This window comes from Empedobacter sp. EJD.6dd, from assembly GCF_057369435.1.
In genome coordinates, this window is sequence record NZ_CM170667.1 from 57,672 (window position 1) to 980,417 (window position 922,746).

Genomic DNA, 922,746 nt, shown 5'->3' on the forward strand with positions numbered 1-922,746 from the left:
ATTTTAACCAAAGTTTCAATAATTGTTTTTGTTGATTTGTATTTATCATTTGGAACATAAGAAAACGAATCGCCCATTGTAATACAACTTTCCCAAGGAATATGCAGAGGTTTTTCGGGAATTGCTTGTTCGGGTGTTACATAGTTTTCCCAATTTGCTGCAACAGTACGATCTACGACAATTATACCAGGTTGATTTTTACGAACCATTTTACCAATTTTATCCATGTCAATATCTTGTTCAGTTTGGATATTTTTTTGCCATTCAATACGAGGGTCTATTGTTGAAAAAGGTCTTACCCAACCACCATCTAACCAAAGGATATCAACTTTTCCGTAATTGGAAGTGATTTCATTTAATTGATTGTAAGTATATTTTTTGAAATTTTCCCATCTGTCAGGATGTTTTTTGGGATCATAATTTACATTTCGATCTTTTGGAGGAAAATAATCCCACCAATAATCATTAGAATGCCAATCAGGCTTTGAAAAATAAGCGCCAATTTTGAATCCATTTTGACGAAATGTAGAAAACATTTCCTTTGTTATATCTGCTTTTGGATTTTTAGAAAAAGGTGTATTAGGAGAAGTTATTTTATAATCAGATTCTTTTGTGTCAAACATTGCAAAACCGTCATGATGTTTGGTTGTAAACACGACATATTTCATTCCTGCTTTTTTTGCTGCTTCAGCAAATTTCTTTGGATCAAATTGTGTAGGATTAAATGAGGTTTGCAATGCTTCATAGTTTTTAACATAGTCATTGTATGTTTTTCCATATTCAGGATTTCGTTGTGTCCAACTTTCATCTTCAGGACAAATACTCCAACTTTCTACAACTCCCCATTGGCTGTAAGTTCCCCAATGCATAAATAAACCAAATTTTAAATCTTGCCATTCTTCAAGATTTTTTTGAACTAATGGATCTGTTGGTTTTATATATCCTTCTGAAACGTTATGTGCTTGTCCAAATAGTAAAGAGGATATTATGAGAGTAGAAACAAGAAAATATTTTTTTTTCATGTGTTAATTGTTTACTCTAAAATAGTTATATTTTTTTATCTTCATAAAAATTATACTTATGAAAAAACTAATCTTTACATTTTTGCTCGGTTCAATTTCGTTATTTGCTCAAGAAAAATTACTTGTGAATTATGAATTTACAAACGAGTTTGATTTGAGTAATCAAACTGATAAAGAAATGATTCAAATGTATAAAGATGCTGCAAATAGAAAAGTTGAATTTCAGCTGATTCTTGATAAGAATGAATCTGTTTTTAAAGGGATAGAAAAAATAAACAATAGTCAAGAAGAACAAAAAAGCTCAATTTCTTTTGCGAAACTAGGTGATATATATTACAAAGATTTAAAAAACAACGAATCATTAAAATATACCGATTTTAACGGAAGAAAATTTATCATGAAAGATACCATTTCAACTCTTCCTTGGACTTTAACAAGAGAAACATCAAAAATATTGGGTTACGAAGTAAAAAAAGCTACAGTTGTTATAAAAAGTAGGACATATGATGCTTGGTATGCTCCAAGTTTAAATTTCAAGAATGGACCTGCTGAATATGGTGGTTTACCTGGATTAATTTTAAAACTTGTTATTACCACAGATTCGAAAAAATTACCAAGGAAAGATATTTATCAAGTAACTAGTGTCGTTTCAAATAATAAATTAAAGATAGATAAACCTACAAAAGGTGAAATTATAACACAAGCAGAATTTAAGAAAATTGCAGATCAAATGCTTCAAGATTTGATAAAATCAAGTGAAAAAATGGATAAGAAAATAGACTAATAAAAACCGGACTTCTACTTAGAAGTCGACACTATCCCATCAAGTGTGTAAGTAGAAAAGTTAGGGCTTAGATTTTATAATCTGAGCCTATTTTCAAAAATAAGCATAAATTGGTTTAAAACAATTCCCCAATTATGGATTGGCATAGTCCATTTTTTAGTGGACTCTTTGAGTGCCAGATAAACAGACTTTAAGACAGCATCATCGGTAGGAAATGTAGTGTATTTTCTAATTTTTCCGTTTAGATTTTCAATTAAATTAGTGGTGTAAATGATTTTACGGATTTCTAGCGGAAATTCAAAAAATACAGTGAGCTCATCCCAGTTATTTCTCCAGGATTGAATGGCGTATAAATATTTACTTTCCCATTTTGTTGCAAAATCATCCAAAGCAGCTTTTGCGGCGTCTTTGTTGGGTGCTGTATAAATGTGCTTCATATCGGCAGAAAACTCCTTTCTGTCTTTCCAAACCACATATTTGCACGCATTTCTAATCTGATGAACTACACAAATTTGAGTTTGAGATTCTGGAAAAACAGAGCGAATGGTCTGGGTAAATCCATTCAAATTATCGGTTGCTGTAATGAGAATATCTTCAACACCACGAGCTTTTAAATCGGTCAAAACACTCATCCAAAAACTGGAACTCTCATTCTTTCCAAGCCACATGCCTAACACTTCTTTTCTTCCCTCTCGGTTTAAACCAACGGCTAAATAAATGGTTTTATTGATGACTTTTGAATTTTCTCGAACTTTAAAAACAATTCCATCCATCCAAACAATCAAGTATAAGTCGTCTAATGGTCGGTTTTGCCAAGCAACAACTTCACTAGCAACAGCGTTAGTAATTCGTGATATTGTTGATGTTGAAATATCAAAATCGTACATCTCGCGAATCTGTTCTTCGATGTCCGAAACACTCATTCCTTTGGCATAAAATGAAATAATAATATTTTCTAAACCATCGATAATATTGTGTCTTTTGGGAACTAAAGCAGGTTCAAAACTGCCTTTTCTATCACGAGGAACCTTAATTTCTGATTCACCAAAAGCGGATTTTATTTTCTTGGAGTCATGTCCGTTTCGATAATTTCCATCTTTGCTTCTGGCATGTTTTTCATTGTCTAGATGACTATCTAGTTCAGCATCCAACATATGTTCAACTGCTTTCTTGTGCAGCTCCTTGAAGAAAGATGTTAAATCCTCTCCATTCTTAAAGGACTTGTATCCTTACTGTTTAATAAATCTTCTTTGTCGATCATAACTATGTAACGTTTAAAAATAATAAAAAGTTATCTCCGAAAAATTATTTGAGCTGTAAGGCTCATAATTTTTCAGAATAACTTTTCTTCTTACACAGTTTGTGTGATACTACCTAGAAGTCCGGTTTTTTATTTTTCTCTTTCGATAACATATTTCACCATTGTTTCCAATGAATTTCGAAATTCACTTTCGGGAAATTCGTATAGTATATCTAAAGCCTCTTGGCTATATTGTTTCATCATTTTTTGCGTGTACTCAATTCCGCCATGATCTTTCACATACTGAATAATTTCTCGTACACGTTTTTTGTCATTGTTGTAACGTTTTACGGAATTGATCAACCATTTTTTATCCTTTTCAGATGCTGTGTTGATCGAATAAATCAAAGGTAACGTCATTTTTTGTTCCTTAATATCTATTCCAACGGGTTTTCCAATTGCGTTAGAAGTCGTATAATCAAATAAATCATCTTTAATCTGAAAGGCAATTCCAACCAATTCTCCGAAACGATGCATTTTCTTAGCAACTTCTTCCGAGCAACCAACAGAACGAGCTCCAGCTTCACAACAAGCTGCGATAAGTGTCGCTGTTTTCATTCGAATAATTTCGAAGTAGACATCTTCTGTAATATCAAGTTTACGTGCTTTTTCGATTTGTAATAATTCACCTTCCGAAATTTCTTGTATTGCTACGGAAACAACTTCAAGCAAATCAAAATCTTTGTTTTTTGTTGAAATAATTAAAGTCTTTGACAAAAAATAATCACCTACTAAAACAGCAACTTTATTCTTCCAAATTGCATTAAGCGAGAAAAATCCGCGACGCAAAGTACTATCATCTACAACGTCATCGTGTACCAAAGTAGCGGTATGAATAAGCTCGATAAAAGAAGCTGCACGATACGTACGCTCTTGTACTTCTCCGTTTAATTTTGCAGTCAAAAAAACAAACATCGGACGCATTTGTTTTCCTTTTCTACGAACAATATAATTTGAAATACGGTCTAAAAGTGAAACGTTACTCTTCATCGATTCGAAGAATTTCTTTTCAAATAATTTCATTTCCTCCGCAATTGGAGCTTTAATCTTATCTACCGTGTTACTCAAAATTTAATGTTTTAATTCGTAAAATTATTGATGCAATGTACTATTTGCTTAGCGTAAAATCCTTTAAAATTAAATTCTTCGCCACTAATGCAAATTTTATTATCTTTTGGGTTAACAGAAATTCCTTCCAATTGTCCCAATTGTGTCGTAAATCCCAAAGGTAAACTTATTTTTTTAACTTGAGAAGTGAAGAATAACTGATTGTTATCCTGTGGTAAATCAAACCAATTGATAAATGCTAATGCCTCTTTTGTGTAACCTAAAAGATAAATCCCTTTGGTCGGACTAGTTACATCAGCATCAATATAAGCCGCTGTAACAGCGTAATTGGTTTTAAAAATTTCTAATTTTTTGGCTGCGTGTTTTTTTGAAGAATCAATTGGAACAACATAATGTGTCGTTTCCATATTTGACCATTCTTTTGTAAAAATATGCAACTGATTATCATAAATAAAAAAAGCTTCAGCATCCCAATTCGTTGTCAAATTTTTGAACTGAAAATTATCTTGTTCTGGATAATAAAATTCTATTTTCTGAGCTTTAAATTGTTGATTAGATTGAGAATAATCGATTTCTTTTTTATCGATAAAATAAATAGCTAAGTCTTTTCTTTTGCCCATATTATTTCCGAAATCAGCAAAATAAATTCGATTATCGTCCGAAGAAATTTCTTCCCAATCAGTATTAGCCACATTTGTAATAAAAATTGTATTGAGGATTTTACCCGTTTCTAAGTCAAAACGATACAATTCTGGTTTGTTTCCAGAATCATTTAAACCCCAAAAAGAAGCCATATTTTTATCTTCTTTTTCATATTCTAAAGCTGATATTTCGTTCAAAGTTGATGGTAAGTCGTAACTTTTCATCTGATAATCATCGATAGAAATTGTATCGATATTTTCTACTATTTGAGCGAAAGAAGTTTTAGATAGAATCAAAAATAAAAATATGGCTAAATATTTCATTTGATTATTTTTTTAGGCATTTCCAGTTTTATTGGCTAATTGTCCGCAAGCTGCATCAATATCTTTTCCACGACTACGACGAACATTTACCACAATATTATTACTTTCTAATGCTTTTATATAATTATCAATTGCTTGTTCCGATGCTTGTTTGTACATTCCATCCTCCTCAATTGCATTATACTCGATAATATTAATTTTTGAAGGAACTTTTTTACAGAATTTCACCAATGCATCAATGTCTTCTTTTTTATCATTAACACCACCCCAAACAATATATTCGAACGTAATTCGTAAACCTGTTTTTTCGTACCAATATTGTAAACTATCCATTAAATCTGTTAACGGAAATTTCACAGTAAAAGGCATAATTACATTACGAACTTCTTCACGAGCCGAATGTAATGATACAGCAAGATTTACACGTAAATCTTCATCAGCCAACTTTTCAATCATTTTCGGAATACCCGAAGTAGAAACTGTTATTCTTCTTGGAGCCATTCCCAAACCTTCTGGCAACGTAATTTTTTTGATAGCAGAAATAACTTCGTTATAATTTAACAAAGGTTCTCCCATTCCCATAAAAACAATATTACTTAAAGGACGATTAAAGAAACGTTTACTCTCATCATCAATAATCACAACTTGATCAACGATTTCGGCAGCCGTTAAATTTCGCATACGTTTTAATTGAGCCGTCGCACAAAATGTACAATCTAAACTACAACCAACTTGAGATGATACACAAGCGGTTGTGCGTGTATCTGTAGGAATTAAAACAGATTCTACTATGTTACCATCATGAAGCTTTACAGCATTCTTGATGGTTCCGTCGTTAGATTTTTGTAGAAGATCTACTTCAACTGGTTGAATTTGGAAAGCTTCTCCTAATTGCTCACGTAGCGCCTTAGAAATATTCGTCATGTCATCAAATTGATGCGCATTCTTTTTCCATAACCATTCGTACACTTGTTTTGCGCGGAATGATTTTTCTCCAATCTCTTTGAAATAATCTTCAATCTCAGCTTGTGAAAGCTTTCGTATGTCTTTTTTTGTTGTATTCAAACTGATCTTATAGGATTAACATTGCATCTCCGTAAGAGTAGAATTTGTATCCTTCTTTTACAGCTTCGTTGTACGCTTTCATTGTTAAATCGTGTCCAGCAAACGCAGAAATCATCATAATTAATGTAGATTTTGGCGTGTGGAAGTTTGTAATCATACAATTTGCAATTGAGAAATCGTAAGGTGGGTGAATAAATTTATTCGTCCATCCATCAAAAGCGTTTAAGTGACCATCAGCAGAAACTGAAGATTCGATAGAACGCATAGAAGTTGTACCAATAGCACAAACTTTTTTCTTTTCGTCAATTGCTCTATTTACTAAATCTGCTGTAGCTTGAGGAATAATTACTTGCTCAGATTCCATTTTGTGTTTAGATAAATCTTCAACTTCAACAGCCTGAAAAGTTCCTAAACCTATATGTAATGTTAATTCAGCAAAATCAACACCTTTAATTTCTAAACGCTTTAATAAATGTTTAGAGAAATGTAAACCAGCTGTAGGCGCAGCAACTGCTCCTTCGTGTTTTGCATAAATTGTTTGGTAACGTTCTGCATCTTCTGGCTCAACGTCACGTAAAATATATTTTGGAAGTGGGGTTTCTCCTAATTCTTTCAATTTTGCACGGAACTCTTCATAAGAACCATCAAATAAGAAACGTAAAGTACGTCCACGAGAAGTTGTGTTGTCTACAACCTCAGCAACTAATGTATCATCATTATCAAAAAATAATTTATTTCCGATACGAATTTTACGTGCAGGATCTACCAAAACATCCCATAAACGAGTTTCTGCATCTAATTCTCTTAATAAGAAAACTTCGATTTGAGCTCCAGTTTTTTCTTTATTACCCATTAAACGAGCAGGAAAAACTTTCGTGTTGTTGCGAATCATCACATCTCCTTCATCAAAATATTCGATAAGATCTTTAAATTGTCTATGTTCAATTTCTCCGGTGTCACGGTGAACAACCATTAAGCGAGCTTCGTCTCTGTTTTCAGAAGGGCGATCTGCCAAAAGTTCTTCAGGTAAAGTAAAGTCGAAATCGGAGGTTTTCATTTTCATAATTGTACAATTTTTTGCAAATATACGACCTCAGCTACCCCTTTGTCAAGTGAATTGAGGTATTTTATGAAATTGATAACGTTTAAATGTTTATTTTTGACAGCTAACCTGCTTTATTAAGCAGATTATATAACTTAGTTTAAATTGATAAATGAAAACGAAACTACTTATTTTGTCAATGGTTTTTACACTTTTTAGTTGTAGCAAATCTGAACAGAAAATTGAAGAATTTACTGAAATAGAAAAAATTGATTCTGTTGCAGCAAAAGAGTCACCTGAAACTGAAATTCCAAAAGAATTGGTAAAAGCTCCAGATTTTTCATTAACTGATATTAATGGAAAACGATTTGATTTAGCTGATTTTAAAGGAAAATATGTTTACATTGACATTTGGGCAACTTGGTGTGGACCTTGTAAAGTACAAATTCCGTTTATGAAAGAGTTGGAAAAGCAATTTCGTGATGCGCCAATTCATTTTGTAAGCATTTCTTTGGATAAGGAAGAAGATAAACCGATTTGGGAAAAAATGGTTAGAGAAAATCAGATGTCTGGTGTGCAATTGTTTGCTGGACGAGAAAACAATTTTGGTTTCGATTATCAAATACAATACATTCCGACGTTTATTATTTTAGATAAAGAAGGAAATATTATGATTGATCGTGCGCCAGCACCAATGGATTATCAAACAAGAGAGATTAATCAACAATTAGTTGATATTTTCAAGATGATGAAATAAAAAAAAGCTTCCATTTGGAAGCTTTTTTGGTTTATTGAACTTATTATGCTCTAATTTTTGTTTTCAAATTAATTCGTTGACCAATTTTAGGTTGTTCACCTGGCTCCATACGATTTAGTTTATATAGGTTGTTTACTTTTACACCAAAACGTTGTGAGATAGTATACATATCATCACCTTCCTGTACTTTGTATGAATAATCAGAACCTTTTGTTTTCTTTTTACCGAAAAATACAATTTGTCCATCTTTCAATTTTGAACCCATCTGAATTTCATTGAAATTTGCAATATCCGAAGGAACCTTATTGTATGTTTTAGAAATTGTAGCAATTGTTTCTCCAGCTTGTGCAACAATGTAAGGAATATTATTTTTGTGATTTTTAATTCGAGTTGTAGGATTTTGAGGACGAGTTTCATAAACAACAGTTTTGTTATTTACAATAGGTTCATTTTTCTCTATAACATTATTATTTGGTTGATAAGAAGCTAAAGTTATCTCTTCCTTGATTGATTTTGGTTCATTTTTCTTCTTCGCTTTCGAAGAATTATTAGCCATCATCATATCATCTTGATTATTATACAAGGTGTATAATTTAGCGTAAACTTCTTCAGTAGAAATTTTATCAAATTGATCTAAATTATATTTTTCGATTCTAGAGATTAATTTAGATGCATATTTAGGATCTGTTGCATATCCAGATTTCTTTAGCCCATGTGCCCAAGCATTATAATCAGTCGGATCTAAAACAAATAATGCTTTGTAATAAGGTCTTAACGCTAAAAATTTGGAGTGATCTCTGTAACTTTCTTCTACAGAACTATAAGAGCGGAAACATTCACCTTTTGCATCATCATCATGATAAATTCTCGGTTTATCTAACGACCATTCTTCTGGTCCTTTGCATTTTATTCCAAAATGATTATTGGCTTGATCGGCTAATTTACTTTGTCCGCCACCAGTTTCTAATAAACCTTGTGCTAAAGTAATACTTGCCGGAACTTTGTAAAGTTGCATTTCTTCAACAGCTAAAATAGCATGTTTTCGAATGTAAGTTATGTCTCTACTTTCTTGTGCTTGCGTCGAAATTGTCAACACTAAACTAAAAACGTACAACAATTTTTTCATTCTATAATATTTTTGTTCTTCTTCTTTAAAAGTTTGTTCATTCCTTCAATTCCCTGTAATCCACCAGTATGAACAATGAGAATTTTAGAATTGTCACTAAAATAATGATTTTTAATTAATTGAAAAATACCAAAAACCATTTTTCCAGTATAAATAGGATCCAATTGAATATGATTAATTCGCTTGAAATCATTTACAAAAGTAATTAATTCATCCGAAACTTTTCCATATCCGCCAAAATGATACTCATTAAAAATAGTAAAATTCGATTTATTTGTCAATTTTTCTACTTCATTTTGGATAAAATCTCCCTTTAAACTCGGAAAACCTAAAATTTTTTGGTGAGGTTTTGAGCTTTCAATCAATCCAGCAATTGTTCCGCAAGTTCCGATTGCCGAAGCAATAAAATCATATTCGAAACAATCATCGTACAAAATCTCTTCGCAACCTTTTATCGCAAAATCATTTGTGCCTCCTTCTGGAATAACGTAAGTATTTGGGTATTTAGTGTTTAAATGGTTGATAAATTCTAAATCATCTTTTTTTCGATAATCTTCTCTCGAAATAAAATGTAATTGCATTCCACATTTTTGAGCAAAACGTAACGTAGGATTTTCATCTATTTTATCCTTTAATTCTTCTCCTCGAATAATGCCGATAGTTTCGAAATGATGTAGTTGACCAGCTGCCGCCGTTGCTGCAATATGATTGGAAAAAGCACCGCCAAATGTTAGTAATTTTTTGAAACCAAGTCTTTCAGCTTCTATGAAATTATATTTCAGCTTTCGGTATTTATTTCCAGAGATTTCGGGATGAGTTAAATCTTCTCTCAAAATAGAAAGTTGAATATTCTGAGATGTTAAATGTGTAATATCAATCTGTTGAATTTGAGCTTTATATTCGTTCCAAATCATTTACAAATATTTTAGGAAACTATAAAATTTTCGTTCTTTTAAGTAATTCAAATTGTGTTCGTTGGCATAAGCTTCACGCTCAAAACTAATATTGCAATATGCTTTGTGTTGATCGCGATATTGGATTAATCGAATTGCATACTCAATCAAATAAAAAGGATAGAAAAAAATGATCAAAAGTTCGAGTTGCTGAATGATATGAATGGTTTCGTGATTGATTAAAACTTCATCATTTTTCAGTTTTTTATCTCTCAAAAAAATGAAAGGAAAAATGGTAATTCCAATAAAATTCTTTCGGAATAAATGACTCAAAACAACTACAAACATGATTTAGGTAATTCGATTTTGTTGCAAAATTAATCAATCTGAGAAGATATTGATTTAAAAAGCATTAAAAATCGTAAATTTAGAGGAAGTTTCACAAATAATTATCATACCAAAATTAATGATAGTTTATAGATAAAAGTTGTAATTTCACAGCATTAGAAATGAAAAAGTTTGAAGAAGGAGATTATTATTTATCTCCAGAAGGTTTCAGAATATTTACTGAACAATATCTAAAAAGAAGAGGATATTGTTGCAAAAGTGGATGTAAACATTGTCCGTATGGATACGACAAAAAAACAGATAAAATAAAGAATAAGAAATAATTATATGAAAATAACATCAACAGTTTTGGCTTTGTTAATAGGGAGTTGTGCTTTTGCGCAAATGAAATTTCCTGCGGTAAGTTCTCATGCTGAAATTGAGCAAAAAGTAGGTTTGACAGAATTTGAAGTTGAATATAATCGACCAAATGTAAACGGAAGAAAAGTGTTTGGAAAATTGGTTCCGAATGGAGAAGTTTGGCGAACTGGAGCGAATGAAAATACGGTCATCAAATTTGATAAACCAATCAAAGTGAATGGACAAGAGTTGGCTGCTGGCGAATATGCGTTGTATAGCATTCCGAACAAAGAGGAGTGGGAGGTAATTTTTTATAAAGACACGAAAAACTGGGGGAATCCGAAAGAGTGGAAAGAATCGAATATCGCATTGAAAGTGAAAGCTCCGTCGACAAAATCGATGAATAATAAGACAGAAACGTTTGAGATTCGTTTTACAAATGTGACGCAAAAATCAGCTAATTTGGTTTTAGCTTGGGATAACACAACGGTTGTTTTGGATATTGAAACGAATACAATTAACGAAGTTTTAAAAATGATTGGAGATCAATTGAATGAAAATTCTTCTGCAAGAGATTTTTACAATTCAGCAAACTTCTATTATTCGAATAAATTGGATCGAAATCAAGCGTTGAAATGGGTTAATACAGCTTTAGAAAAAGATGCAAATGCGCCAGATTATTACAAAGAATTGAAAGTTAATTTGGAAAAAAATAAATATTAATTAAAAATCCCTTCAAAAATTTTTGAAGGGATTTTTTTATTGAGTAATATTCTTCTTTAAGATAATTTGTAGGTAAGAAAACATCAACGCAGTTGACCAGCCTACCATCATAATTCCGTTTATAGCTTCTAATCCAGCCATAATTTTCCATTCGCTATCAATCACAACATCACCGTAACCAACGGTTGTAAAAGTGATTAATGAAAAATAGATTGCTTCTTGAAAACTATATAAATTGTCAATATTTGGATTGAAATAAAAAGTAGCCGCCCAAATTGTACATTGTGCACCGTGCAATAAAGTCAAGAAAGATACTGAAATTGCCATTTGCCAAAGCACTTCACTAAACGTTAATCGTTGTTTTTTGAGATTAAATTTATGTAGATATTTTAGCGAATAAACCGTAACAGTTGATTGTAAAATAACATTTACACAAATAATCAATACGCCAAAACATATAATTAGAAACATATTTTTATCAATTATAGATGAGTACAAAAATGTAAAGAATAAAATTTATAAAACACTTTTTGAAGCGAAAAATTTCGTAAATTTAATAAAGAAGGAAAATCTAGATATCCTAAATATTTGATAAAATCTGGATTAATAAAGCTTTATTACTAATTTTGTAACGCTAAAAATACATATTTCAACAAATGAAAATTAATTTTAAATATATTTTGATGTGTTTCGGAGTAGCTACAATTGGCTTGACTTCGTGTGCTTCAAATAAAAGTTCGAAAAAAATAGTTTATAAAAAAGTGGAATCTAAACAGCCTACAAAACCTGTAGAATCTATACAAACAACTATTCCTACTACACCAAAAACTGAAATTCCGAACAAGAAAGATGAGGTTTTTACGGTGAAATTACCAGAAGTAAATCGTGAATTCCGCGCGGCTTGGGTGGCTTCTGTTGCAAATATTAACTGGCCTTCTAAAAAAGATTTAACGACAACGCAACAAAAAGATGAAGCGATAAAGTTGTTGGACATGTTAGAGGCAAACAATTTTAATGCAGTTATTTTTCAGGTTCGTCCAGCAGCAGATGCTTTGTACAAAAGTAATTTCGAACCTTGGTCTTACTTCTTAACTGGAGAAGAAGGAAAAGCGCCTTCTCCATATTATGACCCATTAGAGTTTTGGGTGGAAGAAGCGCACAAACGTGGAATTGAGTTGCATGTTTGGTTAAATCCTTACAGAGCGCATCACAGTAGTGGAGGACCGGTGACAAGTGAGTCGATGGTGAAAAGATCGCCAAGTAATGTGGTGAGATTGAAGAACGGTATGTGTTGGTTTGATCCTGCTGACAAAAAAACGCAAGATCATGTTTCGGAAGTTGTTCGCGATATCGTTTCACGTTATGATATTGATGGTGTTCATTTTGATGATTATTTCTATCCATACGCTTCTTATAATGGAGGTGCAGATTTTCCAGATAATACGACTTGGAACGTTTATAAAAACAATGGGGGGAATTTATCAAGAGCAGATTGGCGTCGTCAAAATGTGAATACAATTATCGAAAGAATTTACAAAGAAATCAAAGCAGAAAAACCTTTTGTGAAATTTGGAATTAGTCCTTTTGGAATTTGGAAACCAGGTTATCCTTCTGGAATTACAGGTTCTTCACAATATGATGAATTGTATGCAGACGCAAAATTATGGTTGAACAAAGGTTGGGTTGATTATTTTTCGCCTCAATTATATTGGCCAATTAATTCGACAGGACAAAGTTTTCCTAAATTATTAGAATGGTGGAAATCAGAAAATACACATAATCGTCATCTTTGGCCAGGTTTGAATACGGTTGAGGTAAAAGTTTCGGATAGAACAACTGAGATTACGAATCAGGTAAAAATGGCTGGAGAAATCTTACAAAATAATGTAGGTGTTATTCATTGGAGTATTGCTGGTTTAACAAAAAACCCTTCGATGTTGAGCTATTTAAAAGAAGGTCCATATAAAGCAAAAGCTTTGGTGCCAACTATGAACTGGATTAAGGCAGATCGTTTGGCAAAACCAAGTTTGTCTGTAAATGCAAAAACATCAGAAGTTGTAATGAATTGGAACGATTACAAAATGACATCTAATGTTTCGAAATGGATTTTATATATACGTTACAACAACGATTGGGAAACATCTATTTTAGATCGTACGAAAACAAACCAAACGATTCTGAAACATAAAGACGGAAAAAGTTTAACAGCAGTTGCATTAAAAGCTGTTGATCGTTTAGGAAACGAAAGCGATTACGTTGCTGAAAGAATAAATTAAGAGTAAATATCTTTTAAAATATAAATCCTCAACAAAAGCTGAGGATTTTTTTATTTTCGTTTTTTCAAGATATAATAAAGTGCATCATCATCATTTTCTTTTGATGTGTACGCAAACTGAAATTCATATCCATTTTCTGACATAAAATTTAGTGCATCAATCATCGAATTAAATTTGATTGTATTTCCTTTTTCATCTTTAATTTTTAGACCGTTTTTAAATGAAATTGATTTTGTTTCTTGTCCGAAATCTAATCTTATATTCATTTTTGTACTCAAACCTCGTCCAGTTCCAATAATCTGAACATAATCAACATTTATATCTTTAATCGGAACATCATTTACAGTTTGTGCAAACGAAAAACTTCCGAAAAGTAATCCCAAAGTAAGTGCTATTTTTTTCATAGTTATTTAAATTTTGATAAAGATATTTATTTTCAAATAAAACAAAAAAACCGATTCATTTTCGAATCGGTTTTTGGTATAAATTATTGTTTTTGATTTATTTTTCTAAACCCCAATCAACTGCAAAAACGGCTTGTAGAGCTGCGGTTTCTGTACGGAAACGTTGATGTCCAAGACTAATTCCTGTAAAATTATGTTCTTCAGCAAAAAGAATTTCATCTCTCGAAAAATCTCCTTCAGGTCCAATCATAATCAATATTTTCTGCGGATTATTTTCTAAAACTGTTCGCAAAGGTGTACGCTCAATATCTGCTTCGCAATGCGCAATACATTTCGTAAAACCTTCAAAATCCTGTTTGATAAATTCATTGAATTTTGTCAAATCATTTATTTTTGGTAAATACGCTTTCAACGATTGCTTTGTAGCAGATTGAACTATTTTTTCGATTCGCTCGATTTTAATATTTTTTCGTTCCGAATGAAAAGTTTGCAAAAAAGTAATTTCGTCAATACCAATTTCAGTTGCTTTTTCTAAGAAAAATTCCAAACGTTCCATTGTTTTAGTTGGCGCAATCGCAACATGTAAATAATAGTTTTTTTGCTCGAAATTTGTTTTTAAATCAACAACTTTTCCTTCAACAGCCTTTTTAGAAATTTCTGTAATTTCTACTTCAGCCAAATTTCCTTTTCCATCTGTTACATGAACCAAATCGCCTTCTTTTCCGCGTAAAACTTTTGCAAAATGATGACTTTCTTCTTCGTTCAGAATGGCTGTATCGTGATGAATTTCTCCAAAAAATAATTTCATTAAATATGGTATTTCGCTACAGATTTCGCTGTGTTTTCTGTAAATATTTCTTGATCAAATTTTAAACTTCCAACCATTGCAATCATTGCAGCATTGTCAGTTGTATAAGCGAATTTAGGAATAAAAGTTTTCCAACCAAATTCTGTTTCTCCGTCTTTTAGTCGTTGACGAATTTCAGAATTTGCCGAAACTCCACCTGCAATTGCAATTTGTTTAATTCCAGTTTCGTCTGATGCTTTTTTTACTTTTTCCATCAAAATATTTACGATAGAACGTTGAATAGAAGCACATAAATCGTCCATATTTTCTTCGATAAAATTAGGATTAGCTTTGACTTCTTTCTGAATAAAATATAAAATTGAAGTTTTGAAACCACTAAAACTAAAGTTTAAACCTTCTATTTTTGGTTTAGCAAATTGGAATTTTGTTGGATCTCCAATTTTAGATTTTTTGTCGATAATTGGACCTGCAGGATAAGGTAAATTTAAAATTTTACCTGCTTTATCAAAAGCTTCACCAGCGGCATCATCTATCGTTTCGCCTAAAATTTCCATCTCAAAATAATTATTGATTTTCACTATTTGAGTATGTCCTCCAGAAACTGTTAAACATAAAAATGGAAAAGTAGGTTTTTCATCATTGGCATCTTCAATAAAATTTGCCAAAATATGCGCTTGCATATGATTCACTTCAATCAACGGAATATCCAATGATTGACTAAAAGATTTTGCAAAACTTCCGCCAACCAAAAGCGAACCCATTAATCCTGGACCGCGCGTATAAGCAATTGCTTTAAGTTCTTCTTTGTTAATATTTGCCTGTTTTAAGGCTTGATCTACGACGGGAACAATATTTTGTTGATGTGCTCTCGAAGCTAATTCTGGTACTACGCCACCATATATTTCGTGAATTTTTTGGCTTGCCACAACGTTAGAAATAATTTTATTTCCGTCAATAATTGCTGCGCCTGTATCATCACAAGAAGATTCTATGGCTAAAATGTAGTTTTTATCGCTCATAATTCCTTGTAGAATAAAATTTATAACTTATTTTTACCCTGCAAATATCGTAAATTTAAACCATTGAAAATAGTCAGACGAATAGGAAGATTTTTATTGTCGTTGATTATACTTGTTTTAACGCTTGTTTTAACAGTAGCAATCGCAATACAAATCCCTGCTGTACAGACAAAAATAGCCCATTTTGCGTTAGAAAAATTAAATAAATCGTTGAATACACAAATGTATGTAGATTCGGTTGATATTGATTTTTTTGGACGTATATATTTCCATGGCGTGAAGATAAAAGATGATCATAAATATGATTTTATGAAATCGAAAACCTTGGAAACGACAATTGATCTTTGGTCACTTTTACCAGGAATCAAAAAAGATCATATCAATTTGAGTGAGGTGAAATTGATTCAGCCCGAAATTCGTGTGATTACTTACAAAGGAGATTCAGTTTCAAATTTTATCAAATTTGTCAATGGTTTTAGTTCTGATAAACCAAAAGATCCAAAAAAGATTTTCAAATTAGATGGAGATTTTATTTTAGAGGACGGAAAAGTTTCAATTGTTAATCAAAATTCTGGAAATGTTTGGTTGGATTCGAAACAACTAAATATGACGGTGAAAAAGTTTCGATTAGTTGATTCTGATATTACAGCCGATTTAGAAAATTTTTGTTTTGTTGCTACTCGCAATAAGGAAACATATAACGTACAAAATTTTACAGGAAAAGTTCATTATTCTAAAAAAGAAATTCGTGTTGGTAATTTAAATCTACGAACGGATACTTCTGTTTTGAACGGGAATTTATTATTGAGTTACGATCAGCCTTCAGACATGTCTGATTTTAATAATAAAGTTCGTTGGGATGTTTTCTTTGATAGAGGATCTAAAATTAATTTTAAAGAAATTCGCTATTTCACCGATTTATTTGACAAAAATTCTTCTGTTGATGTTTATGGAAAAGTGAATGGAACGTTGAATAATTTAACATTTACAGATTTTGAACTGAAAGGAGAAGATAATTATGTTGGTGCTTCTCGTTTACAATTGCAAGATGTGACACATGGTTCTTCGTTGAGGTTTTCTACGAGAAATGCTAAGATTAACACATCATATCAGAGAATAACAAAATTACTTCCGACTTCTATTTCAAAGAAAATTCCAAATCTGTTGACGCGTTTCGGAAATATAAATTATAGAGGAGATATTTCATTGAATCCTAATCAAATTGATGCGAATGGTTATGCTGTTTCTGGATTGGGTGATGCAGATATAAAAGCACAAATTAGGAATTACAAAGATGTAAAATCGTTAATTTATAAGGGAACTTTAGATGCGAAAAATCTTAATCTTCGTCAGTTAACAAATGCGAAAGATTTGGGTTATGTAAGTGGAAAATTTAGATTTGATGGAAAAGGAACTGATCTAAAAAATATCAATTTAAATTTAGATGGAAATCTTCGATACATTGATTTAATTGGGAAAAGATATCAAAATATTACGGTAGATGGCTTGGTCAAAAATTATCAGTTTAATGGTCTGTTTGACATCAAAGATCCTAATCTGAATGCGCAATTGAATGGAAAAATAAATTTTAGTGGAAAACCATATGATTTTGATTTCACTTCGAATATTCGTCAAGTTAATTTAGATTTTCTTGGTTTAACGAAAAATTTAGGTGTAGTCGTTCGTGGTGATGTTACGGGTAATTTTCAGTTAACGAATATTAACGATTTACGAGGAAATATTGATGTCAAAAATCTTTATTTCCGTTCTAAAAAAGATACGCTAGAATTGGCTCATGTCATCTTAAATTCTGAAATTAATGGTTCGCATAAAATTATGACATTAGATGTGCCAGATTATATGAAAGCCACTGTTGATGGACGATTTAATATTACAGAAGTTGCAAATGTGATTAATAATTCGCTTGTTAACTTGGTTCCTTCTTTCCGACATAAAAAAGTTTCACCTAATCAAGCATTTTCTTTTGATGTTTATGTGCAAGAAAATTTATTAAAATATATTGATCCATCGATTTCTATCGAGCCAGATACACATGTTAAAGGTTATATTGATGGAACAAAAAATCAATTGGAAGCGACATTGGATACACCAGGTATTAAATATGCAGGAATTCAATTGTTTCAGTCGAATGTCAATCTAAATACAATTGCAGAACTACCAACACTGAATGCGAAAATTGATAGTATGAAAGTGAGTGGAGTGACGATTAATGCGATTAATGTTAATTCGATTCCGAAAAATGATACCATGATCGTGAAAACAGATTTTAATATTGGTCGAAAAAATCCAATTTTATTTAATCTGAATCTTTTCCATACAGTTCAAAATAAGAATGATTTAATTTTTGGATTTTCGCCTTCAACGATTCAAATTGATTCGACACAATGGACAATTAATCATTTAAATGATGCAAACTCTAACCGTGTTATTTTTAATCGAATTAATAAATCTTTAAAAGTTGAAGATTTATCATTAGAATCTGAACAACAATATTTAAAAGTTAGTGGATTGTTTAATAATAATGTAGATTATAATTTTAATGCTGATTTTAAAGATCTGCATCTCGAAAAAATTATACCTAAAACATTGTTGAATAATCTAAAAATTGTCGGTATAGCAAATGGAAATGTAAATATTGTCCGAACGAAAGAAAAGTTAGAACCAACTCTTGAAGCTAAGATTGATCAATTAGGATTAAATGATTTTGAACTCGGAAATTTGACGCTGAAAGGTGGATACAATGTTGCGGATAAACAATTTAATTTTGAAACAAGTTTACAAAAAGAACAAATTCAATCATTGGTTGCATATGGGAATATTATCAATAAACCTACAGGTCCAGAGTTGGATGTGGATGCTAATTTTGATGAATTTCATATTGATTTCTTAGAAGGATTTTTGAAATCTGTTTTCTCAAATATGCGTGGAACGCTGTCAGGAGATTTAAAAATTACAGGTCCAGTTGATTTGCCTAATCTAAATGGAAATATGATGGCGAAAGATCTTGGTCTGAAAGTTAATTTCTTGGGAACGGATTATTTGTTTGAAGGTGAAAATCAATTGTTTGTTTCTAAACAAGGTGCAGGACAGGGTGTTATCATGTTAAACGATATTGAGTTTAAGGATATTTCTTACAATACAAAAGGTAAAGTAGATGGAGCGATTCTATTTAGAAACTTGAGTAAATGGGGTCTCAACTTAGAGTTTGATACGGATAATTTATTGGTAATGAATACAACTATAAAAGACAATGAGTTGTTTTATGGAAAAATATTCGCCAAAGGAAATGTGTCTATGTTTGGAGCAGTAGAAGAGTTGGAGATTGCCGGTGATGCAACTGTTGTAGGTAATTCGGAACTGACGATTAATACTGGAAGTACAACGATTGAATCTGAAAATAATTTGGTTCGTTTTGTTCCAAATCAACATTTAGATGATAAAACGAAGAATAATCAAGTAAATGCACCAAAAGGAATGTCGATTGATGTTAATATTAACGCCTATCCAAATGCAATGGTGAATTTGATTTTTGATGCTGCAACAAACGATAAAGCAACAGCACGAGGTACTGCAGAAAATCTTCGATTCTTGATGAACAAAGCTGGGCTTAGTTTAACAGGTGTTTATAATATAGAAAGTGGTACATACGAGTTTAGGCAATTTCCTCTGATTCCAAAAGATTTTAAAATTAAAAAAGGATCTTCGGTACAGTTTGCAGGAAACCCACTTGATGCGACTTTAAATATTACAGCGGAATATCAACGTTCAGTTTCCAATGTAGGCGATTATTTAGGTGTAGGATATTCTCAAATCTATGATGCAATTCTTTCCATTGATATTTCCGAAACACTTAAAAAACCTATTATAGATTTTGGTTTAACAATTCCAAATGCTGGATCAGATATCAATTCGCAGTTGCAATCAAAGTTCCGTTCTAATACAGAAGAACAAATGCTTCAGTTTAGTTATATTTTATTGACAGGTAAGTTTGGTGATGCTTCTGCTGTACAATCTGGAGTTACAAGTACTGCTGCTGATATTGGTTTATCGACAATAGCTGGAATGTTATCTTCTATTGCTAATAATGTCGATATACAAATGGAATATGTAGGTGGAAGTGCACAATCGGAAACAAATGATAAAATTAGAACTTCAGTTTCTTATCGTGTCAATAACCGACTTAGTTTACGAGGGTCATACGGAATTGCAGTAACAAATAACCGAAATGTACAAGAGAATTTTGATGGGAATTTTGATATTTCTTATGATATTTCAAGATTAAATAATGGTTCACTTATACTAAAAGCATTTACAAAACCAACAACTTTTGGTTTGTTACCAGGTATGGAAAATAATTTGAACCAAAGTTTTGGTGTCGGAATTCAATACAACAAAAGTTTTGATACGTTCAGAGGTTTTATAGGTCTAGACGAAAGTAAAAAGAAAGCTAAAGTTAAAGCTAAAGCAAAAAATGTAGAAAAGAGACAAGAAAAGTTTGATTCGATTATACTACCGAAACAAATTAAAATAGAGAGCAAAAAAATAGATTCTACTTCTCAAACTACTAAAGATACAGTAAAAGTTACGTATCAAAAACCTGCGCAACCTAAAGTGCAACAAAAACGACGGGGATTAGTCAAAATTAAATAAAAAAAAATGAGTTTATTGTGGTTAGACAATAAACTCGCGCAAACAAACAAAAGTGATTAGTTCTTTCTTTTCTGAACTATTATTATAACAAAAGTAAAATATTAAATAAATCATTAAAAAATATTTTGAAGTTTGTTTGTTTTATTTATAATTTTGCTAAAAATTAATTCGATTTTTTATTAAAATAATAATAATAGTCAAAAATTAGGAAAATGAATTACATAATTGATGATGTTGATAAGAAAATTTTGATGTATTTGATTGACAATACAAGAATGCCATTTACAGAAATTGCAAAAAAAATGAATGTTTCTGCTGGTACTATTCATGTGCGTGTCAAGAAATTAGAGGAGGCTGGAATCATCAAAGGAACTACACTAATTACAGATTATGATAAAATGGGTTATCAGTTTGTGGCATATGTAGGTTTATTACTTACAAAAACAAACAAAACTCAAAAAGTGATAGATGAATTATACAAAATTCCTAACGTAACAGTTGTTCACGTTGTTTCTGGGAAATATAATATTTTCTGTAAGATACGTGCGAAAGACACTTCAGATGCGAAAGACGTTATCTACAAAATTGATTTAATCGATGATGTTTTAAGAACAGAATCTATGATTTCTTTAGAAGAATCTTTCAATGATAAAAACAGATTGATGCATTCAATCTTTCATTAAGAAAAGTTCAATTTTTTAAATCATCCCACAAAATGACAGACGAAGAAAAAGAAAAATATTTTCAGGTCGCTCTATGTTCAAGTCTCGTGCTTTTCGGGTTTGATGGAGAAGATCTAAAAATATTGGTTTATAAAAAACTGAACGATCCTTTCAAAGGAGCTTTGGTTTTACCAGGAAAATATATAGCGCCAACTGTTAGTAATGATCAAGCTATTCACGAATTATTGATTGAAAAAATAGCTTACGATGAGCATCAAACTTATATCGAGCAATTAAAAGCATTTACTAAAGTATTTCGTAATCCTTTAGGTCGCGTTGTAAATGTTGCGTATTATGCACTGGTAAAATTAACGCCTCAAATAGAAGAGAAAGTAAAAACACAAGGAGGAGAGTGGTATGCTTACGATCGTGTTCCAGACTTAGCTTTCGATCATAATGAGATTGTTAAATATGCAAAAGAACGTGTGAAACGTCGTGTAAAACGTCGTCCAGTAGGATTTAATCTTTTAGGTGATGAGTTTACAATTGCACAATTACAAAGTTTATATGAGAAAGCGTTGAATAGAGAATTAGATAAGCGTAACTTTAGAAAGAAAATCTTTAACTCTAACTTAATTATCGAAACAGGTAATACAACTGATCCTAAACAACATCGTAAAGTATCAAAATTGTATCGTTTTGATGAAGAGAAATACGAAAAATTGAGTTTGAAAGGATATGATTTCTTATTTTAAAACAAAGCTATGACAGATCAAAAAATAGAACCAAATCAAGAACGTGATGATATTTTTGACACTAAAGTCTTAATGTCTGATAATACAAAAACCAAAGATTTAGAGCACAAAGGAAATAAAAAATCTTTTCTTTTTAAGTCTATGATATTTATAATGGTTTTTTTGATTTTGAGTATTCTTTATCGTGGTTATCAGTTATTGGTTACAAATGATTATTTGTTTCGCCAAATGTTAAATGAAGATGCACCAGAAATGCCAAAATGGTATCCAATCGCAACAATTGTTTTAGGCATTATTGCATTAATTGGAATATTCTTAGTAAACACATATAAAAGAATTGGTGTGTACATGGTTGTTATTTCTCTATTTGTTTCGGCAGCTATGCAGCCAGAATTTATGGCAGATGGAACACTATTTACAATGTTTGCCTTATTTGTGTTTATAGGTTATGGTTTAGCTATCATCTATCCATATTGGAACAAATTCAAGTAATAAAACTCAATAAAGTATAAAAAAGAGGTTGCAATTAATTGCAACCTCTTTTTTAATGTCAAATTATTTTGAATTAATATCATTCAATATGAATATTTTAAAGTCTATAATTGATTAAGTTGGTAAAAATTGTTATAAAATAAAACGAATATGTGAATTTAACGGCTATATTTGTCTTGTGTGGAAAAATGTAAATTAAAGGTACAAAATGGATTGTATTTCAGTATTTGATATGCTCAAAATTGGCGTTGGCCCTTCAAGTTCTCATACTTTAGGTCCTTGGCGCGCAGCAGAAGCTTTTTTGAAAGAATTAGAAGCTGCTTCAATTTTTAATAAAGTTACTCGTGTTCGTGTAGATTTGTATGGTTCTTTGTCATTAACAGGAAAAGGACATGCAACAGATTATGCGGTTATGTTAGGATTAAGCGGAGCAAATCCAGAGTATATTCCAGTAGATGATATCTCATCGATAATCAATACGATAAATAGTGACAAACAATTAAATTTGGGAAATAAATTTTTAATTGAATTTAACCCTACGACTGATATTGTTTTCAATAGAGAGTTTTTACCTTTTCATGCAAATGGAATGACGTTTACAGCTTTCTATGAGAATGAAGAATTAACTTCAACATTTTATTCAATTGGAGGAGGTTTCATTACAAAAGAAAATGATGACTCAATTAATACAGATGTAACATGTGCATTTCCCTATTTATTTAATACTTCGACAGAGCTTTTAGCATTTTGCGAGAAAGAAAATAAATCGATTTCAGAAATCATGTTCGAAAATGAAAAAACAATTCGAACAGAAGACGAAATTCATCATGAATTAATGCGTGTTTGGAATACAATGTTAGAATGTATGTATATAGGTTGTCATACAGAAGGTACATTACCAGGAGGATTAAACGTAAAACGTCGTGCCTATGATATGCACAAAAATTTGGTTGGAACAACTCCATATTCTAATCCTCAGGAATGGATTACATCTATCCGAAAAACAAAAGTATATTTTCGTCAAATTCTAAAATGGGTAAGCTGTTTTGCACTTGCAGTAAATGAAGTCAACGCTTCGTTAGGTAGAGTAGTAACAGCACCTACAAACGGAAGTGCAGGAGTAATTCCTGCGGTACTTATGTACTATTTAGTGATAGAAAATCATAAAGCTGGGCAAAAAGAAATTGAACAATTTTTAACTACTGCAGGAGTTATTGGCTCTATTTTCAAAAAAGGAGCGACTATATCTGCAGCGATGGGAGGTTGTCAAGCAGAAATTGGAGTATCTTCAGCAATGGCTGCAGCAGCTTTATGTGAATTAATGGGAGGAACACCAGCTCAAGTAACTATCGCAGCTGAAATTGCAATGGAACATCATTTAGGTTTAACGTGCGATCCAATTGGCGGATTAGTTCAAATACCATGTATCGAACGTAATACAATGGGAGCAATAAAAGCTATAAACGCTGCAGAATTGGCATTAGATACTGATCCTCTAAATGTAAAAGTTCCTTTAGATAAGGTAGTAAATACAATGTGGGAAACTGCTAAAGATATGAATAATAAATACAAAGAAACCTCTGAAGGAGGTTTGGCAGTTGCAGTGAATATTGCGGATTGTTAGTAATGTATTTATAGTCAATGAAATAAATATTTGTGTGTGATTTGTAAGGATTGTGAAAGTGTGTTGTGTGTTTCAAAAATAATCCTTACATTTGCACAGCCTTTTAGAAATAAGGTACGGATGTTAAAGAATATTCATTTAGGGATTTTTTAGGCTGCTCAGCCATTTAATTTTATTCTTTCATATCTGTTGGTTAAATAATTTAAAATAAAACCGGTGATATGAAACATAAATGAATTTCATTATCTCGGTGTCGTATCTAACATGATTACATTCAAAGAATTAGGACTTCAAGAAGATATCCTAACTGCAATTGAGAAAATGGGATTCGTTACCCCATCTCCAATCCAAGAAAAAGCTATTCCTCAAATCCTTTCATCAGATCAAGATGTTATTGCATTGGCGCAAACTGGAACAGGAAAAACGGCTGCATTCGGGCTTCCGATCTTAAATCAATTATCTACAGATTCAAAATCAGTTCAAGCAATTATTTTATGCCCAACTCGTGAGTTGTGTTTACAAATTGCAAAAGAATTAGAATCTTTTGCAGCAGATACACGTGGAGTACGTGTACAAGCGGTTTACGGTGGTGCTGACATCGTAAAACAAATAAGAGGTTTAAAAGATAATCCACAAATCGTTGTAGGAACACCAGGTCGTACAATGGATTTAATTAAACGTGGAGCGTTAAAAATCAATGATATTACATGGACAGTTTTAGACGAGGCTGATGAGATGTTGAACATGGGATTCCGTGACGAAATCGATTCTATCTTAGAAACTACTCCAGAAGAAAAACAAACTTTATTATTCTCAGCTACAATGCCTTCAGAGGTTCGTCGTATTGCTTCAGAATACATGCACAATCCAGTAGAGATTGCTGTAAGTAAAGTAAATACTGCATCTAAAAATATCGAGCATCACGTTTATTTAGTACGTTCATCAGATCGTTACTTAGCTTTAAAACGTTTAGCCGATTATTATCCAAATATTTATGGTATCGTTTTCTGTAGAACACGTCGCGAAGCGAAAGATGTTGCAGACAAATTGATGCAAGATGGTTATAATGCAGATGCATTACACGGAGATTTATCACAATCACAACGTGATCACGTGATGGAAAAATTCCGTAACCAAAATATTCAAATCCTTGTAGCTACAGACGTTGCTGCTCGTGGAATTGATGTTAATGAGTTGACTCACGTAATCAACTTTAATTTACCAGATGATCCAGAAGTTTATGTTCACCGTTCAGGACGTACAGGTCGTGCAGGTAACAAAGGTATATCTATCATCATTTCAGGTGGACGTGAAGCGCGTAAAATTAGAGATTTAGAAAAATTAATTGCTTCTAAAATCGAGCCTAAAAATGTTCCAACTGGAGCTGAAATCTGTGAAAAACGTTTAATTTCTTTAATCGATAAAATTGAAAATATCGAAGTTGATGAAGAATTAATCGAACCATACATGGAAACTGTAAACGAAAAATTAGCTAATATTGATCGTGATACATTATTGAAACGTTTCTTAACAGTTGAATTTAATTCGTTCTTAGAATATTACAAGAATACAAAAGATATTACTTCTGAAGGAGACCGTGGAGATAGAGCAGATCGTACATCTAACCGTCGTGGAGGTCGTGATTTCTCAAGATTCTTTATTAATATTGGTCAAAAACACAATTTACGTGTTCCAAATTTAATTGGTTTAATTAACGAACAAACTCGTAACCGTAACATCGAAATCGGAAAAATTGAAATTTTACGTAATTTCTCTTTCTTCGAAGTAGACACACAATTCGAGTCATTAGTTTTAGAATCTTTCAAAGATGCACAACGTGATGGTGTAGATTTAGATGTACAAATATCTAAACCAGAACCAGGACGTGGTGGAGAACGTCGCGGAGGAGATAGACGTGGAGGAGATTCTCGTGGACGTGGATTTAGTAGTCGTCGTGATAATGATCGCGAAAGAAGTGGTGGTTACCGTGGTGGAGACCGTGATAAAGGAGGAGATCGTGGTGGTTACCGCGGAGGAGACCGTGATCGTGATAGCCGTGATAGTAGAGGAGGAGATCGTGGTGGTTACCGCGGAGGAGACCGTAACAGAACAGGTAATTCAAGAAGAGGTAGAGATTAATATATTCTCAAAAAATAATATTAAAAAGGATGATTTTTTAAAATCATCCTTTTTTTGTGTTTAAAAATTTGTGCTTGAATTGATAAATTTTTTATATTTATTCAAAACCACAAATAAATGACAGTAAAAGAATTGTTTAATTCTATTCGAACTTCAATCGAAGAAGAAAACTTTGAGCAGTTAAAAGAGATTAAAATTTTTAAGCCAGAAAAATTTAATTGGGTTAGAGATATTTTTGAAACATACAATGTAGCTCAATTAGGAAAACAAAAAGCATTGATTTGGAAATACAATAATCAACGTGAAGATTATACTTTTCAAGATTTATCAAACAAATACAATCAGTTTTTAAACTTTTTACGAAATAAAGGAATTGTTCAAGGAGATAAAATGTTTTCTCAAGTTCCATTATTACCAATTACATGGATAGGATATTTAGCGGCGATTAAAGGTGGTTTAATTATTATTCCAGCAGCCACAACTTTAGAAGCTCGTGATTTAATTTTCCGATTCGAATCTTCTTTTCCAGAAGTTGCTTTAGCAGATCAAGCGAATGCATCTAAAATAGATGAGGCTGAATCTAAATTTGATAATAAAATTACCGTAAAATTAATTACAGAAGGAGAAAGGGAAGGGTGGATTAATATCAATGAATTATGGAACGAATTTACCGAAGCAGCAGCAGCAGATACAAAAGCTGATGAGGATTTATTTTATTTCTTTACATCTGGGACTACAGGGATGCCAAAAGTTGTGGTGCATACGCATTATACTTATCCGCTAGGAGGATTTACAACTTCTTCATGGGTTGGAATGAAACAAGGTGATTTACATTATAATATATCGCAACCAGGTTGGGCAAAATTTTTCTGGAGTAGTTTTTTTGCTCCTTGGAATATGGGGGCAACGATTTTAGGTTATCATGCAGATAAGTTTGTGTCAAAAGAGCAACTACAAACGATTCAAGATTTAGGAGTAACAACTTTTTGCGCACCACCAACAGCTTTACGCGTTTTGATTTTAGAAGATTTGAAAAGTTATCAGTTTAAACTTCGTCAATGTGTTGCAGCTGGAGAACCACTTAATCCAGAAATTATCGATGTATGGAAAGAAGGTACTGGAATTACTATTCGAGATGGTTATGGTCAGACAGAATCTACTGCAATGATTGCAAATTTACCGAATGAAAAAATAAAATATGGCTCGATGGGTAAACCAGCATTTTTATATGATATTGTAATTGCAGATGACGATGGTAATATTGTACAAGATTGCGAAGAGGGAAATATTTGCGTTGTACATAATGAGGAATCTATCAACGGAATTTTTAAAACATATCTTATTCAAAAAGATAAAATGTCAAAAGTTTTCAAACATAGTTTATATTATACAGGAGATAAAGCGTATAAAGATGAAGATGGTTATGTTTGGTTTGTAGGACGTGATGACGATGTTATAAAAGCATCAGATTTTAGAGTTGGACCTTTTGAGGTTGAAAGTGCTCTTTTAGAGCATGAAGCAATTATGGAAGCCGCTGTTGTTGCAAGTCCACATGCCTTACGTAGTAATGCAGTAAAAGCTTTTGTGATTTTAGCTCCTGGATATGAAGCATCAGAAGAATTAGCTAAAGATATTTTCAAATATACTGAAGAACATTTGGCGCGATATAAAATTCCGAGAATTGTACAGTTTGTAGAATCTTTACCAAAAACAATTTCTGGAAAAATACGCCGTGTCGAATTACGCAATCAAGAAGCGAAAGATAAACAAGATAAAATTAAAATTCTGAACGAATATTTTCATGAGAAATATTAGTCATGTTTAAAATTTTGACTAGTCCTTAAAAATAAATATAGATTTGCAGGACTAGTCAAAATCTCTAAAAAGCCTTAATCGCTGTTCTTTTTCCGTGATAGAAAAGTATTTTCCAGTGTTCGGTTTTTGCATCAACTTCCCAACGCAAACGATCTTCCATTGCTTTTACACCATCAATATCGTTTTTGAAAGCGGCATGATATTTAAGATAATTCAATTGAGGTAGATTGTCAGCTCCATAAAATACAATTTCATCATTTTCTTTGATCCAAAAAACTTGTTGAAAAGGAACATGACCGCCAGTTACATCGAATTTAATATTATCCGTTATATTTCCACTATTATCATTCATCCAAATAATATTTTTGAAAGATTTTAGTTTTTCTAAACGTTCGTAATTATAAGAATTATTGGTTTGAGAAATAGCGTATTCATATTCACGTTGTTGAATATAAATTTTAGCATTTGGAAAATTGCATACAAATTGTTCGCCGATCCAACTTCCAATTCCGTTGATATGATCTTTGTGTAAGTGCGAAATTAAAACTTTTGTAATTTGATTTGGTGTAATATTTTGTTCGCGTAATTTTCTAAGAATAATAGGTTCACAATCGATTTCTTCTCCAAAACCAGTATCAATCAAAATATTTTCATTTTCGATTTGTACCAAAAAAGGTCTAACATTAAGGTAATATCCATTCTCAGGTTTTCCCTCAATTATATCTTGACTTTTAAAGTGAAATTCCTTTTTCTCATCAACATGATAAACTCCTTCAAATAATGGAATAACATTCATTTTCTTTCAAACTTTATACAAAGGTATTTCTTTAAATGTTTTCAACAAAAAAAGGCTTCCAAAATAGGAAGCCTTAAAAATTATTGTGATTCAATTCTTATTTTACAATTGTCATTTCATCAACGATGTGTTTTGCTCCAGCAAATTTATCAACAACCCATAAAACATAACGAATATCAACAGAAATCGTACGTTGTAATTTAGGATCGAAGATTACGTCACCAGCCATTGCTTCGATGTTTCCGTCGAATGCAATACCGATTAATTCACCTTTACCATTCATTACTGGAGAACCAGAGTTACCTCCTGTAATATCATTGTTTGATAAGAAATTTACGTGTAAGTATCCATCTTTATCTCCATATTGTCCATAATCTTTTGCTTTCGCTAAATCTAATAAACGTTGTGGATTTTCGAATTCTTCGTCACCTGCAATGTGTTTTGCAACAGTACCTTCTAATGTTGTAAAGTAGTTAGAAGCAACATCTGGTTGACGTTTTGGATTAGTACTTTTTGGTAAATTTTGGATAGATCCGTATGTTAAACGTAACGTAGAGTTGGCATCTGGATATAAAATATTTCCAATTTTAGACTCACGTAATCCTTTTACTAATAAACGGAAGTTTTTAGAATAAGAATCATTCAATTTAGCTTGCTCATCAGTTTGCTTAGAAGCTCTTTCTACTAAAGCGTTTGATAAAACATATAAAGGATCTTTTTTCAATACTTCTACATCTGGAGAGATTAAGAAATTCTCTACTTGTTTTTGATCTGCGAAGAAACTTCTTTCAACAGCATCATTTACATAAGCTGTAAAGTTCTTGTTATTTTGCTTCGCTAAATCAGCAACATAAGGTGCTAAACCAGCTTCGTTCGCTTTAGAAGCATAAAGATTTAATTGAGCAGCCAATAAATCTTTTTCTAAAGGTAAGTACATTTTTTCGTAGTATGCGTTGATCGCATTCTGAATTTTAGGACGCATTTCGTCACGTTTTGCATCATTCGCTGCAGCATAGTTTTCTAACGCTTTACCGATAGAATAAGGTGCACTTGCTAAAGTAGAATAACGTAATAAAATATTGATGTAATTGTTATGACGCGCATCTAAATTTGTTTTAGCATAATAGTTATTCAAGTTAGAAACAACATCACCATATTCAGCTTTGTTTGCTCCTTTTTGAGCCCATTTATTGAATTTTTCTTCTTCTTTTGTTTTCTTCGCAACAGTTCCATGAAGTTTTAAAGCTTCAATCATTCCATCACGATTTTTCCAATAGTTCGCAACTCCAGCATATTTAGAAGCATAATCAATGTTTACTTTTTGATTTTTCTCCATATACTTTTTCATCTGATCCATTGTTACTTTAGAAGCTTCAACCCATGCAGGATAAGCGTACTCTACATTTTGAGCAACACCTTGCGCAGGCATCCAACGATTTGTACGACCTGGATAACCTAAAATCATAGCGAAATCATTTGGTTGGTAACCTTTTAAAGAAACTGGTAAATGATGTTTTGGTTGTAATGGAACATTGCTTGTAGAATAAGCAGCAGGATTTCCATCTTTGTCACCATAAACACGGAACATAGAGAAATCTCCTGTATGACGTGGCCATTCCCAGTTGTCAGTATCCCCACCGTATTTACCGATAGAACTTGGAGGAGTTCCTACTAAACGAACATCTTCGTAATCTTGGTAAACGAAGTAGTAATATTCATTTCCTTGGAAAAAAGAACGTACAGAAACTACATATTTTCCGTTTTCGCTGTTTTCTTTTTCAATTTTAGCAATCTCTTGGTTAATCGCTTTTTCACGATCTAACTCAGACATTTTATCATTTACAACACCTAAAATACGTTTAGAAACATCATCCATACGAACAAAGAAACGTACTTTTAAGCTTTTTGGTTTTAACTCTGCAGCTTTATCTTTCGCCCAAAAACCATCTTTTAAGTAATCATGTTCAGGAGCAGATAATTCAGCTATCGCACCATAACCACAGTGGTGATTTGTCAAAACTAAACCTTGACCAGAAACCATTTCAGCAGTACATCCACCACCAAATTGTACAATAGCATCTTTTAAAGAGTTATTGTTGATACTATAAATTTCTTCAGAAGTTAATTGTAAACCTTGTTTTTGCATATCACGGTGATTCAGACGTTCTATGAACATCAAGAACCACATTCCTTCGTCAGCTTTCACTTTAAAAGGAAAAAGCATAACCACTAAAAGTGTGGATAATAAAATTCTTTTCATTATTGTTTGTCTTCAATTTTACGAAATGCTAAAATAATTGATTATCTGAAGTTCTCCTAATCTTTAAGTATTTAATGGAGATTTATTGTGGCTTTTTGAATAAATTGTTTCAATAATTAGTTATTACAGAACGAAAAATATTTTTTTAGATTGAATAAGTTTAATGAAAGTAAGTGAATTAGAATTTGATAGATAAAAAAAAAGACCACTCGTTAGAGCAGTCTTTTATAATTTATTAAAATGATAATTTTATATATTTTTTGAATTTGCACAGCTATAATCAACTGGTCCATCGTTTGGAATATCTTTCAAAATATCTAATAAATAATCCCAGAACTTTTGAACTGAAGCAATTTCTACTTTTTCGTCAGGTGAGTGAGCGCCAGTAATATTAGGTCCGAAAGAAATCATATCCAAACCAGGATAATTTGTTCCGATAATACCACACTCTAATCCAGCATGACAAGCAACTACTTTTGGTTCTTCTCCGAATTTTGAAACATAAATACCTTTCATCAATTCTAAAATTTCTGAATGTGTATTCGCTTTCCAACCTGGATAAGAACCTGAAAATTTAACTTCAAATCCTCCTAATTCGAAACCAGCTTTTAAAGTTTCAGCTAATGCTTCTTTACCAGATTCTATTGAAGAACGAGTTAAACATAATACACGAATATTTCCTTCAATTACCTCTACACGAGCTACATTATTAGATGTTTCAACTAAACCATCAACATCAGGACTCATTCTGTAAACTCCGTTAAAGGCAGTCATTATTGTTTGAATAATCACCTTAGAATCTTCAACAGACATTACAGAAGTAGCTTCAGTAGGCTCTAAAGTAATGACCATTTTAGGTTCTTTTGTTTCATATTCTTCGATGATTTCAGCTCTTAACGTTTCGTAAGCAGCTTTGAAAGCATCAACTTTATCTGTAGGAATTACAATTTTAGCCCAAGATTCGCGAGGAATAGCATTACGCAAACTTCCGCCTTCCATGTGCGCAATTTGTAAACCAAATTCAGTTCCAGCATTTAAAAGACGAGCAATTAATTTGTTCGAATTTCCTAATCCTTCGTGAATTTGAATTCCAGAATGTCCTCCATTCAAACCTTTTAAAGTTAAAATAAAAGTAGATCCGTTTATAGTTTCAGCAGTATATGATTTAGTAGCTGTAACATCAATACCACCAGCACAACCAATGTCTAATTCGTCATCTTCTTCTGTATCCAAATTCAAAAGAATTTTTCCTGATAAGAATCCAGCTTTCAATCCTAAAGCACCTGTCATTCCAGTTTCTTCATCAATCGTAAAAAAAGCTTCGATTGCTGGATGAGGAATATCTTTCGATTCTAAAATAGACATAATTGTCGCAACTCCAATCCCATTGTCTGCTCCTAAAGTTGTTCCATTTGCAGTAACAAACTTCCCTTCTTCAATGTACATTTCAATTCCTTGTGTGTCGAAATCGAATTCTACATCATTATTTTTTTGACAAACCATATCCAAGTGCGATTGCATCACAACTGTTTTACGGTCTTCCATTCCTGGATAAGCAGCTTTTTTGATTAAAACATTTCCTACTTCATCAGTTTCGACAGGTAAACCTAAATCTTCACCAAATTTGATGATGAACTGACGTACTTTTTCTTCTTTTTTAGAAGGTCTTGGAACTGAATTTAATGCTGAAAAGTTTTTCCAGATTGCTTTTGGTTCCAAATTAAGAATATCGTTATTCATTGTTTGTTTTTTATTGTTCTTCAAAGTTACGGAATTGAATGGAAATTGTTAAAAGAAAGGAATTTTAATTTTTATTGATTCGTCAACCAACCTTTTGAGTTTTTCCTGAATCATATAATTAAGAAAAAAACAATAATGCATGTGATTGAATCTTAAAAAATCTTATTTTTAAATAACGCTATACTATTATGAAGAAATTGACACTATTTGCTATTCTTACTTTACTCAGTTCTATTTTACTGAATGTTTTTGTATTTAAGAAAATACCTGAAAAGGATTTTCAGCAAATGATTGCAGAAACGAAGCAATATAAACATCAAATCAATTCGATTGAAATGACTGAACAAAATAATCAAGATTTAGAATTTTTGAAAACAGTATTAAAAGATAATCGTATTGTTTTTTTGGGCGAAAGTGCACATCAAGATGGACAGACTTTTAAAGCCAAAGCTCGTTTGATAAAGTATTTGCACCAAAATTTGGATTACAATGTTGTTTTGTATGAGGCTGGACAATATGATATGTGGATAAGCAACCAAGAAATGGAAAAAGGAGCTTTAGGTATCGGAAAAGATTCTATAGCTGGACTTGGTATGTTCAATTTTTGGTGGGATAATAAAGAAACTCAACCTCTAAATAACTATTATTTACAATCGAAGAAAACAAATAATCCAATTACATTGGGAGGTTTTGATATGCAATATTCTGGTACTTTGCTAGCACGTTTTAATTCAACTAATAAATTAAGCAGAGAAAAATTATTAAAAATTTTTTTAGATAAAAACTCTATCAATATTAATAGGTATCCAATGTTAAAAAGAGAATACAATTTTCTTGGACTTTTTAAAATTAAAAATGTATTTGAAGAGAGTTTTAATAAAAATGAAAGACAAATTTTTTTCAATGAATTAGACTATATTTCAAAACGTATTTCAAAACTTCCAAGAACTGATGAAACAAGGATTTATTCACGTTATCTGAAAGACATTAAAAATGATATTCAGAAAAATTTGATGTATAAATCTGGAACAATGAAGAGTATGCAGTTCAGAGATTCTTTGATGGCAGAGAATTTAATTTATCAATTAGATTCTCTTTATCCCAATCAGAAAGTAATTATTTGGTCGGCGAATGTACATGCTTACAAAAAATATTATCCTAATAATTTTAAACCATTGGGACAATATATCAAAGAAAAATACAAGAATCAGTCGTATGCAATTGGTTTTACTTCGTATGGGGTTTATAATCCTCTGAAACAAATAATTAATGCACCGAATAAATATGCGGTAGAGAATGCATTTCATCAACTTAATCAACCTTATTTCTTTTTAGATTTTCATGAAGTTCCGAATCAATCTGTTCTAAAATCTGAGTATTATTCAGTTATAGATCAAGGAATAAATTTCAAAGCAAAATGGAGTGATTTTGTAGATGGAATTTTTTACATCGATGTTAATCAAGTACCAACATCACTAAAAGAAGAGAAATAATGAAAAGTATAGAAATAAAAGATTTGAACTTTAGTTTCGGATCAAAACAAATATTAAATCAAGTTAATCTTAATGTTCCGAGAGGAAGTATTTATGGTTATTTGGGACGAAATGGCGCAGGGAAATCGACAACGATTAAGTTACTTTTAGGATTATTGAATTCGAATGAAGATTCTATTTTCTTGAATGAGTTGAGTATCAAAAAACATCCAATTGAGATTCATGCTTTATCAGGAAATTTGATTGAAGCGCCTTGTTTTTACACAAAATTGACCGTTTACGAAAATCTAAAATACTTAGATGTAATTTATCAAAAAGGCGAGGAGCGAATAAGTGAAGTGTTAGATTTGGTTGATTTATTGTACGCGGCGCATTATAAAACATCTGATTTATCGATGGGAATGAAACAACGATTGGGAATTGCAATTGCGATTTTTCACGATCCAGAAATTTTGATTTTAGATGAACCTCTTAATGGATTGGATGCACAAGGAATTTATGAAATGAGCGAATTGTTTTTGAGGTTGAATGCAGCAGGTAAAACGATTTTTTTATCAAGTCATATTTTGATTGAATTAGAACGAGTTGCAACGCATATTGGAATTATAGAAAATGGAAAGATGATTTTTGAAGGTAAAAAAGAAGAATTGCTCGGAAATGTTGTGCGTAAAGTTGCCATAAAAATTAATAATGCAGAGAAAGCAAAATTACTTTTCGGAAATGGAATAATTGAAGATAACGTCATTCATTTGGAAATTGAAAACGATGATGATTTTCATCAAAAAATTCAACAATTAATTCAAAATAACATTGAAATTTATGATCTTCAGTCTGAAACAGCTAATCTTGAACAAATTTTTATTAACCTAATTCAACACTAAAATGACAAATACATTTTATAAAGCATTTGCTTCCGAACGATATAAATTATCGAAAAACAAAGAAATTTTTGGTGTTTTATTTTTACCTACTTTAGTCGTTTTAGTCGTTTTTTTTATTTAATTTATAAAGCTCCTTTAGAAGAAATAGGGGAGAATCCATGGTACAGTTTTTTAGGACGCTATGTTTTTATGTTTTTCTACATGCTATTTCCAGTTTTAATTGCTGTATTTGTACATTCATGTTGTGATGTAGAGTATAAGAACAATAATTACAAATTACTATTTACTCTGCCCATTTCACATGTTAAAATTTATTTAGCCAAAGCTTTATTTATTTTAATTATTGTAAGTTTTTCAGTTGTTGGAGCTTATGTATTTTTTCTATTAAGTGGATATTTATTACAATTTATAGCACCAAATTATGGTTTTCAAGATTTTGATTTTAGAGAAGTAACTTTTTACACTTTTTTCAAATTATGGATTGGATGTTTAGCTGTATCTATGATTCAATTTGCTTTAAGTTTATTCTTCAGAAGTTTTATTTACCCAGTAGGTTTTTCTTTATTTGCAACTGTTTTTTGTTCTGTGATTAGTAGTAAAAAGTTTGCAGATTTTATTCCTTATTCAAGTTCTCCAAAATCATTAAACAATTTAATGTTTCAAATTACAACTTTAGAAAGGTTAGATTATATCAACCTTATATACATTGTTCTGTTTTTAGGATTGAGTTATTTTGTATTTATTAGAAAGAAAAATTTATAATAAAAAATCCTGTCAAAATTTTGACGGGATTTTTTAAAGTTAGATGCTTAATTATCTTGTTGAAGGCATTGGCGATTCTTTGTCTACAACTGGTCTGTTTTCAGCATTTGCTAAAATCCAAATTGTATTAAAAGCCAACTTCGTTCTACGTGTCAATAAATCATATTCGATTTTATCTGGCGTATCACCTGGTTTGTGGTAATCATCGTGTACACCATTAAAGAAGAAAACAGACGGTATGTTATGTTTTGCAAAATTGTAATGATCAGAACGATAATAGAAACGGTTTGGATCGTCTGGTGTATTGTAACGCATATCCAAATTAATTCCCAAACCATCGTTTGCTGCTAAAACTGCTTTGTGTAAATCTGAAGATAACATTTCCGAACCAATTACATACACAAAATCTCTTGTTTGCTCGTTGTGTTCATAATCAACACGACCTATCATATCGATGTTAACATTTGCAATTGTATTTGCTAAAGGAAAAATTGGATGATCTGAATAATATTTAGAACCTAATAAGCCTTTTTCTTCTCCAGATACATGTAACAATAAAACTGAACGTTTTGGACGAATTCCTTTTTTCTCTGCTTCGCGAAAAATACGCCCAATTTCCATTACAGCAACTGTTCCAGAACCGTCGTCATCAGCACCAGGGTATAATTTACCATCTTTAATCCCATCATGATCATAATGCGCAGAAATCACAACAATTTCTTCTGGCTTCTCAGATCCTTCAATGAATCCCATTACATTACGCATTTGTCCTTTTACTCGACTAAAAGTAGCAGCAGGAATAATTTGGAAATAATTATTATTAGGTCCATTAATGCCTAATTCTTTGTAATAATTAGAGATATAATTACCCGCTTTTATTTCACCTTCGGTACCAGCATTTCTACCTTCCATATCAGGTGCAGCAATGATGTATAACTGCTTTTTCAATTCTGCTTCAGAAATTTTATCTGTATATTTTACAAGACTTTTTTGGTATTTCTCTTGGGAAATTGGTTTTGTAGAATCACAACTTACTAACGTGGCCGCTATCGCAATTGCAAATAAAAATTGTTTCATGTTAATTTTTTGAATTAAATTTAAAATTAATCTAACAAAGCAGAATAAAAAAGAAATTTGAATAAAAAACCAATATTTATACGGATTCTATCCGATTTTGGAATTGACTTTTTTATATTTGCCCGTTTTTAAATAAATTATGTCACAATTATTCAGGAAGAAATCGGTTGATCAGATATTATCCGATGCAGAAAAAAATCCAAACTCATTACAAAAATCTTTAGGAGTTACAGATTTAATAAGTTTAGGAATTGCTGCTATTGTGGGAGCAGGTATTTTTAGTACAATTGGTTTAGCTGCTTATAATGGAGGACCTGCGATTTCATTACTTTTTGTTTTTGTAGCTTTTGCTTGTGTTTTTACTGCATTGTCTTATGCACAATTTGCAAGTACAGTTCCTGTTTCTGGTTCTGCATATACCTATAGCTATGTTGCATTTGGTGAATTGTTTGCGTGGATAATAGGTTGGGCTTTAATTCTTGAGTATGCTGTTTCTAATATGGTTGTAGCTATTTCATGGTCCCAGTATTTTGTTTCCATGTGTGAGGGATTTGGTATTCATATTCCGAAATGGTTGACAATGGCACCTCAATACGCAACAGAAGCTTATCAAAATTCATTGGAAGTAGGTGTAGATAAATTAACAGGTATAGAAAAAAATGCGTTAGAAGCTTTTAATACAGCGCCTAATATTGGAGGTGTACCAATTATTTTTGATTTACCTGCAGGTATTATTACAGTTTTGGTTACCATTTTAGTTTATATTGGTATTAAAGAATCTAAACGAGCGAGTAACATTATGGTAATGATTAAAATAGGAATTATTTTAGCTGTTATCATTGGAGGAGCTTTCTTTGTAAAACCAGAAAATTGGATGCCTTTTGCGCCTAATGGTTTAGGAGGTGTAATGGGAGGTGTTGCTGCTGTATTCTTTGCATTTATTGGGTTTGATTCTATCTCGACAACTGCAGAAGAATGTAAAAACCCTCAGCGTGATTTACCACGTGCTATGATAGCTTGTTTAATCATATGTGCCATTCTGTATGTTGCTATAACATTAGTTTTAACAGGTATGGTAAAATATACAGATTTAAATGTAAAAGATCCTTTATCATATGTTTTTCAATATGTAGGATTTGATCATATGGCTGGTATTATTTCTGTTACGTCAGTTATTGCCATTACAAGTGCTTTATTGGTATTTCAATTAGCTCAACCTCGTATTTGGATGACAATGTCTCGTGATGGATTGTTATCAGAAAAATTTGCTAAAATTCATCCCAAATATAAAACACCATCTTTCGCAACAATAGTTACTGGTTTTGTTGTAGCAGTTCCAGCATTATTTATTAAGATGGATTTCTTTGTAGACTTAACTTCTGTAGGGACATTCTTTGCATTTATTGTAGTTTGTGGAGGAGTTTTGTATATGGATAAAACAGGATTGTCAGAAAAAGCAAAGTTTAAAGTACCTTATATCAACGGAAAATACATTGTAGGTTTAGGATTTATTGTAGGGTTAGTTTTATCGTATTTCTACGGAAATGAATCTTTACAAGAATGGAAAAACCTTGGAGCAAATGTTTTGATACATAAATCATTGGTGATCGTATTTTGGTTGGTTTGGTTTGTAATTAGTATACTTAGTTACAAGCATAATTTTTCATTATTTCCAGTCATCGGAATATTGATTAATTTATACTTAATGAGCGAATTAGGAGCAAGCAATTGGATTATCTTCATAATTTGGTTAATCATTGGTTTAGCGATTTACTTTACGTATGGCTATAAACACAGTAAGTTGAGAAAACAAAATTCATAATAGTTTTAAAAGCGATTCAATTTTGAATCGCTTTTTTACTTATTTTTATTCAAGTATGAAGGCATTTTTAATCAACTTAATTAAAACATTTTTTTTTACATTAAGCTCTTTTATATTCTATTTGGTTTTCCATTTTGGATTAATGAATTTTTTTTTCTTTCTTCCAACAAAGAATAAGAAGTTATTACAACTTATGAATTTATTCGAATTTAAAATAGAAAATCATACAAGTTTTGAAGATTATTTATTCGTTTTACAAAAAGAATTTAAAATTATTGAGTTTGTTTTAATCGTATTTATATTGCTAGTTCTTTATCAATTAATATTTAAAATAATAATCAAATGGCGAATAAGTATTTTTAAGAAAAGTGTAAAATATTATATAATTTCTTATATAGTTATCTTAATTATTTCTACCATTTTTAATTTTTATACTGATCTAAAATATATTAGAAAAGACAATTTGAATATTAAAGATTTTTATAATAATGAACATGTTTTATATTATATTAATTATGATATTTTTTCTTATTCAATTGGTTTTACTTTACTCTTATCTATTTTAACGGCTTCTATATCTTTATTTTTTTATCCATCTAAGAAATTTTGATATTGAATTTATTCATTCAAAATCTTGGATAAACTTCTTTATTTCACCTCAAAACTTTACCTTTGCTCAATAAATTTGACGACAAATGTTTAGAACTCATACTTGTGGTGAATTAACACAAGCCAACATTAATGAAAAAGTTACGTTAAGCGGTTGGGTATCAACTCTACGTGATAAAGGTTTTATGATGTGGATCGATTTACGTGACCGTTATGGAATCACACAAATCATCTTAGACGAAGAACGTTCTTCGAAAGAATTATTTGAAACTGCTCGTCATTTAGGACGTGAGTTCGTAATTCAAGTTACAGGTACTGTAATCGAAAGAGCTTCAAAAAATCCAAACATTCCAACAGGAGATATCGAAATCTTAGCAGAAAATATTTCAATTTTAAATGAATCTGCATTGCCTCCATTCACAATTGATGATAATACAGATGGGGGAGAAGATATTCGTATGAAATATCGTTATTTAGATATTCGTCGTAATCCAGTCAAAAATAAATTAATTTTCCGTTCTAAAGTTGCGCAAGAAGTTCGTAAATATTTAGATGCACAAGATTTCGTAGAAGTTGAAACACCAGTTTTAATTAAGTCTACACCAGAAGGAGCACGTGATTTTGTAGTTCCATCTCGTATGAATCCAGGAGAATTTTATGCTTTACCACAATCACCACAAACATTCAAACAATTGTTAATGGTAGGAGGTTTAGATAAATACTTCCAGATTGTAAAATGTTTCCGTGACGAAGATTTACGTGCAGATCGTCAACCAGAATTTACACAAATTGACTGTGAAATGTCGTTTGTTGAACAAGAAGATATTATGAATGTTTTCGAAGGATTAGCAAAACATTTATTACATACTTTCAAAGGTTTAGAATTTGGAGATTTTCCTCGTATGACATTTGCTGATGCAATGCGTCGTTACGGAAATGATAAACCAGATATCCGTTTCGGAATGGAATTCGGAGAAATTACTGATTTAGCTAAAGGTCATGATTTCAAAATCTTTGATGAACAAGAATTAATCGTTGGTATTGCAGCAGAAGGATGTAATTCTTATACACGTAAAGAAATTGATAAATTAATCGAATGGGTTCAACGTCCACAAATTGGTGCTACTGGTTTAGTTTGGGTTCGTTGTAACGAAGATGGTACGTATAAATCTTCTGTAGATAAATTCTATTCGCAAGATGATTTGGCTGCTTGGGCAGAACGTATGAATGCAAAAGCCGGTGATTTATTATTGGTAATGTCTGGTAACACGAATAAAGTTCGAGCACAATTATCTGCTTTACGTATGGAAATTGCAGAACGTTTAGGCTTACGTAATCCTGAAGTTTTCGCTCCGTTATGGGTTGTAGATTTTCCATTGTTAGAATGGGACGAAGAATCTGAACGTTACCACGCAATGCATCATCCATTTACTTCTCCAAAACCAGAAGATATGGCGTTAATCGATACTAACCCAGGTGAAGTTCGTGCAAATGCTTACGACTTAGTTTTAAATGGAAACGAAATTGGAGGAGGATCTATTCGTATTTTCGATAAAAATATTCAAGCAAGAATGTTCGAGTTATTAGGATTTACTCCAGAGCAAGCAGAAGCTCAATTTGGTTTCTTAATGAATGCATTCAAATATGGTGCGCCACCTCATGGAGGTTTAGCATTCGGATTTGACCGTTTTGTATCTATTTTAGATGGTTCAGAAACAATTCGTGATTATATCGCATTCCCTAAAAATAATTCGGGTCGCGATGTAATGATTGATGCGCCATCAACAATTGATCAAACACAAATGGATGAATTATTTATTGCTTCTACAACAGAGAAATAAGAGAAAAAATAAGAACATAAAAAAGGTCTGAAATATTTATATTTCAGACCTTTTTTATTGAAAATTCAAAACAATTTAGTTCATATTAATGATAAAATCTTCATTTAAGATTGTTGATTTAATAACCTTTATAGACTTTGAAAAAGATAATATATTATCGATTGTAGATTGTCTTGGTTCAATATTCTCGGAGTAGAATTCTATCATTTTTAAAACTTATTTATTCTAAAAACGCTAAATAGATAAGTTTATTTTTTAATCAACTGTTAAAATAATGTTATTATTATCGATCACCTTTCTAAGGTTAATAATAGCATAACGCATTCTTCCTAAAGCAGTATTGATACTTACATCTGTTTCTTCAGCGATTTCTTTAAAACTCAATTCTTTAAAGATTCGTAATTCTAAAACTTCTCTCTGATCTTCTGGTAATTGTGTAACCAAGTTTCTTAAATCATGTTCAATCTGAGATTTTATAATTTTTGTTTCAGAGCATTCATCACAAATACCAATAAAATCAAAAATATTATATTCTTCGTTGTATCCAACAGTTTCACTAACGGTCGGCATTCTTTTGTTTGATCGAAAATAGTCAATAGTTAAATTGTGAGCAATACGCATAACCCAAGGTAAAAATTTACCTTCTTCGTTATATCGTCCCCCTTTTAGGGTAAGGATTACCTTGATGAAAGTGTCCTGAAATATATCTTCAGTTACATCCTTATCTAAGACTTTAGAGTATATAAAACTATAGATTCTTCCTTTGTATTTCTCTATCAATGTTTCTAAAGCATTTTCATTACCTCTCAAATAATCTTGGATTAGTAAAGAGTCATCTTCATAGTTCATAGTAGCAATTGTTAATTATAAAGTAGAGTTAAATCTATAGGCTGTTATTTTTTTGTTTATCCAAATATAGTTAAACAAATATTTGCTACAAGTTTTTTAACATAATTATTCATAATTTTTTTTAAATTTTTCTTAAAAAAATAAATAATTGTTAATTTTTGCTATTATGTATAATAATGTATTGGCTTTATTGTAGATTTAATAAAGCTATAAAAAAGAGATAAGTATAAATTAGTTTAGATGAATAGTGCTCTTAGAACTTAATTTTTTAGTTTTAACATTTGATAAGGTTTTCGAGAAAGCTAATATCTTATCAATTGTTGATTTTTTTGGACCTATAGATTGTAATTGTTTTTTCATATTAATCTTTTTTATATAAAATCAAATATTAGTCCATAGTATATTAATAAAATATAAAAAAATAAAAGTCTTCTCAATTTGAGAAGACTTTTGTAAAATAAACTAAGTTTTTAATCTTAAATTTTTGCAATGTGTTGTACTAAATCAACCACTTTGTTAGAGTAACCAATTTCGTTGTCGTACCAAGCAACTAACTTAACGAAAGTAGGGTTTAACATGATACCAGCTTCTGCATCAAAAATAGATGTTCTTGTATCACCTACGAAATCTTGAGAAACAACAGCATCTTCTGTGTATCCTACGATTCCTTTTAAATCTCCTTCAGCAGCTTCGCGCATTACTTTTTTGATTTCATCGTAATTTGTTTCTGTTGCTAATTTAACTGTTAAATCAACTACTGAAACATCAACTGTAGGTACACGGAAAGACATTCCTGTTAATTTTCCGTTCAATTCTGGAATTACCTTTCCTACTGCTTTTGCAGCTCCTGTTGAAGATGGAATAATGTTTACCATTGCACTTCTACCACCTCTCCAATCTTTTGCAGATGGTCCGTCAACTGTTTTTTGAGTTGCAGTTGTAGCGTGAACTGTAGTCATTAAAGCTTCAACAATTCCGAATTTTTCGTGAATTACTTTTGCTAATGGAGCTAAACAGTTTGTTGTACAAGAGGCATTAGAAACAATAGTGTCTTCTGCTGTAACAGATTCGTGATTAACCCCCATTACGAACATTGGCGTATCATCTTTAGAAGGACCTGTTAATACAACTTTTTTCGCTCCCGCTTCAATGTGTTTTCCAGCTGTTTCTTTTGTTAAGAATAAACCTGTAGCTTCAACTACGATGTCAGCACCAACTTCGTCCCATTTTAAGTTTGAAGGGTCTCTTTCTGCTGTAACTCTAATTGTTTGTCCATTAACAATTAAGTTCCCATTTTCTACTCTAACTTCTCCGTTAAATTTACCATGAACTGAGTCATACTTTAACATGTAAGCTAAATAATCAACATCTACTAAATCGTTAATACCTACGATTTCAATATCCTCTCTTTCAATAGCAACCCCAAATACAAGGCTACCAATTCTTCCGAATCCGTTGATTCCAATTTTAATTTTTGACATAGTATATATAATTTCCCTTTATATTTTAAATTTGACTAGATTGCTAAAATATTAGCAACTTTGATTAATTCCATATCGATTTCGTTATGTTTTTTAATTGCTTCATCGATAGGTGTGAAGACAACTTTATTTGAGCGGATACCAGCCATTAAGTTGGTTTGACCTTCTAATAAACCTTCTACAGCGGCTATTCCTAAACGACTTGCTAAAACACGATCATGACATGATGGAGATCCTCCACGTTGAATATGCCCTAAAACAGTTACGCGGATATCATATTCTGGATGACGATTTTGAACTTGTTTTGCTAATTCGAAAACTCCACCTAATTTTTCACCTTCTGCAACGACAACAATACTCGATTTTTTTCCAGATTTTTCTGAACGCTCTAATGAAGAACATAATTCTTCAACACTATCACGTTGTTCTGGGATTAAAATATCTTGCGCTCCTGAAGCAATTCCACTGTTTAAAGCAATAAAACCTGCATCACGACCCATAACTTCAACAAAAAATACACGATCATGTGAAGTTGCAGTATCTCTTAATTTATCAATTGCATCTATTACAGTATTTAAAGCAGTATCGTATCCTATTGTAAAATCTGTCCCGAAAATATCGTTATCAATTGTTCCTGGAATTCCTATGAAAGGAACACCAAATTCTTTGTGAAAAATGTTTGCACCTGTAAAAGAACCATCTCCACCAATTATAACTAAAGCATCGATGTTATTTTGTTTAAGATGATTGTAAGCTTTTTGACGACCTTCAGCAGTTTTGAACTCTAAAGAACGTGCAGTTTTAAGAATTGTACCACCTTGATTAATAATGTTTTTTACTGAACGAGGTCCAAGCTCAATCATATCATTGTTTATCAAACCTTCGTAACCTTGACGGATACCTACAGACTTGATATCGTAGTACTTACATGCTCTTACTACGGCACGTAAGGCCGCATTCATTCCTGGCGCATCACCTCCAGAGGTTAATACACCAATTCTTTTTATATTGTTTCCCACGTTTTTTCCCTTTATTAAAATCAAATATAATAAAAAAACAGAATATTATTATAAAAGGTAGTATTAAAGATAGATTAATCTTCGTTTACAGGTTTTAAAACACCATCTGCAAAATCTCGTTGAAGAATCACAGCAATGTATAAATCTTCTCTTGTTCGTTTTGGATCATAGGTTTGCTTCAAGTCAATATCAAATGCGCCACTTGCTGCTTGGTAAAGAAATGCATTTAATCCACCACGTAATTCTTTAATAATATCGTATGTAGTTTTATCAGTTTCTTTGTAAATTAATTTGGTTAAAATTTGTCCACGAGAACTTGACATATTTTTTAATTGATTCTCAAATTGGTCAGCCAAATCTTTTTGTCGGGATTTTATAAAACGCTTTTTCTCACGTTTTTTATCCATTGTCTGAATGGTGTCTGAAACATAATTATATTCTCTTACTGTAGTTCGTACATATGGCCAAACATCACGAACACGTTTTCTTAACCATAAATAATATTTTTTTTCTAAATCTGTTTTTAGTTGAACTGAATAAAATTTTGATTCATTCAAATGAATTGTATCAAAAGGGCTAAAAGATAATTCATCAAGATTTAATGAATCATTTTTTATTTCTTGAGAAGGATTTTTTCCACCTAAATCTAATCCAAAAATTTGAGCATTTAGATTAGAAAATCCAAATATTGAGAGCATTAAAGTTAACTGATAGATAAAATATTTCATACTAGAATTAGTTCAAAAATTGTTCCTAAAATTAGTACATTTGTTAGATAAATAAACTAAAATGAGTACAAATAATTTGTTTGATCAACAATCGTTGGATTTTTTGACGAAATATTTAAATACAGCTTCACCAACTGGTTTTGAAAGTGAAGGACAGAAAGTTTGGATGGATTATATTAAACCTTATGTAGATGAAGTAAGAACAGATAATTACGGATCTGCTTATGGAGTTATCAATCCTGAAGCGAAATATAAAGTGGTAATTGAAGCCCATGCGGATGAAATTTCTTGGTTCGTAAATTATATTTCTGATGATGGATTGATTTATGTGATTCGAAACGGAGGATCAGATCATATGATTGCGCCTTCTAAAGTTGTAAATATTCATACAAAGAAAGGAATTATAAAAGGAGTTTTTGGTTGGCCGGCTATTCATTTACGTCAAGCAGGAAAAGATGAAGCACCAACGCCAGATAAAATTTGGATTGATACAGGTTGTACTTCAAAAGAAGAAGTTTTAGAACTAGGAATTCATGTTGGTTGTGTAATTACTTATCCTGATGAGTTTTTTACATTGAATGATCGTTATTTCGTTTGTCGCGCAATTGATAATAGAATGGGAGGGTTCATGATTGCTGAGGTTGCCCGCAAATTAGCTGAAAATAAAGACCAATTGGATTTTGGATTGTATGTTGTAAACGCAGTTCAGGAAGAGGTTGGATTACGTGGGGCAGAAATGATTACACAAACAATCAAACCAAATGTCGCTATTATTACAGATGTAACGCATGATACAACTACACCTATGATTACAAAGTCGAAAGAAGGAGAACAGAAATGTGGAGACGGTCCAGTTGTGTATTATGCGCCTGCTGTACAAAACAATGTACGTGAGTTAATAATTGACGCTGCTGAGAAAAATAATATTCCTTTCCAAAGAGCTGCAAGTTCTCGTGTAACAGGTACAGATACTGATGCTTTTGCTTATAGTAATGGCGGTGTTCCGTCTGCTTTAATTTCGTTGCCATTACGTTACATGCATACGACAGTTGAAATGGTTCATCAGTCTGATGTAAAAAATGTAATTGAATTGATTTATGAATCAGTAAAAACAATTAAAAACGAACAAAGTTTTAAATATCATAGTATTTAAGAATTGATTTGACTAGTCCTAAAATAGCTTGACAGTTATTAAATAAAATTTATATCCGAAGGAATTTATTTTCTTCGGATTTTTTGTATCATATTTTATGTTGTTTCCATTTTAAACCTTAAATAAGGTTTAAGTTTATGATAAAATTAATTACTAAAAACTTTTTTCTTGAACAAAAAGAAGATAAGATTATCGAAAATATCCTCACAACTTTATCACTGCGAAAGACAAATGTGGGATAGATTTATTGTATGCTTTTGTAGTTTGATGACTGATGAGCATTATAATTTTTTGATTTGAATCTTACATTATACTTCCGAAAAATTAATCAACAATCTTTAAGTTCGTTGAAAGCGGTTTTTTTCATTATAATTGAAAACGAATATTTTCACGAGAAATATTAGTCATGTTTAAAATAATAGCACAAAAAAATGCCTTACATTTCTGTAAGGCATTTTTATAAATATTTTTTTATAGTTTTTCTTCTATATATTCCTGTATTTTACTCGTAATAATAGGTACTGCTATCATAATCAATCCCGAAATAACAATTTTTGTTATTCCTTTCATTGGATATTTTTTGGAAGCTCTATCTCCAGCCCAATTTAATGCACTTTCAACTTTAGAAGAAGTGAAACTTGTATCAGATTTTAAACTGGTTACAAGATTAACTGCTTTGTTGACAAATGAATTTTCGTGCTTGTTTTCGGCAACTTTCATTTGTAATTTTAGTTTTCGTTTTGCCATTCGCAAATCGTCTAAATTTTTTATCGCAGATATTTGTTCCTTATTCTTCATCCTCGTCTTCGTCATCATCATGGTTAGACATTGCTTCCATAGCGTTTTCTACGGCAATATTTGTCAAGAAAAGTTTTAATTTCTTTCTAAATAGAATAGAAAATACCATCATTAAGAAATAAATTCCAGTTACAGCAAGAAAACCTAATCCTGTATCATTAAAATAACCTCCTAAAATAAATCCTAATGCTAAACTTCCTAATAGTAATAGAAATAAAGAAAATACGGCAATTATTAATACATAAATACCACTCGCTAACATATTACTCAGCGAATCTACGAGATCATATTTAGCTAAAGTTATTCTATTATTAATATAAACTTTTAGTTCATTAAACATAAAAATTGATTTAGTTCAGACAAATTTAATTATAATTTCTTAGGATTATTGCAAAAACGAGATTAAACTCCTACGTTTTCTTGAAATTCGTCTTTTAAATCTTCTTTTGTTTGGTTAGCTTTAGATTTTAAATCTTTTCCAGCTTCTTTAGCTTTAGAAACAAATTCATCTTTTTGCTCAGCTAATTTTGCTTTAACTTCTTCTAATTTAGCTTCTAATTCTTTTTTAGTTTTTTTCGCTTTATCAGAAAAATCATTTGCGTATTTGTCTAACTCTTTTTTGTATTTGTCAGCTTCTTTTCTTAATTTTTTACGCGTGTCTTTTCCTGATTCTGGTGCATATAATAAACCTACTACTGCTCCTATTGCTGTTCCGATTGCTAAACCTGCCAATAATTTAGTTGCATTATTTAATTTACTCATAATAAAGTTTTTTTTGAGATTAAACGTTTTTTATATTTACACTTTAAAATTACAAAAACAATACCAAAGAATTAAATTCAAAATTAAAAAATTACAATAAATGTTAATATTATCTGAAAAATCACAAAATATGCCAGCTTCTCCTATCAGAAAGTTGGTGCCATACGCTGATGCAGCAAAACAAAGAGGAACTAAAGTTTATTATCTAAATATTGGTCAACCGGATATTGAATCTCCAAAAGCTGTTTTAGAAGGATTGAAAAATTTTCCATCTAACATTATTTCTTATACACATTCAGAAGGAACATTAGAATATCGTCAAGCATTGGCAGATTATTTCACAAATCGTGGAATAGATTTAACTCCTGAGAATTTTATTGCTACTTTAGGAGGATCTGAAGCGTTATTATTTATTTTTGGAATTATTGCTAATCCTGGGGATGAAATTATTATTCCAGAACCTTTTTATGCAAATTATAACGGATTTACTTGTGAAAATGATGTAAATATTGTTCCAGTTCCATCTACGATCGAAAATAATTTTGCTTTACCAGCTGTTGAAGAATTTGCAAAAAAAATTACGGATAAAACACGTGCAATTTTAATTTGTAATCCAGGAAATCCGACTGGTTATGTATATTCGAAAGAAGAATTAAATCAATTGAAAGATTTAGTTTTAGAACATGATATTTATTTGATTGCAGATGAAGTCTATGCAGAATATTTATACACAGAAGAAGAATTTACATCAGTTTTAAGTTTCCCAGAATTAAAAGATAATGCAATTGTAATTGATTCTGAATCGAAACGTTTTTCTTTATGTGGTGCTCGTTCTGGAGCATTAATTACACGTAATAAGAAGTTCTTAAAAGCCGCTATGTTATATGCGCAAGCTCGTTTAAGTCCAGTTGAAATTTCTCAGTACATTGCAACATTAGCACATAGAAATGTAGGAACTTATTTTGAAGATTGTCGTACAGAATATTTAAAACGTCGCAATACTTTGGTAGAAGGTTTACAACAAATTCCAGGTGTTGTTTGTCCAAATCCAAAAGGAGCATTTTACTGTATGATTCAATTACCCGTTGATAGTGCAGAGAAATTTGCAATTTGGTTATTAGAATCTTTTTCATCAAATGGAGAAACTGTGATGTTAGCACCAGGAGCAGGATTTTATTCAACTCCAAATTCAGGAATACAAGAAGTTCGTTTGGCGTATGTATTGAAAGAAGAAGATTTAGTTCGTTCTGTCGAAATCTTAAAAGAAGCTTTAGAGCAATATCCTGGAACAACACGATAATTTAGAAATACGAAATTCGTTGAGTTTCTTATCTAAATAATAAATTCTGTCAGTTTGAGCCTGTCGAAAACAAATTAAAGCTTCTTCGACAAGCTCAGAATGACAACAATAATTAGAAATAAAAATTTGAAAATGGATATCATCGAAAATTATTCATTAAAATTATATAACACATTCGGAATAGAAGCGAAAGCAAAGTATTTTGCTGATGTAGCAACTATTCAAGATTTACGAAAAGTATTGGTTTTTCGTCGTCAAAAAGATTTGCCTATTTTATTTATAGGAGGAGGAAGTAATATGCTTTTTGTAGACGATTTTCCTGGAATTGTGTTAAAACTGAATTTGAAAGGAATCGAAATTATCAACGAAGATGACGATTTTGTGTACGTAAAAGCGCAAGGAAGCGAAAATTGGCACAATTTCGTTGAATGGACGTTGCAAAATGATTTCGGAGGATTAGAAAATCTTTCGTTGATTCCTGGAAATGTAGGAACTGCACCGATGCAAAATATTGGAGCGTATGGCGTAGAAGTAAAAGATTATATTGAAGAAGTTCAAACATTAGTTTTAGAAACGGGTGATGAGCGAACTTTTACAAATGAAGAGTGTCAGTTTGGTTATAGAGAATCTGTTTTTAAAAATGAATTGAGAGGTCAATTTGTATTAGTTGCAGTTACGTTTAAGTTGACAAAGAATAATCATAAGCTTCATGTTGATTATGGTGCAATAAAATCTGAATTGGAAAAGGAACAAATTTTTGATCCAACGATTCAAGAGATTAGTGCTGCTGTGATCAAAATTCGTCAAAGTAAATTACCAGATCCTTCGCAAATAGGAAATTCGGGAAGTTTCTTTAAAAATCCTGTGATTTCTAACGAAGAATTTGTTGAGATCGAAAAACTTCATCCAGAAATTTCTCATTTCAAAACTGATTCAGGTGTAAAATTAGCTGCTGGTTGGTTAATAGAACACGCTGGTTGGAAAGGAAAACGTTTTGGTGATGCGGGTGTTCACGATAAACAAGCATTGGTCTTGGTGAATTACGGAAATGCTACCGGACGCGAAATATATGATTTATCTGAACGAATTATAGAAGATGTGAAAACCAAATATGGTGTAACATTAGTCAGAGAAGTAAATATTATTCAATAATTTAAATCCCGCTTTTAGCGGGATTTTTTTGATATATTTAGTAAAACTAAATCTATGAATAAATTTATAATATTTATTTTAGGGTTCATTTTATTTGGTTGTAATAAAGAAGAGTGTGTTTATGATGATTATTTTATAAATAATCAAATAGAGGAGAAGCCTATACTTCTTATTGTTTCTGCAAATAATTCATGTGATAAATTGTATTTAAAAGGTAATTTTTATTTTAAAGTGAAAAACTACAATGTAAATAATAAAATATCTATACAAGATAGCTTTTATTCATATTCTTCTCAAAATAATCAACTCATTTTTGATTTTAGTGATAAGAAAAGAAATGGTTCATTAATATTGGATGATTCAACAAAGGTTCAACTTAAATTTTTTATGGATATTGAATTTAAAAATGAAAAATTTAGATTGTTTAAGATAGATGATGTGGGAAATTATTATGAACTTAATTTATCTATTGTTTTCGTTGTGAATTATAATAATGGAATTGTTGGTAGTTTTATAACAGGAAAAGAAAATAATAAATGGTTGGTAATTAGATACAAAGGTTTTGTTCCAAATAAAGATTATTTCTATTCAATATTTCAAAAAGCGCAGTTATTATAAATCTTGATAATTAACTCGGTCTTTTTATTCTTCTTTATTAATTTTTAATTTAGAAATACCAAGAATTAAGATAATTCCAAAAGATATATATAAAAGTTTTTCAAGAATATTTGTTACTATATTTAGTTCATAAAATGAAATACCAAGGTAGTTTTTTATAGATAATCTTATTATTGATAATAGTAATATAGAAATGGTAATGAAAATTAGATTATTACTAAAACTTATTTTTTTTCCGTGAGCAACAATAGAAATAATTAATAATAAAATATCGAATACGAAGTGAAGGACTATAATTACTTTAGTATATAAAATTAAAAAATCTGGATCCATATTTATTTATAATTTCTAATAATCTCTACAATTTTATCCAAACCATCCGTTAAAGCAGCTGGACCAGGTTGTAAAATCAATTCAGATTTTATTTCGTATAAATGGTTATTCTGAACCGCTTTTACGCTTTCGAAACCAAGACGTTGTTTTACTTTTTCAGGCTTAAACATTTTACCACACCACGAACCAATAATAATTTCAGGATTTCGTTCTATTACCTGTTCATCCAACAAAATACGGTCTTTAGCTAAAGCTTTATTTTTAAGTTCAGGAAAAGCTAATTTTCCACCTGCGATTTCAATCAAATCATTTACCCAAGCGCTTCCAGAAATAATAGGTTCGTCCCATTCTTCAAAAAAAACTGTTGGATGATAGGGAAGAAGTGAAGCTTGTTGTTTTATGGTTTCAATTCTTTTTTCATAAGATTCAACTAATTCCAATCCTTTATCTTGACAACCAATTAAAGAAGTAAATTGAATAATCATATTTAAAATTTCTTCAACTGTTCTGTGATTAAAGATAAACACATTTACTCCTCTTTTGATTAATTCTGCTGCAATATCAGCCTGTAAATCAGAATAACCAATAACCAAATCAGGTTTTAAATCAATGATTTCTTCAAATTTTGCATCCAAAAAAGTCGAAACTTTTGGTTTCTCTTTTCTTGCTTGCGGAGGACGATACGTAAAGCCACTAATACCTACTAAACGATGTTGTTCGTTGATATTATACAAAATCTCGGTTCCTTCTTCGGTTAAACAAACAATGCGTTGTGGATATCGATTTGAAGACATTTTTTAGTGATATTAAATTGAAATATAAAGCATAAAAATAAGAAATTCATACCAGTATTGCATGATATGAATTTCTTTTAAAATTATTAGGAATAAAATTTTAGTTCACTAAAACACCAAATTCTGATCCAGCAGCATAATCTTGTCCATTTTGGGAACTTAAAGCTGTAAAACGAATGTATCTTCCGCGAATTGGTTTGTCAAATAAAATTGTTTGTAGTTTAGTGTTTTTTTCGAAAGAACCTTCCTTAATCGTATTGCTCCAGTTTTTACCATCTAAACTAATTTGAATTTTATAGTCTTTGATATTTCCATTGACACCATCTTGGCGAGGTAAGTACGTAAATCCTTTCATCATTTTAAATTCTCCTGCATCAAAATCAACCCAATGCGGATATTGAGCAACTGTTACAGAGTACATGGTGTGCCAAATAGAGTTTAGATTTCCATCAACCAGATTTGCAGCATCTCCTTCGCCAGTTTCTTGACTTGACGCAAAAACAACTTGTAATGGAATTGTTTCTATTTTTGTAAATTTAGACGAAACTTTGATATTTGGATTATTCCTATCCCAAGCAAGTATAGTGTTAGTGTCTCTTAATTTGAAAGGTTCTGTATACTTCGTTTCTTTATGATTTCCGATTTTATAATACAAATCTGCGTTTTGATTTTGGCTCATAATTGTAACTTCTCCAACTTTATTGCGCGTAATTACAAGTGGTGAATCTCCAGCTCCTTTTACTTTTGTTTGAGTAGAATAGTTACTATTTTGAATTGGGCGAATAATAAACCCAAAAATTGTCGCATTTGGTTTTACACGATCTTGTTCCAATGGCGGTCCTTGTCCACAACTGTTTCCTCCTAAACCTGTAACACCCGCATCTAAATGCATGTATGTTCCATTACTTTTTGGTAATTTATGTGGATGAGAAGCTAAAGTTAATTCTAATTCGCTCCAAGGTAAAACAGAAGTCGACATTAAATCTTTACTTACAAAAACAACTCCATTTCCAGAAGCATCAGTTAAAGAACTCCATCGTACATCTTCGTTGTTACTCATACTTTGTGGATTTGGCCAATTTACAAATTGATCTTTCACTGTACTTTTATGTAACTCGATATTTTGAGCTGTTTTACGATCGGCGTAATTATTAATTGGACCACGTCCATAATAATTATAGTTACTTAAATTTTCTGGCAATTTTAGTTCATAGCCTAAACGTGCTAATGCAACAGATTCATCATTTGAAGTAATACTTGATGATAATTCGATAGAACCATCTGCATAAATTGTCCAAACTTGATTTGAAGTGAATTTGAAGTCATTTTCACCCAAAGTTTGATCTTTATGTTCTTCTAGTTTAAATTTTCCAGATGTACCTCCTAATAATGTAGCACTATTTGGAGCTTGAGATTCTACAACGTAAGATAAAACAATAACTCCGTCTTTTCTTGCGTACGCAGTAGATGATAATACATGATGTTTTAGATTGTGTAAACCTTTTTGAAACCATTGTTGATAAGCCCAGTTATCATTATCCATTGGCGCTCTAAATGCATCTAATTTTGGACCTTCACCATCTTTGATAATCGTTTGATTATTGTAATTTAAACTATAAATAGTTCCGGTTTGGTTATCAAATTTTACAGAAAAACCTTTACCAGAAATCGTTTTGAATTTTTCAGTATCTGTAACTTTAACCTTTTCTGATTGTTGAACTTCTTCAATTGTAGGAATTTGTTCTGCGGCTTTCACAAAAATTTGTTCTTCCATTTGAACATAATCTTTTTTCGCCCACAATTGATCTTGATTTAGCTTGAATTGAATTTTTACAAAATATTCAGATGTAGGTTTTAATTTTGATTGATTAATTGGTAGGCGAACGATTTGTTTTTCTCTTGGTCCAATGATTTTTTTAGGTCCAATAAAAGCTGTACTTCTTTCAATTTCAATTCCGTCTTCATATAAAGCCCATTCTGGTGTAAAATCTTCCAAAGAAATAAAATAGTTTTTATTGAATATCTCAATTTCACCATTTAGAATATTTATTGGTTTTACTCCAACATTTTGGTACACTTTTTTTACTTCCCAATATGCAGGTTTTTCTTTTCTATCAGCGAAAATTAATCCATTATTTACAAAAGTTCCATCATTAGGTTTGTCACCAAAATCACCACCATAAGCAAGAAATTTTTCTCCAGTTTCTTTATCATAGTAATACATTGCTTGGTCTACCCAATCCCAAATTGCACCACCCATAAAGAAGTTAGTCGATTCCATAGCTTCCCAATAGTCAATCAAATTTCCTGAAGCATTTCCCATTGAATGTGCATATTCGGAAATATGGAAAGGATATTTTAAATTATAATTTCCTTGTACAGCATTACGAACCCAGCTAATAGAAGGATATTGATTAGATCCCATATCTACAATTGCATTGTTACGCTCATATTGTACTGGACGAGAAGTGTCTACTTTTTTGATCGCATTGTAAGCTTCAACAAAATTATTCCCAGGTCCAGCTTCATTTCCTAAAGACCAAATGACAATAGAAGGATGATTTATTGTCGCATGAACCATTTCTAAATTTCGTGCAACGTGTGCATCTTTCCATTCTTTAGGATGAGATAAAGAAGCTTCCCCGTAATAATATTGATGACTTTCTAAATTAGCTTCATCCTCTAAATAAATACCATATTTGTCACATAAATAATACCAATACGGATCATCTGGATAATGTGAATTACGAACATGATTGATATTCGCACGCTTCATTAGCTGTATTTCCTCTTCCATTTGTTGACGAGTCACAACTTTACCTTTTTCAGGATTTGTTTCGTGACGGTTAACACCTTTCAGCTTCACTGTTTTTCCATTTACATAGAAATAACGTCCAGCTAATCCAAATTCATCATCTTCGGACTTAGTATCCTTAATTTCAACTTTTCTAAACCCAACATTTGTCGAAATAGTTTCGATTGTTTTGTTTTTAGCATCTTTTAATTCTCCAACTAATGTATAACGATATGGACGCTCGGCAGACCAAAGATTTGCATTTTTCAGTTTTAGCGTTTGCTTGTAAATAGAAGAAGAATTAGGATCGATTGTTACAGCATCTGAATTGAAAATATATTCTGTTGTAGCTACTTTTTCGGTTTCGTCACTATATAATTTATTTTGATAAAGTGTGTAAGCAATTTTATAACCTTTTGCAGCTTTTTTAGTTAAATTTTGGATATCAGCCGAAATATTTAGTTCACCATCTTTGTAGTTATTTGTAACTTCAGGAATTGCAACAATATCTCTAATTTGAACTTTTGGTTTTGAAGTTAACGAAACTGTACGGAAAATTCCTGGTAGTCGAAACATATCTTGCGCTTCTAAAAATGAAGCATCCGAATTTCTGTAGACTTCGACAGCAACAGAATTTTCTCCTTTTTTATTAAGAAATGGTGTGATATTAAATGATGCTAAATTTCGAGAGTTTTTGGAGAAACCAACATATTTTCCATTAATCCATAAATAGAAAAATGAATCTACACCATCAAAATTGATGAAAATCTCTCGTCCATCCCAATTTTTAGGAACATCAAAAGAACGTTTATACGAACCAACTTCGTTTCGGTAAATATAAGTTGTCCAATCTTTGTTAGGCTCTCTCATTACACCACCTCTCCAATCATCAACTTTTACAGCGTGTTGAAAAATAACTTTTTGATTGACATAAATTGGAACACCATATTTTAAATCTCCATTTTTCTGGATTCCGAAAATATTCCAACTCATTGGAACAGGAACATCGTCCCAAGTAGAGGTGTCAAAATTGTTTTCGTAAAAATTTTTAGGTCTTTCGTCAGGTGTTTTTACCCAATTAAATTTCCAAGTACCGTTTAAATTCATCCAATATGGACTATTTTCTGGTAAAAGCTTTACAGCTTGATTTTGATTTTCGAAAGAGAAGAAATAACTCTTAGGTAATTCTTTATTAAAGGATAAATTCATTGGAGATTCCCATTCGTTACCGTCTGGAGAATCTTTAGATCCATAATTGAAACCACCTAAACTGTGAGTAAATGGATTTTCGATTGTGGAGTTTTGAGCAAAGCTCGCCTGTACAAGAAGTGCAGTTGCAAAAACTTTGCTGTACTTTGTAATAAGATTCATTTTTCAATAAGCTTTTAATTCACATGTTCTAACAAAGATAGATGTTGTTTTTTAAAAGCTGTCACATAAAAAAGACTTGTTTTAGGGCTATTTTAAAAAGATATTTATATATTATTAAACGTTTTAAATTACTTTCTATCGTGATGAAAGTTGAACAATTAAACATTTTTAGAGCTGTTTAATTAACCATTCTTCAATAATTTTAAAGGATTCTTCATATTGTTCAATCCAAGGAAAATGGCCAGATTTATCAATTATATATAAATCTGAATTTGGTAAAGCATGATGTAGTTTTTCTACCTTTTTAGGAGAATTATTAGTGTCATATTTACCATTGATAATTAAGATTGGAACTTTTATTTGATTGAATTTAGGTTGATAAGGAATGTAATTTTTTATATTATGTTCAGTTGAGTAAGAATTCACTTGATTTGAAACTTCTCTTCGTTTACCTATTTTTATTATAGAATCATAAATAGGTTTTACTTTTTGAAAAGAACTTTCATCATAACACCACCATTTAAGAGGAGCATAAGTCAAATCTCTACCCAAAGAATCTGTTTTAGTTTGAAATTTTAACATATAATCCCAATCATTCACAACTTGTTGAAACCATTTTTCTGTATTCTTTCGTTTCATTTCAAAAACTTTTCTATCCTCAATAATTTCTTCGTAACTATCTATGTATCCAGTTCCAGAAAGAATCAATCCATTTACATGTCTAGGATAATCTACAGCATATTGCAATGCTAAAGCACTTTGATCTGAATGCCCAAATAACCAAACCTTATCAGAGTTTAATTTTTTTCTTAAATCATTAATTTCTTGAATTAGAAATTTATCTTGATATTCATCATATGTAGGAGGAGTGTCAGATTTTCCTATTCCACGTGCATTATAATAGACAACAGTAAAATATTTTTCTAATGGTTGAAGTGAGCCTTCATATGCTATTTTACCAGAAGTAGGATGCCCTACAATTAAAAGAGGTCCTTTTCCTTTTATTGTATATTCTAAATGATACTTTCCAATTTTATTTAAATATGTGCCTTGTTCGATTTTTGAATGATTTGAACATGAAAATAAGAAAAATATAATATAAGCAAAGCTTCTCATGAAACTAAGATAAGTAAAAAAAACTTTCTAAATGAAAGGTTTATATATTACAAGAAAATCATAGCTTGAACGGTAATCATATCATCCATATTTTTTGGTTGATCAAAAGATTTTTGATATTCTACAGAAATTTTAGCATTTTGTCCGTCCACATACCAATTTCCACCAAGTTTTAATTCATTTGCAGGTTTTATTAATCCTTTAAAATCACGATAAGAATACGCAACATAAGGCTGAATTCTATTGCGGAATTGACCTTCACCTTCTTTTATATTTTTAGGTAAAAGATAACCTACATGACCAGAAAATTGGTTTCCATTACCTACAACATTTCCTTGTAAATAATTATCACCCATTTTCGAATTTTGGTATTTTAGATACGCAGTAATTGATGAAGACTGACCAATAGGTGCATCATAAAAAGCGTCAACAGCGATGTGTGTTACATTTTTTCCAACTAGTTGATCATTTTCTTTCTTAACAATAGCTTTATTCTGATTAAAGAATCCAGCTCCAATGTTAAATACTTTTTTTGTGCCTAAATACGTTCCAACTCGTGGAGGTAACATATTCGATTCTTGATCCAAAAATTGATAATCAAAATATCCAGAAATAGCATATTTTCCTTCTTGTAGAATAGCTTTACCTAAATATTTTTCTTCTCCATTTTCTAGCTTAGTGTTTGAGTTTCCGACTAATGTATTTGTAATAGCATCGCTTAATTGTAATCGATAATTTAATTTTCCTAATCGTCCTTTTGCAAAAATACCTAAATGACTTCCAAATTGGTCAGATAGACCTAGAGTAGAAGCATCGGCACGATTATTATCTAATGTTAACATATTAATCGTACCTTGTCCATTACCACGAGAAATTCCACCAATATTAGCTAATCCCGCACCAATATGTAAATTGTCTGTAACTTTGTATTGACCATACATTTCATGTAAGAAAAGAGAAACATCAGAACTTTTTCCCATTGGAGAAAGGTTATTATCATAAATTCCGTTTGCACCAAAATGGGTTACAATCATAAAGCGATCATTAACTTGAGAATATGCCATTATACGTGCTCTTTTTACTGAAAAACCATCATTTTGATGCTTTCCTTCATAATCTTGAAACCAAGTTTGTCCCCAAAACATAAAACGTATATATTTATTTCCTTCAGGATTTAATTTTATAACCATTCCGCCATCATATTCAGAAGCGAATTGTGCATTAGTAGTAGAAAGGCCAATTGTAGCCAAAATACTGGCAGCGAATAATATTTTTTTCATCTTATTTGAAGTATTATGATAGAATTAGAAAAAGTAAAAAAGAGACTTTATAGTTCAATTTTTTATACATTTAAATGTGCTGCAAGTTAAAAATAGTTAAATTGATATAATTATTAAAATTTATCAATTGTTGTCATAAAAAGTAACTTTACAACAAGTCTTTATATTAAAATTGAACAAAATATGGTTAAATTATTTTAACATGATTTTAAGGTTTTGGCATAATTTGTGTCCTTTAACTCGTAAAATCAACAAATTATGAAAAAAGTATTTTTAACATTAGTGCTTGGAGTATTTGCAACTTCAGCATTTTCACAAGAAATTAAAACTCCTCAAACTTCTGCTAATGTTGGATCAACACCGATTAAACAAGGAAATTGGTTAGTAGGAGGATCAATTGGTTCTTTAGGATACTCTTTTGAAGGAGAAAACTTTAATATTAACTTAAATCCACAAGCAGGATATTTTGTTTCTGATGGAATTGCAGTTGGTCTTACAACAGGATTTGGTTTACAAACTGTTAAAGGAGGTGATAATATTTACCAATATAAATTAATGCCATTTGCGTGTTATTATTTTCCAGAAGGAGCAAGTTCTACAGGACGATTCTTTGGACAAGGTGAGGTTGGTATAACAGGAGCTAAAAGTGGTGGAGTTTCAGATACATCATTTGGTTTTGGGATAAATGCAGGTTATGCACACTTTGTATCGAGAAATGTAGCGTTAGAAGGAATGGTTGGATATAATTATTCAAAATCTAATTTAGCAAACGCACAAGCACAAAATGGTTTAGGGATAGCTGTAGGTTTCCAAATTTATTTGGGGCATAATTAATGAAAATAGAATAAATAAAAAAGCAGGTTAAATTTTTAATTAACCTGCTTTTTTATTTATTCTATTTTCAAACCTAAATGTTGTACTAATCCAATCAAATTCTCTTTTGAAAAAATGGCTCCTTTCAATTGATTTTCATTAGGATTAATCCTAAAATTATAAGATGTTTTAGGGCGGGACAATTAATATAAAAAGAGCCGCTTTTATAAGCGGCTCTTTTTTGGTTATTTTTTAATGATTAATTTTTGAGAATGGCTAATTTTTTCGCCATCTATTTTAATCACATAAACTCCATTTGCTAGGTTTGATACATGAATAGATTTTTGATGAGCAGGATTGTAATTTAAATCTTTTACCAAAATGCCTGTCATGTTATAAATTTTAATATTGTAATTTCCTTTTAAAGTTTTAGCATTAATAAAAATTTCATCTTTTGCAGGATTAGGAGAAACAATTAGTTGTTTATCCTTGTTGATTTCTGTTGTAGTAAGTTCACATTCTTTTGGGACGTTAAAATTTTCAACTTGATCATGAAGATCTGGATTAGATTCTCCAGTATTATTATACCAAGCACCATTCAACCCACCAGGAGAAGCATTAATTCCTAAACCTCTTTTTGCAAAAGAATTCCAAATTAAACATTTATTTTCTCCACCTGTTTGTACTTCATCAGCGGCTAAAATAGCATCACGTCCATCTATAAAAGAAGGGTTACATTTTTGTAATTTCATTCCATCCATTACAAGTTGTAAAGCTCTTGCTGTTCCACTATTTTTATCTGCAGTAATATCGTTATTGTAACCATATTTTTCTACATAATTCCATGTTAAATCCCATAACATTGTAGCCCATACAAAACCTATACTATGAACATCTGGAGCTGTACCAATTGTTACTCCAAACATACTTGCAGGAACTTCCATTCCGTTTGTTTTACCATACGTAAAATTGTTAATATTAAAATCAGGAGAATATTTTGCTGGTCGAATACCTAAACCTGTTGTTTCTTGATTAACTGCATAAGAACCAATACCTCGAGGTATAGTTTTATTATCTGTAGGTTTTAAAGTAAGCATTAAGGCTAAATAATCTGACCAACCTTCGCCCATTTGTTCATTAGATTCAGTGTACATTAAACAACTACCATCTCCTAAGCCTGTTAAACGATTTGAAATTCCATGTGTATATTCATGTGCAATAATACCATTATCTAAGCTGCCATCAGGTTGAGCTACTGAAGAAAAGTCTTTACTAAGTGTTACATTGATATTTGAATAAGTGTTTAAAGCAGTTACTAATTCTTCACCTCCTTTATGATCAATAAGAACTGAATAATATGCTGGAGCTTCTGGATCAAGCGCTCCAGAACCAAAACTGCCGATAGTTTGTGAATCTGTCGCATTGTAATAAATAATTGCTTTTGCACCAGTATTAATAGCATTGATATATTTTTCTTGAAAAGTACAGTCACCTCTTTTTATTAGTGCAATTTTATCTTTTAAATTCTCAGCATTTGTTATCTCAGAGCATCCATTTTCTGGTAATGCAACAGCAATATCTCCAGTAATACCTTCTTTTGGAAAGTCTAAAATATCTGCTGGATAAGCAGTGTTAGTAGAAAAATTTTCAATTTGTTGAGGAGAATTTACTTCAATTCCACTTACAAATTTGGGCGACCATAAATACATTTGCATTTTACTAGGATTACCATCACTACCTACTTGGAAATTTGCGTTATTGTAACCTCCACCATCTCTAGCCTCTGCAATAACAAAATCGTTTTCTTCACCACCCTTGTTGTTATTATTGAATTGAAAATTTCTTGCAGTTTCTGTAAAACCAAATTGATAAGCAATGTCGTGTAAGACATTATTCATATAAAATAGATTGGTAATAGATGCATCTCGATACGTTGAAACTGGAGAATTTATGTCAAACGAAAAATCAAAGTTTTTATCAGTTCCACCATGAGCAAGTTGACTAAGATCCATTAGATTATCTTTCCCTTCTTCGTCTGAATAAGCAACAACATTATTTCCTACAGTGTATTCTTTAAGATCTTCAAAATCAGGATTTTTTGTGTCATTCCATCCAAAAGGGGCAAAAGAATCATTAAAAGGTTCGTTTACAATACTTCTATTTCCAAAAGTTGGAGCTTCAACAGGCAGTTTAAAAACATTATATTTTGCACCAACATAAGTTCGACTGTTTATTGATTTATTTAAAGGAAAAGCAACAGTTTTTTTTGCATTTTCTGAATCATAATCTTGTGAAAGAAATAAATCTTGTTTATGGAAATGATCAAAAATAGTTGTGTTTAATTGAAATAAAATTTCAGAATTATTAGCATCTACAATTGCTAACCAACTATTAGAGGTGCCTTTTTCATTGAATGTAATTTTATAGGCTAATCTGGCTTCATTTTCCTTTTGAAAATAAACTAAGTCAGTTTTGATATTTTCAGATGGATTATTTTTTAATAAGTTTCTCGGGGTAGTTTCTCTATTTGATTTGTAAGACGAACTGTCTTTTAATTTTATAGAATTTGCAAAAACTGTAAAAGCATTAATTTCGCTAATGCTTGGTTTAGCTTTAGCAATTTTATTAACATTAATTGTATTACTAAATCCATTAGCAACATAATTTATCTTATTTTTTTTAATAAAGAAAGTTGCTGATTTACTAAATAGAGGAATACCATCAATTTCTTGTTGCACGACAACAACATCACCTTTTAATGATTCTGAAGTATCTACATTCGAAATTTTAAATTCCTTTAATTGGAAAGGTGTTTTTGATAAACTGTTTTCATTTCTAAAATATGCAGAGATGTTTTCTTCATGAGTCTGTGCGTGTACAAATGCAAAAGATAGAAGTGTTGGAAACAGGAGTAAAGCTTTAAATTGATTTTTTTTCATATTATTTTATAGTTAATTATATTTTTCTAATTTAATAAAATAGATGAAATCTTATGTAAGTATTTCAGAATTGATTGATATTTAAATAATTATTCTAAAAAAACAAGTTTTAAAGAAAATCATTTTATAAAAGAAAAATTAATAAAATAATTAACTATCGTTCGTTAGTTTTTTAATAAAGTAAATAAAATAAAAGAGTGAACTTATTATTTTATTTAGCATTATGTTTTTCTAATAATTGTTTTATTATGAGGAATTATATATTTTTTTTGATAAAAAAAAATGAAAGAAAATTACTTTATTGATTATAAACAGATTTTAAAATAAGAAAAGCGCTCAAATAGAGCGCTTTTTATTTATTTCCCTTTTTTTCGGGCTTTTGCTTTTTGCTTTTGTTGGCCACGATTTTTAGGTTTTGATTTTGGTGGTTTACGTTTTGTAGGACCTCCTAAATTCACCTTTTTATTTTTATCTTTTTTCTCGTGAAATGCTGCACCTCGTTCTTCAACTTTTACAGTCGTAAGTGCTTTCATTTTTACAACATCTTTTTCAAACTCACGTTTTACAGGATTTATTTTTACTTCATCTTCTGGGAATGGAAGTTCTTCTATCTTTTTATTCATCAACGCTTCGATTTCATCTAAACGTTCAACTTCTTTTTCTGAAAAGTAAGAAATCGCTTCACCTTTTTTATCTGCACGACCCGTACGTCCAATTCTGTGAATGTATTGTTCGGGAACTTCAGGTATTTCGAAATTGATGACGTGTGTAACATCCGGAATATCCAAACCACGCGCCATGATATCAGTTGTGATTATTCCACGGTATTCATCTCGAGAAAAGGCTTCCATCGTTCTTAAACGATAATTTTGAGATTTATTTGAATGAATTACACCAAATTCATCTGGATAAATTTCGTCTAAATGATTAAAAATTAAATCAGCATGTTTTTTATTGTTTGCAAAAATTAATACTTTTTCAAACTTCGCTTTATCTTCTAATTGATACGTAACTAAATTTAATTTTGTATTAAAATTTTCTACTGGAATTGCTGTTTGCGAAATTTTTTCTAATGGTGTTCCAGAGCGAGCTAATGAAATTTCGATTGGATTTTTAAAATATTCGTGCAACATGTCATCTACTTGATCAGTCATTGTTGCAGAAAATAGAATATTTTGACGTTTGTCGCTCATCATTGTAAATAAATGAATCAATTGTGGACGAAAACCTAAACTTAACATTTCGTCAAATTCGTCAACTACTAATTTTTTCATTTCTTTGAATGATAAAACATTATCAATCGCCAAATCCAATATACGTCCAGGAGTTCCGACCAAAATATCAAGTCCTTCGTACACCAATAATTTTTGAGTGTTAATGTTTACACCACCATAAATTCCAAGAATACGAACATTAATAAATTCTGTTAATTGTTCTAAAATATCTGTAACTTGAACAACTAATTCGCGTGTCGGAACCAGAATAACAATTTTTGGTTGATTCGTTTTAGAATATTGATAAGTATTTAACAAAGGCAATAAATAAGCCATTGTTTTACCTGTTCCAGTTTGAGCAATTCCCATTATGTCTCGCCCAGAAAGAATCGGTCTGAACGATTTTTCTTGAATTGGAGTAGGGTTTGTGATATTCAACTTTTCTAAAGCTGAATTCAATTGTTTTGTTAATTCGAAATCCGCGAATGTAGCTTTCATTTTGCAAAGATAAGTTTTCTTGACGAATTCTTAAAAACTCAAGAAGCAATCCGTTCAAATTCGTTGAAACTTCGTACTTTTGCATTTCGATTAAGTAAAAAGGAATAAAATGAGTTTAAAGCAATACATCACACAAAATGTTTTAGAAGCAATTCAAAACGTTTATCAAATTAACCCTGAATCTGTTGAAATTCAGTTCACAAGGAAAGAGTTTGAAGGTGATTATACATTGGTTGTTTTCCCATTAATCAGAACTTTGAAAGGTAAACCAGAAGAAATCGGTACTAAAATCGGTGAAAATTTGGTCGAAAATAATAAAATTACAGCATTCAATGTTGTAAAAGGTTTCTTGAATATGAGTTTAAATTCAGCAGAATTTTTAGAAAACTTTGCTCAAAATGCTCAAAATTCAACTTTCGGAATTACAAAAGTTGATGAGAATTCAAGAACTGTAATGGTAGAATATTCTTCACCAAATACGAACAAACCACTGCATTTAGGACATGTTCGTAATAATTTGTTAGGTTTTTCTGTTTCTCAAATTATAGAAGCAGCAGGAAATAATGTAATCAAAACACAAATTATCAACGATCGTGGAATTCACATTTGTAAATCGATGATTGCTTGGGAAAAATTTGGAAATGGTGAAACGCCAGAATCTACAAATATGAAAGGAGACCATTTGGTTGGAAAATATTATGTAGAATTTGATAAACATTACCGAGAAGAAATCAAGGAATTGATTGCCCAAGGAAAATCGGAAGATGAAGCAAAGAAAGAAGCTCCAATCTTCTTAGAAGCACAAGAAATGTTACGTCAATGGGAAGCACATGAACCAAAAGTAATTGAGCTTTGGCAAAAAATGAATGGATGGGTATACGATGGTTTTGCGAAAACATACAAACGTCTTGGTGTTGCTTTTGACGAATATTTATACGAATCAAATACGTATATTTTAGGAAAAGATATTGTTGAAGAAGGTTTAAATAAAGGTGTTTTCTTTAAAAAAGAAGACGGTTCTGTTTGGATTGATTTAACAGCAGAAGGTTTGGACGAAAAATTAGTTTTACGTTCAGATGGAACATCAGTTTATATTACACAAGATTTAGGAACGGCTGTAGAGCGTTTCAAAAATAATCCAACGTTAGAAGAATTAACGTATGTTGTGGGTAATGAGCAAGATTATCACTTTAAAGTTTTATTCTTAATTCTTAAAAAATTAGGTTTCTCTTGGGCAGATGCTTTACATCATTTATCATATGGAATGGTAGATTTACCAAACGGTAAAATGAAATCTCGTGAAGGTACTGTTGTTGACGCAGACGAATTGATGGTTGATGTGTATGAAACAGCTAAAGAAATTTCTGAAGAGTTAGGTAAATTAGATGGTTTATCGGAAGATGAAAAAGCTGAATTATACGAAACGATTGCAATGGGCGCTTTAAAATATTATATATTAAAAGTAGATCCGAAGAAACGTATTTTATTTGATCCAAAAGAATCTGTAGATTTTAATGGTAATACAGGACCATTTATTCAATATACTTTTGCGCGTATTCAGTCTTTATTGAGAAAAGAATCTCCAAAAGAGTTTAATGTAAATGCAATTGAATTGAATGATGCAGAAAAAGAAATTATTCGTGCATTATATGATTTTGAAGATACAATTAATAAAGCAGCTTCAGAAATGAGCCCAGCATTAATAGCAAATTATGTGTACGAATTGGTGAAATTATTTAACTCATTCTACCAAAATAATCCAATCTTGAAAAATGATGATGAAAATGTGAAAAATTTCCGTTTATATCTTTCTCAATGGGTTGCCAATACAATTCAAAATTCATTACGTTTATTAGGAATAGGAGTTCCAGAAAGAATGTAATTAATTATAAAAATAACAAAAAGCCTCGTTTTATGCGAGGCTTTTTTTAACTTTACACAATGAAAATAGGAGATTTACTAAAACAAAAAGATCCAAACGATAAATTTAATTTGAAACGTTTTCATGATGCACAAAGTTTTGTGTATGATGAAATTTTGATGGAAGTACATGCAGGTAAAAAACATTCGAATTGGATGGTTTTTATGTTTCCACAAGTAGATGGTTTGGGATCGAGTGATTCTTCGAAAGAATTTGCAATTTCTTCTAAAGAGGAGGCAAGAGCGTTTGTAAAAGATGAAGAGCTTTGGGAGAATTATCTGGAAGTTTTATCAGTGCTGTTAATGCGTCACAAAGGAACAATGCCACAATTGATTTTTGGAAAAAATGACGCAATGAAACTGAAATCAAGTTTAACGTTGTTTAATTTTATTGTTCCGAAAGAAAAAATTATAAAAGATGTTTTGAAATTTTTCTATGCAGATCAAACGGATAAAAAAACATTGAGTATTTTGAAACAAATGAATAAATAGAATAAAAAAATCTCGCAATTGCGAGATTTTTTTATTTAACACATTATTATTTAACAACAATTTTTGTTGAAGAATTTCCTTCGTTTGATTGAATATTTACAATGTAATTTCCGCTTTTTAAATCGAAACTTGTACTTTGAGAAGCATTGAATGATTTGATTAGATTTCCAGAAAAGTTGTAGACATTTATTTTTGCATTTTTACTTTTTAAATCAGAAATATAAACTTTACCATTTGAACTGAAAACTTTTGCTACATTTTTAGTTGAAAGCTCTTTTGTTCCTAGAGTTGTAGTTGTTCCTAATTTTCCGTCATAAACTTCAACTTTATAAATATTTAATGCTTGATCACCACCTAAATAAATAGTTCCTTCACCACCTTTATATTCAATGTAATCGGTTGTGATATTATCACTTCCATTGACATCAATTTTACTAATTACTTCTTTTCCATCAGTAATATATAAAGTTCTTGTGCCAGAAGAACTTCCAGATTTAAACCAAACTTTAATTTTAACTGGTTCTGTAACAGAGAAAAATAAATATCTTTTTGTAGGAACTAAAAATGAAGTTTCTGTAGATTCGTAACTTCCTCCATTCAGTTTTAGTCGTTTACTTCCTTTCCAAGTGTCTGGAAATGTTGCGTTATTACTTTCAACAACACCCATGTTGGTAACACTTGGACCAGCAAAAAGACCTAGATTATCAATCACTTTAGTTTCTGAATAACCTGTTGGTTCGTTGTTCCAAGTACTAAAGTCCCAAGATTTTGTAAGTGTTTGTGCATTTGCACTCAATGTCATTATCGTTAAAGATAATGCAGAAAAAAGTAATGATTTTTTCATAAAATAAGCATTTAATTATAATTAATATTAATGTAATCGTTTGCATAAAATTATATTAATTATTTGGAAAAACAAATAAATTATTATTTTTTAGTGTAAAAATGACGCTATTGAATAAAATAGTGTAAAAAAATATTAAAATATTGATTGGATATGAGATATAAACGATTTATTTTATATTTATTTAGCTGAAAATTTATTAATATTGTAAAGGTTACAATAAAAAAAGATCGTTTTATGATTTTTTGTAATCGATTACAATAATAATATAACACTATTTATGAGAAAAGTTTTACTAAGTGCATTTGGCATGTTTAGCATGATTAATTTATCAGCTCAAAAAGCAAATGTTACAGAATCAGTAGGTTGGTTAGAATCAGCTTACGTTAAATGGAATCCGCCAGCTGAGAATGTGGACAGTTATAATGTTTATTATAGCGGAAATGGAATCAATAATAAAAAGATTGATACACAATTAATCAGGAGCTATGGTAATTATTTTAGAGCAGATATTTTAGGTTTAAGTCCTGGAGAGTATACTTTTAAAATAGTTTCTGTAGTAAATGGAGCTGAAAAAGAAAATGTAGAAACAACTAAAGTTACTGTATTAGCGCATGATAGAAATGGATTTGCTCATAGTAATAATAGAGTGCCAGGTGCTTATAATTTAGATGGAACATTAAAAAAAGATGCTGTTGTTTTGTACGTATCAGAAGATAATAAGAATTCTATTAGTCTTAATGTTACAGGCGAAAATAGCAATCCGTGTGTAGGTTTACAGAATATTTTAGATGGTTTCAAAAAAGGAAAAGATACTCGTCCTTTGGTTGTGAGGTTGATCGGAAATGTTACTGATTTCTCTTATATGTTGAACGGAGATCTTGTCATAGAAAACAATAATAATAGCGGTAGTTATATAACATTTGAAGGTGTTGGTGTTGATGCAATAGCAAATGGTTGGGGTGTAAGAGTCAAAAATGCTTCGAATGTTGAAATTCGTAATCTAGGATTTATGTTGACTAATGCGGCAGAAGGTGATAACATTAGCTTGCAACAATCAAATGATTATATATGGGTTCATAATAATGATTTATTTTATGGTTTTCCTGGAAAAGATGCCGACCAGGAGAAGGGGGATGGCGCTTTAGATGCTAAAAAATCGGGTTACATTACTTTTTCATATAACCATTTTTGGGATAATGGAAAATCAAGTTTACTTGGTTTGAGTGAGGCAAATACAGTTGGAGCTTATGCGACTTATCATCACAATTGGTTTGATCATTCAGATTCTAGACATCCACGTGTAAGAACATATACTACCCATGTTTATAATAATTATTATGATGGAATCTCAAAATATGGAGTTGGTTCTACGATGGGGTCTTCAATTTTTGTTGAAGGAAATTATTTTAGAAATGCAAAATATCCAATGCTGATTTCTAAACAAGGAAGTGATATAGCGTCAAATTCGACGGGGACTTTTTCGAATGAAGATGGCGGTGTGATAAAAGCTTACAACAATTATATAGAAGGAGCAAATTCATTTTTAGCTTATCATCCATCAACAAACCCAACACAATTTGATGCTTATGTAGCTTCTGTAAGAGGAGAAGTTTTAGATGCAACAGTTAAAGCATTAAAGGGTGGTGCTATTTATAATAATTTTGATACAAATTCTACTTTTTATGTGAAAAATTTGATTGTAGATGAGCCAACTATTGCAAAACAGAAAGCGATGAAGTACGCAGGTAGAGTAGAAGGAGGTGATATAAAATTTACTTTTGATAATTCTGTAGATGATAAATCGTATGGTGTAAATCAGGCATTGATGAGTTTATTGAGAAATTATAAATCGTCTCTTGTGTATGTACAAGGTATAGAATCAACTCCAGTAAGTACACATACATTGCAAATACCTACAAATAATGATCAAACTGTTTTACCAAATACAGCTATTGAAACGATGAATTTTGTTTGGGGAGGAACTGCAACAGATGTAGAAGTTACAGGTTTACCTGCGAATGGAATAGAATTTACGAAAAATGTTTCAACAAAAACTTTATCAATATTTGGAACACCAACTGCAGATATGAGCTTTACAGTAAGAACAATTGGAACAGGAACATCAATTTCTGCAACTGGTACTATTTCTATTGAAACTGATGAAACAAGTGCAAGTATAGAAACTCATAATTTTACGACTAATGGAATAACGAGTAGTTTTTATATTTTTTCTGGAGCAGCAAATATTAATTCTACAGATGGAAATGCAACTTATGATGAGTTGACGTTTACAAAACGCCTTAAAATAGAATCTGCAACTATGATTAGTTATACAACTAAAAAAGTATCAACTTTAACATTAGTTTTTGATCCAAGTTTTAATGGTAAAATAAAATTTAATGCGGTGAATTATACAGCTAAAGATGGTATTGTTATTATTGAAAATGTTCCTATTGGAGAAAATAAAATAACAAAAGGGGACACAACAAATTTATACTATATTAAAACGGAATTCGAAAAAGAGAACTTAGCGACAACGGGTGCTAATGTGAAAGATGTCTCTTTAGCTATTTATCCGAATCCAGTTATAGATAAGTTGATTATTAGTTCATCTAAAGATCAAAAAATTATCAAAATAAGTGTTTTAAATGCTTTAGGTCAGGTTGTTAAACAGATCGATAATGAATCTGTAATAGATATGAGTAGATTAAAAGTTGGTGTTTATTTAATTCAGATCGAAACGAATATAGGAGTAGAAATTAAAAAAGTAATTAAAAAGTAAGAATTAACTCAATAAAAAAATCTCGCAATTGCGAGATTTTTTTATTCTATATAGTTTTAAGAAATTATTTTTTTATAATTTTCTTTGTAACATCTTTTCCATCAATTGTTGTTTTCAACACATAAGTACCTTTTGGTAAAGCTGAAACATTGATTTGTTTTTGATCAGAGTCAAGAACTTTTTGTCCTGCCATATTATATAAAACAGAAGATGAAACTTGACCTTTTGTTTCGATATTGATAACATCTGTTGTAGGATTAGGGAATACATCAAATTTAACAGAATTTGCTACCTCAGAAGTTCCTAATTTTGGTAAAGATATAAGGAATGATACAGCTCCGTTATCTGTTCTACCTAAACCGACAATCTTTGTTCCGTCTTTTGACATTCCTAACGGTAAAGCAAATGTAATTCCTAAATCATCAAAACCTAATGATTTAACATATTCATTTAATTCAACACGTCCTGTTTTTTCTGTCCAAATAAATCCTTCTCCCATAGTTGCAGGTCCAGGCCAAGGTCTGTAAAATCCAACAATAACACTTCCGTCTTTATTAATTGCTGTAGCAGCACCATTAAAATAGAATCCTTGTTTTGGATGCTCTATTTTTTGAACTCCTGTTTCTTTACTATAACGCATGGCAATATCTTCACCATCAGATCCGATCATCCATTTTCCATCACCAGAAACTCCTGCAAATTCTAAAACTTCATAACCTTCTTGGTCAAGTACTTGATGTCTAACACCATCTTCCCAGTATACACCCCAACGATCCCAATCAGTATCATGCCAACCAACTACTATTTTACCATCATCACTGATTCCGTTTGCACGTGAATAATAGTCACCGTCCGTTTTTAATGCTACCATTCCTGTTTCTTCAGTCCAAACGACACCATTAAAACTTCCTTCTGGAGTTGCAGCTAAACCAGCAATATACTTACCATCAGCACTCATTCCCCATACAGAACTTGTTTCACTGTCCATACTTGCTCCTAAACCACCTAAATATTTCCAAGAATTAGAATTGATATCATATATTGACATTTGGTTAATTCCAGTAGCTGGATTTGCTACCATTACAGCAATTTTTTTACCATCAGCTGTAACGAGAGGGTGTCCTCCGTTTGTTGTGTCAGCTGCTAATTCTCCTAAAAGTTGAATTCCTTTTTCAGGAGTCCAATAATAATTATTTTCTACAGTATTTAATGTAACAACTTTCCCATCTTCAGAAACACTATATGCTGTTTCACCTGCTCCAACTACATAAACTTGTGCACTAGCATAACTTGAACCTGCAAATAAAACTGATAAGAACGCAATGCTTTTAAGTTTTGAGTAAATTTTTTTCATAATAAATTTTGTGTTAATTAATTTCTTTTATAAAATTAGAGTAAATAGTTTTAGAAGTTATTGATTTAAATTTAACTGTATTGTTTTCTTAAATATTAAAATTTAAATGATTTATAATTAATTAATTATATAAATTAATGATCAATTGATTTTAAGGAAATTCATTGAATTAATTTATATAATTTTATAAGTGTAATTGGTTGTTTTAAATAAAAATGCCGAAAAGTTTATTTTCGGCATTAATAATATTGTTTATAAACAATTATTTTTTGATAATTTTTTTTGTGTTTTCAGTTCCGTCAATAATCGTTTTTAAAACATAAGTACCTTTTGGTAAAGAAGAAATGTTTAGTTGCTTTTGATTAGAATGAAGAACTATTTGTCCAGTCATATTGTATAAAACTGATGAAGAAAGATTTCCTTTTGTTTCAATGTTTATTACATCACTAGTTGGATTTGGATATACTGAATATTCAACTTTATTTACTTCTGTAGTTCCTAATTTTGGAAGTGAAATCATGAAAGAAATAGCCTGTTCAGTTGTTCTACCAATTCCTACAATTTTAGACCCATCTTTTGATATGGCAAAAGGTAGCGAAAAAGTGATCCCTAAATTATCATAACCTAAACTTTTTACATAATCATCAAGACTAATCTTTCCTGTTTTTTCTGTCCAAATAAAACCATCTCCCATCATTGCTGCTCCGGGATAAGGTCTATAAAATCCAACAATCATACTTCCGTCATAATTTGTTGCAGTTGCTGCGCCTACATAAAAAGGATCTGCATTTGGGTCTTCTATTAATTGAACTCCAGTCTCTTCACTCCATTTCATGGCGTATTCGAATTGAGATCCAAGTAACCACTTTCCATCACCAGAAACGGAACTAATTTCAAAAACGGGATCTCCGTTTTTATCTTTTATTAAATGTTGAACACCATCTTTCCAATACGCTCCCCATCTTCTTCCATTTTTATCATCTTGCCATCCAGCTATAATAGACCCATCTTCACTTATAGTATTTGCTCTTGAAGCAGCATTTGTAGTCGTTGAACCTAAATCAATTAAACCTGTTTCTTTTGTCCATTTTACAGCATGTCCATATCCATTTGCAGAAGATGCTAAACCAACAATAATAGATCCGTTTCCATTCATTCCCCAAACAGAACTTGTATCATTGTCAATTACTTTACCAAGTCCTCCTAAATAATTCCACTCTTTTTTATCTAGATTATAAGTGGCGATTTGGTTAATTCCAGTTAATGGATCCATAACATTTGTAGAAATCATTTTCCCATCAGCGGTAACTGACGAATTTCCTCCATTATATGTGCCAGGAACAATTTCTCCAAGAGGTTGTACACCTCCGTCTTTCGTCCAATAGTAATTATTATCTAGACCAAAGAGAACAACAACATTACCATCATCAGATACGCTTGTTGCATATTCGCCATTTCCTATAACGTAAACTTGAGCATTTGTTTGTGTACTTGTTAACATCAGAGTAGCGTAGGCAACTCCAATTAATTTTAAGTAAATTTTCTTCATTTTATTATGTGTTAATTAATTACTTAAAATTAATTTTAATTTAATTAGCTATTAGTTTATCATATTTTATTGTATTTCATTCTTTTATTTTAAAGTTTAAAGTGTTGTTTGTTAATGTTTTAATTTTGTTTGTTGGTTTTTGTTTTTTAATGAAAATTCTTTGTTTTAATGTTTGTAAAATTTATTAAATAATGAATTTTAGCAAAAATGTAAGACCAACTAAGTGACTATAAATTGTTTAAATTCGAGTGATTTTATGTTTAATTAATTAGTTTAAACGTGTTTTGTCGTCGATTCTAAACATATTTCACCGTAAACACATTATTGGTTTACTTTTTGTGTAATTCCACGAAATAAAATTAGGGAATAAAGAAAAGGAATACTATTTTTGGAATATGCAGCTTTCTACAAAACAAAAGTTTTTTCAATACATCAAAAAAACAGTAAATTTTTTCCAGAATTTATTGAATCTCTTAAAACTTGTTTTAACAGAGAGACAATTTTTATATTTATCGTGTATATTAGTTGCGATATCATCTGCATTTGCGGTAATTGTTCTTAAAACATTTGCGCATAGCGTTTTTCAATTTACGCTCTACATTAATAATCTAGTTAAACTTCCTTATATTAATAGTATACTTCCTGTGATAGGAATTTTGTTAACTGTTTTTGTAATTCAAAAATTTTTAGATGGTTCAATAGAAAAGGGAACTTCTCAGATTATGATTGCGGTTGCAAAAAAATCTGGAATAATGCCTAGAAAACAAATGTATGCTCAGATTATTACAAGTTCCTTAACTGTTGGTATGGGAGGTTCTGCAGGTTTAGAATCTCCAATTACTATCACTGGAGCAGCTTTTGGATCAAACTATGCTCAATATTATAGATTTAAATATAAAGAACGTACACTTTTATTAGCTTGTGGTGTTGCAGCTGGAATTGCGGCGGCATTTAACGCGCCAATTGCGGGTGTTTTATTTGCTATAGAAATTGTTTTGGCAGATATGAGCGTAACTGCTTTCATTCCATTGTTGTTATCATCTGCAACAGGAGCTTTGATTGCAAACTTAACCTTGAAAAGTAATATGCTATTATCGTTTCGATATGCGTTGGGATTTGATTATCATAATGTAATTTTTTATGTAATATTGGGTGTTTTGGCTGGATTTGTTTCGGTTTATCATGCGAGATTATTTCGAAAAGTAGAACATACTATTAGTAATTATTCGGACAATGTGTATTGGCGTGCAATGGTAGGTGCTGGAAGTTTAGCAATTTTAATTTTCTTTTTTCCAACACTATTTGGTGAAGGATATGAAAGTATTAAATATTTAGCAAATGATGAAGCAGGATTTATTTTGAATAATTCACTTTTAGAAAATTTCAAAACAAATCAGTGGATAGTTTTAGCATTTGTGTTGGTTACTGTTTTGATTAAGTCTATTGCAACAGGTTTAACATTGGGAAGTGGAGGTAATGGAGGTAATTTTGCTCCATCATTATTTGTAGGTTCTTATCTTGGCTTTGTTGTAGCTAAATTTTTTAATTTGATTGGTTTCAAAGACGTGCCAGTAGGTAATTTTACGGTTGTTGGAATGGCTGCGGTTTTAAGTGGTTTATTTCATGCACCCTTAACGGCTATTTTCTTGATTGCAGAAATTACAGGTGGTTATGGCTTGATGATTCCATTAATGATTGTTTCGTCGATAAGTTTTGCGATTTCTAAGCGTTACGATAAATACTCGATGGATATCTATGCAATTGCCGAAAAAGGAATCGTATTTACTTCTGATAAAGACCGTAATCTTTTCAATAAAATTGATTTATTTTCCATTTACATTAAGAATATCAAAACATTGACAGTTTATGATTCTATAGAGGATATTAAAACAATTTTTTCTACGACTACGCAAGATTTTATTCCAGTTCTTAATGAGGATCAATCGATTCATGGAATTATTGTTTTAGATAATATTCGTTCTTTTATTTTTAATAAAGATTTAGAGAATAAAAGCTATTTAGAATGCATTACAGAAGCTACATCAACTTCTATTTTTACGAATGCGGCGAATGTAATGAAGATGATGGAAACTAAAAAAATAGACTATATTTTGCTAACGAAAAAAGGAAAATTTGAAGGATATGTTACCGAAAGTTTATTATTGGAAAATTATCGTTCGAATTTGAATAAACTTCGAATAGAATAAGTTTTAATCAACTTCTTTGCTAAAATTATCGTTGAAAATCAAATCATAATTTTCGTATTTCTTTTTTAGTCGTTGTTTAGCTTTTTTAACAGAGTCGTTTGTTATTCCTATTAATTGAGCTATTTCTGAATTGCTTAAACCTAATTTTAAAAGGTAAATAATTCTCAAATTTGATTCAGTTAAATCAGAAAAATTATTGTTTAAATAATCAACAAAATCTCGTTGTTCATTTTCAAAAACATGTTTGAAATTGTTCCAATTTTCATCTGTCATCAAATGCGAATTTAATAAATTAGAAAATGCAAGTTGTTGTTCTATTTTAGAGAGATTAGAACTTGAAAGGTTATTAATTTCAGTATTTAACGTTTCAATTTGCTCGTTTTTTTCTTCTAAGTATATTTTATAAGATTCTAAAGTTTTATTGGCCTTATTTAAACGATTTTCTGAGTTTAATTTATCATTTTGAAGTTTAAGAACTTTGTTATCATAAATAGAATTCTGAATCTTTACTTTTCGTTTGAAAGTAAGAAAAATAAACAAAATAATGATTAATAAAAGTGATGCGATTAGAATCAGCGCGTTTTTTAACAACGTTGCTTTTTCATTTTTCACTTTTTCAGTTTCGTACTTATAATTAAAATTCTCTTTCTGAATATCCCAATTGATTTGATTAATCACATTTTCACCATCAGCATTTTTTAATGCTTTTTCCAATTCACTTAATCTTCGTCTTGCTTCAAGTTCTTCCGTTATGTTTTGTTTTTTTATAGAAATTTCCAACAAAAGAGTATAAACTTCTTTTTCGTAACTGTTTAGATATACTTTTTCTTCAGCATATTTTTTTGCTTCTTTCAAAGTTTTTTCAGCTTCATCAATTCTGTTTAATTGAAGATATAATTCACCAAGTTTGATGTTAGCATACATCAAATTTCTATAATTATTTAGTTCTCTAGAAATTTCGATGTCTTTTCCTAAATTTTCAATCGCAAGGTCATATTTTTTATCATGAATATTTATAACAGCAATATCTCCCAAAGCTTTGGCATAACGTATTTTGTCGTTATTTTTAAGTCCAAATTCTTTCGTTAAATTAAAGTATTTTTTTGCTTCAATAAAATCATTTTTTTCAAGTTTAATATGACCTATTGCATTAAGAATTGTTCCATATTCAGTGTCATTCTTATTGGTATATTTTAGAGCAGATAATATATATTTTTCACTTTTATCCAATTCTTTTACATTCATAAAGAAAAAACCATTTTTTTTAAAAATATCACTTTTTTGAAAAAGTTGCTTTTCGTGCGTATGATCAAGAAGTTTTGAAGCCTTCATAAAATAAGGATAAGCTTTTTGATATTGACTGAAAGTATAATAGTAATAACCAAATTGTGTATTAACCCAAATTTGCATATCAATTAAATCTAATTCTTTTGCAGTTTTTTCTGCAGATTCAAAAAGAGATTGACTTTTAGAATTAATCTTATCAAGTTTTTCTGCGTATATATTTGCTAAATAAACTTGATAAATAATATTCAGATTTTTTGAAATATAAACACTTGTTTTTGAGTTTAATAGTTTGAAATTTTGTTTAAGTTGAATAGAGTCTTTTACATCTTTATTTTGATTAATCACATATTCTAACATAACTAAATCTTCACTTTTTCGACTAGCCGAAAATGAAGAAAAAAACAATGTATTACATAGTATAAGAGTAAAAAAAATAAAGAATTTGTACATGTATTTTTCTTTTTTTCAAAGATATATGGAATAATTAAATTATTTAAAGGAAATAACTTTAATTAAAAAACATTTTAATATATTGATTTTTAATTAATTGAGATTTGTCCACCACAATGTCCACCCTTGAAAATTGATTTTTATTTGTGATAATTCTACTTTTGAATAAGTAATTACAATGATTACTAACACCAAAACTATTAACTAAAAAGATTACACTCTCAACTACTTAAACCTATTACAAAATTATTCCAATTTTTTTTCCTCTTTAAGTCTCCTTTTAGAGGAATTTTTTTTGAATTATTTTCTTCGTAATTTAGTCTTAGAATTTTTAAAATGGAAAGATTAAAGAAAATAAACTACTCAGTGTTGGATTTGGCTTATGTGAGAGAAGGGGAGACATTAAATCAAACATTTAAAAATACATTAGAAAATGCAAAATTTGTTGATGAATTAGGTTATAGCCGCTATTGGTTATCAGAACATCATAATATGCAAAATGTTGCAAGTGCAGCAACTTCTCTATTGATTGGTCATGTAGCAAATGGAACATCAAAAATAAAAGTAGGTTCCGGAGGTATTATGCTACCCAATCACACTGCATTGTCAATTGCAGAGCAATTTGGAACTTTAGAAGCACTTTATCCGAATAGAATTGATTTAGGTTTGGGGCGTGCGCCAGGAACAGATCAACTAACTGCTTCTATTTTGCGTCGTGGTGATAATTTTATGAATTATGATTTTGAAGCTGAAATTAAAAATCTGCAACAATATTTTAGTACAGAAAATAAAGAAAGTAAAGTTCGAGCAATTCCAGGTGAAGGAGCAAATGTTCCACTTTATATATTAGGTTCTAGTACTGATTCTGCATTTTTAGCAGCAAAATTGGGATTACCTTATGCGTTTGCTGGTCATTTTGCGCCACAACAGTTTTATAATGCTGTTGAGATTTATCGTTCGCAATTTCAACCTTCAGAGTATTTGAAAGAACCTTATACTATTGCCTGTGTTAATGTAATTGCTGCTAATACAGATGAGGAAGCGCATTATTTGTCAATGTCTATGTATCAAGGTTTTTTGAATATTATTACAGATAAACGTCAGCCAATTGTTCCTCCAGAAAAAACACAATTAGAATTAGCTTCTCCTGAGCAAAAATATATGCTAAAAGGGATGACAGCACTTTCTTTTATTGGGTGTAAAGGTGCATTGTCTAAAAGTTTTGATGAATTTATTTTTGAGTCAAAAGTGGACGAAATTATGGTTTCGACGAATGTTTATGACCAAAAAGCGAAAAGAAAGTCTTATCAAATTATAAGTGAATTGTTTCGCTAAATGAAAACTAAAAAATCATTATCAAAGGTTGACTATTATATGATGTTTATTGATCAGTTTAAAGATCAGTTTACACTTATTCTGATATTTAATCTTATGGTATTTTTTGTGGCAAATCATTGGAGTTACCTTGTTCCAGAGGTTTATCTATATGTCAGTCATAAAGATTTTTTTAACTTATTTAGAGAGCAATTTGTTCCATCAGCTTTTTTCGAAGTCTTAGCATATACATATTTAGGTTCATTATTTATTCATTTAGGAACATATAAATTGAATAAAAACTGGATTTTTCGTCTAAATGCTTTACTACTAATAGTGGTAACTACTTATTTTTGGACAATACCTTCAAAACTTAGTCTTGTAATGGTGATAGAAAAAATGCATTCTTATTTTATTTTAGCTATTGTAGGTCAATTTGCTTTGTATTTGATTGTCGGAATCGATTTTTTTCACTTGATCAAAAATAAAAGAAAACAGCCCAAAATCAATCATTCTTAATTATATTTGCCAAAACTTAATTTTTACAAAAATCAAACTATGTACTCATTTGATAAATTTCACGAATTAATTGCCGAAACAATCGATAAAAATCCATTTTCTAAAAATCCAGAAGAGTTATACGAACCAATGGATTATATTTTGAATATTGGAGGTAAAAGAATTCGTCCGATTTTGACTTTATTGGGAACAGATTTATTTGGTGGAGAAGTTGAAAAAGCATTGAAACCTTCGTTAGCAATTGAGTTTTTTCATAATTTTTCATTGATGCACGACGATATTATGGATAATGCGTCTTTAAGAAGAAGTAAACCAACGGTACATGAAAAATTTGGATTAAATACCGCAATTCTTTCTGGTGATGCAATGTTGGTAAAAGCATATCAATATTTAGAAGATTTAGAACCAGAATTATTTAAAAGTTCTACAAAATTATTTTCTAAAACTGCTTTAGAGGTTTGTGAAGGTCAACAATTGGATGTGAATTATGAGACGAAATTGAATGTTTCGTATGAAGATTATATTCGAATGATTTCTCTTAAAACAAGTGTTTTACTTGGTTGTGCTTTAAAATTAGGTGCAATGATAGGAAATGCATCGGAAGAAGATGCAGAGAAATTGTACCAATATGGGTTGAATTTAGGAATCGCATATCAATTAAAGGATGATTATTTAGATGTTTTCGGAAGTCTTGAACATTTAGGTAAAAAGCATGCTGGTGATATTTTCGAAAATAAGAAAACGATTCTTTATATTTCTGCTTTAGAAGCGGCAAACGAAGAAGAAAAAGAAGAATTATTATATTGGTATAGCTCTAATACGGATAATATCGATAAAGTGTATGCGGTAGAAAAATTATTCAGAAAACTGAATGTTAATCGTAAATTATCTACGTTGATTAGAGAGTATACGAATAAAGCACATACTTACTTGGATCAAATTAACGTTCCTGAAGAACGTAAAAAACATTTGAGAGAATTAAGCGAAGTTTTAATTGATCGTCAAGGATAAAAAATGCAATTTCGAACGACTTTTCAAATTCAAGCTTCTGATTTTAAGCTCTATCATCAACATAAAATATTGACGATAGGATCTTGCTTTTCAGATGAAATTGGAAAACGTTTGACCGATTTAAAATTTGATGGATTAATTAATCCTTTTGGAGTAATTTTTAATTCAGTTTCCATTCAAAAATTAATCGAAAGAAGCATTCATAAAAAATATTTTACAACAGCAGATGTACATCAAAATGGAGAAGAGTTTTTCTGTTTCGATGTACATTCGTCGTTTAATGCACTTACAAAAGAGGAAGTTTTAGATGAATTAAATTCAACATTAGAGCAAGTTTATGAATTTATTTATACTTGTGATGTTGTGATGATAACTTTGGGAACATCGTGGATTTACGAATGGAAAAATACCAATCAAATTGTAGCGAATTGCCATAAAGTTGAGGCTAAACAATTTGAAAAAAGATTATTAACGAAAGAAGAAAATCTAAAATATTTGGAATTAATTGTTTCAGATTTTAAGAAAATTAATCCAAAGATAAAAGTGATTACGACTGTTAGTCCTGTCCGTCATACAAAAGATGGAATGGTAGAAAATAATGTAAGTAAAGCGAGATTGTTGGATGCTTTATATCAATTAAATATTCAAGACAATCATGTTGAATATTTTCCATCATATGAATTGGTTTTGGATGATTTAAGAGATTATCGTTTTTTTAAAGAAGATATGATTCATCCTTCTAAACAGGCTGTTGATTACATTTGGGAAAGGTTTTCAGAAACTTATTTCGAGCAATCAACCCAAACAATTATTCAAAAAATAAACAAAGTTATTTCAGCGATTAATCATCGTCCTTTTAATGAAAAATCAGAAAGTCATCAACGATTTATAGAAAAAACAATCATGTTGATGAACGAATTAGAAAAAGGAAATCAACTTGATTTTTCGAATGAAAAAGAATTTTTAAGATCAAAAATAAAACATGTTAATTGATACACATACACATCTATATTCGGAGCAATTTGAAAATGATATAGATGAAGTAATTGCGCGAGCAAAAAAAAATGGAGTAGAGCGATTTTATTTACCTGCGATTGACAAAAGTTACACGGACAAAATGTTGACATTAGAAGCTCAATACCAAGATTCGATGTTTGCGATGATGGGATTACATCCGTGTTCGGTTCATCCAGATACAATAGAAGAGGAGATGGCGCATGTTCGCGAATGGATTGATAAACGACCTTTCAAAGCGATTGGTGAAATTGGAATTGATTTATATTGGGAAAAAGAATTTCTGAAAACGCAACAAGATGTATTTAAAACGCAAATTGAATGGGCAAAAGAAAAGAATTTACCAATTGTGATTCATTGTCGTGATGCGTTCAACGAAGTTTTTGAAGTACTAGAAGAAGTAAAAGACGAAAAATTATTCGGAATTTTTCATTGCTTTTCGGGAACAAAAGAAGATGCTCAACGTGCGATTGATTTTAATTTGAAATTAGGAATTGGAGGAGTTGTAACCTTCAAAAATGGCAAGATTGATCAATTTTTAGGTGATTTCGATATTAAACATATTGTTCTCGAAACAGATTCGCCTTATTTAGCACCAGTTCCATATCGTGGAAAACGCAATGAGAGTAGTTATTTAAAACATGTTTGCGAGAAGTTGGTCGATATTTATCATAAAACACCAGCTGAAATTGCATCAATTACAACAAAAAATGCGTTAGACATTTTCGAACGTTAGGAAAAATCAGAATAGAAAAATTATATTTGCAAAAGAAAACCTTTGACAAGATGAAATACAAAAGAATATTACTTAAATTAAGTGGTGAAGCATTAATGGGAGATTTACAATATGGTATCGATCCAAATATGCTGAAACAATATGCTCAACAAATTAGAGAAGTAGCAGAGCTTGGTTGCGAAGTGGCAATCGTAATCGGAGGAGGTAATATTTTTAGAGGTGTTCAGGGTGTAGCTTCTGGTATGGATCGTGTACAAGGAGATTATATGGGAATGTTAGCAACAGTTATCAATAGTATGGCGTTGCAAGGAGCATTAGAAGACGCTGGAGTAAATACTCGTTTACAAACGGCTATTCGTATGGAACAAATCGCAGAACCATTTATCAAAAGAAGAGCAACGCGTCATTTAGAGAAAGGTCGTGTCGTGATTTTTGGTGCTGGAACAGGAAACCCTTATTTTACAACAGATACAGCAGCAGTTTTAAGAGCGATTGAAACACAAGCTGATGTTATTTTGAAAGGAACTCGTGTTGACGGAATTTACACTGCAGACCCAGAAAAAGATCCTACAGCAGAAAAATTCGAAACAATTTCTTATCAAGAAGTTTACGATAAAAACTTAAAAGTAATGGATATGACAGCTTTTACTTTGAGTGAAGAGAATAATTTGCCTATTATTGTATTTGATATGAATACGGATGGTAACTTGAAAAAATTAATTTTAGGAGATAACGTAGGTACTCTAGTAACAAATAAATAAATCCCGAAATGGAAGAATTAGATATTATTTTAGAAACGGCTAAGGAACAAATGCAAGGTACTGTAAGTCACTTAGAGGTAGCATTTGACAAATTAAGAGCAGGTAAAGCAACTCCTGCAATGTTAAGTTCAGTTCGTGTTGATTACTACGGAAGTTTATCTCCGTTAACTCAAATTGCAAATGTAAATACACCAGATGCAATGACATTGAGTATTCAACCGTACGAAAGAAATTTAATTGGTGAAATCGAAAAAGCAATTATCAATGCTAATTTAGGTTTTGCACCTTCTAACAATGGAGATTCTATTATTATTAGTATTCCTCCAGTAACGGAAGAGCGTCGTAAAGAGTTAGTTAAGATGGCAAAAGCAGAAATGGAAAATGCAAAAGTATCACTTCGTAATGCTCGTCAAGATGCTAACAAAGCGCTTAAAAATGTAAAAGAAGCTTCTGAAGACATGGTAAAAGATTACGAAACACGTGTACAAGGATTAACAGACAAATTTTCTAAGAAATTAGAAGAAGCTTTATCGAAAAAAGAAGCTGAAATCATGAAAGTCTAATCTTTCAAGAAAAAAAAATATTTTAAGGCAGCGTTTCGCTGCTTTTTTTATTTATTTGCATAATCAATTTCAAAAAATGAAGAACTATATATTCCTGCTAAATTTCTGTATTTCAATCGCCACATTTGCTCAAATTAAAGTGAGAGTATTCGATGCTCAAGATGAATTTCGATTAACAGGAGCCAACATTTACAGTGATACTAAACAATTTCTTGGCCAAACAGATGATTTAGGAGAATTGGATATAAATGATTCTGTTCATTTTATAGATGTGATAAAGAATGGCTACTTCACAGAAAGTATTCAAACCGATGGAAAGAAATTGGTCGAAATTATGATGAAACCTTCTTTCATTAGTTTAGATGAGGTTTCGTTCACAACGAATGATTCTGTAGGTCGTAATATCATTATTAAGGCGATTCGCAATCAATCCAAAAACACAATCAGAAACGGAGGAAATATTTTTTTAAAATCATACACAAAATTTTGGAGTACAGTTAATAATGACTCGATTCCGTTTATCATTCAACCTCAAAATCACAAAGATTCTATCAACAATCAATGGAAAAAATTGTTAGATAATAGTCACTTATTTTTAGGTGAACGAGCGATGGACCATAAAGTTTCGAAAAGATTGGGATTGAAAAATATTGTACAATCTTCTCGTATTTCGGGTATGCGCTCTCCGTTGTACGAATATTTGGCAATGCAACCAATAGCATTTAATTTTGATCAAGATAAAATCAATTTTTTCTTCAAAGGAATTATAAATCCAATAAGTAGAGAAGGTCTTTCTCATTATCGTTATGGTTTCAAAGAAGATATTTTTATTGATGGTCGAAAAACGGCTGTTATTAGTTTTTTTCCATCAATAAAAACAGAGAAACGTCAAATAAAAGGAACACTTTGGATTGATGATAAAACATTTGCTTTAATCAAATTCGAAGGAGAAAATACAAGCGCAAATTATGTTGCAGAATTAGAAGCAGACTGGAAATTGAACAATGGAACTTGGATTCCGAATCAACAGAAATACCGTATGGAGGCTGGAAATTTCAAGATTACAGAGAAATTAGCTGGTGATGATTTTATTGATAAAAAAGAAAAAATTTGGATTAATCTTGAAACAACTTTTAAAGATATTCAAAATCCTGCGCATTTCAAACGCAACGAATTTTTAGGTTACGAAGACGAAATTTCTTTTCAGAATATGGGCGAAAAGAAATGGGATAATGTGATGGAAGATTATCGAGACGCTTCTTTGTCTAATAAAGAGCGAAACACATACACAACAATAGATAGCATTAGCGATAAATTTAAGTTAGAGCGTCAAATGAAATTGATGCGAATCATCAATTCGGGCGGAAAATTATCGTTAGGAAAAGTTGACCTTGATTTGACAAAAATCTTAGCGTTTAACGATTACGAAGGATTTCGATTAGGAGCAGCTTTTAATACAAATGAAAATTGGAGCGATAAATATTCGTTGAATGCATATTCAGCTTACGGTTTCAAAGATCAAACCTTTAAATATGGTTTTGGTGGAGATTATTATGTAAATAAGCCTTATTCAGGTAGAATTTTCGCAAAATATTCACAAGATGTTTCAGCTTCTGGAAAAACACCAATTTTATTACAATCGAATTATACTCGCTTAATTAGTGGAGCATTTAGCAATATTTATAACCACGAATATTTTTCATATAAACGTTATTCTTTTGGTTATGAACAAGATATTTTCAAGAATGTAACCTTCAATATTTCGGTGAATTACGAAAAACAACAAGCAGAATTTGATTATTCATTCCTGAACAATAATGGTTGGTACGATTTGTATAACACGCAATTAGCGATTCGTTTTGCGCCCAAAGATAAATTTATTAGAACTCCTTACGGAAAAGTGACAGTAAATAGCGGTAAATCTGTTTTTTATGCGACACTTACGAAGTATTGGGATATCTTCAATTCTGATTACGATCCACTTCGTATAAATATATCTTATTTTGATGTTTTTGATACGAGGATAGGTAAAACAAATTTCAATGCAAATGCGGGTTGGGTTGAAGGAAAAATGCCATTGATGAACTTGTTCGAAGGACAAGGAAATGCAAAACGAAATGATTTTGCAAACTTTGGAGTAGGAGGTTTAACAAATTTCGAAACAATGCGTCCTGGAGAATTTTATTCGGATCGATTTGTATCATTTCAGTTGAAACATATTTTTGCTGGCGTTAAAGTTGGAAACAAAATTATTTTCCCTCAATTTGTTTACCGAGGAGTTTTAGGTGATATGAAAGATAAAGCAGATCATCAAAATTTAGATTTCAAAACATTGAATAATTATTACCATGAAACAGGAGTTGAAGTAAATAATTTAATTTTCAAAACATTTGGTTTAGGAGCTTTCTATCGTTTAGGAGCTTATTCAGAAGAAAAACTCCAAGATAATTTCTATTTAAAATTAACAGTTAATTTGAATTTCTTGTAGGATAAGTGATTAGAAAAACGAATTATAATAATTTTAAGTGTATGGATATTTTAAAGAGAATGAATAAAATTATTTTGATAATAACTCTAATTTTTTCTTCTAATATATTATTATCACAATCTATTCTTGAGATTGTAACTCAAAATGAAAATTTTATAGTTTCAGCTGAAAAAATTAAAATTGGAAATTATGTGAATAGAGTTTACTTTGATGATATTTCAGGTATTATTGATGAAAATACATTTAAAGAATTTAAAGATGAAATAATTAGTAATGAATTTAAGTTTGAAAAAAAATGGAGTATAAGTGATTTTAAATCAAAAGTATATTTATTATCTGAAAATCAAAAAATTGATATAGATAGTATTAAATATATTATTAAAAAAAGAAATTTGAATACTTCATTTCTTAAACAGGTAAAGAAATTTAATAGAGGAGATGTTTTTTATAAAAATTTTCCTTTATCTCTATCAGATATAATATATAATAAACTGAATAATAAAGCATTAATTGTATTGATTAGAGGGAATAATGGAGGTGAAATAAAATATTTTGAATTAATTAATAGAAAATGGACTTTTATTTCTAATATTAATAATTGGGCTTATTAGAAAAAAGATTCTTCATAATATTATGTAGTTAGAATATTTTCACTTCAAAAAATAAACTAAAATCAAAAATCCTTTACATTTTCATTGAAATTGTAAAGGATTTTTAGGTTGGTTAAAAAATATTCGCAAAAATTATGCCTATAATTTTTATAACTTTAAATAATAACTAAATTTGTAAGGATAAATTAAAAAATTATGCAATCGTACGGAATTAAAGCCTTATTAGAAAAAGGCAAGGATTTGTTGCTACAGGAAGTAGTTGTAAATGGATGGGTAAGATCGTTCAGAAGTAATCGTTTCATCGCGTTGAATGACGGTTCTACAATTAATAATATTCAAGTAGTAGTAGATTTCGAAAATTTTGACGAGTCAATTATAAAACAAATTTCTACAGCAGCCTCTTTGCAAGTAAAAGGTGAGGTGGTAGAAAGTGAAGGAGCAGGTCAAGAGATTGAAATCATTGCGAAAGAAATCAAAATTTTAGGAACAGCACCTTCTGATGATTTAAAAGGAACTATTTTACAACCAAAACAACACAGTTTAGAAATTTTGCGTGAGCAAGCACATTTACGTTTCAGAACAAATGTATTTGCAGCAACTATGCGTGTTCGTAATGCGTTAATGTTCGGAATTCACAAATATTTCAACGAAAGTGGTTTCGTTTACATCAATACACCTATTATTACAGGTTCTGATGCAGAAGGAGCAGGAGAGATGTTTCATATCACAAACTTGGATATGGAAAACTTACCTAAAAACAAAGAAGGAAAAGTAGATTATTCACAAGATTTCTTTGGTAAAGCGACTAATTTAACGGTTTCTGGACAATTAGAAGGAGAAACTGCAGCAATGGGATTAGGTAAAATTTATACTTTTGGACCTACTTTCCGTGCAGAAAATTCAAATACTTCTCGTCACTTAGCTGAATTCTGGATGATCGAGCCTGAAGTTGCTTTTTTCCGTCTAGATCAGAATATGGATTTAGCAGAAGACTTCATGAAATCTGTCATCACTTATGCAATGGAAACTTGTAAAGATGATTTGAAATTCTTGGCAGAGCGTTTTGATAAAGAACAAAAACAAAAACCAGAAGCAGAGCGTTCTGAGTTAGGTTTAATCGAACGTTTAGAATATGTTTTAAACAATAAATTTATTCGTTTAAGCTATACAGAAGCAATTGATATTTTAAAAGATTCTAAACCAAATAAAAAAGGTAAATTTAAATATCCAATCGAAGGTTGGGGAGCAGATTTACAATCTGAACATGAGCGTTATTTAGTTGAAAAACACTTCAAAACGCCAGTTATTTTATTCGATTATCCAGCAGAAATCAAAGCATTCTATATGCGTATGAACGATGATGGAAAAACTGTTCGTGCAATGGACGTTTTATTCCCAGGAATTGGAGAAATTATCGGAGGTTCTGAGCGTGAAGAGCGTTTAGAAGTTTTAGACGAAAAAATGGAAAAATTCGGAATTGATAAAGAAGAATTATGGTGGTACCGCGACACAAGACGTTTCGGTTCTGTACCACATTCAGGTTTCGGTTTAGGTTTAGAGCGATTGGTTTTATTTGTAACAGGAATGGGTAACATTCGTGATGTAATTCCTTTCCCAAGAACACCGAATAATGCTGAATTTTAATTAAAAATATTTTTACGGATTTATGCTTAAATATTGTAACTTTAAGCTAAATCCGTTTTTTATATAAGCCAAAACCCAAAATATGTTAAAGCAGGAATTAAATTTAAAATTACAACAAAAACTATCGCCACAACAAATCCAATTAATGAAGTTGGTTCAACTTCCTACGGTTGCTTTTGAACAACGCGTAAAGGAAGAGTTGGAAGAAAACCCTGCTTTGGATGATCAGTCTTCTGAATATGATGATGACTATGGAGGAGAGCAGGAAGAATGGGATAATCAGAATGATGACTATGGCGATGAGCAAGTTATTGATACAAGTGATATCAATATTGATGATTATTTGAGCGATGACGATATTCCAAATTATAAAACGTATACTAATAATTATAGTGATGATGATGAAGATAAGTCTGTTCCTTATGCACAAGGAGAGAGTTTTATCGAGTTTTTGACATCACAATTGTATACATATCGATTAACGTCGGAACAGTTTCAAATTGCTGAATTTATTTTAGGAAATATTGACGATGATGGTTATATGCGTCGTGATGTAAAATCTTTGGTAGATGATTTAGCATTTTCACAAAATATTTATACTTCGCCAGAAGAAGTTGAAAATTTATTGTTGAATTATATTCAACGAATGGATCCAGTTGGAGTTGGAGCACGCGATTTACAAGAATGTTTATTAATTCAGTTAGAGAATAAAACACAAACTGAAGCAGTAGAATTGGCGGAAAAATTAATTTCAGAATCTTTCGATGCATTTACTAAAAAGCATTATTCAAAATTGATGGCGAAATATGATGCAGATGATGATGAATTACGCGATGCAATTGCTGAAATAGAACGTTTGAATCCAAAACCAGGAAAATCATTTTCAAGTAGTAGCAAAATTGTAGAGCAAATCACGCCAGATTTCACGATCAATATCAACGATGGAGATTTAGAATTATCATTGAATGGACGTAATGTTCCCGAATTGAAAATATCGAGTGCGTTTGCCGAAATGTTAGATACGTATAAGAAAACCGAGAATAAATCAAATCAACAGAAAGAAGCTGTTATGTTTGTAAAACAGAAACTAGATTCTGCAAAATGGTTTATTGATGCGGTTCAGCAACGTCGTAATACACTTTTGTATACGATGGAAGCGATAATGAAATTTCAGAAAGAGTATTTCTTAACTGGTGATGAAACGAAAATCAAACCAATGATTTTGAAAGATATTTCGGACCGAATCGGAATGGATATTTCGACAGTTTCTCGTGTGGCAAATTCTAAATATGTTACAACACCTTACGGAACATTTTTAATCAAAGATTTGTTTTCAGAATCGTTAACAAATGATGATGGAGAAGAAGTTTCTACACGTGAAATTAAGCGTATTTTACAAGATGTCATTGCGGATGAAGATAAGCGTAAACCTTTAACAGACGAAAAATTAACCGAGATTTTGAAAGAAAAAGGTTATCCAATCGCACGTCGTACAATTGCAAAATACCGCGAACAATTAAATATTCCGGTTGCGAGATTGAGAAAAGAGATTTAAAATATACAATTACAAAAAAAAGAGCTTTTTATAAAGCTCTTTTTTTATTTTTACCCCAAGTTGTCATCCATTCAAAATAATCTTCTTTATAAAGATTATCGTTTAATTGATTGATTATTCTTCCTTGTTTTTCTTTGTTTAAATCATCATCAATCACAGAAAAATTTAAGAAAATTTCTTTTCCAGTTAATTTTGAAAAGAAATTAGTTTCTTTTAGTTCTTGTAAAACTTTGACACAAATTTCATTTAATTGATTCTGAAATTGATAAAACCAATCTTCGTCATCGTCATGTTCATCTGCAATAGTTTTACAAATTTGATTAATTTCATTAAAAGAATCTTTCGCTCCTAAATAATCAAACTTCCATTCAGAAGGTTCGTATTTGTAATAATGAAAGTCATCTTCATCAGAAACAAGCTCCAAATGATCTGTAGAATTTGCAGAAGGATGAATAGCTATTTCTGAATCATTGTTGCATAAAGCAAATGCATATAGGTCTTGAGTTGGATTTTCGTTATAAATTTCTAAAAAGGCTTGTTTGGTTGATTGAGCTAATTTATTCTTAAATTCATTAAAATCCATTCATTTATATTTTTTAAAAACGTTTATTATATTTTTTTGAAATGTAGTAAAATTCTTTAAATATTAAAAGATTGTTAATTTATTTTTTTGCGTCAATCTTATATTATTTTAGCATAATGTGTAACTTTTTTAAAATCGAAGCGTCAATATAGAAAAGAAACATAATATGTCAAAACCACTTATTCCATTTTTTATTTGTGCCACAACAACACTTTTTGCGCAACAAGAATACAAAGGAAAATTACAATATACAAATCATACAGCTGTTGCTTTAGTCGATATTATTGTTTTGAGAGATGAACAACTTGTTGATGAAATTTCTACTGATGAAAATGGATTTTTTACAATTGATTTGATAAGTGGAACTTATACATTTAGAATTGAAGATGGTGGAGTTCTGATTCATTCGCAAGAAATTAACTTTGATCAAAACCAAGATATGGGAATTATCATTATTCCTAAAAATGAAAACATTGCTTTAAAAGAAACAGTTGTTACAAGTCAAAAAAGATTGGTTGAAAAGAAAGTAGATCGAATTGTTTTTAATGCAGATTTAGCAGAAGGTGCAAAAGGAGGTGACGCGCTTGATTTGTTGAAATTAGCACCTCGTGTAAAAGTAGATAACGATGTAGTTTCTATTATAGGAAAAAGTAATTTACGTGTGATGGTGGATGATAGAATGTTAGAAATGTCTGGAGATCAATTAATGAATTATCTAAAAACACTTCGAGCAGATGATATCGAAAAGATAGAAATAATTACAAATCCGCCAGCTAAATACCAAGCAATAGGAAATAGTGGAATTCTGAATATTGTTCTGAAATCAGGGAAAAAGGATTCGTGGAATGGTTCGTTAGCATCTTCTCTTCAACATTATAATAAACCTTATTGGAACAATAGTGCTAGTTTTAATTACCGAAAAAATAAATGGACACTTGTTACAAATGCTTATTTTGGTTTTGGAGAATTTGATGGATTAGGACGATCTGATATTTATTTTACAAAGACAAATGAAGTTTGGTCTGAAATTGAACGAAACAAAGGAAAAAACAAAAATGCGGGAGGAAAAGTTGGTTTAGATTATCAAGTATCAGATAAATTAACAACAGGTTTTACGGTTGATATATATACAGGGAATCGTGATAATCGTGGAGAAACAAAAACTCCGATACATACACTTGATACTAACGAGCTAAAAAGTTATATTATGAACGACAGAAAAGGATCTGGAGGTGATACAAAATATAATACGTTGAATTATCATGTCATTTATAAAATGGATACGATTGGTAAAAAACTAACGTTTGATTTTGATTGGGTTAACTTTACGAACAAAACAACAAGTAGTTCTTCTAATCGATTTTTTAATGCACAAGATGTAGAAAACACCTCAGATTTTCAGGCAAATAAAAGTTTATCCGATCAACAAGCAAATAATTATAGTTTGAATATTGATATGGAGTATCCAATTAATAAATGGAAACTAAATTATGGTGGACGTTATAGTTGGACAAAAAACGATAGTGATAATTTGTTTTATTCTACCACATCTGGTTCTCCGATTTTTGATCCAAATCAAAGTAATGGATTCTATTATAATGAAAACATTTTGGCTTTTTATGCTTCTGTAGAAAAAGATATCACCGAAAAATGGTCTGCTAAAATTGGTTTACGTTACGAAAACACAGATGCTAAAGGTTTTTCTCCGCAAGCCAATCAGCACGATAAATATAAATATGATGGATTATTCCCAACAGCGTATTTAATGTATAAGGCTTCAGATAATCATTCTATTAGTGTAAATGTTGGTCGTAGAATAGAACGTCCTTTTATGGGGCAATTAAATCCATTTAAAACAATCTATTCTCCTTATTCTTTTGCGCAAGGAAATCCAAATCTGAAACCTTCTTATTCATATAATTATGAATTGGAATATGCTTATAAAGATTTAGCTGTTACAACCTTATATTATCGTAATTCTACAGATGAAATTAATCAAATTGCGATTGTAAATCCAGAAGAAAATACGCAGAATTGGATTCCTTATAACTATGGAAATTCTGAGAGTTTTGGTTTAAGTGAGAACCTGAATTTTAAACTTTTTAAATGGTGGAAAGTGAATGGTGCGGTTGATTTATTTTACAAGAAAACAAAAGGAATTATTCCAGAATATAATTATACACTTGATGGATTTAATGGTGAGTTTAGAGTAACAAATAATTTGGAATTGAATAAATCAAAAACATTGTTGTTTAACCACACGACTAATTATACGATGAAAGGAATGGATGCTATGGCAAGAAGTCGTTCAATGTGGAGCACAGCTTTAGGTTTACGCGCATTATTTTTAGATAAGAAATTAGAGTTTTCTTTTAATGTTAGCAATGTTTTCAAAGATAGAGCTTGGCAAGATCAGAGTTATAGTAATGACACTAAATTTGTTTATACAGGGCAATCTACTCGCTATTACAGAGTAGGTGTAAGGTATAATTTTGGTAAATCGTTTAATATCGAACAATCAAAAAGTAGTTCTGAGAAAGGAAGGTTGTGAAATTTCAAAAATCAAACCCAATATCGAGTGAAGATATTGGGTTTTATTTTTTATTTTGAGTTGATGATTTTCTTATTTCTTTTCCATTTTATAGAACAATAAAATAACAAAACTAATCGCAAACGAAACGCCCATTGCAAGTGCAGAAGCTTTCATTCCGCCAGAATATTCAATTAATAATCCATAAATAACTAAACCTAAAAACAAAGCGAACTTCTCAAATACATCATAAAAACTAAAATAGGTTGTTGTATCTTCTGTTTCAGGTAATAATTTGGCATATGTAGAACGTGATAAAGCTTGTAAACCTCCCATTACCAAACCAACCATTGCAGCCATAATATAGAATTGTGTTTTGACATTTGGATCATTTTTATTGATTAAATAACCAATGATACATGTTATAACCCAAATAAAAATACCGATAAGTAATGTCTTTTTATTTCCGATTTTTCCAGAAAGAAATGAGAAAAACCATGCGCCTAAAACAGCTTCAATTTGAATTAATAAAATTGTCATAATCAATTCCGAAGATTCCATTCCAATTTCTGAACTACCAAACATTGCAGCCATCAAAAAAATGGTTTGCATTGCTAAGCTATAAAAGAAAAATCCAGCTAAAAATACACGTATGTTTTTGTATTGGTTAAGATCTTTGAATGTGTTTTTTAGATTTCTAAAACTTGATTTGATGATATCTTTTGGAATCTCGCGATCAAATTTATGATTAGGTAATTTACTCAAAGCTATCTGTCCAAATCCTAGCCACCAAATACCTGTTAATAAGAAACTTATTCGTGTAAACATACCTTGTTTTTCTTCTGGTGCAAATTGTATCATCGCCAAACAAATTGTCAATAAAATAACAGAGCCAATGTAACCAAACATATAACCTTGAGCCGAAATTTTGTCCATTTTTTCATCAGATACAATTTCTGGTAAATAAGCATTGTAGAAAACTAAACTTCCCCAAAAACCTATACTAGCAGTAATATTGAGTAGCAAAGCCAACCAAACTAAATCGCTAGATGTAAAGAAAAACATTCCGATACAAGAAAAAGATCCTAAGTAGCAAAAAAAGCGAAGAAACTTGATTTTATTTCCGATTAAATCTGCAATTGATGATAAAACTGGAGATAAAACGATGACAAAAAAGAAAGCAATTGCCAACGAAAAATTAAATGCAGATTCTGGTAAAAGTCCTAAAAATTTAATAGGGTTATTATTTACATCATACGTCATTGCAGTATAATAAACAGGGAAAATAGCAGAGGCAATTACTAAGGAATGAACAGAGTTTGCCCAATCGTAAGAAATCCAAGCTCGTGTCAGTTTGGGATTATCTTTTGTATTCATAAATTTTTATAGTATTGTTGGTTAAACTTAAGAATAATTTATTAAAAATAATGTTTCGAAAAAATTAATTGTTTAATCTTCTATTCTTTCAGTTCAAATTTGGTTAATTTATTGTCTTTGTAACAATAGAATTCATAACTATCTTCTCCAATTTTGAATACTTTTTCAAGGTGAATTTTATCGTAATTAACAGAAATTTCATTGTATTTTTTAAATAGTTTTTCAGGTAATTCATTCGGTTGAATTGGTCGCTCAATTTCAAACTCTCCATCCAAAGAATATTCCAATACAAAATCACTATTTCGCCATTTTAATGTAGTTTCATTTTCATCACCTTTACTTGATGTTGTAAGGTGAACTTTATCTTGTTGAATTATTTTTTGAGAACTTGTATAAAAAAGGGTAACTCCAGAGATAACCATCGCAGCGTAACCTATTTTTCTGAATGTGAAATCATTTAAATAAGGAAGAATATATTTTATAGTATACGAAGAAATAATAGATGCTACGGCGATTACGATTCCAAAAATAAGTGCATTTTTTGAGTATAAACCTAAAATGATGTAAATAATTAATTTGATGAAATGCAAGATAATTTCATTGGCAGCACGCGTAGCAATAATTTCTTCTTTTGTTAATCCATATTTTAAATAAAATCGATTAAATAATAATCCAATTGCACCTGTAATTCCAGAAACAAATCCTGCTAAAAAACCAACTATTGCTAAGACATATTTTGGCGAAGGTTTTTCTTCTTCGTCTTGTTCTTTTTTGTTTAAGAAAAGTTGTGGAACATTTGATATTAATAAAATAGCTACTATAATTTGCAAATAAATTGGGTTGATAAATTTAATTAAATAGGCTCCAATTAATACTGCTGGAATTGAAAATGGAACAAACCAGAAAAATATTTTCCAATGAACAAATTTTCTAAATGCAGTAATACGAGAAGCTGAACTTGTAAAAGTTCCTATTGTTAGAGAAAATGGAACAACAGAAGTAGGAATGACAAGATTGAGAATTGGTATTAAGATTAAACTCGCGCCACCACCGCAAATTGCACTGATCCAAAAAGCTATAATAGCTCCAATTAATAAGATAAAAATGTTAAAAACCATCTGTTATTATTTATTTACGAAGTAAATGTACAGCGGTCTGTGATATTAATTTTTAAAAAAAAATGAAATTAAGCGAATCTTAAGTTTTATAAAATCAATTGATAAAAATGGTTTTCTGGATAAAGAGTTTGGGAAATATGTTTGAAACCGTTTTTCTCCAAAACTTTACTAGACGCTACGTTTTGTTTATTTACCCAAGCTTCAATTATGATAAATTTCTTGGTTTTTAATTCATTCAAAATAATTTTTACAACTTCTGAAGCATAACCTTTATTCCAAAATTTTTCATCAATAGAATAACCAATAATTGCTTTGTTTTTTATTGGTTGATACATTATTGTACCAATTAATGTTTCAGATGATTTTTCAATAATGCCAAATCGAAATTCATAACCATTCAATTTCTGTTCTTTCGCTTTTTCAAGCATTTTATATGAATCATCCAATGTTTTCATCGGAGGGTTTTCTCTATATTTCATGGCTTCAGCATTCGAATATATTTCGAAAAGTCGTTTAGCATCTGAGTCTAAAAGATCTCTGATATAAAATAATTCGCTTTGCATAGATTGATTTTTAAAACGTAAAAAGCTAAACAATTTGTTTAGCTTTTTACGTTATTTATTAAATAATGTATTTCCACTTCCTTGTGGTGGAGTAACTCCTTTAGTATTTGTTCTCTCCTTTATTGGTGGAAGTGAAGGTGAAATGATCTCTTCTTCAATTTCTTTTGTTTTATTAAGAGTTGGAGAATTGTTATTTGTATTATTATTTGGGATATCAGGAATAGTTGTTTTTTTCGGATTTCTCAATTTATCCAACAATTTTTTTGCCTGTTTAGCTTCTTCTGTTCCATCATACGCAGTTGCAACAACTTCTAATGCTTGCTCAAATTCTTCCTGACTTGCAGTTTGCTTTAGTGCATAAGCATTTAACAAAACAAATTTTGCGATAATAATCTCCGTAGGGAATTTAACAATCGCTTCCTGAACTTTTTTCTTTACATCTTCATATTTTTCTTCCTTATATAAGTCATATGCAACTTTATAAGCTTCTACAGCTTCTTTCGTTTCAGCAGTGATGTATTCAACCTCTGGATTCAAAATATAACCTGCATAAATGGTATTTGGGTAATTTGTAAGAATTTCTTCTTTGTATTGATTTTCTAATTTTTGATCACGATTTTTATAAATACGATACAATTGATACGTTGCTTTCAGCTTTACATCTTCCGATTTTGGAGGAGTAGCAACTAACGCTTTCAATTCTTTTCCAGCCAATTCGCTGTTATTAAAAGTGTCAAAATAACCAATTCCTAAAGCTAATTGCGTTGTATCGCGTTCCACTTTCAAATCATCTAATTTCTTAGGTGTTGTTGGAATTTGCTCTAAATAATAATCAATTTCAAAACGTCTTGGATTTCCAGCAGAAACTTGTCCAGTTAATTCAGCTTGTTTATCTTCGATAACTGTACTAATTGCGTTAGAATTTCTCCAATTATCTTTTAACGAAATTCCACCCCAAACTCGCTGAAATTCTTGTTGTCCAGATGATTTTAAACCTTGATTATAAAAGTAAAATTTACCTTTGTCTACATTATTAAAACTTGAAGTAAAACTTGCTGTTTTGGTTTCTAACTGAAATGTTTCCATTTCTTTTCGCTCTTCTTCTGCTTGTTTTTCTTCTTTTTTCTTTAGTTTATCAATGTAATCTGTAAAGAATTTAGTTTGTTCTTCTCTTGGAAGTTTAGCAATTTTAAGAATTGAATCATTTTTCTGAACCAAATAATGTTTTTCCATTAATTTTTTCAAAACATCATTACGTTTCTGAATTCGAGTTTGATCTTCCTTTAAATTATAAGTTGTTTGAGCCGAATCGTAATAAGCCGAAGCATAGACATAGTCGTTTTGCTTGAATTTGATGTCTCCATAGTTTTCAAAAGCACGACCACGAATATATGGGTCAGACATTGGTTCTTTCAAACTCAATTTTGCATATTCTACAGCATCGTCCATTTTATCTGCACGAAATGCCATTTCAGAAATTCCGTAATACAATTCGTTTTTCTTCGAAGTGTAAATACCTTTCTTCGAAATATCAAGTAAATTCTGTTTATAATTTGCGTAGTTATTGATTTTTGGATCATAATTAGCTGCAATTGCCAATTGCGATTTAATTTCCATATCAAATCCAGGACTCATTTTATATACCTGCGTAAAAGCTTCTCCCGCTTCTTGTTGTTTTCCAAGTCGCGAAAAAACTTGTCCCATTGTATAAAATAAACGGATACGTTCTTCTTTATTTGACGAATAATATTCTGCTTTTTGCAAAGGATCTAAGGCTTCTTCGTACTTTTTTTGATCGATTAAAAATTGCGCATATGTACGAGCAATCATTGTTTTTAGTTCTTTACTTTTGTACGGATCACTTTCGTATAACTTCTGTAAATTTTCTGCACCATCAAAATAGTTTCCACCTTTTATTTCAGCAACTGTTTTATAAATATTTGCTTCTTGTGCGTATTTAGAATCTTTGAAATTTTTGACAACATAATTTAAAGCATCAAGTGCTTCAAAATACTTTTGCTGATAAAAAAGAGATTTACCAATCAATAAATAAGCGCGTCCCATCAAAGGATTATTTTCTTTTCCTTTGATCAACATTGAATGTTTTTCGATGGCTTTAGAAGCTTTTGCTTCAACAGCTGCAAATCCGATAGGTTTTTCTACTTTATCTTGATTATTGCGATTTCCACCTCCAATTCCAAAATTAGGTGTATTAAATCCTCCTAAATTAGCAGAATCCGAAACAGAAAAATATTCTATTCCAACAGGTAAAATCTTCGAGTAATTTTCTACATAATTTGTTTGCAGTTCTGTGTTCTTTTTATCTAACTCATCTTCAGCATTAAATACTCCATTAAACCACGACGTCATCTTATGATATTGTCGGTTTTTGAAACTATTTTTTTGCGTAGAACAGCCGATTAAAAAACTTGCGGCAAATATACTCAGTACAATCTTTTTCATGATAGCGAATAAAAACAAATCTACAATAAAACGTTCGATTAGAAAAAATCTTGTATCCTTCGGAAATTTAAGATAATTTTATATGGAATACCTATAATTTAGAAGTTTGGTTTGATGGAATGATTATAAAATGATTCCTAACGATTTAGCTTTAATACGATTACTTATTTCACTAAGAAAAATCATTGCAATTGTTGTTAAATTATTAAGAATATTCATTTAAATTCGACGAATAATAATGTTTTAAAGGAACAGCATGAAAGCTTTTTTAGCGAAAATTTTTGCAAAATACATTGTCAATAAAGAACAAAAGTGGATAGATCGTCCATTAGAAACACAAGACAAAATTCTAAAAGAATTAATTGTTGCTGCAAAAAATACAACGTTCGGACAAGATCATCATTTTGATGCAATAAATACGTACGAAGATTTTAAAGCTAATGTTCCTATAAACGATTATGAAGGTTTAAAACATTATTTTGATGAGGTAAAAGAAGGGAAACCTGACGTTCTTTGGCCTGGTAAACCACTTTATTTAGCTAAAACTTCTGGAACAACTTCTGGTGCAAAATATATTCCGTTAACAAAAGAATCTGTACCAACACATATCAATTCGGCAAGAAATGCTTTATTGTATTACATTAACGAAACGCAGAACTCAAAATTTGTCGATGGAAAAATGATTTTTTTACAAGGAAGTCCAATTCTTGAAGAAGAAAATGGATTGAAAGTTGGTCGACTTTCTGGGATTAGCGCTCATTTTGTTCCAAATTATTTACAAAAAAATCGTTTACCTTCTTATGAAACAAATGTTATAGAAGATTGGGAAACAAAAGTAGATAGAGTAGTGGATGAAACCGTGAAAGCTGATATGACATTGATTTCTGGTATTCCGCCTTGGTTGATTATGTATTTTGAACGATTGATTAAAGTTTCAGGAAAAGATAATGTGCAGTCTATTTTTAATAATTTAGAACTAATGGTAACAGGAGGTGTAAATTATGAGCCTTATCGCGAAAAAGTAAATCAATTGATTGGTAGAAAAATTGATTGTATTCAGACTTATCCAGCTTCGGAAGGATTTATTGGCTATCAAAATACGCAAAAAAGTGATGATTTATTACTTTTATTAAACAATGGTATTTTTTACGAATTTATTCCAGTTGATGAGTTTTTTGATGAAAAACCAACGCGTATTTCTTTAAAAGATGTAGAAATTGGAAAAGATTATGTGCTTATTCTTAATACAAATGCAGGTTTGTGGGGATATAACATTGGCGATACCGTTCGTTTTACGTCAATCAAACCATATAAAATTGTCGTTTCAGGACGAATTAAACATTATACATCAGCTTTTGGTGAGCATGTAATTGGTCATGAGGTGGAACAAGCCTTACAAAAAACGTTAGAAAAATATCCAGCAAGTGTAAATGAGTTTACAGTAGCTCCGCAAGTTAATCCAACAGAAGGTTTGCCTTATCATGAATGGTTGATAGAATTTGATCATCAACCACTAAATATCAAAGGATTTAATCGTGAATTAGATAAACAAATGTGTATTCAAAATACTTATTATAATGATTTGATTACTGGAAATATTTTGCGTCCACTTGTTATTTCAGAAGTAGAAAATAATGGATTTCAGACTTATATGAAATCGATTGGTAAGTTAGGAGGACAAAATAAAGTACCACGTTTGTCGAATAATCGCGATATTGCAGATGAATTTCATCGACTTAACTTAATTCAGAAAAATTGAATACACACACAACAACAGATAAAATGATTTACAAAACCGTAAAAAGTTCATTGGTAACTTTTTCGCAATTAATGCTTCCATCGCATTCCAATTTCAGTGGAAAAATTCATGGTGGATTCATTCTTTCTTTACTCGATCAAATTGCTTTTGCCTGTGCTTCAAAATACTCAGGAAAGTATTGTGTAACAGCATCTGTGGATAGAGTAGATTTTTTAACACCAGTAGAAGTAGGTGAGTTATTGACACTAAAAGCGTCGGTGAATTATGTTGGGCGTACTTCTATTGTCGTAGGAATTCGCGTAGAAAGTCAAAACATACAAACTGGCGAAATTAAACATTGTAATTCGTCTTATTTTACAATGATTTGTAAAGAAGAAAATGGTGAAAAGGCAGAAGCTCCTAAATTAATTTTGAAAAACTTGAACGAAGTTCGTCGTTTTTATAAAGCGTTACATCGTATAGAAGAGCACCAAAAAGCCAAAGAGCAAGTCAAAAATTCTATTGATTATAAATCGAAAGAATTGATTGATCATTTGTTGGACAATCACTATGTAAAAATAGAAATCGAATAAAATATAATTTTAAAACTCAATTCAAAAAAGAATTGAGTTTTTTCATTCTTATAACCTGTATAGAATGAACTTTTTGACTTTTGTCCCTTATTTGTCCACCGCATAAATTTTAATATGGTATTTATATTCGATTAATTTGTTAATATTTCAATTATCAATTTATTAGGCATTGTATTTGTAATATTAATTCTCATCATCTAAACAAATTACAACTTAAAAATACTTGAATGAAAAATTTGATTAAATTATTTTTAGTAACTATTTTTTTTGCATCATCTGTAACCACGTTTGCTAACCCAACCAGCGTTAGTAATAATCAGTTAATACATACAAACTTTGTCAATAAAGAAGCTAATAAAGCATCAAATCCAATTAATCTTTACGGTGCAGTATTATTTTTAGGAGCTGCAGTATGTGCTTATCGTTTTCGTAAGAAAATTATTTAAAAATCTATTTTGTTAATCAAAACTTCCTAAAGAAATCAATTTATTTACCTTTGCTGAATGAAATATTTAATTTTATTCGCAATCATTTTAATCTTTTTTTTGATTTATAAAAGATTAAGTTCAAAAAGGGACGAATTGAAAAAAGTTGAGTTAAAAGAACAAAAGTGTATTTTATAGAAATTAAAAAATCAATTCAAAAGAAAGAGAATAAAAAGGAAATAAATTTGCCTTATCATTTTTTGATTCCTTCTATCACAAAAAGAGATAATACAATTGAATTGTTGATTTCTATTGAAAATTATACAGATAAAACAACACGAATAGATTTAAAAGAAGCAGTTTATTTTTCTAATGAGTTACAACAAGCATTCAAGGCAGATGTAACTTTTTATGGAGAATTGAGTATGGGAACAAATGATATTTTATTGAAAAATACTATTTTACCAGATTCTCATGTGATTCGAAATATCTACTTTTTTGACCACGATCTTTTGATTTTTGATGAAATGGATTATGTCGAAATTGTATTAAAAATCAATCAAGAAGTTTACACTTTAAGAAAATATCTTTACGAATCAAACTTAGATTCGATTAAATTCATACAAAAATCATAGTACACGAATTAGATACTATGCTTATTTTTGCAATCAAGAATTAGTTTATATGAAACATTTACAATTGATGTTAGGAAGTGTAATGCTTTTTGGTTTGACAGCTTGTCAAACACCAAAAGTAGCTATACAAGAGCAACAAAAACCAACTTCATCTCATAGTTTACAAGTTGATGGAAAAATATATGCAGCTTTCTTTCAACAAAGAGCAGCAGAATATCAAGCATTAAGTCAACAAGCTTATAACGTTGCTAAAATGCGTTTGGATGAAGCAATTGCAAAAAAAGGAAATAAACCATTGGCTATTGTAACAGATATCGACGAAACCTTTTTGGACAATTCTTACTATGCAGTAGAGATGGCGAAGCAAGGCAAAATTTGGACACAAGATAGTTGGGCAAATTGGACTTCGAAAGGTGTAGCTACACCATTAGCAGGTTCTTTAGACTTTTTTCAATATGCAGCAAGTAAAGGAGTTCAGATTTTTTATATCACAAATCGATACGAAGTAGAACGTCCTGGTACATTGGCTAATTTACAGAAATATAATTATCCTTTGCAAAGTCCTCAAAACTTGATTTTAAGAAGTAAAGAAAGTAGTAAAGAGGCACGTCGTCAAAATATTGCAAAAGATTATGATATTGTTTTATTATTAGGAGATAGTTTAACAGATTTTTCTAGCTTATTTGATAATCACAAGTCTGAGAAAGAAAGAGGTGCAGCAGTTGAAACTTTAAAATCGGAATTTGGAAAACGATTTATTGTTTTACCAAATGTTGGATATGGAGATTGGGAATCAGCAATTTTTGATTATAAATATGATTTGACCCAAGAGCAAAGAGACTCGATCATATACGATGCGGCAAAGGAAATGCCAAGTAAATAATATATAACCTCTCAATTTTGAGAGGTTTTTTTATTGAGACACTATCCCATCAAGTGTGTAAGTAGAAAAGTTAGGGCTTAGATTTTATAATCTGAGCCTATTTTCAAAAATAAGCATAAATTGGTTTAAAACAATTCCCCAATTATGGATTGGCATAGTCCATTTTTTAGTGGACTCTTTGAGTGCCAGATAAACAGACTTTAAGACAGCATCATCGGTAGGAAATGACATTTTATTTTTAGTGTATTTTCTAATTTTTCCGTTTAGATTTTCAATTAAATTAGTGGTGTAAATGATTTTACGGATTTCTAGCGGAAATTCAAAAAATACAGTGAGCTCATCCCAGTTATTTCTCCAGGATTGAATGGCGTATAAATATTTACTTTCCCATTTTGTTGCAAAATCATCCAAAGCAGCTTTTGCGGCGTCTTTGTTGGGTGCTGTATAAATGTGCTTCATATCGGCAGAAAACTCCTTTCTGTCTTTCCAAACCACATATTTGCACGCATTTCTAATCTGATGAACTACACAAATTTGAGTTTGAGATTCTGGAAAAACAGAGCGAATGGTCTGGGTAAATCCATTCAAATTATCGGTTGCTGTAATGAGAATATCTTCAACACCACGAGCTTTTAAATCGGTCAAAACACTCATCCAAAAACTGGAACTCTCATTCTTTCCAAGCCACATGCCTAACACTTCTTTTCTTCCCTCTCGGTTTAAACTAACGGCTAAATAAATGGTTTTATTGATGACTTTTGAATTTTCTCGAACTTTAAAAACAATTCCATCCATCCAAACAATCAAGTATAAGTCGTCTAATGGTCGGTTTTGCCAAGCAACAACTTCACTAGCAACAGCGTTAGTAATTCGTGATATTGTTGATGTTGAAATATCAAAATCGTACATCTCGCGAATCTGTTCTTCGATGTCCGAAACACTCATTCCTTTGGCATAAAATGAAATAATAATATTTTCTAAACCATCGATAATATTGTGTCTTTTGGGAACTAAAGCAGGTTCAAAACTGCCTTTTCTATCACGAGGAACCTTAATTTCTGATTCACCAAAAGCGGATTTTATTTTCTTGGAGTCATGTCCGTTTCGATAATTTCCATCTTTGCTTCTGGCATGTTTTTCATTGTCTAGATGACTATCTAGTTCAGCATCCAACATATGTTCAACTGCTTTCTTGTGCAGCTCCTTGAAGAAAGATGTTAAATCCTCTCCATTCTTAAAGGACTTGTAAAAATCCTTACTGTTTAATAAATCTTCTTTGTCGATCATAACTATGTAACGTTTAAAAATAATAAAAAGTTATCTCCGAAAAATTATTTGAGCTGTAAGGCTCATAATTTTTCAGAATAACTTTTCTTCTTACACAGTTTGTGTGATACTACCTTTATTGAGTTATCACAAAGAATTTCTATTGTCAATACCTAATGTTGTGTAAATTATTTTCAAATGATATTTTACTGTATTTTCTGAAATATACAAATTTGATGCAATCTCTTTATTTGTAAGACCTTTTTTTACGAAATTGATAATATCTAGTTGTCTTTCAGAAAAGTTATATGCAGATAAATTAACTTTCTTTTGTGTATGAGTATTATTGATTAAATCGGATAATTTGATACGCATTCGTTCATTTTCATTTTCAACTAACTTTCTTTTTTCTTTGTTAATTTTATAATATTTGAAAAGAACTAAAAGTAAAATTATAAGAATGCTTGATATGATAGCTAAAAATAATTTAATATTTTTTTGATTTCTAACTTCAAGATCATTTCTTTCATTGATTATTTCTTTTTCGAGGTTTTGTAATCTTCCACTTTGGTTTATTGCATCATAATCTGTTGCAAGATCATTTACAATTAGTCTTGTTTTATATGCTTTTTCCCAATTTTCATTCTGCGCATAATACCATGTAAGAGATTCATACATATTTAAGATATATAACTTTGTGTTGTATTTTTTTGCATAGTATAAACCACTTTCAAAAGCTTCTAATGCTTTTTCATTATTTTTTATATCAGTATATAAATGTAAAAGTTTACGGTATATATTGGGTAAATCTTTGGGCGATTTTTGCTTTAAGATTTGTACAGCTTCGTTATATTCTTTTTCTGCTTGTAAATAATTTTTATTGTTGATATTTATTGTTCCTAAAACAGATATATAAAAAGCATAAGTTTCAGCATTTAAATATTTTAAATCTGATTTATCTACTTGTTGAAGTAATTTATTCACATTCTCATATTTTAGAGAATCAAATTGAATAAAAATACGTTCAATTAAAATTCTAATTTCAACTTCTTTTTTATGATTAGGGTCTTTTAAACCGAATTTTTCTGCAATGTTTAAATTTTCTTCAGCTTCCGGATAGTTTAATAGTGTTTTATAGGTAATATATTTAAGCAAGTATGTTTGGTACAAATCATAGTTGGTAACATTTTTAGAATGTATAATACTATCCAATTTTAGAATAGACTTATCATAAGCTCCAATTTGATTAAATTCTTCAATTTCTTTCTTTAGAATTTCGGAATTTACTGTATTTCCAAACCCTACCTGGGTTAATAAAATTAGAAGTATTAGAAAAAAATTCTTTCGTAACATATTATTTTTTTAATGATAATCAATAAAATAGATTGACTACCTGTAGGTAGTATTTCAAAAACTACCCTTTAACTATACTTGCAAAAATAGGAATTTTATAAGGGAAAATTAACATTTGCAAAGAATTTAATTCAGACATAAATCATAAGCTAATTAGATAAATGTAACAAAATATGAAAAGTATTTTAACTCCCTTATTAATGTTGTTGTGCAACTTAATTTTTGCCCAAAATTTGGATTACAAAAATTTAAAAGAATTTATAGGTAATCGTGTAAATGAATTAGAAGAACATTATTCTATTAAAGCTTCTTCTACAGAAGATAATTTTGGAAATCTAAAAGTAATTTATACTGCTGTAAATATAAATCCTTATATGCTTAATATGGAAGTAGAAACAGAAGGAAAGAATATAAAGCGAATTATTGTGAAAAATTTAGAAAATAAGACTCATTTTTTCAAAAATATAGCACAAGAAATAGAACAGGCTACTCCAGTCAAGAAAAATTACAAAACCTATTATATTTCATTGGTTAAGAATTCTACAAAAAAGAAAATTTATCAAGATTCAATTGAACAATTGATCGAAGTTTTAAAGAATCCAAAAACCGATTTAACTCAAAATTACGGTCTTTTAGAATCGAATGCTCTTAATACTACTATAACTATTGATAATGCGGAAAGCATTTTGACAATTAACTAAATCAAAAGTATATACAATTAAAGGAAATTAACAATGAGAAACATTTTTATTTTAGGATTAGGTTTGATGGCTTCATTAGCTTTTGGACAAGTAGATAAAATCTACAAACATTCAGGTGAAATTATTGAGGGACAAATAAAACGTGTAGGTGAATTTACAGTTGAATTTACATATGACGGAGAAGATGCAATTCAATCTTTGAGTAGATATTCTGTAAATAAAGTTTTTTATGGAAAAAGTACACGTATTGAAGATGTTTCTGATAAAATTGAAATTACTGATGACAAAGATTGGCCAAAAGTAATCATCTTAGAAGATAAATCTTTGGTCGCAGGATTAAAAAAAGGTGATGATTTGAAGTCTAAAACAGGTATGATCAATTTTAGAACTGGAAATGGAAAAGATGAACGTGCAGAGAAAGTTTTAAAACAACAAGCAGCAGATGTAAGATGTCCATTTATTTTATTATTATCTGATAAAATGGCTGGAAAATCAGCGAAAAAAACAGGTAGCTGTTACAAATACCAATAAACGGGTTACTTACTAAACTATATAATGTACTATTAATTATTTGATGAATAAGCCGTAATGTGTATTGCGGCTTATTTTTATTCGTTAAAATAAAAAGAAAAATAGTGTTAACTAAAAAGAGAAAAAGAACAACAAGTTTTGGTTCAAAAAAAATAAATTATTTAGATGTTATCATTGTAGTAATACTTATCATTGTTACAATTTCATTAATCATCAATTATTTAAACTAATTAATTACTCAATACTACTTTACCTTTTCTTTTATCCATTTTGCAACTGGCTTCTCGAAATATTCAAACGTTAAAGCGCTTAAAATTAAAGCTACAATAAAATAAATGCCAATTTTAGCGAAATCATTTATTGCAGGTAAATACTGATTTCCATATTTTATGACAATCATGTGAATCATGTAAAAGGCAAAACTAATTTCACCTAAATAAACCAAAGTTTTATGTTGAAGAATTTTCGAAAAGAAACCTTTTTGTAATGCAAAAATCAAAACAATTGCAACCATAGGAATCCAATAATAAATTCCGTAACGGAAAGCTCTTGCAACATCATTATGAAAGTAAAAGAAGAGGGTTAAAACTATAATTGCGACAAGTTCGATGATTGTACCTTTAGAAAAACTAATGTTAGAATCTTTTACTTTTTTGTAAATCTGACAAGTAATTATTCCTAAAATAAAATCTAAACTTCGTACAATTGGATTAATGTAGAAAATTGCTTTTTCTAATTTCATATTTGTTCTAAAATAAGGTTCAGCAAAGATAATAAGCGGAATTGCTAACAATAAAATGTATTTTAGCTTTGGAAATTTATGTAACCAAACTACGTAAAAAGGAAACATGAGATAGAAAAATAATTCGGTCGAAATACTCCATGAAACATTATTAATAGAAAAATAAAAATCTTTTATCGGAAAATAAGATTGCAGTAAGAATAAGTTTGCACCTGCAATATCCCAATGAAAATATCCTTGCCAAACATTTAGTATAACAAAAGGGAGCATTACCGCAAATGTTAAAACATGTAAAGGATAAATTCGAGCAACTCGAGCAATGTAAAACTTCTTTTTATCGAAATTTGGATTGTCGATGATTTTCTTTTCGTAATTAAGTGCCAAAACAAATCCACTTAAAATAAAGAAAAAGCCAACACCAAGATAGCCTTCGAAAAACACATTGTTTTTAAGATAATTGTACCATGCTAAATCTGTTTTTACAAACGTTAAATGACTTAAAAAAACAACAAAAGCAAAGAAAAAACGTAATGAAGTTAAGCTATTTAGCATTAGTCAATAATTTTGATTTCCATTTGATAATATTCATCGAACATGTGAATAAATTCGTCTAATTTACTTTCTCGCACAGAAATTGTAAACATACATTTATCCGAAAAATGTTTGTCTTTTATTTCGCCTTCCATTCTATCAACATTTCGTTCCACAATTCCTTGTTGATCGTAATTAAAAACCATTTTTACACGTTTAGAAACAAAACGTTCTACAATTTTAGCTTCTTCTAACACAACTTGCGCCGCATACTTGTATGCTTTTACTAAACCAGGAATCCCTAATTTTGTTCCACCAAAATAACGTATCGAAACAATCAAAATATTCGTTATTTCTGCAGAAAGTATTTGATTGTAAATTGGTAAACCTGCCGAACCACTTGGTTCTCCGTCATCATTAGCTCGATGATTTTTTTTATCAATTCCCAAAATATAGGCATAACAATGATGATTAGCGTCGGGATGAATTTCATACAAATTATCTAAATATAGCTTGATATCATCTTCATTTTCTACCGGATAAGCATAGTTGATAAACTTGCTGCCCAATTCTTTGAAAATTACATCCTCTACAGGTTTTTCTATTGTACGATAATTGTCCGTCATGTTGTATTGAAAAGTTCTGCAAAGATAGTTTAAATAGTATTTTTAAGGAAAAAAGGTTTTATATTTATGAGAGATGAAAAGGAATATACTATTAAAATTGAAAAAATTTATTTCAGGGTTTTTAATTCTTGGTTTGATTTATTATGTTTTCCAATTTCATTCTCAAAAAGAAAAAGATTTGATTACAACTCAAATTTTGAATGATGTGAATATCAAAATAACTAATCTTTCAGAATTTGAAGATAATATTGAGTTTGATTCTGAATATTTGAAATCATTTTCGTTATTCGATAAACCTTCAGTTTTTTGTCAATTGTTAATTTCAGAATTAAAACAACAAGTTGGTTATAGAGGAAGAAATAATTTGAAAATTCTTAATCAAAATAATGTACAATCAATGTTTGATTTATCTATTTCTGAACCAATTATTTCTGGTAATTCAGAATTAGTAATTATTAAAATTACTACTATTTGTAAATCTCTTTGTGGCGAAAGTATTGTGTATGTTTTTGAAAAGAAAGACGGAAAATGGAGAGTGAAAAGTCAACATTTAATTTGGATAAGTTAATCTTTAAAATAAAAAAGAACCCTATTTCTAAGGTTCTTGTATATCTAATCTATTTTCGAAAATATTTAATTCATCATTCAGAAAGCGATGTTTTTCAGTTCGTGTTCCTTTTAATCTCGGAGCTAAAATTCCTTCGTTCCAAATAGTGTCAGAACTCAATATACGCGCTTCGTCCCACAAATTATCGTCAATGAAATGCTGAATGGTATCACTTCCACCTTCAATAATCAGAGACTGAATATTATTTTCGTACAAATAGTTCATCACTTGTGGTACGATTTTTTGTGTAAAATCTAATTGTACAAGCTCTAAATTTTCTTGAGATAAGGTTTCAATAGAATTGAAAATTACCGTAGGTTGTTTTTGATCAAATAAATGGAAACTTCTCGGAATAGCTAAGTTTTTGTCTATCGCAATTCTCAAAGGGTCATTCCCATACCATAATCTCGAATTTAATTGTGGATTATCGATCAACGATGTGTTTTTTCCAACCAAAATAGCTTGTTCCTCTGTTCGCCATTTATGCACCAATTGTTTGGTATATTGATTAGTAATCCATAATTGTATATCGTCTCGTCCCATGTATCCATCCTCTGTTTGTGCCCATTTTAAGACAATGTATGGACGCTTTTTTTGATGGAAGGTGATAAAACGTTTATTTAGATCAATACATTCTTTCTCTAAAATACCCAAGGTAACATCTACACCATTTTTTAACAAACGCAAATAACCTTGACCATTTACCTTTGCAAAAGGATCTAATGTTCCTATAACAACCTTTGGGATTTCTTTTTCAATGATTAAATCAGCACAAGGAGGCGTTTTTCCATGATGCGAACAAGGTTCTAAAGTAACATATAAGGTACTTTCTTTTAATAATTCTGGATTTTTAACAGAGTTGATAGCATTTACTTCTGCATGTGGACCACCATATTCGGAAGTAAATCCTTCACCAATAATTTTATTGTTATGTACGATAATAGAACCAACAAACGGATTAGGATATGTTGTTCCTAACCCGTTTGTTGCAATTTGTATACAACGAGCCATATAATGCTCATCGATAGATTGTTGTGTCATGTTTAAAAATTATGCATTAAAATCAATATTGAATAATGTTTTCAATTTGATTTCTGCTTCAGTTAATTTTTTACGTTTTTCGTCAATTTGCTTGTAAACATCTTTCAATAAAGGATTGTTTTCATTGGCATTTGAGAAGAAATGTACATTATTATCCAATTGATTAATTTCTTTTTCTAATTCCTCAATTGTTTTACGTGTTTTTCTAATCTCATCATCCAATAAATTACCGTTATTTCCAGATTTCACTTTATTGACAAAAGATTGTAGCTTATAATCATTCAATTCATTTTTAGAAAGATTTAAAGCTTCTAATTTCTTTTGATAAACATCTGCAAACTCTTGGTTAATTGATGTCTTATCTGCAGGAACTTTACCTAAATTTGTCCAATTATGCTGAATTTCTTCTAATTGTTTCAACGCTTCTTCTTTGTTTTCAGAAATCGTTTGGTTTTTGAAATCATCTAAGAAAGCTTGTTTATTGGTAAAGTTATCTTCAAATTTTTGATTCGCTTGTTCGTGACGTTTTTTGTAACGATCAAAAAATTGATTACAAGTATCTTTGAACTCTTTCCAAATTTTATCAGAATTTTTTCTTGGTACATGACCAATTTTTTTCCAATCATTTTGGATTTTTTTAATGACTTGTACTGAAGCATTCCAATCTGTGCTATCCGTATGTTGCTTGGCAATTTCAAGTAAAGCTAATTTCTTTTCAAGATTAATCTGTTGTTCAGATTTTAAATCTTTGTAGAAATCATTTTTGATATGATTAAATTCTCTTGTAACTTCTTTAAAAGCTTCCCAAGTTGCGGAGTTTTTTTCTTTTGGCACACGACCTAAAGAAATAAAATTCTCACGTAAAGTATTGACTTCTTTTATTGCTTTTTGCCAATCACTGTGTGATTTACTTGTTGAAGTTGAAGCAATTTCTTTAATACGAGCAATAATTTGAGATTTCTTTTCTAAATTATCTTTTTGCTCTTGTTTTATTTTTTCATTCAATTCACCTTTACGATCATGAATTTTATTTGTCAATTCTTTGAATTTTTGCCACGTTGGTTCGCGCAAATCTTCTTGCACAGGAACTGCTTCTTCTTTCCATAAACGGTGAAGATATTGTAGCTCATTCAATGCTTTTTGTACATTATTTTCTAAGACTAATTCTTCTGCACGTTTAATGATAGAATAACGAACTTCAAGATTATGTGAATAATCCAAAGTTTGCAATTCTTTGTTCATATCTAAATAGGTGTAGAAATTATCTAAATGAAAAAAGTAATTTTTGAATACGTTTTCGGCATTTTTACTCGGAATTCTTCCAGCATTGTGCCAACGCGTTTTTAGTTCACGAAATTTCTTGAACATTGAAGCTGAAGAATCGTTTTGTTCTTGATACAAAGCTTTTAATTGATCAATAATTTCTAAACGTTCTTTCAAATTATCAGATTCCTTTTTTTCGTTTTCTTTATGAAAAACTGCCAATTGATTTTTGAAATCGTTGTAAACGGCATTAAATTTAGCTTTGTATGATGTTTCGTATCTAAAATCTAATTCATCTCCACCTTCATTCAAGAAAGCTTCTTTTTTAGTCGCTTCATCTTCATCTAATTTGTTTTTGAATGCATCACGAATTTGATTAAAATGTTCACGAATATCTTGAACATCATATTTGCTCAAGAGATTTTTGGCTTCGTTTATTAAGACATCAAAGCTAAAAGTTTCGTAATCTTTGAACGATATATCGCTTACTTTTTCTTGATTTGCTAACTCTTCGGTTTTGTATGTTTCCGTGTTAGAGTTGTTTGTAGGTGCAGATTTAGGTAATTGTTCTCCGTCTGCATTTTGCAGGTTATCCAATTCAGTATTCATAAGAAAATAAGTTTTGTTTCTCAAATCTAATAAAATTTGAGGACAATATCAAGTCTATTATGAACGATTATTCCAAATTTCCCAAGCTTTTTCGGCTTGTAAAACCAACATTTCATGTCCATTTTTTATTTTAGAACCATTATGTTGTCCATTTTCTAAAAATTTTGTCAATGGTGGATTGTAAATTAAGTCGTACAATAAATAATTTTCGTTAATATATTGATAGGGTAGAAGCGGTGCATTTTCTACATTTGGAAATGTACCTACAGGTGAGCAATTTACAATAATTTGATGTTGAGAAATTATTTCTTCATTTAAATCATCGTACGTTAATTGATCTGCTAATCTGGTTCTCGAAACAATTTTATACTCAATTTGTAATAAATCAAGAATATAATAAACCGCTTTTGCAGCTCCTCCATTTCCTAAAACTAATGCTTTTTTGTGATGAGGTTCTAAAAGAGGTTCTAACGAATGATGAAAACCATAACAATCTGTATTATGACCGATTCGTTTTCCATCTTTTATTAAAACGGTATTCACTGCACCAATTGCTTTTGCTTCTGGCGATAATTCATCCAAAAATGGAATAATTTCTTGTTTATAAGGAATTGTAACGTTAAATCCTACTAAACCTTCGGTTTTGAATACGTTCTCTACTTCATCGATATGCTGTAAATCAAAAACATTGTAGACAGCGTCTACAATGTTTTCGTTTTTAAATTTTTCAGCAAAATAAGATTTCGAAAATGAATAAGAAATATTTCTTCCGATTAATCCAAATTGTCTCATTCTTCTGTTTTATTTTTATTGAATTGAGCCTTCACGATTCGGATTATTAATGGCATATTTGCCAATAAAATGATTCCGAAAATGAATTTTTCTAAATTATTTTTTACAATGTCAAATTGACCTAATGTGTGACCAAGTAGCGAAATAACACCTACCCAAAGTACCGCTCCTATAAAACTGTACGTAATAAATGTACGATAATTAAGATTGGTAACACCACAAATAAATGGAATAATGGTACGAACAACAGGCATAAAACGAGCAATAATAATTGCTTTTTTACCATTTTCGTTAAAAAATTCTGTTGCTTTTTCGATATGTTTCTTTTTAAGGAACCATGAGTCTTTTCGACCTAAAATCCATCCGCCAAATTTGCGTCCAACATAATAATTTACGTTATCACCAAGAATTGCTGCAACCATCAATAATGGAATAATATATTCGATATGCAAATGGTTTTGTTCATCGCTTGCGGCAATCATTCCAATTGAAAAGATTAGCGCATCTCCAGGTAAAAAAGGCATCAAGAATGACATGATGATTAAGCCTGTTTCGGCAAAAATAATCAAGAATAAAATGACATATATCCAATAACCGTAATTATTGATAATGTCCATTAATACCTTATCTGGACGTTGAACAAAATTGGTGATAAACTCAATAATAGATTGCATTTTCTATTTTTTTATGCTCTAATAATATCTGCTCCAATCGCACGTAAACGTACATCGATATCTTCGTAACCGCGATCAATTTGATCGATGTTATGAATAACTGTTTTTCCTTTCGCAGAAAGTGCAGCAATCAATAAAGACATACCGGCACGAATATCTGGTGAAGTTAGTTCGGCACCTTTAAGAGGTGTTTCATGATTAAGACCAATTACAGTTGCGCGGTGTGGATCACATAAAATGATTTGCGCTCCCATGTCGATTAATTTATCTACGAAGAATAAACGAGATTCGAACATTTTTTGGTGAATCAATACACTTCCTTTTGCTTGAGTTGCAATTACCAAAATGATTGATAATAAGTCTGGTGTAAATCCTGGCCAAGGCGCATCCGAAATGGTTAAGATAGAACCATCAATAAAACGCTCGATTTCATAATGATCTTGAGCAGGAATATAAATATCGTCATCACGACGCTCAAGTTTGATTCCTAATTTTCTGAACACATCTGGAATAACACCTAAATTTTCCCACGAAACATTTTTAATGGTTAATTCAGATTTTGTCATTGCAGCTAAACCAATCCAAGATCCAATTTCTATCATATCTGGTAAACATGTGTGCTCAGTTCCTCCTAATTTTTCAACCCCTTCAATCGTTAAAAGATTAGAAGAAATTCCAGAAATTTTAGCACCCATTCTGTTCAACATTTTACATAATTGTTGAATATAAGGCTCACAAGCGGCATTGTATATTGTAGTAGTTCCTTTTGCAAGAACAGCAGCCATAATAATATTTGCAGTTCCTGTTACAGAAGCTTCTTCTAATAACATATAATTTCCTTGCAATCCGTTTTCGTCGACTTCTACACCGTAGAAATCTTCGTCAGGATTGAAACGATATTTTGCTCCTAACGAAAAGAAACCTTCGAAGTGTGTATCTAAACGACGGCGTCCAATTTTATCTCCACCTGGTTTTGGCATAAAAGCTTCTCCGAAACGAGCTAAAAGTGGTCCCATTAACATGATTGATCCACGTAATGCAGCACCATCTTTACGAAATTGTTTTCCTTTTAAATAATCTAATCGTAATTCGTCGGCTTGGAAAGTGAAATCTCCTTTTCCATTCTTTTGTGTTTTTACGCCTAAATCTCCTAAAATTTCAATCAAACGATTGACATCACGGATATCTGGAATATTTTTAACACGAACTTGTTCATTGGTTAATAAGACCGCACATAAAATTTGTAGTACTTCATTTTTAGCACCTTGTGGAGTAATTTCTCCTTTCAAAGGTTTCCCTCCCTTTATTTGAAATGTAGCCATTTAGTTGTATTAAATAGTTTTGATTTAACCTTTATTGTTTCGAACGTTTTGGTTTCGATTATTGTTATTTTGATTTTGATTATTTCGGTTATTGTTGTTAGAACGATTATTCGAATTTTGGTTATTGTTTCGATTATTGTTCTGATGATTGCGATTGTTATTTTGGTGGCTTCTGTTATTTTGATTATTGTTTGAATAATTGGTATTGTTATTATTCAAACGTTCTGGAGAAACCAAATGATCATCTACTTTTCTCAAATCAATTTTACCATCAGATAATTCGTACAAATGATTAAAAATAACTTGATCATCAACTGTGTCTTTGTTCCATAACAAATAACATTTTTTCATGTGATTGGCAATTGCAAAGTATAAACCTTCACGTTTTTCGCCTTTTTCCCATGTAACAGCAACATCTATCATTTTTCGGATGTTGTTTCCGTAATATCTGTACTTATAGATACTTTGAGGATAAGCCACTTTATTTGGTTTACTGTTTACAGTATCTTTTTTTGTTGGAATTGGATAAGGAGATTTTACATCCAAATCAAATTCTGCCATGATAAAAAGCTGATCCCAAAGTTTGTGTTGAAAATCTGGTACATCGCGCAAGTGAGGGTTTAATTCTCCCATTACTTCGATAATAATCTCAGCAAATCCATTACGTTCTGTTTCGTCAGTTATTGTTTTACAATGATTTACCATTTCTTGAATATGACGACCATATTCTGGAATAATCAATTGCGTACGAAGTGTATTATATTCCATTAAATTTTCTAATGTATTGGTTACAAATTTACAAAAATCTATCCGATTATTCGAGTAGAAATAGGATATTGATTGCTAATTTTTTATTAAATTATTATTCTTTTAAAACGGCTAAAATCAGAAGAAGATAAACCGTTGATTTTTTCTTTAATCAATTTTCCTTTAATAAAGTTTAGTATTTGTGTTGCAAAGGAAAATTAGGTAAAAACCTTTTTGATTGTCAACAAATATAGTATTTTCTTTTTATACAAAGAGATTTCGATTTTCTAGCTAAATAATTTTTAAGAATAATTGTGTTTATTTATTATAGATTTTACGAATTCAATATTTCAAGAATTAACAACTTATTATAAAGTTCGTTTTAATAATTATTAATAAAGATTTTTTTCTTTTCAAGTGTTTCACAATGAAATTTTTATTTGTGTTCTTCAAAGTAAAAACAGTTAATCATATCATAAAATTAATCATTTATCAAAAATGATTAATTTTTTAAATAAATGAATACTAATTGATTAACACTTATTTCCATTTAAAATGTCTTAAAAACGTCATTTCTTTTGTCACGTTTTTGAACATTTATACTCTATTTTGAATAATCCTTTAGGTAAAATCTTGTAGTACCTTTACACCCGAAATGAAAGCGATTAGTTACATAGCGGCTGTACTTCTTTTATTTGTTCTGTTATTTAATGTAAACAAAACAAATCATAATCGTACGTCTAAAAATGTCGAAAATCTAACTTCAAAGTTTCAGGATTCAGAGAAAGTGATATTTAGTACAATCATAGAAGAGTCTAAAACGAATGATTCTTTAATTGACGAATATATCAATGCAGATTTTAAATTTAATTTTAATCAACAAATTTCTGTCAAAATTTTCTCTAATTTATTCTCTACTTCAACAAATGAAATATGCCTGTTAAGGCATTATGTCTACGGATTACCATTTATATAGAAAAACTTCAACTTTTCTTATTTATACGACATTTCTAAACTTTTTCTTGTTTAGGAAAAGATAGTTTATACAAAAAAATAAAAAATTATGCACGAATTAAGTATTGTCCAAGACATATTTGATACGTTGAACGAGCACTATGATTCTAAGATAGAAGATATAGAAAAAGTTCAAATTACAGCTGGACTTTTGTCAAATGTTCAACCAGTTTTAATTCAAAATGCATTTGATGCATTTATAGCTGAAAATAAAAATTATAACGAAATCGAATTAGAGGTTTTGGTCAATGAAATTGTTGCGTACTGCGAAAAGTGCCAAAAGAATTTCGAAGTCAAATATCACAAATTCGTTTGCGAAGATTGTTCAACACCGTCCAGTACAATTGTCAAAGGAAATGAGCTTTTCATTTCGCAAGTTATCTTTAAAAATAAATAATCATTTAAACATATTTCAATTATGTCAACAAATACACAAAATCCAAAAAGTCTTGGGAATAGAGTAGGATCTGTTCAATGCGACAACACAACTTTACATTTATTAAAAGCGAACGATTATGTTGCAAATGCAATTCGCGAGCGTTTAAAAGATGTTTGTATTATTAATGTTTGTTCTTCTCCAGGATCTGGAAAAACAACATTGTTGCAAGAGATTGGAAAACGCTTAGGAAAAGAATTGAATATTTCTGTTTTAGTTGGAGATCCAGAAACTGAGCGTGATGCAGTTCGTATGCGCGAGGTAGGAATCAATGCATTGCAAATTGTAACTGGTGGTATGTGTCACATCGAAGCGCAAATGATTTTACAAGCGTTAGATCATATTAATTTAGATGGAACAGATTTATTATTCATCGAAAATGTAGGGAATCTTCTATGTCCATCTGCTTTTGATTTAGGTGAAGATTATCGTGTTACACTTATTGCTACAACAGAAGGTGATGATAAACCAAAAAAATATCCACGTATGTTCTTAACAAGTGAGTTGATGTTGGTTTCAAAATCAGATTTATTGCCATATGTACCTTTTTCTATCGAGGCTGTTACGAAAGATGCAAGAGAGGTTAATCCAAACTTAGAAGTACAAACAATTAGTACGTTGAATGGAGAAGGAATTGACGAATGGTGTCAATGGTTGAAAGAGAAAGTTCAGTTGAAAAAAGAAGCTGCACAACAAAAATAATACATCGAAGAAATGGAAAATCAGTTAGTAATTATAGATGATGTTCAGTCAAAATCTGAACAAGTAGAAAATGTTTCGGATCAATTAGCTATTGAATGGTTTGAGATACGAAAACAAAAAATTACGAGAAAAACAACGGCTGGTTTAACATTAGAACTTCGATTACAAACTAAAAATGAGTGGCAAAACGGTGATAGATTATTTCATGAAAACAAATTAATAGCTTCAGTATATGTCAAACCTTGTTTGTGTATTCAGTTTTCTGCATTATCTAAATCCGATGCCGCTGATTTTTGTTATTTCGTAGGGAATCGTCATTTACCTATTTATTGGAAAAATGATGGCGAAAATCAACTTCTACTTCCTTATGATGGACGAATGTTTGAGCAACTTTCTGCTCGATATCAAGACAAAATACAACTTGTCGAAGAACAATTAACCAGTGAATTTTTATTAAAAAATTTGGTAAAAAAATAAACTATGAATTGTAAAATATTTTATCGTATAACACTTCTTTTATCTCTTTTTACAGTCATTCAAAGCTGTCATTCTACTTCAGAAAACAAAGAGCAACATGCAGAAATAAAAGCTGAAGATAGTCGAGGAAAAATAGTTTCGTTACCAGAAGAAGCGAAACGAGTTATTGTACTTTTTGAACCTTCTTTGGATGAAATTTATATGCTACATGCAGAAGATAAAGTTGTTGGAATTCCACAACAAGTTTTTCAGAATGAAGGTAAGTACGAATTCTATGCAAAATTAGATGAGCGAATCAAAAATAAAACAATTGCTACGCCAACTTTTGGAGGTGGATCAAGTAATATGGAAACAATTGTTGGTTTACAGCCTGATTTAGCTATTGTTTACGAACAAAATATCGAAACAATTCAACAATTAGAAGAATTAAATATTCCTGTTTTTACAGTTTCAAGTTTAAGTCAAGATAAGATTTACAAAGAGCTGCTTGGAATGGGAATTTTATTAGGAAAAAAACAACGTGCAGAAGAAATCGTTTCTTATGTGAAAGCTGAAGCTGAAAAGTTAAAAACTCCTGTAAACGAAAAACCTAAAAAAGTGTATTATGCTTGGTCGAAAGGGCGTATTTTTTCAACATCAGGAAAAGGAACTTTGTTAGATTTAGCAATTAAATTATCGGGTGCAGAAAATGCTTGTCCGTTAGAAATGGAATCGCCTAATGTTGGTGCAGAATCTATTTACAAATGGAATCCCGATTTGATTGTTTTATGGAATTCAAGCCTCGATGAGGTTTATCAATTAGAAGAATTGGCAGCTTTACCAGCGGTAAAGTCAAAACAAGTTTTCGCGATGAATCCCGCTTTTTATTACGATCCGCATACGGTTAAGTTTTTATTGTTTTCTAAACAACTTCGCAATTGGTGTTATCCTTCTGCTTATTCGTTTGAACAATTAAATAAGGAGGTACAAAATGATATGATACAATTGTATCAAAAACAAGATTTATACAAGTAAAATGCGTGCTAAATTGAAATCTTACGGTCTACTATTGATTTTACCACTAACAGTTGTAATACTTTCTATGACAATGGGAGCAACTAATTTTGTTGGGTTTTCAGAGTTGGTTCGTTATAGTTTAACAGCAATTAGTAAGTTATTTTCAGGAGATAGTAATTTGCCTCAATCAAGTATCGAAACAATTTTGTGGCAAGTTCGTTTACCTCGTATTGTATTAACATTTATTGTAGGAGCAGCTTTGGCTTCTTCTGGAAATGTTTTGCAAGCTATTTTTAGAAATCCAATTGTAGATCCCTTTACATTAGGTATTTCTTCTGGTTCGGCTGTTGGTGCAGCTTTAGCAATGGTTGTACCCGTTTTATCTATCAATTTATCTGCATTTGTTTTTGGGGTTTGTGCTGTTTTATTAACGTATTTAATCTCTAAAACAAGCGTTAAAAGTTCGTTGATCAGTATGGTTTTATCAGGAATGATCATCTCAGGTGTTTTCACAGCTTTTCTAACATTGTTACAATACATCAGCGATCCGTATAAATTGCAGGCAATAGTGCAATGGACAATGGGAAATTTACATACCGCTTCTTGGGATAAAGTTGAAATGGCATTTTATCCAATTTTTATCGGCTTAGTAATTATCATTCTGTTACGTTGGAAATTGAATTTACTGTCTTTGGGTGACGAAGAAGCACTTGCAGTTGGTGTGAAACCTGGACTTTTGAAAGTGATTTTGATTGGTGTTGCAACTTTAATTACAGCCGCTTGTGTTGCTGCAGTTGGTGTTATTAGCTTGTTTGGATTAATTGTTCCACATATTAGCCGAATGTTTTTTGGACCCAATAACGAAAAAACAGTTTGGGCAAATATTAGTATTGGAGGGACACTTCTTTTAGTGATAGATGATTTTTCGAGAACGGTGATGCCTTTCGAAATACCAGTAGGTGTTTTTACAATGTTAATTGGCGCGCCAATTTTTATTTATTTGATGAGAAAAAATGCAGCAAATTGGAACTAATGAAAGCAATTGTTAACATACAAAATTTGTCGTTTACGTATGGAAAAGACAAAATTCTGAACGATGTAAATGTCAATTTTTCTGAAGCAAAATTATCTGTCGTAATGGGTAAAAATGGAAGCGGAAAATCGACGTTGTTTAATATCATCGCAGGTTTGGAGAAGAAATACGACGGAAATGTTTTCATTGGAAATGAAGAACGCAAAAAGATAAAAGTTGGAGCGTCTTTGCTTCGTTTAGGTTTTATGACTCAATTTCATCAAACAACTTTTCCATTCAAGGTTTTTGATGTTGTGATGACTGGTCGCGCTTCTTTTTCAAGATTTTCTCCAAAGAATGAAGATTTCAAAATTGTCGAAGAAATGTTAACGAAGTTTAATTTGTGGCATTTAAAAGACAAAGCGTACACTTCTCTTTCTGGTGGCGAAAGACAATTGGTGTTGTTGTGTCGTGTTTTGGTACAAAATCCTGATGTTTTGATGTTAGACGAACCAACTAATCACTTGGATTTACATTATCAAGTATTGGTTTTGGAAACGTTGCAAGAACTTGTTAAACAAGGAAAAACAGTGCTGTGTGTAATGCACGATCCTAATTTAGCATTTATGTATGGCGATCAATTTTATATGATGAAAAATCATCAGTTGGTTGATTTAGAAAGTTATAATCAAGAAGAAATTAAAAATATTCTGCAAGAAACCTATCAGTTGCCTTTGTTGAGTTTAACACATCAAGGAAAGCAATTGTTTGTACCACAATTAAAATAAAAACTACAATGAAAAATATAATTATTACACCTGTTGAAATTCATCATGTTGAGGAGATATTACCTTATGTAATCGAGTTTAGACGAGAATTATTCCCAACATTGGATCCAAGAATTGTTCCGAAAGATTTATTGCATTTTGTTTCAAATTACATCGAAAACGAAACTGGAATTTTTCTTCAGGCGCGTGATGAAAACAATAAAATTATTGGTGTTATTGGTATGATGCCTTTCGATTATCGTTTTCCTCATCTTTCTGTTGGAAAAGAAAAAACAGTGGAGGTTGCTCGTTTGTTTGTGGAGCCCGATTATCGCAGATTTGGATTAGGAACAAAATTATTTCAGGAATTAGAAAAGCAAGCTTATCACAAGAATATTCATCGTCTTTATTTACATACTCACCCAAGTTTGACAGGTGCTTATGAATTCTGGTTGAGACAAGGTTTTGATTTAATGCTTTTCTGTAACGAATCTAACTTCCCTACATATCACATGCAAAAAGAGATCGGAAATCTTGAATTAAAAAATAATATTTCTCAAAATGAAAAAGTCTTTCATGTATAAAATTATAACAGTAAGCTTTTTGATATTTCTTGGAATTACCGGAAATGCACAGCAAGTAAAAATAATTTTCGGTAAAGTTCTTAATCAGGAAGATCAACCAATTTCGAATGCTATTGTTTCAATCGAAAATGAATCATATACAATAGAAACAACTGAAAATGGAGAATTTAAGTTTGATAAAGAATATCCACTTCCATTAACAATTTCGATTATGGCTGATGGATTAAATTCGACAGATTTTGTTATTACAAAACAAAATTGGAACGAACAAACTGGTCTTAAAATCTATTTATCAAAAGAATCGACTCAATTAGGAGAAGTATTAATTAGTTCAGATAAAAAGAATTCATATTATCAACATACACTAAATTTTGATGGTAAATTGAATGGGAATTTAAAAGATTTACCACAAACAATTAGTATTGCCAATCGCCAATTGATGGACGATAAACAAGCGTTTAAAGTTTCGGATATGGTACATGATTTATCAGGAGTTAATCAGGCATCTTCTTACGATGATTATACATTGAGAGGTTTCAGTAGTGGCTATGGAAACGGCTTGCGTTTGGTAAATGGTTTACGTTCTGGTTTTGGATATGGTACAAGTTATTTTAATTCGCCATTAACGATTAATTTGGAACGAATTGAGGTTTTGAAAGGTTCGGGAGGAACTTTATTTGGTGATATTGCGCCAGGAGGAACAATCAATTTAGTTACCAAGAAACCACTTGAAGATTTTAAAGGAGCTGTCAGTTTTTCATCAGGGAGTTTTGAAACGTTGCGTACAACATTAGATATTGGTGGACCATTAAGTACTAATTTATTTTATAGATTGAATGCGGGCTATCAAACAAGTAAAACGTTTAGAAAAAATAATAATCAACAAATTATTTCTGTTGCACCATCTTTTACTTTCAAACCTCGCAAAGGAACACAAATTGATGTGGATTTGACGTATGATAATTTTGATGGTTATTTGGATCGCGGAATGGGTATAAAACAAACAGATTTATATGCCATTAATCGTTCTTTTACATTGTCTCAACCGTCAGATTTTTTCAAAACAGAAACATTTGCATTTCGAACAAAATTGACACAAACTATTTTAGATAATTTATCATTAACTTTAAATTATTCGAAATCTATTTATAAAGAAAAATTAAATGAGCACAGAACCTTAAATAGTTTTGCTGATGCGCCTTACAATACAATTGTAAACATGCGTTTCCTTTCTCGTGAAGCAACTGATTATACAGATAATGCTGTTGCTTTTTTGAATTATAAATTGCAAAAAGGACAAGTAAAACAAAATATTATTTTTGGAGTTGATTACGCACAATACAAACCTGATGCAGATAATCAGCAAAAAGAAGCGAGAAGTAAAGAAGTAAACGGAGAAATTGTTCCATTGACATTTGATTTGAACAATCCGATTTACGAAACAAAAGATTTATCTTCTTACAAATGGTTAAAACAAGCGTCTTTCCCATTCTTAAGTTCTTACAAAACAACAGGTGTTTATGTACAAGATCAAGTGAAATTTAACCGATTAGAAATGTTATTTGGTTTACGTTACGAGCATTATACATCAGAAAGTGCAGATCCAAAAACGCCTTATTCAGCGACTCAAAATACTTGGTTACCTCGTGTTGGATTAACGTATAAAGTGACACCTACGATTAACTACTTCGCAAATTATTCGCAAGGTTATGTGCCAATTGCAGCAGACTATGTAGCGAATTATAAAAACTATGGTGCGGATAAACCATTTAAATCAGAAAAAAGTTTTCAAGTTGAGACAGGTTTTAAAACAGAATTCTTCAAGAAAAAATTACAGCTTGATTTAGCGCTTTATCAAATAGAACGAAATGATATGATGGTTCCGATAGGACAATTGAGTGATGTAGGTTTCCCTGTTTACCGTCAATCGGGTAAAGTTTCTTCGAAAGGAGTTGAACTTGATTTACGTGGTCAATTGCATCGTAATCTACAAATGAGTTTGAATTATACGTACACAGATACAGAAGTTAAATCGTCTTCTGTAGCATCGGAAGTAGGTATGCCTTTGGCAAATGCACCGAAAAATATGGCGAATGTATGGTTAAAATATTCAGTTTTACATGATACGTTCAAAGGTTTAGGATTTGGGCTTGGCGCTTCTTATGTAAGTGAAAGACGTATGGAAAATTCTGTAGGAAAAGATGCACAAGGAAATGCGAAGTGGGGATTTTTACCAGATTATACAGTTGTAAATGCGGCGATTTACTATGATTTGAATCCGTTAAAAATTGCTGTTCAGTTTAATAATATTTTCGATAAATATTATTTCCAAGGCGGAATTGATTACACACGTGTTTTCCCAGGTTCACCAAGTAATATGATGGCGACATTAAGCTATTCATTCTAATATTAAAAATAACAAAACAAGATAAATGATTTCAATTTCACGCAAAATAAGTATAGTTGCTGCTTTTTTATTTACACTTACAAATAGCTTTGGGCAGCTGAGTCCTCCAGGTTTAGGAAAAGCTAAAACGGCTTCTTGGGCAGCTTTCGGAGTGCAACACAAATTAGATTCTACAGGGAATAAATATGGAGTTGCATATGTTGGAATGGGGCGTAAAAGTTCGCCAGATAATTATAATCCAGTTGATAAACCAGCTATTTGGGTATTAAATTATGAGGTTTACAATAAATTCAAACCAAATCAACAATATAGTTATGCGGTAAGTTATCGTCGTCAAAATGAATTTGATTCTGAAGCGCCTTATCACAAAGAAGGAATAGAGCAGGAATTTAGAGTTTATGGGCGTTATGCTTATACAGTAAACTTTGGAAAGTTTAAATGGAAGAATACGATTAGACAGGAATTTAGAAAATTCTTTGATGCAGATTTCAATAAAGTTGATGAAAATTTTCAATTAAGAACTCGAGTTAAGTCACAATTAACGTATCCACTTTCAGAAAAGAACAAGCAATCTTTAGCATTAAGTGCTGAAGGATTATTTGCGACAAGTTATATGAACGATGTTGACAAACATTGGACAAAGTATGCGTACAAAGAAACACGTTTGGGGCTTTATTATATGTTCCAAATTCCAAATTCTCCATTAACGATGGATATTGGTTATGTTAACAATTTGATTAGAAACTATTCAGAAGCAAAATCGGGTGTGCATTATGTTGCAGTTGATTTGGTTTGGAAACTTCCGTAGGAATTAAATAATTGATTATTATTAAAATAAGAGTTTTTTTAACAATAATTAAACGTCTGAAAAACAGTTAAATAAAGATGTTTGTGTGAAAGTTGAATCTTGTTGAAAAAGATTTTAGAATAGTACAAAAAAAGTAAATTGTCACGTTTTTGAATATTTATCGGATTATTTAAGTAATAAAGGTCTAGACTAAAAATTCTAAATTTACATCAGAAATGAAAAAGGTATTTTCTATATTATTTATAACATTATTTATTACTGCGGTAATAAGTATATCGAAGATTTCTCATTCGAGAAATTATATCGATGTTAATAGAGAACACCCAGAACAAATAGATTGTGGAACTAAACTTAATGTTCAGTTTGATAACTTCAATTTATTATCAGCTGATGAAAGTAAAAACGAATTAGAAGCTTTTACGTTTGACTATGATTTATTTGTTACGTTTTTGACGACTTATTTTCATCAAAAACTATCGCAAACATCTTTACAAATTGTACCCATACAAATTGGTAATTACTTACCAAAGTACATCTTATTTCATTCCTTGCAGATAGATTATTAATCTTTTCTACTACAATTTATATCTAAAATCTGAAACGCTTTTTTATTAAAAGCGGCAATAATTATTGTTTGTAATTATAACAAAAAATGAACATCCATTTAGGTTTGGATGGACTAAACATATATCTAATTTTTAAAAAATAAAAAAATGCATTTAACACCGCGCGAGTTAGAGAAGCTAATGCTACACACTGTTGGTGAGCTTGCTTTAAAAAGAAAGGCTAGAGGAGTAAAATTAAATTACCCAGAATCTATTGCACTTATCAGCCATTTCATTTTGGAAGGTGCAAGAGATGGAAAACGAGTTGCAGAATTGATGCAAGAAGGTGCGAACATCTTAACTGTGGATGACGTAATGCCAGGAGTTGCAGAAATGATACACGATGTACAAGTAGAAGCTACTTTTCCTGACGGAACAAAATTGGTAACAGTTCACAATCCTATTCGTTAATCCCTAAAAAAAAGAAAAATGATACCAGGAGAAATTTTTGTAAAAGAAGGAACAATCGTTTGTAACGAAGGTAGAAATACAGTAAAAATTAATGTAATTAATACAGGTGATAGACCAATTCAAGTTGGGTCACATTTCCACTTTTTCGAAGTAAATAAAGCGATGCTTTTTGATCGTGAGATTGCTTTCGGGAAAAGATTAAACATTATTTCAAGTACAGCTATTCGTTTTGAGCCAGGAGAAGAAAAAGAAGTTGAATTAGTAGAAATCGCTGGAGATAAAAAAATGTACGGATTCAGCAATCTTGTTCAAGGTTCTGTTGACTCGGAAGAGCAAAAACAAAAAGCATTAGAAAATATGAAATCTCAAAATTTTAAAAGTCTTTAAAAATGAGTTTACAAGTAGATAGAAAACAATACGCAAATATTTTAGGACCTACAACGGGAGATAAAGTTCGTTTAGGAGATACAAATCTTATCATCGAAATCGAAGACGATTTTGGGCATTATGGTGATGAGTCAATTTTTGGAGGAGGAAAAACTGTACGTGATGGTATGGGACAAAACTCTACAAAATTACGTGCTGAAGGTGTATTAGACCTTTGTATAACACGTGCAATTATTATTGACCACTGGGGAATTGTAAAAGCAGATATCGGGATCAAAGATGGTAAAATTGTAGGAATTGGTAAAGCTGGTAACCCAGATACAATGGACGACGTTACTGAAGGAATGATTATCGGTGCTTCTACAGAAGTACACAATGGTGCTGGAATGATTGTAACTGCGGGTGGTATCGATACGCACATTCACTACATTTCTCCACAACAAATTAATACTTCTTTATTCAGTGGTATTACAACAATGATTGGTGGTGGTACAGGTCCTAACGATGGTTCTAATGCAACAACAGTTACACCAGGTAAATTTAATATTCAAAAAATGATGGAAGCGACTGAGTCTTTTCCAATGAACTTTGGATTTTTTGGTAAAGGAAACTGCGCAACAGTTGAGCCAATTGAAGAACAAATTGAAGCTGGAGCTTTAGGAGTAAAAATTCATGAAGACTGGGGAGCAACTCCATCTACAATTGACGCTGCTTTAAGAGTTGCTGATAAATATGATGTACAAGTTGCTATTCACACAGATACATTAAATGAAGGTGGTTTCTTAGAAGATACAATGGAGGCGATCAACGGTCGTGTAATCCATACTTTCCATACAGAAGGAGCTGGTGGAGGTCACGCGCCAGATATTATCAAATCTGCAATGTATCCAAATGTATTGCCAGCTTCTACAAACCCAACACGTCCATATACAGTGAACACAATTGATGAGCACTTGGATATGTTAATGGTTTGTCACCACTTAAGTAAAAATATCCCAGAAGATGTAGCATTTGCTGATTCTCGTATTCGTCCAGAAACTATTGCTGCAGAAGACATTTTACATGATATGGGAGTTTTCAGTATCATGAGTTCAGATTCACAAGCAATGGGACGTCCAGGTGAGGTAATTTCAAGAACTTGGCAAACGGCAAGTAAAATGAAAGATCAACGTGGAGAAATCGCAGAAGACAAAGGTCATGACAACGATAACTTCCGTGCAAAACGTTATATTTCTAAATATACAATCAACCCTGCAATTGCTCATGGTATTTCTGAATATGTAGGGTCTGTTGAAGTTGGTAAAATTGCCGATTTAGTAATCTGGAAACCTGCAATGTTTGGTGTTAAACCAGAAATGATCTTAAAAGGAGGATTTATCGCAGGTAGTAAAATGGGTGATCCAAACGGATCTATTCCAACTCCGCAACCAGTTATTTACAGAAATATGTTTGGTTCTTTTGGTAAGGCTGTTCAAAAAACAAATATCACATTTGTTTCTCAAGCTTCTATCGATAATGGAACAATTGCAAATTACAACTTAAACAGAATTTTCTTACCTGTTAAAAACTGTAGAAATATTGGTAAAAAAGATTTGATTCACAACGATAAAACACCACAAATCGATGTGAATGCAGAAAACTATAAAGTATACGTAGACGGTGAATATATTACGTGCGAACCATCGGAAACTGTTCCGTTAGCACAATTATACCACTTGTTCTAAATCTTAGTTATAAAAAGGGCTCGGAATAATTCTGAGCCTTTTCAAAAAGAATTTAATGAAATATTAATTCAGGTTTTTAAAGTAAAAAATGATAAACTTTAATAAAATAGTTTTTTCCATCTCAGTAGTCGGAATGTCGATGTTATCAGGAAGTATGAACGCACAAATATTGGGTGGAACAAGACTAAAAAGTGATGAAGACGGACCAAAAGGACAATTTATGGTATACGGTTCATTGGATTATTCTAAAATAACAACTCCTACAAACAGTAGCAGTACAGTTTCTAGTGCACCAATTGGATTGGGATATTTTATCAACAATAATGATCTTATTGGGGTAAATTATGCGTATACGCAAAATGTTGTCGACCATAATGTTGTAAACAAATTAAATGAAGCTGGAATATGGTATAGTCCGTCATTATCGCTTGGTAAATACTTCTTGTTAATTGCACAGTTTGACGCACATTATGTGTGGGGACAACAACTTGCAACAGCTTCTACATCAATGGAAGATTTTAACGGATTTCGTTTACGCGCTTACCCAATGATTGGTGTAGTTGTAGGCGGAGGTTGGGGATTGAAATTCAAATTTGCAGAACTTTCAATGTTACAAACCAAAGCAAAAGAAGGATGGACAAAAAGCCATGTGGCAGGAATCAGCGGTTCTACGTTTGGAGTAGGAATTTCTAAGAATTTTGATTTTAGCAAAAAATCAAAACAAGATGATAATTAACGAAAGAATTGGAAATATCGCTCAAAATCCGACAATAAAGTCGATTGATTATGTTGATTTCGATTGGTACGAAACGTCCAAAAGAATTCAACGTAAGAGAACAAGAGCAGGAAAAGATGTTGCCATTAAGTTTCTGAAAGATAAACAACGATTGCATGATGGTGATATCCTTTTTATGGATGATGAAAGTGCAATTGTTGTTAATGTCTTAGAAACAAAAACAATTGTTCTTTCTCCTCAATCTATGCTCGAAACGAGTGCAATTTGCCATGAAATAGGGAATAAACATATGCCACTTTATAGTCAAAATGATTTATTGCTTATGCCTTTCGAATTAACGATTTTCCGTTGGTTAGAATCGGCAGGTTATCAACCAGAAATTCAAGAACTAAAACTCCTGCATTTACTAAATGCAAATGTAGATCATCATCGCGATAATAAAGTAGGAGGTTCATTGTCTACAAAAGATCTGAAAATAAAATTATCTAAATAAGATAAATAATGAAACAAGAATTTTTAGCAAGTTTATTACATATATCTGATCCTACTTTACCGATTGGTGCTTATACACACTCAAACGGATTAGAAACATATATTCAGAATGGAATTGTCAATAACAAGCAAACAGCACAAGAGTTTGTAGAAAATATGATGAAATATAATCTGAAATATAATGATGGTGCTTTTGTAAAATTAGCTTACGAAGCTACTCAAAATTCGGATTTGAATGAAATTCTGAAATTAGACGAAGAGTGTTCTGCTCTTAAAGCGCCAAAAGAAATTAGACAAGCAAGTCAGAAATTAGGTTTGCGACTTATCAAAATTTTTAAGCGTCGTGTAGCGTCTGAATTTGTAGAAGAATATGAGCGCAGAATAAAACAAAATGAAGCGTATTCTAATTATGCAATAGTTTTCGGAATTTACACAAGTTTATTGCAAATTCCACTATACGAAGCATTATTTGCTTTTTATTACACTTCGGCTTCAGGTATTGTTACAAATGCAGTAAAATTGGTTCCTTTGGGGCAATTGGACGGACAAGATTTAATGTTCGATTTGTACGAAACAATAGCTCAAACAGCACAAGAAACAATAGAATTAGATAGAGAATATGTTGGGTTGTGTAACACATCTTTTGATATTAGATGTATGCAACACGAACGTTTATACTCTCGTCTATACATGTCATAAATTTTAAACACAATATAAAATGGAAAATAGAAAATACGTTAAAGTTGGTGTTTGTGGACCTGTAGGTTCTGGAAAAACAGCTTTATTAGAAAAATTAAGTCGAAAAATGTTTGGTGACTACAATTTAGGAGTTATCACAAACGATATTTTTTGCTCAGAAGATGCCAAATTCATGGCAAAAAACAGTCTTTTACCAGAAGAAAGAATTATTGGTGTAGAAACAGGAGGTTGCCCTCACACAGCGATTCGTGAAGATGCAAGTATGAACTTGGAAGCTGTTGATGAGTTAGCAGATCGTTTTCCAGATATCGAATTAATTTTAATAGAAAGTGGAGGAGATAATTTAGCTGCAACATATAGCCCAGATTTAGCTGACGTTACAATTTTTATTATTGATGTAGCAGAAGGGGAAAAAATCCCTAGAAAAGGTGGACCTGGTATCCAACGTTCAGATTTATTAATCATCAATAAAATAGATTTAGCTCCACACGTAGGTGCAAGTTTAGAAGTGATGGAAAGTGATACAAAACGCATGAGAAATGGAGCGCCTTTCGTTTTCACAAACTTAAAAACAGAAGAAGGTTTAGATGGCGTTATTGGTTGGATTAAAAAATATGCACTTTTAGAAGAAATCGAAGAACCAAATCTTTTAAGATAAGATGGAATGTAGATTAGATATTGTTGCAGGATACAAGGAAGGAAAATCTTACGTCAAAAATTTGTATGTAGGTAAACCCTTCCGTGTAGTATCCGTTGGACAACGAAAAACAGATAATAAACTTTATCAAATGACGATGACTTCTTCACCAGGGATTTTGAATGGTGACGAATATATTCTGAATATTGATGTAGAAGACAATGCAGCACTTCAGTTGCAATCACAATCGTACCAACGATTGTTTAACATGGATGACGAAGCAACACAAAAGTTAACGATTAATATACACGATAATGCATCGTTTGCGTATGTTCCACATCCAGTAGTTCCGCACGAAAACTCTAATTTTAAAAGTAGCGCTGCAATTACAATTGGTGATAATAGTCAAATTGTAATTAGTGAGATTATTACGTGTGGACGTAAACATTCGGGAGAAGTTTTTAAATTAAAACGTTTTCAGAATTTGACAGAAATCTATCATCAAAATAAATTAGTTGTAAAAGATAATGTCTTAATTCAACCCGATTTAATTCCAATCAGTAGCATTGGTATTTTAGAAAATTACACACATCAAGGAAGTTTTATTTTCTTTAGTACAAAACCAGAAACAGACAAAGTAGCGTTAGTAGAAACGTTATTAGAAACATCAAAAAAACATACAAATGTAGAAATTGGTATTTCAGTTTTAGACGGAAACGGTTTCGTAATAAGAGCTTTAAGTCAAGGAGGAGAGGCAATGTACAATTACTTTTTGGCTACCCAAGATTTACTTTGGGAATTATAGAATAAATTAAAAAAACATGGACAAAATTTTAACGAAAGTTCCATTCGTAGATCAAGTTCTAAAAGGTTTAGGACAAATTATGTTACAAGAAAACAGTATCACAGGTTTATTGTTTTTAATAGGTATTTTTTTAGGAAGTATAGAAGGGGGAATTGGTGCATTAGTATCTACTGCGATTGGTACAATTACAGCAATCTTACTAAAATACAACAAAAAAGAAATCAATGCTGGTCTATACGGATTTAGTGCAGCCTTAGTAGGTGTAGCTTTAACAATAATGTTCGACTCTACTTTTCTTTTATGGATATTGTTGGTAGTAGCTTCTGCTTTAGCAGCAATTATTCAGCATTTTTTTATCAAAAGAAATATTCCAGTTTTTACTTTACCATTTATTTTGATCACATGGATTTTAGTTTTCGGAATTCATCATTTTACAACAATAGGACCTGCTAGTGTAAGCGATGCACAACCATTAGTAGAAGCCAATGATTTTTTTACATCTACAAACGGTTTCGGAGAAGTAATATTTCAAGGTGGTCCATTGTCTGGTATCATCTTTTTTATTGCTGTTTTTATTGGTTCGCCAGCTGCAGCTTTGTATGGTTTGGCAGCTTCAATCTTTAGTGCAGAAATTTCAAATTTATTTGGAGAACCAGTAGATCAAATTCATATGGGATTATTTGGTTTCAATGCTGTTTTAACAGCTATTGTATTTGCTGGAACAAAAAAAATAGATGGTTTTTGGGTTTTATTAGGTGTTTTTATTACAGTTTTGATTGATGTTTTAATTGTTAAAACCAATATTTTGAGTGAATTTGGAGGTGTACTCACTTTTCCATTTGTACTTGGAACTTGGGTTACTCTTTGGTTGAAGAATATTGGAAATAAGATTTTCATTAAAGAAAATAGCAACTAAAAACTTAATCAAATAATTTGGCATAAAATTCGGAGAATAACATAATAATAAGAACGATACAATGGAAATTTTATCAAATTCACAATACAAAGAACTTTTTCTTAATAATCTTACAGATCAAATTTTAGGAAACAATGCGGATATCCAGTTGTATCGATTAGAATATTATTTGAAAGGCATAAAAATGCCTGTTATTCCGTATAGAACATCGTTCAATTTTATCATTTTTGTAACCAAAGGAAGCATTAAACAATATTTAGAAAATCGTGAATATTGTGCAAAAGAGAACGAAATTATTTTTATAAAACAAGGAACAATTACAGCAACAGTCGAAATGTCTGACGATGCCGAAGGTTTCTTTTTAGCATATGAAAATCATATTTTATCAGAGTTAGAATTACCTAAATATAAATCGAGTATTTACTTAATGTCGCCGTTTCTTACGTTAGATAGCTTAACATTTAGTACGATTAATCAATTACTGATTTTAATGGAACAAGAGATTTTTATCAATAATTTTGGTTTAAATGATATTGTTATCGCTTTGTTACACGTTATTTTGTTAAAATTACTCAATCACGAGTATAATGAAATACCAAATTCTACTACACGTCCAATGGAGCTAACGCTACAGTTTAAAGATTTGTTGTTTAAACATCATATCGAAGAAAAAAGGGTTACTTTTTATGCTGATAAGTTATTTGTGACAGAAAATTATTTGAATAAATGTGTAAAAGATGTTACTCAGAAAAAACCAAAACAATGGATAAATGAAACTGATATTAATTATAGTAAAGCATTATTACATTCTAGTAAAAGAATAGCAGAAATCGCTTTTGAACTTAATTTTCAGACAGCATCACATTTTACGCAACTATTTAAAAAAGTTTCAGGAATGACGCCAAAAGAATACCGCGAAAAAATTTGGGATAAATCTATTTAATAAATAGAAAAGTAAATAAACAAGAATAACCTTCGATTAATTATAATGAAGGTTATTTTTTTTTATAATTAAGACAATTCTTGTTGCTCTAATTTTTCAATCAATAAAGCTTTTGCATTTGTAAGAGCATAATCTTTTGCTTCTGCAAACGAAATGTTATATTTACGCTCAAGCGACTGAATATCTTTTGGTAAGTCACTTAAAATTTTTTCATAATAATTATCCAACATTTCTGAAGTTGGCATTTTGAAATCAATTTTTAACTGAAATCTTCTTAATAAAGCTACATCTATAATATGAGGATGATTTGTAGCAGCAATTAATAAAGAATTTTGAGGCAAATAATCAATCAATTGAATGACTGTATTCACTAAACGACGCATTTCGCCAACATCTTTGTCGTCATTTCCACGTGCTTTTCCAATTTGATCAAATTCATCAAGAAAAAGAATAGCTTTTTCGCGCGCAGCTTTATCAAAAAGCATTCTAATATTTTGTGATGTTTCACCAATTCTTGACGAAACAATATTACTTAAATTCAGAATCAATATTGGTTTTCCGATTTCATTTGCAATAGCTTTTGCTGTTGTTGTTTTTCCACAACCAGAAAAACCATGCAATAAAACTTTGTTATTAACAGGCAAATTATATTTGCTTAATTCCTCAATATATCTATGTTCCTTGATTAATTGTTTTACTTGCGCAATGTTTTGCTCATCTAAAAAAACATCATTCAAAGAAATTTCTTCCTTATCATCAACAATCAAATCGTAAATATTCATGTCAGGTAATTTAAGGTTCAAAATTAAACTATTTTAATCCGAAAGTCGATTTTTAGCACAAAAAAAGCTTCAGAATTCTGAAGCTAAAATTTTATACCATCATATGAGAACTAATTGCAATTCTGTTCCAAGCGTTGATTGTTGTAATTGCAATAATTATAATTGCAATATAATTTTCAGAAAAATGACTCAAAGCTTTTTGGTATGTTTCTTCAGACAAACCATGTTGACTAATATGGGTAATCTCTTCTGTCATCGCTAAAATCACGCGTTCTTCTTTTGTAAAAAGAGTTGTTTCTCGCCAAGCATTCAATAAAAAAATACGTTGATCTGTTTCTCCAAGTTTCATTGCATCTTTTGTATGCATATTGATGCAAAAGGCGCATCCATTGATTTGCGAGGCTCTTATTTTAATTAGTTCTAAATGTATTTTTTCTAATTCAGAATTCGCTAAAAAATTCTCTAAACCATACATCGCTTCATAAGCTTTTGGTTCAAGTTTTTGAATGTTTAATCGTGTATTCATTTTTTTAATTTTTAACAAAGTTCGATGATTGTTCATGCAAAAAAGTTAAACTAGTTTAAGAAAACTCTTTCTTTCTAATTTCACTCAAATATTCGGGTGTGAAACCCAAATAAGAAGCCAATAAATATTGCGGAACACGTTGTAAAAACTCAGGGAAATTTTTCTTGAAATGAAGATAAAATTGCTCTTTTGAGAATTGTTTTAGATATTTGGAACGCATTTGCGCAGCTGCATTTGCTTTTTGATAAATTCGCTTGAAATACAAATTAAACATAGGAAATTTTTTACATAAAATATCTTCATTCGTTTTACTCATTTTCAGTATAGTCGAGTTTTCAACTGCTTGAATTGAAAATTCAGAATTTTGTTGATTGATATAGGAAAACAAATCTGTCATCCACCAATTTTCTATTGCAAAATCTATGGTTTGTTCTACGCCTTTTTCATTAATAAAGAATAATCGAATACAACCAGAAGCAATAAAATAATTGTACTTACAAACTGAATTCGCTTGATGAATAACTTCTTTTTTCTTCACATGGAATTCTTCAAAATATTTGATCGATTCAGAAAACTCTACGTCTGAAATTGAAGTATAATTTTGTATATGTTTCTTTAAATTTTCAAAAGAATTATTCATTTTAGAATTTTATTAAATGCTTCTTAAAATTATTGATTTGTTTTTGAATTGGCTTAATTTAAATTAATAGATTCTATATGAAAAAGAAAAATGGAGTGTAATTTGCTTGAAATGAATTATTGACAGAAGATTAAAAAAATCTGCAAAAAATTGTCATTATTTTTTACTTTTACGAACCAAAAAAATAACAATAATATGGCTTCAGGAATATTTGCAGTATTGGATGATATTGCAGCTTTAATGGATGATGTAGCGGTAACAACTAAAGTTGCAGCGAGTAAAACGGCAGGGATTTTAGGTGATGATTTGGCTGTTAATGCTGAAAAAGCAACAGGTTTTCTATCATCAAGAGAAATTCCAGTTTTATGGGCAATTACTAAAGGTTCGTTTATCAATAAACTAATTATTGTTCCAATTGTTTTGATGCTGAATCATTATCTGCCAGAAGCAATTAAATATATTTTGATTTTAGGTGGTTTTTATTTGGCTTTTGAAGGTGTTGAGAAAATTATCGAATTTATTTTTCATCGTTCAAAGAAAGGAACAGAAGTTATTCAAGAAGATAAAGTAGAAGACAAAAAGGAAGTTTCAGAAAAATCGAAAGTAAAATCTGCGATTATTACCGATTTTATTCTTTCTATTGAAATTGTAATTATTGCTTTAAGTACAGTTTTAGAGCAACCGATGATGACACAAATATTAACAGTTTCTTTGATTGCGATTTTAGCAACCATAGGTGTTTACGGAATTGTAGCGTTAATTGTTCGTATGGATGATGCAGGATTTAAATTAATCAAAGCTTCTCATGATAAAGGAGTCGTGTCTAAATTTGGTCACTTTTTGGTTGATGCTTTACCATATGTTATCAAAATTTTAGGTTTTGTTGGAACAGTTGCTTTGTTATTAGTTTCGGGTCAAATTTTTGTTCACAATATTGATTATATTCATCATATAATTCCAACAGCCATTCCAGCAATGATTAGCGAAGCTTTAGTAGCTTTGGTAGCAGGTTTATTAGTTGTATTGATTGTAACGATTTTTAAGAAGGTTTTTAGCTTAGGAAAAGCGCATTAGAATACAGAAAAACATAATTTCAGAAAATAGGATTGATAACATTATCAATCCTATTTTTTTGTTTATAGATTTTAATTCATGATTATTTTCATTAATTTAATTTAGAATAAATAAAAATAAAATATAAAAATCGATTACATTTGCTTTTATTAATCATTAGACTAATTCTAAATAGTAAAAATAAAAACAAATGAAGAGGTGCTTTTTCTTATTAAGCTTACTAACTACAATCACTCTAAAAGCCCAAGAGAATGATTCGATAACGAATCATTCAACTATCAATTTAGAACAAACAGTTATTTCTGGGCAATACAATACGCAATCCGTAAAAAAATCTATATACGAAGTAAAAGTAATTTCTCAGGAAATGATCGAAAGACAAGCAGGAAATACACTTGCAGATGTTTTAAATCAAACACTTAATATGAACATTTTTCCGAGTTCTTCTACAGGGAAATCTAGTGTTAAAATGTTTGGTTTAGATGCTCAATATTTTAAGATTTTAGTAGATAATATTCCATTAATTAACGACGAAGGTTTAGGCAGTAATACTGATTTAACTCAAATTAATTTGGACGATATTCAACAAATAGAAATTGTAGAAGGAGCTATGGGAGTGGAATATGGTGCAAATTCTATCGCTGGAGTAATAAATATTATTACGAAAAAGGGAGGAAAGAATAAATTCGATATTTCGGCTACTTTACAAGAAGAAACGATTGGAGATGAGTACAATTGGAAAAATAAAGGTAGACATATACAATCCTTGAAAATCGGGCATAAATTTTCAGACAAAATCTACGCTAATTTAAGTTTTTCACGCAATGATTTTCAAGGATTTTTTGATCAAAAACAAGGTAAGAATTATGCAAGCAATAATGGTTTAAGAGGTTACGAATGGTTGCCAAAGGAACAAAACGCTGCTAAAGCATTTATTCAATACAAAAAAGATAATTATCGTTTGTTCTATAAGTTTGAATACTTTAATGAAGAAACTAAATATTATGATCCCAATCCTATATTTATAGAAAATGGACCAACAGCTACAAAAGATTATTTTGGAAAAGATAAAGTTTACACAACAGATCGTATATACAATCATTTAAATGCTTCTGGTAGATTTAGAAAAGCGATAAATTATGATGTTTCATTTTCGTATCAAGAACAAAAAAGAAAATTGAAGTCATACAATTATGAAATTCTTGAAGGTAAAGAACATGATGTAAACAAGTTTGAATATGAAAGTCGAAAAGTATATTATTCGAAAGGAATGTTCAGTAATTTTATTAATAAAAATGATTATTTCGATTTTCAATTCGGTTATGAAATCGATCAAACAAAAGGTTTTGCGTCAACTTCTGCTGGAGAATTTTTTCAAAATCCGATAGAAAGAAAATTAGGAACTTATGATTTTTTTGCTTCTTCTGAAATCAATTTATCAGATAAATTTTCGTTTCGCCCAGGTACTCGTATTATGCTTTCGGAGCAATTTGACACGCAATATGTAATGAGTTTGAGTGCAAAATATATGTTTGGAAAACAATGGGAATTGCGTGCAATTGTAGGTACTTCACCACGTTTGCCAAATTATGATGAAATGTATTCGTATTTCGTAGATGTTAATCATAATGTACAAGGAAATGAAAATCTAAATCCAGAGAAAGGTGTTTCTGCTTTTTTACACCTAAAAAAGAACTGGAAAATAGAACCTCATACAGCAATTGAACAAAAGGTTTCGTTGTGGAAAATAAATTTGAAAGATAAAATTGATCTAATTGTTGTTGAAGAATCTCCACTAAAATATCAATATCGAAATATCGATTCGTATGATGTGCAAGGATTAACTTATTTGAATCAGTTTAAATCGAATCAATTTTCAGGAGGTATTGGTTTTACATTAACAGGAATTAAGCAAGATATCGATGAAGCAGAAGCTATTAATACAGTAAAAAATAAGTACTTCTACTCAACACAGGTTAATGCCAATGTTTCGTATACGTTGCCAAAATGGAACACTATTTTTTCAGTTTTCTATAAATACAATGGTGCGCAAGAACAATTTGTCCTAAAAAATAATCCGTCAAATACTTCTGAGCAAATTTTAGTTAAAGGAAAACAAGATGCTTTTCATTGGATGGATGCTTCTATAAAACAAAGTTTCTTTAATAAAAAACTTGATTTAACAATTGGTGCTCGAAATCTGTTTGATGTAAAATATTTAAACAGTACTTCTGGTAATGATGGGGCACATAGTCAGGGTTCTACAAGCGTGTTGTATGGTTATGGACGTTCGTATTTCGCAAAATTAACCTTCAACTTAGGAATTAATTAAATTAAAAAAACATGAAAAAAATATTTATTTATACCTTATTATTAAGCTTTTCTTTTTTATGGTCATGTAACGAAGAAAGTAATCCAATAGGACAAGATTTTGTTGTTGCTTTTGAGAAACAAAGCATCGATTTTAGTAAAATTGATCACGAAGAAACAATTAAACTAATTTATTCTAAAGTTGCTGAACAAGATGGTGAAGTGCACATTAAAATTACTGAGGATAAGGCAACTTACAACGTAGATTATTCAACTTCTATTTCGGCTACAAATAACGAAATTATAGTTCCAATTAAAAAAGGAGAAACGTCTACAAATTTTACGTTCAAAAATTTAATTTATCCTTTCGATCGATCTGATAAATCAATTCAGTTTGAAATCACTAAAATTGATTATCCAACAGCTATTATCCAAGGATATACTTCAACAAAAATCTCTTTTGAAAATTCGATTGGTGGAACAATAGATGTAGAAATTGGCGGACCAAATCAGCAATTTCAGGTTTATGTAGATTTAAGTAAAGAAACACAAACTAAGGTGAAAAGGGATTCTTGGGATTTAGGTTTTTATAATGGAACTTATTTCCGAGTTGAATTGAACTCTTCTATTTATATGGCAGCAAAAGCATTAGATGAAACCGATTTATCTAAAGTGAGTAAAGCTTCAGTTGGTAAATTAATTAACGAGGTTGCTGTTGGTACATTTACAGATACAAACAAAGATTATATTGATCATCCTGCAGGAGATATTTTGCAAACGGCCATTCCAGAAATTAAAGAAACAGATAATCCAGTTTATTTATTGAATTTAGGTTATGAAGTAGGTACAATGACTCCAGCCGTTGGTTCTGCAGCCGTTGCCGGAAATTCTCGTGGTTGGAAAAAAGTGAAATTTATCAAAAAAGACGAACAATATCTTATGCAATATGCAGATTTGGATGATACGACATTCACAGAAAAAGTGATTTCAAAAAACTCAACGCATAATTTTATTCATTTCAGTTTTGCTACAAATGAAATCGTAAATGTAGAACCACCGAAGTTAGATTGGGATTTAAATTTTACAGTTTTCACCAATCTAATTGCAGGAAATGGATCGTATGGATATTCTGATTATGTGGTTAATAATATAAAAGCTGGTGCAAAAGCTTATCGTGTAGATGTAACAAATGAAATTACTTATGATAATTTTAACGAATCTATGATAGATGAATCAAAATTTATGAATGATCAACGTGCAATTGGTGATTCTTGGCGTCAAGTAACAGCTCCTCAAAAATTATTTGCAGATCGATTTTATATCATCAAAGATGCAGAAAACAATTACTATAAAATAAAAATGTTAGCCTTTCTTAGTACTTCTGGTGTAAGAGGTTATCCAAAATTCGAATATAAACTTATTAAATAACATACTCATTATTAGTGGTTAGAATTTGTCAATCCGAGTCATACGGGTCAGAGTGTAATTTCTCGGATTGACTGTTCTAATTCTAGATTAACAATTAAAAAATTATTAAATCATGAAAAACAAATTTACACTTTTAGCATCAATCATTCTAACATCTGTTGCAATAAATGCTCAAACCATAAAAGGCGAAGTTACTATGGGTGCTGGTTATGCAAACGATGTCTATTACGGATTGGCAAATCAGACAACTCAAGTAGAAAATAGAACTGATTGGGATATTTCTTTTTTTAGAAAATCGAATATGTCTACCGGAATTAGAGTAAACGATGGCGCAGGGATTGAAGTTTACGAAGCGTCGAATGATGTCTCAAAATGGAATAGTATTGATGTAGCTAATTTATCTACCTGGACAGCATTGTATAATTCGGACAAAGATTGGCAAGAAGGTGCTTTTAATAATGGTTCTGCTACTTATGGTTGGGGAGAATATAGTATTGCAAATCATTATGTAAATGGATCTATTATTTTTGTATTGAAATATGCCACAGGAGAATATGCGAAATTGAAGATAGATAATTTTGCAGCTCCTTTAGGTGAATATAATTTTACCTATTCTAAATTGGTAAATGGAACGTGGTCTGCGGATACAAAAGTTACTTTAGCTCACAAAACAAATCCAAACAACTTGTTTAATTACTATAGCTTATTAACTGATAAAGCTGTGAATCCAGAGCCTGAACAAAGTAAATGGGATCTAAAATTTACAAAATACATAACGCCTCTTACAACAAATGATGGTGATGTTGTGATGTATTCTGTGACAGGAGTTTTACAAAGTGATGTAATAAAAGTTGCCAAAACAGAATCTGGAAATCCTACTGATGATACAGCGTACAAAACAGATATTAATGCTATTGGATATGATTGGAAATCGTTGTCTGGTTGGTCATATGTTGTAAAACCGACGAATCATTTCATCAAAAGCACGTCTACGAATCAAATCTATAAATTAGTTTTTAAAACATTTGAAGGAACTTCAACAGGAAAATTAACATTTGATTACGAAAACGTAACAGACAATTTAGGAACAACAGAATTATCAAAAACAAAATTTGAGATTTATACAACATCTCAACTAAAAACAATTGGTTTGGTGTATAATTCGCAAGAAGCAAAATCGTCTCCACTTAACATTCAAATTTATGCGATGAATGGACAATTGGTTCACCAAGAAACGTATCAACCAACATCGTCATTCACAAATAAAACAATTCAATTAAGTAAACTTTCGGCAGGAATTTATATTGTAAAAGTACAATCAGCTGAAAAAGTTGAAACGAAAAAAATAGTTTTAAAATAAGGTTTTGAGTACTTTATTTTGTCTTTTGTGGTAGGTCGTCTGTAAAGGCGGCCTTTTTTATTGTTATTGTTTTTTTTATCCTTTTTTATCATTTAAAAATTAGAAAACATCAAATAGCTTTATATTTAATTTACTTTAGCAAATTTTTATTTAAAACAAGCCTGTTTGTCCTTTCCTATTATAATAGGAGAATTAAAACAACCCTGTTTGTCCTTTCCTATTATAATAGGAGAATTAAAACAACCCTGTTTGTCCTTTCCTACTATAATAGGAGAATTAAAACAAGCCTGTTTGTCCTTTCCTACTATAATAGGAGAATTAAAACAATCTTGTTTGTTCTTTCCTACTATAATATTTAGATAATACAGTGTTACTTTGTTGATTATTAATAAGTTTTGAAAATTATTAAAATTCAATTAACTTTATTGGTAATGAATATAAAGTAAATTACCAATCTAAAAAAACTACACTTATGAAAATTAATTTAGGACAACTTAGTACAAAAAACCTTGCGACTTTAGCCGAGCGATTAATCAACTCGTCTAAATCTGGGAAATATGTTATTATAGAGAATCATCCTCTCTTATTATCCTTAGAAAATTCTTATGCGAATTATGATGCTGTTTACACAAAATCTACGTTTAGTGGAAAAGGCAAAGATGTTGCGCAGTTAGATAAAGAAAGAGATTTTCTTTTTAGTAGCCTGAAAATTTATTTGTCAAGTCATAGAAAAGTAGTCTCCCTGCCACACTATGAAGAATCAGCAAAATTGTATGAAATTTTCAGAAAATATGGTTTAAATTTAGATAGATTGAGTTATTCGGAAGAAACAGCTCAATTAAAAAAATTGATTGAAGAGTTAGACAAAGAAGTTAATCAGAATTATATGTCTAATCTTAATTTATCTACTGCATATGATGAGTTGAAAGCGAAGCAAGAAGAGTTTGAACTTACTTTTGCACTACAAGCAGAAGCAAATGCAGATCTCAGAAAATTATCAAGTGCATCATCTTCTCGCAAAGAATTAGAAATTAAGTTGAGGGCTTATATTAATCTGATTACTGCAATGAAAAATGTACCCGATTGGTCTAATCTGTATCTCGATTTGAATGAAATTGTAAAAGCTGCAAAAAACAGTTAATAAATGATAGAATGACATAGAAATGAAAAAAAAACTCCTTATTATTTTTATTAATAAGGAGTTTGATATAAACTAAATGTACTGTTAATTAGCTTAATTCAACTCAGCAACAATTTCGCGCCAAGTATCTAATTCAGGAATACCAGGTTTTCTTTTTCCAAAGAATTGAACGATAATTTCTCCCTTGTCGTTAAAAACTTCTATCGCCGTTACAATACCATCTTCAGTAGGTTTTCTAACAACCCAAGTAGATGCTATTTTTGTCATATCCAAATGCATATTAAAATCTGGATCTAAGATATTGAACCAGTTTTCTTGCCACATGGTACGTTTTATTTCGCCAGTATGAATTTGTATATTTCCTTTATTTCCAGTGAAAACCATAATTGGCGTTTGTGTTTCGGCAGATTTTTCTAAAAACTGAACGATTCCTTCGTTAGAAATTTGTTTTGCATGATAATCTGAAGGAGCCAAACGTAATGCTTGTGTTCTTGTAACTCCAAATTTACGTAACATCATAAAGAAGTTGTGTGTGTCTTTTAGATCAACCCAAGCTTGTTGAAAACCTTCGATATCAATTTCGTTATCAGGTTTTTCAATTACATTATTATCGATGACTTCTGTTGCAGGAATTGTTGTTTGGTCTTCGTTTTTGTATTTCTCAACCAAAGTGTCAAATGTTTCTGCATTACTTTGTGGAACCAAATATATTTTATGAATTGCTTCTCCATCTTTACCAAAAAACTGCAAACTTTTGCGATCTCCATGTTCAGATTTTTCGATAACTGCGAAAGCTGTTTTCCAATGATTTAAGAAAATACGCATATCAATATCTTCTCCAACAAAAAGTTGTGCATGAGGCGAAGAAAAATCTGGATTTAGATAAATTCCTTTACGTTCGTGTACACATTCGTTGTTACGTGTAAGTGCCATTACTTTTCCAAGTGATTCTATTTTTTGTAAAATAGCAGCAAATTCAGGTTTTAATTTTGTGACATTGTCGCCCAATTGTGTTGCTAAAAGCTCCATTTCGCTAACTCCTAACTCTTTTGCAGCGTTACGAATTCTAATTTTTGGTTGATTTGTTTTCAAATCATTCCATTGTTGTTTTAAATCTGTAAGTGTGTTCATTGTAATTGTTTTTTTACCGAATAATATAAGTGGCTTTTGGTCGATTGGATTTTTACAAATTGTACAAGGAAATCTGTAAATTTTGGAAATAATTTCTGGTCGGAAAACCTTTTCTGGACTGTCTTGATAAACAATTTTTCCTTTGTTCATCAGAATCACTTCATCAGCAAATTGAGAAGCCAGATTAAGATCGTGCATAACCAAAATCACTAAATTTCCTTTTTCTTTAAAATCATTTAGAATTTCTAATAAATTAAATTGATGAGAAATATCTAGATTATTCAGTGGTTCGTCTAATAATAGTAGTTTTTGATTGACTTCATTCTCCAGTTGTGTAAATACACGCGCCAAATGAACACGTTGTTTTTCGCCACCAGAAAGATGAATGTAATCCCTGTCTTTTAAATGATTGATATCGGTTTTGGTCATCCAATAATCAACCGCATTGATGTCTTTTTGTTGAGGTGAATTTTGGAAATATGGATAACGTCCCATCAAAACAACTTCCTTCACTGTAAGCGGAATATCAGTTGGTTGATGTTGAGAAAATTTGGCTTTATGTTGAGGTAAATCTTCTTTTTTCCAATTTTTTAGAGCAATGTCTTTTAGTCGAATTAGATTCGCATTTGGTTCAATTTCATTTGCAATATAGCTTAGTAAAGACGATTTTCCAGCGCCATTTGGTCCAACGATTGCAATCATTTTTCCAGCTTCTGCATCAAACGATATTGTATCTAAAATCTTGAATGATTTGTATTGATAATTGATATTTTCTACCGCTAACATTACAATGATTTTTTATAATTCATTAAAATTGAAATAAATACTGGCGCTCCCATTAATGATGTTAAAATACCGATTGGTATTTCGGATGGAGCAACCAAAGTTCGGCTAATTGTATCTGCTACGATAACTAATATTGCGCCTAAAAAAGCAGATAACGGAAGAATAATAACATAATTCGATTTGAAGACTAAACGCAAAATATACGGAACGATTAATCCAACAAATCCTATTGTTCCTGTAAACGAAACAATTGTCCCAACTAATAAAGCAGAAAAAACGATGATTTGTCTTTTTGTTTTCTCTACGTTAATTCCCAAATGTTCAGCATCTTTTTCGCCTAACATCATCGCGTTTAATATTTTTCCTTTTCCTATTAAAAAGTAGAAACTGATACTAATAACAATTCCTAAAATTAAGATTTTGTTCCAGTTAGCACTTGCAATACTACCTAATGTCCAAAATGTCAGATTGCGTAATTCTTCTTCTGTAGATAGATACGTTAATAGCCCTGTTGCAGAACCACAAAGTGCAGAAATTGCAACACCAGCTAATAGTAATATAGTGATATTTGTTTTTTGATGATGTGAAGAAATTTTATACACAAAAACAGTGGAACACATGGCGCCAACAAATGCCATCAAACTAAGTAATGAATAATGAATGATTTCTGGAACAAAATCTTTGATATAACTTCCTAAAACAATTGTAATTGCAGCAAACAAAATACTTCCTGATGTAATCCCAATCAAATCTGGAGAAGCCAACGGATTTTTAAAAATTCCTTGTAGGCAAGTACCTGCTACAGCTAATCCGGCACCAACCAATATAGACATAATAATACGAGGAAATCTTAAGTCGAAAAGCACATAATAATCGCTGTCATTGATTGCACTTCTATTGGTAAATGCTTTATTAATAATAGATAGGATAGATTCATTAAATTGATAAACACCTAAAAATAATGCAAAAATTGCGATTCCTAAGATGCTTATACTTAACAATGAAAGATGTATTCTGATTTGCGGATACATATTATTTTAGACTTTTTTATTTTTGAAGTAATTGATTTAATTCTGCTGCTGCTTGACCAATTCGTGGTCCAAATCCAGAAACCAACTGACCATCCATTGCAATAATTTTTTTGTTTTTTCCAGCATTTGTAGAAGAAATACCTTCTAATTTTAGAACACCATCAACACCGCCAATACTTTCTAATCCTTTGTCAAACATCAAAATATAATCTGGATTTGCTTTTACAACAGCCTCTGGCGTTAATGGTTTAAAATCTTCAAATTCTGTAATGGCATTTTGTCCTCCAGCAATTCCAATAATTTTTTCCATTGGTGTATTTGTTCCTGCAACCATCAAATTTCCCGCTCCACGCGCGTAGATGAATAATACTTTCGGTTGAGTAGTTAAAGGTTTTATTGCTTTTAAATCTGTATCAATTTTAGTATTAATAGCATCAAAATCTTGTTTATTTAGAGAAGTTGCAACCGTTTTTACTAACTCTTTTGTTCCTTCAATCGAATACTCTTGTTTGATAATCTCGGTTTGTATACCAGCATTTTTCAATTGTGCAATTTGTTCTGGATTCAAGTCTTTGTCCGTTGCATATACTTTGGTTGGTTTTAATGCTAATAAAGCTTCAATTGATAACGAGCGAACATGTCCTAAATCTTTTGCCTTTTCTTTTACAGAAGTAGGGTAGGTACTTGTTACATCTACACCAACCAGATTATTTTGTTCACCTAAATCTGCTAAAACTTCAGTAATTGCTCCGTTTAATGAAACGATTTTTTCATTCGAAACTGTTACTTCGCTTTCTACTTGATTTGTTGAGTCATTGTTTGTTTCTTTATTTGTACAACTTGCTAATAAAGCTAGGATTGCAGTCGAAATAAATATTTTTCTCATCTTATTTGTATTAAGTCTAAATTAAAATACAAATATTAGGAAAAACATTTGATTGAACAATTTTTATTTAGAATAATTTAAAATAAAAATTCAAAATAGATATTTAAAATTATAAGAGTTGATGCCTATTCTAATATTATAGAGGTATTTATAGTGATTTGTTAATAAGATAATTTTATTTTTTTATTGTATCTTAGAAGAATAAAACAAACATACTATTTATGAAAATAAAGGCATTAATCGCACTTTTTTTTCTCTCTACCTCATTTACACTTGCTCAAACTGAACAAATTTTAATTGAAAATGTTAGGATTTTAGATCATCAATCTAAATCGTTAACAACTCCAATGAATGTTTTGATTTCAGATCATAAAATTCAAAAAATAAGCTCGTCTAAAATTGCTACGAAAGAAAGCGAATTAGTAAAGATTAATGGATCTGGTAAAACATTGATGCCAGGTTTAATTGATGTTCATGTTCACATGGTTTTTGGTTCTCTCACAATGGCTCAAATGATGTCGCCTGATATGTCAGAAGAAATGTTGATGAATAAAATAGGTGAAGCTTCTCACAAAATGTTGATGCGTGGTTTTACTAGCGTTCGTGATGCAGGAGGTCCAATCTTTCCATTGAAATTAGCAATTGATAAAGGAAAAGTTAATGGACCGCGTATCTGGCCTTCGGGAGCAACAATTAGTCAAACTGCTGGACATGGAGATTTTAGAACACCTGAAGAACGTTCGCGTCGTTTTTTTGGTAAACCATCTCGTGCAGAGCTTTTAGGAGCAACTTTTATAGCAGATGGACGCGATGAAGTTTTAACAGCAACAAGAGAAAATTTACGTTTTGGAGCAAGTCAAATCAAGCTAATGGCAGGAGGAGGAACTTCATCAGCATATGATCCTATTGATGTTACGCAATATACGTTTGATGAAATGAAAGCTGCTGTTGATGCTGCTGAAGATTGGGGAACTTATGTGATGGTGCATGCATACACGGCAAGAGCTGTACAGAGAGCTGTAGAAGCTGGTGTTAAATCTATCGAGCATGGACAAATGTTAGATGAAGAAATATTGAATTTACTTGCTAAAAAAGGAGTTTGGTTGAGTTTACAAAACTTAATGGATAACAACGATAATATGGATGCTCAACGCAAAGAAAAACGTAAACCAGTTTTAGAAGGGCAAGATAAGGTTTGGCCATTAGCAAAAAAGCTAGGTGTTAAATTGGCTTGGGGGACAGACTTTCTTTTTGAACCTGAATTAAATGAAGAACAAAATAGTTATATTTTACGATTACAGAAATGGTTTACAAATGCTGAAATTTTAAAAATGATTACACAAGATAATGGAGAGTTATTGCAACTTTCTGGTTTAAGAAGCCCCTATCCAGGAAAAATTGGCGTGGTCGAAGAGCAAGCTTTGGCTGATTTGTTATTGGTTGATGGAAATCCGTTGCAAGATTTATCACTTATTTCTAACCCAGATAAAAATTTCTTAGTTATCATAAAAGATGGTCAGATTTATAAGAATATAATTAAAACGAAAAAGTAGAATTTACATTGAATAAACTAAAAATAGGTTGACTTTTCAACCTATTTTTAATAGAATTAATATTCTTCTACAAATTTTGGTTGTGTTGCTTTATTTCCAAAGAAAGTCAATATGAAAACGCACAATAATAAAAAGTATAATGAGTAACTCCATGTTGAATCGATAGCATATAATTTTCCAAAAATAGGAGGACCAAATGCAGCAATTAAATAGCCAATAGATTGTGCCATTCCTGATATTTTAATCGTTCCTGTCATTGTTTTGGTTCTCAATGAAAAGAATAAAATTGATAAACTAAATGCAAAACCTCCTGCAATTCCTATAAGTATAGCACTTAGAAAACTAAATTGAGCTTTAAAAATAATTAATATCAGAAGTCCGATACAATACAAAGCAGAAGTAATGTAAATCATAATCGTAGGATTTTTCATTCTTGATGCTAAAATTGGGCTAAAAAGCATTGCAGGTAACATCGCTAATTGCAAAACAGAAAATACCCAACCTGCATTTGTCTTTGTCATTCCAAAATCAATTAATAACGTTGGTAATAAAGCGACTAAACAATAGTAAATTAAAGACTGTAATCCCATAAATACACTAATATTCCAAGCTTGTTTTGAACGAAAAATATTAAATGAAGTTTGTTTAGATTGAACTGTATTATGTTCTGTTTTTGATTTATTTCTTAATGCATCAATAGTTGTGATAATAAGTGCTAAAACACCACCAATAATCCAAATTCCTAACGAACCTTTCCAACCTGAATTCGTCCAATTTCCAATTGTAATACTTAAACCAGAAGCCAATGCAGCAATTAAACTCATCGCAACAGAAAAAACTCCTGTCATAATTCCGATTTTATCTGGGAAAATATTTTTAATATATGCTGGTGTTAAGACATTTCCTATACAAATTCCCAAACCTAATAAGAATGAACCAATGTACAATGTTGTAATGTTACCATAAATTCTGATTAATAATCCAATGATTAAAATGATTAATGAATAAATCAATCCATGACGAATATTCATCTTGGCAACAGCTTTACTAACTAAAATAGAACATGCTGCAAAAACGATTAGTGGAATAGAGGTAAGCAAACTTGCTTGAAAGTTATCTATTATCAGAACCGATTTTATTTCATCTAAAATTGGACTAACTGCAGTAATAGGCGCGCGCAAATTGGCAGAAACTAAAATGACGACAGCAATTGCAATTCAAATACTTTTAGAATGATGTTGATTTTTCTCCATTGATTGAATATTTCTTTTTCAATTACAAAATTAAGCATGTCGTTTTTATTAATTTTGCCATAAGTTATATCTAAAACGACAAAAAAAATAGATCATGAAACAGTTAGTTGGTGAATATTCAAATAGTATGACGACCAATACATATGTTTGGTACGAAAAAAATTGGCAACATGATGAAGATCTTCATTCGCATGATTATTTTCAATTAAATTTTGTTGAAGAAGGTTATCAATATTTTCATATCGAACAAAAGATTTATTTGGTTCCACAAAATCATGTGATTTGGATTCCTGCAAATAAAATGCATCGCACAACTTCTGACGCAAAAACGGTTAATCCGATGTTAATTTTATTTAAGAAAGTTCTTGATGATGCTTTTTTTGATTCGATTCATGTTTTTGTAGCACCTCCAATACTCAAAGAAATGATGAGATATGCTTCGAAATGGAATAAATTTTTGATAGAAGAGAAGGAGCAAAGTACTTTTTTAGAAGCTTTGTTGTGTAGTTTACCATATTTTTTCAATCATCATAATAATTTAGAATTACCAGTTCTTGTTGATACGAGATTAATTCCTGTAAGTGAATACATTCATTTGAATTATATGAATGATTTTAATCTAAATGATTTAACAGAAAAAGCGAATATGTCTACAAGAAATTTACAACGTATTTTTAAACATGAAACAGGAATTACACTTCAAAAATATATGCAACTTATTCGAATTTTGAAAAGTATAGAATTAATTGATGCCAATAATTTTACGTTGAGTGAGATTGCTTATCAAGTAGGTTATAAAAGTCTATCTGCCTTTACATCTTCTTATTTTTTGGTAACTAAAATGAAACCAAAACTAAAAAAGGCTTTATTGTAAAATCAATAAAGCCTTTTTTAACTGTGTAAATTTATTCTCCCAAAAGTACACCCGAAATATTCCAGTAGCTAAAACTACCACCTTCTGGCTTTCCTTGAGGAATTTTAACTTGTATATTATGTTTTCCTGCTTTTAAATTTCCTAAATCTACAAAGTAAGGATTGGTAATTGTACCCGGACACCAATTAGAACGACTATAATCTGAAGAAGACAAACCATTGTCAAAATTGCCAGAAGCAGGATTGTAAGCACGATATGCACCACAATCTTGTCGCCACGGAACAATATTAAAAATCTTTTGACCATCAAGGAAAATACTATTTTCTTTTGGAACAAATTCGTCTCCATTTTCCCAACCTCCATGTCCAGTTGTTGTGAAACGCAATTTTGCATTGTTGTAATCTTCTTTCAATGTAAATTCTACTGTAAATCCATTTGGATTATCAAAAAGTGAAGGATATTCTTGACCTGCCATTTCCATAACATTTGTTGTATTAAAAATTGGTAGGACTTTTTTTGTTGGTATAGTAGAAGAATTGGATGGATGAATTGTCATATTTGCAGAAATAGTATGACCATCTTGATCATAATTACCAATAAAGAAACCAATTAAAATTTCTTGATTAGAAAGTAAACTTTGAAATTCTGTAATTTCTTGACGGTATTTGGCTTCTGTTTGCCATGTTTGATTTTTCAGTTGAATATGATTGAATTTATTAATTCCAAATGGCGTGAAAAAACGCATGAATTCAATTGTTGGGGAATAATTTTCTGTTAGAAAATAACCTTGATATTTTTTACCATTCGTGCCAGAGAAAACTGGTAATTGATTAATTCCTTTTTGTAAAGCATCCATAAAAGTAATTTTAGAATCACGTGGAATCAAAAATACAGAACCAGTTCTATCATAAGCATCTCCATTAGATTGTTGCGTAACATTTAAGAAAACTTGACTTCCTTCTTTTATTTGAGGCATTTTAATTTTTCGAACCACAACAGTTCCATTTGCAAAACGATAAATTGAATCATTTGAAGAAAAATTGTTACTAAAATTAATTTGTTGATCAGTTAAAAGAGGAATATTTACAAATTTACTTTTCCAAATAATGTCTTTATATGTCAATAAATCGACTGGTTTTTGAAGTAATTCTTTGGTTATAAATTCGCTTGGAATAGGCTCTTTTTGTCTTTCGATTTTAGAAGCGCGAATTGTCATATTGTTGTTACGTGTAAATTCTAACACAAATCCCAAATTCATTCCAACCATTGTTGGAGCTGCATTAATGTCCATATTGTCGACAAACCAAACATCGATGGTATTCGAATTAATTGATGTAGTTGCTTTTTTACAACGCAAACCTAAAATTCGTTTTGTTTCTTTCGAAATTGTAAAAACAGATTTATTAAACGAAACAGAATCATTAGAAATGATAGAATGAATAGAGTCAAACTGTGTTACTAACGAAATAATTGATGGTTTTGTTTTTGTGTAATAAAAAGTTTCGTCAGGATATTTTGTAGTGTTATTAAAGCTTTGTTGCTTCCCGATAATAGTTTCTTTTGTATTTGCTAATACTTGTATTGGATTACTTTCTTCGACTTTCTTTCCGTTCGAAAATCGTTCATAGGTAATTTTGTATGTTTCTTGTGCATTCAAAACAATAGCTTGAATACAGAAAATAATAAGAAGAATTGATTTCAATTTCATGTGTGATAAAATAAAAAAGGTTTACAAACGAATTGTAAACCTATAAAATTATCTAATAGTATGAAAAATATTCTTACACAAATGCATTAATTCCTGTCACATCTGCGCCTGTAATCAATAAATGAACATCATGTGTTCCTTCATATGTAATAACAGATTCTAAATTCGCAGCATGTCGCATCATAGGGAAATCACCAACAATTCCCATTGCACCAATAATTTGACGAGATTCTCTTGCGATATCTAAAGCCATTTTTACATTATTGCGTTTTGCCATAGAAATTTGTTCTGGCGTTGCTTTATTTTCATTTTTCAATGTACCTAATCGCCAACATAATAACTGTGCTTTTGTAATTTCTGTTATAAATTCGGCTAATTTTTTTTGTTGCAATTGAAAAGAAGCAATTGGTTTCCCGAATTGAGTTCTTTCTAATGAATATTTTAAAGCTGAATCATAACAATCAATAGCAGCGCCAATTACGCCCCAAGAAATTCCATATCTAGCCGAGTTTAAGCACGATAATGGTCCACGTAAACTATTTACTTCTGGTAAAATTTGGCTTTCATCTATTTTTACATTTTCAAAGACTAATTCACCTGTTTTAGATGCTCTTAATGACCATTTGTTAAACGTTTCAGGAGTAGTAAAACCTTGCATTCCGCGCTCTACAATTACACCTCTTATCTTTCCTTCTTCATCTCTTGCCCAAACAACAGCAATATCACAAATTGGTGAATTTGTAATCCACATTTTTGCTCCGTTTAATAGATAATGATCTCCATTTTTTGTTAAACGAGTTTCCATTCCGCCTGGATTAGACCCGTGATTAGGTTCTGTTAATCCAAAACTACCGATGAATTCTCCCGAAGCTAATTTTGGTAAATACTTGCGTTTTTGTTCTTCAGATCCAAATGTAAAAATTGGATACATAACCAAAGAAGATTGCACAGATGCAGCAGAACGAACAGCAGAATCGCCACGTTCTAACTCTTGCATGATTAATCCATAAGACATTTGGTCCAAACCAGCACCTCCATATTCTTCTGGGATATATGGACCTAATGCGCCAATTGCACCTAATTTTTTCATTAAATCAGGAATGTCTTTGTGATGTTGTGCAGCATCATCTATAACAGGTTTTATTTCGTTGTCCACAAAATCTCGAACAGATTGACGAATTAATTTATGTTCTTCGGTTAATAGATCATCAATCTTAAAATAATCTGTAGTTGAATTCATTTTATGCGGTTTTATTTTATTAAATCTAAAGATTATTCAGTAAATTAAAAATTATTCTGAATAAAATTTATTAAAAATTTTAATTTATGAAACTTTTGACTAATTTAGGTAAAAGTTAAAACCACAAAATAACACAAAAAAATGATAGAAAACGAATTAAAAGAATTGGGTATTTCTTCCGAAAATCTCGGAACATCGACGGGAAGTACTTGGTTTGGAAAAGGTGAAGAGCTTTCTTCTTACTCGCCAGTAGACGGAAAATTAATTGGAAAAGTAAAATCATCAACAAAAGATGATTATGAAGAAGTCATCACTAAAGCTCAAGTAGCTTTCAAAGAATGGCGAATGATTCCTGCTCCAAAAAGAGGGGAAATAGTTCGTCAGTTTGGAGATAAACTTCGTGAGAAAAAAGCTTCTTTGGGAAAATTGGTTTCGTATGAAATGGGAAAATCCTATCAAGAAGGTTTAGGGGAAGTACAGGAAATGATTGATATCTGTGATTTTGCAGTTGGATTATCACGTCAATTATATGGTTCGACTATTCATTCAGAACGACCTTTGCATCGTATGTACGATCAATATCACCCGCTTGGTGTTGTTGGTGTTATTTCAGCTTTTAATTTTCCTGTAGCTGTTTGGGCTTGGAATACATGTTTGGCTATGGTTTGTGGTGACGTTGTCGTTTGGAAACCGAGCGAGAAAACACCTTTGTGTGCAGTAGCATGTCAACATATTTTAGCAGAAGTTTTAAAAATAAATGATATTTCTGAAGGAGTTTCTTCTTTGGTTATGGGAGATAAATCGATAGGTGAGTTGATTGCTCAAGATCGTCATGTAGCATTGGTTTCTGCAACAGGTTCTACACGAATGGGAATTGAAGTGAACAAAGTGGTTGCAGCTCGTTTGGGTAAAACAATTTTAGAATTAGGTGGAAACAATGCGATTATTGTTTCGCCAGATGCTGATCTTAAGATTATGCTAACTTCGGCTGTTTTTGGAGCTGTTGGTACGGCAGGACAACGTTGTACAACGACAAGACGTCTTATTGTTCACGAGTCGATTTATGATAAAGTAAAAGAGTCGTTAGTAAATGCTTATACACAAATAAAAATAGGAAATCCATTGGATACGGCAAATCATGTTGGTCCATTAATCGATCAACAGGCTGTTGAAATGTACGCAAATGCTTTAGAAAAGATTAATCAAGAAGGAGGAAAAATAATAGTTGAAGGAGGAGTTTTAGAAGGAAATGGCTTTGAAAGTGGTTGTTATGTGAAACCTGTTATTGCAGAGGTTGAAAATCATTTTGAAATAGTTCAACACGAAACTTTTGCTCCGATTTTATATTTAATCAAATATTCAGGAGATGTATTGAATGCAATAGAAATTCAGAATAATGTGGCGCAAGGTTTATCGTCTTCGATCATGACAAATAATCTACGTGAAGCTGAATTATTTTTAAGTCAACAAGGTTCTGATTGTGGTATTGCAAATGTAAACATTGGTACTTCTGGTGCTGAAATTGGTGGAGCTTTCGGAGGCGAAAAAGAAACTGGTGGTGGACGAGAATCTGGTTCAGATGCTTGGAAGGCATATATGCGACGACAAACGAATACAATTAATTATTCGACAGAAGTGCCTTTAGCGCAAGGAATTAAGTTTGACTTTTAAATTTAAAAACTATGAGTACAGTACACGAAAGATTAGCAAAACATATATTGGCAGACGGATATCCAATCGTTATGGATATGGACAAATCGCATGGTTCTTATGTAGTCGATGAAAATGGAGTAGAATATTTAGATTTATTTTCGATGTTTGCTTCGACAGCTATTGGTTATAATCACCCACATTTGATGGCTAAAATTGATTTTTTAGGAAGAAATGCAGTGAATAAACCTGCAATGTCAGACATATATACAAAAGATTACGCTGATTTAATTGATACGTTTGAGCGTGTAGCAATGCCAAAAGAATTACAGTATTTATTTTTTATATCTGGAGGAACTTTGGCGGTTGAAAATGCATTAAAAACAGCTTTTGATTGGAAAACAAGACTTAACTTTTCGAAAGGAATAGAGAAGGAGGCAGGTGAAGTAATTCATTTCAAGCAAGCATTTCATGGACGTTCTGGTTATACATTATCGTTAACGAATACAAAAGATCCACGTAAATATGAATATTTTCCGAAGTTTGATTGGCCAAGAATTGATAATCCAAAACGTATCTACCCAGTTACAGAAGAAAATCTTTGTAAAGTTGTTGAGTCAGAAAATAGAGCGGTAGAGCAAATAGAATCAGTTTTAGAACAACGAAAAAATAAAATTGCTTGTATTATCATAGAGCCGATTCAAGGTGAAGGAGGAGATAATTATTTTAGGAAAGAGTTTTTTCAGAAATTAAGAGAAATCTGTGATAGAGAAGAGATTTTATTGATTTTTGATGAGGTGCAAACAGGTATGGGAATGACAGGTAAAATGTGGGCTTTTCAACATTACGATGTTATTCCTGATGTTATTTCGTTTGGTAAGAAAACACAAGTTTGTGGAATTTTAGCAAATAAAGAAAAGTTGGATCAAATTCCGAACAATGTTTTTAAGGAATCAAGTCGTATCAATTCAACTTTTGGAGGGAATTATATTGATATGTTGCGTTTCAAATTAATTTTAGAAGTTATCGAACAAGAAAAATTAGTAGAAAATGCGGCGGAGAAAGGAAAATATATTTTATCTAAACTGAATGAGATTGCAAAAGAAACGAAGAAAATTCATTCTGTTCGAGGATTAGGATTATTCATAGCATTTGATTTTTCATCAGATTCGGATCGGTCAACATTCATTAAAACTTGTTTCGAAAATCATATGATTATTCTGCCATGTGGAGAAAACTCGGTACGAATGCGACCACATCTCAATATTTCACAAGAAGATACTGATAAAGCGATAGAAATTATTAAATTAGCATTAAAATAACCTAAAAGAGCAACCAAAGTGAGGTTGCTTTTTTAATTTTATATTTGATAAAACTAAAATATGATAGAGTCTTTTTTCTTCGATTTTGATGGAACATTACAAGGTTTTGAAAATCATTCTTTAAGTGATTCAGCAATCGAAGCATTGAAATTATTAAAACAAAAAAACAAAAAAATATATATCGCAACAGGAAGAAGTTTGAAAGATATGCCCGAAACTATTTTTGAACATGGTTTTGATGGATATATTAATAATAATGGAGGAATGTGCTCGGATAGAGATAGAAAAACATTTTTTACCGAATATATTAATCCAAAGGATATTGAAGCTTTGTTAAAATATGACGAAGAAAATCCAACTGTTTTTTCGTTTATGACTTCTGATTCTTTTTCGATAAATCGTGTGAACGATAAGATAATTAAATCATTTAGTCATTTTGATTTGTCTGTTCCAGATGTTGTTGATCCAAGAAATTTACCATTTGATAATGTGATGCAAATGAATCTTTTTGTGGATGAAAAAACAGAAAAAAATATTTTAGAAAACGTGATGAAAAATAGTGTAAGCACGCGTTGGATAGAGTACTTTGCAGATGTAAATCCAAAAGGCATTAATAAAATGAAAGGTATAGAACGAATGGCAAATCGTCATCTGTTGGATTTGTCTAAAACAATGGCTTTTGGTGATGGAGGAAATGATATCACTATGTTGCAAGGTAGTAAAATTGGAGTCGCAATGGGAAATGCGAACGAAAATGTAAAAGAAATCGCCGATTTTGTAACAACTTCTGTTGATGAAGATGGTATCTGGAATGCTTTAAAACATTTCGAAATTATCTAAGTTTTACTAATCAAATCTATAAAAATCCAACTTCGGTTGGATTTTTTATATTTCACAATGTTGTGTTAATTACATATTCTACTATTGTAGAGTTTTAAAATAAAAATTATTTTAGATTATTATTAATTAACAAACTAAAAAAAAATGAAATATTTATTGGTTATTATAAGTTTTTTTTCAATTATTGCTAATGCTCAAGAAGGATTAGAGGTTGAATATGAGGAAGTTTCTATTCCGAGATTAATTGGGAAAGATGGAAAAGAAGAAAAGTTAGAAGATGCATTTATCGCAGCGCTTTCTGTTCCGAAGAATTATGTATTACAGATAGAAAATGGACGAAGTGTTTTTTCTAAAATTGAGAGAATTAATAACTCTCAAGGAAATGCGACTGTTACACTACTAGGAATTATTAGTTATAATTTTGAATTAGATTTCACTCAAAATCAATTAAAACAAGAATGGATGATAGAGAATAAGAAATATCTTGTTACTGATACCATTTCTACACATTACAAATATGAATTGACGCCAGATAAATCTACCTATTTAGGTTTTGATGTTAAACAAGCAGTTGTTAAGTATGATGAGAATAACAAAATGGTTATTTGGTATGCACCGAGTTTACCTAAACGTTTTGGTCCAAAAGAATTTATCAATTTACCAGGTTTAGTATTAAAAGTAGAATCTGTTCAGAACGGAAAAATTGATCCATCTTATTCTTTAAAAGCAACTTCTGTTGTAATGAAAAATAATATTGATTTTAAGAAATTATTCAAAGCGAAAGAAATTACAAAAACGCAATTCGAACAATTGAAAATAGATTACGATAAACATAACTCGAACATACATCAAGGTGTAGATAAAAAATAAGAAAAGGATTTCAAATCGAAATCCTTTTCTTATTTTTTATTAATTGATAAGCTTATTTATCAATAGATCCCATAACACGTTGCATAAAAGTATTTGCAGCAGTACGCTCGTCCATACCTTCATCCATCATTTGTTTCATTTCCATTGCTCCGCAAATGTTAGAAATCATTTCACCAATTACTTCTTGTTCTGGCTCTTTTACAGCAGGAGAATCAGCATAAACTTCCAAAACTTCTAAAGCTGTTTCCATTGCTTCAATAGAAACATTTTTTGCTAAATTTTTAAATACCGGCAGCTTCATTGATCAATTCTTTTACAGCATCAATTTTAGATGCAGTTACTTGTCCTACATTAACTCCTCCTTTGAAAACTGCGAAAGTTGGTAAATTTGGAACTTCAGCTAATTTTCTTGATTCTACTAATTTCTCAGCATCAACATATAAGAATTCTGCTTGACCTTCGTATTCAGCCGCTAATTTTTTGAATTTTGGTTTTACCAAACGGCAGTTTCCACACCATCCAGCACCATATTGTACAATTACTATATTGTTATCAGCAACTACTTGTGCTAAGTTATCTTGTTCTAATTCTGCAAACATTTTTTTAATTTTTAAAGTGTTAAAAATTGGATATAAAAAAGGCTGTCTAAGGTATTAACTTAGTGATTTTATATTGAAAATAAATCAGTTAAAAATCTTCTGTCAAAATTTTAGACAGCCTCTTCGTGAATTTTGAAATTCTAAGATTTCAAATTATTTTTAGTGAGAAGCTAAATAAGAAGCAACACCATCTTTAGTAGCGTTCATTGCATCTTTTCCTTCTTCCCAGTTAGCTGGACAAACTTCACCGTATTTTTCTACATGTAAAATAGCGTCTAATAAACGTACATACTCATCAATGTTACGTCCTAATGGTAAATCGTTGATTGTTTCGTGACGAACAACACCGTTTTTGTCGATGATGAAAGTACCACGGTAAGCAACTGGAGCTCCTTCAAATTTTAAAGAATCATTTTCTTCATTGTAAACATACTCACCAGCTAAAACTCCGTAATCCATAGCGATAGTTTTTGCTAAGTCAGCAACGATTGGGTAAGTAACACCTTCGATACCTCCGTTATCTTTAGCAGTGTTTAACCATGCTAAGTGTGTTTCTTCTGAATCACAAGAAGCAGCAATTACAACAGCATCTCTTTTTTCGAATTCAGCTAATTTAGCTTGGAATGCATGTAATTCTGTCGGACATACGAATGTAAAATCTTTTGGGTAGAAGAATAAAACGATGTTTTTTTCTCCGATTGGCATTGAAAAGTTTTCTACGATTTCGTCTCCATCAATTACTGCTGGCGCTGTGAATAAAGGCGCTTTTTTTCCTACTAATGACATAATTTTAATTTTTTATATTTTGTTTTTTACTTCTCGATTTGATAAAACTTGTAATAGTTTTTATCTCTTTTACTGATGCAAATTTAGACTGATATTTTAAACTGTCCATATATTTTCAATTTCAAATATAGATTAAACTATAAATTATATTTATGATATATGATTAATAATAATTATTGAGTTAATATTTTATTGAAATTCAATACAACAAGCCTTTTTATCTTATCTCTACGCTAATTTACGAAGATTATTTACCTTAAAGAATGATATTGCTTATGTTGATGATTCTTTAAAATGAATTAAATTTTATTTCTATATTAGTAGAATAATAAACACTATAAAATGCTAAAATATTTATTTTTAATACTTCCAATAATTGGATTTGCCCAAGATGCTATTCGAGTAGAATACGAAGTGAAACAAGAATTTGATAGAAGTTCGTATAAGAAAATATCAGTAAAAACCGAAGAAATGCTTGTCAATTCTGAGAATAAACGATATTATTTTGAGTTATTTGTAAATGCTACAAATTCTAATTTTGAAAAAATAGAACGTATCAATAATGAGCAAAATCGAGGAAGTTCTTTTGGATTATCGAGTGATATAGGTTCTAATATCTATAAAAATTTTAATACAAAAGAATTGTATGAAAATAGTGAAATGAAACCCAAATTATTTATCAAAGATTCCATCCAAACTTTCCCTTGGATATTGAGTAAAGAAGAGTCAACTATCTTAGGTTATAATGTAAGAAAAGCAACCTATACTAATCCAAAACAAACAGTAGAAGCATGGTATTCAACAGATTTACCTTTTCGTGATGGTCCTTCTCGTTTTAATGGATTACCAGGTCTTATTTTACAAGTAAAATTTGCGTCTTCATTTTCGAATGTTACTATAAGTGCAATAGATATAAAACCTTACATAGGGAAGATCGAATTACCAAATAAATCGAAAAAAGTTACAAAGGAAGAATATGATAAGGAGATTGAGAAATCGATGGGGAAATCTAGAGGAATAATAAATCAAGGCGTAGAGAAAGATTAAGATATTAAAGCGAAAAAGGTTAGTGAATTCACTAACCTTTTTCGTTTTATATTTTTTTACTTTTTCCTTCAATATATGTATTGAAATTTTTTCCATCCATCGAAATTTCAAAAACTGTATTTATTTCTTTGTTTTCGAGTAATTGATAAGTTAATTTAAATGTTGGCATTTTTGCAATAGTTTCACTTAAAAAAGTGATTGTTTTTTCAGAATACGAAATAGAGTAATTGATAATATGTCCTTCATTATCAAAATAAATCGCTTTCGATAATTTTTTATTTTCATCCAAATAAACGATCATTAAATCCTTATGTATTGTTTTGTTTTTCAAGTCTTTTGAAGGATATTCAGAATGACTTTTTCTTACAATTACATTTTGATCTAATTGATATTCGAATGAAAAAACACCTTTTCCTTCTCCAGGTTTCCCGTTACCAATTCCTTCCCAACTTCCAATTAACCAATCCCAGTTATTATTCGTTTGTGCGAATGCAAAATTAGTAATGTTTAGGAATAAAATTATGGCAATTAATTTTTTATAAATCATTAATATATTGTGTATTATTTATATTGCATAAAGCAAACTTCTATTATTTCATCTGCAAAATTACAGTTGCTAATTTCTACTGGAACCGTATTAACACCTGGTTGAACAGTATAAACACTCGAATTTTTTGTGTAAATTTTTGAAGCATTTTTAAACTTAAACTCAAAAATACCTTTTTCATTCATCATTCCACGATTGTTAATCGTAACGGTGTACTTACAATTATTCAACGTTTTGTTCCAGCTTGTCACATCAATTGTAAAGGAGCATGAGTAATGTTTATTGTCATCTTCCTGCCATAAGCAAGACTGAAAACTCAATAATAAAAAGAATACACTAAATTTTATAAACTTCATTGACATTAATTTGGGTTGTAAATAAGCCGTAATTTACAAAAACTGTATCTTTTTTAAACTTATCTATTGTTCCAACACTCGATGATCCATGAATTTTTACACGATCACCAACTTTCAATGCATCAATTTTCTTCTTTGTTTCAGCTTTTTCTTTCTGCTCAATCACTTGTTTTTGTTGAGAAATTGTCTCCGAGTTTTCTTTTAATTCACGCTTAACTTCTTTCTCTACAATTTTTTCAATTTTCTTTAATTGTTGAACTTCTTTCGTTTTTTTCGAATTTTCCATTTCAATTAATTTCAGAAAATTAGAAATCATTTGTTTTTTATTCTTCGTTTTTAAATAAGAATCAGCCATATCCGAAATACGCTCACCTAATTTCAAACGCTTTTGTTCGCGATCATATAATTGTTGAAAATCGTATAATTTTTGTTGAATTTTTTCATTCGTTTGTTCTAATTTTTCATTGTGCTCAATATTGGTTTCACGTAATTCTTCAACATGATCTTTTGTTTTCTGAATTTCGAATTTCTCTTGTTGAAGTTTCAAAATGGTTTTATCCAAACTCACTTTTTCACTTTCTACTTTTTTCTTTGCACGATTGATTAAACGGAACGGAATTTTATTTTTCTCGGCAACTTCAAACGTAAACGAACTACCAGCTTGACCTATTTCTAAACGATAAAGAGGTTCTAAAGTTTTTTTATCAAATAACATGCACGCATTTATGGCTTCTGGTAAGCTTTCTGCACTCAATTTGATATTGGTGTAATGCGTTGTAAAAACACCAAACGAATTTCTTTCATAAAACTCTTCGAAGAAAACTTCTGCCAAAGCACCACCTAATTCAGGATCAGAACCAGTACCAAATTCATCGACTAACAACAATGTTTTATCATCCGCATTTTTTAAGAAATAAGACATTTGTTTTAGACGATAACTATAAGTTGATAAATGATTTTCAATTGATTGATTGTCTCCAATATCGGTGTAAATTTGATCAAAGAAACCAAATTGACTTTCTTCTTTTACAGGAACTAAAATTCCACTCTGAATCATCAATTGCAATAAACCAATTGTTTTCAAAGTGATAGATTTTCCTCCAGCATTTGGACCAGAAATAATTATAATGCGACAATCTTCGTTAATTTCTAAACTTTGTGGAATCGTTTTTTGTACTTTTCTTTTATTGTTTAAAAATAAAACAGGATGGTATGCATCGACTAATTTTATAATTCGACTTTCAGAAATTTCGGGTAAAATTCCATTAATTAAATAAGCATAATTTGCTTTAGCTTGTGTAAAATCAATATATTCTAAAAACGTTTGATATTCTTCAAGATTTGGTTTATACTCGGCAATTTGAGCTGTTAAATCCAATAAAATCTGAATAATCAAATGTTTTTCTTCTTCTTTTAATTCTTCCCATTCACGACGTGGATTTTGAACACTTTCTGGCTCAATAAATGTAATTGAACCTGTTTTAGAAGTTCCTAAAAACTGCCCTTTTACACGTTTTCTTAATGCTGATTTTACTGCTAAAACGCGTCGGTTTCCAATAACAGATTCACGTATATCATCCAAATAATCTGAATGATAGCTCATCGATTTATTAAATAATTCGGTAATTCGACCATTCAAATGACGAAGTCTATCACGAACAATTTTTAATTCTGGACTTGCATCATCTTTTATTTCTCCAAACTTATTAAAAACTTGATCGATTAGTTTTACGATATTTTTTTCGTAGTTAATCGTTGCTGCTTTATCAAATAAAACTGGTGTATATTCTTGAAAAAGAGTTAGATATTTCAAGATTTCTTTTACTTGAAGTGCATTTGCCTTAATTTTAAAAAATTCTTCGGCAGGCAAATAATAATTTTCGATTTCTAATCGGCTTAGATTTTCATCTAAAATATAGTATTCCGAAAAAGGAAATCGATTTCCAGTTTCAAAAGTTTTTAAATATTCATTAGTTGTTTGAAGATCTTGTACCAAATTTTGGTGATCTTCGTAAGGTTTTAGTTGAAAAATAAATTGTTCAATCTTTTCTGTATAAGCAAATTCTGCGATTTCTTTTTGAATCGCATTAAATTCTAAATCTTTTAAAGTTTGTTCTGATATTTGCATTGATACAAATTTACGGATAATTTTGTTTTCATAAAAAAACAGTAAATGGATATAAAATTAGGGTCTACATGGAAAGATGTTTTAAAAGATGAATTTAATAAAGATTATTTTATACAACTGATTGATTTTGTTGAAAAAGAATATCAAACAAAAACAATTTATCCTCCAAAAGAGCAGATTTTTTCTGCTTTTAATTATACATCTTTAGAAAACTTAAAAGTGGTAATTTTAGGTCAAGATCCCTATCATGGAGAAGGACAAGCAAATGGTTTATCGTTTTCTGTTGCAGATGGAATAAAATTGCCTCCAAGTTTACGTAATATTTATAAAGAATTGAATGATGATTTGGGATTTGAAATTTCTACTTTGGGTAATTTAGAATCTTGGGCAAAACAAGGCGTATTACTCTTAAATGCTACTTTAACTGTTGAAGCTTCTAAAGCAGGTTCTCATCAAAAGAAAGGTTGGGAAGAGTTTACAGATGCTGTGATACAGCAAGTTTCAGATAAAAAGGAAAATGTAGTTTTTATATTATGGGGAGCTTATGCACAAAAAAAAGGGGCAAAAATTGACCGCGAAAAACATTTAGTTATCGAAACTGCTCACCCTTCTCCTTTAGGTGCTTATAGAGGTTTTTGGGAAAGTAAGCCTTTTTCTAAAACAAATAAATATTTAGAGAATAGAAATTTAGTACCTATAAATTGGGAAATAGAAAAGTAGATTACATTGTCATAATTTTTTGTAAATAAGAGTTAAACATTTGTGGAGTATTGACGTTTATATATGGAATTTTTTCTGTTATTTTTTCTATTAATGGCTCATAACTAGCAACGAAAATAGTCGAATTTGGATACTTTTCTTTTATAATAATCAAATAATTAGTCAATAGTGAAACATCATAATCATCATTTATATATATTATGACATGTGAAATTATAAGGTTTTCTAAAAATTCTGATATTGATCGTAAACTTTGATTTTCTCCCAAATAAATACCTTTTTCATTGTTCATTTTTAGATAGAGATAAGCATAGAGTAATTCCAAATCATGCATTTCTCCCTGAGGTAAAAATAATAACCATTTTCGATCATTTTTTTCGGTATAATATATTGATTTTATTAAGTAAAAAAGGTGCTTTCGAATGAGGTTTTTTGAAAAGGAAATGGAAGATTCTTGAATTGAATAATTAGTTAAAATTTGAGACATTTTACTTAGAAATGGAAAAACAATTTCGTTACAACAAATTCCAATACCCAATTTTTTGAAACATATTGTTAAGATAGTATCAAACGATTTCGCATCATAAGAGAAACAAGAACAAATCAATAATTTAAGTAAGGGATGATAATTTTTGTTTTTTTGCAAAAAGTTTTGAATCTCAAATTCGCAAATAACTTGTAATTCTGGTATAGATTTTAAACTTAAATTTTCGACAGAATTTTTTTTATTTGATTCGTTTAGAAAAGAGATTATTATTAATTTTTTAAAATTTTCATGGGTAAATAGAGTGTTTTTGTCAATTTTATCTTCTGTAAAAAACTTATACTTTTTATTCCATAAAATAATCATCTGTTCACTTAATTCAGAAAATTCGGAAAGATTTTTTAAAGTGTAAGTATTCATATTGACGTATTTGAGAGTGATAATAAAGTTAATTAATTTTTATCAAATTTTCACATTAAATTTTGTTTTTTTATTAATTTTTTAGATTCAAAAGTTACAAAATGATAATTTAAAGGCTAAATTTTGGTCTAAAATTATAGTATCTTAGCAAGAGTCATAAAAAAACAAAATCACAAATAAATGTCACAAATTACTCAAGAAGAAAAGAAAGAAAAGTTTGTACACCCTATACAAGAAGCCTATCTTCCTAAAAACAAAGTTCGAATTGTAACAGCAGCAGCTTTGTTTGATGGGCACGATGCGGCTATCAATATTATGCGTCGTATTATCCAATCTACAGGCTGCGAGGTTATTCACTTAGGACATGATAAATCGGTAGAAGATGTTGTAAATACAGCCATTCAAGAAGATGCGAATGCCATTGCAATGACATCATATCAAGGAGGCCACAACGAATATTTTAAATATATGTACGATTTGCTTCAAGAAAAAGGAGCAGGTGATATCCGCATTGTTGGAGGTGGAGGAGGAGTAATTCTTCCGTCAGAAATTAAAGAATTGATGGATTACGGAATTACACGTTTATATTCTCCTGATGATGGACGCGAATTAGGTTTGCAAGGTATGATAAACGATATGGTTGAGAAAGCTGATTTTCCTACAGGAGCTTTAGAATTACCTGAAGGAAAAGATGTCTACCAATCATTAGAAGATAAAGATATCACAACGATTGCGCGTTTAATATCGTTGGCAGAAAATCGTGAAGAAGACTTTTTAAAAGCGTTTGATTACGATAAAGTAGCGGATAAATCTGCGCCCGTTTTAGGAATTACAGGAACAGGTGGAGCAGGAAAATCGTCTATGGTGGACGAATTAGTGCGTCGTTTTTTAATTGATTTTCCAGAAAAATCTATCGCATTAGTTTCTGTAGATCCATCAAAAAAGAAAACAGGAGGCGCTTTGTTAGGAGATCGTATTCGTATGAATTCGATTAACAATCCTCGTGTGTATATGCGTTCGTTGGCAACTCGTCAATCAAATTTAGCATTGTCAAAATATGTGGAAGAAGCAATCCAGGTTTTGAAAGCTGCGAAATATGATTTGATTATTTTAGAAACTTCTGGAATTGGACAATCGGATACTGAAATTTTAGATCATTCAGACGCTTCATTGTACATTATGACGCCAGAATTTGGTGCTGCAACACAATTAGAGAAAATCGATATGTTAGATTTTGCTGACATTGTTGCGATTAACAAATTTGATAAACGTGGTGCTTTAGATGCGTTACGCGATGTGAAAAAACAATACCAACGCAATCATAATCTTTGGGATGTAAACCCAGACGAAATGCCTGTTTTTGGAACAATTGCATCTCAATTCAACGATCCAGGAACCAATCAATTGTATAAATCTATTATTGATAAAGTAGTCGAAAAAACGGGAGCTGATTTGAAATCGACTTTTGAAATTACAAAAGAGATGTCAGAAAAAATCTTTGTAATTCCGCCTTCTCGTACGCGTTATTTATCTGAAATAGCAGAAAATAATAGAGGTTACGATTCTAAAGTTGTAGCTCAGAAAGAGGTAGCACAAAAATTATATGGTTTCTTCAAAACAATCGAAACACTTTCTGGTAAAACTCCAGCAATTACACATCACGGAATTGAGATTTCTGGAACTGAAAATGCAGATTTAGTAAAAGTACTTTTGGCAGAGTTTGATAAATTAAAGATGAATTTAGATCCTTTTAATTGGGAAGTAATTACGACTTGGGATGAAAAGGTAAATAAATATAAAAATCCGGTTTATACGTTTAAAGTTCGTGATAAAGAGATTAAGATTAAAACTCATTCTGAATCTTTATCGCATTTACAAATTCCTAAAGTTGCATTACCAAAGTACGAAGCTTGGGGCGATATTTTACGTTGGGTTTTACAAGAAAACGTTCCAGGAGAATTTCCGTTTACATCGGGATTATATCCATTCAAACGTGAAGGAGAAGATCCAACGCGTATGTTTGCAGGTGAAGGAGGTCCAGAAAGAACCAATCGTCGTTTTCATTATGTATCGAAAGGAATGTCAGCAAAACGTTTGTCTACGGCTTTTGACTCGGTAACTTTGTACGGAAATGATCCAGGTCATCGTCCAGATATTTATGGAAAAATTGGGAATGCAGGAGTTTCGATTTGTTGTTTAGATGATGCAAAGAAATTGTATTCTGGTTTCGATTTATCTCACGCAATGACATCAGTTTCGATGACTATTAATGGTCCGGCACCTATGTTGTTAGGTTTCTTTATGAATGCCGCAATTGATCAAAATTGTGAAAAATACATCAAAGAAAATGGTTTAGAAGCTGAAACTGAAGCGAAAATTAAAGCTATTTACGAAGATAAAGGTTTAGAAAGACCTCGTTACAATGGCGATTTACCAGAAGGAAATGATGGTTTAGGATTGATGCTTTTAGGTGTTACAGGAGATCAGGTTTTACCTGAGGATGTGTATGCTGAAATCAAGAAAAATACGTTAGCACAAGTTCGTGGAACAGTTCAAGCAGATATTTTAAAAGAAGATCAAGCACAAAATACATGTATTTTTTCTACTGAATTTGCGTTGCGTTTAATGGGTGATGTGCAAGAATATTTCATCAATCAAAATGTTCGTAATTTTTATTCTGTTTCTATTTCGGGTTACCATATTGCAGAGGCAGGAGCGAATCCTATTACACAATTGGCGTTTACATTGGCAAACGGATTTACATATGTGGAATATTATTTGTCTCGCGGAATGGATATCAATGCGTTTGGACCAAACTTATCGTTTTTCTTCTCGAATGGTATCGATCCAGAATATTCAGTAATTGGTCGTGTAGCTCGTAAAATTTGGGCAAAAGCCTTGAAAAATAAATATGGAGCAAATGAGCGCGCACAAATGTTGAAATACCATATTCAAACATCGGGTCGTTCGTTACACGCACAAGAAATTGATTTCAACGATATTCGTACAACGTTGCAAGCGTTATATGCAATTTACGATAACTGTAACTCGTTGCATACGAATGCGTATGATGAAGCGATTACAACGCCTACGGAAGAGTCTGTGCGTAGAGCTATGGCTATTCAGTTGATTATCAACAAAGAATTAGGTTTAGCGAAAAATGAAAATCCAATTCAAGGTTCGTTCATTATTGAGGAATTAACAGATTTAGTTGAAGAAGCTGTTTTACAAGAATTTGATCGTATTACAGAGCGTGGTGGCGTTTTAGGAGCAATGGAAACCATGTATCAACGTTCTAAAATTCAGGAGGAATCATTGTATTACGAAACGTTGAAACATAATGGATCTTTCCCAATTATTGGTGTAAATACGTTCTTAAGTTCTAAAGGTTCGTCAACAGTTGTTCCTGCAGAAGTTATTCGTGCAACAGAGGAAGAAAAACAATTCCAAATTAAAACGAAAGAAAATTTACATGCAGCAAAAGGAGAAGAAGAAAAAGTATTACTTGAAAAAGTGCAAGAAATTGCAATTCAGAATGGTAATATTTTCGAAGCTTTGATGGATGTAACAAAAGTATGTTCACTTGGACAAATCACTGATGCGTTGTTTAACGTGGGTGGTCAGTACCGTAGAAATATGTAATTATTATAAGTCAAAAAGTCCCAAAAATTTACTTTTTGGGACTTTTTTAATTTAGAAAACATTATTTATTCTTTTATTTTTTTTCCAGTATAATCATAACTTCCATCTGCTAAACTAAACTCTCTTTTTCCGAAATTACTCGAACTCGAATAATTTGAATTAATAAATTTTGTAAGTTTTTCATTCTTTAAATTAATTAATCCCAAAGTTGATTCAATATAAACTGGTGCAATTCCATAAGAAAAAGGACCTCCAATTTTACTGTATTGAAATGGAATTATTGTTTTATTTGTTTTATCTACAAATCCCCATTTATTGTTTTTTTGAACAGCAAACAAATAATCTTTTGGTAAAAGATCTACCATGTCATTAAATGGTTTTGCATCATCATATTCAAAAGGAACAATTACTTTTCCATTTTGGTCTAAAAAGCCGTATTTATTATTCTTTTTAGCTATAAAATAGCCTTTATCTGCATATTGAATTTCATCTATATTTTTAACTTCAATGATGGTAGGAGATAATTCATTGATAATATAATAGTTATTGTTAGATTTTAATAATGCTAAATTGAAATCCTTATCAAACTCATATTTATCGACAGTCATTATTTTTTTATTGTTCTTATCAATTAATTCGAACTTAGATTCGTCATCTTCTTTTACAATCGCATAATTAGTTGATAAAACATCTAAACTATAATATTTTAAAGGAAGCATTTCCAATGTTTTTTTATCTAAAAAATAATATTGATCTAAACTTTCGAAGAAATTTTCGTTAAGTGAGTAATAAACTTTCGGTATTTTTTTTAGCAATTTAAAATTCAAATCATAAATCAATGTATTATTTGCGTCATTGTTTATAAAATAATTTTGTTGTTGACTATTAAAAAGTGTTATTGGTATTTTTTTCTCATACATTCCATCTTTATAATACATAATCAGCTGTTTTATTGGAGCACCAAAAGTATAGGTAAAATATTTTTCATTTGATGAATTATCAAAAGTTTGTGAAACTTCATCGCTTAATATTTTAATTTCTTTGATGTACTTTTCCATAAACTTAGCATGTTCTATTTTTACATCTGCTTTACTACGACTAATAATATTGTCTAATTTTTCAATAAATTTTGCGATAGTTTTACTAAGAATATCTGGATGGATAGATGTTGTAGAGGAACTATTATTCGAAATTCGTTTATTAGTTGTTGTTATTCCTTGTATGTCTTCAATGTCTAAATTGATTGCATTAGTTTTTAGAATAATTGATATGTCTGAGATTCTTAGAACTTCGAAGTTAAAATTATTAATAGTTGATTTTTGGTTTTCTTTTACAATGATATTAATACTATCTATATTTTTTATTGCAGAGAAAACGAGTTCAGCATCTATTTTAGTGATGGATTTTTTAGGTCTTAAATCAGTAGAAAAATTTGAATTTATATTAATATTTTTCTGAATGATTTCTGTTGTTCCATCGTGATAATAGATTTTTTTTGGAAAGATTTGTGGAGAATTATCTAAAGAACGGTAAATATTTGGGTCTTTTCTTAATCTTATATTTAATAATCCTTCATTATCTATATAATTTACAAAACTTAAATTTACATCACTATTTTCTTTAGCATTTAGGTCAAAATCTTGTTGATTGAATTTATATTTTATCGAATTAGCCGTAATAGGTTTTCTATCTTTTTCATCATTTTTAAAAAAATAATTTAGATATTTATTGAATGTTTCAACATCATTTTCTAATAATTTAATAAAAGATTGATTGGTTTTTACAGTGTGATATCTTTCAATTTCAACTTGGGCAAACGTAAAATTAAAAGTTAGGATTAACAGTAGATTGATTACTTTTTTCATCGGATTATTTTTAGATCGTTAGTATTTTGGTCAATATAAAAATAGAAGGAAAAATCTTTGGAGAAATTTTTTCCTATTGCTTTTAAACAAGAAGTTTTATCTAAAGCTTCTAAATAAGCTAATTTTCCATCTGTGCTAATATGTAATTTTGTTTCTTGTGCTACAGTTGTTTTAAAAGTAGAATTAATAATATTTTCTAATTCGTTGTAAAAATCAAATGATTTTGTTTTACTTATGTTATAATTGTAAGTGTAATTTTCTAATGTTGAATCATATAATAATTTCGAAAGTTTATTGATATCTTTTTCTAAAATAATTTGTCCAAAATCTTGATAAAATTTTAAAATTTTTTGCTCAAGATCTTTTTCTTTGCGCAAATCTTTCCCATTCGACCAACCTTTCACTTCATAATCAACTTGTGGAATAAAGGTATATTCAGCTTCTATATTTTTCATTCCATATTTGTAAGTTCCTGTATAAGAACTGTATCGTATATCACCCTCTTTTATCGTGTCTGTAACGTATTCTTTATTATTGAAAGCAATTTGTTCATCAATTTTTTTATCGTTTGCTGTAGCTTTTTCAAGACTAATTGTTATAAAAGATTCTTTAATAATATTTTTTCGAGGATTATCATTTTCGTCTACACCAGGTTCTATGATAAATTTTAAATGAATTGGTGTTTTACTATTTAAAATAAATTGATTAAGATAAATATTATCTTCATTTATAAATCTATATTGACCAATTTTCGAATATAATGGTAAACCATTGAGATAAATTTTAGGAGAAACTTGAAAATAATCCAAGTTTAAAAAATAGTTTTTTCCCATTAGATTATTCTTAATTTCAGAAGAAATTTTAGCTATAGGATTTGTTGATACTTCTTTAAATATAATTCTCAAAGTTGAGGTTGTATTTTCTTTTAAATTGGCATTTTCGTCAACATCTGCAGTGAATTCTATTTTTTGATCGATAAGATTGATTGAATAGATTTTATAACTGTAAGAATCCGAAATAATTATATCATTTGGAAATGTTTTTTGTAAATAATCAGCAACTTTTATCGTCGAACCTTTTGATTCTTTTTTGATCGCAAATTGAAGTGAATTCTCGTAGAGAACAATATTTTCTACAGGTATTTTATTCCAAAATCCTTTTTCATACGTTTTATAATCTCCATATGCAAAATCAGATTTATTATCTGTGTTGTTAAAGTATGATTTGACTTGTTCTAAATTTTTTAGTTGACCAAAATCAATTGTGTTTTGAGCAAAAGTATTAGATACCATAAAAATGACAGCTAATATAGATTGAATAAGTTTGGATGATTTAATTTGATTCATTTAGGTAGGATTAGATTGATTAAATAGTATTTTAGTAAGATCGAAAAAAAACTTCATTTTGTGCTTTTTAGGTAGTATATTGATTATTAAATATATAAAATAATTGTAATATTTAGCATAGTTTTTTTAGAGTTGAGAATTTATAAGTATGAATGCGAAGATTCCTTCTTAATCAAGAATATACATTTTTCTATTTTTTAAACTTATACCAATTCTATTTCCAAACCAATTAATGCTTGTTTTTCCTTCATAGATTAAACCTTCAACGAAAACTACTTTTGGATCTTTTAATACTACAAATTGATTTGCAATAGATGTTATAGTTCCTCTATAAAATTTAGTTTTTACATTTTCATCAAATTCACTTTTCTTTTCGCTTTTTTCTAAAGTTGCTTGGTCTATATGTAATGTTTTGATGAGTTTATTACTCAACCAAAACGAATTATTTCCTGCGCCAGAATCCAACAAAACCTGAATTTTATACTGATCATTTAGTGTAATGTAAGTAAAAATATCAGTACTTTTATCTGCGTATGTTGATAATTGAATATCAAAAGATTTAGCGTTTATATCCTTCGAAAAATTAGTTAATTCGATTTCATTTTTAGTATAATCAATAATAAAATCTGTATCTCCAAACATTTGAAGAGATATTAATCCATCTATTTCTTTTATATCTATGTTGTACGTAGAATATGGGATTTTTTTAAAGCTTTTTCCAGCAAAAACTACTTCATTATTTTCAAATAAAGGAGCATCAATTCTTTCACCAGTTGCTCTGTATGCAGTAAGAAAATTGTAAGATTCTTTTTGTTTTAAATCGTTGACAAAATTTTCAAAAAATAAATTGATTCCGCCACCAGTATCAAAAATAAAGTTTCCTTCTTTTCCGTCAATAGTTGCTTTTGTAATGATATGTCCAGAAGGTAATACCTGAATTGGAATTTTTTGTGCAAGTAGTTGCGGAACTAAAATGATAGAAAGTAATGAGATAATTTTTTTCATAAAAATGTAATTTCTAATGAGTTTTTAAGTTACAAAAAAATGAAGAAGTTTTTTTATTAATTAGAAAAAATAAAGAGCGAAATATACGCTCTTTATTTTACAACCTAACCTAATAACCCTTATATATTAATTATGGATATATGTATAAATTAATTCGAAATTTTAAAAATTACGAATCACTCATAAGAGTGGTAAAATTAGATGTTCTATCTGTTATATAAATTGATGTAGATCAATAAATAAGGATTTATAGTTTTTTAGTAAAATTAAATGTTTTACCATTTTGAATTAATTTCATTGTTGATCCATTTTTACCAAATTCAATTTTAATTTTTGCTGGAGGAAATTCAAAATTTGTTGATGATATTGCAGTTAATGGAAATGCAGATTGTCCAGTTGCTTGTCCCATAAAAGTATCATTTTCAATAAAAAACTTGATTGAGATCGGAATTTCATTCGAAGAATATTCATTTGAGTATTTTTCTAAAATATTTGTAGAAATGTCAACAGAAATTAACTTTTTAGGTAACTCAATTTTTTTATTGTGTGTTGCATTATACAAATTCTTTTTAAGAAAATCTCCCGATATTTCGTTTACATTTTGAGTAATTGCATAACAGTAAGTTGTATTTTCAAAGCAAAATGTATACGAACTAAACCCATCAATTCCTCCATTATGTCCAATTCCTATCAATTCGTTTATTTTGTCATTAAACAATCCATATCCAAATTGATTATTAATTGTTGTCATCTGTTTTACTAAACTTGATTTTACAATTTCTCCTTTTAATAGGGAATAATAAAATTTATTTAAATCTGTAGGATTAGAAACCATAACTCCAGCTCCAAGTGGAACTGTCATAGAAGATTCTGGCAATAAATTGTATTTGTTGTTATAATAATTATAAGATTTTGCTTCATTTTTATCTGCTAAAATTTTTCCTCCAATTTTAGTGTTTTCTAATTTTAATGGCTTAATAATGTTTGTTTCAACTAAATTTTGATACGTTTTTTTAGAAACATCTTCGAGAATGAAACCTAATAAAATGTAATTCGAATTTGAGTATTCTTCTTTTGATCCAGATTCAAAATTAGACTCTAATGCATAGATTTTTGATAATAATTGTTCTTTTGTTTGATCTTGTAAATACCATTCAGAAAAATATTTGGAATTTGTAAGATTAAAAATTCCAGATTGATGTTGTAATAAATGTCGAATACTTATTTTATCTGCATTTTTAACTTTTGGATAAAAGTTAGAAAGTTTTGTTTCAAGAGTTAATTTACCATTTTCAATCATTTTCATGATTAAAGTTGCCGTAAATGTTTTTGTAATAGAGCCAATTCTGAATTTAGTTTTTTTATTGTTAGTTAAATTATTTTCATAATCTCTATTTCCAAAAGAATTAGAATAGGTTTCTTTTCCATTTTCAAAAATAGAAACGCTCCCAGCGCCAATCTTTTGTTCGTTCAGCGAGATAAACAAACTATCTAAGCCTTGTTTATTAAGGTTTTGTGCTAATGAATAAACCGAAGCTAGACATGCAAAAGTGATTAAAAATTTTCTCATAGTTTTTGTGGTATTATTAGTGCTAAAATTGTTGTAGAAAGAATTAAAAGAAAGACAACAGCAACGAATCCTACTATTTGTTTAATGTTTTTCATATTCGTAACTGTTTTAAAACCGATAAAAAGATAATAAAACATGACCACCATAAAAAAGATCGCGATAAATGCTACAATTAGTATAACTGTCATGATAGAAGCGTCTTGTAAAACAGTTAAATTGTTTGACAAAACTCCTTCTGTAACTTTATTTATTTTGTTATTAATAAATGGGATAAAATCTGTGATAAATACAACGTAATAAGCAATTCTTGAAATTAGAACTACATTTACAATATCGATGATACGCGTTTTTGGATTGATAAATTTCCCATATAGAAAGAATAAAAGTATTGCTATTACTACATTTCGCGTGTTTTGGTATAAAATATCTACAAATGAAAATTCGATATTCACTTTTTTGATACTCAAAAAATCCGGAAAATAAGAATCAGCCAAATTACAGATATACGAAAATAAAATATGTGCTATTAATCCAATAATCAATAATAATTTATCGTCAAAATAAGCAAACGGATTAAGAATTTTTTTGAGCATTTTTTAATGTATTTATTGTGTTAATTAATTCATCTGGTTGATCACAACTTATCAAATATTTTACATTTTCTAATTCTATGGCAATCAATTTTGATCGATCTTTTATATTACATCTGTAATTATCCATCGAAATTCCAATCAATCCATAAACGCCTCGTGCGCCAACAATCATCAAATTATTTTGAGACTTTCGCGAGATTGATTTTATTTCATGTATAGGAATAGTAGTTGTTTTTATTTTAGAAATAATATAAATATTATTCAAATCAACTTTAATTTTATTTAATGAAAATAAATAGCAACCAATAATTATAGGAAGTACAATTGCCCAATATAAATAAAGAGTCGGATTTAAAAATCCTTCATAATATGAGACAGAAAGTCCAACTAATAGTAGAAATGTTATCAATAAAATAGTCGTTATTTTAAAAAATGGTGACATCGAAACAGAAAATTCTTTATTCATCTGATATTGTATTTATTTTATTTATTAAATCGTCAACTTTATTACGCATCGTTGGATAACTTACATCCATTTGTTTCGCCATATATTTTAGACTTCCAGAATTTAAAAAGAATTGCATGATAAAGTTTTGTTCTTCAGTAGATAGCTTCAAGAATAATGGTAATTCGTAATTTCCGACGACTTGTGTTTCGCAATTGTTACATACCAATTTTTCTACAGCTAATTCTTCTGAACAGCTTGGACATATAACAGGTAATTTTTTTGACATGATAAATAAAATTAAAATTAACTTTAATAAAATTAATTATGTATTTAATAAAATCAAAATTTAAAATCATATTTTTACAACTTTAATTTTATTGATACATTTGCAGCCTAACATTTTAGGAGAATGAATTTTAAGAAATTAGCTCTTGCTGCATTGGCGATTGGGACTACAGCTTATATTGTTAATCATAACAAAAAAGATATTAAATATAAACCAGCTCAAAATTTTGATTTAGGTGGATTTTTAGGGCGTTGGTACGAAATTGCTCGATTAGATAATAAAGTGCAAAAAGGTCAAACAAACGTAACACATCGTTTTAATTTGAATGAAGAAAGTGGTTCATTGGAAATTATTGTGCGTGGATATGCGGCGAAGAAAAAAGGGTGGAGTAAAATTGAAGGAATTGCAACTCAAGATATTGAAAATGTAGGATTGTTTTCGACAACTTTTTTACCAATTTTTGCAAAAAAAATATATGTAATTGATTTTGATAAAGAGTATAACAATGCATTAGTAGCAAGTGAAGATTATAAGAAATTATGGATTTTATCGCGTAAGAAAGAAATTTCTGACAAGGTAAAAGATCGATTTTTAGATTCGGCTAAGAAAGTAGGTTTTGATCCAAGTAAATTGATTTGGCCTTCTCAAGTTCCAATTTCGAAATAATTTAGTTTTAAGACATAAAAAAAACCTCGCGATGCGAGGTTTTTTTATGAAATTATTTTAGGTTTTTCTTTTCCCAATCAATCGGAAAATCACAACTTTGATATTCTTTTCCAATTTTAATATAAGCATCGCCAACCTGACGTTTTACCCAATCCATTAACATTGTACGCTCTTTATCTTGAACAGCAAATTTTTGGATTCTATAGTAATCGTCTTCATAGTTGATTTTGTGTGCTGGATAGAATTTATTAATTTTTAAAATTCTTAATGCTTTTCTATTTTCAAAATCATCTTCAAAAACTTGAGAAATATCTCCTTCGTTTAGTGTTGCGATTGCTGTAAACATTGGTAGAGGTAATGCCATTTTTTCGAAACGATCGTCCCCAGAATTTTGATTCATGATATTTCCTGAGTTAAATTTTGTGTATTTATCATCAGAAAATCTTAAAGCTGCATCTTTGAAAGTCATTTTACCATCATTAATTAATACTCGAATTGAGTCTAATTTGTTGTTAGCTGCTTTGATTTCTTCTTCTGTAGGTTTCAATGTAATCAAGATATGACGTAAGTCTAATTCTTGTCCACGACGTTTTTCTAACTTGATAATATGGTATCCAAAATCGGTTTTGAATGGATCAGAAACCTCTCCTTCTTGTAAGTTAAATGCAACTGCATCAAATTCTTTTACCATTTTACCACGAGATACTTTTTTGTATTCACCTCCGTTACTTGCAGAACCTGGATCTTCTGAATATAAAATTGCTTTCGTTGCAAAAGAAGCACCTTCTTCGATTTCTTTTTTAATCTCTTTTAATTGATTGACAATTTTTTGTTGATTTTCTTCTGAAACCTGTGGATACATTACAATATGGCTAATAGAAACCTCGTCTTTTACATCTGGTAATTCACCTTTATGTTTTTCGAAAAATAAACGAACTTCTTCTGGTGTTGCATCAGCACCTTTTACAACCATAGTTCTTTTTTCGCGAGCATAAATATTATCTTCTACAATATATTTTGTTTCGTTTTTCATTTCCGCCATTGTACGGAATCCGAAATAGTCTAAGATTTGTTTTTCTCCACCAGCTTGTGCTACCCATCCTTCGATTTGGTTGTTTAATTGTCGAGTTACCTCGTCTTGTGTCACTTTAATTAAAGTATCTTGTTTTGCACGGTCTACCAAAATTTTATCTAACATAATGTCGTTTAAGAAATCACATTTGTCATTAACTTCCATTCCTTGTTGTTTTGACATTAAGTAATCACGATCAACATCAGACTCTAATACAATCTGATCTCCGACAACAGCAGCAATACCATCTACTTTAGCAAGACGTTTTGGTGTTGGTTTTGCTGTTTGTGCAAAAGTATTTACCGTAAACAATGTTGCAATTAACAACATCATACTCGATTTAAATTTCATATACTTTAATTTCTATTTTAATATTCTAAGCTTGATAAAATACTTATCAATGAGCAAATTTAACTTTTTTTGTTAAAGTCTAACATATTTTAATTTCCTTTAACAAAAGAATTGATTTTTTAGTTTATTGTTAAGACTAAATTAATCCAAATGTTCGAAGCGAAACATTCCACGCAGATTCAAAATCAAAAAGGTTTAAACCATGCTTTTCTTTGTGTTCATTTGCAAAACTAATTAGTTTTTCGGTAGGCATATTTCCTACCATATCACTTTTCGACATTGGACATCCGCCCAGACCTTTTATAGCGCCATCAAAACGACGACAACCATTATCATAAGCAGCTTTTACTTTTGTATGCCAATCTGTATAAACCGTATGAAAATGTGCTCCAAATTCAATTTCCGGGTAATGAGGAATCAAATTTTGAAATAAATCTACAATCGTTTTTTCATCAGCTACGCCAATTGTATCTGATAAATTGATTGAAGAAATTCCAATATCAGCCATTTTATTCGACCATTCTTTTACTATTTCTTCATTCCACGTTTCGCCATAAGGATTACCAAATGCCATGGAAAGGTAAATTAACATATGTTTACCATTATCATTCGCAATTTGATTGATTTCTTTTACTATTTCAAAAGCTTCTTCACGGCTTTTGTTGGTATTATATTGCTGAAAATTTTCTGAAATAGAAAAAGGAAATCCAATAATATCTACTTTTTCGTGTTCTGCAGCTTTCATTGCACCACTTTTATTAGCAACTACAACAGATAATTTCGACTTCGAATTTGTTTTATCAATATTATCTAAAACTTCTTTGGTGTCAGCCATTTGCGGAATTGCTTTTGGTGAAACAAAGCTTCCACAATCTATTGCTTCAAAACCAACAGTCAATAATCGATTTAAGTAATCGATTTTAGCGTCGGTCGGTATAAAATCTTTGCGTCCTTGCATCGCATCACGTGGACATTCAATAATTTTAAAAGTTAGCTCACTCATTTTTTTGGTTTATTTGCGCCTTAAAGGTAGATAATTTACTAATTTTGACAAAAATTAAAACGCAATGCAAACAGAATGGAGAGAAAAGTTGGTAACACGCTTTTTGAAATACGTTAAAACTTATACTGAAAGTGAGGCTTTCTTAGATAAATTTCCAAGTACAGATTGTCAATGGGATTTAGCAAATTATTTAGTTGAAGAATTAAAACAAATCGGTTTAGAAGATGTTTCAATTGACGAAAACGGATATGTTTTTGGTTATGTTCCATCTACTGTAGATCATGAAGTACCTACAATTGGTTTTGTTTCACATATGGATACATCACCAGATTTTTCTGGGGAAAATGTTCAGCCTCAGATTTGGGAAAATTATGACGGTGGTGATATTAAATTGAACGAATCAATGATTTTATCACCAAACGAATTTCCTGAATTATTACAATATAAAGGTCAAACAATTATTACAACTGATGGTACAACATTATTAGGTGCTGATGATAAAGCGGGTGTAGCTGAAATTGTAACAGCAGCAGAATATTTGATCGCGCATCCAGAAATTAAACACGGACGTATTGCGATTGGATTTACACCTGACGAAGAAGTTGGTCGTGGTGCAGATTTCTTTAATGTAGAGAAGTTTGGTGCAGAATGGGGATACACAATGGATGGTTCTGAAATTGGTGAGTTAGAGTACGAAAACTTTAATGCGGCTTCTGGAATTGTTACAATTAAAGGAAAATCTGTTCACCCAGGTTATGCAAAAGATAAAATGATCAATGCTTCTAATATCGCAATGGAATTTGCAGCGCAATTACCAAACGATGAAGTTCCTGAATTAACGGATGATCGCGAAGGATTTTTCCATTTAGCTAAGATTACTGGAAATGTTTCTGAAGCAAAAATGGTGTACATTATCCGTGATCACGATATGGAACAATATGAAGCACGTAAAGAATTATTCTTACAAATTGCAGCTGATATTCAAGAACGTTTTGATCACGAGGTGATTACAGCAGAAGTTTCAGATCAATATTTTAATATGATCGAGAAAGTAAAAGAAAAATTCCAATCTGTAGAAATTGCAGAACAAGCTTTAAAAGATTGTGGTGTAACGCCAAACATCAAACCAATTCGTGGAGGTACAGATGGTGCACGTTTATCTTTTATGGGATTACCTTGTCCTAATATTTTTGCTGGTGGTCATAATTTTCATGGACCTTATGAATATGTTCCAGTAGAATCAATGGAAAAAGCAACAGAAATTATTGTTCGTATTGCAGAATTAACTGCGGAAGGAGCAAAATAATAGTTACAATATAGCTTTAAAATAAAAAGTTTTCTATTTTGGTTTGAAATTTGTGTTAATTTTCAAAGTCTAAAATAGAAAACTTTTTTTATGAAAAATATTGTTTTGTGCGCTGTTGCATTATTTGGTTCATCATTTGCTTTTGCGCAAGAGGAAATTAATGTTGGAGATTTTAATATTTTAAAGGTTTATGATAAAATTCCTGTAGAATTAATTTCTTCGAATAAAAATCTTGTAGAGGTTGATGGTGTAAATGCTAGTGATGTGCAAGTTGAAAATAATAAAGGAGAACTGAAAATTAAAATGACAGGAACTAAGTTAATGCAAGGAGGAGAGGTAACGGTTAAGATTTATTATAAATCGTTGTACGAGATTCAAGCAAGTCAGGGTTCCCGTATTTATTCGGACGATGTATTAAAATCTCAATCATTAAATTTAACTTCAAATGAAGGTTCTTCAATCAAACTACCTGTTAATACAAGTAAATTAGAAGTTAAAATAAATTCTGGTGCAGAAGTTATTCTAACAGGAAATGCAGAATTTCAGACTGTTGTAGCAAATTCTGGTGGAAAATATTATTCGAAAACCTTGAAAGCAGAGAACTCTACACTTACGACTAATGCAGGTGGATTCATAGAAACAACTTCTACGAAATCTGTTGATGCAAAAACGAGAGCAGGTGGAGTAATTGATATTTATGGTGACCCTAAACAAAAAAATCAGAAAAAACTTGCTGGGGGAAAAATTAATTTTAAATAGTCTTAATGATTTATTAAAATAAAGTTTTACAAAGGTTTAGCATTGCTAAACCTTTTTTTATTAAAATATTTATAATTAATTAATTTATAATAAAATTATTATATATATTTGCTACACAAACCCTAAACTTACTATGAAAAAGATTTCTACCTTCTTTTTTGTACTTTTTCTTTTAGTGTGTACAAATACGTATGCACACGTAGGTAATGGAATAGATTCTCTGAATCTAAAAACAGATACTGTTCTTACAATTGTTAATAAAACTAAACTTTATATTGTACCTGGGACTACCATAAAACTTGATAAGCAAACTGAAAAACAAGTTGAAATTGTAAAAGTAAAGGTTTCACCAAAAAAAGAGAATTTAAAAAATAATTCGTCGATAGAATTAGCAAAGTTTAAAATACCTAAAAAGACTGAAAAATTAGAACAACATCTTAAGGAACTTAGTAAAAAGCCCTTGGTTGTAAAAAATACATATACTGCAAAATCTACTACGCTTTCAAAAGGAGACTCGTCTGATTATCCTATTATATCACAGAGTTCTAATCATCATGATTTGAAAAGTATTTGGATAAATCAAAAAGAAAAAATTGGCTTTTTCTACATAGTCAATAAAAACATACGTTTATAAACTACAGCTGAAAATATATTGAATAAAGCAATCAATAAGTCTTTATTCTCTCGCCCTCCACCAGCTATTGCTTAATTTTTTATAATTAAGTAAACAACTTACTTATTACAACTATTTATTTTATAACTCGAGGATGTCATTTTTATAAATGATCTATTTCTCGTAGAATATTATTTTTTAATCAATAGAATTATATGAAAAAAACTTTACTTAGCCTAGCTTTTATAAGCTTAGCGTATTATTCTCATGCACAAGTGGGAGTAGGAACAAACGATCCAAAAACTACATTAGACGTTGTAGGTAAACCTGCAGATACAACGACTCCTGATGGTGTAACAGCACCACGAGTTACGTATGCACAATTAAGTGCAAAAGATGCTATTTATGGTGCTGATCAAACAGGAACTATAGTTTATGTTACTGCTCCAATAGCCTCAGGAACACCTGCAGGTAAAACAGTTAATGTAACCAAAATTGGTTATTATTATTTTGATGGGGCATTTTGGCAAAAATTTACACCAGATGCAGCTGTACAAGACCTACGTTTTGTAGGTGACAAGAATCACGTTACACAAGATGCTGGTGTAGGCTCTAATGGTACTTCTTTGGGTACAGGTAGTAATAATATAGCTATTGGTGATTATTCACAAGCTTCAAAAGTATCTGGTAATTTTAATATAGGTGTTGGTTCGTATAGTTTAGCGTCTAATACAACAGGTAATAATAACGTTGCCATAGGTTCGGATGCTCTTATGTCTAGTACAACTACTATTGGTAATGTAGCTATAGGTTACAAAGCATTAACCAATACTACAACAGGTAATAGAAACGTAGCTATAGGTAGTGATGCACTTAGTAGTAATATTACTTCAAATGAAAATACTGCTATAGGTTCTGGCGCTCTTTTAGCTTATGATGAAGCAATAGTTTCTGGAGGAAATACAAGTTTGGGAAATGGTTCTGGTATGGCCCTTACAACTGGTTCACAAAATACAATTGTAGGTAATAGAGCATTACATTTACTTGTAACAGGTGCTGATAATACAGCTATCGGTTCTGATGCTTTAACAAATTCTACAGTTTCAAATGGGAATACTGCAATAGGTAGATTAGCTAGTCTGAATTTAAAAGGAAATAACAATACTTCTTTGGGTTTACAAGCACTGAACAACTCTTATGCATCAAATTCAGGTAACACTGCAATTGGGTATTCTTCAGGTCAAGCTAATAGTAGTGTAACAGGTCTTACGGCTACAAATGTTACTTTTTTAGGATCAGGTTCACAGATTGATGGTAGCCTAACAACAGGCACAATATCTAATGCTACAGCTGTAGGTTCTGGTTCAGTAGTTAGCACAAGTAACACTGTTATTTTAGGACGTGCAACAGCTACTGGTAACACAGATAATGTTGGTATTGGTGTTACGGCACCTACAAATGCATTACACGTAAAAGCTGCTTCAAATCCAGTAAAATTAGAAGGTTTAGTTACAGATAACACAGCTCCTAATTTAGTTGTAGCTGACGGTACAGGTGTTTTAAATGTAAATCGTCAGCAAAAAGTGGACATCTAAGACCTAAAATTTAAGCTAGTGTTTTAAAAAGCATTAACTTTAATTATGGCAAATTCAAAAAAGAAAACTCCTGAAAAATTTGTAAAAGATATTCGTCAAAACACAAGACGAATATTTACAGCGGAACAAAAGATTTTAATTGTGATGGAAGCCTTACGTGCTGAGATTTCAATAGCTGAACTTTGCCGCAAATATGCTATTTCACAATCTCAATTTTATAAGTGGAATAAAGAATTTTTAGAAGCTGGTAAAAAACGATTGTCTGGAGATATTACACGAGAAGCAACAAGTGATGATGTAAGTGATTTACGCAAAGAGAATCAGCTTTTAAAAGAGATTGTAGCTGATTTAGTTGTTCGCTATGATATCGTAAAAAAAACCTTGGATTCGTTGGATTAAAGACAAAATTCAAGAAATATATGCGATTATCAGCAAGTGAAAAACACGAAATCATACAGATTGTAACTCGATCAGAAATTGGGGTTAAACGAACTTTAGAGGAGTTTGGAATTGCCCGAAGCACCTTCTATAAATGGTATTCAAATTATTTAGAAAATGGTTTTGAAGATTTAGAATCTAAACGCCATTCAATTCATCGAAAATGGAATAGTATTCCTGAATCTCAGAAAGATTTAATTGTAGAATTAGCTCTAGATTATCCAGAGTTATCTGCTAGAGAACTGGCTTTCAAAATGACTGATGAATTAGGAATTTATATTTCAGAATCGAGTGTTTATCGAATATTGAAGCAACGAGATTTAATTTCTGCTCCCAATCATATTTTAATTGTAGCAGCGAATGAATTTAAAGATAAAACAAATTTTGTTCATCAAATGTGGCAAACCGATTTTACTTATTTTAAAATTATTGGATGGGGATGGTATTATTTGAGCACAATTTTAGACGATTACAGTCGATATATTATTCATTGGGAATTGTGTAGCTCCATGAAAGCTGAAGATGTGAAAAGAACTGTAAAAACAGCAATTGAAAAAGCGAAATTAAAGACGAAACAGAAACCAAAATTATTATCGGATAATGGACCTTGTTATGTGTCAAGTGAATTAAAAGATTACTTGAAAAATACGCAAAAAATGAAGCATGTAAGAGGAAAACCACTACATCCACAAACACAAGGAAAAATCGAAAGGTATCATAGAACAATGAAAAATGTAGTGAAATTAGATCATTATTATCATCCTGATGAGCTGAAAGAAGCTCTAAATAAGTTTGTAGAAAATTATAACAATTCTAGGTATCATGAGGCTTTGAACAACCTTACACCTTCGGATGTTTATTTTGGTAGAGCAGATAAAATTTTGGAACAAAGAGCAATTATTAAACAACAAACAATTGCAAAAAGAAGGCAGTTGTATTTTCAAGAAAAAATAATAAATTTATAAACCAAACACTCTCTTAATTTTTAGAAAGAGGTGTCTAAATTATTTTGACAACGTACATACCAATCAACCCAATTTGGCAGCGCCAGATATCGATTGGGTAGAATTTGTTCGCGATTTTGAGAGTAGAAAAAACATGGAAACCATCTTAGCACGCATCAACAATGTATTAGACAAAGTATACAATGCTAAAATATTGCACGATTTTGATAATTATCAAGTTGCTTTAGAAGATTATTCTTATACAACCTACAAAGCAGGTAGCTCGGCAACAGGGTATGAAACAAAACATACCGATATCAAACAATTTTTTGTTAACAGAGGAAATCCTCCAGTAAATAAAATAGTACAAACAGAATAATAAAATCTGATTAACACCAAAAATAGTAGCCCTTGGGCTACTATTTTTGTTTATAAAGATTATTTAACACGTTTTTTACTAAGCTAGCTTGGTTCTTTTGTAAGCTGGCTTGGTTCGGGACGTAGCCAGCTACGTCTTTGACGAGGAATTTCACGTTCGTAACGTGTCCGACATGGTTCTTAACGTAGCTGACCACGTCTTAGACGTAGTCAGCTTGGTTCAGAACGTATCAGACTACGTCCTGAACGTATAGAACGAATAAAAAAGGAAGTTTTTATTATTTGCGGTACGCTAATATTTTATCAATTCGATTACCATCTTTGTCTACAATTTCTAACGTCAAATCGTCTACATCTACTTTGTCGCCAACATTGGGTATGGTTTCGTATTTATCCAAAAAGATTCCTGCAACAGTTACATATCTATTTTCGATATCTTCGTCAATATCAATTTCAAAGAATTTCTCGAACTCGTAAATAGAGAATTGCCCATCTATCAACCATGTACCGTCTTCTCGTTCTACAATTTCGTAATCTTCGTCTTGGTTTTCTGGTGTATCGCCAACCAATTCATCCAAAATATCATTTATGGTTACAATACCCGCAGTAGTTCCATATTCGTCTAAAATAATGGCGAAATGTGCTTGCGAATTTTGTAACATTTCTAATAATGGATAACTAAACAAATTTTCGTTAACGAAAATCGGTTTATGAATAAACTTTTTTAGGCTAAAATCTTCTTTACTTACGCCAAACATATCTTTTAACTTCAAAATCCCGACGATTTCATCCAAATTATTGTTTTTCGTAACGGGATATGCAGAGTATTTGTTTTTCTTGACTTTGGCACGAGCTTTTTCATAATCATCAGAAATGTCTAATGAAGCAATTTCTGAACGATGTGTTGCTAAGGTATTTACACGACGATCTCCAAGCTCGAAAACACGTTCTAGAATTTCGTGTTCTTTTTCCTGAATTTCGCCACCTTCTGTACTTTCCTTAATAATATTTTTTATTTCTTCTTCTGTTACCACTTCGCTACCATCATCTTTGATTCCGAAAAGTTTCAAGAAAAAATCATTTGTAGCTGTTAACAACCAAACGAAAGGTGAAGTGATAACCGATAGCCATTTCATTGGTTTAGATACAATTGTAGAAACAGCTTCTGGGAATTTCATTCCTAAGCGTTTAGGTAATAATTCTCCAAAAACGATTGAAAAGTAGGTGATGATAACCACCATAATAATAGGAGAAAGTGTTTTTGCATACGGAGCTAAAAAGGGAATGGTTGTTAAAAAATTAGTTAAATCTGTTGTTAATTTATCACCAGAGAAAACTCCTAACAAGATACCAATTAAGGTAATTCCGATTTGAACTGTAGAAAGAAATTTATTTGGATTATCTGCTAGTTCTAGCGCGGTTTTAGCACCAGAACTTCCTTTCTTCATTTGATTTTCTAACTTGAATTTTCTTGACGAAACAAGAGCCATTTCTGACATCGAGAAAATTCCGTTCAATAAAATCAATACAATTAGTATAACAATCTCCACTTTTATTTTATAATTTTGATAAAAATAAACCAAAATCTAATACCGATCATAATGTCTCAATTTAATATTATGAAATTTTCTTATTTAATTTTACTTGCATTTATGCTTAATGCAGGATGTGCCTTTGGAAATAGTGATCAAACTCCTTCTGAAACGGATACGATATCTTCAACTTTTACAACAGCCGATTTGATTGGGAAAGGAAATCCTACAATGGTTGGAAAAGAATATAAACTGTTACCTGAAGTTGCAAAACAGTTTGAGTTGATGAAAGCAGATGCACAAAAGGCTGGTTTTACAATTAAAGTAATTTCGAGTTATAGAAATTATACGTATCAAAATGGAATTTGGGAGCGTAAATACAAAGCTAATCAAGCAAAAAAACTTAATGCAAAACAAAATATCGAAAAGATAATCGAATATTCTACTATTCCTGGTACCTCTCGTCATCATTGGGGAACAGATTTAGATATTATAGATGGAACACGAGGAGTTCCTGCAGATCCGTTAAATGAAAAGCATTTTAATGAAGGAGGATCGATGTATAAATTTAAACTTTGGTTAGATGAAAATGCCTCGAAATATGGTTTTTACTTGGTTTATACCAATCAACCAACGCGAAAAGGATTTAAATACGAACCTTGGCATTTTACATACAAAGCAATTTCTGAACCGATGTTGCAAGCTTATAAAAAGCTTGATATTAAGAAGGTATTACAAGAAAATAAACTTTTAGGAAGCGAAAATTTTACGGATGATTTTATCGAAAAGTATAAAAATGAAAACATACTTGATATAAATCCTGTTATAAAATAGTTAAAGCTCCTTTTGGAGCTTTTTTTGTGGTATCTTTAGATAAATTTAGAAATAGTTATTTTTTCGATGAGGTTAGTATTTTTCATAACGATTTTTTTGAGCATGAATCTGGTGATTTTTGCAAAGGGAACGGTTGTGAAAGATTTTGATGGAGATGGTAAATTTGATAAAGTTTCGATTAATTTCGAAACGAAGAAAATCGAATTTATTTTATCAGGTTCAGATTATGAAAAACAAAGTAGTTTAGCGTTTAGTAATTTAGATCGAAATGCGACGGTTGAAGAAACCAAGAAAGGTTTTAAGCTAACCAATACAATTAGAGATGTTGTTTTTACGTCTTTTTTTAGATACAATCGACAGACGAAGAAAATAGAATTGTCTGCTATAAAACGTGCAATTGTTTCGGATGATTTTACTAAAGAAAATGGTGAATCATCTTATTCAACTTCAACAAAAGAATTCGTCGCAAAATGGAATAGTGTAGATAAATCATCGAATAGAGTGATTGCTTTACCTATACTGAAAACTAAAATTGATATTGAGCCAATTAGTTTGGATAAATTCAATGATGTTTTTCTAAATAAATTTAGTCAACAAAGTCTAGCTTTTTATAAAACTGAAATTTCAAAACAGAAATAGTTATTGGGTCAAATCAATTGTTCTGAACGTTAGGTTGATTCGTGGAGAATTTACTTTTTTGGTAGGAGGTAAGCGATGTAACCAATAATCTTGTGTTTCGTCTTTCATCACTAATAAACTACCGCTTGCAAGAGTTAATGAAACAACTTCTTTTGTTTCTTTGTGTTTAAACCCAAATTTTCTTTCAGCACCAAAACTTAGTGAAGCAATTGCACCATGACGTTTTAATTGTTTTTCTCCATCACTATGCCAAGCCATACCTTCAGAGCCATCGTGGTATAAATTGACCAAGCACGAATTATAAGTTTCATTTGTTTTTTGTTCAACTAAATTTTTCAATTTCAGTAATGTTTCATTCCAATGTAAAGCAGTTTTGGTTATTTTGGAATAGGTATATGCAAATGGAAAATCACCATACCATGCAATTTTACGTTTGGTTTCAATTAATTTTCCAAAAATTATAGCTTGATCAGGTTTCCATTCAATTTCATCAAGTAGAACAGTATAATAATTATAGGCTTCTTCATCACTCATAATTTGACCAAAATAATTTACAGTACCATCCTGTGGCAATAAATTTTCTGTTCCGGTAAATAAGTCATTAAATAAATCCATGATGTAAAATGATGATTTAAAATTATTTCCAAATATAATTTGGAAAATAAAAAAAAAACAATAATTTTATTAAAGTTAAGGTTTAGTTAAATATGGAAAAAATTAATGTTAAACACCCATTTTTTATTTATGTAATAAGTTTTGGTTTAGTTGGTGTCGCTGGGTTTACGAAAGTGTTGAATTTTGAATCAGCAGATTATTTGATAAATACTACATTTTCAATATCTGTTATTTGTTTAATTTATGCATTAGTTCGTCTAAAAAAGTCAAGAAAAAATTATACTGATTTAGCTGATTAAAACATAAAATTAAAAAAAGCAACGATTATTTCGTTGCTTTTTCATTTAAATACTGTTCAAATTTTAATCCTTTTATATTATAAGGATCAAAACCTTTGTATAAATCGTTTAATAATTGCATGACTTGAAAATAAGTAAACAATGCAGAATATGAAGCCTGCTCTTGGTAAACAGGGATTTCGACTAAAAATAAAAATCGATCATACTTCGAAATCTGAACAGTATTCCCATCTTGATTAATCAAACCAATATAACTTCCGTCATAATCTGGTAGGTTATGAAAAATCTCAACAGCTTGTGATAAACTACCTTCCAAAGGTAATTCAGTTTCGACTTGTAAGTCGTCAGCGTAATTTTCAAAGAATATTTTCACAGTGCAAAAATAAGAAATTTTAATCTATTTTTAGGAATTCCTTTTTTTTCGCTCTAGAATGATTAAATTAGCATTCAAATTATGGAAAAAATGAGTTACGACATTATAGTTATTGGAAGTGGTCCTGGTGGATACGTAGCAGCAATTAGAGCAGCACAATTAGGTAAAAAAGTAGCAATCGTAGAAAAAGCAGAATTAGGTGGTATTTGCCTTAACTGGGGATGTATTCCTACAAAAGCTTTATTAAAATCTGCACAAGTTTTTAAATATTTAAATCATGCAGAAGATTTTGGAATCAATTTACCTTCAGATATTTCATTCGAATTCGGGAATGTAGTTTCTCGTAGTAGAGGAGTTGCAGACCGTATGAGTAAAGGAGTTCAATTCTTAATGAAGAAGAACAAAATTGAAGTGATCCAAGGTGAAGCGAAAGTTTTACCAGGTAAAAAAGTAAAAGTTACAGCGGCAGATGGTTCTGTAAGTGAATTATCTTCAGAAAATATAATTATTGCAACTGGAGCACGTTCTCGTGATTTACCAGCTTTACCTCAAGATGGTAAAAAAGTAATTGGTTACCGTGGTGCATTAGCAATGGAAAAACAACCGAAATCTATGATTGTTGTTGGTTCTGGTGCGATTGGGGTAGAGTTCGCTCATTTCTACAATACATTAGGAACAGAAGTTACAATTGTAGAATATTTACCAAGAATTGTTCCTGTTGAAGACGAAGATATTTCAAAACAATTACAATTATCTTTAAAAAAATCTGGAATCAAAATCTTAACGAATGCAGAAGTTACAGGAGTTGATACTTCAGGAGATATAGTAAAAGCTACAGTTAAAACAGCAAAAGGAGAAGAAGTTCTTGAAGCTGAAGTAGTTTTATCTGCTGCAGGTGTTGTTCCAAATACAGAAAACATTGGTTTAGAAGAAGTAGGTATTGCAACAGAAAGAGGAAAAATTGTAATTAACGATTTTTGTGAAACTTCTGTAAAAGGATACTACGCAATTGGTGATGTTGTAAAAGGAGCAGATTTAGCACACTTAGCATCAGCTCAAGGAATTTTATGTGTTGAACATATTGCAGGTGAAAAAGTAGAACCTATTGATTATGGAAATATCCCAGGTTGTACATATTGTTCACCAGAAATTGCATCTGTTGGTTTAACAGAAGCAAAAGCTATCGAAGCTGGTTACGAAGTAAAAGTTGGTAAATTCCCATTCTCTGCAAACGGAAAAGCTGTTGCAAATGGAGCTGCTGATGGTTTTGTAAAAGTAGTTTTTGATGCAAAATATGGTGAATGGTTAGGTTGTCACATGATCGGAGATGGTGTTACGGAAATGATTGCTGAGGCAGTTGTTGCTCGTAAATTAGAAACGACAGCACACGAAATTATGAAATCTGTTCATGCTCATCCAACAATGGCAGAAGCTATTATGGAAGCGGTAGAAGATGCATATGGACATGCAATTCATATCTAAAAAATAAAATTAGAATTTATAGTAGAAGCAGCCTTTTGGCTGCTTTTTTTTATTTTATCAAATCGTTAATTTTTTACCTACTGTGTATTGATTTAGTTTTTTAACTATCTTTACATAAATAAATTAAAAATAAATACAATATGAAAAAATTCTATTCTTTAGTAGCAGTTGCTGCTTTATCAACATTATCTTTTGCGCAAGGTTCTGAGTCATTCGAGACTCAATCAGTATTAACTTCGTCATATTTAGATGGATCTTTTGATGGTGAAACAACAGGAGTTAAAGTAAGTTTTGTACACTCTAGAAACGAAGGTTTAGGAACAGCTGATGATAGCTCTATACAATCAAAAGGTATAATGTTAAGAAGAGCTGATGAGCCTAGTTCTGTTGAGTTCTCAATTCCAAATGGAGTAGGAGACTTTACTTTTTCTTACAGAAAAGCTTTTACAGGTGGAGTTCCAAGAACTATTGCTGTTTATGTTGATGGTGTTCAGGTAAATGCTATGACTCCTTTTGGAGAAGGATCTGGAACTCAAACTACAGTTTACACTTCAACAACAACTATTAACAAAGAAGGAGCTGTAAAAGTTAAAGTTTCATTTGCAGGAGGAACAACTGTAGGAAATAAACAATTTACAGTAGATAATGTAGTTTGGACTAAATCATCTTTAGGATTAAATGATTTAGAGGCATCTAAAGCTGTTTTTAATACAGTATGGGGAGCAGACGCATTATTTTCAACTAAAGACAAAACTACTGTAGAAGTTTACAACATGAACGGACAGTTAGTGAAATCTTTCGAGGTTAAAGGTGTTCAAAATGTAAACGTTTCTTCTTTAGCTAAAGGAACTTACGTTGTTAAAACAACTTCTAACGGGAAAACAACTTCTCAAAAAGTAGTAAAAAAATAAGGAATAATTATTCTTAATCTAACAAAAAAGCGATTCAGTAATCTGAATCGCTTTTATTTATTCTTCTAATTTCTGAATCTTAAAACCTGCATCGGTAACGGCTTCAACAACTTCTTCTTCATCTTCGGTTGTTACCACAGTCAGTACTTTTCTATCATCAGAAGTATCAACATTCCAATTGTCCTCTCCAACAGCTTCATCCAAAAATGGTTTTACAGATTTGATACAGCTGTCACAATTTATATTTGTCTTGAATTTTAATTGGCTCATAACTTTACAATTTAGACTCAAATTTATAAAGATTTCATAAGATTAAAAAAACGTTTAAGTAATATTTGATTTCGAAATTTAAATAAAAATCAATGAAACGTAATTTAGATGTTGTGGTAATTTCGGATGTGCATTTGGGAACTTTCGGTTGCAAGGCGCAAGAGTTGTTGGCTTATCTACAATCAATTAATCCAAAGAAAATTATTCTCAATGGTGATATTGTTGATATTTGGAATTTCAAGAAAAGTTATTTTCCTGAAACTCATCTTCAAATTATTAGTTATTTGCTAAACTTGTCTGAAAAAGGTATTCCAATCGTTTATATTACTGGAAATCATGATGAGTTATTGCGTAAGTTTACGACTATGCGTTTTGGGAATATACTATTGACGGATAAATTTATGTTGAAACAAGACGATAAAGTCGCGTGGATTTTTCATGGAGATGTGTTTGATGCATCAATTCAACATTCTAAATGGATTGCAAAATTAGGCGGTTGGGGGTATGATAAATTGATTCAACTAAATTACTTTATCAATAAATGTTTAGAGTTTTTTGGAAGAGAACGCTATTCTTTATCTCAAAAGATTAAAAATTCGGTTAAAAAAGCGGTTAAACATATCAATGATTTCGAACAAACTGCTGCTGAATTAGCGATAGAAAATCAGTATGATTATGTGATTTGCGGTCATATTCATCAACCACAATTGCGAAAAGTAAAAACTGATAAAGGAACTTGTGTGTACATGAATTCGGGTGATTGGATCGAGAATTTATCCGCTTTAGAATGCATTGATGGAAATTGGTCGGTGTTTTATTTTGAAGAACACAAACATACTTTAATGCAAAACTTAGAAGAAATCGAGTTTAATTATTCGTTAGATGAGTTGATTGTTTCTATTCTCAATAAAAAGTAAATGAAAATTTTATATGCTTTGCAAGGAACGGGAAATGGACATTTGGCGCGAGCACAAAAGATGTTGCCTATTCTTGAAGAATATGGAAAATTAGATATTTTTATGAGTGGTAATAATTCGCAATTACAACTCGAAAATTATCAATTTAAACATCACAAAGGTTTATCATTATTTTATAATCAGATGGGGAAAGTTTCATATAAACGAATTTTGAAGGAGAATAGTTTTAAATCTTTTTGGAATGAAGTGAATCATTTTCCAATTGAAAAATATGATTTAATTATAAATGATTTTGAGCCTATAACAGCGCATTCGGCTCGAAAGAAGAAGAAAACTATTGTAGGATTAAGTCATCAAGCATCACTTTTATTTGATGAAACGCCAAAAGTGAAGAACAAAACAGGCGAAACGATTATAAAATATTATGCACCAACTTCTAAATATTATGGTTTTCATTTTGAAGAATACAATGATTCGATTTTTTCACCCATTATTAGAGATAAAATAAGAGTACTAAATCCAAAACAAGGCGATTATTATTTGGTGTATTTGCCAAGTTTTCATCCAATAGAAATTATTGAAAAGTTATCGTTTATCAAAGATTCAAAATGGAAAGTTTTTTCTCCCTTTATCAAAGAATATTCGAAACAATTTAATGTAGAGATTTATCCAATTGATGAACGTCTTTTTACCAAAACTTTAGAAAATTGCAAAGGAGTTTTGTGTGGTGCTGGTTTCGAATTGCCTGCCGAAAGTATTTATCTTAAAAAGAAGCTTTTTGTGATTCCGATCAAAGGTCAATACGAACAATTGTGTAACTGCGAGGCTTTAAAAATGATTGGCGTTGATTATTCATATGATTTGAATGTCCAACAATTGCAACGTTGGGTGGATTCGAATAAAATTATTGAGAAAGATTTCCCAGATCAAGCCGAAGAAATCATTCAAAAAGTAATTTTTGAAGCGTCTCATTAATTATTTTTCCAGAATGCTGGCGTAAATAAAACTAAGATTGTATAAAGCTCTAATCGACCTAAAACCATTAAAAAACAACATAATAATTTTGCACTATCCGTTAAAGAATTCATTGAGGTACCCGGACCAAATTCGCCAATTCCCGGACCTACGTTTCCTAAAGTGGAAGCAGTTAATGTTAAAGAAGCCAAAATATCTTGGAAACTCATTGTTATACCATAATTTAAAAGAGCAAATAAAATAGAGCTTACAATCCAAGTAAACATAAACATAACAAAGAATGCCATGACGTGGAAAACGATGGACTGATTTAATGAACGATTATTATAACGTACAGGAATAATCGCATTTGGATGTAAAATTCGTTTAAATTCAATCCAACTATTTTTTAATAAAATGACGTGTCGAATAACTGTAATTCCTCCGGAAGTTGACCCTGCTGAACCTCCAATAAAGAATAAAGAGAAGAAAATAAGTGTGGTTACAGTTAGCCAACTTGTGTAATCTTCCATTGCTAAGGCCGTTGTAGAGGCAATAGAAACAACATGAAACAATGAACTTCTGAATGAATGTTCAAAATTAAACCAAGAATAAGTTTCGACGGAATAATTCGGGTAAATATTGAAAAATAACACAACGAATACAATAAATGTTACCACGGCAAGTAAACCTACCCACCAACGGAATTCCTCATTTTTCCATACTTTTTTGAATTGTCCTTTAATCAATAAATAAATCAAAGCGAAATTTGTTCCTCCTAAAAACATCATCACAATCAATACATATTGAATAAAAATGTTGTTATTCCAATACATTAAACCTTCGTTTTTAGTCGAGAAACCTGCTGTTGCAATCACGCTCATAGAATGGTTTGCTGCATCAAATAAATTCATTCCTCCAAAGTAAAGTAACAAGGCAAAAAATGCTGTTAATCCTAAATAAACTAACCATAAATTTTTAGCTGTTTCAGTAATTCGAGGATGGATTTTATCAGTGTAAATTCCAGGTGCTTCTGCCATAAAAAGCTGTCGTCCACCAATTCCAAGGAACGGTAAAATGGCGATTGTCAAAACGATGATTCCCATTCCGCCAATCCAATTGGTTGTACTTCGCCAAAACAATATACTTTTTGGGAGACTTTCTACATCATCATAAATAGATGTTCCGGTCGCTGTATAGCCCGAAACAGTTTCGTAAACAATGTTGACAAAACTAAAATTTTCATTGATGATATGATCGTATGGTAGTAAAATTAAAGAGGTTACATAAGGTAAACAGCCAGAGAGTATCAGGAAAAGCCATCCAACACAAACCACGATATAACCTTCACGTTTATTAATATGTTTTCTTCGATCTCGCGTAAAATACATCATTGCAGCTCCAGATAATCCTACTAAACTACCAGAAAGTAAAAATGGGTAGAGTAGATGATCATTAAAATAAACGCTAACACATGTTGCAATAAACATGAAAAGCGCATTTAATAATAGTAAAACACCCGAAAGATTCAGGATTACTTTGATGTTAAGCGATTTCATTATTTAAAATATTTAGTCACTTTCGGAATTAAATTCGCTTGGCTAAAAACAACAACATGATCTTTTGGTTCGATAATGAAATCCTTTGTTGGAATAAATCCATCATTTCCACGAACTATTCCGGCAATAATTGCACCTTCTTTGAAAGGGAAATCGGATACATGTTTATTTGCTATTTCAGAGTTTTCGTGAATTCTAAATTCTAAAACTTCCGCATCCAAATCTGAAATTCCAGTAACATCCATCACAGAACCTTGACGAATATAACGGAAAATACTATCAGCTGTTAAAAGTTTTTTATTGATAAAAGCGTTAATTCCAACTTCTTGACTAAGATGAATATAATCGATATTTTCGACTAAAGCAATCGTTTTTTTAACACCTTTAGATTTTGCCAAAAGACACGACATAATATTGGTTTCTGAACTTCCTGTTACGGCAATAAATGCATCAGAATCAGAGATACCTTCTTCTAACAACAATTCTCCATCTCGACCATCTCCATTGATAATCAAAATGTTATTTAAATCATCTGCTAAATCAAATGCTTTATTTCGGTTGATTTCCAGTAGTTTAACATTGTGTTTGTTGTCTTTTAAAAGTTTGGAAACTTTTACGCCGATACTTCCTCCTCCCAAAACAATTACATTTTTGAAATACTCTTGTTTTTTTCCAAGGATTTTATAGATTTCTAAAATTCCAGCTTTTTTAACAATAAAATAAACGTGATCGTCAATTTTAAATTCTGTTTCAGCTTCTGGAATAATAGTTTGATATTCGCCACGTTCGTTGCTTCGAATAATTGCAATTGGCATCAAAAGATTGTCTTCACCACCTTTTGTTGTCAAATACATGTCTTTATATTTTTTGTCCAAAATCTTACAATCCTTATCCAAAACAGTTCCAACCATAAATAATTGTCCGTTTGCAAATGGATGCATCGCATTGAAAGCAGATTGTTGAACAAGAGAATAAATTTCGTCAGCAGCTAATTTTTCTGGACTAATTAACGCATCAATTCCCATTCTTTGCACCCAAATTTGATTTTCTTTGTACAAAAATTCGGGATTAGAAATGCGTGCCAATGTACGTTTTGCTCCTAAATCTTTGGCAATTGAAGCACTTGTAAGATTGGTATTTTGAAGATGAGTAACAGATATGAAAATATCAGTATCATCAATTCCAACTTCTCTTAAAGCTTTGAAAGATGTGATGTCGCCACGATATGCCATTACATCTAAAGAATTTTCGATCATCAACAATTTATCTTTGTCCATGTCCATGATGACAATGTCATTCATTTCATTGGAAAGTAATTTAGCTAAGTGAAAACCAACTTCTCCAGCGCCTCCGATTAATATTTTCATGAAAGAAATTTAGTATAAAACTATTTTGACGTTTCTTTTTGTCCCATTAACATTAGAAACGATTTTAAGAATTCGTCTAAATCACCGTTCATCACAGCATCCACATTACCTGTTTCTGTTCCTGTTCTAACGTCTTTTACCAATTTATATGGATGCATGACATAATTACGAATTTGAGAACCCCATTCGATTTTCATCTTATTTGCCTCAATTTCGTTACGTGCAGCCATTTTCTTCTCTAATTCTATTTTGTATAATTCAGATTTTAACATCTCCATTGCACGTTCGCGATTGGCTAATTGAGAACGTTCAACTTGACAAACCACTACAATTCCTGTTGGTTTGTGTGTTAACTGAACTTTAGTTTCTACTTTATTTACATTTTGCCCTCCAGCACCACCAGAACGAGACGTTTGTAATTCGATATCAGCAGGATTAATTTCAATTTCGATTGTGTCATCTACAATTGGCGAAACATAAACCGAAACGAAACTCGTATGACGCTTTGCATTACTATCAAAAGGTGAAATACGCACTAAACGATGAACACCGTTTTCTCCTTTTAGATAACCAAAAGCAAACTCTCCATCAACTTCTAATGTTACAGTTTTTACACCAGCAACATCACCCGCTTGGTAGTTTAATTCTTTTACTTTATACCCATGTTTTTCAGCCCACATCAAATACATACGCATCAACATCGATGCCCAATCACATGATTCAGTTCCACCAGCTCCGGCTGTAATTTGCAGAATTGCTCCAAGATTATCACCTTCTTCTGAAAGCATATTTTTGAACTCAACATCTTCTAAAAGTTTAGCAACAACGTTATATTGTTCCATTACTTCTTCATCTGTAACTTCACCTTCGCGGTTAAACTCTACTAAAACTTCAACATCATTTACAGCATTTGCAATTGTTTGATATTCTTCGATCCATTTCTTTTTTCCGCGTAAAACTTTCATAAATGCTTCAGCTTCTTTCGGATTGTTCCAAAATTCAGGAGAAGCAGCATGTTCTTCTTCATTCTGAACTTCAATTTCTTTTTGCTCGATTTCCAAATATTCGTGCAAATCCTGTGTACGTTTTTGGATGTCTTTTAGTAATTCGTTATTAAACATAATTGCAAATGTATAAAAATAGGAGATTTTAACGTTAGGATATTAAGCATTAATCACTTTGTCATCTTTTCCGTTCCATGATAGAATTTTATAGGTAAAACCTTCTTCAGTTTTGATTTCTTGATCTTTCAAAACTAAAAAAGTATCATCCCAATCTTCATCTTCGTAACTCACAACCCAAAACAATTCATTGTAGATTAAACCTTCCAAAATATAGATTAACTCTTCAACAGAATCTACTTCGTACGTAGTAAAAGGATAAGAAGTCTTGATCCAAATCTTATCATCTTCTGAAGTCTGAATATATAAATCTCCCAAAGTAGATTTGTACTCGTTTTCGATATGAAATTCTAATAATTCTGTTTCTTTTTTGTTAAGTTCAGCTAAATCTGGTAAAGCTTCTATTATTTGATTATATATAGTGGTTGAAAAATCGTTCATCTCTCTAAAAAATTAGCTTGCAAAAATAAGCGATATTATCTAATTCTGACACGATATTTGTTTTCTATGAATCGAAAGAAGTTAAATAGCTTATATTCAAACTCATATCCGTAATCGACAGTAGGATCCAAATCTATACTAACAGCATATAAATCTGGATTGTAAACCATTGGTTGCATGTGACGTTGATTCCAAATCATTACGTATTGCCGATTTTTTTGTTCATAATATTCCTTTGAATAATACTCTTTTGGTAAAGCAACTGTTTTTAAATAAACATCATATTGTGGATCAAATACAACAATGTCATAATCGCCATCTTCGTTTGGTTCAAATTTTAATGAGTTTCCATCTTTATTTGGAACTGTATTTTGAGATGATTGGGTTGTAGAACAAGCAAAAAATAAAAGCGGAAGGCTTATTAATAGGATTAGCTTTTTCATAATTTTTAATTTGATTAAATTTACTAAAAAATAACGATATGTATACGATTTTGCATAATTCTCGCTGCGGTAAAAGTAGAGAAGCTATAAAAGTTTTAGAGGAATCTGGAAAAGAATATGAAGTGAGAGAATATTTAAAACAAACCTTATCTAAAGAAGAATTGAAAGAAGTTTTATCTAAATTAAATTTGAAACCTATGGATATTGTTAGGACAAATGAAGAAGAATGGAAAATAAATTTCAAAAACAAAGAAATGTCTGATGAAGATATATTGGATGCAATGGTTGAATATCCTAAATTGATTCAGCGTCCAATTGTAACAGATGAAAAAAGTGGAGTAGTAGGACGTCCAAAAGAATTGGTCGAAAATTTTATTAAATAATTTGGTTTAATAATTGTTAGTATTTCTAAAAACTAAACATAAAAACTATGAAAATTTTAGATGCATTAACAAAAAATCAAACCGAGAAAGGAACAAAAATAGGATTATTAACAACTGCTGCGACTACAGGTGTGACTGTTGCTAAATTCTTAGGAAAACGTTCTATTTATGGAATAATTGGTGGTATTGCTGTGACATTAGCTGCTGACTATATTCGTAAAAAATATGAAAAGAAAATAGAAACTGATCATTCAGAAAATACTTTGGAACAATAAAAAAAAATCGCCTTTAATTTATAAGGGCGATTTTTTTTATAACCTTACATGATGATTTTTGTAAAAAATTTATAATCTTTTATTTGAAGTTATAAAATAGTTGAAAATCATCAATTTACGACAATTTATTTTTTAAAATATTGGTTTAATCTTTGATTATAAAAGAGATAAATGTATATTTTTTTATTTCATTTATAATAATCGTATCAAAAAACCAATAATGTTGTTAAAATTCACATCAAAAGGAATTTACTGTATTCCTGGTAAATTTTACATTGACCCATGGAAACCTGTAGATTTAGCTATTATTACACATGGTCATGCTGATCATGCGCGTGTTGGTATGAAGAAATATTTGTGCCATCATTTTACAAAACCTATTCTTTATTCTCGATTAGGAAAGGATATTGTTTGTCAAGGCGTTGAATATGGTGAGGTTATTACAATAAATGGGGTAAAAGTATCTCTTTTTCCTGCTGGTCATATTATTGGTTCTGCTCAAATTAGGATGGAATATAAAGGTTATGTTTCTGTTGTTTCTGGGGATTATAAAGTTCAAAATGATGGCTTGTCAACACCCTTCGAAGTTGTAAAATGTAACGAATTTGTTTCTGAAAGTACATTTGGTTTGCCTATTTATAATTGGCTTTCTGTTAAAGAACTAGAAAATCAAATGAAAAATTGGGTTTTAAAAAATATCAACAATAAAAAAACGTCAGTTTTTATTGGTTATTCATTAGGCAAATCTCAACGAATAATGAAAGCTTTAGAGGAATTTGGTGAATTGAATGTACATTATTCAATTTCTAAATTAAATGAAGCTTATGAGAGTGTTGGTGTGAAATTACCAGCTTATAAAACAATAGATTTAAGAGAAAATAAGGAAAAGTTGAATGGTAAAATTATTATCTTACCTCCAGCATTGGTTGATAATCCAATCATGAAGAAAATTCCAAATCTCGCATATGCCATCTGTTCTGGTTGGATGCAGATTCGTGGTGCAAGACGTTGGAGAAGTGCTGATGCAGGTTTTGCTATTAGTGACCACGCAGATTGGCAAGGTTTAATTTCTGCAATAAAGGCTACAGAAGCAGAGAAGGTTCATATTACACATGGTCAAACTGCTGTTTTTGCAAAGTATTTGAATGAAATAGGAATTGTCGCAGATGAGGTGAAAACTGCTTATGGAGATGATGATGAATTGATTCAAAATGAAGTTTCATGAGAGATTTTGCTAGTTTGATAAATGCATTAGATAGCACAAATAAAACGTCTTTAAAGCAAGAAGCAATTAGTGATTTTTTGAGTATAGCTTCTTCTCAAGACAAATTGTGGTTTTTGGCTTTATTTACAGGTAAAAAACCAAAAAGAAATGTCAATTCTACTTTGTTAAAAAAATGGGTAATGGAAAAAGCTCAAATTTCTGAATGGTTATTTATCGAATGTTATTCCGCTGTAGGTGATTTAGGTGAAACAATTTCTTTGCTATTACCAAAACCAGAACATCATTTAGAACTTTCCTTATCACAATGGATGGAAAAAATAATAGAACTAAAAGATTTAACAGAAATTGATAAAAAATCATTTGTCATCAATGCATGGAATAATCTTGATTATATGGAACGTTTTATTTTTAATAAATTACTAGGAGGAAGTTTCAGGATTGGGGTTTCTTCTAAAACTCTTGTCAATACCTTGGCTAAATATTATCAATTAGAACCTAGTGCAATTGCTCACAGTATAATTGGAGAATGGAACCCATTAGAAGTAGATTTTGAATCACTCATAAAAGGAAAATATATTAATACGAATTTATCTAAACCATATCCATTCTGTCTCGCATATGGATTAGAAAAAGATTTAGAAAATTTAGGCTCTGTAAATGACTGGCAAGTAGAATATAAATGGGATGGTATAAGAGGACAAATAATAAAAAGAAATAACGAAATTTTTATTTGGTCGCGAGGAGAAGAATTAATAACCAATCAATTTCCTGAAATAATTGAAGAGATAGTAAAATGGGATGGAGATTTTGTTTTAGATGGAGAAATTTTAGCTTTTAAAAATAATAAAGTACTTAATTTTAATGAACTTCAAAAAAGATTGAATCGAAAATCGTTATCCAAAAAATTAATGGAAGAAATTCCCGCTGTTTTATTTGTTTATGATTTATTAGAATTTGATCAAGTTGATTATCGTGAAAAATCATTACAAATAAGAAGACAAAAATTAGAAGAAATAGTCACTAATAATTCTTCAGGAATAGTTTTTTTGTCACAAAAAATTAAGTTTGAAGAATGGAAGCAATTAGATGATATTCGACAAAATGCACGAGAAATAAACAGTGAAGGTTTAATGCTCAAATCAAATCAATCAATTTATCACACCGGTCGTAAAAAAGGTGATTGGTGGAAGTGGAAAATTGATCCGTTTACAATAGATGCTGTACTTATTTATGCACAAAAGGGTAGTGGTAGACGAAGTGGTTATTATACAGATTACACTTTTGCAGTGAAAAAAGAAGGTAAATTAGTTACCATTGCAAAGGCATATTCTGGTCTTACAGATAAAGAAATTCAAGAAGTTAGTAAATTTATTTCAAAAAATGTGATCGAAAAATTCGGTCCTGTTCGAACTGTAAAACCCGAATTAGTTTTCGAATTAGCATTTGAAGGGATAGGTTTTAGTAAGCGACATAAATCTGGTGTAGCACTACGATTTCCGAGAATACTACGTTGGCGAAGAGATAAAGTAGTGGATGAAATAGATGACATTGAAGAGATAAAAAAACTTATAATGTGATGCAAAAGTTTGAAGATTCTCAAGGTTTTAGAATTATACAAAAATGGTTAAATGAAAAGGAAATAAAACCATTTTCGTTTCAAAAGACAACATGGTATCGCTATACTAACGGATATTCTGGCATGGTTGTCGCACCAACCGGTTTTGGAAAAACATATTCTGTTTTTATTGCTGTACTAATTGATTTTCTTAATCATACATCTCAATACAAATCAGGTTTAAAATTAATTTGGATAACACCACTCAAATCTTTGGCAAAAGATTTAGCTCTTGCAATGCAAGAAGCGATTGATGAAATAGGTCTTGATTGGACAGTAGATGTAAGAAATGGAGATACAGATTCTAAAAAGAAGCAACAACAAAGCAAATTAATGCCAGATGTGCTCCTCGTTACACCTGAAAGTCTACATCTTTTGATGGCACAAAAAAATAACCAACAATTCTTTAAACATTTAAAATGTATTGCTGTTGATGAATGGCACGAACTATTGAGTACCAAACGTGGTGTAATGGTAGAATTAGCCTTAGCTGTTTTGAAATATAGATATCCTAAATTACAAATTTGGGGAATTTCAGCTACCATTGGTAATTTAGAACAAGCAATAAATGTATTAATTCCAAACGAGAAAAAAAGAACGAAAATCATAGCGAAAGAGCAAAAGAATATCGAAATTTTAGCTGTATATCCACCAGAAGTAGAAATTTTACCTTGGGCAGGGCATTTTGGAGGGAAATTAGCAGATGAAGTTGTCAAAATTATTTTAAACTCTCAATCCACTATTATTTTTACCAACACCAGAAACCAATCTGAAATGTGGTATCAGCTATTGTTAAATACTTATCCAGATTTTGCTGGTCAAATAGCGTTACACCATAGTTCTATAGATGCATCAATTAGGTCTTGGGTAGAAGATAATTTGAATTCAGGAGCTCTAAAAGCAGTTGTTTCTACTTCTTCTTTAGATTTAGGAGTAGATTTTAAACCTGTAGATACTGTAATACAAATTGGCTCTAGTAAAGGAATTGCTCGATTTATGCAACGCGCAGGACGAAGTGGACATTCTCCTTTCGAAACTTCAAAAATTTATTTTGTACCAACACATTCATTAGAATTGATTGAAGTTTCAGCATTAAAAGAAGCTGTAAGAAAAAAGGTTATAGAGGCAAGAGAACCATTGGTACTTACGTATGATGTTTTAGTACAATTTCTTGTCACATTAGCTTTAGGTGGAGGTTTTTATGCAGATGATTTATTTGTCGTTATACAATCTACTTATGTTTTTTCAGAGTTAAATGAGGAAGATTGGAAATGGTGTATTTACTTTATTACACAAGGAGGTAAAATTGGAAATAATTACGAGGAATTTCATAAAGTTATCAAGGAAAATGATGGTAAATTAATTGTAGAAAAAATAAGAATAGCAATGCTTCATCGAATGAATATAGGTGTAATTGTAAGTGATTCTATGCTTAAAGTTAAATTTATTTCTGGAGGATATATTGGAATGGTTGAAGAATATTTTATCTCTAAATTAAGAAAAGGAGATAAATTTATACTGGCTGGGCGAGTATTAGAATACCTGATGATAAAAGAAATGACAGTCTATGTAAAATCATCTAAAGGTAAGGCGATTGCACCTAGTTGGTTAGGAGGTAGATTACCATTGTCATCTAATTTGAGTTTCTTTTTGCGAAAAAAATTAGCTAAATCATTATCTCCAAATTCTAAAGAAAAAGAATTAAATTTTTTACATCCTTTGTTAGTGGCTCAAAACGAAAATTCACATATACCTCAAGAAAATGAATTTTTAGTTGAACAAATTAAAACAAGAGAGGGATATCATTTGTTTTTTTATCCTTTCGAAGGCCGTTTAATCCATGAAGTTATGGCTGCGTTATTAGCATTTAGAATTTCCAAATTATATGCTATAAGCTTTTCTATGGCTATGAATGATTATGGATTTGAATTGTTTTCAGACAAAGAAATTATATTATCTGAATTAGAATTACACAAGATTTTATCTAAAGAAAACCTTATGCAGGATGTGATAAGCAGTGTAAACGCAACCGAAATGGCAAAAAGAAAATTTAGAGATATAGCTGTTATTGCTGGAATGGTTGTACAAAAAATTCCTGGACGACAATTGAATAATAAATCTTTGCAAGCTTCATCAGGAATCATTTTTTCAGTTTTAGAAGAGTATGATTCAAGTAATTTATTATTAAAACAAGCTTATACAGAGGTTTTTAATCAACAATTAGAAGAGCCACGATTAAGAGCTGCTTTTGATAGAATTCATAGAAGTAACATTATTTATATTCACTCAGATCATTTTACACCACTAAGTTTTCCTATAAAAGTTGATAGTTTAAGACAATCTCTCTCAAGCGAAGATTTAGCAACTAGAATAAGAAAAATGCAAGAGGCAAATCTGAAAAAGAGCACGAAAAATAAAAGATGAATTTAATAGAAAAATCAATTATTGTTAACGATCAGAAATTAATTTTAACTAATGAACGAGTTGTTTTTTGGGAAAAAGAAAATGCATTAATTTTATCGGATTTGCATGTAGGAAAAACGGCTCACTTCCGAAACAATGGCATTGCGATTCCTGTTGATGTTTTGCAACAAGATTTACTAAGATTATCTTCTATTATTAATCATTATTCTCCTAAAAAAATTATTATTGTTGGAGATTTAGTTCATGCTAGTAGAAATTCTGATTTAGATTATTTTCGCGATTTCTTAAAACAATTCTCGACAATTAAAATTCTATTAATCAAAGGAAATCATGATCGTGTTTCAACTAATTTTTTAAAAGAAATTGGTGTGTCAGAGTTTCATTCTTTTATTGAAATAGATCCATTTTTATTTAGTCATGAATCTTTACAATCTCATCAACAATTTACTATTTCTGGACATATACATCCTGGCATTAAGCTTAAAACATCTATACACACCTACCTTAAATTTCCGTGTTATATTTTGACTAATTCTCAATTGATTTTACCAGCTTTTAGTTTATTTACAGGGCTAGATACAAAAAATCATCCTGATAATTCGGTTTATTACTTTTTTAATGAAGAAGGAATTTATACTTTTTAACCAATAATTTAATACTATTCAGAATAGAAATTATTACTTATTATCAAGGCTTTATTGTACATGTTAATTTTTAAATAATCCTATTTTGTTATTCGATCAAAACCAAAAGTTTTTAAACGATCATCATTTTTATTAAGAATAATATTTTTTAAAACCTGAGCTGCAACCATAGAAAATGTAATTCCATTCCCTCCATAGCCTAAAGCAAATAGAGTACGATCTCCTTTTTTCCATGCTCCCATATAAGGTAAACCATCATCAGTCGAACTAAATGTTCCGCACCAAGCCATCTCAGTTTTAAATTCAATAGTAGGATATAGATTTTTGAATTTTCGTTCTAAAATTTTGACCTTAGTACGAAGTAGTTCATCTCTTTTTTCAGGATTTTGAAAATCTTCATCTTCACCACCAACAATCAAACGGTTATCTTTTGTAGTTCTCATGTATAGATATGGTTCTGCAGTTTCCCAAATTAAACTACGGTTTGGCCAAATCATTTTTTCATCAATTGGAGCAGAACAAATAGCATAGGTAGATAACAAATTCATCACTTTTTTAGGAAGGAATTGCCCTGCTTCAAATCCAGTTGCAACAATTACATATTTACACGAAACAGTATGACCATGCTGTGTGATGAGTTTGCAACCTTTTTTAGTTTCTTGTATTTTTTCAACTTTTGTATGCGTGTAAATTTTTAGATTGTGTTTTTGTTGATGATATTTCAGTAAATTAATCGCTCCTTTATATGCATCCATTTGAGCTGAGGTATCATTTTGTAATGCAGCAATTCCGTCTATGTTTTGATATTCTTTTAATTGTTGTGCATGCAAATATTTTACAGGTAAGCCAACTTCTGTTCTTATTTCAAACTCTTTATCTAATAACTCAACACCAGCTTTATTACTTGCCAATAAGACTGTTGGAACTCTTGTAAAATCAGCATCAATATTTGTTTTCTTAAAAATAGTTTCAATATCTGTAATTGATTGTAAGCAATTAAAATAAGCGTCGATAGCAATTTTTTTGGGAACTTTATGAATTAATTTACACAAAGGTGTATCAATTTCATATTGTAATTGTGCTGTACTTGCGGCAGAACTTCCAGTAGAAATAGTTCGTTTATCAATTAATGCACATTCTATTCCTGCTTCGCATAATTCATGAGCTACTAATGCACCTGTAATACCAGAACCGATTATAGCAACATCAATTTTAAAATCATTTCGAAGAGGATTGTATAAGTCAAAAAATTCATTTTTAACAATCCAATAAGGTAATCCAGAATGTAAATCCATGTTTATTGCGTTAAGTGGTTTAGATAAGATAAACCTTAAAAATCAAGCCAAAAATAGTAAATCTCTCTTGTTGGGTGAAATAATTTTGAAAATGTTAAACATTTAAAAATGTGATAATTGGCTTGATGCTTGTGATGAATTAGAAGTTAATCTATTAGTTAGATTATAAAATCACTTAAAAATAGAATTATGACTAAATTAAAACGAAAAAATTATAAACTGAATTATATCGATTATGGTGATAAACTTGCTCAACCCGTTATTTTGATTCATGGTTGGCCACTTAGTTTACAATCGTGGGAATATCAAATTCCAAAAATTGTAGAAGCTGGTTTTCGTTGTATAGCTTATGACCGAAAAGGTTTTGGAAAATCGTGTGCAACATGGGATCGTTATGATTATGATGCATTGGCAGAAGATCTACACGCGTTGATTGATGATTTGCAGTTGAAAAATGTAGTGTTAGTAGGTTTTTCGATGGGTGGAGGAGAAGTAGTTCGCTATATTGCGAATTACGGAAACAAAAATATTTCAAAAATTGCTTTAATTAGTTCAATTATTCCTCTAGTAAAACAAACTGATGATAATGAGCATGGCGTTCCGCAAAAGGATTTAGATCACATTATTCATCAACTTGAAACAAATCGATTGGAATTTTTAGAAGGTTTTCATAAAGGCTTTTACAATCATGGTTTGTTAAAAAAATCTGTAAGCAAAGAGCAATTAGATTTTGATTTTTCTGTTTCTTCTCATGCTTCACCTATTGCAACTCTAAAAGCTGCACGCTCTTGGATAGATACAGATTTTAGAACTGAATGTAAAATGATTGATGTGCCAACATTAATTATTCATGGAAAAGATGATCAGACTGTACCAATAAAAACTGCAGGAGATCAAGCTTCAAAATTGATTACGAATTCGACTTATATTGTTTATGAAGATGCTTCGCATGGTTTGAATATTACTCATAAAGAGCAGTTGAATATGGATTTGGTAGAATTTCTGTTGAATATAGAACTCCAAAAAGATTAGAATATGAAAAATTCGAGTAAAAAGATAATCTCCGGAATAGCAATTGCTGGTTTAGGAGGAGTTTGCTATGCGTGGTTAAATTTTAGAAAAGTAAAAATACCAACTTATGTAACCGTTGTAGAAAATTTTGATGCACAACAATATATGGGAAAATGGTATGAAATAGCACGTTTCGACTTTAAGTTTGAAAAGAATTTGAATCAAGTTACGGCAACTTATTTTCTGAATAAAAAAGGAGTGATTGAAGTCCATAACCGTGGATTTGATGACAAAGAGAATAAATGGAAAGAAGCACATGGAAAAGCAACTTTTAATGGAGAAGAGGGAAAAGGTGCGCTGAAAGTTTCATTTTTTGGACCATTTTATTCAGGATATAATATTGTGATGATGGATCCGGTTTATGAAACAGCTTTAGTTTTTGGAGAAAGTCATGATTATATGTGGATTTTATCTCGAAAGAAAACAATCTCAGAAGAGGTAAAACAGAAGTATCTCAACTATGCAGAAGAAAAAGGTTATGATATTTCCCAATTAACGTGGACAAAGCAAGATGAGTAGTTATTTTGAATAGTAGAATTCCCTAAATTAAATTTTACATCGAGAGAATTCTACTATAATTAATTTATTTTTCTAATAAAGCTATCTAAATCAGTTTCTTTAGTAAGTCCCAATTTTTGTTTTAAACGGTATTTGGTAACACTCACAGTTTTGGGATCTACATTCAAAACAGATGCTATTTGAGTGTTATCCATATTCATATAAATATAAGCTGCATATTTTATATCAAGATTTGTAAGCTTTAAAGTTGCTATTTCGTTCAAATTTTTGAAAAAAGAAGGGTGTATTTCTTTTAATATTTCTTGAATATTATTCAAATCTTTTTCAATAAGTTGTTTGTTTTTTAAATAATTATTTAGATTAAAATCTTTATTATTTTTGATGTTGTTTTTTAAATCATCTAAAAAAATACTTTTTTGTTCCAATTGAATAGACGTGGCTAAAACTTGTTTTTGATACTGCTCTTGTTTCAATTCAGAAAGTTCTTTTTCCATTCTCATCTTTTCTTTTTCTGTTTCAAGAAATTGAGTTCTTTGTTTATTCATTTTTTGACGGTAGTTAAACATAAGTATTAAAGCTATAATACTTAAAATGGATAAACCAACATACCAAGAATAGGTTGTTTTCTGTTGTTTCTGTATCTTCAGTATAGCTTTTTTCTCATCGTTATGTATAATGTTTGATGCTTTATAAATGTTTAAGTTATGCTTTTTTTCGCTCATTTTTTTATCCATATTTTTCTGAAAATAAAATGCAGAGCTGTCAATTTTTCCTAATTTGGAATAAGCCATTCCTAATAATTCATCGGAAGTATAATAAGTGGTTTCGTTGGAATTATTTCTTAAAATTTTAATAGCTTCTCTATTTTCCCCTTTTTTTATAAAATACAATCCTTTTACACCATTTAATGCTTCTTTAACTTTAATCAACAATGTTTGATATGGAATAGACTTGTAATTATTTTCTGCAAATTGAATATATTTATCTGCAGAATCTACTTTATTATTTATTAAAAATATTTCTGCAATATTAATATTACTTGCTATTTTATTTGCACTATCTGAAGAATTGAGCGCTTTTTTATAATAAAATAGTGCTGAATCATATTTTTCTTGTTGAAAATTGATATTTCCAATATTGATAATGGCTCTATCTATAAGCATTTCTGCTTTTGGTTTATTATCTATTCCATTTGCATGATTAATAGCTATTTTAAACCTTTTTTCTGCTTCATCATAGGAGTATGCATTATACAATATAAACCCTTTTAACATATTAATATAAGCCATTGATTCTGAATAATCTTTCGCGTTTTCTTCTGCTAAAAATAAATATTCACTTCCTAATGGTGCATTTCCTAATTCATAGTAACAGTTAGCAATTGAAAAATATGCTTTTGTTAAAACTTTATTATTATTTACTTGTTGAGATTTATTAATAACCTTTTTATATATAATAAGAGATTCTTCTATTTTACCATTTTCAAAAAGTTTATTTGCGTGATTATTTAAACTATCAATTTGATTATTAATAATTATTTCTGATTCTTTATCTTTTTTACACTGAAAAAGCGAAATGATAAATAGAAAAAACAGCATTTTTTTTATCATAGGTATAAAACTTAATAGGTAGGTATTGGTATGAGATTAATACAAATATAGTAATAAGTTAATTTTTAAAAAGACTTTCATTTAAAACTTGTTAAAATATAAGTTGCTGGTTTTTAAGTTGTTAAATTGTGGTGTATAGATTTTGTATAGACGATTTTTTTGTTTGTATAGATTTTGAAAGCCCAAAAGTAGGTATGAAAATGAATCAATTTTAGAATTTTGGTCAAGTAATTAATACATAAAAAATTTAACGAATAAAATTATTAACCAATTCTAAAAACTAAATTTATGATTAAAAGAACATTTACAATCGCATTTACATTAGTATCTATTTACTCGTTTTCACAAGTAGGTATTAATACTCAAAATCCACAAGGATTATTTAATATAGACGGTAAGTCAACTTCTGAAACAACAAACCCAGTATCCGGTATTCCTACTGCTAAACAACTAACAGATGATTTTATTGTAACTAATAATGGAGCTACAGGTATAGGTACTTTACCAAATGTATATGCTATGCTTGATATTGCATCTGATAATAAAGGATTACTTGTTCCTAGAGTTGAATTGACTTCTAACACTATGGATTTGAATGCTGATGGAGATAATAATGTGTCAAATCAGCCTCAAGGATTATTAGTTTATAATAGCGGTACTATTTTACCAAAAGGATACTATTTCTGGAATGGGATCGAATGGAGAAATATTGAAGATTCAACATCTGTAAAAGGTAAAGCAACTGTTAATTGTGTTGCATCTACAATAGATCCATCTCAATCTATTGATGGAGCTACACCAAAACCAATTATTTCTGGAAGTATTATAAAAGTACCTTATTCTGGTGGTAACGGAGGAAAATTTGTTGGTGTTTCATTAACATCTATTGGTAATTCTAATATTACAGCAACAATTGCAGATGGAAAACTAGAATATGGTTCTGGTTATCTTGTTTTTGCTGTTCAAGGTATACCTAATGCTTCACAGTCTTCACCAGTAGGAATCTCATTTGATTTGACTCCTTTTTTTAATGCAAATACAGATATAACTGGTTGTAAAGATGTAACAGTAGGTACTCAAGTGAATGCAGATTATAAAGTTGTAGCTGTAATGGATTATATGAAGTTTGTAACAGATCCAGATTCAGGTGTAAAAGGTTTTACGGTTGATGCCACTTCACCAGATGGATTATACACTATAAAAGTATTTTTAAGACATTCTTTACAAACTGCTTCAGCTACGGCAACTAATAATACAAACAGAGCTGATAGTGGTTCAGAGAATAATGTTCTATTAAGAAATAATTCATCAACCTCAAAAACATTAATGTGGAATTATTCAACTTTTTATGGAGGGCAAATTACTGATGCTGGAGGAAATTTAATTGTTCCATCTCAAATGCCAGGAGGTGGATCTGGAAATACATGGAGCAATTTATCTACTAACAATACTGGTGCATGGGGAAATCCAGGCATTTATAATGCAAGTAGTAATGGACCAGAATATAGATATTATTCATGGATCGACACATCTTCTACTACTAAGGTAGCCTATATTGCAACTGTAATGGCAGGAATGGACCCATCAGCAAATAATAGAGATATATTAAAACAAAAAGTATTTATTAGAATTGAACAAATTACAGGTCAATAAAATCGCAGTAATGAATTATAAAGATATTCATATTGGTGAAATGTTAAAGATGTTGGTTGCAGAACGAGAAATTGATCTTCCTCGTATCTGTAACTTCTTATACTGTACAGAAGTTGATATACTTAATATGTACTCATCAAAAAGTATTGATTCTGAATTTCTTTTGAGATGGAGTAAATTGTTAGAGTACGATTTTTTTCGAATTTATTCTCAACATCTCATTTTATTTTCACCAATAAGTGTAGAGAATAAAAAAGAAAATAAAACGACGTCTTTGCCTCAATTTCGAAAGAATATTTACACAAAAGAGATGATTGATTTTATTTTAGAAAAGCTCGTTAAAGGTGAAATGACCAATAAAGAAATTATAAAAGAATATAACATACCAAAAACTACTTTATACAAATGGATCAGCAAATACAAAAAATAATTCCTAATTATCAACGAATTTTTCAAGATATTTTGAATGAAAAGTTTCCAGAAAAGAAAGAAATTCTTCAAAAAATAATTGGACAAAAGAGCTTTACTTCTTTTGATATTATCAAGATTAATCAAATGATTTTTGGAAAACCAAATTTTGATCAGTTTTCAGCAAATCAAAAACATCGGTCGTATAGCAAAACTGATATCTTACAAATATTAGATTTTCAACAAAAATATAAGTTAACGAATTCAAAAGTTGCCGAACATTTTAATGTAAGTCGTAATTCTATTACGAAATGGAAGAAAATTTATTTGTAAAACTCATAACTAAACTAAAATATCTCCTTCATTCAAAATGTGCTTTAAATGAAGGAGATATATTGTTTTATTCCGCTAAAGGATTGATTTTATCTGCAACAGGAAATTCTTGACCTGTTTGACCAATTGTTTTATTTAAATCAAATTTAGCAGCATCAGACATATTAGCTCCACCAGCTAATTTAGCTTTATCTAGCAAGTCTAAAGCTAATTTTTCTTCTTCACGTTGTTCGGTTACTAACCATTGTAAAAAATTCCAAGTTGCCCAATCTTCTTCATCCATACTCATTTTTACAATTTTGTAAATAGATTCTGTGTTTTCAATTTCTTGTTTCAAAACAGCTTCAAAACATTGTAAAACATTTTTTGGTTCGGGACCTGGTTTTTGAATAGCTTCTATTTTTACACTACCACCTCGTTCTTGTATATATTCTATAATTTTTGCCATATGCACACGTTCTTCTTGTGAATGTTTCATCATAAAATTTTTAATACCATCTAATTGGTTTTCATCTGCCCAACAAGCAAGCATCAAGTAAATTTGAGCAGAAAAAGCTTCAAGCGTAATTTGTTTATTTAAAGCGTTTTGTAATGTTTTTGAAATTCTAGTTGTATTCATTTTTGTGATTATTTAGTTATGATATTTTAGATTGGAATTTTCAGACCAAACCAATCATAGAAATGTTAATACTTTCTAAAATATTGATATTTAGAGTAAATTTAAATAATTCTAGTTTATTGAAGAGATCATTTTAGTTGATTTTCAAGCACATGTAAATAATAATGGTATTAGGGTCTACTTTTGCTGACCATTTACAATTCTTGAATATAATAGGATTTATATTTTCGTTTTCAACATCACACAATGATTAGTATTAAAATAAAGATCTTTTTCTTTACTTTTTCTAAAGTACAATTATCTTCAACCTTAAAGAACAATATATAATTTAAAAATTTCTTTACTAAAAATATGACTTCAATCATAAATATAAGCATTAGATGAAGCTATTTTCGTTCATGTTAATTCATACATTATGAAAAAGATGAAAAAATATCTAACAAAAACTTATGATGAAATTCCAAAACAAAGGGGAGGTGGCTTTCATGATACAGAAAGTAATAGGTATTTTAATGATAATGGATTAATTGATGATTGTTACCAAATACTAAGATGTAGATTTCTTTCTATAAATAATTGGAAACATTTCTGTGGTGAATCTTCTGCTGATTTTAGATTGTTTGATCAAAGTGGAGCGCATGTTGATCGTTTACCAATTGTTGGAGATTACATACGAATTGATATTCCAGGACCTGGAACTTTTGGTGAAAATGGATTTGATTGGGTAAAAATAGTATCAATTTGCGAGCAAAAATCTATTGATTACAATCAAGCAAGTTTGTCTTTTATTTGTTCCCCTTCTAGTTCTCCAAATAAAAAAAATAGGAAATTAATTGCTCATTTTTATAGTAAAAAGTCGACCTCAACTTTTCGAATAAGCAAAGATAATAATTCTATTAAGGTTGCAGTATATGGTAGAAATGAACATCCTAATTTAAGTCATACAAATTTTATCAATTTTTTTAGAAACTTTATTATTGCTTTAGGAGGACTGTTTGGAATAGCTAAATTAGAATGGAAATGTTTATGTGATGGCTTAATTAACTTCTAAATTAAAACTGAAATGAGAAATACATTTGTGTTAATAGCAATCATTCTAATAATTTTCTGGGGATTAATATACTTTGGATTAGGTATTAGCTATCATGGAATTGTACATTTTCTATTATTTATGGCTTTTATTTCGTTAGTATTACGACTCCTTATTGGTAAAAATCAAGGTTAAATTAATTACTTTTACATATCACACTTATTAATGTTTTATTCTTTTCTAATACCTGCAAAGTATTGCGGGTATTTTTTTATTATATTGATTTTAAGATTTATAAATGTTTTTAAACGGATATGATTTGAATCATAATATCACAATCTTTATGTGAATAATTTAGCATAGAAAGAAATCTAATTAGTATTTCAATAAAAGTTAAATCCAATTTGCTACATGAATAATACTAGTCTATTTATGTAGTAAATTACAAAACTACAATTATGAAAAGGAGTAATTCAAACAATCACAATTCGCACAACAATTCAAGCAATGCAAAATCAACATTAGAAGAAATCTATCAGCTGGGTTATGATCATGGTTTTAATGATGCTTCGCAAGATGAAGACTATGATGATGATTTTTCTGATTATGAAGAAGATTATGATGATTTTGCAAATGGTTATCAAGAAGATAATTATGATGATGACGATTATGACGACGATTATGATGACGATGATTATGATGACGACGATTACCAAGACAATAGAAGAAATAACAGAAGAAATATGCCAGAAAGAGATAGTATGGGTCGATTTGTTTCTTCTAATAATCGTTCTTCTGGTCGTGGAAATCGTTCTTCTTCCTCACAATCTAATAACCGAAGATCATCTTCTAATTCCTCTTCTCGTAATAGTTCTTCTAGAAGCGGAAACAGCAGAAGTTCGGGTAGTGGATCAGGAACTTCAAAAAGAGGTTTTGCATCTATGAGTAAAGCGGAACGTACACGTATAGCTCGTATGGGAGGTAAAGCATCTCATGGAGGAGGACGTTCTTCTAATCAACGCGGGCGTTCTTCAAATTCAAGCCGTTCAGGTTTTGGAGGTAGAAGAAATGGTTAATTGTTTTAAATTGCCTCTTTTAGGAGGGGCAATTTTTATTAAAAAAAATAAATAATTATGGCAAAGAAAGAGTCTCATCAATTTGATTCAATGGATAAATCAACCGATAATAGCGATGATAAAATGAAAAAGTCGGCATTACATAAATTCTTTATTTCAGCACTTCAAGATATATATTATGCGGAGCATGCATTAGTAGACGGATTAGAGAAAATGCAAAATTCGGCTACTACAGAAGAACTGCAAGATGCTTTTGAAGATCATCAATTACAAACTAAAAAACATATCAGCCGATTAGAAAAGATATTTGGTTTGTTGGATGAAAAGGTTGAAAAAAAGGAATGTGAAGCGATTAAAGGATTAATAAAAGAGGCAGATGAAATTATTAAATCCACAAAAGAAGGTACAATGACACGAGACGCAGCTCTAATCATTGCAGCTCAAAAGATAGAGCATTATGAAATTGCTACTTATGGTGGTTTAGTTCAATTGGCAATTACAATGGAGCATCATAAAGTAGCTGAGTTGCTCGAAAAGACATTGATTGAAGAAGAAGAAACGGATGATAACCTAACCGATATTGCTGAAACTTCAATAAATTTTGAAGCTGAAGAAGAAAATTAGTTCTGTGATTAGATCTCTTATTAATATTTATTATGAATAAATGAAAAATAAGAGATCTTTTATATGAAAAGCATTAAACCGATAAAGTTTAACATATTGATTCATCGTATGGTATGTTTATTGAAAACTTTGCATATGTTATTTTCTCTCAACTCCTCTTAAAAAATTACAAACCACAAAAAATTAACACTATGCTAATTAATGAAAAATTATTGTACAAATTTGGAGCGGAAAGAGTCGCTTATAAAAATGGAGAAAATATTTTTAATGAAGGCAGTCATCCATGTTTTTATTATCAAATCATAGTAGGAAAAGTAAAACTTAATCATTTTAATGACGAGGGAAAAGAATCTATTCAAAATATCCTTTTACCAGGTAATAGTGTAGGTGAATGTTTTTTGTTTTTGGAGAATGTATATCCGATGAATGCAGAAGCATTAGAAGATACAGTTCTATTGAAACTTAATAAAAGCTTTTTTTTAGATTTATTAAGTTCAAATCCCTACTTGTATAAAGAATTAAATCGATGCATGTCAGAAAAATTATATCATAAATATCTGATGATGCAGAACAATTCCATTAATAGTCCGATTAATAGATTAAAGGGATTATTGGATTACCTAAAAAATGATACGGTAGAAATAAAAGCGCCGTTTTCTTTTAAAATTGAACTTACACGTCAACAATTAGCAGGTTTAACAGGAATGTGTGTAGAAACTGTAATTCGAACAGTTAAATTAATGGAATCTCAGAATATGTTAAGGTTACAAAAAGGAAAAATACTCTATTAAGAAGAATTATTTAACATCCTAAAAAAACAACCATTATGTTTCCACAATTTAAAGAATTTTTTTTATCTAGCCTACATATCTTCGCTTATATAGCAATGCTTATAGGAGGGTGGATATTTTTATTTTTTTGGCTCAAAAAAAGAAAAAAGAAAAGAAATAACAGAAAATAACTTGATTATTTTATTAGCCGATTATGATTTATAAAATTATAATCGGCTAATTTTTTATTAATTATATACTTTCGAACACTTCACTTATATTTCGAATTAATTCTTGTTCTTTTTGGACTTTATAATAAGAAAATTTTGAGTAAAAACGAATTAACATATTTTTTGTAAAAAGAGTTCCTTCATCTGAAATATTGTTTTGATTAATAAATTCAAGTGCACCTATTTTATATTCTGCGATTAGTTGATTAAGAAATTTTTTTTTATGGAAACAATTTGTCATTTGACTAATTTTATCAATAGATTGAATGATAAATGGAGGATCAATTAATAAATGTGCTGTTGTTGATCCGAATATAAATTCATGAATTAAACTTAAAAATTCGTGTTCAGTCTGAGTTGTTTCTAGTTTTAGTATATGCATATCTTTTTTTAACCATTTATTATTTCTCCTCCATTTGGATGTAGAATTTGACCACTAATAAATTGTGAATCATCACAAGCTAAAAATAAAAATGAAGGGGCTATTTCATTAGGCATTCCTGCTCTTTTCATTGGTGAATCAGTACCAAAATTAGCTACTTTCTCAGGATCAAAGGAAGAAACGATAAGAGGCGTCCAAACTGGACCTGGAGCAACAGCATTTACTCGAATTCCTCTCGCCATTAAATTGGATGATAAACTTCTAGTAAATGAAACAATAGCTCCTTTTGTAGCAGCATAATCAATTAATTTAGGACTTCCTCTATATGCAGTAACAGATGTGGTATTTATAATAGAACCACCTTTTTTCATATGCAATAAAGCGTATTTTGTAATCCAGAAATAAGAAAAAACATTATTTTGAAATGTTTTGCTTAATTGCTCACTCGATATTTTTTCTAAAGATTCACTTTCCCAATGTAATGCTGCATTATTTACTAAGATATCTATTTGCTTAAAATTATCGATTGTTTTTTCTACAGCAATTAGACAATTTGTTTCATTCGATAAATCTCCTTTTATGAGTAAACACTCCCGATTATAATTTTCAACTTCTTTTTTTGTAGCCAACGCATCTATTTCTTCATTAAGATAAGCGATTGCAATATGAGCACCTTCTTTTGCAAAAAGTAGAGCTATAGCCTTACCTATACCACTATCTCCACCTGTTATCAAAGCAATTTTCCCAAATAATTTTCCTTTTTTAGAATATGCAATAGGCTCTGTTTGAGGAACAGGTCTCATTTTTTCTTCAACACCAGGTCTACTTTGATGTTGTTTTTCATTCTTCATTTTTTTCATATAGATTATTTAAAATAAAAAAATTAATAGACGATTATTATTGAAATGATCGATTTTTATTTGTAGATAAAGTGTGTATTAAGTTGAATTTTTGTATTAATTTTTCACTCATGCATTTGCATAGAATTGAATACAAATGCGGATGTTTTTCTAAAAGAGCGAAAAATTTACTTTTTTCTAATTGAATAATCTGACAATCTTCTATTGCTTGAATTGTAATTGAATAAGAATTATTGGTAAATAAAAAAGCTTCTCCTAAACTTTGTCCTTTTACAAGCATAGATTTTAAAACAATTTTTTCTTGAAAAAAGTTATTTCTAATTGCTTTCCCATCTAAAATTTGAAAATAAAATTTTGCATATTTTCCTTTTTTCACAATTGTATCACCTTGTTTATACGTTTCTTTCTCACCTCCAAAATCAAACAATAATTTGTCGCTAATTAACATAATAAGTCGTTTTTAATAGTTAGTTAAAGTTAACAAGAGCATACAGCTCTATTTATGAGTGTAATCATAATGAAGAATGCTTTTTTTAGTTTTATTGATATGAAAATCAATTTGATATACATCTATTTTATTGAAGTACAATATGATCGTAATCATAATCTTTGCATTTTTCACTATCTAATTTTGAAAATATAATGACGAAGTCGATTGTCATTGTGTTTTGTCTAATCACAAAAAGATATTTTATGAGAACTATTGCAACACTAGTACTCTTATTTGCTCTGACAACTATAAGTTGTAGAAAAAAAACAAATGAGATGGTACCAAATCATTCAGATTCAATTATCATACACGATAGTATACTATCAGGTGAGTTCCCGGTGACTCCTGACTCAGCTGATACTATTCTTCTGGTTGATAGTACATCTTATGATGTGGATTCAATTAAAAGAAGTCGATAAAACATCTATTTGTGTAAGGAGAATTTCTATTAACGTAGGAATTTTCCTTTTTAATACTTAGATAAATAATCGTTTGATTTCACTAATTATTTAATTTATTAATTATGGAGGGAGGTTCGTTACTACAAGAAAATGGAGTTCAAATTACAATATTTTTAGTATTTGCCATTATTTTCTCAGGATTGCTTATTATTATTTTTAGACTTTTAGGAGTTTATACTATAATGTTAAAACGTAAACATGCGAAGGAAATTAATAAAGAATTCGAGAATCTGACAGAAGAAGAACTTTTTAAAATTAAAGAGCGGGAAATTGAGTTAAATGATGAAGTTTCAGAAAACAATCTTTCTACTACATATAAAGTTTCCGATGAAAAAGGAATTGTAATAAATGTAAATGTAGTTGAAGAACTAAGAATTTTTCCAACTAAAAAACGAACATCTTCTTTTCAAAAATATATTTCCGAAGATTTATCCAAACTTATTTTATATTTTTTAGGTACTGCAACTTTATGGTTAATTATAGGAACAACATTTGGACTTTATTTAGGAATAAAATTTGTTGTACCAGACATTGATCACGTAAGTTGGTTAAGCTTTGGGAGACTTAGACCATCCCATACAAATTCTGTTTTTTGGGGTTGGGCATCTTTAGCAATGTTAGGTTTAGCCTATTATGTTATAGCTAGAGTTAGTAATAAAGAAAATTATAATCTACAATTAGGTTATGTATCTCTTATACTCGTTAATTTGGCTGTATTAATAGGTACAGTATTTCTACTTGCTGGTATTAACAATGGAGGTGGTGAATACAGAGAGTATATTTGGCCAGTAATGGGGATGTTTGCTCTAGGAGTAGTATTTTCACTTTATAATTTTTTCAAACCAATAACAAAGCGTAAAACGAAAGAAATCTATATTTCAAATTGGTATATTGTATCAGGTACAATGTTTATTGTTGTTGTACTAATCGTTTGTTATTTGCCATTTTGGCAAAATGGTATGGGAGAAACTATAATGCAAGGTTATTATATGCATCAGGCGATAGGAATGTGGTTTATGATGATTAATCTAGGGTTAATGTATTATTTTCTTCCACAACAACTTAATAAACCAATTTATTCTTACAGTTTAGGTATTTTAGCCTTTTGGACTCATACATTATTTTATACATTAATAGGTACGCATCATTTTATTTTTAGTGCAATTCCATGGAGTATACAAACAACTGCAATTGTAGCGAGTGCAGGAATGTTAATACCTGTTGCAGCAGGTACTGCAAATTTTTTATTGACATTTAATGGAGCATGGTATCAATTAAAAACGAGTTATACTTTACCATTTTATTTTATGTCAATCATATTTTATTTTACGGGTTCTTTTCAAGGAACAGTAGAAGCATTCAGGTTTACCAATTTATTATGGCATTTTACAGATTTTACTGTTGCGCATTCTCATTTAACAATGTATGGTATTATCACCTTTATGCTATGGGGATTTTGTTATACGTTAGTTCCTAGGCTCACAGGAAAAGAACCTCCTAAGTTATTAGTGGGTATTCATTTTTGGTTAGCTTTAATAGGCTTATTATTTTATGTCATCGCACTTATGATTGGAGGAACAGGAACAGGTCAATTGTGGATGGATAAAAAACCTTTTATACAAGGAGTAATTAATATGGCACCTTATTGGTTATGGCGTGCTATTGGAGGAACTATGATGTGGATTTCACATTTTATTTTTGCTTATAATTTTTATAAAATGCTCAAAAAGAATGAAAAGGTTATCATACCCATATCACCTTCTGATATTTTAGCTGCTAAAAAACAGCATAGTGAAAAAGAGTATAATCCATAAATCATTTAGTATGTCATTTTTTAACAATCATAAAACTTTATTTGGCGCTGCGCTTGGATTATTTCTATTTCTAACACTATATATTGCTATTATTCCAGCTTTAGAAAATCAAAAGATTAATCAACCCTTACCAAGACAACTTAAAGAACTAACACAAGAAGAACAAGCGGGTAAAATGATTTATATCGCAAATGGATGTGTCGCTTGTCATACACAGCAAGTGAGAAATGTAGAAATGGATAATGTATTTGGAAAACGACCAAGTATTCCTGCTGATTACGCAATTAACAAAAGATTAGATCTTTGGAGAAATACTGCAAATTTAATGGGAACAGAGCGTACAGGTCCAGATCTAACCAATGTCGGAGAAAGGCAACCCAGTGTAGATTGGCATTTAATACATTTATATCAACCTCGAGCAGCAGTTGCTCAATCTATAATGCCAGCTTATCCTTATCTTTTTATTGAACGTGATTTTTTACATAAAGATGATATAGAAGTTAAAGTCCCAGAAAAGTATGTAAAAAGAAATAAAAAGATCGTTGCTACAAAAGAAGCCTTACAGTTAGTTGCCTATTTAAAATCCTTGAAACAAACAGATTTTACTGACGAAAGTTTAGTTCCTGATTTCCTATACAAGAAAAAAATTGTAAATACAGGTAAAAACAACGATTCATCAAATTTACCAAATGGAGAAGAATTATATACAGCTAATTGTGCAACCTGTCATCAAGCAAATGGAGAAGGAGTTCCAGGAGCATTTCCACCTCTAAAGAATAGTCCAGTAGTAACAGGAGGAGCTTTAGAATTATATGTAACAATAATTATGAAAGGTTATGATCCACGTCCTGAATATGCAACTATGCCTGCAGTGGGAGAGAATGCAGGTTTTACAGCCGAAGATGTAGCGGCTATAATAAATCACGAACGCTCAAGTTGGGGAAATAATGCAAAAAAAATAACAGTTGAAGAAGTGCAAGTCATTTTGGATAAAATAAAATAATATGGATAAAAGAGCTAAAATTAGTCTGAGTGTGGTTGCTATACTCTTTTCAACTGCATTATTTGCATGTGATGCTTGTCAATTACAACAGCCCAAAGTAACAAAAGGGTTTACCCACGGAACAGGACCTCAAAGTGATTGGGATTGGTTTATTGTGGTAATTGTGATTATAATAACAATATGGACTTTTTTACTTTCTCTGAAGTATTTATTAAAACCTGGAGAAAAACAAGATTACCATATAAAGTATTCATTTTATTCAGATAAATTAAATAATTATGACGAAAGATAGAAGTAAAGTTTTTTTGTTTTTGGATGATGAAATACAACCAATTGCAGAATTGGAAGCACCAACTGTTTTTGATTTAGATACTAAAAAAATGGTTGACGGAGAACATATATTAAAAATTATTAGTCAATCACCTTCAGGATCAGAAGGAATTAAGAAAATAAGATTTACAGTAAAAAATGGTCCTTCAATACAAGTTGAAGGATTAAAGAATAACGCAAAACTAAATGGAACAGTCTCACTTATGATTAATGCTTACGATAAAGGTGATCAAAAAAGTTTTTTAATTAATGGTAGCGAAACACCTAAAACTATTCCTTATTGGATATGGATACTTATACTTTTGTTTATCGGATGGGCTATATATTATGAGATTACAAGTTATGCTGTTTAAAAAAACAATATAAATCAATAGTTTAATTTAAACAGATATAAAATATATTTATTTAAATAGTTTATTGTTATTATAAAGCTGCTTTTTTTATCATTTTAAGAAAAAATGGCACTCTAATTGATTTATTTCACAATAAATTTATAAATAAAATAAATAACAATAAAGCTCTAGGTTTTGTGTTGATTTTATTTTTTCTTATTACGTTCTATTCGTCAATTCTAATTCATTAATTAATATCAGCATATGAAAAAATCAAAAAAATCAAAAAAATCAAAAAAATCAGAACAAATGAGTCAATTTACAATTGATAATTCGAATCAAAAATTGACAACTAATGATGGTGTCTCTATCTATGATAATAATAACACCTTAAAAGTTGGAGATAGAGGACCTTCCTTACAACAAGACCATATATACTTTGATAAATTGGGGCATTTCGATCGAGAAAGAATACCTGAACGAGTTGTACATGCTCGAGGTAGTGGAGCTCACGGAATATTAGAAATACATGAGGATATAAGTGAATATACATGTGCAAAATTTCTTCAAAAAGGTAAAACGACTCCACTATTTATTCGTTTTTCAACCGTTGCAGGATTTAAAGGATCTACAGATTTAGCTAGGGATGTTAGAGGATTTTCTGTAAAATTTTATACAGAAGATGGTAATTATGATTTAGTTGGAAATAACATTCCTGTATTTTTTATTCAAGATGCTATGAATTTCCCTGATTTAATACATGCTGTTAAGCCAGAGCCAGATAAAGAAATTCCCCAAGCTGCTTCAGCGCACGATACTTTTTGGGATTTTATTTCATTAATGCCAGAATCTGCACATATGATAATGTGGGCGATGTCTGACCGAGCAATTCCTCGAAGCCTTAGAATGATGGAGGGGTTTGGTGTACATACATTTAAATTGATTAATGAGAAAGGTAAAGCAACTTTTGTTAAATTCCATTGGAAACCTAAATTAGGAGTGCATTCTGTTGCCTGGAATGAAGCTCAAAAAATATCAGGATTTAATTCTGACTTTCATCGTCAAGATTTATGGGAAGCTATTGATGAAGGAAATTTTCCGCAATGGGATTTAGGTGTTCAGCTAATTCCTGAAGAAGATGAATTAAAATATTCTTTTGACATCTTGGATGCTACGAAATTGGTTCCAGAAGAATTAGTTCCTGTAAAAATCATTGGAACGATGACCCTTAACCGCAATCCTGACAATTTTTTTGCTGAAACTGAACAAGTAGCTTTTGATCCAGGTAGAATCATTCCCGGTATTGATTTATCTGATGATCCTTTATTGCAAGGTCGTATTTTTTCGTATATGGATACACAGAATTATAGATTAGGTGGAGGAAACTTCCATGAAATTCCTATTAATAGATCATTAAACCAAAAGCATAATAATCAAAAAGATGGAACAGGGAGAATTGATATACTGAAAGGAGGAGTTAGTTATTTTCCGAATAGTAAAGCTTCTGGTTGTCCTTATCATGCAATGTTAAAGGGAGAGGAAGGTTTTCAATCTCATGAACAAAAGGTAGAAGGGAAGAAAGTAAGGGCTAGATCTGATTCTTTTGCTGATCATTTCTCGCAAGCAACTTTGTTTTTTAATTCTCAATCGGAGCCAGAAAAGCAACATATTGTAGATGCTTTTAGTTTTGAGCTGAGTAAGGTTTCTGATCCAAAAATTAGAGAAAGACAAATCGCGATACTTTATCAAATTGATAAAACTTTAGCTCAAAAAGTAGGAGATAATCTTGGTATAATACCTCCAAAAGAATTGGATGAGTTGACATTAAGTTTTGTAAGGCAGAATCACCCTAATTATCCCTTGAAGCCTAAAAAACAAGAACTAAAATCTTCAGATGCGCTTAGTATGAAGGTAAAAGAAGGTGAAGGAAATATTAAAACCAGAAAAGTTGCCTTTTTAGTGGATAATGGTGTTTCTAAAAAAAGTGTAGATCAATTAAAAAAAGTATTAGAACAAGAAGGAGCTGAAGCGGTATTAATTTCATCTAAAGTGGGCGAATTAACCTATGAAGAAGGAAGTAAAGAAAAGATTTGGCATAGCTACCGTACAGATCCATCTGTTTGTTATGACGCCGTTTATACACCATCAGGTAAATCAATAGAATCTTTAAAATTGAATCCAGATTATTATGAATTTATTAATGATTCTTACAGACATTGTAAAATCTTATTATTTGCAAAAGGAACTGGTTCTTTAATGAATAATTCATTTGTAAGACCTGATAGAGGAGTAGTTTTAGAAGATGAAAATGAGGATTGGATTGCAGATTTTATTGAGGCAATGAAATTACATCGTATTTGGGATCGTGAAGAAGAAAGGAAGGTTCCTTCATAATAAAATGTTTAACGTGATATAAATATAAAATTTAGACGAATGATATTACAACTTAGTCCTACAATACTTGTTGATACCCCTATTGGTAGAGGTCATACTATTTTTATAATTGATTATGGTATGCATCAAAATTCGTGTTGGGTTGTAACGATGGAAAAAAATGGCATTGTAAAACATTTTGATAGCAATGACATTATAGTTTGTACAAATTTTACTTTTCATATCAATGAGGAGAAAAATTGTTTTAATCACAATTCAGAAATAAAAAAATAAAAATATGGGAAATGCACAATCACCAAAAGAAAATTTACAAGGAAACATTGCAATTGAAAAAATAAAATCAATTGCCGAAACCGCTAGAACTTGTTTTTTTAGTACTAACATTGGAGAAAATTCAACTAGTCGACCAATGGCTTTACAAGAAGTAGATGAAAGTGGTAATCTTTGGTTCTTAAGTAGTATACATTCTTTAAAAAATGAAGAAATAGAAAAAAATCCTCATGTGGAATTATATTTTATAAATAATTCAAAATATGAATATATTTTTCTAAAAGGAAAAGCATCAATCGTTCAAGATAAAGCTATGATTGAAAAATACTGGACAAATTTTGCGAATGCATGGTTTGATGGTAAAGACGATCCAAATGTAAGTCTTATCAAAGTTTCTCCTTATGATGGTTATTATTATGAAACAAAAGATAACAAACTTATTGCAATGTCTAAAATGATTTTTGCAGCTGTTACTGGTACTACAATGGAAGATGGTGGTATTGAAGGTGAATTGAATGTATAAATTAATTAATCTACGGAAAATACATTTGGGTACTTAATTATTGATTTTTTTGAAATAAATAATGCTTCTATTAGAAACGAAATCATTATAAATATTTACAAGAATTAAAATCAAGAGTATTGATTAATAATCAAAGCTTAAACGAAACTATACTGCGTTTTTAGGGAGTAACATAGTTTTAAATTTGATATACTATTATACTAATTTTTTTAAAATTACAGCAAATATGGAACATAGAGAAGAAACATCGTTAATAACAAAAACAATAGTAATAACTGGGGCATCTAGTGGTGTTGGTTTAGCAACAGCAGAACTATTTGCTAAAAAAGGATTTAATATTGTATTAGTAGCAAGAGGTATCGAAGGTTTGGAAAAAGCTGCTAACGATTGTATTGCTTTAGGAGGTAATGTTGTTTATAAATCTACAGATATGTCATTGTCTAAAGAAGTAGAGGATTTAGTTCGTTATAGTCTTAGTCAATTTGGTAGAATTGATATATGGGTGAATAATGCAGGTGTTATGGCAAGTGGAAAATTTGAGGAAATTCCTATGGACATAAACGAACAAGTAATCAAAACCAATTTAATGGGGTATATGCATGGAGCGTACTACGTTTTACCCGTTTTTAAAGAACAAAATCAAGGCATTTTAATTAATAATGTTTCCATTGGAGGATATATGCCAGCTCCATTTAGTTCGGTATATTCGGCAACTAAAACAGGAATAAAAGGGTTGATGAGTGGTTTACAAAGTGAGTATAGTGTGTATCCCGAAATTCATATTTGCAACGTTTATCCACAAGTTCAACAATCTACAGGAAATATGCATTCCGCTAAATTCTCAGGTTTAGATTTTAAAATACCTCCGTTTGCAGCCGATCCTAAAGATACCGCAAAGGTGATATATAATTTAATAGACAAACCTAAAAATGATACCTTTCCAGATGCAAGTTCATACTTAATAAAGTTTATTCATGGTATATTCCCGCAAACATTTACCAATTTAGCAACTGCAGTAATGAGACTAATGATGAAATTTAGTAATGGTAAGGATAACGAAGGCAATATTTTATATGCATCTTCAGATCCGCATCAGATTTATGGAGAAACGAGTATTCCTGTTCCTTCAAAATCTACTCAAAGAATAGTCTCTTTAGGTATATTAATAGGTTTAGGATTGTATACAACCACAAGGATTAGAAGAAAATACAAATAGGATTATAAAACACTTTATAGCAACAAATTATTAACTAAAATATATTCATATGAAACCAGAACATTTAAATTCAGATTCAATTCAAAGCTTATTGAATGAATTATATAATCGAGCTTTTGAAAAAGGTTACGAGAAAGGAAAAAAAGAGTTCTCAGAAAATTGTGAGACAGATCCTCGTGAAGGTGTTATTATAAGTGAAGGAGGTGATATAGAGAAAACTGCTGAAATACAGATGTCTAATCTAGAAAAATTAGAGGTAGTAGAATATATAAAAAACAAATTGTTTGATATATTAAATGATTAGAATGAAGCATTTTAATTAAAATATTTCAATTCAATTCCATCAAAAGAAGCAAAAACCATTGAAGGAAAACTATCTAAATGAAAACTATTTCCTTTGTTGTCTATGCCAATAGCTCCTGCATATCCATTAAACTCTTTAAGTTCTTCAAAACTTTTAGTAAATGCAGCTTCAATGCTCATACCATCCGAGACTCTTGTTACAATTTTAGCAGCCATTGCGCCACTTACAATATCTTCACCAACGCCAGTCATACTAACACCGCAAGATTGATTGGCGTAATTTCCAGCAACAGTAGCAGAATCTGATACACGCCCTGGTATTTCAAAACCTTTTCCTCCAGTTGATGTAGCCACAGCAATATTATTATCGCCATCTAAACAAACACATCCAACTGTACTTGTTTTCGAAGAAATTATTTTTTCTTCGAATTCTTTTTTACGTTGTTCAGTTTCAGGATTAAAATACTCGAATCCATGCTTACGTGCAAATTCTATTGCTCCGCTACCAGCCAAAATACGATCATCGTAAGTCATTAGTTTCTCTGCAACTAAAATTGGATGTTCAACATTTTCTATATTAATAACACCAGACATTTTAAGAGTATTCCCATTCATTAAAGCGGCACTTAATCTTATTTTTCCATCCGATTGAATTTGAGAACCTAATCCTGCATTAAATAAAGGGTCGTCTTCTAATAAACTTACTGTATATACAACAGTTTCAACTGCTGTGTGTGTTGTTAAATAGTCGTACCCTTTTTGAACTATTTTAATTAAAGCATTTTGTTTTTGAAATTTAGTTTCAGGATCGGTTAATGATTCTGAAAAAAAACCACCGTGAATAATTAGTTTCATTTTATTGATTATTATATTGAGAATCTTTGATTATTATTTTATTTTGATCAAAATGAAAAACATCATTTCGTGTCATCACATGAGAAATAATATGGCTGATTGAAATTGGATATCCAATTTCGATTTGAGAAAGACTAGTATCTAAAATTTCTCGCCCATCAACCAAAATAACTGAACCAGAGCCTATTGCTGTCATTTTATTGTTGTTGTCGCTTATAATTAGCCCAGTATCTTCACTTAAACCAATTCCAATCTTCATGGGATTTCCTGTAACAGCCTGAAAAAGGCGTCCAATTCTTCCTCTTTGAATAAAATGAGTGTCAACGATAATAGAATCTATTAATCCAAGACCACTGTTCATCTCAACAGCTCCTTTTAGTAATGCATCAGAACTTGCTCCTTGATAGATCATACTAGATGAAGCGGCTGCTGCTCCTGCTGAAGTACCTGCATAAATAAACTCTTCATGATAATATTTTTGCAACAGTTTTTGTTGAAAAGGTGTACCTCCAATAGTTGAAGTAAGTCTCAATTGATCTCCTCCACTAAATAATACAACATCAGCTTCATCTAATCGTTTTAACGATTCTGGTGAAAGCGCATCTAAACGTGTATTTATATCCAAATGTTCAACATTGTGTGCATCCAAAAGACTGAAAGCTTTGATATAGGCTTCAGCAGCAGTTTTAGGAGATTGAGAAGCGGTGGTTACAATTTCAATTCTAGAATTTTCTTTGTGTTTTGCTTCCTCAAGAATCTTTTTTAGAATACCATTTTGATAAAAGAAATCATTGAGAATTTCCTCACGTGGTAAATGCGTTGGTAAGGAATCAGCAGTATTTATGCCACCTCCAACAATTATTAATTTTCCTTTAATACTCATCATTATTGATTTTATAACTTCAATTTAATTAATATTAACTGGACAAGAGGAGAATAAACCTTAAAATAATGGTAAAATAGTGTTAATAAGGGAAAGAGGTCTAGTTCTTGTAATCATTTACTAAATTTTTTAACACTTACCACATATGAAAATAGAAAATATATCGATTTTAAAAGGACCAAATTTTTGGAGTATCAAGAGAGAAAAACTAATTCAAATGCGATTGAATTTAGGTCGCTTAGAACAATTTCCAACGAACAAAATTGAAGGATTTGCTGAACGAATAGAAAAAAGGTTACCATCTATGTTTTCGCATCGTTGTTCTGAAGGGGTAGCTGGTGGTTTTTTTACTCGTGTAAAAGAAGGAACTTGGATGGGACATGTAATTGAGCATATCGCATTAGAAATACAAACCCTAGCAGGTATGAATACAGGCTTTGGCAGAACTCGCGAAACAAATACGCCAGGTACTTATAATGTTGTATTTGCTTATCAAGATGAGCAGGTAGGGGTTTATGCAGCGAAAGCAGCTGTTAGAATTGCAGAAGCATTAATATCTAATTCGTCTTATTCCATTTTAGATGATATTAAAAATATGACTAAAATATGGAATTCAAATAAACTCGGTCCTTCTACACAAAGTATAATTAATGAAGCAGAAAATCGAAAAATACCATGGACACGATTAAATAATCATTCTTATATCCAATTGGGATATGGTAAAAATCAAGCTAGATTAGAGGCGACAATTACAGATAAAACCAACTATCTGGCTGTTGAGATTGCATGTGATAAATTTCGAACCAAACAATTATTAAAGGATGCATTTATTCCTATCGCTGAAGGTGGTATAGGCGAAAATGAAGAAGATTTAAAAAAAATAATAGATAAAATAAGCTATCCAATTGTTATTAAACCATATAATTGTAATCACGGAAGAGGAGTAACCACCAATATAAATGAATATGAAACTGCTGAAAAAGCATTCCAGAATGCACGAGAATTTAGTCAAAAAATAATCGTAGAAAAATTTGTAAAAGGGTATGATTTTAGAATATTAGTTATCAATAAAAAAGTAGTTGCTGCGGCTAAACGAATACCTGCTCATATAATTGGAGATGGAAAACTTACGATAAAAGAATTAATTCAAATTGAAAATGAAAACCCAAAAAGGGGGGAAGGTCATGAACAAGTTTTAACAAAAATTAGCATTGACCATCATACAATTTCATTATTAAAATCAAAAAACTACGATCTACAATCTATACCCAAACGTGCTGAAATAATTTATTTAAAAGCTACAGCAAATCTCAGTACAGGAGGAACATCTATTGATGCAACTGAAGACCTTCATCCTGATAATATTATCATAGCAGAGAAAATTGCTAAAGTCATCAATTTGGATATATGTGGTATTGATATCATAGCATCCAATTTATCCGAATCTTTGTATAAATCTGGTGGAGTGGTAATAGAAGTAAATGCAGCTCCAGGATTTAGAATGCATATAGAACCAACAAAAGGAATTTCGCGCAATGTAGCTTCTCCCGTTTTAGATATGCTATTCCCTTTTCAAAAATTACCAACTATTCCAATAATAGCAATTACAGGTACCAATGGTAAAACAACCACCACTCGTTTAATTGCACATATATTTAAAAATACTGAAAAAAATGTAGGTTATACAACATCCGACGGTATTTATATCAACAATCAGCTAATGGAGAAAGGGGATACAACAGGTCCTATTAGTGCAAAAAAAATATTGAATGATCCAACAATAGATATTGCTGTTTTAGAAACAGCAAGAGGTGGAATTCTGAGAGAAGGACTTGGGTTTAGTGCTTGCGATATTGGTATAATAACCAATATTACAGAAGATCATTTGGGATTAAAAGATATCGATTCTTTAGAGCAATTAGCTAGAGTAAAATCTGTTGTTGTTGAAAGTGTGAAAAAAGACGGTTGGGCAATTTTAAATATTGAAGATTATTATTCAATGGAAATTTCAAAGAAATTAGCATGTCAAATAGCATATTTTTCATTGGATGAAAAAAGTAAAGAAGTTCAAAAACTTATAAAAAAAGGAAATATAGTCGCATTGTATACACAAGAAAATATTGTAATACAGACAAAAAAAGAACGAATAGTTGTTGCGAATATTTGCGATATACCGTTAACAATGGATGGAAAAGCTATTTTCATGATTCAAAATGTTCTAGCTGCTGTATTAGCAGCATATATATCAGGTTTGCATGTTCCCCAGATTACGAAAGCGTTGAATACTTTTTTCCCAAGTCCAGATTTAACACCTGGTAGAATGAATATTTTTCAGTTCAAAGAATTTAAAATATTAATCGATTTCGCACATAACCCTGCGGGATACACAGCTATAAAAGAATATTTGTCTAAAGTGGAAGCAAATAAAAAAATTGGAATTATTTCAGGTGTAGGAGATAGAAGAGACGAAGACATACAAAAGTGTGGAAAAATAGCAGCTGAGATGTTTGATTATATTATTATTCGACAAGAACGACACTTAAGAGGTCGAACAGAAAAAGAAATTATACAATTGCTTGTAAAAGGTATTCATGAAGTTCAAGAGGATTTTCCTTATGAAATAATTCCGAACGAAATTGAAGCGATAGAACATACAATAAACAAAGCAGAAAAAGATGATTTTATAGTCGCACTTAGCGATGCTGTTTCCAATGCTATAGAAGTAGTGCAATTTCATATGAACAAAAATTCCTAAACAATTTAAACTATAAAAAGTAAATGTTTAATTAAAATCAAAATTTATGAGAAATCTAATTTCAATTATTGCTGTAGTATTACTTATTTTGTGGGCTATAGGTTATTTCGGATTCGGCCAAGCAGTAGGTCAATTTATTCACATATTACTTGTGCTTGCTATCATAGCTTTATTGTACAGATTAATTACAGGGCGAAAACCTTAGTGTTAAAAATAATCTGAAAGAATTTTGATATATTCTTTCAGATTATTTTTTAATTTAATGATTGCTAAAAAATTGACATTTAGATTAGGTTTAACTAAATCTAATCTTTCATTTTCCTTTAAAACTTTTTCCTCAAGCACTTCAAGGAATGTTTTTTTGGCACTTTGGTTCTCCTAAAATCTACTATAGAATCAATTGAAATGATTGAAGATGAATTTCCAACGTGTTTGATGTAATTCGTACAATTTAATTAAATGCCCCAAAAAGTGTATAACTTTTTAGGGGCATTTTTATGGATAATAAATTGTACAAAGTATTATTTTCTTTTATCAGAATACAATATTATTTTAGCGTAATTTAAAATTAAGTCATCTTATCATGGATAAATTATCATTATAAGAGATTCTATCTTTCGTCATACCAGGATTTATTGTAATTAAACTAGTAGATATCTTTAGATTTTTATTATTTGGAAGTAATAACCTATTTTCTTCAGATAATATTGGAGATAGTTTAATTCTTTTTTGTGCATCATTAGTAATAGGAGTAATCATTCATGTGTTGACAACACAAGTAATTTTAAAAATGCCATTTCTAAAAAAGCTTGTTTACACTTCTGTTAAGGATGCAGAATTAGGAGAGTATTCTAAACTTATTATTCCTCATTTAAATGAAGAGTATGCAAAATTGAGAAAACATGATTCTAATGAAAATACAAGCAATCAACCGACTGATTATTTGTTTGATTTTGCTTACTATTATTTAGAAGTAAATGATAAAATAACTCAAGTCAAAAATTTTCAAAGTTTGTATTTTATGTTTAGAAACTTTTTTACAATAGGCTTGATTTTAGTTCCAATTTTATTGTTTACGATATTCTATAGTTATTGCAATGAATTGAATCAAACCCAAAATCTTGGATTATCACTTTTAATAGTTTTTATTGGTCTACTTGTCAATATTTATGTAACAAGATGGCTAATGTACGTTGTCAAAATAAATGGGACACCTCTTTCTAAAAATTAAGAGAGGATTTGGTTTATAAATTTATTATTTTTTCTTGAAAATAAAATTGCCTTCTTTTGGCAATCGTTTGCCGTTTAATAATTGCTCTTTGTTCTAAAATTTTATCTGCTCTACCAAAATATACATCTGAAGGTGTAAGGTTGTTCAAAGCCTCATGATACCTACAATTGTTATAATTTTCTACAAACTTATTTAGAGCTTCTTTCAGCTCATCAGGATGATAATAATGATTTAATTTCACTACATTTTTCATCGTTCTGTGGTACCTTTCGATTTTCCCTTGCGTTTGAGGATGCAGAGGCTTTCCTCTAACATGTTTCATTTTTTGAGTATTTTTCAAGTAATCTTTTAACTCACTTGATACATAACAAGGTCCATTATCAGATAATAATTTTGGTTTCTGTTTCGTTTTTAATTTCGCTTTTTCAATAGCTGTTTTTACAGTTCTTTTCACATCTTCAGCTTTCATTGAACTGCATAATTCCCAATGAATAATATATCGGCTGTAATCGTCTAAAATCGTGCTCAAATAATACCATCCCCATCCAATAATTTTAAAATAAGTAAAATCTGTTTGCCACATTTGATGAACAAAATTCGTTTTATCTTTAAATTCATTCGCTGCTGAAATCAGAATGTGATTGGGCGCTGGAATTAAATCTCGTTGCTTCAATATCCGATAAACACTCGATTCCGATATATAAATCCCTAATTCATCGGTCATTTTAAAAGCCAGTTCTCTAGCAGATAATTCAGGATAATCCAAAGCTAGTTCAACAATCAAATCCTTCTGAGATTCAGGAATACTATTCCATTTACGATAGGTTGAATGACGTTTTGATTCTAAACCTTCAAATCCATTTTCTAGATAATTTGAATACCATTTATAAAAGGTGCTTCGTGCAATCCCAAATTCCTTAAAAGTTCGTTTAACTCCAATTTCAGAGCGAGTTACAATCTGAATAATTTCGTGTTTTTCATTTGCTGATAATCGCATATATTTCTTGAATTTTGTTTTTAATCCAACGAGTTCAAGGTTTTTTTTTACGATATCATAGCGAACAACTAAATCCGCTACAATCTCTTTTAAACGCAGATTTTCTTTGCGTAAATCACAGACATAATCACTTGTTGCTTCTCGTGCAATATCTCCAGATAATCGCTTTTTACCTGCTTCTAAAAATTCTTTATTCCACTTATAAAATTGAGATTGTGAAATAGCATATTTGCGACAAAGTTCAGCTACTGAAATCTCAGCACGTAAGGCTTCCATCACAATTAAAATCTTTTGTTCCGCTGTAAATATTCGTCTTGTGTTTTGACGAATATCTTTTACAAATTTTTCAGAAGTTTTCTTTTTTGAATTTGCCATAATTAAAATTAATGCTTTTAAAAACACTATCTTAAATTTTAGGTCTTAAATGTCCACTTTTTGCTGACGATTTACATAATATTGAACTAAACCTTCGATTCCGTTCAACAGGCTTTACTTCACTACTTTTTATTTGTGTTTAGTGATTTCAATACGTCTCATGCCCTACAAGCAAGACAAAGGCTTAGTTATTATATGATGTAGATTTATTAAGAGTTACATTTTTTTTTCTATCCCAAGCTAAATACTTTAATACTTTAATTTTTAAAATAGAATTTTCTATTTGTTTAAATCTACTTTTATCAGTTTTAGCGATTTTAACTATAGTATATTTTCTTTTGTCAATGGTTTCTGAATTTATAAAATCTAAATATTCATTTACACAATCATTATCAATCATAATAATTCCACCACCATACTTATGTCTATCTTCACCATTTTTTTTAACTCCAGAAATCCAATATTCTTCACCAGTTTCTATGTCAAAATGATTTCCACTGATACCTGCTGTTTTGAGTTTCTTAAGAGCTTTGTTGTCAAAATAAACTGTTTGTCTGGATTTTGAAAATTCTGCGTAACCAATCCAAGCTAAGCCACTATGACCTTCAGATTTATTTTCAATGTACATTATTTTTGGCTTCATACTTTCGAGATTCATTTTAGCAACTATGAAAATTACATCATTGTTTTTTTACGATAATACTATATCTATTTTTCGTAATACTATCCCAAACATACAACAACCATTTCACAATAAATTACGGTTTCACGTAAAAACAAAAAACCTCCTTAAAATCGTTTTTAAAGAGGTTGTTATTTATACTATTTTATGTTCTTGAATCTAAAATAGGAGTTGTGCAACAGTTACTTATTTTAGCAGAAGGTTTATAGTATCTCTCCTAGATCAATTTTAAATTCGTAATTTCGTTTAGACAATATTTTTGAATTTAAATTTTCAAGCGAATAAAAAAATGATTTCTAATGAGATCGTTTTTTTATATTAAAATAGTTTTTTTGTAAATAAAGTATTTATAAAGAATCCTGTACCTTGCCAATCACTACTAGATCCTGATTCAGTACCAATTAAATCAACTCGAGCAACAGTTAGTGTTAATCGGGTCTTTCCGTCAACTTCTGAAAAACCACCAAATGAAACAGTAAAAACATCAGGAAAGCTCGTTGTATTTCCTGCTGTCAAAATTGGGTGTAAATTCGTAAGATCAAAAGGAGCACCTTGATATTCATAAACGATCGTCATTCTACTCGGTCTAATATATGTATTTGCACTTAAAACCCTGGAAGTAGAACTTGATGAAATAACCCACCAAATATCGGTTCCAGTTCCAGAGTCATAAGCTGTTGAGTTATGATTTGAAATATTTGCAGAAAAATGAGGTATTTTTAAAGTTGTACCATAAATACTTACATTTGGTGCGTAAGGTTGGGCAATATACGATAAGTCCCATGTAGCAGAAGTAGAGGCTGTATTTGTATTATTTACAACTTCTACATAGCAACCAGGTTCTATAATAAAGCTTGTAACAGGTACGCTTGTTGCTCTTATCAGATTTGATCCTGATGCCTTAACAGTAACTCGTTTGGTAGTAGCGTTTTTAATTCTGTAAATACGCCCGTTAAAACTACTTGTTCCTGCTCCTATAACAGGTAAAGTGATTGTGGCATCATTTCCACCATTATATGTTACATAATAGTCATTAATTCCTAAAGTTGTATTAGTCGTAATTTCTTTAAAAGCAGTTTGTAGAGATCCTCTTACATCTAAAGAGCTATTTGGAGAATTTGTTCCAATTCCTACCTGCGCAAATAAAGATATACTAAATAATAAAGATAAAAATGAAATTTGTTTTTTTATAAAATATTGATTGAGTTAAAGATACGAAATTATGAATATTTGTATCTATAAAACAAAATGTTTATGTTAAATTTTAAAAAATGTATTTAAAATTATATCATTTTCGTAAACAAATATTTTTCTAGTCCTTAATTATAATTTAGTAAAACCATTCATTATATAAAATAAATCAGAGATTTTATATTCAACAAAGTCTTCTAATTGCCATTTAAATATAGAACCTTTTTCAAAACCTCCAATTTCTTTAATTAATTTTTAATACGTATAACTATTATATGTATGAACCCATATATTAGAAATATTAAAATCTAAATACATTGATTAATTTTCTTGTATTATTATAATTTCTAATTAAAGTTTTTTTATAAAAAACGAGAGGCTTATAAAGCTCATTTCAATAAGAATCTTTATAAGTTTTTAACCATTTAGATATCGTATTTCTACTTAAATTAAAATAGTTAGCTACTTCTTTTATGTTTAATTTTTTATTTTTTTTATATTTTAAAATAAAAAAAATTTCTTCTTCTGAATAACTTCTAAATTTATTATTTTTACTACTTGATTTATTTCCAAAAATTAATTTGTTTAAAGTAAGAATATCAAAAATAGTTAGATTTTTTTTTGATAAAATTTTAGTACATAATTCTTTTTTTTCAGGAAATAGGTCATTTAAAATATCTTCAAAAATTAAATTATAATTCGGTCTATTCATAGTTAAATTAATTACTATATTTTTTTATCCATTTGTATAGAGTAGTCTTAGGTATGTTATATCTTTTTATAATTTCATAGGGGGTCATTTCTTTTGAAGTTATTTTAGAAAGTATATAATCAATAATTTCCTGAGTATATACATTCTTTTTAAAATTTGGTAAGGAAGTTTTTATAGTATTTTGCAACTTGTTTTTATTATCTTTGGAAGAATGAAGTATTAAATGTTGTGTATAAATTCTGAAGAAATCGTAATCTAAAATTTTTGAAAATTTAAGGATTAAACTACTTTCTAATGAATCTTTTTTATAAATTTCTAATAATTCTGTTTCAGTTATTTTTAAAAAATTGCATAATTTTTTAGTGTCGCAATCTAACTCTTTGATTCTTTGTTCAATTATACTACCTAAATGTATTTTATAGAATAAACTCATTTTATTGTATTAATGATTATACAAAATGTAGTATTGAGAGGTACAATTTAACTATAAAATTTAACTAAAAAAAGATTTTAACTATTTGAGAAAAGAAATAGAGTTGAGTCTAACAAAATATAATTATAACCCGTTGTGCATTTTGATTAATAAATAATAAAGTTGTTCATTTGATTGAAAATCAGTAAATTGTTTTAAGTGCAAAACATTTACAATGAACAACTTACTTGCAAATTACGAAAGAATATTGGAAGTTCTTCGAAAAATATCAACTGATACACTTTTAATTTACCAACGTAGAAGACCTAAACTTTTTGACTTAGAGCTCATAAGTCTTGTCTTAACCGCTGAATTTATGGGTATTGATAGTGAAAATCATTTATTTCGAAATCTTCCTAAAGCGCTAAGTTGTAAAATTGAACGTAGTATTTATAATCGTAGAAAACGAAGATTATCAGAGCAAATTAATAGTATTCGTCTCAAACTAGCGAAAGAATTTAATGAATTTGAAACTTGTTTCATCGTTGATAGTATGCCGTTGGAAGTATGTAAAATAGCAAGAATTAATCGCTCGAAAATTTGTAAGGAACATCAGTATAGTACGCCAAATAGAGGTTTTTGTGCTTCTCAGCAAATGTCCTTTTATGGATATAAACTTCATGCTATTTGTTCTTTAAATGGTGTTTTCCAGAGTATTGACATCAGTCCCGCATCTGTTCATGACATTCATTTTTTGAAAGATGTTAAAACTCAAATGTATGATTGTTTGCTACTTGGAGACAAAGGGTATTTGTCACAAACAATTCAAATTGACTTATTTAATGAAGCTAATATTCGATTAGAAACACCGAAAAGATCCAATCAAAAAGAGTATAAACCTCAGTTTTATCCATTCAAAAAGTATCGAAAAAGAATTGAAACTTTATTTTCTCAACTATGTGATCAGTTTATGATTAGACGAAATTATGCAAAGACTTTTGAAGGGTTTAAAACCAGAATTCTAGCTAAAATTACTGCTCTTACTGTGGTTCAGTACATTAATAAAACATATTTTAATCGAAATATTAATAATCTAAAAACTCAAATTATTTAAAATGCACAACGAGTTATTTTAATAATAACTTAGATAAGTGAAGAATCGATAGAGAAAATATTTCCAAAACACTTAAATAACCTATATTATTGTTAATTCAATTAAATACTTAAGGTGAAACTCTAAATAAAATGATTAATAAAATCAGTTAATTCTTCTAGTATATTATGGATTATTTTTTAGAAAGGTTTTAGGCAAATTAGATATGATTCCATTCTCTATAGATTGGTTAATGAAAAATTTCTTTTTATAATAAATGTTAAAAATTAAAGTAATTATTTTAAAATCAGTATCTTTAACTTAATTAACTAATTAATATGATTATGAGACGAGTTTTATTTCTATTTCTCGATCATTTCTCATCTACTTATGTCTTATTGTTTTGTTTTGTTTCAATTTATACTTTTGCCAATAATTTTGAAATAAAGGAGAATAATGATTCTATTCCATCAATTTCAAAAGTTTTAGTCACAATAAAAGAAAATACTACTTTTTACATTTCTAAAAATACAATTATATCTAATTTTGAAATAAAGAATTCTATTATTCACGAAAAAAAAATAAAACAAAGAAAATCAAAAGAAAAAATCAAAAGAAAAAGTTCAAGTAATTCGAAGCTTAAAAAAAACAGAAATAATCATTATAAATTATCTAAAATTAAAAATAGAAAATTATTCTATTTGCCCTATAAAGAATCAACATTTTTCAATAATAGCGAATCAATCCTTTTAGGACTTTATCCTGTAAATTCTTTTGATATAGTTATTTTTTATTCGAATTATAAAAATAAGAAAAACGAATTTAAGGTTATATTTAAACTCTCAACTTATAATTATTTTTATTGTGATTATTCTATTTGTTTATCTCATTTAGAAATACGTTCACCTTCATTGTTTTTTTAATTAATTAATATTTCTACTGCCAATCAAAGATCTATTAATTAAAAACTACTATAAACATGAAAAATATTATACAGAATTTTTTTCTATTTTTTATAACTATACTATCTAATTTGACATTTGCCCAACTTAATTGTAATGTGGAAACTAAAATTGTAGCTCCAAATTTTTCACCATCTATTGTTTCGCAAAGAACGGGCTTAACTGGAATAGTAGTAGGTTCTATCACCAATGCAAGTAATGTTATAAATAGTAATACAGATGATTACGCTTCAATTAATATAACTTTAGCAGCAGCAGGTACAGCTACTCTATCTGTGGCAAGTGATCAGCAATTTGATGCAGGACATTTAGCAGGATTTGAGATTTCAAATACAAATTTGTTGAATGTTAATCTATTGGGAGGAATTTCAATCAGAACTTATTTAAAAGGTATAGAACAAGAAACATCCACTGCAAATAATTTGTTATTAAATTTAGATGCTTTAGGTAGTACGTCCAGAGGTGTTATTGGTTTCATTACAACAAAGGCATTTGATGAAGTTCAATTTAGAGTATCAACTTTATTGGATGTTAACTTATTAGGTAGTACACAAATCTATAATATGATAGTGAAAAAAATATGTGTAGGACCTGCTCCAGCTTGTAATGTAGATACTAGAATTGTGGCTCCTGCATATCCGGCAGTTGTTCAACAAGTTCGTACAGGAACAGGAGGAGTATCTGTTGCTTCAGTAAGTAATTCAAATAATGTTGTGAATAGTGACATAAATGATTATGCTTCAATTAACGTAACAGCTTCTTTAGCAGGTACAGCAACTTTATCTGTAGCGACAAGTGGTCAACAATTTAATGCAGGGCATTTTGCGGGATTTGAAATCTCGAATGCAAATTTGTTAAATATTAATCTATTAGGAGGGATTTCAATCAGAACTTATTTGAATGGAGTAGAGCAAGAAACATCAAATTCAAATAATTTATTATTAAATGTAGGTGTCTTAGGTAGTGCACCTCGCAGTGTTGTAGGCTTTATTACAACAAAACCATTTGATGAAGTCCAATTTAGAATGTCAACGTTATTGAGTGTTGATCTGTTGGGTGAGACAAGAATTTATAATATGATTGTCAAACAATTCTGTGAGGGACCTGCATTTGTATGTAATACGAATACATTAATAGGGAAGAATCAGTATCCGGTTAGTATTGGTAATAATACAGGGGTTACAGGTATTGCAACAGTCGGTAATATCGTAGATATTGATCATATTTTGGATAACGATCCTTTAACGTATGCCAGTATTAATATTCCAGTTGGAGCACTTAGTACAGCTACAATAGCTATACACAAACAATTGACACCCTTTAATGCAGGAACGTATGTTTCTTTTGATGTAGAATTTACAAGTCTGATTAATGTAGCTGTTTTGCCTAAGTTCAAAATTCGTTTATTAAGAAATGGAGCTCAGGTAGGGATTGAAGAAGGAAGTAATTTCCTTTTAGGAGCAAATGTGGCGACAAACATTCGGAAAACACTAGGATTCAAAGCAACTGCCATATTTGATGAAATACAATTAATTTATGAACAACCAGTGGGAATTTCATTAGGAACGGTTAAGATATACGATTTATATATCATGAATCCATGTCAAAATCCAATTGATTGTAGTATTAATAACTCAATTGAAAATACACCCACTCGTCCTGTAGTCATAAATCAATTCAAAACAGGACCAGAAGGACTCGCTTGTGTTTTATGTGGAGTGGATAATGCGCAAAACTTAATTACTCCATCAGCTACAGATTATGCCACGTTAAACATGAATGTTGGAGCTGGAGGAACAGTAGGAATAAGTGTACTGGATCTAACGAATAGGTATCCGAGTGGTACCTACGTAGGATTTACGATAGAAGATGTGCCTTATCTTCTTCAGGCAGATGTTTTAGAAGGCTTTTTTGTTAAAACATATTTAAACGGAGTTTTACAAGAGGTAGCGAATGATGCAAGTTTACTGGATCTATCAATCATATTATCAATTGGAACAGGAAAGAGAAATTATGGATTTCGTGCGACTAAGCCATTTGATGAGGTCAAATTTGAGGTCTTTTCTTTAATAAGCGCTTTTAATAATATCAAAGTCTACAATCTCAAAATTGACGCAAGTAATCCTACAGCAAATGACGGGAATCTAATTTGTCAAAATAATGTATGTGTTAAACAAGGTGACTTTTCAACTGCAGGTATACCATCCACAGGTGTAGGAATATCGTCTTTAGCTTCTCCAAGACCAACGTGGCCTGGCGATGTACCAAATGCGTTTATTGTATTAGAATCTAAGGATAAAGGTCTTGTTATCTCGAGAGTATCTAATCCAGCGAATGTATTGCAACCACAGGAGGGGATGTTAATTTATGACACTAGTGCAAGTTGTATTAAATTGTATAATGGAGCGACTTGGAAATGTATTTCAAAATCTTGTAATGAATAACCGTTTTAATTATGAAAAATCTTGTTTATATAATTTTAGTTTTAGGTGGTTTTTCTCAAGCGCAAATAGCGATAGGAAAAACAACCGTTGTAGGATCAAACACTTTGTTAGATTTTGATCAAAGTCCTACAAATTCAAAAGGCATTATTTTACCTGCAGTAACTAATGCTACAACTGTTGCACTAACCAACGGAACATTTGTCTATGATATTAATACAAAAAAAGTACGCATGGTTGAAAATAATGCATGGAGAGACCTAAGTGATACAGGAAATACATCAAATCTTATTTCCAATACATCCAATGATGTAGGGAATGGGGTTGTTTTGGGTGCTGAAGTTTCAGCAACAAAAGGTATTTTAGTATTAGAAGCTACGAATAAAGCGATGATATTGCCAAAAATAGCGAATCCTCATTTAACAGTTAAAAGACCGTACGCGGGAATGATGTGTTATGATACAGTGAGCAAAACACTCGCTGTTTTTGACGGTGCAAATTGGAACTATTGGAAGTGAATTAAGTAGCTTTTAAATTTACATGTTTTTATAACCCAATGCTATTTTAATAGTCATTGGGTTTTATAAATAATACTTATTCAATATATTTTTTATAAGTAAATCGGAATTGTTTTTAAGTTGAAGTGGTATTAAAACAAAATCTCCCAAAATATATATTGGGAGATTTTTTATAAATAGGTTATTATATTATGATTGAACGCAAAAAATAACAGCTCAATTAAAATGTATTTTTTTATTTTCTTTCTTCGACAATCCTTCGACCTTTGTTCGACTGTTGTTCGAGAAAACACCCTTTTTCTCGAACCATTGTCGAAGGATACTCGAACAAACCCCGAATAAACTGGCTATATTGTCCTTCAAAAAGAATAGATGATAAAATAAGAAGTATGCCTTGTTGTGTAAAACAAGAACCTCCTTAAAACGGTTGCTGAGCTTGTCGAAGTATTAAAGAGGTTGTATATTTTATTTGAAAGATTGAGTGTGTAATATTTACCTATGTTAGTCGTAGTGTTTTAAATAGAGATATATACAGAAAGCATTATTCCTTTGTGAAGTTCAGTTAAATATGAGGTATTAATTTCAGAAATATTAATCATTTCACTTGGTGAATAATTTACCATCATAATTTAGCTGTTATAATCCCAAAATTCATGCAGTGAGTTGTTTAAATATAAATTTAAAGCAAACTTTAAATCATCATTCTTAGTTATTTCGAGAATTTCATTTGTTAAGTCAGGTTTAAAAGACCAAATCCAACATAAAATTTCATCTTCCGAAGGGGAGTTATTGTCTGGGATAAATTCAATAAAACCATCATTAACTCCAATTGTATTTACAACAATACAGTTTACAACAGATAATCTTTCATCGAAATTTTTAAAGTCAACTATTTCTTCAAAAGGGATTTCGTTCGGATAATTTTCGATTAATTCTTTAAGCGTCTTGTTTTTCATAATGCCGTAAATCTTTATCTTTAAACGAAGTAAAATATAGTATAGTTAAAACCATCTATATTTTTTTATACCATTCCAAACATACAATAACTATTTAACAACAAATTACGGTTTCACGTAAATAAGATTGTAACGCTCTATGTAGCTTTGTTGTATCAAGAAAATTAATTGTGATGGGAATATTTGATTTTTTAAAGAAGAAAGAATTTGATAAAATTTCTGAACTCGAAAAAAAGATTATTAGTTTAGAAAATAGTAATTCTGAATTGAACTCTAATCTAACTAGATATAACGGAATAGTAGATGTAGAATTCTATATAAAAACAGAAAAAGAAAAATTTGACGCATTAGATATAGAAGTTAATAATCAACTTGTTTCGAAAAAGAATGATTTAGATGAATTAAATAATAAATACCTCAATTCGCTAGATGTCTATAAAGATTTAAAATCTAAGATTTCTATTTATGAAAACCAATTAGATTTAGCTGAATTTGGATTATACGAACCTTTGTTCGATTTCGAAAAATCAGACCAATATAGGTACGAACAATCATCTATTAGAGATCGACAAAAACATTTAATTACCGTTGATAAAGCTTGTGTATGTGACACAACTTGGACTATAGATGGGAGCGAAGCCAAAGGAAGAGCTGCTACAAATAAGTATATAAAATTTCTATTAAGAGTATTTAATGGGGAATGTGACGCGTTATTAGGTAAAGTAAAATGGAATAATATCAATCAAATAAAAGAAAGAATTAAAAAATCATTTACTGCTTTAAATAAATTAGGAGAGGGACAGCATGTGAGAATAACGAATGATTATTTAGAGTTAAAATTGAAAGAGATTATCCTCGAATATGAGTTTCAATTAAAAAAACAACAAGAAAAAGAAGAAGCTAAGGCAATTCAAGATGAGCTAAGGGAAGAAGAAAAAGCAAAAAGAGAATTTGAGAAAGCTCAAAAAGAAGCAGAAAAAGAAGAAGCCTATTTTCAAAAAGCTTTAGAAAAAGTAAGAAAGGAGCAAGGGACTAATAATTCCGAAGAATTAAAATTACAAATAGAGCAACTCGAAAAAGAATTAGAAGAGGCAAGGTTAAAAAAGGAAAGAGCTTTATCTATGACTCAGCAAACCAAGAGAGGACATGTGTATATTATTTCGAATATTGGTTCTTTTGGAGAGAATGTATTTAAAATAGGAATGACAAGAAGGTTAGAACCTTTGGATAGAGTACGAGAATTAGGAGATGCCTCAGTTCCATTTCGATTTGATGTTCATGCCATGATTTATAGTGATGAAGCCAGAACCTTAGAATGTGAATTGCATAAAGCTTTTGCAGATAGAGCTGTCAATTTATTTAACTATAGAAGAGAGTTTTTTAATGTAACTCTTTAAGAAATTAAAGAAAAGATAGTAGAGTTAGGCTTTGAAGCTGAATTTATAACAGATGCAGAAGCTATGGAATATAGAGAATCATTACTACTAAAAGAACAATCAACTATAGAATCAATTGAAATGATTGAAGAAGAATTCCCAACGAGTTTAATGTAATTCGTACAATTTAATCAAACTCACCAATTATGATAAATATCTAAAAAATTATAGGATAAGAGCTTTTTAAGCATTTTTGATATAAATCTTAGTTTTATTCATTCTTGATGCGGCCAAAATATTATAACAATATTGTTATAGAGATAAATATTTAAAAACACTAAACTTTATAAGTAATTATTAGATAGTTTTATATGTAGAACTTTTGTAAAAAATCAAAGGTTTTACGGTTTTACGTTTTTTTCATTTATACGCTTTCGTTAACTTTAAAACTTTAAACTAAATTAGCCAATGTCTTTCAACGAAGATTCTCGAGTTAAAATACCTGCTATTCTGCATTTTATGCGATTAGGCTATCAATATATTTCTTTAAAAAATCAAAATAGGATAGAAGAAAATAATATCTTTCCTTCTATTTTTTTACCGAAAATTGCCCAGTTAAATAATATTTCAGAAGGTGAAGCACAAAGACTTTTAGATGAAATTAATTTAGAATTGGATTTTGAGGATCTTGGAAAAAAATTCTACGAACGTCTAATATCAACTTCGGGTATAAAATTAATTGATTTTGAAAATTTTTCAAACAATGATTTTCACATTACAACCGAATTAACCTGTAAATCTGGAGATGAAGAATATCGTCCAGATATTACAATTCTTGTGAATGGAATTCCATTAGCATTTGTCGAAGTAAAAAAGCCACACAATAAAGATGGCGTTATTGCTGAGCGCAGACGCATCAATGAAAGATTTGCCAATAAACATTTTCGACGTTTTACGAATATCACTCAATTGATGGTGTTCTCGAATAATATGAATTACGAGGACGGAATTGTTGAGCCTATTTTTGGAGCTTATTATGCAACTTCTACGTATTCTAATATTTTATTTAATTATTTTAGAGAAGATTTAGACTATCCCGTAAAAGAAAGATTGTCAGAAGTTACCGATGCTAAAGAGTTGGAAATTTTGAGAGATAATAATTTGGTTGTTATTAAACATAACCCTGATTTTATCACTAATAAGAATGAAAATAGTCCTACCAATAGAATTCTAACTTCCCTTTTTAGTAAAGAAAGATTGCAGTTTATTTTGCAATTTGCGATTGCTTATGTTGAGGAAGAAGATAACGGTAAAACGGTTCAGCAAAAGCATATTATGCGTTATCCACAAATTTTTGCAACTCAGGCAATTGCTGCAAAGATTGATTCTGGACAGAATAAAGGTATCATTTGGCATACACAGGGTTCAGGTAAAACGGCTTTGGCTTTTTATAATGTAAAACATTTGACGCATTATTTTGCTAAGAAGCAGATTATACCTAAATTTTATTTTATTGTTGACCGTCTTGATCTTTTGATTCAGGCTTCAACAGAATTTTCCAATCGTGGTTTAAAAGTAAATCAGGTCAATTCTAAAGCAGATTTTATTCAAGATTTACAAATTGTTGGTGCCATTCATAACGATAGTGGTAAACCCGAAATTACAGTTGTTAATATCCAGAAGTTTTCTGAAGATGCCACAGTTAAAAAGGATTTAAACTATGACATTAATGTTCAAAGGATTTATTTTTTAGATGAAGCCCATCGTTCCTATAATCCGAAAGGAAATTATTTGGCAAATCTTATTAATTCTGATAAAAATGCAATCAAAATTGCGCTTACAGGAACACCTTTATTGAAGGAAGTTGCAAAAGAGTATGATTCTAAACTTCTTTTTGGGAACTATATTCATAAGTATTACTACAATATGTCTATTGCTGATGGATATACATTAAGGCTGATAAGAGAACAAATTGAAGGTAATTTTAAAATGCAAATGCAAAATGTAATTGATGAAATTAAAATTTTGCGAGGAGATATTTCAGCAAAAGACATTTATAAAAATACCAAGTTTGCAGCGCCTTTATTAGATTATATTTGTGATGATTTAATCAAATTTCGCATAGATCAGCAAGATGCTACTTTGGGAGGAATGGTGGTTTGTGATTCCGCAGATCAGGCAAAAGAATTGTTTCGATTGTTTCAAGAAAAATATGGAGAACAAGAAACAGATGCAAGTTTGTTGATGGTTGCCGAACCAAAAGAAAAATACGGTTTGAAAGAAGAACCCAAACTCACAGCTTCTTTAATTTTGCACGATGAAAATGATAAAAAAGTTCGAAAAGAGCTTATAAAAGCATATAAAAAAGGACACGTCGATATTCTGTTTGTTTACAATATGTTATTGACGGGTTTTGATGCAAAGCGTTTGAAGAAATTGTATCTGGCAAGAGTTATTCAAGATCATAATTTATTACAGACACTCACAAGAGTTAATCGTCCCTACAAAAAGTACCAATACGGTTATGTTGTTGATTTTGCCGATATTTCTAAGGCGTTTGATCGTACCAATAAACTCTATTTTGACGAATTGCAAGAACAGTTGGGAGATGAAATGGAAATGTATTCTCATCTCTTCAAATCTGAAGAAGAGATTAGACAAGAAATTGAGGAAATAAAAGATACATTATTTCACTATGATACTCAAAATAAAGAAATATTTTCTCAGCAAATTGCTGAATTACACGACAAGCAAGAACTTCTAAAACTTGTAAAAGCATTACGAACTGCAAAAGAATTAAAAAACTTAATTGCGTTGAATGGCTATGATGCTTTAAAAGGTTTAACAGATTTTGAACTTCTCAATCGTTTATTAATCGAAACTCAAAATCGATTAGACAATCTCAATCTTGTAGAAAGCATCGGAAACGAAGAAGCGAGCCGTAACCTTTTAAATGAAGCCTTAGAGGATATCATTTTCCAGTTCGTGAAAGTCGATGAAAGTGAATTGGTGCTTGCTGATGAATTTAAAGATATTCTACGAAAAGCAAGAGAATCTTTACAAAACAATTTTGACCCATTAGATCCTGAATTTGTAAGCTTAAAAGCCGAATTAGAGCGAATATTCAAGAAAAAAAATCTTAGCGAGGTTACCCAAGAAGATATGGTAGAAAATATGCATCTCCTTCAAAAAATCTATGATCAAGCTAAGGAATTGAACCGTAAAAATGCTTTACTAAGAGCGAAATATGATAACGATGACAAGTATGCAAGAATACACAAACGTTTATCGGAAAAAGGAACTTTAAATACAAAAGAATTGCAACTTCACCGAGCATTGATGCAGGTAAAATCACAAGTTGATGAAATTATCAGCAATCAGGAAGAAATGGTAAAAAATGAAGCATACTTCAAAAAATACCTTCTAAAATTGGTTGTTGATGAATTCAAAAAGAAAGAAAATATTAATATTGATTTTCCAACAACAGAAAAAATAAATCAACTAATTTCGCAAGAATATTTACAACAATATCAGTACAGATAATGACTCAAGATATAAACTTTATAACCAAAACAAAATCTTTAATAGATAATCTCAAAAGCGTTTGTGCCAATTATGGGCTTGGAAACGACGGAAATGAATTCAAGATTATTACGCAAATATTTCTCTACAAATTTCTTAATGATAAATTTCGTTACGCAGTAAAAGAAGAGCAACCTAAATTGGTAGAAGTTGAAAATTTTTCAAATGCACTTCGTGAAATGAGTGATGATGAGTATCAATTTTTACTCGCAAGTTTAGATCCGAATATTCCAAGATTAAAGCCAGAACACTTGATTTCACATTTGTTCGCCATTCAAAATGATAGTGATTTTGGAAAAACATTTGACGATACTTTGAGACAAATATCTATCGAAAATGCGGATGTTTTTTCGGTAAAATCATTTAGTGGTGCAAAAGATACTTTGTTTGATGAGCTTACTCAGTTTATTTCGGATGCTTCTCAGCGAGATGCCTTTGCAAAGGCATTGATTAATAAATTATTTGAATTCTCATTTGAAGAAATGTTTGTTCAGAAATACGATTTCTTTGCAACCATTTTTGAATATTTGATTAAAGATTACAATACAGACAGCGGTGGGAAATACGCAGAATATTACACACCACACGCTGTTGCCCGAATTATGGCGCAAATCTTGGTTCCAAACGAAGCAAAAGGTGTGAAATGTTACGACCCTAGTGCAGGTTCGGGGACTTTATTAATGAGTTTAGCCCATCAAATTGGTGAAAAGAATTGCACTATTTATTCAGAAGATATTTCACAGAAATCGAGCAACATGTTACGATTAAATTTGGTTTTGAATAGTCTTACACATTCAATTCCGAATATTATTAAGACCAACACTATTGCACAGCCTTTTTATTTAGATACGAAATTTGATTTCATCGTTTCTAATCCACCTTTTAAATTAGATTTTTCTGATTTTAGAGATGATTTGGAGAAAGATGCCTTTAAACAGAGATTCTTTGCTGGAATTCCAAATGTTCCGAAAAGTAAAAAAGAATCGATGTCGATTTATCTCTTGTTCATTCAGCATATTATGCACAGTTTAAGCGAAAAAGGACAGGCTGCTGTTGTTGTTCCAACAGGTTTTATTACTGCTCAAAGTGGGATTGAAAAGAAAATTCGTGAAGGATTAATCAGTAATGGTTGGCTTCGTGGTGTGGTAAGTATGCCAAGTAATATTTTTGCAAGTACAGGAACCAATGTTTCGGTTTTGTTTTTTGATAAAAGAGCAGACAGTGAACATATTATTTTGATGGATGCGTCTAAATTGGGGCAAACCGTAAAAGAAGGTAAAAACCAACGTACAGTTTTAACGCCTGAGGAAGAAGCTAAAATTGTAGAAACTTTTAATCAAAAACAAGTTGTTGAAGACTTGTCTGTTGTCGTAACAAAAGAACAAATTGCAGAAAAGAATTATTCTTTTTCTGCGGGACAATATTTTGAAGTGAAAATAGAATATGTAGACATTACACCAGAAGAATTTGCAGCAAAAATGCAAGATTTTGAAAGCAATTTAAAAAGTCTTTTTGCTGAAGGAAATGCTTTGGACATAAAAATTCAGGAACATCTTAAAAGTTTGAGGTATGAGTGATTATATAAAATTAGGAGAATTAATAAAATCAATATCCAAAACTCATAAGTTTGATAAAGAGAATCTTGTTTTCTTGAATACCTCAGATGTTTTAGAGGGTAAAATATTAGTTAATAAATATATGCCTGTTTCTGAAATGAAAGGACAGGCAAAAAAGACAATTAAAAACGGAGACATATTATACAGTGAAATAAGACCTAAAAACAGGAGGTACGCTTATGTGAGAAATATTGATAATGTAGGTGATTACGTGGTTTCTACAAAACTGATGGTTTTAAGAAATAATTCTGAACGATTGAATACAGATTATTTATATCATTTTCTAACTTCTGAAGAAGCTGTGAATTATTTACAAAATAGGGCAGAAAACAGAATTGGTTCATTCCCTCAAATTACATTTGAAATATTGAAATCACTGAATATTTGGTTGCCAAATATTTCCACGCAACAAAAAATCGCTACAGTACTTTCTGCATTAGACGATAAAATAGAGCTCAATAGTAAGATAAATGATAATTTATCTTACTATTTTATTCAACTTTTACCTGCCCGTTCATCAGCATAGGTAAAAGCCAATCCCGAAGTGTGCTAAGTTGTTGGTTTTGTATTGTTCTATTTTTTATTGCTTTATCAAAATTTTGAACTTTGTATTCAAAATTTTGAAGAATATTTTTCCGCGGATAAACTAATTCTAAATTATACAGTTCGTCTTTTGTCAACGATCCAAAAGTAGTTCCTACAGAATTTAAATAGTCAAACTTCTTCTTAAAATAGTTCATTTGATAAATTAAAAATGTTCCAAAATTATCTTTACTATTTATAGCTGATAGACCTCGTCCAATACAGCAATTAGATAAAGCTAAATTCATGGTTCCAATTGGAGCCCTTACACTTAGTAGAATATCATCTTCATAAGCGAATCTTGTTGGTAGAGTTGTATAAACTCTGTTTTCAGGAAAACGCCAACCGAAATCAGTTGAACCTTGAAAAAATATTATTCCTTCTTTATTTTCGTTGTAAGATTCACCTGAAGGAGATTGCCCCATCGTAATATTAGCAATTTCACATAAACTCTTCACTTCCCAACCCTCAGGAATTTCCCTTTTCAAAACATCATTCCAAATCATCTTGCCACCACTTGATTTATAGGGTTTTCCGTTTTCATCTGGAAAATCAAACTGCACAAACCAATAGTCGTACAGCAATTTTGCCATACGCTCTAAATTATCATTTATTTGATTGTTTAAATCAATTTTATTGTCAATATCGCTTAGGATATTGGCAATTTTTTTTTGAATATTTATTTCTGGAAGAACTATTTTTAAATTATAGTAACTATCAAAGGTCATACTTGGAACTCCAGTTCCTGTATTTAGAATTTTTAAATCTAATATTTTAAGGTAGTTATATAGAAAATAAGGTTCAACAAGTTGGTCATTAATTTCTGTATAATACAATGTATCAACCGTCCAAAATGGTACTTTTGAAAATTGAATATTGTGTAAACTTCCTTTTCTTGGGAGCAAAATACTTGGTTTATCATAGAGATATTGATTCCCAAAACGCATTAAGCCTCCACTTCCAAAAATTGGAATATCACCTTTCAAAATGTTTTTGTGATCTTTTCCATTTCTAATGGTTAACAACTGCCTTAAATTGTATATCTTCATTTCTAACTAATAAATTTTCGGTGAGCAATTTTCACATTCGCCTGATTGACCATAGCATAATGTAATGTTGTATCAATTTTAACATGTCCCAAGAGTTTCTGAACCTGTTCAATAGGCATTCCTTTATCGATCGCCATAGTTGCCAAAGTTCTTCTGAATTTATGAGGATGAACTTTATTAATTTTCGTTTTTTGTCCCAGTTTTCGCAAAAAACTTTCAACTCCACCAATTGAAAGTCGTTGATTAGGCTTTGATAAAGAAACAAATAAAGCCTCGTTGTCATCGTTTCTGGTTTGAAGATATTCTTTGAGGTGAATCTTAGTTCTTGCATCAAAATAGACTTCACGCTGTTTATTTCCTTTACCTGTAACGATACAAGAACGCTCGTGGAAATCAATGTCCTTTCTATTTATTTTTACAAGTTCGCCGACTCTTATTCCCGTTGAGATTAGCATTTCAATAAGTGTTAAATCTCTTACATATTTGCAATTATCTCTAAGTATTTCTATGTCTTCATCACTTAGTACCTCCTTTATAATTCTAGAGGTTTTTACTTTATGAATCCTTCTTACAGGACTTTTTAAAATGTAATCCTCATCTTCTAACCAAGAAAAAAAACTTGAAAAAATTCTACGAATGTTATCTATGGTAACCTTACTAGAGTTTTTTATTTCTTGATATTCTGAAAGATAGGATCTTAAATCATTCGTAGATATTTCTGTGACTTTCTTTTTTAGTTTTTGGAAAAGAGTGTCTATGGTACAGAAGTAATATTTTAACGATTTTTCAGAACAGCCTTCCACTTTTTTTGAAGAAATAAATAAGTTTAAAATGCTTGTATTATCTGTTTTTAATTCATTTTCAGTTTTATTCTTTTGAGTAACCTCCACAGAATGAAAAGATTGATTTATCACCTTTTCAAGCATCATTAACTGTTGAAAGTTTAAAACTGTTTGCATGGCATTCATTATTTCTTGCTTTACTAATTCCTTCATTGTTCTTATTTTTTTCTAAAATTTTGAAGTGGCAAAGGAATGAAAAACAAAAATAGCCATACTACTACAATAAATGATAATTTAGAGCGTATGGCAAAATTGCTGTACGACTATTGGTTTGTGCAGTTTGATTTTCCAGATGAAAACGGAAAACCCTATAAATCAAGTGGTGGCAAGATGATTTGGAATGATGTTTTGAAAAGGGAAATTCCTGAGGGTTGGGAAGTGAAGAGTTTATGTGAAATTGCTAATATTACGATGGGGCAATCTCCTTCAGGTGAATCTTACAACGAAAATAAAGAAGGAATAATATTTTTTCAAGGTTCAACTGATTTCGGTTGGCGTTTTCCTGAAAACAGAGTTTATACAACTCTACCAACAAGATTCGCTTATGAAGATGATATTCTACTAAGTGTAAGGGCTCCAATTGGAACCATGAATTTAGCTTTATCTAATTGCTGTATTGGACGAGGTCTATCAGCTATAAATAGTAAAGATAATTTTGGAACATTTTTAATTTATCAAATGAACTATTTTAAGAAGAAGTTTGACTATTTAAATTCTGTAGGAACTACTTTTGGATCGTTGACAAAAGACGAACTGTATAATTTAGAATTAGTTTATCCGCGGAAAAATATTCTTCAAAATTTTGAATACAAAGTTCAAAATTTTGATAAAGCAATAAAAAATAGAACAATACAAAACCAACAACTTAGCACACTTCGGGATTGGCTTTTACCTATGCTGATGAACGGGCAGGTAAAAGTTGAATAAAATAGTAAGATAAATTATCATTTATTTGATTGTTTAAATCAATTTTATTATCGCTTAGGATATTGGTAATTTTAGGTTTTATACTTTTCCAATAAGAGCTATTTTTAGATTATTGTATCTATGCTCTTTAAATAATGTTTTTTTACATAAAATAGAGTTTAGCTTCGTGTAATTAACTCAAATATACACAGCTCTTTAATGAAAAACTACGGTTTCACGTAAAAATAAAAAACCTCACTAAAAAAAAACTTAGCGAGGTTATATATTTTATTATTTTTTGTCTTCAATATTATTGCAATACATCTCATTCATTCGGGCAAGACGAAAGCTTAGTTATTAGCTGATGTTTTTTTTCATATCTAAGTACAAATCATTTGACGCTTTAAAACCTGATGTTCCATAGTTATCACTATTTATAGTACCATCCATAGTTGATAAATTGGTTAATCTATTGAAGAAGAAATCATATGTCAAAGTTTGTTTTGATAATCCTTCAATAAACAAGTCTTTAAAAAGTTTGATGATTGCGTTATACCCAGTTGTCTTACTTAAAAGAGAGTTATCATTTAACCAATCTTTTTCTAGAACAACACTAAGTGCTTTAAAGTAGTTAAATAATATTTTATAAACAGAGTTAAAGTCTTTATTCTTATAAAAGTTCCAAAATATATATTTTTTAGTGTCGTAAATAAAAGTTTCAAAGGATGGAAATTTGTTTTGTGTTTTAGTAAGTTCATTTTTAATTAGATAGTAGTCATTATCCGGAAATGTTAATGCATTCAATGGTTTTACAAATGCAGATAGAGATAATATACCTTTATTTGAATTTCTCAATAATTTAATGCTATTAAACCAAGGTGATCCTGAATCATAATTAAATGATTGAGCTACTTCAATCATCATTTTAATTGGTGTATAAACTTTACTCTCTAATTCTAAATTAAGATTATGAGATGGATCTACTTTAGTTTGCTGAGAATTAATTGTTGTAAATATTTCAGCTTGCTCATTTGATTCTAGTCCTACATAAATAGAAATAATTAATTTAAAGTTTTCTATTTTATTATCCCTAAACCCTTCAACTCTATGTTGTCCATCTATAATACTGAAAGTGTTTTCATCAATTAATAATTCTATGGAATTATCAGTCTTCGATAAGATATATTTACTTTCTGTGTTTAAAATAATAGAATTGGGAAAAGTAGCTTTATCAGTAGATAAATATTTTTTTATTTGCCTAACCTTTTCCTCTCTAAGTTCTCGTTGTATTCCAATTACTTCATCATTTTCTTCAATTCTTCTTCTATCAACAACAGACATTTGAAGTAATAATTGTGGATCAATAGAGCTAACATATATTTCACCAATTTTTTGGTGAACTTTAATTGATTGTAAAGTTATTATATTACTCATATTGATACATTTTGTCCGTCTACAGTTGTTGAATTACTTTTTCTACTCTGTTTTGCTTTAAGTTCACTTAGAGCTTGAACTTCGTCATATTTTGATATTAAAAGCAATATTATTGAGAATGCTAATGTTAAATAAGCTCCCCATTCGTAGACACTTAAATCGATAAAAGAGTTATTTAATTCTACTTGTACTAAACTTAGAACATATAAAGCTACAGACGTTAAAATACAAATTATACTACCAACAAATGTAAACTCTCTTTTTTTTTCATTAAGATAAAATAGGTGCAGTAAGGATGTAATGATACAACTATTTGTTGCTATAATAATTGATATTACTGAAATATCAATTGAGAAATTGGCTTTTCTCATTGCCCATAAAATCAATATATTTAGAAGTGGAATTATGTATGAGATTACTAACCATATTAGTGATTTCTTCAAGACCTTTCAAATGTTTTTTAAAAACAATAATATTCTTTCTTTATTAGTTATTTCCATTTAAGACTAGTAGTTAATAAAATATCAGCTAACATATTATTTTACGAAGTAAAATATAGTCAAGTTTAGTAAAAAACATACCTATATTTTTATTTCGCCAAATAACAAATATATAAAATAATCTAATTTATAACCATTATTGTGCAAAAAGAAATAACCTCTATAAAAATGCTTTTATAGAGGTTACTATTTATACTATTTTGTGTTTTTATACCTAAGGAGTTGTGCAACAGTTATCCATATTAGAGGCTGTGCTAAATTTCATTTAATTCTTTTCTCATCAATTCGATAATTTCGTCAGTAATGTTTTTAATGATCATTCCTGCAATTTCAATATCTCGTTGATTATCCTGCATTTTTATTTGATTATTTGACAACATTAATGGAAGTAATTCATTCATCGATTTGTTAGCTGCTTCCATTGATTTATCATATGCTAAGGTTAATAAATCTAACTTTTTTAAGATTTCATCGCTGGCAATTATCCTAATCGTATTTGTTTCTTGTTTGATTCTGATCAAGTCTTGGTTAGAATCAAACATTAACTTTTGTATTTTTTTAGAAAAAACTGAAATAGCATTAGTTTCATCTTTTTTCTTATTTAAAGAAATTGCTTTTAAATAATTACGATTAAATTCATCTAAAATAGGAAGAAAATTTTCTTGTGTTTTAAAGTTGTTTTCATTTGAAAATTCGTCTAAAAGCTTGAAAAATTTAATATATTGCTCTTTTTTACTTTCATATTGATATCGTCTTTTCGATATATCTAATTGATGCTCTTTTTTCAGTTCTTCCAGTTCTTTACTAAATTTCGATTTTATTTTTTCTGTTTGTTCAACTAGCTTTTTATTTTCCGAAATCTGAGCTTTTAATTTCCCTTTTTCAGTAAAATAGCTTTTAAGAGCAATTATAAATAAACCTAAAATTGACAGAAAAGTAATTGAAAATATTTCATAATTATTAATTATAAAATCCTGTATTAAATCCATAAAGATGATTTCATTAAAAAGGTTTGTTTTCTTTGCACGAATTTTAATAGCATTACCGCTTACATTGTTTTTTACGAAACTAAAACTATAGTAGTTTCGTAAAAAACTCTTAACATTTGCATTTCTTATAAAGAATAAATATATAAACAAAATTAATTTATATACCTTATTGTTTAAATAATATTGGATAACAAAAAAAGCTTCTTATTAGAGTTTTTATTCATTATTATATTTATTAAAATCAAAATCGAAATCTAACAGAATTTTTGGATGAACATTCAAAGCTTTAGATATTCGGATTAAATTACGTATAGTTAAGTTCGTTTTTCCTTTTTCATACTTATTAATATCGCTTGAATCAATTCCGCTTAAATATTCTAAATCATCTAAAGTTTGATTATTTTTTTCTCTAAGATATGAAATTTGCTTTCCTATTTCAATTAAAAATTCATCTGTTATATCCATTTCTTCAGTATTTCAAAGCAAATTGAGATTATTATTAAAAATTTCTTTAGGGATATATCCCTATAATTAAAAAATATTGTTATATTTGTATAAGCGAATTGATAATTAGACTTTTAATAGTCATAATTAAAACGATGTAATCTCGAACCGAAACGACCAATTTTCTATCGAGAGTATCGTGAAATCGCTCCATGTCTCTAAAGTTTTGTACTTTCGCATACGGCATGGGCGGTTTTCACATATGCTTTAGGTAGAAGCTTAAATTTATTTAAGCAGGGTTTGGTCGCCCTCGGTACTAAAGTGTGGAGCCGCCTTGCTTTTTTTTGCAAGTATATCTTCATACTCGAGAAACATCGTTCCATAAAACCCAAAACACATGAGAACGAAACAATTTCCATTCATCCGTAAAAAACCGCCCGACAAAGTCTGTTTGTTTTAACCATTCTTTTAAAGAACAATCTTCCGTTTTTATAACATTTGACGGAACAGCAAAGGGGTGTCCTTTCTTTACACGCTCTCTATCAGAGCCTCGCTAATGAGACTTTGACAGTAACTGTTATACTTTTATTTTTCGCACCTTAAAAGTAAACCCTTTATTGCCATTTTCCAAATTTATTGGGCTCTGCTACCTTTTTGTTTGTTGTATTATGTAAAAAGTAGAATGTATTATGTATTTAAGATTAAGATCAAGAATGAGATTCTTCGACGGGCTCAGAATGACAAAACTCATTGTAGAAAGTGAATGTGAATATTGAAAAAGGATGAAAAAAATCCGACGATTTAGAATCGAAATGTAATTCAACTCTAAATTATTGGAATAAAAAAGTTGAAGTGTCTGAACGAAGTGAGTTATCAACTTTATGGAAATAATTTATTTCGTTGAATCATTGAGAGACTACTGTCGGCATCTTTTTTTGTTTCGTTTTTTGGATGGGCAAAAAATGAAAAGAAGATTTCTCGAAATGACAGAATATTAGAGAAACAACATGTTAAAAAGTGTTAAAATCCTGTATCGGTGTATATCCAAAATGACACTTTTCTGTATCGGTTGTGTATCGGCGCTATATCCATTCTGTATCCATTGTATATGCGTTCCGTATGGTTTGTTCGTGGTTCGTGTATCGATGTTGAGTTGTAAAATGTATTAAGTAAAATGTACAATGTAGTATGTATTTGAAAAAGGATTAGAAAAACGTCATATGATTTGGAGGCGATTGTCAAAAAGTTGAGGGGCATGGTTAAAATGTTTTACTGTTTGCGTAGCAAATGATTTAAAATATTGAATGGCTGAAACTTATTTTGACCGTCGAAAATCAAAGACTTGATGTTTTGTAATCACATACTCTGTTAGCACAGACTTTGCATTAAGGTAAAAGTTAGAAGAAAAAAATGAAAATAAAGAAAAGACATTTCGATACTATTTTCTTTTTCTATGAAACGAAAATCACTCAATGTGACAGCAAGAAAGAAAAACACGTAAAACGTTAAGCGTATAACGTAAAACTTAATAAAAAACCCCTTTCCCAAAAACAAAGTTGGCGCGATGTACTGGAAAAGGAGTGGCTTTTAAAACTAATGTTGAATTAAAAAACTTATGTAAAATTATGAAAGAGTAAACAGATTCACACTCTATCCCCCGAAGACACCCTAAGAAGAAAGTAAATGATCTTCATAAAGTGATTAGTGTTAATTTTTAGTTTTCATTTATTAATGTAATTTTTAAAACTGTCGGAGGGGGAATTTCTTTTTAAGAGGCATATAAAAAGGCACGCGCGCGCGAAAATAGATTCTGCACTTCGAGTGCCTCAGTGCCCGTATTAAAAGTGATAATGAATTTGAATATTGAAAAGGATGAAAAAATGTCATATGATTTGGAGGCGAGTGTCAAAAAGTTGAAGAGAATGGTTAAAATGTTTTACTGTTTGCGTAGCAAATGATTTAAAACATTGAATGGCTGAAACTTATTTTGACCGTCGAAAATCAAAGACAAGAGTTTTTTGATTACTTTTTTGCTCTCAAAAAAGTGATAGAAAGATTCTGCACTTCGATGCTTCGACAGGCTCAGCAACCGAAACTCAGTGCCCGTATTAAAGTGAATTTGAGTATTAATAAGAATAATACGTAAAACGTTAAGCGTATCACGTAAACCGTAAAAACAAAACCCCTTTTCCCCAAAACAAAGTTGGCGCGATGTACAGGAAAAGGAGTGGCTTTTAAAACTAATGTTGAATTAAAAAACTTATGTAAAATTATGAAAAAATTTTACTTCAAACTCAGTAGGCAGTCATTTACTGTATTATTGGGATTGTTTTGTGCTACACCCCTATTTGCACAAACAGGAAAAACCGTTACTGGAACGGTGAAAGATCAAAACCATTTGCTTTCTGGCGTGATAGTAACAGAAGAAGGTACACAAAATAGTGTACAAACTGATGAAAATGGACAATACTCGTTGATTCTAGAACAAGAGAATGCAAAGCTTATTTTTGAGCAATTGGACTTTCCTATTCGAGAAGAAGAGGTTAAAAATCGTTCTGTGATTGATGTTTTTTTAACTTCTAATACAGAAGGTGTAAAATTAGATGAGGTTATTGTAAATGCAGGATATTACGCCGTAAAAGACAAAGAACGAACGGGGTCTATAGCACGTGTTACCGCAAAGGAAATTGAAAATCAACCTGTGAATAATGTGCTTTCTGCCATACAAGGACGGATGTCCGGAGTAAGCATTGTTCAAAATACGGGTGTTGCAGGAGGAGGTTATGACATTCAGATTCGTGGTAAAAACAGTTTGCGTCGAGAAGGAAACGAACCACTTTATATCGTGGATGGAATAGCCCTTGTGACGTCTAATTCCTCTAATCTTTCAGGAACAATTTTACCTTATGCTTCTATAAATCCACTCAACACCATCAATCCCAATACTATTGAAAGTATCGAAGTTCTGAAAGATGCAGATGCAACCGCTATTTATGGTTCTCGTGGTGCTAATGGTGTGATTTTAATAACCACGAAAACAGGTAAAAATAGAAAAACTGAACTTTCCTTTACTTCGAGTTATAGTATCAGTAAAGTTGCAAGTAAAATGAAGCTAATGAATACAGCTCAATACTTAAACATGCGAAAGTTGGGATTTGAGAACAGTGGAATTACAACTTATCCTGCTAATGCTTATGATGTAAATGGAAGATGGGATGAAACTCGTGAAACAGATTGGCAAAAAGAATTAATTGGAGGATTAGCAATTGGATCAAATCATGAAATCGGATTAAGTGGTGGAAACGAGCAAACAGCTTATGTTTTGAGTACAAAACATCAAGAACAAACGACTGTTTTTCCAACTGATAATGGGATTAAATCCAATTACTTTAGTGCAAATATCAACCACAAAAGTAAAGACCGAAAATTAACATTTCTTGTCAATACATCCTATAATCTCCAATCGAATACATTGCCTACAACAGATTTAACCACTAAAGCATTGCGTTTAGCACCAAATGCTCCAAAACTATACAATGAAGATGGAAGTTTAAATTGGGAAGGAGGTGCATGGTCAAACCCTGTTGCTGCATTAAACTCAATATACAGAAACGACACAAAGAATTTATTACTGAATGCCAATTTGAGTTATCAAATTTTTAATGATTTCTCTATCAAATTAAATGCTGGATTAAATGATTTAAGTTTTATAGAAACTTCTATTCGTCCTCATACACTTTATAACCCTGCCAATGGTATAACAAGTGCGAATTCTACTTCCTCTAAAGGTACGAATCAATCATTTTCTTATCTACTAGAGCCTCAAATTAATTGGAACAAGCAATTGAATAAATTTACAGTTGATGCTTTAATCGGCGCAAGCTTCCAAAAAGCAACAAGTGATCAATTTAGAGTAACAGGAACGGGCTTTTCTTCTGATGAATTGATTTACAATTTAAGTGCAGCAAAGACACAAACCATCAATCAAAATTCTAAAGTTGAGTACGCATATACGTCAATGTTTACTCGATTTAATTTCAAATACAATGATAAATATATCCTTAATTTGACCGCTCGTCGAGATGGTTCAAGTCGTTTTGGAACCAACAACAGATTTGCAAATTTTGGAGCAATTGGAGCCGCTTGGCTTTTTTCAAAAGAAAACTTTCTCAACGATTCATCTTGGTTGAGTTTTGGAAAATTAAGAGGAAGTTTTGGAATGACTGGAAGCGATCAAATTGGCGATTATCAATATTTAGACACCTATACGATTGGTAGTACAAAATACGATGAAATTGTTGGTATGGCTCCGTCTCGTTTGTACAACCCAAATTTCAGTTGGGAGAAAACTCAAAAAATAGAAGCAGCTTTAGAACTTGGCTTTTTGCGAGATCGACTGAATCTTTCGATGGCGTATTATCAAAATAAATCAGGGAATCAATTGGTTGGAATACCATTGCCAGGAACAACAGGTTTTTCATCCATTCAATCAAATTTGAATGCAGTGATACAAAATACAGGTTGGGAAATTGAATTGGATATTCATCCCATCAAAAAGCAGCATTTCAAATGGTCAAGTAGCATAAATTTAAGTATTCCAAAAAATAAATTGGTGTCTTTTCCTAATCTTGAAGGTTCTACTTATGCCAATACGTATATGATTGGAAAATCCACCAACATTCAAAAACTTTATCATTATGAAGGAATTGATCCTGCGACAGGTTTGTATCAATTTAAAGATTATAACGGTGATGGAGTTATTTCTCCAATTGATGACCAGCAAAGCATCAAAGAAGTTGGTATGAAGTATTACGGAGGTTGGAACAATTCTATTCGATACAAAAATATTGAATTTTCCTTTTTATTTCAATTTGTAAAACAAACCCAATTCAATTACGATGCGAATTATTTAGCACCAGGTTCATTGAATAATCAACCGATTGAAATGTTGAATTCTTGGTCATCAGCTAATCCAAATGCCGCTTATATGTTTTACTATACCACTGGAAAAGCAGATTGGAATAAACTAAGTGGGTTGATTAGTCAAAGTGATAAAGCTGTTTCAGATGCCTCTTACATTCGATTGAAAAACATTACCATTAGCTATCAACTTCCATCAGACAAAACTTTTTGGAAAAATGCGATGATTTATTTCCAAGGACAAAATCTTTTGACCATTACAAATTATTTCGGATTAGACCCCGAGTTTGTGCTTACAGGTTTTCTACCACCACTCAAAACCTATTCTTTTGGATTACAACTTAAATTTTAAACACATGAAAAAATATACTTTATTATTCGCTGGCTGTTTGCAAATCTTATGTTTTAGTTGCGAAGAGTTAATAGATGTTGATTTACCTACTACACAAATCAATACACCTATGGTTTATACAGATGCTGCAACAGCAAAAGCTGCATTGGCAAGTTTATACAGTGCTACACGAGACGATTCTTTTGTGAATGGAGGAATGTATGGAATTGGTTTTATGACAGGAGTTTATACGGATGAACTTACAAGTTATTTGAGTGATAGTCATAATTTAAATGCTTTTTATGACAATCAAATTCTAGCCACTAATTCTGCTGTTTCAAAATTATGGGACAGTTCATATAAAACAATTTATGGCATTAATCTTTTCATTGAAAACATGCGTAAAAGTACTTCAATCAGTAAAGAAGATAAAAATACGATGATTGGTGAAGCGCTGTTTCTTCGAGCGTTACACTATTATTATTTGACAGTTGTATTTGGTGATATTCCGTACACAACGACAACAGATTATACCATCAATAAAACATTAAACAAGACGCCAGTTTCTCAAATTTTCGTACTAAATCAAACAGATTTAGTAGAAGCTTCTATCTTATTAAAAGAAACTTATCGTAATCAAGAACGGATTTATCCGAACCTATATGCTGCTAAGCTTTTATTGGCTCGTCAATATGCTGAATTAGAACAATGGAATAATGTTCAAAAAGAATTGAATTCGATTCTGAATTCATCCAATTATGGATTACGAAATGAACCGAAAGAAGTTTTTAACAAAAGCTACAAAGGTGTCATCTGGCAATTAAAACCTGATACTGCATTAAAATCAACTTTTGAAGCTGATTTATACAATTCAACAAGTTTTCCACCTTCCTCAGCTTCGATATCGAATCAAATCATTCAAAAATTTGAAACGACAGATCTAAGAAAAACACAATGGATCAAGACTATTTCCAATACAACATCGATTTACTCTTTACCTGCTAAATACAAAAACAAGAATGGTGAGAATAGTACAGAATACAGTAATGTTATGCGCATTGAAGAAGCTTATTTTCTTATGGCAGAAGCTCAGATAAACAATGGGAATATAAATGCAGGAATTGAACTTATCAATCAAATACGTGAACGTTCGGGCTTAAGTAAAATCAATAAAAATCGAACCAAAGAAGAAGCAATTAATTGGTTATTGGAAGAGAAAGAAAAAGAGTTTTTCTCAGAATTTGGTCATCGATTTATTGATTTAAAACGAAATAATCGATTAAATCAATTGCAATCAATTAAACCAAATTGGAAATCGTTTCATAACGTTTTGCCATTACCTCAGAAAGAACTATTACTTAATCCAAATCTTAATCCACAAAATGAAGGCTATTAATTTAATATCCATTGTAACCTTACTTTTATTTAGCCCTTTTTCTTTAAAAGGGCAGAATATAATTGATGAAGGTATTTTCAAACCTTTCGTTCAAGATTTTACACCTTATGATAGTTGGGTGATTTACAGTAAATTTTATCGAAATAATCCAAATCAAACCGTTTTATACCATCAGCCATCGCATAAAATTATTTCATCTCTTTCACAAAATGCACGTTTCTTTAATCAAGATGAAATTGTTCAATTCAAAAAAGATTCCTTATCGATTAAAACGATCAATTTAGAAGATCTTTTTTCTATTTCTGATGTCATTAAATATGAATTGTGGTTAAATAAAACTGAAATCATTGCACAAACTAAGCAAAATGAAGTCCTTTTTATTGACAATCATAAAAAAATATGGAACCAATTTTCAAATGTAGTCAACTACGAGGTAGATAAACATTCAGAAAAAATACTTGTTATAACCAGTGAAAAGAATGACGATGTAACTACTTTTAACTTGTTTTATGTTGATGGATCTTCAAAACAAACAATTAAAATAGGTTCTTTTACTACTCAACCTCAGGTGTTGAATTGGGGAAATAACAACTATCGTTTTCTAATTCGTGTGGATAATAAGCTGTATTGGTATAAAAGTCCAACATCAACTCCAATTATCACGATTTTACCACTTCAAGTTGGTCAAACTTTACAACTAATCAAGACTTTTATTAGTCATGATGATGAATTGGCCTATTTTATCTATTACACATTCGATGAAACAAAACAAAAAAAGAAAGGTGAACTTGAAATCTGGAAAAGCAATGATTTACATTTGGAAGAGAAGAACATAAAAGCACCTCAATTAGAAAAATTTCAAGTCTATTGGGAATTAGAGAAAAATGAACTAACATCATGGAAAGATGATCATTTTCCAACGCTTTTATTTTTCAATCACTCAAAATATTTCTTGAATTTTAATCCATTTACTTATAAAGATTACATCAAAAATAATACAGATCTAATACTTTATTTATTTGATCGTCATACAAAAACTCGAAAACAAATTACCAATAGGATTGAATATCCTAATGAAAATTTGAGTTATAGTGAAGATGGTCATTCTATCTTATTTAAAGAGCTTAACCAAAAATTTTGGAAGATTTATGATGTTGAGAAACAACAATATTTTATCATTTCTCATCAATTAACACAACCACCAATTTGGTCAAAAGAAAAGAGTAAATTTTACTTTTTTGATTCCAATCATTTTTATAGTTATAATTTAAAAACAAATGAGGTTACGTTAATTCAGTCCTTCAAAAGTCAAATGCCGCTTCGTTTTCAAGTCTTAAACCAAAAAACGTATTCTGATCAAGTACAACATAATGGTGATTTTGTAAATCTCAGAATGTTTGTACCAGATGATGTCGTTTATATTGAAGTAAAAGATACTAAGGATAATTCAACAACAATTTATTCTTACAACTCAATAACTTTAGTTTTTCAAAAATTAGTTCATTCTCTTGACAGGTTGAGTCAATATAAGATTAATTCTCAAACATCTTCTATTTATTATAGAAAAGAGAATTTTAATTTACCTTATCAGTTAGTTTATTCCAATGGTAAAAGCGAACAAATCATCGATCAAAATATAAAGAAAGAAGAGGAATTAAAAAATCACCGTTCACAAGTTATCTACTACAAAGGCTATAATGGTGAAAATCTGAAAGGGGTTTTGTTGTATCCGATTAATCACAACCCATCCAAGAAATATCCATTAATTGTTGATATTTATGAAAAAAAATCTAGTGTTGCTACGATCTTTTATGAAGAAACGTATGAAAATCCAATTGGTGTAAACCCACTTTTGTTTAATTTAAATAATTACTTTTATTTTCTAGCTGATCTAGATTTCAAAAAAGGAAATCCAGGAAAAAGCGGGTTGAAAATCGTTCTTCGAGCAGTAAAAAAACTGAAAGAAATTCCACAAGTAGATCTACAAAATAGTGGATTAATCGGTCATTCATTCGGGGGATACCAAACAAGTTTTTATCTTACCCAAACAAAATTTTTCAAAGCAGGAGTCGCTGGAGCTGGAATCCATGATTTAACAATGGAATACTACAGCTACAATTACAATTTTAGTCAACCAGGTTATTGGCGTTTTGAATCACCACAATTTAATATAGGTAAACCCCATGCGGATGTTCCAAAATTATATCAAAAAAATTCGCCTATATTATATGCTAATCAAATGAAAGCACCTTTGCTTTTATGGACTGGAAAAGAAGATTACAATGTTTTTTGGCATCAATCAATTCAAATGGCAAATGCGCTTAGAAGATATAAAAAAGAACATGAATTATTATTGTATCCGAATGAAGGACATAGTTTTATTCTACAGAGTAATCAAGTAGATTTAACAAAAAGAATAATCGATTGGTTTAATACTTATTTGAAGAAAAATAAAGAAACAGAATAAAACAAGAAAGGTATGCCTTTAGAGGCATACCCATTTTTATTTAATTACTAATACGATACAAGGGTGTTACACAAGATGTTTCAGATAATTCGTTTAACTGATGAGAAACATTGTCCTCATCTGTCCACGTACACAATTGACCTGGAACATCACTACATTCAGCCTTAGGAATACATTCTACTGTTTCTTCGTCAAAGTAGTATCCCATTTTATTGGCTGCGTTTTCTTTCTTCGCTTGATTTGTAGCGAAAGCCGCACCAGTCCCCATTAATACAATGACAGCTGGTAAAATAATTTGTTTTAAATTTTTCATTTTAATGTGAATTTTAGTTTTGCCTACTTTTTTACAGGTTTTCGGCTTTTCCTGTTTTAAACTGATCGGTTATAGCCGGCTTTAGTTTATAAACAATCAATTCATTTCCAATTAGTACATAAAAATGAGAATCAGTCACTAAAAAATCAGAAAGTTTGTTTTCTTCGCGATGTTGTACAGTAAAACTTCCGATATAATGCCTGCGATCTGTTCGGTATACATCAATAACATCCACTTGTTTCCACTGTTTTTGGGATTCAAATTTTCCCATAAGTTTAGAGATATTAAACAAGAGATGTCGATGTGCAACCATTTTTTTATTCACTAATAATGGTGGAGCGCTCATTTTATTTTTTCCATCCGATAGATGGCTAACTTCAATTTTTGCTTGACGAGTAGTATCAATCGTATTTAATTTGTGTTTGATGTGTAAATCTTGATCCATTACAATAAATTGATTGCGGTAGTAATAAGTATAAACCAACTCATTTGTATATGAATCAGAAACCAACAATCCATCTGTATCAAAAACACCATCAATTTGTTTTTCGAGTATAGTTGAAATCAATTCTATTTTTGGCTGTTTGTTTAAATTCAGCTTTCCTAAAATCTGCGTATTCGTTGTGCTACTTTGAGTACGAATAGCAAATTTGGTAGAATCAATCACAACCAATTGATTGAAAAAAGCATCATTTAAACTGATGGTTTCTGCATGTAAATTGGTTAATTTTCCTTTGTAAATAACAGGAACTGTTCCGTCGTACAAATAAAAGCTACCATTTTTGACACGCATCATAATGGATTTAAAAGGATGATCTTTATAGTCCAAATCAATCTTTTTGGAAATGATTTGATCTGTATTGGTATCAACACTCGTTAAAACAAGTGGAGCAGTATAATTACCTAAATACAGCGTATTATTTTCATAACCTGCAAAATAGTAAGAATTAGCGCCTAAATCAATCGCTTTTTCTTCGATAATTGGATGTTGTAAATACCTTCTTGTAAAATTATTTTCTTGTTTGATAATGTGTTCAGATGTAAGAAATAGCATAATGACACTTCCAACTGAAACAATCGAAATACTAAAGAAAGTAACGAATAGTTTCCGATTATTTTTTTGAAATATTACTCTTCTACCCAAGTAAATGGCAATTAGAGCTAATCCAACAAAAACGATATTGAAAATCAAATGTTCTGTCCATCCAAGTTTTTCTAGAATTCCGCCACAAGAACAAGGAACAAAATCACTGTAATTAATAATCAGGTAGATATAAACTGTAAACGCGAGCATCAAACCATAAGAAGCATACAACCCAATTTGTTGTGTTCGCTTGATACAAAGTAATAATACAATTACAATTTCTACAATAATTACGGCGTAAGAAATAAATCCTGCGTATGCACTTAATAATGGTGATTGTGCCAATTGAATTTGAAAATTTTCAAAATCCATCAGTTTACTCACTGCAGCATAAATAAACAAAATAATAAATAGGTAGCAGATGAGCGTTTGTATAAACGGTGCAATTTTTCTCATCTTTTAGTAGTTTTAATTCTTAAAAAATAAATTTCTAACATCTAACATTAGTTTTCATCATCAGCCCGATTCATGTATGGATCTTTATCACGAGGAGGATCGTTTTTATAAGATACACTATCCTTAATATTATCTTTAGAAGAAGTAATTGTAATACGTTCTGAATGATTCGGGGTTTCAGTTAGAATATTTTCATCTTCTATACAGCTATTGAATACAAAACACCCAAGTACAATTAAATAAAAAGATTTCATAGTTTCTCATTTTTAAAGTTTGTACCGAAATTAGGTTCAGCGCAAAAAATAGGAGGTATGGTAACACGTCAAAAATCCAAAATGTATGTTTAATTTATAAATTCATACACTACAGTTTTTAAGAAAACAGAAATAACTGTCAAGCTGATTTCATTTCAGCTTCTTATTACCGTCAGTCTGTGTTACGTTTGCAAAACGTTGTATTATATACTTTAAGAACACTAAATTGAATGCGATTCTGCACTTCGAGTGCCTCAGTACCCGTTGTTAAAAGTGAATTTGAATATTGAAAAAGGAACTAAAAGTCCGACGATTTAGAATCGAAATGCAATTCAATTCTAAATTATTGGAATAAAAAAAGTTGAGGTGTCTGAACGAAGTGAGTTATCAACTCTATGGAAATAATTTATTTAGTTGAATCATTGAGAGTCTACTGTCGGCATCTTTTTTTGTTTCGTTTTTTTAGATGAGTAAAAAAATGAAAGTAAGAAATAAGTGTTACCTGAGCCACACCGTGGCTCCTCCTTTTAATTTCAAATGTTGTTAAAAAGAGAATTTTGAATATTGAAAAATGAATTAAAACTCCGACGATTTAGAATCAAAATGTAATTCAACTCGAATTATTGGAATAAAAAAGTTGGAGTGTTTGAGCGAAGCGAGTTGCCAACTTTATGGAAATAATTTAGCAAGTTGAATCATTGAGAGTCTACTGTCGGCATCTTTTTTTGTTTCGTTTTTTTAGATGAGTAAAAAAATGAAAGTAAGAAATAAGTATTACCTGAGCCACACCGTGGCTCCTCCTTTTAATTTCAAATGTTGTTAAAAAGAGAATTTTGAATATTGAAAAAGGAACTAAAAGTCCGACGATTTAGAATCGAAATGTAATTCAACTCGAAATTATTGAAATAAAAAAGTTGGAGTGTTTGAGCGAAGCGAGTTGCCAACTTTATGGAAATAATTTAGCAAGTGAATCATTGAGAGTCTACTGTCGGCATCTTTTTTTGTTTCGTTTTTTTAGATGAGTAAAAAAATGAAAGTAAGAAATAAGTGTTACCTGAGCCACACCGTGGCTCCTCCTCTTAATCTCAAATGTTGTTAAAATTGAATTAGAATATTGAAAAAGAACTAAGAAACCGGCATTAAAACTCTCACGTTAAGAAAATGTTTTGAATGTAACGTTAAAAAGGTTTTAGCCCGTAGCGTTTTTAAAATCTTTAGTGAAATGATAACATTTTTAGTAGAGAGGTTTACAGCCAAGTCTTGCTTGTGACGAGTCTGCCGAAGTATTGATAAGTTAGAATTATACATATAAAATTACATTGTTTTTTAATAAGCTCGGATATTATTTTTAATATATAGTATAATAATATTCTTTATTTGTTTTAAAATAGTATATTTGTAAACTAAATATTGTATATGAATTTCCAATTAATCAAAGATGTAGTTGATTTAATAGAAGAGTTTGAAAAAGAAAATACGTGTAATGCTAATGCTTCTATTGATGATTTTAAAAAGTGGATTATTTTAAATAATCATCTAGAAAGTTCTTGTGATGTTCCTCATTGGATCGGAAAAGAGAAAATGAGATCGCCTGAAAGTGTTATAAGTACATTACTTGTTCATATGAATAGGTATGCGAAAAGTTATTCAAAATCTGCTATTATAGGATCGGATTTTTCATCTCAAGAAGATTTTATTTACTTAATCAATTTAAAGGCATTTGGGGAGATGACAAAAATGGATTTGATAAAGAAAAATGTGCATGAAAAACCAGTAGGGATGCAAATTATAAATCGACTAATTGCTAAAGGTTGGGTAGATCAAGCTTCATCTGAGCTGGATAAAAGAAGTAAAGTTATTCAAGTTAGTTCAGTAGGTTTAGAAGTTCTTGAAGAACAAATGGATAAAATTAGGCTTGCGACACAAATTGTAGCAGGTAATTTAACTTATGTTGAAAAAATGGAATTAATAAATCTACTTCATAAACTCGAAGAATTTCATCAAGCAATCTATGAAAAGAATTTTGAAACAGAATCTCTATTAAAAGAGGCTTACAAACATATTAATTAAATACAACTAGTATGAAAAAGAGTATATTTTTCTTTCTACTTATCTGTTGTTCGTTGTTTTGTTTTTCGCAAACGAAAACGTATCAATTGTCCAGCCATATTTTAGATAACTCTACAGGAGAACCTGCACCATCTGTTTCAGTTACATTAGAGAAAATGAATGTGGACAATTCGTGGACTAAGGTAAGTACACAAATAACAGATAAAGATGGTAGAATAGGGAATTTTTTACCTTATGGTCAGAATAATGACGGTGTTTATAAACTCGTATTTCATATTCAATCTTATTTTGATAGTAAAAAATTGCAAACATTTTATCCTTTTATCGAGATTGTTTTTCGTATTAAAGGGAATAAGCATTTTCATGTACCATTGACTGTATCTCCTTATGGTTATTCTACATATAAAGGAAGTTAAAAACGAGATATGAAAAAAAGAATAGCCATTATTGGATCTGGATTTTCTGGTTTATCAGCTGCTGCTTATACAGCAAAAGAAGGACATGAAGTACATGTATTTGAAAAACATAATCAGCCAGGCGGAAGAGCAAGACAATTAAAAACAGAAGAAGGTTATGTATTTGATATGGGACCTAGTTGGTATTGGATGCCAGATGTTATACAAGATTTCTTTGAGGATTTTGGTTATGCCACTTCTTCTTTTTTTGAATTGATATCGTTAAATCCTCAATTTGAGATGATTTTTTCTAACGAAAAATTAGATGTACCTGAAAATTTTGAAGCACTAAAAGAAACCTTCGAAAAAATAGAGAAAGGAGCTAGTTTTCAATTAGAAAACTTTATGAAATCTGCCAAATTTAAATATGAAGTAGGAATGAAGGATTTTGTACATAAACCTTGTACTAATTGGACTGAATTTGTATCTATTAAAATTGCTAAAAATGCTTTGAAATTGGATTTACTTTCTAATTTCAGAGCATATGTTGCACGATATTTTAAAGATAAGAAATTGAGAGCTTTGATGGAGTTCCCAGTTATATTTTTGGGCGCATCTCCTGAAAAGATTCCTGCATTGTATAGTTTGATGAATTATGGCGGTTATGTATTAGGTACTTATTATCCTAAAGGAGGTTTTTATCAGCTGGTATTAGCAATGAAAAAAGTAGCAGAAGAACAAGGGGCGCACTTTCATTTTAATTGTAATGTTGATAAAATAAATGTAAAAGATAAAAGTGTAAGTTCACTTGTAATAAATGGTGAAATCTATGAATTTGATGAAGTGATTGCTTCTTCTGATTATCATCATACAGAAACACTTTTGAACGCAGAATATAGAAATTATACGGCTGACTATTGGGAAGAAAGAACATTTGCTCCATCTAGTCTGATTTTTTATCTTGGTTTTAATGAAACTATTCCGCATTTAAAACATCATACACTATTCTTTGAGCATGAATTAGATCTACATATAGATAGCATATACGAAAAGAAAAGATGGCCTGAAAAACCTTTGTTTTATGCTTGTTGTCCATCAAAAACTGATCATTCTGTTGCACCAGAAGGGAAAGAAAATTTGTTTTTGCTAATGCCGATTGCAACAGGAATAGATGACAATGAATTTGTGCGTCAGAAGTATTTAATGGAAATGCTTTCACGATTAGAAAAGCATACAGGTGTTGTAGATTTGCAATCTAAAATTGACTTTAAAAGAAGTTATTGTGTCAAAGATTTTGTGTCCGATTATAATGCTTATGGTGGTAATGCTTATGGATTGGCTAATACACTTAATCAAACAGCAGTACTAAAACCTAAAATAAGAAATAAAAAGCTAAAGAATTTATTTTATACTGGTCAGTTAACTGTTCCTGGACCAGGAGTTCCTCCCTCTATTATATCTGGTAAAATAGTGGCCAATGAGATCAACAAAATAAAAAATTAAATCCGTATGAAACAATTATTTGATGAGCTTTCTTATTCGGTGAGTAAGATGACAACTCAAAAATATAGCACAAGTTTTTCTTTGGGTATTCTTGCCTTAAAACCTTCTATTCGATCGGCTATTTATGCGATTTATGGTTATGTAAGGTTGGCAGATGAAATCGTAGATAGTTTTCATGGATATAACAAAGAGAAACTTTTAAAAAGATTGAGAAAAGAAACTTTGCATGCATTAAATGAGAGGATATCGCTTAACCCCATCTTACAATCATTTCAAGAGACTGTAAATAATTATAAGATTGATAAAGAGCTTATCGATCAGTTTTTGAGTAGTATGGAAATGGACTTGCAACAAATAGAATATGACTCGGACTTATACAAAACCTATATTTTAGGTTCTGCTGAGGTAGTAGGACTCATGTGTTTACAGGTTTTTACAGATGGTAATAAAGATAAGTATGCAGAATTAAAACCTTATGCGATGAAATTGGGCTCTGCTTTTCAGAAAATTAATTTTCTTCGAGATTTAAAAGAGGATTATCATATTTTGGGAAGAACTTATTTTCCGAATGTGGATATAAGTGGTTTTGATAATAAGATAAAATACGCAATTGAAAAAGAAATAGAAGAAGAATTTGATGAAGCGTTGATTGGGATTAAAAAACTTCCAGCTTCTTCAATTTTTGGTGTTTATCTAGCATATAAATACTATCTTTCTTTGTTTAAGAAGATCAAAAAAAAATCATCCAAAGAAATTTTAAATGGAAGAATTAGAATAGCTAATTCTGAAAAAGTTTTTGTTGCGTTTAAAAGTTACATAAGATATAAAGCTGCTTGGTTATGATTAAAATGTTAGGGTTTCTCATGGTGGGATTTATAGGTTTTATAAATCAAACTGAGGTAGTTCTAGAAGAGCTAAGGGCTAATTATGCTAAGTTATCTAATGACAAAGAATTATGTGCAAATGTAATAGTTGAATTGGACCATATAAAAAATATATCTGCTATTTATTTGGGGTATTTAGGTGGTGCTCAAACAATTAATTCCAAGCACGTGTCTAATCCTTTAAATAAACTTAAAACATTTAATAAAGGTAAAAAGAATATAGAGGAGGCTATACGTATAGAACCTGAAAATTTAGAATTGCGATTCATTCGGCTATCGATACAAAAAAACGCACCCTCATTTTTGAACTACTATTCAAAGGTTGAAGAAGATACGCAAATCTTATCGGAAAACAGGCATAAAATATCGTCTATAAATTTGCGTAGAAATATTGAAAAAATTTTAAACGAATAAGTGATGAAGTACCGTTTGTATAGAGAACAACAGCTGTATTGTGATATTGATACAGCTTGGCGATTTTTTTCTTCTCCAATGAATCTTTCGGAAATTACACCAAAAGATATGGCTTTTACAGTTTTGTCAGAAGATCAGGATCAGCCAATTTTTGAAGGTATGCTCATCAATTATAGTGTGTCACCACTATTGGGTATTCCTTTGAAATGGCAGACAAAGATTATTCAAGTAGATCTGCAGCAAAGCTTTACAGATTTTCAACAAAAAGGACCATATAAATATTGGAAACATTTTCATGAATTTATTCCCAATGAAAAGGGGATTTTAATGAAAGATACAGTAGAATACGAGCTTCCTTTTGGAGTTTTTGGAAATGTTGTTCATTCTCTTTTGGTGAAAAAAAAATTGAATAAAATATTTGATTATCGTCATCAAGTCTTAAAGCAATTATTTAATAAGTAGGTGTATGAATTTATTTTTGGTGTTGCTAGTATTTGTGTTTATGGAGCCTGTTACATGGTTTATTCATAAATATGTGATGCATGGATTTTTATGGTTTCTCCACAAAGATCATCATGACCATAGCCATAAAGGATCAGTTGAAAAAAACGATTATTTTTTTGTGATATTTGCGATTCCGACTATTGCTTTGATGTATTTTGGTTCGCTCAATAGTTATAATTACTTATTTTTTGTTGGGGTAGGAATTATGCTATATGGTATGGCTTATTTTTTTGTGCATGATGTTTTTATTCATCAACGACTGAAATGTTTTACTCGAGTAAAAAACCCTTATTTTATGGCTCTACGAAGGGCTCATAAACAACATCATAAACACCTTAGTAAAGAAAATGGAGAATGTTTTGGATTTCTTTATGTTCCTTTCAAATATTTTAAAATGTATTTTAATTCTACTCAAAAATGATGTCTTATACTTATATTTTGATTTTATTTTTTACAATAATTATTTGTTTCTTATCATCCTTTGATTCTCGTATTCTTTTTCACCGTCATTTTGGAGCCTTTTTTAAGGCAGCACTTGTTGTAGCTGTTCCATTTATTGCATGGGATATTTGGTTTACATCTAAAGGAGTGTGGTGGTTTAATACAGATTATACACTTGGTTTTTTTATAGGAGGTCTACCTTTAGAAGAATGGTTGTTTTTTATTTGTATACCATTTTCGTGCATATTTACCTATTTCTGCTTTGATAAATTTTTTAAATTAGATTGGCTTTCCTGTTTTAATAACCTGATTGTTTTTTTTAGTGTGATTGTTTGTTCAATCGTCGCTTTACTTTATTATGATAGAATTTATACCCTATTAACAGCTGTTATAACATTGGTTGTTTTACTGTACTTACACTTTGTTCGTTGTGTAGATTGGATAGGAAAAGCTTCGTTTGTTTTCACTATTCTTATGCTTGGTTTCTTTCCTGTAAATGGTATTCTAACAGGTACAGGATTAGAGTCGCCAATTGTAAATTATAATCCTGATGATTTTTTGGGAATCAGAATGGGAACTATACCAATAGAAGATGCTGTGTATGGATATACGCAATTTCTTTTAGTTCTCTATTTTTTTAAACAATTTAAATCAAAATCTCATGAAAATGAAAAATAAAATACTATTGAAAACAGCTTGTATAGGATTGTTAATATTTTCCAATTCATGTTCCTCTATTCCTAAAAAGGCAGAAGCTGTTCGAAATTTTGAAGTTGATCGATATTTAGGTACTTGGTTTGAAATCGCTCGTTTAGATTTTCGTTTCGAGAAAAACTTGGATAATGTCTCCGCTAACTACACTTTTGATAAAAAAGGAAATCTGGTGGTTTCAAATAGCGGATTTAATAAGGATAAACAAGTATGGAAGCAAGCTATAGGTAAAGCAAAATTTAGAGACGGTAAGCAAATAGGAAAGCTAAAAGTAAGCTTCTTTGGACCTTTCTATGCTGGATATAACGTAATTGCTTTGGATGAAAACTATCAATATGCATTGGTTATAGGTAAAAATCTAAATTACTTATGGATTTTGTCTCGGACGAAAGATATTCCAGATAATATTAAAACAAACTTTCTTGCATTAGCTTCAGAAATTGGTTATGATATATCCAATTTGATTTGGGTAGAACATAATCGAAATGATAATCCATTTTTAAATGAAAAATAAAATTTCCATTTTTTGGTTTCGAAGAGATCTTCGTTTAGAAGATAATGTTGGGCTGTACCACGCTCTTTCATCTGGAATTCCTGTGTTACCTATTTTTATTTTTGATGAAGATATTCTACGACAACTGGATGACAAGAAAGATAGGAGGGTGGATTATATTCATCAAGCGCTTCAAAATATTAATGATCAATTAAAATCCTTTGGGACAAGTCTCCATGTATATTATGGTGATCCTTTCAAAATTTTTCAGCAACTTTCTACAGAGTTTGCTATTCATTCTATATTTTGTAATCGTGATTATGAACCTTTGACAATTAAAAGAGATACTTCGATTTACAATTATTTTAAGTTATATAACATTTCGTTTAAAGCATTTAAAGATCAGGTAATTTTTGACAAGAAAGATATTTTAAAGAAAGATAGTTCTCCTTATACAGTATATACGCCGTATGCAAAAAAATGGAAACAAATTTTGAAAACAGAAGATTATAAATGTTATAAGCCTGATTACAGTAAATTTTTGAAAACAGAATTCAAAACGATTCTTTCACTGAAAGAAATTGGTTTTTTAAAAACATCAATTTTATTCAAACAGCCAAAGCTAGATAAGGAAATTATTCAAAATTACCATAAATATAGGGATCATCCTGCTTTACAATGTACGACCCAATTAGGTATAGCTCTTAGATTTGGAACGATTAGTGTACGAAAATGTGTTGCGTTAGCGATAGAGCTAAATGAAACATGGCTCAATGAATTAATTTGGAGAGAATTTTTTATGCAAATACTCTACCATTTTCCATATGTTGTTCACCAACCTTTTAAAGCTAAATACAATGAAATAAAATGGAGAAATAATGAACAAGAATTTAAGCTGTGGTGCGATGGAAAAACAGGTTATCCTATTGTAGATGCAGGAATGAGAGAACTTAATCAAACTGGTTTTATGCATAATAGAGTAAGAATGATAACTGCAAGTTTTTTATGCAAACATCTACTCATCGATTGGCGGTGGGGCGAGGCTTATTTTGCGTCAAAACTAAACGATTATGATTTGTCTGCAAACAACGGAAATTGGCAATGGGTCGCTGGATCAGGTTGTGATGCAGCTCCTTATTTCAGAGTCTTTAATCCAACACTTCAGACAGAAAAATTTGATAAAGAATATCTTTACATCAAAAAGTGGGTCTCAGAATTTGAAACTGATGATTATCCTTCTCCTATAGTTGCTCATAATTTTGCTCGAAACAGAGTTTTAAGCATTTTTAACGAAGCATTTAAGAAGTAAAATGAAAGAATAATAATGATTTAAAATATTAAACGATTATAATATATTTTTCCACATTTTCTGCTTCTGAAGAATTAATTTCAAAACTTCACTAGAAGGTATCTACATCCATACTGAAATTTCAAGCTGGATTCAATTATGCACCTTATTGTCTTTAGTAAAAGTGAGGTTTGTAAAAACTTTCTATCAAAGATTTAGATTAAAAAAAATTAGTAACCATAAAAGTAAATAAATTGAGTAAAAAAGGAATATTATTAGTTAATTTAGGATCACCTAAATCTACATCCGTAAATGACGTAAAAGAGTATCTTGGAGAGTTTTTAATGGATGAAAGAGTTATTGACTATAATTGGATTTTAAGAACACTTTTAGTAAAAGGAATTATATTAAACACAAGACCTTCAAAATCCGCACAAGCTTATGAGAAAATTTGGACAGATGCGGGATCTCCTTTAATAGTCATTACTGAAAAAATAAAAAATAAATTACAAAATATTGTTGATATTCCTGTTGAAATAGGAATGAGATATGCTGAGCCTAGTATAGAAAATGGAATTTCTAAACTAGTTGAGAAAGGTGTAGATAAAATTGTATTATTTCCATTGTATCCTCAATATGCTATGAGTACAACAGAATCTGTAGTTGTAAAAACAGAAAAAGTAAGAAAAGAGAAATTTCCATCTATTAAAATAAATTATGTGGAACCATTTTATAATAAAGATATATATATAGATTGTCTTGTTGAAAGTATAAAAGACAAGTTTTCGAATGATTTTGATGGGCTGTTATTTTCTTACCACGGTATCCCAGAAAGACATATTTATAAAACAGATCCTACAAGGACTTGTAATTTAAGTGACTGTTGTGATAGAGAATTTAATCCAAGTCATCAATTCTGTTATCGTCATCAATGTTTTGAGACAACAAAAAAAGTTATAGAAAAATTAAATTTATCTCGCGAAAAAACAATTGTTTCATTTCAATCTAGACTAGGAAAAGATAAATGGATTGAGCCATATACAGATTCTACTTTAAAAGTTTTACCATCAAAAGGAATAAAAAAATTGGCAGTTGTTTGCCCTGCATTTGTATCTGATTGTTTGGAAACTCTAGAGGAAATAGCAATGGAAGGAAAAGAAATATTTATTGATAATGGGGGAGAAGCTTATGAGTATATTTCATGTCTAAATGATAATGATTCATGGATACATGTAATCAAATCTTTATGTGAAGAAAAAATAGATGATTTTTATTTATTATAATCTTAAACATTTAACAATTATAGATTAAATTCAAATATTCTACATAGACTTTTAATTGTTATAAGTGATTCTATAATGTAGGGTTATTATTGTGGGTACGTCCTGTAATCTTCCCCAAAAAAAAGCTACGATTACAGTTGTAGAATTTTCTCTCTTTATACTTGGTATCCGTGCTATAAAAAAATAGAAAATAAGTTCATTGAAATAAAATAGTATCATGTCAACAAAATACAAAGCAACCGATAGTAGCAGTGTATATTTTATAACCATAACAACAGTAGAATTGTATAGATAAAGTCACGGATTGCAAATCCGCGACATCGGGATAAATTAATAAAATATGGTAAAACGAGCAATGGAAACCAACGTTATAAATGTAAAAATTGTCAAAAAACAAGAGTTGAAATTTATAGTTACAATGCTTATCTCACAACAATAAATTACAATATTGTTCAGCTGACAAAAGAAGGTTTGGGTATAAGAAGTACAGCTCGTTATTTAAAAATCTCAACAACCATGGTGTACAAAAAGTATTCATATTTTAACGAAATATTAGTAATATCCGATAAAAGAATCAGTCTTATTTATTACAATTTAATATTATTGGTTAAATAATTCTTGATTTGTTTTGCTCTTTAATGATATAAATAATTTGTTTTTGAATCCAAACAGGTACATATTTCAATTGCTTTTAAATAACCTGTTCGTCTATGTCAAAGTACAGAATTTAATATTTGTATGAAGTAAATAAATTAAAATAAAAATTTAAAATCAAGTCCCTTATTTGGTTTAATTACTTTTTCAAATTTTTCAATTTCTTCATTCAGTTGAGAAGAGTATTCTTTTTTCATAAAATCTCTGAAAATAGATATGTCATCTTTTTCTCTAGTTTCAATTAAAGCCTCGATATAATCTACTTTAGATTCTGAATTAACGATTGCTAGAGGGAGGTTGTAATATTGTTGATGTAAATCGTCAGCAAAAAGTGGACATCTAAGACCTAAAATTTAAGCTAGTGTTTTAAAAAGCATTAACTTTAATTATGGCAAATTCAAAAAAGAAAACTCCTGAAAAATTTGTAAAAGATATTCGTCAAAACACAAGACGAATATTTACAGCGGAACAAAAGATTTTAATTGTAATGGAAGCCTTACGTGCTGAGATTTCAATAGCTGAACTTTGCCGCAAATATGCTATTTCACAATCTCAATTTTATAAGTGGAATAAAGAATTTTTAGAAGCTGGTAAAAAACGATTGTCTGGAGATATTACACGAGAAGCAACAAGTGGATGTAAGTGATTTACGCAAAGAGAATCAGCGTTTAAAAGAGATTGTAGCTGATTTAGTTGTTCGCTATGATATCGTAAAAAAAACCTTGGATTCGTTGGATTAAAGACAAAATTCAAGAAATATATGCGATTATCAGCAAGTGAAAAACACGAAATCATACAGATTGTAACTCGATCAGAAATTGGGGTTAAACGAACTTTAGAGGAGTTTGGAATTGCCCGAAGCACCTTCTATAAATGGTATTCAAATTATTTAGAAAATGGTTTTGAAGGTTTAGAATCTAAACGCCATTCAATTCATCGAAAATGGAATAGTATTCCTGAATCTCAGAAAGATTTAATTGTAGAATTAGCTCTAGATTATCCAGAGTTATCTGCTAGAGAACTGGCTTTCAAAATGACTGATGAATTAGGAATTTATATTTCAGAATCGAGTGTTTATCGAATATTGAAGCAACGAGATTTAATTTCTGCTCCCAATCATATTTTAATTGTAGCAGCGAATGAATTTAAAGATAAAACAAATTTTGTTCATCAAATGTGGCAAACCGATTTTACTTATTTTAAAATTATTGGATGGGGATGGTATTATTTGAGCACAATTTTAGACGATTACAGTCGATATATTATTCATTGGGAATTGTGTAGCTCCATGAAAGCTGAAGATGTGAAAAGAACTGTAAAAACAGCAATTGAAAAAGCGAAATTAAAGACGAAACAGAAACCAAAATTATTATCGGATAATAGACCTTGTTATGTGTCAAGTGAATTAAAAGATTACTTGAAAAATACGCAAAAAATGAAGCATGTAAGAGGAAAACCACTACATCCACAAACACAAGGAAAAATCGAAAGGTATCATAGAACAATGAAAAATGTAGTGAAATTAGATCATTATTATCATCCTGATGAGCTGAAAGAAGCTCTAAATAAGTTTGTAGAAAATTATAACAATTCTAGGTATCATGAGGCTTTGAACAACCTTACACCTTCGGATGTTTATTTTGGTAGAGCAGATAAAATTTTGGAACAAAGAGCAATTATTAAACAACAAACAATTGCAAAAAGAAGGCAGTTGTATTTTCAAGAAAAAATAATAAATTTATAAACCAAACACTCTCTTAATTTTTAGAAAGAGGTGTCTAAATTATTTTGACAACGTACAATCAAAACGCCTTATACTTTAAAAATCAAGCGTTCGACCTATAAAAGTAGAGCCGTTTTAAGTGTTGACCAAATCGCTCTACTCTACAGCAATTGCATCAGCTTAGAAGAAACGATGATTTTAAACCTGTGTTATGGTTGTGGTTTAAGACGAACAGAAGTTGAAAGGCTGTGTGTAGAAGATATTCATTTAACTGAAAAACGCTTATATGTTCGAAGTGGAAAAGGAAAGAAAAGACGTGTTATTCCGCTTACAAAAAAGCTTGTAGAGGATTTTAAACTTTACCAGGATAAAACAAAAAAAAGACGAAATGATGAACCAATTTTACTGCTCAATTCAAACGGAAAACCAATGAGCGGAAACAAAATTTATACAGTTTTTTGTGGTGTTTTAACTCGCTGTGGATTAGATAAACAGGGATTTAGCTTACATAATTTACGTCATAGTATTGCATCTCATTTACTTGAAAATGAAATGACCGTGGAAATGGTTCGGGATTTTTTAGGACATGATTTACTGCGTACCACACAGATTTACACGAAAATTAAACCGTATGACTTTAGAAGATTATCTTGAAAAACAGCTCAATAAAAGTACCGTTAGCAATTATTTATATGAAATCAATCGGTTCAAAAAATACGCTCCTAATCACGAAAAATGCCACTATCCACAGTTGATGCACTACGTCGGGATTTTACGGAATCGTTATCAACCTAAAACCATTAAACGTGTGGTCTACGCCCTTCAAAAATACTATGATTATCTGATTGAAATAGACGTTAGAAAAGACAATCCTGCTCACTTTATCAAGCTTCGGGATGCCAAACCAACAGCCGTACAATTACAGGATTTATGGACGGATAAAGAACTGAAAACCTTACTTGAACCACGAAAAGAACGTTACCCTATTTTAGCCAAACGCAATCAAATTATACTGAGTTTATTCGTTCATCAAGCCGTTTTGGTCAAGGAAATCACCCAAATTCTACTCGAAGATATCGACCTCGAAAAAGCAGAAATCTACATCCGTGAAACAGGCATAACCAACAGCAGAACCTTACCCTTAAAAGCAGAACAAATCCTTTTATTTTATCAGTATTTACAGGAAGATAGACCCGAATTAGAGCGTACAAAACAGCCGTACTTTATCCTCAATAAATTAGGAAGTCCAACTACTTCAGACGATATTAATTACCTTTTATCGACTTATCAAAAACAATATGAAAAACGATTAACTTCGGTTAAAATCAGACAAAGTGTGATTACCAATTTACTCAGTCAAGGACATAATCTTAGGGCGGTTCAACTATTTTGTGGACATAAATTTTTAGACACCACAGAGAAATACAAACAATCTGGAATCAAAGCCTTACAAGATGCTATCGACAAGCATCATCCTTTACAATAGTCTTTTTTCTTTCAATTGAAAAAAACTACAACAAAACAAGTCATTTTTCGGATTATTTTGGCTATTTACGAAGTGCAAACATAAAATAAATTATAGGCTGACAATGCCTATAATGAACGGTATTTTATGTTAAATAGCTTACCTTGTTTTTTGCTGGCGTAAATGAACGGGGAGCGCGGAGTGAATGTCTTTTTGTATCAAAAAGCAGGACAGCAAAAAAGAAGGGAAAAATAAAAACCGAAAAATGGCTTGGCTTATCCTTTAAAAAATCTTTTTTTTCAATTGAAATTTATTATATTTGAATGATAATGAGGCGTTCATTAAAACAGATGTAGAGCTGAAAATTTGAAGTGTATAGGGATGTAGGAATACAAATACAACGGTAAAGAACTACAAGAGGATCTAAGCTTAAACTTATACGACTACGGCGCAAGAAACTACGACCCTGCAATTGGACGTTGGATGAATATAGATCCTTTAGCGGAAAGTTTTTATGATGATTCTCCTTTTACTTACGCTCTTAATAACCCTGTTTACTTTATAGACCCTACAGGAATGTCTTCGGAACCTAACGATGTAGAAGAAACCGATTGTAGTGTAAAAGGTTCTTGTGTTCAACTTGCTGAAGTTGTAGTTACTGCAAAAAGTAATAGAAGTGATTTTTTTGGATATAACTTCGGTAGTACCAATCTTCGAAATAATTCTAATGCTCTACATAGAGCTATTTATACTACTCCTGCTACTAAAGATATTGATAATAGTATTAATGAAGTTGTAAAAATGGCTAACCCTGCTTTTGCAGCAGTTCTCATAGCAGATGATCTAAGTAAAGGCAAAGAAGTTGAAAAAGAAGAATATTTAGCTGTTATTCCAGCTTTTAGAATTTTTAAAGTAACTAAATACGGTACTATTATTCAAAAAACTATACCTGTTGTTCAAAAAAGTTTAACAAAAGCTGGTAACATTATTGGAAAAGGAGGATACACTGCAGCTGGAAGAGCTTTAATGAAACATAGTTCTAGAATAGATAGTAAATTTCCTAAAGCTATAGGTAGTAGGGAGGCTATTAATTCTCAAGGAGAAGCTGTTTTACAAGGTATTATTTCTCATCCTAATGTTGAAAAAGTAATAAGACATCATGCTAAATTTGGAGAGATAATGGAGCTAAGAGTTCCTGGAGGTCAGGGAGTAAGATTTACATCTGATGCAAAGAAACTTATAGGATTTTTAGAGTAATGGAAAAATTTAAAATAGAAATAACAAGTGTTCCTGATAGAGAAGAACTTGTAGCAGAGATTTGGTATAATGAATTTTTAATTTGTGAAATAAATCAAGAAAGTGAATTCTTAGAGATAGAATTTTATATTGATAATAAAATATCATTTAATTTATATAATTTTCTATCTATTTTAGAGCAAGCAAAAAAAAAATTAGTAGGTGATTAACATAAATAATGATTTAGAATATGGCAATATAACAACACATTATTGGTCGTGTTCCAAATGTGTTGTTATCTCACAACATATTAATTCACAATAAAGCAAAAGGCAAACATTTGTTTGCCTTTTGTTATTTTATAAAGTTGCTACATTTTTATTCAAGAAATCCTTAAATTTTTTAGTGGTTAGCATTTTTATTTTCTTATTTTTATAGAGAAGTTCTTTGAGGGCGGAGCGTTAAAAAATGTTTTGTAAAGATTTTTAGCGATCGAGCCAGATTGTTACGAGAGATATAAGATTAATTATGTCTACAATTACACCGATCATTTTGATTCATGAGTGAAAAGCTTTGATAAAGTTTTTCATGAAATGACCCGAGCGAAGCGAGTGTACGTTTAAGCTACCAAAAAGAAGCAAATGGTTCGTTAAAAGTATTAGAAGAAAACAACTATTATCCATTTGGGTTAAAACACCAAGGATATAACAATACAAATCTTGCAAATGCTAACTATAAGTACAAATACAATGGCAAAGAACTACAAGAGGAACTAAGCCTAAATCTTTACGACTACGGTGCCAGAAACTACGACCCTGCCATTGGACGTTGGTTTAACATTGACCCGTTGGCAGAGAAATCAAGACGTTTTTCTCCCTACACTTATGCTCTTAATAATCCTGTCTACTTCATCGATCCTGATGGGATGATGGCGGAACCGCCAACAGGATGGGCAAGCGATTGGGAAGATGAAACAGGTAAATATGTTTATAATGAACAAAATGAACTACATAGTCGTTATGTAGATGGAGAATTTCAAGGATTTTACGATGCTGGACAAATAGAATTAGAAACTGCCGTCGTAACAGCGAAAGGTGAAGGCTCTACAGATTCTGGATTAAAAATAGATGAAAAGAATTATAATTCAGCTTATAGTCCATACAATCCTGATGCTGTCAGTTTTTCTTTTAATTTTGGTGTAAATGCTATATTTTTTCCAACGAATGTCAACTTACAATTAGCTATAACAGGAGGTGATTTTTCTATTTTAGCTGGAGGTGATTCTGGTGTTGGTGTTAGTTTTGATAAAATAGGTTTTGGTCCTTCCGCTTCTATGAATTTTCATGATAATTATGGCGGAAATAAAGATGTTTTAGACGGTTTAACTGGTTCTGATGTTACAACTTCTGGAAGTTTAATACTTGGTGGTAGTTATAGTACATCTGTAAAAACAGATTCTAAGGGCGTTCCTATTTTAAAGAACGGACAACCTGTAGAAGCTACAAGTGGTGTCAGAAGTTATGGTGTAAATTTAGGTACAAGTGTAGGTGGAGGAAGATCAATTACAAAATCATATGAAATATTCAGATTATCAAAATAAACTATTTAGAGTTTACATCTTATTTAATTTTCTATTATTATTTTCTTGTTCTAATAAAGCTGATTGTGCTTTCTCAGCTAAATTAAACGCTGATAGTGAATGTACAATAATAGTAAGTAAATTACCTTCTACTGTATTTTTTGATGCTAAAGGTATCGATCCAATTACCAAAAAGGAGTGTAAATGTTCAGAAGGAGATAGATGGTGGACACAATATAAAGAAGAAATAGAAATAGGAGACACTATTATCAAACGAAAAGGAGAACTAACGTTCAATATCCACAAAAAAGATACGATTATTTCCCATGAATGGGAATGTGAAGGTAAAACTTATAATTCGGACGGAACTATAAAAGAAGTTCTTAAAAAACAATAGTACAAAAGGCAAACCAACGTTTGCCTTTTGTTATTTTATAAAATTTTCTCAAATTATATCGTTTAACGCAAAAAATAATACATCTAAATAAAGTTGTGTTTTTACTTATCTTCTTCGACAATTCTTCGACCGTTGTTCGACTGTTGTTCGACAAAACAACCTTTTTCTCGAACCATTGTCGAAGGACACTCGAACAAACCCCGAATAAATTGGCTATTTTGTTATTATAAAATATAGACGACAAAATAAGAATTACACCTTATTGTGCAAAACAAAAAAACTCGCTTAAAAACACTTAGCGAGGTTTATATTTTATTGTTTTTTGTTAAGTGATTTCAATACATATTATGCCCTTCTGGTAAGACGAAAACTTAGTTATTAGTGGGAATCTTTTTTATATTTCAGTTATAATTCGTCCGCTATATGTTGAATCAGAATTAAAAAATAAATCTGGTGTTCTTATTTCTATGTTATTAAATTTAAATACGAAATGAATTTTATAAAAATTTACTATAGGTTTTTTATTTTGAATTTGAATTCTAAGAGGTGATTTAGGATAAACAAAAACAGGATTTTTAAGTTCAATAAATTTTTTATCAGGTTTCTCTAAAATAGTTGATAAATCGAAATTAATTAAGATCTTTTTAGTTGGTAATAGTATACCATTTGGTTTGGGTGGAAATCCAGCTCGAGCAACCGCAAGTGCTTCACAGACGCATTCAATTTCATTTAATAAAATTGTATTGTCTGAATTATTAATAAAACTAAAGTCAAAAGTAGGTAATTGGTTTCTTCCTTTTATATTTTCAAATTTAAATAATCTTTCGTTTACTTTAGATTTTCGATAAACTGATTTGTTTAAAACTTCGATTCTAGCAATTTCAATAGAATTATTTCTGTATGAATAATACTTATTTACAATATTATGAAAAAGAAATATCTCACTACTAATTTTAGTCCAACTCCACATTTCAATAGTACAACCTATGTTATTAAATAATAAAGATGTATTCAGATAGTCTTGAATTAAAGTATCATTTTCAATAGTAGTTGCTATAATGATTTTTTTAGGTTTAAACCCATTTAATAAAATATTATTTATATCATTAATTATTTCATTAAGAAAGTTGATTTTTGTTCCTCGTTTATTTAGGTTTAATGTTCTTAGTTTACATTGAATAAATATATTAAGCTCATTTGAAATAACATCTATTCCCTTTTGACTTTGTCCTTTTCTACCATAGAGATTAAAACTTGTAGAATTATATAAACTATTGGCTAAATCACACACTAAATTTTCAAATACTTCAGGACTTTTGGGAATAGGAAGTTCATATATCATTATATTTCTGTTTGTTTTAAGATTGCCACTAACATTTTTTACGAAGTAAAACATAACATAATTCCATAAGAAAAGCAGCTATATCTACATTTCGTAAAATGCAACCTTAAATATACAAACAAAACTACATTGTATACCTTATTGTGTAAAATAAAAAACCTCTCTAAAAATGCTTCTAAAGAGGTTACTATTTATACTATTTTGTGTTTTTTATAGTTTTTACTACTTCGCATTTTAAATAAGCACAAAAAAAGCAGTAATCATATAAAATACTGCTTGTGTAGTTTAAAACAAACTTAGATAACTCCATAAGAATTAAAAGCTAACTTCGGTGAGCCTGTCCTGAGTTTATCGAAGGGTTCAACAGGCTTTACTTTACTACTTTTATTTGTTATTTGTATTCAGTAATTTCAATACTCTCATGCCCTCAGGGCAAGATAATAGCTTAGTTATTAGGTGAAATACAATTTTATTTTGGTAAATTGTTAAGTTCAATATTTAAATCATTTAATTGATTACTAATAATTTAGATATGATTTTTTTCGTTTACAATCGAATTATTCATGTCTTTCTTTAAAGTATAAATGATTATTTCTGTGACCATTATTTAAATTTTTGTTCGTGTTCTATTAACCATTTTTTACGTTCTAAGCCACCACCGTAACCTGTCAATTTACCATCTTTACCAATCACACGGTGACATGGAATAATAATTGAAATCCGATTATATCCATTGGCAGAAGCAACTGCTCTAATGGATTTTGGATTTTGAATATTTTCAGCTTGTTGTTGGTAGGTTGAAGTAGTTCCGTATTCAATTTTTTGTAAATAATTCCATACCAAATTTTGAAATTCTGTTCCTGGCGTTTCAAGTTTTACGGTAAATACTTTTCTTTTTCCTTCAAAATATTCAGTGATTTCTTTTGTAGCTTGTTTTGTGTGCTCATTTTCTCCTGCTATGATTGTTGCATTTAGATTTTTTTGTAAGTCCTTAAATTCAGTTTCTAACATTCTTCGGTCAACAAATTCGAGTAAACAAACACCATTTTCAGTTGCACAAACAAACATAGGACCTAAAGGTGTAGTAAACCGACTGATTAAAATTATATTATCAAAAATCGTTTTTGTTGGAGAATTCCCCAATATTTTTTTGAAAGTATATCCAAATCCACTTAAAGATTCGTAACCAGAATCAAAAGCTGTTTCTGTGGTGTTTTTTCCATTTTTTAATTCTTGAAAAGCGACATTAATTCGATACATTCTCTGATAAGTGTGAAAAGTCATTCCATAATTTTTATTAAACCATCTTCGTATGATTTCTGGACTTATGTCCATCTGACGAAGTTGATAGTCTTTGATTTTTGATTTCGGATTTTCTTTTACCAATCGAATTGCAGTTTGTACATCTTTTGGGGCTTCATTAGTATTTTCTGTTGGTTTACAGACTTTACAAGGTCTATATCCATTGTCTAAGGCATCTTTAAATTCAGTGAAAAATTCAACATTTTCTTTTTTAGGTTTTCTTGCTCTGCAAGTAGCAATACAAAATACGGAAGTCGTTTTTACTCCGACAAAAAATATTCCTACAAAGTTTTGCTTTCTTTCAATCAAAGCTTTGTAATAATCGTCAATTTTTTTTGTTTCTGTAATGCGCATTAAAAAATTGATTGAAAGGATTTTTGACTTAGTATTTCTTCATTTTTAATTTTGAAATAATTATACATATTATCAAAAATAAAATTTCCCATACTTATTCTTTTTACACCAATCTCATTTAATTTGTCAAAATCTGGTAGATTTGGCATACACATTACATTGATTGGTAATTGTGTACAATTTACAATTTCAGAAATTTCAGAAATCTGTTCAATACAAGGTACAAAAATTCCATCAGCTCCTGCAATTTCATATAATTCAATTCTTCTTTTTGTTTCAGCTATTTTATTAGGTATATTTAATAAAAAAGTATCTATTCTTACATTGATAAAAATATTGTTGTTTAATTTCTTCAGTTGTTGTTTAATCTCAGAAATTATTTTAGAAAAATCTTCAGCTTTTTGTAGAGATCTTGTTTTATTAACAAAACTATCTTCAATATTGATTCCGACTACGCCCATATCTGAAAGATTTACAATATGATTTACAATTTCATCAGGATTTCTGTTATAACCTGATTCTAAGTCCACTGAAAATGGGATTTTGGTATTTGAAATAATTCTTTTTACAATATATTCTAATTCAAGAAAACTGATTTCTTCGCCATCTTGGTAGCCAAGCATAGATGCAATTGCAGAACTTGATGTGCCGATTGCTTTAAAATTTAATTCTTCAGCAATTTTGGCACTTTGTACATCCCAAACATTTGCAATTAATAATGGTTTGTCCTGATTGTGTAAGTTCTTAAAGTTCATATTTTATAATTTTATTCAAAGTACCGAAGATGAAATTATGTACACAACCGAAAATTGGACGAGTATTTTTTATGCTTTCACATAACATCGTAATTTACGAAGTAAATAATATAAAAGTTTCATAAAAAAATAACTATATATACATTTCGTATAGAAACCAAATATACAAATAAACCTACATTGTTCACTTTATTGCGTAAAACTAAAAAACTCGCTTAAAAACTTAGCGAGGTTGTATATTCTTTTCTTTGAAAGATAATTACCAATACTTTATATTATTTAATAGTTTGATATTTTTTTTCAGCTTTAAAAATTCTGTATTCCAAATTCCAATCTTTTGGAATAAAATATGGGATAGGAAAAGCATAATGATAATCTTCTAAACTTCTGTAATAACTATATATTTTCTTTTTTACTTTAGTTTTATCTTTATTACAATCTCCATTGTAGCCTTGTACTATTTCTACGCCTTTAATATCAAAAATATAGTAAGGAAATCTTGAATTTGAAATACCATAACCTTTTTCAATTTGATTTTTATTAAAACTAAATTTAGAATTTGCACATTCTACTACTTCAGATATTATACTGAATGTGATTTCAACTTTATAATCTTCAGGGTTTTCAACTTTAGGTAAAATAAAATCAACTCTTTTAAAATCAACTTTAGGTTGTGGATAATTTGGAGTATTTTGAGAATAAAGACTTAAAGATAAAGTCGTTAAACATAAAAATAATATTTTTTTAATCATAATGAGATTATTTATTTTATGTAAAACCCAAATATACAAACAAAACTACATTGCATACCTTATTGTGTAAAACAAAAAACCTCACTAAAAACACTTAGAGAGGTTATATAAATTATTGTTATTATTATACCATAATTTTGTTCTCCGGGCAAGATAATAGCTTAGTTATTATGTATAGTACTATTTACGCGCTTACTGGCGTATTGATTATGAAGTTACTTATATCTTTAATGGAATTAATATAGTATGTATAATAGGATAGACTTGTGCCTCTTTTTATAGAAAGTAAATGTTGATGAGGTTCGATAAATAATCTGTTATTTAATATATTAACTATATATTTCTGCTTTGCCGCAGTACTTTCATGAGCAATATAATCTCGAATAACTTTCATTTGATTAATAATATTTGAATAATTGGGGTCTGTTTTAATTATATCAAATGGATTGTTTGTAAAAAAGCAATCAGAAATATTTTTAATAACCTCAAAATGATTTACAAACGATCTATTTTCTTTTTTTATAACTTTATTTAAGTGTTCTAAATCATCAAAAGTTAATCTTCTTGGTGGACAATATCCATGAATACTTGAATTTCCTATAGCATAATTCTCAAATGAATCTGAAAGAAATTTTTCAAATTTTATAAATATTTTAAAAAAAGCTAGTTCATATAAGGAACTATCAATTGTTAAAGCTGATGAGAATACAGCGTTCCACTTATCAATTTCATCAATTAAATCTTGGTTATTCATTCTAATCCATTAAAAATTCTGAAAGTATTCTTACTCTAGTTATTCTTTCATCTTTACTCGTAGTTCTTGTACGATGATATTTTTCAAATTCTAAAATATTATGTGGTGCATTTTCAGAATCATATTCAGCATTTAAAAATTCTGATTCAAACAGCGAAAGTTTACTTATGAATGAATTAATATTAGTATCAAAATTATGATTATCAAATTTTGGATTTCTAGGAATTGAAACATCTAGATTACCAAACAATTGATGGTTAAGCGTTACAAATAAAGTCCAAAAATAATTTTTACGATAAAATATTTTTGAATTAAATAACTGGTTATAAAAAATACTTTCAATGATGAAGAAAATGCGATTTAATTTTTCCTCAATTAAATCTTGATTAAGAAATTCTTTGTCATATTTTTTATAAGCCGATTCAGTTTTTGTATTACTGTCAGTGACAATACCATCAATTAAATTAATAACTAACGAATTCATAAAGTCTACATCTGCCATTCTACTTAAGTCCTTATCCTTGAAAATTTTCTTATCAATAAAAATATTTTTAAAGTCAGATGATTTTCTTAGAATGAAAACTTTAAATTCACCCCAATATTGAGCGTTTCTTAACTCTTGTTTATTTAATGCTATATTGTTTGTATTTAATCTAGCAAACATTTCATATATTTTAGAGTCGTCTTTAAGTTTTACAATCTCGAAACTTATGTTATAGTTTAAAAAATTTTCCTTTTCAGCATCTGGAAGTTCAGTATATGTTAAGTTGGCAAATTCTTTATTATGTGATTTTTGGATTTTAAACTGATTATCGAAATATTCTAAAATTGCAGTAATACGTTGTTGACCGTCAATTACTTCTCTAAAAGTCTTTCTAGTTGCTATGTCGATTTGTTGTCTAATGAAAATTTGAGGAATAGGATAGCCTCTTAATATTGTATCTATTAAATAAGATTTTGCATTTAGATTCCAAACTTTATTTCTCTGATATTTTGGTGATAATATTAATTCGCCATTATCTTTCCATGAAAGAATATCGTTAATTGAAAATGACTTAGTATCTTTTACTTCACTCATAAATTTGAGGGGTTATTTGTATTATACATAACATTTTTTTACGAATACTATAGATTTAGTTTCGTTTAAATAACAAATATACAAACAAAACTAATTTATAACCATTGTTGTATATATAAATAATTGAATAAAAAAAGCTTCATCTGAAGCCTTTTTATTTATTTAAATTAATTATTATAATATTTATTAAAGTCTTCAAAAAAATCTGACAAGCTAATTTTTTCATACTTTAAAATTAAAGCTATAGTAGATAATGGAATATTGTACCCATCTCCTTTAGATATTTTACTAATTGTTGAAGATGTTACTCCGACTGCTTTTGCGTATTTATTTTGGCTATTATTATTGCTTATATTATTAAAATTGGATAAAAAGCGAATCGTGATATATTCACATAATTTTTTATTGAGGTTACTTTTATAATCGTTTTTTTCCATTTTGTTTAAAAAAAAGTGTTCGCTATAGCGAATAGTTAAAAATTATTATTATATTTGTATAAGCGAATTGATAATTAGACTTTTAATAGTCATAATTAAACGATGTAATCTCGACTCAAAACGACCAATTTTCTATCGAGAGTATCGTGAAATCGCCCCATGTCTCAAAAGTTTTGTACTTTCGCATATGGCATGGGCGGTTCTCACATATGCTTTAGGTAGAAGCTTAAATTTATTTAAGTAGGGTTTGGTCGCCCTTGAGTCTAAAGTGTGAAGCCGCCTTGCTTTTTTTCAAGTATTTCTTCATACTCGAGAAACATCGTTCCATAAAACCCAAAACACATGAGAACGAAACAATTTCCATTCATCCGTAAAAAACCACCAGACAAAGTCTGTTTGTTTTTTCCATTCTTTTAAAGAACAACACTCCGTATTTATAACATTTTTAAAACACGGATCGTAAAGCAAAGGGCTATCCTTTCTTTACACGCTCTCTATCAGAGCCTCGGTAAGGAGACTTTGAAAGCATTCGTTTTATCTTTTTTATTCGCACAATAAAAGTAGAACGTTTAATATCATTTTCCAAATTTATTGGGCTCTGCTACCTGTTATTTAGATGTGAGACGTGAGATTTTAGTATTGAGATTTGTAAAAAAGTATCATAATTTGAATATTGAAAAAGGATGGAGAAACCGGCATTAAAACTCTCACGTTAAGAAAATGTTTGAGTGCAACGTTAAAAAGGTTTTAGCCCGTAGGGTTTGTGAAATCTTTAGAGAAGTGAAAACATTTTTAGTAGAGAGGTTTACGGCCTTGACTTTTTGGTTACTTTTTAGTCAAGTAAAAAGTGACATTAATGAAAAGGAATACCTGAGTCACATCGTGACTCCTCCTCTTAATCTCAAATGTTTCTTTGGATGCTCAAAAAATGAAAGGAAGAGATTCTGCACTTCGAGTGCCTCAGTGCCCGTGTTATAAGTGAATTTGAATATAATAAGAATAAAAACGTAAAACGTTAAGCGTATCACATAAACCGTAAAAACAAAAACCCCTTTCCCAAAAACAAAGTTGGCGCGATGTACAGGAAAAGGAGTGGCTTTTAAAACTAATGTTGAATTTTAAAAAACTTATGTAAAATTATGAAAGAGTAAACAGATTCACACTCTATCCCCCGAAGACAACACAAAGAGTATAAATGATCTTCATAAAATGTATTAGTGTTAATTTTTTTCATTTATTAATGTAATTTTTAAAACCTGTCGGAGGGGGAATTTTTAAGGAGGTATAAACAGGCACGCGCGCGCGCGAAATAGATTCTGCACTTCGAGTGCCTCAGTGCCCGTATTAAAAGTGATAACGAATTTGATTATTGAAAAAGGATGAAAAAATCGGCATTAAAACTCTCACGTTAAGAAAATGGATGAATGGAGCGTTAAAAAGGTTTTAGCCCGTAGGGTTTGTAAAATCTTTAGTGAAGTGAGAACATTTTTAGTAGAGAGGTTTACGGCCAAGTCTTTTTTCGTTAGTTTTTTTGACGAAAAAAAGTGACATTAAAGAAAAGGACATTTCGATACTATTTTCTTTTTCTATGAAACGAAAAATAACTCAATGTGACAACAAGAAAGAATAACACGTAAAACGTTAAGCGTAAAACTTATAACGTAAAAACAAAACCCCTTTCCCCAAAACAAAGTTGGCGCGATGTACAGGAAAAGGAGTGGCTTTTAAAACTAATGTTGAATTAAAAAACTTATGTAAAATTATGAAAAAATTTTACTTTAAACTCAGTAGGCAGTCATTTGCTGTGTTATTGGGATTGTTTTGTGCAACACCATTGTTGGCACAAACAGGAAAAACCGTGACTGGAACGGTAAAAGAACTTCAAGTCCCGTTAGTGGGCGTAATGGTAAAAGAGGAGGGAACCAATAATTCTACTTTTACCGATGACAATGGACAGTATTCGTTGACTTTACAACAGGATGGTGCTAAACTAATTTTTGAGCAATTGGATTTCCCTATTCGAGAAGAAGAGGTGTTGAATAGAAGCGTGATTAATGTACGTTTAACGAAAGAGGAGGAGGGAATTCAGCTGAAAGATGTGGTAATAAATGCAGGGTACTACTCCGTAAAAGACAAAGAACGAACGGGTTCTATTGCACGTGTAACGGCTAAGTAAATAGAAAATCAGCCCGTGAATAATGTGCTTTCTGCCATACAAGGACGGATGGCAGGTGTGAGTATAGTACAAAATTCGGGTGTTGCAGGTGGTGGGTTTGATATCCAAATTAGGGGACGAAATAGTTTGAGAACTTATGGTAATAGCGGAATTGATGGAAGTCTACCATTGTATATAATTGATGGAATTCCTTACGACAATAGACGTAGTATGAGTGATAATTCTATGTCTGCAAACATTTTACCTGGAAATAGTATAAGTCCTTTGAATGCAATAAATCCGAATGATATTTTAAGTATAGAGGTTTTAAAAGATGCAGACGCTACTGCTATTTATGGTTCTAGAGGTGCAAACGGCGTAATTTTAATTACCACAAAACGTGGAGCGAGCGGAAAAGTAAAATTTACATTTAATACATTCTCTTCTTTAAGTAAAGTTAATCGTTTTGCTAAATTAATGAATACCTCACAATTTAATTATGTGAGAGAAACAGATTCACACTCTATCCCCCGAAGACAACTCAAAGAGTATAAATGATCTTCATAAAATGATTAGTGTTAATTTTTAGTTTTCATTTATTAATGTATTTTTTAAAACTGTCGGAGGGGGATTTTTCTAGGAGGCATAAACAGATAAGCGCGAAAAATAGAGATGAAATTCTAAATTGAATTTACGATAATAAGAAGATAATTAGAAGTTCATTATTTTATTACGTTCATTTTTGTCTTGACACAAAAACGAACCAAAAAAGTCAAGTCTGTGCTTACAAGTCGGTCAATAACGGCTACTCGCTAAATGCTTTAAATCATTCGCATATGAAATGCGAACAGTAAATCATTTTTAACGCTCTTTACGCCCAATTGACACTCGACTTTTCAGCAATGACGGTTTTGAAATTTGTTGTTAAAAGTGGATTTGCGTATTGAAAAAAGAATTAAATATCCGACGATTTAGAATCGAAATGCAATTCAACTCTAAATTATTGGAATAAAAAAGTTGGAGTGTGTGAGTGGAGCGAGTTGCCAACTTTATGGAAATAATTTATTTAGTTGAATCATTGAGAGACTACTGTCGGCATCTTTTTTTTGTTTCGTTTTTTTGGATGAGCTTCCCCGAAGGGCATATGAATACCGACAATAAAAATAGATAAGTAATGAATAAAAAAATGAAAGGAAGATATTCTGCACTTCGAGTGCCTCAGTGCCCGTATTAAAAGTGATAATGTATTTGAGTATTGAAAAAGAATGAAGAAAACGTCATATGATTTGGAGGCGAGTGTCAAAAAGTTGAAGTAAATGGTTAAAATGTTTTACTGTTTGCGTAGCAAATGATTTAAAATATTGAATGGCTGAAACTTATTTTGACCGTCGAAAATCAAAGACAAGAGTTTTTTGATTACTTTTTTGCTCTTTTCCCCGAAGGGCATATGAATACCGGTAATTAAAATAGATAAGCTATGAATAAAAAATTGATATAAAGTACTTTACGTTCATTTTTGTCTTGACACAAAACGAACCAAAAAAGTCAAGACGGCGATTTTCGACGTTCAATTACCATCTCACGCACTAAAAAGATTAAATGATTCGCATACGCTCACTAATCTTTTTTACGCTTGTTTCAATGGATTGAAACTCGTCTGCAAATCGTATGTCGACTCTAAAATTCGTTGGTAAAAAATGAATTAGAATATTAATAAGAATAATGACGTAAAACCTTAAGTGTAAAACGTATAACGTAAAAAATAAAAAACCTCCTTTCCCCAAAACAAAGTTGGCGCGATGTACAGGAAAAGGAGTGGCTTTTAAAACAAATGTTGAATTAAAAAACTTATGTAAAATTATGAAAAAATTTTACTTCAAACTCAGTAGGCAGTCATTTGCTGTATTATTGGGATTGTTTTGTGCAACACCATTGTTAGCACAAACAGGTAAAACCGTGACTGGAACGGTAAAAGAACTTCAAGTCCCGCTAGTGGGCGTAATGGTAAAAGAGGAGGGTACCGATAATTCCACTTTTACCGATGATAATGGACAGTATTCGTTGACTTTACAACAGGATAATGCTAAACTAATTTTTGAGCAATTGGATTTCCCTATTCGAGAAGAAGAGGTATTGAATAGAAGCGTGATCAATGTAAGTTTTACAAAAGAGGAGGAGGGAATTCAGCTGAAAGATGTGGTAATAAATGCAGGGTACTATTCCGTAAAAGACAAAGAACGAACGGGGTCAATTGCACGTGTAACGGCTAAAGAAATTGAGAATCAACCTGTGAATAATGTACTTTCTGCTATACAAGGACGGATGGCTGGCGTGAGTATCGTACAAAACTCTGGAAATGCAGGTGGAGGTTATGACATTCAGATACGTGGACGAAATAGTCTAAGACGAGAGGGAAACGAACCACTTTATATTGTAGATGGTGTACCAATAGCATCATCTATTAATAGCTCTTTAAGTGGAACTATACTGTCTGGAGCAAGTATTAATCCTTTGAATACAATTAGTACAAGTGATATTGAAAGTGTAGAAGTCTTAAAAGATGCCGATGCAACAGCTATTTATGGTTCGCGAGGTGCAAACGGCGTAATATTAATTACAACAAAAAAAACATCTAAAGGAGGAATTAGAGCACATGTAGAATCTTCTATGTCAATAGGTAAATTGATTAATAAATTGGAGATGATGAATAGTGCTCAATATTTAGAAATGAGATATAAAGCATTTGCAAATGATGGCATTTCTATATATCCCACTAATGCGTATGATATAAATGGAACATGGGATCAAACACGTAATACGGACTGGCAAAAAGAGTTAATAGGTGGTAATGCTTTTACAAATCAAAATACATTAGGTATCTCTGGCGGAAACGATAATACATCTTTTATGCTTCAAACCAATCATAGAGAAGAAACAAGTGTATATCCAGGTAATTTTCGATATAAAAAATCTACAGTATTATTAAATATTAATCACCAATCAACTAATCGTAAATTTCAACTTATAGGACAAACTTTATATGGAGTGTATTACAATAATTTACCATTAAATGATTTGGCCAGAACAGCATATACGCTTTCTCCAAATGCTCCAAAATTATACAATGATGATGGAAGCCTAAATTGGGAAAATGGAACATTTACAAATCCATTAGCAAATCTAAATGCCGAATATTTATCGAAAATAGAATCCTTAAACTCTTCCATTCAAATGACTGTTAATTTATTAGGTAATTTGGATTTTGTGAATCAATTCGGATTTAATAAATCGATAAATAATGAAAAAAAAATACAACCTAATACGATTTATAACCCAAATTCAACATCTGGATCTAGTAGTAAATATTCCTCACTTTACTTAAGTAACTATGATTTAGAATCCTATGTTATTGAACCTCAGTTAAGATATAAAGCTGAGTTAAAAACAATTAAAATGGACGGATTAGTAGGAATGAGTTATCAGAATCAAAATGGAGAAACATTGGACATGAATGGGAATGATTTCTTATCCAATGATGTACTGAAAAATATTTCTGCCGCCAATGTCCAAAAAATATCCAATCATAGTATAACTGAATACAAATATTTGGCTTATTTCGGACGTTTTAATATTAATTATTCAGATAAACTTTTTCTAAATATAACTGGTCGTCGTGACGGATCAAGTCGATTTGGACCCAATAACAGGTTTGCTAATTTTGGTGCAGTTGGTGCAGCTTGGATTTTTTCGAAAGAAAATTTTATAAAAAATATCAATTGGATTAATTTCGGTAAAATCAGAACAAGTTATGGTACTACTGGTAGTGATAATATTGGCAACTATCAGTTCTTAGATACGTATACTTTGCGTAATGCGGTTTATAATGGAAGCTTAGGACTTGCTCCAACCAGATTATATAACCCTGATTTTAGTTGGGAAAAAACAACAAAATTTGAGACAGCTTTAGATGTATCATTTCTAAACAATAAACTAAACTTCTCCTTGTCTTGGTATACTAATTTGTCTAAGAATCAATTGGTGGGCATACCTCTTCCTTATACAACAGGATTTAATACAATTCAAGATAATTTGAATGCTAAGGTTAGAAATAGCGGTCTAGAAATAGAATTGAACTCTAATTTGATTCACAAAAATAAATTCAAATGGTCTACAAACTTTAATATAACATTTCCAAAAAACAAACTAATCGAATTTCCAGATTTAGAAAGTTCAACCTATGCCAATAGTTATATTATAGGATCGTCTACCTATATCAAGAAAGTATATACCTACACAGGAATAGATCAAAATACAGGTTTATTTACTTTTAAAGATTATAATTCAGATGGAGCCATATCTTCAATAGGGGATAAAAAGGGGATTGTTGATTTGCAACCAAAATTTTATGGTGGATTAAATAATACCATAACATATAAGAATCTGTCTTTAAGCTTCTTATTTCAGTTTTATAAGGGGTTGAATTATAATTTTATTAGTAACAGTGGTTTATATGGACATAATTTAAATTTACCTGTAGAGTTCTTAGATAGTTGGTCTACCGATAATCGAACAGCAAAATATCAAGCCTATACAAGTGGAAACCGCTCAGAGGCTTTGAGTGCATTTGGTTTTTATAAAGAAAGTGACCAAGCTATTACTGATGCATCTTACATAAGACTTAAAAATATAACAGTCAATTATCAACTTTCTCTAAGTAATAAGTTACAACTTAATATATATGCTACGGGAACCAATCTTTTTACATATACTAATTATTTTGGTTATGATCCTGAATTTTTAAATATAGGATTTCTACCTCCTTTAAAATCAATTTCTATTGGAACCAAATTAACTTTTTAAATCTATTTGTTATGAAAAATTTAAATATCATTTTATATATTTTTTTACTCAATCCTATTTTAAATAGCTGTGAAAATTTATTGGAGGTTGATCTTCCAAACAATCAATTAACAAGTGCAGTAGTATACAATAGCGATGAAACAGCCCAAGCTGCATTATTAAATATTTATGGTAATCTTAGAGATAATGGTTTGTTCTCTGGTCAAATGAAAGGAGGAACAATAGTTTTAGGGCTTTATGCTGATGAATTGAATAATGTATCGACAGATTTCAATTTGCAACAAATAAATTCATTGACACATAATTCTCGAAATACCTCTTTTTCTTACTTATGGAGTAAAAGCTATGAACAATTATACATGATTAATTTTTTTATAGAGAATATTCAACTAAGTCAAACGATTTCTACAAAAAATAAAGAACAATTCTTGGGAGAAGCTTATACTTTACGTGCTTTAATATACCTCAATTTAAATCAGCTTTTTAATGAAATTCCTTATGTAAAATCTTCCGATTATAAAGTGAACAAACTAATTAAAAAAAATAATCAATCTCAAATTAATGATTTTATTGAAAGTGATTTAAAATTAGGAGAATCTTATTTTGATAAGTTACCTGTATTAAAAGATAAATCGAGAATAAATAGATATAGTAACTATATGGTGTTCTCAAAATATTATTTGCTAAATAAACAATGGGATAAAGCATTGTTGTATTCTAGTAAGATTATTAATTCAGGTGATTTCAAACTAAATCTAAATTTAGATTCAGAATTTAATATTGCTAGTAGTAGTTGTCTATGGAGTTTGGATGCATCAACAATTAATGGAAATACTTTTATAGCACAAGTTTTTATACCATCATCGTATCCATCAACAACAGTTATCTTAAATAACGAGTTTGTGAATGAGTTTGAAAACAACGATTTAAGAAAAACAAAATGGATGAATACTGTAACAAATGGTACGATAACACAGTATTACCCCTATAAATATAAACAAAGGTCAACTACAACCAATAGGATAGAATCGTTAATAATATTCAGATTATCTGAAGTTTTTTTAATAAGATCTGAAGCTTATTTTAATTTAAATAGAACAGAGGAAAGTCTGAATGATTTGAACTTGATAAGAACACGTGCAGGTTTAGTTTCTATTAAAAATGACGAGGACATTTATTTATCTATTTTAAAAGAGCGAAAATTTGAACTGTTTGCTGAGTTTGGAACCAGATTATTAGACCTGAAAAGAACAGATAAATTAGGATTACTCCAAAATATAAAACCTAATTATAAGAAACATCACGCTTTTTTTCCTATTCCTGAAAATGAAATTTTATTGAATCCTAATCTAAATCCTCAAAATGATGGTTATTAAAAACATATTAATAGTATTATTATTAGTACCTGTAATGACATTTTCTCAAAATTTAGAACAATACAAATATTTCCTCCATCACACTGACAATAAGGGTGATAATCTGTTTTATTATAGAAAGAATGTTACTGCGAATCAATTCGATTTGTGTATATCTAATTCTAAAAAGAATAAATGTTTTGATAATATAAATAAGGATAAAACAATTATATTAGAAAACGAATCTTTCATTATTGATATAAATGGAACTTATATATATTACGAAAATTTTGATAGCGATGGAGTAGAACTAGTGGGATATCAAGAATTGTATTTGTTTAAGAAAAGATTAATAGGCAAGCTAAAAGATAATAATGAATATGTAATAATGGACTATAAATTAAATATCCTCACTAATCTAATAGCAGAAAATGCGATTATAAAACCAGCAATATTTAATGGTCTATATTTTACCGAAAAACATCCTAACAACAAGTTAATAGACTTAAAATACTATAATTTAGAAAAAAAACAAATCGATAGTATTACATCTTATGATTCAATGGCTACGATGAAGGATATCAATGGATTTTTAACAATTTCTACAAACACTAATCATTTAATTATAAATTTAATAAATAGAAATAGAGTAATACAAATGGATGATTTTTCTAAAAGTATTAAATACATTAATTCAATCAGTGATTCAGTTTTAGTAATAAAAACCAATAATAAAGTAGAAAATACTCAAAATATAAAACCAGATTATGAACTATGGGATTCGAGTGAAAAACTACTTTATACGGATTTATCTAAAAAAGAAACATTAACGAATACTTCAGAATCAACCTTTGTTTTTAATAGCGTTAAGAATAAACTTGTGGAAATTCCAAATTTTGACCATGTTAATTCAATGTATGCCAAGAATCAACATTATTTTTTAGGATTAGATAAGGATAAATGGTTTACGTATTCTAAATACTATAAAGAAGCGGATATCTATATCTATGATTTTATAAGAAATGAAAAAGAATTGATTATTGAAAAATTCGAATTATTACCTAACTCTATTGTTTTATCTCCATACAGCAGGAAATTTCTATATTTTAAAGATAAAGATTGGTATTGTTACGATGTAGATCAAAGGAAATCGTTTAACCTTACTCAAGGTAATCTTGTATTTGAAGAAGAGGATAAATACAGAAACGATCAAAGTTTAATTAAGCCTTACTGGTTATCAGATAAAATGAGCGTTTTGATTATTCATCGAAATAAAGCGTTTATTATTGACTTAAATAAAAATAAGATTCTTTATAAATTCGATAAAGATGATTATAATAAAATAGCACTAGAAGATCGATTTTACAATGCTGATAGAATGATTGATATAGATAAAAATGTGTATTTAGTCGGTTATAGAGATGTAGGATCAACAATCTTTAAATTACAAAATTATAGTTTAATAAATGTGCTTGATAGTGAGATGAAAAATTATAATTTATTACCTTATTCAAAAGGATTCTATAATATAGTCGAAGACAATTTGATATACCCTTCTATTCAAAAATATACGTTGAAGAGTAAAAATATAAAGGTAATTTATAAAAATGAAGAAAATAATTATGAATTAAAAAAGCCATTATTCGTTTCATTTAAAGATTCATCAGGGGTAACTTTTAAAGGAATTTTATATTTCCCAAAAAATTATAACCCAGAAAAGATATATCCGACCGTATTTCATATATATGATAAACAATCGTATTTATACAATAATTTTCTATATCATAATTATGGAGATGATAACGGGCTTAATTTATTACATCTATTAAATAATGGGTATATGGTGTTTTTGCCAGATCTTCATTTTATTGACGGTATCCCTGCAATATCGGCTGTAAACTCATTGAATAAATACATAGATTATTTTAAAGAAAATTTAAAATCTGTTGATTCTAATAAATTAGGAATTATAGGTATATCATTTGGCGGTTATTTGACTAATTTTATTGTCGGTAATGATTCAAATTTTAAAGCAGCGGTTTCAGGATCAGGAATTAGTAATTTAATATCATTTTATAATTCTATAAATAATTCGTTTAATATGCCTCGATTTTCGATGTTAGAGGATAATCAAATACGAATGAAATCATCTTTTTATGATGATAAAATGAGGTATTTTAATCAAAGTCCAATTCATTTTTCTGATAAAGTAAATACACCTTTGTTATTATGGGCGGGGAAAAATGATAATCATGTAGATTGGAATAATTCGTTGGAAATGTTTTTATCTTTAAAAAGATTAGATAAACCAGCTAAATTAATATTATTTACAGATGAAAATCACGTTATTAAAAAGGAGAAAAATAAACGAGTATTAAGGGATATGGCTTTAGAATGGTTCAATTCTTATTTAAAATAAAAAGGAAGGGGAGTATTCCCCTTCCATCAATATCTAATGATTTTTATATAAAATAATAGGACAACTTGTGTCATTCACATTATTTTTTCCAAATAATTCTTCTGACATTGAAGTTGTACATATCGTACCAACATCAGTTGTACAGTCTTGATTCTCTGTTACTAGTACACAATTCTGATTATTATCAATTCGATATATAGGATCGCCTGGATCCCATCCAACTTTCTTCGCTTTGTTTGTGGCAAAAGCAGCACCAGTTCCCATTAATACAATGACAGCTGGTAAAATGATTTGTTTAAAATTTTTCATTTTAATGTGTTTTTTATTTACCTACTCTTTTTAAAATAGATTTTCGGTTTACTCTATTTTGAATTGTTTAGTTACAGTAGGCGCCATTCTATAACCAACCAATTCATTACCTATTAATGCATAAAAATGAGTATCGGTTACCAGAAAATTTGATATCTTTTTATTTTGTCGATGATGGACATAAAAGCTACCAATATAATGGTTTCGATCAGTTTGATACATATCAATAACTGATGCTTGCTTCCATAATTGTTGGGATTCATATTTTCCCATTAAGTTTGATTCGTTAAACAAGATGTTTTGATACGTATTCATATTTTTATTCACTAATAGAGGAGGCGCACTCATTTTTTTTGTTCCATCTTTTAATGTAGTTAATTTGATATGTACTTTTTGTATGGTATCTATAGTACTTAATCGATGCTGTATTTCTAAGTTTTCATTCATTACAATAAATTGGTTACGGTAGTAGTAATTGTATATGATCTTTTTATTGATTGGATCATGGTTGAGTTGACCATCTATATCAAATACACCATCAATTTGTTTTTCAAGAATATTGTTTTTTAATTTAACTTCATCTGTGTCTAAATGAATTAAACCTAAAACTTGATAATTCAATTTATTACTGTGTGTTCTCATTGCAAAATGATTGTTTCCTAATGGAATAAGTTGAGAAAAGTAAGCTGTGCCTAAACTAATTAATTTAGCATGGTAATTAGGTAAACGTCCTTTAAATATAACTGGGACACTACCATCATAAATATAAAATTCGTCTTGAAATACTTTAAGACTAATAGATCTGAAATTAAAATCTAATTGATCTAATTTTATAGCTTGCATATCAATTTTAGTAAGATCCCTATCAATACTCGTAATGATTAAATGAGATGTGTGATTTCCTAAATATAGCGTATTGTTTTCAAAACCTGCAAAATAGTAAGAATTAGCACCTAAATCAATCGCTTTTTCTTCGATAATTGGATGCTGTAAATACCTTCTGGTAAAATTATTTTCTTGTTTGATGATGTGTTCAGATGTAAGAAATAGAATAATGACACTTCCAATTGAAACAATCGAAATAGCAAAGAAAGTAACGAATAGTTTTCGTTTAATTTTTTGATAAATTGCTGATTCCTCCAAGTAAATAGCAATTACAGCTAATCCAACAAAAATAATATTGAAAATCAAATGCTCTGTCCAGCCAAGCTTTTCTAAAATTCCACCACAAGAACATGGGACAAAATCACTGTAATTAATAATCAGATAGATATAAACTGTAAACGCGAGCATCAAACCATAAGAAGCATACAACCCAATTTGTTGTGTTCGCTTGATACAAAGCAATAATACAATTACAATTTCTACAATAATTACGGCGTAAGAAATAAATCCTGCGTATGCACTTAGTAATGGTGATTGTGCCAATTGAATTTGAAAATTCTCAAAATCCATCAGTTTACTCACTGCTGCGTAAATAAACAAAATAATAAATAGGTAGCAGATGAATGTTTGTATAAACGGTGCAATTTTTCTCATCTTTTAGAAGTTTTAATTCATAAAAAATAGCTTTTTAACATCTAACATTTAATATCAGTTTTCATCTTCATCAATAGTTCTCGTATAGGGATCTTTATCACGAGGTGGGTCGTTTTTAAAAGGGATGCTATCCTTAATACTATCTTTAGAAGAAGTAATAGTAATACGTTCTGAACGAATCGGGGTTTCAATAAGAATATTTTCATCTTCTATACAGCTATTGAATACAAAACACCCAAGTACGATTAAATAAATAGATTTCATAGTTTATTATTTTTAAAGTTTGTATCGAAATTAGGTTTAGCATAATAAATAGGAGGTATGTCAATGCGTCAAAAACATAAAATGCATGTCTAATTTATAAATTCATACACTTCAAGTTTTTAAGAAAACAGAAAAAACTGTCAAGCTGAATTCATTTCAGTTTCTCATATCGTCAGTCAGAGTGGCGTTCTCAAAACGCTGTATCGAAGACTTAGACGATGATAACGAATGACAAAACCATTGTTAAAAGTGAATTTGAATATAGAAAAAGAATAAAGAACTGGCATTAAAACTCTCACGTTAAGAAAATGTTTGAATGGAGCGTTAAAAAGGTTTTAGCCCGTAGGGTTTTTAAAATCTTTAGAGAAATGACAATATTTTTAGTAGAGAGGTTTACGGCCTTGACTTTTTGGTTACTTTTTAGTCTGTTCCCCGAAGGGCATATGAATACCGACAATAAAAATAGATAAGTAGTGAATAAAAAAATGAAAGTAAGAAATAAGTATTACCTGAGCCACACCGTGACTCCTCCTTTTAATTTCAAATGTTTTTGTGTCAAGACTTTCTCGTAGGGCATATGAATTCATTTAAAAACAATAATAACTCATGAATAAAAATGAAAATAAGATTCTTCGTCAAACCCAGAATGAATCTAAATAAATCGTCAAGCTGAATTCATTTCAGCTTCTTATTATCGTCAGTCAAAGTGGCGTTTACAAAACGTTGTATCGAAGACTTAGACGATAATAATGAATGACAAAATCCATTGTTAAAAGTGAATTTGAATATTGAAAAATGAATTAAAAATCCGACGATTTAGAATCAAAATGTAATTCAACTCGAAATTATTGAAATAAAAAAGTTGGAGTGTTTGAGCGAAGCGAGTTGCCAACTTTATGGAAATAATATAGCAAGTTGAATCATTGAGAATCTACTGTCGGCATCTTTTTTTGTTTCGTTTTTTTAGATGAGTTTCCCCGAAGGGCAAATGAATACCGACAATAAAAATAGATAAGTAATGAATAAAAAAATGAAAGTAAGAAATAAGTATTACCTGAGCCACACCGTGACTCCTCCTCTTAATCTCAAATGTTTTTTTGGATGCTCTTACCCGAAGGGCATATGAATACAAATAATAAAAATAGAAAAGTAATGAATAAAAAATGAAAGTAAGAAATAAGTATTACCTGAGCCACACAGTGGCTCCTCCTTTTAATTTCAAATGTTTTTGTGTCAAAACTTCCCCGAAGGGCATATGAATTCAATATTCATAAAATAATATAGTTCATGAATAAAAAAATTAAAAAAGAAGAGATTCTTCGACAACCCCAGAATCACAAAATCCATCACGAAAGAGAACGAAGAAATTAATAAGAAAAAACAAACAAACCTTATTTCAAAATTTTAATTTTGCTTACCACATTACCACATTACCACATTACCACATTACCACATTACCACATTACCACATTACCACATTACCACATTACCACATTACCACATTACCACATTACCACATTACCACATTACCACATTACCACATACTCCCAACATCAAGGCAAGATGAAGGCAAGATGAAGGCAACATAGTGGCAGTAGAGTGGCAATAAAGTTGAGGTAATAAAAAAGAGAAGTTTTACTTCTCTTCTTTATTCATCATTTAAGTTTCTTTGAAGTAATCGATTAGACTTATATACTCAAAGACACTCAAAACTAAAGAAATTCATAGAACAATAAAGATTACAACAGGTATATTTTATAAAAAGAATGTATAATTTATAAATTATACACTTTTAAACGATTAAGTACTTAATAAACGATTTAATATTTAAAATAAAGTATTTTAGTAGTAATCAATAGATCTATATCATGAAAAGAGTTGTAATTTACACATGCATACTCTTACTACTACCATTTATATCAAAGGGTCATCAAATTGATTCTTTAGCCTCAAAAGATAATACTTATTTAATCGAAAGATTGGATGCATTAATACAAGAAAAAAATCATCCAAATGCGATGCTATATGTGCAAGCGTATATAAGAAATGCTAAAAAAGAAAAGGATAAGCTAAATTTGTTTTACGCCTATAAAGAAGGAATCTTTTTTTCAAAGGAATTAAATATTCAATTAGAATATGCAGATAGTGCAATAATTATTGCACGAAAATTAAAAAACAAAGAATTAGTTGCATCAGCTTTATTATCAAAAGGATTAGCCTATTACAAAGCAAAATATTATAGAGACGCGTTGCAAAATTACTTAAATGCTGATCAGGAGTTAAAATATTCAAAAGACCAGTATTTATTACATAAAGTAACGTTTAACATGGCGATGATAAAAATAAAATTACATCAATATAACCAAGCAGAAGAATTGTTACTTAAATGTAAAACCTTTTTTAAAACAAAACCAGAGAACAAAGATTACCAAGCCTATTTATTAAATACAATATATCAATTAGCATGTCTCCATCAAGAAGTTGGTAACAAAGCAAAAGCGAAAGAATTTAATCAATTAGGATTAAATAAAAGCAAAATTGAAAACAACGAATTTTTCTACAGATACTTTACAATAAATAAAGCAATTGATGAGTTTTTAAATGATCAATTTGAGACGGCTATTCATATATTATCGACTAAAGAAGATATTTTAATAAAAACGAATGATTTTAATACACTAACCAAAATCTATTACTACAAAGCAAAGGGATTTGATAAATTGAATAATCAACAACATAAAATATTATATTTTAACAAAATAGATAGTATTTTCAATGAATTCAACTTCTTAGATATTAAATACAGATCGATATACGAAAACATTTTAGATGAGGCATTAGCAGCTTCTGATACGAGTAGGCAGCTATATATAGTCAATCAATTACTAAAAATGGATGAGTTAAATTATAAGTTAGATGCAGAAATGATACAAGTTGTGTACAAAGAATACGACACAGTGCAATTACTTAAATTAAAGGAAAAAATATTGAATAAGTCTCAAAAATTATATTACGTATTAGCTACGTCCTTTACTGGAATTATAGTATTGATCGTAGGAATTGTAAAAACGAGAAATAAAAATAAATATTTAATCGAAAAATACAATCTGTTTATTGAAGAATCTACTCAATCAAGTTATAAAGAACGGAAACCATCGATTAAAAATGAAGATGAATTGAACAAAGAGGCATTTGAAAGTTTATTGTTAAAATTTGAAGAATTTGAACAAAATAAAGAATTTTTAAACCCTAATATAACAGTGGTAAGTTTAGCAAAATCTTTTTCAACGAATACCACTTATTTATCAAAATGTGTAAATCAGTACAAAGGAATTAATTTTTCATCGTACATCAATCGGTTGAGAATAAAATTTATTACTGATTTATTGCAAGAACAGCCACAATACCTTAATTATAGTGTAGGGGCATTAGGAGAAATAGTAGGTTATATGAATCCAAGACAATTTTCAAATGTATTTTACAGTGAAACAGGTTTACGACCTTTAGATTTTATAAAAATTCAAAAACAAAAAAATAACGAGAGTATATAATGGTTTATTAATGTAATTTATTGACATACAGGTGCTAAAAAAGACTTAGCTATTGCTTTAAACATATTGCTGTTGCAACTTTACAAAACCATTGCGCAATGGAGATCAATGTTTAATTTAAAATTTAAAAAAATGGCAAAGCAAAAAGGCTTTTTAAAACTTAGAGGTTCAATCGGAGATTTAAACTTCTACAAATCAAAAGATGGTTATATGGTGAGAGAAAAAAGTTCTATAGACCGTAATACCATAATGAGTGATCCGCGTTTTCAGCGTACCAGAGAAAATATGCAAGAATTTAAGAATGCAGGTACTGCTGGAAAAACATTACGAAACGCATTCAATGCGATCATAAAAAATGCAAAAGACAGCAGATTATCCAGTCGTCTCACAAAAGTAATGCATGGTATCCTAAAAGAAGATACTACAAATGCTCGTGGACAAAGAAATGTACACAAAGGAAATCAATTATTGATGAAAGGATTTGATTTTAATGCAGGGGCATCATGGTTAAAAACAGTCTTAATTCCGGTACAAGTAGAAATAGAGCGTATTTCTGGTGAAACAAAATTTACATTAGAAGCATACAAACCCTTAGATGTGATAATAGCACCACAAGGAGCAACCAATTATCGTTTTGTAGCAGCTTCTACAGAAATTGATTTTGAGAAAAACGAATACATTACAAAAACATCGTATACAAACTATTACCCATACGATGAAGTAGAGGTGAACGATGTAGAATTGTTAAACAATCTTTCTCCAAATTCAGAGCATACAATCGCTTTAGCAATTGGAATCGAATTCTATCAAGAGGTGAATACCGTTTTGTATCCATTGAAAAATGGAAGTTTTAATGCGGCACATTTAATCGAAATCAATTTACCATGACGACAATTGTAGTAAAACGAACGTATTATCCAAATGGTACAAATGGTAGCTTATTCCTCAACGATAAGTTTATTTGTTATACTATCGAGTTACCATGGAAAGAGAACGAACCACGCAATTCATGTATTCCAGAAGGATATTATGCAATCCAAAAGAGAAGCTCACCAAAATTTGGTCAACATTTTCTGATTGCAAATGTACCCAATCGTTCATTGATCTTAATTCATCCTGCCAATAATGCAAAAACAGAATTGAAGGGATGTATTGCTCCTGTAACAAAATTAACAGGTGAAGGGAGAGGAGAGTTATCAAGAAAAGCATTTACAAAACTTAAAGCTTTAGTAAATGATAAACTTGATCGTAATCAAAAAGTAAATGTAAAGATTAAAAATAAAGAATATGACAATTCTTAATCGTTTTACAGCACCTACACCTAAATTGTTCCAACGACTACGAAATGTTGGATTAACCTTAGCTGCAATTGGAGGTGTATTAATAGCTGCACCTATTGCATTACCAACAACAATTATAACAATAGGTGGTTACCTAACAGTTGCTGGTGGTGTTTTATCAGCAGTGAGTCAATTAACAGTAAACGACAAAAACTATAGTAATGATGATGAATAATAGTAATACATCGCTAATTGTTGGGACAATAGGAGGAACTGTGACAAGTTTGGTAGCGACCATTCAATGGGAACAACTTGTTTATACGATTTGTATGGGAATAGTTGGTGCAATTTGCAGTTATGGAACATCATATTTATTGCATAAGAAAAACAACCCCTTCGACGAAGATTAAGTGTATGATTAGAAATAAGATTTGGTAATCTTAATTTATTAATGTAAATTTTAACAACATTCATTTAAGTTTCATTGAGGTAATACTAATTATTACAGAAATGAAAAATAACGAATTACAAAGAATGGTGATTTATCCAAAAGATGTATCAATTATTACGGGAAAGGGGTATAGGCAAAGTCTACGCTTACTCAATAGAGCCAAGCAGTTAATCGGAAAAGAAAAAAGTGACTTCCTTACATTTGACGAATTTTTGATTGCTTTTAAGATGAAATCGTAAAACCAAAAAATGAAAAAGGTTCTCAATTAAAAATTGAAAACCTTTTTCTATATTATATAATTTCTAATAAGTATTATTTGCCAATGCAAAACTTGCCAAATATCGTCCCAAGAATATCTTGGTCAACATCTATTTCTCCTGTAATATGACCTAAATAAGTTAATGCTTCACGAATGTCCATGGCTAATAAATCGCCAGGAAGTCCCATGTCCATACCTTGTTTTATTTTTCCGATTTGTGAAAGTGTATTTTGCAGTGCTTCTAAGTGACGCGAATTGGTTACAATCGTGTCATCTTGATTGCTTCCTTTTAATTTGATTTGATGGATCAAATTTTCTTTTAAAGCCTCGATATTGTAGTGGTCTTTTGCCGAAATTTCTAAATGTACAACATCTTTAAACTCCTGTTTGATAGCATCAGAAATGGATGATTCGTTATTGTTTACATCTATTTTATTCGCTACATTAAACAAAATTTTACCACGTCGTTGCAAATCATCTAATTGATTGGCAATTTGGTTATCTGCTGTAATATTCGCATCATACAAATAAATGATAATTGTTGCATGGTCAATTTTTTCAAATGTTTTTTCTATTCCAATACGTTCGATACTGTCACCAGCTTCACGAATCCCTGCGGTATCAATGAAACGAAATCCAACACCGTCAATATAAATAGTTTCCTCGATTGTATCTCGTGTTGTTCCTTCAATGTCCGAAACAATGGCACGTTCTTCGTTTAATAAAGCATTCAACAAAGTAGATTTACCTGCATTGGGTGCTCCGACAATAGCAACAGGAACTCCATTTTTAATCACATTTCCAAATGCAAAAGAATCAGCTAAACGTTTAAGAATCGATTGTAATTGGTTTAATAAATTATAAAATTGCGATCGATCTGCAAATTCGACGTCTTCTTCAGAAAAATCCAACTCCAATTCCATCAAAGCAGCAAAGTTGATCATCTGTTCTCTCAAATCTTTGATTTGATTCGAGAAACCACCACGCATTTGTTTGATGGCAATTTCGTGTGATGCTTTCGAGTCCGAAGCAATCAAATCGGCCACAGCTTCTGCTTGTGTTAAATCCATTTTGCCATTCCAAAAAGCGCGGAATGTATATTCTCCTGGATTGGCATTACGAATGCCAATTTTATTTAATAGTTCTAATACTTTTTGTTGGATATAAATTGAGCCATGTGTCGAAATTTCGACAACATCTTCACCTGTATAAGAATGCGGATTTTTGAAAATAGAAAATAGCGCTTCATCAACAATGGTATCGCCGTCCATCACATAACCCAAATGTATAGTATGAGAAGAAGCTTCATTCAAAGATTTAGTAGCATTAAATTTTGATTGATAAATCTGAGCAACTTTAGAAATTGCTTCTGGTCCAGAAATACGAATAACCGCTATAGCGCCCATTCCATTGGCTGTTGCCAATGCACAAATTGTATCGTTGTTTAGCATATTGCAAATTTACAATTTTATTGGGAGAGATGAAATTATTTGACAAATCTTAATGAAAAGTTAAAATATGATTTTTCAATCATTTTAAATAAGTGTTAACGTTATAAAAAAACAATATATTAGAGTGTTTTTAATGGTGTTAACATTTATTTATGTTAATATTTTCTTATGATATTTCTTTCAAATGATTAAATTTGAATGCCCTTACCTTATGAAAATTCAATTAGAAATAATTGAATTTTTGGAACTAATATTTACAATTATTACTTAATCAATAAATGATTTAGTGAAAATATCTTATAAAATCAGCAGTAATAACTATTACTGCTGATTTTTTTTATTTCGAATTGTAGCTCGCTCTCACTGTGATCTGAGCAGTTTTTTGACGAGATGTAGTATTAAGCGAACCACCAGCTGAGTATTCCTCATTATCATTTTTACCTGTAATCTGAAAGATTCCCAAATCAGCTTGTTTTAATTTTCCTAAGCTCGAACCAGATTTTGTGGCAATATTCTCTGCACGTTGTTTAGCATTTTCAGATGCTTGCGCAATCAATTCAAGTTTTAAATCTTCTAATTTCGAATAATAATAATTCGGATTAGAAGAACTCAATTCAATTCCTTGGCTTATTAGTGTTGAAATTTCTCGTGATGCTTTTTCAATTTTATCCAATTCTTTTGATTCTATCGTCGCATCTTGCGAAAGATTATAACCTGTAAATTGATTAATTGAATTTCCGTTTGCATCTGTTCCGTATTGAAAATCTTTAGAAATGTTAACGGCTTCAAAAACAATCTCATTTGGCTTTATTCCTTGTGAAATAAGAAAGTTTTTTACGACTGTTTGATCTTCTTTTAATTGATCAGAAGCCACTCTCAAATCAAAATCTTTGCGACTAAATGTTGCACGCCATTTAACTAAATCAGCATTAAAATCCTTCAAGGCATTTCCTGTCACATTAATCGATTCGTTGCTACGGAATTTATATTTGTAAGCGTTTCCTAAAATACAAGCTGCAGCAATCAGTCCGACAGCTAAAACAGAAGCAACAATAACTGAAAATTTATTCATAGTAAATTGGTTTTCAGTAAATATACGAAAAATGAAAAAATAATGATTCACTAAAAATAGTGAGCTTTAAGCCAATAATATAGGAAAATCTTGGTCAATAATAAAGATCACTAAATTTCCTTCAGAATATTCAATTGTAATGATATCATCGGTTGCTTTATTTCGTGTTCCGACGCGAGAAAGTAAGTTCAAATCTTCTTTATTCAGTGGATACTCCAAGCCTTTTGTGATAATGTTTTTGCATTCAGGAAAGGGGAGAAGTGAGATTGTTTTTCCAAAATAGCCTTCTAATTTAGTTTCTTTTTCGGCAAAAAAGTATTGACTATAATTGTCAAAAAATAAAATATTTATTTTGTCTTTGAAACGGAAAGCTGCGTTTAGATTTCCTAAAAAATGATCTTGTTGACGACCGCTTGCTCCAAAAACATCAACATTTTTGAAACCCTTATCCAAAATTAGTTGCAATGCTTTTGCAAAATCTGTATCATTTTGATCAGGAGTAGAAATAATTTCTATTTCTTTTGGGAATTGATTTAATTCGAACGAATCAAAATCGCCCGAAATAACATCGGGAGTTATGTTTATTTTTTGTAAATAACGAAATGCTCCATCTGTACAAAAAATCATGTCATAATTCGCTGTATCAGGTAGAATTGTTGGCACTTCACCATTTAAAAATAAGAGTGCTTTGTTATTCACCTGGAATCCATTTAATTTCTTCGTGATTATTGTCTGTTGCAATTTTGCGACCTAAAACAAATAAATAATCAGAAAGTCGATTCAAGTATTTTTGTAATTCTGGACGGATTTCTTCTACTTCAGCTAAACCAACAGTTAAGCGCTCTGCACGACGACAAATGCAACGCGCAACATGTGCATGAGAAGCTGCTTGATCTCCTCCAGGAAGAATAAAATGTGTCAATTGTTCCAATTGTCCTTCCAAATCATCAATCCAATCTTCTAATTGTACAATATCTTCTTCAGAAACTGTTTTCGGAATACGAGGTTTACCATTTGCTAAATACAATTTATCAATTGGAGTTGCCAATTCAGCTCCAAGGTTGAATAAATCTTTTTGAATGATAATAATTTCTTCTTCTAATGCAGGATCAATTTCATACGAACGAATTAATCCTAAATAAGAATTTAATTCATCAACTGTTCCATAAGAATCAATCTTTAAACTATTTTTAGAGACACGAGTTCCTCCATATAAACCTGTTGTTCCTTTGTCTCCTGTTTTTGTATATACTTTCATTTGATTTCAACTAATATTTACCGAAGATAAGAAATTCTTAAACATTTTTTGGTAAAAGAGGCTTAGTAAAAAAGTGATATCCGATAGCTACGATAACTAAAATAACTGTGGTGATTATCCAAAGTGTATTAAATCCATAATCGGTAGCAATGTGAGTTCCTAAAAATGGCGAAACAATAAACGCGATTGCAACAGACATTCCGTTTAGTCCCATATAAGCACCTCTGTTGTTTTTTTGCGAACGAAAGGCTGTTACGGTTGACATTAATGGCAATACAAGCATTTCTCCGATGGACATTAATCCAATTGCTAAATATAACATTCCCAATGTATGACTAAATGTAAAAATGAAATAACTAATAGCAGTGATAAATGATCCAAATACTAAAAGTTGTGTAACGGAGAATCGTTTTTCAGTGTAATGAATCAATAACATTTCGAAAACAACAATCAAAATTCCACTGAATCCCATTAACAATCCAATTTCTGTTTGTGTTAAATGCACGACATCTTTGTAGAAAAGAGGAAGTGTATTTAAGATTTGGAAAAATGCAATAGAAAATAAGACACAGAAAAGATTGAAGATTAAAAAAGGTGTATCTGTATAAGCATTTCGTTCTTTTTCTTCGACAATTTTTTCAGTTACTTCTGTATTAGCAGCATTTCGTTCTTTTCGACCTTTAAAAAAAGCCACAAATACAATTCCTGCAATCAAAGCAGCACCAGCATTACAATAGAATAATAAATCGTACGAATAATTGGATAAAAATCCACCCATTGATGGTCCAATTGAAAAACCTAAGTTAACCGCCATTCTGTTTAAAGAAAATGCACGTGTTATGTTTTCTTTTTTAGCATAACGTGTGATTGCTACAGAGTTTGCAGGTCGAAACATTTCGCTCACAATACTTAAGATTAACATAATTGCAGCAAAAGAGCCTACAGTATTGAAATAAGGTAAAACCAAAAACATTGGAGCACTCAAAAATAAACTGATGGCTTGCACTTTAAAGTTTCCAATTTTGTCGGTAATCCAACCTCCAAGCCAAGAACCGATAACAGAACCAACTCCAAAACAGCTTAAAACAATTCCTGAATTTTCTAATGTAAATCCTAATTCGGAAATCATATAAATTCCTAAAAATGGTAAAACCATCGAACCCATACGATTCAATAACATAACGATTGCTAACATCCAAGATTCTTGGGAAAGTCCGCTATATGCGTCAATGTATATTTTTAGAATTTTTTTCATTTCCTTCTTTTTCTTTAAACGTTACAAAGTTAAGTTCTTTTTTTGCAAAAAATCGTTTATTTATCAAGGTTTCTGATATTCTTTGATTACTTTTGAAACCACTAAAAAACAAATCATATCATTATGCTGTTTTATAACTTCATTCTTAAGGTTTTAATTGTCATAAATGGCTTGGGAGCTGCATCTGGACTGGTTGTAGATAAATACAATGTTTACACTATCTCTGATGACGATGCACACTTGTATGTCTACAATAAAAAAAATAAAGAGGTTGAAAAAATAGATTTAAATCCTGAAGTAAAATCAAAAAATATCAACAAAAAAGATAAACCAGATTTCGAGGCTATTACGAAATATGATGACCATCTTTATATTTTAGGTTCAGGCTCAAAGGAAAATCGTTTTGATTTGATCTCATATAATATCAAAACTAAAAAAGTAGAAAATAATAACTACAATCATCTATTTGATGAATTTCTAAGTGTTTCTAACTTATCTAAAAAAGATTTTAACATCGAAGGTATCATCACTGATGGTCATTGTACTTATTTTTTTAATAGAGGAAATGGACCTGCAGCTGTGAACGGAATTTATAGAGTAGGAGGGAAAATTAATGATTTGAAAAATAAACAAATCGAGTTTTTTCCTATTGTTTTACCAAAATTAAATAATGAAACAACAACTTTTTCGGATGCTATTTTAGTAGATGGAAAAGTATTATTTACAGCAACGGTAGAATCTAAAAGTACAACTCAGTTTAATGGAGAAATAAAAGGATCTATTATCGGAGAGTTAGATTTGAATACAATGGAGGTTATGCGTTGGCAAAAAATATCTGACCACAAGAAAATCGAAGGTTTAGCGTTGTATAGAGAATCTCGAAAAAATTATACTTTATATTTGTGTGAAGATAATGATGATGACTCTAAACAAGCTTCAATTTATATTTACAAATACCAAAAGGAAATCTGATTTTAAGAATAAAGAATTTCGAAATACGGACATCGATTTTCGATTTATTCTTAAAAAATTGTGAAAGTATTTTCAAGACTATTATATTTGTCCGTCAAAATTTATTTATCAATTAAACATTATGCGAGGAAGATGGCTCATTGCAGCATTTGCAATTATTTTAAGTCTCTTGTGTATCAGACAACTAAGTTATACTTGGTACACAACTAAAGTGGAGCATGAGGCGGCTCGTTTAGCGAGTAAGCCAGAAGACGAACCAAGAATTTTAGATAGCTTGGCTCAGCATCCTCTTGATTTAGGAATTATTAAGTACGATTATGCGTATGCCAAAAACAATGAAATCAATTTAGGATTAGATTTGAAAGGTGGTATCAACGTAATTTTACAAGTTTCTGAAAGAGATTTAATCGAGAATTTATCTGCGAAAACTCAAAATCCAATGTTGGCAACAGCCTTGGACGCAACAGATAAAGCTCAAAAAACAAACGGTAACGTACCTTATGTAGAATTATTTTTTCAAGAATTTGATAAAATAAAAGGAGGAACAAAATATGCAGCTGCAGATTTGTTTGGAAACAAAAACAATGCAGATAAAATTGCATATAATGCGACTGACGATCAGGTAAAAGATGTTATTCGTAAAGATATCGAAGCTAAAGTTGCAACAGCTTATGATGTAATTAGCTCTCGTATTAATCAATTTGGTGTTGTTGAGCCAGTAATTCAACGTTTAGGTGATAAAGGTGATGGACGTATCTTGGTCGAATTACCAGGTGTTTCTGACACAGATCGTGTAAAAAAATTATTACAATCTACAGCAAAATTAGAATTTTGGCAAGTTGTTCGCCAAGATCCTACAGTTTTACAATATTTCTCTAGTGTTAACACAGAAAAATACAATGTAAAAAACGAGAAAGGGCAACCAATCAAAACTTTAGCAGAAGTTATGCAACCAGCAGGTTCTAACGCAAGTTTTGTAGTAGATGTTAAAGATACAGCTGTTGTAAACCGCGTGTTACAAGACAAAGGTTTTGTACCTGGATTACCAGCAAATATTAGAGGATACAAATATTCTTGGGCGAATAAGCCAATGGATTTAGGAAGACAAGCAAATGATAAATCTGCTCCTAAATTATTAGAATTTTATGTTTTAAAAGGTAAAAATGGAACGCAAGAACCATTAATCGAAGGTGATAAAGTAGTTTCTGCTTCTGCAGAGCGTAATGCAGGTTCTATTACAAATGAACCAGTAGTTTCTATGCAAATGAATCCTGCTGGAGCACAAGAATGGGCACGTATTACAGATGAATTAAAACCATCTGCAGTAGATCGTAATGGTCAAGGTGTTGCAATTGTGTTAGATAACATGGTTTATTCTGCACCAAACATCAAAAACCAAATTACAGGAGGTAACTCTCAAATTTCTGGAAACTTTACATTAGAAGAAGCGAAAGATTTAGGTAATATATTACAAGCAGGATCTTTACCAGCTTCATCTAAAATTGTTTCTGCCGAAGTTGTTGGTCCATCATTAGGACAAGAAGCTATTAATAGTTCATTAATCGCTTTTGGTTGTGCATTTGCATTGGTATTAATCTGGATGTTATTCTACTACAGTCGTGCAGGTATCTATGCGAACGTTGCTTTAATCATTAACTTATTATTCTTATTAGGATTCTTAGTTTCATTAAAAGCGACATTATCTTTACCAGGTATCGCCGGGATTATATTGACGTTGGTAACAGGTATGGACGCCAATATCTTAATTTACGAACGTGTAAAAGAAGAATTAAGAAAAGGAAAATCATTGCGTCAAGCAGTAGATTTTGCTTACTCTTGGAAAGGTGCTTTCTCTGCAATTATCGATGCGAACTCAACATCATTTATCACAGCATTAATTTTATTCTTCTTTGGTAAAGGACCTGTTGTAGGTTTCGCAACAACGTTTATGATTGGTATTTTTACTTCTACATTTACAGCGATTTTTATTACTCGTTATTTCGTAGAAGGACGTTTAGCAAAAGGAAAAACTGTTCCTTTCTACACAAGTTTTACAGCGCATTGGTTACAGAATATCAAAGTTGACTTATTAAAAACAAGAAAAGTATCTTATGCTATTTCGATTGTTTTAACTGTTGTTGCATTGATTTCTATCTTCACAAAAGGATTCGATATGGGTATCGAGTTCCAAGGTGGACGTACATACACAGTTCGTTTTGATAAACATGTAGATCCTCAGCAAATTGCCGATGATTTAGGAGATGTATTTGTTCTAGATGGAGAAAAAATGATTCCTCAAGTAAAAACTTACGGAGGTCAAAATCAAGTGAAAATTACAACAGCTTACAAAGCTGATGAAGATGGAACAAATGTAGATGACGAAATTAAAGACAAATTATATACAGGTCTTAAATCTTATTTGCCAACAAAAATGTCTGAGAAAGATTTTTCTGAAGACAATGCAACGATTGGTTTAATGTCTTCTGCAAAAGTAGGTCCTACAATTGCTGATGATACTACAAGAGCTTCTTATATAGCCGTTTCTTTAGCATTGGTAGCAATTTTCTTCTACTTAATCATCATGTTTAAACGTTGGCAATTCTCATTATCAACTATCATCGCATTAGCGCATGACGTGATTATCGTATTAGGAGTTTTCTCTTTATTAAAAGGAATTATGCCTTTCAACATGGAGATTGACCAAGCTTTTATTGCAGCGATTTTGACTGTAATTGGTTATTCGATGAATGACTCGATTATTATCTTGGATCGTATTCGTGAGAACTTAACAGTTGAGAAAAACCATAACTTGTACGATATTATTAATATTTCTACATCAGAAACATTATCGCGTACAATTAATACGTCTTTGTCAACCTTCTTAATTGTATTGATCATCTTTGCATTTGGTGGAGAATCAATCAAAGGATTTATGTTTGCGAAATTGATCGGTATCGTAATTGGTACATTCTCATCTATTTTCGTTGCATCTCCTTTATTGTATGACTTTACTAAGAAAGGTCAAATGAATAAATAAGATTCAAATTTTAAATAAATTTTAAGAAAGCCATCAAAGAAATTTGATGGCTTTTTTTCTTTTACTCGATTTAGATTTTATACATTTGTTTTGTGAATAGTTTAGTAATATACCCAGCGTTTTTAGACTTCCAGGAAGTCGTGATTATTATGGTGGTTGCCGTTGTAATTTTTGGACCAGATAAAATTCCAGAAATTGCTCGTGGTTTGGGAACTGCTGTACGTAAGTTGAAGGAAGCTTCTGAAGATATCAAACAAGAAATTATGAATCCAGTTCAGGAGATAGATCCAACGAAAGAGATTCAGAATTCGATTAAAGATTTGAACCCAATGAATGAAGTGAAAGATTCTTTCCAAAAGATTAATCCTATGGAAGATTTTCAGAAATCATTTGATGAGGTTCGTAATCCGGTAGATGAAATTCATTCTGCTATTCATCAAGATAACACTGTAGAAGCTGCTTTAAAAGATACAGATGCACCTACGATGAAACCTTTAGATTTAGCTCAAGATTTAGATATTCCTGAAACAACAGAACCAATAATAAATGATAATGTTCTAGAAACTGTAGAACCAATTGTAGAAGAACCAACGATAGTGGAAGAGCCAAAATCTGTTGATGAAGCGTTAGGTTTAGGAGGATCAGTAAGTAGATAATGATACAAGATTTTTTTGATTGGGATGTACAAATATTTTTGTATTTCAATAATTTAGGGATAGAAAGTTGGGATTGGTTTTGGTTGTTGGTAACCAATAAAAAAACATGGATTCCGCTTTATGCAATTTTTCTAATTTTGTTGTACATTAAGCTAGGTTGGAAAAAAACTTTATTGGCAGGGGTTTGTGTAGCGTTAATGATTACGTGTGCAGATCAATTTACCAATATACTAAAAAATCATTTTCATCGTTTTCGCCCTTGTTACACAGAATCTATTCAAGGTTTATTTCGCCCAATAGATTGTGAGGGTAGAGGTAAATATGGTTTTACATCCGCACATGCTTCTAATCATATGGCGATTGCAATTTTTATGGGAATTGTATTAAGACGTTATTACAAATGGTTACTTTATGTCTTAATTGTATGGGCATTAATGGTTGCTTACAGTAGAGTATACGTTGGTGTACATTTCACGGGAGATGTTTTTTTCGGAACATTAATAGGTGTATTTTTCTCTATACTATTCCTAAAAGTTTATTATTACTTAGAGAAAAAATATTTGATAAAGAGTTAAAATTAAATAGAATATATATTAAAAAAGTCTATAACAATTTGTTATAGACTTTTTTAATGAATATAGCTATTTATATTTCGAATAATAATTTTATTGTTTTCTTCTTTTGTTTTTTCAAGAACAAGAGTTAGAATTTCATTAAATAATTGTGTTTCATTTTTAGAAGGTGTATATATATCTGAAATTGTAATTAAATCTAAGTTATGGTAGAAAATATTAATTTCAGAATTCATTCCGTCAATTCCAATATTAGCTTTTCGGTTTATTTGTTTTTCTGAAAATTTATTTAATATAGAAATTATTCTATTTTTTTCATCTTTAGTAATTTTAGAAGTGAAAGGAATTAATTTAGGAAAAGGGTTTTCACTTTTATTTTTTTCTCCAACTTCTAAAAAGGGTTCTTGAATAATAATTAATGAATTATTATAAAACGAAATTGTTTGGTTTTTGAAATCAATTAGTATTTCACCGTTTTGATGAAAAGTTGGAGAAAACTCAACTTTTAATAGATTATATTTTTCAGTAACCTCTTCATTTTTCTCATTACAAGAAATACTGAAAATCAATAAACTAAAAATCAACAATAAATTATACTTCATAACTTGTTATAATTATGTAAAACAGAAATGCAGTTAATTAATATTCTAGTCCAATTTCTTTGATTTTTTCTTATTTTTTTTAGCTTTCTTTTTTGCCAAAAAAGAATTCAAATCATCGTCAATCTCTGTCGAATCTTCATCTCCTAAAAGATATCCCCAAGGTTTTAATTCGGTTACATTATCAAAAACAATTTTCATCAAAGCAAGTATTGGAATAGAAAGTAACATACCCATAATTCCCCAGGTCATTTCTCCTATGACTAATCCTATAATTACAATCAACGAGTTGATTTTAACCTTAGAACCAACAATTTTAGGCATCACAACATTTCCATCAATCGCATGAATTGCAATAAAGGCAATTAAGACGAAGAATAGTTTTGAAGTGGACATTGTTGCAAAAGTGATAATAAGTGTTACAATCAGTGAAATAATGATTCCTACATACGGAACAACGTTAAGAACACCCGTTAAAATAGCCAATACAAATTTATATTTAAGCCCAAGAATAGAAAAAGCAATAAAGGCTAAAATAGAAACAACGAGCATTTGTAAAAATAAACCAATCAAATATTGTTTTACCATTCTTTGTATTGAAGTGATTACATTATAAACCTGATCATGTGTGTTCGAATTAAAAGCATAATAAAGAAATTTTACCAAATGACGACGGTAAATTAGTAAGAAAACAATGTATAAAAAAGTGAACAAAACTGTAACAGCCATTGAGGAAACAATAGAAATAACTTTTTCTATGACAACTGTACTTGTCTCGATTGTAGTTTTAACATTCTTTGTCAAATATTCCATTTGCGCGTGCGAATTAATACCAAATGTATGATGAATCCACTTTTGTAAATCAATAAAAGCTTCTATGATTTGTTTTTGAAAAGTTGGCCATTCATTTGCTATTTCTGCCATTTGAATAGCAATTAAATAAAAAATACCTAAGATAAAAGCTGCAAATAATAACGTAGTGATAATACTTGATATAGCGCGTGGAATACGTAAATATCGTTCGAAAAACGAGCATACTGGTGCTAATAAGATCGAAATTAAGAAGCCTAATATTAATGGAACTAAAATTCCTTTACCTATTATTGAAATAAATGATAAACAAATGATTGACAATAATGTGCAGGTTAATTTTAAATAAAAAGGCCATTTTCTAATGACTTCCATAACTTTAAGTGTTTTATTTTGACAATTATTGAATTAAGTTTTATAAATATAGTTTTATTTCTTAAGATTTTATTTGATTATTACGTTTATTTTAATAAAAAAACCACGTTATAAAAACGTGGTTTTCAAAAATATAATCAAGAAAATTATTTTTTCTTTGTTTTGTTGCTTTCGTCAACAATTGTCATTTCATTAATCAAACGTTGCGCATTCGCATATTTGTCAACTACCCACAAAATGTAACGAGCATCAACCATAATATTACGACAAATCTCTGGATCGTAATTAAGATCAGACATCGTTCCTTCCCAAACACGGTCAAAATTCAATCCGATTAATTCTCCTTTTGCGTTTAAAGCTGGAGAACCAGAGTTACCACCAGTTGTATGGTTTGTTGCGATAAAGTTTACAGGTAATTTCCCTTGCTTATCAGCATATTTACCATAATCCTTTTTATCATATAAATTTACCATTTGTTTTGGTAAATCATACTCATAATCTCCTGGAATATATTTTTCCATAACACCTTCCATGTGCGTTACAGGCTCATAATAAACCGCATCGCGTGGTTGGTAACCATCAACTTTTCCGTAGGTTACACGTAATGTAGAATTCGCATCTGGGAAGATTTTTTTATCTGTAAATACATCCATTTGCGCTTTCATATACGTACGCATCAACTTGTTGATTTTATCTTGATTTGCTAAATAAGTAGGCGTTACTTTTGTTTGATTTGCATCTAAAACTAAACGAATTTGAGCAATTAAAGCATCTTCTTTTAATGCTTTGATAAATTCAGCATCGTTTTCAGCTAACGCTTTGATATTTCCTAAAACAGATTGTCCGTTAATTTTTTTCGTTCCATTAATCACCGAATTTCCTAAAGCCGTTTTGATAGTTGCTGCAGTTGTATTTGGTAATAAATTTTGTGGAACAACTTTGAAATAGTTATCCGCTAAATCAGATGAAATAGTTTTGTCTAATTCTGGATTATAATCTTTGTGCATAGACGCAACTGTATTCAAAGCTTTTGCTTTTGTTTCAGCGTAATTTTTTTGCCCCACAGCATTCAAAATATTATTTAATGTCAAAGCCATTCTAAACGTTTCTGAGTTAGAGAAGAACGTTTCAGAATACATTGTATATGCTAAATTGTAATCTTGATTTACTTTGTTTACATCATTTAATTCAGAAATAATAGAAGCATATTGCGTTTTTAATTTTGGATTTTTCGCAATACGATTCATGAAATCTTGCTCGTGTTGTTGACGTTTTTCAACAGCTTTAGAGCGATTAAGTCCTAAAACTTCACCAATCCATTTTTTGTGCGCATTCGAAATACGTGCTTGTTTAGATGCATAAGCGATACGAGTAGCATTGTCTTCGCGCATTTTTTTATCGATATGTGACAACGCAATTGTACGTACATTGATACGCGCAGGATTGATAATGTCTTTAATTTGCTCGATAGAAGAAGCAGGTAAATATTCGTCCGTTGTTCCTGGGAAACCATAAACAAATGTGAAATCGTTTTCACTGATTCCCGAAATATTAATCGGTAAGTAATGTTTTGGTTTGTAAGGAACATTCTCTGGCGAATAATCTGCAGGTTTGTTGTTTTTGTCAGCATAAATTCTAAATATAGAAAAATCTCCTGTATGACGTGGCCAAACCCAGTTATCTGTATCGTTTCCGTATTTTCCAATAGCAGAAGGAGGAGCTCCAACTAAACGAACATCTTTGTACGTTTCTGTTGTAAATTGGTAATATTTATTTCCTTTGTAAAAAGGTTTGATAAACACAGATTGATAAGATTCTGTTTTACTTTTCGAATTAAAATCTTCGATGTTTTTTTTGATGATTTTGTTACGTTCTTCTTCTGTCATGTTATCAGTAACACCTGTTAGAATTGTAGTAGTAACATCTTTTATATCAACAATAAAAGTAGCTGTTAAACCATCGTTTGGTAATTCGTCTTTCAACTCCTTAGCCCAAAAACCATCTGTTAAATAATCATTTTCTAAAGATGAATGCGCTTGGATTTCTCCATAACCACAGTGATGATTAGTTAATAATAAACCATTTGGAGAAATAACTTCAGAAGTACAACCGCCACCAAAGTGAGCAACTGCATTATTGATACTTTTATCTCCTGTACTAAAAATGTCTTTTGATGAGATTTTCAATCCCATGTCTTTCATTTCCTTTTCATTCAATTCTGTCGGAATCCACATTCCACCACCTTGTTGTGCAAAAGCATTGAAACTTGCAAACAAAGCCATTAAAATAGATCCTTTAACGAATAATTTCTTCATTTTTATTTGATTATTTTTTTCAATCGATTTCTTAGAATTCCAAAGATAAAGATTTTTATTCAATCGTTATAGAATTACTCAAAACCATTGTTTTTAGTGAGATTATAAAAAATAATTTCGATTATTTTTACAATCAAAATTTAGCTAAATGAAAAGAATATTAGTAGTTGGTTTAATGGTTTTAGGATTGCAATCATGTACAATAAAAGAAGAATATGTCATAAAAGAGGATGGAAAAATTGATTATAGTTATTCTTTAAATGGCAACGACCTAAAATCATTTATTCAGGATGAGTCAGGTTATAATACTCTTTTGGACGAAAAAAAAGAAGTTGTCGAAGAGTTGAAAAAAGGTTTAACAATAGAAACTCTATTCAAAATAATGACAGATAACGAAGATTTTTTGAAAGATAAAAGAAGTAATGCAATCAATTATTTTGAGGAAAATAAGTTAGCATTCGAGAAGTTTAAACACCACAAAGTGTTTGTAGATTTTAATGAGTTAACTTATTCATCAGTATTAATCTCGAAACCAACTTCGATAAATAAGGAAAGTAAAGAATTGAATGATTTTTTGTTTAATTTATTTATCGCGATTGATAATCCGTTTAACACGAATTATTTAAATAATCAGAAAAATATAAACACGAATAGTGTTGAAATTGTATTCAATAAAAATGAATATGAAAAATTAATTAAAAGTCTAACAAGTAAATTTGATAGGAGAATGGAGGATAATATGATGTTCAATAAGATGTTTAATTATCAATTGATCATTCATGCACCAAATAAAATAGTAAGTAGTACAAATGAAGAAGCTAACTTTTCTTTGGATCAAAAAACGATCAAATTAAATTTTACATTTAACGATATTATTTCTGGTAAGAATAAATCAGCTAAAATTACTTATTAAGTGCTTAGTTTCGTAAATTTGACATTCGAAACACATTGTGAAATGAAACAAATTGTCGAGTTCCAAGATTTAGGAATGAACAGAGATTACCAAGAAATTTGGGATTATCAAGAAAGTCTTTTAGCAGAAAATATAGCCGTAAAACAATATAATAGAGCACAAGAAAAGGAGGGAAATACTAATTTTAGAAATACAAAAAATCATTTACTTTTTGTAGAACATCCGCATGTTTATACACTTGGAAAAAGTGGTCATTTAGAGAATATGTTAGCTTCGAGTGATAAGCTAAATGAAATTCAGGCAACATTTGTTAAAACAAATCGTGGTGGCGATATTACGTATCATGGTCCACAGCAGTTGGTTGGATATCCAATTATGGATTTAGATAATTTCAAACCAGATATTCATTTGTATATGCGAAATTTAGAGGAAGTAATCATCAAAACAATTGGTGAATATGGCCTGAAAGGTGTTCGTTCGCAAGGTGAAACTGGTGTTTGGTTAGATGTTGGTCGTCCTTTTGCTCGTAAGATTTGTGCAATGGGTGTTAAGGCTTCTCGTTGGGTAACGATGCATGGTTTTGCGTTAAATGTGAATACAGATTTGCGTTATTTTGAATATATTGTTCCTTGTGGAATTCAAGATAAGGCGGTCGCATCATTAGAAAGAGAGTTAGGATATCAAGTGGATATGGCTGAAGTAAAAGCGTTTACAAAGAAACATTTTTCCGAAGTTTTTGATGTCGAAATTAAATAAGATAATTCAAAAATATCATTTATTTTTAAGGACCGTTTTTAACGGTCTTTTTTATTGCATAATGAGAAGCTTATACATTCTATTTTTACTTGTCTCTATATATTCCAAATCTCAATCGTTTGCGCCGATAATCACGAATTATTCAAAGAGCGAATATTTGGGAGAATCGCCTATTTGGGATATCACAGAAAATCAAAAACAAGGAAAAATTTATTTTGCGAACAACCGAAATATATTAGAGTATGATGGTAATTTTTGGGAAAAATATTCGCCCAATAGTTTAACAATTATTCGTTCTGTTGTTTCTATTAATAATGTGGTGTACTCTGGTGCTTTTAATAATTTTGGTTATTGGAAAACAATAGAAGGAAAAAAAACATATATTTCTATTTCAGATCAATTCAAAAGTTTTGAGGGATTAGAGCAAGAAGAAATCTGGAAAATATTTTATCACAATCATTCTATCTATTTTCAATCGTTTAATTATCTTTTTCAGTTTGATGGTAAATCTGTTAAACGATATAAATTACCTGCACTTTCTTCATACGTTTATTTAGTTAATGGAAAAATGTTAGTGGCAACAATTTCTAAAGGTATTTTTGAGTTTAAGAATGGTCATTTCGAACCGTTTTTTGAAATTAAAAAAGGCAAATCAATTGTTATTCATGGAATAGAAAATTATAGAGACGATTATTTGGTTGGTACATTGACAGAAGGGATTTTTATGTACAATAAAGCGTCAGGATTACGAGAATTTAATGTTGAATTCAATAAAATGCTAAAGAATTATTTGGTCTTAAAAATGATTCGATTAGATCATCAATTGATTATTGGAACGTCAAATAATGGAATTTATGTTTATGATTTAATCAAAAATACATACAAAAATTATAATCAAAATTCTGGTTTAATAAGTAATACCATTCAAAATATAAAAATAGATTCAAAAGGAAACGCTTGGCTTGGAACGGATAAAGGAATCTCGAAAATTGAATTAAAAAATCAAACACAACTTTTATATGATTACAACGGGCATTTGGGAAATGTTTTTTCGTTTGATTTTTATCAAGATAATATTTTGTTGGGAACCAATCATGGATTTTATACTTACTCTAAAACGACTAATCACACAAATTCTGTTATAGAAAAAGGGTTGATTTGGAATGTTTCGAATATAGATAATACGATATATGTATCAGATAGTTGGGGAACATATATTTATAATGGACGTTTGAACCAAATTTCTTCTACAAATGGAGGTTTTAAATTGGTAAAGCAAGGAAATAAGCTTTATCAGTCTTCTTTTACAGGTATTAACGAGTATCTACTTGGAGCTGATAATGTATCAACAAAAGTTTCTAATCTTACAATTCCAATTATTGATTTTATTATCGTAGAAAACAAAATTCTTGGAACAGGGAAAAATGGAGGTTTATATGTTTTTGATATTCAAAAACAAACAGCAAAAGAGATATTTTATCAGCATAAAAAATTAGTAAATCCACAAATTATTGTAGGAGATAAAAAGATTTTTGTGTTGATTGATGATCAAAAGTTAATGCGATATGATGTCAATAAAAATTTATTTTCAGAAGAAGTTTTAGATTCTAAGTTAAAGAATATCAATAGAATTCGTTATTTGTCAGAAAATAGATATTTGGTAGAAGCAGACAATATTTTGTATTATTCTAAAATAGAACAAAATAAATTGATCCATTATTTGATTCCAAAAAAATTGTACGATGGTAAATTAGTTGATGATAATTTGACTGCCAAAATGAATGATCAATTTCTATACATCAATCTTGAAAATGGTTTAGTGAAATATGATTTGAAATCAATTCGTCGTGAGTTGCCAAAAGTTAAAATAAAGGCAAAAATCAATCAAACTGTTCTTGATGATCAACCAAATATTGAATATTCGAATAATTATATTGATTTTTATGTTTCGATTTTGAATGATGATTTTGCAAATTATCAATTGTTTTATCAATTAAATGATTCTAAAATTTTACCACTTAATCAACCAATTATCAATTATAAACAATTAGAAAGTGGTTCGTATCAATTGTCAATTTATGCGTTAAAAGATGGGAATTTTGTTGAGTTAAATCATTTTGATTTTCGTATCAAGAAAATTTGGTATTTATCGAATTTGATGGTATTGTTTTATATTTTATCGATTGTTGGATTTATTTTGGCAATTTACAAATACAATCGTATGAAGTTGAAACAGAGTTTTAGAATCAAGCAAAAACAATTTGAGTATGAATTGAATTTGATGGAAATGAAACATCAACAAGAGTTAAAAGAGCTTAGTCATAACAAGGAAAAGCAATTGTTAGAATCTTCGTTACAATCTAAATCTACGGAACTGGCAGGGCAAGCTTTGAAATTAGCTAATCAGCGTGCAATGATAACAGAAGTTAATCAATTGTTTTCGCAATTAGATGTTAATGAAGAAAATAAAAAATTGAAGAAAAAATTTGAAAAAACATTTTCTGAATATAGTTATAACAGAAACGAATGGCAAAATTTTGAATTAAATATTCAGGAAATTCATCAAGATTTCATCAAAAAAATAACCATTCAATTTCCTAATTTATCTGCAAAAGATATTAAGCTTTGTGTTTTTCTTAGAATGAATTTATCTACGAAAGAAATTGCACCTTTGATGCATTTAAATTACCGCTCGGTTGAGTTGCAACGTTATAGATTGCGTAAAAAAATGCAAATTCCTTCGGATATTAACTTGAATAAGTTTATGATTAATTTTTAGCTTAAATAATTAAAAAATCTTCGCGATAAGGGCTGAAACTATCAATCAAAACACCTTCTTCCAAACATATTACACCATGTTCTACATTTGGTTGTGCAAAAAATCCATCTCCTTTATGAAGTATTTTTGTATTTTGATCAATTGTTACACGAAAAACACCTTCTGCAACATAAGTTATTTGCGAATGAAAATGCTGATGTAAAACACCAATAGCATCTTTTTCAAATTTTACAATAACCATCATAATTTGAGAATTATAACCGACAAATTGACGTTTAACACCATTTCCTAAATCTTCCCAATTGGTATTTCCATCAAAAAATAAATCTTTTTTGTAATTCATTTTAGTTCGTTTTTACAAATTTTTCGAAACCAATGTTTAATTTAATCAACTCTTTCCAAGCAAGTTTAGAAACTTCTTCTGCACCAAGTTTAGAAAGATGCGTATCATCATTTTTACCTTTCGGATAATATTCAACTTCATTTGGTGAAAAGTGTAAATGCAATTTTTTAGAATTTTCTGGACCATATTTTAGTTCCAATTTTTCTGTTAAATATTGCATATCAACAAAAGGAACTTGCAAGTCTTTTGCAACATTTCTCACAATTAATGGATACAAACCATGCGTATCGACTAAAACACCTTTTTCATTAAAATTTCTACGAACAATAGAAGTCATTAAAATCGGAATTGCACCTTTTGCTCTAGCCTCGTTTACATATCGTTCTAAATTTGCTCTGTATTGAGTTGTAGGATTTGTATATCGAACAGAATCCTCTATTTTTTGATCATTATGTCCAAATTGAATAATCACAAAATCACCTTTTTTTACTTGTTTAATCACTTTATCCCATCTTCCTTCAGTTCTAAAACTTTTTGAACTTCTTCCATTTGTCGCATGATTCTGAATTTCAAGATTCGAATTAACTAAATTTGGTAAAAGTTGTCCCCAACCATGTTCAGGATTTTTTGTCGGATTTTCTTTATTTGCCATCGTCGAATCTCCAACTAAAAAAAGAGTTGGTTTTTGCGCAAATAATAGGCTAAAGATTAAGCTGAAAATAAATGATAAATATGTTTTTTTCATGTGATTAATGTTTTGGATTCCAACCATCAAATATATTTTCGATCGTGTATTTTTTTATTTCTTTTTCGGTTAATTGATGCGACCAATTTGCTCTTTTTTGAGGATTATTTCCTAAACCTTTACTTTTATATTCGGCATAATAAGCTGTTTTCTCTTTATCAGGAAACATTGCATCACCCTTCCATTCGTTCCAACCAATAGGAAGAATATGTTGACCCATCGTTGTATTGATAAAAACGGTTTTAGCAAAAGGGCGCCAAGGTCTTCCTAAATAAACTTTGGTAATATTTTTTTCTGCAATAAGATGACAATCGAAAAATACATAACCAAATTCACGCTCTTGATGCGTTGCGGCAGCTGTGATAAACGAATTCGCTAAACTTTTTACCGTGCAATGTTCAAATACTGCAATTGCTTCACCGAAAATAAAATCTGTTGTCCCCTCTATGTAACAATTTTGATAATATTGACGGCTTCTATTTGTCGCTGTGTACAACGTATCTTGACAGCCCAATAAACGTATATTCTTTGCAATAAATTTATCACCTTCTACATGCAATGCAACCGCTTGTCCTTGATTACAACTTTCGTTTTGTATGGTTAGATTTTCTAGTTTGATATTATCTGCTTCGACTAAAAAAGTGTAGGAATTAAAAGTTGTCATTTTTTGATTCGTCACAAGATCTATTTTCCCAGAATAATCATTATTTGTAACGATAGTTTTCGTTGAATCTTCTCCTTTGATTGTTATTTTGTGTTTCCATGACGGAATTCTTACTTTTTCATTATAAACTCCATTCTTTACAAGTATTAATGCTTCATCAGGTCCTAAATCTCTCAATGAATTAATCGCTTCTTGTATGGTTGCGAAATCAGCTTGCGAATCTTTAGAAACTGTAATTGTTTTGTACTGAGCATTCGCTTTAATCATTACAATATATAAGCAAAAAAATAAAATCAATTTGATTACTTTCATTGGTTAAATCGTTTCGTTAAAAAATCAATAATATATTTTTTTGTCGTTTCAAACCAAGGATGCATTAGCCAAAAAGAATGTGGTGAATTTTCTATTTCGTACGCTTCGTTAAGAATATTGTAGTTGGTTAATTTTTTCATCATATCATCTCTTCCAGCTCTAAATCTTGGTTGCGAACTATTGATAAATAGAGCAGGAGGTGTTTTAGTTTGAACAAATTCTAATGGTGAAGCGTCTTTCCACACTTGTAAATTATCATCTTTCCAAGCGTTTAAAAAATAAGCTGCATATTGACCTTCTTCCGCTTCGGGATGTACAAAAGAAACAATTCCGTCAATATTGATAATTGCAGCAATTTTATTCGATTTTACACCATAAAGTGTTGCTAATTGAGCACCAGCCGAAGCACCAAGAACAACAATCTTTTTTTGATTGAGGTTATATTTCTTTCTATTTTTTATCAAATAATTAACTGCAGCATCTATATCTTCAATCGGAGCAGGGTATTTTGCAACATCACTTAATCTATAATTAATTGCCATTGTAACAAAACCAGCAGAAGCAAGTTCCTGAGCCATTGGTTTTTGATTTTCTTTACTGCCCGAAATCCAACCACCACCATGAATTAAAATAATAGCAACCGAAGGTTTTTGCTGAGTTTTGGGTTGAAAAATATCTGCTTTTAATTGATGTTTTTCTTGATAAATAATATTCTCAAAAGAGTTGATATCCTTTATATTTCTAATAGAAATAGGTGTGATAAATGGATAATTTTTCTTTAGTTTTTCGTAAGTCGTTTCTATTGTATAAGGCGAAGCCTTCGGTCTCTCAATTTGACCGAAGGCTATCACCGTATGAATCATAAAAACAAACAAAATCTTTTTAATTGATAACTGCATTCTTTTTGACTTCTTTAGAAGTTGAAATGTATTTTTTATCAAATGCTTTTGGTAATTTAATCTTTTCAGATTCATTCCCAAGTATCTTTATTTCTGGAGTTGCTGATGTATTTTTGAATTCTGTTGAACTTAAATCTACATTTTTACTGTTGTAAATTGTTACAGCTTTTCCGTCTTTGTAATTAAATTTTACATTTTTTAATTGAATTCCATCTGCATCGATAATGCTTAACGCTTTCTTAGTATCAAAAGTTGAATTTTCAACCACAATATTTTTAATATTCATTTCAGCAAGTCCCATGATAAACAACGCTTCGTGAGAACTTACGACATTAATATTTTTGAAAAATATATTTCTGATAGTTGGAGTTTCTTCTGTTACAGGAACTTTCTTATCATTTCTTTTTTCATCATCTGCATTTTGATCATCTTCTACAATTGGAGAATTTCCTTCATAAAACATATTAAAACCAATTGCTTGTGCAGGAATGTTAATCATATCAATATTAGAGATATAAATATTTTCGATTAAACCACCGCGTCCACGAGTTGTTTTGAATCTTAAACCAATATCAGTTCCAATAAACGTAGCACCAGAAACATGAACATTACGAACACCACCAGACATTTCACTACCAATTACGAAACCACCATGTGCATGATAAACCGTATTATTTTTGATGATCACATTTTCTGTTGGTATTCCACGATCACGTCCATCTTTGTCTTTTCCAGATTTGATACAAATTGCATCGTCACCAACATCAAATGTATTGTTGTAAATCAAAACATTTTTACAAGATTCTAAATCTAATCCATCACCATTTTGAGAATACCAAGGGTTTCTAACATTCAAATTGCGAATAATTATATTAGAACTCATTAAAGGATGAATGTTCCATGCAGGAGAATTTTGAAATGTAGGTCCGTCTAAAAGTACACGATCCGAATTAACAATACTCACCATTACTGGACGTAAGAAATCTCTAACTTTGATTAAATCTTCTTTACTAATCTTATCAGGAACATTAAAATTAGAACTACTTATGTATCCCAATTTAGAACCTTCGCTTGGAAACCATATTTTTTTATCATCAGATAAAACACCACCAGATGCAACTAATGTTTTCCATTGAGAATCGGTCATTTTACCTTTCTTTACAAAACGCCAAGCATCACCATTTCCATCAATAGTTCCTTTACCTGTAATGGCAATATTTTGTGCATTTTTAGCAGATATAGGAGAAACAGTGCGTGTTGTATTAAGCCCTTCGAAGCTTGTTTCTACCAAAGGATAATCGTTAAAATCTTTACTAAAAATTAATAAAGCACCATCTTCTAAATGTAAATTGATGTTACTTTTAATTTCGATAGGACCACTTAACCAAATACCTCTTGGAATTACAACTTTTCCTCCGCCTTTAGCACTTGTTTCGTTAATTGCTTTGTTAATTGCTTCGGTATTTTTAAAAAGCCCGTCTGCTTTTGCACCATATTGAGTGATGGATACCGTACGATTTGGAAAAGATGTTTCCTGCACTCTTGGCATATTAAACTCAATGTTTTTATAGATGTTTTCGTCTACTTGAGCAGAAGCATGAGTAGAACAAACAATCGACACTGCAACGGCAAGTATTTTGATGTATTTTTTCATTAGTAAATGTTTTTGTTTTGGATAATATTTTTAAATTCTTTGAAAACTAGAGCAGCGACAGCTTTAGCACCAGCTATTTGAAAATGTGTATTGTCTTTTTGACCATCTGGATAAGCATCGTACAAATTTGCGCCGAAATTCATGAAATAAGTAGAAGTCACATAATCTTGACCTTTTTTAGAAAAGAAATTCATTGATATTTGATTCAAATCTAAAAAAGCTACATTTTTTTCTTTTGCAATTTCTTCTGCGACAAATGGATATTCGCCATGTACATTTTCTAACTTTCCATTTTTCCAAGGATAATTTCGAGCAACTGGACTAAGAATAATTGGAATTGCACCTTTTTCTCTCGTTTGATCCACATATAATCTCAAAAACTCTTTGTAACCTTCTAAATTTACAAATCGTTCTGGTTTATCTTCTGCGGCATCATTATGTCCGAATTGTATTAAAACATAATCACCTTTTTTCAATTGTGTATAAACTTCTCGCCATCTACCTTCCTGAAAAAAAGTACGTGTACTTCTTCCACCTTTTGCTTTATCGTGGATGATAATATTTTTATTCGCTAAATGTTTGACATTTTGAACACTATCTTTTACGAAAAATGGTTGAAATTCTTGTCCCCAACCAGCAATTGGGTATCTATTTTTCATGTAGCTTTTTCCTGGATTATAATCTCCAGTGTAATCTGCAACTGTCGAATCTCCAATTAAGAAAATTGTTAATGATTTCCCTTTTTGAGCGTAACTAAATGAACAAAATAGAAAGAAAAATGTTGAATATAAAAAAGAGTTTAATTTCATTTTTTATCGTTTTTATCAATTCTAAACCATTCAAAATCTGCATAACCACCACGTTTTGCTTCTTGAGAACTTATGCTGTATAAACCAACTTTAGCTCCAATCCATTTTCCTGGTTTTGCCTGAAAAGTATCTCCAATTGGTGTAAATTTCTTACCATTTTCACTGTAACTAAACTGACAAATTCCGTTTGGTTCGCTAATATTTACTTTCAGATATACTTCATTTGTTGATAGTTTTATCTCAGATAAAATTTTCTCTGCATTGTTTTTTTCTGCTTTTTCCGCTCGAATCAATTGTAAATAATAACCATCTTTTTTATTTGTTATAACCAGCGATTGATAATCTGTTCCCATAATCAACAATCCAGCAGTTTTGCCTTCTGTTGCATCTTCTTGAACTAATTTAACTTTAGTAGAAGCTGTAAAATTAGGTGCAGGAAATTTTTGGGTTAACAAGTTAGGAACCGCCCAAAGGTTATTTGAATTTTCAGGAACTTTTACAGAAAATAATCTTAAAAAATTTTGATTAGCTAATTTGCTGTACCAAACAATATTAGGATTAGCACTCCATTGCCATTGCAAACCAATATCATTTCCATCAAATTCGTCTGTTTCGGGTGGAGTTGTAATTTCAGTTTTATTAGAAATTAATGGTTTTTTGTACGTTAAAACAGGTTCTCCAATTCCATTTTTATCTTGGTCAACACCTATAAAAGGCCAATCATTTATCCATTTCATTGGTTGAAGGTGAACGATTCTTCCATAAGTATCAGCATCCTGAAAATGATAAAACCAATCCTCTCCATTTTTTGTATCAACCCAAGCACCTTGATGAGGTCCATTGATTTTAGATTTTCCTTCCTCTAAAACAATTTTTTCTTCATAAGGACCATAGATATTTTTTGAACGTAAAACCAATTGCCAACCAGTAGCAACGCCACCAGCAGGAGCAAAAATGTAATAATATCCGTTTCGTTTGTAGAATTTTGGACCTTCGACTGTTGGATGATTTTCGTGTCCATCAAAAATATGTTTTCCTTTATCCAAAACTTTTGTTCCTTCGGCATTCATACGTTTGATGGTTAAAAGACTTTTTACACCAGAACGGCTACCAGCCCATCCATGAACGATATATGCATTTCCATCTTCGTCCCAAAAAGGACAAGCATCAATTAAACCTTTTCCTTCTTCAACTAAAACAGGATCTTCCCATTTTCCGAAAGGATTTTTAGTTTTCACCATATAGATTCCAAAATCTGGATCGCCCCAATAAATATAATATTCGTTGTTATGAAATCGGATACTTGGTGCCCAAACACCATCGCCTCTTTTTGGAGTACTGAAATGTTTGATAGGAAAAACATCGGGTAGGGCATAGTTTACTAATTTCCAATTTACCATATCTTTTGAATGTAAGATTGGTAATCCTGGTGCTTCATTAAAACTTGAAGCGGTCATAAAAAAATCATCACCTACACGAATAGCATCTGGATCAGAATAATCTGCATATAGAACAGGATTTTTGTACATCCCATTTCCAAGATCTGAAACCCAAACGTTTGATTTCTGCGCATGTATTGGCAATAAATTTAATCCTAATAATGATAGGAGAATTAATTTTGATTTCATGGCAATTAACGATTTAACTCTAATGAAGCTAATATAAATGGACCTGTTCCTTTCGGATCATTTGCTCTAATTGGTTCGTTGATATAATATTCGTACGAACCATCTCGGTAAGGTGTTCCACCTAATCCTGCAACAGAACAACATTTTTCTAAACTAACAATACCTTTTTCATCAATGGTAATAAACTCTTTTAGCATGCCCTCATATCCTTTTTTAGCAGTTGACATGTATTTTTTTGGCAGATAACCTTTGTTGGTCCCTTTTGCTAATGTATAAACAAACATTGCAGTTCCTGTAGATTCTAAGTAATTTCCAGCTCTGTTTCCTTGATCTAAAACTTGATACCAAGTTCCCGATGAATGCTGAACTTTTACAATAGCTTCTGCATATTGATTAAGGTATTTAATTAACTTTTGATGACCTGGATGTTCTTTTGGTAAATAATCTAAAACATCAACTATCGCCATTCCATACCAACCCATTGCACGCGACCAAAAGTGTGGAGACAAACCAGTTGTACTATTTGCCCATTTTTGTTCTTTACTTTCGTCCCAACCATGATAATATAATCCAGTTTTTGGATCGCGGTTATACTTTTCGATTAAATCGAATTGAAGTACAATTTTATCAAATGATTTGGTTTGCTTTTCTCCAGATTCGAATGTTTTTGCATATCGAGCATGATAAGGTTCGGCCATATATACACCATCTAACCACATTTGATGCGGATAAATTTGTTTGTGCCAATATCCACCCTCTGAAGTTGTTGGTTGCTCTGCTAATTGTTTATCCAAGGTTTGCATTGCAATCTTGAATCGTTTTTCGTTTGTTTTTTCATATAAATCGAAAATAGCATCCCCAGATTTAATCATATCAAGGTTATAATTTTCGAATTTATACGTTTGAATTTTACCATTTTCATCAATCATGCGATTGGCATAATCGTAGATATAATCATAAACAACTTTATTATTTGTTTGTTCATAAACTTTGTACATGGCATCTAAAACCAATCCGTTCGTGTAGCTCCATCTTGGCTTTTTCTGAAAATCTAACAAAGTAGGATCTGGAAAACGAATAGTTTCTGAAATAGCCATTCTTTCTGACCATTTTAGTTTTGGATTTACTAAAAGTTCTGAACTTGTTTTTTTCTGACTTGAACATGAAATTCCAGAAAATAAAGTTATAGCACTTAGCGTAATTGTAATTAGTGGTTTCATGTTATTTATAAATGATTGTTTTTTTGTAATTGAATTAATTTAGAATTTAAATCATTGTAAAATTCTGTTTCATTAGTTATTCCATTTGGTTCTTGTTCCCAAGCTGCCAAAATGTAATATGTCATTGCTTTTGTTGTAGGTTTGAAAACGACTAAATGATCATCTTTTCCATCAATAATATTTTCAACTTCCGATGTTTTATAGAAAATTGCCATTCCAAGTAAATCTGTTTTAGTTGCTAAGGTTTGTGCACCATAAGTTGCGATATATCCCCAAGATCCGTCAGTACTTTTCTTTTGTTGTAATGGAATTTCTTTAAATTTTACAATTCCAGTTGTTAAACCATTTGTAAGAGTAGAAGTTTTTAATTCGAATTTAGAAAAACGATCATATGGATAAATCGTAACATTTGCGATAAGATCCGTTGAATGATTCGTTGTTTTCCATTGTTTATAATCGACTTGAAAACCAGATGATTTTTTGGTATTATAAATTTTAGCAGTTGTTTTTTCTACATTTTCAAAATGTTCGACTTTATTATCTACAAGACGCCCAAAACCTCCAATTCCTAATGATTTACCAGCCTTTAAAATATCTAATCCCCATGGTTGCATATTGTGATAAGAATCGAAACCATCTTGTCCAACTTCTTGTAAAACTTGATTTTTAACTGTTTTTCCGAAGATATCTACAGCATTTCTCCAATCTAAATATAAACGAAATCCTACATTTTGATTTTCCCAACCAGGACCTTCGTAGCGAATGTAAAAAGTATGATCCGTATGATTTGGATGAAGTGTATGTTCTTGTACATTTCTAAAAGTTCCGCCTTCATATTCTTTATGTCCTCTTTTTCCATCAACCCATTTACCACCTTCTTTCACAGAAATTTCGGCATATGTTAAGCCTTCTTGATTTTGAACTGAATGGTTTTGTTTGGAGCAAGAAAATACTGCGAATGCGGCAAATACGATAGAATACGTTAAATTTTTCATTGTTTTATGCGTTTTTTGTTTATAAAATCCAATCTCCTAATACATTATTTCTTGATAATGAAGCTGCTTCTTGATTGGTTAATTGATGACTCCAAGTAACTCTTTTACTTAGATTAATACCAGTCGATTTATACTCGACATAGCGAGCGGTAGATTCGTTAGAAACTTTTCCCCAATTATGCCAACCTTCTGTTTTGATCGATTGGTCCATTTGACAATTAATAAAAGCTGTATGAGCAAATGGGCGCCAAGGTCTTCCTAAATAATGGGAATCTTGATTGTTACCTGTTATTTTACAATTCTCGAAAATAAAACCGTATTTCTGATCTTCTGTCGTTGATGCTGCTGTAATGTATCCTTTCCCTTTATTATTAAGCTGACAGTTCTCGAAATAGGCAGTTGCTGCCCCAAAAATATAATCGACAGTTCCTTCGATATAACAATTGTAAAAATATTGTCTACTTCCACTTTTCACTAAGTACAAAGTGTCTTGATTTCCTAAGAAACGACAATTCACAAACTTCACTTTATCTGCATCTACACGAACAGCTACTGCTTGTCCAACTTCACCAGCAGAGTTTTCGAATGTGATATTTTCTGCAGAAAAATTTTCTCCAAAAATAAAAAACGAAGCAGAACCAGATGTACCAATTTCTTGCCCAATATTATTTAGTTTCGAAGCATAATCATCGTAAGTGATAATCGTTTTGTTTTGATCTTCTCCAATAAAATTAATCATTGTCTTAGACGGAGGTAATGTCAATTTTTCTTTGTAAATACCATTTTTAATCAAAACTTTAACTGGAACTCGACTAAAGTCGGGTAGAGCTCCAATTAATTCTTGAATGGTTTTGAATTGTCCAGTACCATCTTTTGCAACAATAAAATCAAAATCTTTGACCTTGTTGTTCGCAGAATTTATTTTTTCAGAAACCAAAGATTCGGCATAGATTTCTAAGTTAGTGTATTGACTTGATAGATTATATCCATTTGCATCATTCACTCCTACTTTTAAATTGTTTCTTTTTTCCCATTCGTCATCCATACCATCTTGATCGATATCAGTAGGAACATTATATGTTTTAAGAGTAGGAAAACCTCCAACTTGTGCTTGACTATCAATTATTCCAGTAGTGTTTTTTGGATAACCATTTGTAAGATATCCAATTAATCTATTATCTACTTCATCGCGTTTTAAACTTGCACCAACATGTGCCTGAACCATTTTAAAAGCGTTTTCAGCAGTATGTGTGATAACTTCATTTTTACCAAATTCTAAATCAGATTTAGCTTGTAAAGGATTATCTGTTTGTACACCGCCATTCCAGTTATTTGCAGAAATATCAGTGTAACCTTCTACATAATTTCCGTTGACATAAAACTTGCCATAGGGAACAGAAGGATTAACAATTCTATTTTTATGTTTTGAAGCAGGTCCAGATTTGAAATAATTATTGATCAAATTATATTTTCCGTTTTCTCCTCCATAAATAGAATTTGCACCCCAGTTAAAAATTACATTGTTTCTAAAATCAACCATTTCATCTTCTGGATTAGCAGTAGATTCGGAACCGCTAAAACGTGGATTTCGACTATTGTTACTCATGATTAGATTATGGTGGAACGTAGCAGGTTCACCGCCCCAAATTCCACCGTAACCATGAGCTCCTTTTGAATGGACAGAATTATTTAGAGCTTCTGAAATAATAGACCATTGAATTGATAAATTTTTGACACGATAAAAAGATAAATTTTCGTCTGTCGACCAACTTATAGAACAATGATCTATGATTATATTTTTTGAATTACGACCACCTAAAGCATCACCTTCAACTTTTGCCAAATCACCTAATCGAAATCTCATATAACGAATAATAACGTTATCTGATTTGATGGTAACAGGATAATTAGAAACTGTAATTCCATCGCCAGGAGCAGTTTGTCCAAGAATAGAAATATTTCCGTTATTGATATCCAAAGGAGATTGTAAAACAATAGTACCAGATACTGCGAAAACAATTGTTCTGCTTAGTTTTTTCTGAATACCATATCTTAAACTACCTTTTCCATTATCGTTTAAGTTTGTGACAATATATACTTCTCCACCACGTCCACCAGAAGCATACCTGCCATAGCCTTCGGCTGAAGGAAAAGCAGGTACATTCTGTGCAAATAAACATGAGTGAATTAGAAATAAAACTGTGATTGTGATGTGTGATTTCATTCCTTATTTTTTATTTAGTACCACCATCTTGGATCTCCAATTGCACCACCTGTTGAAGAGGCTGTTCTAAGAGGAGAATTAGCTGGTAATGTAAAATCAATTGTTGTGTTTGTCCAATTTAATGGATTTTCTTGATTATTAGAATTTGTAACACCAGTTGTTGGAAAGACAAGTTTTTGTAAATCTGAAGGTTTTCCATTTGTTAAATTATAAAAATTATTAAATGTAAACACAGCTGTACTTGATGTTGCTAAACGAAGTAATAAATTGTTTGATAAACTACCTCCAACTCGTGGCGAATTTGCGATGATATTGTTCGTGAAATTCACTTTGATTGGTACATTATTGTTGTCTAATAAAGGATAAACAGAACTTTGTCCAAAACTATTTATTGTACAATTGTTTACATTAATAGTTGCGTTAGCTGATGGAGAAGTTATACTTTCTCTGTATCGAATAAATAAATCTCCAACTTCAGTAAAAGTCGAATTTTCTACATTTACTTGGTTGAAAACTAACTTGTCTAAATGTAAGAATCCGTAAGATGAAGCTGGGAAATTTCTAAAGAATGAATGCTTAATTTCGAATTTATCCATTGTATATCCACTATTAGGACCTCTATTGGCTCTAAAAGCAGCTGTACTAACACCATATACAACACAGTTCTCGATCAATACACTTTCGAAATCAGCTTTAGCTCCGTTACTATTACTACTTGTTAAATTAACTAAATAAGCAGCATTATTAGGTGTTCCATTAAGTTCTAAATTTCTTAAAACTAATCCAGCTCCAGAATCGTTTAGTGTAAATTCTTTAAACGCAACTTTAGTATCTGAAGGGTTAGAAGTTGTTCCAACTAATGAAACTTTTTTACCATTTAGAATAATTAATTTGTCACCAGTGTCATAATTTCCAGGATTAAGACCAATAATATCGCCATTTTTAGCATTGTTTACTAAAGCAATTAAATCGTCACCAGGATTTGCAATTACCGCATAATCTGAAGAAGCTTTTGTTGTAAAAGATCTGAAACCAACACTTGTATTTCCTTTGTAAATATCTACGTTGTATTTTGTACTAGGATTTAATCCTTTTACAGTTTTTATTCCAGAAGCAGCTTCAGCAGCTGTTATTTCGCTTGTTACTACACCTTCTGTTCCGCCATCTACTTGCGATGCAGGCACAAAAACTAATTTTGTAACACCGCTTGTAATATCCCATGATAATGTAATTTCTTTTTCTAATACATTAGGATCGTAGATAGCGTGTAATATTTGTATTCCCGTAATTTTAATACTTTTACTTGTTGACCAATAAGATTCTGGTCGATCATTAAATGCATTTGCTTTTACACGAACAAACAAATTTTTTCGAACAGGAACTTCTTGATCTGTAATTATAACTCCGGCACTATCTGTTACTTTAGAAAGTAAGATCTCTTTTGGGTTAGTAAACAAAGAATCGCTAGAAACTTCTGTTGTATATTTTATTGCATCACCCTCTGTGTATAATGATGCTTTCCAAGTCACTTTAGAATGCGTTTCTCCATTTTCTGCATTTAAAGAGAAAGGAGTAAACATTCTCATTGGATCTGTAGATTCTGATTGCATATCATCATCTGTACAGGCTGTAATTACGGCTCCTGCACAAAGCAAAGTTCCGATAAAGTATAATTTATGAATCGTTGTTTTCATTGTTTTAGAATTTAGTATCCGTAATCTTGCTTTAAGTTGTAATTTGTATTGATGATATCTTGATAGATAGGTAACAATTCTGAATGATTTGGTTTGTAATATTGCATCCAACCTTTTCTTTCGTCATTAATCATAGTACTTACCATTGCTGATTGCCAGTTAATTCTTGTATAACCAGTAGGAGTAGAGGCAACAGAAGGAGTATAGAAAATTGCACCTTTGTCTGTTCCTACAAAATAAGTATCTAAGTTAAGAACTGTTTTTTGTGCATTTTGAGATGGATCATAGCTACCAATTTTGTAATAAATGTATTTTGGTACATTCGCGTATTCTCCTGTTCCGTCTAATAAACGTTGTAGTTTTCCTCTTGTTTCTGTTACGGCTTCGCCTAAAAGATTCCATCTAATCAAATCGTATTTACGGATAGATTCACCTCCGAATTCTAACAAACGCTCGTGAACAATTTCTTTAAAGAATGCTTGATATCCACCAACATTAATCGCTGGCATTTCGCTTGGATTTTGACTAAATGCTCTTGCTCTTACTTCCCTTAATGCTTCGATAGCACTTGCAGTTGGACCTGCATTTAATTCGTTTTCAGCTTCTGCATACATTAATAATACATCTGCAAAACGCATAACTGGCCAATTGATACCAAGATTTTGAGAAGGACCTGTAATTTTAGTCCAAGATTTTCTGAATTTTCCGTCAGATAATGCGTCAATTTTAACTACTTGTGATAAATCATCAGCATTAATTTCGAAAACATTTATCGTCACATCACGACGTTGATCATAACGATTAAACTCATAAAAATAAGTTGGTAAAGCGTTGATACCTCCACCACCGTTCCATTTAGAAGCTGTGTTGTGACGTAGACCATTGTAATAACCTAATTTACTATCAGTACGTGCATTTCCACCGAAAGCACCAACTTGGAAAATCATTTCGTTTGTATTATCCATACGACCTTCGTGTATAGCACGGAAAACATCTTCGTAATTAGGATTGATGTTATGGCTACCACGTTGTTGCATAATATCAAAAGTTTCGTCTCTTGCTATTTGATAGTATTTTGTTGCATTTTCGCCTTTTTTCATTTCTACTGGACTTCTTCTTAAAGAATAACCAGCCCTAGCTAAAGCGATTCTTGCTCTAAGTCCTTTTACAAATGCTTTTGTGATACGAGTAGTTGGATCACCAGATTCTGCGCGCCAAGGAATAACTTTAGAAGCAGTTTCTAAGTCAGCTAATAAAACTTCGTAAACTTCATCACGATCAGTTTTTGGAAGAAAAATATGTTCGTACTGAGAAGATGGTTTATCTTGAAAAGGAACATCTCCAAAGTTTCTGATTAATTCGTAATAGTATTGTGCACGTAAAGTCAAAGCTTCTCCGTAAAATCTATCCATTAATTTTTTATCACTATCGCTTCCTGTTTTATAAACAGTAGAATTTGGTATATTAAAAATTAAAAGATTGGCACGTTCTATACCTGTGTACAATTGTCGAAAGGGTTTGTCTAATTCAGGATTCGTAGCACATGCAGCGTACATACTAATTCCACGTCTATCATTACAACTATAATCACCAGAAGTTTTAAAATCATCTGCTGCTTGTCCATAAATAGAAGAAATACGGTTTCCGTATCCGTTATCACCAGCTAATTGGTTATAAACAGCAATTACTGCTGAATAAGTATAATCTGTATCGTTATAAACTTCTACTTCTGATATGTTAGATGGGCTACTTACATCTAAAAATTCTTCACACGAATAGGATGTTAATAAGACTAAACTTACACCTAATATTTTTATGTATTTTTTTGTTTTCATTTGAGTAATGGTTTTAAGGATTAAAAAGAAACATTGATACCTGCTAAGAAAAATCTACTTCTTGGATATGCCGCATAATCTACACCTGGTGTAAGTGGGCTTGTTCTTCTTGTATTTGCTTCCGGATCATATCCAGAATAACCTGTAATTGTAAATAAATTATTCGTAGTTGCGTAGACTCTAAATTTGCTAATGAATTTTGTTTTAGCTAACATAGATTCTGGTAATGAATAACCAATTGTTAGGTTGCTTAATTTTAAGTAAGAACCGTCTTCTATCGCATAAGAATGTAAGATGTAATTCCCAGTTGATGGCGACCAAAAAGTAGCATTTGCGTTAAGTGCTGATAATTGTTCTGGATCATAAACACGGTTTCCGTTGTCATCAAAATTACGCCAAGCACCAGCAACTTCTTTCAACATATTGTTGTCTTTGTACTGATAATGCGTTGTAAACTCCATTCTATTGGCATTATATACTTTATTTCCAACAGAAAATGTAAAGAATAAGCTCAAATCAATATTCTTATATTGAAATTGTTGATTAAATCCTCCGTAAAATTTAGCTTGAGAATTACCTAAAACAGTTTTGTCTTTGTCATCGATAATACCATCGTTATTTAAATCTTTTAATTTTAAATCCCCAGGTTTTGGACCTTTAGCTCCTAAAGCAGCTGCAGACCCATTTGGAACACCATCTTTTAAAGTGTATTGTCTTGTTGAAGGATTGTAATTAAAATCTTCTACTTTATACCATCCGTCATAAACATATCCATAGAATTGACCAATAGGCTTTCCGATTTCAACTTTAAAATCTTGAATACTATTTACCCAACCTGAAGATTGATAATAATATTGTAAACCTTCTCCAGTAACATCTTTTCCTAAAGATTTGATGATATTTTCGTTATGAGAAATATTGAAGTTTACATTCCATTTAAAATCACCTTTCTTCACGATATCAGCACCTAAAGTAAACTCAATACCTTTATTTTCTGTTTCTCCAGAATTTTGATATTGGTATTCATATCCTCCTGTTTGAGGCACTTTAGCTAATAATAATAAATCTTTTGTGTTGGTAATATAGGCATCAATAGATCCGTAAATTCTTTTGTTAAATAAACTATAATCTAAACCAATATTTTTAGAGATTGTTCTTTCCCATTTTGTATTTTCATTTGATAAACGCTCATTTGGCGCTAAACCAGGAACAACCGCATTATCAAAAGAATAACCCCAGTTACTAGAACTATTAAAGAATGTACTGTATAATAAAGGCTCGATTCGATTGTTTCCTGATGTACCATAACTTAAACGTAATTTTAATTCATTCACCCAAGAAGAATTTTTCAAGAAATTTTCTCTACTCATATTCCAAGCGAAAGAAGCTGATGGAAAATATCCCCATCTATTACCTGGAGCAAAAACACTAGAACCATCAGCACGTAGTGTTAATGTTAACATATATTTTTTATCGAAAGCATAGTTTGCTTGTCCAAAAAATGAAGCTAAACGATCAGGAGCAGTTATAACAGTTGTGTATGGGTCTTGTACCATTCCTGTAGGAGGAACTGCACTTTGTGTATTTCCAAAAGCTTGTTCTGCGGTAATGTTTTTAGGTAACCATTTGATATATGCTCTATCAGAACTACCGTCTGTTTTTACAATTTCTTGTCCAATCATTACATTCAATTTATGTAAAGCGCCAAGTTTTGGTGTATAGTTTAAAGTGTTGGAATTAGAAATTCTTTGACTTTTATAACCACGCATATCTACAACTGGTAAGTTAGCATTTGAACGAGCAACATTTGTAATATTTCCATAGAAATAGTTGTCTTGACGATCATTTTGTACATAACCAAAAACAGATTTAAATGTCAGCCCTTTTACAATTTCCCACTGAAAATATCCATTCATAAATAGATTTTGTCTTTCGTCTTCTCTAACTTCATTGTTAGCAAGTAAGACAGGGCTTGTAAGGTTTGTTTGAGCAAAGTAATCTGGATCAAAAAAGTCTACAAATGATTCGTTTCCAGCTCCAACAAAAGGCTGATAACGAACTGTATTTCTTAATTTGTTGTTACTTTGAGATCCTGTATTAGACGTTCCACTTCCTTCTACAACATCTTTGCTGTATCTAAAGTTAATACCTACTTTTACTTTGTCACTAACTTTATGATTCATTTTAAAATTAGCCAAATGTCTTTTGTAGCCAGAATTAATCATAATTCCATCTTCATTTAGGTAATTTAAATTTAAACTGTAATCGGTTGATTTATTACCGCCTACAACAGAAATATTATGATTTTGAGAAAAGGCCTTTCGACCAAAAACTTCGTCTTGCCAATCTTTGGCTTCCATGCTTTTGTAGATATCTAAATCTTTAAATTCACCATATCTATTTCTGAAAGCATTTGCTGATTGCTCATCGCCGCCTAAGTTATATAATTCGTATTGATTTCTTACGAATTCGTAAGGTGACATGACATCAAGTTTATTTTGAATTTCTCTGAATCCTGTATAATTTGAATAGGTGATTTGTGTAGGAAGATTGAAACCACTTTTTGTTGTAATTAAAATAACTCCATTTGCTCCACGAGCACCATATATAGCAGTAGAAGCAGCATCTTTTAAGACATCTATACTTGCAATTTCTTGTGGAGATAAAATAGATAATGCATTTTCTACTTGTATTCCATCTACAATATATAAGGGACTATTATCTTGTGTAATCGATGTACCTCCACGAACTCTAATACTTACCTCAGAGCCAGGAGCGCCTTCAGAAACACCTACTTGTACACCTGCTAAACGACCTTGAATTGCTTCAGCAGCAGAATTAACTGCCATATCTTTTATTTGATCAGAATTGATACTCGATACAGCACCTGTCAACTCCTCTCGACTAACAGTGCTATATCCAATTACAACAACTTCATTCAAATTCTGACGTTCCGTTGCAACTTGGTCTCTTAATGTAATGTCAATATTACCTTTTTTGTTTACCGGAATAGTTTGTATTTCGTAACCATCATAAGTAATGGTTAATGTAGAATTATCAGGAACAACGATTTCATAAAAACCATTTTCATCCGTAATTGTTTCATAAGTAGTTCCATCTACATAAATATCTACTCCAGTAAGCGGAGAATTATCAATAGATGATTTAACTGTTCCAGAGACTTTTATTTCCTCTTGCGCAAAACTCGCAATTGGTAGAAGCAAAAGCGTGAATAATTTAATTTTTGATATCCTCATGTGTGTGGTTTTGTATTTCTATAGTATATGTTAGTCAATAATCTTTTTACTAGCTTATTTTTTTATTAATTAATGTAATCGATTGCAATATTAAACATATAGGTGTACAGAGGACACTAAATTAAAACTATTTTTTAAAAATAAAAATATTATTTAATAAAAAAACAATAAATATTAAAAAACATGTAAACATCTGTTAATTAGTTTTATAAATGATTACTTCTTGCTCAAAACTTTGGATTTATAATTTAACTAATCTAATGAAAATATAATTATTTAGCATAATTGTAAATAATGTGATTGAAGGAACTTTATTTGTAATCGATTACTGAGTGTTTAAATATTGTATAGGATACAATATATAATTATAAAAAAATATGTTCCTTTATTAAGGAACATATTTTATAAATGAGAAGAAATTTAATAGTAATTAACTATAAGTATGCAGGGTTTTGTTTAAAATTTGGATTTTGATTTAGATCTAAAGCATTTTGTGGGATTGGTCTCAAGATTTTTAATTCACCATTGTTACCATTAAAATTTGATTGTTTTATCAAAAAGTTATGTTTAGAAGCTCTTTCTACTAATTTTCCTGTTCGTTTCAAATCAAACCAGCGATTATATTCACCTAACATTTCTCTTGCTCTTTCATCAAGAATAAAGTCGATGTTAAATTGACCAGCATTAATAGGAGTAACACCAGCTCTTCTTCTAACTTCATTTAGACGTTGTAATCCTGTTGTAGAATTTCCAAGATTTAAATATGCTTCAGCTGATATTAAATAGGTGTCTGCTAATCTTGATAAGATAATATCTCTTGTGTTCGTAAATTTTCCGAAAGGAGCAGATGGATCATCAAATTTCTTTACAGGAATAGTTTGGTAATCAGCGCTTGGATTATGTTCTGCTCCATATGTCCCGTAATTATGATATTCAACTCCTGGATGATTCGCTAAATAAGTCGCTTTATAAGCTGCATTATTTGCAAACCATTTTGGTTCATAATAATGTTTAACAGTTAAAGAATTATGGTCGCTTACATCGAAGTAATCAAAATAGCGTTCATATACTTCGCTCATAAAAGTTGCTTGGTATCTGCTGTCATCTTGTGTATACAAATCCATTGCGAATTGAGTAGGGCATAAGCTATATGTACGATAAGGAGCTTTTCCTGCTACTTCCGAACCACCATGGTATGGACCGAAATAACTGCTTTGTGCATGACCTAAGTTAAAAGGATCAGTACTTGCAGATGCAGCACTATATTGAACAGAAAAAATTGTTTCGTTATTGATTTCATTTCCAGGCTTCCATAATTGTTCAAAGGATAATGAAAGTGCTTGACCTCCAATTGCTGCGTCTGCATATTGTGCTGCTAAAGTAAAATCATCTGTTGAACCAAATTTTTCGTACCCACGAGTTAGATGTACTTGAGCTAGTAAATGTTGTACAGCTTTCTTATTGACATGTCCAGTATAAGCTGTATTTCCAACTAGTTTTAATGCATCTTCTAATTCTTTAATTATAAATTGATACACTTCTTGTGTAGATGTGCGTTCAAAATTTAATTGAGGTGTATTGATGTATTCTGTAACTAGACTTACATCTCCATAAGTTTGAACCAGTAGAAAGAAAGAATTTGCTCTCAGGTATTTTAATTCACCAATTTGTTTTGGAAGATTAGATGAATTTGCTGTTTTATCTGAATAATACAATGCCATATTTGCAGTTTGTATAGCTGTATAACATGATTTGTATAGTTGATCTACGCCCTCAGATGAGCCGTTTAGATCTGTATATTGACTTAATCCAGGTGGTTCTGCCGTACGACCTCTTGCATATAAATCTGTACCAGCAACGAAAAGCCAAGGTTCTTTTCCATAGATATTTTTTAGTTGTGCATAATTAGCATTCACTAAAGAAGTGAAACCATCAGCGGTTGTATAATATTGTTCTGCAGATACATTTGAAAGATTTTCTTCTTCTAAAAAATCACTACACGAATATGATATACTTAAGGCGAATAATAATATAGCTATTTTTTTCATTTTCAAATAATTTTAAAATTTAACGTTTAATCCTAATTGATAAGTTACAGAACTTACTCTTCCAACACCAAAGTTCGCTGTAGCCCATTCTGGATCGTAACCATCATATTTTGTAAAAACAAATGGATTGATAACATTCGCATATATTCTCAAAGAGTTGAATAATCCTATTTTTGATAAAGTGTTTTTATCAAAAGTGTATCCTAATGCAATGTTTTTCACTTTTACAAATGATGCATCTCTGTAATAACCAACTTTGTTGTTTCTCCAATATGTTCCTTCATTGTAAGGTTGCGGAGCTGTGTTTGAAAATTGAGAAGGTAAACCTGCTTGATTTGTTGGTACAAACCAATCCATATCAATTTTTGATCGTCCTCTATCATAGACGTTTGTGAAATTTTCGTGAAAAGGAGAATAGGCTAAAACACCTTGATTTGTAATTAATGAAGCTGATAAATCAAATTGACCTACTTTTAGTGTTGTAAAAATACTTCCAGACCAATCTGGATCAGAAGATCCTAAAATAACACGATCATCAGTTGTTATTTTTCCATCTCCATTTATGTCTTTTACTCTAGCTTGACCAACAGTTTGTCCATATTTTTTAGCTTCAGCTTCTTGATCTGGTTGCCAAACTCCGTCAAAAACATAATTATAATATGAATTAATTGATTCGCCTATAAATAAGTTGTTTCCGATATCATCGACTTCGTTTTGCCCATAAATTGATTTGATTTTGTTGACGTTTTTAGAGAAAGTAAACGTAGTTTCCCAACTTACCTTATTTGTTTGAATGATTTTAGCTGTTAAAGCAGCTTCAATACCTTTGTTGCTTACAGATCCAATATTTCCGTTAATGTACGTCCAACCAGTTTCGTAAGGTAATTGTTGTCTCATTAAGAGATCATCTGACAATTTATCATAGACATCAATAGATCCTGTAATACGATTTTTAATAAAACCAAAGTCTAATCCAATGTTAAACTCTCTAGTTTTTTCCCATGTTAAATATGGATTAGCAATTTTCCCTGGTAACCAGCCATTAGCAACTGTTCCATTGTAGTCGTAAAAATATTGTTCCGTCAAAAGATTGGTCGTAGAATATGGTTCGATAATATTATTTCCCGTATACCCCCAACTTGCACGTAGCTTTAATTCAGTAACAACTTTACTTGATTTTAAGAATTCTTCGTTATTAATTTTCCACGCAACAGCTGCAGAAGGAAAACTATCCCATTGATTTCCTTTAGAAAGTAAAGAAGAACCATCCCAACGCACAGAAACTGTAAATAAATATTTGTCTAATAAGGAATAGTTTGCTCGTAAAGCGTAAGAAGCAAGTGATTGTTTGATGTAATTAGAACCAACATTGTATGAATCTTGTGTTCCAGAACCAATGTTATGATAACCAGTATCAAAAGGAATATTTCTAGAGCTAAGTAAAGTAGATTCGTATCTGCTTTGGTAAATACTTTGTAAAGCTAAAATATTGAATTGATGAATGTTGTTAATCTTGAAATTAGCATTAACTTGATTGTCCCATGTATAATTAAATCGTTCTGATTTATTGATTTGCGCTGAAGATAAATTGTTGTTGCTTGCTCCTACAGATGTCAAAGCACCCCAAGATTCACCTTTACGTCTTGTATCATAATTAGCAGAATAGGTTGTTTTAAGTGATAACCAGTCTAATGCACGATATTCAAAAAAGAAATTTCCAATTCCATTCCATCTACGTGTTTCATTTATTGTATTTCTAATTTCTAATAAAGGATTGTATGTAGATGTTTTATCGATAATAAAAACTCCTTGTTGATTTGTTAATTTACCAGGTAATGGAGCGAGTTCAGAGCTTTCATATTGATACGGGTTAAGGAAAGGATTTAATCGAAAAGCCTCTTGCATTGCAATATCAGATCCATCTTGTTGTTCAGTTAATGCGACATTAAGATTAATTCCGACAGAGAATTTGTCATTAATTTTATGATCTGCACCAAGATTGACTGAGTATTTGTCTAACGCCTCATTTTGCAAATTTCCTTTTTCCTTTTGAGCACCAAGACCAATGTTGTAACCAATTCCATTCTCTGATCTACCAGATAGATTAACAAAATTATTTTGAGTTATACCTGTTCTTAGAACGGCATCAAACCAATCAAACGTTTCGTTTGCATTCACGCGTCTTAATAGTTCAGTATTTCGAGTTCCTACAACTGCAGTGTAAAGTGTTTCCGGAGAAACTTGTCCAGTAATTTTATCTTTTCCAGCTGTTGCAAGGTATGCAGATTGATGATAATACCACCACTTCTCACCATCCATCATTTTAGGTAGACGTGCAACATCTTTTACACCATAATAAGTATCATAAGAAATCGTAAATTTTCCTTTGGCAGAACTACCATTTTTAGTTGTAACAATAACAACTCCATTAGAACCCCTTGATCCGTAAATGGCTGTAGAAGAAGCGTCTTTTAGAATGTCAATTCGGGCAATATCTTGTGGATTTAAAAAATCAATATCTGATGTAGAAACGCCATCTACTACAAAAAGCGGTTTGGCATCTGTATTCATCGAGTTGTTACCTCTAATTACAATATTGTATCCATCACCAATTCGACCTGTAGAAGTAGAAATTTGCACACCAGGTACATTTCCTTGCATTGCTTCCATAGGGTTTGTCATGCTTCTTTCTGTTAGTTTAGAAGCGTCAATAACACCAACGGATCCAGTTAAATCAGATTTTCTTGCTTTTCCATAACCAATAATAACGACCTCGTCGAGTGATTTGTTTTCATTTTCAATATCATTGGGAGATAATGCAATATTAAAATCTTGTGTTGTTTTTATTGGAATTTCAATGGTGTTGAAACCATCATAATTAATAGTAAGAATTGCATCCTCAGGAACTTCTATTTCGTAAAAACCATTTTCATCTGTGGTTGTTTCATACGATGTTCCATCTACATAAATTTCTACACCAACTAATGGTGTTCCGTTTTCGGTTGATTTAATAATCCCAGAAACTGTTTTATTATCCTGAGCAAAAGCAGCAATTGGTAGGAGTAATAAGGAAAGCAACGATATTTTAGACTTCTTCATAAAGTGTTTTTTTGTGTTTTGATTTAAAAAAAGTGTTAATTCATGTATAAAATGTATTATTAATAAATAGTGTTATCGATTGCATTATAGTAAATAATGAACTGTTTTTATTGATATAATGAAACTTTTACACAATATATAATGTAATCGATTGCTTTAAATTTTAATTTATAGTGTATTGTAGACACTAAAATATAATTAATTTTTATTCTTTTCAATTTTTATTTAAAAAAATCTTAAAAAAAATACATTTAACTTTGAATATGGAAGTAAGAATACTATTTAAGCCATTGTTTGTGCAGTTTTATTTTATTTTTATGGAGATCAAATTTATAGTTGAGAATTTTAACAAGAAATAAAGTATATTTGTAATCGATTACAGATACTATAAGATATGATAATATTTTAAATTAGTTGTTGTAACAAGTACATTATTAAAATACTATATTAAGAATTAGTATATATTTACCTGATAATTTTTTATAACGAATTAAACTTTACCTATTTATATGAAAAAAAGTGCTACGATATATGATATTTCTGAGCAATTAAATATTAGTGCAGCAACGGTTTCTCGAGCTTTAAATAATCATCCAAAGATTAGTCAAAAGACGAAAGAGTTGGTGATGAAGACTGCTAAAGAGTTAAATTATAAGCAAAATACTTTGGCTCAAGCTTTAAAAAGTGGAAAAACTCATAACATTGGAATTATTGTACCATATATCAATACTACTTTCTTTTCGTCTGTGATTAGAGGGATAGAGGAAGAGCTGTCTCCTCATGGTTATCATGTTATTATTTGCCAAAGTCACGAAGATGTTGATTTAGAAAAAAAACAACTTAATACGCTTTTAAATGCTCAAGTAGATGGGATTTTTATGTCAGTTTCTAAAACAACAGAAGATACATCGCACATAGAAGTTGCAAAAGAATCTAATACACCTGTTATTTTCTTTGACCGTAAAAAAGATATTTCTGGTATAAGCACCGTAACAATTGATGATTATAAAGGAGGGTATTTAGCTACAGAACATTTGATAAAACAAGGTTGTCGAAAAATTTGTCATTTATCTGGAGATTTACGATTAGAAATTTATCAAAATCGTTACAATGGATATATTGATGCATTGAAAGATCATAAATTACCATTTAAAAAAGATTACGTTATTCCAATTAAAAGTTCGACCGAAGATGGAGTAGAAGCAGTAAAGAAACTTTGGGAATTGAATTCACCACCAGATGGAATTTTTTCTGCCAGTGATTATGCCGCTTTGGGTGCATGTCAACAATTGAAGAAAAAAAATATTAGTATTCCAGAAGATGTTTCGATAATAGGTTTTAGTAATGAACCGTTTACGCAATTTATGGAATTACCAATAAGTAGTGTTGATCAGACTCCAGATGTAATGGGAAAAATTTCCGCCCAAGTATTCTTAGAATATATGAACGAAAATTTTTCAGGGATAAGCATAGAAAAAAAGGTTGTTTTAAATCCTCAAATTCTTATTCGAAAATCATCGAAACGAAAATAAGTTATAAAGAAACACCTCTTTTCCAAGGGATAAAATCGTTTTGATTTAGAATCTGGGCTTTAACTTTGATTTCACCACTTGCAACTTTTATAATATAATCTAAAAGTTCGTCAGCGGTTTCTTCAATTGTTTTATCGCCCGTAATTATTTCTCCAGTATTGAAATCAATAATATCTGGCATTTTCTCTTGTAAAGCTGTGTTCGAAGATATTTTTACAACAGGAGCAACCGGGTTTCCTGTAGGAGTACCAAGTCCTGTTGTAAACAAAACCATATTAGATCCAGTTCCAACTAAAGCAGTTGTACATTCTACATCGTTTCCAGGAGTACAAAGTAAATTTAAACCAGGTCTTTGAATATATTCTGTATAATCTAAAACATCTTGAATAGGAGAGGAACCTCCTTTTTTAGCTGCACCAGCAGATTTCATAGCATCTGTAATCAATCCGTCTTTTATATTTCCTGGAGAAGGATTCATGTCAAATCCAGATCCCGCAGCAACAACAGAAGCTTCAAAATCTTGCATCAGTTGTAAGAATCTTTCAGCATCTTCTTCATTTACACAACGGTTAATCAATTCTTGTTCTACACCACATAATTCAGGGAATTCTGATAAAATTGTTGATCCACCTAAAGCAGCCATTATATCTGATAAATAGCCTAATGTTGGGTTTGCAGAAATTCCAGAAAAACCATCAGAACCACCACATTCTAATCCTAAAACAAGCTTAGATAATGGAGCAGGTTGACGCTGAATTTCGTTAGCTTTTTTAATAGCTTCGTAAGAATCTTTAATAATTCCATTCAGCATATTATCAACTGTACCCGATTTTTGTTGCTCGTAAACTATGATAGGTTTTTGATTGTTCGGATTGATTTTATGTAAAGCTTTTTTAAAAATATCAACTTGTAAGTTTTGACAACCAAGACTTAAAACTGTTGCTCCAGCTACATTTGGATTGTTGACATATCCTGCTAATAATCTTCCTAATGCTTCAGCATCTTGTCGAATTCCACCACAACCACCTTGATGTGTGACAAATTTGACATCTATGTTTTTGAAAACTTTTGTATCCTGTTCAGTCGTTTCTTCTTGTTCTTCTTCTGTATTTTGAATAAGAGAACGTAATAACAATTGATGTTTAGAAGGCTGTTCGAAAAGTAATTCTTTTTCGAAAATATCTTTTAGAATTTCTACATTTCTATTTTCGCAAAATACCAAAGGAAAAAATAACCAAATATTTTCGGTTCCAACTTGACCATCTTCACGATGATAGCCCATAAAAGTCTTCTCTTTCCATTTGTCTACATTAGGAGCAGTCCATTCTGTTGTAGAAGTTTTTTTATCAACTTTAGCGCTTTGATGTTTTACATTTTCTGTCGTGATAACTTCACCTTTTTTGATATCGCAAACTGCTTTACCAACCGTAATACCGTACATTGTAATGGTGTCACCAGAAACAAAATCTACAGCAGCAAATTTGTGTTTAGCATTGGTGTCCTTTACAATTTTATACTCTAAATCCTCAACAAATATTGTTTCATCTGCTTTTAAATCAACTAATGCAACAATCACATTATCTGTAGGATTTACTTTAATCGCTTTTTTCTGCATTTCTATTAATTTGTTTGATTCATATAAAGATCGTATGATTTTTCGATTCCATATTCATCGATTAATTGAAGAATATTTCCAATTTCTGATGATAATTGATCAATTTTCGTTAAATCTTGATCCCAAAATTCAACATTATTTAATGCTAATTCGCTTATTTGCTGATAATCAGTTTGAGCCCAAATAGTTTTAAATGTATCTAAAATTGTTTTATCATCGTTTAATGGTAATTTTTCATTGTTCCATTCACCTTTATAAAAACGAATTAAACAAGCCAAAGAAAATGTAATACCTTTTGGTAATTGGTTAAACTTTTCGACATAATCAATTAAACTTGGTAAAACACGTACCTTAAATTTTGATATAGAATTTAACGCAATACTTGATAGATAATGCTTGATAAAAGGATTTCTGAAACGATCAAAAACATCTTCTGTATAAGTAACAAGCTGTTCTTTTGGTAAATCTAAGATTGGAATAATTTCATTGTAAAGAATATTCTTAATGAAAGCTCCTGACACTGTGTTATCGATTGCATTTTTTACAGTATCTATTCCTAACATAATAGAAAAAGGAACCATCGCTGTGTGAGCACCATTTAAAATACGAACTTTAGAAGTGCGATAAGGTTGAATATCTTTGACAATTAAAATTTGTTCATTCGCTTCTTTAAAAGGAATTTTTTCTTCTAGTTTTTCATCACCTTCGATTGCCCAAAAAAGAAAAGATTCTGAAACGACAATTAACTCATCTTCATAATCTAATTGATCTGTATATGTAGATAAATCATCTTTAGGGAATCCTGGTACAATTCTATCTACCAATGTATTATGAAAATTATTTGATGTAATTATCCAAGTGATAAAATCATCTTCTAAATTCCATAATTTAGCATAATCTAAAATATGCTTTTTTAATGTTGTAGCATTATTCTCAATCAGTTCGCATGGAATAATGGTTAAACCTTTTGCAGGACTTCCATTATAATACAAATACCTCTCGTACAAAAAGGCAGTCAATTTTGCTGGAAAATTTTCGTGAGGAGCATTTTCTAAACTATTTTCTTTTTCATCGAAAACAATTCCTGATTCTGTTGTATTCGAAAAAACAAACTGCAATTCATCCTCTTTTGCTAATTTTAGAAAAGCTTGATAATCTTCATACGGATTTATTGATTTTTGTATTGAAGAAATTACTTGATGATTGTCAATAATTTCTCCTTTTTTAATTCCTCTTAGGAATAACGTATACAGATTGTTTTGATCTTCGAATGTATGAAATGAACTTCCAGAAGGCGTAACTTTTATGTTTGCGATTCCTGCATTAAAATTGGCATCTTTATTCAGTTTATCGATTACATAGTCTGTAAAAGCGCGCATAAAATTTCCACCTCCAAATTGAATAATTTTTATAGGAAGTTCATTTTCTGTATTATATAGTTTTTTATTTAATTTTGTTTTCAAGTTATTAATTTTGAGTAAATTATTTTATGACTTTATACTTTGGTACTAATAATTTCATGACAATCCAAGCTGTTAGATAAGCAACTCCACAAACAGTGAAAATAATCATATAACCTTTGTTAATTCCGTCTACAATGACAGCTCCAGATTTTTCTAAATTAATTAATAAATCATCAGGTAATCTTTCATTAAGATATTGAGGATACTTTTCTAATAAAGGAGTTCCGTCAATAGTTGTCCAGTTGATATGAGAATAATCAAACAAAACACCAGAGGTTTTATTGATGATAAATGAACCTATTCCACCTGCCATTCCTCCAATACCAACGATTGTTGCAATTGCACTTTTAGGAAACATATCTCCAACGGTTGAGAAAATATTTGCTGACCATGCTTGATGAGCCGCTCCTGCAATACCAATGATAATAACAGGAATCCAAAAAGATGTTGCACCTAAAGGTTGTGCTAGCAGAGCTAATAAAGGGAAAAAAGCAAAGATTAGCATAGAACGCATTCTTCCTGAATAAGGATTCATATTTTTTTTGTCTACAAAATATTTCGGTAACCAACCTCCGATGATCGATAATAATGTAATTATGTAAAGTAAAAATAGCGGTAAAGCACTTTGTGTACTATCCATTCCATAAACAGAGCTTAAATATGCAGGTGTCCAGAATAGATAGAACCACCAAACACCATCAGTCATAAATTTACCGAAGATGAAAGCCCATGTTTGTTTGTATTTGAAACATTCTGAAAAAGAAAGTTTACGAACTTCTGTTGTTTCTGTAGAATCTTCTTCTACATCTTGTTGAATATAATTTAATTCGAGTTGATTTACTTTTGGATGTTTATTTGGTTCATAGTATAAATACATCCAGAATCCCATCCAGATAAATCCTAATGCACCAATGATAATGAAGGCCATTTCCCATCCCATAGATTTTGCAATGAAAGGAATAGTAAGCGGTGCAGCTAAAGCACCAACTGTTGCTCCTGCATTGAAAATACTAGTAGCGAGTGCTCTGTCTTTTTTAGGAAAATATTCTGCTGTAGCTTTAATCGCTCCTGGAAAGTTACCTGCTTCTCCAATTGCTAAAATTAAGCGAGCAAAGATGAATAAACTTACACTTGTTGAGATGATTAAAGATGTATCGCTTACTTTTTCTAAAATTTCTTTTGCTCCTGCAAATCCAATTAACCAATTATCAGTAATAAGTCCAGCAGTTGCAATTCCACAAAAAGCATGTAAACAAGCTCCGATAGACCAAATTGCGATGGCATATAGAAAGCCTTTTTTTGTACCCATTCGATCAATAAATCGACCTGCAAATAACATACTTACAGCATAAAATATCGAAAAAAGAGCAGTGATATTTCCGTAATCATTATTGTTCCAATGAAATTCTGGAACTAAATAATCTTTCCACGTTAATGATAAAACCTGGCGATCTAAGTAATTTATGGTTGTGGCAACAAATAATAAACTGCAAATAGTCCATCTAAAACTAGTTGGTTTAATGGAAGTTTCGTTTTTCATTTAGTGTGTTTTTGTTTTGTTATTTTGACTTGTATTTTAGATTCATTTTGGACTTAATTCTTTGAAAATTTCTATTGATTGACGAACAGTTTTTTCTATTTCTTGATAATCAAATTGATTGTTTTCATTTTTTGTAAATAATTGAGATCCCATTCCTACGCAATATGCTCCAGCTTTTATCCAAGTTGTAATACTTTCTTTTGTAGGCACAACACCGCCACTTGGCATAATATTAGTCCAAGGCATTGGTCCATTTACAGCTTTTATAAAATCTGGTCCGCCAACTTGGCCTGCAGGAAATATTTTTACGATTTCTGCTCCTAATTCTTCTGCGTATGAGATTTCAGAAACAGAACCACATCCAGGCATCCATGAAACTTTTCTTCGGTTACAAACTTTTGCTACTTCTGGATTGAGAGTAGGAGCAACAATAAAATTAGCTCCCAATTGAAGATATAATGACGCTGTAGGAGCTTCTAGAATTGAACCAATTCCTAAAATTAATTCTGGTAATTCTGTACGAGCATATTTGTTTAATTCTGCAAATACTTCGTGCGCAAAATCGCCTCTGTTTGTAAACTCGAACAATCTTGCACCACCATCATAACACGCTTTGACTATTTTTTTACAAACCTCAATATCTTCATGGTAAAAAACAGGAACAATTCCAGTTTCTTTTGCTTTTAAAGCGACTTCTATTCTTGTAAATCTTGCCATTTTTATCGTTTAATTCGTCCTCCTAAATTTCCATTTACAACTTCTAAGATATCCTCAACAGATGCTAAGTTTGTATCTCCTAAAATTGTATGTTTTATCGCACATGCAGCATTCGCAAAGTTTAAAGCAAATTGATCATTATGATTAATCAAGCCATAAATTAAACCAGCAGCAAAAGCATCTCCAGTTCCGATTCTATCAACAACATGATTGATTTGAATTTCTTCTGTTTCAAAATACTCGTTATTTACCCAAGCTCTTCCTTGTGTCGCTTGTGAACTCGCATTATGACCAATTCTAATTTTATCGAATACTTTATGTATAGAAGGGATTTCTTGTATTAATGTTTTAGATGCTTCTATGAAATCATTTTTATCTGAAGAAAAATCTGTTCCTAAAATTTCATTGATTTCATTTACTCCACCAATAAAAATGGTAGAGAAACCAATTAATTCTTTTAAAACATCTTGCCCTTTTTTGCCATAATTCCACAAATTACTTCTGTAAGCAGGATCTGTAGTTATTTCAATTCCTTTTGAATAAGCAATTTGTAATCCTTCTTTTAATGTTTGGTAAGCAGTTTCGGATATTCCAGGAGTAATTCCTGTCCAATGAAAATAAGTGCAATTTTCTAATGCTTTTTCCCAATCAATTTCATTTGGTTGTATCATAGAAAAAGAACCATTTAGTCGATTGTAAGCAATTCTACTTGGTCTAACATCAGAACCAACTTCTAAAAAATATAAACCTAAAGGATGTTCATTTTTTTGAATAAATGATACGTCAATACCTAAACTTCTCATGTATGAAATAGCTGCCTCACCAACGAAATCGTTTGAAACATTAGAGATATGCTGAGTATCGCATCCAAAAGTTGCTAAAGAAGCAGCAACATTCATTTCTGTACCTCCAAAAAAGAATTCGACTTCTTTACTTTGTTGTAAAGTTTTATGGTTTGCAGGAGAAATTCTCATCATAACTTCTCCGAATGTCAATATTTTATTGCTCATAAATATTTTTAAAAATCAAAATATTCTTTTGCGTTATGGTAACAGATATCAGAAATTGTTTTTCCAACTAATTCTATATCATTTGGTAACTCGCCATTTGCCATTTCTTCTCCGAATAAATTACAAATAACTCGTCTGAAGTATTCGTGTCTTGGGAAAGATAAGAAACTTCTCGAGTCTGTCAACATTCCAATAAAGCAACTTATTAACCCCATATTTGATAAAGCATTTAGTTGTTTGATGATACCATCTTTTTGATCCAAAAACCACCAACTTGATCCAAATTGAACTTTTCCCTTGATGCTTCCATCATTGAAATTTCCAATCATCGTTGCAAATATTTCATTATCAGCCGGATTTAAGTTGTATATAATCGTTTTAGTTAACTTATCATTTCCATCTAACTTGTTTAAGAATTTTGAAAGATTAGCAGCTTGTTTAAAATCTCCAATAGAATCCCAACCAGTATCAGGTCCTAAAACTCGATGCATTCTTGCATTATTATTCCTTAAAGCTCCTAAGTGATATTGTTGAATCCAACCAAATTGATGATACGTTTCACCTAAGAATAGGAGTAAAGCTGTTTTAAATTGCTCAATTTCTTTTGCATTTAATTGTTTTTCATTTCTTTTTGCTTCAAATATTGAATTGATTTCATTAGCTGTAAACTCTTCATAAGAAATGTTGTTTAAACCATGATCACATAGTTTGCAACCGATTGCATTAAACGCTTCAATTCGATTGTACAATGCATCTTTTAGTTCTTGAAAAGAATTAATTTCAAAACCAACAACTTCTGCAAGTTTATTTATATATGAATTATAATCTTCGTTTTCTATTAAAATAGCTTTATCAGGACGAAATGCAGTACTTACTTTTACAGCAAAATCACTTTTTTGTAATGCAATATGGTGTTCTAAAGTATCAGTTGGATCTTCTGTTGTACAAACGGTTTCTACATTTACTAAATTCAATAAACCTTGACAAGATTTATCTGCTTGTTGTAATTGATTAGAAGTATTATCGAAAATTTCTTTCGCATTATTTTCATTTAACAATTCATTTATTCCGAAATATCTTTTCAATTCTAAATGAGTCCAATGATACAAAGGATTTCGAAGTGTATGCGGAACAGTTTTCGCCCATGCTTCAAACTTTTCTAAGTCAGAGGCATCTCCAGTAATGTATTTTTCATTGATACCTAATGTTCGCATTGCGCGCCATTTGTAATGATCTCCAGCTATCCAAACTTTCGATATATTTTCGAAAACACGATTTTCTGCAATATCTTTTGGAGATAAATGATTGTGGTAATCTATGATTGGAAGTTTTTCTGCATAGTTGAAGTACAACTCTTCTGCGTATTTGTTCTGTAATAAAAAAGTATCTGTAATAAAAGATTTCATATAAGTTTGTGATTTTATTCGTTTGCAGGTTTACCAATAGTTGCTAAAATTCCACCATCAACGTAGATAATTTGCCCATTAACAAAATTACTAGCTTCAGATGCTAAGAAAACTGCTGTACCAGCCAAATCTTCAGGATTTCCCCATCGACCAGTTGGTGTTCTATTGATAATAAATTCGTTAAATGGATTACCATCTACACGAATCGGTTCTGTTTGAGAAGTAGCAAAATAACCAGGACCAATTCCATTTACTTGTATATTGTGTTTTGCCCATTCAGTTGCTAAATTTCGTGTCAACATTTTAAGACCTCCTTTTGCAGAAGCATAAGCCGATACGTTATCTCGTCCTAATTCGCTCATCATCGAACATATGTTGATAATTTTACCAGCTTTACGCTTTATCATACCTTTGGCAACTAATTGTGACATAATGAAAGGTCCAACTAAATCGACATCGATTACTTTGCGGAAATCTTCAACATCCATATCCAAAGCAAGTACACGTTTGATAATTCCTGCATTGTTGACAAGAACATCAATTTGTCCATGATTATTTTCAATAAGTTCAACTTGCTCTTTCGCTTTTTGCTGATCTGTTACATCAAATATATAGCCTGTAGCCGTATATCCTTTGTCGTTATAATATTGTAAAGCTTCTTCTAATTTCGAAGGTGTTGTACTTGTAATAATTAACTCAGCACCAGCTTGTGCTAAACCTTCTGCCATTGCTAACCCAAGTCCATGTGTAGCACCAGTTATTAATGCTTTTTTTCCAGATAGATCAAATAAATTCATAGTTGTTTTATCTTAATTCATCTGTATTAACTCCATCCATATCACTATAATCCATATTTTCTCCGGCCATTCCCCAAATAAAAGTATAATTTGAAGTTCCTACACCCGAATGAATAGACCATTCAGGAGAAATAACAGCTTGATGATTTTTTAAGAAAATATGACGTGTTTCATTTGGTTGCCCCATGAAGTGACTAATTGTTTGTCCTTCTTCTAAATCGAAATAGAAATAAGCTTCCATTCTTCTTTCATGCGTATGTGCAGGCATTGTATTCCATACACTACCAGGATGTAATTCGGTCATACCCATTTGTAATTGACAAGTTTCTAAAACACTATTGACAATTAATTTATTGATTGTTCTTTTATTAGCGTATTTAGAATCACCAAGTTCAACTATTTCAGCTTCATTTTTAGTTATTTTTTTGGTAGGAAATGTTTGATGAGCAGGAGCAGAGTTGATATAGAACAAAGGTTGCTCATTATCTATTTTATCGAAAACGATTTCTTTATTTCCTTTACCAATATATAAAGCTTCTTTGTTATTTAATTCATATGTAGTTCCGTCAACAACAACTTTTCCTTTTCCACCTACATTAATAATTCCTAATTCTCTTCTTGCTAAGAAATAATCTGCCTTTAAATCATTAGTTGGCTCTAGTTTTAAAGCTTGATTAACAGGATAAATTCCGCCAACTATTAAACGATCATACATAGAGTATACAAGTTTTATTTGATCAGCTAAAAATAAATCAGGGATTAAAAAATGTTCTCTTAATTCATCCGTCGTATATTTTTTTACGTCCTTTGGATGATGCGCATACCTAAATTCAGAATTTATCATATTGTAAAATTAATTTAATATAAAATGTAATCGATTACATTTTGTGTTTAAAAAAATACATCTGATTGATGTTTTGTAAAAGTATTAAAAGTTTTTTAATAACGTATATAAAACACCATAAAAATTTATTTTGTTTTAAAGCGAGTTGTTTATTTTATTTAATAACTTGTAATATAGATTTTTAAACTTTAGTTTATTGTTTTGTCTTTTTAAAAAATAGTTTTGAAAATGAATCTCAACCTATACTATTATTAATTTTTTAGTTAATGATGTACAAATAACGATAAAATTCTAATTTGATACGTAATAGTAGAGTGGAAGCAACTTTAAAGTTATTGGATATGAATTATTTTAGAGTTCTATAAGTTGTGTAATTAAATTTAAGTAAGATTTTGCCTAAATCTTACTGATTTCTTTATTAGTGTTACTATAACGTTATAGATTATATAAGGAAATGCAAATTTTGTTTATATTTTATAATAAAATGCTTCTAAAATATTTTATAATTTCGGAATTAATTATACATCATAACTACATCATTATAAAAATTTAACATAGCTAATTTCTTTATATTGAATACTTAATATTTTTGTTAATCGGAATATAAATGTACTAAATTTAATCTTTGTTAATCAAGTGTTAAAACATTCTATTTTTGGATTAACCATTTATTAAAATAGAATGAAAAAATATTTTTTTCCATTATTTATTCTCGGGTCTTTCTGTGTAAATGCCCAAGTTACTAACGATTCTATACAGTATCAAGATCCTTTCGAAAGCGATTCTATTATACTAGATCAAGCGGTTGTGGTTGGATACGGTTCTGTAAAAAAATCAGATTTAACATCTGCTGTTTCCTCTGCAAATGCAAAAGATATTACCCAAATTGCAAGTACTACAGCAATGCAGTCTTTACAAGGAAAGCTTGCAGGTGTAAATATTATTAATACTGATACTCCAGGTGGAACGCCAACTGTATTAGTTCGTGGTATGGGTACAGCTTTGGGAGGTAAAGCTCCTTTGTATGTTGTTGATGGATTAATTGTTCCAAATATTAACAATATTAATCCAAATGACATTGAAAAAATTGATGTTTTAAAAGATGCAGCATCTTCTGCTATATATGGAGTTCGAGGTGCAAACGGTGTAGTGGTTGTAACAACTAAACGTGGTAAAACAGGGAAAATTAGAGTTAATTATGATTCATATTTCGGCGTAAGAAATACAATGAATATGGTTGAAATGGCAGATGCTAATCAATATATAACATACTTTAATGAACAAAGAAAAGCTACAGGTGGATCTTTAATTTCTACAAATCAACGTTATAATACGAATTGGTTTGATGAAATGTTAACGACTGGACAACTGATAAGCAATAATGTTTCTTTGGCTGGAGCTGGGGAGAATATTAATTATATGTTCAGTATCAACAATTTCGAAGAGAAAGGGATTTTAGAAGGTAATAATTTTAAAAGAACAACTGTACGTAGTAATAACGATTACAAATTGTTTGATGGAGTCTTAAAAATTAAACAAAATGTTAGTGCTACTTTTTCAAGAGAAGTTCCTAAACCATACGGAGCATTTGATGTTGCTTATCGTCAATCACCTCTTGTTCCAGTTAGATATGATAACGGAAGATGGGGATTACCTATTTTTAATACAACTACAGGAGAAGTAACATATGTTGCAAAACCAGGGGAGGTGACAAGTAATTTGAACTCTCATGGTAATCCAATGTCTACTTTATTCTATGATAATCAAAAAGCTAATTCTACTACGCTTCAAGGAAATATTGAAGCTGAACTAAAATTAGCAAAAGGTTTAACTGTAACTTCTCGTGCTGGAGGAACAAAATATTGGTATAAATACAGAGAATTTAATCCAATTAAAGAAAGATGGATTGCAGGTAATCCAATTAGAACTGCTGCAGAATTTGAAGGATTAAAAGCTAAAAATCCAGCGAGTTCTACATATATGAATAACTCTTTAAATCTAAATAATGTAGAAACTTTTAGATGGTCATGGGAAAATTTTGTGACATTTGATCGTAAATTTGGAGAACATTCTTTTAATGTTGTTGCAGGAGTTTCTGCTGAAAAAATGGGTATTGGTCAATATTCAGATATCACAGTATATGATGTTCCTGATAAAGAACAATATTGGTCAGCTCATCATGCTTCTGGACAATACAAAGCTGCAATGGATCAGAATAATTACACCCCAATTGCTTATGCTTCTTATTTTGCACGTTTACAATATAATTTTGCCAACAAATATTATGTTTCTGGTATTATTAGAAGAGATGGGTCAAGTCAATTTAAGCAAAATGAAAAATTTTGGGGAACTTTCCCTTCAGTTTCTGCCGCGTGGAATATTTCTAATGAAGAATTCTTAAAAGATAGTAATGTAATTTCTTTCTTAAAACTTCGTGGAGGTTGGGGACGTCTAGGTAATGCAGATGTGCCATATAACTACACAACAATTTCTACATCGACTGGTAGTGATAATGCGAATTATGTTTTTGGACCAGGTCAAGATTTAATTTATGGAGCGTATATCGGTTCACCTGCTTATGATATTTCTTGGGAAATTGTAGATGAATGGAGTGCTGGTTTAGATTTCGAGTTATTGAAAGGTAAATTATCTGGAAGTTTAGATTACTACAACAAAACAACGAAAAATGCCATATTAAATATTAAACAAATAGGATCATCACCTTACGAAAAAGATTTTTATGACCATGCTGCTGAAGTTGTAAATCAAGGTTTTGAAATTGCGTTGAACTATCGTAATGAAACAGCTGGAGGATTTAGATATTCGATAGGAGGAAATTTTAATTACAACGAAAACGAAGTTAAATCTGTGAAACCAGGATATTCAGGTATGACAGGAGGTTCTTTAGGAAATGGACAAATTGCAAAACGTTTAGAAGCTGGTCAGCCTCTTGGATCTTTTTGGTTGTACGAAGTAGAAGGTGTATGGCAAACACAAGATGAGATTAACAATGGTGCTCATTTATCTAGTGCTCGTCCAGGACATTTACGTTATAAAGACCAAAATGGAGATGGAGTTATTGATGATCGTGATAAAAAATTCATGGGATCATATATTCCAAAATATAACTACGGAATTAATGTTAGTTTAGAATATAAAAACTTCGATTTAACGATTAGTGGTTATGGAGCTGGTGGTAATAAGATTTACAATGGTATCAAAAACACACGTTTAGGAGGAGAAAATATAACTGTTGATATGTTCAATGATCGTTGGACAGGAGCTGGTAGTACAAATTCTCATCCAGGAGCTGAACGTGACCAAATTGCTTCTTCTTATTATTTAGAGAAAGGTAATTACTTCAAATTAAGTAACATGACAATAGGATATAATTTTAGAGATAAAATTGATTTTATCAGAAACCTAAGATTATATGTAAGTGCACAAAACGTATTTATGATTACGAAGTACTCAGGATTTACACCAGAATTAACTTTAGATAATGTAAAAGGAAAACGTTACGACGGAAGTCCTTATGGAACAACAGGTATGGATTTCTCTGCATATCCAAATGTTAGAACATTTTTAGTTGGATTAAACGTAGAATTCTAATCTAGAAAATTTTAAAAAAATGAAAAAAAATATATTTAAAATAGTAACATTAGCTTCTATTCTTTCAATTGGAACATTAAGTTCTTGTACAAGTGATTTTTTGAATGTTGATTCTCAAGAAAATATAGCGATAGATGATCAAGCATCACAATCTCCAGAAAAATATGTGAATGGTATTTACGGAATGTTTACAGATTGGGATTATGCATTCTCTTGGTTAGGAGTTACTGAAATGATTTCTGATAACGCAGATAAAGGAAGTTCCTCTACAGATAATGGTGGAGATAAACGTGATTTGGATGAATTATTACACAGTTCTACAACAGGTTCTATCGAAGCAATGTGGAAACGTTTTTATAAAACAATTGGTAGAGCGTCATATTCTATAAAATATACGACTGAATCATCAATCACAGATGCAGAAAAAAATAGATTAATTGGAGAAGCTAAATTTTTAAGAGCTGTTTCTTACTTCTATTTAGTACGTATGTTTGGAGATACTGTTATTCAAGAATTAGATGTTCCAGCAAGTTATTCAGTTCGTAAACCAAAAGCAGAAGTCTATACATATATTGAGGCTGATTTACTAGATGCAATTCAAAAATTACCTTTCAAAACAGAATATGCAGCAAAAGACTTAGGTCGTGCTACAAAAGGTGCAGCTCAGTCATTATTGGCTAAAGTATATTTATATCAAGGAAAAAATCAACAAGCGTATGATATGGCAACAACTGTTGTTAATTCTGGTATTTATGATTTAGAAAGTGATTATGCAACTACTTGGCGTGTTGTTTCAGAAAATGGAAAAGAATCCGTTTTCGAAATTCAAGCTCGTGGTGATGCTGTTGCTCATGGTGTTCAACAATATTCAGAAACTCAAGGTGCTCGTGGTACTGGAGGCTGGGGCTGGGGATTCAATGTTCCATCTCAAAATTTATTAGATGCTTTTAATGCGGAAGGTGATGCTATTCGTCGCGATGCTACAATCATTTTTAGAGGTGAAACTTTATATGATGGTCGTTTAGTTCCAACTTCGGTAGAAAATCCGATGTACAATGAAAAAGCATATTCTAGTGCAAATTTAAATGCAGCTGATGGTGATAAAAATATTCGTGTGATTCGTTTCTCAGAAGTTTTATTGATTCAAGCAGAAGCAGCGAACGAAATTGGACAAGACGCTCTTACTCCACTTAATCGTGTTAGAACACGTGTAAAGTTAGCTCCAGTAGCAAGCATGTCTAAAGATCAATTACGTTTAAAAATCTGGAATGAAAGACGTTTAGAGTTAGCATTTGAGCACGATCGTTGGTTTGATTTAGTTCGTACAGGTCAAGCTAAAGAGATGATGGCTAAAAATGGAAAAACTTTCGTTACAGGAAAACACGAATTATTCCCAATTCCAAATGGACAAATTATTCAAACTCCAACAATGACTCAAAACCCAGGTTGGTAATGATTAAATTAAATAAAACAATAGTTACTTGCGCTCTTTTATGTGGCGCAAGTACTTTTGCTCAAACAAAACAAGAAAATAAGCTTTTAGATAAAGTTCAAAAACAAACCATTCAATACTTTTGGGATTTTGCTGAACCTCATTCTAAATTAGCTCGAGAACGCTTTCATCCTGATGGTTTTTATCCAGAAAATGATTCAAACATCATTACAACAGGAGGAACAGGATTTGGATTAATGAGTTTAATTGTTGGTATTGATCGCGAATTTATACCAAGAAAAGAAGCAACTGAACGAATTTTAACAGGATTGAAATTTTTACAAAAAGCAGATCGTTTTCATGGTGCTTGGCCACATTGGTTGAATGGCGAAACAGGAAAAGTAAAAGCTTTTAGTACTTACGATAACGGAGGTGATTTGGTAGAAACTGCATTTCTTGCTCAGGGTTTAATTTGTTTGAAAGAGTATTTCAAAGATTCTAAAAATGAGAAAGAAATAGAGGTTGCTAAATTGGCAGATCAACTTTGGAAAGAAATCGATTTCAATTTTTATACACGTGGCGAAAATGTATTGTATTGGCATTGGTCACCAAACTATGAATGGAAAATCAATTTCCCTTTAAAAGGATTTGACGAAACAATGATTACTTATGTTATTGCGGCGGCTTCACCAAATCATTCTATCAATTCAGAAGTGTATTACAATGGTTGGACTAGAAATGGAGAAATAAAATCGAATGATTCTGCTTATGGAGTTCCATTAATTGTAAAACATAACGGAGTTGATAAAAATGTAGGACCTTTGTTTTGGGCACAATATTCTTTTATAGGACTTAATCCAAATAATTTGGTTGATGCAATCGGTGTTGATTATGGTAAAGTAGTGAAAAATCAAGCAAAGATTCATTATTTATACAATCAACAAAAAACGGAGAGTTTCAATAAGTACGGAAAAAACATGTGGGGATTAACGGCAAGTTATACGTTCAATCCTGATGGAACCGAAGGTTATACTGCACATTCTCCAGTAAATGACAATAATGTAATTACAACTACAGCAGCATTATCATCTTTTCCTTATACACCGAAAGAATCAATGGATTTCTTAAAGTTTATTTACGAAAAACAAAACAAAAGCTTAATCGGAATTGCAGGACCTTATGATGCGGTTGATGTAAAAAATGATCGAGTGATTACAAAATATTTGGCGATAGATCAAGGAACAATTTCACCAATGATAGAGAATTATCGCTCTGGATTATTGTGGAAATTGTTTATGCAAAATGAAGATGTACAAAGAGGTTTAGATAAATTGAAATTCAAAACAACAGCCTCGAATTAAAATCAAAAAAATGAAAAAACTAATTTATTCAATTGCTTTCTTAGGATTAGCATTCAATGCCTATGCGCAAAAAATAAAATTTGATAAATCGAAATCGAAATCAGAGTTTATTGATTACGTAATGGGTCAAATGACGATTGATGACAAAGTAGGGCAGATGGTACAATATACCTATGATGGAGGTGATGTTACAGGATCTGCAATTGATAAAAATTATATCAAATACACAAAGCAAGGTATGATGGGGTCGGTGTTTAATGCAACGACAACAGATATTACCAAAAAATTACAAAAAATTGCTGTTGAAGAAACACGTCTTGGAATTCCATTAATTTTTGGATACGATGTAATTCACGGTTACGAAACTATTTTTCCAATTCCATTAGGAGAAGCTTCTTCTTGGGATTTAAAAGCAATTGAAAAATCTGCTCGTATTGCTGCTGAAGAAACTGCTGCTGGTGGAGTTCATTGGACATTTGCTCCTATGGTTGATATCGGTTTTGATCCTCGTTGGGGACGTGTTTCTGAAGGAGCTGGAGAAGATACTTTCTTGGGAAGTAAAATTGCAATTGCTCGTGTAAATGGTTTTCAAGGAAAAAATTTATATGATTTGAATACCGTTCTTGCGTGTACAAAACACTTTGCTGGTTATGCATTAGCACAAGCCGGTCGTGATTATGGTTCGGTAGAAATTTCTGATCGTTTTTTAAGAGATTATATTTTACCTCCTTTCAAAGCAACTGTTGATGCTGGTTCAGGATCTTTTATGACGTCTTTTAACGAAATCGGAGGTGTACCTTCTACAGCTAGTAAATATTTGTACGATCAAATTTTACGTAAAGAATGGAATTACAAAGGTTTTGTTGTGACAGATTATACAGCTATTCAGGAATTAGTTCCTCATGGTGTTGCTAAAGATTTGGAAGAAGCGACATTAAAATCTGTTGAAGCTGGTATCGAAATGGATATGATGAGTGGTGCTTTTCTTAATCATTTACCAAAATTGGTCAAAGAAGGAAAAGTAAAACAAGATGTGATTGATACAGCTGTTCGTAGAATTTTAGAAGCTAAATATGATTTAGGTCTTTTCGAAGATCCATACCGCTATTCAAATGCAAAACGTGAAAAAGAAACGGTAATGAAACAAGAATTCTTAAACGAATCTCGTGATGTTGCGCGTAAATCAATGATTTTGTTGAAGAATGACAAACAAATTTTACCACTTAAAGAATCTCAAAAAGTTGCAGTAATTGGACCATTAGTAAAAGATGAGAAAAATATCATCGGAAACTGGGCTGCACGTGGAGATCGTTACGGAAAAGCGTGGTCTGTTTGGGAAGGTTTGAATGATGTTTTAGGTAAAAACGCAAAAATTACTTACGCACAAGGAACTGAAATCAATACTACTAAAACAGATGGTTTTCAAGAAGCGATTAATATTGCTAAAAACTCTGATGTAATTGTTGCAGTTATGGGAGAGAACGAAAACCAAACAGGTGAAGCTGCTTCTCAAACAAATATTGATTTACCAGGAAATCAAAAAGAATTATTAAAAGAATTGAAAAAATTAGGTAAACCAATCGTTTTAGTTTTAATGGCTGGTCGTCCGATGACAATTTCTTGGGAAAATGATAATATGGATGCTATTTTATACGCTTGGTATCCAGGTACAATGGGAGGTTTAGCAATTACAGATGTATTGTACGGAAAATATAATCCCTCGGCAAAAACACCAATGACATTCCCTCGTTCAGTTGGTCAAATTCCAATTCATTACAATCAAAAAAATACGGGTCGTCCATATTTAGGAGCGAGCGATGCAGAGCAAAAATATAAATCTCGTTACACAGATTCTCCAAATTCACCTTTGTTTCCTTTTGGTTATGGTTTAAGCTATACTACGTTTGATTATAGTAATTTAAAAGTGAACAAATCAACGATGAAGAATGGAAAAGATGAAATCAAAGTGACTGTAAATGTAAAAAACACAGGAAACTATGATGGAGAAGAAGTAGTGCAATTATATGTTCGTGATTTAGTAGGAAGTGTTACACGTCCAGTTCGCGAGTTAAAAGGTTTTGATAAAGTGATGATCAAAAAAGGAGAAACAAAAACAATTACGTTTACATTAACTCCAGAAGATTTGAAATTCCACGACATCAATATGAATTATGTTGCTGAAGCTGGTGATTTCGACATTTTTGTAGGTGGAAATTCAGATGCGACACTTAAAACAAGCTTCACATTAGTTGATTAAATTCCTCATATATAGTTAGAAATTTAATTTTATTTCTCAACCAAGTAAGTGCGAAAGTATTTACTTGGATTTTTTACAAAATTCACACATGAAAAAATATATTAGTTTAAGTTTAGTTTTGATTATGACATTGGTAGGTTTTGCACAACAAAATCTATCAGTCATGTCATACAATATTCGATTAGCGTCTGTAGATGATGGTGCAAATCATTGGAATCTTCGCAAACAAAAGTTAGTTGATTTAATTAAGTATTACGATGCAGATTTTATCGGAGTACAAGAAGCACAAGTGCCTCAGTTAGATTTTATCAAACAAAATAATTCGAGTTTAGATTTTATTGGATCTCCTCGAAATGAGGATAAAAACTCAGAGTATTCTGCTATTTTCTACAAAAAAGATCAATATAAAGTTTTAGAACAACATACATTTTGGTTATCAGAAACACCAGAAAAAATGTCAAAAGGTTGGGATGCATCTTATTATAGAATTATCACTTACGGATTGTTTCAAGATAAAAAAACGAAAAAAACATTTTGGATAATCAATACACATTTTGATAACGATGGAAAAATTGCTCGTCAAAAATCGTTAGAAATGATTGATAATTTAATTCAAAAATTAACAGAAAAGAAAAACGTTCCTGCATTTTTTATGGGAGATTTTAATATGAATCAAAACGATGAATCTGTTAAATACATTCAAAATAAATATTTAGACACTCGTCTAAATGCGCAAATGGTTTATGGACCAGATTTTACGTGGACAGATTTCAAATTTCATGAAAAGGGAACAGAAATTTTAGATTACATTTTTTACAAAAAGAATGCGAAAGTAACGTGTAAAAGTTTCAATACAATCGATGATTTCTACGATTTCAAATATCCATCAGATCATTTACCAATTTTAGCCAAATTTATAATTCAATAATTATGACAAAATCACATTTAAAATATCCTGTTATTGCAGCTTTACTGTTAAATCATTTTGCAGTGAATGCGCAAGACTTTAAACTTTCGAATAAGAAAATCGAGATTTATACAACTGCTAAAAATACGAATCAACGTATCGCAAAATCTACAGATAAGTTAGCTGTAAAAAAGTTTCCACAACCAAAAGAAACAGATATTGCAATTTTTATTGATCCAAAACGTAAATTCCAAAAATTTGAAGGAATTGGAGGAGCAATTACAGACGCTTCGGCAGAAGTTTTAGCAAAATTACCAAAGAAATCGCAACAAGAAATTATCAAAGCATATTATAACGAAAAAGATGGAATTGGTTATTCTTTGATTAGAACAAATATCAATTCTTGTGATTTTTCGAGCGATAGTTACACCTATGTAAAAGATAACGACAAAGATTTGAAAACTTTTGACATTGCACATGATCTGAATTATAAAGTTCCGATGATTAAAATGGCGAAAGCAGAAATGAAAGATAATTATCGTTTATATGCAAGTCCTTGGAGTCCCCCTGCGTGGATGAAAACTAACAATAGTATGTTGAAAGGAGGTTCGTTGAAACCAGAATATTACCAAACTTGGGCAAATTATTTTGTGAAATTTGTCGAGAATTATGAGAAAATTGGTTTACCTGTTTGGGGAGTTTCTATTCAGAATGAACCAATGGCGACACAAACATGGGAATCTTGTATTTATACGGCAGATGAAGAACGTGATTTCTTGAAAAATAATTTAGGTCCAACATTTCACCAAAAAGGTTTAAAAGACAAAAAAATTATAGTTTGGGATCATAACCGAGATTTAATTTATCAACGTGCTTCGACAATTTTGAATGATCTAGAAGCTGCGAAATATGTTTGGGGAGTAGGTTTTCACTGGTATGAAACATGGAACGGAAGTTCAAATTTATTCAATAATGTAGCATTAACTCACGAAGCTTTTCCAAATGTAAATTTAATTTTTACAGAAGGTTGTAAAGAACAATTTGATTACAATCAAATGGGCAATTGGGCTTTGGGTGAAAAATATGGTTACAATATGATTAACGATTTTAATTCTGGGACAGTTGCTTGGACAGATTGGAATGTTTTGTTGGATGAAAAAGGTGGACCAAATCACGTAGGAAATTTCTGTTTTGCACCAATACATGGAGACACTAGAAATGGACAAGTTACGTATACAAATTCGTTTTACTACATTGGTCAATTTTCAAAATTTATTCGTCCAGGTGCGCAAAGAATTGCGGCATCGTCTAATCGTTCAGATTTAATGACAACTTCTTTTGTAAACAAAGACGGAAAAGTTGTGGTGGTTGTAATGAATCAAACAGATAAACCTTACCAATATAATTTATGGATAGAAGGAGAAGCTGTAGAAATCAATTCGCAAGAACATTCAATTAGTACAATCATTATTTCGTAAAAAAATAGAATAATTAAAGGGAAAATTATTTATAGTAAATTGCTTGACAAATTGACAACGTAAGAAGTTAAAGTCAAGCAATTTTTGTTTAAAAAAGAAGTTAGAAATGAAATATTTAGTTGCCTTATTTTTAATGATAAGTTATACATATGCGCAGAAAACGGTAGTATATGATAAAAAAAATAATTTAGCGTTTGATATATATTATCCGAAAAATTATAAAGAAAATCAGTCGTATAATGTATTTGCTTGGGTGCACGGAGGTGGATTTTCGGGAGGAACAAGAGCAGATAAAGAAGAAATTGAACGAATGAAAGATGCGCAAGAAAGAGGTTTTGTAGCTGTTTCTATTTCATATAGATTATTAGCAAACTCTTCGGCTGGTTTTGGGTGTGATTTACCAAAGCAAGAAAAGTTGATGATTTTTAAAGAAGCCTCTTTTGATGTTTTAACTGCGTTGAACTATATTCAAACTAATTCGAAAGAACTAAAATTTTCTATTAATAAATTAATTTTAGGAGGAAGTAGTGCAGGAGCTGAGACGATTTTAAATGCATATTATCTAAGAGATTTATGGTACGGAAATCAATTCAATCATATTAAAATTGATGGTTTAGTAAGTTATGCAGGAGCTGTTGTAGATGAACGTTATGTTACAAAATCGAATGTTTTACCAACTGTTTATGTACATGGTTTAAGCGACGATGTTGTACCAGCATATAATGCTACTCACAGAAGTTGCTTGGATAATCAACCAGGTTTTTTTCCATTAAATGGTTCTGCAACTTTAGAAGATTTGAATAGAAAATACAGTCAAGCATCATTAGCCATTTTCTCTAATTCGGGAAAACATGAATGGTCTGGATTAAGAAAACAATATTTAGATGATGTTTTCAATTTTATTAATCAATCAATAATTGGAAATAAAAAGGTAAATAATCGAATGATAATTGATTAGAATTACGAATTTTATTTTTCGTGATCTTTTTGAATAATTTTGAAATACCTTTTGGTAATTTAAAATATAAATAACATATATTTATAGGCTGGTTGCGGTAGCAACTAGAGCCAATATTAAAATTTTTTTATAACAAAACACATGAGTCAATCACAAAAAACAAATTGGGGTCAATTTATTCCATTGGTTACAGTATTCTTCTTTTGGGGATTTGTAGCTGCAAGTAACGAAATATTAATACCTGTTTTCAAAAAATCTTTTGATTTATCACAAGCCGAAAGTCAATTAGTAGCAGTAGCATATTATATTGCTTATACAGTAGGTGCTTTAATTTATATGGGCGCTTCTTTATTAGCAAAAAAAGATTTAATTAATAAATTTGGATACAAAAATTCATTAGCTTTTGGATTATTGTTATCTGCAATAGGAACGTTATTTTTTATTCCTGCAGCTAATACAGGATCTTTTCCATTGATGTTAACAGGTTTATTTACTGTTGGTTTAGGGTTTTCTTTACAACAAACAGTAGCAAATCCGTTAGCAATTGCTTTAGGTAGTGCTAGTACAGGTTCTCAGCGATTAACATTAGCTGGAGGAATTAATAATTTAGGAACAACAATTGGTCCTTTAATTGTTGCTTATGCAATTTTTGGTGCTGATGGAGGCGGAGAAACGAGTTTAAGTATAGAAGCAGTAAAGATTCCTTATTTATGCTTAGGATTAGCGTTTTTAGCAGTAGCAATTTTTCTTAAGTTTTCATCATTACCTTCTCATCCTGAAGAGCAAGAAGATTCTGCAATTTCTGTTTCAAAATCAGATCGTTCTTCAGCATTAAAGTATCCACAATTATTTTTAGGAATGATTGCCATTTTCTTATATGTAGGTGTAGAAGTTTCTACGGTAAGTAATTTACCAGCATATATGCACAATGAGTTAGGATTTGATATTAAGGGAGTAACACCATATGTGTCGTTATACTGGGCAAGTATGATGATTGGACGTTGGGGTGGTGCTGCAGAAGCATTTGGATTAGATAAAACGAAAACAATGATTTTGAAATTCGTAGCACCTTATCTTGCATTTGGAGTATTCTTATTTGTTAATTTCATTGCGGGGCATGATTTACAACCTTTTTATTTATATGCAGTTATCATTTTTGTTATGATTTTAGCTTCATTATGGACTGAAGGTAATCCTGCTAAAATGTTATTAACTTTTTCAATTATTGGAATCATTGCTTTAATCATTGGAATGAATACAACAGGATTAGTATCTATTTACGCAATAACAAGTGTTGGTCTTTTTTGTAGTACTTTATGGCCTTGTATTTTTGCTTTAGCTATTAATGGTTTAGGAAAAAACACTTCACAAGGAAGTAACTTCTTAATTATGATGATTATGGGAGGAGGATTAGTTAGTGTTTTTCAAGGATATATTGCAGATTTAACAACTGTACATTCAAGTTATATTGTTTGTATTTTATGTTTTGTTTATTTAGTATTTTATGCAATAGCAACACCAAAAATTTTACAAAAACAAGGAATCAATCTGAATGATGTTAAATCAGAAGGAGGACATTAATTATAATAATATATTAGGTATCAAAAAAATCCACTCATTTGAGTGGATTTTTTTGTTGAAATATAAATACTACTGCTTAATAATTTTCTTCGTGTATTTTGAAGATTCATTATGAAGAGAAATGATGTAAACTCCTTTTGGTAAAGTTTTTAATTTCAAATTTACAGATCTATTTAATTCATCAAGACTTCCAGTTGTCGAAATTAAAGTTTGCCCAGAAATATCAATCACATTTAAATTGTAATTTCCTTTGGCATTTTGAATACTAATTTTGATGCTCGAATCATTTTTAATTGGATTTGGAACAATATTAAATTCAGTATTATTCATCAGTTCATTCGTTGATAAATTTGTTGGATAAACTAAAATTTTTGCTCCATCAAAACCTACAGCATATACTTTTGCTGCATCAGTTGGGTAATCAACATATGTATTTTTAAGCTTTAGATCTCCAGTTCCTAAAACCGAAACTGATAACAATTCATCTTTTGCATTATATGTTTCATATGCAACTGCATTTGGCCATTTAGCTATTTCTACCAACAAGAACGAACCATTTGCATTTGAAACCAAAGACGAACCTTCTCCTGTTTTTCCAGAAAGTTTCAATTTATCTTTGTAGATATTTACATTAAATGAATTTAAATAATGTATAACAGGCGAAACTGGTTTTGGATAATTTTTAGATTTGATGTAACTCTTAGTATCATCAATCATTTCTTGCGTTATTGTGATGTTACTTACTCCATAATCATCAATATCTGTATTTACAGGTGTGAAGAAACCAATATTTGTAAAGAAATCAGTCAAATCTTCTTGTACTGCATCAGCCAAATCTTTCGCAAAATTCATATTATTTTGACCAGAAGTTAATTTAGATGAATCTCTATTTCTTGCTTTTTCTGCCGTATAAGCAAACCAATGTGCGTAATCAACACCATTTACAGATGTTACCGTTGTATTCGTTAACTCATCAGACATATCTTGGTCAAACTCTAATAAAGCCGCTCCTTTAGAAGCTCCAGCCAATTGATAATACAGACTTAATTGCCAGAAAGGAATTAATTTTCTGAAAGGCATATCTCCTAATCCGTTAAAATCATTATAGCTTTTTTTATTAATTAACGTATGTTTTAAAAATTCACCATATCTGTTTCCTACTATTTTGGGATAGTTATTAGAATCTCCAATTTCTGCCTCTAATCTCAAATAATTGACATTTCCGTTTTGTTTTATCAAATTGTAAACTGCCCAAGCTGAATAAATATTATTCGTAACTTCTGTTGTTCCTACCCATTTTAAATCTGGGCGAACTTGGTTTACATGGCCTAGTTCATGCGCAATTCCCCAAACATCCATAGCTGTTGGTGAAGCTGAGTTTGCTGCTCCCCAAGTTAAATCTAAATGAGCTCCAGTTCCTCCTGCAAACCAACCTCCTTTGCTCTCTGTGTAAACCAATTGTTTGGTTTCAAAATTTTTGTTGTATTTAAAGAATCCCATCAATTCCCTTTCAGATTTGGTAATCATATCATATTTATCAATTAAGGCTTGTGGAGACTTCGGATTGTATAAATTGACTGGAATTTTATCAATAATTAAATGAGTATAATGTCCCATAATATCAACTTTAGAGTATACCCCATTATTTACAATTTCTTTCCATTTTTCTGCTGTTGTTTGGTAAGTATTATATACTCCATTTACAATTCCCGAAACAACATTCAATTTTATTTTAGGCAGATTCTTTTCATCAGAATAATAAGAAACATAACCTAAACCATCGTTTTTCATCTCAATAGAATTCAATCCATTTAACAAAGGATAACTAATATCAGTAACATTGGCTTCATTAGCAGAATCTCTTACTCTCAAATAAACTGTTTGTCCCACTGGAATGCCACTTGCAAAAACAACTGCTGTTTTATTTGCTGAAAAAACAATTCCTGTAGGATTTTCGTATGCATTATAATTCCCAACTTTGAATTCTTTGTTAATTGATGCAATTGTTTTGTATGATTTGTGCTCGTTTAAACGATCTTCTTTTTTATACTTGTTATCTAACAAACATTGAGCTAATGATTTTACAAAAGGTGAAGTTGTAATTCCATCTATTGTTTGTTGATTTACACCTGTGTTTAGTTCAGAAAATAATTCGTCTTTAAAGATTGAAGAATAAGCTTTTGGATCAAACTTATTTGGATTATTTTTATAAAATTCTAATTCAGCAATACTCGCAAAATTTCCTTTACCATCTAAAATCTCTAACTTAATATTAAGCGGTTTAATTTGTGAATTAAAAGCTACTTTTCTTACATCTCCACTTTGAGCAAAATCTTGACTACTTAATTCTACATAAGTTGGATTTGAGGCAGTATTATAACTAATTTTTACTTTACCTAATAAACCATTAACTCCACCATCATTCCTTGGATAATAAATCAGATAATCTAAAGGTGTTGTACCATCAAAATTATAAACCAACGAAATAGGAAAAGCTGTAGAACTTGTATTATAATTAGAATGATACAAAGTTTGATAATCTCCATCAAATGATTTATCGATATTCTCTTCTGTTTGGAAATTTGACGCAGAAGAACCAGCAGCAATAGGAGCTATTTTTATATCCTTATAATTAGAAAATTCATCTGTAGCTATAACACATTCAGATTTTATTGGTTCTAATTCATTTGACGAATAAAACTCTACTTCAGCAGCACTAGAAAAGTTTCCTAAAGCGGTATTCACTTTTATTCGAATAATTGCTGGATCAATAATTTCTTTGTCAAAATCAAACTTTTTTGATGTATTATCTCCAGCCCATGCTAACGGTGTTGTAGTAGCTGTTTTAAAAACGGTTGGAGCATCTTTCGTCGAATATAAAATTTCTACATTTGTCCAAATTCCGTTTGTACCAGATTGTCGAGGAAAGTAAATTAAAGATTTTATACTTTTTACTTGATTAGAAAAAGTAAAATCTAATTGATCTGGAATTCCTACTTGATTCCATTTAGAATGATACATGGTTGTTAGAATTCCATCTGCACTAAAAGCTGCCTCATTTCCTTGTTGAGCTTCCTGTTTAGAGATCACACTAGCTACTGGCATCTTATAATCTTGCGCAAAAGAATGCATACTAAACATCGCCATGCTTAGTAAAAAATAATTTTTCTTCATAAATAATTATGTATTAATTCATATTGTAAGTAAAACAAGTTAATCAATACCTTTTATTTATAAAAGCTTAAAAATCAATTTAAAAAACATTTAACCATATGATAAAAAATAAAGAATCTCTTTCTAATAAATTAATTTTAAGAAAGAGATTCTCGGTATTAAAGACATAATAAATGAAAAGTTTTTACTCCTGTTTAATAATTTTATTATTAGTTCCTTCTATTATTTGTGGTAATTTTCCATTTTTAGAAAGCGCTTTTTTATAATATAATCTATTTCCTTCTCCTGCAACTTCAGCAGAAGTTAAGCCATTTACTGTAATTGTATTATTGGTACCCATAATTTCTACCTTTGTACAATCTCCTTTCAATTTGATAATATGACCACTTCCACCAACTTCAACTTTTTGACCTTTACAATCAAGAGTTTGTCTTTGATTATTACCATCAATTTCAATTTGAGCAAAAGATAAATGACCAATAAACAATAAAATTGCTGTTACAAATAATTTATTCATTTTCATATATATATATTTAAGGTTGTCTTTTATCTAGCAACAATCGTGCATAATCACGCAATAAAATCTAACTTTACAAAAATTTAACAGAATGACTTTAGCTGAGTTAAAGCAACTTTTTATTTTCGAATTAGATTCTATTTATGATCATGATGAAGCAGAAAGGATTTTTTTAATTTATTTAGAAGACAAATTTGATTTACAATTTAATCCTTCGAATTTTATTGATTTTACTTCAGAAATTTCGAATGATATTGCACAATTAAAAAAAGGAATTCCTATTCAGCATATTACTGGAAAAGCTTTTTTCTATGATAATTTCTTTTTTGTAAATGAAAATACCTTAATTCCTCGTCCAGAAACAGAAGAATTAGTTGAGTTAATTAGAAATGATTATTCACAAAATAAAGATTTATCAATCATTGATTTAGGTACTGGAAGTGGTTGCATTCCTATTTCATTGGCAAAATTATTTCCGAATGCAAAAGTTGCAGCTTTAGATATTTCAGAAAATGCACTAAAAATTGCGAAACTAAATGCCAAAACATTGGAAATAAATATTGATTTTTATCAAAAAAATTTATTAGAGGACATTTATCTAGATCAAAAGTTTGATATTATTATTTCAAATCCACCCTATATTCGGAATTTAGAAAAAGAGGAAATGCATCAAAATGTTTTAAATTTTGAACCACATTTGGCATTATTTGTAGAAAATGATGATGCACTTATTTTTTATGAACGAGTAATTAAATTCTCTAAGAATCATTTGTCTAAAAATGGTACTGTTTATTGTGAAATTAATCAATATTTAGGCCCAGAAACCAAACAATTGTTTGAAAAAACATATCAATATGTTTCCATTTTCAAAGATATTTCAGGAAATTATCGTATGTTAAAAGCAACTAATTTACAATATTAAAAGTCATTTTTTCGTTTATGTATCATGTATTACAATTTTAAGATTAAGTTTTCTATATTATAAAATTTGGTATCAAAATTGTTAGCTTTGATTTTAGTATTAAAACAATTAAATAAACAACTATGAAAAAATTATTTGTATTAGTGGCAGTTGCTTCTTTATCATTTGCTACTTCTTGTAAACAAGAATCATCAAAAACGACTGAAACTAATGTAACAGTAGATTCTTTAGCAAACGACTCAACAGCTGTTGTTACTGAAACTACAACAACTACAACAACAGTTTCTGAAACTGAAGCTAAAACAAAATTAGATGAAGCTAAAAAAGCATTAGATGAAGCAAAAGCGAAAGGAGACAAAGCAGCAGAAGCTACCGCACAAAAAGCGTACGATGATGCAAACAAAGCATGGGAAGATGCTAAATCAGCAGTAAACAATGCAGCACAAGATGTAAAAGACGGTGTAAATAATGCTGTAAACAAAGTTGATGAAAAAGCTTCTCAAGCTAAGGAAGATATCAACTCTGCAGCTAAAGATGCGAAAGCAGATATCAATGCTGCAGCTAAAGATGTAAAAGCTGAAGCAAAAGAAGCTGGAGAAAAAGCAAAAGAAGGTTACAACAACACGTTAGATAAATTAAAAGCAAAATAATTTAAAAAATATTATTGCTAACTTAGCCTTGAGATTTCTCAAGGCTATTTTTTTATGTTAAATTTTAGAGAAGCATCTAAAGCAGATGCTGCATCAATCTCAGAATTGATGATGTTAGCAATGGATAAAATTGTGTACGATTTTATTGGAAAAACAGATTATGATGAAGGAGTTTTATTCTTGAAAAAATTAATCGAACAAGAAAATAATCAGTATAGTTATCAAAATACAATTGTTGTTGAATATGTTAATCAATTTGCAGGAACTACGACTTTTTATGATGGATCAAAATTAGATGAACTCAGAAAACCTGTTTTAGAATTATTGAAAAAAGATTATAATCAAGAGATTCATCCACAAGACGAGACGCAAACTGGGGAAATTTATATAGATACAATTGCTGTTTCAGAAAAATTTAGAGGAAAAGGAATTGGATCTAAAATTTTAGATTATTTGATTGAGGAAATTGGTCAAAAACAAAATAAAACGTTAGGCTTGTTGGTTGATTTTACGAATCCTAATGCGAAAAAATTATACGAAAGAAAAGGTTTTGAAGTTGTAGGAGAAAAAATGTTGATGAATGAAAATCATGAACATATGCAATATAAACCTTTTAAATAGACAAAAAAAGAGCTTGATTAAAGCTCTTTTTTTATTTCATAACACCTAATTGCGTTAATATTTTTTCTTCGTAAGGATCAATCGTAAACTGTTCAAACTTTACAAACTCTTTTCCATCTTTCAAATAACCCAATTGATAATTTTGTCGAATAACTGGTTGATTTTCGAAACTTTCTAAAATAGGTAATTCAGAAACAGCTTCTAAAACCTTTTCATTTGTTGTAGAAATTAATCCAAAATGCATCAAATGATTATCTTTTGATAAAAAATAAGGAAAATAAGCCAATATATCTGGTCGGTCTATTTTTAATGATGTTTCTTCGCCAAAAGTGGCAAAATTTTGATCGACAGGAGTTAAATATTCGTACTGAAAATCAATGATCAACTGATTATTATTATCAATTATTCCCCATTTTCCGTTCTTTTCAACTCCAGCTAAACCAGCTCTAAAATCTGTACATCCATCGTAATCAAACGGAATTGTAGCTTGATTTAATAAATCAATAAATCCCCATTTTCCATCTTTTTTTACAGCACAAACATTTTCAATAAAATCGCTTGTTAACTCATATTCAAAGGGAATTAAAATTTGGTTTGATTTTGTTATAAAACCCCATTTATCATTCTTTTGAGCACTATATGCATTAACTGTTGTTAGAACAAGTTTTTGATAATCGAATGGAATAATTACATTTCCTTCTTTGTCTATTAAACCAAATTGATTTTCAATAGATATTGGTGCCAAATTATTACGATCAAACACTGTTAACTCTTCAAAAGTTGTAGTGTCCTTATGAACGAAATCATCAAATTGATCAGTATCTTTTGGATATATTTTAGTCATATTTATATAATTCTTGGCAAAATTAAAAAATCAAAAATGAATAGATTACATATTCTTTTTAAAATATCCGATTTTAAGTGTTTTTTGTAAATTTAATTCTTATTTTTGTGTGAAAGCTTAAAGTATAACCTATGAATATTTTTACTAAATTATTTTTTAGTGCAACCATTATGTCGAGTAGCTTTGTTGTTGCTCAACAAGATAGCATTAACATCACGAATCTTCCGACCACAATAAACAAAGATTATTCTTTTGATGGTATTTGGAAAATTTCAAATGATGGAACAACTTCAAATTATAAAATTTCTGGAGGAAAATTAACGAATTATTCAAATAAAACAAGTCAAACTTTATTTCTTGATTTATATTTTGTTCCTTCTAAATCTTCTGTTGATTTGTATGATTTACCTAACAAAATTACTACAAATGCACAATTGGGTCAGTTGGAAGGAAATGGAACAAGTTTCAATAATGTGATTGTAACATTTAAAGCTTCTGATATACAAACGTTGGCACAAGGAGATTATACGCCAATTTTATTGTTAAAAGAAAGAGAATCTAATAGCATCTTAAATTATAAAGTTTTAAGTAATAAAATTTCATTAGAATCAAATAATATTCTGATTGATAAAGTAGTAGAAAATGTTAGTTTGCCTCAAGTAACATCTCAAAATACATTAGCTTCTACAAAAAATATTGATGCAACATTAGCCGATATTTACACTCCGGTAGAGAGTTCGTTGGATATAGAAAATGCAAATAAAAAAGTAAAATTAGCTGGAGTTTGGAAATTAGAAATTGATTTTAATACGTTAATGGTTACAGTTGATGGAATTAATAATTCAATTCAAAATTTAAATTCAAAACCTACAAATAAGCTAAAATTATTGGTTTATTTCTCAAAACAAAATATTACTGATGTTAAAGAAATAGATGGTTTCGAATTAATGAATTTTGATGTTTTCCCTGTTTCAGGAAATACAAAAATGGAGAAATTAACTTTTACCTCTAATATTACAAAGTTAGTTCCTGCAGGAGAATATTATCCCATTTTAGTATTAACAGAGAAAAATGCTGAAGGAAATTATATTATCAAATCTACTTTAGGTTTAGGAGAAAAATATATTTGGAAATAATTTCTAAATCATATATAATATTAAAAGCGAAATCTTATGGATTTCGCTTTTTTGTTTGGTATAAAATATAAATCAATTCTACATATTTACTATAACTTATCGTTCCCTCTTGGTTATTTGCTTTTAAAAATTGATTATTAAGTTCCGAAAAAGTATCACTTGTTTTTCCTTCATACTTCTTATAATAGTTCATTTCAGCCTTACGATCAAGTTTAATTTTAGGATGCATATTCTCTAATTCCATTTTAACAAAATACGGGTCTGATTTATAAATTGCACCTAAAAGTGTGTAAATACTTTTGTAATAAACAGAATAATTAATTTCAGGATTAGTAGATTTTGAACCCAAATAATACGCTAAAAAATTAGCTTCACTTTCTGATGCAAATCCCATTTGATGCCCATATTCATGAAAAAGCGTGGCGGGTTGTTTTAGATTTGTATTGTATCGATTTAAGTTTGCTTCAATAGTAAAAGGATTATAATAACCCAAAATTCCCATGTAGTTTTGCATTTTCGAAATCAACGATAATTTGAAATGAGGATTTTCTAAAAGACGATAATTTTTCAACCATTTTAATTCTTTTATAGATGATTGAAGTTTATAAAATTCTTTGTTATAATCGTTCAATTCCGATTTAAATTGAATAGTTGTAGTCGAATCGGAATGTTCAATCACATTTCTTGCTGTTAATGCTTTGTCTAATTCGGTGCAATAAATTTCTTTGAGAATTTTTGGCTGAATTACAATTTCCTTCTGATCAAAAGTTAATGTTTCCTTTTTATACATCACGCCCCAAGCAAACATGTAAATGAAATAAATACAATTAATGAAAACTAATAAATGGAAAAGTTTTAACGAAATTAGATTCTTTGAATTGATAAAACTTTGAATCAATTTGAAACCTAAAATTAGACCTATAATTCCGATTAATAAATAAAATACTTCTCCAAAAGGAAATTCAACTGAATTTGTAATTTTTGCAATACAAGCAGAAACAGGAAATGTAATATGATTGATGATAAAATCATTCACACTTTCGATTGAGAAAAGAATTGAAAAAAATACAATTTGAAGAACAAAAATTATAAACGCAATAATGGTTTTATTCGACTTCTTTTGCATATTGATTGGCAATGTAACTGACATAAATTAACTGAAAAGTATGGTAAAGCATAATTGGAATTAAATAAATTCCGATATCTCCCGTGAAAATGACAGCAGCAATTACCGAGCCATGAACCAAAGATTTTTTTGTTGCACAAAATTGAATCGTAATATCATCTTCTCTATTAAAATTCATTTTCAAAGCAATCCATTTGGATAAATTGAAAAAGATAAAAAACAGCGCAATTACAACAATAGAAACAATTATAAGTGGAAATAAACCCAATTTATGGAATAATCCATCCAAAAATGTATGACTGAAACTATTGTAAACGATTAAAACAATGGTCAATTTATCTAAATTTGAAAATTGTTTTTTGTATTTATTATAAAAGAATCCTAGATAAGGTTGTAATAAAGCACCAACGAAAACGGGTAAAATAATTTTTAATACCAAATCTAAAAAAGTTCCTACTAAATCAAAATTACCATCATTTTTTGATAAAAATAAACTCATCCAAAGAGGAGTAATCACAATCCCTATTAAGCCTGAAATACTTGCATTAAAAATTGCACTTGGTATATTTCCTTTTGCAATAGAAACCATTACAACCGATGATGAAACTGTACTTGGTAAAGTAGCAAGATAAAAAGTTGCCACATAAAGCGTAAAATAATCTGGATAATTATTTATAATTGGATAAAAACAGAGAACAAGTAGTGGGAAAAAAATAAATGTAAAAGACTGAATTAACAAATGCATTTTCCAATTAGATAAATCCTTAAAAACTTCTTTCCAATTTAATTTCAAACCATAAAAGAAAAATACTAAAATAACACCTATGTCTATTATCGTATTGAGGCTAATGTTTTTAAATGACCACAAACTAATGTTTGGAAACAAGTAGGCAATTAAAATGGCTATAAATAAAAAAAGAATAAATGGATCTGGTAGTTTATTTAAAATTCTCAAAATCAATAAAATTTAAGCAAAAATAACAAATAAGATTGAAAGCAATTTATAATTATATAATACTTTGAATGTGAGTCTTTATATTGAATTCAAATAAATTACGATATTTTTAAAAAACATATGTATTTTATATTATATTTGTTTTAATAAACCTAAAATCTAACAAATGAACAATTGCCTACAATGCAATCAAACACTTTTTGGTCGCAAAGACAAGAAGTTTTGTAACGACTTTTGTCGTAATTCTTACAACAATAATCTTAACCGAGATAAAGTTGAGATTGTTCGAAACATTAATAATAGATTAAGAAAAAACAACCGTATTTTAAAAACTCTAATTGAAGAAGGTACGCGTTCTGTCGATAAAAACGAACTTAGTCTAAGGAACTTTGATTTTAGATACATTACGAATATAGATGAATCTAAAAATGGTACAATTTTTTATGTGTACGATGTTGGTTATCAAAAATTAAACGAAGAAAATTATTTATTATTTCAGGAATAAATTTTTATTTTTTTATTGAAAAAAGCGTGTTAACTAGTTAACGCGCTTTTATATTTTAAAAAAGTTTTAAAAAAGCATATTTCTTTTCAGTTTTGTCAGTGCAATAACTTTCTAAAATACCTTAACTTTGCGCCACGATGAAAAAAGATATCAATCAACTAGATCCAAAGGAATTTATCCTCATAAAAGGTGCAAAACTGCATAATCTGAAGAATATTGATTTAGCGATACCAAAGAATAAATTGGTTGTCATTACTGGAATGTCTGGTTCTGGTAAATCTACGTTAGCTTTTGATACGTTGTATGCAGAAGGTCAGCGTCGCTACGTCGAAAGTTTGTCGTCTTATGCGCGTCAGTTTTTAGGAAAATTAGATAAACCTCAAGTTGATTATATCAAAGGAATTGCTCCTGCGATTGCGATTCAGCAAAAAGTAAATTCAACAAATCCACGTTCTACAGTTGGTACGACAACAGAAATCTATGATTATTTGAAGTTGTTGTATGCACGTATCGGAAAAACATATTCGCCGATTACAGGTGAATTGGTTCAGAAAGATTCGGTAACTGATGTGGTGGATTATTTGAAAACTTTTGAAACGGAAACAAAATTTATTCTTCAAATTAAATTGGTTGTTCCAGAAGAGCGTACGTTTTCGGAACATTTAAATATTCTTCAACAACAAGGATTTACACGTATGAGTGTAGATGGAAATCAAGTAAAGATTGAAGATTTAATTTCGTTTAATTTCGAACCTCAATCCGAAAATGACGTTCATTTAGTCATCGATCGTATTGCTTTACCTACAGAAGACGAAGAGTCTTTTTATCATCGTTTAGCAGATTCTATTGAAACCGCATTTTTCGAAGGTAAAGGTGATATTTCAGTTGTAAATGCAGATAATAATGCAACAAAGTATTTTTCAAATAAATTTGAATCAGATGGATTGATTTTCAATGAACCAACTACTCATTTTTTTAGTTTCAATAATCCTTATGGAGCTTGTCCTACTTGCGAAGGTTATGGAAAAGTAATTGGAATAGAAGAGAATCTTGTTGTTCCAAATAAATCGTTGTCAATTTACGAAGATGCAGTTGTAGCTTGGAAAGGAGAGAAGATGAGTGAATGGAAAAATCATTTTATTAAGCTTTCTCAGAAAGTAGATTTTCCAATTCATAAACCATATTTCGAATTATCCGAAGATCAAAGAGATTATTTGTGGCGAGGAGATTCTGATTGGGAAGGATTGGATGGTTTCTTCAAAATGGTAGAAGAAAATACCTACAAAATTCAATATCGTGTAATGTTATCTCGTTACAGAGGAAAAACAACTTGTCCGACTTGTAAAGGAAAGCGTTTGCGTAAAGAAACAAATTTCGTAAAAATTGCTGATAAATCAATCAGTGATTTAGTTGATTTACCATTAAATGAATTGAATAACTTTTTTACAAGTATCAAATTTAATGAGTACGACGAACAAATTGCTGGTCGAATTATTTATGAAATAAAATCTCGTTTAACATTTTTATTAGATGTTGGTTTAGAATATTTATCACTTAATCGTGCTTCGAATACATTATCTGGAGGAGAATCGCAACGTATCAATTTAGCAACTTCGTTAGGAAGTAGTTTGGTTGGTTCGATGTATGTTTTAGATGAGCCTTCGATTGGTTTACATTCACGTGATACGGAAAAATTCATTACCATTTTACATCGTTTACGCGATTTAGGAAATACTGTAATTGTTGTAGAGCATGACGAAGATATCATGAAAGCTGCAGATTATATTATTGATATTGGTCCAGAAGCCGGAACAAATGGAGGAGAAGTAGTTTTTGAAGGTACGTATGATGAATTGATAAAAGCAGATACATTAACTTCAAAATATTTGAACGGAAAATTAGAAATTGAAGTTCCTAAAAAACGTTTAAAATCGCCTAATTATTTAAAAGTTATTGGAGCAAGAGAAAATAATTTAAAGAATATTGATGTTAAATTTCCATTGAACGAATTAACTGTGATTACAGGAGTTTCTGGTTCAGGAAAATCAACGTTAATGAAAGATATTTTAGCACCAGCTGTTCAACGTCATTTCGAAATTTTCGGAAATAAAATTGGAGATTTTGATGAACTTGTTGGTGATCTAAAGCAATTAGAAGGAATCGAATTAATTGATCAAAATCCAATTGGTAAATCTTCGCGTTCAAATCCTGTGACCTATGTAAAAGCTTACGATGATATTCGAAATTTATTTGCTTCTCAGAAAGCGAGTAAAGTAATGGGATTTCAACCAAAGCATTTTTCGTTTAACGTAGATGGTGGTCGTTGTGACGCTTGTAAAGGCGAGGGAACAATTACGATCGAAATGCAGTTTATGGCGGATGTTGAGTTGGTTTGTGAAGATTGTCATGGAGAACGTTTCAAGAAAGAAATTTTAGAAGTTAAGTTTGAAGGTAAATCAATCTCTGATATTTTGAATTTAACAATTGATGAAGCTATTGACTTTTTTGCAGCACATCAACAAAATAAAATTGTAGAGAAATTAAAACCTTTACAAGATGTTGGTTTAGGTTATGTGAAGTTAGGTCAGTCGTCGAACACGCTTTCTGGTGGAGAAGCGCAGCGTGTTAAATTGGCATTTTTCTTGACAAAAGGAGAAACGACAAACAAAACCTTATTTATATTTGATGAACCATCTACTGGTTTACATTTTCATGATATTCAGAAATTAATTAAAGCCTTAAGAGCATTGATTGATTTGGGACATTCGGTTTTTGTGATCGAACACAATATGGATATCATAAAAGTGGCAGATTGGGTGATTGATCTTGGTCCTGAAGGAGGAAAAAAAGGAGGTTTCTTGGTAGCAGAAGGAACGCCAGAAGATATTATAAAAAATAAAGAATCTTATACAGCACAATTCTTGAAAGAGAAATCATAGTTTAAAAAACTAAATAAAACCGAGTGTATCTCGGTTTTTATTTTGCCGTACACTTTGCATAATGATAAACAGGAAAATTACAAGAATTCGCAATAAAACATAATTCATTTGCTTTTTTATGTAATGAATTAGCTAAATCAATTTGTGTAGGATCATCAATTACAACTTCTGGAAACAGATTAACGTGTACAATTTTTCCACTTCCATCAGGATTTACTTGCAAAGTAGCTTCTGAATTATCAGTATAAGAAATTACATCAATTTTATGTTGAGCACAACAATATAAATACGACATCATGTGGCATGAAGTTAAACTACTTAATAACAAATCTTCTGGATTATATAGATTAGGATTTCCCTTAAAAGCTTTTGCAGCCGAAACGTCCAATTCGGGTTTTCCATCGATCAAAATATGATGACTTTTACTATAAAATTTACTAGTACGATCGGGAGAAGGTTCTTTCTTAATCCAATTTAATGCAACTTTAAATAGATGTTTCAAGCTTTAATTTTTTATCAAAAATAAACTATAAAAAAAACACAACCAAGAATCCTTTGTTGTGCTTTTATTAATAATGAATTATATTTAAAATAATAATTTATTTTGCTTGCTTATCAATTTCATTTTGAATGATTTTCCAATCATATAATTGAAAAGTTTTTCCATTGCTCATTGCGACAAAAAATCCTTTTTGAAATTTAGTTCCGAAATTAAAATTTACAGCATCAGCTCCATCACATTCTATTGTAGAAACTGGAATTTTAGCAATTAATTTGTGTTCATTCGGATTTGTAGGCTCTCCTTGTCTTTTATAAACATTAAAATAATTTGCTTGTTGATCAGAAATCAAGATGTAACCATCTTTAGCTGAGGTTTTGTAAATCGCAATACCTTCGTGATCTCGTTTAAAATCATTTTGTCCAAAAAAAGCTATTTCTTCGTTTCCTTTTTTAGGATCAGCATAATATTTTCTAATTCCTGCTGTTTCATCTGCATAATAAATATACCCTAATTCTTCATCAACTGCGATTGCTTCAATTTCTTTTTTGCCAGAATAATTACCAAATTTTCGAACCAATGTAGTTGTAATTTGACCATTCTTTTCTTCAAGAAGATATTGATGGATATATTCGCCACTTGGCCCTTCTTTTCTTCCTACAATTGCATAGATTTTATTGTCTTTACTTTTGTATAATGCAATTCCCATTGGATCTCGTTGAGCTTCGTTTTCAAATACATCAATTCCTCCATTGTCTATTAATTGGAAATCTGGTAAAGAAACAATTCTGATTTTGTTACTTGCTCTTTCTGTCGTAACAGCAATATCTATTTCTTTTCCTTCAAAACTAAATCCGTAAGCGACATCTACATTATTTGGACGATTGAGTGGAGTAATTTTATGAATAATTTCACCATTAAGATTATAAGCATATAATCCTCCTGTATCTTCTTGTTTATCTGTTCCGATAATCATAGATTTTTCTGGATTTTTTTTATCAATCCAAATCGCAGGATCATCAGTGTCATTTGGTGTTTGTTGAGTTGTAACAGTTGGCTTTAATGCATTTTTTGGGATGGATGCTAATTTGGAAGATTCACACGAAAATATACTTCCAATTACTGATAAAGTGATGATTATTTTTTTCATACTATTTTATTTTAGAAATCAAATTTTAACCCCATTGTAAAACGTGGTTGATAATACTCAAGTTGTTTAGTTTGGTTTGATACGCCTTGGTAGTAACGTAATGGTTGATTGGTTAAATTATTTGCTTCTGCAAAAATTCGTAGGTTATTCGAAAATTTATAAGAAGCGTTTGCATCTATAAATAGTTGTTTGTCGTAATAACTATCTTCGAAAGCATTTCCTCCAATTTCGTCTAAATAAGCTGCCGTATAATTAAGAGAAACTCTTGCTGTAAATTTTTTATTCTCAAAAGATAATGATCCATTAAACATATGTGGAGCTGTTTTTGGTAAATCAAGATCTTCTCTCACATCACCGTCTTCATTTGTTATTCCTTTGGCTTTAGAATCGGTGTATGTATAATTTAAATACACACCAAGATGTTTGAAAAATTCTCCTGGAATAAAATCTAATTGACGCTGAAAAGCTATTTCGAAGCCATAAACGTTTACATGATCTCCGTTGCGCGCTTGAGTCATTTTCCAGTTTTCTCCGGCTGGAATAGGATTAGCAATATCAGGAAATAATGCATCGAAATTACTGCTTGTAAATGTATTGTTTTTATATGTGTATATAAAATCATTTAACTTTTTATAAAAGAATCCTCCCGAAACAATTCCAATATTTTCAAAATAATTTTCTAACATTAAGTCGTAATTCATTGCATAAGTAGCTTTTAAATCAGGATTTCCTGCGTATAATTCTGAATCTTCTTTTAAAACGCTTACGTATGGAGCTAAACTATAATAATTGGGACGAGCCAAACTCGTTGTAAATGCAGCTCTAAGAATAAAATCATTTGTGAATTTATGTTTCAAAGAAATACTTGGAAGTATGTTTGTATAATCATTTTTATGATTAATTTCTCCGATTAAATCTTCTTCATCTTGAACATAATTACCCGTATATTCGATAGACGTATTTTCTACTCGAACTCCAAGTATTACAGAAGTCATCGTAGATAAATCTTGATCCCAACGAATATATCCAGCCGAAATATTTTCTTTTGCTTTATAATTTGACGCTAAAAATTCAGACGGTTCTAAATTAGCATTAAATAATGATGGATTAGAAAGTGCTAAATTTCCTAAATTTTGATTCGAGTAAAAATAGCCAGCTTGATATTTTGAACCTGGGTTAAATTTTGAACTGCTCCAATCTACAGGATTTTGAGTATTTAAATTCCCCAAACCATCTATACTTTCGTATGAATAATAAATATTGTTTCGTTCTTTATTCTTTAAACGTAAACGCCCACCAAATCGTAAACGCCCTTTTTGGTTATCGATTACACTAAAAGGAACACGGAAATTTAATTTTGCTCCAAATTCTTTTTCACTTGTATAATCATGTTGTTCAGACAAAGTTCCGACTTTGTATTTAGATAAATCTTCTGTAGATGTTGTAGAAACTAATGGATAGTTTGGATCGGATAAATCTTCTGTAAAACTAACGTTTTTTGTTCTAAAATCGATATAACGTTCATTTGGTCTATCTTCGCTTGCTTTAGAAAAAGTTACCGCCCAATCCATATCAATTTTTGGAGATAACAAATGTTCTCCTTTTAAAGAAATATTATAAACTCTTTGATCTTCTAATCGTGCATTTTTATTACGATTATTATTAATACCTCCTTTTGTTTCTCTTCTTATACTTCCTTTGTAATTGTTTGTTTTTTCGTCGTATTCTAAGTCCTTATAAGTAACTCTATATCTATTTTCTCTATCATCTCGCCAGTTATAAATTGCAGATAAATCTATTCTATTGTTTTCATTGAATTGATAATCAGAAGACAAAGAAATACTTCTTCTTACACGTTGAATATCATATTTTCGAATCTGGAATTCTGATAAATAAGTTTTATCTCCATCTTTTTCCCAAACAGTCTCAATATTATCTGAACCAAAATTCTGAACTTGGTAACTTGCAGAAGCAACAACCCCTAACTTTTTATCAAAAAATCTATTTCCATATAAAAAAGCAGAATTGTATAAACCTTTTTCACGAATTGGGGCATAACCTCCAGAAGCTGTAATAGAAATTCGTTCTTTATTTGGAACAGCACGTGTAATCAAATTCACAGCTCCACCAATTGCATCAGCATCCATGTCTGGTGTCAAAGTTTTGTTTACTTCAATTGTAGAAATCATTTCCGAAGGAATCAAATCCATTTGTACGTTACGGTTATCACCCTCTGCAGAAGGAATACGATCTCCGTTTAACATAACAGAATTTAATTCAGGTGAAAGACCTCTAATAATTATATTACGTGCTTCTCCTTGATCATTTTGCATCGTAATACCTGAAACACGTTTTAAAGCTTCTCCAATATTAGAATCTGGAAAACGACCAACTTGATCAGAAGAAATAATATTTGTAATATTTCCATTGTTTTTCTGTTGATTTAATGCTTTTGCTTGACCTTTCAAAAAATCACCGATTATGACAACTTCATTTAATTCTCTACTTCCAGCATCTAAAGAGAAATTGATTACTGCAGTTTTATTTTCTGAAACTTCTATTTGTTTAGATATAGTTTCATAACCTAAATAATCAATATAAACAATGTATGTACCCGGATTTAGGTTTAGGAATTGATAATTTCCATTTTGATCAGAAATTGTGTATTTGTTTGTGTTTTCAATTCGTAGCGTAGCTCCTGGTAGAGAAAATTGATCAGTAGCATCAATAATTTTTCCAGAAATCACACCATTTTGAGCCAAAACCATAGGTCCTAACACAAATAATGTGAGTTTTAATAAATGTTTCATGGTTCAATAATTTCAACAAATGTACATTTGCAATATATCCTAATTGTTAAATCATCATTATGAAATATTTAACATTTCAGAAATAGTTTTTTAATGATTGATCTAAATTATTCAATCTTTTATTTTAGAAAAATAGTATGTAATTCGACATATAATCTACTTTTTTACTAATTATAGCTGGTTTCAAATGGTTACTTTTGTATCGATTATAATTAAACAAAATGTCTTTTTCTAGCTTTATCAATACCAATCAAAAACTTAATATAAAAAATGAAATTTTAGCAGGGTTAACTGTTGCGATGACAATGATTCCTGAGTCGCTTTCGTTTGCAATTTTAGCAGGTTTATCTCCATTAATCGGATTGTATGGAGCATTTATAATGGGAATTGTAACGGCAATTTTTGGTGGTCGACCAGCTATGGTTTCGGGTGGAGCAGGAGCTACAGTTATTACGTTGATTGCATTAAATGCTACTTATGGTGAACAATACATCTTTGCTGCAGTTTTATTAGCAGGAATTTTTCAAATATTAGTTGGCGTTTTTAAGCTTGGTCGATTTGTTCGTTTAATTCCTCAACCTGTGATGTATGGTTTTTTGAATGGATTAGCTATCGTGATATTTATGTCGCAAATAGAACAATTCAAATCAACTTCTGCAGGAATTTCGGGTTGGCTAACTGGATCTTCACTTTATACAATGCTAGCATTAACATTAATTACAGTTTTAGTTGTTTACTTTTTTCCAAAAATCACAAAAGTAATTCCTGCATCTTTAGTAGCGATTCTGGTTACTTTTTTATTGGTGATAGGTTTTCATATTGATACAAAAACGGTTGGTGATATCGCAAGTATAAAAGGTGAGTTACCAAGTTTTCATATTCCACATGTTCCATTTACTTTAGAAACGTTGAAGATTATTTTACCGTATTCGATTATTATGGGATCGGTAGGTTTGATAGAAACTTTGTTAACGTTGACTTTGGTTGATGAGGTTACAGAAAGTAAAGGTTCTTCTAATAAAGAATGTATGGCACAAGGCGCTGCAAATATTACAAATGGTTTTTTTGGAGGTATGGGAGGATGTGCAATGATTGCACAAACTTTTGTAAATCTAGATGCTGGTTCGCGTTCTCGAATAGGTCCTGCAATTGGAGCAATAACAATCTTAATTATTATTTTAGTTGGAGCACCAATTATCGAGGAAATTCCAATGGCAGCTTTAGTTGGTGTAATGATGATGGTTGCAATTTCTACATTCAAATGGGGATTTTTTAAATTAATTACCAAAATGCCAAAATCAGATATTATTGTTAGTTTATTAGTTGCTGCAATTACAATTGTTTTACACAATCTTGCTTTAGCGGTTTTTGTAGGAGTTATTGTTTCGGCTTTGGTTTTTGCTTGGGATAATGCTAAACGTATTAGAGCAAGGAAATCTATAGACGAAAAAGGTAGAAAAGTTTACGAAATTTATGGTCCTCTTTTCTTTGGATCGACATCAACATTTTTAGAAAAATTTGAAATAAATTCGGATCCAAATGAAATTGTTATCGACATGAAGGAGAGTAGAGTAGTCGATATGAGTGCTATTGAAGCTTTACATACGATAACGGCTAAATATACACAACAAAATAAAAACGTAATTTTACACCACTTAAGTAAGGATTCTATCCGATTATTAGACCAAGCAAAAGGTGTTATAGAAGTCAACATTGAAGAAGATCCTACTTATAATGTAATGCCAAAATAAAATAAAAAAACAGCTTTATAAAGCTGTTTTTTTTATAAATATCGTTCGTTGATCACATTCATGTGATGAATAGCATGTCCAGCCATCACGTAACCTATTTTTTCGACAGAAAATTCTCGATCACCAACTTTACCTATTTTATTTAATGTAAAATCGTCAAAAGATTCGAATTGAAAATAAGTTGCTTTCATCAAATTAGTCCATTCCTTGATCAGTTCCTCAGGTTTACGTTTATCTGCACTAGAAACAGATACATAGGCATTTTCGTCAAAAAAATGAAGTGTTTGTGAATCTTCTCTTGCAATATGTTGTGCTCGAAATGAGAAAATACGTTCGCAATCAATACAATGTTGTATAACTTCTTTTATCGTCCATTTTCCATCAGCATAAGCATAATCCCATTTATCTAATTCAGTTACAATTGTCAATGTTTTTTTGATATCAGCAATACGGGTTTGTAAGGCATCTACAACCTCAATTCCGTCATAGATATTAATATAATTGTCATGATTTATTGTAGTCATTTTCTTGCAATTTTTTTACAATTTAAGCATTATTCAATCGATTTATTTTAAGTATTTGTTAAAATTGTATTTGTTTTTTTTCGAAATTAATTCCGATTTTGATAAAAAAATAGGATTCTTTTAGATATTCAAAATCTAGCTTTTGATTAATTTCTTTTCCAAGAAATCGTTGGTAAGTTTGATTTGGAAACTAATTATAAAAACATAGAACATAAGCAAATGATTTCTAACTTATCATATTCAAGTGGAGCGTCAAAATATCCTCTTTTAGGAGAAACAATCGGAGAAAATTTACGAAATACTGTTGCAAAATATCCTCAACAAGAAGCTTTGGTTTGTGTTGATCAAAATTATAGAGCTACATATACAGAGTTTTATTCTCAAACAGAACAAATTGCAAAATCACTTATTGCAATTGGTTTAAAAAAAGGAGATCGAGTAGGAATTTGGGCTCCAAATCGTGCGGAATGGACATTGTTGCAATATGCAAGTGCTCGTGTAGGAATGATTTTAGTGAATCTAAATCCTGCTTATAGAGAAAATGAACTTGAATTTGTATTAAATCAAGCTGAAATCTCTGCAGTTTTTGCTTCGTTAAGTTTTAAAACGAGCGAATATAAAGTAATGTTGAATAATGTTAATCACAATACACCAACTGTTGAACATATCATTATTTTCGAAGAAAATTGGGAAGATTTCTTAATTAAAGGAGAAACGATTTCTACTTCTGATATTCATCAAATAGAACAATCCGTTCAGTTTGATGATGCTGTTAATATTCAATATACATCTGGTACAACAGGATTTCCAAAAGGAGTTACATTAACGCATCATAATTTATTGAATAATGGTTTTTTTATCGGTATTCGATTAAATTATACACATCGAGATCGCGTTTGTATTCCTGTGCCTTTTTATCATTGTTTCGGAATGGTAATTGGGAATATGGCATGTACATCGCATGGCGCATGTATGGTAATTCCTTCGGATAGTTTTAGTCCGGCAAAAACATTAAATGCGGTAGAAACAGAAAAATGTACGTCACTTTATGGTGTTCCAACTATGTTTATTGCAGAGTTAGAATTACCCAATTTTGATCGATTCGATTTATCATCTTTAAGAACTGGTGTAATGGCTGGTTCACCTTGCCCAATAGAAATTATGAAGAAGGTACAAGCCAAAATGAATATGAAAGAAGTTTCAATTTGCTACGGAATGACAGAAACTTCACCTGTTTCAACACAAACAATTATTGGAACGCCTTTAGAAAAACAAGTTTCTACTGTAGGGACTGTTCAAGATCATTTAGAAATTAAAATTATCGATCCACAAACTGGTGAAATTTTACCACGTGGAATTGCTGGAGAATTCTGTACGAGAGGTTATTCGGTTATGCAAAAATATTGGAATAATCCTGAGGCTACAGCTCAAGTTATTGATGAAAATAATTGGTTGCATACAGGAGATTTAGCAACAATGGATGTAGATGGATACATTAATATTACTGGTAGAATAAAAGATATTATTATTCGAGGAGGTGAAAACATTTCACCAAAAGAAATAGAAGATTTTTTATACGAACATGAAGCTGTTTCTGATATTCAAATAATTGGCGTTCCAAGTATAAAATATGGTGAAGAAGTAATGGCTTGGGTAAAAATAAAAGAAGGTATTACAATTACAGAAGATGAGTTGAAAGAGTATTGCTTATCAATCGCACATTTTAAACGTCCAAAATACTGGAAGTTTGTAACTGAATTTCCGATGACAATTTCAGGAAAAATAAGAAAAATTGAAATGCGAGAAGTTTCAATTAAAGAATTAGGCTTAGAAAATGCACAAAAAGTCAAAACATCCTAAAAAAAGCATTAAAAAGGAATAAAAGTAGACTCAAAAATAATAATTTCAATTATCTTTGAGTCTATTTAATTTAGTATAAAATAAACGATATTAACGATGTCAAATATCTTATTAATTGAAGATGAACAGGCTATTCGTAATGTTTTGAAGAGCATTTTAATGGATGAAAATCCTAAATGGAATGTTGACGAAGCTGAAAACGGAGCTGTTGGGCTTGAAAAAATAAAAGAAAAAGAATACGACTTAATTATAAGTGATATAAAAATGCCTTTGAAAGACGGAATGGAAGTTCTGTCTGAAGCGATGGAATACAATCCCGATTTGACAATGGTTATGATTACAGGTCATGGCGATGTAGATTTGGCTGTAGATGCAATCAAAAAAGGAGCGTATGATTTTATATCAAAACCACCAGATTTAAATAAATTATTGACAACTGTTCGTAATGCATTAGACAGAAAATCTTTGATATCTACGAATAAAGAATTAAAGAAAGAAAATAAAGCTTTAAAGAAAAAAGTTGCAAAAAAATATGAAATGGTGGGTGATGCTCCTGCAATAGCAGAAGTAAAACAAATTATAGATAAAGTAGCTGCAACTGACGCTCGTGTTCTTATTCTTGGTCCAAATGGAACAGGTAAAGAATTGGTTGCACATCATTTACATGAAAAAAGCGAACGAAATACGAAACCTTTAGTTGAAGTAAACTGCGCTGCAATTCCTGCAGAGTTGATAGAAAGTGAGTTGTTTGGACATGTTAAAGGTTCGTTTACAGGAGCTGTTAAAGATAAACAAGGTAAGTTTGAATTAGCTAATGAAGGTACAATTTTCTTAGACGAAATTGGTGATATGAGTCTTTCTGCACAAGCAAAAGTTTTGCGAGCATTGCAGGAAGGAAAAGTTTCCCCAGTAGGATCTGAAAAAGAAATTAATGTAAATGTTCGTGTAATTGCAGCAACAAACAAAGATTTGCGTAAAGAGATTGAAGAAGGTCGTTTTCGTGAAGATTTATACCATCGTTTAGCGGTAATTATTATTAATGTTCCAGCACTTAATGACAGAAAAGATGATATCCCTGCTTTGGTAGAACATTTTGTTGCGGATACATCTAGTCAGAAATCATTTGATAAATCTGCATATGATGCATTAAAAGAATTGGATTGGACAGGGAATATTCGAGAATTAAGAAATGTTGTAGAACGTCTATTGATTTTGGGAGAAGATCCAATTTCGAGAAATGATGTTGAACAATTTGTAAAAAAATAGTCTATTCTCATGAAAAGGATTGGCTTTTTGCTATTAATCTGTAGTCTTATTCTATTTTCTTGTAAAAAAGAAAAAGTAGAAATGGATAAAAGTTCTGATGGATTATCTCATGAAGATGTATTATCATTAGAAAAAAATTCTGTTTTTACGAACGAAACCCTTGTTTATAAAGGTGTTTTTGAAGGAAAATATGATGGAGAAAAAATAGTATTAAAATTGGCTGAAAATCAATTTTCTGTAGAATATAAAGGTCAATCGTATGTAGGAGAATTATTCAAAAAAGATGATGGATCTTTGATGGAAATTGCTCCAAAAAAGAAGAAATTACCTTTTCAGTTTTTACGTTGGTCAGACAATTCAGAAATTATGATTCTGAACGAAGATGGAATGGCAGACGATAAAGGCGAAAATTATTTAACCAGAATTTCAGATAAATGAAAATAAAATACTCATGGATTTTTAGCCTTTTAGCGATTTCATTTTTAGTGAGTTGTAATTCTAATTCAGGCAATAAAAATGAAGAGTTAGGAAACCGTTTTTTCGAAAATTATTCTTCTCGTACCGATTATAAAAAGATGTTATCCTTTTATAATGATAGTTTAATTTACGAAAATGTAGCTCAGTATTCAGGATCATCTACTGTTGAACCACGCTATCTATTAAATGAAATTATTCGTTGGAATGATAAAACGATGCAATATGACAACAATAAGTTAATGCAAGTAAAAGAATTGTTTACAAACGATTCGATGATTATTGCGAATGGAGAATTTTCAGCATATACATATAACGGAATGAAATTTCCTTCGATGAAATTTACAACTTATTTGTATTTGGATAAAAATTCGAAAATTAAAAAACAAGTAGATTGGTTTAATTATCCAATCGAAGATATTATTGAGTTGTATCAATTACAACAAAGTCAACAAAAAATAAAATTAGATCAATAATAATAGATAAATCCAGTTAATTCATTTAACTGGATTTTTTAAAGTTTATAATTTATGATTCGATTAGCTGAAAATCACGATATTCCACAATTAAAAGAAATGATGGTGAAACTATTATCTCATCATGAAGAATTTAATCAATTATATCAACTTGATTTTATACACCAAAACGAAATAAGCCAATTTTTTGAGGATATATTAAATCAAGAAAATATAAACGTTTTCGTTGCAGAAATAGAATCTAATTTAGCAGGATATATAATTTGCTCGAAACATATTCGACCAAATTATTTTAAAATAAAATCAAAAGGGCGAATAGATTCTTTATATGTAAATCCTGCTTATCGTAACCAAAATTTAGCATCTAAATTATTAAAGGAAGCAATAAATTTCTTGAAAGAACAACCTTATATTGAACTTGAATTTACAGTAGAAAACCTATCAGCTAAAGGATTTTGGTTAAAAAAAGGATTCGAGATTCTTAATCAACAATGTGTTTTGAAACAAAAGTTTCTATGAGAAAAAAGCCATGAAACAAACCATCAAAGCAGTTATTCCTGTATAAAAAAGACCTAAAATAACGACATATCCTAATTTTTTATGCAACGAGGAAAAAAATCCAGGTAAATGTTGATTTTTGTGCTTGTTCTTTGATTTGAAAATAGTGTAAGCCCAAATGAAATATGTTAGCACTGCGCCAATTATATGCGACCATAATGTATTATGAAAAAATGTAGTTTCTAAATATGGGCTTTCTTTTACTAAACTTCCTGAACCTCCCGAAAAACGTATCGTTAGTTCTAATAAAATAACTCCAGTCACACAAGCATAAAATAAATTTTTCTGAATTTTTATATGTTGTTTATAATTTCCTTGTTTTGCTAGTTTTACTGCATATAATGCAATAAATGGAGCTAAAATTGATAAGATTAACATGCCATAAACAACAATTTCACTAATTGACATAATGTATAATTTTTGTTCAAATGTAGAAGTATGTCTTGTTGGGTACAATTTTTTTAGACGAATGCTAAAATTTTCACGACGAAAGTTAAACTAACAATAAATCCTTTTTCGTTACTTCGTTAAAAATTTATAGATGAAACAATTTTTTAAAAATCATCCAATTATTTACCATCTTTCTTCTTGGTTTATAATGGCTTTTGTTTTTTTTATAATTTTTCCTTTTACCTATCGTGTTGCTCTACCGAAAGAACACTATATCTATCATGCTATATTGTTGCTGTTTCTAATATTATTTTATTATCTCAATACACGTTTATTATTACCAAAAATAGAATGGAAGAAAAATGGATTTCTTTATGTTTTTACACTAACGATCTTAACTTTTTTTCTATTATTTTTGATGAATCAAATCGAGGAAATTCTTCAACTTAATCTAAAGATTCACCGATTATTACATCCTAATCAAATCAATAATAATAAACAGAATACGTTTTTTATTTCAATATATATATCAATCTTTTGTATCATTGTTTTTGGAGTTGGAACAACTTTACATCTTATAAAAAGTTGGAGAAAGGAAGAAAAAAAGAAACTTATTTTGAATGAACAGAAAACAAAAGCAGAATTGCAAATGTTAAAAGCTCAGATAAATCCTCATTTCTTTTTTAATACGTTAAATACAATTTATTCCTTAACATACTTTGATGTAGAAAAATCTCGTTTTGCGCTTCAAAAAATGGCAAAAATGATGCGTTTTGTACTAAATGAAGAACAAAATGAAAAAGTGCTATTGAATGATGAGGTTGTTTTTATTGAAAATTACATAGAATTAATGCGATTTAGAATTCCAGAAAATGTAAATTTAGTTGTAAACATTCATGTCAAAAAAACGGAGTTATTAATTGCTCCAATGCTTTTATTGACATTTATAGAAAATGCCTTTCAACATGGAATATCTACTTCTAAAGACTGTGAAATTAATTTAAAATTAAAACTTCAAAATTGTATTTTAATCTTGGAAACTAAAAATGAAATCTTTGAAAATAAAAAATTAAATCGTTCTAAGAATGTTGGGGTTTTAAATACGTTAAGACGGTTAGAAATCGTATATCCTTCTCGCTATCAATACGAAGCTTTAGTGAATGAAAAAATATATGAATGTAATTTAAAAATTAATTTGGAATGAGTTTAACTTGTATTGCAGTTGATGATGAGCCTTTAGCTTTGAAATTAATAGAAAATTTCATTCAACTTTCTTCTGATTTAGATTTATTAAAATGCTTTAACTCGGCTCAACTCGCACTACAATTTTTAGAAGAGAATAAAGTAGATAGTATTTTTTTGGATATTGAAATGCCTGAATTAAATGGTGTTGAATTTTCTAAACAATTATCAAAATATAATCCTAATATTTCTATAGTATTTGTTTCAGCTTACAGTAAATATGCAATAGAAGGTTTTAAAGTTTCAGCAACTGATTTTCTGCTAAAACCTTATAGTTTTGAAGATTTTCAATTATCGATAGAAAAAGTAAAACAAAAAAAATACTTGAAAATTTAATTCAACAAAATGATTTTATTTTTATTAAAATAGATGCTAAACAAGTCAAAATTAATCTTTCTTCTATTTTATATATCGAAAGTATGAAAGATTATCTGAAAATTTATACGGATGAAAAATCAACACCGTTTATTCCTTTGATGACTTTGAAAAAGATGAGAGAAATTTTACCTAAAAATTTTATTCAAATCAATCGTTCACAATTAATTAATTTCAATAAAGTAAATTCGTTTGGTAAAAATCAATTAATTATAAGAAAGAAAACGTTTAATTTATCAGAAAAATATAAATCTAATTTCGAAATGTATATTAAATAATAAAGCTCCAAAATAGGAGCTTTCAATTTATTGTTCTGAATTAAAATATACTTTATAATAAAACATTTTCTTTTCTTCATCAAAACCGCGTTCCAAATATTCTTCGGCTGCGTCAGGATTTGTCAAATCTAATTTGATGTTAATTTTTGTATCTAATTTTATTTCACTTTTAATTTTCTTAGATTCTTTCATCAAAGTAGGAACAGAAACCTCAAAAGATTCAACAAATTCTACACGGTTATTTTCGCTGTAATCTTTCTTATATTCTTTGAATTCGTCAATAATTTCAAATGGTTTAAGAACTTCTTCTTCAAAAATTTCGTTGGTTACAACTTCATTCGAATTTAGAACATTAATAGAGTTCGAAATAAATTCTGCTTGTTGTTTTTTATCCGTTTTGTCTAACAAGAAATCATTAGAAAAGTCATTAATCAATTCCATATATTTTTTAGTATGGTAATTGTTGTCTTTTATTAGATCAATTTCTAAGAAATTTTTCTTCCAATATTCCGATTCCACATTTTTATCATCGATAGAATAAACTCGGAAACCTTCGTCACGATAAGCATCAAGAATAAGACAAGCTTTGTCAATTCCTTCTAACTTATAACCCTTCCAAATGTTATAATCTAATCCTTTTGATTCGTCAAAACGCAAGAATTTCTTCTTGTTTTCTAATTTATAAATTCCAATTCCACGGCAAGGAATTCCATCAAACATCATATTTTCGAAAAGTGTGATAAAAACTTCACCACTTTTAATTTGCGGATGCAATGACTTTTCATATAAATGACTTAATACTTCTTGCGAAAAATCAATAAAATCAATCTCTTCATCAAACATTTGTTTGCATTGATTATACAAAACATTAAATTCTAATTTATCTGTATAATGTGTAAAGCGATTAATTTCGAGTGTTTTTTTGAATGGACTTAGTAAAAAAGGAACTAATTGTTCTTCTTTCGATTCGTCATATTCAAGTGTTTTATCGGCAAAAATATTGGCTTCTTCACGTACTTTATGTCCTACTTTTTGTAAACTGATAAAGGCGATATAAGCATTTTTAACGTCAATCATTGTTTTAATTTCTTATAAAACAAAAGTAATGAATTCAAAAATCAATACAAACCTTGTCAGGAATAAAATATTTAACAAAATTGTCAAACAAAATTGTAAAATTAAAATCTTGATTATGAATTTGTTATAAATTATTTTGATAATAATCGATTTTTTTTGAGATAAAATTTATAATTATGGCACGGAAATAGTATTAGGATAGGTATCTTAATTTATAAAAGGTTAGATGATGAAAAAAATTAGATTTACACTTTTAGGAGTAGCTTTTACAGCCATGTTAGCTGTTGGTGTAAATGCTCAAGATAGAGGTCAAAGAGGTGGTGAGAGAGGTTCTTCTTCAAGAGAAGTATCAAGAAGTCAAGGAAATGGACGCTCTGAGGTGGCTAGAAATGAGAATAGAACTAGTCGTATAGAAGGAAATAGAACAGAGAGAATAGATCGAGGAAATAATAATAACGATTCATGGAAAAATACAAGTTCTAGAACAAATCGTGTTGAGAGTACGAGAATAGATAGAAATAATACTGCCGTTATTGGAAGTAGACCAAGTTCTAATAGAGATAGTAATAATAGTAGAAATAACAGAGAGAATAGTCAAGGAAACCAAGGCAATCGATCTGAGAGTTTAAGAAACAGAGATTTTTATAATAATCCTGTTCGTATTAATTCAAGTTCTAGTAATTATAGAGGAAATCGTCCGGTATCAAATGTTAATGTAAAAAATTATCATAAATATAATTACAACAATTATAATTTCTACGGAAACAATGGTATTTATTATCGCCCTTATAATAGTGGTTATGTAAGATATATGCCATATGTAGGATTTAGAATTAATATTTTACCAGTCGGTTATGTGACAATTAATATTGGTAATCGTAATCCATATTATTTCTACGAAGGAGTTTATTATAGCCCAAATAGAAATTATTATGAAGTGGTTCAAGCCCCAATCGGTGCTATTGTATACGCTTTACCAGCGGGTTATGAAAGAGTAGATTATGATGGAGAATACTTGTATGAATTTGGAGGAGTATTGTACCAAAAAATTTATAACAGAGGATCAAGAGCTTATCAAGTTGTAGGTTATTTAGATTAGTATAGGTTTTAGTAGTTAATGTAAAAGCCCAAACATGTTTATGTTTGGGCTTTTCTATTGTAGCGAAGAGCAGAATCGAACTGCCGACCTCAGGGTTATGAATCCTGCGCTCTAACCATCTGAGCTACCTCGCCGAATTTTAATTTTTGCAAAGGTAAAATTTTTTAGATTTTATAACAAAACTTATTTTGATTTTCTTTGGTAGATACAATTCATTTTATATCTTGCGACTTCAATAAAATAGAATTATGCCAAAAAAGAAATATCAAGTAGAATTTTCAATTAAGTCTTCACCGTCTTTGCTATATAACTATATTTCAAACCCTTCTGGTTTATCGGAATGGTTTGCAGATAACGTAAATTCTCGTGGAGAAAAATATACTTTTATTTGGGATGGACACGAAGAATCTGCGTTTTTGATGAAATCGAAGCAAGATAGTTATGTTCGTTTTCAATGGGAGTATGATGAAGACACAAAATATTTCTTCGAATTGACAATTGTAGAGGACGATTTAACAAATGATGTTTCATTAGTTATCACAGATTTTGCTGATGAAGATGAAGTAGAAGAATCAAAACAATTGTGGGAAAGTCAAATTGAAGATCTTAAAAAAATCTTAGGATCTGTTTAAAATCTATTATTTTGAAAATTAACTTAGGTGGCGTTATTGTAGATCAAGCAAATGCAGAAGTAAGTACTCAGAACAGAGCTTTTCGAAATGGTGACGCTGTAAAAGAAATTTTACGATTTGTAAATGGTGAAATAGTTGATTGGGAAGATCATTATTTCAATTTAATGGCTTCTATGCGTATTTACCGCATGAATATTCCATTAGATTTTACACCAGAATTTTTTCAAGAACAAATCAATTTATTAGCAGAAGCAAATCAAACTAAATCAGGGAAAGTAGAATTTTTTGCTTTCAGAAATGAGGAAGAAGATTATTTAAAAGCATCAATCAATTATTTGATTTCAATCGAAAACAGTAATCAAGATTGGGAGTTTTTGGAAAACGAAAACGAGATTGATGTTTACAAAGATTATGCGATTAATACAGCTTTTTATTCACTTGTGAATACCTATCGTCCAGAAGAAAATATAGCAGAAATTTATCGTTTAGAAAATGATTATGCTGATATTATTCTTTTAAATGCGAACAAAAAAATGGCACGTTCTTTACGAGGAAATATTTTTGTGGTAAATGGAGAAACGATTCGTACACCGAAGAAAGAGGAAGGTGTAATAACAAGTGTTTTAAGAAATAACTTTATTACAAAGATTAATAAATCTGAAGAATTTAAAGTAGAAGAATCAGAGATTTTTCCTTTCGAAATTCAGAAAGCAGAAGAAGTTTTTGTTTTGATAGATGGAGTTGGAATTTTACCAATTACCAAAAATCGCAAAAAAGAATACACTTCAGATAAAACAAAATCGATTTTTAAGTATTTGTAAATCTTTAATCGATTAATTCATAGAAGGATCAGCGGGGGTGTTCAACCAAATTAAGTTATCACCTCCAAGCTGTTTCATCAAGTTTTTCCATAAATCAGCATCCCAAGGCTCAAAAATATCAAAATTTAAATCAGTTACAGTCCAAGAATTATTTTTTAGTTCGTTTGTAATTTGTTTCGGTGCCCAACCACAGTATCCAATGAAAAATTTTATTTCATGATCTGTTATTAAATTTTGATTGACTGCATCACGAACATCTTCATATACACCAGACCAATACAATTTGTCTGAAATTTTTTCACTATTTCTTATCAAATCAGGTCGCTTATGAATGTAGTAAATATTTTCTTTATCAACTGGACCACCTTCAAAAACGATTGAGCCCGATTCTATTTCAGAAACAAAAATACTAATTGGTATATGAGAAGAATGATTAATAATAAAGCCAATACTTCCAGATTCTAAGTGTTCTGTAATTAAAATAACACTTCGCTGAAAAATATCGTTACTTAATGTCGGTTTAGCGACCAAAATAGCTCCTTTTTTTATACTTTTGATAGACATTTTGTTTCGGTTTTATTGCGTAAAATCTTAACGAAATATAAGATTAGCTGTTTAAAAATATAAAATAATCATTAATGAAACAAGATTTAAGTTATAAAAGAAAAGTTTACGAAAAACAGTCGATGAATTTTGATTCGTTAAGAGAAAATCCTATCGAACAATTTAGAGATTGGTTTTTGCTAGCAGAAGAATCTGATGGAGTAGATGAAGCGAATGCAATGTCTGTTGCAACTGTTGGTGAAGATGGTTTTCCAAGAACTCGAGTTGTTTTATTGAAAAGATATACAGACGAAGGTTTTATTTTTTACACCAATTACAACAGTCAAAAAGGAAAGGCTTTATTAGAAAATCCGAAAGTGTGTTTATCTTTTTTCTGGCCTTTTTTAGAAAGACAGATTATAATAAAAGGTGTTGCTGAGAAAACTTCGGATAATAATTCTGATGGTTATTTCGAAACGCGTCCACGTAGTAGTCAATTAGGCGCTTGGATTTCTGCTCAAAGTTCTGTGATTGATGAGCATCAAGATTTAGCTGCAGAAGAATTGGAGTTAGAAAAAAAATACGAAGGAAAGGAAATTCCTCGACCAGCACATTGGGGAGGTTTTTTAATTCGACCAACTGAAATTGAGTTTTGGCAAGGACGCCCAAGTCGATTACATGATAGGGTTCGTTATGTGTTGCAAGAAGATTTTGATTGGAAAAAAGAGCGTTTAGCTCCTTAAAATATAACAAAAGCCTCTAATTAAGAGGCTTTTGTTTATATGAATTGTATAGTTAATTATTTAGAAAACTCTTCTGCAGTTTTACGAATAATCGCTAAACATTCGTGCAATTGTTCTTCGTTCATCACAAGAGGAGGAGCGAAACGAATGATGTTTCCGTGTGTAGGTTTGGCTAATAATCCGTTATCTTTCATCGCTACACAGAAATTCCATGCAGTTTCAGATTCTGGAGTATCGTTAATTAAAATTGCATTTAATAAACCTTTTCCACGAACCGATTTGAATAAAGGGAATTCTTCTGCCATTTTAGTGATTTCAGCTCTAAAAATTTGACCTAATTTTTCAGAATTATCAGCTAACTTTTCGTCTAGAACAACTTTTAAAGCCTCCATAGCTACTGCTGCAGCTAACGGATTTCCTCCATAAGTAGAACCATGTTGTCCTGGTTTGATTACATTCATCACTTCGTCATTTGCTAAAACTGCAGATACTGGATAAGCTCCTCCTGAAACAGCTTTACCTAAAATCAAGACATCAGCATTAATATTTTCGTGATCGATAGCTAACATTTTACCTGTACGCGCAATTCCTGTTTGAATTTCGTCAGCAATAAATAAAACATTGTGTTGTTTACATAACTCTTCACAAGCTTTTAAATATCCATCAGAAGGTACATTAACACCAGCTTCTCCTTGAATAGGCTCTACCAAGAATCCACAAATTTTATCAGCTTTTTTCTCTAATAATTGTTTCAATGCATCAACATCGTTGTATTCTACGGCTTCGAATCCACTTGTATATGGATTGAAATTTTTTCGTGCATCTTCATCATTCGAAAAAGAAATAATAGTTGTTGTACGTCCATGGAAATTGTCTTTACAAACAACAATAATTGCTTCACCAGCAGCAATTCCTTTCTTTTCATAACCCCATTTACGAGCTATTTTTAAAGCAGTTTCTACCGCTTCAGCTCCCGTATTCATTGGTAATACTTTTTCGAAACCAAATAATTCTGTGATAAATTTTTCGTATTCTCCTAATTCAGCATTGTAAAAAGCACGAGAAGTTAACGTTAATTTTTCTGCTTGCTCTTTTAATCGATTAATAATACGAGGATGACAATGTCCTTGATTTACAGCTGAATAAGCAGATAAAAAATCGAAATATTTTTTTCCATCAACATCCCAAACGTAAACGCCTTCACCTTTTTCCAATACAACTGGAAGCGGATGATAGTTGTGCGCTCCGTATTTTTCTTCTAATGCAATTAATTCTGATGATTTTTCCATGAATTGATTTGTTTTTGCTTGTTTGTAATCTATATTATTATAAAAAAACCGACATATAATGGTCGGCTCTATTTAATTTTCTAAATTTTTTTCAATTAATTGAATGTCTTTTCCAAAGAATTTTTTTGCAACTTTCGTTATATTATCTGTATGTACAGAAATATAAAATGTATAGGTTGCATTTACCTCTTTGCATGCCAATTTACCTTCTTTTGCTAATTGATAAATCACTTGATTTACGACAATTAAAGGAGAATTTACAATGTCAACTTTTCCTTCTAGTATATGATTGATTTCTTTTTCAAGATGTGTGTAATGTGTACAACCTAATATTAAAGAATCAATTCCCTCTAATTTTTTGTTTAGCAAATAAGTTTCTAAAACAGCTTTTGAAATAATTGAATTTGAAAAACCTTCTTCTATTACAGGGACTAGTAGAGGAGTTGACATTTCGACAACATTAATATGTTTATTACGACGACGAATTGCCTTTTTGTAAGCGGCAGAATTTACTGTAGCTTTCGTAGCAATAACACCAATTTTTTCTCTTAATTCGAAAGAAACTTTTTCCGCAACAGGTGAAATAACATCGATAATAGGAATATCTTTTCCAGCAGCTTCCCTAATTTCTTTCAATGAATTAGCTGTTGCAGAATTACATGCAACTAAAATCGCTTTACAATTATTTTGTATTAAAAAATTCGTAATGTCTACCGAAAATCGTGTAATCGCTTCTTTTGATTTTTCTCCGTAAGGTAAATTTTGAGTGTCACCAAAATAGATTAAACTTTCGTTTGGAAGCAGACGTTTTATTTCTTTTGCAAACGTCAAACCACCAACACCAGAGTCGAAAACACCAATTGGTCTGTTATCATTCATATCGCAAATTTAACAAATTAATCGATGTAAAATAACCTTGAAGCAATTCCATCTGCGAAAAATTTTGATTCTGGTTTCAAAATGATTTTATTTTCTTGTTGTTCAACAAGATTTTCATTTAGTAATTGATTAAGTTCATGATGAAATAAATCAATTAATGGTTGTGAAAATTCTGAATTAATTCGTTGTAAATCTATTCCATAAATTGTTCTTAATCCAATCATTATCATTTCATTAAATTGTTCTACTTCATTTAAAACTTCAATCTCTTGTGGTAGATTGTTTTGTCGAATGTTTTGTATGTATTTAGAATTATTAGCAATATTCCAAGCGCGCGATTTCCCGTTATATGAATGTGCAGATGGTCCAATTCCTAAATAATGAATTCCTTTCCAATAATTTGAATTGTGAAGCGAAAAGTAATTCTCTTTTCCAAAATTAGATATTTCGTATTGTATAAAGTTATTTGAAGTTAATGTATCAACTAACAATTGAAATTGTTCATTTTGACGATCTTCATCAACAGGTTTTGTGATTCCTTTTTTAATTTGATGATCCAAAATGGTTTTTTCTTCGACTGTCAACGCATAAGAAGAAATATGTGGAATATTTAAATTAATTGCTTTTCGTAAATTTTGCATCCACATTTCGTTTGTCGTTGTTGAGGATCCATAAATCAAATCAATGGTAATGTTTTCGAAACCAAAATCTTGTACCATTTTTATCGAATTTTCTGCTTCTTGTGCATTATGTGCTCGATTCATTAATTTCAAATCTTCTTCAAAAAAAGATTGTACACCAATAGAAAAACGGTTGATTGGCGTTGATTTTAAGAAATTAAGTTTTTCTTTGTTCAAATCATCTGGATTAGCTTCGAGCGTAATTTCTTTTAAATTTTGGGTAGAATAATTTTTATAAATTGTTTCGAAAATGCTTTCTAATTCTATTTCTGATAGAATAGAAGGAGTTCCTCCTCCAAAATAAATCGTTTCTAACGGTTGAGTTATTTCATTTTTTCTTATTTCAAGTTCTTTATTAATTGCCTCAACTAATATAGATTTATTCTGAAGATTTGTTGAAAAATGAAAGTCGCAATAACTACATTTCTGCTTACAAAAGGGGATATGAATATAGATTCCTGCCAAAATTTTTAATTATAGTAACAAAATTAGGCTGAATATATAATCTAAAAAAATGCATTTTTAAAAAACTGAAAAAAAATATTTAAAATTAGTATTGGTTTTGTAAATAAAACTTTTATCTTTATCAACGAAAATATAATACTATGAATAAAGGAACTGTAAAATTCTTTAATGAAGAAAAAGGATACGGATTTATTAAAGATGACGAATCAGGAAAAGAGTACTTCGTACACGTTTCTGGTTTGGCAGACAAAGTAGCTCAAAATGATAAAGTGTCATTTGACTTAGAACAAGGAAAAAAAGGTGTCAACGCCGTTAATGTGAAAGTAATCTAATTAATATATTATCTCAACATATTTCTTGTAAAGCGACCGGATTGGTCGCTTTTTTTATTTCAATTCATCACTATTTTCATAAAATTCTGCGTCATTAAGCAAAGTATTTACAAAATGATAAAGTCTTCCCAATTGAAATTTAGCCAATTGATGTCCGTATAAACTTGCTAAATATGTTCCTAAGCCAAGTAATAAAGCTATTGGAATACTCCAAATCCATACACTTTTTCCTTGAACTATATATTCGGATATAGCATAACATCCCAATGTCAAAATGATTGCGCAGCTTAAACCATATAAAAAAGCAAAAAATGTCCAAATACTCGGTTTTGGACCAATTATTCCTCTTACAACCAAATACTCTGGATGATCTTCATCTTCTTCTATTCGAATTTGTAATTGAGGATGCCAATATTTGTCTTTATCTTTCCGAACACGAATCATAGCAACTTCTTCGTTTGCATATCCACCATATTCTTGTGAATTTTCTTGTAAATGTTTTTTGATTAATTCGATAAATTCTGGCTTCGAAAGATGGGTATATACTTTAAAACGTGGTCGGCTTAAAAGCGATTTAATTGGAACTTTTTGGCTCATATTCTATTACTTTCTTTAAATTTACAACAAATGTTTAGATTATGACAAAAATCATTTCTGATACTTACGAGAAAATTTACGCAATCGTTCGTGAAATTCCAGAAGGAAGAGTCTCTACCTATGGTTTGATAGCCAAATATATCGGAGAAAAATTTTCTGCTCGTGTAGTTGGTTATGCTATGAAACACGCACATAATCGAGAAGATGTACCTGCTCATCGTGTTGTAAATAGGAATGGTCAATTGACAGGAAAGCATCATTTTAATCCTTCTACTTTAATGCAACAACTGTTAGAAAACGAAGGAATAGTAATTATAGATGATAAAGTAGTTAATTTTAAAGAAATTGTTTGGGATCCGAACGAATCTCATTAAAATCTGTAACGAAATCTACTTTCTTCTTACTAATTTTACAAATCAAATGATATAGAAAATGGAATTTTTATTGCAAGCCGAAGGTTTAACAAGAAAATATAAAGATAAAGTTGCTCTTAATAATTTTAGTATCAACATTCCACAGGGATCTATTTATGGACTTTTGGGACCAAATGGTGCAGGAAAAACAACTTTTATTCGTATTGTAAACCAAATTACTGCTCCTGATAGTGGTACAATTTTACTAAATGGAGAACCTTTGACAAAAAAATCAATTGGACAAGTTGGTTATATGCCAGAGGAGCGTGGTTTATACAAAAATATGAAAGTTGGTGAACAAGCACTTTATTTTGCTAAACTAAAAGGACTTTCTTCTGCTGAGGCAAAAAAACGAACTGAATATTGGTTTGAGAAACTTGGAATGATGTCTTGGTGGAACAAAAAATTGAGTGAGTTATCGAAAGGAATGGGGCAAAAAGTTCAGTTTGTTATTACTGTTATTCACAATCCATCTTTGCTAATTTTTGATGAGCCATTTAGTGGTTTTGATCCTGTAAACGCTCAGATTATTGCAAATGAAATTCTTGAATTGAGAGATCAAGGAACGACGATTATTTTTTCGACACATCGTATGGAATCTGTAGAAGAAATGTGTGATCATGTAGCTTTAATTAATCAATCAAATAAAGTATTGGACGGAACGATAGAAGAAGTTCGTAATCAATTCAAAACAGGGAAATTTGCAATTCAATTAGATGAAATCCATTCTGATTATCTTCAAAATTTAGCAAATGAATTTGATATTTCTGATATCAGAAATATCAATCAGCGAACAGAGTTTAATCTTTTGTACAATAAAGAAACTCCGACAAATGAAATTTTGCAAAAATTAATGCAAATTGGTCAGGTACATCAATTTCAAGAAATTATTCCTTCGATGAACGATGTGTTTTTAGAAGCTGTTAAACAAAGTTCAAATCCTAATTTTTAAGCTAATTATTCATGAAAAATATATTTTTAGTTGCACAACGTGAATTTTTTTCACAAGTTAAAAACAAAGCCTTCATTATTATGACCTTTCTTTCTCCTTTGTTGATTGTTGGAGCAGGAGCGGTGATTTTTTTCTTGAGTTCTGCAAATAATTCAGAAGTAAAAAATATTGCGATTGTTGATGAAAGTTCAGAGTTTGTAACTTCATTTAAATCATCGAAACAAATGATGTTCAGTATTTATACACCTCAAGAATTAAAAGCGATAAAAGATACGTTGAAAGGGAGTGAATACTTGAATGCGATACTTCATATCCCAAAAAATTCGGATGGAAATTATCAGAATATAGAAAAAAATACAGAATTAATTACCAACGGAAATCTTGGAATTACTGACCGTGAAAAACTTTCGAGAACAATAAGTGATAAAATTGAAAAAGAAAAACAAGCAAAATTAGGTATTGATAAAAATGCTTTAGAAGCTTCAAAATCTCGCGTAAACTTAAATGTTTTCAACGTAACAGATGGAAAAGAAGACAAAGGAATGGAGCTGAAAATAGGATTAGCAATGTTTTTAACGTATATCATATTTATGTTTGTGATGATATATGGTGTAAAAGTTATGCGTTCTGTTGTTGAAGAAAAAAATAATAGAGTAGTTGAAATTATTATTTCTTCAGTAAAACCCTTCGAATTGATGATGGGAAAAATCCTTGGAACAACAATGGTTGCCGTAACTCAATTTGCAATTTGGATTGGTATGACTATGACGCTATTACTTGCTTTTCCAGCGATTGCAGCTTCTAGAATGGATATGTCGCAACAAATGATGAATCAGGCTCAATTAGCAGAATCTAATCCTGATATGATGCAAAAAGTAACTGAAATTAGTGAAGTTTTGTTGACCTTTAATTATCCATTAATCATCTTTGTATTTATAGCTTATTTCATTTTAGGATATTTATTTTATAGTTCTGTTTTCGCTGCAATTGGTTCTGCAGTAGATAATGATACAGACACGCAACAATTTACATATTTTCCGTTAGTGCCAATGATGATTGGTCTTTATGGAAGTATGACTACGTTCGAAAATCCAGATGGTCCAGTTGCTTTTTGGTTATCGATGATTCCATTGACTTCGCCTATCTCAATGATTACAAGAATTCCATTCGATGTTCCAATTTGGCAATTAGCATTATCTCTATTCTTATTGTTAATTAGTACAATATTTATGGTTTATATGGCTGGAAAAATTTATCGAATTGGGATTTTAATTTATGGTAAAAAACCTACTGTAAAGGAAATGATAAAATGGATTAATTATAAGAATTAAGAATAAAACCGAAGTAGAATGCTTCGGTTTTTTCTTTTTCACTTACTTTTGATATAAAATACGACAAGATGATAAATTCAAATGATAGATTATTAGTGATTAGTACAAGTACGATTCACGGTTATAGTTTTTTAGAATATATAAAAGATGAAATTAAAGAATTTATAAATTCAGATGAAATTGTTTTTGTGCCTTATGCTAGACCTTCTGGAATTAACTATGATGATTATACACAAAATGTAAAAGAAGCTTTAGAAACTGTTGGGATTTCTGTAAAAGGATTGCATACTTTTGAGAATAAAAAAGAAGCAATTTTACAAGCTAAAGCAATTTTTATTGGTGGAGGAAATACATTTTTATTGCTTAAAACCTTGTATGAACTTGGTTTGGTAGGGGAGTTGAGAAAAGCAGTTCATAATGGAACGCCATACATTGGTACAAGTGCAGGAAGTAATTTAACTGGTTTGACGATTGGGACAACGAATGATATGCCTATTGTATATCCACCTAGTTTTGATGCGTTACAATTTTTGCCATTTAATATAAACCCTCATTATTTAGATCCAGATCCAAATTCTACGCATAAAGGAGAAACGAGAGAAACACGTATCAATGAATTTCATAAGTTTAATCATCAAGTTGTTGTTGGTTTGCGAGAAGGAAGTTGGCTGAGAGTAGAGAAAGGAATAGTGGAACTTAAAGGTAAATTATCTGCCCGAATTTTTAGACAAAATGAATCTCCAATTGAAATTGAACCAGGAATTTTGAAAGAAGAAATCTATACAATATAAAATAAATCCTCAACTTAATAGTTGAGGATTTATTTTATATATAAAGTAGCATTAAATTTATTTCAATTTCTTAGCGATATACATTTTTTCTGCTAATTGTACAGCTTTGTATGCATCAACAACACCTCCTGTAAGAGAAATGTCAGCTAAAGCAGGATTTTTATTTACAGATTCTAACAAAATTTGTTTGATATCTGTAGCAGTTAATTTTGGATAATGAGCCCAAACTAACGCTGCAACACCAGCTACAACTGGAGAAGCCATAGAAGTCCCACTTTCGTTTTTATATTCTCCTTCTTTATTTGGTACGGTAGAATAGATATCATTTCCTGGTGCAAAAACATCTACAGATTTTTTACCAAAATTCGAGAAACTCGCTTTTAAGTTGTTATTATCTATTGTATTTGCTCCAACAGTAATGACATTCTTAGCTACTTCAGTTCCTTTTTCATCATATACAGTAGGAAAGTGGATTTCATCATCAATATTTACATTTTCGTTTCCAGCTGCTTTAATCAATAAAAGACCTTTTTTCTCTGCATATTTAAATGCATCCCAAACAATTTGTTTATCTGGAGAATAAGCTTTTCCAAAAGACATATTCAAGATCTTAGCACCATTATCAGCTGCATAGCGAATAGCATTTGCAACGTCTTTATCGCGTTCGTCTCCATTTGGAACTGTACGAACTGACATAATTTTTACATAACCATTTCCTGCAATACCATCTATTCCGATTCCATTTCCTGCTTTTGCAGCAATAATTCCTGAAACGTGAGTACCATGTGTAGAATCAGGACCATCAACATCATTGTTTCCGTAGATACGTTCAGATTTATCTGCATAATTATCTCCAACAATTGGACGAGGATCTAATTCTGTATTCAAGTTGATTTCTACTTGTTCTTTGTAGTATTTTGCACCTTCAGAAATTTCACTTCCAACTTCTGTTAAGAAATCTTTCATCGATTTTCCTTCCCAAGCTTCTTTTGGAACCATTCCGAAAATAATCATTCCTTGTTGTGCTTCTTTAGATTTTGGTTGAAAAGACATCATGTTTTTTTCATTCAATTCTTTTTCTCCCCATTCTTTAATTAAAGCAGGAAATGCAACTTTAAAAACATCGTCCATTTGTACATATTGAGCTGCATTTTGCTTGGCTTCGGCTAATTTATTCTCAAACTCAAGTTTTATTTTTTGATATTCTTCAAATTCTTTTGGGAATTTCGTTTTGTTAGAAGCTGCATCTTTACTTTTCTCAAATAAATCGCGGTATTTTACAAAAAGACGTGTTAATTCTAATGTGTCTCCATCAACATTTTTACCATCCTTTCCACCGATAAAATTCCAACCATGTACATCATCTATATAACCATTTTTATCATCATCTTTTCCGTTTCCAGCTATTTCTTTCGCATTTGTCCAAATATTATCTTTTAAATCTGGATGCGTAATTTCAACTCCAGAGTCTAAAACTCCTACAATTAATTGAGATGGCTTACGTTTTTTTGATTCTAAATATTGAAGTGCTTTTTGAGTATTTACTCCATATACACCACTTTCTTCAAGAGAAGCATGTTGCCAAAATTTTTGATCAACCTTTGGTAATGGCAATGTAGTTGTTTCTTGTGCGAATGATGCTATGCCAAAAAACATGGCAACAGATATACTTAATAAGAATTTTTTCATAATTAATTTTATATATATATGTCGAGTAAAGTTCAAAATTGTTACTCGTTGAGTTTTGTTACAACTAAAATACAAAAAAGGCTCCAAAACTTGGAGCCTTCATATAATGTTATGTTAAAATTATTTCAATTTACGTTGTTTGTAAATTTCTTCAGCTTTTTGTACAGCTTTATAAGAATCTACAACACCACCTGCAACAGAAATATCTTTTAATTGATCGTTTTTATTTACTGTTTCCATTAAGATATTACGAATGTCTTCTGCAGTTAATTTTGGATAATGTGACCAAACTAATGCAGCAACACCAGCAACAGCAGGGGAAGCCATAGAAGTACCATTTAAGAAACGATATTGATCAACACCTGGATAAGTTGCATAGATTTCTTGTCCTGGTCCAAAAACATCAACAGATTTTTTTCCGTAATTAGAGAAACGAGCTTTTAAAGCTTTCGGATCTTTTGTAGAAGCACCAACAGTTAAAACAGATTTAGAAACAACATTTCCATTTCTGAAATTTGTTGGATAATGTACATGAACATCAATATCTTCGTTGCTATTTCCTGCCGCTTTTACGATTAAAACACCTTTATCAGAAGCGTATTTGAAAGCGTCCCAAACTAAATCAGCATCTGGAGAATAAGGTTTCCCGAAAGACATGTTTAAGATTTTAGCTCCATTATCAACTGCATAATAAATTGCATTTGCAACATCTTTATCACGTTCGTCTCCATTTGGAACCGTACGAACAGAAAGAATTTTTACATTATTTCCACCAACTGTTCCTTCAGAACCAATATTATTTCCTCTTACAGCACCGATGATTCCTGCAACGTGAGTTCCGTGTGAAGACTCAGGTCCATTAGAATCTCCGTTTCCGTAAAAACGTTCTTTTTTATCATTTGGATTGTCAACGTCTTTGCGATCTACTAAATCTAAATTTAAGTGAGAAGATAAAGCGTCTCCTTTAGCAGCGCGACGAGCAGAACCTAAATATGTATTGGCAACTTCTTTCATTGTTTTACCAACCCATTGTTCTTCTTTTAACTCTCCAAAAATCCATAATGCTTCTAAGATTTGAGAATCTGTTGATTGATAATTAGCTAAAATATCTTTAGACAATTTCGTATCACCAAATTCTAAAACCATTTTATTTACACCACCTTCAACTGCATTCAATTTAGATTGTGCAACTTGTTGGTTGTACTTTGCTTTTCCTACAGCGCTTAAATATTCTTTTTCAATTTTTTGAAATTCTGCATATTCAGTAGGATTTTTTGCAATTGCTGCTTGATTTTTTTTCTGATCGTAAGTAGCGTATTTATTTGATAGAGCTTTGTAAAGACGCGTTACCTCAGTTGTATCATCATTGTAATTGATTCCTTTAGCAGTTCCTAAAAAAGACCAACCATGAACGTCATCAATGTAACCATTTTTGTCATCATCAATTCCGTTACCTGGAATTTCTTTTGGATTTGACCACATGTTTGCTTTCAAATCTTCGTGAAAATTCTCAACACCGCTGTCTAAAACTCCTACAACAATTGTATTCGCTTTTCTTTTGTTATCTTTTAAGAATTGTAATGCTTGATCTGTATTTACACCATAAACACCAGTTTGTTCAACACCAGCATGGTACCATTTTTCTTTTGATACTTCTGTTGTTTGTGCTTGAGCAAACCCTAATGTAAAGGCAAATCCTAAAGCAATAAATAATTTTCTCATGTTGTTATTTTATTAAGTTTTTTAAATATACTACGGCGCTTGGCCCTTCACTAAAAAGTAAATCTAAGATACTCAAACCTTCTATAAACTCAAATTTATCATCAAAAACTTGTGCATATTCAGGTAAATTGTATTGTGGTGCCTTTTTAGCCGAAAATTGATTTCTGAAATCATATTCAGGAGTTAGATCTTGATAAGTTTCAGTTTTATTGATTTCTAAATCTAAGTTCAATTTTCTGTTAATGAAATCAATTGTTTTTAGATTAAAATCTAAAAGAAATTTTTCTTTTTGTTCCAATATTGGAATAATTTCATCTTCGTAATATTCGAAATACGGAGAACTTTGATAAGCTGATTTCAACGATTTGATGTGTTCTTTCTGCCAATCATATTCATAAGAAGGTTGTAAATCTTTGAATAGGCGAGTTCCATCGTGTAAAATTGGAATATTTAACATCAACTTACCATTTGCACCTAAAATATACATGCGATTACGGTAAGTTTGTTTTTGAAAATTTTCTTGAACTTCGATATCCAAAGTTTGGCTTTTTACCATTTCTGCATAGTAATCAATCGGTCCAAAATAAAAAGCTGCAAACGTATTTTTCATTCGTGTGTATTATTTTTCTGTATATAAACTGTGCATTACAATTTCTTATAATGCACAGTTATTGAGTTATTTATTATCGATTAACAAATCTTGTTTTTTAAAATTTGTTCTAAAATGATCTTAATATTTATTCTTCTTTTTCTCTTTACGAGCTTTTACAATATCATATCCAATCCAACCAACTAAAGCAATTAAAACATAAATTCCGTACGAAGTTTTTTCTGGATTATCATTATTGATTGATGTAAAGAAACGATTCCAAATAAATTTCTTAGGAGCAGCAGGTTCAAACATTCCGTTCATATTTGCCCAAATCATAATTGGTCGTCCAATAATGTGATCTTCTCCAACATAACCAAAGAAACGTGCATCTAATGATTGATTTCTGTTATCACCAACCATAAAATAGTAGTTTTGTTTGATTTCGTATTTGTTCGTTTTTTGATCATTAATAAATACATCAAATTTACCGTTTGCAGAATCAACTCTTAAAGTGTTGTTCTCGTAACGACGAATAATATTGATGTATTGCGCTAAAGTTTCTTTGTTAACGTCTACAACATCACCTCTTTTTGGGATGTATAAAGGTCCATATTGATCAGGATTCCAGTTTTTGTTAACAGGGAAAATTGTATTTGTACTATCTATTTTTCCATTTACAATATGTTCAGTTTTTTCTCCAACTGGTTGTAAAATAGGCTCAACAGAAACTACATTTGCGTTAGATTTCATTGCGGCAACATGTGCATCTGTTAATGCGGCAAACTGATAAATAAATGTTCCATCAGCTTGTTTCGCAGCGTTGTAATCTGTACTAATGATACCGAAATTATCATACAACAATTTATCACTGAATGGAGTTTTTACAACAACCATATAAGCATGTTGAACTTGAGCATCTTTTTTCGGGATGAATTTTTTATCATTAACATATAAAACACCATTACGAATCTGAACCGTTTCTCCTGGTAAGCCAACCAAACGTTTTACATACGCATCTTTACGATCAATAGCATTATAGATAGAATCTGTAGGGTAGTTGAAAACGACAATATCGTTCGATTTTAAATCTCTCCAACCTGGAATACGCATATAAGGTAAACGCGCTTTGTCAATAAAACCATCTCGGTAAATAAATTCTGAAAAAGGAATTCCGATTGGCGTCATAGGAACACGTGCTCCGTGACTTACTTTTTCAACAAATAAAGCATCACCAATTTTGATTGTATTCTCCATAGATCCTGTAGGAACAATCATTGGTTGAATAAACCAGTTGTGAACTAATGTCGCTAATACAAGCGCAAAAATTAAGGAAGAAACAAATGTAGGTTTACGTTTTTCTGGTCCTAAATATTTTGGATTATCAGAATAATTTACCGCAAAAATGTATAAACCTAGCGTCAAAACCATAATGACTTTGTCTTTGGTTTCGATTTTTCCGTAAGAATCTCCTAAATCAACAAACAATACTAACCAAAAAATAGGACCAACAATTGGCAAATAAAATAGAATAATCCACCATTTAGGACGATGAATAATTTCTAAACCTTTCCAGATATTTAGAAAAGGAATATAAGCTTGAATTGCTTGTTTTCCTGCATTTTTATATAATTTCCAAGTTGCAGCTCCAAAGATTATATTGGCAGTAATAAAACCAATTAACCAGTAAATTAGTACATGCATAAGTTTTTGATATTTAGTATTTTAATTTAGTTCAGTTCAAGTACATCTTTCATTGTAAAAACACCTTGTTTATTCCAAATCCATTCTGCAGCAATTACAGCGCCTAAGGCAAAACCTTTGCGAGAATGTGCTGTATGAGAAATTTCGATAGTGTCTACATCCGAAGTATATTGTACGATATGAGTTCCAGGAACATCTTCAATTCTTTTTGCTACAACAGGAATAATATCTGTTGCTTTTTCGTCCATAGACCAAGAATTATAACTTGAATGATCGATAATTCCTTCCGCAATTGTAATCGCTGTTCCAGAAGGTGCATCAAGTTTTTGTGTGTGATGAATTTCTTCCAAATTAATTTGATATTCGTTACGATATTTGTTCATCATTCGAGCTAAAATAGAATTCAATTCGAAGAATAAATTAACACCCAAACTAAAGTTAGAAGCGTATAAAAAAGCCGTATTGTTTGCAATAGCTAATTGATTAATTTCTTTTTGTTGATCTAACCATCCTGTTGTACCACATATTGTTGCGACTTTGTTCTCAAGTAATACTTTAAGGTTGTCGAAAGCGAATTCTGGTCTTGAAAACTCTATTGCAACTTCAACATCTTTTAATTCTTCTGGAAGAGGAGTACGTGATATTTTAAGTACAACATCGTGACCACGCTGAACTAAAATTTCTTCAATGGCTTTTCCCATTTTTCCGTATCCTATTAATGCAATTTTCATCTGTAATTTCTAAAATTTTAAGTTAAATGCCAATCCTAAAACTGGCTCTAATGTCATTTCGTCTTGAATGATTGTTGGTTTGAATGACATTTCAGCGTCATTACGAACTGTAAATAAATGCGCATCTACAGTAGCATCAACTACATTTAATAAATAAGCTAAAGCTGTCAAAGCAACGCTATAATCACGTTTTCGTTTGTAATCATCTTGAATAACTGCCAATTGCTCTGGAGATAAAATTCCAGAAAATTCGTTTGGAGTTCCTTCTCTTACCGCAATATATGCTTTTCGGTATTTTTTGTATAAATTATTGTAATAAATTGTAAAACCAGTTCCTGTTCCAACCAAACCTAAAGCGATTGGAGCTTTCCACCATTTCTTGTTATACAATTGTCCAGCACCAGGTAATATAGCCGAATATAAAGATGCTTTAATTGGACTTTTTTCCATCAAAACTTCTTTACTTATACTCATCGTATCTTTTACAATGACATTATTTTCTACAACCACTAAAGAATCAGTTTTAATTTGACCAAAAGAGAACGTTGCAGTAGCTGTTAATCCAAGTAAGAATGCTTTAATTTTCATTTAAGAATTTTCTTAATCGTTCAAACTCATCATCAGAAGTAAAATTTAAAATAATTTTACCTTTTCCATTATTCGCTCGTTTTATTTCTACTTTCGTTCTCAGAGAATTTGAAATAGAACTTAAGGCTTCTTTGTATTGAGAAGGTAATTCATCGATTGCTTTTTTCTCTGGCTTTCCTTCTTTTATAGATTTGATTAAACGCTCTGTATCACGAACTGATAAATTGTTTTTGACAATTTTTTCGTAAATATCAAATTGTACATCTGTATCATCAATTGCCATTAAAGCACGTCCATGTCCCATAGAAATCATTCCATCACGAATTCCAGTTTGGATGATTGGATCTAATTTTAATAAACGTAAATAATTTGTAATAGACGTTCTATCTTTTCCAACACGTTTACTTAATTCTTCTTGTGTTAACTTTATTTCATCAATTAATTGTTGGTAAGAAAGTGCAATTTCGATGGCGTCTAAATCTTGACGCTGAATGTTTTCGACCAATGCCATTTCTAGCATTTCTTGATCGTTTGCTAAACGAACATAAGCCGGAATTGTTTTTTTACCAGCCAATTGCGAAGCGCGAAAACGTCTTTCACCAGAAATTAATTCATATTCACCAGTTGGTTTTTTACGAATTGTAATTGGTTGAATAACGCCTAATGTTTGAATAGACGAAACCAATTCCTCTAAAGCTTTTTTATCGAAATTAGTTCGTGGTTGCCAAGGATTCGCGGTGATTTTTTCTAAATCTATTTCCAAAATGTTTCCAACCAATTTTTTAGCACCTTCATCTTGTGCTGTTTTTACAGTTGGTTCATCTTTTAATAGAGCAGATAATCCACGTCCCAAGCGATTATTTTTATTTGGCTTTGCCATTTTATTTAAACTGTATCGTTGTTGTTAATTAAAAATTCACGCGCTAAATTTAAGTAATTTTCTGCACCTTTACTTGCTGCGTCGTACTGAATAATTGTTTCGCCAAAACTTGGTGCTTCTGACAAACGTACATTTCGAGTAATAATTGTTTTGAAAACCATTTGCGGAAAATGATTGTTCACTTCGTCTAACACCTGATTAGAAAGGCGTAAACGAGAATCATACATCGTTAACAATAAACCTTCGATATCCAGTTCTTTGTTGTGATGTTGCTGAATTCCTTTTATTGTGTTTAATAATTTTCCTAAACCTTCTAATGCAAAATATTCGCACTGAATAGGAATAATGACAGAATCAGCAGCTGTAAGCGCATTTAGAGTAATCAATCCTAAAGAAGGAGCACAATCTATAATAATATAATCATATTGATCTTTGATTTCCGACAACGCAGTTTTTAACATGTATTCGCGGTTCTCGTAATCTACAATCTCAATTTCGGCAGCAACTAAATCTAAATGAGCAGGCATCAAGTCTAAGTTTGGCGATTCTGATTGTAAAATAGCTTTGCTTGCAAGTACTTCATTTTCCAACACTTCATAGGTTCCTGCTTCGATTTCATCCAAATCAAAACCTAAACCAGATGTTGCATTTGCTTGCGGATCTGCGTCAATTAATAAAACTTTTTTTTCTAAAACACCTAATGAAGCGGCAAGATTTAACGATGTTGTCGTTTTTCCTACGCCACCTTTTTGGTTCGCAATAGCAATAATTTTACCCATAATTTACGTTCAAAACGATTTCAAAAATACAATATTTAACCTTGCTAAACCTTAAAGAAAAAATAAATTTTTGAACAATTGTTGATTAATTTGAAGATTTAAAATTATTGTTCAATATTCTTTTTTGAGAAAGATGTAGATAATTGAAAATAATTTGCTCATTTGTTATAGGTTTCAATTTGTTTTATAATTTTTTGTGCTTGTTCAATATCAACTTTATAAGTTTCGTTTAAAGTATTTGTAGTTTGTTTGAATAAATCTAATTTAGTTCTAAAAGATGGATTACCTAATGTATTCGTTTTGAAATCATTTGCGCCAAGAATTTCTATTATTTCTATTTTATATTTATTAGATTCTTTTTCAATTTCAGTAGTTATGGACATATTCGTTTGATAATAAGACAAAATATCCTTTCTTAATTGACGATTTTCAATATTGCTAATTTTTCCACTTGATTTGAATCCTTCATAATTTGCTTCAATGTTTTTTCTTGTAGACAAAGATGCTTTTAATTCAATAGTTGGAATTAGTTTAGCTTGTTCCTTAGTTATATTTAATAATGTATTTAAACTTGCGTAAGTTTTTTCAGCAATAATTTTTTCTTCATTAATATTTTTTACATCTTGTTCTAAGTCTATTTTTAGATCAGCTAAAAAAGCTTTTGTTTCCTTTTGCTCTTTATTGTACTCATTTTTATTTGTAAGCCAAATAGAAACATAAACTGAAAAAACTATCACAATAATTTCAATCAAAATTCTTTTAAATTTTGATACATAAGTAGTTGTTTTTTTTGTAGATGTTTTATTTTCTGTATTCAAGGTTTCTTTTATTAGTTTATAGATTTATTAATCGATTGGAATTAAAATACAATATACAAAAATCTAATAATCATCAAAATTTTAATATTATTTTATCTTTTTAACAGAATTAAAAAACTTATATTTGCGACAATTATTTTTATAATTTTTTTAATTAAAAAAGTTAATGAGTTTTAACCTTTTATTCGAAAGCGTTGAAAATAGAAATAATCTCAACGCATTACTTTTAATGAATAGAAAAGAGTCTAAGAATTATTCTTTCCCTTTATTACTTCGCAATGTTTATTATGCGATACGTCTGTAATACCCTAAATTTTTTTTCGCAAAAAATTTTAGAATTATTAAACACACGTAACATTTATAAAGCATAATGAAAACTAAATACATAGATTTAATCACGCAATCATTTGACTTTCCGCAAGATGAATTTGAATTGGATGGAGAGTACTTAAAATTTAATGGAATTGACCTGAAAGCTTTGGTCGAAGAACATGGAACACCATTAAAATTTACTTATTTGCCTAAAATTTCGCAAAACATTCAGAAAGCGAAAGGTTGGTTCGAAAAAGCGCGTGAAGAGTTAAACTATGAAGGAACTTACAATTATTGTTATTGTACAAAAAGTTCTCACTTTCGTCACATTTTAGGCGAAGCATTAAAAAACGATATTCATATCGAGACATCTTCAGCATTTGACATTAATATTGTCGAAAATTTGATTGAAGAAGGATTGATTAATGATGATCAATATGTTGTTTGTAACGGTTTCAAACGTGAGGAATATGTAGAAAATATTGCTCGTTTGGTAAACAACGGACATCGTAAAACGATTACAGTAATTGATAATTACGAAGAAGTTGATTTGTTTTCGGAGGCAATTGAAGGGGATTTCGAAATCGGAATTCGTATTGCGTCGGAAGAAGAGCCAAAATTTGAGTTTTATACCTCTCGTTTAGGAATTGGTTATAAGGATATTGTTCCTTTTTATCAGACAATGGTAAAACCAAATGAACGCATTAAACTTAAAATGCTTCATTTCTTTATCAATACAGGAATTAAAGACAATTCATATTATTGGAATGAGTTGACAAAATGTTTGAGAGTTTATGTGAACCTTAAAAAAGTTTGTCCAGAATTAGATAGTTTGAATATTGGTGGTGGATTCCCAATCAAAAATTCGTTGAATTTCGAATATGATTACGAATACATGGCGAAAGAAATCTTGTTACAAATTAAAATGATTTGTGATGAAGAAGGAATTCCTGTTCCAAATATTTTCACAGAATTTGGATCGTTTACAGTTGGAGAAAGTGGAGGAGTAGTCTACAAAATTCTTTATCAAAAGAAACAAAATGATAAAGAATATTGGGATATGATTGATTCTTCTTTTATGACGACTTTACCAGACGCTTGGGCAATCTCAAAACGATTTGTAATGTTGCCAATTAACCGTTGGTACGATAAATACGAACGCGTTTTACTAGGAGGTTTAACATGTGATTCTGACGATTATTACAACTCGGAACAACATGTAAATGCGATTTATCTTCCGAAATATGATCAGGCAAAACCATTGTACATAGGTTTCTTTAATACAGGAGCATATCAAGATAATATTAGTGGATTTGGTGGGATTAATCACTGTTTGATTCCTCAACCAAAATATATTTTGATTGACGAAAATTACGAAGCAAAAGTATATTCAGAAGAACAAACGCATCAAGATGTGTTGAATACATTAGGATATAAATAATTAGAATTTTTAATAAAATAAAAACAAATAAAATGAGTAAAGGACCAATCAGTCAGTTTATAGAACATAACTATAGACACTTTAATGCAGCTGCTTTAGTTGACGCTGCAAAAGGATATGAGCAACACTTGTTAGAGGGTGGTAAAATGTTAATTTCTTTGGGTGGAGCAATGTCTACTGCTGAATTAGGAATTTCATTAGCGGAAATGATTCGCCAAGATAAAGTGCACATCATTTCTTGTACAGGAGCAAATTTAGAAGAAGACGTAATGAATTTAGTTGCGCATTCTCACTATAAAAGAATTCCAAACTACCGTGATTTAACACCAGAACAAGAGCGTGAATTATTAGATTCTCATTTCAATCGTGTTACAGATACTTGTATTCCAGAAGAGGAAGCTTTTCGTCGTTTACAAGAGCACTTAGAAAATGTTTGGCACGCAGCAGAAGAAAAAGGTGAGCGTTATTTACCACACGAATTCTTATACCAAGTTGTTAATTCTGGAGTTTTGGAGCAATACTATGAAATTGATCCTAAAGATTCTTGGATTGTTGCTGCAGCTGAGAAAAATTTACCTATCGTTTGTCCAGGTTGGGAAGACTCTACAACAGGAAACATTTTTGCGTCTAATGTAATCAAAGGTAATTTGAAAGCGTCTACAGTAAAATCTGGAATTGAATACATGATTTATTTAACAGAATGGTATCGTGCTAATTCTGATGGTAAAGGTGTAGGTTTCTTCCAAATCGCTGGTGGTATCTCTGGAGATTTCCCTATTTGTGTTGTTCCAATGATGTACCAAGATTTAGAGTGGACAGATGTTCCTTTCTGGGCATATTTCTGTCAGATTTCTGATTCTACAACATCTTATGGTTCTTATTCTGGAGCAGTTCCAAACGAAAAAATTACTTGGGGTAAATTAGATGTTGATACACCAAAATATATGATTGAATCTGATGCTACAATTGTTGCACCATTGATTTTTAATTATATTTTAGGAAACTAAAATAGAATATATTAAGCATAAAAAAACCACTTCATTAGAAGTGGTTTTTTGCTTTATATATGTAGATGATTAATCTTTCATAGCTTCACCAGCTTTACGGTGTGTAAATTTACCGTAAATGTGTCTTCTTGCAAAACGACTTGGTGAATCAGAATTTACCATTTTAATGTACGTATTTTTAGGAACACCGAAATACTCGTAATTATTTCCATCTAAATGTTCAACTTTCAAAATTTGTTCATCCATATAGAAATCATGAATGTTAGATTTTGTTGTTGTAGCTGTATATTCTTCTTTATTTTTTTCGTGCGTTTCAGGGTTTACACTTACCAAAAAATGATACGCTTCGATCACAACTTTACTTTTTTCTTCAGCTTCTATTTTACCAGCTTCGTCGTTTACAAATTTATCAGGATGCGCATCTTTCATCGTATTTCTGTAAATTGTTTTCAATTCTTTTAGAGTAACATTTTTATCAACTCCAAGTAATTTTCTGTGTTCTACAACGCTTTTCATAATTTTTAACCCTTTTTTCGGTTTGCAAAAGTACGGATTATTAATAACGAAATACGTTTAATAAGGATAAGTTTCGTTAATATTATGATAAATAATATTCTTTTTGTTGAGAATTTGATATTCAATTCCAATACTATCTTTATTTACAGAAATCAATTTAGCTTCTTGAATAGGTTCGTTTTCGTATTCATATCGTTTTGGATCATCAGAATTAATCTTTAAAGTTTTTGAGACTATTTCATTATAATTTGTTATTGCTAAATTGTTTACCTTTTCTAAAATGATGAATTTTGATTCATTTTTATTGATGAAAATACTTTTATTAGCTAAAACTCTTTTAGTTACAACGATTTTGTAATCAGAATTAAGTTTTATTGTTTGAAAAGTATCCAAATTAAATAAAAAACTAAGGATTGCAATAAACGGAATTGCCATTGGTAAAATACTCAATCCAATTAAGGCAAAAAGCAAAAATCCATAAATTTTAATATAGATTATTTTCCAAAATTTAATAAGGATGTAAAAGGTGAAAATAATCCAGGTCCATGCAAGGATTTGGTAGGTATATTCTCCTTTTAAATTCAAACCCATAAGATTTATGCTTAATAAAAATAAGATGAGAGCAACAGAATAAATGATATAGGTTTTGAGTGATTTAGGCATTTTGGTTATGATTTATTTTTTCGAATATACATTATTTATATGATTTAATCATTTTGTGTAAAATGAATTTTCTCGAATATTTTTGTAATTTTAAGCAAGCTAACAACAAATAAAAAAAAATGAATCTGAAAGACGTCCCTGAATTGAAAATTGCAATTCTAGATTTGCCTACTAAAGAAAAAGATAAGCTTCTTTTACGTCTTATAAATAAGGATGAAACTTTGGTAGAACATTTACATTTTCAGTTATTAGAAGATGAAAATTACTTACAAGAACGGGTAAAATTAATTTACGAAAAGATTGATTTACAGTTTAAAAAGTCTCATCACTTAATTAATCAAATTAATATTACGCGAAGCCATAGACAATTGTTATTGACTTTAAAAACGTTAAGTGGAATTGTTAATTATCATGTTCAAATCACGAAAGATAAAGTATCAGAATTTGAATTAAGAAAATATATTTTGCAAGAATCTTTTTCTCGTTATCCTTATTTATTTAATAAATATACAACAGGAGATAATGCAGAAAAGTTGTACAAATACCAAATGGGTCGATTAAAATTGATTCAATTACTTTTTGATAAATTTCACGAAGATCTAAAATATGATTACGAAGCTGAAATTTATCAATTAAATGATTTATTGAAGGAAACACAATTGAAAGATTATATTCTTCAAACTTAAACATAAAAGAGAAAATCGTTTTGATTTTCTCTTTTATATTTTTTAAAATATTGCTTCTGCTACTTTTTTGGTATTTGTAGAATTACTCATCGTGTAAAAATGTAAACCTGGCACTCCAAATTCAACTAATTCTTTACATTGATTAATACTCCATTCAAGACCAATTTCTTTAACCGCTTCTTTATCTTTTGCTTTTAGCACTTCCATAGCTAGAGATTCTGGTAAATCAATATAAAAATTTTGAGGAATTTTTGTCAATTGATTAAAAGTTGTTAATGGTTTAATACCCGGAATTATCGGAATATTAATATCCATTTCACGGCATTTTTTTACAAAATCAAAATATTTCTGATTATCAAAAAACATTTGTGTCACAATATAATCAGCGCCTAATTCAACTTTCTTTTTCAAATAATGTAAATCCATTGCAAGATTTGGCGATTCGAAATGCTTTTCTGGATACCCAGCAATCCCTATGCAAAAATCCATTTGATGAGATTCTTGTAAATCGTCATCCAAATAATTTCCAGTATTTAAAGAAGTAACTTGTTTTATTAATTCAGATGCGTAAGCGTGTCCACCAACTTCTGGAACAAATGTTTTCTCAGATTTGATAGGATCTCCACGTAAAACTAAAAGATTATCAATTCCTAAGAAATTCAAATCAATCAAAGCATCCTCTGTGTCTTCTTTTGTAAATCCACCACAAATCAAATGCGGAATAGCATCTATTTTATAATGATTTTGTATCGCTGCACAAATAGCAACAGTTCCTGGGCGTTTGCGAACTTGATAACGCTTCAGTAAGCCATTCTCTTTTTGCTTGTAAATGTATTCCTGACGATGATAAGTAACATCAATAAAAGCTGGATTTAATTCCACCAAAGGATCCAGGGTTTTGAACGTTGCATTAACATCTTGACCTTTTAATGGAGGTAAAATTTCTACAGAAAACAACGGTTTTCCATTTGCACGTTCTATATGTTCGGTAACTTTCATTCTTTTTTTATCGTTTAACGAAGTTCGAATCTCGAATTTCGATTATATGTTTTCTTTACTTGGGCGTTCCCTTCGGGCGGGCTTTTCGTTTCAATCTTTGCTTATCAGCAAAGGATTTTCACTTCAATCCCTAACGCAATTTTTCGAAGTCAGAAGTTCGAAACTCGTGATTAGTTGTCATTCTGAGTTTATAGAAGAATCTGACTATTTTCTAATTAAGCTAAATTTGGGCTTAACCAACGTTCTGCTTTTTCAACATCAATATTTTTACGTTGTGCAAAATCTTCAACCTGATCCATTTTAATTTTTCCAACTCCAAAATATTTTGCTTCAGGATTACCAAAATAATAACCAGAAACAGACGAAACTGGATACATCGCTAACGAACTTGTTAATTCGATACCAGCGTTTTTCTCAACATCCAAAATTTTGAAAATCGTTTCTTTCTCTAAATGATCGGGGCAAGCTGGATAACCTGGAGCAGGACGAATTCCTTTGTATTTTTCAGAAATCAATTCATCATTTGATAGCGTTTCATCTTTTGCATAACCCCAAACTTCCGTTCTTACGTATTTGTGTAGATATTCTGCATAAGCTTCTGCTAAACGATCGGCAATTGCCTTAACCATAATAGAATTGTAATCGTCTAAATTCTTTTCGTAAGCTTTTGCAACTTCTTCAATCTCTTGACCAGCAGTTACGGCAAATGCACCAATATAATCTTGAATTGCAGAATCTTTTGAAGCGATAAAATCAGCAATCGAAATATTTGGTTGATTTTTAGATTTTTTTGCTTGTTGACGAAGTGTATAAAATTCTTCAATTTTATTATTATTCTCGTCAAACAATTCTATGGTATCATCGTTTATTGTGTTTGCTTTAAATAAGCCAAAAACAGCTTTTGGTTTCGCTAAATTCTCGTTGATTATTTTATATAACATTGCTAAAGCATCAACATATAATTCTTTTGCATTTGTTCCGACAATTTCATCTTCTAAAATCGCAGGGAATTTTCCGTGTAAATCCCAAGTTTTGAAAAATGGCGTCCAATCGATAAAATCTTTTAAATCAGCTGCATTCACTTGATGTGTAAAAACACCCAATTGATTTGGTTTGAAAGGTTTGTTTTCTTCGAAATTAAGTTGCAATTTATTAGCGCGAGCATCTTCAATTGTTAGGTATTCTTTTGCTACAGCTCTGTTTAAGAATCCTTCACGAATTTTTGTGTAATCTGTAATTGTTTCTGTAAACAGATCAGCTTGTTGTGAACCAATTAGTTTTTGACAAATAGTTACCGAACGTGAAGCGTCTAAGACATGAATTGCTTTATCATATTCTGGCGCAATCTTAACCGCAGTATGTGCTTTAGACGTTGTAGCGCCTCCAATCATTAAAGGAATGTCAAGATTAAGACGTTTCATTTCTTTAGCAACGTGTACCATTTCATCTAAAGAAGGTGTAATTAACCCAGAAAGTCCAATGACATCTACATTGTTTTTTTTGGCTTCTTCTAAAATTGTTTCGGATGAAACCATAACACCTAAATCAATTATTTCGAAACCATTACAACTCAAAACAACCGAAACGATATTTTTGCCAATATCATGAACGTCACCTTTTACAGTTGCCATCAATATTTTTGAAGGTTCTTTATCTGTTTTATTTTTTAGCTTTTCTTCTTCTAGATAAGGTGTTAAATAAGCTACGGCTTTTTTCATTACTCGTGCAGATTTTACAACTTGTGGCAAGAACATTTTTCCACTTCCAAATAAATCTCCAACGACATTCATTCCGTCCATCAAAGGTCCTTCGATTACTCGTAATGGCGATTGAATTTTATCTAAAGCTTCGGCAGTATCTTCATCTATAAATTCAGTAATTCCTTTAACCAAGGCAATTTCTATACGTTTTTCTAAAGGTAATTCGCGCCAAGCATCATCTTTTTTCTTTTCTTTGGTAATTCCTTTTAGATTTTCTGCAAAATCAATTAGTCGCTCTGTTGCATCGTCACGTCTATCTAATAAAACATCTTCAACGTGCTCTAATAAATCTTTTGGAATATCATCGTAAATCTCAATCATTTCTGGATTGACGATTCCCATGTCCATTCCGTGTTTGATTGCATGATATAAAAACGCTGTATGCATCGCTTCTCGAACTGCATTATTCCCACGGAACGAAAACGAAACATTCGAAACTCCACCCGAAACTAAAGCATGAGGAAGATTTTCTTTTATCCATTTTGTCGCTTCGAAGAAGTCGATTGCATTGCGTCGATGCTCATCCATTCCTGTTGCAACAGGGAAGATGTTAACGTCGAAAATTATATCTCTTGGATTAAATTTTACTTGATTAACCAAAATGTCATACGAGCGTTTTACGATTTCTATACGACGTTCGTAATTATCAGCTTGACCTTTTTCATCAAATGCCATAACAACAGTTGCAGCACCATAACGTTTGATTTTTTTAGCATGTTCGATAAATAATTCTTCTCCTTCTTTTAAAGAAATAGAGTTGACAATTGCTTTACCTTGAACATTTTTAAGACCAGCTTCGATGATTTCCCATTTCGAAGAGTCAATCATGATTGGTACTTTCGAAATATCAGGTTCAGAAGCAATTAATCGTAAATATTTTACCATAGAAGCAACGCCGTCAAGCATTCCTTCGTCCATGTTGATGTCGATAATTTGTGCACCACCATCTACTTGATCGCGGGCAACTTGCAAAGCTTCCTCAAATTTTTCTTCTTTGATTAATCGCAAGAATTTTTTAGAACCTGTAACATTTGTACGTTCACCAACGTTTACAAAGTTTGAATTTTCGCGTACAATTAATGGTTCTAATCCAGAAAGTTGAATTTTTACGCCTGACATGCTACATTAATTTTTCGTGGTTCATATTCTTTTGCTAAATCTGCCATCAATTTTATGTGATCTGGTGTTGTTCCGCAACAACCTCCTAAGATGTTAACTAATTTTTTATCTAAGAAAGGACGAATAAAATCGCGCATCATTTCTGGTGTTTCATCGTAACCACCAAAAGCATTTGGTAAACCAGCATTCGGATAGGCACTAACATAAAATGGCGCTTTTTCTGCCATTACTTCTAAATATGGAATCAAATCTGTTGCACCTAAAGCACAATTTAATCCTACTGAAACTAAATCGATATGCTCTAAAGAAATCAAGAAAGCTTCGGTAGTTTGACCTGAAAGTGTACGTCCAGATTTATCTGTAATTGTACCAGAAGCCATCAAAGGAACATTAATTCCTGTATCTATAATAGCATCTTGAATTCCAAAAAATGCTGCTTTTGCATTCAATGTGTCAAATATAGTTTCGACCAATAGAATATCTGCTCCAGCTTCTAACATTGTTTTCGCTTGACGATAATATACATTTGCTAATGTGTCAAAATCGACGTCACGATAACTTGGGTCATTAACTTGAGGAGAAATGGAAGCTGTCTTATTTGTTGGTCCTAATGAACCTACAACAAAACGAGGTTTTTCTGGTGTTGAAAATTCTTCACAAGCTTCTTTCGCTAAGCGAACAGCTTCTATATTTAATTCATCAACTAAATCAACCATATCATAATCAATCATCGAAATAATATTCGCATTGAATGTATTGGTTTCAATCAAATCTGCACCTGCAGCTAAATATTCGCGATGTATATCTTTTATGATTTGTGGTTGTGTTAAAACCAATAAGTCATTATTTCCTTTTAAAGAAGTGTGAAAATCTTTGAATCGTTCTCCGCGATAATCTTCCTCCTGTAAATTGTGCTTTTGAATCATTGTCCCCATTGCACCATCTAAAATCACAATACGCTCTTTTAGTATATCGTTTAATGTCATTTTCTATATTTTAAAAACCTTATGGGAAGAATTGTGAGGTAATTCCTTATCTTTCTCAATTAGAGTAGGATGTAGCACCCAACTTTACTTTGGGTTGCCAAGATATCTACGGGCCTAATCCCTCCATCTTTCTTCATAAGGTATCTGCAAAATTATTTAAAGTATTGAGAATAAAAAAATCAACAATGAAAAAAAAGAAGATTGAATTTGCTTAATAGAAATAATTTTTGTTTGAAATTATTTAAATTCCAAAATAGGTCTTTTTTGAATATTTGTTATGAAAATAATTCTTTAAATATAGATTTTTTTAGAAAAAATATTTTAATCAGTACTTTAAATTATCTGTTTTTAGAATTTTATTAATGAAAATGACTTTTAATGAAAAAAAGTTAAGATTTGTTTTTTCTTTTAAATCGATTTTATAGAAAAATATTTTCACATATCATATTTCATAGAAATAAATTCTAAAAACAAATATGAAAATTCATTGTTTTAGAAAATAGTAAAGAGTTGAAATAAAATTTATTTGGAAATATAGAATTCTTTCCCATAAATTTGCTGTCAGAAATAGTTCATTAAATATTACATTTTATCAAGAAAAGTGGAGGGAAATGGCCCAAAGAAACTTTAGCAACCTGATTAAATAATCAAGGTGCTAATTCCATCCTGTAAGGGAAGATAAATAAAGACGAAAAACCAATCATTCAATAATATTCTTTATTAAAATGGTTCAATTGTTTTTATTTACAATTGAACCATTTTTTTTTCTTCACTTTTTTCTGATAAAATCAATAAACAAAGAAATACATAAATGAAAAAAATAAATATCGGATTATTCGGATTTGGCGTTGTAGGAGAGGGGATTTATAAAGTTTTAGAAGAAAAACCACAATTAAATGCCGCTATTAAGAAAATTGTTATAAAAGATGCTACAAAACAAAGAAATGCACCAGCAAAATTATTTTCAACAAATGCTGATGATATTTTAAATGATGACGAAATAAATGTAGTCGTAGAATTAATTTCTGATTCAGATGCTGCACATGATATTATCAAAAAAGCATTTAACAAAGGAAAACATGTAGTAAGTGCTAATAAAAAATTGATTGCCGAGCATCACAAAGAATTACTTGATTTACAGGATAAAAATAATGTTTCGTTCTTATACGAGGCGTCTGTTTGTGGCTCTGTTCCGATTATAAGAAATTTAGAAGAATATTTTGATAATGATTTATTGAATTATGTTTCTGGTATTGTAAATGGTACGACAAATTACATTTTGACAAAAATGGCAAATGAAAATGAATCGTATCAAGATGCATTGAAAGCTGCGCAAGAAAGTGGTTTTGCAGAAGCTGATCCTACTGCTGATGTTGAAGGATTTGATGCAACAAGTAAATTAGCGATCATTACGTTGCATGCTTTTGGTAAAAAGATTGAAGTAGGGAATGTTATCCGAAAAGGAATTACATCTTTACAGGTAGAAGATTTTAAATACGCGAAAGAAAAAAACTATACGATAAAATTGATTGCTAATTCAAAAATCAATCATCAAACTGGAGAAATAACATCTACAATTTTACCAACTTTTGTTGATTTGAAAAAAACAATTGCGCTTGTAAACAATGAATATAATGGTGTTTTGATTGGAAGTTCGCTTTCCGATGAACAATTTTTATATGGAAAAGGAGCAGGACGTTTTCCTACATCTTCGGCTGTTTTGAGTGATATTTCAGCTTTGAAATATGATTATAAATATTCGATTCGTAAATATGAAAATCAAGAAGAAGGAGTTTTTAATCAAACAGGGAAAAAACGAATTTATATTGGATTTGAAAATCAAAACGATGATGTTTCTGAATTTTTTGATGAAATAGAAGAACGTTATCAAAGTAAAAATTACAATCATATTGTTGGTGTGATTGATATAGAAAAGCTCAAACAAAAAGAGATTATTGAAAACTCAACACTTTCGATTATAGCTTTTGAGTAAAATTTGTGATTATAAAGCCTCAAGAATTTTTTTTTTGAGGCTTTATTTATTTTATATCATCAAAATAAGTTTTCAATAAAATATGGATATTTTTAGCTTTTATTAAACCAGAATAAGTCATTTTTATTTCTAAATCTTTTGAGATTAATACCCAAAAAGGATAACTAATTTGTTCATTTTTATCAATAAATTCTTCTAAAAATGAATGAATTTTTCCGTTCGATTTATATTCTTTCTTTAGAAAAATAATAGGCTCTTTTGCTTCTGCATTTAATTCAATAAAATAAATTTTATTATTTAAAATCTGAAGTAATTCAACATCTTTTTCTATTTGTTTCTTTTGTATCATACAGTAACTACACCAATTTGTAGAAAAAAAGAGTAGAATTGGTTTAGGGTTCTCATCAAAAATTGTATTAAATTTTTCTAATACAATTTGAGCATGAAGATTTGATGTAATTAATAGTAAAATTAAATATTTCATGACTTTAAATTAAACCGAATACCTATAAAACCTCGAGTTCCTTGCATAGGTGTATAACTATAATCATTTGGCTCAAAAATTACATCATTTCTCCCTTTTGGTGGTGTAACACCATTTCCAGGTTCTCCAAACGGATCCCACCAACGCGCGATGACATCGCCTTTTGGTAAAACATTAAAAATATTTTTGATTCCACCATAGATTTCAATATTGTTTTTAAATGATTTACTTAATTGAATATTTGCAATAAAAGTTGGTTTAGAATATTCTGGACGATAGTCATTTTCAACGTGAGGTAACCTCATTTTATCATTATAATTAGTTGTGAAATCAAGCACAAACTTATTTCTGAATGTATAAGTTGCTAAGAAATTTCCAGACCATTTTGGAGCATGATATTGCACTTCTTTTACATTCTCCTCTTTTTTATAAACATCTATATAGGTAGTGCCAATTAGAATTTTTAAAGGAAAATCAAAAGTAGCATCAATGTTTAAAGAAATTCCTTTTGAAATAGCATGACCATTTAAATTATCATAAATAATTTTAGTTTCATCAGTATCTGTATCGGCAATAATTTTATTTGTAAAATAGGAGTAGAAAGTAGTTAAATCAAAATTAAAAGCTCCGAAACTAGTAGGTATTTTATAAACATAATTGATATTTACATTAAAAGATTTTTCGGGTTTTAATTCGTTTTCGAATACAACTTGTCTTGCTCCAGTTAATGCTCTGTGATCTTCTGTAAATACATTTACTACACGATATCCTGTTCCTAAACTTGCTCTAAAAATATGATATGTAGAAGGTGAAAATTTGTACGCAATTCTTGGTGAATGAATACTTTTATGTGTTTGATCGTAATCAAATCGATAACCGATTAAAAGTTTATTTGCGGAATTCAATGTCCATTCGTCTTGTATAAAAATTCCAGGAATCGGTGTGTTCATTGGATTGTTCTTGATAAGATTATTATCCACATCATATTCACCAGTACCTCGTGTATTGTCATCGTAATAGGTGTATTTAAAAGATGAACCTAATAAAATACTATGTTTACCAATTATTTTATCCCAATATGTTTGAGCAAAAAATACTTGTTGTTTTCCTTGATATGATTCGGGTCCATAAAATGAATTTTGTTGATGAAAATTATAAGAAAATTGTGTCATAATTTTTTCTTTTAGCGGTAATTGATACATTCCAATTGCTTCAAATCGATTTGTCATAATACTTTCTCCGTACATTTTGTCACTTCCTCTATGCAGTTTTCGTTCCCAATCCATTTCACCTCCCCAGCGATCTTCGTATAAATAACGAAGAGCTACAGAAGCAGTTCTACTCTCTTTTCGTTCAAAATCAAATTTATTAAAAAGTGAAATTCGGTCTTGAAGTGTAACATCGGTAAAACCATCGTTGTTAGTGTCTTTTTTATTTCCATATTTGAAATAATTAAAACCAAATAAAGCATTTGTTTTTTCGTTTAATTTGTATTTGTAACCACCATCTATATTGGTTTCTAACCATGATGTAGTGAAAAAATCTATTGATAATTTAGGTGCTGATTTAGGAGATTTTGTAATCACATTGATTATTCCACCCATTGCTTCTGTTCCATAAAGAGAAGATGCTGGACCTTTTACAACCTCGATTCGATCTACTAAAGAATTTGGAATTCCGCTCAATCCATAAACAGTTGATAAAGATGAAACAATGGGCATTCCGTCAATCAAAATCATAGTATAAGGACCTTCCATTCCGTTTATATGTATATCTCCAGTGTTGCAAACATTACAATTTAGTTGAGGTTGAACGCCATTTATTAATTGTACAGCATCGAAAAGTGAAGGTGAAGGATTTTTTTGAAAGAATTTTGCCGAATAAATTTCTATAGGAACTGGACTTTCAGATTTTCTGACGGCTTTCATTGTTCCTGTGACAACTATTTCATCTAAATTTTCGGTTGAATCCTTTCTGATTATACTGTCGTTTTTAATAAATTGAGCAGAAGAAAAGATAGATAATAGAGTGAGAGTTGTGCTTAAGATTATTTTCATAAGGATTAAATATTATTCAAATTAAAAAGTTAGACAAATCTAACAAAAATATTATTAAAAGTGAATTTAAAATATTTGTTTAATTTTCAACTATATTTGTTCTATGAATTCATTAGTCGAAGAGAATTACCTTAAAGCCTTATTTCATTTGTCAGGAAACGGCAATGGAGAAGTGAATGTGAAAGATTTGAGTAAGCATTTGGAAATAAAAATGCCTACTGTAAATAGTATGATGAAAAAATTAGCCGAAAAAGAATTGGTTATTTATGAATCATATAAACCACTTAGGTTGTCTGATAAAGGAATTTTGAAAGCTTCTTTAATTGTGAGAAAACATCGATTAACAGAGATGTTTTTGGTAGATAAAATGGGATTTGGATGGGAAGAAGTTCATGAAATAGCAGAGCAAATAGAGCATATTCAGAGTTCTTCTTTTTTTGATAAAATGGATGAATTATTAAATTATCCCAAATTAGATCCGCATGGTTCTCCTATTCCCGATAAAAATGGTAATGTTGAACAAATTAATTATAAAAAATTAGCTGAATTTAAACAAGGAGATTTAGTTGAGATTTGTGCTGTAACAGGTTCTTCAGATGAATTTCTTAAGTATTTAAATTCAAAGAATATTCAATTAAATGATAATATTAAAGTGCTTTCTGTAGAAGATTTTGATGGAACAATGACTGTTGAATTTCTTGATACAAAAGAAATTGAAACATTTAGTAATCATGTAACATCAAGATTGTTAGGTAAATAATGATTGTTCAATTAGTATTATCAACGTTATTAATCTTATTTTTTTTAGGATTTGGTTTTATTTTTCAACGATTATTTCCGAAAATAAATTCTTCAATTGCTTTCGTAATCTTAAACGGAATGATTGGAGTAGGGTTGATGAGTTTTTTGATTGCTTTTTTTCTACCTTAAAATTTGATTTATGAAATTACCTTGATTTCAATTTCAATTTTGTCGCTGATCTATCATCGTAGCGAATTAAAAAAATCACTTATAAAATTAAGGAATATTTCTACTTATTTTTATTTATTTCTCGTTTGTGGTTTATTAGTTTCTTCAACTTATCCATATATTTTAGATCATTTTGGCTATTATATTCCAACTATAAAATGGTTAGATTTTGCGGGTTTTGTAAAAGGACTTTCTAATTTTGAATGGGTTTTGGCTCAAAATAGTTTTTGGCACATTTTACAAGCTTCAGTCAACGAAAGTTTGGATATTTATTACCGACTGAATTTATGCTTATTCATTGTTTTTAATTTATATATTTTTGAATTTAAATATTATAAATTTCTTTTTTTTAATGTTTTATTCTTATTTTTCTTAAATACACCTTCACCAGACCTTCCAGTTTTTGTATTCTCAATCCTTTTGATTAATGAGTATTTACAAGAAAAAAATAAAGCTTCAGATTATCTATTTTATGCAACAATTCTATTTGTGATAAAACCAATTAGTATTGTTCTTCTTTTGTTTTTTGGAATAGAATATCTTGTTAAAAAAGAGTGCAAACATTTATTAAATGACAAAAATATTTATTTGATACTATTTGTAGCATTGTTATTTTGTAGTAAAGGAATAATAGTTTCTGCAAACCCATTATTTCCTATAAGTTTTACAGCTATAGAGAATCTTTCGTGGTCTTCACCTGAAAAAATGTATGAAATTTCAAATTTGAATGGAAAATTTATACCGCTTAAAGATTCTTTTACATTTGAAGAGGTTTCGAAAATGAATAGCGCAGAATATTTTAAAGCGATTTTATTTCAAAATTCAACAAGAACATACATTATTCTATTTATTTTTGGTTTAACATTTCTAACAACAATTATAAGTTTTTTTACGAAAAATTACTTTTTACTATTATTGGTTATTTGCTGTTGTATAAAACTAATAATAATGTTACTTATTTCTCCTCAATTCAGATTTTTACTAGATGTTTTAATCATAGATGGGCTTATATTTTTAATGTTATTTAATTTTAAAATTATTAATAAATATTCAAGAACTATTAGTTGTATTTGTGTATTGTTTTTTACAATTCTTTTAACGTTTCCTATGATGAATTTCAAATATTTTAGTAATATAAAATCATTTAGTTATTTGAAAAATATTACAATTAATGAGCTAATTTTTCCAGGTGATTATGGAGAACTTAAAGTAAAAAGTAAGAGCTTGGGTAATTTAATTTATAATTATCCAATAAATTATCCATTAATCTATTCTGCTCAGCCTCCATCTATTAGTAATTCAAGTTTGAATAGTTATTTATTACACAATGGTTATCCTCAACAAATAGATGCTAAAAATGTTAAAAAAGGATTTTATTTTGTTGAAATGAGTGAGAAAGAAAGAAAAAAGATATTTGATTTTTTAATTTCAGAACAAAAAAAACAAGCTAAATAGCTTGTTTTTTTATATTATTCTGCTTTTCCTTTTATTCTGAATATTTTTCGAGAGGATACAGGATCATTAGAAGTGACCGTAACAGATTTATTAAAATCTCCTGCTACAGTTCCACTTGAATATTTTATTGTAATATCAGCAGATTCTCCTGGAGCAATTGGATTTTTTGGGTAATCAGGAGCTGTACACCCACATGAACCAACTACACTTTTTAGAATCAAAGGTTTATCACCTGTATTTTTAACTTTCATTTTAGAAGTAACATCTGTATTCAATTTTATACTTCCAAATTGAATTTCTTCTTTTTCTAAACTAAGTGTTTGTGCAAATAAACTTGTAGCGCCTAATGCAAAAGCACCGATAAACATTAATTTTTTCATGACGATAATTAATTTATAATCAAAGTTAATTAAATATTACAAAAAGTCTGCCTTTTTTTTGTATTTTAGATACAAATTTAAATTTTACTAATATGAAAAGAATTTTTATATCAATATTTCTTTTATTCATAACTTCAGTTGATGCGCAAATGTCATCTACAGCTACTGTTAATGAATATAATTTGCAAACTATTGTTGCAGAAGTTAAGCAACAGAAATATAGTGAAGGAGTAACAAATAAAGACGAATATTTTGATGTGAATTTTTTACCAGCAAAGGTAGATGGTTTTAAAGAGAAGGAAAATTTTAGATATAATGCTTTATTAGATGATTTAGAATTTTTGAGAGATAGTTATTTATTTAAGATGAATAAATTTTCTAATCAAATTATAAGATTTGATAATGGGAAAATTCTTAAATATGTTAATTATATTGAAGGAAATACTTTAGAATCAAGGTATTTACAAGTGTTAACTCCAATTGAAGGCAAAATTGTTCTTTATAAAAATTTATCAATTGATGGAGTTGATGGGTTAGGTGCAAGCGGTTTAAATGCTTCTAATAAAAAAAATTATTTTAAACAAGATAAATTGCAAATTGGCTTTAATGATAAATTATATAATGTACCAAATTCCTCTAAAAAGTTCAATGAATTTACAGATAAGAATGTAGCTGAGATTGTAAGTACTAATAAACTTAATCTAAAAAAAGAACAAGATTTAATAAAGCTTATTGAATTACTGAATAAATAAACAAATTTTATATTATTTAAGAAATGTTGGGCAGATTGTGTAAATTTGCCCAAATTTGTTTTTAAGTCATAAATAAATAATGGAAATCGCATCAAAATATACGCCTACAGAGGTTGAAGGAAAATGGTATGAGTACTGGATGGAGAAAAAATATTTCAAATCTACTCCAGATGAAAGAAAAGCTTACACAATTGTAATACCACCACCAAACGTCACAGGAGTCTTGCACATGGGGCATATGTTGAACAATACAATTCAAGATGTATTGATTCGTCGTGCACGTATGCGCGGATATAACGCTTGTTGGGTACCCGGAACTGACCATGCTTCAATTGCTACTGAGGCGAAAGTTGTTGCGAAATTAAAAGAAGAAGGTGTTTCAAAATTTGATATTGGTCGTGAAGAGTTCCTTAATCATGCTTGGGATTGGACACATAAACATGGTGGAATCATCTTAGATCAGTTAAAGAAATTAGGAGCTTCTTGTGATTGGGATCGTACAAAGTTTACAATGGATCCAGATTTATCAGAATCTGTTCAGCGTGTGTTTGTTGATTTATATAACAAAGGATTAATTTATCGAGGTTACCGTATGGTTAACTGGGATCCAGAAGCAAAAACAAATATTTCTGACGAAGAAGTTATCTACAAGGAGAAAAATGGAAAGTTATTCTATTTAAAATATAAAGTTGTTGATTCTGATAAATATATCGTAGTTGCAACAACTCGTCCCGAAACTATTTTTGGAGATACTGCTGTTTGTATAAACCCGAATGATGAGCGTTATGAATGGTTAAAAGGACAAAAAGTTATTGTTCCTATCGTTGGTCGTGAGGTTAATATTATCGAAGACGAATATGTAGATTTAGAATTCGGTACAGGATGTCTTAAAGTGACTCCTGCTCATGATACAAATGATTATGAATTAGGTAAAAAACATAATTTAGAATTCATTGATATCTTTACAGATGACGCGAAGTTAAATGATTATGGAATGCAATACGCAGGAATGGATCGTTTTAAAGTTCGTAAAGAAATTGAAAAAGAATTAGAAGAAAAAGGTTTACTTGAAAAAGTAGAAGATTATAAAAATAATGTAGGAACTTCTGAAAGAACTGGAGTTGTGATTGAACCAAAAATTTCAAATCAATGGTTCTTGAAAATGACAGATTTAGCTAAACCTGCATTAGATAATGTAATGAATGATACAATTAAATTTCATCCAGCGAAATTTAAAAATACATATCGCAATTGGATGGAAAATGTAACAGATTGGAACATTTCTCGTCAATTATGGTGGGGACACCAAATTCCTGCATTCTTTTACGGAGATGGAAACGAAGATTTTGTTGTTGCGATGACAAAAGAAGAAGCTTTACCATTAGCGCAAGAAAAAACAGGAAATACAGCATTAACAATCGATAATTTACGTCAAGATGAAGATGCATTAGATACTTGGTTTTCTTCTTGGTTATGGCCAATTTCAGTTTTTAATGGAATCAACGAGCCAGAAAACGAAGAAATCAATTATTATTATCCAACACAAGATTTAGTAACTGGTCCAGATATTATTTTCTTTTGGGTAGCACGTATGATTGTTGCTGGATATGAGTATCGTGATCAATTACCTTTCGAAAATGTATATTTCACAGGTATCGTTCGTGATAAACAAGGACGTAAAATGTCGAAATCTTTAGGGAATTCGCCAGATCCAATCGAATTAATGAATGAATACGGAGCTGATGCAACACGTATGGGAATGTTGTTGACAGCACCTGCCGGGAACGATTTACCATTTGATGTTGAGTTATGTTTACAAGGACGTAATTTCGCAAATAAAATTTGGAATGCTTTCCGTTTGATTAAAGGTTGGGAAGTAAAAGAAGATTTAGATCAAACTTCTGCTCAAGCAAAATCTGTAGAATGGTTTGAGAATAAATTTCAACAAACATTAGCTGATATCGAACACAATTACGATCAATATCGTTTGTCTGATTCTTTGATGGCGATTTATAAATTAATTTGGGACGATTTCTGTTCTTGGTATTTAGAAGCAATTAAACCAACATTTGGTGAGCCAATTGATGCTAAAACATTTAATGCTACGATTTCTTATTTAGAAAATGTATTGAAAGTTTTACATCCATTTATGCCTTTCTTAACAGAAGAAATTTGGCAATTATTAGCTGATAGAACTGAAGATGAAGCTTTAATTATTTCTGAATATCCAGAAGTTACTTCTTTTGATGAAACAATTATCAAAAATTTTGAAAACACAAAAGAAGCTACAACAGCAATTCGTGGTTTACGTTCAGAAAAAGGAATGTCTCCAAAAGAAGCTTTAGAAGTTTTTGCTGACGCGCAAGCTGCTAATGAAATTTATGTAGATGTATTCTCTAAATTAGGAAATGTTTCTAATTTTAATACAGGAGATAAACCAGAAAAAGGTTTCGGTTTCCGTGTTGGAACGTTAGAGTTTATGATTCCAATGTCAGAAAATATTGATATAGAGTCTGAGCGAGAAAAATTACAAAAAGAATTAGAATACAATCAAGGTTTCTTAAATTCGGTTCGTAAAAAATTATCAAACGAAAAATTTGTTGCTGGAGCTCCAGAACAAGTTATTAATGCTGAGCGTAAAAAAGAGGCTGATGCATTATCTAAAATTGCTCAAATTGAAGAGCAGTTACAAGCTTTATAATTTTAATATAATATTTAGGATATAAAAAAACCACTTCATTTGAAGTGGTTTTTTATTGAAATCTTCTCAATTCAGTGGTGTTGAAATTAGTTAATTAATATAAAAAAATATAATACATTTATATATAATAAGTTATATCTGTTTATCTTTGTAATTACTTCAATTAAAAAATATAGTCATTTTAATTCAAAATGAAACTATTTTCACAAAATTTCACAAATCATTTTACAATTTTTGAATCTTCAATTGAAAATGCTTTATTATGGACGTTTAAAAACTAGATTATTCGAATGATTAATATTACTTCAATAGGTTTCTACGACTATATTCTTTACATTTGCGAACCTTTTTATAAAAATTAATGCAATATTTAGAACTACTTTTAATCGGTATTTTTACAGCTTTTATTGGATCGTCCATTCCAGGATTGTTGAATATGACAGTGGTAAAAATTGGTAAACAAGAAGGAACTAAAAGTGCATATACGTTTATGTCGGGGACAGCTATTACAATAGCAATTCAAGTTTTTTTAGCTATTTTTCTTGCAAAATTTATTGATTTTAATGAAGAAGTTACTAAGATTTTTAGAGAAGTTGGTTTAGCAGTTTTTGTAATTATTACCATTTACTTTCTATTTTTTGCAAAAAAACAAGATCAAAAAAAGAAAAATAAAAAACTAAAACAACAAGGTAATGTAAACCAAAAAAATAAGTTTATATATGGTTTGTTGTTATCTGCTATCAATGTTTTTCCAATCCCATTTTATGTTTTTTTAAGCGCAACTTTGGTTTCTTATAATGTTAATGTTTTTGGACAGCCAAATAGCTCTATTTTTGCATTAGGAGTTGTAGTTGGATCTATGATAATTTTTGGTTTGTATTTAAAAATTTTTAATTCAAAATCAGAAGAAAATTCATTTATTCTAAAAAATATCAATTATGTAATTGGAGGTGTTACAAGTGTTATTTCTCTTTTAACCATTTATCAAATTTTTCAGTAGAAATCAATTCAAATTTGGTTTTGGATGTGCATATTTTACCAAATATTCCATTACTTCATCACATTCTTTTCCTTCTAAAATATAACTTAAAATATCTTCGGTTAATTCATCAATAATTTGCGGATTAAATTCAAATTTCTTTGCTAAATCCACACAAAGAGCTTTTTCATTTTTGTGAATTTTTAAATCAACAACCATCAATAGAACTGTATCATATAAAAGTGTTAATCTATCTGTGAAAGTCTTTGGAAGAGCAAAATCTAATGTTGTATTTTCATTCAGTATATAACTAACTTCTTTGGCAGAAAGTTGATGGTATTTTGCAATGTCAGAAATAAGTTGAATCTCTTTTTCATTTAAATTTCCATCACTTTTTCCAATTATGAATAGATTTTTAATGTGATTTAATTTATCAATTAACGTAAGATTGTTTTTCATTTTTTGGTCTTATATCTAATATTAAAAAATCAATAAAATTTAGTAAATTAACATTTCTAAAATTCTAAGTGTGTCTGATTTTAAAACGACAATTGATACGATTTATGATAAACAAGTTAGGAATAAATTATTTATCCGAAATCTTACTGTTTTCCAGCGTAAAGAATATTTAAAAAAATTAGAAGAATCCATTCTTTTTCATCGAAATGATATTGAAGAATCCTTATTTTTGGATTTAAGAAAATCGAAGATTGAATCAGATTCAACTGAAATATTTCCTGTTTTGTCAGAAATTAGGTTGTTTAGAAAGAAATTAAATGGTTGGACTAAGACAAAATCTGTTTCCAATAATTTGTTGTTTTTTGGTTCAAAAGCTCAAATTCAGCCCGAAGCTTTAGGAAATTGTTTGATTATTTCACCTTGGAATTATCCTTTTCAATTGTGCTTGGTACATTTGGTGGCTTGTGTTTCAGCGGGTAATACTGCAATTTTGAAACCTTCAGAATTCTGTCCGAATGTTTCCAAACTTCTACATAAAATAATTTCAGAAGTTTTTGAAGAAAATCATGTTGCTATAATTAATGGTAAAGTTGATGAAACGAGTTATTTATTGTCAAAAAAATTTGATCATATTCATTTTACAGGATCTCCAAAAGTTGGTAAAATTGTGATGGAAGCAGGAGCGAAGCATCTTTCTTCTGTGACATTGGAGTTGGGAGGAAAGTCGCCTTTTATTATTGATGGAACAATTCCAATGCAAGAAGTTATTGAAAAAGCAGTTTGGGGAAAATTGATAAATTTTGGTCAAACTTGTATTGCTCCCGATTATATTTTGATAAAAGAAGAGTTGAAAAATCAATTTGTAGATAACTTTGTAAAACACGTAGAAATTGTTTTTGGAAAAGATCCGTCACAATCAAAAGATTTGGCAAGAATTGTAAATCTTCAAAATTATAATCGTTTAAAAAATTTGATTGAAGACGCATTAGATAAAGGAGCAAAAAGTCCGTATGGAAACAAATATATCGAAGATGAATTGTATATTAAACCAACTTTATTAACTGATATTCCAATTGATGCTAAGATTTCGGAAGAAGAAATTTTTGGACCAATATTTCCAATTTATACCTTTAAAGAAGTTGATGAAGTAACTAAGCATATTAACTTGAAAGAAAAACCTTTAACGTTGTATATTTTTTCTAATGATTCTATTTTTATTGATAAAATAAAAAAACAAACTTCTTCTGGATCAGTCGTGATTAATGAAACGCTGGTTCATATTTTACATCCAAATTTACCTTTTGGAGGTGTTAATCATTCAGGAATTGGAACGTCTACTGGTTTTGAGGGTTTTAAAGATTTTTCTCACTTGAAACCAATTTTGAAAGTGAATCGTTTTTTATCGCCTTCAAAATTTCTAAATTATCCCTATAATTCTACAACTCAAAAGGTAATTGATTTTTTGATAAAATATTTTTAAAATCATTTCAATCGATTTAATTTTATATTTGTTTTATACAACAATCAACGTTATTTTTGTAATTAAATCTTATAGAATTGTTATCAAAAAAGACAAAATACGGACTAAAAGCGATGGCTCATTTAGCCAGACAAGAAAGTAATAAGCCAGTTTTAATCGGACAAATTTCTGAAACAGAAGTTATTCCTAAAAAATTTTTGGAAGCTATTTTATTGGATTTAAAAAAATTGGGTTTCGTAAATTCTAAACAAGGAAAAGGTGGAGGATATTATTTAGCACGCGAACCAAAAGACATCAGTTTAGCATCTTTGATTCGTGTTTTAGAAGGTCCAATTGCGTTATTACCTTGTGTAAGTAAAAATTACTACGAAAAATGTGATGATTGCCCAAATGAAGGCGTTTGCACATTGAATAAAGTGATGGTTGAATTGAGAGATTCGACGTTAGAAATCCTTGAAAATAAATCTTTAGAAAGTTTAAAATAAATTATAGCCTGAGTCTTTCAGGCTTTTTTATTGGTAAATTTTATAAGAACTAAGATAAAAAGTATAACTCTTTTTAGAGAATTCTTCCTAATTTCGGACATTTGTATTTCATGAAAAATAAATCTATTCAACAAGAGTTTAAAGAACTTTTAGAATCTCATTCTTTTACTTCGCATCGTTATCTATTAGCGATAAGTGGAGGAGTTGATAGTATGATTTTGTTAGATTTATTTCGTCAAACTTCTGCTAATTTTCAAGTGGCGCATTGTAATTTTCAATTGCGTGGAGAAGATGCAAATGGAGATGAGGAATTTGTGAGAGAATATTGCGGAAAATTTAATATTCCGTTTCATTCGGTTCGTTTTGATGTTGCTGCTTATCAAAAAACGGGAAATTATTCGGTCGAAATGGCGTGCCGAAATTTGCGTTATGATTGGTTTGAGCAAGTTCAAATTCAAAATCGATTAGATGTTTTGGTTACTGCTCATCATTTAGATGATAATATCGAGACTTTTTTAATTAATCTTTCTCGTGGAACTGGTCTAAAAGGCTTGGTTGGAATGCAGATAGATAACGGAAAAATTTTTCGTCCACTTTTGAATTTTACCAAAAATGATTTGTTGCAATATGCAGAATCTAATGAAATAAATTGGCGAGAAGATTATACAAATGCAACAGATGAATATACAAGAAATAAAATTCGTCACCATATTACACCAATTTTAAAAGAGCTTCATCCGCAGTTTGATGAGAATTTCCTGTCAAGTTTAAATCATATCAACGATAATTATCAAATTATACAAAAGAGAGTAGAAGAGATTAGAACTAATTTATTTTCAGGGAGTAATCCGATTGAAATTAAGATTGATGAATTAAAAAAACTTCAACCTTTAGAGACTTTTTTACATTATTTGTTCGAAAAATATGGTTTTTCATCGAGTAAAGAACTCTTGAAATTTTTGGATGCTGAAACAGGAAGTGAAATAAAATCAGCAACTTATCGATTGATCAAAAATCGTGAAGAGTTGCTATTACATAAAATAGAAGAAGAAAATGAAGACGAAATAACGATTTTTGATGAGTTAATTGAAATCAATTCGTTAAATTTGAAGTTCGTGAAATCGATAAATCCACACGAAAATGCTACTGAAATAGTAGACTTTACATCAATTTTGTTCCCGCTTAAACTTAGAAAAGTGAAAGAGGGTGATTTCTTTTATCCAATTGGAATGAAAGGTCAAAAAAAATTGTTGAGTAAGTTTATGAAAGATTTGAAACTTTCTAAATTAGAAAAAGAGAAGGTAAGGTTGCTTTGTGACCAAAAAGATCAAATTATTTGGGTGGTAAATTATCGTTTGGATGAACGTTTCAAAACAACAGAAACAAGTAAAAACTTTTTAAACATTACAGTATGTTAAAGAAACTTTGGATACTTTTTTTGTTTCCAATTTTAGTCAACGCACAATTATTTAGTCCTGCAAAATGGTCGAGTTCGGTGAAGGAGGTTGGACAAAATGAGTTTGAAATCGAGTTAACAGGAAAAATTGATAAAGGTTGGCATCTTTATTCATCAAAACATCCTGATGGGGGAATAGGAATTCCGGCAAGCGCAGCATTTAAATCAGCTGCAAATGCAAAATTAGTTGGTGGAGTACGAGAAGTAGGAAAACGTATTGACAAATACAGCCAAATTTTTGAACAAGATGAAAAATACTTTGAAAATCAAGTAAAATTTGTTCAGAAAGTAAAGGTTTCAGGTGATAAACCAGTTAATGTTACGTATACGATCGAGTTTCAGATGTGTGATGCAGAACGTTGTTTGCCTCCAGATGAAACAAGTGGAACGATAAAATTAACACCAACTGCAAAAGTTGAAGAAGCAAAAACGGAAGAAGTTGTTGCGGAAACAAAAGATACAGTTGCAGTAACTGAAATTGTGCAAGACTCTGTAAAAGAAGATTCGGCAGCAGTTGTGACAACAACACAAGATAGCATCAAGAAAGTTGATGATTCGTTATTAGCAGATAATGAAAAAAGTGATAATGGCTTAATCACAATCTTTTCTTTAGGATTTTTAGGTGGTTTAGCTGCATTGTTAATGCCTTGTATTTTCCCAATGATTCCTTTAACGGTAAGTATGTTTACGAAACAAAGTAAATCGAAAGGAGAAGGAATTGGTAAAGCATTTATTTATGGTTTATCTATTATTGTAATTTACGTTGCTTTGGGATTATTAGCGACTGTAGTTTTTGGACCATCAGTCTTAAATGAAATGTCGACAAATCCGTGGGTTAATTTAGCTTTCTTTATCGTATTTATCATTTTTGCGGTTTCTTTCTTCGGAGCTTTCGAATTGACATTACCAAGTAAATGGGTAAATGCTGCAGATAAAGGTGCAGATAAAGGCGGATTAATTGGAATCTTCTTTATGGCATTCACATTAGCATTAGTGTCATTTTCTTGTACAGGACCAATTATTGGATCATTATTAGTACAAGCAACACAAGGAGGTAACTATTATTCTTTAATTGTGGGAATGTTTGGATTCTCTTTAGCATTAGCAATTCCATTTACATTATTCGCAATGTTTCCGGGATGGTTAAATTCGATGCCAAAATCTGGTGGATGGTTAAATACAATCAAAGTTTCTTTAGGATTCATTGAATTAGCTTTTGCTTTAAAATTCTTATCAAATGCAGATTTAGTTTGGCAAATGAATTGGTTACCAAGAGAAATTTTCTTAGCATTTTGGATAGCAATTTTCATCTTCTTAGGATTATATTTATTAGGTAAATTTAGATTAGAATTAGACTCTCCAACCCAAACGATTGGTGTTCCAAGAATGTTATTTGCATTAATTTCGATTACATTTTCTGTTTACATGATTCCAGGATTATGGGGAGGACCATTAAAATTACTTAGTGGATTAACGCCACCAATGACGTATTCTGAAGCGCCACGTGGTTTCCACGAAGGTGTAGGAGGTGGACAAGCAACAGCTAAATTTGATGATCCAAATATGGTTGCTGGTCCTCATGGAATTCCTGCTTTCAAAGATTTTGATCAAGCTGCAGCTTATGCAACGAAAGTTGGAAAACCAATGTTATTAGATTTTACAGGACATGCTTGTGCTAATTGTCGTAAAGTTGAAGAACGTGTTTGGAGCGATGAGCGTGTAAAGAAAATATTAGCTGAAGATGTTGTTTTAGTTTCTTTATATGTAGATGAAGCAAAAGAATTACCGGAAGATCAAAAAGTATTTTCTAAAGCGTTAGGGCGTAACTTGAAAACAGTTGGTAATAAATGGACTTCTTTCGAGATTGAACATTTTAATGCAAACGCTCAACCTTATTATATTTTGGTTGACAAAGATTTGAATCGTTTTTCAAAACCATTAGAAGCAGAACTTGATGTAGAAGTATACTTGAAATGGTTACAAGACGGTATTGAAAAATATAAAGCGAAGTAATTAATTACTATATTTTAAAAACAAAAAATCCACTCTTTTGAGTGGATTTTTTGTTTTTTTATATCTTAATTTTAAATAAAAAAAATCCCTCAATTTCTTGAAGGATTATAAATATTATTTGATCGATAAATCAATTACAACCATTCGTCATCATCTTCTGAATCTTCTAATTCAGCATCAATGAATTGAATGTAAAATGCAACAATTTCTCCTTTATCATTGTATCCAAAGTAAGCAGGGTAGATTCCTTCTCCAAAACCAGCCTGAAAAATTGGTGATTTATATTCTGTAGCTGGAATTGTCCAGTTAATCCAATCTCCTTCTTCTGATTGATATTTAGGATTATTTTTAGCGTTTTCTACGAATAAAGCATTGAAATAATCATCATATAAATTGACATCATTTTTACTTTCAAAATCATCAATAAATTTTACAAAAGAATCCTTTGCTTCTGCATCAACAATAGTAGCCAAACCACTTTCGATAGAAAAACCAAAATATTCACCTTCTTGTAATTCTTCAATCAATTCGATTCCTTTCATTGCTTCTTCGTAACGAACTGGCTTTTCGTTTGTAAAAGCAACTTTTACACAACCAATCAAGTTCTCAACTTCACCATCGTCTTCAAATTTTACGATACTTGCAGTGACAGGAAAGTTACCTTTTGGTGTTTCAAGGAAATAAGGATCTTTGTCCATAGATAAATATTCTCCCAAAGGATCATTCACAAAGATTTTCCCTGAAGGCAAAGAAACTTCTCCCATTTCAATTTGGTCGATTTCTACACCACCAATTTCTTTATCGGTAAAATATTTTTCTAAATCATTAGGAGCTAAAGTAAATTCTCTTTTAGATTCCCAAGTTTTTAACCATTCTGCTGTTGGTTGCATAAATTATTATTTTAAAGTGGTACAAAATTACATTAAATAATGATAGCAGTATGTTAGTGATTGATTAAATTATTTTAATTTCTTTTTCAATTCGTTTTTATCTATGTCATATTCTAAGTGCATAATTGAAATTAAATCATTTTCAGAAAGTAGATTGTTTTTGTAATAATTGATTAAAAAAGATTCTATTTTGGAAAAATCATTTAACGAATTTTGTTTAAAATAAGCTTCGATAAATTGGTTGTCTTTTGTCTTTAACGTAATTAAATTACTGATTCCATGCGAGCCTTGTGGATTTTCAAATTCACCAAATTCTTTTACTGCTTTTCCTTTATAATCATCATTGTCAATTACAATAGAAAATAAATTAGTAATCGGATAAAATTGATCTTTGATAGAAATTCCATCATTAGAAAATGTAAGTTTTCCATCAAAATTACCTTTCAATTCTGTTGTAGGTCTTTTAAAATAACCATTCCAATACGCAACAGCAGTTGCTAAAAGTCCAATAAAAATATAATAATAGGTCTGATTTTTAAAAACGTTTAATTCTAAAAACACAAAACTTATGACTGTAACAGCCAAAAAAGATAAAATAACCTTTACAATTTGCTTGTTACTTTTTTTAGGTTTTTTGGGTACAAAAATTTCAAAACTATACTTATCCATGAGCAATTTCTTTTCGAACTCTACTTAAACTTTCGGGAGTAATTCCTAAATATGAAGCAATCATCCATTGTGGTATACGAGAGAGTTGGTTAGGATAAAGTCGCATAAATTCTAAATAACGTGTTTTTGCTGATGCGCCAAGAAGTAAATTGATACGATCTTGTAAACTACGAACATGATTTTGAATCATTTTATTTTGTGCAGCCAAATAATTTGAATTTAAACTAATAATTAAATCATTCAATTTTTCGTTTAATAAAATGACAGTAGAATCTTCGATTGCCTGAATGTAAAACTTTGATTGTTGTTTACAAAAAGCACTATTACGATCACTTACAATCCAATTTTCTGTACCAAACTGTAGTACATGTTCTTTCCCATTGTCATCAATTGTGTATGATCGAATTACGCCAGATTCTACAAAAAAATAATCTTCGGAATATTCTCCTGGTTCTAAAATAAATTCATTTTTCTTATAATGTTTTACAACCAAAGCATTTTCTATTTTAGCCCATTGTTCTTCGGTCAAATCAATGATTGATGATAAATGTTTTTTATAATTTTCCATACATATAGCAGTATTCTACAAATTTAATAGAAATTAATTAATAAAAAATGTATCAAAAATTGTTACATTTAAAATTATAGTTTTATATTTGTACCATTAAATCATAAAAATGAATAATCTAAGATTTGCTACAGCAATCCATATTTTAGTTTTGGCTGAAAAATTTCAAGGACAATTAATTACTTCTGATTTTATTGCAGGAAGTATTAATGTAAATCCTGTTGTAGTGCGTCGTGAAATTAAGTTTTTGAAAGATGCAGGATTTATTGATTCGAAGAAAGGAAAAGAAGGAGGTGTTTTTCTGATTAAAAATCCGTCTGATATTTTACTTGGTGATGTATATAAAATTGTTAATCAAGAAAATGTTTTTGGAAGAATGAATCAAACGAATCCTGAATGTCCAGTTGGAAAACAGATGAATCAAAATCTTGAAATTTTATTTAATAATGCTGAATCTGATTTAATTAAAACGTTAAATCATAAAACTTTGAAAGAATTTTCTGCTGAATTTCAGTAAAAATTTTTATCTTTAAATGTAACAAAATTAATTACAATATATAAATCAAATAAATTATAAAAATGAAAGTAGCAGTTATTGGAGCCTCAGGTTTTGTAGGTTCGCACATTGTAGAAGAATTAGTAAATAGAAATCAATCTATCAAAGCGTTTGCACGTAATTTAGATGCTATTCCAGATAGTAAAAATGTAGCAAAAGTTGTTGTAGATGTAAATGATGTACAAACTTTAGCAACAGATTTGAAAGGAGCAGATGTTGTGGTAAGTGCATTTAATGCTGGTTGGGCAAATCCTAATATTTATGAGGATTATTTAAAAGGAGCAAAAGCAATAGAAGAAGCAACAAAATTAGCAGGTGTAAAACGATTGATTGTGATTGGTGGTGCAGGAAGTTTATATGTAAATGATCAAAAAGAATTGCAAATTGTGGATGCCCCAGGTTTTCCAGAAGAAATAAAACAAGGAGCTTTAGCAGCAAGAGATTATTACACTATATTGAAACAAGATAATGAGTTAGATTGGACAATGTTTTCTCCAGCTCCAGAAATGCATCAAGGGACTTCGGGAGAACGTAAGGGAACTTATAGATTAGGAAAAGATGTGCCAGTTTTTGATGCTGAAGGTCGTAGTATTTTGTCTGTAGAAGATGTAGCAGTTGTAATTGCGGATGAAATTGAGAAAGCAAATCATGTAAAAGAAAGATTTACAGCAGCTTATTAATTTTAAAATAAAATTTAAATAAAATTATTTTTTTAGGACAAAATTGTTGTTTTGGTATGATTTGTGAAAAATACAAATCAAATACAAGAATAATGAAGTTGTCAATAGCTATAGGATGTTTAATCTTAAGTTTGGGTTTCGTTCTCTCGGGCTCTTTTTTAAATCTTGACATATTTTTTAACCAACTACTTGGAATTGTTTTTCTGTTCTGTAGTTTAATTATGGGATATTTAGGATTTAATTTTTTGTTTGACTATTTAAATCATTCAAGATTAGTTAATAAAGGTTTAAAAGTAAAAGCACATATTATAGAAATAAAAAGAACTTTATTAGGGGAGAAACACATACCAGATTATATTGTAGAAGTTTTTTATACACATCCCAACACAGATAAAGTTTATTACACAGAATTTGAATATTTTGGAGATGTAAATTCAAATGAAATTTTAAAGAAAGGAAAAGAAGTGGATATTTTAATTGATCCACAAAATCCTGAAAATGTTTATTTCAAAAACGCCATATAAAAGGAACTAATTTATTAGTTCCTTTTATAGTTTTAGTAAATCTATGAAACAAAGAAAGCGCTTCGATTTCGAAGCGCTTTCCCTATTTAAAACTAATCTATTATTTAATGTATGTTTTATTTCCGTTTTCGTTGATGTAGTATTTTCCACCTCTTGGTCCAACATACACTTTTTTACCATTATAAGTTCCACCAGAAGTAGTTTTCGCAACAGTTGTTTGCTTTTTAGTTGTAGGAGTTGTTGCTTTTACTTCTTTTTTAGTCGAAACAACTTTTTTATCTGTTGTTGCTTTTGGCGTTTTTTCAACTTTATTAGAAGTAGCTACTTTTGTCTCTTTTTTTGGTTCAGCAATTTTTTTATCTGTAGAGGCTTTAGAAGCTGTATCCGCTTTTTTAGATTTACTAGTTGTTTTTACCGTTTCTGATTTAGTTACTTTTGATGGAGTTTTAGTTTGAGCAAATGCTACAGAAGATCCAGTAAGTGCAAATAAGCTAAGCGCGATAACTGTTTTTTTAATTAAGTTCATAGTGATTTTGTTTTGAATTGTTATTTATACTCAGTTAAAATTTATATTCAATATTAACCAAATTTTCAACCAAAACATTCTAAATAAACTTAAGGTTTACTTAAGATAAACTTATTTTAAATGATCTAATAACATTTCTGCAGTAGCTGGATTTGTAGCTAATGGAATATTGTGTACATCGCACAGTCTCAATAACATATTAACATCTGGTTCGTGTGGATGTTTTCCCATAGGATCTCTAAAAAAGAAAACCATATCTGTTTTGCCTTCTACAACACGAGCAGCAATTTGCGCATCACCACCTAGAGGACCAGATAGATAGCGTGTAACTTTCAATCCTGTTTGCTCTGCATATTTTCCAGTCGTTCCAGTCGCTATAAATGTGATGTTATTTTTGTTTAAGGCTTCTCTATGTTTCATCAAAAAATTTACCATTTCGGCTTTTTTTCCATCATGAGCGATTAATGCTATTTCCATATATTTTTTCTATTTAATCTAAAATCTTACTTTTGTACAAATTTAGTAGAACAATCTTAAATATCGATTTGTTTTAAAAATTATAAATAGTAATACGACTATGAAATTTAATTTATTAACAGTAAAAGAAATTGTAAAATTAACAGATGATGCAGTTCAGATCACGTTTGATGTTCCTGAAGAAATGCACAACGATTACGATTTTTTACCTGGACAATATATCACGCTAAACATAAATGGAGAACGAAGAGATTATTCTTTATGTGTTTCTCCAAATGATGAAAAATGGAGCATTGGTGTAAAATCTCAACCAAATGGTAAAGTTTCGACTTATCTTTTCAATGATTTAAAAGTTGGAGATCAAATAGGAGTTTCAACGCCAAGTGGACGTTTTACGATTCCTACAAAACCAAATGAAAAACGTACGTTATTAGCTTTTACTGCAGGTAGTGGAATCACGCCAATTATGAGTATGTTGGAGTTTACCTTGCAAACAGAAGAATGGGTAAATTTTCATATTTTTTATGTAAATAGAGATGAAAATTCGATTATGTTCAAAGAACGTTTGACAGAATTGAAGCAAAAATATCCAAACAACGTCTTTATTCATCATTTTTATACGAGACAAGATCAGGAGAATTTCATTTACAATGGAAGAATTGATGAAAAGAAGTTTGATTTAATTTTAAATCAAATTATTGATATCAATGAAGTCGATGAAGCGATGATTTGCGGTCCTGAGGAAATGATCTTAACATTAGCAAAGAAAATAAACGAAGCGGGTATTATCGAAAAACATATCCATTTTGAAATGTTTAATCCAACAATTAAAACAGAAAATATTTTCACAAAACATGATGATGGACCACAAACCGTTCATGTTTCTGTAACGCTTGATGGTGAAACATCTGAAGTAACTTGGGATAGAGGAAAGAATTTGATTGACACCATGTTAGATGCAGGTATAGATGCGCCATATTCTTGTAAAGGAGGTGTTTGTTCTTCGTGTATGTGTAAGGTTACGGAAGGTGAAGTGCATATTGGTGACAATTATGTCTTAACAGATTCTGATTATGAAGAAGGTATGACATTAGCATGTATTTCTCGACCTAAATCAGCTACTTTAGCAATTGATTTTGATGATGTTTAAATACAAAATAATATAACTAAAAATGGCGAGGATATCCTCGCCATTTTTAGTTGTTATAATCAACTAATCTTCTTCATCAAACATCTCCTTGAACGAAATAAATTCTCTTCCGGGAAGTATTAGATTTAAAGCTACACCAATGATTGAAGCCAAAGCCATTCCTTCTAAAGAAAATAAATCGCCAATATGAATTGCTGCACCTCCAATTCCAATAATTAAGATAACTGAAGAAATGATTAAATTTCTTTTAATTTTGAAATCAACTTTATTTTCAATTAACATTCTTAATCCACTTGAAGCGATAATTCCAAATAATAAAATTGAAACGCCTCCCATAACAGGTGTTGGAATTGTACTTAATAATGCAGAAATTTTTCCACAGAACCCAAATAAAATTGCAAAACAGGCTGCACCAATAAATACATAAATACTAAATGCTCTTGTAATAGCTAAAACACCAATGTTTTCGCCATAAGTTGTATTTGGAGGTCCTCCTAAACAAGCAGCTATCATTGTTGCGATTCCATCTCCTAGCATAGATTTATCCAATCCAGGATCTTCTATCAAATCTTTATTTACCACTTTACTCAAAACCAATTGATGACCAATATGCTCTGCGATAGGAACTATTGCTACCGGTATCATTAAGAAAATTACATACCAAGAAAGTGTTGGTGTATAATCGACAAATGGAATTGTAAAATCTGGAATCATAAACCATTTTGCTTGTAAAACAGGTTGTAAATCAACTACACCCAATGCAATAGCAAAAAGATATCCACCAATAATACCAACTAAAACTGGAATAACGCTTAAGAAACCTTTACTAAAAATAGCTGTAATTATTGTGATAATTAACGTTACAAATCCAATTGTCACGTAAGTTAAATTGTATTCTCCTGTAGGATTATTCGTTACCATTTTGATTGCCGTTGAAGCTAATCCCAAACCAATTACCATAATAACTGGTCCAACTACAATAGGAGGTAAAAGTTTCATCAACCATTTTGTACCAGCAGTTGCAATAAACAAAGCAACTAAAGAATAGGTAACTCCGACTAAAAAACTACCAACTAAGAAACTTCCTGTTGCAATCCCGCTTTCAGGATTTGCTTCTAAAGCTTTCATCGCAATAATTGGATTGATAAAAGCAAACGAAGAACCCAAGTACGAAGGAACTTTTCCTCTTGTAATTAAGATAAAAACTAAAGTTCCGATTCCGCTCGAAATTAAAGCGATTGCTGGTGACATTCCCGTTAATGCTGGTACCAAAACAGTTGCACCAAACATTGCAAAAAGATGCTGAATACTTAGTAATATTCCTTGTCCCAGCTTTGGTTTTTCTTCGATTGCTAAGACAATTTTTTGGTCATTTTGTTGACTCATTTTTAAAAGAAATTGAAAATTGTTTTGTTTGAATACAAAAGTAAGTTAAATCGATAAATAAGTCGAGAAATCATATAACGATTTAGTCAAATTTTATAAGTGGAATAAAATTAGATTATCCGAAATTTGTTAAACAAAATCAATGAATTATGGAAACAAAAGAATTAAAATTCAAAACAAATATAAACTGTAGCGGATGTATAAGTAAAGTAAAACCTTTTTTGGATGGTTTAGAAGGTTTGGATTCTTGGGAAGTTGATACTGAAAATCCTGATAAAATTTTATCAGTGAAAATTTCTCAAACAACTGACGAAGAAATCATTGATACAATCGAAGAAGTAGGTTTTGAGGCTGAACTTCTTAAATAATTAATTTTTTAGATAAAATGACTTATTTTTTGTGATAATTTAAGTCAAATTAATCCCAAATTACTCTTGAGTTGGTTTGGGATTTTTTATTCTATTTTTTCTAAATTGTAAAAAGAAAAGTATGCCCATTCCAATTTGAAGGATAAATAATAAGATGATCCATGTATTCATTTTAGCAGCAAAATCTGATAATTGATTGTAAAGTAAATCTTCTTTTTCGATAGCATTTTCAGCAATTGATTTTAGTTGAAAAATATCGTTCGATTTTTCAACCAACATAATTTGTTCACTTTTGTAACTTGCATTTTTATTTGGAATAACTTCAATTTGATTCGCGCTTACAAAAAACATAAAAATACTAATAGATGTAGATAAAAATAACAGAAAATAATTGATGTATTTCATGGTTAGAAAATGTTTCGTAAAGGTACATTAACTTTTCTTAGCTTGCTGTATATGCGCTAAATGATGATTGCAATGCCAAGCATAAATCGCAAGATTTGTTTTTAAATCAATCAATTGATTTGTTTCTGGATGACGAAATTTTTTATCCCAATCGCTTTCAACAAAAGAATTTAACAAAACAGCCCAACGATGATGCAGCGCAATTAGCAAATTGATAGAAATGTTAACATCAAGATTTTTAGAATCTTCTAATTCCGCCCAAATATTTTCCTCGTAAGGTTTTATTATAGGAATATCTTCGGTTAAAGCCAGTTTAAAACGAATAAAACTATTCATATGGCTATCTGCACAATGATGCACAACTTGTCTGATAGTCCAACCTTCAGGACGATATTGTTGTTCTAATTCAGTTCCTGAAAGAGAGGTAATTTCATTCTGAATTTTTTGTGGAAATTCACGAATTGTTGAAATCCATTGTTCAATAGATTCCTTACTAAATGATGTTGGAATTTCAAATTTTCCAATCGGATATTTTAAATTTTCTAGTGTTTTCATTTTGTTCTTAAATTTAATAAATTTTACAACTATAATGATAAAAATTATTCTATTTTGTTAGAATGTGTCATTAACTTTGCAGCTTCAAAAAATTAATTGTGCTAAGCAAACGCATCATAAAATTTATTACGATTCTGATTATTTTTGTTATTCAGTTTCTGTTTTTATTGTCGATAATGAACGAAAGAATAGAACATTACCTTGTTCCTTACATTATTATTGCAATTTGTTTGCTTTTGGTAGTGGTTTATCGCAAATTTCCGCTGCATCATCACGAATACTCTTTTGATCGTAAAACGTTGGTTTTATGGATTCCTATTGCTGCAATAATCACATATTTGATCAATAATAAGTTAGGTTTAGGTGGTGTTTTTTCTGCAGGAATTATAGGAACTTTGGGCTCGTTTTTAACTAAAATTAATCCAAGATCTGATTATTTAAAACAAATTGCAGGACCAATTTATTGTGGTGCTTTCATTGGAATGACTTCCCTTGATTTTAAATATGTCTATTGGATGATTATTACGGCAGGTGTTTTTACAGCCTTGTTGTTTTTTGCTACAAAATCGTTATTTGTTGGCGTTGGAGGGAAATTAGGAACATTAGCTTTTATTGGTGTTTTGTTGAGTATGTTATTGTTTAAATTAATTATCGGCTAATGATTTTTCAATTTTTTATTTTGATGATATGCTCTATTGTTGCTTCTTTAGTCGCATACGAATTGAACATCCGATTTAAACAAGGACCAGTTCGTGCATCAGCAATGATAGCAATGATAGTAGGAGGTTTTTTCTACTTTTTCCCAACCATTTTACCCGAATTTTATACCAAAAATATTCCTTTGTATGTCATAGGAGGAACATTCATTGGTATGGTTTCTTCTACGATCAATATTAGTTACTTTTCATTGATTTTTTCGCCCATGTTATTTGCTATTTTACTTCATTACACAAGCAAAGTGTTTAATGGTTATGGAGGAGCTTTGGGAACAACAGCTTGTATTTCTTTAATGTGTACAATGGCTTTTCCAATTATTACTAAAAACAAAAAGGTGACGTATGGTTATCGATTAATTCGAATTATTTTTAAGAAAAGAAAACGCAATAAAATAATTAAACAAAAAGTTTAATCAAAACAATTGAAGATTATCTCTCCCAATGTTTTACTCTTCCAATAATTAATTTATATTATTTCTGTTTTTCCTAGCAATTCTAAATCGGTTGTGTCTACTTTTTTATTTAATTCTTTCGGATTTAAAAGAATTAAACTTGAATTTACGTTTGATTTTAATTGAGTTATTAACTCTAAAGGAAAGTCAATGAATTTCAAATCAAAACATCTATTTTTTTCAACACAGGCAAAAAATAAATAGGTCGAATTGACGATTAGGAAGAACTCTTGTTTTGTTTTTTCATGAAGAATTCTAATTTTATAAAAATTAGATGAATCGCTCGCATTCAAAATAATTTCAGTTTTTAAATAAGGATATTTAATTGCTTTCAGAATTTCTTTCAAATCATCAATAGTATAATTTGGTGTAGCGTCAAAACCAGTTATTCCTTTTTGTAATTTCATAAGTTGATCGTGTTAAAGTAAATTAAAATTACAGCTTATTTCATATTGAGTTGGTTGTTAGACTTTAGGAAATTGTTAAATTTAAAATAATTTTAATTGATTTATTCTATCGATTAATCGAATTGGTATTTACTTTTTCTATTTTATGAAAGGTCTATTTTTGAAAAAAATAAATTATGACTAAAAAAGGAAATCACTACAAAATTACATTAGAACAAACCGAATTATTAGATAAAGAGGCTGTATTACAAGCACCCATTGTATTGGATTTTATGAATCATGATGAGATTTTTAAGATTATAGAATTAATGAAAACAAAAAATCCTTTTGATAACGAAAATCAGGCTGTGGAGTTTGCAATTGGTTTAAAACTTTTTTTAGAAGTCGTGATGAAGAATAAAAATAATCCATTATTTGAAGAGTTAATTCCTGCTATTAAGACATTTATGCCTAAATTGAAATCAACTTTAAAATAAATTAAAATGAATTGGCAAAACGAACTTACTGAATTATTTGAAGCGAACTATCCGATTATTCAAGCGCCAATGTTTGGAGTTACAACTTCAGAAATGGTGGCTGCAGCTAATAATAGTGGCTGTTTAGGTTCGTTACCAATTGCAGATTTGGATGCAGAAAATTCATTGAAACGAATTTATGATACAAAAAAATTGACGAATAAATCTTTTGCTATCAATATTTTTGTGAATAATGTACCAGAAATTACAACTGAATAAAAATTTCAATATAACGATGTAAAAAATCGACTAATAGAAATCGCAAACCAACATAATTTTGAAGTTAATTTTCCTGAAATTGAAATGATCAAACCGAAAGGTTATCAGGAACAAATTGAAGCTATTATTCAAGAGAAATGTAAAATTTTAAGTTTTACATTTGGAAATTTGGACCTAAATTCTATAGAAAAATTAAAAGAAAATAATGTAACGTTAATAGGAACTTGTACAACAATAGAAGAAGCTATACTGTTAGAAAATTCGGATATTGATGTAATTTGTGTTCAAGGAATCGAAGCAGGAGGACATAGAGGAACTTTTGATCCGAAAAAATTACCACAAATTGGAGGTTTTTCATTGTTATCTCAAGTTAAAGATATGATTAAAAAACCGTTGATTTATGCAGGTGGCATATATGATGCAAAAACTCTTTTAGCTGCAAAACAATTGGGTGCAGATGCTTTTCAGATAGGAAGTTTGTTTTTATGTTCTAAAGAAAGTGCATTAAAATCGTTTGAAAAAGAACGATTAAAAAATGTAAAAGAAAATGAAATTGTTTTAACGAAAAGTTTTTCTGGTAGATATGCAAGAGGTATTGAAAATGAATTTATTCGTTTATTCGAAAATAGTAAATTTATATTGCCTTATCCTTATCAAAATAAGTTGACAAATTCGTTGAGAAATGCTGCAAAATTGAACAAAAATGTCGAATTTACCAATCTATGGCTGGGGCAGTCATTCAAACATTTTGAAGAAGATTCGACATCAAATCTTCTTCAAAAATTAATTTATTCAGTCGAAAATTACTGAAAGTTATTTCATTGATTTTTCAATTCTTCGGTCAGGAATTAGCCAAATTAGAGCTATAATTGCGTACACAGCTATCCCAATTTCTGGTTTTATAAATGCAAATGCAATTCCAACAAGATAACCAATACTCGAACCAATTTCTTTGATATTTTGGCTAACCGATTTTCCAATAATTGATTCTTTTCCTTCTTGTTTTACAGCTATTTTTTCTATAATCATAAATGCAACACTACTCATAAATAATACAAATCCATAGAAAATTACAGGAAAAGTAGAGTGGTAGTTTTCACCCATCCAACCAGTAGAAATCGGTAACAACGAAAGCCAGAAAAGTAAGTGTAAATTACTCCAAAGAATTCCACCATTTACTTTCGTAATTGCTTGAAATAGATGATGATGGTTGTTCCAGTAAATTCCTACATAAATAAAACTAAATAAATAGTTTAAAAATTTTGGTAAATAAGGTTTTAAGCTCATTAAATCATCTCCAATAGGAACTTTTAAATCCAAAACCATAATGGTAATAATAATAGCAAGTACACCATCACTAAATGCTTCTAATCTGTTGGTTGTCATTTGTGTTAATTGTTTTAAATAATTCTAAATCCTACAAATTTATTAATAATTATCATGTTATTATTCTTAAATGAAATTATACAAATAAGAAGTTGTTTTATTAATGTTGTAATTCTGAAATTATCTCTTATATTTAATTTATAATTTAAATGGTTTCTCATCAAAGGAAATAAGTTATGAATACTTTTATTGCAATTTTAAGAGGGATAAATGTAAGTGGTAAAAAGATCATCAAAATGGATGTTTTGACTGAGCTTTTAGAACAATTATCATTCGAAAATGTTACAACTTACGTACAAAGTGGAAATGCTGTTTTTTCTTCTAATTTAACAGATATCAAAGAACTGGCAGACTTGATTCACGATAAAATTGTAGAATCATTAGATTTTGAAGTTCCCGTTTTGATTTTGACAATTGAGAAATTAAAAAAAATTATTGAGAATAATCCATTTTTAAAAGATTCTGCTATCGAAAAAGAATTTCTACATTATACTTTTTTAGCAAATCAACCAACAGAAGTTAATGCTGAAAAAGTTGAAGATTCGAAAGCAGTAGATGAACAATATTTTATTACAGAAGATGTGGTGTATTTATATTGTCCAAATGGTTATGGAAAAACAAAATTGACGAATAATTTCTTCGAAAGTGTTCTAAATGTAAGTGCAACTACAAGAAATCACAATACAACTACTTCGTTGTTGCAACTTGCTTTAATGAGAGAGAATTAGGTTTTAGTAATATAAAAAAACGTCATTAACTTAAAAAATTAATGACGTTTTTATATAGTAAGAATGGAATTTATTCTGCTATTAATTTCTCTAATAAAGCATTAATTTCTTTATCATTCCAATCTCTAGTTTTTGTTTCTTTCAATACAACTTCACCTTTTTTGTTTAAGATATATGTTGTAGGAAATACTTTTGGCAGCATATTGATCGAAATAGGACTATTTGGCTCATAAACTGGCATTGTATAATTATTTTTCTGTAAAAAAGCATTAAAAACTGTTGGTTTATCTTGAATTGCAACCAATACAAATTTTACTTTTTGACCTTTTGCTTCATATAATTTCTGAATAGTCGGCATTTCTGCAACACAAGGAGGACACCAGCTTCCCCAAAAATTAATAAAAACAACTTCTCCACTTTTTTTGAAATCAACCAAGTTTGTATTAACAGCTCCGTTATGTCCAATTAAATCAATATCATAATCGCTATCCGATAATTCTACATCAGCACCTGCAATATGGCTATTATCTTCTATTTTATTTTTTAAAAAAGTTCCAATTGGTGTAAACATTATAGCAACTAAAGCGATTACAACAACTATGGCAAAAATAATTTGTTTATTTCCTTTCATGTTTTCTTTTAATAAAATCTTAGACAAAGATGCGAACAAATAACAAGTTGAACAAATTGAAAAACCTGATTAATTAGCTATATTTTCATCAATCAAATCTAAGATTTCATTTATGATATCTTCCCCTTTATTATCGTTGTAATAACGTTGTAAATCTTCGTGAAAATCTTCAGAAGAATATATATCAGGATTATTTTTGAAACGAGCTAACATCTCCATTCCTTCTTGTGGACGAGGACCGAAACGAAAAGCTTCTTCATTCTCCTCATTTACACCTATAATAATCGGGATAGATAAAGCACCGTTTGTTTTATATTTTTCCATTAATTCCATATTCTCATCACGTAGAATGTAATGAGTTGATACATTTAAGGCATTTGCTAATTTTTCTACAACTGGTAAAATTTGAGAAGCATCTCCACACCAACCTTCTGTAATAATTAATAATTTTAAATTATTTGGAGTAGATTTAATACGTGTTTCTTGAGCAGGATTAAATTTAAATGTTTTGAAAATTCTGTTCATACGTTGCAATCCTAACGCATAATATTGTACATATTCTTTTGGATCATCATTTTCAATTTCATTTTCTAAATCGTCTTCAACTCGTATAATATAATCTTCGTAAGCTAAACCTTTATTAATGTATTCTGTTAAATTCATTTGTTTCTAATTTTTTACAAATATAAAGCAATTCTGCGAGCTTATTTTGTAACAATCATGACATTGTTTGTCGTTAAAATTTGGTAAATTGCGACTTTCGAAAGTAGAGAAATGTACCAAAATCCATTAAAAAAAACGATAGAATATTTAAAAGGCGCTGGACCTGAGCGTGCTAAAACACTGCAAAGTGAATTCAGAATTTTTAGATATGAAGATTTGATACAACATTTTCCTTTTCGTTATGTTGATAAATCAAAATTTTATAAAATTTCAGAAATTTCTTCCACTGCTGCTGAAATACAATTGAAAGGTAAAATAGTTCAGTTAGAAGAAATTAATCAAGGTAAAATAAAGCGTTTAGTTGGAAAGTTTCAAGACGGAACTGGTACTTTAGAGTTGGTTTGGTTTAAAGTTTCTTCGTGGCAAAAAGAGAAATTAAAGAATGATCTTTTCAAAGAAGTTGTTATTTATGGAAAACCCAATCTGTTTAATAACAATTTTAGTATCACACATCCCGAAATAGAATTAGTAGAAGACGCGAAGAATATTCCGCTTGGTTTATTTCCTGTTTATCCTAGTACAGAAAAACTAACGAAAAAAGGAATTACAAATCGTGTACTTCAGAAAATGATGATGAATCTTTTTGCTGAAAATATTGATATTCCAGAAAACTTACCGCAAAATGTTATTGAACATTATAAATTAGTTGGTAGAAGTGAAGCGTTGAAAGCTATTCATTTTCCAAAAGATTTGACCGAATTAAATGCTGCCGTTCGTCGTTTAAAATTTGAAGAATTTTTCTTTCTGAACTTAGCTAACCTTTCTCAAAAAGCAGTTAATAAACAAAAAAATAGAAGTAATCCTTTTCCAGAAATTGGTCATTATTTCAATACATTTTACAACGAATATTTACCTTTTGAGTTGACAAATGCGCAAAAACGTGTGATCAAAGAAATTCGATTAGATCTTCGTCAACCAGCTCAAATGAATCGCTTATTGCAAGGAGATGTAGGTTCGGGTAAAACAATGGTTGCATTCTTAACGATGTTGATTGCAGTTGATAATGGTTTTCAAGCTGCTTTGATTGCGCCAACCGAAATTCTTGCTCTACAACATTACGAAAGTATTACAGAATTACTAAATGGTTTGGATGTTTCTGTTGAACTACTAACAGGATCAGTAACGAAGAAAAAGCGTCAACCAATTTTAGAAAATCTTGAAAATGGGAAGCTTAAAATCATCATAGGAACGCATGCTTTGTTAGAAGATAATGTAGTTTTTCAAAACTTGGGATTAGCAATTATTGATGAACAACATCGTTTTGGTGTGGCGCAACGTGCAAAGTTTTGGCGAAAAGCGAAACTTCCTCCTCATATTTTAGTTATGACAGCAACGCCGATTCCGCGAACATTATCGATGACAATGTATGGTGATTTAGATGTTTCTGTAATCGATGAATTACCAAAAGGGAGAAAACCTATTAAAACACTTCATAAAACAGATGCACATCGTTTGAGTGTTTTCAAATTTATGAAAGATGAAATTGCGAAAGGTCGTCAAATTTATGTTGTTTATCCTTTGATTGAGGAATCTGCAAAATTAGAATTGAAAGATTTGATGGATGGTTATGAGAGTATTTCGCGCGCTTTTCCGTTACCTGAATATGGAATAAGTATTGTGCATGGACGTCAAAAACCAGCAGATAAAGAGTTTGAAATGAATCGTTTCAAAATTAATGAAACTCAAATTTTGGTTGCAACAACTGTAATAGAAGTTGGAGTAAATGTGCCAAATGCTTCTGTGATGATTATCGAAAATTCAGAACGTTTTGGACTTTCTCAATTGCATCAGCTTCGTGGAAGGGTTGGGCGAGGAGCAGAGCAATCATATTGTATTTTGATGACAGGAGGGAAATTAAACGAAGTTTCGAAACGTCGTATTCAAACAATGTGTCAAACAAATGATGGCTTTCAAGTTGCTGAGGTAGATTTAGAGTTACGTGGACCAGGAGATATGATGGGAACGCAACAAAGTGGTGTGTTAAATCTTAAAATTGCGGATTTATCGAAAGATAAAGAAGTTTTATATGCAGCAAGAAAATGTGTCGAAATAATTTTGGCGCAGGATGCGACATTGTCTTCTTCAATCTATCAAAATACAAAACAATATTTTATCGATAATCACAAAGATAAAGTAGGTTGGAGTCAAATTTCTTAAAATTTAACATAAAAAAAAGAATCGATTTTAATTTTGGTATAATATGTGATTATTTAAAAATGAATATTAAACAATGCATATTATATAGAAACTTTTAATTTTATCAGTTGTGTTAAATTTAATTAACATTAAAATATTTATTTAACATAAAATTAGCGTCAACCAAAAAAATACAGATTATGATGTACACAAATTTAGAACTTATAAAAACTCCTCAAGGAGTAGAGGTTGAAGGAAACTCATTATGGAAGTTTAATCAACATTTGAATGTAATGATATTGCTCGCTAATGAATCGATAAAAATTAAGCCTTCTGTTTCGTTCCAACGATTTAGAAAAAACTAAATTATATTATATAAACCGCTGATACAGCGGTTTTTTTAATGTCTTTTTTTTAACAAAAATTTCTTTATAGTATTAATTTATTGATGTATTGTAAAATAATATATTACGGTTTTGAGCTTTTTAATTTATTGAAACTTAATTATTATAAAAATTAATTATATCTAATAGATTTTATAGATTTGATTTATAATTTGTCTAATTATAGTTTTGCGCTGTCTTAAAAGGATAACAAAATTAATAATTATGATAAAAAGAAGTTTAGTACTTAGTTTGGCTTTCTTGTCAACTATAGGATTTGCGCAACAATTAACTACAAATACAGGTTCTCCAGTAGGAGATAATCAAAATTCGAAAACGATAGGAAACAATGGACAAGTTTTATTGGAAGATGTTCATTTGATTGAAAAATTAGCAGCTTTTGATCGTGAACGTATTCCAGAACGTGTTGTACACGCTCGTGGTGCTGGTGCTTTTGGTGAATTTGTTGCAACTGCAGATTTTTCTGATGTTACAATGGCAAATTTCTTATCAGAAGCTGGTAAAAAAACTCCATTGTTTGTTCGTATTTCTACAGTAACACATCAACAAGGTTCTCCAGAAACTTACCGTGATCCTCGTGGATTTGCTGTGAAATTTTATACAGAACAAGGTAATTATGACTTGGTAGGAAATAATTTACCTGTTTTCTTTATTCGTGATGCGATTAAATTTCCTGATATGGTTCACGCTTTCAAACCATCTCCAGTAACAAACGGAGTTTCAGATGCAAATCGTGTTTTTGATTTTTTCTCAAATTTACCAGAATCAACTCACATGTTAACTTGGTTATTCTCTGATTATGGAATTCCAGCTAACTATAGACAAATGGAAGCGAATGGTGTACACGCTTACAAATGGGTAAATGATAAAGGAGAAGTAACTTATGTAAAATACAAATGGGTTCCACAACAAGAGGTTAAGAATTTATCACAAGAAGAAGCAGATAAAATTCAAGCTACAGCAATAGAACATGCAACTTTAGATTTACGTAATGAAATCGATAAAGGTAATTTTCCTAAATGGGATTTATATGTTCAGATGTTGAAAAAAGAAGATTTTGAACAATTAGATTTTAATCCAGTTGACGTAACAAAAATTTGGCCAGAATCTGTTGCAAAATTAATCAAAGTAGGAACAATGACATTGAATGAAAATCCTACAAATTATTTTCAACAAGTAGAACAAGCAGCTTTTTCTCCTGCAACGTTAGTTCCGGGAATAGAGCCTTCTGAAGATAAATTATTACAAGGTCGTTTATTTTCTTATGGTGATACTCAGCGTCATCGTTTAACTGGTAATTTTCAACAAATACCTGTAAATGCTCCAAAAAATAACGTAAAAACATACAATCAAGATGGTTATATGTCAACACGTGTACAAGAAGGAGATGTAAATTATCAACCATCTACAAATGTTCCAGAGGTTGTAGATAATGCAAAATTCAAATATTCTAAATCTGTTTTTAATGCTCCAACTTCAACAACACAACATGTTATTGATAAAGAGAACAATTTTAAACAAGCTGGTGAATTGTACAAATCTTTTTCTAAAAAAGATCAAGATAATTTAATTAAAAATTTATCTGATAATTTAAATTCAGTTAAGAATAAAGTAATTGTTCATAAAATGATTGCATTCTTTTACCAAGCAAATACAGAATACGGAACACGCTTGATGAAAGCTACAAATACATCAATGAATGATGTAAAACAATATTTACCAAAATAATATTTATTGGATTGGAGCTGATTGATTTTGGCTCCATGACTTTCTTTAATCAAATATCAAATCAACATGAAAAAGTTAATATATGCATTTAGTTTCTTTTTAGCATTTCAATATGTAAATGCACAAGATTTATTTTCAGCTGCAAGAGCTAATAATGTAAAAGAAATTGAACAATTAATTTCTGAAGGAAAAGATGTTAATACAAAAAACGAAAGAGGTTTTACTCCCCTTATTTTAGCTGTTTATATTCAAAACAAAGAAACTGTTCAATTTTTATTAGAGAACGGAGCAAATCCTAATGCGCAAGATAATTCTGGAAATACAGCTCTTATGGGAGCAGCTTTTAAAGGATATTCAGAATTGATTTCGTTATTAATTCAGTTCAAAGCTGATGTTAATCAAACAAATAATAGTGGTGCAACTGCTTTAATTTTTGCTGTAACATTTGGACAAAACGAAATTGCTCAAAAATTGATTGATGCAGGAACTGATTTAATTATAAAAGATAATTCGGGTAAAACAGCTAAAGATCACGCAATTTTGCAAGAAAATAAAACAATGATTGATATTTTATCACGATAACAATAGTTAATGAATTACATCCAATAATGATCTTGTTGGATGTTTTTTATTTAGCGATAAAAACTGGAATATCTACTCGATGTCGAAGTTTATTAATTGTTTCTCCAAAAATAAAGTCCATAAAACCTCGATGTCCATGTGAGCCAACAATTATTAAATCTGCTTTGTGCTTTTTGCAGATTTCTGAAATAGTATTGACACGATTATTATAACCCAATTCTATTTTAGTTTCATGAAAAAGAGGGCGAAGGATTTCAGCATATTGTTCCAATCGTTTCAAATCAGACTGAGCTTCTACATCATTTGTATGTTCTCCTGTATATTTCACAGAAGCACTTTCTACAACATGGACCAAAATTAGAGTAGAAGTAGAAGTTGCTAATTGTGTCGCATAATTAATTACTTTTTTATCTGTTTTCGAAAAATCCAAAGCAACAACAATATGGTTAAAATGTTGTTTTGAAATTTCTTCTAACGTAAATTTTTCAAAAGGTTCATGAATTTCTTTTTGACTAATTTCATTCTTTTTCAAGAAAATCGGAATGAAAAAAGTTAATAATAAAAGAATTAATAATCCAACTTCTAAACCAATAAGAAATATATTGAGCGAATACGAATCATTTTCAATCATCCATTTTTTGAATTCCTCATAAACCAATTGAGCATTCAAAAAAGAAATGATAAATGCAATTGACCATGCAAAAAATTTGGTTGTTGTATTGATTGCAAAATTTCCCATTTTTCCTTTGTCACTAACAAAATGAATCAACGGAATTACCGCAAATGCTAACTGCATACTCAAAATAACTTGACTAAAAATCAACAAAGAACCAACTTCTTTTTCTCCAAAAATTAGAATGACAATTACAGCGGGAACTACTGCTAAAAGACGTGTTAAAATTCGTCTCAAAACTGGGTTTATGCGTAGATGTAAGTAACCTTCCATTACTATTTGTCCTGCTAAAGTTCCTGTAATAGTTGAACTCTGTCCTGCTAAAATAAGCGCGACTGCAAATAATTTAGGTGCTAAATCCGTTCCTAAAGTTGTTCCTAAAAGGTTATAAGCATCACTAAGTTCGGCGACTTCATGAAAACCATTTTTATGAAAAACGGATGCAGCTAAAATCAAAATTGCAGCATTAACAAAAAAAGCTAAATTGAGAGCAATAGCACTATCCCAAAAGTTATATTTTAGCGCTTTTTTAATCGAAAAATCATCCCTTTTAATTTGTCTTGTTTGAACGAGGGCAGAATGTAAATATAGATTATGAGGCATAACGGTGGCGCCTATAATTCCAATGCTAATATATAATGCAGCACTATTTGGGATAGATGGAATAAATCCTTTTGCAACTTCACCAAAATCGGGTTTAGCTAAAAACATTTCAGTTAAGAAACAAAGACCTATCATTGTAATTAATCCAACAATAAATAACTCCATTTTTCTCATCCCTAATTTTTGAAGGTAAAGAAGTAGAAAAGTATCTAAAAAGCTGATTAATACTCCATAAATCATATCAACTCCGAAAAGTAAATTCAAGCCAATTGCCATTCCAAGAATTTCAGCCAAATCACATGCTGCAATAGCAATTTCAGCTAAAATATATAAGACGAGATTCATTCCTTTTGGATAGGTTTCGCGGTTACATTGTGCCAAATCTTTACGTCTTACAATTCCTAATCTCGTGCATAAGCTTTGAAGTAGCAATGCCATAATGTTACTCATCAATAAAACCCAAATTAAGGTATAGCCAAATTGGCTTCCTCCAGCTAAATCTGTCGCCCAATTTCCTGGGTCCATATATCCAACACTGATTAAATATGCTGGACCAAAAAAGCTTAAAATTTTTCTGAATTTCCCTTTTTTGATTTGTACACTTTCATGTACGTCTTCCAATGATTTTGATTGAGATTGATTTGACATTAGTGAGTTTTCTATCTCAAATTTACTGCAAAACCACTAATTCTAATTATTTTTTTTCGAACAGAGAATATAATTTATCTTTTTAGAAAATATCGTATATTTATTTTTTCAAAGAAAGCAGATGAACAAAGGATTGAATAGCTTTTTAACTATTACCAAAAATTACTAAAAAATGACGCCTCACGTTATTACAAACGAACAATTAGAAAAAGAGAACATCGAGATAACAAGACGTTATAAAGAGATGCTTCAAAACACATATGTTACCTTGTCCGACGACGATAAAAAGTTGGTTCGTAAGGCTTTTGATTTGGCTGTTGATGCACACAAAGATCAACGAAGAAAAACAGGCGAACCATATATTTATCATCCAATTGCTGTTGCTAAAATAGTTGCAGATGAGATAGGACTTGGAGCAACTTCTATTGCTGCAGCTTTGATGCATGATGTAGTAGAAGATACAGAATATACATTAGAAGATATTGAGAAGCTTTTTGGTAAAAAGATTGCAAAAATTATTGACGGATTAACAAAAATTGCCGTTTTAAATAAACAAGATGTTTCGATTCAATCAGAGAATTATAAGAAGCTTTTACTGACTTTGTCTGAAGATGTGCGTGTAATTTTAATTAAAATTGCGGATCGACTTCACAATATGCGTACCCTAGAAAGTATGCGCGAAGACAAACAGTTAAAAATCGCTTCAGAAACCATTTTTATTTATGCGCCTTTAGCTCATAGAATGGGATTGTATAATATTAAATCTGAATTAGAAGATTTAAGTTTAAAATACACAAAACCAGATGCATATTTTAATATAGAACATAAATTAACTGAAACAGAAGCAGAAAGAAAAAAATATATTGATGATTTTTGTAAAGTAATTTCAGAAAAGCTTGAAGCAGAAGGATTAGAATTTGAAATAAAAGGACGTTCGAAATCAATTAATTCAATTTATAGAAAAACAGTAAATCAAGGAATTCCTTTCGAAGAAGTATTCGATTTATTTGCAATTCGAGTTATTTATCGTTCAGATAAAAAGAATGAAAAGTTTTTAGCTTGGAAAATTTATTCGTTGGTAACGGATTTATTTATTCCAAATCCGAAGCGTATGCGCGATTGGATTTCTCAACCAAAAACTACTGGTTACGAGTCACTTCATGTAACAGTTATGGGGCCGCAAGCGCGTTGGGTGGAAGTACAAATTCGTTCCGAAAGAATGGACGAAGTTGCTGAAATGGGTATTGCTGCGCATTATAAATACAAAGAAAATGTTTCTGACGATGAAACGAAAGTTGATGAATGGATTCATCAAGTTCGTGAAATGTTGGAGCAAGAAGATACAAAAGATGCGATTGAATTTATGGATAATTTCAAATTCAATTTGTATTCAAAAGAAATCTATGTATTTACTCCCAAAGGAGATTTACATTCGTTACCCAAAGGAGCAAGTTCATTAGATTTTGCATACTCAATTCATACCAATGTTGGAGATCATTGTTTAGGTGCTAAAGTAAATGGAAAATTGTATCCATTGTCTCATCAATTGCAAAGTGGCGATCAGGTTGAAATTATTACATCAACACAACAAAAACCTAAATTAGAGTGGTTAGAATATGTTGTAACAAGTAAAGCAAGAAGTAAAATTAAAGCTTCTTTAAATTCAGATAAACGTAAAGTTGCAGATGAAGGAAAAGAAATTATTCAACGTAAATTAAGACATTTAAAGGTTGATTTTAGTGAAAATACGATCAATCAGTTACAGCAATACTTTAAGTTAAGTTCGAGCCAAGATGTGTTTTATAATGTTGCGATGGGAATTATTGACAACAATGATTTACGTAAATTTGCAGAACGAAATACAGGATTTACAGGTTTAATTAATCGTTTCAGAAAATCAACTTTCAATACAACTAAAAAAGAAGATATTTTCGTTGATAAAACAAAATTAGATAGTCTTGTTTTTGGTAATGATGAAGAGCGTTTAGATTATGAATTAGCGAGCTGTTGTAATCCAATTGCAGGAGATAAGGTGTATGGATTTATTACCGTTTCAAAAGGAATTAAAGTGCATAAAGTGGACTGTCCTAATTCGGTTTCGCTACAAGCAAATTATGCATATCGTATAATAAAAGCGAAATGGATTGATTCTTCTCAACAAGAATTTAAGGCGTTAATAGAGCTTCAAGGTTTAGATCGTGCAGGAATGGTGAGTGATATTACATTGGTTATTTCTAAAAATAATTCTTTGAACATGCATAGTATTAATTTGTCTGAAGATGCAGGTATTTTTGATGGAAAAATCACAGTTTCTGTAAAAAATAAAGCCGAATTAGAAAAAATTATGATGGAGTTAAAGAATATAGAAGGAATACAATCTGTAAAAAGGACTTATAAAAATTAATTTTATTCAAAATATTCATTAACTTTATTAAAATTAACGATTTATGAAAAAAATACTTTTAGCATTTGCATTTCTACCAATGTTGAGTTTTGCTCAAGAAAGTTCAGCAAATATTAAAAATATTAATAAACTTCATCGGAGTTCACAATCAATTACAGCATATGAAAATAGCAGACCAGCTTTTTTTATAGAGGGAAAACAAGTTAGTGAATCATTTTTTTCTAAAACTGATACAGCTTTAATTGATAAAATTGTTATCGTCAAAACAGACAAAAATTATCCTAATGGAAAAATTGATTTATTTTTGAAAAAAATTAAAGAATAATAACTAATTCATAATAAATTAACAAAAAGCTTCAGAACATCTGAAGCTTTTTTAGTTTTTAAAAATCTCTTAAACAAAGAAGTGCTTATAATTTGTTGTTTAAAATCTACATTATTAAAGGTTTAAATACATGTAAATAAATGTATTTGGTCTTATTTTTGTTAGCTTTTTTGACAAGAATTAACAAATCATTGATTTAATTTATTGTTAAATATTTGAAAAAGAATAGTTAGTTCTGTGTAAACCGAACTAACTTTTTTATATTTGCACGGTTTTACAGATTAAACACATTATGAATATAGAAAATCATGCATGTAATATGGACCTTTTTTGCAGTTTTAGTGCATTTTTGGAGAAGACATACAAGTTTCCTCCTTTGACTGCGAAATTGCAAGCATATATGGTGTTAGAATCTAATGAAGATGGTTTTACTTTTGAAGAACTTCTTGAAGTTTTTAATGTAAGTAAAAGTTCTTTATCAAATTCAATCAACTATCTACTATCCATGAAACATATCGAATACATTAATAAAATAAATTCTCGTAAACGATATTTTAGATTAAATTTTAATTATTTAACCGAAAAATTAGACTTTTTGTTTGAAATGATATCTCAAGATATAGTTTTCACAAATCGTATAAAAGAGCATAAAATGGCTAATAATACGCTTGCAAAAAATGCAGAAAATAGAGTAGTAGATATCTATTTAGATCATTTGAATCAAACAAAAGTATTATTAGATGAAACTATACGAAAAATCAATAAAATTCAACTAGAAAATAAGTAAAAGTAATATGAAAAACGTTAACGTTATAATGGTTGGTGCTTTGGCAGTAGCTTTGAGTTCTTGTGGTAAGAAAGACAATGCTTCTGCACAACAAGCACAAGGTCCAACACCATATCCGGTAGTTGATGTACCTACGAAAGTTGTGACTAGTTATGATGAATATCCTACAAATATTCAGGGTATTGTAAATAATGATGTTCGTGCTAAAATTCAAGGCTACATTACAGAAGTTTATGTAGATGAGGGACAGTATGTACAAGCTGGTCAACCTCTATTTAAATTAGAAACAAATGTATTGACTCAAAATGCAGATGCTTTAAAATCTGGAGTAGGAGCTGCTCAAGCTAATGTAAAAGCTGCTCAAGCTAATGTTAGTGCTTCTCAAGCTGCAGTAAATGCTGCGCAGGTAGAGGTTAACAAACTAACTCCGTTGGTTCAGAAAAACATTATTAGTAATGTTCAATTAGAAACAGCAAAAGCAAATTTGGCAAAAGCACAAGCTGGATATAATCAAGCGCAAGCTGCTTTAGGTCAGGCAAAAGCAGGAGTTACTCAAGCGCAAGCAACATATAAAGGAGCACAAGCAAATGTAGATTATTCTGTAGTTAGAGCACCTATTAGTGGAGTTGTTGGGGCGATTAATTCACGTCAAGGTACTTTAGTGGGACCTACAGATCAAACTCCAATTACAACAGTTTCTAACACGAGTAAAGTTTATGCTTATTTCTCTATGAATGAGAAAGAGTATTTAGATTTTATTTCTAAGTCTGAAGGAACAACTTTAAAAGATAAATTAAATAAAATTCCAGCAGTTGATTTAGTATTAGCGAATGGAGAAATTTATCCTGAAAAAGGACGAATTCAAACAGTAACAGGACAAATTAATCCAACAACAGGAACTATTGATTTCCGTGTTTCTTTTAACAATGAAGCTAGAATTTTAGCAAATGGTAATTCTGGGCGTATACGTGTTCCAAAGACATTTGTTGATGTTTTAGTAGTGCCAGAAGCTGCAACTTTCGAGCAACAAGGATTAACGTATGTATATAAAGTAACAAAAGATACTGCATATGCTACTCCAATTACTGTTGTAGAAAGAGCTAATAATATGGCTGTTGTAAAAGAAGGAGTGAAGAAAGGAGATAAAGTTGTTGCACAAGGGGTAGGTAAATTGAGAGATAAAACTGCAGTAAAACCAATGCCAGCAAACTTTGATACAATCGTAAATTCTACAAAAACAGTATTCTAACAGCTAAAAATTATGTTAAAAACCTTTATTGAAAGACCCGTACTTTCTACGGTTATTTCTATTATCATACTTATATTGGGTATTCTGGGGCTTACAGCGCTACCAGTTACTCAATATCCAGACATTGCACCCGCTACTGTGAAAATTTCTGCTTCATATCCTGGAGCGAATGCAAAAACAGTAATGGAGTCTGTTATTATTCCTATCGAGGAACAGGTAAATGGGGTTGAAGGAATGGATTATATTCAATCTACAGCTTCTAATAATGGATCTGCATCTATTGATGTAATTTTCAAACCTGGAGTTGATGGGGATATTGCACAGGTAAACGTGCAAAACCGTGTAGCGCGTGCTACACCGTTATTGCCATCTGAGGTAACTCGTTCTGGAGTTGTTACACAAAAACAACAGACATCTGCCTTAATGTTCGCATCATTTAGTTCTACAAATCCTAAATACGACGAAACATTTATTCAGAATTATTTGAATATTAATATTATTCCAGCATTAAAACGTGTAAGTGGTGTAGGAGACGCAACTGTTTTTGGAGCGATGACTTACTCGATGCGTATTTGGTTAGATCCTTCTCGTATGGCGAGTTATGGTTTAATACCTTCAGAAGTTTCTTCAGCATTATCTCAAGAATCTCTTGAGGCAGCAGCAGGTTCTTTAGGAGAAAACTCTGGACAGTCTTTCCAATACACAATTACATATTCTGGACGTTATAAAACAGAAGATCAATATCGTAATATCGTAATTAAATCTCTTCCAAATGGTGAGGTTTTACGTTTAAAAGATGTTGCTAAAGTTGAATTTGGTGCGCAATCTTATGCAGGTCGTTCTACAATGAATGGTGATCCTTCTGCTGTATTTGCTGTTTATCAAACACCAGGTTCGAATGCACAAGAAATTATTGTTAACTTAAGAGAAGAGCTTAAAAAAGCAGAATCTCAATTACCAGAAGGTGTTTCATACACAATTTTGATGGATACAAATACTTTCTTAGATGCATCTATCGAGAAAGTTGTTCATACAATGATTGAGGCATTCATTTTGGTATTTATTGTAGTGTATATTTTCTTACAAGATTTCCGTTCTACATTAGTTCCGTTAATTGCTGTTCCTGTTTCTATTATTGGTACATTCTTCTTCCTTAATTTGGCAGGATTCTCGTTAAACTTATTGACGTTATTTGCATTAGTTCTCGCCATTGGTATTGTGGTGGATGATGCCATTGTGGTGGTGGAAGCCGTGCATGCCCGTATGGAATCGCATCACGAATCTCCGATGGATGCTACAAAAAATGCCATGGACGAAATTTCTGGAGCAATTGTTTCGATTACATTAGTAATGTGTGCGGTATTTGTACCTGTTACATTTATCTCTGGTCCAACTGGGGTCTTCTATAAACAATTTGGTATTACGTTAATCGTTGCAATTTTAATTTCAGCTGTTAATGCCTTAACATTATCTCCAGCATTATGTGCGTTATTCTTAAAACCACATCAAGAAGGTGAACAAAAACGTAATTTTGTTCAACGTTTCTTTGATGCATTCAATGCTGCATTTGATCGTATGACTCATAAATACGGAAACTCATTCAAGTTTTTAGTAAAACATAAATGGATTTCTTTCTTATTAATTATTGTTAGTGGCTTAGGAATTTGGAGTATTGGTAAAGTAATGCCAACAGGTTTTGTACCAGCAGAGGATAATGGATTCATTATTGGTAATATCGAATTACCTGCAGGTGCTTCTATGGACCGTGTGTATGAAGTTGAAAAACAATTTCAGGATAAAATTAAAAATATTCCAGGAATTGATAAAGCAACAATTATCTCAGGTAACTCTATCATTTCGGGAGCAGGTTCTAACTATGGTATGATGTTTATTAAGTTAAAATCTTTCGAAGAGCGTACAACACCAGAATTATCAATTCAAGCAATTACAGGACAATTATTTAAAACTGCTGCACAAATTAGTGACGCGCAAATGATTTTCTTCCAACCACCAGCAATTCCAGGTTTTGGTATGTCCTCTGGTTTCGAATTAAAATTATTAGATAAAACAGGTGGAGAGATTAATGATTTTGATAAAGTAGCAAAGGAATATATTGGTGCATTAATGCAACGTCCAGAAATTCAATATGCACAAACATCATTAAATACAAATTTCCCTCAATACGAAATTGATGTAAACATTGAAAGAGCAAAACAATCAGGAGTATCTGTAAGTTCTATCTTCTCAACTTTACAAGGTTACATTGGAGGTTTATATGCAGCAGATTTTACACGTTTTGGTAAACAATATCGTGTTTATATTCAAGCATCTCCAGATGATCGTATCAATGAAATGAGCTTAAATAAAATGTTTGTTAAAACATCTACAGGAGAAATGACACCAGTTTCACAATTTGTGACATTAAATCGTGTATATGGGCCAAACTCTATTAACCGTTACAATTTATTTACATCTGCTAACATTACAGGAGCTGTAAATCCAGGGTTCTCTACAGGTGATGCTATTTCGGCAATTAATCAAGTAACAGAACAAACGTTATCAAGTTCTTACGGAACAGACTTTACAGGTTTAACACGTGAGGAAATTAACTCAGGTTCTCAAACAGCAATGATTTTTGCTTTATGTATCGTATTCGTATACTTTATCTTATCTGCACAATATGAGTCGTATGTTTTACCATTAGCTGTACTATTATCAGTACCTGGAGGGGTTATGGGAGCTTACTTATCTCAATGGTTGGCAGGTTTAGAAAATAATATTTATTTCCAAATTGCCTTAGTTATGCTGGTTGGTTTACTAGCGAAGAATGCGATTCTGATTGTTGAATTTGCGTTACAAAGACGAGCACATGGAATGACAATTGTTGCAGCTGCGATAGATGGTGCAAAAGCACGTTTACGTCCAATTTTGATGACATCTTTTGCCTTTATTCTTGGTTTAATGCCATTAGTTTTCGCAACAGGAGTTTCTTCTGCAGGTAACCGTTCGGTAGCAACAGGAGCTGCATTTGGTTTATTAATTGGAACAATTTTAGGATTATTTATTATTCCGATATTATTTATTGTATTCCAAACTTTACAAGAAAAAATCAAACCAATGAAATTTGATCGTCCACAAGAAGAAATTGAACATAATAATTCAATCTAATTATGAAAAAGTACAAAATATTTAATATTACTTTAATCGCAGCTGGATTGTTTGCTGTTCAATCTTGTTTCGTAGCAAAAGACTATAAACGTCCAGAAGCTGTTGTAAATGAAGCAAACTTTAGAACAGATGTTATTGCAAAGGACAGTGTAAGTGTTGCAACTGTTTCTTGGAAACAAATTTTTACAGATACTCAATTACAAGCTTTGATTAATCAAGGTTTACAAAATAATTTAGATATACGTTCAGCACTGCAAAATATTGCAGTTGCTGAGGCGTATGCTAAACAAGGAAAAGCGGGTTATTTACCTACTTTATCTGTTGGTCCAAAATATACTTTTACAGAAAGTTCTGTAAATACACAGTTTGGTGCTGCCATTGCTAATCAGGGTGGTAATAGAGCATCAAACCAATTTGAACTTTCTGGAAACTTGAGTTGGGAAGCAGATATTTGGGGAAAAATTAGAAGTAACCAACGAGCATCTGCTGCAACTTATTTGCAAACTATAGAAGCACACAAAGCTGTAAAAACTCAAATTGTAGCCTCTATTGCTAATGCTTATTACAATTTATTAGCGTTAGACGAACAAAAGAGAATTTTAGATAAAACCTTAATTAACCGCGAACAAAGTTTAGAAACAACAAAAGCTTTAAAAGAGGCTGGTAGTGTTACTGAGGTAGCTGTTAATCAAACAGAAGCTCAATTATTCAGCGTTAAATCAATGTTAGTTGATGTTGAAAACGGAATAAAATTAAACGAGAATGTAATGAGTGTTCTTTTAGGAACAAATCCTCAATCTATTAATCGTACAAATTTAGCTTCTCAACAAGTTGATCAAAAATTATCTGTTGGTGTTCCTGCACAATTGTTAGAGAACCGTCCTGATATCAAAGCTGCTGAATATGGTTTGATGAACGCTTTTGAAAATGTAAATGTTGCGAATGCAAGTTTTTATCCTTCTTTAACGATTTCAGCAACTGGAGGAGTGCAAGGAATTGATATCGATAAACTTTTTAGTGCACAATCAATATTTGCTACAGTTATTGGGAATTTAACACAACCGTTGTTACAACAACGTAAAATTCGTACGCAAAAAGAAGTTGCTTTAGCAAATCAAGAAAATGCATTGATTAATTATAAAAGCAAAATCTTAACAGCAAGTAAAGAGGTTTCTGATGCGTTGTATACATATGACGCTGCTGTTAAAAAAGCTGAATATAAACAAAAAGAATATCAATTATATAATCAAGCAATTACGTATTCTGAAGAATTGTTAAACTATGGTATGGCAAATTATTTAGAAGTAATTACTGCAAGAGACAATGGTTTAAATGCAGAATTGAATGTAGTTGATGCTAAGTTATCGTCTTTATCTTCTATGGTCGAGTTATATCGAGCTGTAGGAGGTGGATGGCAATAAACTTATCTATCTAATCTAATTAAACCACTCAAATTTGAGTGGTTTTTTTTTGCTATAATTTAAATATTTTAATTAAATTTATAAACAACCATTCCAATAAGCTACCTATGCAAGAGATGTTTGATTCTTTAATGCAAGAAAAAGTTGAATTCATAACTCTTTTAGGATTAATGTTATTCTCAACATTTGTCGCTTTTTTTCATTATATTATTTTAACGGGTATTTATAATTTAAAACTCAAGAAAACTTTTTTTCTCGTTTACCCAATTCTTCTATTTTTTGTGTATTTTATCTATCCTCCATTCATATATATTGTTTTTATTTTTCTCTTTATATCAACTTTTGTTATGGCATTTTTTGGAATGATTGTAGTTACTCCAATTATAAAAGCAAAGGAAAGATCCGAATTTAGATCCAAACAAAATGAAATTTCAAGGAAGAAAAATTCTCAACCAATAACCGAAAATACAAAAAAAGAAAATTGGGCTTGGAATGCTTTTAAAAGTATTTTGAGTACGTTATTTGTCATTTTTTGCTTCTTGAATTTTGGAATTTTAGGAGTTATTCTTAGCATGGTTTTAATTGGATTTTTTTCGAATAAAATTATAGGGAAAGCTAATCCAATGAAATTGCAACAAGATTTGCCTACTTCTAAAATAAATAGTGTAGCAATGGGATTGGCAGAAATTAAAGGAAAAATAAAATATGATGAAACAATTATTAGTCGTCTAAAAAGTAGGAAATGTGCAGGTTATATTTATTGGATTGATGAAATAGATCATGATAAAGATGGAAAAGAGACATTATCTCGTATTTACTACGATTCGCTCATAAAACCTTTTTATTTAGAAGATGAAACAGGGAAAATAAAAGTTATACCCGAAAAACTTGAAGTTAATAATTTCGACACAAAATCTTATCGTTCAAATGGAAAGCAATATTCAGAATATATTATTCAAGAAGATGAGAAAGAATATATGATGATTGGACGTATTGAATTACAGGGGAATGAACCCGTTATGGCTTATGATACAAACAAAAAAGTCTTCTCAATTTTTCCTTCATTACAAATTGAATTATATGATTATAAGGAAAAGGTTTTAAAGTTTCTAAGACCTTATTTCATTGCTTTCCTATTATGGACATCTTTTATTTTATCATCAAATGTTCGTCTTACATCAAACGGATTATCAGTTATTCCGCATCCTTATCTCAAGCAATTTTTTATGATATTCAAAAAAAATAAAACGGAAAATTCAGAAACTATAAATTTAGATACAGTAATCATTAAAAATAAATAATCTTATGGAAAATTTTTTAGCATTATTAATAATCGTTGTTCTTCTTTTTGTCTTTATAGGAAGTATCATTTCGATTTACAATCGATTAGTTTTTCTTAAAAATAATACGGATAAATCTTATGCAAATATTGATGTTTTGCTGAAACAACGTGTGGATGAAATTCCAAATTTAGTTGAAGTTGTAAAACAAAATGCAAATTATGAGCAAACTACATTAGATAAATTAACAAAATTGCGTACAGATTTTTTAAATGCAACTTCAACAGATGAAAAAGTAAATTTGTCAAATGAAATGAATAAAACATTGAAATCTATTTTTGCGATAAGTGAAAACTATCCAACTTTACAAGCAAATCAGGCTTTTTTAACTTTACAAAATAGAGTTTCTCAAATAGAGGATGCAATTTCAGATCGAAGAGAATTTTTTAATGATTCGGTTTCTTTATACAATACAGGAATTCAGTCTTTTCCGAATGTTATTTTTTCTAAAATGTTAGGTTATAACGAACGAAAATTTTTACAGATTTCTGAAGAAGAAACAAAATATGAAGGCGTAAAATTTTAGTTTATGTTATATAATATTTTGCATTACATAGATCAAGAAAAAGGAGTTATTGTTATGATATCAGCCTTTGGAATTATCTCTTTAGCAATAGTGATTTATTTTCTTGATGAAACTTTAAAAGAATTTGGACTTAAATATGTGTCCGAATTTTTAGGTAAATTATTTGCACTTCCTATTGGAGTTACTTGGATTGGAGGATTTGTAATTTCAATACTAGGAATTTCTTCAGGTATCAGTTCTCTCAAAATTTTATTGATAGAAGTAGGACTTTTCTTAATTGTATTGATGTTTAGTGCTATTAATTTTGATCAAATGTCTATTTTTTTAACTGATGGAACTTCACCTTTTAAAGATAAAATAAAAGAAAAATTAAAGGAGAAGTCCCAAAAACAAAGTTGATTATTCTGCCTTTAGAATCGAATCAAAAAACTCCTGAGAATCATTGTCAAAAGTTGGTTTTTGTAATAATAATTGTGATATTTTTACAATTTTATCAAAATCAGTTTGTTGAAAATATTCGCCAAAATGTTCGTTACAAAAATCACCAATATTACCTAAAACAACACTAACTTCTCCTTCGCTCAATTCTCCTTTTTGCTTCCAACGTTCGCGAAACAAACTTGCTGCTAAATAAGAAGAAATATCAATCAAATCATCTATTGAGATATCAGATCCGTTACGCAATTTAGCCATAATCATGGTATCCATATCGCGATAAATAACTTCTCGTATTGTCAATTCTTTATTTTCCATTTTATATATTCTAGCGCAAAATTAAATATTAAAATTTGGATCTACTTGGAATTTCATTAATTCTTTTGTTTTAGGATGTGTAAATTCTAAAGTTTCTGCATGAAGATGCAAACGATTTGCTTTTTTTCCATATAAATCATCACCAATAATTGGAGCATTTAGTCCCAAATTATGTGAAGCGTGCATGCGCAATTGATGAGTACGACCGGTAATTGGGTAGAAATAAATCAACGTTTTATTGTCTTTTCGTTTGATGACTTCGTACTTCGTTTGTGCTGCTTTTCCATGTTCATAACATACCATTTGTCGTGGTCTATCATCCAAATCTACACGAAGTGGTAAATCTATAAATCCAGAATCGTTTTCAATATTTCCATCTAAAAGTGCGATATATCGTTTTGACACCTTTCGCTTGATGAATTGTTGTTGTAGGTGTTTATGACTTTCTTTATTTAAAGCTAAAACCAAAATACCAGAAGTAGACATATCCAAACGATGAACGATTATTGGTCCAGTTGCTGAAGGAAATTGTTGTTGAATTCTCAAATAAACAGAATCTTTAATCTCAATTCCTGGAACAGAAAGAAATTCTTCAGGTTTATTGATAACAACTAAATCTTCGTCTTGAAACAAAATTTCTAATTCTTCAACGTTAGTATTTTGTTTCAATAATAAATTATCATTCAGTTCAATTCCTTCTAACATATGCCCTAAAATTGGTTCACATTTTCCTGTGCAAGCAGGATAATATTGCCCATGTTTTCTTACTTCAGATTTTGGTGAATCTCCCCACCAAAATTCAGCCATGCAAATTGGTTGTAAATCATTTTGAAAAGCATATTGCAGTAATTTCGGAGCTGCACATTCACCAGCTGCAGCAGGTGGTTGTTGAAACGCAGTTGTCGAGAATATTTCCAATAAACCTTTTTCTTGCTTAAACTTATTCAAGAATTGATATTGATTAAATAATTGATTCTGAAGTGAATTGGATTTAAATTTTCGTTCTTCTTTTAATGAATTGATTTCAAATTCATAAGTCTCAATTTCGGTTAAATATTGATTTCGTTCAATTTCGAGTTGCTCATTTAAAACTCTAAATTCATATTTATCACGTAAACTTTGTTTGATTAAATCATCTTCAAAAAGTTGAATTTCATCTTGAGATAAAGTCGAAGAAATGTTCGCACGTTGGGCTTTTCTATCTTTTTTATTTGATTTTAAAAGTAGTTTTCCTTGATCAATTTTTTCCTTATAATATAATTCAAAATCTAGAAAATCGTTTTTCAATTTTAAGTATTTTTTGTCCGCTTCTAAGCTTTCTAAAATTCGATTAATTTGATTCAAACGTTCTTCTTGTTCTAAGAAAAAACCGTTTTTATTCAACATATCAAAAACAGGCGGAACAAAAAGTTTATGTTGATTAGTATTGGCTAATTTTCCGGAAACACCAGCAAGATATCCTATTTCATTTTTATTGTTTCGAACAACTAGAACACCAAACATTTTGCCAATTGGAGTAGTAGAATCATCATTTGAAATTCCAAAATTATGTTCGAAATCGGTTTGATTTTCTAAATATTCTTGCACTTCCTGACAAGCTAATTTTGCAATTTCAGTAGGTTCATAATAAAAAGGATAATCAAACTTAACTGGAAGTTCGTAGTTGGAAATTGGGCTTTTAAAATATTGAAAGTAATAGGACATTTTATTTTTTGAAATCAGTACAAAGGTAAACGATAAGCAGTGATTTTTGAAATGATTATTTTATATCATAAAAAAATACAAAATCATGTTCAATGTTTAATAACAAATAATTTTTTTTAGTTGTTAATGAATTTTTATGAATTTCTTAAATAATAAAATTTAAAACACTGATAATAAAATAGATTAATAATTAGTTGTAATGTTTTTATACCTTCCATTTAACAGTTGTAATCTTTTTTTAAATATGTTTTTTTCTAAAATTTGCTCATCAAACTAAAAAAATCTAAACTATGAAAAAGTGTATACTGTGTATTGTAGTATTATTTTCTTTTCTTAATAATGTTAATAGTCAAGTAGGAATCAATACGGCAAATCCTCAAGGTATTTTTCATGTTGATGGAAGTAATGATAATAATAAATCTGGAACTCCAACTTCGGCTCAACAATTAAATGATGTTATTGTAACAGCTAATGGAAGTTTAGGAATAGGAACAACTACACCTACACGAAAATTAGAAATTGTATCGCCTACTTCTCCAGCTCTTCGTATACAAGATGGAAATCAAAATGTAAATTATGTATTGATGTCTGATGCAAATGGATATGGAACTTGGAAAGCTTTATCAAATGCTTTGCCTGTTGCTTTTCCATCTACGGGTTATAACGGTCCTATAATAGGAGGAAATAATAATCAATGGACAAATATAGAAATGAATTTACCACCAGGTAAATGGTTGGTATTAACAAATATTGTTTTAAATTCTACCACAGATCCTGCTAATGGAAAAGGAGCATGGGTGAGATTGTACTGGAGCGAATTAAAAACGGGTCCGTCAGGTGGTTTTTATGGTGGTTTTAACTCAGGTACTTTTATGTCTCCATTTGGAAATGCAATTGGAACAACCTTAATTGATAATACAAGTACTACTACAAAAAAATATTATTTATTGATTGGAGGGGTAGATATAGTTAATGGTTATACAGGAAATTGGAATAATCTTGGTAGCTCACAATGGACAGAAAATTCTATTATAGCTTATCCAGCAAACTAATAAAATCTCAAAAATGAAGAAAAATTTAGTTTATATATTTCTGATATTATTAATAGTTAATAATGTAGAAGCTCAGGTTGGGGTAAATACTAGTAATCCTCAAGGAAGTTTTCATGTTGATGGAAGTAAAGATAATCTATCAAATATTTCTAATCAAAAGAAATTATCTAATGATTTAATTATTGAAAAAAATACCTCTAATATTGGCTTGGGTAATTTACCAGAGAATAATGCAAAAGTTTCAATAGGTGTAGATGTAACTGTAAATTCAGAAATTGGTAAAGGCTTTCGTTTATTAGATGGTACCCAAGGTAATGGTAACGTTTTAAGTATTTTAAATAATCAGGGAGATATTGTATGGAAGAATAGAATTTCGACTGTAATAGGAAAGCTTGGAGTAGGTTATGCTGGAAGAGTGGATGCTAATGTTGCTTATACAGAAAGTTATATTGATCTACCTCCAGGTAAATGGTTAATACGATCGTCCATTATCTTGAGAGTTTCTGGTAATAATGGTACTTACAATGATGGTTTATTTGCACAATTAGCTTGGGCTGATAAAAATTCGGATGGTTCGTATGTTTCATCAATTGATGCTGAAAGTGGAAATCTTTTTGGAGGTGCATATTTAGGGGTTTATAGTTTAGCATTTGGTCAAACTATTATTAACAATACTTCATCAACGACTAAAACTTATTATTTAATTGCAAAAAAGCCTAAGATATGGGGAACTTTGTTATTGGATAAAAACTGGGTTAATTTGGGAGCTAGCACATGGGGAGAAAATGCTGTTATAGCATTTGCAGCTAACTAAAATTAATAACTATCATAAAAACCTATTTTAAATAAAAAGAGCTTGATTTTTCAAGCTCTTTTTATTAATCATTAATTGTATCTTTTTGTATAACTTTGGTTGTATTTGGGACTTTTCCATATAAAAAGTCGAGGTATATTTTGCTATAAGAATTAAAGAGTTGTAATAATCTAAAGTAATTTACATCGTTCAATTCAATTTTTGTTTCTGTATTTGCTAGTGCATTATCAATAAAATCTCTTATCTTGAATTTTGGTATTTTTAAATCGTTTGTAAAATAATCTTCACCAAAATAATTCTTAATTTTTGTTATCTTGTCGTATCTATCCTCATAATCTATCAACGCTTTTCGCTGTTTTGCTTTTCCAGAAAAAACATCATATAAACGTCCAATATCTAATCTTGTTAACGTAATATCGCCACTTAATAAACCAGCTTTTAAAGAAGAAGTATCTTTTATAGGTTTGATATCGGGGTTTATTCCAAGATTTTTATATAATTTAGTAACAACATCTTGTTTTTTTCCATTTTTAACATCCTTCTCAAGAATACCAGTTAATTTTTGACCTATAAATGCTGTATTTAATTGTATAGTTTGTACTGCTAAATGTACTACAATTGTTTGTTTATTAAACAAATTTGGTTTTAAAATAATTAAACGATTTTCATACCAATCAGATTTTATTTTTAACGTATCATTTATTTTTGCTTGAATAAGAAACGTTCCAGTAAAATTGGAAATTGTTGTATGGTTTGTACGTAAATTTGTAACATAAACGCCTTCTGCAGTATCATCAGAATCATCGATAATAATATTTCCTTGTACCCATTTTTCTTGTGCAAAAATGAAGTGAGAAAACAACAACATTAGAATGGTAAATAGTGATTTCAATTGTTTGTTATTAATACTTTTAATTAGTTGCACGAATATAAGTCTTAAAAAATTAGTACAGATTTTGTTAACGTTTATTGGCTTAACTTTAAAAATCTGTTAAGAATTATTAATTTTTACTTTGATTTAGTTCTTTTAGATAATCTTTTGCATAAGATTCTAAATCAATCATTATGGTGCCAAATTGACGACTTAAAACCTTATCTTGTAAAGGATAGCGCGCATTAACATAATATAAAAATTCTTCTATTTTATATTCTGGAATTTGCAATTGATTGGTATAAAAATCTGTTGGATAATAATGTTTAACCTCTTGTATAAGAGATAATTTAGTTTCGTAATTTCTAACTCGGCGTTGATCTCTGTAAAATCCGTTCATATGACCAATTAATCGAACAGGATTTAATACATCCATTGGTTTAAATTTTGCAATATCTCTTTTAGGTTCTAAATCACGTAAACGTTGATCAAGTCCCATTTTATCATACAAATCTGTCTTGCTATCTTTGTGATATTTTGGTTGTAGAGGACCTTTTCCAATAGTTGCACCACCTAATTCTATAGTTTCTATGTCTAAATGGGCTTGTAAAAATCCTTTGTTGTAAATATTTTGATTAACAACAATTTTTCTTGGAATTAAAAAATCTGCTTCAAACAAAATAGTGTCACCAACACTTGCCTGAATAGAATAATACCCAGAAGAGCTGGTATATGTTTTACTTTCTGATTTTAGATTCTCGATTCGAGCTCCAGAAACCGAAGATACATATTCGTTTCCTTCATCTACCATAACAGATCCTGTAATCAGTTTGCTTTGCGCAAAGCTAATAAATGGAATTCCTATAAATAGATATGTTAACCAATAACGCATATTAGATTTAACCTTTATTTTTTGTTTCATTTTTGACCAACGATAATTTCGAATAAATCTTTCTTGTTCGTGATCAACCATTTTTTTTGTTCCGTTAGCTTTTGCTTCAAAAAAACCTTTTAAATAGTACATTATATAAGAAGGTTTCTTTTTACGTAAAGCTAATTTTGTGCCAGCAATTAATGTAATCCAAAAACCATATCCTAATGCATAATATGCTGCTCCTTGTTTATAAAGCGCAGATTTATTGTAGCTAGCTCCAGTTGGTTTTAAATGTTTTATGTGCAAGGATTCGTCTGTAATTACTTTCCATCCGTAATATTTACATAAAAGTTCATCAACAGTATCCCAACCCATATGTGGACGTAATCCTCCAATTTTTTCGTAACATTTTTTTCGATATGCTTTAAAAGCACCACGAATATGATCTTTATCGGTTAGATTTTCTAAAATCCATTTTCCATCTTTCTCAATATACGCAAAACCTCCAACCATTGCAACTTCTTCGTCTTGATTAAAATGATGAAGAATAGTCTCGAAATAGTTAGCCGGAATATCCAAATCTGCATCTAACTTAACAATAATATCGTAATTAGTGTCAATTATTTCATAACCTTTTAAGAAAGCTTGTATTACTTTACTTCCTGGTTGGTGCTCACTTTTGGACACTATATTTATTAATTTTATAAAAGGATACTTTGTAGCAAATCCTTCTACTAGCTGTTGTGTTTTATCGGTTGAATGATCATTTACAACAATTACTTCATGAGGTAAAACTGTTTGATTAACGATAGATTCTAATGTAATAGTAATAAAATCTTCTTCGTTATGTGCAGGTATAACAATAGAGTATTTAGTAGATAAAGTCTTTTTTTCGTTCTGCGTAAACAGCATAATATCTTGGTGTAATTCTTCTTAATAAGGGTCTTATCCCCAGTTTATTTGATGGATGCGTCCATTTATGACGATGAATAACGATCCATCCAGCTTTTTCCATTAACATATCAAATTGCCAATCTTCAAATTCATGGAAATGTACATCCCTCGGATCATTTTGATTACGATAAGCAGGTGAAAACCACAAACGCATCGGGATAGAAGCTAACAACTTATCACCCGGTAGGTTTCGTAACACTTCCATTGGATTAACCAAATGTTCTAAAATTTCTAAAGCCGTTACAAAGTTAGCATCATAATTTTGCAAATCCTTATAATAATAGTCTAAATCGTCGCCATTTGTATTTTTTACATCAAAACCATTTTCAATCATTACTTCTGAAAAGGGATTTTTAATACCTAAGTCTAATATTTTATCTGTAGGTTTAGCAAACTGTTTCAGTAAAGCTAATGTTTCGTTGTATCTTTTTTGAGGATAAACTTTATACATTCTGTTAGTTGTTTTCGGATGATAAATTTAATCATCTATTTTAATATTGTTCGTTTCTATTTTAAAAAATTTTATTGCAAATTTGCCAAATGAAAACGATCGGATATTATCGATTAAGGAATAAAAATAAAATAGAAGGATTTGCAAAAGAAATTGATGGAGTAACTTATTTTAAAGCTTACAATGAGTTTTCTTGGCACGAAACTTCTTTATCGTTTGATACTATTGATATTGGAATAAATGTTTTAGATAAACGTAATAGACGATTATTTACCAATGATATTGTTTTGTATAAAGTATCTTCTAAACCTTTCTTGAGAACAGGATTTGTTGCATACGAACCAAATCGTAGAGAATTTGGTATTGTAGATCAAGAAAGCTTTCATTTTACACCTTTTTATATTGATGATTTATGTTTATTTGATACAGATAAATTAGAAATTATTTCGCACTTATTTACACGTAAAGAAAAAACTAAATAGAATAATTCGGATAGATTTTTGATTGCTTAACTTAAAATCTATTAACATGAAGAAAATTATTTTCCCAATTATAGTTGGTTCAGCAATTTTGTTTTCAGTTCAACTTATGAGTTGTAAAGATAGAACGGAAACAACTCAAGTATCTTCAAATTCAGAAATAGAGTCCAACAAAAAAATTGTACTCGATTTTTATCAACAAATGTTTGGTGACAAAGATTTATCCGCAGTTGATAAATATATAGCTCCAGAATATATTCAACATAATCCAAATGTAGCAGATGGTTCTGCTGCATTTAAAAAAGCAGCAGAAGGTTGGTTTAAAGGAGCTTCTAAAACTAAAATTGACGTTCAGCATATCGCAGCCGAAGGTGATTTAGTTTTCTTACATATAAAAAATACGAATCCAGATGGTTCATTAAAATCTACAATTGATATTTTTAGATTAAAGAATGGTAAAATTGTTGAACATTGGGACGTACATCAAGATGTTCCAAAAGAATCTGCAAATGAACATCCAATGTTTTAATTAATATTTTTAAGGCATTATAATTGATATAAAATATTATAACCACTTAAAAAGCATTTATTATGGGAAATCTTGTAACTACAATTGCTGTTATCCTACTTATATTATGGGCAATTGGATATTTTGGCTTTGGAGAAGCTGTAGGAAGTTTTATCCATATTCTGTTGGTTTTGGCTGTTATTGCAATTTTGTATCGCTTAATTACAGGTCGTAAACCTTAAAATATCTCCCGAGAGGGAGATATTTTATTTTATCATTTATTGATAATTGATTGAAATATATCTTTTTATGATAAATGTTTGCTTATTTTTTAGATTAACTAACTTCACTTAATTTTACAAAAAAATTAGTTTGTCTTTCCTTTTACAAGTTCATTTATCCAGCAAATCTATTTATTTTATAGCATTGATTGTAAGCTTAATTGCTATAATCGCATTAATCATTTTGAGTATTTTAATTAATAATGAAACTCAAAAAAGTAATGATGATTTTGTAATAAAAGGTTTTCAACGAAAATATGAGGCGGTAGAATTTGAATTCAAAAATATAGAAGAATATCAGGAAGTTCTAAAAAAGGTAGTAAAAAAGAGCAAGGGAAATAATGTTGCTGATCATTTTTCTGTTTTAAATGAATTAAACTCCAACCGAAAATTAATTCGTCATGATTGGTTCGCAATGTATGAACCTCACCTAAATAAATTGACCGACCATCAAATTTTAGCCAAAACGGTTAATCAACCAAAATTTAAAGAATACAAATCTATTTTTAAGGCAAAAAATCAAAAGATTGATAATTTTTTATTGAATTATAAAGATACTTTGTATTGGGTAAATTATGATTCGATTAAATTGTCTGATGGTAAAAATATGTATTATGGCTCTACAATAAATTTGTATGATTTATACAATTTCTTCACAACGGTAGATGCAACCTCTTCTAATTATATGTATGTTTTCAATAAAGACGGAATATGTATCACACATCCAAACGAAAAGTTTATTGGCAAAAACATTTTTGATTTTACAGATATCAAACCAAATGATACCATAACAAGTACGATACAATCTAATTTTCCTCAAGATATATATACGTTAAACGATGCAACATCAGAGTTTATAAAAGATACTGACATCAAACGATTTATAAAACCCTTGCATACCAAAAATTTTGATGGTTATATTGTTGTGAATCATTTACGCTATATAATTGATGAAAAGGTTGAACGTACTAAGTTTTATGTTGGATTTATATTTCTAGGAACCGTTTTTTTAATCATTATAATCTTTTTACTGTTCAATAAAATAACGTCTAAAACTTATCGTGAAAAAGCTGCGGTTATCGAAGAAAAAAACAGGTTGTTAATTGAAAATGAAAAAATTAATAATGCGAATACATTAACACAATTACAACAATTAAAGAATCAGATTAATCCACATTTTTTATTCAATTCGTTAAATTCTCTGTATATGCTAATTGGTTTGAACAAAGAAAATGCGCAAAAATTTACGATGAATCTTTCTAAAATTTACCGATATCTTATTGTTCCGCCGAAAGAGAATGTTGTACTTGTAAAAAAGGAATTAGATTTTATTGCACAATATATGGATTTGCATAAAAGTCGATTTTCGGAAGAATTGATTTTTGATTTACAGATTGAAGATCCTAAAAGTGTAGATAAAAATTTACCATATTTAGCATTACAGATTGTTGTAGAAAATGCAATAAAACATAATATCGCTACAATAGATCAACCTTTAACGATTAACATTAATGTAAAATCAGATTTGATTATTGTTAAAAATACTTTTCAGAAAAAAAGTAAAACTTTAGATAACGAAAAATTTGGTTTGAAATATTTACAAAAAATCTATCATTTTTATCAAGTTGACAATTTTTTGACTAAAGTAGAAAACGATGAATTTATTTGTTTTTTGCCTTATATCGAACCAAAATAACCATTCACTCCAAAAAAACAACCACTCACTCCAAAAAACTATTATTATAAAAAAACTGCGATTAAGTTTATGCCATAATTAATGATAATTTAACGTTTGAATGAGTCAGATTAAGGAAAGAAAGAATTATAAATTAGCGCTATATCTAAGTTTGGCAATGTCTTCGGCTGTTGTTTATGGTCAGAAAAAAGAGGATAAAAAAGCTGAAAAAGATAAAACAGAGAAAAAGGATTCAACTGTAACGAAAGTTAAAAAAATCGATGAATTAATCAAGAAAGGAACTTACAAGAAAGGTTTATTCAATACGATTCAAGTTAAGACGGATATTTATTTCGAGATTCCAGATAGTTTATTTGGACGCCAATTTTTGGTCGTGAATAAATTGTCTCAAGTTCCGATGGAAGTGAACGAAGCGGGCTTGAATAAAGGAATGAACTACGAAAATAAAGTGATTTCTTTTTATCATGATAAAGTTGCTAAAAAAGTGTGGGTTAAAACTTTAGTTCCACAAGTTTCTTCACCTAAAAATGATGCGATTACAGCTTCTGTAAAAGATAATTTTTCAGAATCGATTATAGAGGTTTTTGACATAGAAGCACAAAATAACGACTCGACAGCAGTTGCGATTAAAGTAAACAAAATTTTTGATGGAAATCAAAAAAGTTTTAACGACGTATTATCAAACGTAGGTTTAGGAGGTTCGGTTAAAGCAAATCTATCATATGTAGAAAATGTAAAAACGTTTCCAGAAAACATTGTAGTTAAGTCTCAGTTAACAACAAGTGTAAATGAAGGAGGGGTAGATTTGGCCGTAACCTTGGGTGTTACAAGCAATATTGTTTTGCTTTCGACAACTCCTATGCAACCTAGGTTAGCAGATAACCGTGTGGGATATTTCACAGAAAAACATTGGTTTTTTAATGATGCTCAACACAAAATGGAAGATCAACGTTTTATTACAAAATGGCGTTTAGAACCAAAAGATGAGGACAAAGAAAAATACTTGAAAGGAGAATTAGTTGAACCTAAGAAACCAATCATTTATTACATCGATCCTTCGACACCAAAACAATGGCGTCAAAAAATTATTGCTGGTGTACACGATTGGCAAGTTGCTTTTGAGAAAGCAGGTTTCAAAAATGCAATCATCGCAAAAGAACCAACTGCTGATGACAAAGATTTTGATATAGATGATGTGCGTTATTCAGTAATTACGTATGCGGCTTCTCCAAAATCAAATGCAATGGGACCTTCTGTTGTTGATCCTCGTAGTGGAGAAATTTTAGAAGCTGATATTATTTGGTGGCACAATGTAATGACTTCTTTGCATGATTGGATGCGTATTCAAACTGGTCCAATTGATCCAAAAGCAAGAGGAAATAAATTTAGTGACGAACACATGGGAGAAGCAATTCGTTTTGTGTCTTCTCATGAAGTAGGACATACATTTGGTCTGAAACATAACATGGGTTCTTCATTTTCTTACCCAGTAGAATCTTTACGCTCGAAAGAGTTTACAGATAAAATGGGTGGAACAGCACCATCTATTATGGATTATGCGCGATACAATTATGTAGCACAACCAGAAGACGGCGTTACTGCAATTACACCAAAAATAGGATTGTATGATAAATATGCGATCGAGTGGGGGTATCGTTGGTTTCCAGATCAAGAAATAGAAAAAGTATCTCTTCGTAAAATGATTGAAAAACATGAAGACGATCCAATGTATTTTTATGGTGAACAACAAAGCTATTTAAGTACAATAGATCCACGTTCTCAATCAGAAGATTTAGGTGATGATGCTGTTTTGGCAAGTGAATATGGAATGAAAAATCTTAAACGTGTTTCAGAAAATATTTTGAAATGGACGTATGAAGATGGAAAAAGCTATATCAATACAGGTAAATTATATTACCAAACAATAGGGCAGTGGGATTTATATTCAAACCATGTTTTAGCAAATGTTGGTGGAATTTACCTAAACAATACCTATTTCGGAATTGATAAAAAAGCGTACGAACCAGTTCCTGCGGATATTCAACGTAAAGCTGTTAATTATCTAAATGAAAACGTGATTAACTTACCAAAATGGTTATTCTTCAATGATATTTTAGATAAAACATATGCAATTAAAAATTCTCCAATGGGACCTTACGAGCAAACGCCGTATACATTAGCAAGAGAAATGCAATATGGATTGATTTATAATTTATTTACAGATGATCGTTTATTACGTCTTTTAGAAAATGAATTGAATCACCAAGAATTAAAATCAAACGAAAAAATATATACAGTTGAAAACTTATTTGATCAAGTAAGAAGTGCAGCTTTTGATAAAAAATCAAGCTTAACAATTCTTGAACGAATGACTCAAAAAAATTATGTTGATGCATTGATTGTTTCAACAAACAAATTATTTGAGAAAACAACTGTAGCAGGACTTACAATTGACCAAAATTTACAACTACCAACTATCTGTAATTATTTAGACGAAGAAAAAATGGCGCGTAACATTAACTATTCTTCTATGAAAAGAGTGTCAGAAGTGACAACCTATAAAAGAGCAGAATTACAACGCGTGTTAGCTTTGTTAAACAAGAAAAAGAATAATGGAGATGCGTCTACAAAAGCGCATTATGCTGATTTAATCATTCGTATTAAAGAAGCTTTAAAGTAAGATATAGAAATGAAAAAGACACTCATTCTTTTGCCTCTTTTTGCGGCAAGTATTGCGTTTTCTCAAGAAAAGAGAGTGATTACAGGATCGGTTCAAGATGAAAAATCGTTGGTTGGAATTGCTGGTGCATCTGTTAAAATTGAAGCTCAATCAATTTCGACAAAAACAGATCAAAAAGGAATTATAGAAAGTGTAACGGTCGGTACTGTTACAGATGAAGATGGTTTCTTTTCATTAGAAGTTCCTGCAGATACAAAATCTGTATTAATTAGTTATTTAGGTTATGATTCTAAATTAATTGAACTTTCTACAGATTTAACGACATATCATGTAAGCTTAAAATCTACTTCAGGTCAAGCTCTATCAGGAGATAATGATCTAAAAGAAGTTGTCGTAACGGGTTATCAAAAAATTGAAAAACGTAAGTTAACATCAGCAGTATCTACTGTAAAAATGGATGATATTCAACAAGCTGGTGTAGCAAGTGTTGATCAATTATTAAGTGGACAAATTGCTGGTGTAGCTGTAGCAACTGAAACAGGTTCTCCAGGTTCTCCAAGTAAAATTAGAATTCGTGGAACAGCTTCTCTTTCTGGTCCTCAAGATCCGTTATGGGTGATTGATGGTTTGCCATTAGAAGGAAATGATGTTCCAAATTTTAGTGATAAAGATAATATTGATCAATTACAAAACTTTTCTATCGCTGGATTAAATCCAAACGATATCGAAGATATTACAATTCTTAAAGATGCTGCTGCAACAGCTATTTATGGTGCAAGAGCTGCAAATGGTGTAATTTCGATCACTACAAAACGTGGGAAAAAAGGTGCTATGACGGTTAATTTTTCTGCGAATACATTTGTAACAGCTCGTCCAGATTTTGGTCGATTAAATTTACTAAATGCTTCTCAAAAAGTTGATCTTGAATTAATGCTTGCTGGTCGCGATGATTTAACGTATCGTACGGATAAAGGTGAAGTAATGCGTATTTTACAAAAGAATGGTCAACTTGGTGCTTTGCGCAATGGTGGTTTCAGTTCTTTAGATCTTACAACCCAAAATCAGATTAACTCTTTACGAAATAACACAACAGATTGGGGAAAATTATTGTACCGCAATGCAATTAATACGCAATATGGTTTAAGTATTTCTGGAGGAAATGATCGTTCTGATTATTATTTCTCTTTAGGATATTATGATGAGCAAGGAACTACTATTGGTACAGGTTTTGAGCGTTATAATCTTACTTTAAAAAATAATTATAAACTTAACGATAAATTAGATGTAGGGATTTCTATTTTTGCAACTTTAAGTGATAAAAAATCTTTTGTAACCGATGCAGATGCGTCTATCAATCCGATTAATTATTCACGAAATGCGAATCCATATTTATCTCCATATAATGCAGATGGTTCTTATCGTTATGATCAAGATATTGATGGATATGATGATCGTTCTGTTCCATTCAATTTTATCGAAGAAAGAGAAAATACAAATTATATATTAAGAAACCGTTCGTTAAAAGGTATTATTGATCTTAATTATCAATTAGCAAAAGGGTTAAAATTAACATCTCAATTTGGAATTCAATACGATAGCAACAAAACAGAAAAATACGCTGAACAAGAAACTTATTTTACTCGTAAAATGAGAGAAGGTACGCGTTACTATAAATCGGGACAATACTTGTATTTTTTACCTGACGGTGGAGTGAAACAAAATTGGGATAACGAATTTTTTCAATATAACTGGAAATTACAAGGAACATATAGTACAACGATTAATAATCGTCACGAAATTGACTTGATGGCTGGTACAGAAATTCGTCACACACAAAACGACACGACTTTAACACGTGCTTTTGGTTACAATAAAACGACGAAAACAGGTACTGCAATTGTGTTCCCAAATTCAAGTTCTGCATCTGATAAACGTTATGAAACGTACAGAGAAATGCCTACGGATGAAAATGCGTATGTTTCTACATTTGCAACAGCTTCGTATACATTAGATAGAAAATATACCGTTTTTGGTAGTGTTCGTTACGATGGTACAAATTTATTCGGTGTAAATAAAAAATATAAATACTTACCAATTTGGGCAGTTTCTGCGTCTTGGTTAGTTTCAAAAGAATCGTTTATGGAGAATGTCGATTTTATTTCGAATCTTCGTTTACGTGCTTCTTATGGTTTACAAGGAAATATTGATCGTAATACTTCACCTTTCTTTATTGGTGAGTATAACGATGCTACAATTTTACCTGGTAATAAAGAAGATATTATCAACGCGATTAATTTACCGAATGATTTGTTACGTTGGGAAAAAACAACCAATACAAATGTTGGGTTAGATTTAGGTCTTTTCAAAAATCGTATCAACCTTGCTGTTGATGTTTACAATCGTAAAGGAACAGATATGATTAGTATGCGCGAAACGCCATTAGAAACAGGTTTTGAATATACAATGGTGAACTGGGGTGAATTGACAAACAAAGGTTTTGAGATTGCTTTAACAACGCGCAACATTGATAAGAAAAACTTTAAATGGTCTACAACTATTAATTTTGCGCACAATAAGAGTAAAGTTCTTAAAGAGCAACAACGCGAAAATAGTTTACTTCCATCTCGTGAAGGTTTACCTATAAATGCAATTTTTGCTTTAAAAACAGCTGGATTTGACGAATATGGAAATCCAATGTTCTGGAAAGGTGATGAAAAAGTTTCTGCAAAAGATTTCTTTGCTTTATATGACTTATACGAAGATTTTTTACCAGGAGAAATTGTGGATTCTAAATTAACAAGCGAAGAAAAACGTAAATTATTTACTTATATCGGAGATCGCGATCCTAAATTTACTGGAGGTATTATCAATAATTTTAAGATTCATAATTTTGATTTAACGATTTCTGCAGCTTTCAATTTAAAACAAACTGTGATGAGGTCACCTTCTTATCGTGGAATGGAATTGGATCCGGGTCGTAATTATACACAAGATATTTTTGAGGCAGGTTCTACACTTCCAGGAATTACAAGTCCAATTGTTGGTGATAATGATAGCTGGATGGCGAATAAATGGTTTGCAGGAAACAACGCAAACGCTTATAATTTACTAGATATTTGGGCAAAAGAAATTAGCTATATGCGAATCAGTAGTATTCGTGTTGGTTATACTTTACCAAACAAATATGCTGAGGTTATAGGTTTCAAAAGTGCTCGTTTCAGTTTAGAAGGTCGTAATTTATTTGTGTTTAGTAATGGTTACAAAGGTTATTTTGATCCAGAAACTTACGGAAATATTTATGCGCAACCAATTGCAAAATCTGTAACAGTAGGAGTTAATGTTTCTTTCTAAATTTTAAAATCAAATGAAAAAAATATTTTTATTATTAAGCATAGTTGCAGTTAGCTTTACAGCAGTTAGTTGCGACAACTATTTGGATATCGAACCAGATGGGAAAGTAATTCCAAAAACGATAGAAGATTATCGTATGGTTTTAACGAATGCCTATTCAAAATATCCAACACACAAATCGTTGACAGCTTTACGCACCGATGAGGTTACATTGAACGAATATTCAAATGACTTTATTTCCTATCGTGAAATTGTACAATGGAAGGATACAAATCCAGATCAAATTTCAATTCAATTTCCTTGGGTTAGCTTTTATACAGTGATTTTTTATGCAAATCAAATCATTAATGAAGGACCAAAAACGATGGAAGATTCAACTGAAAAAGATCAATTATTAGCAGAAGCTTATGCCTTACGTGCATACGCTTATTTTGATTTGGTTAATTTATATGGAAAACCATACAATGCAGCTACAGCAGCTACAGATAAAGGAGTTCCTTTAAATCTGAAAGTTGATTTAGAAGCAACGCTTAAGCCATCATCAGTTCAAGAAGTTTACAATCATATTCAGTCTGATTTAGATCAAGCATCTAAGTTGATGAAAATGGATTCGCAATTAGCCGGATTAAACTATAGATTTTCGAATGTAGCTTTAAATGCCTTAGAAGCAAGAATTGCTTTGTATAAAAATGAATGGCAAAAAGCAATTGATTTTTCTGATTCAACATTAAAAATGAAAGGTGAATTGGTGAATTTGAACACAACAAAACAAGTTCCTAATCATTACACTTCTGCAGAATCTATTTTGGCTTTAGACAATACGTTGAATAATGCAATTCAGTATATGGCGTATGTTTCACCAGAATTGTTAAGCAGTTATGATACTCAAAATGATTTACGTTTCTCACTTTATTTTGAGAAAAGTGGATCAAAATATAAAATTATCAAAGGTGGAAATTCAGAATTCAAAACGTCTTTTCGTGTAGCTGAATTATATTTTATCAAAGCTGAATCATACTTGAAATTAAATAATTTAGATCAAGCAAAAGCAACATTGTTTTCAGTTTTACAAAATCGTTATACAGCAACTGGTTTTGCAAAATTACAAACTGAAATTTCTGCGATGAATTCAACTGAACTGATGAAGTTTATTTTAGATGAACGTTTCAGAGAATTTGCCTTAGAAGGTCAACGTTGGTACGATTTACGCCGTGTAGATCAAAAGCAAATTATACATCATATTTCTGATAAAGAATATATTTTACAGCAAAATGATGTTCGTTATACAATAGAAATACCACAAGCAGCTAAGCTCAATAATCCTCATTTATAACATTTTTAGACCGTCTTTATTCATCATTTAGACGGTTTTTTTATACTTTTGTATTCATGAAAATTGCAATTGTAGAAGACGAATTATTGGCTGTTACTTATCTAAAGAATTTGTTAGAAGAACAGGCTATTGTTGATGTTTCTTCGATTACAATTTTACGTTCTACTAAGCAAGCTACAGCTTTTTTTAAAGAAAATTCGGTTGATTTAATCTTTATGGATATTCATTTAGGTGATGGAAAAAGTTTCGAGATTTTTCAGGAAGTTGAGATTCTAACGCCAATTATTTTTATCACGGCTTATGATGAATATGCAATGAAAGTTTTCAAGCATTTCACGATTGATTATATTCTGAAACCCTTTGAAGTAGAGGAATTACATGTTGCTTTGCAAAAATTCAAAACCATTTGTACAAGTTTTGATATCGCGCCAACATTACAATCCATAACAGTTTTAGAAAATTCTCCATCTGATATTATGCGTCGATTTTTGGTTACTAATGGAAACAAATTACGTTCGGTAGAGGAACATGAAATCGCTTATTTTTTTGCTTCAGGTAAACATCTTTTTATGAAAACAAAAGATGAACAAACCTATATTTATGATGATACAATAAAGGATATTATAAATAAATTAGACGAAACTATTTTCTTTAAAATTAATCGAAAATTTATTGTTCATATTGATTCAATTGCAGAAATTATCAAACATTCAAGTCAAAAAATAGAAATTCATCTTCAACCAAAATCAGAAACTGAACAAGCTGTTTTTATTAGTAAAACTCAGATTAATAGTTGGATGGATTGGATGAATAGATGAAAAAAAATCTCCCAAAACAAGGAGATTTTTTTTATTCTAAATATTTTCTAACATCAAAATAATTTCACTTTCGATGCGTTGCATTATTTCAGATGAAATCTCAATTTGATGTTTAACATTTTCTATTGTATTGTAGGTTAATTCTCCCGTTTTCAAATTCAAATTATATTCAATTTGTCCTTCCCAAGAATTGCTCGATTCATAAAACGAAACCATTTCGAAAGGTAATCTTGGCAAAAGTTCACCAAAATGTTCTTCTAATTTGATTCTATTTTCTTGATTAATACTTAGTTTTTCCATGATTTAATAATCATTGCGTTAGCAGAGGTTTCATAGAAAATGATTGCCAAAAGTTGTAAAAACTCAGCATGATTTAATTTTCCAGCAACAACTTCATCCAAATTCATTTCATAATATTCTTCAATAGTTTTTGAAATCAATCCTTTAAAATTATCCAATGGTATATTTTGATCTTTCAACTCTTTCATCAAATAATTATCCGAAGCAAGAAAATTAGGACGTGTTGTAAAAATAGGAGATTTTCTGATGTTCAAGGCATTGTGTAATGTTTGCGAAATCAAAACGCCACGATCTAATTCTTCAAATACCCAACCTTTACGTATTCTTCTCGGATTATTTTCATAAAAAATATGATTGTGAAAAGCATGAATATGTTTTGCAATATCTGTATTGGTGTGTAAATAAAGAAATTGTAAAATAGAACTAAACAAATGATTCGAATTCAAATTTGCTGGATAATAAGTAAACAACAAAGGATAATGAAATAGAGTAGTGTACAAAGGCGAAAAACTATCAATAATGTTTAAGTTTAATAAGTTAATTCCTTCAAAATCTACTTTTTGATTCGTTTGATAATAAGTAATTCCAGCTAAATAAATATCCTCATAACTCAATTCAAATTGATTAAGATAAGCACCAATTTGTTTAAAAAAAGAAGTGTTTAAATTGTGATTTGTAATTAATTTATATTCTTTTCCTTCGAACTCTTCAATGAAATCTAATTTAAACTCAGACTTTAAATTGTCGTTTATAACCTTTTCAAAATCAAATGATTTATTTCTAATTTTATTAACGTAAATCTCGTTATAGGTATAAATAATTTGTTTAATTGGTGTTGTGTCTAAAGCTTCAAATGGATTAATATCAGCACTCGGCGTAGCATATAAGGTAGACAAACGACGAAACTCTTGCTGAATTTTTTCTTCTTCTACAAACATGTTCATCAATTGATTGGTATTTGCAGCGATTATACTTTCTCCTAAAAAAAATAAAATACCAGCTTTTAAATCTTCATCAAAACCACATCTTTCAAGGGTTTGGTCAAAGTAAGTTTTGAATGGACTTTCAGGATTTTGGCTCATATAGAATGCGTTTATTTTAACTTTTAAAAAGTAAAAGTATTGAATTTTTGAGGATTTAAAATGAAAAAACCTCTGTAAAACAGAGGTTTTAGAAATTTATTTTAAGAAATAATGTTAACTCGTTAAAATTCAACTGTTGAAGGATTCAATCCTGAGAAACCATCCGCAGGCATATCGTCAATAGCTTTTACATCTTCAGTACTCAAATTAAAATCAGTTGAATTGATATTTGCTTCAATATTTTTCTCTGATGAAGAGCGAGGAAGTGGCAAAATTTCTTTCGCTAAACAATAATTAATGCAGATTTGTCCTACAGAAACATTGTATTTATTTGCCAAAGAAACAATTAATTCATTTTCTAAAATACGTCCAGAACCAAGTGGACTCCAAGCTTGCACCAATAAATCGTTTTGTTTACAGAAATTGACTAATTCTGGCTGAGAATGGCCAGGATGAAATTCAACTTGATTGACCATAGGTTTAATTTCAGCTGTTTGAAACAAAGCTTTTAAGTGATTGATGTTAAAATTACTTACACCAATAGCTTTTGCTTTACCAGATTTATAAATTTCTTCGAAAGCACGCCAAGTAGAAGCATTTAATGCTGCCCACGTATCTGGAAATTGTGTTTCATTTGCAGGCCAATGAATCAAATATAAATCTAAATAATCTGTTTGTAAATCTGCCAAAGTTTGCTCGAATGCAGCTAATGCTTTTTCATAGCCACGTTCAGAATTCCAACATTTAGATGTGATAAATAATTTACTTCGATCTACGTTTTGAGATTTCAAAACTTCTCCAATTTCTTTTTCATTTTTATAAATTGCAGCTGTGTCGATATGTGTATACCCCTTTGCTAAAGCTATTTTAAGAGGTTCTGTTACTTTCTCTCCTTCCAATAACCATGTTCCAAATCCAATTGCAGGAATTTCTATTCCATTTGATATTTTAAAATTTTTCATCTGTTTACTTTTCTCAAATTTATCTCAATTCTATCAATTTCAATAATTAGATAACGTTAATTCTTATGTTAAAACTCATTTATAGAAATCTTAATTTTAATTGTTTGTTTCTAAAATAGTTCTATATTTATTCTCATAAAAATGATAGGAAAAAAATAAATTAGAATGACACAATTTACAGGTACGATTGAGGATTTTATGAATACGCATGAAGAGTTTATTAATGCATTGATTCTAAAAAAAATTAATCAACAAGTTGTATTAAATGAAGAAGAAGTTGAAGATATCCAGCAAAATGAATTTATTCAACAAAAGTTAGAAGATTTAAAAGAACATTTGACAGATTTATTTGAAAATGAATTTGGAGATTGGGAAATCACAATGGATTTAGACTCTTTTGAGCAAGAATTTGATAAACATTTCCAAATTTCGAAGCAAGAATTGGAGGATAATGTGCTGTTGAAGTAGGAGATGGAGCAAAAAAAGATTTTATATGTGGATTTTTCAACTTTAAGAAAATCATATAATGAAGTTAAACAGTTTTTAGAAAGGACAACTAATGAAAAAGTTGAAAATGTTGATGTTCTGATTGAGAAAGATTTATTTTTATCTGGATTAGATAATGAATCGCTATTGATAGAGTTTATAGAAAAATATGATATTGATTTTTCTAAATTTGATTATTCAAAACATTTTTTATCATAAGGAGAATTAGCGAATGGATTCCGAGCTGTCTTCAATATGGTTTTTCTTCCCTTATATTTTCTGTTTTGGTTAGTCAAAGAGTTTACTTTTGATTTGATTGACTTCAATAAATATTTGATTAAGATTGTGAAATTATTTTCAACTAATCAAAGAGAAACTCTTGATATGAGTTTTGGAGATTTACTAACTTCTTACATCAATAAAGAATATATGTTGAGAAACTCTGTAAAATTTATTTTGAAATAATCTTCTCCTACATTTTCATAAAATCTTCTTCTAACAAATCCTCTAAAGGACTTTGAGTTAACGATTGTGGTAAATTTCGAAAAGCAAAATTTCGGACATTCATTAAAAATTTGTTTTCAATTTGAGCAACTTTTCCAGCTAATCGAGAAGTGTCGATGATATAATGTGTACGTTTTAAACGACGTAAATTATAGTGCTCAAAAGCCAGCAAAATATCTGCGTCTTTTTTGATTAATTCATCATACAAAACACAAACATCTTCCACAGCCATACACGCACCTTGTCCCATATTTGGTGTTGTGGCATGTGCTGCATCACCAATTAATAAAACACGATTAAACGCATAATTGTTAATTGGTTTGATATCCATGATAGGAGTGGAGATTACATTTTTAGCGTCCGTTTTTTGTAACGTATTACGAATTTGTCCTGAATAATCTTTAAACTGATTTTTGATATCATTTAACGTGTAATTGTAAACTTCAGAATTTAAAGGTGTGTTTACGCATGCATACCAATAGATTTGATTATTGATAAGCGGAGTTAAACCAAAACGACCATTTGGTCCCCATGTTTCGATACTTTTCTTTGAATTATAACTTTTATCTTCTACAATAGCGCGCCAACAAATATAACCTGCATAACGAGGTGTAGATTGTTTTAATAATTGTTGACGAATTGTAGAATTTATTCCATCAGCTCCTATTAAATAATCACCTTCTGTAGAAGTTCCATCTTCAAAATGAAGCACAACTTTTTCAAAACTTTGTTCAAATAATTTAACTTTTTTTGACGTTTTAATTTTATTCGAATCAATTTTAGAAACTAAAAAATGATGTAAATCTGCCCGATGAATAGCAAAATTTTCGGTGTTGTAGTTTTTTCTTAATCGTTCTGTATCTGCTTTTAGAATTGTTTTTTCTTTCCAATCTTGAATTTCAAAATCTTCTAACATATGTCCTAATGGAGAAACTTCTTCTGCTAAACCAAGAATTTCAAACGCTTTCATGGCATTTGAAGCTAAACCAAAACCAGCCCCAATTCCACGAACTTCTGATGAAGCCTCGAAAATTTCGTAGTCATAATTTAAATCTTGTAAAACTTTAGCCAAAGTTAATCCTGCAATTCCTGCACCAGCGATTAAGAATTTTTTACTCATTGATCAAAATAAAGTTCAAAATTAATCATTCTACCATAAACCAAAAAGAAAAGCGAATCAATTTGATTCGCTTTTCAAAAGTTATTTAGTCGAAAACTATTGTTCGTTAAAATATTTGAAGAAATATGGAATAGTTTCGATTCCTTTATAGAAATTGAATAAACCATAATGCTCATTAGGTGAGTGGATAACGTCAGAGTTTAATCCGAATCCCATTAACACAGATTTTGTTCCTAATTCTTCTTCAAATAATGCTACAATTGGAATAGAACCACCAGCTCTTTCAGCTAAAGCTTCCTTCTCAAAAGTTTCAGCTAATGCTTTTTTAGCAGCAACAAAACCAGGATGATTTGTAGGTAAAATATAAGGTTTACCTCCATGATGTGGTTTTACTTTAACTTCTACAGAAGATGGCGCTAAAGTTGGGAAATAATCTGCAAATTGTTTTGTTACAACTTCTGGATCTTGTCCTGGAACTAAACGCATTGAGATTTTTGCATACGCATGAGAAGGAATTACAGTTTTTGCACCTTCACCAATATATCCACCCCAAATTCCATTTACATCTAAAGTAGGACGAATAGAAGCTCTTTCGATTGTAGAAAAACCTTCTTCACCTTGAATATCAGCAATACCTATCGATTTTTTGTACTCTTCTACGTCAAATGGAATTTTAGCTAAATCAGCTCTTTCGTCTTCTGTTAACTCAAGAATTGGTTCGTAAAAACCAGGAATAGTAATGTGTCCTTTTTCGTTGATTAATTTTCCAATCATTGTTGCTAAAACATTAATCGGATTAGGAACAGCACCACCATAAACACCAGAGTGCATATCACGATTTGCTCCTTTAACTTCAACTTCAACATAAGATAATCCACGTAAACCAACAGAAATAGATGGTTGCTCGTTTGAAATCATAGAAGTGTCAGAAATTAAAATCACATCATTTTTTAATTTCTCTTTATTGTTTTTAACGAAATTTACTAATGAAGGAGAACCAACTTCTTCTTCACCTTCGATCATAAATTTAACGTTACAAGGTAATTCGTTTGATTTGTTTAAAGCCTCAAAAGCTTTAACGTGCATAAACATTTGACCTTTATCATCTGCAGAACCACGAGCAAAAATTGCTCCATCAGGATGAATTTCTGTTTTCTTGATTACAGGCTCGTATGGTCCAGATTCCCATAATTCTAATGGATCAGCTGGTTGTACATCGTAGTGACCGTAAACTAAAACTGTAGGTTTTGAAGCATCAATGATTTTTTCTCCGTAAACAACAGGAAATCCTTCTGTTTCGCATACTTCTACATTGTCAGCACCTGCTTCTTTTAAATATTTTGCAACCATTTCAGCTGCATCATTTACGTCTTGTGTGTAGGCTGGATCAGCACTAACTGAAGGAATTTTAAGTAATTCGATTAATTCATCAAGAAAACGTTGTTTATTTTCTTGTATAAATTGTTGTGTATTGTTCATTTTTGTTTGTCTATGAATAATAGGTAAATTTAAAAATAAAATCTTGATTAGACTTTCTTTTTCTAAAAAATATAATTCTAAAACCTTTGTATCTTTGCAAAAAAATAGAGAATGATTTTATATAATACAACATTTATTGTTGAACAGGAAGTACATGACGATTGGTTTGAATGGATGAAAGCCGAACATATAAATGACTATTTGAAATCGAATTGTTTTATTGGAGCTCGATTAGGAAAAATTACTTCGCATATAGAGCCTGGAGCAACTTCTTATTCGTTGCAATTGTTTGTAAATGATGAATTGACTTTGGATCAATTTAAAAACAATTTTCTAACTGAAATTCAACAAAAAAGTTTACAAAAATTTGCTACAAAAGTAATCAGCTTTGTGAGCGAAATGGAACATATTGGAGATTATAATTAAAAAAAACTCGAGAATTTTCTCGAGTTTTTTTTAATTAATTTTTTTGAAAAATTACTTCAATATTCAATTCAATCCATTGTTTGGAATTAAAATCAAAATATGACTTTGTAATAGTTGTAGAAAGACGATTATTGTCTGAAATTTTTAAATTATTAATTGAAACATTTTTCTTATTTAAATCATTACCAATATAATTTTCTTCTACATATTTATTATCTTTTATAACGATTTCTTTATTTGAGATAGCAGTTGAAGTTCCAAAACCATATTTTACAAAATCTGCATAACCTTCAGGTGAACTTCGATAATCTAGGTTTATTATAGTTAATGGAAAATTAAAGTATATAGTATTTACTTTCGGTCTAACTTCTAAAAATCTCTCTTGTTTATCAAAAATATTAATTTCATCCATCAAATTAGTTGATGTTTTTTTATCATTGTTTAAATCAACTGGGATATTAGCTTTATAGGACACAATATTATAAGTGTCAACTACATTTTCTTCCGAAAAACCATCATCATCTTTGCATCCGAAATTGATGAAAATTAGACTTGAAGCAAGTAATAGTTTATAATTATTCATAAGTAATAGATTTTAGTAAATATAGAATATATATTGGTCAATTATTTTTTTAAATTTTAAAATAATTATTGAATTCAAATATTTCCAAAAAAAAATAGGAATCGTTTAAAATAAATTTTGACTTTTTTATTCTATTTCATTTCGATTTATTGATAAATAGTTATAAGTTTATATTAAACACAAAATATGATTATTTACTCTACGAAAAGAATTATTTGCGCATTTTTAGTTTTTGCTTCAACCAGTTTATTTGGACAATATGTCGGAATAATTCCTCAACCTAATGAAGTTCATCTTAAAAAAGATAGTTTAAAATTATCGAAAACAATTAATGTAGATTTTTCTAATCTTGATCAATCATCAAAAATTTATTTCGAAAATTACCTTAAAAATCGACTTCAAACTACTGTTATCTCAACTTCCAAAAAGAAATTTCAATTAATTTTTCAGACAATTCAATCGCCTTCAGAAGAAAATTATGAATTAGAGGTTAATAAAAAAGCGGTCATTATAAAATCTGGTTCCCAAAAAGGCTTTTTTCTTGGACTAAATAGTTTAATTCAGTTATTAGAATTTCATCAAAAAGAAACTTATTTTCAATTGCCGCAATTATCTATTATTGATCAGCCACAATTTGTATGGAGAGGATTTATGTTAGATGAAGCACGACATTTTTTTGGTTCAGAAAAAGTAAAGCAATTGTTGGATTGGATGGCTTTTTATAAACTGAATAAATTTCATTGGCATTTGACCGATGAACAAGGTTGGCGAATTGAGATTAAACAGTATCCTAATTTAACTAAAATAGGCGGAATTGGTAATTTTTTAGATCCAACTGCAGATGCTCGGTATTATACTCAAAACGAAATTAAAGAAATTGTGGCTTATGCTGCGGCAAGAAAAATTGAAGTTATTCCAGAAATTGATATGCCTGGACATGCAACGGCTGCCAATAGAGCTTATCCACAGTTTTCGGGAGGAGGAACAAAATAACATCCCGATTTTACATTTCATCCTGCAAAAGAAGAAACCTATCAATTTTTATCAACTATTCTTAAAGAAGTTTCATCTTTATTTCCGAGTAAAATTATACATTTAGGTGGCGACGAAGTAGCTTTTGGAAGTGAAGCTTGGTACAATGATTCTAAAATAAAAGCACTTAAAGAGCAATATAATTTTAGTTCAAATAAAGATGTTGAACGATATTTTATGAGGAGAATGGCTGATTCTATTTACAATTTAGGTTCTAATTTAGCTGTTTGGGATGAAATGGTTGATGCTAATTTACCAACTGATAAAACGATACAATATTGGTGGAGACACGATAAAAAAGAACAACTAGAGTTAAGTTTAAAAAATGGTTATCCAACAATAATTTGTCCTCGAATTCCTTTTTATTTTGATTTTGTTCAGGATGAAACACATAAATATGGACGTAAATGGGGAGCGGATTTTAATCCGATAGATAAATTATATCATTACGACTTTTCGTTTGCTTTTTCTTTAGAACAATATAAAGGGCAAATTTTAGGTGTTCAAGCAAATCTTTGGACTGAAAGAGTTAATAATGAAAATCGTTTAGATTTTATGATTTTTCCAAGATTAGCTGCTTTGTCTGAAACTGCTTGGACAAATAGCAAACAAAAAAATTACAACCATTTTTTAGAAGTTTTGAAAAAGCATACAACGATTTATAAATCACAAAATATTTATTTTTATGATTTATTTGAAAATACTCATCCAGAACCAAAAGTAGAAAACACCAAGAAAAAATATATTGATAATCCCAATTAATACTTATGTTAAACAAAATCTTACTTTCAACCTTCGTTGGGTTAAGTACCTTTCCTGTTTCTGCACAATGGAATGGACCTAAGAAGAAACCGACTGAACAAAAAGAAATAAAATACGGATCATTAACTCCAAAACATCGTACAGATGCTTCAATGGAAGCTTTTCGTAATTATGGATTAGGACAATTTATACATTGGGGAATTTATGCAATTCCAGGAAATGAATGGGAGGGTGTAAGCGCAAAAAAAGGTGCTGCAGCTTCTGAATGGATTAGAGCATGGAGTGGAGAAACAGCTCCAAAAGATTGGATAAATATTTATGATAATTTGTATAAACAATTTAATCCAACCTCTTTTAATGCAAAATCTTGGGCAAAACAAGCAAAAGATATGGGGGCAAAATACATGATTTTCACAACAAAACATCATGATGGTTTTGCACTTTGGCCAACAAAATATTCTGATTACAATATTACTAAAACGCCATATAAAAAGGATATTGTAAAAGAAGTGGTTGATGCTTATAAGGAAGCTGGTATTGATGTTTATTTGTATTTTTCTGTTTTAGAATGGAACAATCCAAACTATATGTACAAAGCTCCTCAAACAGCAGAAGAGAAGAAAAAATTTGATAAATTTCTGCAATATACTCGTAATCAATTGATCGAATTGTTAGATAATTATCCGCAAATAAAAGGATTTTGGTTTGATGGAACTTGGGATCAAGCTTGGATACAATCATATGACTTCACTTATAATCTTGAGAAAGAATTAAGAGAAAAACATCCTGGATTAATAATTGGGTCAAGATTTAGAAATGACGAGTTTGGATCAAGACATTTCGATTCAAACGGAAATTTATTAGGTGATTATGAGCAAGGTTGGGAAAGGAAGCTACCTGCAAAATATGAATGGCTTGATGGAAATGATTGGGATGCTGTCATGACAATTCCTCCAAATGGTTGGGGATATATGAAAGATTGGAGCGGAATTTATACGAAAACAAGTGATGATTTAATTGAATTATTAATGAAATCAGTTTCGATGAATGGGAATTTCGTTTTAAATTTTGGTCCTGATGGTTTAGGGAAAATGCATTCAGAGGAAGATAAGATTGCGAAAGAAATAGGTGAGTGGATGAAACTAAATTCAGAAGCTGTATATGGTGTGCGTCATGCAAATTTAGAAGAATCTAAATATGGTTATTTTACACGAAAACAAGATTATTTGTATTTAACAGTTTTCAATCGACCAATTAATGATATTATCAGAATTCCGATAGATAAAAAAGCGATTGAAATTCCTATTTCAGCTTCAATTATTGGAAACCTAAAGGAGTTGGAAATTAAACATTCTGATATTGGATATGATTTAGATAAAAATACCTATTATGATCTATTGCTTCCTAAAAGTTATAAATCAACAAAACCTTTTGTGATCAAGATGAAAATGGGTAAATCTTCTGATAAAACAGAAAAATTGATGGATGCAAAAATGTAATCGTATAAATATAGAGAATAAAAAATGCAGTAGTTTTCTACTGCATTTTTTATTTGTTTTTATCCTTCGAAACTTCTTACTGCATCTAAAGTTTTATTAATTTCAGCATCTTTAATTGCATCAGAAATAAACCAAGTTTCGTATCCAGAAGGAGCAATGTAAACTTCATTCGTTAACAAATGATGGAAAAATTTGTTGAATCTTTCATGATTACATTTCGTCACATCTGTAAAGTTTTTTATTTCTGTTTGTTCTGTAAAGAAAACAGACATCATTGAACCTAAACGATTGATATGATTTGGAATTCCTTTTTCTGCAAAGATTTTAGAAATTTCAACGTCTAATGTTTCTGTTGCGTTATCAATACGATTGAATAATTCTCTATCGTTATTAATGATATTCAACGTTGTGATACCAGCACGCATCGCAATTGGATTTCCTGATAATGTTCCCGCTTGATAAACTGGACCAAGAGGAGCAAGATGATTCATAATTTCGCGACGAGCAGCAAAAGCTCCTACAGGAAAACCACCACCAATTACTTTACCAAATGTTACGATATCAGCATTAATGTTTAAACGTTCTTGAGAACCACCCATCGCTTGACGGAAACCTGTCATTACTTCATCAAAAATTAATAAAGCTTCGTTTTCATCACAAATTTGTCTTAATCCTTCTAAGAAACCTTTTTCTGGAACAATACATCCCATGTTTCCTGCGATTGGTTCAACAATAATTGCCGCAATTTCGTCTTTATTTTGTTCGAATAAAGCTTTTACATCTTCCAAATTATTGTATTCTGCCAACAATGTATCTTTTGCAGTTCCTTGCGTTACACCCGGAGAATTTGGATTTCCGAAAGTTGCAGCACCAGAACCAGCTTTTATCAAAAATGAATCTGAATGTCCGTGGTAACAACCTTCAAATTTTACAATTTTATCACGATTTGTATAACCTCTTGCCAAACGAATTGCAGACATACAAGCTTCTGTACCAGAATTCACCATACGAACCATATCGATGTTTGGTACAACAGAAGTAATTAATTTTGCAATTTCAGTTTCCAATTCAGTTGGTGTACCAAAAGAAAAACCATTTTTCATTTGCTCAACTGTCGCATTCAAAACTCGTGGATCTGTGTGTCCAATAATCATCGGTCCCCAAGAATTGATGTAATCTACGTAAGCACGTCCATCTTCATCATAAATATAAGCACCTTCGGCTTTTTTGATAAAAATTGGCGTTCCTCCAACAGATTTAAATGCTCGAACAGGAGAATTTACACCTCCTGGAATATATTCTTGCGCATCTTTAAATAATGCGCTACTTCTTTGATACAACATAATATTTTACAAAATAGTTGCACAAATTTACTGAATCTTAAATGAATTAAGAAGTGATTTTGATTAGATTGTCAGTTTATGTGTGGATTTATTTTCTAAATAATCAATTAACGTTTTAATCAATTGATTTTCTTTCAAAATCGTTTGATTTCCAATCAAAAATAATTGTTCTTTTGCACGTGTTAACGCCACATTTAGTTTTCGATCAACATTTCCTTGATCATTCATATTCACCAATGCATTCAATTGCGAATGATAAGTCACCGCAAAACTATACAAAATTATATCGCGCTGACTTCCTTGATAACGTTCCACAGTATCCACAGTAATTTGTTCGTGATTTAGAATATTTGCTAATTCTAATTTCTGTTTTATTAATGCAATTTGATTACGAAATGGCGCAATAATTCCAATTGTTTTCTTTGGATCAAATGGTTTTTGATTGATTTCGTATAAATGAATAATTTCTTGCACAAATTTCACAATCAAATCGGCTTCTTGCACATTAGTCGAAGGCAAAAAAGGATTTTCGTCAACATTGATAAATGCGAAACGATTATTAATTATAAATTGATGTAAATTATTTGATTCATCATGATGTTCGAATTGTAAATCTGCGCGTTGACGATTTAAACTTTGCTTAACCTCATCATTCAAATTTGGAATATCGTAAGCAACATTTAATTTTCCATCATAAAAATAATTGTTTGGAAAATCTGCAATTTCGGCGTGCATTCTTCCTTGATAGGTTAATTGATCAAACGCATTTTCGTGATTGTTTCTTTCACAAAATTCGTACAAACGTTCAAAAATGGAATTTTTACGATTGATTAAACCTATGTTTTCTAATAATTCGTTATTCGTCTTTGCTAATTCGGGATTTTGTAAAACAATTGCTGGTAATTGTTTATGATCACCAATCATAATAAAACGCTCTGCTTTTGGTAAAATTCCAACAATTTGAGGTTCTAAAATTTGTGAAGCTTCATCAATAATAATTGTATCAAATTTCTTTAGTTTCAGAATATCTGTTTTACTCGAAATTGAAGCAACTGTAGAAACGAAAATACGTTGCTTTCGAACAATATCTTGAATTGTTTTTCTTGAAAATTTTTCACCTTTTTGTTCTAAATCTGCATCTTTTTGCTCGATAATTTTATTCAATAAATTTGAATGGAATTCAGGCGAAGTAGATAATTCGTTTCCAATTCGAATAAATTTTTGTTTAATTTGATCAGAAATTGCCGAATTTATTGATTCACATAATTCATCAACAGCACGATTGGTATACGCCAAAAGCAAAATATTGCATTCTTGCTTTTCGTAAATTTCTTTCACCAATTCTTTGATAATGATTGATGTTTTGCCTGTTCCTGGAGGTCCATTTAATAAGAAATAATCTTTTGCAGAAAGTGCTTTTTTCAGAATTCTTTTTTGTTCATCCGAAAGATTAGGATTATTGTAAGGATAATCCATATTGTTTCTTGGAACAGATTGCGTCAAAATCAGTTCTTTTTTGGCTTTAGAAGAATGAATTAATCCATACAAATTTCTATACATCGAAACGAAAGAAGAATCCATAAAATCTCGTTCTAAAGCCCATTTCCCTAAAGAATCAAACGAATCAAAAAAGTGCGTATTTGGTTGCTGATATCGGAAACGTAATACAATAAATTCACGTGAAATACTTTTGATAGTACATTTAAAAACCTGATTCGTTAAAACAGAATCTTTCGATTCATTTCTTGGATAAAGAATGCAAATATCACCTTCGCGAATGGAAATAAAATCGTTCGCAGGATTGGTTCTTTTTAATTTGATTTCGCGTTTTGGATCAGAAATATAATTTTCTACAATTTCTAAATCATAAATAATCTCGAAATTATTGTTTTTTTCTTCGAAAGAATTCAACCATAAACTCGCCAAACCGTTATTAGAAGTCGATTGTCCTAAGCCAAGTTTTGCCATGTATTGCTCCTTTGCAATAAAGTTGGTGAACGAATAGAAATACGCTTTTTCTAATGGCGAACTATTTTTTATTGGATAGAGAAATTTATCCAATTGTTCTTCTAATAACTCTTTGAAACGAGGATTAATTTTTCGTTTGATGAAATTAGCAGGTTTAATTGAATAGACAATTGATTCAATATCTGTTAACGTATGATTTGCTAATCGATTTTCGTTGATGATGATTCGATTTCGTAAATCAAAAATACGTTGAACACGTGCTAAACTTGGAACATCAAAACGTAAATTTCCTTGATAAACTTTAGAATAAAAGATAAATCCTTCGGTATTTTTTGTAACGTCCTTAAATTCTAAATCATACAAAACACCAATAATTTGATAATACAAAAATAACTGCGTTACATGATTTGGTTTTACACTTTTTCCATCGTCCGGAAAAGGAGCACCTCCAGATTTAAGTTCTATAATTTTATTTTTTGCTTCTGGATTGATGTCCAACAAATCCAAACGACCTTGAATACCATATTGTTCACACAGAAATGAAGGTTCTATTAAAGCTCGATCTAATGAAATATCATAAATAGGAAAATCTTCGGTCAATACTTTTTGAATACGATCAAAATGACCTTTTGCTTCTAAATAGTATTCTTTCAAATCTTGTGGATTCGTCAAATCATTGCACGCCGTATATTCTAAAGGATAATTTTTGAAATCGTTTTTGAAAATTTCATTAAAATCAGTGTTTTCAATATTTTCTGTCGAAAAATGATCAACAACTGAATTGGCAAAATTTCCTAATCGAATGTGTTTACTGTTTGGTGCTTCTTCAAATTTTTTCTGGACATAATGAAATTCTGATGTTCCATAATCCTGAAAACATTCTGCAATAGCAGAAATATCAACCAAATAATCAGGTTCGAGAATGATAAAACGCGGATGATAAATTCCTTCTTCATCAATTGTTGAATTGACTAAATTTAATTGCGCTCCAATCCAAAAATCTTCAACAGAAGTGAAGTTTTCATTTACACCATCTTCATCTATTTGAACTGTTATATTCTCTTCAGTTTCATTATCTTCATGATCACAAATCAAACAATCTCGCTTAATTTCTATAATCTGAACACGTAATTTTTTGATTCGATTTCGTGTCAGAATTTTGTTGGTATAAAATTCTTTTTCAGGAAAATAATACATTATTTCCGCAGGAATCATTATTTCATATATCGCAGAAATAAACTCTGCAACATATTTGTAATGAGTGAAATATTCGTGTTCTGTTGGCTCGTATTTCTCGCTCAAAATTCGTTGAGCTGTTTTACGGAACGAATGAATTTTAGTTGAAACTTGGTATTGATTACAGATAAACGAAAGTTTCGAGAAAAAGTTAGAAAACTGTAAAGCTTCATTTTTAGTTAATTCGAATGCAATGTTTTCAACCAAACGTTTTAAATCTAAATATTTAGAATTGATTGGTTTATTGGCAAGTTGAATATTTAAAACTTCATTTAGCAGTTGATTTCCTATTTCTTCTCGATTCACGGCGATTAATTTGGAGTAAAATTAATCAATTTTTTGAAGAAGTTTTTTGAATATTAATTCATCACTTGGCGACATTGTTTTTTTATGATTTACTGCAAAGTCAATGTATTTTTTTCCTCTTTTTTCGTTGCCTAATTTTGTTACAGCAATACCAAATGCTAATGAGTTAAGTAAATTTGTATTATGAATGATTGTTTTTGAAACTCTATTGTTTAACAAACTACAAACTTCTTCCCATTGTTCATTAAAAATTAAACAAACTACTCGTGTTGAGATAAAATTGACAGATTTAGTTAATTTATTTACTTCTTTTGAATATAAATCAGCCAATTCGTAGTTGTCATTTAAACAATAATAATACGAAATATTATTATTTACATATTGTTTGTAATGTATGTTTTCTTCCAAATTATTAAGTAAATAATCTATCTTGGGTTGACAATCTTTTGATGTATTATTACGGATATCTAAATAAAAATCTATAAAATGAGAATGAAAATCATTAGGCTTTTGCTCTAAAATTATATCGTTTATTTCTCTTAAATTTTCGTGTTTCTCATTGTATATTAAATAATCACGTTGTTCTTCAATTTCTGTAATTTGTGTTTTTTCGTCTTTATTTGTTATAAGCTTGATTATATTCAACATATCATTATTACCCGAAATCCCATTGTAACTATATTTAAAAGGAATAAATGTTATTAGAAATAAAATTACATTTGGAAACATAATTAGATAACCAATGATTCCGTTTTGAATAAAAATATTGAATCCAATTAAAATCATAATTCCATTAAAAATAAAACCTGCAGAAAAGATTAATAATCTTTTATATTTATTGAGATATGGATAATCTAAACTTATGTGTACTAAACCAGAATTGATATGATTATAAATTTTTAATTTGAAATTGGATATAACTTTTTCGTAAACAATTAAATCAAGAATATTTCCAAATTCTATCCCTAAAATTTTAGCGCCACATAATTTAGCAGCTAATAAATGAGAAATTTCGTGTCCAATGATGGAAATTCTGAATATTACAAAACCGAAAATAAAATAGTAAAACAATTTTACTATCTGAAAGTATTCTGGATTAATAAAATATAGAAATAAGAATGGTATAGAAATAAAGAAAAGCTTTTTAGGTACAATGGCAAAGAATATGTTGTAGATGTTATAGAACATAAAAGTTTATTTTAGATTTTAATATAGTTTTTAAATTAATGTTTAATCCCACGTTTTCCAATCTTCGCTCGTAAAAAACCATTTTTTCACCTTGTTTATTTTTTGCTAAATCAACTACCATAACCGCATGCCCATAAGGATTACCTTGTTGCAATAAAATATCTCCAATTTTAACCTCATCAAATTCTATCGTTTTTAATTGATTTTTTAGCGAGGCAGTATTGGCGTAACTGAAAACATATTCTAAATAATTCCAATACGTTTCTTTCGAAAAATCGCCTTTTGCATAATCTATATAATTACGAGGTTTTCCATCAGACAAAAAATTGAATGATATTTCATTATAACGTTTTTGTTGATATAAAAAATCTGCTCTCAATCTCATTGTAGCATCCGCGCATTGGTGTAAATCTTTGTTTCCGATTGGTAAATCAATTACAGCATTGTAAACATTTTTATTAGGTTTTTCTTTTCCATCATAATACTTAACTAGTGTTCCATGATCTTTTAATTGAAGTTGCTGCAAGAAATAACCGAAATCATTTTTATGATAAACTTCTCTTTGATAATCTTTAGGCACGGCATATCTATACAAAATAGTTTGTCCCTTCTCAATGATATAATTCTCAGCAAGAGTAGTTTGTGAATTTGTTTGAGATTTATTATCTAATGGAGTTGTTTTTTCATCTTTACAATTGAGAATGAAAAAAGGCAGTAATAATAAAATATATTTTTTCAATTTATTTAATTCTTAAATGTGAAACAATAACAACAAATCCATCAGGATCTAGAAATGAAATTCCATTTTCGTTCCAATACGGATTTTTAGCTTTGATAGGTTTTATTTCATTTAGTTTTAATCGTTCCAAAATATCATCATATTCTTCTTGTTTTTCTGGATAAAAAACCAAACAATCGTCTTCATCAAATTTGTGATTTACATTTTCGTTTGTAGTTGTAAATTCTAAATGCCAATTAGAATCTGTTTTTCCAATAAAAACACCATCATATCCATTATGATTTTGAAACTCTCCAAGGATCTTAAAATTCAAAATATTAGTATAAAAAGTTTCTATTTCTTTAATTCGATTGGTATGTCGAGCGACTCTAAATTGCATAAAAATCCCTATTATTATTGACTGAAAATTAGTATATTTTATTGAATTTTATGGAAATAATATTATAAATATTGAATTATAAACTAAATTAGTAAATGCTAAAACTTAATTCAATTTACTTTCTTACTATTATTGTTCTTGTTGATTAATACACAAAATTTTTGGATTCATGAAACTGGAATTTTCGCGATTATTTTTTATTTAATAGAACTTATTTTATTCATAGGTTTAATTATTTCAACAATAATAAAGTTGTATAAATATTTTGATGAGGATGAGAGAAATTTTAAGAAAGGAATACCTGTTTTTGTTGGTATTATTGTTTTGACTTTAATTTTTCTATATCCATCAGGATTAATAACTGATAAAACAATTTATGGAAAAGATAAATTAACTGCATATAGTATAGGTGTAGCTAGTTGCAGTACAAGCTTCAATTTTAAATCAGATAATATTTATATTGAGAGCTCGGTTTGTTTGGGTTTTACTCGAACAGTTGGTAAATATTATCTAAAAAATGACACAATTTATTTTGATACAATTCAGAATACACAATATAAATTTGGAACAATTAATAGAAAAGATTCGATATTAGGGCTTTATTTATTAGAATCTCCAGGAAATAATTTTGATACAATAAAGGTTGATTCTACTTTTATAAATAGAAAAATAGAAAATTCACAAAGTCATAGTTTTATTATCTCAGAAATAAATAATCTTAAATAAAAAAATCCGTCAATTTTGACGGATTTTTTTATGTTTAATAAACTTCTTCTTTTTTGAAGAAAACTGTGTCATTTCCTTTTCTAAATTTCAGTTCAGAATAGCGAATCGTGTAATCATCAGACATTCCGTAAGTTTCTAAAATAAAATTGTCTTTGAAACGATAATTTCTATTTGTTTTATTTCTTGCATTAGCACCTAATTCTTCTTTCAAGCTCAGTAAATTTGGAGAAATTTTGAAGCGAGGATAAGTTTCTATTCGTTTTATAATTGTATTGACATCGGCAGAATCCATTATCAAAACTGTTTCTTGTTTCATGTTTTTAATTCCAGAAATATCTGTCGATACGATTTTAGGATTTCCTTTAAAACCAATTCCAGCTTGATGTAAATCTGATATTAAATTTTCTTGCGAATACATTTGACTTCTGTAGCCATATTTTACCATTGGAATAACAATAATTAAAAATATTGCAAGCGAAATTATCATTGCAGCCTTGTTGTAGCCTGCCATTCGTAATCCATAATAAATAAATGGAATCAAAATCAATAATACGATTCCGAATATGATGACAGCAATTAATCCTGATTCCATTAGCCGTTAATCATATTTAAAAATTCATCTTCCGTCAAAACAACAACAGTTCCTATTTCCTCAGCTTTTTTCAATTTGCTTCCAGCTTTATCTCCAGCAACCAAGAAATTTAAATTTTTAGAAACAGCCGAAATATTTTTCCCACCATGATCTTCAACTATTTTTTGCGCATCAGTTCGATTAAATTTGGTTAAAGTTCCTGTAAACAAAAACGTTTTTCCTTCTAACGAATCTGACAAAGGTTTTGCTTCTTCACCAATTTCGAAATTTAAACCATAATCGCGTAAACGTTGAATCAAAACTTGATGTTGTTCTTCTTTAAAATAATCTTTTATTGATATTGCAATTTTTTCTCCTACATCAGTTACAGAAACCAATTCTTCCATTGTAGCATTCATCAAACGATCAATAGTTTGAAAATGTTTGACCAATTTTTTAGCAACAGTTTCACCAACATGACGAATTCCAATTGCATATAAAACTTTTTCAAAAGGTTGTTCTTTCGATTTTTCAACAGAATTGATAATGTTTTGAGCAGATTTTTCAGCCATTCTTTCTAATGGTAAAATATCTTCTTTTTTTAATGTATAAAAATCTGCAATATTATTTAATAGATTAGCTTTATGTAACAAAACTGCTGTTTCACCACCAATACTTTCAATATCCATTGCTTTTCTCGAAACAAAATGCTCTAATTTTCCGATGATTTGTGGCTCGCAACCATTTTCGTTTGGACAATAATGTTGTGCTTCACCTTCGTTACGAATAAGTTCTGTTCCACAAGAAGGACAATTTTTAATAAATTCAATTTCTTCTGTTCCTGGTTGACGAACATCTGTATTAACCCCCACAATTTTAGGAATAATTTCACCACCTTTTTCTACATAAACCATATCACCAATACGTATATCCAACTTTTTGATAATATCTTCGTTATGTACAGAAGCACGTTTTACAATAGTTCCAGCCAAAGAAACAGGCGAAAGATTAGCTACAGGCGTAATTGCTCCCGTGCGACCAACTTGATAATCGATACTTAATAATTCGGTTTCTGCCGCTTCGGCTTTAAATTTATATGCCATTGCCCAACGAGGAGATTTCGCTGTAAAACCTAATTCATCTTGTTGCGAAAATGAATTAACTTTTATAACAATTCCATCTGTTTCGTAAGGTAAATTTTTACGTTCAACATCCCAATAATCTACAAAGGCTAAAACTTCTTCTAAAGAAGTACATAATTTAGAAGTATTTGGAAGTTTAAATCCTAATTCATTTGCTGCGTGCAACATTTCCCATTGCGTCGTATAAGGTAAATTATTGCCTATAAAATAATACGGAAAACATTGTAAACCACGTTTTGCTACTTCGGTATTATCTTGTAATTTCAAAGAACCAGAAGCAGTATTTCTTGGATTTGCATACAATTCTAGCCCATTATTGGTACGTTCTTCATTAATCGATGCAAATTTATCCAAGGGGATTGTAATTTCACCACGCATATAAAATCGTTCAGGATAATTTCCTTTTAATTTTAATGGAACTGATTGTATTGTACGAATATTGTTTGTGATTTCATCTCCTTGTGTTCCGTCTCCACGTGTAACAGCTTGCGTTAATTCTCCATTTTCATATAAAATAGAAATTGAAGCACCGTCATATTTTAACTCGCAAACAAATTCTACTTTTTCGCCTAATGTTTTCTCAATTCGTTTTTCCCAATCTTGCAAATCTTCTACTGAATATGAATTATCTAACGAATACATTCTAAATTCGTGCGTAATTGTCGGGAAGTTTTTTGTGATCATTCCACCAACGCGTTGAGTAGGAGAGTTGACATCAAAAAAGATTGGATTCTCGTCTTCTAATCGTTTCAATTCTTTTAATTTCAAATCAAATTCGAAATCTGAAATTGTTGGATTGTCTAATACGTAATAATTATAATTATGTTGAGTAAGCTCTTCTCGTAAAGCTAAAATCTTATCTTGAATTTCCATTCTAATCTTGTTACTGAACAAAGATAATCACTTGTATTTATTCGAACAATTTTTAAAATAATTCGGATTGATTTATATTTAGGAATATTTATTGCAAGGTTTATTGAAAAAATAATCAACTATGAACAATTTATTAGAGGTTTTAGACACAAAATCAAAAGGATTCGAAAATACAGTTTCTATCATTACTACTGGAGCAGCAGCAGGAATTGCTATTTCGAAAGCTATTAATAAGAACGAAAAAATTGGAGCTGTTGTTGGCGTTGGAGTAGGGCTGTTGGTTTATGCGATGTTTAGTCCAGAAAACAAATTGAAAAAAGAAAATAAAAAATTAGAAAAACAAATTGAAAAAATTGAATCCAAATTTGAAAAATAATCTGTTTTTATACCTAAGTATTTTGACCTTTTTGGTGAGTTTAGCCTTGCCTGTGCATTGGGATTTAGATATTTTTTCTAATTATTTTAATACCAACAATCAAGAATATTTTGGTTATGTTTATGCGTATCTTGGTTGGATGACATTTCCTTATCTTGATTTTTTTTGTTGGATAGCTAATTTTACCTTGTTATTTTCTTGGATATTTTATCGTAAAAGAGTGAGTTTATATTTAAGTTTGCTATCAACAATTTTGATGTCATTTTATGGATTAAATCATATTACTCGTTTAGATATTCTAGAAATTCATGAATATGATTTACCACTTTTTGGCTATTGGATTTGGTTTCTTTCTTCCATTTTCATGCTAATTTATCATTATAAACAATATAAATTAAGAAGTCAAACTTTATAAGGTTTGACTTTTTCGTTTTACGAATATGATAATTTACTCTCGGAGCAATTTAGATACATTGTAATTATTAAGTTTTTAAATTTAATTTTACTTAAAATTGGTACATATTTTTAATAATAATGATAATTTCAATGTGTGAAAAACCTGTTTTATACCCATTTTCAGGTCCTTTTTTAAGTAAATTGAGGATTTGATAATTGATTTACGAAAACTATTAAATAATTCGTAATTTTTAGTAAAATAATTTATTGATAAAAAATAGAATTAACTCTATAAAATAAGTAGATATAAATTTGTTTTGTATGTTCAATTTAATATATTTGTGCATTGAATCTCTATAATAACCATAGAGATTGTATTTTGAAATGAATCAACTAAAAAATATATTAGATCAGGTTTTAAATGAATCAACTTTAGACAAAAAACTTAAGTTTTTAAATGATTATGTAGATCAAAAAATTGTTTTTTCAACAAGTTTCGGTTTTGAAGACCAAGTAATAGCACATGCTATTTTTAGTCAGAATTTAGATAACATTGAAGTTTTTACACTTGATACAGGTCGAGTTTTTCAAGAAACCTATAACACTTGGAATAAGACAGAGCTAAAATATAAAAAGAAAATAAAACCATATTATCCTCCAACAGCAGAACTAGAGTCTTTGGTTGGAGAAAATGGAATAAATCCTTTTTATGATTCTGTCGATTTAAGAAAAAAATGTTGTCATATAAGAAAGGTAATTCCTCTAAATCGTGCCTTAAAAAATGTAGATATTTGGATAACTGGTCTTCGGGCGGAGCAATCTAATAATCGACATGAAATGAAGGAAATAGAATTTGATACAGAAAGACAACTTTTTAAATTTAATCCATTGATTGAATTTACCACAGATGATTGTTTTGAATATCTTAAAAAAAATAGAGTACCCTACAATCCGCTTCATGACAAGGGTTATATAAGCATTGGTTGTTCACCATGTACGCGTGCGATAAGTGAAGGAGAAGATTTTCGTGCAGGTCGCTGGTGGTGGGAAGATAATAGTAAAAGAGAATGTGGTCTACATGCAAAGTAGGTTTCATGTGTTAATTTAATTTCAAGACTCAACCTTTATCTTTAGGTTGAGTTTTTTGTTTATTTTTACCTACAATTTTTAATATGGAAATAGAACAAATCCTTAATCAAATCTCAATACTTTCACCAACGTCTTTACAAAAAATGATTGATAAAACACAGTTAATCGAATTGTCTAAAAGCAATATTGTATTGAGTGCTGATAAAATTGAAAGAAAGGTTTATTTTATTAAAAAAGGAATTGTTCGTGCTTTTACAATAGACGATGGAAAAGAAATAACATTTTGGTTTGGAAAAGAAGGTGATTTAATTTTATCAATGAAAAGCTATGTTGAAAATAAATTGGGTTACGAAACAATTGAAACAATTGAAGATTGTGAACTTTTCGAAATTAATATGACGGATTTACAAGATTTATATTCAACAAATTTAGAAATCGCGAATTGGGGTAGAAAATTAGCTGAAATTGAACTTATTAAAACCGAAGAACGTTTTATATCCAGACAATTAGGAACGGCTATTGATCGTTACAAGAAATTATTAGAAGAAACTCCAAGTCTAATAAACCGTGTTCAATTAGGTTATATTGCTTCATATTTAGGAATTTCTCAAGTAACTTTAAGTCGAATTCGCGCCGAAATTTAAATCAATTATTTTTTAACATTTGTAAAAAAATACTCTCTTTTTCTGATTCATCTTTGCATAAAATATAAACGATATGAATTGGATATTATTGATTTTAGGTGGATTATTTGAAATCGGATTTACTTCATCTTTAGGAAAAGCTAAAGAAACATCAGGAACAGAAATGTATATTTGGTATAGCGCATTTGCTGTTTGTTTAGTAGCTAGTATGGTCTTATTGATTAAAGCAACACAAACATTACCTTTGGGAACAGCTTATGCAGTTTGGACTGGAATTGGTGCTGTTGGTACAGTTTTAATTGGAATTTTAGTATTCAAAGAGCCAGCAAACTTTTGGAGAGTTTTCTTTATTTTTACATTAATCAGCTCTATTGTTGGATTAAAATTTGTTTCAAATTAATGATAGCTATTAATATTATAAAAGTAGAGTTAAAAGATGTATTAAAACTACAAGAAATTGCAACGATTACTTTTAAAGAAACATTTTCTTCATCTAACTCACAAGAAGATATGCGAAATTATTTAGCAAAAAGTTTTTCACAGAATCAGTTAATGAAAGAATTAGAAAGTGAAAATTCTTTGTTCTATTTTGCAAAAATTGAACACAAAATTGTAGGTTATTTGAAGTTAAATTTTGCTCAGGGACAGACAGAAATAAATGATATGAATTCGTTAGAAATTGAACGGATTTATGTTTTAAATTCTTTTAAAGGAAATAAAATTGGTCAAACACTTTTCGAAAAAACTGTTTTTATTGCGAAAGAAATGAATTTTACATCTATTTGGTTGGGAGTTTGGGAGAAAAATACATCAGCTATCAATTTCTACTTAAAAAATGGTTTTGAAAAATTTGATCAACATATTTTTAAACTAGGAAATGATGAACAAATAGACTGGATGATGAAACTAAAATTGTGACAAATTGTCTTAATTTTACAGAGTTTTCTCAATAAAGTAAAGTGGTATTGTTTTTGACTTGTATCACGTAAATTAAAATTATGAATAATAGAGACTATACTTTCGAAGAAATACCAGATAGCTCACATAACGAGCAAGATTTTTATGCAAAATTTAGAGAAAGATTAGATGATGTACAAAAGTTTCCAGCTGATTACTTATTCAAATTTATTTATCCTTCGAGTGAGGAAACAATGAAAAAAATAAAAGATGTCTTTGCTGGTACAAATGCTCAATATGAGTATAAAGCATCAAAAAATAGAAAATATACTTCAATTTCTATTAATCTTTATATAATTGATGCTGATACAGTAATCAATTATTATAAAGAAGTTGCAAAAATAGAAGGCGTAATTATGTTATAGTAAAAGGTTGCAAATTGCAACCTTTTATATTTTTAGAAAAGAGTAGGGGAGTTATAAAAGTTTCGTAAAATCTTTCGTTTCCAATAATTCTTTAAAAAAGGTAGTATCACACAAACTGTGTAAGAAGAAAAGTTATTCTGAAAAATTATGAGCCTTACAGCTCAAATAATTTTTCGGAGATAACTTTTTATTATTTTTAAACGTTACATAGTTATGATCGACAAAGAAGATTTATTAAACAGTAAGGATTTTTACAAGTCCTTTAAGAATGGAGAGGATTTAACATCCTTCTTCAAGGAGCTGCACAAGAAAGCAGTTGAACATATATTGGATGCTGAACTAGATAGTCATCTAGACAATGAAAAACATGCCAGAAGTAAAGATGGAAATTATCGAAACGGACATGACTCCAAGAAAATAAAATCCGCTTTTGGTGAATCAGAAATTAAGGTTCCTCGTGATAGACAAGGTAGTTTTGAACCTGCTTTAGTTCCCAAAAGACACAATATTATCGATGGTTTAGAAAATATTATTATTTCATTTTATGCCAAAGGAATGAGTGTTTCGGACATCGAAGAACAGATCAAAGAAATGTACGATTTTGATATTTCAACATCAACAATATCACGAATTACTAACGCTGTTGCTAGTGAAGTTGTTGCTTGGCAAAACCGACCGTTAGACGATTTATACTTGATTGTTTGGATGGATGGAATTGTTTTTAAAGTTCGAGAAAATTCAAAAGTCATCAATAAAACCATTTATTTAGCCGTTGGTTTAAACCGAGAGGGAAGAAAAGAAGTGTTAGGCATGTGGCTTGGAAAGAATGAGAGTTCCAGTTTTTGGATGAGTGTTTTGACCGATTTAAAAGCTCGTGGTGTTGAAGATATTCTCATTACAGCAACCGATAATTTGAACGGATTTACCCAGACTATTCGCTCTGTTTTTCCAGAATCGCAAACTCAAATTTGTGTAGTTCATCAGATTAGAAACGCTTGCAAATATGTGGTTTGGAAAGACAGAAAAGAGTTTTCTGCCGATATGAAACACATTTATACAGCACCCAACAAAGACGCCGCAAAAGCTGCTTTGGACGATTTTGCAACAAAATGGGAAAGTAAATATTTGTACGCCATTCAATCCTGGAGAAATAATTGGGATGAATTAACCGTATTTTTTGAATTTCCGCTAGAAATCCGTAAAATCATTTACACCACTAATTTAATTGAAAATCTAAACGGAAAAATTAGAAAATACACTAAAAATAAAATGTCATTTCCTACCGATGATGCTGTCTTAAAGTCTGTTTATCTGGCACTCAAAGAGTCCACTAAAAAATGGACTATGCCAATCCATAATTGGGGAATTGTTTTAAACCAATTTATGCTTATTTTTGAAAATAGGCTCAGATTATAAAATCTAAGCCCTAACTTTTCTACTTACACACTTGATGGGATAGTGTCTTAAAAAAGTTATTCGTAAATTCAGTTACTTTATGATGTACTTTATTTCCACTCGAAATACGATGAACACCTAGTTCACTGATTGTTTTATAAGAACTTAGTTTTGGAGTGACAAAAATATTAAGTGGTAAACCAACCTCATTTATTACTTTTTCTATATCAGATTTCTCTTCAATCAGTGGGACAAAAATTCCATCAGCACCAGCTTCTTTATATAATTTTCCTCTTTTTACCGTTTCATTTAATACCGCATTTACTTTTGTAGTATATGTATCAATTCGGGCATTGATAAAAATATCTTTATTTTTTGATTTTAAATATTCTTTGATTGATTTTATCTTTTTCTCTAAAATATTATCGTCAGATAATTTTCGTTTTTCATCATCTGTATTCCTATCTTCTAAATTAATTCCGACAACTCCAACATCTTCTAAAATTTCATCAAGCCATTTTATTAGATCATTTACAAATGATTGTAAGTATTTACAAGTGTTTGAAAACGTTTGTAAATAAATAAAATATTTATAAACAGGTATTTAAATAAAATAATTACATAAAGACTTCTAATTAAAATAGATATTTTACTTTAATAAATATAATTGAGCACAAACTTTAGCATCAGATAATGCTTCGTGATGATTAAGTTGAAGATTAAATTTTTGAGCACAATCTGATAATTTTGTTGGAACTATACCTTTTTGTTTAAAGATTCGATAAGTACATTCCCAACGATCAGATAAATTAAGTTGAGCGTAATTTAAATCGTAAAATTCCATGGTGTTTTTTAAAACTGAACGATCAAAAGCTTCATTATGTGCAACAACAATTTGGTTTTGTAAACGATGTTTTATTTCAAAATAAACATCATCAAAGGTAGGAGCATCAATTGTATCTTCTGGACGAATACCATGCACTAAAATGTTGTGATAATTGTATTGATTATGAGGTGGTTGAATAAGTGTATAATATTCATCTGTAATCACATTATCAGTTACAGTTACAGTTACAGTTACAATTCCGACTGCACAAGCAGAATTTCTATAGTTGTTAGCGGTTTCGAAATCAATGGCAACAAAATTTTGCATACGTTATAATTTAGTAGTGATAAAATTGATTATATTTTCTTGCTCTAATGGTGAAAACCAATTGACTTTTTCATCCTTTTTAAACCAAGTCATTTGACGCTTTGCAAAACGTCTTGTGTTCTTTTTGATTTCTTCTATAGCAAAATCTAATGTAGTTTTTTCTTCAAAAAAATCAAATAATTCTCGATAACCAACAGTTTGTAAAGCATTTAATTCTTTCAAAGGAAATAATGATTTAGCTTCATTTAATAAACCATCGTTCATCATAATATCAACTCTTCGGTTTATGCGGTCATACATTTCTTCACGAGGAAGTTCTAAACCAATTTTTATTATGTTAAATGGACGTTTGCTTAAATCTTGATTTCTGAAATGAGAGAAAGGAAAACTTGAAGATCTGTATATTTCTAAAGCTCGTATTACCCGTTGTTTATTAAAAATATCAACTTCTTCATAATAAATAGGATCGACTATTTGTAATTCTTCTTGCAATTTTTCGATTCCAAATTCTAAAAATTCTTGATTTAAATTTTCACGAATTGCAGGATCTACATCAGGAAATTCATCAAAACCAACTGAAATTGCTTTTTCATACAAACCAGATCCGCCAACCATTACACAAATATTATTTGTTTTGAAATAATTATCTAAAAAACTCAATCCATCACGTTCGAAATCACCAACCGAATATTTTTCATGAATAGAAATATTTTGAATAAAATGATGTTGTATTTGTGCTAATTCTTCATCAGAAGGAACCGCTGTTCCAATTTTCATTTCTTTGAAAAATTGTCTACTGTCACAAGAAATAATTTCGGATTGAAAATATTTTGCCACTTCTATTGCTAAACTCGTTTTACCAATTGCAGTTGGTCCAACAATAGAAATTAAGGTTTTATTATTTTGAATTTTTTGCATATTTTATGAAATCGCGTGCAAGATACTTCGATATTTTATGAAAAGAAAAAGCTTCTATTAGAAAATAGAAGCTTTGTAAATTATATGGCTAAATGATTAGTCGTTGAAATGGTATAAGAAAACAACATCCGCTGTATAAGCAGGTTTTGGATTATCTTTAATTTCTAAATTAGCTTCAATCACTACTTTTGCAATTCCTCTTAAGTTTGTAATTGATTTCAATTTTGCTGTTAATCTCACTTCACTATCAACTAAAACAGCTTGTCCGAATCTTAAACTTTCAATTCCGTAATTAATTAACATCTTGATATTACGAACTTCTGCAATTTGATCCCATAAATGAGGAATTAAAGAAAGCGTTAAATATCCATGTGCAATTGTTTTTTTGAATGGTCCTTCGTTAGCCGCTTTTTCTGGATCTGTGTGAATCCATTGATGATCTATTGTAGCATCAGCAAAACGATTAATTTGTTCTTGATTTATTGTATGCCAATCTGATTTTCCGATTTCTTTTCCTTCAAAAGCTTTGTACTCATCGAAATTATTGATAATTACCATTATTCGGGTGTTTTAGTTTTTAGTATTGTTATTGCTCAAATCTAATAAATAATCGGCAGATAATAAACTTTATTTATACTTAATCTGACAGTTTGAGGGAATGATAAATAAAAAAATCCGACTGAGTAACTCAATCGGATTTTGGATACGTATTTAATTTATTGTTAATCAATAATTTTTGCATCTTCAATATCGGCATAGGCATTTTGGCTATCTTTCCATGCAAGATATTTTAGAACTTCTTTATTAAAATATTTCATTCCAAAAAGTAAAATACCAAAGTCATCAATCAAACCAAATGGTCCGAAAAGCGCTTCAGGAATGATATCAATTGGCGAAATAATGTACAAAGTTGCTACAAATCCAAGAAACAAGTTCATATTGTCAGGTTTATAACTTCCATTTTTGTAATCACCTAACATTTTGAAAAATGCTTTTACTTTTTCTAAAAAAGATTTGTCTTTTTGAGCTGCCATTGCAGCTGCTCCCGCGACTTTAAAGAATTTTGATTTTTTCATTTCACAAAATATATTTTTAAAACGTATTAGGTATTACAAAGTACATGCCAAAACAATTTAATTGCTTATCTGTCACCTGAAAACTTTTTGTTATAAGATTATTTTTTCTTCTTCTGTTTTATAATTTTAGCATTCAATATTCTATCAAGGTTTGGATATCTTTCTCTCATCAATTTTGTACTGTTAAAAATTTCCTCATCATTCATAGTTTGTCCTGCATAACCATCGTATAAACTTTCTACGACATTCATTCCATTGACAACTTTTCCAAAACTTGGAAAACCTACCACATCATTTGAATTGATAGTATCCAAACGATGATTATCTTTAAGATTAATAAATAAATCCAGGTCTCTTGTATTTTTTCCAGCGCGTGCGAAACTCAAAGCGCCTTTAAAATTTCCTGCCACAACAGGTTCATCTTCTACGATAAACTTTTTCCATTGATTAGAAACAATTGTATCTGTATTACCAAATTGTGCAACGAAATTAGGAACAACGCGATAAAAAGTTCCATCTTTGAAAAAATTGTATTTAACTAATTGATAAAAGCGATCAACAGCTTTTGGCGATAATTTTCGTTCAACTTCGATATCTATATTCCCTTTTGTTGTCTCAAATCGAGCGACAAAATTCTCTGGAGCTTGTTTAGTTGTCCATTTTTTATGAAAAACAGTTTTAGAGGACGAACAAGCTGAAAGAGTGATAAGCGTGCAGAATGCTAAAGTAATTTTTTTCATGTATTAATTTTGTGATTTAAACTTAAACAAAAAACGACACTTAGGTATAAGTGTCGTTTCATTATTTTTGTAATTCTTGCTCAATTTTAAAAAACCATTCCGTTTTTTGATTATAAACTTCCGCTTCCGCAAGCATATAGTGCGCTTCTTTAGTCTCTTCGTATTTTACACGATCCATTGTTTCAGGATTGAAAGGTGGTAATGGTTCTACTTCTGCACTAAATGTTTTGGTATGACCTTTATATGTAAATGTTTTGGTGATAATTTCTTTTTCCATCGTCTTTTAATCTTTGGTAAAAATACAAATTTTGTAAAGGAGAATTCGCTTTCGGAATAATTTAATTTATTAATCATAATTTTTCACTTTATATGAATGATTAAAATAATTCTAATGAACATTATTAATTGAAATGATTTAGGCAATATTTTGTAATTTTGAACCATATTAGAATTTGAAATTAAAATGGATTTACACGACCAATTAAAAAATTTATTTCCTGACCATGTGTCAGAACCAGAAGAAAATCAAGAGGTTGAAAATGAATTGTGGATGCAAGATGATCCATTAATTTGTAAATACGAAAAACGTAAAGGAAAACCAACAACTGTCATCGAAGGATATACTGGCGCTGATGAAGATTTTAAGCAATTAGCAAAAGAAATCAAGGTATTTTTGGGTGTAGGAGGAAGCTTTAAAGATGATTCTATTATTATTCAAGGAGATTATCGTGATAAAATTATGACTTTCTTGAAAGATAAAGGATTTAAAGTGAAAAGAGTAGGTGGTTAATAATTTATTTACCATTTTTACAGATAAAGATTGTATATTGTTCCCTTATTTTTAATTATAAAATCATGAGTAAAGCAGCATCAGAATTAGTTTTAAATGCAGACGGAAGCATTTACCATTGTAATATAAAGCCTGAACATTTAGCAGACACAATTATAACTGTAGGTGATCCTAATCGTGTAGAAAAAGTTTCGAAACACTTTGATACGATAGAACATACAGCTTCTAAAAGAGAAATTGTAACACATACAGGAACGCTAAACGGAAAACGTTTAACAGTCATTTCTACGGGAATGGGAACAGATAATATTGACATTGTTTTCTCTGAATTGGATGCTTTGGCAAATATTGATTTAGAAACTGGAGAAATAAAAAAAGATTTCAGAAAATTATCATTTATTCGTTTAGGAACTTCTGGAGCTTTGCAGGCAGATATTCCTGTTGATAGTTATGTACTTAGTTCTCACGGATTAGGTTTAGACGGACTTTTACACTATTATGTTGAAAGCGAAGCTGTGATGAATAAAGAGATTGAAGATGCTTTTATTAAACATGTGGATTGGTCAGCAAATAAATCTCGTCCATATTTCGTAGAAGCTTCTAAAAGTTTATTGGATAAATTAGTTTCTGAACAAACAATTCAAGGAATAACAGCAACGGCATGTGGTTTTTATGGACCCCAAGGGCGCCATTTGAGATTGCAACCAAATCCAGCTGATATCAACGAACGATTAACTTCTTTCAACTATGATGGATTAAGAATTTCTAACTTCGAGATGGAAACTTCTGCAATCTACGGTTTAGCAGCAATGATGGGACACGAAGCATTATCAGTAAATGCAATTGTTGCAAACAGAATTTTAGGAGAATTTAGTGCAGATTCTTACAAAATAGTTGATGCAATGATTGAATATTCTTTGGATAAATTAACAAAGTAATATCATTTAAATTATAAAAGTAAAAAGCTCGAGAATTTTCTCGAGCTTTTTACTTTTATGATAAAATGTATTTAATTCAAATTCATTAATTCTTTTGCTTGATTAATTGCTGCATCTGTTAATTCTGAACCAGAAATCATTTGTGCAATTTCTTCTAAGCGTTGTTGTTGTGTAAGTTCAATAACATTTGTTTTTGTGGTTTCTTCAATCACTTCTTTGTAAACTTTTAACTGATAATTCCCTTTCGAAGCGACTTGTGGTAAATGCGTAATCACTAAAAGTTGCATATTCTCTGCCATAGATTGCATCACTTTTCCAGTTTCGTTTGCTACTTTTCCAGAAATTCCTGTATCAATTTCATCTAAAATTAATGTAGGTAAATGTTGATGCGTTGCCAATAATTTTTTGATGGCTAACATCAATCTTGAACGTTCTCCACCAGAAACTGATTTTTCGAACACACGAGGTTCCATTCCTTTGTTAGCCGAAAATAAAAATAATACTTCATCTTTTCCAGTTAGCGTAAAATCTGAGGTTTCGTTTAATTGAATTGTCAATTGCGAGTTTTCCATTCCCAATTGAGATAAAGTGTTTAGTATATTTTTTCGAATAATTTCAATCGAAGAAATTCTATTTTTTCGGATTTTTACCGATTTTTTGTCAAGTTTTTCTGAAATAGAATTTAATTCTTTAGTTAAGTGAATAATTAAATCACTTAAATTGTCAAAACCAGAAGTTTGACTTTCTAATTCTTCACGTTTAGTAATTAATTCTGAGACCGTTGTTACATTATGTTTTCTTAATAATTTATGAATCAAATCGTAACGATCTGTGATTTCTTGTAAACGTTCAGGATTAATTTCGGTAGATTCTATCAAATGACTCATTTCACCAGAAATATCTTGTAATTCAATTTTAGAAGATATTAATCTATCATAAATAGAATTATACTGCGCATTATAATCTGAAATTTTATTCAATTTATTACTCGCTTCATTCAATTGGGAGATAATTCCCATTTCTGGATGCTCAAGGAATTGATAAGTTTCATTCAATGTAGAAATAATTTCTTCTACATTTGATAACGATTTTATCTCGATTTCTAATTCTTCAAGTTCATCATTTTTAAGAGAAGCATTGTTTAATTCCTCCCATAAATGCAACTTATACTCTAAATCTTGTGATTGATTTTCGAGTGAGTTTTGTGCGTCTTTTATTTTTTTCTTAGTTGAAATGTATTGATTAAAATCCTTTTTGTAATCTTTTAAAAGCTCTTTGTTTTCTCCGTAAATATCTAACATCGATAATTGAAAATCAGCTTCAAAAATTTTTGGTGTATTAAACTGAGAATGAATATCAATTAATAATTCGGATAATTCTTGTAAAATAGAGACTTTTACAGGTGTGTCATTGATAAAAGCACGGGATTTTCCAGAAGGTAATAATTCTCTTCGAAGAATAGATTCGTCTTCATAATCTAAATCATATTCTTCAAAAAAGTCATTCAATTCTAGGTCTTTGATATAAAAAACTGCCTCGATAATACATTTTTCTTCAGCATTTTTCAATGCTTTCAAATCAGCACGTTCACCCAAAACTAACTTCAAAGCTCCTAAAAGAATAGATTTACCAGCTCCAGTTTCACCTGTTATAGTAGTCATTCCTTGATGAAAATCAATTTCTAATTGATCGATAATTGCAAAATTATTAACGCGAAGTGTTCTTAACATTTACTTTTTCATTTTATTCCAATATGTATCGTTGTACTTTGGAGCGATAGAATTTAAAATTTCTTTTAACTTTTCAATATTCACTGATGAAGTCTGTCCTCCAGTAAATATCTGACTAATTTCGCTATTTTTTGCTGTTAAGAAAAGTTCTAATGGATAAAATTGAGAAAAATTTCCTCTTTGATAAAATTCTAATTGCAACAATGTATTTCCAATTGCATTTTTACCTCTTAATTCATTTTCTGCCATAATATCCAAACCATTTCTGTGGTATTGATAATTGATATTACGCAGTGTTGAATTATCTGATTTTAGAATATTGTTAATTAAAGAAGTACGAGATTTTAAACCATCCATTTCACTCCAACCAGTAAAATTATTATTTGCTTGTGCAAAATCTGAAATCTTCTTAGCTGTTTTAAAATATTCAGTTCCGCCTTCTTTTGTAAAGGTGTCTGCATCATAGCCTAAAACTAAATAAACGTAATATGTAATAACATCTGTTAAGTTTTTTCCACTAAATTTTCGATCATTGAAGATTAATTCTTCAAATTCCTGGTACTGAAACGTAAAATTATCATCCGATAAATTAAGAACAGGTGTATAATAAGTTGAATTGAACACTGGTCGACGAGATTGTACTAAAATAGAACCTTTTAGTCGATTTCCTTCTCGTTCTTTTATGTTAATTACGAAACTAGCTTCAATTCTTTCGTATGTTTTTAAACGATCATTTGTCCATTTGGTTGAATTAATAAACGTTGTCAATGATTTTTCTAAGGTTTGGTACATTTGTGTATTTGAACCTTGAACCATTGAATAATCAACTTTTACATCAGCAATCAGATTCTGAGAAAGAGCTGATACCGCTAAACATGTCGAAAAGAAAATTGAGGCTAATTTCTTCATTATATTGTTATAATTTATTTAAAATAACATTCAAGATATCTTCTGCAACTTCTGCTTTTGACTTCGCTTCAAATTGTTGCATCGATAAATCTTTGTCAATAATTGTAATTTTATTTGTATTCTTCTGAAAACCAGCTTCTTTGTCTTGCATCGAATTTAGAACAATAAAATCAAGATTCTTTTTGGCTAATTTTTTCTTTGCATACTCTTCTTCATTGTTTGTTTCTAATGCAAAACCAACCAATAATTGATGTGTTTTGATTTCCCCTAACGATTTTAGAATATCAGGATTTTTCACCAATTCGATGATTAAATTATCATCGTTTTCTTTCTTAATTTTTTGTTCAGCCATTTCTTTTGGACGATAATCTGCAACAGCAGCAGACATTACAACTACATCAGCGTCAGCAAAATTATCGTGCATTGCATCGTACATATTACGAGCAGAAACAACATCAATTCGTTCGATAGGATAACCTACAACAGATTCGTGACTTGGCCCGCTAACCAAAGTAACTTTCGCTCCTAAGTTGGCAGCAGCTTTTGCAATCTCAAATCCCATTTTTCCTGAAGAATAATTACCTATAAAACGAACAGGATCTATGTTTTCGTATGTAGGACCAGCAGAAACAACTACTTTTTTTCCAAAGAGTGGAAGAGTAGTTTCTATTGAACTTTCTAAAAACGAGATAATGTTTTCAGGCTCAGCCATTCTACCTTCACCAACTAATCCACTTGCTAATTCGCCAGCTTCTGCAGGAATACAAATATTTCCGTAAGACTCTAATTTCGAAATATTTTCTAAAGTTGAAGGATGTTTGTACATATCCAGATCCATTGCAGGTGCAAAATAAACTGGACATTTTGCAGAAAGATAAGTAGCTAAAACTAAATTATCACAAGTTCCGTCTGCCATATGAGAAAGTGTATTCGCTGTACAAGGTGCAATAATCATATAATCAGCCCAAAGTGCATATTCAACATGATTATTCCAATCGCCTTTATCGCCGAAGAATTCCCATTCAACTGGATTTTTAGAAAGTGTTGAAAGTGTAAGAGGAGTTACAAAATTATGTGCTTCAGGAGTCATGATAACTTTTACTTCTGCACCTTTTTTGATAAGTCCTCTAACAAGAAAAGCGGCTTTGTAGGCCGCTATTCCGGCAGAAACTGCCAAAAGAATTTTTTTACTATGTAAAACAGACATTATTTATCCTCATTTGGATTTCTGTAATATACGTCGTTGTCTAACCATTCCTTAACCGCAATAGAAGTCGGTTTTGGTAATCTTTCGTAGAATTTTGAAACTTCGATTTGCTCTCTATTTTCAAAAACTTCTTCTAAAGAATCTGTGTGTGCAGCAAATTCATCCAATTTCTGAATTAATTCAGTTTTCATTTCTTGGTTGATTTGTTCTGCTCTTTTACCCATAATTACAATCGATTCGTATAAGTTTCCTGTTTTCTCATCGATTTTATTACGATCATAAGTTTGTGTTGTTGGTGCTGCACCGATATCCTTGAAATTCATAATGAAAGAATTTTATATATTTTACTATTATTTATTATTTTGCTCTTTGTTTAATTCAGCTTGTTCAGCTTCAAACTTTTTTCTTGACTCATCTAAGGTTGCCAACTGTTTTTTAGTTTCAACTAAATCTTTGTCAACTTTTTCCATTAACTTATCAGCCTCTGACTTAAATTTAGTTTGAGGATAATATCTAGTTAATAAAAGATATTGCGTTCTAGCATCTTGCAAACGTAAATCTTTGTTCTCTAAGCGAGAAAAATTTAACGCTAATTCTGCTTTAGAACGTAATGAATACATCATTGCTTCTTCACGAAATTTAGAATCTGGGTATTCATCAATCATATTATCAAATGATACACCAGCAGCTTTATATTTCATAGTTTTAAAATAAACTTTTGAAATTTCGAAAGATTTTAATTCTAATTTCTGTCTAAGCTCTGTAATATAATTGTTTGCATCTGCTACCTGATCAGATTCTGGATACGCATTGATAAATCCTTGCAATTCGCTGATTGCTGTATAGGTACTTGTTTGGTCCAAATCATATTTTGGTGAATCTTTGTAATAAGAAAACGCTGATTTGAATAAAGCTTCTTCAGCACGACTATCCATTGGATATGCACCTGCAAAACTTTTAAACTGATGTCCTGCCAAACGGAAACTTTTCTCATTAAAATTTCCTTGTGCCATATTGTAAGCAATATCAGCCGCTTTTTCTGTCCCTACAAAAGATGTTGATATTTTTTCATATAACTCGTTTGCTAAGTCATATTTACCATCTTGATATAACTGAGTAGCTAATGTAAAGATCTCATCTTTATCTGTACTTTTCATCGCTTTGTTGTAGGTCTTGTTACAAGACACTAAAGTAGCGCCAATTAAAACTAGTAAGCTTAGTTTTTTAAACATTCTGCAAATTTAATAAAATTTGAGGACTAAAGTATAAAAAATTATTTTCTTATCCTCTTAATAAAATCTCAAAGTTTTGATTTATTCCGCTGTTGCGTCTACATTTAATGTAACTATATCACGATCAAACAGATATAAACCACCTTTATCAGAACCGATCATTTCTAACTTATCTAATATATTTCTTGCTAATTTTTCTTCTTCAATTTGCTCAGAAACATACCATTGTAAGAAATTGTGTGTTGCATAATCTCTTTGTTCTAATGTAAGTCCAACAATTTCGTTAATAGACTCAGAAACAAAACATTCATGCTTTAAAATAGCTGTAAAAATATCTTTTAAAGTCGAAAAATCTTGTTTTGGCTCCTCAATTTGTGGAACAAATGCTTTTCCGCCTCTTTCGTTAATAAATTTAATTAATTTTAACATATGCATGCGTTCTTCGTCAGCATGTGAGTATAAAAAGTTTGCTGTACCTTCTAAACCTTTCACTTCTGCCCATGAAGCCATTGCTAAATATAATTGAGAAGAATCTCCTTCTAGTTTTATTTGTTTGTTAAGCGCGTCTAATATTGTATCTTTTATCATAGCTTTATTTTTATTAGATGTTAGATAATAATTGGTTAATTTTTGTTGTCAAGTTTGCAGATGCAGGAACTAAAGGTAATCTTGTAAAAGGTTTACAAACACCTTTGTTGTCTAATACAGCTTTTATTCCACATGGATTTCCTTCTTCGAAAATTGCACGTGTAATTTCGACAACTTTGTAATGAGCATCATAAGAAGCGTCTACTTCTTTGTTTAAAGCTTTTCGAATCATATCTGTAAATAATACTGGAACACCTTGTCCAATTACAGAAATAACTCCAGATCCTCCAGCTAACGTCATTGGTAAAGCAAATTCGTCATCACCAGAAATGATATGAAAGTCTTCGCGCGTATTTTTACGAATAATATCAGTTGATTGTAAAAAGTCTGGAGAAGCTTCTTTGATTGCAACAATATTTTCGAATTCATTAGCTAAACGAATAGTTGTATCTACAGCAATATTAGATCCAGTTCTACCAGGGACGTTATACAAAATAATTTTAGCATCTGTACTTTCTGCTATTGCTTTATAATGCTGATAAATACCTTCTTGATTTGGCTTATTGTAATATGGAGATACTGTTAATATAGCAATATAATCACTTAAATCTGTTTCTTGGTATTCTTTAATTACTTCAGCCGTGTTGTTTCCTCCAATTCCCAATACCATCGGAACACGATTAGCATTTGCCTTTTTTATTGTTTCAATTACTTGTTTCTTTTCATCTTTTGTAAGTGTTGCAGCTTCCGCTGTAGTTCCTAAAATAACTAAATACTCAACACCACCATCGATACTGTAGTTAACTAATTTTTCTAAAGCAGCATAATCTACCGTACCATCTTGTTGAAAAGGCGTAACCAAAGCAACTCCTGTCCCAATTAATTGTTTCATCTTTTATAAATGTTATTAAATCTATTACTAAGTAAAATTCGGAATTATATCTTGAATAAGCAAACGATAGTATTAATCTATAATTGGTCTTAGATAAAATTCAAAATCTTTCAAAAATAACGATTAATTTAAAGGAATAAAATTAAATTAAGCCAATATTTTATGATTTTACTTATAAAAAAAGCCACTCAAAACGAGTGGCTCATATTATTTTCTAACTTTAGATTAGTTAAATGTATATTTAAATCCTAAAGAAAAACGACCAGCTTCGAAGTTTGATTCGTTAGTTAAATTCCACCAAGGTTTCCAATCGAAATGGAAAGCTAAAGGAGCAGACGGAATTTTATATTCTAAACCTGCTTGCGGACGAATCGCAACATAAGTCTTATCTTCATATTTCCCTCCATCAACAAAAGTTAATTGAGGTCCAACTCCTACATACCATCCTAATCCGTTAGTACCAGAAAATGGTTTATTATATGTATAATCAGCACCTAAAACAGTAGCATGATCTCCAAACATTACTTGTATGTTACCAGCATTTTTACCATCAAACGAGTGTTTAAATTGTGGACCAACAAGCGTTTCTCCATCTCCTAAATCTACAACAACACCTAAAGCATTTTTATAGTTTTGAGCATTTACTTGAGAAATTCCTAATGCCATTACAGCAACTAATAATACTTTTTTCATTTTATAAATTTTTCAGTTCTAATTTTGTTATGCCAAGAATTTTACAAAAAGCATGCAAATGTTACGCTAATGTTAATTTTTAACATTTGAATAATTAATTAAATTCTACTATTAAGTTAATAACCAGAGGTATAAATAATTAATTTAAAATGATTCTAAAGTTTATTCTTTTCAATTCATGTGTTCAAAAAAGTTAATTTTGTACAAACAAAACTAGAATGATTAAGACGGTAATTTTTGACATGGATGGTGTAATTGTAGATACAGAACCAGTACATAAATTTGCGTATTTCGAACATTATAAAGAGCTAAATATTAAAGTTAATGAAGAATTATTTGCAACATTTACAGGACAATCTACGAAAAATGTATATCAAATTCTAAAAGAAAAATTTGATTTAAAAGAAGATGTAAATAATTTAGTTTTAAGAAAGCGTGCTATTTTTAATGAAGCTTTTGATACAAAACCTGATTTGTATTTAATAGATGGTGTGGAGAATTTAATAAAAGATTTATATGCGAATGGAATTGAATTGATTTTGGCATCTTCGGCTTCAAAAAGTACAATTGATCGTGTATTTAATCGATTTCATTTAAATCAATATTTTACACATAAAATTTCGGGAGAAAATTTTCCAAAATCAAAACCTGATCCTGCGATTTTTCTTCATACAGCTGATTTAGCTAAATCTGAACATACTGAATGTCTTGTTATCGAAGACAGTACAAATGGAGTAGAGGCAGCTTTTCGCGCAAATCTTTATTGTTTAGGATACAAAAGTGTAAATTCTAAGAAGCAAAATTTAGAAAAAGCAAATTCTATTTGTGATGATTTCAATACAATTAATGCAACTGATATTATTAAATTAAAATAAGCGTTACAATTTGTAACGCTTATTATATTATAAAACTTTTATTTCGAAGACTTTTTCATCATTCAAAAAACCTTCTAATAGATCTTTTGAATTAATTTTTGAAACACCAGCTGGAGTTCCAGTAAAAATTAAATCTCCTTTTTTTAATGTAAAATATTTAGAACATTCAGCGATTAATGTGTTGATATGGAAAATCATATCTTTTGAATTTCCTGTTTGTACATTTCCACCATTTCGATCTAATTTGAAATTTAAATTTTCTAAATCAAAATTTTCTTTAGGAAAGAAATCCGAAGCAAAGGCTGAACCATCAAAAGCTTTCGCAATTTCCCAAGGAAAACGCTTCTCTTTCAATTCTTGTTGCACATCGCGCGCTGTAAAATCAATACCTAAACCAATCTCAGAAAAATAACGATCTGCAAATTGCGGTTGAATCATTTTTCCAACACGGTCTATTTTAATCACAATTTCTGTTTCGAAATGAACTTCTTTTGTAAAAGTTGGAATCACAAATGGAAAACCTTTTCTCAAAATTGCAGAATCAGGTTTCATAAAAAACATAGGAGATTCTGGAATTGGATTATTTAATTCCTTTGCATGTTCAACGTAATTACGTCCTACACAAATAATTTTCATTGCTTAAAAACCGTTTTGTAATTTGATTCGTGTAAAAACTTTCTTCGTGTATAAAGGGAAATCAGCATTCTGAATCCATGAATAATAACCTGGATCTTTTGCAAAAACATCTGTTACAATTTGCCCTTTGTATTTACCAAAAGAAATAATTTCTTGATCTTTATCGTTGTATAAAATAAAACCAGCTAAATCAGCCGTTTTACGTTGAGAAGAAAATTCACTCAAAAATTTGTTGTCATTTTCAAGTTCGTCATATTTCTCTATTTGCGCCATCAAAACTTCGTAAGTTGCAATTGTATCAGCTTCTGCAGAATGCGCATCAATTAGATCTTTATCACAATAATATTTATAAGCTGCACTTAAATTACGAGGTTCCATTTTATGATAAATCACTTGCACATCAATTGGACGATGTTTAGCTAAATCGAAATCAAATCCATTACGTAATAATTCTTCAGCTAAAAGTGGAATATCAAAACGATTAGAATTATAACCAGCTAAATCAGAATCTTTGATTATTTCCATAATTGCAGGAGCAATTTCTTTAAAAGAAGGTGCATCAGCAACATCTTCGTCAGAAATTCCATGTATCAATGTTGTTTCTGGCGGAATTGGAATTCCTGGATTAACTTTCCATGTTTTAACTTCTTTTGTTCCGTCCGTAAAAGCTTTTACAATAGAGATTTCAACGATTCGGTCTTTCGAAACATTTGTTCCTGTTGTTTCTAAATCAAAGAAACAGATATTTTTAGTTAATTTCATTTTATAATTTCTTTTCTGAAAATGATTGAGAAGATGATATACAATAAGATGATAAGTGGAATTGCTGCAACTTGCAACCAAGCCACTAAACCAATTGTAATGATTAAGAAAATGTATTTATAATAATTTTCTGCCCAACCCAATCCTTTAAATTTTAAGGCAAATAATGGTAAATCAATAATTAATAGAATACTAAAGACAATAGAAACAGCGATTAATAAATAGGTATCAATTTCTGGATTGATGATTTGTCCTTTGTTGTAATAGATTGAAAATAATGAAAAAATAAATAAAGTATTAGATGGAGTTGCTAATCCTTTGAAATAGCTTGCTTGATCTTCATCTAAATTAAATTTCGCTAAACGCAAAGCAGAAAACGCCGGAACTAAAAACGCAAATAATGAAATAGCAGAAATTTTTAAGTTCTCATTTTCATAAATAAAATCAGTTGAAAGATGATTGAAAATTGAAAATAACATCAATCCCGGAACAACTCCAAACGAAATACAATCTGCCAAAGAATCTAATTCTTTTCCGATAGGACTACCAATATTCATTAAGCGAGCAACCATTCCATCTAAGAAATCGGCAACTAAAGAAATCAGCATCAAAACCATGACAATTGTAACCGTGGTAGTTGTGATTTGAGCATTACTCGAAATCATAAAAATAGCTGATAATACACCACACGAAAGGTTAAGTAGTGTTAGAAAATTTGGAATTGTAAATAATTTCATAATGAATTTTTCAAGACAAAAATACAAACAAATATTAATCTGAATCCTTTTTGAACACAATAAAACCACTAATTTTGAGTTTTTATATTCGTAATTCATCAATTTTGAAAAAAACATTCCTTTTATTATCTATTCTTGCAAGTCAATTTGCTTTTTCTCAAACTGCACGTAAATATTCAAACGAGTTTTTGAATATAGGTGTAGACGCACGCTCATTCGCAATGGGAAATGCAGTTGTAGCAAATATTGGAAATGCAAATGCAAGTTATTGGAATCCGGCTGGATTAACGGAAATCACGTACGATTGGGAAGCTTCTGCAATGCACGCAGAATATTTTCAGTCAATTGCAAAATTTGATTATGCAGCAGTTGCTATTCCGTTGAGAGAAAGTAATTCTACAATAGCTTTTTCGTTGATGCGTTTTGGTGTTGATGATATTTTGAACACGACAGAATTAATTGATAATCAAGGAAATATAAATTACGATAAAATCTCTAAATTTTCTACAGCAGATTACGCTTTGACGATGTCTTATGCAGGAAATGTCTTCAATAATAAAGACATTCAGTTTGGTGCAAATGCCAAAATAGTTTACCGCCATATCGGGAAATTTGCGCAAGGATTTGGTTTCGGATTAGATCTTGGTTTACAATATCGTACCGATAATAAAATGTATTTTGGTTTGATGGCGCGTGACATTACAACTACTTTTAATGCGTGGAGTATTAACAAAGAAAAAGTAAAAGAAATTTCTATTGATGAACCAAGTAATGAAGGCGAGCCTACAATTTTGAATGATTTACCAGGTGAAAATATCGAGTTAACAATGCCAAAATTACAATTTGGAGTTGGAAAACGATTTGATTTTAATGATCGTTGGTCGCTGTTAGGAGAAGTTGACATGAATTTTGAATTTCAACAAACAAATGCTGCAATTTCTGGAAAAGGCTTTTCAATTTCGCCACAGGCTGGTGTAGAATTAGCTTTTGATGATATGGTTTTTGTTCGAGGTGGATTGAATAATTTGCAAAAAATTGAACAATTTGACGGCAAACAAAAAACTCAAATTCAACCAAATGTTGGAGTAGGATTTAAGTACAAAGGAATTTCGATTGATTATGCTTTGACAAATTTTGGTGATAGTGGAATAGGATTGTATTCTAATATCTTCTCTGTTCGTTTCGAAATGGATAAATGGAGATAAAAAAAATATCAAAATTGAAATATTAGGCATATTGTAAAATAAAAGGTTTAAATTTATTTGAACATTTAATATTTTATAATTTACACTAAATGAAGTTAAGATACGCTTTACTTACAGCCATTTTTCCGTTTTACTTATTTGGTCAAGAAATATATCCAATTCCAAAACAATTAATAAACCAAAATCAAAAAATAAGATTTGAAGGTGTAAAATCAAAACAAATTCAGTTTTCCGATTTTCAGTCAAACAAAGGATTGAAAATTAAATATAAAAAAAATCATTTGATTCTTCAAGAAGGATATAAATTGATTATTTCTCCAAAAACAATTCAAATAGAATACTCTTCAGAACGCGGAAAATTCTACGCAGAAAAAACGCTTTATCAATTATTAGAGCAAGCAAAAGTTGAGAAACAAATTCCTTTAGTTACGATTTCTGATCAACCAGATATAAAATACAGAGGAGTTGTAGAAGGTTTTTATGGTCAACCTTGGTCTCATGAAGATCGAATTTCTCAGTTGAAATTTTATGGAGACAATAAACTAAATACATATATCTACGGACCTAAAGACGATCCTTATCATTCATCACCAAACTGGCGAGAAAATTATCCGACAGATGAAGCAAATAAATTAAAGGAATTGGTTGATTTTGCAACAAAAAATCATGTTGATTTTTATTGGGCGATTCATCCTGGTCAAGATATAAAATGGAATAATCAAGATCGAGATGCTGTTTTACATAAATTCGAGAAAATGTATCAATTAGGCATTCGTCATTTTGCAGTTTTTTTTGATGATATTTCTGGGATTGGAACTGATGCAAATAGACAAGCTGAATTATTAAATTATTTGCAAAAAGAATTTGTCGATAAAAAAGATGATATTGGTGCTTTAATCATGTGTCCAACAGAATACAATAAGGGATGGTCTAATCCAAAAGAAGGGACGTATTTGGATATTTTAGGAGATAAATTAGATCCAAAAATTCATATTATGTGGACAGGAAATACTGTAATTCACGATATTACAAATGAAGGTCAAAAATGGGTAAATAAACGTATTAAACGTCCATCTTTTGTTTGGTGGAATTTTCCTGTTAACGATTATGTTCGAAATCATTTATTATTAGGTTCAGCTTATGGTTTAGATAAAAATAATAAAGATGAAATGTCTGGTTTTGTTTCTAACCCAATGGATAAACCAGAGGTGTCGAAAGTTGCAATTTTTTCTGTAGCAAATTACAGTTGGAATTTAAAAGCTTATGATGATAAAGAGTCTTGGAATGTTGCAATTAATCGTTTGTTTCCAGAAATAAAAGATGAATACAAAATCTTTTCGTCTCATAATGCAGATCCTGGTCCTAGTTATCATCAATACAGAAGGGAAGAATCTGCAAATATCAAATCAATTTTAGAGAATAAATTAATCGAATTAGACAAAGAAAATATAACTCCTTTTTCGCTACAAGATTATACACAATTAAAAACTGAGTTTTTAAAATTTTCTCCAGTTTCAAATCAAATATTAAAAAATGCAAAGAATCAAAGTTTATTGAAGGAAATAAAACCTTGGGTTCAATTTTTTGGAGTTGAAGGTGAGGCTGCATTAAAACTTTTAGACGTTTATCAAGCAGAATCTCTTGATAAAATGTATCAAGAATTTTTAGCGTTTCAGATGTTGAAAAATAAAATGATCGAAATTGACTCGAAAGAAAATCGTGGACACAGCCAACCAGGAATTGTAACTGCAAGTAGATATGTATTACCTTGGATAGAAAAATCAACAATTTTAATACAACAAAAATTAAAGTCTGCAGGTTATAAAATTCAAGAATCGTTGAATCAACCAAAAGGTAAAGTTTTTACAACTATTGAACAGCTACAAACTTTGCCAATCGTAAATGATGTAGAAACAGGAAATAGACCTTTGCAGGTCTTACGATTAACAAAAACGTTAGAGTATATTCCGATGAAACCGAATGATTACATAGGAATAGAAATTACATCGACTAATACTTTGAAAGAGTTTAAATTTAGAGCAGAAGATAAAATTGAAGAATTAGAAATTCAATATAGTCAAGATGGAAAAAATTGGTCAAAACCAAAAACAAAAGAAACAAAATATATTCGTGTTTTGAATACTTCAAATAAAACCATTTATTTAAAATATAATCAATTTGATTTGATTTTTGAATAAACAAAAAAGACTGCAATTTGCAGTCTTTTTTATATAATGTATTTATAATCTTGATTTTATTGTACTGTTTGCATCGTCAATTTGTCTTGTTTTTTTCAATTTTTGGTTTCCGAATTTATAAGATAAACTAATAGAAAACTCTCTATTATATTGTTTTTGCCAAACATTATTGAAATTTCCATTTTCTTGTTTTCCGTTAATTGTTGTGATATTGGTATTGAATAAATCATACGCTTCAAACATCAAAGTCCAGTTATTCCAAATTTTCTTAATATTTACATCAAAACTATGTTGTTTACCAAGTTTTCCAAGTTCAATTTCAAATGGTGATAAATACCAATAATTAACTCCTAAAAACCAATCTTTTTTAGAGGAAAGTCTTATTGTATTATCTAATTTAAAATAAATATTTGAGGATTGACGATCCACAACATAAGTTGAAAGTTTTTCTTCAAAACCTGGTTTTGGAATATATGTAGGATCACTGTTTATCGTTCCTCGATACGTTTGATACATATAAACAAACATATAATTTGTTGACCAAATTCCATCAAAAAAACTTTTATTCATTCCAACTGATAAATTTAACGACTTTTTGTTTCCATAATTCATTCTAATGTAGCGCAAAAAGTCTGTGATTTCGCCAGTTTCAAGATTTTTGATTGTCCCTTGTAAAGGTAATTGGCTTGTTGCATCGTCAATATACTCGAATTCTGCATTGACAAAATATGTGCTTTTGTATAAATAATTCAACTCTTGTTTATAATATTTTGAACTCATCATAAACGGGTTATTTTGAATATAGTTTGTTTGTGTAATATAAATACGAGAAGGATTTAATTCCCAAAAAGCTGGTCTACGAACTCGACTTGAAAAAGAATAACTTAAATTGTGATTCTGATTAATCGAATAGTTTAAAGATAAATAAGGTAAAATATTGTTGTAATTATTTTTGAAGGAATTATTCTTATCAAGTATATCTCCAACTGTTTTAGTGATTTCTAATCGCGTACCAATTTTCCCAGAAAACTTTTCAGAAACTTGTTTTTCAAATGTTAAATATAATCCAGCAATATTTTCTTTGTATAAAAAATGATTACTCAATGTTTCATCTGTTATAAAATTGTCGTTGATAAGATTCTGTTGTTTTGTATCATTATCTGTTTTTGTAAACGTATAATTACCTCCAAATAACCATGTGTTTTCATTCTTTGTTTTTAATGTATAATCTGCATTAGCGCTAAAATTGTTAATAATTTGAGGTACATTTTGTCTGAAAATTTCGATGTTTTCATTGTCTGAAGGAATTGTCGTATTTGTACTTCTCATTTCTCGTTTATAATTAAGAAAAGAAGCGTTTGTCACCAATTTACTTCCCAAACTATCTATTCTTACTTCATGATTTAGGTTAAATGAATGATTTCTTGTTTGGGCATTTTCAAGGTTAATGGTTTGGTTTTTAAATTCGTGATTGTAATAATTATCTAGTTTAAATTTAGAACCAAAGCTTTTATTATATCTAAAATTATATGTTAAACCAATATTTTGATTTTTAGCCAATTCATAATCAAAACCAATGTTTCCACCAATATTTGTATTTGGATCATCTACAATTCCTCTCGATTCATTGATAAAATGTTCATTTCCATTCGATAAAATATTCTTTTCACGCGATTTATTTTTACCTGTATAAATTCCCGAATTAATTGCTAATTTATCTTTTCTATAATTTAAGCCGGTATTCAATCTTTGACTATTAAAAAAAGATTGTTGATCTACAATTCTGACATTTCCATTAAAACCATTTGTGGTTGTCGTTTTCATTACAATATTAATAATTCCTGTATTTGCCTCTACAGAAAATTCACTTCCAGGAGTTGTTATAACTTCTATTTTCTGAATATTCTCAGAAGGTGTGTTCTTCAACATTTCTATAACAGCTTCGTTATCCATGTTAGATTTTCGGCCATTGATGTAAATCATAACGTCTGATTTATTTAGGATTTTAAGATTTTTGCCATCTGTCGAAGAAACCAAAGGAGTTTGCTTAAGAAGATTAAAAGCATCATTCCCTTTTGCTACAGGAGAATTTGAAACATCAAATACAAAACGATCTGCTTTTTTCTGAAAAACTTTTTTAGCAATAACTACTTCTTTCAAGTCAATATTTGGCATATTAACTTTGAATGACTTTTTTACGTCATTATTGATTTCAATTTTTTCTTTATAAATTGTATCAAAATTCACTAAAATAGCGAAATCAAAGTTTCCATTTTCTACATTTTCAAATAGAAAATTTCCTTGCTCATCTGTTACATTAGAAATTTCTGTTTTATCATTAAGCAAAACAATTTCTGCTAACGAAATAGGATTATTATCTTTTTCATTTAATACTTTACCCGAGAATTTTGTTTGTGCCATAACGGAGCAACTCAGACATATCGCAGATATATAAATTAGATGTTTCATAGTGTTAATTTTATTATAGACGTTACTTTCAGTGAATAGTTACACATTTTTATTAATATTCTAAAAATTCTTAGTAGTATAACTTCTACAAATCTATATTAAAAATACTACTATGCAAAACAAAGTACTAAAAAAAACAATTATATGTTTCCATTTTATATTGATTATCAATAGAATATTTGTAAATTTTGTTTTAAAAAATATTATAAAAAAATCATCATCATTTCATTTTTATGTCTAAAAGTGAAATGATGATGATTTGACTAAATAATTATAAGTGTTAATTAAAAATTATTTTTCTATTGGTAAATTTTCGTCAGCACCCCATTCAGACCAAGATCCATCGTAAACTTTTACATTTTCGTAACCAGCAATTGTAGAAGCTAAAGCTAAAATAGAAGCTGTGATTCCAGAACCGCACGAAAAAATATTTTCTTTAGAAGAATCGGTTAATTTTTCAAAAATAAATTGTAATTCTTTTTTTGATTTAAACTTTTCATTATCTAAGACATTTTCAAAGAATAAATTTTTAGAATTAGGAATATGACCACTTCTTAAACCTTGTCTTGGTTCTGGAGAAACACCATTGAAACGCCCTTCTGATCGAGCATCTATAATGATTTTTGAATCATCGTTTATTGCATTTAACATAACTTTTGTATCTGCAAACCAATCTTCTTGAAAATGAGCAATAAAGTCACCTTTTTTAGTAGGTTGTAAATATTCAGAAACAAGTTCAAAATTATTTTTCTTCCAATCAGGTAAACCACCATTTAATACATATACTTCATTGTGTCCCATTGTTTTAAACATCCACCAAACGCGCGGACTTGAATAAACACCCCAACGATCATAACAAACTATAATAGAATCTTGATTGATTCCTAATTCTCTTGCTTGATTTGTAAAAGTCGTTTCATCAACTAAAGTGTGGGGTAGATCAATAGAATGATCTGAAAATTTACCTTCTAAATCAAAAAAACGAGAAGTTGGAATTAATTGCAATTCGTCGTCTTTTAATGATTGATCAACTTTATCAATTGTACAATCTAAAATAATTAGATTATTTAGATTAATATTTTCGTTTAATTCTTGAGCTGTTATAAGTGGAGTTTCAAATTTCATGACATCATATTATTGTATAAAAATAAAAAAACGCAACCATATTTGATTGCGTTTTGAGAAATATCTTTTTGTAAGATTATTTTTGATTTGTTACTTCAGAAACTGGTTCACCAATATTTCCATTTGGCTCTTCAATATGTAATAAAGCTGCTAAAGTAGGAGCGATGTCAGTCATATAAACTCGGTTATTATTTTTACCATGTTTTATTCCCCATCCCATTAATACGAATGGAATATGTGCATCGTAAGAACCCCATGTTCCGTGAGTTGTACCACCAGCATTTTGTTTTCCACCATACCATTGTGGTTCTAAAATATAAGTAATTGCACCACTACGTTTACGATTAAAACCATTAATCATACGTTCTTTAATGATTGCAGGAATTGAAGCTTCACCAATTTTATCCATATCAGCAACGAAAGAAACTCCGTCTACTTTTTGCATAAATTTTACAATTTCATCTTTAATATCTTCTTCATCTAATTTATTTTGTTCGATGATTTGATAGTTTAAATGAACTTGATAATTTGATAATGAACGAACAATTTCGTTTGATTTAAATTTTTCTTGCAATTTAGCATTCAAAGCTTTTTTAACTTCTCCTGTAGGAAAATATCCAGCATTACCTTTTTTATCTTGGAAATATTTTGGATTATGAGCTCCACCATGATCCGCTGTCAAGAAAACTAAATATTGCCCTTTTCCTACTTTTTGATCTAAGTGATTGAATAATTGTTCTAAATCTTTATCTAAGCGTAAATATGTATCTTCAGCTTCGATTGTATTTGGAGAAAATTGATGTCCAACATAATCTGTAGAAGAAAAACTAACTGCCAAGAAATCTGTAACACCATTCGCATTTTGACCTAATTTTTCGTTATCAATAATTTCGATAGCGATATCTTTTGTCAACGAATTTCCGAAAGGCGTAGAGCGAATTAATCCTAAACCATTTGATTTTTTTAAAGCTTTCAAATCATAAGGAAATTGCATTTTATCTAATCCTTTGTAATTTTCACGGTATGGATTACCATCTTTTTCACTCTGTACATACGTATCAATTGGATAAAGCGTAGTCCATTTATCTAAGTATTTGTCCGCAACTTTTCTATCGTTGAATTTTTGTAACCATTTTGGTAACTCGTTCATATAGAATGTACTCGAAACCCAATTACCAGATTCTCCATCAAACCAAAAAGCAGCATCAGCAAAATGTCCAGCAGGTAAAATTCCTCCACGATCTTTTAAAGAAACTCCATATACTTTTGAGCGAAAATTAGTTGCTAATTTTAATTGATCTGTAACCGTAGAAGTCAACAAGTTTTTTGGAGACATTTTACCAGCTTTAGACGAAGTTCCAACTCCATTTACAGCATCATCTTGCGTACAATACATTTCTTGTCCAGTTGATTGAATGATAAAATCATTTCCAGCAATACCATGAATAGCAGGAACAGAACCTGTGTATATCGTACTATGACCAATAGCTGTATAAGTAGGAATGTAAGGAATATAAGTATTTTCGTTGCTAAATCCTTCATTTAACATACGTTTGAAACCACCTTCAGAATAACGATCTTGGTAACGATATAAATAATCCCAACGCATTTGATCAACAACAACACCTACAACTAATTTAGGACGGCTTACATCTTGTTGCGCATATATAGACAATCCTGCAAAAAGCCCTAAAACACTTAAAAAAGTTTTATTAAATTTCATTTTAAAAATTTTACAACAACAAATGTAACAATTAAATTTTGGGCAAAATTTAAATTATAATTAAATAATTAGTAAATTAAACAAAATCATAAAAAATAAAAATATGAGTGCAAAGCCTGTAGAAATAGTTGAGATTTTTGATGTTTCCATTGATAAAGTATGGAATGCATTAACAACAAAATCTGCTTTTGACAAATGGTATTTTGATATTGAAAAATTTAATCTAGAAGTTGGTTTCGAGTTCGAATTTTATGGCGGGTCTTATTTACATCATTGTAAAATAGTAGAAATAAATCCTATCAATAAGTTAGCATATACTTGGAAATATCCTGTTTATGAAGGAAATTCTGTTGTATCATTTACTTTAGAGGAATTGACAGATGAGATTGTCCCACAAACAAAGTTGACCTTAATTCATGAAGGAATAGAAACTTTTCCTCCTGAAGATATGAATTTTTCAAGAGAAAGTTTTGAAGCTGGTTGGTCAGAAATTATCCGAATTAGTTTAAAAAATTATTTAGAAGGAAATACTGACGAAGATTCGAAAGTTGAATAAACAAAAAAAGAGACTTCGTCAAGTCTCTTTTAATTTTTTTAACAGCTTATTATTTTTTGAATAATACTGTGATTCCTTCTTGATTTGGTAAAATCGGACGAGGATCTTCTGCTGTAACTATTCCTGCTTTTTCTTTTCTTAAATTCGCAACCCAAAATGGAATCCAAGAGATAGCCATCGTTGCAAAGAAGATGATACCCCAGAATCCGCATAAAGCGATTGTTAAGAATAATAAGAAACCTAAAAATTGAATCATGATTTTATTTTTATGTGATACAAACTTAGTAAATAAAATTAACAGAAATACTAACATTAATCACTTTTCTTTCATCAAACGATTTCTTAAATTTGTGAGATAAGTAAACAATTATATAAATAATAAAAATACAAAATGGAATACAGAATTGAGAAAGACACCATGGGGGAAGTAAAAGTTCCTGCAGACAAATATTGGGGTGCTCAAACAGAACGTTCAAGAAATAACTTTAAAATTGGTCCAGCTGCTTCAATGCCAAAAGAAATCATTGAAGGTTTTGCTTATCTTAAGAAAGCTGCTGCTTATGCAAATGCAGAATTAGGTGTATTACCAGTAGAAAAAAGAGATGCTATTGCAGTTGTTTGTGATGAAATTTTAGCTGGAAAATTAGACGATCAGTTTCCATTAGTAATTTGGCAAACAGGTTCTGGAACACAATCTAATATGAATGTGAACGAAGTTGTTGCTAACCGTGCGCAAGTATTGGCAGGTGGAAAAATTGGAGAAGGAGAACCAGTTTTGAAAGCGAATGATGACGTTAACAAATCTCAATCTTCTAACGATACTTATCCAACAGGAATGCACATTGCAGCTTATAAAGCTGTAGTTGAAGTTACAATTCCAGGTGTTGAACAATTACGCGATACGTTAGCTAAAAAAGCTGAAGAATTTAAAAGCGTTGTGAAAATTGGTCGTACACACTTAATGGATGCAACTCCATTAACATTAGGACAAGAAATTTCTGGATATGTAGCACAATTAAATCATGGTTTAAAAGCATTAAGAAATACGTTAGAGCATTTATCTGAATTAGCTTTAGGAGGAACTGCTGTAGGAACAGGTCTTAATACACCAGAAGGATACGATGTAGTTGTAGCTAAATATATTGCTGAATTTACAGGTCATCCATTTGTTACTGCTGAAAATAAATTTGAAGCGTTAGCTGCTCACGATGCTATCGTTGAAACTCACGGAGCGTTGAAACAATTAGCCGTTTCATTAAACAAAATTGCAAATGATGTTCGTATGTTAGCTTCAGGTCCTCGTTCAGGTATTGGTGAAATTATTATTCCAGAAAATGAACCAGGATCTTCTATCATGCCAGGTAAAGTAAATCCTACGCAATGTGAAGCATTAACTATGGTTGCTGCTCAAGTAATGGGTAATGATGTTGCAATTACAATTGGTGGTACACAAGGACATTATGAATTAAATGTTTTCAAACCATTAATGGCTGCTAACTTCTTACAATCAGCACGTTTATTAGGAGATGCTTGTGTTTCTTTCGACGAACATTGTGCCCAAGGTATTGAACCAAATTACGCTCGTATCAAAGAGTTAGTAGATAATTCGCTAATGTTAGTAACTGCACTTAATACTAAAATTGGTTACTATAAAGCTGCTGAAATTGCACAAACAGCGCATAAAAATAACTCAACGTTAAAAGAAACTGCTATTGCATTAGGATATGTAACTGCTGAACAATTTGACGAATGGGTAAAACCAGAAGATATGGTTGGTTCTTTAAAATAAGACATAACAAATCGTTATAGTTAAGAGGTTACTTTTGTAGCCTCTTTTTTTTGTTATAAAAATAATTGAGAAAAAATTCCTTTTATAAAAGGAAAAATTGTACCTTTAGTAAAAGTTTAGAATTATGGCAACAGTTAAACTAAAAAGTTACAAGCAAATCATTGATGAAATCCCAGAAGTAAGAGATTTCGCTAATGTTTATTTTTATGTAAATAGATATGATATTGATCAAAAATACATCAAATATCTAGACGAATTATCTGGTTTGAAAGATGATATTATTTCGAATTGGTTAAATATTACTACACGTACGTATAGAAATTATAAAACAAAAGATATTTCATTAAAGGATAATACCAAAGAACATGTTGTTTTATTAATCTCTTTATACAAGCATGGTTTAGAGGTTTTTAGTACAAAAGATGATTTTGAGAATTGGTTAACAACTCCAAATGTTTTACTAGATAAAAAAGCACCAATGGATTTTTTAGATACAGTATCTGGTTTAAAATTTATCGATAATCGTTTAACAGCTATAGAATACGGAGAAAACGTTTAAGATGTTGGTTTACAATATTCGTAAGGCTAAATATGCAAAATCATTACAAGCTTCTGGAGTTGCCAACAGATGGAATAAAAATGATGAGTTTATAATATATACGGGTAGTACGCGCGCATTATCAACCTTAGAATTGGTAGTTCATCGAAGTTCTATTAATATTGATAATTCGTACAAATTATTAGTGATTGAAATTGATTGCACAGAAGATGAAATTTACAATGTAAAGGATTCTAAATTACCGAAAAATTGGCAATCTGTTGAATCTTATCCGAAGTTACAAGAAATTGGCTCTGCTTGGTATCAAGATTTTAAATATTTGGTCATGAAAGTTCCTTCGTCAATCATTCCGAAAGAATACAATTATTTAATTAATACCAAACATCCTAATTTTTCTTCGAAAGTTAAAATCAAAGAATTAGAAGATTATAATTGGGATGATCGTTTATTATAAAGCATAAAAAAATCGACTAAATATTTAGTCGATTTTTTTGTATATATGGAGATTTATATCTTTTTATATTTCAATAACAAACTGTTTGTTACAACACTTACACTACTCAAAGCCATTGCCGCTCCAGCTATCATAGGATCTAATAAAAACCCGTTGATTGGATAAAGAACACCTGCAGCAATTGGAATACCGATTACATTATAAATAAATGCCCAGAACAAATTTTGATGAATAGTTTTTACTGTTTGTATTGAAAGATTTATAGCATGATCAATTTTTGTTAAATCTCCACCGATCAATGTTACTTCTGCAACATCAATTGCAATATCAGATCCATTTCCCATTGCAATCGAAACATCTGCTTGAGCCAAAGCTGCACTATCATTAATTCCATCACCAACCATCGCAACAATTTTACCTTTATGTTGTAAATCTTTGATGATATTCATTTTATCATTTGGTAAAGCATTCGCTACAACCTGATCAATCCCAACTTGTTTTGCAATTGCATTGGCAGAGAATTCATTATCACCAGTAACCATCCAAACTTCTATTCCTTTATCATGGAATGCTTTTATTGCTTCAATAGATGTTGCTTTAAATTCATCTGAAATTCCAATCAAACCTAAAACTTTTTCATTATTACCAAAGAAAGAAGTTGTATAATTTTTAGTTGAAAAATCTTGAATTTTTTGTTTTACATTTTCATCAATCTGAATATTCAATTCGTTTATCCAACTCGTTTTCCCTACGTAATATTCATTGTTAGAAATAGTTGCTTTTAATCCTTTTCCAGAAATATCTTCAACTTTTAAATCAAGTAAAACATCTTGTTTACCAATGTGTTCTGTAATAGCTTTTGCCAATGGATGTTGAGAATTACTTTCGATTGTATAAAGTACATTTTTAGCAGAATCATCAAACCAAATCAATTCTTGTACTTTAGGTTTACCTTCGGTAATAGTTCCTGTTTTATCTAAAATAATGGTATCAATTTTCTTAGACAATTCTAAACTTTCGGCATTTTTAATCAAAATTCCTTGTTCAGCACCTTTTCCCATACCAACCATAATTGCAGTAGGCGTTGCTAAACCAAGTGCACAAGGACACGCGATTACAAGAACCGTTATCATTGATAAAAGTGCCATTGTAAAGGCATTTTCTTGACCTAAAACTAACCATGTAATAAAAGTTAGAACTGCAATAATAATCACAATCGGAACAAAAATTCCTGCGATTTTATCCACCAATTGTTGTACAGGAGCTTTACTACCTTGGGCATTTTTTACGGATTGAATAATTTGAGCTAAAAGCGTATCATTTCCAACTTTTAATGCTTTATATTGAATAGGAGAATTTTGGTTTAATGTTCCTGAAAAAACAGTCGCATCAATTCCTTTTTCGACAGGGATAGGTTCACCAGTTAAGAAACTTTCATCGATAAAAGATTCACCTGAAACAATAATTCCATCAACTGCAATTTTATCTCCAGGTTTAGCTAAAATAAAGTCTCCAATTTGTACATCTTCAATTTTCACTTCAACTTGATTTCCATCTTTTAAAACAGAAACCGTATTTGGTTGTAAACCAATTAATTTTTTAATTGCTTCTGATGTATTTCCTTTCGCGCGCTCTTCCATCAATTTTCCAATCAAAATGAAAACGATGATTAATCCTGCAGCTTCAAAATATGGATGTGCATGTAAACCTTTGCTGTGCCAATATTCTGGAAATAATGTATTGAAAACACTAAATAAATAAGCGACACCAGTACTTAAAGCCACTAAAGTATCCATATTTGCCGATTTATTTTTCAATTGTTTCCAAGCTCCAATAAAAAATTGTTGACCGAAAATGAATAGAATAGGAGTGGAAAGTGCCCACATGATATAGTTACCATAAGGCATATTCATAAAAAACATTCCTATAATAAATAATGGAACACCAAAAATAAGTGCCCAAATCACTTTATTTTTTAATGAATTATATTTTTCTTCGTGAAGTTGCTCAATTTCTTCATCTTGATTTTTTGATTCATCAATCACTAAGTCGTAACCAAGCTCAACCAATGCATGTTTAAGATTTTCTGGAGAAGTCAGAGAAGGAATATATTCTATTTTTCCCATACCATTTCCATAATTCACCTCTGCATTTACAACTCCAGGTTGACGTTTAAGATTAGCTTGAGAACTACTCGCACACGAAGCACATGTCATATTGAGAACAGGATATGCTTTTTCGACAGAATCAATCTTGAAATTGTTTTGTTTTAAGATTTCGTAAACTTTCCCAGATACTTTAGGCATTTTTTTTGCCGTAAGTGAAATCGTTTTATTGTTTAAATCAATAAGAAAACTATCTAAATTTTCAACTTCTGAGATTAATTGATTTAATTCAGAAACTTGATTTTCAGAATTTAAATTGAGTATAGGTATATTAAGTGTTTGTGCATTCATAACTGTCATTTTATAATACAAATTTCCGAAGATATTGGCGAGAAAGTCTTATATAATTTTAGAATTATCTTATATGATTAATCTACCATTTCTCTTTCAACAAACCTTCTAATTGATCTATTTCTTCTTGATACATCGTTTTTTTACGTGTTCCGAAATAAAGCGTATTCTCAACTGGATTTTGACCTTCCCAAACTATTTTGATTTTGTTATTAGATAAAGCATCCGAACAAAGAAAATCAGGAACAATTGAAAAACCTATGTTATCACTTAAACAACGAATAATCGAACTGATATTTGGAACGATATAATTCGGACTAAAATCGGGATGTTCGCCAAAGTTTTTCGTCCAAAAATCTCGTAAATGATTCATGTCAGCAGCAGTACTGTACCACAATTGTTGTTTCAGTAAATTTGATACTTCTGCTATTTTTCCATTTTTCAGTAATCCTTCAAGTTCTGAAGTATCTGTTTTACTTCCAGCAATCAACACAATTCGTTCTTTCGAAAACGGTTCGTACGAAATATTTTGTTGTGTTCCTTTTTGAGGCGTAATAATTAAATCTAACAAACCATTGTCTAAATCATGTTGCATTTGCGGATATTCGCCAAATTTAATAATCAAATTAAAAGGCAATTCTGCAATATGTTCTTCTAATGTATACTGAAAAGTCTCAAAACACATACCCACACTAATGGTTACGCGCTCATCTTGTGCACGTTTATGGAAATGTTGTTCGCCATTTTCAAGCTTTTTCAGTGGATCAATGATATAATTGTAAAATATTTTTCCTTTTTCGGTCGGAACCATTTTACGTGCCGAGCGATCAAATAATTTCGAACCCGTATAAGCTTCCAACGAGTTTAAGTGCAAACTAACACCAGGCTGCGAAATAAATAATTCTTGTGCCGCTGCCGATAAAGTTCCCGTTTCGTAAATCGCTTTAAATGTGCGCAACCATTCTAAATTCCAATGCATAATTTCTTGTTTTAAATTTAATCATAAGGTAAATCGTCTGGATTTATATCGATATAATCAGGATTTGGAAGTACCGATAATCGATAAGCTGCAATAGAAGTTAAACCCTCCAAATGTGCTTTTACCACACGATGCATACCATCCATTAACTTACCTTCTGGGCAAATAATTATAGGATAAGATAAATCAGCTTCATTAACTAATTTTATATGTTCGGTAATTGATCGACAGGTAGGCGAATCACCTTCATCGCTGTACCAATAAGTTTCGTTAAACTCATTGATGTCATTTAAAGCAATTACTTCTGGTTGAAGTCCTTGCGTTAACAAAATCAATCGATCGACATCCCAAGCACAAAGCTGTTGATTTATCTGACGAAAATGATATTGCTTTCTCATTCTATTATAATTATGATACAAATATACAATTTAAATTATTTTTATAATTAATAATAATGATAGAAATTTGCAGTATCAATAATTAAAATTATAGAAATGAATATATTTATTATCAACGGAGCTCAAAAATTCGCACATTCAGGCGGAGCTTTCAATAAAACATTAAATAACTGGACGACAGAATTTTTACAAGAAAAAGGTTTCGAAATTCGATCAACAAATATTAACGATGAATTTGATGCTTTTGAAGAAGTCGAAAATTTTAAATGGGCAGATTTGATTATTTACCATTTTCCGGTTTGGTGGTTTCAAGTTCCAAATCGTATGAAATTTTATATCGACGAAGTTTTTACGGCTGGTCATGAAAATGGAATCTATAAAAATGATGGTCGTTCACGCAAAAATCCCGAAATAAATTACGGAACTGGTGGTTTGATGTATGGCAAAAAATACATGGTTAACACGACTTGGAATGCGCCCGAAACGGCTTTTACGTTAGAAGGTGAGTTCTTCGATCAAAAATCGGTTGATGACAGTGTTTTATTCGGTTTTCATAAAATGAATCAGTTTGCAGCTTTGGAAAGAATCAATGGATTTCACTTTCATGATTTAGAAAAAAATGCGACAGAAGAGCGTGTAAATGCGTACGAAAAAGCTTATAAAGAGCATTTAGAAGATGTTTTCACTAATTTAAAAAAGTAACAAATGCAGATTTATATTACAGCAATTATCAAGTCGAAACCAGAATATAGAGCAGAAGTTCAGGCGGTTTTGCAAAATATGGTGCAAGAAACAAAAAAGGAAAAAGCGTGTTTATTATATGATTTGCACCAAGGTTTAACAGACGAAAACACCTTTGTTTTCTATGAAATTTGGGAAAATCAAGCAGGTTTAGATCTTCATAATCAACAAAGTTATATTCAAGAATTTGGGAAAATCGTTTCTGAAAAATTGCAAGAAACACCACAAATTTATTTAACAAAAAAACTATAAAAATGGAATACAGAAAATTAGGAAATACAGAGTTAGAATTATCAGCAATCACTTACGGAGCCTTCGCTATCGGTGGAAATATGTGGGGCGGAAACGAGCAAAAAGATAGTATTGCATCGGTGCAAGCTTCTATCGAAAACGGCGTAACAACGTTGGATACAGCGCCATTTTATGGTTTTGGATTGAGCGAAAAAATGATTGGTGAATCCATAAAAGGTTACGATAGATCGAAAATTCAATTGTTAACGAAATTCGGTTTGGTTTGGGACGGAAGTAACAACGGAAAAGGAGAATTTTTCTTTGATGCAGAAGAGAATGGAAAAGCAATTCCGGTGTACAAATATGCTTCAAAAGCAAATGTAATTAAGGAAGTAGAGGAGAGTTTGACGCGTTTGCAGACTGATTATATCGATTTATTGCAAATTCACTGGCCAGATGCTACAACGCCAATTTCGGAAACAATGGAAGCGTTAGAAATATTGATTCAACAAGGAAAAATTCGTGCTGCTGGTGTAAGTAATTATAGTGTGGATCAAGTAGAAAAGGCTCGTAAAACGCTAAATATTGCGAGTAATCAAGTTGGATATAGTAGAATCTTGCTATTGAGCAAGATTTGGTGCCATTTGCCGAACAAAACGATTTAGGAATTATTGTGTACAGTCCGATGGAAAGAGGTTTGTTGACAGGGAAATATTTTGCTGAAGGAAAATTGAAAGAAAACGATCATCGAAATGGTTATTTCCAACAATTTGATTTGGATAAAGTGAAAAATTTCTTGAATGCAATTACACCAATCGCTACAGAAAAAAGAGCTACACTTTCGCAATTGGTTTTACGTTGGACAAGTTTACAACCTGCTATTTCGGTTGTTTTAGCCGGATCGAGAAATGCTGAACAAGCGATTGCAAACGCAAAAGCAATGGATATTAAAATTTCTGCAGATGAAATGAATTTTATCAATACAGAATTAGCTAAGCTGTAATCTTAAATATAGAGCATAAAAAAACGTCACCTTACAGTGACGTTTTTTTTATATTATTCAATCATTATTTTGGTAATTGCGGTGGACGCATTTTATATTGATTTTGTTTTAAACTCATTAAAAAAGCTTCAAGCGCATCTAGTTCAGAAGTTGTTAGATTTAGTTTTTTTACCAAATCTGTTGTTTTCGGAAATAATGAATCATTTTTCTGTTTTTCATTTGGTTGGAAATGAAACATTCCGGCATTATACATATTCAAAACTCCACGAATTGTTGGAAAAAGTCCATTGTGCATATAAGGTGCATTTTGTGGAACTTCTCGTAATGAAGGTGTTTTGAATTCACCAACATTTTTAGCCAATTTAGTTGTATTGTATAAACCTAAATCTTCGTATTCACGTCCATAATAAGTCAAACCTATATTGTGGAATTTATTATCTGAAAAATAACCAGAATTGTGGCAATTAATACATCTTGCCTTTGTACGAAAAAGATGTAAACCTTCAATTTCTTGATCCGTTAATTCATCCGATTTTCCTGCAATAAATTTATCAAATCTATTTTTCGGAGATAAAATTGTACGCTCAAACGTCGCAATTGCTTTGGTAATACGATCATTTGAAACTTTGTCATCACCAAAAGCTGCTTTAAATAATTCTTTATAACCTGCGATTTGAGCAATTCGTTTTGTAGCAAAATCAATGTGATGATTCATTTCTTTTTTATCACGAATCGGAAATTCTGCTTGTTCTTCTAAAGTCTTAGCGCGTCCGTCCCAAAACATCATTTTTGAATAGGCTACATTCATCAAACTTGGTGAATTACGCGCTCCTAATTGACGATCTTCTCCATAAGGAACTCGACGACCATCTCCCCAATTTAACTCTGGATCGTGGCAATTTGCACATGAAATTTGATTAGAATTTGATAAACGAGGATCAAAAAACAATGTTTTTCCTAATTCTGCTTTTTCTTTTGTATAAGGATTATCTTTGGGAAAAGGAACTTCTCCTAAACTTCCAATATCCTCAAAACCATCATTCAAAACACTTTCGTCTACAGTTGGAGTTGGCCATTTTGATTGATCTCCGCTACTATACAATGCACGTAAATCTGTAATTGTGTATCCTTTATCGATAACAGTATTACTTTTGAATGCGTAAAATAGAGTAGTAGCCCCAATTGCAAATAAAGGAAGCATTTTTTTCATAATCATTCTAGTAATTTAATTGAATTCCGAAATTTACTAAATAGGTATTATCTGTATTAATTTCGGTAAAATTGCTTTTATTTGTTGCAAATATACTTTTTAACTGCGTATATAGCTCGATTGTCTTGTTGTTTTTTACAGGTAAAATATATCGAATTGATGTAGAAGCATCGAAATGATCAGTTGTGTTATACGCATAATCATAAGCTGCAACATTATTGTAAAATGTATCTTCGTTAATTCCTGTCATTTTTGTATAATCAAAATAAGAATCTAATAAAGCGTAGTAATTAAACGATAATCCTACATTTATTTTCGAATTATTATTCAACATCAAATCTTTGTTTCCGTAAACACCAACATCCAACGATTTAATTTTCATTGTATAAACTGCCAATGCATCGTAATATTTATTTTGATTGTAACTTGATTTCAAACCAATAAAATAATTCATTTTCGAAGCTTCACGATTCGCTAAATTGATATCAAAATTTACATTTTGTAATCGATTTTGATAATTCATTCCGCCAATTGAAACATCGTAATTTTCTCCATCTTTTCTCGAAAAATCTAATTGTGCATTCATTGTCTTGTTATCAAATTTTTTCATGAAATTCGCATAGGCAATATGCTCGTTGATATCCCAAACGTAGATAAAAAACTTATCTTCTTTCGTTTTACTATCATACATACGCTGTTGATTTTCTTGGTAATTATAACCTAAAATCAAACTCGTATTATTAGAACTAAATTGATATCCACCTCCAATTTTTGAAATAATATTTCGTGTAAAATATTGATAAAGTGATTTTTCATTATCAATTTTATTTCTTAATGGATTGTTGATTACACGTCCGTAACCCGCCATATAACGCAAATAGGTTTCTGGAGACCCTTCTACATCAAGATTTCTACCTTTATAAGTAATACTATAATCTTTGTCTTTTCGACCATAAGCACCTAACACAAAAATCTGATGTCCATCTAAAATTTGATAACCAACTTGCATTTCTCCAATCAATTGATTGTTTTTAATTTCTGGACGAGGATCTAATTTGCGCGCCATTTTGTTAACATTTAACTCAGCTTTAGCCGCTAACGTTAAATTTCCAAAATTTTTAGATACTCCACCTCGAATTAAATATTGCTGATTATCCCAATCTGCTGCACGTGGTACGTAAAAATACTGTGGCGAAAGAACTTGTTGATCATCTGTACGTTCGTCAGAAAGATTCCATCCAAGATTTTTTTCCGTATATTTTTCGAGATTTATCGTTCCAAAGATTTTATATCCATTTCCTGTTGTGTACAAACCTTCACTCATAAAACCATAACGAGTTGTTTCTTCAGCCGTTTGTTTTCTAGCAAATTGATTGTTTTTATGATTGAAATAAATTCCAGTATGTGTATAATCCTTTATTGGAAAAGAATATGTTGCAACTGGTAATTGCCAATTTAAATCTTTGACTGTTTGTTCAGCCTCGTTAGAAGTTACTTTTATCGAATCATTTTCTTGTGCAAAAACTTGACTTGCAAAAAGGATACAAGCAAAAGAAGCAATTTTAATGAATTTATTATCGTATGTTGTTAAATTAATTGATTTCATGTTCTAAATTTCTATTGCGCAAAAATTTTCGGTTCCGCCTTGATATTAACAAAATCATTTGTAGAATTATTGGTATCCTTCAAAATAATACGCCCATTAATTATTTTTTGAGTTTTACGAATAATAGAAGTAGAAGAGTAGGAACCAGCTGTTAAATAAGCATATCCGGCATCTTGTTTATTTTGTAATTTTTTTGGCACCAATTTACTTCCCATATCTTGAGTCGTTTCTACACTATCCAAAATCTTTTCATTTGGTAATTGTAAATATTCTAATGCTGTTTTATTATTTGGATTTTTTACTTTTCCATAACCTTTTATTTCTTCATCTGTTGCTCTAAATAAAATATAAGCTTGACGACCTAAATTATCTAAAACAAGGTCTTTATTTGCAGCCCACCATACGATTTCCATATCTGGAACAGCAGGATTTTGAATATCATATGAATATTGAGAACCTAAATATTCGGTCATATTTACCTCGAAATCAGCATTTGATAAATCAACTGTTAATTCTGGTTTTAGGATTTCTATTAATTTACCATTCGAATCATAGTAATTTCCTTTATGATTGATAGCTGTTTGTGCGATTGTAATACTTTGACCTGGTTGAACAGGATAAGTAGTTCCATTTCCAGGAACACGAATTGCATTGGCAACATAAACAAAATCTGTATTTGCTTTAGCACCTTCTTTATTTCCTTCTGCTTTCGACCAATCTAATTGTCCATTTGGTTGCGAATAAGGTTGATTTTCAACTGTGTTAGCACCAAATAATTGTCCAAAAATTAATCCATCTGCGTAAATAACCTCATTCGAATTGTTATAAATTTCAATAAATTGATCTCTAAACATTGCACCTTCTTTGATATGTGAACCACCGTAATAGATTTGTTTTAAAATTAATCCACCAATAGTTTTAGCAGAATTTAATTCTATTTCTAATGAAACATTAGACGAATTTACAGTAACATTTTGTGCAGAACCATTAAACTCAATATTATCTTCGGTATCAGCTGGATATCCAAACATATCTTCGAATTGAGCTGGAGTAATTGAAAAACTTACATTTGCGGTATAAATACCTGGCGTTAATTGCGGAAAAACTGCAACACCATTTTCATTTGTATTTGATTCGAAAGTACCACCTGTTTGGGTATTTTTTAGCGTTACTTTTGCATTAACTGGTAATTTAGTCGCATCAAAATCAGCATCAAATTTCACTTTTGTTGTAAAATTAATTGTTTGAACTGCATTTGCCCCAAAGTCATCATCAGAACAAGAATTAAACAATAAAGTTGCTACAAGAGGAGTGAGAAGTATAAGTTTTTTTAACATAATAATGTTTTTGAAATTGTTTAGTATTAGAAAGTATACTCAATTTTACCTCCCAATGAAAATTTTGCGATATTTGAGACAATACGTTCTCCAGAATCATTAATATATGTAGGCTTCAAACCTAATACATTTGTTGTATAAACAGAAACTTTAAATCCGTTTAAGAAATCTTTCGAGATACGTAAGTGGAAATTATGCAATGATTTTTGCAATTCTCCTAATGTTTTTTGAGGCGCATTAATTAAATGTCCATATAAATCTGTATTCCCTTGATCTTCGACTGGAATGGCATGATAATTTGAATTTTCATCCAAATAACCAATTGGGTTTCTATTGTTGAATTTATCGTGGTTTTGAATAAAAATATGTTCTGTACGAAGTGATAAAATCAACCCAACTTTTTTTAGATGATAATTAAAATTAGTTCCAAACATTAATTGTTCATCGTTAGAATTGGGATTATAATAAACGCCATATTTTTCTTTCGCTAAAACATTTTTTGAAGCTGCAAATGTATAAACAGGTTTATTATTCGTTGTTTTTGTGTAAGAACCGTTTACCGAAATATCTAAATTCAACGGACGAATGCGGTTAAAATTCATAAACATTTCAATTCCTTTATCTTTAGATTCTAAATTATTTTCTAATGTAGAATAACTAATTTGGTAAGCTTCTTTCCCAATTACAGAATAGGTTGGAGTAGAAGTAGAGGTGTCTACACTGATTTTAGAACCTTCTAAAGTTGTGATATGATCGACATTAGAAATACCATCTTTCAAATGATTATAATATCCTGTTACGTTTAATGTTCCGAATGGTAAATTAACATCTACACCAATTTCTGAATTATAAGATTTACTTGGTTTAAGATTTAGATTATTTCCTTCTAAAAGAAATGTTTCGATCCAACCATATTGTTTATTATTGATATAATAAATTCCTTCACCTAACATACGATCATAAATACGATCACCTGTAAATAATTGATTAAGAGAAGGAGCTTTAGAAGCAATTCCATATCCACCACGAACTCTAAAAGTTTTATTAAAAGCATAAGAAGTATTAATACGTGGCTGATATGAATTATAACCATATTGGTTGTCGTATCTAAAACCTAAATCTAATTTGAAAACATTATCGTTATTCCCATATTTTACAATACGATCTTCTGCATAAACAGATAATTGCCATTGTGTTTTGGTATTTTTGAAATTATAATCTCGATAACCTAAACCACCTTTTGCACCACTTAACGAATAATAATTTGGTGTAGTATTTTCGTCTGTATATGTTCCGCGACCTTTATTAGCACTTGAACGAGAAGATAAACCTAAAGAAAAAGTATGATTCCATTTGTTTTTAGATTCATAGTTTTTAACACCTTCTACATTTAAGTAAGTTGACATTGGTATGCCTTCTACATTTTTGACTAATGTATATTGATTAGGTAAAAATATTGCTTCTGAAATTCCATTTTCGTTTGCAGTAGTAACAGCTGCAGTTGCAACATTTACCCAACGTTCTTCTTTCGAATTTTGTTTTTCATAGTTAATATTTACATCAACATTTAATGCATCAATCCAATCTTTTTTTAAGTTCCATTTCATATTATTTGATAATCGAATAGAGAACTTATCATTTTTTATTTTAGGATCAGAAATATCATCTGGATCATATTTTATTTTATCATTGTTAATAGAGAAATTACTTTCTAACGTATTAACCAATGTATTTGCTTTATTTGACGATTTCCAAGCGGCATTTGTCGATATACGATTATATGATTTCAAATTGTCACGAACATCTGCATTAGAAGACAAATAGTTTCCTGACAAGCTAAAAAAGTTTTTATCGTTTATCTTGAAACCTTTGGACATGTTATATTCCGTTGTCGCATCTAACATAGAAACTGAAGCGCGTAGGGGAGTTTGTCCAACTTTAGAATTGATAATAATTAATCCAGAAGTTAAATCACCATATTTTGCTGGTGCAATTCCTTGAATAATCTTTACTTCATCGATATTTGCAGTTGTAATTTGACGCAAATCAACTCCATAACTTGGATTATTAAAATCGTTGAATCCTCCACCAGAAAGCGATGTAAATGATTGCATATTTTCATTATTCGAAATTGGAATATCATTGACAACAATGGATGTCCCAAAAGCTTTGTTTTGAAAATAATCTTTGCGATCGTTGTTTGTATTAGAAGATGAACTTCCTGATAATCCTAAATTATTAGCAGAAATTGCCGTTCTGAACACTACATTTTTGAATTCATTATTATTGAAATCTGTTGTTACTTGTCCTGGTAATTGTTGTAAAACTTCGTTCAACGAAAAAGCTTGCACATTTTCTATGGCTTCTTTACCAAGTGTAATTTCAGAGTATTCTTTCTTCTTTTTTGGGAAGATATCAACTTGTTCTAATCGTAATGTTTGATTATATAAAACAATAGAAACATTATTCTCAGAAGAATCGATAATAACTTCTTGCGTTTCCTTTCCTTTTTGAGAGAAGGATAAATTAGTATTCTCATTTGTTAATTCGATCGTAAAAAAACCTTCAGAATTTGTTTGTGTCCATCTTTTACTTTGTGGATCTTGTACCTGAACATTTGATAAATTTTTACCATTTTCATCTTTTACAGTTCCTGATACTATTCGTTGAGCATTTACAAAACCAATTGTTCCTAATAGAGAGAGCGCTAATAAACCTTTTTTCATTTCTAAGAAATTCGACTACAAATTTATTTTAAATTAATCTAAATAGCAATAGAACAAAAATCATGTTTTGATAAAAATGATTAATATTGATTTAATATGGTTAATTTTAATCATAAAAGTTTAGTAATGAGTAAAGAATATTTAATTCCAATTTCTGTAAAAGGAATCGTTATAATAAATGGTAAATATTTGTTGGTGAAGAACAATAGAAACGAATGGGAATTACCTGGAGGAAGATTAGAACAAAATGAATTAGCAGAAGAAACTGTTGTAAGAGAAATTAAAGAAGAATTAAATATAGACTGCAACATTAATAAAATCGTAAATACATGGATATATAAAATAGCAGAAAATAAAACTGTATTTATCGTAACTTATTTAATGCAAGAATTAATTGATCCAAACCAAAAAATAATTATAAGCGATGAGCATAATGATTATGGTTTATTTGAATTTGAAGAATTGCAAAATTTAAAAATTCCTTCTGGATATATAAATTCTCTAAAACTAAGTAAATAACTATGAATAGAGCTTAATAAAATATCTTACTTAACATAATAAAGATTATTAATAATAATATTTCATAGAAATAATATTATTATAATATATATTATGTTAAATTGAATAATATCGTCTACCTATTTATTAAGGATTCTCTATAATTTCTGGAGAAACTGGTTTTCTATAAGAATTTATTTGATGAACAAACTTTGAAGGTTTTAGTTGAGGAATATATTTTAGGACAATATAATTTGCAAACATTAATAAAGATGAATATTCTATATCGTTATAGATTGTTTCGTAATTAGAATTAACATATTCATTATTCAAAACTATGATATGTCCATAATAACTATTTTTTGTTGTGTCAGTAACAAAAATATTTTTTGATAATTTATTTTGTAAGCTTTTATACAATTCAATGTCTTTCCTATCTAATTTAAATTGATAAGAACCGCCATACTCTGTTTCTGAATAGTTATCATATTTGTTAACCTCTACGTTTACTTTTACATTGTTGTTCTGGTCAATCTCTAATTCATAAGGCATTGTAAAACTATTTTTAGAAGTTCGATAATAATGATATTCAGCACTAACAATAAGATTCTCTAGTTTGACTTCATTTTTATCTTTTATCAATTTATAAGGCTTAACATTATTTTTTATTTGATACGTTTTTCTTTCTGTAGAAGATACATCGCCAGCTACAATAGAATCTGTAAACGTGTAATATGCTGGAATTTCTTTCTCTTTTGTTTTTTCATTATAATTGAAATTTATTTCATACGTATATTGTCCATCATTTAATTTCCAAAATATCTCTCCTTTTTTGTCTTTAGAATAAAACGTCTTTATGTTATCTTTCTTTTCACTTCCATTCTTACAGCTAATAATTGAAAGAATTACGAAAGATATAATTACTGAGAAAAATCTATTTAACATAATATATTCGATTAAAAATAAAAAAAACCTCTAATATTTAGAGGTTTTAATATACTATAAATTATTTGTAATGTAATTACATTTTTGGCATTCCTGGGAACCCTCCTGCTGGCATATTTTTAGACATTGTTTCCATCATCTTTTTACCATTAGAAGAATTCATAAATTTCATCATTTTTCCCATTTCAGAGAATTGTTTCAATAATTGATTTACTTCTTGTAATGAAGTTCCAGAACCAGCTGCAATTCTTTTCTTACGAGAATTATCAATAATCGTTGGGTTTTGACGCTCTTTTTTCGTCATAGAATGAATAATCGCTTCAACACCTTTAAAAGCATTATCGTCGATTTCTACATCCTTTAATGCTTTTCCAGCACCAGGAATCATTCCAACTAAATCTTTCATATTACCCATACGTTTGATTTGTTGAATTTGTTTTAAGAAATCATCAAAATCAAAACTATTTTTAGCAATTTTCTTTTGTAAACGCTTAGCTTCTTCTTCGTCAAATTGTTCTTGCGCGCGTTCAACTAACGAAACAACGTCACCCATTCCCAAAATACGATCTGCCATACGTTCTGGATAGAAAACGTCTAAGGCTTCCATTTTTTCTCCAGTAGAGATGAATTTGATAGGCTTATCAACAACTGTTCTAATTGTTAAAGCAGCTCCACCACGTGTATCACCATCTAATTTTGTTAAAACAACACCGTTATAATCTAACACTTCATTGAAAGCTTTTGCTGTATTTACAGCATCTTGCCCCGTCATAGAATCTACAACGAATAAAGTTTCAGTAGGATTTACAGTTTGATGTACACGACGAATTTCGTCCATCATTTGTTCATCAATAGCTAAACGACCTGCTGTATCGACAATAATTACATTGTTTCCGTTTTGTTTTGCTAGTGCGATTGCGGCTTGCGCAATTTCTACAGGATTTTTATTTTCTAAATCAGCATAAACATCAACACCAATTTGCTCTCCTAAAACTTGAAGCTGATTAATCGCCGCAGGACGATAAACGTCACCAGCAACTAATAATACTTTTTTATTTTTTTTCGTTTTAAGGAAGTTAGCTAATTTACCAGAAAAAGTTGTTTTACCAGAACCTTGTAAACCAGCAATTAAAATTATCGTTGGATTATCTTCTATTTTAAGTTCTGTTACCTCTCCTCCCATTAATTTTGCTAATTCGTCATGAACGATCTTAACCATTAATTGTCCAGGATTAAGAGACGTAATTACGTTTTCTCCTAACGCTTTTTCTTTTACAGTATTTGTAAAATCTTTTGCAACTTTATAACTAACATCGGCATCAACAAGTGCTCTACGCACCTCTTTTACAGTTTCTGCAACGTTAATTTCTGTGATTTGTCCTTTCCCTTTTAAGGTATGTAATGCTTTATCTAATTTATCCTGAAGATTTTGAAACATTTTGAGTCAATTTTAGGACACAAATATAAAAAATTTATACCGAATAATGTAAAATAACACAATACGCCTTTGTATTAAAAAAAAATAATTAAATTGCGACTTCAAAATTTGGTTGAATGAAAAAAGATTTAGTACTATTTTTATTCTTTGTTACTGGGGTGGTTTTCAGTCAAACAAAGAATAATCAAACCTATTATTTCTTTTCTATTGCATATGGACAAGATAATGAGGTTTATGTAACGGATGTATATGAAGCGAATATCGATAATAAAGATGTTTATGGGAAATTAGCTGATCGATATACTAAATTTCAAAATTTCTTATTGAAAAATGGAACGATTAATTCTTTAAAAGAATTGCAAACTGGTTACGAAAAAAATTACCAGAAAAAAGAACAAGCTTTAGCTGAGCAAAAATATCTGCTTTCTACATTAGAAAAACAGAAGTTTACAGCAAAAATGATAAGCTATACACTTTAAGAAAAACAAAAACCACTTCAATTTGAAGTGGTTTTTGTTTATATATTAGCTTTTATATTATTCATTTAATAATCTTGCAGCTTCTTTTGCAAAATAAGTAGAAATTAGGTCTGCTCCTGCTCTTTTAAAACATGTCAATGTTTCTAACATAATTTTATCATGGTCAATCCATCCTTTTTCAGCAGCAGCTTTTATCATTGCATATTCACCTGAAACTTGATATACAGACACTGGAACTTGTAGGTTGTCTTTTACTAATTTTACGATATCCAAATAAGCCATTCCTGGTTTTACCATCAAAATATCTGCTCCTTCCTCAACATCTGCAATTGCTTCGCGTAATGCTTCTTGTGAATTATGAAAATCCATTTGATATGTTTTTTTATCTTGAGGAATATCTACATTATCTACCGGAGCTGAATCTAAGGCTGTACGGAAAGGTCCATAGAAAGATGAAGCATATTTTGCTGCATATGTCATAATTCCAACATTATTGAAACCATTTTCTTCTAAAGCCATTCGCATTGCTCCAATTCGACCATCCATCATATCTGAAGGCGCTACAAAATCGGCACCAGCTTCGGCATGTGATAAAGTCATTTTTACTAATGCTTCAACTGTTTCGTCATTCACAATTTCTCCATTTCTTATGATCCCGTCATGCCCATAAATAGAAAAAGGATCTAAAGCAACATCAGGCATTACAATCATTTCCGGAACTACGTCTTTAATTGCTTTAATTGTATTTTGCATCAATCCATTTGGATTCCAAGCTTCTTTTCCCGTATTATCTTTTAAGTTATCGCTAACTTTACAATATATATTAACAGATTTTATTCCTAAATCCCAAATTTCTTTTACCTCTTTTACTGTATTATCAATTGAATGACGATAGATACCAGGCATAGCTTCTATTTCTTCTTTTACGCCCTCACCTTCAGCCACAAAAATTGGTAAAATAAAATCGTTTGGAGATAAATGATTTTCACGAATCATACTACGAATAGATTCGTTTTTACGAAGTCTTCTATGTCTGTTATATATAAACATTTTGATAAAATTTTAGCACAAATTTAAAGGTTTATATTCGATTTCGTCCAATGAATAATATCAATTATATTTATTAAATTTAAAAGAAAATCAATCATTTGAATAATCAATTAAAATATTTATCATTCATTATATTATTTGGATTAATTTCTTGCAATAAAAGCAATTATAAAACGATTCAATTTAGAAGTTTTTCAATTGAAATTCCGAAAGAATGGAAAAAAGTTAAATTAGAAGGAATTGATACTGAAGTTGGTGGAATTATCACATCAAATAATGATACTTTAATTTACGATTATGGAAGACTTGCTAGTAGAGATTATGATTTTAATGCAGAAATTTCTGATAGTATTTTTACAACTATTTTAAAAAATAACGCTAAATTAGAATTAGAGAAAATATCTGATTTGTATATCAATAAACTACGCAAAACGAATATTGATTCTATTGTACAATCAAAATATCAAATTTCTACTATTGTTATTGATCATCAAAAAGCAAAACTTATACAGTCAAAACCTCATAAATTAATCGCAGTTTATATTGATACAATCAAAAACTCTACTTCTAAATTTAATTTTATTGGTTATAATTTAGATAAGAAATCACAAGAAGAATTTATAAATTCTGTTAAAAAAATCAAATTCAAAAAATAACTTTAAACTTGCGCAAACGTAGTTAAACAAATATCTTTGCATAATGCGAATAGATATTATCACTGTTTTACCCGAATTATTAGTTAGCCCATTTTCTGCCTCGATTATGAAACGCGCGCAAGACAAAGGTTTAGCTGAAATTCATGTTCATGATTTGAGAGAATTTGGAAAAGGTCGTTACAGACATGTTGACGATTATCCGTATGGAGGAACTTCTGGAATGGTTATTATGTGTGAACCTTTGGATAAAATGATTTCGAAATTGAAAGATGAACGTGAATATGATGAAATTATCTATTTAACACCTGATGGAGAAACATTGAATCAAAATATTGCGAATGATTTATCCTTAAAAGGAAACTTGATGATGATTTGTGGACATTACAAAGGAATTGATCAACGAATTCGTGATATGTATGTGACGCGAGAAATTTCGATTGGTGATTACGTACTTTCTGGAGGAGAATTTGGTGCGATTATTTTAGCCGATTCTATTATTCGTTTATTACCTGGTGTAATTGGCGACGAAACCTCTGCCCTTTCTGATTCATTCCAAGATGATTTATTAGCACCACCAATTTATACGCGTCCTGCAGATTATAAAGGTTACAAAGTTCCGGAAGTTTTGTTATCAGGAAATTTTCCTAAAATAGAGGAATGGCTATATGACAAAGCAATTGAACGTACGAAAGAACGTCGCCCAGATTTGTTAGAAAAAAGATCAAAATAAATAGAAAAGCTTCAGAAATTTCTGAAGCTTTTTTTATGTTATAATTACTTTATTTTTTGAAGATTTTTTCAATCTATACATACTATAAATAATGATTGCTAATACAAACGAAAAAACAAAATAGCGAATTGCTAAACCATTTTGGGTGGTTACTTTTCCTGTATTTGAAATAATAAAACTTGTAAGTGATGTAATAATGTAAGTCATTCCACCCATTAAACCTCCGGCAACTCCAGCATTTTTGGGAAAAGCCATCATATTTGTCGTGAAAAATGAAGTAAATAAAATTCCCGAACAAATGTGAATAAAAAACGCAAAGAATAATAAAATAAACAAATTTTGAATAAAAAATCCAGCAACAATTAATAATGAAATCAATATCAGTTGTACAACAATTGGTAAACCAATATTTTCTTTAAAATCAAGGTGCATTCTTTTTTTACCTACAAAACCTCCTATCATCCATGAAAATCCTAAAATTAAGGTTGAATATCCAATAACAACTGAATTAAAATGATAGGTATTTTCAATTAAAAATGGTCCTACAATATTAAAAATCATTACAATAGAATAAGCAACGGCTTGTATCATAATTCCTAAAATAAATGATTGATTTTGAAGCATCATTTTATAGGTATCAATCATACTTTTCAGATTCAATTTGGTTTTTTGAACAATACTTTCCCCACTAAAAACCAATTCAAAAATTAAAATAACAGTAGCATAAATCGCTAAAAAGTAAAAATTTGCATGCCAATTAAATAGTTTTTCTAAATAACCGCCTAAAAATGGTGCTAATATTGGTCCACATGACCAGACAATGGTAAAATAACCTAAATAATGTTTGGCTTTTTCGGGTGTATGAATATCAATAAAAAGCGCTCTAGTTGCAATTACAATAACTGCTACAGAAATTCCTTGTATAACACGCAATAAACAAATCAACCAAATATTATCTGTCATAGCAATTCCTAAACTTGTAAGTAAAACAATAACTAAGGCCATAATTTTAGGATAGTATCGACCAATAGCATCTAAAATACTTCCAACAAACAATTGAGATAAACCATAGCTTAATAAAAAGCAAGTTAATGTTAATTGTATACTGCTTTCGGGTACGGCTAATGATTTGGACATAGCAGGAAAAGACGGTAAATAAATATCAGTTACAAATCCAGAAATTGGAATCGAAAAAAAACCGAGTATACTTACAATTTTCTTTCTTTTTTCAGATGCTTCTCTCAACATAAATCATTTTTTAACCAAGCAAAATTAAAATGAATATGAAAATAATGAATTAAAAAAGACAAATAAAAAATTACGAAAATCAAATATTTCATTTTCCTTGTTTAAATTTCAAAGGAGAAGTTTGTGCATGTTTTTTGAAAAAATTATTAAAATGAGCTGGTTCTTCAAAACCTAACGTATAGCCTACTTCAGCAATATCCCAATCGGTGTATAATAACAAGCTTTTGGCTTCTTCAACAATTTTTTGTTTAATAATTTGTGTAGTAGTTTGATTCGTAACCGATTTCACAGAAGAATTAAGATGATTCACATGAATGTTTAATCGCGTAGCAAAATCAGCAGGTGTTTTCAAAACAAGTGGATGCGCAGGAGAATCTAACGGAAATTGTGTATTTAACAATTCATCAAATTTCTTGTACAAACGTACATTCGAAGGTAATTCAACAGCTTGAATTTCATCTTGATTTATTTCTAAAACATGATGAAAAATAGCAGCTAAATGATTACGAATACTATGGTAACGCAATGGATAATTTGATTGATTAAGACGATACATTTGCTCAAAATATCCCAAAATAACGGGTAATTGTTGAGCTGGTATTTCAATAAAAGGAGAACTCCAGTCCTTAAATAAAGAACTTTTTTTAAATACTTCGAACTCTTTGTTCTCCGAAAAAAACTGCTGATTAAATAAGCAGAAATACCCTTCTTGTAAACTCGATTTACACTCCCATGTATAGGAAACATGAGGAGAAGGCAAAAATAAAACAGGTTTAGAAATGTAGGTTTCAGTATTGCCATATTTGAAAATACCTTCGCCAATTAACAAACTAATTTTATAATAATCTCTGCGGCTATAAGGACTTCTAAAACTACAATATTTTCTCAAAGAAATATTAAAGTGCGCTTTATCATCCTCAAAACGAGAAGAATTCATTAATTCGGCTTGTTCCGAACTAATTTTATTATAATAATCTGCAATAGTTTCTAATTTTTCACTCATAATCAATTCTTACAAAAATCAAATAAACAACTTTTCAACCTAATTTTATGTTAACAAATGTATAATGATTCGTATTGCATAGTTTTATTCATCATATTGTTTTAAATTTAAGACAACTTAATCATTTTTTAACTATAAAATTATGCCTTGGAATCCAGAAATATATAATCAGTTCAAAACGATTCGTTATCAACCTTTTTATGATTTATCAGATTTAATTTCACCAAATAACTTGCAAAATTGTGTGGATATAGGGTTGCGGAACTGGTGAACAAACTGCTATTTTAGCCCATAAATTTGAACATGCGCATTTTTTGGGAATTGATTCTTCAGCTGAAATGCTTAAAAAATCTTCAGAATTTGACTTACCGAATTTGAGATTTGAACAACAAACGATTGAAGAATTTGCAAATTCGGATTCAAAATGGGATTTAATTTTTAGTAATGCGGCTTTACAATGGGCAGATAATCATCTTAAATTATTTCCAAAATTAATCTCAAAACTAGATAAAAACGGACAATTTGCAGTGCAAATGCCATGTCAGAAAGATAATGTGCTTAATGTAATATTAAGTGATTTGGCTCGAGAAAAGCCGTTTGCAGATTTCTTGAATAATTTTCATCGCGATTCGCCTTTGTTATCAATTGATGATTATGCAAAAATGATGTTTGATGAAGGTTTAAAAGATTTAAATATTAGCATGAAAATCTATCCGATTTATGGAAATGATGAAACAGAGTTTTACAATTTTATTTCGGGATCGGCTTTAATTCCATACATGGAACGTTTAACTACAGAACAACAAGAATTATTAATGTCCGAATTTAAAGCAAGAATAAAAGCTTATTACAAAAAATTTCCAACAATTTATTCGTTTAAAAGAATGTTGCTTTATGGGAAGAAAAGATAAAAAAGAGAATCAAATGATTCTCTTTTTTTTATGAAATAAATAATGTTAATCTAAATCGTTTAAAACTGATTTCAATATTTCGCAACCTTTTATAATATCTTCATCCGAAATATTAATTGGCGGTGTAATACGTAAATTCTCGATACTATACATCAAAAAGAAAAGAATTAAACCACGATTCATACATTCTTGCTGAACTTTTAATGCATATTCTGGTGAAGATAATTCTGGAGCTAACATCAAACCTTTTCCATGAATTTTCTTAATTTTTGGATGTTGAAGATTCTCTCTGAATAATTGTTCTTTACGATCAATATCATCCATTAATTTTTCGTCTTCTAAAACATTCAACAATTCTAAAGCAGCAGCAGCAATAACAGGATTTCCTCCAAAAGTTGTAATATGACCCAATTGTGGATTTTGTTTCAACGAACTCATAATTTCATTCGAAGTCATAAACGCACCAACGGGTAAACCACTTGCCATACCTTTTCCCATAGCCACAATATCTGGTACAACACCAAAATGCTCGAAACCAAACAATTTTCCAGTACGACCAAAACCTGGTTGAATTTCATCCATAATTAATAAAGCACCAACTTCTTCACAACGTTTTTTTAATTTAACAAAAAAATCATTTTCAGGAAGTCTAAACCCCGATGCTCCGCGGATACTCTCAACAATTACACCTGCAGTTTTTTTTGTGATCTTTTGCAAATCATCTTCATTATTAAAATCGATGAAATATACTTCTGGAAGTAAAGGACGAAATGCAGCTTTTTTTCGTTCATCACCAGAGACACTCAACGATCCATGTGTATTACCATGATAGGCGTTTCGGAAAGAAACCAATTGACGACGCCCAGTAAAACGTTTCGCTAATTTTAATGAAGCTTCGATTGCCTCTGTACCCGAATTTACCAAATAAACTTGATCTAAACCTTCTGGTGTAGCATCAACCAAATGTTTACATAGTTCAACAGGTTTTTCTTGCGCATATTCACCATAGACTGCGACATGCATATATTTGTTAACTTGATCTATAATTGCTTGATTAATTCGAGGATGGCTATGACCAAGTGTATTGACTGAAACGCCAGCTACAAAATCAAGATAGGCTCTTCCATCCTTTCCATAGATATAAGAGCCTTTTGCGTAATCTACTTCAAAACCAGACGCAAAATTTGTTGTTTGACCCTGGTATTGAAAAAATTCTTCTTTTAATGTTCCCATTTTATTTTAATAATAAAAGTACAGCTGCACCGCCCATTGCATAAGCTGCAACAGTTAAAGCATCTGATTTACCTTTTGAAAATTTTCTTATTTTGAATGTAGAAATATCATTTTTGTGAAATTTCAATTCTTTTTCTGTTCCTTTTACAACAGCATATAATGTATCAGCTTTCCATTGCTTTGCTTCTATTGTATATTCCTTACCTTGTGAATCTACTTTATAAAATTGATCCGGTTTGATAACATCTGTAATTTTTATTGTAGAAGGATCTATCACAACTTTATCTTTCGTTTCAGAATTTCTTGCTTTCAATTCAGCAATAGCATCTTTATCAACTGAATTTGCTGAACTAATTGCATTCTGATTTGGATTTTGACGTTCTCTTCTCATTTCAGAAATATCAGTTCTTGCTCGACTTCTTTCTTTTAGATTAGCTGGTTGGCTATTGTTTTTAGCCATTTCCGTTGCATATTCTTCAGGATCAAAAGCTTTGTAAGTATAGCAACTTGATAATAAGAAGATAGATAATATGATAGATGTAGTTTTCATTTATAGTTTTAGAAATTAAACGATTAATTTATGAAAAGATTATTTCGATTCGATAAAAATGTCTCGCCATTTGTTTAAACGTTCAGAAATTCGCCATTTAAAATCGGGTAAATAACGCATTTCTTCAGGGAATTTAGATAAAGGATACATTTTTCCGTCCGATTTTATTCTACATGCAACCAATTCCACATCTTTTCCTACAACATCTACTTCTATAATTCCACAATATGAAATATTAACTCCATAGCGTTCTTTTACTTTTGTTTTTTGATCCGTATCATCCATATAAGTCAATGCTACAGCATTTTCTTCTACATTAATAAAGTCAATTTTATCATCTTGAAAAAGAACCGTTAAATATTTTCCTTTGATTTGATGATATTCATTTTCTACAAGCGAATCTACTTTTGCAATAACAAATGCATTATTGAAAACCTTCATAGAATCTATTTTCTCTGTTTTCGCATTTGTATACGCTTCGATAAAATCTCCAGTCACTTGATTATCTCCAGAAAATAAAATTGGATCTTTGTAAAATTGCATCAAACCTTTTGTTTGATTATAAATCAGAGAATCAGCTTTCCCATTCGCATTCGATTTATAAAAACGTGCTTTGTGAAATGCTTTCACAAAAGAGGTAGAATCAATATCATGACGTTTTACAGCCAATAATGTATCTGCACTAATATAAAGAGAATCCTTTTCGAAAGCTTTTACAGCGTACGCATTTTTTGTTACAAAAGCAGAATCTAAATGCTTGAAAACTTCTCCATAATCACCTTTCAGAAATCTTTTTTCTAGTGGATCATCTAAAAATACATCTCCTTCTCCTTTTCCAAAACCTGTTTTATCATTAAAATAAAGCTTTTTTGCTGTTAAGGTTTTATTCTGATAATAAACTTTAGAGTTTCCTCTCAACCAAGCTTCACCAGTTTTTTTATTAAAATCTCCATCAGAAGTTATGATATATTGTGTTGGATCGTTTCGACGAGTAATTTTAGAATAATCACGGAATGTTGTAATTCCCGTAATATCATTCGTTGTCATTTTTCTCGAATAAATCGTATAATCTTTATTTGTAATAAAAACTTCTGAACCAAATGTTGCCGATTTATCTTTTACATTGTACACAACATTTTTTCCTTCAACCAACGTTCCGTCAGAACCAATTGTTTTGTAATTGTCATTTACAATGATATTTCCTGTTAAACGTTCGTAGATCATTTTTTCGGAACTGATTTGTTGTGTAGGCGTTTTCACTTCTACTTTTCCAATTCCAGTTGCAATTTCAGTTGTACGATTATAATCCATATAATCAGCAGTTATGCGAGAACTTGGATCTGTCAACACCACATCTTTAAAAGCCTTTGCAATTGTAGTATTTCCATCGTACTCCATTTTATGAGCCGTAATCGTTTTGTCTTTACTTACCAAACGAGCATTCGACCACACAACAGCTAAGTTCTTATCACGATATAAAACCGCACTATCAGCAGAAATTACATCACCTTTATATTCTATGACAACATTTCCAGACAAAAATTCATTTCCTTCAAAAAGCTTTGGATTTCTTTCAGTTAAATCAGCATGTTTTAGAACAACTTTTTCTTTTTTAGGTTTTTGTTGTGCAAAAACACTTAACGTCATAAAACATGAAAGTAAAAAAGCAACTTTCAAACCTGTTTTATTTCTATTTATATAATTAATTAACAATTACTTATTTTTTTATTTGATCTATATTTCACTTTTAATAAGTGTTAGCCAAAATTAGTATTATTTTTTTAGTCCTAAAAATAATTTATTCATATAAAACACGCTTGATTACTTAAACTTTTCATAAATTTTATTGCTAAAAAATTGAAATAAAAAAGACCTTACAAATATTATGTTAGGTCTTATAAATTTATTTTAAAAAAAAGTCTATTTATTTTTTCTTGTACCATAAAAATACAACGAATGATTTTCAATTTTGATATCAAAAACTTCTTCAATCGTTTGCTTAATTGTCTGAATTCTTGGGTCACAAAACTCTAATACCTCTCCTGTATCAGACAAGATAATATGGTCGTGATTTTTATCAAAATACGATTTTTCGTAATGCGCTTGTTGATCACCAAATTGATGTTTACGTACCAATTTTGCATCCATCAACAATTCGATCGTGTTATATAATGTAGCACGGCTTACGCGATATTTCTTATTTTTCATTTTGATATACAACATGTCAATATCAAAATGATCATCTGTAAAATAAATTTCCTCTAAAATAGCATAACGCTCAGGTGTTTTACGATGTCCATGTTCTTCCAAGAAATTCGTAAACACTTGCTTTACTACTTCGTAATTACTTGATTTTACTGATTCGTCTGTCATATAAAAAATTTGTGTAAATATAGGGATTATTTCTATACGAAAGAAACGATAAATTCTACAATTAGTATGAATTTTCTATCTATTCATAACATTATTCTATAATCCCATAAATTAATCAATAATGCTAAAACAAATGTAATATAATCTTTTGAAAATTATTTTATCCTTTACACGACAAAGGTTAACTTTGCACACGATGGAAGAAAATTATTTAGATAAACTAAACGAACCACAGCGATTAGCTGTAGAAGCAACCGAAGGTCCTGTAATGGTAATTGCGGGTGCGGGTTCTGGGAAAACAAGAGTTTTAACCTATCGAATTGCTCATTTATTAAATAAAGGTGTAGATGCGTTTAATATTTTGTCGTTAACCTTTACCAATAAGGCTGCACGTGAAATGAAAGAACGTATTGGGCTAGTTGTTGGTGAATCTAATGCAAAATCACTTTGGATGGGAACCTTCCACTCTGTTTTTGCTCGAATACTTCGTGTAGAAGCACCTTTATTGGGGTATCCATCTGATTTCACAATTTACGATCAACAAGATGCTGTTTCGGTAATGACGAAAATTATCAACGAAATGCATTTAGATAAAGATATTTACAAACCAAAGCAAGTTTTGGGGCGTATTTCTCAGTACAAAAATAACTTAATTACGGTAAGAGCATATCATAACAATCAAGCTTTAATTGAAGCAGATAACGAAGCTATGAAACCTAGAATGGGTGATATTTATAGAGCTTATGTTGATCGTTGTTTCAAATCTGGTGCAATGGATTTTGACGATTTATTGTTGCGTACCAACGAAATTTTGACACGTTTCCCTGAAGTTTTAGCAAAATATCAAGAACGTTTTAAATATATAATGGTGGATGAGTACCAAGATACCAATCACTCTCAGTATTTAATTGTAAAAGCATTGGCTTCTCGTTACGAAAACCTTTGTGTTGTTGGTGATGATGCACAATCTATTTATGCTTTCCGTGGTGCGAATATTCGAAATATCTTATCGTTCAAATCGGATTATCCAGATGCAAAATTGTATCCGCTTGAACAAAATTATCGTTCTACACAAATGATTGTTGAAGCTGCGAATCAAATTATCAAGCAAAATCAAGATCAATTAGAGAAAAACGTTTGGACAGCTAATGAAACTGGAGAAAAAATTGCCATTTATCGCGGTCTTTCTGATGCTGATGAAGCACGATTTATTGCTACTCAGATTTGGGAAAGACAAATAAATGAACATCTTCAACCAAAAGATTTTGCTATTTTATATCGCACCAATGCGCAATCTCGTGCATTAGAAGAAGCCTTACGAAAAAGAGGAATTCAATACCGTGTTTATGGAGGAACTTCTTTCTATCAGCGAAAAGAGATTAAAGATATGGTTGGCTATATGCGACTATTGATTAATCAGAATGATGAAGAAGCATTGTTGCGCACGATTAATTATCCTGCAAGAGGAATTGGTCAAACAACTATTTCTAAACTTTTGGTTGCAGCAGATCAACATCAATTGAGTTTATTCTCTTTGATTGAAAATATAGCTATGTATGCGCCAACAATTGGTATAAATGCAGGAACAGCAAACAAACTGAATGATTTTGTGTTGATGATTAAGCGTTTCCAAGTGATGTTAAAATCGCATGACGTGTACGAAGTAACGATGGAAATGGCGAAAACGACACAACTATTAAATGCTTTAAAAGAAGATTCTACACCAGAAGGTGTATCACGCTTAGAAAACGTTCAAGAGTTGTTAAACTCTATTCAAGGATATGTTGAAGAACAGCAACAATTAGATGAAGGAGACGCTTCTTTGGGTGGATTTTTAGAAAATATTGCTTTAGCAACTGATGCTGATAACGAAGAAGATGACGACAATAAAGTTAACTTGATGACTGTTCACTTGGCAAAAGGTTTGGAATTTCCTGTTGTTTTTATTGCAGGCTTAGAAGAAAATCTTTTTCCATCTATGATGAGCGTAAATACTCGCGCTGAGTTAGAAGAAGAGCGTCGTTTGTTTTATGTAGCATTAACTCGTGCAGAAAAAGTAGCGTATATGACGTATTCTGTCTCACGTTTTCGTTGGGGTAAAATCATCGATTGTGAACCTTCTCGTTTCTTAGAAGAAATAGATGATAGTTTCCTAGAATGGAAGAATCTAAATATTTCTGCAAGAACAAGTAATAATAGCGGATTATCTTCAGATATTTTTGGAGATGAACCAACTCCACAACAGTATCAACAAAGAGAAAAATCTGTTGCTCGACAAAATCCTCGTGCACGTGTAGAGCCATCTCAACCAAAAGCTAATTTCAAACCTGTAAACCAAACCAAAAGCAGTGGTTCTTCACCTGCTAATGCACAAGGTTTACAAATTGGACAAGTTGTTGTTCATGATCGATTTGGAAGAGGTGTTGTAAAAGATTTACAAGGAGAACCTTCGGATATGAAAGCAATTATTCATTTTGACAACGCTGGTGAAAAGAAATTACTCTTAAATTTTGCAAAACTTAAAGTGATTCGATAAAATCAAATCTATATAAAAGACTACAAATAAATTGTAGTCTTTTTTTATTGATATTAAATATTTTAAATAATTTATATTAAACTAAAACTTTACATAAATTACATTTAAAATATAGAATAAAATTAATCTTATGATATATTTTTTCGAATAAATAAACAGATTAGAACTTATTATTAAGAATTTTTTAGCATTTTAGCACCACAATTAAACACAAGAACAAAATTATTTATTAAATGGATGATATCATCAACGTCATAAGTAGCTACGTTTGGTCGTATGCACTTATTGGACTTTGCGCATTAACTGGAATATATTTTTCAATACGCACTGGATTCTTACAAATAGTTTACATTAAAGACATGGTTCGACTATTATTTAGTGGTGAAAAATCAGATAAGGGAATTACTCCTTTTCAAGCATTTTCACTAGCAATTTCTGGTCGTGTTGGAACAGGAAATATTGTAGGTGTTGCTACAGCAATTGCTATGGGTGGACCTGGAGCTGTTTTTTGGATGTGGTTTATTGCTTTTCTAGGAAGTGCTTCTGCTTTTATAGAATCTGCATTAGGACAAGTATACAAGCAAGAAATAGACGGAGAATACAGAGGTGGTCCTTCATATTACATCGAAAAAGGATTAGGAATAAAATGGTACGCAGTTTTATTCGCTATTATTACAATAATGAGTTGTGGCTTATTATTACCAGGAGTACAATCTAATAGTATTTCATCTGCACTAAACAATGCTTTTGATATTCCTATATATGATTTTATGGGAATACCTATTAATATTGTTGGTTTCGTTATTATCGGATTATTGGCATTGATTATTTTTGGTGGAGTTAAACGTTTAGGACAAGCATCAGAGTTCATTGTACCGTTTATGGCAGGAGCTTACATCTTAATGGCTCTTATTATTATTGGAATGAATTTCCACCAAATTCCATCGGTTCTAAGATTAATTTTTTCTTCTGCATTTAACCAAGAATCATTATACAGCGGAGTATTTGGTGCCGCAATTGCTTGGGGAATAAAAAGAGGAATATATTCGAACGAAGCTGGTCAAGGAACTGCACCTCATGCAGCAGCCGCTGCCGAAGTTAATCATCCAGCACAACAAGGTTTAGTGCAAGCTTTTTCTGTTTATATTGATACGTTGTTTGTGTGTACAGCAACTGCTTTTATGATTTTATTTACAGGAAAATACAATGTAAATCATCCTGAAAAAGCTGGTAGTTTCATAACACAAAATCTTCCTGGTGTAGATTATACAGGTTTTACACAAGCTGCAGTATCAAGTCACTTTCCTTCATTTGGAAATAGTTTTGTTGCCATTGCATTATTTTTCTTTGCTTTTACAACAATTATGGCTTATTACTATTATGCGGAAACAAACATTACATATATTTTCAAGAAAGGAAACAGAAAAGTTTATGTTTGGATTTTGAGAGTCTGTTTCTTATGCGCTACATATTATGGAACAATAAAAACTGCAGAAACAGCTTGGGCGATTGGTGATATTGGTGTAGGTTTAATGGCTTGGGTAAATATTATTGCTATTTTGTTATTAAGTGGAGTTGGTCTTAAAGTTTGGAAAGATTATAAAGATAAACGTAAAAAAGGAATTAAAAATCCTGATTTTAATCCTTTAGAAATAGGTATTAAAAATGCTACTTTCTGGGAAAATAAAAATAAAACTAAATAGAATACAAAAAGCCACTTTAAATAAAGTGGCTTTTTGTATATTAAAATTTAATCTTATTGAGCTTGTGTAAACTCTAAGTTAACTAATAATTTCACTTTATCAGACACTACTAAACCTCCAGCTTCAGTTACTTGGCTCCACCCTAATCCAAAATCTTTACGGTTAATTTCTCCTGAAAATTCAAACCCTGCGCGTGTAAAACCATATGGATCTGTAATTACACCTCCAAAATCAGCATTTAAAGTAATTGGTTTCTTTTCACCACGAATTTCTAACGTTCCTTCAATTTTTCCATTTTGGATTCCTGAGGTACTTTCAAATTTCATTTCTGGAAACTGTTCTGCGGCAAAAAAATCATCAGATTTTAAGTGATTATCACGATCAGAATTTTTTGTATTGATTGTACCTACATGAGCTGCAAAATCAAATTTTGCATTTAAAAAATTATTATCATCGGATTCTACAGACGCTTCAAAGTTATCAAAACTCCCTGTTACCGTAGATATCACCATATGTTTTACTTTAAATTGTACTTCTGAGTGAGAAGGATCTAAATTCCATTTTGTTGCCATAATGTTTGTTTTTATTGTTATTTAAATTGTTTGATTTTATCCTATTTTGAATGATAACATTCCTAATGAACCATAAATTAATTTGTCATTAAAAATTGTTACTTCTTCGTTTTTTCCTTGTAATGCTAATGTGTATACAGAAGGCAAATAATGTTCCATTGATGGAACTGCTAAATTAAAAGCACTTCCTTTTTGTACAAAATTGAACAATTCATCGTGTCGACCAGTTTCAACAATATTTTTAAATGAATCATTTACTTCGTAAGCCCAGTCATAACCTGTGTTTGGTTCATTCCAATTTAATGCTCTCAAATTGTGAACAACATTACCACTACCTACAATTAATACACCTTTATTACGAAAAGCATCTAATTCTTTTGCCAACTCGTAATGTTCTTTTGGTGTTTTAAAAACATCCAAACTCAACTCTATCATCGGAATATCAGCATTTGGATACAAAAATTTAATTACACTCCAAGAACCGTGATCAAAACCCCACATTTGATCCAAATCAACTGTTGAAGTTTTAATTAAATTTTTGACCTCGTTTGCTAATTCTGGACTTCCTGGAGCCGGATATTGAACATCGAATAATGCTTGAGGAAAACCATAAAAATCGTGAATCGTTTTTGGCTTTTGCAAAGCTGTAACTTTAGTACCTTTCGTTTCCCAGTGAGCAGAAATACATATTATTGCATTTGCTTTAGGAATCGTTTTACCAATATTTCTCCAGCCTTCAACAAAAATATTTTCTTCGATGGCATTCATCGGAGAGCCATGTCCTAAAAATAAAACTGGCATTTTTTCTGTTGTAGAAAAACTTGAAGTTATTGATTTTAAAGTATTGTAATCCACGATTTTTATAGTGTTATTTTAATTTATTATTTAGCTTTTAGTGCGGCAAACTCTAAGTTAGATGTTAATGTTACAACATCACCTACGATTGCTTCTGGGAAATTCCCTCCAATATTAAAGTCACTTCTTTTTACATCACCTTTTACTGTAAATCCGTACGTTTTAACCCCATTATTGTTGATACTTCCGTTGTAAACTAATTTTAATGTAACTGGTTTAGTAATTCCATTTAATGTTAAATCACCAACCATTTTTAATTGATTTCCTTTAACACGTGTAATTCCTTTTGATGAAAATTCTAATTTTGAACTTTTTGCTACATTAAAGAAATCAGCAGATTTTAAATGATTATCACGTGCTTCAATTCCTGTGTTGATTGAGTTGATATCAGCTACTACATGAAATTTAGCATCGCTTAAATCCTCTTTTGTAAAGTTTAAATGAACATCAAAATTATTGAATTGTCCTTCAACGTCAGAAATTGTCATGTGAGATACAGAAAATCCTAATTTTGAGTGTGCTTTATCATTTGTATAGTTTTGAGCAAATGCAGACATTGATGCTGCTGATAACATTAACGTGAATAATAATTTTTTCATTTTGTTTAATTTTAAATCTTTTATTATTTATTGATGATGCAAAGTTATAAGCTTGAGAAGCGACAAGCATTGATGTAAATCAATAAATGAAATTAATTTTGTTACAATTAAAATCTATGAATAAAATGTATCAATTAATATTCCAAAAAAAAAGTGTATACAATTTATTCATATGAAAAAAGCACTTCGTTTGAAGTGCTTATCATATTATTTTACTGGACTAAAATACCAGTAAGTTGAAGTTTTTTTATTCTCAACTTCCAAATATTCTGGAGTTGCTTGAGGAAGTAAATGTAATTCCTCTGATTTTTTTAAATCTGTCAATATTTGACGTAGAGGGTAACCTTTTTTTCTATCGTGAGGAAAATACCCTTTCTCAATTAAAAAAGGCATCATGTCTTTTGTCTTAACACGTTCAAGATTATTTTCTACTAAATAAGCCTGAATATCTTCACTCATTTTTTTGACCACTTCACGGTCTACTTTAATATAATCGTTTTTTTTCATATAATTTTACCAATTACCATTCATATGTGTCAAAATCATAGGACCTTCAGAAGTCACTAAAACAGTATGTTCGTGTTGCGCAAAAACACCTGGAGCATTTCCTATCATTGTCCATCCATCAGCTTGTTCAATTGCTTCATACGAATTTTCTGAAATAAAAGTTTCTAAAGCAATTACCGAATTTTTGCGGAAACGGCGTTTATCATCTGGATCTCTAAAATTCAATAAATCTAACGGTTCTTCGTGTAACGAACGTCCTACCCCATGTCCTGTCAAATTTTCGATCACATGATAATGATGTTTTTTTGCTTCTTTCTCAATAATTCCACCAATATCAGCTATTTTAACTCCAGATTTTACAGCAGCTATTGCTTTTTGAAGTGCAGAAATCGACGCATCTACAATTTTTTGATACCCATTTACATCCTCACCAACTACAATAGAACCTCCATTATCTGCCCAAAAACCTCCTAATTCTCCAGAAACATCAATATTTATAACATCTCCTTCTTTTAAGATTTTATCAGCTCTCGGAATTCCGTGACAAATTTCTTCATTTACACTTAAGCACGTATAACCAGGAAACTTATAAGTCTCGAAAGGTGCTGATTTACACCCAAATTTACTCATAATAGTTGCTCCAAAATCGTCTAATTCCTTTGTTGACATTCCAGGTTTTACATAATCTTTCATCTCTTTAAGAGTAACGGCTACAGCTTCGCTGACTTTTTTCATTCCGATTAACTCTTCTTCTGTCTCTATAATCATTGCTTAAATTCTATTGATTTCGAAGTCTGAAATCATTTGCAAATTTACGAGTATTTCTTGCTATTATTCGTTTATTTTAATAGAAATTCGTAATAATCATTAAATACTTTAACTCTAGCATGTATTATTTATTTGCAAATAAAAACCTCTATCAAAATTGATAGAGGTTTTTTTATTTTACTTAATCAGCATCGTAGATTAAAACTCGTTTTGCTAATTTATTTGGTCCATTCAAAAACTCGATATGTTGAGGATGTTTTTGATACGTTTCAAACTGTTCCATTGTTTCGAAAGCTGCAAACAACGAAAACGAATAAGAAGCATCAATCACGTCTCTTTGTATATTTGCTGGCGTACCAACATGAAAAAAAGCTGAAGGAGCAATTGGTTCTAAATCTTTCAAAGCTTGATGAAATATCTTCACTTCTTCTTCTGTGGCATCATCTTTTAACCAAAACAATACATGGTGTGCTAACATAAAAATCTATTTTTAGTATGCAATTTGCATTTTTACTTTCTTATTTTTTATTTTTTGACCATTTAATTTTTTCAAAATATCTGGTACTTTTTTACGATTAATCGCTACATAAGAAGTCGTATCTTTTACTTCGATAATTCCGACATCGTTCTTTTCTAATTCTCCTTTCTTGAATAAGAATCCAACAATATCTACTTTATTGATTTTGTCTTTTTTTCCTGCAGAGATATAAATCGTTTGATAAGGTGTTCTTTCTGGAATTTTATATGTACCACCTAAATTTTCGACAGCTAAATTTTCGTTTACAAACGGAAAATGCTCTTCATTACTGATAATTAAATACACAAAACCTTTCGCATTCATACGAGCTGTACGTCCATTTCGATGAATAAACGCCGCTTCTTTTGCTGGTAATTGATAATGAATAATAGAATCAACTTCAGGAATATCTAAACCACGTGCAGCTAAATCTGTCGTAATTAATACACGAACAGAATCATTACGGAATTTTAGTAAAGCTCGCTCGCGCTCGTCTTGTTCCATTCCTCCATGAAAACTTTCGCGTGCAATTCCTTTTTCATGCAATAAATTGCTAATTCTATCTACGGCATCGCGGTGATTACAGAAAATTAACATTCTTTTATTACCAATTTTACAAATCAAATTAAATAAGGTATCCAATTTTTCTTCTGAAATTGTATTCACCAATTTCATATGTAAATCTGGTTTTACTTCGATTTGTTTTAAATAACTTACGATTTTTTCATCATTCAAACCAACAAATTCTGGAATGTTTTCCATTTCTGTTGCAGAAGTTAATATGCGTTGTTGTAAACCTGAAAGTTGTTCAACAATAAAACTCATATCTTCCTGAAAACCTAGTTCTAAAGCTTTATCAAACTCATCTAAAACTAAAGTTTGAACAGTTGACGGATCAAAATTTTCGTTACGTAAATGATATGCAATTCTTCCCGGAGTACCAATTAAAACTGCTGGAGCTTCAAGTAATGTATTTTGCTCAATTTTTGTATTGTGTCCACCATAACAGCATGTTACTTTATAATCAGATTTCATTGATTTGAAAACTGTTTCGATTTGTAAAGCTAACTCACGCGCAGGAACTAAAATTAAGGTTTGTACACCTTTTGCTTCAGGCTTTAAATCTCTTAAAACTGGAAATAAAAAAGCCAATGTTTTTCCAGAACCTGTTGGTGATAATAGAATTAAATCTCGTTGATTTTCGGACATTTTGAATGCTGAGCGTTGCATCGCATTCATATCTTTAATGCCTAAATTTTTATAAAGTAAATCGATTTGCATTTTGCAAAATTAACGTATTCTTTCGAATTAATCATTTTTTGAAGTTGTAGAAATCTTATAATCTTCCATAAATTCATCGAAAAGATTCATAATTTCGAAATGATTTTTATCTAACGTATTTGCATCAAATGAAACCACAGCTCCATACATTTTGTGCCAAAACATCATTCGTGTTTGTAGAAATTTTTGAGTTTCGTTTTTGATAAAGATGTCAGCATCAATTACTTTTATATTTATCATGCGTTGTCGAGGTAATTTCAATTCTTCAATTTCTAAAATTTTTCTCCATTCAATATAGTTTAAATGATTTGAAGGTTTGTAAACGATTCCTTTTTTATCAATTAGTAAAACCAATTGTTTTTTCATCAACTTCTTGATCGAAATTATGATTAATAGTAGACTTGGAACAAATAAAATTCCACTTATAATTTTTGCAGTTTGTGGAGAATTAACTTGATTGGCATTTAGAAATAAATAAATTGAACAAGCAAAAAATAAAAGACTACCGAATAATAATCCCCAATTACTTGTTTGTTTTGTGTAAACTTTAACTGAATTCAACTGATTTTGTTTTTACAAAAATATAGAATTAAAAAAGAGCTTTCGGAATAAAAGCTCTTTTCTATAGAATTAATTAAAAATTTCTTGAAATTCTTTCTGATATTTATTAAGAATCATTTTTCGTTTTAACTTTAAAGTTGGCGTTAATTCTCCTCCTTCTATTGTAAATTCATGTGCTAAAATAGCAGGTTTTTTAATTTGCTCCCAATTTCCAAAAAACTGATTAGCTTTTCTAACTTCTTGGTTAATTAATTTATGAACTTCTTGAGATGCAATAAATTCTTCTCGAGAAAGGTTTACTATTTCTGGTGCGTTTTCTTTTGCCCACTCTTTTAGGTTGACATAATTAGGTACTATAAACGCTGAAGCAAACTTTTGTCCATCACCAATAACCATTGCCTGTTCTATAAAATTAGACTCTACAAGTTTTGTTTCGATAGGTTGAGGAACAACGTATTTACCACCAGAAACTTTAAACATTTCTTTTTTGCGGTCAATAATTTTAAGAAAGTGTCCTTCTCCCTCTTCCCAAACTCCAATATCACCTGTATGCATCCAACCATCTATAATTACTTCATCTGTCGCTTTTTGATTTTTATAATAGCCCATCATTACATTTGGACCTTGAACCAATATTTCTCCGTCTTCTGCTAGTTTAACCTTTACATCTTTTATAGGAGAACCTACTGTTCCGATTCGAACTCCTAATTTGTGCGGATTATTAACTGTGATCAATGGTGATGTTTCTGTCATTCCGTAACCTTCGAAAAAAGGTAATCCAGCAGCCATAAAAATACGTGCAATTTTTCCTTGCAACGAAGCGCTACCTGAAATTATATATTTAAAATTACCTCCTAAAGCTTCGTAAAATTTATTTAAAACCAACTTACGTGCTAAAGCAAGTTTTACGTTATAAAACAATGTTCGTTTATTTGAATCAGGTTCATATTCTGATGCAATCTCTATCGCCCAATAAAAAACTTTACGTTTTTTACCTGTTAACGAACTACCTGTTTTTAGAATTTTTTCGTAAACTTTTTCCATAATACGAGGAACGGCTGTCATAATATCTGGCTTAACCTCGTTTATATTATCACCTATTTTTTCAAATCCTTCCGCAAAATAAACCGTAACTCCAATGTATAAATACGTATAAATTACAGTTCTTTCGTACGTATGACACGGAGGCAAAAAAGTTAAACCTCGAGCACCTTGTTCTAAATCTACAATTTCTTTTGCTGCAATAAAATTGGAAACTAAATTACTATGAGACAACATCACTCCTTTAGGTTTTCCTGTTGTTCCTGATGTATAAATTAACGTGGCTAAATCGGTACTACGAACTGTAGAACTAAGATTATTGACATATTCGTCTGTAATATTTTTACCGATCTCTTTTAATTCTGCCCAATTTCTTGAATCTGGAAATTCATTAATCGCAAAAACATATTCCAAACTATAAATCGTTCCAAACATTTTGTTTATACGATCGTACAAATTTTTAGTACTTACTATGCATAATCGTATTTCTGCATCATTAAAGATAAATTGATATTCAAAATCTGTAATATTTGGATAAATAGCAACTACAACCGCACCAATTTGCTGAATAGCAAAGTCAATCATATGCCATTCATAACGACTTTCACATACAAGTCCTACTCGATCTCCTGGTTTTACTCCGAGAGCCAACAAACCTTTCGAAATTTCTCTCGTTTGAGCTATAAATTCGGCTGGTTTAGTAAATTGCCATTCACCATCAACTTTTGTTGAGAACATATTATGATCTGGATATAGTTCTTGTTGACGATAGGCTAAGTCAAAAATTCTTGTAGGATTATTCATCGTTATCAAACTTTGTAAAAAAGAGTGCAAATTTGGTGCAAAATTTTCTAAAATCAGATTTATTTAAACAAAAAAGCAAGATTCAATTAAAAATCTTGCTTGATTATCTTCTAAAAAATTGATTGATTTAAAGATAAATATTATCAATTTCTTTTTTATATTTTTCTGAAATTACTTTTCGTTTCATTTTAAGCGTTGGTGTTAATTCTCCAGCTTCTATTGTGAATTCATAAGGTAATAAATGAAACTTTTTGATCTTTTCCCAATTTCCAAAATTAACGTTTAATTTATTGACTTCATTTCCAATTAATTCATATATTTTTGGATGAGTTAAAAATTCTTGTCGAGGCAGATTTATTAAAGAAATCTCATTTAATTTTGCCCATTCTAAGCATTTTTCATACGAAGGAATAACCAATGCTGAAGGAAATTTACGTCCTTCTCCAACAACCATTAATTGTTCTATATAATTAGATTCTGATAATATTTTTTCAATTTGTTGTGGGACAACATATTTTCCTCCAGATGTCTTGAACATTTCTTTTTTACGATCAATAATTTTTAAGAATTTATGATCAACCCATTCTCCAATATCACCTGTATACAACCAACCATCTTTTAAAACTTCTGCAGTTGCTTCTGGGTTTTTATAATATCCTTGCATGATATTTTTTCCTTTTGCAAGAATTTCTCCATCTTCGGCTAATTTAATTTCAATGTCAATCAAAGGTAAACCAACTGTACCAATCTTCATTCCACGTTTAATACAGTTTACTGATAAACAAGGTCCAGCTTCTGTTAAGCCATAACCTTCGTAAATTGGAATTCCAGCAGCTAAATATAATTTTAATAATCTTGTTTGTAATGTTGCACTTCCAGATGCGATTCCTTTTACATTACCTCCAAGCGCTGCTTTCCATTTAGAAAAGATTATTTTTCGAGCAATTATTAATTGAAATTTATACCATGTAGAAAGTCTAGATTCATCTAAATCATATTTTTCTCCTAATGAAATTGCCCAAAAGAAAAGTTTACGACTAATACCGCTTAATTCTTCTCCTTTTGACATAATTCTATCATACACTTTTTCTAATACACGAGGAACAGCAGAAAAAATATGAGGTTGAACTTCTTTCATGTCCTGTCCTATTGTATCCATTGATTGCGCATAATAAATAGATAACCCCATTTTTATATATACATACTGAAATACACGCTCATATGCATGACACGCTGGTAAAAAAGATAATGATTTCTCATAGGCTTCAACAGGAAATGAATATTCAGAGCTATTTACATCTGCCAATAAATTATCATGTGAAAGCATTACACCTTTCGGATTTCCTGTTGTTCCAGAAGTGTAAATTAAGGTGGCTAGATCTGACGATTTTACGTTGTCCATTTTTGTTTGTAAAACATCATGAGAAATAGAAATTCCCTTCGAAACTAGCTCAATCCAATTTGGTGTATGCGGATAAGTATTAAATGTATAAACTTGTTCAAGATTTGGAATACGATCTTTTATTCCTAACAAACGTTGGTACAAGAAATCATTGCTTACAAAACACAGTTTGATTTCAGCATCATTCAAAATAAATTCGTAATCGTTGTCTGAAATATTTGGATAAATTGCTACAACTACTGCGCCAATTTGTTGAATTGCAAAATCTACTAAATTCCATTCCAACCGATTTTCACTTATCAAAGCAACTTTATCATTTGGCTGAACACCATTTGCAATAAGACCTTTTGAAATATTATTTACTCGATTGATAAAATCTTTTGTTGAAATTCCCTTCCATTCATCATTTTCTTTGTAATTAAAAATCGAAATATTAGGTGTATTTTTTTCTTGAAATCGAGGTAAATCGAATACTCTTTGTGGTTGTTTCATTTTCTTGAAATAAGAGTACAAATTTCGACTATTTCTCGGTTTCAGAAAAGAAAAACGTCTTTCTTTAATAAAAATTTAGAATTTATAGTGAATGAAAATAATAGAATGCGTTGTAAATTAGACAAAAATTAAACTCAAATGGAACTTGATCATTATAGAGATGAAGATGATTTCAAACTATTTTGTTTGGAATGTGTGGAAGATATTGAGGAGCAAAAGGATTCACAATTATTAGATTTTTTAGAACATATAGCGCGAGAATTTCAAATTACAAATGTTTATAAAACCACCGATAGTTTTGAAGGTTTCGAAGAAAGCTTGATGAATTTACTCTATCATGATAAATACTTTAGAGATTATAAAATAATTTATTTAGTATTTGAAGGACAAGGAAATCAAATTCAAATTGATGATTATTATTATAGTTTAGAAGAAGTAGCTGAGATTTTTCAAGGAAAACTAACTGATAAAATTGTTCATTTTGCGAACACAATGAATTTGGATTTAGAAGACGAAAGTTTTCAGTATTTTATCGACGTAACGGGCGCAAAAGCTTTATCGGGTTATGTAAATCCATCACCAATTTTGAGTACAATTTTAGATCAATATTATTTTTGTTTGGCAAAAGAAATTGATGACGAAGAAGAACTTGTTCATGCTTTGTTTGATAAACATTCTACTTTAGCCATGAAATTAGGATTTAGATTATATCATTAAACTAATAACTCTCCTTTTTGGAGAGTTATTTTTTAAGATTTTATTACATTGAATGAGCTTTATTTCCTTCAAAATGAATCATCCAAGGTGTTCCAAATTGATCGATGAAAGAAGCAAATAATTCAGCAAAAAACTGTTCTGCTAGTGGCATTTCCATAATTTTTGCGTTTACAGACAATCGATTATACAATGTTCTTGCTTCTTCTGCATTATCAGTATCCAACATAACATAAGAATTATTTCCTTGCACATATTTTTGTCCGAATTCTTCTACAATATCAGAACCCATAAGCATAGTTGATTCATTAATAAACAATGCTGTGTGCATTACTCTATCCTTAGCACTTTCTGGAATTTGAAAATCAGGACTTGGAGGCATATCACCCATTTTATGCATTCCTATATTTTGTGTTTCAAAAACTGTTTCGTAGAATTTAAAAGCTTCCTCGCAGTTTCCATTAAAATTTAAATAAGCGTGTACTTTAGCCATAATTTATTTTTTTGTGATTGTGATTTTAAACTAAGGGTTGACCATTTTCATCAGTTGTTAGAACTTCGGTCATATAATTAAGAAATGGTCGTAATATCAGTATCGATTTTGCTACTTTTTCAGGAAAATCATTTGCTAAAACATCTTCATCTGTAAATTTTTTAATGAATAGATACTGCTTTTTACGAAGTAGAGCAATGCGCTCATGATCTTTCGAAAAACCTTTTGGTGCAGATTTCACTTCTTCTCCTTGCATTTCTCCAAACTCTTTCATAATTGTTTTAGATTGAAGAATCTTTTCTAACTCATCTGAAACTTCAATGTCTTTTCTGATTCGAAGCAAATCATCTCGTTCAGGTCCCCAAAATCCAACTCCAATAAAATTGTGATTAGGTTGAATATGAAAATAATATCCTCCTCTATTATATGGCTTTTTACGTCCTGTTTGAGCAGAAAAATGAGTTTTATAAGGTGTTTTATCATTAGAAAAACGAACATCTCTATAAATTCTAAAAATTTTAAGCGGTTCTAATTCTTCTTTTTTACTTAATTCTTGGTAAATCGCATTGAAAATTAAATCTGCTTCAGCTTTCGCTGTCTCAAACTCCACTTTGTGTTCTGTAAACCATTCGCGATTATTATTTTTTTCTAATTTATTTAGAAATTTATTGATTTGTGACATCTATTATTTTTTTCGAGTATGTAGAATTTTTTCATAAGTTTCTATCCATTGTTGTGGAGTAATTTTTGTTGCTAATTCACCGATTAAATCATAAGGAATATCTTCTATTTTTTTGAATCGAATACAACTTTTTCCCATATCTAATTTTGTTTTTGCATGTTTTGGATATTCTTCTACAAACCAATTCAATAAATTATCGTCGGAATAAATTCCCATGTGATATAATGCAATAAAATTCTTTTGAGAAGCTAAATTGATAAAAGGCAAAGGTGTTCTAGGATCACAATGATAGCCATTTGGATACATAGAATGTGGTACAACAAACCCTATGTGTCCATAACTGATTTGTTCTTCAAAACCTTTAGGTAAATTAGATGTTAAAGTTTTGTATATATTCTTAACTGTTTCTTTTCTTTCAGAAGGAATACTTTCAAAATATTCATCTATCGTTGAGACTTCGTATTGCATTATTTTCGGTATTTATCGTTTAATCCTTTTCCTTCTAAAATCAATGGTTTTATTTTTTCTATTCGAGATAATTTTGTTTTTTCTTGTTTTGCTTCTTCAATGTATTCGATGTATTCTTTTTGTTTACCAGGAGTTAAAGTTTTAAATGAAGTAAATAGTTCATCATCCTGATTTAAAACATCTTTCAATAATCCATCTACCTCTTTAGGCTCTGTTTTTTGTGGCTTTAATTCTTTCCCATCTTTCACCAATTGAATTGCTTCTAAAACATATTCTCTTACTTTTGTAACGTCAATTTCTTCTGCTGAATTAAATCGCCATTGTCGCAAAGCTTTCGTTTTTTCTTCATTTGCATTGACTAAAACTTGATACTTATCTTTCAAGAAAACGCCATTATGAAACCATAGCGCAAAGTGATTTTTGAAACCACTAAAAGCCAAAACATTTTTCTTATTATATGTATAAATATCTCCTCCCCATTTAAATTCTTTTACCAGTTCTGTTTCATTGACAACTTGTTGAATTCGTTCATTTGCCTCTGCCCAATTTCCGTTGTATTTTGTCCATTCACCAGACTTTTGATCTTTCATTAAATCAACTTTATACAATACAATTTCTTGAATTAATTTCTTTGGTAAAAACTTATCTAAAGGAATTTGTATAGCTCCTTTTGATGTTTTATATTCAACCAAATCCTTTTTAAAATGTACAATGGCTTCAGCTCCTGGATATAATCCCAAATGATTTTTATACATCGCGAAATGAATCAAATTACCATTCAATCGAAATGTAGGCATTTTATAATTTATCGTTTCTTTTGCTTGAGGCACTGTTTGATGAATAATTTCTCTTACATTCTCTAAAATGACTTGTTTATCTTTTTCAAATTGAGCGATATATTCGTCAATTGTCGTATAATTATTCGTCATAAATTATTTTGTTCATTAATGCTCACAAATCTCTTTCAAGTTTCGTAAAGCATTCAACCACATTTGTCTCATTTGCGTTTCAGAATAGATATTTTCGTCAACATCTACAGAGCAAATTAGTCTTGTATGACCTTCTACATTCTCAAACTTATAAGATTCTTCATTATTTTTCCAAGAGTCAATTTCTGGACCTTCAAAAATTTCCTGTCCATTTTCTTTTAACATTCCAATGTGTCGCATTTTGATAGATTCACCCAATTTATTCTCTTCTATCTTAGCAATCATTCCTGCTGTTCCTTCCTCTGTTTTATAGGTAAAATAAACATTTGAACCTTCGGACCAATCTCCTTTATAATCTGAATCTTCGCTGAAAGGTTTTGTCCAAATTTTATACGAATCTGGTGCTAACATTACTTTGTGCACATGTTTTGGCTGTGCATAAATAATTTCTGTAAATGATACTTTTTTCATAAATATTTAGGTATTTGCTAATCCAAAAACTGCTCCGGATGGATCTTCTACAATTGCAAATTGTAAATTACCTTCCTTATTTTTTATTTCATGAATAGATTTGCCTCCCATTTCTAAAGCTTTTGTTAAGCTTTCAGCAACATTTTCTACACTTATATACATTATCCATTGTGAAGGTATTCCTTTGTTCACACCACGTTTTGTACAAACGCCTCCTGTAGCATTTTCGGGCGAAGACATCATCGCATAATCATGGTAATTTTCTTCTCCATCTTTCATCTCTAAATTGTGCACTTCCCAACCGATTACTTCTTTGTAAAAGTCTTTTAAATCAGTTGAATTTTCTACTGTTAAATCAGCCCAAACGATCTGACCAAGTTTTGATTGATTATCTTCCATTTCTATAAATTACTTCGATTCTACATAATGTTTGAAATTATTCAAAATTGCTTGCCAACCCTTTTGTTGCATATCTAAAGGATTTTGACTTTCTGGGTCGAATTTCTCAATAATTTTAGTTAAATTATTCTCTTCATGAAAGTTAATTTCTACTTTTCGTCCATCAGCAATGTAATAGCGAATGAATTTATTTGGGATGATTTCATCATATTTTGCTTCAAATTCAAACTGAAAACTCCCATCTTTAGCAGCCATTGTACTTTTTAATTTGCCACCAACTTGCAAATCATTTTCTGCTTTCGGACAATGCCAATCATCAGAAGCTTGATTCCATTTTACAATATCTTCAGGCGAATTAAAAGCTTGCCAAACTTTATCTATAGGTGCATTTATAATAGCCTCAATTATAATCATTCGTATAGTTTTTATGTTGATAATATTTATAGTTTCATAAAATCAAAAGCGCCTTTGCGCAAATTGATTCCGTATTCAAGATACGCTTTTAAACAAGCTAAAAAATTTGCCCAACCTTCTGTTTGTCCCATCAATTGCTTAATACCAGCTTCATCATCATTCATTTCATGTTCGATTACTTTAACAATTGTTGAATCATTTTCACTTTTTTCAATAAAAATTTCGACTAACATGTCATCTACACCACCACTCCAATCGAAAGATATATATTCGTCTAACTTCAAATCACCTCCCATTACAGGAAAAATATCATCAAATTCAGGAAATTTCCATTCCACAATTTTACCCGTTTCGATAGCTCCAGTTGAAGAAGCAATGAAATATTGATTCATTTTATTTGGATTAACAATCGCGTCGTAAACTTCGTGATGAGGTTTTTGAATTTGAATTGAAGCTTTAGCAGTTAATTTCATGTAGTTTTGATTTAGGTTAACTAATTTAATCAAAAAAAACGTTCAAATTTCCTCTTTCATAAAAAATAATCGAAACTTTATTGATTATAAAATCATTTATAGAAAAAATTTCATTTTATGTCAAAAAAAATCTAAAGTTCTTTACTTTTATAGTATTGTAAAATTGATAAAACACGTGAAAAAATTTACTCAAAAAGCAATAGTTCTTACACTTATTTTAATGAGTGGTTTTAGCTATGCACAAGATGCAAAAGCTGATTCTATTTATGTAAGAGAACATTACATTAAAACAGAACAAATGATTCCGATGCGAGATGGAACAAAATTATTTACTGCTATTTACACACCAAAAGATCAATCGAAAAAATACCCTGTATTACTTAATCGTACACCATATACAGTGGCTCCTTATGGTGCAGAGTATAAAAAAACGCTTGGAAATTTTCCTGCAGAAATGCGCGAAGGTTTCATTTTTGTCTACCAAGATGTACGAGGAAAATGGATGAGCGAAGGTGAGTTTGAAGATGTACGACCAATTAATACATCCAAAAATAAAAAAGCAATTGACGAAAGTACAGATACTTTTGATACGTTAGAATGGTTGTCTAAAAACATGAAAAATTACAATCAAAAAGCGGGAATGTATGGGATTTCTTATCCGGGTTTTTATTCTACAATGAGTTTGGTTAATTCTCATCCAACACTAAAAGCCATTTCGCCACAAGCTCCGGTTACGAATTGGTATTTAGGCGACGATTTTCATCACAATGGCGTATTATTTTTAAATGATTCGTTCAAGTTTATGTCATCTTTTGGGGTAAAACGTCCGCAACCAATTACGCCAGATAAAGGTCCAAAATCGTTTGAATATCCCATCAAAGATAATTATCGTTTTTACTTAGAAGGTGGTTCTGTAAAGGAATTAAAAGATAAATATTTCCAAGATAATATTAAGTTTTATAATGATTTGTTTGCTCATCCAGATTATGATCAATTTTGGCAAGATAGAAATCCTTTACCACATCTTACCAATGTAAAACCAGCTGTTATGACCGTTGGTGGTTTCTTTGATGCAGAAGATGTATATGGTGCTTTTGAAACCTACAAAGCAATTGAAAAACAAAATCCTAATGCTACAAATATTTTAGTTGCGGGACCTTGGTTTCATGGTGGTTGGGTTCGCTCTAAAGCAGATACTTTTGGAGATATGCAATTTGATTCACCTACAGGAGAATATTATCAACAAAATATAGAATTACCATTCTTTAATTATTATCTAAAAGATAAAGGAAATTTCAAACCAAGAGAAGCTCAGATTTTTATAACAGGTTCTAACCAGTGGAAACAATTTGATACTTGGCCACCAAAGAATGTGACAACTCAGAAAATGTATTTGCAAGCCAACGGAAAAATATCCTTTCAGCAACCAAATAGTACTTCTTTTGATGAATATGTTGCAGATCCTAATCATCCTGTTCCTTATCAAGGTGGAGTTTTAGAAACTCGTCCACGAGAATATATGGTAGATGATCAACGATTTGCTTCTACACGTCCAGACGTAATGGTTTATCAAACAGATATTTTAACAGAAGACATGACGATTACAGGTCCAATTATCAATCATTTATTTGTTTCTTCAACGGGAACAGATGCTGATTATGTTGTAAAATTAATTGATGTATTTCCTGAAGATACACCAAAATATAACGGAAAATTGATGGCTGGTTATCAGAATTTGATTCGTGCCGAAATAATGCGAGGAAAATACCGCAATAGTTTCGAAAAACCGGAAGCTATGGTTCCAAATCAGAAAACAAATGTAACGTATTCGATGCCTGATATTGGACATACATTCAAGAAAGGACATCGAATTATGATTCAAGTTCAAAATACTTGGTTTCCTTTAGCCGATCGTAATCCGCAACAATTTATGAATGTTTATGAAGCTACTGCAAAAGATTTCTTGAAACAAACACAACGAATTTATCACGATTCTTATATCGAAATTCCTGTTTTGAAATAACAAAAAAATCCAACAAATAGTTGTTGGATTTTTTTATTGTATTGAAAATATATTACTCTAAAACAACAGAAACAAGTTCGATATCAAAACTAAACGAAATACTAACAGGACAAGTTGCTTCTGCTTCTTTTACTATTTTCTGAAACTCTTCATTTGTAATTGAAGGAATTTTTGCTGTTAAACTTAATTCTGATCGTACAATTTTTCCATTTTCGAAAACAATTTTACAATCTGTTTCTAATTTATCTGCTGTATAACCAGCTTTCCCAAGAAGAGCAGAAGTATTCATCGTAAAACAACCTGCATGTGCTGCTGCCAAGAGTTCTTCTGGATTTGTCCCTACACCTTCTTCAAAACGACTTTTGAAAGAATATTGTGTCTTATCTAATACTGTACTTTGTGTGGTTAATGTACCTGATCCTTCCATTACAGAACCATTCCAAACTGCTTTTGCACCTCTTTTCATTTTAATATTTTTTTTAGATTGACTTAAAGTTACATGATATCAATTCATTAAACGAATATTGCTACCATTTTAAGAATAATTTTAACGTAATATGTACTACAAAATCAAACAAAAAATGTTCAGATAAAAATTATCTGAACATTTACTTAAAAAAAACTACTAACCAACCTTTACTATGAAATGTATTAGGTTATTCAAATTTATATATTAAATTAATATTGATACAACTGAAAATCAATTTCTAATCTAATTTTAATTTTAAAAATTACTTACAACGTAATTTTCCCAATTTTACCTTTATTTCCAACCAAAATAACATGTTTTTTATCTGGAGAAACAGAACAAGCATTGTAACTATCTTTTGTTAAATTCGTCCAATTATGTCCTCCATCTGTTGAATAATCAACACCAGAATAACCACAAACTAAGACTTTATCTTTTGAAATAATTGTTACACCAGATTTGTAACCAGTCGGATATTTCCAAGAATCTTGAAATGTAATTTTTCCATTTATTATTTTAAATTTATAGAAATTATAACTTGAATCTTCGTGTTTTGTAAAATCTCCTCCAACTAAATAACCGACATTATTAACTGCATCATACGCCATTCCATTTATTCCTGAAGTCGTACTTTTTGTTTTATCTAAAGCATACATTTGTCCACCTTTTGGTGTATAATAATATAAATTCGATAATTCTCCTCCAGTTACAATCATTGTTTGCTTTGCATCTACATATAAATTACTTCCACTTGATGCAAAAAAAGCTTCTTTCGGATTTTTTAATCGTAAAGGTTGACCATGAAATGATTTTGCAACTTCCCATTTTGTTGGATCTGTAATTGTAGAGGTTAATACAAAAGGTTTATCTGGAGACATAGGATCGCCTAAAACAGTAATTTTTTTAGAAGTTTTATCCACATAAATTGCATCTAAAAAGATTCCTTTTTCATTGTTTTCATATACTTTATTCCACGATTTTCCTCCATCTTTCGTTTGTAAAATATAAGCAGGTGTGTCTATTCCCAAAGCCAAATAATTATCATTACTTAAAACTTCTACATCTCTAAAATCTCTATTTTCAACTACTTTTGGATTAATCCAACTAAACGTTTTTCCTCCGTCAATTGTTTTCCCAATTGTATTTTTAGAACCCGAAACAACAAAAGTTTTTGCATCCTGAAAAGCTAAACCTCTGTAACTAACATCTGATTTTTCTTCATTAATGATTTGATACGTTTGTGCAATTGAGAAGCTTGAAAGTAACAAGAGAATATATTTCATGTATTATAATTTTTTGATTAAAGATTTTATATAAAACTATTTTATCTAAACGAATCAACCAAATATTTTTTAAGTTTGTGTTTTAGCAAAATATAAATGAAACGATATACATTTTCAACATTACTTTTAAGCCTTACCTTAACGTGTTTTAATCCGATCAATCATCAAGCTTATGGACAAAAAACAGCTATAAATAGTTCAAAAAGTTTACAAATTAATGAAAAGACTTTAACAGCTATTCTCGAAAAAAATAAAATGTATTACAAACAAGGAAAGGTAGCCGACTATATTCCTGAACTTGGAAAAATGCAAGCTGACAAAATTGCCTTTTCTGTGGTTGATGAAAATGGAAAAGTGATTAATGTTGGCGATGTAAATCAAAAATTTACGATTCAAAGTATTTCTAAAATAATCGCTTTGATGATTGCAGTTTCTGAAAAAAGTGAAGAAAATGTATTCTCTAAAATGGGTTACTTCGGAACAGATAAGCCTTTTAATCATTTTGCGAATCTCGAAACAACTGGAAAACCATTAAACCCAATGATGAATGCAGGTGCGATTTTAACCACTTCTATGATTGACGGTGAAGGAGAAATTCCTTTTCAAAAGATTCTTAAAATGGTTCGTTATATCACCAAAAATAATTCGATTGATTACAGTGAATCTGTTTACAATTCTGAAAAAGAAACAGGACATCGAAACCGTGGAATGTTTTATTTGATGAAAAACAACGGATTGATTGAAGGTGATGAAGAGAAATTGAACAATTATTTCAAACAATGCTCCATCGAAATAACAGCAGAAGATTTAGCGAAAATTGGTTATTTCTTTGCACATCAATGTACACGTTTTGATGGTGATACTACTTACAAAAACGCTGAAATTTCACAATTAATTCAATCACAAATGTTAACCGCTGGTATGTACGAGTTTAGTGGTCAATATTCAAGAACTGTTGGTTTACCAAGTAAATCTGGTGTTGGTGGAGGAATTACAGTTTCTGTTCCAAACAAAATTGGAATTGGCGTTTTTAGTCCTGCATTAGATGAACACGGAAATTCTTCTGCTGGTTATCATATGATTTTAGATTTAGTGAAGCAATATAATTTAAGTTTATTTCAATAATTTCTTATGTTCGATTTTAGATTAAAAGTTTTTGATACAGTTGCTAAACGATTGAATTTCACGAAAGCAGCAAACGAATTAAATATAACGCAACCAGCTGTTACAAAACATATTAAAGAAATCGAATTAAATTTAAACATTAAGTTATTTGAACGAAATGGAACAAAAATAAAATTGACCAAAGCTGGTGAAATTCTATTAAAATATACAGAGGAAATTTTCTCAGTTTATCAAAAAATGGAATTTGAAATTGGTCAATTACAAGAGAAACAAAAAGGTACATTACGTTTGGGCGCGAGTACAACAATTGCACAATACGTTTTACCTCCTATTTTAGCTGAATTTCGCAAAAGATTTCCTGAAATTCAGCTAAGTTTAGTGATTCAAAATTCTGAAAAAATTGAAGAATTATTATCAAATAATAAAATTGATGTTGGTTTAATTGAAGCACAAATTAAAAATCGAACATTTCATTACTTTCCATTTATCAAAGATGAAATTGTATTAGTTTCGCGTCAAAATCATCCTATTTCATCAAAAAATAGTATAAAAATGGATGATTTAAAGGATTTATCATTTGTTTTACGCGAACCTGGTTCTGGAACTTTAGAAACGATAGATTTAGCTTTGAAGGCGAAGAATATCAAATTAAACGAGTTAAATATAGAAATACAATTGGGAAGCACAGAAAGTATTAAATCTTATTTGCTGCATTCTGATGCTTTAGCTTTTTTATCAATTCAATCAATTCTACAAGATCTAAAAAACAATACGTTAACTGTTATAGATATAAGAAACCTAGATATAGAAAGAGATTTCAACTTTATCATTCCAGAAGGAGAACAATCGAAATTGGTTAATTTATTTATTGAATTTTGCAAACGTTATAACTTAAAGTAATAATAGATTACTTTTTATCATTTCTTTTTGAATAATAAGTACCAGAAATTTGTACCATAAAATTATTCAAATCATGAAAATTATAAATTCTGAAAAAGGCTTATTCCAACAGTTTACCATACAAAAAAGTATATTTTTACTTTGTGCTTTTCTATGTTTAATGCCTTTTATAAGTTCTCCTATTGCATTGGTTTTAGGATTTATTGTTGCTCAAATTTTTGGAAATCCCTACGAAATTCAATCTCGAAAAGTTTCAAGTAATTTATTGAAAGTTGCTGTTGTAGGTCTTGGTTTTGGAATGAATATCTTTGCAGCTATAAAAGCCGGAAAAGAAGGAATTATTTTCACAGTTATTAGTATTTCAACATTGATGGTTTTGGGATTCTTATTTACCAAACTTTTTAAAATTGAAAAAGCTACAGGTTACTTAATTTCTGCTGGAACAGCTATTTGTGGTGGAAGTGCAATTGCTGCAATAGCACCGATTACCAAAGCAAAACCTAATCAAATTTCCGTAGCATTAGCAGTTGTTTTCACTTTAAATTCTGTTGCATTATTAATTTTTCCTCCACTTGGCCATTTATTCAATTTATCACAACACGAATTCGGTTTATGGTGCGCAATCGCCATTCACGACACAAGCTCTGTCGTTGGAGCAGCAAGCAAATATGGAGAGGAAGCATTACAAGTCGCTACAACAGTAAAATTAGCACGCGCACTTTGGATAATTCCATTATCATTTTTAACACTATTATTCTTTAAAAATACTACCTCTAAAATAAATATTCCGTGGTTTATAGGATTATTTTTAATTGCAATTTGCGTTAATACATATGTTCCTTTTGTACACCAATTTAGTCCTTTTATTATTGCTTTATCTAAAGCTGCATTAACGTTAACATTATTCTTAATTGGTACAAGTTTATCATTCAAAATGATGAAGAATATAGGTTATAAACCACTATTAATGGCGGTAATACTATGGGTAATAATTGGTGTTGGTAGTTTATTAATGATTATGAATTTAGGCTAAAAGCGTTTCAATTTCTTAATTTCTACTTATCTTTAGATCAAGAATTAATTACAATGAATCATATACAATTAAAAAATATTGCACTCGGAATTGGATTATCAATTTCGAGTTTTGTTTCTGCACAAACGTATACCTTAAAATTCAAAACGAATTACGGAAAATTTGATGTGATGCTATACGATTTCACTCCAAAACATAGAGATTTGATTTTAAGTGAAATAAATAAAGGAACCTACACAAAAGCTCAATTTAACCGAGTTGTAAAAGATTTTGTAATTCAAGGTGGTGAATTAGACGACACTATTTTAGCAAGAGAAGCTGAGCATCCAGAGCAAAAGCCAATTCGTTTAGCTCCAGAATTTAATCCTAAGGCTTTTCATAAAATGGGTGCATTAGGTGCTGGTAGAGACGGAAATAAAGAAAAAGCTTCCTACTATAATCAGATTTATTTTGTGGTTGGAAAGAAAATTACAGTAAAGGAATTGGATGATTTAGAAATTAAAAAAGGTATTAAATACACTGAAGAGCAACGCGCTGAATATCTTAAAAATGGTGGTCAACCTCGTTTAGATCATGATTTTACAGTTTTTGGAGAAATTACAAAAGGATTGAATAAAGTAATGAAAATAAGCGAAGTTGAAACTCAGAACGAATTACCATTAAAGCCAGTTATATTTTCTATTAAAGTGAAGAAGAAAAAAACACCTTCTAAATATAACAAGACAAGTGTTTCATTGGGTGGTACAGCAATTGGTTTTTAATTCCTCTATACATCAATAATTGTCTATTTTTGTACCTTAATTTTTTGAATTATGCAACCATCAATTTTATTAACGACTTTAAACGCAAAATACATTCATCTCAATTTAGCGATTCGTATTCTTTACGATTTGAACCATCATCATGGAAATATTTATTGGAAAGAATTTACGATTAAATCTGACTTTGATGATGTTGCAGAAAAATGCGCAAAATATGATGTTGTTTGTTTTAGTTGTTACATTTGGAATATAACGCAAACACTAGAGGTTTGTAAACGTATCAAGCAAGTTTCACCTGAAACTAAAATTTTATTGGGCGGACCAGAAGTGAGCTACGAATATGATGATGTAATTGCAAATGATTATATCGATTATATTATTGTAGGTGAAGGAGAAATACCTTTCGAAGAATTTGTTTCTAATTATCCAACAATAGAAAACGTACCAAATTTAGTTTATAAAAAAGAAAGCGAAGTTATTTTCAATGCACAAAATATTCAATTTGATATTAATCGATTAGAAGGTCGAAATCCTTATCAATACGATAATCCTGCGGATTTGGAAAAGAAGGTTTGTTACATCGAAACTTCTCGTGGATGTCCATATAAATGCGAGTTTTGTTTAGCTAGTTTAGACAATAAAATGCGTTATTTGCCAATGGAAACTATCAAAGAGAATTTGTTGTATTTGATGAAACATGGAAAAACGATTAAATTTTTGGACAGAACATTTAATATAAAACGTGATTTTACGATCGAATTATTTCAATTTATTTTGGATAATTATCGTGAAGGAAATGTTTTTCAATTTGAGATCACAGCCGACATTGTTCATCCAGATATCATAAAATTCATCAACGAAAAAGTTCCAAAAAATCTTTTCCGTTTCGAAATTGGTATTCAAACTGTTAATCAACAAAGTAACCGAGAAGTTTCGCGTAAGCAGAACTTTGAGAAAACATCCAATGTTATCAATCAATTAAAAGATCGAATTGAGATGCATTTAGATTTAATTGTTGGTTTGCCTTTAGAATATATTGATGATTTGAAATTTAGTTTCGAAGAAACATTCAAACTTTATCCACCTGAATTACAATTAGGATTTTTGAAGTTTTTGAAAGGTACGCCAGTTCGACAAAAATATGAGAATTATGGTTACCAATTTGATCCGCTTCCGCCCTATCAAATCATAAAAAGTAATTTTTTAAGTGAGCAAGATTTAGAAAATATTACGGCTTTAGAAAATGCTTTAGAAATTTACTGGAACAAACCGAGAACGCCAGAAGCATTAAAATATATCGCTCAAAAATATTCTATTTTCGACTTTTTAATGGGATTAGGTCAGTATTTTGAGCAACATCATTTATTTCACAAACATACATTGAATGATGTTTTTCAGACGATTTATGACTTTGCTAAAACGTTTTCTAACGATAAAATTATATTAGAATTAATCGCGATTGATTATTATATTTTCCATAAATCGAAACCAAAAGATTTATTTGAAATGGAACAAAAAATTGAAGACGATTTGAGAGAAATTGCTTCTCATCCGAAAAGTAAATTTGTTTCGATTCCGATTTCATTTAATTACCAAAATTGGAAAGAAAACTATCAAATTGAAGAAACTGAAGAAAATTGGTTGATTGAATTTGTAGGAACTTCACATAATATTATTCACTGCGAAGTTTTTGAATAAATAATAATAGTCCTTAATTATATAATTGAGGACTATTTATTTACAGTAATATTTTTTGATTTAAAATTTAAAAAGATAATTGGAAACGTAATTATTCCTATTAAAATAAAAATAATGTTATCAGTATTCATTTCTATTTTCTGTGATGTGAAATATATAAATACAAGAAATTCTAAAATTAGAAAAATTGAATTGAAAAAATATTTATAAAATAAATTCAATTTAAGCGAATAATATATTGGAATTGAAAATAATAAAAAACTTATAACTGGAAAAAATAATAAAATCCAAACGTAAAAAAATACATTTTCAAAACTTTTTAATTCATCAATTCTAAAAAAAGAATAATTTTGATTAATTATAGATATAATTAAATAAAACAGAAAATATTTTAATAGAAAATAAACACCAATTCTTTTGAATATTTTCATAAAGCATTCTTTATAATATTCCCATTAATTCTACTTCAAAAATCATGGTAGAATAAGGTCCTAATTCTTTTGATATTTCTCTGTCTTTGTAACCAATTTCTGGTTTTACAACAAATCTAAATTTACTTCCAACTGGCATTAATTGTACACCTTCAGCCCAGCCTTTGATCACATTTTCCAACGGAAAAGCAGCAGGTTTCTTACGTTGTACTGAACTATCAAAAACTTCTCCATTGATATTTGTTCCATGATAGTGACACAAAACTGTGTCTGATATAATTGGTTTTAGTCCTTCTCCTAATGTAATTACTTCGTATAATAATCCACTTTCGGTTTCAGTAACACCTTCTTTCAATTTGTACTCTTCGCGAAAAGCTAAACCTTCTGTTTTGTTCTTTTCAGCTAATTCTTGTTTGCGTTTTAATAATAATTCAGCTACTCCCATACCGCAAAGTTAAAAGGAATATTTTTAATATCAGTATATTAATCTTTTCTACAATTTGGTTTACTTTTATCAAAATAATCCAACTATATGAATAAAAAACTTTTATCATTTCTACTTACTATTTTTACAATACCTAACTTTGGACAAACTTTGGTAAAAGAAATTCCATTTCGTCTAACCAAATACAACAATATTCTTGTACCTGTAATCATAAATAAGCAAGACACTATAGAACTTATGCTACATACGGGAACAGATTACATCAATATTATCGAAGATTCATATAGAAAAATGAAATCTATTGTGGTTTCTGATACGATAAATGATGTCACTTCTTGGGCAGGATATTCAGATATGAAAATGAGTAAAAACAATTTGATTAGAATTGGGGGCCAAGAATTTAATCAAATTCCTATTTTTATTGATAAACAATCTGGACATGAAAGTGATGGAAAAATTGGATTGAAATTCTTCGAAGACAAGTATTTTGAGATCAATTTTGATCATAACAAAATATATATTTATGATGAAGCACCTACAAAACTTAAAATATATACTAAATTATCTTCTCGATATTCCGAACAAACATTATATATAAAAGCTTTTCCATTTATTGACAATAATCCGGTTGAAACAGAATTTATGATTCATACTGGTTTTTCTGGAGCGTTGATAATTTCGGATGATTTTGCAAAAGAAAATCGATTATTAGAAAAATTCACAATTACCGGAGAATCAAAATTGAGTGATGCAGCAGGAAATGTTATACTTTCAAAAAAAACTGTGCTTCCAATATTTGAAGTTGCAAAATCTACGTTTAAAAATGTACCCATGTCATTTTTTGATAGTACCATAAAAATTCAACACAAAAATATTATGGGGGGAGATATAATCAAACGTTTCAATATGATTCTCAAACCTGAAAAAAACATTTTATATGTCAGAAAAAGCAAACATTTTAATTCTGACTATTTTAAAATGTAATAAAATCCACTTCAAAATGAAGTGGATTTCTTATATAAACTATACTTGTATTTTATTTTGCTTTAAATTGATTTATCGCATTAATAGTAAACTCAGATAATACTAATTCTCCTGAAATTTTAGCACGCTCTATTAATAATTCGTCCCAATTTTCAGTTCCTTCCCAAGAAACACGTTTTAAATGTTTCATCGCTTCTGGATTTGAATTGGCTAATTTTTTTGCTAAAATATTAATACCTTCATCCATTTCTACTGCATTCGCATAAACTTCAGCGTATAATCCTTTTTCTTTTGCCCATTCAGCTGATTGAAATTCGGTTGCGTTAATCGCCATTTGTGTAAAAGCAGAAGTTCCTACTTTACGCTCCACAGCTGGTCCAACAACAAAAGGTCCTATACCAACTGCTAATTCAGAAAGTTTAACCGAAGCAAACTCTGTTGCAAACGTGTAATCTGCAGCTGAAGCAATACCAACTCCTCCACCAACAGCTTTACCTTGAATACGAGCTAAAACAAATTTTGGAACTTTACGAATTGCGTTAATCACGTGAGCAAATCCAGAGAAAAATTCTAAACCAGTTTCACGATCTTTAATCGAAATTAATTCGTCGAAAGATGCTCCTGCACAAAAAGTTCTGTCACCTGCACTTTTTAAAACAATGACTTTTACTTCGTCATCGTTTCCTAATTTTTCGATTTCAACAGCTAAATTTCTTAATTGAGAACCTGGCATTGAATTGCTTTGCGGATGAAAAAATTCAATTGTACCAATTCCGTTTTGTATATCTGATTTTACGTAAGCTTCCATTTTTAATTTGAAATTTTTTTAAATGTGGTAATGAGCAAATTTAACTAATAAATTATTCATTATATATTTAATTGTTTGAATCAAAACAATTAATCATTTGAGTTGCTTCTACAAGCTCAGCATGACAAATATTTCACGTAATTTTTCAATTTAAAAATGATTCTAAAATAAACTTAAAAATCATCTTCACATTAACAAATTACCACATTCTAACATTATATTAATCTTGATTTAATTTTTTAACCATTGTTAAGATTGTTGCAACGCCAACTGTTTCTCCAGTTTCGTCGTAAATATCAACTAACCAACGTACAATTCCTTTTGCAATATCATTTTCGTCTTTCTTTTCTTGAGAGATTTTTTCTTTACACGTAAAACGAACTCCGATTGTTGACCCTGGATAAACTGGCTTAACGAAACGACATTCATCTAAACCATAGTTTAATAAAACTGGTCCTTTTTTCGCTAATACAAATAATCCTGCAGCTTTAGATAATAAATAATATCCGTGAGCAACATTACGTTCGAAAATTGTTCCGTCTAGCGACGTTGCGTCAACGTGTGCATAAAAATTATCACCAGATAAAGCAGCAAAAGCATTAATATCTGATTGTTGAATGGTATGTTTCGCTGTTATTAATGTATCTCCTACTTGAATTTCTTCAAAATGTTTTGCGAAAGGATGTTTATCTTCTTCAATATAATCTGCACCGTATTGATATTGTTGTGTAACAGCAGTTAATTTATTTGGAGAACCTTGGATTGCTGTACGTTGCATGTAATGAAATACACCACGTTTTCCTCCCATTTCTTCTCCTCCACCTGCGCGTCCTGGTCCACCATGAACTAATAAAGGAAGTGGTGATCCATGACCTGTAGATTCTTTAATACATTCTGCATCTAAAATTACAATACGTCCGTGTAATGATCCTGCATTTAAAACAAATTCTGTAGCAATATCATTATCAGCAGTTACAATAGAACAAACTAATGAACCTTTCCCCATACGAACTAATTCTACCGCTTCTGCAGTTCCGTTGTAAGGAATAATTGTAGAAACTGGTCCAAAAGCTTCGATGTTATGTACATCAGTTTTATTGAATGGATCGTTGTTTAAAAATAAGATTGGAGAAATAAATGAACCTTTGTTTTTATCAGCACCTTTCACTTCAAAATTATCTAAGTTTCCAAAAATAATTTCTTGCGACTTTGCTAATTCTTCAACTTTTTCGCGTACTTCTTTCACTTGAGCTTCTCCTGCTAAAGCACCCATACGAACGCCTTCTACGTTCGGATCCCCGATTGTAGTTGTAGCTAATCGTTGTCCTAAAGCAATTTGAACATCTTCTACCAAATGCGCTGGAACTAATGCACGACGAACTGCAGTACATTTCTGACCTGCTTTAGTTGTCATTTCACGAGTTACTTCTTTGATAAAAATATCAAATTCTGGCGAACCAACTTGAACATCTTCTCCTAAAACACAAGCGTTTAAAGAATCTGCTTCTAAATTAAACGGAACACCTTCTGAAGTGATTCTTGCATGCGCTTTTAACATTTGTCCTGTTGAAGCAGAACCTGTAAATGTAACTACATCTTCGGATTCAACGTAATCTAAAATTCCGTTAGCAGAACCTGTAATTAATTGTAAAACTCCTTCTGGTAAAATACCAGATTCGATAATTGCACGAACTACAGTTTCTGTTAAGAATGATGTAATTGTAGCAGGTTTTACAATGGCAGGAACTCCCGCTAAAAAGTTAACTGCAATTTTTTCTAACATTCCCCAAACAGGAAAGTTGAATGCATTGATATGAATTGCAACGCCTCGTTTTGGTGTTAATATATGTGTTCCTAAAAATGTTCCGTTCTTAGAAAGTTTATGTGTTTCTCCTTCTACATAAAAAGGTTGATCTCCAAATTGACGACGTAAAGAAGCATTCGCAAATAAATTTCCGATTCCACCTTCAATATCAACCCAAGAATCTGCACGTGTTGCTCCAGTCGCCCAAGAAACAGTGTAGAATTCTTCTTTTCTTTCCATTAAGTACATTGCTAATTTCTTTAGCATTAACCCTCTTTCTTGAAAAGTCATTTTGCGTAATTTTGGTCCACCAACAGTACGCGCATAATCCATCATCGCACCGAAGTCTAATCCAGCTGATGATGCAGTAGCGATTTCGTCACCCGTAATCGCATTATATAACATTTGCCCTTCAGACGAACCTTTTGTCCATTGTCCTAAAGCATAATTTTCTAATTGATTAGCCATTATTATTTGTGTTTTTTATTTATTAGTTATGGGTATTGAGTTATAAGTAATGAGTTAAATTTAAAATTTTGATGAAATACTGAAACGAGTTCAGTACGACTTAGAACTTAATAATTATTACTCAAAACTTACTTGGTTTCGTTCCACGTTTTATAATTCGAAGCCATCGAATCATAATAATAATCTGGTACTTCTGTTAAAGCTTCGCAAGGTTTTAAACTCTCATGACAATCACTCGGTAATTGCATATATTGTTGTGTCCCTTGATCTTTCCATTCAATCATTTGATCAGAAACTTGTTTTACTATTTTAGCAGGATTACCAACGACAACACTTCTTGTAGGAATATGTGTATCAGCTTTTACAAAAGCTAAAGCTCCAACAATACATTCATCTTCTACAATTACATTATCCATCACTACAGCATTCATTCCAACCATACAATTTCTTCCAATTGTAGCACCATGAATAATTGCACCATGACCGATATGCGCTTTTTCCTTTAAATGAACTGTTGTTCCTGGAAACATATGAATAGTACAATTTTCTTGAACATTACAATTATCTTCAATAATAATTTGTCCCCAATCACCTCTTAAAGCACAACCTGGACCAATGTAGACATCTTTACCAATAATTACATTTCCAGTAACTACTGCTTGCGGATGTACAAATGCGGTTGGATGTACAACTGGTTTATATCCTTTAAATTCGTAAATCATAATTTATAGATTTGAGATAATAGTAGTGAAAAATTAGACAATGTTGTCATGTTGAACTTGTTTCAACATCGCATTTAATTAATGTAATTCTGAAATGAATTCAGAATGACAAAAAAGAAAGTCAAATATCTAATTTCTCAATACTAAAATCTATTTTATGCTCTTTCAATAATTACTGCATAACCTTGCCCTAAACCAATACACATTGTAACTAATGCATAACGTTTTCCTGTTGCTTGTAATTCGTAAGCCGCAGAGTTTAAGATACGAGATCCTGACATTCCTAATGGATGACCTAAAGCAATCGCACCTCCATTTGGATTAATACGAGAATCATTATCATCTAATCCTAAAGCGCGTGTACATGCTAATGCTTGTGCAGCAAATGCTTCGTTTAATTCGATTAGATCAATATCATTCATCGTTAAACCAGCTTTTCCTAAAGCAATTTTTGTTGCATTCACTGGTCCAATTCCCATAATACGAGGTTCTACTCCAGCAACTCCAGAACTTACAATACGAGCCATTGGTGTTAATCCAAAATCTTTAATCGCTTGTTCTGAAGCTAAAATATTAGCTGCAGCTCCATCATTCAAACCAGATGCATTTCCTGCAGTAACAGTTCCATCAGCTTTAAATGCAGGACGTAATTTTGATAAAATTTCTAAAGTTGTATCGTTTTTAGGAAATTCATCTGTATCAAAAATAATTGGATTTCCTTTTCGTTGAGGAATTTCTACCGCAACAATTTCTTTTGCTAAACGACCATTTGCTTGAGCGACAGCCGTTTTTTGTTGCGACCAAACAGCGAATAAATCTTGATCTTCACGAGAAATATTATCACGCTCAGCTAAATTTTCAGCTGTATTTCCCATTCTATCAACACCCCACATTTCTTTCATTTTTGGATTGATAAAACGCCAACCGAAAGTAGAATCATAAATCTTAGCATCACCTCCAAATGGAGAAGCAGATTTTGAAACCACCAAAGGTGCACGCGTCATCGACTCAACACCACCAGAAATCATTAATTGAGCATCACCAACTTGAATTGCACGTGAGGCAGCAATTGCAGCCGATAATCCAGAAGCACATAAACGATTTACTGTTTCTCCTGGAACTGTGTAAGGTAAACCAGATAATAAAGCGGACATACGAGCTATATTACGGTTATCCTCTCCTGCTTGATTTGCATTTCCTAAGATCACATCATAGAAAGCAGCAGGATCAATTGATGAATTTCTTTTTAATAATTCAGCAATAACTAAAGCTCCCATATCATCTGGACGAACTGCAGACAATCCTCCTTTTAATTTTCCGATTGGAGTTCTAACTCCATCAATAATATATGTTTGGTTCATTGTTTATATAGTTTTGAGTGTTGAGTTTTAAGTTTTGAGTTATTTCTCAGAACTCAAAACCCATAACTTATAACTTAATTTATTCTTCAATTAAAGGTTTACCTGTTCTAAAGCAAGTACCTTTAAATAAAGCAATTAACTCATCGTTTTGGTTAGTCACTTTGATATCGTAAATACCAGTTCGTTTAGTAGAAGAAACTTCTTGAGATTCTATTGTAAAAATATCTCCTTCTCGTCCAGCTTTCGTAAATGAAATATGAACATCTAAAGCAACAGAAATATTATTATACATATTACATGAAAATGCAAATGCAGAATCTGCCATCGAAAATGTAATTCCTCCATGTACAGTTCCAACTCCATTCATCATTTCTGGACGAATTTTGGCTTGTAATTTTGCATAACCTTCTTTTACTTCAATTACTTCTAAACCTAACCATTCGCTAAATTTATCGTGGTCAAGCATTCTATTTAATAACTTTTGTGATTCCATTTTTTTGATAAATTTTAGTAAAATGTTTTGTTATCTTTTACCATATTGCGAATAATTGGAGTCAAACGATAACGATCTTCGTGATAGTAATTATACAAATCATCTAAATCATTTTTAACGTTTTCTATTCCATATTCATCTGCCCATTTCAATAAACCTTTTGGATAATTAACTCCTTTCGTCATAGCAGTATCTAAATCTTCGCGACTTGCGATGTTTAAGAATAAAGCATCCGCAGCTTCGTTGATTAACATGACTAAAACACGTTTATAGATTTTTTCTAATAAAGCTTGATCTTGAGATGGTGATTTTTTCTCAGCACCTTCTGCATAATTGTAAAATCCTCTTCCTGATTTACGTCCGTAAAATCCTGCTTCGAATAAACGTTTTTGAGAAAAAGATGGTTTAAATCTTGGATCATAAAAGAACGACTCAAAAACAGATTCTGTTACACGATAATTAACATCATGACCAATAAAATCCATTAACTCAAATGGTCCCATACGAAAACCACCTAAAGAAGTCATTGCAAAATCTATTGTTTCGGCATCAGCAACACCTTCTTCTAAAATACGGATCGATTCGCTATAAAATGGACGAGCAACACGATTAACAATAAAACCTGGTGTATCTTTTGTGATAACAGGTAATTTACCAACAGATTGAATTAATTCTTTTACTTCTTCTGCTAAACCTTCTCTTGTTTGTACTGCTAGAATAATTTCTACTAATGCCATTAATGGTGCAGGATTAAAAAAGTGAATTCCAATAACACGTTCTGGTTTTGTACAAGCTGATGCGATTGATGCGATTGATAAAGAAGAAGTGTTTGAAGCAAGAATACAATTTTCTGAAACAATTTCTTCTACTTGTTTGAAAACAGATTTTTTAATATCTAAATTTTCAATAATTGCTTCAATCATTAAATCAATTGATGTAAAAGCATCTAAACTTAATGTATATTCAATATTTGCTTGAATTTCTTGTGCTTTTTCTGCAGTATATTTTTCCTTCGCAACTAATTTCTCAAAAGTCTTTGCTAAATTTTGTTTTGAACGATCTAAAGCTTCTTGATTTGTGTCATATAAAACAACTGGATGTCCTGATTGAGCAAAAACTTGCGCAATTCCAGATCCCATTGCTCCACCACCAATAATTCCTATTTTTTTCATTTCTTACTGTCCTTTGAAAACTGGATTTCTTTTCTCTAAAAATGCATCAACTCCTTCTTTATAATCTGAAGTGTTTCCTGATTTAGCTTGAAAAATTCCTTCTTGCGTTAATTGTTCTTCTATTGAATTTTGAAAAGATTGATTCAATAACTTCTTCGTATAAGCCAATCCTTTCGTAGGTAAATTTGCTAATTTATCAGCCAATTTTGCAACGTTTGCATCAAATTCATCATCTGCAAAATAATCGTAAATCATTCCGATTTCTTTTGCTTGAGACGCAGGAACTTTATCTGCTAACATCATTAATGCTGATGCTCTTTGAAATCCAATTAAACGAGGTAAAAAATATGTTCCTCCACAATCTGGGATTAAACCAATTTTAGAAAATGCTTGAATAAAGTTTACAGATTCTTTAGCCACAACAATATCACATGCTAATGCCAAGTTAGCTCCTGCTCCTGCAGCAACTCCATTAACAGCAGCAATAACTGGTTTTTCCATATTTCTAATTTTTAGAATTAATGGATTGTAGTTTTCTGTTACAATTTTATTGAAATCGATTTCCTCTTCTTCTAAAACTTCGCCTAAATCTTGACCAGCGCAGAATGCTTTTCCTGAAGCTGTTAAAACAACTGCACGTACAGAAACATCTTGTGCTGCAACATCCAAATGATGTTGAAGAGATTTAATCATTTCCTGATTAAAACTATTAAATACTGAAGGACGATTCAACGTAATCGTAGCAATTCCTCCCTCTTGTGTGTATAGGATTGATGTTGAATTTTCCATAATTTTTTAGTGATGACATTTAAAATAATCAAAAGGTTCGTGGCAACTATTACATTGATACATAGCTTTGCAGGCCGTTGAACCGAATTGACTGATAAGACGCGTATCGTGTGAACCACATTGTGGACATTCGATATTTTCTTCTTCCGAAAAAAGTGCATCTGTAGAAGAGCTTTTAACTGGAGGCGCAATTCCGTACGCTTTCATTTTTTGTTTCCCTTCTTCAGTCATCCAATCAGTTGTCCAAGGTGGACTTAACTGATTGATGACATTAATATTTTTAAATCCTTTTTCAATTAATTTTAAACGGATAGAAAGTGTAAAAGCACTTACAGCAGGACAACCTGAATAAGTTGGCGTAATTGTGATATTAACAGATTCTTGATCGATTAATTCTATTTTACGAACAACTCCAAGGTCGATAACACTAATCACAGGTATTTCTGGATCAGCGACTTCTTCCATAAACTGCCAAACTTCTTTTTCTGTTACCATTGAGAATTAGGATATGTTCTTTGTAGATATTGTAAATCAGATAATATAAATCCTAAATGTTCTGTATGAACACCTTCTTTTCCACCTTTTTGAGCAAAAGCATTTTCTACATCCGCAACAATTGTTGCTTCTTCTAAAACTTCATTAACCTTAGCCAACCAAGCAGCTTTAAATTCATTCGGATCAGAAATTAATCCTTCAGCTATTAATGCTTTTTGATAATCAGATAAAATAAATGCTTCTTTTACATAAGGTAAAATATCGTTTACAGCTTGCTGAATTTTATCGTGAGATTCTTGTGTTCCATCTCCTAAACGAATCATCCATTCAGACGACCATTTTAAGTGATATTTTACCTCTTTAAGCGATTTTTCAGCAATAGCTTGTAATTTAAGATCTTTTACTTTCAAGAATTGTTCTAACAATAACGCGTGGTAAGAATCGTAGAAAAACTGACGTGCAACTGTGTTACCAAAATGACCGTTTGGAAGCTCTACCATTAATAAGTTTTTATATTCACGTTCTTCGCGTAACATTGCTAATGTATCTTCTGTTGCTCCATTTCCAATCATTTCTGCAGCATAATCATAATAATTAGAAGTTTGACCTAATAAATCTAATGCCATATTAGACATTGCGATGTCTTGTTCTAAAATTGGACCATGTCCACATAATTCGCATAAACGTTGCGCCAAAATTAGATTTGTATCTGCTAAATGCAAGATAAAATCGATGTAATTTTGATTGTTTTGATAAACTGTGCTTGTCATAAATTACATATTTTTGATTTCTTCTGGAACATCGTAAAAAGTTGGATGACGATAAACTTTATCTTCAGCAGGATCAAAAAATTGTTCTGCTTCATCAGGATTTGATGCATGAATATTTACAGATTCTACAACCCAAATACTTACACCTTCTAAACGACGCGTATAAACATCACGTGCATTTTCTAATGCCATTGTAGCATCTGCAGCATGTAAGCTTCCTACGTGTTTGTGATCTAATCCTTGTTTACTTCTAATAAATACTTCCCATAAAGGCCAATCTCTATTTTCCATCTTTTTATGCGTTTTTGCGTTGTTCGTTTTCTAATTGTCTTTGTTTTCTTTTCTCGTGGTATGCCGTTGCAGCATCTCTTACCCACGCTCCGTTTTCGTGAGCAGCACGACGAGCATCTAAACGTTCTTTATTACATTTCCCGTTTCCTTTCACCACATTCCAGAATTCTTCCCAATCGATTTCTCCGAATTCGTAGTGACCTGTTTCTTCATTAAATTTAAGATCTGGATCTGGAATTGTTAATCCTAAATATTCGGCTTGAGGAATCGAAATATCCACGAAACGTTGACGTAATTCGTCATTCGAGAAACGTTTGATTCTCCATTTCATTGATAATTCTGAATTAGATGATTCTTCATCTTTTGGTCCAAACATCATTAATGTTGGCCACCACCAACGATTCATTGCATCTTGCAACATCGCTTTTTGTTCTGGTGTTCCTTTTGATAAAACCACTAATGCTTCGTAACCTTGTCTTTGGTGGAAAGATTCTTCCTTACAAACACGAACCATTGCACGAGCATAAGGTCCATAAGAAGTTCTACATAATGGAACTTGATTCAAAATGGCTGCTCCATCTACCAACCAACCAATCATTCCGATATCTGCCCAAGTAAGTGTTGGATAGTTGAAGATTGACGAATATTTTGCTTTACCTGAATGTAAATCGTTTAATGTTTGAATACGTGTAACGCCTAATGTTTCGGCAGCACAGTATAAATATAATCCATGACCAGCTTCGTCTTGAACTTTCGCTAATAAGATTTTCTTTCTATTTAACGAAGGCGCTCTTGTTATCCAGTTTGCTTCTGGTAACATCCCAACAATTTCTGAGTGAGCATGTTGAGAGATTTGTCTGATTAATGTTTTGCGGTATGCGTCTGGCATCCAATCTTTTGGTTCGATACGAACTTCGTTTTCAATCTTTTGATCAAAGACTTCTTGAAAATCAATTTCTTTTGCACTCATTTTAAAAAGTTTTTAAAGTTGATTATTTGGCATCAAAATCTACCACGACTTCAGCAGAACGAGGATGCGCTTGACACGCTAATACAAAACCTCTTTCTAATTCATCTGGCTCAAGTGAGTAGTTGATGTCCATTTCTACTTCACCCTTTTCCACTTTACACTTACAAGTCGCACAAACACCACCTTTACAAGCGTAAGGTAAATCGGCACCGTTTTGCAAAGCCGCATCTAAGATTGTGTCGCCGTTGTAACCCAAATCAATTTGTAAAGCAGTTGCATCTAATTTGATGGTTACTTTACTCATTGTATCATCCGATTGTTTTACGGCTTTTTGACGTTCAACCTTTTTCGCTTCTGCAGATGCACTATAGAATAATTCGAAATGCAAATGTTTTGCATCCACTCCAGCTTCTACAAAAGCATCGCGACCGCTTAAGATCATTTCTTCGGGACCACAAAGGAAAACTTCGCTTACATCTTCTGGATTGATGATATGTTGTAAAAAATATTCAATTTTTTCTTTATCAATTCGTCCACTCAAAATCTCCGCATCAGCCGTTTCGCGACTCAAAATATTGTACACACTAAAACGTTGCATGTATTTATTTTTTAATGCTTCAATTTCTTCTTTGAAAATGATCGACCCTTTGTTTCTATTCCCGTACAATAGCACAAATTGGCTATTTGGTTCAGTTTTCAGAACTGTTTTGATGATTGAAAGTACTGGTGTAATTCCAGATCCCGCTACAATTCCTACATATAATTTTTTATTCTCTTCGTGTAATTCTGTAAAGAAATTTCCTTGTGGAGTCATCACATCAAGAATGTCACCAACTTTTACTTGGTCATTCATAAATGTTGAAAAAATACCATCTTCAATTTTCTTTACTGCAACTCTCAATTCATTGTCCAAAGGACTTGAACAAATTGAATAAGACCGTCTGATTTCTTCGTTATTATGAAGATTCTTGAACGTTAAATATTGACCATGTTTATACTTAAATTCTTGATTTAAATCTTCTGGCACTTCAAAAGTAACAGACACACAATTTGGTGTTTCTTTTTTTACTTTTTTAACGCGTAGTTTATGAAAATTTATTGCCATATTATTTTTGAAATCCGTTAATTAATAATGTCATCAAGTCGTTTTCTAATTGTACTGGCGATATATCTCGCCCTGGTTTGTACCATAATTCTATCCAACGTAATGATGATAATAAAGTAAACAAAGCTACTGATACATTAAGATTTTTGAATTCGCCTGATGCTATTCCAGCTTTGATTAAATTTGCAATTCTTTTTTCGTACCCTTTTCTGATTGTTTTGTATAACTCTTTTTTGGTATCCGATAAATTTTTCCAATCGTTGTTGGCAACAGAAACTTCATTTGGTTCATCAATAATCATTCGAACGTGAAGTTGAATCAAATCTCTTAATTTCTGAACATTTGATTCATTTGTGTCTTCAATCGAACTAATATGCGAAACATATTGATTGGCAACTTTGAAACAAATTTCTTCTAAAATTTCATCTTTCGAACGAATATGATTGTACAAACTTGCGGCTTCCATTCCAACTTTTTCAGCCAATTCGCGCATCGACGTTGCTGAATAACCTTTTTGTTTAAAGATTAATGCAGCTTCTTGTATAATCAGTTCTCTTTTACTCTGTTTAGGCATATAGTTTTTATAAATGTCTATTATCGATAATTCGGTTTAATTTCCCTCCTTCGCTTTTTGGAAGTTCATTTGCTTGAAATAATTTGACATTCATTCCTAATCCAATGTTATCTCTTATTTTTTTGTGAATATTAGAGATTAATTTACAACATTCAAGATTAGTTTCCTCATTCAAATCCTCGCAAGCTATACCTTTTGTCGCAAAATACTCAGGATTTATTTCAAATCCAACTTCTACAACATCCATATTTTTAGGTTTCGTTAAAACCACTTGATAATTAGGTGATAATTGAGGAAATTCTGGAATAAAATCAGCAATTTGCGTATGGAAAAAATTAACTCCTCGAATAATCATCATATCATCTGCACGACCAATAATAGGCCCCATTTTAATATGCGTTCTTTTCTTAGAATGCTCATACGTCAATGTTGTAATATCTCCTGTCCAATAACGTACCAAAGGCAAAGCCTCTTTTGTAAGCGTTGTAATAACCAAAACACCTGGCTGTCCGTAAGGAACTGGCTCACCTGTTTTTTCGTCTACGATTTCTGGAAAGAAATGATCTTCCCAAATATAAGAACCTGTTCCTTGCTCTTCGAAATCTTCGTTTGAAACACCTGGACCAATAATTTCACTTAATCCATAAATATTAGAAGCTTTGATATTTAAACTTGTTTCTACTTCTTGACGTAAAGCTTCTGACCAAGGTTCTGAACCTAAGATAGCAAACTTCAAATTGAAATTATCTAATGAATCACCTCTTTTCTTAATTTCTTCGGCAACTGTTAATGCGTAAGATGGTGTTGCACAAATTGCATCTGCCTGAAAATCTTTTAACAACATGATTTGTTTTTCGGTGTTACCTCCAGAAATCGGCACAACTGTCATTCCTAATTTTTCAGCTCCATAATGCAATCCTAAACCACCTGTAAATAAACCATAACCATATGCATTTTGTAATGTCATGCCTGGTTCACAACCTGATGCAGCTAAAGATCTTGCCACCACTTCCGAAAACAATTCGATATCATTCTTTGTATACCCTACTACAGTTGGCTTTCCTGTAGTTCCACTTGAACAATGCAAACGTATAACATTTGACTTAGGCTCTGCAAATAATCCAAAAGGATAGTTTTCTCTTAAATGGTTTTTTTTAGTAAATGGTAATTTATGTAAATCTTCAACGCCTTTAACATCTTCTGGCTTTATACCAGCTTTATCAAAAGCTTCTTTATAAAAAGGTACTTTATCGTACACTTTTTTTAACATAGTTTGAAGTCTCTCGTTCTGAAGAACACGCAATTTTTCAATTGGCATTTGTTCTATCTCAGGATTAAATATCATAATTTTTGCAGATTTTGATTTTTGATAATAACAAATTTAATCAAAAAAAATAAAAAAACTAACGTTTGTTAGTTTTTTTAGTGTAAAAAATACAATTGTTTATAAATTATCTGTTTTTAATAATTTAAAACATTATTTATCAGTACACTTAACTTTTCTGCATTGGGTAACATTTCTGCTTCTAAAACTGAATTTAAAGGTATTGCTGGCATATCTTCTGCACCTAAAACACGTATTGGCGCATCTAAATATTCAAAACATTCTTCATTAATTAAGCCTGCAATACTCTGTGCAAAAGAACTTCGCTTCGCTTCTTCTGTCAAAACAATACAACGGTTGTGTTTTTTTACACTATTAAAAATTGCTTCTTCATCTAACGGAACTAATGTTCGTAAATCTATTATTTCTACTTGATTAGGAAAATCCTTCGCTGCTTGTTTTGCCCAATATACTCCCATTCCATAGGTAATAATCGAAACAGAATTATGATTTTGAGAAGATTCTACAATTAAAACTTCTCGCGCTTTTCCAAAGGGTAATACATAATCTTCATCTGGCTCAACAGTAGCTGCATCTTCAGTTCCTTTTATTTTACTCCAATACAAGCCTTTGTGTTCTAACATCACAACCGGATTCGGATCATAATATGCAGCTTTCATCAAACCTTTAAGATCAGCACCCGTAGAAGGATAAGCGATTTTGATTCCTTTTATATTTGTCAAAACACTTTCTACCGAACTTGAATGATAAGGTCCTCCACTTCCATAAGCGCCAATTGGCACACGTAAAACCATAGAAACAGGCCATTTACCATTCGATAAATAATTAGAACGCGCTACTTCTGTAAATAACTGATTAAGGCCAGGCCAGATATAATCTGCAAATTGAACTTCCACAATCGGCTTTAAACCTACAGCAGACATTCCAACTGTTGATCCTATGATAAAAGCTTCTTGAATTGGTGTATTAAATACACGATTTTTTCCATATTGTTTTGCTAAAGTTGCAGCTTCACGAAAAACACCTCCCAAACGTAAACCAACATCTTGTCCATATAATAAAGATTCTGGATGTTTTGCCATCAATTCGCGAATTGCAAAAAGAGCAGAATCTACCATCACTGTTTTTTCTTTACCTTCTGGTGAACGATTTCCTTTCTCTTCAGTAATCGGAGTTGGCGCAAAAACGTGTGTATATAAATCTTCAGGACGAGGATCTTCTGCTTTTAAAGCTTCTTGATATTCAGTCTGAACTTGTTCTTTAATATTATTTTCAATTTCAATTAACTCTTCTTTCTCGAAACCTTCATTTAATAACGTATTTCTTAATTTATCGTAAGGATCTCTCTCTTGGGCTTCTTGTAAATCATCTCGGTACCATTCTTTACGAACTCCAGATGTATGATGATTTAACAAAGGAACTTTGGCATGAACTAAAATTGGACGACGTTCTGTACGAATAATTTCAATTGCTCGTTGAATCGTTTCATACGAAGCAGAAAAATCAGTTCCATCTACTACAAAAACCTCTAAACCATTGAAACCTTTCGCATAATGCGCAATATCTTGTGCACGAATTTCGTCTGCCGAAGCAGAGATATCCCATTCGTTATCTTGAACTAAATATAAAATTGGCAATTGTTTTAAAGCAGCCATTTGAAAAGCCTCTGCCACTTCACCTTCTGTACAAGATGCATCACCTAAGGAACAAACAGCAATTGGTTTCACCTCTTCTTTACAAAGCCCTTCTAATTCTTTGTACTGCATTCCCATTGCAATTCCAGTTGTCGGAATCGCTTGCATTCCTGTCGCACTACTTTGATGTGGAATTTTCGGCATATTATCACGACGCAAACTTGGATGCGAATAATAAGTTCTACCTCCAGAAAACACATCATCTCGTTTCGCTAATAATTGCAACATCAATTCGTAAGGTGTAATTCCGATTGATAACAACATTGCATCATCGCGGTAATAAGCACTCAAATAATCTTGAGGCAATAATTGTAATCCTGTCGCAATTTGTATCGCTTCGTGTCCACGAGAAGTTGCGTGAACATATTTACTTGTTACAGCTTTATTTTCTTCGTATAATTCAGTTAACGCTTTTGCCGTAACCAATAATTCGTATGCTTTTTTTAATAAAGTTGTTGTTGATATAGTGGTTTCCATTCTGATTAAATTTGTGTATTAACATCCCAATTCTCCATATAATCTGAAATTCGTTTCAAGAAAACGCCTCCCAGAGATCCGTCTATCACACGATGATCAAACGAAAGTGACAAATACATAAATTGTCTCGCTACAATAATATCACCAAATTCTGTTTCCAAAACCGCAGGTTTTTTCTTGATAACACCAGTTGCTAAAATCGCTACTTCGGGTTGATTGATAATTGGCGTTCCCATCAAATTTCCAAACGTTCCAACATTACTAATCGTAAATGTTCCACCTCTTACATCATCTGGCGAAAGTTTATTCGTACGTGCCTTCTCAACAATAGAATTTACATTTTTTGCTAATCCTTCTAAATTCAATTCATTGGCTTGATGAATCACAGGGACAATCAAATTATTATTTGGTAAAGCTGTAGCAATTCCAATGTTTATTTCATTGTGTTTGATTATTTTAGTCTCAGTTTCATCAACTGATACATTAATCATTGGAAAATCTTTTATTGCGCGTACAACACAATCAACTATCAACGGCGTAAACGTTAATTTTTGCTTGTATTTTGCTTCAAAAGCTGCTTTATTTTCTTCACGCCATTTTACAAAATTCGTCACATCAGGTTCTACATAAGCAGTCACATGAGGCGAAGTTTGTTTACTTTTTTTCATGTGTTTCAAAATCAGTTGACGCATTTTATCCATCTCAATAATTTCATCTTTAGCACCAAAAGAAGAACTTGATATTATATTATTTTGACTTAAAGTATTACTTGAACTATTTTCTGTAAGAGGTTTATTTTTAATGTAATTTAAAACATCATTTTTAGAAATTCTACCATCTCTACCCGAACCTTTTATTTGAGAAACATCAGTAGATTTCAAGTTTTCCTTCTTTATAATACTTTTTACCAAAGGCGATAAAAATTGATTTGAATTGTTAGAATTAACCGATTGTGAAGTTGAAATAGATTGAATTGTTTTTTCTTCAATTCTTTCATTTTTTTCGATTGAATGTTGTTGATCTTCTGAAGGTTCTATAATTGCAAAAACTTCACCGATTTTAATCTCATCTCCTTCATTAAATCTAAACTCAATAATTTTCCCAGCTTTAGTCGAAGGTACATCTGAATCTACCTTATCCGTTGAAACTTCAGCGATCACTTCATCTTCTTGAATGAAATCGCCAACTTTTTTAGTAAAACGAACAAGCTGTACAGATTCTACACTTTCGCCTAATTTAGGAATCGTAAGTTCTATATTCTTCATTTTATTTGTTTGCAGTTTGATGCGTTGAAGATAATGATTTTTTATAAAAACTAATGAATGTTAGTTAAAATAATCATTAGTTTTATGTAAATTAATTAAACAATGGAAGATATTTTTGTTGGGATATGGTTTATTTTTGTATTAACAATGACCTTTTTACCTATAATGAGTTTAATACATATTATTACACATCAATTTAAAAGCTTAAAAACAAAACTTTTATGGATTTTTGTAGTAGTATTAATTCCCTACATAGGTCCTATTATATACTATTTCAAAGGTCAAAATATGATTATAAATAATTAAAACCTCATCACCAAACCAACTCCAGCTTGATTATTTTGATAAACAGGAAAAACCATAGTTGCCACTTTTGATTCCTTATTTTTCGGAGTAAACCAATTGTTAATCGTAGGAAATAACCAATACGCCAATTCCGTCGATAGAATACCAATTCCCGCTCCAGCAACAACATCACCAACCCAATGGCGATTATTGATAACACGATAAACACCCGTAAAAGCAGCCAAAGGATATCCAGCCAAACTCAACCAAAAATTAGAATCTTGATATTCTCGAAACATAAATTGTGCTGTTGAAAACGCATTCGCCGTATGTCCAGAAGGAAATGAAAGATGGTTTGTTCCATCTGGTCTTTCCTCTTTTACAGTATGTTTTAACCCCATTACCAAGCCTGTATTAATAATTTGAGAAGTTGCGAAGATAATTGTTCGATCTTTGAAATTATGCTTTCCTTTTACGCCAGCTAAATTTAATCCATAAACAGCTGCTGCAGGTAAATATTGTGTATAATTATCAAATCGATTTCCTTTGGTTTTATCTTCTAAAATTTCATTTTGAGTTGATTTATTTAAATTATCTAAAGCAGGAATTGCCAAACTCAGACTCCCGTATGTAATTAAAGTTGCTGGTACAATTAGCTTTTTTGCATTAAAATGATAAACTTTATCATCTAAATTTATAGATTCTTTAGAAATTGAATCAAATTGAATTGTATCTTTTTCACTTTTTTGAATTGTATCTTGTGCTTCAGCATTTATTGCTAATAACGAAAAGAAAACACATGTTAATCCTATTGTTTTTAATTTGAATTGGCTCATTTAATTCTATATTTTACAGAACAAATGTATTTGAAACCTCAACATCTAAAACTTAAGATTTGATTAAGAAAAAAGCCATTAGAAATAATCCAATGGCTTTTAAAAAATATCTATTTATAAATTTCCTCTACGTTCTTGCTCTCTTTCTAAAGCTTCAAATAATGCTTTAAAATTTCCTGCTCCAAACGATTGAGCTCCATGGCGCTCGATAATTTCGTAGAACAATGTTGGTCTGTCTTCAACTGGTTTTGTAAAGATCTGTAATAAATAACCTTCTTCGTCACAATCTACTAAAATCCCTAAATTTTGAAGTTTTTTAATATCTTCATCAATTTCACCAACACGATCTGGAATCATATCGTAATATGCTTCTGGTGGTGCAGATAAAAATTCAACTCCACGAGCTTTTAATTCAGTTACAGTTTTAATAATATCCTTTGTCGCAACTGCAATATGCTGTACACCTTCGCCTTCATAAAAATCTAAATATTCTTCGACTTGAGATTTTCTTTGACCTTCTGCGGGCTCATTAATAGGAAATTTTGAATAACCATTTCCGTTACTCATTACTTTCGACATTAATGCTGAATATTCTGTATTAATTTGTTTATCATCAAACGATAATATATTTACAAATCCCATGACATCTTGGTACCATTGTACGCAATCGTTCATACGATTCCAACCTACATTTCCAACACAATGATCGACATACAACAAACCACAATCTGTTGGTTGATAAGTCGATTCAGATTTCACATAACCTGGCATAAATGGTCCATTGTAATTTTTACGTTCGATAAACATATGCACTGTTTCACCATACGTATAAATTCCAGACATTTTTACTTCACCAAATTCATCTGTAATTGTCGTTGGTTCCATATAAGGTTTCCCTCCACGTTTTGTTGTTTGTTCAAAAGCATCATACGCATCATCAACCCAAAGCGCTAAAATTTTAACTCCATCTCCGTGCTTCATTGCATGTTGACAAATTGGAGAATCTGATTTTAAACCTGATGTCAAAACTAAACGAACTTTCCCTTGTTGTAAAACGTAAGAAGCTCTATCTCTTACACCTGTCTCCGGTCCTGCATACGCTACTTCCTGAAAACCGAAAGCTGTTTTATAGTAATGTGCAGATTGTTTTGCATTTCCAACATAAAACTCGATATAATCTGTTCCATTAATTGGAAGAAAGTCTTGTGCTAATGCAATTTTTTCTGCAAATGTTTGTGTACTCATTTTTATTGTGTTTTTATTTTATTGTAAAATTGTATTACGTAAAAAGTATTATGATGATGAGATTCTGAAACGATTTCAGAATGACAATTTCGTTTAGTCAAGCTGAATTTATTTTCAGCTTCGCATCTTCTCTATTTATCTTTATTTTTTTGATTCTTCGACAGGCTCAGAATGATAAATCGCGCAACTCATAACTCATAACTCATAACTCATAACTCATAACTCATAACTCTCTTAGTAAAGCCAAGATTTATAATAATCCGGATCTTCAATTTCTAACGCTTGTTCTGTTAACATTAATGGTCTGAATGGATCAATCATTACAGCCAGTTCATGTGTTTCTTTTGCTCCAATCGATTTTTCAACTGTACCTGGATGCGGTCCATGCGGAATTCCTGCTGGATGCAACGTAATTTGACCTTTCTCAACCGATTTTCTCGACATAAAATCTCCATCCACATAATATAAAATCTCATCAGAATCTACATTACTATGATTATACGGAGCTGGAATCGCATTTGGATGATAATCAAACAAACGTGGAACGAAACTACAAATCACAAAACCTGCACCTTCAAAAGTTTGATGAACAGGCGGTGGTTGATGAATACGTCCTGTAATTGGCTCGAAATTATGAATAGAAAAAGCCCACGGATAATGATAACCATCCCATCCAACAAAATCAAACGGATGAGTTCCGTAAACATAAGGATAGATTAATCCTTCTTTTTTAATCATAATCTTGAAATCACCATGTTCATCGTTAGTTTCGAGATTTTGAGGACGTTTAATATCTCGCTCGCAAAAAGGAGAATGTTCCATTAATTGACCAAAATGATTGCGGTAACGACGAGGCGTTTCAACTGGACTAAATGATTCTGTAATAAACAATCGGTTATTCTCATCATTGAAATGAAGTTGATAAATAATTCCACGTGGAATCACCAAATAATCTCCATATTCAAATTCAATTTGACCATAACCTGTTTTCAAAACTCCAGAACCTTCGTGAATAAATATCACTTCATCTGCCATCGAGTTTTTGTAGAAATAATCGGTCATCGATTCTTGTGGTGCTGCCAACGAAATATGCAAATCGTTATTAACCAACACAGGAACACGAGATTCTAAATAATCTTTGGTAGGTTTTACTTTAAAACCTTTTAAAGAGGTATGTTTTAAATGTTTTGCGCGGGCAATTTTTGGCTCTACCGAATAAGGTTCGCTAATCGCTTTTACCAAAGTTGGTGGATAACAGTGGTAAACATTGGAATACGTACTCGAAAATCCATGCGTAGAAACTAATTCTTCTGCATATAATTCTCCATTTGGTTTTCGGAATACCGTATGTCGCTTTTGTGGGAATTCTCCCAAATGATGATAAAGTGGCATATCGTATTTTGTTTGTTATTTTGATGAAAAGGTAGATAGATGACGAAATTCGTCAACAAATAATCTGCAATATTCTAGTGTGAATATTGAGCAAATACAATTTTGGAAAGTAAAGCAGAAGTTTGCTTATTCATTCCAACAAATAAAGGTTTAATATTTTCTTTAATTGTTTGCATTTCTTTTCTGTGGTTATCTCAAAGATAGAAACATTTTTTGATTGTACCAAATACAAACTCACTATTTTCAGTGATTGCAACGATTTCAAAACCAAATTATGTTTGTAAATAAAATATACAACGTTATGAAAAAGAATTTATTTGCAATTTTAGCTATCTCTGCCTTAGTTTTCACATCTTGTAAAGATGATAAAAAAGATCCTCAAACTGATACTGAAAATGTTGAAGTAAAAAATGACAGTCAATCTACAGAAAATAATGAATCTGGAGAAGCTACATCAACTTCTAATTTATTAGCAGATGTTAATTTATTGAACAAAGCAGAAAAGGAATTGAAAGAATTACCAAAATTTAAAGGAAAAAATATTAAAATATTTCAACAGGTTTATTTTTATGGTGATGGAAGAATTAAATTAGCAATTCAAGATCCTGAAAAACCAGAAAATGTGGATGATTATTTATTTCAAAATGGAAAATGGCAAGAGCCGCAACCTGTTCAAATTTCTGGAGGAGGAAGTATGGATGATAATGTTTTTCCTTTGAGTGATATTAAATTTGAAACAGTTGCTAACATCAACAAACAAGTTGCAGAAAAAACGAAAGATGTTGAAGGAGCTCAACCATTAAGTGCTTTATATTATGCGATGAATCCTGCAACTGGTGAATTGAGATGGATGGCAAATGTACAAGGTACAAGAGGAAATTACACAGGAATGTTTAATACAGACGGTTCTTTAAAATCATTTGATAAAAACTAAATAAATCCAAAAGTCCTTGATCAATTTAAGGACTTTTTCTTTTCTATTTATTTAATAAAACTGATAAATAATAGTACAATAACTGTTAATATTAAGATTTAAAATTAATAGTTTTGCCCTATGAAACTATGGGCTACAAAAATTTTGATTTTTTTGTATATAACGACTTCTACACAATTATGTCAGTTATATAAGTTGCCCGTATTTGTTTCTCATTTTATTGAACATGATAATGGCGGAGATTTTTTTCATGAAATGAAAGTTTTTTTAGTTCATCATTACGGAGGTCACGAAGTGGATGAAGATTGGGAAACTGATCAGAAATTACCTTTCATGAAAGTTGAATTTGTACACATAGATTTCTTTTTCTCTCCTATTATTCTCTTTGATATTTTACAATTAGATAAAGAAATTCCTACAACATCAATAAAGTATTTCGATGAGAACTTTTTGCATTCTCATTATTTAAATTCTATTTGGCAACCTCCAAAAAACGCGTAAAACATTAGATTTAGGTAAATTGATTCTTTTCAATTTATCAAACTTCAGCTATATACAGTTTGTATTTAGCACATTTTTAATCTATACAATTTTACGATGTTAAATAAAATTATTGATTTTTCAATCAAGAATAAATTTATCGTGGGTTTGTTTACGTTTGCTTTGTTGATATTTGGTATCTACGATGCAACTAAATTACCCATTGATGCACAACCTGATATCACATCCAATCAGGTTCAAATTATAACTGTAGCGCCTTCTTTTAGTGCCGAAGATATTGAGCGCTTAGTTACTTTTCCTATCGAACAAGCCAATTCTAATATTGGTGGAATTACAGAAATTCGTAGTTTTTCACGCTTTGGTTTATCATTAGTAACCATCGTTTTTGATGATGAAACAGATGTTTATTGGGCTCGACAACAAGTAAGCGAACGATTATTACAAGTTCAAAACGAAATTCCGGAAGGAATTGGAGAGCCGCAACTTGGTCCAATTTCGACTGGTTTAGGAGAAATTTATCAATATGTTGTTCGTCCTGCCGAAGGTTACGAAAATCAATACGATGAAACAGAATTAAGAACAATACAAGATTGGATTGTTCGTCGTCAGCTTTTGGGTGTACCTGGCGTAGCAGATGTAAGTAGTTTTGGTGGGAAATTGAAGCAATACGAAATTGCAATCGATCCTCAACGTTTACAATCATTTAATTTGACCATTAATGATTTATTTGATGCATTAAGCGAAAACAATCAAAATACTGGTGGAGCTTATATCGAAAAAGGTCCAACTTCTCTATTTATTCGTTCCGAAGGTTTAATTGGTAAAATAGAAGATATCGAGAATATTTTGGTAAAACGTTCTCAAAGTGGAACACCTATTCTATTAAAAGACGTTGCCGAAGTAAAAACTGGCTTTGCTACACGATATGGCACAATGACATATAACGATACCGGAGAAGTTTCTGGTGCAATTGTTATGATGTTGAAAGGCGCAAATAGTAACGAAGTTGTTAAAAATGTACAAGAACGCATCGAAGAAATCAAAAAGACTTTGCCAGAAGGTGTTGTGATAGAACCTTTCTTAGATCGTAAAAAAATGGTTGACAACACTATTCGTACTGTCGAAACCAATTTACTCGAAGGTGCGTTAATTGTAGTCTTTATTTTGGTTCTTTTCTTAGGGAATTTACGTGCAGGATTTATAGTTGCTTCAGTTATTCCATTAGCTTTATTGTTCGCGATTATTATGATGAACATTTTTGGCGTTGGTGGAAATTTAATGAGCTTGGGTGCATTAGATTTTGGATTGATTGTCGATGGAGCTGTGATTATTGTAGAGGCAGCAATGCATCAATTGGCACATAGCAAAAAATTTGGGTTAAAGAATAAATTAACTCAAACAGAAATGGATCAAACTGTTGGTTCTTCTGCTAAAAAAATGGTTAATTCTGCTGTTTTTGGTCAAATTATTATCCTAATCGTTTATTTACCAATTTTTACTTTACAAGGAATCGAAGGTAAAATGTTCAAACCTATGGCGCAAACTGTTGCTTTCGCTTTGATTGGTGCATTTATTTTATCTTTAACTTATATCCCAATGATGACAAGTCTTTTCTTGAGCAAGAACAAGAAAGTCAAACCAAACTTATCCGATCGTGTAATGGCAAAAGTTGAAGTTTTTCATCAGAAATATTTAATCAAAGCCTTAAAAATCCGCAACATTATTTTAGCTGTTGTCATTACTCTTTTCGCAATTGCCGTTTTTGTAATGTCTCGTTTAGGTGGAGAATTTATACCTGCATTAGAAGAAGGTGACTTTGCCGTTGAAGCTCGAATTTTACCAGGAAGCAATATTACAACAACAATAGAATACACAAACAAAGCTGCTAAAATTCTGAAAGATCGCTTCCCTGAAGTTGAAATGGTTGTAACGAAAATTGGTAGTGGAGAAATTCCTACAGAACCAATGCCGATGGACGCAGGAGATATGATTATTGTATTGAAACCAAAAAAAGAATGGACTTCTGCAACAACTTTCCCAGAATTATCGGACAAAATGAGTAAAGCATTAGAAGATATTCCGGGGCTTTCTACTGGATTTCAATTTCCTGTTCAGATGCGTTTTAATGAGTTAATGACAGGAGCGCGTCAAGATGTTGTTGTTAAAATATTTGGAGAAAATTTAGATAGCTTAGCCAATAATGCAGATAAATTAGGTAAAATAATTAATACTGTAAAAGGTGCGCAAGATTTATATATCGAACAGATAAATGGAATTCCGCAAGTTGTTATCGAGTTTGATCGTGCTTTATTAGCTCAATATGGATTGAGTATTGGTGAAGCCAACCGTATTATCAATATGGCTTTTGCTGGACAATCTACTGGAATGGTTTTCGAAGGAGAAAAACGTTTTGATTTAGTAGTTCGCTTAGCAGAAGACAAACGTGCAAATATCGAGGATATTAGAAATCTATTAATTCCGACTGCTTCTGGAATTCAGATTCCTTTAAATCAATTAGCAAAAGTTGATTATAAAAATACACCAAATCAAATTCAACGTGAAGATGCAAAACGCAGAATTGTTGTCGGATTTAATGTAAAAGGTCGCGATATAGAAAGTGTTGTACAAGAGTTACAACAAAAAGTTGATGCTCAAATTAAACTTCCTACAGGTTATTATACTACTTATGGCGGAGCTTTCGAAAACTTAAATCATGCTAAAGCGCGTTTAGGTGTCGCAGTTCCTGTTGCATTAGTTTTAATTTTCGTTTTATTATTCTTTGCATTCAAATCAATCAAAGAAAGTTTATTAATCTATACCGCTATTCCACTTTCATCAATTGGCGGAATTTTATTCTTAGCTGCGCGCGATATGCCTTTTAGTATTAGTGCTGGTGTTGGATTTATTGCACTTTTCGGAATTGCAGTTCTAAACGGAATTGTCTTAATTTCTGAATATAATCGTTTGAGAGATCACGGCATCAAAAACACAACAAGAATTGTGATCATGGGAACACGAACTCGTTTACGCCCAGTTCTTATGACAGCTGCTGTTGCCTCTTTAGGTTTCTTACCAATGGCAATTAGTAACGGATCTGGAGCCGAAGTGCAACGTCCATTAGCAACCGTTGTTATTGGTGGTTTAATGGGAGCAACTTTTCTTACTTTATTTGTTTTACCAATCTTATATGTTATGTTCGAACACATTCATTTTAAAAAGAATCGAAAAAATAAAAAATCAATTCCTACAGCTTTTATTATCATTTTGTCGTTGTTTGGAGCTTCTGTGCAAGCACAAGAACGAATGAGTTTTGATGATATTGTAACATTAGCAGATGCTAATAATCTTGAAGTTAAACAAGCTGAATTGAACACAGTTTATCACGAAAAGAATGTTTTTGCAAATCGTTCTCTTTCACCTTTGGATATTTCTACAGAATTTGGACAAGTCAATTCGGGTAAGTTTGATAATAAATTCTCCGTTTCGCAAGCTTTTCAATTCCCAGTTGTTTTTAAACGTCAAAAAGCATTAAACGAACAAATGATTAATGCTTCGAAAGCAAATGAAAAATTAACGAAGATTGAAATCAAACAGCGTTTGGCAAATTTGTATGTCAATATGCAAAACACAGAAGCGCAAGCTGATTTATTGAAAGAAAACGAAACTATTTATCAAGAGTTTTTGAAAAAAGCGAATCTGCGTTTGAAAAAAGGAGAATCAAATCGTAGTGAAGTTTCAACAGCAATTATTCAATTAAAATCAATTCAAAATCAGTTAAAATTAATTGAAGTTGAATTAGAAAATCTATCGCGACAAATTCAGTTTTTAACAAATTCAACAATCAGAATTTATCCAACCAAAAATAGAATCAATTGGAATGAAATTGCAGGTTTAAGTATTTCAACTTTTCATCCAATATTGAAATTAGCAGAAGAAAACATTCAGACTTCTACTTTAGAAACGGAAATAGAAAAATCAAAGAAAATTCCAGTTTTCACAGTTGGATATTCAAATCAAAGTTTTTCTGACTTGGATCAAAACCGTTACAATTCTTTTCAAATTGGTGTTGGTTTACCTTTGTTTAATAGAGGTGTTAATTCATCAATCGAAGCTTCGAAAGTTAAAGTTGATCTTGCTAAACAATCTTACGCGTTACAACAATCGAAAATGCAACAAGATTTTGATGTTTTAAAAAATCAAATTACAATGTATGATGAAATTGTTAATGATTTCGAACAAACTCAGCTACCAGCTTCTAATGATCTTCAAAAAACGATAAATCGTCAATTATTAGAAGGAGAAATTAACTTTTTGGATTGGGTAATTTTAAATAATCAAATCATAGAAGTGAAAACAAAATTTTTAGAAGCCAAAAATTTACGTGAACAGGCATATGCCGCAATGACTTATTATACTGCAGAATAACATGAAAAAATATATTTTAATGCTTTGTACAACACTTTTTGTAATGAGTTGTAGCAAAGACGAAACAAAACCAGAAGAAGAGAAAAAAGAAGAAGTTTCTACTTCTATCCTAAAACTAACTGATGCGCAATTAAAGAATTTTGAAATAGATACTGCATCGTTTCAAAATCAAAATTTACCAACAACTATTCGCTTAAATGCGAAAACAGCTGTTACACCAGAAAATACCATTTCAATTACAAATGCTTTTGGTGGTTATGTAAAGCAAATTGCACTTATTCCTGGAAACTATGTTAATAAAGGGCAAGTTTTGGTTGTATTAGAAGATCCGCAATATATCCAAATGCAAGAAGATTATTTAACAACGAAAGCTTTATTAGAGCAAGCAAGTGCAGATTATGTTCGTCAGAAAGATTTGAATGCTGAGCAAGCTGCAAGTGATAAAGTAATGCAACAAGCGAAAGCAACACGTCAATCTTTAATGGTAAAGAAAAGTTCGTTAGAGCAAAAGTTAAGATTAATGAATATTAATCCTTCTTCGGTTTCATTGGGTAACATTCGCCGCACAATCAATGTTTATGCACCTATTAGTGGAATGGTTAGCCAAGTTTTTGCAAATACGGGACAATATATTTCTCCTGCAGATGCTATGTTAGAAATTATTAATCCTGATCGTTCGTTATTAAATGTAAAAGTTTTTGAAAAAGATTTAAGTAATATTCAGATTGGACAAATGCTGAAAGCTTATACAAATGCAAAACCAGATCAGAAATTAGATGCTCAAATTACTTCGATTTCTAATCAAGTAAATGAAGACGGAACGGTTGACGTTTTTGCTAAAATAACGAATGCAAACGGAACACGATTAACAGCAAATATGTATTTTAATATCGAGTTACAAGTAAATTCGTTAAATGCAAATGTATTACCAGAAGAATCTGTAGTTCAATTCGAAGGAAAAGATTATGTTTTCGAAAGACAAAACAAAAATCAATTTCGATTGGTTCCAGTTGAGATCGGAACATCTTCGAATAAAATGATCGAAATAAAATCACCACAAAATTCAGGAAAAGTATATGCTTCAAAAGGAGCATACAACCTTTTGACTGCGATGAAAAACAGTGGAGAAGAAGAATAAAATCTTAAAATAATTCAATTAAAAAACGAGCGATAAATCGCTCGTTTTTTAATTATAATTACTTCTTATCCGTACTACGAAAGGGCATTTCAGCAATTTTGAAACTTCCATCGATCACTGCTTTTTCAAGTAATAAAATATCTTTCAAAGAACTGTAATCAATTTTTTCTGCGTCATCAGTTGGTTTGTGATAATCATCGTGTCCACCTGTATGAAAAAACAAAACTGGAATATCTTTCTCATAAAAAGAAGTTTGATCAGATCCTCCTCTACCTTCATATCCTGTATAATACTTTACAAAATCTTGCGGATTAATTTCACTAAAAATCGTCTCAAAAGTTGGAGAAGTTCCATAACCAATAATCGAAACTCCAGTTTCTTTGTTCAAACGACCAATCATATCCATATTCAACATCCAATGCACTTTACTCAAATCATATGTCGGATGCTTAACAAAATAACGAGAACCTACCAAACCTAATTCCTCGGCACCAAAAGCAATAAACAAAAAATTAACTGGTTCTGTCATATTATTCTTACTATAAATACGTGCAAGTTCTAACAAACCAGCAATTCCAGAAGCATTGTCGTCTGCACCATTATGAATAATTCCATAACTATCCTTAGCCAAAGAACTCCCTTGTTTACCTTCTCCTAAATGATCATAATGCGCACCAATTACAACTGTTTTTTCTGCTTTATTATCTAAAAAGCTAATCACATTTTTTGCTGTACGAATACTATCTGCAACCTTTACTTTCTTTACTTTTGCTTCAAATTCCTGAAAATATCCATCTTCTCCCAGTGGTTGCAGTTTATATTTCTTGAACTCTTTTGCAATATAATTTGCAGTTTTCAAATTTTCTTCGCTTCCAGTTCCTCTACCTTTCATCTTATCATCAGCCAAGAAATACACATGCTTTTTAAGCTTTTTAATTTCTATATCTTGTGCAAATGATTTTGCTCCTACAATCAAGGAAACAATAATCATTATTTTTTTCATAATCAATTTCAACTAACTATTAAGGATAACAAAAATAAATAATAATTCGTAAATTAAAATCCAATTAGAAAATCAAAACAATGATTTCTTGTTGCTTATATTCATTAATTTTGGAAAAATGGAAGGTGTATGCAAATTTTAGTAATTGAAGACGATAAGCGAATTAGCGATTTTTTGATCAAAGGATTAGAAGAAAATGGGCATTTGGTTACTCTTTGTAAAGATGCTGAATCTGTTTTAGAAGAATTCCTAAATATACAGTTTGACTTAATTATTTGCGACATTATGTTGCCAAAAATGGACGGTATACAACTTGTACAAACACTTCGTTACAAAAAAATATTTACACCAATTTTGATGTTAAGTGCTCTAAACACCGTTCAAGATAAGGTTTCAGCTTTAGATTATGGTGCAGATGATTACATTACAAAACCATTTCATTTCGATGAATTATTGTCTCGAATTAAAGCATTAACACGCAGAAATCAGTTTCGTTCACAAGAAATTCCCGAAAATAAATTAATCTTTGATGCCTTAGAAATCGATTTAGATCAATACAAAGTTTTTGTCAATCAAGAAGAAACCGACCTTTCGCCGCGAGAGTTTAAATTGCTAAATTATTTGATTGAAAATATGGAAAAAACTGTTACTCGAATTCAAATTTTGAACGCAGTTTGGGGAATTACATTTGACAATCATACCAATGTTGTGGACGTTTACATTTCGTATTTGAGAAACAAAATTGAGAAAAATGGAGCAAAATATATTCACACTGTAAAAGGTGTTGGATACATGTTTAAAGCCTAAATTATGAAATTAAAACATCGATTAGCGCTTTATTCTGTCGTTATTTTCAGTATTATTATTCTGATTGTTTCTACATTTATTTACTTTTCTTTTTACACCGAAATGGAAAAAAAGGAGTTCAAATCGTTGCAGAACAAAACGCTTTTGGCTTCTATTTACTACTTAGAAAAGGATGAATTACCTGTTTTAGAACACAATAATATTAAAAGCCAATTAGAAAAAACAATTTCTCGAAAACATATTTTGATTCTTGATGAAGCAAACAAGAAATTCAACGGAAATATGCCTGCAAATGACCAAATTTCGAAAGAATTTATTGCGAGCATTCGTGCTAACAGAACTGATTTTTTTGCAAGTAAAGACTATTTCTACAATGGAATTTTTTATCATGATAACGAAGGTGATTTTGTTGTAATTACACGAGAACCTAAAGAAGAATTTAACGAGCAAATGCAATCGTTGCTTCAAATTTTAATTACAGTTTCTTTGATTGGTTTGCTTTTTATTTATTTGTTTTCGCAGTATTTAGGTATCATTGCTTACGAACCGATTACTAAAATCATCGAACAAATTAAAGAACGTGATGCAAAAAATTTCACTGAACCATTAAAACTAAAAAAATCATATACAGAAATTGGAGATTTGATTGAAACTTACAATCATTTCATCGATCGAATTGCGCAAACATTTAATGTTCAAAAGAATTTTATCGATTATGTTTCGCATGAATTACGTACGCCAATCACTGCTTTATTAGGTACTTTAGAAGTCACGAATCATAAAAAAAGAACACTCGAAGAATACGAAAATGTAATTGTTCAATTAAAACAATATACCTATGATTTGCAGGAAACATTAGAACAAATGATGTTGCTTTCGGGTGCTAAAACAAGTTTTGAATTTGAAATGGTTCGTGTAGATGAAGTGGTTTGGCAAGTGATAGAAAATGCCGTTTTATATCATCAAGCACGTATTAATGTAGATTTACAAGTTGAAAATAATCAATTATTAACGATTCAAGGAAATGAAAAATTATTAGAAGTTGCTTTGAATAATTTGATAAGTAATGCGATAAAATATTCGAATAATCAGCCTATTTTAGTCCAGTTTTTAGAAATTAATAATCGTTTACAAATTCACATTTCTGATTTAGGAATTGGTATTTTAGAAAACGACATGAAACAAATCAAACAAAATTTTTTTCGTGGTAAAAACACAGAAAATTTTCAAGGAAAAGGAATTGGGCTTTCGATGGCAAATATTATTTTAACACTTCATCAAATTGAATTAGATATTGTTCCCAACAACCCAAAAGGCACAATTGTAAAACTAATTTTCTAAATTCTAATCTACTTTTAATCTAACTTAAAACTCACCTTAATCTTACACATTTACTTTTGATTTTTCAAAATGATTAAAAGTGAAGAAGATTTATTTTACTGCAATCCCAATTGTTTTTGCCATTCAAACGCAGGCGCAAAACGTAACCTTAGACAATTTAGAAGCGGCTTTTCTACAGAAAAACTATGCACTTATTGCGAACAAATTCAATGTTGATAAAATTGATGCTGAAATTATTCAGGAAAAATTGTGGCACAATCCTACATTAAGTATTTCTGAAGTCAATCTTTGGAAAACATATAATATTGAAGAACAACCTTACTTATTCGGTAAATATGGTAAAAACCAACAAATTTCGGTTGAATTTGAACAATTAATTGAGACTGCTGGAAAACGTAAAAAACGTGTCGCCATTAAACAATTAGAGAAAAACTCAGCACTTTTTGAATATGAAGAATTACTTCGTGAATTGAAAAAAGAGTTAAGACAAACCTATTTTTCATTGGCGCGCATTCAATCTGAAAAAAAAGAATTACAAAACAGCATTGATTTATTTGAACAAATAGCGACACAATATCAGCGACAAGCTGATCTTAAAAACGTTCCGAAAGCTGATTTTTATAGACTTCAAACAGAATTAATTGGTTTACAAAAAGAACAAATCGAACTAGAAATTCAAGAAATTGAAGACATTAACAAACTACGATTGTTAACACAAAACGTTGAGTTGAATGTAAATGAAATCGATTTTTCAATATTTAATATTCATTCAAAATCGATTCCAATTAATACCAAACAACTTGCAAAAAATCAAAATATTGCACTTAAAAAACAAGAAAACGAAATCATTTTAGCAGAAAAACACTTGGTTTTAGAAAAAGCACAACGAACGCCTGATTTAAATTTACAAGTAAATTACGACCGTGGAGGAAACATTATGCGCGATTTTGTTGGATTTGGTGTAAGCGTTGATTTACCAATTTTCAACACCAACAAAGGCAACATAAAGGCGTCTGAAATCGCATTGAGTCAGCAACAAATGACAAAGAATGCGATTTATTCTGAATTAGATATTTCGATTGATCGTATTCAAAATCAAATCAATCAACTGGATAAAGCGCTTATTCAATTGAAAAAAATGAATAACCAAGAACAGTTAACCATGATTGATAATTACAAAAAACATCTTCAAAATAAACAAATCACTTTGTTAGAATTTATCGATTTCACACAAGCCTATCGCGAATCTCAAAAAGCTTATTTGGATTTGTTAGAAAATTACCAAAATTCCTTTGAAGAACTAAACTATATCGTTGGACAAGATTTATAAGATGATGAAAAGAACTTTTTATTTTTTAACTGCTTTAACATTGATTTTAAGTAGTTGTAATAGCCCAAAAACAGAAAAAGAGGTTGTGCAGGAAAACAGATTTTGTTTGAATGAGCAATTGAAAAAATCAACAGAAATTGTACCTATTTTACAACAGCCAATTCATGAACAATTAACCTTATCTGGTAAAATAGAATACAATGAAAATGATTTGGTTGGTTTTAAAAGTTTGCTTCAAGGTGTGGTAGATAAAGTAAATTTTGAATTGGGTGATTATGTGCGTCAAGGACAAGTTTTAGCAATTGTAAAATCAAACGAAGTCTTAGATTTGGTACAACAAAAGCGTTATCATCAAAATCAGATGGAATTAGTTCGTAAACAAATCAAGTCAAAAAAAGAATTGTTGAACGACGGAATGGCTTCACAACCAGAAGTTATCGAAGCTGAACACGAATTACAATCTGCACAAATTGAGATTGATAAAATAAATGCCACATTAAAAATGTATCGCGCAGTTGGGAATGGTCAATTCCAAATTTTATCACCCAAAAATGGTTATATCATTCAGAAAAACATGAGTATTGGACAATCCATTACTTCAGATATGGACGAAAATCTTTTCTCAATTTCTAATCTAAAACAAGTTTGGGTAATGGTAAATATTTACGCAAACAATCTTCAATACGTAAAAAAAAGAGACGCGGTAAAAGTAAAATCTATGGCGTATCCTGATAGAATTTATGCAGGAAAAATAGATAAAATATATAATGTTTTTGATGAAAACGAACACGTTTTAAAAGCGCGTGTCGTATTAGAAAATCAAGATTTGAATTTGATGCCAGGTTTGAGTACTGATATCATTATTAATAAACAAAATATCATAGGAAATGCTTTTGCGATTCCGAATAAAGCCAAGGTTTTCGAGAATAATAAAGAATATGTAGTGGTATATAAAAACGATTGTACAATGGAAATTCGAAAAATTACGACGATTGCTCAGAATGAAGAATTCACATTTGTTCAAGAGAAATTTGCTCCAAATGAGAAAATCATTGCACGAAATGCTTTGATGATTTATGAAGAATTAAATAAATAAGCTGATGAAAAAGTTAGTACAAGCAATCGTGACTTTTTCGTTGCGAAACACCACTTTTATTCTATTTGCAACTTTTGCGCTTCTATTCACAGGAATTTTTGCACTAAAACATACACCAATCGAAGCTTTTCCTGATGTCACGAATACGCGAGCTCGTATTATTACGCAATGGCCAGGTAGAAGTGCCGAAGAAATGGAGAAATTAGTAACATTGCCCGTTTCGAAGGTGATGAATAGCATTCCTCATAAATCAAATATCCGTTCTATTTCGCTTTTTGGATTATCTGTTGTGACGGTCCAGTTTGAAGATGGTGTAGACGATTTTTACGCACAACAATATGTATCAAACAAATTGAATGGCGTCGATTTACCTGAAGGAGCAAATGCTGATATCGAACCACCTTCTGGTGCTACTGGAGAGATTTTTCGTTATGTGATTAAAAGTAATTTACCTATAAAAGAAGTAACGGCAATTCAGGATTGGGTTATTGAACGAGAATTACTTTCTGTGCCTGGAGTAGCAGACATTGTTAGTTTTGGTGGAGAAGAAAAAACCTATGAAATTAAGATCAATCCTACGGAATTAAAAAATTACGACTTATCGCCATTGGATGTGTATGAAGCAGTTTCAAAATCTAATGTCAATGTAGGTGGTGATGTAATTCAACAAGGCGATCAAGCATATGTGGTTCGTGGTGTTGGTTTGTTGGATAAGATTGAAGATATTGGAAATATCACTGTCAAATTAAATGGTTCTACGCCTATTCTTATCAAAAATGTAGCTGAAGTAGTCGTTTCGAATAAACCTCGTTTGGGGCAAGTTGGTTACAACGAAAATGATGATATGGTAGAAGGAATTGTGATTATGTTACGTGGAGAAAATCCTTCAGAAGTTATAGAAAATCTTAAAGCTAAAATTGAAGAATTAAACACAAGAACTTTACCTCAAAATGTGAAAATAGAAACTGTTGTCGATCGTACCAAATTGGTTGACAATACTGTACATACTGTTTCCAAAAATATTATTGAAGGTGTACTATTGGTTTCGTTAATTGTTTTCATCTTTTTATACAATTGGAAATCAACTTTTATCGTGGCATCGGTTATTCCGCTTTCGTTTCTATTTGCGATTATTATGCTGAAAATTCAAGGGCTTCCTGCCAATTTAATTTCGATGGGAGCTCTAGATTTCGGTTTATTATTAGAAGGAACTTTGGTGATTGTTGAAACCGTTTTTGTGGCTTTGGCAACCATGCAACATAAAGTTGGAGCCGAACGTTTTGCCAAAATGAGTAAAATGGGCGCGATCAAAAAAAGCGCAGGTAGCGTAGCATCATACATTTTCTTTGCCTTAATTATTTTGATTGTTGCCTTATTACCCATTTTTTCGTTCCAAAAAGTGGAAGGAAAAATGTTTACACCACTTGCATTTACTCTGGGTTACGCACTTTTAGGTTCTTTGATTTTGAGTTTAACATACGTTCCAGCAATGTGTAAATTATTATTTACTAAGAATATCGAAGAAAAAGAAAATTTCATTTCACGATTTTTCACGAAAACTGTTTACGGCATGTATCATTATTCGTTCAAATACAAACGAATAACATTAATTAGTTTTCTTGCGTTATTGTCAGTTTGTTCGGTTAAATTCATGAATTATGGTTCTGAATTTTTACCACAATTAAATGAAGGAGCAATTTATGTGCGAGCAACTTTACCAAATAGTGTGAATTTGCAAGAATCTACACGTTTGACCAAAGAAATGAAAACTTTGTTGCAAAAGGATTGTGAAGAAATTGATTTTATCTTGACGCAAACTGGTCGACCAAATGATGGAACCGATCCAACAGGATTTTTCAATATTGAGTTTAATATTCAATTGAAAGATGAAAAAGATTGGAAACGTAAAATTTCAAAAGATGAAATTATCCAAGAAATGCGGACTAAATTGAATCATTATCCTGGAATTACCTTCGGATTCTCGCAACCTATTCAAGATAATGTCGAAGAATATGTAGCAGGTGTAAAAAGTTCATTAGTGATTAAAATTTTTGGCGATGATTTGTACGATTTAGAAAAATACGCGAACAAAGTTGCTTCATCCATTGAAAAAGTAAACGGAATCACCGATATTAATGTGTATAAAAACATTGGTTTACCAGAGCTTCGTATTCAATTAAGTGATACAAAAATGGCTAAATATGGTATCAATACAGCCGATGTGCAAGCTGTCATTGAAATGACAATTGGTGGACAGGCAGCAACAAAATTCTACGAAAACGATCGTCAGTTTGATGTTATTCTACGTTTTCAAGAAGCATATCGCGATACCCCCGAAAAAATTGGAAATATTTTGATTCCAACAAGTAATGGGCACAATATTCCGTTACAAGAAATTGCTGATATTGGGTATCAAACGGGACCTGCTTTCATTTACCGCGAAGGAAACAGTCGATATATTGGAGTTGGATTTAGTATAGAAGGTCGTGACTTGGGAAGTACGATTGACGAAGCCAAAAAAGTAGTTGCCAAAGAAGTGAAATTACCGAAAGAAAATTACATGGAATGGGCAGGAGAGTTTGAAAGTAAAGAACGTGCTTCTAAGCAATTAATGACAGTTATTCCGATATCATTAGTATTGATTTTATTACTGCTTTATAGCAATTTTGGTAATATGAGAGATACAGCTATTGCTGCAATCACAATTCCATTTGCCTTTATTGGAGGATTTTTATCGCTATGGATTACGGGAACTATTTTTGGAATTTCTGCCGGAATTGGACTAATTATTTTATTTGGAGTGAATACGATTAATGGAATAATTTTAATCGCTGTGATGAAAGAATTACTTCGAAAAAAATCTTTAAAAACAGCAATTAACGAAGGTGTAAAAAGTAGAATTCGTTCTATTGTAATGATTGCTTTAATGGGATCAATGGGATTATTACCAGCAGCACTTTCTACTGGAATGGGCTCTGAGATTCAGAAACCTTTAGCCATTATGATTGTTGGTGGATTAATGATTTGCTTGGTTTTATCATTTACCGTTTTACCTGTCATATTTTATTTAGTTTATAGAAAAGAACATCAATAAAAATATTCCTGAAATAATTTTGTAAGTTGTTTGTTCTTAGGAAAACGCGAGCTAAAAGCTCGCGTTTTTATTTCAATTAAATTTTATTAGATACTTTATAATGATCATCTTTTTATCAAAGATTTTTCTAACTATTCTCATTAATCTTATTTTTGCATCATAATAATTCTTTAAATAAAATAAATTGAGCAAAATAGTCAACTGGATTAGCTGTAAATCATGTAATGGTCTTGGAAGAAAAAGCCAAGGACTTTCGAAAAAAAAACTCTTACGCTATGAAGCTACACTTGCTCAATTAAAAAAAGATGAAACAGCAAGTTCCTTGCCTATTAAACCTAAAACATCAATACAAACTTGTACATCTTGTTTAGGCACGGGATTAATACTTTCAAAAGAACGTCCTTTAGCAGATAAAACAAAATATCCTCATGTAGCCATTGTAGGTGCAGGAATTGGTGGAATTGCTTTGGCTTTAGCTTGCTTACATCGACAAATACCATTTACACTTTTCGAAAGAGATCGCACTTTTAATGATCGTTCTCAAGGATATGGACTTACTTTACAACAGGCAAGTAAAGAAATGAAAAAGTTTGGTATTCCTTCTTTGGACGAAGGAATAGTATCTACATTACACTTAGCACATAAGATAGATGGAAGTGTTATTGGACAATGGGGATTAAGAAAATTGGAAGATAAAGAAGCTATACAGGCTAAAAACAAAAATAAACACACCAATATTCATATTTCAAGACAATCGTTGCGTTTGGCTTTATTAAATCAATTAGGAGGTGATAATCAATTAAATTGGAATCATCAATTGATCGATTATAAAGTTGACAAACAAATAGAATTAACCTTTGATGTTGATGGTTTTCAAAAACAATATAAAGCTGATATTTTAGTTGGTGCAGATGGAATACGTAGTTCTGTTCGACGATTATTAATTGGAGAAGAATCAACTCCTTTGCATTATTTAGGTTGTATCGTTATATTGGGTATCTGTAAACTGAATGCTTTAGAAAATGTAGATCATTCTTTATTAGACAATGAAACTGTTTTTCAGACAGCAAATGGTGTTGAACGAATGTATATGATGCCGTATGATAAGGAATCGATTATGTGGCAATTTAGTTTCCCTATTTCAGAAAAAGATGCTATCGCTTTGAGTAAAGATGGTGCAAGCAAATTAAAAACCGAAGTCTCTAAAAGAACAAATTGGCATACTCCTATTCCACAAATTATTGCTGCAACTGATATAGAAAAAATTACTGGATATCCTGTTTATGATAGAGATTTATTGCATCAAGATTTATTTAAAAATGTTGGTCCAATAACGTTGCTTGGTGATGCAGCTCATCCTATGAGCCCTTTTAAAGGTCAAGGTGCAAATCAAGCATTATTAGACGCTTTATTATTGGCACAAAAAATAACCACAGCTTTTCAAGATCATAAAAACGAAATCAATATACGTGAAAAAGTTCTACAACCATACGAAATAGAAATGATTGAACGTAGTAGCATCAAAGTAAAAAAGTCTGCAGAAGCAGCTGAGTTTCTCCATTCAGATATTGTACTTCAAGAAGGAAACGTCACATTTGGTTCTAAATTTACTTCTAAAATATAGAAGATTTAAAAATATATTTATAATACGTATTATTTTAATAAATTTGCAGAAGACAAAAAAGGAAATGGTGTTCTTCCTTACCCAACCGCTTTAAAAAAAAGCTGATGACGCCTGGTTAATTAAGTGTTTAACAATTTAATCAGGAAAATTATGTCTAAAAATAAACAACAGTCATTCAGTAATAAAATCATATTATTTACAAAATTATTTTTCAGAAAATATCCATCTCTTCCCTATATCTCAAAATGGCTATGCATTAGTTTAATTATTGGAGGTTTTATTGGTACTGCTTCAGCAGGGTTTCTAATCTCATTGGATTGGGTAACAAATTTTAGAGAAAATCACAATTGGATTATTGTTTTTTTACCAATAGCTGGTTTATTAGTAGGTTTACTATATCATTATTTTGGAAAAGATGTTGAAACCGGAAATAATTTATTGATTGATACAATTCATCAACCCAAACAAATAATTCCATTTCATATGGCGCCATTTGTTTATTTAGGTACAATAATTACGCATTTTTTTGGAGGATCTGCTGGTCGTGAAGGAACAGCTTTGCAAATGGCAGCTGCGATTGCAGATCAATTTTCTAAACCATTAAGATTATCAAAATCAGATCGTAGTATTTTAATCATCTCTGCAGTTTCTGGAGGTTTTGGTTCTGTATTCGGAACACCTTTGGCTGGAGCAATTTTTGGATTAGAATTTTTCTTATTAGGCAAAATACGTTACAATGCAATATTTCCAGCTTTTATAACAGCTATTATTGCTGATATTGTAACAAAACTTTGGCAAGTTCATCACACACATTATGTAATTCATACTATTCCTAACCTTTCTCTATTGAATATTTTCTATGCAATAATAGTTGGAATTCTTTGTGGTGTTTGTGCAGCAACTTTTAGTAAATCTCTTCATAAAACGGGACAATTTTTCAAATCAAAAATAGCCTTCCCTCCTCTTCGTCCCTTTTTAGGCGGTATTATTATTGCTGTTGCAGTTTTTGCTATAGGAACAACAAAATATATTGGTTTAGGTATTCCAACAATTGTACAATCATTCGAGACACAACTACCCGCTTATGATTTTGCTTTGAAAATGGTTTTTACTATTATTACGCTTTCAGTAGGTTTTAAAGGAGGCGAAGTTACTCCACTCTTTTTTATTGGGGCAACTCTTGGAAATGCATTGGGGTTATTTATTCCACTCCCAATAGGACTTTTAGCTGGAATGGGCTTTGTAGCTGTTTTTGCAGGTGCAACCAATACACCGATTGCATGTACTCTTATGGCAATTGAATTATTTGGTGTAGAATGCGGAATCTATGTTGCAATTGCTTGTATTGTTTCATATTTAGTTTCAGGAAATAGTAGTATTTATCTGAAACAAATGATTGGTGAGCCAAAAAACAAACGTTTTGATCATCAAGTAGGAAAAAGAATTGGAGATTTATAAAACATTCATAATCTTTATATTATTCATTTAAAATCTCATCTTTTTCTTTAATTACTTCTTATTTTTAAAAAATCTTTAAAAATTGATGCAACATTCAAAACTTTGTTGCGTCTATACAATAGAAACAATAAGAAACCTTGAAAATTTTGGAGAAAGAAAATTTTTCAATAAGTGATAAACAATTATTAGATTGGTGCGAATCTGGTGTAGAGGCTGGTTATACCCAGCTCTATCATCGTTATTCGAAATCAGTTTATAACTCTGTTTATCGTTTGGTTACAGAAGTTTCAGATGCAGAAGATTTGACACAAGATATTTTTGTTTCACTTTTTTCTGATATTCAAAAATTAAAAAACATTGACAATTTATGTGCTTGGTTTTCTCGTATTGCGATTAATAAATCTATTTCTCATTTACGAAAAAATAAGGTTTATTTCTCTGATGTAGAACAAGCAAATATTATTGACGAAAGTGAAGATCTTTTGATTGAAAAACAAAAGTTAGAAGGTAAAATTGAAGAAATACAACAAGCTATTGAAGAATTACCAACTGAAACCCGAACAATTGTTAATCTATTTTTATTTGAGAATATGACGCACGAAGATATTGCTCAATTATTAGGATTGAGTAATACAACAGTTAGAAGTAAATATCATCGTGCAAAAAAGAAAATTTACGAAACCATACAACAAACCGTTTACAATGAATGATTCTTTAAAAAAACATATCAATAATAACAGAGAAGCTTTTGAAAATAAAGAACCATCTGCTGAATTATGGAAACGTATACAAGCTGAAATTCCAAAAAAAGAAGAAAAAACGTTGGTTGTTGAAAAACCAAAATTTTGGAGAATACAAAATTGGAGTATTGCTGCTTCGACACTTATTTTATTGAGTGTTGGTGGATATTTTTTCTTCAAAAATGATCGAGTGAATTCATCAAATTTACCTAAAACAATCGAAATTGTAAAAGAAAAAATAATTAAAAAAGTAGAAGAAAATCAACAAAATCCTTCTATTTCAACAACAATAGAAAATTCGAATATAACTGATCATAAACAAGTTGTTTCTATACCTAAAAAGTCAAAAACAGAAGTAATTTCTACAGAAAAAGAAGAAAATATTTCAATTGATGAAAATCTGAAGAATGAAATTATACTTGCTTTAAACGATCAAGAATCTACAAGTAAACGCATTGATGCTATTTCAAAAATAGAAAATTTAACACAATTAGATTCGGATTTAAAAAACCATTTATACAATTTATCACTAAATGATAATAATACAATTGTACGATTAAATGCACTTGAAGCACTTGCATCGAAGTTACCAAAAAAAGAAGCTTCTAAAGAATTGACGGATATTTTTATGAAACAAAATGATCCAATGGTACAAATGGAATTAATAGGAATGATAGCGCATATCAATAATGATCAAATCGATTTGAAATTAAAAACTAAACTACAAGAAATGGTTCTGGATCCTGAAACGAAACCATTTGTAAAAGATGAAGCTTATGCTGTTCTTTTGAGAAAATAATTATTAATAAAAAATCAAATAAAATGATTAGAAAAATATTTTTTGTAGCAGCATCATGCATGTTGATGTCTACATTCTCTTACGCACAAAAAGAGACGACAAATCAAAGTGAAGAAAATTCAAAAACATTTAAATTAGCTGTAAACAAAGGAAAATTAAACCTAGATCTTGGACGTGTAACAGTCGAAGGTTACAACGGAAATGAAATCGTTTTTTCTACAAAAACAAAATCGAGAGATAACGATGAACGTGCAAAAGGATTACGCTCAATTAATTCTTTAGGACTTGAAGACAATACTGATTTAGGAATAAATGTTGTAGAAAAAAATGGTGTTATTGATGTAAAACAACTTCAAAAAATATCACCTCCAAATATCAAAATTTTAGTTCCGAAAGGTGTAACGATTTCGTTTAATCATCAGTCTCAATTTGGAAGTACAATTACGTTCAAAAATATTGAAAATGAAATTGAGGCAACTGCAAGTTATAACAATATTGTATTAGAAAATGTTACTGGACCAGCGACTATTAATACGATTTATGGTTCTATAGATGCAAAATTTAGTCAAAATGTAAAAGGTCCTTTGTCACTCGTTTCTATTTATGGGTATGTGGATGCTTCGATTCCAAAATCATCCAAAGCAAATGTAAAATTAACAACTTCGTTTGGTGATATTTTGATTGCGCCAGAATTATCATTTAAATTAGAAACGAATAACAGTTCGTCTGAAATGATAAAAATTAACAACCAAGCAACAGGTACGTTAAATGGTGGTGGAACAAGCTTTCTTTTTAGGTCAGATTACAAAAAAATATATTTAAGAGCATTATGAGAACAGTAATTTTATCACTAGTAGTGGGCTTATTGGCTAATTTATCAATCGCTCAAACAAAAATTCAGAAGAGTTTTTCAGTTGAAAAAGGTCAATAATTAACATTAAAATTTGATTATCCTCAAATTATTAAAATCTCAACTTGGAAACAAAACGAAGTGAGTATTTCTGGAAATGTAAACATTAATAATGGTGAAAATGACTCAAATTTCAACTTAACTGAAAACAAAAAAGGAAACGAAAAAATTATTGAGGGAAAAATCATAAATTTTAAAGATATCAAACAAAATATAATTATCGTTTCTGGCGATAAAAAATTGAGTTTTAAATCAAAAGAAGATTATCAAAATTATTTAAAAGAAAATAATATTAATGCTTCTTCATCTACAATGTCATCACAAATTGATATTGTGTTGGAAATTAAAGTTCCGGAACATATGAAAACGACAATTGAATCGACGTACGGAACAATTGAAGTTATTAATTTTAATGCCCCGATTATTGCACAATCAACATACGGAAGTGTGGATGCAACAATGAATGCGAAACAAACTGGAGAAATAAAAGCTGAAACTTTTTTTGGGAAGATGTACACGAATTTAGACTTTACAATTAAAACTATAAAGTCTGATAATTTTCACTCAGTAATTGCAGCAAATATAGGTAAACAGCCTTTGCAAGAATTTTCTTCTAAATACGGTAACGTTTACTTGAGAAAGTAATAGTAGATAAATTATAACATTTTTTGAAAACACAATTGGGAAATCTCAATTGTGTTTTTTATGGAGAATGATTTGGGACATTCAATAAGTTTTATATTTGCCCTCAAAAATCATTTTATAAAGTTCAAATCATATTCCATCTCTTCTCTTTATGAAAAAAATTATGCTTTCTGTTATTTTCTTACCCATAATTATTCTTATTACAAGTGAAATTATCCTAAGAAGAATCCCGAATGACTATCAATACAAAGCAAATTATCTAAAGGAAAATGGAAATAAAATTGAGACTTTAATTCTTGGAAGTTCACATACATTTACTGGGCTAAATCCCAATTTATTTACAGATAAAGCATTCAATGTTGCACATTCAGCTCAGTCATTAGATTTAGATTATAAAATTTTTGAACTTAACAAAAATTATTTACCTAATTTAAAAACAATTATCATTCCTATCTCTTATTTTTCTTTCACGTCTGAATTAAATAATTTTTCTGAGAAAAAACTAAAATATTATATTATTTATTGGAAAGTCGATACAGATTATTCTAATTTAAACAAAAACTACGAGATTTTTTCAGAACCAATTGAAGTAAACTATAATAGAGTAAAAAACTATATTGTTAAAAATAGTGATGATATTACAATAGATAAAAAAGGTTATATCAAAAATCGATATGAATCTAAATGGAATGATAGCGTTTACGCTAAAAAAACGTATCAAAAACATCGTTTTAATTTAGTCTCAAATAATGTACAACAAACAATTGAAAAACATTATAAGTATCTAGAACAGCTTATAAAAGAAGCTCAATCAAAAAATATTCAGGTAATTTTAATTTCTACTCCAACTACGGATTTATATAAAAATTATGCTTTAAAAACGCCTCAATATTATAACTTAACTCGAAATGTGAAACGATTATCAAAATACTCAAACGTAATCGTGTTGGATTATTTTACGAATAATCAAGATTTTAAATTAGTTGATTTTAAAAATTCAGATCATTTAAATGCAAAAGGAGCTGATAAATTGACTTTAAAAGTTGATTCTGTATTGAATATATCTAAAAAATCATTCTAAATATAAAACCTCCAAAAGGAGGTTTTATAGGCTTAAACCAACTCTAGTAAAGCTTGTTGAATTGTTTTGTAAATATAGGTTAAATCGTTTGTGGAAATACAATATGGAGGTACTAAATAAATAATATTTCCTAATGGACGCAACAAAATTCCTTTTTCTAAAAAATAAGGATAGAGTTTTTCGTGCATATCACTAAAATAGGATGTTTCTTCATCAGTTTTCCATTCCATTGCCAAAATAGTTCCACATTGACGAATGACTTTTACTTTTGGATGATGTTGAATAGATGAAATAAAAATTTGATGTTGCTGAATAATATTTTCTATTTGTTTTTGTGTCGATTCTTGCATCAATAAGTCAAGACTCGCTAGCGCAGCGGTACACGCCAAGGGACTTGCTGTAAATGAATGTCCGTGAAACAATGTTTTGTTTAAATCATCAGCATAAAAAGCTTGGTAAATCTCATTGGTACAAGTTGTCAACCCCAAAGGTAATGTTCCGCCTGTCAACCCTTTAGAAAAGCACATAATATCCGGCGTTTCTTTTAAATGATTTGCCGCAAACAATTTGCCTGTTCGTCCAAAACCAACAAATATTTCGTCTTGAATTAATAGAATTTTATTATTTCGACAACAACTCATTAATTCATCCAAATATTTAGCTTCATACATCAACATTCCTGCTGCCCCCTGTACCAAAGGTTCATAAATAAAACAAGCTACTTGATCAGCAATCTGCTCAATTTGAATTTTTATAGTTTCAATATTCTCTTCATTTGGTGTTTCAATAAAGAGTACATCAAACAATTTTTCACTAAAAGGTTCTGTCCAAATTCCTCTTCCACTAACAGACATCGCTCCAAACGTATCCCCATGATATGCATTTTTGAATGCAAGAATTACAGGTCTTTTTTCATTTTTATTGTAATGGTATTGTATGCACATTTTTAAGGCAACTTCTATCGCCGTTGACCCATTATCACTGTAAAATGATTTTTGCTGATTATCAGGTAAAAGAGCCAATAAGCGTTCTGATAATTCTACAGCTGGTTGATGCGTAAATCCAGCAAAAATAACATGCTCTAAAGTCGTTAATTGCTCATACATTTTTTGTGCAATATAAGGATGCGAATGCCCATGCAATGTCACCCACCAAGAAGATACTGCATCTATATATCGTTTATTATTTTCATCAAAAATATAGGTTCCTTCTCCTTTGACAATTGGTATTATGTGATCCGCCTTTTTCATTTGCGTATACGGATGCCAATTCACTTGTTGATCACGCTCTTTTAATGTGTACATGTTTGCTTTTTTTCTTGTTTAATCATTGGAACTAATCCCAAATTCTGAAACATTTTCATATCTTCTGTTACACCAGGATTTGGCGTAACCAATAACGTTTCTCGTTCTCCTGTAAAAATAGAGTTTGCTCCAGCCATAAAACACCAAGCTTGCTCTACTTCAGTCATTTCAATACGTCCTGCGCTTAAACGAACAACAGAAGCTGGCATTACGATACGTGCAGTTGCAATCATGCGAACCATATCCCAGATATCTACTTTTGGATTATCTTCTAAAGGAGTACCTTTTACCCTTGCTAATGCATTTACTGGGACAGATTCTGGGTGTTTTGGCATTGTTGCTAATGTCAACAACATAGAAATTCGATCCAAATGTGTTTCTCCCAGACCTATAATTCCACCCGAACAAACTGTAATTCCTGCTTTACGAACATTTTGAATCGTATTTATTCGGTTATCAAATTGACGAGTCGAAATAATTTCATCATAATATTCTTCAGATGTATCAAGATTATGGTTATAAGCATGCAAACCAGCTTCTTGTAAACGAATCGCTTGCTCTTCTGTTAACATTCCCAATGTGCAACAAACTTCTAAACCTAAATCATTTACTCCTTTCACCATTTCTATAATACGGTCAAAGTCTCTATTATTTCGTACTTCTCGCCATGCAGCAGCCATACAAAAACGTGATGAACCAGTTTCTTTCGCTTTTCTTGCATGAGCTAATACTGTTTCTGTTGGTAATAATGCTTGTACTTTAATATCCGTATGATAACGCGCAGCTTGTCCACAATATGAACAATCTTCAGGACATCCTCCTGTTTTAACAGACAACAACGTACAAACCTGTACTTCTCTAGCATTGTGCCACTCCCGATGTATAATTGAAGCTTGATAAACCAAATCTAATAATGGCTGATTGTATATTGTTTCAATTTCTGCTTTTGTCCAATTATGACGTATTTTCTGTTGTGTTTTCATTCTGTTGTTTTATTTTTTATGTGCTAAGTTCAATTCTTTGTAAACTATTTTCGCTAATTCACTTATTTCATTTGAGTTAATTGATTCGAACATTGGGATATTGATAATCGCAACTTCTGGTGGAATAGAATTTTTTATTGCACGAGAAGTATCTTCATCAAAATTTTCGTTAAAAACAAAATAGTCCACTTGAATGTTTCGAGTTTTTAAGGCTTCTAAAGTGAGTAAAGTATGATTGATACAACCCAAATAATTTGTTGCTACCACTATTGTTGACAAATTAAACTGATGAATAAGATCAATCATATAATCTTGTTCGTTAATTGGTACAAATAATCCGCCTGCTCCTTCTATTATCAAATTATTAGAAGTTTTTGGAATCTCAAAATCAGTTAGTTTTATCTCAATCCCTTCCTCTTTTGCCGATTGATGTGGGGAAGCAGCTTTTTTTAATTGATAACGTTCTGTATGAATTTTTAAATGAGAAGATGTTAAAGAGTTTACGAATTGACTATCCGACGATTCTAAATCACCTGATTGTATAGGTTTCCAATAATCTGCTTGCAAAGCTTCTACAAATACTGCAGAAACCATAGTTTTTCCGACTCCTGTTCCTATTCCTGTAACAAATAATTGTTTATTCATTTTCTTTAATTATTCTTGTTAATTCGTTGATTTCTTCTTGCGTATTAAAAGCATGTAAGCAAATTCGCAAAGGTTCTTTGCCTACCGCTACAGTTGGTGCAAAAACAGCGAAGGTGTTTATTTTCAGTTTCTCCAATTCATTTTTAATAAAAAGTAATTTAGATTTATTCTTAAATTTTAATACCTGAATAGGACTAATTTTGTCTGAAGTACTTATTATACTACTTGCACGAAAGTGTAAAATATTCTGTTGCAATTTTTCTTGCAAATGATTATTTTGATTAATGAAATGGTACCCTCTTTTAATGCCCACAATATGAGAATTTGGAAAAGCTGTTGTATAAATAAAAGGTGATGCATAATTGATCAAATAATCGATTAACAGTTGATCTGCTACTATTGCAGCACCAGACATTCCCATTGCTTTTCCGTAGGTTATGATAGTTGCAAAAACTTGATGTTGTAATCCTAATTGATGAATTAATCCATAACCAAATACACCAAAAGCATGTGCTTCATCTACTATTAAAACAGCATTATAATGTTGACATAAAGCAACGATTTCAATAAGAGGAGCAAAATCTCCATCCATAGAATACAAGCTTTCTACAGCAACAAAACAATTTCCATCTACTTTTTGCAACAGTTTTTCTAAATGAGCTAAATCGTTATGTTTAAATTTCAACTTTCTAGCATTCGATAATTTACAACCATCATGTACTGACCGATGTATATTTTCATCCACTAAAACGACATCATTACGCTTTAATATAGCCGAAAACAATGCTAAATTGGCATTATAACCAGACGAAAAAAATAAAGAAGCTTCTGTTTGATGTTCTTTCGCAATAAACTCTTCAACTTCTTTTATGTAATCAGAATTTCCACTAATCAATCTTGCTCCAGTAGAACCAAATAGTAAGGATGGATTATCATTTAATTCTTCAAGAATTTGCTGATGAAAGTCTTCATTTTTTGCTAATCCTAAATAATCATTACTAAAAAAATCTACAGAATCTGAATAAACTTTTAGCGATCTTCTTACTTCATTTTTTTCTCTTTCGAGTAAAGCAATATGAAGTCGATTATTGAATTGATACATGATTAATTTCTTTTTCTAGCTGCTCAATCCAATTATCAAATAATTCACTTTCCAACTGAATCACTTTTATTGCATAAAATTCCCAATCTTTATGAAATTCTTTTAATTGATGAATCATTTCTTCTAAATGACCTTCTTCTTCAAGAATAATAGATTTTACCATTACCTTTTGTTGATGATTAGTTAATACATTTTGATAAATAGGATACAATTCATCTGCCCTTACCTCTATTGCATAAGTCACAAAAAGATATGCTGTATATTTTAAATTATCTCCTTTTAGATTAAATTCACTTTTAAGTAAGCGACATACTCTAATATCTAATTCGTGCAAATAATACCTTGTTGCATTAAAAGCTAATAGATAGTTTGAATCATAATTTTCACAAGCATTAGGAATTAATTTATTAATTTGCTTCTTCAAATAATACGCATGACGATGCTCTTCTGCTGAATGTTTTAACTGAATAAGGTTAACCTGTGTTTTGTGTTCGCATGCCGAAATTTTTCTCGCACCAGCATTCTCCATATACGAAAGAGTATTTAACCACTTCACATGAATCTCTGGATTTGATACAATTTGATGTAATAAATTTTCCACTGTAAATTATTTCTGACAAAATTATTAGCTAAGTGGACTAGATTATTATACCAGTTTTTATTTATCAAATAGTCCGGCTACATATTTATGTAAATAACTAAAGTGATATTACAGAATTTAAGGAAGTTAATATTGAAGTAATTTGATTTGAAATTAAAAAAATAATTTTTAGATTTAAATAAAACTATTTCTTGAAGTTGGAATTTGAATGAATCCCTATTAAACTTGAGTTTAATAAGGATGTTTATTGAACAGAAAATAATAAAATTGGAAATTTATCAATTCAAACTCCTATACTCATTCGGGGTTAACCCCACTTTTTGCTTAAAGAGACGTGTAAAATGTTGTGGATATTTAAAACCCAATTCATAAGCAATTTGACTGATGGATTTATCTGCATCAAAAACCTTTTCTTTAGCAACATCTATCAATTTATTTTGCAAATATTCTTGTGCCGATTTTCCAGTTTCTTTTTTAATTAAATCACCAAAATAATTAGGCGATAAATGCAATTCTTCCGCAAAATGACTTACCGATGGAAAGCCAATGGTTTCAGCCTTATCAGAACTAAAATAATCGTTCAATAAAGTTTCAAACTTTTCAAGAATACCTTGGTTTACATTTTCTCTAGTAATGAATTGTCGGTCATAGAAACGTTCACAATAACTCAAAAATAATTCTATTGTTGATGTGATTAATTTTTTACTGTGTTTATCGATAGCATTTTGCAATTCAAATTCTATTTTCGAGAAAAAATCCAACACCATTTGCCTTTCTTTTGTCGATAAATGCAAAGCTTCATTCGATTTATAAGAGAAAAAATTATAGTCTAAAATATCTTTTGCTAATGGAGTTCCTTTAATTAAATCGGGATGAAAAACGAGTGCAAAACCTTTAGGCTGGTACAAATCTGTTTTATTGTCCACATCAATCACTTGTCCTGGCGCAATAAAAACCAAAGTGCCTTCTTGGTAATCATACGTCGCTCTTCCGTAACGCAAATCGCCACACACCACCTCTTTTAGAAATACAGTATACAAACCAAAATTCATCTTCACACCCGTTCTTGGTTGCGCTTTTGATAAATCGAGAATGCTCACAAAAGGATGCAACGTTTCATGATTATTAAAATCATTATAATCTTGTACCGTTTCAAAATTCATCACTTTTTCCATTGTTTTTCACATTTAATACTACAAAATTACACAATCTAACGAGCTGATAACTACATCTAAAACCAAATCAGTAATAATGGTAAGACAATCCGTAATTGATATACAAAGTGGTGTCTTTTTTGTACGGAATTTTGTATTGTTCAAAAGAAGTAGTTTAAATTTTAAATCATAAAAAATGAAAACATTAACATTAAATAACGGCGTAGAAATGCCCATATTAGGTTATGGCGTATTCCAAATTCCAGATTATGAAGAGTGTAAAAAAAGCGTATTAACGGCTTTAGAATTGGGTTACAGAAGCATTGATACGGCTCAAGCTTATGGTAACGAAAAGGCTGTTGGTGATGCCATAAAAGAAAGCGGTATTAAGCGTGAAGACTTGTTTATTACCACTAAACTATGGATTTCTGATTACGGTTACGAAAAAGCACAAAAAGCGTTTCAGCAATCGATGGAAAATTTACAGTTAGATTATTTGGATTTGTACTTGTTGCATCAGCCTTACAATGATATTTATGGTTCGTGGAAAGCAATGGAAGAATTGAACAAAGCGGGCAAAATAAAAGCCATTGGCGTTAGTAATTTTTACCCTGATCGATTGGTTGATTTAATTTCTTACAACGAAATAGCGCCTGCCGTGAATCAAATTGAAACCCATCCTTTTTTCCAACGCGATTACGACAACAAAATCATGAAAGAATACGGCGTTGCACACGAAAGTTGGGCACCTTTTGCTGAAGGTCAACACAATTTTTTTGAGAATGAAGTGCTTTCCGAAATCGGTAAAAAATACAACAAATCAGTTGCTCAAGTAACGCTTCGATGGATGATTCAGCGTGATATTGTGGTGATTCCGAAATCGGTTACACCATCAAGAATGAAACAAAATTTTGAGGTTTTCGATTTTGAATTGTCAGCAGAAGATATGGTGCAAATACAAAGCATCAACAGAAACGAAAGTAGTTTCTTCGATCATCGAGATGCCGATCGTGTAAAATGGTTTGCGGGTTTAGTAAGATAAAATCGCTGGCGAATCATTCATAAAATCCACTAAAAAACAAATCAACATGAACAGAAGAGATATTTTAAAAACCGCAGGTTTGGCCGCTGTTGGCACAGCTTTGTTGCCTTTTGGTTCTTTAGTACAAGCCGCTACAAAGAATGAAATTGAAAGCAATAATGAACTCAAAAGCCTTTCAAGCAAAAGAAAATTAGGGAAAACGTTGCAAGTTTCATCCGTTGGAATTGGGGTGCAAAATATGAGCAGAACTTATCAAACCACCATTCCTAATCGTCCCGAAATGCACAATATTATTCGCAAGGCTTTTGACAATGGATTGACATTTTACGATGCTGCCGAAGCGTATGGTCCTCACGAAGTGGAAAGAATTCTGGGTGAAGGCGTTGCTTCTTTCCGAAATGACATTGTTATTGCCACAAAATTTGGTTGGAACATCGATTTAGAAACAGGGAAACGTTTGCCTGGATTGAATAGCAAACCCGATCACATCAAAAAAGTGGTGGAAGGCATGCTAAAACGTCTAAAAACGGATCGTATTGATTTGTTGTATCAACATCGTGTCGATCCCGAAGTGCCGATTGAAGATGTGGTAGGTGTTATTAAAGAATTGATTAAACAAGGGAAATTGTTGCATTACGGCTTGTGCGAACCTGGTGTAGAAACCGTTAAACGTGCACATAGAGAACATCCAATGACGGCGATTCAAAACGAATATTCGTTGATTTGGCGAGGTCCCGAAGCCAAAATTATTCCACTTTGCGAAGAATTGGGAATTGGTTTTGTGCCTTGGAGTCCGCTGGGCGTTGGTTTTTTAACAGGTGCAATTGATGAAAATACGCGTTTTGCACAAGGCGATATTCGTGGAATTGAAAGCCGATTTTCTCCTGAAAATTTACCTAATAATTTAGCCTTAATTCAGCTTTTGAAAAAATGGAGCGTTCAGAAAAATGCCACTCCAGCGCAAATTTCGTTGGCGTGGTTGCTACATCAAAAACCGTTTATTGTTCCTATTCCGGGTACGACTCAAATGGCGCATATGAACGAGAATTTAGGGGCAGATCAAGTAAAATTTTCTCCAAGCGAATTCAAAAATTTTAATGATGAACTTAATAAAATCAACATCATCGGTGAACGTTTGCCAGCCGCAGTTTTACAATTTTCGGATGTGGAAGCTCCGCTGAAAAAATAAGTTTTCGAGAAATAGATATCTGAGCTTCTCAGAAAATAAAAAAGAGCTTTAGAGCAAAATAAAATTCGCTCGATTTCGTAAATTTGTTTGTTCAATAAAATTCTCAACGAAAATGGAAACAGCACAAGAAGAAAAACTAAAAACCATCAGTTATTCTGGTATTTTTTTGTCTTGCTTTTCAGATTACAGCGAAAAATGTATCCATTCAACCCCAGAACACACGTTGGTTTATTTGTATTCGGGCGAACAAGTGATTGAAGATCGGGATCATAAAATTGTGCTTAAATCGGGTGATTGTGCTTTTATACGAAGAGATCATCGATTAAAAATGTATAAAAATAGCGTTGGCGAAGATTTGTACCGTGGCATTTCACTTACATTTAAGCGACCTGTGTTGCGTGATTTTTATTCGAAAATGAATAAAGCCGAAATTCCACAAAATGTATCCTTAACAGATGAAAACGTCATTCCGTTAAAAAGAACACCTGCCGTAGAAAGTCTTTTTCAGTCGTTAACACCTTATTTTGATAGCAACATAAAGCCCACAGAAGGCGTTACGCGGTTGAAGTTGTTGGAGGCGATTTATACCTTGCTAAATGACAACGAGCAGTTGTATCCGATACTTTTTGATTTTGCCGACCCTTGGAAAGTTGATATCCTAGAGTTTTTGAATGAAAATTATATGGATGAGCTTTCGATGGAACAAATTGCTTCTTTTACAGGGAGAAGTTTGGCAACTTTTAAAAGAGATTTTAAGAAAATAAGCAATCTTACTCCACAAAAATGGTTGATAAAAAAACGTTTGGAAATGGCGTATATCAAGCTAAAAGAAGAACATAAAAAAGTGCAAGAGGTGTTTATAGAAGTTGGTTTTAAGAACCTTTCGCATTTTTCAACTGCTTTCAAAAAACAGTACGGCATGTCGCCAACGGAAATATAAAATTGAGCTTTTCAGAAAAGTAAATTGAGCCTTACAGCAAAACAGTTGTAAGGCTTTGTTGTTAATTTTGCTGTATAAAATTACAATAATGGAAGCAGTAGCAACAGATATTTTTCAAACACTTTTAACGGAAGGAGAAGCTTCTTCGCATCATCCCGAAATACATCGATTGGGGGAAGAATCTTACAAAACCAAAGCCCTTTTGTTGCAGATGAACAATACGGCGAATGCTAGTAATGTTCGCAGTTTGCTTAGTGAAATTACAGGGGAATACATTGACGAAAGTGTGGGAATTTTTACGCCATTTTACATCAATTACGGGAAAAATACCAAAATAGGAAAAGGTGTTTTTATCAATTTTAATTGTACTATCCTTGATTTGGGCGGTGTAAGGATTGAAGATGATGTTCAGATTGCCCCTAATGTGAGCATACTTTCCGAAGGTCATCCGTTGGATCCTACCCAAAGAAAAAACTTAAAAGTTGCGCCTATTCACATCAAAAAAAATGCATGGATTGGTGCGAACGCAACAATACTTCCAGGTGTAACCATTGGTGAAAATTCGGTAGTTGCTGCGGGTGCGGTGGTTTCCAAAAATGTGCCAGACAATGTAGTGGTAGGCGGAATTCCCGCTAAAATAATTAAACAAATCTAAAATGAAATCTAAATCAATTTGTACAACAATTCTCTCCTTGCTGTTTCTTTTAGTGGGAGCAGCATTTGCGCAAAATAAATCTAAAATCAATACAATGAACAACGACAAAAATCAATATACTTTTCAGTTGAGCGATCAAGTAACACGTCAAAAAGTAAGTTTCAAAAACCGTTATGGCATAACACTTTCGGGCGATTTGTATCTTCCTAAAAATAACGGAAACAAGCAACTTCCTGCCATTGTCATTTCGGGTCCTTTTGGTGCCGTGAAAGAGCAATCTTCGGGTTTGTACGCCAATCAAATGGCAGAACGTGGTTTTGTTGCCATTGCTTTTGATCCTTCATATACGGGCGAAAGTAGCGGAGAGCCAAGAAATGTAGCTTCATCAGATATCAATACCGAAGATTTTAGTGCAGCGGTAGATTTTCTTGGACTTCAAAAAAATGTGGACAGAAATAAAATTGGGATCATCGGCATTTGTGGTTTTGGAGGTTTTGCACTCAACGCAACCGCTGTAGATAAACGCGTGAAAGCTGTTGTAACAACCAGTATGTACGATATTCCGAGAGCAAGTTCGAAAGGATATTACGATAAAGTTACGTTGGATGAGCGCACAAAAACCTTAGAACAAATGAGTCTGCAACGTTGGAAAGATGCCGAAAATGGAAAAACGGCTTACGGAAATGGCCCTAATCCAGATGCTCTGAAAGGTGATGAACCTCAGTTTGTGAAAGATTATTTTGATTATTACAAAACAACAAGAGGTTTTCACGAACGCTCCATCAATTCTAATGCTGCATGGACGATGACAAATGGTTTTTCGCTGATGAATATGCCAATTTTAAGCTATATTAAAGAGATTTCGCCTCGACCTATTTTGTTAATTGCTGGAGAAAATGCACATTCCAAATATTTTAGCGAAGATATTTACAAAATGGCTGCCGAACCAAAGGAATTGATGATTATCCCCAACGCGGTTCATGTAGATTTGTATGACAAAATTGATATTATTCCATTTGCGAAAATGGAAGATTTTTTCAAAACGAATTTAAAATAGACCTTACACAAAGCAGAAGAGAAATCTTCAGTTTTTTTTGTATGAAATTATTTTGATCTTTCTATTTCATAAATTTTATTGAATACATTTAAATAATTATCTATAAACAAAATAACAATTATTTATATTACCTTTTTAGATTATTGTTAATAATGTTTTTTGTAAATATATTTGAGAAATAAAATATCTTAATTTACACTAAAACTTATGAAGAAAAAACTAATACTAATCTATGGTTTATTTAGCGGTATTGCGCACGCTCAAATAGGGATAAATACTGCAATTCCACAAGCTGTTTTCCATATAGATGGAGCAAATGATAACAATAAGACGAGCATTCCTACAGTTTTGCAATCAACTAATGATTTTGTTTTTACTGAAACAGGAAAAGTAGGCATTGGTACAATAAATCCCAATAGCGGACTACAAATGGATAACTCTTTATCTTTAGCTGTAAAGCTAGTCAAAACCAGTTATACGATTACAGATAATGATTACAGCATTATTTTTAATGGAATTGCAGATCCCAATAATATTCCAGTTCTTACCTTACCCAATGCATCAACATGTAAAGGTAGATTGTATAAAGTGACTAATCTAAATGGAGGAGAAAATGGAAAATTTATTTGGGATAATGATGGAAATCAAACAGAATATGGACTTCAATTTAATGAAGAAGTGATCTACGCACTTTTAGACGATGGTACTATTTTAAAATCTAATTCTATCTATAGGTTAGGAAATGCTGTTGCGGGAACTAAAGCTATTGCAGACCGAATTACAATACAAAGTGATGGTTTAAATTGGTATGTTATTGATTATTAAACTAAAACATATACTATTTCTTAAAAAAATACGAGCCTTAAGCTCGTATTTTTTTTATTAGAAATCGGTGTTATGAGCTTTAACGAAAAATTAAAAATCAGTAATAATGGTAAGAAATGCGGTAATTCATCTACCAATTTACTGAATCATAATCTTGAAATTTGTAGTATAAATTTAGGAAAATGAAAAAAAGACAATTAGGAAAAAGCGGATTAGAAGTTTCCGAATTAGGATTGGGATGCATGGGACTTACATTTGGTTACGGACCTGCAACCAATGAAAAACAAGCCATTGCATTAATTCAAAAAGCCTACGATTTAGGAATTACTTTTTTTGATACTGCCGAAGCGTACAGCCAAGGTGGAAACGAAGCATTGTTAGGAAAAGCCGTAAAATCTTTTCGAAATGAAGTGGTGTTGGCAACTAAGTTTGGTTTTAAAGAAGGTAGCCCTGCGAACGGATTGGATAGTCGTCCAGAAAGAATCCGTCAAGTGGTAGAAAACTCGTTGAAATATCTTCAAACAGATTATATCGATTTGCTTTACCAGCACCGAGTTGATCCCAATGTGCCCATGGAAGACGTAGCGGGAACAGTTAAAGAATTAATTGAAGAAGGAAAAGTGAAACATTTTGGTATGAGCGAAGCTAGTGTTGACAGCATTCGAAAAGCGCACGCCGTGTTGCCTGTAACCGCATTGCAGAGCGAATATTCTTTGTTTTGGAGACAACCCGAAAAAGACATTCTTCCCACTTTGGAAGAATTAGGAATTGGTTTTGTGCCTTTTAGTCCTTTAGGGAAAGGATTTTTAACGGGTGCAATTACTTCGGAAACCAAATTTGATGCGACCGATTTTAGAAATACGGTTCCTCGTTTTTCAGAAGAAAATCGTAACGCCAATCAAGCACTTGTAACTATGATGAACAGTTTAGCAGAGGAAAAAGAAACAACACCTGCTCAGATTGCTTTAGCGTGGTTATTGGCTCAAAAACCTTGGATTGCGCCAATTCCTGGAACAACAAAAATCAGTCGATTAGAAGAAAATGTTGGCGCAACAAATGTTGTGTTATCATCCGAAGATTTAATGAAAATTAATGAATTATCTAGCCAAATCGAAATTCATGGTGAGCGTTATGCAAAGGCTCAACAAAAAATGATTGATAAATAGTCTTTTTCTATTTTTCATAAAACGGCATTTCAATATGAAAACAAAGTTTAGTTTAATCGTCATTCTTTTTTCACTGTTTTTTACAACAGCATCGTGTCAATCGGATGATAAATTAGAGCAAGAAAATTTAGAAAACACCAATTTTGCAACAGACAAAATACTCATCATCTATCTTTCTCGTACCAAAAACACCAAAGCTGTTGCCGAAATGATTCATCAAAAAACAGGCGGTACCTTGTTGGAACTTGATGTAAAGAATCCTTATCCAACGGACTATAAAACGATGGTGGCGCAAGTGCAAAAAGAGAACGAAACCAATTTTCTGCCTGCGCTAAAATCCAAAATTGATCGTATCGAAACATATGACGTTATTTTTCTTGGTTTTCCCACTTGGGGGATGCAATTGCCAACACCGATGAAAAGTTTTTTGAACGAATATAATTTAAGCGGAAAAATCATTGTTCCTTTCAATACCAATGCGGGTTATGGAATAGGAAGCAGTTTTGAAACCGTGAAAAAATTAGCACCTACAAGTACCATTTTACAAGGTTTTTCAACACAAGGCGGTAAAGAAAGAGACGGTATTTTGTATGTGATGCAAGGTGAAAAAGAAATCCAAACACGCGACGCCATTCATCAATGGTTGAAAAAGCTAAAGTTTGTTGAGTAACATATTTAATCCAAAAAAAATGGTTAACATGAAATTATATCTGATTTTTTTAATGTTTTTCAGTATCACAGTAAATGCACAAAAAATGAATAATTTATTAGACAATCAAGAAAAAAATATCATCAAAATTGCCTCTTACACAGCGCAAGGCGATTTATCCAATTTAGAAAAAAAACTGAATTTGGCTCTTGATGAAAAACTAACAGTCAATCAAATCAAAGAAATTTTGATTCATACCTATGCTTATTGCGGATTTCCACGTAGCATTAGGGGTTTACAAACTTTTATGGAAGTTATAGAAGATCGAAAAGCAAAAGGATTAGTAGATGAAGAAGGAAATTCTGCTTCTCCAATTGTTTCCAACGATACCAAATACAATAGAGGAAAACATATTTTAGGAGAACTTACACAAACAGCACAGCCTGCACAGTTAAGCGGTTACTCAGCTTTTGCACCTACAATTGATGTGTTTTTGAAAGAACATTTATTTGCTGATATTTTCGAACGGGATGTTCTCAATTATGCACAAAGAGAATGGGTAACAGTATCGGTTATTAGTTCGATTGGTGATGCCGAACCGATGTTAAAAAGTCATTTAGAAATCGCTTTAAAACAAAACATCAAACCCGAAGAATTGCAAGAGTTTATCCAAATAATTAGCAAAACCGCTGGAAAAAAGAAAGCGAAGGCTGTAGAAAAAATAGTGAAAGAAGTTATCAATCATTACAAATAAAAAATATGAAAAATATAATGTTAGGCTTTGTATTAGCAGCATCAAACCTTATGACGGTAGATGCACAACAAAATAATAATCCTTGGACCTTGGTTTATCGCGGTGCAATTACCGAAAATAAAGTAGGAAAAGTTAATATTCATCCTGTTAATTATCAATTAAACGGGATAAAAATTGCAGCAAATGTGTATACTCCGCCCAATTTTGATGCCAATAAAAAATATCCAGCCATCGTAATCGCGCATCCCAATGGAGGGGTAAAAGAGCAAACGGCTGGCTTGTATGCCCAATTATTAGCCGAAAAAGGTTACGTAACCATTACAGCAGATGCAGCCTACCAAGGCGCAAGCGGTGGAGAACCTCGACATACCGATAAACCTCAATTTCGTACCGAAGATATTTATGGAATGATTGATTATTTGAGCCAATACAAAGGTGTTGATGCTACAAAAATAGGCGCTTTGGGTATTTGTGGCGGTGGTGGATACACTTTAAAAGCTTCGCAAGCCGATAAAAGAATGAAAGCAGTGGCTACATTAAGTATGTTCAATTCAGGAAAAGTACGTCGAAATGGTTTTCAGGATAGTCAATTAGAAAGCATTCAAGGACGATTGCAACTCGCTTCAGAAGCACGAGCAAAAGAAGCTACAGGAAAAGAAATTCCGTTATCTGGCGTTGCAACAATTAGCAATGAAGATATTGCCAAAACTACGACAGATCTTTACAGAGAAGGTTTTGAATATTATTACAGAACACACGCACATCCTAATTCAACCTTTTTGTACACCACAAGTAGCTTGATGGATTTGATGACTTGGGACGCAACCGACCAAATGGAGTTAATCAATCAACCTTTATTGATGATTACAGGTAGCAAAGCCGACACCAAATATATGACCGATGAAGCCATGCAAAAAGCAACCAATTCCAAAACAAAAGAATTGTTTATTGTAGAAGGCGCAACGCATATAGAAACCTATTGGAAGGAAGAATATGTTTCGCAAATCGTTACAAAATTAAATGATTTTTATTCAAAAAATTTATAGATGAAACACAAAATCGTATTTATTTTAAGCCTATTAGCAAGCAGTTTTACATTAAATGCTCAATCAACTAACCATTCCATTTTTGATGAAGGATCATTGGTGAAAAGTGAAAATTTTCAAGGAAATGTAAAATTGAATATACTTTTACAAGCCGATTCAGTGTACAATAATTCCATTGGTGTAGTGCGTTTTGAACCAAATGCAAAAACCAATTGGCATTATCATCCTGGTGGTCAAATATTATTAATCATTGATGGCGAAGGTTGGTATCAAGAAAGAGGAAAAGAAATTAAAGCCATGAAAAAAGGTGAAATCATCACTTGCCCGCCAAATGTAGAACATTGGCATGGCGCAACAGATTCTCAACATATGTCGCATATCGCAATCGGCACAAATACGGATAAAGGCAACGTTGTTTGGTTGGAGAAAGTGGAGTAAATATCTTAAAATGAAGCTTGCTTTACAGACTATATTCAAAATAATAGGCTTTATTACTTTTATCATCATACCAAAATAGTTTATGATAGTTCTTTCGTTAGCTGTGCTCCAATAGTAACTTTGTAATTGACTTATTTGCTTTTTGTCCCATCAAAAAAAATCATGTTGTAAACCCTCAGGATTGTTACCTTTAATTATCTTTTACCAAACCATGTTTTTCAATTATTTTTTCTGCTATTACTTGATTACAATTAAATGAAAACATATAATCCGCATCTTGTCCAATTGCTTTAGCGTTATGGTAAATAAGATTAAAAATGAATAAAATCAGCGATAATGTACAAAATCTAATTATTAGAAATATATTTAATATAAAATGTAGTGTCTTCTTTCGATAACAAGTATCAATCGCACATAATGATTTCGTCTAATAATTCTGGATTTTTTAGTTTAAAATCAATTACTCGATTTAGTTGATAATTAATTTTGTTGGTTACCATATCTTCTTCAGGGTTAAAAACTTTTATAGTTAGTTTTGTACCCTTTTTAAGAGCAGTTTTAAAATCATTTATAGTTCCTTTTTTTTCGAAAGGATTTTCAAAATCAACGCCATCTATTATAAAGTGAATCTTATTTCCTTCATCATCTTTCGAACTAATATAATCTATTCCACCATAATCGCCATCTCGATAATGTTATGAAAATTCTATTAAAAATGAAGGTTTGTTTTTAGGATTATTACAATTTAATTGTAAATACATCACATAATCTATATTTGAGTAGTTTAATAACCAAGAGTATTGTTTGTATTTAACCAACACCCATCCATCTTTGGGAGCTTTTTTCTCAAAATCTACAAACTCTTGTTCGTTTTTAAATTCAACTATTTTTTTATTTTGCCCATGCATTTCAACTGTCATCGAAAATAAAACTACACATGCAATGTAAGCTACTATTTTTTTCATATATTTTTTATTAAATATATTAAACTATTGATAATCATAAGTGTAAATAAGTGATTTATTATAAATTTTAACACTTATGATTTTCCTTTAATCTTTTCCAAAAACAAACTTCGCTTAAAATGGCTTAAACGAGGTCAAATGTTCAGTTAAACAGCATTTATTTTTGATATATGCTATAAAAACGAAAAAGTCCTTATCTAGATAAGGACTTTTTTTGATTTATAAGAATTAATTTATACTATAAATTATTTTCTTTTTACATTAACAGCCATAAGACCTTTTTTCCCTTGTTCAATATCAAAAGTTACTTGATCGTTTTCACTTACTTTATCTATTAATCCAGAAACATGTACAAAAAGATCTTCGTCTCTATTTGCACTTGAAATGAAACCAAACCCTTTTGATTCGTTGAAGAATTTTACTACTCCTTCTTGCATACTTATTTATTTAATTTATTTTTTTGAAATTTGAATTGCTCTGAAACCTTTTTCAGTCATTTCTTTTTTGAATTGAATTCTATCACCAACTTTAAGAAGTTCTCTCGATTCTTTAAAGTGAAAGAATACTTTGTCATTAGAAGTAGCTACTTTAATAAAACCAAATCCTTTTGAATCGTTATAAACATCAACAACTCCTTCTATAAAAACTTCTCTATTGTTAGATTCTAATCTTTTATTATTCAGTAAATCAGCTTCTTTGTCTTGTAAATGAGGTGGTACATCTGTAAAATTACCAAGTACATCAACATAAACAATCATTTCTTCTAATGATTTTCCTTTATTGTTATTGTCTTTTCTATTTTCTCTTTTATTTAATTTAGCAATTTTTTTTAACGCTTTCTTTTTACTCTTTTCTTTTTTAGATGTAGAATCTGCCATAAATGAATTCAACTTTTTTTTGTTATTAATCCTAAAAACCTAAGAAAATATGAATTGATGATAATGCATCTTTTACATTTTACAGAAGTAAAACTTACAAGTATATATTTAGAAAACAGAAGTTAAAATTATATTGACTAAGTCAATTAGTGAATTAAAAAAAGTAAAATAAAGAATACAGTTGTAAACTTTTAAGATAAAAATATCTTCTTAAGTACGCTACAAAGGTAATAAGTTTAACTGAATAAAATGTTATAATGACATAAGAATTCATCACAACTACTAAAAAATAACGTATTTCAATTACAAATTAAGATCTAAAACGTCTAAAATAGACTATACTTGTTTAATAAGTATTTGAAAAGAGTAAAGAAAAACATTAAATTTTACTGTTTACATTATTTTTTAAAATTAGAATTAATGAAGTCTAATCAATTAACTTGTATACTCTAATACTTATAACATATCAATACGTATAATTATCATTTTTTTTCATAACTTAATAAAAAAATAGTAGAAATAATTAGAAGGCTTCCTATCCAATCAATCAATCCAAATGAAACATTCAACCAAAGTATAGCAATTATTGTTGCTGATAATGGTTCTGCTGAAGCGAGTAAACTACTCTTTTGACCGCCAATAACCTGAACAGCAGTTAAATATAAATAGAATGGAATTAAAGTTCCAAATACGACAATAAAAGCAGTGTATATATAGGTTTTGTCATCCCAAATACCATCAACAGACCAAGGTGCTTTAACAAAGGAAAATACTATTCCACCGATAAACATTCCCAAACCAATAATAGTTGCAGAATTGTATTTTTGTAACAATGGAATTGGTTGCAATGTATAAATAGCTAATGCTACGGCAGATCCTAAGCCTAAAAATAGTGCTTTTGTTGAAATCGTAAGTGTATCTAATTTACCATGCGTTACTAATAAAAATGTTCCCAAAACGGCAAATGTAATGGCTATAAAATCAATAAAGCGTGGAATCTTTTTGTTCTTAAAAGCTAAATAAATTGCAATAAAAACAGGTCCAGCATATTGTAAAACAGTTGCTGTAGCGGCATTAGAATATTTTATAGCTGCAAAGTATGTGTATTGTACCATAAGCATTCCTGTTATTGAAAAAAGTAATAGTAAAAAAGAGTCCTTTTTATTAGACCAAATTTCAAAGATTTTAGTTTCCTTTTTACTTGCCGCATACATTAATAAAATACTACCCGAAACAAGCATTCTTACAGTAATCATCCACTCTACATTAATGTCTCGTTGTTGAAACAAAAACTGTCCTAATGTTCCAGAAACTCCCCATAATGATGCTGCAATAATTGCAAATAAAAACCCTTTTAACGTAGCATTTTTCATTAATAAAATATTTGTCATTTTTAATTGAATTGCAAAAATAATTGAAATAATAAGGTGAAAATCATTAATTTCATAGGACATTTTGCAACTTTGTTTCATTTTAGTATGTTTTTTTTATGAATTTAGATCAATTTGATATTCAAATATTAGAAATATTACAGCAAGATAATATGACTTCTCAGCGTGATATTGGCAATAAAGTTGGGCTTTCAGCTGCTGCAATACAGCGTCGTATAAAAAAAATGCGGGAAGAAAAAGTTATTACAGCAGACATTTCCGTGATTAATCCCGAAGAAGTAGCTTCACAAATTTTACTATTCGTAGAAATTGAATTGGATACAGATAAAATTGAATTTATTGATGAAATAAAATCAACTTTCAATAAAACTCCTCAAATTCAACAATGTTATTATGTAACAGGTGAAGTAGATTTTGTATTGATTATGGTAGTTAACACAATGCGTGAATACGAATCTTTGACTCGACAATTATTTTTTAGTAACTCGAATATTAAGCGTTTTAAAACATTTGTTAACATGCATACAGTAAAAACAGGTTTACAAATTCCATTACCTAAAAGTAATTGATAATAGTATTTCTGTTCATATCTACTAAATTATAGATAGAAGACAATCAAAAAAACTATTAACTTCGACTAAATTCCACCATAACGTACAAAACTACCAAGAATTAACATGATTATACTAATTGTTGTTACTGCTATAATATGAAATGTCATTAGAGGAAGTTTTGTGTGATCTGTTTTTAATCGTGGAATTACATAAAATTGAGCACTCAAAGCGAATAATACAATTGTTGCTAGACATATCAGTTTCAAGGAAACAACTCTTTCGATAGGATTTTCGAAATGAAACCAATTACTGATTCTGATCGTATAAATATAAGACATTCTTATACCTGTAATGACCATAATTAATAACGCTGGAAGTCCTATACGTTCGTATTTACTTTCAAAAGAAAATAATTTTTCTAATGCTTTTTCTTTCCATACTTGTGGTAAAATAATTAAACTTAATATAATATGACCTCCTACCCATATCGTAGCTCCAATTAAATGAAAAATTAATAATAGATGTAATTCGTGCATATCTATAAATATTAATTTGTTGTATTTATGATTTTATTTTACTAAAATCAATTGACTATTTTCTAAAGCCTCTAACTTATGTGTGACATTTGGTTCGATGCTTATATAGTCACTAGAGCTTAATTCTATTATTTGTTCATTTTCATCCGAGTACATCACTTTTCCAGTAACACATAAAAGTAGAGCAGGTATTTTTGTACGATGTTCTTTTAGAACACTTTTTTCTAATAATTGAATTGATGTTACGTTACTTGACTCTCCTTTAAAAATGCTTATTGCACCAACAATTTTATCTGTTTCATGAATGTTATTTAAATTTGATCGCTTTTCCATAATAAAATATTTTATTATCTAAATTTATTTCAAATCAGTTAAATACATGACAGAATAAAGTTTAAATTTTCTTATTTATATTCATTAATTTTTATAAAATAAAAAGACTCATTGAAATTTATTTTTTATCATGACTTCTAATTGATTTTTAGATGAATCCATATTTTCCTTTAATCAAATTAAACTACTACAATACAGTTCATTTGTTGTTCATGTCTTTTTAATTCGTTTCAACTGAATTCATTTACTCTTCATTTAAGTCTTAACATAAAGTTTGTTACAGGAGACAATCTAATATTTAAAATATTTTATCTTATTCTAATCCAATACTAGCTGACACAAATCCTGTTGATGAATTAATTAATGATATTCCTGTAGCTGTGGCAGATATTAAGACAACTATTTTATCATTTGCATTCAAGGGAATATTTAAATTTGAAAGAGAATTTGAAGCTATGTATCCAATATTTATAACTCCTGATAAATTATTTGTTACAATAGCACTCGAAATTGGTGAAAATAAATTAGATGTAGCATCAGCCTTATAAATTTGTAGATGTAAAGAAAGAGTACTTCCTATTAAAGATAAAGATAAATTATTATAATAGTTGAAGGAAATTGATTTAATTATACAATTACGTGGTAAAGTTATTGCAGTTCCATTTGCATCACCTACCAAATTTAAAGTCGACCCTATTAAACTTACACCAGTTTTAGAGATTCCTGTTCCTAATATTGTAGATGTACCAACTAATCCACCGGCAATTGTTGTTACAACAGAAGCATTTATAGAATTTAATGATAGTACACTTGGTGAACTACTGCTATTTAATGGATCCCATTTTGTGCCATCAAAAAAATAATAACCATTTGTATTTACATTTGAAACTTGACTAGTACTGGGTCCACTAATAGATCCTGAAACATCATTTACATATAAAATCAAACCTATTTGATTAACATTATAAGTACCTACTTCTTTATTAGCTAATTGAATTTTTGTCAACTTTGGAGCTATTATTCCATCAGGTGTAGAATTCTCATTTACTAAAGACCTTGATATATCTAAAGTAGCTTTTGGACTTGATGTTCCAATTCCTACCTGAGAATAAATACAAGTAAAACAAGTAATAAATACTACAGAAAAAAATACTTTAAAAAAACATACATGGTTTCTCATACTGATTGATTTTAAAAGATTAAAACTCAGTAATAGAGATTAACAAATTTATTAAAACATCTACTTTTTTATAACTTAAATTTAAAAAAATCATTTATTTTTAAATTTACTTTAAATAAAACAATGAAAAATTAATCATTATGTAATTAAGGCTCTTGTATGAGAACTAAATATTCAATATTAATTTATTAGTCTTTTTTACGTTCGTTTCAATGGATTGAAAATTGTATGTGATTTTGAAAAATACTCCACTCTTCAGCAATAAGAGTTTAATTCATTTCATTCTTATAAATGAATTACATTTGGGAAACTTCGGTGAATGTAAATGGGTCTTTTACCACAACAAAGCCAACCATTGCCGAATTAGAAAAATTGAAAGTATATTCCATGTCATACTCATTTTATAACACTATAACATTGAACGAAAATAAAACATGGTTCTTGACGCTGAATTTCTGGCATTCGCTTCCATTCACCTATGCCAATATCAAATTGCAAGAACAGTTAGAGTTTTCACCAGGAATTAAAGCATCATTTTTTGACAAAAAACTGCAAGCCAATTTTGTAATCAGTGATTTGTTTAAAACAATAAAAAATACAGGCTATTCTTATAATGGACAATACCGATCAGAGTTCAATCAGTACAATGATTACCGAGGATTTAAACTGAGCCTTACTTACTCTTTCGGAAATAATAAAGTGAAGGGCGCTAACAAGAAAATTAATTTTGAAGAACAAAATAGGGTGAATTAAGAAGACTAGCGAAAGTCTTACAAATGAATTATTCATTTGTAAGACAACACAAACAGCAAATTACCTTTTATATTACTTAGCCCAATAGTTGACTAATTGCCTACTATTGGGTATTTATATTCCTTCAAAAATGCCAATTATAGTTCTATATCAAATATGTTGGTAGATTTTTAGGCAGTTTATTGACTATAAATTCAGAATCCTATAAATTGGATATTGTCTGTAAGTATTCTTCTCAAAATAAGGCGAATTTTTATAAACCCAATCCAACTGTGCTTCGCCATCATTAGCAAACTCCGGTTTTAATGCTTTTTCAGCTTCAAATGCGGTTTTCAAAACCACATTATTTTTCAATAATTCAGCAGCTGTATCCTCAAAAATATAAGCCGAATAATATTCTTTCTGACCTAATATTCCATCGAAAAAATTCCAGTTAAAGAACGAATCCAATGCCTCTGGTTCTAAGGTTTCAAGAATATATTTTACTCCATCTTGTTGTGTTGGCACAATGTAATCTCCTTCAAAAAATTGAAGTGATTTCATCGATTTTGTAACCACCGTTTCGTAATGATTATAATGTCCTTCGTATGCATTTTTATTGGTTTTAAAATCTGATATTTTATACGATTCAACATTAATTATTGTATCATTTTCTATTCGTTTCATTTGAATATCATTTCTTTGCAAAGCTTCAACAACGCGATATTCGGCTTGTGGAAGAACATAATATTTCGGAATTGTAATGTAACTAATTGGTTTTGCAGAGTTGAATAATTTAATTTTTTTTGTAAATGGTTTCGATCGATCATAGTACAATCTATCTTTTCCAGAAACTGCACTTGGCTTATACCCTGCTTCATACCCTTTAAAATCCATTGTTGTAAATTGAGTAGAATCTATTTTCCAACGAATTCCATATTGATTTCCAACCTGATATTGTTTTAAATTTTCTTTTCGTAAGTTTTTGATTGTCAAATATTCTTTATCCAAATTTTCAAGATTTACCAACATATATTTATACGTTGCGTCTACACGATTTTCATAAGGTTTTAACATATGTGTTTCGGGCATTGTACTTAGTGCATTAAACAACGTTGTGTAACCTGTAGAATAACGTGGAGAGTCTTCGAAAGCTGCAAAACCAATATCTGGAACATCGCCATGTATGTTCACATATTGCGTACTTTCGTAACCATTTTTTTTCATTTCGGCTAAATTATTTGCTTGATATGTCGAATAAAAATAATCGCCCAAAACATTTCCTACACGTGCCTTAAAAGACGAAATATAAGTAAATGTGTACTGATAATCTGCCCCATTACTTACATGATTATCAATAAAAACATCAGGTTTTAACCAATGAAAAATTGCCTGAAAACTTTTTGCATTTTTCGAATCATTTTTAATAAAGTCCCTGTTCAAATCATAATTTCTGGCATTTCCACGAAAACCATATTGTTCAGGTCCATTCTGATTTGCGCGCGAAAAAGCCCCTCTATTCAACATACCACTTACATTATAGGCCGAAATCGCAGCAACAATAAAATTCTTAGGTGGTTTAATTTTTTTCATTGCTAAATCTCTCATCAACATCATCGTCGCATCAATTCCGTCTGGTTCTCCTGGATGAATTCCATTATTTATGAAAAGTACTGCTTTTGTTTTACGCAATTCCTTAATATCCTTTTCTTTGAATGGATTATATACAACCACATAAATTGACTTTCCATTATCATCTTCTCCTTTTTTCACATATTGTATGGTCTCAAAATTTTTTGCTAAATTTTGATAAAACACATTCATTTCATCATACGTTGTGGTTTGATTTTTATTGCCTTTTTCGTAAGGAGTTATAAAATTATTTTGACCAAAAAGTAGTGTAGAAGTAAGAAATAAAAACAGGATTTTAAAATTCATATCATTAATTAATTTCTTACTAAAATAGAGAGAATACAAAAGATTCAACATGAAAATGAATTATTTTTCTAAAAATTTCTTTTTAATTTCTTTTTACTCATTTCCCCGTAGGGCGTATGAATACCGATAATTAAAATAGATAAGCTATGAATAAAAAAGTGATAGAAAGAATTTTACATTCATTTTTTCCTTGATGAAAAAACGAACCAAAAAAATCAAGACCGCGATTTTCGACGTTCAATTACCATCTCACGCACTAAAAAGATTAAATGATTCGCATACGCTCACTAATCTTTTTTACGCTTGTTTCAATGGATTGAAACTCGTCTGCAAATCGTATGTCGACTCTAAAATCCGTTATTAAAAAAGGAGTTGAATATTGAAAAAGGAATTAAAAATCCGACGATTTAGTATCGAAATGCGATTCAACTGTAAATTATTGGAATAAAAAAAGTTGGAGTGTTTGAGCAAAGCGAGTTGCCAACTTTATGGAAATAATTTAGTTAGTTGAATCATTGAGAGACTACTGTCGGCATCTTTTTTTGTTTCTTTTTTTGGATGAGCAAAAAATGAAAAGAAGAGATTCTTCGATAAACTCAGAATGACAACAAGATGTTATTCTGAACATAATTAATGATAATAAAAAGATAATTAGTAGTTTAGTAGTTTAGTATTTTATTATGTTCATTTTTATACATGACTTCTCATTGATTTTTAAATAACTTCATATCCCCTTTGAAAGAATTTTGGTTGCATATTTATTTTATTATCTGCGAAAAAACATAAAGCATTTCCGTTGCTATCTCTGTACTTCTTTGTTTATAAACCAAATCTTGTTGTGCTGTATCATCAGAAGTTTTAGGATCCTCAAAAGTCATTGCAATTCTTTTTTCAGTACCTGCAATAAACGGACAATCTCCATCTGCTTGTGAACAAGTCATAATAGCTGCAAATGTTGTTTTAGGATTGATTGGATGATCATATTTCTTCGAAAAGCCTATAATTGGAAGTGTATTTTCATCAAACTTAATGGTATAGATTGAATTTGTAGTTTCTGCAATTTTGAAAATAGTAAAACCTTGATTCATTAATGTTTCCACTACTTTCGGAAATAGCACCGTTTCTTCTGTTCCACCTGAATAACAATGTACGTTTTGTATGTTGTAAAACGAAGCTGAAACCTGTGCCCAAATTTGTGAAAAATGACTTCGACGTGAATTGTGTGTACAAATAAAAGTAAGATTTACTGCTAGATTATCGTTTACTTTCTGTTGAATATAATTTACAAAAGGCTGTAAAACAGCCTTTCTATCTGTAGATATTCGATCAAAATTTTGAAACTTGATTATGTTTTCTTTTAGTTTTGAATACATTGTTTAATTAAAATTTTAACAACAACCAGAATTTGGTGTACAACAAGAAGATTGTATTTCTGATAATTTCAATTTTGGTTTTTGATTTGGAATACCACATGCATCCTCTGCTAAACAAGCTGTTTGTTTATTTTTTAAGACAAAGTTTTTACCATTAAATTCTAAATCATATTTCCCAATTGTTTCAGCTTGATACTCCACCTCTATTTCGCTGTTCTCGATCCCCAACTGTTTTTCAGAAAGCTCGATGATATGAAGCAATTTATTTGGTTTTAAGCGATGTTCATAATCGTCGGCATTCCATAATTGGAAATTTACAACTTTCTCGTTTCGTATTGTTCCACCACAATCAATAAATTTTTTAGTAATTTGTCCTACTTCTGTTACATGAAAATGTTCTGGTACAAATGTTCCATCTTCTAATTGAAATTCAACATTGTCTAAATTTGGCAATATTTCTTTAATTTGTTCAAGCGTCATATGAATTGAATTTTAAATTTATTTTCTTTTTTTTATTAATCGCAATATTGCGATGTATATAGATTAAAAAAAATGCCTTTAACAGCATTGATTAACTTTCACCTCTTGATTAAAGAAAGTAACTAGTTCGTTTTGTATCTCATTCCATACTTTTTCTTCAATACAATAACAAACAGACTTTCCTTCTATAGAACCTTGTATAATTCCTATATTTTTTAATTCTTTTAAATGCTGAGAAATAGTTGCTTGTGCTAAGCTTAATTCTTCTACCAAATCGTTGCAAATACACGCTTTTTGATTGATAATATGCTGTAAAATAGCAATACGAGCCGGATGCCCCAAAACCTTAAATAATATGGCTAATCTATTTTGTTCATCTGTAAACATCTCTGTTTTAGTAATTCCCATTTCTCATTTTATTACATCGCAATATTACGATTTTAAATTTAAAATGTAAAACTTTCTTTTTATTCTTAATTATTTTTCAAATGAATTCATATGACCTTCGAGAAATCTTGATGCAAATTAAAGTATTGTAAAAAGTAGATATAAGTATTGAGAATTAAATTTTCAGAAATGAAATTTTAATTTATTGGTTAATATTTTCTACGATAAGACTCTTCTATTTTTCTATTTAATAATAATTCTTCCATAAGGCTTCCTTCTTTTCATAAGATGAATATTAAATAAATAATTTCTGTAAAAGATACAAGTACAATTATTTAACAAACCTATGACCACACGCATAAGTCTTGTTACGCTATCCTATGTAAATTAGAAAATCAAAATTATATAAACAGAACTATAATGGATAATTTATTAAATGAACCTGGTCTTCAATTGACTATCTTGTTTTTCTTTATTCCTGTATTTTTTGCTTTGATTCTTATTTTAATTAAAATCAATAGCATTATATCAAATGTGTTAAGAAAAAAAGAATTAAAAAAAATCTATGAAGATTTAAAGAATCTTCAACCAGGAGAAGTGGCTGCTCTTGAAAAACGAAAGATAGAACTTGAGTTTAAACTAACAGGAAACGAACTTTCATTAAATAATTCTGTTGAAGATCCACGTGGATTAGTAGATCAAACAAATGAAATACATGATATTCGTTTTTTACAAACCAAACGAAAAGAAAGAAAAAATATAGTTATTCCTAACAACGAAAAAAAACTTATACTTTGGTTCTTAGGATGTGGTATTTTATGGCTTATTATAGGAACAACCGTAGGAGAGTATTTGGGAATAAAATTTGTCGCACCTGATGCTGATCACGTTAGTTGGTTAAGCTTTGGTCGATTAAGACCCGTACATACGAATATTGTTTTCTGGGGTTGGGCATCTGTTGCTATGGTCGGTTTTTCGTATTATGTTATTCCAAGAGTAGGTAATACAAAAATCTTTAGCTTAAAAATAGCTTATACTTCACTAATTTTAATGAATTCAGCTGTTTTATTAGGAAGTATTTGTTTAATGGTTGGGATAAATAATAGCGGTGGAGAATACAGAGAATATGTTTGGCCAGTTATGCTTCTTTTTGCAATAGGAATTATTATCAGTATTTATAATCATACCCAAACAATATCATCAAGAAAAACAGAAGAAATTTATGTCTCGAATTGGTATATAGTATCTGCAATGATGTTTGTTGTTGTCATATTACTTGTTGCTTATCTTCCGTTTTGGCAAGATGGATTAGGTGAAACCATTACACAAGGTTATTTTATGCATCAAGGTGTTGGTATGTGGTTCATGTTTTTTAATCTTGGATTAATGTATTTTTTCCTTCCACAAGAACTTAATAGCCCAGTGTACTCATATAGTCTAAGTATACTTGCTTTTTGGACTCAAATCTTATTTTACACTCTAATTGGAACTCATCACTTTATATTTAGTGCTATTCCATGGTGGATGCAAACTATTGCAATTGTAGCGAGCGTAGGTATGATAATACCTGTAGCTGCAGGAAGCATTAATTTTATGATGACTATTCGAGGTTCTTGGCACAGATTAAAATTAAGTTATGTACTACCATTTTATGTCGTTTCAATTATTTTCTATTTCACTGGTTCAATGCAAGGAACTGTAGAAGCATTTCGGGTAACTAATCTTGTTTGGCATTTTACTGACTTCACTGTTGCTCATTCTCATTTAACTATGTATGGTATTATCACATTTATGTTATGGTCATTTACTTATACACTTGTACCGAGACTTACTTCTCATGAACCACCAAGTATTACTGTTGGTTTACATTTTTGGTTTGCATTAATAGGTTTACTTGTTTATACTGTTTCGTTGATGATAGGATCTACAGAAAAAGGAATTTTATGGATGGATAAAAAACCGTTTCTTGAAGGTATAATTTTAATGATGCCCTATTGGTTATGGAGGGCTATAGGAGGTACAATGATGTGGATATCTCATTTTATTTTCGCTTATAACTTTTATAGAATGTTAAAACCAAAAAAGGAAATAAAAATACCGCAATCACCAGCTGAACTTTTAGATATTATTAATATAGAAAAAACAACATTATAATGGATTTTTTTAATAATCATAAAAAGCTTTTTCTTTCCGCATTGGCATTTTTTCTTTTTCTAACATTGATTATTTGTATTCTACCTGCACTTAATAATCAGAAAATAAATCGTCCTTTGCCAGGAAGTACTGTCTCTACAGAAGAGGAAGTTCGTGGTAAGCAAATTTATATAAGAGAAGGTTGTGTAGCTTGTCATACACAACAGATCAGAAATGTAGATATGGATCAAGTTTTTGGAGAAAGACCAAGTATTGCTGCAGATTATGCACGAAATAAACGTATTAGCTTTTTTCAGAATACAGCAACACTAATGGGAACAGAGAGAACAGGACCTGATTTAACTAATATTGGTCGTAAGCAACCAAGTTTAGAATGGCAATATTCACATTTATATAATCCAAGATCTGTTGTACCAAAATCTGTAATGCCTTCTTATAAATGGTTATTTAATGTAAAAGATTATTTGGGCGAAGGAGAGATAGAAGTAAATGTTCCAGATGAATTTAGAATAGGAATTAAAGGAAAAATTGTTCCTTCAAGAGAAGCAAAAGATTTAGTAGCTTATCTCTTCAGTCTACAACAAGTAAAACTTACAGAAGATGTTGAGCCTGTGAAATTTTTATATAAAAAAGAAAAAAAATCTGAAGGAAATTCAACCGATTCAAATCTTCCTGACGGAGAGGCACTATTTGGAACAAACTGTGCAACTTGTCATCAAACAAATGGAGAAGGTTTACCTGGAGCATTTCCACCATTAAAAGGAAGCCCAATTGTTTTAGGAGAAAATTTAGAACTTTATATTACGATTATCATGAAAGGTTACGATCCAAGACCAGAATATGCTTCTATGCCAGCTGTAGGAGAAAATGCACATTTTACACCAGAAGATGTTACTGCAATTATAAATTATGAGAAAGCAAGCTGGGGAAATAATGGAAAAAAAGTAACAGTAGAAGAAGTGAAAGCTATCATGGACAAAATTAAATAAAATGAAACAGACAAAATATAAAACAATATTATTGTTAGGTTTATATGGTTATGCAAAAGCATGTGATGCCTGTAAACTTCAACAACCAAAAATTACGCAAGATTTTACACATGGAACTGGTCCCGAATCAAATTGGGATTGGTTCATTGTGATCTTGATTACTATAATTACATTATATACATTATTTTATTCGTTTAAATTTCTTATTAAACCTGGCGAAAAAGATAAAAAACATATCAAAAATATTGTTTTAAAATTTTAATAAAAAAGGGATTATGTCAGAAAAAAATATAACTGTGTACTTGTACATTGACAAAGAAGAAAAACCTATTGCAGAATTGGTTCCACCAGTTACGTTCAAGTTAGATACAACTAAATTGACGGATGGAGAACATTTATTAAAAATAGTAAGCAAGTTTGACCAAAAAGAAGGGTTAAAAATTATTCGTTTTACCGTTTCTAATGGGCCAATACTTCATATAGAAGGGCTTTCTGATAATGAAAAAGTGAATGGAGTATTGCCATTAATGATTAATGCTTATGATACAGGAAAAAACCAAAGTTTTATTATAAAAGGAAGCGAAAATCCACGAACAATACCAATTTGGGTTTGGGTTTTTATTATAATATTTATGGCTTGGGCAGCTTTTTATATCATTGAAAATTTTAGTCTTTAGCAATTAAAATTACTTTACCGCTTCTTATTTCAAGTTCTCCTTTTTTTTCTAAGAGTTTAATTGTTCGTATGACAGTTTCCACTCTCAATCCTGTTAAATCCCCCAGCTGTTGACGAGATAAATCAATTAAATATTCTGGTTCATTATTTTGGTTATGACTACGCAAATAATCGAATAGTTTTACCAATCTTCTTTCTGGATTTTGCGACGATATTTCGGGGGCCATAATTGACTTATAGTACAAACGACGTGCTAAACTCTTGTTAACTTCTAAAGATACTTCTGGACGCGAATGCAATAGTTTGTAGAATGATACTTTAGAAATTTGTATTATTTTTCCATTCGTCACCGCTATCGCATTAGCAGGGTATGGCTCGTCAATAAATAAAGGAGGTTCTCCAAAACTTTGACCTTTAATAAAAAAATTCTGTATAAATTCTTTACCTTCTTCAGAAAAATTATTCATTTTAACTTTACCTTCTATTATTTGATAATAATAAATAGGAAAATGTCCAATTTCAAAAATAATTTCTCCTCTTTTTAGATTTCTAATTTCTCCTCCAAATTGGATTAATAAATCTTGATTAATCATAGCATAAATTAAATAATCAATATACCCAAAAGTACTTATTTATAAAATATTTTTAACTCTATTTTTTAATTCAGGTAACACATTTTCTTTGAACCAAGGATTTTTATTCATCCAAATAAAATTTCGTGGCGACGGATGAGGCAAAGGAAAATAATCAGGCAAATAATCGTTAAAATTTAAAATGTTTTCAGTAATATTTTTGTTCATTTTATTCTTCAAATAATATTTTTGGGAATACTGACCAATTAATAAAATCAGCTGTATTTCTTTCATTTCATCTAATAAACGAGTATGCCATAGAGGTGCACATTCTTTTCTTGGAGGTAAATCTCCAGATTTCCCTTTTCCCGGATAACAAAATCCTATGGGTAATAATGCAAAAAGTTCGGGATTATAAAATTGATCTACTGTTACATTTAACCATTTACGCAATTCATTTCCGCTTGCATCGTTCCAAGGTACACCTGTCTCATGAACTTTTAAACCTGGAGCTTGCCCAATAATAGCAATTTTAGACATAGGATTTGCTTGTACAATAGGATTTGCACCTAATGGCAAAAAAGGTTCGCAGACTTTACATGCACGAACTTCCTCTATTAATTTATCAAAATTATTTGTCATTTTTTAATATTAATGTATAAACAGTATAAGGATATATTTTTTTTGATAAAAGATAACTAATAAAAGTTAATACAACAATCGGGAACCATAAAACGTAAGAATTAAAAATTCCGAAAGTTAAAAATATGGCTGTAAATGGAGCATGTAAAGTCGCAGCTACTGTAAATGCTACACCCAATATTATAAAGTTCAAAACAATTACATCAGGCATAAAATATACTTTAGTTAAAACACCTACAAGTAAACCCAAGCATGCACCAGCAAAAATACTCGGAGCAAAAACACCGCCGTCACCTCCCAGTTTTAAAGTAAATCCAGTTGTAAACGGCTTTATAATTACCAGAAATAATGCAAGTAGAGCAAATTCTACAACATAATTTGTTTCTTTGGTTAACTCAGCAATAGTATGATAACCAGACCCATATAATTCGGGTAAAAAATATAAAACGATTCCCAACAATATAGAACCTATTAGTAATTGAAGTATGGGTTGGTTTTCAAATAATAAAATACGCTTTGAATAGGTGACTATTCGCGTCATGTATACACCATAAATACTTGTTGAACCACATAAAATAATGAAAAATGGTATTGCTTCATAATGCCATTCTTTTACACGCTGACTAAGATCTATCAAAGGATGAGCATTCATTAAAAATAGAATAATAGTTGAAAATGTAACACTAAGAATGTGTGTAAACCAAAAAACGTTGCTTTTTTGTTTCCCTATCGTTTCATAGGAAAAGAAGATTCCTGCCAACGGACTACAAAATAAAATAGTGACCCCGCTCGCAATTGCAGCTCCCATAAATTCTTTACGATATTTTTTGAAAATGACATCTTTTCGGGAAGCCATATCACCCAAAGTAGCTGTAGCAACAACAGTGGAAACTTCGATTCCTGTTGTTCCTCCAAAAATAACGGTAAGAAATCCATTAAAAAAATGTGAAAAAACTTTATAAGAAGGAATCTTTTTTTGAGAGCGTAAAGCTTCCAATACTTCAGTAATACCTTTATTTTTCTTTTTATTAAAAACAAACTGGCGCAAAAAATAAATCAATGTCAATCCTATAAATGGAAAAATAACAAAGAATAAATTATTTTTTTTTGCTTTATCTAAAAGTAAATGCTCATATTGTTCTACTAAATTTTTAAACATTAAGGTAAGCAAACCTACAGAAACTCCGACTAAAATAGAACAAAGAACTATTCTACTCCATTTAACCCATCGATAGTTTTTTTTTGATACATGATTTTTAAAATTCATACATGTAAAAGGAGAAGCATTGCTTCTCCATATTTTAATTATTGATTATAACGATTTTGGTCCAAATTCTTCAAAGAAAATTTGTTCTTTATTGACTTGATTTATTTCTAGTTCTTCAATCATTTTTTTAATAAAAGGGCGTGGTCCACACACATAATATTCAGAATCTTTATCAAACTTCCAGTCTTCAATCTTTTTAAAATCAATATGACCTTTCAAAACACTTGAATCTGCAATAGACTCTTCTATATAATCGTAAAATTGATATTTACTTACATTAGGATGATTGTTTTGAATAAGTTTTATTTTATCTGCAAATGCATGCACTTCTTTATTGCGACATGCGTGTATCCAAACAACATCATGTTGTACTTTTTCGTTTAAATCCAAAGTTTCTAACATAGACAATAAAGGAGTTTGACCGATTCCTCCACTAATAAATATCTTCTTGTTTTTCGTTTCTTGTAACACGAAGTTTCCTGTAGGAGCGCTCAATTCCAATTCGTCACCTTCAAAAATATAATCATGTAAATAGTTACTAATCATTCCATTTACTGCGATATTCGTACCTTTTTCACGTTTCACAGAAATACGAAAGTATTCATCATTTGGAGCACAAGAAATACTATATTGGCGTATTTGTTCAAGATTCATTTCGGGTAAAAATATTTTGATACTTAAATATTGTCCTGCTAAATGATTTGGAAGAGCTTTTCCATCTTTTGGTTTTAAGTAAAACGAAGTAATTTCGGCGGATTCTTCAACCTTACTTTTCACAATAAATGTGCGCCAACCTAGCCAGTTACCAGCTTCTTCTTTTTTACTTTCATACATTTTCTGTTCATGACCAATCATCAAATTAGCCAATTGGTTATACGCTAATCTCCATGCTTCAAGCACTTCATTGGTTGCAGCATCTTGTAAAACTTCTTTAATAGAAGCCAATAAATGTGTTCCTACAATATCGTATTGTTCGGGTTGAATATTTAAACTTGTATGTTTGTGTCCAATCATATCTACAACTGGCATTAATACAACTGGATTCGCAATATTTTCAGCATAAGCCAATACAGCCATAGCCAAAGCTGTTTGCTGTTTTCCTGAATTTTGATTTCCCATATTAAACAGGTTTTTTAATTCTGGATGATGAGTAAACATTCGAGTATAAAAATGTTTAGTTAGAGCAACACCACTTTCTCTTAATAAAGGGACAGTTGCTAAAATGATTTCTTTATGTTGATCTGTAAGCATAATTAAAATTTGCTTGCAAAACTACTTACTCAAAAGAAACGATACTTATGAGTACAGTCATAAGTTTTAACTAAATCTCCAGATCGTAAGAAGTTTTCAAGAATTAATAATATACTAATCGTTGTTACCACACTAATATGAATAACTTCTCACTCTAACTTTCTTATCATTTGCATGGATAGAAAACCATTGATTTTTACAACCATTTCGTTTGAGCAAATCGAGTTGCCAACTTTATGGAAATAATTTATTTAAAATACCTGAGCCATACCATGGCTCCTCCTTTTAATTTCAAATGTTTTTTGGATGAGCAAAAAATGAAAAGAAGAAATACAAACAAATCCCCCTATCCCTACTTCCTCTTATCATTTGTTTTATTTAATTAAAATATGTATCTTACTGAAATTAAGCAAATTAAAACGTATGCAAAACACTTACTTTTTTACACAAAAAGAGAAGGATAGCAACGAGTTAAAACTTCTTTTAGTAGAATTAATTACGAATATACAACCCACGGACAAAGATCACGGATTCTACGACAGTGCAGATGTGCAAAGGCTACTTAACGTTAGTGACAAAACGTTGTATCGCATGAGGAGAAACAAGACGATTCCTTGTTTTAAACTCGGTAAAAAGTACTATTATCCCAAACATTTCTTTAATAAAAAAGCTCTTGGATAAGAGCTTTTTTTGTGGAATTTATGATTAAAAACTATTAAATTCCTTTCACTTTTAGTAATTTTACGTAAGTAGTTACAACCAGCACCAAAAATGGGTTACCGAATTCGTAGTTGTGAGTTCCTTTCACTTTTAGTAATTTTACGTAAGTAGTTACAACTATGCAACGGGAAAGTTGTACGTTCACGCTGTTGTGAGTTCCTTTCACTTTTAGTAATTTTACGTAAGTAGTTACAACATTTTTAAATTATTCTTTTTGCCACTTTTAGTTGTGAGTTCCTTTCACTTTTAGTAATTTTACGTAAGTAGTTACAACTACGTTCAAATCGATTTCTAATTTCGAAATGTTGTGAGTTCCTTTCACTTTTAGTAATTTTACGTAAGTAGTTACAACTTGATTAAATATTATAACTATGAATCACATGTTGTGAGTTCCTTTCACTTTTAGTAATTTTACGTAAGTAGTTACAACCCAAAGTTTAAACATCAACCACCACAACGCGTTGTGAGTTCCTTTCACTTTTAGTAATTTTACGTAAGTAGTTACAACCCCTATCTATTGTTAACGTGCCGTCTACGTGTTGTGAGTTCCTTTCACTTTTAGTAATTTTACGTAAGTAGTTACAACCTCATTTTAAAAGTCCTTTATATAAAAGGGTTTGAGATGAAATTTAGAAATGAGAAAAAAAGTAAAATCCGATAGAAGTTGAGTTTTCTATCGGATTTTTTTATTCCTAAAATAATTCTAATTGTTGTGGACCTGTTGGTAAATCGGTTTCTTTTTTGGAGAAAAATATTTCCATTTGTCCAAATTGTTTATCCGTAATACAAATTATTCCAACTTTACCAAATTCTGGCAATTTAGATTTTGTTCGTCTTATATGTACCTCTGCATTTTCTTTACTTGGACAATGTCTCAAATAAATCGAAAATTGAAACATAGTAAACCCATCGTCTATTAACTCTTTTCTAAAACGAGTAGCTTGACTTCTTTGCTTTTTTGTTTCTGTTGGCAAATCAAACAAAACTAAAACCCACATAATACGATAAGCATTATAACGACTAAAACTCATGTCATTTCAGGAAAACGAATCACACGCTGCTCCCCTATCATACACTTATACAAAGAACTTGTTGTAGAGCTTATCGCTACCAACAAAGGTCTTTTCAAACCATCTATTTTCACATCTTTTGTTGCTATTTGTAATAAATGTGCCTTAGCATCTTTATTCATTTCAGTCGGTCGAAAAGGCTTATTCATCCATTCTAAGACCAATTCATCAACATAAGGTCGATAAGGTTCCATTATATCATCTGCCAAACAATACGGATTATATTTATTACGATGAAAAATACCAATTGTAGGATTTAATCCAGAACTCACTAAAGCTCTTGCAACCATACTTCGAAGAATAGCATATCCAAAATTCAGAAAATTATTAGGCGCATCTCCATCTCTTTCACGCGTAAAATTTTCAAATAACTGTTTCCAATAATATTGTGCAGCAATTCCTTCCATATTAGTAGAATCGCCCGATTTTACATTCGTTAGATAATTCTGCATTGGCTCCTCTACAAAACCAAACTTACTCAACAATGCTTTCTGTTGATAAATTTTAGCTTCTATCGTTTGTTTCCACAACTGTTTGCGCAAAGGCTCTGAAACATTAATTTGATGTTTCAATCGTTCACTATGCTCCACGTGTCCATTCATCGGCAACATCAATCCCAAAGGCATATGACTTTCATCACAACTAATAATCGCCACATTATTTTGTTGTAACATCACTATAAGTTGATGACTTAGGGTAATTTGATAATGATCCAATACCAAAAAACCTAAATCTTCAATCGGTACAGATCCTTTGATTTCTTTGGTTGTCGCATCTTCTATTTTCAATTGATTATCTTTCAATTTCAAATAAGATGGATTGCCAATGTAAATGGTACGTTTTAGCATAATTAATTATTTAAGCTTTTGAAATCTTTCCTAAACGGTCTACATTCAGTTTGACGCAATTTTCTTTTATCATTATGTTGTCAATAGATTTTTCCATTTTATTTAAAGCGGAATATTCAACCTTATTAACTACAGAAGTAGAAACATCATTTCTTACAAAAAAACATTGATAGGTAGAAAAACTCACCACCTTATAAATCCTATCTACCTTGATATTATTCTCATCAAAAACTCCTTCTTCAGGAACGTAAACCAAATCATTTGGAGATAACGTAAACAACAATTGATTCCCTTTCTCATTGGTTTCGGGAACAGCTTGCAGACCTTGTTTTTGTCTTTCGATGACAATATTTAATGGAATGGTTTCGTAGCTTCTCTTACCTAATTTGTCTTCATAAATTCCGAAAAATAGATTAGTACCCTTTGCTGCTTCTACAAACTTAGTGGTTTTATTTCCCGTCTCACCTAAAGTAAATTTGCTTCCTTGCTCAAAAACACGAACTTTCAAAATAGGTTGATGTGCTTTTCCATCATTATATAGCCTAATATTTTTATTTAATTCTTCTATTCCTTCTGGTGAAAATGCAACCTCTGGATTGTTATCTTTTGATTTTAAATAATTCAATAAAATCTTTTGAATCCCTGTATCCGTAATTGACTCAATTGTTTTTTCATTAAAAGAGGCATCCAAAGTTTTACGAGTAGCCGTTAATATTTTACCTTTTGCAACTTTTATTCTATCCAAATGCACTTGTCCAGAAACGGTTTCTTTATGCAAAGCTTTTCTTACAGCCCAATTTATTCCCTTTTGTTCAACTTTTACTTTTTTCCCATTCTCAATTTTTTCATAATAATTGGTTGCTTTATTGATAACTCGTAGATTTTGCTTGAAACTAATTACAATATTTTCTAACGAAGTTCGCGTATCTTCGGTAAAGGTCTCCCAAGGTTTAATGAAGTCTTTTGGAACTTCTTTCTCAATTCGTTCGCCTGTTTTGGGATCATTGTAAGCTACTTTCTCGTATTTTCTTAATTTCCTATTCAAATCATAACGTTTTGTATCCGATTTTGAACTTTCGTTATTCAACAAATTCACGTGATCTCTCGTTGCACAGGCAATTACCAACGCATCCATTGCGTGATGACGATGATCGATACGTTTTTTAGAAAAACCTTTGGATAACTCAATTGGAACTGTTGGAATTGTTTTTCCATGTGTATTTTTTGATGTAAAATCATTTGAATTAGTCAATGTATTCATTCGTTCAAAACGAGGTAAAACCAAATCATTCCAAACGTCATTCAATCCCCAATCTTGTTTAAGTCTTGTGGTAATTTTTCCGTTTCCAGTAACAATATTTTTAGAATTTACACCATCATCTTTACTACCTTCTTTATCATCACGAACAATATTCGATAACACTTGCGTAATATATTTGCTGATGTAACGTGTATCATTTAGTTGACGTTCAATCATTTTCTCAGGAATATCTTCCAATAACAACTTATTACGTTTTCCTCTGTTTTTATTGTAATTTTGTTTTACAAAATCCTCATAATCGGAAACTTCCAAAATCTTCACTTGTTTTCCCATTCCGCAATCCACAACTTCTCCGTGATGATTCTTAATGAAAACCAAACCAATTTGATTGTCTTTAAGTTTATTCACCGCTGCTTCACAAATCACTTTATTGCTCATACTATCATCAAAATAGCGACTTTGCGGAATGATGTGTTCAATCTCATATTCAGGTGTAAACAGCTTATTCAAAGGAATCATTTGACCTGTATAAGGCGAACGATATTTTTGTTCTAACCACAATTTGTAACGCTTTAAATCTGTAGCAGAAGGTTGAGCCGTTTTACTAATTTTCAGAATATCATCATCAATATTTTCTTCAGCATTCAAAACACCTTCTTCATAGATTTTCAAAATTTCTTGTTGCATTGGAGAATATGGACGAACATTATCTACATTTTGATCCAAAGCCATTTCAGCCAACAAAGCTTTGATACGCAAATTGGTGTTTTCGTTATCCGTAACCATTGTAGTAATACGCTTGCGTTCATCAGCCGTATTTTTCATTTCACGCCCCAGCTCGATATGAATTTCAGAGAAGAAATCTTTAGCACCTTTTCCATAAAAATTCCAAATATCTTTTACCACACGCAACGTTTCAGTAATCACTTGCTCTACAATAGGATTACGAAGCGAATGTTGTTTAAAGTCATCTAAAAATTGCTTTAAATCATCCACCGAATTCCATTTACCTGCAATATCAGCTTCAGAATGTCTTCCGTAAACTACGTATTGCACCAACCACAAAGGCAAAGCTTGAAAATCGGTTTCAGTATTGAGATGTCTTGCTTTTTCGCGAACACGACCTTTGATGTTTTCATCATATTCGCCTGTCAATATTTTTCCAATTCTTTCTTTAGAATTTTGATCGATATTATCCCAATTCCATTGCGTTCCAAAACGCATCAAAGGCAATAATTTCTTGATTGCTTTTTCAGAAAAACTTCCGTAATCACTTTTAAAAGGCGGGAATTTCTTAAACGCTTCAACAAAAGTTACTTCGTCCAAACCTTTTTTGTTGGCAAAAGATTTTAAGGCTTTTTCGTACTCAATTTTATCGTTTACCGAATAAATGATGTGCCACAAAGCCATTTCATTTTCATAAGTTAAAAAATCCTTAGGTGCATATTCAACTTTATCCAAACGAGATTGAATTAAATATCGGGTTTCATTACCAGGGTAATCTTTGTCCTGAACATAATTCCAACGATATTTTGCTACTTCAATAGTTAAAGCTTTGCCTTTTAAACCTTTTTTTTCAATCAAAAACTTAATTAAAGCATCCTGTTTAATTTCTTTTTTAGAATGTAGCCATCTCAATAAATCCTCCCAATCTTGAGTAGAATTTAGAAATTCGTTTGTTACATTTTTATCATCATCTTTTGTATAAATTGCTAAATTTTGCACCCATTGTAACAATCTAAATTCCTGATAATATGGATTCGATTTTGCAATTACTTTTAAACGATGAATAACTTCTTCACCATTTTCATTTTTCGATTTTCTAAATTCCAAAGTACAATTCGATATACTGGATTTTTGACTTCTCAAAGGACGTTGATAGAAAATAATATCATTTAGAAACAAATGCACAAAATCTTTAGCTTCTAACATTTGTTGATGTTGTTCATTATTTCGATACAATTCTCGAACACAATCTTGTAGCAAATTTTCACTTTGTAATTCTGAATGAAATTCTTTTTGAGTTTTTAAAATTTGTTCTAATTCTTGCTTGTAAAACTTACGTTCGATGGTACGAACCATTTTTCCTTTTATTTTTTGTTTTGGGTTCAATAAAAGATTGTCGTAAATATAAGTTCCAACAGTTTTATTAGAGTTATCAATATCTTTTTCTGTTTTCTTTTTCAACAAAGTCCAATCATCCGCACTTGGTGCACGAAAGCTACGTTTCACAATTCCATCTTTATCCAATTTTTCAGAACCATCATCGTTTAAATCGGTCGTAACAATAAAATCTCGAACTTTATCTTTCCAATCCGCTAATGAAATTTTAGAAGAACGGCGATATACCCAACCATTTTCTAAATGCAAAGAATACCAAGTCTCTCCTTTTTTATTTGTTTCAGCATCGGGAATAACATCAACGATTTTCAAAGAATGAAATCCCACCAATTTGTTCGGATTTTCTTCCTCTTCCTCACCTCTTAATTGATAATAACCACGTTTTTGATTAAAATTAAGAATCAACCAAGCTAATTCTTCTTTCTCAATTTTTTGCGTTAATGCTTTTTTACGTAAATAATAAATCGTCCAATCATAAGGAACTAAACAATCTTCTCCATTTTTATCTTTCAAAAACTCTGGTTGATTTTGTTTAAAATCAGCTAACATTTCATGGAAAGAATCTTTAAAAAGAAATTCACTATCAAAAGCCAATTTAGGTTCGGCTTGGTTAATGAATTTCCCAAAACGTTTTGTAAAATCTATTTTTTCATCATAATGTTTTGGCAAGAAACCCAACAAATGCAAAACTCGGTGCAAACGCTCACGACGTAATAAATGTCGTTCTCTCAACCGACGGACACCACGATAACCAGTACGTTCAGCAGTTTGAGAAATAGAATTCCCCTTACCGAATTCCCCTAAAATATCTTGCGACATCGGAATAATCCTACTTCCCATTCCAAGAATATTTCCTTCTTTGTTTTCAAAGTCTTGCTGTACCAACGCCCAACCAATGGAGTTTGTTCCTAAATCCAATCCAAGTATATTTTTAGCCATGATTATTTCTCTTTTGCGTATTAAATTACATCAAAAATAATTTACACAATTACGGTTTCACGTAATCATATATAAATATTTTATATCTATATTTGTATTGAAAGGAACTCACAATAAGGATTATTCCGTTGTGAAAACATTTAGCGCCTCGACTATCTTCGGGGCTTTTTTTATTTTTCTTATTGTGTAAAACAAAAAAACCTCCTTAAAATCGCTTTTTAAAGAGGTTGTTATTAATAATATTTTTCGTTTTGTACCAAAAATTGGAACTGTGAAACAGTTACATATGTTAGCACCAAGCTTTTTTGATTTCAATAATATCATTTTCATTAATTGAACCAAAAGAAAAATTGTCACCATTCAAAATGAATTTTTCTACATCTTCATCTCTTATAGTTTTCCAAAAGCGTAAAGCAATGTTTTTATTAAGTAAATCTTTAGTGTTTGAGACATCAATGGTAAAGCCAGAATAATTTACAAAAATATCAGAATTAGTTAATTCGATAATTATTTTTGAGAATAAACCATTGATCATAAATGTCAAATATTGGTTCGTTAAGTTCCACGATATTTAGATTGTCGAAATAGGCAATTTAATTTTCAAATTTCCAGCCCCGATTAATTTCTTCTTCGGTTAAAATCATACAATCACTATCAAAAGCAATTACAGCTAGATTCTTATTGACTATAAATTTTTGAAATTCGGAAACAAACTTTTCCATCAAATTATTTTCTGTAGAAAATTCGATCCAGTATATATTATCAGTTTTTCCTTCACGTACAGTCATATGTTTATCTAACATTATTTATAGCTTATTTTCGTAAAATGTGAACTCAAATATACAAACAAAACTATATTGTATATCTTATTGCGTAAAAACAAAAAACCTCCCTAAAATTGCTTCTAAAGAGGTTGATATTTATACTATTTTACATTTTTGTACCTAAAATTGGAGTTGTGCAACAGCTACCCTTGTTATATGCAGTTTTATAAATTTTCTTTAAGCCAATTTGAACATTCTGTGCTAAAACCTGTCCAAGCTCCTTCACCTGTTAAAGCAACCACTAGTAATTCATCATTTGAGTCAATGTATTTTTTTAAATGGTCCCTAATTATAACAGCAGTTGATGATGATTTTATTATAAAAGTACTGTCTAAACAATGCCACCAAGTACCGAGTTTTTTAATTTCATCAATTAGTTTTGTGTAATCCTGACCTGATTTGTTTAAATCATAGCCAATTAAGTAGCTTTTTTTCATATTTATATTATTTTCCTATTTTACCCTTTAATGGATGCTCTTTTCTCCATCCTGCAACACTTCTTGAGCTTACATAACAAATCAATAAGTTTGCAACAGACCTTGATGAAACAAAGCAGATTTTTGAATCAGCAACAGAAGATGATTCTATAAAACACCATAAATGATCATTTCCTCTTGCGGCACTTCTAGATTCTACTTTGCAAACTAATAAGTCTGCAACACTTCTTGATGAAACTTCGCATACTAAAAAATCTGAAGCACTTCTAGATTCTTTTATTTTGATAAGAGCCATATAATATTTAAAGTTTTGTTGAAAAATTGCATATAACGGTTGACGGATTTGCGACAGTAAAAAATATAGCAACGAAGTTGCGTGTATTTTTTATTTAGCAAATTCGATGATGTACGCAGTTCGGAGCGATAGCGATGAAATGTGTACATTATCGGATGTAATCCGTCAACCGATGTGACGCGATTCGTAGCATAGCGGAGAATTGCGTCACATCATCGTAATTTACGAAGTAAAATATAGTCAAGTTTCGTAAAAAACACCTATATCTACATTTCGTAAAATTATTCCAAACATACAACAGCCATCTCACAATAAATTACGGTTAAACGTAAAAATTAAAAACCTCGCTTAAAAACACTTTTAAAGAGGTCACTATTTATACTATTTTGTGTTTTTATACCTAAAATTAAAGTTGTGGACTAGTCACCGATGTTGGCAGCTGGTGTTTCTACTTGTGTCATAAAATACTTTCTCGCAATAAATAACCATGAATAGAACCTCGTTCAATCATAAAGTCAAGTATTGGAATTATTTTGTTTTTTAATTTAATTTCTTCTTTTATTTTTTGTCTGTTGATGAAAACATACTTTCTTAAAAACTTCTCAAGGTAGTATAAAGTGTTTGATTCCAAATCGTCAAGCTGTAACGATTTGTTGGTTGACACAATTGTATGAATCCATTCAACACCTTCGTCCTGAAATTTAGCTCCAATGGAATTTAAAACTTTGACAATAGAATACAATACAGCTGGAATGTTGCCCATTTCTTTTGAAGCGTTTGTATATAGAGATAAATTCTCTTTTTTTAAGCTACGCCATTCTTCAATACCTTCACGCCACCATCGCCATGCAAAGAAATAATTTATAATAATTTCTTTTAGATGATAGCTGCGAGGGTTATTGCATAGTTCTTTTATTTTAGGATATAGACTGTTCCAAATGTGCCAAAATTGTTCATATTTGTTTAGGTAATCTTCTCCACTTACTAATTCACTAATAAAAGCGGCTGTTTCTTCTGTTGAAGAAAACGAATCTATAAATGGTTTTAAGAATACGTCAATTTCACTTTCTTCTCTTTGTAAAATGAAATAAGCGAAATTTTTGAAAATATGTTGGCGTAACATGTAAATGTTAGTGTCATTTCCTGAATCGTCTTTATAACTTCTTCTATCTTTCAATAACTGTGGAGCCAATGATGGCAATACTTTCGCATAAATGTCTAAGTGGATTTTATCTTTCGTGTTTGAAGGAATTAATTAAAGAACTATTTCCAAAGCATGAATGTCAAGTGAGGTAAAATCATTTATTTCAAATGATATATTTTCAAATGTGAAATCAGCATTTTTCTTCTCTAATTCTTCTAATATCGAACTTTTAGAAATTCGTCCCCAACCTTGTTTTTTCCTTATTTCCGTAACAACATTTTTATAAATAGGTTTGAGTTTTACATATCCGAATAAAATTGATTGTGCGACTTTTGAATTTTGTTCCCATAATTTTGATTTGTGAATTGTTTCAATAACGTAATCACATATTCTTTTGTAAGCACCAAGAGATGTTTTATCGAAAAGAGTTAAAACCAATATAGAAACATAGTTTTCTATTTCATCAGGGTATTCTTTTACTAATGATGGAATTGCATGAATAGAGGCTTCAACACCATCACTTATTTGGTAATCGTAATTATCGTCAAAAAGATTAGACAGAGAAGAATGAATAATTTCTTTGCAAAAAGCCTTATCTTCTTCTGATAGTTTGTCTTTATGCTCAATTAATAATTTAGAACACGAAAACGCAGGTATAGAATAATCAAACATATCTATCCCGTTTCGTCCCGTTTTCAGTTCTTCAGCAAGTTGTTTTGTTTCTGATAAAGCTAAAAGAGGATTGTTCTCATATTGCTCTTGTTTTGTGGTTTTGGTTTGATTTCTCGCGCCAATCAAAAAATCTGCCCACATTTTTAGCGAAGAATATTTAAAAACATCTTGGAACTGATTTAATGCTTCTTCGCTTTCCTTTTTAAATTCATCAGAAAGTTCTTTGGGACTAAATTCTATTCGTAAATGGTTGTCGTCATGTTGTGATACTTTTGGTATCAGATTTCGTCTGTCCATTCTTGCCAACAAAATTCCGTAAGATTTACTTGTTGAAGCGTTTGATTTATGTTGATCAATTATCGTATATAATTTTTCGATGAATTCAGTGTTTTGTTCTTCTGCAAATCCTTTTACGCCAAAAAGCTGATAATTCAAAAACAAAGATTCCAAATTTGAGTTTCTATGTTTATCCTCGCAAGTTTTCAATCTTTCATCCGTATATAAAATATCTGTAATTTTATCCATTCCATATCCTATTGAATACAGCGATTTTGCTTGGAATTCGTTTGTGCATCTTAATGTATCCAAATGAAACAATTCTATTGTTTTGAATAAAATCAATGCAACATCATAGAACTTATCAGGATTTGCAAGCACAACACTACAAACAACAGAGGTAAGAGAAGTAGATTTCGATTGATTAAGAATTCTAAGAAGTATATTCTGAATTATTTCTGACTTTAATATTTGAGAAAATTCTAAAAGAGTTTTTTCTAATGCCATATGTATTGACTGCAATACGTGTGGAACAACAGGGCTTCCATTGCCACGATACATACTCCATATAGCACCACTCAAATACTGTGTTACTTCCGTTTCATTAATGTGTAATGTGACTTTTACGACATCTTCTTTTCCATAATCAGATTTACTATAAGATTCAACAGCCCTATTCGTAAAATCTATGATAAAATCAAGCGTTTTGTAGAATTCTATTTGTAATAACCATTTTATTGGTGTTTGATTAGCACTTGAAGGAAAGTAATTGAATCTATATTCATCAACTAATCCATATTTACTTTCCATGCTACCTCTATCATAGCTAAAATTATCCCCTTTTCTTTTCCTCTTTTTCCAAAATAAACCACATAGTTGAATTACAGATAGCGGAAGTGTTTTAATTAATTCTGTTGCTATATATGGTTTATCTAAAATTTTAGAGCAAAGTCCTTCGTATGGGTCACTGTGTTCTGTCCATATATTAGAAATTACTTTGTCAAATATTTCTTTTAGTTCAGTTTTTAGTTCATAGGCAGCATTGAAAATTACTTTCAAAATATTTTCTTCTGCATTATCATGAATGTAGAAGTTTTTTTCTATTTCGGTCTTTTGTATTATACTTAGTGCTAACAATCCTGCATATTTGGTTGTTTCACCTTTTTTATTGAAATCGCACCAGTCGTTTAAAATTGACAAAATAAGTTTTAAGTTGCTGTCAAAAAAATCAGATTGGTGTTTGTAAATAAGTACAATTATTTCTTCCCAACCTTTTCCTTTGGGTTTTATCGTTTCAATATTTTGAACAGATGAAACCTCCGTACAAGCAACTCTTAATAGAAACAAAATTCGTTTAAGTATCTTAAAATCATTTGCAATGATTTCCTTCTCAAAAAACTTAAAGAATGTCTCTGAATAATCTGAAAGCAAAACGGAAATTAAAATTTCATCTTTCCAAAATTGAGTAACATTAACATTTGTAAAAGCACTTTGAATAAAGCCTTCTATTTCCTTACTGTTTTCAGATAAATGGTCAGATAACCACAATCTAAATGCTCTGCGAATGGGTAATGAATTTCCTAAATCGTCAAAAAACTCGTTTACGTTTGAATAATTTGAAAAACTACGGGAAACGATTTTATCCAACGTCCACTCTTCATAAATGTCGTGAGTAATGAAATATCCATTATGAGTTTCGTCATAACCAAGAATTTCGTCTTGCTTTAATTGGAATAAAGCTGATTGTGTTAAGCTATCGGCATTGATATAGAATCGTCCTGTTTCACATCTTTGTTTGGAAATGTTGATGATGCATTTTTCTCTTTCAAGATGTAGGTTATCTTTCTGGACAGTGTTTTGTATTCGTTTTTTCCAAAGCAAGTCAATAAATCCCTTATAATTTCCTTGCCTGTCAATGTTTGAATATTGTTGAACATATTCTCTTAAATAAAACAAGTTTCTAAGTCGTTCTAAGAATTTTTGATTGTCGGGAAGTGAGAATTTGAATTCGTCAGCTATTGATTTTAATTTATCAATTCCAATCAAACAAACATCATTCACTTCAAATGGCAACTGATAATTCTCTTTTATGAGAAAAGTCAAATCGTTAAGATAAGCGTAGCGTGTTGTAAATATGATGTTCCAAGCGTTCTCTTTTAACTTTTGAATAAATAAAGCAAGAATATCGTTGTTGGAAATCTCTGCAAGTTTTTCTGCTGAATCAATTACAAATATTTTGAGAGGTTCATCTTTGTAAGCATTTAGAAATTGTGTAAATGTAAATTTGTGGTCTAAATGAAATACATCGTTAATGTGGTTTACATTAAGTTCATTTGCTTTAAAAACACAAATTGGTATTTCCTTAAAATAAGAGTTATAAAACTCCTTGAAAATTGCGGTTTTACCGCAACCTCCTTCGCCTGAAATAATGATATTTTTTTTCTTTTGGGCAGCGTTTGCTATTGCTTCAACAACAGAACCTCGGTCAATTTTAATTTGTTTGCCTCCGAATGATATTTCTGTCTGAATTGCTTGTAAAATATTCTCGTTGTGTTTAGAAATTTCATCAAGTAAATCTCCTTCGTTTGGGTCAAGGTTGAAAAAAATGTCATTGATGTATTTGTTGTCAGGCAGAGACAATTGTAATTCAAAATGACTGGGAACTCGCCATAGAATATTTATTCCTTCTGACTTAGCGACTTTTTCAATGTCTAATTGGTATTGAGGTTTCTTTTTGCTTTTAGTGGTGCTTTCTGAAAGTTCTTGGTTGATGTAGAGATATAATTCGTCTAATTGCTTGTTTTTGGATTTAGCTTTTTTAATTGAATCAATAATGTCGTCTTTATTGTCAGCGATTAAAGTAGTGTAGTATTTAGATTGAAAACCATAGAATTTTCCTTCTTTTTCTATAGGTTCTGTTTCAATTCCTGTTTGATTTTTGTAACGAAATAGTCCAATTCTACTTTTGAACTCAGCACAAAATAGCAAATAAGACATTTGTTCGAATGCCCACGTCTCTCGTTTATCATATTTCAAACTAAAAATTTTCCAGTTCATGTGTTTGTGTTCATTCTATCTTTTGTTATTGTTCGGTTATATGGGGCGTCCTTACACTTGCAGGTAACGGTTGACGGATTTGCGACAGTAAAAAATATAGCAACGAAGTTGCGTGTATTTTTTATTTAGCAAATTCGATGATGTACGCAGTTCGGAGCGATAGCGATGAAATGTGTACATTATCGGATGTAATCCGTCAACCGATGTGACGCGATTCGTAGCATAGCGGAGAATTGCGTCACATCATCGTATTTTACGAAGTAAAATATAGTTTAGTTCTACAAAATTACTACCAAACATACAACAATTGTTTAACAACAAATTACGGTTTTACGTAAAAAAAACCTCGCTAAAATCGATTTTAAATAGGTTGTTATTTATACTATTTTTTGTTTTTGTACCAAAATTGGAGTTGTGTAACTGTTTCCAAATGCTTATTTGATTAATTCTATTTCATTTTCATCAAACCATTTTAACTTCAACAAATTTGTTTTTAGTTGCTCTGGTTGGTCTGTGTAAGCAACAATTGCTAGACTTTTTTTTGCTCTACTACATGCCACATAGAAAAGTCTTGATGTACGATCTATTCCAGTTTCTTTTCCTACCGCAATATTATCTTTATCTCCTTTTGTTAACTCTTTTATTCCAAAAAGTTTGTCATAACTAAACATAAACCCTCTAGATTCTTCATCATCAACTATTACCATTACTCTTTCGAATTCCAAACCTTTAACGCCTTGATGTGTACCGAAGTTAGAACTGTCAGATATGTAATCATTATAATTAATTATTTCGACAAAATTAGCATCAAGAGCTAAATCCCAAGCCAATAATGCTTCATCATCATTTTCATTTTCTTCTTCACCTTCGCTTTTTAACCTTTCAATAGAAATTTTAAGTTCGTTTGGAATATTGAAAATTCCTGTTTTGAAAACCTCTAAGATTATTTCTTTTAAAGTTGGCTGATTATTATTTTCCCATAGTTTTAATAATTTATCGACATTAGTTTTAGCATTATTTAGAATTGCTTTTTTATCTGTTTCTTTAATTATATATTGTTTATCGAATGTTGGTGAATCACGCTTTACGATATTGAAGATTTCAAATTTATCCCCTTCTTTATGGGCATTATATAAAGGCAAAATTGTCTTTGTAAAGAAGTTAACAGGAGATAGAGTTCCTTCTAATAAACCTTGCTTTAATCTGTCAACATTATATAGTGGGGTGAAAAAGTTCTCAAACCCCATTCTTATAGCTGCCATATGATGCTCTAGTGTAAGAGCTTTTACTGGAACTTCATTTTTATCTTTCGGAATTGATTTGTCAATCCATTTTTTGTCGCCTGTAAAAACAGCCATTTTATGTTTAATTGATTCTTCAGTCTCTATTTTATTTATACCGCGATTAACTATGAATAATTTAACTGTGCCTCCAGTATTTTCAACACGAGATAATTGTTGTTGTTCATCAATATCCTTTCTTATTTTATTGTTCAATTCAATAATTCTAGATTTTGACCTGTGATTCATTTGCTTTATTGGTTTTATCCAATCTTCAGGTAAGTCTTCACCAAGTCTTTCTTTACCATCACTATATATACGTTGCATAGTATCACCAAACAATCCCAACATAAATGAATTTTTATATTGAGATTGAACTATAAATAAAGCCTCAATTAAATCTTTTTTGGTATCTTGACTTTCATCAATTAATACAATTGGATACTTGTTAATCAAAATTTGTTTAAATAAATCTTTCGACGTTAGAAATGAACATGCAATAGAAATAACTTCAGAGTGATTTAATGATGCTTTCGTGTAATTATCACCATTTGGATTATATACAAATTTAGAAATAGATAGTAAAGCGATTAATCGTTTTTTCTTCGATTCTAATTTTTTTCTATTCGAGATGGCTGTTTTATTATTAAGATCTCGTGCTCTTGACAATTTATCTTCAATATCTATTATGGATTCATCTAAATCTTGCTTAATCCATTTTTTTATATCTGTTGTAAAGTTTTTAATTAACTCCCAACAGAAACTATGTATTGTACTGACTTCAAATATTGAATCATACGATAGTCTATGATTAATTTCATCAGCTGCTGCATTTGTATAAGTAATTATTGCAATTTTTTTATTGCGTATTTTATAATCATAACCGTATGATTCTTTAAATTTAGTTAATACATTAACCAAGGTTCTTGTTTTCCCAGAACCAGCTCCTGCAAAAAGGAAAAAACTTTTTAATGATTTTGGATTTAAACAGTTGAAAATATCTTCGTCAACTTTTATATCAATATCGTTGTTTTCTGCTATCATTTTAATGGAATTCCTTATTCAACAATATTTTTTATTGGCTGTAAAAAATTCACCAACCAATCTAAACCTTCTTTTATATATGTTGGTACATTTAACTCTTCAGGAGCTTCAAGATACATTATGTCAAGTGCAAATTCAGCCTTCTTTACACCACTACTGTTTATAGCTTCATAAGCCTTTGTAGCCGAATTGATAATATTAGGTTCATTAACAGCTTGAACCATCTTTTTTAATAAACCTGAAGTTGCTTTAAGAGCTTTAAATTTTTCAATATTTTCTAATACAAGAGCATCTTCAAATGTATATGGATAAACTTTTACTCCTACGATATCAACTTCCGTTTGATAGGCAACTCTAATAGGATAATCTTTTAATAGCTTATCCTCTAACTTTAGACTGATTAAATCATCAATATTAGTTAAATTGGGATTCCAATTTTTTAAAGTATCATTATTAGTAATTTGCTTTACACCTGTTTTTGGTTGACATTTCTTATATTTTTCCTTTGAAGGTTTTTCCGAATTATCCGTATATTTTTCTTGTGAATCAAGGTCTGTGATTATTAAAGTAGCTAAACCTAATTTTTCTATAAGTGGTTTTAACCTATGAGCATGACTTCCTCCAATTTCTAAAATAGTTATATAACAACTATCAAGAACTTTATGGTGATTTTTTATAAAATGTGGTATAAGCATTCTTTCTGCTGGACCTTCAACTAAAATAGCTGCATCTGCAAAAAATAAATCATTGTGTGTTGTATTTAGGTACCTTATTACAAATTTTTCAGTTTCTTTTTCTTTTTTAATGGTAGAATCAAACACAGATTTTAAACTCAATACATCTGTAGTAGGTGTTGAATTAGCAGTATTATTTCTTTTAAAGTATCTTAAACTTTCAAATTTTTGATGAGCTATATAACTAGAATGTGTACTGATTACTAATTGTGTAGTAAACTCTTTATTTTTACCTAAATTTTCATGATTTCTTAATATTTCATACGCTTTCTTTATAAAAACTTGTTGTACTTGTGCATGTAAATGAGCTTCTGGTTCCTCAATTAGTACTAAGTGAATTGGTTCTATAATATCATCATTTTCAAATGTCTTTTTACCTTTCCTCATCCATTCATCGCGGTATCCAATCAATTTAAAAACGATAGAAATTAAGTTCTGATAGCCAAGTCCATTGTATTTTTCTGGTAAGGATAATCCTTCTAATAAATTATACCTTACTGCTGATTCATGATCTAGTCCATCAGTGGCTTTAATAAGAGATGATAATGTAATTTGGGGATTTCCAAAACCAGGATAATTTAAAACTTCTAATTCTTTAAGAGGTGCTTTAAAACTTGAAGTTAAGTTTTTATCAAAAGTATTTTGAGCATCATTTAATTTTTCAATTGCTACTAGATCTTGTTCATTAGGGTCATTTGATGGATTTAAATGGCTTTCATAATATGAACGAAGTTGAGAAGATAATGATTTAGTACCATTTAAATCTGGATTGTCAGAATTTGCGTCACTAAATCCCCGTTGAGCATTTATCGTACTTATTTTAATTAGTCCATTTAGAGGATTTCCATCAAGTTCGATATTTTTGTCTGAAATGCTTTGTTCCTCGTCATGTTTTTCTGGGTCTAATAGATATGATTTTACCTCAAATAAAGTATTCAATTTCTTTTCGCAAAACTGCCAAAAATCTGCAGGCCAAAGCTCTATATTTTTACCTGCCTTTGTTGTTAAGTCTACAACTTTTTTTCTCGCAAGTACATATTCTTCAACTAATAATTCTAAGTTTTTTGGCTGTAAAATAAGTCTTAAACCTATTAAACCTCCACTCCAATCTAATGTCGGAATTATATGACTTACGTATCTTAACTCTGAAATATCAACATTAAACCACAAATCTAGCGAAGGTAAATGAGGCTCTAGCATTTTATTTTTTTTTTCTTCCTCTTCTAGTGTTTCTGTAGTAACCCAATTTTCAGCAATTTTTTTTAACTCAGTCCAATTTGTAATAGTAAAATCTTGAGTCTTAAATTGTTTACGTCCAAGGAAAGTTATAAGCGCATCCATAGCAGTAGTTTTTCCACTATTGTTTGCACCAACAAATATTGTTTCTTTATCGGAAAACTCAATTTTACAATTTTTAAGTTTTCTAAAATTTTTGATTCTTACAAAGTCAATTTTCATGGTTTATTTTAAATGAGTAGTGTTGGTAGCATTTCCCATAACATCGTAATTTACAAAGTAAATGATAGAAAAGTTTCGTTAAATACCTATATCTGCTCTTCCGTTATATTATTCCAAACATACAACAACCATTTCACAATAAATTACGGTTTCACGTAAAAAAAACAAAAACCTCGCTTAAAAAGGTTTAAACGAGGTCATATATTCTGTTTTTACTGTAAATTGGAGTTGTGCAACAGTTACACATGTTACATGCTGGCGCTTTTATAGAAATCTAATTTGTAAGTTCAATTTGAAATAAAGTTTATCATTTTCTTTATAAATACTTCCGAAATCGTGTCTCGAGCTACTTGCAGTTTCAAACTTTGTATTTGAATAAAGATAATCTTCAAACTCGTTTCGGTTATAAATATGATAACACAAAACTTCGCCATCTTCTTTTACAACTAGATATCCTCCAGTTGCATCAAGTTGTCCAGTCCAAACTTTTGATGGCATCATCCCAAGTGCAATATCCGTTATAAATCGTTTGAATTTATATTTGTAAAAAGGATGATTATTCTCTAAATCAAAGTTCAAAGGATTTGTTTCTGTAACACAATTTATTAGTTCGATGCTTTTTGATAAGCTGGAAGTAAAGAATTTTTTAAGTGTTTCCGAAACGATTTTTGGTAATGCAGAATCAATTAAAATTAAATTATTTCCAAAAATTGAACTTTCGGTTTTAATAAAACTCAAAGAACCACCTAATGAATAAATTTCTTCAATTCTATCTTTGATTTTACTTCTTGTATCAATTGAATTTATCGAATTAATTTGTTCTTCAGATAAATTTATGTTTTTGATTTCGTATATGAAATTAGTAGTTTTTCCAGCATTTAATAAAGTAGAAGCTCCACCTAATTGTGATTTTATACTAAAACCTAATTCGGGATTCGTTCCAGTTCTTTGGTCGTGAATAACAATTTTAATATCGCTTTTTACTGAAGATTTAGCTTTAATTGATTGACTTTGGTATGAATTAATAAATGCTTCAATTTCAGGAATTGAAAAAGTAGCATTTGTTTTTTCTTTTAATTTTTGTAAGAGCAAACTTGCATTTTCTTGAAAATTTGAGATTGAAATTCTAAATTCTTCTTCTTCATTTTTAATTAAAACAATATCATTTTCATATGAAAACTCGAAAGTTCCATTTGACTCATCTCTTAAAACTTTAATAATTGGAAATATTAATGATTCAATTTTATTTAAATCACTATCTCCAGCAAATAATTGTTTATCAGCAATAATTTTAAGAAGCGCATAAACTTCGCTCCATTCCCCTTTATTTCCAGTTATCATTTAGTTTTCAGCATTAGTTTAATAATTTCGTTAGCAGTTGCTTGAATAGCTGGTACGGCAACGGAGTTGCCGAACTGCTTGTAAGCTGATGCGTCAGCAACTGGAATGATATAATTATCTGGAAAACCTTGTAATCTAGCCCATTCTCTTGGAGTCATTTTACGGATGCCTTCACGATTTACTTCTCCTTTGATTTTTGTTGTCGGAGTGAAATCAGTAATTCTATGGTCTAAAACTAAATTTCTTTCACGTCCCATTCCTCCACAAACAACAGCGTTTGCTGTTTGATTATCTTTGATAATCTCGTAACCAAAACCATTTCCTTTGTTTTCGTGTCTTGCTTTATGATTAACAAGCGTTTGAAGATATTGAGTTGATAAATAATATTTAGTTTCAACAACATTCTCTTCTTTCACGTCTGCGAAAGTTGCATTTTGATTCGTTGGTTTTGGGTAATTGAAATTATCAACGCACGAATCTGGATGAAAACCAACAATATAGATACGTTCTCTATTTTGTGGAACGCCAAAATCTTTAGCATTAACGATTTGAGGTTCTGGAACAAAATACCCTAAATCGTTTCGTAAAACATTTAAAATTGTTTCTAAAGTTTTCCCTTTATCGTGGCTTCTAAGACCTTTTACATTTTCTAAAAAAAATGCTTTTGGTTGTTTTAGTTTGATAATTTCAGCTACATCGAAAAATAATGTTCCTCTTGTATCTTCAAATCCTCCACGTTTACCAGCAATTGAAAACGCTTGACAAGGAAAACCTGCGCAAAGGACATCGAATCTGTCTGGAATATATTGTTTAGTTTCTTCTTTTGTAATATCACCAAATGGAGTTTCACCAAAATTAGCACGATATGTTTTTTGTGCTTGTTTATCCCATTCGCTTGTAAAAACACATTTCCCTCCGAGATTTTGTAATGCTAATCGGAAACCTCCAATTCCAGCAAATAAATCTATAAACTTGAATTTGGGATTTTCTATAGGTTGAAATGGAACATTTTCATTGTTGAAAAGCTCTAATTGAAAATTACTTTCAGTTACATAATTTGCGTAATCTTCAGAAACGTAATTTTTTAAAATTTCGTTGGTATATTCGATTGCATCACTTTTATAAAATTGTGACACTCCGTTTTTATTGTTATGAAGATAATGGGTTATCACAGCATCTTTAACATCAAAGTCAACGATAGGATTTTTTCTATCGTTTCTAATTTTCTCAAGTGATATTTTTTCCAAAACTTTCATTAATTCAATTTCTCTATAATTGATTGCAATTTACAAAAAATAACCGATGATTTTCAGATTAGGGATTTATGCGCAAAGTTTGGATGCGCTTGCATGTAACGTTCTGGATATTGGTGATGCAGGGAAAATCGAAGCCGAAACTTTCAATTTTGCACTGAGGCTAGACAAAACGAATTTTATGAGTTGAATTTATATCGTTTTGGAGGTGATAGAAGTAGAAACATTGAATTTAGCACTTTAGCCTCTCCTTTGGCAATATCTTGTTATCTAAAGTTTTTAATATTTTAGAAAGGTAAATCATCATCATCTGGTTCACTTTGAATCAGTGACTTATCAAATTTAAATTCTAATTGATCTTGGTTTTCCAAAATCCAATTTTCACCTGATTCACTTAATTTACATGCAATATACTCTTGTCCATTATTCCATTCATCTTGATACATAAATGTTTCAATTAGTTTCATTTTTTCAAGCGTTCTTATCCCAACACTCGTCGCAATGTCAGTATATCCCGATTTATTCATTTGAGATTTTAGATTGTATACAGAAATTGAATCGTTCTTGGATATTGTACTCTCTGTAATAAGTATTAGCAAAGCTAGTTCGTGACTTTTTAGTCCTTTTACTTCTTGAAGAGGAATTTGTTGTAGTGTTTCTACTGCCTTATTCTTATGTTCTGTAGCTTTAATTTTAGCAGTTATTCTTTTAGCCAAGTCAGTAAAATCACTTGGTGAACCAGTTTTATATGTTATTATAAATCTGTGTTGAATGTCAAATGGAAATTTGCCAGCTCTTTCTTCAGAGCAAACCATGATAATATTTTTACCACAAGCAAAGGCATACCCTAATTCATACCATACATTTGGATTATCTGTAGAAATTTCTGCAAAACAAAAATCACATTCTCGTATTTTAGTCTCTATATTTTCAATTGGGATTGTTACACTATTATCTTTATCAACTCTATAAGCTTCATATCCTGCTTCCTTAATTGCAGGTTCAAAAATATCTTTATATCTTTTATCAAATTTATCTCCATCAAATGGCTGGATTACAAAACATGTTTTCATTTGTGTGGTTGTTTTTATAAATTGCTGGTATAATTTTTTTTACGAAACTACTATAGCATTAGCTTCGTATAAATAACAAATATATAAATTAATCTAATTTATAACCATTATTGTATAAATAAACAAAGACTTCTAATAGAAGCCCTTTCTTTAATTAATTTAATGTGTTTACGTATAAATAAAAAACTCAGGTGAACTTTTAACCTAAAATCTAAAACCTGAGTAATAAATGAACGTCATGCCTATGACTTATATTCATTTCGAATTTAAGATTTTTATTTTAAACTAACCGTTTTTTTAATTATTTAATATCTTTTACTTTTTTCACAAACTCCTCGTAAGTTTCAGATTTTTCATTGTCCCAGTTTGTTGGTTCTATTAAATCATAAATACTTACTCTTAGTAATTTTGCAATCTCAATTAGTTCTTCTAGAGAAGGTTGTCTTTTATTATTTCTCCATAATGAAATAGTAGATTCAGACTTACCAATAAATTTTGCTATGACTCTATTTTGAATTTTTTTCTCTGTAAATACAATATCTAGTCTATTTATTTTCATAATAATAAAAACTTTTTAATAAAAGTTTTGCGTTTAACGTAAAACTTTATATATTTGTTATAATAATTAAGCGACATAAAACATTAGCTAAGTTTATCTTAGCTCAATAATGTCTCTCATGAAAGAAAACCGCTAAATTCCACATGAGATGATATGGGTTCGCCAACTTCTATTAGATTTTACTATTTTTGTAATATATCTAATAGGGCGAACTTCATGTAAATCTTTGTGGAACTATAACGAAAGTTATAGTGGTTCTTAGCGGTACCTCTTTCAAAGTATTGAAGTTCGTCCTTATTTCTTCTATACTTTATTGAAAGACAATCGCTCTTAAAACCCAACACAAAATGAGAACGAAACAATTCATTCGTAAAAAACCGCCAGACAAAGTCTGATTGTTTTTTCAATTCTTTTAAAGAACAAACCTCCGTATTTATAGCATTTTTAAAACACGGATCGTAAAGCAAAGGTTCCCCTTTCTTTACATGCTCTCTATCAGAGCCTCGGTAAGGAGACTTTGAAAGCATTCGTTTTATCTTTTTTATTCGCACACTAAATGTAAAGCGTTTCATGTCATTTTCCAAATTTATTGGGCTCTGCTACCTATTATTTAGATGTGAGACGTGAGATTTTAGTATTGAGAGGATTGTGTTATGTAAAAAGTACAGATTAGATGTTAGATGTTAGAATTGAGATTTTAGAGTTGTACTATGTAAAAAGTACAATGTAGTATGTATTTAAGATTAAGAACGAGATTCTTCGACAGGCTAAGAATGACAAAATCTGTTGTTTAAAAGTGGATTTGAGTATAGAAACGGGAATTAAAAATCCGACGATTTAGAATCGAAATGTAATTCAACTCTAAATTATTGGAATAGAAAAGTTGGAGTGTTTGAGTGGAGCGAGTTGCCAACTTTATGGAAATAATTTATTTAGTTGAATCATTGAGAGACTACTGTCGGCATCTTTTTTTGTTTCGTTTTTTTGGATGAGCAAAAAAATGAAAGGGAGAGAATTTTCAACAAGCTAAGAATACCAACGAGAAGAGATTCTGAGACAAGCCCAGAATGACAAAATTTGTTGATAAAAATGAATTTGATTATTAATAAGAAAAAAAGCGTTAAGCGTATCACGTCAAACGTAATAAAAACCCCTTTCCCAAAAACAAAGTTGGCGCGATGTACAGGAAAAGGAGTGGCTTTTAAAACTAATGTTGAATTAAACAAACTTATGTAAAATTATGAAAGAGTAAACAGATTCACACTCTATCCCCCGAAGACGCCTTAAGAAGAAAGTAAATGATCTTCATAAAATGTATTAGTGTTAATTTTTTTCATTTATTAATGTATTTTTTAAAACTGTTGGAGGGGGATATTTTTAGGAGGAATATAGGATAAACAGGCGCGAATGCGCGCGAAAATAGATTCTGCACTTCGAGTGCCTCAGTGCCCGTATTAAAAGTGATAACGAATTTTAATTAAAAAAAGAATGAAAAACCGGCATTAAAACACTCACGTTAAGAAAATGGTTGAATGGAGCGTTAAAAAGGTTTTAGCCCGTAGGGTTTGTAAAATCTTTAGTGGAATGAGAACATTTTTAGTAGAGAGGTTTACGGCCAAGCGTTTTTTGTTTCGTTTTTTGCGCTCAAAAAATGAAAAAGAAGAGATTCTTCGACAGGCTTAGAATGACAAAATCCGTAAAACGTTAAGTGTAAAACTTAATAAAACCTATGTTTCTATTGTGGTTAAAGATAGAATTGATAAAAAACACGTAAAACGTTAAGCGTATCACGTAAAACGTAAAAAAACCCCTTTCCCAAAAACAAAGTTGGCGCGATGTACTGGAAAAGGAGTGGCTTTTAAAACTAATGTTGAATTTTAAAAACGATGTAAAATTATGAAAATATTTTACTTTAAACTCAATAGGCATACAATAAGTGTGCTATTGGGATTGGTTTGTGCTACACCCCTATTTGCACAAACAGGAAAAACCGTGACTGGAACGGTGAAAGATCATAACCATTTGCTCTCTGGCGTGATCGTAACAGAAGAAGGTACACAGAATAGTGTGCGAACTGATGCAAATGGATACTATGCGTTGATCTTACAACAAGACAATGCTAAGCTAATTTTTGAGCAATTGGATTTCCCTATTCGTGAAGAAGAGGTGCTGAATAGAAGCGTGATAAATGTAAGCTTCACAAAAGAAGACGACGAAATTCAGCTGAAAGATGTCGTGATAAATGCAGGATACTATGCTGTAAAAGACAAAGAACGAACGGGGTCTATAGCACGTGTAACGGCAAAGGAAATAGAGAATCAGCCCGTGAATAATGTCCTTTCGGCTATGCAAGGTCGTATGGCCGGAGTAAGTATAGTACAAAATTCTGGGGTTGCTGGTGGTGGTTACGATATACAAATACGCGGACGTAATAGCTTGAGAAGTTTTGCACTAAATAATACATACGAAGCTAATTCTCCTCTATATGTTATAGATGGTGTTATCATCAACAATCAAAAAGAATATCGTTCTAATTTATCCTCTGCTATTCTACCCTATCAAGATAGTAATCCGTTAAACTTTTTGAACCCGTCTGATGTAGAAAGCATAGAAGTACTGAAAGATGCTGATGCAACGGCTATCTATGGATCACGTGGTGCAAATGGTGTAGTATTAATCACTACTAAGAAAGGGAAAAATACTAAAACGACCATTCAGTTTTCAAACTCGTATACCATAGGCGAAATAGCTGACTTACCAAAAATGATGTCTACTACTGAATATATGGAAATGAGGAAACAGGCATTTGTAAATGATGGAATTTCTACTTATCCTACAAATGCTTATGATATAAATGGAACATGGGATCCTAATCAATCTACCAATTGGCAAAAATATTTTGTTGGAGGAAAGTCTTTTCGTACTTCAAACGAGTTAAGATTATCGGGCGGTAATGAGCTCACTCAATTCATGATAAGTGGTGGACACAACGAAGAAACGACTATTTTTCCTGGTGATTACAGATACAAAAAGACTAAAATGAGTCTTAATCTTTCTCATCAAAGTGCTAATCGACGACTGAAACTGAATTTTACTGGATTCTATACACTTCAAAATAATTTTTTACCTCCTACCGATTTTATGCGAATCTATCAGTCTCTTGCTCCAAATGCACCTGACCTATATGATAAAAATGGACAAATAAATTGGGAAAATAATACGTTTGCTAATCCTATAGCTGCAGCAGAACAAACTTATAAATCAAATCAAAATCAACTATTAAGTCAATTTAGTTTTGATTATCAAATTATAAAAGGGTTAAATGTACATGTAAATAGTGGTTACACTACAGATATAGTTAACGAGCGAATGATATACCCTAAAACAATGTACAACCCAACATTAGACATAGGCAGTGAGCGTTCTGCCCTATCCACCTCTACTGTACAACAAACAAATTGGATAATAGAACCGCAAATAAATTACCAAAAAAAATGGAATGAACATCGAATAGAAGCATTAATAGGTACAACGTTTCAACATACATCTTCAGATTATTTGATGTTATACGGATCTAATTTTTCTACCGACGAGTTAATAGAAAACATGGGGGCAGCAGCTAACGTAAAAATAAATAGAGATGCTTCTTCTATTTATCGGTATACTGCTATTTATGGTCGATTGAATTATCAATACACTAATCGGTATTATTTAAATTTAACTGGACGACGTGATGGATCGAGCAGATTTGGACCTTCTAATCGATTTGCAAATTTTGGTGCAATTGGTGCAGCTTGGCTTTTTTCTAATGAGAGTTTTCTTATAGACCAATCTTGGTTGAGTTTTGGTAAATTGAGAGGAAGCTACGGAACTGCTGGTAGTGATAATATAGGGAATTATCAGTTTTATGACACTTATTCTAATACAGGTATTAATTATAATGGTTTGCAAGGTTTAACTCCAAGTAGATTGTATAATTCGAAATATGGTTGGGAAATTACCAGAAAATTCGAAGCAGCTCTTGAATTAGGTTTTTTACGAGATCGCTTGCAGTTTACTGCTGCTTATTATCGTAATCGATCAGGAAATCAATTGGTAGGTATTCCACTCCCTGGAACAACAGGTTTTACATCTGTACAAGCTAATTTGAATGCTGTTATTCAAAATACTGGAATAGAAATAACGATAGCTGCAAAACCTATTCAAAAAACAAACTTTCAATGGGAAACCTCTTTTAATTTTAGTGTTCCTCAAAATAAATTATTATCATTTCCTGATTTAGAAGCATCAACTTATGCTTCTACATTAGAAGTTGGAAAGTCTATTACCTTAAAAAAAATGTATCATTATTTAGGTGTAGACCCAACTACTGGCGTATATCAGTTTGAAGATGTAAACGGTGATGGAAAATTAGATATGAATGATCGTACAATTGTAAAAGAATTAGGAATAAAATGGTACGGTGGTTTTGTAAATACTTTTCGAATTAAAAACTTTCAATTTGATATACTAACACAGCTTTCTTCACAAACACGTGAGAATAGTATTGCTAGTACCAACACACTAGGTTTGATGGGGAATTATAGTACCGAATTTTTAGATTATTGGACACCTACGAATACCGATGCTCGATATCAGAAACCTACAAGTGGAGCAAATAGCCAACTAAATACAGCTGCATCTAATTATAGATTAAGTGATGCAAGTGTTATGGATTCGTATTATATCCGTCTAAAAAATGTACAAATCAGCTATAATCTTCCCAAAACAACCTTTAAACATTTGAAAGGTACTTTGTTTTTTCAAGGTCAAAATTTGTGGACATGGACCAATTATAAAGGTCTTGATCCTGAGTTTAATTTATCAGGCTATACGCCTGCTCTACGTACATGGTCTATCGGGTTTAACTTAATATATTAATCATGAAAAAAATAATAATTTTATTACTTATAATTCCTTTTTCGAGTTGCGAAAAGTTTATTGAACTAGATCTACCTCAAGACCAAATTACACAAGAGACGGTTTTTAAAGATGGTAAATTAGTTCGTTCTGCTCTTGCTGGTCTTTATAATTCATTAAAAACAGATGGCTTTCTATCTGGTGGTTCTTCTGGAGGAGGTGTATATTTTGGTTGTTATACAGATGAATTGATTTCCTATCAAATGGCTAATAGTGTATTGGATCAGTTCTATAAATTAAATATTCGACCAGAATCTAGTGCTGTAACAGCTTTGTGGCAAAAAACATATAATCAAATTTATCAAACAAATCGTATAATAGAAGGAATTGAAAGATCGACTTTGATTGAGATTAATTTAGCAAATCAATTGAAGGGTGAGGCTCTTTTTATGAGAGGGTTGCTGCACTTATATTTGGTACAAACTTTTGGAGAAATACCGTATGTAACAACAAGTGATTATACCATTTCCCAACATGTATCAAAAGATAAAATAGTTGATATTTATAATAAAATTGAAACTGATGTATTAACAGCTAAAAGTTTATTAGCAACAAATACTGCCATAGGCACACGCTTTATCCCTTCTAAAGAAGCAGCTCAACTAATCTTATCTCGTTTATATTTGAATCAAAAAAGATGGGATGATGTTATAAAAATAACAGATGATCTTGCTCAAAACACATCTTTCCAATTGCAACAAGATATAAGCAAAGCTTATCTAAAAGATAATTCATCTACTATTTGGCAATTATCCCCTACATCTACAACAGCTACTACGTACGAAGCTAATATACATTACTTGCGTTCTGCTCCTCCTTATAATATTTCTTTGCAACCAGAACTTGTGAATTCTTTTACAACTGATGATTTGCGTCTAAAAAATTGGATTGGGTCAATTAATGACGCTAGCGGTAAAAAATATTACTATGCTTCTAAATACAAACAATATTCTACTGTAAATGGACAAAATGAATATTCAATTATTTTACGTAGCGAGGAGGTTATTCTTAACAGAGCAGAAGCCTATATACAGAAAGAAGAGCTAACTAAAGGTTTGAGTGAATTGAATATAATTGCATCAAGAGCAGGATTAGCAGCTATTCAAATGGATTCAAAAGAAAACTTACTAAATAGAATTTTACAGGAACGTCAGCATGAATTGTTTACTGAGTTTGGCGCTCGTTTTTTTGACTTGAAAAGATACAGTCGATTAGATGAAACAATGATCAACCTTAAGCCACAATGGAAATCGGCATTTGTATTATTACCACTTCCTGAAAGTGAACTTTTATTAAATACTAATTTATATCCACAAAATTATGGTTATTAAATTCAATGTAAAAATACTTCTTTTTCTATTGGTTTTAATTATTCAGCTGTTTAGTCAATTATCTAATGCGCAAACTATAGATGAATTTAACACAGCTTATGAAAACTATTATACTACATTGCTAAAAACAAAAAGTCCAAATTTAGACTGGGTAATAGTAAGCCATTTGAATGCTATGGGAGATACTGAAAATGAATTAATTTCAGTAAAAAAAGGAATAAAACCAAGAATTTTACCACAAGCGAACTCCATCAGTTTTGCAAGTGATTCTACTATTATTTATAAATTACCTAATGAAACCGTTGTGTTTGAGAATTTATATTCATTGAAAAATAAAGAGTTTCATACAATTGAAAGTATTATTAATTTTCCATCAAGACAGACTACTATTTTAAAACCATTGGATAAAACAGAATTGATTGTTGTGGATAAAAATGGTAAAATAAAACATCATTTATTCAATATAGAGTCGAATCGAATTGACTATAAAACCGAACGGCTTTATTATATTCAAAATAACAGTTGGCATGTATTAAACCTTAAAGAAAACACGACGCAAACAGTTAATAATATTCCTAAAGTAGATTGGATTTATAATAATGACACGAATTGGTTTGGACTGAAAGAAGTTGGAAATTCATTACATTTTTTCCGAAAGAAACAAAATTCATTAAACGTAACAGAATCTATTATAGATCCCCCTGAGCATTGTTTTTTTGATAAAAGTTTAATACAAACTATTGAAATTAGAGAGAATAGATACATTTTATTCAAATTAAAATTAGATAGTAACAAACAAAATTTAGCTGAGATTTCATATACTAATCGTCTAAATAGTAAATCATCTTCCTATCTTCAATTGGGGATATACGATATCGTTGAAAATAAATGGACATGGAAACCTCAACTTTCAACTCCTTTTCAACTTCAAAAATTTGTTTCTGAACAAGGTGAATTCATTGTATATGACATGGGCTTAAATAAAATTGATACATTGGTAAATAAAAAATTACCAATACAATTCGTAAGAAATTATGGAAATAAAACTCAGTCAATAGCCAATAAATATGTATCAGAAAACAATTTCTATTATGATGTTAATACAGATTATATACTGTTTTTTGAAGATGGAAAATGGAAGAGTGAGTCATTACAAACACATCAGATTAGAATAGCACCTTTTAATCCTGAAGTAATATTAGCAGATGGACTTTATAATAACTTATCTGATAGACCAAAAGCTAAAATTACACCAACTTCAGAAAAGGGTATTTTTATTGTGAAATCTGAATATGATTTATACAGTTGGGATATCTTTAAAAACAAAGTACAGCTGTTAACGAATGGAGCTGCTGATCATATAAATTATGAGCTGAAAGCACAACCTCTGTGGATTTTAGGGGAATCATTATGGGGGAGTAGTTTTCATCGTCCTATAGATTTGAAAAAGCCACTTTTGGTAAGAGGAATTTCAATGAAAGATTATACCACTAGTTTGGGAGTCATAACAGGAAATAAATTGAAAATTATTGCACAATCTGATTTTACAATCAAAGATTTTGAAGACAATAAAAGAGCGGTGTATACAACTACAGGATTTAATAATCCTTTAAAAATATATGAAATAAGAGAAAAGAAGCCTCATTTAATTTATGAAAGTCAAGGTAATAAGGATGGTAAACGACCAATATTAAAAAAAGAGCTTTTACATTATACAATAAATGGTGAAGACTTGAATGCTTTTCTATATTATCCCAAAAACTATGATGCAAAAAAGAAATATCCAATGATTGTACGTGTCTATGAGAAAATAACTTTTCATAATAGGGAAGATAGTATTCCACATTTGATGGATTTAATTGGTTTTAATATGATACATTATATCTTGAATGACTATTTTGTCTTATTACCAGATTTGTCTTACAAAGAGAACGATTCTCAAGAAACTACAATTAAAAGTATTGAAAAAATAATAAATCAAGTTTCCCAAATACCTCAAATTGAGTCTAACCACATTGCTATAGTAGGACAATCTTTTGGTGGTTACGAAGCAGCCTTGTTTATGGGAAAAACCAATCTATTTGAAACAGCACTAATAGGTGTTCCTATCGTTGATATTCCTAGAAAATACTTAAGCGAATTTAAGATATACAACTATAACCAAGCAGATTATGCTAGAGAAGAACGTCAACAAACACGGATGAACAGTAGTTTATTTGACAATTGGCAAGGTTATTTGGAAGCTTCCCCTATTTACCATGTAAAAAAAGTACAAAAACCAATTTTACTTTGGGGTGGCGCTGATGATCCAAATGTCTTATCGGATCAAGTTCGTTCTTTTTTCTACGGTCTTACTCGCCTTAATAAAAAAGCTATTTACTTAAATTATGTAAATGAAGGACATAATATAATTGAAAAAGCTAAACGTCAAGACTTAAATTACAAAGCATGGCAATGGATGGAACATTTTTTAAAAGGAAAACCCGCTGCTGATTGGATTAAACCATTGTTGGAAAATTAAGATACAAATAATTTTAAGTTCGAAAACTTTAATAATAAAGATAGCTCCCAAAGGGAGCTATTTTTCTATGGTTTGTATAAAATTGTACTACACGTATTAAATTCACCAGGATTATTTAAGTCAAAAACTTGTTGTCCTGTTGGTAAATCATTCAAGGTACATATTTCATTACCTTCTGTATTACACATTCTAACTTGTTCACAACTTTTTAATTCCGTATTGTAAATATAACCAGGAACACTGACTAATTTTGATTCGTTTTGCTTTGCTTGGTTTGTAGCAAAAGCTGCACCAGTCCCCATCATAATGATGACAGCTGGTAAAATGATTTGTTTGAAATTTGTTTTCATTTTGTATAATTTTAATGTGGTGCCTACGTTATCAGGTTTCGGCAATCCTGCCTCTATTCGTCAATAGAGGGTGTATGCATACGTTTATATTTTATGAGTAAATTATCTTGTAAAACATAGAAATATTTAGAAGTTATCCATATTTCTCTTATATTTTCTTTACCTTCTTCTGGAATAGTGAAACTATAGACATATTGATTTGTGAGATAGTGATATACATCAATTATACGCTTGTCTTTTCTACTATCATGTGGATCTAACTTAGCTTGACTGTTGGAGTCATTGTATAAATAACCATTATATGCTATTTGCATAATATTCATCTTTAATGGTGGTTTATCCATTTTTGTTGTACCATCTTTTAACTTTATGAGAGATAGTTTAGCTTTTGATATCGTATCAATTGTTTTTCCCCTTCCATAATCTTGTAAATCAAAATCGATTATTCGATATTCATTTCTATAGAAATAAGTATAAATTATTTTTTTTGTTATTGGATCAACAGCAAAAGAACCATCTGTATCAAAAACTCCATCAATTTGTTTTTCAAGTATCTTTGTATTAGAAGTTAATTTAATAGGATTAGTAAACAATAAACCTAAAATATTTTCTCTTGTCATTATACTTTGTCCTCTAAAAACAAAACGATGAGGTTCAACCATTTCTATCTTAGAAAAAAGTGATTTCTGATCATATGTTTTTATTGCTTTTTTATCTGGTAGTACACCTTCAAAAATAACAGGAACATGACCATCAGTAAGACTAAATGAAGGATAATCAACATGTAAAATAATCTCCTGAAAAGGAAGTGTCATATCATCAATTTTTAAAGTATCTATTAAAACATTTACGAAATTAGGATAAATAGTTCCCAATATGAGAGGAGCATTCTTTTCTCCTAAAAATAGGGTATCTCCTTTAGATCCTGCAAAATAAAATCCATTTGAAGGTAATAATATTTTGTCCTGAAAATTTACTGCATATGGAATGTACCGTCGAATAAAAGGATTTTCTATTTTCATTTTTTTTTCGGACATGAGAAATAATCCAACTACACTAATAATGGATGAAAAAGAAACACCTAACAATAATTTAATAATTGCTATTTTTTTATAATTTGATGAATATATAAATATTCCAATTATAGAAAATATTACAAAAACAAGATTAAATAGAATATGATTTTCCCATGATAATTTCTCTAAAATACCGCCACAGGAACATGGAATGAAATCGCTGTAATTTAATATCAGATAAATATAGACTGTAAATGCTATCATTAATCCGAACGAAGCATAAAGCCCAATTAATCGCCATCTTTTATAACATAGCAGTAATGCAATCACTATTTCCACAATAATAACTGCATAAGAAATAAATCCTGCATAAGCACTAAGTAATGGTGATTGAGCCAATTGAATTTGAAAATTCTCAAAATCCATCAGCTTGCTTACCGCCGCATAAATAAACAACACAATAAATAGGTAGCAGATGAGTGTTTGTATAAATGGATCGTATTTTCTCATCTTAATGTGTTTTAGGGTTTAAAGTGAACTACTCACCTCCTTCTTCAGTACGTTTGATATAAGGATCTTTGTCTTTTGGTGGATCAGCTTCTTCTTGAATAGAATCAGCAGTAACGATACTATCCAATTCAATATGTAAATCTGATTCGCGTTTTTGTTCTACAACAGATAAACCAGCTGACCTTAATTGTTCTTCTTCTTCCTGTTCTATACATTGATAAAATAAGAAACTAATGATGCTAATGAATAAATAAGTTTTTGTTTTCATAGTGGTGTTTTTTAGGATTATTTATATTCTTAGCTTAAAATTAGAAGGCATAATGATTAAAACAATAAAGAAGCACGTCAAAAACATAAACACTATGTTGATTTTATAAAAGTGTTAACTGTAATCGTTTATGTTATTAATAAACAATAAATTACCAAATGTTAATTTTTTAATTTACTATGAAAAAAATATCCTAACACGCTGTATAAATGGGTGAAATTTATAAATTCATACATTTCATGGAGTAATCGATTAGTGATTTGTGAGAATTTACAAACCTAATTCGATTAAAATAAGTAACTTACACGAAAATCTACTACTGTTTTCATCTAAAAAAAACAATACTTATGAAAACATCTGTACCCCTTCTAATTGGATTTTTATGGCTTATTTTCAACATCGAAAATGTCTATGCAATTGATCAATTAAGCACACAAACAAATGATTTTCTAGTTCAGAGAATTGATTCATTTCAAACCGATAAGAACAATCCCGAAGTTTGGAAGTACATTAATGCTTATATCCTAAAGGCTAAGATTAGTAATGATGGCGAAACATTGTGCTATGGTTACAAAGAAGCTATTTACTATACACAGGATTATTCAACCAAATTAAAATATGCTGATAGTGCGATAGTTGTTGCTCAACAGACAAGGAATAATGATTTGATTGTTCAAAGTTTTCTTTCGAAAGGATTGGTTCATTATCAGTTCAAGAAATTTCAACCAGCCTTAACGAATTATTTATGGGCTGAAAAGAAATTGAATAAGAAATCATCCAACTATTTAACGCATAAAGTCCTTTTTAATGTTGCTTTAATTAAATTTCAATTAAAACAGTTTAGTGAAGCGGAACTATTGTTTCAGAAATGCATTATTTACTTTGAAAATAATAGTTCAGATGTCAATCACCAAGCTTATTATTTAAATAGCCTTTATTATTCTGTTCAAATTTTACAGGCTCAACATAAATACACCGAAGCTAATCAACTTAATCATATAGGTTTGAAATTGAGTCAAGATTCGCAAAACGACTATTTTATTCATTATTTTACTTATTTAAAAGGAATTCAATTCTATTTAGAAAAAGAGTATCAACAATCAATAACCACGCTAACAAATGAATTAGATCATTTGAAAAATCACCACGATTCTAATACACTGAGTTTGGCTTATTTTTATATTGGTAAATCTTACGAGGCAATAAATGAAGTACAAAAAGCAATTATATATTTTGAAAAAATAGATCAACTTTTTAATGAATATGATTTTTTAGATAGCGATGTTCGTGCTGCTTACGATGCCTTAATCCATAATTCTGAAAATAATCGTAATTACCCAAATCAATTGTATTATATCAATCAGTTATTAAAATTAGATCATTTGACTCAGCAAAATACAGTAAAGCTATCTCCCGTTCTCCAAAAAGAATATGATGAAAAAGAACTATTGAAGTTGAAGAAAAATGTTGAATTCAAAATCACCATCTACCCTATCTTGATAGCTTTTGTCATCATTTTATGTTCAATCGGAGTTTTGTATAGTTACAAACGTTTTTTCAAACAGCTTACGATAGATAAAAAGAAAGAAAAAGAACCTCCTATTGTTGAGATTCCTGCTGAAGTTGTAAATCATATTTTGAATCAGCTGAATGATTTTGAAATGAATCACTTATTTGTACAGAAAACTTTAACCTTAGCTCAATTAGCAAAATCATTTAAAACCAATTCTGCATATTTATCAAAGATTATTAATTCAGAAAAAGGAACTAATTTTTCAAATTACATCAATCGACTTCGAATAAATTATGTTCTTCATCTCCTAATGGATTCAGATCAGTATCATCAACATTCAATTGGTGACTTAGCAGAATTAGTAGGTTTTTCATCTTCTCGCCAATTTTCGAATGTATTCTTTCAAGTAACCTCATTTCGCCCTTATGAATATATGAAACAATTGAAATTCAATTTGAACAAAAACAATTAAAAAGAAAAACGTAAACAACATTTTCATCTCTAAGTAGTAGCAGGATACTCCCAACATAAAGGCAAGATGAAGGCAACATAGTGGCAGTAGAATGTATGTAAACGATTTTTGAATTGAGATGTAAGAATTGTAGTATGTAAAAAGTAGTATGTATTTAAGATTAAGAATGAGGTTCTGATCATAATTTACGATAATAAGAAGATAATTATTTTATTACGTTCATTTTTTTTCTTGATAAAAAAAACGAACCAAAAAAATTCAAGTCTGTGCTTACAAGTCGGTCAATAATGGCTACTCGCTAAATGCTTTAAATCATTCGCATATGAAATGCGAACAGTAAATCATTTTTAACGCTCTTTACGCCGAATTGACACTCGACTTTTCAGCAATGACGAGTTTAGAATCGAAATGATAACGAATTTTAATATAGAAAAAGGATGTAGAAACTGGCATTAAAACTCTCACGTTAAGAAAATGGTTGAATGCAACGTTAAAAAGATTTTAGCCCGTAGGGTTTGTAAAATCTTTAGTGGAATGAAAACATTTTTAGTAGAGAGGTTTACAGCCTTGACTTGCTTGTGCTGAGCCTGCCGAAGTATTCGTTAGTTTTTTTTGACTGGTCCCCGAAGAGCATATGAATACCGATAATTAAAATATATAAGCTATGAATAAAAAAAGTGACAAAAGATTTCTCGATACCTCGAAATGACAGGGAGAAATTGTCATTCAGAATGTAGCTTTAGCGAAATGAAGAATCTCTTAACCCTTCTCATCCAATAGATTGAAGCTCCTCTTCAAATCGTATGTCGGCTTTAAAACTCTTATTTACAGCAATATCAACTTGTCAGCAATAACGGTTTTTTAATTCCTTATTAAAAGTGAATTTGAATATTGAAAAAGGAATTAAAAAAATCCGACAATTTAGAATCGAAATGCAATTCAACTCTAAATTATTGGAATAAAAAAAAGTTGGAGTGTTTGAGCAAAGCGAGTTGCCAACTTTATGGAAATAATTTATTTAGTTGAATCATTGAGAGACTACTGTCGGCATCTTTTTTTGTTTCGTTTTTTTGGATGAGCTTCCCCGAAGGGCATATGAATACCAATAATTAAAATAAACAGGAAATGAATAAAAAATGAAAGGAAGAAATGAAAATAAAGAAAAGGAATACCTGAGCCACACCATGGCTCCTCCTCTTAATCTCAAATTTTTAATTTCAAATGTTTTTTTGGATGAGTTTCCCCGAAGGACATATGAATACCAATAATTAAAATAAACAGGAAATGAATAAAAAAATGAAAGGAAGATATGACAAAAAAGAATATTCACCACATAGGTACATAGAACTGACATAGAAAAGACATTTCGATACAATTTTCTTTTTCTATGAAACGAAAATTTACTCAATGTGACAGCAAGAAAGAAAAAAACGTATCACGTTAACCGTAGAACATTGACAATTCCAAATGGCAGGATACTCCCAACATAAAGGCAACATGAAGGCAACATAGTGGCAGTAGAATGTATGTAACTATTTTTGATGTACGATGTAAAATGTATTATGTACAAATTAGATGTGAGATATTAGTATTGAGAGGGTTGTTGTACAATGTATTATGTAAAAAGTAATAAGTATTTGAGATGTAAGATGTATTAAGTAGGGATTATAATTCTCAAACATTTCAAAATGACAGAATATTAAAGAAATTATGTGTTAAAAAGTGTTAAATTCCTGTATCGGTGTATATCCAAAATGACACTTTTCTGTATCGGTTGTGTATCCGCGCTGTATCCATTCTGTATCCATTGTATATGCGTTCCGTATGGTTTGTTCGAGGTTCGTGTATCGGAAGGGACAGGATTTTAGATATGAGAATTGAGATTTTAGAATTGTTGAAAGTGATAATGAATTTGAATATTGAAAAAGGATGAAGAAACCGGCATTAAAACTCTCACGTTAAGAAAATGTTTGAATGCAGCATTAAAAAGATTTTAGCCCGTAGGGTTTGTAAAATCTTTAGTGGAATGAAAACATTTTTAGTAGAGAGGTTTACAGCCTTGACTTGCTTGTGCTGAGCCTGTCGAAGCATTGGTTACTTTTTAGTCAAGTAAAAAGTGACATCAATGAAAATGAATACCTGAGCCACACCGTGGCTCCTCCTTTTAATTTCAAATTTTTAATTTCAAATGTTTTTTTGGATGAGTTTCCCCGAAGGGCATATGAATACCGATAATTAAAATATATAAGCTATGAATAAAAAAGTGATAGAAAGATTTCTCGATACCTCGAAATGACAGGGAGAAATTGTCATTCAGAATGTAGCTTTAGCGAAATGAAGAATCTCTTAACCCTTCTCATCTTATACATTAAAGCTCGTCTGCAAATCGTATGTCGACTTTAATACTCTTATTTACAACAATCTCGACTCTTCAGCAATGACGGTTTTTAATTCCTTATTAAAGGTGAATTTGAATATTGAAAAAGGAGTTAAAAATCCGACGATTTAGTATCGAAATGTTTTAATCATAGTAAATAAATCGATATTTTTCAGTTTACTGAACTATACAATCTCTAAAAAAGTTATAAAAAGATTCTTCGACAGACTCAGAATGACAAAGTCCGTAAAACGATAAGCATAAAACTTTATAAAACCTATGTTTCTATTGTGGTTAGAAAATTAGGGGATTCGGTTCTGCACTTCGATAATTCGGTAGACTCTCAGTAACCGAGGTTCAGTACCCCTATTCAGAAAGATATTAATTCCGTCACTTCGAGTGATTTTCGAAATGTAATGTAGAAAATTATATCAAGAAGTTAGACGTTTTAAAACGATTTTCTTCTTATTCTTCGACTTAATAAATGTGACAGCAAGAAAGGAAGAAAACGTAAAACGTTAAGCGTAAAACATAGAACTTAATAAAAATAATTCCATATAAATTTCAAATAAAAAATCTTGATTTTTCACCTATTCAAAACCCATTAAGTGTTAGTTGTACGATTTTTGATTCATTATTGAATAATAACATTCTAAAAATGAATACCATGAAAAAAAACACGACACAAAACATCGCACGATATACCTTAGGAGCTTTTTTGATTGGAGCAGGAATTGCTCACTTAACTATAGCTAGAAAAGAATTCAAGGCACAAGTACCAAATTGGGTTCCTTTACCCAAAGATGACACAGTTGTGTATTCGGGAATTGCAGAAATAGCCTTGGGTAGTACGATTGTTTTAGCTCCAGATAGTAAAAAAGAAATAGTTGGAAAAATAGCAGCTTGTTTTTTTGGGGCTGTTTTTCCTGGAAACTGGGCTCAATATAAAAACAAAAGAGATGGTTTTGGATTGGATACAGATCAAAAAAGATTAGCACGATTATTCATGCAACCTTTACTAATTATATGGGCTTTGAAATCGACTAAAAATACTAAATAACTTGTTTGAAGTAACCAACTTACGACAATTGAATTATATTAAACAAATTTGAATGAAAGAGGATGACTTTTAATAAAGATCTAAATAAAAGATTAAAAAAATTACGCAAATAAATAACTGTATGATAATAATTTATAGTATTTTTATCTCAAATAATACTATAAAATTAATATTTGAACAGCGATGAATAAACTATTTAGTGTAGCGATTGCTGCTACTTTGATTGTTTCTTGTAACAACAAAACAGAAGAAAAGAAAACGGATAATGTTGCAGTAGATACTAATCAGAATCAAGAAAACACGATTGCTGATAATGAATTTGACATCAACGAAATTCCATTTTCAACAGCTGATATTGGGGATTTTCCTTTCATAAATCTTCCGCAAGGTTTACAAGAAATGAACAAACCTTTGGTAAAAGAATTTGACATATGTTTTTTTCCTATTAACGGTGTTATGACACCTTTTGAAGGAAAATTATATAAAACTTTTGTTTCACCTAAACAAGGAGAAGAATTTTCGCAACATTTCTTTGAAAAGAGTATGGCTGATTATTTACAATCTATCGGGGCTGTTAAAGTGTTTGATGGCGAAATAACCAAAGAAGAATATGAGCGTTACAATAAACAAGATCCAAATAAAGGAGGTGAAGGCGATATGGGATACGCTGGACAAAATATGAAGTTTTGGGTATTACGCACAAAAGATAAAGGAAATGTATATATACAATACCTTTCTAACAATGCTGGTGCTTCGCTTAATGTACTACAAGAAACAAACTTTAAGCAAACTATCACCAAAGTAACAGCAGACAAAATTGCTGAGGATTTGACTAAGAATGGAAAATCTATTTTATATATAAATTTTGATGTTGATCAAGCAAAAATCACACAAGAAGGTGATGAAATTGTGACTGAAATTGCAAATGCTTTAAAGAAAGATAACGCATTGAAAATATCGGTTGAAGGACATACAGATAATTCTGGAGATGCTAAACATAACAAAAAACTATCTAACGACCGTGCAAATGCTGTAATGCAAAAACTAATTGCTTTAGGTATTGATAAAACACGTTTATCTGCCATAGGATATGGAGCCGAAAAACCATTGGTAGCAAATGATACAGAAGAAAATAAAGCAAAAAATAGACGTGTAGAATTGGTTAAAGTAAAGTAAAATCTATATATGTTTTATTTCTATTGAATATGAAAAATATTACTACTAATCGTATTTCACTATTTTCTTTGTTATTCTTTCTGAGTTTAAAGCTTGCTCAAGCACAAGACCTCCCTTATAAGTTTACAGAGGATATACAATCTAAAAAAAACAGTAGTGAAAATACTTTTGCGTTACAATTAGCAGCTACAGACTTTTCTTTTCAAGGAAGTTACAGTAAAGCCCTTAAAACTTGGAATGAACAACGTCCAGATTTAAAAGAAATAAAACTAACCCCTTTTGATTCTGTATTTTTTCATAACAGTAAAGCTGTTTCTGCAAAAGATTATATTATTGATAGAAGTAAAAATGAAAAAATTGTCATACTAAATGAACTGCATCATAATGCAAGTCATAGATGGTTTGCAACTTCGTTGTTAAAGGATCTTTACGCAAATGGATATCGTTATTTAGGTCTTGAAGCATTGGATGATTTATTGATAAATGAAAGGCAGTTTGCTACAGTAGAAAGTGGATTCTATACTTCCGAGCCTAATTTTGGAAACTTTATAAAAGAAGCGCTTGATTTAGGTTTTACAGTATTTGGTTATGAAGCTTCGGATAAAGATAATTGGGACAAAGATCCCTGGAAAAATCGCGAGATTGCACAAGCTAAGAATATCCATACTTTTATGAAAAATAATACCAATGGTAAATATTTTATTTATTGTGGTGCAGGACATGCTTTTGAAGGAGATAATAACGGTAGAGGCATGTCTATGGCAGGTATTTTAGCAGAGTTAACTGGTACTAATCCTTTTACTATTGATCAAAATAAGTATTCAGATAAAGGAGAAAGTCGTTACAATCAACCTCTTTCTAAATTAGTCACGACAACCACTCCAACTGTTTTGATAAATGATAAGGGAATCATTTTCAGAGGTAATCCATCTAGTTATGAAACTGATATCTCTATCATTCAACCTGCAAATTCCTTTCTAGAAACTACCCTTCTGCTTCAAAAATCTAAGGCATATAAAAAAATTATACTTCCTAAGAATCTTATTAAAACATATCCTGCAATGATATTGCTCTACAGAAAAGGTGAAGCTGAACAAAATGGTGTACCCACAGCTGTATATGAAGTATTAACTGATGCTGACATTCCTTCTATTTTTTTAAAGAAGAATACCTATGAAATTATAATTCTTGATAAAAATTACCAGATACAAAATAAATATACTAGTGATTAGACGTTTTGTATACGATGTAAAACAGGAAATATAACTATTTAATCTCGTATTATTTTCATTTTCTTAAATCCTTAAAAAAGGAAAATTAGATAAACAATTAAAATACATTCTCTGAAATTTTAAACAAGTTTATATTTTAACCAAATCAATTATTCAATAACCGTATTGTTAAACAACTAAACATGTTATGAATCAGGTTTAAAAGAAAGTATTTTCAGATTAAAATCATCTTCGTATCTTCACCTCTCAAACAACAAATAATGAAATTCGTTACTTTCTTAGACAATCGACAAGAAAAAGTAGGTCTTGTTTTGCAAGACTCTATCTATGATTTGACACAGATTAATCACAACTTACCCACTACCCTAATTGATATTTTAGCTGATGATGATTTTTCACTTATAATTTGTCAACAGATTACAAACGAAATCAATCGTGGTGAACATAAGAAAGCTCTAGTAAAAGAGCCTCAAATCTTGGCTCCAATACCTCATCCTTCAAGTTTTAGAGATGCGTATGCCTTTCGTCAACACGTAGAAACTTCTCGGTTGAATAGAGGTTTAGATATGATCCCTGAGTTTGATCAATTTCCTGTTTTTTACTTTTCAAATCATCAAGCTATTCAAGGTCCAGGTAAAGTGTATGCCATGGAAAAACATTTTGATCGAATGGATTTTGAACTTGAGGTTGCATTGGTCATCAAAAAAGAAGGAATCAATATCAAAGCAGAAGATGCAGACGATTACATTGGTGGCTTTATGGTATTGAATGATTTGAGTGCACGTGCTTTACAAATGGACGAAATGAAGCTGAATCTTGGTCCTGCAAAAGGAAAAGATTTTGCATCGATGTTTGGTCCATATTTGGTTACACCAGAAGAATTAACTGAATTTAAAGTTGCTCCAAAAGAAGGGCATATAGGAAATTGTTATGATTTGGAAATGAGCTGTGTTGTGAATGATATAGAGGTTTCTCGTGGAAACTTCAAAGATATGCATTGGACTTTTGCCGAAATTATCGAACGTATTTCTTATGGTGTTAAGCTTTATCCTGGTGATATTATAGGTTCTGGAACGGTTGGAACAGGTTGTTTTTTAGAATTAAATGGGACAGGAAAACGTCAGAATCCTGTATATCAAGAGCAATGGATACAACCAAATGACACCATAGAAATGTCTGTTACAGGATTAGGAAAATTAATAAATTCTGTTCATCTTTATAACCAATAAACTCAATTTATGCAACATACAAAATCTTTTGAGCCAAATACAAGTCAATTTGACGATATTTTCAAACACGCCATTTCTCCACGTCCTATTTGTTTCGCAAGTACGATAGATAAAGATGGAAATGTGAATTTGAGTCCGTTTTCGTTTTTTAATATGATGGGGCAAAACCCTCCTATTTGTGTTTTTTCTCCCTTGAGAAAAATGAGAGATGGAACAACAAAACATACCTTAGAAAACATTTGGGAACACCCTGAATGTGTCATCAATATTGTAAATTATAATATCGTTCAACAACAATCGTTGGCAAGTGTAGAATACCCAAAAGGTGTAAACGAGTTTGTAAAAGCGGGGTTTACAGAACTTCCTTCTGAATTGGTAAAACCACCTCGCGTGGCAGAATCACCTGTTCAGTTAGAGTGTAAAGTACGTGAAGTAATTTCTGTTACAGATCAACCAGGTGCAGCAAATTTAGTTATTGCAGAAGTTGTTCGATTACATATTCATGAGGATTTGTTGGATGAAAATGATAAAGTTTCGCCTTATGATTTGGATTTAGTTGCACGTATGGGTGGTGATTATTACTGTCGTATCATTCCAGAATCTATCTTCGAAGTTGAAAAACCAACTCGTACTGTAGGTTTAGGAATAGATCAACTACCAGATGAAGTGAAGCACTCTAATTTTCTATCAGGCAACAATTTAGGTCAGTTAGGAAATGTAGAAAAATTACCTACAGATGAAATGATTCGTAATTTCAAAGAACAATTAATGCAACGTTTAGATATCCAGAAATTTAAGTCGGTTGAAGTACGTCATCAAGTTGCTTCAAAACTTTTGGAACAAGATGACGTAAATGGTGCATGGTATTGGTTGTTGATGAAAATTTAGTTCATGAATAAAACGGCATTGATTTTAGGAAGTACAGGTTTGATCGGTTCTTTATTGTTGGATAAATTATTAAAGCATTCTGATTATTCAAAAGTTATTATGGTTGTTCGAAAACCTCAGCAAATTAATCATCCGAAATTAGTTGAGATTATAACTGATTTTAATTCTCAAATAAATTTAGACGATATTGAAACGATTGATTCTATCTTTTCTTGCTTAGGAACAACACGTAAGAAAACGCCTGATTTAGATGCGTACCGAAAAATTGAAATAGATATTCCAGTACAATTTGCACAATTAGGAAATAAAAAAGGGTTGACGAAATTTCATTACATTTCTGCGATTGGAGCAAATGCGAAAACATCTAACTTTTATCTCAAAATGAAAGGTGAAGCTGAAGAAGCTTTGCTACATGAAAATATGAAACAATTGTTTTTGTATCGACCTTCTTTGTTGATTGGTAATCGTTCTGAATACCGTTTGGCTGAAAATATTAGCGCCAAGATATTTCCTTTGCTTAATCTTTTTTTGGCTGGAAATCTGTCTAAATACAAATCGATTGAAGCAGAAAAAGTGGCGCAATCACTTCTGGAAAATGATGTGCACGCAACTTCTGAAAAAGTTTCTGTATTGTATTATAACGAAATTATTAATTCGCTAAATAAAATTTAATGATCATATTAGCTGTACTCTTACCTTGGCTATCCTTTATCTTAAGAGGGAAAATTATACAAGGCGTAATCTGTTTAATCTTACAAATCACCTTAATTGGATGGTTACCAGCAGCAATTTGGGCAGTTGCATCTCTTTTGGATGGACGAAACAAAGCAAGAATTAGAGAATTGAATAAATAAAAAACAGCCAATTCATATGAATTGGCTATTTTTTATTGAAATGCGAAAATAGTTTTCGAGTAATATTTTTCTTCAGAATGATACGTTTTATTAGGAAAACTTAGTTGATTAACCGCATCTGCAAAGTTTTGCGTTTCTAAACAAACTGCCGATCTAAAACTATCTGTTAAACCATTTTTCAACGTTATTTTATCAGACATAAAATTTCCTGTGTACAACAAAACTCCTTGCGCTGTTGTATAAACTTCCAATTGAATTCCAGAAAGATTTCCTTTTAATGTAGCGGCATGCTGCAATGTATCATCAAATGTGTCTTTTAAAACATAAAAATGATCATAACCATTTCCATACATTAATTGTTCATGTTCACTATCGATTGATTGACCAATCTTTTTGAACTGATTAAAATCAAAAGGTGTATTCTTAACTTCTAAAAACTCTCCAGATTGAGAATAATCAGACTTCAAAGTTGTAATTTGATTCGAATTAATTCGCAACTCATGATCTAAAATTGTCCCATTCCCTGCTCCATTCAAATTAAAATAAGAATGATTGGTTAAGTTAATGATCGTTTCACGCTCAGCTTCACCTATATATTCAAGAATTAATTCATTTTGATCTGTCAAAGTATAATGAATTTCAAAATATATTGGACCAGGAAAACCTTCATGTAAATGTGGATAGTTGTATTTAAAAATTATTTTATTTAGCGCTACTTCCGCCGACCAAATAGCAAAATGAAGTCCCTTTGGTCCTCCATGCAATGTATTTTCGCCATTATTTGCAATAAGTTGATAGGTTGTTTGATTTATTTCAAATTGCGCATTCGAAATACGACCTGTAAAAGGCCCTATGATTGCTCCATAATAAGGCTCTTCTTCGAAAAGATATTCTTCTGCCGATTTCATTCCGACTACCACATCAGTTGGATTATTTTCAGAATCTGGAACAATCAAACTAACAATACGTGCACCCAAATTGGTGAACTGAACAGTCATTCCATTCGAATTACTTAGCGTATAAAGTTCTATAGTTTGATGTTCTTGTGTAGAACGAAATTCATTCGCATCGACTAATAGTAAATCTAAATTTGTCATCATTTAATAATTTTAATCAACAAAAGAAGTTCCATTTCCAATACTTATCTTAAGAGGTGTAGGTTTAATACCGAACTTAGCTTCGTAAAGTGGTGTTATTTTTTCAATCACTTGATCTCTATTCCCTTTCTCGATAATATTGATGGTACAACCACCAAAACCTCCACCCATCATTCGAGCTCCAATCACTTCTGGAATTTTTTGAACGTTTGCAATCAAGAAATCTAACTCATCACAACTTACTTCATATTGTTGGCTTAGTGCCCAATGTGCCTCGAAAAGTAATTCTCCCAATGTAGTAAACTCATGTTGTTTAAGTGCAATGTTTGCCTTAGATACACGCTCATTTTCTTCTACTACAAAACGAGCTTTTGTGTACACCTCTTTGGATTGAGGTAAAACAATTTCATCTAACTGCCCAATTGTAACATCACGTAAAGACTCAACAGAAAGATGTATTTGCTTTATCCATTCAACAGCTTGCTCACAAGCAGCTCTACGCTCATTGTAAGCTGAGGATGCTAAATTATGTTTAACATTTGTATTCAGTAAAAGAATTTCATAATTTTTCCAATCTAAAGGAACATAATCAAAACTTAAATCGCGGCAATCTAATTGAATTGCATGACCATCTTTTCCCATAATAGAAGCAAACTGATCCATAATACCACACTTAACACCAATATACTCATGTTCAGTTTGTTGACCTACTTTAGCTAAATCAATTCTTGAAAGGTTTAATTGAAACAATTCATTCAATGCAAAACCAATTGCACTTGAAAAAGCAGCTGAAGATGAAAGACCAGCTCCTAATGGAACATCACCAACAACATATGCATTAAAACCTTTTACTTTGGTTGTCTTAGCTTGAATAATTTCACTTACTCCGATAATATATTTTGCCCAACCAGGCGCATCTTGTAACGATTCACCTAATGTTGTTTGATAAAACTCTTTATAATCTTCAGAATATAAATGCAATTCATTATCGTTTCGGGGACTTACAGCAACATAAATATACTGATCGATTGCTGCAGGCATTACAAAACCTTGGTTATAATCGGTATGTTCTCCAATAATATTAATTCTACCAGGAGATTTTACAACATGCGATGGTTCTTGGTTAAATTGTTTTTGAAAAGCTTGTACAATAGTTTCTTTTGCGATCATTTGTTAAATGGTTTTATAATGTTTTGATGATTGTTTTCTGATAACTTCTGCAGCAAATTCTGGTGTAATATCTCGCTGAGGATTTCCTAACATTTCGTATCCAACCATAAATTTTTTGACTGTTGCAGAACGTAACAATGGCGGATAAAAATGCATATGCCAATGCCAATATTCTACCTCATCTGTATTTACAGGAGCTTGATGCATTCCAGCTGAATATGGAAATGAAATATTAAAAATATTATCATAACGAGTCGTCAATTCTTTTAGTGTTTTTGCTAAATCGATCTTTTCTTCTTCTGTAAATTGAGTTATATTTTGGAGATGTCGTTTACTAATCACAAGCGTTTCGTACGGCCAAGCTGCCCAAAATGGAACAACCGCAATAAAATGTTCGTTATTAATTACCACACGAGATTTTTCTTGTTCTTCTTGTTCCCAATAAGCTGTTAACAATGATTTATTATAGGTTTGATAATACTCTTTTTGTTGTTGAGACTCTTTTACTATTTCAGAAGGTAAAGATTGTTGTGCCCAAATCTGTCCATGTGGATGAGGATTACTACACCCCATAATAGCTCCTTTATTTTCAAAAATCTGAATGTGTTTAATCCATTTATTTTTAGCTAAATGATTAAATTCTTCTTGCCAAACATCTACTACCTTTTTTATGTCTTCAACTTCTAATTCAGGAAGTGTTAAATCATGTCTTGGGGAAAACGCAATCACTTTACAAATGCCTTTTTCTGTTTCAGCCTTTAACAAATTATGTTCATTGTAAACCGCTTCTTCGGTAGATTCCAATAATGCTGAGAAATCATTTGTAAAAACAAAACTATCTACATAATCAGGATTTATTTGTCCTTCTGCACGCTTATTTCCCGGACATAAATAACACGTCTCATCATACTGTAAACGTCGCTCTTCTTGAATATCTTCTACTTGTCCCTGCCAAGGACGTTTACTACGATGTGGAGAAACTAAAATCTTTTCTCCTGTTAATAAATTGGTACGTAAATGAGGCTGCTCAAAATTTAGCATAAAAGTGTCGAAATTTGTATTTAAAATAAGATTCTAAGATAAAACTTAAATACAAGTTGGACTAATTATTTTTCTTATTTTCAATCAAAAATTGAATGTATTGGGAAGGTGAAATGTTTTTAATTGACTTGAAAACACTTGCAAATTGACTATGCGAAGTATAACCACACATATCTGCTAATACTGCAATTTTATACTGCAATAAAGCCGGATTATCATGTAACTCTCTTACGATATAATTGATTCTTTGCAAATTGATATAATTATAAAAGTCCAGATTACGATGCTCTTTCAAAATGTAAGTCAAATATTTGGTATTAGTTTTTAGCAATACAGCCATCTGTGCAGCAGAAATTCCTTTTGTGTTATATAATTTCTTTTGTTCAAAAGATCGTAGATTTCTTAAGATATCCTGCTCAGTTCGGTTATTTTTAATAACTTTCTCATGAGATAAATTTTCTTCTTTTTCTTGAATAGGATGTTCTAATTCCTGAATAATTTTTAAAAAATGAGCTTTTAATTTCTTATTACGTTGGTAATAAATTACACTCATTAATACTAGACATAAAGCAATAAATCCAAAAGATATTGAATAGATTTTCTTCCTACTTTTTACAGCTTCAAGCTCTATTTTAGATTTTTTTGTTTCACTCGAAGTAATCGTTTTGGTTGCTTTTATTTCTTTCTTTGTTAATTGATCTAAAAGTTCAAACATTTTCAACTTCTCCTCTGCAGAATCAATATTAGCTTGTAGTCTTTCTTCTAAAATTACTTTCTGTATATTATCGGATTTTACTTTGACACTTAACTGATAAGCTTCATCAAATGCTTTTTTTGCTAGTTCAATTTCTTTAGAATTTACATAAAATAAAGCTTTATCTAATAAATAAAACTCGTACATAAAAATACCATCGTGTTCTTTCATTTTGGCTAAAAGAGACTCAACCTCTGCCATCGCTTTTTTAGAAGCTTCTATATTTCCACATTTGAATTGGTCATAAACAATTTGAACAACTATTGCAAAATTAAATGAATTACCAAACTCTTTATTTTCATATTTATTTTTAAATAAATCATAAAACTTTTCACGAATTTCTGCAGATTTACAATAGTTTTTATCAATATCGTACATTCTAGCTCTGATAAATAATAAACTTACTTCTCTTTCATTTTCAGGAATTTTTTTAATTTCTTTTTTAAATAAATTCCAATTAGAATCAGATTCGTTTATGAGTCCAGCTTGGCGATAAGCAACTATAATAGTTCCGAGAATTCTTAAATACAAATCAATAGAGTCTGTTTTCTTAATATGAAAAATCGATTTCTCTAAATAATCTACGCTTTTTACATAATTAGAAATATTTATTTCACTCTCACCAAGTATATTATACCCTATTGATTTTTCATAATCTGTTTGAGCATTGTCTAACATTTTCTTACCAAGAACATCTGTATTGTTCATGTTCAGTTTATAGACATTCAAAGCAGAGTCAAATTTTTCTTTTTTAATTGGATCAACCTTAGATTGAGAAAATGCAGTAACAGAAAGAAATAACGAAAAGAATAAATAAGCTGAATACTTATCAGTTTTAATAGGCATAGATTGATGATTAGGTTGATTTAAAAGTAAAAATACTAAGATTTTCATAATCTTAAAGTATTTTCATTCCAAAATTCAATATTTATAGTGATTTTTTTCTTTCAAATCTTTGATAATTTAGCCTTATTAAATGATGAAGGTGATATGAAAAAAATAACATTTCTAACAGTATTTAGCTTTTTTGCTTCTTTTATAAATGCTCAAGAATATTCTGTAAATAATATTGTGATCAAACAAGAAAATCAAGTATTCAATATTTATGATGCTGAACAAACAATAAAACTAAAACCTGCAGAATTTAGTATTGAATATTTAAACAAACCATACCAAGAGAAAAAAAATCTATTTTATGCTGCACAAGCATTAGTTACAGATAGTTCTGTTAATGCTAATTTACAAGAAGGTACGGAAATAGAAAGTATACCGTATTTTGAACCTGGAACTGGTTTTGCTGCAGAAAAAAACCAAGTGATATCATATCCTTTTTTATCTTCTGATGGACATCAGTACTTATACTATGTTTCGAATAAAGAAAAACGAGTTGAAAAAATTGGAACATCTGGTAATTGGGATATTTACAAATGGACATTGAAAGGCGTTTACCAATATGATGCTGAAATGGATTGGAATATATACGATAACGATCAAGTGCATATTGCATTAATTATTGATAGAAATCTAGATGGTATTCTTCAGAAAGGTGAGTTTTTTACTATTCACATTGAATTTCAGAAATAACAAAAAATCCCCCCCAACTAACTTAAATTTATTTTGTAAACTAAAGCAATCTTCGGATTGTTTTAGTTTCTTTCATTTTACAAAAAGGCTTTATATTAGCTTAATTTAAAAATTCTATTTTTCGAAATGTTAAACAATAAAGCATCATTCAAATCAACTTTTTTTAAGCTTATTATTTGTTGCTTATCCTTTTTAGGTACATTAATTCATGCACAAGAAGTTCTAACAAATTTCGAAAACCAATACAATAAGACAAGAGCTAACTCTGCTGAACGATACGAAATTGCAGGTAAATATGCACAAGCTTTGTTCTTTAACCATCAAAAAGAAAAAGCATTCTCAATTCTAAAACAAAATATTGCAACGGCAGAAAAACAAAAAGATGGTAAATACGCGGCTTATTTGTATTCTATTTCGGCGATGAATAATCGTATCGAAGATAATATAACGGCGTCTCAACTTAATTTACAAAAAGCAATTTATTACAGTGAAAAAACAACCGATCAATCAACGAAAGGTTACGTGAAATATTGTGAAGGATGGTTGAACTTACGAAATAATGAAGATGCTAAAGCTGTCAAAAATTTTATTGATGCTCTAAAATTCTATGACAAAGCACCAGTTACGCCAGTTCTTTTAACAAGAATGACTTCTGTTTATAACCAATTGACAGGAATTTATTCTCGATGGGATGATTATGAATTACAAGAAAAATACAGTAAACTCGCTTTAGAAGTTGCTTTAAAACAAGATAATCCCAACTTAATATTTGCGGCATATATGTCTATCGGTTATTTGTATGAGCAAAAATTTATGCAGAATAACAAAAATATTTATACACGAGATTTAGCCGAAAAATATTATACCAATGCCATTAACGTCTACTACAAGAATAAAAAGGAGATGATTACCCCTACCGATTTATCTTTTGTGGCCATTAATTTAGCAAATCTATATCTAAACTTTTATCCCAAAACTTACCAAGATCGAGTAACGAAATATGCTGAATTAGCAAAAGAAATTGCAACTGAAACCAATCAATCTGATCATGTTGCCGCTGCAAATGGTATTTTAGCAGATTTAGCTTTGCAACAAAATGACGTTCATACGGCTAAAAATTATTTACTGAATTCTCTAATTAAGGTAAACGAAAATGCTGTTCCTGATAAAAATATTTTACAATCATTATATTTGAGTTTATCTGAAATAGAAGTTAAAGAAGGAAACTTTAAAGAAGCGTTGCGCTATCATAAATTGTATACATCGATGTACAAAGAAATTTACGATAATGAACAAGCACAAATTAGTAAACGATTAGAAGCTCAGTTTGACAAAGAACGTCAACAACAGCAAATGATTCGCATGCAATTAGAAGCTGAGAAAAAAGAACAGCAAATTCAATTAATGCATTCATTAGGAATTCAACAAAAACAAGAACTAGAAAACTCGAGATTAAGCGAAGAATTTCAACGTAAACAATTAAAATTATCTCGTTTAGAAGCAGATAAACGTTCGCAAGAATTGACTATTACTGAACAGAATTTAAAACTTTCTAAACTCGAAAATAAAAATAGAAAAGATGAATTGATTAATTATATAACCGAACTAAATTTCAAAAATAAATTAAACAAATATTACATCTTCTCAATTATCTTTTTCATTGTTTTACTTGCCTTATTATTATATGCATTAAAACAGCGTAATAAACACCTGAAACAACGAGAAGAATTATACAAATTAGAGATAGAACAAGAACGTCAAAATTCTAAGATTTCTACTTTAACAGCACTTCTTGATGGACAAGAGCAAGAACGTGCTCGCCTTGCACGTGATTTACATGATGGACTGGGAGGTCTACTTTCGGGAACTAAAATTCAGTTAACACATTTGAATGAAAAAATAGACGATCATTCCAAAAAAGATATGGCAAAATCTATTCATCAATTAGATAGTGCTGTGGACGAATTACGTCGTGTCGCGCATAATTTAATGCCAGATTTACTTTTGAAATACGGACTAGAAGAAGCCTTGAAAGAGTATGCCATTCGTATGTCTAACGATCATTTAGATATTGATGTACAATTTTTAAGTTACACCAATTCACTTGACAAAGAAAATCAATTGTTGGTGTATCGTATCATTCAAGAATTAGTCAACAACGCTATAAAGCATGCCCAATCAAAACAAATTATCATTCAATTTGTAGAGGATAACACGAATTACACAGTTACTGTAGAGGACGATGGAAAAGGTTTTGATATGAATAATACAAAGCTTACACAATCAGCAGGATTACATAATATTCAATCACGTGTTCAATTTTTAAAAGGAAATTTAAACATACATTCAGAAATCGATTTAGGAACTAGCATTGAGTTCCAATTCCCTAAAATATAATTTATGATAAAAATAGCTATTACAGACGACCATCCTTTACTATTAGAAGGTTTACGAAATATTTTAAGCAATCAACCAAACTTACAAGTTATCGATTGTTATTCTTCAGCACAACAATTGCAAGAAGCGTTAAAAACTACCGAAATTGATATTCTTTTGTTAGATATCAATCTTTCTGACAGCAATAGTATCGAGCTAATTAAACCTTTCAAGAAAAAGTACCCAGATATGCATATTATTATGCTAAGCGTACACAACGAATATGCTGTTATAAACAGCTGTTTAGAGGAAGGTGCGTCTGGTTACATACAAAAAAATGCTTCGGTTGATGAAATTTTAGAAGGAATCAATTCTATTTTTGATGGAAAGAAATTTCTTTGCTCACAAACGAAAAGTGTAATGACTAAAAAAGAAAAAGATGGTTTGAATACAATTCCGAAGTTAACGCGGCGTGAAAAAGAGGTATTAATTGAAGCAGCGCAAGGCTTAACAACGCAACAAATTGCTGACAAATTATTTATTAGTACGCATACAGTTGATAGCCATCGAAAAAACTTGATTGAAAAATTCAAAACCTCTAATTTAAGTTCAGCAATTACATCTGCCATTGAATATGGATTAATTACCAAACCATAGAAAAATCACTATTTATAGGTATTTTTTAAACGTCAAAAAAATCTCAACTTTGTAAAAGTAAAAATAACCAATTTACAGCCTTATAAGATTACTAACCAATTCTTATTACCTTAACTACATTCTATGAAAAATCGCTTAGTTCTCTACTCAAGCGATTTTTTATATAGTACAAATTAGCTAAAAATAGCGATACTTTGAAACCTTTTCATTCAGTAATTTTAAAATAAAAATGAAATTACTGTATATCCTTATGTTTGCATCAATTTTTGGTTGTGCATCGCATAACAAATTAAAAGTAGAAACCATATTAGTCAAACCATTCACCTCTACCTCTTTAGACAAGGAAACTGGTAGACGAATAAATACATCGTCATATATTCCGCTTACGTCTGTTTTAGAACCTGCTATTTTGTTGCAATCGAATTACAACAATCAATTAACCTTACGTATTCAAGGAAATATCAGATCAGGAGGACTTTCAATTCAAAACGTCAAAAGAATCCGATTCGAACAAGGAGAAAAATCAGGTAATCACATAACAATTAAATATTTTGTAGAAATCATTCATATTAGTGGAAAAGAAGGCAATAATGTAAGAGGTTATAATTATACTAAAGACATAATCTACAAAATACCAGAAGATGTGAAATTCATTAAAGTTGAGTTGTATGAAGATCGCCTCACACAAAAAACAGGATCAAAACATCCAAAATTAAAACTTATTGCCAGCCAAGAGTTTGATTTTTGGCCTAAAATTTAAGCGATAAGTGAATTTTAAATATTTTCTATGTAAATAATACAAACCAAACAGCTTTTCTTGCGTTTAGAATAATACAAAAGAAATATTCGGCTTAAAATTTGGTACATTTTAGTCAATAGAAATAATGAAAATTACATTTATTTAATCTTAAAAATATAGACTATGAATACATCTAATTTATTTGATTTAACAGGAAAAACAGCCATAGTTACTGGCGGTGGTAACGGAATCGGAAAAGCTTGTTGCAAAATTTTAGCGGCTTATGGCGCTCATGTTATCGTATCAGATTATAAAATAGAACCAGCGAATACTGTCGTAAACGAAATAATTGCAGAAGGTGGAACGGCGCATGCGATCGAGTGCGATGTGACTAAAGATGAAGCTTTAGTAAATTTAGTTGATCAAACTTTGGCGACCTATGGTCAAATCAATATTTTGGTAAACAATGTTGGTGGTGGCGGCGCAGGAAGAGAAAGTCCTTCGCAAATTGATGTTAAAGAATTTGAACGAGTTTTTGAAATGAACGTTTTTAGTATGTGGCGATTATGTCAATTGGTCGCTCCTCATATGAAAACTGCTGGCTACGGAAGTATTATCAATATGTCATCGATGGCTTCTATTAACAAAAGTGCTGCAATCAGTGCTTATGCTTCTTCTAAGGCTGCAATCAATCATATGACAAGCAATTTGGCTTTTGACTTTGGTCCTATTATTCGTATCAATGCAGTAGGTCCGGGAGCAATTCGTACGCAAGCACTTCAAACAGTTTTAACTCCTGAAATAGAGAAAAAAATGCTTTCTCATACACCTTTGCAACGCTTAGGAGAACCAGAAGATATTGCTGGAGCTGTATTATACTTTGCCTCTCCTATATCAGCTTGGGTTAGTGGTCAAGTGTTATTCGTTAACGGTGGTGGTGTACAAACATTGGATTAAAATAATCCTAAAAACAAGATATTGAAACGAGGTATGCTTTATTGTATAACTCGTTTTTATATATTTGAATTACACAAATAGCTAAAATCAGGGATATTTTAATAAAATAAAATGATGAAAAACTAGTGTAGTATAGTCTGAAAATTAATCAAAAACAAGCAATTAAAAAAATCTTAAATATGGAACAAATCAGCGTTTCTTGCAAGGAAAACCCATTCAATTTCCGTATCGAATCTACACAGAAGTTTTCAAAAACAAACGTGCTTACAACACATAGTTTAGATACATTAAGTTTGTACACCCGTCATCATAATGGTCACATCCGAGAAATTGCCATATTAACATTGATGAATGAATTTCCAACAGAAAGTATTCCATTTGTCGTCCAATTATTAGGAGAATATGTTGTTGAGATTCATCAAAGAATTAGTCAAGAAATTACATTAGCGCAAAGAAAACTGATTATAGAATTTTTAAATAAAAACCCTAAATATACCCAAACAATTTGTAGTAAAGTAGCAAGTTATTGGGATTGTTATTATAAATGGACTTATCAAAGACTGGAAGATTACCCAGCATTTGAAATTATATCATTTAAAATAAATTAGCTACGCGCTGCACACCTCAAAACGATCTAAAAGTGTTAAATACCATTTGTTTTTGTACCACGTTAAATAAAAAACATGTGTTCCTTCATCTCCATAAGCTACTATTTTTCGGCTATTAGCTTCTATTTCCTTCATTTGTTTGATATGCTCAGATTTCCAACCTGCTTCGAGAAATTCATTTTCGGAAAGCGCTATTCGAGAAATATCGTTGTATTTAGAAGCTAAATCGCAATAAATCCCCTCTTTTTTGGTAAATTTCTCTGTATCACAATCAAATTGAGGCAAAGATTCGTATTTCACTTTTTGATTCACTTTTACTTTTCCAAAATAATTGTTAGGTAAATATTCAGGAATTGGTTCATTTTTATCCAATTTTTCTATGATAGCCAAGTTATCAAATGTACCTCTACGAAACAAAATAGCAACTCCAAAATCTTTTAAAACCATCAAATTTAATGTATTAAAATCTTGATTATTCAGCGCAGTTATAGTTTTTTTGATAGCCTTATCCAATTCAGAATTTAGCTGTGCTTTCACCGAAATACAAGCAAAAAAGAAAAACAAGAAGATAGTTATTAATCTTATTTTCATACACATATAATTTATTCATCCAAATTAATCAAAATAATTTTATTGAAAAAACCACCATTTTAAGGGATATTTCAAAGCGAACATTTTCCTTAATTTTAATGTATGATAGATTACCAACCACAGATACAATGCATTAAAGAAATGAAAAATACATTCATCTACTCCGTTTTAGTTCTTTTGTTGTTTACGATTTTAAGCTGTACTGAATCAAAAAGAGTAAAATCGAACGTTCCGAATAATCTTAAAAATACATTCTGGATCATCGCAAATGGCGGAATCATTCAACCCGAAGGAGGAAAAGAATATTTATTGAATCAAAAAGTAGATAGCACAATAATGATGAATTATCAGGCTATCAATTTTTCAGATGAACAACATTTTGTAAGTTTTGATTCTTGGGAATGTGGTAATGATTGTTTTACCACTGTTTACGGTCGTTATTATTTAACAAGTAGTAGTACAATTGAGATGGAAGTAGATAGTATTTCTAAAGATGGAACTTGCCAAACTCCGATAAAAATTTTAAAGCCTGCAAAAAAGATAGTTTTTAATCTTGTAAAAAATAAAAACGAACTATACTTAACAAAAAAATAAATTAGAAGAAATTATTAAATTTATCAATATCTTGAAGATGAATAAATAATAGAAATTGAATAGCATGTTGACATCATAAATTTAATTAAAAAAAAATGAAAATTTTATACTTTATTCCAATATTGTTATTGATTACAAGTTGTGATCCTGTTCGGGTTTTTACGCTAAAAACAAAAGCCGAATCTACCTCTATCAAAATCTATTTGAAAAATAATAATATTATGGGTTTTGAAAAATCGGGTAATCCAGTTGAAGTTTCTGCGCAAAAAGAAAAGGAATTTAGTGCATATTTCACTATCGGTTATTGGGATAACGAAAATATTCAACATAATTTGACACAAAATATCGATTCTATCGTTATTCAAACCAATAAGAAAAAGAATTCTATAAATCACCAGAAAATATTCAACAATTTTTAAAAAAGAATCGAAAATTATTTTCAAAAAGCAAAATCGAAATAACAAGATAAATTTAACTTACAATTTAAAGAAATTTATTCGATTTTTAAATAATTATAAATGCAAAAAATTTGATTCAAAATAGATAAAAAGAAAAAGCTAAGTTGTAAATAAACTTAGCTCTTTCTTTCTATCTAAATAATTCTAAAATTTCTTCTATTGTTACTTTTCCAAAATAGCTTGTTATATCTACAGATTTCAGAATTTTTGAAATTTCTTCTTCATTGTGTTTAGCACCAATTAGTTTATTTTCTAACTCCTCAATCGGTTCTGAGGCAAAGAAATCACCAAATATTTTAGCTCTTTCTATTGTTCCTCCTCGCTCTACATCCAAATGAACTTCAATAAAACCTGCAGGAATTTTTTTCGCATTCTTGAAATTATATTTCGGAGAAAAACCAAAATTCCAGTCCCATGTTTGGTATTTTTCTTTAATTAATTGCGCAACACCTTTCAAATCCTCTTCTGTCAATTGATAAATCGTTGATCCTTCGTTAGTTTCTAACATTTCTTCAATCAATAATGCTTTCAATTCGTCTGTAGTCATTTCTTTCGGAAAGTATTCGATCAAATTAATCACACGTGCACGATTAGATTTTATAGCCTTATCCACATATTTTAATGGATTAATTTTTAATGCATCATCCAAAATAGACATATCCGAATTGAAAAGAATTGTTCCGTGTTGAATCATTTTTCCGTTTCGTGCCAATTTAGCGTTTCCGCTAAACTTTTTCCCATCGACCAATAAATCATTTCGACCTTCTAATTTTGCTGGAACATTTAATTCATTTAACAACTTAACAACAGGTGCTGTAAAAGTCGAAAAATCCATAAAATCATTCTGTCCTAATAACGTATGGAAAGAAAAATTAAGATTTCCTAAATCGTGATAAACAGCTCCACCACCCGACATACGACGAACAACTTTGATATTTTGTTTTTCTACATAATCTAAATTAATTTCGGCTAACGTATTCTGAAATTTCCCTACAATAATAGAAGGTGCATTGATGTACAATAGAAAAATATCTTCTGTTGGATAATTGTACAACAAATATTCTTCTAAGGCTATATTGAAATACGCATCATGAGATGGCGAATCGATAATAATCATACAAATTATTTTTGCAAAGTTAGCGAGAAATTTATGGAATGAAAAAGAGACAACTTGTTAAAAAAGTTGCCTCTACATATTATAATAATATAAACTATTAAAGAAGAATCTTAAATGTTTGCCATCATTTAAATTCCTGTGAATTTTACACCAAAACTCATCCAAGTTGTTGGTAGAGGAATTGCTCCTGCTTCGTTATATGTTGTGTTAAAAATATTTTGCGCATCAAAATAAATTCCTAAATTATTCTTGAAAGAATGACTAATTCTTGCATCTGTAATCCAATAAGATTTATAAGATTGACGTGTATTATATCGATTTGCTACACTTAAAGTAGTTCTTCCAATCTGATAATCTATCGTATTGATTAACTGATGTTTTAAGCTCTCTATTTTATATTTTGAATTGTACTGATTATCAACATTTTCAAACTTCGGATCTAGATAAGAATAGCTTAAAGAAAATTTCAAACTTTGCTTTGAAGATAAATTTGCTAAATAAGAAACCTTCGTATTGAAGCCATTTGTTTTTAAATCTCCAAAATTTTGTGTTTGCCAAGGTTCATTCGTCGTTAAACGTACCCAATCGATAAAATCTGTGATCGAACGATAGAAATAATAGGCATTAAAATTCCAATTTCTTTTGTTGTATTTAAATCCAATTTCTGCCTGAAAAGCTTTCTCAGATTCTACATTCGCATTTCCGATATTTCCTGGTCGTTGATCTAAATATAAATCTGTAAACGATGGAATTCTTTGACTTGAACCTGCATTAATCACAAGTTTTAAATTAGAATTCATTGCGTAACTAGCATCAATTCCAGGAAATGCTTGCCAACCATATTGCGAATTATAATTAACATACGTTCCTACATTTACATTCAATTTTGGTGTAATATCAGTTTTATATTCAGCATAGAATCCCACATTATCTCGTGTATGATTTTTGATACTTGTCGAAGAAATTTGCTCATTTCGGTATTCAACTCCTACTCCGATTTGTCCTTTATTCAATTGATATGTCGAATTTACTTCTCCTGAAATAGCATTAGAATAATGTTTAGAACGCGCAGTGTTTAAATCATTTTTAAAATAACGATAATCATCAAAATTATAGCGATAACTAATTCGAGGGGCTAATGTAATTCGATCAGAAAGTTGATGTTTTGATTGTAAATTAACCAAAGTTGTTTCGACCAATTCTTTTGAATTCTTATCACCCGGAGATGCGTAAAAACCATTAGCTCCAAAACCATTTTTCACATATCCGTACGATGCAACTAAACTATTTGCGTCATCAAACTGAAAGTTCCCTTGGTAATATAATTTATTGTTCTCATAAGCAGTATTGTAACGATAACCATTTCCCAAATCATGGCTTACATACAACTGATGTTGATGTGTTTCTTTTGCTAAATTAGCACCAAGCTGTATACCTCTACTTGTAAATGTATCACCAGTATCTTCGCTATCTTTCTTAAAGTTTGTTCCGAAATAAGTATTAGCATAAATACCTGTTTTCTTTGGTTGACGCGTTACAATATTTATCACACCTGTTAAACTATTGTTTCCATAAACTCTTGCAGCTGGACCACGTACTACTTCGATACGATCAATTGCTTCGATAGGAATTGGAAGATTTAATGCATTATGAGCCGTTTGATGATCCATTATTTTGACACCATTCAATAAAATAAGAGTTTGTTCAAAACTACCTCCATCCATCGAGATATCTGCTTGCGTTCCAAACGGACCACGCTGACGCAAATCAATTCCAGAAGCATATTGCAAAACTTCTTGAATAGTTTTAGCAGGTAATTTATTGATTTCTGCTTTATTTAAGACGTATATATTTCTATTTTCTTTAGAAAGTGGTGTATTTAGGCGATTATCTAAAATTGAAACTTCTCCAATCGCAATTGTATCATTTGTATTTTGAGCAAAAAGATTTTGTCCTAAAACAGCTAATACAAGTGTAAACTTTTTCATTCTACTAATTTTTCTTTTAGTTTAAACCATGCGAAAGTAGTATCTTTCCGAACTATTAAACTGTACCAGTTTATACATTATGAATAGTCCGGCTGAAATACCATACAATAGTTTTATAGAAATTGATCGATTTTCTGAAACTGCAATCTATTTACAATTAGCTAATCAAATAGCAAAAGCAATACAATTAGGCTATATACCTAGTGGAACAAAGTTACTTGGAACAAGACAATTGAGCTTAATTTTCAATTTACATCGCAACACAATTGTCAGTAGTTTTCAAGAATTAGAAGCTCAAGGTTGGATAGAAATAGTTCCAAATAAAGGAAGTTATGTTTTAAGTCAATCATCTCAAAACTTTCAAAAAACGATTGTTCCAAAACAATTTTCTATCAATTCTTATCCAGAAAAAACTGGTTTTGAATTTGAGCGATCTATTTTACTTGATAATCCGTATGAGAATTTTGATGAACAATTATTTTTAACAGATGGAATAATTGATCACCGATTAGCAGAATTAAAAATTCCTGCAAAATTATATTCAACGATTCTAAAGAGAAAAACATCTATTTCGAAGATAAATCAATCTAAAAATGACTATTTCTTAAAAAATTTAGCCAATTATCTTAATTTAACAAGAGGTTTACATATTACAAAAGAGAATATTTTAGTGACAAGAAGTTCAGAAATTTCACTTTTTTTAATGGCTCAAATTCTTATTAAACAGAATGATTGTGTTGTTGTTTCCGATTTAAGTTATTACAAAAGTAATATGATTTTTCAGACACAACAAGCAAAAATTAAACAAGTAAAAACAGATGATTCTGGAATAGACACCAATGAATTAAGAAGAATATGCGAAGAAAATAATGTTCGTGTTGTTTATGTTACGCCCCATCATCATTATCCTACAACTGTAACACTAAGTTCGAAAAGACGAATTGAATTGATTCAGCTTTCGCAAGAATTTGGTTTTGCTATTATTGAAGATGATTACGATTTTGACTTTCATTATACAAATCATCCAATTTTACCATTAGCAAGTACCGATCAAAATGGAATGGTAGTTTATACAGGAAAATTTGGAAATTATCTTGCACCCGGTTATCGAATTGGATTTATAGTAGCTCCGAAAGATTTTATTGTAGAAGCTCAAAAACATTTATCTGTCTTAGATCAACAAGTTGATCCTTTTATTGAGCAGGTTTTGGGAGAAATGATTAATGAAGGTGAAATTAATCGAATTCTAAAAAAATTGCGAAAAACATATAGAGAACGTCGCGATTATATTTGCGAAAAGTTAAAAAATGAATTAGGCGAATCTATTCATTTTAATCTTCCAAATGGTGGTTTAGCTGTTTGGATTAATTTTAATCAACCATTTAATTTGATGGAATTAAAGCGAAATTGTGCTGAAAAGGGACTTTTTATACCACAAACAATTTTGTATCAAACTCAAAAACAAACTGGAATTCGACTTGGTTTCGCTCATCTAAATTTTGAAGAAATAGATGAAACAATCTCAATATTAAAAAAAGAAATCATTAAAAAAGCTGAATAAATTTCAGCTTTATTTTTTCTTTTCTCTTAATTTAAATGTCCACGTAAATTGAAATTCAGAAACAACATCACCTTCTTCATCCTTTCCAATACTTGTCACGTTTAGTGAAACACCTTGCTTTGATTCAATTGCTTGTTTTATTGCTGTATCTATTATCTTACCATCTTCGCATGTAAAAATAATTTTACCAACTGCTTTTTTCAAATATTTAGATTGCATTCCCAAAACTAACATTGAAATATCTTCACCAGATTGAGCAATTTTAGCATTCGCCATCAATCCTGAAGAAAACTCAGCAGCCATTCCTTGCACTGCCCAAAACATACTCTTGAAAGGATTTTGATTGAGAAAACCATATTTCACTTTTGTTGACACTTTATTCTCTTCCCACAATTCTAAACGTACACCTGCAATCCAAGCAATCGGAATTTGAGTGGTTAATATTGTTTTAAAAAAATCTTTATTCATATTATTTATCAAAAAGGTTTCAATAAAAATAAATGTTTTATTTGATTTATCTAAAATAGTTCTCAGAAATTATTAATTATATTGCAATATGTCTATTTTCTCTTATCATATCATCAAATTATCCTATATCCAAGCGCTTAAAATGATGTTATTTCCAATAAATTCAACCAATATAAATGGATTGATTTATGCTGAAACAATGTCCGCCATGAAATTAGGTTCTCCTATTTTTTCCAAAACCAGATTTTTTAATCAAAATATTATCGTTTTTGCTCAATGGGAAAATGAAGAAGTTCTAGATTATTATCTAGAAAATACTAAAAATGGAAAGCTTCTTACAAAGGGTTGGTATGTAAAATTAGATTTTCTTAGACAATGGGGTTCTATTACTGGATATAAAATTAACGTAGACAATTGTCAAAACGAAGTGAAAAATCAACCTGTAGTTGCGGTAACAATCGCTCGAATGAAGTATAAAGAAATACCTCGTTTTCTTCGTTGGGGGCGTCCTGTAGAAAAATTGGTAAGAGATCATTCTGGTACAACTTTATCACTAGCTTCCATTCGCTATCCAAATATAATTTCTACATTTTCGATATGGAAAACACAAGATGAAATGACAGATATGGTTTTTGGTCATAGTAAGATGCCTAAACCTAAAAGACATATTGATGCAATGAAAGAACGTAATCGGAAAGATTTTCATTTCGAATTTACAACACTTCGTTTTAGACCTATTTCTGAGCATGGAAAATGGAATGATAATCATAAATTTATTCCAACAAATAAAACGGATAAATGAATTTAGCTTTTACGATGCAAAAATTTCAAGATTGGTTTACTCAACAATGGGTAATTCTTTGGGGACGAAAAATTAATCCTACAAATTATTCTTGGTTAATGGGTCCTTTTGGAGAATTAAATGGAATTGGAGAAGAGTTTATTTATCAATTTGCTGAAAAAGAAAATTTAGTTGTAGTGCGTAATTCTGTATCAAAAGGATTATTAAGCTCTATTAATGAACTTAATTTTAGTGATGATCAACTCGATAGTCTATCTAAAAAAGTGATTGATTTTTATGAGTCGACAGCTGATTATCAATTAGAATTTCGAGTAAAATGGAATCCATTTTTTTCTATTTTCGGTTATTTGGTCAACAGATTATTTAGTCAACGAATCAATCAACTAAATATTCCGACCAAAAATATTGAGCAATCAGAAGATTTAGAAAGTGAGATAATTACATTAAATTCAAAAATTGATCAGAAAGTACAGTATACTATTTGGCTTAGAAAATTTAAAACTTCGGGAAAAGTAATCTATTCTGGAATTTATGGTACTTGCACCCTTCCATCTGGTATTACTTGTATTAAAGCCATTTTTCCGTTACCAAAAGGCAATGCAACAGTTATTATGAAGCCAAGCGTTGGACAAGAAAATGAATTGATTTTAGATTCGAGTGGAAAAGATTTTGGAGATGCTGGTTTTTACTTTTTATTGAATGATGCTAAAAATAATTATTGGACACAATTTATCTCAACATTTACGGATAAATTAGTTGTAAAAGAATACGATAATCAATTACAAGCAATTCAAACTCTAAAATTATGGAACATGAAAGTTTCTCAGTTTACTTATCAAATCAAAAAGAAATAACAAAATGAAATGTATTTAGAAAAAATATAGAAAAAAATCTAAAAATTTATTTGTATTCTTTTCCATTGAATTTTAAAATTCTATTTGTTTGATTAGTCGAATTCTTTTCTTTACACTCACCTTTTAAAACATAAGTTTTACTTAATTTTATTTTTGAATGAACATTAATATTCCTAAAACCATTTGAACTATTTTTTTCATCCATCGATAAGAAAGAATTTGTTTCTTTAGATTCTCCTGCACATTTCGTATCCCAATCTGAATTATAATTTGAAATTGTAAATGAATTTAGCACATTTTTAAAACTTTTATTTTCTGGGATATACAACGAAAGAAGTTCATTACTCATTGGATAGACACTGCTACTTCCCGAAAAATGTACCCTAACTCCTACTGCTCTTAAATCCGATTTTAGATAATACAAACCTGTATCTAAAACAATTGACGATATTTTAATCGCATCCGAAATTATCTCTTGACAATTAAATTGGTTAAGAATTTTTCCAGAATTATTATCTACAATAACTAAAATGGGTTTGATTGTATAAAAATACGAATCGTAATTGTTATAATTTGTATTTACAAATTTTGGGATTAATATTAATGTTTTAGATTTTTCAAAGGGTAAAACTTTTTCAACATAAAAATCTTGATGAATATTATTTATATTCAAATCCAATTGTTTTAAAACCTTCGGCACTAATTTGCTTGTTTCTATTTGAGCAAAAGAAAAGCTAAATAAAAAGAGTATTAAATAACTAAATGTTTTTTTCATAATTATCTATATTTTATCATCATTAATATAATTAATTACAGATAAATATGTTCAATAAATTTCAACAAATATTTAATTACTAGATAATTACATTATACCAACAATTATTAAACGATTAAATCATTTGTATACAACTTGCTACAAATAAAGTATTCTCAATATAAATAGTAAAATAATTTATCACTTCTATGATTTTGATTAGGGGAATTCACAATTCTAACAGCTATATTTGTAAAAATTATAAAAATAGTAATGACAGCAGTAATCATTATCTTTATCATACATTGGTATGCTTCTTTATTTTTTCAAACTTTTTTTCATCACAGATATGCATCTCATGCGATGTTTACGATGTCTAGAGCTTGGGAAAAAATATTTCATATTTTATCTTGGATTTTCCAAGGTTCATCTTACCTAAGTCCGTATACATATGGGGTTATGCATAGACATCATCATGCGTATGCAGATACAGAAAAAGATCCACATTCACCACAATTTGATCACAATTTCTTTTCGATGATGTGGAGAACACGAAACGTTTACAATGAAATTGATCATGATAAAGTTGGCGTTTTAGCAAAATTCAAAAAAGGTGTTCCTTCTTGGAGATCTTGGGATACTTTCGCAGGAAACAATGCAGTTCGTTTAGCTTGGGTTGTAATATATGTCCTTATCTATGTTGCTGTAGATGCTCCATTATGGACGTACTTTGTTTTTATTCCAATGCAAGCTTTGATGAGTCCTTTACATGGAGTAATCATCAATTGGTTTTCACATAAATTAGGTTACCGTAATTATGATGTTGGAGATACTTCGACAAATTTAATGCCGATTGACTGGTTAATGTGGGGAGAATGTTTACACAATAACCATCACAAATTTGGGGGAAGACCAAACTTCGCTGTTAAAAAATGGGAATTTGATCCAATGTATCCATGTATTTGGGCAATGAATAAATTGAATATTATTCAATTCAAAAAAGGAAAATTAGATACAGATTATATGTAAAATACAAAAGCGATTCAGAATTGAATCGCTTTTTTTATTTCTTTTGATAAATTACACTTTCTATATATTTTTTGAAAAAAAATTGATGATCAACCGTTTTATAAAAACCTTCAAAAACTTGTTTCATTTTTGGCAATTGTGAAATATCTAATCCAATAAAAACTCTAAAAAAAAGCAACATCAAATTTGTTATATTCTTTTGCCAACCTTTTTGAGATTGAGCAAAATCTACGTAAAACCAAATTCCACCAAAATTTAAAAATTCATTCAGTCGAGAAAATAATTCTTCAGCTTTTTCTTGTTTAAAATGATCAAATAAAAAAGTTGTCATGATTACATCATATTTTTTATCCGTATCGAAATCGAAAATATCTGAAACAATGTAATTAATATTTAAGTTAGATGTTTTCTCTTTTTTAGCTAGCTCTATCATTTTAGAGGAAAAATCAATATAATCGATTTCTAATTTCAAATTGAGTTTTTCTAGTTCTGGAATAAATTTTCCTGCTCCTCCTCCAACCCACAAAATTTTATCACCGTCTTTTAGATGATTCAAAATTAAAAAATGAGCTTGATGTTGTCGATTCAAAAAAATCAGTTGACTCAGCGAATGATAATATGGCGCAATAAAATTGTAATTCATTATTCGAATAAAATTACGCTTAAAATTCCACAAATTGCTTTTAGAAAAATCATACCATCAATTGCGATTAAATAATATAAAATAGATTTTGGACGATTTAGTTTAAAAGCAAAAATAGCTAAACAAACAATCGGGATTAACATAAATAATACTCGATGTAATGGTAAGCCATACCAAATTCCAAAAATAACAAAGCTTAAAAATCCTAAAAATATTAAGGGTAAGATAATTCTATTCAATGTAAAATGATATCCATATTTTACTACAAATGTTTTTAGATTCCGATTACTATCATCTTCATAATCTTTCAGATCAAACAAAATAGCATTTACAACACAATACATAAAAGTTTGCGAAAATAGAAAGTAAAATTTTGCATCAATGGTATAATGTGTTTCATTCTTTAACATCAAAAATAAAACAGGTAAAAAAACAGTCGTAATTGCCCAAGTCCAACCAATTAAAAAAGGTTTCAATAACATTGTTTTTCGTAGCGAAATACCCAGCTTCAAATCATAATATCCAAAAGACAATAAACCAGTAAAACATAAAACTAAAAACCATTTCCATGATAAAACTTCATAATTTGGTAAGCATTTAATTGCTAAAATAATTCCAGAAATAAAAGAAACAATTAATAAAAAATAAGTAAATAATTGTACTGATTTTCTGTGATTTATATAGAATTGAGTTCGAGGATTTGATGATGATTTTATATGTTTTGGAGTTCTGTAAGCATACAAATAAAACAAAACTGTAATGGAACAAATAAACGAATAATAGACTGTAGAATTGAATGGTAATCCAATTTTAGTATTCGTTTCTATGTTTAACGCTAATGAAAGTAGAATTAAAAAAAAATTGGAAAAAAAGATATTTTCGATAACTCGATTTTTTACTTTTTGTTCCATTTTCCTCGTTTTTTAATCTTTGAATAAATCAAGTATAGAATTTCTATAGGTCTCACCTATCGGTATTTCTATTTGATCCAAATATAATATTTTATTCTGAATTGATTTCACTTTTTTCAGAGGAACTATATATGATCGATGAACACGGACAAATAAATTTTCGGGTAATTTTTCTAAAATTGATTTCATGGAAATTCTTGCCGTTATCTTTTTTTGATCAATCAAATGTATTTTCACATAATCATCTAAACCTTCAATATAAACGATATCATTGTATGCAATTTTATTTAGTTTATAATCAGCTCGAATCATTAAAAAATCTTCACTTTGTGCTAACTTTTTATCCACCAAAATCAAAACCGCTTTATGTATTGCCTCTTCAAACCTTTCGTAATCAATAGGTTTTAACAAATAATCTAAAGCCGAAACATTAAATCCATCTACAGCATATTCTGCAAAAGCTGTTGTAAAAATAACAGGAATTTTCTTCTCTAAATGTTTATAAAAATCCATTCCGTTGGTACGCGAAATTTGTATATCCAAAAACATCAAATCGACTGGAAATTGATTGATATACTTCTGTGCATCTTTTAAGTTAGAAAATGTTTTTACTAATTCAACTTGTTTATTTCGCGCACAATAATTTTCTATAACCATTAATGCCAAAGGCTCATCGTCTATTGCAATTGCTTTAATCATTTAAAAATAATTTAAGTTCAACAAAATATGTAGTTGATGATTCTACAATTTCTAATTGATAACGATTTGCATAAATATAATCTAATCGTTTTTTAGTGTTTTGTAAACCAATTTCACTTTTCACAGTTTCTGAATCAATTTCTTTCGAAATTATATTTTTCACTCGTAACAATAATGTATTTTGTTCAATAAAAATTGAAATTTCTACAGGTTCTTCTTCGTTATCAATCACACCATATTTGAACGCATTTTCTATAAAATTAATCAATAACAATGGCGAAATTCTCAAATCAGCCGCATTTCCTTCAACATGAAATAAAATTGATTTTTTGTTGATTAATCGCAATTGCTGTAATTGAATGTAATTTTTAATATAATCAATATCCTGTTGTAAGGAAACAAAATCTTTCGAAGAATCAGAAACTACAAATCGCATCATTTTTGATAATTTCATTACAGCATCAGAAGCTGATTCAGATTTCTGTAACGTTAATGCATAAATATTATTTAGTGTATTAAATAAAAAATGTGGATTTATCTGAGCTCTAAGATACGCTATTTCAGACAATTGCTTTTCATTTTTCATTTCTTGATAACGTTTATTTTGACGAATAAATAACGAAACCATTGTCATCATAAAAAACATAATCACCTTAGGACTCCACATCATATAGTCGCGCGGTGGCTTTCTTGGCGGAAATTTATCATATTCTGCATTTCTTGGTGGAAATTTACTCGAATGAAAAGCTAACTCAGGTACCTTATACACAATAAGAAAGAATACAATAAGTGTAATTATGTAAAATAGATAGTGTTTTTTAAAATACAACTTAGGTATTAAGACGAAATAGTTCACTAAAAAGAAGCCTAACAACAGTATATTTTCGAATAACATTCGTTTAAAAAAACGAGTTTCGAAAATTGTTTGATCAGAAGAAAAATTAGGAGCAGCTAAAAACGGTATCAAAATAAAAATAATGGATACAGTTATAAAAATGACAATTTCTCTAGTTGTTATTTTTGCTTTGTTCATTTAACTAATTCTATTGAATAAATTGAAAATTGTTTACGATTTGGAATCATTAATGTTTTTATAATCTTGTCTTGTTCGTCATCAATTGCAATCAAATACTGATTGTTTATTTCTCCAAAATACAAATATTGTGGCGTAAAAAAAGTAAGTCCAATTTGATGTTTTAAATGCGATAAATTTGACGAATTAACAATATCTATCTCAAAATCTACAAATTTCAGGTAAGTTTTATTTAAATTATCTGTAATTTGATACAAATTACCTTCTAATTGTTCGATATATGGAATTGCCGTCATTCCAACCAAATAATGCAATTGTTCTGCTTTTGGATTATAACGTTTTAATTCTCTAAATGTTTCAACTTTTTTTTGATTATCCTGATAAAGCTGTTCTTGCAAAAAATACTCTTTATAAGTTGCTTCGAAAACATATTTTTCCCAAACAGAATTTGTTTGTGCATCAATTGTGAATCGGTAAGCAAATTGTATTTTTTTAATGTTGTTGTTCATCTTTTTTTGGTTTATCAAATGGAGGCATTCCATCTGGCGGAGGCATTCCTGGACCACCCATAGGTTCTTTTAATTCTTCTATATTTTCTGTAGAAAGAACAATATTTGCTTCGATAACATAACCTTTTTCTAAACTTCCAGTTACTTTAGCAATTTGATTTCCATCTACATCATCAGAAAATACATTGTCATCAGCATTATAGGTATATCCTTGCAAACCTTTTGTATAACCATAATCTGTTGCAGAGTTTACAATTGCAACTGCAGAATTTCCTCCTTCTGGAAATGCAATTTGAGTAACTTTTAACGATTTTCCACTTTGGTCGTAAATATGAACATGAATATGCGTTGCACGACTTTCGTACCAACCAGGAAAAATGGAAATAAACTCCACATTTCCATTTTCATCAGTTATCTGTCTACCTCTCAAAAATTTATATGATTTATAATCGGTAGGTTGCATACGAGTTGCGCCATATTGCGAATAATTTCCATCTTTATCGCAATGCCAAATATCTACAATTGCATTTTTGAAGGCACTACAATTTTCATCAACATTCGATATATTAATTTTTATTGTTGCCTCTACTCCTGTTCGATCACCTTTGATATTTTTTGATAAAAAATCTTCGGGTTTTTGGGTTGGAAATGGCCCTTCTGTTTCTGTAGCCCAAACTTCGCAATCTCCACTATTTGTTGAATTTGAACAACTCATTATAACTTTAGGAACAATTAAACTTGCTCCTAATAAACCTAAACTATTTTTTAAAAATTCCTTTCTTTCCATTTTTTATATTGAAATTTTAATATTCGATGAAATGGTATATCCATTTGTTAAATTACCAGAAATGGTAGCAATTTGTAAACCATTTTTATCATCATTAAAAACATTATCTTGCGCATTATAGGTATATCCATTCATTCCTTTGGTATAACCGTATGTTGTAGCAGAATTTACTGTAACAACTGCACTGTTGTTTCCTTCTGGGAAAGCTATTTGAGTAACTTTTAATGAATTTCCATTTGCACTATAAATGTGAACATGTATATGTGTTGCACGACTTTGATACCAACCGGGAAAAATTGTAGAAAATTTTACTTTCCCATTTGCATCAGTTATTTGGCGACCTCTCAAAAAATTATATGATTGATAATTTGTTTGTTGCATTTGTGTTCCTCCATATTGCGAATAATTTCCATCTTTATCACAATGCCAAATATCTACCACAACACCTTCTACAGCTGTACAATTTGAATTAGCATTTTGAATTTCGATTTCTATAACAGTTGCAACTCCAGTTCTATCTCCTTTGATATCAGTTCTTACATAACTAGACGGCGTTTTAGTAGGAAAAGGCCCTTCAGTTTCTGTTGGCCAAACAGTACAAGTTTGATTATTTCCTCCTTCGTTTATAGTAGTATCATTCGTGTTTGCATGATCATCGTCAGAACAAGAAGAAATAACTTTAGGTAAAATCAAAGCTGTTCCCAAAAATCCTAAACTATTTTTTAAAAATTCTTTTCTTTCCATTTTTATAATAATTTTGATTAGTAATCAATTGCAATCAGTAATGAATTTTCGCTCAACGATTCAAATTCAACATTCTCATCAGATCTTATTTCTAATAAATCTCTTGATTCTATTAAACGATTATGAACCTCAAAAATACCTGTCAAAGAAATGATTAACCAACTTCTTTCGTTTCTTTTGAATGGTAATTCAGATTCTTTTCTCAAGTCAAATTTTCCTAAAAAAACATTAAACAAATCATGTCGGATTATTTTCTCTAAACGATTCTCTCTATCCAAATCAATTGGAACAATCATTTTAGAAATTGGCTGTTTTTCTTTTACGATGAATAACGCATAGAAATAAGAAAAATCGTGGCTCAAATCGCCTTCTATTTCTATTATAGTTCCTTTTTCTAAGTAATAAACAAATGCTTGATTGACTTCAATTTTCCAATTAAAACCATTCATATTCAAGCGTATATTATTCAATAAAGGCATTAAAATAATATAACCACTTTCTTTGATTACTTTTTGATAAGTACCCATTCCGCTTAACGCAACATCATCAATAAAAGCAAAATCCAAAATCGGATTTGTATCATTTAAAGCATTTATCCTAATGAATTTATTTTCAAATAAATTTCGATTCTCAGCCTTGCACAACTTTATCATGTCCTCATATAATCTTCTAAACAAAAGTATATATCGATATTTTGCTATCTAAATTTAAGAGGTTAACCTAAGATTTTTGTAGGTTAATTGAAATATGAATGGTTTTTATTTATCTTTAACATTAGAATTATATTTGATCAAACACAACAAAAATGATAAACAAAAAAGTAAACAGCATCGAAGAAGCTCTACAAGGTGTAGAAAGCGGAATGACGCTTGCTGTTGGAGGCTTTGGACTTTCTGGAATTCCTGAAAACTTAATTCAAGGATTGGTAGACAAAAAAATCAATAACCTTACTTGTATTAGTAACAATGCAGGTGTAGACGATTTTGGTTTAGGATTATTATTACAAGGACGACAAATCAAAAAAATGATTTCTTCTTATGTTGGAGAAAATGCTGATTTTGAGCGTCAAATGCTTTCAGGAGAATTAGAAGTAGAATTAATTCCACAAGGAACTTTAGCAACACGATTGATGGCTGCTGGTTATGGAATGCCTGCAATTTTTACTCCTGCAGGAGTTGGCACTGAAGTTGCTGAAGGTAAAGAAATTAGGAAATTTACTTTTCATGGTATTGAGAAAGAATATTTGTTAGAATATGCATTCGAACCTGATTTTGCAATCGTTAAAGCTTGGAAAGGTGATACAGCTGGAAATTTAGTTTTCCGTGGTGCAACTGCAAATTTTAATCATCCTGCAGCAATGTGTGGAAAAATTACTATTGCAGAAGTAGAAGAATTAGTAGAAGTTGGTGAATTAGATCCAAATCAAATTCATACTCCAGGTGTTTATGTAAATCGTATTATTCAAGGTGCGAAGTACGAAAAACGAATTGAAAACAGAACTGTTCAACCAAAACCATAAAAGCAATGTTAGATAAAAATGGAATTGCAAAACGAATTGCAAAAGAGGTAAAAGACGGATATTATGTAAATTTAGGAATCGGAATTCCGACATTGGTTGCTAATTATATTCCTGAAAATGTAAATGTTGTTTTACAATCTGAGAATGGTTTATTGGGAATGGGTCCTTTTCCTATTGATGGTGAAGAAGATCCTGATTTTATTAATGCTGGTAAACAAACAATCACTACTTTGCCTGGATCAGCTTTCTTTGATTCGGCAATGAGTTTTGGAATGATTAGAGCTCGAAAAATTAATTTAACTATTTTAGGCGCAATGGAAGTTTCTGAAAATGGAGATATTGCAAACTGGAAAATCCCAGGAAAAATGGTAAAAGGAATGGGAGGCGCAATGGATTTAGTGGCATCTGCGGATAATATTATTGTTGCGATGCAACATGTAAACAAAGCCGGAGAATCTAAATTATTACCTTCTTGTACTTTACCTTTAACAGGAATTAATTGTGTCAAAAAAATTGTAACAGAATTAGCCGTTTTAGAAATTTTAGCAGAAGGAGGTTTCAAATTATTGGAACGCGCTCCGGGAGTTTCAGTTGAAGAAATAAAAAAAGCAACAGAAGGAAAACTAATTATTGAAGGAGATATTCCTGAGATGGTTTTATAAATATTACAAGAAAGGAAAGTCAAAAGCTTTCCTTTCTTTTTTGATTTCGATGATTTCTTTTAACTTTAGATTAAATTAATACTTGAAAACGAAATCGATGAAATTAAAATTATTAATCACACTATTTTCTTTCTACAATTTAGGATTTGCACAACAACAAAACTTAGTCAAATATGTCAATCCAATGATTGGAACAGAGAAAATGGGGCACACATTTCCAGGTGCAACTGTGCCTTTTGGTGCTGTACAATTGAGTCCCGAAACCGACTCTATTCCCTATTCTGTCAATCATAAATATAATCCAAGAGTTTATGATTATTGTACTGGTTACCGTTATGAAGATAAAACTATTACAGGTTTTAGTCACACTCATTTTAATGGAACAGGACATTCTGATTTAGGTGATTTTTTGATTATGCCAACAGTTGGTAAATTGCAATTAAATCCAGGAACAGCTCTAAATCCTGAAAGTGGTTATCGTTCAAAGTTTTCTCATCAAAATGAATTTGCCGAAGCCGGATATTACAAAGTAAAATTAGACGATTATAACATTTGGGCTGAAATGACCGCCTCTACTCGAGTTGGTTTTCATCAATATACTTTTCCAAAATCTACTCAATCGCATATTATTTTTGATTTGAATGCGGGAATTTACAATTACGATGACAAAAATACTTGGACTTATGTAAGAGTTGTGAATGATACATTAGTTACTGGTTATCGACAAACACGAGGTTGGGCTAGAAATAGAACGGTTTATTTTGCGATGACTTTTTCTAAACCATTTAAAAATTATGGTCAAAAAAATGAAGATGGTCAAGTCGATTATAAAGGGTTTTGGAGAAAATGGAATGAAACACAAAATTTTCCATTGATTGAAGGTAAAAAAATTAAAATGTATTTTGATTTCGATACAGAACAAGATGAAAAAGTAAAAATAAAGTTTGCTATTTCACCCGTTAGTCAAACCAATGCATTAGAAAACTTGGAAACTGAAATTCCACACTGGAATTTTGAACAAGTAAAAAATGAAGCCAAAGAAAATTGGAACAGAGAATTGAATCGCATTCAGATCAAAGCTTCAGAAAATGATAAGATCAATTTTTATACTGCCATGTATCATACCTTTATTAATCCAACAACTTACATGGATGTAAATGGTCAATACAAAGGCTTAGATCAAGAAATTCATCAAGCAAAAGATTTTACAAATTATACAACTTTCTCACTTTGGGATACTTATCGCGCTTTACATCCATTGTTTAATATTATTCAACCAAAACGTAACAATGATATGGTAAAATCGATGATGAAACATTATGAACAAAATCCAATAAAAATGCTACCAATTTGGTCGCATTATGCCAACGAAAATTGGTGTATGAGTGGTTATCATTCGGTTACTGTTATTGCAGATGCAATTGTAAAAGGAATTTATGATGGTGACGCAAATGCTGTGTTAGATGCGTGTATTGTTACAGCGAACAAAAGAGATTATGAAGGAATTGGTGATTATATCGACAAAGGTTATATTCCTGCTGAGAAAAACGGAACTTCTATATCGAATACGTTAGAATATGCGTTTGATGATTGGTCGATTGCGCAAGCTGCTAAAAAATTGAACAGAATGGATGTGTATGAAACATTTATGAAGCGTTCTGAGAATTGGAAAAATAATTATGATTCTTCAATCGGATTTATGCGTCCTCGATTAGCTGATGGAAGTTTCAAAAAAGAATTTGACCCTTTGAATACGCATGGACAAGGATTTATAGAAGGTAACTCATGGAATTTCAGCTTCTTTGTTCCCCAAAATCCTGATGGATTGATCAATGCGATGGGTGGCAAAAAGAAATTTGGTGATAAGCTAGACCAATTGTTTACAATGCATTTACCAGACGAATATTTTGCTGATACAGAAGATATTACTCGAGAAGGAATTATTGGTGGATATGTTCATGGAAATGAACCCGCTCATCATGTTGCCTATTTATATAATTGGGCTGGACAAGCATGGAAAACGCAAGAAAAAATCAGAATGATTTTGGAAATGCAATACAAACCTACAACAGATGGTTTGGGAGGAAATGATGACACAGGACAAATGAGTGCGTGGTATATTTTTAGTGCTCTTGGTTTTTATCCTGTTCAACAAGGATCGACAGATTACGCAATTGGAAGTCCTTTGGTAGAACATGCTGTATTGAATTTAGAGAATGGAAAACAATTTGAAATTGAAGTCAAAAATCAATCGAAGAAAAATGTTTATATTCAAAAAATAGAACTTAATGGAAAGTCTTACTCTTCGTTCAATTTAAATCATTTTGATATCGTAAATGGCGGTAAATTAGTATTTCATATGGGAGCAAAACCTAAAAAATAAACGTTAAATATTTTATAATTAAAACTTTAAATTTGAAAACTTGAAAAATAATGATTAATTTAAATTAAATTTAAAACCAAGAAAAATGGCTAAGAAAGCAAAAAAAGAAGAAAATCATTTACAAGTTTTAGTGGACAAATTAAAAGATCCAAAACATAAAAATTTAGTTCGTACCAATCGTTTAAAAAAGAAACGTCGCAATAACGCTAAAAACTAAACATAAAAAAACCACTCAAATTGAGTGGTTTTTTGTTTTTATCTCGAATTGATTAATCAATCACTTTACCAATTAAATCGAATTCATATGCTTCAATAATTTCTACATTAACAAAATCACCAACTGGTAAATAGGTATCAATTGCAGAAATCAAAACTTCATTATCAACATCTGGAGAATCATATTCTGTACGTCCTATAAAGTTATCTCCTTCTTTACGATCAATCATCACTCTAAATTGTTTTCCAATTTTTTCTTGATTCAAATCATACGAAATTTGAGATTGAATTTCCATAATTTCTTCAACACGTTGTTGTTTTACTTCCTCTGGTACATCATCTTCTAAATTATACGCATGCGTATTTTCTTCGTGTGAATAAGTAAAACATCCCAAACGATCAAATTTTTGCTCTTGTACCCAAGCTTTCATTTCCTGAAAATCTTCTTCTGTTTCGCCTGGATATCCACAAATCAATGTTGTACGAATCGCCATATCAGGAACTTTTGTACGCATTGCGTCTAATAAAGCATTCGTTTTTTCGTGTGTTGTACCACGACGCATTGATTTTAATAATTTTGTTGAAATATGTTGTAACGGAATATCAATATAATTACAAACTTTAGGCTCTTCACGAATTACATCCAAAACATCTTCTGGAAAACCAGCTGGAAATGCATAATGTAAGCGAATCCATTCGATACCTTCTATTTTTACTAATTCCTTTAATAATGACGCTAATTCACGTTTTTTATAGATATCTAAACCATAATACGTTAAATCTTGTGCAATCAAAATTAACTCTTTTGTTCCATTTTTAGCCAATTTAGTCGCCTCTGTTACTAAATCTTCGATTGGACGAGAAACATTTCCTCCACGCATCAAAGGAATTGCACAGAAAGAACAAGGACGATCACAACCTTCTGCAATTTTAAGATAAGCATAATGACGTGGCGTTGTCGTTAAACGTTCACCAACTAATTCATGTTTATAATCTGCTCCTAAAGCTTTTAATAACAATGGTAATTCGCGCGTCCCAAAATATTGATCAACATTAGGAATTTGCTCAATTAAATCTGGTTTGTATCGCTCTGACAAACATCCAGTCACGAAAACTTTTTCTACCAAACCATCTTCTTTACGTTGCACGTAATCTAAAATTGTATCAACACTCTCTTCCTTTGCATTATCAATGAAACCACAAGTGTTAATCACTACAATCTCTCCAGTTTGCTCATGTACAACTTCTTTACCATTGGCTTTCAATTGTCCCATTAACACCTCAGAATCGTAAACATTTTTAGAACATCCTAACGTAATTACATTAATTTTCTTTTTCCCAGTCGATTTTGTACGCATTACTCTAATTTAAGTCTGCAAAATTACGAAATATTTGAGAGAACTAACCAAAAGATTGAGTGGAACTAATATAAATAGTTAAAATAAAAAATATCACGCAATTATTCAATTCTACAGAAATATTTCCTAAATATTAATATATAACAGAAAATAATGAGATATCAATTAAAAAACACGGAATCAATTTAATATAAACTATTGATTAACAAAATATTACACACTATTTATGATACCTTTTTAAATTAAAATTGTTAAATTTGAATGTATTAGTATTTTAAGTTAACAATTCTAAGTAAGATGCTTTTAATTGTAAAAGGTCAAGATTTCTCTTGACCTTTATTTTTTTATTCAATATGAAAATGACTTGGAAAAGCCTTTTTAGGATTTCGTTTGAGAATATTTAACTTAAATTGACTTTCTAAAAAACCGTATCCATAGTTAAAAAACTGGATTAAAGTAGTTTGAATTGACAACAAGCCTACAAACGCAGATTTAAATCTTATTGTTGAGAATATAAAAATCAAAAACATATAAATTAACCACAAAACAAAAGGAATTTGTAGCATAAACTGTTCTTTAGGAAAAACAAAGCTCATCAACAAAAATAGGAAAGCAACTAATGTTCCTACAAAAAATAAACTTGGAAACCAAAAAGTTGGTTTGATATAATTTGGATGACGTTGATTTAGAATTGGTCGTGCAACGCCAAATTGATATACTTGCTTAGCGAATTTTTTTAACGACGTTCTACGCTTATGAATAACCTTAGAATCTTGAAACAATCTTGTATCAAAACTATTTTCCCACAAACGCATCGATAAATCTGGATCTTCTCCAACACGCAAATCTGCAAAACCACCTGTTTTTTCGTATGCTTTTCGAGAAATTCCCATATTAAAACTACGAGGTTGAAATTTACCAATTTGTTTTTTTCCACCTCTAATTCCTCCAGTTGTTAAAAAAGAAGTCATCGAAAATGTAATTGCTTTTTGTAAATCTGTAAACGAATCGTCCGCATCATCAGGACCACCAAAAGCATCAACAAAATTAGTTGTCAATTCGTTTTTTACAGATTCAATATAAGTTGATGGAATAATGGTATCAGAATCTAAGAAAATGAAATAATTTCCATTCGCTTTTTCCATACCATAATTTCTAGATTTCCCAGGTCCCGAATTTGTTTTGTAATAATAATGAAGATCTAATTGAGTATCAAATTTAGTACAAACCGCATCCAATTTATTTTTAGAGCCATCGTCTACAATAATAATTTCGAATGATTTATCCGTTTGTTTTGTTAAACTTGACAATAATTCTGTCAATTCATCTTGACGTTCGTAAACGGCAATAATTATCGAAAGTTTTAAATCTTCTTTTTCCAAAATAAATTATTGATTGAATGATTCTTTCAATTCTAAAGTTACTTTCTGGATTTCGTTCAAATCCTTAAAATGATTCGTTTTGAAAGTAGATTTTGATTGATTCAATTCATGAACAATAGCCAAAATTGTATCCAATGGACTTTGCTCCTCTCCTTTCGGTGTTTCATCAAAATTAATTCCAACTAAAGAAACCTCTTCAATCATTCCGAACAACCATTCTTCTAAAAAAGTATTCAAATCTATTGAATCAATTTTATGATTTGCCCATTGATTTTGTTTCGCTTTTTCAGCTAAATCTGTATTCGACCAAAAACAAATAACCTCCAAATTAGAGCCATCTTCGTACTCAAATTCCTCTGAATACGAAACAGCAAAACCTTCTTCCGAAGTTAAAAGATATACTTTTTGATCTTGACAAATTTCTTTTATAAATTGATTCACTTCTCTTAATTTTGATTTTTAGCTTTCTTACTTCCTTCATACATTTCGTATTGTAAAAAGTCGCATTCTAACTTACCGTTAAACACTTTTACTTTTTTCGAAGGACGTAAACCGACATATTTTTTGGCTTGTAAATCTGATGTGATGAACCACGCCAATGTATTTGGATAACTCGATTTTAAAGTATCTCCAATTTGTTTGTAAAATTCTTGATTATTATTTTCGATACGCTCATCATAAGGCGGATTGAAAACCAATAAAACTGGGAATAATTCTTTCTTAGATGTAAAAAAGTCTTGCGTTCTTACTTCTATGAAATCTTCTAAATCAGCTGACTTAACATTCGCTTGAGCAATTTTGACCATCATTGGAGAAATTTCGTATCCAACAATTTTATATTCAGATTCTTTGATACGATTTAGACGTGTGTTACGAATTTGTGTAAACAAAGTTTCATCATAATCTGGCCAATTCTGAAAAGCAAAATGCTTACGGTGAATTTGCGGCGGAATATTATTCGCGATCATTGCTGCTTCAATTAACATTGTTCCCGAACCACACATCGGATCAAGGTAATTCCCTTTTCCATCATAACCTGCTTGCAACAACAAACCTGCTGCTAAAACTTCGTTAATTGGTGCTGGTCCTGTTTCTTCACGATAACCACGTTTGTGCAAAGAATCTCCAGAAGAATCTAATGACAACGTAATTTTATCATGCGAAATATGTAAGTTAAAACGCACATCTGGAAAATCTTTATCGATACTTGGACGACGACCATCTTTTTCTTTAAATCGATCTACGATAGCATCTTTTACTTTTAAAGCTGCATAATGCGAATGCGTAAAATAATCTGAAAAAACAGTTGGGTCAATCATGAAAGTTTGATCGACATTCAAATAATTTTCCCAATGGAATTTCTTGAATTTTTCGTACAATTGAAGATCATTTTTCGCAGAAAATGTAAGAATTGGTTTCTGTATGCGAAGTGCAGTGCGCAAACTATAATTGGCTTTGTACATAAAACCTAAATCGCCATTAAATTCAACCATTCGGTTTTGAACTTTAACATCTGCTGCACCCAACGCTTTTAATTCTTGCGCTAATATATCTTCGAAACCAAAAAAGGTTTTCGCAATCATTCTGAAATTTTCCAAGGAAATAAAATTTTTACAAAAGTACGGGAAATAAAAGAAATTGAGAAGTTAGAATAATTATATTTGAAGTTAAATTAATAGAATATATGAAATTATTATTTACTCTCTTATTTATTGGAAATATTTTTTTTGTAAAAGCTCAAACTAAATTACCTCAAGATAGTGTTGATTATTATATTAATGAAACAAGAAATATTTTAAACAAAATAATAAATGATCAAGATTTATCATCAGATTTTAAAAATGACAACAAAATAGATCCTAATTATATAAATGCTAATGTAAAAAGCATACAAAAAATATTAATCAATTCTGATAAACTAATAAAGAATAATCCTAATAGAATCGATTATTATACAACGAAAACCTATTTCTATTTTATTTCGAATATGTATGATAATTTTATAAAAGAATCTGAAGCTATATTGATTCAAGCTAAAAATAATAAGAACAATTGGTGTAATTTAACTGATACTAATAAAGCTGATAGTCAAATATTATTAAAAACTTTCTATCCGTATATTAAATTTATGGCACCAATAAAAAACAATAATGATGAATATTATTTAGAAGTTGTTGTAAAATTATTTGAAACTTATTTACCAAATACATCTGATCAATACTTAATTAAAGCTTGGGTACAAAACAAATTAGGAAAAGGAAATTTAGCAATTGAAAGTTTAGAAAAAGGACGAAAAAAATTCCCCAATAACCTTGATATCATTATTCAATTATATGAATATTACTTTTCTACAAAAAATCAAGAAAAAATGACTCAACTAAAAGATGAAATTTTTAAATCTAAAAATCAAGATTTAATAAACCAATTTCAATCAATTATTATAAATTTTAAATAAAATTTTATTCTTCAAATTTCCTATTCTTCGTACCTTTCGACTCTAATAAAGAGTTAATTTTAGAAATATATAAAATGGAAAAAATCACAGATCGTCTTTCAGCTTTGAGAGAAGTTATGAAACAAAATAGGGTTAGCGCAACTATTATTCCTGGTACAGATCCTCATGGAAGCGAATATTTACCACAACATTGGAAAGAGCGCGAATGGATTTCAGCTTTCAATGGAACAGCTGGTACGGCTGTTGTTACTTTAGATAAAGCAGCTGTTTGGACAGATTCGAGATATTTTATTCAGGCAGAAGATCAATTGAAGGATACAACTATCGAATTGATGAAAATGAGAATGCCCGAAACACCTTCTATCAACGAATGGATTATTTCTCAATTAAAACAAGGAGAAGTTGTAGGTCTTAATCCTCAAATGTTTGCGCATAATGCATTTGTAGAAACAGAGAATGAATTTACATTCAATCAACTTACTGTCAAATCAATTGATTTGATTGATTTAACTTGGAAAAATCGTACTGAATTACCTCAAAATCCATTTTATATTTACGATGTAAAATTTGCAGGAAAATCTACAGCAGATAAAATTTCGGAAGTACGTAATGAAATGAAAAAAGCAAATACAAATGTTTATTTCATGAATTCGTTGGACGAAATTGCGTGGTTATTCAATATTCGCGGAAATGATGTTAATTATAATCCATTAACAATTTCTTATGCAGCTGTTGATACAGAAAATGCTTATTTATTTATTGATGAAGCTAAAGTAACTACTGAAACACAAACTGCTTTAGCAAATGAAGGTGTTACGATAAAATCATATTTAGATATTTATAATTATCTAAACAATTTAGATGAAAAATCGCACGTTTTAGTTGACGGAAATCGTATTAATCAATCACTTTACGAAGCTATTCCTTCATCTTCTACAATCAAATTAGCGACTTCTATTGTTACCAATCTAAAATCATTAAAAAATGAAATTGAAATTGATGGTTTCCGTAAAGCAATGGTAAAAGATGGAGTTGCTTTGACGAAATTTTTCATGTGGTTAGAAGAAAATATTGACCAAAATATTAACGAAGTTACAGTTGCTGATAAATTAATTGAACTAAGATCTGAGCAAGAAAATTTCAAAGGCGCAAGTTTCGGAACTATTTGTGGATATGCCGATCACGGTGCAATGAACCATTATTCTGCAACACCAGAATCTGCATATACATTAGGAAAAGAAGAAATGTTATTGATTGATTCTGGTGCGCAATTCTTAGAAGGAACTACCGATATCACACGTACATTGATTTTAGGTGAACCAACTGAACAACAAAAAATTGATTATACATTGGTTTTAAAAGGTATGATAGCTTTATCAGAAGCTGTTTTCCCTGTTAATTCTCGTGGTTCTTTGTTAGATGTCTTATCGCGTAAAGCGCTTTGGGAATATGGTTTCAACTACGGTCATGGAACTGGACATGGTGTTGGACATTTCTTGTGTGTACACGAAGGACCACAAAGTATTCGTTTAGAAGAGAATTTAACACCTCTGAAAGTTGGAATGGTTCTTTCTAACGAGCCTGGTTTATATCGCGATGGTGAATATGGTATTCGAATCGAAAATCTAATGGTTATTCAACCAGCAATGTCAACTCAATTTGGAGATTTCTTAAAATTCGAGACAATTACAATTTCTCCTATAGATACAAAATTAATTGACATTAACTTGATGACAGCTCAAGAAATTGAGTGGTTAAATAACTATCATCAATTTGTTTTCGAAAATTTAAAACCTTATTTAAACGAAACCGAATTAACTTGGTTAAATAAGAAATGTGAAGCGATTACGAAGTAATTAATTCAAAAAATTATACATCATTCTGAACTCGTTTCAGAATCATATAAAATAAATCCTATTCACTGCGAATAGGATTTTTTATTTCGCATAAAAATTGTATTATTGCAACATATTTGCATTAAGAAATGAAACGACGAAATACACCAACTAAACAAGCGGTTATAGATTTGTTCAATTCGTGTTCTACTGCATTGAACCAAGAACAAATAGAGACGCAATTACAAGGAAAAATGGACAGAGCGACTATTTATCGCATTCTGAACAATTTTTGCAAAGACGGAATGATGCACAAAGTTATTGGCGATGATGGTGTAAACTATTTTGCCATGTGCAAAACATCTTGTGAACACACACAGCATCATCACGATCATTTTCATTTTCGTTGCACAACTTGTAATCAGCTGATTTGCTTAAAAGAAGAAATTAAAATTAATTTACCCGAAGGTTTTTCGATGCAAGATTGTAATTGCGTCATCACAGGAACTTGCCCAAATTGCCAAAAATAACAACAATGGATTTACAATGGTTTGTAAAATGGTTTAACTCGCCATATTATCATATTTTATACAAAAACAGAAGCTTAACAGAAGCTGAAGATTTTATTCAAAAAATTACCAAATATTTACAGCTTCCGCAACATGCAAAAGTATTAGATTTAGCTTGTGGAAAAGGTCGACATTCTATTACATTAAATAAATTAGGTTTTGATGTTTTGGGAATAGATTTGGCAGAAGCGAGTATTTCTTATGCGAAACAATTTGAAAATGAACATTTAAAATTCGAAGTTCATGATATGCGCGAAGTTTATCATTCAAACGAATTTGACGCAGTTTTCAATCTCTTTACAAGTTTTGGATATTTCGAAAGTTACGACGATAACTTTAAGGTTTTTGAAGCCGTAAAACAGCAAATAAAATCGCATGGAATATTTGTATTAGACTATTTGAATGCAGAAAAAGTTGTTTCTCAAATGATTCCTTATGAAGAGAAAGTAATCGACGGAATTTTATTTAAAATTACAAAATCAGTAGAAAATGGATTTGTTAAAAAAGAAATTGATTTTGAAGACAAAGGTGAAACTTTTCATTTCGAAGAATATGTTCGATTGATTTATTTCAATGATTTCAAAAAAATAGTAGATGCAGAAGGTTTTGTTTTAGATAAAGTATTTGGAAATTATAATTTGGATGCTTTTGATGAACAAACATCTGACCGATTAATTTTAGTATTAAATAAATAATGAAAGAAAGTTTAATCTTAATTTCTAGTGTTTTAATTGGCGTATTATTTTCTCGAATATTACTCAAAAACAAACACAACTCAAAACTATTACTAACCTTTAGTGGTGCTTATTTCTTAGCGATGACCGTTTTAGAAATATTGCCACAGGTTTATGGACATCCATCCGAAAATCATAGCCATCATTCGATTGGTTTATTTGTTTTGTTGGGAGTTGTTGTACAATATATTTTAGAAACAATTAGCAAAGGAGTTGAACATGGACATATTCATTTACATAAAAAAGAGCAGTTTCCATTCGGAATTTTTAGCGGATTATTTCTCCACTCTATTATCGAAGGAATTCCTGTAGCTAATGCCGAATCACACGATTTTATGTGGGCAATTTTTGTTCATAATATTCCAGTTTCGATGATTTTATTTAGCGCTTTATGTCAACATACAGATTCTATTGGAAAACGCTTTCTCTTTATGGCATTGTTTGCTCTAGCAGCTCCTATGGGTTATTTCTTAGGAAAACATACGATTATTTCTAACTATTCATTAGAAATGAGTGCAATCGTTTCGGGAATATTTTTACATATTTCAACTGTCATTTTGTTTGAAAGTAACGAAGGACATAAATTCAATCTTCAGAAGTTTGCTTCTATATTAATTGGATTTATCTTAGCTTATCTCACCGTTTCTATGCATATGCATTCGCATTAAAATATAAAAAGCAACTTTATAAAGTTGCTTTTTATATTTTATAACATTTTTCGATGATCTAAAACAAGAATTTCTCCATTCGAAACAAATTTCCATTTTTGATCTTTTTTACATTCATTTTTTGGTGTCGAAGATTTAATATTAAATTCGACTTCTTTATTCATCATCGAAATTGAAGTATGATATTCACACTCACCAATAGTTACATTTGTCGAAACATTATCATTTGCTAAAAACTCAGTTTCAGGAATTGATTTTATTGCTTCATTAATAATATTTAAATCTAATTCATTGTAAATTAAATCAAAATTATCTGTCACTAAATTTGTAGATAATCGAAAAGAATTTGATTCAACATCTGTTCTAATTGTAGTGTTTTTCGTACTCAAATCCAATTCCTCTACTCGTTTTGGACAATCTAAATAATCTGGAATTTTGTGTGATTCTTTACTTTGTAAATCCTTTTGAAACGCTTTAATTTCAGAAAATAACTGTTTTTTTTCTGATGAAGCTTCCTTAAACTCTTTTGTTTCGGAAAGCTCTTGCGTTGTTAATTGGTTTACTTCTGGTTTATTTTCGTTACAATTAAAAAAGACAAAAAGTGTAAAAAGTGAGTAAAAATAATATTTCATAAGCAAGGTTTTTTAGTTCCTCAAATTTATGAAATATAACATTCAAATTCAATAATTTAACACTCCCTATTTATAGGTATTTTTTCAAATCTAATTTCAAAATTTCTCCTACTTTAGTAAATTCATCGTTTACTTTAGCATTTAGCGTAATTTTTTCATTTGTAATAGGATGATTAAACACTAATTCATGGGCATGAAGCATCATTCCTTTCAATCCAAAATTTTCTAACCACAATTTATTCTGTTTGTTACATCCATGTGGACGACTTCCTAAAATTGGATGAAATATATGACGAAAGTGCTTGCGCAATTGATGCATTCGTCCAGTTTCTGGAATAGCTTCTACCATACAATAACGTGAAGTTGGATGATTATTATATTCCAAATCAATTTCGGCAGTTTGTAAACACTTAAAATAGGTAATTGCATTTTGTTTCACTCCATCATCATTGGTTAAATCATAGTCAATTGTCATTTCTTCTGGCGACCAACCACGCAAAATAGCCAAGTATTTTTTCTCAACTTCTCGCGTTGCAAAACGATCATTCATTATTCTTAAACTTTCTTTATCCAACGCAAATAAAAGAACGCCAGACGTTTTTCGGTCTAAACGATGAATGGGATAAACATGTTGTCCTCCTATTTGATTACGTAATTCCTGAACCGCAAAAACTGAGGCATCTCGAGCGTAAAAAGATTTATGAACCAACAAACCACTTGGTTTGTTTATGGCGATAATATATTCGTCTTGGTAAAGAATTTCTAACATTTGACAAAAATAAAAAGAGAATCATAAAAAATGAATCTCTTTTTATATTAATTATTTCTATACTTATCTTTTCTTGCTTTCGATCTAAAAACTAAAAAGAAAATTACAATTGATAAAACTGTAATTAATATTGTATCCCAATGTGTTTTGAAAATTGCTATCAAATTTTCCATATTATTCTATTTAATAGTTAAAAATAAAAAAAAAGCTGCTCTTACGAACAGCTTTTTAGAATTTATCTTAAATCTATTGATTAAGCGTGAATTGGACGATTGTCTGTAGCAGCTAAAGCAGCTTCTTTGATCGCCTCTGAGAATGTTGGGTGAGCATGAGACATTCTTGTCAAATCCTCTGCTGAAGCACGGAATTCCATTGCTACAACGCCTTCTGCAATTAAATCAGCAGCACGAGCACCAATAATATGCATTCCTAAGATTTCGTCAGTGTTTTTGTCAGCTAAAATTTTAGCAAAACCATCTGTATCCATAGATGCACGAGCACGTCCTAAAGCTTTGAATGGGAAAGAACCTACTTTGTACTCTACTCCTTCTTCTTTTAATTGCTCTTCTGTTTTACCAACTCCTGCAACCTCTGGCCAAGTATAAACAACACCAGGAATTAAGTTATAGTTGATATGAGGTTTTTGACCTGCTAATTGCTCAGCAACTAAAACACCTTCTTCTTCTGCTTTGTGTGCTAACATTGCACCAGCAACAACATCACCAATCGCATAAATGTTAGAAACATTTGTTTGTAAGTGATCATTCGTTTTGATACGACCTCTTTCGTCAACCTCTACTCCTACATTTTCTAAACCTAAAGATCCTGTGAAAGCACGACGACCAACAGCTACTAAAGCGTAATCTCCGATAATTTCAATTTCTTCTCCTTTTTTAGAAGTAGCTTTTAATGTAACATCGTTTCCGTTATTTACAACAGAAGTTACACCTGTAGATGTGTGGAATTTCATTCCTTGTTTTTTCAATACTTTTGTCAATTCTTTAGACAAAGCACCATCCATACCTGGAATAACACGATCTGCATATTCTACCACTGTTACTTGAGAACCTAAACGTAAATAAACTGATCCTAACTCTAATCCGATAACACCACCACCGATAACGATTAAGTGTTTTGGAACTTCAGTTAAAGCTAACGCTTCTGTAGAAGTGATGATACGAGTTTTATCTGTTGGCGCAAATGGTAATTCAGAAGAAACTGATCCTGTTGCGATAATTGTATTTTTAGCTTCAATTTCTTGAGTAGAACCATCTTTAGCTGTAACTAAAATATGAGTTGCATCTTTAAAAGCACCTGTACCTTCTAAAACATCAATATTATTTTTACTCATCAAGTATTTGATACCAGCTACGTTAGTATCTACAACACCTACTTTACGAGTAATCATTTGAGTGAAGTTTACTTTTGGAGCATCAATATCGATTCCGTGCTCTTTAAAGTGATTTACAGCATCGTAATAGTGGTGAGAAGAATCTAATAAAGCCTTTGACGGAATACATCCTACATTAAGACATGTACCTCCTAAACTTTCTTTCTCGATAATTGCTGTTTTAAATCCTAATTGCGCACAACGGATTGCAGCAACATATCCTCCAGGTCCAGCACCAATTACGGCTACATCATAAGAACTCATATAGTTTTATTTTGATTTATTATTATAATTAATTTAAACTCTACAAATATAACCAATCTCGAATATATTTGCGTTATAAAATTGTAATGAATTTTGTTAGGAAAAATGTTATTCAATTTTTAAATTATTATGATATTCTTTATTATGAATTAATTGGGAAATCAAGAAATTGAATTTATTATTAGTATCAAATTTTTCTAATTTATGAATAAATATAACCAAAAAACCCTTCACTTTTCAGTGAAGGGTTTTTCTATATTTTAAATTTGTAAATCTAAATTCTAACATATATTACCAGTTCATCAAAACAGAACCCCATGTAAATCCAGCTCCAAAAGCAGTCATCATTACTAAGTCTCCTTTCTTGATCTTACCTTCTTGTTTCGCTTCACTTAATGCAATCGGAATAGACGCTGCTGTTGTATTTCCGTAACGCATAATGTTATTGTAAACTTTTTCGTCTGGTAATCCTAATTGTTTTTGTACAAACTGAGAAATACGTAAATTGGCTTGATGCGGAATAAATAAATCTAAATCTTCTGGCTTTTTATTCGCTGCAGTTAATGCTTCTACAATTGATTCTGGAAAGCGAGTTACCGCATGTTTAAAAACATAATTCCCATTCATATAAGGATAAATCTCTTTTTTCGTTAACGTATTACCTTCTTTTAATAATTCGTCCGACCAACCTGTTTTTGTCCCAGGAAAAGTAACTGCTAATTCTTCAGCAAATTCTCCTTCTGAATGTAAGTTTGTTGATAGAATTCCACGTCCTTCTTCTTCTGAAGCCGAAACAATTACAGCTCCTGCTCCATCTCCAAAAATAACTGAAACACCTCTACCTTCGTCAGACATATCCAATCCAAATGAATGTACTTCTGCACCAATTACCAAAATATTTTTGTAAACACCTGCTTTTATAAAAGCATCTGCAGTTGATAAGGCATAAACAAAGCCAGAACATTGGTTACGAATATCCATTGCACCAATTGTACGGCATCCTAATTCTTTCTGAACCAAAACACCATTTCCTGGAAAATAGTAATCAGGAGATAAAGTTGCAAATAATATAAAATCTATATCTTGAGCAGTGATGCCCGCATCTTCTAACGCATTTTTAGCTGCAATAACACCTAAGTCTGTAGATGAAATCCTAGAACCTGGTTCGATATGTCTTCTTTCAACAATACCCGTACGTTCCTGAATCCATTCGTCATTGGTATCCATCACCTTAGCTAAATCAAAGTTTGTAACAACTCTTTCGGGTACATAATGCCCAACACCTGTAATAATAGAGTGAATCATGTGATTATGGTTTACTTTTCAATCGAAGCAAAGATATTAAATGATAACCATTTCTTAAAACAAATACGTCTTTTTGACAACAGATTATTTAGAAAATTTTGTTTTCAAGATTCCATTCATAATGATAGAAAGCACCATTACGCCTGTAGCAATATAAAAGACAGGAGTCATATGCTCTGAATCTCCAAAAATAAGACTTGCCAAAATGATGCCATAAACTGGTTCCAAATTTACATTCAACATAAGTGTAAAAGCACTAACATGTTTCAGTAAATCAACGGATTCAATTTGTGCAAAAGCTGTAAAAATTATTCCTAATAATGCTAACCAACCAAAATTTGACCAACTAATATTTACTACTTCAGTTATTGCTTCGGGTTGAAAAACAACCATTATTACTGAAAGTGCGATAAGCCCACCAATCATTTCGAATAAAGTAACTTTTGTCGGTTGTAAAGTTTTCGGTAAAGTTGAATTTAGCACGGCAAACAAAGCAGATAAAAAACTACACAAAATCCCTATAATTATTCCTAATTTATAATCGTCTGGCGAAGCATTAAAAATAACCGCAACACAGGCAGATACAATAACGGCTAAAATAATTTCGAGCAGATTAATTTTCCTTCTAAAAAAAATAGGTTCTAAAATTGCACTAAAAAGTGCGCCCATGGAAAGTGTACTTAATGCAATTGAAATATTAGAAAGCTTGATGGATAAATAAAATGTAAACCAATGTACACCTACAATTCCTCCAATCATTAACAATTTCATCAATTCTTTTTTCGAAACGTTGAAATCCATTTTCCTGAATTTCATGTAAAGAAAAACGGCTACTCCAGCAATTAAAACACGATACCAAACCATTGGCAAGGCACTCATTGTTACTAATTTTCCGAAAATACCTGTAAAACCCCAAAGTAATACAAGAAATTGCAACCGAAGTTGAACTTTTGAAATCATTATTTGCTTTTTCGCAAAAGTAGAATTTAATTCGATATTGGTAAAGCGAATTAACCGATTTAATCTGTAAATAATTTTGTATATGTTCTAATGTTAAATTAACATCAAATAATTATCTCTCAAAGATTAATTATTATTCTTCGTTGTATTTTCGAACTTCAAAATTAATCGATGGATTTTAGTATTTTTTTACAACCAGATGCCTTAGTTGCATTATTTACTTTAACAATGTTGGAGATCGTTTTAGGAATTGACAATATTGTTTTTATTTCTATTTTATCAGGGAAATTACCTGCTCATCAACAAAAAAAAGCACAACAACTTGGCTTATTTTTAGCCATGTTTACTCGCGTAATTCTTTTATTCTCTCTTAGCTGGGTGATGAGTCTTACGACACCATTATTCAACATTGGCGAATGGATTGGCGTAACATCTACCGAATGGTTAGATAAATTAGCAATTTCTGGACGAGATTTAATCTTATTAATTGGAGGTTTATTCTTAATTTATAAATCGACAGTAGAAATTCATCACAAAATTGAAGGTGTTGAAGAAAGTAACGGAAAAGTGAAAGTACATTCTTTCGCAGGAACGATCGCTCAAATTTTAGTATTAGACATTGTTTTCTCATTAGACTCTGTAATTACAGCAGTTGGTATGGCAGAACATATTGAAGTAATGATTGCAGCAGTAATAATAGCTGTAGCAGTAATGATGCTTTCAGCAAGTGCTGTTTCTAAATTTGTTAACGATCATCCAACCGTTAAAATGTTAGCTTTATCATTCTTATTGTTAATTGGTGTTTCGTTATTAGCTGAAGGATTTGATCAACACATTTCGAAAGGATACATTTATTTTGCAATGGGATTCTCTGTATTAGTTGAATTCTTGAACTTGAAAATGAAGAAGAAACATTCAAATCCTGGAGTTATTCGAAATATGGTTGGCGACGCAGAAGAACAAAACAAAAATTTATAACTAACTTTAAGGTCTCAATTATGAGACCTTTTTTATTCAATTAATATCCATGCAAAATATAAAATTAATCGTGACAGATATGGACGGAACATTGTTACGTTCAGACCATTCATTAAGTCCTGAATTCTATAAAATTTACGAAGAATTAAAAGAAAACAACATCACATTTGTCCCTGCAAGTGGACGACAATATTACAGTATCATCACTTATTTTGAAAATATAAAAGATGAATTAGCTATTATCGCTGAAAACGGAACATATGTAACCAACAAAGGGCAAGAAATCTTTGTTGATGAATTAGATTGGATTGTTGTAAAGGAAATTATAGAAGAAGTTCGAAAAATAGACGGGGCAAACATTGTTTTAGCTGGAAAAAATGCAGCCTATGTAGAATCAAATGATGAAACATTTTTGAATTATTTCAAAAACTATTACGATAAAAGTGTTTGGGTTGATGATTTAACAAAAATAGAAAACGAACAATTTATTAAAATCGCCGTTAATCACGTTGGAGGAACTGAACATAATGTCTATCCACATTTAGTTGATTTTGAGAAATACGGATTGAAAGTAGTTGTTTCTGGTGAAGTTTGGTTAGACGTGATGAACGAAAAATCGAACAAAGGAGTTGCACTTCAAGCATTGATGAATAAATTAGACGTTTCATCTGAAGAAATCATTGTTTTTGGGGATTTTATGAACGATTTGGAAATGCTAAATTTGGCTAAATATAGTTTTGCAATGGAAAATGCTCACCCAAATGTAAAAGCTGTAGCCAATTTTACAGCTCCTTCAAATGATGAAGATGGTGTAATTCAAGTGATTAAGAAATATTTACAACAATTAAAAACCGTAAACACTTAATAATCTGATAAATAACATCATTTATTTAACATGCAAATCAGATAAAATTATTAATTTCGCACAAAACCTAAATAACTAATGTTCACGATTAACAGACATTTTAAAAATGTTTTTGCAATTGGTGTTTTATTTTTCATTTTTTCTTGTAAAAGTGATAATAATCCAATCCAAAATCAATCTACAATAACAGAACCAAAAGAGATTTTACAAAATGATGTCGATTCTGTTTATACCGTAAAAGTTGACTCTTCTATTTTACAATTAGACACTATTGCGAAGGATGCAAAACAAAATCCTATCGACTCTACAAAACAATATGTTTACTTAACATTTGATGATGGACCGTACAAGGGAAGTAAAAATATCAATAAAATTTTAACAGAAGAAAATGTAAAAGGAACAGTTTTCTTAGTTGGTTTTAATGCTTTTACAAAAGAATTGAAGCAAAATGTAGAGGATTATAAAGCTAATCCAAATGTAGAAATTGCGAATCACACTTTTTCTCATGCTCGCAACAAATACAAAGCTTTTTACAGCATGCCAGAACATGTTTATGAGGATATACGCAAAAACGAAGTTGTTTTAGATATACATTCACGTTGGGTGCGTTTACCAGCTCGTAATACTTGGCGCCTAAATAAACGTAAGAAAGATGATCCCGTAAAAAATGCAATTCCAGCGGCTGATTTATTAGCTAAAAATCAATACTATATCTATGGTTGGGATTATGAATGGGAAAGAAGTGGAAAAAAATCGGCTACACATCAGCTTTCTTCACCTGAAAAAATTTATGAAGGAATTGTCCATCGTTTAGATCAAAATAAAACATTCGAAAAAAATCATTTAGTTATCTTGATGCACGATGATATGTTTAACGAAGATTATAATGCGGAAAAATTAAGACAATTAATTGTATTATTGAAACGAAATCCTAAAATTGTGATTGAAGGAATTTCTGGATATCCAACCAGGATTAGCTAGATAAAAAATACAAATAAAAAACCACTCAAATTTGAGTGGTTTTTTTATGTTAAACAAATTCTATTGTCGTTTCTATTTCATGCCCCTTGTCTAATACTTTATGTACTGGACAAGAATTTGCAACTTTTAATAATCTTGTTTGTTGTTTTTCATCAAAATTACCTTCGATTATGACATGACGATAAAAAGTAATTGGTTCAATAGTACTCACATCAAAATTCACATCTACCTCAACTTTTTTATAAGAAAATTCTTTATGATTCATATACATTTGCAAGGTAATAGAAGTGCAAGATGCTAATGCAGCACCTAATAATTCGCTTGGTTTTGGAGCCGTATCTAACCCACCTTTATCAATTGGTTCGTCAGCAGTAAACTCGTGCTTTCCAGCTTTTATTTTTGAAATATAATTTTTTTCCGTCGATGTCGACGTAACATTTACATCACTCATAATTTTTAATTTTCGTTACCTTTTACTTTAGAATTTATTTGTGCTTGAGGCATTGGTACATAATCATCATCACCAGGAACTTTTGGAAAACGATGATTTACCCAATCTTCTTTCGCTTTTTCGATAGTTTCTCTTGAAGAACTAACAAAATTCCAAAATATAAAATGTTCTTCTGGTAATTCTTCACCTCCAAAAATATAAACTGTAGAACCAGCAGCTATTTCAAACTCACATAATTTAGCATCTTTTGCTACCAATAATTGTTTTGTACCGTAAGTTTCTCCTCCATCTTTTATAGAGCCTTCTAAAACGTATAAAGCTGATTCTCCATATAAATCTTTTCCTAAAGAAACATTGAAATCATTTTTAGCTTTAATCTCGATAAAATACAACGGAGAATAAACTGGGACACCAGACGTATATTCACCAAATTTACCAGCTATTAATCGATAATCTGCATTACCATCAGACCATGTTGGTAACTTATCTGCATCAACATGTACAAAACTTGGATCCATATTCTCTAATTCTTTTGGCAAAGCCACCCAAATTTGTAAACCATGAAGCGTTTTGTCTGTTGTACGTAGATATTCGGGCGTACGCTCTGAGTGAACAACTCCTTTTCCAGCTGTCATCCAATTCACCGCACCAGGTTTTATCTCCAATTCAGTTCCTAAACTATCACGATGCATAATTGATCCTTCGAACAAATACGTTAACGTTGATAAACCAATATGTGGATGCGGACCTACATCAAGATTTTGATAATCTTTCAGTTTTGTTGGTCCCATGTGATCTATAAATACAAATGGTCCGACATGTCTTTTTTGACGAAAAGGTAATAATCTACCTACCAAAAAATTGCCAATATCAGCAGCTTTTTCTTCTAAAATTAATCCAACATTAGACATAGATATACATTTTTTTATTTCTTGTAAATTTAGCTTTCTAAATAGTTTTAAAACTTGATTTAAGTTAACAAATAAAAAAAGGTTAGCCAATAGCTAACCTAATTTATAACTTTATATTAACAATTTTTAGTAATCGTAACTGTTTTGAGTTTCTCCTCCGAAATTCCAAGCAATACCAAAACGTAATGTATTTTCTAAAGCATTATTTGTATCTGACATTGGAATTAAATATGATGCATTAAATGCAAAAGCATTGTACTTAAGTCCTAAACCTAATGTTAAGTGCTGACGATCACCTTTCATTGGACTTTCGTGGAAATAACCTGCACGAATAAATAAAGCATCGTTATATGAATATTCTGCACCTACAGAATACATAATTTCTTTCAATTCTTCTTTTCCACCACCTGGTGCATCACCAAAAGAACTAAACATACTTTCCATTACTCCTTTATTTGGAACATAACCTGTTCCAGGAATTGGATTACCATTCTCATCTTTTTCATATGTTGGTGTTGGAACTAATAATTTAGAGAACTCTGTTGTAACACCTACTTTATTATAATCATCAAATTTGAAATCATATCCGATACCTAAACGTAATGTTGTTGGTAAATATGAAGCATTATCTTCTGAATTTGAATAATCTAATTTTGGTCCAATGTTAGAAATTTGGAAACCTCCGCGTAATTTACCTTCAAAATTATTCGTACTCATCGTTTCTGATTGGTAGTAACCTGCTAAATCAACTGCAAATGTGTTTGCTGGTTGAACAGTTGCATCGTTTACACCATTAAATAAATCTGAACGAATAAAACGACCTGTTACCGCCATCGAGTAATTATCTGTTAAACGTAATCCGTATGATAAATCAATCGAAAACTCATTCGGCTTAGCCATACCAGTAGATACAACATCTGTTCCGACAAGTTCATTTAATTGAATTTCACCCATATTGAAATAGTAGATACTAGCTCCTAATGTACTGCGTTCATCTTGACCTAAAAATGTATAGTAAGACGCATTTAATAAAAAAACATCATTTGTTAATGAATTCATGTAAGGTGTATAGGTGAAAGCTACACCAGAGTAATCTTGCGCAAATGCAAATTTTGCAGCATTCCAATACTGAGAATAGTTATCTGCTGAAGTTGCTACCCCTTGATCTCCTAAACCACCAGCGCGTGCATCTGGCGAAATTTTTAAGAAAGGTGCACCCGTTAAAATTGGATTAGATTTTGTATAGTCATTATCTGAGCTATTATTATTTCCTGTATCTTGAGCATACGTAAAAGCCGATGCTAAAATCAATAAGCTTGCGGTTATTTTTTTCATTCGTGTTATTATTGATTATATTTTTATTTTTCTATTATTTTAAAATGACAAGTTTCTCTACTGCTGCTGCTGATCCTTTACAAACAGTATCATCAACACCTTTTACATTGACCTTGTAAATATAAACACCTTTTCCTATTTTGTCACCAAAATCATCTAATCCGTCCCATTCTATCGCGTATTTTCCTGTTCGATATCCTTCTCGGAAAGGTTCTGCTGAAACAGTTTGACGAATAGTTTTAACTAATTTACCAGAGATTGTAAAAATCTGAACCATTACATCTAACTCAGAATCACAGTTATGCTCAAAATGAAAAAATGTGTTTTTAGTAAATGGATTTGGCCAATTTAACAATTTATCAATATGCAATTGTCCTGTACCATTTTCCATTACTACAAAGTCTAACGTGGCAGTATTCGAATTATTGTTGATGTCCCAAAATTTAAGATTTACCATATGTTGACCAAGTTCTAGGTTTTTTAATTGATACATCACTTGTCCTTTCTGATAATCTTCGAAATTTTTGTTGACACAAGGGTTAGCATCACCTCCGTCATAATATTCATTTAAAACATAAGCATCTTGTACTTTACCATCTATTGTTGCCACAATATCATGTCCAATACTTGATCCCGTTGCATTAATCCCAGTATTATCTGTTAAACAACCAACTAAATATGGCGAACGATCTGTAATTCCACCATTTGCAAAATGAAGATTGTTCATATATAATTTCCCTTGAGGACGTTCATCATCATTAAGACCTTCATCATTGATTCCTTCCATAGAAACCGTTTCTAATGTAGAAGCATCTTTTCCGTCTTTTTCATCCCAAGCGTAGAATTTTATTTTACGTTCACCATCTTCATAATTAATATCTTTCGGAACATAAAATTGTATCGTAAATTCACCATTTACTACTTTTCCTGTTCCTTTATATATTGTTTTATCTTCTGTTTTGAATGTTTTACCAACATTATTACTCCCTTCACTTGACAAAGTTTTAATTTCTTCTTTCTCGAAAAGGCTAACTGCTATTTTACCCGAAAATGTATTATCAATAGAAGTTGAAGTGAGTTGATTAATCTTTCCTTTAATCGTTACAAAATCTAACGCTTGTAATTTTCCTCCTCCTAAAATATCTACACCCTTTTTATTTTCGATGCTTAAAATTTCAATATCCTGTTGAGGACGATGAACAGCTAACATTGGATCGCCAAGAATACTTACACTTTTGTTATTGGTATGAGAAGGAGAAAAACTCTTTTTAGCTTGATTTAATGCTTTTCCTATCGTTTGATTTTCTAAACCATCTTTTTTGAAAAATTCTTGAATCAAATACTGATTCATTGTATCACCATAACCTGTTCCAATAGGACGATTCGTCGTAATCATTGATAATGCTCCTCCATTTGCATTTTTCAACATCATTTCTCCAGCTGAGTTATATTGCGGTAAATCCCAAATCGTAAAATCACACGTAACAGTTGTAACAATAGGTAAACGAGAATAGGCCGCATTAAAATTAGATAAACTTGTTAGTTCTTCTGCAGTTAAAATTCGTTCTTGCGCCCAACTTCGTGGTCCTCCATGACCATAATACATCAAGAAATTTGAGCCTAATTCGATTCCATTCAAAATTGCTTGATTAACTGTTGGATAGCGAACACCAGCAGAAGTACTTTCAGGTTGATGTGCTCCACTATATATTTTATTTACCGTATAAATTTGATTCTCAGTTTTAATAAACTCATTGTCTATAGATAAGTCAAAATTTGGAGTATTAACATTGTTATCATTATCCGTAACCGCTACAACTTTAGTTCTCCAGTCACCATAAGATGATCCTTTTCCTTGAACTTTATCATAATATGAAATAATTTTATCTACCAAAACCTTGGCTTCAATAGTGTTAGAAGCTGCTATACGACCAACTGCTATTTTAAACCAGCGAGCATCATATAAATAAGTTTTAGATGTGTTATTTGAGTTATCTATATTATTCTCTAATATTTTTACATTGTTATCTAACATTGCAAAATAATCATCCGTTGCAATTGCTGCGTCTATATTCAAAGAAGGTTCATCTGTAAAAGTTGGAATGTAATTGATAAAATCTTTAATTCTATTTTTAGGATCATAGGTTGTTGCACCAAATAAAACAGCATACTCTAAGTTTGGACTTTGATTATCTTTTAAGAACTTTAAGAAATCTCGAATTGCAATTGGATCTTGACTTCCAGATGAAAAATCATTGTAAACTTGATCTGTTGTTACAACAGCAACATTTATTTTATCATGTTCTTTTCTGAAATTTGCCAAACGTTGTGCTTGATCCAAATATTTTGGGTGCGTAATCACAACATAATTTATATCAACTAAACTTCGTATATCTTGATTCGCTACACGACCTACAAATTTTGCGTCATTGTATGCATTTTCATCTTTAAAAGCAACAAACTGATTTTGTGGCGAATTCTCAAATTTATAAGAACCGCTTTCTGGCTGAAGATTTGAAATTTGATGAATATCAGAAACATTCCAAACATTAACATTTGAAGAGTTTTGTAATGTAAATGCATTCATTGGATTAGAATAGTCAGATAAAAATCTAAACGTAAATTGTTCATTATTATACGTTAAATTATCTTTGAAACGCAATTGCAAATAATCTAAATAAGCTAAACCTGACGGATTTGTTCCAGTAGAAGAAACCGAAATATCTATATTATTTGATGATAAAGAAATTGTTTGATCTGATTCAATTCTTGAAAACTCATTATTTCCAAAACTTCCAGAAAATATTTGACCATCAGCATTTATAGAATAATTATTATTAGAATTTTTCCCTACAACAGCGTAACGCAAATATGCTTCACCTCCATTTACAATAGAATTTGCTTTGAATGTTTTTTTAAAACCATCTTTTAATCCAATATTTTCTCCAACCCAAATTTGACCAAGTCCATTTAAATTAATCGAATCTTTTTCGTTAAATTGTAAATGATCAAATGTCGAAAATGTTTTAACAGGTGAACCAGTTAATGAACTATTTTGCACACGTTTCCCATCACTGCCATTGAAACTAATAAAATAATAGGCTGATTCATCATACAAATTATAACGAAGTTTTACATTACTTAAAGTTGTGGTATTGTCTCTATACCATTGATGCGGTCCTTTTGCATAAAACAACACGTAATCATTGTTGTCAAAACTTCCATCATCTCCACCAACAAATTTGATCGGAATTTCATTCAATGAACCTTTTCTGCCAATCGTTAAATTTTCCATCAAACGACCTTCACCATTTCCATAAATCTTTAAAGATTTCGGATTGAAATTGGTTGGAATTCCATTCTTCGTAAAGAAACTCCTGTCTAATTTGAAAACTCCATCTTTGGAAACTTTTATTTTATACCAATCTCCAGATTTCAAAACACTTGAAGTTGAATTATCAATAAATCTTGTACCTGATTTTCGTTGAGAAGAAATTGGTTTTTGTACGATAGAAAACGATTCTATTTTCAGAAATTTATTATTCTGTTTTACAAAAGGAACAACTTTTACAATTAGTTTTTGTTGTCCATTTTTATCAATAACGTTATATGAAGAAAAATTAATTTTATCAGAAATAGAAGATGTATCCAAATCAATCAATTCGTTTTGTACTTCTCTATATTGTACATTCGCCAATTCAACTTCTTGATTAACTGAACTTAATTCAACCACAAATTCTGGAAGAAAATATCCCCCAACAAAATAATTATCTTTATTCGAAAAATAAGGCACATTTACCTTATTTCCATTCGTCAAAGAAATTGTTTGATTATTCTCCCAATTTATTTTGTAATTTTGACTAAACAATTGAGGAAATTGAAGCAAAGTTGCGACTAAAATAAAATATTTCTTCATGTCTGTTAAACGCTATTTTAGCAAATATATTTTCAATCGTAAAATAAAAAAATAATTCTTGCGTTAGATACAAGAAATAAAGCATTTTTTCGTTGTAAGATTAATGTCAAATGCTTTTATTTGCATTAAATTTAATATTTGAAAACCAGAAATATTCTATGAAAATGAATAAAGGACGTATTTTTTCTCTTGCGCTTGCAGCCATTACAATGAGTGTATTTGTAGGCTGTGCAAGTAGTTCAGGTAAGAAAAAAGGAGGTGGAACAAAAAATTTCACAAGTCGTACAGGTTGGAAACCAAACGATAGTAAAGGTTGGTTTTTTTCAGGTAAAAAGAAAGAAAACATCAAAGCATGGCCTGGAATGGTTTTCATCGAAGGTGGGTCTTTTACAATGGGAATCACGAAAGATGACGTGTTACACGACTGGAATAATTCTCCTGTTCGTATGCAAGTAAAATCTTTCTTCATTGGTGAAACTGAGGTTACAAACTACGAATACAAAGAATACTTAACTTGGCTAAAAGTTGTTTTCCCACCAGAAGACACGCAGTACAAGGACATCTATAATGGAGCTTTACCAGACGAAACGGTATTTAATAATCAATTATCAAGAGATGATTTCTCGACTGAGAATTATCTATTCTCTCCTGAATTTAGTTATTATCCAGTAGTAGGAATTTCTTGGTTACAAGCTGTTAATTATTGCGATTGGTTAACGGATCGTGCAAACGAAAAAGCCTTGATGAATAAAGGAATCTTATCAAAAGATTACTACAACAATGAGGATTATAACTACGGAAATAAAACATTTAACGCAGAACAATATAAGTTAGGTGACACCAATGTTAATGAAGCAATTGATTCGACTAAAATAATGAGAGCGAATCAAATCAAAACGCAAAATGCTCGTATTTTAAAAGCAAATCGCGCAACTGGTTCATTAGAAGTTCAACCTTTCCGTTTACCTACAGAGGCAGAATGGGAATACGCAGCTTTGGCTTTACCTGGTAATCGTGAATACAACGAATACAAAGGAAAAGATGTTGCTCAAAATAACTTAAGAGTAACAAAAGGAGCTCAAAGAGGTCAATATTTAGATAACTTCAAACAAGGTCGTGGAGATTATTCTGGTATTGGTGGATTTGGAAATGATGGTTCAGCAATTACAAGTGATGTTCGTAAATATCCGTCAAATGATTTCGGATTATATGGAATGTTAGGAAATGTTGCAGAATGGGTTTCTGATGTTTATCGTCCAATTATTGATGAAGAAGCGAATGATTTTAACTATTATCGTGGAAATGTTTTCAAAACTAACATCGATAACGGAGCTGGAGGTTTTGAAAAATATGACGAAACTAACGTAGAATATGATACATTAGACAATGGTAAATTAGTCTACAGAGGTTTACCTGGAGCATACAAAAAACAAACGCAATACGATTTAACAAACTATCGTGATGGTGATCCTAACTCTTCTCTTAACCCAAGAGTTGAAGAAGGTAAATCTGCTGATCAAGCGACAGAAGATATGTATAACGCACCTCAACGTAAATTTAGAGTAGACGAAAAAGGACGTGTAATCTTAGAAAAAGATACAACAAAACGTACTTCTGATATTTCTGATGAAACACGTGTTGTAAAAGGTGGTTCTTGGAAAGATCCTATTTACTGGATCGATGCAGGGCAAAGACGTTACTTACATCAAGCAAGTGCAACAAACTGGATTGGTTTCCGTGTGGCACAAGAATACTCTGGTAGTTTCGAATCAAAACGTAAACGTAGAGGATAATATCCTTTCATTATAAATAAAAAACTCGGTCATATGACCGAGTTTTTTATTGAATATAGTTTTCTTATTTAATCAACGACCAATACGCAAAACCATTGTGAATTAATATATTTTCGAAACCAAGTTTCTTTAATAAATTCATTGATTTGAAATTATCCGAAAAAGATTTTGCCGTCACTTCCTTCACAATCTCTTGAGAAAAAGCCCATCTTATCAATTCTCTACATGCTTCTTCTGCATAACCTTTCCTCCTTTCATCTCTAATTATTCCATAACCAATATCGACATTTTCTTCCTCTGCATTAAAACCTTTAAAACCGACATCCCCAATAATTTCTTTCGTATCTTTTTTAATAATCATCCACGATTCAAAACCTGTCACATAGTTATGAATTAATAATTTCTGAATAATTTTAGGTACCGTATCCATCATATCTTGATCTGGCCAATCTTTTCCTTTTACGAAACCTTTTTCAGTCAAAATACGATAATCATTATACAGCATATCTTCGCAAATATCAATTGTAAAAGGAACCAGAAGCAAACGTTCAGTTTCTAATTCATTGATGTTAATTTCTTTTATTTTCATTCTTATCTAAATCAAGGAAATAATTTCATATTATATTATTTTGCAATAATCGCAAAATACTTCCTTTAAATCACAAAAAAGACTCAATATATTTTATATTTGTACGAAATAATAACAATAATTTCTTTGTAAATCATACGAAAGAAATTTTCATCTATTTTATTTAGATAACATGAATACAGCAGAAATATTCGAACAATTTCTAAAATCGAAAAACGTTACAACAGACACACGTAACATCTCAAAAGATTGCATCTTTTTTGCTTTAAAAGGAGCTAATTTCAACGGAAATACATTTGCACAACAAGCTATAAATCAAGGCGCAATGTTGGCTATTGTAGATGAGAAAGAGTTTGAAAATAATAGTCAAAATATTTACTTGGTTGAAAATGCTTTAGAAGCACTACAAGATTTAGCAAGAACCTATAGAAATTATCTAAAAATACCTTTTATTGGTTTAACAGGATCTAACGGAAAAACAACGACAAAAGAATTAATTTCAGCTGTTTTAAAAGAGAAATTTAAAACACATTATACATTCGGAAATTTAAACAATCACATCGGCGTTCCGATAACTATTCTTTCTATTCCAGAAGATACAGAAATTGCAGTGATAGAAATGGGTGCAAATCATCAAAAAGAAATTGAACTGTTAGCTTCTATATCTCAGCCTGATTTTGGTTATATTACAAACTTTGGTAAAGCACATTTAGAAGGTTTCGGAGGAATTGAAGGAGTGATTAAAGGTAAATCTGAATTGTATGATTTTCTAAGAGCAAATAACAGAACTGCTTTTGTAAATTTGAATGATCCTATTCAAGTTGAAAAAACTTCTGACATCAATCGAATTACATTTTCGTACAAAAATAATGCTGATGTACAAGTTGAATTAATCGAAAATGAGACTGAATATTTAGCAGTAAAATACCAAAACATAACTATACAATCCCACTTGACAGGAAATTATAACTTCAGTAATATTTCTTGCGCAATTGCTATTGGCCAATATTTCGGAATTGAAGCAAAAGAAATTCAGCAAGCAATAGAAAATTATTTTCCGTCAAACAATCGTTCTCAAATTATCAACAAAGAAAACTACAAAATTGTCATGGATGCTTACAACGCAAATCCAAGTAGTATGGAAGCTTCGTTGAATAATTTTGTAAAATTTGAAGGTTCTAAAACAATCATAATTGGTGATATGTTTGAACTTGGAGAAGAATCGAAAGGAGAACATCAAAGAATTTTAGATTTAGCAGAGCAATTAAATTTTGATCAAATTTTTATTTTAGGTCATAATTTTGCTGAAACAATTTCGCATCAATCAAATGTTATAAAGTTTAATGATCGTGTTACTTTTGAAGCATATTTGAAAGAAAATCCTATCAAAACTCAAAATATTTTAATAAAAGGTTCTCATGGCATGAGACTTGATTTATTAGAAAATATTTAACATTAATCCTCTTGAATTCTGATGAATAAATCAATCTACTTTTTTATTTTACTTTCTGTTTTTACAATCTATTCTGTTCAAGCACAAACCATGATTGAGTGGAAAAAAGATGTAAAATTAAATTTTGAAAATTTTAAGAAAAAACCTGTTCAAACGAAAGTGCCACAAGGTTTTTTAGAATCAAAATTAGGTTGGCAAATTGCAGAAACAGATGGAGAAGTTCCTGATTTAAAGGTTTTCAATCGATTTGATGAAAATAATTCATGGATTTCGATGAAACATACTGGAATTTTAAACGAAATGCAACTTCAATTTGATTTATCTGAATTATATGCCAGAAAAATTCGTAAAGAGTTTGAAATATTAAAAACCAAAAAAGTTACGGACAAAGATTCTTATCGTTCGAAATTTACTTTAGGTTCTAAAAATTTTCAGAAAAGACTAAAATCGATTGCTGGTGTTTCACTTAATCAACCAGATTTATATAAATTATTGAACAAACAAATCCAAGATTCATTGATTATTTATAAAGCTTATGCACAATAATTTAACAATCAATAAATTTTAATATAAATATTTACAATTATTTAATAATAAATTAAAAAGAATTAAGATATATCTTGTAACTTAATTCTCTTTTTTAAAATATAATACTATATGAAAAGAAAAATTTTACAACTTAGTATTTTTTTAGTAGGTGCTAATCTTTTCGCACAAGCTCCTATTAATTATTATGACACAGCTACAGGTAGTGGTTATGCTCTAAAAACTCAATTGTATAATATAATTAAAGGTCATAGCACAAAGAGTTATGATGCTTTAAAAGGATTATATACACAAACAGATACTGACAATGGCTTTCAAGATAAATATTATGAAAAAGATAATACAATTTTAGATATTTACTCAGAAAATGCTACGGCTAAAGATCCTTATAATTATATTCCAGGTCAAAAAGAATGCGGAAATTATGCTAATGAAGGTGATTGTTACAACAGAGAGCATTTAATTCCTCAAAGTGTATTTAGTAAAGCTTCTCCAATGGTTTCAGATCCTTTACATATTTGGCCTACAGACGGTAAAGTAAATGGCATGAGAAGTAATTACCCGCATGGTGTTGTTGGATCAGCCACTTACACTTCTAAAAACGGCTCAAAATTAGGAAATAATGTAAATTCTGGTTACTCAGCAGGTTATTCTGGAACTGTATTCGAACCAATTGATGAGTTTAAAGGAGATATTGCTCGTGCATATCTATACTTCGCAACTCGTTACCAAGAAAATGGAATTCAAGGTTGGTCTTATGCAATGTTTAACGGAACGAAAGATAAAGTATTTACAGATACTTTCTTGAAAATATTAATGACTTGGCATATAAATGATCCAGTTTCTGATCGTGAAAAAGACATTAACAATATCGTTTATAGATATCAAAAAAACAGAAATCCATTTATTGATCATCCTGAATATGCTCAAAAAATATGGGGAGATAATTTAGGTACTGGAGATTTTGAATATCAAAAACGTGATGATGTTTCTGTTTTTAACAAAACTAATCGCTCTGTGATTGTAAAACTTGAAAATAATGCTAAATCAATTCAAAAAGTTACAGTATTTAATTTCAATGGACAACTGATTAATGAAGTTCCAAATACTTCGAATCAAAAACAAGTAGAAGTTAATTTCAAAAATCCGGGTGTTTATATTATAAAAGTTGTTGGTCCGCAATTGGAAATCAACAAACGAGTTATAATTAAATAAATTACACAATAACATATTAAAAAAATCCTTCGCTAATACAAGTGAAGGATTTTTTATTCTAGTAAATGGAAAAAATTATTAGTCATTATTGATATTTTTCTTGAAAAAAGTACTTCCGTAAAGGAACATAATTAATAAAAAAGGGATACCAAGTATGACTGATAACAAAATAAACAGTTTTAACATACTAATAAGGAATATTTTTGTTTCTAATACTTTTAGCAAATTACGAATAGAATATTTATATTATTCATAATAAAATAGTTTTTTACATCAATTAACTTTATTTTTATCAACTTGATAAAATAAACCTTTTTAAAACAATTTATTCATAAAAAAAGTCGCTTAAAACTAAGCGACTCATATATAGAAAATTCTATTTTTATTCTATTGGTTCCCTTTTGCATAATCAGCAAGGAATTGAGCTAAACCAGAATCTGTTAAAGGGTGTTTTAACAATCCTAAAATAGACGATAATGGTCCTGTCATAACATCTGCACCAATTTTAGCACAATTTACAATATGCATTGTGTTACGAACTGAAGCTGCTAAAATTTGAGTTTCATATAAATAGTTATCATAAACTAAACGAATCTCTTCAATCAAATTTAAACCATCTGTAGAAATATCATCTAAACGACCGATGAACGGAGAAACGTATGTTGCACCAGCTTTAGCTGCTAATAATGCTTGTCCTACAGAGAAAACTAATGTTACATTAGTTCTGATTCCTTTTGTAGAAAAGTATTTACATGCTTTTACACCATCTTTTGTCATTGGAATTTTTACTACGATTTGAGGATTTAAAGCCGCTAAAGCTTCTCCTTCTTTCACCATTCCTTCAAAATCAGTAGAAATTACTTCTGCAGAAACATCTCCGTCCACTAATTCACAAATTGCTTTGTAGTGATTCAAAATGTTTTCTTGTCCTGTAATTCCTTCTTTTGCCATTAAAGATGGATTAGTTGTTACACCATCTAAAACTCCTAAATCTTGCGCTTCTTTAATATCAGCTAAATTAGCTGTATCGATAAAAAATTTCATTGCTTGTTTGTATTTCGTTTGAGCAAAATTAAGGATTAAATGCTAATAATCCATTCAATCCTTCAAGATAAGATTAAAAATATTTTAAACCGCTGTATAACCACCATCTACAAGGTAATAACCACCAGTCATAAAGGAAGCTTTGTCCGAACTTAAAAATAAAACCAACTCTGCAACTTCTTCTGGTTGTCCTAAACGACCGATTGGATGTTTTGTAACTAACAATTCTAAATAATCTGCGCTCAAATTATTTGATAACAAAGGCGTCATGATATAACCTGGACCAACTGCATTACAACGAATATTTTTAGGACCATATTCAGCTCCAATATTTTTCGTCAAACCGACTACGCCATGTTTTGCAGAAGTATAAGCAGAACTCATTGGTGCTGCAACAGCTCCGTGAATAGAAGCCATATTTACAATAGAACCGCCACCATTTTTTTCCATTGCTTGCAATTGGTATTTACATCCGTAAAAAACACCATTAAAATTGATATCAATTACTTTTTTCCAACCATCTAAAGGGTAATTTTCTGTCAACTCCGCAGGTCCTCCAATTCCTGCATTGTTACAAGCAATATCTAATTTTCCATAAACCTCTACAGCTTTTTTAACTAAGGCTTCATTATCTTCAGGTAAAGATGTGTCAGCTTTAAAAAAAATAGCTTCGCCTCCATTTTTTGTTATAAATTCTACAACTTCATTCCCTCCTTCTTCATTAATATCAGAAACAACAACTTTTGCCCCTTCTTTTGCATATAACTCAGCAACAGCTTTTCCAATTCCAGAACCTGCTCCTGTTACAATCGCAACTTTATCTTTTAATAGTAACATAATTTTATGATTTTAATTTTATTAAAGTTACTCATTTTAAAATGCATAAATAGTTTATTGTAACATAATAATTTCTTAAAATTTCTAATTTTTAGTGAGTAAACTTTATTTATTTTCTTTTTCAAAATAAAGTAATATCCAGATTACTTGTTAAATGATTTCAATAGTTTTAATTCGTTTTAAAAGTTCTTTTCCTATATTTGATTCAAATAACTTTTAGATGAAAAATTTAATAGCAGCATTACTTTTATGTAGCTTTTCTACTATAAATGCACAAGAAATAAGTGATTACAAATACATCAATGTTCCAGAAAAATTTTCTAGTTTTGATCAAGATGAATTTCAATTAAATAATCGATTAAGATTTTTATTGACGCAAAAAAAATATGAAGTTTTAGCGACTGATAAATCTGCTTGGCCACAAGAAGTTATAGAAAATCCTTGTTTAGCTTTGAATGCTGATGTAAAGAAAGTAAAGAGTTTTTTGAATAATAAGTTGGAAGTAACTTTTGCTGATTGTGCACAAAAAAATATTGAAACAATTGATGGAACCTCTAAAATTAAAGAATTTGACAAGGGCTATCAAGAAGCTTTAAAACTTGCAGTTAATAAATTAAAAATACAAAATGCGAAGGCTTCTATTCCTATGACAAAAATAGAAAAACCAAAAGCAGAGTCTAACGTAGTTTATATCCCTGAACCTAAAGCCATTGAAATTACAAAATCTAATTTACTAACAGATGGAACAAAAAATTACCAGAAAGTTGAATTACAAAATGGTGGTTTTATGATTATGTCTGAAAATGGTAACCAAGTTGTTGCAAAATTTGAATCTACTTTAAAAAATGGAATTTATAGAGTAGCTGTAACAAACGGAAACTCAAGTTATCCTTCTGTCGGTTACAACAATGGTAATAGCGTTTCTTATGAGATTTTGGATGGTAACACATGGAAGGAAGTTAAATTATCTGCTAAATAATCTTTTTATGAAAAATATACTATCTGGTTTGTTTTTATTTGCGCTTACTTCATTGCAAGCTCAAAATGTAACAGATTTTAAATATGTAATCGTACCTCAAAAATTTGTAGATTTTGCTAAAGAAGATTATCAACTAAATTCTGCTTTGAAAATTGCGTTAAAAAAGAAAGGTTACGAAATTGTAAATGAAAATTCAGTTCCTTTGGATGTTCAAATTAATCCTTGTTTAGCAAGCAAAGCAAATATTGAAAATAATAGTACCAATTTTAAAAATAAATTAATTGTTACTTTTTCTGACTGTAATAATACGACTATCAACTCTTTCGAAGGCTCTTCTAAAGATAAAGACTTTTCAAAAGGTTATCAAGAATCATTGTCAATTGCAATGAATCAAGTTGGTAAACAAAATGCCAAAGATTTACCTTTAACTAAACTTGAAAAAAATGAAACTAGTAAAAATCCAGAAATAGTCCAAAATAATTCAGGAAAACCTGAAAACTCAACAAATGTTTACAAACTAGGTGGCAAAAATTATATTACGGCGAATACTAATAACAATGAATTTGTTTTAATCGATCAAGATAACTCGAAAGTTGTTGCACAGTTTTATCCTGCTTCTCAACAAAATGTTTATCATGTTACGGTTATTTCTCTAAAAGGAAGCTACCAAACAATTGGTTATGTAAACGGAAATACTATCATCATCGAATATAAAACAGGTGATAAATCTTGGACATCAACAACTTATACAAAGTAAGTTTTTATACTAACTTTGCACCTTAAATTTTAGAAAATGCAAGCACCAATTGCTAAAAAAATAGAACAAAAATTAGAAAAACACGGAGATATTCGTATTGATAACTATTATTGGTTAAACGACCGAGAAAATAAAGAAGTGATTGATTATTTAAATCAAGAAAACGAATATACTAAAGCTGTTTTACAACCAACAGAAATATTACAAACCAAGCTTTTTGAGGAAATGAAAGCACGAATCAAAGAGGATGATTCGTCTGTTCCTTACAAATTGAATGGTTATTGGTATTTGACTGAATATCAGAAAGGTAAAGAATATCCAATTCACAAACGCAGAAAGGATTCTTTAGATAATACAGATGAGATTCTTTTTGATGTAAACAAAATGGCAGAAGGTCATTCATATTATCAATTAGGTGGAATTTCGATGGCTCCAAATAATCAATTGGTTTCTTTCGGAGTTGATCATGTTTCGCGACGAATTTATACAATACAGATTAAAGATTTATCGACAGGAAAAATTCTTTCAGATAAAATAGAAAATACAACTGGAGGTTCTGTTTGGGCGGCGGATAATCAAACTTTATTTTATACAAGAAAGGATGAAACGTTACGCGCTTATCAAATTTGGAAACATAAATTAGGTACAAAACAAGAAGAGGATGTATTAGTTTTTGAAGAAACTGATGACACATTTAATGCCTATGTTTACAAATCAAAATCAAGAGATTACATCATAATCGGAACTTCAAGTACTGTTTCAGATGAATATAGATATATTCCTTCAAATCAACCTGATGCGGAATTTAAAATATTTCAAGAACGTGAACGTGATTTAGAATATTCCATGGAACATTTTGGTGATTCATTTTATATTCAGACGAACAAAGATGATGCATTCAATTTCAAATTAATGAAAACTTCTGTCGAAAAAACAGAACAAGAAAATTGGGTTGATGTGATTCCTCATCGTGAAGATACATTGATTGAAGGATTTGAAATTTTCAAGAATTATTTGGTTATCGAAGAGCGCACAAATGGCTTATTGCAGATGAACATCAAAGCGTGGAACAAATCTACTGATTATTATTTGCCATTTAACGAAGAGACATATACGGCTAATATTGGGACAAATCCAGATTTTGATACAGATATTTTACGTTATGGTTATACTTCTCTCACTACACCTTCTTCTGTGATTGATTTCAATATGAATGATAAAACATTTGAGGTAAAAAAGGAACAAACTGTTTTAGGTGATTTTAATAAAAATAATTATATATCTGAACGTATTTGGGCAGAATCTCGCGACGGAGAAATGGTTCCAATTTCCTTAGTTCGTAGAAAAGATACACCACTTTCTGCCGAAACACCCCTTCTACTTTATGCATATGGATCATATGGATATACAATCGAGCCTTATTTTAGTTCAATTCGTTTAAGTCTTTTAGACAGAGGATTTATTTATGCAATAGCACATATTCGTGGTGGACAATATCTTGGTCGTGAATGGTACGAGGATGGAAAAATGTTAGAAAAAAAGAATACTTTTTTCGATTATATTGATGTTGCAAAATACTTAATTCAACAAAATTATACTTCATCTAAGCATTTGTATGCAATGGGTGGATCAGCTGGTGGATTGTTAATGGGAGCTGTGATTAATTACGAGCCAACATTATTCAATGGAGTAATTGCGCAAGTTCCTTTTGTTGACATTGTAACAACAATGTTAGATGATTCTATTCCATTAACAACAGGAGAATATGACGAATGGGGAAATCCAAACGAAAAAGAATATTATGACTATATGAAATCTTACTCGCCTTACGATAATGTGGAAGCAAAAGCCTATCCAAACATTTATGTTTCGACAGGTTTACACGATTCACAAGTACAATATTGGGAACCTGCAAAATGGGTGGCGAAATTAAGAGATTTAAAAACAGATGATAACATTCTACTTTTAGATACGAATATGGATACAGGACACGGTGGTGCTTCTGGTCGATTCGAGTCATTGAAAGAAGATGCAAAAGAAGATGCTTTCTTATTTATGTTAGAAGGGATTACAGAATAATTAAAAAACCACTCTATTTAGAGTGGTTTTTTAAATTCAAATTTATCTTAAAGTCAAACTATTCATTCTAACGTTTGCTAAATCTGTTACTTTATATAACTTTCTCAAATATGTTTTCCTATTTTTTTTAATTTCATATAATGATTCAGGAAAATATTTTTCTCTTTGTTCTTTATTATTAATATTAAATTTTTCTGGTAATATATATGGTATTTTAACTGAGATAGTTTTTAAATTTGCTAAGTATTTTGTAATGTATATATCTCGATAATAATAAATACCTAACCATTCTCCTTTTACTTTATATGCTATGTCAAATTGATATTTATATTGATAATATTCTTTTTTCTTTTTATTGAATCCTAAATATAAAATTGGATTATCTACAGATAAAAAATCTGGTTTACCATAATGATCGAATGAAACAAATTCTATTGTATCTGTTTCTAAATTATTATTCAACCATTTTATAACTTTTACTTTTGTTACATACATTTCATCCATTAAAATAGGTGCTTTATGAATCAATTGATAATCATTTTTTATTTCACCTATTTCCAATGAATAATTAGTTATTTTATCCTTTAAATTGTAATGTTCATGATAATCAACTTTTCTTGATTCAATCACTTTTCCTATAAAACTATAAATTGAATCTTTTTTCTGAGAAAAAAGTAAATATGGAAACAACAGAAAAGCTAAATATAATATTGATTTCATTAATTCTTTTAATTTCACTAAATTTACATAAAATCATCTGTTTTTGACACCAAAAGAAATTCTTTTCAATTATTGGAACTATCCTTCTTTCAAAAAGCCTCAAGAAGAGATTATCTCGAGTATTTTAGAAGGGAAAGATACTGTAGCAATTTTACCGACCGGAGGCGGAAAATCTATCTGCTATCAAGTACCTGCTATTATGCTTGATGGATTAACATTGGTTATTTCTCCGCTAATTGCTTTGATGAAAGATCAAGTTCAAAATTTACAATCCAAAGGAATTTCTACAGCTTATATAACCAACGAAATCGATCAAAATACAATTGGAAAGATTTTAGACGATTGTCAAAACAACAAAATAAAATTGTTATATGTTTCGCCAGAACGTTTACAAAGTAGACTTTTTATTGAGCGATTAAAACAAATCAATATTAGTTTACTTGCTGTAGATGAAGCACATTGTGTTTCGGAATGGGGACATGATTTTCGTCCTGCATATCATCGCATTTCGAGATTAAAAACCATTCTTCCAAATGTTCCTATTTTAGCATTGACAGCTACTGCAACGGAAAAAATTCAACAAGAAATAATTGAAAAACTTGAGCTTAAAAATCCTAATATTTTTAAATCTTCTTTAAAAAGAGAAAATCTATCCTACAATGTTTTTCTTTCTTCTGACAAGAAAAAGGATTTGATTTATTATTTGAAAAAATATCCTGGTTCGAGTATTATTTTTGTTCGAAATAGAAAATTGACATACGAAATTGCAAACTTTTTAAGTCAAAATGGTTTTGATGCAGATTATTTTCATGCTAAATTAACCAAAGACGAAAAAGAGCAAAAACAACGAGATTGGACGTTGAGTAATTCGCGTATCATGGTTTCGACAAATGCATTTGGAATGGGAATCGATAAACCAAATGTTCGCACTGTTTTCCATGTCGATTTACCGCAAGGAATCGAAGCTTATTATCAAGAAGTTGGTCGCGCGGGACGTGATGAACAAGAAGCTTACGGAATTTATCTTTATAATCCTGATGATCGAATTCAGTCAGAAAATATTTTCAAAGCGAATTTACCATCGCAACAAGATTTTATTAAAATCTCTAATTGTTTGTTTAGTCAATTACAATTGGCTGAAGGAGAATTGACAGAGATGAATTATCAATTAGATATTCCGAAATTTTCAGAAAAATTTAATTTAAATCTAAAAATGGTTCTTCAGTTTTTAGAATTTCTAAATACAAAAGAAATCATACAACAAAAAAATTATACTCAAAATAGTACACTTCAAATTTTAAGTTCACCACATTCGATTAATTTGAATGAAAACCGAATTTTTGATTATTTACAACGTCATTATCCCGGAATTTACACCTACAACAAAGAGATTTCTGAAAGTAAAATGGCGTTCGATTTACATATGAGTATTGGCGATATTAGAAATTCTTTACACGATTATGCTAAAAATGGAACGATTGATTATTCGGATCGATTTTTAGCGCGTTTTAGATTTCTTGTTCCTAGGGATTCCAATGCTTTTAAAAATAAATTGTGGAAAGATTTTGAATCAATTCAAGTAAATAATTGGAAACGTTTGCAAGCAATGGCTTATTACGCTGAACAACATACAATTTGTAGAGAACGCTTATTGTTTGGGTATTTTAATCAAAAAACAGACGAAAATTGTGGTAAATGCGATATCTGTCAATCAAAAAAACAATCGATAGATTTTAATTTGACTGATTTGATTAACTATTTGAAAGAAGGTGAGAAAACACAAGCCGAAATTCTTTCAAAATTCATAAATTCGCCAAAAGATAAAATCGTCGAAGAATTACAATATTTGATAGACGAAATGCGAGTTCAACCAATTGGATTCGATTCTTATAAACTAATAGAATAAAAATGCGAGTAGTCTTTATGGGTACGCCCGAATTTGCGGCGACATCTTTGAATGAAATCAATACAAATAGTCATCACGAAATAGTTGGAGTTGTTACTGTTCCAGATAAACCATCTGGTAGAGGGCAAAAAATGAACATTTCTGATGTCAAAAAATATGCAATAGAACACAATTTACCTTTAGCTCAACCAGAAAAATTACGTGACGAAGCTTTTATCGAAACTTTGAAAAGTTGGAATGCTGATGTTTTTGTTGTAGTTGCATTTCGTATGCTTCCTCAAGTAGTTTGGTCTATTCCTTCGAAAGGAACTTTTAACCTTCATGGTTCACTTCTTCCACAATATCGTGGTGCAGCTCCTATCAATTGGGCTGTGATGAATGGCGATCAAGAAACAGGTGTGACAACTTTCTTAATTGATGAAAAGATTGATACTGGAAACATCTTAATTTCTGATAAAGTTGCCATTGGAGAAAATGACAATGTAGGAAAAATTCATGACGAATTGATGCATATCGGTGCGAAATTAGTTGTGAAAACTTTGAATGGTTTAGAAAATGATTCATTAAAACCGCATCCACAAGACGAAACAACAGAATTGAAACATGCTCCAAAAATTTTCAAAGATGATTGTAAAATTGATTGGAACGATTCTATTACAAACATTCACAATAAAATCAGAGGGCTTTCTCCTTATCCATGTGCATGGACAACATTTGGTAATGACGAAAATTATAAATCATTAAAAATATATGGTGGTTTGAAAACTGATTTAACTTTAGAGGCTGATAATTTTGAATTGGTTTTACAGAAGAATAATTTATATGTAAAACTACCTCAAGGAGTTTACGAAATTTTAGAACTTCAGCCAGAAGGAAAACGACGTATGCTTGCAAAAGATTTTATCAATGGACATCAAAACGAGGATACCTTATTCGTAAAATAAGTCCTTATTTACTGATTTTTGACACAGATTTGTAAAAAAATGCAAAAAACATTAATTTTTTTTGCCTTGAAACTTGCACAAATAAAGGGAAAGAGTATATTTGTGTATAAATTAATTTAAAAAGTTACAACTATGAACAAATCAGAACTTATCGATGCGATTGCAGCTGACGCTGGAATTTCTAAAGAAGCTGCTAAAAAAGCCTTAAACTCATTTACAGAAAATGTAACTAAAGCTTTAGCAAAAGGAGACAAAGTTGCTTTAGTAGGATTCGGTACTTTCTCAACTTCTGAGAGAGCTGCAAGAACAGGTATCAACCCACAAACTAAAAAAGAAATTAAAATTGCTGCTAAAACAGTAGCTAAATTTAAAGCTGGATCTGAATTATCAGGAGCAGTTGATACAAAAAAGAAAAAATAATATTTCTGATACAATAAAAAATCCACTCGTTTGAGTGGATTTTTTTTATGCCTTGAAATATTATTAATTCCTCAAAAAAAATCCTTCAAGAATACTTGAAGGATTTTTACATTTTATCTAATATTGATTTAATTATCTTCTGTTAAATCTGTTTTGTACGTTTCTGGAATTGTAAAGTAATTCACTAAAATCGCAATAAAGATTAATATCAATGGATAAGCTAATCCGATATAAGGCGACATAGCTGCCGAAACAATAATTGTACTTTTAATTAATTCTGTTACAAAAGTTGTCGCTCCTCCAATAAATCCATTTCCCATATTTTGTGCAAACCCCATACTAGTGTATCGAATCTTTGTTGGGAAAATTTCTAACATAAAAGCTCCAAGCGGACCATATGTTGCTGCTCCAGCGATTGATGTAATCAAGCTCACCACAACAATTCCAACCACAGCTAAATTCGAAATATCATGAACTTCTTTCAATCCTTCTGGATTTCCTAATTTCATGTACAAGAAAAATGATAATGGAATTAAGATAAAACTACAAATCATTCCTCCTAACATAACTGGTTTACGCCCGATTTTATCGCTTAATGCTCCAAACCATTGATAGAAAAATGAACTAAATAATGTAGAACATAAAACCACTATTAAAACTGTTTCGTATGGTAAATTAACTGCGCGTTGTAAGAAGAATAGCGTAACAAATAATGTTGTTTGCATAATTGTACTTTGTGCTGCATTTCCACCAAAAATTGCTTTCAACATCAATTTTACATTTCCTGGAGTTGTAAAAGCGTTTTTAATTGGAGTTTTTGAGGTTTTACCTTCTTTTTTAAGTTGCTCAAAAATTGGACTTTCATGTAAACGTTGACGAATAAAGTAACTCAAAATCACTAATATTCCACTAAATAAAAATGGAATTCTCCATCCGAAACTTGCAAAAGCTTCTTCTGATAAAAATGATTGTGTTAAGAAAACAACTGTTAAACATAATAATAATCCAATTGGAACAGTTGCTTGAATAAATCCTGTATAAAATCCTCGCTTTTCTGCTGGCGCATGTTCTGCTACATAAATTACCGCACCTGCATATTCTCCACTAATTGCAAGTCCTTGCATAATGCGGCAAAACAATAATAAAACAGGAGCAAACCAACCTACACTATCAAAAGTTGGAATACAACCAATCAAGAATGTTGCTGCTCCCATCATAATTAATGAAACTAAAAACGAATATTTTCTACCAATACGATCACCTATACTTCCAAAAATTAGAGAGCCAATTGGACGAAACATAAATGAAGAAACAACAACTGCTAAAGTTTCTAAGAAATGGGAAGATCCGTCATTAGGAAATAACTGTGTAGAAAGTACACTTGCTAAGATGATTGCCAAGAACATATCATACCATTCTATTAATGTTCCGACAGATGATGCTAAAATAATTTGGAAAATATTATCCTTCTTCGCAACTGTTTGCGAAGTATCTAATGTATTTGTACTCATGTTTTTTGTGTGATTTTAGAAGTTAAATAATGTTGTAAGTTGAAATCTATTGTTATTTGCTAAATATTTGTTTTCGGTTCCCGTACCTTTTATCGTCGCATCTGCCCATTGCGCAGTACTACGATCATATTCGAATCTAAATTTTAAGGCTTTGCTTAAGGTAAGATCTAAACGAGGAACTACTTTGTACAAATAATTTACAGTACGTGTACCTGGAGTTGCCGAAATTGCGCCCCAATTTGTCGTTACACCATAAGATGTTGATGCAATTGCTCCTTCTACTGGATCTTTTACACCGTTATTTCTGACATAACCAGCGAATAAACCAAACGAAAATTTACCTTTAGAGTTTTGTTGTAAATCAATCCACATACTATGTGTATTCATTGGTTTATATGTTTCTACCGCTGTAGGACTTGTTTGATATCCAACAATTCCTCCAAGTTGAACAAAAGAAGAGGCATCTTGCATCAAATATCCTGTAACAGTAACTTGTAATGGTTTTGTATTCAATTTTGAATAAGCCATAAACGAAACATTTTCTACACGTTCATTCGACTTTATTGGTGGATTACCTGAAGATAATTTTGGTTTTAAGTTTTCGTACTGAGCAGCAATACCGGCAGTAAAAACTTGTGATTTATATTTTAACTGAAGATGGGCTGCTGGCATTCCACTATTTCGAAATGGCTCTGTATTCGGAGTAAAATCTCGTTGAGAATGTAAAGCAGCAATTACTTTTAGCTTATCTGTTAACTTATGAGTTAAACGAACTTGTGGATTTCTATTCAACGCATAAACAGGGGCACCTGTGCCATAATTAGCAACATTTGGTAAAGCTTCTAAAACCACAAAAGGATGCCAATATTGTCCTATTCCCAATTGAGTTTTTTCCCAATCTAACATCACATAAGCATGTCGCAAACGAAATTCGTTAATCCCTCCTTCTGTTGCTCCAAAAAATTCTCCTTCTAAAATTCCAGAAGTTTTAGCACCAAGTAATTCTGATCCTTTTAAGTTAATACCAGCTCTCGAGACTATTGACAACATATGAAATTTAGAAGCATCATTAATATCTGCTCCATTTACATCCAACAATCTATCTTTTGGATAAAGCGGAACCAAAACCTCTCCTGCTCCAATCATTTGACGTGTATCCATAAAAATATCATTTCTAATAAATCCATAAAACTGCACATCAACCTTCTCTTTATTCTCTTTTGGTTGCTTAAATTCTATTTTTTCTACAACCACACTATCTTTTATATTCTCTTGAGCAGAGACATAGGTATAGCTGCAAAACAAGGCTAGACAAGCCAATTTTGTTAATTTCTTACTCATTTTTTTGTGATAATTTGAACGACTAAAATAATCAAAAGATAAAAACTAACAAATGTTCGTTATTCATTTATGAATAAAATATCTCAACTTTATCAAATTATTTAAAATTGAATGGTTTTTTTACGAAATAATTATTTTGGAAATAGAATCAGAAACTATAATTATGAATCCAATATTAATGATAGTGTATGAAATACACTTATAAGGTATATTCTTTTTTTCAATTTTTAAAAAAAAATCGAGAGAAGAATAGGGATTTCAACAAATGAGGAGAAATTTATCTTCTCTCGTAGTTTTAATTTTAAAAATGTATGCAAATTTATTGAATACAGAATTTTATTCAGTATTCTCAATAATAAGCTTATGTTAAATCATTAAAAAAAGTTTATTTGCTAATAATATTTCCTCACTTCTATTATATACATAAAATTTATGTATAATTATTCAGTCAGTATTATTAAATGAAGCTATTCTTTATTAAATTCGGAATCATAACTTGAAATAATATTTAATACAAGTTAATTTTTTAAGATTTTTTTTAGAAAAAAATTAAATGTTGGGGCTATTTTTGCTTTGCAAATTATAACTATGCAAACAAACATTAAAATACATTCATTATCTAATGTAGATTTGGAAGAATTATCGGCTTTGTATAATCTTTCTTATCAAAATTACTACGTTTCTATTCAACTTTCGAGTGAGCAATTTCAAGGTAAATTGAAAATGGAAGACATCAATCTTGATTATTCTGTAGGTGCAAGTATTGATGGAAAATTGATTGGTTTTTTACTTTATGGAATAAGAAATTATAACGATGTAAAAACTGCTTATATTGGCGGAACTGGAGTTTGTCCAGAGCATCGTGGAAAAAAAATCACCCAACAAATGTTAGATTTTAGTTTTCCAAAATTAAAAGAAAATCAGGTGAAAAATATATTTTTAGAGGTTAATACTAAAAATGATTTTGCTATCAATGCATATGAAGCATGTGGTTTTGAAAAAACAAGAATGCTAAATAGCTATAAAGGAGTTCCTATTCTAGTTGTAAATCCACTTCATGAAATTGTCGAATTTAACGATTTGGATTTGATTACTGGCGAAAATTTTTGGGATATAAAACCTACTTGGAAAAATGATATTCAAAGTGTGAAAAATATTATCAACGATTGTCAAATTAATGGAATTTATGAAGATGGAATTTTAGTCGCTTACAAAATCATTAATAAAAACAATACACGTATTTATCAATTTGGTGTTCATCATGATTATAGAAACCGCTATTTGGCTTCTATTTTATTCAGTGATTTGAAAAATAAAGAAATCAAAATGATTAATGTTGACGATCGAGAAATTTCTACAAATGATTTTATTCAATCATTGGGATTAGAATTGTATGACAAACAATATGAAATGAAAAAAGAATTATAATTTAAAAAGCCTCTATTTTAGAGGCTTTTTTAAAAAATATTGAAATTACTTCAACTCAAAAAAATCTCGTTTTCCAATTTTTATTTTAGTTTCTTTAATTAATAAAACCTCAGCTAAAGGATCAATATTCTTTTCTCCATTTACATGAACAGCTCCACTTTCTATTAAACGCCTTACAGCAGTTTTTGATATATCATTTTTCAAACGATGACATACTTCTAATAATGTTATTGTTTCATTTTCAATATTAAAAGAGTTTATTTCAATCGATTCAAAAATTCTATTTTCATCATTTCTTTTCTGAAATTGATTATTAAAAAAATCTTCTGCTTCTTCTGCTTCTTTTTCTGAATGATATTGTGTAATAATATTTTTTGCAACTATTTTCTTAATTAACATTGGATTATCCGTTTTTAAACGTTCAATTAAATTTACTTTATCTTTAATTAAAAAATCAGTTGCCAAAGCAATATATTCTTCCAATAAATTATCAGGAATCGACATCGTTTTTCCAAACATTTCATTGGGCTCATCTGTCAATCCAATAATATTGTTCAACGATTTACTCATTTTTTCTTTTCCATCAGTTCCTCTCAAAAGCGGCATACACATCACAATTTGAGCTGCATCACCATTTGTTTCTTGTAATTGTCGCCCCATTGTACAATTAAACAATTGGTCTGTTCCTCCCATTTCAATATCAGCATTAATTTGTACAGAATCATAGGCTTGTAAAATTGGATAAACTAACTCGTGCATTGCAATTGGTGTATTTTCTGTAAAACGCTTGTTAAAATCATTTCGATGCATTAATTGTGCAACAGTAACTTTTGACAATAATTGAATAACATCAGAAAATGGCAATTTATCTAACCAATCTGAATTAAAAACTATTTCCGCTTTATCTACATCAATAATTTTAGATAATTGATTGATATAGGTTTCGGCATTTTTCTGAACTTGTTCAGCATTCAATGGTTGTCGACTTTTATTTTTCCCTGTTGGATCTCCAATTTGAGCAGTAAAACTCCCGACTAAAATCACAATTTGATGTCCTAAATCTTGAAATTCTTTCAATTTTTTTAACACTACCGCATGTCCCAAATGTAAATCTGGTGCTGTAGGATCAAATCCTAATTTTATTCGAAGCGGACGTTTTTCTTTATCAGCTAATTGCAATTTTTCTTCTAAACCATTTTCTGGTAAAAAAATAGCTACATTTTCTTTTAATTTTTCTTGATTTTCCATTTTTTTAAAAATAAAAAAAGCCCGAGCAAAACTGCTCGGGCTTGTAGATTATGATTATTTTTTGACGTACAAATTTAATACGAAGTATACACATAGTCTACCCGAGCAAATATTGTACGATAATAAGTGCTGAAAAAAGGTAAACGTAATATATTTTGTAAAAACTTCATCTATAGTGCAAAGTTAAGAATTGTTTTTTAGTTAAAGGATTTTCTTTCCAAATTATTATCATAGCATCGTTTGCAAAAAAGATAATTTAAAAAATATTTTCAACTTAACTTTGCTTAAAATTTAAATCAAATGAGCAGTAAAACTGCAAAAACAAACGCAGTACGAATTTTGGATAAACATTTAATTTCGTATGAATTAAGGGAGTATGAAGTTGATGAAGAACATGTTGATGCCTTACATGTTGCAAATTCTTTGGGTGTAAATCCAGAAGGAATTTACAAAACATTGGTTTTAAAAGGAAATGTTGAACCATTTATCGTTGCAATTATTCCTGCGAATACACATCTCGATATGAAGAAGTTTGCAAAAGTTTCGGGAAATAAAACTTGTGAAATGCTTCCTTTGAAAGATTTATTGAATGTTACTGGGTATATACGAGGTGGTTGCTCACCAATTGGTATGAAAAAACAATTTCCTACTTATATAGAAGAACTTGCTCTTTTGCAAGAGCAGATCTGTATAAGTGCTGGAAAAAGAGGTTTACAAATTATTCTAAATGCTGAAGATTTAGGAAATTTAATTCAGGCTAAATTTGAGGATATCACTCAGTTTGATTAATTTTTACTACTCAAAATCAATTTCTCTAAAATAGTTGGAAATTTAGCTTCATCTTCAAAAGTAAGATCTGGATTAGCATAGACAATAATTCCATTTTTATCAATTACATAAGTTGCTCTATTATTGTAACCTAAGCGATTGTACAAATTGTATGCTAACGAAATAGCGTAATTTTCATCATTCAAATAAGTAATCTTTGTTGTTCGTAATGCATCTTTCCATAATTCTAACAAAGGATTTGTAGAACTAGAAATTGCATAACTTTTTACATTTTCTAATAAAGGATTGTGATCAATTAATTGAATTTGAGCTGCACAAGTCATCGAAGCTTTTGTGTCAATCGATGTGAAATCTGGTAATATTTGTCCGCTAAAAGCCGCTGGATAAAACGTCAAAACCTTGAAATTAGATTTATCGTCTAATAATTTTTCGGTAGAATTGGTTTTATAATTTGGTCCTTTCAGAATAAAATCTGGTGCTTTATCACCAACTTTCAATAGTTTATTTTGAGTAAGATCAATCTTGATATTGTCCGTTTGAGTAAATCTTTTAACTAATCTTTCCAAAGGTTTTAAATGTTCTCCTTGTGCACGATAATCGTTATCTCTCATCAAAATTTTATTATTTTGATCGATTAAAAACAAAACAGAACTTTCTACGAATACATTCTTAGTTGATGTTGGAATAATACTCGAAATTGTATTTTGTTTGAATGGTTTCAATCCAACAGCATGATATACTTTTCCACTTTCATCATAAATCACCTTCGCGCCTTCTAATTTGTTTTGATTAGAGGAAGTATTAAAAGCAAACGATTGTTGTATATCCTTGCTCCATTTATCCTCTTCATTAACAATATAAACGACATCAATATTTGGTGGATTAGTCGAGTTAAAAGCCAAACCTTTTACAAAATAATAATACAAAGAAGTGGTTAACATACTTGCATAATTATTTGTTTTGTATAGACTTGGTGTAAATACAATTATCTTCGGATTTGAAGTTTGCTTTAAATTTTCAATTTTATCAATCGGAAATTGATCTCCAACATTCAAATTTTGAGCTTTAGCAAGAGATATACCACATATAACAAGTAGTATCGAATAGATTCGTAACATAAAACGTTTATTTTAAATAGACTAATAAATTAAACAACCACAAGATAGCTAAAATTCTACTTTTGTAAAAAAACTAAACATTAAATTCACATTAGAATTAATGAATTAACTTTTAAAATTATCAAGTCTTTTTCGCAGCAAATCAGTTATCTTTGTCTTGATTTTAACTTTAAAATTTATATTCAAATGGAATTTAATGTAACCAATGCTTTGAAACAATTAAATGCTGAGTATTCGGAAGAAAAAGCATCAGAAATTATTGAAAACTTATTGTATAATCCAACTGATTTTTCTGATGAAGACCATACTATAATTGATTCTTTGGGTGACAAATTCTTACGAATTGCTGCACAGATTTTTGTAGAAGATTTAGCATATGATTTCAATACTTTGGTTAATTATTGGGAAGCTTTTATTGGACAATTAACAGAAGAGCAATCTCAAAATTTATTAAACTTCGGAATTGAACAAACTGATGTAGACTTTGTTGAAGATTTTATTATTGGTTATAGAAAGTTTTATACGAATCCAAAAGAAAGTATTACTTTTTTCAACAAACTAAATGAAGAAGAATTCTATGAAATTAAATTCTTTAAAGCGCGTTGTTATGAGGTTTTAGAAGATTATGAAAAAGCTGTAGAATCTTATATCAACTATTTGAATTCTCCTCATTTTAAATCGGAAGAAAATGCTGAACAAGCTGCTGTAAACGAATTTTATATCAGTCATAGTATTGCACCATTATTGGTTAAGTTGGAAAAATATAAAGAAGCAAAAAATTATTTTGATACTGTTTTGGGTAATTTGAGTTTAGAAGATTATTTAGCAAATTTTGAAAATTCTAATCACCAAGAAGTTAAATCTTTTTTAGAAGATTATGTAATAACTTTAGAGAAAACTGGTTATGAAAATGAAGCAAAAGACTTATCTCAAAAAATAATGAAATATTTTTCTTAAAAATACAACATTCGTAAATATATTATTGATATTTTACGAAATACTCATAAATAGGTATATTTAACTTTTTTTTATCAAAAGTATAAATCTAATCTATTTCAGCATAAAAAAATAAACAAAGAAATATTTATCAAATTAAGAAATTGCCCTACCTTTGTACTATAAATAATTTATTCATAGTTGTTAAGGATAATGAAGATTGATTATTGAAGAAGAATATCCTTAATAAAATAGAGTTTTTTTATAGTATTTTTAGGTTGGTTAATGGTTCAATGTAAATTGAACCATTTTTTATTTCTTATAACCATATGCACAATGTCGGCATCCATTTTGGCAACATTTTCCTTTTTGATAATGAAAAAATTCTGTAAAAACCCAAAATCCATTTTCGATATAATAATGAATATGAGGAATAAATTCTGCTGGCGTAGTAGGATGTTTATATTCTTTATCTAATGTTTCAAAATAATTCAATTGTTCCAGACAACTATTACATAAACATTTATAATGCGTTTTTTTTAAAAATTCTTTTGTTTCTGGTTTCAATTCAATTTTAGAACAATTGCAATTTTCAATATCATTTACATTACATTCTATTGTTTCATTACAACGTGAACAATTCTCTATCATTTTATTTTAATTCAATAATTTTTTTGATTGTTTTAAGTTACGAATTTTCTTAAACTTATATTAAAACTTAATATCAAATTTCTCTGTATCTATGATTAATAAATATATATAAATTAATTTTATTAAGACATAAAAGAAATCTGTAACAAATAATAAATTTATAATCAAAACTTTAAGAACTTTGTAAAAGAATAAAAGATAGACATTATCAATATTCATTTAGTGTTTTTATAGTAGTTTTGATTGGTTAAAATCCTCTGAAATTAATTTCAGAGGATTTTCTTTTTATCTATTTTCTTAGTTTATCAATCAATAATCCAATTACAAATCCAACGATTGATGGTACAACCCAGCCTAAATCGTATTCAAAAAATGGAATTTTATTCAAACTTGTAATTGTAACTTCATCAAAATATCCTAATAATTTCAACAAACCTAAAATTGCAATAATTGTAGAAGCAATTAACGCAAAAATGAAAGGGGTTTTACTCTTTACAACTTTGCCAAACAATACGATATAAATAACCAAAGTAATTGTAATTGGATAAACAAAGGCTAATGGAGGATATGCAAAATTGATAATTTCATCTACGCCTTTTATCGATAATCCAAAAGAAATTAATGTGCACAAAACAACTAAAACTGTGTAACTTAATTTTCCGTTTGTTAAACGTTCAAAGAAAGAACCTACTGCTGATGTTAAAGCAATAGATGTTGTTAGACAAGCGAAAGCCATACACAATGCAATGGCAATTAACCCGTAATGTCCTAATGTATTACGAGAAATTTCTATTAATAGTTCAGCTCGCGAAATATCAGGATTTGTAACACCAGAAGTTGCTCCTAAATAGATTAAACCACCATAAACGAATAATAAACAAGTTGTAGATAATAAACCCGAAATGATTACAATTTGAGATTTACTTTTTGTATCTGTATAGCCTTTATCACGTGCTGCAGCAATGATAATTCCAGCGAAAATAACTGATGCTAAAACGTCTAATGTTTGGTAACCTTCTACAAAACCTTTAGAAAAAGATTGCATCATTGTCAACTTAGAAGGCATGAAATCTGCTGTTGGATTTATAATTCCTACAACTATCAACAACGCTAAAAGAACTAATAAAACAGGTGTAAGGTAATTTCCAATAACATCAACAACTTTAGAAGGTCTGATAGCTAATCCTAACGTTATGGCGAAAAAAAATAAAGAACCCCAAAGCGGATTTAATTCTGGAAAAAATGGTTTTATTCCAACTTCAAATGTTGTAGCTGCTGTTCGAGGAATTGCAATTAGAGGTCCAATACAAATCATAATAATTGTTCCTAAAATAGCCGCCAAATGTTTGTTGACACGGTGTCCTAAATCGTTAAAATTATCTCCAGAAAAAACAACAGATAAAATTCCAGTAAATGGTAATAAAATTCCAGTTAAACCAAAAGCAATCATTGCGACAAAGTAATTAGACCCTACTTCTACTCCAATTAGGGGTGGTAACAATAAATTTCCAGCTCCAAAAAACATTGCAAATAACGCAAAACCAAGCGTTAAAACATTGGTTAACTTTTTATTCTTCATAAATATATATTTCCTCTTGTGTGTAAAAAAATGGCTCGCAAATTACTATAATAGCATTTTACGAGCCTAAACTTAATAGATTTATTCGGTTTTATCTACCTCTTTTTATAAATTTGACAGATTTGAATAATAAATTTTATATTTATCAAAATATAAATCCAATAATTTACGAATGTTTTAATCATCTATATCATCAAATTGCAATTGGAATGGAGATAATGATAAAAAAAATAAAACTATTATTAATATAATACCGACCATGTTGTATATTTAAATTTACCAGAAAGTACATTAATTAAAATCAAATTGAATAAAGTAAAAATGATTGCAGTTAAGGGTAATTTATTTGTAATTAAACCAACTATTATTATAGAAAAAATAATCAATAAAAAAGTAATCACGATTATCCAAAGAATAATAAAAAAACTAAAATCTATTTTAAAATAAACGATTGGTACAGAATAATCAATGTTAAAACAAATTAAAGTGACAACAATGTTAACACACAAAATTCCTATAAAAACAATCATCTTCACAAATTCTGAAAACTCAAATACTCTAAAATCATTCATGATATAATTATCTAAATTGATCGTAAATAACAACATAGTCCAAAGGAAATTCGTACAACCAAAGAGTTGTTCTGTATTTTGTAAGCCTACCTTTGTAAAAATATCTTTGAATTGATAAATTTTCAGCCAAGTAAACAAACCTAAAAGACTGATTGATAAAATCATTAAATAAATACTTATCGAAAGAATTAATTGATTTGTATCAGAAAGAATTTCTGTAAAGGAAATTGCCATCAGCATGATACTGATGACAAAAATTCCCAAAAATAAGTGTGCAAATATTATTTTATTTTGTTCCATTCGATACTTTTAGAATAGTACATTAAAATAGCAACAATGATAAATAATCCTATACTTCCTACTAAAAGCGCATGTTCTTTTAATTGTAAAACACTGTAAATAAACACGTATAACAATGTTAACATCATTGTAATTTTAAAGGTTAAACCAAACGATTTTAAGAAAGAATTGACGAAAAAACTGATTAATAAAATCGTTGCAGCTGATGAAATAAAGTAGGCAACATCGAAACCTAAATATTCGGATAATGATAACAGTAAAACAAAATTTACTGAAATTGCAAAACCAACTAACGCATATTGCACTAAATGAATGTTGAATTTGTTTCGACTTTCTATAAAGAAAAACGCTACAAAAGTTAATCCAATAAACAGTATTGCATATTTTGTCGAGCGATATGTTTTGTCATAATGATCATTCATTTGTAAAAAATTAACTCCGAAACTATAATCAGAAAAATTAGAAGCGTCTTGCCAAATTTGGCCTTGCAACGGATTTTGTTGATAAATAGACCATTTCACATTAGTTTTTCCTGCTTTTGTTTCTGGATCTGTATTAGGTAAAAAATTACCATCATATTTCAAGTCATTCCAATTCGTAGTTAAATCAACTTTTGTATTAATAGCAGATGGAATGAAATTCATCATTTGAGAACCTTTCATCAACAAATGAATTGAAACTTGATTAAAGTCAAATGTAGATGGATCTATTTTCTGCGCCATCATTTGTATTGGCATTGATTTGACTGTTTTCTTAGGTTCTCCCGCGTATTCTTCTGTTGATTTTGGTTCTGGAGAAACATCAATTACAGCTGTTGTATTATCTATTGTAAGTGGATAACTCTTATTATTTGATTGAACAACTACTTTATTCTCGTATCCTTTTGAGTCAGAAATTCCAAAAATAATCTTCGTTGAAACAACTTCTTCAGCATTTATACCTATCTCAGTAAGCATTTGTGAATACGACATAAACTTCGAATTGATATTTAATTTCGAATTGTAAACAACCGCATCATAAATACTTCTACTTTTTAATTGCGTATCAATTTGTCCATTAATTACCAAATCATTTGCTGAAATATATTTTATTACTTGTTGCTTTAGCGTTTTTCCTTCTCCATCTTTTACATTTTCGAAATAAACTATTTCGATAAATGGACCATAAACTGTTTGTTTTCCACTCCATTTATCCGAAATTTCGGAAATAACTTGTTCTTTATTTCCTTGTCTTTCTTCGATTAAATTTAAAATAAAAGGAACTGGAATTAAAAGTCCTAAAACCAAAAGACATACTAAAAACCCTTTGATCATTGTTTTGTTTTGTGAATAAACTGATTGATTTTCAGTTTGGTATTCATTTTCTAAATTGTTGTTTTCCATTTGTTTAATTTTTAATATTTTATTTTAAAAGTACTTTGTTTTTCAAAGTATAAATGCAAAAAAAATTTATTTAATATTCTTTATTAATTTTTCAAGGTAATTTAAATGCTCCTGAAAAGCTTGTTTTCCAAGTACTGTTATCGAATACGTTGTATTTGTTTTTCTTCCTATAAACCCTTTGTGTACAGTAATATAATCGTTTTCTTCTAAGTTCTTTAAATGCGAAGCCAAGTTACCATCAGTCAAGTCTAAAAAATCTTTCAAGTCCTTAAAAGAGATTTCTTCATTCATCACCAAAGCACTCATAATTCCTACACGAATACGATTATCAAAGACTTTGTTTAATTTATTAAGATTAAAATCCATGTTGCAAATTTAAGCTTTGTAATCATATTTACGCACCATCCAAATCCCAAAAATAACATGTAAAAGTCCAAATCCTATAAACCAAAACAATAACCCATTGAAAATAAAATAGAAAGCTAATAAACCTAAAATAATTTCACACAACGCTAAATATTTTATCTCTACAATTGTATCACGTTCTACTGTATAAAGCGCCAAACCATAAAACAAGAGTGTTGCTGGAGCTACATAAGCAAAACTAAAATTATTAATAAAGATAAGACTCACAATTCCTCCAATAATCAAAACAAATAGAAATTTAGTTAAAATACGTTTTGTAACAGGATTAATAAACTTTACACCATCTTTGGCAGACTTTCTTGTCATAAAATAAAATCCACCTACACAAGCAGTAAATAATGTTATCACTCCTAAAACAAACAATTTCAAATCAAGATTATCCGTTATAATATCTCTAGAAACTCCTCTATAATTAATTTGTAAAGCATCTTTTAGAATAATAAAATAAGCAATCGCAGCAGAAATCATTCCCACTACTCCAACCCAAACACCACTCCATCCACTAATGCTTGTAAATTTAGAGGAACGTTGCATCATCGATTTAATTTCGTTTAAACTTTCAATTGGATTTTCTTGACTCATAATAAAAGTACTTTGTAATTCAAAGTTAATACAAAAATTGATTCTGCAAAATTATTTTACAAAAAAATCCAACTTCTATAAGAAGTTGGATTTTGAGTATTTTAACTAAATAAATTTTTATGGATTTGTTGACCACAACGAAGCAGAAGCTAACATTGCTCGTTTATCTAATTTTAATAAGTCTACAATTAATTGAGCAAAATCTTCTGGTTGTAGTACTTTTTCTGGATTACCATCAGTAATTTTCAGAACATCTTTTGACATTTCAGAAGCAATTGTGCTTGGAGTTAAAGTTGTTACACGAATATTTTTCTTTCTTAATTCGAACATCAATGATTCTGATAAACCTATTAATCCCGCTTTTGATGCTGAATATGCAGAAGTTACCGCATTTCCTTTCAATCCAGCAGTTGATGAAACATTAATTATATCTCCACTTCCTAATTCAACCATTGATGGAATTACAGCTTTAGAAACATAATACGGGCCAAATAAATTTGTACGTACAATTTCTTCCCAATCATTTTCTGGCATTTCTAAAAAACTACCAAAAGCTGCTATACCAGCATTGTTGATTAAAATGTCGAATGCTCCAAAAGACTCAATTAATTTTTCTAACTGCATTTTAACTTCAACTTTTTCAGCAACGTTAAAAATAGAATAATCAGCTTTTACTCCAAAACTTTTAATTTCAGCTACCGTTTCTTCTAACGTTTGTTTATTTCTACCAGTAATCGCTACATCTACTCCTTCTTTCGCTAATGCTAAAGCAACAGCTTTTCCTAAACCTCGGCTACCACCAGTAACCAACGCTTTTTTACCTTTTAAATCTTGCATAATTATTTTATAATTAATATTTTACATTTATTTGGAAGATTTTCACTTGTGATTTTGTATGACAAAGATAAACAACAAAGTATTCTCTCGAAAATTTTTATGTTTAGCTATTATTAAGTAATTTAGAAAACTAATAACACACTATAATATGGATACACCTTTAATCTTTACTCTACTACTAATTAATACGTTAGCTTTTGTTTTATTTAAAATTGATAAGCGAAATTCTATTCTCGGAAAAAGACGAATTTCTGAACTTACACTATGTTTTGTTACTTTAATTGGTGGTACTGTTGGTTCTTTAATGTCAATGCAAATTTATCGTCATAAAACCAAGAAAAAATCATTTATTTTCAAAATAATAATGATTGTAGCTATACAATGCGGACTTTTGATATTTTTAATAGATCGTGTATAAATTGTTCTAAAATTTAAACCTGCGATTGTCTTTTTTTTCGGCTAGTTGTTTCTTTTGATTCAATCTTTTTTGCTGAGAAGCTTTCGTTGGTTTGGTCTTTTTTCTAAACTTCGGAATGATTAAAGCTTTCTCTACCAATTCCATCATTTTCTTCGTCGCATTTTCTCTGTTATCCAATTGTGAACGAGATTCTTGTGAACTAACTTGTAAATAACCTTCAATATTTATTTTGTTTTTAAGTTTTTCGGCTATTAAATATTTTTCTTCTTCAGAAAAAAATTGAGAGTCAAAAACGTTCCATTTTGCTAAAACCATTGTTTCAACTTTGTTTACATTTTGACCTCCTGCTCCACTACTTCTTGCAGTCTTATAACTTATTTCTGAAGAAAAATCTCTCATTATTTAAGAACTTTTTTAGTAAACAATAAATGGGAAGCTAAACAAACCAAGGTAAAAATAACTCCAACCGTGACAACTCCATTCCATTGAAATTTATCCCAAGCATTTGCTGCAATAAATGTTCCCAAAGAACCACCTATAAAATAACTTGTCATATAAACTGTATTGATTCTGTTTCCTGCTTTTACATTCAATCCAAAAATAATGGTTTGGTTTGAAACGTGCATCGCTTGTAAACCTAAATCAATTAATATCACCCCTACAATCAGTCCCCAATATGTAAATCCAAATTGATAGAAAAATCCCCATGCAATTAACATGGTAATAATTGAATAAAAAATAATTCTAGAAATTGATAAATATTTTGATACTTTACCTAACAATGCCGCTGCTAATGCACCTACTGCTCCTATTAAACCAAAAGCTCCTGCAACATCACTTCCAACAAAAAAAGGGGCTTCTTCAAGATGAAAAACTAACGTTGTCCAAAAAGCACTAAATGCTGCAAAACCTGTTGCTCCACGAAAAGAAGCTAATCGTAGTTCTGGTTCAGTTTTCACTAAATCGATAATTGATTTCATTAAACTACCATAAGTTCCTTTAAAATTTGGTTGAATTTCTGGTAAAAATATATAAATGAAAATCCATAAGGTTACCATTAAAACAGCTCCGATTAAATAAACTTCTCTCCAACCTAAATATTCACCAACAAAACCACTGAAAACCCTTGAAAGTAAAATTCCAACCAATAAACCGCTCATCACCATTCCTACAGCTTGCGCTTTATTTTGAGGTTCTGCTAATTCAGCCGCCATTGGAACAAAGACTTGTGGGATAACCGATGTAAATCCAATTAAAAAACTTAAAGGAAAAAGCCAAGTTACTGAAGGCGCAAAATACATCCCCAAAAGTGATGCGGTTATGAAAATGAAATCAATCAAAATCATTCGTTTACGACGAAGTAAATCTCCTAAAGGAATTATAAACAATAATCCAAAAGCATATCCAATTTGCGTTAACATTGCAATATTAGAAACTTGACTTTCGGATACCTTAAAATCTTTCGCAATTAATGATAATAGAGGTTGATTGTAGTAATTATTAGCCACTACCAAACCACTACCAATTATCATAATCCATAAAACAATTGGGGTAAGTTTAGGCTTTAAAACTATATTTTCCATGATTTAATAGTCGCTTGCTTCGGTTAAAAGTTTTACGTCATCATGTGACAGTTTCACATTAACTGCTTCTACAAATGAATCAAGATGTTGCTCTTTTGTTGCACTTGCAATTGGTGCAAGTATTGTTTTTTGTTCTAATAACCAAGCTAATGATACAGCAGAATATGAAATATTATAACGTGTAGAAATTGTTTCTAAAGCATCTAAAATTCGGAAACCTCTTTCAGTTAAATATTTCTTTATTCCTTCTCCTCTTTTACTTTTCTGTAAATCTTCTTCATTTCTATATTTCCCCGTCAAAAAGCCACTTGCTAAACTATAATATGGTATAACAGCTAAATTATATCTTTCTGCAACAGGTTGTAAAAACTCTTCGAAATGTTGACGATCAAACAGATTATATTCAGGTTGCAAGGTTTTATAGCGAGGTAAATTATAAAGTTCAGATTTATCAAGAGATTCGATTAATCGTTCTGAAGAAAAGTTAGATGCACCAATAAATCGAATTTTACCTTCTTTTACCAACTGATTATACGCTGATAAAGTTTCTTCAACAGGTGTATTTACATCATCATAATGCGTTTGATATAAATCGATATAATCTGTTTGTAAACGGATAAGTGACTCTTCCACTTCTTTTAGAATGTGAGCCTTTGTAGTATTTGGCTTATCTTGAATCATATTTCGACCACCAACTTTAGTAGCCAAAACAATTTGATCTCTAACTCCTCTTAGTTTCATCCACTTTCCAATAATCTTTTCAGACTCTGTTCCTACATTTCCAGAAACCCAATAAGAATAATTGTTTGCTGTATCTATCGCATTAAATCCTCGATCTACGAAAGCATCTAAAATACGGAAAGATTCTTCTTCATTCAATGTCCAACCAAAAACATTTCCTCCGAAAAAAATTGGTTTTATCTCTAAATCTGTATTTCCTAATTGTACATTTTCCATGGGTATAAAGATAAAAAAAAAAGCTACTTTTCAGTAGCTTCTTTGTTGTAAAATTTTTTGACTCACACGTCGAAAAATGTAACTTTTAAGATACTTATGGTGTCTTCATAGGTTTAGAAAACGAAGTATCTAAGTTTAATACTTAGTTTGAAATCGATATACAAATATAGATAGTGAATAATTCCTATCATAGAAATAGGCTTTCAACTTAGTAAATTGTTGTTTTAGCAAGGTGAAACATTAAAATAATCAGGTGAAAATTTTAAACGTTTTGTAAAATCAACCTTACAGTTGCACCACCTTCATGTAAATTTATAAAAATATTATCTCCAGAATTATGATTTAAAAGCTGTAAGCGTTCATTGATAATCTTCAATGCTTTTGACTCATAAACTTTATTTCCTTTTTCTTTACTTGCAATTCCTTTACCATTATCTTCTACAATAATTTCTAAGAAATTATCCTTCAAAACGAGTTTTAGTTTAATAATTGGTTCTAAATGATTTTGATCAAATGCATGAACAAAAGCATTTTCTATAATTGGTTGAATCAACATTGGCGGAATTTTTATACGATGAATATCAACTTTTGAATCTACATCTACTTCAAAAGTAATTTTATTCTTCCATCTAAAATTCTCAACTTCTACATACAATTTCAAAAAATCAATTTCATCATTCAAGCTAATTTCATCTTTTGTTGAAAGATTCAACATTTGGCGAATCAAATGTGAAAAACGCCCAAGTGAATTCAGAGCATTATCAATATCATTGTCCAAAATATAAAACTGAATTGAATTTAAAACATTAAAAATAAAGTGAGGATTCATTTGCGATTGTAAGGCTGTCAATTTTGTTTCTGTTAATTGACGCTCTAACAATAATCGTTGATTTTCTTGTCTATTAGTTTCTTTTAATTGATTTATTTTTAATTGATTAAACGTGTTTAATGTTTTGATTTTGTTCGTGTTATATCTATAAATTATTAAACCTAATAGTATTATTGACGATAAGATAAAATATATATTAAGATAAAATGGTTCATCAACATTAAGTGAGACAAGATCAATAATTTGCTTTGTTCCATTATTTGTATCTGTAATTTCGAGCTGAATTTTATATTTCCCGTGTTGTAAATTTCGTAAATGAATCGTTTCATCTCCAAAGTATTCGTTCCAACTTTCATCTGGATTTATTCGATAACGATATTTAAAATTCTGAGCAAAATTAGCATCAACAATAGAGAAATTGAGTGTTATATTATTTTCATTATTCTTCAATTTCAAATTTTTATCAATTAAATCGAACCACGAAAATTTATCTATTCCAAAAGCTTGATCATTAATTTTAAAACTCGTAATAATTACTCTTTTTTGATGAATATTTTGATGAAGTAAGTTATCTAAATTCAACTTATAAAATCCATTTTCTACACCAAGAGTTACCGTTTTTCCATCAAAAATAGATGAATGTATATCTTTGTTTACAAACCCTTGTTCGTTACTCACCATATAGGTTTTGTTTTTATTAAAAACCAGTAAATTTCTGTTTGTACCAATTAAAATACTTTCTCCAAAAATATCAATTGAACTAATATTTTCTCCTCCTATTTGTCGAATATCAATTGTTTTTTTCTTAATTAATTCATCACCTTTTATTTCTAAAATGTACACTTTAGCAAATTCTGTTGCAACCATTAACAGATTCTGACCAATACATTTTATCATTTTTAGTTTAGATTCTGTAAACTGATTATTTTGTAAATAGGAAATAAATTTTCCGTTTTCATATTTGAATAAACCATCCATAGAAGAACCAAAAAATACTGCATTCTTATTGTGACAAATTGCTACCACATCTTTCGGAACATTTCCCTGAGCAGGAGAAAAAGAACGATATTTTAATGTTTTTAAATCATCAAAAATAAGAATTCCACCAATTGGACTTGTCTGTATAAATTGATTATTAAAAAAAGTAAACTGACTTGTCCTTGTAGGAAAATAATCGGTAAACTTTCCATTAAAATCTAATTCAAAAAGACCCAAATTGGTTGCAATTATAAATGAATTGTTATGAATAACAATTTTATAAAATCGAAGATTTTTTTCTTTTAAATCAAAATCAATTTCATAGAAATCTTTGTTAGATTGACTTAGAAATTCTTTAAATCTTGCTTTATTTTGAAGCATATAATTATAAAAAACTTCTCGTTTTATCAATTTGTTGAATACACTATTTTGCTTAAAATAAAGACCTTCTGGCGTAAGAAAATATTGCGTATCATTGATTTTTAGAATCTCAATTACTCGTTTGTTGTCAATCGTAGAATAGTCTAAAAAATGATTAAAATGAACTTCAAAAAGTCCTTTATCAGCGCTACCAACATAAATCAAATCATCTGTTTTGCTGCTAAAAATACGATATGGATAATCTGATGTTATTTTAAAATTCTCTGTTTGATCGATAATCTGATTATTTTTCAGTTCAGCAACCATTCCATTTCCAGCGCCAATATCATAAGCTGTTAATAAAAGAGATTTTCGGATTTCTGATTTATTGTGATGTCTGAAAACAGGTAAATCATACGTTTTATAATTCGATTTATGATTCAAAAAATCTTTAACTGGAATAACTTTAAGACCTTTATTCGAAGATAAATACAAGTCATTTTCATAGACAAAACTATAATTTATTCGACTATACGAATTGACTAATTTCAATTTTGAACGATTCACTTCATATACGCCATGATCTATCGTTGTGACATAAACTTTATTTTGATATTCAAAAAAAGAAACAGCTTCAAAAACAATATTGTTGTTTTTCTCGAAAGCAGGATTGTAAATTTTATTAGATTTTGTATCAATTATCGAAACTCCTCCTTGTGTAGCTACATATATTAAATCATTCAAATAAAATAGATTACGTACTCTATCTGAAACTAAACCTTTAGATGTATTTATTTGTTCAAATTCTTTCCCTGTAAATTTCACAATTCCTTGACCATAACTTCCAAACCAAATATTATGTTCGTTATCCTCTATTATTTTCCAAATATTATTAAACTGAATTTGTTCAAAACGTTTCATTATTTTGAAGTTATCCATGTCTTTAACAAAAACGCCAAACCGCGTTCCTACCCAAACAATATTTCGCGAATCTTTATAAATACTCAGAATTTCATTCGCAGGCAAACCATTTTCGTACGTATATTGTTTTGTCAGAACATATTGCGCATTGAGCCAATTTGAACAAAATATAAAAGCAATGAAAATGAAGTTACGAAACAACATTCGAAAGAATTTTGTAGCCTAATGAAGTTACAGGAAGATTTGATTCACCATCTTTTGGCTCGCAATTAAGAATCAACACATTATTGCGTTTATCAAATTTCTTTGCAAAATTTATATTGACCAAATATGAACGATTGACACGAAAAAAATTGGTTTGATCAATCAAATTTTCCACCTCTTTCAATGTTTTAGTCACCATATACGCATCATCTTTGGTATAAATTGTACAATAACTATCATCTGCTTTACAATAGATAATTTCGTCAATTTTGAGCACCAAAACTTCTGTTATAGATGGAATAAAAATGATGCCGTGCTCGTTTTTAAACGTATCTTTTAGATTATCTGTTTCAACTTCTTCGTCAAAATCATCTTTGATTGTAGTTGTCTCTTTTGTTTGATTTATTAGATTTTGACGTTCTACAAATCTATTTAATAAGACTTTTAAATCAGAAATCGCGATTGGTTTCATCAAATATCCTAAACACCCCCATTGATTAATGGCTTGTAAAATATAATCAGAATGAGCTGTTGTAAAAATAACATCAAAAGAAATGTCATCAAAATAATCAAATAATTTAAAACCAAATTCATCTGGCATTTGTATGTCTAAAAAAACAATATCTGGTTGATTTTGCTTAATCATTTCCACACCCTCTTTTACAGAACTTGCTGTATCAATCGATTTAAAAAAATTTGGTAAAGCATGTTGAATAATTTTCATTAACCCTTGTTGGGCAAAATGTTCATCATCTATAATTAGTGCTTTATAATTATCCATTAAAACGTGTTTGTACAAATATAAAATAAAAAAGGATGCTCTATACGAACATCCTTTGATTATAATTGAATTAATATTTTTATACTCTTTTCGTTTTTAATTGCAAAAATATTGCAGCAATAATCGATCCGACAGATGCCATAATAAATCCAACCCACAATTGCGAATTAAAACCTAATCCCATTGCAATAGGAATACCCCCTAAAAATGCTCCTAATGCATTTCCGATATTAAAGCTTGCTTGTCCAGCGGCAGCAGCTAAAGTTTCTGAGCCTTTTCCGTTATTAATTAACATCATTTGAATTGGCGAACCGATTGTAAATGCTATTAAACCTGTTACAAACGACATAATATAAGCCATTGCTTGAATATGAGAAGTAAAGTAAACAACTACCAAACAAACTGCCATAGACGCAAAGGAAATAATTGCCGCTTTATTTGGTGACATTGTATCTGCCATTTTTCCTCCAATAAAATTCCCAACAAACATTCCAAGACCAATCAGAGTCATAATAATTGGCACTTTCGCTTTTGGTAAATCTGCCACATTTGTCATTAGAGGAGAAATGTAACTTATCCATGCGAATAAACCAGAAGTTCCGATAGAAATCATCACAATTAATACCCAAGCTTCCCATTTTTTGAAAAAACTTAATTGCTCAACTAAACTTCCTTTGTTTGTGTTTTTAATATTTGGTACCCATAGCGAAATAGCCAACATAGTTACTAAGCCTAAACTTGCAACAATTCCGAAAGTTAATCGCCAAGAAAATAATTGCCCTAGTTTTGTTCCCAATGGAACACCAACTAAATTAGCAAAGGTTAACCCTGCGAACATAATAGAAATTGCTTGCGCTTCTTTTCCTTTTGTTGCTAATTGCGCTGCGACAACAGAACCAACTCCAAAGAATGCTCCGTGAGGTAAACCAGACATAAAACGAGCTATTAACAAAGTTGAATAGCTTGGTGCAATTACAAAAAGTGAATTAAAAATGGTAAACAGTAACATGAAAAAAATCAATACTTTTTTAGGCGAATATTTACTTGTAGCCATAATCAATGTTGGAGCTCCAACCATTACGCCCATAGCATACATTGATATAAAATTCCCCGCTTTTGGAATTGATATATTTAAATCTTTTGCAAAATCTTCTAAAACTCCCATCATCGAAAATTCCGTCATTCCGATGGCTAAACCTCCCATTGCTAAGGCAAGTAAACTCTTCTGTACCATTTATTCTTTTATTCTTCGTATAATTCGATCGGTAAACCGTCTGGATCTTCAAAAAAAGTAAACTTCTTTTGCGTATATTCATCCACACGAATTTCTTCGACCGATATGTTTAACTGCTTTAATTTTTCTACTTCATTTTCTATATTCTCTACAGCAAAAGCAATATGCCTCAATCCAGAAGCTTCTGGTCGAGAAACACGTTTTGGAGGATTTGGAAACGAAAATAGTTCGATGCAGTAATTATTTTGCAAAGCTAAATCTAATTTATAAGAATCTCGTTCTTTTCTGTAAACTTCTTGCAGAATTCTGAAGCCTAAAATATCAGTATAAAAATATTTCGACTTTTGATAATCGGAACAAATGATGGCGATATGATGTATTTTTTTTAATGTTAACATAGTTTAAGCGTAATGATTATTTTTTGCTCTTTCATATTGTGGCAACCATTCAATATCCTCTCCTAATTCTTTAGCAGCACGTAAAACAAAGTAAGGGTCTCTTAACAATTCTCTTCCTAAAAAAATTAAATCAGCTTCATTATTTTGAAGAATTTCTTCTGCTTGTTTTGGTTCAAAAATTAACCCAACTGCTCCAGTAATAATATCAACCTTATTTTTTACTTCGTTTGCAAACGGAACTTGATAATTTTTCTTAACTTCAATTTTTTGATGACTCACTCCGCCTCCAGACGAAATATCGATCACTTCTACTCCATCTTGTTTTAAAATTTTACATAATTCAACTGTCTCGTTCAAATTCCAACCATTTTCTGCCCAATCTGATGCTGACAAACGAATCCAAAGCGATTGCATAGTGATGTATTTCTTCATTTCAGCAACGATTTCTAAAACAAAACGAATTCTATTCTCGAAACTACCTCCATATTCGTCTGTTCGATTATTAATTAAAGGTGACAAAAACTGGTGAACCAAATAACCATGCGCACCATGAATTTCTAAAATTTCAAAACCTGCTTTTATCGCACGATCAGTAGCTTTACCCCAATCGATGATAACTGACTTTATTTCATCAATAGAAAGTTGATGTGGTAATTCATCGGTATCATTAAATGGCAAAGAAGAACTTGAAACAGTTTTCCAGCCATTTTTCTCATCAGATTTTATTTGTCTATTTCCAATCCAAGGTTTTTCTGTACTTGCTTTTCTACCAGCATGAGCCAATTGAATTCCTGGCACACAATTATAAGATTTGATTTCGGAAGTTAATTTCTGGTAAGCGTTGATATGATCATCTTTCCAAATTCCCAAATCCCCGTAAGAAATTCGACCTTCAGGTGAAATTGCTGTTGCTTCTTGTATAATTGCCGAAACATTACCAACTGCTCGAGAGATATAATGCTGAAAATGCCAATCGTTAGGAAATCCATCCTCCGAAGAATATTGACACATCGGTGACATAATGATTCTATTTTTTAACGTAATTGAATCATTTATTTTTATTGGTTCAAATAATTTTGTCATTACTTGTTATTTTCTAAATTAATTAAGGATAAAATTCGTGATTTTGATTCAGTTCTTACTAATGATTTCGCTTAAAATAATTTTAAATTCTAATCATTTTAAAAAATTTAAAAACAGTAGAAACTTACAAAATCATAAAGTATTTTAACAATTTATTTAAAACTGACAAAAAACATAAATTTAAAAAAATCTAATAATCAATCCGATATCATAGTAAATATCTAAGGTTCAGAATAATTTTTAATAAATCTTTCATTGTTTCTTAGTTTGTTCGTAATTTTACAAAAAAGTGAATTTTGGAAAAGAAAAAGATTGTCATTTTAGGTGCTGGATTTGCCGGACTTAAATTAGCCCGTAAATTAAATAATAACCCACACTTTTCTGTTACACTTATTGACCGCTATAATTACCATCAATTTCAACCTTTATTTTATCAGGTTGCTACTGCAGCGATTAACGCTAGTGATATTTCCTTCCCTATTCGAAAAGTTTTTCAAGGAAGTAAAAATGTAAGCGTTCGTTTAGCCGAAGTTACAGCAATTAAGAAAGAGCAAAATATTGTTGAAACCACAATCGGTGATTTTTCCTACGACTATTTGGTTGTTGCTATGGGATGTACCACAAATTTCTTCGGCAATAAACAAATTGAGGAATTATCATTCCCAATGAAATCGACAAATGAAGCTTTAACGCTAAAAAATCGATTATTAACCAACTTCGAGAGTGCATATTCTGCAGAAACTCCAGAAGAATTGGAAGAGATTATGAACATTGTCGTTGTAGGTGGAGGACCAACTGGAGTTGAGCTTTCAGGTGCAATCGCACAAATGAAAAAATTTATTCTTCCGAAAGATTATCCGGATTTAGATTTCTCTAAATTAAATATTTATTTGATTGAAGGAGGTCCAAATTTATTAGGTCCAATGTCTGAATTGGCACACAAAAAGTCTTATGAATATTTGACGAATATGGGTGTTAATGTATGGACAGAAGGTCGCGTAACTGACTACGATGGAAAAACAATTTCGTTAGCTGATGGTCGCACAATTAAAACTCGTAATTTAATTTGGGCTGCTGGAGTTATGGGAAATGTTCCTGAAGGAGCTGTTGCCCAAGAAGATTTGCAACGAGGAAATCGTTTAAAAGTTGATAGAACTTCTAAAGTTTTAGGAACACAAAACATTTATGCAATTGGTGATATTTCTTCGATGGAAACTCCTAAGTATCCTCATGGTCATCCTCAATTGGCACGTGTTGCTGGAGATCAAGCAGAGCAATTAGCTAAAAACTTTGATAAATTGGGACAAGGTTTGTCGGAAGATAAATTAACATTGTTCGAATATCAAGATCCAGGTTCTATGGCTACTGTAGGAAAACGTAAAGCAGTTGTAGATTTACCTAAATTTTCATTTTCGGGACGTTTGGCTTGGTTTACATGGATGTTTTTACACTTGATGTTAATCTTGACAGTTCGAAACAAATTAGCTATCTTCTTAAACTGGGCTCAAACTTATTTTACGAATGATTCGTCATTACGTATTATTGTACGTCCTACGAAAAAAGACTTTAGATTTAATTTAAAAGGTTACAGACGTTTCCCTAAAAATCGTGACAAAGAAGTAGAAGCTTAAAAAAACTACATCAAATAAAAAACTCCGCTAAATTTAGCGGAGTTTTTTATTTGATGTAGTTTTATTATTTTCTTGCAGAAGGTCTTCTCACTCCTGTTTTTATTCTTTCTGTTGATGCTGATTTAGCACTTACAACACCTTTAGCAGATTTATTATATAATTGAATAAATTCAAATAATCCATCAAAATCACCAGTTAGTGTTTTACCATTTGATACTCGTAAAGCAAAATTAGTATTTAACAAACTTCTGTTATAAGCATCGTAATAATTTCTAATATTCGTAGATCCTGAAGAAAAGTCTGAATCAACTAAAGAAAATGTTCCAGAATTTAAAACTGGTACATAATCTTGCATAACTGGATTTTCGTAATACTCAATATAATCTAAACCTCTATCTGCACCTTCTGTAACATAAGTTCCATTAAAATTTAAATCACCTCGTTGAAAGATCTCTAAATATAAATAAGCTCCATTTAATTTTCCATTTTTAGGAACTGCATTTGTAGATAATTCTACACTATAATAATAACCGCCATCAGCTTTCTCTATGTCTGCAACAACTGCATTTCTAAGAGGAAAAGAAACTCCATCATAATTAATCTGTCCTACATTTACTATATCAGGCACATAATATCCATCATCGTTATTGACACATGATGTTAGAGTAACTGATGAAACAGCTAACATTGCTAAAAATATAATTTTTTTCATAATTTCAAAATTTTCAAACTAATCTTATTTGCCATAATACAAATAGCGTGCTAAAGTAATAACAATATTAATTATGCATATAAAAAAAGTGTTGCAAAACCTCGCAACACTTTGATTTTAAATAAAATATTTTAGTGGTAATTTTTTATCCTTTGATAACAATTTCCATTTTTTCTTGCTCTTCTAAAGCCAATTCCAAATCAACTAAAATACGACCTGAATGCTCATCTGCAATAATTTTTTTACGTTGAGCAATATCCATTTGTCTTTGTGGTGGAATTGTAAAGAAAGATCCTGCAGATGCTCCACGTTGAACTGGAACTACAGCTAAACCATTTTTCACAGAACCTCTGATACGGTTGTAAGCGTCTAATAATCTTTGTTCGATTTTAGCAGAATATTCAGAAGATAACTTAATTAAAGTATTTTCTTCTTTTTCTGTATCTTTTACAATTGTATCTAATTCAGCTTTTTTGTGATCTAAATGCTCTTTCATCGAAGCTAATTTTGTATTAAAATCTTCGATTTGAGTATTTTTTTGTTGAATTTTGATTGTAAATTCACGAATACGTTTTTCAGATAATTCGATTTCTAAACCTTGGTATTCAACTTCTTTTGCTAAAGCATCAAACTCTCTGTTGTTACGAACGTTATCTTGTTGCTTCGTATATTTCTTAATTAAAGCTTCAGCATTTTTAATAGCTTCTTTCTTCAATTTAATTTCTTCATCCAAACCTTTCGTTTCGTCAACTACTTTTTGGATTCTCGTTTCTAATTGTGCAACATCGTCGCTCAAATCTTCAACCTCTAAAGGTAATTCACCTCTTGTGTTTCTGATTTCATCTAAACGTGAATCAATTAATTGCAAGTCGTATAACGCGCGAAGTTTTTCTTCTACGCTTAGTTCTTTGATATTTTTTGTTTCAGACATAGTTAACAATAATTAACAGGATTGGTATTAATTCCAGAATTAAAGACCACAAAATTAGTAAATTTTTCTTTAAGATACGAAGTTATTAAGTTTTTTGTAAACTGTTCTGACTCGAAATGTCCAATATCTGCCAAAACAAGCTTATTTTCAGCGGTAAAAAAATCGTGATATTTTAAATCAGCAGTGATATAAACGTCCGCTCTAGCCGAAATTGCATTTTTTATTCCAAAAGCACCAGAACCTCCAAGCACTGCTACTTTTTTAATTTTTTTGTTCAATAAATTCGAATGACGAATAATTGGCGTATTCATTTGTGATTTTAGATAATTGAAAAAATCCATTTCATCCATTTCATTTTCCAACTCGCCAATCATTCCAATTCCTACATAATTATTATGATTATTCAACGAAATAACAGAATAAGCGACTTCTTCGTACGGATGATTTTTGAATAATGCATTCATTATATCACCTTCTAAATGTTGTGGAAGAACTACTTCTACTCGCGTTTCATTTACCGTTTCTAACTTATTTAGTTCTCCTATAAATGGATTTGCACCTTCTATTGGTCTAAAATTTCCTTTTCCTTCTACCGTAAAACCACACGAATCGTAATTTCCAATTTTGCCAGCTCCAGCTTCGTACAAAGCATTTTTAAGAGCTTCAGCATTTTCTGAAGGAACATACGTAATCAGTTGTTTTAGCGTTTGAGATTTTGGAATTAAAATCTTTGTGTTCAATAAAGCTAATTGCTCAGAGATTTTAAAATTCACACCAACTTTTGAATTATCCAAAGCTGTATGCGTTGCATAAATGTTAATTCCATGTTTTATAGCTGTCATAACAGCTTTTTCTACATAGGTTTTACCATTTAATTTCTTTAAACCAGAAAAAATTATTGGGTGGAAACTTACAATTAAGTTACAATTTTTCTCAATAGCTTCTTCTACAACTTCTGGTGTTGTATCTAAAGTTACCAAAATTCCTGTAACCTCATCGTTGTACTCTCCAACCAATAATCCTACATTATCAAAATCCTCTGCATAAGCTAAAGGTGCAATTTCTTCCATCGCAGAAGCGACGTCTTTTACTTGTATCATTTTATTTTATTCAAAATCAATTTTTCGGTCGGAACATCGTGTTCGATACCTTTCCAATACGATTCAAAATTAAATTTTTCTAATAACTTTCGCGAAGCAATATTATCAGGATCGATGACGGCCATTACTTTTAAATCTGGAAATTTGTTTTGGGATTCTGATAGTAAATGTTCGCAAATCATTGACCCTAAACCTTTTCTCCAAAATTCTTTTTTAAGTAAATAACCTATCTCAAGCGAATTTTCTACATGTTTATTGTAAACTAATTTACAATCGCCTAAAAAATTATCTTCTTCATCATAAACTTTAAAAAATCCTAAATTTTCGTCAACCGAACTTTTTTCTAGGATGGATGTAAATTTGTGATTTGCTTGTTCTTCATTCAGACCTTTTCCAGAAATATACTTCATTTGGTCATCGTCTTGAACAAGTTTGTAATATTCGTTAAAATCTGAAGGTTTATACTTTTCGAATCGAAGTTTCTTCATGAAATTTTGTTAATGCTTTTAGTAAATTGATTTGATTTATCGTACGATTAAGATTTTGTTTTGGATAAGAAATTGAATAATAAACATCATTATTTAAATAATCTCCTAAAAATCTAACCGCTTGAATATAAATCACAATATACGCAACAAAATCCATATTTTCTACTTCAATCGATTCTAAATCATCTTTTAAATGTGCTAAAAAGCCTTTTTTAACCGCTTCATAATACTTAGATTCGAATAAATTTTCTGCACTTGGATCATCTTCTTCTTTCAAGTTTGCATAGGTTCTAATCATATCACCAAAATCGCATAAAATATTTCCAGGCATTATCGTATCCCAGTCTATAACAGCGATTGCTTGTGAATGATTATCATTATCAAACAAGAAATTACTTAACTTAGCATCTGCATGAACCACACGTTTCGGAAAATCTATTGCTAAATATTCTTTCACTTTCGATAAATTATCTAAAATGTAATTTACCTCCTCTTTTGTTTCTTGTAAACGTTCTTCTGAAGCATTTTCTAAGGCTTCATTAAAGTCTTTCATGCGTTTTTTGTAATCCAAAAAGCCATCAATTGACGGAAAAATTTGGTCTACATTTAAATCTAATAAGTACGAATGAAATTGACTAACAGTCTTCGCTGCCTCAAAAGCTTGTTCCGCAGATTCTACTTTATCAAAACAAATAGAATTTGGAATAAAAGAAGTTAATCGCCATGTTTCATCATTTTCTCTTGCTAAAAGGTTTCCTTGTAAATCTGGAATAATTTCGATGATTTGTTTTGGATAATTTTTTGCTTTTAAATGTGTTGAAACAAGTTGAATATTATTTGAAATAATATCAGGTTTAGGAAAAACCTTTGTATTTATTTTTTGTAAAATGTATTTTTTTCCTTGACTATTGACCTCATAAGTAGAGTTAATCCAACCAGAACTGATTGGATTAACTACTATTTGATCAATATTTTGAAAATAATGTTTTAATATTTTTTCCATTATATTTTATGCCCAAAGTGAATTTGGATATTTTTGATCATCAATTAAATTTTGAATCGAATTAACTACCACTTCTCTATCTTCTGGATAAGTCATTCCGAACCAATTGTCATCAGATTTTTTTACAATCACCTCCAATTGATCTTCTTTAATCATATCATTCACAACTTTTGGCAAGAAAAATTCTGCTTTCAATTGCGACGCATTTTCTTTCAAAAACTCTTCGAACTTATCTTCTAAATTTCTGAAAATTGATGGATGCAAAACAAAGAAATTCATTGAAACCGGCGAATCTGCATCTAATGGTGCTACTTTATCTTCTTCTTCGAAAACAATTTCATCTTCTTTAGAATATATATTTGTACGCTCCACTACATTTTCTAAAAGTCCGTTTGTAACCGTACAAACACCTCTTGAAACAGATCCGTTTTCACTTATTGTATTTGCTAATTTGTACGCAACCATTCCGTAAGTATTTGCCGTAATTTGGTCTTGTTGTACTAATTCATTTGCTTTTTCGAATGCTTTACGACCATAAAAATCGTCTGCATTAATAACAATAAATGGATTGTTTAAATGATTTTTTGTAATCAACAACGCATGTCCTGTTCCCCAAGGTTTCTCACGTTTTTCTATCGTATCGTAGATTCCTCTTGGTACTGAAGTATATGTCGTTTGAAGAACAAACTCAACTGAACCTCCATTCTTTTCAATAATATTTTGAAAATATTTTTTAGTTTCAGCATCAAATTGTTCGTTAATGATGAATACATAATGTTTTATTCCACATGAAAAAGCATCATAAATAGAATATTCCATTAATGTTTCTTTGCTTGGGCCAATTGGATCAATTTGTTTTTGACCTTTGTAGCGGCTACCCATTCCACCTGCTAATATGACTAATGATAAGGTTTTAAATTCCATAATTTTCTGTACCAAAAACTGGTTTTCTTGTTTTATATTTTCCTCTTGTAAAATCTGGCATTTCTTGAGATGCTCCGTTTCCTTCGATAGATTTTTCACTTAAAGGAGTAACAGCATACCAAGTTGCTAAATCATAAACGTCAAAAGGGAATTCTTTATTTTGTTTGATACACTCAATAAAATCATTCATTAAGAAAAAGTCCATTCCACCATGTCCAGCACCTTCTGCTTGTGTTTCGTACTTTTTCCAATATGGATGATCGTACGTTTTTAAATGATCTTCTGAACTTGCCCATTTGTGAGAGTGTTTCATTTCGTCTTCAAAGTAAATAAATCCTTGGCTAAATCCTCCTGAACCGATATCTTGCCAAATACCATCAGTACCTTGAATACGGAAACCTAAGTTATAAGGACGTTGTAATGATGTGTCGTGTGTTAATAGGATTGTTTCTCCGTTCTCACATTTTAACATTGTTTGTACAATATCCCCTTGTTTGAATTTTACTTTTGCATTTGGATGATCTGCTCCTCCATTTTTCACAATATAGTCTGTTAAACCTGCTTGTTGAGAAGCCATAGATGTAACATAAGTAATTCTATTACCACGATTAACATCCATCATTGTTCCAATTGGTCCTAAACCATGCGTTGGGTATAATTCTGCATTACGTTTTACATAGTGATTTGTACGCCAAGCAGCTTCTGAGAATCCTTTGTCACCAAATTCAACTCCTCCTCCGTAAGCTTGTTTACCATCATTAAATAATACATTTCTTAAATCATGTTGGTATCCTCCTTGTCCATGAACAATTTCACCAAACATTCCTTTACGAACCATATTCATTACAGCCATTACATCGCGACGGTAACAAACGTTTTCCATCATAAATACAGGAACTTTAGTTTTTTCGTAAGTATCTACATAATTCCAACATTCTTGTAAATTCATCGCACCACAAACTTCTAAACCAACAATTTTCCCTGCATTCATTGCTGCAATTGTTTGTTCTTCGTGGAATTCCCATGGAGTAGAAATAACTACTGCATGCATTCCTTTATTTTTATATAATTTTTTGTAACCATCTAAACCTTTGTAGTATTCTACAGGTTTTTTCTTGTGTTTAGCAAAAATTTTGTTACAACGATCAATCATTCTTTGATCTGGTTCAGCGATCCCAACAACTTCAACATCATTTCTCTTTAACAGCTCATCTAAATGTACCTGCCCTCTCATTCCACAACCTACTAGTCCTACTTTTACTTTATCAATTTTTGATGAAAAATTAAATAAAGAATCCGGAGATACTAATGCTACCGTAGATGCTGCAGCAGTCGATTTGATAAAATTTCTTCTGTCCATAGTGGTTTTTTAATTTTGTTTACTTAAAAATTTTTAAGATTGCAAAATATTAAAAAAAATTCAATAAACATCCCTGTTTAAGCATAAAATTAGTAGGTTTTAGGCGAATCCTTAGGAAATACTATAATAAATTCTGTCGTAGTAATTTTTTCGTTTTTTGATTTAATAACGGATAATTTTTCGTTTATATCATCTATTTCTAGAATTTCAATTACAGCTATTTTTAAATTTGGTCGGAAAAATTTTAAATACCAATAAATTCCACCGTAGTTTTTAGAATGATAATCACCATTGTAGTGAATAAAAAGATTATTTTCTTTCAAATTATTTAAAATAGATTCTACCATTGTAGCATCTTTTATTGCTTGTGCTGCCACAAATTGTTTTGCCTTAACTCCTGCGTGATCTCCCATCATTTTGATCATTTCTGGATAACCTGGTGCGTCATAATCTATTGTAATAGGTAATTTTGCTATAAATACTTTCTCATTAATAGAAATTGTATCAAGAGATTGAAGACCATTTTTTGCTACATAAGATGCGTATTTACGCGTAACGTTTGTCGCTATGAAAGACAGATTCTTTTCTTTTGCAAAATCTACTAATGGTTTATAATCTGTTTTATAATTACTCCAAAGCTTTTTATTTTTCTGAAAATCCTCATCAGAAGTTGTTCCTTTTATATAATTCGTTAAATCTGTTTGCTGATGACGTTCGAACATTTCTGCTCCAAGAATAAGCTGATTACCTTTAATAGTATATAATGCTTTAGTAGTTTGTAATTGTAACCAATGATTAACAGCATTGTTATGATGTTCTCCGAAAAGAACAACATCGTATTTCGCTAATTCTTTAATCATTTTACCAAAATCTGTTTTCTTTTCGTTTTTATTATAGATTTGATAAACTTTGTTATCTTGAGCATTTAGCTGTATCGAGGCAAAAATAATTAAGGTGTATAAAATCGCTTTCATGTTATTTAAATTAATTCTAAATTGTAACAAATTAACGAAAAACTATACATATAAAGAAAAACAAATTCAACTACTATGAATAAAGTTCTTGAAATAAATCAACTTACTAAAAATTTTGGCAGTTTTACAGCTGTCAATAACGTTACTTTTTCTGTAGAAAAAGGGAATGTATATGGATTACTTGGTCCAAATGGAAGTGGAAAGTCAACAACATTAGGAATGATTCTTAATGTAATCAATCCTTCAGCGGGTTCTTGGAAATGGTTTGGAGAAGAACCAAACAATAATTCGTTGAAGAAAATTGGTGCAATTATCGAAAGTCCAAAATTCTATCCTTATTTATCTGCTCAAAAAAATCTCGAAATTGTAGCTGATATCAAAGAAGCTAATTATACAAAAATTGATGAAAAATTAGAATTAGTTGGATTGCTTTCTCGTAAAAAAGACAAATTTCAACAATATTCTTTGGGAATGAAGCAACGCTTAGCAATTGCAGCAGCGTTATTAAATGATCCTGAAGTTTTAATTTTAGATGAACCTACAAATGGATTAGATCCACAAGGAATTATACAAATTCGTGAATTGATTATCAAAATCGCAGAACAAGGAACAACTATTATTTTAGCAAGTCATTTATTAGACGAAGTAGAAAAAGTATGTTCGCATGTGGTGGTGCTAAATCAAGGAAAAATGCTATACGCAGGTTCTGTAGATCAAATGAATTCGAGTTTTGGAAGTATCGAGGTTTCTGCTCAAAATATGGACAGTTTAGAATATACCCTAAAAACCTTCTCTTTTGTATCGAAAGTTACCAAAGAAAATAACAAACTTTATGCTGTTTTAGCCGAAGAAAAAGATCCTGCTGAAATCAATAAAATACTTTTTGAACAAGGAATTGTCGTAAATCATTTGGTGAAACGTAAAGAATCTTTAGAGCAACAATTTTTCCAACTAATCCAAAAACAAAACTAACATGAAAAGATTATTTAGCATAGAATGGAATAAATTATTCTACAACAAAGGGACACGCATCTTCATCATTTTATATTTTGTGATGATTCTTTTAATGGGAATTACATTGCCTAATTTCAAACCAATGATGAATGGTATTGAAATTAATCTCATCAAACTTGGAGCATTAGATTTTCCCTTTATTTGGCATAACATTACTTGGTTAATTGGTTTCGGAAAATTCTTTTTAGCAATTATTGTTATTAATAATATTACCAACGAATATTCTTTCGGAACATTTAAACAAAATACGATTGATGGTTTATCAAAAACTGAATTCTTAAATTCAAAAGTATTAATGAATGTGATTATTACATTTATTTCTACATTTTTGGTGGGCGTTTTAGTTTTTGGATTGGGTGCTTACTTTAGTGAAAAACCAGATTTCTTGAATGGAATCGAATTTTTAGGAGGTTATTTCATCGAGATTTTTGCGTATATCGTATTTGCTATGTTCTTATCATTTTTATTAAAGAAAAGTGCATTCGCTATTTTATCATTAATTGTATTGAATATAGTAGAATCAGTTTTAAAAGTTGTAGAATTTTTAGTTCGTTTCGGAAAAACACCACCTAAAAACCCAGAGGAAATAACATTAATATCAAATTTTTTACCATTAAATTCGAATGGTAAAATCATAGATTATCCTTCTTTAGATATCCAAAATGCAATTATGAAAGGTAAATTATTTTTGCCTGATAATATAAAATGGGAGTATTTCTCAATCAATGTTTTTTACATAATTTTATTTTTAGGTTTATCATTATTAATTATCAGAAAAAGAGATTTGTAGTTTAGAATTAAAAAAAGGTAGTTTTAATTATGATTACCTTTTTTTATACTTTTTTATCATTGATTCTCTTTCTTTATAAACTAAAAATTCTCCAAAATTATATCGAGATTTTGTAGGATTATATACTTTCCATATTTCATATATATAAATATCTTTATATTTTTTTTCTTTTTCATTTATAAAATCAAAAACATTTTTTTTTGGATTATTAATTTCCCAATTATTTACAGCGCTAAGAAAAAAGTGATCAAACATATAACTCTCTGGCAAAGTATATTTTTGAAATTCATTATTTGATAAATCATTAATAATTTTTAAATCGTTCTTGAGCCCATCTTTTAGTTTAGTTCTATTAATAAGAGTTAAATGATCATTAGTAGATATTTTATATAAAAAAATGTAATCGTCTTTAATATTTAATATATCATATTGTTCAGTAATACCATTCTTTGTAATTAAAATTGAATTATTATCAACTATCAATTCGTAAGACATATATTCTACTATACCATTTATTGTCATTAATAATTCACCATTATTTCTAAAAGTAAATAATAAACTATCATTAGAATTTTCTTCTAATAATGCCCAAGATTTACCTATTATATATGATTTACTAATCTCTTTCTCAATTCCTTTTTTAATTTTTTTTAATGAGTGATTAGTAAAAATTATAGTTTCATCGATATAATTATTATTTTTTACTTTTTTATTCTTGTTTGTGTTTTTTAAAACAAGATAAAAACAAAAAAAAATCAAGAATATCAATAATATCATTGGAAGTTCTGACATAACATTTCAATTAAAATGAATTCAAAAATAGTAATTATAATTAAATTATTTTTTATATAAAAATTGTTGTAAACAATATTCAACAAAGACTTTCCACTTTTTCAGTTGTTTGTTTATCTTTGCAACTATGCAAATGACAAATTTCGAGGAGCTAAAAGCTCTTTTAAAATCAACACCAAAGAAAATTGCAATTCTACCGCACAAAAATCCTGATGGAGATGCGATAGGTTCTACTTTGGCGATGTTTCATTATTTGAATAAATTGGGACATACGTGTAACATTGTTTCGCCAAACGATTTTCCGAAGTTTCTAAAATGGATGCCTTCTGCAAAAGATATTGTAATTGCAGATTACCGACCAAAAGTTGCAGAAGCTATTATACATCAAGCTGAGTTGATTTTTATCTTAGATTTTAATACTGTAAAACGAATAGACGACTTAGGAAACTGGGTTGAACGTTCGAAAGCACCAAAAATATTAATCGATCATCACCGCGAACCTGATACATTTGATTTTATGTATTCGGATATTGAAATGCCTGCAACATGTCAAATGGTTTACAATTTTATCCATGCGATGAATGATTTGGATAAAATTGACAAAGGCATTGCAGAATGTATCTACACAGGAATGATGACTGATACAGGTGGATTCCGTTTTCGTAATACATCAGCAGATACGCACAGAATTGTAGCAGAATTGATTGACAAAGGTGTAGAAGTTGACAAAGTAACTTCGTATGTAAATGATTCACAAACACAAGGACGTTTAAAGTTATTATCATTAACCTTAAATAATCTAACTTTTTTACCTGAATATCGTACAGCATTTATGTTTTTAAAACGTGAAGATTTGTTAGAAAATGGTTTTCAGAAAGGTGATACAGAAGGTTTTGTAAATTATGGTTTGAGTGTAGAAAATTTTATTTTCTCAGTTATTTTTATCGAAGATACACATCATAATTTCATTAAAATTTCGTTACGTTCTAAAGGTGATTTTGATGTAAATGAATTCTCTCGTAAGCATTTTAACGGCGGTGGTCATATGAATGCAGCAGGTGGACGTTCGGATATGAATATGGAAGAAACAATTGCTTATTTCCAATCACTTTTACCAGATTATCAAGAAAAATTAGCCAACATCGTTATCTAATGAAAAAAGTTATTGTATTCACGTTTGCGATATTTGCGATAATGAGCTGTGATCAGAAAGTTATTCAATATCCTGTTTCATATTCCAATGACGATTTTATGCAACGTTCGCAAGAGCGCGGAAAATTATTACATCAAGAAGAATTGCAATGGTTTGATGATTACATGAAAACATCTGATCTAAAATTCGTAAAAACTAATTCTGGATTTTGGATTTCGAATAGTGGTCAACGAACTGAACAAACAGCAAATAACGGAGATTATATTGAATACGAATACCAAGTAACTGATCTTGAAAACAATATTTTATATTCATACAACGACAATAAAACTCAGAAAGTAATTTTAGGAAAAGCCGATATCGTAAGAGGTTTGCAAGCTGGTTTACAATTGATATCAGAAGGTGAAAATGCTAAATTATTATTACCTTCGTTTCTTGCTTATGGTGGTTATGGTGATACACAAAAAATAGCACCTGACACACCTATTATTATGGATATAAAAGTCTTAAAAATTAAAAAACACTAATAGACAAAAAAGACTGTAAAGTAAAATGAAGAAAATATTATTAATCTTAACTGTCATCACTACCCTTGTTAGTTGTGGCGTTAAAATTCCAAAATCGATGAGTAAAGAAGAATTTAAAAGTTTAGAAGACGGATTGTATGCAAAAATGACAACAAATCATGGAGCAATGACAATCAAATTATACGAAGAACAAGCTCCAATGACGGTTGCAAACTTTGTTGGTTTAGCTGAAGGAACAAAAGAAAATAAAGCTAAAGCTAAAGGAGTTCCTTTTTATGATGGAATTGTTTTTCACCGTGTGATCAAAGATTTCATGATTCAAGGTGGTGATCCAGACGGAAGAGGTACAGGTGGACCTGGTTACGATTTCGAAGATGAATTTGATGCAACATTAAAACACGATAAAAAAGGTGTTTTATCTATGGCAAATTCAGGACCAGCTACAAACGGATCTCAATTCTTCATTACAGAAGTTCCTACTCCTTGGTTAGACGGTAAACACACTGTTTTTGGACAAGTTGTAGAAGGTTTAGAAGTTGTAGATTCTATTGCTAATGTAGAAAAAACAAGAGATGACAAACCTGTTGTTCCTGTTGTAATTGAAAAAGTAGAAATCGCTCGTAAAGGTGATAAATATGCTAAGTATAACGGTGGAGAAGCTTTTGAAACTGCAAAAGCAAATCATGCAAAAAAACAAGCAGAAGCAGAAGCTAAAATAAAAGCTGAAAAAAATGCTGAAATTGCACGTCAAAAAGAATTAGAAGCTAAAGCACAAACTACTCCATCTGGATTAAAATATGTTATTTTAGAAGAAGGAAACGGAGCAAAACCAGTTCAAGGAGATCCAATTCAAGTACATTACACTTTACGTTTAAACGATGGTGAGAAATTAGATTCATCTTATGATCGCAATCAACCATTAGACGCTACTGTTGGTGTAACAGGATTAATTCAAGGTTGGATGGAAGCTTTAACAATGTTCAACAGAGGTGCGAAAGTATTCTTAATCATTCCTGCTCAATTAGGATATGGAGAAAGAGGTGCTGGAGGTGTTGTTCCACCAAACGCAACTTTATATTTTGATATGGAAGTTTTAGATAAATAATCTATCATCAATAAATAATAGAAAGCCACTCAATTGAGTGGCTTTCTTTTTGTCCACATTTTTGAAATAACTATTTTTACTTCTTATCAAAACTCACATGAAAAATTTTACATCTTTAATTTTACTCATTCTCGGTTTACAACTAGCAAATGCGAGAGAAATAGTAAATTTTAATTCCAATTGGAGCTTCAAAAAAGGGCCATTTACCACAGCGGAAATCAACTACAATTCTATTTTCAAAGGTGATTGGCAATTGGTTCAAGTTCCACATACATGGAATGCGACTGATATGCAAACAAATCAAGTTAAAGCCGGTTTTTATAGTACTAACGAGCGCTTTTATGTTGGTGATTCGTATTACAGAAAATCTTTTACACCAAAAACTGAATGGAAAGGAAAACGTATTTTTATAAAATTTGAAGGCGTTGGTGCAAATGCAGAAGTTTACGTCAATAATTCGCCTCTAAAATCTACACAAAATAAGAACAAAGTAAGCTATCAAAGCGATACAAACAACGGAAATTATAATTTTGTTGGACGTCATCAAGGTGGATATTCTGCATTTGTTTTGGAATTGACAGGAATGATAAAATTTGATCAAGAAAATGAAATTTTAGTTAAAGCCAATAACGAGGAAAATCCAGCAATTATTCCTGTGAATCATGTTTTATTTCCTGTTTACGGCGGAATTTATCGTCCAGTTTCGTTAATTGTGACTGATCCTGTCAATATTGCTGTAAATGATTTTGCTTCGGATGGAATTTTTATTTCTCAGAAAAATGTAAGCAAAAAATCAGCAGATATTCATGTTAAAGTCAAAGTTGATAATAAATCTGGTCAACAAAATAACATCGAAATTTTCACTTCTATTATTGATCATAACAATAAAACTGTAAAATCTATCACTACTCCTTACACTCTATCGCCGCAAGGAAGACAAGAAATTATTCAAGATATCAAGGTTAATAATCCACATTTATGGAATGGTTTAGAAGATCCATATTTATATAAAGTGGTTACGCAAATCAAAAAAAATAATCAAGTTCTAGATGAAGTAGCGCAACCTTTAGGTATCCGTAAATTTGAGCTAAAAGCCAACGAAGGTTTCTTCTTAAACGACAAAAAATATCCGCTATATGGTGTCACAAGACATCAAGATCGCTGGGAAAAAGGTTCGGCTTTATCAAATGAAGATCACGATGAAGATTTAGCAATTATAAAAGAAATTGGTGCAACTTCTATTCGATTGGCTCATTACCAACAATCAGATTATTTTTATTCTAAATGTGATAGTTTAGGATTGATTATTTGGGCAGAAATTCCGTTTGTAAATCAGGTTACAACCTTGGAAGAAAATAATGCGATGCAACAATTGAAAGAACTGATTCGTCAAAATTACAATCATCCATCTATTTACACTTGGGGACTACACAATGAAGTTTATTCGCCAAATAATTACACGATAGAATTAACAACAAAGCTAAATGACTTAGCTAAAACAGAAGATCCTGATCGTTATACCGTGCAAGTTAGTGGTTATAATATAGTCGATCATCCAGTTAATAATAATGCGGATATACAAGGAATTAATCATTATTTTGGATGGTACAATGGCGAAGTCGAAAATTTGACAGACAAAGAAGATGTTGAAACTTGGGCGAATGAAATTTCGAAAAAGTTCAAAGATTACAAAATCATTTTCTCTGAATATGGCGCAGAAGCAAAACCTGAAGATCAAGTAGAAGTTGCAGGAAACTATGGAAATCAGTGGAGTGATCCTGCTTTTTTCCCAGAAGAATTTGCAACTAAATTTCATATTGTTCATTGGGCAACAATAGAAAAACATCCAATATTTTTGGGATCTTATGTTTGGAATACTTTCGATTTTGCAACACCTATTACAAGATTAAATGTTAATCCCAGAAACTACAAAGGTTTGGTTTCATTTGACCGAAAAATTAAAAAAGATCCTTTTTATTGGTACAAAGCAAATTGGAGCAAAGAACCTGTTGTTTATTTAACGCAGCGTCGAATGGTAAATAGAGGAAATGAATTTACAACTGTTACAATCTTCTCTAATCAAGGAACGCCAACGTTAACTGTAAATGGTAAAAAAATTGAAAATGTAAAAAATGGTTATAATAAAATTCATTTCGTTGCCGAAAATGTTCAATTGCAAAAAGGTGAAAATATAATTATTGCAGAAACTAATCTTAATGGAAAAATCGTTTCAGATAAAATTAGTTGGAACTATGATCCAAAATATAAAACTTCCCAAAAAGAAGCCACTACGAAAGATATACATGTAGGATTGTAGAAAGTGCATTATAACATAATTTTTTAAAACAATAAGAGAACTTTTATAACGGAGAGTTCTTTTGTTGTTTTATCTAACAAGCAGTTCCTCCATCAAATATAATTGTAGTAGTAATTTGATCTGATTTTCTTGTTATCTTAAGTGTTCCAGAAGCTAAAGTAGTATCAGATTCACTATATGTTTTTCCCATTTTAGCTGAAATATCAATAATATAGCGCTCATTCTCCAATCGCAACGTATAACCATTTTCATCGGTTGTAAGCATAGCATCATTTTGTGAATTAAAAACCTCTTTTTCTCCATTTATGGAAATATAATTCACCCAATATTTGTCATCTTTAGAGCTTGTTTGTACATAAATTTCTTGTTGTGCCTTATCCCCTTTTCTATAATAATTAGTAATGCACCCAAACCCCAATTCTTCTTCAGAAAGAATAAGATTATCAACTTTTATTGAAGATGTAGTAGTATTTTTAAAATCTTTTGAAACAGATTTATTTTGACAAGAATTTAATCCAATCATAAAATTAATCAAAAAAATAAATAGATTAGACGTTTTCATATTATCAGGTTTTAATACAAATATAATAAATTATACATTTTCACTAAAAATGTTATTTCTTGATCTACATCAATTTACATTAATTCAGAAACATGTAAATTTGCCCTATTAAAAAGTAAAAAGATATTTTTATACATATATATTCATAGTAAAGTTATTGTATAAAGGGTTAGTTTTAGGTTAGGTTATATAAATAAAGAGCGTTTATTCGCTCTTTATTTTTTATAAAAAATTAACGAAATAATTAGTTTTAGAAATAAAATAGAAATAAGTTTGATTGAACTTATAGAATATAATTTATACAAAGACAATATAACTAAATATTTTAATTCAACACCATGAAAACAATTCATTGCATTCTATTCTCTCTATCTGTTTTAGTTGGAGGAAAAGTAACTGCTCAACAACCAAAAACTTATGATGTTCCATTAATTGGAAATGCTTTTGAAGTTGGATACAAAGAAGGTCCTTCTACCATCACAAAAGTAAATGCCCTTATCTCACCACAAACTAAAAATGTAACAAAAGCTTATTTCAAGGTTTTAGGTACAGGAAATGTAACAATTCACTTAAAAGGAGAAGCTAAAAATGATGCTGAACTAAACGTTGGTTTTAATAAAAAAACTAAAAAATACAATTGGAAATCAGTTGATAAATCTATTTCTGTTGGAACATTTAATATCTCAAAGCCTGGATATCTTTCAGTTGATTTAAGCGGAATTAAAGGTGAAATCGCTATTACTGACTTGATAGTTAGCGGAACAGCTGTAGAAAATGGAATTGTTTATAGTAATGATCCACAATACTATTATTGGGCGAGACGTGGACCTTCTTGTCATTTGGCTTACGAAATTCCAACAGAAAAAAATGTTTCATATTATTACAATGAAATTGTTGTTCCAAAAGAAGAAGATGTTATTGGGTCATATTATATGGCAAATGGTTTTGGAGAAGGATATTTTGGAATTCAAGCTAATTCAGCAACTGAAAGACGAATATTATTTTCAGTATGGAGTCCTTTTGTAACAGATGATCCGAAAAGTATTCCAGATGATGAAAAAATCGTTTTGCTTAAAAAAGGTGAAAATGTAAAGACAGGAGAATTTGGAAACGAAGGTTCTGGTGGACAAAGTTATATGAAGTACAATTGGAAAGCTGATACCACTTATAAATTTTTATTAAAAGGTGTTCCAAATGGCGATAATTCTACAACTTATACTGCTTGGTTTTTTATGCCAGAAACAAATAAGTGGGAGATTATTGCAAGTTTCAAACGTCCTAAAACAAATACTTATTTAAAAAGATTTCATTCATTTTTAGAGAACTTCATGCCTACACAAGGTTATTTAACACGAAAAGTAAACTTCAATAATCAATGGGTTTACGATGGAGAATGGAAAAAAGTAAACGCAACAAAACTTACTGTTGACGCTACATACAAAGCAAATCAACGTGTTGATGCTACAGGAGGAAAAACTTCTTCTGGATATTTTTTGAAAATGGGAGGATTTTTTAATGAAATTGAACAACCTGGAACATTATTCAAATTTGAGAATAAACAGAGTGCGCCAAGCATTGATTTTACAACATTACCATAATCAATATTAATAAAAAACGGTTGGAACTTTCAACCGTTTTTTATTTAAGTTAATTTCATATCACCATCTTTGATCCAGTTTTTCTTTTTCATGAAATAATAAATTACATAAGAAATTATAGCTGGAGCAATAAATTGTAAGATTATTATTGATGTTAAAATATAAGATGTATCAAATTTAGATTTCATTGCATTAAAAGTTTCTATTTGACCTACCAATCCACAAGATCCCATACCTGATTCTAATGCTGTATTTTCCATTTTAAAATAGATAATTGCTATTGGACCAATAATAGCCGAAGCCAGAGTTGGAGGAATCCAAATCTTCCAGTTTTTATAAATATTAGGTACTTGCAACATACTTGTTCCTAATCCTTGAGCTAAAAGTCCTTTCAAGCCATTATCTTTAAAACTAATTGTTGCAAATCCTATCATTTGAGCACAACATCCTATTGTTGCAGCCCCTGCTGCTAATCCGTCTAACTCTAACATTAAACATAATGCGGCAGATGAAATAGGTAATGTCAATACTATTCCAACAATCACAGCAATAACAATTCCCATAATAAAAGGATTTGAATCTGTAGATAACATAATTAATTCCCCAATCCATTTCATCATTTGCTGAACAGAAGGTCCTATAACTTGTGCCAACACTACTCCTACCAAAACAGTAACAATTGGTGTAATAACAATATCTATTCGCGTTTCTCCTGCTACCATTTTACCAATTTCAACCGCAATTATTGTTGCTATAAAAACACCTAATGGTCCACCTAATTGATAAGCTGCAATTCCTACAACAGCGGAAGAGAATAATACCAATTGTGGTGCTCGTAAACTATAAGCAATTGCTAATGAAATCGCTGGACCAGTTGCTTGATTTGCTACTGGCCAAACAACATCTTTTAGAAATGTAATAGAAAATTCTTCTCCAATCGTTTTCAAAATTGTACCAACCAATAAAGTCGCAAATAAACCATAAGCCATTGCGCCCATTGCATCGATAAAATATCGTTTTGCAGAAATATGAATATCTTTTTTTAATAGAAATTCTTTCATTGATGAATAAATATGATTACAAAGATGAGTTAAAATATTAGAATTATTTTATTTACACTATTATATCAATTACTTTGAAAATATAAAATGATATTATTAATGCTAATGCTGAGTTTAACAAATCAAAAGCAATCGATACTCACCGTTCTCAACTGGTGCTCTATGTACACATGGTAATACCATTTGATTTGGATGATCGACAGCTAATCTCCAAAGATTTCCTAGTCCTAAATTAATAGGATGAGCATTTGATTTTGTTTGATAATGTAAATCAAAGTAATTTTCCTTCAGAAAAGTATCAAAATTCACTTCTGAATTATCATATAACTTCATTAATTGTGCTCTTATTTCAGGAATCAAAATTTTTTGTTCAACATCGTCATTAGAAATAATATCACTCACAGAACCAAAGTATGTGCATAAATAAGTATCTGTGTCAATTGGAGAACGATCAACATGAAAAGAATAAACATCTGTAGAGATAAAATCAAATTCATCATCACGATCGTATTTTTTCAATAAATTTAAAGAAGGCTGAGCTCCAAAAGCAGTCAAATTAACTATATCTTCCAAAATAATTTCTCTTGCAACATTTCCTTTTTCAGATAATTTCAAATCGTTTAAATCTGCAATTGAAACTTCCGTAACATCCTCCTTAAATTGTAATTGAGAAACAATTTCTTTAAAATCTCCTTTTAAATTACGCTCCCAACAAATTGCATTTTTTTCATCATGAAAATCAGTATTCACAAGCTCAGAAAAAGAAGATGCTACTTCAACATGCTTACAATTAGAAAAGGTGTTATTCATATTTTTAAAAGTAATTTATAACTACAAATTTATGTTTTTTAGTAAAAATGATAACAGATTTAATAAAAAAACCCCATCTTTCGATGAGGCTGTTTTATACTGCTTAAACTAAATAATTCAATCTATACTTTTGTTAGAAAGATATTCTAATATTATTTTAAAATCTGTTTAAATTTAGATTTAAATTTTGCAATTTTTGGACCTACAACAGCAGAACAATAAGGTTGATCTGGATTTTCGTTATAATAACCTTGATGATAATCTTCGGCAGACCAAAATTTATCTAAAGGCTCGATAGTTGTTACAAATTTATCTTCGTATAAAAGTCCATTATCAAATTCTTTTAACGATTCTTCAGCTAGTTCTTTTTGTTTTTCTGACGTATAAAAAATACTCGAACGATACTGTGTACCAACATCATTTCCCTGTCTATTTAACTGTGTTGGATTATGAATATTCCAAAAAATTTCTAATAATTCTTTATAGGAAATTACTTCATTATCAAAGGTTACTTCAACTACTTCTGCATGATTGGTATCTGTGTCGCAAACTTGACGATAAGTTGGATTTTCCACATTACCTCCTGCAAAACCAGAAATAGCTTTCTCTACTCCATTTATTGAATTAAAAATTCCTTCAACGCACCAAAAACAACCTGCGCCTAATACTGCTACTTCCTTACTCATCTTTATTTAATTTTATTAATGAAATAGAATTTATATGTTAACAATTAAATTCTACTTATATCAATTGAAATGCTGTATCATCTTTAACATCACCGATTACGAATGTACTATGTGTGCTACCTATTACTTTTATCGTAGTTAATTTATTTACCATAAAATCTCTGTATTCGTCCATATTTTCAAAAGACATCTTGATAATATAATCATAGTCACCACTTACATGATAACTCGCTTGCACTTCCTTTAAATTCACAATTTCATTTTCAAAAATTTTGATATTATCTGCAGAATGTTGCTGTAATTTAATATGACTAAACACAAGTAATTCTCTATTGATAAGTCTTCTATTCACCAATGCAACATACTTCGAAATAATTCCAGATTTCTCCAGTTTTTTAATTCTTTCGTGAATTGCTGTTGATGACAAGTTGAGCTTATCAGATAGTTCTTTGTAGGTTATTTTACTATTTTCTTGTAGGTACATTAGTAGCTGCTGATCGAGAGTGTCAAATTTCATCTTGTAATTAATTTTTTTCTAAAGTAAGAATAATATTTTGAATAATTATCTAAAACTTTACTAAAAAATAACTCATTATAGAAAATATATTCGCAAATTATTAAATATCATATCTTTTATTCTGAATTTATTTTTCCCAACCATCATACTCTACTAAATTAATAGAATAATATTTAACTATTTTCTTTCATTATTCATTTTATTCATTGTATATTTGAGCTCGAAAAAAAATCGAGAGGAATGATTTGACTGATTGCAGCCTCATTAAAAACAATTGCTAAAACAGGACTTCAGTTATATCCTTCCCTCATATATCTTAAAAAAGTATAGAAATGTCATATTTATTTACATCAGAGTCAGTTTCTGAGGGGCATCCGGATAAAATTGCCGATCAAATTTCTGATTCGATTTTAGATCACTTTTTAGCATTTGATGCAAAAAGTAAAGTTGCTTGCGAAACTTTAGTTACAACTGGACAAGTTGTATTAGCAGGAGAAGTAAAATCAAATTCATACATCGATTTACAACGTGTTGCCAGAGAAACTATTTCTGAAATTGGTTATACAAAAAGTGAATATATGTTTGATGCTAATTCTTGTGGAATTTTATCTGCAATTCACGAGCAATCTCCAGATATTAATCAAGGTGTAGATAGAAATTCTGATGAAGAGCAAGGTGCTGGTGACCAAGGAATGATGTTTGGTTATGCAACAAGCGAAACAGAAAACTACATGCCTTTAGCATTAGATTTATCTCACAGATTATTAAAAGAATTGGCACATATTCGTAAATACGAAAAAGATTTATTACCATATTTACGCCCTGATGCAAAATCTCAGGTAACTATTGAATATGATAATGATAACAAACCAGTTCGTATCGATACAATTGTAATCTCTACACAACATGACGATTTCGCTAATGAAGAAGCAATGAGAGATAAAATTACAAACGACTTAGTTAGTATTTTGATTCCTCGTGTTAAAGCGCAATTACCTGTTCATTTACGTGATTTATTTACGGATAGTATTACTTACCATATTAACCCAACAGGGAAATTTGTAATTGGAGGACCTCACGGAGATACAGGTTTAACTGGACGTAAAATCATTGTAGATACTTATGGAGGTAAAGGTGCTCACGGAGGTGGTGCTTTTTCTGGAAAAGATCCATCTAAAGTAGACCGTTCTGCAGCTTATGCAGCTCGTCATATTGCTAAAAACTTAGTTGCAGCTGGTGTTGCAGAAGAAGTTTTAGTACAAGTTTCTTATGCAATTGGTGTTGCGGCGCCTGTTTCATTATTAGTTAATACATTTGGGACTGAAAAAGTTAATTTAACTGAAGGAGAAATTTCTAAAAAAGTTTCTGAAATCTTTGACATGAAACCTTTCGCTATCGAACAAAGATTAAAATTAAGAAACCCTATTTACAAGGAAACTGCATCTTATGGACACTTAGGTAGAGAACCTAAAACGGTTTCAAAACGTTTTGAATCTGCTAATGGACAAGATGTTGTTGAAGTTGAAGTTGAATTATTTACATGGGAAAAATTAGACTTCGTTGATCAAATTAAAGAAGCTTTCGCATTATAATTCGAATTATTTATATAAACATAAAAAAACCACTCAATGAGTGGTTTTTTATGTTTAATAATCTATTTAATTGCATTAACAAACCACTTTCGATTTTTATCTTGATACGAAATATTGATACTATCTTTATTCATAATAATAAACTTTATAGGCGTCCAATTTACATTTCGTAACGAATTAGAACCCGTCATTTCCATCTCAACATTTTCTATTACATCTATTTTTTTATTATTAGTTGTCACAAATTCATACGTATAACTAATATTTCTTTTAGACACCTTAACTACTCCACTATCTGAAATACTATTTCCCAAAGAATCTTGAAAAACAATAAAACGTCTTTCATATTTTTCTTTAAAAACTGTATTTTGACTATCATCTTCATTATTACAAGAAAATAACATCATCAAAATAGAAATTACAATTAAGCTCGTTCTCATTGAAAATCAATTTATACAATAAACAACTTTCAGCTCAAAATATTGCATAAAAAAGACGTTCTTCAAAGAACGTCTTTTCGATTATTTTTAATTTAATAATTATCTTGTAGCATTAGCAGTCCAAGTTTTACCATCTTTCGTATAAAGAATTGTCAACTTAGAATTGTCAATTTTAATATAAGAAGTTTCATTAGATCCAACGCTCACTAATGTATTATCTCCTTTTTTCTCAAACTCGATTCCATTCAAATCTGGAATTTTATCTGAAAAAGCAAAATTATATTTAGTTCCACTTGCAATTTTTGTTACAAAAATACTTCCATTATCAGAAGTTAAATAACTATTTGCATCTCGATAGCTAATTCCTCCTTTGTACGTTCCTGCAAAAAAATCATTATTTGCTGGATCATCATCATCACTACAAGCTGTAAAAACGAATAAAGCGAAAAAAGTTACCGCTAATAATTTCAATAGATTCTTCATGTTTTTTTATTTTAATTGGTTTAACACAATCAATATTTTCAATTATAATACCACAAAATGTTAAAGAAAATCGATAAAGTAAATTTTAACATTTTTAACTCTCATAAAAAATCGTATTTTTGAAGCTATAAATAATACCTATAAACATGAATTTATTGCAAGGTAAAACAGCAATCGTTACAGGCGCAACTCGCGGTATTGGAAAAAGTATTGCTGAAGTTTTTGTGAAAAATGGCGCTAACGTTGCCTTTACTTATGCTTCTTCTGTAGAAAAAGCAAAAGCTTTGGAAGAAGAATTAGGACAATTTGGTAAAGTAAAAGGATATCAATCTGATGCCTCAGATTACGAAGCTGCTCAAAAATTAGTAGAAGATGTAATTGCTGAGTTTGGACAAGTTGATATTGTGATCAATAATGCTGGAATTACGAAAGATAATTTGTTGATGAGAATGTCTGCAGAAGATTTTGAAAAAGTTATTCAAACAAACTTAAATTCAGCTTTCAACTTAACAAAAGCAGTTATTAAACCAATGATGAAACAACGTTCTGGTTCTATCGTGAACATGTCTTCTATTGTTGGAATAAAAGGAAATGCAGGACAAGCAAATTATGCAGCTTCTAAAGCAGGTTTAATTGGTTTCTCTAAATCCGTTGCTTTAGAATTAGGTTCTCGTAATATCCGTTGTAATGCAATTGCTCCAGGTTTTATCGAAACTGAAATGACAGAAGTTTTAGATCAAAAAGTGGTTGAAGAATGGCGCAATGGTATTCCATTAAAACGTGGAGGACAGCCAGAAGACGTTGCAAACGCATGTTTATTCTTAGCTTCAGATTTATCAAGTTATGTAACAGGACAAGTTTTGAGTGTAGACGGAGGTTTACATACTTAATTCTTAAAAATATCATACTTTTTGAAAGGTTTTGTTTAGTAAATTTGCTAATCAAAACCTTTTATAATTTAAGACAACTACGTTGAGAAAAATATCAAATAAATTAAATGTTCAATTAATTGCCGAAACTTTTTTGGCTTTCGGAATTGATCATATCGTATTATCGCCAGGATCTCGAAATGGAGCATTGACTATGCAATTTGCCAATGACAAACGATTCAAAACATATAGTGTAATCGACGAACGTTCGGCTGGATTTGTTGCTTTAGGAATGGCACAGCAAATCCAGAAACCTGTTGTAGTTTGTTGTACATCTGGTTCGGCAACTGCAAATTATTATCCTGCGATTACAGAAGCTTTTTTTCAGAATGTTCCAATAATTGTACTTTCTGCAGATCGTCCCGAGCATTTGGTTGATAATTTTGATGGACAAACAATCCGTCAACATAATTTATTCGAAAAGCATTCTGTTCATAATGTTCAATTATCAGAAAGTGAAGAAACGGATGATTTGACTCGAAATATGTTATTGACAAAATATGCGTTGATTGATTGTTTACATAAATCAGCACCAATTCATATCAACATGCCTTTTTCTGAACCTTTATACGAATCGGTTACAACGCCAGATATTGAAATTGACAATATAACAATAGATGAGAAGATTTATCCTGAAATTGATGTGATTGATTTTATGAAACGTTGGAATTCTTCGAATCGTAAAATGATTTTGGTTGGATTGCATCATCCGAATTCCGAATTTGATCATTTGTTGAAACAATTAGCACAAGATAATTCGGTTGTCGTTTTAACAGAAGTTACGTCGAATATTCATGACGAACGATTTTTTAATAAAATAGATCAAGTCATTTTTCCTTATTCTGAAGAAGAATTAGAAGCTTTGAAACCTGATATTTTATTGACAATTGGACAAAATATAGTTTCGAAAAAGATTAAAAAATTCTTACGAGAAAAACAACCAACGCAACATTGGCATTTAGACGAATATTGGCAACCTGATACTTTCCAGGCGTTAACGGATAAAATTGAAACAAAACCTGAATTGTTTTTAGAGCAATTTGTTCCATTTATTAATCCAAAAGAATCGGATTATTATACAACATGGAATTCTATACGAGAAGCAAACAATATCAAACACAAAAATTACATCAATATGATACCGTTTTGTGATTTGAAAGCATTTGATTCTATAATAAGAAATTATCCTGAAAATTGGCAAATTCAATACGGAAATTCGACTGTTATTCGTTACGGATTGTTGTTCGATCACCACCATTCTAATCCAGTTTTTTGTAATCGTGGAACAAGTGGAATTGATGGTTCTACATCTACAGCGATTGGCGCTTGTATTGCTTCTGAACAAAATACAGTAATGATTACAGGTGATATTTCGTTTTTCTATGATTCGAATGCGTTATGGAATGTAAACATGCCGAATAATTTCAGAATTATTTTGATTAATAATGGTGGCGGAAATATTTTCAAATTTATTCCTGGTCCTTCAGAAACTGACGTTGTAGAAGATTATTTTGAAACCAAACATCATTTTACTGCAGAACATTTAGCAAAAATGTTTGATTTTGAATACCAAGTTGTTTCGAATTTAACTGATTTAGAAAATACGTTCACTGATTTTTACGCAGAAAGTAATCGTCCTAAGATTTTAGAAATTGATACAAGAAACGCTGCAAATGATGCTATTTTGAGAGGATACTTCAGTAGTTTGAAATAATATATAGAGCCGAGTTAGTTACTCGGCTTTTTCTATTTATACAATTTCAATTTTCTCTCCTAAAAACTTTGGTTGAACACCAAAAAAGTCATCGATGAAAACTTTAGTTCTAGCAAAATATTCGCGAATATTTGTTTTCAATCCTGCATGTCTATTCACATCTTTTGCATTAAATCCGTACGCTTTAATTCCATTTTGACGCGCAATATAGACCGCTCGTTGATTATGAAATTCTTGGGAAACAACAATAAATTCGTTCTGGTCAAAAATTTCTTTTGCGCGTATCATCGAATCTAACGTTCTAAAACCTGCATAATCTAAATAAATGATATTTTCTGGAACTCCATTTTTTATCAAAGCTTGTTTCATAGCTTCGGGTTCATTATAATTCTTTTGACCATGATCTCCACTCAAAATAAAATGTGTAACCTTTCCTGACTGATACAATTTTGTAGCCGCTTCTATACGATAGGTAAAATAATAATTTTGATAGCCACTTACCAAATTTGGTGCAGTTCCGAGAACAACCGCAACTTTAGTTTTTGGCAATTTATCAAGATTAGATGTTACAAATTCTTCTGTAGAATGTTCAATTTTATAATTTGCAAATGCAGTAAACAAAAGACAAATAATGCAAAATAGTATTCCGTATTTAAATGTATTTATAATAATATTCCTTGTCTTAGATTTCATAAGTTGATTCGATTGATTTTTAGCTAAAATACATGATTAACTTGATTTTACACAATAAAAAAAGCAGCTAAAAAGCTGCTTTTTTATATAATATGTAAATAGATTACTCTTTAATACGCTCTACATAAGAACCATCTTCTGTGTTGATTTTCACTTTATCACCTTCATTGATAAATAAAGGAACGCGAATTTCAGCACCAGTTTCAGTTGTTGCAGGTTTTGTAGCATTTGTAGCTGTATCACCTTTAAGACCTGGCTCTGTGTATGTAATTTCCATGATTACAGTATTTGGTAACTCAGCTGCTAAAGCTGTTTCATCAGAAGCACGGAATAAGATTTTCACCTCGTCACCAGCTTTCATAAATTGAGAGTTATCAATCAAATCTTTGTTTAAGTAAACTTGAGAGAAATCGTCATTATTCATGAAATGGAAACCATTATCATCTTCGTATAAATATTGGTAGTTACGTGTTTCTACACGAACTTCTTCAATTTTATGTCCTGCAGAAAATGTATTATCTAATACTTTTCCGTTTGTTAATGATTTTAATTTTGTACGAACAAAAGCAGGACCTTTACCTGGTTTTACGTGTAAAAATTCGATAATCTTGTAGGTATCATTGTTAAAAACGATGCATAAACCTTTTCTAATATCAGCAGTTGTTGCCATTTATTCTATTTTGTTATTTTGATTAAACTCCCGAACTATATCCTTTCATAATTCCTCGATCACTTGTATTAATAAAATTCAAGATCACTTCACGATAATGTGAATCTGGAAATTTTTCTAAGATTTGTTCTACAGCTTGAGATACATTATTCTTTTGTTGATATAATATTCTATAAATACCTTGAATTTCGAAAATTTCTTCTGATGAAAAACCTTTTCTTCTTAATCCAATTGCATTTACTCCCGCATAAGTTACAGGATTTTTTGCAGCCTTTACATAAGGAGGAACATCTTTACGAATTTGTGTTGCACCTGCAACAAAAGCATGTTCTCCAATTTTTGTAAATTGATGAACGGCACTATATCCACCAATAAAAGCAAAATCCCCAACTTCTATATGTCCTGCTAAACCAACCGCATTTACGATAACAACATTATTACCAACAACACAATCGTGTGCAATGTGTGCAGTAGCCATAATTAAACAGTTGTCTCCAATTTTAGTATAACCTAAAGCGTTTGTTCCTTTATTTACAGTAACACATTCACGAATTGTTGTATTGTCACCTATATAAGTTAAAGTTTTTTCACCTTCGTACTTCAAATCTTGAGGTTCACCAGAAATTACAGTACCAGGATAAATCTTACAATTTTTCCCAATACGAGCTCCTGACATAATTGTTACATTAGGACCAATCCATGTTCCATCACCAATTTCTACATCTTCGTAAACAGAAGAAAAGGGACTGATTGTAACATTTTCACCTATTATTGCAGTTGGATGAACATATGCCATCGGATGATTCATAACTTCCATTTCTTTAATTATTCTTTTGTAATAACTGCCATCATTTCTGCCTCCACAGCGATTTGATTGTTCACATATCCAATTCCTTGCATATGAACAATTCCTCTTCTAATTGGTTCAACTAACTCTAATTTAAACACCAATGTATCCCCTGGAATAATTTTACGTTTAAATTTAGCACTTTCAATTTTCATGAAATAAGTTGAATAATCTTGAGGATTTTCTAACTCTCCCAAAATTAATAAACCTCCTAATTGAGCCATTGCTTCTATTTGTAATACACCTGGCATTACTGGTTCTTTAGGAAAATGTCCAACAAAGAAAGGTTCATTCATTGTTACATTTTTTATACCAACTAAGCCTGTTGCAGTTTTAGAAATTACCTTGTCAATCAATAAAAATGGAGGACGATGAGGTAATAACTTCATGATATCATTGATATCATAAACTGGTTCTGCTGTCAAATCAAATTCTGGAACTTTGTTACGTTGAGCCAATTTGATTTGTTTGCTTAATTTTTTTGCAAAATTTGTATTTGTATGATGTCCAGGCTTTGTTGCAATAATTTTAGCCTTTAATTTTTTTCCTACTAACGCTAAATCTCCTACAACGTCTAATAATTTGTGACGTGCAGCTTCGTTTGGATAATGTAAAGTCAAATGATCTAAAATTCCGTTTGGACGAATAGAAACATCTTCTCTATTGAAAGCTTTACATAATTTTTCTTTCGTTTCTGGTGTAATTTCTTTGTCAACATAAACAATTGCATTGTCTAAATCTCCTCCTTTTACTAAACCAGCTTCTAACAATTGTTCTAACTCATGTAAGAAACAAAATGTTCTTGCTTGAGAGATGTCTTGTTTGAAATTTTTTATTGATGTTAAAGTCGCATTTTGAGTTCCTAAAACTTTCGTTCCAAAATCTACCATTGCTGTAACTTGATATTCATCTGCAGGAATCGCAGTGATTTCCGATCCTGTTTCTGGATCTACGTATGTTACAATTTCTTTAATTCTATAATATTCTCTGTCTTTATCTTGTTCAACAATTCCAGCAGTTTCTATCGCTTCTACGAAAAAACGTGAAGAACCATCCATAATTGGTGGTTCTGCATTATCTATTTCGATATAGCAATTATCAATATCCATACCTACTAGAGCAGCTAAAACGTGTTCTGTTGTATGTACTTTAACTCCCTTCTTCTCTAAAGTTGTTCCTCTAGCTGTGCTCACAACATATTGTGCATCAGCTTCTACTTGAGGTTGACCTTCTAAATCTGTTCTAACAAATACAAATCCTGTATCTGGTTCAGCTGGTTTAAATGTTAAGGTAACAAATTTACCTGTATGTAAGCCAACACCTTTTAGAACGGCTTCATTCGCTAAAGTTTTTTGTTTATCAGACATTAACTTCTACTTTTGTTTGTTCTCTTTTTCTAATTTATCGATTCGTTTCACAATTTCTGGAAACTTTCTAAAATGTACGTAGGATTTTCTAAAGCTTGCCGCTTCCATTGCAGGTGAACCATACAATTGCGTTTTACTTTCTACATCTCCGTTAATACCACTTTGAGCTTGTACTTGTACAAAATCTCCAATTGTCAAGTGTCCTGCAATACCAACTTGACCTCCAATCATACAATTACGTCCAATTTTTGTAGAACCTGCTACTCCACTTTGCGAAGCAATTACAGTATTTTCTCCAATTTGAACGTTGTGAGCAATTTGAATTTGGTTATCTAATTTTACTCCTTTACGAATAATTGTAGATCCCATTGTTGCTCTATCTATTGTAGACCCTGCTCCAATCTCAACATTATCCTCGATTATAACATTCCCAATTTGAGGAATTTTCTCGAAAGATCCGTCAGGATTTGGTGCAAAACCGAAACCATCTGCTCCTATTACTACATTAGAATGAATGATACAATTTTGACCAATTTCACACTCTTCATACACTTGTACGCCCGAATGTAAAATTGTATTATCACCAATCTTAGCATGATCACCAATTGTTACATTTGGATATATCTTTACATTATTTCCTATTGAAACGTTAGCTCCAATGTAAGAAAAACTTCCGATATATACATTATCTCCTAGCTGAGCGGTAGAATTTACTTTCGTATATTCTTCTATTCCAACTTTATTATTTTTTATTGTATTATAATATTGTAAGAGTTGCGTAAAGGCTTGATAAGCGTCTTCCACTACAATCAATGTAGATGAAATAGAATCTGTTGCTACAAAATCTTTACTCACAATCACAATAGAAGCGTTTGTTGTATAGATAAAATGTTCGTATTTCGGGTTAGCCAAAAACGAAATCGAACCTTCTTTTCCCTCCTCTATCTTTGATAATGTGGAAACCTCTACATTTGCATCACCTTTTACAGTTCCTTGCAATAATTGCGCAATCTCTGCAGCTTTAAATTTCATAGTCTGCAAAACTAATAATTATTCTTAAATTTATAAAATGATTATTTAAGTAATTTAACTTTTTTGTCAAATTCTTCTAATCACTATTTATACGCTATGATAATGGTATTTTGTAATCTCTTGTTGCAAAAACTGTGTTAGTAAACTTTTTTCTGAACTTGAAATTTCTTTTACCTCTCCATTTTTATATAAAACTTTGATCGGATTTTTTGATTTTTCATACGGAACAATCTTTATTGTTGTTTGTTCCACAAAATAACTTGCATCGTCAATTCCTAAAGCTTTTGATACTCTATTTTTTTCTACTAAAATTTCTTTTTCAGATAATTTATTATCCATTAAATATGACTTTGGTAACGTACGTTGAATAATATTTTTAGATAATTTACTCAGAATCAAATCATCATGAAATTGCCATTCTTTTATCGATGAAAGCACATCACTATCATCCAAACGAGTAAAAATTTCCAATCCTTCTTTCGACAAACTACCTACTTCATTTTCTTCTAAAAAATAATTAAACGCAAAAGTTGCAAAGAGATTATCTCCCGCTTTCTTTAATTCTTTAGCTCTTCTCAGCACACTAATCAAAAAATTTTCTGCAGTAAACGATTTTTTGTGCATATACACTTGCATATACATAAACAAACGCGCCATTAAAAATTTTTCGACAGACGAAATTCCTTTTGCTTCTATCACCAATTCATTATTCTCAACATTCATCATCGAAATAATTCGTTCTGGATTAATATTTCCTTCAACAACACCAGAATAAAAACTATCTCGCTTCAAATAATCCATACGATCACAATCTAACTGGCTTGAAACCAATTGCGACAAAAATTTTTTCGGATGATTTCCTTTAAAAATCTGAATTGCTATAGTTAATCGATTGTTAAATGTTTGATTTAATTCTTCCATCAAACGAAGTGAAATTTCTTCATGATGAGAACCATTAATAATCGAATGTTCAAGAGAATGAGAAAAAGGACCATGTCCCAAATCATGCAAAAGAATAGCGATTAAAGCACCATTTTCTTCTTCGGGAGTTATGTCAACGTTTTTTCTCTTAAGAATATTTAAGGCTTTTTGCATTAAATGCATACAGCCTAAAGCGTGATGAAAGCGTGAATGTCTTGCTCCAGGATACACCATTTCTGTTAATCCTGTTTGTGAAATTCTACGAAGACGTTGAAAATACGGATGTTGAATAATCTGATAAATAAGCTCGTTTGGAATCGTTATAAATCCATGAACTGGATCATTTACTATCTTCAACTTATTATTGTTTAATGGATTCAAACGTACTATTTTATTAGCAAAGATATGAATTTTTAGTTATTCAAAACGTGTCTTTTTCATTAAGAAGCCTTTTTCTCAAATATTTTTATCAAAAATCATTTTTGGAATTATTTATGCTAATTAATGATCGCAAATTTTAGCAAAACTCATACTTTGTTTAACATACAATTTAGACTTTAACATTTCTGTTATCGCTATATTTGGAATAATTCTGAAAACAGAAAATCATTATAAAAAAATAAATTATTACAAATGGCTATAAAAATTTTATGGATTGATGATGAAATCGATTTATTGAAACCACACCAACTTTTTTTAGAGAAAAAAGGCTACGAAACTACAATGATAAATAATGCAACTGATGCATTAGAAGAAATAGAAAAAGAGAACTTTTCTGCTGTTTTGATCGATGAAAACATGCCTGGTCTAAGTGGTTTAGAAGCTTTACCAAAAATAAAAGAAATGCGTCCAAATCTTCCTGTAATCATGGTTACGAAAAGTGAAGAAGAACATATTATGGAAGATGCAATTGGTGCGCATATCGCCGATTATTTGATTAAACCAGTAAATCCAAATCAGATTTTATTGAGTTTGAAAAAGATTTTAGATGCTTCGAAAATTATTTCAGAAAAAACGGTCATCAACTATCAACAAGAATTCAGAAATATCACAATGGATATGATGAATGCACGTGATTATGAAGATTGGCAAGAGATTTACAAAAAATTAGTTTATTGGGAACTTGAGCTTGAAAACATAGAAGATACTGCTTTAACGCAAATCATCGAAAATCAGAAAAGTGAAGCAAATGCGGCTTTCTTTAAATTTATCGAAAGAAATTATGAAGATTGGTTACACGATGAAGAAGATCGTCCAGTTTTGTCTCACACCATTTTCAATCAATTGATTCGTCCTCACCTTGGAAAAGAAGAAAATGTATTGTTGATTATGGTTGATAACTTACGTTACGATCAATGGAAAGTAATTGAACCTATTTTTAATCGTTATTACAATTCTGAGGCAGAAAATCTTTATTATAGTATATTACCTTCAGCAACACAATACGCTAGAAATGCTTTCTTTTCGGGCTTGATGCCTTTGGAAATTGAAAAAAAGTATCCTGAATTTTGGTTGAATGATACAGATGAAGGAAATAAAAATATGCACGAAAAAGAGTTACTGGGAGAACAATTAAAACGTCTTGGTTTAGGTAATTTATCATACAATTATTTCAAAATTTTAAATTCTGATTTCGAGAAAAAAATTGCAGATGATTTTAACAACTACAAAAACAATAATCTAAACGTAATTGTCTACAACTTTATTGACATTCTTTCGCATGCTAAGACAGATAATCGCATTGTAGGAGAAATGATTCGCGATGATAAAACGTATCGTTCTATTACAAAACATTGGTTTGAAAATTCATACTTAATGGAGATTGTAAAAAAAGCGGCGCATGAAAAAATGAAAATCATTGTAACAACTGATCATGGAACAATTTACGTAAAAGAGCCTACAAAAGTTATTGGTGATAAAGAAGCAAGTACAAATTTACGATACAAATTAGGAAAACAATTGCAATACGATCCGAAAGATGTTTTAGCCGTAGATCAACCAGAAAAATTCCTTTTACCTAAGGTAAATGTGACGTCAAAGTATATCTTTGCAAAAGAAAATTTATTTTTAACGTATCCAAAAAATTACAATCATTTCGTTAATTATTACAAAAACACTTACCAACATGGTGGAATTTCGTTAGAAGAAATAATTATCCCAATGGTTGTTTTAACACCAAAAAATTAAATGGAATTTATCATCAATAATTTAGACGAATTACCAGAAGTTGCAAATCAAATAATTGATCAACTTCAGTATAAATTAATCACTTTCGAAGGAGAAATGGGAGCTGGAAAAACAACTTTTATCAAAGAGTTTGTAAAAGCTTTAGGTACAAGCGATGAAATATCAAGTCCAACTTTTTCGATTGTAAACGAATATGATACCGACAAAGGAAAGGTTTTTCATTTCGATTTTTATCGTCTAAATCATGAAGATGAAGCATTAGATTTTGGTATAGAAGAATATTTATACTCTAATCAATATTGTTTAATGGAATGGCCAAATAAAATTGCTAACTTTATACCTGATGAACACCACAGCATTACAATAGAAAATGTAGATGGAATTCGTCATTTAAATTTTAGCTAATACTATATGGACGGAAAAAATATTTTCACGCCTTTTTCTCAAGAAGAACTTATCCCTCAACCCGAGCGTTTAGAGATTCCTCACAAAAAAGAGCGCTTTGATATTGGAATTCCAAAAGAAACAAATAATCAAGAAAAAAGAATTTGTCTTTCTCCTGATGCAGTCGAAATTTTAGTCAACAATGGACATCAAGTTACGATAGAAACTGGAGCAGGAGAAGGTGCAAATTATTCGGATAAAGAATATTCGGAAGCTGGTGCGCAGATTTCTTATCATACGCAAGCCGTTTTCGAAAAACCTATTATTCTAAAAGTTGGACCACTTACTTTAGAAGAAATTGATTGGGTAAAACCCAATGCTTTGATTATTTCTTCTGTTCCAACTAATACATTAAAACGCGAATATTTTCAGAAATTAATTGCTAAACGTGTAAATGCCGTTGGTTTTGAATTTATTCGAGATGAACAAAATCATTTGCCAGTTGTGCGTTTATTAAGTGAAATTGCTGGAACGACTGCTATTTTAGTAGCTAGTGAATTAATGTCTTCTACAAATGCTGGAAACGGAATTTTGATGGGTGGCGTAACTGGTGTTCGACCAACAGAAGTTGTAATTCTTGGGGCTGGAACTGTTGCTGAAAATGCCGCTAGAACAGCTTTAGGATTAGGCGCTTCAGTTCGTGTCTTTGATAATTCATTAACTCGATTAAGACGTTTACAACAAAATATTGGTCAACGTGTATCTACTTCTACATTAGATCCGAAAGAATTAGGAAAAGCTTTGCGACGTTGCGATTTAGCAATCGGTGCGCTTCGTGGAGAAACGCGTACACCTTGTGTGGTAACAGAAATGATGGTTCAGAACATGAAAGCTGGTGCAGTTATTATTGATGTAAGTATTGATCAAGGTGGTTGCTTCGAAACATCTGAATTGACAACGCATGATCAACCGATAATTATTAAGAATGATATCATTCATTATGCGGTTTCTAACATCACTTCTCGCGTCGCACGTACCTCTACCAAAGCGTTGAGCAATTATTTCTTGTCTTATTTATTTCAAATCTCAGAAGAATCTGGTTTTGCAAATGTGGTACAATCGGATAAAACTATTAGAAATGGCGTATATTTGTACAAAGGAAGAATTGTAAAAAAGAACTTATGTGATTGGTTTGATTTACCATTTCACGACATTAATTTATTGATTATATGACGTTTACGCAAAGATTTATGAAGTATTTGATGGGAGTAGGAATTGGGATGGTTTTCGTCGCAATGGCGTTTGGTCCTCGCGCATTCTCATGTAACTACTTTCCAAATGCAAGAGTTTTGGATGAAGCTTATTCAAAAAGATTATCTATTTCACCAGAAGCTCAAGCATTTATGAAAGCTGAAAATTTAGATTCAACTTTCTTAAAAAAAGAATTATTCAAAAGAAGTAAGGTTGATTTTGACAAATCAAAAAAAGACAATATTCCATGTAGAGAATATCTTGCAAATTATAAAAGCAAAGACAACTCAAAAGATTATGATTTTGTTTTAGAAATTTGTAAAGAAGATTCTAAATTGGTTTCTATTCAGAAAAAATAGACATAAAAAAATCCCTTCAAAATGAAGGGATTTTTTTTATTAGATTATTTTTAATTCACAAATTTTAATATAGTCAAAGCAATGACAAAAATTAAAATTGCTACAATAATTACATCTTTAAATTGTACTTTTTTCGTACCGAACTCGACATTTCGGTTCAGGCTTTTTTTCTTTTTATTGGCTTGCATAGGTTGATATTTGTACTGCAAATTTATACAATTTATTGTAATATCAAACCATTTTTCTTTAGTAAAATAATTCTAAAACAATAAGATATCCTAAATTCCAATTTCTATCTGTAAACGGGCGTACCAGTTGTTTTTCTTTTCCAAATTATAAAACTTTTGTTGCTCATATGTCACCTCTGCTTGCAGTTTAAATGCATGTTCCCAAATATATTTTGTCAAGCCCAAACTATATTCATTTGTATTAGGTGTAAACTCAAAAATCTTATGATTTACTTTTTGTGTAGAATATCTTCCAATAACTTCCCAATGTTTTGGAAAAGTATAAGAACCTTGGAAATCCATTCCTTGTCCATTATAAATATAGTTAAAGTCTGTTGCATCTTCTGGATTATAAAAAACTGTTTTATCCGAATTTCTACTTAAATAGGCATACATAAAACTCCAGCCTCTGTATTTAAACATTGCATCTAAAAAAAGGGATTGAATATTTGCAGTTCCAAATAATTCATCTCCTTGTTGACCTTTTGTTTTGTGTGCATTATTGTTGTAACTATATGCTCCAGAAACCATCAGTTTTGGCGTTTGTTCATGTGACAAATCTCCTTCATAACTACTTCCATCATTTGTAAAAGCTCCGAACGGAAATAATTCTACTTTACCCGTATACGCTAAACCAGTATCATCAAACTTTGTCCAGTTTCTCCCCTCTCCTGTCGAAATAGCTCCACGTAAAGTATAAGAGAAATGATCTTTTGCTTTTTTAGAATGTTGAACTTGAAATCCAAAATCGCGATCAATATTAAAATCTGCATTATTTAAAGAACGATCTGTTAATTGCAAAGCACCTGATGAGTTGTTACGTTGTCTATTTCCTGGTAATTTAGTTTGTCCAAATCCAAAACTCCAATGATTATTAGGATTATAAAAAATCATGGCATCACGTATAATGTTGGTATTCTTTCCTTCTTCCGCCTCACCTACATCGCCAGATGCAAACGAAAGTTGTAACGAATATTCAAATTTCGGGTTACCAATATAACCATCTAATCGAAGTCTTAAACGACGTATTTGAGCATCAATTTTGTCTTCTTCATCCTGATTATCAATATATGTCACTCTATTTTGCATTCTAAAACGAATATTTACTTGATATAAACTATCAGGAGAAGTAATTCCCAATCCATCTCCATAACTATAATAAGGTGACATCAAGTTTTTATACTCTTCGTTTTTGATTGAATCTTTTTTTTGCGCAAAAAGACCAAAAGACAACAAGAGAAATGGCAAGGCTAAATAATGCTTCATAATATGGCTAACTTAATTTTGGTGCAAAAATGCATGGAATAAAATTAAATAATTGTAAAGAGTAAATTAAATTAACGTTAACAATGCCTCGAAGTTACGAATGCGATGCGTGTCATCAATCTCGATGATTTCTATTTGTTGCGGAAAAATAGTTTGTTGAATTTCGAAAAAATCCTTTAACTTTTCAAAATCTAATACCTCATCATGTACAGATAAAAAAACTGTAGTATTCTCAAAACGGTTCATATCAACCAAATATTGATTTAGATTTTCAGGAAAATTATTTTCAACTTTCATCGACACATCAACCAAAGGATTTAATAATACCAATTCACTCGATTTTCCGTTCTCTTTTAGCTTTTGCTGCAACTGCCAGCCAAAATTTCCTCCAGTCGAACTACCAATAATTGTTAAATCTTCTACAACTCCTTTCAAATGATCGTAGGCATCTAGCAATAAAGCCGAAATTTTATCCTCTGTTTTCCACTCTATACAAATTGCAGAAGGATAAATTTTTAGAATTGATTTGAATTTAGAAGAATTAGCCGAACTATTTAGCCCGTGGATATAAACAATTTGTCGATTATTCGTATTCATATTCAGTGCAATTAAACCTTTAAATTAAACTTTTTCAAGAAGTTAATTATAAATGAAATGTAAATTTAACAATATAATTTTAATGAAAAAGAAACTTATAGAATTGATCACCTCATTCTTACAATTCTATTTTAACAACTATGGTCGTTTATTTGAATAAAAAATCTTCTTTTTATTCCCTATCTACGTTGCAAACGTAGCTGGTTACGTCGAAAACCAAGCCAGCTTACAAAAGAACCAAGCTAGCTTAGTAAAAAACGTAGAGAAGTAGGTTATTAAAAGAAAAAAACCTCTGCCGATTGGCAGAGGTTTGTGTATTATTCTTCTTTTTATATTCTGTTTATTGAATTCGCATAGCAGAAATATAGTTTTCTCCATGAGAATTACTACCTAAAACATAATATTTAGGATATGCTGCTGATGATGTTGTTGTTGCTTCAGCAGTTTGAATATTAGCTGTTGTTGTTCCAATTTGATAATTAGAATATTTTCTAATACCTTGTTGCAACATTAAATAATATCTTTTTTTAGTAGAACTAGTATTAGTAATAATTACTTTACCATTAACAACGCTATAATTTGGATTAGTACTACCGGAAGTAGCACCAAAAACATTCATCAAACCTCCTATCAAGAAAGCAGAAGTAGTTGGTATATCTGCTGATCTAGCAACTGCTGTTGCAGTAGTATTTTCAGTAAAAGTAAGTTTGGTATAAATATTATTTAAACCTGTTACTCCATTCTGAATTTCAATTAGAATATTAGCTTCTACCTCCCATTTACCTGGATCCAAATCAATATAAGATCCTAAGTGATATGTAGTACTTGAATTGTCTAAATTAATGCTAGCATTTTGGATTGTCGCACCTGTACCATTTGGATATAACTGAATTGCTGATGATGGAGCAACCATCACTCCTGCTACTTTTTGAACTGCTCCTGCAATTGGTTGCCAAGTAGTACCATCAAAAGTATAATAACCAGCAGCCTTAATATATGGCACTTGTGCTAAACTAGCTCCTGTTGTTCCTCCACTTGCATCAGTTACATAAACCATTGTTCCTGTATGTGCTGCACCATAAGTAGAAGCTACTTTATTTGCTAATTCTGTTTTTGTAATATTAGGCGCTCGTACTCCATCTGGGGTTGTGGTTGGATTAACAGTTGATTTAGCAACATCTAAAGTTGCATTTGGTGATGTTGTTTTTATTCCAAAACTTCCCGTATCTGTTACTACAACCTCTGTTCCTGCTGTTCTTACTGCTCCTGTAGATGTTGTTCCTAATTCTACACGTGTATTTGTTGTGTTATTTACCCACGCATCGTTTGTAGAGTCTCCACCTGCTGTAGAAGACATTTTTTGCCAAAAGTTACCATCAAAATAATAGTATCCTATTGCTGTCACATTTACAACCTGTGCTAAACTTGCAGGAGTGCCTGTAGGATTACTTGCATCTGTAACATAAACAATAGTACCAATTTGATCAGAACCATATATACTTGCATTTTTATTTGCTAAATCTGTTTTCGTTATATTTGGAGCTCGTACGCCATCTCGTGTTGTTGCTGTATTAACTATAGATTTTACAACATCTAAAGTTGCATTTGGTGATGTTGTTCCTACCCCCACCTGTGCATGAGAATAATAAGTTAAGCTTATAAAAGCTAAACTAAGTAAAGTTTTTTTCATGATAATTATTTTGTTGATTCTTTATTTATAATATAGCACATTGTGCTTCATTCGATTAAATCGAATAAATTTTAAATAGAGAGAAGAGATAAGTTTACTAGAGATTAAACCAGAAATGGTGGTGGACGAGAGAATATTGAAGTGTTAATCGAATTATTTAAAATTCTCTCTGTAATTGATCTTAATCGTTGATTTTTCTTTACAATAAAAAAATAGCCATTTTCGCCTTTTTATAAGGCAAAACACCATCCGTATAATGACAATTAAAACTTTGACATACAATAGGATTGTCAATAAAACTCTCTCCTTTTATAGAAATAGGTTTTGTTGAATAAATTGACTTTACCACTAGAACTCTGACAATGTTATCTTGAAGGTGTTCTGTTAACTTTTTTGATTCTTGTTGTTTCTTAGGAAGCTTTACTAGTTTAGAAATATGTTCTTTTTTTGACTCCTCTTCCTTTCGAGACTCTTTAAATTTAACTATTTCTACTTGTTTTTCTGTTTCCGGATCTAAAGTCAAAGTTGTTCCAGAAGATACATAAATTTTGGGCTTTTGAATAATTTCTTTTTTAGAAACATTGATTGAATCTATTCCAATACCAACATGTGCATACATAGATGTACACACGAAAAGAAAAAGTATAAAAAAGAAGTGAAATTTCTCTTTCATAGTAGGTTAGGATTAATTGGCACAAATATATATAATATTATAATAAAATTAACATAATATTTTATTATCCCTCTTAAATATAAAAAAAGCGACCAATTTGGTCGCTTAAATATCTGAGTTATATTATTTTTCAAGATCAAAGCCCCAATCAATTCCTTTCGAAATTGCAGGAACCCCTTCTGTCATCCATTTCGGAGCAGGTTTATCTTTTAGATAATGATCAAAAAATTGAACTTGTCGTTGTTGAATATCATTTTTATTTGCACGTTTTATCAAGTTATGATCATCTCCGTTATAATTCAACATCCAAACAGGTTTTTGCAAACGACGCAATGCCATAAACATTTCAATTCCTTGATACCAAGGCACAGCACCATCTTCATCATTATGCATAATAACAACCGGTGTCGTTACTTTTGGCATATTAAATAATGGTGAATTTTCGATGTACAATTCTGGTGCTTCCCATAATGTTTTACCAATTCTACTTTGTGTTTGCTCGTACTGAAACTGACGGCTCATTCCTGTTCCCCAACGAATTCCCCCATAAGCAGAAGTCATATTTACAACTGGTGCACCTGTCCAAGCAGCAGCATACATATTCGTAGCGGTAATTAAATGAGCAACTTGGTAACCTCCCCAACTTTGTCCTTGTATTGCAATCTTATCGCCATTTACCCACGTATTTTTTTTCAACGCTTCTACTCCAGAATTGATATAATCTTCAGCAGATTTTCCTGGGTGACCAATTGTATATGAAATATCTGGTGTAAATACAATATAATCGTTACTTACAAAATACGTATGATTGATACGAGAAGGCGTTGGTGCAGGTGCTTGATAACGATTCAAATTATCCGAAAGTTTTTCATAGAAATAAACAATCATTGGATATTTTTTATTTGGATCAAAATTTTCAGGTTTATAAACCACACCTGTTGCATTTTTACCAGAATATGTTTTCCACATTACTAACTCACCATTCCCCCATAAATAATCTTTTTGTTGTGGATTGATTGCTGAAACTTTTTTCTCATCTTTAAAATTAGTTGATACATATACATCTGGAGAATTACGGAAAGATTCTTTCGTGTAAATATATTCGTCTGCATTTAATGCCTTTGTCATTTTTTGAGTTCCCCACGTATTTGACATGACAACCTCTTCAGGATTTTTAGCTTTTGAAATAATTGTTTGGTAAACACCCGATTGTTTATTCAAGTTATTAAAAGCTCCTAAATAAACCAATCTATCACGATTTAAGGTTTTTACATCATCGTTTAATTGATTGATATCAAAGGTAATATTATGCTTACGTCCGAAGCCATTTGTCATATTTTCTGGACGACGATTTCCTACTAAATCAAATTCCCAAATATCATAACGATCTTTAATTAATACTGTTTCATCATTTTCAGTGAAATATGCAACACCATATTCTTGTGCTAACGTTGGTGAATCATTTTCTTCATCATAAAATTTCACTTTCAGCTTTTTATTCAGCACTTTAGTTTCTTTCGTCTCGATGTTATAACTTGACCATAAACCACTTTCAGCATTATAAAAAACAGCGAATTTTCCGTTAGGTGACATTTCAACTTTTCCAGCCAATGCTTTTGCAAATAACTCACGTTGTCCTGTTTTGATATTGACAATGTAATAATCTTTTCTTCCTGTTATATCCCAATTCGAGCTTAATCGATACGCATTATCAGAAGTTCCTAAAGCAAAATTTGAATTTCCTTCGTTCAACATCTCAACCTGATTCATATCCAAATCTGCTAATTGTGTCACTTTTACAGGATTTGACAAATCGATTACCGATAAATACGAACGTTTTTTCTCACGTTCAAGATTCTTTAATTGTTGTGGTTGAATAAAATCGTCCTTGTAACTCCATACATCCACTTTTGCATAATCATCTGCAATTAATAGCGTATCTTTTTCTGCTAATTTCGGCATCAAACCAATGAATAAAGAGTTTCCATCTTTACTAAATTTTGGTTGACGATTTTCTGAAACTTGCCAATCTTTCTTTAATCCTAACAATTCAGATTTCTTGATTTGTTGCGGATTATTTGTTGCAGAATAATATAAATAATATGTTTTATTTTCTTTTTTCTCGTCATCAGAAGTACCAACAAAAGCTACTTTATTTGCTAAATCATCAAACGCAAATTGTTTGAAATCTCCAATTGTATCAACCAATTGTTTTTGAACAAAAGTTGCTGTATTTACCAAGAAAACGCCATATTTAGTTTTATCTAAACTGTCTTTTTTCTCTTGTTTTGTCGAAAAAATTAATTGTTTACCATTTTCGCTAAACTCATAATTCATTACATTTTTGAAAGATTTTTTCTGACCAGAAATCAAATTTCTCAACACCAATTCTAACGGCGTATCTTTCTTATCTTTTCCAGCTGGCTTTGCAGGTTTATCTTTTACTTTTACTGAATCAGATTTATCTTTTTTATCATTCTTCACCTCTTCTTTTTCTAATAAATAAGCTAAAAAAGATCCAGCTTTTTTAGGCGTTTTAAATGATTTGATATTTGGTAACTTCTCTACTTGATTTGTAGCAAGGTTTAAAATTCCAATTGAATCTTTTGCTATTTCATTTTCTTTTTTCTTTTTGATTCGAACCAATTTCAAATCTTTGTAAAAAGGTCTAATCTTGAAAACAGCAAACTTAGAATCTGCAGTAAAAACACCTTGTTCTCCTCTATGGAAACTAAAATTTTTATCTGTTTTCAGACCAAAAAAATTCAACGTATTGTCGCTTTCTTGAGCATTTACCTGATAAGCAACCCAAGAACCATTGTTTGATAATTCTTTCATTCCAATTGATTGCCATTCATCAAAGACAGTCAAATCAAGAGGTTTCTTTTGCGCATCAACATTTGTTGCTAATAATGCAATAGCCGCAGCAAACATTGCTTTTTTAGTCAAAAGTTGAGTCGCATAATTTTTTAAAGTTTGAGTAGATAATTTCGATTTCATCCTAACTATATTTATGCGTTAAATACTAATAAAGTCGTGAAAATACTAAAGTTTTTACAAAGTATTAACATAATATGGTTTAATAATACTTTCGGTTGTATTTTTGTTTAAAATATCTTTACATGAAAAAATATCTATTAAGTATTGGTTTAGGAATTTCTATGATTGCTTCGGCTCAAAATATTCAAATTGTTCCATTGGGTGTATACGGAGGAAGTAATGAAAGTAATCTTTCTTCATATTTAATTGGAGAAGAAACAACCAATAGCTATTTGGCTTTAGATGCAGGAACAATTTATTCTGGAATTAATAAAGCGATAGAGAAAGGTACTTTTGAAGAGGAAAATGGTAAAATTCTAAAAAATTATATCAAAGGATATTTTATTTCTCATGGACATTTGGATCATCTTTCTGGAATGATTATCAACTCACCAGAAGATTCTAATAAACCTATTTATGGAATATCAGAAATGATTGATGTTTTAAAAAAGAAATATTTTACAAATGATGCATGGGCAAATTTTGCAAATGAAGGAGAATCGCCAATCTTAAATAAATATTATTACAAATATGCAGAAATAGGAGCTCCATTTACTATTGAAGGAACCAATTTTACAGGAACAATTTATGAATTGAGCCATGTAAATCCATTAAAAAGTTCTGCTATTTTAGTTGAAAATGGTTCAAATGCTGTTTTGTATTTTGGAGATACAGGAGCTGATCGCATTGAAGGAACAAAAAATTTGAGCACAATTTGGAAAGCTATTTCGCCTAAAATAAAGTCAGGAAAACTAAAAACATTGATGTTAGAAGTTTCTTTCCCTAATTCTCAACCAGAAAAATTATTGTTTGGTCATTTGACTCCAAAATTGATGAATGAAGAAATGGGAGAACTTGCAAAAGAAGTTGGGAAAAGCAAATTGAAAGGACTTACTATTATTGTAACTCATATCAAACCAAAAGGAGATTACGAGCAAAAAATCAAAGAAGAGTTATTGAAAGATAACCCGTATGGAATTAATTATATCTTTCCACAACAAGGTGAAAGAATTATTTTAAAATAAATAATAATTACATATTTATCATTTAAAGACAAGATAATTTTTAAATATTTATTTTTGTCGGTCAATTTTTATTATTTTGATAAAATAGCACTGTTGTTTTTTTATTTATTCATATGGCTATTCTACATTTGAATAAACCATAAGAAAAAATGACCGCGCAAATAGGAGAAATTTTATTGATCGACCAACAACAATACATTATTGCCGAACAACCTTTACACCATTATTTTAGAGCTTTAAAACATCCTCCCTATTTTACGCCTCCATCGCCAACTTGTTGGAGAGGATATTACGGAAAATGGGAATTGAGAAATGATGAATTATATTTAATTAGTTTTAGAGGATATTTAGACGATTTAGATGAAGTTGAATTAACTTATTTATTTCCTAAAAAAGAAGAAGTTTTTGCAAACTGGTATTCTGGAATTATTAAAATTCCACACGGAAAATTATTACAATTTAATCAATTGACACACACTTCAATTTACGAAGAAGAGTTGATGTTGTGTTTTGAAAACGGAAAACTAATCGATTATATCGTTCATAGCAATTGTACAAATTCTGAACGAGAAGTTGAGATCTAATCAATCGACTACTTCAAAACTTGTCGGTGAATTCGTCTTGTTATTTGACCTTATTATTCTTTCGAATTCACCGATTTTAAAAATTAAAAAGCCAACTCTTTTTAGAGTTGGCTTTTTAATTTATCTAATAATATTGAAAATTAACAATTCTCAATTACGCTTTTTACCACTTTTATTACATTTGGCATTGCATTATTAGCTGCATTTAATACATCTTCGTGCGAAACATCAAACGAAATTTCTGGTCCACCTAAATCTGTAATAATAGAAACACAGAACACACGCATATCCATGTGACGAGCTACTATAACTTCTGGAACAGTACTCATTCCTACACAATCTCCACCAATAAAACGTACCAATCCATACTCAGATGGTGTTTCGAAAGTTGGACCTTGTAAACCTACATAAACACCTTGATGAACAAGAATATCATTTGCTTTTGCAAATTCTACAGCTTCGTTCAACATTTCTTTGTCATATGCTTTTGACATATCCACAAAACGAGGTCCTAATTCGTCGAAATTTTTTCCACGTAAAGGATGCTCTGGCATCATGTTGATATGATCTTTTACAATCAAAATATCACCAACTTGGAAATTTGGATTAACCCCTCCTGAAGCATTTGATAAAATCACTTTTTTGATTCCTAATCCATTAAATACTCGCATTGGAAAAGTAACTTCTTCCATCGAATATCCTTCGTAATAATGAAAACGACCAGCCATCATCAAAACTTTTTTACCTAAAATAGTTCCGTATACTAAATGACCTTTGTGCCCTTCTACTGTTACTTGAGGAAAGTTTGGTATATCTTTGTAGTTAATAACAACTTTATTTTCTACTTCGTCTTCTAATTTTCCTAATCCAGACCCTAACACAATTACAAATTCTGGTTGATCTGGCAATAAATTATTTATGTACTTTACAGCCTCATTAATTCTGTCCAACATACTCTAAAATAGTTTGATTAAATTTTTCTTTATCGTTAATTTCTATACTAATCGGAATGTAGTATAAATCGTCTTTTATCATGGATTCTTCGATCAAGCGCATATAATCCTTCTCGGTTGTCATGATAATTTTATCAAAACGTTTTCTACCTTCCGTATCGTCGTATCGTTTGTAAATATACTCAATTTCTGATTGACTAAAATTATGGTGATCTGGATATTCTAAATGCAACACATTTCCAAAGTTTTCTTCTGCAAATTTTACCAAACCATCTGTTTTTGCAATTCCAGTTACCAAGATAACATTCAGATTTTTCCAAGTCGATTTCTCAACATTATCCAATTTTCCAATTAATTTATTGTCATAAATAATTTTAGAAAAAAATAATTGTTGATGAGATCTTAACTTAATTTTTTTCGAAATCTCTTTGTGTTTTTCTTCCGAAATTCGATCTGGACATTTTGTGACAATAATAATATCTGCACGGCGAACTCCACTTCTACTCTCTCTCAAATCCCCAGCTGGTAATAAAAAATCTTTGTAATATGGATTATTAAAATCCGTCAACAAAATATTGAAACCAGCTTTTATCCCACGATGTTGATACGCATCATCCAACAAAATTGCTTCTGCATTATAATGATCAATCAATTTTTGCGCTCCAAAAGCTCTATCTTCACAAACAGCAATCAATATTCTATTTTTAAAACGTTGAAAAAACTGCATTGGTTCATCTCCAATGTCATACACTTTTGAAGAATAATTTGCAATCAAAAACCCTTTCGTTTTTCGTCCATATCCTCTACTCAATGTACTAATCAACTTTTCGTCTTTCAACAAATCAATCAAATACATAATGTGAGGTGACTTCCCAGTTCCACCAACAGACAAGTTTCCAACATTAATGATTGGAATATTGAATGATGAAGAACGCATCATTCCTATATTATAAAACAGATTTCGAACAGAAGTTCCTATCCAATATAAACCAGAAAATGGAAGTAAAAATCTACGCCAATTCATTTTTATTTTTAATATTAAGCGAAAATACTATTTTCAATTTTAATTCTAAAGAAAGAAACACTTCATTTCTTTTGAGTAGCGAAAAAAAACCTATTCTTTCGAACAGGTTTTAAATATTTTTAATCGTATAATTTATTCAATTCGTTTGCATAACTTGTTTTATCCTCTATTTTCCAACCATAGGTTTTAGCAAGAAAATACAAATCGCCAAGATTTTGAATTAACTGTTGATGCGCCTCTTGTTTTAGTTTGGTTTGATCGACGGTTTTTTCTACATGCTCAACTGCTCGTTTCTTAATTCCGTTCAAATCATCTTTACTAAATTTATTGAAAACACTTTGATCCATGTCATAAAAACTAACATCTGGATAAACTTGAATTTCAACTGGTGGAATTGATCTGATGATAATTTTTTTATTTACAGAATCCAGTTCAATATCCATTTTTTTCAAATCATACGTTGCTTGTGCTTGTGCTTTTACTAAAAGTGTCACCTTTTTATCTGCTGAATAAATATCAGATAAACCAGGCAACGATTTTTTTGAAGTATGATTGTACAAATCCGAATATGTTTGTTCTGCAACAATCATTTTATTCATTCGTTCGATTTGATAAGCAATCACATGAGATTGTTCACTGTAACTTTCAGTTTTAAATTTATCCATGATGAAATACGTAATCATCACGCCTAAAACAAAAGCTACAACGACAAGAATTATTTTCTTTAAATTATTCATTTGCATAATTTGGTTTCAATGGCGTACCATTCACAATCTGTGCCAAATCTTCTTCTAAATATCCAGAAACTGGAGATTCAACAATTCTACCAACTTCCTCTTTTTTATTGTTATAAACGATAATTGTCGGAACGTGTGTAATATTTTTATTTATTTCTTCTCCATTAAAACTTTTCTTTTGATGATTAACACCAATAACTTTCAAGCGGTTTTGAGAGAATTTCATATCATCTAAAATTTTATATAAACGTGGTAATTCACGACGAGAATCTGGACACCAAGTTCCTACAAAAACTTCTATTCTATAATTTCGTAAATCTTTTAAATCTTTTAATTTAATCTTTTCAACTTCATAAGAATCATACTCTTGGTTATACCAACCTTTGAAATCATCTTCCTCTAAAGCTTCTCTGTTAAATTCTCCTGTCAACATTTTCTTCCCATTTTCTGCTGTAATCGTGCGATTTAACACTTTTTTCTGAGCAAAAGTTTGCGTAGAGAATCCCAACATTGCAACAAGAGCAATTGCCAATAATTTTTTCATTATATTTTTAGTTTATGGTATTAAATGTATAAATAATTAGTCAATCAATTGACCATTTTTTATCTTAATTGAGCCAATTTCAAAAGTTGCCAATTGATTCAACAAAGGATAATTCTTTGTTATTCCTTTATAAATTTGTTGTTTTGCATCAATTTCAAGATGACCAATAAATTTGCGTAAATCACCAATTTCTATAATTTTCGCAATTTGTTCAACCGAATTACTTGCTTCATTATATACATCTTCGAAATAAATTCCTAAATCAACAACAGATGAATTTTCATCATTCTTTAATTGAACATTATGAATCACAACATCCAAATATTTTTGTCCATTTTGAGGAATTGTTAAATATTCATCAAACGGAAAACTTTCTTGTTTAGCCAAAGCATTCAATCCAGCTAAAATAGCCAAAGCATTGTATCTTCTTGTCTTATTTCGTTGATAATCATTTGGAAAATGTCCTGCTTCAAATAATACACATGGATAACCCATTTTTGTAAAATTATCTCCTGTAGACATCGGATAAAATTCTGATGTATAACGACCTATATGTCCAGGAATCACTTTTTGCAATTCAGTATTCATCGACTGGATAATTCCCATCGTTTTTTTGCGAACTTCGTTCACATCTTCTTCTACATTGTAAGAGGGCGCTAAAAAAGAGAGCGTTGCTGGTTTCGCAGTTTGACCAACATTAAAAATTGTACGCTGATCATGTAAATTAAACAATGTTTGATAATTTCCTTTTTCCACTTGATTCAACAAAACATGAATTTCTGTCGATTCCTTTGCTAAAAAATCACGGTTAATATCAATTCCGACCGCATTTCTACGTGTATTGACATTTGCACCATCAGGATTTAACATTGGAATAAAATCAATTGTCAATTGAGATAAAATAGTTTGAGCTAACTCAGATTTTTGTTCAAAAAAATTGATTACATCAAACATAGCACGAGTTCCTGAAGATTCGTTTCCATGCATTTGAGACCAAATTAATAGACGTTTTTCTCCGGTTCCGAAACTTAACTTATAAATTTCATTTCCTAAAAAAGATGTTCCAATTTGTTCTTTTTGAGATGTTTTTAATGAAAAATATTCATTCAGAGCTTCAAAATTTAACCATTTAGAATCAAAACCTTCTTGTCTGAAAGTTGAATATTCTTTATCTAATTGATGAATATCAAACATTTAGTGTTATTTATATTTTATTGAATTGATTTTCGATATGTTTTTCTTGCCTTATGATTAACAGGAGAATAAGCCTTCCATAAAACTTGAATACTTTCGTTATCTGCTAATTCCGGATTCGTTTCTAAAAACTTGATATTATTATTTCTAAAAGTATCGAACATCGCACTAAAAATAAGTGCCGTAACACCTTTTCCTTGAAATTTAGGATCAATACCAATCAAATAAAATTGAGCAGAATCGTTATTTTTACTTGCACGCATCAAATGCCACCAACCAAATGGAAAAATTTTACCTTTCGCTTTTTGCATTGCTTTCGAATATGAAGGCATCGTAATGGCAAACGAAACCATTTTCCCATTCTCATCAACAATACAATTTACGAAATCTGGATTGATAAACGGAATATACTTCTTTTTGTAGTATTCAATTTGGTAATCTGCAATCGGAACGTATGTATCTAATTCACTATACGTTTTATCTAACAAATCGAACATTTCGTCTACATAAGGAATAATTTCTGAAGTCTTAGTAAACTTTAATTCTTTCAATTTGTAGCGTTCGCGAATAATTTTATTGAACTTAATTACTTTTTCTGGTAATTCTGTTGGAGCAGGCAATTCATATTCCACCCATTCATTTGCAGTTTCAAAATTTAATGACTCTAAATGTTGTGGATAATATGCATAATTATATAAACCTACCATTGTTGCTAATTTATCGAATCCCATGGTTAGCATTCCTGCCTTCTCTAAATTCGAAAAACCAACTGGTCCTTCAATATATTCTAACTGATTTTCTTTCCCTATTTCTTCTATTTTCGCCAAAAGTGCTTTTGTCACTTCAATGTCATCAATCATATCAAACCAACCAAAACGCATTTTTCGCTTTTTCTGATTATTGACTTCTTGCCAATTTATAATTGCAGCAACACGTCCTACAATCTTGCCATCTTTTTCTGCAAGAAAATAACGCGCTTCAGCATCTTTAAATACGGGATTTTTAGAAACATCTAATGTTTCCTTTTCCTCATTAATAAAGGGCGGAACGTAATATTGATTATCCTTATACAAATTCATCGGAAACTTAATAAATGTTTCCAAATCCTGTTTTGACTGTACTTCTTTAATACGAATACTCATAGCGTGCAAAGGTAGTAAGTTTTGCTATTTTTATTGAAATTTTTTTAACAAAAATGTCAGTTTTCTATGTTCAATTTACATGATTTAATACAGAATTCTGTCAAAAAGCCAACAATTCTACTATTTTTGTCTCTATTCAGTTATTGGAATACTTTTTGAAATTTAACTGATAATTAAAATTGAAAAAAATAAAATAGAAAATAGATGACAGGTTATTACATTATTATTGGGTTATTTATGTTGATTAGTTGGTTTGTTAGCAACCGACTGCAAAGTAAATTTAAATTTTATTCGAAAGTACATTTAGCAAACGGAATGTCTGGTAGAGAGATTGCCGAAAAAATGCTTTCTGATAATAATATTCACGATGTTCGTGTTATTTCTACTCCAGGTCAATTAACGGACCATTATAATCCCGCTGATAAAACAGTAAATTTATCAGAAGTTGTTTTCCATGAACGTAATGCGGCGGCAGCGGCTGTTGCAGCTCACGAATGTGGTCACGCAGTACAACATGCAGTTGGATATAATATGTTGCAATTACGCTCGAAAATGGTACCGATGGTAAACATTGCATCGCGATTAAATCAATGGATTTTAATGTTAGGTTTGGTTGTAATGGCAACATCAAAAAATGCAACCTTATTATGGATTGGTATTTTCTTATTTGCTGTAACAACAGTCTTTGCATTTGTAACATTACCTGTTGAATACGACGCTTCTAACAGAGCATTAGCTTGGTTAAAAGGTAATAATATGGTAATGCCAAATGAATACGAAGGAGCTAAAGACTCATTAAAATGGGCAGCAAGAACGTATGTGGTTGCGGCAATTGGTTCGTTAGCTCAGTTACTTTATTTTGTAATGATGGCAATGGGCGGACGACGAGATTAGAAATAATTTCATGATAATAAACAAAAAATCCCTTCAAATTTGAAGGGATTTTTTGTTTATTTCTTATCGTATAATTTGTTGTATAAATCTTGATATTTAGCCAAGACATTTTTACGTTTCAACTTCAACGTAGGTGTTAATAAACCATCATCAATTGTCCATTCATCAGGTGTCAATTCAAATTTCTTAATTTGCTCCCAATGACCTAAACCTTTGTTCATTTTATCAATTTCGCGGGCAATAATATCTAAAATTGCAGGTTCTTTAATAATATCTACATTAGTAGCAGGTTCTTCAATTCCTTTGATGCGTAAATAATCTTTTAGCACTTGAAAATTTGGCTGAATAATCGCACAAGGCATTTTTTCTCCTTCTCCAACTACCATTACTTGCTCTATAAAACGTGATTGTTTAAACTTATTTTCAATAATTTGCGGTGCAATATATTTTCCTCCAGAAGTTTTGAACATTTCTTTTTTACGATCAGTAATTTTCAATAAACCTCTTTCTAAAACTCCGATATCACCCGTTTTGAAATACCCATCTGGCGTGAAAGCTTCGGCTGTTTTCTCAGGATCTTTGTAATAACCTTGTGTTACATTTGGTCCTTTAACCAAAATTTCACCATCTTCAGCAATTTTAACCTCGATTCCTTTTAATGGAGCACCAACTGTTCCGATTCCGAAACCATCTTTTTTCATGCAGTTAACTGAAATTACAGGAGAAGTTTCTGTTAAACCATAACCTTCTAAAATAGGAATTCCTGCTCCCCAGAAAATATGATTCAAACGACCTGCTAATGGCGCAGAACCCGAAACCATACATACTAAGTTACCTCCTACTCCTTCTTTCCATTTACTGAATACTAAACTTTTCGCAATTGAATGTTTTAAACCGAATAATCCTCCTTTTGGATTGTACGGATCATAGTCTTCAACAAGGCTTAAAGCCCACATAAAAATTTTTGTTTTAAGACCTCCAGCAGAAGCGCCTGTATTATATATTTTATCGTAAACTTTCTCAACTAAACGCGGAACAACAGTCATTACATGAGGTTTTACCTCTTTCATGTTATCACCTAATTTATCAATACTTTCTGCATACCAGATTCCGATATTTAGATGTTGATACAAATAAATCAGCATACGCTCGAAAACATGATTAATCGGAAGAAAGCTTAAAGCAATGGCATGATTTGGAAAATCTGGAATACGATCTACTGACATCAACACATCTGAAACAATATTCTCATGTGTTAAAACCACTCCTTTTGGTCGTCCAGTTGTTCCAGAAGTATAAATAAGAGTCGCAATATCCGAAGGTTTAATAATTTCTTTTAAACTATCTACCTCATGTTGTGTAGAATTATCTTCACCTAAATCTAAAATCTCTTTGTAATTAGGTACGCCAGGAATTTCATCAAAACTATAAATACCAACTAATGTAGATACTTTGTCTTTTACAGCAGCTACAGTATCATATAAAGCTTTATCAGAAACAATGATAAATTTACATTCTGCATTATTTAAAATATAATCAAAATCTTCTTCTGAAAGTGTAGGATATAACGGAACGGAAATCGCACCAACTTGCTGTATACCTATGTCGCAGATATTCCATTCGGTACGATTAGTTGAAGTTACTATTGCAATCTTATCTTGTGGCTTGATTCCTAATTGTAATAATCCTCGACTAAATGCATTGGCTTTGCCAACATATTCTTGTGTAGATGTTTTCACCCAAGTTCCGTTGACCTTAGACACTAATGCATCTTCTCGAGGATTATTTTGTAGTTGATTTTGTGGAAAATCAAATAATCGTTTTATTTCCATGGTTTTGAATAATTTTCTTATTGCAAAATACTAATAAATAAATTATAATGCAAGCATAAAAAATCATTTATAGTGTAGTTCTTACACTGATAAAACCAAAAGATTTTTATTTATTCGAGACTTACTCTTCTTCGTCTAATAAAGACATTTCTTGATCATAAAAGTCTAAAGCATCTTCGATTAAATTAGCAATTTCTGTATTAAATTCTTCGTTATCTTCTTCTTCAGAAATATCTTCAAACCACTCGATATCATCCGTTTCTACGTCTAATAAAAAACGAGGATATTCTGTATGTAAAATAAAGATTTTGTCTGGCATTGTCGAATTATCTGCCAATAAAAATTTTGGTAATTCCATTTTATATGTTTTTTAATTTATCTTCTAAAATTAATTCAGAATTAGGATTTTCCCTAATCATTTTTTTTGTTTGACGATTGTATCGAATCATCAAAAATATTGCCGAAGCTGTCAATCCTATTCCTAAGCCAATCCACATTCCAAATGCACGCATTTCGAAAACAATAGCTAAAACAACCCCTATCGGAATCGCAATTAACCAATACGAAACGAATGTTAATATCGATGGAATTTTAACATCTGTCATTCCTCTCAGAGCACCTAACAATACCAATTGTACTCCATCTGACATTTGAAACAGTGATGCGATAATTAATAATGATGCGGCTAAATTTATAACATCAGGATTATCTAAATAAATTGTTGGTAATTCATGACGGAAAATAATAAATAAGATTCCGCATAAAATCATAAATGATAGAACCATCAAAATACAAGACCAACCTGCTTCTCGTAAGGTTTTATAATCTTTTAATCCTAATTGATTTCCAATTCGAACCGTTGCTGCAACACCAATTCCAGTACACATCATAAAAGTTGTAGACGCAAGATTTATCGCAATTTGATGCGCTGCTAAATTGACTTTCGCTAATTCTTGATCTGCAATAGAATTTGTAAATGTATAACCACAAACAAAGGCTGCCAAAGAGAAAGCACTCATCTCAAAAAAAGAGGTTAAAGCTGTTGGAATACCAATTCCTGCAATTTTTCTGAAAATTACTTTCTGAAAATTACTGACTTTAAACTGAGCTTCTTTCAAGACAGATTTCGTTTTCTTGAAATTAAATAATACAATAATCAAGAAAATCATCATAATTGTACGAGCAACAAAAGTTCCCCAGGCTGCACCAGCAACTTCTAAACGAGGAAATCCCCAGTTTCCATAAATCCAACCATAGTTTAACGTAATGTTTACTACATTACTCAAAACAGTTGCAATTGTAACAGGAATCGTTAAAGATAAACCTTCTGATAACTGACGAAACGTTTGGAAAATCATCAAAGGAATCATCGAAAATGTCATAATTGTTAAATATGGAATACATTTTTCGACCACATCAGCAGGTTGTCCCATGTGATACATGAGTGGTTTTAGAAATGTAATCAATAAAAATAATGCTATTGATAAAGTTACATTTAAAACTAAACTATGCGAAAAATAATTCGCAGCCATTTTTTTATCTCCTTTCGAATCTTCTGCTGCAATCAAAGGTGATAAAGCAAAACTAAACCCGAAAGCAAATACCAAAACTGCAAAAAACAATGAGTTACCTAAAGATGCCGCTGCCAAAGCCGTTTTTCCTAAAACCTCATCTTCTACATTATCATATTTTCCACCTAAACCACCTACCATAATGTTATCAATAATGTTGACAGAAATCTGCCCCATTTGAGTAATCATTACAGGAAATGCTAATTTTATATTACGTCTTAAATGCTCTTTTAACTCCAATTTCTTCTATTTTCGATTGCAAAGATACAGCAAAGCTTTGGCTTCTACATTTAGAAATTATGAAGGAATTTTAATTTTCTTAAAAATAATTTATACTTATATTGCAATAGTAACCACATTAGAAAATTTTGATAAATGACTTTACAAGAATTTAAAAATAGTTTAGATCTTCCTTTGATTACCTCTCCTATGTTTCTTGTTTCTCGAACTGAATTAGTTGTTGAAGCATGTAAAAATGGTGTGTGTGGGACATTCCCTTCACTAAATGGAAGAACCGCAGAAGATTTTGAACAGATGTTAATTGATATTACTTCTCAATTAAAACAATATGAAGAAGCAACTGGAAAAAAAACTGCCCCATTTGGTGTTAATCTTATTGTAAATAAAACAAATCCGCGTCTCGAAGATGATTTGGCTTTATGTGCAAAATACCGAGTTCCTCTTATTATCACATCGCTAGGTGCTGTAAAACAAGTTGTAGATGCTGTTCATAGTTATGGTGGTTTGGTTTTTCATGATGTCATCAAAAAACGTTATGCTGAAAAAGCCGCTGAAGCTGGTGTAGATGGTATTATTGCTGTTGCGTCTGGTGCTGGCGGACATGCAGGTACAGCAAATCCTTTTGCTCTGATTGATGATATTCGTACATTTTATGATGGATGCTTAATTTTAGCAGGTGCGATGAATAATGGAAATGATATCTTAGCAGCCGAAAATATGGGAGCAGATTTTGCCTATATTGGGACTCGTTTTATTGCGACAAAAGAAGCTTCTGCAGATCAAGATTATAAGAAAATGATTGTCGATTCTACTTTTGAAGATGTAATTTATACAGATGGAATTTCAGGAGTAAATGCTAATTTTTTGAAACCAAGTATTATTCATTCTGGAATTGATTTAGATGAGAAGAAAGAAGAAGATTTTTCTAAATTAATTGGTGGAGATGGTCACAAAGCCTGGAAAGATATTTGGTCAGCTGGACAAGGTGTTTCGGGAATTCACGATATAATTTCGACAGAGGAATTAATCAATCGAATGAAAAATGAATATAAAACTGCATTAGAACAAAATATGCAGAAATTAAATAATTTGAAATTTTAAACTTAAAATGAAAACTACACAAGAACTAATCGAGTTGATTTCTCTAAAAAAATTAGAAGAAAATTTATTCGAAGGGAAAAGTTCTTTCATGGGAAGTCCCAATGTTTTTGGAGGACAAGTGGTAAGTCAAGCTTTGCATGCTGCTTATCAAACGGTACCTTCAGATCGTTTTTGTCATTCACTTCACTCCTATTTTATTTTACCTGGAGATTTAGAAAAACTTATCTATTTCGAAGTGGCTAATCTACGAGATGGAGGTAGTTTTAGCACACGTGTTGTAACGGCAAAACAAGATAATATTCCGATTTTTGTAATGGCTTGTTCTTTTCAATTGAAACAAGAAGGTTACAATCATCAAGATGAAATGCCTGTTGTTACACCTCCAGAAGAATTAATGAGTTGGAATGATGTCGCAGAACAATTTGGTTCTGTTTTACCAAAATCAATTATGCGATTTGTTTTGGCAGAACGTCCATTAGATTTTAAACCTGTAGAATTTGTAAATCCTTTCGAGAAAAAAGATTATCCAAGTAATAGCAATGTTTGGTTAACATTTAATGATGTTCCAGAAAATTTACCATTGCCAATTATTCAACAATTAATTGCGTATAGCTCTGATTACAATTTATTATCAACGGCTATAAAACCACATGCTTCTAAAGCTCATTTTGGAAATACTCAAATGGCAAGTTTAGATCATTCGATTTGGTTTCATCGCGAACCGAATTTGCACGATTGGATTTTAGTCAGTGTAGACTCTCCAAGTGCAGAAGATACAAGAGGTTTTACTAGAGGAAATCTCTTTAATCGATCTGGTGAATTAATTTGTAGCGTTGCACAAGAAGGCTTAATGCGTCCTATTGTAAAATAAATACATTATCAAACGATAAAAACTTTAATCAGATCAAGAATAATTTTGGTCTGATTTTTTTTCTAAATTCTCCTTGTTCCCATCCAAGTCTACGTGGTTCGGAACATAGCTGACTTACTTCTGGACTAAGCTGACGGGGTCTCTAACCCAATCGACTCGGTTTGATTACCCCAATCTCTTGGTCCTCAACCATAAATTTGTGGTTATATAACTACAAATTATACCTTACTCAACCACGATCTCCAGGTTCCGAACCACGTCAGCTTACTACAACACCAAGCTGGCTTAATTCCGAACTCTGTAAGCTCAGTACAAAACCATGATTTCTTCCTAAAAATAAGAGTTGGACTATAAAGGAAATGCTTTACCTACCTCTTTAAAATCTAAAATTCTTAAATCTTTCGTTCAATTCTTCTTTATTTCTCAGTACATAATATTCAAAACAGCACCATAACGAAAAATAATTTACCCAAAAATAGATGATAAGTTGAGGCTTATCTACCAATGCACCTTTAGCTCCATCGTTTTGCCAATTAAAACCTGAATGTACAAGATATTCTGTTGTAATGCCATAAGCAGGAATTATATGATGAAACAAAATCATAGAAAAGCAGTAATTAAAAAAAAGAATGCCCCCGCGAAGGAGTAAATAATATTTTTATTGCGGACCAAATTATTAACAGGATAAAAAACAACACGTGTTCTATTGACTATGATTAATAGATAAAGAAAAATATAATAATCATTCTCGAAAGCACGAGAAAGAAAATAAATTATACAACCATATAAGATGATAAATAATGATAGACTTCTTTTTCTTGCAAGAATACTCATAAAAATCCCTGAATGTATCATGATAAATTCGACCAAAAATAGATGAATAGTATTTGTAAGGAATGTACTACTAAAATGAGTCGGAAAAATCCAAAATGCAAAATAGGTTAAAACAGACAAAACATAATTAAACAATTGTGAGTATTCAAAAATTGAATCATTTTTCTCAAAAAACTGGTTTATCTTTTCTAACATATTCGATTGGTATAGAAAATAATATGTTTTAAAAGTAAGTAATTAAACTGAATAACAATCTTATCCCGCAAAAAATTATGAGCGATGAAATAATCGCTGTTTCAAAGGTCGATAAAGTAACACAAAAAGTGCAGCTAAAACGCCTAAAACAAATAATGTTCTAAAAACCTCGATGTTACTCACTAGCAAAGCTTGATTGTATAATTTTGCTTTCAGTGCTGTTGCAGACAATACTTCAGCTTCATTTGGTAAATGCGTTGCTATATTTTTATTAAATAAATTGTTCCATTGGTCTTGAAAAATTGGATTTGTTTTATCTAAATTTTTCGTCATCAAAAATTGATGTTTAGTCGTTAAATAAAGCATTGTATTTTGCATAATTGCAAAACCTATTGTTGTTGTCCAGAAACGTGTTGCTGTTCCTATTTGTGCTGCACTACCTGTAATTGTAGGATGCACGGATCCTGTAATATACATCACCAAAGGTGTAAAAATGATCCCTTGCGCTACTCCTTCTAAAAAAAGTGTGGGAGCAATTGCCTCTACTTTTGTATCTGGATAAAACAAATAACTAAACCACAACATACTCATTGCTAAAAGCAAAAATCCTACAAAGAATATATTACGATAATCTATTTTATTTCGAACCAAGAAAAATGCCATGACAACTCCTGTAATTGAACCTGCAACATTAAAATATTGAATTTGCAATACATATTCCCAATGCCATTTCCACACAACAGACATTACTTGGTAAATATTACTCATGCCCGAACGTAAAAGGTAAAAAACAAAAAACATCAAAATACCTAAAATAACACGTTCTGAACGAAGAACATCAAAATGAAATAATGGTCGTTTGGACGTTTTTTGATGAAAAATAAACAATCCACTAAAAATAAGTGATGTAGCAAATGCGATTACAATAATTGGAGATTCGAACCAATAATATTTCTTTCCATATATCAAGAAAAAAGCACCTGATATTAATGAAATCATCATCAAAAAAACCCCTCCTAAATTCAATTGATATAGTGGTTTTTTGGGAAACATTCTGTTGTGATTAAAGAAAAAAACATAAATAATTAATGCTACCAAATGCAAACTCATTATGGTATACACCATCATATTATGATTATAATTCTCTATCGCAAATTTCACTATAGAGGTTGTAAATTTATCTCCCGTCAACATAACACCATACATAAACGAGTAGGCTATCAATTTTGAATGTTCACTTTTAATATTTGCCATAATTATCGGAATCAAAATACACCCTTCGAAAAGCGAAATTGGTCCTTGTACAAAACGTAAAATCAAGATTAATTCTGTGTTTGTAGTCAATGTCATTGCAAACAATACTAATATATTAAGCATTGTCATTGTCAATAAATAACTTCTAATATTAAAAAAGTGAAAAAACCGAACATGAATAAATAATCCACAAACAATTGTAGCATAAGCCATCGAAAATAGGAATTGTAAATCATCTACTTCCAAATCAAGAAAGGATGCTGTGAACGTACTGTTCATATTGAACAATGTCAAAATCATCAAATGAGGAAATAGTGCCAAAATAAAAATTGGTACAATCAATATTTGTGGAACCCATTTATTAAATATCGAATTTTGTTGTGACATTGCTTAATCTACTTTTTCTGCGGAAACATTTACATTCATTCCTGTACGTAATTTTTCGTTATTTTTTGATTCTTTCAAAATAATTTTCACAGGAAAACGTTGCTCTATTTTTACAAAATTCCCTGTAGCATTATCTGGTTTTATCAAAGCAAACTCTGACCCTGAAGCAGGAGAAAGTGATTCTATTTTTCCTTCAAACTCTAAATTCTTATAAGCGTCCGCTTTGATACTCACTGGTTTATCCAAATCGATTTCTCCAATTTGTGTTTCCTTAAAATTTGCAACAATCCATTTTTCTTTCGAAACCACTTGTACAAGTGCTTGACCTTCTTTGATTAATTGTCCCTCTTGAATATTCTTCGCTCCTACCCAACCATCATATGGCGCTATAACATAAGTATAAGACATTGTCAATTTCGCATTATCCAATTGTGCTTTACGTTGTAAAATTTGTGTTTTTACAGGCGCTACTTTAGTTTCTTCAGCAGATGTACTTACATTAACTGCATTACGTTGTTGTTCTAAAGCATTCAAACTTGCTTTTGCTTGTTTATATTTAGCTTCAACCTCTTCAAATTGTTGCATTGTGGCAGCATCTTCGTCAACTAAATTTTTGAAACGTTTATAATCTTTTTCCGTTCTCCAAACCTCTATTTTAGCCGCTTCTATATTTGCATTAACAATACTTACATCACTTGCTTTTGTATCAACCGCTTTTTCGTATGTTAAGACTGATTGTGTTGTTGACTCTAAATTAGCTTCTGCCATATCAACTTGATTTTTAAACTCTCTGTTATCAATTACAACAAGCGTATCTCCTTTATGTACAAATTGGTTTTCTTCAAAATTCACTTTTTTTATAAAACCAGAAACTTTACTTGAAACTGGCGTAATATATTGTCGTACTTGCGCATCGTTTGTATTGACATGTGATCTCGAAAAGAAATAAAACCACGCAATAGCTGAAATTCCTATGATGATAAAAATCCAAGCGATTGTAGAAAGTGTTCTATTTAATCTTTTTTCTCCTTTTGTCTGTTGTTTTCCCATTGTTATAAGTTTCCTAAAACGTATTGTAATTGATAGTATTTTAATTGTTTATTAATCTGCAATGAAATCAAATTAGATTGAGCTTCTAAATATGCATTATCTGCATCGATTAATTCTGTTATCAAGCTTAATTTATTAACATACTTTGTTTTAACAATGCGATAATTTTCTTTAGCTTGATCAATTGCCTGTTCAGCAATTTTAATTTTTTCGATTGATTCTTCTAAACGTTTATTTGCAGTAAAAACATCGTGTCGAATTTGCTCTTCCTTCTCTTCAATCTCTAATTTTGCAATAGAAATATGACGATCTGCCATTTGCATTTTCTCTTTATTTTTGAAAAAATTACTCAACGGAATCGATACATTAACACCAATCATTCCATTTCGATTTAAATATTTTTCTGGAGGAAAAAACATGAAATTTGGATAATTATAGCCATACTCTGCTCCTGCCGTAATTTTTGGCAACGTATTCGCTTTCGTATTTTTTTTATCAATTTCTCTTAAATTCAAATCATCTTTTGCTATTTTTAGGCTTTCATTATGATCAATTGCTTCCAAAATCATTTCGTCAACCAATCCTAAATGTTCTTCATTTGTAAACAAATCGTCTGTGTCGATATGCATTTCTTGTTCTTCAGGAAGAGATAAAATGGTTTTAATATTATGCTCAATAATCGATATTTCATTTTGTAATTCTGTAAAAGACATTTTATGATTTGATAGTTGCAATTGCGTTCTCAAAACTTCATTATAAGTGACTAATCCATTTTTTTTAAGCGTTTCGGTTTGTTTAATAACAACTGAATCTTCTTTCATTTTATCTGTAATCAACTTTTGTTGTTCCTGTAAATGCAACGCTTGTAAATAAGCTGTAATAATTTGCATTCTCAACTCACGTTCATCTTTACGAATCTGCAGTTTTGAGATTTCTGTTTCTATTGTTGCTTTTTTCTCTTCATTTTTGATTTTCCCTCCCATATAAACCGGAATTTCGGCAGATAAAGTAAAATCATATTTTATTCGAGGTACTTCATATTTTGTTGAAGGCTTTAGAAAACCATCTTCGTATTGACGCAAATTACTTAACACATGAAAACCCGAATGAAAATCCACATCAGGTAGTTTTTCATTCTTAAGATCTTTCTCTTTTAATTCAGCAAGATCAGTCTTAAGATAACTTATTTTTAGTTTTTTATTGTTTTGTAATCCAATTTCAATTGCTTTACTAAGTTTCAATTGGTTATATTCTATTTCGTTTTGCGCATAACATATGCTACTCAACATCAGAATTAACGTAAGCAATTGACATTTAAATGCTTTAAACATCGTTTGTATTAATTTATAAGTGTTTTAATGATTTTTTAACATTACAAATTTAGAACCAAAATGATTTTTCCAAACGATAAAATAAGAAAATAATTTGCTCATTTACGCCAAAATGAATTAATTTGTAGTAACGAAAATTCTAATTTGAATCTTCAAGCTTTTCATCATGAAATTTGATCAATTTTTCTTTAACGAAGTAGATAAATCAACTGTACATTATTACGTTCAGCATGCACATTTGGATGCGATAGGAACAAAAATACATCAACATAAAAAGCATCAACTTTTATATGCTGAAGGTGGTATTGTTCATATTTTTGTTAACGATAAGCATTGGTATTTACCTGCGCGTTGTTTTATGTGGATACCAGCCAATACACCTCATTCTATTTTAACAAATAGTAAGACAGGGGATTTATACAATTTCTATTTTAAAACAGAAGCAAAAGAAAACGATTATTATTCAATTACGAATATATATTATGCTGGCGATTTGTTAAGAGAAATGATACTTTACACCAAAAATTGGAGCGGCAGTATTCCACAAAAAGATCATGCTAAATATGATTTTATAAAAGCCATAAAATCAATTTTACCAGAAATGGAATCAAATAAATTACCAGTTTTCATTCAGCATCCCTATCCAAAAGATCAAAAATTGATTGAAATTGCGCAGTTTTTAATGAAAAATCTTGATAAGAATTATTCCATCGAAGAAATTGCTCAACATTTTGGTTTGAGTGCTCGAACATTATCTCGTAAATTTAAAGACAATATGGGAATGAATTATGTTCGGTTTTTACGTTCGCTTAGAATTACAAAATCATTAGAATTAATTGCAGAAAATAACTATAATATGTACGAAATTGCCATGCTAGTTGGCTACAATTCTTTATCGTCTTTCAGCAATGTTTTTCAGAAAGTAGCAGGAATTCGACCTACAGAATATGCACAATTAATCCATACAAAAAATTAGAACTATGATAATTAAAGCCTTTGCAGGAAGTAACAGCTCTACTTCTATCAACAAACAATTAGTTACTTATGCTTCATCTTTATTGAATGAGCACAAAATTGAAATTTTAGATTTAAACGATTATAGCGTTCCAACTTTTGATATTGACATCGAAAAAAATGAAGGTTTTTCTAATGATGTAAAAGCATTTTATGAAAAATTAGTAGAATCTGATGTAATTTTGATCTCTTTAGCAGAACACAATGCTTGTTTTACAGCAGTGTTTAAGAGTTATATGGATTGGTGTTCTCGTATTGATTATAAATTTTTGGAAGGTAAAAAAATCTTTGCAATGAGTACTTCTCCTGGAGGTTATGGAGGTAAAAATTCGTTAGAAATTGGCTCAAAATTACTGACAAAACTCGGTGGAACAATATTAATTGACTTTTCTTTACCAAAATTTAATGAAAATTTTGCTGATGGAAAAATTATTAATGAAGAGTTAAACAACGAATTAATTTCAAAAATAAATGAGTTTAAAAATAATATTTAACGTTTTTATCTTTTCCTAACATAGGTCAATAAGTTTTATTTGAGATTGCAATAACTTTGCTTCATCAAAATAAAATAACTCGATAAGAATATGAAAATTTTAGCATTTGCTGGTAGTAACAGTAAAACATCAATCAATAAACAATTATTAAACTATACTTTAAATCAAATCGAAAACGCAGAAATTGAGGTTATCGACATCAATGATTTTGAAATGCCAATTTATTCTGTAGAGCGTCAAGTAGAGAATGGTTTTCCTCAAGAAGCACAAGATTTCTATAAAAAAGTACAAGATGCAGATGGTTTAGTTATTTCATTAGCAGAACATAATGGTAATTTTTCTGTTGCATTAAAAAATATTTTAGATTGGGTTTCTCGTATTGATATGCCTTATTTGAAAGACAAAAAATTATTATTATTAAGTACTTCTCCAGGTGGATACGGAGGTGGAAATGTGATGGAAGTTGCAACAAAATACTTTGGAATGTTTGCAAGTGGAGAAATTGTAGCAAGTACAACTTTCCCTTCTTTTCATGATAATTTCAAAGAAGGAGAAATTATAAACGACGAACTGAAACAAACTGTTTTAGCTAAAATCAAAACATTTCAAGAATCTTTTGAAACTGTAAATAGTTAAAACAAACTATAAATAACAAAAAAAATCCACTCAATTTGAGTGGATTTTTTTATCTGTTTTTAATTAATAAAGAACCTGATTTAGTTTGATTATCACTTAGTTTTATAACATACCAATAATTATCAGTAGGAACTGTATTTCCTCCAATTTTACCATCCCAAATAAAATTATCTGTTTGTGTTATTGTTTTCACTTTTTTACCATAACGATCATAAACTTCAACCAATGCATTTGGATAATCTTTTAATAATTTACTTAAATCCCACTTGTCATTTATTCCATCATTATTTGGCGTAATTACATTAGTAATAACCATAGCTTCTGCTGGAATTTCTGTCAAACATTCGCCGTTTTTAGATTTTACTCTAACAATATACTTTCCTGCAGGAACATTCATAAATGTATTAGAATCTTGCCAAGGATAAATAATTTTACCAGAACTATCTTCTAATTGATATTGAACAGATGTATTGCCTCCATTTGCAACAATAATCATAGAATTATCTAAATCTGTATTAACAAGTATTGTCGGAAATTCTACTAATTGAACTTCTGTTTCGCCAATAGATTTACAACTTCCAGATACAGCTTCTAAACGATATTTACCTGGTTTTGAAGCGAGAAAAGTTGAAGTTGTAGATGAGAAAACTAAATTATTATTTTCATCATACCAATTATATTCTTCATATCCATCTGGAGCTTTAATTGTCATCGAATTAAACGCTGGACAAAAATAATGTAATGGAGGTAAATTAACTTTACCTAACTCACTTATTGTTACTTTAAGCTCTTGTAAGGCAGTTCCACAACTAGAATTCTCTGTTACTTGTAACGTATAAACTCCTGCAGGTGTACTCTGCCAATTAATCTCTACTTGATTTCCAGATGTTGTTAATGAAGAAAAAATTCCAGAAAAGTTACTTTCTAAGACTTTCCAAACATAAGTAGAACCAACAGTTCCATTTCCAGAATTTTCTAATTCGTCAACTTTGTAAATCTTGGTGGTACCTTGACATATTGTTTGCTGTCCATATAATACAACACTTCCCAATCCGAGAAGCGTTGCAAAATATAGTTTATGATTTAATAAATTATATATATAATACTTTATCAAAATTACTTATTAATCAAATGTTATTACCGATGTCGAAACTTCAGGCGTCACGATTACAGTTTCTGTAACATCTGGATTAATATCAACAACAGTTCCATTAGATAATTCCATCTCAGTTAACTTAACTTCAATTTGTGTAGAACCAGTAGCAGGAGTTACAGTTATCGTTGCTTTACCAGTTGAATCTGTTGTAACAGGACTTGTTGTAGTTGATGTACCTCCTGTAATTGTTAACGTTACTTTACTATTAGCCGGTGCATTATCTATCTTAAAGTTAACTGATGCATCAAAACAAGTTGTTGCATTATCTGCTGTTAAAGTAGGTTGACTAATTGGATTTATTATAACTGTAATTTTTTGTTCCAAACCAATACAAGTAGCATTAGTTTCAACGACATGTAAAGTATAAGTACCTGCAAGCGTAGTTCCCCAATTTATTTCTACTTTATTCTTACTTGCTGTTTGTGGAGTGATTGTTAATGTTCCACTAGCTGTAATATCAACAGGAGTTAGAGCTGACGTCCAAACCGACCACTCATAAGTAGAACCTGGAGTTCCATTTGGTCCATCTAATTCATCTACAGCATAATTCTTGATATCTCCAAAACTAATTGTTTGTTGTGCATTTACTCCTATCATAAATAATGTTAGAAGTAAACTTAATATGTATTTTATTTTTAAGTTTTTCATAATTATGTTTCTTAAGGTAATAATTGAATTCCAGATGTTTGAACAATATTGACTGTAGCAGTTGCTGTAGGATTAGGACTTGTATAAGAAATATCTACTCCATTAAGCTCCAATTTATCTAATGTAATAACCACATGATTATTAGTTGTTCCGTCATGTACTACATTAATCGTAGCATCTCCTGAAGCATCAACTGAAATTGTTCCTGTAGCTGGAGTCGCATTTGTTACAGAATAATGTAATATACTATTAGGAATTGCCCCTGTCACATTAAACGTAACTCCACCCGACTTACATATATTAGTAGAAGTCCAATCAACAGTTCCTGTTGCAGAAGGAGACGTAACTCTTACAATATACTTTGTTTCATCCGTAGGACAAGCTCCATTAGTTTCTACAACTTTTACTTCATAATCTCCTGGTGTAGATGCAGCCCAATTAATTGTTGCTTTATTATCATCTAGTACGTTATTATATGTACCTCCTGTAGGAAGAATACCGATAACACCGGTTCCAGTTCCTATATAAGTAATTGTCCAATCATAAGTTGAACCAGATGTTCCATTTGGTTGATCATTTAAAGTAGGATTTGCTAGATCTGATGAAGTATCTACAGAATAGTTATAGGGCGTATTATCTCCCATTACAATAGTCTGATGTTGGGCAAATACTAAATTAGCAATAAGTATTAATACCAAAGATGCTAATAGTTTCAAAGAGTGTGTTTTTATATTCATAAGTTTTTATTTCTAGTGTTTTTATAAATTATTAAGTATTGGTGATGTTATAGTTTGGTTTACTTTCACTCTAAAAGGTAAAGATTTTAATGTATTTGTTGTACTTGGAGATTGATTACTCAATTTATATGTCATTTCACAATAATAATAGTAGTCTTTACTTATATTCGTAGGAATGGAATATTTGTATTGAGTAGCTCCTGGTATAAGAGTACCTCCAGTATCTGAAAAACTTGTATTTGAGTACCACTGATATGTTAAACCAGGCATATTATTGTTATCTACAGCAATTTCATAAACATCTCCTCGGCAAACTTCTATTCGAGGATTTTGTGTTTTTATCGTAATAGCTTGTAACTTAAAATCTGTATTAAATTGATCACAGGTTATATTTTCATTTCTATAATAATTTGGGTTAAGCAGCCTTAATAACCATTCACTTTTAGATAAATTATCAATATTTTCATTAAAATAATTATAATCTCTTGTTACTAGGTTAGTTAAATGGTAATTTAAAATATTAAACCTTACAGGATCATCAGCTTGATTACCTGGTAAATTTGAGTTATTTGCTCCAGGTGTTGTATTTGCATTCCAAATTGATTTCGTATTAAATGCATATATAACATTGCCTGCAAAAACGGAAGTAGAGTTATCAAATTCATTGTTATTAAAAAAAACAAATAACTGATCTCCAGAAATATTTAAATTGACAACCGTGTTAGATGGATATTTAATTTCCCAATCCGGATTTAATTTATTTGTTTGAGTAATAGCGTTACTATTGTTATGAAAATTTATTACAAAAACCTTTCCTGCGGGTATTGTCGCTCCCTTGTATCTCATTTTCATTACGCCCTCTGTCGTAGGAAAAATATTGTTACTAATTCTTTCATAGCCATTGTCCGTAATAGAAATCACAGTATTCGGAGTAATTGGTTTAAACGAGACAAAATAAACACGATCAGTTATAACAATACTTTCAGTCCCTACATTTATAGTCTCACAATCATTTGCATTATATCCAACCACAACGATATCACCTTTACTCAAAGTTTGAGCAAAAGTGTTTTGTATAAAAAAGAAAAAAAGCGTAATAAAAAATAAAAATCTTTTCAATAGTCTGTGTGTTAATTATTTTACAAACATAGTATATTTTTTAACATAAAATTTAGATACTTGTTATTTAAATGTTAATTCTCTAACTTTTATGTAATAAAAAAACCGAACTAAATAGCTCGGTTTTTCTGATTATAAATAAAATAGTCTAATTCACATTAATCTCATAAGTAATATCAATTCCTCCATTAGCTAACATATCGTGTACACTACAATATTTCTTAACGGCTAATTCTGCAGCTTTATTTGCTTTATCAATATCTATGTTTCCTTTTAAAAAGAATTTGATGTGGATATTTGTAAAAATATTTGGAATTTCATCACGACGTTGACCTTCTACCTCAACTTTTAAGTCCTCAATTTCTTGACGTTGTTTCTTTAAAATTTCTCCTAAATCAAAAACACTACAACTTCCCAAAGCAATTAAAACCAACTCCATCGGACGAACACCTTTTCCCTCTCCTCCTATCGATTCCGGACCATCAATGTTTACTTTTACAGAAGAACTTGCAGCAGTTGCCTCATAATGAGAAGCTTGATTTACTCTATTTAATTCAATTTTCATCTTGTTTGTTTTAAAGTATAAAAATAATCATTCTCAAAAGAATTCTTTCAAAATTTAATCGAATAATCTTTTATGAATCATTTTTTACCTTAAATTTAAATGATAATACATAAAATTAACGATAAATGAATAGTATTGTATATTTTGAAATTCAAGCAAATGATCCGCAAAAATGCATAGAATTTTATCACAATGTTTTTGGATGGAATTTTATAAAACAAGAAGGATTACCAATTGAATACTACCGTATCAATACTTCTGGTATGGAGGGTGGAATGTTTAAACGACCAGCCGAAACTCCTCCTCTTAATTGTGGTACAAATGCATTTACCTGTACTATGCAAGTTGAAAAACTTGATGAAATTGCTCAAAAAATCTTAGAAAATGGAGGAATTGTAGCAATGCCAAAATTTGCTATTCCTGGAATGTCTTGGCAAGGTTATTTTTTAGATACAGATCATAATATTTTTGGTATTTTTGAAGTTGATCCTAATGCGAAGTAATTTTTAAAAACACATCTTTATGAAACTATTTTCTTTTCTTTTATTGTCTGCATTTTTAATGAATTCATGTAGTACTACAAAGTCTTTGGTCGAAAATCCAAGCTTTGATTTTCTTGTAGGAAAATGGATTCGAACAAATGAAAAATCGGATCGAAAAACGTATGAAAATTGGAAAAAAATTGACCAAAATACTTATTTAGGTTGTGGATTTACAATCAAAAATAATGATACGATTTCCCAAGAGCATTTGACTCTAACAAGAATTGAAAACAAATGGATTTTGAAAGTAAACTTAGATAAAACAAAAAATGAAACAACTGATTTTGATTTAATTCATTCGGAAAAGAATTCATTTACATTAGAAAATAAAGAAAATGATTTTCCTAAATTGATTAAGTATTGGAAAGTCAAAAATCAATTAAAAGCTGAAATAAGCAATGATGAATCAAATAAAATTAAGTTCGATTTTGATAAATTATGAGATCAATAATCTAACCTACATTTGTAATCATGGCATAAGCAAAAGTCAAGACAGACAATACTGTACCAATCATAAAAATTGTATAAGTAATACTCAATAAACGATATTTACGTTCCAAAACTTTACCCAAATAATACAAATCTCTAGTCAAAGAAGTGTAAACATAATCTCTATCTTTCATCAATTCTTCCATTGCTTCTTCGTAGGCATTAAGCGACATTTGATAGAAATTACCGAAGAATAGTAAATTTACTTTTTTGTTTTTGATATCTTCTTGATTAAAACTTTCGTAAGTAACATTTGGCTTTGTTGCTAAAATTGCAAAAATAATAGTAACAACACTAGACAAAAGCATTACAATAGAAGGTAAAAGAAGATATTCATTCTTTGGACTTCCTAATTTTGGAACCAAAGTAGAAAGTGCTATCGAAATAACAATTGCATTTACAGACAGTAAAATATTGGCTTTGCTATCAGCAATATCACTTAAACGAGTATGATTGTTTAACGTAACACGAAAAAGTGTATCTACTCCACGGTCTGGTTGTTGAATCTTATCGTTTTTCTTTTTCTTTAATTCATACTTATTCGGCACATCACCAATTAACTCGATTTCTTTTATCTTAGTTTGAGTATAAATTAAATTTTCTTCTTTTCCTTTTTGCCACAAATTCTTAGCTGCATCAGTATAATAATGATGTTCATTCAGAAAATAATTTCTATTTTCTACATGCCATTCATAATCTGAAAAATCTTTGTTACAAATTTTGGAAATTTCATCTCGCAATAATTCCGAAATTTTTGGGTATTCTGTTTGACCTAAATGATAATTATCTGCATCTTTTACAATTGCTTCACCAATTGTCTGCGGAACTCGATTCAAAGTCGTTATTAAGATATAATCTTGAATTTCTTTAATATAATTTTCGTCAAAATGATGTTCACTCAAATACTCTTTTGCAATATTTGCACTCTCATTTTCGTGTCCTTGCACGGTTTTTGTATAACCTGTATCATGAAACCAACCTGCAATTATTAATTTTTCTTGTTGATCTGTAGGAATTTGTTCCTCTTGGCTCAAAGTCTTTATAGCCTCAACAACTTTTACAGTATGCATAAAATTATGATACGTAAAATCTAAAGAAAGGTTATCTTTGAACAGATTGAAAACATAGTTTTCTATATTTAATAACAATTGGTTCATTACACGTTTTTAACGCTTAAATGTATGAAATTATTACCAACACTGAACAACAAAAAATTGAATTATCCTTTTTTAGCTTTAGTAGGTTCATGTCTTTATATGACATCTTGCGCTACGCAACACCCTCAATATGGGAAAAATATTAAGACAGAAAAAATACAAGAAGTTGAAGGCAACAAAATTCAATCAATCTATTTGATTGGTGATGCTGGAGATTTGGATCAACCAAAAAATAAACAAAATTTAGAGATTCTGAAAAGTCAATTGGCGAAAGCAGATTCCTCTTCTTACCTTTTCTTTTTAGGCGATAATGTTTATGAAAATGGAATTGTAGTCGATTCTACAAAAAAAGAATATACAACGAGTAGAGAAAAACTACAATTTCAAATCGATTTAGCCAAAGAATTTAAAGGAAAAACTCTTTTTATTCCCGGAAATCACGATTGGAGAAATGGTGTAAAAGGACTAAAAGAACAAGAAAAATTAGTTAAAAAACAATTAAGTAATAAAAAATCTTTCTTGCCTAAAGATGCATGTCCAATTGATAAAATAAATGTAAATGATAGTATTGGTATCATTGCAATAGATTCTGAATGGTATTTGCAAGATTGGGATAAACATCCAGGTCTGAATGAAAAATGTGACATCAAATCTCGCGAAGCATTCTTCGAAGAATTAGAATCGCAATTAAATAAATATCAAAACAGAACAACTGTTATTACAATGCATCATCCGTTATTTTCGAATGGTACACATGGAGGTCAATTCGATTTCAAAAAACAGTTTTATCCATTAGGAGACTATTTTAAAATTCCTTTGCCTGTTATTGGATCTTTTATCAACCTTTTGCGAAGTACGACAGGTTTAAGTCCTCAAGATGTTAATAATTTCAAGTATAGAGAAATGGCTTCTCGAATTGCAACCATTATCGAAAATAGAAATAATGTAATTGTAGTTTCTGGACACGATCACAATTTGCAATACATTCAGCAAAACAATGTCAAACAAATCATTAGTGGTTCGGGCTCTAAAAGAGAATCTGCAAAAGCAGTAGGTAAAAATGATTTTTCTTACGGAGATAATGGATTTGTAGTTTTAGATTTATATGATAATGGTGCTTCTAAAGCTAATTTTTATGGTTTCAAGAATGATGGAATAGAATTATTATTATCTAAGCAAGTAACTGATAAAAAGAAGCAATATTTAGCACAAGTTTATGATGACAAAAAAATGCCATCTAAAAAAGAAACAAGTGTTTATCCTCTTGAAATGACAAGAAAATCTGATCCATATAAATTCTTTTTTGGTCGACATTACCGTAAAACATATGGTCAAACTATAGCTGCAAACACCATTAATTTAAGCCAGTTAAATGGTGGTTTAACACCTGTAAGAATGGGTGGAGGACATCAAACTCAAAGTTTGCGTTTAGTTAACAGCAAAGGAGAGGAATATAATATGCGTTCGGTAAAGAAAAGCGCTACGCAATTTATTCAACAAGTTGCCTTCAAAAATAAATATGTAGCAGACGAGTTTGAAGATTCATTTACAGAGAAATTCTTAATGGATTTCTACACGACAAATCATCCGTATTATCCATTAGCAGTTGCAAATTTGATGAAACCAATCAATATTATGCATGCTACACCAAAGCTGTATTATGTTCCGAAACAAGAAGCATTAAAAGAATACAATGAAACGTTTGGTGATGAATTATACATGATAGAAGAGCGCCCGATGTCTGGATATCAAGATGGCGTATTTGGAAAGCCATCTGATATTGTTAGCACAGAGGATATGTTGGTGGCTGTTCACAAAAACAAAGACGTTATTGTAGACAAAGAAGGTTATGTTCGTGCACGACTTTTTGATATGCTTGTAGGAGATTGGGACAGACATTCTGATCAATGGCGTTGGGGCGTTTACAATGAAAATGGCAAAACTATTTACAGAGCTATTCCTCGTGACAGAGATCAAGCTTTTCCTCGTTACGACGGACTTTTCTTCAATTTAGTAATGAGAATACCTCCTCTTCGTCATATGCAAGATTACAAAGATGATATCAAAAATGTGAAATGGTTCAACCGAGAGCCTTATCCATTAGACTTAGCTATTTTAGAATCATCTGATCTTGAATTATGGAAAAAAGAAGCGAAATATATTCAAGATAATTTAAGCGATGATTACATCAAAAAATCATTCGAATTAATCCCTGAAGAAACAAAACAGGAGTATGATAATGAAGTCATAAAAAATATTATAGCTCGAAAATCAAAATTAGAAAAATTTGCAGAAGCATATGATAAAGTACTTCGCAAATTAATCATATTAAAAGGAACAGACGAAGACGATGAATTTGTTGTAACTCGTTTACCAAAAGGAAAAACAAATATTAAAATCTATTCAGGTAAAGAAAATACTTTGATTTTTGATGAAGATTTTGATAAAAAAGAAACAAAAGAAATTCGGCTATATGGTTTAAATGGAAAAGACAAATTTAAGGTTGAAGGAAAACCAAACAATGCAATTTTAACGCGTATTATTGGTGGAATTGATGATGATTATTATGAAGTAAAACGTTCAGCTAAAATAAAAGTATATGATTATGCAAATGGAAGTAATGCTTCTGAATCAACTTTTTTAACTTCTAAAAATTTTATGAATGATTATGAAGTTAATACTTATGATTACAAGCAGCCAATGTATAATTTCTTTACCATGTTGCCTAATATTGGTTACAATCCAGATGATGGTGTAAAAATTGGTTTATCACCAACCTATACTGTCAATGGATTTGATCGCAAACCATATTCTCAACGACATAACTTACAATTAAGTTATTATTTTGCTACTGGTGGTTGGGACGCTAAATATAAAGGTACATTTACTAAAGCATTAGGAAAATGGAATTTAGATTTGAATGCAGCCTACACTAGCCCGACATATAGTACAAATTTCTTTGGTTTAGGAAACGAAACAATCAATAACCAAAAAGAAATTGGAATGGATTATAACCGTGTAAGATTAGAAAGTTACAGTATTGGTCCTTCTATTTTCAAAATTATGAATAACAATGGTCGATTAGATTTTTCTGCAATTTACAGTTACAAAAAAATTGAAGAAAATCAAGATCGTATTGTAGAAGATTTACCAGATATTAATAGAGATGTTTTTAAAGGTCAACATTTCGGAGAAATTGGTGCTAAATATGTTTTCAAAAATTACGATAACGAGTCGTTACCAAAATTAGGAATGACATTTTTAGCTAATGCTAAATGGATTTCGAATTTAACTGATTTTGAACGCAATCATTTCTTTACAGAGGTAAACCTTGGTTTTACACATAAAATTTCAGCAAATGGTCGTCTTACTATTGCTTCTATGCTAAAAGGAAAAGCAGTTTGGGGAGATTTTATGGAGTTTTACCAAATGGCTAATTTAGGAGGTGATCAGGATTTACGTGGTTACCGATTAGGTCGTTTTGCAGGTGACAAAGTTTTCTTACAAACATCTGATTTAAGATTTGATGCATTACGTTTTAAAGCTGTAGTACCACTACGCTTAGGGGTTTTTGTGGGAGCTGATTATGGACGAGTTTGGCTGAACGGAGAAGATTCTAATAAATGGCACTCATCTATGGGTGGTGGACTTTGGATAAATGGAGCACAATCTATTACTGCAACAGTTTCGTACTTTAAAGGAGAAGATCCTGGTCGAATTGTTTTTGGACTAAACTTCGGATTTTAAATAAAAAAATAACCTTCAAAATTTGAAGGTTATTTTTTTTGTATATATTTCTTAATAGCTTGCATCATATTTATCCAAGCATTTTCTGAATGTGAACGCTCAAATTCATCAACAAAATCCTTTCCTTCTATCGATAAATAAGTAAAATTTCCAGATGATTTCAAACTAAAAATAACTTCTATCTCATGATTCGAATTTTGTTTCTTGTAATTATAACGTAATCGTTCATTTTCTAAAATAGAAGTTATTGTCGCTTCATCAATAATAGTTTCACCATTTTTTTGAGATTCAAACGTTACTTTCTCTCCTACTTTCCATTCATTGCAATTCATTTTTATGTTTTCAAAACATGCACTGAATTCTTCTTCATTTGTCAATACCTTCCAAATATTTTCGGCAGCACTATCTATCGAAATATTAAGCAAAACATCATCTTTTCCCATTCTCTATTCTTCTAATTTTTTATATTTTTCTAATTTGCATTTATAATTCACAGAAACTCTTATTGCTAGTAAACCACTTAATCCTTGTAAATCGTCAATTTCTAAATATTCAATATCATTTTTCAAATACTTTTTCTCAATCAATAAATTGATATAATTAGTATACTCTTCCCTCAATATATCTTCGGTATAAATGATACAAATTTTATGTGGTTGATTAATACGTTCATTTGTCCCTTTAACAAAAGCTTTGCTCAATCGTTTCTTTACAATTTCATATTTAGCATTATTGTATCCGTTTACATCAAATCGTTTTTCGTCTAATTTAAATAATATATCAAGTGTGGTATTGGTTGCATAAAGTAAAGAAGCCACTTCCATTTTAAGAGGTATTCTCTTTTGAATTTCTTTGTAAGCTTGCTCCAATGCAATCATTGCTTGCAATTGCCAATATCTAATTTCTCTAATATTTTGATAAGAAAACTTTTTTATCGGAGCAATACTTCTTCCTACATATAAATTATAATCAATTCCATCTGTCTTAAAACGTTCGTAATAATGCGGAAAAATTGCTTGTGCATCTTTCTGAAACGTATCTAATTTATTTGACAAAAGCGAATTTGTCATTACAATTGATTGATCAAATTTTTTGCGTTCTACATAAAATAGTCCTGTTGTAGAATCTAATTTTTTCAGGTATTCCTCTATGATAGATTTTTCACCTTCTTGTACATACTTCGGAATTTCGGGATGAATATGAAGCGTGATATAATCAAATAATTCACTCTCAAAATAGATTTTATCTACATTATCAATTCTTTCCAAAAAGTTTTTCAAATCATCAATATAATCCAAAAACTTTCGTTTTCTCGAGCGATTGTACAATTCATTACAAATCAAAATCAAATAATCAATCTGTTTGATATAATCTTTTTTCAAACATTGATTTCTAATCGTTGACGAGTTTCGTACATCTAATTCGCCATAAATTGGATACACATTTTGAAATGAAATCTGAGATTTTTGCTTCGTATTTCCAGGATGCAATAAATGTTCTTTTGCCTTTTCTCTAAATTTCCAATCTACACTTGGATGCAGAGAAGTATACTCCGTTTGAATATAAGCATTAATCTGATTCTCAAACTCTACCGAATAACGATAAATCGATTCTTCTAAAAGTGGCGTAATTTCACGTAAAAGATTGGCATTAATTCGATTAAAAACTCCTGCTTCTTTCGAACCAATTTCAAGAATTCCGAGACAAGAGTTTCCATTTTTTAATGGATAAAGAATTAAACTTCTGATTTCTGAATTATATGCAATTCTCAACATCTTATCAGTTGGAAACTTCGACAAAGCCGACTCTACATTAGAAACCACATAATAATCGGACTTTGAAATTTTATGTTCTAAATCTGTACATGCTATTTCAGTTAACTTTAATTTTTTGCGATTATCAATTAATAAACTATCATTTAATTGCAATAAATGACTAATTTCTAATTGATTTTTATCTGAATTATAAGCAGAAAAACCAACTTCTAATTCATTTATTCTAAAAATTGATTTCAATGCTGAAATAATATCAGTTCGAACAACATCGAAAGATTCTCCGTAAGATAGAAGTTTTGATTTTAAATTAGAAAGTGCTATTTCTGTCGTATTATCAAAAAAAGAAACAAGATTAAATCCTTTTGCAATCCAAGATCCAACAGGAATTTTTTCCATCCATAAAGCAGTATCTTCATAATTATTCAATAATTCTTCTATCTCATCTTCTGTTAATTCAAATTTTTTATCAGAAGGAAATATTTTAAAATAATCGTGATTAACATCTGTTCCTAAATACGTTTTAAAACCATTTTCGTTTTCAATAACCAATTGATTTGACAAGTTAAAATCTAAATTTTTGCCATAATATTTGGACAAGATAAAACAACAACTGAATTTATAAAGCGTTTCATAATCAAGATTTTCAAAATTAAATTTTAATCTTGATGTTTTATTGTCAATCAAATCTTTTAACCGATCAGTCGCAAAAATAAATTTATCTGAGAATGGGAACGTAATTGCTTTTAGATTGTATTTAATCAAAGGGCTTGGAATAACTTTCTCGATAATTGGCTCAACATTTTTAATTAATTTCTCAAAATCTTCAAATGTATCTACTCCATCAATCAATTCTGGACGAGTTACTTTTAGATATTCTAAAAAAGCATTAAACTCTCCAAAATTATATTCAGACGCTTCAAGTTCTGTGATTAAAGAATCGAAGGAATAAATAATTTTTATGGGTAATATATCGATAAAATTTTTGTGCATACGTTTCTCAAAAATAACGAAAGACTACTTAATAAGCAGTCTTTTGGTTATTATTTTATTTATAAATTATCTTGTAAAAATCAAAGTTTCTGTTGTAGAAAGGTTTTCATCAAAGCGGTAACCATCTACATCAAAAGCTTTTACTTGATCTAATGTTTCTACATTATTTTCGGCACAATAACGAGCCATTGCACCACGAGCATGTTTAAAATACATCATGATTTTTTTCAATTCTCCATTTTTGTAGTCCTGAAATTCAACATCAATCATAGGAGCTTTCAATGCTTTTTTATCCAAAACTTTTGCATATTCATTGCTAGCCAAGTTTAAGATAAATTCTCCCTTTTTTAGTTTCGAATTAAGAAAAGGTGTCAAAATATCTTTCCAAAAACCATATAAATTCTTAGAACCATGAACGTCCAATTTTGATCCCATTTCCAAACGATACAACATTACTTTATCAGACGGGCGCAACATTCCGTATAAACCAGATAAAAGAAAAGCATGTTTATTAAAATAATTTAACGCTTTTTCGTCCAATGTTTCTGCATTTAAACCTCTATAAACTTCTCCTTTAAAAGCTAAAGCAGCAGGAATTGCTTGTTTAGTAGTTGGTTTTACATTCCATAATTGATTACGATCCACATTCATTTCAGCAATATCTTTCGAGATTTTCATCAACTTTTCTAAGTCTGTTGTACTCATCTCTTTCATAATATCCATTATTTCTTTCGATTGCTCTAAAAATTGAGGTGTCGTAGCTCTCCACTTTGCATTCGTTTCGAGATTCATCATCTTTGCTGGAGATAATAATATTTTCATGTTTCTTTTTCTTAAAAATTAATTACAAATAATCCTCAATATCACCTTTTCCTTCACGCAACACTTCCACTCCATCAGTCATATCCACAACTGTTGAGGCAATATTATCACCATATCCACTATCAATAACAGCATCTACAAGTTTTTCCCATTTCTCGAAAATTAATTCAGGGTCAGTTGTATATTCTACGATTTCATCTTCATCATAAATAGAGGTTGACGCAATAGGATTACCCAATTTTTCTACAATCATTTGCGGAACAGCATGATTTGGCACACGAATACCAACAGTTTTTTTACCTTTATAAGCTACAGGTAAATTACGCGAAGCATTCATAACAAACGTAAAAGGTCCTGGTAATGCACGTTTCAAAATTTTAAACGTACTATTATCAATAGGTAAAGTATACTGAGACAAATGACTCAAATCGTTACAAACAATAGAAAAATGAGATTTTTCGAGCTTAACACCTTTTAATCGTGCTAATTTTTCCATTGCTTTGAGATTCGTAATATCACATCCTAATCCATACACGGTATCAGAAGGATAAATAATTAAACCTCCATTTTGTAAAATTTTAACCACTTGATCAATTGCTTTTTCTTGTGGATTTTCTGGATGAATTCTGATATAATCTGCCATTTGTAAATCTTTATTCAAAGATACAAAATTGACAACAAATCTATTCTTTCGTAGATTTTAGTTTTTGATTGGATGATTGAAGAAATTGATAGGCATAAAAAAACTCCTCTGCAAGCAAAGGAGTTTGTGATATTATTTTGATTTATTTATTCTTTAAAATCTCGTGGAATACAGTTTGTGCAGAGTAGATACGGTTTGTAGCTTCATCGATTACAATTGAACGATCTGAATCTAATACTTCATCAGAAACCACAACATTACGACGTACAGGTAAACAATGCATAAATTTTCCATTATTCGTCAAATTCATTTTATCCATTGTCACTTCCCAATCTTTGTCACCTTCATTTGCTTGACCATAATTCTCGTAAGAAGACCAGTTTTTTGCATAGACAAAATCTGCATCTTTTAAGGCTTCATCTTGATCATACGAAATAGTTGCTCCTTCTGTAAATTTCGGATCCAATTCTAATCCTTTTGGCTGTACAACTGTAAAATCAACCCAATCTACTTTAGAAAACCATTGTGCGAAAGAGTTTGGTACAGCTTGAGGCAAACGACGTGGATGAGGCGCCCAAGTCATCACAACTTTTACTTTTTTCTCTGGTTTAGCTTCTGGATTGTACCCAATTTTTTCAGCAATTGTAATTAAATCTGCAAATGATTGCAATGGATGTAACGTCGCGCTTTCCAAAGAAACCACAGGTACAGAAGATAATTCTTTTACTTTATTGAACATGATTTCGTTGTAATCTTCGTCACGATCTACTAATTTTGGGAATGTACGAACTCCTAAAACGTCACAATACGCACTCATTACCTGAATTGCTTCTTTGATATGTTCTTGCGAATCTCCGTTCATTACAGCTCCATCTGCCATTTCTAACGTCCAAGAATCTGCACCAGCATTCAAAACCCAAGCATTTGCACCTAAATTATATGCTGCTTTAATTGAGCTTAAACGAGTTCTTAAACTTGGATTAAAAAATATTAAACCAACTGTTTTGTTTTTTCCAACTTCTTGTTGAGCAAATGGATTTGCTTTAATTTCTAAGGCTGTTTTTAGTAATTCGTCGATGTTTGCTACATCATAAACCGAAGTGAATTGTTTCATAAATAAGAAGAATCTTTTGTTTTATTTGTCTTGCAAAATTAGTGGAAACAATTTATAAAATGCGCTTATTTTCTAATTTATTGAATGTAAATTTAGGATTATTCCTTCTTTATTTTTCTTTATTAATAAAATCTTATTCTCTGCGTTTATTGAGTTCGTTTCATAATCATTCGATTCCATTTTTATAATCTTCGATTGAAAATCAAAATCACTATCTGACAGTTTAAGATTTTTATTCTTTTTATTCAGATTATCTAATTCTATTAGGCTTAATTTTTTGTCTATAGTTGAATATTTATAATCAATTAAAGCTGTTTCATTTTTGAAATATTTTTTTGATGAGATTATGTCATGATTAGAATCAAAATTGATTAAAAAGTAATTTCTAGTTTCAAAACTATAGAAATCATCCAACTCATTTTTGAATAAAATCGAATAACCTTTCTTCGTTTCGAAATTTCTTAACGGCTTTAGATAACTCTTTTTAACTTCATCTGTATTTATAAAATTATTTATTTTAGGATTTATTCTTAACCAACCAAAAAGATTTTTAGAAATTGTATTTGCTTTATCATCAATCACCCATTTAAAAACTCCGGCATAAGCTTTATCTTCTAATTCACTAAAATTTTTAGACGGATTCTTATACATCCCTATTAATATAGTTTTGTCATCTGAATCTTCTATTTTAGTAATTTCTAAATATTGTCCTGACTCCTTGTTGATTTCCAAAGAACCTATTAAATTTCCGTCCTCAATATTGTATATTTTTAAAACAGAACCTAAAAATTTTCGTTTGCTTTCAAAATTATTTTCTATTACAAAAACCTTATTATCTTTAACATGAAGTAAACTATGATAATTAAATTTATCAGATTCTTTGTAATTTTTATACAAAGACCACAATTCTTTACCGTCGCTATTTAAAACTTTTATTGTACTCTCTCTTATCTTTGATACTAAAGTTACCTTTGGTAAAGTCAGCGACTCAACAACAAAATAAAATTTACCTTTAGAATTTGCAGAAACTACTTCAGATAAATTTGTTCCATTTTGTCCTTTGTTAATTGCTCTAAAATCGTGACGATTCGGAGTTATTAATAATTCTTTCTCATTTTGAAAAATTATTTGATTAAAATTCCCTGTTTTAACATCAAAAATAAATGTAGCTTCAAATGGATAACTATATGTATTTGGATTACTATAAATTTTTGTAATAGATAGTTTGTCACCTAACAGCTTGACACTTTTATAAAAACTTTGAAATGGATATGAGGAATTTTCATCATAAGAACCTTTTGAAATTAGCGATAAATTATTATCTAAAATTTCGAAATTAAATCCTTTTTGAGTTGTATTTAATAGTAAATATTGTTCTTGTTTATTTACCTCATTGATAAGATAAACTACGTTATAATTATTATTTGAAACTGCAAACTGATGACTTTGTCCAAAACTAAAACTACTTAATAAAAACAGTGAAAATAAGTATAAAATTCTTTTCATATTTAGTGAATAATTCAATTTTAAAAATAATCAAAACAACGTCAATTCATCTTTTGGTCCACGAATGTCCAAATCTAAATCATTGTTTAATTTCTTGATGAAATATTTAGCTAACATTGGAGATTCAAGTTCCAAATTTTGATGAATAAAGAAATATAATTTTTGTAATCCTTCGCCTTTCCAAAGTTTAATTGTTTCAATCCATTCATCTAAACGTTCATAATCAGACGAAATATTAGCTCCAACAAAACGTATAAACGCTTCAGAAGAAGTCAATCTCATATGCACCATATCTCTCCTACCCGCTGTATCAACAATAATATTTGAAATGTTATGCTTTTCTAATAATGAAACCAATCGGTTAAAATTTTCTTCGTTCGAAAACCATTCTTCATGACGAAGTTCTACAGCTAATGGATAACCTTTCGGAAAGTTCTCAATAAAATTTTGAAGTTTATCAAAATCTTTTGGAGCAAAATTTTCGTGTATTTGCAAGAAAATCATTCCTAACTTTTCTTCAAACAACGCTACAGCATCCAAATATTGATTCAATTTATCCGTCACATTTTGCAATCTTCCATAATGGCTTATACTCTGTGGAATTTTCGGAAAGAATTTGAAATCATTCGGCGTTTTATTCGCCCAAGTTTCTACAACTTCTTTAGATGGAGAACGATAATACGTTGCGTTCAGTTCAATACTATTAAATTGCGTTGAATAATAACTTAATTCATCTTTTGTTTTAGGCGGATAAAAATTCTTCAAATCTTGTTTATTCCATTTTGCACAGCCTACATATACTTCGAAATTATCTGATTTATCAGCTTTATTCAACAAATCAATCGTTTCTTTTGGTGTTTTTGGCAATGTAAAATCAACCAATTCTGGATTTTCTACTTTTCCGAATTTCATCTTTCTAAATTTTAACGGAAAATTAAGCAATTATCAGCATTTGACAAGATCTATTTTAAGACAAAATGTCAGAAAAATTTCATTTGGAATATCTTTTGAAATTTAGAATTCGTCAAGAAATCTGATGATTTAAACTATTTACAAGAAAAACTAATTATTAAAAATAAAAAATACAATAAAAATGAATAAAGGAAATATTAATGTTTCGGTAGAGAATATTTTTCCACTAATTAAGAAATTTTTATACAGCGATCACGAAATATTTTTACGTGAATTAATTTCGAATGCTTCTGATGCAACATTGAAATTAAAGCATTTAACAAGTATCGGTGATGCAAAAGTTGAATATGGAAATCCAAAAATTGAAGTAAAAATCAATAAAGAAGATAACACTTTACACATTATTGATCAAGGTTTGGGAATGACAGCTGATGAAGTGGAAAAATACATCAATCAAGTTGCTTTTTCTGGTGCAGAAGAATTTATTAATCAACACCAAGATGCAGACGGAATTATCGGACATTTTGGTTTAGGTTTTTATTCAGCTTTTATGGTGGCTGATAAAGTAGAAATTATCACAAAATCATACAAAGACGAGCCTGCTGTACATTGGACATGTGATGGTTCTCCTGAATTTACATTAGAAAATTCGGATAAAACAGAACGCGGAACTGAAATTATTTTACATATTGCTGAAGATTCGAAAGAATTTTTAGATGAATGGAAAATTCGTGAATTATTGAATAAATACAATAAATTCATGCCTATTCCGATCAAATTTGGAACGAAAAAAGAAACACTTCCATTACCAGAAGGTGCTGCTGAAGATGCTAAACCAGAGGAAATCAAAGTTGATGATATTATCAATAATACAAATCCAGCTTGGACAAAAGCGCCATCTGAATTATCTGACGAAGATTATCAAAATTTCTATAGAGAATTGTATCCAATGCAATTCGAGGAACCTTTATTCCATATTCACTTAAATGTTGATTATCCATTTAATTTGACTGGAATTTTATTCTTCCCAAAATTAGGAAATAACATTAATATCGATAAAGATCGTATTCAATTATACCAAAATCAAGTATTTGTAACAGACGAAGTGAAAGGAATTGTTCCTGATTTCTTGATGTTATTACGTGGTGTGATAGATTCTCCAGATATTCCATTGAATGTTTCGCGTTCGTACTTACAAGCTGATGGAGCTGTGAAGAAAATTTCTGCACATATCACGAAAAAAGTGGCAGATAAAATGTCATCATTAATGAATCAAAATCGTGAAGATTACGAGCAAAAATGGAACGATATTAAAGTTGTGATTGAATATGGAATGATTTCGGAAGATAAATTCTTCGAAAAATCTGACAAATTTGCATTGTATCCAACTGTTGATGGTAAATATTTTACTTGGGACGAGCTGAATACTGCAATCAAAGACAACCAAACAAATAAAGACGGAAAGCTAGTTATTCTTTATGCTTCAGATGTTGATGGACAAGATCAATATATTCAAATTGCAAAAGAAAAAGGATACGAAGTTATTTTATTAGACTCTCCTATTTCTTCTCACTTGATTCAGAAATTAGAATCAACAAAAGAAAATGTAACTTTTGTTCGCGTTGATGCAGATCATATCAATAATTTGATTGAGAAAGATGAAGTTAAAATTTCTAAATTATCAGATGATGACAAAGAAAAATTGAAAACGGACATCACAGAATCGATCAATAATAAATCATACACAATTCAATTAGAAGATTTATCTGGAACAGATGCTCCTTTCATCATTACGCAATCAGAATTTATGCGTCGTATGAAAGATATGCAAGCTACTGGTGGAGCTGGAATGTTTGGAATGGGTAATTTCCCAGAAATGTACAGCGTTGTGATAAATGCAAACTCTGAATTAGCTTCAGAAATTTTAGCAAAAGAATCGAAAGAAGAAAAAGATGCGTTGATTAATCAAGCATTAGATTTAGCAAAACTTTCGCAAGGTTTGTTAAAAGGGAAAGAGTTGACTAATTTTATCAATAGAAGTTTTAAGAACATTAAATAATTTCAGAACACTATATTTTAGTAGTCTTAAACTTAAAATCCAGCACATTATGTGCTGGATTTTTATTTATCTTATCCATTATTGATGTGTTAAACTTTTAAAATTAAAACAAAATAATTTGCAAAACATGATTTTTATCATTAATTTTACATCAAGGAATTAATAATTATTCGTTCAGGACTTTAAAATACTTTAGTTGTTTTAAAACAGAACATTAAAATTAATAATTATTTTCCCATAAAATAACGAAATTTTTAAGCCGACAGAAAATTTTCATAATAAGGTGAAAATTAATTCAAATCATTATCAAAAATTTCGGGAAGGATTTCAAGAAATTGAAATCCTTTTTTACCCAGACGTTCTTTTTAAATCGATTTTACTCATAGTTATTCATAAGATTTTATTATTAGTAATCAATCATTTATGAGTATATATCATTTATTATTACAATAGATATTTGTTCTATTTATATAAAAATTCTTTTTTTATAATCATTTAAAAAGGACAAATTACAATGGACTTATTCAGAAGAAAGAATATGACATTGGGAAGGATTTCAAGAGATTGAAATCCTTTTTTTTTGCAGGTTATTCCATAAAAAAAGGGAGACAAAAAATGTCTCCCTTTTTATATTAGATTTCAGAATATATTATTCTTGTGATACAATTTTAGCAGATAAATATTCACGGTTCATACGTGCAATATTATCTAAAGAAATTCCTTTTGGACATTCGATTTCACAAGCTCCTGTATTTGTACAGTTACCAAAACCTTCTAAATCCATTTGCGCAACCATTTTCTGCGCACGACGAGCAGCTTCTACTTGTCCTTGTGGTAACAATGCGAATTGAGAAACTTTTGCTCCTACGAATAACATTGCAGATCCATTTTTACAAGTTGCAACACAAGCTCCACAACCAATACAAGTTGCAGCGTCAAACGCTTCATCTGCATTCATTTTGTTTACTGGAATGTTGTTTGCATCTACTGTACGTCCTGATGTATTTACAGAAATGTAACCACCAGCTTGTTGGATACGGTCGAAAGATGAACGGTCAACAATTAAATCTTTGATTACTGGGAATGCAGCAGATCTCCATGGCTCGATGTAAATTGTCTCACCATCTTTGAACATACGCATATGTAATTGACATGTTGTAACTCCTCTATCTGGTCCGTGTGCTTCACCATTGATGAATAAAGAACACATACCACAAATACCTTCACGACAATCGTGGTCGAATGCAACTGGCTCTTTTCCTTCTTCTATTAATTGCTCGTTTAATAAATCAAGCATTTCTAAGAAAGAAGAATCAGTAGAAACATCTTTTAAGGAATATGTTTCCATTTTTCCTTGAGCATTAGCGTTTTTTTGACGCCAAATTTTCAGCGTTACGCTGATTGTTTTTGATGATGCCATAATTCTATATGATATTTTGACATTTTGCTTGAAGGTTTGTTATCAAGCAAAATGATTTTATTATTTATAACTACGAGTTTTAAGCTCGATATATTTGTAATTCAATTCCTCTTTGTGTAACACCTCTGCGTTGATGTCATTTCCTTTATATTCCCAAGCGGCAACATAAGTGTAGTTTGCATCATCACGCATTGCTTCACCTTCTTCTGTTTGATATTCTTCGCGGAAGTGACCACCACAAGACTCATTACGATTAAGTGCATCTATTGCCATTAATTGTCCTAATTCTAAGAAGTCAGCTACACGTCCAGCTTTCTCTAACTCAGTGTTCATTTCGTCAGCATCACCAGGAACTTTTACATCGCGGTAGAATTCTTCACGTAAAGCAGCAATCTCAACAATCGCTTCTTTTAAACCTTCTGCATTACGAGCCATACCAACTTTGTTCCACATAATAATTCCTAAACGTTTGTGGAAGCTATCTACAGTTTTAGTTCCTTTGTTATTTAAGAAATGATTAATTTGATCTTTAACAGCTTTCTCAGCTTCGTCAAATTCTGGTGTATTTGTAGGAATTTTACCTGTACGAATATCTGCTGATAAATAATCTGCAATTGTATAAGGTAATACGAAATAACCATCTGCTAAACCTTGCATTAAGGCAGAAGCTCCTAAACGGTTTGCTCCGTGATCAGAGAAGTTAGCTTCTCCAGCTACGAAACATCCAGGAATTGTTGATTGTAAGTTGTAATCAACCCAAACACCACCCATTGTATAGTGAATTGCTGGATAAATACGCATTGGATTTTCGTATGGATTCTCATCTGTAATTTTCCAATACATTTGGAATAAGTTTCCATATTTCTCTTCAATCCATTTTTTACCTAATTTCTCAATTTCAGCAATTGATGGATTTTGATCTCCGTTTGCGAAAGCAACCTCACGACCTTTTTTCTTGATCTCATCTGTAAAATCTAAGTAAACTCCTTCACCAGTTTCATTTGCTTCGATACCATAACCAGCATCACAACGCTCTTTTGCAGCACGAGATGCAACGTCACGAGGAACTAAGTTACCGAATGCAGGATAACGTCTTTCTAAATAGTAATCTCTGTCTTCTTCTTTGATATCAACAGCTTTTTTCTTACCAGCACGGATTGCTTCAGCGTCTTCTTTCTTTTTAGGAACCCAGATACGTCCTGAGTTACGTAAAGATTCAGACATTAAAGTCAATTTAGATTGATTTGTTCCGTGAATTGGAATACAAGTTGGGTGAATTTGTACGTAACAAGGGTTAGCGAATAATGCACCTTTTTTGTGAATTTTCCATGCAGAAGTTACGTTAGAACCCATTGCATTTGAAGATAAGAAATATACATTTCCATAACCACCAGTAGCAATAACTACTGCGTGAGCAGAATGTCTTTCAATTTCACCTGTAACTAAGTTACGAGCAATAATACCACGAGCTTTTCCATCAACAAGAACAATGTCTAACATTTCGTGACGATTGTACATTTGGATGTGCCCTAAGTGGATTTGCTGATTCATTGCTGAATAAGCTCCTAATAATAATTGTTGACCTGTTTGACCTTTCGCATAGAAAGTACGAGATACTTGTACTCCACCAAAAGAACGGTTATCTAATAATCCACCGTAGTCACGTGCAAAAGGAACCCCTTGCATTACACATTGGTCGATAATATTACCTGAAACCTCTGCTAAACGATAAACGTTAGACTCACGAGCACGGTAGTCACCACCTTTGATTGTATCGTAAAATAAACGGTAGATAGAGTCGTTATCTCCTTTATAATTTTTAGCAGCATTAATTCCCCCTTGCGCAGCAATAGAGTGAGCACGACGAGGAGAATCTTGGTAACAAAAAGCTTTTACTTTGTATCCTAACTCTGCTAAAGTAGCAGCTGCAGAACCTCCAGCTAAACCTGTACCAACAACAATAACATCAATTTTATCACGGTTATTTGGAGCCACTAAGTTTAAATGTGCTTTGTGTTCGCTCCATTGTTTTGCGATATCTCCTTCTGGAGTTTTAGAATCTAATATACTCATTTCTTGATATTATTTAATTATTTAACAAAAAAATGGTAAACAGCAATGATAATGAAACCAGCTGGAATTAAAATAGAGTACCATTTTCCGAAAGCAACAATTACTGGTGTGTATTTGTTATGTCTTGCTCCAATAGATTGGAATGCAGACGCAAAACCATGTTGTAAGTGTAATGATAAAAATACAAAAGCTACAATGTAGATTACTAATCTTACAAAACTTAAAGCACCTTCTAAAGTGAACACGTGATGTAAGTGATCCATAAAGTAATTACCTTGAGCAAACTCTGGATTTGGAGAAATGTAATGATCTGTGATTGTTGGAATCCAGAAATCATACAAGTGTAATAATAAGAAAACTAAAATTACTGAACCAGAAATAATCATATTTCTAGACATCCAAGATGCATTCGCAGCACCATTATACTTTTGGTAAGCTACTGGTCCACGAGCTTTTTTGTTTTGAGCTTCTAACACAAACCCCATTACAAAGTGGTAAACTACACCAATTAATAAGATAGGTTGCATTAAGTACTGAATAAAAGGGTTGTCACTCATGAAAGCCGAAACTTCATTGAACCCATTCGGATTAATTACAGATAATGCATTAATCACGAAATGCTGTAACAAGAACACGATCAAAAATAACGCTGAAAGCGCCATCGCGAACTTCCTACCAATCGACGATTTTAGTAATGATTCATTTGCCATAAAGCAATTCGTTTAATTTTTTAGATATTTCTACAAATTTAATCATCCCGATACTCTAATCACAATGAATTATATCATTTCGTTAACATAATTAGATAGTTTAGAATCATTCTTAGTTAATTAGGATATTTTTAACAATTTTTAAAAAAAATAATTGTGTAGTAAAGAATTAATTTCTATACTTGCATTAGAAAAGTAGAACAACTTTTCATAGGTTTAAGTTAGTTAGGTTAATCCTCTTATAGTAATATAAGAGGGTTTTTTATTTTTGTTGTAACATTTTTCTTTTTATCACTACATATAAAGCAACAAAACAATAGTTTGAATAATAAAGCAAAAATATTTACTGAATTAGTCGAAAAAAATCAAGGGATTATCCATAAGGTTTGTCGTATTTATACAGATGAAAAGGATTCTCATGACGATTTATTTCAGGAAATTGTTTTGCAATTATGGCGATCATATGACTCTTTCAAAGGTGATTCGAAATTTAGTACATGGATGTATCGAGTAAGTTTGAATACTGCCATTACATTGATCAGAAAAAAAACAAAAACGAAAGAAACCGACTTTAACGAAGCGCAGTTTATTCATCTAAAATCAGAAGATAAGGATGAATTTTTAGAAGAACGTATTACGCTTTTATATGCCGCCATACGACTATTGAATGATGTAGAACGTGCATTGGTATTACTCTTTTTAGAGGATTTACCTTATAAAGACATTGCGGAAACCTTAGGTATTTCAGAAGTTAATGCACGTGTAAAAATGAATAGAGTGAAAATAAAGTTGAAAGAAATAATGTCTAAAATGGAACAATAATGGAGTTAGACGACTTAAAATCAATTTGGGGTTCCATAAAGGAAGAAGAAAAATTTGATCAAAATCAGATTTTTCAGATGTTAAAAAAGAAATCATCAACAACAATAAAATGGTTATTTATCTTCACTTTTTGTGAATTTATCCTTTTTCTTGTCTATAATATATATGTATTAATATCAGGAAAAAACTTCTTTAATAGCCAAGTTAAAACTTTAGTTGAGCAAAAAACAATTAATAATTATGAAATTGCTTCGGTATTTAGTATTGTAATTACATTTGGTTTTTTGGTAATGGCGTACCGCTATTTCAAAAAAATAGATCTCAATCAATCAGTGGTCGATTTAATGAAAAATATAATTTCTTTTCGTCGATTGGTTAACTTATTTATCCTTTTTACAGTTTTAAGTTTGATCGTTTCCTCTGCTCCTTTCTATTTTGAATTAGGTCAATCTATTTATTTAGCAAAACACGCCAATGATATACAGCCAATCGCTAATAACGCAGCCGTTTATGGTTGGATTGCAATTATCACAGCCGTTGCATTTATTATCATAATCGGTACTGTTTATTATGGAATAATCTATTTTTTATTTTTAAGAAAACTTCAACAAAACTTAAAAGAGTTGAAAGAATTGAAATAATATCTTATTTTTGTAAACTGAATGAAAAAATTTATCCAATATATCATGCTAACGATTTCACTGTTTATGACAGTGTATCAATCTGCGCATATATTGGATCATGCTCTAAATAATGAGCACAAAGAATTAAAAGACAAATTTTCTAATGTACATGATCATAGTTGTACGATTTGTCATTTCAATCAACATTTTGTAGAAAATGATTCTGAAATCGAATTATTCGAATGGTCAAAATCATTTATCCAAAAAGATAAAACGCTTTACACAACTCGTGTAAAACAAGCTGTATTACTTACTCAAAAAAGTCTTCGAGCACCGCCCTATACAATTTAATTTCAGTAAAAAACCACCCTTATTTTTTTAACGTTATTAAATTATTGTATTTATGTCAATCAACATAAAATGTAGTATTATGGCTACATTATTGTGCGGAACTGTGTTTGCACAAAATATTTTCGAAGGTCAAATTATTGATAAAAACCAAAAGCCTATTCCTTTCGCAACGGTATATTTCAACAACCAAGAATATCATACAAATGCTGAAGGTAAATTCAAAATCGAGAATCTAAATAAAGGAAATTATCAAATTCAAATTGATGAACAAGGCTACGAACCTTTTTTACAAACAATATCATTTGATACTCAACAAAAATTTGTTTTCACTCTTACTTTTCACAAAGCTTATAATTTAGATGAAGTAACTGTTTTAGGGCATCACCATGATTTTTATACAGCAAATGTAGAACGAGTTGATCAGTCTTATATCCAAGAAAACTATGCTGGTTCATTAGCCAAATCATTAGAAAATATTGCAGGTATTAATGCTTCTGGAATTGGATCTTCTACCTCAAAACCTATCATTCGTGGACTTGGTTTTAACCGATTAATTGTTGCCGAAAATGGTGTAAAACAAGAAGGACAACAATGGGGAGCCGATCATGGTTTGGAAATTGATGCGCTAAATGTGGAAGATGTAGAAGTGATAAAAGGACCTGCGGCTTTGGAGTACGGGAATGAAGCTATTGCTGGAGTTATCAAGATAAACAATAATAATTTACCTACAAAACATTCACTTTCTGGAGAAGTAAAAACCTTGTATCAATCAATTAATGATAATATTGGAATTGGATTTAATTTAAAATCTCGTAACGATCATTTTTTCTATAAAATAAAAGGTTCTTATTCTGATTATGCCGATTACAGAACGACTACAGATCGAATATATTATCTCAATCGTTATTTGCCAATTTATAACAAACGTGTAAAAAATACGGCTGGACAAGATTTAAATGCAGAAATACAAACAGGTTATATTGGCGAAAAATTCCGTTCGATTTTAACGGTTTCAAATGTGAATCAAAAGATTGGATTTTTCCCAGGTTCGCACGGAATTCCTTCTGTAGATCGATTACAAGATGATGGAAATTATAGAAACATCGAATTTCCATATCAAAAAGTCAATCATTTCAAAGTAATTTCTGAAAATGAATTTCGTTTAAATTCGAAAGATATTTTAAAATTCTTGACGAGTTATCAAAATAATCGTCGTCAGGAAATTAGTGCGTTTCATACACATTATGCGAATCAAACAGCGCCTACAAAAAATCCAGATTTAGAATTAGATTTTAATCTTTCGACTTATGATTCACAATTGAAATTTGAGCATAATCACAACAAAAATTTCAAAACAATAATTGGTGCTCAAGCACAAATTCAGTCAAATAATATTGCTGGTTACAATTATTTATTGCCTAAATATGAGCGAAATATTTTTAGTGGATTTTTGATCGAAGAATTCAAAAAAGGAAATCGTTGGAAAGTTACTGCTGGCTTACGTTATGATTATTCTACATTTAAATCTGAAGGATATTTTGATGAGTTTTTGTACAATTATTTAATTGAAAAAGGAAATTCTACTGGAATTGCTGATTATTACGCAAACCGAAGTTCTTCTATTGATCGAAATTTTAGTAATCTAAATGGAATGATTGGTGCAACTTTTCAACCTAATCAACTTTGGGATTTTAATCTAAATATTGGAACAAATTTCCGATTACCAACCGCTATAGAATTAGGTTCGAACGGAATTCATCACGGAAGTTTTAGACACGAACATGGCGACGAAAATTTAGATGCAGAAAAAGGAATTGCGGTAGATTTCAAATCTGTTTTTCACAAAAATGATTGGGATATTTCGCTTAGTCCTTATTTATATTATTTCAGCAATTATATTTTCTTAAAACCTTCGGGGCAATTTTCTATTCTTCCTCATGGCGGACAAATTTATCAATACACACAAAGTAAATCGTTATTAACAGGTTTTGAGTTTGAAATTCGTAAAAAATTCAACGAAAATTTTGATGCAAATATTATTTACGAATTTTTATATAACCGACAAATTACAGAAAATAAGAAATTAGGAAATTATCTACCATTTACGCCTGCAAATAATTTATTTGGACAAATCAATTATAAAATCAATCAAAATAGTGGGATTTTAGATGAACTAAGCTTTTTTGCTAACGGAAAATATACATTTGAGCAAGATAAAATTGCACAAAACGAAGATATTACACCAAGTTATTTCTTGATTGGAATTGGTGGAAAAACAAGTATAAAGTTGAATAATTTTAAAGCAAATTTAAGCGTGCAAGTTTCTAATTTACTGAACAAAAATTATTACAATCATACCAGTTTTTATCGTGCCTTGCAATTGCCAGAACAAGCAAGAAATATACAAATTATGTTAGGAATTCCGTTCGGAAAATAATTGATACATGAAAAAGAGACATCCTATTTTTGGACTTTTCTTTAGTATTATTCTTTTTTCGATTCCAATTTTTAATCAATTACATTTTTCTTTAATTGATCACTCGCAAGAAATTTCAAACCAAAAGAAAGAAGTAATTCATCATCAATGTAATCATTTTACATTTTATACTGTTTTTATTGATACGCATGATGAACCAAAAATTGACAATAATTCTAACGAAGAATT

At 30.5% G+C, this 922,746-nt stretch carries 838 protein-coding genes, 1 tRNA gene, 10 pseudogenes, 1 CRISPR repeat array and 3 riboswitches (2 of these 853 running past the window's edge); of the genes and pseudogenes, 406 read left to right on the plus strand and 443 right to left on the minus strand.

Annotated elements, in window-relative coordinates:
• A protein-coding gene (locus AC2I98_RS00330) for an alpha-L-fucosidase (protein WP_486412670.1) crosses the window boundary here: on the minus strand, positions 1-1,022 show its 5' portion. The gene continues 400 nt to the left of window position 1, outside the view; 1,022 of the gene's 1,422 nt are visible here — the first part of the coding sequence; it begins with the start codon at positions 1,020-1,022; its stop codon lies off the left edge, out of view.
• 58 nt (positions 1,023-1,080) lie between these two features.
• Between AC2I98_RS00330 and AC2I98_RS00335 the strand changes: the two genes are divergently transcribed.
• Positions 1,081-1,806, plus strand: a complete 726-nt coding sequence (locus AC2I98_RS00335) for a GLPGLI family protein (protein ID WP_486412671.1) — start codon at positions 1,081-1,083, stop codon at positions 1,804-1,806.
• 74 nt (positions 1,807-1,880) lie between these two features.
• Here AC2I98_RS00335 and AC2I98_RS00340 read toward each other — a convergent pair.
• From AC2I98_RS00340 to queA, 5 genes and pseudogenes are all read right to left on the minus strand, one after another.
• Positions 1,881-3,067, minus strand: a pseudogene (locus AC2I98_RS00340) (IS256 family transposase).
• A 129-nt stretch (positions 3,068-3,196) separates the two neighbouring features.
• On the minus strand, positions 3,197-4,129 hold the full coding sequence (locus tag AC2I98_RS00345; RefSeq protein ID WP_486414089.1) for a polyprenyl synthetase family protein: 933 nt from the start codon (positions 4,127-4,129) through the stop codon (positions 3,197-3,199).
• Positions 4,130-4,185: 56 nt separating this feature from the next.
• Positions 4,186-5,139 (minus strand): hypothetical protein, encoded by a 954-nt coding sequence (locus AC2I98_RS00350; RefSeq protein ID WP_486412672.1) that lies wholly within the window; start codon positions 5,137-5,139, stop codon positions 4,186-4,188.
• A gap of 12 nt (positions 5,140-5,151) precedes the next feature.
• Positions 5,152-6,204, minus strand: coding sequence for a dual-specificity RNA methyltransferase RlmN (gene rlmN / locus AC2I98_RS00355; RefSeq protein ID WP_486412673.1), 1,053 nt, complete (start codon positions 6,202-6,204; stop codon positions 5,152-5,154).
• Between the two features lie 7 nt (positions 6,205-6,211).
• On the minus strand, positions 6,212-7,261 hold the full coding sequence (gene queA, locus AC2I98_RS00360) for a tRNA preQ1(34) S-adenosylmethionine ribosyltransferase-isomerase QueA (protein WP_486414090.1): 1,050 nt from the start codon (positions 7,259-7,261) through the stop codon (positions 6,212-6,214).
• A gap of 157 nt (positions 7,262-7,418) precedes the next feature.
• On the opposite strand from queA, the gene AC2I98_RS00365 reads away from it, so the two are divergent.
• A complete protein-coding gene (locus tag AC2I98_RS00365) occupies positions 7,419-8,003 on the plus strand; it encodes a TlpA family protein disulfide reductase (protein WP_486412674.1) in 585 nt (194 codons plus the stop codon).
• Between the two features lie 43 nt (positions 8,004-8,046).
• Here AC2I98_RS00365 and AC2I98_RS00370 read toward each other — a convergent pair whose 3' ends face one another.
• The 3 genes from AC2I98_RS00370 to AC2I98_RS00380 are packed head-to-tail and all read right to left on the minus strand — an operon-like array spanning position 8,047 to position 10,370.
• On the minus strand, positions 8,047-9,129 hold the full coding sequence (locus AC2I98_RS00370; protein ID WP_486412675.1) for a glucosaminidase domain-containing protein: 1,083 nt from the start codon (positions 9,127-9,129) through the stop codon (positions 8,047-8,049).
• Positions 9,126-10,043: a 1-aminocyclopropane-1-carboxylate deaminase/D-cysteine desulfhydrase gene (locus tag AC2I98_RS00375; RefSeq protein ID WP_486412676.1), complete on the minus strand. Its 918-nt coding sequence runs from the start codon at positions 10,041-10,043 to the stop codon at positions 9,126-9,128. The genes AC2I98_RS00370 and AC2I98_RS00375 overlap by 4 nt, the downstream gene beginning before the upstream one ends.
• A complete protein-coding gene (locus tag AC2I98_RS00380; RefSeq protein ID WP_486412677.1) occupies positions 10,044-10,370 on the minus strand; it encodes a hypothetical protein in 327 nt (108 codons plus the stop codon).
• Between the two features lie 161 nt (positions 10,371-10,531).
• Between AC2I98_RS00380 and AC2I98_RS00385 the strand changes: the two genes are divergently transcribed.
• Entirely contained in the window at positions 10,532-10,693 is a 162-nt protein-coding gene (locus AC2I98_RS00385; RefSeq protein ID WP_180906370.1) for a DUF5522 domain-containing protein, read from the plus strand.
• Between the two features lie 4 nt (positions 10,694-10,697).
• Positions 10,698-11,432 (plus strand): DUF2911 domain-containing protein, encoded by a 735-nt coding sequence (locus tag AC2I98_RS00390; protein ID WP_486412678.1) that lies wholly within the window; start codon positions 10,698-10,700, stop codon positions 11,430-11,432.
• Between the two features lie 36 nt (positions 11,433-11,468).
• Here the strand turns inward: AC2I98_RS00390 and AC2I98_RS00395 are convergent, their stop codons facing one another.
• Positions 11,469-11,903 carry a potassium channel family protein gene (locus tag AC2I98_RS00395; RefSeq protein ID WP_286485474.1) on the minus strand — a complete coding sequence of 145 codons (435 nt, stop codon included), beginning with the start codon at positions 11,901-11,903 and terminating at the stop codon, positions 11,469-11,471.
• 185 nt (positions 11,904-12,088) lie between these two features.
• Between AC2I98_RS00395 and AC2I98_RS00400 the strand changes: the two genes are divergently transcribed.
• Positions 12,089-13,708 (plus strand): glycoside hydrolase family 10-like protein, encoded by a 1,620-nt coding sequence (locus tag AC2I98_RS00400; RefSeq protein WP_486412679.1) that lies wholly within the window; start codon positions 12,089-12,091, stop codon positions 13,706-13,708.
• Between the two features lie 50 nt (positions 13,709-13,758).
• Here AC2I98_RS00400 and AC2I98_RS00405 read toward each other — a convergent pair whose 3' ends face one another.
• The 3 genes from AC2I98_RS00405 to tsaD all read right to left on the minus strand — a co-directional run bounded on the left by AC2I98_RS00405 (position 13,759) and on the right by tsaD (position 15,939).
• Positions 13,759-14,112, minus strand: coding sequence for a hypothetical protein (locus AC2I98_RS00405; protein ID WP_486412680.1), 354 nt, complete (start codon positions 14,110-14,112; stop codon positions 13,759-13,761).
• A 97-nt stretch (positions 14,113-14,209) separates the two neighbouring features.
• Positions 14,210-14,920 (minus strand): 16S rRNA (uracil(1498)-N(3))-methyltransferase, encoded by a 711-nt coding sequence (locus AC2I98_RS00410; protein WP_486412681.1) that lies wholly within the window; start codon positions 14,918-14,920, stop codon positions 14,210-14,212.
• Positions 14,920-15,939, minus strand: coding sequence for a tRNA (adenosine(37)-N6)-threonylcarbamoyltransferase complex transferase subunit TsaD (gene tsaD, locus AC2I98_RS00415; protein ID WP_486412682.1), 1,020 nt, complete (start codon positions 15,937-15,939; stop codon positions 14,920-14,922). Before tsaD ends, AC2I98_RS00410 begins: the two co-directional genes overlap by 1 nt.
• Before the next feature lie 63 nt (positions 15,940-16,002).
• Between tsaD and AC2I98_RS00420 the strand changes: the two genes are divergently transcribed.
• The 7 genes from AC2I98_RS00420 (at position 16,003) to AC2I98_RS00450 (ending at position 28,097) form a co-directional block, all read left to right on the plus strand.
• Positions 16,003-20,610: a translocation/assembly module TamB domain-containing protein gene (locus AC2I98_RS00420; protein WP_486412683.1), complete on the plus strand. Its 4,608-nt coding sequence runs from the start codon at positions 16,003-16,005 to the stop codon at positions 20,608-20,610.
• 212 nt (positions 20,611-20,822) lie between these two features.
• On the plus strand, positions 20,823-21,293 hold the full coding sequence (locus AC2I98_RS00425) for an Lrp/AsnC family transcriptional regulator (RefSeq protein ID WP_486412684.1): 471 nt from the start codon (positions 20,823-20,825) through the stop codon (positions 21,291-21,293).
• 32 nt (positions 21,294-21,325) lie between these two features.
• Positions 21,326-22,027, plus strand: coding sequence for an NUDIX hydrolase (locus tag AC2I98_RS00430; RefSeq protein WP_038336322.1), 702 nt, complete (start codon positions 21,326-21,328; stop codon positions 22,025-22,027).
• A gap of 9 nt (positions 22,028-22,036) precedes the next feature.
• Entirely contained in the window at positions 22,037-22,519 is a 483-nt protein-coding gene (locus AC2I98_RS00435) for a hypothetical protein (protein ID WP_486412685.1), read from the plus strand.
• 208 nt (positions 22,520-22,727) lie between these two features.
• Positions 22,728-24,143 carry an L-serine ammonia-lyase gene (locus tag AC2I98_RS00440; protein WP_486412686.1) on the plus strand — a complete coding sequence of 472 codons (1,416 nt, stop codon included), beginning with the start codon at positions 22,728-22,730 and terminating at the stop codon, positions 24,141-24,143.
• 264 nt (positions 24,144-24,407) lie between these two features.
• Positions 24,408-26,282 (plus strand): DEAD/DEAH box helicase, encoded by a 1,875-nt coding sequence (locus AC2I98_RS00445; RefSeq protein WP_486412687.1) that lies wholly within the window; start codon positions 24,408-24,410, stop codon positions 26,280-26,282.
• 117 nt (positions 26,283-26,399) lie between these two features.
• Positions 26,400-28,097 carry an AMP-binding protein gene (locus AC2I98_RS00450; RefSeq protein WP_486412688.1) on the plus strand — a complete coding sequence of 566 codons (1,698 nt, stop codon included), beginning with the start codon at positions 26,400-26,402 and terminating at the stop codon, positions 28,095-28,097.
• Positions 28,098-28,161: 64 nt separating this feature from the next.
• Here the strand turns inward: AC2I98_RS00450 and AC2I98_RS00455 are convergent, their stop codons facing one another.
• The 3 genes from AC2I98_RS00455 to AC2I98_RS00465 all read right to left on the minus strand — a co-directional run bounded on the left by AC2I98_RS00455 (position 28,162) and on the right by AC2I98_RS00465 (position 32,893).
• The gene (locus tag AC2I98_RS00455) at positions 28,162-28,893 is read right to left on the minus strand and encodes an MBL fold metallo-hydrolase (RefSeq protein WP_486412689.1); all 732 of its coding nucleotides are present in this window, start codon (positions 28,891-28,893) and stop codon (positions 28,162-28,164) included.
• 97 nt (positions 28,894-28,990) lie between these two features.
• Complete coding sequence (locus AC2I98_RS00460; RefSeq protein ID WP_486412690.1) at positions 28,991-31,153, minus strand: S46 family peptidase; 2,163 nt, start codon at positions 31,151-31,153, stop codon at positions 28,991-28,993.
• Positions 31,154-31,402: 249 nt separating this feature from the next.
• The gene (locus AC2I98_RS00465; RefSeq protein ID WP_486412691.1) at positions 31,403-32,893 is read right to left on the minus strand and encodes an aminoacyl-histidine dipeptidase; all 1,491 of its coding nucleotides are present in this window, start codon (positions 32,891-32,893) and stop codon (positions 31,403-31,405) included.
• 188 nt (positions 32,894-33,081) lie between these two features.
• On the opposite strand from AC2I98_RS00465, the gene AC2I98_RS00470 reads away from it, so the two are divergent.
• The 3 genes from AC2I98_RS00470 to AC2I98_RS00480 all read left to right on the plus strand — a co-directional run bounded on the left by AC2I98_RS00470 (position 33,082) and on the right by AC2I98_RS00480 (position 36,029).
• Positions 33,082-34,386 carry an erythromycin esterase family protein gene (locus AC2I98_RS00470; RefSeq protein WP_486412692.1) on the plus strand — a complete coding sequence of 435 codons (1,305 nt, stop codon included), beginning with the start codon at positions 33,082-33,084 and terminating at the stop codon, positions 34,384-34,386.
• Entirely contained in the window at positions 34,386-35,267 is an 882-nt protein-coding gene (locus AC2I98_RS00475) for an ABC transporter ATP-binding protein (protein ID WP_486412693.1), read from the plus strand. The genes AC2I98_RS00470 and AC2I98_RS00475 overlap by 1 nt, the downstream gene beginning before the upstream one ends.
• 120 nt (positions 35,268-35,387) lie before the next feature.
• Positions 35,388-36,029, plus strand: coding sequence for an ABC transporter permease (locus AC2I98_RS00480; protein WP_486414091.1), 642 nt, complete (start codon positions 35,388-35,390; stop codon positions 36,027-36,029).
• Positions 36,030-36,080: 51 nt separating this feature from the next.
• On the opposite strand, the gene AC2I98_RS00485 is transcribed toward AC2I98_RS00480, so the two are convergent.
• Positions 36,081-37,106, minus strand: coding sequence for a M28 family peptidase (locus AC2I98_RS00485; protein WP_486412694.1), 1,026 nt, complete (start codon positions 37,104-37,106; stop codon positions 36,081-36,083).
• Between the two features lie 139 nt (positions 37,107-37,245).
• Between AC2I98_RS00485 and AC2I98_RS00490 the strand changes: the two genes are divergently transcribed.
• Entirely contained in the window at positions 37,246-38,928 is a 1,683-nt protein-coding gene (locus tag AC2I98_RS00490; RefSeq protein ID WP_486412695.1) for an amino acid permease, read from the plus strand.
• 695 nt (positions 38,929-39,623) lie between these two features.
• Positions 39,624-41,378 carry an aspartate--tRNA ligase gene (gene aspS, locus AC2I98_RS00495; protein WP_486412696.1) on the plus strand — a complete coding sequence of 585 codons (1,755 nt, stop codon included), beginning with the start codon at positions 39,624-39,626 and terminating at the stop codon, positions 41,376-41,378.
• Between the two features lie 255 nt (positions 41,379-41,633).
• Here aspS and AC2I98_RS00500 read toward each other — a convergent pair whose 3' ends face one another.
• From AC2I98_RS00500 to AC2I98_RS00515, 4 genes are all read right to left on the minus strand, one after another.
• Complete coding sequence (locus tag AC2I98_RS00500; RefSeq protein WP_486412697.1) at positions 41,634-42,227, minus strand: RNA polymerase sigma factor; 594 nt, start codon at positions 42,225-42,227, stop codon at positions 41,634-41,636.
• Between the two features lie 476 nt (positions 42,228-42,703).
• Positions 42,704-43,708 carry a type I glyceraldehyde-3-phosphate dehydrogenase gene (gene gap, locus AC2I98_RS00505; RefSeq protein ID WP_486412698.1) on the minus strand — a complete coding sequence of 335 codons (1,005 nt, stop codon included), beginning with the start codon at positions 43,706-43,708 and terminating at the stop codon, positions 42,704-42,706.
• A 35-nt stretch (positions 43,709-43,743) separates the two neighbouring features.
• A complete protein-coding gene (gene pfkA / locus AC2I98_RS00510; RefSeq protein WP_486414092.1) occupies positions 43,744-44,670 on the minus strand; it encodes a 6-phosphofructokinase in 927 nt (308 codons plus the stop codon).
• A gap of 131 nt (positions 44,671-44,801) precedes the next feature.
• On the minus strand, positions 44,802-45,455 hold the full coding sequence (locus tag AC2I98_RS00515; RefSeq protein ID WP_486412699.1) for a DUF4294 domain-containing protein: 654 nt from the start codon (positions 45,453-45,455) through the stop codon (positions 44,802-44,804).
• 61 nt (positions 45,456-45,516) lie between these two features.
• Here AC2I98_RS00515 and AC2I98_RS00520 point away from each other — a divergent pair, with 61 nt between their 5' ends.
• Positions 45,517-46,608, plus strand: a complete 1,092-nt coding sequence (locus AC2I98_RS00520) for a M42 family metallopeptidase (protein ID WP_486412700.1) — start codon at positions 45,517-45,519, stop codon at positions 46,606-46,608.
• Positions 46,609-47,079: 471 nt separating this feature from the next.
• On the opposite strand, the gene AC2I98_RS00525 is transcribed toward AC2I98_RS00520, so the two are convergent.
• The 3 genes from AC2I98_RS00525 to AC2I98_RS00535 all read right to left on the minus strand — a co-directional run bounded on the left by AC2I98_RS00525 (position 47,080) and on the right by AC2I98_RS00535 (position 48,168).
• Complete coding sequence (locus AC2I98_RS00525) at positions 47,080-47,406, minus strand: hypothetical protein (RefSeq protein WP_486412701.1); 327 nt, start codon at positions 47,404-47,406, stop codon at positions 47,080-47,082.
• Positions 47,396-47,746, minus strand: a complete 351-nt coding sequence (locus AC2I98_RS00530; protein WP_486412702.1) for a phage holin family protein — start codon at positions 47,744-47,746, stop codon at positions 47,396-47,398. Before AC2I98_RS00530 ends, AC2I98_RS00525 begins: the two co-directional genes overlap by 11 nt.
• Positions 47,747-47,808: 62 nt before the next feature.
• Positions 47,809-48,168: a YtxH domain-containing protein gene (locus AC2I98_RS00535; RefSeq protein ID WP_486412703.1), complete on the minus strand. Its 360-nt coding sequence runs from the start codon at positions 48,166-48,168 to the stop codon at positions 47,809-47,811.
• Positions 48,169-48,268: 100 nt separating this feature from the next.
• On the opposite strand from AC2I98_RS00535, the gene AC2I98_RS00540 reads away from it, so the two are divergent.
• The 3 genes from AC2I98_RS00540 to AC2I98_RS00550 all read left to right on the plus strand — a co-directional run bounded on the left by AC2I98_RS00540 (position 48,269) and on the right by AC2I98_RS00550 (position 51,238).
• Positions 48,269-49,468, plus strand: coding sequence for a pyridoxal phosphate-dependent aminotransferase (locus AC2I98_RS00540; RefSeq protein WP_486412704.1), 1,200 nt, complete (start codon positions 48,269-48,271; stop codon positions 49,466-49,468).
• Positions 49,469-49,600: 132 nt separating this feature from the next.
• Positions 49,601-50,620, plus strand: a complete 1,020-nt coding sequence (gene murB / locus AC2I98_RS00545; RefSeq protein ID WP_486414093.1) for a UDP-N-acetylmuramate dehydrogenase — start codon at positions 49,601-49,603, stop codon at positions 50,618-50,620.
• 54 nt (positions 50,621-50,674) lie between these two features.
• On the plus strand, positions 50,675-51,238 hold the full coding sequence (locus AC2I98_RS00550; RefSeq protein WP_486412705.1) for a hypothetical protein: 564 nt from the start codon (positions 50,675-50,677) through the stop codon (positions 51,236-51,238).
• Positions 51,239-51,262: 24 nt separating this feature from the next.
• Here AC2I98_RS00550 and AC2I98_RS00555 read toward each other — a convergent pair whose 3' ends face one another.
• The 5 genes from AC2I98_RS00555 to AC2I98_RS00575 all read right to left on the minus strand — a co-directional run bounded on the left by AC2I98_RS00555 (position 51,263) and on the right by AC2I98_RS00575 (position 58,926).
• Entirely contained in the window at positions 51,263-51,571 is a 309-nt protein-coding gene (locus AC2I98_RS00555) for a hypothetical protein (RefSeq protein ID WP_486412706.1), read from the minus strand.
• A 2-nt stretch (positions 51,572-51,573) separates the two neighbouring features.
• Positions 51,574-52,365, minus strand: a complete 792-nt coding sequence (locus tag AC2I98_RS00560; protein WP_486412707.1) for a cobalamin-binding protein — start codon at positions 52,363-52,365, stop codon at positions 51,574-51,576.
• Positions 52,366-52,465: 100 nt separating this feature from the next.
• Complete coding sequence (locus AC2I98_RS00565; RefSeq protein ID WP_486412708.1) at positions 52,466-56,530, minus strand: glycoside hydrolase family 2 TIM barrel-domain containing protein; 4,065 nt, start codon at positions 56,528-56,530, stop codon at positions 52,466-52,468.
• Positions 56,531-56,698: 168 nt separating this feature from the next.
• On the minus strand, positions 56,699-57,646 hold the full coding sequence (locus AC2I98_RS00570) for an alpha/beta hydrolase (RefSeq protein WP_486412709.1): 948 nt from the start codon (positions 57,644-57,646) through the stop codon (positions 56,699-56,701).
• Positions 57,647-57,693: 47 nt separating this feature from the next.
• Positions 57,694-58,926, minus strand: coding sequence for a hypothetical protein (locus AC2I98_RS00575; protein WP_486412710.1), 1,233 nt, complete (start codon positions 58,924-58,926; stop codon positions 57,694-57,696).
• A gap of 258 nt (positions 58,927-59,184) precedes the next feature.
• Between AC2I98_RS00575 and AC2I98_RS00580 the strand changes: the two genes are divergently transcribed.
• Positions 59,185-59,760, plus strand: a complete 576-nt coding sequence (locus tag AC2I98_RS00580; protein WP_486412711.1) for a hypothetical protein — start codon at positions 59,185-59,187, stop codon at positions 59,758-59,760.
• Positions 59,761-59,984: 224 nt separating this feature from the next.
• On the opposite strand, the gene AC2I98_RS00585 is transcribed toward AC2I98_RS00580, so the two are convergent.
• Positions 59,985-62,678 (minus strand): T9SS-dependent M36 family metallopeptidase, encoded by a 2,694-nt coding sequence (locus AC2I98_RS00585; RefSeq protein WP_486412712.1) that lies wholly within the window; start codon positions 62,676-62,678, stop codon positions 59,985-59,987.
• Between the two features lie 356 nt (positions 62,679-63,034).
• Entirely contained in the window at positions 63,035-64,390 is a 1,356-nt protein-coding gene (locus AC2I98_RS00590) for a DEAD/DEAH box helicase (RefSeq protein WP_486412713.1), read from the minus strand.
• 109 nt (positions 64,391-64,499) lie between these two features.
• Here AC2I98_RS00590 and argS point away from each other — a divergent pair, with 109 nt between their 5' ends.
• Both argS and AC2I98_RS00600 read left to right on the plus strand, forming a co-directional pair.
• Complete coding sequence (argS, locus tag AC2I98_RS00595) at positions 64,500-66,272, plus strand: arginine--tRNA ligase (RefSeq protein WP_486412714.1); 1,773 nt, start codon at positions 64,500-64,502, stop codon at positions 66,270-66,272.
• A gap of 59 nt (positions 66,273-66,331) precedes the next feature.
• On the plus strand, positions 66,332-66,802 hold the full coding sequence (locus AC2I98_RS00600) for a DUF1810 domain-containing protein (protein WP_486412715.1): 471 nt from the start codon (positions 66,332-66,334) through the stop codon (positions 66,800-66,802).
• A 46-nt stretch (positions 66,803-66,848) separates the two neighbouring features.
• Here the strand turns inward: AC2I98_RS00600 and AC2I98_RS00605 are convergent, their stop codons facing one another.
• Positions 66,849-67,646 carry a T9SS type A sorting domain-containing protein gene (locus AC2I98_RS00605; protein ID WP_486412716.1) on the minus strand — a complete coding sequence of 266 codons (798 nt, stop codon included), beginning with the start codon at positions 67,644-67,646 and terminating at the stop codon, positions 66,849-66,851.
• Positions 67,647-67,926: 280 nt separating this feature from the next.
• Here AC2I98_RS00605 and AC2I98_RS00610 point away from each other — a divergent pair, with 280 nt between their 5' ends.
• Positions 67,927-70,431: a pectate lyase family protein gene (locus AC2I98_RS00610; RefSeq protein WP_486412717.1), complete on the plus strand. Its 2,505-nt coding sequence runs from the start codon at positions 67,927-67,929 to the stop codon at positions 70,429-70,431.
• Between the two features lie 64 nt (positions 70,432-70,495).
• Here the strand turns inward: AC2I98_RS00610 and AC2I98_RS00615 are convergent, their stop codons facing one another.
• Positions 70,496-71,785 carry a T9SS type A sorting domain-containing protein gene (locus tag AC2I98_RS00615; protein ID WP_486412718.1) on the minus strand — a complete coding sequence of 430 codons (1,290 nt, stop codon included), beginning with the start codon at positions 71,783-71,785 and terminating at the stop codon, positions 70,496-70,498.
• 262 nt (positions 71,786-72,047) lie between these two features.
• The gene (locus AC2I98_RS00620; RefSeq protein WP_486412719.1) at positions 72,048-73,334 is read right to left on the minus strand and encodes a T9SS type A sorting domain-containing protein; all 1,287 of its coding nucleotides are present in this window, start codon (positions 73,332-73,334) and stop codon (positions 72,048-72,050) included.
• A gap of 395 nt (positions 73,335-73,729) precedes the next feature.
• Between AC2I98_RS00620 and AC2I98_RS00625 the strand changes: the two genes are divergently transcribed.
• Entirely contained in the window at positions 73,730-75,541 is a 1,812-nt protein-coding gene (locus tag AC2I98_RS00625; RefSeq protein ID WP_486412720.1) for a chloride channel protein, read from the plus strand.
• A gap of 3 nt (positions 75,542-75,544) precedes the next feature.
• On the opposite strand, the gene AC2I98_RS00630 is transcribed toward AC2I98_RS00625, so the two are convergent.
• Positions 75,545-77,278, minus strand: a complete 1,734-nt coding sequence (locus AC2I98_RS00630; protein ID WP_486412721.1) for a tetratricopeptide repeat protein — start codon at positions 77,276-77,278, stop codon at positions 75,545-75,547.
• A gap of 336 nt (positions 77,279-77,614) precedes the next feature.
• On the opposite strand from AC2I98_RS00630, the gene AC2I98_RS00635 reads away from it, so the two are divergent.
• The 11 genes from AC2I98_RS00635 to rpoN all read left to right on the plus strand — a co-directional run bounded on the left by AC2I98_RS00635 (position 77,615) and on the right by rpoN (position 89,494).
• Entirely contained in the window at positions 77,615-78,613 is a 999-nt protein-coding gene (locus AC2I98_RS00635; RefSeq protein ID WP_486412722.1) for an LLM class flavin-dependent oxidoreductase, read from the plus strand.
• Complete coding sequence (locus AC2I98_RS00640; protein WP_486412723.1) at positions 78,614-79,111, plus strand: hypothetical protein; 498 nt, start codon at positions 78,614-78,616, stop codon at positions 79,109-79,111. It abuts the gene before it with no gap.
• A 39-nt stretch (positions 79,112-79,150) separates the two neighbouring features.
• Positions 79,151-80,122, plus strand: coding sequence for a polyprenyl synthetase family protein (locus tag AC2I98_RS00645; protein ID WP_486412724.1), 972 nt, complete (start codon positions 79,151-79,153; stop codon positions 80,120-80,122).
• 3 nt (positions 80,123-80,125) lie between these two features.
• On the plus strand, positions 80,126-81,115 hold the full coding sequence (locus tag AC2I98_RS00650) for a GSCFA domain-containing protein (protein WP_486412725.1): 990 nt from the start codon (positions 80,126-80,128) through the stop codon (positions 81,113-81,115).
• The gene (locus AC2I98_RS00655) at positions 81,105-81,872 is read left to right on the plus strand and encodes a TatD family hydrolase (protein ID WP_486412726.1); all 768 of its coding nucleotides are present in this window, start codon (positions 81,105-81,107) and stop codon (positions 81,870-81,872) included. Before AC2I98_RS00650 ends, AC2I98_RS00655 begins: the two co-directional genes overlap by 11 nt.
• Positions 81,873-81,922: 50 nt before the next feature.
• Positions 81,923-82,633 carry a UMP kinase gene (gene pyrH, locus AC2I98_RS00660; RefSeq protein WP_115000992.1) on the plus strand — a complete coding sequence of 237 codons (711 nt, stop codon included), beginning with the start codon at positions 81,923-81,925 and terminating at the stop codon, positions 82,631-82,633.
• 8 nt (positions 82,634-82,641) lie between these two features.
• Positions 82,642-83,196, plus strand: a complete 555-nt coding sequence (gene frr, locus AC2I98_RS00665) for a ribosome recycling factor (protein ID WP_486412727.1) — start codon at positions 82,642-82,644, stop codon at positions 83,194-83,196.
• Positions 83,197-83,272: 76 nt separating this feature from the next.
• On the plus strand, positions 83,273-85,684 hold the full coding sequence (locus AC2I98_RS00670; protein ID WP_486412728.1) for a DUF5686 family protein: 2,412 nt from the start codon (positions 83,273-83,275) through the stop codon (positions 85,682-85,684).
• 59 nt (positions 85,685-85,743) lie between these two features.
• Complete coding sequence (locus AC2I98_RS00675) at positions 85,744-86,295, plus strand: hypothetical protein (protein ID WP_486412729.1); 552 nt, start codon at positions 85,744-85,746, stop codon at positions 86,293-86,295.
• Positions 86,296-86,490: 195 nt separating this feature from the next.
• Positions 86,491-87,939, plus strand: coding sequence for an asparagine--tRNA ligase (gene asnS, locus AC2I98_RS00680; protein ID WP_486412730.1), 1,449 nt, complete (start codon positions 86,491-86,493; stop codon positions 87,937-87,939).
• A gap of 82 nt (positions 87,940-88,021) precedes the next feature.
• The gene (gene rpoN / locus AC2I98_RS00685; RefSeq protein WP_486412731.1) at positions 88,022-89,494 is read left to right on the plus strand and encodes an RNA polymerase factor sigma-54; all 1,473 of its coding nucleotides are present in this window, start codon (positions 88,022-88,024) and stop codon (positions 89,492-89,494) included.
• 28 nt (positions 89,495-89,522) lie between these two features.
• Here rpoN and AC2I98_RS00690 read toward each other — a convergent pair whose 3' ends face one another.
• Entirely contained in the window at positions 89,523-90,077 is a 555-nt protein-coding gene (locus tag AC2I98_RS00690; protein ID WP_486412732.1) for a DUF4303 domain-containing protein, read from the minus strand.
• Positions 90,078-90,243: 166 nt separating this feature from the next.
• Here AC2I98_RS00690 and AC2I98_RS00695 point away from each other — a divergent pair, with 166 nt between their 5' ends.
• The gene (locus AC2I98_RS00695) at positions 90,244-92,628 is read left to right on the plus strand and encodes a TonB-dependent receptor domain-containing protein (protein ID WP_486412733.1); all 2,385 of its coding nucleotides are present in this window, start codon (positions 90,244-90,246) and stop codon (positions 92,626-92,628) included.
• A gap of 72 nt (positions 92,629-92,700) precedes the next feature.
• On the opposite strand, the gene AC2I98_RS00700 is transcribed toward AC2I98_RS00695, so the two are convergent.
• From AC2I98_RS00700 to porW, 4 genes are all read right to left on the minus strand, one after another.
• The gene (locus AC2I98_RS00700) at positions 92,701-93,984 is read right to left on the minus strand and encodes an MFS transporter (protein WP_486412734.1); all 1,284 of its coding nucleotides are present in this window, start codon (positions 93,982-93,984) and stop codon (positions 92,701-92,703) included.
• Positions 93,985-94,064: 80 nt separating this feature from the next.
• On the minus strand, positions 94,065-95,102 hold the full coding sequence (locus AC2I98_RS00705) for a sulfite exporter TauE/SafE family protein (protein ID WP_486412735.1): 1,038 nt from the start codon (positions 95,100-95,102) through the stop codon (positions 94,065-94,067).
• Between the two features lie 86 nt (positions 95,103-95,188).
• The gene (locus AC2I98_RS00710) at positions 95,189-95,665 is read right to left on the minus strand and encodes a GNAT family N-acetyltransferase (protein ID WP_486412736.1); all 477 of its coding nucleotides are present in this window, start codon (positions 95,663-95,665) and stop codon (positions 95,189-95,191) included.
• A 51-nt stretch (positions 95,666-95,716) separates the two neighbouring features.
• Entirely contained in the window at positions 95,717-98,128 is a 2,412-nt protein-coding gene (gene porW, locus AC2I98_RS00715; RefSeq protein WP_486412737.1) for a type IX secretion system periplasmic lipoprotein PorW/SprE, read from the minus strand.
• A 256-nt stretch (positions 98,129-98,384) separates the two neighbouring features.
• Here porW and AC2I98_RS00720 point away from each other — a divergent pair, with 256 nt between their 5' ends.
• The 5 genes from AC2I98_RS00720 (at position 98,385) to AC2I98_RS00740 (ending at position 102,402) form a co-directional block, all read left to right on the plus strand.
• Complete coding sequence (locus AC2I98_RS00720) at positions 98,385-99,887, plus strand: GH3 family acyl-acid amido synthetase (RefSeq protein WP_486412738.1); 1,503 nt, start codon at positions 98,385-98,387, stop codon at positions 99,885-99,887.
• A gap of 23 nt (positions 99,888-99,910) precedes the next feature.
• Complete coding sequence (locus tag AC2I98_RS00725) at positions 99,911-100,459, plus strand: acyl-CoA thioesterase (protein ID WP_486414094.1); 549 nt, start codon at positions 99,911-99,913, stop codon at positions 100,457-100,459.
• A gap of 227 nt (positions 100,460-100,686) precedes the next feature.
• The gene (locus AC2I98_RS00730) at positions 100,687-100,905 is read left to right on the plus strand and encodes a hypothetical protein (RefSeq protein WP_486412739.1); all 219 of its coding nucleotides are present in this window, start codon (positions 100,687-100,689) and stop codon (positions 100,903-100,905) included.
• A gap of 164 nt (positions 100,906-101,069) precedes the next feature.
• Positions 101,070-101,519 carry a hypothetical protein gene (locus tag AC2I98_RS00735; RefSeq protein WP_486412740.1) on the plus strand — a complete coding sequence of 150 codons (450 nt, stop codon included), beginning with the start codon at positions 101,070-101,072 and terminating at the stop codon, positions 101,517-101,519.
• 49 nt (positions 101,520-101,568) lie between these two features.
• A complete protein-coding gene (locus tag AC2I98_RS00740) occupies positions 101,569-102,402 on the plus strand; it encodes a 5'-nucleotidase, lipoprotein e(P4) family (RefSeq protein ID WP_486412741.1) in 834 nt (277 codons plus the stop codon).
• 84 nt (positions 102,403-102,486) lie between these two features.
• Here the strand turns inward: AC2I98_RS00740 and AC2I98_RS00745 are convergent, their stop codons facing one another.
• Both AC2I98_RS00745 and AC2I98_RS00750 read right to left on the minus strand, forming a co-directional pair.
• Positions 102,487-103,689 (minus strand): IS256 family transposase, encoded by a 1,203-nt coding sequence (locus AC2I98_RS00745; RefSeq protein WP_486412742.1) that lies wholly within the window; start codon positions 103,687-103,689, stop codon positions 102,487-102,489.
• A 126-nt stretch (positions 103,690-103,815) separates the two neighbouring features.
• On the minus strand, positions 103,816-105,021 hold the full coding sequence (locus AC2I98_RS00750; protein WP_486412743.1) for a response regulator transcription factor: 1,206 nt from the start codon (positions 105,019-105,021) through the stop codon (positions 103,816-103,818).
• Between the two features lie 173 nt (positions 105,022-105,194).
• Between AC2I98_RS00750 and AC2I98_RS00755 the strand changes: the two genes are divergently transcribed.
• Positions 105,195-105,722 carry a hypothetical protein gene (locus AC2I98_RS00755; protein ID WP_486412744.1) on the plus strand — a complete coding sequence of 176 codons (528 nt, stop codon included), beginning with the start codon at positions 105,195-105,197 and terminating at the stop codon, positions 105,720-105,722.
• Between the two features lie 33 nt (positions 105,723-105,755).
• Entirely contained in the window at positions 105,756-106,253 is a 498-nt protein-coding gene (locus AC2I98_RS00760; RefSeq protein ID WP_486412745.1) for a hypothetical protein, read from the plus strand.
• A 244-nt stretch (positions 106,254-106,497) separates the two neighbouring features.
• Here the strand turns inward: AC2I98_RS00760 and AC2I98_RS00765 are convergent, their stop codons facing one another.
• Complete coding sequence (locus AC2I98_RS00765; protein ID WP_486412746.1) at positions 106,498-107,547, minus strand: acyltransferase family protein; 1,050 nt, start codon at positions 107,545-107,547, stop codon at positions 106,498-106,500.
• Positions 107,547-108,152: an IMPACT family protein gene (locus AC2I98_RS00770; RefSeq protein WP_486412747.1), complete on the minus strand. Its 606-nt coding sequence runs from the start codon at positions 108,150-108,152 to the stop codon at positions 107,547-107,549. Before AC2I98_RS00770 ends, AC2I98_RS00765 begins: the two co-directional genes overlap by 1 nt.
• 97 nt (positions 108,153-108,249) lie before the next feature.
• On the opposite strand from AC2I98_RS00770, the gene AC2I98_RS00775 reads away from it, so the two are divergent.
• Positions 108,250-108,720, plus strand: coding sequence for a hypothetical protein (locus tag AC2I98_RS00775; protein ID WP_486412748.1), 471 nt, complete (start codon positions 108,250-108,252; stop codon positions 108,718-108,720).
• Between the two features lie 27 nt (positions 108,721-108,747).
• Here the strand turns inward: AC2I98_RS00775 and ribD are convergent, their stop codons facing one another.
• From ribD to AC2I98_RS00805, 6 genes are read right to left on the minus strand one after another with little or no spacing between them, the layout of a single operon-like run.
• Complete coding sequence (gene ribD / locus AC2I98_RS00780) at positions 108,748-109,800, minus strand: bifunctional diaminohydroxyphosphoribosylaminopyrimidine deaminase/5-amino-6-(5-phosphoribosylamino)uracil reductase RibD (RefSeq protein ID WP_486412749.1); 1,053 nt, start codon at positions 109,798-109,800, stop codon at positions 108,748-108,750.
• Positions 109,801-109,809: 9 nt separating this feature from the next.
• Positions 109,810-111,672: a DUF349 domain-containing protein gene (locus AC2I98_RS00785; RefSeq protein ID WP_486412750.1), complete on the minus strand. Its 1,863-nt coding sequence runs from the start codon at positions 111,670-111,672 to the stop codon at positions 109,810-109,812.
• A 57-nt stretch (positions 111,673-111,729) separates the two neighbouring features.
• Positions 111,730-112,464: a shikimate dehydrogenase family protein gene (locus AC2I98_RS00790; RefSeq protein ID WP_486412751.1), complete on the minus strand. Its 735-nt coding sequence runs from the start codon at positions 112,462-112,464 to the stop codon at positions 111,730-111,732.
• On the minus strand, positions 112,461-113,138 hold the full coding sequence (locus tag AC2I98_RS00795; RefSeq protein ID WP_286485414.1) for a DedA family protein: 678 nt from the start codon (positions 113,136-113,138) through the stop codon (positions 112,461-112,463). Before AC2I98_RS00795 ends, AC2I98_RS00790 begins: the two co-directional genes overlap by 4 nt.
• An 11-nt stretch (positions 113,139-113,149) precedes the next feature.
• Complete coding sequence (gene murA / locus AC2I98_RS00800) at positions 113,150-114,460, minus strand: UDP-N-acetylglucosamine 1-carboxyvinyltransferase (RefSeq protein WP_486412752.1); 1,311 nt, start codon at positions 114,458-114,460, stop codon at positions 113,150-113,152.
• 24 nt (positions 114,461-114,484) lie between these two features.
• Positions 114,485-115,228 (minus strand): DUF4290 domain-containing protein, encoded by a 744-nt coding sequence (locus AC2I98_RS00805; RefSeq protein WP_486412753.1) that lies wholly within the window; start codon positions 115,226-115,228, stop codon positions 114,485-114,487.
• A 634-nt stretch (positions 115,229-115,862) separates the two neighbouring features.
• Between AC2I98_RS00805 and AC2I98_RS00810 the strand changes: the two genes are divergently transcribed.
• The 21 genes from AC2I98_RS00810 to AC2I98_RS00910 all read left to right on the plus strand — a co-directional run bounded on the left by AC2I98_RS00810 (position 115,863) and on the right by AC2I98_RS00910 (position 132,765).
• On the plus strand, positions 115,863-116,183 hold the full coding sequence (locus tag AC2I98_RS00810) for a hypothetical protein (RefSeq protein WP_486412754.1): 321 nt from the start codon (positions 115,863-115,865) through the stop codon (positions 116,181-116,183).
• 87 nt (positions 116,184-116,270) lie between these two features.
• Entirely contained in the window at positions 116,271-116,618 is a 348-nt protein-coding gene (locus AC2I98_RS00815; protein WP_486412755.1) for a hydrogenase maturation nickel metallochaperone HypA/HybF, read from the plus strand.
• Between the two features lie 21 nt (positions 116,619-116,639).
• Complete coding sequence (hypB, locus tag AC2I98_RS00820; RefSeq protein ID WP_052217937.1) at positions 116,640-117,359, plus strand: hydrogenase nickel incorporation protein HypB; 720 nt, start codon at positions 116,640-116,642, stop codon at positions 117,357-117,359.
• 12 nt (positions 117,360-117,371) lie between these two features.
• Entirely contained in the window at positions 117,372-117,836 is a 465-nt protein-coding gene (locus tag AC2I98_RS00825; protein WP_486412756.1) for an urease accessory protein UreE, read from the plus strand.
• 3 nt (positions 117,837-117,839) lie between these two features.
• Positions 117,840-118,850, plus strand: a complete 1,011-nt coding sequence (locus AC2I98_RS00830) for an ABC transporter substrate-binding protein (RefSeq protein WP_486412757.1) — start codon at positions 117,840-117,842, stop codon at positions 118,848-118,850.
• A gap of 1 nt (position 118,851) precedes the next feature.
• Positions 118,852-119,865, plus strand: a complete 1,014-nt coding sequence (locus AC2I98_RS00835; RefSeq protein ID WP_486412758.1) for a FecCD family ABC transporter permease — start codon at positions 118,852-118,854, stop codon at positions 119,863-119,865.
• Positions 119,865-120,632 carry an ABC transporter ATP-binding protein gene (locus tag AC2I98_RS00840; RefSeq protein ID WP_486412759.1) on the plus strand — a complete coding sequence of 256 codons (768 nt, stop codon included), beginning with the start codon at positions 119,865-119,867 and terminating at the stop codon, positions 120,630-120,632. Before AC2I98_RS00835 ends, AC2I98_RS00840 begins: the two co-directional genes overlap by 1 nt.
• A gap of 8 nt (positions 120,633-120,640) precedes the next feature.
• Positions 120,641-121,195 (plus strand): GNAT family N-acetyltransferase, encoded by a 555-nt coding sequence (locus AC2I98_RS00845; RefSeq protein ID WP_486412760.1) that lies wholly within the window; start codon positions 120,641-120,643, stop codon positions 121,193-121,195.
• Positions 121,173-123,602, plus strand: a complete 2,430-nt coding sequence (locus AC2I98_RS00850) for a TonB-dependent siderophore receptor (RefSeq protein WP_486412761.1) — start codon at positions 121,173-121,175, stop codon at positions 123,600-123,602. Before AC2I98_RS00845 ends, AC2I98_RS00850 begins: the two co-directional genes overlap by 23 nt.
• Positions 123,603-123,627: 25 nt before the next feature.
• A complete protein-coding gene (locus AC2I98_RS00855; protein WP_486412762.1) occupies positions 123,628-124,410 on the plus strand; it encodes a DUF2490 domain-containing protein in 783 nt (260 codons plus the stop codon).
• A 215-nt stretch (positions 124,411-124,625) separates the two neighbouring features.
• Positions 124,626-124,976 carry a hypothetical protein gene (locus AC2I98_RS00860; protein WP_486412763.1) on the plus strand — a complete coding sequence of 117 codons (351 nt, stop codon included), beginning with the start codon at positions 124,626-124,628 and terminating at the stop codon, positions 124,974-124,976.
• A 147-nt stretch (positions 124,977-125,123) separates the two neighbouring features.
• Positions 125,124-125,426: an urease subunit gamma gene (ureA, locus tag AC2I98_RS00865; RefSeq protein WP_486412764.1), complete on the plus strand. Its 303-nt coding sequence runs from the start codon at positions 125,124-125,126 to the stop codon at positions 125,424-125,426.
• A gap of 18 nt (positions 125,427-125,444) precedes the next feature.
• Complete coding sequence (gene ureB, locus AC2I98_RS00870) at positions 125,445-125,813, plus strand: urease subunit beta (RefSeq protein WP_486412765.1); 369 nt, start codon at positions 125,445-125,447, stop codon at positions 125,811-125,813.
• Positions 125,814-125,815: 2 nt separating this feature from the next.
• Entirely contained in the window at positions 125,816-127,537 is a 1,722-nt protein-coding gene (ureC, locus tag AC2I98_RS00875) for an urease subunit alpha (protein ID WP_486412766.1), read from the plus strand.
• A gap of 88 nt (positions 127,538-127,625) precedes the next feature.
• Positions 127,626-128,273 (plus strand): hypothetical protein, encoded by a 648-nt coding sequence (locus AC2I98_RS00880; RefSeq protein ID WP_486412767.1) that lies wholly within the window; start codon positions 127,626-127,628, stop codon positions 128,271-128,273.
• Positions 128,263-128,766, plus strand: a complete 504-nt coding sequence (locus tag AC2I98_RS00885) for an urease accessory protein UreE (RefSeq protein ID WP_486412768.1) — start codon at positions 128,263-128,265, stop codon at positions 128,764-128,766. The genes AC2I98_RS00880 and AC2I98_RS00885 overlap by 11 nt, the downstream gene beginning before the upstream one ends.
• Before the next feature lie 8 nt (positions 128,767-128,774).
• Positions 128,775-129,464 carry an urease accessory protein UreF gene (locus tag AC2I98_RS00890; protein ID WP_486412769.1) on the plus strand — a complete coding sequence of 230 codons (690 nt, stop codon included), beginning with the start codon at positions 128,775-128,777 and terminating at the stop codon, positions 129,462-129,464.
• A gap of 19 nt (positions 129,465-129,483) precedes the next feature.
• Positions 129,484-130,122 carry an urease accessory protein UreG gene (gene ureG, locus AC2I98_RS00895; protein WP_486412770.1) on the plus strand — a complete coding sequence of 213 codons (639 nt, stop codon included), beginning with the start codon at positions 129,484-129,486 and terminating at the stop codon, positions 130,120-130,122.
• Position 130,123: 1 nt separating this feature from the next.
• Positions 130,124-130,906, plus strand: coding sequence for an urease accessory protein UreD (locus AC2I98_RS00900; RefSeq protein WP_486412771.1), 783 nt, complete (start codon positions 130,124-130,126; stop codon positions 130,904-130,906).
• A gap of 16 nt (positions 130,907-130,922) precedes the next feature.
• Entirely contained in the window at positions 130,923-131,822 is a 900-nt protein-coding gene (locus AC2I98_RS00905) for an urea transporter (RefSeq protein ID WP_486412772.1), read from the plus strand.
• A 61-nt stretch (positions 131,823-131,883) separates the two neighbouring features.
• Positions 131,884-132,765, plus strand: a complete 882-nt coding sequence (locus AC2I98_RS00910; RefSeq protein ID WP_486412773.1) for a helix-turn-helix domain-containing protein — start codon at positions 131,884-131,886, stop codon at positions 132,763-132,765.
• A gap of 68 nt (positions 132,766-132,833) precedes the next feature.
• Here AC2I98_RS00910 and AC2I98_RS00915 read toward each other — a convergent pair whose 3' ends face one another.
• The 3 genes from AC2I98_RS00915 to AC2I98_RS00925 all read right to left on the minus strand — a co-directional run bounded on the left by AC2I98_RS00915 (position 132,834) and on the right by AC2I98_RS00925 (position 134,713).
• Positions 132,834-133,547, minus strand: coding sequence for an AAA family ATPase (locus tag AC2I98_RS00915; RefSeq protein ID WP_486412774.1), 714 nt, complete (start codon positions 133,545-133,547; stop codon positions 132,834-132,836).
• Between the two features lie 91 nt (positions 133,548-133,638).
• Positions 133,639-134,073: a carboxymuconolactone decarboxylase family protein gene (locus AC2I98_RS00920; protein WP_486412775.1), complete on the minus strand. Its 435-nt coding sequence runs from the start codon at positions 134,071-134,073 to the stop codon at positions 133,639-133,641.
• Positions 134,074-134,128: 55 nt separating this feature from the next.
• Positions 134,129-134,713 carry a Crp/Fnr family transcriptional regulator gene (locus tag AC2I98_RS00925; RefSeq protein WP_486412776.1) on the minus strand — a complete coding sequence of 195 codons (585 nt, stop codon included), beginning with the start codon at positions 134,711-134,713 and terminating at the stop codon, positions 134,129-134,131.
• A gap of 195 nt (positions 134,714-134,908) precedes the next feature.
• Here AC2I98_RS00925 and AC2I98_RS00930 point away from each other — a divergent pair, with 195 nt between their 5' ends.
• The 5 genes from AC2I98_RS00930 (at position 134,909) to AC2I98_RS00950 (ending at position 142,026) form a co-directional block, all read left to right on the plus strand.
• Complete coding sequence (locus AC2I98_RS00930; RefSeq protein WP_486412777.1) at positions 134,909-135,787, plus strand: DUF808 domain-containing protein; 879 nt, start codon at positions 134,909-134,911, stop codon at positions 135,785-135,787.
• Between the two features lie 190 nt (positions 135,788-135,977).
• The gene (locus tag AC2I98_RS00935; protein WP_486412778.1) at positions 135,978-138,119 is read left to right on the plus strand and encodes a TonB-dependent receptor plug domain-containing protein; all 2,142 of its coding nucleotides are present in this window, start codon (positions 135,978-135,980) and stop codon (positions 138,117-138,119) included.
• A gap of 11 nt (positions 138,120-138,130) precedes the next feature.
• Positions 138,131-139,525, plus strand: coding sequence for an HmuY family protein (locus AC2I98_RS00940; protein ID WP_486412779.1), 1,395 nt, complete (start codon positions 138,131-138,133; stop codon positions 139,523-139,525).
• Between the two features lie 112 nt (positions 139,526-139,637).
• The gene (locus AC2I98_RS00945; RefSeq protein ID WP_486412780.1) at positions 139,638-140,885 is read left to right on the plus strand and encodes a T9SS type A sorting domain-containing protein; all 1,248 of its coding nucleotides are present in this window, start codon (positions 139,638-139,640) and stop codon (positions 140,883-140,885) included.
• A 472-nt stretch (positions 140,886-141,357) separates the two neighbouring features.
• Entirely contained in the window at positions 141,358-142,026 is a 669-nt protein-coding gene (locus AC2I98_RS00950) for a DUF6261 family protein (RefSeq protein ID WP_486412781.1), read from the plus strand.
• Between the two features lie 93 nt (positions 142,027-142,119).
• Here the strand turns inward: AC2I98_RS00950 and AC2I98_RS00955 are convergent, their stop codons facing one another.
• The 4 genes and pseudogenes from AC2I98_RS00955 to AC2I98_RS00970 all read right to left on the minus strand — a co-directional run bounded on the left by AC2I98_RS00955 (position 142,120) and on the right by AC2I98_RS00970 (position 145,860).
• Positions 142,120-143,157 carry a hemin-degrading factor gene (locus AC2I98_RS00955; protein ID WP_486414095.1) on the minus strand — a complete coding sequence of 346 codons (1,038 nt, stop codon included), beginning with the start codon at positions 143,155-143,157 and terminating at the stop codon, positions 142,120-142,122.
• An 81-nt stretch (positions 143,158-143,238) separates the two neighbouring features.
• Positions 143,239-143,943, minus strand: a pseudogene (locus AC2I98_RS00960) (heme ABC transporter ATP-binding protein); the annotation flags it as partial.
• Positions 143,943-144,974 (minus strand): FecCD family ABC transporter permease, encoded by a 1,032-nt coding sequence (locus AC2I98_RS00965; RefSeq protein ID WP_486412782.1) that lies wholly within the window; start codon positions 144,972-144,974, stop codon positions 143,943-143,945. The gene AC2I98_RS00965 and the pseudogene AC2I98_RS00960, both read right to left, overlap by 1 nt.
• A gap of 16 nt (positions 144,975-144,990) precedes the next feature.
• Positions 144,991-145,860, minus strand: a complete 870-nt coding sequence (locus AC2I98_RS00970) for a heme/hemin ABC transporter substrate-binding protein (protein WP_486412783.1) — start codon at positions 145,858-145,860, stop codon at positions 144,991-144,993.
• 221 nt (positions 145,861-146,081) lie between these two features.
• On the opposite strand from AC2I98_RS00970, the gene AC2I98_RS00975 reads away from it, so the two are divergent.
• Positions 146,082-147,413, plus strand: coding sequence for a metal-dependent hydrolase family protein (locus tag AC2I98_RS00975; protein ID WP_486412784.1), 1,332 nt, complete (start codon positions 146,082-146,084; stop codon positions 147,411-147,413).
• Positions 147,414-147,469: 56 nt separating this feature from the next.
• On the opposite strand, the gene AC2I98_RS00980 is transcribed toward AC2I98_RS00975, so the two are convergent.
• Positions 147,470-148,594, minus strand: a complete 1,125-nt coding sequence (locus AC2I98_RS00980) for an MFS transporter (protein ID WP_486412785.1) — start codon at positions 148,592-148,594, stop codon at positions 147,470-147,472.
• A gap of 166 nt (positions 148,595-148,760) precedes the next feature.
• On the opposite strand from AC2I98_RS00980, the gene AC2I98_RS00985 reads away from it, so the two are divergent.
• Positions 148,761-149,540, plus strand: a complete 780-nt coding sequence (locus tag AC2I98_RS00985) for a helix-turn-helix domain-containing protein (RefSeq protein ID WP_486412786.1) — start codon at positions 148,761-148,763, stop codon at positions 149,538-149,540.
• 31 nt (positions 149,541-149,571) lie between these two features.
• On the opposite strand, the gene AC2I98_RS00990 is transcribed toward AC2I98_RS00985, so the two are convergent.
• Positions 149,572-151,248, minus strand: coding sequence for a PNGase F N-terminal domain-containing protein (locus AC2I98_RS00990; RefSeq protein ID WP_486412787.1), 1,677 nt, complete (start codon positions 151,246-151,248; stop codon positions 149,572-149,574).
• Positions 151,249-151,321: 73 nt separating this feature from the next.
• Positions 151,322-152,488 carry an acyl-CoA dehydrogenase family protein gene (locus tag AC2I98_RS00995; protein ID WP_486412788.1) on the minus strand — a complete coding sequence of 389 codons (1,167 nt, stop codon included), beginning with the start codon at positions 152,486-152,488 and terminating at the stop codon, positions 151,322-151,324.
• 141 nt (positions 152,489-152,629) lie between these two features.
• Here AC2I98_RS00995 and amaB point away from each other — a divergent pair, with 141 nt between their 5' ends.
• From amaB to AC2I98_RS01015, 4 genes are all read left to right on the plus strand, one after another.
• Entirely contained in the window at positions 152,630-154,159 is a 1,530-nt protein-coding gene (amaB, locus tag AC2I98_RS01000) for an L-piperidine-6-carboxylate dehydrogenase (RefSeq protein ID WP_486412789.1), read from the plus strand.
• 11 nt (positions 154,160-154,170) lie between these two features.
• Entirely contained in the window at positions 154,171-155,460 is a 1,290-nt protein-coding gene (gene lat / locus AC2I98_RS01005) for an L-lysine 6-transaminase (RefSeq protein ID WP_486412790.1), read from the plus strand.
• Between the two features lie 60 nt (positions 155,461-155,520).
• The gene (locus AC2I98_RS01010; RefSeq protein WP_486412791.1) at positions 155,521-156,300 is read left to right on the plus strand and encodes a Cof-type HAD-IIB family hydrolase; all 780 of its coding nucleotides are present in this window, start codon (positions 155,521-155,523) and stop codon (positions 156,298-156,300) included.
• Positions 156,301-156,444: 144 nt separating this feature from the next.
• The gene (locus AC2I98_RS01015) at positions 156,445-157,170 is read left to right on the plus strand and encodes a GLPGLI family protein (protein WP_486412792.1); all 726 of its coding nucleotides are present in this window, start codon (positions 156,445-156,447) and stop codon (positions 157,168-157,170) included.
• Between the two features lie 52 nt (positions 157,171-157,222).
• Here the strand turns inward: AC2I98_RS01015 and AC2I98_RS01020 are convergent, their stop codons facing one another.
• The 3 genes from AC2I98_RS01020 to AC2I98_RS01030 all read right to left on the minus strand — a co-directional run bounded on the left by AC2I98_RS01020 (position 157,223) and on the right by AC2I98_RS01030 (position 158,555).
• Entirely contained in the window at positions 157,223-157,471 is a 249-nt protein-coding gene (locus AC2I98_RS01020; protein ID WP_486412793.1) for a DUF6952 family protein, read from the minus strand.
• Positions 157,452-157,769, minus strand: coding sequence for a thioredoxin family protein (locus AC2I98_RS01025; RefSeq protein ID WP_135836238.1), 318 nt, complete (start codon positions 157,767-157,769; stop codon positions 157,452-157,454). Before AC2I98_RS01025 ends, AC2I98_RS01020 begins: the two co-directional genes overlap by 20 nt.
• 159 nt (positions 157,770-157,928) lie before the next feature.
• Complete coding sequence (locus AC2I98_RS01030; protein ID WP_038336698.1) at positions 157,929-158,555, minus strand: peroxiredoxin; 627 nt, start codon at positions 158,553-158,555, stop codon at positions 157,929-157,931.
• A gap of 342 nt (positions 158,556-158,897) precedes the next feature.
• On the opposite strand from AC2I98_RS01030, the gene AC2I98_RS01035 reads away from it, so the two are divergent.
• Entirely contained in the window at positions 158,898-159,602 is a 705-nt protein-coding gene (locus AC2I98_RS01035) for a GLPGLI family protein (protein ID WP_486412794.1), read from the plus strand.
• A 46-nt stretch (positions 159,603-159,648) separates the two neighbouring features.
• Here AC2I98_RS01035 and AC2I98_RS01040 read toward each other — a convergent pair whose 3' ends face one another.
• From AC2I98_RS01040 to AC2I98_RS01050, 3 genes are read right to left on the minus strand one after another with little or no spacing between them, the layout of a single operon-like run.
• Positions 159,649-160,149 carry a hypothetical protein gene (locus AC2I98_RS01040; RefSeq protein ID WP_486412795.1) on the minus strand — a complete coding sequence of 167 codons (501 nt, stop codon included), beginning with the start codon at positions 160,147-160,149 and terminating at the stop codon, positions 159,649-159,651.
• A gap of 14 nt (positions 160,150-160,163) precedes the next feature.
• Complete coding sequence (locus AC2I98_RS01045) at positions 160,164-160,505, minus strand: hypothetical protein (protein WP_486412796.1); 342 nt, start codon at positions 160,503-160,505, stop codon at positions 160,164-160,166.
• Positions 160,486-162,633: an endonuclease MutS2 gene (locus AC2I98_RS01050; RefSeq protein WP_486412797.1), complete on the minus strand. Its 2,148-nt coding sequence runs from the start codon at positions 162,631-162,633 to the stop codon at positions 160,486-160,488. Before AC2I98_RS01050 ends, AC2I98_RS01045 begins: the two co-directional genes overlap by 20 nt.
• A gap of 45 nt (positions 162,634-162,678) precedes the next feature.
• Here AC2I98_RS01050 and AC2I98_RS01055 point away from each other — a divergent pair, with 45 nt between their 5' ends.
• Positions 162,679-163,353, plus strand: coding sequence for a uracil-DNA glycosylase (locus AC2I98_RS01055; RefSeq protein WP_486412798.1), 675 nt, complete (start codon positions 162,679-162,681; stop codon positions 163,351-163,353).
• 1 nt (position 163,354) lies between these two features.
• Here AC2I98_RS01055 and AC2I98_RS01060 read toward each other — a convergent pair whose 3' ends face one another.
• Positions 163,355-164,257 carry a hypothetical protein gene (locus AC2I98_RS01060; protein WP_486412799.1) on the minus strand — a complete coding sequence of 301 codons (903 nt, stop codon included), beginning with the start codon at positions 164,255-164,257 and terminating at the stop codon, positions 163,355-163,357.
• A gap of 180 nt (positions 164,258-164,437) precedes the next feature.
• Between AC2I98_RS01060 and AC2I98_RS01065 the strand changes: the two genes are divergently transcribed.
• Positions 164,438-167,899, plus strand: coding sequence for a methylmalonyl-CoA mutase family protein (locus tag AC2I98_RS01065; RefSeq protein WP_486412800.1), 3,462 nt, complete (start codon positions 164,438-164,440; stop codon positions 167,897-167,899).
• Positions 167,900-167,964: 65 nt separating this feature from the next.
• Here AC2I98_RS01065 and AC2I98_RS01070 read toward each other — a convergent pair whose 3' ends face one another.
• The 7 genes from AC2I98_RS01070 to AC2I98_RS01100 form a co-directional block, all read right to left on the minus strand.
• The gene (locus tag AC2I98_RS01070) at positions 167,965-169,764 is read right to left on the minus strand and encodes a WG repeat-containing protein (RefSeq protein ID WP_486412801.1); all 1,800 of its coding nucleotides are present in this window, start codon (positions 169,762-169,764) and stop codon (positions 167,965-167,967) included.
• Positions 169,761-171,110, minus strand: coding sequence for a hypothetical protein (locus tag AC2I98_RS01075; RefSeq protein ID WP_486412802.1), 1,350 nt, complete (start codon positions 171,108-171,110; stop codon positions 169,761-169,763). Before AC2I98_RS01075 ends, AC2I98_RS01070 begins: the two co-directional genes overlap by 4 nt.
• Before the next feature lie 168 nt (positions 171,111-171,278).
• Positions 171,279-172,115: a pepsin/retropepsin-like aspartic protease family protein gene (locus AC2I98_RS01080; RefSeq protein ID WP_486412803.1), complete on the minus strand. Its 837-nt coding sequence runs from the start codon at positions 172,113-172,115 to the stop codon at positions 171,279-171,281.
• A gap of 247 nt (positions 172,116-172,362) precedes the next feature.
• Positions 172,363-173,685, minus strand: a complete 1,323-nt coding sequence (locus tag AC2I98_RS01085) for a serine hydrolase domain-containing protein (RefSeq protein ID WP_486412804.1) — start codon at positions 173,683-173,685, stop codon at positions 172,363-172,365.
• Positions 173,682-174,278 carry a hypothetical protein gene (locus AC2I98_RS01090; protein WP_486412805.1) on the minus strand — a complete coding sequence of 199 codons (597 nt, stop codon included), beginning with the start codon at positions 174,276-174,278 and terminating at the stop codon, positions 173,682-173,684. The genes AC2I98_RS01085 and AC2I98_RS01090 overlap by 4 nt, the downstream gene beginning before the upstream one ends.
• Positions 174,259-174,744: a PH domain-containing protein gene (locus AC2I98_RS01095; protein WP_486412806.1), complete on the minus strand. Its 486-nt coding sequence runs from the start codon at positions 174,742-174,744 to the stop codon at positions 174,259-174,261. Before AC2I98_RS01095 ends, AC2I98_RS01090 begins: the two co-directional genes overlap by 20 nt.
• On the minus strand, positions 174,737-175,012 hold the full coding sequence (locus AC2I98_RS01100; protein ID WP_486412807.1) for a DUF2089 family protein: 276 nt from the start codon (positions 175,010-175,012) through the stop codon (positions 174,737-174,739). The genes AC2I98_RS01095 and AC2I98_RS01100 overlap by 8 nt, the downstream gene beginning before the upstream one ends.
• A gap of 123 nt (positions 175,013-175,135) precedes the next feature.
• On the opposite strand from AC2I98_RS01100, the gene AC2I98_RS01105 reads away from it, so the two are divergent.
• On the plus strand, positions 175,136-175,678 hold the full coding sequence (locus AC2I98_RS01105) for a lipocalin family protein (RefSeq protein WP_486412808.1): 543 nt from the start codon (positions 175,136-175,138) through the stop codon (positions 175,676-175,678).
• A gap of 52 nt (positions 175,679-175,730) precedes the next feature.
• Here the strand turns inward: AC2I98_RS01105 and AC2I98_RS01110 are convergent, their stop codons facing one another.
• Both AC2I98_RS01110 and AC2I98_RS01115 read right to left on the minus strand, forming a co-directional pair.
• The gene (locus tag AC2I98_RS01110; protein ID WP_486412809.1) at positions 175,731-177,101 is read right to left on the minus strand and encodes a peptidylprolyl isomerase; all 1,371 of its coding nucleotides are present in this window, start codon (positions 177,099-177,101) and stop codon (positions 175,731-175,733) included.
• 136 nt (positions 177,102-177,237) lie between these two features.
• The gene (locus tag AC2I98_RS01115; RefSeq protein WP_486412810.1) at positions 177,238-178,104 is read right to left on the minus strand and encodes a beta/alpha barrel domain-containing protein; all 867 of its coding nucleotides are present in this window, start codon (positions 178,102-178,104) and stop codon (positions 177,238-177,240) included.
• 64 nt (positions 178,105-178,168) lie between these two features.
• Here AC2I98_RS01115 and pepT point away from each other — a divergent pair, with 64 nt between their 5' ends.
• The 6 genes and pseudogenes from pepT (at position 178,169) to AC2I98_RS01145 (ending at position 184,138) form a co-directional block, all read left to right on the plus strand.
• Positions 178,169-179,410: a peptidase T gene (gene pepT / locus AC2I98_RS01120; RefSeq protein WP_486412811.1), complete on the plus strand. Its 1,242-nt coding sequence runs from the start codon at positions 178,169-178,171 to the stop codon at positions 179,408-179,410.
• A gap of 90 nt (positions 179,411-179,500) precedes the next feature.
• On the plus strand, positions 179,501-180,169 hold the full coding sequence (locus AC2I98_RS01125) for a head GIN domain-containing protein (RefSeq protein WP_486412812.1): 669 nt from the start codon (positions 179,501-179,503) through the stop codon (positions 180,167-180,169).
• Positions 180,170-180,302: 133 nt separating this feature from the next.
• Complete coding sequence (locus AC2I98_RS01130) at positions 180,303-180,803, plus strand: hypothetical protein (protein ID WP_486412813.1); 501 nt, start codon at positions 180,303-180,305, stop codon at positions 180,801-180,803.
• Positions 180,804-180,997: 194 nt separating this feature from the next.
• Positions 180,998-182,377: a hypothetical protein gene (locus AC2I98_RS01135; RefSeq protein WP_486412814.1), complete on the plus strand. Its 1,380-nt coding sequence runs from the start codon at positions 180,998-181,000 to the stop codon at positions 182,375-182,377.
• A gap of 45 nt (positions 182,378-182,422) precedes the next feature.
• Positions 182,423-183,780, plus strand: a pseudogene (locus tag AC2I98_RS01140) (IS3 family transposase).
• Positions 183,781-183,853: 73 nt separating this feature from the next.
• Complete coding sequence (locus AC2I98_RS01145; protein WP_486412815.1) at positions 183,854-184,138, plus strand: hypothetical protein; 285 nt, start codon at positions 183,854-183,856, stop codon at positions 184,136-184,138.
• Positions 184,139-184,415: 277 nt separating this feature from the next.
• Here the strand turns inward: AC2I98_RS01145 and AC2I98_RS01150 are convergent, their stop codons facing one another.
• A complete protein-coding gene (locus tag AC2I98_RS01150; protein ID WP_486412816.1) occupies positions 184,416-185,687 on the minus strand; it encodes a hemolysin family protein in 1,272 nt (423 codons plus the stop codon).
• A gap of 69 nt (positions 185,688-185,756) precedes the next feature.
• Here AC2I98_RS01150 and AC2I98_RS01155 point away from each other — a divergent pair, with 69 nt between their 5' ends.
• On the plus strand, positions 185,757-186,503 hold the full coding sequence (locus AC2I98_RS01155) for a M15 family metallopeptidase (RefSeq protein ID WP_486412817.1): 747 nt from the start codon (positions 185,757-185,759) through the stop codon (positions 186,501-186,503).
• Between the two features lie 102 nt (positions 186,504-186,605).
• Entirely contained in the window at positions 186,606-187,142 is a 537-nt protein-coding gene (locus tag AC2I98_RS01160) for a hypothetical protein (protein ID WP_486412818.1), read from the plus strand.
• On the opposite strand, the gene AC2I98_RS01165 is transcribed toward AC2I98_RS01160, so the two are convergent.
• Positions 187,143-187,757: an alpha-ketoglutarate-dependent dioxygenase AlkB family protein gene (locus AC2I98_RS01165; protein ID WP_486412819.1), complete on the minus strand. Its 615-nt coding sequence runs from the start codon at positions 187,755-187,757 to the stop codon at positions 187,143-187,145.
• Positions 187,758-187,849: 92 nt separating this feature from the next.
• On the opposite strand from AC2I98_RS01165, the gene AC2I98_RS01170 reads away from it, so the two are divergent.
• A complete protein-coding gene (locus tag AC2I98_RS01170) occupies positions 187,850-188,056 on the plus strand; it encodes a hypothetical protein (RefSeq protein WP_486412820.1) in 207 nt (68 codons plus the stop codon).
• 25 nt (positions 188,057-188,081) lie between these two features.
• On the opposite strand, the gene AC2I98_RS01175 is transcribed toward AC2I98_RS01170, so the two are convergent.
• A complete protein-coding gene (locus tag AC2I98_RS01175; RefSeq protein WP_486412821.1) occupies positions 188,082-188,429 on the minus strand; it encodes a hypothetical protein in 348 nt (115 codons plus the stop codon).
• A 90-nt stretch (positions 188,430-188,519) separates the two neighbouring features.
• Here AC2I98_RS01175 and lpdA (AC2I98_RS01180) point away from each other — a divergent pair, with 90 nt between their 5' ends.
• Both lpdA (AC2I98_RS01180) and AC2I98_RS01185 read left to right on the plus strand, forming a co-directional pair.
• Positions 188,520-189,911: a dihydrolipoyl dehydrogenase gene (gene lpdA, locus AC2I98_RS01180; RefSeq protein WP_486412822.1), complete on the plus strand. Its 1,392-nt coding sequence runs from the start codon at positions 188,520-188,522 to the stop codon at positions 189,909-189,911.
• A 140-nt stretch (positions 189,912-190,051) separates the two neighbouring features.
• On the plus strand, positions 190,052-190,822 hold the full coding sequence (locus AC2I98_RS01185) for a T9SS type A sorting domain-containing protein (RefSeq protein ID WP_486412823.1): 771 nt from the start codon (positions 190,052-190,054) through the stop codon (positions 190,820-190,822).
• A gap of 57 nt (positions 190,823-190,879) precedes the next feature.
• On the opposite strand, the gene AC2I98_RS01190 is transcribed toward AC2I98_RS01185, so the two are convergent.
• Complete coding sequence (locus AC2I98_RS01190; protein WP_486412824.1) at positions 190,880-191,092, minus strand: hypothetical protein; 213 nt, start codon at positions 191,090-191,092, stop codon at positions 190,880-190,882.
• Positions 191,093-191,184: 92 nt separating this feature from the next.
• Between AC2I98_RS01190 and AC2I98_RS01195 the strand changes: the two genes are divergently transcribed.
• The gene (locus AC2I98_RS01195; RefSeq protein WP_486412825.1) at positions 191,185-192,009 is read left to right on the plus strand and encodes a UDP-2,3-diacylglucosamine diphosphatase; all 825 of its coding nucleotides are present in this window, start codon (positions 191,185-191,187) and stop codon (positions 192,007-192,009) included.
• Positions 192,010-192,984 (plus strand): glycosyltransferase family protein, encoded by a 975-nt coding sequence (locus AC2I98_RS01200; RefSeq protein ID WP_486412826.1) that lies wholly within the window; start codon positions 192,010-192,012, stop codon positions 192,982-192,984.
• Here the strand turns inward: AC2I98_RS01200 and AC2I98_RS01205 are convergent.
• Genes AC2I98_RS01205 through AC2I98_RS01225 form a run of 5 tightly spaced genes read right to left on the minus strand, consistent with a single transcriptional unit; the run spans position 192,981 to position 197,894 of the window.
• Positions 192,981-194,522 carry a TrkH family potassium uptake protein gene (locus tag AC2I98_RS01205; protein WP_486412827.1) on the minus strand — a complete coding sequence of 514 codons (1,542 nt, stop codon included), beginning with the start codon at positions 194,520-194,522 and terminating at the stop codon, positions 192,981-192,983. The genes AC2I98_RS01200 and AC2I98_RS01205 overlap by 4 nt on opposite strands.
• Complete coding sequence (gene trkA / locus AC2I98_RS01210) at positions 194,522-195,889, minus strand: Trk system potassium transporter TrkA (protein ID WP_486412828.1); 1,368 nt, start codon at positions 195,887-195,889, stop codon at positions 194,522-194,524. Before trkA ends, AC2I98_RS01205 begins: the two co-directional genes overlap by 1 nt.
• A 20-nt stretch (positions 195,890-195,909) precedes the next feature.
• Entirely contained in the window at positions 195,910-197,010 is a 1,101-nt protein-coding gene (prfB, locus tag AC2I98_RS01215) for a peptide chain release factor 2 (RefSeq protein WP_486412829.1), read from the minus strand.
• Between the two features lie 42 nt (positions 197,011-197,052).
• Positions 197,053-197,451 (minus strand): hypothetical protein, encoded by a 399-nt coding sequence (locus AC2I98_RS01220; RefSeq protein WP_486412830.1) that lies wholly within the window; start codon positions 197,449-197,451, stop codon positions 197,053-197,055.
• Positions 197,452-197,486: 35 nt separating this feature from the next.
• On the minus strand, positions 197,487-197,894 hold the full coding sequence (locus AC2I98_RS01225) for a DUF6146 family protein (RefSeq protein ID WP_486412831.1): 408 nt from the start codon (positions 197,892-197,894) through the stop codon (positions 197,487-197,489).
• Positions 197,895-197,932: 38 nt separating this feature from the next.
• Between AC2I98_RS01225 and arsC the strand changes: the two genes are divergently transcribed.
• The 6 genes from arsC to pdeM all read left to right on the plus strand — a co-directional run bounded on the left by arsC (position 197,933) and on the right by pdeM (position 204,460).
• Complete coding sequence (arsC, locus tag AC2I98_RS01230; protein ID WP_486412832.1) at positions 197,933-198,277, plus strand: arsenate reductase (glutaredoxin); 345 nt, start codon at positions 197,933-197,935, stop codon at positions 198,275-198,277.
• 47 nt (positions 198,278-198,324) lie between these two features.
• Entirely contained in the window at positions 198,325-198,552 is a 228-nt protein-coding gene (locus AC2I98_RS01235) for a hypothetical protein (protein WP_486412833.1), read from the plus strand.
• 217 nt (positions 198,553-198,769) lie between these two features.
• Positions 198,770-199,777 carry a ligase-associated DNA damage response exonuclease gene (locus AC2I98_RS01240; RefSeq protein ID WP_486414096.1) on the plus strand — a complete coding sequence of 336 codons (1,008 nt, stop codon included), beginning with the start codon at positions 198,770-198,772 and terminating at the stop codon, positions 199,775-199,777.
• Positions 199,774-201,354 carry an ATP-dependent DNA ligase gene (locus tag AC2I98_RS01245; protein ID WP_486412834.1) on the plus strand — a complete coding sequence of 527 codons (1,581 nt, stop codon included), beginning with the start codon at positions 199,774-199,776 and terminating at the stop codon, positions 201,352-201,354. The genes AC2I98_RS01240 and AC2I98_RS01245 overlap by 4 nt, the downstream gene beginning before the upstream one ends.
• Positions 201,354-203,816: a ligase-associated DNA damage response DEXH box helicase gene (locus AC2I98_RS01250; RefSeq protein WP_486412835.1), complete on the plus strand. Its 2,463-nt coding sequence runs from the start codon at positions 201,354-201,356 to the stop codon at positions 203,814-203,816. Before AC2I98_RS01245 ends, AC2I98_RS01250 begins: the two co-directional genes overlap by 1 nt.
• Positions 203,813-204,460, plus strand: coding sequence for a ligase-associated DNA damage response endonuclease PdeM (pdeM, locus tag AC2I98_RS01255; protein ID WP_486412836.1), 648 nt, complete (start codon positions 203,813-203,815; stop codon positions 204,458-204,460). Before AC2I98_RS01250 ends, pdeM begins: the two co-directional genes overlap by 4 nt.
• Positions 204,461-204,540: 80 nt before the next feature.
• Here pdeM and AC2I98_RS01260 read toward each other — a convergent pair whose 3' ends face one another.
• Entirely contained in the window at positions 204,541-205,755 is a 1,215-nt protein-coding gene (locus AC2I98_RS01260; RefSeq protein WP_486412837.1) for an NAD(P)/FAD-dependent oxidoreductase, read from the minus strand.
• Between the two features lie 189 nt (positions 205,756-205,944).
• Here AC2I98_RS01260 and AC2I98_RS01265 point away from each other — a divergent pair, with 189 nt between their 5' ends.
• Positions 205,945-206,787, plus strand: a complete 843-nt coding sequence (locus tag AC2I98_RS01265; RefSeq protein ID WP_486412838.1) for an alpha/beta fold hydrolase — start codon at positions 205,945-205,947, stop codon at positions 206,785-206,787.
• Between the two features lie 3 nt (positions 206,788-206,790).
• A complete protein-coding gene (locus AC2I98_RS01270) occupies positions 206,791-207,345 on the plus strand; it encodes a lipocalin family protein (RefSeq protein WP_486412839.1) in 555 nt (184 codons plus the stop codon).
• 59 nt (positions 207,346-207,404) lie between these two features.
• Here AC2I98_RS01270 and AC2I98_RS01275 read toward each other — a convergent pair whose 3' ends face one another.
• Positions 207,405-208,955: a tetratricopeptide repeat protein gene (locus tag AC2I98_RS01275; protein WP_486412840.1), complete on the minus strand. Its 1,551-nt coding sequence runs from the start codon at positions 208,953-208,955 to the stop codon at positions 207,405-207,407.
• A 288-nt stretch (positions 208,956-209,243) separates the two neighbouring features.
• On the opposite strand from AC2I98_RS01275, the gene AC2I98_RS01280 reads away from it, so the two are divergent.
• The 3 genes from AC2I98_RS01280 to AC2I98_RS01290 are packed head-to-tail and all read left to right on the plus strand — an operon-like array spanning position 209,244 to position 211,349.
• On the plus strand, positions 209,244-210,608 hold the full coding sequence (locus AC2I98_RS01280; RefSeq protein WP_486412841.1) for a hypothetical protein: 1,365 nt from the start codon (positions 209,244-209,246) through the stop codon (positions 210,606-210,608).
• 10 nt (positions 210,609-210,618) lie between these two features.
• On the plus strand, positions 210,619-211,038 hold the full coding sequence (locus tag AC2I98_RS01285) for a transposase (RefSeq protein WP_486412842.1): 420 nt from the start codon (positions 210,619-210,621) through the stop codon (positions 211,036-211,038).
• Positions 211,014-211,349: a helix-turn-helix domain-containing protein gene (locus tag AC2I98_RS01290; protein WP_486412843.1), complete on the plus strand. Its 336-nt coding sequence runs from the start codon at positions 211,014-211,016 to the stop codon at positions 211,347-211,349. Before AC2I98_RS01285 ends, AC2I98_RS01290 begins: the two co-directional genes overlap by 25 nt.
• A 67-nt stretch (positions 211,350-211,416) precedes the next feature.
• Here AC2I98_RS01290 and AC2I98_RS01295 read toward each other — a convergent pair whose 3' ends face one another.
• Positions 211,417-211,968, minus strand: a complete 552-nt coding sequence (locus tag AC2I98_RS01295) for a ferritin (RefSeq protein ID WP_486412844.1) — start codon at positions 211,966-211,968, stop codon at positions 211,417-211,419.
• 424 nt (positions 211,969-212,392) lie between these two features.
• Here AC2I98_RS01295 and AC2I98_RS01300 point away from each other — a divergent pair, with 424 nt between their 5' ends.
• From AC2I98_RS01300 to AC2I98_RS01315, 4 genes are all read left to right on the plus strand, one after another.
• Complete coding sequence (locus AC2I98_RS01300) at positions 212,393-213,019, plus strand: hypothetical protein (RefSeq protein ID WP_486412845.1); 627 nt, start codon at positions 212,393-212,395, stop codon at positions 213,017-213,019.
• A gap of 437 nt (positions 213,020-213,456) precedes the next feature.
• Positions 213,457-214,074 carry a KGG domain-containing protein gene (locus tag AC2I98_RS01305; RefSeq protein WP_486412846.1) on the plus strand — a complete coding sequence of 206 codons (618 nt, stop codon included), beginning with the start codon at positions 213,457-213,459 and terminating at the stop codon, positions 214,072-214,074.
• A 57-nt stretch (positions 214,075-214,131) separates the two neighbouring features.
• Entirely contained in the window at positions 214,132-214,698 is a 567-nt protein-coding gene (locus AC2I98_RS01310; protein WP_486412847.1) for a YciE/YciF ferroxidase family protein, read from the plus strand.
• A gap of 191 nt (positions 214,699-214,889) precedes the next feature.
• Positions 214,890-215,489 (plus strand): Crp/Fnr family transcriptional regulator, encoded by a 600-nt coding sequence (locus AC2I98_RS01315; protein WP_286511811.1) that lies wholly within the window; start codon positions 214,890-214,892, stop codon positions 215,487-215,489.
• A gap of 231 nt (positions 215,490-215,720) precedes the next feature.
• Here AC2I98_RS01315 and AC2I98_RS01320 read toward each other — a convergent pair whose 3' ends face one another.
• Genes AC2I98_RS01320 through AC2I98_RS01330 form a run of 3 tightly spaced genes read right to left on the minus strand, consistent with a single transcriptional unit; the run spans position 215,721 to position 217,388 of the window.
• Positions 215,721-216,080: a hypothetical protein gene (locus AC2I98_RS01320; RefSeq protein WP_486412848.1), complete on the minus strand. Its 360-nt coding sequence runs from the start codon at positions 216,078-216,080 to the stop codon at positions 215,721-215,723.
• 8 nt (positions 216,081-216,088) lie between these two features.
• Positions 216,089-216,931 carry an SDR family oxidoreductase gene (locus AC2I98_RS01325; RefSeq protein WP_486412849.1) on the minus strand — a complete coding sequence of 281 codons (843 nt, stop codon included), beginning with the start codon at positions 216,929-216,931 and terminating at the stop codon, positions 216,089-216,091.
• A gap of 46 nt (positions 216,932-216,977) precedes the next feature.
• On the minus strand, positions 216,978-217,388 hold the full coding sequence (locus tag AC2I98_RS01330) for a Crp/Fnr family transcriptional regulator (RefSeq protein ID WP_291065790.1): 411 nt from the start codon (positions 217,386-217,388) through the stop codon (positions 216,978-216,980).
• A 565-nt stretch (positions 217,389-217,953) separates the two neighbouring features.
• Here AC2I98_RS01330 and AC2I98_RS01335 point away from each other — a divergent pair.
• The 8 genes from AC2I98_RS01335 to AC2I98_RS01370 all read left to right on the plus strand — a co-directional run bounded on the left by AC2I98_RS01335 (position 217,954) and on the right by AC2I98_RS01370 (position 226,077).
• A complete protein-coding gene (locus tag AC2I98_RS01335; RefSeq protein WP_486412850.1) occupies positions 217,954-219,705 on the plus strand; it encodes a cbb3-type cytochrome c oxidase subunit I in 1,752 nt (583 codons plus the stop codon).
• 10 nt (positions 219,706-219,715) lie between these two features.
• Positions 219,716-220,708, plus strand: a complete 993-nt coding sequence (locus tag AC2I98_RS01340; RefSeq protein WP_486412851.1) for a cbb3-type cytochrome c oxidase subunit II — start codon at positions 219,716-219,718, stop codon at positions 220,706-220,708.
• Between the two features lies 1 nt (position 220,709).
• Entirely contained in the window at positions 220,710-221,000 is a 291-nt protein-coding gene (locus AC2I98_RS01345; protein ID WP_486412852.1) for a hypothetical protein, read from the plus strand.
• Positions 220,987-221,391, plus strand: a complete 405-nt coding sequence (locus AC2I98_RS01350) for a cytochrome C (RefSeq protein ID WP_486412853.1) — start codon at positions 220,987-220,989, stop codon at positions 221,389-221,391. Before AC2I98_RS01345 ends, AC2I98_RS01350 begins: the two co-directional genes overlap by 14 nt.
• 288 nt (positions 221,392-221,679) lie before the next feature.
• Positions 221,680-223,764 carry a catalase gene (locus tag AC2I98_RS01355; RefSeq protein WP_486412854.1) on the plus strand — a complete coding sequence of 695 codons (2,085 nt, stop codon included), beginning with the start codon at positions 221,680-221,682 and terminating at the stop codon, positions 223,762-223,764.
• 277 nt (positions 223,765-224,041) lie between these two features.
• On the plus strand, positions 224,042-224,557 hold the full coding sequence (locus AC2I98_RS01360; RefSeq protein WP_486412855.1) for a pyridoxamine 5'-phosphate oxidase family protein: 516 nt from the start codon (positions 224,042-224,044) through the stop codon (positions 224,555-224,557).
• A 226-nt stretch (positions 224,558-224,783) separates the two neighbouring features.
• A complete protein-coding gene (locus tag AC2I98_RS01365; RefSeq protein ID WP_486412856.1) occupies positions 224,784-225,773 on the plus strand; it encodes an SDR family NAD(P)-dependent oxidoreductase in 990 nt (329 codons plus the stop codon).
• Between the two features lie 49 nt (positions 225,774-225,822).
• Positions 225,823-226,077 carry a hypothetical protein gene (locus AC2I98_RS01370; protein WP_486412857.1) on the plus strand — a complete coding sequence of 85 codons (255 nt, stop codon included), beginning with the start codon at positions 225,823-225,825 and terminating at the stop codon, positions 226,075-226,077.
• An 11-nt stretch (positions 226,078-226,088) separates the two neighbouring features.
• On the opposite strand, the gene AC2I98_RS01375 is transcribed toward AC2I98_RS01370, so the two are convergent.
• On the minus strand, positions 226,089-226,931 hold the full coding sequence (locus AC2I98_RS01375) for an isoaspartyl peptidase/L-asparaginase (RefSeq protein WP_486412858.1): 843 nt from the start codon (positions 226,929-226,931) through the stop codon (positions 226,089-226,091).
• Between the two features lies 1 nt (position 226,932).
• Positions 226,933-227,814: a cyanophycinase gene (locus AC2I98_RS01380; RefSeq protein ID WP_486412859.1), complete on the minus strand. Its 882-nt coding sequence runs from the start codon at positions 227,812-227,814 to the stop codon at positions 226,933-226,935.
• A 145-nt stretch (positions 227,815-227,959) separates the two neighbouring features.
• On the opposite strand from AC2I98_RS01380, the gene cphA reads away from it, so the two are divergent.
• The 3 genes from cphA to csx27 all read left to right on the plus strand — a co-directional run bounded on the left by cphA (position 227,960) and on the right by csx27 (position 231,800).
• On the plus strand, positions 227,960-230,569 hold the full coding sequence (cphA, locus tag AC2I98_RS01385) for a cyanophycin synthetase (RefSeq protein WP_486412860.1): 2,610 nt from the start codon (positions 227,960-227,962) through the stop codon (positions 230,567-230,569).
• Positions 230,570-230,615: 46 nt separating this feature from the next.
• Positions 230,616-230,774, plus strand: a complete 159-nt coding sequence (locus tag AC2I98_RS01390) for a lmo0937 family membrane protein (RefSeq protein WP_115000514.1) — start codon at positions 230,616-230,618, stop codon at positions 230,772-230,774.
• 450 nt (positions 230,775-231,224) lie between these two features.
• Complete coding sequence (csx27, locus tag AC2I98_RS01395; protein WP_486414097.1) at positions 231,225-231,800, plus strand: type VI-B CRISPR accessory protein Csx27; 576 nt, start codon at positions 231,225-231,227, stop codon at positions 231,798-231,800.
• A 13-nt stretch (positions 231,801-231,813) separates the two neighbouring features.
• Here the strand turns inward: csx27 and AC2I98_RS01400 are convergent, their stop codons facing one another.
• From AC2I98_RS01400 to AC2I98_RS01420, 5 genes are all read right to left on the minus strand, one after another.
• Positions 231,814-233,172, minus strand: a complete 1,359-nt coding sequence (locus tag AC2I98_RS01400) for an IS3 family transposase (protein WP_486412861.1) — start codon at positions 233,170-233,172, stop codon at positions 231,814-231,816.
• A gap of 184 nt (positions 233,173-233,356) precedes the next feature.
• Positions 233,357-233,815 carry a hypothetical protein gene (locus AC2I98_RS01405; protein ID WP_486412862.1) on the minus strand — a complete coding sequence of 153 codons (459 nt, stop codon included), beginning with the start codon at positions 233,813-233,815 and terminating at the stop codon, positions 233,357-233,359.
• A gap of 357 nt (positions 233,816-234,172) precedes the next feature.
• The gene (locus tag AC2I98_RS01410; RefSeq protein ID WP_486412863.1) at positions 234,173-234,430 is read right to left on the minus strand and encodes a hypothetical protein; all 258 of its coding nucleotides are present in this window, start codon (positions 234,428-234,430) and stop codon (positions 234,173-234,175) included.
• A 1,009-nt stretch (positions 234,431-235,439) separates the two neighbouring features.
• Complete coding sequence (locus tag AC2I98_RS01415) at positions 235,440-235,757, minus strand: helix-turn-helix domain-containing protein (protein WP_486412864.1); 318 nt, start codon at positions 235,755-235,757, stop codon at positions 235,440-235,442.
• A gap of 7 nt (positions 235,758-235,764) precedes the next feature.
• Positions 235,765-236,190 (minus strand): transposase, encoded by a 426-nt coding sequence (locus AC2I98_RS01420; protein ID WP_486412865.1) that lies wholly within the window; start codon positions 236,188-236,190, stop codon positions 235,765-235,767.
• Positions 236,191-236,404: 214 nt separating this feature from the next.
• On the opposite strand from AC2I98_RS01420, the gene AC2I98_RS01425 reads away from it, so the two are divergent.
• The 3 genes from AC2I98_RS01425 (at position 236,405) to AC2I98_RS01435 (ending at position 241,183) form a co-directional block, all read left to right on the plus strand.
• Positions 236,405-237,283, plus strand: a complete 879-nt coding sequence (locus tag AC2I98_RS01425; protein ID WP_486412866.1) for an IS982 family transposase — start codon at positions 236,405-236,407, stop codon at positions 237,281-237,283.
• A gap of 1,039 nt (positions 237,284-238,322) precedes the next feature.
• A complete protein-coding gene (locus tag AC2I98_RS01430; RefSeq protein ID WP_486412867.1) occupies positions 238,323-240,668 on the plus strand; it encodes a hypothetical protein in 2,346 nt (781 codons plus the stop codon).
• Between the two features lie 11 nt (positions 240,669-240,679).
• Positions 240,680-241,183 carry a hypothetical protein gene (locus tag AC2I98_RS01435; RefSeq protein ID WP_486412868.1) on the plus strand — a complete coding sequence of 168 codons (504 nt, stop codon included), beginning with the start codon at positions 240,680-240,682 and terminating at the stop codon, positions 241,181-241,183.
• Between the two features lie 629 nt (positions 241,184-241,812).
• Here AC2I98_RS01435 and AC2I98_RS01440 read toward each other — a convergent pair.
• Complete coding sequence (locus AC2I98_RS01440; protein WP_486412869.1) at positions 241,813-242,139, minus strand: hypothetical protein; 327 nt, start codon at positions 242,137-242,139, stop codon at positions 241,813-241,815.
• A gap of 173 nt (positions 242,140-242,312) precedes the next feature.
• Between AC2I98_RS01440 and AC2I98_RS01445 the strand changes: the two genes are divergently transcribed.
• The 4 genes from AC2I98_RS01445 (at position 242,313) to AC2I98_RS01460 (ending at position 249,239) form a co-directional block, all read left to right on the plus strand.
• Positions 242,313-243,536 carry an SNIPE associated domain-containing protein gene (locus AC2I98_RS01445; protein ID WP_486412870.1) on the plus strand — a complete coding sequence of 408 codons (1,224 nt, stop codon included), beginning with the start codon at positions 242,313-242,315 and terminating at the stop codon, positions 243,534-243,536.
• 447 nt (positions 243,537-243,983) lie between these two features.
• Positions 243,984-247,058 (plus strand): type I restriction endonuclease, encoded by a 3,075-nt coding sequence (locus AC2I98_RS01450; protein WP_486412871.1) that lies wholly within the window; start codon positions 243,984-243,986, stop codon positions 247,056-247,058.
• Positions 247,058-248,674 (plus strand): HsdM family class I SAM-dependent methyltransferase, encoded by a 1,617-nt coding sequence (locus AC2I98_RS01455; RefSeq protein ID WP_486412872.1) that lies wholly within the window; start codon positions 247,058-247,060, stop codon positions 248,672-248,674. Before AC2I98_RS01450 ends, AC2I98_RS01455 begins: the two co-directional genes overlap by 1 nt.
• Positions 248,667-249,239 carry a restriction endonuclease subunit S gene (locus AC2I98_RS01460; protein ID WP_486412873.1) on the plus strand — a complete coding sequence of 191 codons (573 nt, stop codon included), beginning with the start codon at positions 248,667-248,669 and terminating at the stop codon, positions 249,237-249,239. Before AC2I98_RS01455 ends, AC2I98_RS01460 begins: the two co-directional genes overlap by 8 nt.
• Here AC2I98_RS01460 and AC2I98_RS01465 read toward each other — a convergent pair.
• Together AC2I98_RS01465 and xerA are read right to left on the minus strand one after the other, a co-directional pair.
• A complete protein-coding gene (locus tag AC2I98_RS01465) occupies positions 249,205-250,344 on the minus strand; it encodes a restriction endonuclease subunit S (RefSeq protein WP_486412874.1) in 1,140 nt (379 codons plus the stop codon). The genes AC2I98_RS01460 and AC2I98_RS01465 overlap by 35 nt on opposite strands.
• Before the next feature lie 2 nt (positions 250,345-250,346).
• Positions 250,347-251,339, minus strand: coding sequence for a site-specific tyrosine recombinase/integron integrase (gene xerA / locus AC2I98_RS01470; RefSeq protein ID WP_486412875.1), 993 nt, complete (start codon positions 251,337-251,339; stop codon positions 250,347-250,349).
• Positions 251,340-251,378: 39 nt separating this feature from the next.
• Between xerA and AC2I98_RS01475 the strand changes: the two genes are divergently transcribed.
• Positions 251,379-252,113 (plus strand): restriction endonuclease subunit S, encoded by a 735-nt coding sequence (locus tag AC2I98_RS01475; RefSeq protein WP_486412876.1) that lies wholly within the window; start codon positions 251,379-251,381, stop codon positions 252,111-252,113.
• Between the two features lie 336 nt (positions 252,114-252,449).
• On the opposite strand, the gene AC2I98_RS01480 is transcribed toward AC2I98_RS01475, so the two are convergent.
• The 4 genes from AC2I98_RS01480 to AC2I98_RS01495 all read right to left on the minus strand — a co-directional run bounded on the left by AC2I98_RS01480 (position 252,450) and on the right by AC2I98_RS01495 (position 255,480).
• The gene (locus AC2I98_RS01480) at positions 252,450-253,526 is read right to left on the minus strand and encodes a DGQHR domain-containing protein (RefSeq protein ID WP_486412877.1); all 1,077 of its coding nucleotides are present in this window, start codon (positions 253,524-253,526) and stop codon (positions 252,450-252,452) included.
• Complete coding sequence (locus tag AC2I98_RS01485) at positions 253,523-253,897, minus strand: hypothetical protein (protein ID WP_486412878.1); 375 nt, start codon at positions 253,895-253,897, stop codon at positions 253,523-253,525. Before AC2I98_RS01485 ends, AC2I98_RS01480 begins: the two co-directional genes overlap by 4 nt.
• A gap of 383 nt (positions 253,898-254,280) precedes the next feature.
• Positions 254,281-255,015 (minus strand): hypothetical protein, encoded by a 735-nt coding sequence (locus AC2I98_RS01490; RefSeq protein WP_486412879.1) that lies wholly within the window; start codon positions 255,013-255,015, stop codon positions 254,281-254,283.
• A gap of 216 nt (positions 255,016-255,231) precedes the next feature.
• Positions 255,232-255,480, minus strand: a complete 249-nt coding sequence (locus tag AC2I98_RS01495; protein ID WP_486412880.1) for a helix-turn-helix domain-containing protein — start codon at positions 255,478-255,480, stop codon at positions 255,232-255,234.
• Between the two features lie 2,251 nt (positions 255,481-257,731).
• Here AC2I98_RS01495 and AC2I98_RS01500 point away from each other — a divergent pair.
• Genes AC2I98_RS01500 through AC2I98_RS01510 form a run of 3 tightly spaced genes read left to right on the plus strand, consistent with a single transcriptional unit; the run spans position 257,732 to position 264,573 of the window.
• Positions 257,732-260,731, plus strand: a complete 3,000-nt coding sequence (locus tag AC2I98_RS01500; RefSeq protein ID WP_486412881.1) for a SusC/RagA family TonB-linked outer membrane protein — start codon at positions 257,732-257,734, stop codon at positions 260,729-260,731.
• Positions 260,732-260,735: 4 nt separating this feature from the next.
• Positions 260,736-262,106, plus strand: a complete 1,371-nt coding sequence (locus tag AC2I98_RS01505) for a RagB/SusD family nutrient uptake outer membrane protein (protein ID WP_486412882.1) — start codon at positions 260,736-260,738, stop codon at positions 262,104-262,106.
• Positions 262,093-264,573, plus strand: a complete 2,481-nt coding sequence (locus AC2I98_RS01510) for an alpha/beta hydrolase family protein (RefSeq protein WP_486412883.1) — start codon at positions 262,093-262,095, stop codon at positions 264,571-264,573. The genes AC2I98_RS01505 and AC2I98_RS01510 overlap by 14 nt, the downstream gene beginning before the upstream one ends.
• A gap of 40 nt (positions 264,574-264,613) precedes the next feature.
• Here the strand turns inward: AC2I98_RS01510 and AC2I98_RS01515 are convergent, their stop codons facing one another.
• The 3 genes from AC2I98_RS01515 to AC2I98_RS01525 are packed head-to-tail and all read right to left on the minus strand — an operon-like array spanning position 264,614 to position 266,680.
• Positions 264,614-264,886, minus strand: coding sequence for a DUF6520 family protein (locus AC2I98_RS01515; protein WP_486412884.1), 273 nt, complete (start codon positions 264,884-264,886; stop codon positions 264,614-264,616).
• 31 nt (positions 264,887-264,917) lie between these two features.
• Positions 264,918-266,426, minus strand: a complete 1,509-nt coding sequence (locus AC2I98_RS01520) for a MauE/DoxX family redox-associated membrane protein (protein ID WP_486412885.1) — start codon at positions 266,424-266,426, stop codon at positions 264,918-264,920.
• 47 nt (positions 266,427-266,473) lie between these two features.
• Positions 266,474-266,680, minus strand: a complete 207-nt coding sequence (locus tag AC2I98_RS01525; protein WP_486412886.1) for a hypothetical protein — start codon at positions 266,678-266,680, stop codon at positions 266,474-266,476.
• A 1,416-nt stretch (positions 266,681-268,096) separates the two neighbouring features.
• Between AC2I98_RS01525 and AC2I98_RS01530 the strand changes: the two genes are divergently transcribed.
• The 19 genes and pseudogenes from AC2I98_RS01530 (at position 268,097) to AC2I98_RS01620 (ending at position 283,720) form a co-directional block, all read left to right on the plus strand.
• The gene (locus tag AC2I98_RS01530) at positions 268,097-268,750 is read left to right on the plus strand and encodes a MarR family winged helix-turn-helix transcriptional regulator (RefSeq protein WP_291049423.1); all 654 of its coding nucleotides are present in this window, start codon (positions 268,097-268,099) and stop codon (positions 268,748-268,750) included.
• 11 nt (positions 268,751-268,761) lie between these two features.
• Positions 268,762-269,166, plus strand: a complete 405-nt coding sequence (uraH, locus tag AC2I98_RS01535) for a hydroxyisourate hydrolase (protein WP_291049426.1) — start codon at positions 268,762-268,764, stop codon at positions 269,164-269,166.
• A gap of 9 nt (positions 269,167-269,175) precedes the next feature.
• Complete coding sequence (locus tag AC2I98_RS01540; protein WP_486412887.1) at positions 269,176-270,648, plus strand: phytoene desaturase family protein; 1,473 nt, start codon at positions 269,176-269,178, stop codon at positions 270,646-270,648.
• Positions 270,649-270,654: 6 nt separating this feature from the next.
• Positions 270,655-271,491, plus strand: coding sequence for a phytoene/squalene synthase family protein (locus AC2I98_RS01545; RefSeq protein ID WP_125350625.1), 837 nt, complete (start codon positions 270,655-270,657; stop codon positions 271,489-271,491).
• The gene (locus AC2I98_RS01550) at positions 271,488-271,946 is read left to right on the plus strand and encodes a hypothetical protein (RefSeq protein WP_486412888.1); all 459 of its coding nucleotides are present in this window, start codon (positions 271,488-271,490) and stop codon (positions 271,944-271,946) included. Before AC2I98_RS01545 ends, AC2I98_RS01550 begins: the two co-directional genes overlap by 4 nt.
• Positions 271,947-271,949: 3 nt before the next feature.
• Positions 271,950-272,408 carry an SRPBCC family protein gene (locus tag AC2I98_RS01555; RefSeq protein WP_225539249.1) on the plus strand — a complete coding sequence of 153 codons (459 nt, stop codon included), beginning with the start codon at positions 271,950-271,952 and terminating at the stop codon, positions 272,406-272,408.
• Positions 272,409-272,412: 4 nt separating this feature from the next.
• Positions 272,413-272,871 (plus strand): sterol desaturase family protein, encoded by a 459-nt coding sequence (locus tag AC2I98_RS01560; protein WP_486412889.1) that lies wholly within the window; start codon positions 272,413-272,415, stop codon positions 272,869-272,871.
• Positions 272,871-273,569: a lycopene cyclase domain-containing protein gene (locus tag AC2I98_RS01565; protein WP_486412890.1), complete on the plus strand. Its 699-nt coding sequence runs from the start codon at positions 272,871-272,873 to the stop codon at positions 273,567-273,569. Before AC2I98_RS01560 ends, AC2I98_RS01565 begins: the two co-directional genes overlap by 1 nt.
• Positions 273,559-274,116 (plus strand): lipocalin family protein, encoded by a 558-nt coding sequence (locus AC2I98_RS01570; protein WP_125350630.1) that lies wholly within the window; start codon positions 273,559-273,561, stop codon positions 274,114-274,116. The genes AC2I98_RS01565 and AC2I98_RS01570 overlap by 11 nt, the downstream gene beginning before the upstream one ends.
• Positions 274,106-275,404 carry a cryptochrome/photolyase family protein gene (locus AC2I98_RS01575; protein WP_486412891.1) on the plus strand — a complete coding sequence of 433 codons (1,299 nt, stop codon included), beginning with the start codon at positions 274,106-274,108 and terminating at the stop codon, positions 275,402-275,404. Before AC2I98_RS01570 ends, AC2I98_RS01575 begins: the two co-directional genes overlap by 11 nt.
• Before the next feature lie 233 nt (positions 275,405-275,637).
• The gene (hemH, locus tag AC2I98_RS01580; RefSeq protein ID WP_486412892.1) at positions 275,638-276,666 is read left to right on the plus strand and encodes a ferrochelatase; all 1,029 of its coding nucleotides are present in this window, start codon (positions 275,638-275,640) and stop codon (positions 276,664-276,666) included.
• 291 nt (positions 276,667-276,957) lie between these two features.
• Positions 276,958-277,197 (plus strand): annotated as a pseudogene (locus AC2I98_RS01585) (IS1/IS1595 family N-terminal zinc-binding domain-containing protein); the annotation flags it as partial.
• 511 nt (positions 277,198-277,708) lie between these two features.
• A pseudogene (locus AC2I98_RS01590) lies at positions 277,709-279,064 on the plus strand (IS3 family transposase).
• A gap of 81 nt (positions 279,065-279,145) precedes the next feature.
• The gene (locus tag AC2I98_RS01595) at positions 279,146-279,697 is read left to right on the plus strand and encodes a tyrosine-type recombinase/integrase (RefSeq protein ID WP_486414098.1); all 552 of its coding nucleotides are present in this window, start codon (positions 279,146-279,148) and stop codon (positions 279,695-279,697) included.
• A complete protein-coding gene (locus AC2I98_RS01600; RefSeq protein ID WP_486412893.1) occupies positions 279,675-280,529 on the plus strand; it encodes a tyrosine-type recombinase/integrase in 855 nt (284 codons plus the stop codon). Before AC2I98_RS01595 ends, AC2I98_RS01600 begins: the two co-directional genes overlap by 23 nt.
• 429 nt (positions 280,530-280,958) lie before the next feature.
• Positions 280,959-281,765 (plus strand): annotated as a pseudogene (locus AC2I98_RS01605) (RHS repeat domain-containing protein); the annotation flags it as partial.
• Positions 281,765-281,974: a hypothetical protein gene (locus tag AC2I98_RS01610; RefSeq protein ID WP_486412894.1), complete on the plus strand. Its 210-nt coding sequence runs from the start codon at positions 281,765-281,767 to the stop codon at positions 281,972-281,974. The pseudogene AC2I98_RS01605 and the gene AC2I98_RS01610, both read left to right, overlap by 1 nt.
• A 380-nt stretch (positions 281,975-282,354) precedes the next feature.
• Positions 282,355-282,681 (plus strand): annotated as a pseudogene (locus AC2I98_RS01615) (RHS repeat domain-containing protein); the annotation flags it as partial.
• Positions 282,682-283,318: 637 nt separating this feature from the next.
• Positions 283,319-283,720, plus strand: coding sequence for a hypothetical protein (locus AC2I98_RS01620; RefSeq protein ID WP_486412895.1), 402 nt, complete (start codon positions 283,319-283,321; stop codon positions 283,718-283,720).
• A 394-nt stretch (positions 283,721-284,114) separates the two neighbouring features.
• Here the strand turns inward: AC2I98_RS01620 and AC2I98_RS01625 are convergent, their stop codons facing one another.
• From AC2I98_RS01625 to AC2I98_RS01655, 7 genes are all read right to left on the minus strand, one after another.
• Positions 284,115-285,062 (minus strand): hypothetical protein, encoded by a 948-nt coding sequence (locus AC2I98_RS01625; protein ID WP_486412896.1) that lies wholly within the window; start codon positions 285,060-285,062, stop codon positions 284,115-284,117.
• Positions 285,063-285,665: 603 nt separating this feature from the next.
• Complete coding sequence (locus tag AC2I98_RS01630) at positions 285,666-286,718, minus strand: bifunctional transcriptional activator/DNA repair enzyme AdaA (protein ID WP_486412897.1); 1,053 nt, start codon at positions 286,716-286,718, stop codon at positions 285,666-285,668.
• On the minus strand, positions 286,718-287,473 hold the full coding sequence (locus AC2I98_RS01635) for an isocitrate lyase/PEP mutase family protein (protein WP_486412898.1): 756 nt from the start codon (positions 287,471-287,473) through the stop codon (positions 286,718-286,720). Before AC2I98_RS01635 ends, AC2I98_RS01630 begins: the two co-directional genes overlap by 1 nt.
• A 275-nt stretch (positions 287,474-287,748) precedes the next feature.
• Positions 287,749-288,225, minus strand: coding sequence for an ecotin family protein (locus AC2I98_RS01640; protein WP_486412899.1), 477 nt, complete (start codon positions 288,223-288,225; stop codon positions 287,749-287,751).
• A gap of 184 nt (positions 288,226-288,409) precedes the next feature.
• Positions 288,410-288,979 (minus strand): hypothetical protein, encoded by a 570-nt coding sequence (locus AC2I98_RS01645; protein WP_180906608.1) that lies wholly within the window; start codon positions 288,977-288,979, stop codon positions 288,410-288,412.
• Position 288,980: 1 nt separating this feature from the next.
• Complete coding sequence (locus AC2I98_RS01650; RefSeq protein ID WP_486412900.1) at positions 288,981-290,057, minus strand: GmrSD restriction endonuclease domain-containing protein; 1,077 nt, start codon at positions 290,055-290,057, stop codon at positions 288,981-288,983.
• 167 nt (positions 290,058-290,224) lie between these two features.
• Complete coding sequence (locus tag AC2I98_RS01655) at positions 290,225-290,494, minus strand: helix-turn-helix domain-containing protein (RefSeq protein WP_486412901.1); 270 nt, start codon at positions 290,492-290,494, stop codon at positions 290,225-290,227.
• 1,762 nt (positions 290,495-292,256) lie between these two features.
• Between AC2I98_RS01655 and AC2I98_RS01660 the strand changes: the two genes are divergently transcribed.
• From AC2I98_RS01660 to AC2I98_RS01680, 5 genes are all read left to right on the plus strand, one after another.
• Positions 292,257-292,670, plus strand: a complete 414-nt coding sequence (locus AC2I98_RS01660) for a carboxypeptidase-like regulatory domain-containing protein (protein WP_486412902.1) — start codon at positions 292,257-292,259, stop codon at positions 292,668-292,670.
• 15 nt (positions 292,671-292,685) lie between these two features.
• The gene (locus AC2I98_RS01665) at positions 292,686-293,207 is read left to right on the plus strand and encodes a TonB-dependent receptor plug domain-containing protein (RefSeq protein ID WP_486412903.1); all 522 of its coding nucleotides are present in this window, start codon (positions 292,686-292,688) and stop codon (positions 293,205-293,207) included.
• 1,302 nt (positions 293,208-294,509) lie between these two features.
• Positions 294,510-297,509, plus strand: coding sequence for a SusC/RagA family TonB-linked outer membrane protein (locus AC2I98_RS01670; RefSeq protein ID WP_486412904.1), 3,000 nt, complete (start codon positions 294,510-294,512; stop codon positions 297,507-297,509).
• A gap of 11 nt (positions 297,510-297,520) precedes the next feature.
• A complete protein-coding gene (locus AC2I98_RS01675) occupies positions 297,521-298,885 on the plus strand; it encodes a RagB/SusD family nutrient uptake outer membrane protein (protein WP_486412905.1) in 1,365 nt (454 codons plus the stop codon).
• A complete protein-coding gene (locus tag AC2I98_RS01680; RefSeq protein ID WP_286483515.1) occupies positions 298,872-301,283 on the plus strand; it encodes an alpha/beta hydrolase family protein in 2,412 nt (803 codons plus the stop codon). Before AC2I98_RS01675 ends, AC2I98_RS01680 begins: the two co-directional genes overlap by 14 nt.
• A gap of 33 nt (positions 301,284-301,316) precedes the next feature.
• Here AC2I98_RS01680 and AC2I98_RS01685 read toward each other — a convergent pair whose 3' ends face one another.
• Genes AC2I98_RS01685 through AC2I98_RS01695 form a run of 3 tightly spaced genes read right to left on the minus strand, consistent with a single transcriptional unit; the run spans position 301,317 to position 303,395 of the window.
• Positions 301,317-301,592: a DUF6520 family protein gene (locus AC2I98_RS01685; RefSeq protein WP_286483514.1), complete on the minus strand. Its 276-nt coding sequence runs from the start codon at positions 301,590-301,592 to the stop codon at positions 301,317-301,319.
• 48 nt (positions 301,593-301,640) lie between these two features.
• Complete coding sequence (locus AC2I98_RS01690; protein WP_486412906.1) at positions 301,641-303,131, minus strand: MauE/DoxX family redox-associated membrane protein; 1,491 nt, start codon at positions 303,129-303,131, stop codon at positions 301,641-301,643.
• 54 nt (positions 303,132-303,185) lie between these two features.
• Positions 303,186-303,395 carry a hypothetical protein gene (locus tag AC2I98_RS01695; RefSeq protein WP_225542526.1) on the minus strand — a complete coding sequence of 70 codons (210 nt, stop codon included), beginning with the start codon at positions 303,393-303,395 and terminating at the stop codon, positions 303,186-303,188.
• A gap of 1,868 nt (positions 303,396-305,263) precedes the next feature.
• Between AC2I98_RS01695 and AC2I98_RS01700 the strand changes: the two genes are divergently transcribed.
• The 6 genes from AC2I98_RS01700 to AC2I98_RS01725 all read left to right on the plus strand — a co-directional run bounded on the left by AC2I98_RS01700 (position 305,264) and on the right by AC2I98_RS01725 (position 308,916).
• Positions 305,264-306,946: a helix-turn-helix domain-containing protein gene (locus AC2I98_RS01700; RefSeq protein WP_486412907.1), complete on the plus strand. Its 1,683-nt coding sequence runs from the start codon at positions 305,264-305,266 to the stop codon at positions 306,944-306,946.
• A gap of 132 nt (positions 306,947-307,078) precedes the next feature.
• On the plus strand, positions 307,079-307,834 hold the full coding sequence (locus tag AC2I98_RS01705; RefSeq protein WP_225542524.1) for a hypothetical protein: 756 nt from the start codon (positions 307,079-307,081) through the stop codon (positions 307,832-307,834).
• Positions 307,831-308,247, plus strand: coding sequence for a DUF5675 family protein (locus tag AC2I98_RS01710; RefSeq protein WP_286483511.1), 417 nt, complete (start codon positions 307,831-307,833; stop codon positions 308,245-308,247). Before AC2I98_RS01705 ends, AC2I98_RS01710 begins: the two co-directional genes overlap by 4 nt.
• Positions 308,234-308,461 (plus strand): hypothetical protein, encoded by a 228-nt coding sequence (locus AC2I98_RS01715; RefSeq protein ID WP_486412908.1) that lies wholly within the window; start codon positions 308,234-308,236, stop codon positions 308,459-308,461. Before AC2I98_RS01710 ends, AC2I98_RS01715 begins: the two co-directional genes overlap by 14 nt.
• A complete protein-coding gene (locus AC2I98_RS01720; RefSeq protein ID WP_286496783.1) occupies positions 308,451-308,636 on the plus strand; it encodes a hypothetical protein in 186 nt (61 codons plus the stop codon). Before AC2I98_RS01715 ends, AC2I98_RS01720 begins: the two co-directional genes overlap by 11 nt.
• Positions 308,637-308,736: 100 nt before the next feature.
• Positions 308,737-308,916: a hypothetical protein gene (locus AC2I98_RS01725; protein ID WP_225539210.1), complete on the plus strand. Its 180-nt coding sequence runs from the start codon at positions 308,737-308,739 to the stop codon at positions 308,914-308,916.
• 73 nt (positions 308,917-308,989) lie between these two features.
• Here AC2I98_RS01725 and mnmE read toward each other — a convergent pair whose 3' ends face one another.
• From mnmE to AC2I98_RS01750, 5 genes are all read right to left on the minus strand, one after another.
• Complete coding sequence (gene mnmE / locus AC2I98_RS01730) at positions 308,990-310,387, minus strand: tRNA uridine-5-carboxymethylaminomethyl(34) synthesis GTPase MnmE (RefSeq protein ID WP_225539209.1); 1,398 nt, start codon at positions 310,385-310,387, stop codon at positions 308,990-308,992.
• A 337-nt stretch (positions 310,388-310,724) separates the two neighbouring features.
• Complete coding sequence (locus AC2I98_RS01735; protein ID WP_486412909.1) at positions 310,725-311,459, minus strand: SIMPL domain-containing protein; 735 nt, start codon at positions 311,457-311,459, stop codon at positions 310,725-310,727.
• A 66-nt stretch (positions 311,460-311,525) separates the two neighbouring features.
• Positions 311,526-312,158, minus strand: coding sequence for a thiamine diphosphokinase (locus tag AC2I98_RS01740; RefSeq protein WP_486412910.1), 633 nt, complete (start codon positions 312,156-312,158; stop codon positions 311,526-311,528).
• Entirely contained in the window at positions 312,151-312,717 is a 567-nt protein-coding gene (locus AC2I98_RS01745; RefSeq protein ID WP_486412911.1) for a cob(I)yrinic acid a,c-diamide adenosyltransferase, read from the minus strand. The genes AC2I98_RS01740 and AC2I98_RS01745 overlap by 8 nt, the downstream gene beginning before the upstream one ends.
• Before the next feature lie 37 nt (positions 312,718-312,754).
• Positions 312,755-313,972: an MDR family MFS transporter gene (locus AC2I98_RS01750; protein WP_486412912.1), complete on the minus strand. Its 1,218-nt coding sequence runs from the start codon at positions 313,970-313,972 to the stop codon at positions 312,755-312,757.
• A 123-nt stretch (positions 313,973-314,095) separates the two neighbouring features.
• Here AC2I98_RS01750 and AC2I98_RS01755 point away from each other — a divergent pair, with 123 nt between their 5' ends.
• The 4 genes from AC2I98_RS01755 (at position 314,096) to AC2I98_RS01770 (ending at position 319,212) form a co-directional block, all read left to right on the plus strand.
• Positions 314,096-314,944: a DUF6929 family protein gene (locus AC2I98_RS01755; protein ID WP_486412913.1), complete on the plus strand. Its 849-nt coding sequence runs from the start codon at positions 314,096-314,098 to the stop codon at positions 314,942-314,944.
• Positions 314,945-315,065: 121 nt separating this feature from the next.
• Complete coding sequence (gene secD / locus AC2I98_RS01760) at positions 315,066-317,981, plus strand: protein translocase subunit SecD (protein ID WP_486412914.1); 2,916 nt, start codon at positions 315,066-315,068, stop codon at positions 317,979-317,981.
• A gap of 92 nt (positions 317,982-318,073) precedes the next feature.
• Positions 318,074-318,637 carry a twin-arginine translocase TatA/TatE family subunit gene (locus AC2I98_RS01765; protein WP_486412915.1) on the plus strand — a complete coding sequence of 188 codons (564 nt, stop codon included), beginning with the start codon at positions 318,074-318,076 and terminating at the stop codon, positions 318,635-318,637.
• A complete protein-coding gene (locus AC2I98_RS01770) occupies positions 318,637-319,212 on the plus strand; it encodes a phosphatase PAP2 family protein (protein ID WP_486412916.1) in 576 nt (191 codons plus the stop codon). Before AC2I98_RS01765 ends, AC2I98_RS01770 begins: the two co-directional genes overlap by 1 nt.
• A gap of 53 nt (positions 319,213-319,265) precedes the next feature.
• On the opposite strand, the gene AC2I98_RS01775 is transcribed toward AC2I98_RS01770, so the two are convergent.
• From AC2I98_RS01775 to AC2I98_RS01785, 3 genes are all read right to left on the minus strand, one after another.
• A complete protein-coding gene (locus AC2I98_RS01775) occupies positions 319,266-319,811 on the minus strand; it encodes a hypothetical protein (protein WP_486412917.1) in 546 nt (181 codons plus the stop codon).
• Positions 319,812-319,856: 45 nt separating this feature from the next.
• Complete coding sequence (locus tag AC2I98_RS01780) at positions 319,857-320,993, minus strand: AI-2E family transporter (RefSeq protein WP_486412918.1); 1,137 nt, start codon at positions 320,991-320,993, stop codon at positions 319,857-319,859.
• Positions 320,994-321,139: 146 nt separating this feature from the next.
• A complete protein-coding gene (locus tag AC2I98_RS01785; RefSeq protein ID WP_486412919.1) occupies positions 321,140-323,308 on the minus strand; it encodes a S46 family peptidase in 2,169 nt (722 codons plus the stop codon).
• 148 nt (positions 323,309-323,456) lie between these two features.
• Here AC2I98_RS01785 and AC2I98_RS01790 point away from each other — a divergent pair, with 148 nt between their 5' ends.
• From AC2I98_RS01790 to AC2I98_RS01800, 3 genes are all read left to right on the plus strand, one after another.
• A complete protein-coding gene (locus AC2I98_RS01790; protein ID WP_486412920.1) occupies positions 323,457-324,221 on the plus strand; it encodes a hypothetical protein in 765 nt (254 codons plus the stop codon).
• A 42-nt stretch (positions 324,222-324,263) separates the two neighbouring features.
• Positions 324,264-324,977, plus strand: a complete 714-nt coding sequence (gene lipB, locus AC2I98_RS01795; protein WP_486412921.1) for a lipoyl(octanoyl) transferase LipB — start codon at positions 324,264-324,266, stop codon at positions 324,975-324,977.
• 157 nt (positions 324,978-325,134) lie between these two features.
• Positions 325,135-327,756, plus strand: a complete 2,622-nt coding sequence (locus AC2I98_RS01800; protein ID WP_486412922.1) for a helix-turn-helix and ligand-binding sensor domain-containing protein — start codon at positions 325,135-325,137, stop codon at positions 327,754-327,756.
• 1 nt (position 327,757) lies between these two features.
• On the opposite strand, the gene AC2I98_RS01805 is transcribed toward AC2I98_RS01800, so the two are convergent.
• From AC2I98_RS01805 to AC2I98_RS01875, 15 genes are all read right to left on the minus strand, one after another.
• Complete coding sequence (locus AC2I98_RS01805; protein WP_486412923.1) at positions 327,758-328,099, minus strand: cupin domain-containing protein; 342 nt, start codon at positions 328,097-328,099, stop codon at positions 327,758-327,760.
• 1 nt (position 328,100) lies between these two features.
• Complete coding sequence (locus AC2I98_RS01810) at positions 328,101-328,844, minus strand: rhamnogalacturonan acetylesterase (protein WP_486412924.1); 744 nt, start codon at positions 328,842-328,844, stop codon at positions 328,101-328,103.
• 4 nt (positions 328,845-328,848) lie between these two features.
• Positions 328,849-329,820: a pectinesterase family protein gene (locus AC2I98_RS01815; protein WP_486412925.1), complete on the minus strand. Its 972-nt coding sequence runs from the start codon at positions 329,818-329,820 to the stop codon at positions 328,849-328,851.
• The gene (locus AC2I98_RS01820; RefSeq protein WP_486412926.1) at positions 329,817-330,719 is read right to left on the minus strand and encodes an alpha/beta hydrolase; all 903 of its coding nucleotides are present in this window, start codon (positions 330,717-330,719) and stop codon (positions 329,817-329,819) included. Before AC2I98_RS01820 ends, AC2I98_RS01815 begins: the two co-directional genes overlap by 4 nt.
• Complete coding sequence (locus AC2I98_RS01825) at positions 330,703-332,373, minus strand: glycoside hydrolase family 28 protein (RefSeq protein ID WP_486412927.1); 1,671 nt, start codon at positions 332,371-332,373, stop codon at positions 330,703-330,705. Before AC2I98_RS01825 ends, AC2I98_RS01820 begins: the two co-directional genes overlap by 17 nt.
• Positions 332,373-333,182 (minus strand): rhamnogalacturonan acetylesterase, encoded by an 810-nt coding sequence (locus AC2I98_RS01830; protein WP_486412928.1) that lies wholly within the window; start codon positions 333,180-333,182, stop codon positions 332,373-332,375. The genes AC2I98_RS01825 and AC2I98_RS01830 overlap by 1 nt, the downstream gene beginning before the upstream one ends.
• Positions 333,179-334,810 (minus strand): glycoside hydrolase family 43 protein, encoded by a 1,632-nt coding sequence (locus AC2I98_RS01835; protein ID WP_486412929.1) that lies wholly within the window; start codon positions 334,808-334,810, stop codon positions 333,179-333,181. Before AC2I98_RS01835 ends, AC2I98_RS01830 begins: the two co-directional genes overlap by 4 nt.
• A 5-nt stretch (positions 334,811-334,815) precedes the next feature.
• The gene (locus AC2I98_RS01840) at positions 334,816-336,030 is read right to left on the minus strand and encodes a glycoside hydrolase family 88/105 protein (RefSeq protein ID WP_486412930.1); all 1,215 of its coding nucleotides are present in this window, start codon (positions 336,028-336,030) and stop codon (positions 334,816-334,818) included.
• A gap of 5 nt (positions 336,031-336,035) precedes the next feature.
• A complete protein-coding gene (locus AC2I98_RS01845) occupies positions 336,036-337,025 on the minus strand; it encodes a DUF4861 family protein (RefSeq protein ID WP_486412931.1) in 990 nt (329 codons plus the stop codon).
• Positions 337,026-337,044: 19 nt separating this feature from the next.
• Entirely contained in the window at positions 337,045-339,249 is a 2,205-nt protein-coding gene (locus tag AC2I98_RS01850; RefSeq protein ID WP_486412932.1) for a pectinesterase family protein, read from the minus strand.
• 14 nt (positions 339,250-339,263) lie between these two features.
• Positions 339,264-340,943, minus strand: a complete 1,680-nt coding sequence (locus AC2I98_RS01855; RefSeq protein WP_486412933.1) for a DUF4957 domain-containing protein — start codon at positions 340,941-340,943, stop codon at positions 339,264-339,266.
• 11 nt (positions 340,944-340,954) lie between these two features.
• Positions 340,955-342,778 (minus strand): RagB/SusD family nutrient uptake outer membrane protein, encoded by a 1,824-nt coding sequence (locus tag AC2I98_RS01860; RefSeq protein ID WP_486412934.1) that lies wholly within the window; start codon positions 342,776-342,778, stop codon positions 340,955-340,957.
• 20 nt (positions 342,779-342,798) lie between these two features.
• A complete protein-coding gene (locus AC2I98_RS01865; RefSeq protein ID WP_486412935.1) occupies positions 342,799-346,035 on the minus strand; it encodes a SusC/RagA family TonB-linked outer membrane protein in 3,237 nt (1,078 codons plus the stop codon).
• A 434-nt stretch (positions 346,036-346,469) separates the two neighbouring features.
• Complete coding sequence (locus AC2I98_RS01870; RefSeq protein ID WP_486412936.1) at positions 346,470-348,083, minus strand: RagB/SusD family nutrient uptake outer membrane protein; 1,614 nt, start codon at positions 348,081-348,083, stop codon at positions 346,470-346,472.
• A gap of 12 nt (positions 348,084-348,095) precedes the next feature.
• On the minus strand, positions 348,096-351,182 hold the full coding sequence (locus tag AC2I98_RS01875) for a SusC/RagA family TonB-linked outer membrane protein (protein WP_486412937.1): 3,087 nt from the start codon (positions 351,180-351,182) through the stop codon (positions 348,096-348,098).
• 509 nt (positions 351,183-351,691) lie between these two features.
• On the opposite strand from AC2I98_RS01875, the gene AC2I98_RS01880 reads away from it, so the two are divergent.
• Positions 351,692-352,714 (plus strand): LacI family DNA-binding transcriptional regulator, encoded by a 1,023-nt coding sequence (locus AC2I98_RS01880; protein WP_486412938.1) that lies wholly within the window; start codon positions 351,692-351,694, stop codon positions 352,712-352,714.
• 1 nt (position 352,715) lies between these two features.
• On the opposite strand, the gene AC2I98_RS01885 is transcribed toward AC2I98_RS01880, so the two are convergent.
• Genes AC2I98_RS01885 through kduI form a run of 8 tightly spaced genes read right to left on the minus strand, consistent with a single transcriptional unit; the run spans position 352,716 to position 362,106 of the window.
• Positions 352,716-354,329: a UxaA family hydrolase gene (locus AC2I98_RS01885; RefSeq protein ID WP_486412939.1), complete on the minus strand. Its 1,614-nt coding sequence runs from the start codon at positions 354,327-354,329 to the stop codon at positions 352,716-352,718.
• Between the two features lie 5 nt (positions 354,330-354,334).
• Positions 354,335-355,792 carry a tagaturonate reductase gene (locus AC2I98_RS01890; protein ID WP_486412940.1) on the minus strand — a complete coding sequence of 486 codons (1,458 nt, stop codon included), beginning with the start codon at positions 355,790-355,792 and terminating at the stop codon, positions 354,335-354,337.
• Positions 355,793-355,811: 19 nt separating this feature from the next.
• A complete protein-coding gene (locus tag AC2I98_RS01895) occupies positions 355,812-357,332 on the minus strand; it encodes an MFS transporter (RefSeq protein WP_486412941.1) in 1,521 nt (506 codons plus the stop codon).
• A 42-nt stretch (positions 357,333-357,374) separates the two neighbouring features.
• Positions 357,375-358,049 (minus strand): bifunctional 4-hydroxy-2-oxoglutarate aldolase/2-dehydro-3-deoxy-phosphogluconate aldolase, encoded by a 675-nt coding sequence (locus AC2I98_RS01900; RefSeq protein WP_486412942.1) that lies wholly within the window; start codon positions 358,047-358,049, stop codon positions 357,375-357,377.
• 2 nt (positions 358,050-358,051) lie between these two features.
• A complete protein-coding gene (locus tag AC2I98_RS01905) occupies positions 358,052-359,059 on the minus strand; it encodes a sugar kinase (protein WP_486412943.1) in 1,008 nt (335 codons plus the stop codon).
• Positions 359,060-359,067: 8 nt separating this feature from the next.
• A complete protein-coding gene (gene uxaC / locus AC2I98_RS01910; RefSeq protein ID WP_486412944.1) occupies positions 359,068-360,465 on the minus strand; it encodes a glucuronate isomerase in 1,398 nt (465 codons plus the stop codon).
• 14 nt (positions 360,466-360,479) lie between these two features.
• Positions 360,480-361,262: a gluconate 5-dehydrogenase gene (locus tag AC2I98_RS01915; protein ID WP_486412945.1), complete on the minus strand. Its 783-nt coding sequence runs from the start codon at positions 361,260-361,262 to the stop codon at positions 360,480-360,482.
• A gap of 7 nt (positions 361,263-361,269) precedes the next feature.
• Positions 361,270-362,106, minus strand: a complete 837-nt coding sequence (kduI, locus tag AC2I98_RS01920; protein WP_486412946.1) for a 5-dehydro-4-deoxy-D-glucuronate isomerase — start codon at positions 362,104-362,106, stop codon at positions 361,270-361,272.
• A gap of 681 nt (positions 362,107-362,787) precedes the next feature.
• Here kduI and AC2I98_RS01925 point away from each other — a divergent pair.
• From AC2I98_RS01925 to AC2I98_RS01960, 8 genes are all read left to right on the plus strand, one after another.
• Entirely contained in the window at positions 362,788-365,718 is a 2,931-nt protein-coding gene (locus tag AC2I98_RS01925) for a SusC/RagA family TonB-linked outer membrane protein (RefSeq protein WP_486412947.1), read from the plus strand.
• A gap of 19 nt (positions 365,719-365,737) precedes the next feature.
• On the plus strand, positions 365,738-367,171 hold the full coding sequence (locus tag AC2I98_RS01930; protein ID WP_486412948.1) for a RagB/SusD family nutrient uptake outer membrane protein: 1,434 nt from the start codon (positions 365,738-365,740) through the stop codon (positions 367,169-367,171).
• A complete protein-coding gene (locus AC2I98_RS01935; protein ID WP_486412949.1) occupies positions 367,171-368,511 on the plus strand; it encodes a glucoamylase family protein in 1,341 nt (446 codons plus the stop codon). The genes AC2I98_RS01930 and AC2I98_RS01935 overlap by 1 nt, the downstream gene beginning before the upstream one ends.
• 10 nt (positions 368,512-368,521) lie before the next feature.
• Entirely contained in the window at positions 368,522-370,768 is a 2,247-nt protein-coding gene (locus AC2I98_RS01940) for a glycoside hydrolase family 3 N-terminal domain-containing protein (protein WP_486412950.1), read from the plus strand.
• Between the two features lie 88 nt (positions 370,769-370,856).
• Positions 370,857-371,696, plus strand: coding sequence for an endonuclease/exonuclease/phosphatase family protein (locus AC2I98_RS01945; RefSeq protein WP_486412951.1), 840 nt, complete (start codon positions 370,857-370,859; stop codon positions 371,694-371,696).
• 2 nt (positions 371,697-371,698) lie between these two features.
• Entirely contained in the window at positions 371,699-373,153 is a 1,455-nt protein-coding gene (locus AC2I98_RS01950; RefSeq protein WP_486412952.1) for a glycoside hydrolase family 30 protein, read from the plus strand.
• A gap of 106 nt (positions 373,154-373,259) precedes the next feature.
• Complete coding sequence (locus AC2I98_RS01955; protein WP_486412953.1) at positions 373,260-374,111, plus strand: carboxylesterase family protein; 852 nt, start codon at positions 373,260-373,262, stop codon at positions 374,109-374,111.
• Positions 374,112-374,252: 141 nt separating this feature from the next.
• Entirely contained in the window at positions 374,253-375,692 is a 1,440-nt protein-coding gene (locus tag AC2I98_RS01960; RefSeq protein ID WP_486412954.1) for an MFS transporter, read from the plus strand.
• A gap of 69 nt (positions 375,693-375,761) precedes the next feature.
• Here AC2I98_RS01960 and AC2I98_RS01965 read toward each other — a convergent pair whose 3' ends face one another.
• Together AC2I98_RS01965 and AC2I98_RS01970 are read right to left on the minus strand one after the other, a co-directional pair.
• Positions 375,762-378,866: a M60 family metallopeptidase gene (locus AC2I98_RS01965; protein WP_486412955.1), complete on the minus strand. Its 3,105-nt coding sequence runs from the start codon at positions 378,864-378,866 to the stop codon at positions 375,762-375,764.
• Between the two features lie 184 nt (positions 378,867-379,050).
• Positions 379,051-379,383, minus strand: coding sequence for a DUF3060 domain-containing protein (locus AC2I98_RS01970; protein ID WP_486412956.1), 333 nt, complete (start codon positions 379,381-379,383; stop codon positions 379,051-379,053).
• Positions 379,384-379,474: 91 nt separating this feature from the next.
• On the opposite strand from AC2I98_RS01970, the gene prmC reads away from it, so the two are divergent.
• The 3 genes from prmC to AC2I98_RS01985 all read left to right on the plus strand — a co-directional run bounded on the left by prmC (position 379,475) and on the right by AC2I98_RS01985 (position 381,576).
• Positions 379,475-380,305: a peptide chain release factor N(5)-glutamine methyltransferase gene (gene prmC / locus AC2I98_RS01975; protein ID WP_486412957.1), complete on the plus strand. Its 831-nt coding sequence runs from the start codon at positions 379,475-379,477 to the stop codon at positions 380,303-380,305.
• Between the two features lie 122 nt (positions 380,306-380,427).
• Positions 380,428-380,955, plus strand: a complete 528-nt coding sequence (locus tag AC2I98_RS01980; RefSeq protein WP_486412958.1) for a hypothetical protein — start codon at positions 380,428-380,430, stop codon at positions 380,953-380,955.
• Between the two features lie 54 nt (positions 380,956-381,009).
• Positions 381,010-381,576, plus strand: a complete 567-nt coding sequence (locus tag AC2I98_RS01985) for a GNAT family N-acetyltransferase (RefSeq protein WP_486412959.1) — start codon at positions 381,010-381,012, stop codon at positions 381,574-381,576.
• A gap of 31 nt (positions 381,577-381,607) precedes the next feature.
• Here AC2I98_RS01985 and AC2I98_RS01990 read toward each other — a convergent pair whose 3' ends face one another.
• Positions 381,608-382,420 carry a WG repeat-containing protein gene (locus AC2I98_RS01990; RefSeq protein ID WP_486412960.1) on the minus strand — a complete coding sequence of 271 codons (813 nt, stop codon included), beginning with the start codon at positions 382,418-382,420 and terminating at the stop codon, positions 381,608-381,610.
• Positions 382,421-382,551: 131 nt separating this feature from the next.
• Between AC2I98_RS01990 and AC2I98_RS01995 the strand changes: the two genes are divergently transcribed.
• On the plus strand, positions 382,552-383,556 hold the full coding sequence (locus AC2I98_RS01995; RefSeq protein ID WP_486412961.1) for a hypothetical protein: 1,005 nt from the start codon (positions 382,552-382,554) through the stop codon (positions 383,554-383,556).
• 34 nt (positions 383,557-383,590) lie between these two features.
• Here the strand turns inward: AC2I98_RS01995 and AC2I98_RS02000 are convergent, their stop codons facing one another.
• Together AC2I98_RS02000 and AC2I98_RS02005 are read right to left on the minus strand one after the other, a co-directional pair.
• Positions 383,591-384,682 carry a DUF3810 family protein gene (locus AC2I98_RS02000; protein WP_486412962.1) on the minus strand — a complete coding sequence of 364 codons (1,092 nt, stop codon included), beginning with the start codon at positions 384,680-384,682 and terminating at the stop codon, positions 383,591-383,593.
• On the minus strand, positions 384,663-385,637 hold the full coding sequence (locus AC2I98_RS02005) for a bile acid:sodium symporter family protein (RefSeq protein WP_486412963.1): 975 nt from the start codon (positions 385,635-385,637) through the stop codon (positions 384,663-384,665). The genes AC2I98_RS02000 and AC2I98_RS02005 overlap by 20 nt, the downstream gene beginning before the upstream one ends.
• 166 nt (positions 385,638-385,803) lie before the next feature.
• On the opposite strand from AC2I98_RS02005, the gene AC2I98_RS02010 reads away from it, so the two are divergent.
• Together AC2I98_RS02010 and uvrA are read left to right on the plus strand one after the other, a co-directional pair.
• Positions 385,804-386,142, plus strand: coding sequence for a hypothetical protein (locus AC2I98_RS02010; RefSeq protein ID WP_486412964.1), 339 nt, complete (start codon positions 385,804-385,806; stop codon positions 386,140-386,142).
• 137 nt (positions 386,143-386,279) lie between these two features.
• Positions 386,280-389,081 carry an excinuclease ABC subunit UvrA gene (gene uvrA / locus AC2I98_RS02015; protein WP_486412965.1) on the plus strand — a complete coding sequence of 934 codons (2,802 nt, stop codon included), beginning with the start codon at positions 386,280-386,282 and terminating at the stop codon, positions 389,079-389,081.
• Between the two features lie 37 nt (positions 389,082-389,118).
• Here uvrA and AC2I98_RS02020 read toward each other — a convergent pair whose 3' ends face one another.
• From AC2I98_RS02020 to AC2I98_RS02030, 3 genes are all read right to left on the minus strand, one after another.
• Positions 389,119-389,583 (minus strand): OsmC family protein, encoded by a 465-nt coding sequence (locus AC2I98_RS02020; protein WP_486412966.1) that lies wholly within the window; start codon positions 389,581-389,583, stop codon positions 389,119-389,121.
• Between the two features lie 97 nt (positions 389,584-389,680).
• Complete coding sequence (locus tag AC2I98_RS02025) at positions 389,681-390,730, minus strand: phytase (protein WP_486412967.1); 1,050 nt, start codon at positions 390,728-390,730, stop codon at positions 389,681-389,683.
• A gap of 11 nt (positions 390,731-390,741) precedes the next feature.
• Positions 390,742-393,540, minus strand: coding sequence for a TonB-dependent receptor (locus AC2I98_RS02030; RefSeq protein ID WP_486412968.1), 2,799 nt, complete (start codon positions 393,538-393,540; stop codon positions 390,742-390,744).
• 221 nt (positions 393,541-393,761) lie between these two features.
• Between AC2I98_RS02030 and AC2I98_RS02035 the strand changes: the two genes are divergently transcribed.
• Complete coding sequence (locus tag AC2I98_RS02035; RefSeq protein ID WP_486412969.1) at positions 393,762-395,291, plus strand: SulP family inorganic anion transporter; 1,530 nt, start codon at positions 393,762-393,764, stop codon at positions 395,289-395,291.
• Positions 395,292-395,323: 32 nt separating this feature from the next.
• Here AC2I98_RS02035 and AC2I98_RS02040 read toward each other — a convergent pair whose 3' ends face one another.
• Positions 395,324-395,815 (minus strand): DinB family protein, encoded by a 492-nt coding sequence (locus AC2I98_RS02040; RefSeq protein ID WP_486412970.1) that lies wholly within the window; start codon positions 395,813-395,815, stop codon positions 395,324-395,326.
• Positions 395,816-396,034: 219 nt separating this feature from the next.
• Between AC2I98_RS02040 and AC2I98_RS02045 the strand changes: the two genes are divergently transcribed.
• From AC2I98_RS02045 to AC2I98_RS02065, 5 genes are all read left to right on the plus strand, one after another.
• Complete coding sequence (locus AC2I98_RS02045) at positions 396,035-397,675, plus strand: AMP-binding protein (RefSeq protein ID WP_486412971.1); 1,641 nt, start codon at positions 396,035-396,037, stop codon at positions 397,673-397,675.
• A 96-nt stretch (positions 397,676-397,771) separates the two neighbouring features.
• Entirely contained in the window at positions 397,772-398,941 is a 1,170-nt protein-coding gene (locus AC2I98_RS02050) for a sigma-54-dependent transcriptional regulator (RefSeq protein WP_486412972.1), read from the plus strand.
• An 81-nt stretch (positions 398,942-399,022) separates the two neighbouring features.
• Positions 399,023-399,379 carry a hypothetical protein gene (locus AC2I98_RS02055; protein WP_486412973.1) on the plus strand — a complete coding sequence of 119 codons (357 nt, stop codon included), beginning with the start codon at positions 399,023-399,025 and terminating at the stop codon, positions 399,377-399,379.
• The gene (locus tag AC2I98_RS02060; RefSeq protein ID WP_486412974.1) at positions 399,376-399,891 is read left to right on the plus strand and encodes a hypothetical protein; all 516 of its coding nucleotides are present in this window, start codon (positions 399,376-399,378) and stop codon (positions 399,889-399,891) included. Before AC2I98_RS02055 ends, AC2I98_RS02060 begins: the two co-directional genes overlap by 4 nt.
• 54 nt (positions 399,892-399,945) lie before the next feature.
• Entirely contained in the window at positions 399,946-400,410 is a 465-nt protein-coding gene (locus tag AC2I98_RS02065; protein WP_486412975.1) for a GNAT family N-acetyltransferase, read from the plus strand.
• On the opposite strand, the gene AC2I98_RS02070 is transcribed toward AC2I98_RS02065, so the two are convergent.
• Positions 400,405-400,857 carry a DUF420 domain-containing protein gene (locus AC2I98_RS02070; RefSeq protein WP_486412976.1) on the minus strand — a complete coding sequence of 151 codons (453 nt, stop codon included), beginning with the start codon at positions 400,855-400,857 and terminating at the stop codon, positions 400,405-400,407. The genes AC2I98_RS02065 and AC2I98_RS02070 overlap by 6 nt on opposite strands.
• Before the next feature lie 133 nt (positions 400,858-400,990).
• Between AC2I98_RS02070 and AC2I98_RS02075 the strand changes: the two genes are divergently transcribed.
• The 3 genes from AC2I98_RS02075 to AC2I98_RS02085 all read left to right on the plus strand — a co-directional run bounded on the left by AC2I98_RS02075 (position 400,991) and on the right by AC2I98_RS02085 (position 402,734).
• On the plus strand, positions 400,991-402,043 hold the full coding sequence (locus AC2I98_RS02075) for a sensor histidine kinase (protein ID WP_486412977.1): 1,053 nt from the start codon (positions 400,991-400,993) through the stop codon (positions 402,041-402,043).
• Positions 402,040-402,417, plus strand: coding sequence for a LytR/AlgR family response regulator transcription factor (locus tag AC2I98_RS02080; protein WP_486412978.1), 378 nt, complete (start codon positions 402,040-402,042; stop codon positions 402,415-402,417). The genes AC2I98_RS02075 and AC2I98_RS02080 overlap by 4 nt, the downstream gene beginning before the upstream one ends.
• Before the next feature lie 83 nt (positions 402,418-402,500).
• Positions 402,501-402,734 (plus strand): LytTR family transcriptional regulator DNA-binding domain-containing protein, encoded by a 234-nt coding sequence (locus AC2I98_RS02085; RefSeq protein WP_486412979.1) that lies wholly within the window; start codon positions 402,501-402,503, stop codon positions 402,732-402,734.
• Positions 402,735-402,761: 27 nt separating this feature from the next.
• Here AC2I98_RS02085 and AC2I98_RS02090 read toward each other — a convergent pair whose 3' ends face one another.
• A complete protein-coding gene (locus tag AC2I98_RS02090) occupies positions 402,762-403,811 on the minus strand; it encodes a nucleoid-associated protein (protein WP_486412980.1) in 1,050 nt (349 codons plus the stop codon).
• Between the two features lie 229 nt (positions 403,812-404,040).
• Between AC2I98_RS02090 and AC2I98_RS02095 the strand changes: the two genes are divergently transcribed.
• Entirely contained in the window at positions 404,041-404,910 is an 870-nt protein-coding gene (locus AC2I98_RS02095; RefSeq protein WP_486412981.1) for a DUF6515 family protein, read from the plus strand.
• A gap of 60 nt (positions 404,911-404,970) precedes the next feature.
• Here AC2I98_RS02095 and AC2I98_RS02100 read toward each other — a convergent pair.
• Positions 404,971-405,044 (minus strand) — tRNA-Met (locus AC2I98_RS02100).
• A 114-nt stretch (positions 405,045-405,158) separates the two neighbouring features.
• Between AC2I98_RS02100 and AC2I98_RS02105 the strand changes: the two genes are divergently transcribed.
• Together AC2I98_RS02105 and AC2I98_RS02110 are read left to right on the plus strand one after the other, a co-directional pair.
• Positions 405,159-405,542 carry an START-like domain-containing protein gene (locus tag AC2I98_RS02105; protein WP_019975947.1) on the plus strand — a complete coding sequence of 128 codons (384 nt, stop codon included), beginning with the start codon at positions 405,159-405,161 and terminating at the stop codon, positions 405,540-405,542.
• 11 nt (positions 405,543-405,553) lie between these two features.
• Positions 405,554-406,363 carry an aminotransferase class IV gene (locus tag AC2I98_RS02110; protein ID WP_486412982.1) on the plus strand — a complete coding sequence of 270 codons (810 nt, stop codon included), beginning with the start codon at positions 405,554-405,556 and terminating at the stop codon, positions 406,361-406,363.
• Positions 406,364-406,375: 12 nt separating this feature from the next.
• On the opposite strand, the gene AC2I98_RS02115 is transcribed toward AC2I98_RS02110, so the two are convergent.
• Positions 406,376-406,927 (minus strand): YqgE/AlgH family protein, encoded by a 552-nt coding sequence (locus AC2I98_RS02115; protein WP_486412983.1) that lies wholly within the window; start codon positions 406,925-406,927, stop codon positions 406,376-406,378.
• Between the two features lie 74 nt (positions 406,928-407,001).
• Here AC2I98_RS02115 and pdxH point away from each other — a divergent pair, with 74 nt between their 5' ends.
• A complete protein-coding gene (gene pdxH, locus AC2I98_RS02120) occupies positions 407,002-407,649 on the plus strand; it encodes a pyridoxamine 5'-phosphate oxidase (RefSeq protein ID WP_486412984.1) in 648 nt (215 codons plus the stop codon).
• A 56-nt stretch (positions 407,650-407,705) separates the two neighbouring features.
• Here pdxH and rocD read toward each other — a convergent pair whose 3' ends face one another.
• The 3 genes from rocD to hemW all read right to left on the minus strand — a co-directional run bounded on the left by rocD (position 407,706) and on the right by hemW (position 410,962).
• Positions 407,706-408,938, minus strand: a complete 1,233-nt coding sequence (gene rocD / locus AC2I98_RS02125) for an ornithine--oxo-acid transaminase (RefSeq protein WP_486412985.1) — start codon at positions 408,936-408,938, stop codon at positions 407,706-407,708.
• A 72-nt stretch (positions 408,939-409,010) separates the two neighbouring features.
• A complete protein-coding gene (gene murI, locus AC2I98_RS02130) occupies positions 409,011-409,817 on the minus strand; it encodes a glutamate racemase (RefSeq protein ID WP_486412986.1) in 807 nt (268 codons plus the stop codon).
• 17 nt (positions 409,818-409,834) lie between these two features.
• Positions 409,835-410,962, minus strand: a complete 1,128-nt coding sequence (hemW, locus tag AC2I98_RS02135) for a radical SAM family heme chaperone HemW (RefSeq protein ID WP_486412987.1) — start codon at positions 410,960-410,962, stop codon at positions 409,835-409,837.
• Positions 410,963-411,102: 140 nt separating this feature from the next.
• Here hemW and AC2I98_RS02140 point away from each other — a divergent pair, with 140 nt between their 5' ends.
• Positions 411,103-411,294: a cold-shock protein gene (locus tag AC2I98_RS02140; protein ID WP_486412988.1), complete on the plus strand. Its 192-nt coding sequence runs from the start codon at positions 411,103-411,105 to the stop codon at positions 411,292-411,294.
• A 54-nt stretch (positions 411,295-411,348) separates the two neighbouring features.
• On the opposite strand, the gene AC2I98_RS02145 is transcribed toward AC2I98_RS02140, so the two are convergent.
• Complete coding sequence (locus AC2I98_RS02145; RefSeq protein WP_486412989.1) at positions 411,349-411,891, minus strand: hypothetical protein; 543 nt, start codon at positions 411,889-411,891, stop codon at positions 411,349-411,351.
• A gap of 41 nt (positions 411,892-411,932) precedes the next feature.
• Here AC2I98_RS02145 and AC2I98_RS02150 point away from each other — a divergent pair, with 41 nt between their 5' ends.
• The 4 genes from AC2I98_RS02150 to pepE all read left to right on the plus strand — a co-directional run bounded on the left by AC2I98_RS02150 (position 411,933) and on the right by pepE (position 415,378).
• Entirely contained in the window at positions 411,933-412,265 is a 333-nt protein-coding gene (locus tag AC2I98_RS02150) for an MGMT family protein (RefSeq protein WP_486412990.1), read from the plus strand.
• A gap of 58 nt (positions 412,266-412,323) precedes the next feature.
• Complete coding sequence (locus AC2I98_RS02155) at positions 412,324-413,256, plus strand: ABC transporter ATP-binding protein (RefSeq protein ID WP_486412991.1); 933 nt, start codon at positions 412,324-412,326, stop codon at positions 413,254-413,256.
• An 11-nt stretch (positions 413,257-413,267) separates the two neighbouring features.
• Positions 413,268-414,587 carry an ABC transporter permease gene (locus AC2I98_RS02160; protein WP_486412992.1) on the plus strand — a complete coding sequence of 440 codons (1,320 nt, stop codon included), beginning with the start codon at positions 413,268-413,270 and terminating at the stop codon, positions 414,585-414,587.
• 68 nt (positions 414,588-414,655) lie between these two features.
• The gene (pepE, locus tag AC2I98_RS02165; protein ID WP_486412993.1) at positions 414,656-415,378 is read left to right on the plus strand and encodes a dipeptidase PepE; all 723 of its coding nucleotides are present in this window, start codon (positions 414,656-414,658) and stop codon (positions 415,376-415,378) included.
• Positions 415,379-415,435: 57 nt separating this feature from the next.
• Here pepE and AC2I98_RS02170 read toward each other — a convergent pair whose 3' ends face one another.
• The 9 genes from AC2I98_RS02170 to AC2I98_RS02210 all read right to left on the minus strand — a co-directional run bounded on the left by AC2I98_RS02170 (position 415,436) and on the right by AC2I98_RS02210 (position 424,878).
• Complete coding sequence (locus tag AC2I98_RS02170) at positions 415,436-417,067, minus strand: S8 family peptidase (protein ID WP_486412994.1); 1,632 nt, start codon at positions 417,065-417,067, stop codon at positions 415,436-415,438.
• 120 nt (positions 417,068-417,187) lie between these two features.
• Positions 417,188-418,789, minus strand: a complete 1,602-nt coding sequence (locus AC2I98_RS02175) for a S8 family serine peptidase (RefSeq protein ID WP_486412995.1) — start codon at positions 418,787-418,789, stop codon at positions 417,188-417,190.
• Between the two features lie 4 nt (positions 418,790-418,793).
• Positions 418,794-419,399 (minus strand): WbqC family protein, encoded by a 606-nt coding sequence (locus AC2I98_RS02180; RefSeq protein ID WP_486412996.1) that lies wholly within the window; start codon positions 419,397-419,399, stop codon positions 418,794-418,796.
• Positions 419,400-419,519: 120 nt separating this feature from the next.
• Positions 419,520-421,082, minus strand: a complete 1,563-nt coding sequence (gene lepB, locus AC2I98_RS02185; protein WP_486412997.1) for a signal peptidase I — start codon at positions 421,080-421,082, stop codon at positions 419,520-419,522.
• Between the two features lie 26 nt (positions 421,083-421,108).
• Positions 421,109-421,813 carry a 4-hydroxy-tetrahydrodipicolinate reductase gene (gene dapB / locus AC2I98_RS02190; RefSeq protein ID WP_486412998.1) on the minus strand — a complete coding sequence of 235 codons (705 nt, stop codon included), beginning with the start codon at positions 421,811-421,813 and terminating at the stop codon, positions 421,109-421,111.
• Positions 421,814-421,822: 9 nt separating this feature from the next.
• Positions 421,823-422,401 (minus strand): DUF5683 domain-containing protein, encoded by a 579-nt coding sequence (locus tag AC2I98_RS02195; RefSeq protein ID WP_486412999.1) that lies wholly within the window; start codon positions 422,399-422,401, stop codon positions 421,823-421,825.
• Complete coding sequence (locus AC2I98_RS02200) at positions 422,391-423,281, minus strand: ParB/RepB/Spo0J family partition protein (protein ID WP_486413000.1); 891 nt, start codon at positions 423,279-423,281, stop codon at positions 422,391-422,393. Before AC2I98_RS02200 ends, AC2I98_RS02195 begins: the two co-directional genes overlap by 11 nt.
• Positions 423,282-423,286: 5 nt before the next feature.
• Positions 423,287-424,060, minus strand: coding sequence for a ParA family protein (locus AC2I98_RS02205; protein WP_486413001.1), 774 nt, complete (start codon positions 424,058-424,060; stop codon positions 423,287-423,289).
• A gap of 158 nt (positions 424,061-424,218) precedes the next feature.
• Positions 424,219-424,878 (minus strand): hypothetical protein, encoded by a 660-nt coding sequence (locus AC2I98_RS02210; protein WP_486413002.1) that lies wholly within the window; start codon positions 424,876-424,878, stop codon positions 424,219-424,221.
• A gap of 370 nt (positions 424,879-425,248) precedes the next feature.
• On the opposite strand from AC2I98_RS02210, the gene AC2I98_RS02215 reads away from it, so the two are divergent.
• Both AC2I98_RS02215 and AC2I98_RS02220 read left to right on the plus strand, forming a co-directional pair.
• Positions 425,249-426,631 carry a type III PLP-dependent enzyme domain-containing protein gene (locus AC2I98_RS02215; protein WP_486413003.1) on the plus strand — a complete coding sequence of 461 codons (1,383 nt, stop codon included), beginning with the start codon at positions 425,249-425,251 and terminating at the stop codon, positions 426,629-426,631.
• A gap of 32 nt (positions 426,632-426,663) precedes the next feature.
• Positions 426,664-427,638: a deoxyhypusine synthase family protein gene (locus AC2I98_RS02220; RefSeq protein ID WP_486413004.1), complete on the plus strand. Its 975-nt coding sequence runs from the start codon at positions 426,664-426,666 to the stop codon at positions 427,636-427,638.
• A 69-nt stretch (positions 427,639-427,707) separates the two neighbouring features.
• Here the strand turns inward: AC2I98_RS02220 and AC2I98_RS02225 are convergent, their stop codons facing one another.
• On the minus strand, positions 427,708-428,154 hold the full coding sequence (locus AC2I98_RS02225) for a KTSC domain-containing protein (RefSeq protein WP_486413005.1): 447 nt from the start codon (positions 428,152-428,154) through the stop codon (positions 427,708-427,710).
• A 57-nt stretch (positions 428,155-428,211) separates the two neighbouring features.
• On the minus strand, positions 428,212-428,625 hold the full coding sequence (locus AC2I98_RS02230) for a hypothetical protein (protein ID WP_486413006.1): 414 nt from the start codon (positions 428,623-428,625) through the stop codon (positions 428,212-428,214).
• Between the two features lie 311 nt (positions 428,626-428,936).
• Between AC2I98_RS02230 and AC2I98_RS02235 the strand changes: the two genes are divergently transcribed.
• Positions 428,937-429,503, plus strand: a complete 567-nt coding sequence (locus AC2I98_RS02235; protein WP_486413007.1) for a hypothetical protein — start codon at positions 428,937-428,939, stop codon at positions 429,501-429,503.
• Between the two features lie 42 nt (positions 429,504-429,545).
• On the opposite strand, the gene metF is transcribed toward AC2I98_RS02235, so the two are convergent.
• The 3 genes from metF to AC2I98_RS02250 form a co-directional block, all read right to left on the minus strand.
• Positions 429,546-430,502 carry a methylenetetrahydrofolate reductase [NAD(P)H] gene (metF, locus tag AC2I98_RS02240; protein WP_486413008.1) on the minus strand — a complete coding sequence of 319 codons (957 nt, stop codon included), beginning with the start codon at positions 430,500-430,502 and terminating at the stop codon, positions 429,546-429,548.
• 215 nt (positions 430,503-430,717) lie between these two features.
• Positions 430,718-433,381 carry a methionine synthase gene (gene metH / locus AC2I98_RS02245; protein ID WP_486413009.1) on the minus strand — a complete coding sequence of 888 codons (2,664 nt, stop codon included), beginning with the start codon at positions 433,379-433,381 and terminating at the stop codon, positions 430,718-430,720.
• Positions 433,369-434,367: a homocysteine S-methyltransferase family protein gene (locus AC2I98_RS02250; RefSeq protein ID WP_486413010.1), complete on the minus strand. Its 999-nt coding sequence runs from the start codon at positions 434,365-434,367 to the stop codon at positions 433,369-433,371. The genes metH and AC2I98_RS02250 overlap by 13 nt, the downstream gene beginning before the upstream one ends.
• A 43-nt stretch (positions 434,368-434,410) precedes the next feature.
• Positions 434,411-434,509, minus strand: a riboswitch (SAM riboswitch).
• Between the two features lie 444 nt (positions 434,510-434,953).
• A riboswitch (SAM riboswitch) is annotated at positions 434,954-435,052 on the plus strand.
• A gap of 126 nt (positions 435,053-435,178) precedes the next feature.
• Here AC2I98_RS02250 and AC2I98_RS02255 point away from each other — a divergent pair.
• Positions 435,179-436,360 (plus strand): homoserine dehydrogenase, encoded by a 1,182-nt coding sequence (locus AC2I98_RS02255; RefSeq protein ID WP_486413011.1) that lies wholly within the window; start codon positions 435,179-435,181, stop codon positions 436,358-436,360.
• A 46-nt stretch (positions 436,361-436,406) separates the two neighbouring features.
• Here AC2I98_RS02255 and AC2I98_RS02260 read toward each other — a convergent pair whose 3' ends face one another.
• Together AC2I98_RS02260 and AC2I98_RS02265 are read right to left on the minus strand one after the other, a co-directional pair.
• Positions 436,407-436,844 carry a thioredoxin fold domain-containing protein gene (locus AC2I98_RS02260; RefSeq protein WP_486413012.1) on the minus strand — a complete coding sequence of 146 codons (438 nt, stop codon included), beginning with the start codon at positions 436,842-436,844 and terminating at the stop codon, positions 436,407-436,409.
• On the minus strand, positions 436,841-438,901 hold the full coding sequence (locus AC2I98_RS02265; RefSeq protein ID WP_486413013.1) for a TonB-dependent receptor plug domain-containing protein: 2,061 nt from the start codon (positions 438,899-438,901) through the stop codon (positions 436,841-436,843). Before AC2I98_RS02265 ends, AC2I98_RS02260 begins: the two co-directional genes overlap by 4 nt.
• Before the next feature lie 103 nt (positions 438,902-439,004).
• On the opposite strand from AC2I98_RS02265, the gene AC2I98_RS02270 reads away from it, so the two are divergent.
• The 3 genes from AC2I98_RS02270 to AC2I98_RS02280 are packed head-to-tail and all read left to right on the plus strand — an operon-like array spanning position 439,005 to position 441,325.
• Positions 439,005-439,661: a metal-dependent transcriptional regulator gene (locus AC2I98_RS02270; RefSeq protein ID WP_486413014.1), complete on the plus strand. Its 657-nt coding sequence runs from the start codon at positions 439,005-439,007 to the stop codon at positions 439,659-439,661.
• Positions 439,661-439,831 carry a hypothetical protein gene (locus AC2I98_RS02275; RefSeq protein ID WP_486413015.1) on the plus strand — a complete coding sequence of 57 codons (171 nt, stop codon included), beginning with the start codon at positions 439,661-439,663 and terminating at the stop codon, positions 439,829-439,831. Before AC2I98_RS02270 ends, AC2I98_RS02275 begins: the two co-directional genes overlap by 1 nt.
• 3 nt (positions 439,832-439,834) lie before the next feature.
• On the plus strand, positions 439,835-441,325 hold the full coding sequence (locus tag AC2I98_RS02280) for an LIC_10190 family membrane protein (protein WP_486413016.1): 1,491 nt from the start codon (positions 439,835-439,837) through the stop codon (positions 441,323-441,325).
• 14 nt (positions 441,326-441,339) lie between these two features.
• Here AC2I98_RS02280 and AC2I98_RS02285 read toward each other — a convergent pair whose 3' ends face one another.
• A complete protein-coding gene (locus tag AC2I98_RS02285; RefSeq protein ID WP_486413017.1) occupies positions 441,340-441,705 on the minus strand; it encodes a DUF1573 domain-containing protein in 366 nt (121 codons plus the stop codon).
• Between the two features lie 92 nt (positions 441,706-441,797).
• On the opposite strand from AC2I98_RS02285, the gene AC2I98_RS02290 reads away from it, so the two are divergent.
• The 3 genes from AC2I98_RS02290 to AC2I98_RS02300 all read left to right on the plus strand — a co-directional run bounded on the left by AC2I98_RS02290 (position 441,798) and on the right by AC2I98_RS02300 (position 446,158).
• Positions 441,798-442,457 carry a hypothetical protein gene (locus AC2I98_RS02290; RefSeq protein WP_486413018.1) on the plus strand — a complete coding sequence of 220 codons (660 nt, stop codon included), beginning with the start codon at positions 441,798-441,800 and terminating at the stop codon, positions 442,455-442,457.
• Positions 442,458-442,536: 79 nt separating this feature from the next.
• Complete coding sequence (locus AC2I98_RS02295; RefSeq protein ID WP_486413019.1) at positions 442,537-445,158, plus strand: valine--tRNA ligase; 2,622 nt, start codon at positions 442,537-442,539, stop codon at positions 445,156-445,158.
• 361 nt (positions 445,159-445,519) lie between these two features.
• Positions 445,520-446,158, plus strand: a complete 639-nt coding sequence (locus AC2I98_RS02300; RefSeq protein ID WP_486413020.1) for a LysE family transporter — start codon at positions 445,520-445,522, stop codon at positions 446,156-446,158.
• A 3-nt stretch (positions 446,159-446,161) separates the two neighbouring features.
• Here the strand turns inward: AC2I98_RS02300 and AC2I98_RS02305 are convergent, their stop codons facing one another.
• On the minus strand, positions 446,162-446,596 hold the full coding sequence (locus tag AC2I98_RS02305; RefSeq protein ID WP_486413021.1) for a hypothetical protein: 435 nt from the start codon (positions 446,594-446,596) through the stop codon (positions 446,162-446,164).
• Positions 446,597-446,666: 70 nt separating this feature from the next.
• On the opposite strand from AC2I98_RS02305, the gene AC2I98_RS02310 reads away from it, so the two are divergent.
• The 4 genes from AC2I98_RS02310 (at position 446,667) to AC2I98_RS02325 (ending at position 452,030) form a co-directional block, all read left to right on the plus strand.
• A complete protein-coding gene (locus tag AC2I98_RS02310; RefSeq protein WP_486413022.1) occupies positions 446,667-448,076 on the plus strand; it encodes an aldehyde dehydrogenase family protein in 1,410 nt (469 codons plus the stop codon).
• Between the two features lie 77 nt (positions 448,077-448,153).
• Positions 448,154-448,561: an RrF2 family transcriptional regulator gene (locus tag AC2I98_RS02315; RefSeq protein ID WP_135836572.1), complete on the plus strand. Its 408-nt coding sequence runs from the start codon at positions 448,154-448,156 to the stop codon at positions 448,559-448,561.
• 110 nt (positions 448,562-448,671) lie between these two features.
• Entirely contained in the window at positions 448,672-449,979 is a 1,308-nt protein-coding gene (gene tilS / locus AC2I98_RS02320) for a tRNA lysidine(34) synthetase TilS (RefSeq protein ID WP_486413023.1), read from the plus strand.
• Positions 449,973-452,030, plus strand: coding sequence for a protein-disulfide reductase DsbD family protein (locus tag AC2I98_RS02325; RefSeq protein WP_486413024.1), 2,058 nt, complete (start codon positions 449,973-449,975; stop codon positions 452,028-452,030). The genes tilS and AC2I98_RS02325 overlap by 7 nt, the downstream gene beginning before the upstream one ends.
• Before the next feature lie 134 nt (positions 452,031-452,164).
• Here AC2I98_RS02325 and AC2I98_RS02330 read toward each other — a convergent pair whose 3' ends face one another.
• From AC2I98_RS02330 to AC2I98_RS02340, 3 genes are all read right to left on the minus strand, one after another.
• Positions 452,165-452,920: a DUF4241 domain-containing protein gene (locus AC2I98_RS02330; RefSeq protein ID WP_486413025.1), complete on the minus strand. Its 756-nt coding sequence runs from the start codon at positions 452,918-452,920 to the stop codon at positions 452,165-452,167.
• Between the two features lie 69 nt (positions 452,921-452,989).
• Complete coding sequence (locus AC2I98_RS02335; RefSeq protein WP_486413026.1) at positions 452,990-453,589, minus strand: hypothetical protein; 600 nt, start codon at positions 453,587-453,589, stop codon at positions 452,990-452,992.
• Positions 453,582-454,157 carry a Crp/Fnr family transcriptional regulator gene (locus AC2I98_RS02340; RefSeq protein WP_486413027.1) on the minus strand — a complete coding sequence of 192 codons (576 nt, stop codon included), beginning with the start codon at positions 454,155-454,157 and terminating at the stop codon, positions 453,582-453,584. Before AC2I98_RS02340 ends, AC2I98_RS02335 begins: the two co-directional genes overlap by 8 nt.
• A gap of 109 nt (positions 454,158-454,266) precedes the next feature.
• Here AC2I98_RS02340 and AC2I98_RS02345 point away from each other — a divergent pair, with 109 nt between their 5' ends.
• The 3 genes from AC2I98_RS02345 to AC2I98_RS02355 all read left to right on the plus strand — a co-directional run bounded on the left by AC2I98_RS02345 (position 454,267) and on the right by AC2I98_RS02355 (position 455,917).
• A complete protein-coding gene (locus tag AC2I98_RS02345; protein WP_486413028.1) occupies positions 454,267-454,674 on the plus strand; it encodes an RrF2 family transcriptional regulator in 408 nt (135 codons plus the stop codon).
• A gap of 62 nt (positions 454,675-454,736) precedes the next feature.
• Complete coding sequence (locus AC2I98_RS02350) at positions 454,737-455,393, plus strand: NAD(P)-dependent oxidoreductase (RefSeq protein ID WP_486413029.1); 657 nt, start codon at positions 454,737-454,739, stop codon at positions 455,391-455,393.
• Positions 455,394-455,614: 221 nt separating this feature from the next.
• Positions 455,615-455,917, plus strand: coding sequence for a hypothetical protein (locus tag AC2I98_RS02355; RefSeq protein ID WP_486413030.1), 303 nt, complete (start codon positions 455,615-455,617; stop codon positions 455,915-455,917).
• A 100-nt stretch (positions 455,918-456,017) separates the two neighbouring features.
• On the opposite strand, the gene AC2I98_RS02360 is transcribed toward AC2I98_RS02355, so the two are convergent.
• Together AC2I98_RS02360 and AC2I98_RS02365 are read right to left on the minus strand one after the other, a co-directional pair.
• Positions 456,018-456,443, minus strand: a complete 426-nt coding sequence (locus AC2I98_RS02360; RefSeq protein WP_486413031.1) for a hypothetical protein — start codon at positions 456,441-456,443, stop codon at positions 456,018-456,020.
• Positions 456,444-456,554: 111 nt separating this feature from the next.
• Positions 456,555-456,920 carry a methylglyoxal synthase gene (locus AC2I98_RS02365; RefSeq protein ID WP_286473621.1) on the minus strand — a complete coding sequence of 122 codons (366 nt, stop codon included), beginning with the start codon at positions 456,918-456,920 and terminating at the stop codon, positions 456,555-456,557.
• Positions 456,921-457,020: 100 nt separating this feature from the next.
• Between AC2I98_RS02365 and AC2I98_RS02370 the strand changes: the two genes are divergently transcribed.
• On the plus strand, positions 457,021-458,070 hold the full coding sequence (locus AC2I98_RS02370; RefSeq protein ID WP_486413032.1) for a 2Fe-2S iron-sulfur cluster-binding protein: 1,050 nt from the start codon (positions 457,021-457,023) through the stop codon (positions 458,068-458,070).
• Between the two features lie 63 nt (positions 458,071-458,133).
• On the opposite strand, the gene AC2I98_RS02375 is transcribed toward AC2I98_RS02370, so the two are convergent.
• On the minus strand, positions 458,134-459,456 hold the full coding sequence (locus AC2I98_RS02375) for a solute carrier family 23 protein (protein ID WP_486413033.1): 1,323 nt from the start codon (positions 459,454-459,456) through the stop codon (positions 458,134-458,136).
• A 149-nt stretch (positions 459,457-459,605) separates the two neighbouring features.
• On the opposite strand from AC2I98_RS02375, the gene AC2I98_RS02380 reads away from it, so the two are divergent.
• Positions 459,606-459,824 (plus strand): heavy-metal-associated domain-containing protein, encoded by a 219-nt coding sequence (locus tag AC2I98_RS02380; RefSeq protein WP_486413034.1) that lies wholly within the window; start codon positions 459,606-459,608, stop codon positions 459,822-459,824.
• Positions 459,825-459,884: 60 nt separating this feature from the next.
• Here AC2I98_RS02380 and AC2I98_RS02385 read toward each other — a convergent pair whose 3' ends face one another.
• Entirely contained in the window at positions 459,885-460,229 is a 345-nt protein-coding gene (locus AC2I98_RS02385; RefSeq protein WP_486413035.1) for a hypothetical protein, read from the minus strand.
• Positions 460,230-460,256: 27 nt separating this feature from the next.
• Positions 460,257-460,784: a YfiT family bacillithiol transferase gene (locus AC2I98_RS02390; RefSeq protein ID WP_486413036.1), complete on the minus strand. Its 528-nt coding sequence runs from the start codon at positions 460,782-460,784 to the stop codon at positions 460,257-460,259.
• 176 nt (positions 460,785-460,960) lie between these two features.
• Here AC2I98_RS02390 and AC2I98_RS02395 point away from each other — a divergent pair, with 176 nt between their 5' ends.
• The gene (locus AC2I98_RS02395) at positions 460,961-461,443 is read left to right on the plus strand and encodes a hypothetical protein (RefSeq protein ID WP_486413037.1); all 483 of its coding nucleotides are present in this window, start codon (positions 460,961-460,963) and stop codon (positions 461,441-461,443) included.
• A complete protein-coding gene (locus AC2I98_RS02400; protein WP_486413038.1) occupies positions 461,443-461,913 on the plus strand; it encodes a hypothetical protein in 471 nt (156 codons plus the stop codon). Before AC2I98_RS02395 ends, AC2I98_RS02400 begins: the two co-directional genes overlap by 1 nt.
• A 53-nt stretch (positions 461,914-461,966) precedes the next feature.
• Here AC2I98_RS02400 and AC2I98_RS02405 read toward each other — a convergent pair whose 3' ends face one another.
• Positions 461,967-462,359 (minus strand): hypothetical protein, encoded by a 393-nt coding sequence (locus AC2I98_RS02405; RefSeq protein ID WP_486413039.1) that lies wholly within the window; start codon positions 462,357-462,359, stop codon positions 461,967-461,969.
• A 176-nt stretch (positions 462,360-462,535) separates the two neighbouring features.
• Here AC2I98_RS02405 and AC2I98_RS02410 point away from each other — a divergent pair, with 176 nt between their 5' ends.
• Complete coding sequence (locus AC2I98_RS02410; protein ID WP_486413040.1) at positions 462,536-462,835, plus strand: DUF3861 domain-containing protein; 300 nt, start codon at positions 462,536-462,538, stop codon at positions 462,833-462,835.
• Positions 462,836-462,841: 6 nt separating this feature from the next.
• Positions 462,842-463,903, plus strand: a pseudogene (locus AC2I98_RS02415) (NAD(P)H-dependent flavin oxidoreductase).
• 3 nt (positions 463,904-463,906) lie between these two features.
• On the opposite strand, the gene AC2I98_RS02420 reads toward AC2I98_RS02415, so the two are convergent.
• Positions 463,907-464,479, minus strand: a complete 573-nt coding sequence (locus AC2I98_RS02420; protein ID WP_486413041.1) for a TMEM175 family protein — start codon at positions 464,477-464,479, stop codon at positions 463,907-463,909.
• Between the two features lie 176 nt (positions 464,480-464,655).
• Here AC2I98_RS02420 and AC2I98_RS02425 point away from each other — a divergent pair, with 176 nt between their 5' ends.
• Positions 464,656-465,207 (plus strand): DUF1697 domain-containing protein, encoded by a 552-nt coding sequence (locus AC2I98_RS02425; protein ID WP_486413042.1) that lies wholly within the window; start codon positions 464,656-464,658, stop codon positions 465,205-465,207.
• Between the two features lie 70 nt (positions 465,208-465,277).
• Here the strand turns inward: AC2I98_RS02425 and AC2I98_RS02430 are convergent, their stop codons facing one another.
• Both AC2I98_RS02430 and AC2I98_RS02435 read right to left on the minus strand, forming a co-directional pair.
• Complete coding sequence (locus tag AC2I98_RS02430) at positions 465,278-465,838, minus strand: TlpA family protein disulfide reductase (RefSeq protein ID WP_486413043.1); 561 nt, start codon at positions 465,836-465,838, stop codon at positions 465,278-465,280.
• A gap of 69 nt (positions 465,839-465,907) precedes the next feature.
• Positions 465,908-466,501 (minus strand): thioredoxin family protein, encoded by a 594-nt coding sequence (locus AC2I98_RS02435; RefSeq protein ID WP_486413044.1) that lies wholly within the window; start codon positions 466,499-466,501, stop codon positions 465,908-465,910.
• Between the two features lie 111 nt (positions 466,502-466,612).
• Here AC2I98_RS02435 and recG point away from each other — a divergent pair, with 111 nt between their 5' ends.
• The 4 genes from recG to AC2I98_RS02455 all read left to right on the plus strand — a co-directional run bounded on the left by recG (position 466,613) and on the right by AC2I98_RS02455 (position 471,411).
• Positions 466,613-468,718: an ATP-dependent DNA helicase RecG gene (gene recG, locus AC2I98_RS02440; protein ID WP_486413045.1), complete on the plus strand. Its 2,106-nt coding sequence runs from the start codon at positions 466,613-466,615 to the stop codon at positions 468,716-468,718.
• A 179-nt stretch (positions 468,719-468,897) separates the two neighbouring features.
• Positions 468,898-469,062 carry a hypothetical protein gene (locus tag AC2I98_RS02445; RefSeq protein ID WP_486413046.1) on the plus strand — a complete coding sequence of 55 codons (165 nt, stop codon included), beginning with the start codon at positions 468,898-468,900 and terminating at the stop codon, positions 469,060-469,062.
• Positions 469,063-469,305: 243 nt separating this feature from the next.
• Positions 469,306-470,829: a catalase gene (locus AC2I98_RS02450; RefSeq protein ID WP_486413047.1), complete on the plus strand. Its 1,524-nt coding sequence runs from the start codon at positions 469,306-469,308 to the stop codon at positions 470,827-470,829.
• A 66-nt stretch (positions 470,830-470,895) separates the two neighbouring features.
• Positions 470,896-471,411 (plus strand): ankyrin repeat domain-containing protein, encoded by a 516-nt coding sequence (locus AC2I98_RS02455; protein ID WP_486413048.1) that lies wholly within the window; start codon positions 470,896-470,898, stop codon positions 471,409-471,411.
• A gap of 46 nt (positions 471,412-471,457) precedes the next feature.
• On the opposite strand, the gene AC2I98_RS02460 is transcribed toward AC2I98_RS02455, so the two are convergent.
• Positions 471,458-473,335, minus strand: coding sequence for an Nramp family divalent metal transporter (locus AC2I98_RS02460; RefSeq protein WP_486413049.1), 1,878 nt, complete (start codon positions 473,333-473,335; stop codon positions 471,458-471,460).
• Between the two features lie 172 nt (positions 473,336-473,507).
• Between AC2I98_RS02460 and AC2I98_RS02465 the strand changes: the two genes are divergently transcribed.
• From AC2I98_RS02465 to AC2I98_RS02505, 9 genes are all read left to right on the plus strand, one after another.
• Positions 473,508-475,739 (plus strand): RelA/SpoT family protein, encoded by a 2,232-nt coding sequence (locus AC2I98_RS02465; protein ID WP_486413050.1) that lies wholly within the window; start codon positions 473,508-473,510, stop codon positions 475,737-475,739.
• A 43-nt stretch (positions 475,740-475,782) separates the two neighbouring features.
• On the plus strand, positions 475,783-476,064 hold the full coding sequence (locus tag AC2I98_RS02470) for a hypothetical protein (protein WP_486413051.1): 282 nt from the start codon (positions 475,783-475,785) through the stop codon (positions 476,062-476,064).
• Between the two features lie 292 nt (positions 476,065-476,356).
• Positions 476,357-476,851 (plus strand): GbsR/MarR family transcriptional regulator, encoded by a 495-nt coding sequence (locus AC2I98_RS02475; protein ID WP_486413052.1) that lies wholly within the window; start codon positions 476,357-476,359, stop codon positions 476,849-476,851.
• A 7-nt stretch (positions 476,852-476,858) separates the two neighbouring features.
• Entirely contained in the window at positions 476,859-478,100 is a 1,242-nt protein-coding gene (locus AC2I98_RS02480; RefSeq protein ID WP_486413053.1) for an efflux RND transporter periplasmic adaptor subunit, read from the plus strand.
• A 12-nt stretch (positions 478,101-478,112) separates the two neighbouring features.
• The gene (locus tag AC2I98_RS02485) at positions 478,113-481,268 is read left to right on the plus strand and encodes an efflux RND transporter permease subunit (RefSeq protein ID WP_486413054.1); all 3,156 of its coding nucleotides are present in this window, start codon (positions 478,113-478,115) and stop codon (positions 481,266-481,268) included.
• Between the two features lie 2 nt (positions 481,269-481,270).
• The gene (locus AC2I98_RS02490) at positions 481,271-482,689 is read left to right on the plus strand and encodes an efflux transporter outer membrane subunit (protein WP_486413055.1); all 1,419 of its coding nucleotides are present in this window, start codon (positions 481,271-481,273) and stop codon (positions 482,687-482,689) included.
• Positions 482,690-483,036: 347 nt separating this feature from the next.
• Complete coding sequence (locus tag AC2I98_RS02495) at positions 483,037-483,990, plus strand: hypothetical protein (protein WP_486413056.1); 954 nt, start codon at positions 483,037-483,039, stop codon at positions 483,988-483,990.
• Between the two features lie 4 nt (positions 483,991-483,994).
• Positions 483,995-484,555: a LemA family protein gene (locus tag AC2I98_RS02500; RefSeq protein ID WP_486413057.1), complete on the plus strand. Its 561-nt coding sequence runs from the start codon at positions 483,995-483,997 to the stop codon at positions 484,553-484,555.
• Positions 484,556-484,558: 3 nt separating this feature from the next.
• Positions 484,559-484,954, plus strand: a complete 396-nt coding sequence (locus AC2I98_RS02505; protein WP_486413058.1) for a hypothetical protein — start codon at positions 484,559-484,561, stop codon at positions 484,952-484,954.
• Here AC2I98_RS02505 and AC2I98_RS02510 read toward each other — a convergent pair whose 3' ends face one another.
• Positions 484,955-485,308: a hypothetical protein gene (locus AC2I98_RS02510; RefSeq protein WP_486413059.1), complete on the minus strand. Its 354-nt coding sequence runs from the start codon at positions 485,306-485,308 to the stop codon at positions 484,955-484,957.
• A gap of 21 nt (positions 485,309-485,329) precedes the next feature.
• Positions 485,330-487,012 (minus strand): RluA family pseudouridine synthase, encoded by a 1,683-nt coding sequence (locus AC2I98_RS02515; RefSeq protein ID WP_486413060.1) that lies wholly within the window; start codon positions 487,010-487,012, stop codon positions 485,330-485,332.
• Between the two features lie 290 nt (positions 487,013-487,302).
• On the opposite strand from AC2I98_RS02515, the gene AC2I98_RS02520 reads away from it, so the two are divergent.
• Positions 487,303-488,064, plus strand: coding sequence for a hypothetical protein (locus AC2I98_RS02520; protein WP_486413061.1), 762 nt, complete (start codon positions 487,303-487,305; stop codon positions 488,062-488,064).
• Positions 488,065-488,077: 13 nt separating this feature from the next.
• Positions 488,078-488,878, plus strand: coding sequence for a hypothetical protein (locus AC2I98_RS02525; RefSeq protein ID WP_486413062.1), 801 nt, complete (start codon positions 488,078-488,080; stop codon positions 488,876-488,878).
• Between the two features lie 64 nt (positions 488,879-488,942).
• On the opposite strand, the gene AC2I98_RS02530 is transcribed toward AC2I98_RS02525, so the two are convergent.
• From AC2I98_RS02530 to AC2I98_RS02540, 3 genes are all read right to left on the minus strand, one after another.
• On the minus strand, positions 488,943-489,770 hold the full coding sequence (locus AC2I98_RS02530) for a hypothetical protein (RefSeq protein WP_486413063.1): 828 nt from the start codon (positions 489,768-489,770) through the stop codon (positions 488,943-488,945).
• A gap of 109 nt (positions 489,771-489,879) precedes the next feature.
• The gene (locus AC2I98_RS02535) at positions 489,880-491,535 is read right to left on the minus strand and encodes a glycosyltransferase family 2 protein (RefSeq protein ID WP_486413064.1); all 1,656 of its coding nucleotides are present in this window, start codon (positions 491,533-491,535) and stop codon (positions 489,880-489,882) included.
• Positions 491,495-492,028: a class I SAM-dependent methyltransferase gene (locus tag AC2I98_RS02540; RefSeq protein ID WP_486413065.1), complete on the minus strand. Its 534-nt coding sequence runs from the start codon at positions 492,026-492,028 to the stop codon at positions 491,495-491,497. The genes AC2I98_RS02535 and AC2I98_RS02540 overlap by 41 nt, the downstream gene beginning before the upstream one ends.
• Positions 492,029-492,117: 89 nt before the next feature.
• Between AC2I98_RS02540 and AC2I98_RS02545 the strand changes: the two genes are divergently transcribed.
• The 8 genes from AC2I98_RS02545 to AC2I98_RS02580 all read left to right on the plus strand — a co-directional run bounded on the left by AC2I98_RS02545 (position 492,118) and on the right by AC2I98_RS02580 (position 503,174).
• The gene (locus tag AC2I98_RS02545) at positions 492,118-492,510 is read left to right on the plus strand and encodes a hypothetical protein (protein WP_486413066.1); all 393 of its coding nucleotides are present in this window, start codon (positions 492,118-492,120) and stop codon (positions 492,508-492,510) included.
• Between the two features lie 46 nt (positions 492,511-492,556).
• On the plus strand, positions 492,557-493,036 hold the full coding sequence (locus tag AC2I98_RS02550) for a nuclear transport factor 2 family protein (protein WP_486413067.1): 480 nt from the start codon (positions 492,557-492,559) through the stop codon (positions 493,034-493,036).
• A 62-nt stretch (positions 493,037-493,098) separates the two neighbouring features.
• Positions 493,099-493,257: a lmo0937 family membrane protein gene (locus tag AC2I98_RS02555; RefSeq protein ID WP_486413068.1), complete on the plus strand. Its 159-nt coding sequence runs from the start codon at positions 493,099-493,101 to the stop codon at positions 493,255-493,257.
• Between the two features lie 130 nt (positions 493,258-493,387).
• On the plus strand, positions 493,388-494,992 hold the full coding sequence (locus tag AC2I98_RS02560; RefSeq protein WP_486413069.1) for a sensor histidine kinase: 1,605 nt from the start codon (positions 493,388-493,390) through the stop codon (positions 494,990-494,992).
• 100 nt (positions 494,993-495,092) lie between these two features.
• Positions 495,093-497,672 (plus strand): zinc-dependent metalloprotease, encoded by a 2,580-nt coding sequence (locus AC2I98_RS02565; protein ID WP_486413070.1) that lies wholly within the window; start codon positions 495,093-495,095, stop codon positions 497,670-497,672.
• A 9-nt stretch (positions 497,673-497,681) separates the two neighbouring features.
• Positions 497,682-501,023, plus strand: coding sequence for a SusC/RagA family TonB-linked outer membrane protein (locus tag AC2I98_RS02570; protein WP_486413071.1), 3,342 nt, complete (start codon positions 497,682-497,684; stop codon positions 501,021-501,023).
• Positions 501,024-501,036: 13 nt separating this feature from the next.
• The gene (locus AC2I98_RS02575; protein WP_486413072.1) at positions 501,037-502,356 is read left to right on the plus strand and encodes a RagB/SusD family nutrient uptake outer membrane protein; all 1,320 of its coding nucleotides are present in this window, start codon (positions 501,037-501,039) and stop codon (positions 502,354-502,356) included.
• A gap of 56 nt (positions 502,357-502,412) precedes the next feature.
• A complete protein-coding gene (locus AC2I98_RS02580; RefSeq protein ID WP_486413073.1) occupies positions 502,413-503,174 on the plus strand; it encodes a LytR/AlgR family response regulator transcription factor in 762 nt (253 codons plus the stop codon).
• Positions 503,175-503,210: 36 nt separating this feature from the next.
• On the opposite strand, the gene AC2I98_RS02585 is transcribed toward AC2I98_RS02580, so the two are convergent.
• From AC2I98_RS02585 to AC2I98_RS02595, 3 genes are all read right to left on the minus strand, one after another.
• Entirely contained in the window at positions 503,211-503,474 is a 264-nt protein-coding gene (locus tag AC2I98_RS02585) for a hypothetical protein (protein ID WP_486413074.1), read from the minus strand.
• Positions 503,462-504,556 (minus strand): hypothetical protein, encoded by a 1,095-nt coding sequence (locus AC2I98_RS02590; RefSeq protein WP_486413075.1) that lies wholly within the window; start codon positions 504,554-504,556, stop codon positions 503,462-503,464. Before AC2I98_RS02590 ends, AC2I98_RS02585 begins: the two co-directional genes overlap by 13 nt.
• Before the next feature lie 122 nt (positions 504,557-504,678).
• Positions 504,679-505,518 (minus strand): aldo/keto reductase, encoded by an 840-nt coding sequence (locus AC2I98_RS02595; protein ID WP_486413076.1) that lies wholly within the window; start codon positions 505,516-505,518, stop codon positions 504,679-504,681.
• A 165-nt stretch (positions 505,519-505,683) separates the two neighbouring features.
• Between AC2I98_RS02595 and AC2I98_RS02600 the strand changes: the two genes are divergently transcribed.
• Positions 505,684-505,986: a hypothetical protein gene (locus AC2I98_RS02600; protein ID WP_486413077.1), complete on the plus strand. Its 303-nt coding sequence runs from the start codon at positions 505,684-505,686 to the stop codon at positions 505,984-505,986.
• Between the two features lie 27 nt (positions 505,987-506,013).
• Positions 506,014-506,223: a hypothetical protein gene (locus tag AC2I98_RS02605; protein WP_486413078.1), complete on the plus strand. Its 210-nt coding sequence runs from the start codon at positions 506,014-506,016 to the stop codon at positions 506,221-506,223.
• Positions 506,224-506,476: 253 nt separating this feature from the next.
• On the opposite strand, the gene AC2I98_RS02610 is transcribed toward AC2I98_RS02605, so the two are convergent.
• Together AC2I98_RS02610 and AC2I98_RS02615 are read right to left on the minus strand one after the other, a co-directional pair.
• Positions 506,477-507,628, minus strand: coding sequence for an FAD-dependent monooxygenase (locus tag AC2I98_RS02610; protein WP_486413079.1), 1,152 nt, complete (start codon positions 507,626-507,628; stop codon positions 506,477-506,479).
• A 96-nt stretch (positions 507,629-507,724) separates the two neighbouring features.
• Positions 507,725-509,107: a dipeptidase gene (locus AC2I98_RS02615; RefSeq protein WP_486413080.1), complete on the minus strand. Its 1,383-nt coding sequence runs from the start codon at positions 509,105-509,107 to the stop codon at positions 507,725-507,727.
• Between the two features lie 111 nt (positions 509,108-509,218).
• Here AC2I98_RS02615 and AC2I98_RS02620 point away from each other — a divergent pair, with 111 nt between their 5' ends.
• Positions 509,219-509,533 (plus strand): DUF4286 family protein, encoded by a 315-nt coding sequence (locus tag AC2I98_RS02620; protein WP_486413081.1) that lies wholly within the window; start codon positions 509,219-509,221, stop codon positions 509,531-509,533.
• 34 nt (positions 509,534-509,567) lie between these two features.
• Here the strand turns inward: AC2I98_RS02620 and AC2I98_RS02625 are convergent, their stop codons facing one another.
• Positions 509,568-510,116 carry a hypothetical protein gene (locus AC2I98_RS02625; RefSeq protein WP_486413082.1) on the minus strand — a complete coding sequence of 183 codons (549 nt, stop codon included), beginning with the start codon at positions 510,114-510,116 and terminating at the stop codon, positions 509,568-509,570.
• Between the two features lie 186 nt (positions 510,117-510,302).
• Here AC2I98_RS02625 and AC2I98_RS02630 point away from each other — a divergent pair.
• Positions 510,303-511,910: pseudogene (locus tag AC2I98_RS02630) on the plus strand (beta-N-acetylhexosaminidase).
• A gap of 5 nt (positions 511,911-511,915) precedes the next feature.
• Positions 511,916-513,409, plus strand: coding sequence for an alpha-L-fucosidase (locus AC2I98_RS02635; RefSeq protein WP_486413083.1), 1,494 nt, complete (start codon positions 511,916-511,918; stop codon positions 513,407-513,409).
• A 59-nt stretch (positions 513,410-513,468) separates the two neighbouring features.
• Here AC2I98_RS02635 and hemL read toward each other — a convergent pair whose 3' ends face one another.
• From hemL to AC2I98_RS02660, 5 genes are all read right to left on the minus strand, one after another.
• A complete protein-coding gene (hemL, locus tag AC2I98_RS02640; protein WP_486413084.1) occupies positions 513,469-514,752 on the minus strand; it encodes a glutamate-1-semialdehyde 2,1-aminomutase in 1,284 nt (427 codons plus the stop codon).
• 63 nt (positions 514,753-514,815) lie between these two features.
• Entirely contained in the window at positions 514,816-518,262 is a 3,447-nt protein-coding gene (locus AC2I98_RS02645) for a DEAD/DEAH box helicase (RefSeq protein WP_486413085.1), read from the minus strand.
• 21 nt (positions 518,263-518,283) lie between these two features.
• Complete coding sequence (locus AC2I98_RS02650) at positions 518,284-519,450, minus strand: site-2 protease family protein (protein ID WP_486413086.1); 1,167 nt, start codon at positions 519,448-519,450, stop codon at positions 518,284-518,286.
• Positions 519,440-520,189, minus strand: a complete 750-nt coding sequence (locus AC2I98_RS02655) for a DUF4846 domain-containing protein (RefSeq protein WP_486413087.1) — start codon at positions 520,187-520,189, stop codon at positions 519,440-519,442. The genes AC2I98_RS02650 and AC2I98_RS02655 overlap by 11 nt, the downstream gene beginning before the upstream one ends.
• Before the next feature lies 1 nt (position 520,190).
• Positions 520,191-520,568 carry a VOC family protein gene (locus tag AC2I98_RS02660; RefSeq protein ID WP_486413088.1) on the minus strand — a complete coding sequence of 126 codons (378 nt, stop codon included), beginning with the start codon at positions 520,566-520,568 and terminating at the stop codon, positions 520,191-520,193.
• Positions 520,569-520,820: 252 nt separating this feature from the next.
• Between AC2I98_RS02660 and AC2I98_RS02665 the strand changes: the two genes are divergently transcribed.
• The gene (locus AC2I98_RS02665) at positions 520,821-521,294 is read left to right on the plus strand and encodes a hypothetical protein (RefSeq protein ID WP_486413089.1); all 474 of its coding nucleotides are present in this window, start codon (positions 520,821-520,823) and stop codon (positions 521,292-521,294) included.
• Between the two features lie 34 nt (positions 521,295-521,328).
• Here the strand turns inward: AC2I98_RS02665 and AC2I98_RS02670 are convergent, their stop codons facing one another.
• Positions 521,329-521,886 (minus strand): hypothetical protein, encoded by a 558-nt coding sequence (locus AC2I98_RS02670; RefSeq protein WP_486413090.1) that lies wholly within the window; start codon positions 521,884-521,886, stop codon positions 521,329-521,331.
• The gene (gene ligA, locus AC2I98_RS02675; RefSeq protein WP_486413091.1) at positions 521,886-523,880 is read right to left on the minus strand and encodes an NAD-dependent DNA ligase LigA; all 1,995 of its coding nucleotides are present in this window, start codon (positions 523,878-523,880) and stop codon (positions 521,886-521,888) included. The genes AC2I98_RS02670 and ligA overlap by 1 nt, the downstream gene beginning before the upstream one ends.
• A 121-nt stretch (positions 523,881-524,001) precedes the next feature.
• Between ligA and AC2I98_RS02680 the strand changes: the two genes are divergently transcribed.
• The 8 genes from AC2I98_RS02680 to AC2I98_RS02715 all read left to right on the plus strand — a co-directional run bounded on the left by AC2I98_RS02680 (position 524,002) and on the right by AC2I98_RS02715 (position 529,123).
• Positions 524,002-524,256 carry a hypothetical protein gene (locus tag AC2I98_RS02680; RefSeq protein ID WP_486413092.1) on the plus strand — a complete coding sequence of 85 codons (255 nt, stop codon included), beginning with the start codon at positions 524,002-524,004 and terminating at the stop codon, positions 524,254-524,256.
• Positions 524,225-524,671: a hypothetical protein gene (locus tag AC2I98_RS02685; protein WP_486413093.1), complete on the plus strand. Its 447-nt coding sequence runs from the start codon at positions 524,225-524,227 to the stop codon at positions 524,669-524,671. The genes AC2I98_RS02680 and AC2I98_RS02685 overlap by 32 nt, the downstream gene beginning before the upstream one ends.
• A 365-nt stretch (positions 524,672-525,036) precedes the next feature.
• Positions 525,037-525,741 (plus strand): phosphoadenylyl-sulfate reductase, encoded by a 705-nt coding sequence (locus AC2I98_RS02690; protein WP_486413094.1) that lies wholly within the window; start codon positions 525,037-525,039, stop codon positions 525,739-525,741.
• 83 nt (positions 525,742-525,824) lie between these two features.
• Positions 525,825-526,385, plus strand: a complete 561-nt coding sequence (locus tag AC2I98_RS02695; RefSeq protein ID WP_486413095.1) for a Crp/Fnr family transcriptional regulator — start codon at positions 525,825-525,827, stop codon at positions 526,383-526,385.
• A gap of 73 nt (positions 526,386-526,458) precedes the next feature.
• A complete protein-coding gene (locus AC2I98_RS02700) occupies positions 526,459-526,785 on the plus strand; it encodes a DMT family transporter (RefSeq protein WP_486413096.1) in 327 nt (108 codons plus the stop codon).
• Positions 526,785-527,303 (plus strand): GNAT family N-acetyltransferase, encoded by a 519-nt coding sequence (locus AC2I98_RS02705; protein ID WP_486413097.1) that lies wholly within the window; start codon positions 526,785-526,787, stop codon positions 527,301-527,303. The genes AC2I98_RS02700 and AC2I98_RS02705 overlap by 1 nt, the downstream gene beginning before the upstream one ends.
• 80 nt (positions 527,304-527,383) lie before the next feature.
• Positions 527,384-527,707: a DUF493 family protein gene (locus AC2I98_RS02710; protein ID WP_486413098.1), complete on the plus strand. Its 324-nt coding sequence runs from the start codon at positions 527,384-527,386 to the stop codon at positions 527,705-527,707.
• A 213-nt stretch (positions 527,708-527,920) separates the two neighbouring features.
• Positions 527,921-529,123, plus strand: coding sequence for an IS256 family transposase (locus tag AC2I98_RS02715; RefSeq protein WP_486413099.1), 1,203 nt, complete (start codon positions 527,921-527,923; stop codon positions 529,121-529,123).
• Between the two features lie 19 nt (positions 529,124-529,142).
• On the opposite strand, the gene AC2I98_RS02720 is transcribed toward AC2I98_RS02715, so the two are convergent.
• From AC2I98_RS02720 to AC2I98_RS02750, 7 genes are all read right to left on the minus strand, one after another.
• Complete coding sequence (locus AC2I98_RS02720; protein WP_486414053.1) at positions 529,143-529,706, minus strand: isocitrate lyase/phosphoenolpyruvate mutase family protein; 564 nt, start codon at positions 529,704-529,706, stop codon at positions 529,143-529,145.
• A gap of 45 nt (positions 529,707-529,751) precedes the next feature.
• Positions 529,752-530,255, minus strand: a complete 504-nt coding sequence (locus tag AC2I98_RS02725) for a 3'-5' exonuclease (RefSeq protein ID WP_486413100.1) — start codon at positions 530,253-530,255, stop codon at positions 529,752-529,754.
• Positions 530,256-530,258: 3 nt separating this feature from the next.
• Positions 530,259-531,173: a tRNA (adenosine(37)-N6)-dimethylallyltransferase MiaA gene (miaA, locus tag AC2I98_RS02730; RefSeq protein WP_486413101.1), complete on the minus strand. Its 915-nt coding sequence runs from the start codon at positions 531,171-531,173 to the stop codon at positions 530,259-530,261.
• Positions 531,174-531,269: 96 nt separating this feature from the next.
• Positions 531,270-531,731, minus strand: coding sequence for a MaoC family dehydratase (locus tag AC2I98_RS02735; RefSeq protein ID WP_486413102.1), 462 nt, complete (start codon positions 531,729-531,731; stop codon positions 531,270-531,272).
• A 164-nt stretch (positions 531,732-531,895) separates the two neighbouring features.
• Positions 531,896-532,249 carry a YkvA family protein gene (locus AC2I98_RS02740; RefSeq protein ID WP_486413103.1) on the minus strand — a complete coding sequence of 118 codons (354 nt, stop codon included), beginning with the start codon at positions 532,247-532,249 and terminating at the stop codon, positions 531,896-531,898.
• Between the two features lie 98 nt (positions 532,250-532,347).
• On the minus strand, positions 532,348-532,989 hold the full coding sequence (locus tag AC2I98_RS02745) for a peptidylprolyl isomerase (RefSeq protein ID WP_486413104.1): 642 nt from the start codon (positions 532,987-532,989) through the stop codon (positions 532,348-532,350).
• A 61-nt stretch (positions 532,990-533,050) separates the two neighbouring features.
• On the minus strand, positions 533,051-533,266 hold the full coding sequence (locus tag AC2I98_RS02750; protein ID WP_486413105.1) for a hypothetical protein: 216 nt from the start codon (positions 533,264-533,266) through the stop codon (positions 533,051-533,053).
• A gap of 186 nt (positions 533,267-533,452) precedes the next feature.
• Between AC2I98_RS02750 and AC2I98_RS02755 the strand changes: the two genes are divergently transcribed.
• On the plus strand, positions 533,453-533,779 hold the full coding sequence (locus AC2I98_RS02755; RefSeq protein ID WP_486413106.1) for a translation initiation factor: 327 nt from the start codon (positions 533,453-533,455) through the stop codon (positions 533,777-533,779).
• 65 nt (positions 533,780-533,844) lie between these two features.
• Positions 533,845-534,717, plus strand: a complete 873-nt coding sequence (locus tag AC2I98_RS02760) for a nucleoside phosphorylase (protein WP_486413107.1) — start codon at positions 533,845-533,847, stop codon at positions 534,715-534,717.
• Positions 534,718-534,788: 71 nt separating this feature from the next.
• On the opposite strand, the gene recN is transcribed toward AC2I98_RS02760, so the two are convergent.
• From recN to AC2I98_RS02800, 8 genes are all read right to left on the minus strand, one after another.
• On the minus strand, positions 534,789-536,447 hold the full coding sequence (gene recN, locus AC2I98_RS02765; protein ID WP_486413108.1) for a DNA repair protein RecN: 1,659 nt from the start codon (positions 536,445-536,447) through the stop codon (positions 534,789-534,791).
• A complete protein-coding gene (gene porD, locus AC2I98_RS02770) occupies positions 536,448-537,356 on the minus strand; it encodes a type IX secretion system protein PorD (RefSeq protein WP_486413109.1) in 909 nt (302 codons plus the stop codon). It abuts the gene before it with no gap.
• A 7-nt stretch (positions 537,357-537,363) separates the two neighbouring features.
• Positions 537,364-538,563 carry a bifunctional phosphopantothenoylcysteine decarboxylase/phosphopantothenate--cysteine ligase CoaBC gene (gene coaBC, locus AC2I98_RS02775; RefSeq protein ID WP_486413110.1) on the minus strand — a complete coding sequence of 400 codons (1,200 nt, stop codon included), beginning with the start codon at positions 538,561-538,563 and terminating at the stop codon, positions 537,364-537,366.
• On the minus strand, positions 538,563-538,886 hold the full coding sequence (locus AC2I98_RS02780) for a DNA-directed RNA polymerase subunit omega (protein WP_019973784.1): 324 nt from the start codon (positions 538,884-538,886) through the stop codon (positions 538,563-538,565). Before AC2I98_RS02780 ends, coaBC begins: the two co-directional genes overlap by 1 nt.
• A gap of 27 nt (positions 538,887-538,913) precedes the next feature.
• The gene (locus tag AC2I98_RS02785) at positions 538,914-539,795 is read right to left on the minus strand and encodes an outer membrane protein assembly factor BamD (RefSeq protein WP_486413111.1); all 882 of its coding nucleotides are present in this window, start codon (positions 539,793-539,795) and stop codon (positions 538,914-538,916) included.
• Positions 539,796-539,876: 81 nt separating this feature from the next.
• Positions 539,877-540,383, minus strand: a complete 507-nt coding sequence (locus AC2I98_RS02790) for a ferritin (RefSeq protein WP_486413112.1) — start codon at positions 540,381-540,383, stop codon at positions 539,877-539,879.
• 13 nt (positions 540,384-540,396) lie between these two features.
• Positions 540,397-541,275 carry a 4-hydroxy-tetrahydrodipicolinate synthase gene (gene dapA, locus AC2I98_RS02795; RefSeq protein WP_486413113.1) on the minus strand — a complete coding sequence of 293 codons (879 nt, stop codon included), beginning with the start codon at positions 541,273-541,275 and terminating at the stop codon, positions 540,397-540,399.
• 225 nt (positions 541,276-541,500) lie between these two features.
• Entirely contained in the window at positions 541,501-541,968 is a 468-nt protein-coding gene (locus AC2I98_RS02800; protein ID WP_486413114.1) for a hypothetical protein, read from the minus strand.
• Positions 541,969-542,186: 218 nt separating this feature from the next.
• On the opposite strand from AC2I98_RS02800, the gene AC2I98_RS02805 reads away from it, so the two are divergent.
• Positions 542,187-542,843, plus strand: coding sequence for an HAD family hydrolase (locus AC2I98_RS02805; RefSeq protein WP_486413115.1), 657 nt, complete (start codon positions 542,187-542,189; stop codon positions 542,841-542,843).
• A 27-nt stretch (positions 542,844-542,870) separates the two neighbouring features.
• On the opposite strand, the gene AC2I98_RS02810 is transcribed toward AC2I98_RS02805, so the two are convergent.
• Genes AC2I98_RS02810 through AC2I98_RS02820 form a run of 3 tightly spaced genes read right to left on the minus strand, consistent with a single transcriptional unit; the run spans position 542,871 to position 544,978 of the window.
• Positions 542,871-543,479 (minus strand): fumarylacetoacetate hydrolase family protein, encoded by a 609-nt coding sequence (locus AC2I98_RS02810; RefSeq protein WP_486413116.1) that lies wholly within the window; start codon positions 543,477-543,479, stop codon positions 542,871-542,873.
• Positions 543,480-543,482: 3 nt separating this feature from the next.
• The gene (locus AC2I98_RS02815) at positions 543,483-544,241 is read right to left on the minus strand and encodes an exonuclease domain-containing protein (RefSeq protein WP_486413117.1); all 759 of its coding nucleotides are present in this window, start codon (positions 544,239-544,241) and stop codon (positions 543,483-543,485) included.
• Positions 544,238-544,978 carry a CDP-alcohol phosphatidyltransferase family protein gene (locus AC2I98_RS02820; RefSeq protein WP_486413118.1) on the minus strand — a complete coding sequence of 247 codons (741 nt, stop codon included), beginning with the start codon at positions 544,976-544,978 and terminating at the stop codon, positions 544,238-544,240. Before AC2I98_RS02820 ends, AC2I98_RS02815 begins: the two co-directional genes overlap by 4 nt.
• 104 nt (positions 544,979-545,082) lie before the next feature.
• Here AC2I98_RS02820 and AC2I98_RS02825 point away from each other — a divergent pair, with 104 nt between their 5' ends.
• Positions 545,083-546,183 (plus strand): putative type IX sorting system protein PorV2, encoded by a 1,101-nt coding sequence (locus tag AC2I98_RS02825; RefSeq protein WP_486414054.1) that lies wholly within the window; start codon positions 545,083-545,085, stop codon positions 546,181-546,183.
• A gap of 89 nt (positions 546,184-546,272) precedes the next feature.
• Positions 546,273-548,381, plus strand: coding sequence for a beta-N-acetylglucosaminidase domain-containing protein (locus tag AC2I98_RS02830; protein WP_486413119.1), 2,109 nt, complete (start codon positions 546,273-546,275; stop codon positions 548,379-548,381).
• A 42-nt stretch (positions 548,382-548,423) separates the two neighbouring features.
• Here the strand turns inward: AC2I98_RS02830 and AC2I98_RS02835 are convergent, their stop codons facing one another.
• The 3 genes from AC2I98_RS02835 to pafA form a co-directional block, all read right to left on the minus strand.
• Positions 548,424-550,802, minus strand: a complete 2,379-nt coding sequence (locus AC2I98_RS02835; protein ID WP_486413120.1) for an outer membrane beta-barrel protein — start codon at positions 550,800-550,802, stop codon at positions 548,424-548,426.
• Between the two features lie 339 nt (positions 550,803-551,141).
• Positions 551,142-551,975 carry a sulfurtransferase gene (locus AC2I98_RS02840; RefSeq protein ID WP_486413121.1) on the minus strand — a complete coding sequence of 278 codons (834 nt, stop codon included), beginning with the start codon at positions 551,973-551,975 and terminating at the stop codon, positions 551,142-551,144.
• A gap of 76 nt (positions 551,976-552,051) precedes the next feature.
• Complete coding sequence (gene pafA / locus AC2I98_RS02845) at positions 552,052-553,698, minus strand: alkaline phosphatase PafA (RefSeq protein WP_486413122.1); 1,647 nt, start codon at positions 553,696-553,698, stop codon at positions 552,052-552,054.
• A 103-nt stretch (positions 553,699-553,801) separates the two neighbouring features.
• On the opposite strand from pafA, the gene AC2I98_RS02850 reads away from it, so the two are divergent.
• Positions 553,802-554,254 (plus strand): SRPBCC family protein, encoded by a 453-nt coding sequence (locus AC2I98_RS02850; protein ID WP_486413123.1) that lies wholly within the window; start codon positions 553,802-553,804, stop codon positions 554,252-554,254.
• 49 nt (positions 554,255-554,303) lie between these two features.
• Here the strand turns inward: AC2I98_RS02850 and AC2I98_RS02855 are convergent, their stop codons facing one another.
• Entirely contained in the window at positions 554,304-554,510 is a 207-nt protein-coding gene (locus AC2I98_RS02855) for a hypothetical protein (RefSeq protein ID WP_038334195.1), read from the minus strand.
• Between the two features lie 135 nt (positions 554,511-554,645).
• On the opposite strand from AC2I98_RS02855, the gene fumC reads away from it, so the two are divergent.
• The 3 genes from fumC to AC2I98_RS02870 all read left to right on the plus strand — a co-directional run bounded on the left by fumC (position 554,646) and on the right by AC2I98_RS02870 (position 557,056).
• Entirely contained in the window at positions 554,646-556,043 is a 1,398-nt protein-coding gene (gene fumC / locus AC2I98_RS02860; protein ID WP_486413124.1) for a class II fumarate hydratase, read from the plus strand.
• Positions 556,044-556,167: 124 nt separating this feature from the next.
• Complete coding sequence (locus tag AC2I98_RS02865) at positions 556,168-556,602, plus strand: antitoxin Xre/MbcA/ParS toxin-binding domain-containing protein (RefSeq protein ID WP_486413125.1); 435 nt, start codon at positions 556,168-556,170, stop codon at positions 556,600-556,602.
• Between the two features lies 1 nt (position 556,603).
• The gene (locus AC2I98_RS02870; RefSeq protein WP_486413126.1) at positions 556,604-557,056 is read left to right on the plus strand and encodes an RES family NAD+ phosphorylase; all 453 of its coding nucleotides are present in this window, start codon (positions 556,604-556,606) and stop codon (positions 557,054-557,056) included.
• Positions 557,057-557,109: 53 nt separating this feature from the next.
• Here the strand turns inward: AC2I98_RS02870 and AC2I98_RS02875 are convergent, their stop codons facing one another.
• From AC2I98_RS02875 to AC2I98_RS02885, 3 genes are all read right to left on the minus strand, one after another.
• On the minus strand, positions 557,110-559,512 hold the full coding sequence (locus AC2I98_RS02875; RefSeq protein WP_486413127.1) for a heavy metal translocating P-type ATPase: 2,403 nt from the start codon (positions 559,510-559,512) through the stop codon (positions 557,110-557,112).
• An 82-nt stretch (positions 559,513-559,594) separates the two neighbouring features.
• Positions 559,595-560,491 (minus strand): LysR family transcriptional regulator, encoded by an 897-nt coding sequence (locus AC2I98_RS02880; RefSeq protein ID WP_486413128.1) that lies wholly within the window; start codon positions 560,489-560,491, stop codon positions 559,595-559,597.
• A gap of 17 nt (positions 560,492-560,508) precedes the next feature.
• Positions 560,509-560,889: a hypothetical protein gene (locus AC2I98_RS02885; RefSeq protein ID WP_486413129.1), complete on the minus strand. Its 381-nt coding sequence runs from the start codon at positions 560,887-560,889 to the stop codon at positions 560,509-560,511.
• Positions 560,890-560,985: 96 nt separating this feature from the next.
• Between AC2I98_RS02885 and AC2I98_RS02890 the strand changes: the two genes are divergently transcribed.
• From AC2I98_RS02890 to AC2I98_RS02900, 3 genes and pseudogenes are all read left to right on the plus strand, one after another.
• On the plus strand, positions 560,986-561,591 hold the full coding sequence (locus AC2I98_RS02890) for an NAD(P)H-dependent oxidoreductase (RefSeq protein WP_486413130.1): 606 nt from the start codon (positions 560,986-560,988) through the stop codon (positions 561,589-561,591).
• A 3-nt stretch (positions 561,592-561,594) separates the two neighbouring features.
• Positions 561,595-561,882, plus strand: a complete 288-nt coding sequence (locus AC2I98_RS02895; RefSeq protein ID WP_486413131.1) for a putative quinol monooxygenase — start codon at positions 561,595-561,597, stop codon at positions 561,880-561,882.
• A 2-nt stretch (positions 561,883-561,884) separates the two neighbouring features.
• Positions 561,885-562,864 (plus strand): annotated as a pseudogene (locus AC2I98_RS02900) (aldo/keto reductase).
• Between the two features lie 64 nt (positions 562,865-562,928).
• On the opposite strand, the gene AC2I98_RS02905 reads toward AC2I98_RS02900, so the two are convergent.
• From AC2I98_RS02905 to AC2I98_RS02920, 4 genes are read right to left on the minus strand one after another with little or no spacing between them, the layout of a single operon-like run.
• Complete coding sequence (locus tag AC2I98_RS02905) at positions 562,929-564,074, minus strand: cytochrome-c peroxidase (RefSeq protein WP_486414055.1); 1,146 nt, start codon at positions 564,072-564,074, stop codon at positions 562,929-562,931.
• A gap of 7 nt (positions 564,075-564,081) precedes the next feature.
• A complete protein-coding gene (locus tag AC2I98_RS02910; protein ID WP_486413132.1) occupies positions 564,082-565,680 on the minus strand; it encodes a DUF6850 family outer membrane beta-barrel protein in 1,599 nt (532 codons plus the stop codon).
• An 11-nt stretch (positions 565,681-565,691) separates the two neighbouring features.
• Complete coding sequence (locus AC2I98_RS02915) at positions 565,692-567,017, minus strand: DUF4876 domain-containing protein (protein ID WP_486413133.1); 1,326 nt, start codon at positions 567,015-567,017, stop codon at positions 565,692-565,694.
• Positions 567,018-567,043: 26 nt separating this feature from the next.
• The gene (locus tag AC2I98_RS02920) at positions 567,044-569,743 is read right to left on the minus strand and encodes a TonB-dependent receptor (RefSeq protein ID WP_486413134.1); all 2,700 of its coding nucleotides are present in this window, start codon (positions 569,741-569,743) and stop codon (positions 567,044-567,046) included.
• Between the two features lie 126 nt (positions 569,744-569,869).
• Between AC2I98_RS02920 and AC2I98_RS02925 the strand changes: the two genes are divergently transcribed.
• Entirely contained in the window at positions 569,870-570,262 is a 393-nt protein-coding gene (locus tag AC2I98_RS02925; protein WP_486413135.1) for an NUDIX hydrolase, read from the plus strand.
• 126 nt (positions 570,263-570,388) lie between these two features.
• On the opposite strand, the gene AC2I98_RS02930 is transcribed toward AC2I98_RS02925, so the two are convergent.
• Together AC2I98_RS02930 and ffh are read right to left on the minus strand one after the other, a co-directional pair.
• Complete coding sequence (locus tag AC2I98_RS02930; RefSeq protein ID WP_486413136.1) at positions 570,389-571,186, minus strand: hypothetical protein; 798 nt, start codon at positions 571,184-571,186, stop codon at positions 570,389-570,391.
• Positions 571,187-571,262: 76 nt separating this feature from the next.
• Positions 571,263-572,624 carry a signal recognition particle protein gene (ffh, locus tag AC2I98_RS02935; protein WP_486413137.1) on the minus strand — a complete coding sequence of 454 codons (1,362 nt, stop codon included), beginning with the start codon at positions 572,622-572,624 and terminating at the stop codon, positions 571,263-571,265.
• Between the two features lie 116 nt (positions 572,625-572,740).
• On the opposite strand from ffh, the gene AC2I98_RS02940 reads away from it, so the two are divergent.
• Positions 572,741-573,103 carry a hypothetical protein gene (locus AC2I98_RS02940; protein ID WP_486413138.1) on the plus strand — a complete coding sequence of 121 codons (363 nt, stop codon included), beginning with the start codon at positions 572,741-572,743 and terminating at the stop codon, positions 573,101-573,103.
• A 57-nt stretch (positions 573,104-573,160) separates the two neighbouring features.
• Here AC2I98_RS02940 and hemB read toward each other — a convergent pair whose 3' ends face one another.
• The gene (hemB, locus tag AC2I98_RS02945; protein WP_486413139.1) at positions 573,161-574,153 is read right to left on the minus strand and encodes a porphobilinogen synthase; all 993 of its coding nucleotides are present in this window, start codon (positions 574,151-574,153) and stop codon (positions 573,161-573,163) included.
• A gap of 98 nt (positions 574,154-574,251) precedes the next feature.
• On the opposite strand from hemB, the gene AC2I98_RS02950 reads away from it, so the two are divergent.
• A complete protein-coding gene (locus AC2I98_RS02950) occupies positions 574,252-574,809 on the plus strand; it encodes a hypothetical protein (protein WP_486413140.1) in 558 nt (185 codons plus the stop codon).
• 43 nt (positions 574,810-574,852) lie between these two features.
• The gene (gene trmD / locus AC2I98_RS02955) at positions 574,853-575,539 is read left to right on the plus strand and encodes a tRNA (guanosine(37)-N1)-methyltransferase TrmD (RefSeq protein WP_486413141.1); all 687 of its coding nucleotides are present in this window, start codon (positions 574,853-574,855) and stop codon (positions 575,537-575,539) included.
• 33 nt (positions 575,540-575,572) lie between these two features.
• Here trmD and AC2I98_RS02960 read toward each other — a convergent pair whose 3' ends face one another.
• A complete protein-coding gene (locus AC2I98_RS02960; RefSeq protein WP_486413142.1) occupies positions 575,573-576,787 on the minus strand; it encodes an MFS transporter in 1,215 nt (404 codons plus the stop codon).
• 88 nt (positions 576,788-576,875) lie between these two features.
• On the minus strand, positions 576,876-577,790 hold the full coding sequence (locus tag AC2I98_RS02965; protein ID WP_486413143.1) for a helix-turn-helix domain-containing protein: 915 nt from the start codon (positions 577,788-577,790) through the stop codon (positions 576,876-576,878).
• Positions 577,791-578,104: 314 nt separating this feature from the next.
• Between AC2I98_RS02965 and AC2I98_RS02970 the strand changes: the two genes are divergently transcribed.
• Positions 578,105-578,701 (plus strand): methyltransferase domain-containing protein, encoded by a 597-nt coding sequence (locus AC2I98_RS02970; RefSeq protein WP_486413144.1) that lies wholly within the window; start codon positions 578,105-578,107, stop codon positions 578,699-578,701.
• A gap of 45 nt (positions 578,702-578,746) precedes the next feature.
• Here the strand turns inward: AC2I98_RS02970 and AC2I98_RS02975 are convergent, their stop codons facing one another.
• The 4 genes from AC2I98_RS02975 to AC2I98_RS02990 form a co-directional block, all read right to left on the minus strand.
• Positions 578,747-579,934 carry an aspartate aminotransferase family protein gene (locus AC2I98_RS02975; RefSeq protein WP_486413145.1) on the minus strand — a complete coding sequence of 396 codons (1,188 nt, stop codon included), beginning with the start codon at positions 579,932-579,934 and terminating at the stop codon, positions 578,747-578,749.
• A 1-nt stretch (position 579,935) separates the two neighbouring features.
• Positions 579,936-580,484, minus strand: a complete 549-nt coding sequence (locus tag AC2I98_RS02980; RefSeq protein WP_486413146.1) for a hypothetical protein — start codon at positions 580,482-580,484, stop codon at positions 579,936-579,938.
• A gap of 39 nt (positions 580,485-580,523) precedes the next feature.
• Complete coding sequence (locus tag AC2I98_RS02985; RefSeq protein WP_486413147.1) at positions 580,524-582,197, minus strand: OstA-like protein; 1,674 nt, start codon at positions 582,195-582,197, stop codon at positions 580,524-580,526.
• Positions 582,198-582,404: 207 nt separating this feature from the next.
• Positions 582,405-582,857, minus strand: a complete 453-nt coding sequence (locus AC2I98_RS02990; protein ID WP_486413148.1) for a Fur family transcriptional regulator — start codon at positions 582,855-582,857, stop codon at positions 582,405-582,407.
• Between the two features lie 196 nt (positions 582,858-583,053).
• Between AC2I98_RS02990 and AC2I98_RS02995 the strand changes: the two genes are divergently transcribed.
• A complete protein-coding gene (locus AC2I98_RS02995) occupies positions 583,054-585,393 on the plus strand; it encodes an ATP-dependent helicase (RefSeq protein ID WP_486413149.1) in 2,340 nt (779 codons plus the stop codon).
• Positions 585,394-585,626: 233 nt separating this feature from the next.
• On the plus strand, positions 585,627-587,096 hold the full coding sequence (locus AC2I98_RS03000; RefSeq protein ID WP_486413150.1) for an alanine/glycine:cation symporter family protein: 1,470 nt from the start codon (positions 585,627-585,629) through the stop codon (positions 587,094-587,096).
• Between the two features lie 53 nt (positions 587,097-587,149).
• Here AC2I98_RS03000 and AC2I98_RS03005 read toward each other — a convergent pair whose 3' ends face one another.
• From AC2I98_RS03005 to AC2I98_RS03050, 10 genes are all read right to left on the minus strand, one after another.
• Positions 587,150-587,668, minus strand: a complete 519-nt coding sequence (locus AC2I98_RS03005; RefSeq protein WP_486413151.1) for a YceI family protein — start codon at positions 587,666-587,668, stop codon at positions 587,150-587,152.
• A 36-nt stretch (positions 587,669-587,704) separates the two neighbouring features.
• The gene (gene ygiD / locus AC2I98_RS03010; protein WP_486413152.1) at positions 587,705-588,523 is read right to left on the minus strand and encodes a 4,5-DOPA-extradiol-dioxygenase; all 819 of its coding nucleotides are present in this window, start codon (positions 588,521-588,523) and stop codon (positions 587,705-587,707) included.
• Between the two features lie 26 nt (positions 588,524-588,549).
• The gene (locus tag AC2I98_RS03015; RefSeq protein WP_486413153.1) at positions 588,550-589,122 is read right to left on the minus strand and encodes a YceI family protein; all 573 of its coding nucleotides are present in this window, start codon (positions 589,120-589,122) and stop codon (positions 588,550-588,552) included.
• Positions 589,123-589,329: 207 nt separating this feature from the next.
• Complete coding sequence (locus AC2I98_RS03020; protein WP_486413154.1) at positions 589,330-589,629, minus strand: hypothetical protein; 300 nt, start codon at positions 589,627-589,629, stop codon at positions 589,330-589,332.
• Between the two features lie 6 nt (positions 589,630-589,635).
• Positions 589,636-590,397: a type I methionyl aminopeptidase gene (gene map / locus AC2I98_RS03025; RefSeq protein ID WP_486413155.1), complete on the minus strand. Its 762-nt coding sequence runs from the start codon at positions 590,395-590,397 to the stop codon at positions 589,636-589,638.
• Positions 590,398-590,578: 181 nt separating this feature from the next.
• On the minus strand, positions 590,579-590,875 hold the full coding sequence (locus tag AC2I98_RS03030; RefSeq protein WP_486413156.1) for a Dabb family protein: 297 nt from the start codon (positions 590,873-590,875) through the stop codon (positions 590,579-590,581).
• A 12-nt stretch (positions 590,876-590,887) separates the two neighbouring features.
• The gene (locus AC2I98_RS03035; RefSeq protein ID WP_486413157.1) at positions 590,888-592,195 is read right to left on the minus strand and encodes a DEAD/DEAH box helicase; all 1,308 of its coding nucleotides are present in this window, start codon (positions 592,193-592,195) and stop codon (positions 590,888-590,890) included.
• Positions 592,196-592,222: 27 nt separating this feature from the next.
• Complete coding sequence (locus AC2I98_RS03040) at positions 592,223-592,756, minus strand: STM3941 family protein (protein WP_486413158.1); 534 nt, start codon at positions 592,754-592,756, stop codon at positions 592,223-592,225.
• Positions 592,757-592,825: 69 nt separating this feature from the next.
• Complete coding sequence (locus AC2I98_RS03045) at positions 592,826-594,601, minus strand: AMP-dependent synthetase/ligase (protein WP_486413159.1); 1,776 nt, start codon at positions 594,599-594,601, stop codon at positions 592,826-592,828.
• Between the two features lie 127 nt (positions 594,602-594,728).
• Positions 594,729-596,495 (minus strand): AMP-dependent synthetase/ligase, encoded by a 1,767-nt coding sequence (locus AC2I98_RS03050; protein ID WP_486413160.1) that lies wholly within the window; start codon positions 596,493-596,495, stop codon positions 594,729-594,731.
• A gap of 138 nt (positions 596,496-596,633) precedes the next feature.
• Here AC2I98_RS03050 and AC2I98_RS03055 point away from each other — a divergent pair, with 138 nt between their 5' ends.
• The gene (locus AC2I98_RS03055) at positions 596,634-597,212 is read left to right on the plus strand and encodes a DUF6642 family protein (protein ID WP_486413161.1); all 579 of its coding nucleotides are present in this window, start codon (positions 596,634-596,636) and stop codon (positions 597,210-597,212) included.
• Positions 597,213-597,255: 43 nt separating this feature from the next.
• Here the strand turns inward: AC2I98_RS03055 and AC2I98_RS03060 are convergent, their stop codons facing one another.
• Genes AC2I98_RS03060 through AC2I98_RS03095 form a run of 8 tightly spaced genes read right to left on the minus strand, consistent with a single transcriptional unit; the run spans position 597,256 to position 601,538 of the window.
• Positions 597,256-597,702, minus strand: a complete 447-nt coding sequence (locus AC2I98_RS03060; RefSeq protein WP_486413162.1) for a VOC family protein — start codon at positions 597,700-597,702, stop codon at positions 597,256-597,258.
• Positions 597,703-597,727: 25 nt separating this feature from the next.
• A complete protein-coding gene (locus AC2I98_RS03065; RefSeq protein WP_486413163.1) occupies positions 597,728-598,384 on the minus strand; it encodes a DUF2461 domain-containing protein in 657 nt (218 codons plus the stop codon).
• A gap of 3 nt (positions 598,385-598,387) precedes the next feature.
• Positions 598,388-598,852, minus strand: a complete 465-nt coding sequence (locus AC2I98_RS03070) for a DUF1801 domain-containing protein (protein WP_486413164.1) — start codon at positions 598,850-598,852, stop codon at positions 598,388-598,390.
• Entirely contained in the window at positions 598,852-599,781 is a 930-nt protein-coding gene (locus AC2I98_RS03075) for a DUF1801 domain-containing protein (RefSeq protein WP_486413165.1), read from the minus strand. Before AC2I98_RS03075 ends, AC2I98_RS03070 begins: the two co-directional genes overlap by 1 nt.
• 15 nt (positions 599,782-599,796) lie before the next feature.
• Positions 599,797-600,252: a hypothetical protein gene (locus AC2I98_RS03080; protein ID WP_486413166.1), complete on the minus strand. Its 456-nt coding sequence runs from the start codon at positions 600,250-600,252 to the stop codon at positions 599,797-599,799.
• Between the two features lie 6 nt (positions 600,253-600,258).
• On the minus strand, positions 600,259-600,651 hold the full coding sequence (locus AC2I98_RS03085) for a VOC family protein (protein ID WP_486413167.1): 393 nt from the start codon (positions 600,649-600,651) through the stop codon (positions 600,259-600,261).
• 9 nt (positions 600,652-600,660) lie between these two features.
• On the minus strand, positions 600,661-601,065 hold the full coding sequence (locus AC2I98_RS03090; protein ID WP_486413168.1) for an SRPBCC family protein: 405 nt from the start codon (positions 601,063-601,065) through the stop codon (positions 600,661-600,663).
• Positions 601,066-601,091: 26 nt separating this feature from the next.
• Complete coding sequence (locus AC2I98_RS03095) at positions 601,092-601,538, minus strand: SRPBCC domain-containing protein (RefSeq protein WP_486413169.1); 447 nt, start codon at positions 601,536-601,538, stop codon at positions 601,092-601,094.
• A 175-nt stretch (positions 601,539-601,713) separates the two neighbouring features.
• On the opposite strand from AC2I98_RS03095, the gene AC2I98_RS03100 reads away from it, so the two are divergent.
• Entirely contained in the window at positions 601,714-603,561 is a 1,848-nt protein-coding gene (locus AC2I98_RS03100; protein WP_486413170.1) for a CocE/NonD family hydrolase, read from the plus strand.
• A 52-nt stretch (positions 603,562-603,613) separates the two neighbouring features.
• Here the strand turns inward: AC2I98_RS03100 and AC2I98_RS03105 are convergent, their stop codons facing one another.
• On the minus strand, positions 603,614-604,027 hold the full coding sequence (locus AC2I98_RS03105; protein ID WP_486413171.1) for an OsmC family peroxiredoxin: 414 nt from the start codon (positions 604,025-604,027) through the stop codon (positions 603,614-603,616).
• A 269-nt stretch (positions 604,028-604,296) separates the two neighbouring features.
• Complete coding sequence (locus tag AC2I98_RS03110; protein ID WP_486413172.1) at positions 604,297-605,313, minus strand: YCF48-related protein; 1,017 nt, start codon at positions 605,311-605,313, stop codon at positions 604,297-604,299.
• A gap of 96 nt (positions 605,314-605,409) precedes the next feature.
• Between AC2I98_RS03110 and glsA the strand changes: the two genes are divergently transcribed.
• The 5 genes from glsA to AC2I98_RS03135 all read left to right on the plus strand — a co-directional run bounded on the left by glsA (position 605,410) and on the right by AC2I98_RS03135 (position 610,830).
• Positions 605,410-606,438, plus strand: coding sequence for a glutaminase A (gene glsA / locus AC2I98_RS03115; protein WP_486413173.1), 1,029 nt, complete (start codon positions 605,410-605,412; stop codon positions 606,436-606,438).
• Positions 606,439-606,444: 6 nt separating this feature from the next.
• The gene (locus AC2I98_RS03120) at positions 606,445-607,338 is read left to right on the plus strand and encodes a LysR substrate-binding domain-containing protein (protein WP_486413174.1); all 894 of its coding nucleotides are present in this window, start codon (positions 606,445-606,447) and stop codon (positions 607,336-607,338) included.
• 73 nt (positions 607,339-607,411) lie between these two features.
• The gene (locus tag AC2I98_RS03125) at positions 607,412-608,371 is read left to right on the plus strand and encodes a YeiH family protein (RefSeq protein WP_486413175.1); all 960 of its coding nucleotides are present in this window, start codon (positions 607,412-607,414) and stop codon (positions 608,369-608,371) included.
• Positions 608,372-608,424: 53 nt separating this feature from the next.
• Positions 608,425-609,132, plus strand: coding sequence for a peptidylprolyl isomerase (locus AC2I98_RS03130; RefSeq protein ID WP_486413176.1), 708 nt, complete (start codon positions 608,425-608,427; stop codon positions 609,130-609,132).
• Positions 609,133-609,183: 51 nt separating this feature from the next.
• Complete coding sequence (locus AC2I98_RS03135) at positions 609,184-610,830, plus strand: B12-binding domain-containing radical SAM protein (protein ID WP_486413177.1); 1,647 nt, start codon at positions 609,184-609,186, stop codon at positions 610,828-610,830.
• A 441-nt stretch (positions 610,831-611,271) separates the two neighbouring features.
• On the opposite strand, the gene AC2I98_RS03140 is transcribed toward AC2I98_RS03135, so the two are convergent.
• Positions 611,272-611,706, minus strand: a complete 435-nt coding sequence (locus AC2I98_RS03140; RefSeq protein WP_486413178.1) for an FKBP-type peptidyl-prolyl cis-trans isomerase — start codon at positions 611,704-611,706, stop codon at positions 611,272-611,274.
• An 87-nt stretch (positions 611,707-611,793) separates the two neighbouring features.
• Between AC2I98_RS03140 and AC2I98_RS03145 the strand changes: the two genes are divergently transcribed.
• Entirely contained in the window at positions 611,794-612,690 is an 897-nt protein-coding gene (locus AC2I98_RS03145) for a hypothetical protein (RefSeq protein WP_486413179.1), read from the plus strand.
• A 52-nt stretch (positions 612,691-612,742) separates the two neighbouring features.
• Here AC2I98_RS03145 and AC2I98_RS03150 read toward each other — a convergent pair whose 3' ends face one another.
• The 16 genes from AC2I98_RS03150 to AC2I98_RS03225 all read right to left on the minus strand — a co-directional run bounded on the left by AC2I98_RS03150 (position 612,743) and on the right by AC2I98_RS03225 (position 629,293).
• Positions 612,743-613,498, minus strand: a complete 756-nt coding sequence (locus AC2I98_RS03150) for an enoyl-CoA hydratase/isomerase family protein (protein WP_486413180.1) — start codon at positions 613,496-613,498, stop codon at positions 612,743-612,745.
• Positions 613,499-613,718: 220 nt separating this feature from the next.
• Positions 613,719-615,770 (minus strand): phenylacetic acid degradation bifunctional protein PaaZ, encoded by a 2,052-nt coding sequence (paaZ, locus tag AC2I98_RS03155; RefSeq protein WP_486413181.1) that lies wholly within the window; start codon positions 615,768-615,770, stop codon positions 613,719-613,721.
• A 128-nt stretch (positions 615,771-615,898) separates the two neighbouring features.
• A complete protein-coding gene (locus tag AC2I98_RS03160) occupies positions 615,899-616,492 on the minus strand; it encodes an acyltransferase (protein ID WP_486413182.1) in 594 nt (197 codons plus the stop codon).
• A gap of 155 nt (positions 616,493-616,647) precedes the next feature.
• Positions 616,648-617,853 carry a 3-oxoadipyl-CoA thiolase gene (pcaF, locus tag AC2I98_RS03165; protein ID WP_486413183.1) on the minus strand — a complete coding sequence of 402 codons (1,206 nt, stop codon included), beginning with the start codon at positions 617,851-617,853 and terminating at the stop codon, positions 616,648-616,650.
• Between the two features lie 79 nt (positions 617,854-617,932).
• Complete coding sequence (paaI, locus tag AC2I98_RS03170) at positions 617,933-618,346, minus strand: hydroxyphenylacetyl-CoA thioesterase PaaI (protein WP_486413184.1); 414 nt, start codon at positions 618,344-618,346, stop codon at positions 617,933-617,935.
• A 14-nt stretch (positions 618,347-618,360) separates the two neighbouring features.
• A complete protein-coding gene (locus AC2I98_RS03175; protein WP_486413185.1) occupies positions 618,361-619,518 on the minus strand; it encodes a 3-hydroxyacyl-CoA dehydrogenase NAD-binding domain-containing protein in 1,158 nt (385 codons plus the stop codon).
• A gap of 3 nt (positions 619,519-619,521) precedes the next feature.
• Positions 619,522-620,307, minus strand: coding sequence for an enoyl-CoA hydratase-related protein (locus tag AC2I98_RS03180; RefSeq protein ID WP_486413186.1), 786 nt, complete (start codon positions 620,305-620,307; stop codon positions 619,522-619,524).
• 6 nt (positions 620,308-620,313) lie between these two features.
• Positions 620,314-620,802, minus strand: a complete 489-nt coding sequence (paaD, locus tag AC2I98_RS03185) for a 1,2-phenylacetyl-CoA epoxidase subunit PaaD (protein WP_486413187.1) — start codon at positions 620,800-620,802, stop codon at positions 620,314-620,316.
• Positions 620,796-621,572: a 1,2-phenylacetyl-CoA epoxidase subunit PaaC gene (paaC, locus tag AC2I98_RS03190; RefSeq protein WP_486413188.1), complete on the minus strand. Its 777-nt coding sequence runs from the start codon at positions 621,570-621,572 to the stop codon at positions 620,796-620,798. Before paaC ends, paaD begins: the two co-directional genes overlap by 7 nt.
• Before the next feature lie 3 nt (positions 621,573-621,575).
• A complete protein-coding gene (gene paaB / locus AC2I98_RS03195; protein ID WP_019974026.1) occupies positions 621,576-621,863 on the minus strand; it encodes a 1,2-phenylacetyl-CoA epoxidase subunit PaaB in 288 nt (95 codons plus the stop codon).
• A 4-nt stretch (positions 621,864-621,867) separates the two neighbouring features.
• On the minus strand, positions 621,868-622,833 hold the full coding sequence (gene paaA, locus AC2I98_RS03200) for a 1,2-phenylacetyl-CoA epoxidase subunit PaaA (RefSeq protein ID WP_486413189.1): 966 nt from the start codon (positions 622,831-622,833) through the stop codon (positions 621,868-621,870).
• Between the two features lie 22 nt (positions 622,834-622,855).
• Entirely contained in the window at positions 622,856-623,938 is a 1,083-nt protein-coding gene (gene paaE / locus AC2I98_RS03205; protein WP_486413190.1) for a 1,2-phenylacetyl-CoA epoxidase subunit PaaE, read from the minus strand.
• 1 nt (position 623,939) lies between these two features.
• Positions 623,940-624,512, minus strand: a complete 573-nt coding sequence (locus tag AC2I98_RS03210) for a TetR/AcrR family transcriptional regulator (RefSeq protein WP_486413191.1) — start codon at positions 624,510-624,512, stop codon at positions 623,940-623,942.
• Between the two features lie 7 nt (positions 624,513-624,519).
• The gene (locus AC2I98_RS03215; RefSeq protein ID WP_486413192.1) at positions 624,520-625,857 is read right to left on the minus strand and encodes a phenylacetate--CoA ligase family protein; all 1,338 of its coding nucleotides are present in this window, start codon (positions 625,855-625,857) and stop codon (positions 624,520-624,522) included.
• Positions 625,858-625,973: 116 nt separating this feature from the next.
• Entirely contained in the window at positions 625,974-628,028 is a 2,055-nt protein-coding gene (locus tag AC2I98_RS03220) for an alpha-ketoacid dehydrogenase subunit alpha/beta (RefSeq protein WP_486413193.1), read from the minus strand.
• Positions 628,029-628,033: 5 nt separating this feature from the next.
• Positions 628,034-629,293 (minus strand): dihydrolipoamide acetyltransferase family protein, encoded by a 1,260-nt coding sequence (locus AC2I98_RS03225; RefSeq protein ID WP_486413194.1) that lies wholly within the window; start codon positions 629,291-629,293, stop codon positions 628,034-628,036.
• A 165-nt stretch (positions 629,294-629,458) separates the two neighbouring features.
• Between AC2I98_RS03225 and AC2I98_RS03230 the strand changes: the two genes are divergently transcribed.
• Positions 629,459-629,599, plus strand: a complete 141-nt coding sequence (locus AC2I98_RS03230; protein WP_486414056.1) for a PLD nuclease N-terminal domain-containing protein — start codon at positions 629,459-629,461, stop codon at positions 629,597-629,599.
• On the opposite strand, the gene AC2I98_RS03235 is transcribed toward AC2I98_RS03230, so the two are convergent.
• From AC2I98_RS03235 to AC2I98_RS03245, 3 genes are all read right to left on the minus strand, one after another.
• Positions 629,596-630,414 (minus strand): phosphatase PAP2 family protein, encoded by an 819-nt coding sequence (locus AC2I98_RS03235; protein WP_486413195.1) that lies wholly within the window; start codon positions 630,412-630,414, stop codon positions 629,596-629,598. The genes AC2I98_RS03230 and AC2I98_RS03235 overlap by 4 nt on opposite strands.
• Positions 630,415-630,528: 114 nt before the next feature.
• Positions 630,529-631,659, minus strand: a complete 1,131-nt coding sequence (gene hppD / locus AC2I98_RS03240; protein WP_486413196.1) for a 4-hydroxyphenylpyruvate dioxygenase — start codon at positions 631,657-631,659, stop codon at positions 630,529-630,531.
• A gap of 234 nt (positions 631,660-631,893) precedes the next feature.
• Complete coding sequence (locus tag AC2I98_RS03245; RefSeq protein ID WP_486413197.1) at positions 631,894-633,051, minus strand: homogentisate 1,2-dioxygenase; 1,158 nt, start codon at positions 633,049-633,051, stop codon at positions 631,894-631,896.
• A 301-nt stretch (positions 633,052-633,352) separates the two neighbouring features.
• On the opposite strand from AC2I98_RS03245, the gene AC2I98_RS03250 reads away from it, so the two are divergent.
• From AC2I98_RS03250 to AC2I98_RS03265, 4 genes are all read left to right on the plus strand, one after another.
• Positions 633,353-633,985: a hypothetical protein gene (locus tag AC2I98_RS03250; protein ID WP_486413198.1), complete on the plus strand. Its 633-nt coding sequence runs from the start codon at positions 633,353-633,355 to the stop codon at positions 633,983-633,985.
• Between the two features lie 120 nt (positions 633,986-634,105).
• Positions 634,106-634,486, plus strand: a complete 381-nt coding sequence (locus AC2I98_RS03255) for a hypothetical protein (RefSeq protein WP_486413199.1) — start codon at positions 634,106-634,108, stop codon at positions 634,484-634,486.
• 96 nt (positions 634,487-634,582) lie between these two features.
• Positions 634,583-638,911, plus strand: coding sequence for a CusA/CzcA family heavy metal efflux RND transporter (locus AC2I98_RS03260; protein WP_486413200.1), 4,329 nt, complete (start codon positions 634,583-634,585; stop codon positions 638,909-638,911).
• Between the two features lies 1 nt (position 638,912).
• Positions 638,913-640,049, plus strand: a complete 1,137-nt coding sequence (locus tag AC2I98_RS03265; RefSeq protein WP_486413201.1) for an efflux RND transporter periplasmic adaptor subunit — start codon at positions 638,913-638,915, stop codon at positions 640,047-640,049.
• Positions 640,050-640,107: 58 nt separating this feature from the next.
• On the opposite strand, the gene AC2I98_RS03270 is transcribed toward AC2I98_RS03265, so the two are convergent.
• Positions 640,108-641,052 (minus strand): M20/M25/M40 family metallo-hydrolase, encoded by a 945-nt coding sequence (locus AC2I98_RS03270; RefSeq protein WP_486413202.1) that lies wholly within the window; start codon positions 641,050-641,052, stop codon positions 640,108-640,110.
• Positions 641,053-641,181: 129 nt separating this feature from the next.
• Here AC2I98_RS03270 and AC2I98_RS03275 point away from each other — a divergent pair, with 129 nt between their 5' ends.
• The 12 genes from AC2I98_RS03275 to AC2I98_RS03330 all read left to right on the plus strand — a co-directional run bounded on the left by AC2I98_RS03275 (position 641,182) and on the right by AC2I98_RS03330 (position 655,977).
• A complete protein-coding gene (locus AC2I98_RS03275; RefSeq protein ID WP_486413203.1) occupies positions 641,182-641,859 on the plus strand; it encodes a response regulator transcription factor in 678 nt (225 codons plus the stop codon).
• A gap of 3 nt (positions 641,860-641,862) precedes the next feature.
• A complete protein-coding gene (locus AC2I98_RS03280) occupies positions 641,863-643,200 on the plus strand; it encodes a sensor histidine kinase (RefSeq protein ID WP_486413204.1) in 1,338 nt (445 codons plus the stop codon).
• 79 nt (positions 643,201-643,279) lie between these two features.
• The gene (locus AC2I98_RS03285; protein ID WP_486413205.1) at positions 643,280-644,530 is read left to right on the plus strand and encodes a TolC family protein; all 1,251 of its coding nucleotides are present in this window, start codon (positions 643,280-643,282) and stop codon (positions 644,528-644,530) included.
• Positions 644,531-644,534: 4 nt separating this feature from the next.
• Positions 644,535-645,626, plus strand: a complete 1,092-nt coding sequence (locus tag AC2I98_RS03290) for an efflux RND transporter periplasmic adaptor subunit (protein ID WP_486413206.1) — start codon at positions 644,535-644,537, stop codon at positions 645,624-645,626.
• 4 nt (positions 645,627-645,630) lie between these two features.
• On the plus strand, positions 645,631-648,720 hold the full coding sequence (locus AC2I98_RS03295) for an efflux RND transporter permease subunit (RefSeq protein WP_486413207.1): 3,090 nt from the start codon (positions 645,631-645,633) through the stop codon (positions 648,718-648,720).
• A 184-nt stretch (positions 648,721-648,904) separates the two neighbouring features.
• The gene (locus AC2I98_RS03300) at positions 648,905-650,344 is read left to right on the plus strand and encodes an FAD-dependent oxidoreductase (protein WP_486413208.1); all 1,440 of its coding nucleotides are present in this window, start codon (positions 648,905-648,907) and stop codon (positions 650,342-650,344) included.
• Between the two features lie 51 nt (positions 650,345-650,395).
• Positions 650,396-650,465, plus strand: a riboswitch (Fluoride riboswitch).
• A 29-nt stretch (positions 650,466-650,494) separates the two neighbouring features.
• The gene (locus AC2I98_RS03305) at positions 650,495-651,802 is read left to right on the plus strand and encodes a voltage-gated chloride channel family protein (RefSeq protein ID WP_486413209.1); all 1,308 of its coding nucleotides are present in this window, start codon (positions 650,495-650,497) and stop codon (positions 651,800-651,802) included.
• Between the two features lie 146 nt (positions 651,803-651,948).
• On the plus strand, positions 651,949-652,512 hold the full coding sequence (locus AC2I98_RS03310; protein ID WP_486413210.1) for an RNA polymerase sigma factor: 564 nt from the start codon (positions 651,949-651,951) through the stop codon (positions 652,510-652,512).
• Entirely contained in the window at positions 652,505-653,341 is an 837-nt protein-coding gene (locus AC2I98_RS03315; RefSeq protein ID WP_486413211.1) for a hypothetical protein, read from the plus strand. Before AC2I98_RS03310 ends, AC2I98_RS03315 begins: the two co-directional genes overlap by 8 nt.
• Before the next feature lie 23 nt (positions 653,342-653,364).
• Entirely contained in the window at positions 653,365-654,174 is an 810-nt protein-coding gene (locus AC2I98_RS03320) for a DUF4097 family beta strand repeat-containing protein (protein ID WP_486413212.1), read from the plus strand.
• Positions 654,175-654,332: 158 nt separating this feature from the next.
• Complete coding sequence (locus AC2I98_RS03325) at positions 654,333-654,896, plus strand: hypothetical protein (RefSeq protein WP_486413213.1); 564 nt, start codon at positions 654,333-654,335, stop codon at positions 654,894-654,896.
• Between the two features lie 151 nt (positions 654,897-655,047).
• The gene (locus AC2I98_RS03330; RefSeq protein WP_486413214.1) at positions 655,048-655,977 is read left to right on the plus strand and encodes a hypothetical protein; all 930 of its coding nucleotides are present in this window, start codon (positions 655,048-655,050) and stop codon (positions 655,975-655,977) included.
• Positions 655,978-656,009: 32 nt separating this feature from the next.
• On the opposite strand, the gene bioA is transcribed toward AC2I98_RS03330, so the two are convergent.
• The 6 genes from bioA to AC2I98_RS03360 form a co-directional block, all read right to left on the minus strand.
• On the minus strand, positions 656,010-657,281 hold the full coding sequence (gene bioA / locus AC2I98_RS03335) for an adenosylmethionine--8-amino-7-oxononanoate transaminase (RefSeq protein WP_486413215.1): 1,272 nt from the start codon (positions 657,279-657,281) through the stop codon (positions 656,010-656,012).
• On the minus strand, positions 657,269-658,264 hold the full coding sequence (gene bioB / locus AC2I98_RS03340; RefSeq protein ID WP_486413216.1) for a biotin synthase BioB: 996 nt from the start codon (positions 658,262-658,264) through the stop codon (positions 657,269-657,271). Before bioB ends, bioA begins: the two co-directional genes overlap by 13 nt.
• Before the next feature lie 9 nt (positions 658,265-658,273).
• Positions 658,274-658,909, minus strand: a complete 636-nt coding sequence (gene bioD / locus AC2I98_RS03345; RefSeq protein ID WP_486413217.1) for a dethiobiotin synthase — start codon at positions 658,907-658,909, stop codon at positions 658,274-658,276.
• On the minus strand, positions 658,902-660,011 hold the full coding sequence (locus AC2I98_RS03350) for an aminotransferase class I/II-fold pyridoxal phosphate-dependent enzyme (RefSeq protein ID WP_486413218.1): 1,110 nt from the start codon (positions 660,009-660,011) through the stop codon (positions 658,902-658,904). Before AC2I98_RS03350 ends, bioD begins: the two co-directional genes overlap by 8 nt.
• Entirely contained in the window at positions 659,995-660,612 is a 618-nt protein-coding gene (locus AC2I98_RS03355; RefSeq protein WP_486413219.1) for a hypothetical protein, read from the minus strand. The genes AC2I98_RS03350 and AC2I98_RS03355 overlap by 17 nt, the downstream gene beginning before the upstream one ends.
• 278 nt (positions 660,613-660,890) lie before the next feature.
• Positions 660,891-661,787, minus strand: coding sequence for a helix-turn-helix domain-containing protein (locus tag AC2I98_RS03360; RefSeq protein WP_486413220.1), 897 nt, complete (start codon positions 661,785-661,787; stop codon positions 660,891-660,893).
• Between the two features lie 175 nt (positions 661,788-661,962).
• Between AC2I98_RS03360 and AC2I98_RS03365 the strand changes: the two genes are divergently transcribed.
• The 11 genes from AC2I98_RS03365 to AC2I98_RS03415 all read left to right on the plus strand — a co-directional run bounded on the left by AC2I98_RS03365 (position 661,963) and on the right by AC2I98_RS03415 (position 671,527).
• Complete coding sequence (locus AC2I98_RS03365) at positions 661,963-662,808, plus strand: aldo/keto reductase (protein WP_486413221.1); 846 nt, start codon at positions 661,963-661,965, stop codon at positions 662,806-662,808.
• A 79-nt stretch (positions 662,809-662,887) separates the two neighbouring features.
• Positions 662,888-663,997, plus strand: a complete 1,110-nt coding sequence (locus AC2I98_RS03370) for an aldo/keto reductase (protein ID WP_486413222.1) — start codon at positions 662,888-662,890, stop codon at positions 663,995-663,997.
• A 112-nt stretch (positions 663,998-664,109) separates the two neighbouring features.
• The gene (locus tag AC2I98_RS03375; RefSeq protein ID WP_486413223.1) at positions 664,110-664,937 is read left to right on the plus strand and encodes an AraC family transcriptional regulator; all 828 of its coding nucleotides are present in this window, start codon (positions 664,110-664,112) and stop codon (positions 664,935-664,937) included.
• An 88-nt stretch (positions 664,938-665,025) separates the two neighbouring features.
• Positions 665,026-665,592 carry a sugar O-acetyltransferase gene (locus tag AC2I98_RS03380; protein WP_486414057.1) on the plus strand — a complete coding sequence of 189 codons (567 nt, stop codon included), beginning with the start codon at positions 665,026-665,028 and terminating at the stop codon, positions 665,590-665,592.
• Position 665,593: 1 nt separating this feature from the next.
• The gene (locus AC2I98_RS03385; RefSeq protein WP_486413224.1) at positions 665,594-666,649 is read left to right on the plus strand and encodes an alpha/beta hydrolase; all 1,056 of its coding nucleotides are present in this window, start codon (positions 665,594-665,596) and stop codon (positions 666,647-666,649) included.
• Between the two features lie 207 nt (positions 666,650-666,856).
• On the plus strand, positions 666,857-667,474 hold the full coding sequence (locus tag AC2I98_RS03390; protein ID WP_486413225.1) for a hypothetical protein: 618 nt from the start codon (positions 666,857-666,859) through the stop codon (positions 667,472-667,474).
• A 182-nt stretch (positions 667,475-667,656) separates the two neighbouring features.
• Positions 667,657-668,640, plus strand: a complete 984-nt coding sequence (locus AC2I98_RS03395; protein ID WP_486413226.1) for an aldo/keto reductase — start codon at positions 667,657-667,659, stop codon at positions 668,638-668,640.
• A 34-nt stretch (positions 668,641-668,674) separates the two neighbouring features.
• Complete coding sequence (locus tag AC2I98_RS03400; RefSeq protein ID WP_486413227.1) at positions 668,675-669,310, plus strand: flavodoxin; 636 nt, start codon at positions 668,675-668,677, stop codon at positions 669,308-669,310.
• 85 nt (positions 669,311-669,395) lie between these two features.
• Positions 669,396-670,043, plus strand: coding sequence for a carboxymuconolactone decarboxylase family protein (locus AC2I98_RS03405; protein WP_486413228.1), 648 nt, complete (start codon positions 669,396-669,398; stop codon positions 670,041-670,043).
• A gap of 5 nt (positions 670,044-670,048) precedes the next feature.
• Complete coding sequence (locus tag AC2I98_RS03410) at positions 670,049-671,089, plus strand: alpha/beta hydrolase (protein ID WP_486413229.1); 1,041 nt, start codon at positions 670,049-670,051, stop codon at positions 671,087-671,089.
• Complete coding sequence (locus AC2I98_RS03415; protein ID WP_486413230.1) at positions 671,090-671,527, plus strand: cupin domain-containing protein; 438 nt, start codon at positions 671,090-671,092, stop codon at positions 671,525-671,527.
• A 695-nt stretch (positions 671,528-672,222) separates the two neighbouring features.
• On the opposite strand, the gene AC2I98_RS03420 is transcribed toward AC2I98_RS03415, so the two are convergent.
• The 4 genes from AC2I98_RS03420 to AC2I98_RS03435 form a co-directional block, all read right to left on the minus strand.
• Positions 672,223-672,492, minus strand: coding sequence for a hypothetical protein (locus AC2I98_RS03420; RefSeq protein WP_486413231.1), 270 nt, complete (start codon positions 672,490-672,492; stop codon positions 672,223-672,225).
• A 245-nt stretch (positions 672,493-672,737) separates the two neighbouring features.
• Positions 672,738-672,929, minus strand: coding sequence for a cold-shock protein (locus tag AC2I98_RS03425; protein WP_486413232.1), 192 nt, complete (start codon positions 672,927-672,929; stop codon positions 672,738-672,740).
• Positions 672,930-672,944: 15 nt separating this feature from the next.
• The gene (locus AC2I98_RS03430; protein WP_486413233.1) at positions 672,945-673,370 is read right to left on the minus strand and encodes a cold shock domain-containing protein; all 426 of its coding nucleotides are present in this window, start codon (positions 673,368-673,370) and stop codon (positions 672,945-672,947) included.
• A 482-nt stretch (positions 673,371-673,852) separates the two neighbouring features.
• Complete coding sequence (locus tag AC2I98_RS03435; RefSeq protein WP_486413234.1) at positions 673,853-674,761, minus strand: EamA family transporter; 909 nt, start codon at positions 674,759-674,761, stop codon at positions 673,853-673,855.
• Positions 674,762-674,859: 98 nt separating this feature from the next.
• Between AC2I98_RS03435 and AC2I98_RS03440 the strand changes: the two genes are divergently transcribed.
• Entirely contained in the window at positions 674,860-675,330 is a 471-nt protein-coding gene (locus tag AC2I98_RS03440; protein ID WP_486413235.1) for an Lrp/AsnC family transcriptional regulator, read from the plus strand.
• 68 nt (positions 675,331-675,398) lie between these two features.
• Here AC2I98_RS03440 and AC2I98_RS03445 read toward each other — a convergent pair whose 3' ends face one another.
• From AC2I98_RS03445 to AC2I98_RS03455, 3 genes are all read right to left on the minus strand, one after another.
• Positions 675,399-675,851 carry a CopD family protein gene (locus tag AC2I98_RS03445; RefSeq protein ID WP_486413236.1) on the minus strand — a complete coding sequence of 151 codons (453 nt, stop codon included), beginning with the start codon at positions 675,849-675,851 and terminating at the stop codon, positions 675,399-675,401.
• A 33-nt stretch (positions 675,852-675,884) separates the two neighbouring features.
• Positions 675,885-676,184, minus strand: coding sequence for a cupin domain-containing protein (locus tag AC2I98_RS03450; protein WP_486413237.1), 300 nt, complete (start codon positions 676,182-676,184; stop codon positions 675,885-675,887).
• 313 nt (positions 676,185-676,497) lie between these two features.
• Positions 676,498-677,364, minus strand: a complete 867-nt coding sequence (locus AC2I98_RS03455) for an exosporium glycoprotein BclB-related protein (RefSeq protein WP_486413238.1) — start codon at positions 677,362-677,364, stop codon at positions 676,498-676,500.
• A 291-nt stretch (positions 677,365-677,655) separates the two neighbouring features.
• Between AC2I98_RS03455 and AC2I98_RS03460 the strand changes: the two genes are divergently transcribed.
• Positions 677,656-678,117: an outer membrane beta-barrel protein gene (locus tag AC2I98_RS03460; RefSeq protein WP_486413239.1), complete on the plus strand. Its 462-nt coding sequence runs from the start codon at positions 677,656-677,658 to the stop codon at positions 678,115-678,117.
• Positions 678,118-678,303: 186 nt separating this feature from the next.
• Here the strand turns inward: AC2I98_RS03460 and AC2I98_RS03465 are convergent, their stop codons facing one another.
• The 4 genes from AC2I98_RS03465 to AC2I98_RS03480 all read right to left on the minus strand — a co-directional run bounded on the left by AC2I98_RS03465 (position 678,304) and on the right by AC2I98_RS03480 (position 682,295).
• Positions 678,304-680,034: a M14 family metallopeptidase gene (locus AC2I98_RS03465; protein ID WP_486413240.1), complete on the minus strand. Its 1,731-nt coding sequence runs from the start codon at positions 680,032-680,034 to the stop codon at positions 678,304-678,306.
• Between the two features lie 758 nt (positions 680,035-680,792).
• Complete coding sequence (locus AC2I98_RS03470) at positions 680,793-681,407, minus strand: protein-tyrosine-phosphatase (protein ID WP_486413241.1); 615 nt, start codon at positions 681,405-681,407, stop codon at positions 680,793-680,795.
• A 15-nt stretch (positions 681,408-681,422) separates the two neighbouring features.
• Entirely contained in the window at positions 681,423-681,887 is a 465-nt protein-coding gene (locus tag AC2I98_RS03475; RefSeq protein WP_486413242.1) for a DUF6428 family protein, read from the minus strand.
• 78 nt (positions 681,888-681,965) lie between these two features.
• A complete protein-coding gene (locus AC2I98_RS03480; RefSeq protein WP_486413243.1) occupies positions 681,966-682,295 on the minus strand; it encodes an ArsR/SmtB family transcription factor in 330 nt (109 codons plus the stop codon).
• Positions 682,296-682,694: 399 nt separating this feature from the next.
• Between AC2I98_RS03480 and AC2I98_RS03485 the strand changes: the two genes are divergently transcribed.
• Genes AC2I98_RS03485 through AC2I98_RS03500 form a run of 4 tightly spaced genes read left to right on the plus strand, consistent with a single transcriptional unit; the run spans position 682,695 to position 686,094 of the window.
• On the plus strand, positions 682,695-684,428 hold the full coding sequence (locus AC2I98_RS03485) for a cbb3-type cytochrome c oxidase subunit I (RefSeq protein ID WP_486413244.1): 1,734 nt from the start codon (positions 682,695-682,697) through the stop codon (positions 684,426-684,428).
• Positions 684,428-685,417, plus strand: coding sequence for a cytochrome c (locus tag AC2I98_RS03490; protein ID WP_486413245.1), 990 nt, complete (start codon positions 684,428-684,430; stop codon positions 685,415-685,417). The genes AC2I98_RS03485 and AC2I98_RS03490 overlap by 1 nt, the downstream gene beginning before the upstream one ends.
• A gap of 1 nt (position 685,418) precedes the next feature.
• Positions 685,419-685,679, plus strand: coding sequence for a hypothetical protein (locus AC2I98_RS03495; RefSeq protein ID WP_486413246.1), 261 nt, complete (start codon positions 685,419-685,421; stop codon positions 685,677-685,679).
• Between the two features lie 13 nt (positions 685,680-685,692).
• The gene (locus AC2I98_RS03500) at positions 685,693-686,094 is read left to right on the plus strand and encodes a cytochrome C (protein WP_125349007.1); all 402 of its coding nucleotides are present in this window, start codon (positions 685,693-685,695) and stop codon (positions 686,092-686,094) included.
• On the opposite strand, the gene AC2I98_RS03505 is transcribed toward AC2I98_RS03500, so the two are convergent.
• From AC2I98_RS03505 to hmpA, 4 genes are read right to left on the minus strand one after another with little or no spacing between them, the layout of a single operon-like run.
• Positions 686,084-686,686: a Crp/Fnr family transcriptional regulator gene (locus tag AC2I98_RS03505; RefSeq protein WP_486413247.1), complete on the minus strand. Its 603-nt coding sequence runs from the start codon at positions 686,684-686,686 to the stop codon at positions 686,084-686,086. The two genes, AC2I98_RS03500 and AC2I98_RS03505, sit on opposite strands and share 11 nt — an antisense overlap.
• 39 nt (positions 686,687-686,725) lie before the next feature.
• A complete protein-coding gene (locus AC2I98_RS03510) occupies positions 686,726-687,307 on the minus strand; it encodes a uracil-DNA glycosylase family protein (protein ID WP_486413248.1) in 582 nt (193 codons plus the stop codon).
• Positions 687,297-688,574, minus strand: coding sequence for a chloride channel protein (locus tag AC2I98_RS03515; protein WP_221855550.1), 1,278 nt, complete (start codon positions 688,572-688,574; stop codon positions 687,297-687,299). The genes AC2I98_RS03510 and AC2I98_RS03515 overlap by 11 nt, the downstream gene beginning before the upstream one ends.
• A gap of 45 nt (positions 688,575-688,619) precedes the next feature.
• Positions 688,620-689,825 carry an NO-inducible flavohemoprotein gene (gene hmpA, locus AC2I98_RS03520; protein WP_486413249.1) on the minus strand — a complete coding sequence of 402 codons (1,206 nt, stop codon included), beginning with the start codon at positions 689,823-689,825 and terminating at the stop codon, positions 688,620-688,622.
• Positions 689,826-690,248: 423 nt separating this feature from the next.
• Here hmpA and AC2I98_RS03525 point away from each other — a divergent pair, with 423 nt between their 5' ends.
• Positions 690,249-690,506: a helix-turn-helix domain-containing protein gene (locus AC2I98_RS03525; RefSeq protein ID WP_486413250.1), complete on the plus strand. Its 258-nt coding sequence runs from the start codon at positions 690,249-690,251 to the stop codon at positions 690,504-690,506.
• A gap of 31 nt (positions 690,507-690,537) precedes the next feature.
• A CRISPR array of direct repeats spans positions 690,538-691,131; the repeat unit is 48 nt; unit sequence GTTGTGAGTTCCTTTCACTTTTAGTAATTTTACGTAAGTAGTTACAAC.
• Positions 691,132-691,237: 106 nt separating this feature from the next.
• Here the strand turns inward: AC2I98_RS03525 and cas2 are convergent.
• From cas2 to AC2I98_RS03600, 15 genes are all read right to left on the minus strand, one after another.
• Positions 691,238-691,576, minus strand: a complete 339-nt coding sequence (gene cas2 / locus AC2I98_RS03530) for a CRISPR-associated endonuclease Cas2 (protein ID WP_019976178.1) — start codon at positions 691,574-691,576, stop codon at positions 691,238-691,240.
• Complete coding sequence (cas1, locus tag AC2I98_RS03535) at positions 691,573-692,463, minus strand: type II CRISPR-associated endonuclease Cas1 (RefSeq protein ID WP_486413251.1); 891 nt, start codon at positions 692,461-692,463, stop codon at positions 691,573-691,575. Before cas1 ends, cas2 begins: the two co-directional genes overlap by 4 nt.
• 10 nt (positions 692,464-692,473) lie before the next feature.
• Positions 692,474-696,784: a type II CRISPR RNA-guided endonuclease Cas9 gene (gene cas9 / locus AC2I98_RS03540; protein ID WP_486413252.1), complete on the minus strand. Its 4,311-nt coding sequence runs from the start codon at positions 696,782-696,784 to the stop codon at positions 692,474-692,476.
• A gap of 289 nt (positions 696,785-697,073) precedes the next feature.
• Entirely contained in the window at positions 697,074-697,319 is a 246-nt protein-coding gene (locus tag AC2I98_RS03545; protein WP_486413253.1) for a hypothetical protein, read from the minus strand.
• A 58-nt stretch (positions 697,320-697,377) separates the two neighbouring features.
• Positions 697,378-697,587, minus strand: a complete 210-nt coding sequence (locus AC2I98_RS03550) for a hypothetical protein (protein WP_486413254.1) — start codon at positions 697,585-697,587, stop codon at positions 697,378-697,380.
• 185 nt (positions 697,588-697,772) lie between these two features.
• Entirely contained in the window at positions 697,773-698,045 is a 273-nt protein-coding gene (locus AC2I98_RS03555) for a hypothetical protein (protein ID WP_486413255.1), read from the minus strand.
• 7 nt (positions 698,046-698,052) lie between these two features.
• Positions 698,053-698,340, minus strand: a complete 288-nt coding sequence (locus AC2I98_RS03560; RefSeq protein ID WP_486413256.1) for a 7(1) septoil knot domain-containing protein — start codon at positions 698,338-698,340, stop codon at positions 698,053-698,055.
• A 457-nt stretch (positions 698,341-698,797) separates the two neighbouring features.
• The gene (locus tag AC2I98_RS03565) at positions 698,798-699,517 is read right to left on the minus strand and encodes a hypothetical protein (protein ID WP_486413257.1); all 720 of its coding nucleotides are present in this window, start codon (positions 699,515-699,517) and stop codon (positions 698,798-698,800) included.
• Between the two features lie 78 nt (positions 699,518-699,595).
• Complete coding sequence (gene avs4 / locus AC2I98_RS03570; RefSeq protein WP_486413258.1) at positions 699,596-703,489, minus strand: AVAST type 4 anti-phage nuclease Avs4; 3,894 nt, start codon at positions 703,487-703,489, stop codon at positions 699,596-699,598.
• Between the two features lie 434 nt (positions 703,490-703,923).
• Positions 703,924-705,813, minus strand: coding sequence for a UvrD-helicase domain-containing protein (locus AC2I98_RS03575; RefSeq protein WP_486413259.1), 1,890 nt, complete (start codon positions 705,811-705,813; stop codon positions 703,924-703,926).
• Between the two features lie 14 nt (positions 705,814-705,827).
• Positions 705,828-708,005 carry an ATP-dependent endonuclease gene (locus AC2I98_RS03580; RefSeq protein ID WP_486413260.1) on the minus strand — a complete coding sequence of 726 codons (2,178 nt, stop codon included), beginning with the start codon at positions 708,003-708,005 and terminating at the stop codon, positions 705,828-705,830.
• Between the two features lie 264 nt (positions 708,006-708,269).
• Positions 708,270-709,346 carry an HpaII family restriction endonuclease gene (locus AC2I98_RS03585; RefSeq protein ID WP_486413261.1) on the minus strand — a complete coding sequence of 359 codons (1,077 nt, stop codon included), beginning with the start codon at positions 709,344-709,346 and terminating at the stop codon, positions 708,270-708,272.
• On the minus strand, positions 709,343-710,482 hold the full coding sequence (locus AC2I98_RS03590; protein ID WP_486413262.1) for a DNA cytosine methyltransferase: 1,140 nt from the start codon (positions 710,480-710,482) through the stop codon (positions 709,343-709,345). The genes AC2I98_RS03585 and AC2I98_RS03590 overlap by 4 nt, the downstream gene beginning before the upstream one ends.
• Positions 710,483-710,886: 404 nt before the next feature.
• A complete protein-coding gene (locus tag AC2I98_RS03595) occupies positions 710,887-711,672 on the minus strand; it encodes a hypothetical protein (protein WP_280051882.1) in 786 nt (261 codons plus the stop codon).
• A gap of 301 nt (positions 711,673-711,973) precedes the next feature.
• Positions 711,974-712,231, minus strand: a complete 258-nt coding sequence (locus tag AC2I98_RS03600; RefSeq protein WP_280050212.1) for a helix-turn-helix transcriptional regulator — start codon at positions 712,229-712,231, stop codon at positions 711,974-711,976.
• Between the two features lie 1,896 nt (positions 712,232-714,127).
• Between AC2I98_RS03600 and AC2I98_RS03605 the strand changes: the two genes are divergently transcribed.
• Genes AC2I98_RS03605 through AC2I98_RS03615 form a run of 3 tightly spaced genes read left to right on the plus strand, consistent with a single transcriptional unit; the run spans position 714,128 to position 721,042 of the window.
• Positions 714,128-717,151, plus strand: coding sequence for a SusC/RagA family TonB-linked outer membrane protein (locus AC2I98_RS03605; protein ID WP_486413263.1), 3,024 nt, complete (start codon positions 714,128-714,130; stop codon positions 717,149-717,151).
• Between the two features lie 2 nt (positions 717,152-717,153).
• Positions 717,154-718,521, plus strand: a complete 1,368-nt coding sequence (locus AC2I98_RS03610) for a RagB/SusD family nutrient uptake outer membrane protein (protein WP_486413264.1) — start codon at positions 717,154-717,156, stop codon at positions 718,519-718,521.
• Positions 718,511-721,042: an alpha/beta hydrolase family protein gene (locus tag AC2I98_RS03615; RefSeq protein WP_486413265.1), complete on the plus strand. Its 2,532-nt coding sequence runs from the start codon at positions 718,511-718,513 to the stop codon at positions 721,040-721,042. Before AC2I98_RS03610 ends, AC2I98_RS03615 begins: the two co-directional genes overlap by 11 nt.
• A gap of 65 nt (positions 721,043-721,107) precedes the next feature.
• Here AC2I98_RS03615 and AC2I98_RS03620 read toward each other — a convergent pair whose 3' ends face one another.
• Genes AC2I98_RS03620 through AC2I98_RS03630 form a run of 3 tightly spaced genes read right to left on the minus strand, consistent with a single transcriptional unit; the run spans position 721,108 to position 723,186 of the window.
• Complete coding sequence (locus tag AC2I98_RS03620; RefSeq protein WP_291095869.1) at positions 721,108-721,392, minus strand: DUF6520 family protein; 285 nt, start codon at positions 721,390-721,392, stop codon at positions 721,108-721,110.
• 53 nt (positions 721,393-721,445) lie between these two features.
• The gene (locus tag AC2I98_RS03625; protein WP_486413266.1) at positions 721,446-722,918 is read right to left on the minus strand and encodes a DoxX family protein; all 1,473 of its coding nucleotides are present in this window, start codon (positions 722,916-722,918) and stop codon (positions 721,446-721,448) included.
• A gap of 28 nt (positions 722,919-722,946) precedes the next feature.
• Positions 722,947-723,186: a hypothetical protein gene (locus AC2I98_RS03630; protein WP_486413267.1), complete on the minus strand. Its 240-nt coding sequence runs from the start codon at positions 723,184-723,186 to the stop codon at positions 722,947-722,949.
• A gap of 347 nt (positions 723,187-723,533) precedes the next feature.
• On the opposite strand from AC2I98_RS03630, the gene AC2I98_RS03635 reads away from it, so the two are divergent.
• From AC2I98_RS03635 to AC2I98_RS03670, 8 genes are all read left to right on the plus strand, one after another.
• Positions 723,534-725,171 (plus strand): helix-turn-helix domain-containing protein, encoded by a 1,638-nt coding sequence (locus tag AC2I98_RS03635; RefSeq protein WP_486413268.1) that lies wholly within the window; start codon positions 723,534-723,536, stop codon positions 725,169-725,171.
• 3,044 nt (positions 725,172-728,215) lie between these two features.
• Positions 728,216-728,608 (plus strand): DoxX family protein, encoded by a 393-nt coding sequence (locus tag AC2I98_RS03640; RefSeq protein ID WP_486413269.1) that lies wholly within the window; start codon positions 728,216-728,218, stop codon positions 728,606-728,608.
• 183 nt (positions 728,609-728,791) lie between these two features.
• Entirely contained in the window at positions 728,792-729,784 is a 993-nt protein-coding gene (locus AC2I98_RS03645) for an OmpA family protein (RefSeq protein WP_486413270.1), read from the plus strand.
• A 29-nt stretch (positions 729,785-729,813) separates the two neighbouring features.
• Complete coding sequence (locus tag AC2I98_RS03650; protein ID WP_486413271.1) at positions 729,814-731,016, plus strand: hypothetical protein; 1,203 nt, start codon at positions 729,814-729,816, stop codon at positions 731,014-731,016.
• A 260-nt stretch (positions 731,017-731,276) separates the two neighbouring features.
• Positions 731,277-732,245 carry a fumarylacetoacetate hydrolase family protein gene (locus AC2I98_RS03655; RefSeq protein ID WP_486413272.1) on the plus strand — a complete coding sequence of 323 codons (969 nt, stop codon included), beginning with the start codon at positions 731,277-731,279 and terminating at the stop codon, positions 732,243-732,245.
• Between the two features lie 9 nt (positions 732,246-732,254).
• Positions 732,255-733,133 (plus strand): flavin reductase family protein, encoded by an 879-nt coding sequence (locus tag AC2I98_RS03660; protein WP_486413273.1) that lies wholly within the window; start codon positions 732,255-732,257, stop codon positions 733,131-733,133.
• A gap of 3 nt (positions 733,134-733,136) precedes the next feature.
• Complete coding sequence (locus AC2I98_RS03665) at positions 733,137-733,805, plus strand: NAD(P)H-binding protein (RefSeq protein ID WP_486413274.1); 669 nt, start codon at positions 733,137-733,139, stop codon at positions 733,803-733,805.
• Entirely contained in the window at positions 733,805-733,987 is a 183-nt protein-coding gene (locus AC2I98_RS03670; RefSeq protein ID WP_486413275.1) for a YqaE/Pmp3 family membrane protein, read from the plus strand. Before AC2I98_RS03665 ends, AC2I98_RS03670 begins: the two co-directional genes overlap by 1 nt.
• 32 nt (positions 733,988-734,019) lie before the next feature.
• On the opposite strand, the gene AC2I98_RS03675 is transcribed toward AC2I98_RS03670, so the two are convergent.
• The 4 genes from AC2I98_RS03675 to AC2I98_RS03690 form a co-directional block, all read right to left on the minus strand.
• Positions 734,020-735,084 carry an aldose epimerase family protein gene (locus AC2I98_RS03675; RefSeq protein WP_486413276.1) on the minus strand — a complete coding sequence of 355 codons (1,065 nt, stop codon included), beginning with the start codon at positions 735,082-735,084 and terminating at the stop codon, positions 734,020-734,022.
• Positions 735,085-735,096: 12 nt separating this feature from the next.
• Positions 735,097-736,254: a galactokinase gene (locus tag AC2I98_RS03680; protein WP_486413277.1), complete on the minus strand. Its 1,158-nt coding sequence runs from the start codon at positions 736,252-736,254 to the stop codon at positions 735,097-735,099.
• Positions 736,255-736,257: 3 nt separating this feature from the next.
• Positions 736,258-737,295 (minus strand): UDP-glucose--hexose-1-phosphate uridylyltransferase, encoded by a 1,038-nt coding sequence (locus AC2I98_RS03685; RefSeq protein ID WP_486413278.1) that lies wholly within the window; start codon positions 737,293-737,295, stop codon positions 736,258-736,260.
• A gap of 61 nt (positions 737,296-737,356) precedes the next feature.
• Positions 737,357-738,943 carry a helix-turn-helix domain-containing protein gene (locus tag AC2I98_RS03690; protein ID WP_486413279.1) on the minus strand — a complete coding sequence of 529 codons (1,587 nt, stop codon included), beginning with the start codon at positions 738,941-738,943 and terminating at the stop codon, positions 737,357-737,359.
• Between the two features lie 96 nt (positions 738,944-739,039).
• On the opposite strand from AC2I98_RS03690, the gene AC2I98_RS03695 reads away from it, so the two are divergent.
• The 6 genes from AC2I98_RS03695 to AC2I98_RS03720 all read left to right on the plus strand — a co-directional run bounded on the left by AC2I98_RS03695 (position 739,040) and on the right by AC2I98_RS03720 (position 744,970).
• The gene (locus AC2I98_RS03695) at positions 739,040-739,633 is read left to right on the plus strand and encodes a hypothetical protein (RefSeq protein ID WP_486413280.1); all 594 of its coding nucleotides are present in this window, start codon (positions 739,040-739,042) and stop codon (positions 739,631-739,633) included.
• A 126-nt stretch (positions 739,634-739,759) separates the two neighbouring features.
• A complete protein-coding gene (locus tag AC2I98_RS03700) occupies positions 739,760-742,030 on the plus strand; it encodes a sensor histidine kinase (protein ID WP_486413281.1) in 2,271 nt (756 codons plus the stop codon).
• A gap of 3 nt (positions 742,031-742,033) precedes the next feature.
• The gene (locus AC2I98_RS03705; protein ID WP_486413282.1) at positions 742,034-742,666 is read left to right on the plus strand and encodes a response regulator; all 633 of its coding nucleotides are present in this window, start codon (positions 742,034-742,036) and stop codon (positions 742,664-742,666) included.
• Positions 742,667-742,895: 229 nt separating this feature from the next.
• The gene (locus AC2I98_RS03710; RefSeq protein ID WP_486413283.1) at positions 742,896-743,426 is read left to right on the plus strand and encodes a hypothetical protein; all 531 of its coding nucleotides are present in this window, start codon (positions 742,896-742,898) and stop codon (positions 743,424-743,426) included.
• A gap of 162 nt (positions 743,427-743,588) precedes the next feature.
• Positions 743,589-744,362 (plus strand): glucose 1-dehydrogenase, encoded by a 774-nt coding sequence (locus AC2I98_RS03715; protein WP_486413284.1) that lies wholly within the window; start codon positions 743,589-743,591, stop codon positions 744,360-744,362.
• Between the two features lie 179 nt (positions 744,363-744,541).
• A complete protein-coding gene (locus AC2I98_RS03720) occupies positions 744,542-744,970 on the plus strand; it encodes a hypothetical protein (protein ID WP_486413285.1) in 429 nt (142 codons plus the stop codon).
• On the opposite strand, the gene AC2I98_RS03725 is transcribed toward AC2I98_RS03720, so the two are convergent.
• Positions 744,971-745,561, minus strand: a complete 591-nt coding sequence (locus AC2I98_RS03725) for a hypothetical protein (protein WP_486413286.1) — start codon at positions 745,559-745,561, stop codon at positions 744,971-744,973. It abuts the gene before it with no gap.
• Between the two features lie 141 nt (positions 745,562-745,702).
• On the opposite strand from AC2I98_RS03725, the gene AC2I98_RS03730 reads away from it, so the two are divergent.
• Complete coding sequence (locus AC2I98_RS03730) at positions 745,703-746,155, plus strand: hypothetical protein (protein WP_486413287.1); 453 nt, start codon at positions 745,703-745,705, stop codon at positions 746,153-746,155.
• Between the two features lie 95 nt (positions 746,156-746,250).
• The gene (locus tag AC2I98_RS03735; RefSeq protein ID WP_486413288.1) at positions 746,251-746,574 is read left to right on the plus strand and encodes a hypothetical protein; all 324 of its coding nucleotides are present in this window, start codon (positions 746,251-746,253) and stop codon (positions 746,572-746,574) included.
• Positions 746,575-746,743: 169 nt separating this feature from the next.
• Here AC2I98_RS03735 and lplA read toward each other — a convergent pair whose 3' ends face one another.
• Entirely contained in the window at positions 746,744-747,730 is a 987-nt protein-coding gene (gene lplA / locus AC2I98_RS03740) for a lipoate--protein ligase (RefSeq protein WP_486413289.1), read from the minus strand.
• Between the two features lie 128 nt (positions 747,731-747,858).
• Positions 747,859-749,718, minus strand: coding sequence for a TonB-dependent receptor plug domain-containing protein (locus AC2I98_RS03745; RefSeq protein WP_486413290.1), 1,860 nt, complete (start codon positions 749,716-749,718; stop codon positions 747,859-747,861).
• A gap of 79 nt (positions 749,719-749,797) precedes the next feature.
• On the opposite strand from AC2I98_RS03745, the gene AC2I98_RS03750 reads away from it, so the two are divergent.
• Positions 749,798-751,279: an aminotransferase-like domain-containing protein gene (locus AC2I98_RS03750; RefSeq protein ID WP_486413291.1), complete on the plus strand. Its 1,482-nt coding sequence runs from the start codon at positions 749,798-749,800 to the stop codon at positions 751,277-751,279.
• A gap of 9 nt (positions 751,280-751,288) precedes the next feature.
• On the opposite strand, the gene AC2I98_RS03755 is transcribed toward AC2I98_RS03750, so the two are convergent.
• Positions 751,289-751,747 (minus strand): DUF4442 domain-containing protein, encoded by a 459-nt coding sequence (locus AC2I98_RS03755; RefSeq protein ID WP_486413292.1) that lies wholly within the window; start codon positions 751,745-751,747, stop codon positions 751,289-751,291.
• A gap of 88 nt (positions 751,748-751,835) precedes the next feature.
• Here AC2I98_RS03755 and AC2I98_RS03760 point away from each other — a divergent pair, with 88 nt between their 5' ends.
• On the plus strand, positions 751,836-752,549 hold the full coding sequence (locus AC2I98_RS03760; RefSeq protein WP_486413293.1) for a hypothetical protein: 714 nt from the start codon (positions 751,836-751,838) through the stop codon (positions 752,547-752,549).
• Positions 752,546-753,403 carry a hypothetical protein gene (locus tag AC2I98_RS03765; RefSeq protein ID WP_486413294.1) on the plus strand — a complete coding sequence of 286 codons (858 nt, stop codon included), beginning with the start codon at positions 752,546-752,548 and terminating at the stop codon, positions 753,401-753,403. Before AC2I98_RS03760 ends, AC2I98_RS03765 begins: the two co-directional genes overlap by 4 nt.
• A 46-nt stretch (positions 753,404-753,449) precedes the next feature.
• On the opposite strand, the gene AC2I98_RS03770 is transcribed toward AC2I98_RS03765, so the two are convergent.
• The gene (locus tag AC2I98_RS03770) at positions 753,450-754,178 is read right to left on the minus strand and encodes a PA3715 family protein (protein ID WP_486413295.1); all 729 of its coding nucleotides are present in this window, start codon (positions 754,176-754,178) and stop codon (positions 753,450-753,452) included.
• Between the two features lie 252 nt (positions 754,179-754,430).
• Here AC2I98_RS03770 and AC2I98_RS03775 point away from each other — a divergent pair, with 252 nt between their 5' ends.
• The gene (locus tag AC2I98_RS03775; protein WP_486413296.1) at positions 754,431-755,186 is read left to right on the plus strand and encodes an acyl-CoA desaturase; all 756 of its coding nucleotides are present in this window, start codon (positions 754,431-754,433) and stop codon (positions 755,184-755,186) included.
• Positions 755,187-755,220: 34 nt separating this feature from the next.
• Here AC2I98_RS03775 and AC2I98_RS03780 read toward each other — a convergent pair whose 3' ends face one another.
• The 8 genes from AC2I98_RS03780 to AC2I98_RS03815 form a co-directional block, all read right to left on the minus strand.
• Positions 755,221-755,829, minus strand: coding sequence for a class I SAM-dependent methyltransferase (locus AC2I98_RS03780; protein WP_486413297.1), 609 nt, complete (start codon positions 755,827-755,829; stop codon positions 755,221-755,223).
• Positions 755,829-756,740, minus strand: coding sequence for a UbiA prenyltransferase family protein (locus AC2I98_RS03785; protein ID WP_486413298.1), 912 nt, complete (start codon positions 756,738-756,740; stop codon positions 755,829-755,831). Before AC2I98_RS03785 ends, AC2I98_RS03780 begins: the two co-directional genes overlap by 1 nt.
• Positions 756,741-756,752: 12 nt before the next feature.
• On the minus strand, positions 756,753-757,439 hold the full coding sequence (locus AC2I98_RS03790; protein WP_486413299.1) for a LytR/AlgR family response regulator transcription factor: 687 nt from the start codon (positions 757,437-757,439) through the stop codon (positions 756,753-756,755).
• Positions 757,432-758,208, minus strand: coding sequence for a sensor histidine kinase (locus tag AC2I98_RS03795; protein ID WP_486413300.1), 777 nt, complete (start codon positions 758,206-758,208; stop codon positions 757,432-757,434). The genes AC2I98_RS03790 and AC2I98_RS03795 overlap by 8 nt, the downstream gene beginning before the upstream one ends.
• A gap of 260 nt (positions 758,209-758,468) precedes the next feature.
• Positions 758,469-758,981 carry a hypothetical protein gene (locus AC2I98_RS03800; RefSeq protein ID WP_486413301.1) on the minus strand — a complete coding sequence of 171 codons (513 nt, stop codon included), beginning with the start codon at positions 758,979-758,981 and terminating at the stop codon, positions 758,469-758,471.
• Positions 758,965-759,768, minus strand: a complete 804-nt coding sequence (locus AC2I98_RS03805) for a dioxygenase family protein (RefSeq protein ID WP_486413302.1) — start codon at positions 759,766-759,768, stop codon at positions 758,965-758,967. The genes AC2I98_RS03800 and AC2I98_RS03805 overlap by 17 nt, the downstream gene beginning before the upstream one ends.
• Before the next feature lie 3 nt (positions 759,769-759,771).
• Positions 759,772-760,512, minus strand: a complete 741-nt coding sequence (locus AC2I98_RS03810; protein WP_486413303.1) for a dioxygenase family protein — start codon at positions 760,510-760,512, stop codon at positions 759,772-759,774.
• Positions 760,513-760,529: 17 nt separating this feature from the next.
• Complete coding sequence (locus AC2I98_RS03815) at positions 760,530-761,165, minus strand: hypothetical protein (RefSeq protein ID WP_486413304.1); 636 nt, start codon at positions 761,163-761,165, stop codon at positions 760,530-760,532.
• A 152-nt stretch (positions 761,166-761,317) separates the two neighbouring features.
• Between AC2I98_RS03815 and AC2I98_RS03820 the strand changes: the two genes are divergently transcribed.
• The 4 genes from AC2I98_RS03820 to AC2I98_RS03835 all read left to right on the plus strand — a co-directional run bounded on the left by AC2I98_RS03820 (position 761,318) and on the right by AC2I98_RS03835 (position 765,293).
• Positions 761,318-762,031, plus strand: a complete 714-nt coding sequence (locus AC2I98_RS03820) for a CoA transferase subunit A (RefSeq protein WP_486413305.1) — start codon at positions 761,318-761,320, stop codon at positions 762,029-762,031.
• Positions 762,032-762,036: 5 nt separating this feature from the next.
• On the plus strand, positions 762,037-762,693 hold the full coding sequence (locus AC2I98_RS03825) for a 3-oxoacid CoA-transferase subunit B (protein WP_486413306.1): 657 nt from the start codon (positions 762,037-762,039) through the stop codon (positions 762,691-762,693).
• 97 nt (positions 762,694-762,790) lie between these two features.
• The gene (locus AC2I98_RS03830) at positions 762,791-765,076 is read left to right on the plus strand and encodes a GH92 family glycosyl hydrolase (RefSeq protein ID WP_486413307.1); all 2,286 of its coding nucleotides are present in this window, start codon (positions 762,791-762,793) and stop codon (positions 765,074-765,076) included.
• An 85-nt stretch (positions 765,077-765,161) separates the two neighbouring features.
• Entirely contained in the window at positions 765,162-765,293 is a 132-nt protein-coding gene (locus AC2I98_RS03835; protein ID WP_486413308.1) for a hypothetical protein, read from the plus strand.
• Between the two features lie 52 nt (positions 765,294-765,345).
• Here the strand turns inward: AC2I98_RS03835 and rimO are convergent, their stop codons facing one another.
• From rimO to AC2I98_RS03855, 4 genes are all read right to left on the minus strand, one after another.
• The gene (gene rimO, locus AC2I98_RS03840) at positions 765,346-766,650 is read right to left on the minus strand and encodes a 30S ribosomal protein S12 methylthiotransferase RimO (RefSeq protein WP_486413309.1); all 1,305 of its coding nucleotides are present in this window, start codon (positions 766,648-766,650) and stop codon (positions 765,346-765,348) included.
• Positions 766,651-766,994: 344 nt separating this feature from the next.
• The gene (locus AC2I98_RS03845) at positions 766,995-768,032 is read right to left on the minus strand and encodes a glycosyltransferase family 2 protein (protein WP_486413310.1); all 1,038 of its coding nucleotides are present in this window, start codon (positions 768,030-768,032) and stop codon (positions 766,995-766,997) included.
• A gap of 6 nt (positions 768,033-768,038) precedes the next feature.
• Positions 768,039-768,473 carry a DUF2750 domain-containing protein gene (locus AC2I98_RS03850; protein WP_486413311.1) on the minus strand — a complete coding sequence of 145 codons (435 nt, stop codon included), beginning with the start codon at positions 768,471-768,473 and terminating at the stop codon, positions 768,039-768,041.
• 5 nt (positions 768,474-768,478) lie between these two features.
• Positions 768,479-769,636, minus strand: a complete 1,158-nt coding sequence (locus AC2I98_RS03855; protein WP_486414058.1) for a THUMP domain-containing class I SAM-dependent RNA methyltransferase — start codon at positions 769,634-769,636, stop codon at positions 768,479-768,481.
• An 80-nt stretch (positions 769,637-769,716) separates the two neighbouring features.
• On the opposite strand from AC2I98_RS03855, the gene AC2I98_RS03860 reads away from it, so the two are divergent.
• The 5 genes from AC2I98_RS03860 to AC2I98_RS03880 all read left to right on the plus strand — a co-directional run bounded on the left by AC2I98_RS03860 (position 769,717) and on the right by AC2I98_RS03880 (position 774,293).
• Entirely contained in the window at positions 769,717-770,487 is a 771-nt protein-coding gene (locus AC2I98_RS03860; protein ID WP_486413312.1) for a hypothetical protein, read from the plus strand.
• Positions 770,488-770,561: 74 nt separating this feature from the next.
• Positions 770,562-772,343 (plus strand): aminopeptidase P family N-terminal domain-containing protein, encoded by a 1,782-nt coding sequence (locus AC2I98_RS03865; RefSeq protein WP_486413313.1) that lies wholly within the window; start codon positions 770,562-770,564, stop codon positions 772,341-772,343.
• Between the two features lie 128 nt (positions 772,344-772,471).
• The gene (locus tag AC2I98_RS03870) at positions 772,472-772,852 is read left to right on the plus strand and encodes a Fur family transcriptional regulator (RefSeq protein WP_486413314.1); all 381 of its coding nucleotides are present in this window, start codon (positions 772,472-772,474) and stop codon (positions 772,850-772,852) included.
• On the plus strand, positions 772,840-773,586 hold the full coding sequence (locus AC2I98_RS03875) for a class I SAM-dependent methyltransferase (RefSeq protein WP_486413315.1): 747 nt from the start codon (positions 772,840-772,842) through the stop codon (positions 773,584-773,586). Before AC2I98_RS03870 ends, AC2I98_RS03875 begins: the two co-directional genes overlap by 13 nt.
• Complete coding sequence (locus tag AC2I98_RS03880) at positions 773,586-774,293, plus strand: ZIP family metal transporter (RefSeq protein WP_486413316.1); 708 nt, start codon at positions 773,586-773,588, stop codon at positions 774,291-774,293. Before AC2I98_RS03875 ends, AC2I98_RS03880 begins: the two co-directional genes overlap by 1 nt.
• A 38-nt stretch (positions 774,294-774,331) precedes the next feature.
• Here AC2I98_RS03880 and AC2I98_RS03885 read toward each other — a convergent pair whose 3' ends face one another.
• From AC2I98_RS03885 to AC2I98_RS03910, 6 genes are all read right to left on the minus strand, one after another.
• The gene (locus tag AC2I98_RS03885) at positions 774,332-774,925 is read right to left on the minus strand and encodes a hypothetical protein (RefSeq protein WP_486413317.1); all 594 of its coding nucleotides are present in this window, start codon (positions 774,923-774,925) and stop codon (positions 774,332-774,334) included.
• A 70-nt stretch (positions 774,926-774,995) separates the two neighbouring features.
• Positions 774,996-775,694: a pseudouridine synthase gene (locus tag AC2I98_RS03890; protein WP_486413318.1), complete on the minus strand. Its 699-nt coding sequence runs from the start codon at positions 775,692-775,694 to the stop codon at positions 774,996-774,998.
• Positions 775,695-775,741: 47 nt separating this feature from the next.
• A complete protein-coding gene (locus AC2I98_RS03895; RefSeq protein ID WP_486413319.1) occupies positions 775,742-775,867 on the minus strand; it encodes a hypothetical protein in 126 nt (41 codons plus the stop codon).
• A gap of 80 nt (positions 775,868-775,947) precedes the next feature.
• On the minus strand, positions 775,948-777,348 hold the full coding sequence (gene lpdA / locus AC2I98_RS03900) for a dihydrolipoyl dehydrogenase (RefSeq protein WP_486413320.1): 1,401 nt from the start codon (positions 777,346-777,348) through the stop codon (positions 775,948-775,950).
• A 291-nt stretch (positions 777,349-777,639) separates the two neighbouring features.
• Positions 777,640-778,653, minus strand: a complete 1,014-nt coding sequence (locus tag AC2I98_RS03905; RefSeq protein WP_486413321.1) for a beta-ketoacyl-ACP synthase III — start codon at positions 778,651-778,653, stop codon at positions 777,640-777,642.
• Positions 778,654-778,737: 84 nt separating this feature from the next.
• Complete coding sequence (locus AC2I98_RS03910) at positions 778,738-779,613, minus strand: DMT family transporter (RefSeq protein WP_486413322.1); 876 nt, start codon at positions 779,611-779,613, stop codon at positions 778,738-778,740.
• 171 nt (positions 779,614-779,784) lie between these two features.
• Here AC2I98_RS03910 and AC2I98_RS03915 point away from each other — a divergent pair, with 171 nt between their 5' ends.
• From AC2I98_RS03915 to AC2I98_RS03925, 3 genes are all read left to right on the plus strand, one after another.
• Positions 779,785-780,591: a TerC family protein gene (locus AC2I98_RS03915; RefSeq protein WP_486413323.1), complete on the plus strand. Its 807-nt coding sequence runs from the start codon at positions 779,785-779,787 to the stop codon at positions 780,589-780,591.
• 49 nt (positions 780,592-780,640) lie between these two features.
• Positions 780,641-781,456, plus strand: coding sequence for an HAD family hydrolase (locus AC2I98_RS03920; RefSeq protein WP_486413324.1), 816 nt, complete (start codon positions 780,641-780,643; stop codon positions 781,454-781,456).
• A gap of 78 nt (positions 781,457-781,534) precedes the next feature.
• Positions 781,535-782,437, plus strand: coding sequence for a polysaccharide deacetylase family protein (locus AC2I98_RS03925; protein ID WP_486413325.1), 903 nt, complete (start codon positions 781,535-781,537; stop codon positions 782,435-782,437).
• 49 nt (positions 782,438-782,486) lie between these two features.
• Here the strand turns inward: AC2I98_RS03925 and AC2I98_RS03930 are convergent, their stop codons facing one another.
• The 4 genes from AC2I98_RS03930 to porU form a co-directional block, all read right to left on the minus strand.
• Positions 782,487-782,888, minus strand: a complete 402-nt coding sequence (locus AC2I98_RS03930; RefSeq protein ID WP_486413326.1) for an OsmC family protein — start codon at positions 782,886-782,888, stop codon at positions 782,487-782,489.
• A gap of 5 nt (positions 782,889-782,893) precedes the next feature.
• The gene (locus AC2I98_RS03935; protein ID WP_486413327.1) at positions 782,894-783,799 is read right to left on the minus strand and encodes a pirin family protein; all 906 of its coding nucleotides are present in this window, start codon (positions 783,797-783,799) and stop codon (positions 782,894-782,896) included.
• A gap of 126 nt (positions 783,800-783,925) precedes the next feature.
• Complete coding sequence (gene porV, locus AC2I98_RS03940) at positions 783,926-785,134, minus strand: type IX secretion system outer membrane channel protein PorV (protein WP_486413328.1); 1,209 nt, start codon at positions 785,132-785,134, stop codon at positions 783,926-783,928.
• Between the two features lie 34 nt (positions 785,135-785,168).
• Positions 785,169-789,050, minus strand: a complete 3,882-nt coding sequence (porU, locus tag AC2I98_RS03945; protein WP_486413329.1) for a type IX secretion system sortase PorU — start codon at positions 789,048-789,050, stop codon at positions 785,169-785,171.
• Positions 789,051-789,208: 158 nt separating this feature from the next.
• Between porU and gldJ the strand changes: the two genes are divergently transcribed.
• Complete coding sequence (gldJ, locus tag AC2I98_RS03950; RefSeq protein WP_486413330.1) at positions 789,209-790,843, plus strand: gliding motility lipoprotein GldJ; 1,635 nt, start codon at positions 789,209-789,211, stop codon at positions 790,841-790,843.
• A gap of 64 nt (positions 790,844-790,907) precedes the next feature.
• Here the strand turns inward: gldJ and AC2I98_RS03955 are convergent, their stop codons facing one another.
• Positions 790,908-791,432 (minus strand): GNAT family N-acetyltransferase, encoded by a 525-nt coding sequence (locus AC2I98_RS03955; RefSeq protein ID WP_486413331.1) that lies wholly within the window; start codon positions 791,430-791,432, stop codon positions 790,908-790,910.
• A gap of 172 nt (positions 791,433-791,604) precedes the next feature.
• Between AC2I98_RS03955 and AC2I98_RS03960 the strand changes: the two genes are divergently transcribed.
• From AC2I98_RS03960 to AC2I98_RS03970, 3 genes are all read left to right on the plus strand, one after another.
• Positions 791,605-792,885 carry a UDP-N-acetylmuramoyl-tripeptide--D-alanyl-D-alanine ligase gene (locus AC2I98_RS03960; protein WP_486413332.1) on the plus strand — a complete coding sequence of 427 codons (1,281 nt, stop codon included), beginning with the start codon at positions 791,605-791,607 and terminating at the stop codon, positions 792,883-792,885.
• 21 nt (positions 792,886-792,906) lie between these two features.
• Positions 792,907-793,431, plus strand: a complete 525-nt coding sequence (locus tag AC2I98_RS03965; protein WP_486413333.1) for a hypothetical protein — start codon at positions 792,907-792,909, stop codon at positions 793,429-793,431.
• A gap of 111 nt (positions 793,432-793,542) precedes the next feature.
• Entirely contained in the window at positions 793,543-794,646 is a 1,104-nt protein-coding gene (locus AC2I98_RS03970) for an endonuclease (protein ID WP_486413334.1), read from the plus strand.
• 387 nt (positions 794,647-795,033) lie between these two features.
• On the opposite strand, the gene fsa is transcribed toward AC2I98_RS03970, so the two are convergent.
• Complete coding sequence (gene fsa, locus AC2I98_RS03975) at positions 795,034-795,690, minus strand: fructose-6-phosphate aldolase (RefSeq protein ID WP_125349844.1); 657 nt, start codon at positions 795,688-795,690, stop codon at positions 795,034-795,036.
• Positions 795,691-795,774: 84 nt separating this feature from the next.
• Positions 795,775-796,527 carry an SDR family NAD(P)-dependent oxidoreductase gene (locus AC2I98_RS03980; protein ID WP_486413335.1) on the minus strand — a complete coding sequence of 251 codons (753 nt, stop codon included), beginning with the start codon at positions 796,525-796,527 and terminating at the stop codon, positions 795,775-795,777.
• Positions 796,528-796,747: 220 nt separating this feature from the next.
• Here AC2I98_RS03980 and AC2I98_RS03985 point away from each other — a divergent pair, with 220 nt between their 5' ends.
• From AC2I98_RS03985 to AC2I98_RS03995, 3 genes are read left to right on the plus strand one after another with little or no spacing between them, the layout of a single operon-like run.
• A complete protein-coding gene (locus AC2I98_RS03985; RefSeq protein WP_486413336.1) occupies positions 796,748-797,506 on the plus strand; it encodes a hypothetical protein in 759 nt (252 codons plus the stop codon).
• A 7-nt stretch (positions 797,507-797,513) separates the two neighbouring features.
• Positions 797,514-798,263, plus strand: coding sequence for a hypothetical protein (locus AC2I98_RS03990; protein ID WP_486413337.1), 750 nt, complete (start codon positions 797,514-797,516; stop codon positions 798,261-798,263).
• A 36-nt stretch (positions 798,264-798,299) separates the two neighbouring features.
• Complete coding sequence (locus AC2I98_RS03995) at positions 798,300-800,342, plus strand: S9 family peptidase (RefSeq protein WP_486413338.1); 2,043 nt, start codon at positions 798,300-798,302, stop codon at positions 800,340-800,342.
• Positions 800,343-800,384: 42 nt separating this feature from the next.
• Here the strand turns inward: AC2I98_RS03995 and AC2I98_RS04000 are convergent, their stop codons facing one another.
• A complete protein-coding gene (locus tag AC2I98_RS04000) occupies positions 800,385-801,062 on the minus strand; it encodes a hypothetical protein (protein ID WP_486413339.1) in 678 nt (225 codons plus the stop codon).
• Between the two features lie 43 nt (positions 801,063-801,105).
• Between AC2I98_RS04000 and AC2I98_RS04005 the strand changes: the two genes are divergently transcribed.
• From AC2I98_RS04005 to AC2I98_RS04015, 3 genes are all read left to right on the plus strand, one after another.
• Complete coding sequence (locus AC2I98_RS04005) at positions 801,106-802,968, plus strand: RecQ family ATP-dependent DNA helicase (protein WP_486413340.1); 1,863 nt, start codon at positions 801,106-801,108, stop codon at positions 802,966-802,968.
• Positions 802,969-802,970: 2 nt separating this feature from the next.
• Complete coding sequence (gene fmt / locus AC2I98_RS04010) at positions 802,971-803,912, plus strand: methionyl-tRNA formyltransferase (RefSeq protein WP_486413341.1); 942 nt, start codon at positions 802,971-802,973, stop codon at positions 803,910-803,912.
• A gap of 132 nt (positions 803,913-804,044) precedes the next feature.
• Positions 804,045-804,332, plus strand: a complete 288-nt coding sequence (locus AC2I98_RS04015; protein WP_019975917.1) for an HU family DNA-binding protein — start codon at positions 804,045-804,047, stop codon at positions 804,330-804,332.
• Positions 804,333-804,460: 128 nt separating this feature from the next.
• Here the strand turns inward: AC2I98_RS04015 and AC2I98_RS04020 are convergent, their stop codons facing one another.
• Entirely contained in the window at positions 804,461-805,843 is a 1,383-nt protein-coding gene (locus AC2I98_RS04020; protein ID WP_486413342.1) for an MFS transporter, read from the minus strand.
• A 15-nt stretch (positions 805,844-805,858) separates the two neighbouring features.
• Complete coding sequence (locus AC2I98_RS04025) at positions 805,859-807,184, minus strand: DcaP family trimeric outer membrane transporter (protein ID WP_486413343.1); 1,326 nt, start codon at positions 807,182-807,184, stop codon at positions 805,859-805,861.
• 588 nt (positions 807,185-807,772) lie between these two features.
• Between AC2I98_RS04025 and AC2I98_RS04030 the strand changes: the two genes are divergently transcribed.
• The gene (locus tag AC2I98_RS04030) at positions 807,773-808,612 is read left to right on the plus strand and encodes a GNAT family N-acetyltransferase (protein WP_486413344.1); all 840 of its coding nucleotides are present in this window, start codon (positions 807,773-807,775) and stop codon (positions 808,610-808,612) included.
• A 45-nt stretch (positions 808,613-808,657) separates the two neighbouring features.
• On the opposite strand, the gene tyrS is transcribed toward AC2I98_RS04030, so the two are convergent.
• Positions 808,658-809,860 carry a tyrosine--tRNA ligase gene (tyrS, locus tag AC2I98_RS04035; RefSeq protein WP_486413345.1) on the minus strand — a complete coding sequence of 401 codons (1,203 nt, stop codon included), beginning with the start codon at positions 809,858-809,860 and terminating at the stop codon, positions 808,658-808,660.
• Positions 809,861-810,160: 300 nt separating this feature from the next.
• On the opposite strand from tyrS, the gene ybaK reads away from it, so the two are divergent.
• Positions 810,161-810,649: a Cys-tRNA(Pro) deacylase gene (ybaK, locus tag AC2I98_RS04040; protein WP_486413346.1), complete on the plus strand. Its 489-nt coding sequence runs from the start codon at positions 810,161-810,163 to the stop codon at positions 810,647-810,649.
• On the opposite strand, the gene AC2I98_RS04045 is transcribed toward ybaK, so the two are convergent.
• Positions 810,646-811,767, minus strand: coding sequence for a redoxin family protein (locus tag AC2I98_RS04045; protein ID WP_486413347.1), 1,122 nt, complete (start codon positions 811,765-811,767; stop codon positions 810,646-810,648). The two genes, ybaK and AC2I98_RS04045, sit on opposite strands and share 4 nt — an antisense overlap.
• Before the next feature lie 186 nt (positions 811,768-811,953).
• On the opposite strand from AC2I98_RS04045, the gene AC2I98_RS04050 reads away from it, so the two are divergent.
• The gene (locus AC2I98_RS04050; protein WP_486413348.1) at positions 811,954-812,724 is read left to right on the plus strand and encodes a hypothetical protein; all 771 of its coding nucleotides are present in this window, start codon (positions 811,954-811,956) and stop codon (positions 812,722-812,724) included.
• A 291-nt stretch (positions 812,725-813,015) separates the two neighbouring features.
• Here the strand turns inward: AC2I98_RS04050 and AC2I98_RS04055 are convergent, their stop codons facing one another.
• From AC2I98_RS04055 to AC2I98_RS04085, 7 genes are all read right to left on the minus strand, one after another.
• Positions 813,016-813,354: a cysteine-rich CWC family protein gene (locus tag AC2I98_RS04055; protein ID WP_486413349.1), complete on the minus strand. Its 339-nt coding sequence runs from the start codon at positions 813,352-813,354 to the stop codon at positions 813,016-813,018.
• A gap of 289 nt (positions 813,355-813,643) precedes the next feature.
• A complete protein-coding gene (brnQ, locus tag AC2I98_RS04060) occupies positions 813,644-814,933 on the minus strand; it encodes a branched-chain amino acid transport system II carrier protein (protein ID WP_486413350.1) in 1,290 nt (429 codons plus the stop codon).
• Positions 814,934-815,175: 242 nt separating this feature from the next.
• Positions 815,176-815,805 (minus strand): hypothetical protein, encoded by a 630-nt coding sequence (locus tag AC2I98_RS04065; protein ID WP_486413351.1) that lies wholly within the window; start codon positions 815,803-815,805, stop codon positions 815,176-815,178.
• The gene (gene creD / locus AC2I98_RS04070) at positions 815,787-817,187 is read right to left on the minus strand and encodes a cell envelope integrity protein CreD (protein ID WP_486413352.1); all 1,401 of its coding nucleotides are present in this window, start codon (positions 817,185-817,187) and stop codon (positions 815,787-815,789) included. The genes AC2I98_RS04065 and creD overlap by 19 nt, the downstream gene beginning before the upstream one ends.
• Positions 817,188-817,253: 66 nt before the next feature.
• The gene (locus tag AC2I98_RS04075; RefSeq protein WP_486413353.1) at positions 817,254-817,553 is read right to left on the minus strand and encodes a winged helix-turn-helix domain-containing protein; all 300 of its coding nucleotides are present in this window, start codon (positions 817,551-817,553) and stop codon (positions 817,254-817,256) included.
• 9 nt (positions 817,554-817,562) lie between these two features.
• A complete protein-coding gene (locus tag AC2I98_RS04080; RefSeq protein WP_486413354.1) occupies positions 817,563-818,195 on the minus strand; it encodes a hypothetical protein in 633 nt (210 codons plus the stop codon).
• 117 nt (positions 818,196-818,312) lie between these two features.
• Positions 818,313-819,032 (minus strand): 3-ketoacyl-ACP reductase, encoded by a 720-nt coding sequence (locus AC2I98_RS04085; protein WP_486413355.1) that lies wholly within the window; start codon positions 819,030-819,032, stop codon positions 818,313-818,315.
• 148 nt (positions 819,033-819,180) lie between these two features.
• Between AC2I98_RS04085 and AC2I98_RS04090 the strand changes: the two genes are divergently transcribed.
• Complete coding sequence (locus tag AC2I98_RS04090; RefSeq protein WP_486413356.1) at positions 819,181-819,450, plus strand: DUF1294 domain-containing protein; 270 nt, start codon at positions 819,181-819,183, stop codon at positions 819,448-819,450.
• A 6-nt stretch (positions 819,451-819,456) separates the two neighbouring features.
• Here AC2I98_RS04090 and arfB read toward each other — a convergent pair whose 3' ends face one another.
• From arfB to AC2I98_RS04130, 8 genes are all read right to left on the minus strand, one after another.
• Positions 819,457-819,849 carry an alternative ribosome rescue aminoacyl-tRNA hydrolase ArfB gene (gene arfB, locus AC2I98_RS04095; RefSeq protein WP_486413357.1) on the minus strand — a complete coding sequence of 131 codons (393 nt, stop codon included), beginning with the start codon at positions 819,847-819,849 and terminating at the stop codon, positions 819,457-819,459.
• Positions 819,849-821,033, minus strand: a complete 1,185-nt coding sequence (locus tag AC2I98_RS04100) for an MFS transporter (RefSeq protein WP_486413358.1) — start codon at positions 821,031-821,033, stop codon at positions 819,849-819,851. The genes arfB and AC2I98_RS04100 overlap by 1 nt, the downstream gene beginning before the upstream one ends.
• Before the next feature lie 3 nt (positions 821,034-821,036).
• The gene (locus AC2I98_RS04105) at positions 821,037-821,990 is read right to left on the minus strand and encodes an aldo/keto reductase (protein WP_486413359.1); all 954 of its coding nucleotides are present in this window, start codon (positions 821,988-821,990) and stop codon (positions 821,037-821,039) included.
• 262 nt (positions 821,991-822,252) lie between these two features.
• Positions 822,253-825,282 (minus strand): sensor histidine kinase, encoded by a 3,030-nt coding sequence (locus AC2I98_RS04110; protein WP_486413360.1) that lies wholly within the window; start codon positions 825,280-825,282, stop codon positions 822,253-822,255.
• Positions 825,269-826,063 (minus strand): LytR/AlgR family response regulator transcription factor, encoded by a 795-nt coding sequence (locus tag AC2I98_RS04115; RefSeq protein ID WP_486413361.1) that lies wholly within the window; start codon positions 826,061-826,063, stop codon positions 825,269-825,271. Before AC2I98_RS04115 ends, AC2I98_RS04110 begins: the two co-directional genes overlap by 14 nt.
• Before the next feature lie 79 nt (positions 826,064-826,142).
• Complete coding sequence (locus AC2I98_RS04120; protein ID WP_486413362.1) at positions 826,143-827,297, minus strand: MFS transporter; 1,155 nt, start codon at positions 827,295-827,297, stop codon at positions 826,143-826,145.
• A gap of 8 nt (positions 827,298-827,305) precedes the next feature.
• A complete protein-coding gene (gene gloA2 / locus AC2I98_RS04125) occupies positions 827,306-827,695 on the minus strand; it encodes an SMU1112c/YaeR family gloxylase I-like metalloprotein (RefSeq protein ID WP_486413363.1) in 390 nt (129 codons plus the stop codon).
• Between the two features lie 3 nt (positions 827,696-827,698).
• On the minus strand, positions 827,699-828,778 hold the full coding sequence (locus AC2I98_RS04130; protein WP_486413364.1) for an NADH:flavin oxidoreductase/NADH oxidase: 1,080 nt from the start codon (positions 828,776-828,778) through the stop codon (positions 827,699-827,701).
• Between the two features lie 296 nt (positions 828,779-829,074).
• On the opposite strand from AC2I98_RS04130, the gene AC2I98_RS04135 reads away from it, so the two are divergent.
• On the plus strand, positions 829,075-830,409 hold the full coding sequence (locus AC2I98_RS04135; RefSeq protein WP_486413365.1) for an NAD(P)/FAD-dependent oxidoreductase: 1,335 nt from the start codon (positions 829,075-829,077) through the stop codon (positions 830,407-830,409).
• 64 nt (positions 830,410-830,473) lie between these two features.
• Here AC2I98_RS04135 and AC2I98_RS04140 read toward each other — a convergent pair whose 3' ends face one another.
• The 8 genes from AC2I98_RS04140 to AC2I98_RS04175 form a co-directional block, all read right to left on the minus strand.
• Complete coding sequence (locus AC2I98_RS04140; protein WP_486413366.1) at positions 830,474-831,121, minus strand: hypothetical protein; 648 nt, start codon at positions 831,119-831,121, stop codon at positions 830,474-830,476.
• Positions 831,122-831,266: 145 nt separating this feature from the next.
• Positions 831,267-832,052, minus strand: coding sequence for a zinc ribbon domain-containing protein (locus AC2I98_RS04145; RefSeq protein ID WP_486413367.1), 786 nt, complete (start codon positions 832,050-832,052; stop codon positions 831,267-831,269).
• A gap of 2 nt (positions 832,053-832,054) precedes the next feature.
• On the minus strand, positions 832,055-833,152 hold the full coding sequence (locus AC2I98_RS04150; RefSeq protein ID WP_486413368.1) for a Nif3-like dinuclear metal center hexameric protein: 1,098 nt from the start codon (positions 833,150-833,152) through the stop codon (positions 832,055-832,057).
• A complete protein-coding gene (locus tag AC2I98_RS04155; RefSeq protein WP_486413369.1) occupies positions 833,149-833,640 on the minus strand; it encodes a GNAT family N-acetyltransferase in 492 nt (163 codons plus the stop codon). The genes AC2I98_RS04150 and AC2I98_RS04155 overlap by 4 nt, the downstream gene beginning before the upstream one ends.
• On the minus strand, positions 833,612-834,643 hold the full coding sequence (locus tag AC2I98_RS04160; protein ID WP_486413370.1) for a phosphotransferase enzyme family protein: 1,032 nt from the start codon (positions 834,641-834,643) through the stop codon (positions 833,612-833,614). Before AC2I98_RS04160 ends, AC2I98_RS04155 begins: the two co-directional genes overlap by 29 nt.
• Before the next feature lie 6 nt (positions 834,644-834,649).
• Positions 834,650-835,567, minus strand: a complete 918-nt coding sequence (locus tag AC2I98_RS04165; RefSeq protein ID WP_486413371.1) for a nucleotidyltransferase family protein — start codon at positions 835,565-835,567, stop codon at positions 834,650-834,652.
• The gene (locus tag AC2I98_RS04170) at positions 835,557-836,927 is read right to left on the minus strand and encodes a Gfo/Idh/MocA family protein (protein WP_486413372.1); all 1,371 of its coding nucleotides are present in this window, start codon (positions 836,925-836,927) and stop codon (positions 835,557-835,559) included. The genes AC2I98_RS04165 and AC2I98_RS04170 overlap by 11 nt, the downstream gene beginning before the upstream one ends.
• A gap of 89 nt (positions 836,928-837,016) precedes the next feature.
• Positions 837,017-837,901: a ChaN family lipoprotein gene (locus AC2I98_RS04175; protein WP_486413373.1), complete on the minus strand. Its 885-nt coding sequence runs from the start codon at positions 837,899-837,901 to the stop codon at positions 837,017-837,019.
• Between the two features lie 75 nt (positions 837,902-837,976).
• On the opposite strand from AC2I98_RS04175, the gene AC2I98_RS04180 reads away from it, so the two are divergent.
• A complete protein-coding gene (locus AC2I98_RS04180; RefSeq protein ID WP_486413374.1) occupies positions 837,977-838,873 on the plus strand; it encodes an ABC transporter ATP-binding protein in 897 nt (298 codons plus the stop codon).
• Position 838,874: 1 nt separating this feature from the next.
• A complete protein-coding gene (locus AC2I98_RS04185; RefSeq protein WP_486413375.1) occupies positions 838,875-839,705 on the plus strand; it encodes an ABC transporter permease in 831 nt (276 codons plus the stop codon).
• Between the two features lie 33 nt (positions 839,706-839,738).
• On the opposite strand, the gene AC2I98_RS04190 is transcribed toward AC2I98_RS04185, so the two are convergent.
• Positions 839,739-840,497, minus strand: coding sequence for a hypothetical protein (locus AC2I98_RS04190; protein ID WP_486413376.1), 759 nt, complete (start codon positions 840,495-840,497; stop codon positions 839,739-839,741).
• Between the two features lie 127 nt (positions 840,498-840,624).
• Here AC2I98_RS04190 and AC2I98_RS04195 point away from each other — a divergent pair, with 127 nt between their 5' ends.
• The 4 genes from AC2I98_RS04195 to AC2I98_RS04210 all read left to right on the plus strand — a co-directional run bounded on the left by AC2I98_RS04195 (position 840,625) and on the right by AC2I98_RS04210 (position 845,599).
• Positions 840,625-841,650, plus strand: coding sequence for a DHH family phosphoesterase (locus tag AC2I98_RS04195; RefSeq protein WP_486413377.1), 1,026 nt, complete (start codon positions 840,625-840,627; stop codon positions 841,648-841,650).
• Positions 841,650-842,177: an FKBP-type peptidyl-prolyl cis-trans isomerase gene (locus AC2I98_RS04200; RefSeq protein WP_486413378.1), complete on the plus strand. Its 528-nt coding sequence runs from the start codon at positions 841,650-841,652 to the stop codon at positions 842,175-842,177. The genes AC2I98_RS04195 and AC2I98_RS04200 overlap by 1 nt, the downstream gene beginning before the upstream one ends.
• A gap of 25 nt (positions 842,178-842,202) precedes the next feature.
• Entirely contained in the window at positions 842,203-843,282 is a 1,080-nt protein-coding gene (locus AC2I98_RS04205) for a peptidylprolyl isomerase (protein WP_486413379.1), read from the plus strand.
• Between the two features lie 97 nt (positions 843,283-843,379).
• Entirely contained in the window at positions 843,380-845,599 is a 2,220-nt protein-coding gene (locus AC2I98_RS04210; RefSeq protein WP_486413380.1) for a glycoside hydrolase family 2 protein, read from the plus strand.
• 73 nt (positions 845,600-845,672) lie between these two features.
• On the opposite strand, the gene AC2I98_RS04215 is transcribed toward AC2I98_RS04210, so the two are convergent.
• The gene (locus AC2I98_RS04215) at positions 845,673-846,161 is read right to left on the minus strand and encodes a hypothetical protein (protein WP_486413381.1); all 489 of its coding nucleotides are present in this window, start codon (positions 846,159-846,161) and stop codon (positions 845,673-845,675) included.
• 338 nt (positions 846,162-846,499) lie between these two features.
• Between AC2I98_RS04215 and AC2I98_RS04220 the strand changes: the two genes are divergently transcribed.
• Positions 846,500-847,759, plus strand: coding sequence for a DUF3472 domain-containing protein (locus AC2I98_RS04220; RefSeq protein WP_486413382.1), 1,260 nt, complete (start codon positions 846,500-846,502; stop codon positions 847,757-847,759).
• 44 nt (positions 847,760-847,803) lie between these two features.
• On the opposite strand, the gene AC2I98_RS04225 is transcribed toward AC2I98_RS04220, so the two are convergent.
• From AC2I98_RS04225 to AC2I98_RS04240, 4 genes are all read right to left on the minus strand, one after another.
• Complete coding sequence (locus AC2I98_RS04225) at positions 847,804-848,820, minus strand: PTS sugar transporter subunit IIC (RefSeq protein ID WP_486413383.1); 1,017 nt, start codon at positions 848,818-848,820, stop codon at positions 847,804-847,806.
• Positions 848,821-848,934: 114 nt separating this feature from the next.
• On the minus strand, positions 848,935-849,630 hold the full coding sequence (locus AC2I98_RS04230) for a DUF1826 domain-containing protein (protein ID WP_486413384.1): 696 nt from the start codon (positions 849,628-849,630) through the stop codon (positions 848,935-848,937).
• Positions 849,631-849,782: 152 nt separating this feature from the next.
• Positions 849,783-850,316 (minus strand): peptide-methionine (S)-S-oxide reductase MsrA, encoded by a 534-nt coding sequence (msrA, locus tag AC2I98_RS04235; protein ID WP_486413385.1) that lies wholly within the window; start codon positions 850,314-850,316, stop codon positions 849,783-849,785.
• Positions 850,317-850,371: 55 nt separating this feature from the next.
• The gene (locus tag AC2I98_RS04240; protein ID WP_486413386.1) at positions 850,372-850,833 is read right to left on the minus strand and encodes an Lrp/AsnC family transcriptional regulator; all 462 of its coding nucleotides are present in this window, start codon (positions 850,831-850,833) and stop codon (positions 850,372-850,374) included.
• A gap of 332 nt (positions 850,834-851,165) precedes the next feature.
• Between AC2I98_RS04240 and metK the strand changes: the two genes are divergently transcribed.
• Positions 851,166-852,425 (plus strand): methionine adenosyltransferase, encoded by a 1,260-nt coding sequence (gene metK / locus AC2I98_RS04245; RefSeq protein WP_486413387.1) that lies wholly within the window; start codon positions 851,166-851,168, stop codon positions 852,423-852,425.
• A gap of 62 nt (positions 852,426-852,487) precedes the next feature.
• Here metK and AC2I98_RS04250 read toward each other — a convergent pair whose 3' ends face one another.
• Complete coding sequence (locus tag AC2I98_RS04250; protein ID WP_486413388.1) at positions 852,488-852,865, minus strand: hypothetical protein; 378 nt, start codon at positions 852,863-852,865, stop codon at positions 852,488-852,490.
• Positions 852,866-852,964: 99 nt separating this feature from the next.
• A complete protein-coding gene (locus tag AC2I98_RS04255) occupies positions 852,965-853,348 on the minus strand; it encodes a hypothetical protein (protein ID WP_486413389.1) in 384 nt (127 codons plus the stop codon).
• Positions 853,349-853,494: 146 nt separating this feature from the next.
• Between AC2I98_RS04255 and fabG the strand changes: the two genes are divergently transcribed.
• Positions 853,495-854,238 (plus strand): 3-oxoacyl-[acyl-carrier-protein] reductase, encoded by a 744-nt coding sequence (gene fabG / locus AC2I98_RS04260; RefSeq protein ID WP_038336119.1) that lies wholly within the window; start codon positions 853,495-853,497, stop codon positions 854,236-854,238.
• Positions 854,239-854,320: 82 nt separating this feature from the next.
• Positions 854,321-855,991, plus strand: a complete 1,671-nt coding sequence (gene menD, locus AC2I98_RS04265; protein ID WP_486413390.1) for a 2-succinyl-5-enolpyruvyl-6-hydroxy-3-cyclohexene-1-carboxylic-acid synthase — start codon at positions 854,321-854,323, stop codon at positions 855,989-855,991.
• Positions 855,992-856,027: 36 nt separating this feature from the next.
• Here the strand turns inward: menD and AC2I98_RS04270 are convergent, their stop codons facing one another.
• The 6 genes from AC2I98_RS04270 to AC2I98_RS04295 all read right to left on the minus strand — a co-directional run bounded on the left by AC2I98_RS04270 (position 856,028) and on the right by AC2I98_RS04295 (position 861,878).
• Positions 856,028-856,684: a SanA/YdcF family protein gene (locus tag AC2I98_RS04270; RefSeq protein WP_486413391.1), complete on the minus strand. Its 657-nt coding sequence runs from the start codon at positions 856,682-856,684 to the stop codon at positions 856,028-856,030.
• 103 nt (positions 856,685-856,787) lie between these two features.
• Complete coding sequence (gene efp, locus AC2I98_RS04275) at positions 856,788-857,354, minus strand: elongation factor P (RefSeq protein WP_486413392.1); 567 nt, start codon at positions 857,352-857,354, stop codon at positions 856,788-856,790.
• Positions 857,355-857,376: 22 nt separating this feature from the next.
• Positions 857,377-858,162 (minus strand): acyl-ACP--UDP-N-acetylglucosamine O-acyltransferase, encoded by a 786-nt coding sequence (gene lpxA / locus AC2I98_RS04280; RefSeq protein WP_486414059.1) that lies wholly within the window; start codon positions 858,160-858,162, stop codon positions 857,377-857,379.
• A 17-nt stretch (positions 858,163-858,179) separates the two neighbouring features.
• A complete protein-coding gene (locus AC2I98_RS04285) occupies positions 858,180-859,568 on the minus strand; it encodes a bifunctional UDP-3-O-[3-hydroxymyristoyl] N-acetylglucosamine deacetylase/3-hydroxyacyl-ACP dehydratase (RefSeq protein ID WP_486413393.1) in 1,389 nt (462 codons plus the stop codon).
• 6 nt (positions 859,569-859,574) lie between these two features.
• Positions 859,575-860,600, minus strand: coding sequence for a UDP-3-O-(3-hydroxymyristoyl)glucosamine N-acyltransferase (gene lpxD / locus AC2I98_RS04290; RefSeq protein ID WP_486413394.1), 1,026 nt, complete (start codon positions 860,598-860,600; stop codon positions 859,575-859,577).
• A gap of 87 nt (positions 860,601-860,687) precedes the next feature.
• Positions 860,688-861,878, minus strand: coding sequence for an HD domain-containing protein (locus AC2I98_RS04295; RefSeq protein ID WP_486413395.1), 1,191 nt, complete (start codon positions 861,876-861,878; stop codon positions 860,688-860,690).
• Positions 861,879-862,154: 276 nt separating this feature from the next.
• Here AC2I98_RS04295 and porX point away from each other — a divergent pair, with 276 nt between their 5' ends.
• The 4 genes from porX to AC2I98_RS04315 are packed head-to-tail and all read left to right on the plus strand — an operon-like array spanning position 862,155 to position 865,702.
• Entirely contained in the window at positions 862,155-863,708 is a 1,554-nt protein-coding gene (gene porX, locus AC2I98_RS04300) for a T9SS response regulator signal transducer PorX (RefSeq protein WP_486413396.1), read from the plus strand.
• Entirely contained in the window at positions 863,709-864,113 is a 405-nt protein-coding gene (gene tsaE / locus AC2I98_RS04305) for a tRNA (adenosine(37)-N6)-threonylcarbamoyltransferase complex ATPase subunit type 1 TsaE (protein ID WP_486413397.1), read from the plus strand.
• Between the two features lie 6 nt (positions 864,114-864,119).
• Positions 864,120-865,325: an alanine dehydrogenase gene (locus AC2I98_RS04310; protein WP_486413398.1), complete on the plus strand. Its 1,206-nt coding sequence runs from the start codon at positions 864,120-864,122 to the stop codon at positions 865,323-865,325.
• Positions 865,326-865,342: 17 nt separating this feature from the next.
• Positions 865,343-865,702 (plus strand): hypothetical protein, encoded by a 360-nt coding sequence (locus tag AC2I98_RS04315; protein ID WP_486413399.1) that lies wholly within the window; start codon positions 865,343-865,345, stop codon positions 865,700-865,702.
• Between the two features lie 278 nt (positions 865,703-865,980).
• On the opposite strand, the gene AC2I98_RS04320 is transcribed toward AC2I98_RS04315, so the two are convergent.
• The 5 genes from AC2I98_RS04320 to AC2I98_RS04340 form a co-directional block, all read right to left on the minus strand.
• Positions 865,981-867,195 carry a porin gene (locus AC2I98_RS04320; protein ID WP_486413400.1) on the minus strand — a complete coding sequence of 405 codons (1,215 nt, stop codon included), beginning with the start codon at positions 867,193-867,195 and terminating at the stop codon, positions 865,981-865,983.
• Between the two features lie 66 nt (positions 867,196-867,261).
• Complete coding sequence (locus AC2I98_RS04325; protein WP_486413401.1) at positions 867,262-867,792, minus strand: YqiA/YcfP family alpha/beta fold hydrolase; 531 nt, start codon at positions 867,790-867,792, stop codon at positions 867,262-867,264.
• 340 nt (positions 867,793-868,132) lie between these two features.
• Positions 868,133-869,482: a hypothetical protein gene (locus AC2I98_RS04330; RefSeq protein ID WP_486413402.1), complete on the minus strand. Its 1,350-nt coding sequence runs from the start codon at positions 869,480-869,482 to the stop codon at positions 868,133-868,135.
• Between the two features lie 199 nt (positions 869,483-869,681).
• Positions 869,682-870,155: a hypothetical protein gene (locus AC2I98_RS04335; protein WP_486413403.1), complete on the minus strand. Its 474-nt coding sequence runs from the start codon at positions 870,153-870,155 to the stop codon at positions 869,682-869,684.
• Positions 870,156-870,278: 123 nt separating this feature from the next.
• A complete protein-coding gene (locus AC2I98_RS04340; RefSeq protein WP_486413404.1) occupies positions 870,279-873,155 on the minus strand; it encodes an alpha/beta hydrolase family protein in 2,877 nt (958 codons plus the stop codon).
• A gap of 122 nt (positions 873,156-873,277) precedes the next feature.
• Here AC2I98_RS04340 and AC2I98_RS04345 point away from each other — a divergent pair, with 122 nt between their 5' ends.
• Together AC2I98_RS04345 and AC2I98_RS04350 are read left to right on the plus strand one after the other, a co-directional pair.
• Positions 873,278-874,219: an MBL fold metallo-hydrolase gene (locus AC2I98_RS04345; RefSeq protein WP_486413405.1), complete on the plus strand. Its 942-nt coding sequence runs from the start codon at positions 873,278-873,280 to the stop codon at positions 874,217-874,219.
• A 149-nt stretch (positions 874,220-874,368) separates the two neighbouring features.
• Positions 874,369-874,803 carry a hypothetical protein gene (locus AC2I98_RS04350; RefSeq protein ID WP_486413406.1) on the plus strand — a complete coding sequence of 145 codons (435 nt, stop codon included), beginning with the start codon at positions 874,369-874,371 and terminating at the stop codon, positions 874,801-874,803.
• A 140-nt stretch (positions 874,804-874,943) separates the two neighbouring features.
• Here the strand turns inward: AC2I98_RS04350 and AC2I98_RS04355 are convergent, their stop codons facing one another.
• The 6 genes from AC2I98_RS04355 to AC2I98_RS04380 form a co-directional block, all read right to left on the minus strand.
• Positions 874,944-875,756 (minus strand): purine-nucleoside phosphorylase, encoded by an 813-nt coding sequence (locus AC2I98_RS04355; protein ID WP_486413407.1) that lies wholly within the window; start codon positions 875,754-875,756, stop codon positions 874,944-874,946.
• Positions 875,740-876,780, minus strand: a complete 1,041-nt coding sequence (lpxK, locus tag AC2I98_RS04360; RefSeq protein ID WP_486413408.1) for a tetraacyldisaccharide 4'-kinase — start codon at positions 876,778-876,780, stop codon at positions 875,740-875,742. The genes AC2I98_RS04355 and lpxK overlap by 17 nt, the downstream gene beginning before the upstream one ends.
• Positions 876,781-876,899: 119 nt before the next feature.
• Positions 876,900-877,517 (minus strand): DUF4230 domain-containing protein, encoded by a 618-nt coding sequence (locus tag AC2I98_RS04365; RefSeq protein ID WP_486413409.1) that lies wholly within the window; start codon positions 877,515-877,517, stop codon positions 876,900-876,902.
• A complete protein-coding gene (locus AC2I98_RS04370; protein WP_486413410.1) occupies positions 877,510-878,061 on the minus strand; it encodes a TlpA family protein disulfide reductase in 552 nt (183 codons plus the stop codon). Before AC2I98_RS04370 ends, AC2I98_RS04365 begins: the two co-directional genes overlap by 8 nt.
• A gap of 36 nt (positions 878,062-878,097) precedes the next feature.
• On the minus strand, positions 878,098-879,255 hold the full coding sequence (locus AC2I98_RS04375; protein ID WP_486413411.1) for a M14 family zinc carboxypeptidase: 1,158 nt from the start codon (positions 879,253-879,255) through the stop codon (positions 878,098-878,100).
• Positions 879,256-879,272: 17 nt separating this feature from the next.
• On the minus strand, positions 879,273-880,397 hold the full coding sequence (locus tag AC2I98_RS04380; protein ID WP_486413412.1) for a GNAT family protein: 1,125 nt from the start codon (positions 880,395-880,397) through the stop codon (positions 879,273-879,275).
• 204 nt (positions 880,398-880,601) lie between these two features.
• Between AC2I98_RS04380 and AC2I98_RS04385 the strand changes: the two genes are divergently transcribed.
• A complete protein-coding gene (locus AC2I98_RS04385) occupies positions 880,602-881,291 on the plus strand; it encodes a zinc metallopeptidase (protein ID WP_486413413.1) in 690 nt (229 codons plus the stop codon).
• 56 nt (positions 881,292-881,347) lie between these two features.
• Here the strand turns inward: AC2I98_RS04385 and AC2I98_RS04390 are convergent, their stop codons facing one another.
• The 3 genes from AC2I98_RS04390 to AC2I98_RS04400 form a co-directional block, all read right to left on the minus strand.
• Complete coding sequence (locus AC2I98_RS04390) at positions 881,348-883,123, minus strand: AMP-dependent synthetase/ligase (protein ID WP_486413414.1); 1,776 nt, start codon at positions 883,121-883,123, stop codon at positions 881,348-881,350.
• A gap of 121 nt (positions 883,124-883,244) precedes the next feature.
• Positions 883,245-883,481 carry a hypothetical protein gene (locus tag AC2I98_RS04395; RefSeq protein ID WP_486413415.1) on the minus strand — a complete coding sequence of 79 codons (237 nt, stop codon included), beginning with the start codon at positions 883,479-883,481 and terminating at the stop codon, positions 883,245-883,247.
• A gap of 1 nt (position 883,482) precedes the next feature.
• Complete coding sequence (locus AC2I98_RS04400) at positions 883,483-884,934, minus strand: MATE family efflux transporter (protein ID WP_486413416.1); 1,452 nt, start codon at positions 884,932-884,934, stop codon at positions 883,483-883,485.
• A gap of 135 nt (positions 884,935-885,069) precedes the next feature.
• Here AC2I98_RS04400 and AC2I98_RS04405 point away from each other — a divergent pair, with 135 nt between their 5' ends.
• Together AC2I98_RS04405 and AC2I98_RS04410 are read left to right on the plus strand one after the other, a co-directional pair.
• Positions 885,070-886,035 carry an NAD(P)H-dependent flavin oxidoreductase gene (locus AC2I98_RS04405; protein WP_486413417.1) on the plus strand — a complete coding sequence of 322 codons (966 nt, stop codon included), beginning with the start codon at positions 885,070-885,072 and terminating at the stop codon, positions 886,033-886,035.
• Positions 886,036-886,042: 7 nt separating this feature from the next.
• Positions 886,043-886,906 carry an acyl-CoA thioesterase gene (locus AC2I98_RS04410; RefSeq protein ID WP_486413418.1) on the plus strand — a complete coding sequence of 288 codons (864 nt, stop codon included), beginning with the start codon at positions 886,043-886,045 and terminating at the stop codon, positions 886,904-886,906.
• Positions 886,907-887,282: 376 nt separating this feature from the next.
• On the opposite strand, the gene AC2I98_RS04415 is transcribed toward AC2I98_RS04410, so the two are convergent.
• The 4 genes from AC2I98_RS04415 to AC2I98_RS04430 form a co-directional block, all read right to left on the minus strand.
• Positions 887,283-887,510: a hypothetical protein gene (locus tag AC2I98_RS04415; protein ID WP_486413419.1), complete on the minus strand. Its 228-nt coding sequence runs from the start codon at positions 887,508-887,510 to the stop codon at positions 887,283-887,285.
• A gap of 500 nt (positions 887,511-888,010) precedes the next feature.
• Positions 888,011-889,576, minus strand: coding sequence for an MFS transporter (locus AC2I98_RS04420; protein ID WP_486413420.1), 1,566 nt, complete (start codon positions 889,574-889,576; stop codon positions 888,011-888,013).
• Between the two features lie 3 nt (positions 889,577-889,579).
• The gene (locus AC2I98_RS04425) at positions 889,580-890,626 is read right to left on the minus strand and encodes an HlyD family secretion protein (protein ID WP_486413421.1); all 1,047 of its coding nucleotides are present in this window, start codon (positions 890,624-890,626) and stop codon (positions 889,580-889,582) included.
• Between the two features lie 2 nt (positions 890,627-890,628).
• Positions 890,629-891,957 carry a TolC family protein gene (locus AC2I98_RS04430; RefSeq protein ID WP_486413422.1) on the minus strand — a complete coding sequence of 443 codons (1,329 nt, stop codon included), beginning with the start codon at positions 891,955-891,957 and terminating at the stop codon, positions 890,629-890,631.
• Positions 891,958-892,123: 166 nt separating this feature from the next.
• On the opposite strand from AC2I98_RS04430, the gene AC2I98_RS04435 reads away from it, so the two are divergent.
• The 3 genes from AC2I98_RS04435 (at position 892,124) to AC2I98_RS04445 (ending at position 894,101) form a co-directional block, all read left to right on the plus strand.
• Positions 892,124-892,933, plus strand: coding sequence for an AraC family transcriptional regulator (locus AC2I98_RS04435; protein ID WP_486413423.1), 810 nt, complete (start codon positions 892,124-892,126; stop codon positions 892,931-892,933).
• A 4-nt stretch (positions 892,934-892,937) separates the two neighbouring features.
• Entirely contained in the window at positions 892,938-893,465 is a 528-nt protein-coding gene (locus AC2I98_RS04440) for an NADPH-dependent FMN reductase (protein WP_486413424.1), read from the plus strand.
• Between the two features lie 90 nt (positions 893,466-893,555).
• On the plus strand, positions 893,556-894,101 hold the full coding sequence (locus AC2I98_RS04445; RefSeq protein WP_486413425.1) for an NADPH-dependent FMN reductase: 546 nt from the start codon (positions 893,556-893,558) through the stop codon (positions 894,099-894,101).
• A gap of 49 nt (positions 894,102-894,150) precedes the next feature.
• On the opposite strand, the gene AC2I98_RS04450 is transcribed toward AC2I98_RS04445, so the two are convergent.
• From AC2I98_RS04450 to AC2I98_RS04470, 5 genes are all read right to left on the minus strand, one after another.
• Complete coding sequence (locus AC2I98_RS04450) at positions 894,151-895,152, minus strand: T9SS type B sorting domain-containing protein (RefSeq protein ID WP_486413426.1); 1,002 nt, start codon at positions 895,150-895,152, stop codon at positions 894,151-894,153.
• Positions 895,153-895,224: 72 nt separating this feature from the next.
• Complete coding sequence (locus tag AC2I98_RS04455) at positions 895,225-895,905, minus strand: hypothetical protein (RefSeq protein ID WP_486413427.1); 681 nt, start codon at positions 895,903-895,905, stop codon at positions 895,225-895,227.
• 11 nt (positions 895,906-895,916) lie between these two features.
• Positions 895,917-896,642 (minus strand): hypothetical protein, encoded by a 726-nt coding sequence (locus tag AC2I98_RS04460; RefSeq protein ID WP_486413428.1) that lies wholly within the window; start codon positions 896,640-896,642, stop codon positions 895,917-895,919.
• A gap of 21 nt (positions 896,643-896,663) precedes the next feature.
• On the minus strand, positions 896,664-897,761 hold the full coding sequence (locus AC2I98_RS04465; protein ID WP_486413429.1) for a hypothetical protein: 1,098 nt from the start codon (positions 897,759-897,761) through the stop codon (positions 896,664-896,666).
• Between the two features lie 148 nt (positions 897,762-897,909).
• Positions 897,910-898,326, minus strand: coding sequence for an OsmC family protein (locus tag AC2I98_RS04470; protein WP_486413430.1), 417 nt, complete (start codon positions 898,324-898,326; stop codon positions 897,910-897,912).
• A gap of 125 nt (positions 898,327-898,451) precedes the next feature.
• On the opposite strand from AC2I98_RS04470, the gene AC2I98_RS04475 reads away from it, so the two are divergent.
• A complete protein-coding gene (locus AC2I98_RS04475; protein ID WP_486413431.1) occupies positions 898,452-898,829 on the plus strand; it encodes a VOC family protein in 378 nt (125 codons plus the stop codon).
• Positions 898,830-898,848: 19 nt separating this feature from the next.
• Positions 898,849-899,310 carry a DUF6265 family protein gene (locus AC2I98_RS04480; protein WP_486413432.1) on the plus strand — a complete coding sequence of 154 codons (462 nt, stop codon included), beginning with the start codon at positions 898,849-898,851 and terminating at the stop codon, positions 899,308-899,310.
• Between the two features lie 10 nt (positions 899,311-899,320).
• On the opposite strand, the gene AC2I98_RS04485 is transcribed toward AC2I98_RS04480, so the two are convergent.
• The gene (locus AC2I98_RS04485; protein ID WP_486413433.1) at positions 899,321-900,514 is read right to left on the minus strand and encodes a Pycsar system effector family protein; all 1,194 of its coding nucleotides are present in this window, start codon (positions 900,512-900,514) and stop codon (positions 899,321-899,323) included.
• A 24-nt stretch (positions 900,515-900,538) separates the two neighbouring features.
• Here AC2I98_RS04485 and AC2I98_RS04490 point away from each other — a divergent pair, with 24 nt between their 5' ends.
• Positions 900,539-904,261, plus strand: a complete 3,723-nt coding sequence (locus AC2I98_RS04490; RefSeq protein ID WP_486413434.1) for a metallophosphoesterase — start codon at positions 900,539-900,541, stop codon at positions 904,259-904,261.
• A gap of 29 nt (positions 904,262-904,290) precedes the next feature.
• On the opposite strand, the gene AC2I98_RS04495 is transcribed toward AC2I98_RS04490, so the two are convergent.
• The 7 genes from AC2I98_RS04495 to AC2I98_RS04525 all read right to left on the minus strand — a co-directional run bounded on the left by AC2I98_RS04495 (position 904,291) and on the right by AC2I98_RS04525 (position 912,023).
• Positions 904,291-904,704, minus strand: a complete 414-nt coding sequence (locus tag AC2I98_RS04495; RefSeq protein WP_486413435.1) for an SRPBCC family protein — start codon at positions 904,702-904,704, stop codon at positions 904,291-904,293.
• Between the two features lie 3 nt (positions 904,705-904,707).
• On the minus strand, positions 904,708-907,026 hold the full coding sequence (locus AC2I98_RS04500) for a hypothetical protein (protein ID WP_486413436.1): 2,319 nt from the start codon (positions 907,024-907,026) through the stop codon (positions 904,708-904,710).
• Between the two features lie 66 nt (positions 907,027-907,092).
• The gene (yaaA, locus tag AC2I98_RS04505) at positions 907,093-907,848 is read right to left on the minus strand and encodes a peroxide stress protein YaaA (protein ID WP_486413437.1); all 756 of its coding nucleotides are present in this window, start codon (positions 907,846-907,848) and stop codon (positions 907,093-907,095) included.
• 22 nt (positions 907,849-907,870) lie between these two features.
• Entirely contained in the window at positions 907,871-908,491 is a 621-nt protein-coding gene (locus AC2I98_RS04510; RefSeq protein WP_486413438.1) for an L-threonylcarbamoyladenylate synthase, read from the minus strand.
• Positions 908,492-908,633: 142 nt separating this feature from the next.
• Complete coding sequence (locus tag AC2I98_RS04515; protein ID WP_486413439.1) at positions 908,634-909,605, minus strand: N-acetylornithine carbamoyltransferase; 972 nt, start codon at positions 909,603-909,605, stop codon at positions 908,634-908,636.
• 72 nt (positions 909,606-909,677) lie between these two features.
• Entirely contained in the window at positions 909,678-911,111 is a 1,434-nt protein-coding gene (locus AC2I98_RS04520; protein ID WP_486413440.1) for a hypothetical protein, read from the minus strand.
• 30 nt (positions 911,112-911,141) lie between these two features.
• Positions 911,142-912,023 carry a DUF72 domain-containing protein gene (locus tag AC2I98_RS04525; RefSeq protein ID WP_486413441.1) on the minus strand — a complete coding sequence of 294 codons (882 nt, stop codon included), beginning with the start codon at positions 912,021-912,023 and terminating at the stop codon, positions 911,142-911,144.
• A gap of 181 nt (positions 912,024-912,204) precedes the next feature.
• Here AC2I98_RS04525 and htpG point away from each other — a divergent pair, with 181 nt between their 5' ends.
• Entirely contained in the window at positions 912,205-914,082 is a 1,878-nt protein-coding gene (gene htpG, locus AC2I98_RS04530) for a molecular chaperone HtpG (protein ID WP_486413442.1), read from the plus strand.
• Positions 914,083-914,731: 649 nt separating this feature from the next.
• On the opposite strand, the gene AC2I98_RS04535 is transcribed toward htpG, so the two are convergent.
• From AC2I98_RS04535 to AC2I98_RS04545, 3 genes are read right to left on the minus strand one after another with little or no spacing between them, the layout of a single operon-like run.
• Positions 914,732-915,502 carry a succinate dehydrogenase/fumarate reductase iron-sulfur subunit gene (locus AC2I98_RS04535; protein WP_019975434.1) on the minus strand — a complete coding sequence of 257 codons (771 nt, stop codon included), beginning with the start codon at positions 915,500-915,502 and terminating at the stop codon, positions 914,732-914,734.
• Between the two features lie 60 nt (positions 915,503-915,562).
• Positions 915,563-917,575, minus strand: a complete 2,013-nt coding sequence (locus AC2I98_RS04540) for a fumarate reductase/succinate dehydrogenase flavoprotein subunit (RefSeq protein ID WP_486413443.1) — start codon at positions 917,573-917,575, stop codon at positions 915,563-915,565.
• A 17-nt stretch (positions 917,576-917,592) separates the two neighbouring features.
• Complete coding sequence (locus AC2I98_RS04545) at positions 917,593-918,285, minus strand: succinate dehydrogenase cytochrome b subunit (protein ID WP_486413444.1); 693 nt, start codon at positions 918,283-918,285, stop codon at positions 917,593-917,595.
• A 321-nt stretch (positions 918,286-918,606) separates the two neighbouring features.
• Here AC2I98_RS04545 and AC2I98_RS04550 point away from each other — a divergent pair, with 321 nt between their 5' ends.
• The 5 genes from AC2I98_RS04550 to AC2I98_RS04570 form a co-directional block, all read left to right on the plus strand.
• Positions 918,607-919,107, plus strand: a complete 501-nt coding sequence (locus AC2I98_RS04550; protein WP_486413445.1) for an RNA polymerase sigma factor — start codon at positions 918,607-918,609, stop codon at positions 919,105-919,107.
• Positions 919,107-919,748: a hypothetical protein gene (locus AC2I98_RS04555; RefSeq protein ID WP_486413446.1), complete on the plus strand. Its 642-nt coding sequence runs from the start codon at positions 919,107-919,109 to the stop codon at positions 919,746-919,748. The genes AC2I98_RS04550 and AC2I98_RS04555 overlap by 1 nt, the downstream gene beginning before the upstream one ends.
• 21 nt (positions 919,749-919,769) lie before the next feature.
• Positions 919,770-920,081: a hypothetical protein gene (locus AC2I98_RS04560; protein ID WP_486413447.1), complete on the plus strand. Its 312-nt coding sequence runs from the start codon at positions 919,770-919,772 to the stop codon at positions 920,079-920,081.
• Positions 920,082-920,160: 79 nt separating this feature from the next.
• Positions 920,161-922,518 (plus strand): TonB-dependent receptor, encoded by a 2,358-nt coding sequence (locus AC2I98_RS04565; protein ID WP_486413448.1) that lies wholly within the window; start codon positions 920,161-920,163, stop codon positions 922,516-922,518.
• A gap of 7 nt (positions 922,519-922,525) precedes the next feature.
• On the plus strand, positions 922,526-922,746 hold the 5' portion of the coding sequence (locus AC2I98_RS04570) for a hypothetical protein (RefSeq protein WP_486413449.1). 100 nt of this gene lie beyond the right edge of the window; 221 of the gene's 321 nt are visible here — the first part of the coding sequence; its start codon is at positions 922,526-922,528; its stop codon lies off the right edge, out of view.

Excerpts from the sequence above, each read along its gene's own strand:
- AC2I98_RS03060 (WP_486413162.1), bottom strand. The coding sequence starts at position 597,702 with ATGGCTAAAGTACACGCTTATTTAAATTTTAATGGAAACTGCGAGGAA.
- AC2I98_RS00650 (WP_486412725.1), top strand. The coding sequence starts at position 80,126 with ATGCAATTTCGAACGACTTTTCAAATTCAAGCTTCTGATTTTAAGCTC.
- AC2I98_RS00835 (WP_486412758.1), top strand. The coding sequence starts at position 118,852 with ATGCGTGCTAAATTGAAATCTTACGGTCTACTATTGATTTTACCACTA.
- AC2I98_RS01250 (WP_486412835.1), top strand. The coding sequence starts at position 201,354 with ATGCAAAAGTTTGAAGATTCTCAAGGTTTTAGAATTATACAAAAATGG.
- AC2I98_RS03160 (WP_486413182.1), bottom strand. The coding sequence starts at position 616,492 with ATGATTTACGAATTTAAAGGATATAAACCAGTTGTACATCCAACCGCA.
- AC2I98_RS02235 (WP_486413007.1), top strand. The coding sequence starts at position 428,937 with ATGAATCTGAAAGACGTCCCTGAATTGAAAATTGCAATTCTAGATTTG.
- cas1 (WP_486413251.1), bottom strand. The coding sequence starts at position 692,463 with ATGCTAAAACGTACCATTTACATTGGCAATCCATCTTATTTGAAATTG.
- AC2I98_RS03650 (WP_486413271.1), top strand. The coding sequence starts at position 729,814 with ATGAAAAATATTACTACTAATCGTATTTCACTATTTTCTTTGTTATTC.
- AC2I98_RS01425 (WP_486412866.1), top strand. The coding sequence starts at position 236,405 with ATGAACAACTTACTTGCAAATTACGAAAGAATATTGGAAGTTCTTCGA.
- AC2I98_RS03700 (WP_486413281.1), top strand. The coding sequence starts at position 739,760 with ATGTTAAACAATAAAGCATCATTCAAATCAACTTTTTTTAAGCTTATT.
- AC2I98_RS01495 (WP_486412880.1), bottom strand. The coding sequence starts at position 255,480 with ATGGATATAACAGATGAATTTTTAATTGAAATAGGAAAGCAAATTTCA.
- AC2I98_RS03860 (WP_486413312.1), top strand. The coding sequence starts at position 769,717 with ATGAAATTATTATTTACTCTCTTATTTATTGGAAATATTTTTTTTGTA.
- AC2I98_RS01710 (WP_286483511.1), top strand. The coding sequence starts at position 307,831 with ATGACGACAATTGTAGTAAAACGAACGTATTATCCAAATGGTACAAAT.
- AC2I98_RS03665 (WP_486413274.1), top strand. The coding sequence starts at position 733,137 with ATGAATAAAACGGCATTGATTTTAGGAAGTACAGGTTTGATCGGTTCT.
- AC2I98_RS01020 (WP_486412793.1), bottom strand. The coding sequence starts at position 157,471 with ATGAAGCTGCCGGTATTTAAAAATTTAGCAAAAAATGTTTCTATTGAA.
- AC2I98_RS04560 (WP_486413447.1), top strand. The coding sequence starts at position 919,770 with ATGAAAAAATTTATCCAATATATCATGCTAACGATTTCACTGTTTATG.
- AC2I98_RS01405 (WP_486412862.1), bottom strand. The coding sequence starts at position 233,815 with ATGAAGCCAAAAATAATGTACATTGAAAATAAATCTGAAGGTCATAGT.
- AC2I98_RS01075 (WP_486412802.1), bottom strand. The coding sequence starts at position 171,110 with ATGAATCAAATTAAATCATCCAAACTTATTCAATCTATATTAGCTGTC.
- AC2I98_RS02430 (WP_486413043.1), bottom strand. The coding sequence starts at position 465,838 with ATGAAAGGAAATAAACAAATTATTTTTGCCATAGTTGTTGTAATCGCT.
- AC2I98_RS02350 (WP_486413029.1), top strand. The coding sequence starts at position 454,737 with ATGAAAGTAGCAGTTATTGGAGCCTCAGGTTTTGTAGGTTCGCACATT.
- lipB (WP_486412921.1), top strand. The coding sequence starts at position 324,264 with ATGAAACAAATTGTCGAGTTCCAAGATTTAGGAATGAACAGAGATTAC.
- AC2I98_RS02660 (WP_486413088.1), bottom strand. The coding sequence starts at position 520,568 with ATGCAATTTAGAGTCGCTCGACATACCAATCGAATTAAAGAAATAGAA.
- AC2I98_RS01305 (WP_486412846.1), top strand. The coding sequence starts at position 213,457 with ATGAAAAGGAGTAATTCAAACAATCACAATTCGCACAACAATTCAAGC.
- AC2I98_RS01320 (WP_486412848.1), bottom strand. The coding sequence starts at position 216,080 with ATGCATATACTAAAACTAGAAACAACTCAGACTGAACACGAATTTTTA.
- AC2I98_RS01575 (WP_486412891.1), top strand. The coding sequence starts at position 274,106 with ATGAAAAATAAAATTTCCATTTTTTGGTTTCGAAGAGATCTTCGTTTA.
- AC2I98_RS03105 (WP_486413171.1), bottom strand. The coding sequence starts at position 604,027 with ATGAAAAGAGGTGCAAAAGCAGTTTGGAATGGTTCTGTAATGGAAGGA.
- AC2I98_RS03905 (WP_486413321.1), bottom strand. The coding sequence starts at position 778,653 with ATGATTCACTCTATTATTACAGGTGTTGGGCATTATGTACCCGAAAGA.
- AC2I98_RS01780 (WP_486412918.1), bottom strand. The coding sequence starts at position 320,993 with ATGGAAGTCATTAGAAAATGGCCTTTTTATTTAAAATTAACCTGCACA.
- AC2I98_RS03090 (WP_486413168.1), bottom strand. The coding sequence starts at position 601,065 with ATGATTATAATTGAGGCTATTATAAATGCACCTATAGATAAAGTTTGG.
- AC2I98_RS01050 (WP_486412797.1), bottom strand. The coding sequence starts at position 162,633 with ATGCAAATATCAGAACAAACTTTAAAAGATTTAGAATTTAATGCGATT.
- AC2I98_RS00855 (WP_486412762.1), top strand. The coding sequence starts at position 123,628 with ATGATTTCAATTTCACGCAAAATAAGTATAGTTGCTGCTTTTTTATTT.
- AC2I98_RS02890 (WP_486413130.1), top strand. The coding sequence starts at position 560,986 with ATGAATATATTTATTATCAACGGAGCTCAAAAATTCGCACATTCAGGC.
- AC2I98_RS03960 (WP_486413332.1), top strand. The coding sequence starts at position 791,605 with ATGAATACAGCAGAAATATTCGAACAATTTCTAAAATCGAAAAACGTT.
- mnmE (WP_225539209.1), bottom strand. The coding sequence starts at position 310,387 with ATGCTAAACAACGATACAATTTGTGCATTGGCAACAGCCAATGGAATG.
- tsaE (WP_486413397.1), top strand. The coding sequence starts at position 863,709 with ATGGAATTTATCATCAATAATTTAGACGAATTACCAGAAGTTGCAAAT.
- AC2I98_RS01970 (WP_486412956.1), bottom strand. The coding sequence starts at position 379,383 with ATGAATAAATTATTTGTAACAGCAATTTTATTGTTTATTGGTCATTTA.
- AC2I98_RS04370 (WP_486413410.1), bottom strand. The coding sequence starts at position 878,061 with ATGAAAAAATTATTGGCAATTGCTCTTGTTGCAATGTTGGGATTCTCT.
- AC2I98_RS02480 (WP_486413053.1), top strand. The coding sequence starts at position 476,859 with ATGAAAAACGTTAACGTTATAATGGTTGGTGCTTTGGCAGTAGCTTTG.
- AC2I98_RS04525 (WP_486413441.1), bottom strand. The coding sequence starts at position 912,023 with ATGAAATTCGGAAAAGTAGAAAATCCAGAATTGGTTGATTTTACATTG.
- queA (WP_486414090.1), bottom strand. The coding sequence starts at position 7,261 with ATGAAAACCTCCGATTTCGACTTTACTTTACCTGAAGAACTTTTGGCA.
- AC2I98_RS02715 (WP_486413099.1), top strand. The coding sequence starts at position 527,921 with ATGATCGACAAAGAAGATTTATTAAACAGTAAGGATTTTTACAAGTCC.
- AC2I98_RS04320 (WP_486413400.1), bottom strand. The coding sequence starts at position 867,195 with ATGAAGCATTATTTAGCCTTGCCATTTCTCTTGTTGTCTTTTGGTCTT.
- AC2I98_RS00575 (WP_486412710.1), bottom strand. The coding sequence starts at position 58,926 with ATGAAAAAAATATTATTCGCTGCCAGTATTTTGGCTACAATTGGCCTT.
- AC2I98_RS01625 (WP_486412896.1), bottom strand. The coding sequence starts at position 285,062 with ATGATATATGAACTTCCTATTCCCAAAAGTCCTGAAGTATTTGAAAAT.
- pafA (WP_486413122.1), bottom strand. The coding sequence starts at position 553,698 with ATGAAATTTAATAAAACTTTTTTAAGTGTTTTAGGGCTTTTTGCAGGA.
- AC2I98_RS03970 (WP_486413334.1), top strand. The coding sequence starts at position 793,543 with ATGAAAAGAAAAATTTTACAACTTAGTATTTTTTTAGTAGGTGCTAAT.
- AC2I98_RS00580 (WP_486412711.1), top strand. The coding sequence starts at position 59,185 with ATGAAAAAAGTATTTTTAACATTAGTGCTTGGAGTATTTGCAACTTCA.
- AC2I98_RS04440 (WP_486413424.1), top strand. The coding sequence starts at position 892,938 with ATGATAATTAAAGCCTTTGCAGGAAGTAACAGCTCTACTTCTATCAAC.
- AC2I98_RS02535 (WP_486413064.1), bottom strand. The coding sequence starts at position 491,535 with ATGCTGTTTACGCAGAACGAAAAAAAGACTTTATCTACTAAATACTCT.
- AC2I98_RS04255 (WP_486413389.1), bottom strand. The coding sequence starts at position 853,348 with ATGAAGAATCTATTGAAATTATTAGCGGTAACTTTTTTCGCTTTATTC.
- AC2I98_RS01560 (WP_486412889.1), top strand. The coding sequence starts at position 272,413 with ATGAATTTATTTTTGGTGTTGCTAGTATTTGTGTTTATGGAGCCTGTT.
- AC2I98_RS01090 (WP_486412805.1), bottom strand. The coding sequence starts at position 174,278 with ATGCTCAAAAAAATTCTTAATCCGTTTGCTTATTTTGACGATAAATTA.
- AC2I98_RS04415 (WP_486413419.1), bottom strand. The coding sequence starts at position 887,510 with ATGATTTTGTTTCATCATATAATTCCTGCTTATGGCATTACAACAGAA.
- kduI (WP_486412946.1), bottom strand. The coding sequence starts at position 362,106 with ATGATAAATTCTGAATTTAGGTATGCGCATCATCCAAAGGACGTAAAA.
- AC2I98_RS00530 (WP_486412702.1), bottom strand. The coding sequence starts at position 47,746 with ATGTTTAATGAACTAAAAGTTTATATTAATAATAGAATAACTTTAGCT.
- AC2I98_RS03455 (WP_486413238.1), bottom strand. The coding sequence starts at position 677,364 with ATGAGAAACCATGTATGTTTTTTTAAAGTATTTTTTTCTGTAGTATTT.
- AC2I98_RS01490 (WP_486412879.1), bottom strand. The coding sequence starts at position 255,015 with ATGGATTTAATACAGGATTTTATAATTAATAATTATGAAATATTTTCA.
- AC2I98_RS03640 (WP_486413269.1), top strand. The coding sequence starts at position 728,216 with ATGAAAAAAAACACGACACAAAACATCGCACGATATACCTTAGGAGCT.
- prmC (WP_486412957.1), top strand. The coding sequence starts at position 379,475 with ATGACTTTAGCTGAGTTAAAGCAACTTTTTATTTTCGAATTAGATTCT.
- AC2I98_RS00500 (WP_486412697.1), bottom strand. The coding sequence starts at position 42,227 with ATGAACTATGAAGATGACTCTTTACTAATCCAAGATTATTTGAGAGGT.
- AC2I98_RS02500 (WP_486413057.1), top strand. The coding sequence starts at position 483,995 with ATGGAAAATTTTTTAGCATTATTAATAATCGTTGTTCTTCTTTTTGTC.
- AC2I98_RS02365 (WP_286473621.1), bottom strand. The coding sequence starts at position 456,920 with ATGGAAATAGCATTAATCGCTCATGATGGAAAAAAAGCCGAAATGGTA.
- AC2I98_RS02540 (WP_486413065.1), bottom strand. The coding sequence starts at position 492,028 with ATGTATAAAGTTTATCCTCAAAAAAGATACAACGAAACATTAGCTTTA.
- AC2I98_RS04020 (WP_486413342.1), bottom strand. The coding sequence starts at position 805,843 with ATGAGTACAAATACATTAGATACTTCGCAAACAGTTGCGAAGAAGGAT.
- AC2I98_RS03450 (WP_486413237.1), bottom strand. The coding sequence starts at position 676,184 with ATGGAAAAGCGATCAAATTTAAATAACATTCATGAAACAGATAAAATT.
- AC2I98_RS02425 (WP_486413042.1), top strand. The coding sequence starts at position 464,656 with ATGAATACTTTTATTGCAATTTTAAGAGGGATAAATGTAAGTGGTAAA.
- AC2I98_RS02080 (WP_486412978.1), top strand. The coding sequence starts at position 402,040 with ATGAGTTTAACTTGTATTGCAGTTGATGATGAGCCTTTAGCTTTGAAA.
- AC2I98_RS02475 (WP_486413052.1), top strand. The coding sequence starts at position 476,357 with ATGAATATAGAAAATCATGCATGTAATATGGACCTTTTTTGCAGTTTT.
- AC2I98_RS03110 (WP_486413172.1), bottom strand. The coding sequence starts at position 605,313 with ATGAAATATATTCTCTTGTTACTTTCAAGCTTCTCAATTGCACAAACG.
- AC2I98_RS03635 (WP_486413268.1), top strand. The coding sequence starts at position 723,534 with ATGAAAACATCTGTACCCCTTCTAATTGGATTTTTATGGCTTATTTTC.
- lepB (WP_486412997.1), bottom strand. The coding sequence starts at position 421,082 with ATGCATGTACTAATTTACTGGTTAATTGGTTTTATTACTGCCAATATA.
- AC2I98_RS01935 (WP_486412949.1), top strand. The coding sequence starts at position 367,171 with ATGATTAAATTAAATAAAACAATAGTTACTTGCGCTCTTTTATGTGGC.
- AC2I98_RS02745 (WP_486413104.1), bottom strand. The coding sequence starts at position 532,989 with ATGAAAAAAATTACTTTAGCATTCTGCACGCTTATCACTCTTTCAGCT.
- AC2I98_RS02820 (WP_486413118.1), bottom strand. The coding sequence starts at position 544,978 with ATGAAATTATTTACAATTCCAAATTTTCTAACACTACTTAACCTTTCG.
- AC2I98_RS03140 (WP_486413178.1), bottom strand. The coding sequence starts at position 611,706 with ATGGGAGTAGCTGAATTATTATTAAAACGCAAACAAGAATTAGCTGAA.
- htpG (WP_486413442.1), top strand. The coding sequence starts at position 912,205 with ATGAATAAAGGAAATATTAATGTTTCGGTAGAGAATATTTTTCCACTA.
- AC2I98_RS01685 (WP_286483514.1), bottom strand. The coding sequence starts at position 301,592 with ATGAAAAATTTTAAACAAATCATTTTACCAGCTGTCATTGTATTAATG.
- AC2I98_RS02995 (WP_486413149.1), top strand. The coding sequence starts at position 583,054 with ATGGAAGAAAATTATTTAGATAAACTAAACGAACCACAGCGATTAGCT.
- AC2I98_RS00525 (WP_486412701.1), bottom strand. The coding sequence starts at position 47,406 with ATGAAGAATAAGGAACAAATATCTGCGATAAAAAATTTAGACGATTTG.
- porU (WP_486413329.1), bottom strand. The coding sequence starts at position 789,050 with ATGAAGAAATATTTTATTTTAGTCGCAACTTTGCTTCAATTTCCTCAA.
- AC2I98_RS01390 (WP_115000514.1), top strand. The coding sequence starts at position 230,616 with ATGAGAAATCTAATTTCAATTATTGCTGTAGTATTACTTATTTTGTGG.
- AC2I98_RS01675 (WP_486412905.1), top strand. The coding sequence starts at position 297,521 with ATGAAAAATTTAAATATCATTTTATATATTTTTTTACTCAATCCTATT.
- AC2I98_RS03400 (WP_486413227.1), top strand. The coding sequence starts at position 668,675 with ATGAAAACAAAGTTTAGTTTAATCGTCATTCTTTTTTCACTGTTTTTT.
- AC2I98_RS04420 (WP_486413420.1), bottom strand. The coding sequence starts at position 889,576 with ATGTCACAACAAAATTCGATATTTAATAAATGGGTTCCACAAATATTG.
- AC2I98_RS01350 (WP_486412853.1), top strand. The coding sequence starts at position 220,987 with ATGACGAAAGATAGAAGTAAAGTTTTTTTGTTTTTGGATGATGAAATA.
- AC2I98_RS03255 (WP_486413199.1), top strand. The coding sequence starts at position 634,106 with ATGAAACTATGGGCTACAAAAATTTTGATTTTTTTGTATATAACGACT.
- AC2I98_RS03465 (WP_486413240.1), bottom strand. The coding sequence starts at position 680,034 with ATGAATTTTAAAATCCTGTTTTTATTTCTTACTTCTACACTACTTTTT.
- AC2I98_RS03600 (WP_280050212.1), bottom strand. The coding sequence starts at position 712,231 with ATGAAAATAAATAGACTAGATATTGTATTTACAGAGAAAAAAATTCAA.
- AC2I98_RS04335 (WP_486413403.1), bottom strand. The coding sequence starts at position 870,155 with ATGAAAGAGAAATTTCACTTCTTTTTTATACTTTTTCTTTTCGTGTGT.
- AC2I98_RS02175 (WP_486412995.1), bottom strand. The coding sequence starts at position 418,789 with ATGAGAAAATTATTTATTGCTTTAGGATTTGCCTTTACATTAGGGTTT.
- AC2I98_RS00845 (WP_486412760.1), top strand. The coding sequence starts at position 120,641 with ATGAAAAATATAATTATTACACCTGTTGAAATTCATCATGTTGAGGAG.
- AC2I98_RS02300 (WP_486413020.1), top strand. The coding sequence starts at position 445,520 with ATGCAATATTTAGAACTACTTTTAATCGGTATTTTTACAGCTTTTATT.
- AC2I98_RS01100 (WP_486412807.1), bottom strand. The coding sequence starts at position 175,012 with ATGTCAAAAAAATTACCTGTTATATGTCCAAGCTGTTCAGAAGAATTA.
- AC2I98_RS02405 (WP_486413039.1), bottom strand. The coding sequence starts at position 462,359 with ATGAAATTACAAAAAGGAATAACTGGTTTTGACGCTACACCAAATTAT.
- porX (WP_486413396.1), top strand. The coding sequence starts at position 862,155 with ATGGCTATAAAAATTTTATGGATTGATGATGAAATCGATTTATTGAAA.
- AC2I98_RS03985 (WP_486413336.1), top strand. The coding sequence starts at position 796,748 with ATGAAAAATTTAATAGCAGCATTACTTTTATGTAGCTTTTCTACTATA.
- AC2I98_RS01840 (WP_486412930.1), bottom strand. The coding sequence starts at position 336,030 with ATGAAACCACTAATTACAATTACGCTAAGTGCTATAACTTTATTTTCT.
- AC2I98_RS04190 (WP_486413376.1), bottom strand. The coding sequence starts at position 840,497 with ATGTCAGAACTTCCAATGATATTATTGATATTCTTGATTTTTTTTTGT.
- AC2I98_RS00965 (WP_486412782.1), bottom strand. The coding sequence starts at position 144,974 with ATGTATCCGCAAATCAGAATACATCTTTCATTGTTAAGTATAAGCATC.
- rimO (WP_486413309.1), bottom strand. The coding sequence starts at position 766,650 with ATGCGTACAAAATCGACTGGGAAAAAGAAAATTAATGTAATTACGTTA.
- AC2I98_RS01475 (WP_486412876.1), top strand. The coding sequence starts at position 251,379 with ATGAAAAACAAAAATAGCCATACTACTACAATAAATGATAATTTAGAG.
- AC2I98_RS03605 (WP_486413263.1), top strand. The coding sequence starts at position 714,128 with ATGAAAATATTTTACTTTAAACTCAATAGGCATACAATAAGTGTGCTA.
- AC2I98_RS03995 (WP_486413338.1), top strand. The coding sequence starts at position 798,300 with ATGCAAGCACCAATTGCTAAAAAAATAGAACAAAAATTAGAAAAACAC.
- AC2I98_RS01295 (WP_486412844.1), bottom strand. The coding sequence starts at position 211,968 with ATGAATACAACTAGAATTTCAAAAACATTACAAAACGCTTTAAATAAA.
- AC2I98_RS00475 (WP_486412693.1), top strand. The coding sequence starts at position 34,386 with ATGAAAAGTATAGAAATAAAAGATTTGAACTTTAGTTTCGGATCAAAA.
- AC2I98_RS01225 (WP_486412831.1), bottom strand. The coding sequence starts at position 197,894 with ATGAAAAAGCTAATCCTATTAATAAGCCTTCCGCTTTTATTTTTTGCT.
- AC2I98_RS04270 (WP_486413391.1), bottom strand. The coding sequence starts at position 856,684 with ATGAAATCTAAGACAAGGAATATTATTATAAATACATTTAAATACGGA.
- AC2I98_RS01335 (WP_486412850.1), top strand. The coding sequence starts at position 217,954 with ATGGAGGGAGGTTCGTTACTACAAGAAAATGGAGTTCAAATTACAATA.
- AC2I98_RS03785 (WP_486413298.1), bottom strand. The coding sequence starts at position 756,740 with ATGGAACAAAAAGTAAAAAATCGAGTTATCGAAAATATCTTTTTTTCC.
- AC2I98_RS03720 (WP_486413285.1), top strand. The coding sequence starts at position 744,542 with ATGGAACAAATCAGCGTTTCTTGCAAGGAAAACCCATTCAATTTCCGT.
- AC2I98_RS03135 (WP_486413177.1), top strand. The coding sequence starts at position 609,184 with ATGCAACCATCAATTTTATTAACGACTTTAAACGCAAAATACATTCAT.
- porV (WP_486413328.1), bottom strand. The coding sequence starts at position 785,134 with ATGAAAAAAATAACCGCAAGCTTATTGATTTTAGCATCGGCTTTTACG.
- AC2I98_RS03145 (WP_486413179.1), top strand. The coding sequence starts at position 611,794 with ATGAATAAAAAACTTTTATCATTTCTACTTACTATTTTTACAATACCT.
- ffh (WP_486413137.1), bottom strand. The coding sequence starts at position 572,624 with ATGTTTCAAAATCTTCAGGATAAATTAGATAAAGCATTACATACCTTA.
- AC2I98_RS02040 (WP_486412970.1), bottom strand. The coding sequence starts at position 395,815 with ATGACTACAATAAATCATGACAATTATATTAATATCTATGACGGAATT.
- murI (WP_486412986.1), bottom strand. The coding sequence starts at position 409,817 with ATGAATGATAACAGACCAATTGGTGTTTTCGACTCTGGTGTTGGTGGT.
- AC2I98_RS04405 (WP_486413417.1), top strand. The coding sequence starts at position 885,070 with ATGACTTTACAAGAATTTAAAAATAGTTTAGATCTTCCTTTGATTACC.
- AC2I98_RS03930 (WP_486413326.1), bottom strand. The coding sequence starts at position 782,888 with ATGAGTGATGTAAATGTTACGTCGACATCGACGGAAAAAAATTATATT.
- AC2I98_RS03525 (WP_486413250.1), top strand. The coding sequence starts at position 690,249 with ATGCAAAACACTTACTTTTTTACACAAAAAGAGAAGGATAGCAACGAG.
- AC2I98_RS03955 (WP_486413331.1), bottom strand. The coding sequence starts at position 791,432 with ATGAAAATAAAAGAAATTAACATCAATGAATTAGAAACTGAACGTTTG.
- trkA (WP_486412828.1), bottom strand. The coding sequence starts at position 195,889 with ATGAAAATATTAATCGGAGGCGCTGGAGAAGTTGGTTTTCACTTAGCT.
- AC2I98_RS03770 (WP_486413295.1), bottom strand. The coding sequence starts at position 754,178 with ATGAAAAAAACATTTAGTTATTTAATACTCTTTTTATTTAGCTTTTCT.
- AC2I98_RS03575 (WP_486413259.1), bottom strand. The coding sequence starts at position 705,813 with ATGATAGCAGAAAACAACGATATTGATATAAAAGTTGACGAAGATATT.
- AC2I98_RS03280 (WP_486413204.1), top strand. The coding sequence starts at position 641,863 with ATGAAATTAAAACATCGATTAGCGCTTTATTCTGTCGTTATTTTCAGT.
- AC2I98_RS03920 (WP_486413324.1), top strand. The coding sequence starts at position 780,641 with ATGCAAAATATAAAATTAATCGTGACAGATATGGACGGAACATTGTTA.
- AC2I98_RS02160 (WP_486412992.1), top strand. The coding sequence starts at position 413,268 with ATGAAAAATATATTTTTAGTTGCACAACGTGAATTTTTTTCACAAGTT.
- AC2I98_RS02355 (WP_486413030.1), top strand. The coding sequence starts at position 455,615 with ATGGGATATTTAGGATTTAATTTTTTGTTTGACTATTTAAATCATTCA.
- rocD (WP_486412985.1), bottom strand. The coding sequence starts at position 408,938 with ATGGAAAAATCATCAGAATTAATTGCATTAGAAGAAAAATACGGAGCG.
- AC2I98_RS03715 (WP_486413284.1), top strand. The coding sequence starts at position 743,589 with ATGAATACATCTAATTTATTTGATTTAACAGGAAAAACAGCCATAGTT.
- AC2I98_RS02085 (WP_486412979.1), top strand. The coding sequence starts at position 402,501 with ATGAAAGATTATCTGAAAATTTATACGGATGAAAAATCAACACCGTTT.
- AC2I98_RS02105 (WP_019975947.1), top strand. The coding sequence starts at position 405,159 with ATGCCAAAAAAGAAATATCAAGTAGAATTTTCAATTAAGTCTTCACCG.
- AC2I98_RS03750 (WP_486413291.1), top strand. The coding sequence starts at position 749,798 with ATGAATAGTCCGGCTGAAATACCATACAATAGTTTTATAGAAATTGAT.
- AC2I98_RS00770 (WP_486412747.1), bottom strand. The coding sequence starts at position 108,152 with ATGACGGACAATTATCGTACAATAGAAAAACCTGTAGAGGATGTAATT.
- AC2I98_RS01450 (WP_486412871.1), top strand. The coding sequence starts at position 243,984 with ATGTCTTTCAACGAAGATTCTCGAGTTAAAATACCTGCTATTCTGCAT.
- AC2I98_RS01340 (WP_486412851.1), top strand. The coding sequence starts at position 219,716 with ATGTCATTTTTTAACAATCATAAAACTTTATTTGGCGCTGCGCTTGGA.
- AC2I98_RS02060 (WP_486412974.1), top strand. The coding sequence starts at position 399,376 with ATGAAAATAAAATACTCATGGATTTTTAGCCTTTTAGCGATTTCATTT.
- lpxA (WP_486414059.1), bottom strand. The coding sequence starts at position 858,162 with ATGAATCATCCGATGGCATATGTTCATCCAACTGCAATAATAGGTGAA.
- AC2I98_RS02575 (WP_486413072.1), top strand. The coding sequence starts at position 501,037 with ATGAAAAAAATATTTTTATTATTAAGCATAGTTGCAGTTAGCTTTACA.
- AC2I98_RS02360 (WP_486413031.1), bottom strand. The coding sequence starts at position 456,443 with ATGAACTTAATTAAAAAAACAGTTATCGCGCTTAGCTTATTTGCACTT.
- bioD (WP_486413217.1), bottom strand. The coding sequence starts at position 658,909 with ATGAATAAACAATTATTTGTTACAGGAATAGGAACAGGAGTCGGAAAA.
- AC2I98_RS04455 (WP_486413427.1), bottom strand. The coding sequence starts at position 895,905 with ATGAAAAACTTAAAAATAAAATACATATTAAGTTTACTTCTAACATTA.
- AC2I98_RS01260 (WP_486412837.1), bottom strand. The coding sequence starts at position 205,755 with ATGGATTTACATTCTGGATTACCTTATTGGATTGTTAAAAATGAATTT.
- AC2I98_RS01030 (WP_038336698.1), bottom strand. The coding sequence starts at position 158,555 with ATGTCATTAGTAGGAAAAAAAGCGCCTTTATTCACAGCGCCAGCAGTA.
- AC2I98_RS04445 (WP_486413425.1), top strand. The coding sequence starts at position 893,556 with ATGAAAATTTTAGCATTTGCTGGTAGTAACAGTAAAACATCAATCAAT.
- AC2I98_RS04225 (WP_486413383.1), bottom strand. The coding sequence starts at position 848,820 with ATGAAAGAATTTCTATTAAAAAAAGATATTCATATTTCTGCAAAACGA.
- AC2I98_RS04545 (WP_486413444.1), bottom strand. The coding sequence starts at position 918,285 with ATGGCAAATGAATCATTACTAAAATCGTCGATTGGTAGGAAGTTCGCG.
- AC2I98_RS01770 (WP_486412916.1), top strand. The coding sequence starts at position 318,637 with ATGATACAAGATTTTTTTGATTGGGATGTACAAATATTTTTGTATTTC.
- AC2I98_RS01280 (WP_486412841.1), top strand. The coding sequence starts at position 209,244 with ATGATTAAAAGAACATTTACAATCGCATTTACATTAGTATCTATTTAC.
- AC2I98_RS01415 (WP_486412864.1), bottom strand. The coding sequence starts at position 235,757 with ATGAATAGACCGAATTATAATTTAATTTTTGAAGATATTTTAAATGAC.
- murA (WP_486412752.1), bottom strand. The coding sequence starts at position 114,460 with ATGGCTACATTTCAAATAAAGGGAGGGAAACCTTTGAAAGGAGAAATT.
- AC2I98_RS02980 (WP_486413146.1), bottom strand. The coding sequence starts at position 580,484 with ATGAAAACTACATCTATCATATTATCTATCTTCTTATTATCAAGTTGC.
- AC2I98_RS04325 (WP_486413401.1), bottom strand. The coding sequence starts at position 867,792 with ATGAATACGAATAATCGACAAATTGTTTATATCCACGGGCTAAATAGT.
- AC2I98_RS03415 (WP_486413230.1), top strand. The coding sequence starts at position 671,090 with ATGAAACACAAAATCGTATTTATTTTAAGCCTATTAGCAAGCAGTTTT.
- lpdA (WP_486413320.1), bottom strand. The coding sequence starts at position 777,348 with ATGAGTTCTTATGATGTAGCCGTAATTGGTGCTGGACCTGGAGGATAT.
- AC2I98_RS00915 (WP_486412774.1), bottom strand. The coding sequence starts at position 133,547 with ATGAATATTTACGATTTGATTGTTGATGATAAGGAAGAAATTTCTTTG.
- AC2I98_RS03215 (WP_486413192.1), bottom strand. The coding sequence starts at position 625,857 with ATGATATTTAATCCTGAGATAGAACAAATGCCAATTGAAAAATTGCGT.
- AC2I98_RS02390 (WP_486413036.1), bottom strand. The coding sequence starts at position 460,784 with ATGAAAACACTAGAAAATTTAAAATATCCGATTGGAAAATTTGAAATT.
- AC2I98_RS04105 (WP_486413359.1), bottom strand. The coding sequence starts at position 821,990 with ATGGAAAATGTACAATTAGGAAATACAGATTTAGAGATAAAACCAATT.
- rpoN (WP_486412731.1), top strand. The coding sequence starts at position 88,022 with ATGTTAAAGCAGGAATTAAATTTAAAATTACAACAAAAACTATCGCCA.
- AC2I98_RS03125 (WP_486413175.1), top strand. The coding sequence starts at position 607,412 with ATGAAAATTATAAATTCTGAAAAAGGCTTATTCCAACAGTTTACCATA.
- AC2I98_RS03760 (WP_486413293.1), top strand. The coding sequence starts at position 751,836 with ATGTCTATTTTCTCTTATCATATCATCAAATTATCCTATATCCAAGCG.
- AC2I98_RS01355 (WP_486412854.1), top strand. The coding sequence starts at position 221,680 with ATGAGTCAATTTACAATTGATAATTCGAATCAAAAATTGACAACTAAT.
- map (WP_486413155.1), bottom strand. The coding sequence starts at position 590,397 with ATGATTATAGAGACAGAAGAAGAGTTAATCGGAATGAAAAAAGTCAGC.
- AC2I98_RS02680 (WP_486413092.1), top strand. The coding sequence starts at position 524,002 with ATGAACAATTTATTAGAGGTTTTAGACACAAAATCAAAAGGATTCGAA.
- AC2I98_RS03375 (WP_486413223.1), top strand. The coding sequence starts at position 664,110 with ATGGAAACAGCACAAGAAGAAAAACTAAAAACCATCAGTTATTCTGGT.
- AC2I98_RS03365 (WP_486413221.1), top strand. The coding sequence starts at position 661,963 with ATGAAAACATTAACATTAAATAACGGCGTAGAAATGCCCATATTAGGT.
- AC2I98_RS04210 (WP_486413380.1), top strand. The coding sequence starts at position 843,380 with ATGAAAAATTTTACATCTTTAATTTTACTCATTCTCGGTTTACAACTA.
- AC2I98_RS01025 (WP_135836238.1), bottom strand. The coding sequence starts at position 157,769 with ATGTTTGCAGAATTAGAACAAGATAACTTAGCACAAGTAGTTGCTGAT.
- AC2I98_RS02965 (WP_486413143.1), bottom strand. The coding sequence starts at position 577,790 with ATGAGTGAAAAATTAGAAACTATTGCAGATTATTATAATAAAATTAGT.
- AC2I98_RS03225 (WP_486413194.1), bottom strand. The coding sequence starts at position 629,293 with ATGAAGAATATAGAACTTACGATTCCTAAATTAGGCGAAAGTGTAGAA.
- AC2I98_RS02150 (WP_486412990.1), top strand. The coding sequence starts at position 411,933 with ATGACAAAAATCATTTCTGATACTTACGAGAAAATTTACGCAATCGTT.
- ybaK (WP_486413346.1), top strand. The coding sequence starts at position 810,161 with ATGAGCAGTAAAACTGCAAAAACAAACGCAGTACGAATTTTGGATAAA.
- AC2I98_RS01555 (WP_225539249.1), top strand. The coding sequence starts at position 271,950 with ATGAAGTACCGTTTGTATAGAGAACAACAGCTGTATTGTGATATTGAT.
- argS (WP_486412714.1), top strand. The coding sequence starts at position 64,500 with ATGAGTTTAAAGCAATACATCACACAAAATGTTTTAGAAGCAATTCAA.
- AC2I98_RS02435 (WP_486413044.1), bottom strand. The coding sequence starts at position 466,501 with ATGAATTTAACAGAATACATTAATAAAGGTTTAGCTTACGAAGATTAT.
- AC2I98_RS03015 (WP_486413153.1), bottom strand. The coding sequence starts at position 589,122 with ATGAAAAAATTATTATTCACGTTAATGTTATCAGCAGCATCAATGTCT.
- AC2I98_RS02030 (WP_486412968.1), bottom strand. The coding sequence starts at position 393,540 with ATGAAACATTTATTAAAACTCACATTATTTGTGTTAGGACCTATGGTT.
- AC2I98_RS03725 (WP_486413286.1), bottom strand. The coding sequence starts at position 745,561 with ATGAAAATAAGATTAATAACTATCTTCTTGTTTTTCTTTTTTGCTTGT.
- lpxK (WP_486413408.1), bottom strand. The coding sequence starts at position 876,780 with ATGAATTGGCGTAGATTTTTACTTCCATTTTCTGGTTTATATTGGATA.
- AC2I98_RS01950 (WP_486412952.1), top strand. The coding sequence starts at position 371,699 with ATGACAAAATCACATTTAAAATATCCTGTTATTGCAGCTTTACTGTTA.
- AC2I98_RS02725 (WP_486413100.1), bottom strand. The coding sequence starts at position 530,255 with ATGCAAAATTTTGTTGCCATTGATTTCGAAACCGCTAACAACTATAGA.
- ureA (WP_486412764.1), top strand. The coding sequence starts at position 125,124 with ATGCATTTAACACCGCGCGAGTTAGAGAAGCTAATGCTACACACTGTT.
- AC2I98_RS00640 (WP_486412723.1), top strand. The coding sequence starts at position 78,614 with ATGAAAACTAAAAAATCATTATCAAAGGTTGACTATTATATGATGTTT.
- AC2I98_RS00760 (WP_486412745.1), top strand. The coding sequence starts at position 105,756 with ATGAGAAACATTTTTATTTTAGGATTAGGTTTGATGGCTTCATTAGCT.
- AC2I98_RS02010 (WP_486412964.1), top strand. The coding sequence starts at position 385,804 with ATGAACAATTGCCTACAATGCAATCAAACACTTTTTGGTCGCAAAGAC.
- AC2I98_RS04155 (WP_486413369.1), bottom strand. The coding sequence starts at position 833,640 with ATGAAGAAACTTCGATTCGAAAAGTATAAACCTTCAGATTTTAACGAA.
- AC2I98_RS01445 (WP_486412870.1), top strand. The coding sequence starts at position 242,313 with ATGGGAATATTTGATTTTTTAAAGAAGAAAGAATTTGATAAAATTTCT.
- AC2I98_RS04330 (WP_486413402.1), bottom strand. The coding sequence starts at position 869,482 with ATGAAAAAAACTTTACTTAGTTTAGCTTTTATAAGCTTAACTTATTAT.
- AC2I98_RS03615 (WP_486413265.1), top strand. The coding sequence starts at position 718,511 with ATGGTTATTAAATTCAATGTAAAAATACTTCTTTTTCTATTGGTTTTA.
- AC2I98_RS01370 (WP_486412857.1), top strand. The coding sequence starts at position 225,823 with ATGAAACCAGAACATTTAAATTCAGATTCAATTCAAAGCTTATTGAAT.
- AC2I98_RS04025 (WP_486413343.1), bottom strand. The coding sequence starts at position 807,184 with ATGAGTAAGAAATTAACAAAATTGGCTTGTCTAGCCTTGTTTTGCAGC.
- AC2I98_RS02490 (WP_486413055.1), top strand. The coding sequence starts at position 481,271 with ATGAAAAAGTACAAAATATTTAATATTACTTTAATCGCAGCTGGATTG.
- AC2I98_RS01735 (WP_486412909.1), bottom strand. The coding sequence starts at position 311,459 with ATGAATAAATTTTCAGTTATTGTTGCTTCTGTTTTAGCTGTCGGACTG.
- msrA (WP_486413385.1), bottom strand. The coding sequence starts at position 850,316 with ATGAGTAAGGAAGTAGCAGTATTAGGCGCAGGTTGTTTTTGGTGCGTT.
- pyrH (WP_115000992.1), top strand. The coding sequence starts at position 81,923 with ATGAAATACAAAAGAATATTACTTAAATTAAGTGGTGAAGCATTAATG.
- AC2I98_RS00430 (WP_038336322.1), top strand. The coding sequence starts at position 21,326 with ATGACAGACGAAGAAAAAGAAAAATATTTTCAGGTCGCTCTATGTTCA.
- AC2I98_RS02505 (WP_486413058.1), top strand. The coding sequence starts at position 484,559 with ATGTTATATAATATTTTGCATTACATAGATCAAGAAAAAGGAGTTATT.
- AC2I98_RS01755 (WP_486412913.1), top strand. The coding sequence starts at position 314,096 with ATGCTGTTTTATAACTTCATTCTTAAGGTTTTAATTGTCATAAATGGC.
- AC2I98_RS01530 (WP_291049423.1), top strand. The coding sequence starts at position 268,097 with ATGAATTTCCAATTAATCAAAGATGTAGTTGATTTAATAGAAGAGTTT.
- AC2I98_RS02695 (WP_486413095.1), top strand. The coding sequence starts at position 525,825 with ATGGAAATAGAACAAATCCTTAATCAAATCTCAATACTTTCACCAACG.
- AC2I98_RS01420 (WP_486412865.1), bottom strand. The coding sequence starts at position 236,190 with ATGAGTTTATTCTATAAAATACATTTAGGTAGTATAATTGAACAAAGA.
- AC2I98_RS00970 (WP_486412783.1), bottom strand. The coding sequence starts at position 145,860 with ATGAGAAAAATATTTATTTCGACTGCAATCCTAGCTTTATTAGCAAGT.
- AC2I98_RS01380 (WP_486412859.1), bottom strand. The coding sequence starts at position 227,814 with ATGAGTATTAAAGGAAAATTAATAATTGTTGGAGGTGGCATAAATACT.
- AC2I98_RS01330 (WP_291065790.1), bottom strand. The coding sequence starts at position 217,388 with ATGTTAATTAGCGACAAATTATTGTTTGATTTTGGAGGTGAGAAAGAA.
- AC2I98_RS01815 (WP_486412925.1), bottom strand. The coding sequence starts at position 329,820 with ATGAAAGTAATCAAATTGATTTTATTTTTTTGCTTATATATTGTAATG.
- AC2I98_RS02445 (WP_486413046.1), top strand. The coding sequence starts at position 468,898 with ATGATGTACACAAATTTAGAACTTATAAAAACTCCTCAAGGAGTAGAG.
- AC2I98_RS01850 (WP_486412932.1), bottom strand. The coding sequence starts at position 339,249 with ATGAAATCACACATCACAATCACAGTTTTATTTCTAATTCACTCATGT.
- AC2I98_RS01700 (WP_486412907.1), top strand. The coding sequence starts at position 305,264 with ATGAAAAGAGTTGTAATTTACACATGCATACTCTTACTACTACCATTT.
- AC2I98_RS04535 (WP_019975434.1), bottom strand. The coding sequence starts at position 915,502 with ATGGCATCATCAAAAACAATCAGCGTAACGCTGAAAATTTGGCGTCAA.
- murB (WP_486414093.1), top strand. The coding sequence starts at position 49,601 with ATGGATATCATCGAAAATTATTCATTAAAATTATATAACACATTCGGA.
- AC2I98_RS04015 (WP_019975917.1), top strand. The coding sequence starts at position 804,045 with ATGAACAAATCAGAACTTATCGATGCGATTGCAGCTGACGCTGGAATT.
- AC2I98_RS02840 (WP_486413121.1), bottom strand. The coding sequence starts at position 551,975 with ATGAAATTTGAAACTCCACTTATAACAGCTCAAGAATTAAACGAAAAT.
- paaE (WP_486413190.1), bottom strand. The coding sequence starts at position 623,938 with ATGGCAATAAATTTTCATAAACTACGCGTTAAAAAAGTAAAAAAAGAA.
- AC2I98_RS02260 (WP_486413012.1), bottom strand. The coding sequence starts at position 436,844 with ATGAAATATTTAATTTTACTATTAATTACATCAAATCTTCATGCTCAA.
- lpdA (WP_486412822.1), top strand. The coding sequence starts at position 188,520 with ATGAGTTACGACATTATAGTTATTGGAAGTGGTCCTGGTGGATACGTA.
- AC2I98_RS02755 (WP_486413106.1), top strand. The coding sequence starts at position 533,453 with ATGGATTTACACGACCAATTAAAAAATTTATTTCCTGACCATGTGTCA.
- AC2I98_RS03735 (WP_486413288.1), top strand. The coding sequence starts at position 746,251 with ATGAAAATTTTATACTTTATTCCAATATTGTTATTGATTACAAGTTGT.
- AC2I98_RS01565 (WP_486412890.1), top strand. The coding sequence starts at position 272,871 with ATGTCTTATACTTATATTTTGATTTTATTTTTTACAATAATTATTTGT.
- AC2I98_RS00995 (WP_486412788.1), bottom strand. The coding sequence starts at position 152,488 with ATGAATTCAACTACAGATTATTTTAAGATTGATGATCTATTAACCGAA.
- AC2I98_RS01990 (WP_486412960.1), bottom strand. The coding sequence starts at position 382,420 with ATGACTAAAATATATCCAAAAGATACTGATCAATTTGATGATTTCGTT.
- AC2I98_RS02545 (WP_486413066.1), top strand. The coding sequence starts at position 492,118 with ATGAAAACGATCGGATATTATCGATTAAGGAATAAAAATAAAATAGAA.
- AC2I98_RS03275 (WP_486413203.1), top strand. The coding sequence starts at position 641,182 with ATGCAAATTTTAGTAATTGAAGACGATAAGCGAATTAGCGATTTTTTG.
- AC2I98_RS04470 (WP_486413430.1), bottom strand. The coding sequence starts at position 898,326 with ATGAAAATTGAATTAAATAGAGTAAATCAAGCTTCTCATTATGAGGCA.
- AC2I98_RS01925 (WP_486412947.1), top strand. The coding sequence starts at position 362,788 with ATGAAAAAATATTTTTTTCCATTATTTATTCTCGGGTCTTTCTGTGTA.
- dapB (WP_486412998.1), bottom strand. The coding sequence starts at position 421,813 with ATGAAAATTGCATTAATAGGATACGGAAAAATGGGAAAAGCCATTGAA.
- ureC (WP_486412766.1), top strand. The coding sequence starts at position 125,816 with ATGAGTTTACAAGTAGATAGAAAACAATACGCAAATATTTTAGGACCT.
- avs4 (WP_486413258.1), bottom strand. The coding sequence starts at position 703,489 with ATGAACTGGAAAATTTTTAGTTTGAAATATGATAAACGAGAGACGTGG.
- AC2I98_RS02920 (WP_486413134.1), bottom strand. The coding sequence starts at position 569,743 with ATGAAAAAAGGTTTATTAGCGCTCTCTCTATTAGGAACAATTGGTTTT.
- AC2I98_RS02305 (WP_486413021.1), bottom strand. The coding sequence starts at position 446,596 with ATGAAAAACAATCTTACGTTAATTGATAAATTAAATCACATTAAAAAT.
- glsA (WP_486413173.1), top strand. The coding sequence starts at position 605,410 with ATGAAACGATATACATTTTCAACATTACTTTTAAGCCTTACCTTAACG.
- AC2I98_RS02975 (WP_486413145.1), bottom strand. The coding sequence starts at position 579,934 with ATGGGAACATTAAAAGAAGAATTTTTTCAATACCAGGGTCAAACAACA.
- AC2I98_RS02250 (WP_486413010.1), bottom strand. The coding sequence starts at position 434,367 with ATGACATTAAACGATATACTAAAAGAGCGTATTGTGATTTTAGATGGT.
- AC2I98_RS02610 (WP_486413079.1), bottom strand. The coding sequence starts at position 507,628 with ATGAGTAAAAAATTCTTAATCGCTGGTGCAGGAATTGCAGGATTAACT.
- AC2I98_RS03085 (WP_486413167.1), bottom strand. The coding sequence starts at position 600,651 with ATGGAAGATAATCAATCAAAACTTGGTCAGATCGTTTGGGCTGATTTA.
- AC2I98_RS00350 (WP_486412672.1), bottom strand. The coding sequence starts at position 5,139 with ATGAAATATTTAGCCATATTTTTATTTTTGATTCTATCTAAAACTTCT.
- AC2I98_RS02140 (WP_486412988.1), top strand. The coding sequence starts at position 411,103 with ATGAATAAAGGAACTGTAAAATTCTTTAATGAAGAAAAAGGATACGGA.
- fumC (WP_486413124.1), top strand. The coding sequence starts at position 554,646 with ATGGAATACAGAATTGAGAAAGACACCATGGGGGAAGTAAAAGTTCCT.
- AC2I98_RS02155 (WP_486412991.1), top strand. The coding sequence starts at position 412,324 with ATGGAATTTTTATTGCAAGCCGAAGGTTTAACAAGAAAATATAAAGAT.
- AC2I98_RS02830 (WP_486413119.1), top strand. The coding sequence starts at position 546,273 with ATGAAGTTAAGATACGCTTTACTTACAGCCATTTTTCCGTTTTACTTA.
- AC2I98_RS01375 (WP_486412858.1), bottom strand. The coding sequence starts at position 226,931 with ATGAAACTAATTATTCACGGTGGTTTTTTTTCAGAATCATTAACCGAT.
- AC2I98_RS03230 (WP_486414056.1), top strand. The coding sequence starts at position 629,459 with ATGAGTTTAATACATATTATTACACATCAATTTAAAAGCTTAAAAACA.
- AC2I98_RS01060 (WP_486412799.1), bottom strand. The coding sequence starts at position 164,257 with ATGAATACTTACACTTTAAAAAATCTTTCCGAATTTTCTGAATTAAGT.
- AC2I98_RS02095 (WP_486412981.1), top strand. The coding sequence starts at position 404,041 with ATGAAAAAAATTAGATTTACACTTTTAGGAGTAGCTTTTACAGCCATG.
- AC2I98_RS02865 (WP_486413125.1), top strand. The coding sequence starts at position 556,168 with ATGGCAACAGTTAAACTAAAAAGTTACAAGCAAATCATTGATGAAATC.
- asnS (WP_486412730.1), top strand. The coding sequence starts at position 86,491 with ATGCAATCGTACGGAATTAAAGCCTTATTAGAAAAAGGCAAGGATTTG.
- AC2I98_RS00635 (WP_486412722.1), top strand. The coding sequence starts at position 77,615 with ATGGAAAGATTAAAGAAAATAAACTACTCAGTGTTGGATTTGGCTTAT.
- AC2I98_RS02915 (WP_486413133.1), bottom strand. The coding sequence starts at position 567,017 with ATGTTAAAAAAACTTATACTTCTCACTCCTCTTGTAGCAACTTTATTG.
- AC2I98_RS04055 (WP_486413349.1), bottom strand. The coding sequence starts at position 813,354 with ATGATAGAGAATTGTTCACGTTGTAATGAAACAATAGAATGTAATGTA.
- porW (WP_486412737.1), bottom strand. The coding sequence starts at position 98,128 with ATGAAAAAGATTGTACTGAGTATATTTGCCGCAAGTTTTTTAATCGGC.
- paaZ (WP_486413181.1), bottom strand. The coding sequence starts at position 615,770 with ATGGCTAATCAATTAGAAAATTATGCTTTAGGACAATGGACAAAAGGT.
- AC2I98_RS01885 (WP_486412939.1), bottom strand. The coding sequence starts at position 354,329 with ATGCAGAAAAAAGCGATTAAAGTAAATCCTACAGATAATGTGATTGTT.
- cas2 (WP_019976178.1), bottom strand. The coding sequence starts at position 691,576 with ATGAGTTTTAGTCGTTATAATGCTTATCGTATTATGTGGGTTTTAGTT.
- bioA (WP_486413215.1), bottom strand. The coding sequence starts at position 657,281 with ATGTACACATTAAAAGAGCGTGATCAACAAGTGAATTGGCATCCGTAT.
- AC2I98_RS01820 (WP_486412926.1), bottom strand. The coding sequence starts at position 330,719 with ATGCAGTTATCAATTAAAAAGATTTTGTTTGTTTTTATGATTCATACG.
- AC2I98_RS04185 (WP_486413375.1), top strand. The coding sequence starts at position 838,875 with ATGAAAAGATTATTTAGCATAGAATGGAATAAATTATTCTACAACAAA.
- metK (WP_486413387.1), top strand. The coding sequence starts at position 851,166 with ATGTCATATTTATTTACATCAGAGTCAGTTTCTGAGGGGCATCCGGAT.
- AC2I98_RS02275 (WP_486413015.1), top strand. The coding sequence starts at position 439,661 with ATGATTGTTCAATTAGTATTATCAACGTTATTAATCTTATTTTTTTTA.
- arfB (WP_486413357.1), bottom strand. The coding sequence starts at position 819,849 with ATGAGAGATTTTTCTTCAGAAATAAGTTATAAGACTGCAAGAAGTAGT.
- AC2I98_RS04480 (WP_486413432.1), top strand. The coding sequence starts at position 898,849 with ATGAAACTATTTTCTTTTCTTTTATTGTCTGCATTTTTAATGAATTCA.
- AC2I98_RS00955 (WP_486414095.1), bottom strand. The coding sequence starts at position 143,157 with ATGAACACACTTACAGATTTAAAACAACAATGGAATGATTTGAAAACA.
- dapA (WP_486413113.1), bottom strand. The coding sequence starts at position 541,275 with ATGAAACAATTAATTGGGACAGGAGTTGCTTTGGTTACGCCTTTTCAA.
- AC2I98_RS02115 (WP_486412983.1), bottom strand. The coding sequence starts at position 406,927 with ATGTCTATCAAAAGTATAAAAAAAGGAGCTATTTTGGTCGCTAAACCG.
- AC2I98_RS01905 (WP_486412943.1), bottom strand. The coding sequence starts at position 359,059 with ATGAGCAATAAAATATTGACATTCGGAGAAGTTATGATGAGAATTTCT.
- AC2I98_RS03885 (WP_486413317.1), bottom strand. The coding sequence starts at position 774,925 with ATGAAATATTATTTTTACTCACTTTTTACACTTTTTGTCTTTTTTAAT.
- AC2I98_RS01035 (WP_486412794.1), top strand. The coding sequence starts at position 158,898 with ATGCTAAAATATTTATTTTTAATACTTCCAATAATTGGATTTGCCCAA.
- AC2I98_RS03805 (WP_486413302.1), bottom strand. The coding sequence starts at position 759,768 with ATGGAAAGAAAGGAATTTTTAAAAAATAGTTTAGGTTTATTAGGAGCA.
- AC2I98_RS03865 (WP_486413313.1), top strand. The coding sequence starts at position 770,562 with ATGGAAAAAATCACAGATCGTCTTTCAGCTTTGAGAGAAGTTATGAAA.
- AC2I98_RS03980 (WP_486413335.1), bottom strand. The coding sequence starts at position 796,527 with ATGTTACTATTAAAAGATAAAGTTGCGATTGTAACAGGAGCAGGTTCT.
- AC2I98_RS00380 (WP_486412677.1), bottom strand. The coding sequence starts at position 10,370 with ATGTTTGTAGTTGTTTTGAGTCATTTATTCCGAAAGAATTTTATTGGA.
- AC2I98_RS03290 (WP_486413206.1), top strand. The coding sequence starts at position 644,535 with ATGAAAAGAACTTTTTATTTTTTAACTGCTTTAACATTGATTTTAAGT.
- AC2I98_RS03265 (WP_486413201.1), top strand. The coding sequence starts at position 638,913 with ATGAAAAAATATATTTTAATGCTTTGTACAACACTTTTTGTAATGAGT.
- AC2I98_RS03210 (WP_486413191.1), bottom strand. The coding sequence starts at position 624,512 with ATGCCTAAACAGAGTAAAAGAGAACTGATTATACAAGAAGCTGCATTA.
- AC2I98_RS03445 (WP_486413236.1), bottom strand. The coding sequence starts at position 675,851 with ATGCACGAATTACATCTATTATTAATTTTTCATTTAATTGGAGCTACG.
- AC2I98_RS01570 (WP_125350630.1), top strand. The coding sequence starts at position 273,559 with ATGAAAAATAAAATACTATTGAAAACAGCTTGTATAGGATTGTTAATA.
- AC2I98_RS02340 (WP_486413027.1), bottom strand. The coding sequence starts at position 454,157 with ATGGAAAATTATAAAAAACATTTATCATCAATCATTGATTTGACCGAA.
- AC2I98_RS02170 (WP_486412994.1), bottom strand. The coding sequence starts at position 417,067 with ATGAAAAAATTCTTATTAAGTATATCTGTTGCCATGTTTTTTGGCATA.
- AC2I98_RS01290 (WP_486412843.1), top strand. The coding sequence starts at position 211,014 with ATGGATCAGCAAATACAAAAAATAATTCCTAATTATCAACGAATTTTT.
- AC2I98_RS00675 (WP_486412729.1), top strand. The coding sequence starts at position 85,744 with ATGAATAAAATTATTTTGATAATAACTCTAATTTTTTCTTCTAATATA.
- AC2I98_RS01315 (WP_286511811.1), top strand. The coding sequence starts at position 214,890 with ATGCTAATTAATGAAAAATTATTGTACAAATTTGGAGCGGAAAGAGTC.
- AC2I98_RS03695 (WP_486413280.1), top strand. The coding sequence starts at position 739,040 with ATGAAAAAAATAACATTTCTAACAGTATTTAGCTTTTTTGCTTCTTTT.
- AC2I98_RS00795 (WP_286485414.1), bottom strand. The coding sequence starts at position 113,138 with ATGCAATCTATTATTGAGTTTATCACCAATTTTGTTCAACGTCCAGAT.
- lplA (WP_486413289.1), bottom strand. The coding sequence starts at position 747,730 with ATGATTATTATCGATTCGCCATCTCATGATGCGTATTTCAATATAGCC.
- AC2I98_RS02055 (WP_486412973.1), top strand. The coding sequence starts at position 399,023 with ATGGATAAAAGTTCTGATGGATTATCTCATGAAGATGTATTATCATTA.
- AC2I98_RS01205 (WP_486412827.1), bottom strand. The coding sequence starts at position 194,522 with ATGAAATCGCTTAACATCAAAGTAATCCTGAATCTTTCGGGTGTTTTA.
- aspS (WP_486412696.1), top strand. The coding sequence starts at position 39,624 with ATGTTTAGAACTCATACTTGTGGTGAATTAACACAAGCCAACATTAAT.
- AC2I98_RS01835 (WP_486412929.1), bottom strand. The coding sequence starts at position 334,810 with ATGAAATCAAAATTAATTCTCCTATCATTATTAGGATTAAATTTATTG.
- AC2I98_RS04555 (WP_486413446.1), top strand. The coding sequence starts at position 919,107 with ATGGAGTTAGACGACTTAAAATCAATTTGGGGTTCCATAAAGGAAGAA.
- AC2I98_RS03935 (WP_486413327.1), bottom strand. The coding sequence starts at position 783,799 with ATGTCTAATGTTGGATTAATTTTAGAAGAAAAAGCTGCTGATATTGGC.
- AC2I98_RS00395 (WP_286485474.1), bottom strand. The coding sequence starts at position 11,903 with ATGTTTCTAATTATATGTTTTGGCGTATTGATTATTTGTGTAAATGTT.
- AC2I98_RS03595 (WP_280051882.1), bottom strand. The coding sequence starts at position 711,672 with ATGAAAACATGTTTTGTAATCCAGCCATTTGATGGAGATAAATTTGAT.
- AC2I98_RS00730 (WP_486412739.1), top strand. The coding sequence starts at position 100,687 with ATGAAAAATTTGATTAAATTATTTTTAGTAACTATTTTTTTTGCATCA.
- AC2I98_RS00540 (WP_486412704.1), top strand. The coding sequence starts at position 48,269 with ATGTTAATATTATCTGAAAAATCACAAAATATGCCAGCTTCTCCTATC.
- AC2I98_RS01045 (WP_486412796.1), bottom strand. The coding sequence starts at position 160,505 with ATGAAGTTTATAAAATTTAGTGTATTCTTTTTATTATTGAGTTTTCAG.
- AC2I98_RS03235 (WP_486413195.1), bottom strand. The coding sequence starts at position 630,414 with ATGAGCCAATTCAAATTAAAAACAATAGGATTAACATGTGTTTTCTTT.
- AC2I98_RS02325 (WP_486413024.1), top strand. The coding sequence starts at position 449,973 with ATGTTAAAGAAACTTTGGATACTTTTTTTGTTTCCAATTTTAGTCAAC.
- AC2I98_RS02090 (WP_486412980.1), bottom strand. The coding sequence starts at position 403,811 with ATGATTGACGTTAAAAATGCTTATATCGCCTTTATCAGTTTACAAAAA.
- AC2I98_RS01510 (WP_486412883.1), top strand. The coding sequence starts at position 262,093 with ATGAAGGCTATTAATTTAATATCCATTGTAACCTTACTTTTATTTAGC.
- AC2I98_RS02810 (WP_486413116.1), bottom strand. The coding sequence starts at position 543,479 with ATGAAAATTATTTGTGTAGGACGTAATTACGTTGAACATGCAAAGGAA.
- AC2I98_RS01010 (WP_486412791.1), top strand. The coding sequence starts at position 155,521 with ATGATAGAGTCTTTTTTCTTCGATTTTGATGGAACATTACAAGGTTTT.
- AC2I98_RS00455 (WP_486412689.1), bottom strand. The coding sequence starts at position 28,893 with ATGAATGTTATTCCATTATTTGAAGGAGTTTATCATGTTGATGAGAAA.
- AC2I98_RS02345 (WP_486413028.1), top strand. The coding sequence starts at position 454,267 with ATGAATAATCTAAGATTTGCTACAGCAATCCATATTTTAGTTTTGGCT.
- coaBC (WP_486413110.1), bottom strand. The coding sequence starts at position 538,563 with ATGTCTGTTTTACATAGTAAAAAAATTCTTTTGGCAGTTTCTGCCGGA.
- AC2I98_RS01365 (WP_486412856.1), top strand. The coding sequence starts at position 224,784 with ATGGAACATAGAGAAGAAACATCGTTAATAACAAAAACAATAGTAATA.
- AC2I98_RS00750 (WP_486412743.1), bottom strand. The coding sequence starts at position 105,021 with ATGTTACGAAAGAATTTTTTTCTAATACTTCTAATTTTATTAACCCAG.
- AC2I98_RS02200 (WP_486413000.1), bottom strand. The coding sequence starts at position 423,281 with ATGGCAAAGCCAAATAAAAATAATCGCTTGGGACGTGGATTATCTGCT.
- AC2I98_RS02850 (WP_486413123.1), top strand. The coding sequence starts at position 553,802 with ATGAGTGCAAAGCCTGTAGAAATAGTTGAGATTTTTGATGTTTCCATT.
- AC2I98_RS02145 (WP_486412989.1), bottom strand. The coding sequence starts at position 411,891 with ATGAGCCAAAAAGTTCCAATTAAATCGCTTTTAAGCCGACCACGTTTT.
- AC2I98_RS01610 (WP_486412894.1), top strand. The coding sequence starts at position 281,765 with ATGGAAAAATTTAAAATAGAAATAACAAGTGTTCCTGATAGAGAAGAA.
- AC2I98_RS03380 (WP_486414057.1), top strand. The coding sequence starts at position 665,026 with ATGGAAGCAGTAGCAACAGATATTTTTCAAACACTTTTAACGGAAGGA.
- AC2I98_RS02835 (WP_486413120.1), bottom strand. The coding sequence starts at position 550,802 with ATGGCACAAACAAAATTCTCGGGTAAAGTATTAAATGAAAAAGATAAT.
- AC2I98_RS02025 (WP_486412967.1), bottom strand. The coding sequence starts at position 390,730 with ATGAAAAAAATAATCATCACTTTATCAGTAATTGGAAGTATATTTTCG.
- AC2I98_RS03630 (WP_486413267.1), bottom strand. The coding sequence starts at position 723,186 with ATGAAAACAAAAACTTATTTATTCATTAGCATCATTAGTTTCTTATTT.
- AC2I98_RS00785 (WP_486412750.1), bottom strand. The coding sequence starts at position 111,672 with ATGAATACTGAATTGGATAACCTGCAAAATGCAGACGGAGAACAATTA.
- AC2I98_RS03680 (WP_486413277.1), bottom strand. The coding sequence starts at position 736,254 with ATGATCGCAAAAGAAACTATTGTACAAGCTTTTCAAAAACAATTTAAC.
- AC2I98_RS03080 (WP_486413166.1), bottom strand. The coding sequence starts at position 600,252 with ATGAAAAAAGTATCATTTACAGAAATTATTTATGCACAGCCAAAACAT.
- AC2I98_RS03560 (WP_486413256.1), bottom strand. The coding sequence starts at position 698,340 with ATGGCTCTTATCAAAATAAAAGAATCTAGAAGTGCTTCAGATTTTTTA.
- AC2I98_RS02590 (WP_486413075.1), bottom strand. The coding sequence starts at position 504,556 with ATGAGCCAAAATCCTGAAAGTCCATTCAAAACTTACTTTGACCAAACC.
- gldJ (WP_486413330.1), top strand. The coding sequence starts at position 789,209 with ATGAAAATGAATAAAGGACGTATTTTTTCTCTTGCGCTTGCAGCCATT.
- AC2I98_RS03175 (WP_486413185.1), bottom strand. The coding sequence starts at position 619,518 with ATGAAAAAAATAGGAATTATTGGTGGTGGAGCAATGGGATCTGGAATT.
- AC2I98_RS02510 (WP_486413059.1), bottom strand. The coding sequence starts at position 485,308 with ATGGAAAATAAAGAATTGACAATACGAGAAGTTATTTATCGCGATATG.
- AC2I98_RS00710 (WP_486412736.1), bottom strand. The coding sequence starts at position 95,665 with ATGCAAAGCGAATTATTTTATATCAGAGATCTTTTAGACTCAGATGCT.
- AC2I98_RS00445 (WP_486412687.1), top strand. The coding sequence starts at position 24,408 with ATGATTACATTCAAAGAATTAGGACTTCAAGAAGATATCCTAACTGCA.
- AC2I98_RS04140 (WP_486413366.1), bottom strand. The coding sequence starts at position 831,121 with ATGAAAAAAATTATATTTTTAGCAATGTTAGCTGTTTCATCAGTTACT.
- AC2I98_RS01635 (WP_486412898.1), bottom strand. The coding sequence starts at position 287,473 with ATGAACTTTAAGAACTTACACAATCAGGACAAACCATTATTAATTGCA.
- hemL (WP_486413084.1), bottom strand. The coding sequence starts at position 514,752 with ATGTTGTATCAAAGAAGTAGCGCATTATTTAAAGATGCGCAAGAATAT.
- AC2I98_RS00385 (WP_180906370.1), top strand. The coding sequence starts at position 10,532 with ATGAAAAAGTTTGAAGAAGGAGATTATTATTTATCTCCAGAAGGTTTC.
- AC2I98_RS03745 (WP_486413290.1), bottom strand. The coding sequence starts at position 749,718 with ATGAAAAAGTTTACACTTGTATTAGCTGTTTTAGGACAAAATCTTTTT.
- AC2I98_RS02000 (WP_486412962.1), bottom strand. The coding sequence starts at position 384,682 with ATGCAAAAGAAGTCGAATAAAACCATTATTGCGTTTATAATTTTTGTT.
- AC2I98_RS02875 (WP_486413127.1), bottom strand. The coding sequence starts at position 559,512 with ATGAATGCACAAACACTTAATATACCTATACTCAATTTAAATTCTGAA.
- AC2I98_RS00740 (WP_486412741.1), top strand. The coding sequence starts at position 101,569 with ATGAAACATTTACAATTGATGTTAGGAAGTGTAATGCTTTTTGGTTTG.
- AC2I98_RS02805 (WP_486413115.1), top strand. The coding sequence starts at position 542,187 with ATGATTAAGACGGTAATTTTTGACATGGATGGTGTAATTGTAGATACA.
- AC2I98_RS01085 (WP_486412804.1), bottom strand. The coding sequence starts at position 173,685 with ATGAGAAAATTTTTAATCACTTTTGCATGTCTAGCTTCGGTTTATTCA.
- AC2I98_RS02570 (WP_486413071.1), top strand. The coding sequence starts at position 497,682 with ATGAAAAAGACACTCATTCTTTTGCCTCTTTTTGCGGCAAGTATTGCG.
- AC2I98_RS01845 (WP_486412931.1), bottom strand. The coding sequence starts at position 337,025 with ATGAAAAATTTAACGTATTCTATCGTATTTGCCGCATTCGCAGTATTT.
- frr (WP_486412727.1), top strand. The coding sequence starts at position 82,642 with ATGGAAGAATTAGATATTATTTTAGAAACGGCTAAGGAACAAATGCAA.
- AC2I98_RS03620 (WP_291095869.1), bottom strand. The coding sequence starts at position 721,392 with ATGAAAACAAATTTCAAACAAATCATTTTACCAGCTGTCATCATTATG.
- AC2I98_RS03545 (WP_486413253.1), bottom strand. The coding sequence starts at position 697,319 with ATGATCAATGGTTTATTCTCAAAAATAATTATCGAATTAACTAATTCT.
- AC2I98_RS00805 (WP_486412753.1), bottom strand. The coding sequence starts at position 115,228 with ATGGAATATAATACACTTCGTACGCAATTGATTATTCCAGAATATGGT.
- AC2I98_RS01455 (WP_486412872.1), top strand. The coding sequence starts at position 247,058 with ATGACTCAAGATATAAACTTTATAACCAAAACAAAATCTTTAATAGAT.
- AC2I98_RS04410 (WP_486413418.1), top strand. The coding sequence starts at position 886,043 with ATGAAAACTACACAAGAACTAATCGAGTTGATTTCTCTAAAAAAATTA.
- hypB (WP_052217937.1), top strand. The coding sequence starts at position 116,640 with ATGTCAACAAATACACAAAATCCAAAAAGTCTTGGGAATAGAGTAGGA.
- AC2I98_RS00825 (WP_486412756.1), top strand. The coding sequence starts at position 117,372 with ATGGAAAATCAGTTAGTAATTATAGATGATGTTCAGTCAAAATCTGAA.
- AC2I98_RS01865 (WP_486412935.1), bottom strand. The coding sequence starts at position 346,035 with ATGAGGATATCAAAAATTAAATTATTCACGCTTTTGCTTCTACCAATT.
- AC2I98_RS03045 (WP_486413159.1), bottom strand. The coding sequence starts at position 594,601 with ATGAATAATCCTACAAGAATTTTTGACTTAGCCTATCGTCAACAAGAA.
- ribD (WP_486412749.1), bottom strand. The coding sequence starts at position 109,800 with ATGACACAACAATCTATCGATGAGCATTATATGGCTCGTTGTATACAA.
- AC2I98_RS00645 (WP_486412724.1), top strand. The coding sequence starts at position 79,151 with ATGTACTCATTTGATAAATTTCACGAATTAATTGCCGAAACAATCGAT.
- AC2I98_RS00720 (WP_486412738.1), top strand. The coding sequence starts at position 98,385 with ATGAAAGCTTTTTTAGCGAAAATTTTTGCAAAATACATTGTCAATAAA.
- AC2I98_RS02420 (WP_486413041.1), bottom strand. The coding sequence starts at position 464,479 with ATGACAACCAACAGATTAGAAGCATTTAGTGATGGTGTACTTGCTATT.
- AC2I98_RS00620 (WP_486412719.1), bottom strand. The coding sequence starts at position 73,334 with ATGAAGAAAATTTACTTAAAATTAATTGGAGTTGCCTACGCTACTCTG.
- AC2I98_RS04000 (WP_486413339.1), bottom strand. The coding sequence starts at position 801,062 with ATGAAATCAATATTATATTTAGCTTTTCTGTTGTTTCCATATTTACTT.
- AC2I98_RS01705 (WP_225542524.1), top strand. The coding sequence starts at position 307,079 with ATGGCAAAGCAAAAAGGCTTTTTAAAACTTAGAGGTTCAATCGGAGAT.
- AC2I98_RS00945 (WP_486412780.1), top strand. The coding sequence starts at position 139,638 with ATGAAAAACAAATTTACACTTTTAGCATCAATCATTCTAACATCTGTT.
- AC2I98_RS02465 (WP_486413050.1), top strand. The coding sequence starts at position 473,508 with ATGACGCCTCACGTTATTACAAACGAACAATTAGAAAAAGAGAACATC.
- AC2I98_RS01860 (WP_486412934.1), bottom strand. The coding sequence starts at position 342,778 with ATGAAAACAAAAAAATACATAAAAATATTAGGTGTAAGTTTAGTCTTA.
- AC2I98_RS02710 (WP_486413098.1), top strand. The coding sequence starts at position 527,384 with ATGAATAATAGAGACTATACTTTCGAAGAAATACCAGATAGCTCACAT.
- AC2I98_RS03670 (WP_486413275.1), top strand. The coding sequence starts at position 733,805 with ATGATCATATTAGCTGTACTCTTACCTTGGCTATCCTTTATCTTAAGA.
- AC2I98_RS01170 (WP_486412820.1), top strand. The coding sequence starts at position 187,850 with ATGGAAAAAATTAATGTTAAACACCCATTTTTTATTTATGTAATAAGT.
- AC2I98_RS02410 (WP_486413040.1), top strand. The coding sequence starts at position 462,536 with ATGACTAAAAAAGGAAATCACTACAAAATTACATTAGAACAAACCGAA.
- AC2I98_RS02555 (WP_486413068.1), top strand. The coding sequence starts at position 493,099 with ATGGGAAATCTTGTAACTACAATTGCTGTTATCCTACTTATATTATGG.
- AC2I98_RS00560 (WP_486412707.1), bottom strand. The coding sequence starts at position 52,365 with ATGTCTTCAAATCGATATCCACAACGCATTGTTTGTTTAACCGAAGAA.
- AC2I98_RS00465 (WP_486412691.1), bottom strand. The coding sequence starts at position 32,893 with ATGAATAACGATATTCTTAATTTGGAACCAAAAGCAATCTGGAAAAAC.
- AC2I98_RS02470 (WP_486413051.1), top strand. The coding sequence starts at position 475,783 with ATGAAAAAAATACTTTTAGCATTTGCATTTCTACCAATGTTGAGTTTT.
- AC2I98_RS02760 (WP_486413107.1), top strand. The coding sequence starts at position 533,845 with ATGAGTAAAGCAGCATCAGAATTAGTTTTAAATGCAGACGGAAGCATT.
- AC2I98_RS04565 (WP_486413448.1), top strand. The coding sequence starts at position 920,161 with ATGGCTACATTATTGTGCGGAACTGTGTTTGCACAAAATATTTTCGAA.
- AC2I98_RS02265 (WP_486413013.1), bottom strand. The coding sequence starts at position 438,901 with ATGAAAATAATCTTAAGCACAACTCTCACTCTATTATCTATCTTTTCT.
- AC2I98_RS03055 (WP_486413161.1), top strand. The coding sequence starts at position 596,634 with ATGGAACTTGATCATTATAGAGATGAAGATGATTTCAAACTATTTTGT.
- AC2I98_RS02595 (WP_486413076.1), bottom strand. The coding sequence starts at position 505,518 with ATGAAAAATTTTAAAATATCAAATGGAATAGAAATTCCTGCAATTGGA.
- AC2I98_RS03790 (WP_486413299.1), bottom strand. The coding sequence starts at position 757,439 with ATGATTAAAGCAATTGCAATAGACGATGAGCCTTTGGCATTAATGGTT.
- AC2I98_RS01360 (WP_486412855.1), top strand. The coding sequence starts at position 224,042 with ATGGGAAATGCACAATCACCAAAAGAAAATTTACAAGGAAACATTGCA.
- AC2I98_RS00435 (WP_486412685.1), top strand. The coding sequence starts at position 22,037 with ATGACAGATCAAAAAATAGAACCAAATCAAGAACGTGATGATATTTTT.
- AC2I98_RS03330 (WP_486413214.1), top strand. The coding sequence starts at position 655,048 with ATGAAAAAAATTATGCTTTCTGTTATTTTCTTACCCATAATTATTCTT.
- AC2I98_RS04175 (WP_486413373.1), bottom strand. The coding sequence starts at position 837,901 with ATGAAAGCGATTTTATACACCTTAATTATTTTTGCCTCGATACAGCTA.
- AC2I98_RS03915 (WP_486413323.1), top strand. The coding sequence starts at position 779,785 with ATGGATTTTAGTATTTTTTTACAACCAGATGCCTTAGTTGCATTATTT.
- AC2I98_RS01155 (WP_486412817.1), top strand. The coding sequence starts at position 185,757 with ATGAAATTTTCTTATTTAATTTTACTTGCATTTATGCTTAATGCAGGA.
- AC2I98_RS03515 (WP_221855550.1), bottom strand. The coding sequence starts at position 688,574 with ATGAATTTTAAAAATCATGTATCAAAAAAAAACTATCGATGGGTTAAA.
- AC2I98_RS04385 (WP_486413413.1), top strand. The coding sequence starts at position 880,602 with ATGACAGGTTATTACATTATTATTGGGTTATTTATGTTGATTAGTTGG.
- AC2I98_RS00460 (WP_486412690.1), bottom strand. The coding sequence starts at position 31,153 with ATGAAAAGAATTTTATTATCCACACTTTTAGTGGTTATGCTTTTTCCT.
- AC2I98_RS03050 (WP_486413160.1), bottom strand. The coding sequence starts at position 596,495 with ATGAAACAACCACAAAGAGTATTCGATTTACCTCGATTTCAAGAAAAA.
- paaC (WP_486413188.1), bottom strand. The coding sequence starts at position 621,572 with ATGACAAGCACAGTTTATCAAAACAATCAAAATTACATCGATTTTATC.
- AC2I98_RS02780 (WP_019973784.1), bottom strand. The coding sequence starts at position 538,886 with ATGAATTTCAAGGATATCGGTGCAGCACCAACAACACAAACTTATGAT.
- AC2I98_RS04310 (WP_486413398.1), top strand. The coding sequence starts at position 864,120 with ATGGACGGAAAAAATATTTTCACGCCTTTTTCTCAAGAAGAACTTATC.
- AC2I98_RS03550 (WP_486413254.1), bottom strand. The coding sequence starts at position 697,587 with ATGTTAGATAAACATATGACTGTACGTGAAGGAAAAACTGATAATATA.
- AC2I98_RS02285 (WP_486413017.1), bottom strand. The coding sequence starts at position 441,705 with ATGAAAAAATTAATGTTTATCGGTGCTTTTGCATTAGGCGCTACAAGT.
- cphA (WP_486412860.1), top strand. The coding sequence starts at position 227,960 with ATGAAAATAGAAAATATATCGATTTTAAAAGGACCAAATTTTTGGAGT.
- AC2I98_RS03035 (WP_486413157.1), bottom strand. The coding sequence starts at position 592,195 with ATGCAAATCGATTTACTTTATAAAAATTTAGGCATTAAAGATATGAAT.
- AC2I98_RS01870 (WP_486412936.1), bottom strand. The coding sequence starts at position 348,083 with ATGAAAAAAATAGCTATATTATTATTCGCCTTAAGTATATCATATTCG.
- AC2I98_RS01640 (WP_486412899.1), bottom strand. The coding sequence starts at position 288,225 with ATGATTAAAAAAATATTATTTTTATGTTTAACGACTTTATCTTTAAGT.
- AC2I98_RS01130 (WP_486412813.1), top strand. The coding sequence starts at position 180,303 with ATGAAAAAGATTTCTACCTTCTTTTTTGTACTTTTTCTTTTAGTGTGT.
- AC2I98_RS02600 (WP_486413077.1), top strand. The coding sequence starts at position 505,684 with ATGACACAATTTACAGGTACGATTGAGGATTTTATGAATACGCATGAA.
- AC2I98_RS02650 (WP_486413086.1), bottom strand. The coding sequence starts at position 519,450 with ATGTTCTATAACATCTACAACATATTCTTTGCCATTGTACCTAAAAAG.
- AC2I98_RS02885 (WP_486413129.1), bottom strand. The coding sequence starts at position 560,889 with ATGAGAAAGCAATATCATTTTCGTCAGATAAATCAACAGCTTTGTGCT.
- AC2I98_RS02815 (WP_486413117.1), bottom strand. The coding sequence starts at position 544,241 with ATGAAATTAACTAAAAATATCTGTTTCTTTGATTTAGAAACAACAGGA.
- AC2I98_RS00490 (WP_486412695.1), top strand. The coding sequence starts at position 37,246 with ATGTCACAATTATTCAGGAAGAAATCGGTTGATCAGATATTATCCGAT.
- pepT (WP_486412811.1), top strand. The coding sequence starts at position 178,169 with ATGCAAACAGAATGGAGAGAAAAGTTGGTAACACGCTTTTTGAAATAC.
- AC2I98_RS02905 (WP_486414055.1), bottom strand. The coding sequence starts at position 564,074 with ATGAAAAAAATGCTTCCTTTATTTGCAATTGGGGCTACTACTCTATTT.
- AC2I98_RS03500 (WP_125349007.1), top strand. The coding sequence starts at position 685,693 with ATGTCAGAAAAAAATATAACTGTGTACTTGTACATTGACAAAGAAGAA.
- trmD (WP_486413141.1), top strand. The coding sequence starts at position 574,853 with ATGCGAATAGATATTATCACTGTTTTACCCGAATTATTAGTTAGCCCA.
- AC2I98_RS01235 (WP_486412833.1), top strand. The coding sequence starts at position 198,325 with ATGAAAATTTTAGATGCATTAACAAAAAATCAAACCGAGAAAGGAACA.
- AC2I98_RS02385 (WP_486413035.1), bottom strand. The coding sequence starts at position 460,229 with ATGAAATACATCAATTATTTTCTGTTATTTTTATCTACATCTATTAGT.
- AC2I98_RS04200 (WP_486413378.1), top strand. The coding sequence starts at position 841,650 with ATGAAAAAAGTTATTGTATTCACGTTTGCGATATTTGCGATAATGAGC.
- AC2I98_RS01040 (WP_486412795.1), bottom strand. The coding sequence starts at position 160,149 with ATGATTTATAAAAAATTAATTGCCATAATTTTATTCCTAAACATTACT.
- AC2I98_RS04500 (WP_486413436.1), bottom strand. The coding sequence starts at position 907,026 with ATGCACAAAAATTTTATCGATATATTACCCATAAAAATTATTTATTCC.
- AC2I98_RS02450 (WP_486413047.1), top strand. The coding sequence starts at position 469,306 with ATGATAAAAAGAAGTTTAGTACTTAGTTTGGCTTTCTTGTCAACTATA.
- AC2I98_RS00745 (WP_486412742.1), bottom strand. The coding sequence starts at position 103,689 with ATGATCGACAAAGAAGATTTATTAAACAGTAAGGATTTTTACAAGTCC.
- AC2I98_RS01875 (WP_486412937.1), bottom strand. The coding sequence starts at position 351,182 with ATGAAGAAGTCTAAAATATCGTTGCTTTCCTTATTACTCCTACCAATT.
- AC2I98_RS03730 (WP_486413287.1), top strand. The coding sequence starts at position 745,703 with ATGAAAAATACATTCATCTACTCCGTTTTAGTTCTTTTGTTGTTTACG.
- AC2I98_RS00570 (WP_486412709.1), bottom strand. The coding sequence starts at position 57,646 with ATGAGAAGCTTTGCTTATATTATATTTTTCTTATTTTCATGTTCAAAT.
- AC2I98_RS02925 (WP_486413135.1), top strand. The coding sequence starts at position 569,870 with ATGAGTAAAGAATATTTAATTCCAATTTCTGTAAAAGGAATCGTTATA.
- AC2I98_RS00905 (WP_486412772.1), top strand. The coding sequence starts at position 130,923 with ATGGACAAAATTTTAACGAAAGTTCCATTCGTAGATCAAGTTCTAAAA.
- AC2I98_RS04150 (WP_486413368.1), bottom strand. The coding sequence starts at position 833,152 with ATGATACAAGTAAAAGACGTCGCTTCTGCGATGGAAGAAATTGCACCT.
- AC2I98_RS00725 (WP_486414094.1), top strand. The coding sequence starts at position 99,911 with ATGATTTACAAAACCGTAAAAAGTTCATTGGTAACTTTTTCGCAATTA.
- lat (WP_486412790.1), top strand. The coding sequence starts at position 154,171 with ATGAGTACAGTACACGAAAGATTAGCAAAACATATATTGGCAGACGGA.
- AC2I98_RS00515 (WP_486412699.1), bottom strand. The coding sequence starts at position 45,455 with ATGAAATATTTTATCTATCAGTTAACTTTAATGCTCTCAATATTTGGA.
- AC2I98_RS00535 (WP_486412703.1), bottom strand. The coding sequence starts at position 48,168 with ATGAGTAAATTAAATAATGCAACTAAATTATTGGCAGGTTTAGCAATC.
- AC2I98_RS02180 (WP_486412996.1), bottom strand. The coding sequence starts at position 419,399 with ATGAAAAATACGTTTGCAGCTTTTTATTTTGGACCGATTGATTACTAT.
- AC2I98_RS01790 (WP_486412920.1), top strand. The coding sequence starts at position 323,457 with ATGAAAAGAATATTAGTAGTTGGTTTAATGGTTTTAGGATTGCAATCA.
- AC2I98_RS04195 (WP_486413377.1), top strand. The coding sequence starts at position 840,625 with ATGCAAATGACAAATTTCGAGGAGCTAAAAGCTCTTTTAAAATCAACA.
- hppD (WP_486413196.1), bottom strand. The coding sequence starts at position 631,659 with ATGAGTACACAAACATTTGCAGAAAAAATTGCATTAGCACAAGACTTT.
- AC2I98_RS01720 (WP_286496783.1), top strand. The coding sequence starts at position 308,451 with ATGATGAATAATAGTAATACATCGCTAATTGTTGGGACAATAGGAGGA.
- AC2I98_RS00375 (WP_486412676.1), bottom strand. The coding sequence starts at position 10,043 with ATGATTTGGAACGAATATAAAGCTCAAATTCAACAGATTGATATTACA.
- ureG (WP_486412770.1), top strand. The coding sequence starts at position 129,484 with ATGGAAAATAGAAAATACGTTAAAGTTGGTGTTTGTGGACCTGTAGGT.
- AC2I98_RS00900 (WP_486412771.1), top strand. The coding sequence starts at position 130,124 with ATGGAATGTAGATTAGATATTGTTGCAGGATACAAGGAAGGAAAATCT.
- AC2I98_RS01460 (WP_486412873.1), top strand. The coding sequence starts at position 248,667 with ATGAGTGATTATATAAAATTAGGAGAATTAATAAAATCAATATCCAAA.
- AC2I98_RS01630 (WP_486412897.1), bottom strand. The coding sequence starts at position 286,718 with ATGCGCATTACAGAAACAAAAAAAATTGACGATTATTACAAAGCTTTG.
- ureB (WP_486412765.1), top strand. The coding sequence starts at position 125,445 with ATGATACCAGGAGAAATTTTTGTAAAAGAAGGAACAATCGTTTGTAAC.
- AC2I98_RS01265 (WP_486412838.1), top strand. The coding sequence starts at position 205,945 with ATGACTAAATTAAAACGAAAAAATTATAAACTGAATTATATCGATTAT.
- AC2I98_RS03020 (WP_486413154.1), bottom strand. The coding sequence starts at position 589,629 with ATGAAAAAAAACGATTATATTAAAGTAGACCGTGAAGTGGTCAAAAAA.
- AC2I98_RS03675 (WP_486413276.1), bottom strand. The coding sequence starts at position 735,084 with ATGACAAATTTAGATTTACTATTAGTCGATGCGAATGAATTTCGTTCT.
- AC2I98_RS04050 (WP_486413348.1), top strand. The coding sequence starts at position 811,954 with ATGGAATTTAATGTAACCAATGCTTTGAAACAATTAAATGCTGAGTAT.
- AC2I98_RS01055 (WP_486412798.1), top strand. The coding sequence starts at position 162,679 with ATGGATATAAAATTAGGGTCTACATGGAAAGATGTTTTAAAAGATGAA.
- AC2I98_RS01655 (WP_486412901.1), bottom strand. The coding sequence starts at position 290,494 with ATGGAAAAAAACGATTATAAAAGTAACCTCAATAAAAAATTATGTGAA.
- AC2I98_RS01775 (WP_486412917.1), bottom strand. The coding sequence starts at position 319,811 with ATGAAGTATAATTTATTGTTGATTTTTAGTTTATTGATTTTCAGTATT.
- AC2I98_RS03610 (WP_486413264.1), top strand. The coding sequence starts at position 717,154 with ATGAAAAAAATAATAATTTTATTACTTATAATTCCTTTTTCGAGTTGC.
- gap (WP_486412698.1), bottom strand. The coding sequence starts at position 43,708 with ATGTCAAAAATTAAAATTGGAATCAACGGATTCGGAAGAATTGGTAGC.
- AC2I98_RS01095 (WP_486412806.1), bottom strand. The coding sequence starts at position 174,744 with ATGAATAAAGAATTTTCTGTTTCGATGTCACCATTTTTTAAAATAACG.
- prfB (WP_486412829.1), bottom strand. The coding sequence starts at position 197,010 with ATGTTTAATAACGAATTACTAAAAGACATCCAAAAACGTACACAGGAT.
- AC2I98_RS03965 (WP_486413333.1), top strand. The coding sequence starts at position 792,907 with ATGAATAAATCAATCTACTTTTTTATTTTACTTTCTGTTTTTACAATC.
- AC2I98_RS01880 (WP_486412938.1), top strand. The coding sequence starts at position 351,692 with ATGAAAAAAAGTGCTACGATATATGATATTTCTGAGCAATTAAATATT.
- paaB (WP_019974026.1), bottom strand. The coding sequence starts at position 621,863 with ATGGAAAATAGAGATTGGCCTTTATGGGAAGTATTTATTAGAAGTAAA.
- AC2I98_RS02045 (WP_486412971.1), top strand. The coding sequence starts at position 396,035 with ATGATTTCTAACTTATCATATTCAAGTGGAGCGTCAAAATATCCTCTT.
- AC2I98_RS01135 (WP_486412814.1), top strand. The coding sequence starts at position 180,998 with ATGAAAAAAACTTTACTTAGCCTAGCTTTTATAAGCTTAGCGTATTAT.
- AC2I98_RS04220 (WP_486413382.1), top strand. The coding sequence starts at position 846,500 with ATGAAAACAATTCATTGCATTCTATTCTCTCTATCTGTTTTAGTTGGA.
- AC2I98_RS01525 (WP_486412886.1), bottom strand. The coding sequence starts at position 266,680 with ATGAAATCTTTTTATTTAATTGTACTTGGGTGTTTTGTATTCAATAGC.
- AC2I98_RS04160 (WP_486413370.1), bottom strand. The coding sequence starts at position 834,643 with ATGGAAAAAATATTAAAACATTATTTTCAAAATATTGATCAAATAGTA.
- AC2I98_RS04495 (WP_486413435.1), bottom strand. The coding sequence starts at position 904,704 with ATGGGAAAAGATGATGTTTTGCTTAATATTTCGATAGATAGTGCTGCC.
- AC2I98_RS02585 (WP_486413074.1), bottom strand. The coding sequence starts at position 503,474 with ATGGAAAAACTAAGTATTAATCAAGAAAATAGAATCAAATTAGAAGAA.
- AC2I98_RS03350 (WP_486413218.1), bottom strand. The coding sequence starts at position 660,011 with ATGTATCAATTCAATAATCGACTTCATATTGCTTTACTCGAAAGAGAA.
- AC2I98_RS03420 (WP_486413231.1), bottom strand. The coding sequence starts at position 672,492 with ATGAAAAAAATAGTAGCTTACATTGCATGTGTAGTTTTATTTTCGATG.
- AC2I98_RS00840 (WP_486412759.1), top strand. The coding sequence starts at position 119,865 with ATGAAAGCAATTGTTAACATACAAAATTTGTCGTTTACGTATGGAAAA.
- AC2I98_RS03410 (WP_486413229.1), top strand. The coding sequence starts at position 670,049 with ATGAAAAATATAATGTTAGGCTTTGTATTAGCAGCATCAAACCTTATG.
- AC2I98_RS03645 (WP_486413270.1), top strand. The coding sequence starts at position 728,792 with ATGAATAAACTATTTAGTGTAGCGATTGCTGCTACTTTGATTGTTTCT.
- AC2I98_RS01600 (WP_486412893.1), top strand. The coding sequence starts at position 279,675 with ATGACTTTAGAAGATTATCTTGAAAAACAGCTCAATAAAAGTACCGTT.
- AC2I98_RS00985 (WP_486412786.1), top strand. The coding sequence starts at position 148,761 with ATGAAACAGTTAGTTGGTGAATATTCAAATAGTATGACGACCAATACA.
- AC2I98_RS04205 (WP_486413379.1), top strand. The coding sequence starts at position 842,203 with ATGAAGAAAATATTATTAATCTTAACTGTCATCACTACCCTTGTTAGT.
- AC2I98_RS02290 (WP_486413018.1), top strand. The coding sequence starts at position 441,798 with ATGAAAAGAATTTTTATATCAATATTTCTTTTATTCATAACTTCAGTT.
- AC2I98_RS01300 (WP_486412845.1), top strand. The coding sequence starts at position 212,393 with ATGAAAAAATATCTAACAAAAACTTATGATGAAATTCCAAAACAAAGG.
- AC2I98_RS00410 (WP_486412681.1), bottom strand. The coding sequence starts at position 14,920 with ATGAAATTATTTTTTGGAGAAATTCATCACGATACAGCCATTCTGAAC.
- AC2I98_RS04115 (WP_486413361.1), bottom strand. The coding sequence starts at position 826,063 with ATGGATAATTATAAAGCACTAATTATAGATGATGAACATTTTGCCCAA.
- AC2I98_RS03925 (WP_486413325.1), top strand. The coding sequence starts at position 781,535 with ATGTTCACGATTAACAGACATTTTAAAAATGTTTTTGCAATTGGTGTT.
- AC2I98_RS02335 (WP_486413026.1), bottom strand. The coding sequence starts at position 453,589 with ATGGATAAGTATAGTTTTGAAATTTTTGTACCCAAAAAACCTAAAAAA.
- AC2I98_RS04345 (WP_486413405.1), top strand. The coding sequence starts at position 873,278 with ATGAAAAAATATCTATTAAGTATTGGTTTAGGAATTTCTATGATTGCT.
- AC2I98_RS03765 (WP_486413294.1), top strand. The coding sequence starts at position 752,546 with ATGAATTTAGCTTTTACGATGCAAAAATTTCAAGATTGGTTTACTCAA.
- AC2I98_RS01065 (WP_486412800.1), top strand. The coding sequence starts at position 164,438 with ATGTCACAAATTACTCAAGAAGAAAAGAAAGAAAAGTTTGTACACCCT.
- AC2I98_RS01080 (WP_486412803.1), bottom strand. The coding sequence starts at position 172,115 with ATGAAAAAAATTATCTCATTACTTTCTATCATTTTAGTTCCGCAACTA.
- recN (WP_486413108.1), bottom strand. The coding sequence starts at position 536,447 with ATGTTAAGAACACTTCGCGTTAATAATTTTGCAATTATCGATCAATTA.
- paaA (WP_486413189.1), bottom strand. The coding sequence starts at position 622,833 with ATGAGTGCAAAAGAAATTGATTTTCAAGAAGTCTTTGATCAAAAGATT.
- AC2I98_RS03705 (WP_486413282.1), top strand. The coding sequence starts at position 742,034 with ATGATAAAAATAGCTATTACAGACGACCATCCTTTACTATTAGAAGGT.
- secD (WP_486412914.1), top strand. The coding sequence starts at position 315,066 with ATGCGAGGAAGATGGCTCATTGCAGCATTTGCAATTATTTTAAGTCTC.
- AC2I98_RS02220 (WP_486413004.1), top strand. The coding sequence starts at position 426,664 with ATGAGTAAAGGACCAATCAGTCAGTTTATAGAACATAACTATAGACAC.
- AC2I98_RS00810 (WP_486412754.1), top strand. The coding sequence starts at position 115,863 with ATGAAAGCGATTAGTTACATAGCGGCTGTACTTCTTTTATTTGTTCTG.
- AC2I98_RS04520 (WP_486413440.1), bottom strand. The coding sequence starts at position 911,111 with ATGAAAAGAATTTTATACTTATTTTCACTGTTTTTATTAAGTAGTTTT.
- AC2I98_RS01645 (WP_180906608.1), bottom strand. The coding sequence starts at position 288,979 with ATGAATAACCAAGATTTAATTGATGAAATTGATAAGTGGAACGCTGTA.
- AC2I98_RS02400 (WP_486413038.1), top strand. The coding sequence starts at position 461,443 with ATGATTTTTCAATTTTTTATTTTGATGATATGCTCTATTGTTGCTTCT.
- AC2I98_RS01750 (WP_486412912.1), bottom strand. The coding sequence starts at position 313,972 with ATGAAAAAAATTCTAAAAATATACATTGACGCATATAGCGGACTTTCC.
- AC2I98_RS03180 (WP_486413186.1), bottom strand. The coding sequence starts at position 620,307 with ATGGAAAATTCAACATCAATCCTATACACACAAGAGGGAGGAATTGCT.
- AC2I98_RS02790 (WP_486413112.1), bottom strand. The coding sequence starts at position 540,383 with ATGATAAAAGATACAATATTAGACGCGCTTAACAAACAAATAAAACTA.
- cas9 (WP_486413252.1), bottom strand. The coding sequence starts at position 696,784 with ATGGCTAAAAATATACTTGGATTGGATTTAGGAACAAACTCCATTGGT.
- AC2I98_RS01275 (WP_486412840.1), bottom strand. The coding sequence starts at position 208,955 with ATGATAAAAAAAATGCTGTTTTTTCTATTTATCATTTCGCTTTTTCAG.
- AC2I98_RS04230 (WP_486413384.1), bottom strand. The coding sequence starts at position 849,630 with ATGAATAACACCTTTTCTAATTGTAAGCATGTTGAAGTAGCATCTTCT.
- fmt (WP_486413341.1), top strand. The coding sequence starts at position 802,971 with ATGCGAGTAGTCTTTATGGGTACGCCCGAATTTGCGGCGACATCTTTG.
- AC2I98_RS01505 (WP_486412882.1), top strand. The coding sequence starts at position 260,736 with ATGAAAAAATATACTTTATTATTCGCTGGCTGTTTGCAAATCTTATGT.
- AC2I98_RS02635 (WP_486413083.1), top strand. The coding sequence starts at position 511,916 with ATGTTAAACAAAATCTTACTTTCAACCTTCGTTGGGTTAAGTACCTTT.
- ligA (WP_486413091.1), bottom strand. The coding sequence starts at position 523,880 with ATGGAAATTCAAGATAAGATTTTAGCTTTACGAGAAGAGCTTACTCAA.
- AC2I98_RS00335 (WP_486412671.1), top strand. The coding sequence starts at position 1,081 with ATGAAAAAACTAATCTTTACATTTTTGCTCGGTTCAATTTCGTTATTT.
- AC2I98_RS01825 (WP_486412927.1), bottom strand. The coding sequence starts at position 332,373 with ATGAAAAAATACATCAAAATACTTGCCGTTGCAGTGTCGATTGTTTGT.
- efp (WP_486413392.1), bottom strand. The coding sequence starts at position 857,354 with ATGGCAACAACTGCTGATATTAGAAAAGGTTTATGCATCGTTTTTAAC.
- AC2I98_RS03320 (WP_486413212.1), top strand. The coding sequence starts at position 653,365 with ATGATTAGAAAAATATTTTTTGTAGCAGCATCATGCATGTTGATGTCT.
- AC2I98_RS03070 (WP_486413164.1), bottom strand. The coding sequence starts at position 598,852 with ATGCAATACGAAGTCTCAACGATAGATGAATATTTTGAAAGTATTCCT.
- AC2I98_RS04085 (WP_486413355.1), bottom strand. The coding sequence starts at position 819,032 with ATGCAAGATTTAAAAGGTAAAAAAGCGTTGGTTACTGGTGGTAGCCGA.
- AC2I98_RS00370 (WP_486412675.1), bottom strand. The coding sequence starts at position 9,129 with ATGAAAAAATTGTTGTACGTTTTTAGTTTAGTGTTGACAATTTCGACG.
- AC2I98_RS01650 (WP_486412900.1), bottom strand. The coding sequence starts at position 290,057 with ATGAGTGAAGTAAAAGATACTAAGTCATTTTCAATTAACGATATTCTT.
- AC2I98_RS01620 (WP_486412895.1), top strand. The coding sequence starts at position 283,319 with ATGAAATATTCAGATTATCAAAATAAACTATTTAGAGTTTACATCTTA.
- AC2I98_RS00630 (WP_486412721.1), bottom strand. The coding sequence starts at position 77,278 with ATGTACAAATTCTTTATTTTTTTTACTCTTATACTATGTAATACATTG.
- pepE (WP_486412993.1), top strand. The coding sequence starts at position 414,656 with ATGATAAATTCAAATGATAGATTATTAGTGATTAGTACAAGTACGATT.
- AC2I98_RS00440 (WP_486412686.1), top strand. The coding sequence starts at position 22,728 with ATGGATTGTATTTCAGTATTTGATATGCTCAAAATTGGCGTTGGCCCT.
- AC2I98_RS03870 (WP_486413314.1), top strand. The coding sequence starts at position 772,472 with ATGAAACGACGAAATACACCAACTAAACAAGCGGTTATAGATTTGTTC.
- AC2I98_RS03220 (WP_486413193.1), bottom strand. The coding sequence starts at position 628,028 with ATGGAAACCACTATATCAACAACAACTTTATTAAAAAAAGCATACGAA.
- AC2I98_RS02035 (WP_486412969.1), top strand. The coding sequence starts at position 393,762 with ATGTCTTTTTCTAGCTTTATCAATACCAATCAAAAACTTAATATAAAA.
- AC2I98_RS03690 (WP_486413279.1), bottom strand. The coding sequence starts at position 738,943 with ATGAAAATCTTAGTATTTTTACTTTTAAATCAACCTAATCATCAATCT.
- AC2I98_RS03030 (WP_486413156.1), bottom strand. The coding sequence starts at position 590,875 with ATGTTAGCACACCATGTATTGTTTTGGTTAAAAGATGATGCCACAGAA.
- AC2I98_RS01960 (WP_486412954.1), top strand. The coding sequence starts at position 374,253 with ATGAGTCAATCACAAAAAACAAATTGGGGTCAATTTATTCCATTGGTT.
- AC2I98_RS04460 (WP_486413428.1), bottom strand. The coding sequence starts at position 896,642 with ATGAATATAAAAACACACTCTTTGAAACTATTAGCATCTTTGGTATTA.
- AC2I98_RS04540 (WP_486413443.1), bottom strand. The coding sequence starts at position 917,575 with ATGAGTATATTAGATTCTAAAACTCCAGAAGGAGATATCGCAAAACAA.
- AC2I98_RS03820 (WP_486413305.1), top strand. The coding sequence starts at position 761,318 with ATGATAAACAAAAAAGTAAACAGCATCGAAGAAGCTCTACAAGGTGTA.
- AC2I98_RS02690 (WP_486413094.1), top strand. The coding sequence starts at position 525,037 with ATGAATCAACTAAAAAATATATTAGATCAGGTTTTAAATGAATCAACT.
- AC2I98_RS01915 (WP_486412945.1), bottom strand. The coding sequence starts at position 361,262 with ATGAATTTATTTGATCTATCTGGAAAAAAAGCATTAATAACTGGTGCT.
- amaB (WP_486412789.1), top strand. The coding sequence starts at position 152,630 with ATGATAGAAAACGAATTAAAAGAATTGGGTATTTCTTCCGAAAATCTC.
- AC2I98_RS00935 (WP_486412778.1), top strand. The coding sequence starts at position 135,978 with ATGAAGAGGTGCTTTTTCTTATTAAGCTTACTAACTACAATCACTCTA.
- AC2I98_RS01285 (WP_486412842.1), top strand. The coding sequence starts at position 210,619 with ATGAATTATAAAGATATTCATATTGGTGAAATGTTAAAGATGTTGGTT.
- AC2I98_RS04045 (WP_486413347.1), bottom strand. The coding sequence starts at position 811,767 with ATGTTACGAATCTATTCGATACTACTTGTTATATGTGGTATATCTCTT.
- AC2I98_RS03075 (WP_486413165.1), bottom strand. The coding sequence starts at position 599,781 with ATGACGAATAATTATACGACAATTGACGAATATATCGCTCAATTTGAA.
- paaI (WP_486413184.1), bottom strand. The coding sequence starts at position 618,346 with ATGGAATCACAAAAGTTATTAAATAGAATGCTTGACCACGATAAATTT.
- AC2I98_RS02515 (WP_486413060.1), bottom strand. The coding sequence starts at position 487,012 with ATGTCCTATTACTTTCAATATTTTAAAAGCCCAATTTCCAACTACGAA.
- AC2I98_RS03385 (WP_486413224.1), top strand. The coding sequence starts at position 665,594 with ATGAAATCTAAATCAATTTGTACAACAATTCTCTCCTTGCTGTTTCTT.
- AC2I98_RS00600 (WP_486412715.1), top strand. The coding sequence starts at position 66,332 with ATGAAAATAGGAGATTTACTAAAACAAAAAGATCCAAACGATAAATTT.
- AC2I98_RS02455 (WP_486413048.1), top strand. The coding sequence starts at position 470,896 with ATGAAAAAGTTAATATATGCATTTAGTTTCTTTTTAGCATTTCAATAT.
- metF (WP_486413008.1), bottom strand. The coding sequence starts at position 430,502 with ATGAAAGTTACCGAACATATAGAACGTGCAAATGGAAAACCGTTGTTT.
- AC2I98_RS01660 (WP_486412902.1), top strand. The coding sequence starts at position 292,257 with ATGAAAAAATTTTACTTTAAACTCAGTAGGCAGTCATTTGCTGTGTTA.
- AC2I98_RS02215 (WP_486413003.1), top strand. The coding sequence starts at position 425,249 with ATGAAAACTAAATACATAGATTTAATCACGCAATCATTTGACTTTCCG.
- AC2I98_RS01540 (WP_486412887.1), top strand. The coding sequence starts at position 269,176 with ATGAAAAAAAGAATAGCCATTATTGGATCTGGATTTTCTGGTTTATCA.
- pcaF (WP_486413183.1), bottom strand. The coding sequence starts at position 617,853 with ATGAACCAAACATATATTATTGATGGAGTTAGAACTCCAATCGGAAAA.
- AC2I98_RS01690 (WP_486412906.1), bottom strand. The coding sequence starts at position 303,131 with ATGAGAAAAATTGCACCGTTTATACAAACATTCATCTGCTACCTATTT.
- AC2I98_RS02615 (WP_486413080.1), bottom strand. The coding sequence starts at position 509,107 with ATGAACAATACACAACAATTTATACAAGAAAATAAACAACGTTTTCTT.
- AC2I98_RS04130 (WP_486413364.1), bottom strand. The coding sequence starts at position 828,778 with ATGACAAAATTATTTGAACCAATAAAAATAAATGATTCAATTACGTTA.
- AC2I98_RS01930 (WP_486412948.1), top strand. The coding sequence starts at position 365,738 with ATGAAAAAAAATATATTTAAAATAGTAACATTAGCTTCTATTCTTTCA.
- AC2I98_RS03435 (WP_486413234.1), bottom strand. The coding sequence starts at position 674,761 with ATGACAAATATTTTATTAATGAAAAATGCTACGTTAAAAGGGTTTTTA.
- AC2I98_RS01550 (WP_486412888.1), top strand. The coding sequence starts at position 271,488 with ATGATTAAAATGTTAGGGTTTCTCATGGTGGGATTTATAGGTTTTATA.
- AC2I98_RS00450 (WP_486412688.1), top strand. The coding sequence starts at position 26,400 with ATGACAGTAAAAGAATTGTTTAATTCTATTCGAACTTCAATCGAAGAA.
- metH (WP_486413009.1), bottom strand. The coding sequence starts at position 433,381 with ATGTCAGGCGTAAAAATTCAACTTTCTGGATTAGAACCATTAATTGTA.
- AC2I98_RS04430 (WP_486413422.1), bottom strand. The coding sequence starts at position 891,957 with ATGTTTAAAGCATTTAAATGTCAATTGCTTACGTTAATTCTGATGTTG.
- fsa (WP_125349844.1), bottom strand. The coding sequence starts at position 795,690 with ATGAAATTTTTTATCGATACAGCTAATTTAGCTGATATTAAAGAAGCG.
- AC2I98_RS03470 (WP_486413241.1), bottom strand. The coding sequence starts at position 681,407 with ATGTATTCAAAACTAAAAGAAAACATAATCAAGTTTCAAAATTTTGAT.
- AC2I98_RS02940 (WP_486413138.1), top strand. The coding sequence starts at position 572,741 with ATGAAAAAAGATTTAGTACTATTTTTATTCTTTGTTACTGGGGTGGTT.
- AC2I98_RS00625 (WP_486412720.1), top strand. The coding sequence starts at position 73,730 with ATGCAGCTTTCTACAAAACAAAAGTTTTTTCAATACATCAAAAAAACA.
- AC2I98_RS01670 (WP_486412904.1), top strand. The coding sequence starts at position 294,510 with ATGAAAAAATTTTACTTCAAACTCAGTAGGCAGTCATTTGCTGTATTA.
- AC2I98_RS00550 (WP_486412705.1), top strand. The coding sequence starts at position 50,675 with ATGAATAAATTTATAATATTTATTTTAGGGTTCATTTTATTTGGTTGT.
- AC2I98_RS01220 (WP_486412830.1), bottom strand. The coding sequence starts at position 197,451 with ATGAACGATTTTTCAACCACTATATATAATCAAATAATAGAAGCTTTA.
- AC2I98_RS01515 (WP_486412884.1), bottom strand. The coding sequence starts at position 264,886 with ATGAAAAATTTAAAACAAATTATTTTACCAGCTGTCATTGTATTAATG.
- AC2I98_RS04435 (WP_486413423.1), top strand. The coding sequence starts at position 892,124 with ATGAAATTTGATCAATTTTTCTTTAACGAAGTAGATAAATCAACTGTA.
- AC2I98_RS01995 (WP_486412961.1), top strand. The coding sequence starts at position 382,552 with ATGAATATTTTTACTAAATTATTTTTTAGTGCAACCATTATGTCGAGT.
- AC2I98_RS03295 (WP_486413207.1), top strand. The coding sequence starts at position 645,631 with ATGAAAAAGTTAGTACAAGCAATCGTGACTTTTTCGTTGCGAAACACC.
- AC2I98_RS01270 (WP_486412839.1), top strand. The coding sequence starts at position 206,791 with ATGAAAAATTCGAGTAAAAAGATAATCTCCGGAATAGCAATTGCTGGT.
- AC2I98_RS04395 (WP_486413415.1), bottom strand. The coding sequence starts at position 883,481 with ATGGAATTACCAAAATTTTTATTGGCAGATAATTCGACAATGCCAGAC.
- AC2I98_RS03555 (WP_486413255.1), bottom strand. The coding sequence starts at position 698,045 with ATGAAAAAAAGCTACTTAATTGGCTATGATTTAAACAAATCAGGTCAG.
- lpxD (WP_486413394.1), bottom strand. The coding sequence starts at position 860,600 with ATGAAATTTAAAGCTGCAGAGATTGCGCAATTATTGCAAGGAACTGTA.
- AC2I98_RS00555 (WP_486412706.1), bottom strand. The coding sequence starts at position 51,571 with ATGGATCCAGATTTTTTAATTTTATATACTAAAGTAATTATAGTCCTT.
- AC2I98_RS02785 (WP_486413111.1), bottom strand. The coding sequence starts at position 539,795 with ATGTTTAAAAAACTAAGCTTACTAGTTTTAATTGGCGCTACTTTAGTG.
- AC2I98_RS00705 (WP_486412735.1), bottom strand. The coding sequence starts at position 95,102 with ATGGTTTTTAACATTTTTATCTTATTAATTGGAGCTATTATAGCTTTT.
- AC2I98_RS03780 (WP_486413297.1), bottom strand. The coding sequence starts at position 755,829 with ATGAATTACAATTTTATTGCGCCATATTATCATTCGCTGAGTCAACTG.
- paaD (WP_486413187.1), bottom strand. The coding sequence starts at position 620,802 with ATGGTAACAGAAAAAGAAGTTTGGCAGTTTATGGAAGAAGTCGCTGAT.
- AC2I98_RS00345 (WP_486414089.1), bottom strand. The coding sequence starts at position 4,129 with ATGAAATTATTTGAAAAGAAATTCTTCGAATCGATGAAGAGTAACGTT.
- AC2I98_RS01955 (WP_486412953.1), top strand. The coding sequence starts at position 373,260 with ATGAAATATTTAGTTGCCTTATTTTTAATGATAAGTTATACATATGCG.
- AC2I98_RS02520 (WP_486413061.1), top strand. The coding sequence starts at position 487,303 with ATGAAAAAGTGTATACTGTGTATTGTAGTATTATTTTCTTTTCTTAAT.
- AC2I98_RS00405 (WP_486412680.1), bottom strand. The coding sequence starts at position 14,112 with ATGAAAAAAATAGCACTTACTTTGGGATTACTTTTCGGAAGTTTTTCG.
- AC2I98_RS02735 (WP_486413102.1), bottom strand. The coding sequence starts at position 531,731 with ATGGTAATTATCAATAATTTCGATGAGTACAAAGCTTTTGAAGGAAAA.
- AC2I98_RS03250 (WP_486413198.1), top strand. The coding sequence starts at position 633,353 with ATGAAAAAGAATTTATTTGCAATTTTAGCTATCTCTGCCTTAGTTTTC.
- AC2I98_RS03810 (WP_486413303.1), bottom strand. The coding sequence starts at position 760,512 with ATGGAAAGAAAAGAATTTTTAAAAAATAGTTTAGGATTTTTGGGAACA.
- AC2I98_RS03360 (WP_486413220.1), bottom strand. The coding sequence starts at position 661,787 with ATGGAAAAAGTGATGAATTTTGAAACGGTACAAGATTATAATGATTTT.
- AC2I98_RS04065 (WP_486413351.1), bottom strand. The coding sequence starts at position 815,805 with ATGGAACAAAATAAAATAATATTTGCACACTTATTTTTGGGAATTTTT.
- AC2I98_RS00470 (WP_486412692.1), top strand. The coding sequence starts at position 33,082 with ATGAAGAAATTGACACTATTTGCTATTCTTACTTTACTCAGTTCTATT.
- AC2I98_RS02070 (WP_486412976.1), bottom strand. The coding sequence starts at position 400,857 with ATGTCAATTAGTGAAATTGTTGTTTATGGCATGTTAATCTTATCAATT.
- AC2I98_RS03895 (WP_486413319.1), bottom strand. The coding sequence starts at position 775,867 with ATGGAAAATTTGATAGCAATTTTCAAAACACATTGGGATACAATATTA.
- AC2I98_RS00610 (WP_486412717.1), top strand. The coding sequence starts at position 67,927 with ATGAGAAAAGTTTTACTAAGTGCATTTGGCATGTTTAGCATGATTAAT.
- AC2I98_RS00590 (WP_486412713.1), bottom strand. The coding sequence starts at position 64,390 with ATGAAAGCTACATTCGCGGATTTCGAATTAACAAAACAATTGAATTCA.
- AC2I98_RS03425 (WP_486413232.1), bottom strand. The coding sequence starts at position 672,929 with ATGCAAGAAGGAGTAGTAAAATTCTTCAACGAATCAAAAGGGTTTGGT.
- AC2I98_RS04515 (WP_486413439.1), bottom strand. The coding sequence starts at position 909,605 with ATGAAACAATTCACTTCGGTTTATGATGTAGCAAACATCGACGAATTA.
- AC2I98_RS03800 (WP_486413301.1), bottom strand. The coding sequence starts at position 758,981 with ATGAACAACAACATTAAAAAAATACAATTTGCTTACCGATTCACAATT.
- AC2I98_RS03910 (WP_486413322.1), bottom strand. The coding sequence starts at position 779,613 with ATGATTTCAAAAGTTCAACTTCGGTTGCAATTTCTTGTATTACTTTGG.
- AC2I98_RS03990 (WP_486413337.1), top strand. The coding sequence starts at position 797,514 with ATGAAAAATATACTATCTGGTTTGTTTTTATTTGCGCTTACTTCATTG.
- AC2I98_RS02330 (WP_486413025.1), bottom strand. The coding sequence starts at position 452,920 with ATGCAACCAACAGCAGAATGGTTAAAAACTTGGGAATCTAAAAGAGAA.
- AC2I98_RS00830 (WP_486412757.1), top strand. The coding sequence starts at position 117,840 with ATGAATTGTAAAATATTTTATCGTATAACACTTCTTTTATCTCTTTTT.
- AC2I98_RS02395 (WP_486413037.1), top strand. The coding sequence starts at position 460,961 with ATGAACGAAAGAATAGAACATTACCTTGTTCCTTACATTATTATTGCA.
- AC2I98_RS01725 (WP_225539210.1), top strand. The coding sequence starts at position 308,737 with ATGAAAAATAACGAATTACAAAGAATGGTGATTTATCCAAAAGATGTA.
- AC2I98_RS01200 (WP_486412826.1), top strand. The coding sequence starts at position 192,010 with ATGAAAATTTTATATGCTTTGCAAGGAACGGGAAATGGACATTTGGCG.
- AC2I98_RS04170 (WP_486413372.1), bottom strand. The coding sequence starts at position 836,927 with ATGGACAGAAGAAATTTTATCAAATCGACTGCTGCAGCATCTACGGTA.
- AC2I98_RS02050 (WP_486412972.1), top strand. The coding sequence starts at position 397,772 with ATGTCAAATATCTTATTAATTGAAGATGAACAGGCTATTCGTAATGTT.
- AC2I98_RS03485 (WP_486413244.1), top strand. The coding sequence starts at position 682,695 with ATGGATAATTTATTAAATGAACCTGGTCTTCAATTGACTATCTTGTTT.
- AC2I98_RS01545 (WP_125350625.1), top strand. The coding sequence starts at position 270,655 with ATGAAACAATTATTTGATGAGCTTTCTTATTCGGTGAGTAAGATGACA.
- AC2I98_RS01715 (WP_486412908.1), top strand. The coding sequence starts at position 308,234 with ATGACAATTCTTAATCGTTTTACAGCACCTACACCTAAATTGTTCCAA.
- AC2I98_RS02870 (WP_486413126.1), top strand. The coding sequence starts at position 556,604 with ATGTTGGTTTACAATATTCGTAAGGCTAAATATGCAAAATCATTACAA.
- AC2I98_RS02910 (WP_486413132.1), bottom strand. The coding sequence starts at position 565,680 with ATGAAATCAATTAATTTAACAACATACGATAATAAATTCATTAAAATT.
- AC2I98_RS01115 (WP_486412810.1), bottom strand. The coding sequence starts at position 178,104 with ATGAGTGAGCTAACTTTTAAAATTATTGAATGTCCACGTGATGCGATG.
- AC2I98_RS03305 (WP_486413209.1), top strand. The coding sequence starts at position 650,495 with ATGTCTAAAAATAAACAACAGTCATTCAGTAATAAAATCATATTATTT.
- arsC (WP_486412832.1), top strand. The coding sequence starts at position 197,933 with ATGTATACGATTTTGCATAATTCTCGCTGCGGTAAAAGTAGAGAAGCT.
- AC2I98_RS04475 (WP_486413431.1), top strand. The coding sequence starts at position 898,452 with ATGAATAGTATTGTATATTTTGAAATTCAAGCAAATGATCCGCAAAAA.
- AC2I98_RS01520 (WP_486412885.1), bottom strand. The coding sequence starts at position 266,426 with ATGAGAAAAATTGCACCGTTTATACAAACGCTCATCTGCTACCTATTT.
- AC2I98_RS03830 (WP_486413307.1), top strand. The coding sequence starts at position 762,791 with ATGAAATTAAAATTATTAATCACACTATTTTCTTTCTACAATTTAGGA.
- AC2I98_RS03395 (WP_486413226.1), top strand. The coding sequence starts at position 667,657 with ATGAAAAAAAGACAATTAGGAAAAAGCGGATTAGAAGTTTCCGAATTA.
- AC2I98_RS02960 (WP_486413142.1), bottom strand. The coding sequence starts at position 576,787 with ATGTTGAGAGAAGCATCTGAAAAAAGAAAGAAAATTGTAAGTATACTC.
- AC2I98_RS01745 (WP_486412911.1), bottom strand. The coding sequence starts at position 312,717 with ATGAAAGTATATACAAAAACAGGAGACAAAGGAACAACAGGTTTATAT.
- AC2I98_RS00390 (WP_486412678.1), top strand. The coding sequence starts at position 10,698 with ATGAAAATAACATCAACAGTTTTGGCTTTGTTAATAGGGAGTTGTGCT.
- AC2I98_RS01165 (WP_486412819.1), bottom strand. The coding sequence starts at position 187,757 with ATGGATTTATTTAATGACTTATTTACCGGAACAGAAAATTTATTGCCA.
- tilS (WP_486413023.1), top strand. The coding sequence starts at position 448,672 with ATGAAAAATAAATCTATTCAACAAGAGTTTAAAGAACTTTTAGAATCT.
- xerA (WP_486412875.1), bottom strand. The coding sequence starts at position 251,339 with ATGAAGGAATTAGTAAAGCAAGAAATAATGAATGCCATGCAAACAGTT.
- AC2I98_RS03065 (WP_486413163.1), bottom strand. The coding sequence starts at position 598,384 with ATGTCACAAATCAATAAATTTCTAAATAAATTAGAAAAAAATAATAAT.
- AC2I98_RS02565 (WP_486413070.1), top strand. The coding sequence starts at position 495,093 with ATGAGTCAGATTAAGGAAAGAAAGAATTATAAATTAGCGCTATATCTA.
- AC2I98_RS02225 (WP_486413005.1), bottom strand. The coding sequence starts at position 428,154 with ATGAAAAGCGTTGTAGAACACAGAAAATTACTTGGAGTTGATAAAAAT.
- AC2I98_RS01105 (WP_486412808.1), top strand. The coding sequence starts at position 175,136 with ATGAATTTTAAGAAATTAGCTCTTGCTGCATTGGCGATTGGGACTACA.
- AC2I98_RS01070 (WP_486412801.1), bottom strand. The coding sequence starts at position 169,764 with ATGAAAAAAGTAATCAATCTACTGTTAATCCTAACTTTTAATTTTACG.
- AC2I98_RS00990 (WP_486412787.1), bottom strand. The coding sequence starts at position 151,248 with ATGAAATTGAAATCAATTCTTCTTATTATTTTCTGTATTCAAGCTATT.
- AC2I98_RS01440 (WP_486412869.1), bottom strand. The coding sequence starts at position 242,139 with ATGAAAAACAAGACGCTTAAAGAATTAATCGAAAATTATCCGAACGAA.
- AC2I98_RS01190 (WP_486412824.1), bottom strand. The coding sequence starts at position 191,092 with ATGAGCCAATTAAAATTCAAGACAAATATAAATTGTGACAGCTGTATC.
- AC2I98_RS04340 (WP_486413404.1), bottom strand. The coding sequence starts at position 873,155 with ATGAAATCGAAATTATCTACTCAAACTTTAAAAAATTATGCGACTCAA.
- AC2I98_RS02065 (WP_486412975.1), top strand. The coding sequence starts at position 399,946 with ATGATTCGATTAGCTGAAAATCACGATATTCCACAATTAAAAGAAATG.
- AC2I98_RS02750 (WP_486413105.1), bottom strand. The coding sequence starts at position 533,266 with ATGGAAAAAGAAATTATCACCAAAACATTTACATATAAAGGTCATACC.
- AC2I98_RS04355 (WP_486413407.1), bottom strand. The coding sequence starts at position 875,756 with ATGTTGGACAGAATTAATGAGGCTGTAAAGTACATAAATAATTTATTG.
- AC2I98_RS00605 (WP_486412716.1), bottom strand. The coding sequence starts at position 67,646 with ATGAAAAAATCATTACTTTTTTCTGCATTATCTTTAACGATAATGACA.
- recG (WP_486413045.1), top strand. The coding sequence starts at position 466,613 with ATGTACCAAAATCCATTAAAAAAAACGATAGAATATTTAAAAGGCGCT.
- AC2I98_RS01160 (WP_486412818.1), top strand. The coding sequence starts at position 186,606 with ATGAATCTGGTGATTTTTGCAAAGGGAACGGTTGTGAAAGATTTTGAT.
- AC2I98_RS02195 (WP_486412999.1), bottom strand. The coding sequence starts at position 422,401 with ATGAAAATTAAAGCATTCTTACTTGGATTAACAGCTACTGCAACGTTC.
- AC2I98_RS03095 (WP_486413169.1), bottom strand. The coding sequence starts at position 601,538 with ATGAAATTAACTGCTAAAGCTTCAATTCAAATTCAAAAACCTCATCAC.
- creD (WP_486413352.1), bottom strand. The coding sequence starts at position 817,187 with ATGGAAAACAACAATTTAGAAAATGAATACCAAACTGAAAATCAATCA.
- AC2I98_RS02670 (WP_486413090.1), bottom strand. The coding sequence starts at position 521,886 with ATGGAATCAGGATTAATTGCTGTCATCATATTCGGAATCGTATTATTG.
- bioB (WP_486413216.1), bottom strand. The coding sequence starts at position 658,264 with ATGAAAACACAACAGAAAATACGTCATAATTGGACAAAAGCAGAAATT.
- AC2I98_RS02370 (WP_486413032.1), top strand. The coding sequence starts at position 457,021 with ATGAAATTTAATTTATTAACAGTAAAAGAAATTGTAAAATTAACAGAT.
- AC2I98_RS01465 (WP_486412874.1), bottom strand. The coding sequence starts at position 250,344 with ATGAAGATATACAATTTAAGGCAGTTGTTAACCATTAGAAATGGAAAA.
- AC2I98_RS00695 (WP_486412733.1), top strand. The coding sequence starts at position 90,244 with ATGTCAAAACCACTTATTCCATTTTTTATTTGTGCCACAACAACACTT.
- AC2I98_RS04030 (WP_486413344.1), top strand. The coding sequence starts at position 807,773 with ATGCAAACAAACATTAAAATACATTCATTATCTAATGTAGATTTGGAA.
- AC2I98_RS03655 (WP_486413272.1), top strand. The coding sequence starts at position 731,277 with ATGAAATTCGTTACTTTCTTAGACAATCGACAAGAAAAAGTAGGTCTT.
- AC2I98_RS00755 (WP_486412744.1), top strand. The coding sequence starts at position 105,195 with ATGAAAAGTATTTTAACTCCCTTATTAATGTTGTTGTGCAACTTAATT.
- AC2I98_RS02880 (WP_486413128.1), bottom strand. The coding sequence starts at position 560,491 with ATGCATTGGAATTTAGAATGGTTGCGCACATTTAAAGCGATTTACGAA.
- AC2I98_RS02580 (WP_486413073.1), top strand. The coding sequence starts at position 502,413 with ATGAAAATTGCAATTGTAGAAGACGAATTATTGGCTGTTACTTATCTA.
- AC2I98_RS04240 (WP_486413386.1), bottom strand. The coding sequence starts at position 850,833 with ATGAAATTTGACACTCTCGATCAGCAGCTACTAATGTACCTACAAGAA.
- AC2I98_RS00765 (WP_486412746.1), bottom strand. The coding sequence starts at position 107,547 with ATGCTAAATAGCTTAACTTCATTACGTTTTTTCTTTGCTTTTGTTGTT.
- AC2I98_RS00890 (WP_486412769.1), top strand. The coding sequence starts at position 128,775 with ATGAAACAAGAATTTTTAGCAAGTTTATTACATATATCTGATCCTACT.
- AC2I98_RS02205 (WP_486413001.1), bottom strand. The coding sequence starts at position 424,060 with ATGGGTAAAATTATTGCTATTGCGAACCAAAAAGGTGGCGTAGGAAAA.
- AC2I98_RS04375 (WP_486413411.1), bottom strand. The coding sequence starts at position 879,255 with ATGTTTGATATTCATCAATTAGATAAAGAATATTCAACTTTCAGACAA.
- AC2I98_RS04380 (WP_486413412.1), bottom strand. The coding sequence starts at position 880,397 with ATGAGTATTCGTATTAAAGAAGTACAGTCAAAACAGGATTTGGAAACA.
- AC2I98_RS04215 (WP_486413381.1), bottom strand. The coding sequence starts at position 846,161 with ATGAAAACGTCTAATCTATTTATTTTTTTGATTAATTTTATGATTGGA.
- AC2I98_RS01245 (WP_486412834.1), top strand. The coding sequence starts at position 199,774 with ATGAGAGATTTTGCTAGTTTGATAAATGCATTAGATAGCACAAATAAA.
- AC2I98_RS01185 (WP_486412823.1), top strand. The coding sequence starts at position 190,052 with ATGAAAAAATTCTATTCTTTAGTAGCAGTTGCTGCTTTATCAACATTA.
- AC2I98_RS02895 (WP_486413131.1), top strand. The coding sequence starts at position 561,595 with ATGCAGATTTATATTACAGCAATTATCAAGTCGAAACCAGAATATAGA.
- uxaC (WP_486412944.1), bottom strand. The coding sequence starts at position 360,465 with ATGAAATCTTTTATTACAGATACTTTTTTATTACAGAACAAATACGCA.
- AC2I98_RS04075 (WP_486413353.1), bottom strand. The coding sequence starts at position 817,553 with ATGGATTTTAATCTTAATAAATTAAACAAAGTCTTTGATAATCGTATT.
- AC2I98_RS01015 (WP_486412792.1), top strand. The coding sequence starts at position 156,445 with ATGAAATATTTATTGGTTATTATAAGTTTTTTTTCAATTATTGCTAAT.
- AC2I98_RS04350 (WP_486413406.1), top strand. The coding sequence starts at position 874,369 with ATGACCGCGCAAATAGGAGAAATTTTATTGATCGACCAACAACAATAC.
- AC2I98_RS00485 (WP_486412694.1), bottom strand. The coding sequence starts at position 37,106 with ATGAAACAATTTTTATTTGCAATTGCGATAGCGGCCACGTTAGTAAGT.
- AC2I98_RS03005 (WP_486413151.1), bottom strand. The coding sequence starts at position 587,668 with ATGGCAACAAAATGGAATTTAGATCCTTCTCACTCAGAAGTACAATTT.
- AC2I98_RS01125 (WP_486412812.1), top strand. The coding sequence starts at position 179,501 with ATGAAAAATATTGTTTTGTGCGCTGTTGCATTATTTGGTTCATCATTT.
- AC2I98_RS00860 (WP_486412763.1), top strand. The coding sequence starts at position 124,626 with ATGAAAAAGGTATTTTCTATATTATTTATAACATTATTTATTACTGCG.
- AC2I98_RS03490 (WP_486413245.1), top strand. The coding sequence starts at position 684,428 with ATGGATTTTTTTAATAATCATAAAAAGCTTTTTCTTTCCGCATTGGCA.
- AC2I98_RS04285 (WP_486413393.1), bottom strand. The coding sequence starts at position 859,568 with ATGTCTGATAAACAAAAAACTTTAGCGAATGAAGCCGTTCTAAAAGGT.
- AC2I98_RS03245 (WP_486413197.1), bottom strand. The coding sequence starts at position 633,051 with ATGCCACTTTATCATCATTTGGGAGAATTCCCACAAAAGCGACATACG.
- pdxH (WP_486412984.1), top strand. The coding sequence starts at position 407,002 with ATGAAACAAGATTTAAGTTATAAAAGAAAAGTTTACGAAAAACAGTCG.
- AC2I98_RS00615 (WP_486412718.1), bottom strand. The coding sequence starts at position 71,785 with ATGAAAAAAATTTACTCAAAACTTAAAAGCATTGCGTTCTTATCAGTT.
- AC2I98_RS00655 (WP_486412726.1), top strand. The coding sequence starts at position 81,105 with ATGTTAATTGATACACATACACATCTATATTCGGAGCAATTTGAAAAT.
- AC2I98_RS04250 (WP_486413388.1), bottom strand. The coding sequence starts at position 852,865 with ATGAGAACGAGCTTAATTGTAATTTCTATTTTGATGATGTTATTTTCT.
- AC2I98_RS00910 (WP_486412773.1), top strand. The coding sequence starts at position 131,884 with ATGGAAATTTTATCAAATTCACAATACAAAGAACTTTTTCTTAATAAT.
- AC2I98_RS02990 (WP_486413148.1), bottom strand. The coding sequence starts at position 582,857 with ATGACAGACGAATCAGTAAAATCAAGTAATTACGAAGTAGTAAAGCAA.
- AC2I98_RS01965 (WP_486412955.1), bottom strand. The coding sequence starts at position 378,866 with ATGAAGAAAAATTATTTTTTACTAAGCATGGCGATGTTTAGTATGCAT.
- brnQ (WP_486413350.1), bottom strand. The coding sequence starts at position 814,933 with ATGAAGAATAAAAAGTTAACCAATGTTTTAACGCTTGGTTTTGCGTTA.
- AC2I98_RS04090 (WP_486413356.1), top strand. The coding sequence starts at position 819,181 with ATGGATACACCTTTAATCTTTACTCTACTACTAATTAATACGTTAGCT.
- AC2I98_RS04365 (WP_486413409.1), bottom strand. The coding sequence starts at position 877,517 with ATGAATAATTTAAAGAAAATAATTCTTGTCGTTGTAGCTTTTGTTTTA.
- AC2I98_RS00940 (WP_486412779.1), top strand. The coding sequence starts at position 138,131 with ATGAAAAAAATATTTATTTATACCTTATTATTAAGCTTTTCTTTTTTA.
- AC2I98_RS00885 (WP_486412768.1), top strand. The coding sequence starts at position 128,263 with ATGATAATTAACGAAAGAATTGGAAATATCGCTCAAAATCCGACAATA.
- fabG (WP_038336119.1), top strand. The coding sequence starts at position 853,495 with ATGAATTTATTGCAAGGTAAAACAGCAATCGTTACAGGCGCAACTCGC.
- AC2I98_RS02375 (WP_486413033.1), bottom strand. The coding sequence starts at position 459,456 with ATGAGTCAACAAAATGACCAAAAAATTGTCTTAGCAATCGAAGAAAAA.
- AC2I98_RS03755 (WP_486413292.1), bottom strand. The coding sequence starts at position 751,747 with ATGAATAAAGATTTTTTTAAAACAATATTAACCACTCAAATTCCGATT.
- AC2I98_RS01895 (WP_486412941.1), bottom strand. The coding sequence starts at position 357,332 with ATGAAAAACGAAACTTCCATTAAACCAACTAGTTTTAGATGGACTATT.
- AC2I98_RS03150 (WP_486413180.1), bottom strand. The coding sequence starts at position 613,498 with ATGGAAGCTTACGTAAAATCAGATATACAAAACGGAATTGGTACAATT.
- AC2I98_RS01480 (WP_486412877.1), bottom strand. The coding sequence starts at position 253,526 with ATGAGTAATATAATAACTTTACAATCAATTAAAGTTCACCAAAAAATT.
- yaaA (WP_486413437.1), bottom strand. The coding sequence starts at position 907,848 with ATGAAAATATTATTATCTCCAGCAAAGATGATGAATCTCGAAACGAAT.
- AC2I98_RS03260 (WP_486413200.1), top strand. The coding sequence starts at position 634,583 with ATGTTAAATAAAATTATTGATTTTTCAATCAAGAATAAATTTATCGTG.
- AC2I98_RS00670 (WP_486412728.1), top strand. The coding sequence starts at position 83,273 with ATGAAGAACTATATATTCCTGCTAAATTTCTGTATTTCAATCGCCACA.
- AC2I98_RS01680 (WP_286483515.1), top strand. The coding sequence starts at position 298,872 with ATGATGGTTATTAAAAACATATTAATAGTATTATTATTAGTACCTGTA.
- AC2I98_RS00425 (WP_486412684.1), top strand. The coding sequence starts at position 20,823 with ATGAATTACATAATTGATGATGTTGATAAGAAAATTTTGATGTATTTG.
- AC2I98_RS02525 (WP_486413062.1), top strand. The coding sequence starts at position 488,078 with ATGAAGAAAAATTTAGTTTATATATTTCTGATATTATTAATAGTTAAT.
- AC2I98_RS01980 (WP_486412958.1), top strand. The coding sequence starts at position 380,428 with ATGAAAAAATTATTTGTATTAGTGGCAGTTGCTTCTTTATCATTTGCT.
- AC2I98_RS00690 (WP_486412732.1), bottom strand. The coding sequence starts at position 90,077 with ATGGATTTTAATGAATTTAAGAATAAATTAGCTCAATCAACCAAACAA.
- AC2I98_RS01500 (WP_486412881.1), top strand. The coding sequence starts at position 257,732 with ATGAAAAAATTTTACTTCAAACTCAGTAGGCAGTCATTTACTGTATTA.
- AC2I98_RS03480 (WP_486413243.1), bottom strand. The coding sequence starts at position 682,295 with ATGGGAATTACTAAAACAGAGATGTTTACAGATGAACAAAATAGATTA.
- AC2I98_RS00585 (WP_486412712.1), bottom strand. The coding sequence starts at position 62,678 with ATGAAAAAAAATCAATTTAAAGCTTTACTCCTGTTTCCAACACTTCTA.
- AC2I98_RS03130 (WP_486413176.1), top strand. The coding sequence starts at position 608,425 with ATGAATCATATACAATTAAAAAATATTGCACTCGGAATTGGATTATCA.
- AC2I98_RS00790 (WP_486412751.1), bottom strand. The coding sequence starts at position 112,464 with ATGAGACAATTTGGATTAATCGGAAGAAATATTTCTTATTCATTTTCG.
- AC2I98_RS03430 (WP_486413233.1), bottom strand. The coding sequence starts at position 673,370 with ATGGCAGATTCTACATCTAAAAAAGAAAAGAGTAAAAAGAAAGCGTTA.
- AC2I98_RS03890 (WP_486413318.1), bottom strand. The coding sequence starts at position 775,694 with ATGTTAGAAATTCTTTACCAAGACGAATATATTATCGCCATAAACAAA.
- AC2I98_RS03585 (WP_486413261.1), bottom strand. The coding sequence starts at position 709,346 with ATGATAACTGGAAATAAAGGGGAATGGAGCGAAGTTTATGCGCTTCTT.
- AC2I98_RS01785 (WP_486412919.1), bottom strand. The coding sequence starts at position 323,308 with ATGAAGAAATTATTCGTTAAAGGATCTATTTTAATGGCTTTGTTTGCA.
- AC2I98_RS02550 (WP_486413067.1), top strand. The coding sequence starts at position 492,557 with ATGAAGAAAATTATTTTCCCAATTATAGTTGGTTCAGCAATTTTGTTT.
- AC2I98_RS00925 (WP_486412776.1), bottom strand. The coding sequence starts at position 134,713 with ATGAATAATTCTTTTGAAAATTTAAAGAAACATATACAAAATTATACT.
- AC2I98_RS01855 (WP_486412933.1), bottom strand. The coding sequence starts at position 340,943 with ATGAAAACAACGATTCATAAATTATACTTTATCGGAACTTTGCTTTGT.
- AC2I98_RS03880 (WP_486413316.1), top strand. The coding sequence starts at position 773,586 with ATGAAAGAAAGTTTAATCTTAATTTCTAGTGTTTTAATTGGCGTATTA.
- AC2I98_RS03405 (WP_486413228.1), top strand. The coding sequence starts at position 669,396 with ATGAATAATTTATTAGACAATCAAGAAAAAAATATCATCAAAATTGCC.
- gloA2 (WP_486413363.1), bottom strand. The coding sequence starts at position 827,695 with ATGTTAACATTAAAAAAAATACATCATATCGCCATCATTTGTTCCGAT.
- AC2I98_RS04080 (WP_486413354.1), bottom strand. The coding sequence starts at position 818,195 with ATGAGTCAAGAAAATCCAATTGAAAGTTTAAACGAAATTAAATCGATG.
- tsaD (WP_486412682.1), bottom strand. The coding sequence starts at position 15,939 with ATGAGCGATAAAAACTACATTTTAGCCATAGAATCTTCTTGTGATGAT.
- AC2I98_RS03475 (WP_486413242.1), bottom strand. The coding sequence starts at position 681,887 with ATGACGCTTGAACAAATTAAAGAAATATTGCCAAATTTAGACAATGTT.
- AC2I98_RS02855 (WP_038334195.1), bottom strand. The coding sequence starts at position 554,510 with ATGATTCAATTTTTAGGTTTCTTATTATTCTTAACAATCGCTTTATGC.
- AC2I98_RS03825 (WP_486413306.1), top strand. The coding sequence starts at position 762,037 with ATGTTAGATAAAAATGGAATTGCAAAACGAATTGCAAAAGAGGTAAAA.
- pdeM (WP_486412836.1), top strand. The coding sequence starts at position 203,813 with ATGAATTTAATAGAAAAATCAATTATTGTTAACGATCAGAAATTAATT.
- AC2I98_RS04510 (WP_486413438.1), bottom strand. The coding sequence starts at position 908,491 with ATGGCAGATTATATCAGAATTCATCCAGAAAATCCACAAGAAAAAGCA.
- AC2I98_RS03505 (WP_486413247.1), bottom strand. The coding sequence starts at position 686,686 with ATGATTAATCAAGATTTATTAATCCAATTTGGAGGAGAAATTAGAAAT.
- AC2I98_RS00365 (WP_486412674.1), top strand. The coding sequence starts at position 7,419 with ATGAAAACGAAACTACTTATTTTGTCAATGGTTTTTACACTTTTTAGT.
- AC2I98_RS04485 (WP_486413433.1), bottom strand. The coding sequence starts at position 900,514 with ATGAACCAATTGTTATTAAATATAGAAAACTATGTTTTCAATCTGTTC.
- AC2I98_RS02295 (WP_486413019.1), top strand. The coding sequence starts at position 442,537 with ATGGAAATCGCATCAAAATATACGCCTACAGAGGTTGAAGGAAAATGG.
- tyrS (WP_486413345.1), bottom strand. The coding sequence starts at position 809,860 with ATGGAAAATCAAGAAAAATTAAAAGAAAATGTAGCTATTTTTTTACCA.
- AC2I98_RS03835 (WP_486413308.1), top strand. The coding sequence starts at position 765,162 with ATGGCTAAGAAAGCAAAAAAAGAAGAAAATCATTTACAAGTTTTAGTG.
- AC2I98_RS00950 (WP_486412781.1), top strand. The coding sequence starts at position 141,358 with ATGAAAATTAATTTAGGACAACTTAGTACAAAAAACCTTGCGACTTTA.
- AC2I98_RS02705 (WP_486413097.1), top strand. The coding sequence starts at position 526,785 with ATGATAGCTATTAATATTATAAAAGTAGAGTTAAAAGATGTATTAAAA.
- AC2I98_RS04490 (WP_486413434.1), top strand. The coding sequence starts at position 900,539 with ATGAAATTATTACCAACACTGAACAACAAAAAATTGAATTATCCTTTT.
- AC2I98_RS02800 (WP_486413114.1), bottom strand. The coding sequence starts at position 541,968 with ATGAAAAAAGTATTATTAGTTGCTGTAATGGCATTAGGAATTTCTCAA.
- AC2I98_RS03120 (WP_486413174.1), top strand. The coding sequence starts at position 606,445 with ATGTTCGATTTTAGATTAAAAGTTTTTGATACAGTTGCTAAACGATTG.
- AC2I98_RS01945 (WP_486412951.1), top strand. The coding sequence starts at position 370,857 with ATGAAAAAATATATTAGTTTAAGTTTAGTTTTGATTATGACATTGGTA.
- pfkA (WP_486414092.1), bottom strand. The coding sequence starts at position 44,670 with ATGAATGCGGCCTTACGTGCCGTAGTAAGAGCATGTAAGTACTACGAT.
- miaA (WP_486413101.1), bottom strand. The coding sequence starts at position 531,173 with ATGCAAAAAATTCAAAATAATAAAACCTTAATTTCTATTGTTGGACCA.
- AC2I98_RS02625 (WP_486413082.1), bottom strand. The coding sequence starts at position 510,116 with ATGAATAATTATAAACTATTACTTGCTTCAAGTCTAATTTTCATCAAT.
- AC2I98_RS03495 (WP_486413246.1), top strand. The coding sequence starts at position 685,419 with ATGAAACAGACAAAATATAAAACAATATTATTGTTAGGTTTATATGGT.
- porD (WP_486413109.1), bottom strand. The coding sequence starts at position 537,356 with ATGAAGAAATTAGCCTCAATTTTCTTTTCGACATGTTTAGCGGTATCA.
- AC2I98_RS01940 (WP_486412950.1), top strand. The coding sequence starts at position 368,522 with ATGAAAAAACTAATTTATTCAATTGCTTTCTTAGGATTAGCATTCAAT.
- AC2I98_RS02930 (WP_486413136.1), bottom strand. The coding sequence starts at position 571,186 with ATGTTAAATAGATTTTTCTCAGTAATTATATCTTTCGTAATTCTTTCA.
- AC2I98_RS01325 (WP_486412849.1), bottom strand. The coding sequence starts at position 216,931 with ATGAAGAATGAAAAACAACATCAAAGTAGACCTGGTGTTGAAGAAAAA.
- AC2I98_RS03270 (WP_486413202.1), bottom strand. The coding sequence starts at position 641,052 with ATGAAAAAAATAATGATTATTGTTTCCTTGATTGTAGGAGCAAAATCA.
- AC2I98_RS03815 (WP_486413304.1), bottom strand. The coding sequence starts at position 761,165 with ATGATAAAGTTGTGCAAGGCTGAGAATCGAAATTTATTTGAAAATAAA.
- AC2I98_RS04110 (WP_486413360.1), bottom strand. The coding sequence starts at position 825,282 with ATGTTGTTTCGTAACTTCATTTTCATTGCTTTTATATTTTGTTCAAAT.
- AC2I98_RS04315 (WP_486413399.1), top strand. The coding sequence starts at position 865,343 with ATGAAGTATTTGATGGGAGTAGGAATTGGGATGGTTTTCGTCGCAATG.
- AC2I98_RS00975 (WP_486412784.1), top strand. The coding sequence starts at position 146,082 with ATGAAAATAAAGGCATTAATCGCACTTTTTTTTCTCTCTACCTCATTT.
- AC2I98_RS01435 (WP_486412868.1), top strand. The coding sequence starts at position 240,680 with ATGAAAAATCTTGTTTATATAATTTTAGTTTTAGGTGGTTTTTCTCAA.
- AC2I98_RS03315 (WP_486413211.1), top strand. The coding sequence starts at position 652,505 with ATGAATGATTCTTTAAAAAAACATATCAATAATAACAGAGAAGCTTTT.
- AC2I98_RS01345 (WP_486412852.1), top strand. The coding sequence starts at position 220,710 with ATGGATAAAAGAGCTAAAATTAGTCTGAGTGTGGTTGCTATACTCTTT.
- AC2I98_RS00400 (WP_486412679.1), top strand. The coding sequence starts at position 12,089 with ATGAAAATTAATTTTAAATATATTTTGATGTGTTTCGGAGTAGCTACA.
- AC2I98_RS04120 (WP_486413362.1), bottom strand. The coding sequence starts at position 827,297 with ATGGTACAGAAGAGTTTACTTGCCTTAGCAATGGGAGGTTTAGCCATC.
- AC2I98_RS03440 (WP_486413235.1), top strand. The coding sequence starts at position 674,860 with ATGAATTTAGATCAATTTGATATTCAAATATTAGAAATATTACAGCAA.
- AC2I98_RS04100 (WP_486413358.1), bottom strand. The coding sequence starts at position 821,033 with ATGGAAAATATAGTTTTAAAGCCTAAACTTACCCCAATTGTTTTATGG.
- AC2I98_RS03000 (WP_486413150.1), top strand. The coding sequence starts at position 585,627 with ATGGATGATATCATCAACGTCATAAGTAGCTACGTTTGGTCGTATGCA.
- AC2I98_RS00920 (WP_486412775.1), bottom strand. The coding sequence starts at position 134,073 with ATGAATACACGATTAAACATTCAAAAACTTGAACCAAAAGCTTATGAA.
- AC2I98_RS01695 (WP_225542526.1), bottom strand. The coding sequence starts at position 303,395 with ATGAAATCTATTTATTTAATCGTACTTGGGTGTTTTGTATTCAATAGC.
- AC2I98_RS00850 (WP_486412761.1), top strand. The coding sequence starts at position 121,173 with ATGAAAAAGTCTTTCATGTATAAAATTATAACAGTAAGCTTTTTGATA.
- AC2I98_RS01410 (WP_486412863.1), bottom strand. The coding sequence starts at position 234,430 with ATGACGATCGTTTATGAATATCAAGGTGCTCCTTTTGATCTTACGAAT.
- AC2I98_RS00930 (WP_486412777.1), top strand. The coding sequence starts at position 134,909 with ATGGCTTCAGGAATATTTGCAGTATTGGATGATATTGCAGCTTTAATG.
- AC2I98_RS02495 (WP_486413056.1), top strand. The coding sequence starts at position 483,037 with ATGGCATTTTTTGGAATGATTGTAGTTACTCCAATTATAAAAGCAAAG.
- AC2I98_RS02075 (WP_486412977.1), top strand. The coding sequence starts at position 400,991 with ATGAAACAATTTTTTAAAAATCATCCAATTATTTACCATCTTTCTTCT.
- AC2I98_RS00520 (WP_486412700.1), top strand. The coding sequence starts at position 45,517 with ATGAGTACAAATAATTTGTTTGATCAACAATCGTTGGATTTTTTGACG.
- AC2I98_RS03775 (WP_486413296.1), top strand. The coding sequence starts at position 754,431 with ATGACAGCAGTAATCATTATCTTTATCATACATTGGTATGCTTCTTTA.
- AC2I98_RS00700 (WP_486412734.1), bottom strand. The coding sequence starts at position 93,984 with ATGAATACAAAAGATAATCCCAAACTGACACGAGCTTGGATTTCTTAC.
- AC2I98_RS02460 (WP_486413049.1), bottom strand. The coding sequence starts at position 473,335 with ATGTCAAATCAATCTCAATCAAAATCATTGGAAGACGTACATGAAAGT.
- AC2I98_RS02620 (WP_486413081.1), top strand. The coding sequence starts at position 509,219 with ATGATTTTATATAATACAACATTTATTGTTGAACAGGAAGTACATGAC.
- AC2I98_RS01810 (WP_486412924.1), bottom strand. The coding sequence starts at position 328,844 with ATGAAAAAAACATATTTATCATTTATTTTCAGCTTAATCTTTAGCCTA.
- AC2I98_RS01805 (WP_486412923.1), bottom strand. The coding sequence starts at position 328,099 with ATGAATTACAAAAAAGATTTATTTTTTGATGGAAATACCAATTGGGAA.
- AC2I98_RS03685 (WP_486413278.1), bottom strand. The coding sequence starts at position 737,295 with ATGCTAAATTTTGAGCAGCCTCATTTACGTACCAATTTATTAACAGGA.
- AC2I98_RS02740 (WP_486413103.1), bottom strand. The coding sequence starts at position 532,249 with ATGAAAAAATCAAAATTCTTTAAAGTCGCGGGAGCAGCTGCAATGGCA.
- hmpA (WP_486413249.1), bottom strand. The coding sequence starts at position 689,825 with ATGCTTACAGATCAACATAAAGAAATCATTTTAGCAACTGTCCCTTTA.
- AC2I98_RS04165 (WP_486413371.1), bottom strand. The coding sequence starts at position 835,567 with ATGGAATTTAAAACCTTATCATTAGTCATATTAGCAGGTGGAATGGGT.
- AC2I98_RS00565 (WP_486412708.1), bottom strand. The coding sequence starts at position 56,530 with ATGAATCTTATTACAAAGTACAGCAAAGTTTTTGCAACTGCACTTCTT.
- AC2I98_RS01830 (WP_486412928.1), bottom strand. The coding sequence starts at position 333,182 with ATGAAATTAAACTCTTTTTTATATTCAACATTTTTCTTTCTATTTTGT.
- AC2I98_RS04145 (WP_486413367.1), bottom strand. The coding sequence starts at position 832,052 with ATGTCTGAAACAAAAAATATCAAAGAACTAAGCGTAGAAGAAAAACTT.
- AC2I98_RS01900 (WP_486412942.1), bottom strand. The coding sequence starts at position 358,049 with ATGGCAAGATTTACAAGAATAGAAGTCGCTTTAAAAGCAAAAGAAACT.
- AC2I98_RS03460 (WP_486413239.1), top strand. The coding sequence starts at position 677,656 with ATGAATTACATTTGGGAAACTTCGGTGAATGTAAATGGGTCTTTTACC.
- AC2I98_RS02380 (WP_486413034.1), top strand. The coding sequence starts at position 459,606 with ATGGAAACAAAAGAATTAAAATTCAAAACAAATATAAACTGTAGCGGA.
- uraH (WP_291049426.1), top strand. The coding sequence starts at position 268,762 with ATGAAAAAGAGTATATTTTTCTTTCTACTTATCTGTTGTTCGTTGTTT.
- AC2I98_RS01485 (WP_486412878.1), bottom strand. The coding sequence starts at position 253,897 with ATGAGAAAAGCCAATTTCTCAATTGATATTTCAGTAATATCAATTATT.
- AC2I98_RS04390 (WP_486413414.1), bottom strand. The coding sequence starts at position 883,123 with ATGGAAATAAAACGATTATTTGATTTTCCACAAAATCAACTACAAAAT.
- AC2I98_RS03660 (WP_486413273.1), top strand. The coding sequence starts at position 732,255 with ATGCAACATACAAAATCTTTTGAGCCAAATACAAGTCAATTTGACGAT.
- AC2I98_RS01985 (WP_486412959.1), top strand. The coding sequence starts at position 381,010 with ATGTTAAATTTTAGAGAAGCATCTAAAGCAGATGCTGCATCAATCTCA.
- AC2I98_RS03710 (WP_486413283.1), top strand. The coding sequence starts at position 742,896 with ATGAAATTACTGTATATCCTTATGTTTGCATCAATTTTTGGTTGTGCA.
- uvrA (WP_486412965.1), top strand. The coding sequence starts at position 386,280 with ATGAAAAAAGATATCAATCAACTAGATCCAAAGGAATTTATCCTCATA.
- AC2I98_RS01310 (WP_486412847.1), top strand. The coding sequence starts at position 214,132 with ATGGCAAAGAAAGAGTCTCATCAATTTGATTCAATGGATAAATCAACC.
- AC2I98_RS02255 (WP_486413011.1), top strand. The coding sequence starts at position 435,179 with ATGAAAAAAATAAATATCGGATTATTCGGATTTGGCGTTGTAGGAGAG.
- AC2I98_RS01195 (WP_486412825.1), top strand. The coding sequence starts at position 191,185 with ATGAAACGTAATTTAGATGTTGTGGTAATTTCGGATGTGCATTTGGGA.
- AC2I98_RS04180 (WP_486413374.1), top strand. The coding sequence starts at position 837,977 with ATGAATAAAGTTCTTGAAATAAATCAACTTACTAAAAATTTTGGCAGT.
- AC2I98_RS02485 (WP_486413054.1), top strand. The coding sequence starts at position 478,113 with ATGTTAAAAACCTTTATTGAAAGACCCGTACTTTCTACGGTTATTTCT.
- AC2I98_RS03625 (WP_486413266.1), bottom strand. The coding sequence starts at position 722,918 with ATGAGAAAATACGATCCATTTATACAAACACTCATCTGCTACCTATTT.
- AC2I98_RS03580 (WP_486413260.1), bottom strand. The coding sequence starts at position 708,005 with ATGAAAATTGACTTTGTAAGAATCAAAAATTTTAGAAAACTTAAAAAT.
- AC2I98_RS04425 (WP_486413421.1), bottom strand. The coding sequence starts at position 890,626 with ATGGGAAAACAACAGACAAAAGGAGAAAAAAGATTAAATAGAACACTT.
- AC2I98_RS01400 (WP_486412861.1), bottom strand. The coding sequence starts at position 233,172 with ATGGCAAATTCAAAAAAGAAAACTTCTGAAAAATTTGTAAAAGATATT.
- AC2I98_RS02700 (WP_486413096.1), top strand. The coding sequence starts at position 526,459 with ATGAATTGGATATTATTGATTTTAGGTGGATTATTTGAAATCGGATTT.
- hemB (WP_486413139.1), bottom strand. The coding sequence starts at position 574,153 with ATGTTTATATATAACAGACATAGAAGACTTCGTAAAAACGAATCTATT.
- AC2I98_RS02270 (WP_486413014.1), top strand. The coding sequence starts at position 439,005 with ATGAATTCATTAGTCGAAGAGAATTACCTTAAAGCCTTATTTCATTTG.
- AC2I98_RS00815 (WP_486412755.1), top strand. The coding sequence starts at position 116,271 with ATGCACGAATTAAGTATTGTCCAAGACATATTTGATACGTTGAACGAG.
- AC2I98_RS03390 (WP_486413225.1), top strand. The coding sequence starts at position 666,857 with ATGAAGAAAAAACTAATACTAATCTATGGTTTATTTAGCGGTATTGCG.
- AC2I98_RS01110 (WP_486412809.1), bottom strand. The coding sequence starts at position 177,101 with ATGAAATTTAAATCGAGTATGATGTTGTTAATTGCAACATTGTTTACG.
- AC2I98_RS00880 (WP_486412767.1), top strand. The coding sequence starts at position 127,626 with ATGATAAACTTTAATAAAATAGTTTTTTCCATCTCAGTAGTCGGAATG.
- AC2I98_RS03510 (WP_486413248.1), bottom strand. The coding sequence starts at position 687,307 with ATGACAAATAATTTTGATAAATTAATAGAGGAAGTTCGTGCATGTAAA.